This is a genomic window from Krasilnikovia sp. M28-CT-15, from assembly GCF_047159595.1.
Taxonomy (GTDB): domain Bacteria; phylum Actinomycetota; class Actinomycetes; order Mycobacteriales; family Micromonosporaceae; genus Actinoplanes.
Map to the genome: position 1 here is coordinate 3,814,615 of NZ_BAAGAK010000001.1, position 922,746 is coordinate 4,737,360.

Consider the following 922,746-nt stretch of genomic DNA (forward strand, 5'->3'; position numbering starts at 1 on the left):
ATCGAGACCGGCCTCACCGGCAGCGGCAACATCGGCACGCTGTCGGCCTCGCAGGCCAACCTCATCCGGATCATCGACGGGGTCCTCGCCCAGATGCCGTCGAACTTCGGCCTGACCATGGCGCCGGAGACCGCGTACGTGACCGGTGGCAGCGTGACCTACGGCTCGATCTGGGGCGCCTACCTGCCCATCATCAAGAAGTACGCCGACAACGGCCGCCTCTGGTGGCTCAACATGCAGTACTACAACGGCAGCATGTACGGCTGTGCGGGCGACTCGTACCAGGCGGGGACGGTGCAGGGCTTCGTCACCCAGACCCAGTGCCTCAACTCCGGCCTGGTGGTACAGGGCACCACGATCCGCGTCCCGTACGACAAGCAGGTGCCGGGCCTGCCCGCCCAGCCGGGCGCGGGCGGGGGATACATGAGCCCGTCGCTGGTCGCCCAGGCGTACGGCAGCGTCAGCGGGATCAAAGGCCTGATGACGTGGTCGGCGAACTGGGACGGCTCGCGCGGCTGGACGTTCGGCGACAACGTCCGGGCGCTGCAGGGCCGCTGACCCTGCGCCCACCCGGGGTTCGGGCCACCCCGGGTGGGCGCAGTCCCGTCCGGCGTGAGCGCACTCACCGCACACCTCTCGTCAGCCTATGAAATAGTTGACGAGTCAAGAATGTTGTGCGGGGCAGTCCGGGACGCACCCGTACCCGGTCCGAGGCTCAGGAGAGGTCATGCAGTTCGGGATCTTCACGGTCGGCGACGTCACACCCGATCCCACCACCGGAAGGGCGCCGAGCGAGCACGAGCGGATCACCGCGATGGTGGCGATCGCCCGCAAGGCCGAGGAGGTCGGACTCGACGTCTTCGCCACCGGCGAGCACCACAATGAGCCGTTCGTGCCGTCCTCACCCACCACGCTGCTGGGCTACATCGCGGGGCAGACCTCCACCCTGCTGCTGTCGACGGCCACCACGCTGATCACCACCAACGACCCGGTCAAGATCGCCGAGGACTACGCGATGCTGCAGCACCTGGCCGGCGGCCGGGTCGACCTCATGCTGGGGCGCGGCAACACCGGGCCGGTCTACCCGTGGTTCGGCAAGGACATCCGGGCGGGCATCCCCCTCGCGATCGAGAACTACGCGTTGCTGCACCGGCTCTGGCGCGAGCACGTGGTCGACTGGTCGGGCAAGTTCCGCACGCCGCTGCAGTCGTTCACCTCGACACCGCGCCCGCTCGACGGGATCCCGCCGTTCGTCTGGCACGGCTCCATCCGCAGCCCGGAGATCGCCGAACAGGCCGCGTACTACGGCGACGGGTTCTTCGCCAACCACATCTTCTGGCCGGCGTCACACACCCAGAAGATGGTCGCGCTGTACCGCGAGCGCTTCGCCCACTACGGCCACGGCGACGCGGACCAGGCCATCGTCGGCCTCGGCGGCCAGGTGTTCATGCGCCGCAACTCGCAGGACGCGGTGCGCGAGTTCCGGCCGTACTTCGACAACGCCCCGGTGTACGGCCACGGCCCGTCGCTGGAGGAGTTCACCGAGCAGACGCCGCTGACCGTCGGCAGCCCGCAGCAGGTCATCGACCGCACCCTGGGCTTCCGCGAGTACGTCGGGGACTATCAGCGCCAGCTGTTCCTGCTCGACCACGCCGGACTGCCGCTCAGGACCGTGCTGGAGCAGCTCGACCTGCTCGGTGAGATCCTGCCGGTGCTCCGTCGCGAGTTCGCCGCGCGCAGGCCCGCGCACGTGCCCGAGGCGCCCACCCACGCCTCGCTGCTGGCCGCCCGCCCGGAACCTCAGGAGGTCACCCAGTCATGACCCAGCACACCGAGGGCATGACCAGCGGGCCCGGCCGGACGCCGCGCACCCTGGTCGTGGTCAGTGCGGGGCTGACCCGGCCGTCGTCCACCCGCCTGCTGGCCGACCGGCTGGCTGCGGCGACCGTGACGGCGGCCGACCGTGACGGCACCCGGCTGGAGGTCCGCGTGATCGAGCTGCGCGAACTGGCCCACGACATCACCAACCACCTGCTCACCGGCTTCGCCCCGGCGGCGCTGGGCGACGCCCTCGACGCGGTGGCGTCCGCCGACGCGCTGATCGCGGTCACGCCGATCTTCAGCGCCAGCTACAGCGGGCTGTTCAAGTCGTTCTTCGACGTGCTCGAGCCGGACACGCTGGCGGGCAAGCCGGTGCTGATCGCGGCGACCGCGGGCACCGCCCGCCACTCGCTGGCGCTGGAACACGCCCTGCGTCCGCTGTTCGCGTACCTGGGTGCGGTCGTCATGCCGACGGCCGTGCTGGCCGCCGGCGACGACTGGGCCGGGGCGCAGGCGCAGGGCTCGCTGCGGGCGCGCATCGACCGGGCGGCCGGTGAGCTGGCCCGTGAGGCGGGCCGGGAGACGGCCGTAGGGGCGGATCCGTTCGCTCTTACCACCTCGTTCGAGGAGCTGCTGGCAGGCTGACACCCGTGAACAACGCGATGGCGCGGATCGTGCTGATCCGGCACGGGCAGACGGCGTGGAGCGCGACCGGGCGGCACACGTCGTACACCGACGTCGAGCTGACCCCGGCCGGGCAGGAGCAGGCCCGGGCGCTCGGTGCCCGGCTGGCCGGACACCGCTTCGCCGCGGTGCTGTGCAGCCCGCGGGCCCGGGCGCTGCGCACCGCGGAACTCGCCGGGCTGACCCCCACCGAGGTCACCGAGGACCTGGCGGAATGGAACTACGGCGAGTACGAGGGGATCACCACCGCGCAGATCCACTCGACGCGGCCCGGCTGGTCCCTGTGGACCGACGGCTCCCCCGGCGGGGAGTCCCCGGAGCAGGCCGGTGCCCGGCTGGACCGGGTGCTGGCCCGCGCCCGTACGCTGCTGGCCGGCGGCGACGTCGCGCTCGTGGCGCACGGCCACGCGCTGCGGGTGGCCGGTGCCCGCTGGATCGGCCTGCCCCCGAGCGGGGGCGGCCGGCTGCGGCTGGACACGGCGACCCTGTCCGCGCTCGGCTTCGAGCACGGCACCGAGGTCCTGGACACCTGGAACGCCGCCGGCTGACCCGGGGTTGCAAGCCCGGGCACCTGCACCGCCGACCGATCCGGTGTCAGTACCGTGGACCCGGTCGCCCGGCGCGGGCGGCGGGCACCGGAGGGGGACGGCGGGCGCATGGCCGAAGGCAGGGTGCGGCGTGTCACCAGCGCGGACGTCGCCCGCGAGGCGGGGGTGTCGCGGGCCACGGTCAGCTACGTCCTCAACGACACTCCACACCAGAGCATCCCCGCGGAGACCCGGCGCCGGGTGCTGGAGGCTGCCGCCCGGCTCGACTACGCGCCCTCGGCGGCGGCCCGGACACTGCGCAGCGGGCGGTCCGACGTGGTGCTCTGCCTGCTGCCGGACTGGCCCGTCGGCCCGGAGGTCGGCGCGCTGCTCGGCAACCTGTCCGCCGCGCTGGCCCGCCGCGGCATGACCTTCGTCGCGCACCCGTCCACCCGCGAGGACCGGCCCATCGCGGAGGTCTGGAAGGCGATCACCCCCGCCGCCGTGCTGGCGTTCGAGGATCTGTCGGCCGCCGAGGTCGCGGCGATGCGCGCCGCCGGGGTGGCGTCGCTGGTCGCGCTGCTGGGCCGGTCCCGGCAGCGCCCCGGCGAACTCGAGGTGCCGCAGCAGCGGGTGGGTCGGTTGCAGGCCGAGCACCTGGGTGCGCTCGGGCACCTGCGCCTCGGGTACGCGTATCCGGACGACCGCCGGGTGGCCATCTTCGCGGACCCGCGCCGGGACGGGGCCCGGGCGGCCTGTGCCGGGCTCGGCCTGCCCGCGCCGGTGACCCGGACGGTGCCGCTCGACGCCGACGCGGCTGCGGCGGCGGTCCGCGACTGGCGCGACGCGGGGGTGACCGGGGTGTGCGCGTACAACGACGAGGTGGCGCTGGCCGTGCTGGCCGGGCTGCGCGCCTGCGGCCTGGTCGCGCCGGGCGACCTCGCGGTCATCGGGGTGGACGACATCGTCGCGGCCCGCCTGGCCGACCCGGCGCTCAGCACGGTCACCACGGATCAGGTGGCGCTCGCGGAGTACCTGTCCGAGACGATCGTCGAGGTGATCGGCGGGCGGCCCGCGCCGCCGGGCCCGGGGGAGGAGATCACCCGGGTGGTCCGGCGCGCGTCGACCTGAGCGCGCGGCGTGCCTGCCGGTCGCCCCCGCGCGGCGGCATCGCCCCGGGTGGCCGCGTCCCGTCATGCACCCCGTTGGTGTCGCTTGTCGACGTCGGGCCACCCCGACTGACCTGTGTGGTTAGCGTGGGTGGCGGATCGCGCGCGAATCGGGGGCATCGGATGGCGTCGTGGCGGACGGTGACGACATGGGGGAGTGTGGTCGTGCTGACCGCCGTGGCCGTGGTGGCCGTGATGGTGGTGGGCGGGCCCGCGCCGGCCCGGGCGGCCTCGCCGGGACGGGCGATGTGGCTGTGGAACCGCGCCGATCCCGCCACGGTGATCACCTGGGCGAAGGACCACGACGTGCGGGAGATCTTCACGTTCGTCGAGCCGAACATCGGCGCCAGCGGCGACCTGCCGCGGCTCAAGGACCTCAAGAAGCGCGCCGACCGCGACGGCATCGCCCTGTCGGCGCTGGGCGGCGAGCCGGGCTGGGTCTTCGACATCGCCAGCGCACGGGCCTGGCAGAGGTCCGCGCTGGGCACCAAACTGTTCGCGCGCAGCCACGTCGACGTGGAGCCGTACGCGCTGAATGCCTGGAGCACCGACCAGCCCGGCACCGTGGCCGCGTACCTGCAGCTGCTCGACGCGCTGCAGGCCGACGACGCCCGCCCGCTCGAGGCCGACGTGCCGTTCTGGTACCACACCATCCCCGCCGAGACCGCCACGCTGGCCGACTCGGTGCTGACGCGCGTCGACGCGGTCACCGTGATGAGCTACCGCGACACCGCCACCGGCCCGAACTCGATCATGGACGTGGGTTCCGACATGTTGTTGCGCGGCGGCGCCGCCGGGATCCCCGTGCGGCTGGCGGCCGAGACCGCCTCACTGCCGGACTGCCCGTACTGCACCTTCTTCGAGGAGGGGCAGCAGCGGCTGGCCAACACGTTGGACGACGTGGACGTGGCCGCCGCCGACTATCCGGCGTTCACCGGCATCGCCGTCCACCACTACGGATCATGGAGCACGCTGCGGGACTCGCCCTAGTCGCGACATCCTGCGGCGCGGGGCGCCGCGGGCAGGAAGAAGAACGAGAACAAGAACACGCTGTGACAAGATCGATGGATCGTCCTATGCAAAATCATTGATGTCGCACGCCGCCTCTTCCTAGGCTGAGGTCGATCAGCCATTGGCCAACCTGGGGAGACGGCCCTGGACACCCGCATGCAGCCGGACGAGACCGCCCTGTTCGGGCGGGCGTCTCTGCTGGCGGCGATCGGGGGCCGCCTCGCTGCCGGTGGCGGCGTCGCGTTGCACGGCCCGGCCGGCATCGGCAAGACCGCGCTGCTGGACGCGGTGAGCGCCGCGGCCGCGGCCCGCGGGGATCTGGTGCTGCGGTTGCGCCCGGCACGCACCGAGCAGGCGGTGCCGTACGCGGGCGTCGCCGACCTCGTCGACCAGGTTCCGGCGGCCGCCGCCGCGGCACTGCCGCCCGCCCAGCGGACCGCGCTGGCCGCCCTGCGCCAGGGGGTGTCGTCGCGTACGGCGGGCACCGCGCTCGCCCGCCGCCTCGTGCTGCCGCTGCTGCTGGCCCAGTGTGCCCGGCTGGCCCCGGTGCTGCTCGTACTCGATGACGTGCAGTGGCTGGACGCCGAGTCGGCCGAGCTGATCGGCTTCGCGATGCGCCGTCGCCCGGGCGCGCGGGTGCGGGTGCTGGCCGCGCAGCGTCTGCCGGACGCGGTCGGCCGGCGCCGGGCCGTACGGCTGTGCCCGGCGCCGGTCAGCGAGCTGGCGGTGCCACCACTGTCCGCCGACGACCTGACCGCCCTGCTGGAGGCGCACGGTCTGCCGTGCCGTACCGCCAGCCGGTTGCACGAGGCCAGCGGCGGCAACCCGTTCCTGGCCCTGGCTCTGGGGGCCGCGATGCCGCCCGGGCCGGCGTGGCGACCGGCGCCGCTGCCCGAACCGGCGCGCGCCCTGCTGCGTGAGCGGGTGGCCGCGCTGCCCGCCGAGGTCGCCGACACGCTGCTGCTGGCGGCGCTGGCCCCGGAGCCGACGGCCACCGTACTGATCCGGGCGGGCCGCGAGGACGCCGAGCGGGAGCTGCGGCTGGCCGCGGCCGCGGGCGCGGTGGAGCTGGACGGCGACGCCATCCGCTTCGTCCCGCCCGCGCTGGCGCAGGTGCTGGCCGAGGACGCGGGCGCGGCCCGGCGCGCCGCGGCGCACGGCGCACTCGCGGCCGCGGCGGTCGGTCCCACGGACGCTGTGCGGCACCGCGCGCTGCAAAGTGGGCGCCCTGATCCGGAGGTGGCCCGCGCCCTGGCCGCCGAGGCGCAGCGGGCCGCGGGCCGCGGCGCCGGCCGCAGTGCCGCGGAGCTGTACCTGCTGGCCGCGGACCGGTGCCCGCACTCGCTGGCGGCGCACCGCCTGGACTGGCTGGTGGCCGCGGCCCGGACCGCCGCCACCGCGGGCGCCCCGGCGCTGGCCGGGCGGGCCGCGGAGGCCGTGCTGGCCGCCGAGGCGCCGCCCGGGCACCGGGTCCGGGCGCGGCTGGTGCTGCTCGACCTGGCCGGTCAGGCTCTGGCCGACATGGGGGAGATGTTCGCCGCGGCCCTGATCGAGGCGGGCGACGACCCCGCGCTGGTGGGGCCGGTGCGGTTGCGGCTGACGTGGGCGGCGATGGTGGCCGGCGATCTGGACGCGACGATCGCCGAGGCCGGGCGAACGGTCACCGCGGCCCGGCTGGCCGGAGACCCGACCACGGAGGCGATGGTGCTCAGCACGCTGGCTCAGGCACAGCGGCTGCGCGGTGAGCCGGAGTGGACCCGTACCCTCCAGCGGGCGCTGGCCCTGCCCGCCGACCAGGTTCCGGGCTGGCTGCACCTCGGGCCGCGGTACCTGGCTGCCCGCTTCGCCATGGTGGACGACCGGCTCGACGAGGCGCGCGCCGACCTGTTGCGCCTGCTGGCGGTCGCCGAGCAGGACCGTACGGGCGAGGCGCTGGTGGAGGTGCTGCGCAGCCTGTCCGAGGTGGCCACCCGGGCGGCACGCTGCCGCGACGCGCTGCGTTATGCGCACCGGGCGGTGGCGTGCGCCCAGCGCGCCGGGCTGAGCCCCGGTCCGACCTGGTACACGGCCGCGGTGGCGGAGCTGGCCGGGGGCAGCCTCGCCGCGGCGGCCGGTTTCGCCCGGCGCGGGGTGCGCGCCAGCGAGCAGGAGGGCGACAGCATCTATCTGCTCCGCAACCTGCACGCGCTGGGTCAGGCCGAGTTGCGGGCCGGCAACACCCGGGCCGGGGTGGACGCGCTGCGCCGGCTGCGCGACCTGGAGTCGGTGGGCGCGACCGATCCGATGATCGTGCGCTGGCACGGCGATCTCGCGGGTGGCCTGGCCGCGTTGGGTGACCACGCGGAGGCCGCCGCCACGCTCGCCGAGGCGCGGGCGGCGGCGTACCGGCTGGCGGGGGCGCCGGGCATGGCCGGGTATCTGGACCGGGCCACCGCCGTGGTGCTCTCCGAGAGCGGGCAGGCCGACTCCGCGGTGGTGCTCTCCGCCGCGGCGGCGCGGCATTTCGAGCAGCTGCGGCAGCCGATCGAGCAGGCGCACGCGCTGCTGGTGCAGGGCGGCGCGGAACGGCGCCGGCGCCGGTACGCCGCGGCCCGGGTCGCGATCGGGGCCGCGCTGACGATCTTCCTCCAGGTCGAGGCGAAGCCGTGGGCGGAGCAGACGGAGCGGGCCATGGCGGGCACCTCCGCGCCGGTGACCGGCACGGCCCCGGCCGACCTGGGACTGACCTCCATGGAGGCGCGCGTAGCGGCGATGGTGCGCGACGGGGCCAGCAACCGCGAGATCGCCACCCGGTTGTTCCTCAGCGTCAAGACCGTCGAGGCCACCCTCACCCGGGTCTACCGCAAGGTGGGCGTGCGGTCGCGGACCCAGCTGACGTCGCGGCTGACCGGGCTGGGCCTGGTGCCGGGCGGCGAGGTGGCCGGGCCGGTGCGGCCCGCGGTGGAGGCCTGAGCTGACATGCCTGGCAGGTTTGCTGACTCACGGTGACGTGGGGCACAGCGGTCGCGTGGCGCCCGTCACCGCCGTAGCGAGAGTTTTACCTGGCTGATTCAGGGAAGAACCATTCCGGGCCGATGGTTGACAAGAGGGGCAACGATGCCTCGTTGATAACCCAACGTGAGGAGGGCTCTTTCATGGAGTTCGTGACCCGGACCCGTGCCGCCCAGCTCCGGTGGGCGCACCGCCGTACCGAGCGGATCGCCCGGCGCGAATTGGAGGCGGAACTCGCCGCGGTCGTGACCCCCGCGGAGCGGACCGAGCTGGCGCTGACGCTGAACCGGCACGCCCCGCAGCAGGGGCGGGAGATCCGCGAGATCCTCGACCGGCAGGACCAGGCGCGCCAGCACCGGCCCAGCGCACCGGGTGGCCTGCGCGCCGCCTGAGCGCCGGACCGTGTGAGGTGGCGTACCGCCCCGGCCCACTGTGGCCGGGGCGGTACGCGTTCAGCGCTCGACGGGTCGCTGGTCGCGGGTGTGGCTGCGGACACTGCCCGCATGTGCCGTGGCGTCCGGGTCGCGCCGTACCTTGATCAGACTCGCCACTGTGGTGATCACCAGGACCGCCACGATGACAACCAGCGACGCCGGGGTGCTGATTTCCGGGATCTGCGGGCTGATCGCGGTGTGCGCCCAGTGCAGCACCAGCTTGACCCCGATGAACGCGAGGATCACCGACAGGCCGGTGGACAGGTACACCAGCCGGTCCAGCAGGCCCTTCACGAGGAAGAACAACGCGCGCAAGCCGAGCAGGGCGAACGCGTTGGCCACGAAGACGATGTACGCGTGCTCCGTGACGCCGAAGACGGCCGGGATGGAGTCCAGCGCGAACAGCAGGTCCGTACTGCCGATCGCGATGAGCACGACGAACAGCGGAGTGGCCACGCGCCGTCCGTCGATGCGGGCGAACAGCTTGCCGCCGACGTACTCGTCGGTGACCGGCAGGATCCGCCGGGTGGCCCGCACGAGCACGTTGTCCTCGACGCTGGGATCCTCGTCGCGGTGCCGGAACAGCTGCACCGCTGTCCAGATGAGCACCAGCCCGAACACCAGGAACATGAACGAGAACAGCGACAGCAGCGTCGCCCCGAGCGCGATGAAGATCACCCGCAGTACCAGGGCGATGATGATGCCGAACGTGAGCACCTCCTGCTGGTACTTCTCCGGTACCGCGAAGGTGCTCATGATGATGACGAAGACGAACAGGTTGTCGACCGACAGGCTCTTCTCGACGATGTAGCCCGCGAAGTACTGCGCCCCCAGGTCCCAGCCGGCGACACTCGCGAACACCAGGCCGAACGCGACCGCGACCGCGATGTAGAACACCGACCACGCGGCGGCCTCCCGGAAGCCGACGACATGTGGGCGCAGTATGCCCACGCTCAGATCCAGCGCCAGCAGCGCGACGATGACCGCGATGGTCAGCGTCCAGCCGAGCGCGGTGACCTCCAGCATGATCGGCGACCTCCGGACATCGAGACGGCAGGTACTGCCGATTTTCCCGGTTCCCGCTGGGAGGTCCCTGAAAGTCCGTGGTCAGGCCATGATCAGTGAGCGCTTGGCCAGGCCCATCCAGAAGCCGTCGATCGGCTGGCCGGGGGCCCGCTCGGGGTCACCGGAGGCGCCCAGGGCCAGGAACATCGGGCTGAAGTGTTCGATCGTGGGGTGGGCGTAGGGCATCCCGGGGGCCCGGTCGCGGAACTCGGCCAGCTCGTCGACCGCCCCGTGGGCCAGGGTCTCGGCCGCCCAGTCGTCGAACTCGCGCGACCAGCCGGGGGCCGGGGCGTCGGTCCGGAAGTCGCGCAGGAACGGCAGCCCGTGCGTGGTGAAGCCGGAGGCGACGATGAGGACCCCCTCGTCGCGCAGCGGGGCGAGCCGTCCGCCGAGCTCCAGCAGCCGGTCCGGCTCGAGGGTGGGCAGCGACATCTGCAGCACGGGGATGTCCGCGTCCGGATACATGACCTTGAGCGGGACGTACGCGCCGTGGTCCAGGCCGCGGTCGGTGCGTGCGACCGTCTCGGTGTCCGGCATCAGCGCGGCCACCTGGTCGGCCAGCTGCGGCGCGCCAGGGGCCCGGTACTGGACCTGGTAGTAGTGCGGGGCGAAGCCGCCGAAGTCGTAGACGAGCGGGACCGGGGTGGTGGCGCCGAGCATGAGCGGCGCCGACTCCCAGTGCGCGGAGGCGACGAGGATCGCGCGCGGGCGCGGTAGCCCGGCAGCCAGGGCCTGGAGCTGGGCGACCCACAGCGGGTCGTCGGCCAGCGGGGGCGCGCCGTGGCTGAGGAACAGCGCGGGCATGCGCTCGGCGGCGGGGGTGCTCATCACGGGCCTCCAGGTTGACGCTTCAACTCAACCGAGAGTACGCGGATTTATTTGATTCGTCAAATAATCGTGGGCGGGCCGGTGCGATGCCGCGCTCCTGACCGGCCGCCTGCGCGAGTGCGGGTCGGTGCGCCCCTCCGCGCGCCGTCGGCGTGAAGTTCCTGTTACGCCTTCCGCAACAGTTGCCGACGTCGTGCCATCCGCGCAGCTCCGACGCGGGTGTCAGTGTTCATCACCACAGCGTCCACATCAGACTCGCGATCTGTCCGCCGTGGACATTGCGCACCGTCAATGCCGCTGGCAAGCTACGCCATGTCGCGCGGGGGCCGCGCACCGTGACGAGACGGCGGACGCACCGGCCCGGGGCAGCCACGGGCCGGTGCGTCCGCCGTCCCCCAGGCCACCGGCGCGGCGACGGACCGTACCTGCCGACGCGCCGCCCCACGGGCGGCGTCAGCCGGCCGAGAGGAGACGGGCAGTGGCGTCACCGCCGCAGCTACCACTCGCGGACGACCTGTTCCTCGCCGCCCACGACACCCCGCGCGGCCGGTCCCTGCTCAGCCCCGCCACCCTCGGTCTCGGCCTGGCCGCCGGCCTGCTGGCCGAGCTGATCCTGTGGCGGCGCCTCGACCTGCGCGATGGGCGGCTCACCATTCTGGACGACCGGCCCACCACGGACGCCGCCACCACGGCCGTCCTGGATCAGCTCATCCGGGAGACGCGACACCGCCAGGTCCGGGAATGGATCTCGTTCCTGGCCACCGGCGTCGCCACCGACCTGGTCGCGCGCCGGCTCGGCCGCGCCGGGCTCGTCCACCGGCACGAGCGGCGTGGCCTGCGCAGGCACCGGGTCACGTACGTGCCGGTGGACAACGCCGCGGCGGGCTGGCCCGGCAGCCGGGTGCGCACCGCGGTCGGGCGCGGCGAGCTGCTCGACATCCCCGACCTCGTGCTGGCCGGGCTCATCCTCGCCACGGGGCTCGACCAGCACATCCTCGTCACCTACAACGCATCCGAGCGCGAGCACCTGTTCGACCAGCTCCGCCGCCGGCTGCCAGCCATGCTGCAGGAGCTGGTCGGGCATGCCGAGGCCGCGGTGGGCGACGCCGTGATGGCCCGCCGCGCCTGACCACCACCCATCCCTCACCCCTGCTGGAGACGCGCGTGTCCACCACCGCAACCACCACCGCCCCGGCGGTCAGCAACCTGTCCACCGCCCTGGCCCGCGACCGCCTCGGCGTCGCCGCCGTCGTGTTCTTCGTGATGTCGGCGGCGGCCCCCCTCACTGTCGTCGCCGGCGTGGTCCCCACCGGCCTGGCCGTCACCGGCCTCACCGGGATCCCGGTCGCGTTCGCGGCGGTCGCCCTGGTGCTGGCGGTGTTCTCGGTCGGCTACGTGGCCATGGCCCGGCACATCGCCAACGCGGGCGCGTTCTATGCGTACGTCTCGCGCGGGCTGGGGCGCCCGCCCGGCGTCGGCGCGGCGTGGGTGGCGCTGGTGGCGTACAACATGTTCCAGGTCGCGTCGTACGGCGGCTTCGGCGCGATCGCGGCGCCGCTGTTCGCGGACTGGTTCGGCGTCGACGTGCAGTGGTGGGTGCTGGCGCTGTGCGCGTGGGCCCTGGTAGCCGTCCTGGGCGTGCGCGACGTCGCGGTCAACGGCAAGGTGCTGGCCACCCTGCTGGTCGCCGAGATCGTGCTCGTGGTGGCGTTCGCCCTGGCGGACGTGACCTCCGCGCAGTTCCATCCGTCCGCGGCCCCGCTCGATCCCGGCAGCCTGGTCGGCGCCGGAGCCGGTGCACTGCTGGTCATGGCGGTCACCGGGTTCGTCGGCTTCGAGCAGTCCGTGGTCTTCAGCGAGGAGTCCCGCGAACCCCGGCGCACCGTGCCCCGGGCCACCTATCTCGCCATCACCCTCATCGCCGTCCTGTACGGATTCGCCGCCTGGGCGATGATCTCGGCGGCCGGGCCCGAGGCGGTGAGCCGGGCCGGCACCGAGGGCCCCGAACTGTTCTTCAATCTGGCGGCCGACCGGATCGGTGCCCTGGCGCTGCACCTGGGCCACGCCCTGTTCCTGACCTCCCTGATCGCCGCCATGATCTCGTTCCACAACATCATCGCCCGGTACACCTTCTCCCTCGGCCGCGAAGGCGTGCTCCCGCGCGCCTTCGGCCGGACCGTGCCGGGCACCGGTGCGCCGAAGAACGGCTCCCTGGCGCAGTCCGCGCTCGGGCTGGCGGTCATCGTGCTGTACGCGGTCGAGGGCTGGGACCCCCTGGTCAAGCTGTTCTTCTGGGGCGGCACGGGCGGCGGCATCGGGGTCCTGCTGCTGATCACGCTCACGTCGGTCGCGGTGCTCGGCTACTTCGCCCGCCACCCCGAGGGCGAGGGCGCCTGGCACCGTGTCGGTGCGCCGCTGATCAGTACGGCGTTGCTGCTCGTCATGACGTATCTGGCGCTGACCAACATCGCGACCCTGTTCGGCGTCGAGCCCGGGTCCGCGCCGACCTGGGTGGTGCCGCTGGCGTTCGGGATCGTCGCCCTGGCCGGGGTCGCCTGGGCGCTGATCCTGCGCTCCATCCGCCCCCCGGTGTACGCCGGGATCGGCTTCGGCGCCCGCAGCGTCACCGCGGCTCCGCGCGGTTTCGCGGCGGCCCTCGGCCAGACCGGCGAGCAGGAGGCCCACCGATGAGCGCCACCATCCGTCCGGCCGCCCCCGCCGAACTGGCGGCCGTGGGCGAGCTGATCGCGCTGTCGTTCGACCGGCTCGAGGCCAACCACTACCTGGTCCCGGACGCCGCCGACCGGCTGCGCGTCATGGGTGACTTCTTCACCTTGTACACCGAGCACGCCGCCGGCCACGGCCGGGTCGACGTGGTCCCCGGGCCCGACGGCCCGGCCGCCACCGCGGTCTGGTTCGACCGCACCGGCAAGATGCCCGAACCGCCGTCGTACGACGTCCGGCTCGCGGTGCTGGCCGGGCCGTATCTGGACCGGTTCCGGGCGCTCGACGAGCTGTTCGACGCGCACCACCCCGACGAGGCGCACTGGCACCTGGCGTTCCTGGCGGTGCACCCGTGGGCCCAGCGCCGGGGGCTGGGCGGGGCGCTGATGGCGCACACCCATGCCGAGCTGGACGCCGCCGGGACGCCGGCGTACCTGGAGGCCACCAACCGCGACAACGTCCGGCTGTACCGGCGGCACGGGTACACCGACATGGCGACCTTCGAGATCCCGCTGCCCGACGGGACGCCGTTCTTCCGCATGTGGCGCCCTGCCGCCTGACCCGCTGACGCCGCCCCGGGATGACCGGGTCTCCCGGGGCGGCCGGGTCGTCAGGGTGCGCAGGGACCCGCGCGTGGCCCCGGTTCCGGTGATCGACCATCATCAGGGGATCAGCTTCGGCGGAAGGACACCTCCCTGATGGCCACCACCCACGCCGACCCGGCCGTCGCCCGCGAGGCCCTGCACCGCCGCACCCTCGCGGTGGTCATGGCCTCGCAGGTGTTCAGCGGCGCCGGTCTGGCCGCCGGGGTCACCGTCGGTGCGTTGCTGGCCCAGTCGATGCTCGGCACCACCAGCCTGTCCGGTCTGCCCTCCGCGCTGTTCACCGCGGGGTCCGCGGCCACCGCGCTGCTGATCGGACGCCTGTCGCACCGCCTCGGCCGGCGCGCCGGGCTGACCGCGGGGTACCTCGCCGGGGCGCTCGGCGGCGCGGGCGTCGTGCTCGCTGCCACCCTCGGCAACATCCCGCTGCTGCTGGTGTCGCTGCTGGTCTACGGCGCCGGCACCGCCACGAATCTGCAGGCCCGGTACGCCGGTGCCGACCTCGTCGGCGCGGACCGGCGCGGCCGTGCGGTCAGCGCCGTCCTGGTGGCCACCACGCTCGGTGCGGTCGCCGGACCCAACCTGGTGACCGTCACGGGGCGCGCCGCCGAACAGTGGCACATCCCCGCGCTGGCCGGGCCGTTCGCGCTCGCCGTCGTCGGCTACGCCATCGCCGCGGGGATCCTGTTCGTCCTGTTGCGGCCCGACCCGCTGCTGGTCGCCCGCGCCATGCCCGCGGCGCAGGAGGCGCCCGGGCCGGGCGACCCGCCGGGGCGCGCCGCGCCGTTCGGGGCCAGTGTCACCGCGGGCGCCGCCACCATGGTCCTCACCCAGCTCGTCATGGTCGCCGTCATGACCATGACCCCGGTGCACATGAAGGCCCACGGCCACGGGCTGGGCGCGACCGGCCTGGTCATCGCCGTACACATCGCCGGGATGTACCTGCCCTCGCCGATCACCGGTGTCCTCGTCGACCGGGTCGGGCGCATCCCGGTCGCCGTGGCGGCCGGTGTCACGCTGCTGGTCGCGGGCGTCGTCTCGGCCACCGCCCCCGAGTCCTCCGTGGCCCTGCTCGCCCTCGCCCTGGGCCTGCTCGGCCTCGGCTGGAACCTCGGGCTCGTCTCCGGCACCGCCATCGTCACCGACGCCACGCCCCCGCAGACCCGGGCGAAGACCCAGGGCGCCGTCGATCTGTGCGTCGCGCTGTCCGGAGCCGGCGGCGGCATCGCCAGCGGCATGATCATGAACGCGACCAGCTACGCCGCCCTCTCCGTCACCGGCGGTGTGCTGGCCCTGGCCGTCATCCCGTTCGTCGCGTCGAGCGGCCGGCGCGGGAGGTATTGACGCGGCGGTCCTGGACGCTCTTACATCGATGTCAGTGACCTCCGGCGTAGCCGGGCGGCCCACCGGGGCACGGGTGATCCCAGATCGCCGGTCGCGGTCAGCGCACCCCGACCATCGTGGAAGGGAACCCGGATGCCCCCGGACGAGGCACCGTTCGAACTCGGCCCGCTGGTGCCCCGGGGCAGTGCCGGACAGCCGCCGTTCGAGCTGGCCGTGACGCCGGAACTGGCCGGCTGGCGGTACTGCGGTCTGCGCGTGCTCGACCTGCCGGTCGGTACCCGGGCCACGTTCGCCACCGGCCCGGACGAGATGCTCGTCGTGCCGCTGGCCGGCGGGTGCGACGTCACCTGCGACGACGAGCGGGTCACGCTGACCGGCCGGGACTCGGTCTTCTCCCGGATCAGCGACTTCGCGTACCTGCCGCAGGAGGCGACCGTCACGGTACGCGCCCCCAACGGCGGCCGGTTCGCGCTGCCCAGCGCGCGGGCCAGCCGGCGGCTGCCGTTCCGCTACGGAGCCGCCGAGGACGTCGCGGTGGAGTTGCGCGGGGCCGGGCAGGCCAGCCGGCAGGTCATCAATGTGTGCACCCCGGAGACGTTCGACGCCGACCGGCTCATCGTGTGCGAGGTGATCACCCCCGGCGGCAACTGGTCGTCGTATCCGCCGCACAAGCACGACCAGTTGCGCCCGGGGGAGGCCCCGCTGGAGGAGATCTACTACTTCGAGGTGGGCACGTCGCCGTCCGGGGCCGCGGGCGTGGGCTACCAGCGGGTGTACGGCCACCTGGACCGCCCGATCGACGTGTGCGCCGAGGTACGCGGCGGCGACGCCGTGCTGATCCCGTACGGATGGCACGGCCCGACGATGGCCGCACCCGGCTACGACCTGTACCACCTCAACGTCATGGCCGGGCCGGGTCAGCGGCGGTGGCTGGCCTGCGACGACCCGTCCCACGCGTGGGTCCGCGCCGCCTGGACCGGCCAGCCGGTCGACCCCCGGCTGCCGATGACCTCCGCCAGGCCGCGCCGCCCGAACCGCCCCGGGCCCCCCTGAGTCCACCGGGGCGAGGAGTCCACCGGGGCGAGGAGTCCACTGGGGCGAGCGACCCGTCAGCGCGCGGTGCGCAGCCCGTCGAATGCGATCGCGGTGATCGTGTCGGCCAGCGGCTCGGCGGCGCCGCGGTCCGGGCTGTACCACTCGATGAGCGAGTTGACCATGCCGAACAGCAGGCGCGCCGCGGTCGCGGGGTCCATGTCGGGGCGCAGCGCCCCGTCGGCCTGGGCCTGTTTCACGAGGTCGGTCACGATCGCGTCGAAGACCCGGCGGCGCAGCAGCGCCTGCTGCTCCACGGCCGTGTTGCCGCGCACCCGCAACAGCAGCGTCACGTACTCCAGGCGGTCGGCGAGCACCAGCACGCTGCGGCGGATCAGCAGCTCCAGCCGCTCGATCGCGGGGGCCTGCCGGGCGCGGACCTCGTCGGCGGCCTCGAACAGCCCGTCGAGCGCGTGGTCGACCGCCATGCGCAGCAGTTCCTGCTTGCTGCTGACGTGGTGGTAGATGCTCGACTTGGTGATGCCGAGGCGTTCGGCCAGCTCGCCCATGCTGGTGGCCTCGTACCCCCGCTCGTTGAACAGGCGCACCGCTGCGGTGAGCACGGCGTCCTGGTCGTGACCGGGGCGCCCGCGGCGGGGCCGGGCGCCGTCGCGCAGGACCCGTTCGGCGCGGGTCAGCTCGGCGGGTGCCGGCGCGGGGTCGGCGGGCCCGGTCATCGGCGCGCCTCGGGCACGCGCACCACGTGGCTGCGGCCGCGGAACTCGGCCACCACCGCGCCGGTGCCTTCGCGGGTCACGGTGACGTCGTAGATGCCGGTGCGGCCCTGCCGGACGCGTTCGCGGGCCCGCGCCACGAGCACCTCGCCCGTCCGGGCGGGCTGCAGGAAGGCGATGTCCGCGCCCGCCGCCACCGTGACCGGCCCGTGACTGTTGCAGGCGCAGGCGAACGCGGTGTCGGCCAGCAGAAACACGAATCCGCCGTGGGCGATGTCGTGGCCGTTCACCATGGCGGGAGTGACCGGCATCCGGACCTCGGCGGCGCCGTCGGCAGCCGCGATCAGCTCCATGCCCAGGCCCCGCGAGGCCGCGTCGCGGTCGAACATCTCGTGCGCTGCGGTCCGTGCCATCCTCACCCGCTCTCCCGCCGCCCGACCCCAAACCCTTGATTACCAACCGACCGGACGGTAGATATTTAGGGTAAGCCAACACCTCAGGAGGCCAGATGACAACCCCCGCCGATCTCTACGAGCAGCATCGCGAGCTGCTGGATCAGGCGATCGCGGCGGCCGGCGCACGGGACTACTGGTCGGCTTATCCGGAATCACCCAGCAAATCCGTGTACGGGGAGGACGCCGCCCCCGCCGGGGAGCGGGCCTTCACCGCCCTGCTCGGCCAGCAGTTCCCGATCGAGGTCCCCGGCGCCACCGGCACCGTGTCGACGGAGCGCTCGCCGTATGGGATCGAGCTGGGCGTGAGTTACCCCCGGGCGGACGCGGCGGGCTTGGTCGCGGCCGCCCGGGCCGCCACCGCGGGCTGGCGCGCGGTCGGCCCGCACGGGCGTGCCGGGGTCGCCGCCGAGATCCTGCGCCGGATCAACGCGCGCTCGTTCGAGCTGGCGCACGCGGTGCAGCACACCACCGGCCAGGCGTTCGTCATGGCGTTCCAGGCGGGTGGCCCGCACGCCCAGGACCGTGGCCTCGAGGCGGTGGCGTACGCGCTGGCCGAGACCACCCGCATCCCGGTCACCTCCACCTGGGCGAAGCCCCAGCGCGGCGGTGAGCCGTTGCGCCTGGCCAAGACGAGCACGGCCGTCGGCCGCGGGGTCGGCCTGGTCATCGGGTGCAACACGTTCCCCACCTGGAACGGCTACCCCGGCCTGTTCGCCAGCCTGGTGACGGGCAACCCGGTGATCGTCAAGCCGCACCCCGGCGCGGTGCTGCCGCTGGCCATCACGGTGCAGATCGCCCGGGAGGTGCTGGCCGAGGCGGGCGTGGACCCGAATGTGGTGACCCTCGCGGTGGAGGAGCGTGGCGACGGCATCGCCGCCACGCTGGCCACCCACCCGGACGTGCGGATCGTCGACTTCACCGGCTCCAGCGAGTTCGGCAACTGGCTGGAGGCCAACGCCCGCCAGGCCGTCGTCTACACGGAGAAGTCCGGCCTCAACACGGTCATCGTCGACTCCACGGACGACTACAAGGCCCTGCTGCGCAACCTGGCGTTCTCCCTGTCGCTCTACAGCGGACAGATGTGCACCACCCCGCAGAACTTCCTCGTGCCCGCGGGCGGCATCGACACCGACGCCGGGCGCCGCAGCCCCGACGAGTTCGCCGCCGACCTGGCCACGGCCCTGGACAAGCTGCTCGGCGACCCGAAGCGGGCCGCGGGCACCCTGGGCGCGATCGTCAACGAGGGGGTGCTGGCCCGGCTGGCCGAGGCGGGTTCCAGCGGCACGGTCGTCCACCCCTCCACGGCGGTGGCCGACGAGCAGTTCCCGAACGCCACCATCCGGACGCCGGTGGTCAAGCGGCTCGACGCCGCCGACGAGAAGGTCTACACCCGGGAATGGTTCGGCCCGATCTCGTTCGTCATCGCCACCGAGTCCACGGCGCACAGCCTGCGGGTGTTCACCGAGACGGTGCGCCACCACGGCGCACTGACCGCGGCGGTGTACTCCACCTCGCCGCAGGTCGTCGCCGCGGCCCGGGAGGCCGCCCTGGACGCGGGCGTGCACCTGGCGGAGAACTTCACCGGCGGGGTCTTCGTCAACCAGACCGCGGCGTTCAGCGACCTGCACGGCACCGGCGCCAACCCGGCCGCCACCGCCTCGCTGACGGACGCGTACTTCGTGGCGGGCCGCTTCTTCACGGTGCAGTCGCGCCACCACGTCGAGGCCGTTGATGCCTGAGGCGTTCCTGGTCGGCGGGGTCCGCACGCCGCAGGGCCGGTACGGCGGCGCCCTGGCGGGCGTGCGCCCCGACGACCTGGCCGCCCTGGTCGTCGGGGCGGCCGTGCAGCGCGCCGGGCTGCCGGGCGACGCGCTGGACGAGGTGGTGCTCGGTGCGGCGAACCAGGCCGGCGAGGACAACCGCAACGTGGCCCGGATGGCGGTGCTGCTGGCGGGCCTGCCCGACACCGTGCCCGCGTACACGGTCAACCGGCTGTGCGCCAGCGGCCTGACCGCGATCGGCGCCGCCGCGCAGGCCGTCCGCGCCGGTGACGCGGACGTCGTGGTCGCCGGCGGTGTCGAGTCGATGACCCGCGCCCCGTGGGTGATGGCCAAGCCGGGCACGCCGTGGGCGCGCCCAGGCGAGGTCGCCGACACGTCCCTGGGGTGGCGGTTCACCAACCCCCGGTTCACCGAGGCGGACCGGGCGGTGCCCGGTGACGCCGGCCCGGAGCAGCGCCGGGTGACCCTGAGCATGGGCGAGACCGCGGAGGAGGTCGCCGCCCTGGACGGCGTCTCCCGCGCGGACAGCGACGCCTTCGCCGTGCGCAGCCACCAGCGGGCCGTGGCGGCGATCGACGCGGGTCGTTTCGCCGACGAGATCGTGCCCGTGCCGGTCAAGGGCGGCGAGTTCGGCACGGACGAGATCCCGCGCCGCGACACCAGCCTCGAGCGGCTCGGCGCCCTGCGCCCGGTGTTCCGGGCGGGCGGCGTCGTCACGGCCGGGACCTCCTCGCCGCTGTCCGACGGCGCGGCCGCCGTGGTGGTGGCCAGCGCCGACGCGGTCCGCCGGTACGGCCTGACCCCGCGCGCACGCGTCGTCACCACCGCCAGTGCCGGCGTGGCTCCGCAGCTCATGGGCCTGGGCCCGGTGCCGGCCACGGAGCAGGCCCTGGCCCGCGCGCGATGGCAGGTCGGCGACCTCGACGCGGTCGAGCTCAACGAGGCGTTCGCGGTGCAGGCGCTCGCCGTCATCCGCCGCCTGAAGCTCGACGAGGACCGGGTCAACGCCGACGGCGGGGCGCTCGCGCTCGGCCACCCGCTGGGCTGCTCCGGTGCCCGACTGGCGGTCACCCTGCTGGGCCGCATGGAACGCGAGAACGCCCGGCGGGCGCTGGCCACGCTCTGCGTGGGCGTCGGTCAGGGCGTGGCGATGCTGCTGGAGCGGCCCTGATGACGGCCACCGGAGCCGCCGTCCCCGGTGCGGCGCAAGCGTCGCCGGGTGGCACGCTGCTGGTCGAGGAACTCACCGACCGGGTCGTGGTCACCTTGCACCGGCCCACGGCCCGCAATGCCATCAACGCCGCGATGGTCCGCGACCTGCACCAGGTCTGCGCCACGCTGGAGGAGCGGCCCCGGCTGCTCATCCTCACCGGCCACGGCGGCACGTTCGCGGCCGGTGCGGACATCGCCGAACTGCGCGAACGCGGACGCGACCAGGCGCTGCAGGGCATCAACAGCCGGCTGTTCGACCGGATCGCCCGGCTGCCCATGCCCACGCTCGCCGCGGTCGACGGGTACGCCCTGGGCGGCGGCGCGGAGCTGGCGTACGCCTGCGACCTGCGGCTGGCGTCCCCCTCGGCGGTCTTCGGGAACCCGGAGCCGGGGCTGGGCATCCTCGCCGCGGCCGGGGCGTGCTGGCGGCTGCGGGAGCTTCTCGGCGCGTCGGTCGCCAAGCAGGTCCTGCTGGCCGGGCGGCGGCTCGCTGCGGACGACGCGTTCCGGCTGGGCCTGGTGGCGGAGGTGGTGCCTGCCGAGCAGCTGCTCGCGCGTGCCCACACCCTGCTCGACCGGATGGCCCGCAGCGGTCCGCTGGCGCTGCGGCTGACCAAGCTGGTCGCGGACGCCTCTGGTGCCCACCCGGTCACCGACGACCTCGCCCAGGCCATTCTGTTCGAGTCCGATGACAAGCGCGCCCGGATGGACGCCTTCCTGGCGGGAGAGCGGTCGTGAACGCCGTACCGAAAATCCTGGCGGTGATCGGCGGCGGCCGGATGGGCGCCGGGATCGCCCAGGTGTTCGCGGCGGCCGGAGCCGCCGTGACGCTCGTGGAGCGGGACCCGGCGGCCGCCGCCGCGGCCCGCGAACGCCTCGCCACCGGGCTGCGCCGGGCCGCCGAGCGGGGCCGCCTGACCGAGGACCCGTCGACCGTGCTGGACCGCGTCGACGTGGCGGGCGAGGTGGCCGCCGTGCCCGCGGCGGCCGACCTGGTCATCGAGGCGGTTCCGGAGGACGCGGCGCTCAAGACCCGGGTCCTGGTAGCCGCCGAGGAGGTGGTCGGCGAGCACACCGTGCTGGCCACCAACACCAGCTCGCTGTCGATCGGCGGCCTCGCCGACGGTCTGCGCCACCCCGCGCGCCTGGTCGGCATGCACTTCTTCAACCCCGTGCCCGCCAGCGACCTGGTGGAGGTCGTGGTGGGGCCGCGCACCGCCGACGCGGTCCGCGACGCCGCGGTCGGCTGGGTGGGCGCGCTGGGCAAGACCGAGGTGGTGGTCCGCGACTCGCCCGGATTCGCGACCAGCCGCCTCGGGGTGCTGCTCGGCCTCGAAGCCATCCGGATGCTGCAGGAGGGCGTCGCTTCCGCCGAGGCCATCGACCGGGCGATGGAGCTGGGCTACCGGCACCCGATGGGTCCGCTGCGCTCGACCGACCTGGTCGGCCTCGACGTGCGGCTGGCCATCGCCGAGCACCTGCAGCGCGAGCTGGGGGAGCGGTTCGCGCCGCCGCAACTGCTGCGGGACAAGGTCGCCCGCGGCGAGCTCGGCCGCAAGAGCGGGCAGGGCTTCTACACCTGGGGGGAGGCGCGATGAACAGCGACGCGGGCGAACGGGTCTTCACCGAGACCATCGAGAAGGACCAGCGCGTCGAGCCGCGCGACTGGATGCCGGACGGCTACCGCAACACGATGATCCGGCAGATCGCGCAGCACGCGCACTCCGAGATCATCGGGATGCAGCCGGAGGGCGAGTGGATCACGCGGGCGCCGTCGCTGCGGCGCAAGGCGATCCTGCTGGCCAAGGTGCAGGACGAGGCCGGGCACGGGCTCTACCTGTACTCGGCGGCCGAGACGCTCGGCGCCGACCGCGGCGACCTGACGGTGCGGCTCATCGAGGGCCGGCAGAAGTACTCGTCGATCTTCAACTACCCGACGCTGAGCTTCGCGGACGTCGGGGTCATCGGCTGGCTGGTCGACGGCGCCGCGATCTGCAACCAGGTCCCGCTGTGCCGCAGCTCGTACGGACCGTACGCGCGGGCCATGATTCGGATCTGCAAGGAGGAGTCGTTCCACCAGCGGCAGGGCTACGAGCTGCTGCTGACCATGATGGGCGGCACCGCGGCTCAGCAGGAGATGGTGCAGGACGCGGTGGACCGGTGGTGGTGGCCGTCGCTGATGATGTTCGGCCCGCCGGACGCCGACTCGCCCAACACCGCCCAGTCGATGGCCTGGAAGATCAAGCGGCACACCAACGACGAGCTGCGCCAGCGCTTCGTCGACATGAGCGTGCCGCAGGCCCAGGCCCTCGGCGTCACCCTGCCCGACCCGGACCTGCGGTGGAACCCCGAGCGGGAGCACTACGACTTCGGCGAGATCGACTGGTCGGAGCTCAAGCGGGTGATCTCCGGGGACGGTCCGATGAACCGCGCCCGGATCGCCCGCCGTCGGCAGGCACACGAGGACGGCGCCTGGGTGCGCGAGGCCGCGGCCGCCCACGCCGCGAAGCAGGCGGACAAGCAAGGGGTGGAGCAATGAGCGACGAGATCCGGCACGAGTGGCCGCTGTTCGAGGTGTTCGTGCGCGCCAAGCGGGGCCTGAACCACGTGCACGTCGGCTCGCTGCGCGCCGCCGACCACGAGATGGCCCTGCACCACGCGCGGGACCTGTACACCCGCCGCAACGAGGGCGTCAGCATCTGGGTGGTGCGCGCCGACCAGATCGCCGCGTCGCAGCCGGGGGAGAAGGACGCGTTCTTCGCGCCCAGCGGCGACAAGGCGTACCGCCATCCCACGTACTACGCCATTCCCGAGTCCGTACCCCACATCTGAGGCCGCCATGGGTTTCGACGTCGCCTACGAGGCGCTCACCGACCACGAGGACGATGCCCGCTGGGCGTACGGGACGGGGTTCGCCGATCCGCTGTCCGGGGTGGACACCGCCGTGCCCGAGGGGGTGGACCGGGAGCGGCTGGCCGCGTACTGCCTCATGCTCGGCGACGACGCGCTGATCATGTCGCACCGGCTGCAGCAGTGGGTGACCTGTGCGCCGGAGCTGGAGGACGAGCTCGCGCTGGCCAACATCGGGCTGGACCTGCTCGGCCAGGCGCGGCTGCTGCTCACCCGGGCCGGTCAGGTCGAGGGCGCCGGGCGTGACGAGGACGCGCTGGCGTACCTGCGCGGCGCCCACGAGTTCCGCAACGTGTGCCTGGCCGAGCGGACGGACGCCGACTTCGCCCACCTGGTCGCGCGGCTGCTGGTGTTCGCCACGTGGCGGCTGGCGCTGTTCGACCGGCTCGCCGCCACCCGTGACCCGATGCTGGCCGCGATCGCCGCCAAGGGTGTGAAGGAGCTGACGTACCACCGCGAGTGGGCGGCGCAGTGGGTGGTACGGCTCGGCGACGGCACCGCGCTGTCGCACGAGCGTATGCGGGCCGCCGTCGAGGCGGTGCTGCCGCTGGCCGGCGAGCTGTTCCAGTCCCATCCGGTCGAGTCGGACCTGGCGTCGGACGGTCTCGCGGTGGACCCTGCGGTACTGCGCGACGAGTTCGACGCCGTCCTCGCTCAGGTACTCACCGCGGCCACGCTGACTCCGGCGGCCCAGCCGGCGGCCGGGGCCGTCGCCGCTGCCGGGCGGCACGGTCAGCACTCCCCGGCGCTGACCGAGATCCTCGAGGAGCTGCAGGCGCTGGCCCGATCCGTGCCCGGGGGTGCGTGGTGAACGCCCCGACAGTCACCGCCGCGGCAGTCGCGGCCACGGTCACCGACCCGGAACTGCCCCAGCTGACCCTGGCCGACCTCGGCATTCTGCGCGGCGTCGACGAGGTGGACGGCCGGGTCGTGGTGACGGTCACCCCCACCTATTCGGGCTGCCCGGCCATGGAGGCGATCCACGCCGACCTGCGGGGCGCGCTGCGCGCCGCCGGGTTCGCCGAGGTCGAGGTGCGTACGGTGCTGACACCGGCCTGGACCACCGACTGGATCACCGAGGCGGGCCGGGGCAAGCTCCTCGCCGAGGGGATCTCGCCGCCCGGCCCCGCGCCCCGGCGGCCCAGCGGCCCGGTGCCGCTCGTGCTGGGCCCCGGTCCGCGGGCGGTGGCGTGCCCCCGGTGCGGGCATCCGGGCACCGAGCAGGTGTCCGCGTTCAGCGCGACCGCCTGCCGTGAGCTGCGCCGCTGCCCGGCCTGCCGGGAACCGTTCGAGCACGTGAAGGAGATCTGACGTGGCCGCTGGCGAGTTCCACGCGCTGCGGGTGGCGGCCGTGGAGCGGCTGTGCGCCGACGCGGTGGCGGTCACCTTCGACGTGCCGCCCGAGCTGGCTGACTCCTACGCGTTCCGCCCCGGGCAGTCGCTGACGGTGCGGCACCGGGTCGGCGACGCCGACGAGCGCCGCACGTACTCCATCTGCGCGCCGGTGGGCGCCGCGCCCCGCATCGGGGTGCGGGAGGTGCCCGGCGGCCTGGTGTCGCGCTGGCTGGTGCACGAGGTGCACCCGGGCGACGAGGTGGAGGTCGCCGCGCCCTCCGGGACGTTCACCCCCGACCTCGACGCCGGCGGACGGCACGTGCTGATCGGCGCCGGATCCGGCATCACCCCGCTGCTGTCCATCGCGGCGTCGCTGCTGAGCCACTCCGACGCCCAGGTCGGCATCCTGTACGGCAACCGCCGGGCCGAGACGGTGATGTTCGCCGAGGAGCTGGCCGACCTGAAGGACGCCCACCCGTCCCGGCTGGAGCTGATCCACCTGCTGTCGCGGGAGGCCCGCGAGGTGGACCTGCTGACCGGACGGCTCGACGCGGCGAAGTTGCGCACCCTGCTGCCCCTGCTCATCGACGTGCCGGGGGTGGATCACTGGTGGCTCTGCGGACCGTTCGGGATGGTCACCGACGCCCAGCACGTGCTCGGCGAGTTCGGGGTCGCCTCGGAGCAGGTCCACCGGGAGTTGTTCTGGGTGGACGAGGCGCCCCCGGAACCGGTGCGCGGTGAGTCCGCGGTCGACGGCCCCAGCAGCGAGGTCACGGTCGTGCTGGACGGCCGTTCCACCACGGTGACCGTGGCCGAGGGCGCCACGATCCTCGAGGGCGCCCAGCGGTCGCGTCCGGACCTGCCGTTCGCCTGCAAGGGTGGGGTGTGCGGCACCTGCCGCGCCCGGGTTCTCGAGGGCGACGTGCGGATGCGGCGCAACTTCGCGCTGGAGCCCGCCGAGGTCGCCGCCGGATACGTGCTGACCTGCCAATCCACGCCGACATCCGCCAAGGTCATGGTGGATTTCGACGACTGATCCACTCGCTGATCCACGGCAGGGGAAACGCTCAAGGGTGACCCGGTTGCAACCGATGTATAACCCGGAGTCGGCCACAGCGTAGTGCCGGCGGCGAATTCGGGAGTGTCCCATGGTTGTCTGGTTGCTCGCTGCGGTGGCGGCTCTCGCCCTCCTGGGCCTGGGGGTGGTCGTTCGCGGCGACCGGCAGCGGCGCACCGTGCTTGACCACACCACGGACGTCCTGGAGCGGGCGGCGGCCGGTGACCTCAGCGCGCGTGCCGAGGAGCGTGGCGGTGCGGCGGGCGCGCGGGCGGCCGCCGCGGTCAACGGGGTCCTGGACACGTTCGCCGGGGTGGTCCGCGAGGCGGGTGCCGAAACGACCCGGCTGTCGACCGCCGCGCAGCGGCTGGGTGAGCTGTTCAACGAGCTGGTCATCGGGGCGCAGAACTCCGTGCAGGCGTCCGGCAACGTCCTGCGCGCCTCGCAGGAGGTGTCGGAGAACATCTCCACGCTCGCGTCCGGTTCCCAGGAGATGGGCGCCAGCATCCAGGAGATCTCCCGCAGCGCCTCCGAGGCCGTGACGGTCGCCGCCGCCGCCATGGCGGCCCAGGCCGACGCCAGCCGCATCATGACCAAGCTCGGCGAGTCGTCCGCGCAGATCGGCGACGTGGTGCAGGTCATCACGTCGATCGCGGAGCAGACCAACCTGCTGGCCCTCAACGCCACCATCGAGGCTGCCCGCGCGGGTGAGATGGGCAAGGGCTTCGCGGTCGTGGCCAGCGAGGTCAAGGACCTGGCCCAGGAGACCGCCAAGGCCACCGAGGACATCACCGCGCGGGTGGGCACCATCCAGGCCGACACGTCCGGTGTGGTCTCCTCGATCACCGAGATCGGCGAGGTCATCGACCGGGTCAACGGGTACCAGACGACCATCGCCAGCGCGGTCGAGCAGCAGCACGCCACCGCCGGGATGATGACCGAGAGCATCGTCGCGGCTAGCGCCCGGGCCGGCGAGATCGCCGACGCCATGGCCGTCATCGCGCAGACGCGGACGAACGCGACGGCGGCGATGGAGGAGACCGGCGCGGTCACTCAGGAGCTCAAGTCCGCGGGTGCGGCGCTGCAGACGGCGGTCGGCCGCTTCCGGGTCTGAGCCGAGCGCTCCACGCCGAGCCGAGAACTGCGGTCCCGGCCGTCGACCTTCGCGGGTCCACGGCCGGGACCTTTCCGGTTCGGCGCGGCAAGCTTGCTTTGCCGGTTCGGCACGGCATGTTGGCGATCGCGCCGCGGCGGTGCACGCTGCCGTGGTGAGCGACGAGAAAAGTTGGGACGACCGGTACTCCGGCAGCGACCGGGTGTGGAGCGGCCGGCCGAACGACGCGCTGGTGCGCGAGGTCTCCGATGAGCCCCCGGGCACCGCCCTGGATCTGGGTTGCGGCGAGGGCGGGGACGCGATCTGGCTGGCCAGGCACGGCTGGCGGGTGACCGCGGTGGACTTCTCCCAGGTGGCGCTGGCCCGGGGGGCGGCGGGCGCCGCGGCGGCCGGGGTGGCCGACCGTGTCACGTTCGAGCATCGGGACCTGACCGCCGGGCTGCCGGACGGGACGTATGACCTGGTGTCGGCACAGTTCCTGCATTCGCACGGCGACCTGCCCCGGGAACGGATCCTGCGGGAGGCCGCCGCACTGGTCGCCCCCGGTGGCCTGCTCCTGGTCGAGGGGCACGCGGACCCGGGCCCCTGGGCCGACCGGGAGGGCCACGACCACGGTGACCTGCGTCTGCCGAAGCCCGACGAGGTGCTGGCGGAACTGCGGCTGGAGCCGCACGAGTGGGAGGTCCTGCGGTGCGCGGAACACCACCGGGTGCAGGACGGGCCGGACGGGCGGCCGGTGACCCGCACCGACAGCACCGTGAAGGTCCGCCGCCGGGCTACCGCGCCGCCGCCGTGAGCGGGGTCGGCCGGATCCCGGCCCGGCGTGCTCCCCGCGCGGTGCCCGAAGCCGCTACCGCGGCCGTGGTACCCGAAGCCGCTACCGCGGCCGTGGTACCCGAAGCCGCTACCGCGGCCGTGGTACCCGAAGCCGCTACCGCGGCGGGCAATTCCGGTTGCCGCCGCCCTGGCGGGTCACCGATAGTGCTGACGTGCTGATTCGACGCGAAACCCCCGCAGATGCCGCGGCCGTGCGCGAGGTGACGTCGTGTGCGTTCGCCCGGCCGGGCCAGTCCGTTCCGGTCGAGGCGATCCTGGTCGACGAGTTGCGGGCAGATCCTGCGTGGCTGCCGGCCCTGTCGCTGGTCGCTCTCGACGCGGGTGGCGCGGTCGCCGGGCACGTGGTGGCCAGCCGGGCCCACGTCGGGCCCGCACCGGCGCTGGGCCTGGGCCCGCTGAGCGTGCACCCCGCCCACCAGCGGCGCGGGGTCGGCAGCGCGCTGATGCATGCGGTGCTCGGCGCGGCGGACGCCCTGGACGAGCCGCTGGTCGTCCTGCTCGGCGATCCCGCGTACTACGGCCGGTTCGGGTTCGTGCCCGCCGCCGACCACGGCATCGCGCCACCGGTCGCCGAGTGGCAGCCGTACTTCCAGGTGCGTCCGCTGGCCGCGCACGACCCTCGGGTACGGGGCACCTTCGCGTACGCGGAACCGTTCGCGCGGGTGTGAGCCCCGGTCAGTGCGGGCCGACCGCGCTGACCCGTACGGCTGCGGCGCCGGCGGCGTCGCTGGCCTCGAGGTCCACGTCGGCGTCGATGCCCCAGTCGTGGTCGCCGTCGGGGTCGTCGAAGACCTGCCGGACGCGCCACGTCTGCGCCCCGGCGTCGATGTGCAACAGCGCGGGGCCGCGCGCGGCCGGCCCGGTGCCGATCTCGTCGTACTCGGCGAAGTAGTCGTCCAGGGCCTCGGCCCATCGTTCCGCGCTCCAGCCCGACTCGCCGTCCAGTTCGCCCAGCTCGGCGTGGCGGCGCAGCGCGGCCAGCTCGACCCGGCGGAACAGGGCGTTGCGCACCAGCACCCGGAACGCGCGGGCGTTGCGGGTAACCGCGGGCGGCTTGTCGTCGAGCCGGGCCTCGACCGGCTCGGCGCCGGGGTTGCGCAGCCGCTCCCACTCGTCGAGCAGGCTGGAGTCGACCTGCCGGACCAGTTCACCGAGCCACTCGATGAGGTCGGTGAGTTCCTCGGTACGGGTGTCCTCGGGCACGGTCTGCCGCAACGCCCGGTACGCGTCGGCCAGGTAGCGCAGCACCAGCCCCTCGGAGCGGGACAGCCCGTAGAAGCTGACGTACTCGGTGAAGGTCATGGCCCGCTCGTACATGTCGCGTACCACGCTCTTGGGGCGCAGCTCGTGGTCGGCCACCCACGGGTGGCCGCGCCGGTACGTCTCGTACGCCGCCTCGAGCAGTTCGCGCAGCGGCTGCGGGTGGGTGACCTCCTCGAGCAGTTCCATGCGCTGCTCGTACTCGATGCCCTCGGCCTTCATCGCGTTGACCGCCTCGCCGCGGGCCCGTTGCCGCTGCGCGGACAGCACCTGCCGCGGATCCTCCAGGGTGGACTCGATGACGCTGACGACATCCAGCGGGTAGTCCGGCGACTCGCGGTCCAGCAGTTCGAGGCTGGCCAGCGCGAACGGCGACAGCGCCTGGTTGAGCGCGAAGTCCAGCTGCAGGTCGTCGACGAGCCGGAACGTGCCGCCGGCGCGTTCGATGACGCCACCGGCCAGCAGGGCGCGGGCGATCGCGACGGCGCGCCGGATGTGGCGGCGCTGCGCGGCCGGTTCCTCGTGGTTGTCCGTGAGCAGGTGCCGCATGGCGGCGACCGGGTCCCCGCCGCGGGCCAGCACGTTGAGCAGCATCGCGTGGCTGACCAGGAACGAGGAGGTGAGCGGTTCCGGGTCGGCGGCGACCAGCCGGTCGAACGTGGGCTGCCCCCAGCCGATGGTGCCCTCGGGCGGCTTCTTGCGGACCACCTTGCGCCGCTTCTTCGGGTCGTCGCCCGCCTTCGCGAGGGCCCGTTCGTTGTCGATGACGTGTTCGGGGGCCTGCACGATGACGGTGCCGACGGTGTCGAACCCGGCCCGCCCGGCGCGCCCGGCGATCTGGTGGAACTCGCGGGCCTTGAGCAGCCGGGTCCGCACCCCGTCGTATTTGGACAGACCGGTGAACAGCACCGTACGGATCGGCACGTTGATGCCGACCCCGAGGGTGTCCGTACCGCAGATGACCTTGAGCAGTCCGGCCTGGGCGAGCGTCTCCACCAGCCGCCGGTACTTGGGCAGCATGCCGGCGTGGTGTACGCCGATGCCGTGCCGTACGAGCCGGCTGAGGGTGCGCCCGAACCCGGCGGTGAACCGGAAGTTGCCGATCGCCGCGGCGATGGCGTCCTTCTCGGCGCGGGTGCACATGTTGATGCTCATCAGCGACTGGGCCCGTTCCAGCGCGGCGGCCTGGGTGAAATGCACGATGTACACCGGCGACTGCCGGGTGCTCAGCAGCTCCTCGATGGTTTCGTGCATCGGGGTCATCGCGTACGAGAACAGCAGCGGCACGGGCCGCTCGGCGGTGCTGACCACCGCGGTGGCGCGGCCGGTGCGCCGGGTCAGGTCGTCGACGAAGCGGGTGACGTCGCCCAGGGTGGCGGACATGAGCAGGAACTGGGCCTGCGGCAGCTCGATGATCGGCACCTGCCACGCCCAGCCGCGGTCCGGCTCGGCGTAGAAGTGGAACTCGTCCATGACGACCTGGCCGACGTCGGCGGTAGCGCCCTCGCGCAACGCCAGGTTGGCCAGCACCTCGGCGGTGCAGCAGATGATCGGCGCGTCGGCGTTGACGCTGGCGTCGCCGGTGAGCATGCCGACGTGCTTGGCACCGAAGATCGCGCAGAGGGCGAAGAACTTCTCGCTGACCAGCGCCTTGATCGGCGCGGTGTAGAACGTGGTGCGCCCGTCGGCCAGCGCGGCGAAGTGCGCGCCGGTGGCGACGAGGCTTTTTCCGGAGCCGGTGGGGGTGTTGAGGATGACGTTGGATCCGGTGGCGATCTCGATGAGCGCCTCTTCCTGATGCGGGTAGAGCGTCAGGCCCTGCCCGCTCACCCAGTCGCCGAAGGCGGTGAAGACGGAGTCGGGATCGGCGGTGCCGGGCAGGCGGTCGGTGAGCGTCATGATTACCTCAGCCTATCGAGGCGGGCCCGGGCAGCTTGACCTGGACGGGTCGGGCCCGACCGGACCTGGCCGGGCGGCTGCGGTGGCCCGGACAGCGCCGTGGCCGGGCCCGTCGGGCCCGGCCACGGCGGTAGGGGTCACTTCCCGGGCTTGCCGTTCTTCGCGCCCGAGGTGCCGGCCGCCGGCGGGGTGACGGTCGGGGTGGCCGGGGGCGGCGTTTCCCGCATGATCCGGCCCTTGCCCGCTTCGACGGACTGGGTGGTGGAGTGCGAGGGGGGCTGGCTGTCGAACGCGGCGATGATCGGGCCGGCGGCGGTGGCCGCCAAGCCGATCGTCGCCGCGACGACGGCGAGGGTTGACGCGATCCGCACGCGCATGGGGGGAGCTCCTTGATGTGGGGGACCTGCTGTGGGGGACTTGCTGAGGTTTCAGATTCGGTGCAGCGGGTTGCGGACCGGTGCGGCCTCGGGTGCGGAACGGTTGCAGACCTCAGCGGAACGGTTGCAGAGCTCAGTTGTGGCCCTGAGCGGCCGTTAACATCCACCGTTCGCGACCGGGCGATTACACCGGGCTATCGCGGCCAGCCGGCGAGGCGGTCCCGTACGGTGCGCACGTCGTCCGGGCTCAGCCCGTACACGGCGAACCGGGCGTCGTCGAGCCGGTCGAGGTATCGGCCCGCGGCGGCGATGTCGGGGTGCTCCAGCGCCGGGTCGGCGGCGTGTGCCAGTGCGAGGACCCGGTCGAGCGGGTAGCGGCCCAGGGCGGCGGCGACGTCGATGTAGTCGCGGACCTCGCGGCGGTTGACCAGGGCGGCGACCTTGGTGGCGACGAGGTCGTCGAGGTGCATGACCGGCCCCAGGTCCATGACCACGGGAGCGTGCCGGCGGTCGAGCCGGCACAGGGTCAACCGCAGCGCCCCGCCGTGTCCGGTGACCGTGAACTCCCGCAGGTCGGCCTCCATCCCGGCGAACAGTTCGTCGGTCGCCTCGCGGTGCACCGTGTATCCGGCCGCGGTGAGCGCGGCACAGACCTCGCCGGCCGCGGCGGCGACCCCGCCGTCGGTGTCGGTGAACAGGTCGATGTCCTCGGTGGGGCGCTGCACGAGGCCGGTGAGCAGCCACGCCACACCGCCGCCCAGGACGAAGCCGTGTTTGTCCGCAACCGCCAGCGCGACCCGTGCGACGTCGGCGTAGAAGCCGTCGACCGGCACCTCAGCGACCGGCCGCGGCGGCGCGGCGCAGTGCCGGGTGGCGGGCCTCCCAGGCGGCGCGTACGCCGCGGGGCAGGTTCAGTTCCGGCCACAGCCGCACCAGGGTGGGGCCGTGCAGGTGGTGGCGTAGCTCGTCGACGCGGACGGCCTCGCGCAGCACGTTCTCGTAGAGCCAGAGCCGCATCGTGGGCTGGTCGAGGTCGAAGGTGCGGTGCGGATTCCACCACAGTCGCAGCGGCAGTTCGACGAGGCCGTGTTCGGGACCGGTGAGTTCGTGCAGGGTACCGGCCACGAGGACCGGACGGTGGGGCCGGGCCAGATGGGCGACGGGGGTGTCGCGCGCGGTGGCGGGCATGTGGCCAGGGTAGACCGTCTCCGGCCCTGGCAGACAATTCCTAGAATCCTAGGACACCTTACGGCGCGTGCACGGGGCCACCCAGAACGGCCGCCGCCGCCCGGCGTCCGCCTCCCCGGGGGAGAGGCGGACGCCGGGCGGCGGAAACTCAGCGCCGGATCAAGATCGTTATCCGGCTGGCCTCGACGGAGGATCCCGCCGCGTTCAGTGCCACGACGGAGACGTAGTAGGTGCGGCCGACCTTCAGCCCGGTCAGCACGCACTCGCGCACCGCGCCCGTCGTGGTGCACTGCGCCGCCACCGAGGCGCCGCTGCGGGTGCCGTAGGCACGGACCCGGTACCCGGTCACGGCCGCGCCGCCGGTCGACGCCGGGGCTGCCCACTTGACGCGCGCCCTGCCGCGGCTGGTGCTCACGCTCGCCTGCCGGGGCGCCCCGGGCGTGGTACGGGGTGTGCCGGCGACCCGGGCGTCGTTCGCCGGGCCCTCCCCGGCCTTGTTGGTGGCGGTGACGGCGACGTGGTAGCCGACGCCGTTGCCGAGCCCCCGCAGCACGCAGCTGAGCGCGGGGGCCGCGACGGTGCAGCTGGACACCAGGTTCTGGCTGGCTGCGCCGCGGTACGCGTACGCGGTGTATGCCGTGATCGGGGAGCCGTTGTCCGACTCGGGCGCGTGCCACGACGCGGTCAGGCTGCCCTTGCCCGCGGTGACGCGGACGGCGGTCGGTGCCGACGGCCTGGCGATCGTCGCGGCGGTGACCTCGTGCCGCTGGTCCTGGGACGGGCCTTCGCCGAGGGCGTTGCCGGCGCTGACCGCGAGGTAGTAGGTCTCGTTCGCGGTGAGGCCGTTGACGGTGCAGGAGGTGCCGTCGTCGCCGACCGGCACGACTCGGCAGGTGCCCGCGAGGGAGCCGCCCTCCGGTTCGGTGAACGCCCGGACGGTGTACCCGGTCACCGGCAGGCCGCCGTTGCTGTCGGGCGCACTCCAGGTCGCGGTGATCTTCCCGGGTGCGCCGGTGGCGTCCACGTCGGTCGGGGCGCCGGGCCGCGCGTGCCCGTCGGCGCCGCTGGGCCGCAGGTAGATGAACGGGTACGGCGACGGCGTGCCGTACTCCAGATCGTCGGTGTGCAGCTCGACGCCGCCGTCGCGCAGCGCGGCGGTGATGGGCACGCTGAGCAGGGACCGGGCGGTGTCGACCAGGTCGAAGCCGGTGTCGACGGCGTCCTCGGCGGTGGTGCCGCGGCCGGTGAACCAGCTCCCGGGCAGCCACAGGGTGAACGAGCCGGGTACCGGCCGCCCGCCGGCGTCGAGATGGGGGTTGCGCAACATGCCCTGCAGGTGGAAGCGGGCCGCGTCGCCCCCCGCGCTGTAGTCCATGCCGAACGGGCGGGACTGGGCGGTGGTGGTGAGGTACGCGCCGTCGCCGAAGGCGTTGTAGCCGTAGGGGTCGTCCGCGTTGGTGGTGCCGCTGAAGTGCGCGCCGCTGGCGGCCGGGTCGGCCATCTCGTCGGGGTCTGCGGTGATGTCGCCGGTGACCCAGTCGACGTGGGCCGGGCGGCCCGTCACGGTGAGGGACCAGTTGTCGGAGTCTCCACCCGGGGTGACTGCCAGGTCGTCCGCGGTCGCGATGGTGAAGCCGGGGCGCCACGACCCGGTGCGCACGGTGAGGCTGAGCCGGCCGCCGACCACGTTCGCGGGCTGGCCGGCCCAGCCGTCGACCGCCCAGCTCAGTCGCCCGTAGGTCAGCTCCGCGGAGGCGGTGAGGCCGAACTGTGCCAGGGGCGCCGGTACGCCGCCGAGCGGGGTGAGGACGGCCTCGGCGACACATTCGGTCGCGGTCTCGTCGGCGCAGGCGGTCCAGCTGACGGGGTCGGCGGCGGCCGGCACGGCCGGCAGCAGGGCCGCGGCCAGCAGGCCGGTGGCGGCGCCCGCGAGGATGCGGGCCGGTGTCGTGGTGCGGTGCGGCATTGTGCTCCCGGGGTCGGAACGGGCGTCTCTGGTTCAGTGCCGGAACTGATCGGTGGCCGGTCGCCGATCTTGACCCCTTCTTGAGCGGTTCTTCGGGGCGGCTTGAGGTGGTCCGCCGCGGCAGGGCGCGCCGGGTGGCTGGCGGGTAGGTCACACCCGCCACCCCGGTGACCGTGCATGCGGGGCCGGCGCTGGTAGTTTGGTGCGCAGCCGGCACCACCCACGCGGGAGAGATCGTCGGGCCGTCCCCACGGCCCCGGCGGCGCCGAAGGGGCAAATCCTCCCCGGAACCTCTCAGGCAAAAGGACCGCGGGGGCAGGCGCTCTGGAGTGCCCCCTGGGTGCGACAGAGGGGGAGGTTGCTTCGTCGACCTTCTCTGCAGCAGGAGCCCGCCATGACGTTCGCAGCCCGCCACATCGGTCCGGATCCGGACGAGCAGGACCAGATGCTCAAGCGCATCGGGTACGGCTCGATGGAGCAGCTGATGGACGCCGCGATCCCCGAGGTGATCCGCTGGCACGGGCGGCTGGCGTTGCCGGAGGCGGCTTCCGAGGAGGAGACGATCGCCGAACTGCGCGCGATCGCGGCCCGCAACACGCTGGCCACCTCCATGATCGGCCTGGGCTACTACGGCACCTTCACCCCCGCGGTGATCCGCCGCAACGTGCTGGAGAACCCGGCGTGGTACACGGCGTACACCCCGTATCAGCCGGAGATCAGTCAGGGCCGGCTGGAGGCGCTGCTGAACTTCCAGACGATGGTCACGGACCTGACCGGGCTGACGACGGCGAACGCGTCGATGCTGGACGAGGGCACCGCGGCCGCGGAGGCGATGACGCTGGCCCGGCGTGCGTCCAAGAGCAAGAGCGATGTGTACGTGGTGGACGCGGACACGTTGCCGCAGACGCTGTCGGTGCTGCGGACCCGGGCGGAGCCGCTGGGCATCGAGGTGCGGCTGGTGGATCTGGACGCCGCCGACGCGCTGCCGGAGGAGTTCTTCGGCCTGCACCTGCAGTACCCGGGGGCGTCGGGTGCGGTGCGCGACCATGCCGCTCTGGTGGCGGCGGCGCATGCGGGTGGTGCCCTGGTGACGGTGGCGGCGGATCTGCTGGCGTTGACGCTGCTGCGGGCGCCCGGCGAGATCGGGGCGGACATCGCGGCGGGCACGACGCAGCGCTTCGGGGTGCCGCTGGGCTTCGGCGGCCCGCACGCGGGCTATCTGGCGGTGCGCGCGGGTCTGGAGCGGTCGCTGCCGGGCCGGTTGGTCGGGGTGTCGAAGGATGCGGACGGCGCGCCCGCGTACCGGCTGGCGTTGCAGACCCGTGAGCAGCACATCCGGCGGGAGAAGGCGACCAGCAACATCTGTACGGCGCAGGTGCTGCTGGCGGTGATGGCCAGCATGTACGCGGTGTACCACGGGCCGGACGGGTTGCGGGTGATCGCGCGGCGTACCCATGAGCGGGCGGCGGCCGTGGCGGCCGGGCTGGACGCGGCCGGGGTGCGGGTGGCGACCGCGGAGTTCTTCGACACGGTGACCGCGGTGGTGCCGGGCCGCGCGGACGCGGTGGTGGCGGCGGCCGCGGCGGCGGGTGTGGATCTGTGGCGGGTGGACGCGGACCGGGTGTCGGTGGCGTGCGACGAGACCACGACCGAGGCGCATGTGGCGGCGGTGCTGGCCGCGTTCGGGGCGGTGCCGGTGGCGGGAGTGGGGTCGGCGATTCCGGCGTCGTTGCGGCGCGAGAGTGACTTCCTGACGCATCCGGTGTTCCGTACGCATCATTCGGAGACGGGGATGCTGCGCTACCTGCGCCGGTTGTCCGACCGGGACTACGCGCTGGACCGGGGCATGATTCCGCTGGGGTCGTGCACGATGAAGCTGAACGCGACCACCGAGATGGAGCCGGTGACGTGGCCTGCGTTCGCGGACGTCCACCCGTTCGCGCCGCGTTCGCGGACCGCGGGGTACGAGGCCCTGGTCGCGCAGCTGGAGGGCTGGCTGGCGGAGCTGACCGGTTACGACGCGGTGAGTGTGCAGCCGAACGCGGGTTCGCAGGGTGAGCTGGCGGGGTTGCTGGCGATCCGCGGTTACCACCGTGCGCGGGGCGAGGCGCACCGGGACCTGTGCCTGATCCCGTCGAGTGCGCACGGCACGAACGCGGCGAGCGCGGTGATGGCGGGCATGCGGGTCGCGGTGGTGGCGTGTGACGCGAACGGCAATGTGGACGCCGAGGACCTCGACCGCAAGATCGCGGCGCACCGTGACGACCTGGCGGCGATCATGGTGACGTACCCGTCGACGCACGGGGTGTACGAGAGCGGCATCGCGGATCTGTGCGCGAAGGTGCACGACGCGGGCGGTCAGGTGTATGTGGACGGTGCGAACCTGAACGCGCTGGTCGGTTTCGCCAAGCCGGGCCGGTTCGGGGCGGACGTGTCGCATCTGAATCTGCACAAGACGTTCTGTATTCCGCACGGTGGTGGCGGTCCCGGGGTGGGCCCGGTGGCGGTGCGGGCGCATCTGGCGGAGTTCCTGCCCGGGGATCCGCTGTCGGCGTCGGGGGAGCACGCGGTGTCGTCGGCGGCGCACGGTTCGGCGGGGATCCTGCCGATCTCGTGGGCGTATCTGCGGATGATGGGCCCGGACGGGCTGGCCGCGGCGACGTCGGTGGCGGTGTTGTCGGCGAACTACGTGGCGGCCCGCCTGCGGGAGCACTACCCGGTGCTGTACGCGGGCAACGACGGCCTGGTGGCGCACGAGTGCATCCTGGATCTGCGGCCGTTGACGAAGGCGACGGGGATCAGTGTGGACGATGTGGCGAAGCGGCTGATCGACTACGGGTTCCACGCGCCGACGATGTCGTTCCCGGTGGCGGGGACGTTGATGGTGGAGCCGACCGAGAGCGAGGACCTGGCGGAGCTGGACCGGTTCTGCGCGGCGATGATCGCGATCCGCGAGGAGATCGACGCGGTGGGGGCGGGGCGGTGGCCGCGCGACGACAATCCGCTGGTGAATGCGCCGCACACGGCGGCGAGTGTGACGGCGGACGAGTGGTCGCATGCGTATGCGCGGTCGGTGGCGGCGTACCCGGACGGGGTGGACCGGGCGGCGAAGTACTGGCCGCCGGTGCGGCGCATCGACGGCGCGTACGGGGACCGCAACCTGGTGTGCGCGTGTCCGCCGCCGGAGGCGTTCGAGGACTGAGGAAATCTCTGGCCGACGGCTCGCCGGCCCCGCGCGGGTCGGTGCTGCGCTCGCGGGGGTCGGTGGCCGTCTGGTCGGCGCGGGGGTGCGTGGTAGCCACGTCCCGGGGTTCGCCGCCGAAACCGTCTCGGCGGTGACGTTCTGTGTTGGCGCGGGTGCGCGCCGGGCTCGCCGGGGTCAGGCGGCGAGCGCGTGCCGGGCGGGTCCCCGGTGCGGTTCGATCATGGTGCCATCGGGCAGGATCTCTCCGGTGTCCTCGAACAGGATCACGCCGTTGCAGAGCAGGCTCCAGCCTTGCTCGCAGAAGGTGGCGACGATCCGGGCGGCGTCGCGATCGACGGCGTCGGCGGACGGGCAGGGGGGTTGGTGCTGGCACATCGAAGGTTCTCCGGTCGCTGCTGTGTGATGATTCACAAGGACGGTGAGGAAGATTACCTCAATCCGAACGAGGCCGGATCGAGGAAGTGACGGCGTCGCATTGACAGAGTCCTCGGTACCCATGGTCCGCGAAAGTGAGTTTCCCGACCACTTTCCGACACCTCCGGTCTGGTCGCCGCCGGGCGCTCCGGCGCGTTGCCGGGGCCGTCACCGTCCGTCACATTCTTTCGCGTGGTTTCTCGCTGACGGCGGTGACCCTGCCGAGCTTCTTACCGGCTTCCTCATCGATAACGGACTGCCCGTGCGAGACGTTCACATGCCCGCGCGGAGTGCGCATCCGGACGCAACGGGCACCCTGTGCGGCGCGGCGGTGTATGTGTCCGCTGCCGCCGGTGCGGTGCTGGCCGGGGGACCGGCCGGGGCACCCACCCCGGTGCCCGGCATCCCCGACGTGGTCGCGGTGCTGTACACCCACGGCCGCCCGGAAACCCCGACCGCGGGTGGCGCGTTCTCCGTGGGTGCCTGGGTGGAGAGCTGGTCGCGGACGCAGCACGCGGCGGCGGTGGCCGGGGTGCGGGAGGCGATCGCCCGCGGTGACGTGTACCAGGTGAATCTCGTGGGGCATGCCAGCGCGCCGTACACGGGGGATCCGGCGGCGGCGCTGGCCCGGGTCGCGGCGCTGCCGGGGGCCCGGTACGGCGGCGTGCTGGCGGGTGACGGCTGGGCGATCGCGTGTGCGTCGCCGGAGACGCTGGTGCAGGTGCGTGACGGCCGGGTGATCACCCGCCCGATCAAGGGCACCCGGCCGGCGACCGAGGCGGGCCGGCGGGAGCTGCTGGACTCAGCGAAGGAACGCGCCGAGCACGTGATGATCGTCGACCTGGAACGCAACGACCTTGCCCGGCTGCCGGGGGTGGGTCCGGTGCGGGTGGACGAGTTGTTCGCGGTGCGCCGCTGGTGCGGGCTGTGGCAGGCCGAGTCGGTGGTGTCGGCGCCGCTGACCGGTGGGCTCGCCCTTCCGGAGCTGTTGCGGGCGGTGTGTCCTGGTGGGTCGGTGACCGGGGCGCCGAAGCTGGCCGCGCTCGGGCAGATCGCCGGGTGGGAGCCGGTGGGCCGGGGAGTGAGCATGGGTGCGCTCGGCTGGGTCGGCCCGGATCACGTGGATCTGGGGTTGAGTATCCGCACGGTCGCGGTCGACGGGGCCCGGGTGCACGCGTGGGCCGGTGGCGGCATCACGTGGGGCAGCGACCCGGTCGCCGAGGTGGACGAGGCCGCCGCGAAGGCCGCCCCGATCCGCGCGGCCCTGGCCGGCTGACCCGTGGCGGTACGTTTTCGATCAGGGAGAGACGCATGACGGTACGTCCGATCCGCCGGTACGGCGATCCGGTGCTGCGCGTGGCGGCGCAGCCGGTGACGGCGTTCGACCGGGAGCTGGACGCCCTGGTCACCGACCTGGAGGACACGGTGCGCGAGCCGGGGCGCGCCGGGGTGGCCGCACCGCAGATCGGGGTGAGCCTGCGGGTGTTCTCGTTCAACGTCGCGGGCCGGGTCGGGCATCTGGTGAATCCGGTGCTGTCGCAGCTGTCCGGGGTCAGCGAGGACGAGGAGGGCTGCCTGTCGCTGCCCGGGCTGGGCTTCGCGACCCGGCGGGCGGCCACGGTGACCGCGCACGGCGTCGACCGGCACGGCGAGCCCGTGACGATTCACGCCGCGGGCCTGCTGGCGCGGGCGTTGCAGCACGAGACCGACCATCTCGACGGGCGGCTGTATCTGGACGCGCTCACCGGGGACACCCGCCGCCGGGCCCTGCGCGAGCTGCGCCGCACCTGGCCGGCGCGCCGCTGACCCCGTGCGGCCGTCCTGGCGAACGGCCACCGGCGCGTGACCGCTAGGCGGTGCTGACGACGCGCGAACGGGCGACCGTCAGGCTCTGGGTGCCGTCCAGGGTCGTCGACACCCGGTCCGCGTTGACCGGGAAGACGTACCGGGTGTGCGGCTGCAGGCCGGCGACGGTGGCCGTGATGGTGTGGCAGCCGGGCTCCGGCGTGACCACGGTCCACGGCAGCTGCGGCTGCTGCCCCTCCACAAGATCCTGGGAGATCGCCGTGACGCGGTAGGCGACGACGGATACGTCGCCGGGGTGGTACCAGCTGACGACCGCGGAGGTGGTGCCCGCCGTCACCGAGGCGACCGAGATCGCGCCGGCCTTGTGCGCCCCGACACACGGGGTGCCCGAGGGCCGCACGGTGGCCGCCGGGGACGGTGAGCCGGGCGTCGCCGACGCCGCGGGGCTGGGGCTGGACGTGGTCGGCGTCCTGGATGCCGTCGATGTCGGCGACGCGCCTGGGCTGGCGCCGGTCGCCACGACGATCCAGCTCTGCCCGGGCGGCGTGGCCGCGGGGGCCGGCGCCTGTGTGGGTGAGCCTTGAGCACATCCGCTCAGGGCGAACGGCAGAACGGCGCAGAGCACGACCGTACGGCGGATCACCGCGGATTCCCCTTCCCGTCGACCAGTAGGCGTCGGCGTCACCATCGGCCACCAGGGGGCCGGGGCTGAGCGCCACGCCCCGGGGGCCGGGTACCGGCGGGCTCAGATCACCACGAAGTGCGGGGGTGGGTGGCGCAGGAAGTCGTGGTGGGAGATGTCCCAGCCGTACGCGCCGGTGCGGGCGAACACCAGCACGTCGCCGACCCGCAGCCGGGTCACCGGGTGGCCGCGGGCCAGCACGTCGCGGGGGGTGCACAGTTCCCCGACCGCGTCCACGGCGACGTCGCGGACCTCGGGACGCGCCCAGTCGTACGGCCAGTCGTCGACGGGCAGCACGGCGAACGGGTGGCTGTAGCCCCACGCGGCGGGCAGCCGGAAGTGGTGGGTGCCGCCGCGCAGCACCGCGAACCAGCGGCCGTGGGTGTGTTTGAGGTCGAGCACCTCGGCGGCGTACCAGCCCGCGTCGGCGGTCAGGATCCGGCCCGGTTCGACGATCAGGTCGAGGCCGGTGGGGTCGAGCCCGGCCAGGCCGGTGCGCAGCGCGGCGAGATCGATCGTGGCGTCGCCGGTGTAGTCGACGCCGAGTCCGCCGCCGACGTTGACCACCCGCAGGTCGACGCGGTGCGCCGCGGCGCGGGCACGGGACCAGGCCAGCGCGTCGGCGACGAATGCGGCGTGCGCGGACGCGTCCAGGTTGTTGGAGACCGCGTGCAGACCGAAGCCGTGCACGCGGATCGTGGGCAGGGCGGCCGCCAGGGCCAGCACGTCGGGCAGGTCGCGTTCGTCGACGCCGAACGGGGTGGCCGTGCCGGTCATGGCGTGGCTGCCGGACAGCGCGGCGCCCGCCCGGTTGACCCGTACCGTGATGTCGGCGATCCGGCCCGCGGCCCGCGCCGCGGCGTCGAGGCGGCGCAGCTCGTGCCCGCTCTCGACGTTGACCTGCGCGCCCGCGGCCAAGGCGGCGGCCAGCTCCGCGTCGGTCTTGGCCGGGCCGCCGAACACGATCCGGCGGGCGCCCGCAGCCACCGCCAGCGCGAGTTCGCCACCGCTGGCCACCTCCAGGCCGTCGCAGGCCGCGGCCAGCGTCTGTATGAGCGCCGGATGACCGTTGGCCTTCACCGCGTACAGCAGGGTCGCGGCCGGGGGCAGGGCGGCGCGGACCGCGGCGGCGCGCTTCCGTGCCGCCGCGGTGTCGTAGACGTACGCGCACACCGGATGCGGCAGGGCCCGCAGCGCGGCGGTGACCCGCTCAGGCGCGCGCATGCAGCGGATTCGGTACGGGCACGTACGCGTCGCCGTCGCCGTGCAGCCGCATCCGGACCAGGGCCTTGTGGGCCATCGCCGGGGCGGTGAACGCGGCGTGGTCGGCGCGGGCGACCTCGCCGAGCCCGGTCGCGCCGAGCCCGGCGTACGTGTCGTCGACCACGGCGCGGACCTCGCGCCAGGCGGCGTCCTCGTCCAGCCCGTGCGTCCCGGCGAGCCGGATGATCAGCTCGCCGAGGTGGGCCTGCAGCGCGGTGTAGCCGAGTTTGGCGCGCAGCACGTCGGGGTCGCCGGTGGCCACCACGGAGCCCGGCCACAGCGCGACGGTGTGCCCGGCCGCGGCGAGCCGTCCCGGGTGCAGCCGCAGCCCGGCGAAGTCGCGCACGGCCAGGCGGTGCGGCCGGCCGTCCACGAAGGTCGGCAGGCAGTTCTGCAGGTGCGCTTCCAGGGCCGCGCCGCGCGCGGCCAGCCGCAGTAGGGGCGGCAGCAGCAGCCGCGCGTACGCGGACAGCCAGCCGCGCGGCCCCAGCCCGGACGCGGTGGCCAGCCCCGCGGCGAGTTCCGGCAGGGCCCCGCCGGGCACGGCCCGCTCGCCGGGGGCGAGACGTCCGGTGAGCCCGTCGCGCAGGATGGCCGACACGTCCCGGCCGCCGGCCGGTACGGCCGCGCCCGCGGTCTCGGCCATCAGCAGCAGCCGCCCGCCGTCCGGGTCGTCGGCCAGCAGCGCGGCCAGCAGCCGGGCGATCGCCGGTCCGTTGCGGGTGCTGGCCACGCTGATGCTGCGCCGCGTCGAGGTGACCTGGATGTCCAGCGACACCTTGGCGTAGTGGCGCCGCCCGTCGGCGGCCGGGGGCAGCAGCAGGGTGCGCAGCGCCGCGGTCGGCGCCGCGTCCAGTTCCGCGTCGAGGATGCGCACGGCCCCCGCCCGCAGCAGGTCACCGTGGCGCTCGGGCAGCACGGTGTCGCGTTGCCACGGATGCACCGGCTGCAGCCGGTAGCCCGGCGGGGCGGCCGGTAGCTGCGGGTACGCGGCCGCCAGGGCGGCGCCGAGGTCGTCGCCCAGGTGCGCGTCGGCGCGTACGGCCACGAACCCGATCGTGGTGTGCCCGGCCTCCAGGTCGTGGGCGAGCACGTCGGTGGTGTCCCAGCCGAGGCGGGTGCGTCCGCACGGGTGCAGGTTGTGTCCCGCCACGGCGAGCCGTTCCAGGCGCAGCGCGGCGGCGTCCGGGTTGTCGCCGGTCACCGGGTGCGCGCCCGCGCGGGCCTGCGCGATGGCCAGGTTGACCACGGCGTTGCGCAGCTCGGCGGCGAATCCGGCGGCGTTGCCGGGCAGCCCGGCGGGGAGCAGTTCGGCCGGGTCGGCGGCGTCCGCCCGGTCGTACTCGACGCGCCCGAACCCGTGCCTGCGGCCGCCGCCGGACTCGGCGGCCAGACCCTCGCGGACGAGGGCGCCGCGCAGCCGCCGACCGACCGTCTCGGCGGCGCCGGGCAATGCGGCCAGGAACCCGTCGATGAGTTCCGGGGCGTGCACGGCCAGGGCCGCTTCGGCGTGCGCGGCCGCGGCCGCCAGCCGCGCCCCGGCCAGACTTCGGGTCATGCGGTGCCTCCATGACGGGGCCGGGGCGGCGCTGCGGCGCGGCCGGTGACGCGGAGCTGGGGCCGTGGCCGTGCCGCGGTCGAGCCGGTCATGCGGCGGCTGCCAGGGGGTTGGGGAGGTGGACCCACCTGTCGGTGAGCGGGTCGGTGGCCAGCCGCATCGCGGTGGTGGCCTTGACCGGAAGCGGATCCTGCAGCAGCCGGGCGGCGTCGGGGGTGCCGGCGGCGCGGACCGCGGCGCCCAGCACCGCCCACAGCCGGGCGGGCTCCGCGCCGTGGTGGCGGGCCAGCCCGGCGACCAACTCCCCGAGAACGGTCCCCAGGGCCGCGGCCAGCTTGGTGCGCAGCACGGCGTCGTCGTCGGTGGGCAGGTCGCCGTGCAGGGGCGGGCAGTCCCGCCCGGCGGCCCGTACCCGGCGCGCACTGACCCGGATCCCGCCCAGGTCGCGGTACACGATCCGGACCGGACGCCCGGCGTGCAGCACGACGAGGGTGTTCTGCCCGTGCGCCTCCAGCGCGACGCCGCGGTGCAGCACCGTCAGCAGCGGCGCGACGAGCACCCCGGCCAGGTCGGCCAGCCATGTGTACGGGCCGGCGCCGTGGTCGCGGATCGCCTCGGTGAACAGTGGGCGGCCGTCGGCGGGTGAGGTCGCGGACAGCGCGCCCAGCGGCACGACCGTCTCGCCGGGCGCGACGTGCGGGGCGCGGCGGCGCAGGTAGCTCAGGCGCCGGTCCGGCACGCCGTCGACCAGGGCGGCGCCGGCTGCGGTCTCGGCCAGCACGGTCAGCGGCAGGTCCCGGGTGAGCTCCGCCAGCAGGGCGGACAGCGGCGGCCCGTTGTGCACCGCGGCGGGGGAGACCGTGCGGACCGCGGAGGTCATCTGGACGTCGACGGCGGTCTTGACGTGGTCGCCGCCACCGAGCGGGGCGAGGGTGCGCAGCGACATCAGCGGCCGTGCGGGGGCGGTGTCGCCGTCGTCGGTCAGCCACGGGTGTTCGGCCAGCAGCCGCCGCGCCTGCCACGGGTGGGCGTACAGGATCGGTGGGGCGTTGCCGTACCACCGGTCGGGGGGAACCAGCAGGCGGCGCAGCCGCAGCACCGGGCGGTGCTCCGGCGCGTACGCGAGGACCTCGGCGGTGTCCAGCCCGGCGCGGGTGCGGCAGCACGGGTGCAGGGGGTGCCCGTCGGCGACGGCCTGTTCGAGGCGGCCGAGCCCGTCGGGGTCGCCGGCGGCGGCCTTGAGCGCCGGGGTGCCGCCGTGGGGGGCGGGTTGGTCGGCGCGGGCCAGGGCGAGGTTGGCGACGCTGTCGTCCAGTTCGGCGGCGAGCCGGTCGCCCCGGGGCAGGTCCAGGGTGCGCAGCAGCTCACCCGGGTCGGTGTGGGCGGCGGTGCCGATGTGGACGGTGAGCCCGGCCGGGGCGTCGGCGAACGGCGCCGCGAGGGCGGCGGGGGCGCGCATGTCGCGGCCGTCGTCGAGGCGCCACCGCAGGTCGGCGGCGCCGCTGGGCACGGCCCGGACGCCTGGCAGCGATTCGCGGACGAATGCGCCGATCAGCCGGGCTAGTACGGCGGCTCGCGCGGTGGGCAGTGCCACGTCGTAGGCGGTGAGCAGGTCGGGGCGCAGCGCGGTGAGCGAATCGCGGGTGCGCGCCGGGTCGGCGGTGGGCCGGTTGGTCGGCTGGGGCACCCGCTCATTCTCCCGGCACGGGTCCGCCGCGTGCCGCGCGGCCCTGCCGCTGCCCGCAGGCCGATCGGGGCGCGCGGACAGCGGCAGGGTGGCTGCCGTCGTGCCCGGCGACATCGGCGGCGGGTCCCTGGAACACAAACATCCTAGGACGCCCTACGCGATGTGCGCGAGCGCACATCGCCCGCTGAACACCACAAACCCCAAAAAGGAAGCAACGGCTACCCCTGAGACTTGGCGTTGAGCGCGGGGGAGGAGCCGGTGCCCGCCATAGCGGGGCAGGGCCCTCGGGGCGCCGGATCCGGCCAGGTGTGGTGCGCGTCACGTCATGGGGGTGGCGTTGCCGGCTCCGAAACCTCATGGGCGGCGCGTAGGGGCCGACCTTGGTGATGTGCGGCGCCCGGGTGGTCCGCGGAGCGCTCGCGATCGGCTCGGTTGAGCTGGGCTTGAGCTTGCTTGAGCTGTGCTTGACGTCCGCAACTTGGCCGCAACCGACAGCGACCGAATGCTGCACCCAGCGTCCCGAAATCTATCCCCTGTCAGCCGCTGAGCCGTCACGGCGACGACCTGAGGGGAAACGTGATGACCGCAGCTACCACGACGAAGACCGTCACCCGCGAGCAGGAGCTTCTGATCCGCGAGAACATGCCGCTGGTGGGCCACATGGTCCGCGAGATGCTGTTCAAGGTTCCCGCCCACGTGCACCGTGACGATCTGGCGTCGGCCGGGTACGCCGCACTGGTCACCGCCGCGCAGGCGTTCGACGCGAGCCGCGGCATCCCGTTCGGTCGGTTCGCGGCGGTGCGGGTCCGGGGGGCGCTGCTGGACGAGCTGCGCAGCATGGACTGGGCGAGCCGGTCGGTGCGGGCGCGGGCGCGCAAGGCGGATGTGGCGCGGCAGGAGCTGACGACGCAGCTGGGGCGTACGCCGAGCCCGACGGAGCTGGCCGAGCTGCTGGGTGTGGCCGTGAGCGAGCTGTCGAACATCGAGGACGACGTGCAGCGGGCGGCGGTGCTGTCGCTGCAGGGGTTCGCGGCCGGTACGGCCGAGGACATGGTGACCGACGCGGCGATGACGCCGGAGGAGATGCTGCTGCACCGCGAGCGGCTGGGTTACCTGCACGACGCCGTGTCGGCGCTGCCGGAGCGGCTGAAGTTCGTGGTGGAGTCGTCGTTCCTGCAGGAGCGGCCGCTGTCCGAGGTGGCGGCGGAGCTGGGTGTGACGGAGTCGCGGGTGTCGCAGCTGCGGACCGAGGCGCTGGCGCTGCTGCGCGACGGGCTGACCACGCACATGGAGCAGCAGGAGACGGCGGCGGCCAAGGACGGTTGCGTGGCGCGGCGCCGGGCGGCGTACGCGGCGCAGATCGCGGGGCGCAGCACGATGGCCACGCGCCTGGCGGTGACCGACGCGCAGGGTATGAAGGTGGCGGTGGCCGCCTGAGGGTTGGTGGTTCGGCGGTAGCGGCCGTTGCGTCCCGGGGTGGGGGCGCGACGGCCGCCGTCGTTTCCGGCGCAGGGTGTGTCCTGCCGTGGCGGGTGGCGGGTGGTTTGGCAGCATGGTGCGCATGTCTCTGGTGCCGCGGCAGGCGGGTGTGCTCGCGCGTGGTGGTGGCGCGGAGCAGGTCACGGAGGCGTGGCTGGCGAACCGGCGGTTGTCGGAGCACACCCGGGCGGCGTATCGGCGGGATGTGGCGGGGTGGCTGGCGTGGTGTGCGGCCCGGGAGCTGGATCCGCTGCGGGCGTCCTTTCTGGATGTGAACGCGTATGCCCGGGAGGTGGAGGCGCGGGTGGATCCGCGGTCGGGGCGGCGGTTGTCGGCGGCGACGGTCGCCCGCAAGCTGTCTGGTTTGTCGAGTTGGTACGACTTCCTGGTGAAGTTGCGGGCGGTGGAGGCGAACCCGGTCGGGGGAGCGGACCGCCCGTACGTGTCGCGCGACCACTCGGCGACGGTGGGGTTGACCGCGGAGCAGGTGGACGCGGTGCTGGCGGCGGCGGAGGCGGACCACGGCCCGGCGGCGCTGCGGCACCGGGCGATGGTGACGGTGCTGGCCGACCTGGGGTTGCGGGTGGGTGAGCTGGTCGGCCTGGACGTGGGGGATGTGGGCGCTGAGCGCGGGCACCGCACCGTGCGGTTCGTCGGCAAGGGGGACCGGCCGCGGCGGCGGGTGTTGACGCCGGGCGCGGCGGCGGCGCTGGACGCGTATCTGGCGGTGCGCCCGGGGGGCGCGCAGGGGCCGCTGTTCGTGACGGCCTCGGGTGCGCGGGTGGACCGGCATGCGATGTTCCGGCTGGTGCGGCGGCTGGCCCGGCAGGCGGGGATCGCGGGATGGGAGCGGTTGTCGCCGCATTCGCTGCGGCATGCGTTCGCGACCTCGGCGCGCGCCGAGGGGGTGGCGTTGGAGGATGTGCAGGACGCGATGGGACACGCCGATCCGCGGACCACCCGTCGGTATGACCGGGACCGGCACAACCTGGACCGGGATCCGGCGTACACGTTGGCGGCCGCGCGGGTCCGTCGCGCCGGGCTTTGACCGACCCCCTATTCTCGACCGGTTGCCGGTGGGTCCAGGGGACGGGGTTGGGTTGAACATCTTCGAAGCGGTGCTGCTCGGTGCGGTCGAGGGCATCACCGAGTTCCTGCCGATCTCGAGCACGGGCCACCTGACGATCATGGAGAAGCTGCTGGGTTACCAGCTCGACGATCCGGACATCGTGGCGTTCACGGCGATCATCCAGTCGGGTGCGGTGCTGGCGACGACGATCTTCCTGCGGCGCGACATCGCGCGGATCGTGCCGGCGTGGGTGCGGGGTGTGTTCAGCGCCGGCAAGCGCGACGACGCCGACTACCGGTTCGGGTGGGCGGTGATCCTGGGGTCGATCCCGATCGTGCTGGTGGGGCTGGCGTTCAAGGACACGATCGAGACGACGTTTCGCAGCCTGTGGTTCGTGGCGGCGTCGCTGATCCTGTTCAGCGCGGTGATGGCGTTCGCGGACCACGCGGCGACGCAGGTGCGCCACGAGGACGATGTGACCTGGAAGGACACGCTGATCATCGGGGTGACGCAGTGCCTGGCGCTGATCCCGGGGGTGTCCCGGTCGGGAGCGACGATGTGCGCGGGTCTGCTGCGTGACTTCGACCGGGTGACGGTGACGAAGTTGTCGTTCTTCCTGTCGATTCCGGCGTTGCTGGGGGCGACGGCGCTGGAGACGGTGAAGGAGGCGGGCAACATCTCCGCCGGGGTGGGCTGGGGGCCCACGATCATCGCGACCGTCACGAGTTTCGTGGTGGGTTACGCGGCGGTGGCGTGGCTGCTGAAGTTCATCTCGAAGCACTCGTACAGCATCTTCATCGCGTACCGGCTGGTGCTGGGGGCGCTGCTGATGGTGCTGCTGGCGACGGGCGCGATCGCGGCGAAGTAAGCCTCGCCGTTCAGAGCGCGAACGGCGAGGAGGACAGCAGCACGTACACCAGGGCGGCGAAGCCGAGGAAGACGCCGCCGAAGGCGATCGCGGCGATCCCGGTGCGCGGGCCACGACCGGCGGTGACCGGCTGTTCCGGCTGGTCCGGGTCGTAGCGGACCTGGATGCGGGTGTCGGTGAGGTAGGAGCGGTTGCTGGCCGCGTCGTCGATGACGGTCTTGATGTCCTGGCCGCTGCGGGTGCGGTAGGTGACGACGGGCCGGAACGTGATGCGGCCGTGCTGGCCGGAGCGTTGCTGGTTGTCCACGACGACGGCTTCGGCGTCGAAGCCGATGTCGGCGATGCGCCGGACGCGCAGGATGCGGCGGACACCGGCCGTGATCATGGCGCTGCCGGCGATGGCCGGAACACCGATCATGAACAGGTACACCACGACCGGGATCCACCCGAAGGCGTCGGGCGCGCCGACTTCGTCGATCATTGCGCGACGGTACCGGAGCTCCTTCGTCGCACGCATCGCCGGACCGGACACCCCGGCCGGGCCCGTTCATGTGCCCGTGAGCGCAACGCGAAACCCGATGGTGACACCATGCCGGACCGGTGGCGGATACGGTGCAAAGGGCGTATCCGCCACCAGACCGGCCGAGCCCGCTGCACCTGTCCGGGAGGGATTTGATGAGCTCCACCGACGACCGGCCGTCGCGGCCCTGGCTGCTGCGGTGGGCCGTACTCGGCCTCATCGTCGCGGGCGGGATCATCCAGATCGTGATGTCCGCGTACTACCTGAGCGTGGCGCACGCCCCGCAGCCGCACGACCTGCCCGTCGGTTTCGTCGCCGCGCCGGCCGACGCCGCGAAGGTGCAGGCCGCCATCGACTCCGGCGGCCAGTTCGCGGCGCGGCAGTACCCGTCGGTGGACGCGTTGACCGCGGCGATCAGGTCCAAGGACGTCTTCGGCGGGCTCGACGTCACGGCCGCGCCGCCGCACCTGTATGTCGCGTCGGCGGCGGGGCCCGCGGCGGCGGCCGCGTTGCGGACCGCCTTCACCACGGTGGTGCAGCAGCAGACCGCCGAGCAGGTGGAGAAGTTGAGTGCGGCGGGTCAGCCGGTGCCGCCGGCCACCGTGCAGCAGCTCACCACCCCGCCGGCGGTCACGGATGTGGTGGCGTTGCCGCCCGACGATCGCAGCGGCGCGTCCATCGGCCTGCTGGTGCAGGCGTTGGCGATCGGTGCGACGGTCGCGTCGATCGGGTTGGGCCGTATCGGCGCCCGCACGACGCGGTCGCTGCTGCGCGGGGTGGGCCACACGGCGACGTTGCTGGCGTACGCGGCCGCGTCGGCGGCGGCGGTGCTGGTCGCGGCGCACGCGTTCGGGGTGGTCCCGGCCGGCACCGACAGTCACCTGTTCCGGGCGTTCCTGCTGGTGTCGGTGGCGATCACGGGTTCGGTGGCGGGTGTGGTGGCGTTGATCGGGCCGGTCGGGTCGTTCCTGGGCACGGCGTACTTCCTGTTCGGGGTGCCGATCTCCGGCGCGACCGTGCTGGCCGAGTTCCTGCCGCCGGTGGCCCGGGTCCTCGGGCAGATCCTGCCCACCGGGGCGGGCGCCACCCTGGTGCGCGACAGCCTCTACTTCCCCGACGCGCCGATCACCCGGCCGATCGTGACGCTGAGCCTGTATGCCGGGGTGGGGCTGCTGCTGGTGCTGGTCACCAACGCGCTGGGCAACCGCTCGCGCCGCGCGTCGCTGCTGCACGTCACCCCGGAGTCGGAGGAGCAGTCCACATCGCCCTGAGCCGCCGACGGTGGTCGACCGGAGCTCCGGTCGACCACCGTCGGGCACCGGCTGCTCAGGCCAGTCCCACGAGGACCAGCACCAGACCGGTCCCGGCGGCCAGTGGCGTGAGCGCCTTGCCGAGCACGGCGCCGAACGACGCGTCGCGGTTCGTCGCCGCCATCGCGCACCCGACCGTCGACGACGTCGTCAGCATCGATCCCACGGTGATCGGTGCTGCTGTCGCGTCGGCCCGGCACCAGGCCTTTCCGACCATCGCGATCGCGCGGCGGACCCGGCCGCCGTCGCGGCGGTCGAGGACGAGCGCCGGTTTGCGGTCGCCTGCCCCGGAGATCACGCCGGCCACCCGGCTGTCGTAGGCGTCGCGGCACGGGCTGAGTGTTCCGTCGTCGCCGAGCACCACGATCGTGCCGGCTTCGGCGTCCTCGGTCAGGTCGAACTGTTCGGCGATGTCCGCGCCCGCCAGCCGCAGGTCACCGGTGACGTCCACATCGCCGTGGAAGAACCCGGCCGGGGCACCCTCGGCGTAGAGGCCCGGACCCCGGCCGGTCAGGTGGTACGCCGCGACGGCCGCCATCCCCTGGGCGCGGGCGTGTCCCTTGACGCCGACGCCGGTGTCGAGCCCTTCACCGAGGACGCCGGACGGGCCGACGTCGCTGGGGGCGTGGGTTTCGCCGTACACGCCGACCCAGTTCATGCCGAAGCCGCTGACTCCGGTCCCGCCCTGGCCGTGCACGCCGGGGCCGCGGTCGGCGACCTGGAATCCCGCGACCGCGGCGATGTTGTCGCCGCTGGCGAGCCCCTTGACCCCGTGGGAGTGCTCTTTGCCGTCGCCCAGCACGCCGGCTGCTCCTGCCCCCGGGGGTGCGTGGGATTCGCCGAACACGCCGCAGAAGGCGTCGCCGACTCCCGCGACGCCGGTGACCACGCCCTTGCCGTACACCCCGGCGCCCCCGATGGTGCTGCCGCTGTAGCCCTCGACGCCGTGCCAGCCCTTGCCCACGCCTTTCACCCCGGACGAGTCGCCCTCGCCGAGCACCCCGACCGTTCGCTGCCCGGTCGCCGCGCCGTGGACCGCCACGCTGTCGTCGCCTGCCACCGATTCGTTGACTGCCATGCCCATCACTCCCTCGTCACGCGATGCCGGTCCGGATGTTGTCCCGGATGTATCTGAAGTACGGATTCGGTTCCTTGTCGCTGTCGTGCATCGGCGGATAGCCGCGCTGGTGGCCGCCGTCTGGGTTGCGACTGCCGCCGAACCAGTCCGCGACGATGCTGGCCTGCGCCTCGGTGCCGAACGAGCGCCAGCCGTCGTAAGGGGGGCCGTATTCGTAGGCCGACATGTCCCCGCCTGCGCTCCCGACCGCGGTGGGCAGGGCCCGGCAGTAGTACTCAGGGGTGAACGACTCGTTGGCGATCTGCCACGCATGGGTCAGTTCGTGGATCAGCAGCTGCCCCGGCGCCTTCTTGCCGGTCTCGGAGCCGCCTCTCCCGGTGTACGTCGTGGGGTTCTCGTAGCCCTCGCCGAGGTTGACCAGGATCGCCCCGCCCGGCCCGGGCGCGGTGAAGGCGACGCCGCCCAGGCCGACCAGGTTCGTCAGCAGTACCCGGTCGAAGGGCACCCTGCCGCGGAACACCCGGTCGGCGAAGGCCCGCTCCTCGTCGCGAAGGTGCCGCTGTTTGATCAGTGCGGCGGTCGCCACCGCGCCGATCAGGAAGGCCGGGAACATTGCGCCCGGGCCGAACACGTACGCGGCTCCACCGGCCATCGCGATGCCGACCAGGCCCGGGATGACCAGCTGTTCGAGGTCGAACTGGTCGGCGGCGGTACCGGCCACCACGATCGCGACTCCGGCAGCACCCAGGGTGCTGCCCAGGGCCACGGCCTGCGCGACGAAGTTCACTACGCCACCGGCTGCCCCGAACCAGTCGGTGTCGTATTCGAGCCGGTGCTGGAACTGGCCGTGCCGCACGCCTGACCATTGTGTCTGCAGCAGTGGTGAGTGGCCTGACTCGTCCCAGTGGTACTCCTGGTCGCCCGAGCTGAAGATGTCGGTTCCGACCACACGACCGTGGACGGCGAACGCCAACTGACCGGTGCCGGGCTGAGCGCCGGGCACCGGGATCTGGTACCCGAGCGTGGTCACCATCGCCACCTCGTACGACGGGTAGCCGGTGGCGCGGAAGTATCCCTGGTAGCGGTAGCTGCCGTCGCGTCGCACGGTCAGCGTGTGGTGCCCGCCGAGCGCGATCCCGTCGCTGGTGACGATCGGCTCGTCGAACACCACGTCGCGGACGTACAGGTCGGCGAGTTGGCTCACCTTGGCGGGCCTGTCCACGCCGACGTCGGCACGAACCCCCTCCAGGGAGGCCGCCGCGTGACCGAACACCGCACGTACGTTCACCGCCGGCATGGCCGCCCCCTCGGAGCCGCCGAACACGTCGCTGGAATGGGTCTCATTCGTTTCCCCCGATCTGTGCGGCCCGGACGTACGCAGCCGCTGTGATACAGCGCCGGGCTGTTGGGTCGCCGACTGTCCGGAAACCGTTTCCGGCCTACCGTGCAGGCAACGGCTGGACTCTCATCCTGCGCAGCGGGGGTGGGCCACCGATACCGGGAGAACCCTGGCCCGCGCCCAGGGGGTTGCATACGGAGGTGGGGCGAGGTGGCGCACGAGCCGGCCCTGATCGGGCATGCGGACGCGTGCGCGCAGGTACGTGCCACGCTCCGGCAGGCCCACTCCGGACACTGCGCGGCTCTCGTGCTGCGCGGTGACCCCGGCGTCGGCAAGACGTCGCTGCTGCACTACGCCCGCGGCCAGGCCGGTGACATGCGGGTGCTGGACACCACCGGGGTCGAGGCCGAGGCGACGGTCGCGTTCGGTGGGCTGGTGCAGTTGCTGCACCCGCTGCGGGGTGAGCTGGCAGGGCTGGGTAACGCCGCCGCCGGCGAGCTCCTCGCCGACCTTCTCGACGGCCGTGTCGGTGGACAGTGGGGCAGGTTCGCGGTGGGCACCGCCGTGCTCAGCGCGCTGGCCGAGCAGGCCGCGGTCCAGCCGTTGCTGATCCTCGTCGACGACCTGCACTGGGTGGACCCGGATTCGGCCAACGCGCTGCTGTTCGCGACCCGCCGCCTGGGCGCGGACGCGGTGGCCGTGCTCGCCACCACCCGGGCCACGACCGGTACGGATCGAGCCACCGCCGGCCTGCCTGAGCACACGGTGGACGGGCTGGGCGCGGACCACCTCGCGGCGGCACTGATGACGCACGGCGTCGGCCCGCTCGGCCCGGGCGTGACCGGCTGGCTGTGGGAGGAGACCGGCGGCAACCCGATGGCCGCCCTGGAGTTGGCCCGCGCCCTGAGCGCCGCGCAGCGCGCCGGTAGCGACCCCCTGCCCGCGGTCGCCACCTGCCGCACCGCCTCGCAGGCGTTCGCGCACCGGGTCGCCGTACTGTCCGAACCGGGCCTGCTGTGGCTGCGGCTGCTCGCGCTGGCGGCCGGCGGGCCGGCCACCGCCGCGGCGGCCGCGGCCGCCGCGCTCGGGTTGAGCGTCGACGCGCTGGCCGAGCTGACCGACGCGGGACTGGCCACGCTGGACAGCGGGCGGGTGGTGCTGGGACACCCGCTCGTGCGGGGCGCGGCCATGACGGGGTGCCCTGCCGCGCTCGCCCAGCGGATACACACCGCGCTCGCCGACGCGCTGGCCTCGGAACCGGACGGACAGGTGCAGCGGGCATGGCATGTGGCGGCCGGCGCGCCGGGCCCGTCGCCGACGGTCGCCGCGGCGCTGGCCGACATCGCCCGGGCGGCCCGGTCGTCCGGCGCGGTGGCCGCGGCGAGCACGACCTTCGAGAAGGCCGGATCGATGTCACCGCCCGGACCGGCGCGCGGCGGGTATCTCACCGAGGCGGCCGACTGTGCCCGGCGGGCCGGCGACCTGCGCCGGGCTGCCCGGCTCGTGGAGCAGGCCCGCCCGGCATGCTCGTCACCCCACAGCCGGGCGCGCGTGGCAGCGGTCGAAGGCATCCTCGCGTACCACCGCGGTTTGCCCGTGACTGGCAGCGAGGTGCTGGTGTCCGCGGCCGACTGGCTGCCGGACGACGCGGCAGCCGAACGCTGCCGGCTGCTGGCGACGGCGGCCGGCATGCTGCTCGCCGCCGGGCAGGACCAGTCCTGCCTCGCCACCGCCGCGCGGGCCGCCGCTCTGGCCGCGGAGCATCACCTGCCGGTGCCCCCGGTCGTTCAGGTGGTGCAGGGGATCGGCCGCCTCCTGGTCGGCGAGGTCGCGACCGGGCTCGGTCTGATCGCCTCGGCGGCGCCCCGGTCGATCGGTGGCACCGATGCGGAGGACCGTGCCGAGCTGACCACACTGCTGGTCGGTGTCGCCGGTGTCTGCAGCGGCAACCCGCGCCTGGCCCGGGAGGCGCTCGCCCCGCTCGTCGGCGAACTGCGCCGCACCGGTGCGCTGAGCCTGCTGCCCATGGCGCAGAGCATCATGGCGTACGCGCACCTGCTCAGCGGCCAGATCACCGCCGGGTACGCCGCCGCCGACGATGCCCGGGAACTGGCCGCCGACACCGACTCCACCGACCACGCGGTGGCACTGGGTGTTCTCGCGGTGGCCGAGGCCGCGCTGGGCCGCGAGGCGGACAGCCGGGCGCACGCCCAGCAGGCCCGCCACCTGTACCGCCAGACCGAGCTGGGGACGCTGCGGGATGCGCCACACGCGCTGGGCATCCTCGAACTGGAACGCGGTCGCCCCGGCAACGCGCTGCCGTATCTGCGGGAGGCCAACAGCCCCCGGCCGGGCACCGACCTGAGCACGGTCAATCCGCTGGTGGCCCCCGACCTGGTGGACGCGTACGTCCGCAGCGGCACACCGGTGCCGCGGTGGCTCCGCGAGGAACTGCACCGCCGCACCGGCGGCGGCCTGCCGCTGCGGACCGCCAGCGCGCACCGCTGCCTGGGCAGCCTGGCCGATCACGACACCATGGACCTGCACTTCCCGCGCGCCCTGCAGCTGTACCAGGAGCTGAATCTGCCCGTCGACCTGGCCCGCACCCACCAGGCGTACGGTGAACGGCTGCGCCGCTCCGGGCAGCGCCGCACCGCCCGTGCCCATCTGCGGCAGGCCCTGGACCTGTTCCACACCACCGGCGCGCAGTTGTGGACCGAGCGTTGCCGCACGGAACTGCGCGCCGCTGGAGACGACACGGCCGACACCCGGACCCCACCGGCCGACCTCACGCCGCAGGAACTGCAGGTCTGCCTGAGTGTGGCCGCCGGAGCCACCAACAAGGAGGCCGCGGCGGCGCTGTTCCTCAGCGAGAAGACCATCGAAATGCACCTGTCCCGCGCCTACCGCAAACTCGGCATCAGGTCCCGCAGCCAGCTCGCCGCGCGGATCCGCCCGCCGACCTGACCCGGGCGGGCTCAGCCGGGCAGGTGCAGGGCGGCGCGGACCAGATCCAGTGCGGCCTGCGGCGCCACCCCCAGCGCGGCGGTGTCCGCGGCGTAGCGTTGCGCGAGCCGGTGCGCCTGTTCGGGTACGCCGGCGGCGCGGGCCGTGACGAGGGTGCCGGCCCGGCCGCGGGTCTGGACGAGCCCGGCCTGTTCCAACTCCCGGTACGCGCGGGCGACGGTGTTCGCGGCCAGGCCCAGGTCGGCGGCGAGCTGGCGTACCGGTGGCAGGCGGGTCCCGGCGGGCAGCGCGCCGCCGGCGGCCAGCGCGGCGATGCGGGTGCGTACCTGCTCGTACGGTGGCGTCGGCGACGCGGGGTCGATGACGATGTCCACGGGCGGGCCTCCGCGTTCAGATCAGTCGCGTTCAGATCAGCCGCGGCGGGACGTTGCCGGCGGCCTGGATGGCGCGGCGCATCGGCACCATCGCCAGCAGGATCCCACCGGCGACGAAGAAGACGATCAGCGACACGATCCCGATCCGGTAGCTGTTGGTGAGCTGGTACACCAGGCCGAACGCCAGCGGGCCGAGCCAGCTGGTGCCCTTGTCGCTGATCTCGTAGAAGCCGTAGTACTCGCCTTCGCGGCCGGCGGGGATGAGCTGGCTGAACAGCGACCGGCTCAGCGCCTGGCTGCCGCCCAGCACCAGTCCGATCGCGATGCCCAGCAGCATGAACGGCAGCGGTTCGCCGGCCGGCAGCCAGTACGCGGCCAGCATCACGCCCAGCCACAGGGCGAGGCTGATCAGGATGGTCTTGCGGGCGCCGATGCGTTCGGCGAGCGCGCCGAGCAGCAGCGCGCCGCCGAACGCCAGGAACTGCACCAGCAGGATCGTGATGATCAGGTCGCCTTGCTGCAGTTTCAGTTCCTCGGTGCCGTACTGGCTGGCCAGGGCGATGACGGTCTGGATGCCGTCGTTGTAGATCAGGTAGGCGAGCAGGAAGAACAGCGTCAGCGGGTAGGCGCGCAGCCCCCGTAGGGTGCGCCCGAGCTGGCGGAATCCGTCGAGCAGCACATTGCCGCCGGCGGCGGTGCTGGCGGTGCCGGGGTGTTCGCGCAGCCAGCGCAGCGGCAGCAGGGTGAACAGCCCCCACCAGACGCCGGCGGACACGATGCACCAGCGGGCCAGGTCGAGGGTGCGCTGGTGGTCGCCGTCGCGGCTGAGCAGTTGCACGACGACGAGGTTGGCCAGCAGCAGCAGGCCGCCGCCGAGGTAGCCGATGGCCCAGCCGCGGCTGGAGACCCGGTCGCGGTCGTCGGGGCCGGCCAGGTGCGGCAGGAACGAGTTGTACACGACAACGGACGCGCCGAACGCGATGTTGGCGATCAGGAACAGAAGGCCGCCGAGAAGGTAGCGCTCTCCGGTGACGAACGCGAACCCGGTGGTGGCCGCGGCGCCGGTGAACGCGGCGGCCGCCAGCAGCGGCTTCTTGCGGGCGCTGCGGTCGGCGACCGCACCCATGATCGGCAGGACGACGACGGTGAGCAGCACCGACAGCGACACCAGGTACGGGAAGTAGGAGCCGGCGGCGACCGTGATGCCCAGCGGGTGGACCCGGCCGTGGCATTCGTCGGCGCCCAGCGCGCAGCCTGCCGCCTGTTCGGTGACGGTGGTCAGGAACGGCCCGAGGAAGACGGTGATGACGGTGGTGGAGAACGCCGAGTTGGCCCAGTCGTAGAAGTACCAGCCGGTGCGTTCCCGGTGCCCGGCGGCCGGGGCCGCGGCGGTGTCGATAACGGCCATGACGTGCGCTCCAGCTCCTGCGGGCGGCGGTGGTGAGCGCTCATGATGCCACCTGCGGGGCCGGTTCTCACGTGTCCTGGCGCCACCATCTGGCCAGGGCGCTGGTGGCCGGGTCGTCGGAGTCGGCCAGGGCCGCCCACGGGTCGGCGCCGGGCGGCAGGTCTGTGGCGGCGTACGCGGCGAGACCGGCCGGGTCGGGCGCTTCGGTGGGCAGGTGCACGGCGGCCGGGTCGACCAGGCCGAGGCTGCCGGTGTCGATCCACGGGAACCCGTCGACCGGTTCGGGCAGCGGCCCCACGTCGAGCACGGGCGGGAACACGCTGACCGATTCCGCGCCGCTGTCGTGCCACGCGTCGGGGTCGGTGCCGACGTGGCCGAGCACGTCGGAGTGCGCGTCGGCGACGTCCGCGTCCACCCCGTGCCCCGGCTCGTGATCATGCCCCGGGTCGTGGGCGTGGTCGTGTCCCGGCCCGGGATCGTGGTCGTATCCGGGGTCGTGGTGACCCAGGTCGTCGTGGCCCAGGTCGTCGTGCGCGTCGTCCAGGTCCCAGCCGGCGTCGTGGTCGTGGCCGAAGCCGGGGTCGAACACGTCCGGCAGCCCCAGGCCGTCGTCGTCATGTCCGCCGAGCGGCCCCGGATCGTGGTGCCCGGGGTCGTCGGGGAAGTCAGGCCACAGATGGTCACTCATGAGTTGTCTGCCTTTCGCATGCGCTCGCTGCGCTCGGTGCACTCGCTCATGCGGTCGTCTCCGCTGTCTCGGGCGGGGTGGGGGTCAGGGTGCGGGCGCGGGCCAGTACGTCGTCGACCGTGGCCAGCCGGGCCCGGATCGCGTCGTGGTCGGCCTGGGCGGCGGTGCGGGCCCGGGCCCGTCCCGCGGCGTCGGTCGCGGCGGCCGCGTCGATGTCGGCGATATGCGCGTCCAGTTCCCGCAGCCGCCGTTCGACGGCGTCGTCGACGGCGACGCTGAGCGCGTACTGCAGGTCGGTGAAGCGGAACGAGATCTCGTCGGTGAGCGCGGCGCGGGCCTCGGTCAGCACGTCGCGCAGCCACGCCCGGGCCTGCTGCCGGTCGGTCTGCACCCGCCGCCGGTACAGCACGTATCCGCCGGCGGCCAGACCCAGCCCGATCCCGGCGACCGGGATGAGCAGGCCGCCCGCGGCGAGGCTGCCGGCGCCGAGCACGCTGGCGCCGAGGATGGCGCCGCGCCCGGCCATGAACGCGATGCCGCCGGCGGACAGGGCGATGAGCATGTTGTCGCCGGCGCCGTCGCGGGGCGGGCCGGCGGACAGGGTGTGCCGCAGGGTGGCATTCAGCCGGGCCAGCACCTGCTCGCGTTCGCCGTCGTCGAACACCTGCGCCAGCACGGCCGCGCCGACCTGCCGGAACGTGTCGTGCAGGGCCTGCGACAGCCGTACGGCGACGGCCTGCAGTTCGGTGTCGACGGTCTGCGGCAGCGCGGACAGCCCGTCACGGCGCAGCTGGTCGATGCGGTCGCCGAGGCGTTGCTGCACGTCGGCGATCTGGGTGCGCAGCAGTCCGATGACCTCGATGCGGGCGCGCTGCGTCTCGGTGTTCAGCAGCAGCGCCCACTGCCGTGACTCGGTGCGTTTGCGGGCGGCCAGCGCGGCACGCTGCGCGCGGACCGCGGCGAGCTGCGCCGGGTCTGCTTCGGTGGCGCGCAGCCGGTCGCGGGCCGCGGTGTCGAGGCGGGTCAGTTCGCTGCGGGCGGCGCGCAGCACGTTGGCCTGCTGCAGTTGCCGGCCGCGCCCGGCCAGGTCGATGAGGGCGTGTTGCAGTTCGGCGATGTGGGACGCCTCGACCAGCGCGGCGGCCGCGTCCGGGGTGGCCAGCGCCGCCTCGGCGAGCCGCGCCGACACCGGGTACCAGCCGGCGTTGGCGAAACGGGGGGCGTGGGTCTGCAGCAACGCCCGGTTGTCGGCGAGGACCCGCCGCCACCCCGCGAACGCGTCGATCTTGGTGAGGGTGAACACGACAGCGTCGACGCGTTCGCTGGCCTCGGCGAGGAACGCGAGTTCCGGCTGCGACAGCGGCGCGGACGCGTCCGCGGTGAACAGCAACGCGGTGGCCTGCTGCACGGCGTCGAGTGCGACGGTGGCGTGTGCCGGGTCGAGGCCGCCGACGCCCGGCGTGTCGACCAGGCTCAGGTACTGCAGCAGCGGCGCCGGATGGGTGAGTTCGACGCGGCGGGTCTGGGAGTCCCCGGACGCCCACGCGGCCAACGCGCCCGCATCCACCTCGACCGGGTCGCCGGCGCCGGCCGGCCACACCCGCACGGCGAACGGCCCGGGCCCGATGTGCACGTAGGCGCTGGTGGCGACGGCCGCGTCCACCGGCGACAGGCCGGGCACTCCGAGCAGCGCGTTCACCAGGGAACTCTTACCCCGTTTCGTCTCGCCGACCACCACCACGGCGGGGCGGGTCAGCTGGGCGCGGTGCAGCTCGGCCAGGTCCGCGCCCGCGTCGGGGTCGGCGGCGCGGACGAACGCGAGGGTGTCGCGGACCGTCGTGTCCAGCGCGGCGGCCAGCGTCCGGCCGTTCACCCGCCCACCCCCTCGGGTCGGGCGGCGCCGCCGCGTACACCCTGGGCGAGCAGGTGGAAGCCGCGGTGCGCGACGTGCGCCACCCGGGCCTGGGCGGGTCCGGCCCCGGCGACCGCGTACGCCCGCCACCGGTGCGCGGCCCGCACGGCCGCGTCGGCCAGCTCGTCGGGGCCCGCGCCGGGCAGCCCCAGGATCTCGCGCGGGTCCTCGGAGGTGGCCAGGGCGATCAGCTCCTGCTCCCACGGCGGCGGCAGCGCGACCACCCCGGACGCGACGCGCTGCGCCGCGGCCAGCAGCCGCAGCCGGTGGTACGCGGGGTCGCGCAGCAGCGTCTCCACGGCGTCGCGCAGCGCGGCCCGGTCGGCGCCCGCCGCGGCGCGCCCGGCGAGGCGGTCGAGGCGGCCCAGCGCCCACCCCGCCTTGATCGCGTCGGAGCGCCAGCGCAGCGTGGAGTCCACAGTGTTCTGCAGGTGGGCGAAGCCGGAGGTGTGCGCGAGGCGGCGCACCAGTTCCCCGGTGCCCAGCTGCGGCTGGGCCGCCAGCTGCGCGACGGCGAACCCGATGCCGTACAGGTCGAGCAGGTCCAGTAGCCGTTCCCGGCGGGCCGCGTCCAGCGGGCCGGGCCGGGTGCGGAACAGGTCCACCGAGGCCAGCAGCACCGCCAGCTCGCCGGTGGGCAGCGCGGCCAGTTCCCGCAGCGCGGCGCAGTCGGCGGTGGTGAGCCGCCCGGCCTGCGCGGTCTCGGCCAGCAATCCCACCACCGGAACCACGTCGGCGACCGTACGGGCCAGCAGCGTCGCTTGCTGGCGGGCCAGCGGCTGCGCCACCGGCCACGGGTCGGCGGCGCCGCCGGTCAGCGTGTCGACCTTCGCGAACACTCCCAGCGCGTTGATCGGGCTGCTGGCCAGCCGGGCCGTCGCCGCCCGGAACGCGTCCAGCGCCTGCACGTCGTCGGCGCGTACCGCCTGGGTGAACACGTACACGACGGCCTCGGCGGCGGCGACCTCGCCGGCGCTGCCGTCGTCGATGCCGGCGTCGAACGGTGCCCGCACCACGGCCTCGGCGCGTTCCCGCAGCCGGGGGTCGGCCGACGCCAGCCCGGGGGTGTCGACCACGGTCAGGTCCCGCAGCCGTTCACTGGTCAGCGCGACGTCGACGTAGGCGACGCGGTCGGCGTTCACGCCGAGACGCTGCGGGATCATCCCGGTGTCGGACAGCGGCAGGCTGTGCCGGGCGCCGTCGCGGGTCACCACGTCGACGCGGTCGGCGGGCCCGTACCGGAAGCGGGTCACCACCCGGGTGCACTCGCCGGCCGCGGTCGGCGCGACCCGGCGTCCGATCAACGCGTTGACGAGTGTCGACTTTCCGGCTTTCAGACGGCCGGCGATCGCCACCCGCAGTGGCTCACCGAGCCGGCTGTGGATCTGTTGTACCTGGCCACCGACGTCCGGGCCGACGCGTGCGACGATGTCGTCACACAGCGCCGCCGTCCTGGTGCAGAGCGGACCGGTCACCACGACTCGTCAGCGCAGCCGGCCGTCAGCGACAATGGCCTGGCCGCGACCGTCGTCCACCACCATGATCCGGTACGTCCTTCCGCGCCACGGGCAGGACGGGACGCCTGCCGCAGCACCCACACTACGGATCGGGACGCACAGCTTGGATCCCGTGTTCGTGCCAGCCGCGGCACGGGCACCGGCGACGCATCGGGGAGGGCGCGGTGCCGCAAGACCTGGCCGCCGTGGCCGCCGGCCACCTGCGCCGCCCGGGCCTGGTCGTCGTCACCGGGCCACCCGGCGCCGGGCGCAGCACCGTACTGCGCCGCCTCGCCGACGCCACCTCGGGCCCCGTGCACACCGGGGGAGGGCTGGCGATGCTCACCGCCGTACCCGCGCTGGCGCTGTCGCGGGCGGTGCGGGCCCGGCTGCCCGCCCACGACATCCCGCTGCTGGCCGAGGCGGTCCGCTCCCGGGTCCGCGGCGGCCTGCTGATCCTCGACGACCTGCAGTACGCCGACGCGGCCACGCTCGCCGCGCTGCCGCTGCTGGCCGCGCACTGCCGGGTCGCGGTGGGCCTGCGTACCCCGCACCGGCTGGCCGACCACGCGCAGGCCGCACTGCGCACGGCCGCGGCGGCGTGGCTGCAGGTGCCGCCGCTGGATCTGCACGCCGCCACCGACCTGGCCCGGCGCACCGCCGCCCTGGACGCGGGCACCCTCGACGCGGTCGTGGCGCGGGCCGGTGGCAACCCCCTGGCGATCGTCGCACTGGCCCGGCAGGCGGGCACCGGCCGCGGCGCCCCCGGCGCCGACATCGACCAGGTCGCGTACGCGATCGCGGCGGCCCTGGCCGATCTGCCCCGCCCCGCCCGCACCGCGCTGGCCGCGCTCGGCCTGCTCGGCCGGCCCGCCCCCGCCGCCCTGCTCGGGCCGGGCGCCGCGGACCTGCTGGCCGCCGGGCTGGCCGCCGACACTCCCGACGGGCTGCAACCCACCTCCGGGTACGTCGCCGAGACCGCCGCCGGGCTGCTCGACGGTCCCGCCCGCACCGAACTGCACCGGCGCCTGGCCGAGCTGACCGCGCCCGCCGAAGCCGCCCAGCACCTCGCCGCCGCCGGTGACCTGCCCGGCGCGCACCGCCGCGCGCTGCAGGCCGCCGACCGGGCCACCGGCGCCGAACGCGCCGCGCTGCTGCTGTTCGCCTGCGACCTGCCCGGCGTCACCGTCGACCCCCGGGTCCGGCTGGCCGCCGCGGACGCCGCCCTGGCCGCCGGGCGCCCCCACGCGGCCGCCCGCGTGCTGGACACCGGCGGGCCCCTGGGCGTCGAGGCGGACGTGCTGCGCGGTGAGGCACTGCTGCAGGCCGGTGATCCGGCCGCCGCGCGCCGCGCCGCGCAGCCCGTACCCGATGCCGCCGCCGTGTCCGTGGTCGCGGCCCGCGACCGGATCCTGCTGCTGGCCGACCTCGCCACCGACCCCGGCCTGGCCACCGACACCGCCGACAAGATCACCGCCCGGCATCCCCACCCACCGGCCGGTCTCGCCGCCGCCCTCGCCGCGGTCCGCGCCGCGCACCGCAGCCCCGGCTGGGAGGACGCGCTGGCCGCGGCCGCCGCCGGCCCCGACCCGCTGATCGCCCGGTGGAGCGCCTGGCAGCTGGTCGAACACCTCACCGCCGACGCGCGCCTGACCGAGGCCGCCGCGGTGGCCCGCGACGCCGCGGCCGGCTGCGCCACCGCACTGGCCTACAGCTGGCAGACCCGGTTCGCGGCCGCCGCCGACTTCGCCGACGCCCTCGCCGGGCGCATCCCGGCACCGGCCGAGCCCGCCGACCCGTACGCGTCGCCCGCCGCCGCGGACCCGCGCGAGAGCCCCGACCCGGCCGATGCCATCCACCGCCGCGCCGCCGACCTCACCGACCGCAGCCTGCCCCCGGACGCCCGCGGCTACGCCACCGCCGCCACCGCCCTCGTCGAAGCGGACACCGGCCTGCTGGCCGCCGCCCGCGCCCGCCTCGCCGCGCACACCGACCATCCCGCCACCGCCTGGGTCGCCCGCGAGGCCGCCTGGCTCGACGGGCAACCCGACCGGGCCGGGCAGCCCCCCGCGCAGGGGCGGGGGCTGCTCACCGGGCTGGACCACATCACCGCCCGGTGGGCCGCCCACGACCGGGGCGCGGCCGCACCCACCGGCATCCCGCGCGGGCTGCCCGGCCCCGCCCGCCGCACCCTCACCGCATGGGCCACCGGCACCGGGTTCGCCGCCGCCGCCGACACCTGGGCCGGCACCGCCGTGCGGGAACAGGTCCGCTGCCTGCTGGCCGCCGGCTTCCACGAGCCGGACCCGGGCCGGGCGGTGGCGGCGCTGCTGGCCGCCGAGCAGCTCGCCGACACCGCCGGGCTGACCGTGCTGGCCGGGCGCGCCCGCCGCGGCCTGCGCCGCCACCACGTCCACCGCGACACCCGCGGTCCCCGCTCCGGCACGCAGCTCACCGGCCGCGAAACCGACGTGCTGCGGCTGGTCGCCGCGGGCGAACCCACCCGCCGCATCGCCGGGCAGCTCGGCATCTCCGCCGAAACCGTCGACACGCACATCCGCGCCGCCATGCGCAAACTGGGCGCGCGCACCCGTACCGAAGCGGCGGCGCTCGCCTTCGCCCACCCCGACGCCCAACCCCCGCGGGAGGACCGCCGGTGACCCGACAACCAGACGCCCCCCGGCACATCGTCGCCACCGCCGCCGACGCCGACACCGTGCTGCGCCGCCTCACCCGCGCCGGCTGGACCGCCCGCCCCGGCTTCGCCCTGCCCGACCCCTCCTGGGACGTCACCGCCGCCCGGCTGGTGCTGCACGGCCGCATCACCGACACCGACACCCTGCAACTGGCCGTGCTCGCCGCCGCCCGCGGCGCCGGCATCGTCGCGGTCAGCGACACCGACAGCCCCGTCGGCCGGGCCCTGGCCGACGACCTCGCCCGCCTCGGGCCCCTGCAGCACGGCACCGGCGCCGACAGCAGCGTCGCCGAACTCATCCCGGAACAACGCGCCCTGCTCGACCGGCTCGCCGCCGGCGAGACCATCGCCGCCGCGGCCGCCGCCGAATACCTGTCCCTGCGTACCGCGAACCGGCGCATCGCCGAGGCGCGGGCCCTGTTCGGGGTCCGCACCACCCGCGAAGCCGTCCTCGCGTACCTGCGGCAGCGCCGCGACGACACCGCCTGACCGCTACGCGACGGCCACGCCCTCGTCCGCGTGCGCGATCCGGGTCAGCTCCCGCCACAACACCACGACGAACACCGCCGAACCCGCGAACGCGAACCAGAACGGCGCCGCCAGCCCGAACCGGTCCGCCAGCACCCCACCCACCACCGAACCCGCCACCAGCCCGCCGTACGTGCAGACCGTGTTCACACTGCCCACCCGCCCCTGCAGGTGCTCCGGCACCGCACGTTGCCGCACCGTGACCGACGTCGTACCCCAGACGAACGCGTGCGCACCGAACACGAAGAACACCACCGACGCCACCCACGGCGACCGGGTCACCGCCAGCACCAGATGCGTCAACGTCTCGATCACCAGACCGGCCCGCATCACGTTGCCCAGGCTCACCCGCCGGGTCAGCCACCCGTACATGGCCGTGCCCACCAGCCCGCCGACCGCGGAGACCGTCGTCAGCAGACCGAAACCGACCGCGCCCAACCCCAGCCGCCGCGCCGCATACAACACCAGCACCGACCACGCCGCCCCGAACGTCACGTTGAACACCAGGATCGTCAACGCCAGCGTCCGCACCGCCGCATGCCGCACCGTCCAGCGGAAACCCTCCACGATGTCGCGGCCCACCCCGCCGGAGCGCGGCACCCGGCCCGGCGCCGGCAGCACGATCCGCCACACCAGCAGCACCCCCGCCACCACCAGCACCGCCTCCGCCACGAACGGCCACACCCGGCCCGCCGCGAACAACGCCGCCCCGACCGGCGGGCCCACCAACTGGTTCAAGGTGATGAAGCCGGTCTGCAACCGGGCGTTGGCCACCACCAGATCGTCGCGGCCGACCAGCATCGGCGTCAGCGTCGCCACCGTGTTGTCCGCGAACACCTCCGCGGTCGCCAGCAGACCCAACCCCGCCAGCGCACCCGCCGCCGACAGCACCCCCGCCGCCAGGCATGCGACCAGCACGGCCAGCACCACCGCCCGCACCCCGTCGGCCACCATCACGATCCGCCGGCGCTCCAGCCGATCCGACAGCACCCCCGCCCACAGGCCGAACACCAGCGGCGGCGCCCACCGCAGCAGCGCCGCCAGCGACACCAGGAACGCGTTCGGGGTCAACGACGCCACCAGCAACGGCCCCGCCGCGGCCGCCACACCGTCACCCAGGTTCGTCACCCACGCCGACGCCAGCAGCCACCGGAACCCGGCACCCAGCCGGGCCGGCACGAACGACTCCACGAATCCGGTCACGAATCCACGACCCTACGGTCGACGCCACCACCGGCACACCGAATTAGACCGGCCACCCGACCCGGACCCCGGCCCGCGCTCAGCCCGGCCGGTCGGCGCGCCGGCGCACCCGCGACAGATCCACCGGCCGCGTCGGGTCCACGAACCGCGGCATCTGCGGCTCACCGGAGCGCAGCGGCGCCAGCGTCACCGTGATCCCCTCCATGATCCGATCCGTCGCCCGCATCGCCTGCGCGCCCGGCGACCCGGTCAGCCCCGACAGATCCACCGGCTCCCCGAACCGCACCCACACCACCGGCCGGCGCAGCATCGCCCGCAGCACCGACCCCACGATCTGCTTCGGCGACGTGTACGGCAGCACCGCGTGCGCCCCCCACTGCGCCACCGGCACCACCGGCGCCCCGGACATCGCCGCCATCCGCGCCACCCCGGTCTTGCCCCGCTCCGGCCACATCCACGGATCCAGCCCGATACGGCCCTCCGGATACACCAGGACCGTCGAATTCGCCGCCAGTGCCTGCGCCGCATCCGGCAACGCCTGCGCCACCTGCGCCGTGCGCCGATCCACCCGGATATGCCCGCACCGGCGCATCACCGCACCCACCACCGGCGCCCGGAAGATCCCACCCGTCGCCATGATCCGCGGCGTCAGCCCGGCCACCCGGCACGCCGCGGTCAGCACCACCGGATCCACCGGGCTCACATGATTGGCCGCCAGGATCAGCGGGCCGCCCCGCAACCCGGGCGGCACCCCACCGGACACCCGCAGCCGGCACACCAGCGCCGCCAGCGGACGCGACACCCACAACAGCGCCCGCCACAACCGGGGCGCCCGCCACGACGTCTCCATCAGAGCGCCATGATCGCACGACACCCGCAGGGACCTCTCACCCCGCGTCGCGCAACTCCGCCAGCCGCGCCTCCACCTCCGCCAACTGCTCCCGTAACCGCTGCGCCTGCTGCTCCGCCTGCGCCCGCTCCGCCGCCAGGATCTGCTCCACCGCCTCCCGCACCCCCGGCACATCCACCAGCGCCACCATCCGCAACGCCTCCGCCGGACGCACCACATACGGCCGGGCCAGCGCCTTCGCGCCCTGCTGCGCCGCCACCGTCCACTCGCCGTCGGCGTAGGCCAGCGTCACCGTCAAGCCCGGCGCAACCTTCGGCCGCGCCACCTTGCCCGTCGCTTTGCGCGCCGCCGGCACCACCGGCGCCGTAGCCGGGGACGTAGGCGGGGCAGGGGAGGGGCGCACCGGCACCGGCTTGTCGATCACGAACTCCGGCTCCGCCCGCGGCGACTCCGGCTTCGCCTGCGCGGGCTCGGCGACCGGCGCTCGGCGACCCGCGCCCTTCGGCGCCACCCGCAGATCACCGGGGGAGAACGGCAACTCGTCACGGCCGAACCGCACCACCAGCCAATCCGGCGACTCCGCCGGATCAGTCAGCCGCACCACCTGCCCCAACTGACCCGCCATCTGCCCGGCCGCCTCCGTGAACACCACCCGCGGCCGCCGGCCCGCCCCCACCGCATCCCGGATCACCCCCAGATCCTGCTCACTCAACCCCGGCACCGCAGCAGCCACCATCACAACCCCCCACCATTCGTACGCATGTTTGAATGCCGTCGTTTCTACCAGCCCACCCCGACAGAACCGCGCACCGCCACCCCTGCGCGCGCCGCGCCCACCACCGGGGGAGCACCCGCCGATACTGGGCAACCACCACCGCGGCGTGGCACGCTCGCCCACGTGAGCAGCACACCCGAGGCGCAACGCCTGCGCGACCTCGCCCGGCTGCGCCGCGTCCGCGACCGCATCGACCGCGACTACGCCCAGCCCCTCGACGTCGAAGCCCTCGCCCGCGGCGCCAACATGTCCGCCGGACACCTCAGCCGCGAATTCCGCCGCGCCTACGGCGAATCCCCCTACTCGTACCTGATGACCCGCCGCATCGAACGCGCCATGGCCCTGCTGCGCCGCGGCGACCTCAGCGTCACCGAGGTCTGCTTCGCCGTCGGCTGCGCCTCCCTGGGCACCTTCAGCACCCGCTTCACCGAACTGGTCGGCATGCCACCGAGCACCTACCGCGCCCAGGCCGTCCACGGCGACGCGGGCCTGCCCGCCTGCGTCGCCAAACAGGTCACCAGACCGATCAGGAATCAAGAAGCCGCCGCCACCCGGCCGCAACTAGCGTGACCGGCATGGACATCACCATTCACGCCAGCTTCCTACCCCACGACGACCCCGACGCCTCCCTCGCCTTCTACCGCGACACCCTCGGCTTCGAGGTCCGCAACGACGTCGGACGCGGCACCATGCGCTGGATCACGGTCGGGCCCGCCGACCAGCCCGGCATCTCCATCGTGCTGCACCCACCCGCCGTCGACCCCGGCATCACCGACGACGAACGCCGCACCATCACCGAGATGATGGCCAAGGGCACCTACGCCGGGATCCTGCTGGCCACCAAGGACCTCGACGGCGCCTTCGAACGCCTCCAGGCCAGCGACGCCGACATCGTCCAGGAACCCACCGATCAACCGTACGGAGTACGCGACTGCGCCGTCCGCGACGCCGCCGGCAACCTGATCCGCATCCAGCAACTGGGCTGAGCCCCACCGCGCACGGCCCGGGAATCGCGGCAGCAGCCAAGCCGCGATTCCCGCGCCGCACGGCCGCGAAGCTGATCAGATCAAGCCAGGCGACACCGACGGGAACCGCGCCACGCGGCCCGCCCGACAGATGGAGACACGATGAGCAGGGCCACGAGGACAGCCACGCCGCACGCCGCCGACACCCACGACCTGATCCGCGTCCACGGCGCCCGCGTGAACAACCTCAAGGACGTCAGCATCGAGATACCGAAACGGCGCCTCACCGCGTTCACCGGCGTCTCCGGCTCCGGCAAGAGCTCCCTGGTGTTCGCCACCATCGCCGCCGAATCCCAGCGACTGATCAACGAAACCTACAGCGCCTTCGTCCAAGGCTTCATGCCCACCCTGACCCGGCCCGACGTCGACGTCCTCGACGGCCTCACCACCGCGATCATCGTCGACCAGGAACGCATGGGCGCCAACCCCCGCTCCACCGTCGGCACCGCCACCGACGCCAACGCCATGCTGCGCATCCTGTTCAGCCGGCTCGGCAAACCCCACATCGGCTCACCCCAGGCGTACTCGTTCAACGTCCCCACGGTGCGCGCCGCCGGCGCCCTCACCGTCGAACGCGGCGAAGGCAGGACCAGGACCGAGAAGGCCACCTTCAACCGCCTCGGCGGCATGTGCCCCCGCTGCGAGGGCATGGGCGCGGTCACCGACTTCGACCTGTCCGCCCTGTACGACGACACCCTGTCGCTGAACCAGGGCGCCCTGACCATCCCCGGCTACAGCATGGACGGCTGGTACGGCCGCATCTACCGCGGCTGCGGCTTCTTCGACCCCGACAAGCCGATCCGCAAATACACCAAGCGCGAACAGCACGACCTGCTCTACAAGGAACCCACCAAGATCAAAGTCGAGGGCATCAACCTCACCTACGAAGGACTGATCCCCAAAATCCAGAAGTCCTTCCTCGCCAAGGACGTCGACGCCCTGCAACCCCACATCCGCGCCTTCGTCGACCGCGCCGTGACATTCACGACCTGCCCGGACTGCGACGGCACCCGGCTCAGCAAGGAAGCCCGCTCCTCCAAGATCAAAGGCAAGAGCATCGCCGACGTCTGCACCATGCAGATCAGCGACCTCGCCGACTGGGTCCGCGCCCTCAAAGAACCCTCCGTCGCCCCGCTACTCAAAGGCCTGCAACACCTGCTCGACTCCTTCGACCAGATCGGACTCGGCTACCTCGCCCTCGACCGGCCCGCCGGCACCCTGTCCGGGGGAGAGGCCCAACGCACCAAAATGATCCGCCACCTCGGATCCTCACTCACCGACGTCACCTACGTCTTCGACGAACCCACCATCGGACTGCACCCCCACGACATCGAACGCATGAACCAGCTCCTGCTGCAACTGCGCGACAAGGGCAACACCGTGCTCGTCGTGGAACACAAACCCGAAACGATCGCCATCGCCGACCACGTCGTCGACCTCGGCCCCGGCGCCGGCACCCACGGCGGCACCGTCTGCTTCGAAGGCACCGTGGACGCCCTGCGCGCCAGCGACACCATCACCGGCCGCCACCTCGACGACCGGGCCACCCTCAAAGAAAAAGTACGGCCACCCGCCGGCACCCTGCAGATCCGCGGCGCCACCACCAACAACCTGCGCAACATCAAGGTCGACATCCCGCTCGGCGTGCTCGTCGTGGTCACCGGCGTCGCCGGCTCCGGCAAGAGCTCCCTGATCCACGGCTCCGTCGCCGGACGCGACGGCGTGGTGGTCGTCGACCAGGGCGCCATCCGCGGATCCCGCCGCAGCAACCCGGCCACCTACACCGGACTGCTCGAGCCGATCCGCAAAGCCTTCGCCAAAGCCAACGGCGTCAAACCGGCACTGTTCAGCTCCAACTCCGAGGGCGCCTGCCCGGTCTGCAACGGCGCCGGCGTCATCTACACCGACCTCGGCGTCATGGCCACCGTCGAATCCACCTGCGAGGAGTGCGAGGGCAAACGGTTCCAGGCCGAAGTGCTGGCATACACGCTCGGCGGCAAGGACATCACCGAGGTCCTGGCGATGCCGGTGACCGAGGCCGTGGAATTCTTCGGCACCGGCGAGGCGCGGATCCCGGCCGCCCACAAGATCCTCGACCGGCTCGCCGACGTCGGCCTCGGCTACCTCAGCCTCGGCCAGCCGCTCACCACCCTGTCCGGCGGCGAGCGGCAGCGCCTCAAACTGGCCACCCACATGGGGGAGGCGGGCGGCGTGTACGTCCTCGACGAGCCCACCACCGGCCTGCACCTGGCCGACGTCGAACAACTGCTCGGCCTGCTCGACCGGCTGGTCGACTCCGGCAAGTCGGTCATCGTCATCGAGCACCACCAGGCGGTCATGGCCCACGCCGACTGGATCATCGACCTGGGCCCCGGGGCCGGTCACGACGGCGGCCGGGTGGTCTTCGAGGGCACGCCCGCCGACCTCGTCGCCGGCCGCGCCACACTCACGGGCCAGCATCTGGCGGCGTACGTGGGCACCTGACGAACAACCGGCGGGCGGGTGCCCGCCCGTCGTCAAACCCGAATCATCTGGCAGGGCCAGCCCACCCAAGCGTCCAGTCACTGACTTCTATGATCACCGGGTGATCGAGGACTACGCACTGGTTCCGGCGTCGTGCTGCGGGAACCTTTCCCGTTCCCGGTGGTGGAATGGCTCGGCGTCCGCCACGTCCCGCGCCTCGGATACGTGCGCCTGCGCGAGGGCCTCATCCCGCTGGGCGAACTCCGCGAGACAGCCCGCCACAGCACCCTCGGCTCCCTACGGCGGTGTGACTTCGCCCTGGAAGAGCCGTTGCCATTCGACGTGCCGGATCGCGCGCGGCCCGTTCCGGTGCTGAGCCTGCCGGGCATCGGCTGGCTGGACGAACTTCCCCGGGACCGGAGCGCTGCTCTGAGCGGCTTCCTCGCCAGCTGGTATGCCGACGTCCCGGCATCTCCACCGCCGCATCAGGCGCCGACGGGACTGCCCGAGCCGTTGCGGGCCTTCTACGAGATCGCCGCCCAGAAACCGGTGATCTATGGGAGGCAGAACGAAATCTACCGGCCTGACCGGCTTCGCCTGACCGGCTCCGACGAGGACCCGACAAGGGTCGTTTTCGCTGTCGAGAACCAGGGTGCGTGGGAGAAGTCGATCGACCCTACCGACGATGACCCAGTGGTGTGGGACGAGAGCGAGGAGGAACCGGAGGCGGAACGGTTGAGCGGCTTCCTTCTGCAGTTCGCGCTCGCCGAGGCGGTGTTCTCAGCGCCGTTCACCGGCGGCGCCTCGATCACGGGGGAGCAGCTGGAGCGATTCGCGGAGCGGATGACCCCGGTGCCCCTACGACCGGCGACATTCCCCGCGGAACACACCCGCTTCTACGTAGCGCCCGGTCTGGTCGCCATGGCGTATCCCGACGACGGAGTTCAGCTCTCCGTCGCCAGCCGGCAGCGTTCGGCGCTGCGCGATCTACGTGATGTGGGCTTCGGCTGGGACAACTTCAACGGCTGAACCCGGAGATCACGCCGGTCCCGACGCCGCCGCGCCACCGGGCAGTGCCCAGGCGAGGTCTCGGAGTGCGGGTGCACCCTACCCGGAGTCGGTTCCGTGGCTGGCGGCGAGTCGCTGTACCCGTTCGACGAGTTCGAGGTTGACGGGCAGGCGGGGACTGTCCGACTGACCGCTACTCGCTGGTCGATAATGCACATTATGTAAACCTGTCCCGCGCGGGACGCCCCCGACAGGTCCGCTCACCCCACCGCCGGCTCCCAGAGCAGGAGCTGGCGGTGGTGGCTGAAGCCGGTGCGCAGGTAGAAGTCGACCGCGCGGCGGCCGGAGTGGACGGTCACGTGCACCAGGCCCCGGGTGCGGGCCTCGGCCAGGATCGCGGCCATCAGCGCGGCGCCGACGCCCCGGGCACGGTACGCCTCGCGGACCATGACCGACTGGATGTCGCCGTACCGCCGGTCCAGCGACCCGTTGCCGGGCACCCGTTCCGCGACGAGCAGCCAGGCGCAGCCGACCACGTACCCGTCGACCTCGGCGACGAACGGCAGGTGCGTCTCCGCGTGGTCGGCCATCCAGCCGGCGAACGCCTCGATCGCGTCGGGTCCGATGTCCCGCAGGTCCGCGAGCGCCGACACGTCCGCCCCACCGCCCATCCGCACGATCATCCGGCGGAGTCTATGTGAGCACGCGGCCGGCCCCGGGCGGGCACGCTCCCGTGGCGTCGCGCTGGGCCGGTTTCCCGGGTGGCCCGGCGGGCGCATTCCGGTGCCCGACGGGCGTCGCCGACACCCCGGAGAAATGTCCCGTAGATTCCCATTTATCCCTACATGCTGCATAATATGTCTTATGCAGCATGGGAACGACGTCTCCGTACACGGCTTGATCGGCGAATTCCTCGCGTCCCGGGCCACCAGCAAGCCCTCCGAGCACACGCTCGCCGCGTACCGCCGGGATCTGGAGTCCGTGCTGGCCCTGGTGGCCGAGCATCTCGCGGTCGCCCACGACCGGGTCGTGCTGGCCGACCTCTCCCCCCGGGTGCTGCGGGCCGGGTTCGCGGCGTTCGCGGCGGGCCGGGCACCCGCCTCGGTGTACCGCGGATGGTCGGCCTGGAATTCGTTCTTCCGGTTCCTGGTCGCCGACGGCATCGCGGTGGGCAACCCGATGCCCGCCGTCGACAGGCCCCGTCTGGTGGCCCCCTCCCCCAAACCGTTGCGCGGCGAGGACACGCCGGAGCGGCTGCTGGACGCGGTGCGCCGCCCGGACGCCCGGCAGCGCGATCCGTGGCCGCAGCGCGACGTGGCGGTGCTGGGGCTGGCGCTGTGCGCGGGCCTGCGCCTGTCGGAGCTGCTGGGGCTACGGGTGGGTTCGCTGGTGGGGCGGGTCGGCGAGCAGCGGCTGGACGTGCTGGGCAAGGGTGGGCGGCCCCGGGCGGTGCCGGTGGAGCCGGAGCTTTCCGCGGCGCTGGGGTGGTATGTGGACAGTGTGGGGGCGCGGTTCGGCCGGCGGTGGGTGGTGCCGTCGGCGCCGTTGCTGGTGGATCGGCGGGGGGAGCCGTTGCGGCGTGGTGGGCTGCAGTATCTGGTGGAGTCGTGTTACCGGCGGGCGGGGATCACCGACCGGGTGCCGCGGGGGGCGCGTCTGCACGCGTTGCGGCATACGTTCGCGACGCGGCTGGCGGAGGACGGGGCGAGCGCGTCGGAGATCATGCGGTTGCTGGGGCATGCGTCGTTGGCGACGTCGCAGGCGTACATCGAGGTGACGGCGGCGCAGCAGCGCGCGGCCGTGCGGGCGAACCGCACGAACCGCGCGCTGGGCCGGGTGTCAGGCGAGGTTGATGGTGACCTCGACGTTGCCGCGGGTGGCGTTGGAGTAGGGGCAGACCTGGTGGGCCTGGTTGAGCAGGGCGAGGGCGGTGGTTTCGTCGAGGCCGGGTAGTTCGGCTTCGATGGTGGCGGTGAGGCCGTAGCCGCCGTCGCCGTTGGGGCCGATGCCGACGTCGACGGTGATGGCGGTGTCGTTGAGGATGATCTTCTGGGTGCGGGCGACGGTCTTGAGGGCGCTGTGGAAGCAGGCGGCGTAGCCGGCGGCGAAGAGCTGCTCGGGGTTGGTGCGCTCGCCGCCGGGTCCGCCCAGTTCCTTGGGTACGGCGAGGCTGTGGTCGAGGACGCCGTCGCTGGAGCGGACGTGGCCGCTGCGGCCGTCGCCGCTGGCGGTGGCGGAGGCGGTGTAGAGCACCTGCATGTGAGGGGGTCCCTTCAGATGGTGTGGCTGGCTGCGGAGTCGCGGACGCGGCTGAGCAGGTGGTGCAGTTGCCGGAATTCCTCGGTGCTGAGGTCGACGGCGCAGGCGAGTCGTTCGGGGAGGTCGCTGACCTGGTGGTGCAGTTCGCGGCCGCGGTCGGTGGGGCTGATCCAGACGGTGCGTTCGTCGTCGGTGCCGCGGCGGCGGGTGATGAGGCCTTGGGCTTCGAGTCGTTTGAGCAGGGGTGAGAGGGTGCCGCTGTCGAGGGCGAGGGCGTGGCCGAGGTCGCGGACGGTGATGTCGCCGCGGTGCCAGATGACGCGCAGGGCGATGTACTGGGGGTAGGTGATGCCGTGGGCGTCGAGGGCGGGGCGGTAGAGGGCGGTCACGGCCCGGGAGGCGGCGTAGAGGTTGAAGCAGATCATCTGTTCGAGGTCGGTGGTCTCACCCATGCTCAGAAACCTAGCGCGCAATTCAGTTGTGCACAACTGAACGGTGGCGGTGATCACCACGCCCATGTGATCATGACCCGATGGCGATCATCCGATTTGTGCGGCTCTCCCCCGCCGCCATGAGCGCCCTGATCGACGGAGACCTGCCCGCGGCCGGTGCCGCCGCCGGACACCCGCTGTCGCAGTTCCTGGTCAGCGAGGCGTGGCTGTGGCGGATCCGGCGCGAGCAGATCCTCGCCGACCCGGCCAGCGCGGACTGGATCGCCCGGGCGGCGGTCGCGGTCGACGAGGACGTCGTGGTGGGCCACGGCGGCTTCCACGGCCCGCCCGACGCCGACGGCACGGTGGAGCTGGGGTATTCGGTGGACCCGGCCTACCGGCGCCGCGGCTACGGCCGGGCCATCCTCACCGAGCTGCTGCGCCGCGCCGACGCGGACCCGGCCGTCGCGGCCGTACGGGCCAGCATCCGCCCGGACAACACCGCGTCACTGGCCACCCTGTCGGGTACCGGGTTCGTGCGCATCGGAGAGCAGTGGGATCAGGAGGACGGGCTCGAGCTGGTGTTCCGCCGGCCCGCGACACCAGCCCCGTAGCCGGTCTCAGGGCCTGTGCGGCGGGTCGAGGTGCACCACCAGCGGCCGGTGGTCCGACACCGGCACCCGCGGGGCGCGTACCTGGACCACCGGCCCGAGCCGGTCGGCGTCACGCCGGTCGGCCAGCGCGTGGTCGAGCTGGATGCGCGGCGCCGGGCCGGGATACGTGGCGGCGCGTCCCAGCGGCCGCCACCCGGTGAGCGCGCGGGCGGCCCATGCCGGCAGGTTCAGGTCGCCCAGCAGCACTCGCGGCGCGGGCAGCGCGCGCAGCGCCCGTACGGCGGCGCGCAGCTGGTGCAGATTCCAGCCCGGCACGAACGACAGGTGGGTGGTGGCCACCGTGACCGGTCCGGCCGGGGTGTCCAGCACCGCGGCCAGCAGCACCCGCGGCTCGTCGCGGGCCAGCACCGGTCCCCCGCCCGGGCCGGGCACCCAGACCGGGGCGCGGACCGGCGCGGCGGGCAGCCGGGTGAGCTGCCAGTGGCGGGCGCGATAGCGGCTGATCAGCGCGATGCCGTACTGGGGGCCGATGTCGTCGGTGCCGGCCCGCCAGGGCTGCCACGCCTGGCCGGGGGTCCCGGCGATGGTGGCGGCGAAGCGGTGGGTGCGGGCGCCGAGGGCGTCGGCGGCGAGGGCGGTCAGGTCGAGCCGTCCGCTGCGGGGCTGGGCGCGGTCGACCTCCTGCAGGCCCAGCACGTCGGCGTTCAGCCCGGCGACCGCGGCGGCGACCCGGTCGGCGTGCACGGCGCCGTCGGACAGTGATCGGCCGTGCAGCAGGTTGAAGGTGGCCAGGTGCACGGGCTCGACCCTAGCGACCGGCAGCGGGTCGCTAGGGTCGTGGGCGGGCCGGGGTCCGACGGAGGTGGGTTGTGTTCGCCAAGGCGGCGTGCTGCGCGATGACGGTGTTCGTCCTGGTCGGTGCGCTGGGGATCGCGGTCCGGCGGCGCCGCGGGCGGTAGTGCGGGCGACAATGGCCGTCATGAGCGACGACGACGGCGAGCTGCTGCGGCGGTTGCGGGAGCAGGAAGAGCGCCTGGTCTTCACCCGTTTCGACAACACCGACGCGTGGCGGCTGGGCTGCCTGCTGGTCGAGCTGGCCACGGGCCGGAACCTGCCGGTCGCGGTGGACATCCGGCGCGGCACCCAGCAGTTGTTCCACGCCGCCCTGCCGGGCAGCAGCGCCGACAACGACGCGTGGATCGCGCGCAAGGTACGGGTGGTGTACCGGTTCGCGGAGTCGTCGTACCGGGTGGGCCGGCGCCTGGCCGCGCGGGGCGCCACCCTGGACGCGGGGTACGGCGTGGACCCGGCCCGTTTCGCGGCGCACGGCGGGGCGTTCCCGGTGCGGATCCGCGACGTGGGGGTGGTCGGTGTGGTCACGGTCTCGGGGCTGCCCCAGGCCGACGATCACGCCCTGGTGGTGGAGGCGATCGAGGCACACCTGGCCGGAGGCTGACCGACCCGGGGCGCTCGCCGTCAGCGGGCCCGGCGCGGATTGCGCTGTGAGCGGATCCGCTGACAGCAGGCAGATCTTCCCGGCGGAGCGCGGCAACCGGCATGGTCACGGCATGAGACTCCTCGTGCTGGGCGGTACCGGCTTCGTCGGCCGCGCCGTCGTCGAGGCCGCGCTGGACCGCGGCCACCAGGTCACCGTGCTCAACCGCGGCCACCGTCGCCCGCCCGGCGGCGCGGTGCGGGTGCTGACCGGAGACCGGCACCACCCGGATGGGCTCGCCGCGCTGGCCGGCGGCGACTGGGACGCGGTGGTGGACACCTGGTCGGGGGCGCCGGCCGCGGTCCGCGACGCGGCCCGGGCGCTGCGCGGCCGTGCCGGGCACTACACGTACGTGTCGAGCCGGTCGGTGTACCGCATGGATGCGGCGGCGCCGTTCACCGAGGACAGCCCCGTGGTCGAGGGCAGCGCCGACGCGGGTGACGACGTGGACTATGCGGCCCTCAAGCGCGGCGGTGAGCTGGGGGCGCAGCAGTTCGGCGCGGCGGTGCTGCTGGCCCGCCCGGGGCTGATCCTCGGCCCGTACGAGGACATCGGGCGGCTGCCGTGGTGGCTGGGGCGGCTGGCCGCGGGCGGGCCGACGCTGGCGCCGGGGCCCGCCGATCTGGCGTTGCAGTACGTCGACGCCCGGGACCTGGCCGTGTTCGTGCTGGACGCGGCCGCGCAGGGCCGCGGCGGCGCGTACGACGTGGTGAGTCCCAGCGGGCACACCACGATGGGTGAGCTGTTGCGGACCGCGAACGCGGTCACCGGCGGCCGCGCCGAGTTGCGGTGGACCGATCCGGACGTGATCCTCGCCGCCGGGATCGAGCCGTGGACGCAGCTGCCGGTGTGGCTGCCCCCGGGCCCGCTGCACACGATGCTGCACGGCAGCGATGTGCGCCGGGCGCTGGCGGCGGGGCTTCGGGTACGCCCGGTGGCCGAGACGGTCGCGGACACGTGGGCGTGGCTGCAGAGCGTGGACGGGGTGGCGCCGCAACGCCCGGACCGGCCGACGGTGGGCCTGGACTCCGCCGTCGAGGCCGCGGTGCTGGCCGGGTAGCGACGCCGGGCCCGGCCCCGGCCGGCCGGGGAGATTGCCGGGATCCGCGCGATCGGCGGGCGGCGCGCCGAGGGTCAGCTCAGCAGCCAGCCGTTGTCCTCGGCCATGAGCACGGCCTCCGCCCGGGTGCGGGTGCCGGTCTTGCCGATCGCGGCCGACAGGTGGTTGCGGACCGTGCCCTCGGACAGGTGCAGCTGCCGGGCGATGTCGGCGACCGTGCCGCCGGTGCGGGCGGCGCGCAGCACGTCGGTCTCCCGTTCGGTCAGCGGTGAGTCGCCGTTTGCCAGGGACTGCGCGGCCAGCGCCGGATCGACCACCCGCAGTCCCCGGTGGACGCGGCGGACCGCGTCGGCGAGCTGCCGGGCCGGGGTGTCCTTGACGATGAACCCGGCGGCGCCGGCCGCCATGGCCTGGCGCAGGTATCCGGCCCGGCCGAACGTGGTCACCATGAGCACCTTGCAGCCGGGCAGCTGCCGGTGCAGTTCCCGGGCGGCGGAGACCCCGTCCAGGCCGGGCATCTCGACATCCAGCAGGGCGACGTCGGCCTGGTGGGTGCGGGCCGCGGTGAGGACCTCGTCGCCGCGGCCGACCTCGGCGACCACGCTCAGGTCGGGTTCCATGTCCAGCAGGGCGGCCATGGCGCCGCGGACCAGGGCCTGGTCGTCGGCCAGCAACAGTCGGATCATGACGGTACCTCCACCCGTACCCGGAATCCGGGTGTGTTCTCGCGCCGCCCCACGGTCAGGGTGGCGCCGAGGGCGTCGGCGCGGCGGCGCAGCCCGCGCAGGCCCTGCCCGTCGGTGGCCGGGGCCGGGCCGGCCGTCCCGTCGTCGACGATCTCGACGAGGGCCGGGGTGAGGCGGACCTCGACGTGCGCGGCGCGGGCGTGGCGGACCACGTTGGTCACCGCCTCCCGGATGGTCCACGCGAACAGTTCCCGGTAGGCGGTGGGCACCTCGTCGGTGGCGCCGGGCAGGTCCGCGGCGATGTGCGCGGCGGCCAGGGCCTGCCGGGCGGCGGCGATCTCGCCGGGCAGGGAGATGCCGCGCACGCCCAGCGCGGTGGCGCGCACGTCGGTCAGGGCGTCGCGGGCCAGGGCTTCCAGGTCCCGCAGCTCGGTGCGGGCCTTGTCGAGGTCGACGTCGAGCAGCCGCTGCGCCAGTTCCGCCTTCACCGCCACGACCGTCAGCGAATGGCCGAGGATGTCGTGCAGGTCGGCGGCGATGCGGGCGCGTTCGGTGGCGACCGCGAGCGTGGCCAGTTCCTGCTGGGCGGCGCGCAGCCGCGCCTGGCGTTCGGCGGCGAGCCGGATGCCGTAGGTGGCGACGCAGGCGAACAGCACGGCCAGCCCGTAGCCGTTGTCCTCCCAGCCGGGCACGAGCCGCGACAGCAGTTCGGTGACCACGGCGAGGACCGCGGCGAACGGCACGGCCTGGGTCAGGGGCAGCCCCATCAGGGCGATGGAGGCGATGTACACCGAGCAGGCCAGGGCGTGGTGTCCGGCGCCGGGTATCTGCAGGGCGGCCAGGACGAGCAGGGCGGCGATGTACGCCCACAGGCGGGCGTTGTGGTGCGGCGCCGGGTCGGGCGGGTCCGCCCGCAGCCGGGAGGGCACGTCGCGGCGCAGCCCGCGCAGTGCCGACACCGCGACCAGGTACAGCCCGGCGAACCCGGCGAGGGCGGCCAGGCCCACGGTGCGGGCCCAGCCGCCGGGATGGTTCAGGAGGGCGTGCAGGTTCGCGCCGAGGTAGAACAGCCAGATCGCGGCGAAGGCCCAGCCGTACCGGTTGCCGCGCTCCGGCGGGTGCGCCGCCGTCATCGCCCGCACGCTACCGGGCCGCTCAGACGCGGGCGGTGTCGCGGCGGAACCGCCACATCGCGCCGGCCGCGAACACCGCCGTCCACGCCGCCACGTTGACGATCGCCACGGCCAGGTTGCCTTCGTGGACCAGCGGGTAGCGGGCGATCGCGCCGACGCCGTACGCGGGGGTGAACTTCGCGATCGTGGCGAAGGTGTGGCCGAGCATGTCCGGCGGTACGAACAGCCCGCCCGCGAACGCCAGCACGGCCAGCACGGGGCCGAGGATCTGCATGACGTTCTCGCTGGGCAGCAGGTAGCCCATGAACAGCCCGAACGCGGCGAACACCAGCGCGCACAGCCAGGCCAGCAGCCCGCATTCCAGCCAGGCGGCGGCGGGCAGCTGCGCGCCGGTGAACGCGCCCACGGTGAACGCGACCGCCACCGCGGCCGCGCCGATGATCATGGCGAGGGTGAGCTTGACCGCCACGTACGCGAGGGGCCGCAGCGGGGTCAGGCGCAGCTGGCGGCTCCACCCGGCGGCGCGTTCCACGCTGACCATGGCGCCGCCGCTGGTGGTGGCGAGCATCGCCCCGTACACGGCCATGCTGATCAGCACGTAGCCGGTGACGTTGCCGGCACCTGCGCGTTCGGTGCGGTAGCTGTCGTTCGTGCCGAACAGCAGGAAGAACACGGCCGGCATGACCAGCGTGAAGATGATGGTGCGTTTGTTGCGCAGTGTGCGGCGCAGTTCCAGGCCGAGGACGGGCAGGCTGAACCCGCCGAGGCGGGGCAGGCGGCGGGTCGTGGTGGCGGTGCTCATCGGTTGCTCCCGTCGGTGGCGTCGGCGGCCGGGGTGGCGTCGGCGGCCGGGGTGTCGTCAGCGGCCGGGGTGTCGTCAGCGGTCAGTGCGAGGAAGGCGTCTTCCAGGTTCCGGGAGGTGATCTCCAGGTCCCGGGCGGGGGTGGCGGTGAGCAGGTGCCGGGCCACCGCGTCGGTGTCGCGGCCGTGCACCCGCACGGTGTCGCCGCGTACGTCCACCCGGTCCACCCCGGGCAGCGCCAGCAGGGCGTCGCGGTCCGCGCCGGGCCAGGTGGCGCGCACGGTACGGCCCGCGGCCAGGGCCTTGACCTCGGCGGCGGTGCCGTCGGCGACGATGCGGCCGCGGCGCACGAACACCACCCGGTCGGCGTGCGCGTCCGCCTCCTCCAGGTAGTGGGTGGCGAAGATGACGGTACGGCCGCCGCGGGCGTCCTCGCGGATGGCGTCCCAGAAGTCGTGGCGGCCCGCCACGTCCATGCCGGTGGTGGGTTCGTCGAGGATCAGCAGGTCGGGGTCGGGCAGCAGGGCCATCGCGAAGCGCAGCCGCTGCTGCTGCCCGCCGGAGCACTTGCCGACCAGCCGGGCGCCGATCTCGGCGATGCCGGCGCGTTCGAGGGCGTCGGCGGCGTCCCGGGCCGGGCGGCCGAACAGGGCGGCGACCAGCCGTACGGTCTCGGCGACGGTGTAGTCCTTGAGCAGCCCGCCGGTCTGCATCACCGCCGAGACCAGGCCGAGCGCCACCGCGTCCTGCGGCGCGCGCCCGTACACGCGGACCGTGCCGGCGTCGGGGCGTGAGAGGCCCAGCAGCATGTCCACGGTGCTGGTCTTGCCGGCGCCGTTGGGGCCGAGCAGTGCCACCACCTCACCGGGGCGGATGCTCAGGTCGATGCCGTCGACGGCGGTGACGGGGCCGAAGCGTTTGACGACGCCGTCGAGGGCGACGGCGAGGTGGGCGGACGCGGCGGGCGTGTCCGCGGGTGCGGCGGTGAGGGTCATGGATTCATCCTGACCTGCCGCGGCACGGCGGCCCTGGCCCGGGCGTCACGGCGCGGCCATGACATTCGTCAGGGATCGGCACTCGGTGGGCCGCTGGTAAGCCACCTTTACGATCGTGGCGTGCGAGGCGACATCGATGATCATGACGTCCGGCGGTGGGTGCTGCGGTCGTGGTGGCCATGGATGTACCGCCTGCCGGACACGGTGAGACTGCTGATGCCGGTGTTCGCGGGCGTCGTCCTGGTGGTCGCGTTGGTGGGCCTGTCGTTCGCCGACGACATCGGTCGCTGGCTCAAGCCCCCGCTGTTCAGCTACCACGACGGCAGCCGGGTCGATGTGTACGCCGCCGACGGCTGCCTGGACGCCCTGACCCGCAAGCGCCGCAGAGACACCGTGCGCCACTACTGCGCGTGGGCCAGGCCGCCGGAGGCGGGCGCCTGGGTGCCGGTGACCGAACAGTTCTACCGGCTCGACGACGACCGGAGCCACGCCGTGGAGGTGGTCGCGTTCGGGCTGCTGCCCGACGACGCCCGGCGGGTGCGGTACACCCTGCCCGGCGGCCAGGTCGTCGAGGCCACCGCCGAGCACCACGACGCCCTGCACCATCCGGCCTTCTGGATACACCTGACCGGGCTGCGGCTGCCCGTCGACCTGCGCGCGACCGGCGGCCGCGCCGCCTTCGCCAGCCTGCGGGTCCTCGACGCCGCCGGACAGGAGATCCCCGTTGTCTGACACCGAGCGCCCCTGGACGGACTACGTGGTGCCGGCGGCCGTCCTGGCCGCGGGGCTCGGACTGCTGCTCCTGATGCGATGGATCACACCCCCGGAACCGCCGCCCGTGCCGTACCGGTTCGTCGAGCGCGGCGTGCTGGGGCAGACCCGCTGGTCGGTCCTGGTCGCCGACCCGGACGGCAGGCCGTGCCTGCAGGTCCGCGTCGACGGCGCGGAACGGGCCCTGATGTGCGACCGCGACTGGGACCTGCCGCCGGGTCCGGCGACGATGCTGTGGTCCTCCGGGGAGACACCGCGCCCGACGAACCTGCGCCCGCCCCCGCTGCTGCAGGTCGACGGGGTCGGTTCCGACCGGGTGCTGGTGGCCTCGGTGCTGCCCGACACGATCACCGAGGTGCGGCTGAGCGCCACCGGCGGGCCGGACGAGACGCTGACGCCGCGACGGCTGGACCCGGACCGGCAGCTCACCTTCGTCGCCGCGGTCGTCGCGCGCGACCAGCTCGCCGGCCCGCAGGCGTTCGACCGCACCGGCCAGACGATCTGGTATCAGCGTCGGTAGTCGACGCGCGGGTCAGTCGGCCCGGCGCGCCGCCTCCCGGCGCTGCCGTTTGCCCATCGGCTGCTGCGACAGGTCCACGGTCTGCGCGGTGAGATCCCGGTAGCCGTACCCGTGGGTGGTCAGCCAGGACTCGGCGGTTGCCACCGCCCGGGCCTGCGCGGCCGGGATCTCGTCCTCGACGTCGACCTCGTCGGCGAACCGGAACGTGAAGAACGGCCGGGCCGCCACGTCGTAGCTCAGATGCCCTTCGCGGGTGTACTCGGCGCGCAGAACGTCGTGCGCGGCGGCATCGGCCAGCAGATCGGCGCGCTGTTCGGCGCTGAGATCGGCGAATGCGCCGCGGACGGTGACACGCAGGGATCGGCTGTTCACCGGGCGACCATACGGTGCTGCCCCGCCGCGCGCACCGCAATTGCCCGGTACGCGAGGCAGCGCCGGCCGTGGCGCGACCGGATTTCCGTGCGCCGGTCGGGCCCGCGCTGCCTGTCGTTGATGACGCGCAAGGATGGGGCGGTGCGACCGTCGCTTTCCACCCCACCCGCCATCCCCGCCGGAGCCCTGGCCGCAGGCCCGCAACCGGTTCTCTGCGCGCCGGGCAACCTGGTCCTGCGCCCCTGGGAGCACGGCGACGCTGCCGCCTTCTACGCCGCATACCAGGACCCGGCGATCCGGCACTGGCACACCCGCCAGCCCGCCTCCGAGGACGAGGTGCGGCAGTGGTTCGAGCAGTACCGCCAGAACTGGGCGCAGGAAACGGGCGCGAGCTGGGCGGTGACCCACGACGGCGGCGAGGTGCTCGGCCGGATGGCGATGGGGAGCCTGAATCTCGACGACGGCGTTGCGGGGTGCGGGTACTGGGTGCTCCCGGCCGCCCGCGGCGCCGGGGTGGCTCCCCGGGCGCTGGCAGCCCTGAGCGCCTGGGTACTCGGCGATGCCGGCTTCCACCGCCTGCACCTGGATCACTCGACCCGCAACCAGGCCTCCTGCCGCGTCGCCGTGAAGGCCGGATTCCAGCTGGAGGGCACTAAACGCAGCGACGCCATCCACTCCGACGGCCGCCACGACATGCACCTGCACGCCCGTATCCGCACCTCGCAGGTGTGATTACGCCATGACGTTTCCTCAACGGCCGAATCGGCCCGATCCGGCGCGCCACCCGGGCGGAGGGTCCTCACCGACCAGGCCGTCGACGGCCTCGCGGAGCAGGTCGGCGTGGCCGGTGTGCCGGCCGTACTCCTCGATCAGATCGCACAGCAGACGGCGCAGGCTGGGGTGGCGGCCGTCGGGCCCGGCGATGTGGACGGGCTGGTCGAGTCCCCCACCGGACAGGGCCGCATCGAGCCGCCCGCGTGACCGGTCGACGGCGACATCCCACAGTGTGTAGAGCCGCTCCGGGGCGTCCTCGGCGGCCGAGGTGAACTCCCAGTCCGGGTCGGCGTCCCAGTCGGCCGTGTCCCACGGCGCGCCCAGCGGCGTGCCGTCGAGCTTGGTGCCGAGCGTGTGCTCCTCGACGAGCGCGAGGTGCTTGAGCAGGCCACCCAGCGTCAGGTGGGAGGAACCGATGCGGGTCCGCAGGCCGGCCGCGTCGAGCGCGTCAGCCTTCCAGCGGAACGTCGTGCGCAGGCGGTTGAGCGCACCGACGAGCTGCTCCGCCTCGCTGCCCGCGAGGGGCGGTTCCCACGGGGTGTCGTTGTCGCCCATGGCGAGACCTTAGCCCGCACTAACGACCCCGGCGCCGCCGGACCGCGATCCCCCACCGCGCCGGCCCTGGCCGCCGACCGTTGTCGGCGACGTGGTTACGGCTCAATGGCTGCCTCCTGGACGGTGCGCATGCTGCCGATGCCGCGGCTGAATGTCGCCGCGACCGCCGAGGCGGTCACCCCGGCCGCGAACAACAGCAGCGTCGCAGGGCCGTTCCACACCGCGACGAACGTCCCGGCCAGCACGGGCGCGGCCGCGGCGGCGGACGTCGCGCACAGCAGGATGACGCTGACCACTCGTCCCTGCAACCGGTCCGGTGTGATGGCGGCCTGGTAGCCGAAGAGGGCGGCGTTGCAGGCGGGGCCGAGGAAGACGGCGAACGCGACCGGCACGGCGGCGGCGATGTTCGCGGTGAACACCGCACTCAGGGCGACCAGTGCCACCGCCGCCCAGCAGATCGCCCGCACCAACACCGGGAGCCGCAGCCGCCGCTGCAACGCGGGTGCCACGACGGCCCCGGCCAGGCCACCAGCCGCGATGATGGTGTCGACCAGGCCGATGACAGCGGGTGCGGTGCCGTGTTGCTGCAACGTGACGACGACGGCGAAGATGGCCCCGGTCAGGGCGAAGTTCAGGGGCGCGGCGATGATCAGCACCGCGCGCAGGAACGGGTTGGTCAGGACGAAGCGCATGCCCTCGGCCAGCGCGGCGGTGTGCCCGGCGGGCGGTGCCTCGGTCCGGCACTGCAAGGGCCGGCGGATCAGGACGACGCCGGCGAGCGACGCCAGGTACGTGAGCGCGTTGACGGCGAACGGCACCGCGTGTGCCAGCCCGAACAGCAGACCGCCCAGAGGTGGTCCGGCCAGACCGGCGGCGTGGTTGCGTGCTTCGTTGCGGGCGACGGCGGTGGGCAGGTGGGACGGTCCGACGATGCTCCGCAGCGCGGCGTGTTCCACCGTACTGAAGAAGGTGTGCCCGACCGCGTCGACGACCGCAACGATGATGATCGCGGTGATGCCTGCGTGTCCGGTCCACACGGCGGCGGCGAGGCCGGCCAGCGCGGTGAGCCGGACCAGGTCACAGACGATCATTGCGCGGCGGCGGTCGACCCGGTCGGCGGCGACTCCGGCGGGCAGTCGGCACACGAGCTGCACGACCAGCGACAGGGTGCCGACCAGGCCGGCCTGCACCGGCGAGCCGGTGAGGACGAGCACGAGAAGCGGCATCGCCAGTGTGGACAGGGACGCACCGAGGTCGGACAGTGTCTGGCTGGTCCACAGCAGGTTGAAGTCCCGGTTGCGCCACAGGCTGGTGGCCGGCTCCGTCGCCCCGGCAACTCCGGTATCGCTGGCGGCCGAAGGTTCGGCGCTCGGCAGGGCCGTGGCGCTGCCGGCGGGGCTGGTCATTGCGGGGCCCTTCTCGGGTACGCCTGCAGGACGACCACCACGGTTTCGGCGTCGTCGGCTGGGTGGTCCTTGAGGTTGTGCCGTTCGATGACCTGCTGAATCTCCTCCTGCATGGCTACCAGCCGTTCGGGCGTCAGGCGGACCACCGCGTCGCCGCCGCCCGCCGCCTCGCGCCAGGCTGCGCTCCACTCACCACGGGCGACCTGATCGCGGTACGTGTCGACCAGGCTGTCCCAGACACGGTGGGCAGCCTGTTCCAGGGCTCGGATCGCTTCCGGTCCGCCCGCGCCGAGGCTGTCGAGGTCGTCGCTCCACTGCGTGCTGTCGGTGGCGGACTTCCACCACCGTTCCCGTCCGTGCCGGCCCTTGCCCAGCTCGGGTGCCTCCACGACGAAGCCGTAGCGGGCGAGCAGCCGCAGGTGATGGCTGGTCTGCCCGGAGTCGGTGTCGAGGCGCCGGGCGAGCATGGCGGAGGTGGCTGGGCCGTCGACCCGCAGGGAACCGATGATCCGCATGCGTAGCGGATGAGCCATGGCGCGCAGGGTCTCCACCTCGGTGAGGTGCAGCTGGCGGCGTGGCGACCCGTCCGGACGTGCATCTCGCTCAGTTGACCGTGACATGGTTGCAGAGTATTTGATGCATAGATTCTCTGCAACACCTCGTCGTGATGTTCATGGATGTGCCGGACGTTGATCGTTCGTCAGGGGGCGGTCGCCGCGGGGGCGACGCGACGTCTCCTGTCGTCGCGGGTCAGCTCCGCTGCCGCCTGGGCAACAGGACGCTGGCCAACGCGATAGCCAGGGCGACTCCGACCGCCAGGCCGAAGACCAGTTCGTACCCCGAGGCCAGAGCCTCAGGAGAGAAACCGTTACCGCTGTGCGAGGCGGCGCGGGCGGCGGCCGCGGTCGCGAACACCGCCAGCGCCACCGAACCACCGACCTGGCTGGCCGTGTTGGCCAGGCCACCGACGATGCCGGCGTCGCGCGGCTCGACGTCGGCGGTCGCCGACGCCATCAACGTCGGGAATACCAGGCCGATGCCGATCGCAACGAGCAGTGTCGGGCCCAGGACGCTCGCCACGTAGTGGCTGCCGACGCCCGCCTGCGAGAGCCAGGCGAACCCGGCTCCGAGGCACGCGCACCCGGCCAGCACCAGCGGGCGCACGCCGGTCTTCGGCAGCCAGCCGGCGGCGAACCGCGCGACCACCACGAACATGACCGCGGCCGGCGTCTGTCCCAGCCCGGCGTCGAGCGCGCTGTAGCCCAGCACGTTCTGCATGAAGAGCGAGGTGAAGAACCACATCGCGATGGCGATGCCACCGAACAGGAGAAGCATCGCGTGGCTGACCGCCACGCCGCGGTTGCTGAACAGCCGCAGCGGCATCATCGGCGCCGTGGCGAACCGCTGCTCCACCACCAGGAAGATCGCCAGCAGGAGGACGCCGGCCACGACCGGGACGAACACCCGCCCGGATCCCCACGCGTGGTCGGCGGTCTGCATGACTCCGTAGATCAGTGCCGCCAGCCCGGCCGTACCGGTAATCGCACCGACCAGGTCCAGCGCCTCGCGGCGGCCGGGCCGCGCGGTCAGCGACGCCATCGCCACCGCGATCAGCACCGCCCCGATCGGCACGTTGATCAGGAACACCCACCGCCAGGACAGCCCGGTCGTCAGCACACCGCCGGCAACCGCACCGACCATGCCGCCGACGCCACCGGACGCGGACCACGCTCCGAACGCCCGGGCGCGCTGCGCCCCCGCCACGAAGCAGGTGTTGATCACTGCGAGGGTGGCCGGGGCCAGCATCGCGCCACCCAGCCCCTGCGCGGCGCGGGCGACGACCAGCATCTCCGCGGTGGTCGCCAGGCCCGCCACCAGGCTGGCCAGTGAGAACAGGGCGAGCCCGGACACCAGCATGCGGCGGTGACCGAACAGGTCGGCCGTGCGACCGCCCAGGAGCATGAATCCGGCGAACGCCAGGACGTAGCCGTTCACCACCCAGACCAGTCCGGTGTCGCTGAACCCGAGATCCCGCTGCACCGCCGGCAGCGCGACGTTGACGATCGACACATCGAGAATGACCATGAACTGGCAGGCGCATGTCAGCGCGAGAACCAGCCAGGCCGGGCCGGTGTACGGCTTGACCGCCTGGCTGCCGGCACGGGTAGCCGTCATGACTTCCTCCGCTTCATCGGATTGGGCCTCAGGCACTCTGAGCAGCGCCCGCGACGAGGGGGGCGCCCGTCAAGCGGACGGCGAAGCCGGCCAGCCGCCGGCCCTGGTAGCGGGCGGCATCGAGGGCCGCGGCGCCGGCGCCGGCACCCCCGGTCGAGACGGTGCCGTAGGGGTTGCCACCCGCGGCGTAGATCGACGGGTCGGTGAATCCGGGCGGCACGATCAGCGCGCCCCAGTGGTAGAAGACGTTGCCCAGGGCGAGGATCGTGGCCTCGCTGCCGCCGTGCCGGTTGTAGGCCGAGGTGAACGCCGTCACCGGCTTGTCGGCCAGGACTCCGTCGCGCCACAGGCCGCCCGCCTGGTCGATGAACTGCTTGAGCTGCGCGGCCGGCGTCCCGAACCGGGTCGGCGTGCCGAACGCGTACGCGTCGGCCCAGGCCAGGTCGTCGAGCTGGGCCACCGGCACCGAGCTGGTGGCGTCGAGATGCTGACGCCACTGCGGGTTCTGGTCGATGGCCTCGGCGGGGGCCAGCTCGGCGGCCCGACGCAGCCGCACCTCGGCCCCGGCCGAAGTGGCGCCCTCGGCGACGGCCTCAGCGAGGGCGTGCACCGTGCCCGTCGAGCTGTAGTAGAAAACTGCGACCTTCACCGTCATGTCGACTCCTCGGCTGTGTAGCATTAGTTATGCGCGTAATGGTTATGCGCATAATCTTATGCGCGTAACGAACGCTGTTGTCAAGGAGGGTCCATGGATCCCGAGTACGCCGAGGCCCTCAATCAGGGGATCCGCCTGCTCAGCCTGCGACACCGGGCCCGGGCGGCGCAGTTGCTGGCCCCGCTCGGCCTGCACGCCGGTCAAGAGGCCGTGCTGCTGGAGCTTGACCGGACCGGCCCGCTGATCCAGGCTCAGCTCAGCGAGGCGCTGGGCTGCGAGCCCCCCAGCGTCACGCTGATGACTCGCAAGCTGGAGGCTTCCGGCCACATCCGGCGCAGCCCCGATCCGGCCGACAAACGCGCCACCGTCGTAGCGCTGACCGACAGCGGCAAAGCGCTTGCCGACCAGGTCCGGGAGCTGTGGGTCACCCTCGCGGAGGAGACGGTTCGCGACCTGCCCGCCGCCACGCTGAGGCAGCTGCCCGGCATCCTGCGCACCATGTCCACCAACGTGGACGGCAAATCGTCTGCCTAGCTGATACCTGCCGGGCGGGCAACTGATGGGTCATCACAAACGATGACCTCCGCCCTGATCAACATGGCGCAGCGCTCGGTGGTGGCTTCCGGGACACCGATGTCATCGTCATGCAGGCCCTGGCCGACGTGGCGTCCATCGCCCCGCGCCATCCACCGCGGTGAGCTGTTCACCACCGCACGGCGGTCGCCGTCGCCTGACCGGTCTTCTGGCCGTGCTGAGGCGCCGGGTCGCGTCCCGCCGGCACACCTGGGCATCTGGGCCGGGGCCGCCTGCCCCGTTTGCGGTGGCGCCGCGCGTACCCTGGACGCGCGGACAGCCCGTTCCCGCCCGGCCATCGCGGCGAGTACGGCTGGCCCCTGCCGCTGGTGATCGCCCTCGTCGCCCCGGACCCCGGTGACAGCCTCGTTCGTCGAGAACCCCGGAGTCTTTGATGATCCCGCACGTCGACCCGCCGCGGTTACCGCGGCGACCGTCCGGCAGCAACTGGCTCCCCGCCCATCGCGGCAGCGGCCCGGCCGTCGCGGTCCAGCCGCCGCCGCGGATGGCCTGCGCTCCGGCGGCGCCGGCCGATCGTGATCACCCGCCGCGGCACCATGCGCGGCGTCTCCCCACGCAGCTCACCCGGGACCCGCAGCGGCAGCGGCTCGAGTTCGTCACCGCCGACCCCGACCACGCCCAGACCTACCTCTCCGCCGCCTACGCCACGGCCGTCACCATCCGCGCCGCCCGCGACACCTACCGGTTCCGGCACCTACGGCTCGGTCCTGGCCCGTTCCTGGTCGACACCCTCGACGACCAGGCGCCCGCCGAGTACCGCAGCGGCCCGGCCGCGGCGATCCTCGTCGGGCGGGTCCACCGGGGATGGTGCATGGACCTTGCCCTCGACGACCGGTACGGCCCCGGTGACCTCGTCCTGCACGCCGACCTGGACCGGGCGTACCACGGATGGCACGAATCGCTCCGGGCGTCCATCGTCGCCCTCCCGCCGCAAGCCGTCGCCGAGGCCGCCCGAAACCACCCCGACGGCCCCCCGCCCCGGCTGCGCTTCACCGCAACACGCCCCGCGCACCCGGCGGATGCTCGCCGCTGGCTGTCCGTGGTCGACCACGTCAGCGACAGCCTGCACACCGCGCCCGAGTTCATCACCAATCCCCTGATGGTCGGCCCGACGACCCGGTTGCTCGCGGCGGCCCTGCTCACCACTTTCCCCAACACCTGTGTCCCCGGGCCGCACCATTACGACCGCACCGACGCCACTCCCGCCGCCCTGACCCGTGCGGTCGCGTTCATGGAGGCCAACGCCGATCTCGACATCACCGCCGTCGACATCGCCCGGGCTGCCCGCGTCACCATCCGCGCCGTCCACCGCGCCTTCCGCCGCCACCTCGACACCACCCCCACCGCCTACCTGCGCCGGGTCCGGCGCGACCGCGCTGATGAGAGATCCACTTGGGACAGCCAGCCGGACGACTCACCGGCACCGTGACGCTGGGGGCGCAAGGCCGTCACCGGTGCAGGGTGTCCGAGGGTGCGCAGCCGTAGACGGCGCGGTAGGAAGCGGCGAACCGGCCCAGATGGGTGAAGCCCCACCGGTGCGCGACGGCGGCCACCCCGGTCACGGCCGGGTCTGCCCAGCGCAACTCGTCATGGGCGCAAGCCAGGCGAACCTGCCGCAGATACCCCATGGGCGAGGTGCCCAGCTGCTGGTGGAAGCCCTGCTGCAGGGCGCGGGCGCTCACCTGAGCGACGGCAGCCAGCGTGCTGAGCGTCATCGCTCGGCCCGGATCAGCGTGGATCGCGTCGACAGCGCGGCGCACCGGCCCCGACCGGCAGGACCCCACGGGCCGGTCCAGCGTCTCCCGGCCGGGATGCTCGGCGGCCAGCAGCAGCCCGCGCAGCACCGCATCGGCCAACGGCTGCCACACCAACGGCTGAGCGGCCCCACCGTCGCCGGTGACGGCCTCCGCGACCAGCAGCCGCACCAGCCGCGACCAGCCACGCCCCGCCGGGCTGGTCAGATCGATGGCCGGGCCGAACCGGATCGGCCTGGCCACCGCACGGCCCAGCATGCCGGCCAGAGTGGACTCCAGCGTCTGCTGGTCGATCGTGACCGAGTAGGTCAGACAGGCGCCGCTGGAGCAGGAGCGGACCTCACCGACCGGCTGATACACCGCCGCGCACGCGCCGGTGAGCTCCACCTCAGCGCCGCGGTGATGCGACAACGTCCGGCCCGGGCCGCAGAAACCGACCAGGTAACACCGCTGCAGATCCGCAGCGACAACGCGCAGTCCCGCCGTGTGCAACGTCCGGCACACCGTCAGCGGGCCGAAGGCGAGCTGCTCGTACCGGCACCGGTACGGCCGCTGCGAGGACAGCACCTCCAGGGCCAGCGGAAACGCCGCCTGCTCAATCACGGCCCGGGCCTCATCCCGGTCCCGCGTCTCGAACGACGAGAACACCACCACCACACCGCGAAGCTACGCCCCACCGACGGTGCCTGACCATCGTGGACCGACGGTCGGAGCCTCTTCGCGTCAGTTCGTTGAGCCGATCGCGAGCAGGGCCGCGGTGGGCAGGGCGAGCTGGCCGTCAGGGGTGCGGTAGGTCGCGGTGTGCTGGTCGTAGTGGTACCGGATGCGGTCGATCGTGCTCGGGTCCTGGCGTTGCATGAGCGCGCCGGGTGCGCCGATGCCGTTCGCGGGTCCGTTCCACCAGGATTCGGGGTCGGTGCGGTGAGTCCAGGTGATCGTCTCGCAGCGGATATCGGTGAGGCCGGTCCGGTGCAGCAGTTCGGATAGTCCGTCGGGGGTGCGGGGGAAGTCCTTGTCGGGTGCGAGCCGGGGCAGGTCCGTGGGGCGCTCGACGCCGGCCGCGTCGAAGATGGTGTTCCACAGTTGTTGGGCCGGCGGTGAGGGGTAGGGCCAGATCGTCACCGCGATGCGGCCGCCGGGGCGCACGACCCGCCGGAGTTCGGCGAGGGCCGCGGCGGGGTCACCGACGTGGTTGAGGACGAAGTTGGCCACGGCGGCGTCGAAGGCGTCGTCGGTGAACGGCAATGCCGGCAGGACTGCGTGGCGGATCTCGGCGGCGGGGGCCTGCTGGCGGGCGAGCTCGAGCATGCTGGGCTCGGCGTCGACGGCAACGACCTGCGCGGCGCGGGAGCAGGCCAGGGCGGCGACGGTGCCGGCGCCGGTGCCGACGTCGAGGAGGCGCACGCCCGCCTGGACGCCGGCGGAGTCCAGCAGCGCCGCAGCGGGGTGGGCGCAGAGAGCCGCGAAGCTGCCCTGGTATGCCGTTGCCCGCCCGGCCCACTGCGACCGTTCATGATCGTCGAAGGGTGTCGTGGTCATTGGTCTGCCCCTCCGTTCGACAAGCTTGATCAACAAGCTAGCCGACCGGGGCATGCGCGGGGGACCTGCCTCCGACGAAGCCCTACACCATAACTGTCATTATGATGTAGTGGAGATTTGTCCGTTTCTTGAGGCTGTGCCGATTATTGGATTGTGAATATCAGTAATCCAATAATGAGGGCAGCAGCCGTCCTCGTTCAGGGCGCCGGCAAGAAGCGTGTCAGCACCGCGGCGGTGCAGGTGCTGCTGGAGTCCGAGGAGTGGGGCGAGGCTGACCTACGGCACGATGGCGCCGAAGATCGGTTGCCCGCTGATCTTGCCTCCCGAGGCTGCCCCGATGGACCTCAAAGACGCGGCACAGGCATGGCGGACCGACGGTTTCGTGATTCTTCCCGGGTTCCTGCCCGCAGACGAGCTGGCATCAGCCGTGCAGGAACTGGACCTGCTGTTCCCCTCTGCCGATGGATTCCATGACGGCACCGATCCGCGTCACGAGCGTTTCATCGGCGACGAGTTCGCCGGGATCGACACGTTCCTGTTCGCCAGCGCCCAGATCAGCCTGCTGGCCGTGAACCATCGTGTCCTGGCGTTGGCGGAGGCTCTGCTGGAGGACGACGATGTTCGTCTTTACGGAGCTGAGGCGTGGGCCAAGTACACCGGAGCCTGTGACTACGGCCAGGCCCTGCACCGCGACTACCTGGGCCACACCGTGCTGGTGCCCAGCACCACGCCGGGCTGCCGGCAGGTCGAGATGTTCGTTCTCCTCAACGACGTTCCCGACGAACTCGGACCGCCGCATCTGGTCTCCCGCAAGCACACCGCCGATCTGCCCGCCGTTCCTAACTGGTTGCTACGGCCGGGCCGGCAGGGTGGTACCGATCGCTTCGTGGCCGACGTCGATCCGGGACTCTACGAAGCGGAAGTCTCCGGAGCGGGGCCGGCGGGAACCGTCATCGCGTTCGAGCCGGGAACCTTCCATCGAGGCACGCAGCTGATCGCACCCAGGGGCGCGCGGTACAGCATGCAGCTGTGCTTCCGGCCGTCCAGCCTGCAGTGGGGACAGCGGGTCGGTTGGGCGGTGAAGAGCTACACGAATGAGTGGGTCGAGTTCGTCAACCGGGCCACGCCGCGCCAACTCCAAGCCCTCGGCTTCCCGCCGCCCGGACATCAGTATTGGACGCCCGAGACGCTGGCCGGTATGGCCCTGCGCTATCCGAAGCTCAACCTTCTGCCCTGGCAGCCAACGAACTAGGCATCGTTGAAGCCCAGCTCCGCTCCCCGTCTTGCAAGCGCTACCGAACAGAACCCGTGGTCTACCACGGACGATCGTCTGCGATAGACGCCACCCGGGTTGGTTGCCATCGAGCATCGCTGATCGCCAGACTCCCGGCCGGCCCGCCGAAGGTCGATCAAGCCGCGGGACGCTTGCCGACCTTGCATGGACATACAGATGATCTTTATATTGGTGGCATGTCCGCCCCCATGCGTGAGCCCACCTTCTGGATCCTCGCTGCCCTCGCCGCCGAGGCTCGACACGGATACGGAGTGATCCAGGAAGTCACCCGGCTCTCCGACAGCCAGGTCCTGTTGCAGGCCGGCACGCTGTACGCCGCTCTAGATCGGCTCACCGCGCTCGGCCTCATCGAACCGGACCGCGAAGAAGTCGTCGACGGGCGGCCGCGACGGTACTACCGGCTGACCACCGACGGCGCCACCGCATTGGACACGGAAACCGAGCGGCGACGGGCCAGTGTGGCGGCGGCTTCCGCGCAACTGTCGGCCCGCCGTCGTCTCGGCCTGAGCCTGGTGACGTCGTGAGTCGCGACGGACTGGCCCGCCGGTACGGACGCTGGTTGCGGTTCTACCCACCCGGACCGCGACGGGCCGAGATGCTCGGCACCCTGCTGGAGTGCGCGCCGCCGAACCGCACCCGGCCAACGGCCCGGGAGGCCGTCAACCTGATGAGGTTCGGGTTACGGGCCCGTCTGGGCCGCCCGGCAAGCAGGTCGGTCGTGGTGCTGGCCACCATGGTGACGCTTACGGCCGGCCTGGTAGGCGCGGCCGGCGCAGCCACGATCGGCTGGGCGCTCGCCCCGGCGCTCCCGGCCGGTGCGCCGGCCGAGACGCTCAAGGCCACCGTCTTCCCCGGACTGCGGGTATGGGGCGGTGGTGACGCGGAGCCGTTCGTGCCGGCGGCCGGCGCGGACGGGGGCGTGCGGTACGGCTACGCCGACTACTGGGTACGGAACACCGCAGCGGCCGCAGACCTGCCCGCGTACACGAGAGGAGTCCATGACCGCCTGGCCGCCGCCGGCTGGCAGATCCACCGCGGGACCCACCACGACAACAACAGCCTCTCGCCGGAGTTCTGGGCCACCCGGGACGGGCTGACGCTGACCTACTTCGTTCAGCCCTCCGACGACGCCAGCATGAGCTTCACCGTCTCCCGGGCCACGCCGCCGTGGCTGGCCTGGCTGGCGGGAGCCGGCGCGGCGCTCGCCGCGGTCGCCGGATGGCTGCTCTTCGGATGGGCTAGCCGGCGCAGCGAGGGTCACCACCTGCGTACCGCGGGCGGCGCCACCCTGACCTGGCTCGCGGTGCTGGTAGGGCTGCTCATCCCCCTGCTCGCCGCCTGGTGGTACCCGACGCCGAATCCGCCCGAGGGCGAGGTGCTCTGGGCCGACCTGGAATTCTGGAACCAGGGGCCCGGCCTGCTGGCGCTCCTCCTGGCGGCCGGCGCGCTGATCGCGGCAGCCCTGGCGCCCCGGATACGCGCGATCACCTCAGCGGCTCTGGTGCTGGTCGCGGTGGGTGCCATGACTACGGTGAGCGGAGTGCCGAGCTGGGCGCAGGGCACCTGCGCGCCCTCCGGGCCGCCCGCCGAGCCACCGGCCGGGGACGTGGCCCGCAGCCGGCTGGCCCGCATCTACCTCAGCCGGGACATCACCGACCAGCAGCGCGCCGTCGTCGAAGCGGCAAGCTGGCGGGTGTGGGCGGTCAACAGCACCTCGTTCCACTCCGATCCGGCGGACGAGGCGTACCGGTACGCGTACTGCGACGGCCGGCGACTGGCCGGCGGTTCCAGGCAGGACCTGCCGTCCTTCTGGGAGATCGACCTCACCAGCGCCGGCGGGTTCCCGGCCCTGGCGGCCGAGGTGAGCCGGCTGCCCGGCGTGGTGGCCGTACGGCACGCCCGACCCTAACGGAGCCGGCGGCTGACGAGCGCTCACGCTGCCCGCGGGGCAGAGAGCGCATCACCTCGGGCTGGAACGCCACCTACGCCGCGACGAGCGGGGCGATCACCGCCCGCAACGTGTCGTCCCACCTTGCTGCCCCGGCCCGCCGAAGCCGGGGCAGCGGTCGGACGGTCACCGGTCTGCGGTGACCGGCTCGCGAGTGGTCGGATCCTGCGCGAGGGCGTGTGGTCGCAGGCGGTGCGGCCACCAGAACCGGTCGCCGAGCAGGAACGCCAACGCCGGCACGAGGACGGTCCGCACGAGCAGCGTGTCGAGCAGGACGCCGATGCAGACGATGATGCCGATCTGGGTCAGGACGATGAGCGGCAGGACGCCCAGCACGGCGAACACCGCGGCGAGCAACACGCCCGCGCTGGTGATGACGCCGCCGGTGACACGCACGGCGGAGAGCATCCCGTCCCGGGTGCCCGTGCGGCGGGCGTCTTCACGGGCCCGGGTGACGAGGAAGATGTTGTAGTCGATGCCCAGCGCGACGAGGAACACGAACGCGAGCAGGATGACGCCGCTGTCCAGGGCGGGGAAATCGAGCACGTGGTCGAAGAGCAGCCACGCCCCCCCGAGACTGGCGAAGAACGACGCGATGACGGTGAGCACGAGCAGCGCCGGGGCCAGCAGCCCGCGCAGGAGTAGCACCAGTACGGCGGCCACCAGCATCAGGATGGTGGGCAGGATCAGCCGCAGGTCCTTCGCGTTCGCCTCGCCGGTGTCGTGGGTGGCGGCGACGCTGCCACCCACCACCGCCCCGCGGAACTGTCCCGCGCCGTCGACGACAGGTGGCGCCGAGGCGGGCACCGCGGCGACGGCGTCGCGCAGCGCCTCGATGGTCCGGTCGGACGCGGCCGTGCCTGGCTCGGCCTGCAGCACCACGTCGACCTGGGCGACGGTGGCGCCGGAGTCGCCGGGCCGTGCCGACGCGACGCCGGGGACAGCCGCGGCGGCGTTCGCGACCGCGCCCGCCGCTGATGGGTTGGTGAGCACGGCGACCGGCTGGGTGGTCCCGGCCGGAAACGCCTTCGCGAGCGTCCGTGCCCCGGCGACCGCCTCCGGCTCGACCCGGAACTGCTCGGTCTCCGACAGGCCGGTGCGGATCCCCAGACCGCCGAGGGCCAGGCCGCCCATCAGCAGCGTCGCCAGGACCGCGACGGGCACCGGACGGCTGGCCACGGACGCGCCGAGGCGCCCCCACAGCCGGCCTTCCCGGGCGGTGCTCCCGGCGTGGGGGATGAACGGCCAGAACAGGCCCCGGCCGAAGATCAGGAGCGCGGCCGGAAGGACCAGCAGAGCCGACAGCATCGCGAACACGACGCCGGTCGCGCACGCGACCGCGAGCGCCCGGTTGGTCTCCTGCTCCGACAGCAACAGCGTGAGTACGCCGAGCACCACGGTGCATCCGCTGGCCAGGATGGGTTCCGCGGTCCGCCGCAACGCGGCGCGCATCGCGAGGAAGCGGTCCGGCACCCGTCGCAGTTCCTCGCGGTAGCGGGCGATGAGCAACAGCGCATAGTCGGTGGCCGCACCGAAGACGAGAACACTGGCGATGCCGGTGACGGCTCCCTCCTGGAGGTTGATGCCGAGGGCGGGCACGATCGTGTCGACCGCGCGCAGCGTCAGCTGCTCCGTCGCGGCAACGACCAGCAGCGGGACGATCCACAGGAACGGGCTGCGGTAGGTGACGAGTAGCAGCAGCGCCACGACGCCGGCGGTCACCGCCAGCAGCGTGACGTCCGCGCCGTCGAAGACCCTGGTCAGGTCCGCCTGGAAGGCCGGGCCGCCGGTCACCTGGACGGTCAGGCCCGCCGCGGTGCCGGCCAGCGCCGCGCGAAGCTGGTCGATCGTTCCACTGACCTGCTGCTGCCCGCCGGCGGTGGACAGTGGCACGGCGATCAGGGCGACGGTCCCGTCCGGGGAGAGCTGCGCAGGGGCGACCTGACCGCCGACCGCGAACCGGCCCAGGGCCCGGGCCCGGGCAGCGAGGGCTTCCCGGTCGGCAGGGGTGAGCGGCTGGCCGTCCGCCCGTGCGGCGACGACGAGGGCCGGCTCGACCTCGTGGGACGGCAGTTGCTCCTGCAGCCGCTCCACCTGCGTGGACTGCCACTGCGCCGAGAGCCCGGTGGACGACACCGGGGCGGGGTTGACGGGTCTCGGGAGTCCGAATACGGCGGCGCCGAGAACGATCGCGGCGACCACGGTGAGCCAGGCGGCCAGGCGGCCACGGGCGACGTGGGTGAACAGGGACATCGTTTTCCTCACCGGAGCGCTGACGACCACAAATCTCGATCCACAAGTATCTTGTCTATCGAGATTATCGACGGCTGAGGTATGCTGCAACCCCGGCGGGAAAGGAGACGCGGCGCAAAGTGGCAGCGCACGGCATGTACCGGCGGCGCGATACGCGCCGCGACCGGCTGATCGCCGAGATCACCAACGACCTGCGGCGGTACGCCGCGGACGCCCAGCACGTCGGGCACGCCTTCGCCGGCCTGCATGGGCTGGGGCCGACCGACCTGCAGGCCCTGATCGCGGTCATGGACGCCGAGCTGCAGGACGCCCCGATCACCCCGGGCCGCCTCGGTGAACAGCTCAGCCTCTCGTCAGGCTCGGTGACGGCACTGATCGACCGGCTGGAACGCGCGGGGCACATCCACCGCGACCGCGACACCGCCGACCGGCGGAAGGTCCTACTCCACTACGGCGAGCGCGGCGCCGCCATCGCCATGGAGTTCTTCCGGCCGCTCGGGCAGCGGACGGACGCGGTGATGGCCGACTTCACCGACGACGAACTGGAGACGGTCCACCGGTTCATGACGGCGATGAGCACCTCGGTGCGGCAGCACCGCGACGCCGTACGCGCCGAAACGCCCCGGCGCGGCGACGTTTGATCGACAACAGCCGCGCTGCCGTAACGGCGTCGTGAAGCTGGCCGCGCCCTTCGCTGTCGAGGTCCATCTCGGCCGGATCCGAGTCCCGTCCCATGCGTCAATCGCCGGCAGCGTCTCCGACTCGGGTGATGAGCCGTCTCAGGCATGCGGTCTCGGCGGCCTCCTCCGGCACGCTGAGGTGTGTGGAGAGGTTGCCGGCGCGAGGGCCGGCTGCACGAGCGCCGCGCACGAGACCCTGCCCGCACGTCAGGAGCCGGACCGCCATCTGTGAACGGGGCCTCGGCGGCTACTGTCGGTCCCGTGCTTCTTGCTCACGATGTGGCCGGGGCGGGCCCGGCGGTTGTCCTGCTGCACTCCTCGGTCTGCGACCGGCGGATGTGGGATCCGCAATGGCAGATGCTGCAGGACGCGGGATACCGGGTGGTGCGGTGCGATTTCCGGGGTCACGGCGGCTCCCCCGCGGCGACCGAGCCGTTCAACGCGGCGCAGGACGTCCGGGATCTGCTCGACGCGCTGGGGATAGCCGACGCCGCCCTGATCGGCTCCTCCTACGGCGGGCGGGTCGCTCAGGAGGTCGCCGCCCGATGGCCCGGGCGGGTCACGACCCTGGTGCTGGTGTGCGCGGCGGCGCGACTGCACCCACCCACCGAGGCGATCATGGAGTTCAGCGCCCGCGAGGACGAACTGCTGGAGTCCGGCGACATCGAGGGCGCGGTCGCGCTGAACGTCGCCACGTTCCTGGGGCCGGCCGCGTCGGCGGAGGCGCGGGACGCGGTCGCCGCGATGCAGCGGACGGCGTTCGAGATCCAGCTCGCGGCCGAGGACACCGCGCAGCCGCGCAGTTCGGATCTCGTGCGCAACAGCGACTTCGACCTGTCGGCCGTCACCGCCCGTACGGTGGTCGTCTCGGGTGCTCTTGATCTCGACTACTTCCGGTCGACCGCCGATCGCCTGGCCGAGTCGATCCCCGGGTCCGTCCGGGTGGACCTGACCTGGGCTGGCCATCTGCCGACAGTGGAGGACCCGGCGGCGGTCAACCCGCTGATCCTTTCCTGGCTCAGGCCGGGCAGCGATCCGAGGCCGTGAGCGCGCGGGCCATGCTGATGGACGTGGGTGATATCCGTGGCGAACCAGACCAGCGAGGTTGTACTGAGCACGCAGGATCGGCGCGCGGTCACCGGATACTGCGCCGTCTGCGCGCAGGACGTCCTGGAGATCTTCGAGCGAACGCACCCGGCCGACCCGCGTCCCCGCGACGCGCTCACCGCCGCCTGGACCTTCGCGCGCGGCGGTGAGCGCGGCAAGGCGCTGCGCGACACGGCGTGGGCGGCGCTGCGGGCGGCAAAGGAGGCGGACACCGCGGCCGCCGCCGATGCGGCGCGCGCGGCGATGAGCGCGGCCGGGGCCGCGTACCTGCATCCGCTGGCCGATCCTCATCAGGTGAAACACATCCTGGGGGCGGCGGCGCACGCGGCGCGGGCGGCCGAGCTGGCCGCGGGCGAGGACCGGCAGGTCGGTGCCGTGCACCTGGAGCAGGCGCGCCGGCAGGCGACACCGGTGGTCGTGGACGTGCTCCGTCGCTATCCCGCGGCACCGCCCGGTGGGGGCCGGGTCGGGGAGCTGCTGCGCGAGCTGGACGCGGCTCTGCGCAACGGATCCTGAGTCAGGCCGGGACACGGGCCCGGAGGCCACAGAACGCGGGAATCGCGCCTGGGACGAAGAGCCGATGAGGCGCACCGCGGCGCCGAACGTACCACGGTCGGAGCCCGCCGCGGCGCGCCACACGCCTTTACTGAACGCGAACAATCCTCCACGTAGGGTGTTCACCGGGACGGGGTCTGCTGCCCGCGGGCGGCTCCCGTCCGTCCCCTTTCGACCGCAGGAGAGAATTCGCATGCAGAGCAGAAGCGCTCGATGGCGCGCGCACGCCGTACCCCTGGTTGTCGCCGCCCTGGCCGGATCGTTGCTGGCGCCATCCGCGCCGACCCCGGCCGCCGCCGGTGAACACGCCGTCGACAGCACCTGGCGCGGGCTCGGGTACAACCAGGACCCGTTGTTCCGCGGCGCCGGCGACGACACCCCCGGCAACGACGAGTGGACCGACGCCGCGTTCCAGCAGATGACCCAGCGGGTGGACTACATCCGCCCCGGCCTGGTCCGGATCATGATCAACCGGCCGTGGTTCAACCCGTCCGGCGTGGTCGGCTCGTACGCCTGGGACACCCCCCAGATGAAGAACGTCTTCCGGGTCCTGGCCCACTACCGGCAGCAGGGCACCAGCGTGGTGACCGGGATGTGGGGCTTGAACGACCGCGCGTTCTACACCTCGGCCGACGCCGCCCGGCTCCAGGCGGACCTCATGGCCAAGTTCCGGGACCAGGGCTACTCCAACATCGTCCAATACATCGGCATCAACGAGCCGAACAGCGGCACGGGCCTGAAGTACGGGGACTGGGTCACCGCCACCACCAACCTGCGCACGGCCTTCGGCGCCGCCCACCTGGACGCGAACCTGATCGGCGGGCCGGACACCGCCGAGGCCGGCATCGCCGCGCAGGAAGGCGACCTGGGCCTGATGTCGGTGCCCGTGCGCAACGCCGGGACCGACCAGAACCTCGTCTGGCGTGCCGACGGGCTGACCGGCTTCTCGGCCCGCCTCTACCGCACCCCCGACGACACGGGCGCCGACTGGACGTTCCAGACCTCGAAGAACGGTTCCACCTGGACCAACCTCACGGTCGCCCAGTCCGGCCCCGTCGTGACCTACGCGACCACGCCGTGGTACCGCGTCGACGTGTCCGCCCGCACGGTGCCCACCGGCACCAACTACCTGCGGCTCACCATGCCGAAGCGCGACGGCATCGAACGGGCGGTCTCCACGATCACCCTGACCACCGCGGTGGCCTCGATCACCGACCCGATGAACGACCTCACGCAGACCGTGTCGCACACCCCGGGCTGGACCTACCCGGGCGGCTCGGCGGCCAACGACTGGTGGCTGCAGTCCGCACTGGACCGGCAGGTCGCACAGCACGAGGCCCACTTCTACGTGCACGAGGTGGACCTCGGCTCGCCGCCGGACTACCCCGAGGCGGTGGTCGCCGAGGCGGTACGGCAGCTCAAGGCGGCCGACGGCGGCTCGGTGATCCTCGGCGAGACCGGCATGAAGGCGCCCGGCGACGGCGACGACAAGGACTACTCCTTCACCTCCGAGTACGCCCACGGCGTGCGGATGGCCGACCTCGCGGTGCAGGAGGCGCGCGCCGGGGTGGACGGCGCGATGGCGTGGTGCCTCGACGGGTACGACAAGGCCGTCCAGTGCGGCATGTGGGACCACTACCAGTCCCCGGGCAAGGCCACGCTGCGGCCCTGGTTCTACACGTGGAGCCTGCTGTGCCGGTATCTGCCGTCCGGCTCCCGGATCTTCGCGCCGGCGCAGCCGGCCGGGGTGCGGGTGCTGAAGGCCAAGTTGCCGGCCTCGGCCGGTGGGGGCTGGACGTTCGTCCTGGTCAACCGCGGCTCGTCCCCGGCGACGGTGTCGATGACCGCGCAGACCGGGACGATCACCCTGGACAAGTACGTCTACAGCCCGGACCGTGCACCGGCCGACCCGGCCACCGGTTTCCCCGTGCCCGCAGACTCGCTGCGGGCCAGCTTCGACAACGGTCATGACCTGACCGTCGGGGGTAACGCGGTCGCCGTGTTCACCACGGCCCACTGATCGCAACCGTGGGGCGGCCCGCGCCGGCCGCCCCACGGCAGCCCTCCGGGAAGGCCCGCCGGTGTCCCCGTCCGTGGGACACATCGGAATCTCCGGTACATGTCGCGCGAATGGACCAGGATGGACGGTGCCGTCACCATCGAAGGAGGCCCCGTGCTGCGACGTGCGTTCGTCGTCCTGATCGCCGCCACCGCCCTGACCGTCCCGTCCGCCGCCACCGCGGCCCGGACCGGCACCGACCAATTCGGCCAGTTGCTGCAACAACAGCTCGACGCGGTGCACGCGGCCGGCATGCCCGGCGCCTTCGCCGAGGTCCGCGACGGGCGGCGCACCTGGACCCCCACCACAGGAGTCATCGACGTCGCCACGGGTGAACCGGTCCGCGACGGCCTGCGGCACCGCATCGGCAGCATCAGCAAGACGTTCCTCGCCACGATCGTGCTGCAGCTGGCCGGCGAGCACCGGATCGGCCTGGACACGCCGATCGGCGGCTACCTGCCGACGCTGGTGCCGTCCGCACTCGGGCGGCAGGTCACCGTCCGGATGCTGCTCAACCACACCAGCGGGATCGGCGACTACGACACCGAACTGGCCACCACCGCGCAGGACCTCGTGAAGCTGGGCAGGACCGTGTACCGCCCGGAGCAGCTGGCCCGCATCGGGCTGGCCGCGGCGCCCACCAACGCCCCGGGGGCCGCGTTCTCGTACTCCAACACGAACTACGTGCTGGCCGGGCTGATCGTCGAACGGGTCACCGGGCACAGCTACCGGTCCGAGATCACCCGCCGGGTGCTGCGCCCGCTGGGGTTGCGCGACACCTACTTCGAGGGCACGGACCCGCTGATCCGCGGGCCGCACATGCACGCGTACGTGCCGTGGACGTACGGGAAGCTGCGCGACTTCACCCGCTACAACATGAGCTGGGCGTGGGGCGCGGGTGAAATCGTGTCCACTGCCCGCGACGTGAACACGTTCTACCGCGCCCTGCTGACCGGCCGGCTGCTCAGCGCGGCTTTGCAGGCACAGATGCGCACCACCGTGCCGCTGGACCCGGGCCACCCCGAGGCCGGCGGGTACGGGCTCGGCATCTTCTCGATGCGGCTGCCCTGCGGCGTGTTCTGGGGCCACGACGGCGGCACCATCGGGCACCAGACCCTCTCCCTGCACAGCCCGGACGGCCGCCGCCAGATGACCTACGCCCACAGCATGGCCTTCTACCAGAGCTCACCGACCGCGCAGAATCCGATCGACGCGGCCATCACCCGGTTCGTGATCACCGCGCTGTGCGGCCCGCAACCGGCCACCTTGGCGACTGAGGCCGCGGGCGCCGCCCTGCGTACGGTCGATCTCGCCCGGCCGGGACCGCGGCGCTGACCGCCGGATGATCGCAAGGGCGGGGCGCCACAGCGGTCCGCCGGTCGGCCCGGGCTCGGCCGGGCCGACCGGCGGCGACGTCAGGCGGTAGGGGCCTGCCGCCGCCCAGCGCGGCGGTACCCCAGCAGTCCGGCGACCAGCCCGGCCAGGCCCAGCCCGAGCCCGGCGAGGCCGAGCCAGTTGGTGCCGTCCGCGTCGTCGTCGTGGCCACCGCTGGCGGCGGCGGGCGCGGCAGCCGCGGCGGCCGCGTGCGGATCGCCGTTGCCGGGGGCGAGCTTCAGCACGGGCGCGGGGTGCTCGGGCTCCTCCTGGCCGGCGGCCGGGACGTCGATCCAGCGCACGATGTCGCCGTCGGAGTACGTCTGCAGGGACTTGAACACGATCTGGCCGGTCTCGGGCAGCGGGCCGAGCGAGACCTCGAACTCCTGAAACTGGCCGGGCTTGATCTGGCTGTTCGCGTCCGCCGCCGTCCAGGTGATCTTCGTGACGGCCTCGGTGATCTCCCGGTCGTGCTTCTTGATCGGGGTGGCGAGCTTCGACTTCACCGTGGTGGCGGTCCAGCCGGGCAGCGGCTTGAGCGACACCGACGCGATCGGGGTCTCCACGGGCAGGTTGACCTCGACGGCGGTGGTGTTCGCGGTGTCCTTCTCGTTGGGCACCCGGAACGCGACCTTGGTGTAACCGCCCTGGGTGGCGCTGTTCGGGTTGACCGTGACGTGGGCGGACGCCGGCCCGGCCAGAGCCAGGGTGGTGACAGCGGCGACGCCCGCGACAACGGTCGCGCGGGCCAGGACGGTACGCAGCATCAGGGTGCCTTTCATTGAGGGGGCAACGGCGGGTTAGTCGGCTCCGGGCGACGGAAAGTTCCCCAGCTTTGATCCGCTTCTGCGGGAACCGGGCGGCGGCGGGCGGACGACTACCGACCTGAGCCCCGTCGATGTCATCGGCGCGGCCCACCGGTGCGGCACCGCCCGTACCGGTCCCCTCCGCCCGTGTCCCCGGCGCCGTGCGCGCCGCTGAAGCGAGGACCCTGCCGCATGACCCTCACCCCGGATCTCATCGACCCCACCCCCGCCGCGCCCCCGGGGCGGAGCGCGGGCGCCGCGCGCGTGTCGCCGTTCGGTGCGCTGCTGCTGCGGCTGCACTTCTACGCCGGGATCCTGGTCGCCCCGTTCCTCGTCGCCGCCGCCGTCACCGGCCTGCTCTACACGGCGACCCCCCAGCTGGACACGCTGCTCTACGGCGACAAACTCACCGTCACCAGCCCCGGCCCGGCCGTGTTGCCGCTGGCACGGCAGATCGACCAGGCACGCCAGGCGCACCCGCAGGGCACCCTGGCCGCGGTGCAGCCGGGCACCGGCGCCCGGACCACGAGGGTGGTGTTCGCGCTGCCGGAGCTGGGCGACAAGCAGCACACCGTGTACGTCGACCCGCACACCGGCGCGGTCCAGGGCACGCTGACCACCTGGTGGGGGTCCACGCCGGTGACCACCTGGCTGGACGACCTGCACCGCAACCTGCACCTGGGCGACCTCGGACGCCACTACTCCGAGTTCGCCGCCAGCTGGTTGTGGGTCCTCACCCTCGGCGGGCTGGTGCTGTGGTGGCGGCGCCGCCGCAACCTGCGCCGGATGTTCGCCCCGGAGCTGTCCGCCCGCAAGGGCGTACGCCGCACCCGCGGCTGGCACGCCGCCACCGGCGTGTGGATCACCATCGGGCTGCTGATCCTGTCCGCCACCGGCCTGACCTGGTCTCGGTACGCGGGCGGCACCTTCGAGGCCGCGCTGGACGCCTTCGACGCGCACCGGCCCGCGCTCTCGACCGCGATCGGCGCGGCCTCGGACGGCGGGCACCACCCGGCGGGCGGGGGCGGCGCCGCGCCGCTCGACCCCGCCCAGGCCGACACGGTCCTGGCGGTGGCCCGGCAGGGTGGCCTCAGCGGCCCGGTGGAGATCACCCCGCCGGAGCAGCCCGGTTCCGCGTGGACGGTCGCGGGCGTCGACAACACCTGGCCGGTCGCCCTGGACCGCGTCGCGGTGGATCCCGCCGGCTCCCGGATCGTGGCGCGCAGCGACTTCGCCGACTGGCCGCTGCTGGCGCAGCTGAGCAAGCTCGGCGTCCAGGCGCACATGGGCGTCCTGTTCGGCGTCGTCAACCAGATCGTGCTGGCCGCCCTCGCTGCCGGGCTGCTGTGCGTGATCTTGTGGGGGTACCGGATGTGGTGGCAGCGCCGCCCGACCCGGGCCGGGCGCCGCGCCCCGGTCGGTGCCGCCCCGGCGCGCGGGGCGTGGCAGCGGCTGCCCGGCTGGACCATCGCGGCCGGTGTCCCGCTGGTGGTCGCGCTGGGCTGGGCCATGCCGCTGCTCGGCCTCCCGCTCGCCGCGTTCCTGGTGGCCGACGCCGTTGCGGGTGCCCTCATGCGGCGCCGGTCCGCGGCGGCGTCGGCCACCGCCGGCTGACCCCGGGCCGGGCGCTGGCTGACCCCGGGCCGGGCGAGGCGGTACCGGACGGTTTCGCGCCGGCGGCGAACCGTGCCCGCCTTCCGCGGGCCTTCCCTGGGCGCGGCACCGACCCGGGGAAGGCCCGCGGGTCCCCACAAGATCGCCCGGCGAACCCGCCTTCTGGCCCCCCGATTGCTCATAGCCTGGACACGGCGCAGGTCATCCGCCTGCCGAATCCGCCCGGGCCGCCGGGCGACCGCGGGGGACATGGTGGGCAAGAAGCAACGCGAGCAGTCCCGGGAGATGCGCAAGGGCCGGGCGGCGGTCGCGGCCGCCCAGAGCGGGCGGCCGCGGTGGCCCGCCATCGCGGGCATGGTCGTCGTCGTGGGGCTGCTCATCGCGATCGTGTTCACCATCGTCCGGGCCGCCAACAACGGCTCCTCGGCGCAGCCCACAGCCTCCGGGCCGGTCGTGGCGCCCAGCGGCGCGGCCGGTGGGGCGCTGGTCAGCGGCAAGGACGGCGCCCCGGTCAAGCTGGAGGTGTACGCGGACTACATGTGCCCGTACTGCGGCCGGTTCGAGCGCGCCAACGGCGCCGAGATCGCCCGGCTGCTCGGCGAGGGCACCGTCCGCCAGTACCTGTACCCGCTGGCGTTCCTGGACGAGATGTCCAACGGGACCCGCTACTCGACCCGGGCCGCGAACGCCGCCGCGACCGTGTACGACCGGGCCCCGGACCAGCTGATCGCGTTCAACTCGGCGTTGTTCGCGCACCAGCCCGCCGAGGGCAGCGCGGGCCTTTCCGACGAGCAGATCGCCGACCTGGCCCGCCAGTCCGGGGTGCCGTCACCGGTGGTGGACACGTTCACCCGGCACGTGTTCGAACCGTGGGTGGCCGCGTCGACCCAGCAGGCGTTCGCGGCGGGCCTGCAGGGCACCCCCACCGTGAAGATCAACGGCACGGTGTTCGAGGGTGACCTGTACACGGTGGGCCCGCTGACCCAGGCCATCACGGCGGCGGCGAAGTAATGGCGAACCCGCTGGCCTGGTTCCGGCAGCTGCGCCACGCCGACGCGTGGATCTACGGCACCATGCTGTTCTCGGCGTGCCTGAGCCTGCTGGCCTCGTTCGTGCTGTCCATCGACGCGGTACGCCTGGCCGAGAACCCGCACCGCAGCCTGTCCTGCGACATCAACGCCGTGATCAGCTGCGGCACGGTCGCGACCAGCTGGCAGGCGCAGCTGTTCGGCTTCCCGAACGCGTTCCTGGGCCTGGTCGCCGAACCGGTGGTGATCACCATCGCGGTCGCGAGCCTGGCCGGGGTGCGTTTCCCACGCGGCTTCATGTTCGCCGCCCAGCTCGTCTACACCCTTGGCGTGATCTTCGCGTACTGGCTGTTCTACGAGGCCGTGGTCAACATCGGGGCGCTGTGCCCGTGGTGCCTGCTGGTCACGGTCTCCACCACGCTGGTGTTCGCCACCCTCACCCATGTCAACATCCGCGACGAGAACCTGTACCTGCCCGCGCGGGCGCAGCAGGCCGCGGCCCGGTTCGTCGACGCGGACTACGACGTCCTGGTCGTGACGATCTGGCTGCTCACCCTCGGCCTGATCATCGTCAGCAAGTACGGCACCGCCCTGTTCGGCTGACCAGCCCTGTTCGGCTGACCAGCGCGCCGGGAGCTCAGCCGGAGGCGGGCCGCCAGCCGCGGCGGCGTCCCCGCCGCACGACGGCCGCGGCGCTGCCGAGCAGCACCACCGCGGCGGCGCCGAAGCCGGCCACCAGCAGGGCCCGGTCCTGGGCGTGCCGGCGGCGGGCCTCGCGGGCCACCGCGGCCGGGTCGTCGCGGCGCACCACCGCGGGCGGGGGCGGCGCGGCACCCTCCGGCGCGAGGGTCTCGGTCAGTGCCCGGTACGGGTTGAGCAGGCCGTATCCGTACTCGTCGCTGCGCTTGCCGCCCGGGGCCGGGTCGGCGGTGGCGACGATCCGCTGGGTGATCTCGTCCGGGCTCAGCCGGGGGAAGCGCTGCTTGAGCAGCGCGGCCGTGGCCGCCACGAACGGCGCCGCGAAGCTGGTCCCCTTGCCGGCCACGTGCCCGCTGCCCGGTGCGGCCATGGTGACACCCACGCCGGTGGCCATGACGTCGACGTAGTTGCCGTGCTGGGAGTCGTCGGCGCGCAACCCGTCGGCCCCGACCGAGCCGACCCCGATGACCCCGTCGTACGCCGCCGGGTACGGCGTCGGGTTGCTGTCCTGCGCGCGGCCGGAGTTGCCGACCGCGGCGACGACCACCACCCCGCGCTGCACCGCGCGGGCCACGGCATCGCGGACCTCGTCGTTCCTGCCGATCATCACCACCGACAAGTTGATCACCTGGGCGTTGCCGCCGCGCGGGTCCGACGCCCAGTCGATGGCCTGCGCGAACTGCCGCGGCGACACCTGCTCGCCGACGGCGCGCCCATCGATGGTCTCCTGCTCGCTGACGCGCACCGGCACGATGACGGCGCCGGGCGCCAGGCCGTGGAACGGCACCCCGTCGACCGGCTGGGCGGCGATGATGCTGGCCACGCCGGTGCCGTGCCCGATGCAGTCCTGCCGGGCGTCGCGGTTGCGGCGCAGCACGTCCTTGCCGGGCGCGATGTGCCCGTCCAGCTGCGGGTGCTGCGTGTCGACGCCCGAGTCGATGACCGCCACCCGGATCCCGGAGCCGTCGGCCACCCGGGCCAGCCGGTCCAGGTCGTACACCTGGTCCTCGTACGGCATCGCCCGGCTGACCTGCCCGGGCGCCGGGACCGGGTCGCATCCGGCCGCGCGGGCCTGGGCGGGAACGGGCAGCAGCACGCCGAATGCCGCGGCCACGGCCGCCGCCACTGTCTTCCGCACCGCCAACGCCTCCCCAGGTCGGGGCACATCGTAGCCGGGCGTGGCGGCGCGCGGGGGGCACCCGAATTGACCTGGTCCCGGCCTCGCCGTTAGGTTATGGGAACCAATCTGCGGCGTCGCGAGGGAAACCGGTGAAAATCCGGTACGGTCGCGCCACTGTGAACGGACACCCCCCGGCACCGCCTGGGTGGTGTCGGTGAGTCAGGACGCTCACGCGCCGCAGCCCCACGAACGGGACGCGTCATCCCGAGTAGGAGGTTCTGGCCCACCATGCCGAAGGCTCAGTCGGTCCGCCCGGTGATCTCACCTGCCGTGTCCACCCGGGTGCTGTGGACGGCACTCGCAGTCGTCGCGGTGTTGCTGCTCATGGCGTACCTGGTCGCGTTCGACCAGGGCGCGGTCTCGCGCAGCGGCATGTACCTGCACGAACTCATGCATGACGGCCGTCACCTGCTCGGCGTCCCGTGTCACTGAGGGCCGACGGCGTCCCCACCTACTCCGCTGTCCTGCTGCGCGGCCTGCTGGCCGGGCTGATCGCCGGCCTGCTGGCCGGGGTGTTCGGCTATGTCGCCGGTGAGCCGCGGGTGGACGCGGCCATCGCGATCGAGGAGCAGGCGGCGCACGTGGCGGGCGAGGACACGGGCTCCGGCCACCAGGACGACGAGCTGGTCAGCCGCTCCGGGCAGAAGGGCGGGCTGTTCCTGGCCACGGCCCTGTTCGGGGCGGCCATGGGTGGCCTGCTGGCCACCGCGTACACGTTGCTGCGGCGCCGGCTGCGCACCCCGTCGGACGCCCGCGCCGCGCTGGGGCTGGCGGGTGCCGCGCTGCTGGGCGCGGTGCTCGTGCCGTTCGTGAAGTATCCGCCCAATCCCCCGGCGGTGGGCGATCCCGCGACGATCGACCAGCGCACGGCCGGCTACCTGGCCATCGTGGTGCTCGGGCTGGTCGCCGTGTGGGCGGGTGTGGTGGGCTACCGCGCTCCGCGGGGGGCCGCACCGGAATGGCTGCGCGCGCTCACGGGCGTGCTCGGTTTCCTCGCCGTGGTCGCCGTGGGGTATGTGATGCTGCCTGCCGTCGACGAGGTCCCGTCGACGTTCCCGGCGAGTCTGCTGTGGAATTTCCGGCTGGCGTCGCTGGGCACCCAGCTGGTGCTGTGGGTGTCGCTGGGTCTGGGTTTCGCCGCACTGCTGTCCCGCCTGGGCGCCCGCACGCCCGACCGGGCGGCCGTCGCCGGGTGATCGCCGCACCTGCCTGCCGCAACGGCGGTGCGGGGTGAGCGGGGTGCGGCTGCTGGCCTGCGCCCCGACGCCGGCGCTGCGGGCCGCGGTGTTCGGCGGCGACGGCGAACCCGACGAGGCGGGTCTGCGGGCCACGCAGTCCCTGGCCGGGCAGCGCGGCTTGACCGCGGACGTGCCGTGGCTGTGCGGCGGTTCGGTGGCCGCCACCGCCACGGCCCGCGCGCTGGGCCGCGCGGCCACGGCCGTGCCCGCGCTGGCCGATCCCGATTTCGGGCGCTGGTCCGGGGCCACCCTGGAGACCGTCGCGGCCCGCGACCCCGCCGCGGTGCAGGCGTGGCTGACCGATCCCGGCGCCGCCCCGCACGGCGGGGAGTCCCTGGCCGCGGTCGCGGCGCGGGTCGGCGCGTGGCTCCACGGGCCGGCGCAGGGGCCGGTGGTCGCGGTCGCCCATCCGGTCGTGGTCCGCGCCGCCGTCGCCTGCGCCCTGGGGCTGCCGGCCGCCGCGCTGTGGCGTCTCGACGTGGCACCGCTGGCCCTGGTGCGGCTGACCTGCCGGGCGGGCCGCTGGCACCTGCACCTGCCCACGGCGGCCTGAGGATCCCCGCCCGCCCACCACCGGCAGGCTCCCTGGGCCGCCCGGGCCCGACACGCTCCGGCGCGCTGAGCCGGGTACACGCCTGGGCGTCGATACAATCCCCGGCGATGGAGGCGATGGAACAGAACGCCGAGACCCGCCCGTGCGCGCACTGCGGGCGGCCGGTGCCGCAGCGGGCCGCGGCCGGGCGGCCGTTCCGGTACTGCCGGGACAACGACGGCGATTGCCAGCGCGCCTCGCGCAACGTACGGATGCGCCAGCGCGCCGCGCCCGGCCTGGCCGGGCAGGTGGCCCGCACCTGGGAGGCGGTGGACCGCCTCGATCAGCTCGTCGCCACCCTCAGCGAGGCCCTGCACGCGGAGCTGAGCCCCGCCGGGGTGGACCGGCAGGTCGCCGAGATACGGGCGGAGACGTCCCGGCAGGTCGCCGCCGCGCACACCGAACGCGACGAGGCGCGCCGCGACGAGGACCGCGCCGCCGCCGCGGCGGGGCAGGCCCGGCAGGAGGCCGCCGCGGCGACTGCGGAACGCGACGCGGCGCACGAGCAGGCGCAGGCCGCCCAGCGCGCCGCGCAGGCCGCGACGGCGCAGGCACGCGACGCCCAGGCGGCGTGCGACGAGGCCCGGCAGGCCGCCGGGGCGGCGGTAGCCCGCCAGGAACAGGCCGAGGCCGACCGCGACACCGCCCGCCGGCAGGCGGAGCAGGCCGGCACCGAGGCGCGCCAGTTGCGCCGCGACGTGCAGCAGGCGCAGCGGGCGGCCGCGGACGCCGAGGGCCGGGCCCAGCAGGCGCAGCGAACGGCCGAGCAGGCCGTGCGGGAGGCGCAGGCCGCCCAGGCCCGGGCCGAGCAGGACCGTGACGTGGCCCAGCAGGACCGGGACCAGGCCCGATCGGACGCCCAGGCGGCCCGCGCGGCAGTGGAGCAGGCCCGCGCGGAGGCGGCGGCGGCCCGCGCAGAGGCGGAGCGGGCGCGCGGGGAGGCAACGGCGGCCCGGGCCGACGCGCAGCGGGCCGCCGCGCAGGGGCAGGCCGCGGCGCGCGAACGCGACGAGGCCCAGCGCGCGGTGGCGCTGGCTCAGCGGGCGACCGCCGAGGCCCGGGCCGACGCGCAACGCGACATCGACCAGCTGCGCCGCCAGCTTGCGCAGGCCCGCGCCGACGCGCAGGCTGCCCAGGACCGTACGGCGCAGTTGTCGGCGCAGGTCAGTGACCTCGCCTCGGCGCTGGCGGCGCTGGGTGGGGCGCGGGCGGGGGCGGAGGGCGAGGTACCGGTGACGGCGCGACGGTGACGTACATCGCACCGGTGCAGATTGGCCAAACGGCCGTAAACCGGACCAAGGTCCACTTCAGGGCCCGAGCGTGCCGAACGGTAAGGCCCGCAGGCCGCTACGCTCGTATGCGTTAACACCGCCGACACATGCGGCGGTGCGGCAGGAATCTGACGACCGACCCTTTCGTTACACCAACGAGAGCACCACGAGCGAGGGGAAGCCGATCATGGGCGAACGCATGCTGCGCGGCAGCCGTCTTGGCGCAGTCAGCTACGAGTCCGACCGCAACACCGAGCTGGCGCCCCGGCAGACCCGCGAGTACCTGTGCGTCAAGGGCCACCAGTTCGAGGTGCCGTTCGCCGTCGACGCCGAGGTTCCGATCACCTGGGAATGCAAGTTCGACGGCAGCGTCGCCCGGCTGGTCGACGGCAACGAGCCGGAGCAGAAGAAGGCCAAGCCGCCCCGCACCCACTGGGACATGCTGCTGGAGCGCCGCTCCATCTCGGAGCTGGAGGACATCCTCAACGAGCGTCTCCAGGAGGTCCGCACCCGCCGCGGCCGCTGACCCGCACACCGGCATCCAGAAACGCCGCCTCCGCTCCGGGGCGGCGTTTTCTGTGCGCACCGGTGACGGAGCGGCTCAGCGCACGATCTCGCCCTCGACGATCTCACCGTCCAGACCGTCACCGGCCGCCTCGGCGGGCGGCGGTTGCCCGCGCCGCGCACGTACCCGGCGTGGCCCGAACAGGTCGCCGGCCACCGCGGACGACACCCGCCGTTCGGTGGCATACCGCACCCCGCGCCGGGCCAGGCCCCGTCCCGGCGGCAGGATCAGCACCAGCCCCGCCACGGCGGTCAGGAAACCCGGCACCGCCAGCAGCAACGCACCCAGCACCCCGACCAGCGCGTGCGACACCTGGCGCCCGGCCGGCTGGCCGGCCTCGGCAGCGGCCCGCCACACCCGCCACCCGCGTACGCCCTCGCGGCGCAGCAGCGCCAGCCCGGCGACACTGGCCAAGGTCAGCAACAGCAGTGCCCAGCCCGTCCCGAGCGCGCGTGCCACCGCGATGAACACGACGATTTCCGCGACCGCCAGCAGCAGCATCGCGACCGGTAGCAGCGCCCAGCCTCGGCGCATCACGCACCCCCCTGCGGTGTCATCGCCGACCGTTCCAGCATGACACGCAGGTGCCCGTTCACCGCCGGGTCGAACCGGGCTTCGTGTCGCGGCCCAGCCGCTGCCGCAGCGCCTGCGCCCGCGACTGCACCCCCCACCGGGTGACCCGCAGCAGCTGCTCCTTGAAGATGTTGCCGCTCATCTTGCTCTTGCCGCGCTCACGTTCCGTGAACGTGATGGGCACCTCGGTCATCCGGAACCCGTGCCGGTACGTCCGCCACGCCAGCTCCACCTGGAACGAATACCCCTGGGAGGCGACCGTGGCCACGTCGATGCGGTCCAGCACGCTCATCCGGTACGCCCGGTAACCACCGGTGGCGTCCCGGAACGGCATCCCCAGCGCCATCTTGATGTAGATGTTGCCGCCGCGCGAGAGCAGCAGCCGGTGCAGCGGCCAGTTGTGCACGCTGCCGCCCGGAATGTACCGGGTGCCGAGCACCGCGTCGTGCTCGCGCAGCGCGTCCAGCAGCTTCGACAGCTCCTCCGGGGCGTGTGAGCCGTCCGCGTCCATCTCCACGACCGCGTCGTAGCCCTTGTCCTTGGCCCACGCGAACCCCGCCACGTACGCGGCGCCCAGGCCCTGCTTACCGGCGCGGTGCAGCACGAAGACGTGATCGTCGGCCAGGCTCAGCTCGTCGGCGATCGCCCCCGTACCGTCCGGGGAGTTGTCGTCGGCGACCAGGATGTCCACGGACGGCACCGCGCGACGCACCCGCTGGATGATCTGCCGGATGTTGTCGGCCTCGTCGTAGGTCGGGATGACCACGAGGACCCGGCCCACCCCCGGATACTCCTGCGCCTCGCTCACCGTTCCTCCGTCGCCAGCTTGTCGTCGATGTCCGTGCGCCGCCGGCGCAGCCGCCCCGGCGCTGCCAGGACCAGCAGGGCGAGCGCAGCCGCGGCGGCGGCCAGCTCTGGCCACCGGCCCAGGCGAGTGGCCAGCGTAGCCGGTCCGCCAAGCCGCATCTCACCCACCACCACCGCGGCGGCGTTGAAACCGGTCGCCTGGTGCACCACACCGGAGGTGTCCACAAACCCGGACACACCTACCGTGGACACCATCAGCGCCTGCCGGCCGTGCTCCACCGCGCGTAGCCGCACCATCGCCAGCTGCTGACGGGCCTCCGCCACATCGAAGGTCGCGTTGTTCGTCTGCACCGCCAGGACCTGCGCCCCGCCGGTGACCGTGTCCCGCACGATCCCGTCGTACGCCACCTCGAAACAGATCACGTCACCCACGGTCACCGGCCCGGTCCGCACCACGCCCGGGCGGCTGCCCGCGACCATGGTCTTCACCAGGTCCACCTTGTCGCTGACCAGCCGCGCCACCGGCCGCAGCGGCATGTACTCCGCGAACGGCACCGGATGCCGCTTCACGTACAGCTGATCCATGTCCGGGCCGGTCCCGGGACGCCACAGGATGCCCGCGTTGCGGATCTCCCCCGGCACGTCACCGCGCAGCACCGCCCCCACCAGGATCGGCACGCCGATCTCCTGGGCCGCCGCACCGATCTGCTGCGCGGCGTCCGCGTTGCGCAACGGGTCGATGTCGCTGGAGTTCTCCGGCCACACCACCAGATCCGGGCGCGGCGCCCGGCCCGCCGCGACCTGCTGCGCCAGCTCCCGGGTGCCCCGCACATGGTTGTCCAGCACGGCCCGGCGCTGCGCGTTGAAATCCAGCCCCAGCCGCGGCACGTTGCCCTGCACGATCGCGACCGTCGCCCGCTGCGCGCCGGCCTGCGCGACCGGCACCGCCGCCGGCCCCGCCACGATCAGTACGGCCGCCGCCGCGAACCCCGCCCCGGCCGCGACCCGCCGCAACCCACGCCCGCGGCACCACCACAACCCCGCGAGGGCCCCACCGGCCGCCGCCGCCGCGAACGTCACCAGCGGCGCCCCGCCGAGCACCGCCAGCCGCACCAACGGCCCGTCCGCCTGGCCGAACGCCAGCCGCCCCCACGGGAACCCGCCGAACGGCTGCCGGTCCCGCAACGCCTCCTGCGCCGTCCAGAGCAGCCCGCACACCAGCGGCCACACCGCCGGCCACCGGTCCAGCAGCGGCGACACCCACGCACCCGCCCAGCCCAGCAACGCCAGGAACGCGGCCTGCGCCACCGACAGCAGCACCCACGGCAGCCAGCCCGTGTTCAGGTTCGTCCACGCCAGCAGCGGCAGGAAGAACACCAGGCCGGTGACCATGCCGATGCCGGCGCCGCCGCGCAGCCGGCGCCGGTGCGCCGCCACCGCCAGCAACGCCACCCCGGCCGGGCCCAGCCACCACAGCCCGTACGGCGGAAACGACACCAGCAACGCCAGCCCGGAAAGCACCGACAGCACCAACGCCACCGGCAGCCGCACCGGCCCCGGCGTCACCGCAGACGCGGACGGCACCGGCGGCGCCGGGCTCTGCAGGGTCATCTCCACGCGCGGAATGCTAGCCGCGCCCGGTCACGGAACCGTCGCGGGCGCACCCCGCCCCTCGTCACCGCAGGGTGTCGAGCAGCCCGGCCGCGGCCGCCGGATGCTCCGCCGCCAGCAACCCGGCAGCCGCCAGCACGTACGCCGTATCGATCGTGCGCCGCGCGCCCGCCGGCGCCGCCCAGCCCCCCGCCGTGTCGCCCAGCACCGCGTCGAGCACCTGCGCGCCGCCGCCGTGGCGCAACACGCCGCCCGAGCCCACCACCAGCCGCACGTCACGCAGGTCCCGCCCACCCGTCCGCGGCAACCCGGGACCCGGTGCGTGCCCGCGCGCGTGCCGCCGCAACGCCACGGTCGCGGCCACCGCCGCCAGCCGCCGGTCCGTGCCCGTGTCGAACGGCGGCCCGCCGGTGATGTCCGGCGACTCCAGCTTCTCCGCCGCCGCGGCCGCCACCACCCCCGCCGCGCCCGCCCGCACCCCCAGATCACCCTCCACGGTCCGGGAGCGCCACAACGTGCCCGCCACATCCCGGCGCGGACCCGCCTCCGCCTCCGCGTCCGGCACCAGCGCCGAATACACGTCCGTGGTCGCCCCGCCCACATCCACCACCAGCACCCCGGCGCCGGTACGGTCCGCCAGCAACTCCACCGCCGCCAGCACCGCGTCCGGGGTCGCGGCCCGCACCAGCGACGCGAACCGCTGACCCCGCGACAACCGCTTACCGCCGATCACATGCCGCAGGAACATCTGCCGGATCGCCGCCCGCGCCGGACCCGGATCCAGCACCCCGATGCGCGGCAGCACGTTGCCGGTCACCGTCACCGGCACCCCACGCGCCGACAACACCCCGGCCGCCTGTTCCCGGGCGTCGGCGTTGCCCGCCACCACCACCGGCACCCGCAGCCGCGAGGTCGCCAACCTGCCCGCGTTGTGCAGCAACACCGACGCGTCACCGCCGTCCGTGCCACCCACCAGCAGGATCACGTCCGGGCGGGACGCGCGCAGCGCCGCGACCGCCCGGCCGTCCAGCGGCCCGGCCGCCACATGCACCACCTGCGCACCCGCCGACAACCCCACCCGGTGCCCGGCCTCCGCGGTGACCAGCGACTCGTACCCGACCACCGCCAGGCGCAAGCCCCCACCGGCCGACGAGCACACATACAGCGGCGCGTGCGCATCCAGCTCCGCCACCGCCGCGTCCAGGCCCACCAGCACGTCCGACTCCGCGGTCGTCGGCACCTCGACCCGGCGCACCAGGGCACCGGAGTCCAGATCCACCAGGCACGCCTTCGTGTACGTCGACCCCACGTCGACGCAGATCGCCCCCGAGCCCACGCCGCCGGTGTCAGTCATGCTGCGCGGGCCGGGCACGCCCTCGGTGCGCTCGGTCCGCCCGGTCATGCCTTCGGGGGGACGACCACGGTGCCCGTCGCGGTAACCGCCACGATCGGCTCCGCCAGCACCTGCGCACCCGAACCGCCCGTGCCCCGGCACACCACCGTCGACGCGAACTCGATCGTCCGCGACCGGGTGCCCATCCGCGTCACCGTCGCGGTCACCTCCAGCACGTCACCCGCCTGCACCGGCGCCTTGAACTGCACATCCGAGTACGACGCGAACAGCCCCTCGTCGCCGTCCAGCTGAATGCACACCTCCGTCGCCACATCCCCGAACAGGCCCAGCGAATACGCCCCGTCCACCAGATTCCCCGCGTAGTGGGCGTGCGCGTACGGCACGTACCGGCGGTGCACGACAGTGATCATGCGGTGGTCTCCTTCTCCTTGCGCGACAGCAGGGCATGCACGAGATACGAGGCCACCTCGCCCGGCGTGGTGCCCCGGCCGAAGATCCGGTCGACGCCCAACTCGCCCGTCATCAGCTCGTCGAACCGCGGCCCGCCCACGATCAGCAGCGGCCGCTTCCCGGCGGGCAGCGCCTCCCGGAAGGCCGCCGACATCGCCCGCGTGTTGTGCAGATGCGCATCCCGCTGCGTCACCACCTGCGACACCAGCACCGCGTCCGCCTTGGCCGCCCGCGCCGTCTCCACCAGATCCGGCACGCTCACCTGGGCGCCCATGTTCGTCACGGACAGCTCCCGGTAATACTCCAGGCCCTTCTCCCCCGCGATCCCCTTGACGTTGAGGATCGCGTCGATGCCCACGGTGTGCGCGTCCGTACCGATGCAGGCACCCACCACGTTCAGCCGCCGCCGCAACCGCCGCTTGATCGTCGCGTTGACCTCCTTGGCGGACAGCAACGGGAAGTCGCGCTCCACCACCTGCACCTTCTCGGTGTCCACCAGGTGGTTCACCTTCCCGTACACGACGAAGAAGGTGAACCCGTCACCCATCTGCTTCGCGTGCACCAGCAGCGCCGGGTCCATGCCCATCTTGTTCGCCAGTTGGACCGCGGCGCCCTCGGCCCGCTTGTCGTGCGGGATCGGCAGCGTGAACGACAACTGCACCATCCCGTCCCCGGTCGTGTCCCCATAGGGGCGGATGATGCTCACTGCGCGGCCTCCAGCGCCTCGGTCACCGGGTTGTAGTAGTCCTCGTCGTGCTTCGCGACACCGTCCAGGCCCTTACCCCGGTCCGCGGGCCGCTTCATGATCCCGAAGGTGCCGTCCGCGATCGCGTTCAACAGGGTGTCGTCCACGATCTCCGCCAGCAGCTCCACCGCCTCCGCGAGAACCTGCTGACCCCGCTGCTGAATGAACCCGCCCGGCGCCGGCACGAAATCCTCGTGCAGATTCCCCGCCCCGTTCAGCACGTACCGCACGTTCTGCAGCGCGATGTCGCGGTCGGACAGCCACGGCGTCACCACCGCCTCGGTCATCATCCCCACCAGCAGAATCCCCTGCCCGGTCAGCGCACCCACCAGGTTGAAGAACCCGTCCAGCAGATTCCCGCGGAACACGTCACCGGTCATGTGCTTGGTCGGCGGCATCCACTTCAGCGGCGCATCCGGGAACAACTCCCGCGCCAGCAACGCATGCGCCAGCTCCATCCGGAACGAATCCGGCAGATCCGGGTTGATCTCGAACGCGTGCCCCAGCCCCAGCTGCCAGTCCGCCAACCCCGCCTCGTGCGCGAAGAACTCGTTCAGCAACTGCGACACCGTCACCGTGTGCGCCGCCTCCACCGCATCCGCAGTGGTCAGATAGTTGTCCTCACCAGTGTTGATGATGATGCCCGCCCGGGCATGCACCTGCCGGGAGAACCGCTGGTCCACGAAAGTCCGGATCGGATTGATGTCCCGGAACAGAATCCCGTACATCGAGTCGTTGAGCATCATGTCCAGCCGCTCCATCCCGGCCAGCGCCGCGATCTCCGGCATGCACAACCCGCTCGCATAATTCGTCAACCGCACATAGCGGCCCAGCTCCCGCGACGTCTCATCCAACGCCGCCCGCATCAGCCGGAAGTTCTCCTGCGTCGCATACGTGCCCGCGAAACCCTCCCGGGTCGCCCCCTCCGGCACATAGTCCAGCAACGACTGACCCGTCGACCGGATCACCGCGATCACATCCGCGCCGGCCCGCGCCGCCGCCTGCGCCTGCGGAATGTCCTCGTAGATGTCCCCGGTCGCCACGATCAGATAGATCCACGGCCGCTGCTTCGGATCCCCGAACCGGCGGACCAGCCGGTCCCGCTCCGCCCGCCGCCGGTCGATCAACTTCACCCCGGCACCGGTCGCCCGCTTCGCGGCCCGCCGGGCCGCGTTCACCGCGGCCTTCTTCTCCGGTACGGCGAACCGCACCGCCCCCGCCGCCGCCTTCTGCGCCAGCACCGTCACATCGTCCAGGCCCTCAGCGGCCAGGGCATGGAACACGGGAACCGCCACCCCGTGCCCCAGCCCCACATCCGCAACCACCGCATCCACCAGGCGGTTCACCCACGGAATCCCGTCCGAGTCCGCCCCGTGGACCCCGGCCAGCCGCAGCACCGCCCGCTCCACCGACACCGTCGTGTGCGAACGCGCCAGGTCGACCACCGGCTGCCCCGCCCGCGCCGCGAGCGCACGCGCCCGGCGCACCACCCGCGGATCCAGCTTCAACTTCCCGGCCACGCCCGTACTCCTTGTCTCACCCCGCCCGGCACCCTTGCCGGGCAGGCCCGTCAACCCTCGAAGATCGTCTCGCCGCGCAGCACCGTGCGCCGGCACACCGGCCGCGCCGGCACCACCCCGTCCGCGTCCACCAGCAGCGCCGGCAACCCCTCAACCGTCCCCGCCGGGGTCTCCCAGACCGCGAACGTCGCCGCCGCACCCGGAGCCAGCACCCCCGAGTCGTCCACCCCGGCCGCCCGCCACCCACCCCGGGTGCTCGCCGCGAACGCCGACCGCACCCCGATCCGGAACACCGGATTCCGCGGCGCCGCAGCAGCCGTCACCATCGCCCACGGATCCGGCGCCGTCACCGGCGCATCCGACCCGAACGCCAACGCCACCCCCGTCGCATGCATCGCCCCGATCGGATTCGACGCCATCGCCCGCGCCACCCCCAACCGCTGCGCATACATCCGCCGCGGGCCACCCCACAACGCATCGAACCCCGGCTGCACACTCGCCACCAGGCCGAACTCCACCAGCCGGGCGATCATCGCCTTGTCCGCCAGCTCCAGGTGCTCCACCCGATGCCGGCCCTCCCGCAATCGATCAACCCCGACCTGCCGTGCGGCCAGCGCGAAACCGTCCAGCACCGCCTCGATCGCCGCGTCCCCGATCGCGTGGAAACCCGCCTGCACGCCCACGCGCACACAGTCCAGGATGTGCTCTGCGGCCTGCTCCGCGGAGACAAACGCCTCACCACACCCCGACCCGTCCGCGTACGGTTCCCGCAACGACGCCGTCCGCGACCCCAACGCGCCATCCGCGTACAGATCACCGGCCGCGCCCAGCGCACCCAACTCCCGGGCCCGCGCCGCCCCGCCCAGCTCACCCCAGTACCCGAACACCTGCGGCAACCCGGCACCCGACAACGCCAGCACCGACAGGAAATCCGCCTCACTGGAGGTGCCCGGCCCACCACACTCGTGCACCGCCGCCACCCCCCGCGACGCCGCGAGCTCCAACGCCGCCCGCTGCGCCTGCGTACGCTGCGCCGCACTCAACGACCCCAACGCCACCGCCCGCACCGCGTGATGCGCCTGCTCCCGCACCCACCCGGACGCGTCGTACCCGGGCACACCCCGCGCCTCGGTCAACAGCGCCGTCGAGCACAACGCCGAATGCACCGACGCCTGCGTCAGATACACCCGCCGCCCACCCGCGGCCCGGTCCAGCTCCGCCGCCGACGGCGGGACCTGCTCCCGCCACGTCGACTCGTCCCAGCCGTGCCCGTGCACCACCGCGTCACCCGGGCGCGAACCCGCGAACCGCGCCACCGCGTCCAACAGCTCACCCGCCGAACGCACCCCGGACAGATCCAGCCCACCCGCCACCAGCCCGGTGTCCGTCGCGTGCTGATGCGAATCCACGAACGCCGGCGTCACCAGCGCACCGTCCAGATCCACCGTCACATCCGCCGCGGGCGCCTCCGCCGCCGCACCCAGCCACGCGACCCGGCCATCGCGCACCAGCATCGCCGTGGCCCGCGGCTCCGCCGCCGAGTAGAACCGACCGTTGACATACCGCACCGAGGGGGAATCAGTCATGGATGTCAGTGTCCCGCGACCCGCGCCTCGAACATCGCGCGGACCGCCGGGGTACGCCGCACCAGATCCACCGCGAACTCCGCATGACCCGGCACGTACCCGTTGCCCACCAGCATCGTCACGTCCGCCGCCAGGCCCTCCGCCCCCAGCGCCGCCGCCGAGAAGCTCGTCGCCATCGAGAAGAAGATCACCGTGCCGCCGTTCGCCGTGGCCAGGATCGCGCCGTGCTCACAACCCGGCACGTCCACGCACACCACGGTCACCGTGGCCGGGCCGCCCAGCGCCTCGGCCACCGCCGACGACACCGCCACCGGATTCCGGGCGTCCGCGACCGCGACCTCGTCGGCCAGCCCAGCCGCGCGCAGCGTGTCACGCTCCGCCTCCGACACGACCACACCGACCGTACGGGCACCCGCCAGCCGCGCCGCGGTCAGCGCCAGGGAGCCGCTCTTGCCCGCCCCGCCCAGCACCGCCACGCTCACCGGGCCGGCCGCCGCGTGTCCGCGCACCACCCGGTCGGTCAGCGCCGGGGCGCCGCACACGTCGAACACGGCCAGGGCCAGCTCCGCGGGCAGGTCGTCCGGCAGCACCGCCACCACGGAACGCCCGAACAGGATCGCGTGGCCGGCCGCCGGGACCTGCTCGCTGCGCCCGTCCCACCCGGCCAGCCCGTCCGTGATCGCCAGCGGGGTCAGAGTCAGCGACACCAGCGTCGCCACCCGGTCGCCCACCTTCACCGGCAGCGGCGACTCCGGGCCCACCTCGTCGACCGTGCCGATCAGCATCCCGCCCGAGCCGGTCACCGGGTTGTGCATCTTGCCGCGCGTGCCGACGATCTCCAGCACCTCGGAGCGGACCGCCGCCCCGTCACCGCCGTGCTTCTCCGCCAGCTGCCGGAAGCTCGCCGCGTCCAGATTCAGCCGCTCCACCCGGATGCGCACCTCGTCGGCGCCCAGCTCCGGGCGGGGGTCAAGCCGCCACGCGGCCTGAGGCAACACACCCGCCGGCTCAACAACCCGCGACAAACCCACCGGAAACGACATTCCCACCACCCTCACCTGAAACAAAACTGTCGTGAAGCCGCCCTACCGTAAATCCTACGGACCGACGGTTTCTAGACCGAAGATTCTCCAGTATGGTCGAGCCGTCCGCACACCCGACCCAGGAGGACCCGTTGACTCAGCTCCCCTCGGGCGCTGCCATCCCCGCCACCGGGCAGCCCTACGAGTACCAGCGCCGCACCCTGGTCGAACCGGACTGGACCCGCTTCCCCGGCTGGCGTGACGTCACTGCCGCCCAGTGGGAAAACGCCCAGTGGCAGCGCGTCAACTGCGTCAAGAACATCAAGCAGCTGCGCGCCGTCATGGGCGACCTGCTCGAGGAGCGCTTCTACACCGACCTCGAAACCGACATGACGCGCCTGGCCACCATGTCGATGCTGGTGCCGCCGCAGATGCTCAACACCATGGTGCCGGACCGGACCCCCGACACGGAGTCCTTCTACGCCGACCCCATCCGGCGATACATGATCCCGGTCGCCACCGACCGGCACCTCGACTGGCCGTCACACCCCCACGCCACCCGTGACTCCCTGCACGAGCACGACATGTGGGTCGCCGAGGGCCTCACCCACCGCTACCCCACCAAGGTCCTGGCCGAGCTGCTCTCCACCTGCCCCCAGTACTGCGGCCACTGCACCCGCATGGACCTCGTCGGCAACAGCACCCCCACGGTCGACAAGCTCAAGCTCACCCTCAAGCCGGTCGACCGCTACGACGCCCACCTCGCCTACCTCAAGGCCCACCCCGGCGTCCGCGACGTCGTGGTCTCTGGCGGCGACGTCGCCAACGTGCCGTGGAAGCAGCTCGAGAACTACCTCATGGGCCTGCTGTCCGTGCCCACCGTGCGCGACATCCGGCTGGCCACCAAGGCGCTCATGGGCCTGCCCCAGCACTGGCTGCAGTCCGACGTCGTCGAGGGCCTGCACCGCGTCGCCATCACCGCCGAACGGCGCGGCGTCAACCTCGCGGTGCACACCCACGTCAACCACGTCAACTCGCTGACCCCGCTGGTCGCCCAGGCCGCCCGTACCCTCATCGAGGTCGGCGTCCGCGACGTGCGCAACCAGGGCGTGCTCATGCGCGGCGTCAACGCCACCACCGAGGACCTGCTCGACCTGTGCTTCGGTCTGCAGGGCGAGGCCGGCATCCTGCCGTACTACTTCTACATGTGCGACATGATCCCCAACGCCGAGCACTGGCGCGTCCCGGTCTGGTACGCCCAGCAGCTGCAGCACGACATGATGGGCTACCTACCCGGCTACGCCACCCCGCGGATCGTCTGCGACGTGCCGTTCGTCGGTAAGCGCTGGGTGCACATGGTGTCCGAGTACGACCGTGAGAACGGCATCTCGTACTGGACGAAGAACTACCGGACGTCGATCGAGGCCGACGACGCCGAGGCTCTCAACAAGCTGTACGCCTACTACGACCCGATCGACACCCTGCCCGAATCCGGCCAGCAGTGGTGGCGCAAGCAGCAGGAGGACGCCACCGCGACCGCCTGAGCTGGGAAGACGCGAACGGCCCCCGGGTGATCCCCGGGGGCCGTCGTCGTATCCAGCGGAAGGAGTGTCGGCTCAGCTGAACGCGTCGCGGACGTCGCGGCCCGCGTCCTTCACGTGCTCACCGGCCTGCTTCGCATGCGCGGACGTCTCCTCGGCCTGGCCCTCCGCCTGCAGCCGCTCGTTGTCCGTGGCGTCGCCGATACCCTGCTTCGCCTTGCCGGTCATTTCCTCGGTCTTGTTCTTGATCTTGTCGGTGAGGCTCATCGTCGACCTCCAGTGGGGGCTCGAAAAAAGAAGTTCCTTGCCTTTCGAGGAGATTCAGTGCCCGAAGGGCTCCGACTTGAAACCCGTCGGGCGCCTGCCGAGACGAGGCGCACATCCTGTAGGGCATCCTAGGATCCTGTGATTCGAGAGTTCGAGCCGGTCTTCACCGCAATGCGCGTAGCCGTCAGTTCGCAGTTCGCCGTTTTGAGGTCGCTGAGCTGGGAGGCCGCGCCACGCAGGCCGCTCTTCGTCGAAGACCGTCCCACCCGGCCTGGACAGGGCGTGCCGGGAACGTCGCCTCGGACCGGGTGTCAGCTGGCCGCGCGGCCAGCCCACACCGGGCTTTCCACGTAGTGGTTGTCGTAGCGGTCCTGGGTCTGGCCGACCTCCTGCCAGGTGGCTTCGCCCTGGTGCACCTTGTCGAGCAGTCGGTAGTAGTCGAACCGGGGCCTGCCAGGGGTGATCACGACGAGGAAATCGGCGTCCTGGCCGTCGGCGGGAGCGAAGGCGTGCGGGGTGTTCGGCGGGACGAAGAGCACGTCTCCCTTGTGCAGGGTGTGCAACTCGTCTCCGACCAGCATCTCGAGGGCACCGTCGAGCACGAAGAACAGTTCGCCGGAGTGTGTGTGCAGGTGCGGCGGGGCACCGTCGCTGCCGTGCTTGAGCAGGGTGCGGTTGCTGGTCAAGGCGCCGCCGGTGTGCTCCGGGTCGAGTAGCAGCGTGATCACGCTGGCCGGGTCGCTGTCGAGGACCTCGGCCTGGGCTGCGCGTACCAGTGTCACGGTCGGCTCCTTGTGTGCTCGCCAATTTCTAGACATTAGATATCCAGTATCCGTGAAGGCGCCAGTGATCATGGCGGGCGTCACATATTCCTGGACCTGTAGAGTCCAGGAATATGCGGATGAGCCAGGGCGTCGAATGGGCCCTCCACACGTGCCTCAACCTGAGCTGGCTGGACGCCCCAGTGCCCACCAGCGCCCTCGCGGCGTTCTACGAGCTGCCTCCGGCCTACCTGAACAAGCAGCTCCAAGCCTTGGTCCGGGCCGGCATCCTGACGTCGACCTCGGGACCGCGCGGAGGCTTCCAGTTGGCCCGCGCCCCGGGAACGATCTCCCTGCTGGACATCGTGGCAGCGATCGAGGGCCCGGAGGAGCTGTTCCGTTGCGACCAGATCCTCAGCAAGGGGCCGGGGGAACACGCGGGCGTCGACTATCGACAGTCCTGCGCGTTCGCCCATGCCATGCGGGGTGCAGACCTGGCCTGGCGGCGCGAGCTGGCCGGCAAGACCGTGGCTGACGTCCGGGCTGAGGTCGAGCACGGGCACCCCGAGTCTCCCGCCAACACCCGGGCCCGGATCGCGGAACTGCGCTGAGGCCACTGCTTGCGGTTGCGTCTGCGAGAGCAGCGGCGGCGTAGTTCGAGCGCGGGTGACCGGGTCCCCATCGTGCATGGCGTCCTAGGAGGCTAGGTGGAAGATGTGCCGCTGGGAGAGATCTTGGGTGGGCGGTTCTCGTACGGCGTGGACAGCACCACCGTGGTGCGCGTGGTGACGTTGGCCGCGGTCCGGATCTGCTGGAGCAGCCGTTCCAGGTCCGCCGGGCTGGCGACGCGCACCAGCAGCAGGTAGAAGTCCTCCCCCGCCACCGAGTAACAGGAGTCGATCTCCGACAGGTGGGCCAGCCGTTCCGGGGCGTCGTCCGGCTGCGACGGGTCGAACGGCCGGATCGCCACGAACGCGGTCAGCGGCAGATCCAGCGCCTCGTACGAAACGCGGGCCGTGTACCCGCCGATGACGCCACGCTGCTCCAACCGCCGCACCCGCTGGTGCACCGCCGACACACTCAGGCCCACCCGCTCGGCCAGGTCGGTATAGGACAGCCGCCCGTCCACGGTGAGGGCGCCCACGATCGCACGATCGATCTCTTCCACGGCGTCAAGATACCGGTCGAAGCTGGAGCGCCCGACGTCAGCCGCGCGTCAACGACCGTCCGATCACCAACCGCTGAATCTGGTTGGTGCCCTCCACGATCTGCATCACCTTGGCCTCGCGGAACCAGCGCTCCACCGGGTGATCGGAGACGAAGCCGGACCCGCCCAGCACCTGCACCGCGTCCGTGGCCACCCGCATGGCGACGTCCGTGGCGAACAGCTTCGCCTTCGCCGCCTCCACCGAGAACGGCCGCCCGGCATCCTTGAGCCGCGCCGCCGCCAGCATCAGCGCCCGGGCCGCCGACACCTGGGTGGCCATGTCCGCCAGCATGAAGCTCAGCCCCTGGAACTGCGCGATCGGGCGGCCGAACTGCTCGCGCTCCCGGGCGTATGAGGCCGCGTAGTCCACCGCGGCCTGGGCCAGCCCCACCGAACACGCGGCGATGCCCAGGCGGCCCGCATCGAGGGCCTCCATGGCGATGCGGAAACCGCCGTTCTCCGTGCCGACCAGGCGGTCGCCGGGCACCCGGGCGCCCTCGAGGACGATCTGCGCGGGCGGCGACGAGCGCAGACCCATGGTCTTCTCCGGCTTCTGCGGCATCAGCCCGGGTGTGTCGCCGTCGGCCAGCACGCAGGAGATGCCGGACGCGCCCGGCCCGCCCGTACGGCAGAAGATGTTGTAGAAATCCGCCTGCCCGCCGTGGGTGATCCATGCCTTGGTCCCGGTGAGCACCCAGTCGTCACCGTCGCGCTCCGCGCGGGTGGCCAGGTTGGCCGCGTCCGAGCCGCCCTGCGGTTCGGACAGGCAGTACGCGCCGAGCAGGTCACCGCCGAGCATGTCCGGCAGCATCTTGCGCTGCCGTTCGCTGCCGTGCGCGGCCACCGGGAAGCACGACAGCGTGTGCACGCTGACCGCCTCGGCGATCGCCGTCCAGCGCCCGGCCAGCACCTCCAGGACCTGCAGATACACCTCGTACGGCTGGCCCGCCCCGCCATCGGCCTCCGGGTACGGCAAGCCGAGCAGCCCGGCCCGGCCCACCGTGCGCAGCACGTCGCGGGGGAACTCACCGCGTGCCTCGAAGTCGGCGACCCGGGGCGCCAGTTCGCCGTCGGCGATCTCCTGGGCCAGCCCGAGAAGCTCGTAAGCCTCGTCCGTGGGAAGTATGCGATCGACCGTCACGGCATCCAGCTTAACGTTCGTTAGGCGAGGCGGCAGCCTCGGCCCACGCTGCGCCGGCGAAGATTCCGTATCGTCGGCCCGATGATGACGTGGCCGGAAAGCCTGCGACCCAGTGGGCTGGCGTCGCGCCGTGGCGCAGGCGCGTCGGCGCTGCTGGTGTCGGCGACATGTTTGCTGGCCACCATCGCCGACGTGCGGTGGGCGGTGCCAGCCGCCGTCTCGTCCCTGCTGGCCGGTCGCGTCGTTGCGCGGGCGTGGCCAGCCGTGGTGGTACTCGCCGGGACGATCATGGTTGGGGTGGCGATCCTCGTCGCCGTGCCCTCGCTGCTGGCACAGGCCGGCACGCTCGTGGCGGTGTGGGTAGTCGCGGGCCTGGTGTGCTGGCTGGCCGGGGTGGCCTGGCGGCAAGGGACGGAACTCATGCGGGCGGGGTGGGCCCGGGCGGCACAGCTCGAGCGGGAACAGCGGCTGGTCGCCGAGCGGGCACGGCTGCGGGAACGGACGCGCATCGCCCGGGACATGCACGACTCGCTGGGGCACGAACTGAGCCTGGTCGCATTGCACGCGGGCGCCCTGAAGTTGTCGCCTGATCTCGCCGCGGCCCACCGGGATGCCGCGGAGGAGGTCCGCGCGGGGTTGGCGAACGTCGTCGACCACCTGGGCGAGATCATCGGCGTGCTCCGGGACAGCGTCGACGGCCAGGAAGAACGAGCGGTCGGCGCGGGACCGTCCGACCTCGTGCAGCGGGCGGCGGCGGCCGGCGTGCAGGTACGGCTGACCCGGTCCGGCACCCCCTCGCCCACCACCAGCGCCATGCACGACCACGCGTTGTACCGGGTGGTGCAGGAGGCCTTGACCAACGCGACCAAGCACGCCCCGGGCAGCGCCGTCGAGGTCCACCTCACCAGCGAGCCCGCACAGACCGTGCTGCGCGTGGTCAACGCGTGCGCTGAACCGCAGACCGGCGGGTCGCACGGGTCGGGCCTGCTGGGATTGCGCGAGCGGGTCCGGTTGGCCGGTGGCACGTTCGAGGCAGGCCCCCGCGCCGGCGACTGGGAGGTCATCGCCCGGGTTCCCTACGTGTGCCGCGGCGCTGGCGCCGCATCGACGACCGCCGTCGCGGTGCACCACCGGCATCGGCGACGCGTCAGCCGCACCGCTGTCGCGCTGATCCTGGTACCCGCGGTCACCTACAGCGCGCTGCTCGCCGCCGTCGGGTTGTGGCGCCACCAGGTATACAGCCGGGCGGTACTGCGGGCCGACGCGTACGCGTCCTTGCAGGTCGGTCAGCAGCGCACCCGGATCGCGTCCCGGCTGCCGGCACGGCAGGTGCCACACGTCCCGCCGGTCGGCTCCGCGCCGGGCACGGTGTGCGAGTACTACGCGATGACCAGTGACCTGTTCGACGACCGTTCCGGCGACGCGTACCGGCTCTGCTTCCGCGAGGACGTGCTGGTCACCCTCGATACCCTGCGATCGTGACCGTGATCCGGGCCGTGGTGGCCGATGACGAACCTCTCGTACGGGCAGGCGTGCGTGCGGTGCTGACGACTGATGCGGACATCGAGATCGTGGCGGAAGCCGACGATGGACGGCAGGCCATTGACCTTGTGCAGCGGCACCGGCCGCAGGTCGCGATACTCGACATCCGCATGCCGGACACCGACGGGCTGACCGCCGCCGCCGAGATCCGCCGCACCGTGCCCGGCACAGGCGTGCTGATGTTGACCACCTTCGGCGAGGACGACTACATCCTGCGGGCGCTCAGCGGTGGGGCGAGCGGGTTCGTCCTCAAGTCCGGGCCGCCCGAGGAGCTCATCGCCGCGGTCAAGGCTGTGGCCGCGCAGGCTGCCTACCTGTCGCCGCGGGTCGCCGCCCGCGTGGTGGCCCACCTCACGTCGACCCGGGCCGGCATTGATCTGCAGGCGGCCCGGCAGCGGGTGGCCACGCTGACCGACCGGGAGCGGCAGGTTCTCGCGCTGCTCGGCCGTGGACTGTCGAACCGGCAGATCGCCCGGGAGCTGAGCCTGGTCGAAGGTACGGTCAAGGCCCACGTCAGCGCCGTCCTCGCGGGTCTCGGCGCGCCTAACCGGGCTGCCGCCGCGGTCGTCGCCCACCAGGCCGGACTGGGGACCCCGTCAACGCCGCACTGACGACGCGGTCGACCTCGGCGGGCGGTGCCACACCGCGCTCACCCACCGGTGAGCGGCCGGCATTCCCGCGACCAGTGCCGCTACGGTGACCGTGGCGCCCAGCAGCAGTCCGGCCAGGACATCGTGGGGATAGTGCACCCCACCGACGACCCTGCTCGCCGCCACCAGCACGGCCAACGGCGCGGCCAGGATCGCCCATCGTGGGGCGAGGACGAGCAGGCCGGCCGCCAAGGCACCGGCCACGGTGGCGTGGTTGCTGGGAAACGACCAGTCACCCACCGGTGGGCACGCGTCCCAGGTGGACAGCAGGCCCCAGGCGCGGCACGGGCGATGCTCATCCACGACCAGCTTCACCGCCTCGCTGGCCAGGTACGCCACCAGGGCCGCCGCGCCGACCAGGACCGTGCCGGCGGCCGCGGGGCTGCGGCGTCGCCAACCGGTCCGTCCAGTCCACGCCAGCACCAATGCCAGGCCCAGCAACCCCGCGGCGGCACCGTGCCTTCCCGCGGCCGCGAGCCATTCCGGTGCCCGGGCCGCCGACGCCACCACCATGCGATACAGCTCGGCCGATGCACCCTTCGTCACCGCCCGTGGCTGAGCATCGCCCAGTCCGCCCGGCGCCAGCAGCGCCACCCCCGTCGCGCCTGTCACGAGCACGAACACTGATGCTGCCAGCCGCCGAACCGTCGCCATGGCCAGCGAAGGTATTCATCGCCGGCCCCGAAGCCCCGACCGTTTGGACAGCCCCGCCATATGACCTTCGTCAGGGTTGGCCGGACGAGCACCCAGCCGCCACGACCACCGGCGGGCCGGGCTCTTCGCACCCCCACCCGCCGCGCAAGCCGCGACCATGGCACGGACCGATGTGATCGATCTCGTGCCGGGTGGGGTTCAGGCGGGTGCTTCGGTCTGCGCGTCGGCGAGGAAGCGGCGGACCAGCGCCGCGAACTCGTCCGCGCGCTCGATCTGCGGCATGTGCCCGGTGTCGGCGAACATGTGCGAGCGCGCGTGCGGCAGGGCCGTGCGCGCCGCGGCCAGCTGGGTGGCGGGCAGGATGAGATCGCGGTCGCCCCAGACGATCAGTGTGGGGCGCGGGTGCGCGGCCACCTCCCGCAGCAGCGCCGAACGCCAGGTCGGCCGGACACCGCGGAAGGTGCCCAGTGCCCGCGCGGTCTCCAGGAACACCGGCACGCGGTCGGGCTGGGTGGCCACGCGCAGGGCGTGCGCGATGCGGGCCTCGGTGGCGAACGCCCGGTCGTGGAACTGCTGGAGCTCGACGTGCCGCGCGGTCCGCCGGTCGGTGCGGCTCAGCAGCACGCGGCCGAGCCCGGGTACGGCCAGCACGCGCAACATCGAGGTGACCTCGCGGCCGAACCCGGCGCTGTTCACCAATGCCAGGGTCTGCACCCGCGACGGGTCGCGGGCCAGCATCTGCAGGGCGACCGCGCCGCCGAGAGAGTTGCCCATCAGGTGCAGCGGGCGGTGCTCGCCGAGCGCGTCCAGGGTGGCGGCGACGCCGTCGGCCAGCGTGGCCAGCGTGGTGGTCTCGGGCATCCGCTGGGACAGCCCGTAGCCGGGCAGGTCCATGCTCAGCACCCGGAACTCGCCGTCGAACCGGTCGTGCTGGGGATCCCAGTCCTCCAGGCTGCGCCCGATGCCGTGCAGCAGCAGCACGGGCGGACCGGCCGGGTCACCGGTCTCGCGGACCCGGATGCGGACACCGCGTACCGAGACGTAGGTGGTGCCGGGGGCGTCCACGGTCGCGGTCATCGGGCGGCCTCCTGTCCGGTGGTGGGCTGCTCGGCGGGGGGTCTGGTGCGGCTCGCGGCGGCGCGGACCAGCGAGGCGGTGAGCGCGTGGATGACCCGCATGTGGTGGGCCGGGGTGATCCGGGCCAGCAGGTCGGGCAGTTTCGCGCTGGCGCCGATGAGCACCCGGGCCCGGCGGCGGTGCACCCCGTCGAGGATCTGCTCGGCCGCCCTCTCCGGCGGGTAGGTCAGTAGCGCCTGGAAGATCCGCCTGCCCTGCTCGAACTCCTCCGTGGACACGTTCACGCCGACCCGCGCGGACTCGGCGATCCGGGTGCGGATGCCGCCGGGGTGCACCGTGGTCACCCCGATGGTCCGGTCGCGCAGTTCTGCCCGCAGCACCTCGCTGAGTCCGCGCAGCGCGAACTTGCTGGAGCTGTACGCGGACTGCCCGGCCGGGGCGATCAGGCCGTACAGACTGGAGACGTTGACCAGGTGGCTGCCGGGGGCCGCGGCCAGCGCGGGCAGCAGGTGGTGGATGAGCACGAGCGGGGCGCTGAAGTTGACCGCCATCACCCACTCGAACTCCTCGAGGGTGAGCTGCTCGAATCGGCCGCCCAGCGCGACGCCCGCGTTGTTGATGAGCAGGTTGATCGCGGGGTGCTCGGCGCGGATCCGTTCGGCGGCGGCGACCGCGGCGGCCCGCTCGGCGAGATCCACGACGTGGGTCTGCACCGTGATTCCCGGGTACGCCGTGCGCAGCGCCCCGGCGACCGTGTCGAGGCGCAGCGCGTCGCGGTCGAGCAGGACCAGATCGCTGCCGCGGGCGGCGAGGCCGTGGGAGAGCTGTTCGCCGATGCCGCTGGCGGCGCCGGTGAGCACGGCGGTGCGCCCGGCGAAACGGTACGGGCTGAGGCGGGTCATGGGGCGATGTCCTCCAGCGTGGAGTCGGCCGGGGCGGCGGGGGCGGCGCGCCGGGTGAACCTCATGTCGCGGCTGACGTCGGCGCGCGGGGTGGTGAACGCCTCGCGCAGGTGGTTCTGCCGCACGATCCACGGGTCGCGTTCGCCCTGCGCCGGGAACCGGTCCACGCCGCGCTGCACGTAGCCCGAGGTGAGGTCGAGCAGGGGCCGGCGGCGGCCGCCGACCGGGGGAACCGGGGTGGCGCTGGCGTACCCGTGGCGGTCCAGGTAGGTCAGCAGGCGGCAGACGAAGCGTGACGACAGGTCGGCGCGCAGCGTCCAGGAGGCGTTGGTGTAGCCGATGCAGTAGGCGAAGTTCGGCACTCCGCCGAGCATCACCCCGCGGTAGGTCATCTGTGCCGCGATGTCGACCGGTGCGCCGTCCACGCTCAGGGTGACGCCGCCGACCGCCAGCAGGGACAGGCCGGTGGCGGAGACCACGATGTCGGCTTCCAGGACCCGGCCGGAGGCCAGCTTGATCCCCTCGGGCACGAACCGGTCGATGTGGTCGGTGACCACGGACGCCTGGCCCTGCCGTACCGATTCGAACAGGTCGCCGTCGGGCACGACGCACAGCCGCTGGTCCCACGGCTGGTAGGCCGGGGTGAAATGCTCGTCGACGTACGCGGGGTCGCCGAGGTGGCGCACCGCGAAGCGGCGCAGGATCCGCCGCACGCGGTCCGGGCGGTGCCGGGCGAGCTGGTAGAAGCCCTGCGACAGCAGGATGTTCTTGACCCGGGCGGCCCGGTACGCGGCGCGGGCGGGCAGCACCTTGTGCAGCCCCTGGGCCACCACGTCGGTGCCCGGCAGTGGGGTCAGGTACGACGGGGAACGCTGCAGCATGGTCACGTGCGCGGCGGTGCCCGCCATCGCGGGCACGATCGTGACCGCCGTGGCGCCGCTGCCGATGACCACGACCCGCTTGCCGGTGTGGTCGAGGTCGTCGGGCCAGAACTGCGGGTGCACGTACCGGCCGGTGTAGTCGGCCAGGCCGGGGAAGTCGGGTTCGTGGCCGTGCGCGTAGTCGTAGTAGCCGGCGCAGGCGTACAGGAAATCGCAGGTGTAGGTCTGCGGCTGGAGGTCGGTGCCGACGGCCGCCTGGACGGTCCAGCGGGCGGCGACCGACGACCATTCGGCACTGAGCACCCGGGTATTGAACCTGATGTGGCCGGTGATGCCGGCTTCGTCCGCAGTGTCGCGGATGTACTGGCGGATGCTGGAGCCCGAGGCCATCGTCTCGCGGCCCCGCCACGGCCGGAACGGGTAACTGAGCGTGTACATGTCCGAATCGGACCGTACGCCCGGATAGCGGAACAGATCCCACGTGCCGCCGATCCCGGCGCGTGCCTCCAGGATCGCGTACCGGATGCCGGGGCGTTCGTGCTGCAGCCGCCACGCCGCGCCGATCCCGGAGAGGCCGGCGCCGATGACGAGGACGTCGAGGTGTTCCGTCAGCACATCGGACTCCTTCGATCGCCGCGCTGGTTCCGCTCAGTCTCGGGCACCCGCACGCGGGGGACTTGCCTTTGCGCGACACTCATTTAACCTTAGGCGACATGGGATCGATGGTTCGCGCTGCCGGTCTGCGCGGGCTGCCCGACCTCCTGAACAACCTCGGCGGCGACGGCACCGCCCTGCTGGCCCGCTTCCGGGTGCCACCGGCCGCGCTGGACAGTGACGACGCGGTGATCGGTGCCGCCACCGCCGACCGGATCCTGGAGACCGCGGCCGCCGAACTGGCCTGCCCCGACCTCGGGCTGCGCCTGGCCGAACAGCAGGACATGACCGTGCTCGGGCCGCTGGCCGTGGCGATCGAGAACTCGCCCACCTTCGGCGCGGCGCTCGACTGCGCCACCCAGTACCTCTTCGTGCACAGCCCGGCACTGGCGGTGTCACGGATCGCCGACCCCGCCGGTCAGCCAGGAGTGATCGGCCTGCGGTACGCGGGCACCGACGAACCGCTGCCGCCGCAGGCGCTCGACCTCGGCGTGGGCCTGTTCCACCGGATCATCGTGCTGCTGCACGGCGGCCCGTACGGGCTGCGCTCGGTGCACCTGCCGCACCCGCCGCTGGCACCCGTGGCCCGGTACACCGCGTTCTTCGGCGCCGACGTGCGGTTCGGCAAACCCGCCGCCGTCCTGCGCGTGCCCGCGCACCTGACCGCCACCCCCGTCCCCGGCGGCGACCAGGTACTGCGCGACATCGCGCTGGACTACCTCACCCACCACTACCCCGCCCCCGGCCAGACCGTCAGCGCCCGGGTGCAGCACCTGCTGGCGCAGTCGCTGGGCAGCGCGCCGGTCGACATCGCGGCGATCGCCCGGCAGTTGCAGACCCACCCGCGGACCCTGCAGCGGCGCCTCGCCGCCGAGGGCACCACGTTCGCCGCGCTGCTCGACGACGCGCGGCGCGCGGCGGCGTACCAGCTGATCGCCCGCAGTGACCTTCCGCTGTCCCAGATCACCGCAATGGTCAGCCTCACCGAACAGTCTGCGCTGACCCGGGCGGCCCGGCGCTGGTTCGGGGTGACCCCGCGCGAACTGCGCCGCACGCACCACCGCACCTGAACCGCAACCCGCCGGGTCTCCGGGCCGCTGGCCCGGTGGCCGATCCAATGAACCCATGGCCCGGCGAGGCGGCCAGGGGTACGAGGAGTCGGGAAGCCATGGGCGATCGCGGGTGGAAGGCGTACGCGGTCGTGGCGGCCCTGCTCGTCGCCGCGTACCAGATCGTCCCGGACGATCCGTGGTGGGACGCCGGCTGGCAGGTCGGCATCGGGTACGCGGCGGTCGCGGCGATTGTCGTCGGCACCCGGCGGCTGCCGGGGCGGCGCCGATGGCCCTGGTGGTGTGTCGCCGCCGGGCTGGGCGCCAACGCCAGCGGCATCGCGGCGTCCGTCTACGCCTCCGAGGTGCTGCACATCGACTGGTCCCCGACCCCGGGCGACCCGCTGTTCCTGCTGCTGTATCCGGGCTGCGCGCTGGGCTTCGCGCTGCTCATCCGGGCGCGGGAACCGCGCCGCAACTGGGCGGCGATGGTCGACGCGACGACGTTCACCACCGGCCTGGGCCTGCTGGCCTGGGTGTACGTGATCGAGCCGACCGCGCAGAGCGACGACATGACCGTCCTGGGCCGGGCCATCCAGATCGCGTACCCCGTGGGCGACCTGCTGCTGCTGGCGATGCTCACCCGCCTGGTGCGCTCGGGCGGGGCCCGCGGCTCCGCGTTCTGGTGGATGACCGCGTCGGGTGGCGCGTTCTTCGTCGGCGACACGATCTGGGTGGTGCTCGGCAACCTCGACATCGACATCAGCGGGAGCGTTGCGCTGACGCGCGCCGTCGCGATGGTGTTCCTGGTCGCGTACAGCCTGTTCGCGGTGGCGGCCCTGCACCCGAGTGCGGCCGAGCTGGACCGGGCGGCGGTACACACCGCGCCGCGGCTCAGCGGCGCGATGCTGGCCACCCTCACCGTCACGTCCCTGGTCGCCCCCGCACTGCTGGCGGTCCAGGTGGCGGCCGGCAAGGTCACCGACGGACCAGCCATCGTCGTCGGCTGCACCGCACTGTTCCTGCTGGTCGTCACGCGGATGGCGCAACTGCTGCGCGAGGTGGAACGGCAGGCGGACTGCGTACGCGCGCTGTCGCGGGAGGACGAGCTGACCAAGCTGCCGAACCGCCGCGCGTGGAACGACGAGGCGCCCCGCGCGCTGGAGCAGGCCCGCCGGCGCGGCACCCCGATCTGCGTCGCGGTCATCGACCTCGACCACTTCAAGCGGTACAACGACACCCACGGCCACCCGGCCGGGGACCGGCTGCTGGCCGAGGCGGCCGTGGCCTGGCTGGGGGCGCTGCGGCGGATGGACCTGCTGGCCCGCGTCGGCGGCGAGGAGTTCGTGGTGCTGCTGCCGGACTCCGCCGGGGACGAGGCCCGGCAGGTGCTGGCGCGCGCGCTGGCCGTCACCCCGCATGGCCAGACGTTCTCCGCCGGGCTGGCGGCCTGGGACGGCGTGGAGACCTCCGAGGAGCTGACCGCCCGCGCGGACGCCGCGTTGTACGCCGCGAAGTCGGCCGGCCGGAACCGGATCGTGATCGCCTGCGACCCGGCACAGCCGCCGCCGGCACACGCCGCGGCGGCGTGACCCGGCGGCGTGACCCGGCCCCGTTCCGGCAGGCGCCGTCGCGGTCTCAGGTTTTCCTCAAGTTCCGGGGGCGCCGGGCGATCTCTAGATCACCTTGTCCCCGACCCCGGAGGTTGTCATGTCCGTCGGTGCCATCGGCTCCACGCCGTTCGCGGTGCAGGCAGTCGGCCAGCAGCAGGACCCGTACTCGCAGCGGGCGCAGGTCAACGCTCAGGCCGACCTGCTCAACGCGCTGATCAGCCCCGACCAGGCCATGAAGATGGTGGTGGCCAAGCTCAGCGACGGCCAGGGCGTCGACCTGTACCTGTGACCATCGGACGGCCGCGCCGGGCGCGCGCGGCCGTCCACCCGGCGGCGGTGGCCGCGAGCACCGCGACACCCAGCACCCACCCGCCCACCACGTCGGTGGCCCAGTGCACTCCGAGCGCGACCCGGCTCAACCCGGTCAGCGCCGCGACCGCCGCCGCGACGACGCAGAGCAGCGCCCGCCGTACCGGGCGTCCGCGGGTGTGCGGCAGCAGGACGACCAGGAACACCCCGGCGGCCAACGCGGCGTTGAGTGCGTGCCCGGACGGGAACGCATACCCCGCGACCCACGCGACCGGGTCGGGCGGGTCGGGGCGGTGGCGCCGGACGAGCAGGCGGACCGCCAGCCCCAGCAGACCCCCGGCGGCCATGGTGACGGCCGCCCACAGCGCCGGCCCGCGCCGCCCGCGCAGCAGCAGCCACGCCACCAGCAGGCCGGTGGCCACCCGCAGGCAGGCGGGCCCGAACACCGCGCTCACCCCGATCATCACGCGCACCCATCCGGGGTGCTCCAGGGCGTAGCCGTGCATGGTGGCGCTGACCCACCGATCCGCCGCCCACAGCGGCGACCACCCGCTGACCACCAGGACGGTGAGCAGCGTGAACGGCCCGAGAAGCAGGAACGCCGCCGTGGCCGCCCCCGTGCGCGCAAACCCCCGCACAGAGTCCGGGTCGAGCCGGCGCGCGCGGGCGGGCGACCGGGGTGAGGTGGGCATGGGCCCATCAATACCCGATCCGGCCGTACTGATCTGTCCGGATCCGCCGTCCGTACTCTCCGGGTGAGCGTGGCGGGCCGCCGCGCCCCGCCACCTGCCCAGGAGACGCCGTGGACCGTTCCGTACCGACCGGCAGCGGAACGGGCGCGTCCTCGACGGCCCGGCCGCCCGCGACCGGCTCGCTTGTCGACTCCCCGCTGGAAATGCAGCATGACCCGGGCGGCCCGGCCGGGCCGGACCGGGCAGCCACGCCTGCCGAAGCCACGGGGCAGGCCGACGCGGACGACGGTCCGCGGATCATCGCGGCGCCCCCGAAGCCGCGGCGCATCGTGGTGTGGCTGGGCGGCACGCTGGCCGTGGCACTGCTGGCGGGCAGCGCGGTGGTCCTGGCGGCGCTGACCCGCGACGGGGACACCGACCCCCGGCCCATCGCCGTCGGCCCCGGGGCGACCCAGGCCGTGCCGACCGGTCTCGCGGCACCGGCCCGTCCGACCGGGACCCCCTCGTCCGCGGCGCCCACCCGGGCCCGGACCGCCCGGCTCGAGCTGGCGGACGCCGTGACCAGCATCCGTGTCCGGGCCGGCGACACCGGGCGCGATCTCGTCCGCGTCAGCGGCGGGCAGGCCCGCACCGACGGCACGGGCACGGTGGTCCGGGTGACACCCGCGCCCGGCGCGCGGGCCGTGGAGATCACCCTCGACCCGGAGGCCCGCTGGACGGTGCGGACCACCGCCGGGGTCTCCGAGGCGGTACTGGACCTGCAGGCGGCCCGCCTCGACGCCGTCGACCTGAGCGGCGGCGCGGCCCGGATCGAGCTGTCCCTGCCCCGGCCGGAGGGCACTCTGCCGGTGCGCATCGGCGCCGGGATCAACGAGCTGCGCCTGCACGCCGCTGCGGGAAGCCCGCTGCGGATCCGCGCCGGTGGCGGCGCGAACCGTGTCGTCATCGACGGCCGCGCCCGTGACGGCCTGCCGCGCGGCGGGTCGGTCGCCACCGCCGACTTCGCGGCGGCCACGGACCGGGTGGACATCGCCGCGGTCGCCGGCATGGGCACCGTCACGGTCGACCGGACGGCCTGACCGGCCCCGCGCGGCTGGGCGCATCTTCACGCCGGGCACTCAGCACACCGTGTGCGCGACGACGTCGCGTGATGACCGAACGCGTCAACACCGCTCAGCAGCCCCGCACATCCCGGCACCACTCCCCTGACCCGCTCGCCGCCTTGCGGACGCCACCGCTCTCCGTGATGTCGGCCGGATGTGATCCGGTTAACGCGCCCGGAGCCCCGCCCTCTTTGACGGCTTTCGGGGCCCTCACGGGCTTCGTGTCCGCCGCGGCAAGGTTCTCCCCCACCGTCCGGAACTCCTGGGCAAGTTGCGGCCATTGGGCCAGGTGCGGCCAGCAGAGACTGGACTTCGGCCGTCCAGCACTGCGAACCTGCGGTGACTTTGCGTAATTGACAATCGGGTGGGTTGACGGTCCGTACTGAATTGCTAGATTTGATGCATAAGCCAGCTACGCGGCTTTCACCCAGTTCAGACGGTCCCGGAGGTCAGATGCGCACCACGATCAGTGATGACCTGTCGTCACGCGAGGTGACGTTGACGGCTTCCACCGGACCCGCGCTCCCACACCCGAAAGGCTCCCCCGTGCTCGCGTTCAAGGACCTCGCCCCGTCCATCACCCGCCAGCGGCTGGTCGTCGAGGGGTACCCGACATTCGTGATCACCGATGAGCACATCAAGGAGTACCTGCAGAAGCTCTCGGTGGTGACCGACATGATCACGCTCATCGAGCCGGTGACCCACATCAGCGACCTGTACGGCTGGGCCGGCTGGATCCACTGGGAGACCTCCGGCGCCCACTTCTACTCGTGGGAGCGCCCGATCCAGTTCTTCAGCGTGGACATCTACACCTGCAAGGCGTTCGACCCCGAGGCCGTCATCGAGTTCACCCGGGAGTACTTCCGTACCACCGAGATCGTGGCCAAGGAGTTCTGAGCGTGCTGACCGCCACCGATGTCCGCTACGACCTCGACGACGCCGACGTGCGCCGCCGCGTCGCGGAATTCCTCGCCGCCCACCCGGGCCAGACCAGCCGGTTCATCTCCGCGGTCGTCGGCAACGACCACCCGCTGGCCAACGTCGGGCGCACGGTCGAACGGCTGACCTTCGAGGAGGCGTTCGGCAACGACACCGCCGTGATGCTCGCGGAGTACCGCCCGTACGAGGACCGCAGCCTGTTCTTCGTGATCATCGACTGCGCGGACGGGGTCCCCGCGGGCGCGGGCCGGATCGTCGAGGGCACCGGGATCGGCCTGAAGACCGTCGACGACGCCCCCGCGCACATCGGCGTTCCCGCCGAGGCCATCCTCGCCGCCCACGGCATGACCGGCGAGAAGGCGTGGGACTACACCACCGTCGCGGTGCTGCCGCAGTACCGCGGCGGCCAGTCACAGCTGATGGTCAGCTCGCTGATCCACCGCACGTTCCTGGTCGCCGGTGCGCGCGCCGGGGTCCGGCACGTGGTGACCATGCTGGACCGCCGCGCCTACCGCAACATGGCGATGCTGGGCATCAACCTGCAGCCGCTGGCGGGCTCGGGCCCGTTCCCGTACCTCGGGTCGGCGGAGAACCGCGCGGTCTACTGTGACTTCCCCGGGCTCACGGCGGACATCGCGGCCCGCGGCGAGCGCCTGCTCGGGCAGCGGCCGATCGGCGACGACGCCGGTGCGCTCGCCCTGCTCGACCAGCCCACCCGGCTGATCTCCGCCATGGCGTGCGAGCAGGTCGGCACCGGCAAGGGACTCGACGAGCACATCATCCTGACGGACTGGTCGGCTCCGGGCGGGGCTCCGGCCTGAGACGGCACGGGCGTTCGCGCCGCACCGACCTCGGACGGTCAGTGCGGCGAGCGGGTGGACTCGTCGCCCTTTCCGTACGCGGTCAGGAAGCGGTCGCGGAACTCGCTCATCTTCCACACCGGCGCGGACGGGCCCGGGTTGAGCCCGGCGCTCCACCCCCAGCCCGCGATGCGCTCCAGCACGGCGGGGTCCTTGGCGACGATGGTGACCGGGACGTCGTGGGGGGCGCCGTTGCCGCTGACCAGCGAGATGGGCTGGTGGTCGCCGAACATGACCAGCACGAGGTCGGAGTCGCCGTACCGCTGGGCCCACGACACGAGGCTGCCCACCGAGTACGCGACCGAGCGGGCGTACTCGGTACGCACCTGCTTCGACTTCTTCCACAGCACGGAACGGTCCTCGCCGCGCTGCGCCATCGGGCCGTAGATCCTGCCGTCGCCGATCGCGTTCCAGTCGACCATGTCGGGGATCGGTGTCCACGGCTCATGGCTGGAGGTCAGCGTCACCTCCGCCATCAGCGGGGCGTGCCGGCGGCCGTACACCTGCTGCTGGAAGGCGGCCAGGGTGAACTGGTCCGGCATCCGGGACCAGCCGAAGCGCGGGCCGCGGTAGCCCAGGTTGCGGGAGTCGTAGACCTCGTCGTAGCCGTAGAACTTGGCCTCCGGCCAGGCGACCGTGTTGCCGGGCTCGACACCGACCGTGCGCCAGCCCGCCCGGTGGAACGCGTTGGTCAGGGTGAGACGGTCACCGGAGACCAGCTGCCGGTACCGCTGCTGATTATTGATCCACAGTCCGGACTGGAACGAGGCGTGCGCCAGCCAGCTGCCGCCGCCGTACGTCGATGAGGTGAGGTAGCCGCTGCGGGCGGCGAAGCCGGCCGCGGCGAGCTGCTTGTCCCCGGCCGTGAGCGCGGGACCGACGATGCCCGCCATCACGGGGTCGGACAGCGCGGACCGGCCGTAGCTCTCCACCACGCCGATCACGACGTCCTTGCCGCGCAGCGCGGTGAGCAGCTCGCTGGACGGGGTCCCGGCGAACGCGTCCACCCGTGCCTCGGCGGTGAACGCGGCGCGGTCGCGCAGCGCGGCCGGCACCGTGACGATCGCGCGCTTGGCCAGGGCGGCGGTGCTGTCCGAGGCCACCGGCGCGGCCGGGAACAGCGTCGTACCGGTCAGCGCGAACACCATCCACGCGGCCAGCAGGGCGGTGACCGCCCGCCGGGCGGGCACCTGGTGGCGGGCGGTGAGCCGGGCCAGCCGCAGGACCGCCAGGGTGAGTGCGACGGCCAGCGCGCCCGAGCCGAGCACCGCCGCGGCCACGGCCCCGATCGCCCCCGTGCGGCCGGAGGTCTCGGCCAGTGCCCGGTAGCCGTCGCCGAACAGCGGCCAGTCCAGCACCGCGTTGAAACGCCGGCCGAGCACCACCAGGAAGCCGATGTTGACGACCTTCAGGACGGCCAGCGCGCCCAGCCCGGCGCCGAGCACCGCCGCGAGGGGCCGCCGCGCCCGGGCCGGCGCCGCGATGAGCAGTGCCGCCCCGAGGATGCCCTCGAGCGGGATCCGCAGGAACGCGCCGGGCAGGAACACGTCCGGGCGGTGCCGGAGAATGCCCTCCGGCACGACCAGGGCGAAAAACACCAGCGCCGCGGACGCCACGGTGAGTAGGTGGCCGGGCACGCTGCGCCACCCACGCCTGGCCGGCGGTGCCTCGGGGGTCGCATGTTCCTGGTCAGGCCGGGGACGAAGGCGCGTGAGCAGCGACAACCCGAAAATCCTTTGGTCCGGCGCACGGACGGGTCCGTGCGGAGCGGGCGGGGCGAGCTGCGCCATGATCGGCGCACGTCCGGTGATACGTCTTCTGCACGAATTCGGTTCACCGCCCGTGCCCGTACGGTGCCCGCAGGGTCCCGGCGGGACCGCGCAGCATCGCGGTACGCCACGCCGCCGCGACAACCAGTAAGATCCACTCCCGCGGCAGCGACAGCTGCCCGTTCCCCGGGGAGGATCGTGTTGCGTTCGCCTGTGGCACCGGCCATGCGCACCTGGCCGTGGTGGGCCGTGCTGCGGATCGCCGTCGTCGTGCTGTGGTTGCTGGCCGCGGCGACCGCCTGGTGGACCGCGCCGCGCCAGCAGAGCTACCAGCAGGCCAGGGCGGACGTGGCCGCCGGCCGCGTGGCGGAACACCAGTGGGGCGACCGCTGGGACGGTGACACGCGGCGGTGGTTCGGGGATCCCACGTTGCTGTCCTCGGGCACGCTCGGTCCACTCTTCGCGTGGCGCACCCCGGACGGCCGGTGGCATTGGACGGACACCGACACGTACGGAGAGGTCCGCGTCGCCGACGCGGACGAGAAGACCTACGCGGGGCCCGGCGCCGCCGCCCTGGCGCAGGACCTCAGGGCCGCGGACCTCGAAGGCACCAGCGGTGACGTGGCGCAAACGCCGGTCATCACCTGGATGGAGGTGCTGCTCGCGGTGGTGTTCCTCGGGGTGCTCGTCGCCGGGCCGGCCCCGCGGCGGGGCACCCGGTGGTACTGGTTCTGGGTGGTCACCTTCGTGCCGTACGGGCTCGGGCTGCTGTTCTGGACGACCCGCGAGCACCCGTGGGCACGGTCCGCCGCCGTGGACACGGCGCCCGGTGCGGAGCGACCGCGCGACAGCGGCTTCCGCGGCCTCGCCGTCGGCATCCTGTCGGCAATCGTCATCGGCCTGGTGATGCTGGCGCTCCAGCAGGTCCTCGGCGACTGGTGGCTACCCGACCAGGATCCCCACAGGTAGCAGGTCGCCTCCGGGCCGTAGCCGTCGCCGGCCTGGAGAAACGGCGAGGCACCCCGGCGGGGGGCTGCCGGGGTGCCTCACGTCCTGCCACGGGCCCTAGCTCTGCACGAAGACCGCCACCCCGCGAGCCGGGACGGTGAAGGTGCCCGTCGCCCGGTCGAACGACGCCGTGCGCAGCGTCGGGTCGGCGGAACCGCGCAGCACCGGGTGCAGCGCGACCTCGGCACCCTTGAGTGCCGCGACGGTCTGCTTCGTGGCCGCCGGGGTCGCGTTGAACACCACGGTGACCGAGGACCAGTGCTTGTCCAGGCCGCGCCCGTCGAGCCGCATGACCAGTACCCCCGGGGTCTCCGTCGGGCCGGACAGCGGGAACGACAGCCGCTTGCCCACCTCGGCCGCGGTGGGCAGCCCGAACACCGGCGACGACTGCCGGATCTTCAGCAGCTCGGCGTAGCGGGCGTCGGCCAGCTGGACCGCGGCGCAGTCCGGCGTCAGCTTCGCGTCGGCCAGCAGCGGCCGGGCGTACTTCCACTTGTCCTCGTTGTCCTTGGCGGGCGGCAGGCCCTTGCGGAAGCCGTTGCCGCCGGCGCAGTCCCAGAGGATCTCGTTGAACCAGTCGCCGGAGTTGAACGAGTTGCGGTCCAGCGACTTCGAGCGCAGCCGCTCGCTGCCCGCGGTGACGAAGCCGACGCCCTGCCCGAGGGCCGTGGTGGCCAGCGCCAGGGACTGCATCCGGGCCCGGTCCGCCGCCGTAGTGGCCTGTGGCAGCTTGTACGCCAGCGCGTCGTACAGGATCTCGTTGTCGTGCGCGTCGACGTACGTGATCGCCTCGCCGGGCGCCGCGGTGTATCCGGCCGGGGCGCCGTTGTAGTCGACCTGGGCGCCGGTGACCCGGTGGCCCGCGGTGTCGGTGAACTCGTATCCGGCGAGGTTGCCGGACAGGCCGACCTTGATCAGGTCCTGGTAGTGCAGCAGGCGGGCCTTCTGGTCGGCGGTGCCGCCGTTGACCGGGTCACCGTTCGGGTCGGTGAACAGGCCGGAGGCGAAGCCCTGGATGCGCGGGTTGCCGTCGAACGGGCCGCCGCCGCGGACCGCGTCGCGCAGCCGGTCGTTGAACGTGCCGATCCCGGTGCCCGCCAGGTTGGCCTGGGTGGCCTGCACGAAGCGGGCGTCGCCCGCGACCTCGCCGAAGTTCCAGCCCTCGCCGTACACGTAGATGTGCTTGCCGTCGACGCCGTCCCTGGCCGGGGTGAGCCGGTCCAGGGCGGCGCGCACCGCGAGGATGTTCGCCTTGGGGTGGTGGCCCATGAGGTCGAACCGGAAGCCGTCCACCTTGTACGCCTTGGCCCAGGTGACCACGGAGTCGACGACGAGCTTGCCCATCATCGCGTTCTCCGGGGCGGTGTTGGCGCAGCAGGTGGAGTTGGCGACGGTGCCGTCCGCCAGCAGCCGCTGGTAGTAGCCCGGCACGATCTGGTCGAGCACGGAGTGCGGGTCGGTGCCGGAGGCCGCGGTGTGGTTGTAGACCACGTCCATCACCACGCGCAGCCCGGCGCCGTTGACGCCCGCCACCATCTGGCGGAACTCCCGGGTACGCGCCGACGGGTCGGTCGCGTAGCCGCCCTCCGGGGTGGTGTAGTGCAGCGGGTCGTAGCCCCAGTTGTAGCCGTCGGCGTCGGCGACCGCGGCGACGCACTTCTGCTGCGCGTCGGAGTCCGCGGGCAGCTTCGGCAGGTCACAGGCGGGCTGCTTCTGGTCGGCCCGTTTCTCCGGCGTGGAGGCGAAGTCGAACGCGGGCAGCAGGTGCAGGTGGGTGGTGCCCGCCCGGGCCAGCTGCCGCAGGTGGGTCATGCCCGCCGCGTCCGGGTGGGTGAACGCCTCGTACGTGCCGCGCTCGGCCGCCGGAACGGTGCCGTCGGCGATCGAGAAGTCGCGGACGCTCAGCTCCGAAACCTGGATCTTCGCAGACGGTACGGCGGCCGGTTTGCGCAGCCCCGACCAGCCCGCGGGGGCGAGCCTCGGGTCGGCGAGGTCGGCGATCTGGCTGTGCGTGGAGTCCGCCGACAGGGCCAGGGAGTACGGGTCGGTGACCGACGCGGTGACCACCTTCTGCGCGGCGGGCTGCCACGCGGTGACCCGGTACCGGTAGTACTTTCCGGTCCAGTCGCGACCGCCACGGGCGGACCAGACGCCGGTGTGGTCGTCGCGGGTCATGTCGAGGGTGCGCGGGGCCGCGGCCGGGGTGTCGGACAGTTCCAGCGTCACGTCCTGCGCGGTCGGCGCCCACACCGCCAGGGTGGGACGGCCACCGTCGAAGGTGGGGCCGAGGCGGACGGCGGTGGCGCCGGAGTACAGGTCGTCGAGGACGCCTGCGGTCTGGACGCCGGTGGCCGAGCGCAGTTTGCCCGCGGCATCGCGTTCGGTGACCGCGACCTGCCCGCGCAGCGCCTCGGCGGCCCGGCGCTGGTCGCGCCTGCTCAGCGTGAACGCGGTGTACTGCCACAGGTGCGGGTACTTGGCGCGCTGCGCCTCGGTGAGTCCGCTGCGGACCGCGGTCAGCCGCAGGCTCTGGTGGGCGCCGGTCAGGTCGCCGTCGGCGACGCTGAGGCCGCCCGCGGGGGCGTACACGAGGTCGTAGACACGGCCGTCGGTGCCCGCGCCGATCTCGTCGAGGGACCCGGCGGTGCCGGTCTTCCACGCGATGGTGGAGCGGTCCAGCCAGACCGCCCGGCTCTTGGCCAGGTCGATCTCGCCGCCACCGGCGACGGCCTCCTGCGGCAGCAGCCGCTGCGGCTCGCCCGCCAGCAGCCACACCTCACGCCCGGCCTTGCCGAAGTCGAGGCGCTGGTCGGCGGGCAGGTCCTTGGTGTCGCCGTTGTGCAGGATGTAGCTGAGCCCGCTCGCGCCGGCGGCCAGCGGCACCCGGAACACCGCGCCGAACGCGTCCGTGCCGGACGGCTGCAGCGGGCTGCCCCAGTCGGTGCCGCTGGCCGCGCCGTCCCAGACGTGCATGCCCCAGCCGGAGTAGTCGCCGCCGGGCCGCCGGTAGTGCACGATCGCGGTGTCCGGATCCTGCGCCGGGTCGGGCGCTCCGGTGGCGGCCTGCCGGGTCGGGTACACCGTGGCGTCGCCCTGCTTGAGCCACACCTCGGCGTCCTTGGTGGGGTCGAGGAAACGGTCCTGCTCGACGTCCTTCTGACCGTCCTTGCTGACCACGATGAACCCGACCTTGGTGCCGCCGGGCTTGACCTTCACCCAGGCGAACCGGCCGTACGAGTCCTCGCCCGCGAACGGCTGCCCCTCGGGCCAGGTGGTCTGCGCGGAACCGTCGATGTCGCCGAAGGCGTACAGGCCGTAGTCGTCGTATCCGCCGGCCGGGCGCTGGTAGTGCACCAGCGCGTAGCCGGGGCCGGCCGTGGTGACCGGGGTACCGACCCGGGCGGTCGTGGTCGTGGACGCGGTGCGGCCCTCGCTGTCGCGCACGACCGCCTTGTAGCGCAGCGGGGTGCCGCCGGCCAGGCCGGTCAGGTCGTGGTACACCCGGTACGGGGCCCGCTGGGCGGTGCCGAGCAGCTGCCACGGGCCGGTGCCGACCTGGGCGGCGAAGGTGACCGTGGCGGTCCTGTCGCCGGTGGTCTGGGCGACCAGCTCCGTACGGGACGGCACGAGCGCGTCCGCGGCCGGGGCGGTGAAGGCGACCGTGGGACCGGCCGTGGGCACCGCGACCGGCGTACCCGCCTTGTACACGACCGTGGACAGCGCAGGCACCGTGACGGTGAGCTTGCCGTCGGCGCCTGCGGGGACCGCGCCGGTGGCGCCGTACAGGGCGGTGAAGCCGGCGGACGGGGTCCAGGTGTCCACGGTGACCGTCTGCGCGGTGGTGGCGTTGTTCGCCGCGACCAGGTACTCGGTGTGGGTGCCGCGGTCGATGCGGGAGGCGGCGAAGACGCCGGGGCCGTCGGCGGCGTACCGGGTGAGCTGGACGCCGTCGCGCAGGGCCGGGTTGGTCCTGCGCAGCGCGGCCAGCGCGGCGATGGTCTGGTACACCGGGTGGCTGGTGTCGTAGTTGTCGGCCGCGTGGGTGCGGTCCGTGCCGATCAGATCGTCGTCCAGGTAGTCCTTGGTCTTGCTGGCGAACATGTCCTGCCGGGCATCCTTGTCCCCGCCGGGACCGGTGAAGCCCTGCTCGTCGCCGGAGTAGATCACCGGCTGGCCGCGGGTGAGGAACATCAGCTCGTGGGCGAGCTGGTCGCGGCGCAGGAAGGTGGACGGGTCGGCGCCGCTCTTGGAGATGAACGAGCCGATGCGGCCCATGTCGTGGTTGCCGAGGAACGTGGGCAACCGGTCCGCGCCGGTGTCGCGGGCGGTGTACAGGTCGTCCTTGGCGTACACGTCGGCGAGGGCCTTGGCGGAGCCGTCCCCCTTGGCGAAACCGGACGCCGCGGACTGGAAGGAGAAGTCCAGGGTGGCGGGCAGCCCGCCGCGCCGCACGTAGGTGGACTCGACCTCCTGGTCGCCGCTGTACACCTCGCCGAACATGAAGAAGTCCGGCTTGCCCGCCTGCCGCGCGGCCTTCGTGATGTCCCTCGAGAACCGGGTCCAGAACGGCAGGTCGGTGTGCTTGACCGTGTCGATGCGGTAGCCGTCGATGCCGACGTCGGCGATCCAGTCGGCGTAGATCCTGGTCATGCCGCGCACGACCTCGGGGCGCTCGGTCCACAGGTCGTCGAGGCCGCCGAAGTCGCCGTACTCGCTGTTCTCGCCGGTGAAGCTGGAGTTGCCCCGGTTGTGGTACAGCGTCGGGTCGTTCAGCCAGGCCGGCGACTTGACGTTCTCGTCCTGCGGGGTGGCGAAGACCGGGGTGTACGGGAACGACTTGGTGTTCACGGCCGGGAAGGTGCCGTCGGTGTAGTTGCGGTCCTCGAAGGGGCGCCCCTGCGCGTCCCGGTACGGCGTGGTGGCCTTGTCGACGTAGCCGTACTTGTCGCCTTTGTACTTGATGACGTCGGCGGTGTGGTTGACGATGATGTCCAGGAAGACCTTCATGCCGCGCTTGTGCGCGAGACCGACCAGCCGCTTGAGGTCGGCGTTGGTGCCGAAGTGCGGGTCGACCTGGGTGAAGTCGGTGATCCAGTAGCCGTGGTAGCCGGCGGAGGTGTCGGAGCCGTTGATCTGCACCGGCCGGTTCTTGAACACCGGGGCCAGCCAGATCGCGGTGGTGCCCAGGCCCTGGATGTAGTCGAGGCGCTCGATGACGCCCTTGATGTCCCCGCCGTGGTAGAAGCCCTTGTCCGTGGGGTCGTACCCGGTGCTCAGCCGGTCGCCGGGCAGTTTGCCCTTGTCGTTGCCGGGGTCGCCGTTGGCGAAGCGGTCCGGCAGCACGAAGTAGTACTGCTCGGCGGACGCGGTCCGGTCGGAGCCCCAGTGGGCCATGACGGCGGCACTCGGCTCGGCGCCGGGGGCGGCGGCGCGCGGCGCCGGGGCCGCGAATGCGCCCGCGGGCGGGGCGATCAGGCTCGTGGCCAACGCTGCGGCCAGCGCGAGGCGAGCGGTGCGGCGCCGGGTCACCGGCCGGCGCGGGAGGGTGTCGGGGACGGGTCCACGACGGTGCGCTGCATCCACATCGGAGCCTTCCTATGGGCTGGTGTGGAGGCACGCTAAACCTGTGTCATCGATGTGTGCAAGAGTTTGCAATAACTGTCAGGTAACGCCAACGCCTTACGCAAGAAACATTCGCGAAACGGGCGGGCCGCCCGATCCCACCCCAGGTGGGACGGGTCGACCCGCCCGGATCACGCCGTGCCGAGGTCCCCGAAGCGGGTCAGGGCACGACCGTGGCGCGTGACAGGGACAGCGCGAACCGCTGCTCCGGGTCGGTCCACCAGTGCCGCAGGTCGAAACCGGCGGCGGCCAGCTCCCGCTGCACCCCCTCGCGGCGGAACTTCGCGGACACCTCCGTCCGCAGCTCCTCCCCCGCCGCGAACTCGACCGTCAGATCCAGGTCGCGTACCTGCACGGTCAGGTCCCGCAGCGCCCGCAGCCGCATCTCGATCCACTCGTTCTCCGGATCCCACAGTGCGACATGTGCGAAATCGTCCTCGGCGAAGTCGGCATGCAACTCCCGGTTCAACACCCGCAGGACGTTGCGGTTGAACGCGGCGGTCACCCCGGCCGCGTCGTCGTACGCGGGCACCAGCACCGCCGGATCCTTCACCAGATCCGTGCCGAGCAGCAGGTACTCCCCGTCGTCCAGACCCGCGCGCAGGTCGCCCAGGAATTCGGCGCGCTCGGCGGGCAGCAGGTTGCCGATCGTGCCGCCGAGAAACGCGACCAGCCGGTCCCCGCCGCGCGGCACCGCACCCAGATGCCGGGAGAAGTCGGCGACCAGCCCGCGCACGTTCAGGCCCGGATACTCCACGATCAGCTTGTCCGCGGCGTCGCGCAACGCGGCCGGTGACACGTCCAGCGCCACGAACCCGCCCAGAGTGCCGTGCGCGGTGAGTGCGTCCAGCAGCAACCGGGTCTTCTCCGACGAGCCCGAACCCAGCTCCACCAGGGTCTTCGCGCCGGTCAGCCGGGCGACGTCGGCGGCATGCGCAGCCAGGATCTGCCGCTCGGTCCGCGTCGGGTAGTACTCCGGCAGCCGGGTGATCTGCTCGAACAGCTCGCTGCCCCGCGCATCGTAGAACCACTTCGGCGGCAGCCACTTCGGGCTCGCGCTCAGCCCGGCGGCGACGTCGGCCCGCAACGCGCGGGCCAGGTCCTGCTCATCGAGGTGGACTTCCAGATCGAACACGCTCACGGTCTCCCTAGTGGTGTGAGGTGGAGTCCGGCGGGCCCGGCGACGAGCAGGCGCCCGTCCGGGACTGCCCGCCAGCCGGGGTCGTCATCCAGAGGCTCGGAGCTGACCAGCACGGACCCGTCGTCGTGGCGCACCGACAGCCCATGGCCCACGGTGCTCGCCGCGATGCTCGCGCCGTCGGTCAGCAACAGGTTCAACCGGGAGCCGGGGGCCGCGGCGCTCACCTCGGCGACCGTGGCGGCCACGGCCGCGCCCGGCGTGTCCCCGGCGCGCAGCCGGTGCCGGACCAGCGCCCACAGCAGTGCGGAATCCGTCGGCGCGTCCAGAGTGAGCAGGTCACGGGTGGGCAGCCGGGCCGCCAGCGCGTTCACCGTGTCCGGCCAGCCGGCCACCACGCCGTTGTGGCTGAACAACCACGGGCCCTCGGTGAACGGCGCGGCCGCGGTCGAGGTCACCGGCATCGTCTCGGTGGCCGAGCGCACCGCGGCCAGCAGCGCACCCGCAGTGGTCGCGGCGGCCAGGCCCGGCAGGGACGCATCCGCCCACATCGGCCGGTCGGACCGATACCGTACGGGCGGTCCGGCAGCCGGGTACCAGCCCACGCCGAAGCCGTCCGCGTTGATCGTCCCGCCGCCGCGCATGTCCTTCGGCGCCCACGACTGGCGCACCAGCGCGTGCGGCGCGTCGAACAGCAGCCGCGAGAGCGCCAGCGGGGGCCCGAGGTAGGCCAGGTGCCGGCACATCAGGCCGACTCGCCCGGCTCCGCGTCACGGGCGCACCGGAACCCCGCGAAGATCTGCCGCCGGATCGGATAGTCCCAGTTGCGGAACGTGCCGCGGCAGGCCGCGCGGTCCGTGCCGAACGAGCCACCGCGCAGCACCTTGTACTCCGGGGAGAAGAACACCTCCGAGTACTCCCGGTACGGAAACGCCCGGAACCCCGGGTAACCGTGGAAGTCCGTGCTGGTCCACTCCCACACGTCGCCGATCAGCTGCTGCACGCCGTACGGGGACGCCCCGTCCGGGTACGCGCCGACCGGGGCGGGTGCCAGGTGCCGCTGACCCAGGTTGGCGTGCCTCGGCTGCGGGTCCTCATCGCCCCACGGGTAGCGGCGCGCGCGGCCGGTGGCCGGGTCGAAGCGGGCCGCCTTCTCCCACTCGGCCTCGGTGGGCAGCCGCCGCCCCGCCCAGGCCGCGAACGCCTGCGCCTCGTGGAAGCAGACGTGCACCACCGGCTCGTCCGGGACCACGGGCGTGGTCCGGCCGAACCGGGTGTACACCCAGCGGTCGCCGTCGCGGTGCCAGTGCAGCGGGGCGCCGAGCGACGCCCGCTGCCGGTGCGCCCAGCCCGCCTCGCTCCACCACCGAGGGTCGTCGTAGCCGCCCGCGTCGATGAACTCCGCGTACCGGGCGTTGGTGACCGGGGCGACGTCGAGGTGGAACGCGGGCACGTCCACCACGTGGGCGGGGCGCTCGTTGTCCAGCGCCCACGGCTCGGTGTCCGTACCCATGGTGAACGGCCCGCCCGGGATGAACGCCTCGCCGGTGGCCGGCACCCGCGCGGACGGCGGCGGCTCGGCCTGCAGCACCGGCGCGCCGGTGCGCAGCTGATGGGTGGCCAGCATGGTCTCGTCGTGCTGCTGCTCGTGCTGCACGATCATCCCGAACGCGAACCCCTCGGCCACCAGGGGGCGCCCGTCCAGGCGCACCGCGTCGAGCACGTCGAGGGCCTTGTCGCGCACGGTCGACACGTACGCACGGGCCTCAGCGGGGCCGAGCAGCGGCAGTGCGGGGCGGTCGACGCGGGCGTGCTGGAACGCGTCGTACAGCTCGTCGATGTCGTGGCGCACCGGCTCCCGGCCGCCCACGTCGCGGACCAGCCACAGCTCCTCCTGGTTGCCGACGTGGGCGAGGTCCCACACCAGCGGGGACATCAGCCGGGAATGCTGACGGACCAGGTCGTCGTCGTCCACCGCCTCGGTGAGGGTGGTGGTGCGCCGACGCGCCCGGTCCAACTCGGCGGCCACCGTGGTGCGCAGGCGTTCGGTCTCGACGGTCATGCGGGAATCCCTTCCACGACAGCGGGCGGTCAAACAACGGACAGCGGCGCTGGTCAGGTCAGCAGGCGGTGTTCGATGGCGGCGTGCACCCGGCTCTGCAGGTGCGCGGGCAGCCCGGCACGGTGCAGGGCACGCCCGGCGAGATCGAGTACGGCGCGGGCGGCGCCCCGCACGGTGCGGTCGCCGAGCCCCGCGCGGGCCGCGGGCAGCCACCGGTCGGCCGCCGGGGCGGCGGCGGCGCGGGCCGCGTCCGTGGTGGCGTCGTCGGCCAGCAGGGCCGCCAGCACCGCCGCCGGGGCCAGCCACTCGTCGCCCGGCAGGGCGTCCAGGTAGCGGACCTCCAGGTAGCCGCGGGGGCGCACCGGCGGGAACAGCGTGCTGAGGTGATACTCCAGGTCGTCGGCGGTGGGCGGGCGGGGCAGCGCCCCGGCGAGCCAGTCGGCGAACGTGATCCCGGGCGGCGGGTCCCAGCAGCCGTCGTCGCGGCGCAGGCACAGCAGCGGCGCGGCCATGGCGTACCCGATCCAGGCGCCCACCGGGTCGGCACCGGTGCCGACCGGCCGGGTGCGGGCGGGGTCGATGCCCAGCCAGGCCCGCATCCGGGTGGACGCCCACCCGGTGTCGCGGCCGGCGTGGCGGGGCGAATTGGCGAACGTCGCCAGCAGCACCGGGCCGAGTTCGGTGACCGCCGCGAACCGGTCGGCCAACCGGGGCGCGGGCCCGGCGTCGAGGCAGACCTGTAGCCCGGCGGTGCTGCACATCATCGTGCGCCCGTGCTGCCCGGCGCGGTCGAAGGCCCGCTCCATGGCGGTGTAGCGGGGGCTGTCGAGCAGCCGCCGCGGCTCACGGTAGGGGTCGATGCCGCTGGTGCCCAGACGCAGTCCGTGGCCGGACAGCAGGCCGCTCAGCCGGGCGAGATCCGCGTTGACCGAGGCGTGCAGGTCGGCCAGGGTGGCGGCGGGGGCGGAGGAGATCTCCAGCTGGCCGCCGGGCTCGACGGTGACCAGGCCGCCGCCCGGCAACGGGCGGGGCGGTCCCGGCTCGGCGGGGTGCCGCGGCGTTTCGGTGGCGAGGCTGGCCGGGGCGTACGTGCCAAGGGCCTCGCGCAGGGCCGCGACCGTCAGTGGGCGCTCGGGCGCGCCGTCGTGGTGGGTGGTGAACTCGAGTTCGACACCGATGCGGCTCGGGGGGCCGGTCTTGAAGCAGATCCCCGACATGTGCTCCGCGGCCTGGTCCTCGTCGCGCAGCACGCGACAGTCCTCGGCGGTGCCGGGCCGGACAATCGCCACGATCCTCCCAGGGTTGGGGATGTTCCCCTGGACGCTACCTGGTGGCGCCCCGAGCCGACAGGTTTCGCGGCGCATCGACGGGCGTTGCGGCAGAAGATCCGCAGGTCAGCGGCCGGGACAGTGACAAGATCGACATCCGCGTGCGGCCCGTACGGCACGCACCGGGGTCGACGCGCGCACGGGGGTCGATAGGCTGGCCGCGTGACGCCGCCGGAACATCACGGGCCGCTGGCCGGGGTGCGGGTCGTCGAGCTGGAGAGCCTCGCGCCCGGCCCGTTCGGCTGCATGATGCTGGCCGACCTCGGCGCGGACGTGGTGCGCATCGACCGGCCCGGCGGTCCCGGCGCGGGCCGGATCGCCGCCCCCGCCACCGCGCTGCAGCGTGGCCGCCGGGTCGTCCCGGTCGATCTCAAGTCGCCGGCCGGAATCGCCGACGTCCTGCGCCTGGTGGAGCGCGCGGACGTGCTCGTCGAGGGGTACCGGCCGGGGGTCGCCGAGCGGCTGGGGCTGGGGCCGGAGATCTGCCGGGCCCGCAACCCGCGCCTGGTGTACGCGCGGATCACCGGCTGGGGCCAGGACGGTCCCCTCTCCGGCCGGGCCGGGCACGACATCGACTACCTCGCCGTGGCGGGCGCGCTGGATCCGCTGCGGCGCGGCGACGAGGCCCCGCGCGCGCCGCTGAACCTGCTGGCCGACTTCGCGGGCGGCGGCATGCTGCTGGCCGTCGGCGTGCTGGCCGCGCTGCTGGAGCGGGAACGCTCCGGCGTGGGCCAGGTGGTCGACGCGGCCATGGTGGACGGTTCGGCGCTGCTCACCACGTTCCTGCGCGGCATGCAGGCGGGGGGACAGTGGCCGGCGCCGCCGGGCGGGAACCTGCTCGACGGCGGGGCGCCCTTCTACGACACGTATGCGACCGCCGACGGCGGCTTCGTGGCCGTCGGCGCCCTGGAGCCCGCGTTCTACGCCGAACTGCTGGACGGTCTCGGCCTGGCCGGTGAGCCCGGCCTGCCCGCCCAGTACGACCCGGCGGGCTGGGCGGAACTGCGCCGCCGGTTCACCGAACGGTTCGCGCAGCGCACCCGCGACGAGTGGGCCGCGGTGTTCGAGGGCCGCGACGCGTGCGTCGCCCCGGTGCTCTCCCCCGGCGAGGCGCCCGGTCATCCGCACCACCGGGCCCGGGACACGTTCGTGACGGTGGGTGGTGTGGTGCAGCCCGGCCCGGCGCCGCGCTTCGACCGGACACCGGCGGCCGCGCCGCGGCCGGCCCCCGACCCGGCCCGCGATGCGGTGTCCGTGGCCGACCTCCTCGCCGGCTGGGCCTGACCCGTCACCTCGTTCGCTGCTGCCTGCACGAGCTCAGGCGTGCGCGGGCGCACATCCGCCAGGGCGTCCTAGGAAGTTACCGGGCCGCGCTGTGCATGGTTCCGCCCCCGGCCCGGGCGGGGGCGGGTCGGGCGAACCGGTTGCCGGGTAGGCGCGTGAGGGCCACCGTATAGGGGACACCCGCCGGCGACACATTCCGGGAGGCGAGATGAAGGCCAAGGTCGGTGATCAGTTGATCATGGAGGGCACACACGTCGACGACCACCGCCGGATCGGCACGATCGAGGAGGTGCGCCACCCGGACGGCACGCCGCCGTACCTCGTGCAGTGGGTCGACGGCGAGCAGACGCTGTGCTTCCCGGGGCCGGACGCGCACGTGCAGCCCCAGCCGGGCTCCTGAGAGGTGGTGCCCCGCCCGTCCGGGCGCGTCAGGCGGGCGGCGGCACCCCGGCACCGGCGTGCCCCGACGGGTACGGTCCGGCCGCACCGGCCACCAGTTGCGAAACCGTCGCGAACCGGAACCCCCGGGCCTTCAGCCCCGCGATCATGTCGCCCAGCCGGCGCAGGGCCACCAGCCGGCGCTCGTCGCCCACGTCGTGCGCCAGGACGATCGCGCCCGGTCGCAGCGTGCCGACGATGTCGCGGACCTGGCCGTCGGGGTCGTCGCGGTAGATCCGTTCGCGCATCTGGTACGACCACAGCACCACGTCGTAACCCATGGCGTTGGCGGCCAGCATCGTCGACCCACCCAGATGGCCGAACGGCGGCCGCAACAGCGTCGGGGCCCTCCCCGTCACCTCGCCGATCACGTCGTGGGTCCGCGACAGGCTCGCCCGTACCTGCCCCAGGTCCATCGTGGCCAGGTCCTCGTGCGCCCAGGTGTGGTTGCCCACCTCGTGGCGCGCCAGCCGCCCGCGCACCACGTCCGCGTTGGCGGCCAGACTGCTGCCCACCATGAAGAACGTCGCGGGCACCCCGGCCGCGTCGAGCGTGTCCAGCACCATGGGGGTCCACTGCGGCGCGGGCCCGTCGTCGAACGTCAACGCGACCACCGGCTCGGTGGTCTGCACGTAGTACCGCACCGACACGGCCGCGTGCTGCACAGCAGCGGGGGTGTCGGCCGCCGAGGCGTACCCACCGCCCAGCGGTGGCTGGTCCCAGCCGCACCAGTGCGGCAGCACGGTGGTGCCGAAAACACCCGCTCCCGCTCCCGAAGCGGCCAGCAGCGCACCGCGCAGGAATCCCCGCCGGCCGAGCCGCACCACCATGCCCGTCTCCCCATGTCCCGGCCCGCAGTCTGCGGGCACGGCGACAGCGTGCTAAATCGACGCAAGTCGCGGTATCCGACGAGAGTGGGAGCGGATCAGTTACCACTCTGCAGATCGGCCGATGCGCACCGACCAGGAGAAGTCGCGCCGACACAATCCGTCACGACTCCTGGGGCAGCGCAGCGCGCGGCGGCACCCGCCCCGTACGGTCCAGGCGGCGGTGCCCGGCGCCGCGCGAGTGTCGCGGCTGGCGGATTCGCCGATGATCGGTCATGGTGGTAGGCGATCAGGCCCGGACACGGCATGACGGGACAGAGGGGTCGATGATCGAGCTGACCAGCGCAGGGCGCCGCGTCCGGCTCGCCTGCACGCTGGCCGTGGTCCTCCTGGTGCTCGCCGGCACGTTCTGGGGACAGGACGACGACTTCCCGTTCGGCCCCTTCCGGATGTATTCGACCGCCCCGGGCCCGGATGACGCGGCCCGCGACACCAGGGTCGAAGGGCAGGACACCACCGGCCGGACGATCGTCCTCACCGAGGCCAACACCGGGATCCGCCGCGCCGAGATCGAGGGCCAGCAGCAGGCGTACATGGCCGATCCGGCCCGGATGAGCCGCATCGCCACCGCGTACCTGCAACACACCCCCGGGGCCGCACCGCTGCGGCGGGTACAGATCGTCGTCCGGTGGCACGGGGTGCGCGACAGCCGGCCCACCGGCACCTACCGCGACGAGATCATCGCGAACTGGAGCCAGCCATGACGTCGCTCTGGCCCCGGGTTGCCCGATGGCTGACCGAGCCGGTGCCGCTGGGCCGGGTCGCCGCCTTCCGTACGCTGGTGTACCTCTTCGTCGCCGCCGACCTGACGATCTTCTCGCCGTGGGTCCGGGCCCACGCGAACACCCCGGCCGAGCTCTACCGGCCGCTGCTCATCGGCCGGCTGCTGCCCCTGCCGACGCCCAGCGCCGCCCTGGTGAACGGCATCTTCTGGAGCCTGCTGGCGGTGAGCCTGCTGGCCGCCACCGGGCGGGCGCCGCGGCTGCTCGGCTGGCCGGTCTTCCTGCTCTACCTCGAGTGGATGATCGTGGCGATGAGCTACGGCAAGGTCGACCACGACCGGTTCGGCCTGCTCGTAGCGCTCGCGGTGCTCCCCACCGTGGGACGGGCGCGGCACGGCGACGCCCGGCTGTCCGCCGCGGGCGGGTGGGCGTTGCGCGTCACCCAGATCGCAGTGATCTGTACGTACTTCCTGGCCGCGCTGGCGAAGCTGCGTTTCGGCGGCCCGGACTGGGTGACCAGTTCGGTGCTCGCGCAGGCCATCATCCGCCGCGGCACCGCATTCGCCGACCTGATCGCCGGGGTGCCCGGGCTGCTCATCCTGGCGCAGTTCGGCATCCTCGCGTTCGAGCTGGCCAGCCCGCTGGTGTTCGTCGTGCCGGAGCGCTGGCGTACCCGCGTCGTGGCGTTCTTCTACTCGTTCCACCTGTTCACGTTCGCCACGATCACGATCTCGTTCGCACCGCATCTGGTGGCGATGGCGAGCTTCCTGCCGTGCGAGACGCTGCGCCCGGTCCACCGGCTGCGGCAGCTGCGGCGGGGGCGCACCGCGGAGGCACCGGCGCCAGAGCGTACGCCCGACACCGTGCCGACGCCGTAGCCCCGGCCGGGTAGGGCGTCACCAGAAGCGGGCCTGGCCGGGGATCGTCTCCAGGTCGGCCAGCAGCATCCGGCGGTCCTCCGGGTCGCTGATCTTCTCGGCGGCGGCCAGCGCCCGCCCGGTCCACTCCCGGGCCGCGTCGGCGTCGCCGGCCACCGCGGCGGCCCGCGCGAGCGCCTCGTACGCGAACGCGAGATCCCAGTCCCCGATCCCGTGCGCGGTGCAGATGTCGAGGCCGCGCCGGGCGTGGTGCAGGGCCGGCTCGCCGCGTTCGAGCACCGCGTAGACGCGTGCGCACTGCCACTCGCCGCGGCTGCGGTTCTCCGGCGCGCCGATCTCGCCCCAGTGGTAGCGGGAAGCGTGCGCCATGTGCACCATGCGGTCGTCGTCCTCGACCGTGCGGTCCTCCTTCTCCAGCAGCCGCCACACGCCGTTGAACAGGTCCACGGCGAGTTGCCGCTGGTCTGCGACCGTCGTCGTCTCGGGCATGTCGGTGATTCCTTCCGTCAGGAGGTGCTCGGTGCTGTGCAGTTCGCCGCGGAGCCGGTCCAGCCGGGCGCGCAGCCGGGTGCGGTGGGCCAGCAGGACCCGCCGCCGCAGGGCCTCGTCGTCCGGCGCGGCCAGGCAGGCCCGGACCTGCTCCAGGGGTACGTCGGCGGCCCGCAGCGCGGCGATCAGCCGGGCGAGCGCGACCTGGCGCGGGGCGTAGCGCCGGTAGCCGTTGTCCGGGTCCACCTGGGGTCGCAGCAGGCCGACCCGGTCGTAGTGGCGCAGCGCCCGGGTGGTCAGCCCGGCCCGGCGGGCCACCTGGCCCACGGTCAGCAGCTCGGCGTCGTCCACGGGCACGAACGTAGAACATTGCCGCGGGTCAAGGTCAACATTTGCGGCGTGCCAGCGGCCGGTGCGAGTGCTGACAGCGCGCGGTGCGGGCCCTGTCAGCGGCGCCCGGCACGCTGCCTGTCATGAGGTCCGGCACCGGCCGGGCCGCTGAGGAAGGACACGACAGTGACCGAACTGGCCGTACGCGCCGAAGGGCTGCGCAAACGGTTCGGGGACACCCAGGCGCTCGACGGGGTGGACCTGGCGATGCGCCGCGGCACCGTGCTCGGGGTGCTGGGCCCCAACGGCGCCGGCAAGACCACCGCGGTACGGGTGCTGGCCACCCTGCTGCGCCCGGACGCCGGCACCGCCCAGGTGGCCGGGCTCGACGTGCTGCGCGAGCCGCAGAAGGTGCGCCGCCGCATCGGCCTGACCGGCCAGTACGCCTCCGTCGACGAGGACCTGACCGGCGTGCAGAACCTGGTGCTCATCGGCGAGCTGCTCGACCTGACCCGCAAGGACGCCCGGCGCCGCGCCGACGAGCTGCTGGGCTGGTTCGACCTGACCGAGGCGGCCGGGCGCCCGGCCAAGACCTACTCCGGGGGCATGCGCCGCCGCCTGGACCTCGCCGCCAGCCTGGTCGGCCACCCCGAGGTGATCTTCCTGGACGAGCCGACGACCGGCCTGGACCCGGCCAAGCGCGAGGACATGTGGAACGTGGTGCGCACGCAGGTCACCCAGGGTGCCAGCGTGCTGCTGACCACGCAGTACCTGGAGGAGGCGGACGCGCTGGCCGACGAGATCGTGGTGATCAACTCCGGCCGGGTCATCGCCCACGACACCCCGGACGGCCTGAAGCGCCGGGTGGGCGGGCAGACCCTGCGGGTACGCCCGACCGACCCGGCCCGGCTGCCCGAGGTGCTCACGCTGCTCGATGCCGTCGCCGCGCCCGGCACCACCGCCTCGGCGGACACCGCCGCCGGGTCCCGCCCCGGCGCCGCGTCCGTACCGGTGACCGCCGACCTGGCCCTCGACGAGCTGCTGCCCCCGCTGCGCCGGGCCGGGATCGAGGTCACCGAGCTGGCCCTGCACCTGCCGAGCCTCGACGAGGTCTTCCACGCGCTCACCAGCAAGGCGCCCACCCTGACGGAGGAACTGGTATGACTGAGCGCAGCGAGGTCCGGGAGGGCGTACCCGGCCGGCACGGTATGACGACCCGCACCGCGGAGCGCATTCCGCGGCAGCCCGGGATCGCCGACGTGGTCCGCGACCGCGACGCCCCGGCGCAGCGCCGCCGCGGCGGCTCCCTGGCCGCGCTGGGGCGGCACAGCATCGCGCTGGCCCGGCGCAGCCTCATCAAGACGATGCGTACGCCGGAAGCGCTGATCGACGTGACGCTGCAGCCGGTGATCTTCCTGCTGATGTTCACGTACCTGTTCGGCGGCGCCATCGCGGGCGGCGACCGGCACGCCTACCTGCAGTTCCTGCTGCCCGGCATGCTGGCGCAGTCGCTGGCCATGGGCGGCATCGCGCTGGGGCAGAACCTCAACGCCGACATCGAGAAGGGCGTCTTCGACCGCTTCCGGTCCCTGCCGATCTCCCGGTCGGCGCCGCTGATCGGCGCGGTCGGCGCGGACATCGTCCGCTACCTGACCGTGTGCCTGGTGATGCTCGGCTTCGGCATGGTGATGGGTTTCCGGATCGACACCAACCCCACGGCGGCGGCCGGCGCGGTGGCCCTGGCCATCGGATTCGGCCTGTGCTTCTGCTGGATCTCGGTGCTGGTGGGCATGCTCGTGCGTACCTCGGGCGCGGTCCAGGGGGTCATGTTCCTGCTGGTCTTCCCGCTGTCGTTCGGCAGCAACGTGTTCGTGCAGACCGACACGCTGCCCGGATGGGTGCAGGCGTTCGTGCACGTCAACCCGATCACGCCGCTCGTGGCGACGATGCGGGGGCTGCTCGTGGGCGGGCCGGTGGCCGGGCACCTGGCCGTCACGCTGGCCTGGATGGCCGGGCTGCTGGTGGTGTTCGTACCGCTGGCGCTGCGGGCCTACGCCCGCCGCGCCTGAGCGGCCGGTCCGATCGACGGGGTGCTGCCCGGACCGGGCAGCGCCCCGCGGACCAGCCGCGCCGGATCGGCCAGGGCGCGCGCCTGCGCGGCGTCCAGGGCCCACCCGCCCGCGTACGCCGCGGTGAAGCTCTCCTCCCCCAGCGCCGAGCGCCCGCGCCGGGTCAGCTCCGCGATCCGCAGTTCGGTACGGTCGTGGGCGCCGCGCAGCCGGGCCGCCGCGCCGAGCAACGCCGCCGCCTCCCGCTGGCGGCCCAGCAGGTCGGCCAGTTCGGCCGCGCCGACCGCGACCATCGCCACGATCGGCATGTCCCGGCTGGCCACCGCCGCCGGGTACGCCCGGGCCAGGGCCGCCTCCGCGCCCACCGGATCCTCGCGGGCCACGGCCAGCGAGGCCCGCACCGCGCCCAGGATGGCCGTGCCGTGATCGCCGCGGGCCAGCCCGCCACCCATGGCGGCAGCCCGTTCGTCGGCGCGGTCGAGCAGCGCCTCGGCGCGCTCCAGCTCCCCGCGCAGCGTGCACATCCCGGCTTCCATGGCGTCGATGAGCACGGTGAGCTCGGCGGTTTCGGCGTGCTCGGCGCGGGCCCGGGCGGCGGCCAGCGCGGCCGCGGCCCGTTCCGGTTCCCCGCGGCGCAGGTGCACCTCGGCGCAGCGGAACTCCAGGAAGATCTCGTCGCTGACGTCCAGCGAGCCGAACTCCCGCGACAGCGCCCGCGCGGCGTCCAGGTCGGCCAGGGCGCCGTCGAGGTCGCCGTCGTACCCGCGGGTCAGCGCCCGCAGCGGCAGCGCCGTCGCCTGACCCCACCGGTCCCCGACGGCGCGGAAGACCTCCAGCGCATCGTCGATGTCGCGGCGCACCAGCGCCACATCGCCTTCGTTCTCGGCGAGCTGGGCACGGAACAGGCGGGCGAACGCCGACAGCCACCGGTCCCCACCGTCCACGAGCCGGTCGATGCGGTCGCGGGCCTCGTCCGGCTCGTCGGCGAGGTACAGCACCACCGCGGCCAGCGCGCCGACCAGGCCAGGCAGCTCCGGGTGGGCGGCCAGCCGCACGGCGAGGTCGTGCAGTCGGTCCCGGCGGTCCCGGGTCGACTCGGTCACCAGGGACGGCTCGGTGGCCATCGCGTTGAGCGTGCGGACCGCCTCGGCGCAGTCGCGGGCGACCGGATCGGACGGCCCGGGCAGCGCCAGCGCCTCACCCAGCCAGAACACCGCCTCGGCGCGGCGGCCGAACATCTGCCAGTACCAGCACAGGTCCAGGGCGAGGCGGATCGCCGCGGCGGCGTCGCCGGAGTCGCACAGGTGACGCAGCGCGGCCAGCGCGTTGTCGTACTCGGCGCGCAGCACCCGCAGCGCGTCCAGCTGCTCGGCGGTGCGCAGCCGGGCGTCCTGCTCGGCCACCAGGGCGGCCAGGTGCCCGGCGGCCAGCGCCCGGACCCGGCCTACCACCGCCTGCTCGGCCAGCCGGTCGGTGCCGAACTCGCGCAGCGACTCCAGCATCCGGTAGCGCGGGCCCTCCCCGGCGACCTGCAGCAGCGAACGCTCCGTGAGCGCGGTGAGCAGCTCGGGCACCTGCGCGGCGGCGATGCCGGTGCCCGCACACAGCGCGGCCGCCGAGCCGGGGGTGACCCCGGCGGGCAGCACCGCGACCCGCTCGGCCAGGACCCGCTCCGGCTCGCCGAGCAGATCCCAGCTCCAGGCGATCACCGCGTGCAGCGTGCGATGCCGCGGGAGGGCGGTGCGGCTGCCGCTGGTGAGCAGCCGGAACCGGTCGGACAGCCCGGCCACCAGCTCGGCCAGCGGCAGGGTGCGCAGCCGGGCCGCGGCCAGTTCCAGCGCCAGCGGCAGGCCGTCGAGGCGGTACACGATCTGCACGACGTCGCCGACGGTCGACTCATCGACCGTGAAGCCCGGGCGCACCGCGGCCGCCCGTTCGGCGAACAGCCGCACGGCCGCCGCCCGGCCCGCGGTGTCCGGGTCCGCACCGGCCGGTGGCAGCCCGAGCGGGCCGAGCGGCACCAGCGCCTCGCCGTCCACGGCCAGCGGCTCGCGGCTGGTGGCCAGGATCCGCAACCGCGGGCAGCGCACCAGCAGCGCGGTGGTGACCTGGGCGGCCGACTCGATCAGGTGTTCACAGTTGTCCACCACGAGCAGGCACTCGCGCCCGGACAGCTGCTCGACCAGCTGGCCCAGGTCGTCGCGGCCCTCCGCCGCCGGGCGCGCGGGTCCCTGTTCGAACAGGGCACCACCGCGCAGCCCGAGCGCCGACACCACCGCCGCGGCGACCTTGCCGGGCTCGGTCACGGCGGCGAGATCGACCAGCCAGGTGCCGTCGGCCCAGGCGTCGCGGTCGCGCCGCGCCGCCTCCAGCGCGAGCCGGGTCTTGCCCGCCCCGCCCGGGCCCAGGACGGTGACCAGCCGCCCGCCCCGCAGCAGCGCGTGGACCCGGTCCAGGTCCTCGTCGCGGGCGATGAACGTGGTCAACGGTGCCGGAAGGTTGCCCGCCACCCGGTGGACGGGCGGCGGCCCGGTCGCGACGGGGGTCCGGTACGCGTCGCCGCGCAGGAGCCGCAGGTGGCGTTCGCGCAGGGCCGCGCCGGGATCCGCGCCGAGCCGGTCCGCCAGGTCACGGCGGACCCGGTCGTACAGGGCCAGCGCCTCGGCCTGGCGCCCCAGCCCGGCGAGGGCGTCCATGAGCAGGCCCGCGACGCGCTCGTGCGCCGGCTCGTCGGCCAGCAGGGCGGTCAGCCGGGCGGCCGCCTCGGCGTGCCGCCCCAGAGCCAGGTCGGCCTCGGCGAGGTCGGCGGCGGTGTCGGTGCCGTCCCCGGCGAGCCGCGTCGCCACCCCAGGCGCCACCGCGGCGGCCTCCGCGGCGACCGGGCCACGCCACAGCGCCACGGCCTGGGCCAGCAGCGGCGCGGCCGCCTCCGGTTCACCCGCCCGCAGGCGGGCCCGGCCCGCCTGGGTGAGCCGTTCGAAACGGGCGACGTCGACGTCGTCGGCCGCGACCGCCAGGCGGTAACCGCCACCCTCCTGCGCCACGGCATCCGCCGACCCGAGCACCCGGCGCAGGCGCGAGACCAGCGACTGCAGCGCGTTACCGGCGTCCGCGGGGCGGTCCTGCGGCCACAACGCGCCGGTGAGGGCCGCGACGTCGACCGCCCGGCCGCCCGCGAGCGCCAGCCGGGCCAGCAGGCCGCGCAGCCGCGCCCCGGGCACCTCCACGGGCACCCCGTCGCGGGTCACCCGCAGCGCGCCGAGCAGCGCGACCTCGATCCGGTCCACCACAGTCCTCCCCCGCAGCCTGCGCCCAAGGGTAGGGACAGCCACGACGAAAGTGTTCACTGCGCCGGGTACACGCCGATAGGTTGTCCATGCGGCCACGACCCTCCGGCAGACGCGGTACCCGGACAGGCTCCCGCCTGTTCGTGGGCTACGCCGCCGCGAGCCTCGTGTCCGTGATCGCCCTCGGCGGCGTCCTGCTCCAGGGTGCCCGGGAGGACGCGGACAGCCGCGGCCGCGACCAGGGCCGCGCGCAGGCGGCCGTGATCGAGGAAATGGCGGTGGCGCCCGCCCTGGACGGCGCCGACCTGAACATCGGCCTGAGCGCCACCCAGCGCGACCGGTTGCAGGCCGCCACCGACCTCGCGATCTTCCACGGCTCGGTGATCCGGCTGCGGCTGCGCAGCTTCAGCGGCCAGGTGGTCTTCTCCGACGACGGCTCGACCGTCGGCGGGGTGCCCGCCAGCCACCGGGCGTTCCGCGCCGCCTCCATCGGGCACGCCGACGTCGAGGTCGTCCCGGACGCCGACCGCAGCATCGGGCAGGTCATCCGGGTGCTGCAGCCGGTCATCGCCGGCGCGTCCGGGCAGGCGATCGGGGTCCTGGAGCTGTACCTGCCGTACGAGTCGATCGCCGCGCACCTGCAGGACCAGATGCGCCGGGCGTACCTGCGCCTGGGCGCCGGCCTGCTCGGACTGTACGTCGTGCTCGCGCTCATCTCCTGGTCGACGACCCGGTCGCTGCGCCGCCACGCGGCCCGGCGCGAACACGAGGCGCTGCACGACGGCCTGACCGGGCTGCCCAACCGCGACGCGTTCCGGCAACGGGCGGAGCACGTGCTCGACATCGCCGTGCGCGGCAGCGACTCCGGTGCGATCGTCCTGGTGGACCTGGACCGGTTCAAGGAGGTCAACGACACCCTGGGGCACCACGCCGGCGACGAGTTGCTCCGGGTCATCGCGCGCCGCCTGGTGGCCGCCGTCCGCAGCGACGACACCGTGGCGCGCCTCGGCGGCGACGAGTTCGGGCTGGTGCTGCCCGGCCTGGGCGCCGAGCAGGCGCACACGCTGCTGGCCCGGGTCCGCGACGTGGTCAGCCAGGAGATCACCCTCGACGGGGTGCCGCTGACCATCGAGGCAAGTTTCGGCATCGCCCTGTACCCGGAGCACGGCGGCTCCGTCGAGGAGCTGCTGCGCCGCGCGGACGCCGCCATGTACCAGGGCAAGCGGGGCGCGTCCAGCATCGTGCTGTACTCCGGCGACGCCGCCCCGCCCACCCAGTGGCTGGTGGTGCAGGCGGAGCTGCGGCACGCCATCGAACGCGACGAACTGGTGCTCTTCTACCAGCCGAAGGTCCGCCTGGCCGACGGTGCCGCGTACGGGGTGGAGGCGCTGGTGCGCTGGCAGCACCCGCAGCGCGGGCTGCTGCCGCCGCCGGAGTTCCTGCCCGCCGCGGAGCAGTCCGGGCTGATCGAGCCGCTGACCGCGTGGGTGCTGCGCCGCGCCCTGGCCGACCAGGCGCAGTGGACCGCGGCCGGTCGGCCGTGGACCGTGTCGGTGAACGTGTCGGCCCGCAACCTCGAGGCGCCCGGCTTCGCCCGGTCGGTCGCGCTGGCCCTCGAAGAGTACGGGACCCCGCCGGAACGGCTGACCCTGGAGGTCACGGAGACCGCCATGGCCAGCGACGCGGTGACCGCGGTCCGGGTGCTGGGCGAGCTGGCCGCGCTCGGCATCGACGTGGCCGTCGACGACTTCGGCATCGGCTACACCTGCCTGTCGCAACTGCGCACCCTCGCGGTCCGGGAGATCAAGATCGACCGGGAGTTCGTCCGCGGGATCGAGGAGGACGCGCAGGACCGGGCCATCGTCCGGTCGGTGATCGAGCTGGCGCACGGCCTGGGCTGCCGGGTCACCGCCGAGGGTGTGGAGACCCCGCAGGCGCAGCGCTGGCTGGCGGACGCGGGTTGCGACGACGCCCAGGGGTACCTGTTCGCCCGTCCGGCCCCGTGGGCCGAGCTGCTGGACCGCTTCGACCCGGCGCACACCACGCCGTCCGCCACCGCACCGCCGCACGAAAAGGGGCTCGTCCGATGAACAACTCCTCCCGCCGCCGGGGCCTGGTGGCCCTCGGCGCCGCGCTGGTCCTGACCGCGACCGGCTGTGCCCGCCCGGCCGCGCCCGCGGCCGGCAGTGACTCCGCGGGGGTCGAGTTCGACAAGGCGATCCACGACCGGCTGCCGGCCGACGTCAAGAACAAGGGCGCCCTGCGGTTCGCGACCGACCCCAGCTACGCCCCCATGGAGGCGTACGCGCCGGACGGGCGCACGATCGTCGGCTTCGACGCGGACCTGGCCGCCGCACTGGGCGCCGTCCTGGGGATCTCGGTCACCATGGTGCAGGCGGACTTCGGCACGGCGCTGGACAGCGCCGTCGCGGGCAAGTACGACGGCGTGCTGTCGTCCATGACGGACACCGCCGAGCGCGAGAAGAAGGTCGACTTCATCAACTACTTCTCCGCCGGGACCTCGATCGTCGTGCAGCGCGGCAACCCGAAGGGCATCACCGACCTCAAGGACCTGTGCGGCCAGGTGGTGGCCGTGGAGCACACCACGGTCCAGGAGGACCTGCTGAAGCGCTCGCAGACCGGGTGCGGCGACAGCCCGATCGAGGTCAAGTCCTTCAAGACCAACGCCGACGCGCTGCTCGAGCTGCGTACGGGGCGGGCTGCGGCGACCCTCAACGACTTCCCCCCGGCCACTCAGCTGGCCAACGACCAGCGGACCCGGGCGTACTACCAGCTCGCCTCCACGGTGCAGTACGAGCCGGGCCTGTACGGCATCGCGATCCCGAAGAGCAACGCCCTGCTGCGCGACGCCCTGCGCGACGCGCTGGACCGGCTGATGCGCTCCGGGGCGTACAACGACCTGCTGCTGCGGTGGGGGTTGTCGACCGGGGCGCTGCAGTCCTCGTCGATCAACGCGGGTGGCTCGGCGACGGGCTGACCTCGCGCGCCGCCGAGGGTGACGCCCGGCGGCAGCGACCGTCCCGGAACGGTACCGGCGCCCCGGGAACCGCCCGACCGTGTCCGGTAAGGACCCGATCGGCCAGGGTGCCGCTGATCCACCTCGATGTATGGTCGGCGACGCCCCCGCGAGCATCGACCGACGAGGACGCACAGTGTCGACCATGCGCAGCGGCCTGCTGGCCGCCGGTCTCGCCCTAGCCACCGCCATCGGCGCCGGCTCCACACTGGACGCCGCAGCCGCGGAGCCACCCGCCCCGGCCGCGACGACGCAACCGGAGGCGGCCGGCCCGGCGCTGACACCCCCCGCCCGACTGCCGTGGGGCGCGGTGCCGCAGCAGCGCCGGGGCAGCGCCACGACCCGCCCGGCGTACGCCCCCAAGGGCCGGCCGCCGTCGGCCGCCGCCGCATCACTGGCCGCGCCCGCCGCCGCCGACCCCACGATCCACTACATGTACGGCACCGGCTCGCAGACCGTGGCGGTGCAGCAGGCGTACGCGAACTTCACCGTGGCGAAGCCGACCGTGGCGCAGCAGGATTTCCACTCGCTGGCCGAGCTGGCGATGCTGTCGTCGGACGGCCGGCAGATCGTCGAGGTGGGCTGGACGGTCGACCGGGACGTGAACTCCGGCGACCTCAACCCGCACCTGTTCGTCTACCGCTGGAAGGACGGCCAGGGAACCTGCTACAACGGCTGCGGGTTCGTGCCGTACGGCGGCGCGGCCACGGCCGGGATGACGCTGCCGGCGGGCACGTCGAAGCAGTTCGGCATCGTGCACAACGGCGGCGCCTGGTGGATCGCGTACGACACGAACTGGGTCGGCCACTACCCGGACAGCCTGTGGGAGGGGCGGTTCACGGTCACCGGGCAGGTCAAGTTCTTCGGGGAGGTGGCCGCCGCCACCCAGCAGCCGTGCACCCAGATGGGCAACGGTCTGGCCGCGGAGGACGCCAACGCGGCACGGATCGGCAGCGCCTCGTACCCGGACTCCACGGAGCCGGTGAGGCTGGTCGTCCGCGCCACCGGCGGGGTCTACAGTGCGCTCGCGCTCAGCGACCGTACGTTCCGCTACGGCGGACCGGGCGCCTGCTGAGCCGCCGCCCGGCCGCGACGCCGGTCACGTCGTGATCACGTCCGGCGCGGGCCGTGTCAGCATGGGCCATGCCGATCGAGACGTTGCGCCACGCGTTCGCCGTGGCCGCGCCCCCGCAGACGGTGCACGCGCACCTGGCCGACCCGCACAGCTACGTCGGGCTGTCCCCGCTGGTGGTGGCGGTCCGTGACGTCCGGCCGGTCCGCGACGCGCAGGGCCGCGACGCGATCGGATACGTGGCCGTGGAAAGGTTCCGGTTCGGGCCGCTGCGCTGGGACAACCCGATCGCGGTGACCCTGCGCGCGGCGGGCCCGGCGCTGGTGAGCACCGTGGTCAGCCCCGGCCGGGTCCGGCTGGTGGCCACGGTGGAGCTGGCGCCGCGCGACGCCGGCACCCAGGTCACCGAGACCGTCGAGGTGCGCTGCCCCGGTGCGCTGCGCGCCTTGGTGCTGCGGCAGGCCCGCTCGGTGCAGCTGCGCCGCGCCGCGGAACTCGCCCGCCGGATGAGTTCTCCCGGTGCCGGCGATGCAGCAGAATGCCCGGCATGACGACGATTGTGGGCGGTGGGCCGCACCGGGTGCTGGCCCTGCACGGCTGGTTCGGTTCGGCCCAGGGCTGGGGTTGGCTGCCGGGTCTGATCGACCCCGAGCGTTTCACGTACGCGTTCCTCGACTACCGCGGCTACGGCGAGCGCCGCGACGTCGCCGGTGAGTTCAGCATCGCCGAGATCAGCCGCGACGCCCTGGCCCTGGCCGACGAGCTCGGCTGGGACCGGTTCTCGGTGGTCGGGCATTCGATGGGCGCCAGCGCGGCCCAGCGGGTCCTGGCCGACGCGCCGGGGCGGGTGCGGCGGCTGGCGGGGATCAGCCCCGTGCCGGCCGGCGGGGTGCCCTTCGACGAGCAGGGCTGGGCGCTGTTCAGCGGCGCCGCCGAGGATTCCGGCAACCGGCGGGCGATCATCGACCTGACCACGGGTAACCGGCTGTCCGGGCACTGGCTCGACACCATGGTCGACGCCTCGCTGGCGCAGTCCACCGTGGAGGCGTTCGGGGCGTACCTGCCGGCGTGGGCGCAGACCGACATCACCGCCGAGATCCAGGGCAACCCGGTGCCCGCGCTGGCGGTCGTCGGCGCGCACGACCCGGCGCTGGGTGAGGCGGCGATGAAGCAGACCTGGCTGGCGCATTATCCGAACGCCCGGCTCGAGGTGCTGCCCGACGCGGGCCACTACGCGATGTACGAGACGCCCGTGCGGCTGGCCACGGTGCTGGAGGAGTTCCTGGACGGCTGAGCGGTGCCGTCCGGGGTCGCGGGCGGGCGGCTCAGAGCAGCGAGTCGTCGTAGGCGGCGGTCAGCGCACCGCCGGCATCGCCGGTGTTGACCACACCGGCCGGCTCGATCAGGACCGCATGCACCTCACCGTCGGCGACGGGACAGTGCTCGACACCGCGCGGGACGACGAAGAGCTGGCCTGCCCGCAACACCACGTTGCCGTCGCGCAGCTGAATCGTCAGCTCGCCCTCGATCACGAGGAACAGCTCGTCGGTCTCGTCGTGGGTGTGCCACACGAACTCCCCCTGCACCTTGACGACCTTGACCTCGTAGTCGTTGAGACGAGCCACCACCTTCGGCGACCAGTGCTCGGAGAAGGCCGAGAGCTTGGCGGCGATGTCCACTGGCTCATGAGTCATGTCCCCTACCCTGACATGACGGTAGTGCCGGGGAATGATCGCCGTCACGGTGTGATGGGCAGGCCCGCGATGGCCGCGTTGGCCCAGGCGTCGTCCACGTGCACCACGCGGCGCCCGGCGCGGGCCAGCAGGCTCGCCGCGGCGGCGGCCCGGTACCCGGCCGCGCAGTGCACCCACAGGACGCCGTCGGGCAGCTCGGCCAGCCGCCCGGCGAGCTCGGGCAACGGTACGTGGACCGCACCGTCGACGTGCCCCGCCGCCCACTCGCGGCCGGCGCGGACGTCGATCACCTGTCCGGCCAGCCCCGGGTACGCGGCGGCCAGGTCGGCGAAGGTGGCCGTGGCCAGCCGCGCCAGGCGCAGCTCGTGGCCACCGGCCCAGTCCTCCGGCACCCCGGTGGCAGCGGCGGCGGGCCGGTCGATGCCGATCCGCGCGAGTTCCCGTTGCGCCGCGGTGACCTGCGCCGCGGACTCGCCGAGCAGGGTCAGCGGGGCGCCGTGCGGCAGCAGCCAGCCGAGCCAGGTGGCCAGCGGCCCATCCAGGCCGAAGCTGAGCGTGCCCGCCAGGTGCCGGTACGCGAACGCCTTGCGTGTCCGCAGGTCGACCACCCACTGGCCGGCCGCCACCCGCTCGTGCAGCTCCTGCGCGCCGGCGCCGGCCGGGCGGCTGAGGTCGATCACGTCGGCGCCGGCCGCGTTGCGCAGCCCCATGTGCACGTAGTAGGCGGGGTAGTCGCCCAGCCCCGCCAGCAGCTCGGTGACGAACTGCTCCGCACCCAGCCGCAGCGCGGGGTTGACGTCGCGCTCCCGGCCGACCGTGGAGGTGTCCGCGTCGGGGACCGACGCCGAGCAGAAGCTGCCGAAGCCGTGCGTGGGCCACAGCGCCGCGTGCGCGGGGAGCTGGTCGGCCAGCTTGCGTACGGAGGCGTGCTGGTGCGCGGCCAGCGTGCGGGCGTGCTCGGCGCCGAGCAGGTCGGTGCGGCCCGTGGTGCCGTACAGCAGCGAGCCGCCGGTGCAGGCGGCGACCGGGACGCCGTCGGCCAGCACCACGTAGGACACGTGGTGGAAGGTGTGTCCGGGGGTGGCCACGACGCGCAGCCGCAGCTGGTCGGAGATCGTCATCTCGTCTCCGTCGGACACCGCGACGCGGTCGAACCCCACCTGTTCGGGTGCGGCCACGAGGTAGTCGGCGCCGGTGAGGCGGGCCAGCGCGAGCCCGCCGGAGACGTAGTCGTTGTGCAGGTGGGTCTCGGCGACGTGGGTGATGGTGACGCCGAGACGGCCGGCCAGCGCCAGTACCCGGTCGATGTCGCGTTGCGGGTCGATCACGACCGCCACCTCGCCGTCGTGCACCAGGTAGCTCCGGTCCCCCAGCGAGGACGTCTCCACGACCGCGACTTCGACCGCCACCGCGCCCACCCCTTCTCCTATCGGTTCTCTAGGCAGCGTCCCGGCATGTGGACGGTCCGTCAAGGGTGGCGCGACGCCCTACCCACAAATCCCATCGGCAGAGTAGGATCGTGTTTCCCACGTCGAGCAGGAGACCCCCGTGATCACGCTGACGGAGGCCGCCGCCGAGGAACACCTCGCCGCGACCGCGTTCACCCCCGCCGCGCCGGGGCTGCTCGGCCTCACGGTCGAGCTGCTGCTGGAGCGCCCCGGGCTGCCGCAGCCGCTGATGGAGCCGCTGGCCGCGCGGCCCCGGATGCGCCACGGCTACCTGACCGCCCGCTCGGCCCGCGTACTGGTGGTCAGCGGGCCGCCCTCCCCCGGCATCGAGAGCTGCGCCGAGCGCATGGCCCAGGACCTGGGCGCCACCCGGGCGCTGGTGGCCGGGCACGGGATCACCGTGCTGGACACGGCCGCCGACGCCACCCCGGGCGCCCCACAGGCGTACGCGAGCGCCGGGGTGCGGGTGGCGCTGGAGGCGGGCACCGAGGACGCCGGCACGGGCGGGATGGCCCGGCGCTGGCAGGTGGCACAGGCGGTCGCCCCGGTCCTGGCCGCGGCGTTCGCCAACTCCCCGCTGCGCCGCGGCCGTCCGTCCGGGTGGCGCAGCACCCGGCTGGCACTGCGGCACCTGCCCGGCCCGGCAGGCCCGGCCACCACCGTGGACCGGGCCCGGGGTGCACGCCCGGCCGGCAAGCGTGGACCGGGCGTCGCGGTGACCGCGGCCGACCCCCGCACGGCCTGGGCCGCCCTCGTGCTGGACGCGCCCGTGGCCGGTGCCGGCTCCCGGCCGCCGACGTTCCGGGACTGGCTGCGCTCCGGTGGCACGACGGCACCCACCCTCGGGGACCTGGAACGCCACCTGCGGACCGTGCGGCCACCGGTGGCCGCCCGCGGACATCTGGAGATCGACGTGGCCGACCGGCAGCCCGCCGACGGCTGGCGGGTCCCGCTGGTGGTGATCGCCGCCCTGATCGACGACCCGGGCGCCGGGGAGGCGGCCCTCGCCGCCACCGCCGCACTGGCGGGCACCACCGGGGTGTGGCACCGGGCCGCCCGCGCGGCACTGACCGATCCGGCGCTGGCCGTCGCGGCGCGACAGTGCTTCCTCGCGGCGTACGCGGCCCTGGCCCGCCAGGGCGTCGCCCGGCCGCTGCGCGACGCCGTGGCCGAGTACCTCGAACGGTACGTCCTGCGCGGGCGGTGCCCCGCCGACGACGCGCTGGATCGAGGTGAACATTCCATATCTCGGCTATAGGGATGGTTGACTTACCGGACGATCCTGCCGCACAGTGGCGGAGCACACCGGCTGCGAGCGGAAGGTCACCCCGTGCTCACTGTCCTCAGTCCCGGCGAAGTCAAACTCCCCGACGGCCGCAGCGTAGAGTTCGCCAACCTCGACGTGGCCGCCACCGCCCCCTGCCTCACCACGGTCGCCGAGGCCGTCGCCGACCTGCTGCCGTTCTACGGCAGCGTGCACCGTGGCGCCGGAGCCCTCGCCCAACGCTGCACCCGCGAATACGACCAGGCCCGCGACACCGTCGCCGAGTACGTGGGCAGCGGCCCCGGCGACCACGTCGTGTTCACCCGCAACACCACGGACGCGCTCAACCTGCTGGCGCACGTGCTGCCCCCCGGCACCACCGTGGTCACCTTCGACGCCGAGCACCACGCCAACCTGCTGCCCTGGCGCCACCCGGTACGACTGCCCGCCCCCGGCTCACCGGCCGAGGCGGTCGCCGCGCTCGACGCGGCACTGGCCCGGCTGGACGGTCCGCTGCTGGTGGCCGTCACCGCGGCAGGCAACGTCACCGGCGAACTGTGGCCCGTGGCCGCGCTCGCCGAGGTCGCCCACCGCCACGGCGCCCGCCTCGCCGTCGACGCCGCCCAGCTCGCCCCGCATGCCCCCGCCCGCCTGCCCGACCTGGGCGCCGACTACCTCGCCTTCTCCGGCCACAAGCTGTACGCACCGTTCGGGGCCGGGGTGCTGGCCGGGCGCGCCGACTGGCTCGACGCCGCCACGCCGTACCTGGCCGGGGGCGGGGCCAGCGCCGAGGTGCGGGCCGACTTCGCAGTGCGCTGGCACACCGGGCCCGCCCGCCACGAGGCCGGCACCCCGAACCTGCTCGGCGCGGTCGCCCTGGCCACGGCGTGCCGGGTGCTGGCCGGGCAGGACCACCCGGCGGAGCGGGAGCTGGTCACCCGGTTCCGGGCCGCGCTGGCCGACCTGCCGCACGTCGAGGAGCTGCGGCTGTTCGGCCCGGCGGAGCCGCGGGTCGGCATCGTCTCGTTCACGGTGCTCGGCGCGGACCCCGACGAGCTGGCCACGACACTGGGCCGGGGGCACGGCATCGGCGTACGGACCGGGTTGTTCTGTGCCCACCCGCTGACCCGGCGGCTGCTGGCCGAGGCCACCGCGCGGCTCGACCCGGGCGCCACCCCGGCACCGGCCGCATTGCGGGCCAGCATCGGCCTGGGCACCCGGCCCGAACACCTCGACCGTCTCGTCTCGGCGCTGGCCGGGCTCCCCCGACGCGCCTGACCGGCCGCAACCCGGGCCCGCCACCAGCGGAACAGCCGCCTGACCGGCCGCAACCCGGGCCCGCCATCAGCGGAACAGCCGCCAGACCGGTTGCTACATGGCTCCCGCCGCCAGCGGGATCAGTTCGAGGCTGGCACCGCCGGTCTCCGGGGCCGCCGCGACCGAAACGACCACCACCAGCGCGATGGCCGCGCCGGTCAGGATCACCGGGGCGTACTCCTCGAACCAGCTGCGCTCGTCCTGGACCTCCGGCGCGGGCTCGGGCGCCGGGTGCGGCGTCACGGTGACATCGAGCTGGAACCCGACCGAGCCGCGTACGGTGGCCGTGCCGACCTCGGTGTCGACCTGGTAGCCGATCAGGCCGCTGCCCAGGAAGGACATGGTGTTCGGCGGGGTGTAGCGCACCTCGGTCTGCTCGAACTGGTTGCCGAACGTCGTACTGAAGCTGACCCGGTCACCGCCGACGCCCTGGACCTGGATGCCCTCCGTGATGCCGTCCAGTGACTGCTGGGCGGCCAGACGCCAGGTCTGGTCGTTCACGGTGGTGGTGACGCCGTGCGCGGCGTTCTCGAAGGTCACGGTCACGCTGCCGATGAGCGACAGCCGCATCTCGACCAGGGCGTTGCCGGTGTCGAAGGAGACCTCGGCCATGGGCACGCTGGGCAGGTTGTACTTGAACGCGGGCAGCCCGCCGGACATCATCGACGCCGGAAACTCCTCGGCGTGCGCGCCCGTACCGTGCATCGGGTGGCTGTCACCGCGCGGCCCGGCGTCCGGATCCCCGCCATGGTGCCCGGCGTCGGGGTGCCCCGCGTCGGGGTGCCCGGCGTCGGGGTGCCCGGCGTCGGGGTGCCCGGCGTCCTGCGGGCCGGCGGTTGCGGAGGAGGAGTTCGACTCACCGGTGAGCAGGGCCCACAGGTCGGCCCGGACGACACCGTCCGCGGGACTCAGCTGATACTGCTGCTGCAGGCCGCGGACCGTGTCGAGCAACTCGTCGCCGTAGTCGCCGTCCTCCGGTCCCGACCAGACGCCGTAGTGCGTGAGCAGCTGCTGCAGGTAGGTCACCCACTCGCTGGAGGTGTGGGGATGCAGTTCCGGTTCGCCCGCCATGGTCTCGCCCTCGTGAGTCGTTCGGGGAATCACTCCGGACGGTACTGGCGGGGCCACCGGTCGGGCCCGCCCGAAAGGGCGGCGGTCGGGGCTGACGGCAGCGCCTCATGCGGTCGCGGACCGGCCACCCGGGTGGGTCACCCGAGGCGGAGGAGGCTTTCGGTACGCGACGGTCCACTCTGGATGGCACGCACCGCCTTGATGATCGTCGCCGCCGGGGTCCGGTCCGCGGACACCTCGACGAGGCGCACCACGCCCCGGCGGTCCGCGACGACCACGGCGGGGAACGGCAGGACCGACCGGCCCGTGCCGAGCGGCGTGGCCGCCTCGGGCGAGGTGAACCCGATGTTCAGCGCGTCGATGAGCGAGTGCCGGGGATCGGAGGCCACGAACATGTCTGCGCCGAGGCGGTACTTCAGTGTCTCCAACCGGCCGCGCTCCTGCGGGCTGACCGCTAGCAGGTGCGCACCGAGCTCGTCCAGGGTGGGCGCCAGGGTCACCGCGTAGCGGCGCAGCGCGGCGAGGCAGGGCGCCGAGGTGGCGTGGTGGAAGAAGACCAGCACGACCGGGCCGGTCTGGCGCAGCCGGTCCAGGTGGATCGGCCCGAGGTCGACCTCCACCACGGGGACCGCGGGCAGCCGGTCGCCCGGCGCCACCATCCGGCTCCAGATGGCGTCCTGCTCGAACTGGTGCCGAACGGCCGCCGCGTCGATAGGACCGGTGGCCGTCGGCGGTGCGCCGACCCGGCCGGGCACATACGTCCTCATCACCGTCTCCGCTCTGTCGGCACCCAGAATACCTACATCGCAGATAGGATTAGAAGTGTGTGATTGCCCTCAGCGGGCGACGGCCACCCGCAGCGAGATGGCCTGCAGGAACACGTCGCCCACCTGTGCCGCGTCGCGTGCCACGAAGACGCCGCCCCCGACCGTACGGGTGATCTGGTCCAGCGCCGCGCGGTCCACCCGGTCGCCGACCCCCACCACCACGACCTGCACCGGACGGGCGTCGTCCTTGACCGACTGCAGCCGCGTCAGCAGCTCGGGCAACGCGAGGTCGCCGGGCGCCGACACGCCGTCGGTGAGCACGACGACGGAGTTGACCCGGCCCGCCTGCCAGCCGTCCTGCACCGTCCGGTAGGCGTCGAGGATCGCGCGGTTGAGGCCAGCGTCGCCGCCCTGCGCGGTGATGCCCGCCAGCGCCCCCTCGACCGCGCCGCGGTTGCCCGCCAGCGGTCCGATCGGCACCAGCTCCCGATGGCCCGGCGGGGTACCGGCGAAGCGCCACAGCCCCACCTGCCAGTCGTCGCTGAACAGGGTCAGGCCGTCGCGGGCGGCCTGCAGCACCGCGCGCATCCGGGTGCCCCGCCCGGTGCCGTCCGGAGCGCGCATACTGCCGGACGCGTCCACCACCGCCAGCAGCCGGGCGGGCGCCACGACGCCGGACCAGCCCGCCAGCGCGTGGACGATCGCGGCCGCGTCCGGGGCAGGCCGGACCCCGGGGTCGGCCACCTGCGGCGCGCCGTCGGGTGCGGTGAAGCCGCGCGCCACGCCGTCCGGCCCGCGCAACCCGAGGCGCCCCAGCTGGTCACGGAACGCCGCGCCGCCCAGCGTGCGGAACAGCGCCCGGGCCGCCGCACCCTGCGCGGCCGTGGCACCCGGCAGGATCAGGTACGGGAAGTCCAGCGTCGCCGGGGCGGGCTGCGGATACCGCGCCGCAAGCCGCACCGGAGGGCTGGCCGCGTTGTACGTGACCACATCGCGTTCGGACAGCGCCGCCAGCCCCAACGCACCCGCCAGGGTGGCCGGGTCATCCGCGGCCGGGAACTGCTGGAGCAGGTTGGCGCGCAGCGCCGAACGGCCGGTGGCCAGGGCGTGCAACACCCCGCCGAGTGCCCGTGGCCCGGCGGCGGCGTCGAGCGCCAGCAGACCGGACAGGCCCACCGCGTCCCGCGACGGCTCCACCGTGCCCGCCCGCACCGTCGTACTGGAGGTCAACGCCGTGGTCAGGCCCTGGTAGCCGGCGTCGCGGCCGAGGGTGCGCGCGACCGGCTCCGGGGCGGCGAACACCACGGGGCTCACCGCGACCCGGCCCTCGTCGGCCATGGTGAAGCCGGGCACCGCCGCCCGTACCCGCACCGGCCACGTCGACGAGTCCGCGATCCAGACCTGGGGGACCGCGACCCCGGCACCGCCCGTACCCCAGCCACCGAACGTGGTCCGCTGCTCGCGCCCCACCGCGGCGGCCACGTCGACCGGCTCGGCCGCCCGTACGGTCACGGTCACGCACCGGGCGCCGTCCGCCCCGGCACCGGTCCAGTCGCGCGCCGCGGCCTGGACCGCCGGGGCGATCTCCGGCGCAGCCGCCACATCCAGCCGGACACCGGCGGCACAGCCGTCGCCCGCCAACAGCGGCAGCGCGAACCGCAGTCCGGCGGCGACCGCCAGCACGGCCACGGCGGCGGCCGCCGCGGTGGCCGTCGCGCGGCGATGCGCGGGGTGTCGATGCCGTCCGGACACGACACCCATCATCGGTCCCCGGCGGCCCGACCGCCACCGTGATCAGCAGCGGATTCGCGACGGTCTTCGCCCGGATTCGGGCGACGGGCGTCCATGCCGCGTTCAACGGCGCGACGCGCACGAAACCGACCCTTGCCTCGGCACGGACACCACCGGCGAAAGTCAGACGCGATGACCAGGCGGGCGGCTGGGCCGCCAGGCCCGCCATCACGTCCGGCGGCACTTCGACCTGGACCGGCAGACCCGCCGGCTGGAGGATCTGTACGACGAGGTCACGACACCGGGTTCGTTCGCCCGGCCGCGCGACCGTCCTCATCGGCCGGTCACGCCGGGCAACCACTGAGGACGGTCTGGCTCGTCCGCACGTACGCCGCCGGGCGGCCGATGGGCTGAGCTGCCTTCCCTTCCGTACCAGCGAGGGCCTACTGTTCGCGCTGACGTTTTCACCGTGGGGAGGCGACGTGGCGGGCAACGCCTGGGATGTGATCGTGGTCGGGGCGCGGTGCGCCGGTTCACCGGTGGCGATGCTGCTGGCCACCCGGGGCCACCGGGTCCTGCTGGTCGACCGGTCGACGTTTCCCAGCGACACCGTCTCCACCCACGTGATCCACCCGCCGGGCGTGGCCGCGCTGCGCGAGTGGGGACTGCTGGACCGGGTGACCGCGACGGGATGCCCGCCGATCGACACGTACACGTTCGACTTCGGGGCGGTCCGCCTCGCCGGGGCACCCGGCACGCCCGAGTCCCCGGTCGCCTACGCGCCGCGGCGCCGGATCCTCGACCAGGTGCTCGTCGAGGCGGCGGCCGCGGCGGGGGCGCAGGTCCGCACCGCGTTCACGGTCGACGAGCTGATCGTCTCCGACGGGCGGGCCGTGGGGATCCGCGGGCACTCCCGTGGGGGCGCACCGGTCGAGGAGCGCGCCCGGGTGGTGGTCGGCGCGGACGGGCTGCACTCGCTGGTGGCGCAGGCGGTGGGTGCCCCCGCGTCGCACGAACGGGCCGCGATGACGGTGGGCTACTACTCGTACTGGAGCGGGCTGGAGATGCACGGCCGGTTCGAGGCGTACGCCCGCGACGGGCGCGGCTTCGCGGCGGCGCCCACCAACGACGGGCTCACCCTGGTGATCGGCGGCTGGCCGTACGCGGAGTTCGCCGCCAACCGGGGCGACGTCGAGGGGCACCTGGAGAAGACGTTCGGACTCGCCCCGGAGTTCGCGCAGCGCATCGGGGCGGCCCGGCGCGAGGAGCGGATCGTGGGCGCCAGCGTCCCCGGCTACCTGCGCCAGCCGTACGGGCCGGGCTGGGCGCTGGTGGGTGACGCCGGTTACAACCGGGACTTCATCACCGCGCAGGGCATCAGTGACGCGTTCCGGGACGCGCAGGCGTGCGCCGACGCCCTGCACGCGACGCTGGCGGGCGAACGGGACTTCGACACGGCGCTCGCCGCCTACCACACCGCCCGCGACCAGCACGTCCTGCCGATGTACGAGCTGACCGCGCAGCTGGCCGCGCTGGAGCCGCCACCGCCCCCGCTGGCGCAGCTGCTGGCCGCGATGCAGGGCAACCAGGCCGCGATGGACGCGTTCGCCCGGGTCAACGCCGGGGTGACGCCGGTGCCGGAGTTCTTCGGCGAGGACAACGTCGCACGGATCTTCGCCGCCGCCGGGGGCTGACCTCGCGGGGGGCCGGTTCCCGATCCGGCGCCCCCGATCTCTTCGATTTGCCGCGCGCCGGTCGAAGAGTGATGGGTAGCGTCAGATTGCCCGAGGAAACTGGAGGTCCTGTGCCCAGGCCCCGCGCACTCGTCATCGAAGACTCGCCGGAGTTCGTGCTGCTCTGCCAGCACCTCCTGGAGAAGGAGGGCTTCGACGTCATGGTCGCCTCCGACGGCGAGCGTGCCGTCGAGCTGGCCCAGCGGGAGAAGCCGGACCTCGCCATCCTCGACCTCGGGCTGCCCGACGTCGACGGGATCGAGGTGTGCCGGCGCATCCGCCAGTTCACCGACGCGTACATCGTCATGGTGACCGGGCGCGCCGACGAGGTGGACAAGGTCGTGGGACTGTCGGTCGGCGCGGACGACTACGTCACCAAGCCGTTCTCGCCGCGTGAGCTGGCCGCCCGGATCCAGGCCATGCGGCGCCGCCCGCGCGGCGCCGCGGCCGAGGCCGCCGCCGGCCGGGAGTACGGCCCGCTGCGCATCGACCCCGTGGTGCGCGAGGTGACCATGGACGGCCGGATCCTCGACCTGACGAAGATCGAATTCGGCATCCTCGACCTGCTCTCCTCCAGCCCCCGGCGGACGTTCACCCGAAACCAGCTGCTCGAGGACGTGTGGGGCGACAACTGGTACGGCGATGACCACATCATCGACGTGCACGTCGGCAACCTGCGCAAGAAGCTGGGCGAGTCGGCGTCGGCTCCGCGCTACATCCGGACGCTGCGCGGCGTCGGCTACCGCTTCGAGCCCGCACCCTGACGCCGGTCGCGCCCTGACGCGGTCGCACCCCTGAGGCAGTCGCACCCTGAGGCCGCACCCTGAGGCAGTCGCACCCTGAGGCAGTCGCACCCTGACACACAGCCGCGCACTGACGCGGTACGAGCCCTGATCCAACCCGCAGCAGTCTGCGGACCGGGTCAGGGCTCGTTGCTCTGCCGGGCACCGCGGCCCTTGTGGTCGGCCGGGCTGCCGCACCGTGTTCCGGGGTGCGCCGGCACGGGCTTGGGCGTGCCAGGCGTTGCGTCCGGCGGGCGGGGCTGTTACCGGTGCCGGGGCGCGTACCGGTGACTGCGTACATCCCCTGCCGTCGCGGGCCCTGCCGTCGCGGGCCCTGCCGTCGCGGGCCGCCGCGAGCGCAGCCGCTGCACCAGCACGCCGACGCCCACCAGGAGCGCGGCGAACCCGGTCCAGGGGATGAGGGTGTGCACGCCGCCCGTCGCCGCGGGCGGGGGCACGGCCCCGACCAGGGTGCGTACGCTGCCCGCCGGGCTCTGACCGATCGCCTGCACCACGGTGCCGGACGACAGCTTGCCACCCGCAGGGGTATCCACGGTCACGACCACGGTGCCCGGCGTCACCTTGCCGCCGACAGCGGCCTCCACGGCCGCGGTGTCCGCGGACGCGGCGCCGGACCCGGCGCCGGCGCTGGACGTGGGGCCGACCATGGCGCCGGACCCGAAGCCGGCCAAGGTACCGATCGCAGACCCGGACGCCTTGCCGGACGCCTTGCCGGGCGGATTGACACCCGCGGCAACCAGGACCACCCGCAGCCCACCGTACGCGTCCGCGGTGACCTTGCGCTCGGGCGTGGCGCCGACGCGTACGGCGACGGTGGAGCCGCCGCGGAATCCGACCGCGTAGACGGCCACGGCCTGCCCGTGGTTGCTGTTCTTACCACCCTGCCACTGCACCGTCAGGGCGTCCGCGGTGCCGCCGTAGCCGGGGCCGTCCGCGAGCGCGACACCGGGCGTGAGCACCGCGGCGAGCGTCCCGGCTGCCATCAGCAGCGGGGCCGACCTGCGGAAACGGGTGGGGAGCATTTAGTAATGATGCCACGTATCGGGGCTAAGTCGACAAGTCAGGACCAGCTCGGACCAAGCTTGCACCTGGCTTGAAATGGGCTAGAGCTGGCCTTGAGGTTGGCCACCGAACTAGCTGGGCATGACGACGACGCTCTTCTCCGCCGCCACCGCCTCGGCCGCTCCGGCCACCGCCGCCTCCACCGCCGCCAGCGGCCGGTTGCTCGACGCGGTCCGGCTGTGGAGCCCCGCCGAGGCGGGCGTCGAGCTGACCGTCGTGGTCCCCTTCTACAACCCGGGGATGGCCCTGCGCCCCACGGTCAAGCGCATCGCCGCCAGCCTGCAGGACGCCGGCGTGGGCTACGAGATCGTCGCGGTCTCCGACGGCAGCACCGACGGCTCCGAGCAGACCCTGACCGGCATCCCCGGCGTCCGGGTCATCGCCAACGAGGTGAACCAGGGCAAGGGCGCTGCGCTGCACACCGGCTTCGCCGCCGCCCGCGGCACCTGGGTCGGCTTCATCGACGCCGACGGCGACATCGACCCCGCCCACCTGCTGCAGTACCTGCAGGTCGCCCGCACCAGCAACCCCGCCGGCGTCTACGCCGACAAGCGCCACGCCCTGTCCACCAGCGGCGCCACCGGCTTCCGCAAGATCGTCTCGATCGTGTACTCGACGCTGGTGACGCTGCTGTTCCTCCTGGGCATCCGCGACAGCCAGACCGGCTGCAAGATCTTCCGCCGCGACGTCCTCGCCGGCCTGCTCCCCAGCCTGCGCGAGCGCCGCTTCGCCTTCGACCTCGAATTCTTCGTCGCCGCCAAGGCCGCCGGCATCCGCAACTTCATCGGCGCCCCGGTCCGCCTCGAAGCGCGCACCGCCGGCTCCACCGTCGGCCGCAGCGCCATCCTCCGCACCATCCGCGACACCTTCACCATCTACACCCGCCTCCACGTGCGCCGCCAGTACCGCGGACTGACCGTGCCGACCACCGTGGTCGCGACCCGCGACGCGGACGCCGCCCCGGCCCAGTTCGCCACCACCGCCGCGCCGCTGGCCGAGGCCGCCTGAACCGCACAGCCCCCCACCCGGGCCGCGTGACAGATGTGTCACGCGGCCCGGTCCCGTTCAGGACGGCGTGCCGACCCACCAGTCGGTCAGGTCGCGCCGGTGCTCGGCCAGCCCCGCGACGATCAGCAACCCCAGTGACACCAGCGACACCAGCAGGCCCACCCGCAGCCAGCCCCACGGCTGGTAATCCACGGTGACGGCGTCCGGACCGGCCCGGACCGCCACCGTGCCGGCCATCGTCTGCCGCGTCTCGTCGCCGTCGGCGGACCAGCCCGCGGACCACTCCTCCGGGATCACCACCCATCCCGGCGGCCCCGGCTCCACCCGCCAGCGGGTCGGCGCGATCCGGTCGATCCCGCCGGAGCGGGCCGAGGGCACCTGCCCCTGCGCCGGGCCTTCCTGCAGCATCGCCTCGGTGCCCAGCTTGCCGGCGTCGGCCAGGCGTACCGCGTCGTCGAACCCGCCCTGGCGGGAGGCGACCACCCGGCCGGTGCCCTGCACGAGCACCCGGTACAGGTCGAGCTGGCGGCTGCGCAACACCCGCCGCAGGTCCGGCTGCTTGGCCAGCCAGTCGTACGTGGCAGCCTCCCGGTCGCGCGCCAGCACCACCCACTGCACGCCCAGCGGGGCGACCATGCGGCCGAAGTGCCCGGTGCCGCCAGCCGCGATCAGGCGCGACACGTACGCGGTGCGCCGCGACACCGAGTTGGTGCGCACCTCCCCCAGCTCGACGGCGTCGCTGGTGAGCGCCGGGCGGCGAAAGAACGCGGCGGCCGGGGTGGCCACGGTCCGTCCGCCGGTGAAGCCGAACGGCTGGTACTCGTGCCAGGGCAGGAACAGCACCAGTCCGTTGCCGTCGCCCATGATCCGGTCGGCGGCGTACCACGACTCCGGATAGTCCGCGACGCGTACGGCGCCCCCGAGTCCCCAGACCAGGGTGGTCGCCACGATGGCGTTCACGGCGCCCAGCGCGACCAGCGCACACGCGGCGCCGAGGCGGCGCAGCCGGTGCGCCTGCTTGCCGAAGTAGCGCCGCGGCACCGCGTCGGCCAGCGCCTCGGCAGCCGCCCCGACGCCCACCGCGTACGCCAGCATCGCCAGCGCCACCCATTTCTGCTGCTCCCGCATCGCCTCGAAGAGCGGAACGGCCTCGAAGGCCCACCGGTACAGCACGCCGAACGGACCCTGGACGCCGGCACCCAGCACGATCCCGCAGACGGCCAGCGCGCTGAGCGGGGCACCCAGGTCGGGGTCGCGCTTGCAGAGCCGGAACAGCCCGAAGACCACCGCGGTCACCAGCACCACGAACCCCAGCGCCGCCGGTACGGCACCGACGCTGCCCGCCGGGCCGGAGAGGTCGTCCTCGCGCCAGAAGCCCTGCAGCGTCAGCAGCGTGAGGAACAGCCCGCCCGGTCCGGCGCGGGTGGCGTACACGTCGAGGTCGGCGGTGCCCACCCGGACCGTGAGGATCGCGTTGAGCAGGACCGTCAGCGCGTACGCGTAGATGCAGCCCGCCGCGACGACGATCAGCGCCGTCCGGACGACGTCGTTGCGGCGTGGCCGCGGCAGCATGGCGACCGCCAGCAGCCCGGCCCCGCCGAGCCAGGCCGCGTGCGGGCCGATCGTCATGGCGGTGGCGTACCAGCCCGCGGGGCGGGCGGCGAACCAGCTGCCGCGGCGCCGGGCCCGCACCGCGGACGCCAGCACCCAGGCCACCAGGCTCACCGACAGCAGGAACGGCACGTGGCCGACCTGGATGCGGTCCACCACGAACGGGTTGCAGACCGCGAACAGCGCCGCCGGGTGCCGCCGCCACCGGCCGCCGCCGGCGAGCGCGGACACCCCGCTGGCCGCGATCGGGAAGAACAGCAGCACCATCAACCAGCCGGTGGCACCGGCGCCCACCACTACCCGCAGGCCGTGGGTGGCCAGCCGGTACGGCAGGGCGTCCAGGGCGGCCGGGTCGAGCCCGTACAGGCCCTGGGCCACCGCCTGGTGCGGGCCGCCCACCCAGTCGAGCAGCATCAGGTAGCCGTCGCGGGTCCACGGGGCGACCACCGCGATGCCGACCGCGAGCCCGAGCAGCCCAGATTCCGTCGTCAGCCGTGCCGAGCGGCCGTCGAAGTGCGGCCGGTGACGGGAGACCCAGGTCAGTACGGCGGTGGTCACCGCGGGCCGCGGCGCGGCCGGTGGGCCGCCGTCACGACCGCCGCGACCAGCGGCGCGAGGTTGTCGGCGGTGGCACCGGAGGTGTCCACCACCACCTCGGCGTGCCGGGCGGGATGCTCGGCCAGCAGCCGCCGGAACCGTTCCTGCTGGGCGGCCTGCTCGGCCTGCGGCCGTTCCGGTTTTCGCCGGTGGATGAGCTCGGCCGGGGCGTCGGGGAGCACCAGCACGTCGGGTGCCGGCACGACACGCTCTGCGACGCGGGCGGCGGGCGAGCCGGGCCACGGTGACTCACGCAGGTCGTACACCCAGCGGTCCACGATCACGACCCGGCGCCGGGCCCGGGCGGGGGCGACCGTGCTCAGGTAGCGCCAGACGTACTCGGCGGCGTAGAACCAGGCGGCGGCCCGGCGCAGGCCGGGGTTCCCGGGCGGCCGGTCCGCGCCGGGGGACCCCCGGACCGGCGGGGACGCCACCGGCCGGGCGGCCTCGGGCTCGGCGGGGACGGTGGGCACCCCGAGCAGGCGGCGGGCGAGGCCGACGCCGGGCAGGTTGCCGCGGGCCATCCCGAAGTACGCCGAGGCGGTGGCGAAGCCGTACCGGTGCAGACGCTCGCGCAGCCCGTCGGCGACCGTCGACTTGCCGGAGCCGTCCGTGCCCACCAGCGCCACCACGACGCCGCGGGTGCGCAACCCGAGCGGGCCCGCGGATGGTCCCGCGGGCAGGACGGCGTGGCGCTGCCGCCACGTCGCGGAGGCGTTGCCGAGCGCGAAGCTCAGGGCGGCCAGCCGCATGCGGGCCCGGCCGGGCAGTCCCGGGTCGGGTGCCGCGCCGCCCGCCGCGGCGACCAGTTCACCGGCCACCCGGACGCCGAGCTGGGTGGCCAGCCGGTCGCGCAGCGCGGCCCGGGCGGCCGGGGAGGTCTGCGCCCACGCGTCGCGCGCCTCGGCCAGGCGGGACTGCTCGGGCAGCCGCCCGCGCAGCACCGGCCGGACGAGGAGGTCGGCCACGGCGGCGGCGCCGGTGAGGCGGTGGGTGGCCGGGTCGACCTCGACGACGTCGGCGGGTGCCAGCAGGACGGGCCCGACGCGCAGGTCGCCGTACGACAGGTCGACCACGGCGGGTCCGGCGGCGGTCTCCACGGCCAGGCTGACGTGGCACAGGCGGCGCGGGTCGTGCGCCTCGGCGATCACGGCGCTGGGCAGGGCCGCGGCGATGGCCTGCGCGGGGGTTTGCGGGCCGGGGGCGGGCGCGTACCAGAGGTCGAGGTCCTTGGGGCCGCTCTCGCCGAGCCACCGTTGGGCCGATCCGGCCGGACCCTGCCAGGCCCAGCGGCACGCGCAGCGGTCGACGGCCGCGGTCACCGCGGCGAGGATGTCGGACCGGTCGGGGGCCGCGGGCAGCGGCGGGCCGGAAAGCCGTGAATCGGTCATTTCCTCCTGATCATAGGGCTGCCGTCACGCCCGCCGGGCGAGTATCGGCAGGGCGACCGGCGGCCCGCCGGTGCGCGCCGGGGTGCCGTTCGCGCGGCAGTTCCGGGCCGCGCCCGGCGTGCCGGGGACCGCGCGTGCCGCCCCCGTCCCGGCACGCGCGGTCCAGCTGTGCGGCCGGGTTGCCGACCACGGTGCCGTCGGCGGCCACACCCGCCCGGCCAGGCCGGGTGCCAGCCAGGGCGATTCCGCCCTCCGGGGCGCGGTCCAGGTCGGTGACCGGGCGGCGCCGGGAGAACGCCGCGCCGAGCGCGATGAGGACCAGCACACCGGCCACCAGCCACGGCACCAGGTCGGCCGGGCCGCGCGCGGCCACGACCGGCGGCACCCCGCCGATCAGTGAGCGCGCCGCGCCCGCGGCGGCCCGCCCGTCCACCACGACTGTGGTCCCGGCCGCAGCCCCGTCCACCGGCACCGTCAGTTGCACCGTGCCGTTGTCGTCCGCGCGCACGTCCCGCCACGCTGCGCTACCAACCCGTACCTGTGCGGTCTCCCGCTTGCGGTAACCGACAGCGACGATCTCCAGGTCGCCCTGGTCGCTGGTCCAGCGCATGCTCAGCGCCGATCCGGCCACGGCGGACGGCTGCGGCGACCCGCCACGCGCGGTCACGAACAGCACACCGAACGCGACGGCCAGGAGAATCAGGACGACGGTCACGCGGGCCGGGTGGCGACGGACGCTGATGAGTGGCATGCCACCAGCTTGCGCCCTCCACCCCCCGATCGTCACGCTGTGTGATGCAAGCTTGCGTACGCTCTGAACAGGTCTTGAGGTTTGGCCTTCACCGGCCGATAGGAGGGCGTGACCGCCAGCCTCAGCCGCCTGGCCCGCATCCTGCTGGGCGGGATCGGGCCCATCGCGATCGCCGTCCTCGTCCAGAGTGCCGGCAACCTCGCCTTCCACGCCGTGGTGGGCCGCGAGCTGGACGCGGACGGCTACGGCGCGCTCGGCGCGGTCCTGTCCGCCATGGTGATGCTCGGCGTCCCGCTCGGCGCGCTGCAGGCCGCCGCCTCCGCCCTCGTCGCCCGGCACGGCCCCGGCCGCGCCACCGGCGTACGGGCGCTCCGCGCGGTCGCACTGTGGTCGCTGCCCCCCGGGGTGCTCGTCCTCGCGGGCGCGGCGGGACTGCAGGCGTACTTCCACCTCGGTTCCCTGGCCGACGCCGCGCTGCTGGCCCCGTACCTGGTGGTGTCGGCCGTGCTGGCCACCGCCCGCGGCCTGCTGCTGGGCGACCGCAAGGTCGGCACCGTGGCCACCACCTACCTGGTCGGCACCGCGGCCCGGCTGGCGCTCGGGCTGGGCCTGGTGATTCCGTACGGGGTGACCGGCGCCCTGGTCGGCACGCTCGCCGGTGAGGTCGCGGCGCTGGCGGTCGCGCTGGTGCCGTTGCTGCGCCCCGCCCCCGACACCGACCCGGCCGCCGCCCTGCGGCTACGCGCCGTGGCCCGCGCCGGGGTGGCGGTGACCGGCCTGTTCCTGTTCTCCACGGTCGACCTGCTGCTGGCCCGCCACCACCTCAGCGGCGCCGGCTCCGGGGACTACGTCGCCGCGGCCACCGTCGCCAAGACCGTCCTCGCGCTGCCGGCCGGCATCATGTCCGCGGTCTTCCCCCGGCTGGCCGCCGCGTGGCCGCTGCCGCACCGCGCCCGGGCGCTGCTCACCGGCGGTGGTGCGGTGGTCGGTCCGGCACTGCTGGGCGCCGCGGTGATCGCCGCGGTGCCGTGGCTGGTGCTGCGGCTGCTCTACGGCGACGGGTACGCCGACGCCGCCGGCCTGGTCCGCACGTTGTCGCTGGTCGCCGCGCTGACCAGCGTGGTGACGCTGGCGACCCACGCCGGGCTGGCCCGCGGCGGGCGCACCATCGCCGTGCCGTGGATCGGCGCGGTTTTGGAGGTCGTCTTCATCGAGCTGTGGCACGGCTCACCGGGGCAGATCGCTGCCTGCTCGGCCGCCGCGCTGGTGCCGACGCTAGTGGTGATCGCCATGCTCGAGGGCCGGGCGTGGACCCGGCGAACTGCTCAACTGCCATCACCGCACGCCGATTCTTCGGGTGCCCCGGCGACCGCCGCGGCAGCCGCCCACGGAGCGGCTAAGGGCGCCCGAGAAGGTTGGCATGCGGATCCTGGTCCTGAACTGGCGTGACCTGAAGCACCCTGCATCGGGAGGTGCGGAGGTCTACACCGAGCAGGTGCTGCGCCGCTGGGTCGCCGCCGGCCACGAGGTGACACTGTTCGCCGCCGCGGTCGCGGGCCGTCCCGCCGAGGAGATCGTCGACGGGTACCGGGTGATCCGGGCGGGCAGCAGGTTCACCGTCTACCGCGAGGCGCGCCGCTGGTGGCAGCGCCACGGCCGGGGCCGCTTCGACGTGGTCGTCGACGAGACGAACACGGTGCCGTTCATGGCCCACGAGTGGGTCGACGACGGCGCCCGCACGATCGCCCTGGTGCACCAGACCTGCGAGGAGATCTGGCACCACAACGCGCCGTTCCCGCTGTCGTACCTGGGGCGGCTGCGGCTGGAACCGCGCTGGCTGCAACGCCTGGCCCACTCCCCGATCCTGGCCGTGTCCGGCTCGACCCGCGACGCGCTGGCCGCGTTCGGGGCCAGCGACGTCACCGTCGTGCCGGAGGGCTTCGAACCGCTCGCACAGACCCCCCAGGTCGCCAAGGAGGCCACCCCCACCGCGGTGTTCTGCGGCCGGATGGTCAGCTACAAGCGGCCGTGGGACGTCGTACGCGCGGTGGAAATCGCCCGCCGCGAGGTGCCCGGCCTGCGACTGTGGATGATCGGCGGTGGACCGGAACTGGACAAGCTGCGCGCCGCCGCGCCCGCCGGGGTCGAATTCCTGGGCCGGGTCGACGAGCAGACCAAGCACGAGCGGATGGCCCGCGCCCACGTGCACCTGGCCACCAGCGTCCGGGAGGGCTGGGGCCTGGTGGTCAGCGAGGCCGCCGCGCTCGGCACCCCGACCATTGCGTACGACGTGCCCGGCCTGCGCGACTCCACCCGGGCCGCGGGCGGCGTGGTCGTCCCGCCGCAGCCGGAGGCGCTCGCCCGATGGCTCGTCGAACTGCTGCCGGGCCTGATCACCACCCGGCCCGCGCCGCAGCCGTACGGCGGGGCGCACTCCTGGGACCACGTCGCGGACACGCTGCTCGACGCGGTGTGCACGCACGCCCGGGTGCCCGGCACCGCACCGGTGGCCACGCCGCTGCCGCTGCCTGCACCGGCCGAGCCCAAGCTGCACCGCGCCGCCTGATTCCTGACAACCCGTACGGAGCACACCGCATGAAGATCAGCTTTGTCGTCCCGACCCGGAACTCGGCGCGCACCCTGGAGTCCTGCCTCGGTTCGTTGCGCGGCCAGACCCACCCCGAGGTCGAGGTCGTCGTGATCGACAACGGCTCCACGGACGGTACGGCCGAGATCGGCAGCCGCCTCGCACACATCTGCGAGCAGTGGGGTCCCGAACGCAGCGCCCAGCGCAACCGCGGCACCGCCGTGAGCACCGGCGACGTGGTGGTCTTCATCGACTCCGACATGGTCCTCGAACCGCACGTGGCCGCCGAGATCGCGGCCCAGTTCACCGCCGACTCCAAGCTCGGCGCGCTGATCATCCCGGAGCGCTCGTTCGGCGAGGGGTTCCTGGCCCGCTGCCGCGAGATGGAGAAGAGCCTGTACGTCGGCGACCCCGGCGTCGAGGCCGCGCGTGCCTTCCGGCGTCCGGTCATCGAGAAGCTCGGCGGCTGGAACGAGGCGCTGACCGCCGCCGAGGACTGGGACCTGGCCGACCGCACCCGCGCCGCCGGGGTGGTCGTCGGCCGCATCGCCGCCTGGATCTGGCACGACGAGGGCCGCATCAAGCTGCGGGCCACCTTCGCCAAGAAGCGCTACTACGGCCGCTGGATAGACCAGTATGTCCGTATGCACGCTGACACGGGGAAGCGGAAGTTCGTCCGTACCTCCCTGCTCAAGCAGCCCACCCGGCTGCTGCGCCACCCGGTGCTCACCGTCGGGCTGGCCACCCTGAAGCTGACCGAGGCCGGTGGCCTGCTGCTGGGCGTACGGGACAGCCGGGCGGCACAGGGCACGCCGTGACATACGGACCGCGGGTCGTCCACGTCATCGCGGAGTTCTCCAGCCACGAGGCCATGGGCCGCACGGTCACCGAGACCGCCAGCCGGGTCCCCGGCGAGCACCACGTCGTGACCACCCGCGCCCACGACGGTGCGGACGCGTTCGCCAGCATGCACGAGCTGGGCGGGCGGGTCGCCACGTTCCCGGTCGGGCGCACCGGCGCACTGGCCGGTGTGCTCGACGGGCTGCGCCCCGATGTCGTGCACCTGCACGCGGGCGCGCTGGGACCGTTGCAGGCCGCACTGACCGTGCTGCGCAAGCATCCGACCGTGCTCACCGCGTACGCGTGGCCGACCGTGCCCGGGCCAGGCGCCTGGAAGCGCGCCTCGGTGGCCGAGATGCGCGCGTCCAACGTGCTGCAGCCCCGGGTCGCGCTGACCACCCTGCTGCCCCCGCCGCTGGCGGTGGCCGCGCTGCGTTACGCGGGCATCCGCACCGTGCTCACCCCCGATCCCCGGGTGGCCGCCCGGCTCGCCGGGCACCGCTGGCTCCAGGTGCGGCGACTGCCCTCCGGGGCGCCGCAGGACGAGCGGCGGGCCACCTACCGCGCGGACCAGCCGGTGATCGTCTTCGCCGGGCGGGCCGAGAGCGTGCGCGGACTGGACACGCTGCTGGCCGCGTTCCCGCTGGTGCGGCGCGAGGTGCCCGATGCGAGGCTGCGGCTGCTGCTGATCCCCCGCCCCGAACTGGCCACCATCCTGGCCGCCGCCGGGCACGCCGACGGCGTCGAGGTCGTCACCGAGCCCGTCAAGGACCTGCTGGCCGAACTGGCCGCCGCCCAGGTCGGCACATGGCCGTTCAAGTTCGACTACACCACCTCGCCGCCCGCCATGGCGGTCGCCGAGGCGATGAGCGTCGGGCTGCCGGTCGTGGCCACCGACGTCGCATGCGTACGGGCCGTGCTGGAGCCGGGCGTCAACGGGCTGGCCGTGCCCCCCGCGGACCCGGCCGCGCTCGCCGGAGCGCTGACCGTGCTGCTGCGCGACCAGGCGTCGTGGCAGCACTACGCGGACGCCGGGGTGCGTTCGGTGCGCGAGCGGCTGGGCTGGGACCGGGCCGCCGACGTCACCGCCGAGGCGTACGCCGCCGCCCTGGCCTGACCGTCGTTCTACCGCTGGGCGGTCGACGGCCCCACGGTGTCGTCGAGCCACTGGCGCAGCGGGCGGCTCGTACGCAGAAAGTCGACGATCCGCCTGCCCGCCGCCGCCGTGCCCAGCCAGGCCGCCGGGGTCCATTCCTTCCAGGTGACCAGGCCCTTGTGGCGCAGCAACGCCAGCCGCGGATGGTCCTTCGGGTAGCCCCGGGGCACCGTCTTCAGGCTGCCGTGCCCCTGCACCTGGATCCGGGCCCGCTCGATCGCCTCGATCACGGCGGTCAGCTCCTGCCCGGTCCGCTCGTCGGCGACCGCGCGGCGGTACCGGTCGAGCTGGTCGGGAGCCATCTGGTACATCCCGGAGCCGGCCGCCAGCCCGTCGGCGGACAGCTGGATGTAGCCACCGGCCTCCAGCCACGCTCCCAGGTGGGTCTTGTACGGCGACTTGTCCTTGCTGAAGCGGACGTCGCGGTACGGGCGGAAGATCTTGCCCGGCCCGAACTCCGGCTCCAGGTCCGCCAGCAGCTGCGCCATCGGCTCGCGCACCTGGGTCTCGTAGACGCTCAGGTGGGCCGTCCAGTAGGTCTTCGAGTTGTCGGCGGTCAGGCCCTCGTAGAACTCGAGAGCCTCACTCGGCCAGCCACGGAACGCCACCAGGGAAGTCTCGGCCATCGCCCCGGCACCGGCAACCACCAGCGCTCCGGTGTCCCTGTCTCATCTGGTCCACTGGATGAACCGCGCGAACAGTTCCGGTGCCGGGCCGGACGGCATGTCGCGCACGGCCTCTTCCAGGTTGAGCCACATGTAGATCGCCAGGGCGACCGGGTCCATCTCGACGCGCAGCGCCTCGCGAGCAGCGTCGCACGGCCACGGCCTGCTACATGCCCGGCAGTCCCAGGACGGGCGCTCAGCGGTGTGCCCAAGGTCGGGCAGGACAACAGTCATGCCCGACAGCCAATCTCACCAGCACGGGCCGGGAAATGTCCCGTCAGGGCACCAGTGGTGCACTACCGGTGCGCGCGCCGCTGCGCCAACTCCCGGGCCAGGTCAAACGCCATCTGCCACGGAAACACCTGCTGACGTGCACCACCGGCGCCGGGCGGATGCGGCTCCCAGCCGTCGCCAGGACCTGAAACGACGCGTACACCCTCATCGCGCAGGCCAGCAACCGAGAGCCGGAACGGTGCGCGGGCAGCCAACGCCGCATTGACGAACGGCACCACCACGGTCGGGACGCCTCGACCGATCAACTCCGCCACCGATGTCAGCGGATAGGTGTCGGCAATGCCCGACGCCAGCTTGTTGATCGTGTTGTAGGTGGCTGGTGCGACGACCACCGCGTCAACGTCCGGCAACACTCGTGGCTCGGCAGGGGGGTGCTGGTACGACGTGCGGACCGGCTGTCCGGAGAATTCCTCGACCGCCGCGACGTCGATGAACCCCAGCGCACTCGTCGTCGCGGTGACCGATGTCGTCCACGACCTCCCGCGGGCGATCTCCAGCAACCGGCCGATGTCGGCGGCAGGCCCAGCGCCGCACACGACCAGCCGCAGATGGCCCCCGGTCACAGGCGAATCCCCGCGTCAGTGGCGAACTGGAGCACGTGAGTTCGGGTGTGTCCGCTGGACAGGACGGCGAGATCTCCGACCAGACGATGGGCCGCCGGGCGCGAACGGATCTCCTCCGGCGCGATGCGGTACGCGGCCCGCAGCGCTGACAGCGCGTGCTCACGGCGGCCCCACTGCACATAGGCTCGTGCCACGTCGACGAACAACGACGCCTTCCGTTCGACAAGGGTGATCTTGTCTATCTGGACCCGACGAGCGCGGTCGATGGCCGTACCGGCATCGCCGAGAATGAGCGCCACATTGACCCGATGCTGCATGACGTTGTTCGGGCCGAATCCCGTCCATCGGTCGTTGCCGTCGCATCCCAGCCGATCGGCGACCCGGGCGGCTTCGTCCAGCATGGCACCTGCGGCGTCGCGGTCCTCGGAGCGGGCGGCGGCGACCGCGCCACGCAACAGGAGTGCCCCATAGACCGCTACCGAGACCCCCGAATCGAGTCCGGTGGCCTGCTCCACAGTGGTGGCGGCCCGCCGCGCCAGCGCTGCCGCATGGTGGCTGTAGCCGTTGCTCATCAACGCGTGTGTCATGATCCTCGCACCCGTCCCGATCGCGGTCGGATCACCGCTGTCGTGGCCGCACCGGGAACTACGCTCCGCGGCCATGAGCGCCGCTGCCGGATCGCCGTACTTCAGCAGCACGCTACCGACGACGTGGTACAGATCGGTCGCCAGCAGGTCGAATTGGATCCGCTGATCACCGCCGATCGGCAACCGTGCTCGCGCCGTGGCCACAGCGGGCATGAGCGTGTCAAGCCGGTCGAGAACCCGCTCGTAGCGGCATGCCTGATAGTCGGTCTTCGCCTCCGCGACGCCTGCGACGAGATGCGGCAGCGACGACGACTCGACAGGCTCATCGGCGGGACACACCGGCGAGAACAGGGCATCGAGCAGACTTGCAACCGCCGGAGCGGCGACGACACCGCTCATCGCCACCTCGGCGAGGAAGTCCCGGCGTGGCATACCGCCGGTCGGATCGAGAACACCCCGTTCTGCATCGAGCATCGTGCCTGCGTCCGCTACCGGAAAGAGATCGACGGCCGGGACCGATGCAGCATCGACACCTGCGAGTCTGAGTTGCGCGAAGCGCTCCTGCGTCTCCTCCGGCGCCCGTCCCAGCACCGTGTCCAGCGCAGCCTGCATCTCCGGACGCAGTTGGATGTCCCGGCCACGGCAGCTCCACTTCGCCACAGTGCGCCGCGCCGCACCCACATGTTCGGCGAAGTCGGTCACGCTCATCCGCAACGCCTTGCGTAGCGCGTTGGCCTCCCAGCCGGTCCACGTGGTCACTGTGGTCATCGCAGGTCCTTTCTGAAGCCGGCCGCTGACCATTGCGGACGATCGTAACCCTGCGTAGGACGCGATAAGGGACGGCTGGCGGGTGTCAGCCAACGGCGTATTACGGTCCGGAGACCAATCGGGTTGAGACCTCAGGTGTCACATCCAGTCCTCCCAGCTGTACTCTCCGGCAAACGTATCCGGGATCGCAGATCAGAAAATCGCTGTGGAACGCCTTATGGATTGCCAGCTCCACCCAAGCGACTTCACCGTCGGACCCGTACTTGATCTGAATCCAATCAACGAGTACCGGCAGCGATTGTCCAGCGTCCTCGTAGCTGCCGGGTCCCGCTATTCGTACCACCGATGCCTGAACGTTGTCCCCCACCGACAGTCATCGGAACGAAGGCAAGCACCAGGACCGTTATAGCCGCCCTGCGCCTTTTTGTCGTGCCGCGATCGTAAGGACCACGGTCTACAGGGACCCGGCAAGTCGTGACGATGCCCACCTTGCCGAGCCCGGAGCAGAGCGCCGTGGTGCGTCGTACGCCTATGATCTCGGCCGTGTATGCGGAGCAAGATCCTCAGATTGCGAATCCGGCAGAGACCGCCGGATCCCTCTCCCCGCAGGCTGCGCCCGATGGGACGCCCCGCCGTCGGCGGCGCCGTGCGGCCCTGGTCATCGGCGTCGTGGCTGCTGTCCTGCTCGCCGCCGGCGTCGTCACCTATCTGGTGCGCGACGACCGCCGATTCGACGCCGTGCCACCTGCATGCGAGACGATTCAGCCGTTCACGGGCCTACTCGGCGTGAACTACACATTGCGGCAAAAGGGGGAGCGCAACTTCGCCTGTGACCTTTGGCTGCCCCGTGACCATCCGGCCTACCGCGCGGCTCCGAAGATTACGTTCGGATTCCTCCTGGCCGACGACGCGTCGGACGCGGCCGACAAGTTGAGGCTCAAGCCGGCACCCGACGTGCGTGCGTTGCCGGGGATCGGTGACGAGGCGTACCTGCAGGACCGGAACGTCTACTTCCGAGTCGGCAACCTGGCTGTCGCAATTTTCGTGTTTCCCAACGAGGTCAGCAACGAGGACCAGGTGAAGGCGTTCGCCACCGCGGTGGCCAACCACCTCAAGACGCTCTGAGCGCGCGCCGGGAACAACGCCGGAGGTCCCGAACTCAGGGGGTCACCGCGTAGCCCGGCACGGACGGCCAGCGCACGGTCAGCACCGTTGATTCCTCCTCGGCGTACCAGGAGTGATCGACGCCGCGGCCCCACAGGACATAGTCACCGCGTTCGGCCAGGACGACGCTGCGGCCGGGCAACTCGACCCGGAAACGTCCGCTGATCAACAGCAGCAGTGCGGTCCGCTGTTCGCCGACGACCCATTGTGCCCGTTGGTCGCCGGCTGGGTGGACACCCCATTTGATCTCGACATCGGTGCTGTGCCGTGGATCGTTCAGGGACTTGAAATGTCCGAGCAGCCACCCACGATCACCGGCGGCGTCGGTGTCGGCATTGCCCACATAAACGTCCTCGGCCACGGGCGCCGACACTAACACGACGTCAGCACCACCAGGCGTGACGGCGCCGCACACCACGCCCGGTCATGCGATCGGCCGATGCCGGGGCGCCCGGAACAGCCCGACCGAGGCAGATGCCTCGCAGGTGCGGTACTCACGCGGTCGCCGCACGATATTCGAACTCGCCAGAACGAGGCACCAAGACGGCGGCGCAGCGTGGATCGGTGGTGTCGTCGACTTCGAAGCCGATAAGAGCCCGCTCGAACGGCACGTCGGGGTAGACGGCCACGGCCACGTCGGCAAGCCAACGGTCGAGTGGGGCCCGCCAGGTCAACGACTCGACCCCGCTGGACGCGTCGAAGGGGTATCCGCCGACCCGCCGGTCGACTCTGCCCAGCGCACCGAGCGGAAGGTAGAGCTCCAGGCTGTCCATTCCGTCCTCGCGGAATGACAGGCCGCCGCAGACAACCCGGTCGCCGGAGGGCAGGGTCAGCGTCCCGCGCAGATGCCCGTGTTCCTCGAGCGCGGCCACCCCGGGTTCGATGTCGTCCATGCCGGGCCCGACGCGGCACTCCCGCACACCTGCGGCACGCCACAGGTACCGTACGGCCCGGTCGAGCCGGGCGTCGTCGGCCCGGCCGAGAAGCAGGAGCAGTTCGTAGAAGCCGCCCCACCAGTTCTCGTCGTCGCGCATGTCGTCCGCAGGTGCCATGCCACCAAGATCCACCATGGGGCGGCGGCTGTCATCCGGTTCCTGTCATACCGCCTGCGTGGCACGGTCAGGCGTCGGTGCCGCAGTCGCCGAGTGGGCTCAAGGTGCTGTCCGTCAGGTAGCCGCCCCGGGTGACGCGTTCATCCGCGTCGCGATCCAGCGGCACGAGCCGCTCGGGGCCCCGTTCCCAGAAGCCGACCCGGTCGTGGAAGCGCACGGCCCGCACCTCCCACACGGACAGCGCAGGCAGATCGCCTCCGTTCCGGCCACCCATGGCGCTCGGGTACCGGCTGACGCCGCGAAGTTCGACGGTCAGTTCCGTGCACGGCGGTACGTCGCTGGTGGGCAGCAGCCGGGGATGGAAACCACCGCGTTCGGGCGAACCGGCGACCACGGAGGTGCCGACGACGGGGACGGGCGACCGGTTCTGCACGACCAACACGTCGGGGTCCCGGCGGGTCCACCACGCGACCCGCTCGGCGTACCGTTGCTGGAAGCGCTGATCGGCGCGGTCCTGCGCCTGCTGCTGGCTGCGCAGCGCCATGAGGCTCACCACCAGCGCCGCGACGGCGACGACCGCGGCGATGGCCGTACCGGCGGCCTGCAGGCGGTCCGCATGCCGCGACGGCGCCGCGTCCGTCGCGGGCGAGCCTGGCCCCTGCGGATCCGGGCCGGCGGTCGGCAGGTACAACCCGGACTGCGTACGTCTCCAGCCTGCCATGCCCCCAGCATGACGGCGTCGCCCACACGAGCGGCGGACCGGGTGGCCGTCGCGGACACGTCAACCACCGGGGACTTGGGGCCAGACGCTAGTCTCGGCAGCCGCACCGAATCGGCAGCACCACAACGGGGAGCCATGGCAGCAGACTCGCACCACCCCACCACGGCCTCGATGGCCGGACTGTATGACCGTCTGTGGGCGGACGGTGACGCCGCGCTACGCTCCGGCACCCATGTGCCCGACGCGATTCCGGTGCACGGCGATCCCCGCTGGGGCCTGAGCGTGGTGCTGCGCATCGACGGCGCGATCGCCGAGCGGATCGCCGCGGAGGCGGCCGCCCTCGCCGAGGCGGGTCAGGCCCCGCACCTGGTGTACCGCCCCGAGGACCTGCACTGCACCATCCGCAGCCTGGAGGGCTTCCAGGACGAAGTGCCTCAGACGCAGGTCGACCGGTACGCCGACCAGCTGAGGCGGGTCACGGCGGGGCTGGGGCCGCTTCGGGTCGCATACCGGGGGCTGGGCGGCGCACCCGGTGGGGTGTTCGTGCGTGGCTTCCCCGATGCCACACTGTGGACGCTGCGCGAACGCCTCCATGCCGACCAGCAGCCGCACGGCCCGTGGGGGGTGCCGAGCGTGGACATCGGCCGCATCCGGGCCACCGCCCACGTCTCGGTCGTGGTGTTCCGGCCGCCCGCGGTCGACGAGACCAAGCTGGCCGAGGTCGTCAGCGCCCGTGCCGAGCATCCGTTCGGGACGGTCGAAGCGACGAGCCTGTCGTTAGTGCGCTACACGCCGACACCGTCCGCGGTGGTGATGGAGGAACTCGCCCGCGTGTCCCTGTGAGCTTCACGCCGGCGGGCGCGTAGCGGGCCATCAGCGTCTGCTCACCTCCGGAGCCGGGAGACAACTCAGTGGCAGGGTTCCTCGCCCTTGTCGAGCGGGTTGCCGACCCCGACCGCGTAGAAGCGCCAGCTCCACGAGTCCGGCTTCAGCTCGAGCTCCAGCACGCCGTGGTGGTCGAAGTCGACGAACTCCCCGATCGGGCGGACGGCCTTCTCGGACAGCTTGCCCTTCGCGTCGCGCCCGCCGTCGCCGGGGCCCGGCCGGTAGTGCGCCTGGCCGCCCGTGCCCACCACGTACTGGCGTACCCCGAGCGGGTCCTGCCGGCCATCGGGGTTGAGCGGGGCGAACCGCTCGTAGTCGGCCTCGTGGCCCGACAGCACCAGCTCGACCTTGTACTTGTAGAGCGTCTGGAACAGGTCCGCGGTGCGAGGGTCGGGGCCGGCGATCCCCGACGACCAGCGCGGGTGATGCCACGCGGCGATCACACACTGGCTCTTGGTGTTCTTCAGGTCGTCGGCCAGCCACGACTCCTGCGGCGACCCGGCGCCGCAGCCCCCCTGCACGGCGGCGCAGTTGGAGTTGAGCACGACCAGGTGCCACCGGCCGAGGTCCTGCGACCAGTAGCCCTTGGTGTCCTTGATCTGTTTTCCGAAGTACGCGGTGAAGGTGTTGGCGTCCTGCACCTTGTACTCCTGGTTGCCGAAGACCGGCACGGTGCGGTCCAGCAGCCGCCCGAAGCTGGGGCCGTACACGGACCGGTACGCGGCCGTGGCGGGCAGCTCGTACTGGAAGTCGCCGAGGCCGAGCAGCACGGCCGGGTTCAGCCGGACCGCCAGGTCGGAGACCTCCTTCTGCTTGCAATGGTCGTGCGCGCCGGTGGCGAAGTCGGGGTCGTTCGGATCGCAGGCCATGTCGCCCACCGCGGCCACCCGGACCGTGTCCGGGTCGGTCGAACAGCGGCCCAGCAACGCCCCCAGGGCGAGCAGGATCACCACGGCCAGCGCGAGTACCGCCCGCGCCCGGCGACGGCCGCGCGGCGCCGGTGCGGCGCCGGCGCCCCGCGCGGTCCGGGTGAGCCCGGCGAGGCGGACCAGGCGGGTCAGACTGCCACGGATCGGCCACCGGCGGCCCGGCGTGGGAACCGGCCGGATCAGGTCGTCGGTCATCCGGCTCGCCTCCGCAGCATCCGCAGCGCCGGGCGCAGTCGCGGCCGGCGCGGCCACATCAGTTCGATCCGCCACCGGCGGCGGTGCCGCATCGGCCACAGTTCGGGGCGGCCCGCGGGCAGGCGGAACAGGTACATGAAGATCAGCGACGCCACGACCGCGACCGGCAGCAGGTACAGCGCGTACCGGCTGATCTTCGCGGGGGTGTAGCGCATCGTCACGGTGCCGCCGTCGGGCAGCAGCCAGCCGCTCATCCAGCCCTGCAGGGTGACCTTGCGGGCACCCTCGACGCCGGTGAGCTGCCAGCCGGGGGCGGCGTTCTCGGCCAACGCCACCGCGGTGTTGCCGGAGGCGGTGACCGCGGCGGTGAACTGGGCCGGGTTCTGCCGGCTGTAGTCCACCGTCGCGGTGGCCCCCGGCGCGTCGTTGCGGACCAGCACGACCGAGTTGGGGGACGCCACGGGGCGCAGCCGCACGCCGCGATACTCCACCTGCGACTGCTCCTTCTCCTTGAGGTCACGCAGCCCGTACAGGTACAGCCGGGTCTCGACCGCGTTCGGTTCCGGCGGGATCAACGCCTCGTACGGCGTCCACTCCTTCACCTTCCACTGCGCCACGGCGGGCAGCGTGCGGCACAGGTCGGGGCCGCGCAGGTACAGGCAGAACTTCGGGTTGCGCAGCGCGACGCTGCGGGCCTGCATGGACAGCTCGTACAGCGACGAGGCACCCATGTCGGCTGCCGGTGAACCCATGCAGGCCAGGTGCCGCACCGCCTTGAGGGTGTAGGTCGTCTCCCCGTCCGCGTCGGTCTTCTCCTCGGCCGCCAGGCCGGCCTGCTCGGCGGTCTCGTCGTCGTAGCGGAAACAGTCCTCCAGCGGCTCGAATGGCGCCAGCACCGAACCGGCCAGGCCGCCGTCGACCCGCAGCTCGTGCTTGCCCGCGGTGAGCTTCACCGTCGCCTCCGGCACGGCGGGTGGGAAGACCGTCTGGTCGGCGACCGGCTCCAGCCTGTCGATGCGCAGGCCCCGGTACTCGGTGACCGTCTTGGTCTTGAGCCGCTCGCCGACGTCGGCGTGCAGGATGATCTGCAGCTGCGGCTCGTCCGAGAGGCTGTCCATCGTGACGACCTTCTCGTACGAGGTCCATTCGTCGTCGATCACCGGGCGGGCGCTCAGCTCACACCCGGCCGCCTCGGCCTGCCAGAGGCAGATCTGTGGGCGGGCGCCGGCGACGTGCCGGTACTGCAGGCGGATGCGGTAGATCTGCCCGGCCTCGGCTTTGCGCACGATCACCTGCGTGCACGCGGCGTGGTCGGCCGCGCTGAGCCGGACCGTACGGTCCGGGCCGGTGCCGGTGATGGTCTGCTGCAGTTGCAGGTCCTTCCACGGCCGCGGCTCGTAGTTGTTGCAGTCGAAGACCGGCGCGTAGTCCGTGGCGTCGACCTTGGCCTTGGCCGCGGCCAGCAGGGTCAGCTTCGTGGCCGAGCCCACCGGCACGGTCGGCGGCGCGGTGCCGGTGCGGCCCCAGTCGTCCAGCGACACCGTACGGGTGCCCGCCTGCACCGCGAGGACCTCACGTCCGGCGGGCAGTGGCACGGCCAGGTCGGGGCGCCGCGACACCGGTTTGCCGTCCACCTTGACCACCGTCGGGTCCTGCAGCAGCAGGCGGTGGTTCGCGGCGTCCATCCGGGGCGTCAGCACGGCGGCGGCCCGGGCCCGCTGGGCGACGGTGTACGTACCGGCCGCCACGTCCACGGTCGTGGTGGGCGAGCCGGAGTCGACCGCGGGCACGGGCCAGTGCACCACGTCGGCGGTGGCCGTGACGGTGGTGTCGACCCGGGGGCTCATGGCGACCGGGGTGGTGTCGACGCGGGCGGCGATGGCGGTCCGCGTGTCGACCGTACCCAGGACCGCGGCGCCCGCGTCGGCCCGGGCGGGCCCGTCCAGCACCCGGTCGTAGGTGCGCACGGTCGGGCTGGTGCCGCCGTTGAACTGCCACAACTGCAACGTCCCGTCCGAGGTGAGCTGCGCCCCGGGCACCTTGGCCATGGCCGCCGACAGCACCCGGTCGTCGGCGAAATACCGGTTCTGCAGCCCGCGGACCAGGTCATGCCGGACGATCACCTTGCTGGCCCCCACCGCGTCCAGCAGCTTCGGCACCGCGGTGAGGTCGCCGGCCAGCAGCGCAGTCTCGATGGCGTGCGTGTCGGCGCTGAATCCGGCGCCGTCGCCGAAGTAGCCGTCCGGCTTGGGCGTGATCACCGGATGCTCGATGAGCAGGTTCGCGATGCTGTCGACACCGAAGAAGCCCCACGTCGTGGGCATCTGGTAGTAGTCGTCCAGCGGCAGGACGAGGACCTTGCCGGGGCGCGGGTCGGCGTCGATGCGCTCGGCCATGTCCCACCAGTCCTGCGGCACCCGCACGTGGGCGGAGGGCTGGGTCGGCCGCTCGTCCGGCATGACCGCGCCCGTGTAGAGCGGAAACGGGTACGCCAGCGCCAGCACCAGCGGGGTCATCGAGAACGCGGCGGTCAACCGGCGGGGCCAGTCCAGCTGCAGGCGGCCCAGGGCGGTCAGCTGCGGGGACCGGGCCCGCCGGAAGCGGCCCATGGTGCGCAGCCGCAGCAGCAGGCCCTCCACGCCGATCGCCAGCATGACCCCGAAGAAGGAGACCAGCAGCTGGCCGAGCTTGCTCATCGGCTCGCGGAACAGCCAGAAGCCGGGCGCGTGCAGGTAGAGGAACATGTTGATCTGGCTCAGCGGCGGCTTCAGGCCCTTGGCCAGGAAGACGAACACCAGGATCAGGGCGAGCAGCCCGAACGCCAGGCGGCGCAGCCGCCGGGGGGCCAGCAGCGGGGCCAGGAACACCAGGCCGGGCAGCAGGTAGCGGATCCAGATCCACGCGGGCTTGTCCAGGTCCGCCGCGAACGGCAGGTACTGCGGCCGGAACCAGGCCCAGTTCGCCACCATCGTGAGGATGTTCGGTGGCGAGTTGTTGACCTGCGACCAGGACCAGTTCGTGGGGTCGGTGAAGGTGGCGTTCGCGGCGGCGCCGCCACCGCCGATGTACGACTGGGCGAGCGGAAGCAGCCAGAACGCGTTGAGCACGAGCGCCCACGGTGTGGCCTTCACGAACCACATCAGCAGGCGACCCGCCTCGCGGCGGCCGAGCACCAGCGCCGCCAGCAGGGGGGTGCCGCCCACCGCCCAGGCGTACGCCACGACCAGCATCGGCGGGTTGAACGCCAGGAACGAGGTGGGGATCAGCGCGAAACCGGCGATCGGGGTGGGCACCCGGCGGCCCATCGCGACCCGCATCGCGATGCCGGTGATCAACGCGACCGAGCCCACCGAGATGATGTTCAGCGGGTTCGGAAGCCGGGTCAGGAAGAACCCGTTGAGCACGCCGAACGCCCCGGCCGCGACGATACCGACCTCGCTGCGCACGAACGCGCCCGCCAGGTAGGCGATGCCGAAGCCGACCAGGCCGTAGATGATGGTGTAGAACAGCCACTGCGCGGAGTACTCGGTGAGCCCGACGGCGCGGCAGCCCCAGATGAGCAGGAACTCGAAGCCGCGCGCCATGGTGTAGCCGGCCGACCCCGTGCCGGTGGTCTGGTGGTTCCAGGACCAGAGGGCCTCCGGTGCCCAGCCGCGACGGATGAACGGGCCCATGTCGCCGGTGGCGATGAATGTGCCGGTTCTGAACCAGCGGCTGACGATCAACGACGACAGTACGAGGACGATCACGTACGGGCGCGCGGCCAGCCAGCTGGCACGGCTGAAGATGCGCCGCACGCTGTCGCCCTCCTCCGGTCGAGCTTTTCAGGCAGATCGGCTGTTGCGCCGCCGCTCTGAGGGATGCAGCCTGTGGGCCGCCTGAGGGTTGCGGCACGTGGCTGCCACCCCCGCGGGTCCGGGTCGGCTCCCAGCCCGGGTCCGGCGGCGGGCTCAGGGCGCCGCGAACAGCACCGGCTTGCCGGTGATCCCGCTGGTCGTGTTGGTCTCGCCGGCCGGGCCGGTGAGCACGGTGTGCCGCACGGTGCTGGCCGGGCTGCGGGCGCCGACCTGCACGCCGTGCCGGGTGACCGCGCGGGGCCGGTCGTCGGTGACGGCGTTGCCGTAGATCTTGTCGCCGTCGCCGATGGAGATGCCGATCCCGCTGGTGTCGAAGATGCCCGCGCCGGTGTTCATCTCCGTGGCACCGCCGGATCCGGGATTGCGGATGTCGTTGCCGGTCACCGTGTCGGGGGCGTTCTTGACCCGGTTCATCGTGCCGGCGATGACGATGGCCGTGTTGCGCGGGTTGACGATGGTGTTGTCCGCGATGACGTTGGCGCCGCCCGCCCGCACGACGTGGTCGCCGGGGGCGGTGCTGTGCCTGCCCCACGGGCCGAGGCTGCCGGAGGAACCGTCGGCGTCACGGTAGTCGTCGTACATGACGATCACCGCGGCGTCGGTGGAGTCGATCAGGCGGTTGCCGCGCACGACCGTGTCGCGCGGGTTGGTGATGTCCTTGTTCGGCCCGGCGTGGGCGTACTTGCTGTTGGAGCGCAGCGTGATGTGGCCGCCGTACATGAGGTTGTCCTCGATCGTGGCCTTGGGCACGCCCTCGAGGTAGAGGTTGCCGTACTCCATGTGCCGGGCCGCCGCGACGGCCGGGTCGGTGTACACCGCGTTGGCGCGGATCGCCGTGCGCACGGCGTTGGTGAAGTCCACGCTGTTGCCGCGGACGGTGCTGTCGAACTGGTTGTGCTCGATCACGGTCCCGTCGTTGCGGCCGCCGCCACCGATGTTGTCCTCGTCGCCGGACTCGGCGCCGCCCCAGTTGTCGAACCGGTTGTCGACGATGTGCACGCCCGTGGTGCCGTGGACCCAGAGCTTGAAGTACTCCAGGTTGGTGAAGCGCACCTGCCGTACGGTCCAGCGGTCGCCCACGCTGACGCCGCCGCCGACGTTCGTGTCCGCACCCCTGCGGGCCCGGAAGTCACACGGCCGGGCCGGGCGCGCCGGCAGGTCGGCCGGCGTGGGTGCGCCCGCCCCCTCACGGCAGTTGCCGTTCACGGTCAGGTCGGCGACCAGGTTGGCGCTGCCGGGCGACGCCTGGTCCTCGGCGTGCACGAGATATCTGTGGGTGAAGTTCGCCCACTTCGACGTGATCATGGCGAGGGTGGTCGCGGTGATGCCCCGGCCACGCAGGTCGACGTTCGGTGGCAGCCCCAGGCTGGAGCCCAGCCGGTAGGTGCCCGGGGCCAGCAGGACCGTGCCGGGACGGGCCGGGGTGACCACGGCACCGGAGCGGTCCACGACGGCCGGGACCGCCCGGGATGCCGCGGTCGCGACCGCTCTCCGCAGCGCGCGGTGGTTGTCCCCCGCGACCGGGGCGGGCGCCGCCACACAGCGCGGGTCGGCGGCGCATCCGGCCCTGGTCATCGGGGCCGGGCTCACCGTCGCCGCCAGTGCGTAGCCGGGGTCGGCAGGCAGGGCCGTGCCGTGCGGGACGCCGGTGGCCGACGTGGCGGGCGACGCCGGGGCGGAGCTGGATCCGGCGGGGGTGCCGCCGCCAGGGGCGGGCCCGGTGGCCGGGGCAGCAGTCGCCGCCGGACGGCCCGGGTCGGTGGGCGGGCCGCCGCACGCGGCCCCGGTGGCCAGCGCGAGCGACGCCAGCACAGCCGCGCACAGGATCCGGGTGACGGGACGGCGCGCCGGAGCGAGGGCCCCGCGCTGTCGCCCCACGACGCCGGGGCCGGCGCTCAAGCGGATCTCTGGGCTTGATCCCGCGCGTCCGCGTCGCCGGGGGCGGACTCGCGCAACGCCAGCAGCCCCAGCGGGACCGCGATTCCGCTGAGCGCCAAGCCGATGAGCACGGCGAAGTAGACCACGTCGGCGTAGCCGAAGGCCTGTGCGGGACCGCACGCCACGAACAGGACCACCGCGAGCACGAGCGGCGGACGCCAGCTGCGTTCGGCGAGCGCGGGCAGGTCCTGGAGCCCGAGCCGGCGGCGGTGCCGGGCCGGTGGCCGCTTCGCCGGCGCCTCGGCGTCCCCGGTCGCGTACTGCCGCGCGGGCACCCGGGGGATGTCGGCGACGGCGTGCGCCACCGCGGTGACCGCGTCGCGTTCCGCGACGACGGCCGCGTACCGCCGCGCGATGTCGTTCGGCGCGGCGTCGGCGGTGTGCTGCGATGCCAGGGCGTCTCCCGCCGTGGCGTCGGCGGTCTGCTGCGGCGCCAGGGCGTCCGCCGTGGCGTCGGTGAGGTCGAGCGACATGGCGACCCCTTCGGCGTCGGTGGCGGCGGACCGGTCTGGTCCGTGCTCTCCCCCATCGGCCGGCGCCGCCCGGGGCTGAGCGTTGCCGCGCATGACCGAGCGCACGTCAGCGTGGCCAAGCTCAGCAGCGGCACCCGCCCAGCCCGTCCCGGGCGGCCGGGTAGGCGCCGCGGGCAGGACATCCTCAAGCCCGGTGCGGGCGACTCAAGGTTGGGTCAACCGGTGGGCAAGGTTGACTCGGGTCCGTGCAGCCGCCCCCCGCGGTGCCGAACCTCGGGACATGCGAATCGTCACCGTCTCCGCCCGCACCGCCCTCAGCCTCGTCGTGGTGGCGCTCGGCCTGTGCGCCGCCCTGCTGGCGCACACCGCGCCGGCCGCGGCGGCGCCGAAGGGCGGGCCGGAGTCGCTCGTGCTGAGCTGGGTCAGCGACGCTGACCAGCTGCGCGTCGAGGGGTTCGCGTACCGGGCCAGGTCGGTGGTCGACATCCGCCTGGGTGACCAGCCGATCCAGCAGGCCCGCACGGACGAGACCGGCCGGGTCGAGGTGACCGTCCCGGAGTCGATGATCGCCGCGGGGCAGTCCGGTGCCAGCATCATCGTCATCGGCCGTTCCGTCTCGGGTGCCTCCCGGGTGCTCGTCTCCGCGGTGCCGCCCCGCGCGGCCGTCCGCGGCCCGGTCGACCTGCTCCCGTGGGCGGTGGGTGCGCTGGCCGTGACCGGCCTCGGGCTGGCCGCGCTGCGCCGCCGGGGCCGGGTCACCGCGGGCACCCACCGCGCCGCCCGCTTCGCCTGACCTGCCGCCCGAGGCAGGAACCATGACCGGCCGCACCGCACCTGATTCGCTACCGAACGCTGCCCGGGTCGCGCCCCCGCTTACGCAACATGGTGCGCGGACCCGTCCGGGTCCGGCTCCCCGGAAAGGTCAGCGAATGGGATTTGCGGCGCGCACGCTGGTCGAGGCGGTCCTCGGCCCGGCGGCAATCGTCGACCCGGACGGACGGGTCCTGGTAGCCAACACGCGGTGGCGGGAGTCCGAGCAGGACGGCCCGCTGCACGCGCCCGAGGGCACCGGCCTGGCCGGGTCCATTCCCGGCTGTGCCGCCCACGCCGGGATGATCAACGCGGTCCGCACCCTGACCCCCGGCACCCCGCCGGTCGTGCTGCGCTGCAAGTGCGCCGCGTCGGGGCAGCAGACCGTACGGATCTCGCACCTGGAGACCGACTGCGGCGACCACCGGCGGCTCGTGACGACCGAACAGCGCGTCGTCGGGCCCGTCGACACCAACGCCGACGACGCCGCGGCCCGCGCCAAGTCGCAGTTCCTGGCGCTGCTCGGCCACGAGATCCGCACCCCCGTGACCGCCGTGGTCGGCATGGTGGACCTGCTGCGCGCCCTGCCGTTGCAGCAGGACGTGCGCGAGGTCGTCGACGGCGTGCACCGCTCGACGCATGCCCTCAAGCATCTGACCGACGACCTGCTCGACCTCGCCCGGCTGGAGACCGGCCGGCTCAACCTCGAGCGGCGGCCGGTGCCGCTGCGCCCGCTGCTGGAAGGCATCCTGGAGCCGTTGCAGCAGCAGGCCCGCAGCAAGGGCATCCTGCTGCTGGCCGCGCTGGGCCCCGACATGCCGACCACCGTGCTCGGCGACCCGGACCGCCTGCGCCAGGTGCTCACCAGCGTCGTCGGCAACGCGGTCAAGTTCACCGAGCACGGCGAGGTCATCATCACCGCGGCCCGGGAGGGCGACGGCACGTACGTGCTGGCCGTCTCCGACACCGGGCCCGGCATGGACGACCAGGACCGGGCCCGGGTGTTCGCCCCGTTCGTGCAGGCCGACTCGTCCGCGGCGCGCCGCCACGAGGGCGCCGGGCTGGGTCTGGCGCTGGCCGCCCGCCTGGTGCACCGCATGGGCGGCGACATCGACGTCACCTCCGAGCTGGGCAAGGGATCCGAGTTCCGGATCCGGCTGCCGCTGGAGCCGGCCAACGTCCGCAAGGCGGCCGGGGACCAGCCGCTGGCCGGCCGCCGGATCGCCGTGATCGCCCCGTCGCCGCGTTCGGTGCAGGCGCTGTGCTGGCTGCTGGAGACCGTCGGGGCGCAGGCGACGCCGACCGTGCTGGCCGACGTGGTGATGGGCAAGCTCGACGTCGACACCGTGCTGTGGGTCGACGACTCGCATGACCCCGAGGCGAACCGGCGCGTCGACACGATCATCGAGGCGCTCGGGCCCACCGGCCGGGCCCTGATGATCAGCACGACGGACCCGCGTACCGGCATCGTGCGCAAGCCCGGCGTGCTCACCGCCCCGCTGGTGCTCAAGCGCCTGGTCGCGGCGCTGAACCTGGAACGCACCGGGGTGCGCGGCGCGCCGATCACCGTGCCGAAGCTGGCCGGCGGGCGGGTGCTGCTGGCCGAGGACAACGACATCAACCGCAACGTGTTCCGCCGCATGATCGAGCTGCTCGGCGTCGAGTGCGACGCGGTCGGCGACGGTGCCGCCGCCGCCGAGGCGGTGCTGGGCGACAAACCGTACGACGTGGTGCTGATGGACCTGCAGATGCCGGGCACCGACGGGCTGGAGGCCACCCGGATCATCCGGGCGGCGGGCAACGCCACGCCGATCATGGCGCTGACCGCGACCGCGCTGCACGGCGACAAGGAACGCTGCCTGGCGGCCGGGATGAACGGGCACCTCAGCAAGCCGATCACCCTGCCGGAGTTGCGGGCGGCGCTGCAGCCGTACCTGTCCGACCAGGCCCCGGTCGCCGACGAGGCCGACGCCGCGGAGGCCGAGTCGGAGCCGGCCGAGGCGCCAGGGCCCTGCGTCGACCTGGGCAAGCTGCGTGATCTGGAGGAACAGCTCGACGACCGGTCCCTGGTGGTGACCACGGTCAACACGTTCCTGTCCCAGCTGGACGAGCGGCGCTCCGCGCTCAGCGAGGCGCTGCGCCGCCGGGACCGCAACGCGCTGCGGGCCACCGCGCACACCCTCAAGTCGTCCAGCGCCCTGCTCGGCGCGGACCCGCTGGCGTCGGCCTGCGCCCGGGTCGAGCAGCTGGCCATCGCCGAGGCCGGTGAGCAGGAGCTGGCCACCGAGGTCGCCGAGGTCGAGCGCGCCGTCGCCGGCGCCGTGCAGGCCATGAACAGCTACCTCGCCGACGCTGGCCGCGCGGGATGACCGTGCGGCGGCACAGGATCTACGTCACTTCGGATCACATCTGCAGGAACGGTAGCGATATGGGACTCGTGTTCGGCAGCTGGCGGCAGTGGGCGCGGCGGGGACGGCAGACTGTCCACCTCGACCGCGAGCCCACCGTGCCCGCCGCAGACCCCGGCTCCCCGGTCGACGACGACGTCGCCCAGGCCGAGCTGGAACTGGCCCGCCAGCGCAACGCCGACCTGGAACGCACCGTACGGGAGCTGACCCGGTCGGTGGCCGAGCTGGAGGCGTTCTCCCGGGAGATCAGTCACGACCTGAAGAGCCCGCTGGCCGGGATCTGCGGGTACGCGCAACTGCTGGCGCACGTCGACTTCGGCGTGCCCCGCCCGGTCGAGTTCGACGAGTTCGTCACGCAGATCAGCAACGGCACCGAACGGATGCGCTCGCTGATCGACGACATGCTGACGTACGCGACGGCCCGCGGCGGCCAGTTGCAGGTGTCGACGGTCGACCTGACCGCCCTGGTGGCCGAGGTGGCCGCCGCGCAGACCAGCGAGGTGCGGCACCGCTCCGGGGTGGTACCCCGGATCACGGTCGACCCCCTGCCCCCGGTACGCGGCGACGAGATCATGCTGCGCCGGGTCTTCGACAACCTGGTGTCCAACGCGGTCAAGTACGTGCGCCCCGGCGAGGCCGCCCGGGTGCACATCTCCGCCCGCGCGAGCGCCGAGGGCTGGCTGCGCGTCGAGGTGACCGACGCCGGTATCGGCATCCCGGACGGCCAGCACGAGTCGATCTTCAGCGAGATGCACCGGGCGCACGCGGAGAAGGGCTATCCCGGCACCGGGCTCGGCCTGACGATCTGCCGCCGGATCGTGGAACGCCACGGCGGCGCGATCGGCGCCGACCCGACGTTCAGCGACGGCACCCGCATCTGGCTCACCCTGCCCACACCCGCCGCGCTGGAGGCGTTCGAGCCGGGCACGGAGCACCTCGCGGTGCAGTGACCCCTGCATTCTTGCGCCCGGCCTGACCTGTTCTTGAGGTCGGCTTGAGACGCCGAGCCGATCGAACCGAGCGACGACCAGATCCACACGGAGACGAGGCCACACATGGACGTCAGGCGACTGTCCGCCACGATGGGAACCGCGCTGCTCGGCGCGGTCGTGGCCGCCGCGGGGCTGCCCGGGGTGGCGTACGCGGCGCTGGCCGCACCCACCGGGTTCACCGTGGCGCGCGCGGGCGACGACCCGCACAAGGTGCAGATGTCCTGGAAGCCGGTCACCGGCGCGGACCACTACACCCTCGACATCATCGACCGCGACGTGCAGTCGGTCGTCACCCTGCCGGCGACGGTCACCAGCTACACGCTGGACAACCCGGACCCGTGCTCGTCGTACAAGGTCCGGGTGGGTGCCGCGGAGGCCGGTGGCCAGGCCACCAGCACCGGGTACACCACGCTGCGCTCGCTGACCCCCAGTGCGGTCCTGGGCCAGACCACCAGCCACGACGACAACGGCGCCACCGGTGTCGTGACCTGGAACTCCCCGGCCTGGGCGGGCTACACCCCGCTCACCGGCTACCACGTGGTCTTCACCCGGCTGTCGGACAACAAGGTCCTGGCCAACCAGCGCAACACCGACCGTTCGTTCCGGTACGCGGTGGACCCGGCGGGCACCTACAACGTCGAGGTGACCGCGGAGAACGAGTTCGGCGGCTGCCTGACCGCGAAGTCGCTGCTGGACAAGTGGCGCCCGGCCGACCCCACCAACCTGGTGGTCGAGCGCAAGGCGGACGCCCCCGAGCTGGCCAACGTGACCTGGAAGGCACCCACCGGCCAGCCCACCCCCACCTACTACCAGGTCCAGTACGGCCTGGGCGCCATGCAGGCGACGGTCAAGGTGGACGCGTCGGCCACGTCGACCGTGCTGAAGCTGGACCCCACCAAGGCGTGGAACCTGGAGATCCGCTCTTACAACGCGAACGGCGGCAGCAACCAGCTCAAGGGCACGGTCCCGGTCTGGGACGGCACGGCCGCCGCGGCGAGCCCCGCGCCCACCGCCTCGCCGGTGCCGACCACCGCGCCCGAAACGACGGCCCCGGCCCCGGCGCCGAGCGAGCCCGCCTCGAGCGCGCCGCCGTCGAGCAGCGACAAGACCCCGCCGACGATCTCCGCCACGGTGTCGCAGCAGCCGGTCAACTTCTGGAACCGCACCCCGGTCACCATCCACTACACCTGCTCGGACGGGCAGTCCGGCATCGCCACCTGCCCCGACGACGTCACGGTGCGCACCAACGGCGCCCAGCAGACCATCGTGGGCACCGCCGTCGACAAGGCGGGCAACAGCGCCTCGGTCCCGGTGACCCTCAACATCGACCAGATCGCGCCGCGGGTCACCGCGAGCGTGTCCGGTGACGCGAACGGCGACGGCTGGTACACCCGCCCGGTGACCGTCCACTTCACCTGCACCGACGAGGGCTCCTCCACGCTGCTGAGCTGCCCGCCGGACGAGAAGGTCGGCACGGACGGCGTGGGCCGCACCGTCACCGGCACGGCGATCGACAAGGCCGGTAACACGGCCACCGCGACCGTGACCCTGAACGTGGACCTGGACGCCCCCGACGTCACCGCGAAGGTGATCGGCGACGTCAGCGCCGACGGCTGGTACCGCAGCGCGCCGACCGTCCACTTCACCTGCAAGGACACCGGCTCCGGCATCGCCGACTGCCCGGCCGACCAGAAGGTCGACACCGAGGGCGCCGACAACACCGTCAGCGGCACCGCAAGCGACAAGGCCGGCAACGCCAGCACCGCCTCGGCGATGGTCAGCCTCGACCGGACGGCCCCGCAGATCACCGCTTCCGTGCTCGGCGAGCCGAACGCCGACGGCTGGCACCACAGCGCCCCGGTCGTGCATTTCACCTGCGCCGACACGGGTTCCGGGGTGGCCAACTGCCCCGAGGACCAGCCGGTGTACACCGACGGCGGCAAGCAGCAGATCACCGGCACCGTCACCGACAAGGCCGGTAACACGGCCACCGCGGCCGTGACGGTGGACGTGGACCAGGCCGTGCCGCAGATCAAGGCGAGCGTCGTCGGCGAGGCCAACGCGGCCGGCTGGTACACCACGCCCCCGACGGTCCACTTCACCTGCGCCGACCTGAGCTCGGGCATCGCGAGCTGCCCCGCCGACAAGGTGATCGGCACGGACGGTGCCGACCAGGAGGTGCTCGGCCTCGCGTACGACAAGGCGGGTAACACCGCCGCGGCCACGATCAAGGTGAGCGTCGACCGGACCGCACCCGCGATCACCGCCTCGATCGTCGGCGACGCCAGCGCGGACGGCTGGTACCGCACCGCCCCGACCGTGCACTTCACCTGCACCGACGCCACCTCCGGCGTGGCCGACTGCCCCGCGGACGTCCCGGTCACCGCCGAGGGTGCCAACCAGCGGATCAGCGGCTCCGGCACGGACACGGCCGGCAACCCGGCCAGCGCCACGATCACGGTCAACGTGGACCTCACGAACCCGGTGGTGAACGCCACCGTCGCCGGTGAGCAGAGCGCGGACGGCTGGTACCGCACCGCCCCGACCGTGAAGTTCACCTGCGCCGACGTCCTGTCCGGCGTGGCGGCCTGCCCCACCGACCAGCAGGTCACCAAGGAGGGCGCCGGGCAGAGCGTCACCGGCTCCGGCACCGACAAGGCCGGTAACCCGGCCAGCGCCGACGCGAAGGTCAACGTCGACCTGACCGCCCCGGCGATCACCGCCACGGTGATCGGTGAGAAGAGCGCCGACGGCTGGTACCGCACCGCCCCGACGGTCCACTTCACCTGCGCGGACACCGGTTCCGGTGTGGCCAGCTGCCCGGCCGACCGTACGGTCACCACGGACGGCACCGGCCAGTCGATCAGCGGCACCGTCACGGACAAGGCCGGCAACACCGCCAACGCCTCGGTCACGGTCAACGTCGACCTGACCGCCCCGGCGATCACCGCCACCGTGGTCGGCGACGCCGGCGCGGACGGCTGGTACCGCACCGCCCCGACCGTGCGCTACACCTGCACGGACAACCTGTCCGGGGTGGCCGCCTGCCCGACCGACGAGAAGGTCACCGCCGAGGGCGCGGGCCAGAACGTCACCGGCACCGGCACCGACAAGGCGCGCAACGCCGCCACCGCCCGCACGAAGGTCAACGTCGACCGGACCGCGCCGACGGTGACCGTCACCGGCGCCGGCAACGGAGCCAAGTTCGGCCCGGACGCCATGCCGACCATCGGCTGCGCCACGGCGGACTCCGGGTCGGGTGTGGGCACCAAGGCCGAGGCCACGATCGACATGAACGACCGCGGCGGCTACACGGTCACCTGCGTCGGCGCCAAGGACAAGGCGGGCAACGCCGCCAGCCCGGTGACGATCAGCTACACCGTCAAGCCGACCGTGGCGTGGCTCAAGGAACTGACCCACAAGTACCTGGCCACGGCGAACCACGGCACGCTCACGGATCTGGACAACAAGCTGGATCACGGCCAGTTCGCCCTGTACTCGCTGAAGATCCTGGGTGAGGCCGTCAGCAAGAAGCCCACCGTGACCCCGGCGAACGCGGCTGCACTGATGTACTGGGCGGCTGTGCTGGACCTGCAGAACTAGCCAGCCGACCGCAACCGGAGCCGGGGCCCGTACGGGCCCCGGCTCCGGCATGTGCGCGGGCGACGCAGGACGGCAATACGGATTCCTGAGGATCGGCTGTCAAGCTTGTCGCCGTCTTGAAAGGCCGCAGAGGCTGCGTTGAGCTGGGCGGCCGACATTAGCGGCATGACCGTAACGCTGTCCCCGCTCCCCGCAGGCCGTACGGCGCACCACGTGCTCAGCGCCCAGGCCGTCGAGATGGCATTCCAGCCCGTCGTCGAGCTGTACGACGGGACCGTCAAGGCGTACGAGGCGCTCGCCCGCTTCGACCCGCACTTCACCACCCCGGCGCACGCGTTCAAGGCCGCCAGCGAGGCGGGCATCGGCGTGGAGCTGGAACTGCTGGCGATCGAGCAGGCCCTGCTGAGCCTCGACCACATCCCGGCCGGTACGTGGCTGAGCACGAACCTGTCCGCCGAGGCGCTGATGAACCCGGTAGTGATCAACACGCTGCTGGCCCACGCCGACCGGGGCATCGGGGTCGAGCTGACCGAGCACACCCAGGTGCACGACTACGACGCGCTGGTGCAGGTCACCAACGAGCTGCGCGCCGCCGGGGTGCTCATCGCGGTCGACGACGCCGGCGCCGGGTTCGCCAGCCTGAGCCACATCCTGCAGCTGCGTCCGGACATCATCAAGCTGGACATCACCCTGACCCGTGGCATCGACACCGACCCGGTACGGGGGGCGCTGGCCCGCTCGCTGGTCAGCTTCGCCGACGACATCGGCGCGATGCTCATCGCCGAGGGGATCGAGACGTTCGCCGAGCACGAGAAGCTGCGCGGGCTCGGGGTCCGGCTCGGTCAGGGCTTCTACATGGCGTCACCGGGCCCGCTGCCGACGGCTCAGGTCGCGATCCCGGCCTGAGCAGCCGCCGGCGCCCGGTGCCTGCCGGGTCGAGCGCGTGGCCCGGAGGAAAGTTCAGACAGCTCGGCGCACGGTTCCGCTCAATATCCACGGCGCCTGGGCGATAGTCGAGTCGGCCACCGGCCTGGGCATGCTGGCCCCGATGCCGCTGATCGCGCTCGGCACGCACCTGCGCCTGGCCCTGCCACTGCTGGTGCTCAACGGCGCGGGGTACCTCGCGCTGGCCGCGACGGTCGGCGCGCCCGGCGGCTGGTATCCCGTCCTGCACCTGCTCGGCTTCGGCGCGGTCGCGGCCGCCTGCGCCGTGCAGGGCCGCGACAGCGCCCGCCGACGGCGTCGGTTGACCGAGCTGTCCCACACGGACGCGCTCACGGGCCCGCTGAACCGTCGCGGGTTCGAGCCGCGCGCGACCGGACTGCTGCACCCCGGCCAGGCCGCCGGCCCGGTCCTGGTCGACCTGGACGGGTTCAAGTCGCTCAACGACACCGCCGGGCACGCCGCGGGTGACGAGCTGCTGTGCTGGGTGGCGAGCACCCTGACGGCGCAGGCGCCGCCCGGGTCGGTCGTCGGCCGCCTCGGCGGTGACGAGTTCGTGGCCGTGCTCCCGGCCGCGGACGTACGGGCGTACGCCGAACGGCTGCGGACGGCGCCGGCGGCCCGCACCGCGGCCAGCGTCGGGGTCGCCTCGCTGGACGCCGACGGCACCGGGTACGGACCCGGGGATCCGGGCCCTGCCCGCACCGGCGGTCCAGATCCGCTCAACCTCCATCGCGCGCGGGCGATAGAGGGGTGTGGCGAAGCCCTCCGCTGCCCGCCCGCCGTCTGGATGGTCGACCATGCCCGCTGACGCAAGCACCGACGCGCCGCGTACGCGCGCGGACGCGCGCGCGGCCATTGTGCGCTCCAGCAGCCGCCGCGCCATGATCACCCCGGCCGTCATCGGCCTGTACCTCGCGGCCACGCCGCACGGCACGCACCGTCCGGCCATGGTCGGCATCATCGCCGCGATGGCGGCCGTCGCGGCCGCCACCTGGCGGGCCGCGCCGTGGATCGCCCGCTCCCGGGCGCGCGTCGCGGTGCAGGCCGTCGGCGTGCTGGCCAACATCCTGGGCGGCGCCGCGGTGACCCTGCTCGACGGCGGGATAGCAAGTCCCCTGGGCGCGCTCCTGCCCGGCTCGGTCCTCTTCTACGCGATCATGATGCCGCCGCGGATGTTCGCGGTCGCCGCCGTGAGCGCCGCGATCGCGTACTGGACCGTGGCCGTGCTGGGCGAGCCCGCGCCCCCCGGGTACGCCGTGGTCTACACGCTGGGCATGGGCGGGGTCTCGTACATCTGCCTGCGGCACGCCGCCGCGGTCACCGCCCTGCGGCGCCGCCTGTCCGAGGTGTCCCGCATCGACCCGCTCACCCGCAGCCTGAACCGCCGCGGCTTCGACGAACGCCTCGAAAACGCCGTCGACCAGGCCACCCGCACCGGCGAACCGGTCACCCTCATCCTCACCGACCTGGACAAGTTCAAACTCATCAACGACACCTGGGGCCACAAGGCAGGCGACGACGTACTCGCCGCCACAGCCCGCACCATGCAGGACGCCCTACGCGACACCGACCTGGTCGGCCGCCTCGGCGGCGACGAATTCGGCGCCCTGCTCACCGGAACCGGCCCGGACGACGCCCCTGCCATCGTCCAACGCCTACGCACCGCCCTCGAGAACGGCGCCCCCGCCAGCCTCGGCTACGCCTCCTGCCCCGCCGAAGCCACCACGGTCGAAGAACTGCGCCGCCTCGCCGACAACCGCGCCTACGCGGACAAGACCACCCGCACCGACCGCGTCCCCGCCGAGGGGCACGTCGAGCGGGCCCGCGAGCAGGCTGCGGGTCCCGCGGCCACCCGGGTCACCCGCACCGAGCGCCGTCGCCGGTCCATCGCCGACATGGGCAGGCTGTGCGCCGCCGACAGCTCTGTCGGCGTCGTGTACGCCGCTGGGTTCGCCGCGCATTCGCCGCACCGGGTGACCATCGGCCTGGCGTGTGCCCTGGGCGTGCTGTACGGCGTGGCGGTCGTCGCGCTCTCCGGCTGGCTGAGCCGTTCGGCGTACGTGCGCCCGATCATGGCGCTCAACGCGGTGCTGCTGTTCGCCCTGGCGATCGTCGTGCCGGTACTGGACGGCGGCGTGGCGTCGGCGACCGGCGTGGGAATGCTGGCGCCGATGCCGCTGATCGCGCTCGGCGCGCCGCTGCGTGTGGCCGCGCCCATGCTGGTCCTGGACGCCGTGGCCTACCTGGTGCTGGCGGCGACGGTCGGCCACACCGACCCGGCGTACGCGATCATGCATCTGGCCGGTTTCGGCCTGGTCACCGCCGCCTGCGCCGCCCAGGGCAGCGCCAGCGCCCAGCGGCGGCGCCGCTTGACCGACCTGTCCCAGACGGACGCCCTCACCGGCCTGCTGAACCGGCGCGGGTTCGAGGACCGGATCGGCGGCCGGTTGCGCACCGGCGACCCGATGGGCCTGGTGCTGTTCGACCTGGACGGCTTCAAGACGCTCAACGACACGGCCGGGCACGCCGCGGGTGACGAGCTGCTGCACTGGGTGGCGACCACGTTGACGGCGCAGGGGCCGCCCGGGTCGGTCGTCGGCCGCCTCGGCGGCGACGAATTCGTGGCGCTGATCCCGGGCGCCGAGGTGCGGGCGGTCGCCGAGCGGCTGCGTGCCGCGCTCGCGGCGCGGACCGCCGCCAGCGTGGGTGTCGCCGTGGGCGGCGCCGACGGCGGCGGTTTCGCGGCGCTCTACGCGCACGCCGACGCGCAGCTGTACGCGGAGAAGGCGGTACGCCGTCGCAGCTCCGCTCCGGCGGTAGCCGGCGTCACCGGCACGTGAGTGTTTGCGGGACACCGCTCGCTCGGGCGCCCCTGAGTGAAGGTCAAGATCCGGCGCAACATCAGTGGCTCAGCGCGCGGTCAGCGTGACCGTGGCCTGGGTTATCGCGGGCACCGCCAGCAGCGCGGCGCGCAGCTCGTCCACGCGCTGGATCAGCTCGTTCGCCGGCCCGTCGGCCGAGGCGGGGGCGATCCAGACGTTCACCAGCAGCTGGGCGGGTCCGACGTAGACGGCCTGCAGGTCGCGCACCTCGCCGGCCCAGGTCCGGTGGATCAGCTCGCGGAGCGGTTCGAGGACGTCCGCCGGCGCGGACTCCTCCAGCAGCAACGCCTTTGATCGGCGGGCCAGCAGCACCGCCACGACGATCAGCAGCACCCCGATGCAGATGCTGCCGGCCGCGTCCCAGCCAGCCCACCCCGTCCACGCGTGCAGCAGCAGTGCCACCAGCGCCAGCGCGAGACCGATCAGTGCGGCGGTGTCCTCCAGGTACACCGTGGTCGCGCTGGGGTCGGAGGCCCGGCGCAGATGCTCGATCATGGAACGGCGCCGCCGCGCGGCGTCGGCCCGCAGCTGGCGGCGGGCGGTGTGCCACGAGTACGCCTCCAGGAACGCGGCGACCACCAGGACGCCGACGCCGACCCACAGCGAGTCCAGCGGCTCGGGCATGAGCAGGCTGCGCACCCCCTCGCCGATCGACAGCGCGCCGCCGATGAGGAAGATGCCGAGCGCGGCCAGGAACGCCCAGAAGTAGCGTTCCTGGCCGTACCCGAAGGGGTGTTGCGCGTCGGGCCCCTTCCGCGACTTGTGCAGTCCGATGAACAACAGCACCTCGTTGCCGCTGTCCGCGTAGGAGTGCGCGGCCTCGGCCCACAGCGAGGCGGAGCCGGTCAGCAGCGCGGCGATCGTCTTGGCGATGGCGATGGCGACGTTCGCGAGGACCGCGACCACCACGGTACGGGTGCTGTCCCCGGCCGGCGCGGCACCGTCCTGCTGGTCCATGGCGCTCCTCGGCCCGGGCGCTATCCGGCGAACTGCGGAATGACCTCGCTGGCGAAGCGCAGCATCGGCTCGTGGTCGTACGCCACCCGCGGCACGTACACGATGACGTAGTCGGCGCCCGCCTCCACCATGCGCTCGATGCGCCCGATCGTGTCCTGCGGCGGCTCGGTCAGGTCCAGCTCCAGGTTGGTGGACTTGATGATCCGGTCGTAGTCGCGGCCGAGGTCGTCGCAGTGGCGGCGCAGCACCTCCAGCTTGCGGGAGATCAGGTCCGGATCGCCGCCGCCGACGTTGCAGGCGTCCGCGTACCTGGCGACCAGCTTGAGCGTAACCTGCTCGCCGCCGCCACCGATCCAGAACGACGGGTGCGGCTTGCGCACACCCTTCGGCTCGTTGATCGGCGCGTCGATCGAGTAGTACTTCCCGGAGAACGACGGCCGCTGCTCGGTCCACATCCGGTGCACGATCTGCACGGCCTCCCGGAAGGCGCCCATCCGCTCCCGGGTGTCGACCCACTCGTAGCCGTACGCCTTCCACTCGTGCTCGTACCATCCGGCGCCCAGGCCGGCGTACAACCGGCCGTTGCTGGCCACGTCCACCGTGGACGCGATCTTGGCGTAGAGGGACGGCTGGCGGTACGCGTTGCAGCCGACCATCTGACCGATGTGGACCCGGCTGGTGTCGCGCGCCAGCGTGGAGGTCACCGTCCAGCACTCGAACACCGTGTTGATGGTGGGAGTGGGGACGGTGTGGAAGTGGTCGTACACCCACACCGAGTCCCACGGCCCGGCATCCGCGGCCCGCGCGACGGCGGTCATCGCCTCGTACTGCTCGACCGGGTCGGCGATCTCGACCAGGTCCATCTTCCACCCCTGCGGCACGAAGACCCCGAAGCGCACACTCATGCCAGCAACCTACCTGGTGATCGCCGCCGCCGTGCGGACGCCGACGCAATCATGAGCGGGCCAGAAGCATCCGGCCCACCTCGTCGCCGCGCTGCAGCAGCGTCTTGCGCACCACCGGGGCGGCGTCCGCGACGGCGGCCCGCGCGCGGACCAGGAAACCATCGTCGACACCGACCAGCGGGAACAGCCGGTACGTGTAGAACATCGCGGGGACCATCCCGCCGCGGTGCAGCTCGGGCAGCACCGCGAGATACCTCTGCGCGTACGGTGCCAGCAGAGCGTCCTGGCCGCGCTGCCAGAACGCGGTCATGACGGCGGGCACCGACCCGATCGGCACCGACCGCCGCACCGCCAGCTCCTGCCAGATCGCGTCCTTCTCCGCGGCGTCCGGTGTCGCGGCACGCACCGCCAGCGCCCGGAACCGGGCGTCCGGATCGGGGTCGCGGGCCAGCAGCGCCTCGGCCTCGCCGGCGGTGTCGCCGCCCAGTGCGGCCTTGCGGATCAGCGCCCGCCACTGCAGGTCCACGTCGTCGCCCGCCTCGTCCTGCAGCTTGGCCACCGCGGGAAGGTCGGCGGCCGTGCGGGCCAGCCCGCGCAGCCCCACCCGGCGCCGGCCCGGCTGCCCGGCCAGCAGCGCGCAGACTTCGGCCACCTCGGCCCGCAGCCCGGCGCTGCGGGAGTCCGGCGCCCACCATTCGGCGGCGTCCCCGGCCAGCCGCAGGTACGGCTCGATCACCGCGTCGCTGGTCTCCACCGCCAGCACGGCGGTCAGGCACTGCACGACCTCGGCGGCGTCCGCCTCGCCCGTGGTGAGCATGTCCCACACGGTGGCCACGGCCACCCCGCGGGACACCGCGGTGGGCAGCTGCGCGGCGGCCGCCAGCAGTGCGGCCCGCCCGGCGGGATCCGGCCGCATGGTGGCGAACGTGAGATCCTCGTCGTTGACGAGGTACAGGTCCGCACCGCCGGGCAGCTCCACCGGGGTGCGCGGCCCACGCACCTCCACCTCGGCCAGTGCGGTGCGTTCCAGGCCTGCGGGGCTCCGCCGGTACGCGCCCACGGCCAGCACCTGCGGGCGGGGCGGCCCGTCCGGCCCCTGCGCCACCAGCACCGGGGCGTCACCGTCGCGGTCCAGCGTCAGCCGGTCGGTGCCCGCGGTCTCCAGCCAGCCGGAACGCCACGGCCCCAGGTCCCGGCCGGACGCGGTGGCCAGCGCGTCGATCAGGTCCTGCAGCGTGGTGTTGCCCCACGCGTGGCGGGCGAAGTAGGCCCGCATGCCGGTGATGAACGCCTGCTCCCCCACGTACGTCATGAGCTGGCGCAGCACCGCCGCGCCCTTGGGGTACGTGATGTCGTCGAAGATGGACGCCGCCTCGGCGACGTCGCGCACGGGCTGGCGGATCGGGTGGCTGGTCGGCCCCTGGTCGGCCAGGTACGCCGCGAGTTTCTCCCCGGCCAGCAGCCCCGCCCATGCGTCGGTGTACCCGGTGGCGCGGGTGGCGGCCCAGTAGCAGGCGAACTCGGCGAACGCCTCGTTCAGCCACAGGTCGTCCCACCAGCGCATCGTGACGATGTTGCCGAACCACATGTGTGCCATCTCGTGCAGCAGCACGCAGGCCAGGCTCTCCTGCTCCGCCGGGGTCGGCGCGGCCCGCCGCAGCCACGAGTCGGACCAGGTGACGCAGCCGTAGTTCTCCATGGCGCCGCCGAATTCCGGCATGAAGACCTGGTCGTACTTGTGCTGCGGGAACGGCATGGCGAACGCGTCGGCGAAGAACGCCAGCCCCTGCGCGGTCACCGTGAAGATCTCGTCGGCGTCGCGGTCCAGCACGGCGGCCAGCGAGCGGCGGGCGTACACGCCGAGGTCGTGGCCGCCGACCGTACGGCGCAGCTGGTACAGCGGCCCGGCGTTGACCACCGTGTTGTACGGCGACAGCGGCGGCGTTTCGGGGAACGTCCACCGCCGGGCGTCGCCGAGGTCCTCGACGCGCGGATCGCCGGTGTTGCTGACGACCGTCCACCCGGCCGGGGCGGTCACGGTGAACGCGTGCGGCGCTTTGAGGTCGGGCTGGTCGAAGCACGCCCAGACGTAGCGCGCCTCGTCCGGCTCGAACGTCGTCCACACGTACACCTCGCCGTCGGCGGGGTCGACGGCCTTGTGCACCCCGGGCCCGTCGCTCGTGTTCGCCTGCACGGTCTGCACCCGCAACGTGTTGTGCGCGGCCAGGGCGGGCAGGGTGATCCGGCCGTCCACGGCCGCCGCGAGCGGCTCGCCGTTGAGGGTCGCGGCCACGACCGGGGCCGTGCAGTCGACGAACGTCTCGGCGCCGGGCTCGGTGCAGGTGAACGTCACCGTGGACACGCACGGCACCTGCGGGCCGGTGGGCAGGCCGGTGAGGTCGACCGCGATGTCGTAGCGCTGCACCCGCAGCAGCGCGGCGCGGCGCTGGGCCTCCGCCTGGGTGAGACTGGGGGTGGTCAACGGTCCTCCTCGGATCGGTCCCGTCGATCCGCGGGACACCGGTGCGCCGATCGTGCCACCACCGCGTCGCCGACGTCAGACAATTTGCGGCCGCAGTTGGGCGAATACCCGGCGCCGTCGCATACGACCGTTATGATCCGGGCGAGTGCACCGGGGAAGGACGACGTCATGCGGATCCTGCTGGTCGCGCCCCCCGGAGCGGGAAAGGGCACCCAGGGGGCGCTGATCGCCACCCATTTCGACGTGCCGCACATCGCCACCGGGGACCTGCTGCGTGATCATGTGGCCCGCCGGACCCCGCTGGGACTCTCGGTGCAGGACTGCCTCGACCGGGGAGAGCTGGTCTCGGACGAGATCGTGCTGGACATCGTGCGGGCCGAGGTGGAGGCGGCCAAGGCCGAGGGCCGCGGGTACGTCCTCGACGGCATGCCGCGCAACATGACGCAGGCCCGGGCCATCTACCAGATCGCCCGCACGCTCGACATGACCGCGCAGGTCGTGCTGCACCTGGTGGCCGACGACGACGAGCTGGTCCGCCGCCTGCTGGCCCGGGCCGCGCTGGAGCACCGCTCGGACGACACCGAGGAGGTCATCCGCCGCCGCCTGGCGATCTACCAGGAGGTCACCCATCCGATCGTGGAGTGGTACGACCAGCGCGGCATCCTCGTGGCGGTGGACGCGATGCAGTCGGTGGACCGGGTGGGCCGGCAGATCCTCACCGCCCTCGAAGCCATGCGTCCCCTGATCAAGCTGGTGCCGGATTCGGCCCGGCAGTCCATCGACCTGACCGGCCTGGGCAAGGCGTTCGGGAATCACTGATCGTTCAACAGCGCGACCAGGACCGCGACATGGCTGATCTCCACCTTCTTCGCCGAGGTCAGCAGCGTCACCGTGCGTCCGCGGCCAGCTGGCGCAGCTGCGCCAGCGCCCCGGCGCTGCCGGGTTCGGCCAGCTCCGCCCGGTAGCGGGCATCGAACTCGGCGAACCGCTCGGGTCGTGGCCGTACCAGAGGCGCAGACCGGTGGAGGGGGCGACGTCGCGCAGGGTGCCGCCGTGCGGGCCGCGGCGATCTGATCTAGGGTCGGGGCATGGGTCTGCGTACGTGGATTCGCGACTGGCCGGTGTACCGGCAGCTGACCGGCACCGACCCGCTGGGCCGGGGCGCAGCGGCCCAGTCGCCCCGGAGCCGGGCGCTGGGCCCGCGCACTCAGGCCGCGGACTCGGTGGCCCGCTCGGTGTGCCCGTACTGCGCGGTCGGCTGCGGGCAGCGGATCTTCGTCAAGGACGGCCGGGTCACCCAGATCGAGGGCGACCCGGACAGCCCGATCTCCCGGGGCCGGTTGTGCCCCAAGGGCTCGGCCAGCAAGAGCCTGGTGACCAGCGACCGGCGGCTGCGGACGGTGCGCTACCGGCGGCCGTACGGCACCGACTGGGAGGAACTGGAGCTCGGCACCGCGATGGAGATGATCGCCGACCGGGTGCTGACCACCCGCGAGGCGACCTGGGAGGACACCGACGCGCACGGCCGGGCGCTGCACCGCACGCTGGGCTTCGCCAGCCTGGGCGGCGCGACCCTGGACAACGAAGAGAACTATCTGATCAAGAAGCTGTTCACCGCGCTCGGGGCGATTCAGATCGAGAACCAGGCCCGCATTTGACACTCCGCCACCGTCCCCGGTCTGGGGACCAGCTTCGGCCGTGGCGGGGCCACCGGATTCCTCCAGGATCTGGCGAACGCGGACTGCATCATCATCCAGGGCTCCAACATGGCGGAGGCTCACCCCGTGGGCTTCCAGTACGTGGTGGAGGCGAAGAACCGCGGCGCGACGGTGATCCACATCGACCCGCGGTTCACCCGGACCAGCGCGCTGGCGCACCGGTACGTGCCGGTGCGCGCGGGCGCGGACATCGCGTTCCTCGGCGGGGTGATCAACTACATCCTCAGCCACGAGAAGGACTTCCGCGAGTACGTGCTGGCGTACACCAACGCGTCCACGCTCGTCAGCGAGGACTTCCGCGACACCGAGGACCTCGACGGCCTGTTCTCCGGCTACGACCCGGAAACCAACACCTACGACCAGAGCACCTGGACGTACGCCGGGCACGAGCAGCACGGTCGGCAACCCGGTGAGGCGCACCGCGACCGGGAGACCGCCTCCGGCCTGGAACAGGAGTCGCACGGCCCGCCGATCCCCGCCGACGCGCCCCGCGACCCCACCCTGCAGGACCCACGCTGCGTCTACCAGATCCTCAAACGCCACTACGCCCGCTACACCCCCGAGTTGGTCGAGCAGGTGTGCGGGGTGCCGCAGGACGCATTCCTGGCGGTGTGCGAGGCGTGGACGGCCAACTCCGGCCGCGAGCGCACCACTGCGCTGGTCTACTCCGTGGGCTGGACCCAGCACTCGGTCGGCGTGCAGTACATTCGCACCGGCGCGATCATCCAGCTGCTGCTGGGCAACATGGGCCGCCCCGGCGGCGGCGTGATGGCGTTGCGCGGGCACGCCAGCATCCAGGGTTCCACGGACATCCCGACGCTGTTCAACCTGCTGCCCGGCTACCTGCCGATGCCGCACTGCCAGCAGCACGAGACGTTCCGGCAGTGGGTCGACGCGATGCGCCACCCCCGGCAGAAGGGCTTCTGGGCCAACGCCGAATCGTTCGCGGTGAGCCTGCTCAAGGCATACTTCGGCGACGCCGCCACCGCGGACAACGACTGGGGATTCGACTGGCTGCCGCGGCTCACCGGCGACCACGGCACGTACCGCCAGGTGCTGGACATGATCGACGGGAAGATCAAGGGGTACTTCCTGCTCGGGCAGAACCCGGCGGTCGGCTCGGCGCACGGCCGCGCCCAGCGCCTGGGCATGGCCAATCTGGACTGGCTGGTGGTGCGCGACCTGTTCGCCATCGAGAGCGCCACGTTCTGGAAGGACGGCCCGGAGGTGGCCACCGGCGAGATCGTGCCGGAACAGTGCCGCACCGAGGTGTTCGTCCTGCCCGCCGCCTCGCACGCGGAGAAGGAGGGCACCTTCACCCAGACCCAGCGCCTGCTGCAGTGGCGGGAGAAGGCGGTGGATCCGCCGGGCGACTGCCGCAGCGAGCTGTGGTTCCTCTACCACCTCGGCCGGATCATCCGGGACCGGCTGGCCGACTCCACCGCGCCCCGCGACCAGGGCATCCGCAACCTCGCCTGGGACTACCCGCTGCACGGCGACGAGCCCAGCGCCGAGGCCGTCCTGAAGGAGATCAACGGGTACGAGGTGGCGACCGGCGAACCGCTGCCGGGCTTCACCGCCCTGGCCGCCGACGGCTCCACCGCCTGCGGCTGCTGGATCTACTCCGGCGTGTACGCCGGCGGCGTCAACCAGGCGGCGCGCCGAAAGCCCCGCACCGAGCAGGACTACGTGGCCCACGAATGGGGCTGGGCGTGGCCCGCCGACCGGCGACTGCTCTACAACCGCGCCTCCGCCGACCCCGACGGCAACCCGTGGTCCGAACGCAAGAAGTACGTCTGGTGGGACCCCCAGGCTGCCGCCTGGACCGGCTACGACGTGCCGGACTTCGAGAAGTCCAAGCCGCCCTCCTACCGGCCCCCGCCGGATGCCAGCGGCGTCGCCGCGATCGCGGGCGACGACCCGTTCATCATGCAGGGCGACGGCAAAGGCTGGCTGTACGCGCCCAGCGGCCTGATCGACGGCCCGCTGCCCACGCACTACGAGCCGGTCGAGTCGACGGTGCGCAACCCGCTCTACACCCAGCAGGCCAACCCCACCCGCAAGACGTACGAGCGGCCGGACAACCCGCTGAACCCGAGCCCGCCGGAACGCCACACCGAGGTGTACCCGTACGTGTTCAGCACCAGCCGGCTCACCGAGCATCACACCGCCGGCGGCATGAGCCGCCAGCTGGCGTATCTGTCGGAGTTGCAGCCGGAGATGTTCGTCGAGGTGTCGCCGCAGCTCGCGGCCGAACGCGGGCTGACGCACCTGGGCTGGGCGCATGTGGTCACCGCGCGGGCCGCCATCGAGGCGCGGGTGCTGGTGACCGAGCGGCTGGTGCCGCTGCGCATCGAGGGCCGGACCGTGCACCAGCTGTGGATGCCGTACCACTGGGGTGGCGAGGGCCTGGTCACCGGCGACTCCGCCAACGACCTGTTCGGGATCACCCTGGACCCGAACGTACTGATCCAGGAGAGCAAGGTCGGCACGTGCGACATCCGGCCCGGCCGCCGCCCGGCCGGGCCAGCCCTGCTCGATCTCGTGCGGGACTACCGGCGGCGGGCCGGGCTCACCCCGGACCACCACACCCCGATGCTGACCAAGGACGCCGACGATGGGCAGTAACCGACTGTACGGACCGCTCGACCCGGCGCCCGACGCCGGCTGGGTGGACGCGCCGCCCCGGATGGGCTTCTTCACCGACACCAGCGTGTGCATCGGCTGCAAGGCCTGCGAGGTGGCCTGCAAGGAGTGGAACCTCGTCCCCGACGACGGCTTCGACCTGCTCGGCCAGTCGTACGACAACACCGGCGGGTTGAGCGCGAACTCGTGGCGGCACGTCGCCTTCATCGAACAGCCCGGCGCACCGCCCGGCGCGGGCAACGGGTCCGGGCCGCAGTTCCTCGGCATGCCCCAGCGCGACCTGCCCGGCCGCACCCCGGACGCCCCCCGCACGGACTTCCGCTGGCTGATGATGTCCAACGTGTGCAAGCACTGCACCCACGCGGCCTGCCTGGACGTGTGCCCCACCGGTTCGCTGTTCCGCACGGAGTTCGGCACCGTGGTGGTGCAGGAGGACATCTGCAACGGCTGCGGCTACTGCATCCCCGCCTGCCCGTACGGGGTCATCGACCAGCGGGCGGACGACGGCCGCGCCTGGAAGTGCACCCTGTGCTACGACCGGATCGGCGACGGCCTCACCCCGGCCTGCGCGAAGGCCTGCCCCACCGAGTCCATCCAGTACGGCGAACTGGACGAGCTGCGCGACCGCGCCGCCCGGCGGGTAGCGGCCCTGCACGACCAGGGCGTCACCGAGGCCCACCTGTACGGCCACGACCCGGACGACGGGGTCGGCGGCGACGGCGCGTTCTTCCTGCTGCTCGACGAGCCCGAGGTGTACGGCCTGCCACCGGATCCGGTCGTCACCACCCGCGACCTGCCCGACATGTGGAAACGGGCCGGGGTCGCCGCGGCCGCCATGGTCGCCTCCGTGCTGGTCGCCTTCGCCACCCGGCGGCGCCCGTGAACCGCAGCGGGAACGATCGGCGTGGCGACGGCGCTCGGCGCGGGCTCGACGGCGAGCGCGGGAGCCGCCGCAAGCATGGTGGCGGGCGCCGGGGCGACCGGCCGATGGTGCCCCCCGCAGACTTCCGGTCGTACTACGGCCGACCGATCGTCAAGGCACCGGTGTGGCGGCACGACATCGCCGCGTACCTGTTCACCGGTGGGCTCGCCGCCGGGTCCGCGCTGCTGGCCGCGGGCGGGCAGGCCACCGGGCGGCCCGCACTGCGCCGGGCCGGGCGCCTGAGCGCTCTGGGTGCGCTGGGCGCCAGCACGTACTTCCTCATCAACGACCTCGGCCGCCCGGACCGGTTCCACCACATGCTGCGCGTGGCCAAACCGACCTCGCCGATGTCCGTGGGCACCTGGATCCTCACCGCGTTCGGGGCCGCCGCGGGTGCGGCCGCCGTGGCCGAAGCGGCTCCCCTGCTGCCCACCCGCGGGGTGCCCGGACTGGCCCGCCGCCTGCTTCCCCCGGTCGGCGCGGCCGGTGGATACGCCGCCGCCGCGGTCGCGCCCGCGCTGGCCACGTACACGGCCGTGCTGCTGGCCGACACGGCGACGCCGAGCTGGCACGCTGCGTACCCGGAACTGCCGTATGTGTTCGCGGGCAGCGCCCTGGCCAGCGGCGCCGCGGTCGGTCTCATCGCGGCGCCGTGCGCGCAGGCCGGGCCCGCGCGGCGCCTCGCGGTGCTCGGCGCGGCCCTGGAGCTGTACGGCGCGCACCGGGTGGAGACCACCAAGGGCATGCTCAGCGAACCCTACGCGCAAGGGCGCCCCGGCCGGCTGCTGCGGGCGGGACGGGCGTTGACCGCGCTCGGGATCGCCGGAGGGCTGCTCGGGCGCCGCAGCCGGGTGGTGTCCGCCCTGTCCGGGCTGTCGCTGCTGGGCGCGTCGGTGCTGACCCGGTTCGGCATCTTCGAGGGCGGCGTCGCCTCGGCCCGCGATCCGAAGTACACGGTCGTGCCGCAGCGTGAGCGTCTGGAGCAGCGGACGCGAGACCATGGCACCGGAGCCGAACGGCGGCCGACGGCGCCCGAGGGGTGAGCGCCGAGCCCGCTGTTTCCCCGCTGGCTCGCCAGTCGCGCCGGGTGCGTGGGCGGTAGGGTCGTGCGCGGAGGCGTTCAGGCGGCTGGTGCCCCTCCCGGTCTTCAACACCGGTGCGGCCCGGTATCCGGGCCGGGCGGGTTCGATTCCCGTCCGCCTCCGCTTACCACTCGAATCCCGCTGATGTGCGGGTGACTGCCCACCTCCTCGTGACGGGCACCGGATGGTGATCCGCGTTTGCCTGTAGGGGAAGCCCATGGTGCAGGCCGCGCGATCGGGAGCGGCCGGACGGCAGAACCCCGGTAACGTTCGCGGGAGAGGGCCGCCAACCGAGTGGATGGGCCGATCGCATGGGCGTGCACGACCGCGACCGCGAGCCGGGCGGTGGGCCGGCCACCGGCCCGACCGTGCCGAGAGGGCAGTCCTCCCCCGCCACGTTCGTCGGACCGGCCCTGCGCGCCGCCGCGGCGGACCCGGCGCACCGCGTCAGCGCTCCCATGCTGTTGCGGCTGCAGGGTCTCGGCGGCAACGCGGCCGTGGGCCGCCTCGTTCAGCGGTCGGTCTCGGCCGACGCGGCGCCAGTCGACGGGTCCGCCGTGGCGCAGGTCGCCTCCGGGAGCGGCCAGGCACTTCCCGAGGGCGTCCGAACGGACATGGAGGCGCTCCTCGGCCACGATTTCGGTCACGTCCGGCTGCACACCGGTGGCCTCGCCGACCAGGCGGCACGATCCGTCTCCGCCACCGCCTTCACCACCGGGTCCCACGTGGTGTTCGCGAACGGTGCCTTCGATCCCGAGACCACCCGCGGCCGCAAGACGCTGGCCCACGAGCTGACCCACGTCGTCCAGCAGCAGGGCGATGCCAACGCGGGTCTCGCGCGGGACGGGCTGGCGGTCAGCGACCCGACCGATCCGTGGGAGCGTGCGGCCACCGCGACCGCGGACGCCGCCGTGGCCGGCGAGGCGGCGTCCGCTTCGGCCCGGCTGGTGCCCTCCGCAGGGTCGCACCCGGCCGTGTTTCGCCAGCCCGCCGACGCGGGCGCTCCGTCCGCCACGCCGAATTCCAAGATCACCACGACGGAGAACGACGTCACGATCGAGACGCATCTCGTTCCCACCGGCAAGGCGGCTCGGCGGCGCGTCCTGGAGACGATGGTCGCCGAGAAGGACCGCGACGAGCCGCGCCGGTGGTACGACGAGGTCAAGCTCGCACTGGACCGCCAGACGCCCATCGCCGGTGTGCCCGACAACCAGAGCGACCTGGACAAGGCCAGGGCCGCCGTCAAGGACCTGGGCGCGGAGGTCGACCAGATCGAGAAGGACGTCGACCAGCTGATCGAGGACTTCGCCGCCGAAGGCCGCACGGTGATGGGCGAGATCCTGACCGACAGCGAGACACGCACCAAGGCCGAGGGCATCAAGTACGGGCTCACCGCGAAGCAGATCGACGAGTGGGTCGGGGAGCCCGAAGGCGGCGGGCGATGGGAGGTGCGCACCGCGTACGACATGGACCGCGCGTCCCCCGCCGGCAAGGGCCTGGCCGAGGCCGCCAAGCAACTCCTCGCCCGGCGCGACGAGATACAGCCGTTGAAGGCGAAGGTCACCAAGCTCAACTTGGAGTGGGCGATGTCCGACCCGCGCACCGGCGGGATGATGTCGCCCAAGCCCGCGGGTCTCGAGGAGGCCACGGCGGACCTGCGCGCCGAGGAGCTGAAGTACGACGCACTGGTAACGCAGCTCACCGGGATGTTCCCGATCCTCGGCTCCGTGACCCGGGACAAGGACGACCTGGGCGGCCTGCGGCGGCTCGCGGCCGGCCCGTCGCAGGACGCCGCGCAGCTCATTGGCACCGAGATCGCCGACCGGATGATCAAGATAGGACGCGTCCGCGCGGAGAACCGGCCGGGTGGCGATGTCAACATCTACAAGGTTCCGAAGGTCGTCGCGCTCACCAAGGCCCGCAAGAATCTGCCGCCGCAGGAGTGGCAGGAGAAGGTGGTCGACCGCCACGTCGCGGACACCAAGGCCGTCTCCGACGTACTGGGCATCGCGCTCGGCCTGGTCAACCTGGGGCTGGTGCTCCTCGCCCCGGCGACCGGGGGCGCGTCGCTGGTGGTCGCCGCGGGCCTGAGCACCGCCACCGCCGTACTGCATGCCCAGGAGTACATGCTCGAGGATGCGATGGCCGGGTCGGACCTCGACAAGGCGAAGGCACTGTCGCAGACGGAGCCGTCCCTGTTCTGGCTCGCGGTCGACATCGTCGCGGCCATGGCCGACATCGTCACCGGGGCGGGCGCCGCCGCGAAACTGCTGGGTGGCTTCCGCAAGCTCGCGCCGCTCGTGAACGGGGTCAGGGCCGCCAAGACCGCGGAGGAGGCCGCCGGGGCCAGAAAGCTGCTCGACGAGGCGGCACGGGAGGTCGGGGAGGGCAGCGGCGAGAAGCTCGCCACCCGAATCGCCAAGAGCATGGAGTCCGAGGGGACCGCCGCCAAGGGCGTCTCCGCGGAGATCGAGGCTGTCGAGGCGGCCGGCCGGGCAGCCGAGGCGGAGCTGCAGTCCGGGGCTCAGGCCGCCACCAAGACCGGCCACGTGCACGTGACCGAGCGCGGGCGATTGTTCAGCTGCAGCTCGCCGTGTACGGAGATGCGGGCCAAGCATGCCGAGACACTGGCGGCCGAGCCGGAGCTGATGAAGAAGCTCGAGGCCATCGAGAAGGCCGCGGCCGACCTGGGCGACAAGCCCGCCAAAGCGGAGCTGCAGAAGCTGGCCAGGGTGGCCGCCAGCCTCGATGAGGAGATCGTCCGCGCGGCGCTCATGGCCCGGGCGAAGAAGATCGCGGGCTGGCTGCCGACGCTCGGCGACCGCTACCCCATCCTCAAGGCCAAGCCACTCGACGCCGACGCCGTCGCCCGCATCCTGGAGAAGGGCCCGGTCCAGAACATGAAGGGTCAGCTCCTGGAGGAACTGATGGCGGGCGACATCGAGCGGATGCTCGGCACGGACGCGGGCCGGGAGGCACTTGTCGGCGCCACCAAAGCCAAGGAAGCGCTCGAATACATCCCCGGCCATCTCATCAAGGATTCGAGCGGGCAGTTCACCGACGGGATGATCATTATTCGCCGGGGAGAGACCGTCGAGGTCGTCGCCATCCTCGAGGCGAAGGCCGGCAAAGAGTCGGCGCGGGAACTGCGTGCGGTGCGCGAATCGGTCCGCGACCTGGGGTACAAGTCTCTGGACGAACTGGAGAGCCTGACGCCGAAGACCGCGGGTGTGACGGCGGAGACGCTCGAAAACGTCAAATGGCAGCGCAGGCAGGCGATCGAGGAGCTTCGCGAGGCCCACCCGGACAAGATTCCCTCGCGCATGTCGTCGGGCGAGATCGACCGGCTGTACAAGGCAGAGGTGGACAAGGAGTTGAAGAGGCTTCCGGCCACAGAGGGCGGCCAGGTCAGAAACGACATCGAGCGCCTGGGCGAGGCCGAGCGCCTCGGTACGCAGGGCGGCGTGCAGTTCCGCGACCCGCAGACCGGGGCGTGGACACCGGTCCAGGTCACTGGAGGCAGTAAGAGCACCAAGGTGACCGCAGTACTTCCCGAGGACGTCTCCGGCGCGGCGCTCACCAAACAGATCGTCGGCCAACCCGGCGCGGCGGGCGCGTCAAAGGGCCAGCAACTGACGTTCGGCACCGTCAACGCGAGCATCCCCGCCAAGGACCTGGACAGCCTGGCCACGGAGATCGCGAATCACGCCCACCCGTGACAACCGGGCCGCGCGTGGGCGCGCCCGCTACGCCGGGAAGGTTCGCTTGACCTCAAGGTTCTGGAATTCGGGCCCGTTCGAGCAGAGGGCCGCCATCTGCCGGGCGAATTCGCCGGTCTCGGGCAGCTCGCTGTTCGCCATGGCGGCTTCGTACGAGGGAAACTCCACGATGGTCACAAGTCGTCGAATGACGCCCGCCCACCGCGTCATCGCGGGCACCCACAGCGGCGGTTCACTCGGCGAAGATCCGCACCTTGGTGTCCTTCTCCTCGACGTCGATGGTGAGGTCGGCCAGGTGCACCACCAGGTCGTCGAAGTCTTCCGGCTTGAGCTGGGTGACGTCGATGGGTACACCGTTCTTGCGCAGCGCCTCGTTGATCTGGTCCTTGGCGCCGTTGGGGATCAGGCTGGCCAGCTTCACTCCGGCGCGCAGCAGTTGGAACGGCACCCGGATGTTTACCTTCGTCGGCCCGTCGGCGCCGTCCTGCTGCTCGTCCACAAAGATGCGAAGGTACCGCGGGTTGCCGGTGGTGGCCTCGACGGCGCGGGTGGCGGAGGCGGCGGGCTGCTTGTCGAGCGCGGCGATGAGGCGTTCGGCCTCCTCGGCGCTGACCTGACCGTCGGCCAGCATCTGCAGCACCTGCAGGCGGTTGTCGTTCATGTCTTCTCCTTCGCTGACTGGATGAAACAGGGCTAGATGAACCGGGCCTGAAAGGCGAATCCGGGGGTGTCGACCGCGAGGTGTGCGCCCCGGCAGCCGCTCAGTAGCTGCCAGCCGATGCGCCAGGTGTCTGCGGCGCCGACGCCGGTCACCCGCGCGAGCACCGGGCCGCCGATGGCGAGCGCCAGGGCGAACGGCAGCAGGAGCGGCCAGAGCAGGAATATCGGCAACCAGAGCTGGATGGCGCGTCGGCGCCCGCCGCGCACCCGGACCACGGCCAGGCTGGGGATCATGGCAGGGCGTCCAGTTCCCGGATCGCGTCCGCGGCGGTGATGTCGCCCCGCTTGAGACGCTGGAGGACCTCGGCGCGCGAGGGGGCCGGATCGGTGTCGACGAACTCGAGGCTGCCCGCGATCCGGTTCAGCCGGTTCTTGATCGTGGGGTAGCTGACCCCGAAGGTGCGCTCCATCTCCTTGATGGAGCCGTGGGAGCGCACGAAGGCGGTGACGAACACCTGATCCTCGACGCTGAGCTGGGCGAGTTGTGGAAGCTCGAAGTCACCTTCGATCACCACGCCGGTATCCACCAGCCGCACCCGTTCCACGGCGACCGGCTGCCCCTGGGTCAGCTTGGTCAGTTCCTGCCAGTCCATCCCGCCTCCTTAACTTTCTCAAGTATGGCCTTGATTTAGTTAAGTTGGCAAGGGCCTGCCGTTGAGATATGTCCTGAGAAGTGCGTAAGCCATGAATCCCGGGTCAGCGCACCACCAGGGTGACGCCGTCGGCGTGGGCGTCGATCAGCTCGCCGACCACGGGATGGCCGGGCAGCTCCCCGGCCACCAGCAGCCCGCCGGAGGTCTGCGCGTCGGCCAGCAGCAGCAGCTCGTCCTCGGCGACCCCGGCGACGTCCGCGTACGGACGTACCCAGTCCAGGTTGCGGCGGGTGCCGCCGCTGACGTACCCCGCGGCCAGCGCTTCCCGGGCGCCCGCCAGATACGGCACCGCGGCCGCGTCGAGACGGGCGGTGACCCCGCTGGCTCGGGCCAGCTTGTGCAGGTGGCCGAGCAGCCCGAAGCCGGTCACGTCCGTGCCGCACACCACCCCGGCGGCGAGCGCGGCCTGCGACGCGGCCCGGTTCAACTCGGTCATCGTGGCGACCGCCTGCGCGAACACCTCGCCGGTGGCTTTGTGGCGGCTGTTGAGCACACCCACGCCCAACGGCTTGGTCAGGGTCAGCGGGGTCCCGGCCGTGCCGGCGTCGTTGCGGATCAGCCGTTCCGGGTCGGCCACCCCGGTGACGGCCATGCCGTACTTCGGCTCGGGGTCGTCGACACTGTGTCCGCCCGCCAGGTGGCAGCCGGCCTCGCGGGCCACCGCCAGGCCACCGCGCAGCACCTCCGCGGCCAGGTCCATCGGCAGCACGTCGCGGGGCCACGCCAGCAGATTGACCGCCACGACCGGGGTACCGCCCATCGCGTACACATCGGACAGTGCGTTGGCCGCCGCCACCCGCCCCCAGTCGTATGGGTCGTCGACGACCGGGGTGAAGAAGTCGGCCGTCGCGACGACCGCGGTGCCGCCCGCGAGGCGCACCACCGCGGCGTCATCGCCGTCGTCGAGGCCGACCAGCAGCTCCCCCGGCCCGTCCGGAGCCGACTCGCCGATCAGCCCGGCGACCACCGCCTCCAACTCCCCCGGCGGGATCTTGCAGGCGCAGCCGCCGCCGTGCGCGTACTGGGTCAGCCGAGTCGTCATCACGGTGGCACTGTCGCACATGGTGCGATCGCGCCACGTGATCCCCCGCCACGGTCAGATCTGGTGGTCCGCCTCGTATCCGCGATCGGAGGCCGGGTAGGCCCGCGTCTCACGGTGATCCCGGATGACGTGGGAGACAACCCCGACGACACTCGCGGCGACCGCGACCGCCGTGATCGCGGTGACAGCCACACGGCGCGCCCCGCCGGCGCTCCCCCACCCGACGAAGGCGACCGGACCGCACATCACCGCGGCCAGCATCAGCATTGTGCTGGCGACCTCGCCGCCGCCGTTCGTCGGATTGAGCACCGAGCCGAGCGCTGCGGTGTATCCGAGGACCGCGACATGTCCGAGCAGGGCCAGCGCGACCGGTGCCGCTCGCCGACCCCGCGGGAAGAGCCTGTTCGCGGCGAGAATCAACGCAACGAGGTATCCCGCCACACCCACCAGCGTGCCCACGAAGAGGCCGCGGAGGGCCGCGCCGAGCTCTGCCCAGTCGCCGCTGGTGTCCGCGGCCATGAACACGGCGTACCCGGCGAGGGTACCGAGCCCTCCGGCCGCCGCCAGGGCCAGGGCCGGGGCACCGGCCAGCATCCACCAGGGCCGACGACGGGGCGCGTGACGGCCCCCGGGCCCCCGGTGGTCCGCGCCGCCGGGTTGCACAGGGCCGCCGGATTGCACAGGGCCGCCGGGTTGCACAGGGCAGCCGGGTTGCACAGGGCCGCCCGCACGCTCAGCCGGTTGCGCCCACAGGTCGTCAGTCACCCGATCACCTCTTCCCGAGCTCCGTCGGCGGACGCCCGGCGATCCTGAGCGGATCACCACGTCCGGCAGCCGCGGCAGAGACGCCCGTTCGACAGGTACGGACCGGCCGGGTGGGGGGTGCGACCGGCCGAACGTATGAGGAGCAACCGGGCGGCACCCCTGCGGGACCGGTGGGCGCACCGGCGGACCCGGAATCTCCTTCACGTGCCCGGCTGACGAGCAGCCGGACCGACGGGGGAGATTGTTGTGAGCCGCAGGAAGGTGCAGAAGTCCGTTGCCGTGGTGGGTGCCGTGCTGGTGGGTACGGGAGCCGCGCTGTCCGCGCCAATGATCGCGAACGCCGCGTCGGCGGGCAAGGTGCTGAAGCTGGCCGCCGCCGACGACACCTACACCTCCAACGCACGCAGGACCACCGCCTTCGGCCGGCAGGACAAGATCGCCGTCGGCAAGCTGGGCAAGGACACCAAGGTCGGCTTCCTGAAGTTCGTGGTGCCGGCCGGCGCCAAGGTCACCGGTGCCCGGCTGAACCTGGCCGCCGACAGCGTGCCCGGCGGCTCGCTCACGGTGAGCCGGGTCACCAACACCGGCTGGACCGAGAAGAAGCTGACCGCGGCCACCGCCCCGGCGGTCGGCACGACGGTCGGCACGATCAGGGCCACCGGCAAGGATCTGAGCCTCGACCTCAGCAAGGTGGTCACCAAGCCCGGCACGTATGCCTTCGCACTGCGCTCGTCCGCCAAGGGCGTGACCCGGCTGCGCTCGGCGGAGAACAAGGCCGGCGGCCCGCAGCTCACCGTGACCACCGCCGCGCGGGCGACCAGGCCGCCGACGACGCCGCCGACCACGCCGACGCCACCACCGGCGCAGGGGTGCGTCACGGACGCGTTGCTGGTGCCCACGTGTGGCGTGCTGTGGGGAGCCGCCGCGGGCGGCTTCACCAGCACCCCGCGGGACCAGGCGCTGAAGGACTGGGAAGCCAAGACCGGCCGCACCGCGGCGATCTTCCACACCTACCACAAGGGCGACGAACAGTTCCCCACCAAGGCCGAGATCGCCATGACCCAGGACCCGGCCCACCCCCGCGTCCTGCTGCTGAACTGGAAGGTCGCCTACGGCACCACCTGGGCCAAGGTCGCCGCCGGGCAGCAGGACACCCGCATCGACAACTGGTCCAAGTACGTCAAGGCCACCTACCCCCACCAGAAGTTCTACCTGGCCCTGCACCACGAACCCGAAAACGACGTCAACCCCACCGCCGGGTCCGGGATGACCGCCAAGGACTACGCCACCATGTACCGCCACGTCATCGAACGGCTCCGCACCAACGGCGTCACCAACGCGATCAACGTCGTGGCCTACATGGGCAACGAGAAGTGGATGGCCCAGTCCTGGTGGAAGGACCTCTACCCCGGCGACGACGTCGTCGACTGGATCGGCCTGGACTCCTACGTCAGCGTCGAGAAGGGCTACTACCACTACGGCGACTTCGGTGACATCCTCGACCGCCAGCCCACCGGCGGCGGCCAGGGCTTCTACGACTGGTCGGTCACCAACCACCCCAGCAAGCCGATCATGCTGGCCGAGTGGGGCATGTACCACCGCGTCGCCTACCCCACCGACAAGTCCGCCGCGTTCAACACCGTCCTGCCCGAACTGACCACCCACCCGAAGGTCAAGGCCATCGTCTACTTCGACACCGCCGCCGACAACGAAGGCGACCGCAACATCGCGGTCGACTCCACCGCCGGCAGCCTGACCGCGTTCAAGGCACTGGCCGCCAACAAGATCTTCGACGTGAAGATCAGCTGAACCACCGGCACCACACGAGCCGCCCGGCACCGCGCCGGGCGGCTCGTGGCGTCTACGGGCAATCATCCCGCGGGGGTGATCCCGCCGCACTCGGCCGCGCTCAGGCTTGATCCATGACAGCCCAGCCCTCGACCCGCCGGGTGGCGATCGCCCCCGCGGTGGCTGCGGCTGTCGCGCTGATGATCGCCGTGGCGGTGTTCGGCCGGTACGGACCAGCCCACATGACGCTGTTCGCCGGGCCGGTCGGCGCGGTCCTGCTGCTGCTGTTGGCGCGGGCTGCGGGCCTGAGCGCGGACGACGTGGGTCTGGGCCGCGACTCCTGGCGGCGCGGCGCCGCGTACGCCGGGGTGTGCGTGGCCGCGGTCGCCGCGGTGTACGTCGTGGCGGCGCTGCTGCCCGGCACCCGCGACGCGTTCCGCGACCAGCGGTACGACAACGGGCCGGGCGCGGCACTCCTGACCGCGTTCGTGATCATCCCCCTCGGCACGGTCCTGTTCGAGGAGGTGGCGTTCCGGGGCGTGCTGTGGGGGCTGGTGCGCGTCGGGAAGGGTCCGACCTGGGCCACGCTGGTGTCGTCGGGACTGTTCGGCCTGTGGCACGTGATGCCGTCGTTGCGCCTCAACAAGGTCAACCCGGCGGTCACCGGGCTGGTCGGCGGCGGCCGGACCGGGCAGGTGCTGGCGGTGCTCGGTGCGGTGCTGTTCACCGCGGCGGGCGGGGCGGTGCTGTGCGAGTTACGCCGTCGCAGCGGCAGCCTGCTGGCCCCCGTCGGCCTGCACTGGGCGATCAACGGGCTGGGTGTCCTCGTCACGGCGGTGGTGTCGCGGTGAGGACCACGGGAGCACCGATGAGGGCGAGGACGCGATGACGGCCGCGACACCCCGTACGGAAACCAAGGCGACCTCCGAGCAGCCCACCGCGCCGCGGCGCGGCTGGTGGTGGCGGCTGCTGCACCGCTGGCACTACGACTTCGTGGGGATCGCCGGGGCGGTGACCCTGTTCTGCCTGTCCCTGACCCCGTCCCTGCTGCCGCGCGGGTTCGTGCTGCAGGGGCTGATCAGCGGGATCTCCGCGGCGATCGGGTACGGGCTGGGCGTGCTGGCGGTATGGCTGGCCGGCAAGCTGGTCAACCGGCCGCTGCCGCACGCGGAGCCGTACGCGTGGCACGTCCTGGCTGGACTGGCCGCGATCGCGGTGGCGGTCATGATGTTCCTGGGCTCCGGCTGGCAGCACGACGTCTACCGGCTGATGGGCATGGATCCGCCGCCGCAGCCCGGATTCCTCGTGGTGCTGCCGATCGCCGTGCTCACCGGCGCCGGCCTGGTCGGGCTGATGCGGTTGCTGCGCCAGGCCGCCCGCGCCGCGGGGCGACTGCTCGGCCGGTGGATCCCGGCGTCCACGGCCGCGGTGATCGCGGGCGTCGTGGTGATCGCGCTGGCCCTCGGGATGTTCAACGGGGTGGTGCTCCAGGGGCTGTTCACCGTCACGGACAACAGTTTCAAGGAGATCAACGGCGAGACCGAACCGGGTGTCGCCGCGCCGCAGGACCCGACCCGGTCCGGCGGACCCGGCTCCGTGGTGTCCTGGGCCTCGCTGGGCAAGCAGGGCCGCAACTTCGTCTCGGGGGGCCCGACCGACGACCAGTTGCGGGCGTTCGGCGGCCTCGGGGTCCGCCACCCGATCCGGGTGTACGCCGGGCTCGACTCGGCCGCGGACTCCCGGGACCGGGCCGCCCTGGCGGTGCAGGAACTACAACGCACCGGCGGGTTCGACCGCAAGGTCCTGGTCGTGATCACCACGACCGGTACGGGCTGGGTGAACGAGCAGGCGGTCGAACCCCTGGAGTACATGTACAACGGTGACACCGCGATGGCCGGCATGCAGTACTCCTACCTGCCGAGCTGGATCTCGTTCCTGGTGGACAAGGAGCGGGCCCGCGCGGCGGGCCGGGACCTGTTCAACGCCGTGTACGGGGTGTGGTCGCAGCTGCCGCTGAACCGGCGGCCGAAACTGCTGGTGTTCGGCGAGAGCCTGGGCTCGTTCGGCGCCGAGTCCGCGTTCGGCGGCGCGGACGACATCCGCAACCGGGTCAACGGGATGCTGCTGACCGGCCCCCCGAACCGCAACGAGCTGTGGCGCGAGTACGTCGCCGACCGGGACCCGGGCAGCACCGAGATCATGCCGGTCTACGAGCACGGCGACACGGTGCGCTTCGCCGCCGACCCGGCCACCGACCTGGCGCAGCCGCCCGACCCCTGGGGGAACCCGCGGGTGGTGTACCTGCAGCACCCGTCGGACCCGATCGTGTGGTGGTCGCCGAAGCTGATGGTCAACCGGCCCGACTGGCTGACCGAGCCGCGCGGCGCGGACATCTCCCCCGCCACGCGCTGGTACCCGTTCGTGACGTTCTGGCAGGTGACCGCGGACATGGCGTTCTCCACCGGAGTGCCCGCCGGGCACGGGCACAGTTACGGCGCGGCGCCGGTGGACGCCTGGGCCGACATCGCCCCACCGGACGGGTGGACACCGCAGCGCACCGCGGACCTGACCGCGATCATCGCCGGCATCAAGGACGACTGAGCGGGCCCGGCTGGTAGCGGACCTGCGCACCGCCCCCACTACGGTGTGTCCGGGGGCGTACACGATCGCCTCGGCGGCGAAGGAGGCGCGCGTGCCGGAGGCCACGGTGGATCCGCGACGGCGGGTGCCGCGTACGGATGTGGTGCTGGCCGATCCGCGCCTGGTCGACGCGGCGGCCCGGCTGGGCCGTGCCCCGGTCAAGGCGGCCGTGGCCGCTGCTCAGCAGCGGGCCCGCGCGGGTGAGCTGGCCCCCGAGCAGGTCCCGGACGCGGCGGTGGCGGCGCTGCCGCCCACGCCCGGCGGGCTGCGGCCGGTGCTGAACGCGACCGGCGTGGTGCTGCACACCAACCTCGGCCGGGCGGCGCTGTCCGGGGCCGCCCGCGCGGCGGTCGCGGCCGCCGCGGGGCACACGGACGTCGAGCTGGACCTGGCATCCGGGCGCCGCGCCCGGCGTGGCCGCACCGCGCTGGCCGCGCTGGCCGCGGCGGTCCCCGACGCCGGGGACGTGCACGTGGTCAACAACGGCGCCGCCGCGCTGGTGCTCACCGCGACCGCGCTGGCCGCGGGGCGCGAGATCGTGCTGAGCCGCGGCGAGCTGGTCGAGATCGGCGACGGGTTCCGGCTGCCCGAGCTGCTGGTGTCCACGGGTGCCCGGCTGCGTGAGGTGGGCACCACGAACCGCACCACCCGCGCGGACTATGCCGACGCGGTCGGCCCGGACACCGGCTTCATCCTCAAGGTGCACCCGTCGAACTTCGTGGTGCGCGGCTTCACCGGCGCGGTGGGGGTGGCCGAGCTGACCGGGCTGGGCGTGCCCGTGGTCGCCGACATCGGCTCCGGCCTGCTCGCCCCGCAGCCGCTGCTGCCGGACGAGCCGGACGCGGCGAGCACTTTGCGGGCGGGCGCCGCCCTGGTCATCGCCAGCGGTGACAAGCTGCTCGGCGGCCCGCAGGCGGGCCTGCTGCTGGGCGAGCGCGCGGTGGTGGAGCGGCTGCGCCGCCACCCGCTGGCCCGCGCGCTGCGGGTGGACAAGCTCACCCTGGCCGCGTTGCAGGCCACCGTGGCCGGACCGGAGAACCCGACCTGGCAGGGGTTGCGCGCCGACCCGGACGCGCTGGCCGAACGCACGGAACGGGCCCGCACGCCGCTGGCCGCGGCCGGGGTCGACGTCAGCGTGGTCGCGGCCGTCGCGGTGGTGGGCGGGGGCGGCGCGCCGGAGGTCGAGCTGCCGTCGTGGGCACTGTCGCTGCCGCCGGAGTACGCGGCCCCGCTGCGGCAGGCCGCCACCCCGGTGGTCGGGCGGATCGTTCGGGGGCGCCTGCTGCTGGACCTGCGTTGCGTGCCCGCCGACGCCGACCCGGCGCTGGTGGCCGCGATCCTGGCCGTGGCGGGGCGCTGACGTGCACGTCGTCGCGACCGCCGGGCACGTCGATCACGGCAAGTCCACACTGGTGCGGGCGCTGACCGGGATGGAACCGGACCGCTGGGCCGAGGAACGCCGCCGCGGCATGACCATCGACCTCGGCTTCGCGTGGACGACACTGGCTTCCGGCGCCACGGTGGCGTTCGTGGACGTACCGGGCCACGAACGGTTCGTGCCGAACATGCTGGCCGGGGTCGGCCCGGTGCCCGCCGCGCTGATGGTGGTCGCCGCGGACGAGGGCTGGATGCCGCAGTCCGCCGAGCATCTGGCCGCACTCGACGCGCTCGGGGTCCGGCACGCACTGCTGGTGGTGGCCCGCGCCGACCTCGCCGACCCCGGGCCCGCGACCGCCGAGGCGCGCGGGGAGATCGGCCGGACCTCGCTCGGCGCCGTGGAGGCGGTGGCGGTCAGCGCGGTCACCGGCGCGGGCCTGGACGATCTGCGGGCCGCACTGGACCGGCTGGTGTCCCGGCTGCCGGAACCGGACCTTCCCGCACCGGTGCGGCTCTGGATCGACCGGTCCTTCACGATCAAGGGCGCCGGGACTGTGGTGACCGGCACCCTGGGCGCGGGGCGGCTGCGCACCGGCGACGAACTGGAACTGACCGGCGTACCCCGGCCGGTGCGGGTGCGCGGGCTGCAGGCGCTCGGCGTACCCGCGGACGAGGTGCGGGCGGTGGCGCGGGTCGCGGTCAACCTGCGCGGCGTGGAGCGGGCCGCGGTCGCCCGGGGCAGCGCGTTGCTGACCCCCGGCCGGTTCCGCGGCACCGACCTGATCGACGTACGGGTGCACGGCACGCCCGTCGCCGGACTGCCCGCCACGCTGATGCTGCACACCGGTGCGGCGGCCGTACCGGTCCGGGTGCGGCCGCTGGGCGCGGACACCGCACGGTTGCGCCTGGGCAGCGTGCTGCCGCTGGTCATCGGCGACCGCGCGCTGCTGCGCGACCCCGGCCGCCGGTACGTCGCGGGCGGCGTGACCGTGCTCGACGTCGCCCCGCCGGGGCTGGCGCGGCGCGGCGCGGCGGCGGCCCGGGCCGCGGCCCTGTCCGGGATGGACGGCCACCCCGACCTGGCCGGTGAGCTGCGCCGCCGCCTGCTGGCACGCCGCGAGGACCTGGCCGCGATGGGTGTGCCCGTCGCGGGTGAGGCCCTGGTCGCGGCCGGTGGCTGGCTGGCCGACCCCCAGCACTGGGCCCGGCTGCGGCAGCGGCTCGCCGAGGAGGTGGACAGCTACGCCCACCGGCACCCGTTGGAGCCGGGCATTCCGGCCGAGGCGCTGCGGCGCCTGCTCGGCCTGCCCGACCGGGCGCTGGTCGACGCGCTGGTCCAGCCGCCGCTGGCGGTGCGGGACGGGCGGGTCACGGCCGGGGTGTCCGGGGTGCCGCCGGAGCTGGTCGCGCTCGTCGACGCCGCGTTCGCGGACCTCGGCGGGCGGCCGTACGCGGCACCGGAGGCGCACCGGCTCGCCGAGCTGGGCCTGGGCGCGCGGCAGTTGGCCGCCGCGGTCCGCGCCGGGCTGGTGGTCCGGCTGGCCGACCAGGTGGTGCTGCGCCCCGCGACACCCGAACGGGCGGTGGAGGTGCTGGCTCGGCTGCCCCAGCCGTTCACGCTGAGCGCGGCGCGGCAGGCGCTGGACACCACCCGCCGGGTGGCGGTGCCCCTGCTGCAACTGCTCGACGACCGGGGCGTCACCCGCCGCCTGCCCGACGACCGCAGGCAGATGACCGCACCGGCGCAGGCTCAGCGGTAGGTTCAGTCGTCCTTGCCACTGGCCAGGAAGACCACGTGGTGGCCGACGTTGACGGCGTGGTCGGCGTACCGCTCGTAGTAGCGGCCCAGCAGCGCGCCGTCGATGGCCGCCTCGACGCCGAGCGGCCATTGCGGGCTGAGCATGACGCTGAACAACTCCCGGTGCAGATGATCCATCGCGTCGTCGTCGCGGTCGAGCTGGGCGCCCAGCACCGCGTCGTGGTCGGCCAGCGCCGACACGATCTTGGCGGCCAGCCCGTCGGCCACGGTACTCATCGCGCGGAACAGGTCGGCCAGCTCGGGCACGACCGCGGGCGCCGGGTGCCGGCGCAGCGCGGCCCGGGCCACGTGGACGGACAGGTCACCCATGCGTTCCAGGTCGGCGGCCACCTGGAGTGCCGTCAGGACCTTGCGCAGGTCACCCGCGACCGGCTGCCGGCGGGCCACCAGGTCGTAGACCCGGTCCTCGACGACGCGGTAGAGCACGTCGATCTCGGCGTCGCGGGCGGTCACCTGCTGGGCCATGGTGTGATCGGAGGTGAGCAGGGCGCTGCTGGCCTGCCGCATCGCCTCCCGCACGGCCTTCGCCATCGTGACCAGTGTGCGGCTGACCCGGGTGAGCTCGTCCTGGAAGTCCTCACGCATCGCGCTGGCTGCCTCTTCCTTGACCGCGGCGTCCGCCCGCTTCCGCGCACGAGCCGGATCCGGGTTCCCGGCGGTGAGGGGGGTCCGCGAATTGTGTGGGTGTCGGTCTACGTTGGATCCTTTCAGACGATTTTCCGTGGGTTCACGGGGGATCCTCAGGTCCGCGCGTCCGTCGCCGCCGGCAGGTGGCGCAGCCGCAGGGTGGCGGTGCCGGCCAGGATGACGCCGACGATCACCAGCACCACGCTCTGGATCGTCCCGACGATGACCGGCTCGGCGGTGTCGTGGGTGTAGGTGCCCATGCGGGCGTAGTCCAGCACGGTGATCACCCGCAGGGCCAGCACGGGCGGCACCAGCAGGGCCAGGGTCAGGGGCCAGACCGGCAGCCGGTCGCCTCGCCGGACGACCGGCAACGCCAGGGCCGCGGCGATCAGACCGGCAGACCACAGGCCGGGCCAGTCGGCCAGGGCCAGGCCGAGGTGCTCCCGGCCGGGCCAGGGCTGTGCGGCCAGGGCGACGGCGATGGTGGCGGCCGTGCCCACGGGCAACGCGATCAGCCACGGCCGGGCGCGCGGTCGCGGCGCGTCCGGGCCGAAGGCCACCAGGGCCAGCAGCGGCAGCGCATTGACGATGAGCCAGCCCACCCGTGCGGTGGTGACCCCGCCGTTGGTCGCGTCGGTCATCCGCAGGACGTCGGTGACCAGGACCGGCAGGAAGGCCACGCTGGTCAGGATCCGGGCCGCGCGGTGATGGCCGTGCACCGCGGACAGGTACGCCGGAAGCCACAGCAGGCCGGTGAAACTCCACAATGCCTGCCAGCGGTCGCCGCCGAACGGTGGCGTCGCGTCGGGCAACGGCATGGCGCCCGGCAGCTGCTTGAGCGCCCAGGTCATGAGGACGACTCCGGACAGCGCGCCGACCGCCTGGGCCAGCAGGCCGATCAGGGCGACGCGGCGGACCGCCTCACCCCAGGAGAACGGGCGCGGCGCCGCCCCGGACCCGCCCAGTCGCAGGCGCACGGCCAGGGCGGCGATGCTGGCCGCCTCGCCGATACCCGGCCGGCTGATCTCCACGCCCTCGGGGTCGTCGGGGGCGGCGGCATACGCGGCCTGCATGAATGAGGCCACCATGTCCTCGCCCCACGCCTGCCGGTAGTCGGCGGGCAGCAACCGCAGCACCTGGCGGTACCGCTGCTCCAGCAGACTGCTCATCCCAATCCTCCTGCGGTGGCGGGGCGGTGTGCGGCCAGCCGCCGGGTGGCGGCCTCGGCGTTGGCGGCCTGCCGGGTCGCCTCGGTGGTCAGCGCGTCCAGACCACGGTCGGTGAGCCGGTAGTACCGGCGCAGCCGGCCCTGGTGCGGCTCTTCCCGGTCGAGTTCTACCAGGCCGTCGGCGACGAGCCGGTCGAGAACCCCGTACAGCGTGCCGATCTTGAGGCGGACGCGGCCGTCGGACAGGGCGTCGACCTCGCCGACGATGCCGTAGCCGTGCCGGGGCTCGTCGATCAGCGCGGTGAGGATGAAGAACGCGGGTTCGGTCATCGCTCTGGCAGCCATGAGCACAATATAATGGCTCGCAGGATATCTGGCAATCCACGTCAATAGATCCACCGCAGCGCGGCCGTCACCTCCTCGTCGGACGCGCCCCGCAACCGCTGCGCCTCGGCCCGGCGCACCGCCAGCACCGCGTCGGCCAGCAGATCACCCAGCGCCTCCCGCAGCGGCGCCGCGGCGGCGAAGGCGTCGGCCGCCATGTCCAGGCTCGTCGGCAGCCGCCGGACGCCCAGGGCGGCCAGCTCGTCCGCGGAGAACCGGGCCGGGTCGCCGGTCACCGGCGGCGGCAGCCGCAGCTCCCGGCGCCGCCCATCGAGCGCGGCCCCGATCAGCGCACCGAGCACCAGGTACGGGCTCGCGGCCAGGTCGACGCACTTCACCTCGAGGTTGGCCGCCGAATCCTCCGCGCCCGCGCTCCCGGTGATCAGCCGCAGGGCCGCCTCCCGGGTCTCGTGGCCCCAGCAGGCGAACACGCCCGCCCAGTGCGACGGCACCAGCCGCAGATAGCTCGCCACCGACGGCGCGCCGACCGCAGACAGGGCCGGCAGCAGGTCCAGGATGCCCGCCGCGAGCGCCTCCGCCTCGGCGGTCAGCGCGTGCGGACCCGGGCCGCCGGTGAACAGGTTGCGGCCGTCGCGGGTGGCGGACAGGTGCACGTGGCCGCCGTTGCCCACCCGGCCCGCCAGCACGGACGGGGCGAACGACGGGCGCAGCCCGTGCCGGTGCGCCACGGCCCGGATCGTCTGGCGCACCAGCAGGCTGTCGTCGGCGGCGGCCACCGGGTCACGGGCGGCGACCGACAGCTCGAACTGGGCGTCGGCGTACTCCGGGTGCAGCTGTTCCACCTCGACACCCTGGGCGTCCAGGGCGGACAGCAGGTCGCGGGCGAAGTCGCTCACCTCCACCAGCCGGGTCGCACCGTACGCGGGACCGCCGCAGGCCGGGACGAACTCGTCCGTGCCCGCCCGGCCGAGCGCCCACTCCACCTCGATCGCCATGCTGAAGCTCAGCCCGGCGGTGGCCGCGCGTTCCGTCATGGCCTTCAGGAAGCCGCGCTGGCAGGCGGGCCAGGCCTCCCCGGCCTGGGTGTACCGGTCGACCGGCGCCCACGCCCAGCCGGGCTGGGCGTGCAGGGCGGTCAGCCGGTCCACGTCGGGCACCAGGCGCAGATCGCCGTCGGGGCCGCCCAGCCGGTCCGTGGCGGTGATCGAGTCGTCGCTGAGGAAGACGTCGAAGACCGGCGACATCCCGACCCCCCAGCGGGCGGCCCGGGCCAGCCGCGCCACCGGCACGGTCTTGATCCGGGTCACCCCGGCGGTGTCGACGTACGACAGCACCACGCCGTGTATCCCGTCCAGGCGCAGCCGCCCGGCCAGCTCCTCGACGCGTGCCGCGCCGCCGACGCCCATCCGGTCACCGAACATGATCCGCTCCTATCCGTGGCCCATCCGGTACACCCGCTCGGCGTTGCCCGCGCCGATCATCGCGGCCACCCGCCGCGCGTCGGTGTCCGACCACCGGCCCGCCGCCACCCACCCGTCCAGCACCTCGGTGAGGGCCTCCCGGAACTGCACGGCCCCCAGCAGATGCAGTTCCGGGAGGCCGAACGCGTCCGAGGAGTACAGCACCTTGTGGAACGGGGCCAGCTCCAGCGACTCGGCCAGCACCGCGGCCGCCCGCGCGCCCACATGGTTGAGCGCCAGCCCCACGTCCAGGTAGACGTGCGGGAAGACCTGGGCGAGGTAGCCCGCCTGCCGGTGGTACGGGTAGCAGTGCAGCAGCATGACCGCCACTCCCCGGTCGCGCACCGCGCGCAGGAAACCGGTCAGCAGCGCGGGATCGGCGCGGGCCAGGTCGAGGTCGGGGTCGCCGAATCCGGTGTGGACCTGCACCGGCAGGCCCCGCTCGACCCCCGCCCACAACACGTGCCGCAGCAGGACCGGCTCGTCCAGGCGCAGGCCCGCGGCGGCCTGCGCCGCACCGCGCGCCACCCTGCCCGAACATCTCGCCCCGCTCGCCCCCGCCCGGCCCAGGCCGGCGCCCGGCGGCGCCGGGTGTGACTGCCGGGGCGCGGCGCCGCCGGTCCCCCGCAACCAGCGCCCGGCGGCCGTGCGGACCTCCCGCGCGGTGGGCGGCCCGGGCCCGATGTCCAGGCCGTGCCGGTACGCGAGGACCGACTTGACCGCGACAGCGTCCACGGTGGCGGTGGCCAGGGCGTCCGCGTAGGCGGCGGCGAAGCCCTCGGCGGTGACGCCGCCCGCGGCCACCCGTTCGGCCACCGCCTCCAGCCGGACCACCTCCCGCGCCTGCGCTCCGGCGGCCTGCGCCAGCTGCGCCGGGGTGAGCAGGTCCGCGGCCCGGTAGCCGGTGTCGACGAGGAAGACGCCGACCCCCGCGGCGGTCAGCAGGCGCCGGTTGACCTCGGCGGGACCGAGCCGGTCCCGCCGCTGCAGGTACTCCTCGGCGGGGGCGTGCGGGGCCAGCCCGAGCAGCGGCGCGCACCGGCGGCGGATGGCGAAGCCCAGCTGCGAGTCGAGCGCGGAGCACCCCGGCGGCGCGGGCCGGTCGGACTCGGTGGCCAGCAGCTCGAAGCCCGCACGCTCCAGCGGCCCGCCCACCACGCCGTGGCAGTGGTGATCCACCAGCCGCACGCTTTCGAGCATCCGCGCCTCCGGGCCGATTGTCCCGCGTCGGCGCCGCGATCGTGGCGGGACGCGCCGCCGGAGGTGACCGGCCGTCCACCCCGCCCCTGCCGACCCCCGTCGAATCGAATCGATCCCGGTGGGCTTCCGCGCGGCAGCCGGGCACGGCGATCCCGCGGGTGTCGAATGGGAACGGCCGGGCCGGGGTAACCCTTCGGTGGCAGGGCGCGGGTCGCAGCCTGGCGACCAGGGAGGTGTGTGCCGGATGACGATCGCGACGACCAACCCGGCGACGGGTGAGGTGCTCAAGACGTTCGACCCGATGCCCGCCGAGCAGATCGACGCGGTGCTGGCCTGTTCGGTGACCGGCTTCCGCGACCTGCGGGACACCTCGTTCACGCAGCGGGGGGCGTGGTTGCGCCGGGCCGCGGAGCTGCTGGAGGCGGAGCAGGACGACCTGGCAGCCACGGTCACCCTGGAGATGGGCAAGATCCTGCCGGCCGCCCGGGCGGAGGTGCTCAAGTGCGCGGCGGCCTGCCGGTTCTACGCCGAGCACGCCGAAGGTTTCCTGGCCGACGAGCCGTGCGACGCCGCGGCGGTCGGTGCGGTGCGCGCGTTCACCCGGTATCAGCCGCTGGGTCCGGTGCTGGCCGTCATGCCGTGGAACTTCCCGCTGTGGCAGGCCATGCGCTTCGCCGCCCCGGCGCTGATGGCGGGCAACACCGGCCTGCTCAAACACGCGTCCAACGTCCCGCAGACCGCCCTGTACCTGGGTGAGCTGTTCCGCCGGGCCGGGTTCCCGGAGGGCGCGTTCCAGACCCTGCTGATCGGCTCGGACGCGGTCGCGGCGGTGCTGGGCGACCCGCGGGTCCGCGCGGCCACCCTGACCGGCAGCGAGGCCGCGGGCCGGGCCGTCGCCGCCGCCGCCGGGCAGGCGCTGAAGAAGACCGTGCTGGAGCTGGGCGGCAGCGACCCGTTCGTGGTGCTGCCCTCGGCGGATCTCGACCGCGCCGCCCGGGTGGCCACGACCGCCCGCTGCCAGAACAACGGCCAGTCGTGCATCGCGGCCAAGCGGTTCATCGTCCACGATGACGTGTACGACGCGTTCGCGGACCGGTTCGTTGCGCACATGTCGGCGCAGGCCATGGGTGACCCCGCCGCCGAGGGCACGGACATCGGGCCGCTGGCCACCCGGCAGGGCCGCAGCGACGTCGACGCGCTGGTCCGCGACGCGGTCGGCCGCGGCGCCAGCCTGCGCTGCGGCGGCCGGCTGCCCACCGGGCCCGGCTGGTTCTACCCGCCCACGGTGCTGACCGACGTGACGGCGGAGATGCGGATGTTCGGCGAGGAGGTGTTCGGCCCGGTCGCCGCGGTGTACCGGGTGAGTTCGTACCGCGAGGCGGTGGCGCTGGCCAACGCCACGTCGTTCGGGCTGGGCGCCAGCGCCTGGACCAGCGACCCGGCCGAACAGGAACGGCTGATCAACGACCTGGACGCGGGGGCGGTGTTCGTCAACGGCATGGTCACGTCGTACCCGCAGCTGCCCTTCGGCGGGATCAAGGACTCCGGGTACGGCCGGGAGCTGGCCGGCGTGGGCATTCGCGAGTTCTGCAACCTCAAGACCGTGTGGGTGGGCGGCCAGAACTGAGCGCCACCGCACCACCTATCCGATGATCACCTCAGCCAGCAGGGCGCCCGAGCGCCCGGGCGCCCCGGCCGTGTCGGCGTGGTCGGCGTCCGCGATCAGGGCCGCCCACCCGGGCGGTGCTCCCCCGGCCTCGGCCCGCGCCTGGGCGGCATCGCGCAGCACGGAGAGCACCGCGTCGCGTACCGTCGCGGGGGTGCCCGGCGCGGCCAGCGCCCGCCGGGCGACGTCCACCGTGCCCGCGTCCGGGCGCAGTGTCCTGTCGGGCTGCCACCGGGCGGCGGTCAGCAGCGCGGCGACCGCCGGGGCCGGGCGGGTTCCGGCGGCCGCGGCGACCCGGTCCCGGCCCGGGTCGGTGCGCAGCCCCCACCCGTACGGGAACAGCGGCCGGTAGTCCGGGTCTCCCACGTTGATCGGCACCTGGCCGGTGCTGCGCGGCCAGGTCACCGGCAGCCGTCCGGTGAACGGGCGGCGGCCGAACAGGACGTCGGCCACCCCGGCGCCCTCGCCGCCGGGCAGCCACGAGGCGACCAGCGCGTCGATGTCGCCGAGCTGGTCGGTGATCACCTGTGGGCGGCCGGAGACCAGCAGCACCACGCAGGTGGGCACGGCGGCGCACACCTTGTCGACCACGGCCCGGTCGCCCGGCTGCAGGGTCAGCGACTTCGGCTCGGCCTGTGGCGGCGTGCAGTATCCGCAGGCGGGGCCGCCCACGTCGCCCAATCCCTCCGCGTACGGGGTCTCCCCCACCACGACCACGCCGACGTCGGCGCCCCCGGTCGGCGCGGAGCCGTCCGCGCTGAACGTGACATTCGCCTGCGGGGCCACCTCGCGGATGCCCGCCAGGATCGTGGTGCCCGCGAAGGCGGCGCCGGAGCGGCCCTGCCAGTCGACGGTCCAGCCACCGGCCTGGTTGCCGATGTCGTCGGCGGTGCGCCCGGCCAGGTAGATGTGCGCGTCGGGGCGCAGCGGCAGCGCGTGCCCGCGGTTCTTCAGCAGCACCTGGGACTGGGCGGCGGCCCGCCGGGCCAGCTGCCGGTGCGCGCGGCTGCCGACCTCGCCGAGCCGGTCGGCGGGGGCGTACGGATGCTCGAAGAGCCCCAGCGCGAACTTGGCGCGCAGGATGCGCCGCACCGCGTCGTCGATGCGCGCCGTGCTCACCCGCCCCGCGGTGACCTCGTCGCGCAACAGCTGCTCGAACCGGGGGGCGGTGTGCGGTTCCATGAACATGTCCGTGCCCGCGTTCACCCCGGCACGGACCTGCCCGGCGGTGGGCTTCGGCTCACCCGCGGGAGCGGACGGGTCCGGCAGCTGGTGGATGGCCTCCCAGTCGGAGACCAGGAACCCGTCCAGGCCGATGTCGCGCTTGAGCACCCCGGTGATCAGCTCCCGGTTGGCGTGCATCTTGACCGGGTTGCCGGTCCCGTCCTCGGTCCAGTCCACACTGGAGAACGACGGCATCACGCTGCCCACGCCGTGCTCGCGCACCGCGGCCCGGTACGGCGTCAGGTCGATGCGGGCGAAGTCGGCCCGGCCGGTCACGGTGACGCCCTGGTCGATGGTGTAGTTGCCGGAACCGGTGCCGTATTCGGTGTCGCCGTCCCCGGCGTAGTGCTTGGCGGTGGCCAGCACGCCGTCCGGGGCGGCCAGCCGGGAGCGGCCGGGTCCCTGCAACCCGTCGACCGCCGTGGCCATCCGGGCCACCAGCGCCGGATCCTCCGCGAAGCTCTCGTACGCGCGGCCCCACCGCTCGTCGCGCGAGACGCACAGGCACGGGGCGAAGTCCCACGGGATGCCGGTGGCCCGTACCTCCGCGGCGGTGGCGTGGTAGACGTCCTCCACCAGCGCGGGATCACGGGTGGCGCCCAGCCCCACGTTGTGCGGGAAGATGGTCGCGCCGGAAACGTTGCCGTGGCCGTGTACCGCGTCGATGCCGTAGATCATGGGGATCTGCAGCGGGGTGCTCAGGGCGTACGACTGCAGGGTGTTGACCATCTGCACCCACGCGGCGGGGGTGTTCGGGGACGGCGCGGAGCCGCCGCCGGAGAGCACCGAGCCCAGCCGCCACCGCGCCACCAGCGCCGGGTCCTTGGCGACCGCGGCGCGCTCGGCCTGGGTCATCTGCCCGATCTTGTCGTCCAGGCTCATGCGGCCCAGCAGGTCGGCCACCCGGCGCTCGACGCCGAGCCCGGGGTCGAGGTACGGCAGCCCGTTGGCGTCGATGATCACGACGGGCTGCCGGGTCACCGCCGCGCCCGCCGCCGCGTGCAGGGAAACCGGCACGGTCTCGGCGGTCTCCGCGGCGCCGTCGCGCGTCGCGGCCAGGGTGAACGCCCGCGCCGAGCCGGAGGCGCTGCCCGCGGGGAAGGTGAGCGTGCCGGAGGTCAGGGGGTAGTCCGCCCCCGCGGAGGCGGTGCCGGATCCGGTGGCGTAGCGCACCGAGGCCGAGGCGGTCAGGGGACGGCCGTCCGAGGTCGTGACCACGACCGCGACGGATGCGTGGCCGCCCTCGGCGGCCCGGTAGACCGGCTGCTGCGCGGCGATGCCGACCGCCTGCCCGCCGGGTCGCGACGCCTGCAGGGGGCTGAGGGAGACCGCGAGCACGGCCGCGGCGAGCACCGCGACGCGCCGCCGGGCGACGTGATCCGGCGACGGGAACCGTGGGCGCATGCCGTCCTCCTCGAGGTCCGCCCGGGGCACGAGGGCGTCACCGACCGATACTGGCCAATCACTTCCAGTGAGGTCAATATGCCGGGCACGTTCGGCGGCGATGTCTGACCCGAAGGAGGCTATGGTGCCAGGATGCGGTCCTGGGCTCCGCTGATCATTTTCGGCGCACTGGCCGGCCTGGTGGCCGGTTGCGCGGGACCGGGCCCCGAACCGGCCGCACCGGCGGCCGCGCCGAACATCTCCGTGTCCAGCAGCGCGTTCACCGACGGCGGGGACATCCCGCGCCGGCACACCTGCGACGGGGCGGACGTGTCACCCCCGCTGGCTTTCGCCGGGCTGCCGTCCGGGGTGCGCGAGCTGGCGCTGCTGGTGGAGGACCCGGACGCGCCGCACGGCACGTTCGTGCACTGGGTGGCGTGGGGCATCGACCCGGCCCGGGCGGGGCTCGCCGAGGGTGAGCGGCCACCCGGCTCCGGGACCAACGGCTTCGGCCACACCGGGTACGGCGGCCCCTGCCCGCCCCGCGGCCCCGCACACAGCTACGTCTTCACCGTGTACGCGCTGTCGCGCCCGGCGGGGGCGCGGGCGGGCGCGAGCGCGGCGGACCTGCGCACCGCGATCGACGGCGCGGTCCTCGCGAAGGGAACCCTGACCGGCCGGTACGCGCGCGGCTGAGCGAACCCGCTAGCGGTTGGTCGTACTGAAGTGCTGGTAGTCCTTCAGGGTGCGCCACCGCCCGCCCCAGGCGAAGCCGGCCGCGGTCAGCGCGCGGACCGCGCCGTCGGCGTGCACCATGCCGATCCGGAAGTGGTCGCGCCGCACCCACGGCCCGGCCCCGGGCGGGTCCAGCACCGCGCCGCGCACCATCGGGTTCTGCAGCGGGTTGAGGTCGATCGCCCGGCCGTACGCGTGCTGCGACCAGACCCGGGTGCCCGCCACGCGACGGCAGGCGAACCCGGAGGTGGCGCTGCTGGTGTCGGTCAGGCCCGGCTGGTTGAGCCACAGCGGCGCCATCGCCATGATCCGGAAGCGCCACCGGAACAGCGTCGCGAACGCCTGCTGGGTCTGCTCCACCAGGCGTTTGTGCATCACGATGCTGCCGTCGTGATATCCACCGCGGAAGTCGATGTAGGACACCCAGATCCGGCGCAGGTCCTCCGGCGACACCGGGCATCGGCGGGCGGGACCCCAGCCCAACGACTCCCGGGTGACCGGCTCCACCCGGGTCCGCCAGCCCGGCAGGCGTGCGGCCTGCGGGGTCAGCCGCAGCGTCCCGTCCACCTGCACCGGGTAGGGCGCCGCGATCTGGTTCCACCTGCCCACGTCGGCGCGGCGCAGCCCGTTGGCCGCCGCGATGCCCGCCATGGTCTCGCCGGGCGCGACCACATGCCACACCGACCGGCGGGCGATGGCGGCCGGAGCGGTCCGGGCGGCAGCGGCCGGAGCGGCCACGGCCACCGCCGGGGCGACGCACAACAGCACACCTACCAGGGTCAACAGTGGCTTCGGCACGGCCCGACGCTACGAACGACACCACCCACGGCGGGATCGGAATCGCCGAACTCACCCCATGGTGCGACCCACGGAAGGGTGGGGTGCCACCGCCGGCCGGTGCCGCTGCGGCCCGCGGGCTGACCCGTACTGTGCTGGCATGAGGTTGTTCGTGGCGGCGTACCCGCCGCCGGAGGTGTGCGACGACCTGGCGCGCCGCATCGAGGGTCTGCGGGTCACCGCGGCGGCGCAGCGGGGCGTCAACACCCGGCTGGCCCGCCGCGAGACCTGGCACGTCACGCTGGCGTTCCTGGGCGAGGTCGCCGACGAGCGCGCCCCGGCGGTGTCCGGGGCCCTGCACCGGGCGGCGGACGTATGGCGGGCGGCCGGGTCCGGCGCGCCGCGGCTGTGCCTGGCCGGGGGCGGCCGGTTCGGGCGCGGCAGGTTCACCGTGCTGTGGGTGGGGGTGGACGGGGACACCGACGCGGTGCAGCGGCTGTCGAAGCAGGTGCGGCGCGAACTGAAGCACGACCGGCTGCCGTTCGACGAACGGCCGTTCAAGCCGCACCTGACCGTGGCCCGCCCGGGCGAGAAGCTGGATTCCGCCGAGGTGGCGGCGGACCGGGAGGACCTGGCCGGGTACCGCGGTCCGCAGTGGCCGCTCGACAGCATCGTGCTGGTGCGCAGCCACCTCGGCCCGCAACCGCGGTACGACCAGCTCAGCACGTGGCCGCTCGCCTGAATCGCCGGACGGCGGCCCGGACCGCGATCACCGGCCGGCAGCCGCACCACGACGCACGCCGCGCTGATGTGCCGGGTCACCGATGCGGTGGAAGGCGCGCCGGTAGGTGTCCGGCGACACCCCGGTGCTGGCCCTCAGGTGGGTGCGCAGCGAGGCGCCGGTGCCGAATCCGGCCAGCCCGGCGATCCGGTCGACCGGATGATCGGTGCTCTCCAACAGCTGCCGGGCCAGTTCCACCCGCTGGGCCACGAGCCAGTGGCCCGGGGTCATGCCCACCTCCTGCCGGAAGCGGCGGGTGAACGTGCGCACGCTCATCCGTGCGTGCCGCGCCAGCGCCTCCAGCGGCAGCGGCCGGTCGAGCCGCTGCAGGGCCCAGGCGCGGGTCGCCGACGTGGACGTCTGCGTCGCTGCCGGCATGGGGCGCTCGATGTACTGCGCCTGGCCGCCGTCGCGCCAGGCCGGGACGACGCAGCGCCGGGCCGTCGCGTTGGCCACCTCACTGCCGTGGTCGCGGCGCACGAGGTGCAGGCACAGGTCGAGGCCGGCGGCGGCACCGGCCGAGGTGAGCACGTCGCCGTCGTCGACGAACAGGACGTCGGGATCGACCGCCACCCGCGGGAACAGCCGCTGGAAATGTCCCGCGCAGGACCAGTGGTTGGTCGCCGGACGGCCGTCGAGGTGCCCCGCGGCGGCCAGCACGTACGCCCCGGTGCAGATCGAGACGAGACGGGTGCCGGGGCGTACGTGGGCCAGCGCGGCCGCGAGCGGCGCGTTGAGCCGCCCCTCGGTGAAGACGGGAGCGAACGCCTCGACCGCCGGGACGACCACGGTGTCCGCGGTGGACAGTGGCTGCGGGCCGTGCGGGACCGCGATGGTGTAGTCGCCGGCGGTCGGCACGGGGGCGCCGTCGGTGCTCGCGGTGACCACCTCGTACAACGGGGCGCCGGAGCGGTCGTGGGCGCTGCCGAACACGCGGTTGGCGATGCCCAGCTCGAAGGGGTAGACGCCGGGCAGGGCGAGGACGGCCACGCGATGCATGGCCAGATCCTTTCACATCTCGTCGATCAGGCCACTGGTCGGGCGCGCCCCGCCACGGGAGGCTCGGATCGACATCGGTGAGATCGCCAACGAAAGGACGGCATGGACATGCGTGCCATCAGTCAGACCCGGCTGGGCGGGCCCGGGGTGTTGACCGAGATCGAGCTGGCCCGCCCGGCCCCCGGACCGACCGAGATCCTGGTACGGGTGCACGCGGCCGGGATCAACCCGGTCGACTGGAAGACCCGCGCGGCGGGGGTCTTCCTGGGCGAACCGCCGTTCGTGCTCGGCTGGGACGTCTCCGGCGTGGTCGAGGCGGTCGGTCTCGGGGTGACCCTGTTCGCCCCGGGCGACGAGGTCTTCGGCATGCCGCACTTCCCGAGGCAGGCCGGCGCGTACGCCGAGTACGTGGCCGCCCCGGCCCGGCAGTTCGCGCGCAAGCCCGCGGGGCTCGACCATGTCCACGCGGCCGGGCTGCCGCTGGCCGGGCTCACCGCCTGGCAGGCGCTGGTCGACCGCGCCGACGTGCGCCCCGGCCAGCGGGTGCTGATCCACGCCGCCGCGGGCGGGGTGGGACACCTGGCGGTCCAGATCGCCAAGGCCCGTGGCGCGTACGTGATCGGCACCGCCCGCGCCGGCAAGCACGAACTGCTGCGCGGCCTGGGCGCGGACGAACTGATCGACTACACCGCGGCCGACTTCGCCGAAGTGCTGGACCCGGTCGACGTCGTGCTCGACACCGTCGGCGGGGACTACGGACCGCGCTCGCTGGCGGTGCTGCGCACCGGCGGAGTCCTCGTGTCGCTGACCTCACCGGGCGAGCAGGACCTGGCTCCGCAGGCCGCGCGGCGCGGCGTCCGGGCCGGGTTCCTGCTGGTCGAGCCCGACCGCGCCGGGCTGATGGAACTCGCCGCGCTGGTCGAGGCGGGCCGGTTGCGCGTCCTCGTCGACACGGCACTGCCACTGGCCCAGGCAGCCACGGTGCACGAGTTGGGGGAATCCGGCCGGACCACCGGAAAGATCATCCTGACGGTCGCCTGAACCCCGCCCGGTGCCGCCGGACGAGCACCCACGGGGGCCGGCGGCACCGCCCCGGGACGGCGGCTGCCGGGCCCCTCGCGCCCTTGGCGGTGGGGTCCGGCAGCGCGGCGGCCCGGACGGCCGCTCAGGGACGCGGGGCCTCGGCGCTGCGGCGCAGCACGTCCAGCACGAACCACTCGTCCTCGTGGTGCACCAGCCGCTGCAACCCCGGCCGCGCGCCCACGGCCTCGTGCACGTTGAACCCGTCGTAGTTGCCGCCCTGCCGGTCGCGGAAGTGGACCGCCACCAGGTCACCGCCGGGCTCCAGCCGGTCGAACAGCCCGTCGAGCAGCGCCGCGAGGTCCTCGGCGGACAGGTAGTACAGCAGGTCACCGATCACGATCAGGTCGAACGTGCCGTCCGGCAGGTCGGCGGGCAGCATCGCCTCCCGGACCCGGACGTGCGGGAACTCGCGCACCGCGTCGGCGGCCTGGCGCACCGCGGCGCTGACGCAGTCGACCGCGAGGATCTCGTCGCAGCGCGGCGCCAGCAGCCGGGTCAGCAGCCCGATGGAGCAGCCCGGCTCGTAGCAGCGGCGGTACCGCTCGCGGGGCAGGCTGGCCACGGCGACCGCGTACTTGCGCTGGTCGTGCCACTTGGTCGCGGTGTCCCACGGGTCGTCCTTGGCCAGGTAGAGGTTGGTGAAGTGGTCGAGCGAGGCCGTCTGCGGCGGCGCCTGGGCGTCACCCTGCGTTCGTGTCACCCCGCGATTGTGCCCGAGCCCGCCGGACGGACCGGCGATCCGCCATCCCGGCCCACCGCAGCGTGACAGGATGATCACTGTCGCAGTCGTGAGGTCAGGGGATCATGGCGAACCAGACGTGGGCGATTCTCGTCTCGATCGGCCTGGGCCTGGGGCTGGGCGGTGTCGGACGGCTCGCACTGCGAAGACGGATCCGGGTGTCCTGGTCCGACGCGGTGGTCGCCGGACTGCTCGGTGCGGCCTGCGGCAGCATCGTCGGCGGCGTGGGGCACAGCGCGGGACGGCAACTGCCGGTGGTCGCCGGGGCGGTCGCCGTCGGGGTCACCCTGGCCACGCTGCTCGGGATGGACCGCTGGCAGGCCCGGCAGCGGCTGCCCCGCGGCACCGTGCCCGAACTGATCGCCGGTGGCGAGTCGCACCACGTCGAGTTCAAGTCCTCCGCCCGCTACAACCGGCACAGCAAGCAGCGCGACGAACGCGTCGAACGGGTCATCGCCAAGTCGCTGGCCGGATTCCTCAACGCCGAGGGTGGCATCCTGCTGATCGGCGTCGCCGACGACGGCGCGATCACCGGCATCGAGGACGACTATCCGCTGATCAAGGCGCCGAACCGGGACTACTTCGAGCTGTGGCTGCGCGACATGCTCATCGCCGTCATCGGTGCCCCCGCCTGCGCCACCATCCAGGTCAGCTTCACCGAGGTGGACGGGCACGACGTCTGCGTCGTCACCGCCCCGCCCGCCGCCCACCCGGTGTTCCTGCGGGCCGGCAAGGGCCAGCCGGTCGCCTTGTACGTGCGGGTCGGGAACTCGACCCGGGAACTGGAGCTCGACGACGCGCTGAGCTACTGCGTCGACCGGTGGGGACGGCAGGCGTTGCGGGGCCGCCCCAGCGCTGCGTGACCGCGTCCCCGGCACCGGGTGATCCCGCGCCCGCGAATCCCCCCCGGCGGGTGGCACCCCCCGCCCGGGCGTGGCACGATACCGGCGGGTAACAAGGCGTGGGCCGCGACGCGGCGGCCCGGAAAGCTGGTGACACCATGCCCGGTGAGACCCGTACGGCGTACCGGACCTGCCCGCTGTGTGAGGCGGCCTGCGGCCTGGAACTCACCGTCGCCGACGACCGGATCGTCGCGGCGCGCGGCGACTCCGCACACGTCTTCAGCCACGGCTTCATCTGCCCCAAGGGCGCCATGTTCGGGCAGCTCTCGGCGGACCCGGACCGGCTGCGCCGCCCGCTGGTGCGCCGCGGCGACCGCCACGAGGAGGTCAGCTGGGACGAGGCGTTCCGCGCGATCGAGGCGGGCCTGGGCCCGATCCTGCAGCGCTACGGCCCGCAGTCCGTCGCGGTGTACCTGGGCAACCCGAACGTGCACACCATGGCGGGCGGGCTCTACCTCTCGCCGCTGCTGCGCGCCCTGGGCAGCCGCAACATCTTCTCGGCCAGCACGGTCGACCAGATGCCCAAGCACGTGTCCAGCGGCTACCTGTACGGCAGCCCCCTGGCGATCCCCGTGCCCGACGTGGACCGTACGGATCTGCTGCTGATACTGGGCGCGAACCCGTGGGAGTCCAACGGCAGCCTGGCCACGGCGGCGGACTTCCCCGGCCGGTTGAAGGCGCTGCAGGCGCGCGGCGGCCGGTTCATCGTGGTCGACCCGCGCCGGACCCGGACCGCCGAACACGCCGACGAGCACCTCGCCATCCGGCCGGGCACGGACGCGTACCTGCTGTTCGGCATCGTGCACACGCTGGTCACCGAGCACCTGGTCGACCTCGGCGCGCTCGCCGGGCACGTCACCGGCCTCACCCAGGTGGGCGAGCTGGCCAAGGCGTTCGCCCCGGAACGGGTCGCCGCGGTGTGCGGGGTGACCGCGCCGCGCATCCGAGGCCTCGCCCGCGACCTCGCCGCCGCCCCCACCGCCGCGGTGTACGGGCGCATCGGCACGTGCACGGTCGAGTTCGGCACGCTGACCAGCTGGCTCGTCGACGTCGTCAACGTGCTCACCGGCAACCTGGACCGGCCCGGCGGGGTCATGTTCCCGCTGGCCGCGCACCTGCGCCCGCACGCCCGCTCGGGCGGCAAGGGGTTCACGGTCGGCCGCTGGCACAGCCGGGTCCGGGGGCTGCCGGAGGTCAAGGGCGAGTTCCCGGTCGCCACGCTCGCGGACGAGATCGAGACCGAGGGCGACGGTCAGGTCCGCGCGTTCGTCACGGTGGCGGGCAACCCGGTGCTGTCCACACCGAACAGCGGACGGCTGGACCGGGCGCTGGGCGGGCTGGATTTCATGGTCAGCGTCGACCCGTACCTGAACGAGACCACCCGGCACGCCGACGTGGTGCTGCCGCCCACCGATCCCGCCCGCAAGGGGCACTACGACTTCTCGTTCCTGGCGCTGGCGGTGCGCAACTTCGCGGCGTACTCCCCGCCGGTGCTGCCCGCGGACGGCAGCGGGATGGACGAGTGCGACATCCTGGCACGGCTCACCCTGCTGGTCACCGGCCAGGGCGCCGACGCCGACCCCGGCATGCTGCACGAGCAGATGCTGGAGCAGGCGTTGCAGCGGGCGCTGCCCGCCGGTCGGACCGTGGCCGAACTGCGGGCCATGGTGGACGGTACGCATCCCGCGGAGCGCCTGCTCGACGTGGCGCTGCGCACCGGCGCGTACGGTGACGGTTTCGGTGCCCGGCCCGACGGGCTGTCCCTGGCCCGGCTGCTGGCCCACCCGCACGGGGTGGACCTCGGTCCGCTGCGCCCGCGCATCCCCGAGGTCCTGCAGACCCCCAGCGGCACGGTCGAGCTGTGCCCGGCGCCGATCGCCGCGGACGTCGAACGGCTACGCGGTGCCCTCGACCGCGAACGCGACGACCTGGTCCTCATCGGCCGCCGCCACCTGCGCTCGAACAACAGCTGGATGCACAACGTCCCCGCACTGGTGAAGGGGCGCGACCGGTGCACGCTGCAGATGCATCCTGCTGACGCGGCCCGGCTGGCGCTCACCGACGGCGACGACGCCCGGGTGGTGTCGCGGGCCGGCACGGTGTCGGCGCCCGTGGAGGTCACCGACCGGGTGATGCCGGGCGTGGTGAGCCTGCCGCACGGGTGGGGTCACGACCTGCCGGGCATCCGGATGACGGTCGCCGCCGCCCACCCGGGGGTGAACAGCAACGTGCTCACGGACGAATTCGCGATCGACCCGCTGTCGGGCAACAGCGTGCTCAACGGCATCCCGGTGGAGGTCAAGGCCGCGGGCCGGCCCTGACTTCAGAGCCGGCCCGGAGGTTGAACGGCAAGCTCAGAGCTGGAAGCGGTCCACGATGCGGCGCAGGTCCGCGGACATGGTGGCAAGCTGACCCGCCGCCTGGCTGGCGCCGTCGACCCGCGAGTTGATCCGCTGCATCGAGTCGGCGACATCGTCGATCGTCTGGGCGACCGCGCCGCCCGCGGACGCCGCTTCGGTGACGTTGCGGGTCATCTCGCTGGTGGTGACGGTCTGCTCCTCGACCGCCGACGCGATCGTGGTCTGGAACTCGCTGATCCGCGCGATGATCTCGGAGATCTCCGAGATCGCCGCCACCGCCCCGGCCGTGTCCTCCTGGATCGCCGCGACCCGTTGACCGATGTCCTCGGTGGCCCGTGCCGTCTCCTGCGCGAGATCCTTCACCTCACCGGCCACCACCGCGAACCCCTTGCCGGCGTCGCCCGCCCGGGCCGCCTCGATCGTCGCGTTCAACGCCAACAGGTTGGTCTGCTCCGCGATCGACGTGATCACCTTCACCACGTTGCCGATCTCCGTCGAGGACTCCCCCAGCCGCGCCATCACCGTCGAGGTATCCGCGGTCACCTCCACCGCCCGCGACGCCACGCCCGCCGCATGGGTCGCGCTCTGCCCGATCTCCCGGATCGACGCACCCATCTCCTCCGCACCCGCGGCCACCGTGTGGATGTTCGTCGACATCGTCGCCGCCGAATCGGCCACCGCCGCGGACTGCCGCGCGCCCTCCTGCGCATCGGTCACGCAGTGCCGACTGGTGTCCGACAGGTTCTCGGCGGCGCCACCGAGCGTCGTGGAATGCTCAGACAGTTCCGTGACGGTCTGCCGCAACGTGCCGATCGCCCGGCGCAGCATCCCGGCCATCCGGCCCAGTTCGTCCTTCTGATCCACGTCCGGGTCGTGCGACAGGTCACCGTCGGCCACCGCCGCCAGCACCCACGACACGCGACCCAGCGGCGCGACGATCTGCCGCGCGATGTACAGGGCCAGCAGCACCGCCAGCGCCACCGCCACCGCGAACACCATGCCGATCGACCAGCGCGTCGCCCGTACGGTGCCGTCGAAGTCCTTGCCCGCGACCAGCGCGTCGTTGGCCCGGGTGATCTCGGCGGCCAGCTTCGTCTCGTACGCCTTGCGCAGGTCCCGGTTAGGACCGAGCGCGGCCGTCACCGCGGCCGCGTGGTCGCCCTCGTACGTCGTGAACTCGGCCTGCAGCGCCGCGAACCACGTGTCGATCGCCTTCTGGATCTCGTCGATGGCGGCCCGCTCGCCGGCGGTGCCCCGGGCGCGCGCCGCGCCGAGTTCCTCCTTGACGGTCTTCTGGCGGCCGAGCGCCTCGTCGCGGAACTTCGGGTCACCCGCGATCAGGAAGCCGCGCTCGTCGTTGGCGGCCGCCTTGGCGGCGAGTCCGGCCGCGTTGAGGTCGTTGATGTACGGCACGGCCCGGCGAAGCTCGTGCGCCCGCGTGCTCTGCAGGCCGCTGATCCCGGCGAGGCTCACCGCTCCGGTGACGACCGTGCCGGCCACCGCCACCACGGCGACCGCGAGAATCTTCGTCGACACCCTGCGGTTGCCGACCCAGCCTGCCAGACCTGTCATCTCCGTGCCCCCCGTGACCGAAGACCGGACGCCCCGGTCGTGTGTCACAGCGATCGGCAACCGGTGGCGACGCCTTGAGACCGGTCTCACATGTCGGGGAGAATTTCTTCCGTGATCAACGAAGCGGGCCGGATCGCCCGCAGCCGCTGCCGGGGCACTCCGGCGGCGGTGAGCTCGGCGGCCATCCGCGGCGAGGCGCGATCAAGGAACACGATGACCTGATGATCATCGCCGAGGCCGCACACCGCCGACAGCGTGCCCAGGTTGATCGGATCGAGGACAGATACGTCGGCCAGGTCCAGCACCAGGCGCAACGGGCGGATCTTGCGAACGGAATGCACCAGCAGCTGGCGCAGCTCGACGGCATGCTCCGGTCCCAGGGCGCCGTGGGGCCGGACGATCAGGCTGCCGTCGGGGCCCGTCTCGACATCGAGCTCGGGGACACGCATCGGTTTGCCCTTCGTCACCGCGCATTCAACGGACTCACGATACGACGTGGACGGTGGCGGGTCGACAGCCGCGCAACTCCGGGGCAGCTGCTCGGGCTGTCGCCAACGAGGAACCGTTCCAGCAGCGTGACGAGGGAAACGGCGACGTCTACAGCCCGCCGGTCGGCCTCGCCACGATGACCAGCAAGGCGCTGGGCACCCTCGCCACCGACCGGCTGGGCTTCTTCCTGTTCTCCCGCCTCGTCAAACGCAGCCAGGGAGTGTGCATTGGAACGCGATCACGCCGCGGCACCGTAGGTGCTCCATCGGGCGGACTGATCCCCGGATCGATAGGTCCTGAGCCGGTACTCCCACTGCGGCCGGATCCCCGGATTGCTGCCCAGAACCGGGACGACGCTCGTCACCAGCTTGAGCTCTCGAATCCGGCGGAGGGTATTGAAGCCGGGCCAGCCGATGACGTCGAAACCATAGCGGCTGGCCAGGTCCCCATTGGCGTCTCCGGAGTAGTCGAAGCGGAGCTTTCCCACCGCCAGCGGTGTCAGGTCCCACTCCCGCGGACCGATGCATGTCGAGTCGAAGTCGCAGATGACGGGCCCACCCTGACCGGCGATGAGATTGCCCATGAAGGCATCGCCGTGGATCGGCCCGACGGGCATCGCGAACGTCAGTTCGCCGATCTCACCTTCGATCTGGTCGCATTGATCGCGCAGATAAGCGATGTCCGCCTGACGCACGCCTTCCGGCTCGTCGAGCCGCTGCCGAATTTCCTGGAACGGCGCCCAAGCCGGAAGTCCACCCGCGGGTGGAGGAAGTTCGTGAATCTCCCTGAGGATCCTTGCCAGGTCGGCACCCGTCGGCGCAGGGCCGTCCGCAATGACCTCATGCCACAGCGTCATCGTCAGCCCGTCGGCAGTGACCGGCTGCGTAACATGCGGCAGTAGCCGAGCCGCCGCAACGCGATGTTCTTTCAGCCATTGCGCCACCCGAACGACCTTCTCGGCACGTTGCGCCATGGTCTGCGAGCCAGCGATGCGTACGACGACCCCGGCAGCGGGAAGCCGGAATACGGCGTTGTTGGTGAACTTGATCAGCTCAGCGCCGGAGACATCGACATCAGCGACGTCCTCCAGCGCACCAAGGGCCGCGCGCAGCCTGCTGGACGTCATCCGCCCGGCCGACCGTACCGCTGCGTGCTGCCATTTCATCCCGCCCGGAGCGTACCAATCCGGCGAGCCAGAGCCATGACCTCATCATCACCTGCGTGCTGCTCTGCTGCTGTCCGCAGGGGCGCGAGCCGGTCGAGGGTACGGATGGAGCGGACCTGCTCGGCCAGGTCGACGGCACGGTTTCCGAATCGCAGGCCTCGCTCGATATCACCGGAACGCAGGTGAATGGTCGCAACCGCAGTGAGTTCGAACGTCATGCTGCGCGTCATCTTGTCCACACGAAGATCGATGCTGTACCGCAGAAAGTCAACGGCCTGATCTGCGTGGTGCTGGCCCCCAGTCTCGGGCAGCAGACCGTGAACGGGTCTGCTGCACCGGTAGGTGACATCTGAGATGGCTTGCCCTGTGGGTGAGCTGGAAGGATGTCGCTGTGCCAAAGCCATACCCCCAAGAGTTCCGCGACGACGTCGTGCGGGTTACCCGTGAGCGTGACCCCGGTGTGACGGTCGAGCAGATCGCGAAGGACTTCGGGGTCCATCCGATGACGTTGTTCAAGTGGCTGCGTCAGGCCGACGTCGACGCCGGTGCCAAGCCGGGTGTGACCCGCACCGAGTCGGCCGAGCTGCGGGAACTTCGACGACGGAACAAGCTGTTGGAGCAGGAGAATGAGGTCCTGCGTCGGGCTGCGGCGTACTTGTCGCAGGCGAACCTGCCGGGAAAAGGCTCTACCCGCTCGTGAGTGAGCTGGCCGCTGAGGGGATCCCCGTGGCGGTGACGTGCCGGGTATTGAACATCGCTCGTCAGCCCTACTACCGGTGGCTGGCCCGGCCCGTGACCGACACCGAGGTGATCCAGGCGTACCGGGCCAACGCCTTGGTCGACGCGCACCGCGACGACCCGGAGTTCGGCTACCGGTTCCTCGCTGACGAGGCCCGCGCCGGTGGGCAGCCGATGGCTGACCGGACCGCGTGGCGGATCTGCTCGGGTAACGGCTGGTGGAGCGCGTTCGGCAAGAAGCAGCGCGGCAAAGGGCGCAAGGTCGGCCCGCCGGTCCACGACGACCTGGTCCGCCGCGACTTCACCGCCCAGGGCCCGAACCGGCTGTGGTTGGCCGACATCACCGAGCACCACACCGGTGAGGGCAAGCTCTACCTGTGCGCGATCAAGGACGTCTGGTCCAACCGGATCGTCGGCTACAGCATCGACACCAGGATGAAGTCCTGCCTGGCCGTGGCCGCGCTCAACAACGCCGCCGCCCGACGCGGTGACCTGTCCGGCTGCGTACTCCACACCGACCGTGGGTCGCAATTTCGATCCAGAAAGTTCGTCCGGGCCCTCGATGGTTACCGGATGGTCGGATCGATGGGTCGGGTCGGCGCCGCCGGGGACAACGCGGCCATGGAGTCGTTCTTCGGCCTGCTGCAGAACAACGTCCTGGACCGGCACGCATGGCGTTCCCGCGAACAGCTACGGATCGCGATCGTGACCTGGATCGAACGGACCTACCACCGCCGCAGACGCCAACGCTCGCTGTCCCGATTGACCCCTATCGAGTTCGAGACCATCATGACCCCACCGGCCAGTCAGGCCGCGTGACTACACCTGTCACCAATCGGTGCAGCAAACCCAACCATACCCATGAGAGCATGGAGATCAGCCTCTCCGAAGAAGCTGACCCATCCGGGTGCCCCGCCGCGCCGAGGCCGGACGAATTCGTCCTGCGCTCGCCCAAGAGAGTTCAACGCCTTAGTCGTTTCGCCCATGATCGCATATGCCCAGGCTTCATTCGCGTGCAGCATCGCCACGGTGAGTGAGTCCTCCGCGTCCTGGGCGGCCAGCTGACCGAGCTGGAAGAACTTGAGTGCCTGCATTGTGTAGGACTGATGCAGGTGCAGACGCCCCAGTCGATACAGGACGTTTGCCACGAGCGACGGATTGTCGCACGCCTTCGCCTGCTCCAGGGCAATCGCAAAGTGTCGGCGCGAAGCGGAGAACAGTCCAACATCGAATGACGTCCAACCAGCCAGATTGTGCAGATCCGCTAGCGCACCGCGCAGCCGATGCCTAACCTCGTCGGAACTGTCGGAGGTTAGCAGCATCCGGGCGTAGTCAGCCTGGGCTACGACCGCGTCGCGACACGATCCGCCTCCGTGCCGGTAGTCGAGCGCCCGCAATACGCCAGTGATGTGTTCCAACTGGGTCACGTCCACACTGCCAACCTGATCGGGTACCGGGGTGATGGCGCGCTCGCACGGCTGCCACCAGCGCGAGGCTTCCTGGACGGAAACGCCCATCATGATGTTCGCCGCCTGCGACAGAAGTCGACGAACCTCGGCCATCTCGTCGGTCGTCGACACTGAGCCGACGAGGGCACCCTCCCAGGCTGACAGCGGCTCGGCGGCGTATGACAGGCCCATGTATCCGCGCGGGATCCCAAGCCCCTCCGCGATGCGGGCGAGAAGATCGTAAGCCATGACCCGGCGCCCCTTGATGATCTCGTAAACCTCCGATGGGGACTGGCCGGTCAACTGGGCAATCCGCCGTTGTGAGAACCCATGACGGCCCAGCCGCTGGTACACGGTGGCGAGATCGCGAATCCGCAGCGCGCCGCGCATGATCGGATGCTCCCAGGTAGCCGGGACCGGCACGGATCCTTCGGATCGCTCAAGATTCATGTGAACCCCAGGAGGCAGACAGGCGTGTGTGTTGCTGACAGTAACGCCTTGGCCTATGTGGACGGAACAGCTGTCTAGCGATCCTGCCTAGCCGGACCAGGCAGCCTACCGACTAGTGATTCTCATCGGACCGACGGCTTACCTGGCCGTCACGGATGGAGCGATTCTTCCTCGGCGCTCAGGTTCTCAACAGATCGCCACGGTATAGGAGCCGGACATGAATCACTCGCGTCTGCGTGGATTTCTCCACCTTCCTGGAAGGCGATGCCGTTGCGGGTTGCGATGGCCATGCCCCGACGCCAACGGCTGGGTGCCAGGCACGCCGATTCCCGACGGTTCCGATCCGCCATCGGTCGTTCCTGCAATCGCCTTCGGCCGGAAACAGCGACCGGCGAGTGAACGCGAATAATCGCGGAGCACGTCGCCAGTCGGCTCTCGTGGAATTGCACGGCATGCGGGAGTCCGTGGCCCTGTTCAACGGCCCGCACGACGCTGTCAGCCGAATTCACCGGGCAACGCACCACGCTGTGTCTATACCTGGCGAGCTGCTTCTACGAGGCCACACGGACGCTGCAGAACGGCACCAACGAGCCAGCAAGAACGTACGAACGCTTCCTGGGATGGATTCCCGCGATGACCAGTCGCGAAGAGCAATAGCCCGCGAAACCACCCGGCTGAACGTGCGAAGGTCAGTCGGCGGTCGGTTCCGGGTCGACGGTGAAGACGAGAATGGCGACGTCGTCCGTGCGGGGCTGCGGGCCGACGTTGGCGCGGACGATGTGGTCGAGCAGGCCACCGGGTTCGTGCGTCGGCGCGGACGAGACCGCGGCGCACAACTCGGCCAGTCCCCGGTCGACGGTGTAGCGGCGGTCCTCGATCAGGCCGTCGGTGTAGAGCACAAGGCTGCACCCGGCGGGCAGCGGCAGGGTGACATCGACGTACTCCGCGCGCCGGATCCCCAGCGGCGGTCCCGGCGTCAGCGGCAGCGGTCCGGCCGTCTCCCCGGCCCAGCAGACCGGCGGCGGGTGGCCGGCCAGGACCGCGGTCGCGGTGTGGTCGCGGAGGTGGACCTCGAGGTAGCAGCACGACGCCATCGCGTGCGGTTCGTAGCGCAGCAGCAGTTCGTTCGCCCGGCGCATGACGTCCGCCGGCCCGTACCCGTCGGCGGCGTACGCGCGCAGCGCGCTGCGCAGCTGCCCCATCGTCGCCGCGGCCTGGGAGCTGTGCCCGGCGACGTCACCGATGACGACCGCGGCCCGGCCTTCGTCGATCTGGATGACGTCGTACCAGTCGCCGCCGACGTCGGTGCTCCGCGTCCAGGGCAGGTAGCGCACCGCATGCCGGGCGCCGTCGAGGGTCGGCAGCGGGTCGGGCAGCAGCGCCTGCTGCAGGTCGGCGGCGATCGACCGCTGGGACTCGTACAGCAGGGCCCGCTGCAGGGCCTGAGCGGCCAGACGGCTGACCGCCATCAGGTTGGCGCGTTCGTCGTCGTCGAACCGGCGAGGCTCCCGGTACCCGATCACCAGGGTGCCGATGATCTGCCCGGCGGTGCTCAGGGGCAGGAACGCCCACGCGTTGCGGCCGCCGCCCGAGATCGCGTGCGCGGGGTCGGGTTGCGCCGCGGCGAACTCTTCCGGGGTACACAGGTAGCGCGGTTCGCCGGTGGCCGCGACCGTGGTGGCCGGGTAGGGGTGGGTCATCGGCAGCTCCCGCAGCTGCGCCACGACGTGGTCCTCGTATCCGGCGTGGTAGCGCAGGACCATCCGGCCCTGCTCGATCAGCAGGACCGCCAGACCGTGCCCCTGCGCGGACGGGCGCACCACGGTGCCCAGCGCGAGAAACACCTCCTCGGCGGTGCTCGCCGCGACCAGCGCGGCGGTGACGGCCTGCAACGCACCGGTCCAGTAGGCCGCCGACCGGGCCAGCGCCGCGCTGCGTTCGAGCTGCCGCTGGTAGTCGACCGACTCGGTGATGTCGCGGTACGACACCGCGACGATCCCGGCGCCGATCCGGACGGCCTTCAGCTCCCAGATCTGCGCCGTGCTCGGCGAGCTGACCTGCTGTTGCCACGTCTCGCCGGTCTCGGCGACCGCCTTCAGATACGGGAACAGGTGCACGTCGGCGGCGCCCGACGGCTGCTCGACGACGCGGCGGCCCACGAGTTCCTCGACGGTGTGCCCGGCGAGCTTGGCGCCGATCTGGTTGGTGTAGTCGCGGACGAAGTCGATGATCGCGCCGCACTCGTCGCGGACGGCGCGCAGCAGGGTGAACCCGTCGAACGCCGCGTCCAGGGCGTCGTACAGTCGCGCTCCGCCCTCGGTCTGCGACCCCATGGTCAGCTTGCTCAGGTCGACGAACCGGGCCACGAACCCGTCCCCGAACGGCACGAGGCGAACCTCGAAATGACCCGTCAGGTTCATCCGGTCGTAGTACACCGTCCGGGCCGCCGGGACCCGCTGCTGCACCACGTGCCGGTACAACGGCAGCGTGCCGTCGGTGACCGTCTCGGGCCACAGCTCCCGGTAGGTCCGGCCGATCAGCTCGTCGCGGGGCCGCCCCAGAAACTGGCATCCGGCCTCGTTGAGGTAGATGAGGGTGAAGTCCACGATGCCGCCGTCGGCGTCGCGTACCGCCGTCGCGAGCGCGCAACCGTGCGGATCCGCCTCGAGCAGCGCCACGACGTCCGCGGACGGATCCCCACCGGGCGCCTCGCCGCCCATCACCGGCCCCTGCAGCACATGCGCATCAGGGTAACCGGGCCGGCCCGGCGGGCGTCACGCTTCATCCCCTGACGCTCCGCCCGCTGCCCGGACGGGGGATTCCGTGGTCGCCCGGACGTCTCGTGCGCATCGCCGCCCGGCCGTTGCGCGGCCACGTACCATCGATACATTTCGATTCCTTGCTTCCCGACGCCGTGAACCGGAGGACCGCCATGGGCACCGTGGACCGCCGTACCTTCCTGAAGCTGGCCGGGGCGCCCGCGCTCGCCGCGGCGCTGGCGCCGGACCTGAGCAAGGCGCTGGCCATCCCGGCACACCGGCGCACCGGGTCGATCGCCGACGTCGAACACGTCATCATTCTGATGCAGGAGAACCGGTCCTTCGACCACTACTTCGGCACGCTGCGCGGGGTCCGCGGCTTCGCCGACCCGCACCCGGTCCAGCTGCCCTCCGGCAAGCCCGTCTGGCACCAGCCGACCCTCGACGGCGGCGAACTGCTGCCGTTCCGGCCCGACGTGCCCGACCTGGGGCAGACCTACCTGCCGGATCCGCCGCACGGCTGGACCGACGGGCACGCCGCCTGGCACGGTGGCCGCCACGACCGGTGGGTGCCGAGCAAGGGCGTCACCACGATGACCTACCACACCCGGGCCGACCTGCCCTATCAGTACGCCCTGGCGGACGCGTTCACGGTCTGCGACAACTACCACTGCTCGCTGCTGGGGCCCACCGACCCGAACCGCTACCACATGTGGACCGGCTGGGTCGGCAACGACGGCACCGGCGGCGGCCCGGTCGTCACCAACGCCCAGGCGGGCTACGACTGGACCACCTACCCGGAACGGCTGGAGCGGGCCGGGATCTCCTGGAAGATCTACCAGGACGTCGGCGACGGCCTGACCGCCGCGGGCAGGTGGGGATGGACCCAGGACCCGTTCATCGGCAACTACGGTGACAACTCGCTGCTCTACTTCAACAAGTATCGAAACGCTGCCCCGGGGACCCCGCTGGCAAACCGGGCCAAGACGGGCACGAACGTCAAGGCCCTGGGCCGCGACCCGGCGGCGCTACTGAGCGACTTCCGAGACGACGTACGGCAGGGCCGGCTGCCCGCCGTGTCCTGGATCGTCGCGCCCGAGGCGTACTCGGAACACCCGAACTGGGAGCCCGACTACGGCTCCTGGTACGTCTCCCAGGTCGTCGACATCCTCGCCGACCACCCCGAGGTGTGGAGCCGGATGGTCCTGTTCGTCACGTACGACGAGGAGGGCGGGTTCTTCGACCACCTGGTGCCGCCGACGCCGCCGCGCTCGGCCGCCGAGGGCGCCTCGACCGTCGCGGTCACCAACGAGATCTTCCCGGGCCGCCTCGGGCTGCCGGCCGGACCGTACGGGCTCGGGGTGCGGGTGCCCATGATCGTGGTGTCGCCGTGGAGCCGGGGTGGCTGGGTGAACTCGCGGCTGCTCGACCACACCTCGCTGATCCGGTTCCTGGAGGCCCGTTTCGCCGAGGGCCGCCCCGACCTGGTCGAATCCAACATCACCCCGTGGCGCCGGGCCGTGACCGGGGACCTCACCGGCGCCTTCGACTTCCGTACGCCGAACGAGGACCGCCCGTACCCGCTGCCGGACACCGACGACTTCAAACCCACCGAGCTGGTCCGGCGTCCCGACCAGGTGCCCGTGCCCCCCGCCGAGCAGCGGCTGCCCGAGCAGGAACAGGGGGTGCGCCCGGCCCGGGCCCTGCCGTACGCGCTGCGCGCCGACGCGGTCGCCGACGACCGGGTGCTGACCGTGACCATGGGCAACACCGGTGCCGCCGCCGCGGTGTTCCACGTCCGCTCCGCCGACCCCGGACAGGCGCCGCGCACCTACACCGTGGAGCCGGGCCGGGAACTCACCGGCACGTGGCCGGCCACGCTCGGGTACGACGTGTCCGTGCACGGGCCGAACGGCTTCTTCCGCAGCTTCACGGGCGGGCCGGCCGGCGACCCCGTGGTGATCAGCATGGGGTACGACGCGGACGCCGGCCTGGTGGCGCTACAGTTCCGCAACTCGGGGCCGGGCCGGGTCCGGCTGAGCGTGCGGGACGCGTTCCAGGACGGCCCGGCCGAGGTCACGGTCGACGGGGGCGAGTCGACCACCCGGCAGTGGACGGTGGCGCGCACCCACGGCTGGTACGACCTGGAGGTCACCGCCTCGGGGCATCCCGGGCTGACCCGCCGCTACGCCGGTCACCTGGAGAACGGCCGGGACAGCATCACCGATCCGGCCATGGGCGGCCTGCTCTGAGCATCATCGCGCCGTGGCTGCTGCCCCGGCCGGCGGGCACCTACCGCGCCCCGCGCGTGGGGACGCGGTAGGTGCCGCCGCCGTCAGACCGTGAACCGCGTGGTCAGCGTACGGATGGAACCGGCCAGTTCGGCCAGCTCCGCCGCCGCCACGCTGACCTGCTGGGCGTGCGCGGCCGCGGTCCCGGCCGCGCCGGCCACGTCGCCGATGACCGCGTTCATGTCGGACACCTGCCCGCTGGTGCTGGCGGTCCCGCTGGACAGCAGGTTCGTCGTGGTCTCCTGCTGCTCGACCGCGGCCGCGATCGTGATCTGGTAGTCGCTGATCTGGTTGATGACGGCGGTGATCCCGCCGATCGCCTCGACCGCCGAGCCGGTGTCCTCCTGAATAGCGGTGATCTTGGCGACGACCTCCGCGGTGGCATCGGCGGTCGCGTTCGCCAGCGTCTTCACCTCGGTGGCCACCACCGCGAAGCCCTTGCCCTGCTCGCCCGCACGGGCCGCCTCGATGGTGGCGTTGAGAGCCAGCAGGTTCGTCTGCTTGGCGATGGAGTCGATCAGCGCGATCACGTCGCTGATCTCGGCACTGGAGGCGCCGAGCCGGGAGACCGTGGCGCTGGCGGTGTCGGCGGCGGTGACCGCGTCGGCCGTGACCCGGGCGGCGTCCGCGGCGCTGCCGGCGATCTCGGCGATGGACGCGTGCATCTCCTCCGCACCGCTGGCCATGGTGCCGACCTGGACAGCGACCCCCTCGGCGGTGGCGTTCATGCGCGCGGCCTGCTGCGCGGTGTCCGCGGTGACGGTGCTGATCTCGGCGCTGGCGGCCTCCAGCTGGGCGCTGTTCGCGGCGACCGCCTCGGCGGCGGTGTGCAGCTGCTCGATGGCGTCCCGGTTGTTGGCCACGGCGGTGTCGACGGCGGCGGCCATGCGGGCCAGGTCGTCGTGACCGTCCAGGTCGATGCGCGCGGTGAGGTCACCCGCGGCGACCCGCTGCAAGGTGCGCCGGATCCGGCCGATCGCCGAGGAGATACGGCGCACGATGCGCCACGCCGTGACCGACAGCAACAGCAGGCCGATCGCGCCGACGATGCCGGTGGTGCGGGCCTGGGCGGCGGCCGCGGCGTTCACGTCGTCCACGTACACGCCGGAGCCGACGACCCAGCCCCATTTCGGGACGCCCTGCACATAGGACACCTTCGGCTGGGGGTCCTTCATGCCGGGCTTGGGCCAGTAGTACTCGACCACGCCCGCGCCGTCGGCCTTGACCACGTCGACCATCTCGACGAACAGGTGCTTGCCGGTCGGGTCCACGTTGCCGGTCAGGTCCTGACCGTTGAGTTCCGGCTTCACCGGGTGCATGACCATGCGCGGGGTCATGTCATTGATCCAGAGGTAGTTGTCGTCGGCGTAGCGCAGCGTCCGCACCGCGGCGATCGCCTGACTCTGCGCCTGCTCGCGGGTCAGCTCGCCGCTGGCCTCCTTGGCGAGGTAGCCGTCGACGACGCCGGCGGCGGCCTCGACGACGTGGCGGGTCTGCAGTTTGCGCTCGGCCATGAGGCTGTCGCGGGTCGTGGCGAGCGACGAGATCACCACGGCCACGATGCTCACCAGCGCAACCAGGACCATGACGGCCAGGCGTGCGGTCACACCGGGCTTCGCGAGCTGTCGTAGTCGCATCGTCACAGCGTTCATCGGGGGGTCTCCTTCGTACCCGGCGGCGCCGGGGCGGTCCGGTGGGGGGATGGGACCGGTCAGGTGCGCACGCCTGGTCGACGGTGCTGATAACGCAGCGTGCGGGCACGATCACGCCTATCGGAGGCCGCGCGCCGGAGCGGACGATTTCCCTCCGGGCGTTTCCGTGACGCCCAACACGGATCATGAACTGGCGCACCGGCCTGCCGACGGCCGCCCGCGAACGGCCCGGCCTCAGCTGGTGATCACGCCGGACCCCGCGGGGGGCGGGTTCAGCCGGGCCGGGCGGCGAGGACCCCCGCGGCGTGTTCCATCAGCGCGGACACCGCGGCGCCCGGATCGGCCGGGGCGGCGGGCAACGGTTCCGGGTCGAGGCAGCGTTCCAGCAGCAGCTCGACCACCCCGGCCCGGTCGAGTACGGCAGAAGCGTCGATCGCCCCGGGCAGGATCCGCACCTCGACCGTGTCCCGCACCGGTGTGTCGGTCAGCAGCTGGGTCAGGTTGACGTCGAAGAACTTGGTCAGGCCGCCCTCGGCCGCCGCCGCGCGCAGCTGCTCGTACGTCGGGGCGCCGTCGGCCGCGGCGACCAGGGCCGGTGGCAGCGGCGCGAGGCGGCGGCAGGCCGGGTTGGTCCCCAGCAGCGCGCGCAGCGGCTCCCGCCAGGACGCGAACAGCCGGACCAGGTTCGCCAGCGCGGGCGCCGACCGGAACGGCGCGCCGTCCACGTGCAGGTGGACGGCGGCCTCCCGGGGGACGGTGAAGCCGAGTTCGCGGGCCGGGCCGAGCAGCCGCTCCAGCGCGGCCCGGTGGTCGCCGGTCAGCGGCGGCGTCACGATCTCGCAGGGGCGTTCCCGCTCCCCGCCCAGCGGCGCCGCCAGCGCGATCGTCGCACCCGCCGGGTCGTCGAGCCGGTACACGTCGCCGTGCCGCTGCACCGGGGCATCCCACAGCCGCGCGGCCGCGTCCAGCGCGACCTCCAGGGTGCCGCCGGGATCGCTGTGCGCCGCGATCAGCCGGATCAGCCGCGGGTCGTCGCTGAGGATCCGGTACCAGCCGGGCCGGGCGGCGGCCCGCGGGTTCAGGTCGGCCAGCAGCGTGACGTCGTCCACGAGCGTGCACAGCGGCGCCCCGTCGGCGGTGCGCACCTCGAAGCCCTGGGTGAGGTGCAGGAACCGTCCCAGGCCGGGGACCAGGGACGGCTCGCTGTCGTGATGCCACACCGGGCGAACCGAGCCGCCGCACCGGCGGGCCAGGTCCCGGGCGAGGGTGCGCCGGCTGCGGCCCGGCGGGGCCATCAGCTCGATCTCGAACCCGGTTCGCCGGTGCAGCCGTGCGGTCACGGCTTGATCGGCAGGGTTTCGCCGGCCAGCAGCTTCTTGCCCGCCACGGCCTTCGCGTCGGACGGGCTGGCCAGGTGCCACAGCTTGGCCAGTTGCACCGCGTCGTCGTAGTCGTATCCGGCCGCGAAGAACGCGTCGTACTGCTTGGTGATCCTGGCGTCGGAGACGTTCTTCGGATCCGGCTTGATGGGCAGGTGCTGCCCCGCCAGTACCCGCTTGCCGGCGGCCACCTTGGCCGCGTACGGATCGGGCAGATGCCACAACTTGGCCAGCTGCACGGCGTCGTTGTAGTCGTAGCCCGCCCCGAAGTACGCGTCGAGCTGCTTCTGTTCCCTGCTGGGTGGCGTGGTGCTGACGGCACCGCCCGGGGTCGGTGGGAACGGCAGGGTCTGGCCCGCCAGCAGCCGCCGCCCGGCCTCGGCCTTGACCGTGCCGACGTCGGCCGTCGACTTCCACAGCTTGGCGAGTTTGACCGCGTCGTCGTAGTCGTAGCCGGCCGCGAAGTAGGCGTCGAACTCCCGCTGCAACTCCGCCTCGGACGGCACGGTGGAGGCCGATACCGACACCGACGGCGCGGCGGCGGGCATCACGACGCTCACCCCGTCGGCCGGGCGACCGGGCAGGAAGGTGGGCAGGTTGATCGCCCCAGCGATAAGGCCGGCGCCCAGTACCGCGCCGCCCGCGGCCTGGGCGCCCCGGCGGCGCCGCCGATACGTACGGGACAACTGCTGGACCCGGGCATAGACGGCCCCCGGGTCGGGGGTCGGGTGTTCGTGGGCCTCGAACGCCTCGCGCAGTTGCTCTTCAAGGTGGGTCACGACGCCTCCTGGGCGTGGATCATGTGGGGTCGCTCCGACGACAGCCGGAGGTTCTTCAGTGCCCTCGAGGCGTGGCTGCGCACCGTGGCCGGTGAGCAGCCGAGCAGTTCGGCGATCGCGTCGTCGTCCAGATGCTCGTAGTAGCGCAGCACGAGCACCGCGCGCTGTTTGCGCCCCAGCGTGGCCAGCCGGTGCCACAGCGCGTCGGCGTCCACCACGCCCTGGGCGTGGTCGGGTGCCGCGCCCCGGGCGTCGTCCAGCTCCGCCAGCCGTTCGCCGACGGCGTGCACGTTGCGCGCCGCCCAGCTACGCCGCCAGGAGAGGTACTCGTTGAGCACCATCCGGCGGACGTACGCCTCGGGCGAGTCGGCTCCGGTGATCCGACGCCACTTGACCTGGGCCCGGGCCAGCACCTCCTGCACGATGTCCTGGGCGAGGTCACGATCGCCGGTGAGGACGATCGCGTAGCGCAACAGGCTCGGTATCCGGGCTACGGCGAACTGCTCGAAGGTCACACCCATGAAGACGTACGGGGACCCGCAAGATGTGCACCCATGATCCAAGAATTTTCTCGCCGCCGCGGCGGCGAGGTCACCAGCCCCGGCTCACCACGGCATGGTTGAGGCGCTCCACCTGGCCGCTGATCGCCACCGCCGCCGCGCGGACGGTCTCCGCCGCCTGCACCGAGGCCTGGACCGACTCCGCGACCGAGCGCACCCCGCCGGACATCTGGGCGGTGGTGGCGGTCTGCTCCTCGACCGCCCCGGCGATCATCGTCTGCTGCTCGGCCACCCGGTCGATCAGCTCCACGATGCCCGCGATCGCGCCATCGACCTGCGAACTCTCGCCCTGAATGGCGTCGGCCATCGCGATGATCTGCTGGGTCGCCTCGGCGGTACGCGCGGCGAGATCCTTGACCTCACCCGCGACCACGGCGAAACCCTTGCCGCTCTCCCCGGCCCGGGCCGCCTCGATGGTCGCGTTGAGCGCCAGCAGCTTGGTCTGGTCGGCGATCGAGGTGATCAGGTTCGTGACGTCGCTGATCTGGCGGCTGGACTCCTGCAACCGGACCATCGTCTCGGCCGCGGTACGGGCCGACTCCACGGCCGCGCCGGTGTCGGCCGCCGCCGCGCTGACCCGGGTGGAGATCTCCCGGATGCTCTCGGTCAACTCAGCCGAGCCCTCCGAGATCAGCTGCGCCTGCTCGGCGGTCTCGCCGGAGGCGGTCGCCAGGTGGTCGCCGAGACCGTTGAGCGAGTGCACCGCACCGTCGAGGTCCGCGGCCAGCCCGGCCGTCACCCCCGCGGAGGACTCCCGGGCGGTGACGTCGTTCCAGGTCGCCACGTACCCGCCGCCGGGGATGCGGTCGACGACGACCTCGGCGTACACGTCGGTCTCGCCGCCCTCGACCTTGCGGGTCAGGGCGTACGGGAACTCGGTGACCTCTTTGACCACCTTCTTGAACGTGTCCCGCAGCGCCTGCAGCGCCGCCGGTCCCCGCTCGGCGACGACGCGGCCCATCAGCTTGCTACCGAGCTCGTTGCGCCAGACGACGTCACCGTTGTCGTCGACGACGATCACCACGGCCGGGACCGCCGCGAGCACCGCGCGCAGCGCGTCGGCGGAACCCACCAACGGGTGCACCGACTCGCTTTTCCCGAAAGACCCGAACCGCGCCACTGTCGCTCCCCACCTCGTGATCAGACAGGAAAACAATCGACCGGTCCGGAGCCGGGAACAGTATTTCCCGCCACATCGTTCAGACCGTTACGGTCCGTCACCGACGGCCGCGGGCTGCGCCGCGCCGGGTCGTCGCACTCCGTCAGCACGCCGCGCTCGGCGACTGCCCGCACCCGGCCGGGTGACGACGGCTCACGGTACCCGCTCCCAGCCCCGGCGGCTGGCGCGGGCGCCCAGCTGGGCGTCGCGGCTGCGGTAGACGATGTACGGGCGGGTGAGGTAACCCAGTGGCGCGGAGAACACGTGCACGAGCCGGCTGAACGGCCAGAACGCGAACAGCACCCACGCGCACAATGCGTGGATCCGGAACCCGATCGGAGCCTGCAGGATCAGGCTCGTGTCAGGGTGCAGCACGAAGATCGACCGGAACCACGGCGCGACGGTCAGCCGGTAGTCGTGCGGGTGCCCGGTGAGATTGCCCAGCACGGTGGTGCCCAGGCCGAGCACGATCGTGCCCACCAGCAGGACGTACATGATCTTGTCGTTGCGGGTGGTGGCGGAGAAGACCGGGCCGACCGTACGGCGGCGGTAGACCAGGATGGCGGCACCGGCGAGGGTGCAGAACCCGGCCACCGTCCCCAGGCTCACCGCGACGGCGTGGTACGCGGTCTCGCTCACCCCGGCCGCGTCGGTCCACGACTCCGGGATGAGCAGGCCACCGATGTGGCCCAGCGCCACCAGCAGGATGCCGAAGTGGAACAGCGGGCTGCCGACACGCAGCAGGCGCCGCTCGTAGAGCTGCGACGAGCGGGTGGTCCAGCCGAACTTGTCGTACCGGTAGCGCCACACGTGCCCCGCCACGAAGACCGTGATGGACACGTACGGAACGACCACCCAGAGCAGGACGTTCAGTGTGCTGTTCGGATCGGCACCGGCGGCGAGTGTCATCGGTCTGCTCCCAACGGCTGCGGCGCGGCGGGCGGCCTCGGGCCGGGCATGTACTCCGGGGGCGCGAACGCGGCCAGGCCGACCTGTTCCTCCGGCGGTCCCTCGGCGGCCAGGCGGGCGACCGCGGCGCGCAGGTCCGCGCCCAGCGGCGGCAGCGTCGTGGACACCGAGTCGAGCACGTCGGCCCATGGTGAAGCGGTATCGCGCAGCGCCAGGCGCAGCAGTTCCAGCCCGGCCCGGTGTTCGATCAGCAGCTCCGCCCCGGGCCGCGGGTCGGTGGCCGCGAACTCCAGCAACACCGCGAGGTGGTCGGGCAGTTCGTCATCGACCAGGTGCAGCCCGGCCGCCGAGTACGTCTGCTTGAGCCGTAGCAGCGCCATCCCGCGCTTGCGGGTGTCGCCGTGGGCGTAGTAGGTGAGGAACAGGCAGCACCGTCTGCGGTGGTCGAAGGTGCTCACGTAGTCGGCGGCGGCCTGGGCTGGGGCGGTGCGCCGCAGGTGGGCGACGAAGCGGCGCAGCGGCGCGCCCACCGGGTCGTCCAGGGTCGCGCCGGCCCGCTCCAGCAGGTCGAGGCGGGCGTACAGCTGCTCGTCGGGGTATCCGACCAGCAGCGACTGGGCCTGCCACGCCCGGGTGAGCGTGTCCGTCTTCATGACCCCTGCTCCGGTTTCGAGTCGTCGGGGCGGGGCGGGAACAGCCCCTCGGGGCGGCCCTTGCCGTCCCAGTTGAGCAGGTTGACCCGGCGGGCCTTGTCGCCCGGGTCGACGATGGTGTCGCCGGTCTGGCGCTCGCGCAGCATGTGGAAGTTCTCCACGGCGATGGGGGCGGCGCCGCCGGACGACTCGCCGAACGGGCCGGAGCCGCCCATGCCCGGACCGCCCTCGTAGTCCAGGCTGCACTCGGTGGCGAGTTCCTCCAGCTGGTGCGCCTGCTCGGCGTGCGCGGGCGGGATGACGTACCGCTCGTCGTACTTGGCCAGCGCCAGCAGCCGGTACATGTCGTACATCTGCTCGCCGGTCATGCCGACGGCCGTGGGGATGGACTCGTCGGCGTCGCGGCCCAGGTTGATGTCGCGCAGGTACGAGCGCATCGCGGCCAGCCGGCGCAGCACCGCGTCCACCGGGGCAGGGTCACCCGCGGTGAACAGCTGGGCCAGGTAGTCCACGGGGATGCGCAGCGCCTCGATCGCGGCGAACAGGTTGCCGGAGTCCTCGGCGTCGTACCCGGTGTCACGGACCACGTCCACGACCGGGGACAGCGGCGGGATGTACCAGACCATCGGCATGGTGCGGTATTCCGGGTGCAGCGGCAGCGCCACCCGGAACGTGTTGATCAGGGCGTACACCGGGGAGCGTTGCGCCGCGTCGATCCAGTCGCGGGGGATGCCGGCGCGCTCCGCCTCGGCGATCACCGCGGGATCGTGCGGGTCCAGGAAGACCTGGCGCTGCGCCTCGTACAGGCCGTGCTCGTCCGGGGTGGACGCGGCGGCCAGCACCCGGTCCGCGTCGTACAGGATCAGGCCGATGTAGCGCAGCCGCCCGACGCAGGTCTCGGAGCAGACCGTGGGAATGCCGACCTCGACGCGCGGGAAGCAGAACGTGCACTTCTCCGCCTTGCCGGTGCGGTGGTTGAAGTACACCTTCTTGTACGGGCAGCCGGTGACGCACATCCGCCAGCCACGGCACCGGTCCTGGTCGACCAGGACGATGCCGTCCTCGCTCCGCTTGTAGATCGCCCCGGACGGGCACGAGGCGGCGCAGGACGGGTTGAGGCAGTGCTCGCAGATGCGCGGCAGGTAGAACATGAACGTCTGCTGGAACTCGAACCTCACCTTGTCCGCGATCCCGGCCAGCAGGACGTCCTTGTCGCCGTGGTCCGGCGAGCCGCCGAGGTCGTCGTCCCAGTTCGCCGACCAGGAGATCTTCATGTCCTTGCCGGAGATCAGCGACTTCGGGCGGGCCACCGGGGTGTGTTCCTGCAGCGGGGCGTTCGTCAGCGTCTCGTAGTCGTACGTCCAGGGTTCGTAGTAGTCGCCGATCGCGGGCAGTTTCGGGTTGGCGAAGATGGTGAACAGCTTGCGGAACCGGCCGCCGTCCCGCAGGGCGAGCCGCCCGCGGCGGTTCAGTTTCCAGCCGCCGCGCCAGGTCTGCTGGTCCTCGTAGCGGCGCGGGTAGCCCTGCCCGGGACGGGTCTCCACGTTGTTGAACCAGACGTACTCGACTCCGGTGCGGTTGGTCCACGCCTGTTTGCAGGTGACCGAGCAGGTGTGGCACCCGATGCACTTGTCGAGGTTCATCACCATCGCCATCTGCGCCATGACCCGCATCAGTACTGCACCTCCTGCGCGCGGCGGCGGATCACGGTGACCTCGTCGCGCTGGTTGCCGGTGGGCCCGAGGTAGTTGAACGCGAACGACAGCTGGGCGTACCCGCCGACCAGGTGGGTGGGTTTGATCAGCAGCCGGGTCAGCGAGTTGTGGATGCCGCCGCGGCGCCCGTTGGTCTCGGTGCGGGGCACGTCGATGAGCCGGTCCTGGGCGTGGTGCATGTACACCGTGCCCTCGGGCATGCGGTGCGACACGACCGCGCGGGCGACGACGACGCCGTTGCGGTTGACCGCCTCGACCCAGTCGTTGTCCGCGACACCGATCTTCGCGGCGTCCTCCTTGGACATCCAGATGTTCTGACCGCCGCGCGAGAGCGACAGCATGAACAGGTTGTCCTGGTATTCGGAGTGGATCGACCACTTGTTGTGCGGGGTCAGGTACCGCACGGTGACGCCCAGTTCGCCGGTGTCGCCGACGGACGGCTCACCGAACAGCGCGTGCATGCTCAGCGGGGGCCGGTAGACCGGCAGCCCCTCCCCCAGTTCGGCCATCCAGTCGTGGTCGAGGTAGAAGCTCTGCCGCCCGGTCAGGGTGTGCCACGGCTTGAGCCGTTCGACGTTGATGACGAACGGTGAGTACCGGCGGCCGCCGGACTCCGAACCGGACCACTCCGGGGAGGTGATCACCGGCGTCGGCCGGGACTGGGTGTCCGCGAAGGTGATCTGCTTGCCCTCGTGCTCCGCGGCCAGGTCGGCCAGCTCGACCCCGGTCCGGCCTTCGAGGGTACGGAACCCCTGGGTGGCCAGGTGCCCGTTGGTGGTGCCGGACAGGGCCAGGATCGCCTCGCAGGCCTGCACGTCCCGGGCGATCGACGGGCGCCCGTCGGCGACCCCGCCGCGCACGGTGCCGTTCTTCTGCCGCAGGTACTCGATCTCGCGGCCGACCTCGAAAGTCACGCCCTTGGTGGTGGCGCCCAGGGTGTCCAGCAGCGGGCCGAGCGAGGTCATCTTCTGCGCGACGGCGGCGTAGTCGCGTTCCACCGGCACGAGTTTCGGCATGCTCACCCCGGGGACGGGCTCGGTCGCGCCGGTCTTCCAGTCCCGGACCCGGCCGTGCGGGTTGGCCAGTTCGTCCGGGGTGTCGTGCAGCAGCGGTGCCGCGACCACGTCGGTGCGGGTGCCCAGGTGGGTGGCGGCCAGCCGGGAGAACTCCCCGGCGATGGCCAGGAACGCGTCCCAGTCGGTGCGGGTCTGCCACGGCGGGGCGATGGCCGGGTTGAACGAGTGCACATACGGGTGCATGTCCGTGGTGTTCAGGTCGTGCTTCTCGTACCAGGTGGCGGCGGGCAGCACGACGTCGGAGTAGACCGTGGTGGAGGTCATCCGGAAGTCCAGCGACACCAGCAGGTCGAGCTTGCCGGTGGGTGCCTCGTCGTGCCACTTCACGTCGCGGGGGCGGGCGCCGGGTGGGGCTTCGTCGGCGCGCACGGCGTGGTCGGTGCCGAGCAGGTGGCGCAGGAAGTACTCGTTGCCCTTGGCGGAGGAGCCGAGCAGGTTGGCCCGCCACACCGTCAGGACCCGGGGGAAGTTCTCCTCCGCGTCCGGGTCCTCGCAGGCGAAGCGCAGCGTGCCGTCCTTGAGCAGGCCGACGATGTGGTCCGCGACCGGCACGCCGCCGGCCTTGGCCTCGTCGGCCAGATCCAGGGGGTTGCGGTTGAAGGTGGGGAACGACGGCATCCACCCCATCCGCGCCGAGGCGGCGATCAGGTCGGCGGTGGTCATGCCCGCGAACGCGCCGCCGTCGCTGCCGGTGGCCAGTGTGGCGGCGGAGAACGGGTCGTACCGGAACTGGTCCGTGTGCAGGTACCAGTACGCGGTCTGGATCATCTGGCGGCCGGGGCGGGACCAGTCCGCGGCCGTGCCGAGCACGCTGTAGCCGGTGATCGGGCGGACCTTCTCCTGGCCCACGTAGTGCGCCCAGCCGCCCCCGTTGACCCCTTGGCAGCCGGTCAGGGTGGTCAGCGCCAGGAAGGACCGGTAGATGGTGTCGGAGTGGAACCAGTGGTTCGTCCCCGCCCCCATGATGATCATGGACCGGCCGCGGGACTCCTCGGCGTTGGCCGCGAACTCCCGGGCGATGCGCGCCGCCGCGGGCCCCGGCACGCCGGTGATCGCCTCCTGCCACGCCGGGGTGTACGGCTGCTCCGCGTCGTCGTACCCGGACGGCCACTGGCCGGGCAGATCGCCGCGGCGCACGCCGTACTGGGCCAGCAGCAGGTCGAAGACCGTGGTCACGAGCCGTCCCGCGACCCGGCGCACGGGTACACCGCGGCGCATCGGCCGGGCGTCCCCCGCCGGGGTGTCGAAGCGCGGCAGCAGCACCTCGACCGGAGGCTCGTCGCCGCCGTCCGCGCTGAGCAGCGGGCTCACTCCGGACAGGTCCAGGTTCCAGCGGCCCCGACCGGACTCGCCGTACCGGAAGCCGAGCGAGCCGTTGGGGACGGTCGGGGTCCCGTCGGCGCCGAGCAGCACGGTCTTGAACGCGGCATGCTCGACGTCGGCGTGGGAGTCCAGGTCGGCGGCGGTGAGCATCTTGCCCGGCCGGTAGGCACCGTCGGCCTCGTCCAGGGTCACCAGGAACGGCAGGTCGGTGAAGCGGGTGACGTAGTCGGTGAAGTACCCGACCTGCCGGTCGACGAAGAACTCCTTCAGCACGACGTGGCCCATGGCCATCGCCAGCGCGCCGTCCGTGCCCGGCTGGGCCGGTAGCCATTCGTCGGCGAACTTGACGTTGTCCGCGTAGTCCGGGGCCACCGCGATGACCTTCTGACCCCGGTAGCGGGCCTCGGCCATCCAGTGCGCGTCCGGGGTGCGGGTCACCGGCAGGTTCGAGCCCCACATGATCAGGTAGCCGGCGTCCCACCAGTCGCCGGACTCCGGCACGTCGGTCTGGTCGCCGAACATCTGCGGGGAGGCCACCGGCAGGTCCGCGTACCAGTCGTAGAACGACAGCATGGCGCCGCCGACGAGGTTGTAGAACCGGGCCCCGGCGGCGTGCGACACCATCGACATGGCCGGGATCGGCGAGAACCCGGCCAGCCGGTCCGGGCCGTACGCCTTGATGGTGTGCACGTGCGCGGCGGCGATCAGCTCCGTCGCCTCGGCCCAGGTGGCCCGTACCAGGCCACCCTTGCCCCGGACGGACTTGTAGCCGCGGGCGAGCTGCGGATCGGAGACGATCTCGGCCCAGGCGGCGACCGGGTCGCCGTCGTGGCGGGCCTTGGCGGCCCGGAACAGCTCCAGCAGCACACCCCGCACGTACGGGTAGCGCACCCGGGTCGGCGAGTACGTGTACCAGGAGAAGGCGGCGCCGCGCGGGCAGCCGCGCGGCTCGTACTCGGGGCGGTCGGGGCCAACGCTCGGGTAGTCGGTCTGCTGGGCCTCCCAGGTGATGATGCCGTCCTTGACGTACACCTTCCAGGAGCACGAGCCGGTGCAGTTGACCCCGTGGGTGGAACGGACCACCTTGTCGTGCGACCAGCGGTCCCGATAGAACGTGTCCGCCTGCCGCCCACCCACCTGGTAGAGCGCCCGCCGGTCGGGCGAGACCTGACCGCGGGTGAAGAAGCGCCGCGTCGCCACGAGCGCGTCGGTCAGGGGGTCGTCCAGCCCCGCGGTCTTCGCGGACGCATCCGGTCGGGTCGTCACGGGTCAACCTCTCTTCGCAGAGAACCCCTGATCGACACATTAACCCCGGATAGGCGGACATCGCCCGAAAAGCTGGCTATCTCCCCAGGTCGCGGCCCCGGCCGGAAGGCGTCGCGTCCGGCTCGATCTCCCGGGCCAGCTCGGGACTGCGGGCGTTGAGCATGCGCATCACCGTGAAGTGCATCCACAGCGCGCTGACGGCGGTGATGACGAACAGGATGAAGAACGTGCTCTGCGGCAAGCCCGTCCACTCCTGGGTGTAGGCGAACAGCGGGGGCAGAACGAAGCCGCCGAGCGCACCGAGCATGCCGACGAGTCCACCGACCGCGCCCACGTCCTCCGGGAAGTACTCGGGAATGTGCTTGAACACCGCGGCCTTGCCGATGCCCATGGCGATGCCGATGACGACGACGCCGATCGTGAACGGCAGCAGGCCCAGCTCGTACGGCAGTACCTCACGCACGCCGTCCGCCTCGTACCTGGTCGGCACGTAGAGCACGATGTGCCCGTACGGCATGGACAGGAACAGCGTCGAGGCCAGCATCGTGGCGAACGCGCCGTACATGACGCGGCGGGCGCCGTACCGGTCGGCCAGCCACCCGCCGACCGGGCGCAGCAGGCTCGCCGGGAAGATGAACAGCGCGGTGAGCAGGGCAGCCTCGTACAGCGGCACCCCGAACACATCCACGTAGTACTTGGGCAGCCAGGCGGCGAGCGCGACGTACGCTCCGAAGACCACCACGTAGTACAGACTGAACCGCCAGACCCGCAGCTGCCGCAGCGGGCGCAGCATCTCGGTCAGCGGCCGGTGCTGTCCCGGCCGCCGGTCGCGGCGCGGCGCGAACAACCACACCGCGGCGCCCATCAGCACGAGCAGCACCGCGTAGAGGAACGGCACGAAGCGCCATCCGCCCGGGATGAGTCCGCCGGCGAAGCCGATCGCCGGTACCGCCGTGATCAGCGCCGGGCCGATGAACTTCGTGACCGAGGCGCCCACGTTGCCCGCGCCGAAAACGCCGAGCGCGAAGCCCTGCCGCTCGCGCGGGGTCCACGCGGACACCCAGGAGATGCCGACGGTGAAGCTGTTTCCGGCGAAGCCGACCAGGAACGCGTACAGCAGCAGGGCCTGGTAGCTGTGCGCCTGGGAGACCAGGAACGCCGGGACCGCCGTGAACAGCAGCAGCGCGGTGAAGACGACCTTGCCGCCGACCCGGTCGGCGAGCACGCCGCCGGGCAGCCGCCAGACGGCGCCGTTGAGGATCGCCAGCGACGACAGCCACGACAGCTGCACATCGGTGAGGCCGAACTCGGCGCGGATCGGAATGCCGAGGACCCCGAACATCAGCCACACCGCGAACATGAGCGTGAAGCCGATGGTGGACAGGCTCAGGACCGACAGCCCGCCTCGCGGCCACGGGCTCGGGCTCGGACGCAGCGGCTCACTGGACGGCGCCGCGGTGCGGGATTCGGTGATCATGGCACTTCTTCTCCAGGTTCTCGATCAACTTGCCGGTGGGGCTGCGGGGCTCCCGCGCCGTTCCCCGGCCTGGCCGGGGAACGGCCGGTCGCCCTGCACGACCCGTCGAAGCCTCAGCAGGGGAGCTCGGCGCCCTTGCGGGCGTAGAAGTGCCAGGCCAGCCAGATGCAGGCGACGAAGAAGACCATCCAGCCGACGAAGAACACCACCGGCGAGATGCTGGCGAGGCCGACACCGAACAGGAACGGTCCGAACGCGGCGATCGCGGCCGTCCAGCCGATCACACCACCCGCCTGGCGCCGTTCGAAGATCATCGGCATCTGCTTGAACGTCGAGGCGTTGCCGACCCCGGCGAAGAAGAAGATCCCCAGCATCCCGATGACGAACCACTTGAACTCACCGACCGAGGCCGGCGTCAGCCAGAACGCGGCGAAGATCGTCGAGACGGTCATGCCGATGCCGGAGACCACGGTCCAGATGGCGCCGCCGAACTTGTCGCACAGCGGCCCCCACGCCACCCGGGCGATCGAGCCGACCAGCGGACCGAGGAAGGCGAACGCGAGCGGGTCCGGGGCGCCGGCGAATCCGCCGTACAGGCTCTTGATCAGCAGGCCGAACTGCGCCGCGAATCCGGAGAACGCGCCGAACGTCATGACGTAGAGCGCGGTCATGATCCACGTGTGCTTGTTGCGGAAGATGTCGAGCTGCTGGCTCATGCTCGCCTGTACCGGCACGCTCTTGAGGAAGAACCAGGCCAGCAGCGCGCCCGCGATCACCCAGGGGATGAAGACGATGCCGGCGTTGTGCAGCCAGATGGTGTGGCCCAGCCCCTTGGCCGGCTTGACGACCGCCTCCGGCGCGATGGACGCGGTGCCCAGCAGCGCGAACCCGACCACCCAGGGCACCAGGAACTGCACGACGCTGACCCCGAAGTTGCCGATGCCGGCCTGGATGCCCAGCGCGACACCCTGCTTGCGCTTCGGGAAGAAGTACGACGTGCTCGGCATGAAGCCGGAGAACACGCCACCGCCGATGCCGCACAGGAATGCCAGCGCCAGCAGCATCGGGTACGGCGTGGAGCTGTCCTGCACGGCCCAGCCCCACCCGGTCAGCGGAATGAGCAGCAGCAGCGTGGAGAGCGACACGAGCTTGCGAGTGCCGAGGATGGGCGGCAGGAACATCCAGATCAGCCGCAGCAGACCACCGGCCAGACCGGGCATCGCGGCAAGCCAGTACAGCTCGCTCACGCTGAGGCCGAACCCGATGTTGTTCAGCCGCGGCGCGATCGCCGATACCAGGAACCAGGTGATGAACGCCAACGTGAGGTTGTACGTGGTGATGGCGAGGCTGCGCCACGCGAGTTTGCTGTCCCAGGACCGTTCGTCCTCCGGGTCCCAGACCGCCAGCCATTCGCGGCCGCGTCGCCGCGGCTCCGCCTCCAACGCGACGGCCGGTGGCCGCTGGGCCGCTGTTTTCATGTCGATCGCTCCTGAAATGAGTCGAGCCACCGGTCTGGGGCTCTCCGCCATCAACAATCGATCAGCGGAATCCCCCCTGCACGGCCACAAGGGCACCGGCTCAGGGGCCGAAAGTCATGACCGATACGGGACCATTGCGCCCTGTGGGAGCCGGCGGACCCGCCCTCCGGATGCCGGGCCGATCCTCGCCCACATCAGCAGGTCCGTTAGTCACCGTCGGTCACTGGCGTCACGCAATCACCGTGGGACGCCCCTCGCTGGGGGTAGTGTGACCTTGTTGGCGGGACGCCGGTGGTGCGGCGGAGGTCTCACCCCACTCGCGCTGGTGAACTCCTCATCTCGCCCAGCCGGGGACCGATCTCGTTGCTTGAGGGAGACGGTCAGCGTCCCCTTCGATCGCACGCGGCGGACCGCGGCGGCCGGCGACCCCTGGCCCAACGGCCCGCCGTCCGCAAGGGGATCGCCACACCACGGCGAGGAGACAGGACGTGGCCTGGGACTGGTTGAAGCGCAGGGGCGGGGTGGAGGAAGACCACTCCGACTTCGAGGCGGAGGCTGCCGAGAGTCTGCTGTGCCGCCGTGGCAGCGATGCCACACTCCTGGTCGCCACCGCCGACGAGCCGCACGCGGCGACGATCCACGGCACGGTGGCCATCGTCGACGACAACCGCCTCGTGATCACCAACATCGGCGGCGCGGAGAAGCCCGCCGACGACGCGACCGTGACCCTGCAGTGGCCGGTCGAGACCGGCCTGCGCCACGTCGCGGTCACGGTCGCCTCGACCACCTCGACCGCCTGGAACGTGGTCGTGGCCGGCGATATCGTGCACGAGCAGCGGCGCCGGTGGATCCGGGTGCGCACGACCGTGCCGGTCTTCGTCCGGGTGCCCGAGCAGGAGGACTGGATCTCCGGGCAGACGATCAACCTGTCCGCCGGAGGGATGGCCGCCGTTCTGGAGTCCACGAACGGGCGGCTGGCCGCTCCGTCCAAGGTCGACATCAGACTCAACCTGCCCGACGGCGTCCTCACCCTGACCGGGACAGTCTCCGAGATCATGGAGGACGAACCCGGCAGCATGGTCCGGGCCGACTTCTCCGAGGTCGAAGAGGCCTGCCACGAACGCCTGGCCGCGCACGTGTTCCACGTCCAGCGGGAGGATCTGGCGCGCCGACGCCAGCAGGGCGCTGCGTAGCAGGACGATTGCGGTCAGTAAGAAAGAACACGTGATCGGCGCCCCGACAAGGCAAAGGTCACCCGGCTCCGGGCCGAAGGTCGGTGCACTGCACCCGACCTTGGAGCGTTCATGTTCACTCGCCTGCGAGTAGGCCATCGACTTGCCGTTTGCTTCGCCTTGTTGATCGCCCTGCTCTCCGCCACCGCCGCCGCCGGCTGGCAGGGCATGAACACGCAGAACCAGGTCCAGCACCGCATCGCGGAACTGACCGGCGCGCGTGAGGCGATGCAGCAGTTCATCTACCTGGTCGCGGAGATCACCGGCTGGCAGGGCCTGGTCATCGCCGACGCCGGGACCGTCGGTGGCGTCGCGGCCACCGATCCGAAGTCGTACAACCGGGCCGGCGAACTGGAGTCCAAGGCGGCTCTGTACGAGGCGATCAAGGCGGCCGAGGCGGCCCCCTTCACGGCCGGTGAGCACGCCGAGGTGGCGAAGCTGCGCGGTATCTGGGACGGCTTCTTCGCCGACGACGACCGGATCATGGACATCCTGCGGAAGAACACGGCAGCGTCGCGGGCCGAGGCGCTCAAGAGCGTCAACGAGGGCGTCTCCTACGACGCGTACACCAAGAGCATCGAGATCAGCGACCGGGTGCGTGAGTCCACACAGGCCCGCACGACCGCGTTGAACGCCGAGGCGGCGCGGGCCCGGACGACGGGCAACGCGATGCTGGGCGGCACCCTCGCCGCGGCCGTCCTGCTGGCGGTGCTCGCCGCGGTTGCCGTCACCCGTTCCATCGTGCGTCCACTACGTACGGTCACCCACACCCTGGCACGGCTGGCGGAGGGTGACCTGACCGCCCGGGCCGAGGTGGCGCGCCATGACGAGTTGGGCGCCCTCGGCACCGCCGTGGACACCAGCAGCCGGGCGCTGCAGACCGCGATGCGGCAGGTGCTGACCGGGGCCGGGGCGGTGGCCGAGCTCTCCGGGCGGCTGTCCGGTGTGGCCGAACGCATGGCCGCCTCCGCCTACCAGGCCCGGCGCCGCGCGACGGACGTCTCCGGTGCCGCCGACACCGTCCGCACCAGCCTGCGCACCGTGGTGGCGGGCAGCAGCGACGTCGGCAGCGCGATCGCCCGGATCGGCACCAGCGCCGAGGCGGCCGCCCAGATCGCCAGTGAGGCGGTCACCACCGCCACGAACACGGCCGCCACGATCACCCGGCTCGGCACCTCGTCGACCGAGATCAGCAACATCGTCGCGCTCATCGACGGCATCGCCGCACAGACCAACCTGCTGGCCCTCAACGCCACCATCGAGGCAGCCCGCGCCGGCGACCAGGGCAAGGGCTTCGCCGTGGTGGCCGGTGAGGTCAAGGACCTGGCCCAGGAGACGGCCCGGGCGACCGGCGACATCACCGGCAAGGTGCGCACCATCCAGACCGACACCGGCTCGGCCATCCACGCCATCGACGCGATCAGCGACGTCATCCGGCGCATCGACGACTTCCAGGAGACCGTCGCGACCGCCATCGACGAGCAGACCCACGCCACCCGGCGGATCAACGACAGCCTGCACGAGGCGGCGGACAGCAGCGACCAGATCGCCGCGACGATCGCGGAACTCGCCGAGACGACCGAGAGCACGGCCCGCGACGTCGAGGAGGCCGCCGGGACCGCCACGGAGCTGGCCGCCGCCAGCACCGCGCTGCACACGGCGATCGCCGAGTTCACGGTGTAGCTGCATAACCCAGCACACCCGGCGGTCGTTGAGGTCCACGACGTCACGCCGGTACCGCGGTCACGAGCCCGGCGGCAGCAGCTGACCGGGGGCCGGGTTGAATCCGCAGCAGCAGTATCCACGGCAGAGCGACACGTTCGTGAAGTCGTACCGGTATCTGCGCACCGCCCTGGTCGGACTGCTGTTCTGCCTCGGCGTCGCGGTCTTCGTCCAGACGGCCAAGCAGGGGTGGCACCCGCTGGCCTCGGTCAGCGCCTACTACTACACCCCGGCGCAGGCGATCTTCGTCGGCGCCCTCATCGGCATGACCGCCTGCATGATCGCGTTGCAGGGCACCACCGAGGTCGAGGAGGTGTTCCTCAACCTGGGTGGCATGTGCGCCGCGGTGGTCGCGGTCGTGCCCACCTCCCGGGGTGAGGACTACCGCACCGCGGTCGATGCCTGCATGGACGCGGCCGGCCCGCTGATGACCGAGAAGGCAGCCGGTACGGACTGCCCCTCGGTGCTGGCGCTGGCCGACGCCACCCGGGCCAACGTCGAGAACAACATGGTCGCTCTCCTGGCCGTGGGCCTGTGCGGGCTGATCGCCGCGGCGCTGTACGCACGGCGGGACAAGGCGACCGGTACGGGCTTTCGCTGGGCGTTCACGGCGGCCCTGGTGGCCTTCGCGGCGGTGGCCGTCGCGTTCGCGGTGAGCGTCGGATGGTTCATCGACCACGCCCACTACGTCGCCGCGATCGGCCTGTTCCTGTGCATCATCGTGGTCACGGTGGCCAACGCGCTCCGACACGGAGGCACCGGTTCCGGCGGCGCCCCGACGGTGGCGCAGGCCCTCAAGGCCGCCGGCGGCGTCCTGGTCCGGCCGCCGCACCGCTTCGACCGGTACGCCTGGATCGCGTGGGCGATGGTGGTGGTCGCGGTGGGCGGGGCCATACTGGTGATCGTCAATGCCTTCGCCTTGTTCTGGCTCGAGATCGCCGTTGCGCTGCTGTTCGCCGTGTTCTGGACCGTGCAGACCATCGAGCAACTGCCGCCGCCGGCCCCCGGCGCGGACCCCGACCGGGCCTGACGCGCCGCCGGCGAGGCCGGCGGCGCGGCCCCCGACCGGGCCCGACGGGACACCCGCCGGACGGTCTGTCAGACCGTCGCCGCTGGAACGGGAAGCGAACACCCCCTTCGTCCTAAAATATCCGGTTAGCGAATCAAGGTTCGGCGAATCGGATGAAACACATTGTTCGGCATAAATACGTTAGGTCATGCCGATTCGCCCCAGGGGCTCACCGGGTCAGCGCGTCGCGGCTAAGTCCGCTTAAGCATGGACATATCACCCCGACTTTTCGGGCATGTCCGTCACTCGATCACCATGACCCGGTCACACACAGAGATGAGTTTGTTTCAGTCGCGTCGAGTTACTAGATTCGGGGCCCACCACGGAAAGTGGCAGACGTAACGGGGGTCCGACCGAGATGTGTCACGTCACCCCGGAGAGCGCGGAATGATCGCCCTCCGGCTCTACCGACTGCTGCCGAAGAGCCACCGCCTGCGGATGCTGGAGGTGCTCCCGCCCCACCGGCAGCTCTGGCTGGTGCGCCGGCTCACGCGCCAGCGCGCGCTGGGGCGCCCGGCACAGGCCGGGGACCTCATCCGCGCCCGCGACCGTGGCCGGACCATCCAGGCCCGCGTGGTGACCGACATGACCCCGGCGACGGCCTGGCAGCGGAATCTCGACGTCGTGACGGGCGTGCTGGAGCGCGCCGGAATTGACTACTTCTGCGTACGTCCGTTGCAAAATACACATAGCGTCGTGGCGGTCAGCGTCACGGACCGTAAGCGTACGCTCGCCGCATTGCGCACCGACACGGAGCTGCACGGCGCCGAGGTGCAGGTGGGCAAGATCAACGACGACGGCTTCCAGGCCGGGCGGCAGCTCAAGAACGGCATCCAGGTCCATTTCCCGATCACGGACCCGCGCGGCACCACGGTCCTGGGCAGCGGCTCGGCTTGCGAGATCGAGTTCTGGCGGGAGGTGCCGAGCAAGCACGGCGAGCCCGCCACCATCGTCGGCCCGCGCCGCAACCGGGTGGCCAGCACGCTGCCGCTGGACGGGGAACCCGCCCAGGTCGAGGCCGCAGCGCTGACCGGCATGCTGCCCTCCGGCGGCCCACGCGCGTACCGGTCCCGGACCGAGTTCGCCGCGCCACTGCCCGACGACGTCCAGTTCCCCATCGACGCCGTCTTCACCTGGGTCGACGGCGAGGACCCGGACTGGCGGGAACGGAAGAACGCCGCGCTCACCGCGTTCGGCCACCAGAAGATCAACACCATCGCCACGAACCATTCCCGGTTCATCAGCCGCAACGAGCTGAAGTACGCGCTGCGCTCGATCGTCTCCTTCGCCCCCTGGATCCGGCACATCTACCTGGTGACCGATGACCAGATCCCGCCGTGGCTGGACGAGTCCGCTCCCGGGCTGACCGTCGTGCGGCACCGCGAGCTGTTCGGCGACACCGGCGTGCTGCCGACCTTCAACTCGCACGCCATCGAGTCCCGGCTGCACCTCATCCCGGGCCTCGCCGAGCACTTCATCTACTTCAACGACGACATGTTCATCGGGCGGCCGATCGGACCGACGGCGTTCTTCCACGCCAACGGGATCGCGAAGTTCTTCCAGTCGTCGGCGCAGCTCGAGGCCGGACCGGCCACGATCCACGACGCACCGGTCACCGCGGCCGGCAAGAACAACCGGCGGCACATCCTGGAGCGGTTCGGCCGCGCCATCAGCCAGAAGATGCAGCACGTCCCGTACCCGCTGCAGAAGAGCGTGCTGCAGGAGATCGAGGACACCTACACCGAGGACGTGCTACAGACCGCGTCGCACCCGTTCCGGCACCCCGAGGACCTGTCGATCCCGTCGTCGCTGCAGCACTACTGGGCATACCTGACGGGCCGCGCGGTGCCCGGTCAGATCAAGTACACGTACGCCGACCTGGCGCACCCGTCGACGCCGGTGCAGCTGGCGTTCCTGCTGGCGCGACGGCACTGCGACGTCTTCTGCCTCAACGACACCGACTCGGCGAGCGTTGCCCTCGCCGAACAGGCGGCGATGATGGAGGACTTCCTGCCGCAGTACTTCCCGTTCCGCTCCCCGTTCGAGCTTCCTGACGACGTCGCCGCCGAACGGGCCCAGTTCAGCGCCACCGAGCTGTCGCAGGCCGCACGGGGCGGTCGGCCCGTCCTGCCCAGGCAGGGGAAGCGCTCCGCCAGCGGCACGCCGTCCAGCACGGCCGAACAGCGGCGCGCGGTACGTCATTGACGGCATCCCCCTCCTCGGGAGCCTCCGCCTCGGAAGCGCCGGAAAATAGCGCGACACCGGTGACCCGGACCCGGAGAATCTCCAGGTGATCCTCGCCGCCGTCGTCCGTCAACTGCGCCCTCCGTCGGTTCTGGCCGGGCGGCTCTCCGTCCAGTCACTGCTGTTCGCCCTCGGTCAGGGTGCCTTCGCGACCGGCTCGGCGGTCTTCTTCACCCAGATCGTCGGACTGTCCGCCGCCCAGGTCGGTCTCGGCCTGACCTGCGCGGGGATCGCCGCATTCCTCGCGGCCTGGCCGATGGGCAAGCTGGTCGACCGCTTCGGGCCGAAGAAGATGTGGGCCGTCAGCTCGGCCGGGCAGGCGGCGATGTTCGCGGTATGGCCCTTCGTCACCGACTTCCACGGCTACGTCGCCATGGCCGTCGGCATGGAGGTCATCGGTGCCCTCGGCGGCACCGCGTACGCCGCGTACACGATCGACGTCCTGCCGCCCGATGAGCGGGTGAAGTCACGGGCCTACATGTACTCCGCGCTCAACCTCGGCTTCACCCTCGGCGCTCTGGTCGGGGGAATCGCGCTGGCGTTCCACTCCAACGTCGTCCTTCACTCGCTGCCCTGGTTCACCGCAGTGGTCTTCCTGGTCAACGCCGCCGCCGTCATCCGGCTGCCGCAGGCCGCGCACGACAACCGCACCCCCGAGGACCGCAAGGTGAAGATCCCCGGGCCGGGACCGCTGCGCAACCCCGGCTGGCTCCTCACGAACTTCTTCGTCGGCGTGTTCTGGACCAACCAGGTACTGCTCAACGTGGTGATCCCGCTGTGGCTGGTCGAGAAGACCGACGCCCCCCGGGTGCTGCTGGCTTTCCTGTTCGGCACGAACACGGTGATGTGCGTCCTGCTGCCGATGGCCGCGGCACGCGGCGTCGACGGCATCCCCACCGCGCTGCGGGCGGTCCGGGTGTCGTCGGTCTTCTTCGTGATCTCCTGCCTGATCACGCTGGCGACCCACGACACCATCGGCTGGGTCACGATCGCCCTGGTCTGGCTGGGGCACGTCACCGTGACCGGGGCCGAGCTCTACCTCTCCGCCGCCAACTGGACGTTCGAGGCCGAGTTGATGGACCCGCGGCAGCGGGGCGCCTACCAGGGGGCCGCCAACCTGAGCGGAACCCTCGGCAAGGTGTGGGCGCCGGCGGTGTACACCTTCCTCGCGATGAACTGGGGTGCCGCCGGCTGGTTGTTGATCGCCGGCATCATCGTGGTGGCCACCGTCGGGGTGCACCGGTCGACCCGGATGGCCCGACGGTTCCTCGAGGCGCACGTCCCGGCCGAGGTGCTGGCCGACGCCCGCGCCTCCAACCCTGACCCGGACGAGGGCAGCCCGGTCGATCCGCCCTCGCTGATCACCACGGACGGGCCGGTGCCGGACCACACTCCCGACCCGATCCGCTGAGGCCGGCAGGCCCCGTCCAGCAGGCGATGCGCCGCCCTCAGGCGACCGTGGAGACGCCGCACGGCCCGGACGCACCAGCGCCCCACCCCCGGCGGCCACGGCGGGGCCGCGACGCTTCAGGCCCGGCTGTCGCGGATGCGGTCGAGTTCCCGCAGCAGGGTGCGCCGCACCAGCGGCGTGAACGGGCGCTCCACCAGCCGGTGCACCAGCCAGGCCAGCACGCCCATTCCGGCTGCCAGCAGAGCGATCAGAGCGGCCGGCGGGACCGAATCCTTGGCGGCGCGGATGATCACCCAGCCGATCTCCGCGTGCACCAGGTAGAGCGGGTAGGTCAGCGCCCCCGCGACCGTGAGCCAGCCCGCACGCACCCGGTCCAACACGCCCGTCCCGACCGCCGCGATCAACACGAAGCAGCCCGCCAGGATGACGAGCACCGGCCAGTTCGGCAGGTCGTGCTCGATGTTCTCCTCGACGTTGGTGAAAGTCACCCACACCTGGTGCTCGGCGATGACGAACGAGATGCCGACGATGGCCCACAGCAGCGGACTCTGCCCGAAGCGGTACATCAGGAAGCAGGCGATGCCGGCGATGAAATACGCCGAATACTGCGGGTCCACCACCACGGTCACGAGTCGGTTGTCGGCGGCCTCCGCGACCACCGACGCGACCGTCCACAGCAGACAGAACGCCACCACGCGACGGTAGGTCAGTCCCCGCCAGGCCACGACGAGCGCGAACAGGAGATAGAAGCGCAGTTCCACCCACAACGTCCAGTACACCCCGTCGACGCTGTCGACGCCGAGCGGCTCGTGCACCATCGACAGGTTGGTGAGCACATCACCGAACCGCGGCGCGGAATGGGTGAGCGGCCACACGGTCAGCACCACGGCGCTGAGCAGGACCGCCGTCCAGTACGCGGGATACAGCCGCGAGGCCCGCGAGGTGAAGAAGCTGCCGAGCCCCCGGCCCCAGGCGCTCATGCAGATGACGAATCCGCTGATCAGGAAGAAGAGCTGAACGCCGAGCCAGCCGTAGGCAGCGGGCAGATAGGCGTGCGGGAACACCTCGCGCGCCTGCTCACCCCATCCGTCGGGCAGGGCGAGGTAGTGGTAGCACATCACACTGACCGCGGCCAGCAGCCGCAGGCCGTCGAGCACCGCCACCCGGCCCGGCCGCTCGCGGGGCGCTGCGGCCACCGCCTCGGCGATCGGCGGCGCCGCGGTCGCCGTCACGGCTCCACCCGTTCCCGCATGATGCGGTTACGGCCGCTGCCCCGCTCGAACTCGCTGGCCACCGGGAAGTAGTTGTCCAGGAACACCCGCGCGACCTGGGCCCGCTCCGCGTCCGAGACCACGCCGTGGTGGGTGTCGTTGAGACAGAACACGTCATAGCCGCGCGTGGTCAGAATCTGGGTGAGCCGCGGGTGCTGGGTGGCATCGCCCAGGTCCACGTACGTGACCCGCAGCGAGCCGCGCGCGGAACGCCCGGTGAAGTAGCCGACGTAGTGGTGCAGCGACGACGGCACGGCGATGTCCGTGATCGACCGGAACTGGTTGCCGGCCGTACGCTCGACCGCCTCGGCGAAACGCTCCTCGATGTCGCGCATCACGCTCACCCGCAGCGGGTGCGGGGTGTGCAGGAACGCGTGGGTGAGCGTGTGCCCGAACGCCTCCTGGATGAGGGCGCGGTTGTTCTTGCCCGCCGCGAAGTTGAAGTCGTCGGAGTCGGTGAGCGGGGACAGCGGCACCGCGGTCGGGGACATGAAGAAGTTCGCCACCCCGTTGGGGGAGAAGAACGCGCTGCGCTGCACCGGACGGCCGAGGAAGACATCGTCGTTGAAGTACAGGAAGTGCTCGGCCAGCCCGTCGATGTGGTGCAGCTGGGTCTCGATGGCGTGCGAGTTGAAGGTCGGCAGGACCCCCCGCTCACCGAACAGCTCCTTGTGGCTGACCACCTGGAGGCGCTCGTTGTCGGTGTCCAGCCAGCTCGGCACCTGGTCGTCGGTGACGAGCCAGATCTTGCGCACCCACGGCGCGAACATCGCCAGCGACCGCAACGAGTAGCGCAGCTCGTCGCGGCTGGAGAACCGTGCGGCGGCACCGGCGGCGTCGACCGGCGGCCGGCCGAGCTTCTCCAGCACCGCGGACTTGCGCTCGAGCCACGCCGGGTCGTCGCCGTCCACCCAGGTGTAGACGACGTCGATCGGGAAGTCGACGTCGGCGACCAGGGTCTCGTTGAACGCCGCCAGCGTCGGATACGTCCGCTCCGCGACCTGGATGGTCGACTCGGAGGCGGCCACCGCGGCGGGGATGACATCGCCGATCAGCGTCCGGCGCAACGGGCGCAGGCTGCCGTCACCGATCTCGTCGTCGCGCCAGAACTCGACGTCGCAGCCGTACGCGGGACCGTAACGCAGGGTCCGCGACGAGGTGACCACCGGCTGGAAGACGCGCAGACCACCAGCCTTCGCCCCCTCCTCCGACGAGCCCGCCAGGGCGGCCAGCGTGACACCGGAGACCACGCCCTTGGTGGTGACGAGCTCGGTGTACACCGCGGACTCGACGAAATCCTCGGCGAACGCGGCCAGCGTGGCCGGACGGTCCCGCTCGTGAATCGCCAGCCGCACCCGGACACCGTGGTCCCGGATCAGCCAGTACGTGATGTCGTGCCGGTCGAGCACGTCGGCGACGAGGCCGAGATTGCGCTCGGCGACCTCGTTGGGCATCAGGTCGTCCGACTCCAGCGACAGGCGGCCGGCCGAGCGCACCAGGCGGTCGTCGGCCTGCGCCACGGCGCGCTCGATCTCGCGCGCCGTGCGCTGGAACATCGGCCGGTCCGGGCGGGGCGCGGCGGGGGCCAGCCCGGACCCTCCGGTGGCGGCCGTCCACGCGGCCAGGCGGTCGGCCTTGCGGGCCAGCCGCGCCGGTTCGTCGCGCTCACGCAGCAGGCTGGTGAACAGGTCCACCCACTGCGACATGATCGTGGGCAGGGCATACGCCTCGGCCGCGCGCAACGCCGCGGCACCGAACGCATGCCGCAGCTCTTCGTCCTCGACGAGCCGCAGGATGGACTCGCTGAGGGTGTCGACGTCACCCGGCCCGACGATGAAGCCGTTCTCGCCGTGGGTGATGATCTCCGCCGGACCGGTCTGGCAGTCGAAGGCGATCGCGGGCACGCCCGCGGTGAACGCCTCGATGAGCACGAGCGGCAGGGCCTCGCCGTCGCGGGACGTGAGCAGCGCCATGCTGCTCTTGGACCACTCCTCGGCCATGTGCTGGGTGGAGCCGATGAACTGGACGTTGTCGTTCATCCCGATGCTCTCGGCCAGCCGGCGCAGCGCGGGCAGCTGCTGCCCGTCGCCGATCACCCGCAGGATCCAGTCCGGGTGCGCCTCGGCCACCGGCGCGAACGCCCGGATGGCCTGGTCGATCTGCTTCTCCGGCACCACCCGCCCGGCGATCGTCACGACCCGGGTCGTGCGGCTGGACTTCGGCCGGTAGCCGGGCGGCAGCGCGTTGCCGATGATCTCCAGGCGCGGGGCCAGTTCGCGCATGCTGTCCTCGAACCACTGCCGGGTCCGCTCGGTCAGCACGACCAGCGCGTCCAGCCGCGGAGCGAACTGGAACAGCGGTTCGCCGGTGCCGCCGCGCAGCTGCGAGGGGCGGTGCTCCTGGTGCACGGTCACCACGCTGGGCGGGGCCCAGCTGGTCGTACCGGCCATGAGCGCGGGCGACGACGAGACGAGGATGTCGGTGTCCAGAGTCCGCATCGCGTACTCGAGTTCCATCTCGGCCAGCCGGTGGAACGACACCTCCCAGCGCTTGGAGATCAGCCGGCTCTCCGCGGCGGCCAGGGCCGCGCACTGCTGCTCGGTCAGGCTGGTCTCGCGGGTGGGTCGGGGCACCGCGCCGACGGAGTCGACCAGGTAGCGCACGGTGATGCGGGGGTCGACCTCGAAGAAGCGTTCCCGGCTGGTGCGGAAGACGCTGATGACCTCCACCTCGTGGCCCCGGGCCAGATACTCGGCCTGGGTGAAGATGGCTCGCTCGGTGCCGCCCATGGCGTCCGCCGTGTTGAGCAGGAAGGTGATCTTCATGCGGCGACTCCCTGATCGGCGCTGGTGCAGGCGAGCGCGAGACTGCCCGCTGAGGTGTAGTACGGCCGGAGGTGGAACACCGGTCCACTCGGCAGCAGAATTCGTCGTTCGTAGGTACGCAGGACCCGCCCGAGGTTCGTCAGATCGTGCAGGCACCGTCCGACCCGCAGGTGGTGACGGTCGGCGATCCGGATCCGTACGTCCCAGATCTCCTTGCCGCCCGCGGCGGGCACCATGGCGGCCAGCGGCGCGGTGATCCGGAAGAGCTGCCCGGTGATGTCGACCGCGGCAAGATGGGTCGCGCCGTCGGCGCGCCGGGTGAACTCGGCGACCGCGTCGGAGCTGTCCGCCACCCCGACGAACCGCCCGACGATCTCGGTGCCGCCGAGCTCGACCGCGAGACGCACGACCTCCGCCCGGGGCCGGCCCGGCCGTACCGTGAGCTGCCAGACGCCGAACGCCGACGTCGTGGGCCGGTACCGGGTGCCCGTGTCCGGGCAGGGCGGCACCAGCATGGTGGGTCCCCGGCGGCCGGGCGGCGCCGCGGTCAGGCGGCGCAGTGTGAGCCGCCGGCTCTGGCCGGACGCCAGTGTCACCTGGACCCCGAGCTGCCAGACGCCCCCGTCCAGCCGGACCGCGCCGGGTCGATCACCCAGCACGATCGTCCCCTCCACGAGCCAGCGGCCGTCGTCGGGGTCCTGCGACAGGGTGAGCGCGGCGGTGTGGACGGTGCCGTCCTTGCGGAACTGCACCTCCACGGAGCTCGGGGCCGCGTCCAGGCCGGGCAGGACCGCCTGCAGGTTGAGGGTGTGCCCGTCGAGGACACCGACGAAGGTGGTCTGCGCGACCGTGCCCGCGGCCATCCGCGCCATCCGCAGCGCGAGCCCGGACCACGCCCGCCGGGCGCGCGTCTGGACCGCACTGTTCACCTGCCGCCGGGCGGTCCGCAGGGTCTGCGCGGGCCCGGCCCGCAGTGTCCTGCCGACGCGCTGCGACAGGGGTTCTGTCGAAGCCGTGCTCACGTGTCTGCCCTGTCCTTCGGTGCGTTGTCAGCCATGGCGCGGTCAGCCATGGCGCGCCGCGCGCTGCAGAGATTCGCTCTGCCACCGGCCGGCGACCAGGCGCCGCACCCGTGGCTGCCCGTCGCGCTGGAGCGCGACGACGACCGGGCGGCCCTGGCGGTCGGCCGCCACCGCCGCGGAGTGGAACACCGCGAGTCCGACCTTGGCCCACCCGTCGCCGGTGGCCGAGCCGTCGGTGGAGCGCACGCTCACCGTCCCGCGGTTGTTCCGGGTGGCCAGCAGCAACCGGCCGTCGGACGGGGCGAGGGCGGCCGCCACCGGACCGAACCCGCCGTCGCTGCCCAGCCGCCGCGGTTGGAGGTCCCAGTCGCCGGGGGCGCGCTGCACGTACGCCAGCACGTCGGTGCTCTCGCCCTCACGGACCAGCAGCACCAGCCGGCCGTCGGCCAGGGCTCGTACGGTCGGCGGCGCCGCGGGGGCGGGCATCTTGAGCGGCTGCCGCAGCCACGGCCCGTCGGCGCGCTGCTGATACCAGCGCAGGACGCCGGTGTGCGTCGAGGCGTACACCTCGATCAGGCCGTTGGCCGCCGTGACCGCCGACAGGCCGTCCTGGGTGTCGAACCCACCGAGATCCGCCCAGGGCAGCCACCGGCCGCCGGCGTCCTGAATCCGGGCGTTGAGGCCGGTGCCGCCGTTGCGGACGAACACCGCCAGCCGGCCGTCGGCGTAGCGGCCGACCGCCGGCATGCCGATCCGGCGCCGGCGGGAAGGGTCACGCTCGCCGTCGTGCGGGTTGCCGAGCGCCGTCCACGCGCCGAAGGGTGCGCCCGGGCCGGGCTGCGCGAACGTGCCCAGCTCCCGGACCTGCTGATGCGGATCGCCGGACGGCGCCATCCGGATCCCGAAGACCTGCAGCCCGCCGGCCGCGTTGTTCTCGACGGTGAGGTACGGCAGCAGGCCGTCCCCGCCCACCACCGCACCGGAGCGCCATCCGGAGCTCTCCTCGGCCCAGTGCACGACCCGTCCGCCCTGGACCGCGAACACGTTCAGGGCGCCGTCCTTGGCGGGGTGAGCCCAGGTCACGCTGGTGCCGTAGCGGTGGGTGGTGCTCCAGCCGTACCCGCGGGAGGCCGCACGGTTCCCGAGCTTGAGGTCGCCGCAGCCGACCGGGTCGGTGCAGGGCCGGCCGTCGCCGCCCCCGTACGTGGCGAGCAGGTCGAGCTTCTCGGTGTACGCGTCCTTGCGCAGGTTCTGCGGCCAGCGCTGGTTGTAGTAGCCCCGGTAGCTGTCCGCGACGCCGGCGTTGCCGCGCCGCCAGTACTCCTGCATCGCCGTCCAGCTGAACAACGCGGCCGCGGTGTGGTCGTCGTTGTCCGAGAAGGCGCCGGAGTCGGAGTTCTTGGGGTGGGCCGCGTCGTGTACCTGGAAGTCCGGGTCCGGGTCCATCAACCGGATGCAGTCGGGCCGGAACTCGGTGATCAGCTCGACGAGCGTGTCCACCAGCGTCTGTCGCGTGTGGAGGAACCCGCCGGTCATCGGGCTGCCGGTCGGCTGCATGGTGGGTTGCTGCGGCTCCTTGCCCGTCCACAGCACCCGCAGGTTGCCCTTGCCGAAGTCGGGATCCTTGGCACCCTCGTCCCAGAGATTCAGGAACATGAGTTGGACGTGCGGTGCCGCAATCAGCGTCGCCACCTCGACGGGCGCGCCGGTGCGTGCCGTGCGGGCTTCGCGCCGCCACGGGCTGGCCGCGTCACCGACGGCCATCCGCGCCCAGGCGGCTCGCAGGCCGTTCTGCCGCGCGGCGGCGTAGTCCTTGAACCGGACCGGCTGGTCCTTGATCCGCGCGTCGCCGCTGGGGAAGTTGCGGCCGTCCGCCTCCCCGGCGGTCAGGCAGATGCCCAGGAAATGGGTCCCGGCGGAGACGTCCTGGTGCACGTCCGGGTTGAAGAAGTAGAGGTCGTCGTCCGGATGCGCGGTGATGTGCAGGTGCCGCGCGGCGTTGTCCGGTCCGGCCGAGGACTTGCGGCTGAAGAACTGGGTGATGCCCAGCGCCGCACCGCCCAGCCCGGCAGCCGTCAACGCACTCGCGGTGAAGATCCGTCGTCTGGTCACCATTCAAGCCGCCATCCACGGCTGTCAGCAGCCGTGCAGCCTCCGCTAGCCACAGGACCAGATCCCCTTTCCCCGTTTCTTCCGCACGGCTGGTCCTGGGGACATAGCCGAGCTGTCGCCCACCAAGGCGGGCGACAGCGGCAGAAGTGCGCCGAAGGTTAACAGCGAAAGGAGGACCGGGCAAATAGTGATCACCATGATCGGGCAGCCCATGACAGACCTTCAGTTGGTTGATCAATTGGGGCAATCAGGGCGGTCAGCAGGCTTTCCGTACCGGATGCCTTGATCGCCTTTCGATCCCCCGGCGGTACGGTGCAGGCGTGAAGGTGCTCATTTCGGGCGCCAGCGTCGCCGGGCCGACGCTGGCGTACTGGCTGCACCGGTTCGGTTTCGAGCCGACCGTGGTGGAGCGCACGCCGCAGCTGCGCCGGGGCCTGGGCGGGCATGCCGTGGACCTGTTCGGCCCCGCGGTCGACGTGGTCGACCGGATGGGACTGCTGCCCGCGGTCATCGACGCACGGACGCGGACCGAGCAGATCTCGTTCGTGCGGCCCGGCCGCAGGCCCATCGACGTGGACATGCGCGGCCTGGTGGGCGCGATCGCCGACCGGCACGTGGAAGTCATGCGGGGTGAGCTGGCCTCGATCCTCTACGACGCGACCCGCCACGACGTCGAGTACGTCTTCGGCGACTCCATCGCGGCCATCGACAGCACCGCCGACGGCGTCCGGGTCAGCTTCGAACGCGGACCCGACCGTGCCTTCGACCTGGTGGTGGGCGCCGACGGCCTGCACTCCAACGTACGGCGGCTGACCTTCGGCGACGCCGGGCAGTTCCGCCGCTACATCGGCGGCTACCTCGCGGTGTACACCGTGCCGAACCACCTGCGGCTCGCCGACCGGATGCTGACCTACCTGGCGCCCGGGAAACTGGCGGGCATCTACCCCGTCTGGCAGACCGGGGCGGCGCGCGCCACCTTCCTGTTCCGGCGCGCCGAGGAGTTCCGCTACGACCACCGCGACCTCGACCGGCAGCGAACGCTGCTCCGGCAGACGTACACGGGCGACGGGTGGGAGGTGCCGCGCCTGCTGGCCGAGCTGGACGCGGCGGACGACTTCTACCTCGACTCGATCAGCCAGGTGGTCATGGACACGTGGTCGCGCGGGCGGGTCACCCTGGTCGGCGACGCGGGCTACTCCCCCGGGCCGGCGGTCGGCGGCGGCACCAGCACCGCGGTGGTCGGCGCGTACGTGCTGGCGGGCGAGCTGCTGGCCGCGGGCGGTGGGTTTGCCGAAGCGTTCGCGGCGTACGAGCGGGAGATCGGCGAGCTGGTGCGGCGCGGGCACGCGATGGGGCCCGCCATGATGAAGACGCTGATCCCGCGGACCGCGCAGCAGGCGTGGCTGACGCCGCGGGCGGCGTGGCTGCTGCCCAGGCTGCCCGCGCCCGTGCAGCGGCGGCTGCTCTCACTGCAGGGCGGCCCGGTCCGCGCGCTGACCGCGGTGCGGCTCAAACGGTACGGCTGAGCCCGTCAGCGCCTGATCCGCGCGGTACCGGTCAGCGTCCGGCCGGTCAGCGCCTGATCCGCGTGGTGCCGGTCAGCGCCCGGGCGGGGCGATGCTCGGAATGCGCGGGCTCACCGGCGGCAGATGCTTCGGGGCGTTCCGCGCGGGCTGCGGCCGGACGGTGAACCCGCCGGTGCTCGGCACGGGATGGGTGGCGGCGGCCTGCGCGGCGGGCGGCACCCCGGTGAAGGGCTGGATGTCGCCGGTGCACACCGTCCCGGCCGGGGGCAGCTCCTGCCGCAGCAGGTACGCGTCCACCGCGTCGGTCACACACGCCGACGTGCCGTACGCGGTGTGCCCCCAGCTGTCGCTGGACAACAGGCGACTGCCCGGCAGCAGCCGGCTCGCGCCGACCGCCTCCAGATAGTTGGTCGCCGGGTCGTAGTAGTCGCCGACGAACAGCACCGGGGCGGCGGTCCGCCGGTCGAACGGGCCGGTGTAGGCGTCCTCGTCACGCACCGTCCAGGTGTCGCGCGCGCACCCCACGGTGCTCCACGCCCAAGCCCGCCCGAAATAGGGCGCGCGCCGGTCGGAGGCCGCGGTCCGCGCGGGCCAGGACGCCGCGTCCCGGGGGTTCCGGGTGTCCGTGCAGGTGACCCCGAGGAACGCGTCGAGGCTGTTGTCGTACGGGAAGTCGCGGCCCGTTATCCGGTCCCGCAGCCGGTGCAGCTGCCGGGTCAGCGCGTGCCGGGCCCGGCCGCGCGCTGCCGCGTCCGTGCCGGCCGGTGGCTCGGTGAGCACCAGCAGGTCCCGCGCCGCGGTGACGATGTTGTCGTAGCCACCCGGGTCGTACAGATTCGCCAGGGTGAAGGCGACGAAGTCGGCGTAGGTCACCGTCGTGGGCCCGAACACGGGATCGTCGTAGACCAGCGGCGCCGCGCGGAGGCGGCGGGCGATCAGGGCGAAGTTGGCCACCGGGTCGCCGACCGCGAACACGCACGCCGTGCCGCCCGCCCGGTCGCAGCGCACCAGGATCTCGTGCAGCGCCTTGTACGCCCCGTCGGCCGAGCGCAGCCGGTCGTCCAGGATCATGTCCCGGGTGGCGGCCGTGCCGGTCCACGAGATCGGGTTGATCACCCCGTCGAGCGCCAGCGCGCGGACCCGGTCGGGAAACATGTTGGCGTAGTACTGCCCGAGCGCGGTGCCGTAGCTGAAGCCCAGATACGTGAGCTTCTGATCACCGACCGCACGCCGCAGCACGTCCATGTCGCGCGCGGCCTCCGCGGTCGACATCGCGTCACTGAGCGGGCGGCCCGTGCTGGAACACGCCCGGCCGTACTGTTCGGCGGCGGCGACATACGCCGTCACCTCCGGACGGGTGAACGGGAACGGGACGTTGAGGCCCGACAGCACCGCGTCCTGCTCCCGCGCGGACCGGAAGCACTGCGCGTTGTCGCTGAAGCCGATGCCACGCGGGTCGAAGCCCACGATGTCGAAACGGTCGAGGACGCCGTCGCCCAGGAAGAACGGCGCGTAGTACGCGATCGCGGTGCCCTGGCCGCCGGGGCCGCCCGGGTTGACGAACAGCGTGCCGATCCGGTGCCGCTGGTCGCGCGCCTTGACCCGCAACACGGCCAGTTCGACCTGGGCGCCCGCGGGCTGGTCGTAGTCCAGGGGCAGGTGCACGGTCGCGCACTCGGCGTAGTCGAAGCAGTGGTACCAGCCCAGGCCGGGGGTGGGCACCCGGTCCACGCGGTGGGCCTCGACCGCGCTGGTGCGGTCCGGCCGGGCTCCGCCCGCTGCCGCCGCGGGCGACACCGGCGCGGCCAGCGCGACCGCGAGCACCGCCGCGACGACTCCGGAAGTCAGTCGCACGACCGAGCGGCGCGAGGGCATGCCGGACAGCAGGGCTCCGGGACGCAGGGACATGCGCGGACCTTTCTGCTCGCTATGTCGCGAACGTACCCGGTGGCGCCCGCGGCGGAGGGCATTCGCGGTATGCAGTCGCCCGCACGGTGAGGTGCGGGAATCCCGTCGCACCCGGCCGGGCTCACCCGGCCACGGGGTCACCGGGATCGGCCGATGTGTGTGCCAGCGCGGTCAGCGCGAGGATGTGCTGCGCCGGGCTGCCCGCAGCGGCGTACAGGCACAGGCGCCCGTCATGGTCGCGGCTGCGGTGCAGGGCGGCCTGCAACACCGCGACGCCCGCGCTGGACAGCAGCGTGACACCGGTCAGGTCGACGGTCAGTGGGCGGGTTCCGTGCCGGGTCATCCGCTGCAGGTCCGCGGCCAGTTGCCCGGCGGTCGCGGCGGTGACCGGGCCGTCGACCCGGACGCGCGGCCCCGCACCGTACGGCTCGTCCAGGATCAGCAGCAGGTCGGGATCGTGCGTCGGGCGGGGCACCGGGGCACCGGCGGAGACCTCGTCGAGGGTGAGCAGGCGGCCCGGCGTACTCAGGCAGTGCCGGATCTCGGCGGTCGTGCCGTGCGCGGACGGACGCAGCCGGACGGAGTCGACGAGCTGGTCGGCCAGCATCAGGCCGAGACCGCCGGTACGTCCGCTCGTCGCGGGCGGCCGTTCCTGCCAGTGCCCCTCGTCGGACACCTCGATCCGGACCGCGCCGTCCGTCTCCAGCTCCGCGATCAGGCTGATCTCGCCCGCCGCCCGACCGGCGTACGCGTGCTCGACGCCGTTGGTGACCAGCTCGGCCACGACGTGACGCACCGCGGAGACATCGTGCTCACCCGCGCCGAGCTCCGCCAGCCACTGCCCGACGGCCCGGTACGCCGACCCGATCACCCCGCGCCGCGCGGGCACCTGCAGCCGCAGCGGCGCCGGTGACGGGACCCGCTGCACCGCGAGCATCGTGACGTCGTCCGCGTGCGGGGCCTGCCGTACCAGCAGTTCCAGGGTCTGGGTGCAGACCCGCTGCACCGCCGACAGGCCGGAGCCACGCAGCACCCGGTCGGCGGCGGCGTCCGCGGCGACCTGGGCCGTCTCGACGAGGCTGCCGCCGTGATCGCGGCCGGGGCGTTCGATCAGCCCGTCGGTGAGCAGCACCAGCAGGTCGCCCTCGGCCAGCCGGGCGGTGCCGACCGGGAACGTCGCGTCACCGCCGAGCGGAGCCGCACCGGTCGACGGCAGGTACCGGCCCGGGCCGTCCCCGGAGATCAGCAGCGGCGGCGGATGCCCGGCGGTGCAGTACGTCACCGCCCCGTCGCCGGGATCCAGCACGGCCACGCACACGGTCGCCGCCCGCGCCCCCGGCGTCCGGCGTGCCAGCCGGTCCGCCGCCGCCAGCGCCCCGGCGATGTCCCCGTCCCCCAGCAACCGGTCCTGTAGGACGGCGCGCAGCTGCCCCATCACCGCCGAGGCCGCGACGCCGTGGCCCACCACGTCTCCCACGGTCAGTGCCACCCGCCCGCCGGGCAGCGTGACGGCGTCGAACCAGTCTCCGCCGGCCGCGGTGTCCGCCTCCGCGGGCAGGTAGGTGGCGGCCAGCCGGGCGCGGGGCAGCACGGGCAGCCCGGCCGGCAGCAGTTCCCGTTGCAGCGCGACGATGGTGTCGCGGGCCGCGGCGTACCGGCGCTCGGCGACCTCGGCGCGCTCCTGCGCGGCCTGCCGTTCCAGGACCCGCTGGGTCACGTCCTGGCTGACCAGCGTCGTGCCGACGATCTCGCCGTCCGGGCCGCGCCACGGGGTGACCGTGAAGTCGTAGTACCCGTCCGTGAGCACGCCCTCGACGTCCATCTGCACGTGCCACTCCCGGGCCACCTGCTGCTGCCCGGTCCGGTACACCCGGTCGTACATCTCGTAGACCTGCTGGCCCTGCATCTCCGGGAAGACCTCGGCGACGGTCCGGCCCACCTGCCCGCTGCGCCTGGTCAACGCCCGGAAAGCGGCGTTGGCGGCCACGATCCGGTGCTGTGGGCCCGCCATGCCGAGCAGCAGGACCGGCATCCCGTCGAAGACCGCCCGTACGGTGTCGGCGTCGCCGACCTCGCCCGCCCAGTCCCAGTCACGCATCGACATACCGGACATGAGCCTCCACCGATCCACCGGTCGCCCGTGCCCGGCGAACGCGGCACGCCGGCGGACGACCGCGCCGAGTGCGGGCCGCGGTACCCGCGTTCCTATCACGACACAGCGCCCGTGCGAACCGTCGCGAGCCCCGGGTAATCCCACGGCCTGACGGGCGGGACGGCAGGTCGCGGCTGAACCAGGTATTGATCATTGCTGCTACAACCGGTCGTGCATCGCCACCGCCGAAGGGAGTCCGCAGGTGCCGGACCAACGTGGTCGGACCCGGCCTGGGGCCGGGCCGGGAATGCCGGCGTCCGGTCGCCGGCTGACCTCCCGCAAGGTCGTCCTGACCGCCGCGTTCCTCGCCCTGGCCGCGGGCGGCACGGCCGCCTGCGACAGCCCGTCGGACCAGGAGTCGGCCGACACCACCGGCTACCAGGTGTACGACGATCTGTCCGACCCGGTCGGCGCCGACGGCGCGGGCACGAGCGGCTCCGACGTCTCCGGCTCGGTGGATGACGGCGAGGAGGCCACCGACGAGGTGTTCTACTGCGCCGACGAGGACGGGGAGGTCGTCGACGAGGAGTACTGCGATGACGACGACGGGTCCGGGACGTACTTCCTGTGGCACTCCGCCGGGTACGCCCGGGGCCTGCCGCCGGGCTCGTTGCTCGACGGCGGCGACAGCTTCCCGGCCGGGGACCGGGCGGCCCGCAGGTCGTTCGGGCTCCCGGGCACGGGCAAGGTCGGCAACGGCACGATCAAGACGAACGTCGTGGGCCGCAGCGGCTCCACGATCGGCGGATCCTCCGGGGGCTGATCCGGACAACGGGCCGGATTCCCGGCACGCAGCGGAAAAGGCCCCGGCCGCGCTCCGGGGATCCGTCGGAGCGCGGCCGGGCCGAGGTGCCTCACCAGCGGCGGGTCACCACGTGTTGCGCCGGACCAGCAGCGCCGCGGTGTTGGTGACCTGCTGCATCGTCACCGGGTGCGCCACCGAGCCGTCCGCGCCCGCGTTGACCCCGGTGGCCACGAACGTGGTGCCCAGCCAGGCGCCGGTATAGGCGCCGCTGGTGATCGAGCCGCTGGCGGTGTACCGGCCGGTGGCGTCCGGGCCGGTCAGCGAGAAGCTGCCATTGGACGGGTTGAGCCCGGAGGCCGCCGGCCAGTTGAGCGTGAAGTTGCCGCGCTGCGAGACCGCCGCGGTACTGGACGAACCGGACAGGAAGGCGGTCAGCAGGCCGGTGCCGGGCACCGCGCCGGAGTAGGTGCTGGCGCAGCCGGCCAGCGTCGCCGACAGGACACTGCTCTCGGGACGGACGGTGCTCGTGAGGCCCGGCTGGTAACTGACCGAACCGGCCGCCGAGGTGCAGCTCTCCACCGTGCTCCAGCCGCGCCCGGCGGCCGCGGCCGGGGACGCGGTGGCGGCGAACGCCGTGCCGGTGGCGGCGGCGGCGAGCGCGACGACCGTGGTGGTGGCGCGGATCAGGCGGCGGGTGCTGGCGGACTTCTGCGTGAACTGCATGACGTGTCTCCTCGGTGCTTCCGGGCCGCCCCGTGCGGCCTCGCACCACCAACTCTGGCGGAGACGGCACCGGCGAACGAGGGTGCGTGCCTGCCTCCCGGCGAGGTGGTGCAGGCACCACCCCGGTGTCGCCGCCGCGACACTAGGGCGCGTCCCCGGCCAGGTACGTCAGCACCGCCTGCACCCGCGGGTGCACGCCGTCCTCCTGGCCCAGCTGGAGCTTCGAGAAGATCGAATTAATGTGCTTCTCCACCGCCCGCTGCGTGATGACCAGGGCGCCCGCGATGGCCGCGTTGGTCAGGCCGTGCGCCATCTCGGCCAGGACCTCACGCTCGCGTGCGGACAGTTGGGCCAGCCCCACGTTGCCGCGACGGTCCCGGCCGCGGACCAGCGCCTCGACGACCTTCGGGTCGAAGACCGAACCACCGCCCGCGACCGTACGGACCGCCGCGACCAGCTCGGCCACGTCGGCGACCCGTTCCTTGAGCAGGTAACCGCGGCCGTCGGTGCCCTGGGCCAGCAGCGCGCGCACGTACCGGGCGTCGACGTACTGGCTGAGCAGCAGCACGCCCATGCCGGGATGCTCGGCCCGGCAGTGTTCCGCGGCCCGGATCCCCTCGTCCGTCCTGGTCGGAGGCATCCGGATGTCGGTGAGCACGACGTCGGGCCGGTGCCGGCCGATCGCCTCCACCAGTTCCGGCAGGTCCGCACAGGACGCGACGACCTCCAGATCGGGCTCACTGCGGATCAGGCCCGCGACCCCTTGGCGCAGCAGAGCGCTGTCCTCGGCCAGCACGACGCGGATGCTCATCGGCGCCACCCGGCACCGGCCGGGACGGCCCCTTCCGACGGCACCCGCAGCGGCAGGGCCGCGGTCACCACCGTGGCGGCGGGCGGCCCGTCGACGGCGAGGTCACCGCCGAACGCGTCCACCCGGTCCCGGACGATCTGCTCGGTGTCCGAGGTGGGGCGGCCGCAGGCGCGTACCCGTAGCCGCAGCCGGTCGTGCCCGCCTGTCCCCGCAGCCGTGGTCTGCTCGTCGAGGCTGAGCCGCACCTCGACCGGGCCGTGCCGGGCCAGGTCGTCCACCAGGCCCACCGCACAGAAGTACGCGGCGGCCCGGACCGCCGGAGCCAGCCCGGTGTCGTCGACGGCGCTGTCCAGAGTGACCGGTGCCGCCAGCACGTCGATGTGATGGTCCAGCGCATCGACCAGACCGCCGTCGGCCAGCGCGGGCGGGTAGAGACCGCTGGCGAGTTCACGCAGGGCCTCCAGCGCGGCCAGCGCCTCGGTACGCGCCCGCTCCAGCCGGTCCGGCGCGCCACGATCCGGCGGTGCCTCCCGGTCCGGCGCGCCACGATCCGGCGGTGCCTCGTCACCGGCGTCCGGGCCGGACCGGGCGAGGTGTGCCAGCGACTCGGCCACGATCGCGAGGTGCCCCTCGACCCGCTCGTGCACGTCGGCGGCGAAGCGGCGCCGCTGGACCGCCCGCGCCCCGATCAGCCGCTCGCGGGAGCGATGCACCTGCTCGGCCAGCTCGGTGGCCTGGCGCAGCCGGTCCCGCAGCTCGTAGGTCAGGCGCACGTTCGCCAGGGCCAGCCCGGCCGGTCCGGCGAGCCGGTCCAGCAGTTCCCGGTCCGCGGGGCTGAGCTGGTCCTCGGCCACCTCGACGCCGAGCTGGCCGACCGGGTTCGCGCCGCGCTGCAGCTCGAGGCTGAACCGGGTGTGCACGTCGTCGCGGCCGGGCGGCCAAGTCTGGCGCCACTCCCCACCGTCGGCCAGCCAGAGCCGGACCTCGGTGCCCGGGCTGTGCGCCACCCGCGACGCCGTCCGGGCGAGGTCGGGCAGGACCTCGTCGACCGCGAGGGTGTCGGAGATGCGCTGCACGAAGCGCGTCATGGCGGCGTGCGGGTCGCCGTCCGGCCCGTACGCGAGCCGGTCGGCGACGTGCTCGGCGCGGCGCCGCGCGGCGGGGGCCAGGGCGGCGACGAGCGCGGTGACCGCCAGCCACACCCCGATCCCGGGATCGCCGCCGCCGGCCATCGTGGCGGTCACCCGCACGGTGGCGTACGCCGTGGCGACGAACAACGCCATCGCCCCCAGCACGACCGCCCGGCGCAGCCGGTCCGGCGTCAGCACGCGTGCCGCATCCGTCATGTCGGTGCCCCGGTCAGTGCGTCGGTGGCCGGGACCCGGCAGGTCAGCGTGGTGCCGCCCGCGGGGGCGGAGGCGATCTGGGCGGTGCCGCCGAGCACGGCCAGCCGGTCGACCAGGTTCGACAGGCCGGAACCGGCGGCGACGCGGGCCGGGTCGAACCCCGTACCGTCGTCGGTCACCGAGAGCACCGCGTCGTCGCCGTCGCGCTCCACCCGTACGGTGATCTGGCCGGCATGCGCGTGCTTGGTCGCGTTCTGGACCGCCTCCAGGGCGCAGAAGTACAACGCCGTCTCGACCTCGGGCGGCAGCCGGACCGGAAGCTGGACCCCGACGGACACCCGCAGGCCCGAGGCGCCGGCCGAGGCGGTGGCCGCTTCGAGCGCCGCAGCCAGGCCCGCCACGGTCAGGACGTCGGGCGGGTTTCCGGTGCAGACCTGCGCGAGGGTGGTCCGGGTCGTGGCGAGCGCGCGCCGCAGCGGCGCGACCTGTTCGGCGGTGGGGACACCGGCGCGTTGCACCGTCCGCAGTTGGATGAGCAGCGCGACGAGTTCCTGCTGGGCGCCGTCGTGCAGGTCGCGTTCGAGGCGGCGGCGCTCGTCGTCGTGGGCGGCCACCACCTGGAGACGGGAACGGCGCAGGTCGGTCGTCCGCCGGGTGACCAGCTCCACCTGCCGGGCCAGATCCGCGGTGAGCCGGGCGTTGGCGACCAGCAGACCGGCGTGGCCGGCGAGGTCGCCGATCAGGCGCAGCTCCGCCCCCGGCAGGGTGACCCCGGCGGGCAGCCGCAGCGCCAGCACGGCCAACAGCTCCCCCTCGTGGGTGACGGGGAAGCACAGGTCGGCCCCGGTGATGGCGCGGTACTCGGCCATCGACGCGGCGCCGGTCGCCGCGCCGCCCGGCCGCTCCGGCCCGGCGCCGGGGTGGACGCCGGCCGGGGCGGCTGCCGCCAGCAGCAGCCGCCCGTCGGCGATCAGCCACAGGTACGCGGCGGAGCACCGGGTGCCGGTCACCACGACGTCGGTCAGCTCGGCCAGCTCGTCCGTGGAGCCCGCGTGCTCGAGCCGGTCCGCCAGTGTCCGCATCGCTTCGCGGGGGGTGAGCCGCTGGCCGAACACCAGCCGGTTGGCGAGCGCGCGCAGCCGTTCACGGACCGGTTCGGCCGCCACCGCGACCACGGCGAGGGCGACGATCGCGGCCCAGCCGCGCGGGGCGGCCAGCCAGGCGGTGCCGGCCAGCACCGCGAGGTAGACCACCCCGATGAACGCGGCCAGCAGGGTGTAGACGAGCGCGCGGGTGATCACGTGGTCGATGTCCCACAGCCGGTACCGCAGGATCGCGACGAACAGCATCACGGGTACGACCGCGAAGACGGCCGGGAAGGCGCGTTCGACGGCGTCCGCGAGCGCCGCGGCGTCGGTGCCGGGCACCAGGCGAGCCGCGGACCACAGCAGTGCGACCGCCAGCGCCGGGGCGAGCGCCAGGCACAGCAGCCGGGACTGTTGCCGCGACTGCGGCGTGGCGCGGCCGTAGCGCAGCCGGATGCCCTGGGCGGTCATGCCGAGCACGGGCACCAGGATGCCGAAGAACGCCACGAAGAACGGTGGATGGGCGACGAAGCTGCTGCGCCAGCAGACGTAGGTGATGACGGCGGTGCTGGCCACGACGGCGGCGGCGGTCGCCCGCCGCCCGGCGCCCAGCGGCAGCCGCCCGTCGGGGAACAGCAGCACCGCCCACACGTACGCGACCCCGGACACGACGTGGAACGCGAAGTGGAAGTCCGTGACGGCCGGGTCGGCCCCGATGACGTGGAACACCTCGTGGCTCGGGGCGTTGAAGGTCGCCGCGGTGCCGACGAACGCGACCGCCATCAGCCGCGGCGTCAGCTCGTGCGGGCGCCGGACGACGAGGAACACCCCGAGGGCCACGTTGAGCAGGCTGAACACGTAGTCCAGGGCGGCACCGGCGCCGTGTGGTGCCGCCGCGTACAGGGCACGCCGGGCCGTCTGAGCGAGCGGGCCGGTGGCGTCGCCGACGTCCTGCAGCCCGTGCCGCAGCGGTGGCACCGCAGCGCTGAGCGCGGGTATCAACCCGAGCGCCAGCCACAGCAGCGCGCCGCCGAGGTAGATCGCGAACGCGGCGAGGAACAGCCGCGTCCCCCAGGCCGTGGTGGTAGACCTCGCATACCGGGCCATACCGCCAGTCTGAACCGCCCGGCCCGGCACAGCGGGCCGGATCCCGCACGACGCGCCGCCCGGTGCCCGCGCTGTGACATGAGACAAACGTGCGCGAAGCAACCGACGGGCAACCCGGGGTCACCGGGTCAGCTACGCCGCGAGACCACCGTGAAGGGCGACCACGACAAGGCTCAGCACCCGTCGGAAGGATTTTGTGCGAATGCGCCCCGAGCAGACCGGAACCGTCCAGACCGTTTCGCACGCGAACCTGGGCCAGCAGGCCGGGTGCCCGACGGTCCGCGCTGAGGCCACCAGCGGGACGATCTATCCGTACGCGCTGCGGGTCGGCGACCACGACGCCGTCCGGGTGCCCATGACGGCCGCTGGCCTGCGCTCGCTGCGCGACGCCCTGACCACGCTGCTGGACGGCGCGGCACCGGCCGAGGCCGACGACTTCGTCACCGCGTGGGCGCAGGCCAACGGGGCCACCGTGCAGGGCGCCGCCGCCAGCGCCACCGCCGGTCAGTACACCGAGCCCGAGACTCGGATCATCGCGCTGCCGACCCGGCCGTTCCGGTTCCGACTCGCCGCCTGAGCACCGAACCGGCCGCGGGCCACGGCAGGACGAACACCGGCGGGCGCGTTCCGCGCCGAGCTACCGGCGCGGAAGGCGCCCGACCGGTCAGGTCACGCCGCCAGGACCCGGGCAGGTCACGCCGCCAGTACCCGGGCGGGGGCGCGGAGCAGTTCCGCGAAGGCGTCCGGTGCGACGGGCTTGGCGAACCAGTACCCCTGCCCGTACTTGCAGCCGAAGTCGCGGACCCGGCGGGCCTGCTCCGCGGTCTCGATGCCCTCGGCGACGGTCTCCAGGCCGAGCAGCTCCGCCAGGCGCAGCACGGCCTCGCACACCCCGTCGTCGGCGGCCACGAACGACCGGTCGATCTTGAGCTGGTCGACCCGGAACCGCTGGAGGTGGGTGATGGACGAGTAGCCCGTACCGAAGTCGTCGAGGGCCACCCCGAAGCCGAGCGCGCGCAGCCGCTCCACCTGGGTGGCCACCAGCTCTCCGTCGTGCACCAGCGCCGACTCGGTGATCTCCAGCATCAGCGCGGCCGGTGGCAGCCCCGCGTCCCCGACCACGGCGCAGATCTCCTCGACGATCCCCCGGTGCTGAAGCTGGTGCGCGGACAGGTTGACGCTGATCACGAAGTCGCCGCTGGGCCGGTCCGCCAGCCACCGGGCCGCCTGCGCGCAGGCCAGCTCCAGCACCCGGCGGCCCAGCGGCAGGATCAGCCCGCTGGACTCGGCGACCGGCAGGAACGCCGCCGGGGACAGCATCCCCTGGCTCGGGTGGGTCCACCGGACCAGCGCCTCCGCCCCGACGATGGCGCCGCTGGTGAGGCAGACGATGGGCTGGTACGCGAGATGGATCTCGTCGGTCTCCAGCGCCCGGCGCAGGTCGACCTCCAGCCCGACCCGGCTGCGTACCCGGGCCTGCATCGACTCGTCGAAGACGACGAACTGGCCCTTGCCCCGGCTCTTGGCCGCGTACATCGCGACGTCGGCCTGGCGCAGCAGCTCGGTGGCGTCGCGGTCCGGCCCGGCGACCGAGATCCCGACGCTGCCGCGGGTGAGCACCTGGGTGCCGCCGGTGTCGACCGGCTCGGAGAGCGCTTCGATGATCCGCTGGGCGACCGAGATCGCCGTTTCCGCGCCGCCGTTGTCGATGAGGATGGCGAACTCGTCGCCGCCGAGACGGGCCGCGGTGTCGTGGTCGCGTACCGCGCCGCGCAGCCGCCGGGCCACCTCGATCAACAGCGCGTCGCCCGCGGCGTGGCCGAGGCTGTCGTTGATGCGCTTGAAGTCGTCCAGGTCGACGAACATGACGGCGGGTTCGCCGACGCGCAGGCACGCCTGCACCCGTTCGATGAACAGCCCGCGGTTGGGCAGGCCGGTGAGCGCGTCGTGCTCCGCCTGATGCCGGATGGTCGCGGCGTTCTCGTTGGCCAGCTGCAGCGCCGCGCGTTCCTGCCGCAGCAGTTCCGCGGCGGAGGCGACGGCGGCGCGGTGGGCCCGGTCGAACCGGCGCAGCAGCGCGCCGATCATCGCGGCGGTGAGGATCATCGCCACGACCAGGACGTAGTTGGCGGTGGCGGACGCCTTGCCGGCCTTGGCGGCGGCGGACTCCGCCAGTCTGGCGATCCGGTCGCTGAGGGTCCGCAGCGCCGGACCGGTCTTGCTGCGTTCGACCTCGACGGCCTCGTTGGTGTTGTCCACGATCAGCAGGTCCTGCTGCTCGTCGAGCACGGCGTGGTAGTCGCTGATCTGACTGACCAGCTCACGGGTGGTGGCGGGCATGGTGGCCGCGAGCCGGGCCAGGATCTGGGTCTCCCGGCCGCGGATGGCGCCGGTGTCCCGGGCCACCCGGGCGCGGATGCTGGGGTCGGCCAGCGTCTTCCACTGCAACGAGCCTTCCTCGTTGAGCAGCAGGACCAGGCTCTGCAACCGGGCCGAGGTCTGGTTCTCCGCGACGCCCCGCCGGTGCAGGACGACGTTGCTGTAGGTGACCAGAGCGAGCACGACCACCACGGCCGCGAGGATGTTCGCCCAGCCCTTGTGCCGCCAGCGGCGCCGGAGGGCGCTGATCATGACGCTTGCTGGATGGCGTTGCGGACGTCGTCGTCCGCGGTGCGCAGCAGCGCGCGCAGGCGCTCTGCGGGCAGCGGAGCCCCGGTCAGCGTGATGCTCTCCCAGAGCGTGCTGAAGTCCTTGGTCAGCGCGGCCTCGATGTCCACCCACGCGGCGACCGCGGGGTACTGCCGGCCGTCGCGATCGGCGTCGACGAACCCCCGGTAGGCCGGGTCGGCGTCGAGCCGGGTGCTGCGCATGACCTCCGTACGGGCGGGCCAGATGCCCAGCTTGCGCACCACGTACCGTTCCTGGCTGGCGGCGCCGGTGAGGAACCGTACCCATTCCAGGGCCGCGCCCCGGTGCGCCGAATTCTTGAAGATGGCCAGGTCACTGCCGCCCAGGAAGGTGAACCGGCCCCGGGGACCCGCCGGCATCGGCGCGGTCGACCAGCCGGCCCGCAGGCCCGGCCGGTGCGCGTCGGCGCGGAAGGTGGCCACGGAGTCGGGCCCGTGGAACAGGACGGCGGTCTGCCCGTCGGCGAACGCGGCGACGGCGGCGTCCGAGTTCTTCTCCAGCAGGTCCCGCTTGTTGTACCGGCCCATCAGGCGCTGGTAGTAGTCGATGCCCGCGACCGATTCCGGGGTGGAGAGCATCGGCGTCCGGCCGTCGGCGGACAGCAGGTCGCCACCCGCACCCCAGATGAACGGGGCCACGTTGTGCACCACGTTCCAGTCGTTCTTGCCGGGCTGGCCGAGCGGCGTGATCCTGCCCTCGCGCTTGATCGCCGCGAGGGTCTGCTCCAGCGCGTCCCAGGTGGCGAACGCCTTCGCCGGGTCGAGGCCGAGGCGGCGCACCACGTCGGTGCGGTAGAACAGCGCCCGGACGTCGACGAACCACGGCACCGCGGTCACCGCGTCGCTGCCGAGCAGCTTCGTCGCCGTCCAGCTGGCCGGCACGAACGCCGGGCGCCCGCCGAGCGAGGTCAGCTCCCCCTCCGAGTACGGGGCCAGAGCGCCGGTCCGCGACAGCCCGCCCACCCAGGTGGTGCCGAGCTGCGTGACGTCGGGCGCGTCTCCCCCGGCCGCGGCGGCGCTGATCCGGTTCAGCGCGGCGGCCCAGTCGAGCATGGTCACCTGCACCGTGATGTTGGGGTGCTGGCGGTGGAACTCGTCCGCCTCGGCCTGCATGGCCTTGTGCGCGTCGATGCCGTTCGGCATGAACCAGAACTTGATCGTCACGGGGGGCGCGGACGCGGCGTACCCGGTGGGAGCGGCGGCGGTCTCCGCCTTGCGCCCGCAGGCGGCGGTGGCCAGCAGCAGCGGCACGACCAGCAACGCGATCGGCCTCAGGTATCGATTCACGCTTCTGGTCATCATCACCCTCACCGACGAATCCGGACCGCACGACCCGCGCCTCATCAATCGGCTGGGGGGTCCCGGCCTTTAGTCAGCCGGAGATGACCCGGTGTGGGGGCAGGGTGCCCGCCCGCCAATCGGTAGGGTTACCCGCCATGGTGATCAACCTGGGGTGGCGGCGAGCTCCGCAAGCACCCGCGCCGGCGGCCGCCACGGGGCGTCCCGCGTCCGGCGGCGGCCGCCTGCTCGCGCTCGACGGGCTCCGGCTGCTCGCCGCGCTGTTCGTGGCGTTCTTCCACTACACGGGCCGCGAGCCCAGCGTCCAGGACGCCTGGGAGGCGAGCTCGGCGACGGCCTTTCCCGGCCTGCGCGAGGCGAGCGCCTACGGCTGGATGGGCGTCGAGCTGTTCTTCCTGATCAGCGGCTTCGTCATCTGCATGAGCTGCTGGGGCCGCACGCCGGGGGACTTCTTCCGGTCCCGGATCGTCCGGCTTTTCCCGGCGTACTGGGTGGGGATCCTGATCACCACCGCGGTGCTGGTCGTCTGGCCGACCGTGGTGCACCCCCGCTCGCCGTCCGAGGTCCTGCTCAACCTGACCATGTTGCAGCGGCCGCTGCACGTGACGCAGGTCGAAGGGGTGTACTGGAGCCTCTGGGCCGAGGCCCGGTTCTACCTGCTCTTCGCGTTCCTGGTGTGGCGCGGCCTGACGCTGCGCCGCACGGTGATCTTCGGCTACGCCTGGCTGATCGCCTCCGTGCTCGCCACCCGTGCCGACGAGCACCTGGTCGGCGTGGTGCTCATGCCGGAGTACGCGCCGCTGTTCGTGGCCGGGATCGCCTTCTACCTGATCCACCGCTTCGGGTCGGACATCCTGCTCTGGGGGCTGGTGGCCTTCTCGTACCTGCTGGCGCAGCACAACATGATGACGCGGGTGATCGGGGTCAGCGCGGACGACGTACACCGGCCTCTGTCGTCGAAGGTCGCGGTCGGGCTGCTCACGCTGTTCTTCGTGGTGATGGCCGCGGTCGCGCTCGGCTGGACGTCGTGGATCCGGGGACGGTGGCTGACCACGGCCGGACTACTCACCTACCCGTTCTATCTGCTGCACGAGAACATCGGGTGGACGATCATCCACGCGATGCGCGACGTGCGCCCGCGCTATCTGACGCTGGCCTTCGTGCTCGCGGTGATGCTGCTGGCGTCCTGGCTCGTGCACCGCTTCCTCGAACGTCCGCTGGCCGCCGTCCTGCGCGGTCGCCTGAAGGCCGCCTTCGACGGCTTCGGCCGCCCCGACCGCCGGTACGGCAGCAGCCCGTCCGCCGCGCAGAGCCCGGTCTCGCCCGGCCCGGCGGGTGACGCGGCGCCGGCGCCGGCAGACCTCACCTCGACGCTGCCGAGCCCCCGGCGGCGGCCCGGACCCCGCCCGAAAGCGGACGTCGTGGAGTAGTAGCCGATCGTGGCGGGCGCCACATCGGCACCGCCCGGTCCCGCACTCGGCGGTCGAAGCAGGCCGAAACGTGGACGTCCTGGATTAGGTAGTTAGGCAAGCCTCAGCTTAGGGTCGGCGGCATGCCCCCGCTCGACCTCACCGCCGTCCGGCCGCACCCGCTGCTGGGCCGTGACCTGGCCTCGTTCGGCGACCGGACCGCCCTGATCACGGCGGACGAGGAGATCACGTACGCCGACCTCGCCGAGCGGGTCGAGCGGGCCGCGCGCCGCCTCGGTGCGGGCCGCCGGCTGGTGCTGATCGCGGGCACGAACTCCGTCGACGCGGTGGTGGGCTACCTCGGCGCCCTCGCGGCGGGCCACGCCGTGGTGCTGACCCCGGACGACGACACCGCGATCGCGTCGCTGACCTCGGCGTACGACCCGGACGTGGTCTGCCGCCCGCAGCAGGGACAGTGGCGGTGCACCGAGCGCCGCGACGGCTCGGCACACGACCTGCACCCGGACCTGGCGCTGCTGCTCAGCACGTCGGGCTCCACCGGCTCACCGAAGCTGGTCCGGCTGTCCTACGACAACCTGCGCGCCAACGCCGAGTCGATCGCCGGCTACCTGGGCATCCGGCCCACGGACCGGGCTGCCACCACCCTGCCGCTGCACTACTGCTACGGCCTGTCCGTGCTGCACAGCCACCTGGTGCGCGGCGCCGGTCTCATCCTGACCGGCCTGTCCGTGGCGGACACCTGCTTCTGGGAGCTGTTCCGCCGGGCCCGCGGTACCAGCCTGGCCGGGGTGCCGTACACCTTCAGCCTGCTGGAGCGCGTCGGCTTCGCCGACATGGACCTGCCGGGCCTGCGGTATCTCACCCAGGCGGGCGGACGGATGGCCCCGGAGCAGGTCCGGCGCTTCGCCCAGCTCGGACGCCGCCGCGGCTTCGACCTGTTCGTCATGTACGGGCAGACCGAGGCGACCGCGCGCATGGCGTACCTGCCGCCGGACAAGGCGCTGACCAGCCCCGCCGCGATCGGAGTCGCGGTGCCGGGCGGCGCGTTGCGCCTCGCCCCGGTCGACGACCTGCCCGGCGCCGACGTCGGCGAGCTGGTCTACACCGGACCCAACGTGATGCTCGGGTACGCCGAGACCCCCGCCGACCTGGGCCTGGGCCGTACCGTGCAGGAACTGCACACCGGGGACCTGGCGCGGCGCACCGCCGACGGCCTGTTCGAGATCGTCGGGCGGCGCAGCCGCTTCGCGAAGGTGTTCGGGCTGCGCATCGACCTGCAGCGGGTCGAGGCGGGCCTGGAGGCGGACGGGGTGCGGGCGTGCTGCGTGGCCACCGACGAGGCCCTGGTCGTGGCCGTCGAGGAGGCCGGGCGGGTCCGGCAGCTGCCGCGGCTGGTCGCCACGCACTGCGGCCTGCCGACCCGCGCGGTGCGGGTGCTGAGACTGCCCGCACTGCCGCGCCTGGCCTCGGGCAAGGTGGACGTCCCCGCGGTCGCGACGCTGGCGACCGCTTCCGGCCCGGCGGCCCGCCCCGGTGCGACCCCGCCGGTCCACCCGACGGGCCCGGCCCCCGCGACGGCGGCTCCCCCGGCGGACGGGGCACAGCTGCGGGAGCTGTTCGCGGAGATCCTGGACCGGCGCGACATCACAGACGACAGCAGCTTCGTCGGCCTCGGCGGCGACTCCCTGTCCTACGTCGAGATGTCCGTGCGCCTCGAGCAGCTGCTCGGGCCGTTGCCCGCGGACTGGCACACCATGCCGATCCGGCGACTGCGCGACGGCACGCCCCCGGCCGCCGCGCGGCGCGGGCGCACCCTGGACACCGTCGTGGCACTGCGCGCCGCGGCGATCGTGCTCATCGTGGGCTCACACATCGAGCTGTTCACCGTCCGCGGCGGCGCCCACCTGCTGCTGGCGGTGGCGGGTTTCAACTTCGCCCGCTTTCATCTCACCGACGTCCCGCGACGGCGGCGGCTGCGCCATCTGGGTGCCTCGGTGGCCCGCATCGCGGTGCCGTCGTCGCTGTTCCTGGCGCTGGTGACGCTGATCGACCACCGGTACGGCTGGCAGAACGTGCTGCTGCTCAACGAGGCACTGGGCCCGCGTACCGGCCCGCAACGCAACTACTGGTTCGTCGAGACCCTGGTGTACACCCTGCTGGCGGTGCTGGCCGCGCTGGCGGTGCCGGTGGCGGACCGGTGGGAGCGGCGCGGGCCGTTCGCGGTGCCGCTGGCCCTGCTGGCCGCCGGGCTGGCGGTCCGCTACGGGCTGCTGCCGCTCTCGCCGTGGGACAACCTCGCCACGCCGGTGCTGCTGTTCTGGTTCTTCGCCCTGGGCTGGGCGGCGGGCAAGACCACCGCGTGGTGGCAGCGGCTGCTGCTCACCGCGGTGGCCGTGGTGGCGGTGGTCGGCTACTTCGGCAATCCGCTGCGCGAGGCCGTGATCCTGACCGGTTTCGTGCTGCTGACCTGGCTGCCCCGCCTGCCGAGCGTGGACGCACTGAACCGGGTCGCCGCCCTGCTGGCGGGCAGTTCGCTGTACATCTACCTGATCCACTGGCAGGTCTATCCCCTGCTGCAGCCGCACTCGCGGCTGCTGGCGATGGTGGCGAGCCTGGCCGCGGGCGTGCTGTTCGGCACGCTGGTCGGCTGGACGGCCCGGTGCCTGCCGCACCCGCGGGGGCGGCTGACCGCCTCCCCGGCCGCAACCGCCCTGGTCACCTGAGGTTAGGCTCTGCTAACTTCGGCCCCGGAAACGCCGTTCCGAGAAGGAGAACCCCGTGCCTCGTCGTGCAAGTTCCGCCCTGGCGACCGCGCTGTGCGCCACGCTGCTCACCGGCGTAGCCGCTTGCGGCGGGGACCCCGCGAGCGAGCCCGGCGACAAGACGATCATGCTCTACAGCGGCCGGAACGAGACGCTGGTCAAGCCGCTGTTCGAGAAGTTCACCCAGGCCACCGGCATCAAGATCAAGGCCCGGTACGGCACGACCGCACAGATGGCGGCGCAGCTGGCGGAGGAGGGCGAGCGCTCCCCCGCCGAGGCGTTCCTGTCCCAGGACGCGGGCGCGCTCGGCGCGGTGAACAAGAAGGGCCTGCTGGCCGGGCTGCCCGCCGAGGTCAGCGCGAAGGTACCCGCGACGTACCGGGCCAAGGACGGCAACTGGGTCGGCGTCACCGCGCGCTCGCGGGTCCTGGTCTACAACCCGCGCCTGATCGCCAAGGAGCAGCTGCCGAAGTCCGTCTTCGACCTGGCCGACCCGCGCTGGGCCGGCAAGATCGCGATCGCCCCCACGAACGCCTCCTTCCAGACCTTCGTCACCGCGGTCCGCGTGCAGCACGGCGAGCAGAAGGCGAAGGAGTTCTTCACCGCGCTCAAGACCAACAACGCGCAGATCCGCGAGAACAACATCGCCATCGTCGAGGACGTCGACGCCGGCAAGGTGCCCGTCGGCCTGGTCAACCACTACTACCTCGGCGAGATCGCCAAGGAGCGCGGCACCACCGCCGAGAAGCTCAACGCGAAGCTGCACTTCTTCGCCGCGGGCGACACCGGGGCCATGGTCAACGTCTCCGGCATCGGGGTGCTGCGCCGCTCCGCCACCGACCCGGACGTCCGCACCCTGCTCGACTACCTGCTCGGGCCGGAGGCGCAGCAGTACTTCGCCCAGCAGACCTTCGAATACCCGCTGGTCAGCGGCGCGCCCGCGCCCTCGTACGTGCCGCCGCTGGCGGAGTTGAAGGTGCCCGCGATCGACCTCAACGACCTGGAGTCGCTGGAGCAGAGCATCGCGCTGATCAAGGAGACGGGGCTGACGCCCTGAGCACCTCGACCCTTCCGCCCACCCACGCCACGGCCACGCCGGCCTGGCGGCGGGCGGCACGGCGGTGGGCGCCGCGCCCGGTGCTGCTGGCCGCGGCGGGACTGGCCCTGCTGGTGGCGCTCCTGCCGCTCGGATACCTGCTGCTGCGCGCCGGTCAGGCCGGGGCGGCCCGGATCGCCGCGGAACTGCTGACCGCCCGCGTCGCCCGGCTGGCCGCGCTCAGCGTGGGGCTGGCCACGGTGGTCACCGCCGCCTGCACCGTGCTCGGGGTCGGCACCGCGTTCCTGGTGACCCGTACCGACCTGCCCGCCGCACGGGTCTTCGCCGTGCTGGCCTCGCTGCCGCTGGCGGTGCCGACGTACATCGCCGCGTTCGCGTGGATGTCCTCGGTGGATGGTTTCGTGGGCTTCTGGGCCAGCGCGCTGGTGCTGACGCTGTGCTGCTCTCCGTACACATTTCTGCCCGTTGCGGCGGCGCTGCACCGCGCGGACCCGGCGCAGGAGGAGGTGGCCCGCTCGCTCGGCCGCCATCCGTGGCGCACCTTCCGCAGCGTGACGCTTCCCCAGCTGCGACCCGCGATCGCCGGCGGAGCGTTGCTGGTGGCCCTGTACGTGCTGTCCGACTTCGGCGCCGTGGCGCTGCTGCGCACCGACACCTTCACCCGGGCCGTGTTCACCGCGTTCGAGCTCGGCTTCGACCGCACCGGCGCGCTGGTGCTGGCGACCGTCCTGGTCGTGCTGACCACGGTCCTGCTGGCGGCCGAGTCCACCACGAGACGACGCGGCGCCCGGTACGCCCCGGTCGGGGCGGGAGCCCGCCGCCCGCACACCCGCGTCCCGCTCGGCCGGTGGCGCTGGCCCGCGGCGGCGCTGCTGGCCGGGGTGTCGGCGCTGGCGCTGGGCGTACCCGCGCTGAACCTGTCCCGCCGGCTGGCCGCCGGAGTGTCGCGGCCCGGCTCGCTGGCGGAGATCGCCACCGCCGCGGGCAACTCGCTGACCGTCTCCGCGGCCGGTGCGGTCCTGACGCTGCTGCTGGCGCTGCCGATCGGCCTGCTGGCGGCCCGCGCACCCGGCCCGGTCGCGACCGCGGTCGAGCGGCTCAGCTATCTCACCCACGCCCTGCCCGGGGTCGTCATCGGGCTCTCCCTGGTCTTCTTCGGCGTCCACGTGGCGTATCCGCTGTACCAGACCCGCTGGTTGCTCACCCTGGCGTACGCCGCGCTGTTCCTGCCCCTGGCCGTGGCCGCGGTCGGTGCCGCGGCGGCGCAGGCCCCGCCGGTGCTCGACGACGTCGCGCGCAGCCTGGGACGCTCGCCGCTGCGCGCGTTCACCTCGGTCACCGCTCCCCTGGTCGCTCCGGGGCTGGCCGCCGGCACCGCGCTGGTGTTCCTGACCTGCATGAAGGAACTGCCCGCCACCCTGCTGCTGCGACCCACCGGAATGGACACCCTGGCCACCGAGTTGTGGACGCACACCGGCGTCGCGGCGTACGCGGCCGCCGCCCCGTACGCCGCGCTGCTGGTGGCGCTGTCCGCGATCCCCGCCTGGTTCCTCGCCGCCCGATCCGGCGCGCTCGGCCCACGCAGGTCCGGCGCCCTCAGCCGGAACACCACGACCGCACGCCCGGGAGGAGCCCGATGACCGCCCTCACCGTCACCGCGGCGCGCAAGAGTTACGGCACCGTACCCGCCCTCGCCGACGTGCACCTGGCCGTGCCGACCGGGGCACTGGCCGCCGTGCTCGGGCCCTCCGGCTGCGGCAAGACCACCCTGCTGCGCTGCATCGCGGGCCTCGAACGCCTGGACGCGGGCGAGATCCGGGTGGCCGGTGCGGTGGTCGCGGCGGGGCGCACGCACGTGCCCGCGCACCGGCGTCAGGTGGCCCTGGTGCCGCAGGAGGGTGCGCTGTTCCCGCACCTGTCCGTCGCCGCGAACGTCGCGTACGGGCTGGATCGCACCGCCCGCCGCAACGGCCGGGTCGACGAGGTGCTGGCCCTGGTGGGGCTCGACGGGTACCAGCGCCGGATGCCGCACGAGCTGTCCGGCGGGCAGCAGCAGCGGGTCGCCCTGGCCCGCGCGCTGGCCCCGCGGCCGAGGCTGGTCCTGTTGGACGAGCCGTTCAGCGCCCTGGACGCCGGCCTACGGGCCAGCCTGCGCCAGGACGTCCGGGCCGCGCTGCGCGCCGACGGTGCCACGGCCGTCCTGGTCACCCACGACCAGGGCGAGGCGCTGTCGCTGGCCGACCACGTGGTGGTCATGCGCGACGGGCTGGCCGTGCAGGACGGTCCGCCCGCCGAGGTGTACGCGGCCCCCGCGGACAGCTGGGTCGCCCGTTTCGTCGGCGACGCGATGCTGGTCCCCGGCGTCGTCCGGGAGGGGCGGGCGCACACCGCCCTCGGCGAGGCGCCGCTGCACGGCGAGTCCGGCGCTGACCCGGGCCGCCCCGTGACCGTCCTGCTGCGGCCCGAACAGGTACGCCTGAGCCCGGCCGACACGAGCGCGGCGGGACAGGTCACCGGCCGGGTGCTGCGCCACGACTTCCACGGCCACGACACCCTCACCCTGGTACGCCTCGACGACGGCACGGAACTGCAGTCACGGCACCTCAACGACGGCCCGCCGATCGGCACGGGCACCGAGGTACGGATCACCATCCACGGGGCGGTGCGGGCGTGGCGCTCCGAGGCACTGCCCGCCACCGACTGAGCCGTCCGACCACGGTCAGCCACCCCACGTCGCGCCGGGTGGTGCTGCGGGTCGGCTTCCCCGCGGACGGGGCGGGCTGAGCCTCGTCAGTCCGCGAACCAGACGTACATCTGGTGACCGGCGGCGGTGTGGAACGACACCAGCATGGGAATCATCGCGAGGCCGAGCACGATCAGTGCGGCCCGGGCCCGGCGGCGCAGCGTACGGGTGGTGGCGCCCAGGGCGACCGCCGCGGCGCCCAGCGCGACCAGGACGGGATCGCTGGTCGGGAGGTCCCAGACGATCGACATCGCGAACAGAACGGCACTGAGCAACGCCGCGAACAGTCCGATGAAGGCGATGGCGCCCGGGTGCACGGGCCGGCGCCGGTGGCCCAGCGCGGTCGCCGCGCCACCCACCAGGGCGACGATCGTCAGCAGGAACGGTCCGTACGTCGCCGCGATCGCGCCGAGATGCGGCACCAGCCAGATCGCATCAAGCCAGCCGGGTGTGCCGTCGAGCGGCCACACCGTCTTCGGGTCGATGACGGTCTGCTGGCCGCCGCGCGCTTGCCGGCCGGGGATGTCGAACCCGTAGTAGCGGGCGGGAATCCAGAGCAGCCAGGACAGGATCGGCCAGAGCAGACCCAGCAGCATGACCCGGGCCACGGTGTCGCGAACGCCGGTGGGCAGCGCGACGGGCGCGTCGCCCGCACCGCCGCGGCGGACCAGACGGCGCAGGCTCGGCAGGGTGCGTGCCGCGCCGATCAGGTAGCGCCGGCGGGCCTGCGGCTCGGTGTCCGCCATGGTCAGCAGGTCACCGGTCCACTCGGCGCGCTGCCGCTCGCGGAATCCGGCCGGCAGCAGCGCGGCCAGCAGGCTGACCGCGGCGTGGTCGATGCGGCGCAGGGCGGGCGTGGCGGGCCGCGCCGACGGCATGCTGGTCACCACGCCAGCCGCCCGGTGGCGGCCCGGCTGCTGCGCCGCTGCGCGGCCTTGTCCAGCGCGGCCCGCGCGGCGTCGGCTCCGGCCGCGGTGAGCCGGTAGTAGCGCCGCCGCGGGCGGCCCTCGGCGTGCACGTCGATCTCTTCCGCCCGGCTGGTGAGCCAGCCGACGTTCTCGAACGCGACCAGGATTGGGTAGATGGTGCCCGGCTCGAGTCCGGCCTCCTTGGCGAGCTCGAGGCCGTACCGCTCCGTGTCCAGATCGTTCAGTAGCGCCTGCAGCACGAGCAGGCGCGGCGTGGTCATCCGCAACTCAGCCATGACCGTACTCTATATAGCTATTCCTAGTTCTGCATAGCCCCCTCGGCCCGGCCTCCGGCTCGCCAGGGCGCGTCACGACGACTCGGACCCGGCGGCACCTTCCGCTTCGGGCCGCTGCAGGCGGCTGATCTCGGTGACGATCCGGGCCAGCGAACGGCGCCCGGCACCGTCCAGATGCACCGCTCGCAAGGCGATGTCGCGCACGTCCGCGTCGCGCAGCGCGAGCACGAGCGCGAGCTGCGCGTTGACGTCCTCGACGACCTGATCGTCGAAGAAGTAGGCCACCGGCACGCCGAAGAAGGCCGACAGGGCCTCCAGATGACGCTTGGTGGGGTTGTCGCGCTGACCGGTGCGCAGCTGCCAGACGTACGTCTTGGAGAACGTGCCGGAGGTCAGGGCTTCACATCCCCGGGCGACCTCTTCGTAGCTGTACTCGCGTCCTTTCGGTCGGACGGCCTTGAAAAGGTGGTCGATCCGGTGTGCCAGCGATCCCGTGACCGGCCGACCCCCGCGTTCGCTGTCGTGAACATCCGGCATGGGATGCACCGTACCATCCGCGTTGACAAGCGTGGGTCGTTCGCTATGGTGGATGCCGATCGTTAGCCAGTGTGGACGGACGACGGGGATGTCGTCGGCGCGGTCCCCGCGACCGCGCGCGCCGGCCGGCATCGGCAGCACGGGGGTGCCCGATGCCGGCCGCTCCCTGCCGCGCGATGTGCCGCGCCCCTGTTTCGCCGTGCCCGCACCATCTGTATAGTGATGAATCGATGTGGCCGACTCCTTCCCCCGTGGGAGCCGGCCACATCACCTTCTCACCGCCGGCGCGCGTCCACTCCGATGGGGCACACCGCATGGTCCTGGCAGCTCGACAGTGGAAGGCCGCCTGGCGGTTCCGCGTCCTGCGCCGACGCTGCGCCGCACGCCTTGCGGATCTCGAGCTCACTCCCGCCACCACCATGGCCGCCCTGTGCCAGCAGCTCGGCCGCCGACGCGACCGGCCGATCCGGCTGATCCCCCTGCCCCTGCCCGAGGCGGGCCCGTGCGGCATCTGGCTGTCGCTGCCGGAGGTCGACCTCATCGCCTACGAGGCCGGCACGAACCGGATGCACCAGGACCACATCATCGCGCACGAACTCGCGCACCTGATCTGCGGGCACTCCACGGTGGACACCGGCCGCGGGCCGGACACCCGGGCGCTGTTCCCCGACCTCGACCCCGCCCTGGTCCGCGCCATGCTGCACCGGGCCCACTACCCGGACGAACAGGAGCAGGAGGCCGAGGTCATGGCATCACTGCTGCTGAGCCGGGTGAGCCGGACCCAGCCCGGACACGGCGGCACCAGCGAGCTGACCATCCGACTGGAACAGGCCCTGCTGCCGCCGGTCCGACGAGGACGGCCGCCCGATGCATGACCTCATCTACGGTATCGGCGCCGTGGCGGGCTGGATCGCCTTCGGCTACAAGGCGAACCATCTGCGCCACGACCGGGCCAACCCCGCACTGCGCGCCATGACGGCCGCGTTCGGCTTCGCCGCGGCGGCGTTCACACTCACCGTCGGCCCGGTGTACCAGCCGATCGACGCGGCACTGGGCGTGCCGAACCTCACCAAGCTGCTCATCCACTCCTGCATGGTGCTGTTCAGCATGTTCGCGCTGCAGCTGCTGAGCTACTGGCGGTACCCGGCGCGCCGGGCCCGCCGACGGGCCCGTGGTCACCTGGTGGCCGGGCTGATCATCCTGGCCGCCATGTCCACACTGATCCTGCTGGCCCCGATCCACGACCACTACACGATCGACTTCTGGAAGACCCACGCCGGGCAGACCCTGATGCTGGGGTATCTCGCCATCTTCCTGCTGGCGCTCAGCAGCGGGCTGCTGGCGATCGCCTGGCGGGCCCGGCAGTTCGCCGCGCTCGCCCAGGAACTGCCCTGGCTGCGCCGCGGCCTGCGGATCACCTCCGTCGGCGCCCTTCTCAGCTTCGGCTACTGCGCCTGCCGCGGCGGCTACCTCGTGCTGCTCGGCGCCGGCGTGCACGCCGACCCGCTGGTCGACATCGCCGAGCCGTTCGCCACCGCCGGGCTCATCGTGTTCCTCACGGGCCTCACCATGCCGAGCTGGGGCCCGCGTACCCGGCTGGACCAGCGGGGCGCCTACCGCGCCCTCGAGCCGCTGTGGTCCGCGCTGCACGCGGCGTTCCCGGAAATCGCGCTGCACGGCTCGCCGCACGGCGACGTCGCCGTGGTCGGCGATCTGGACTACCGGCTGTACCGCCGGATGGTCGAGATCTGGGACGGGCGGCTCGCGCTGCGGCCGTACCTGACGGATCAGCGACCCGAACCGGAACCGGACCTCGCCCGGCGCGCGGAGGCCGAGGCCCGGGCGATCCGGGAGGGGCTGCGCAATCACAGCGAGGGCCGGACGGTCGCCGTACCGGCCGGCGAACAGCGGCGCGAAGGGCGCGGGCACGAACTCGCCTGGCTCGTCGCGGTGAGCAGGTCGTTCGCCCGCGCCACCGACACCAGGGAACTGGATCATGCCTGAGTCTCCGCCCGCCCGCCCCACGGTCTCAGCCGGCGCGGTGTTCTTCGACGACGACGAACGCGTACTGCTCGTCGATCCCACGTACAAGCCGTTCTGGAACCTGCCGGGCGGCGGGGTCGATGCCGGCGAGACCCCGCGGGCGGCCTGCCTGCGGGAGATCCGGGAGGAGCTGGGGCTGACCGTGCCGGTCGGTCCCTTGCTGGTATCGGCGTGGAGCCCGGCCGGCGCGGACGGCAAACTCTACTTCGTCTTCGACGGTGGTGTGCTCACCGCACGGCAGCGCGACGCCATCGTGCTGAACCCCGGGGAACTCACCCGGCACGCCTTCGTCCACGCCGACGAGGCGGAACAGATGCTGTCGGTGGCGCAGCGCGCGCTGATGGCCGAGGTGCTGGCGGCCCGCACCGACGGCCATACCAGATACGTCGAGCTGGCCGACGCGATGCACGCCCGATGAGCCGGGCGGCCGACCGCGAACGGATGAACGGTCCCGTGTCCCACCCGCCAGGCTCCCCACCCGGTGCGAGCATGTGCGAGGTCCACGGGGGGAGAGTCCTGCGCATGCTGTCGAACACCGCTCGGCCCATCGTCGAGGCGACCCTGCCGGTGGTGGGGGCGAACATCGGCACCATCACCGAACGGTTCTACGGGCACCTGTTCACCGAACACCCCGAGTTGCTCGACGGCACCTTCAACCGCGGCAATCAGGCCGCCGGCACCCAGCAGCAGGCGCTCGCGGGCTCGGTGGCCGCGTTCGCCAGCGCGCTGGTCACCAGCCCGGACCGCCCGCCGGAGCGGCTGCTGTCCCGGATCGCGCACAAGCACGCCTCGCTCGGCGTCCAGCCCGAGCAGTACAAGGTGGTGCACGACCATCTGATGTGGGCCATCGGTGACGTGCTCGGTGACGCCGTCACCCCCGCCGTGGCGGCCGCGTGGGACGAGGTGTACTGGCTCATGGCCAACGCCCTGATCAACGCGGAGCGCGACCTCTACAGCGCCCGCGGCGTACAGCCCGAGACCACCTGGCGCCGCTGGCGGGTCGAGGACAAGATCGCCGAGACGGCCGACGTGGACACGTTCGTCGTCACGCCGGTCGACGGGCTCGCGGCCCCCGCCTCGCTGCCCGGCCAGTACGTCACGGTCCTGGTCACGATGCCGGACGGGGTACGCCAGCCCCGCCAGTACAGCCTCACCCGCACCGACGACGGCCGGAACTGCCAGTTCTCGGTCAAATGGGTGCACGGCGACGGGATGCCCGACGGGGAGGTGTCCAGCCTGCTGCACCACACGATCGCCGTGGGTGACGAGCTGACCATGTCCCCGCCGTACGGTGATGTCGTGCTCGGCGACACCACCCGCCCCGTGGTCTGCGCGAGTGCCGGGATCGGCATCACGCCGATGGCGGGGATCCTGTCGCATCTGGCCGCCGCGGGCTCCACCACCCGGGTGATGCTGCTGCATGCCGACCTCGACGAGCGCTCGTTCGCCCTACGCCGGCAGGTCGTCGGTGACATCGCGGCGTTGCCCGGTTCCTCGGTCCACGTCTGGTACGAACGCGGCGCCGAGACCGAGCTGCCCCTGACCGACGTCTTCGCCGGCACGATGGACCTGTCGCGGGTGCCGCTGCCCGACGGCGCGGTGTGCTATCTGTGCGGTCCGCTGCCGTTCATGCAGGCGATCCGCAGCTCGCTCATCGAGCGGGGCGTCGCCGCCCACGACATCCGGTACGAGATCTTCGGCCCCGACCTGTGGCTGGCCCACGGCGGCTGAGCAGCCGCGCACGATGGGTACCGATACTGTCACGCATGGTGGGTGGCCGCCCGGGTAGTCGATCAAGCTGACCGTTCGGATCTACGCCGGTGTGCGGGCGGCTGCTGTACTTCTGCGCATGGCGGAGATGATCATCGAGCGCGGCGTGCTGTTCCGCACCCGGCGCTGGTCGACCGCCCTCGTCGTCCTTCCGATCCTGACCACGGCGGTGGCCCTGGTGGGGACCGCATTCGGCGCGCTGCTCGGCGCGGTGCCCGCCCCGGACTGGGGTCTGCTGATCGTGCTGGCGTTCCCCACGTGCTGCGGCATCGTCGGCACACTCGCGCGGTGGCGGCACCGGCCCGTGTGGGTCCGGGTCTGCGACGCCGGCATCGAACTGACCCAGGGCGGGGTGCCCATCTTCGTCGCCTGGACCAACGTGGCGAGCGCCGTCGTCCGTCACCGGGGCCTGTTCGCGGTCCTCGACGTCGTCCCGGTCTCGCTGCAGCAGGTGACCACGACCGCGCCGCACGGGGACGCCCCGCCGGTGCAGCAACTGCCGCGCGGCGCGGGTTTCCGCATCGACGTCGGCGAGCTGTTCCCGGGACCGCGGACGCTGCGGCAGGTGCTGTCCGAGTACCACCACCGCGGCTGAGGACAGCGGCCGGCTACCGAATCTTCAGGAGCTCTCGCGCGGACGCGGCGCCGGTTGATCGGCCAACGCCGTCAGTTCCCGGCTGGCCTCCCGCTCGACCAGCAGCGGCACGAAGTCGCGGATCGGCGCGGACGCGTACCGCTGGTGCACCGCGTTGACCCGCTCGGTCACCACCGTGTCCCCCACCGCCGGGAAACGGTGTTGCAGCACGTTGACGATCTGCCGTAGCGCCTGACGCTCCGCGTCCTCAGCCTCCGCACCCACGTCGCGATTCAAACCCACGCCGGACGCGGCCAGCAAGGCCGGCTGCTCGATACGGAAAGCCGGTCCCTCGATCAGGGTCGCCGGTTCGACCACCCGCGGCGGATGACGCCCGCGGCCCGCTCCTTTGGTGGAATGCGGCACAGGACACGCCATCCGGAGCGAGGATCACCACCATGGCGCTTTCCCGGCGGCTCGCTGCGGAGTTCATCGGCACCTTTCTGGCTGGTGCTGGGCGGATGCAGCAGCGCCGTGCTCACGGCAACGTTCCCGCGGGTGGGCATCGGCATCCTCGGGGTCGCGTTCGCGTTCGGGCTCACGGTGCTGACCATGGCGTACTCCTTCGGCCACATCTCCGGCGGCCACTTCAACCCGGCGGTCACCCTCGGCCTGTGGCTGGGCCGCCGTGCCCCGGGGCGCGACGTGCTGCCGTACGCGGTCACCCAGGTGGTGGCGGCCGTGGCCGCCGCCGGTGTGCTCTACGGCATCGCCTCGGGCACCACGGGTTTCACCACCGACGACGGGTTCGCCGCCAACGGGTACGGCGCCCACTCCCCGGGCGGGTACACCCTGTGGCTGTTCTGGATCGCCCCGCTGGCGGGGGCCGCGCTCGCCGGAGCGGGGTACCGGTTCGTCGTCGGCGACACCGGGCGCGAACCGGTCGCCGAGGAAGCCCAGGACACCGCCGCAGCCGAACGGTCCGCCGGAGACCGCGCCGCGCCCGGATAGGGCCGCGCCGGATAGGAGAGAGATGACCCTCCACCTCGAACCCGATGCTCCCGCCGCGGGCGGCAACGGCTGGCATGCGATGCCGGTCGCCGACGTCGCGCAGACGCTCGGCGTCGATGTCGAGCAGGGCCTGCCCGCCGCCCAGGTGACCGACCGCCAGGCCAGGTACGGGCCCAACGCGCTGCGCTCCGCCCCGCCCCCACCGTGGTGGCGGCTGCTGCTGGCCCAGTTCACCGACGGCCTGATCCTGGTCCTGCTGGGCGCGGCGGTGTTGTCGCTGGCGATCGGCGAGATCGAGGAGGCGGCGTTCATCGCCGTGCTGCTGGTCTTCAACGGCCTACTCGGCTTCTGGCAGGAACGGCAGGCCCAGCAGTCGCTGGCCGCGATCCAGGCGCTGGTCGTGCCGCAGGCCCGGGTCCGCCGCGACGGGGCGGTGCAGCAGATCCCCGCCGATGAGCTGGTACCGGGCGATGTGGTGCTGCTGGAGGCCGGTGACACCGTGCCCGCCGACGGGCGGCTGGCGGGCGCCTTCCGGCTCGCGGTCGCCGAGGCCGCACTGACCGGCGAGGCGGTACCGGTGGACAAGGGGACCGCCCCGGTCGCGCAGGACACCGCGCTGGGCGACCGGACCGACATGGCGTTCACCCACACCGCGGTCACGGCGGGCCGGGCGGAGGAGATCGTCACCGCGACCGGAATGGACACGGAGATCGGCAAGCTGGCCGCGCTCATGTCCGAGGTCGAACCCGCGCCGACGCCGCTGCAACGCCAGACCGCCCAGCTCGGCCACCGGCTGGCACTGATCGCGGGTGTCGCGGTGCTGGTGCTGCTGCTGATCGGGCTCGCCCAGGGGGTGGCATGGCACGAGCTGGTGGTCAGCTCGATCGCCCTGGCGGTCGCCGCGATCCCGGAGGCCCTGCCCGCGACCGTGACGGTGACGCTGGCGGTGGGCATGAGCCGCCTGGCTAAACGGCGGGCCGTGGTCAAGCGGCTGCACGCGGTGGAGACCCTGGGGTCCACGTCGGTCATCTGCAGTGACAAGACCGGCACGCTCACCCTCAACCAGATGACCGCCCGCACCCTGGTGCACGGCGGCCAGGAGCTGACCGTCGAGGGCCAGGGGTACGCCAGCGAGGGGCGCATCACCACCGCCGGGTTCGACGATCCCGTGCCCGACCTGCGCCAGCTCGCGGCGGTCGTCGTGCTGTGCAACGACGCGGTGCTCCGCGACGGCGCGTGCATCGGCGACCCGACCGAAGGGGCCCTCGTGGTGCTCGGCGGCAAGGGCGGGGTGGATGTGGACCGTACCCGGCAGCGCTTCCCCCGCGTCGGCGAGGTGCCGTTCGACTCGGCGACCAAGTACATGGCGACCTTCCATGAGGACCGCTCCGGGGAGCATGCGGGGCTCATGCTGGTGTGCGTCAAGGGCGCGGTGGAGAGCGTGCTGGAACGCGTCGACCGCGTCGTGGACCGCACGGGCGCGCCCGCCCCGCTGGACGACGCCGGCCGCGAGGCGGTCCGCGCCGCGGCGGACCGGCTCGCCGCCGGAGGTCAGCGGGTGCTCGCGGCGGCGGGCGGCTGGATGCCGCGCGCCGGAGCCGACCTGGAGGGCGACCCCGAACGCGCGGCGACCGGCCTGACCCTGCTGGCGCTGATCGGCATCGTCGACCCGCCCCGTACCGAGGCCCGGGAGGCGATCGCCGCGGCGCACGGCTCCGGCATCGCGATCAAGATGATCACCGGCGACCACCCGACGACCGCGCACGCCATCGCCGAGGCGCTGGGCATCCCCGGCGAGGTCGTCCGGGGCTCCGATCTGGAGGACATGGACGACCGGCAGCTGGCCGCCCGGGTTCGCGAGATCGGGGTGTTCGCCCGGGTGGCGCCCGAGCACAAGCTGCGCATCGTCCGGGCGTTGCAGTCGCACGACCTGGTCGTCTCCATGACCGGCGACGGCGTCAACGACGCGCCCGCGCTGGAGCAGGCGGACATCGGCGTGGCGATGGGGATCACCGGCACGGAGGTCACCAAGGAAGCCGCCGACATGATCCTGCTCGACGACAACTTCACCACGATCGTCTCGGCGGTCCGTGAGGGACGCACGATCTACGAGAACATCGTGAAGTTCGTCCGCTTCCAGCTGTCGACCAACCTCAGCGCCATCCTGACGGTGCTGTCCGCGATGGTGTTCGGCATGGCCGCTCCGTTCACGACGATCCAGATCCTGTGGGTGAACCTCATCTGCGACGGCCCGCCCGCCCTGGCGCTCGGCGTCGACCGGCCCCGCCCACAGGCCATGGCGGAGCCGCCCCGGCCGAAACGCACCCAGATCCTCCCCCGCCAGCGCCTGCAGGTCCTGGTGTGGCTGGCCGCGATCATGGGCGCCTGCACCCTCGGGGTGATCGGCTGGGCCGGGCAGGCGTACGACGCCGCCACCGCGGCGACGATGGGCTGGACGACGTTCGTACTGGCCCAGCTGTTCAACGTGTTCAACGCGCGGGCGGAGCACGGTTCCGCGTTCGGCGCGGGCTTCTTCTCCAACCGCTACCTCTGGCTGTCCGTGATCGCGGTCGCGGTCGCCCAGCTCGCCATCGTCAAGGTGGAGTGGATGCAGCACTTCTTCGACGCGTCGCACCTGAGCGCCGCGCAGTTCCTCGTATGCGTTGCGGCGGGCTCGCTGGTGCTGTGGCTGGAGGAACTGCGCAAGCTGGTCCTGCGCCGCCGCTCGTGACGAGCGCCTCGTCCACGGTGGACGCATCGCCGGCCACCTGCCCCCACTGCGCCGGTCCACAGCCTGATGGCGCCCACCGGCCGGGCCGCACCGCCGCCGGAACCCGCGACCCGCGCGGCGGAGGCGGCGGCATAGTCTCGGCGGGTGAACCCGTCCGAGACCGTCCGGCCATCGTGACCGCGCCCGCCCGGCTGCGCGCCGTCAGCGACCTGCACATCGCGTACGCGGAGAACCGCGCGTTCGTCGAGGAGCTGCGGCCCGGCAACCCGGGCGACTGGCTGATCGTCGCCGGGGACGTCGCCGAGACCTTCGCCGACATCGAGTGGGCGTTACGCCTGCTCAGCGCCCGCTTCGCCAAGGTGGTCTGGGTGCCGGGCAACCACGAGCTGTGGACCCCGCGGCAGGATCCGGTGCAGGCCCGGGGTGTGGCCCGCTACCGCCTGCTCGTGGAGCTGTGCCGCGAGCTGGGTGTCGCCACCCCGGAGGACCCGTACCCGGTCTGGGAGGACGGCGAGGGAGCCGCGGTCGTCGCCCCGCTGTTCACCCTGTACGACTACTCGTTCCGCGCTCCGGGCGCCACCTCGCAGGAGCATTCGCTACGGCTGGCGCACGACGCCGGGGTGGTGTGCACGGACGAGATCCTGCTGCACCCTGATCCGTATCCGACCCGCGAGGCGTGGTGCGCCGCCCGGATCGCGCTGACCGAACGCCGGCTCGCCGAGGCTCCTCAGGACCTGCCGAAGGTCCTGGTCAACCACTACCCGCTGGTCCGGGAGCCGACTGACGTCCTGTGGTATCCGGAGTTCGCCCAGTGGTGCGGCACCACCCGGACCCGGGACTGGCACCGCCGTTTCGGTGCGGTGACGATGGTGTACGGGCACCTGCACATTCCCCGCACGACCTACTACGACGGGGTCCGCTACGAGGAGGTGTCGCTGGGGTACCCGCGGGAATGGCGCCGGCGCGGCGCGGTCCCCGACCCGGTCCGCACCATCTCCCCGGGCGCCGATCAGCGCCGGATGCGGGAATCGGTGCGGGGTGCCGCCCCCTGAGGCCGGGACCGGCTCAGACGCCCTCGTCGAGCAGCGTGTCGGGATCGAACAGGTCGATCTCCAGGCGGGCCAGCAGGTCGATGTTGATCAGTTTCGCGACCGGGCCCGCGTGGGAGGCACTCACCAGGCTGGCCAGGTCCTCGACGTGCGCCAGGGTGATCAGCGGCGCAGCGGGCACAGCGGCCCCGTCCGGGCCGCACAGCACCGCGTGGTACGCGCCGGTGTCGATGGCGCCGGTGTGCGGAACGTGCACGTGCCACCGGTACCCCGACGCCAGGACGACCGCCACCCCCGCCTCGGGGTCGAAGACCTGGGTGTGGACGCCCTCGTGACCCGCCAGCAACCGGCCCGCGGCCGCGTGCAGGGCCCGCACCGCGGACGAGCCGGTGCCGCTCTGCCGCGGGGTGTTGCGAGCTGACATCCGCATGTCCTCCAGGTGTCGCGGGCGGGCTTGCACCGCACGTCGTCCAAGCAGGTCAGGCGGGGATCCCACCCCGCCTGACCCCATCAACGGCGCGGCCGAGGCGAACCTGAGACGCCGGATACCCCGGACTCAGCAGAGCAACCCGGCTGCCACCGTCCGGGCGGTGTCGAGCGCGGGCAGGCCCACCGACGAGGAGGAGCCGGAACCGCTCATCGCGGCGATGAAGCCGCCGCAGATGCAGAGCAGCATGACCAGCACGAACACGAGCAGGACGATCGTCACCGCCATGCCGGGGTACTTCTGCGGGGGCGCACCCAGGGCACCCTTCATGAAGGCGACCATCGGCGCCCGGTACTCCAGCTCGACGGTCTGGCCGGGCTGCACGGTGACCGGAAGGTCCGCGTTTCCGATCTGGCTCGGCAGCAGGTACGGCACATGCACATGGAGGTGGTGCTGTCCGGGCTGCACGGGGATCACGTGCCGGCCCCAGCCCTTGGCGACCTCGTGGCCGTTCAGCTGCACCGGCGGCTTGAAGAGCCCGAGCAGGAACCCGATCGGGTTGAACTTCAGGGTCACGGCGATCGCGCCACCGGCGCCACCACCCTGCGGCGGCCCGGCCGGCGGGTACGTTCCGGGCTGGCCGGCACCTGGCTGCTGCTCGTACATGCTTCCTCCCCAAGATTTCGCGAGCCGCAGGATACGGGCCAGCACCGGCCCGCGCGAGGCCAGGGGGTGTAGCAGACGGGCGCGGCGGGTCACCTTGTCCGAGACCGTGTTGATTTCCGGGTCCGGGACGAGGTGGCCCGCCGCGCCGAATTCATGCCGGGCGGATGATGTCCGTCAGATCGGCGGCGAACCCGGTGCCGTCGGAGGGCCGGGAGGGCCCGGTCTGCCCGGCGGACCCGGCGGCGGACCGGACGGGGGTCCCGGCGGCGGACCCGAGGGCGGTCCCGGCGGGGGCCCCTCGGGTGCCTGCAGGAGCACCGCGCGCAGCGCCTGCTCCGCACGGTCCACCCGTGGGCGCAGCAGGGTCCAGTCGCCCCCGCCGGCCAGGGCTTCGTTCTCCGCGTCCAGGGCCGAGATCAGCTCCTGGAGCAGGCCGCCGAGCCGCGCCGACCAGTCCCTTCGCGGTTGGCCGGGCGCCTGCTCGGCCAGCCGGTTCCATCCGGCCGCGAGGTCGACGAGGCCGGCCCGCACCGGGGGCCACGCCAGCCCCCGCGCCCCGACCTCCGTGGCCGCCAGTACGGGCGGCAGCCGCATGTCCATGACGCCGCTGGTTTCCGCCTCCAGCGCCCGCGCCTCGCTGTCCCAGGCCGAGGTCCGCCGGGACCGGTACACCAGCACCCCGCCCACGATCGCCGCCGTGATCAGCGCGATCAGCACCAGCCAGAACACCGGCCCGGTCGTGGATCCTCCAGCCGCGGCGGGCGACTGCGCAGCCGTCGGGGTCTGCTGCGGCGCGGTGGTCTCGGGCGGGGTGGTTTCGGGCGGGGTGGTCTCGGGCGGGGTGGTCTCGGGCGGCGGGGTGGTCGCGGGTGCCGTTGTCGTCCGGGTGGCCGTCGCGGTCGCGGGGGTCCTGGTGGGCGTCGTCGGCTGTCCGGCCGTCCGGGTCGTGGGCCGGGTCGTGGGCTCGGTCGTGGCCGGCTCGGACTGGCGCGACCGGGTGGGCTCGGCACCCTCGGTGCGGGTCGCTCGCGCCGGTGAGGTGGGCACGCCCTCGGCCTCACCCTCGGCCGGGGACTCCGTGGCCCGTTGCGACGCGCGGTCCGACGGCCGGATCGCGGGCTCACCGTCGCCGCAGGCACCCAGACCCAGCACCGCCGCAATGAGCAGGCCGATCAGGGCGCCGGCGGTGACTGCCCGGCGGACGTCGCGGGGGGATCGCATGCGCGGCTCCTGCTCGTCGCCGGCCGCGAGTCACGCCGGGGCGCCGTCGGCGGCCTTCGCGTCCTGCTCGATCTCCGCGGTGTCCGCCTTGAGCTGCTTGGTTTCCACCTGCTGCGCCCGGCGCATGGCCTCCTCGATCTTGGCGCCCAGGTCGGCCACCGCGACCACCACCAGTCCAGCCTGGCCGGTGTCGAGGCGCTCGCCGAGCTCCTTGAGGTCGTGCCGGCTCATTCCGGCCGCAGCGTGTCCGGCGACCGCACCGAGCACCGCGCCACTCCCGGCGGTCGCTGCCAAGAGACCCCCGCCGATCGCGGCGAACGGGAACAGTGCCACCACGAGGCCGGTCGCCAGCCCGACACCACCGCCCAGGACCCCGCCGACCCGGGTCGGGGTCTCGTGCTTCTTGACGATCTTGGTCTTGCCGTCGGCCCGCCGTTCGACCACCGCGGCGTCGTAGGCGTCGATCAGACCGGCCTTGCGGTGCAGGTCCTTCACGAAGTCGTAGTCCGCCTCCGCGTCGGCGACATTGGAGTACACCCCGACGTACGCAATGAACGTGTCGACAGCCATCTCATACCTCCGATAGTCGCAACGGCCGGGCCGCACAGGGCTGCCACGCAAACCAGCCGGGGCGGCCCGCTGGGCCTGGGACCACTGTGCTGGCAGGACGGGACATCGCCCTCATCCCGGGGTGATGACCGGGTGCAGAGCGCTCGTGCGCGACCGCACAGCACAGACGCGCGGTGAGCGATGAAGCAGGACAGGCACCGCGATCAGCGCCGCTCTGGATCTTGGGCCCGGACGGATACGGCAAGTACGGCGGGGCGCGGCCGCCGCGTGCCATCCTGAGCACAACAGATTCACCAGGCAGATCGGGCTGCGTCGCGGGCCCGTGGCGTCGGCGCCTGGTAGGAGGCTGCATGCGGTACGAGGACTGGCGGCGGGAACACGGCTCGCTCACCCATGGCTGGTGGCGGGCCGGGGTGCTGGTGTTCGCCGTACTGATCATCATCCTGGTCAGCGTGGTGGACCTCGCGACGCCCCGCGAACTGACCGCGTTCGGGCTGGTCATCACGGCCGGGCCGGTACTCGCGGTCGCCTCGGCCCGCCCGTGGGCGGTGGCCGCCGTCGGCGCGTTCGCCTGGGTGATGGCCTGGGCCACCTCCTCCTGGCAGGGCCTCGGCGGCACCGCCTACCAGCAGGTACGCCTGTGCGTCATCGCCGGCATGACGCTGCTCAGCGTGGCCGTCGCCTACGGCCAGAATGTGCTGGAACGCCGCGCCAACCGGGCCGCCGAGGGCGAGTCGATGCTGGCCGCGATCGTCGAATCCTCCGATGACGCGGTCATCGGCATCGATCTTGAGGGCAAGGTCATGTCGTGGAACCGCAGCGCCGAACGGATGTACGGCTACACGGCAGCGGAGATGATCGGCCAGAGCATCATGCCGGTGATACCACCGGCCCAGAGGGCCGTGCCGGCCGAGCTCCTGGACAGGATCCGCCAGGGCTTGGGCCTATCGCACTACCGGACGCAGCGGCAGCACAAGGACGGCCATCTCTTCGACGTGTCGACCAGCGTGTCCCCGGTGCGCGACCGGTACGGCACCGTGATCGGACTGGGTTTGATCACGCGGGACATCAGCGCCGTCAAACACGCCGAGGAGCAACGCGAGCAGATCCTCGAACGCTCCGCCCGCGCCGAACGCCTCGAAAGCCTCGGCCAACTCGCCGGCGGCATCGCCCACGACTTCAACAACCTCCTCGCCATCAACCTCAACTACCTCGAATTCGCCCTCGAACAAACCACCGACCCCGACACCCACAACGACCTCACCCGCGCCAAAGCCAGCGCCGAACGCGCCCGCGACCTCACCCGCCAACTCCTCGTCTTCGCCCGCAAACAACCCACCACACCCGAAACCATCGACCTCAACACCGTCATCACCGACACCCGCACCCTGCTCGACCGCACCATCGGCACCCACATCGAACTCATCACCCACCTCCACCCCCACCCCCTACCCATCCGCGCCGACCGCAGCCGCCTCGAACAAGTCCTGCTCAACCTCGTCATCAACGCCCGCGACGCCATGCCCGACGGCGGAATGATCATCATCGAGAACGGGCCCACCACCCTCACCGAAGACACCAGCCACCAACTGACCCCCCGCCCCTACGCCCACCTCAACATCACCGACACCGGCACCGGCATGCCCCCCGACATCGCCGCCCACGTCTTCGAACCCTTCTTCACCACCAAAACCAAACAACACGGCACCGGACTCGGCCTCGCCACCGCCTACGGGATCATCACCGAAGCCGGCGGCACCATCACCCTCACCACCGAACCCGGCGTCGGCACCACGTGCCACATCCTGCTGCCCCTCAGCGCCGACGCCTCCGGCGCCGACGCCCCGGCCGACACGACCGGTCCCGCCGAGCTGCCCATCCGCTGAGGCGCTACCGCAGCCAGGAACACCTGAGCCGGCAACGCCGTCGAGGCGGGACAGCGCCCGCCTCGACGGCGTCAGGCAATACCGGGCTGGCCCACGCGCCACCGCGGCGGCGCGTCAGGGGCTCAGGGAGAGATGACCGCCGGCCTCACCGCGGCTCGTACGTCTGGCAGTCGGCCTGGTCCTGACCGGGTCCGACGCGAATCGACGGCGCGTGGCATTCCATCTCGGAGTTGTGCTGGCAGTCCGTCCGCATGCAGGCGCCCACCTGGGCGATCACCATGTCCAGCCCGCCCTTGGCCGCGGTGTCGATGAATGTGGCGCAGTTGGCGTTCTCCCGGCCGATGGTGATCGCGAAGGCGTGGCATCCGCCGTGGTTGTACCCGCAGCCGGTTACCGTGCATTCCTGCACTCGCGGCATCTGCAACGTGTCGGTCATGACAACCCCTCCTTCCGACGGCTCCCGGACCCTCCCACTATCCGTCCGCGCGCCGCCGCGCTCCGGCTGGATTCCGTCATTGGTGCAATGGGTCAACCACTGTGACCACAGCACCTCCATGAGGTGCCTGGGGCCTCGGGGCGAGTCACCCGGTGGGGCGGGACGGCAATGCCTGTAGCGACCACTTGTTGCCGTCCGGATCGCCGAAGTAGACGAAGTGTCCCCACGGCTGCACGTCGACCTCGCTGGGTTCGACCCCGGCGTCGAGCAGCTGGCGGCGCGCCGCTTGGGCGTCCGCGACGACGACCTGGATCTCCTGCGTACCGGGCACCTTGTCGGTGATGCCGTCGCCGAGCACGATGGAGCACGCCGACCCGGGCGGTGTCAGCTGGACGAACCGCAGTCCCTCGTGCACCCGGTGGTCGTGGTCGGCGTGGAAGCCGACCTTCTCGTAGAACGCCTTGGCCCGGTCGACGTCGGTGACCGGGACGGGAATCAGCTCGATCTTCCAGTCCATCGTCCCACCGTACGACCCGGGTCGGGACGATCGGAGGCTCACACGGCCAGCAGGCGATGCACCGCGGGGTCGGCCAGGTCGTCGCGGTCACCGGCGCGGACCACCTCCCCCGCATCGAGGATCACGTACTGGTCGGCCAGCCGCAGCGCCAGGTCCAGATACTGCTCGACCAGCAGGATCCCCAGGCCCGCCTGGGTGTGCAGCCGGTGCACCGCGTGCTCGATCTCCCGGATGATCGACGGCTGGATGCCCTCGGTCGGCTCGTCCAGCAGCAGCAGCTTCGGGCGGCAGACCAGCGCCCGCGCGATCGCGAGCTGCTGCTGCTGGCCGCCCGAGAGGAACCCGGCGCGGCGGCGCAGCAGGCCGCGCAGCGCCGGGAACAGGTCCAGGGCCTCGTCGACCGCCGCCGACGTGGCCCACGGCGTGACGAACAGGTTCTCCCGTACGGTGAGCTGCGGAAACGTCTCGTGCCCCTGGGGCACGTAGCCCAGCCCGCGACGGACCCGCTCGTGGGTGGGCAGCCGGGTGATGTCATCGCCGTCGAACAGCACCCGGCCGGCCCGGGCCGGCAGCACCCCCATGATCGCCTTCAGCAGTGTGGTCTTGCCGACCCCGTTGCGGCCCATGACGCAGACCAGCGAGCCGGGCCGGGCCTGCACCGACACCCCGAACAGCGCCTGCGCCCGGCCGTACGCCACATCCAGATCCTCGACCGCCAGCATCTACGCGGCCACCTCCTCCCCGGAGCGGCCCAGGTAAACCTCCTGGACCTTGGGGTCGGCCCGCACCGTGGCCACGTCGCCCTCGCACAGCAGCCGACCCTCGTGCAGCACCGTCACCGTGCTGGCGAAGCGGCGCAGGAACTCCATGTCGTGCTCCACGACCACCACGGTGTGCTCGCGGGCGATCTCGCGCAGCAGCTCGCCGGTGCGTTCCCGCTCGACCCGGCTCATCCCGGCCACCGGTTCGTCGAGCAGCAGCAGGCGGGGACGCTGGGTGAGCAGCATGCCGATCTCCAGCCACTGCCGCTGGCCGTGCGAGAGTACCCCGGCGGGGCGGTCGGCCAGCCCGGCCAGCCCGGTCGTCTCCAGCGCGGCCGCGACGCGCGCCCCGATCCCGCGGCGGCGGTGCAGCAGCCCGGTGGTGCGGCGGCGGAAACTCGCCGCCAGGTCCAGATTCTCCAGTACGGTGAGCTGCTCGAACACCACCGAGGTCTGGAACGTACGGCCGACGCCCAGCCGGACGATCCGGTGTTCCCGACGGCCGACCAGCTCGTGGTCGTCGAAGTGCACCGATCCCGCGGCGGGCCTGGTGCGCCCGGTGATGACGTCGACGAGCGTGGTCTTGCCCGCGCCGTTCGGGCCGATGAGGAAGCGCAGCTCCCCCGCCCGTACGGTGAAGTCCAGATCGGACAGGGCGCGGAAGCCGTCGAAGTCGACCGTGAGGCCGCGTACCCGCAGATCTCCACTCATGATCCCTCCCGCGCGCCGACGACGGCCGTCACCGCGACGGCCTCCGGTGGTGGTTCGGGCACGGTGACGGCCGTGCGGCGGCGCAGCGCCGCGGCGGTGTCCGCCAGCAGCCCGGCCAGGCCGCGGGGCGCCCACATCATCACCGCGACGAACATCGCGCCGAGCAGGTAGAACCAGCCGGACGGGAACTGCTCGGACAGGGTGGTGCTGGCGTAGTTGTAGAGGATCGCGCCGCCGACCGCCCCGGCCAGGGAGAACCGGCCGCCGATCGCGACCGCCACCACCATCTCCAGGGACGGCACGATACCGAGGTCGGCCGGGCTGAGGATGCCCACCATCGGCACGAACAGGGCGCCCGCGATCCCGGCCAGCGCGGCGGAGGCCGCGAACGTCGCCGTCTTGACGATCGCCGGGTCGTAGCCGAGGAACCGGATCCGGTCCTCGCCGTCGCGGATGGCCACCAGCAGTTTGCCGAACCGGCTGTGCGACAGCTGCCAGGCCAGCGCGATCGCCGCCAGCAGCGCAACCGCCACGATGAGGTAGACGATCCGTTTCTGGGCCGGGTCGTACAGGTCGAGGCCGAAGAAGTACTGCACGTTGGTCAGGCCGTTGGTGCCGCCGGTCAGGCCCTGCTGGCCGACCAGCAGGATGACGAACGCCGCGGCCAGGGCCTGCGAGAGCACCGCGAAGTACGCACCGCGCACCCGTTGCCGGAACACCAGCAGACCGAGCAGCGTGGCCACGGCGGTGGGCAGCACCACCACCATGGCCAGCGCGAACGCGGGGTTGCGGAACGGCGCCCACAGCGCGGGCAGGCGTTCCACCCCGCTCCACACCATGAAGTCGGGCAGGTTGCCCGCCCCGGCCTCGACGAGTTTGAGGTGCGCGCCCATGGCGTAGCCGCCGAGGCCGAAGAACACCCCCTGGCCGAGCGTCAGCATGCCGCCGCGGCCCCAGGCCAGGTAGATGCCGACCGCGACGATCGCATAGCAGAGGTACTTACCCAGCAGGTCCAGGCGGAACGGTGACAGCACCAGCGGGGCGACGCCGATCAGCAGGATCGCGGTGGCCGCGTACGCGGCGGGGGTGGACCAGCGGGCCCTCATGACAGCGCCCTGGTCCGCAGCACGAACAGGCCCTGCGGTCGCACCTGCAGGAACGCGACGATGACCATGAACACCACCACCTTGGCGAGGCTGGCGTCGGTCCAGAACTCGACGTAGCTGTTGAGGATGCCCAGCGCGAGCGCCGCCAGCACCGCGCCGCGCAGCTGGCCCAGCCCGCCCGCCACGACGATGAGGAAGGCGTCCACGATGTAGTAGGTGCCGAGGTTCGGCCCGACCGGGCCGATCAGGGTCAGCGCGACCCCGGCGACCCCGGCCAGCCCGGAGCCGAGGAAGAAGGTCGTCTGGTCGACCCGCCCGGTGGCCACCCCGCTGACCGCGGCGAGCTGGCGGTTCTGCATCACCGCCCGCATCCGGCTGCCGTGCGCGGTGCGGGTCAGGTACCCGCCGATGGCCAGCACGCAGCCGACCGCCAGCAGCAGGATGAAGATCCGGTTGTACGGCAGGCGTACCCCGCCGAGGTCGACCCCGCCGGTGAGCCAGCCCGGCGCGGTGACCTGGACGTTGGGCGCGCCGAAGATGTCGCGGGCGAGCTGCTGCAGGATCAGGCTGACCCCGAACGTGAGCAGCAGGGTGTCCAGCGGCCGGCCGTAGAACCGGCGGATGGCCAGCCGCTCCAGCAGCAGACCCATGAGTCCGGCAACCACGAACGCGACCACGAGGGCGACCGGGACGGCGAGCGTCCCGGCCACCGGTTGCACCAGGTACGTGGTGTAGGCGCCCGCCATGATGAACTCGCCGTGGGCCATGTTGATCACGCCCATCTGGCCGAAGGTGAAGGTCAGGCCGAGCGCGACGAGCAGCAGCACCGCCGCCATGCTCGCGCCGATGACCAGTTGGTTGAGCACCGCCATGGTCGGACGCCTTCCCGCCGTCAGGCCAGTCCCGTGGCCCAGCTGTAGCCCTTGAGGTACGGGTCCGGTTTGATCGGCGCGCCGGAGTTCCACACCTCCTTGATCTGCCCGTCGGGCTGGATCAGGCCGATGCGTGCGGTCTTGTAGACGTGCTGGTTCTCGCCGTCCACGGTGACCTTGCCCTCGGGTGCGTCGATGACGATGCCGCCAGCGGCCTTCTTGACCGCCTCGACGTCGGTCTTGCCGGCCTTCTTGACGGCCGCGGCCCACAGGTACACCGCGTTGTATCCGGCCTCCATCGGGTCCGAGGTGACCTTCGTGGCGCCGTACTTGGCCTTGAACGCCTTGACGAACTTGTCGTTGGCCGGGCCCGCGGTGGTCTGGTAGTAGTTCCAGGCGACGAGGTGACCGGCGACGTTGTCCGGGCCGATGCCGACGACCTCCTCCTCGGCCACGCTGACCGAGACGGTGGGCATGGTCGCGGCGGTGATCCCGGCGCTGCGCAGCTGCTTGAAGAAGGCCACGTTGCTGTCGCCGTTGAGGGTGTTGAACACCGCGTCCGGCTTGGCCTGCTGGAGCTTGTTGACCACGGTGGAGTATTCGGTGTGCCCGAGCGGCGTGTACTCCTCGCCGAGGATCTGCATCCCGTTCGCGGCCGCGTACGCTTTGATGATCTTGTTGGCGGTGCGCGGGAAGACGTAGTCGCTGCCGACCAGGAAGATCCGCTTCTTGCCCTGCTGCTTGAGGTAGTCCAGGCCGGGCACGATCTGCTGGTTGGTGGTCGCCCCGGTGTAGAAGATGTACGGCGAGCTCTCCAGCCCCTCGTACTGCACCGGGTACCAGAGCAGGGCCTTGTTGCGTTCGAAGACCGGCAGCATGGCCTTGCGGCTGGCCGAGGTCCAGCCGCCGAAGACCGTGGCGACCTTGTCCTGGGAGATGAGCTTCTGCGCCTTCTCGGCGAACGTGGGCCAGTCGGAGGCGCCGTCCTCGACGACGGGTTCGATCTTCTTCCCCAGCACGCCGCCGGAGTTGTTGATCTCCTCGATGGCCAGCAGTTCGGCGTCGCGGACGGTGACCTCACTGATGGCCATCGTGCCGCTGAGTGAGTGCAGAACGCCGACCTTGATCGTATTCGAATTCGCATCACTCGCCGCCGGATCGTCCGCGCAACCTGCGACGACGACGGTGACGGTCAATGCCATGGCGACGGTCCACCATCGACCGAGAACTCTGAACATGCAGGGCGTCCTCTCAGCCAGTAACCGGGGGTACCCGGAAAGCTAGGACGCCGCGATTTCACGATCCGACCGTGGTGATGTCCGACACGTTACGCAAACCTCACCGGGCGCTCACGCAGAGTGTGACTTCGCCTCCCGGGTATGCCGCCTCGCCGCCAATTGCCAAACTTTTGCAACAGCGAAGATCGCCTAATATGCTGAGCCCGCCGGAGGCTTCTCCACCCGATCTGCCCGGGAGGCAGCATGGACGTGCGGGCGATGCACATCGCCAACGGGATCGTCGACGGCCCGGTGTCTGCGGCCTTCGCGGTCTTCGCGGTGGTGGCGCTCGCATTCTGCGTCCGGCGCTCGCGCGCAGACCTGGACGAGCGGCTCGCGCCGATGGCCGGGCTGGTCGCGGCGTTCATCTTCGCGGTGCAGATGCTCAACTTCCAGGTCCTGCCCGGGGTCTCCGGGCACCTGCTCGGCGGCACCCTCGCCGTCATCCTGGTCGGGCCGTGGGTGGGCGCGCTGTGCGTGTCGACCGTGCTCATCGTGCAGTGCCTGCTGTTCGCCGACGGCGGGCTGACCGCGCTCGGGCTGAACATCACGAACATGGCCCTGATCGGTACGGCCGCCGGCTATCTGCTCGTCGTGGCCCTGCTGAAGGTGCTGCCGAAGACCCCGGCCGGCCTCGCCGCCACCGCCCTGATCGCCTCGGTCGTCAGCGTCGTGGCCGCCTCCCAGGGCTTCGTGCTCGAGTACGCGCTCGGCGGCACCACCCACCTGTCCCTGCCCTTGATCTCGGGCGCCATGGCCAGCACACACGTCCTCATCGGCATCGGCGAGGGCCTGATCGCCGCCACCACGGTCGCCACGGTCGCCCGGATCCGTCCCGACCTGGTGTACGCACTGCGCCGCTTCCGCGCCCCCGCCGTGCCGGTGACCGAGCCCGAAGCAGACACCCGGAAGGCGGCCACCCCGTGAGCAAGCGACTCGGCTGGTTCCTCGTCGGCGGCCTGCTGGTCGCGCTGCTGCTGGCCGGAGTGGTCAGCAGCTTCGCCTCGTCCAGCCCCGACGGCCTGGACGCCACCGCCCGGCAGGGCTGCACCGTCGACGCCAACGGAGACATCACCGGCGGCACCTGCATGGCCCAGCGGGAGCAGGCGCACCAGATGGCCGACAGCCCGCTGGCCGACTACAGCATCCGCGGCATCGGCAACACGTACCTGTCCACCGGGCTGTCCGGGGTGGCCGGGGTCCTGATCACCTTCGCCCTCGGTGGCAGCCTGTTCTGGGTCGCCCGGCGCCGCCGGCAGGCGGCCTGATGGGCGCGGGCCACGCCCACCCGCTGCACCTGCACCGGGACAGCCCGGTGCACCGGCTGGCACCCGAGGCCAAGATCGTGGCGGTGCTGGCGTTCACCATCGTCGTGGTGGTGACCCCGCGCGAGGAGTTCGCCGCGTTCGCCGGGTACGCCGTCCTGCTGGCCGCCGTGGCCGTCCTGGCCCGGGTCCCGGCGCCGTGGCTGCTGAAACGCTCGACGATCGAGCTGCCGTTCATGCTGCTGGCGGTCGCCCTGCCGTTCGCCGGACACGGTGAACGCATCCACTGGCTGGGGATGTCGCTGTCGATCGACGGACTGTACGGAGCCTGGAACATCGTCGCCAAGGGCACCCTCGGCGTCCTGGCCTCGCTGCTGCTGGCCGCGACCACCACGATGCGCGACCTGATCCTCGGGCTGGACCGGCTGCGCTGCCCCGAGGTCTTCACGCTCATCGCCACGTTCATGCTGCGCTACCTGGACGTGCTGGCCGAGGACGCCCGCCGGATGCGGATCGCCCGGCTGTCGCGCGGCTACGATCCGCGCTTCCTCTGGCAGGTCAAGGCGTTCGCGGTCGGGGTCGGTTCGCTGTTCCTGCGGGCGTACGAGCGGGGCGAGCGGGTCTACCTCGCCATGGTGTCCCGCGGCTACACCGGCCGCCTGCCCCGGCTCGGCGACGGCCGCGCGCCCCGGGCCCACTGGGTCGCCGCCGCGCTGCTCCCGGCCGCGTCGACCGGCATCGCCGTGACGGCGGTGCTGTCGTGACGGCCTCGCTGCGGATCGCCGGACTGCACTTCACGTACCCCGACGGCAGCGTGGCGCTGCGCGGCGTCGACCTCACCGTCGCGCCGGGCGAGCGGGTCGCCCTGCTCGGCCCCAACGGCGCCGGCAAGACCACCCTCGTGCTGCACCTCAACGGCATTCTGCACGGCGGGGCGGGCACGGTGACGGTCACCGGCCTGCCGGTGGACCCGGCGGACCGCGCCCGGCTGGCCGACATCCGGCGCCGGGTCGGCATCGTCTTCCAGGACCCGGACGATCAGCTGTTCATGCCCACGGTCGCCGAGGACGTCGCGTTCGGGCCGATCAACCTCGGGATCCAGGGCGAGGAGCTGACCGACCGCGTCGAGCAGGCGCTGACGGCGGTGGGCATGGCCGACTACCGCGACCGGGCCCCGCACCACCTGTCCTTCGGGCAGCGCCGCCGGGTCGCCGTGGCGACCGTGCTGGCCATGCGGCCCGACGTGCTGGTCCTCGACGAGCCATCGTCCAACCTGGATCCGGCCAGCCGCCGCGAGCTGGCCGAGATCCTCGACAGCCTGCCGATCACCATCCTCATGGTGACCCACGACCTCCCGTACGCCCTGCAACTGTGCGAGCGCTCCGTCGTCCTCGACAGTGGCCGGATCGCCGCCGACGGGGCGACCGAGGATCTGCTGACCGATCCGGAACTGCTGCACCGGCACCGGCTGGAGCTGCCGTTCGGGTTCGACCCGGCGGTGGCCGCCGCACAGCGCCGCACCCCGCCCGTGCGCACCGACCGGATCCCCCGCGCCCGGGTGCCGTAAGGCCGGCCCCGGGCGGCCGTCACCAGGTGTTCTCGTGCCACACGGAGTCGACGGGCTCGCGGGCGGCGGGCCGGAACGTCGTGCCGGTGAAATACGCGGTCGGTAGCAGCGCACCCTGGTGGACACCGTCGGGGATGCCGAGGATCCGTGCCACCTCGGCCTCCCGCCCGAGGTGCAGCGTGGTCCACGCGGTGGCGAGCCCGCGGGCCCGGGCGGCCAGGCAGTAGCTCCAGGCCGCGGGGAGCAGCGACCCCCACAACCCGGCCTGGTTGCCCTCCGGCACCGGCTTTCCGGTACGCAGGCAGGGGATGACGAGCACGGGCACCCGGCCCATGTGCTCGCCGAGCCACAGCACGCTGTCGCCGACGCGCTGCTGCACCCGGGAGCGCTCCGGCCGGTCGGCGAACATCCGGCCCGCGAACCGGGTCGACTCGGCGTACCGGGCGACCTGCTGGCGGTAGACCTCGCCGACGGCGGCGCGCTTGTCCGCGTCGGTCACGACCATGAAGTGCCAGGACTGCTCGTTGGAGCCGGACGGCGCCTGCAACGCGATCTCGACGCACTCGCGGATCAGCTGCAGCGGCACCGGGCGGGACAGGTCGAGCCGCTTGCGCACGGTCCGGGTGGTGGTGAGCAACTCGTCCGGGCTCAGGGGCAGTGTCATGACCTGATCATGGCACCGGCGCGGGGGCCGGAGGCGCGCGGCCCGCGCACTCACCCGGCGATGGCCACCAGTTCGACCTCGAATCCGTCCGCGTCCTCCAGATAGGCGGCGTAGTGCCGCGCGCCGCCCGCGTACGGGTGGCGATCGGGGAACAGCAACCGCCAGCCGTGCCCGGTGGCCTCCGCCGCCAACGCCTCGACCCGGCGGGCGTCCTCGACATGGAAGGCCAGATGGTTGAGCCCGGCCCGGCGCCGCTCGTGCCCACCGGGCACCAGGTCGGGAGACTGCTCGACCACCAGGTAGGTGTCCCCGAGGCGCCAGCTGCGCCCGGCGGGCCAGCTCTGAAACTCCGCATACCCCAGCGCCGCCAGCAGCCAGCCCCAGCCGGCGACCGCGCGCTCGAGGTCGGGAACCCACAACTCGACGTGGTGCAGCGCACCGGGAACCGGAGGCGTCACGTCGCCGAACGCTACACCTGTCCGGTTCGTGCCGCGGGCCGCGACCGGACGGCAACCGGCCGGCAACCCGGTGGCCCGGTGGCCTCCTTGGCGCGCCCCTCCCCCTGCCGATCGTGACGGGGAACGGACGCTGATCGCCCGCCGGAGCGGCAGCGTCGCCCGAACCGACGGAACGGATGCGACATGGCGCGACGATCGCCGCTGCGACGAGTGGTGCTGGTCGGCTCGCTGGCCGCGGGCCTGTTGGCCGCTCTTGGCGCGCTACCGGCCACCTCGGCGGCGGCGCCTGCGGCCGGCGCCCGGCTGGGCGGCGCCGCGGCGAAGCCACTGCGGATCATGCCGTTGGGCGACTCCATCACCTACGGCATCGGGTCGCTGACCGTCGACGGATACCGCGAACAACTGCGGCGGCGCCTGGTGGCGGCGCACCTGGGCGTGGACTTCGTCGGGTCCCAGGCCGCCGGCAGCGGCCCGGATCGCGAGAACGAGGGGCATCCGGGCTGGACCATCCAACAGATCGCCGCCCGGGCCGGCCGATGGCTGGCCGCCGAACGTCCGGACGTCGTGCTGCTGCAGATCGGCACCAACGACATGGCGCGCAGGGTCGACGTGGCCGGGGCTCCGGCGCGCCTGTCGGCGCTGATCGACCAGATCCGGGCCGCCCGCCCGGCCGCGCAGATCTTCGTCGCCAAGATCCCGTCCGCCACCGTCCCGGGCTACCAGGCGCGCATCACCGCCTTCAACGCCGCCATCCCGCGGCTGGTGGCAGGCAAGGGGCCCCGGGTGCATCTGGTGGACCAGTCCTCCATCGACGGCATCGACCTGCGCGACAGCGTGCACCCGCACGACTTCGGCTACGCCAAGATGGCGTTCAACTGGTACCTGGCACTGCGGAAGGTCTACGGCGCGACCGCGCCGGTGTGGCCCAGGGGGACGGACCCGTACCGGGCCACCACGGCGCACCGGTGTCTGCTGACCAAAGTGCCGATCCCGGGCGGGGGGAAGCGCAACCGCATCGACTGCGCCTGGACCTACCTGCGCCCGGTGACCTCCACCGTGGACGGTGTGACCCGCACGCGACAGGTCTGGCAGGTGCGCCGCACGGTCGTCGAGAAGTACCGGGCCGTCGACGTGCCCGCTCACGATGCATACCTGGTGACCCGGGTGAAGAGGGCCGACGGCACGTACGTGATCAAGCGGATCAAGGTGCACGTCGCGGCGACGTACGTGACCAGAACCCGGCGCGTCACCCGGTGGGTCGCCTACTGAGCGCACCGCGTCCAGCCGCCCCCCGTCCGTCAGGAGCCCCCATGCCGTCCCGTTCCCGCGTCACGGTCCGTCGCGTGCCGCGCGCCCGGCTGTCCCTGCTGGCCGTCGCCGTCCTCGCGGTGAATGCGGCTCTCGCGGGCGTCCCCGCGACCGCCGCACCGGACGGGGGCCGGCCGGTCACTGCCGCGACATCGCAGGATCCGGCGGCGCGGGCCGGGTCCGCGCCCCGCTCGGCGTGCCGGGGCACCTCGATGCAGGTGGTCGCGCACGAGGACGACGACATCCTGTTCATCAATCCGGACCTGCGAACCGACATCAGGGCCGGACGCTGCATCGTGACCCTCTTCCTGACCGCGGGCGACGCCGGTAAGCCGGTCGCGTACTGGCGCGGGCGTGAAGCCGGCGCCAAGGCGGCGTACGCCGCCATGGCCGGGGTCCGCAACCGGTGGAACAGCAGGACCGTCACCTTGGCCGGTCATCGCATCACCCAGGTCGGCCTTGCCGGGCGCAAGGTCTTTCTGCTGTTCCTGCGACTGCCCGACGGCCACGGGTACGCCAACCACGACTGGGAGACGATGGCGGCCCTCTGGAAGGGCACCATCCCGGCCGTGCACAGCATCGACTCCGGAACCGCGTACACCAGGGACGGGCTGGTGCAGACCGTGGGCGCCGCGATGCGCACCTGGCGCCCGGATGTGGTCCGCACCCTCGACTACTCCGCCGGGTACGGCCAGGGTGACCACGCCGACCATGTCACCGCCGGGTACGTGACGCATGCCGCGCACCTCGGCTACACCACTACGCACCGGCTGTACGGCTACCGCGGCTATCCCGCCGCCCGCCAGCCCGCGAACCTGTCCCTGGCCGCGGCCCGGGCGAAGATGGCGGTGTTCTTCGCGTACGCACCGCACGATCCGCACGTCTGCCGGACCGCGAAGGCGTGCCGGAAGGGGCCGTACTGGTCGCGGTTCCTGCGGCAGTACCGGACGACGAGTCCGGCCCAGCCCGACCCGCTGGCCCCACCCCCGGCTCCGTCCGGCCCGCCGATCCCGGCGCCGTCCGACGGCCCGGCGACCCCGGTTCCATCCGATGGCCCGCCGACCCCGGTTCCATCCGATGAGCCGCCGACCCCGGGTGTGTCTGATGAGCCGCCGACCCCCGGTGTGTCCGAGGATCCGCCGACACCGGCAGTGACGGCGCCGCCCGGCGAGCCCGGGGGGCCGTGACGCCCACCGTCGATCGCCGGGCGCTGTTCGGCCAGGCCGTGGCGCCCGCCCGGACCTGCGGCTAGGGCCGTTCCGGCGTGTCCGGCGGCTGCGGGCGGCCTGACGACCCACGACCTCGTCGACGGTCCCGGCCGCTTCCGCGAACCCGACTTCGGGCGGACGTTCCTCACGATCGGCATCTCGATGCTGGGCCTGTTCGGGGCGTATCTGATCACGTCCGTGGGAGCACTGGTGACCGCGCGGCTGGTGGTGACTGTGGCCACCGGCGGCGAGGCCCGGCTGGGCAGCACGATCCGCAGCGTGCTGCCGCGGGTACCGGCCCTGATCGGCTGGTCGCTGGTCGCCGGCCTGATCTCCGTCGGGGCGCTGCTGGCGTGTTTCGTGCCGATCCTCTACGTCGGAGCCGTGTTCGTCCTGCTTCCGGCGGTGGTGCTGTTCGAGCCGGGCGGTGGCGTCGCGCGATGCTTCCGCCTCTTCCAAACCGACCTGGGGGTGGCCGTCGGCCGGATCGTCACCGTCGCGCTGCTCACCATGGGGCTCGCCGTGCCCGCCGGGGTGCTGAGCGCGGTGGTCGGGATGCTGTTGGGGGCACCAAGTTCGGGGACGAGCACCGGGGCGCTGATCGCGGGTTCGGTGATCTCGACGGTGCTGAGCCAGCTGGCGTCGCTGGTCGCCGGCATGGTCGTGACCCCGCTCATCGTGGCGACCTACGCCGACCTGCGGGCCCGCACGGAGCCGTTCAGTACGGCGATGCTGGTCGCCTGAGCCGTCCGGCCCGGTGCGGGCCTTCCGGCCCGCCTCGGCCGCGAATTCCGCCGCGCCTACGGCGCCGGGCGGGTCGCCGGGGTGTCAGGCGGCCACGGCGACCGGGGCGGTGGTGACAGTGTGCAGCGCCCACCGCATCCGTGCGGCGGCGGTCTCGGGGTGCTCGCCGTACTCGACGGCCACGACGGCGGCGCAGCCCGGTGCTCCGCCGTTGGTGCGCAGGCTGGAGCGGATCGCCGCGGCCACACCGGCGGAACCGGGGTGCTCGGACGGCTGCAGACGGCTGGCGAAGAGGGCGGCGGCCTGGTCGGTGAGACTCATCGTGATCACGTTCCTCGGGGAACTGTTCCGATGGATGGTGGGCTGACAGATACAGCGTGCGCCTGTCCCAAGGGCCCTCACATCCGTAGAAACCCCTATCCTTACCCCCCAGGAAGCGGCAGATATCGGACGATCATCCGGGGTGCCCCTGGTACGTCGTTTGCCGCATTCCCGCCGCCGTGTCCGGCGTCACGCCGACGCCAGCACCTCCTGCTCGATCAGGTCGAAGATATCGGCGTCCGTCTCCTGCTGCCAGGTCGGCAGTTCCTCCCAGTCGGCGAGGTAGCTCGGCCGGGGCGCCGCGAAATGGCGGTGGATCTGCGCGATCCAGCACAGCGCCACGAACCGGCCGCGCTGGGCGCGACTGAGCTTCGCGGTGCCGCCGCCGCTGGCGAGGACGAACTCCCGGATCGCCTGGAAAACCGAGGCGGAGCTGGCCTGCTGCCACTCCTCCAGTTCCTCCCACGGCGCGAGGTCGGCGCTTCTCGGTTCACCTTGGAAGTAGTTCTGGACGCCCTCGATCCACGCTTCCCGGAAGATCTTTCCACCCTCGGCCGCTTCCACCCCGCGCCCCTTCCGTCACCCGTGCCGGTCTCGGAGCCCGCGGTCAGTCCCGCGGGAGTGTCAGGGGCACGGGTGCCTGCCGGGCGTGACCCGCGGCCGTGTTCCGAGCCCCGTCCAGGAGGTCCTCCCACGCCTTGCGGGCGGGCACGCGCCCCGGCACGGTCCGCTCGGCGATCGCTGCGCTGACCAGGGCCGAGGAGAAGGACGTGCCGCTCCACACCGCGTACCCGTTGAATCGCTCGGGCCGCCGCTCCGGCTTGGCCGGGCCGGCGCCGTCCGGGTCCTCCCACACCTGCACGGTGTCGTCCATGAACGTGCTCTCCAGGTTCTCCCCCGGCGCCAGCACGTCGATCCACGGGCCGTCCGGGGAGAAGCCGGCCGGCTGCCCGTCGTTGCGATCGCTGAGCGCGCCGACCGCGATGACGTCCGGCGACGCCGCGGGCCACGCCGCCTTGCGCCGGTCGGCGCCGGGCAGGTAGCCGTGGTTGCCGGCCGCGGCGACGACGACCGTGTCCGGATCGAGCCGCTCCAGTGCCGCGGTGAGCACCATCGGGGCGTGCGCGTCTGCGGTGTAGCAGACGAACGACAGGTTGAGCACGTCGATCCCGGCCTGACCGGCCTCGACGATGGCGAGGGCCGCGTCCCACACGGTGGCGGCGGCGTCCTTGTCGAGCACCGGGCGCATCTGCAGCGTGACCCCGGGCGCGTAGCGGCGCAGCAGGCCGGCGATGAACGTGGCGTGGCCCTGCTCGGCGTGCACCGGGCGGCGGATCTCGGCCGGGCCGACCCAGAACCCGCTGAGGCTGTCGTGGGCCACCATCCTGGTGTCGACCACGCCGACCTGCACCCCGGTCGGCCGCCGTACGGGCAGGGCGTTTGCCCAGGCGGGCACGGACTGCACGGCCCGGGGTGGCTTGCCGCCGCCGTGCGAGACCTCGCCGACCCCGCCGACCCCGCCGTCCCCGCCGTCCGGGTTCTGCCTGCCGGGCACCCAGCCGACCACCCGGTTCTTGCCCACCGTCGGGGTCCAGTTGCAGTACTGCGCGCCGAATCCGGCCCGCAGGTTCCACAGCACGCGGTCGAGGGGGTCGGCGTCCGGGCCGGGCTTGGGGAAGCCGTTGAAGACGTTGCCCGCGCCCTCGCTGTCGGCCCAGCCTTCCAGCGCGGTGGCGAGGCCGGTCATGTCCGTGACCGCGACGCGGGCCAGGCCGAGGGCCGTGCTGCGGTCCGCGCCCTCCGGGTCGGTGTAGAGCGGCCGCGAGTCACCCGGCCGGTCGTCCCATTTGCGGGCGACGTCGAACGCTCTCAGCACCGTCTCCAGGTGCGGCAGAGCCACTATGACCTCGTCCAGCCGTTGTTGCGTCAACGTCATCAACCCCTCAGTACACCGGACGCCCGGGCGCACGGTCCAGGCTACTGACTGATGGGCGACCTGGCATGATAAGTACTGTTTGTGACAGATCCTGGCGCGTATCCTTCACCCAACGCTTCCGCGGGACGGTGATGGCCGATGACCGCAGCACCCGCACTCCTCAGCCGGGCGGAGGCACCCTCGGCCGAGGCGATGCGGCTGGCCACGGTGCAGCCCAGCCACGCCCGCAGGCTGGCGATGGCGGCCGAACGCGCCGCCCTGCACACCGGCGACTGGGCCGACCTCAGCGTGGCCCGGCGCGCGCACGGCGTCGCCGCCATGCAGTTGCGCGACCTCGACGAGGCCATGACCCAGCTGCGTGGTTCCCTGTCGGCCGCCCAGCGGGCCGGGTCGGCGCAACTGGCCGGCGAGGCGCGGATGAGCCTGGCGTCGGCGCTGGCCCTGCGCGGGCGCGCCGGGCACGCGTTCCGGGAGATCGACGGCGCGCTGCGGGAGCTCAGCGGCGTCTCCGCCGCCCGGGCCATGGTCCAGCGCTCCGCCATCCTGCAGGAGATGGGCCGCGTCGACGAGGCGCTGGAGGCGGTGCGGCCCGCGGTGCCGCTGCTGCGCCGATTCGGCGACGCCCAATGGGAGACCCGGGCGCTGAGCAACCGCAGCCTGCTGCACCTGGAACGGCGCGCGTTCGCCGCGGCCGAGACCGACCTGCTCACCGCGCTGGGCCTGTGCGAGCGGCACGGCCTGGAACTGCCCCGCGCGTACGTGGAACAGAATCTGGGCTGCCTGAAGGCCAGCAAGGGTGAGGTGCCCGCGGCACTGGAGTTCTTCGAGCGCGCCGAGCACCGCTACCGCGGGCTCGGCCTGGAGGTCGGCTCGCTGCTGGTCGACCGCGCCCGGGTGCTGCTGGCCGTACGGCTGGTCGAGGAGGCCCGGGCCACCGCCGAGGCGGCGGTGCACGCGTACTCGAAGCAGAAGCGGATCCACCTGCCGGAGGCCCGCCTGCTGCTGTCCACGGTGGCCCTGGTCGAGGGGGACCTGCGCACCGCGGAGGAGGCCGCGAACCGCGCGGCCCGCGAATTCCGCCGCCAGGGGCGCCATCAGTGGCTGGCGCTGGCCCGGCACGCCCGGCTGCAGGCACGGATGGTCCGCGACCCGGCGCGGGTCACCTCGGGGCAGGCACGGCGCTCGGCCGACGAGCTGGCCGCGGCCGGGTGGGAGGTGCCCGCGCTCGAGGCCCGGGTCATCGCCGGGCGGCTCGCTCTGGAACGCCGCCAGCCGGGCCTGGCCCGGCGCGACCTGAGCCTCGCCAGCCGCGCCCGCACGGCCGGCCCGGCCGACGTCCGCGCCCGCGCCTGGCTGGCCGAGGCGATGCTGCGGCGCGCCGGTGGCCGCCCGTACGGCGCGCTGCGGGCGCTCTCCGCCGGGCTGCGCATCCTGGAGGAGCACCAGGCGACGATGGGGGCCACCGAGCTGCGCGCGCACGTGTCGGCCCACCGTGGCGCGCTGGCCCGCCTCGGGGTGAGCATCTGCCTGGCGGCCGGCAACGCCCGCGGGGTGTACCAGTGGACCGAACGCGGCCGGGCCGTCTCGGTCCTGCTGCGCCCCGTGCACCCGCCGGCCGATCCGGTGCTGGCCCGGATGCTGGCCGACCTGCGCGCGACCATGACCGAGATCGAGCAGCACCGCGGGGAGGGACGCCCCACCTCCGCCCTGGTGCAGCACCAGGTGGCCACCGAACGTCGGATCCGCGACCACTGCCGCAAGGCGGCCGCGCCCGAGACCTGCGGCGGCGCCTCCCCACCGGAGATCGATGAGCTGGCGGCCGTGCTGGGCCCGGCGGCCCTGGTCGAGTACGTCGAACTCGAGGACGAACTGCACGCGGTGACCGTGGTCGACGGCCGGGCCCGGCTCACCCGGCTCGGTCCGCTCACCGAGGTCCATGCGGGGTTGCGCCATCTGCCGTTCGCGCTGCACCGGATGGCGAACGCCCGCACCCCACGGGTCAGCGCGATGGCGGCCGCCGCCGTGCTGGAGAAGGTCCGCGACGGCTTCGACCGGGTGTTGATGCGCCCGTTGGCTCCGGTGATCGGGGACCGCCCGCTGGTCGTGGTGCCGACCGGGCTACTGCAGTCACTGCCGTGGTCGGTGCTGCCCTCGTGTGTGGGGCGGCCGGTCACGGTCGCGCCGTCAGCCGCGCGGTGGCACCGGTCGGCGCGCCGCTCGGCGGCCGCGCCCTCCGCGCGGGTGGTGGTGGTCGCCGGGCCGGGACTGCCGGGGGCACGCGACGAGGCGGAGGCGGTCGCGGGCCTCTACCCGGGATCGGTACGTCTGTTCGAGGATCGGGCCGACGCGACGCATGTGTCCGCCGCGATGAGCGGGGCGGGACTGGTGCATGTCGCGGCCCACGGCCACCTGCGCTCGGACAACCCGTTGTTCTCCGCACTGCGGCTGGCCGACGGACCGTACACGGTGTACGACCTGGAGCTGCTGCCCAGTCCGCCGCATCAGGTGGTGCTGGCGGCCTGCGACACCGGGCGCTCGCATGTGGTCGCCGGTGAGGAGGTGCTGGGTCTGACGGCCGCGCTGCTCAGTCAGGGCACGTCCACCCTGGTGGCGCCGGTGGTCCCGGTGCCGGACGGCGAGACGGCGCCGCTGATGCGGGCGTATCACGCGCGATTGCTGGCGGGCCGGTCGCCGGCCGAGGCCCTCGCGTCCGCCCAGGAGCACACCCGGGCGGAGGGCATCCTGCCGCTGGCCGCGGCGGCAGGCTTCGTCTGCCTCGGCGCCGGCCTGGCCTGAACGCGAGACTGCCTGCGTGCTGGGCTGGCGCCTGACCGCTGGGCCGGCCTGCATGCTGGGCTTAGAAGCGCATCCAGCCGGTGACCAGGCGTGCGGCGTCGGCCTCCCAGCGCAGTCTGATCGGCTCTGCGGGCAGCTCGTCGAGGCTGAAGCAGCCCAGCTCGTCGACGTCCACGCTCGCGGTGTGGCCGTTGGCGCCCTCGACGCTGAGCTTGCCGGGCTGCGGCGGCATCACCTGGCCGACCACGACGTCGCCGCTGCGTTCCACCTGCACGGAGACGGAGCGGCCCTCGAACAGCACGGTCCGGTAGTTCTCCACGTCCGGGCCGCGGACCATCGCGGGCTCGGCCTCCAGCACGGAGTCGAAGACGAGGCTGGCCAATTCCAGCTCCTCGTCGATGGTGCGCCACGCGTACGCCGCCTCACCGGCCCGGCGCAGCGCCGGGGTGAGGGGTTGTGCCGTCCGAAGCGCCGTTGCCAGATCCTGCAGCAGCAGCTCGTCATCGTTCCAAGCTTGCGACGCCACGTCGACCACCTTCCTTGTCGTGCGACCCGTCCGAGTCGCGGAACCCCGCGATGGAGGAACTCTCCCGCAGCCGTTGCAGTGCCCGGGCACGGGTGGGACCGATACTTCCGACCGCGATGCCCAGCCGCTCGCTGATCTCGGCGTACGAGACCGGCGGGTCGGCGACCAGCAGGAGCATCAGCTCCCGCTGGTGTTCGGGCAACTCGGCGAACGCCGCCAGCAGGGCGCGGTGGCGTTCCGATTCCAGGAGCCGTTGGTCCGGCTCGGCCGCGTCGGTCGCCTCGACGGCCCCCCGCTCGTCGGTGGGGTCGAAGGGGCGCATGCGCTTGCTGTTGCGGATCAGCCGCAGGCATTCGTTGCGGGTCGTGGTGATGATCCACATTGGCAGGGCCTGCGGTTCCCGCAGTTTGCCGAGGTTCTCCACCAGGCGCAGCCAGACTGTCTGGCCCACGTCCTCGGCGTCGCTGCCACGCAGCCGGTGATCGCGGATCACGGACGCCACCAGCGGGGTGTACCGGGACACCAGGGACGCCCAGGCGGCGGAGTCGCCGCTCCCGGCGGCTGCCACCAGGGCGCCGATGGGATTCGCGTCGTCCATGCCCTTACCTCCTCGTTGACGAGGGCGGTCGACAAGGCTTCACATCCTATTGTCCCGTATGCCGGTTGCATGGCTTTGATCCCGGGTCAGCGGGTCGGCGCCGCAGCGCAATGGGGGCGGCAGGCGCGCTGGCCCAGCGCGTCCAGGAAGACCTCGCGCACATCGCGGGGATCGCGGGCCACGTACGAGGCGCCGCCGGTGGCCGCGCTGATCTTGGCGAGCGCGCGGACGTCGCTGTCGGGACCCAACGCCACCGTGATCACGGGTACCGGGCGACCGGTGCGCTGCCCGGCCCGCAACGCCGTCAGCAGCTCGGCACGGCTCAGTCCGTGCCGGTCGTCGTTCGCCCCGTCGGTGATCAGGACGACCGCGTTGACCTTGCGCGGGTTCCAGCCCTGCCGCACGGCGCGCACCGCGGCGAGGGTGGTGTCGTACAGCCCGGTGCCGCCGGGGACGGGACGCACCTGGGTCAGCGCGTCGACCAGCCGGAACCGGTTGCCGGTGCCGTCGGTGCCAGCGGCCAGCGGTGCGACCGGGACCAGCTCCCGGTAGTCGGTGGAGCGGGTCAGGTCGGTGGCGAAGATCCACAGTCCGGCCTCGGTGCTGTCCGGGTACAGCGCGAGACCCCGCTGCGCGGCCTGCTTCGCCAGGTCCATCCGGGTGACGCCGGGCAGGCCCGCGACCGCGCGCCCCATCGACCCGGACACGTCCAGGACGGCCAGCAGGCGCGCGTCGCGCCGTACCGTGTCCAGCATCCGGTCGACCCCCCGCAGGGCCGCGTCGTCCGGCGCAGACGCCGACACCGGGCCGGGCGTACCCCAGCCGGTCAGCGACGCGCCCGCCTGACCCCGTACGTCGCGGAAGCCCGCCGCCCGCACGAGTTCCTGGCCCGCCTCGCCGCGCAGCGCGTCGAACAGCAGCCCCGCGATCTGCTGGCGGTAGCCGTCCAGGGTGAGCACCGTGAACGGGTAGTCGAAGACGAATCCGGCCCGGCGGGGGTAGAGCGGCACCAGGACACTGCGCGCGGCCCACACCGCCTGCTCCGTCATCGGCGCCGCCGCGTGGCCCGCGGCCAGGGCGGCCGGGGTCAGGGCGGCGGGCGCGGCGTCCGGCTCGGCGGTGCGCAGCACACCGGTGAGCTCGGCCCGGGCATCGGCGCGCTGCGCGACCGCGCCCTGCAATGTCAGGACCGCGCCGGTGGTGGCCGCCGAGCCGCGCCCGGGCAGCCGCAGCGCCACCGGTGTCTTCCCACCCGCCGCGGCGACCAGGTCGTCGAGGGATGGCCGGGCAGCGCCCAGCCGGCCCGCGACATCCGGGGCGACCGCGAGCACCAGCGGGCTGGTGGCCACGGACCGGGCCGGATCGGACCGGCCCGCGACGTCAGCGCCCAGGCGGCGCAGCACCACCGTGGACTCCGGGATCCACACGTCCGGCGGGCGGGCGCTGGCGCGGGTCACCGCGTCCGCCACCTCGGCCGAGTCCCGGGCGCTCACCGCGACCGCGAAGCAGCCGGAGCGGCCCGCCACCCGGGTCAGCCGGCGGCTGACCTCGGTGACCACACCGGCGATGTCCGGGGCCGCCGCGACCTGCAACACCGGCCGGGGCTCAACGCACCCGGAGGCGCCCTGACCGACCCGGGTCGCCGCGAACACCCCGGTCAGCACCACCAGGACGGCCACCGCGGCATACCGCCGGGGGCCGCGGAACCGCATCCTGGCGCGGGGCGCTGCGTTCATCGGTGTACTCCTCGGTGCTGACGGCGTGCGCGCGGCGGGTGCCGGGCATCCGTTGAGCAAGATGGCCGAGCGGGCGCATTGATACATCCGGTCGCGAACCCGCGCGGCCCGAGCGCGGAAACAGACAGACAGGGGGCCAGGACGACACAGGGGCCACGACGACACAGGGGGCAGGACGACACAGGGGGCCAGGACGACGTCGTCCTGGCCCCCCTGTGCGAGCGGCGATCTCAGTCCGGGAACAGCGCGTGCATGCCGTTGATCGACTCGGGTCCGTAGCCCACCGACCCGACCGGCACCGCGCCGTCGATGGCCTCGATGACCTTGGCCGTCCAGACCGGGCCGAACCCGCCGCACAGTTCGATGAGCTGTACGCCGTCGGCGACCATGGCGCGGGCGACCGCCACCCCCTGGTCCGGGCTGCTCACCCCCACCATGATCCCGTCGAACCGGTCATTGCGGATCGAGGCGCGGTCGGAGTCCGGGTCGAGCCCGGCCCCGGTGACGATGAACCCGAAACGCTCCAGTGGCATCCATTCCTCCTGGTGTGCTCATGCCCGTGGGCTACGCCTGCGCGGCCACGGCGATCTCGGCGACCTGGGTCAGGCTCACGTCGGGCGGCACGTCGACCGGATCCACCGCGATGCCGAACTCGTCCTCCAGGTCGGCCAGCAACATCGCGCTGACCAGCGACGTCATGCCGTACACCGCCAGCGGTGCGTCGCCGTCCAGCGATTCGGGCGCGACGCCCAGAGTGTCGCCGAGATGGGTACGCAGCCACGCTACGACCGCCTCGGCGGACACCCCGGGATTTCCCGCCGCCCCGGCGAGCCCGCCCTCGGGCAGTCCCGCCGTCGCCACCGGCCGCCCGGCGCCCAGCTCACGCGGCTGCACGGGGCCACCTCGCCAGCACCGGCAGCGTGCCCTGGGCCAGGTGCGCCGCGCACTCGCCGCGGCGCACCTTCCCGCTGGTGGTACGCGGCACCTTGCCCCGCGGCACCAGCACGATGCCGGTCGCCACCGGCAGGTGCTCGGCCACCGCCCGGGCCGCCGCCACGGTCAGCGCCTGCGCCTCGGTCTCGGTGACGTCCCGGGCCACTTCCGCGACCACGGTCACCGAGTCCGCCCCGGCCTCGCCGAACGCGGCCGCGATGCCGCCCGCCAGCAGCGGATCCGCCGCCTGCACCAGCCGTTCGAAGTCGTGCGGGTAGTAGTTCGCCCCCCGGATGATCACCACGTCCTTGAGCCGGCCGGTGACGAACAGCTCGCCCTCCTCCACGAAGCCCAGGTCACCGGTACGCAGCCAGCCCCGGCCGGGCTCGTCGGCCAGCTCCGCCGCGAAGATCTCCCGGCTGGACTCCTCCTGGCCCCAGTACCCGATGCCGTTGCTGGGCGAGTCCACCCAGATCTCGCCCACCGTGCCGGGGCGGCACCGGCGGAACGTGACCGGGTCGACCACGGCGACCTCCACCTCGGCGACGGTGCCGCCACACCCGACGACCTCGGCGGCGGGTGCGTCGGGCCCGGCCGCGCTGGCCAGGGCGTGAGCCAGTTCCTCGCGGTCGAAGCGGCCCACCGTCAGCGGCTCGTCGGCGCGGCCGCCGCTGACGAACAGCGTCGACTCGGCCAGGCCGTACCCGGCGGTCGGGGCGGTCTCGGGCAGGCCGCTGACCGCGAAGGCCCGGGTGAAGGCCCGCATCGTGTCCGCGCGGACCGGCTCGGCGCCGCTCAGGGCCACCCGCCAGCCGCTGAGGTCCAGCTCGCGGCGGACCTCCGGCTCGATGCGGGCGGCGCACAGCGCGTACGCGAAGTCCGGCGCCGGGGAGATCACGTCCTGGCGCCCGGAGATCGCCCGCAGCCAGCGTTCCGGGCGCACCATGAACGTCTCGGGCGCCATCACGACCGCCTGGCCCCGGACGTACAGCGGCTGCAGCAGCCCCGCGCACAGGCCCATGTCGTGGTAGACCGGCAGCCAGCTGACCACCGTGGACTCCGCGGTCACCCCCAGGTGCCCGGCGATGATCCGCTGATTGGCCAGCATCGCCCCGTGCGTGATCACGACACCGCGCGGCGCCGCGGTCGAACCCGAGGTGTACTGCAGGAATGCCACCTCGTCCGGGTCCACCCACTCCGGCACGTCGACCAGGTTGGTCGTGTCCCGGGGCTCGGCGGCGATCAGGTGCATCCGGCGCAGCACCGGCTCGTCCGCGGCGACCTGCGCCAGCGCGTCCACCACCGCGCCGGGCACCACGGCCGCGGCCGGCTCGGCGTCGGCGCAGATCGCCAGCAGCCGGTCCAGCCGGTTCGCCCGCTTGCCGGTGGCGGCCGAGCGCAGCCCGGCGGGCCGGATCGGCGGCACCGGCACCGCCACCAGGTCGCTGTACAGGCAGGCCAGGAACGCGACGTGGAAGCGCAGGTCCGGCATGGCGGGCACCAGCACCCGGTCACCGGGCGCGGCCACCGCACGCAGGTCCGCAGCCAGCGCGCGGGCCTCACGGTCCAGCTCGGCCCAGGTCAGCACCTCGGCGGTCTGCCCGTCGCGGTCCAGGGCGGTCAGCACGGTGCGATCCGGGTTGCGCGCCGCCTCCTCGTGCACGGTGGCCGGCAGCGACCGGATCAGCGTCGACGGGCGGGCGGCAGGCGCCGCCACAGCGGGTCGGGTGAACGTGTCACTGGTCATCGTTGAGGTTCCTTCCGAACGCTTCGGTGGTTGGCGGTGCGGTGTGGAACGGTCCGGCTGACACAGCCGGCCGCAACGGGAACGAGAACGTCGTCGGGGCGCTGGCCGGGCACCGTGGGCACCCGTACCGGGTAGTCGCCGGTGAGGCAGCCCGTGCAGAACTTCCCGGCGGGCGCGCCGACCGCGCCGAGCAGCTGGTCCAAGGGCAGGTAGTTGAGGCTGTCCACGCCCAGCTCGTCGCGGATCGCGGACAAGGTCATGGTGGCCGCCGCCAGCTCACCGTGGCTGCCCACGTCGATGCCGAGCGGGCAGGGCCATCGCCACGGCGGCGAGGCGATGCGCAGGTGCACCTCCGCGGCGCCGGCCGCCCGCAGCTGGGCGGTGACGGCCCGGGTGGTGGTGCCGCGCACCAGCGAGTCGTCGACCACGACGAGCCGCTTGCCGCGGACCAGCTCCGGGATCAGCTGGAACTTCGAGGCGGCCCGCCGGTCCCGTTCGCCCTGCCCGGCCGCCAGGAACGAACGGCCGTGCTCGCGGTTGCGCACCAGCGGTTCGCCGTACGGCAGCCCGCTGTGCGCCGCGTACCCCTCCGCGGCCGGGATCGCCGAGTCCGGCAGGGGTAGTACGAGCACCTCGCGTTCCGGACGGTTCTCGTCGGCCGGGAGCGGGGCGTGGGCGGCGAGCGCCGCACCGGCCCGCCACCGGGTGAGGTACACGGACCGGTCGTACAGATGCCCGTCCGGGCGGCTGAAATACACGAATTCGAAGAGGCACAGCCGGTGCTCGACGCTGGCGGCCGGGAACGGGCGCACCGAGCGGATCCCGGACGCGTCCGCGACGATCAGCTCGCCGGGCTCCACCTCGCGGACGAACTCGGCGCCCATCTCGGTCAGCGCCGGGGTCTCCGAGGCGAACACGAGGGCGTCGCCGCTGCGGCCCAGGCACAGCGGGCGCAGGCCCTTGGGGTCGCGCAGCCCGTACAGGCGGGCACCGTCGGTCAGCACGAACGAGTACGCCCCGGTGAGCTTCGGCAGCAGGGCACACAGCGCCTGCTCGAACGAACAGGCGCCCCCCGCGAGCGCCTCCGCCAGCAGGGCCGCCACCGTCAGGCTGTCGCTGGCGCCGGGTTCCAGGGTGCTGCCGTCCGCGGGCTGCGGCGCGGCCACCAGGTTGCCGTTGTGGGCCAGCGCGAACCACACTCCGCCGACCTGGCGTTCGATCGGCTGGATGTTGCCCTCGCCCAGGCCGCCGGCGGTGGCGTATCGGACGTGGCCGACCGCGACGTCGCCGCGTAACGCGTCGACGTCGGGCCGGGCCAGGGCGTCGCGGACCGGCCCGGACCCGGCCACCCGGCCGGTACGGCGGCCCGCCGCACCGACCGCGATGCCCGCGCTCTGGTCGCCACGGTGCTGCAGCGCGGCCAGCCCGCGGTAGGCCCGCGCCGCCACCGCGGGGTCGCCCGCTGCGCCGCCGACGGCCGCGGGGTCAGGCGCGACGGCCTTTGCCGGGGCGGTGGCGATCACGCCGATCACACCGCACGCGTCGCGGGGACGGGCGTGGCCGTCCGCGGGCACCGGCCCGTCCCCGCTACGCATCAAGCTCACCGGAGGCGAGGAGTTCGGCGAACGCCGCGAGGGTCGGGACGATGTGCGTGGCGGTCGCCAGCACGGCGAGGTTCTGCCGCATCTCGGTGATCGCGACGACGTGGCGGCCCGCCTGGTACGCCGCGTACATCTCCACCGCGGTGCCCATGCTGGCCTCGTGCCCGGGCAGCCACGCCACGCACACGTCGGCGGTCGCGGCCAGCCCGACGAGGTCGTGGAACGTGCCGACCAGCCGGGTGACCGGAGGTGCCAGCCGGGTACGGGTGAGCACCGACGCGGCGGCCAGCTCCCCGTGGCTGCGGCGCAGTTCGTCGGCGTCCGCGGACAGCCACTGCGCCATCAGCTCGCCCGGGTCGAAGATGGTCGCCTGCGGGCGGTGCGCGAGGATCAGGTCGCGCAGGTCACCGCGGTACGACTGGTCGGCGGTGTCGTCGCCGTTGCGCGAGCCCTGCATCAGCCCGGCCAGGAAAAAGGATGTCATTCGTCCTCCAGTGAGTACGACGCGATCTCAAGGTCTGCCGGGGCGATCCGGCGGTAGATGTCCACCCCGCCGAGCACGAAGTCGACGAGGTCCCGGGTGCTCACCGCCAGGGTGTCGGCGATGGCGTCCAGGGATGCGTCGAAGTCGCGGCGGCCGTGCCGGGCCCAGCGGCCGTCGTTGTCGCGGGTCAGCAGGTCCTGCCGGTGGACCGGGCCACGGCCGAGCCGGGACAGCGGGTAGACCAGCTCGTGCAGCCCCCGCTCACCGTCGATGGCCCGTACGGAAAGGTTGTTCTGTTCGGGGTGCAGCAGCAGCGGGCGCACCACCTCGGCCGGGGGCGGCACGGCCCCCAGCACCCGGTCGGTGGCGAAGGTGAACATCCGGGACACGACGTGGTGCCCGCGACGCGGGCTGAACCGGGTGTACTCCAGGCGCAGCCGGTTGCGCTTCGGCGTCCACACCGCCCGGACCCGGCCCGGCGCGGCGCCGCCCTCGGCGGTGGTGCGGAACGGGACCGCCTCCTGCACGGCCGTCACGGTGCCGTTGGCTCCGGCGTCGGCCCGGCGCAGCCGCAGCGGCTCCAGGTGCAGCAGGTACGGGTCGTAGACGTCCATCCCGTCCGCGGTGGTGGTCACCGCGGCCACGTGCCGCCCGTCGACCAGGTACCGGACCGGGCCGAGGCCGGAGGCTTCGAGGCGGCGGCCGACCTCGAAGGTCTGCCACACGCACGACAGCCCGTACGCGGCGGGGGCGGGCGCGTCGCCGAAGTACTCGTAGTACTGCGAGACGCTGCAGTACGGGACGCCGAAGACCACATCGGCCAGCGGTCCGGTCGTCGCCTTGTCGGTGACGGTCATCGGTGTACTCCTCAGGACAGCTCGTCGAGGTGGCGGCGCAGCTGGCGCAGGTAGGTGTGCAGCTCGAACTGGGTGAGGCTGCGCGGCGAGTCGATGAACTTGATGCCGCCGCTGACGTCGGGATGGTCGTTGGCCTTGCGCCGGGCCAGGTCGGCGGCGGCCGCGCCGCCGCGGTCGCGGCCCGCGACGAACTTCGCGATCACCTTGGTCTGCAGGTCCACGGTCGGGAAGTGTCCGCCGGTGCCGTCGGTCAGGCCCGCGACGAACAGGTTGTCGTGCCGGCGGGAGAACGCCATCAGGTACAGGTCGGGGCGGCCGTTGCGCCAGCTCAGGTGCTCCGGGTCGAGGCCGGGCAGGTGCACCTGGAAGCCGGTGGCGTAGACGATCACGTCGACCGCGTCGACCTGGCCGTCGGTGAACTCCACCTTGTCGCCGTGCAGCTCCTTGATCTCCGGGCGCACCTTCACCCGGCCGTGGCCGACGTAGTACGGCAGCAGCGAGTTCACGATCGGCGGGGATTCCAGCAGCTTGTGGTCCGGCACGGGCAGCCCGTAGTCCTGCGGGCGGCCGACCGTGGCGCGCAGCACGAGCTTGTACATGCGCCGGACCAGCCCGATCGGCAGGCGCAGCGACTGGCTGGCGTCGCCGACCTGATCGGCGGGCTTGCCGAGGATGTACTTCGGGACGAAGTAGTAGCCGCGCCGCATGCTGATCGCCACGGACTCGGCGGTCTGGGCGGCCTCCACGGCGATGTCGCAGCCGGAGTTGCCCGCGCCCACCACCAGGACCCGCTTGCCGGTGAAGTCCGCGGCGGTGTCGTAGTCGCGCGAGTGCATCGTCGTGCCGTCGAAGCTGCCGGCGTACTGCGGGAACCGCGGCTTCCAGTTGTGGCCGTTGGCCAGCACCACCCCGCGGTAGCGGCGGCTGGTGCCGTCCGCGGTCGCGACGATCCAGTGCTCGCCGTCCGGGGTCACCGCGGTGACCTCCTGACCGAAGCGGATGTGCGGGGTCAGGTCGAAGTGCGCGGCGTACGCTCGCAGGTAGTCCAGAATCGCGTCGTGCCGCGGGTAGGTCGGCAGGTCCGCGTCGAGCGGCAGGTCCGGGTATTCGGTCACCTTCTTCGAGGTGATCGTGTGGGTGTTCGCGTACACCGAGCTGCGCGGGTTGGCTCGGTCCCAGATTCCACCCACGCCGTCGTGTGCTTCGAGCACCTCACAGGCCACCCCTTCGGCCATGAGGTTCCTGGCTGCGGCCAGTCCGGACGGGCCGGCACCGATCACGGCGTAGCGGTCCCGCAGGTCCATGGTCGTACTCATTGGCTCCCGGCTCTCTCACTGGATTCGGCGCGTCCGACGGGCCGCGTCTGCAGGGAGGAAGATGTCCGAGCTACCCGATTGATACCGCCGCCGACCTGACGTATCACCGACCGCCGCCCGTGGCTCTGCCAGTGCGGGCCATCGGCCGGAAGGAGACATCGTGACGCGGACCGCGACGAACCCCGCACCTCGAACGCCTGGGCGGGTACCGCCCCGACCGGGCTTCGCCGCCTGGGGCCGGCTGATCGGCCGGCACCGCCGGCTCGTGCTGGGCCTGTGGCTGGTGGCGGTGCTCGCCGGGGTGCCGGCACTGAGTCAGCTTGCCGACAACCTGACCGCGGGCGGGTTCGAGGTCCCCGGCTCCGGCTCCGCGCAGGTGGCCGCGCTGGAGAAGCAGGCGCTGCCGCAGCGCTTCGACCGCACCAGCGTGCTGGTCGTGCACTCCGACAGGACCACGATCGACGATCCCGGGTACGCCGCGGCACTGGCGCGCGTGCGCGCGGCACTGGCCGCCAGCCCCGGCGTCGCGGACGTCTCCGACCCCCGCGCGACCCGCCAGGTCTCCCCCGACCGGCGCACCGCCGTGGTGGAGGTCGGCATCAACGAGCCGCAGGACGCCGCGTACGCGCACGCGCCGAAGCTGCAGGAGGCGGTGGACCGGGCGCTCGCGGGCACCCCGGCCGACGGGGCGATGACCGGCGACGCCCCGTTCTACGCCGCGTTCCAGGAGACCGGCTCCGAAGACCTCGCCACCGCCGAACGCATCGTGCTGCCGCTGGTGCTGGCGATCCTGCTGCTCGCCCTCGGCAGCGCGGTGGCGGCGCTGCTGCCGCTGGCGCTGGCCGGGATCGCCGCCAGCGTGGGGCTGGCGCTGATTTCGGTGCTGGGGGCCAACACCACGGTCAACATCTTCACCCAGAACCTCGCCACCATGATCGCGATCGGGGTCGGCATCGACTACGCGCTGTTCGTGCTGCGGCCGTTCCGGCGGGCCCTGGCGCGGGGACTGACACCGCAGGAGGCGGTCGGGGAGGCGCTCGGCAGCAGCGGGCACGGCGTGCTGGTGTCCGCGCTGACCGTGGTGGTCGCGCTGGCCGGGACGCAGCTCGTCGACGTGCCCGCGTACCGGTCGATGGGGCTCGGGGCGATGATCGCGGTGGCGGTGGCGGCGACCGCCGCGCTGACGCTGTTCCCCGCGATGCTGGCGATGCTCGGCACCCGGGTCAACGCGCTGCGGCTGCCCGGCCGGCTCGGCCGCCGCACGTACGGTGACGAGCCGCGCTCCGGCCGGCTCCGCGCCGTGGTCGACCTGCCGGTGCGCCGCCCCTGGTGGGTCGTCGGTGGGACGGTGGCCCTGCTGGCCCTGCTGGCGCTGCCCGCGCTGCACCTGCGCCTGGGCACCTCAGGCCCGGACATCCTCGCCGAGGACGCGGCACCGCGGGTCGCCGCGCAGCGGCTGGCCGAGGGCTTCGGCGCGGGCCGGGCCGGGCCGCTGCGGGTGCTGGTCGCCGCACCCCCGGCCACCGGTGGCCCCGACGCCGCCCCGATCGCCCCGGACACCCGGGCCGGGGTGGAACGCATCGCCCGGGCGCTGTCCGCCCGGCTGCACACCGACCCCGAGGTCGTGGACGTGGCACCCGCGCAGATCGGCGCGGGCGGCCGGGTCGCCGCGCTGACGGTGGCGACGCGACACGGTCCCCAGTCGGCGCAGGTGATCGACCTGGTGCACCGGCTGCGGGCCACCCTGCCCGAGGTGGCCGGCGCCGGGACCACGGTGCTGGTCGGCGGCGAACCGGCCCAGAACGTCGACCTGAACGCGCAGGTCGGCGGCAGCGTGCCCAAGGTGATCGCGCTGGTGCTCGTATTGTCGTTCGTGCTGCTCATGGTCGCGTTCCGCAGCCTGCCGATCGCCCTGAAGGCGGTGGTGACGAACCTGGCCTCGGTGCTGGCCGTGTACGGCGTGCTGGTCTGGGTGTTCCAGGACGGCCACGGCGCCTCGCTGCTGGGGGTGCACGCCCCCGGCTACGTCGAGGTGTTCCTGCCGCTGTTCCTGTTCTGCATCCTGTTCGGCCTGTCCATGGACTACGAGGTCTTCCTGCTCACCGCGGTGCGGCGGGCGCACCTGGACGGCTACCGCACCAAGGACGCGGTGGTGCGGGCGGTCACCGGGACCGCCGGGGTGATCGGCCCGGCCGCGGCGATCATGATCGTGGTGTTCGGCGGGTTCGCGTTCACCACCCTGGTGCCGATCCAGGCCATCGGCTTCGGGCTGGCGGTCGCGGTGCTGCTCGACGTGAGCGTGGTGCGGCTGCTGCTGGTCCCGGCCACGCTGGTGCTGCTCGGCGAACGCAACTGGTGGCTGCCGAAGTGGCTGGCCGCGCTACTGCCGCCGTCCCCGGCGCCGGGAGCCGAAGTGCCCCGGGCGCCCGCTCCGCGGTGGAGCGACCACGGCGATCACCGCGCCGAAGGTGCGTCCCCGGCGACGCAGCCCACCGGCTCCACGCTGGACGGCCCCGCCCAGCCGTCGCCCGCATCGACCGCCGCGGGCAGCCAAGAGCGCGTGGACGCCGAGCCCTCGCCCTCGCCGTCCGGCCGCTCCCCCGGGCAGTAGGTGCTGCCGAGCTGCCCGGCGTCGTCATCATCGTCGTCGTCGTCACCGGCGTCACCGGCGTCGGTCGTGGGGGGCGCCGGGGGAACCGTGACGTCGCTGGCCTTGCTCGGGTGGGTCGGCCCGAGCGGGCCGGCGGCCATCGCGGTGATCAGGGCGACCGTCGTGGCGATGAACACGGAGCGGGTCTTCGCCGCGGTCGCACCACCCCACGCGCAGGTCGAGCCGACCAGGTGGCAGACCCAGCCCATCGTGCCGACCGCGAACACCCCGGCGCCGGAGGCGGCCGTGTAGTAGGTGACGTTCGCCTCGTGCGGGCTGCTGTCGCCGCAGCCCAGGATCGGTGAGCGAGCCAGGATCTGCAGGTTCGCGCCGGCCGGCGGCGCGCCGGAGGCCACGTTGTCGAACTCCTGGCGCACCCCCCTCGGCAGGACGGTGCCCGCGGGCGTGTTCGCGGGGAACGGCCAGTCGGGGTCGGTGAGCACCATGTCGCCGTCGCGGCCCGGACAACCGGGGTACTGCTGGCCGAGCAGGGTGCTCTCCGGCCGCCCGCCCGGCAGGTCACGGAACCGGATCGAGCTGGCCATGGGGTCGCCGGCGGTCACCGGGTCGAGCTGCGCGTCGCGGTAGATGGCGAAGGCGCGGTCCGCCCCGAAGCGCGACGGCGACAACCGCACCTGCCAGTAGGCCGTGTTCGTGCCGAACAGCGCGAGGTTCACGCCCGCGTCGCGGGCCGCCTCGAATCCGTCCCGTATCCGCGCCGACCAGTACTCCGCGTGCGCGCCGAGCAGCACACCCTGGTGTGCCTGCAACAGCTCCGGCCGGGCGTGCACGTCCAGGTCGGTCACGTACGCGACGTCCAACCCGCGCTGCTCGGCGAGCCGGACCAGCGGGTACTCGTCCCTGAGGTAGGTGGCCATGCCGTGGTTGCTCTTGTAGGGCCGGTCGAACGAGGCGACCAGCGCCCGGTCGGCCAGGGACCCGTCCGCACCCCGGTACGCGCTCCGGCCGCCCCAGCCGTTGTACGCCGCCCACGTCAGCGTCTCGGACATCAGCACCAGCGGGCTGGTCGACGCCGGATCCGTGACGGTCAGCGGCACGTACGCCTGCCCGCCCCGGCTGTCGGAGATCTTCAACAGGTACGAGCCGGGGGTGAAGCGACCGTCGACGCGGAAGGCCATGCTGGCGGTCCACGGCGCCTGTGGGCTCCGCGTCGCCGGGTCGGTCACCGCGGCGCGCTGAAGCCTCGTGCGGAACGGCCGGGAGGTGTAGACGGCCCGCCCGCCCGCGCCGCCGTAGTAGCCCATCCGCCAGGCGGTCACGGTCGCCTGCGGTGCCCGGGTGGACACCATCAGGCTCACGACCTGGCCGCACGAGGCCGAGGTCGTGTTCGCGAACGCCTCCACCCCGGTGGTGGCGCGTGGCCGGTACTGCCATCCGGTCGTTCCGCGACGGCGGTTCTCGGCCTTGACGTACCCGGTCGCCGTGGGCGTGGCGGAGCACCGCACCGGGGCGGCCGCCGCGTCCGCCGCCGTGCCGGCAGCGCCGAGGCCGGACAGGACGAGCAGGGCCGACACGGCCGCGGACACGGCAACGCGGGCGCGCAGGGGCAAGCGCATGGGGGATCCTCACGGACGAGCGGGGCTCGGGGACGCGGACCCTGCCACGGTGCCGTGGACCAGTTCCCGGGACCGGTCCGATACCGGTGTCGTTCAGGAGCGCCGCCGGCTACTGGACGATGCCGGACCAGACGTCGGCGGTGAGGTCCGCAGGGGGCAGCCAGGACGCCGCGGGGCCTTCGCCGTCCGGCCGGGACTCGGTGCCGTCGTCGTCGGCGTCGCCGGAGATGATGCTGGTGCCGTCCGTGAGCGCGCGCGGCGGGATCGCGGTGGCGGTCGCCCGGCTCGGGTGGGTGGCGCCGAGCGGGCCGACGGCCATCGCCGAGAGCAGGTTGATCGTGGCGGCGGTGAACACCGCGCGGGTCCGTACGGCCGTCGCGCCGCCGTACGCGCAGGTCGTGCCGTACAGGTGGCAGACCCAGCCGAGGCTGCCGGCGGCGAAGACCCCGGCGCCGGACCGGGCCGTGTAGTAGGCGACGTTCGCGTAGAACGTGCGGCCGGCGTTGCGGGGACAGCCCCGGACCGCCGCACCGGCCAGGATCTGCACGGCCGCGGACTCCGGCAGGGCGTCCGCGTTCACCCGGTCGAACTCGCGCCGGACGCCCATCGGCAGGACGGTGCCCGCGCGCGTGCCGGCCGGCAACGGCCAGCCGGGGGCGGTGAGTACCAGGTCGGCGTTGCCGCCGGGGCAGCCCATGTACTGCTGGCCGAACAGCTTGCCCTCCGGCCGCGCGCGCGGCAGGTCACGGAAGCGGATCGACGAGGCGGCCGGATTGACGGCGGTCATCGGGTCGCGCCGCGCCTCGCGGTAGATCGCGAAGGCGCGCTTGCTGCCCGTGGTGGCGGGCACCATCCGGACGTTCCAGTACGCCGTGTTGGCCCCGAACAGCGCGATGTTCACACCGGCGTCGCGGGCCGCGTCGAACCCGTCGCGCATCCGCGTGGTCCAGTACTCGGCGTGGGCGCCGAGCAGCACCCCGCGGTGCCTCAGCAGCAGCTGCGGGCTGGCATCGACGTCCAGGTCGGTCACGTACGCGACGTCCAGCCCACGCTTCTCGGCGAGCCGGACCAGCGGGTACTCGTCGGTGAGGTAGGTGGCCATGCCGTGGTTGCTCTGGTAGGGCCGGTCGAGCGAGGCGACCACGGCCCGGACGTCGGCCCGGGTCGCGCTCCGGTAGGCGCTGATGCCGCCCCACAGGTTGTACGCCGTCCATGTCAGCGGCTCGGACATCAGCACCAGCGGGCTGCGCGAGGCCGGGTCGGTGACGGTCAGCGGCACGTACGCCTGCCCGCCCCGGCTGTCGGTGATCTTCAGCAGGTACGAGCCGGGCACGAAGCGGCCGTCGATGGCGATCGAGGTGGTGGCGCTCCAGCGCGCTCGCGGGGTACGGGTCGCCGGGGCGATCACCGCGGCCGGCTGCGACCTGGTCCGGAACGGCCGGGAGGTGTACACGGCGCGGGCGCCCGCGCCGCCGTAGTAGCCCATCCGCCAGGCGGTCACGGTCGCCTTCGGCGCCCGGGTGGACACCATCAGCCGCACGGTGCGGCCGCACCGCGCCGAGGTCGTGTCGGCGTACGCCGCCAGCCCGGTGTCCGCGCGCGCGGTGTAACGCCAGCCGGTGGAGCCGGGACGGCGGTTCTCGGCCCTGACGTACCCGGCTGCGGTGGGCCGCGCCGCGCAGGCAACCCGCGCGGCCGAGGCCGCGGTCGCGGTGGCGGCGGCGCCGAGGCCGGACATGCCGAGCAGGGCAGGGACGGCGGCCGCCAAGGCGACCCGGGCGCGGGCACGCAAGATTCTGTCCCTCCCGAACAGCGCGGCGGAGTTCCGGTCCTGCCACGATGACGGGCCTCGGTGTGCGAATCCGGTCCGAGACCGGTGCCGTTCGAGTGCCCTCAGATCGCTCGGGCGACCTCCTCCTCATGCTCCACCAGCCGGGGGGCCCCGGCCGCGGGAACCGATTGCGGGACAGCAGCGGGCGGAGCCGTGGCGGGCGGGGCGGCAGCGACCGGCGGAGCGGCAGTGACCGGCGGAGCTGCAGTGACCGGCGGAGCGGCAGTGACCGGCGGAGCTGCAGTGACCGGCGGGGCGGCGGGGCCCGGCAGCCACCAGGCGGCGACCGCACCCGCCGCCAGCACCAGCGCCCCCACGGCCAGCGCGGGCGCCAGGCCGGACACGTAGGCGCCCGGCGCCGTGCCGCCGCCGTTGGCGGTGAACACCCAGGCCAGTACGGCGATCCCGAACGCCCCGCCCGCCTCGCGCAGCGCGTTCATCGCCCCGGACGCCTGCCCGGCCTCGTGCGGCCGCACCGCGCCCAGCGCCGTGGCGGCCGCCGGCGGGTAGACCAGCGCCATCCCGGCACCGCCCAGCACGGCGGGCACGAACAGCGCGGCGAACGACAGGTGCGGGGTCACCACCAGCGCGAGCCAGCCCAGCGCCAGTGCCTGGAGCACGAGCCCGCCGCCGATCAGCCGCCGCGCCCCCCACTTCTCGCTGACCATCCCGGCCAACGGGGACACCACCAGCGGCATGACCGTCCACGGCAGGATCCGCAGTCCCGCCGCCAGCGGCTCGTGTCCCTGCACGGTCTGCAGGAACGGGGCCAGCAGGAAGATGCCGCCGAACATGCCGAAGTACATCGCCACCCCCGCGAGGTTCACCGCGGCGAACACCGGGTTGGCGAAGAAGCGCAGCGGCAGCATCGGTTCGGGCGCGCGCCGCTCCCAGGCCACGAACCCGGCCAGCAGCACCGCACCGGCGGCCAGCGGTCCGGTCACCCGCCCGGACGACCAGCCGTGCTCCGGCACGGCGACCAGCGCCACCATGACCCCGGTCAGCCCGCCGGTGACCAGCACCGCGCCGGGGATGTCCAGCCGCCGCACCGGTCCCGCGCCACGGGCCAGCACGAACGGCGCCGCCAGGCATCCGACGATGCCGACGGGCACGTTCAGGGCGAAGATGTACGGCCACGACGCGGCCTGGGTGATCGCCCCGCCGACCACCGGCCCCAGCGCCACCCCGAGACCGCTGATGCCGGAGAACACCCCGAACGCGAGGCCCCGCTGCCGCCCCGGGAACGCCCCGGCCAGCAGCGTCAGACTGATCGGCAGCACCAGCGCCCCGCCCGCGCCCTGCACGGCCCGCGCCGCGATCAGCACCCCGGCGCTGGGCGCAGCCGCGGCGACCGCCGACGCCGCGGTGAAGACGGCGAGACCGGCGACGAACATCCGCCGGTGCCCGAACCGGTCCCCCAGCGCCGCACCGAGCAGCAGCAGCACCGCGAACGACACCGTGTACGCGTTGACCACCCACTCCAGCTGCGGCAGGGTGGCGGACAGGCCGGTCCGGATGCTGGGCAGCGCCGTGGTCACGACCAGGTTGTCCAGCGTGACCATGAACAGCGCCAGCGAGACCAGAGCGAGCACCCACCACCGGCGCCCCGGGGCGGATACCGTCATGCGGCCGTACCGATCCGCTCGACCCGCAGGCTGCCCCACAGCATGGCCCGGTCCCGCGCGGCCCATTTCTGCTCGGCCGGGCGGCTGTCGCCGGGGCCGAAGCTGCGCCACACCGCGACGGCGCCGGGGCTGCCCGCGCGGTGCACCGCGGCGCGCAGCCGCGCGGCGTACGCGGGGCCGACCGCGTCGAGCACATTGGACAGGCTGAACCCGGTGAAGGTGCCCGGCGGCACGGATTCCAGGTAGGCCGCGACATCCGCGTAGAGCAGCTCGAGCCGGTCCGGGTCGACCGGCGCCGGGGGCGGCGGCGCCTCGCCCAGCAGCAGGCCCCGCACGTACGGGTTGGTGCGGTTGGGGTGGCGGCCCAGGCCGCGTTCGAGGCGCTGCCGCACGACCAGGTCGAAACGGCGTGCCGGGCCGGACGCCGCCTTGGTGAACGCGCCGAAGCCGCCCGCGCGGACCCCGGCCGGGCCCAGCGTCGCGCCGAGCACCAGCCGGAACCGGCGGTTGTCGAAGCGTTCCCGCCAGTGGGCCAGCTGTTCGGCCGGGTCGTTCAGGTCGCAGAACGCCGCCAGCTCGGCACGGCGCCAGCCCACCCCCGCCAGCACGCGCCGGGCGTGGTGCAGCAGCCGTTCCGTCGACCCCGGCCGGGCCGGGGCGCCGCGCAGCCGCTCCCGCACGTACGCGATCTGCGCCGGGTTGGCGTCCACCGCGGTCACCTGCCGTCCGTCGGCCGCTAGGTCCAGGGCGGTGTCGCCCGCCGAGGCGACGCACAGGATCCGGCCGTGCCGCGGCAGCACGGTGCGCTCCACCTCGCTGTCCTCGTACATCCGGCCGAAGATCAGCCGGTGGCCGCCCGCCCGCGGGTCCGGCTGCCAGCCGGGGGCGGGCGCGGACTGGCCGAGCGCCGGGACGGCGTCGAGCTGGGTCATGTCTCCTCCAGTGCATCCAGCGGACGGGTGCGTCTCGCGGAAACAGATGCACGCCAGGGGCCCGCGGATACGTTCCGTGTGGGCGGTATCACCGGCGGGTCGTCGCGCTCCTCTACCCCGACGGCCCACGGCAGGCGCCCGCAGACACCGCGGCGGCGGCCACGACCACCGACCGGGAGACCCGCAGATGACCCACCCCATTGCCGCGCCGACGCGCCCGGCGGACGCCCGGTTGGGCGAGCTCGTGCAGCATCTGTGCGCCGAGTCGGCGCGCGAGCACCAGCCGGCACCCGGGCCGTGGCCCGCCGCGGCCACGCTGGATCGCCACCAGTGGTTCACCAGCCCCGAACTGGTCTCCCTGTACGCCACCGCGCGCTGGCCCGAGCTGAGCGACGCGCAGCGGCGGGCGCTGAGCTTCTGGGAGGCGGTGAACTTCTACAGCCAGAACATCCACGGCGAACGGCTGCTCATCGACGGGCTCCGCGCCCGCCTGGACTCCCCCGCCACCGCGTTCCTGGCGCCGTACCTCGCCCGGATGATCGAGGAGGAGGAGCGGCACAGCGCGTACTTCACGCAGTTCTGCGAGCGGTACGCGGGCCGGATCTACCCGGAGCGGATGCTCACCCTGGCGCAGGACCCGCCGGAGGCCGCGGACTTCCTGTTCTTCGCCCGGGTCATGATCTTCGAGGACATCGTGGACTGCCTCAACATCCGGATGGCCGCCGACGAGCGCCTGGTCGCCGTCGCCCGCTGGATCAACCACGACCACCACCGCGAGGAACGCCGCCACCTGGCGTTCGGCCGCCGGGTGGTGTTGCGCCTGTTCACCGACGGGCTGCGGGAATGGCCGCAGCCGCTGCTCGACGAGATCCGCGCGGCGCTGGCCGGGTACGTGCACGCGGTGTGGCGCACGTTCTACAACCCGCAGGCCTACGCCGATGCCGGGCTGGACGAGCCGTGGCGCCTGGCCGCCGACGCGTTCGCCGACCCGGCGGCCGAGGCGCACCGGGCCGCCGTCAGCCGCCGCTGCCTGCGTTTCCTGCACAAGCACGGCGTCCTGGTGGGGGGTGCCGCATGAGCCAGCACACCGAGCGCACGTCCGGCCGGCAGCGCTGGAGCGCCGACGTGCGTGCCGCGCTGCGCGAGTGGGTGGCGGCCCGCAATCCCGACCTGGACCCGGCCACGCTGACCGATCAGACGCCGCTGATCTCCACCCGCCTCGTGACGTCCCTGCACGTCGTGGAGCTGCTGCTGCTGATCGAGGAACTGCGCTCCGCCCCGGTCGACCCACGCAGCCTGGCACCCGGCGCCTTCGCCGACATCGACACGATCGTGCGGGCCTTCTTCGCGCAGGACATCGACGCCACGGCGGGGGTCCGGTCATGAGCGCGCCGACGACGGTACGCCTGCCCGACGGCGTCACCGTGGCCGGGCACGGGACCACCGTGCTGTCCGGGGCCGCCCTGAACTGGCTGCGCCGCCTCGACCGGACGGTCGCCGAGCTGGCCCTGGGCTGGGGCGCCACCGAGCACCAGTTCCCGCCGCTGGTCCCCGCCGCCGACCTGGACCGGATGGGGTACTTCACGGCGTTCCCGCACCTGGTCACGATGCCCGCGACCCTGCCCGCCGACGAGGCCGAGGTGCAGCGGTTCGTCGACGGGTACGCCCTGCGCGCCGACGGCGCCGTGCCGGTCACCCGGCTCGCCCCGATGCGCCACGCCCTGACGCCCGCAGCCTGCTACCCGGTGTACGCGATGCTGCGCGAGCACCGTGCCGACCGGCCGACGCTGGTCACCACCGTGGCGACCTGCTACCGGCGGGAGGAGCGGTTCGAGCCGCTGCGCCGGCAGTGGGCGTTCACCATGCGCGAGATCGTGTGCGTGGGTTCGGCGGCGGAGGTCCGCGAGTTCCTGGATTCCGGCCGCACGGCGGTCGACAGCCTGCGCGAACGCCTCGGCATCGCCGGGCCGTGGGCGGCCGCCACCGATCCGTTCTTCCGGCCCCAGGACAGCGGCGCCCACCTGATGCAGCAGCTCGACCCGGTCAAGCACGAGGCGCTGGCCGGCACGCTCGCGATCGCGTCGGTGAACCTGCACCACGACCACTTCGGCGCCGCGTTCGACCTCGGCCGCGGCGACGCCACCGCCCACACCGGCTGCGTGGCGTTCGGCCTGGAACGCTGGCTGGCCGTCGTCGCCGAGCGATGGGGACCGGACCCGCTGCGCTGGCCCGACCCGCGGGAGGACGGCGATGACTGACGGCCGGATCCTCGTCACCGGCGCGGACGGCTACCTGGGCCGCCACGTCGTGCGCCACCTGCTCACCCACACCGACCGGCCGCTGCTGCTCTGGGTACGGGCCGCGACGGCCGCCGAGGCCGAGGCCAGGTGCGCGCCGCTGCTGCGGGACGTGCCCGGCGCAGCGGCCCGGGTCCGGTGCACCGGCGGTGACCTGTCCGGCGACGACCCGTTCGGCGGGGTCGCCACGGGCGACCTCACCGCGCTGGTGCACACGGCTGCGGTCACCTCGTTCACGGTCGAGCACGACGTCGCCCAGCGGGTGAACACCGCGGGCACGGCCCGGCTGCTGGAGCTGGCCCGCCGCAGCCCACGGCTGAGTTCGGTGTGCCTGTTCAGTTCGCTGTACGCGACGGGCCTGCAGGCGGGGCCGATCATGGAGCTGCCCGCACCGGCACCGGCCGCCGGGTTCGCCAACGCGTACGAGCGGTCCAAGTGGGCCGCGGAGGCGTACGCGTTCGGGCAGACCGACCTGCCGGTGAGCGTGCTGCGGGTCGCCACGGTGCTGGCGGACGACGAGTCGGGCCGGGCCGGGCAGCACAACGCGGTGCACAACACGTTGCGGCTGCTGCGGCTGGGCATGCTGGCACTGATGCCGGGGCTGCCCGCCACGCCGGTCTACCTGACCACGGCCGACGTCACCGCGCGGGCCGCCGCGGCGGCCGTCGACCAGGCGGCCACGGGGGTGTTCCACGTCGCGGACCGCGCGGCCGACTCGCTGACCCTGGCCCGCACCATGGACGTCGCGTTCGACGTCTTCGGCGCGGACCCCGGCTTCGCGCGCCGCCGCGTCGCCCGCCCCGAGTACGCGGACCTGCACTCGTACCGGCTGCTGGCGGACAGTTCCCGCAGCTTCGGCGCCAGCGTGCTCGGTCAGGCGCTGACCAGCCTGCTGCCGTTCGCCGCCCAGCTGTACGTCGCCAAGGACGTGGGCAACGACCGCCTGCGCGCCCTGCTGCCGCGCTACCACCCGCTGGACGCGGCGGCGCTGCTCGCCGCGACCTGCCAGAACCTGCTGGCCGACGCACGGAGCCCGGATGTACGCCACTGACCCCGCCCGCCTGGAGGCGGCCCTGGCGGCCCTGCTCGGGCCCGAGTTCGTGGTGTCGGTCGCCGGTCGCGGGTCCGCGCCCACCGGCTCGGCTCACCACCGCCGCAACGGCGCCGGGCAGGCGCACGCCGACGCCGGGCAGGGCCGCGGCACCGCCGACGACGGACACGGTGGCCGGGCGCCGGGCACGGATCGACGGATGGAGCACCGGATCGGCCGGGCGGCGCTGCGCCGGGTCGCCGAGCGCCTGGGCGAGCGGGTGGACACCGACCGGCTGGTACTGCCGCATCCGCGCCTGACACTGACCCACAGCTACGGGGTGGCCGTCGCGGTCGGCGCCCGCCACCGGGCCAGCACGGGCATCGGGGTGGATCTGGAGGCGGTGCGGCCGGTGAACCCCGGCATCGCCCGGCTCTTCCTGACCCCCGCCGAGCGGGCCCAGCTCGGCGCGGCACCGTCCGTCGACGAGCCGACCGGCGAGCCGGATGTCCTGTTGCGACTGTGGACCGTGAAGGAGGCGGTCTTCAAGGCCGACACCGGCAACTCCGGGCGGATCCTGGCCGACTACGAGCTGCGCCACCCCACCGCCTGGTCCGGCCGCGCCACCCGGGGCCGGTCCCGGTTCCGGTACCGCACCGTCCAGCTGCCCGGGCACGTCGTGTCCGTGGCCGTCCACGAGGAGAGAACCGCATGACGATGGCACGCCCCGCGCCCACGTCGCTGGCGCCCGCGACCAGCACGGCGGGCGACTCCCAGCGCTGGCTGCTCAGCTTCTACCGCATCTCGGAGCTCAGCGGCGCGCTGTTCTTCGGCCGCCTGGCCCGGGCGCAGCGGCCCGGTCCGGTGCACAGCGACCTGACCCGCCACTTCGCCGACGAGGCCCAGCACGCCCGCTACTGGACGGACTGCCTGGAGCAGCTCGGCGAGAAGCCGGAGCCGCTGGGTGCGGCCTACCAGGACCAGTACCTGGCGGCCACCGGGTTGCCGGCCAACCTGATGGAGGTGCTCGCGATCACCTCGGTGTTCGAGCAGCGCGTCATGCGCCAGTACGCCCGGCACCTGAGCGTGCCGGACCAGCATCCCCTGGTCACGCAGACCCTGCGCAAGATCATGGAGGACGAACGGTGGCACGTGAAATGGGTACGTGACGAGCTGATCGCGATGGAGCCGGAGTACGGCAAGGACCACATCGCCGCGACCCTGCACCGGATGACCGAGGCCGACGAGGCCGTGTACGCCGCCACCCTGGCCGAGCACGCGGACCGGGTGGAATTCCTGCTCGACGATGGGAGGCGCCGTGCCTGAGCTGCGGACGCACGACGACGAGGTCCTGTTCCGGCGCATCGGCGAGATCCTGGGCCAGCCCGGCCCGGTCGCGGCCGAGACGGAGATCGCCGCGCTGCCGGTCGACTCGTTCGCGCTGGTGGAGCTGGTGATCGAGCTGCAGGAGATGTACGGGGCCCGGTTCGGCCACGACGAGATGCGGGCGCTGCGCACCGTGGGCGACCTGGCCCAGCTGATCCACGAACGGGCCGGCCGGGATGACTGATCCGCAGGTCAGCGTCGACCACATCAGCTGGGCGCTGGGCGAGCACGAACGCTCCGTGGAGGCGACGGCCGGGGCCGGCGGCACGGTCTCCACGGCGGGGCAGTTGCGGGCGGCCGGTTTCGACACCCACCACGTGTGCGGGCCGGACACCGACGCGTTCGACCTGGCGGTGCGGGCCCTGACCCCGATCCGGCAGCGGCTGGACCGGGTCGGCGCGATCGTCTACGCCACCTGCCTGCCCGGCAACGCCACGAGTGGGAGCACCGCCGAATTCGCGGCGACCGGCGACGTCAAGCACCTGATGCGGTATCCGGCCAGCCGGTTGCAGGCGGAGTTCGGGTGGGACGACGCGATCGCGGTCGGGGTGGGCCAGCAGGGCTGCACCGGGCTGCTGGGCGCGCTGCGGATCGCCCGGGCGCTGCTGGTCGCGGAGCCGGACCTGGACCCGGTGGTGGTCGTGACCGCCGACCGTTTCCCGGCCGGGGCGCGCTACGAGCAGACGTACAACCTGGTCTCGGACGGCGCGGTCGGCTGCGTGGTGTCGCGGGCGCCGGGCCGGTTCGGGCTGCTGTCGGTGCGCCAGGTGACGAACGGGGCGCTGGCGGAGGCGGTCGACGACGAGGTGGTGGGCAGCTACTTCAGCAACACGTGCGAGGTGGTGCGCCAGGCGTGCGACGAGGTGAAGATGGCGCCGGCCGAGGCGGACTGGCTGGTGCCGCAGAACACCGACGTGCGCGCGGTGGAGATCCTCGGGCGTCTGCTGGGCCTGCCGGAGCAGCGCCTGCACCGCCCGGCCACCGCCCGGCTGGGGCACGTCATCGCCGGGGACAACTTGATCAACCTGGCGGAACTGGACGCCACCGGCCGCCTGGCCCCGGGTCAGCGGGTGGTGCTGCCGGTCGCCGGGTACGGCATGAACTTCCAGTGCGCCGTACTGGAGGTGCAGCCTTCCGGGCCCGGGTCGTAGCCCGGGCCCGGCGTGGCGCGGTCAGACTCCGCCGTCGATCGCGGCGGTGGTCAGCGCCTCGGCCTTGAGGCCCCACTTGTCGAGGATCTTCAGGTACGTGCCGTCCGCGATGATCTCCCGCAGCGCGAGCTGGACGGCGTGCCGCAGGTCCGTACGGTCCCGGGCCAGGCCGATGCCCATGGGGCTGGCCTCCACCTGGACCCCGGCCAGCTCGAAGGCGCCGTTGCCGTCCTTGACCTGGGCGGCGGCGCTGGTGTAGCCGTCGACGACCGCGTCGAGCTTGCCGGCCTTGACCAGCGGGTACGCCTCACCCGAGCCGAGCCTGGTGATGACCGGCTTCGGGCGCCCGGCGGCGACGCACAGGGCGGCCTGCGCCTTGGCCAGGTCGTCCTGGGTGGTGTCGGCCTGCAGTCCGACCCGCTTGCCGCAGATGCCGTCGATGCCCGTGATGTGCTCCGGGTTGCCCTTGGCCGCCACGACCTGGGAGCCCTCGATGAGATAGTCGACGTACGTGAGCTTCTTCTGGCGCTCGGCGTTGTCGGTCATCCCGGACATGATCGCGTCGGCCTTGTGGTCGGCGACGGTCGGGATGAGGTCGTCCCAGGCGACGTTGCGGAAGTCCAGGCGCAGGTGCATCCGGTCGGCCAGCGCCGCGGCGAGGTCGACGTCGATGCCCTGGGGCTTCTTCTGGTCGTCGTAGTACTCGAAGGGCGGGTACGCGATCTCCGAGGCGACGACCAGGCTCCCGGCCTTGCGCACGTCGGCGGGCACGGCCGCGGCGGCCGCGTCCGGCCGGCTCGGCGCCGCGGAGGCACCGGGCGCCGCGGACATGGCAGTCGTGCAGGCGGCGCCGCCGACGAGGACGACGGCCACCGCGGCGAGCGTCGTGAGGGCTGGTCTGAGACGCATGTCCGCTCCTTTCCAGGTCTGTGTTCCAGGTCCGGTGGAATTTGTCTGTGGGTTCGGCAGCCTGCCGTGACGGTTGAGGAGTGCGCCCCTCAAGAAATGCTCAGACCGACCGATGGGAGCAGGCGATGAAACACGCGCGGGGGGATCTCATGGTTCGGGTAATGCCACGGCTCAGCCTTGGCCGCAAGATCGTCGCACTGGCCACCGCCGGTCTGGTGCTGGTCCTCGCGGTCGGCGGGATCGGGCTGTTCGCCGCGGCCCAGCAGCAGCAGGCACAGGAGCGGCTGACCCGCGCCACAGACGCGGAACGCGCCGACCGGGCGGTGGCCGCCGCCCAGGCCGTCCTGCGCGGTGACGTGTTGTCCGCCATGGTGGCGCGCACCGCCGAGCAGCGCCGGGCCGCACTGGACCGCCTCGGCGGCGACGCGGCGACGCTGCGGGACAGCATCGGCGCGCTCCACGCCGGGACGACCCCGGCCTCCGTGCGGCAGGCGGCCAGCGGCCTGGACGACAAGGTGGAGCAGTTGATCACCCTCAGCCAGCGCCTGGTCAGCCTCGCGAACCTGGGCGTCACCGACCCGGCGCAGGACCAGGCCCGGGCCGCGCTGCCCGCCTTCCAGGGCGCGTCCGACGCGCTGGTCGCCGCGCTGAAGCCGGTGGAGACGGCCATCGCGGCCGAGTCGCAGCAGGCCCGCCTCGACGCCAGGTCGGTACAGAGCTCCGCCCGTACGCTCACGATCGCCGCCAGCGTGCTGGCCGCGGTCCTGCTGCTCGGCTCCGCCGTCCTGCTGGCCCGGCACATCGGCCGCCGGCTGGCGGACTGCCTGCACGTGGCCAACGCGATCGCCGCCAAGGACCTGTCGGTCCACCCGCGGATCACCGGGTCGGACGAGCTGACCGAGCTGACGATCGCGATGGGCCGCGCCACGGACAACGTCCGCACGGCCGTTCTCGACCTCGACGAGGCCGCCGCGACGCTGAGCAGCGCCTCCGAGGAGCTGCACGCGACCAGCGCGAGCCTCACCGACGGCGCCCAGTCGACCGTGGCCCGCACGGACACGCTGGCCGCGGCGGCCGGCACGGTGCACACCGTGGTCGGCTCGGCCGCTGCCGGGGTGGGGCGGATCAGCGACTCGATCGGGGAGATCGCCGCGCGCACCACCGACGCCCGGCGGATCACCGCCGACGCCGCGGCGGCCGCACAGACCTCGGGCCGCCTGGCCGAGCAGCTGGACGCGTCGAGCGCCGAGATCGGCGACGTGGTCAAGCTGATCAACTCGATCGCCGAGCAGACCAACCTGCTGGCCCTGAACGCCACCATCGAGGCCGCTCGCGCCGGGGAATACGGCAAGGGCTTCGCGGTGGTCGCCGGGGAGGTCAAGGATCTGGCCCGGGAGACCGCCGCCGCCACCGAGGACATCTCGCAGCGGATCGAGGCGATTCAGCGCGACTCGCAGGCGATGCGCCTGGCGACCGCCGAGGTGGCCCGCATCGTCGGTGACATCAACGGCACCCAGGACGTCATCGGCGTCGCGGTCGACGACCAGAGCCGCGCCACGACCGACATCACCGACAGCGTGTCGCGGGCGGTCACCGCGGTCAACGGCATCACCGACGAGCTCCAGGCCGTCATGCAGGATGCCTCGCAGACCAGGATCGGCGCGGGCGAGACCCAGAGCGCGGCCACCGATCTGGCCCGGCTGGCGGTCCAGCTGCGCAACCTCGTCCGGGAGTTCCGCCTCGACTGACGCTGGTCCGCCCCTGGGTGGCGGCAACGACCTCCCCGGCGCTCTCGTCGCCCCTGCTGATCGGCGGGCGCGCGTATCCCGCCAGCCTCCGGCGGCTGGACGCCGGGCCGCTAGGCACCCGGTAGGTCGGCGCGCCGGGCGCGCCACTGGCGGGGGCTCTCCCCGAAATGGTGGCGGAACCACCGGGAGAAGGCGCTGGGCGCGGCGAATCCCAGCAGGATGGATATCTCCGTGAGCCGGTAGCGCTCGAGGGACAGATACCGTTCGGCCAGTCCGGCGCGGACGGAGTCCACGATGGAGGTGAAGGTCTCCCCGGTCGCGGCCAGGTGCCGGTGCAGGGTCCGCCGGTCCATGCCCATGGTGCGGGCGACCTCGTCGACGCCGCACCGGCCGGTCGGCAGCAGCATCTCCACGAGGTCCCGGGCCCGGTCCGCGGCGGACGCTCCCCGGGGGGCGGCCAGAGCGGCGAGCAGCTCGTCGATGTGGGCCCCGGATTCGGGGCCGGCCAGCACGTTCGGCGCGTCGAGGTCCTTGGCGTACAGCACGAGGCCGGTGAAGCCGTGACCGAAGTGCACCCGGCCGCCGAGCATCCGGTTGTGGGTGCTGGTGTCCGCCGGGGCGGCGTCGGTGAAGCACGCGGACAGCGGCTGCCACGTGGGCCCGAGCACCTCGCGGATGATGCCGTACAGGGCTCCCATGGCGAGCTGTTCGGCCTGCGTGGACGGGGCGGGTTCACCCATCTCGAACCACAGCCGGATGGTCGCCAGCCCCTCGGTCTCGGCGACCCGGATGCGCAGCGCCTCGTTGTAGCTGTGCTCGTAACGCATCAGCAGGCCCAGCGCGTCGCGCAGGGTGGGCTCGCCGCGCAGCACCACGCTGAGCGGGCCCAGCGTGGACAGCCGCCGGAATTCGGCGAGCCGCAACCCGAAGTCGGCGTGGCCGCAGGCTCGGGCCGACAGTTCCAGCAACCGGGCGACCCGGACCACGGGCACCCACTTCTCGGGCGCGGCCAGATCGGCCGGGTCCAGGTCGACAGCGCGCATCAGCGCGGCCGGATCGGCGCCGAATGTCTGGGTGAGCTGCAGGTAGCCGCTTAGTGATGCATACCGGATAGAAGGCTTCAAAACACCCCCCCTCCTGTCCCCGAGAGATAAGAAACGTGTCCCAAGGAGTAAAGCATGTGGCAGTTATCACGCCTACTGTTGCCTCCATCACGGCCCCCGTGGTCGATAGGGATCCCGCGCAAGTTCCAGCGGCGGGGCACTCCCGCCGCTTCATGAGGAGGTAGCTCGTGGCGAAGGCAATCCGCTTCCACTCCGCCGGTGGCCCTGAGGTCATGCGGTGGGAGTCCGTCGAGGTGGGCGAGCCCGGAGCGGGTGAGGTCCGGGTACGGCACATGGCCGTCGGGCTGAACTTCGCCGACACGTACTTCCGCAGCGGTCTCTACCCCGCCGCCCTGCCCGCCGGGATGGGCGTGGAGGCGGCCGGAGTCATCGAGGCGGTCGGCCCCGGGGTCACCGGCTTCCGCGAAGGGGACCGGGTCACCTACACCGGCAGCCCGCTGGGCGCGTACAGCACCGAGCGGGTGATGCCCGTGGCATCACTGATCAAGCTGCCGGACACCATCGCCTTCGAGACCGCCGCCGCCATGACCATGCGCGGCCTGACCACCTCCTACCTGCTGCGGCGGATCGCACCGCTGAAGGCGGGCGACACCGTCCTGCTGCACGCGGCCGCGGGCGGCGTGGGCCTGATCTTCTGCCAGTGGGCCAAGCTGCTGGGCATCAACGTGATCGGCACGGTGTCCACTGACGAGAAGGCCGAGGTGGCCCGCCGCCACGGCTGCACCCACACCATCGTCTACCGGCGCGAGGACATCGCGACCCGGGTACGTGAACTCACCGACGGCCACGGGGTGCCGGTGGTTTACGACAGCATCGGGGCCGACACCTTCGCGCAGTCGCTGGACTCGCTCCGGCGGCGGGGGCTGCTGGTCTGCTTCGGCACGGCCAGCGGTCCCACCCCCCCGATCAACGCGATGCAGCTGGCGGTCAAGGGTTCGCTGTTCGTCACCCGTCCCGCGCTGGCCGACTACATCGCGGACGAGGCCGAGCGCGCGGAACTCGCCGGCGAGCTGTTCGACCATGTCGGATCCGGGCGCATCACGATCGAGATCAACCAGCGGTACGCGCTGGAGGACGCCGTCCAGGCCCACCGGGACCTGGAATCCGGCCGCAGCATCGGCTCCTCAGTCTTCAGCCTCGAAACAGGCAACTGAAACCCACGTTGGGAGACCCCCCATGACGGACATCATCGACCAGGACGCGCGACCGGACGTCACACTGCCGGCGGGCTCCATCGAGGCGCATCCGCTGACCGTGCACATCGGTGCGGAGCTGCGCAACGTGAACCTCGCTGAGGTGGCGCGCAGCGACGACCTGTTCGCCGAGCTCAAGGCGCTGCTGCTGAAGCACAAGGTGCTGTTCGTCCGCGACCAGCCGATCAGCCGCGCCGAGCACGTGATGCTGGCTGAGCGGTTCGGGTCACTGGAGGACCACCCGGTGGCCGGCAGCGACCCCGAGCACCCCGGCCTGGTGCGCATCTACAAGGACCTGGACAGCCCGGCGGAGCACTACGAGAACGCCTACCACTGCGACGCGACGTGGCGCGAAGCCCCGCCCATGGGATGCGTGCTGCGGTGCGTCGAGGGTCCCCCGGTCGGCGGCGACACGATCTGGGTCAACATGGCCGAGGCGTACCGGCGGCTGCCCGAGGACGTGAAGGAACGCATCGAGGGGCTGCGGGCACGCCACAGCATCGAGGCGTCCTTCGGCGCCAACATGCCGACCGAGCAGCGGCTCGCGTTGCACGAGCGCTTCCCGGACGCGGAGCACCCGGTGGTCCGCACCCACCCGGAGACCGGCGAGAAGGTGCTGTTCGTCAACGCGTTCACCACGCACTTCACGAACTTCCACACGCCGAGGCACGTGCGGTTCGGCTTCGACTACGCCCCCGGCGCCAGCGAGCTGCTCAACTACCTGATCCGCCAGGCGTCGGTCCCGGAGTACCAGGTGCGCTGGCGCTGGACGCCCAACAGCTTCGCGATCTGGGACAACCGCAACACCCAGCACTACGCCGTCCAGGACTACTGGCCCGCCGTCCGAAAGATGGAGCGCGCCGGGGTCATCGGCGACAAGACGTTCTGATTCCCCACCACCTCGGTTAGGAGACCCCCCATGCATTTCCTCGACGACTCGCTGTGGCCTGAGACCCAGGAGAAGCTGGTCATCACCGCCGCTCCCTACGGTCCCGAATGGGAGCCGGGCGACTTCCCCGAGGACATCCCGGTCACCATGGACGAGCAGGTCCAGGCCGCGGTCGACTGCTACAACGCGGGTGCCACCGTGCTGCACATCCACGTCCGCGAGCTGAACGGCAAGGGCTCGAAGCGGATGTCGATGTTCAACGAGCTGCTCGGCCGGATCCGCGAGGCCGTGCCGGACATGATCCTGCAGATCGGCGGCTCGATCTCCTTCACCCCGGAGAACGACGGTGAAGCGGCCAAGTGGCTGGAGGACGAGGCGCGGCACCTGCTCACCACCCTGGACCCGGCGCCCGACCAGGTCACCATCGCCATCAACACCAACCAGATGAACATCGTGGAGTTGATGACCGCCGACGACATCGCCGGCACCTCGTTCGAGCGGCCCGCCCTGCACGAGGCGTTCCGCAACATGGTCGTCCCGGCCGAACCGGCCTGGGTCGAGGAACACCTGAAGCGACTGCGTGCCGCCGGCATCCAGCCGCACTTCCAGCTGGCCAACGTCGCTCAGCTGGAGACCGTCGAGCGGCTCGTGCGCCGCGGCGTCTACACCGGACCGCTCAACGTGACGTGGGTGGCCATCGGTGGCGGCTTCGACGGTCCCAACCCGTACAACATGATGGAGTTCATCCGCCGGGTCCCGGACGGCGCGGTGCTCACCCTGGAATCGATCATGCGAGCGGTGCTGCCGATCAACACCATGGCCATGGCCATGGGTCTGCACACCCGCACCGGCAACGAGGACACCCTCTGGGGCCTCAAGGGCGAGAAGATGACCTCGGTACGCCAGGTCGAGAAGCTCGTCCGAATTGCCGATGAGCTCGGCCGCAAGGTGGCCGATGGCAAGGAAGCCCGCGACATCTACAAGATCGGCGAGTACTGGGACAGCGCGGACGAGGCGCTGGCCAAGCTCGGTTTCGCGCCGAACCGCAAGCCCGGCCAGCTGGGCTTCACCTTCCACGCCTGACGCTTCACCCGCAGTCGTATCGCGTGGGGTGCGGTGGACCCGCACCCCACGACCGCTCGTTCCCCAAGGCCATCCCCCATCACCCCCGAACTCGGCACATCCCTTGGAGCGACGCATGGCCATGCAAGTCAGTGCAGGTGTCACCGCCCCGGCTACTCCCCTCGCGCGTACCCGCCGGATCTTCCCGTGGGTCGTCTTCACGCTCACCTTCGGACTGCTGCTGTCGGACTACATGTCCCGGCAGGTTCTCTCCGCGGTCTTCCCGTTCCTGAAGCAGGAGTGGGGGCTCACCGACACTCAGCTGGGCACTCTGACCAGCGTTGTCGCACTCACGGTCGGGGTGCTGGCCGTACCGCTGTCGCTGGTCGGCGACCGCTGGGGCCGGTCGAGGTCGGTCGTACTGATGGCCGTGGTCTGGAGTGTCGCCACGATCGGCTGCGCGCTCGCCGCCGGTTTCGGACACCTGCTGACCGCCCGCCTGCTCATCGGCGTGGGCGAGGCCGCGTACGGCAGCGTCGGGCTCGCGGTGGTGCTGGCGGTCTTCGCGGCCAGCAAGCGGGCGTCGCTCACGGGCGCTTTCATGGCCGGCGGTTCGTTCGGCTCCGTGCTGGGCGTCGCGCTCGGCGGCGCGCTCGCGGCGCAGTTCGGCTGGCGCGCGGCGTTCACCGTGATGGGCGTCTTCGGCATGGTGCTGGCGCTGCTGTACTGGGTCCTCGTCAGCGACCGCAAGCTGGCCGCGCACAAGATCGACGACGAGGCCGACGCCGGGCCGAAGCTGGCCGGTGGGCAGGGGCGGGCCAAGCTGTCCACGCTGTTCTCCACGCCCGCGGTGGTGCTGGCGTACCTCGGTGGCGGCCTGCAGCTGTTCATCGCGGGTTCGCTGTTCGCCTGGCTGCCGAGCTACTTCAACCGGGGCTACGACATGCTTCCCGCCAAGGCGGCGAAGGTGGCCGCCGTGTTCATCCTGATCATGGGTATCGGCATGATCGTCTGTGGGGTGATCTCGGACCGGGTCGGCAAGACCCGCCCGATCAACAAGTGGACGACGGCCATCGCCTTCTCCGCGGTGACCGTGGCCTTCCTCGCCGCGGGCTTCTCGCTCAAGCCGGGTGGGCTGCAGATGCTGCTGCTGGCGGTGGGCTGCTTCTTCGCCGGCGGCACGACCGGCCCGACCGGCGCCATGGTCGCGCGGCTGACCCACGAGTCGATCCGGGCCACCGCGTTCGGCACGTACACCTTCTTCAACAACGTGCTCGGACTGGCGGCCGGGCCGCTCGTGACCGGCGTCCTGGCGGACCGGTTCGGGCTGGAGACCGCCATGAAGTACGTACCGCTGGTGGCCGTGGCCGCCATCATCCTGCTCATCGCGGGACGGCAGGCGTACCCGTCCAGCATCAGGAAGCTCGACGCCGCCGCCGAAAGGGCCGCATGACGATGGAACCGGGCACCGTGATCATCACGGTGCCCGGGCTCCGGGGGCACGTCGAGGAACACTGGCAGACCCGGCTGGCGGCCACCGTGCCGCACGTGCGGCCCGTGCCGCCGCTCGGGCGCCAGAACCCGAGCCTCGACGAGCGGGTCGTGGACCTGCACGAGGCGGTCGAGGCGGCCGACGGCCCCGTGGTGATCGTCGCGCACAGCGGCGGGGTCATCACGACGATCCACTGGGCGGCCCGGCACGCCGAGTCCGTCGCCGGACGGGTCCGCGGGGCCCTGCTGGCCACCCCGCCCGACCTGACCGCGGAACTGCCGCCGGAATACCCCTCCCTGGCGACCCTGGCCGGGCTGGGCTGGCTGCCGATCCCGCTCAAGCCGCTGCCGTTCCCCAGCATCGTGGCGCTGAGCAGCAACGACACCCTCGGCGACCCGGTACGGGTGCGGGCGATGGCCGCCGCCTGGGGCAGCCGGGTCCACGAGATCGGCCCGGTCGGCCACCTCAACCCCGCGTCCGGCTACGGCGACTGGCCGCAGGCCGAACCACTGATCACCGAACTGTGCACCATGGAGGCTCCGCGATGACCCTCAACCTGGCCACCCTGCTGGAGGACAGCGCCCGCCGGCACCCCGGCCGCGACGCGGTCGTGCTCGGCGCCACCAGGCTGACGTACGCCCAGGTCGACACGGCCGCCAACCAGGTGGCCGCGCTGCTGGCCGACCGCGGTGTGCGGCCGGGCGACAAGGTCGCGCTGTCCTGCCCGAACCTGCCGCAGTTCCCGATCGTCTACTACGGCATCCTCAAGGCGGGCGCCGTGGTCGTCCCACTCAACGTGCTGCTCAAGGGCCGCGAGGTCGCCTACCACCTGGCCGACTCGCAGGCCAAGGCGTACGTGTGCTTCGAGGGCACGGCGGATCTGCCGATGGGCGCCGAGGGCCACGCCGGTTTCCAGCAGACACCGGGCTGCGAGCACTTCTTCCTCATCACCGCCGACCCGGCCGCCGCGTCGCCGATCGAGGGCGTGCCGACGCTGGGGCAGGCGCTCGCCGAGCAGCCCGCGACGTTCGCCACGGTCGGCACGAACGAGACCGACACCGCGGTCATCCTGTACACCAGCGGCACCACCGGGCAGCCGAAGGGCGCCGAGCTGTCGCACGCGAACCTGATGTTCAACGCGCTCACCTGCAACCGACTGTTCGGCTCGCTGGCCACCGAGCACGAGCGGCACCTGATCACGCTGCCGCTGTTCCACTCGTTCGGCTCCACGGTGCAGATGAACGCCGGCATCTCGGTCGCCTCCACCCTGGTGCTGCTGCCCCGCTTCCAGGCCGACCAGGCGGTGGAGCTGCTGCAGCGCGAGAAGATCACCTTCTTCGCCGGGGTGCCCACGATGTACTGGGGCCTGCTCGGCGCGCTGCACGACGGCGTCGACGTCGAGGAGATCGCCCGCAACATGCGGGTGGCCGTCTCCGGCGGGGCCTCGCTCCCGGTGGAGATCATCAAGCAGTTCAAGGAGCGGTTCGGCGTCCAGATCCTGGAGGGGTACGGCCTGTCCGAGACCTCCCCGGTGGCCACGTTCAGCGACCCGGAGCGCGAGCCGCGTCCCGGCTCGATCGGTGTGCCGATCTGGGGTGTCGAGGTGAAGCTGATCGACCCCGACTGGAAGACGATCGAGGGCACCGACGAGGTCGGCGAGATCGCCATCCGCGGGCACAACATCATGAAGGGCTACTACAACCGGCCGGAGGCGACCGCCGAGGTGACCCGGGACGGCTGGTTCCGCACCGGCGACCTGGCCCGCCGCGACGCCGACGGCTTCTACTACATCGTCGACCGGGCCAAGGACATGGTCATCCGGGGTGGCTTCAACGTGTACCCCCGGGAGATCGAGGAGGTGCTGCTGACGCACCCGGCCGTCTCGCTGGTCGCTGTCGTCGGGGTGCCGCACGACACCCACGGCGAGGAGGTCAAGGCGTTCGTCATCCGCAGCGGTGAGATCACCGAGGACGAGCTGATCGCCTGGTGCCGGGAGAACATGGCGGCGTACAAGTACCCGCGCATCGTCGAGTTCGTCGAGTCCCTCCCGATGACCGCCACCGGCAAGATCCTCAAGCGGGAGCTGGCCGGACGATGACCGCCACGAACGTCAACGTCGCCGTTCCGGCCCCGTCCCGGCACCACCCGGCCGTCACGCTGATCCCCGGCCTGGTGGCCGCGGCGGCGGGTCTCGGCGGCGCCTTCCTGCTCAGCCAGCTCGTGCCCGCGGTGGGCATCCTCACCTGGGCGGTCGCCCTCGGTGTGGCCGCCGCGAACCTGCGGGTACTGCCGGAGCGGTCCCGGGTCGCGCTCAGCTACCTGACCAAGCGGCTGCTGCGGGCCGGGGTGATGCTGCTCGGGTTCTCCGTGTCGTTCGGCGCGATCCTGGCGCTGGGCGCACCGGTCATCGCCATCGTGGCCGCGACGCTGCTGTCGACGTTGTTGTTCACGGTCTGGCTGGGCAACCGGATGAAGCTGGGCGGGCCGCGGAGCCTGCTCATCGGCACCGGCGTCGCGATCTGCGGGGCCTCCGCGATCGCGGCCATGGAGGACGCCGCGGACGCCGACGACGAGGACGTGACCGCCGCCATCGCGATGATCACCCTGTTCGGCACGATCGCGCTGGTCGCCTATCCGCTGCTGCGCGGGCCGCTCGGTCTCAGCGGCGTGCAGTACGGCGTCTGGACCGGCGTCGGTGTACACGAGGTCGGCCAGGTCGTCGCCGCCGCAAGTCCCGCGGGCGCGGCGGTCGTCACAGTCGCGGTCATCGTGAAGCTCACCCGGGTGCTGCTGCTGGCGCCCGTGGTGGCCGGGGTCAGCGTCCTGAAGCGGCTCCGCTCGCCGCTGTCCGGCGCGGATGTCAAGCGCCCGCCGCTGGTGCCGCTGTTCGTCGTCGGCTTCCTCGCCTGCGCCGCCGTGCGCAGCACCGGAGTCGTACCCCAGGTGGCGCTCGACTGGATCCGCATCCTGCAGATCACCGCGCTCGGCGCGGCCCTGTTCGGGATGGGTGCCAGCGTGCATCTGGCCTCCCTGGTCCGTCGCAGCCCGGGCGCGATCGCGCTCGGCGCCGTTTCCACGCTCTTCGTCACCGGCGTCGCGCTCGGCGCGACCCTGCTGTTCGTCCACGGCTGACCGGGCCGGTCCCGCCAACCGCAGAACCTGATGGGAAGACCACCTATGAGCAAGCCCGACTTCGACCTGTTCCGGATCTCCGAGGACCACGAGGCCCTGCGGGAGGCGGTGCGGGCGGTCGCCGAAGACAAGATCGCCCCGCACGCGGCCGAGGTGGACCAGACGGCCACCTTCCCGCAGGCCGCGTACGACGCCCTGGTGGCGACGGACTTCCACGCGCCGCACGTGCCGGAGGAGTACGGCGGCGTGGGCGCGGACGCCCTGGCGACCTGCATCGTGATCGAGGAGGTGGCCCGGGTCTGCGCCACCTCGTCGCTCATCCCGGGTTGCAACAAGCTCGGCAGCCTGCCGTTGATGCTGGGCGGGTCGGAGGAGCTGAAGCACAAGTACCTCGCCCCGCTGGCCCGGGGAGAGGCGGCCTTCTCGTACGGCCTGTCCGAGCGGGAGGCGGGCAGCGACACCGCGTCGATGAGCACCAAGGCCAAGCTGGTCGGCGACGAGTGGGTCCTCAACGGGCAGAAGTCGTGGATCACCAACGCGGGCTTCTCCGAGTTCTACACCGTGCTGGCCGTGACGGATCCGGACGGCCGGCGCGGCGCCAACATCAGCGCGTTCGTGGTGGAGAAGTCGGATCCCGGGTTCTCCTTCGGGGAGAAGGAACGCAAGCTCGGCATCAAGGGGTCGCCGACCCGCGAGCTGCACTTCGACGACGTACGGATCCCGGCCGACCGCATCATCGGCGCGCCCGGCGAGGGTCTGAAGATCGCCCTGCGGACCCTGGACCACACCCGGGTCACGATCGGGGCCCAGGCGGTCGGCATCGCCCAGGGCGCACTGGACTGTGCCCTGGACTACGTGCGCGAACGGTCGCAGTTCGGCAAGCGGATCGCCGACTTCCAGGGCATCCAGTTCATGCTGGCCGACATGGCGATGGCGCTGGAATCGGCACGGCAGCTGGTGTACGTGGCCGCCGCCAAGTCCGAGCGCAACGACCCGGACCTGCCGTTCTTCGGGGCGGCCGCGAAGTGCCACGCCTCGGACGTGGCGATGAAGGTCACCACCGACGCGGTGCAGCTGCTCGGCGGGTACGGCTACACCCAGGACTTCCCGGCGGAGCGGATGATGCGCGACGCCAAGATCACCCAGATCTACGAGGGCACCAACCAGATCCAGCGGGTCGTGATGGCGCGTCAGCTCCTGGCCCGCGGCGGAGCCTGACCGGCGGAGGTACGGCGATGACGAGCAGCAGTGCGGTCACCGGTGACCCGCTCACCCTGTCGCGACAGGCGGAGCGCCTGGAGGAGTCGGGCCGGCTGGCCGAGGTCGAGCAGTTGTGGCGCGGCGCCCTGCGCGGCCCCGAGCAGCTCGCCCGGTTCGCGCGGTTCCGCCTGGTCGGGCTGCTGGAGCGGCTCGGTCGCACGCGCGACGTCGAGGACGTCTGGCGTGCGGCCGTCGACGCCGGCGACTCGGTGGCCCGTATCCACCTCGCCGTCCTCATGGAGCAGCACGGGGAGTTGAGCACCGCCGAGCGGTTGTGGCGTGAGGCGGCTGACGCCGGCGACCGGCGCGCCCGTCGGCGGCTCGTGGACCTGCTCGAACGGCAGGGCCGCGTGGCTGAGGCGGCGTACGTCTGCCGCGAGGCGCTGACGGCGGGCGACGGCACGGCCGCCGCCCGCCTCTCCACCCTGCTGCGGTAAGCGGCAAACCGGGTCAGTTCTGGTCGAGGCACTTCAGGGCGGCGGTCATCTGGTCGGCCATCGACGGGTTCATGTCCGCCCACAGGTCACGGGCGAGCTCGTAGTGGCGGCGGGCCTGGGCGGGGTCGCCGAGGGCCTGGTGGGCGACGCCGAGGCCGCACTGCGCCCGGGCCCGCTGTTCGGAGTCGGTGACGTCGGGCTGGCAGGCGAGTTCATACGCCGCGGCGTGCTCGGCGATCGCCTCCTCGTGGCGCCCGGCCGCGTTGGCCGCCTCGCCCAGGCCGTTGTGCACGCCCAGCTCGCCGTACCGATGGCCCACCCGCCGGCAGAGCGTCATCGCCTCGCGGTGGCAGGTGACGGCCCGGTCGAGCTCGCCACGGCGGGTGTGCAGGATGCCGAGAAAGTCGAGAGTGGAAGCCTCGACGGAGATGACGCCCAGCTCCCGCGACATCTGCAGGGCCTGCGCGAAATGGGGAATCGCCTCGGCGTCACGGCCCATGTCGACCTCCAGGCAGGCGAGGTTCGTCACGGCCTTGGACAGCCCGAGGGTGTCGCCGCTGCGCCGGTGCAACTCCACAGACTCGCGCAGGTGGGTGGCCGCTTCGTCGTAGCGGCCGAGGCGCATCTTGACGATGCCGAGCGTGTTGAGGCTGCTGCCCTGGCCGGACTCGTCGCCCGCATGCAGGAACAACTGCCGGGCCTCGGTGAGCGGTGCGAGCGCCGCCTCGACGCGTCCACTCAGGACCAGCATGGTGGCGCTGCGCAGAATGGCGGCGGCCTGCCCGGCACGGTCGCCGGCGCGCCGGGCGCAGCGCGCGGCGTTCGCGTGCACGGCGAGGGCCTCGTGCTGATGGCCGCGCGACACGAAGTACCGGTGCAGGACGGCACTGAACGCGATGGCATCGCCGGGCCGGTCATGGTGGGCGGCGTACGCGGCGGCGGCGACCAGGTTGGTGCGCTCGGTGTCGAGCCAACCGACCGGGTCGGTGAGGTCGGGCAGCGGTGTCCGCGAGTCCGGCGGGGGTGGCAGCCGGTCGGCCTCGGCCGGGTCGAGGCGGGTCATGGCGGTGTTCGCGGTGGCGAGGTAGTGGTCGAGGAGCCGGGTGAGGGCGGCACCGCGGTCGGCGCGGCGGTCCTCGTCGGCCGCGCGGGCGGCGGCGTACGCGCGGACGAGGTCGTGCAGGCCGTACCGGTTGGTGGTGAGGGCCTGCACGAGGTGGTGGGCCGACAGCGAGTCGAGCAGCTCGGCGGTGGTGTCCAGGTCGGTGTCGCTGAGGGCGGCCGCGGCGTACAGGTCGACGTCCTGGCCGGGGTGCAGGGCGAGGACACGCAGCAGGCGCTGTTCGGCGCCGGGCAGGTTGCGGTAGGACACGTCCAGGGCGAGTTCCACGCCGGTGTCGAGCCGCCGGACGCCGTGCCGTTCGTCGAGCCAGGCGGCGTGGTCGGCGAGGGACCAGCCGGACTTGCTGCGCAGGTGCCCGGCCAGCAGAGCCAGCGCCAGCGGGAGGTGTCCGCACCGGTCGGCGATGCGGGCCGCCGCCCCCGGGTCGTCGGCCACCGGTATGCCGGTGATGGCATCGGTGAGGAACCGCTGGGATTCGGCCGGGCTGAACACGTCGACCTCGAACCGGGCGGCGTCCCGCAGGCCTGCCAGGTTGCGCCGGCTGGTGATCAGGGTGACGCTGCCGGGCGCCCCGGGCAGCAGCGGGCCGACCTGACCCTCGTCCGCGACGTTGTCCAGCACCAGCAGTGCGCGGTGCTGGGCGAGCCGGTCCCGGTAGAGGGCGATCCGGTCCTCGAGCCGGTGCGGGATCTGCTGGCCGGGCACCCCGAGCAGGCGCAGGAAACCGTCCAGCACCGCGGCGGGCTCGGCCGGAGGTTGGCCGGGGTCGGGGTGGAATCCGCGCAGGTTGACGAACAGGACCCGGTCGAACGTCTCCTCGCGGATGAGCTGGTGCGCCAGGTGCACGGCGAGCTGGGTCTTGCCGGCGCCCGCCATTCCCTCCAGCGCGGAGATCGCCACCGTCGCCCCCGCCGATCCGGCGGCACGCAGTGCTGCGCGGATGCGCGTCAGTTCGGATTCGCGGCCGGTGAAGGTCGGTAGATCCCGGGGTAACACGTCCTGCACGCGTACCTGCGCGCCCGCCGCGATCTCCCCGCTGATCACCCGGAGCGCCTGGCGCCATTGGTTGACGTATCCGGGGTCGGGATGCAATGCGATGACGACCGCGCCGACCAGGTCGTTGTCGAGGCGGCGCCGACCCACCCGGAAACAGTCCACCACGGTGGTCCGGCCCACCTGCTCCCCCACCGGACGCTCGGCATTGACCCGGCCGGTGATCGTTTCATAGGACGGACTTCCGGCCCACGTCTTCAACGCGCGCAGGCATTCGATGAGCCCGTCCAGGCTTGTTTGCCGCCCCGGATCCGGCAAGGTCGCAAACCGATTCGATGACGACAAGGGGCGCCAGCGCCGACAGGGGCGGCCGTCACATTCGCCGGGGCGTGTGCCCCGGCCCCGCACCCACGGTGGCAACGTCATCGGCAGGCGCGGCCGGACGGACCGGTCCATCACACGGGCGAGGCGGCCGACCATGAGCTTGTCCTATCTCACCTATCGCACCGCGATCGAGCAGGAGACCGACCGGCTCGTCCGGGCCACGACCGGTGCCGACCCGGCGGCCCCGGTGCCCGGCTGCCCGGGCTGGACCCTGGCCGACCTGCTGCGGCACACCGGGAATCTCCAGCGGTGGTTCACGGTCCTGCTGCGCGATCTGGCGCCGCAACGGCCCGCCCGGCCCGAGATCGACCCGGACCTGCCCGCCGATCCGGCGCGGTATCCGCACTGGCTGGCCGAGGGCGCCGCGGCGGCCGTCGCGGTTCTGCGCGACACCGACCCGGATGCGCCCATGTGGGCGTGGGGGCCCGACCAGCACGCCCGGTTCTGGGCCCGCCGGATGTTGCTGGAAACCCTGGTGCACCGGGTCGACGCGGAACGGGCCGTGGGCCTGCCCACGGACATCGATCCCGTGCTGGCCGCCGACGGCGTCGACGAGTTCCTGACCAACCTGCCGTACGCCACGCCGTTCGCGCCGCACGTGGCCGGGCTGCGCGGCGCCGACGAGGTGATCCGCTTCGAGTGCACCGACCTGGACCGGCGGTGGACCGTGCGGCTGCGCCCCGGCGGGTTCGGCCTGGATCCGGGCGACGGCCCGGCCCACGCGAGCGTCCGCGCAGGCGCGGCGGCGCTGCTGCTGTTCGTGTACGGCCGGACCGCACCGGGCGACGGCACCGTCACCCGCCTCGGCGACGACACGCTGATCGCCCGGTGGTGCGCGAACTCCCGGTTCTGACGTCCTGCCGCCCGGCGCGGGTCGCCAGGCCGGGACGGCCGCAGGTTCATCGCCCGGATGGCTCAGCATGATCCGGTCCTTGCCCGATGTGCCACCGGATGAGGCCGAACCTGCCCGGACGCGACGCGACGACGAGTTCACCCCCGGCACCCCGGTGAGCATCAGTACGGGCGTCGCCGCGCTGCGGGCCGGGATGACCGGCGCCGACCTGTTCCACGCCGCCGACACGAACCTGTACCGGGCCAAGCGTGCCGGGCGCAACCGGGTCGCCGCCTGACCGCTGCGCGGGAAGTAATCCGTGGAGGGTGATTTCAAGGGATCCGTCCGGGTCTAGCGTGGGCCGCACCAGCGAGGTGACCACGGGAAGGTGAGACAGCCATGCCGGATCAGGCCGCCATCGGGCCGATCGATTTCGTCCTGTTGGAGTTTCCCGGCGACGCCGATACCTCGGCGTGCGCCGACGCCCTGATGGACCTGGTCGAGCGGGACATCATCCATCTGTACGACCTCATGGTGATCCGCAAGGGACTCGACGGCTCGTACTCCGGGGTGGATCTGACGGACGTGACCTCGGCCGGTGCGGCCGGGTTCACCGCGTTCGCGGGCGCCCAGTCGGGCCTCATCGGCGACGACGACCTGGCCCAGGCCGTCGAGGTCATGCAGCCCGGCACGATGGCCGCGATGATCGTGTTCGAGAACACCTGGGCCGCCCCGTTCGTCAGCGCCGCGCTGGACGCGGGCGGCGAGGTGGTCGCCAGCCAGCGGATCCCCGCGACGGCCGTGGTGGACGCGCTCGAGCAGCTCGAAGCTATCCGCTGACCCAGACCAGCACGGAGGAAACCATGCCAGGACTGTTGCGAGGGATCGCGCGCACGGCGGTGGTGGCCGGTACGGCCAGCGCGGTCGCCGGCCGGGTCCAGCGCCACCAGGCCGAGAAGTTCGCCGAGCGCGACGCCGGAATCTACGCCGACCGGACGGCGGCATATCAGCAGCAGATGGCCGCTCAGCAGCCGTACCAGCAGGCGGCCCCGCCGCCGCCCGCGGCGAGTCCGCAGGTCAACGTCATCGAGCAGCTCAAGCAGCTGGGCCAGCTGCGCGATCAGGGTGTGCTCACCGACGACGAGTTCAACGCGCAGAAGGCGAAACTGCTCGGCTGACGTGAGGTCGCGCGCCGGCATGCCGCTCAGGTCAGCGGCGTGTCGGCGCGCAGCAGTGCCGGGGTGAGTGTCGCGGCGGCCAGATCGCGGGTCCGTACGGCGGTCGCGCCCGCCCGCGAAGCCTGGCGCAGGCACTCGGCCAGTGGCGCGCTGTCGAGGTGGGCGGCGAGGAACCCGGCGAAGAACGCGTCCCCGGCACCGTTGGTGTCGACGACCGCACCGGCCGGGGTGGCGGGTACGCGGACGATCGACCCGTCCCGCGTGCAGGCGATCGCGCCGTCGGCGCCCAGGGTGCAGACGGCCAGCGTCGTGCCGGCGGCGACGCGTTCGCGCAGGAACGCCTCGGGGTCGGCGAGGCGTTCGCCGCTGAGGAACAGGTAGTCGGCGTGGTCGCGGAACTCCCGGTGGAACTCGCTGGTGCCGTCGTAGTCGTGCAGGTCGCACCAGACCGGTGTGCCCGCGCGGCGCGCCGCCCGCAGCACGGGGCGGGAGTGCTCGGCGAGGTCGGCGACGACCACCTCGGCGTTCTCGAGGAGGCCGGGCGCCACCGTGACCTCGTGGGCGGCGGTGGGCAGGGTCAGGTACACCGACAGCCGTCCGCCGTGCCGGTCCATGAGGTTGACGTGCCGCTCGGAGCCGTTGGCGCTCGGTACGGCCCGGACGTCGATGCCGTGTCCGCCCAGCTCGGTGGTGATGCGCCGGCCGATGTCGTCGGCGCCGACGACGGTGACCAGCGTGACGTGCACGCCCAGCCGGGCGAGGTTGAGGGCCTTGCCCGCCGAGGTGCCGCCGAGGGTGTCGTGATGCCACTCGGCGAAGAGGGTGTGCGGCTCCGGGGCGGGCAGGTCCGCCACATGGACGACGAGGTTCCACGCGGCCGGACCCGCGACGAGGACGCGATGCATGGCGACATCCTGCCCGACGGTCGGCGCCCTGCACACCAGGCCTGCAAATTCTTTCAACGTGGGCCAGCTTGGTGGTGACGAGGCCCACAGGCGCCGCTGGCCTCAACGACTCCAGACTGCTGGTCTGAACTGGGCAGAGCTTGCCAACGAACGGCGCCGGCGACCACTGCATGGAATTGACCACTCCTGCAAGAACTTGCAGGCTGGTGACGACCCGAACGCCCGCCGATCCGGAGGTCCACCCATGCGATCCACCCCCCGCCCGAGCCGTTCCGCCGCCAGCCGCAACCGTGCCCGCGCAGGGGTCAGCCTGCTGGCCGTGGCCGCGACGGTGCTGGCGCCCGCCGCACCGGCGGCCGCCGCACCGGACGGCCCCGAGGCCACAGCCGTCACCGCACCCCTGGTCCGCTTCCTGCCGGACTGGACCACCACGGTCGACGGGATCATCGCGGCGGACAGCACCGTGCTGGTGGACTACGACCCGGCCCGCCTGCCCGCCTGCCGCGCCCAGTACGCGGGCGGCGACGCGTGGAGCATCAACGTGGAGTACCGCGTCGACGGTGGAGCGGTGCAGCGCCAGCCGGTCACCCGGCTCGACAGCAACCGTAGGCAGGTCAAGGTCCTCGCGTCCGTCCCGCTCGGCGCCGACGCGCACGAGGTCGAGCTGTGGTTCGTCTCCGGTGACCGCGCGGGCTGCCGGGAGTACGACTCCCGGTACGGCGCGAACTACCGGTTCCCGCTCGCGCGCTGAGGTCGCGGATGCCACCGATGCGCACCGCGGCCTGCCGGGAGACCACCTGATCGACCGGTTCGCCGACTTCCTGGACCCGGACTCCGGCCAGCCCCGGGTCTGAGCCGGTCTGGTCCGCGCCCGGGGGCCGGTCTGGTCAGCGCAGGGGGCCGGTCTGTTCAGCGCGGGGGGCCGGTCTGGTCAGCGCAGGGGGCCGGTCTGGTCAGCGCGGGGGAAGGATTCGGGCCAGACGGCCGGCGGTCGCGGCCCGATCCGAGCCGCCGACCTTGTCGCAGATCTGCGCCACGTGTGTCTGCACCGTCCGGACACTGAGGAACAGCCGGCTGGCGATCTCGACGTCGGAACGTCCCGCCGCGATCAGCTCCGCGATCCGCGCCTCCTCGGCGGTCAGCTCGACGCCGGACGTGGAGTCGTCGTCCAGGCCGAGCGTCTGGCGCAGGGCCAGCGCCTCGCGACGCGGGCCGAGCGCCGTGTCGTCGGCGTAGCCGGCCAGGGCCTGGTCGACGCAGGAGCGGGCGGTGGACAGGTCACCGGCGCGCCCGTGGCAGGCGGCTGCCAACAGCCAGGCCCGCCCCGCCTCCATCAGCAGCTCGGCGTCCGCCAGCACGGATGCCGCCGTGGTGGCCAGCCGGGCCGCGGCGGCGGGCTCCGCCGCGGCGCGCGCGTACGCCCGGGTCAGCACGGCCAGGCCGCGGCCCACGTCGCGACCCGGGTCGGCGACCTGCTCGGCCAGGTCGGCCCAGCGGGCGGCCTCGGCGGGAAGGCCCCGCGCGGCGGCCGACTCCGCCAGGACCGAACATGCCACGAGCCGGTTGTGCGGGTACAGGTCGGGCAGCTGCGGCCCGCCTCCGGCCGCCATCATCGCGTCGCGCCCGCCCTCGACGTCACCGGCGGCGATCCGGGCGAACGCCAGCATCGCGCGGGCGGTGGCCAGCCAGACCCGGCTCGACGTGGCGGCGGCCACCGCCTGTTCGCCGACCGCGACCGCCTCCTCGTACGCCCCGGCGCACCGCAGCAGCCAGCACTCGGTGAGCAGGGCCAGCGCGAGTGGCTCGTCAGCACCCACCAGCCGGGCGATGGTGGTGGCCTCCTCGGCGGTGTGCCGGGCGGCACCGATCTGCGCGAGCCGCGCCTGCGCGAACGCCTGTGCCGAGAGCAGGTACGGCAGGATGTAGCCGTGCCCGGCCGCCACCGCGACCCGGCGGCACCGGTGCAGCCGGCGCAGCGACTCGTGCGGGCCGTCGAGGTAGAGACCACTCCAGCACAGCCAGGCGAACAGGTCGATCTGCCGCGCGACGTCCTCGTCGGCGACGGTGTCGATGAGTTGCCCCGGCGCGGACTCGCCGGGGGTGCCGTACCCGGTCATCTGTTGCAGGGCGGCGGCGATACGGGCCGGGGCGGTGCCCGGGCCGAGCCCGATCACCCGGTGCAGCAGTTCCCCGGCCTCGCGCAGCCGGCCCTGCATGACCCCATACGTGGCGAGCTGCAGGGACAGGTGCAACGCGTCGGGGGCACCGCGATCGGGCAGCCGGGCCAGCTCGTCGGCCAGCAGCAGCCGCGCCTCGTCGGTCTGCCCCAGCAGCCGCAGCAGGGTGGCGGACCAGGACACGGCGTCCGCCCGCTGCGGATGCCCGGCGGGCAGCCGGTCGAGCACGGTGGCCATGGTGGCGCGCGCGTCGTCGAGCCGGCCGCCCGCGGCCTGCCGCCCGGCCAGGTACATGAGCAGGTCGCCGTGCCCGGGCGGCGTGGTGGTGGGCAGCAGCCGCAGGGCCGCCCGCAGCCAGGCCACGGCCGTGGCCGGGGCCTGGGCGCCGACGGCGCGAGCGGCGGCGACCAGCGTGTCCGCCGCCTCGGTGTCCCCGGCCGACGCTGAGCGGGCCACGTGGTGCGCCCGGGTCCGCGCCGGCGCACCCACCGACGCCAGGTACGCCGCGGCGCGGGCGTGCGCGCCCAGCCGCCATCCGGCGGGGGTGGACGCGTACACGACCTGGCGCACCAGGGGGTGCCGGAACCGGAAGCTGCCGGTGCCGGCCACCGGCTGCAGCACATCCCGGCCGGTCAGCGCGTCGATGCTGCGCAGGGCCGCGGGCGCGGGTAGTTGCGCGACGGCGGCCAGCAGGGGCGGCTCGATCTCGTACCCGCAGACGGCCGCCGCGGCGGCGACCGCGCGGTCCAACTCGCCCACGGCGGCCAGGTCCGCCAGCAGTGCCGCGCGGACCTCCGGCGGCAGCTCGGCGGCGTCGGCGGCGGGCCCGTCCTCCGGCTCGTCCGGCGAGAACCCGTCGGCCGCGGGCCCGTCGGGTCCCGCTCCCGGTCCGGTGCCGGTCCCGAGGGACGGCTCGGCGCGGCGCAGCGCCTCCAGATACAGCGGGTTGCCGCCGCTGAGCCGGTGCAGCTGCCGCACCCGGAACGTCTGCACGCCGCCGCCGAGCAGCAGGGCGACGTCCGGTTCGCGCAGCGGCGCCAGCCGCAGGCGGTGCACCCGCGACTGCCCGGCCGCGAGCGCGGCGGCCAGCCGGGCCGGCACCTGCGCCGGACGGTACGCCACTGCCAGCAGCACCCGGGCCGCCGGCGGGCGGCGCAGCAGGAACTCCAGCAGATCGACCGATGACGGGTCGGCCCAGTGCACGTCGTCGAGCAACAGCACCAGGCCGGACGGCGCGGCCAGTTCCTCCAGCGCCCGGCGCAGGGCCCGCATGGACCGGAACCGCTCCACCGCGCTGTCGTCCAGGCCGGACCCGGCCAGCAGGACGTTCTCCAAGGGCCGCAGGTCGGCGGGCGCGGGCGGTGTGCCACCCGTGTGGCGGACCTGGTCGTCGAGCGCCTCCACCAACGGCGCGAACGGGACGTCCTGTTCGAACTCCGTGGCCCGCCCCGTGATGGTCCGCATGCCCTGCCGCCGGGCCTGGTCGGCCAGCTCGGCCATGAGCCGGGTCTTGCCGATGCCCGGCTCGCCCACCACCTCGACGACCTGGGCCGCGCTCGCGGTCAGGCGCAGCGCCTCCCGCAGCACCGCCGACTCGGTCTCGCGCCCCACCAGGGTGGAGAACCTGCTCGATACGGCCATCCGCCCGCCCTCTCCTGCCCGCTCGAACATTCTGCCAGGTCGATGCTTGCCCCCGTGGTCCCCGCATCCGTGACCATGGCCGCGGCACGCCAAGCTTGCTATGCAACGAGTTGCATAGGAGGATGTGAGGCATGGCCCTCGAACACGCGATCCTGGTCTCACTGCTGGAGCAGCCCGGCTCCGGCTACGAGCTGGCCCGGCGTTTCGAGCGGTCGATCGGCCGGTTCTGGACAGCCACCCACCAGCAGATCTACCGCGTGCTCAAGCGCATGGAGGCGGACGGCTGGGTCACGGCCGAGGAGGTCGGCCAGGAGGGCCGCCCGGACAAACGGTCCTACCGGGTGGCGGACACCGGGCGCGACGCCCTCACCGCCTGGCTGCACGAGCCGGTCCAGCCCGAGGCCGTCCGGCACGAACTGGCCGTGAAGATCCGGGGTGCCGCGTTCGACGGCCCCGCCGGGCGGGCCGCACTGATCACCGAGGTGGAGCGCTACCGCAAGACCCACCAGGACACCCTCGCCCGCTACCTCGCGGGCGAACGCCGCGACTTCCCCGACCCCGCCGCGCTCGACGTCGGGCAGTCCCTCCAGCACGTCGTGCTGCGCGGCGGCATCGCGTACGAGCGGATGGTGCTCACCTGGCTGGACGACGTGCTCGCCACGCTGCGCGACCTCGAGAACTGACCCGTCCACACCACCCTCACCGAAGGAAGGGGAACGCTGTCATGGCGGACTCTCCGCTGCTCAACCCGCGTACCTACGACCCGGTCCACCTTGACGACGAGAGCCGCCGCCTGCTGCGCGCCACCGTGGACTGGTTCGAGGCCCGGGGCAAGCAGGCGCTCGTCGAGACGTACAACCAGCAGGCGTGGTACGGCGACTTCCTGGACTTCGCCGCGAAGGAGGGACTGTTCGCGACGTTCCTCACCCCCGCGGCCGACGGCGAGGACAACCCCGCCAAGCGGTGGGACACCGCCCGCAACGCCGCCCTCAGCGAGATCCTCGGCTTCTACGGCCTCGGCTACTGGTACACCTGGCAGGTCACCGTGCTGGGGCTCGGCCCGGTGTGGCAGAGCGCCAACCCGGCGGCCCGCTCGCGCGCCGCGCAGCTGCTCGACGACGGCCACGTCATGGCGTTCGGGCTGTCCGAGCGCAGCCACGGCGCCGACATCTACTCCACCGACATGATCCTCACCCCGGACGGCGACGGCGGGTTCCGCGCCACCGGCGGCAAGTACTACATCGGCAACGGCAACGTGGCCGGGCTGGTCTCGGTCTTCGGCCGCCGCGCGGACGTCGAGGGCCCGGACGGGTACGTGTTCTTCGCCGCGGACAGCCGCCACCCCGCGTACCACCTCGTCAAGAACGTGGTGAACGCCCAGATGTACGTCAGCGAGTTCCGGCTCGAGGACTACCCGGTGCGGGCCGAGGACGTGCTGCACACCGGCAAGGCCGCGTTCGACGCCGCGCTCAACACGGTCAACGTCGGCAAGTTCAACCTGTGCACCGCGTCCATCGGCATCTGCGAGCACGCGATGTTCGAGGCGGTCACCCACGCCCACAATCGCGTCCTGTACGGCAAGCGGGTCACCGACTTCCCGCACGTGCGGCGGGAGCTGACCGACGCGTACGCCCGCCTGATCGCGATGAAGCTGTTCAGCGACCGGGCGGTCGACTACTTCCGCAGCGCCGGCCCGGACGACCGCCGGTACCTGCTGTTCAACCCGATGACCAAGATGAAGGTCACCACCGAGGGTGAGAAGGTCATCGACCTGCTCTGGGACGTCATCGCGGCCAAGGGCTTCGAGGCGGACACCTACTTCGACAAGGCCGCCCGCGACATCCGCGGCCTGCCGAAGCTCGAGGGCACGGTGCACGTCAACCTTGCGCTGATCCTCAAGTTCATGGCCAACTACCTGTTCTCCCCGGCCCAGTACCCGCCGGTGCCCACCCGGCACGACCCCGCCGACGACGAGTTCCTGTTCCTGCAGGGCCCGGCCCGGGGCCTCGGCGCGATCCAGTTCCACGACTGGCGGGCCGCGTACGACGCGCACGCCGCGGTGCCGAACGTGGCCCGCTTCCGGGAACAGGCCGACGGGTTCTGCGCCCTGCTGCTCGGCGACGCCCCGACTCCGGCCCAGCAGGAGGACCTCGACTTCCTGCTGGCCGTGGGCCACCTGTTCGCCCTGATCGTCTACGGGCAGCTGATCCTGGAGCAGGCGGAGCTGACCGGCCTCGACGGCGACGTGCTCGACGAGATCTTCGACGTGCTGGTGCGGGACTTCTCCGCGGGCGCGACCGAGCTGCACGGCAAGACCGCGACCACCGAGGCGCAGGCCGCCTGGGCGCTGGCGCACATCCGCCGCCCGGTCGAGGACCCGGCCCGCACCGCGCGGGTGTGGGCCCAGGTCGAGGGGCTCAGCGGGGCGTACGAGATGCGGCCCTGACGAGCCCCCCTCAGCGGGCGCCGAGGGGGGCCGCCATCCCCCTCGGCGCCGGCTCCCGTGCGGCCACCCGCAGACGCGGTCGACGAGTTCCTCACCCTGGCGGCGGCGGCCAGGAGCAGGCGCGCCCTACGGGTTGGCGGCCAGGAACAGGTAGCCGGAGCAGATCGTCAGGTGCACCGCGGCCGGCAGCACGGTGGCGCGGCCGGGCATCACGGTCAGCACCCCGGCCACGGCGGTGAGCGCCAGCAGCACGATCTGGGTGGGGCCGAGGCCGAGCAGCAGCGGGCCGTCCAGCCAGATGGAGGCGACGGCGATCGCGGGGATGGTCAGGCCGATGCTGGCCATGGCGGAGCCGAGGGCGAGGTTCAGGCTGATCTGCGCCCGGTCGCGGCGGGCGTTGCGGACCGCGGCGATGGTCTCCGGCAGCAGGATCAGCAGCGCGATGACCACCCCGACGACGGTGTTGGGCAGCCCGGCGTCCGCCACCACCTGCTCGATCGTCTTGGACTCCACCTTGGCTAGACCGACGACCGCGACCAGGGCGACCAGCAACAGGCTCAGGCTGAACAGCGCGGCGCGCGCCGAGGGGGTCGCGGCGTGCTCATCGTCGGGCTCGGCCGCGTCGACGGCTGCGGGGCTCCCGGAGGCGGTGGCGGGCAGCGGGTCGGTGGTGTGCCGGCCGGTGCCGCTGACCGGCAGGAAGTAGTCGCGGTGCCGGACGCTCTGCACGAACACGAACAGCATGTACAGCACCAGTGAGGTCACCGCGGCGAAGGCCAGCTGGGCGCCGCTGAACTGCGGACCCGGGCTGCTCATGGTGAACGTGGGCAGCACCAGGCTGAGGGTGGCCAGGGTGATCACGGTCGTCAGGGCGGCGCCCGTGCCCTCCGGGTTGAACACCGCCACCCCGCGTCGCAGCGCGGTGACCAGCAGGGACAGCCCCGCTATCCCGTTGCAGGTGATCATGACGGCGGCGAAGACGGTGTCGCGCGCCAGCGACGCGGTGCCCGGTCCGCCGGAGACCATCAACGTGATGATCAGGCCGACCTCGATCACGGTGACGGCCACGGCGAGGATCAGCGATCCGTACGGCTCGCCGACCCGGTGCGCGACCACCTCGGCGTGATGCACCGCCGCGAGCACCGCGCCGGCCAGCAGCAGCACGACGATGACTTCGACGGCCGGGACCAGCTTGTGGCCCCAGACCACGACGAGGGCCACCAGCGCCGCGAGCGGCACGATGGTCGCCGATCGGGTCAGCGGCGTGCCCGGAAGCCTCACCTGATCACTGTCCCGAACATACCGGGCAGCGTATCCGAAACCAGCGCCCGGTCAGGGCCGACACCGGTGGTCGGCCCTGACCGTCGGACGTCAGGAGCAGCCGTGCTCCCAGTGCCAGCCGATGAAGGTGTGCCGCAGGTCGACCGTGTGCCGGCAGGTCGCCGTGCCGTCCCCGGCCAGCACGACCGAGGAGTCGTGGGTGTTGGCGTACCAGGTGCCCGTGACGTCGAAGACGCCGCGGTACGTGAAGTCGGCGTGCGCCGTGAACGTGGCCGCGGGGCAGGCCCCGGGGCAGCCACCCGAGCCGGTGGCGTCGCGCACCGTCCAGCCCGCGTCCCACGGTTCCCGGTTGACGTGGGTGCTCACCCGGGAGTCGGCCGTCACCACCTGACCGCCGCCCGTACTCCAGGTGTGGTCCGAGTACAGCGCGGTCATCAGGATGTTGCAGCAGTCGTACATCTGGGAGAACGAGTGGAAGCTGCGCGGCGCCGTCCCGGTGAGGCCGCGGGCGGCGAGGCCGGTCCTGCCGGTCCGCGCCGCCGCGACGACCTGGACCGGGCCGGGGTGGGCGGCGCAGTCGTCGCCGATCGTGACGCTCTGCCGGACCTCGGCCCCGGGTGGCGGGGCCGGGAGATCCGCCGTCAGTCGCAGCTCGGGGCAGGCCGAGCCGGCCCGGCCGGGGTCGGCGTGGGCCGGCGCAGGCGTCAGGATCATCATGGCGGCGGTGGCCAGCGCGGTCAGCAGGGCTGAGCGCCTGCGCGCCGATCCGGTCAACGCAGCGGATGTGTGCCGCGCGGGGCCTTCGGCATGGACCGGGCCGCCGCTGCCCGCAGCGAGCCGTCGGGGAAGAAGCCCGTCCTGGTCATCGCGAGCGTGTAGACCGCGTGGGCCGCGGCGTCGGACAGTTCGGCGAGGGCCGTCGGATTCACGTTGTTCGTCGTGTCGCACGCCTGGTGATAGCACGCGTCGTACGCCGCGCCCGCGGCCCCGCCGTACACTGTGGCCTGCGCCTCGGTCTTCTTGCCCTCGGCGCCGCTGAACACCCCGCCCGCCGGGATGCCCACCGCGATGAACGGGCCGTAGTCGGAGCGGCCGTTGAACTCCCGCGGCTCGGTCGCCAGCCCCTGCCCCGCGAAGTAGTCCGTGAAGACGCGCTCGATCTCGCCTGAACCGGGCGGGCCGGTGACCGTGGTCTGTGACCCGTCGCCGTCGTAGACGAACCGGACGTAGTTCGGCGAGCCGAGCATGTCGAAGTTCAGGTTCGCGAAGATCCGGGCCAGGTCGGCGTCGGGCAGCGTCGCGACGTAGTGTTCCGAGCCCAGCAGCCCGGCCTCCTCGGCACCCCAGAACGCGAAGCGGATCTTCTGTCTCGGCTTGACCTTCAGCGCGGCGAGCTGCTCGGCGATCTCCAGGTCGGTGGCCACCCCGCTGCCGTTGTCGTTGATGCCGGGTCCCTCGATCACCGAGTCGAGGTGCGACCCGACCACGAGGACCTTGTCCGGGTCACCGCCGGGCGTCTCGGCGAACACGTTGCTGGTCTTGGCCGCCTCGTCGGCGAAGGTGGCGGTGGTGACCCGGGCCGTGACGGTGCCGGCCTGCGTGGCGGTGAACAGCGCCGCGCCGTCGGCGTAGCTCAGGCCCACCACCGGGATCCCGAACAGCTTGCCCAGGCCACCGGAGAGCACATCGGTCCGGCCCGGCTGCCCCTCGTTGAAGATCACGACCGCGTCGTATCCGGCCGCCACCGCGTTGCTGGCCTTGATCTGGAACGTGCAGGCGCCGCGCTGGACCAGCGCGATCGCCGGTGCGGTGCCGGCCGGGGTGAAGTCGGCCGCCTCGCAGCCCGAGCTGACGCCCGGGGTGGCCGGGGCCGGGACCTGGACGTCCGTGGTCGGCACCACGGTGCCCGTGACGTCCCCGCTGCCGGAGAAGTCGAACGTCCTGGTGGTGTAGCCGGTCGGGGCCGGAGTGAGCTGGGCCAGGGTCGGCGGGGCGAGCTCGCGGAAGAACGGGAAGGTGAACTCCTGCTCGCTCACCCGGTAGCCCGCGGCCGTCAGGGTGTCCTTGACGTAGGCGGCCGAGGCGGCGTAGCCGGGGGTACCGGACGCGCGGGTGCCGCCGTTCTGGCCGGCGATGCGCTGCAGCACCCGCTCGTGGCCCAGGATGCCGTTGACCGTGACGGCGTCGCGCAACCGCTTGCTGTTGACCTTGTCCACGGCGTTCGCGGGTGCTGCCGCGCCCAGCACGACGAGCGACAACGCCGCCGCCGCAATGACTGCCTTACGCAAGGATCCTCCTCTGTCGACTGTCGACCCCCGCGCAGCCTAGCGGGGTGAGAAGGTTATCGATACCTCGTCAGCCGGGGTCGGCCACGACCCGGTTGCGGCCGCTGCGCTTGGCCGCGTACAGGTTGCGGTCCGCCCGGGCCAGCAGCGCGGACGCGGTGACGTCCGCATCCGCGACGGTCGTGACCCCGATGCTGGCGGTGACCGGCAGCGCCCCGGTGACCGGCTGCCACGGGTGCGCGGCGATCGCCTGGCGCACCTGTTCACAGCGGCGCATCGCCGTGTCGGCGTCGGTGTCCGGCAGGACCAGCAGGAACTCCTCGCCGCCGAGCCGGGCGACCAGCCACGAGTCGGTGCCGTCGCCGGACAGCAGGCCCGCGACCCGCTGCAGCACGACGTCGCCCGCGGCATGCGACAGGGTGTCGTTGATGCGCTTGAAGTAGTCGAGGTCGACCAGGGCCGCCGACAACGGGGTGCCGCGGTTGGCCGCCTGCCGCAGCAGCAACGCCAGCTGCTCGTCGACGTACCGCCGGTTGTGCAGGCCGGTCAGCGGGTCACGCTGCGCCATCTCGCGGAACCGCTCGCTTTCCCGGCGCGCCTCCTCGGCCTCGAAGACCGCCTGCAGGGTACGGGCGCGCGCCTCGCTCTGGGCGGACTGCAGCGCCTGGGTCTCGGCGTGGAAGGTCCGGTACTCCTCGTACGCCTGGCGGTAGTGGCCGGTCGCGGCGTACAGCTGGGCCTGCTCCTCGCGGATCCGGGCCCGTACGGACTGCAGGTCGCTGCCGGCGCAGACCTCGACCGCCCGGTCGAGGCCCTCCTGCGCGATCGTGGTCGCACCGCGCAGGCGCCGCGCCTCGGCGACGGTCAGCAGCGACTCGGCCAGCGAGAGATCGTCGACCGGTCCGGCCGAGCCGTCCAGGATCGGCCCGAGCGTCGCCTCGACCTCGTCGTACTGGTGATGCTTCAGCTCGACGCGGGCGATCGTGTCGAGGTACGCCGGGCTCAGCGGTGCGCCGCGCTGGGCCGAGATCGACCGCATCTCGGCCACCAGGCGCTGCGCCTGCGCGTTGTCGCCGCTCTTGAGCACCGCGTACGCCAGGTTGTTGAGCAGGCGCACCGACAGCTCGGCGTCGCCGATGGTGGCGGCGATGTCGAGACCGTCGGAGAAGCGGCGTTGCGCCTCGTCCAGCGATCCGCTTTCGCACAGCGTCACGCCGAGGTGCGACAGGTGCCGCGCCCGGATGCCGGCAGGCACGTCCTCGCCGGTGTGGGCCACGCACTGGACGCTGTGCGCGAGCGCGTCGGGCAGGTCGCCGAGGTGCAGGCGGAAGCTGGACACCGCGAGGTGGCTGCGGGCCAGCACGTACTCGTGGCCGTGCCCGACGGCCCAGTCCAGAGCCTCATGGGCGATGCGGCCCGCCGCCTGCGCGTCCCCCTCGCACAGCAGCGCCTCGGCGCGTACCAGGCGGGCCCGCATCCGCAGGTCGGCGCGGCCCAGGCCGGAGGCGATCTGTTCCGCCTGCGCGGCCGCCTCGGCGATGGTCCGGAAGTCGACCTTCGAATCCAGCTCCATCGCCTCGAGCGCGGCACTGAGCAGCGTTTCGGCGTGCGGCACCGCGGGGGACAGCGCGGCCACCGCGCGGGCGATCTCCAAGGTCGGGATCGGTCCGACCGTTGCCTCCGCCACCCCGTGCGCGGCCATGTTCGCGCTCCTCCCCGTCGAGGTCGAGCAGACCTTCACCGTACGGCGGGGCGGTTGCGGGCCTGACGTCTGCGGTCAATGGGCCGCTCTGTTTCCAGATATTGACAGGGTTAACACCACCAGGCACGCTCACACAGACCGTTTGGGAGCGCTCTCATGGACTCCCCCGCCAACCACAGAGGAGCGACAAAGTGGCGCCGTCCCTCTCTCGCCACGGGCGCCGTGTGTGCGCCCTCGCGGCCGCCGCGGCCCTCGCGGCGGCCATCCCGCTCACCATCACCCCCGCGGACGCGGCCGTCCTGCGCACCGTCACCCCCGCGCCCGCGGCCGGTCCGGACACCGTGACACCCGCGCGCGCGGCCATCGCCGACCGCACCCGGTTCTACACCCCCGCGCCGAACCCCGGTGCGGTCGAGCAGATCCACCAGCTGGCCGCCGCCGGGCGGTGGAGGCTGGCACACCAGCTCAGCACCATGGTCAGCACCCCGCAGGCGGTCTGGGTGACCAAGTACTCCGGCGCCGAGCTGACCCGGCTCGTCCGCGACCACGTCCGCAAGGCGGCCCGGACGCGCAGCGTGCCGGTGTTCGTCGCCTACAACATCCCGTTCCGCGACTGCGGCGCCTACTCCTCCGGCGGCGCGCGGACCGTCGCGGAGTACCAGGCGTGGATCGACGCCTTCGCCGCCGGGCTGGGCAACAGCCGCGCCGCCGTCATGCTGGAGCCGGACAGCCTGGGCATCATCCCGTGGTACACCGACATCAACGGCAACCCGGAGTGGTGCAAGCCCGCCGAGGCCGACCCGGCGACCGCCCAGCGTGACAGGTTCGCGATGCTCAACTACGCGGTGGACCGGTTCACGGCGCTCCGGCGCACCAGCGTCTACCTGGACGGCACCAACAGCAACTGGCTCAGCACCGGCGACGCCGCCGACCGGCTGGTCCGCGCCGGGGTGCTGCGCGCGGACGGCTTCTTCCTCAACGTGTCCAACTTCGAAGCCACCGGTCGGCTGCAGAAGTACGGCACCTGGGTCGCCAAGTGCATCCACTACGGAACGCAGGCATCGACGTCGGGCAGGTACCGCGACTGCGCCAGCCAGTACCGTCCGGCGGACCCGAAGGACTTCTCCACCTGGACGCTCAGCGACCAGTGGTACGACGCGAACGTCGGCGACGTGCCCGCGGACCGGCTCCCCCACTTCGTCGCCGACACCAGCCGCAACGGCCAGGGCTCCTGGACCCCGCCCGCGGGCACCACCTGGCCCGACCCGATGACCTGGTGCAACCCGCCGGACCGGGGTCTCGGGGCACGGCCGACCACCCGCACGGGCGATCCGCTCATCGACGCGTACCTGTGGATCAAGGTGCCGGGCGAGTCCGACGGCCAGTGTGACCGCGGCACCGGGACCGGCACGGACCCGGCCCGCGGCAACCGGGCCGACCCCGCCGCCGGGGCGTGGTTCCCCCAGCAGGCCGTCGAGCTGGTACGGCTGGCCGACCCGCCGCTGCGCTGACTGTGCCGGGCCGCCCGCCTCAGCCGTCGAAGCCCTGCTCCGCCAGGGCCTTGCCGATCCGGCTGCGGTGGGCGGCCTCCCAGTCGTCCAGCGACTCGGCGGCCTCCTTGGCCAGCTTCCGCTCGGCGGCCTCGCGCACCTCGCCGGCCCGGCCACCCGGCACGACCACGACGCCTTCCTCGTCGGCGACCACGATGTCACCCGGCTCGACCTCGACACCGCCGCAACGGATCCGGGTGTTCAGCGGCTCGACCGCCGCCTTGGTGCCCGGGATCGGGATGACCCCGCGGGCGAACACCGCGAAGCCCATCTCGCGGATCTCGGCGAGGTCACGGGCCACCCCGTCCAGCACGAACCCGGCGATCCCCCGCCGATGGGCCACCGCGCAGACGTTGCCACCGGCCAGCGCGAAGTCGACGTCGCCGGACTCGACGACGATGACCGAACCGGGTGCCGCCCGGTAGATCGCTGCGTGCAGCATCAGGTGGTCGCCGGGCGGGCACCGCACGGTGAACGCGGGCCCGGCCACCCGGGGAACCGGCGTCCACAGCGGACGGATGCCGATGTCCATGACCTGCGCGCGACTCAGCACGTCCGCGAGGGTCGTCGGCGGAATGTCGGCGAATCCGGTGACCTCACCCATGGGTTCCTCCTGCTCGTCGGACCGGCGCATCGACATTCCACCACGGTGCGCGCAGGGCGCCGCTCACCGGCTGATGTGATGTCCGCCCTGGCAGGAGCTCATCCGGCAGCCTGGGACAGATAGAGCACGGCCAGTCCGGTGGCGAGCACTCCGAGCAGTAACCGCAGGCCGCGCTCGGGCAGGCGCGGCTGGAGGCGGGCGCCGAGGTACCCGCCGATCAGGCCGCCGAGTCCGGAGGCCAGCCCGACACCCCAGTGCGGCGCCACCGCCCCCGGCGCACCGAGGGCCAGCAGCCCGTACGCGGCGACGCCCACGATCGAGGTGACGAATGTCGCGGCCAGGGCCGCCGGTGCCACCCGGGTCACCGACATTCCGCGGCCCACCAGGATCGGACCGAGCAGCGAACCCCCGCCGATGCCGTAGATGCCGCCGACCACGCCGACCGCGAGGCCGAGCCCGGTGACCGCCCGGCCCGACGGCACGCGGCCCCGGGACCGCCGAGGCGGCGCATCATCGCCGGCTGGCCGAGGCGGCGCATCAGAGTCGGCTGGCCGAGGCGGCGCATCAGTGTCGGCAGCCTGCGGTGGTCGCACCGCCCGCAGGCACAGCCAGAGGCCGAGCGGGAGCAACAGCGCGGCGATGATGACCCGGAACACCCGGGGCCCGGGGACGGCGAACACCCGGATGACCGCCCCGACGACGACTCCGGGCAGCGTGCCAGCCAGCAGCAGGCGGGTCAGCGGCCCGGCCAGGGTGCCGAGCCGGCGGTAGCGCCAGAGCGCACCGGGCCCGGAGACGACGTTGTACAGCAGGTTGGTCGGGGTGACGGCCGGGCTGGGCACGGCGAACACGGACAGCTGCACCGGAAGCAGGAAGACCGCCCCGGAGACGCCGACCGGCGTGGTGACCGTGGAGATCAGCACACCGGCGGCGAATGCCAGCGACACCGCAGACCAGGTCACGTGACGGCCTGGGCCGCGGGCACGGCCGGGCGCCGCGCGGCCCGGCGCAGCCGGGCCTGCGCCGGGTCGGTGACCGGCACGGCCGCCAGCAACTCCCGCGTGTACGGGTGGACCGGCCGCGCGTACACGTCGCCGACGTCACCGAATTCCACGACCCGGCCATGCTGCAGCACCGCGACCCGGTCGGCGACCTGGCGGACCACGGCGAGGTCGTGCGAGACGAACACGATCGTCAGCACGTACTCGCGCTGGATCTCGGCCAGCAGCGCCAGGACCTGTGCCTGCGTGGTGACGTCGAGAGAGGAGACCGGTTCGTCGCACACCAGCAGCCCGGGGCGGGGAGCGAGCGCCCGGGCGATGGCCACGCGCTGACGCATGCCGCCGGATAGCTCGTGCGGATACCGGTCGTAGTCGTCGGCTTCGAGCCCGACGCGGGCCAGCAGCTCCACCACGCGGTCCCTGGGGTGTCGGCGTCCGTCGGCGATGCTCTCGCCGACGGTACGGCGGGGGTTCAGCGACGACTGCGGGTCCTGGAACACCATCTGCGCCGAGCCGGGGCCGGGGAACTCGACCGTGCCGGAGGTGGGCGCCAGCAGCCCCACCATCATCCGGGCCAGGGTGGACTTGCCCGTGCCGCTCTCCCCCACGATCCCCAGCGTTTCGCCGCGCCGCACGTCGAGGGTGATCCCGTCGACCGCCCGGACCGGCTGCGCGCGCCGCCGCCCCGGGAAGTGCCGGCGCACGTCGACCAGGCGCAGGACGGGCATGTCACCGCCCGGGGCGGCGGTTCCCGCCGGCGGGGGCACACCGCCGGATGGCCGGCCGGCGCGCGGGGCCGCGTCCAGGCGCGGCACGGCGGCCAGCAGCTCCCTGGTGTATGCCGCTTGCGGTGCGCCGAGCACCCGCTCGACCGGCCCGTGCTCGACGGCGCTGCCGCGCCGCATGACGACCACCTCGTCGCAGGATCCCGCGATCACCCCCAGATCATGGCTGACCAGCAGCAGGGCCGTGCCGGTGGTGGCGCGGACCTCGTCGAGCAGATCGAGGATCCGGGCCTGGACCGTGACGTCGAGCGCGGTGGTGGGCTCGTCGGCGACGATCAGCCGGGGGCGGCAGGCCAGGGCCATCGCGATGAGGGCCCGCTGCCGCATGCCGCCGGAGAACTGGTGGGGATACTGCACGGCGCGGCGCACCGGATCGGCGATGTGCACCTGGTCGAGCACCTCGACGGCGCGCTGCCGGGCGGCCCGCCGGGAGGCCCCGGTGTGCAGCCGGTACACCTCGGCGATCTGGTGGCCGACCGTGTGGAACGGGCTGAGCGCGGACAGCGGGTCCTGGAACACCATCGCGATCCCCGCGCCGCGTACCCGGCGCAGCGCTTCCGGGGTGGCGGTGAGCAGCTCGGTGCCCTCGAACGTCACCCGGCCCTGGACCGTGGCGCCGCGGTGCAGCCCGAGCAGGGCCAGCGCGGTGGCGCTCTTGCCGGAGCCGGACTCGCCGACGATGCCGAGACAGCGCCCGGGCGCGACGTCGAAGGACAGCCCGTCCACGGCCACGGTCGCACCGAACGCGATCCGCAGATCCCGCACGGCCAGCACGGGAGCGCGGGACGGCACGGCACCGCCGGATGACACGCGGCCGGTCATCGCGCCTGCACGCGGGGGTCGATGGCGGCGTAGAGCAGGTCGGCGACCGCGTTGCCGGCCACGACGAGGACGCCGGTCAGCAGCGTCACGCCGACCACGACCGGCAGGTCGATCTGGTTGACCGCGCCGACGAGCAGCTGGCCGACGCCCGGCAGCCCGAACATGGTCTCGGTGAGCACGGCGCCGGTCATGATGGCGGCGACGTCGAGCGCGGTCAGCGTGACCACGGGGATCAGCGCCCCGCGCAGCGCCCGGCGGGTGCGGATCCGCCGTTCCGGCAGGCCGTACGCGCGGGCGGTGCGGACATGGTCCTCGGCGAGGGCGTCCTGAATGCCGCTGCGGGTGAGCCGGGCGTACGTGGCGGCCTGGATGATGGCCAGCGCGGTCCACGGCAGCAGCAGGTTCTGCGCCCAGCCCAGCGGGTCCTCGGTGAACGGCACGTACGTCGGGAACGGCAGCCACTGCAGCTGCACGCTGAACACGAGCAGCAGTACGAGGCCGACGAGGAAGACCGGGGTGGCGTACCCGACCAGGACCAGCGCATCGACGAAGCGGGACCGCAGGAGTCCCGCGCCGACCCCGGCCACCAGCGACAGAATCTGCGCGCCGAGGGCCAGCGACGCGGACACCGGCAGCCGGTCGGCCAGCAGCGCGGTCACCGGCTGGTCGGTCTCGAACGAGTACCCGAGACACGGTGCCGGGCAGTGCCGCACGTCCGGCCCGGCCGGAAAGTCGCGCCCCGCGACGATGCCCTGGAGAAAGTGGGCGTACTGGGTGGCGACGCTCTCGTCGAGACCCATCGCGGCGCGGACCTCGGCGAGCCGGTCCGGGGTGCACCCCTTGCCGCAGGTGAGCACCGCCGGGTCGGCGGGGGCGAGGTAGAACAGGGCGTACACGACGGCGGAGAGGGCCAGCAGGACCAGCACGGCGCCGCCGAGGCGCCGCAGCAGCCGGATCACGGGACCGGCACCGCCTGCCGCGGGTCGAGCAGGCGCCGCACCCCGCCGGACACCAGCACGAACGCCACCAGCGTGGTGAGCAGCAGAACGCCGGGGATCAGCACGTACGCCGGGTCGGCGCGAAACCAGGTGGTCGCGCTGGACAGCATCTGGCCCCAGGACGGGGTGGGCGGCCGGACCCCGACGCCGAGGAACGACAGCCCGGCTTCGCTGATCATGTTGGCGGGCAGCAGCAGTGCCGCGTACGTGAGGACCGGCGCGGCCAGGCCAGGCAGCACCTCGCGGCGCGCGATCCGCACCGGCCCGGAGCCGGAGAGCCGGGCGGCGGCCACGTAGTCGCGGGTGCGCAGCGAGAACGCCTCTCCGCGGGTCAGGCGGGCCGTGCCGCCCCAGCCGAGGATCGCGATGACGCCGGTGAGCAGCACCGGGCGGGGCCAGGACTGCGGCACGATCGCCAGCAGCGCGATCGCGAGGACCAGGCTGGGGAACGCCAGGACGAGGTCGACCACGCGGCTGATCGCCGCGTCGAGGCGCCGACCACCGAGCCCGGCCGCGAGCCCGACGGCGAGCCCGATCGACACCTGGGCGAGGGTGGCGCCGAGCGCCACGCCCAGCGACACCCGCGCGCCGTACACGACACGGGCGAACAGGTCGCGGCCGGTGCCCGGCTCGACGCCGAACCAGTGGTCGGCGCTGAATCCGACCACCGGCACCCCGCCGCGGGCGGAGTCGAGCAGCTCCGGGTGGAAGGTGGTCGGATCCTGCCCCTCGACCGCGGCCAGCAGCGGCGCGGCCACCGCCACCAGCATCATGACCGTCACCACCGAGGCCCCGGCGAGCAGTCCCCGGTCCCGGCTCACCGGACGGAGATCCGGGCCAGGTCGTAGGTGCCGCGCCAGCCGTCGGGCACCGCGTTCTTGACGCCCGTGCCGTACAGGTAGACGTCCTTGCCGTGGGTCAGCGGGACGACCAGAGCGAGTTTGCCGATCTTCGTGTCGAGGGCACCCCAGCGCGCGGCGGCGGCGGCCGGGTCGGTGAGCGCGTTGATCGCGTCGATCTCCGCGTTGACCGCCGGATCGTCGTACTGGGCCAGGTTGAAGTTGCCGCCCGCCGCGATGATCTGCCGGCCGTCGAAGATCGGGATGAGGAACGGGCTGCCGGACGGCCAGTCCGCGCCCCAGTTCTGCAGCGACAGGGCGGGCTGGGTGGCGGGCTTGCCGGTGACGTCCCGGTACGTCGCGCTGTCGATGGCGACCAGCCGCACCGTGATCCCGGCCTGCTTGAACGCGTCCTGCACGGCGGCGGCCACCTTGGGTCCGAGGCCGCTCGCGTCGTCGTTCTCATGGGCCAGCTCGATGGCGAGCCCGCCGCCGAACCCGGCGGCGGCCAGCAGCTCGCGGGCCTTGGCCGGATCACCACCCGGCCCGGCCGGAAAATGATCGTACGGCTGGTAGCCCAGCGCCCGCTGCGGTGGCAGGAAGGTGGTCGAGGGTCCGGCGACCGCGCTGCCGCCGAGGGCGTTGACGACCGAGGTGCGGTTGACCGCGTACGACAGGGCCTGGCGCACCCGCACGTCGTCGAAGGGTGCCTTCTTCGTGTTGAACGCGAGGTACGTGGTCGACGGGAACTCGCCGCGTGCGACCCGCCGCTCCAGTGTGGAGCCGGGTGCGAGCTGGGCCAACTGCTCGGGGCCGACCACGGCGTCGGTGGTGACGGCGTACGCGTCGCGCCCGGCGCCCGTGACGAGCCGCTGGTTGATGACGGCCGGGTCGAGCCCGGCGGTCACCTCGATCCGGTCCGGGCAGGCGTAGCGCAGGGTGTCGTTGCCCCAGTGGGTGTTGCGGACCAGGGTGAGGGTCTTCTTCTTCTCGTAGCGTTCCACCTTGTACGGCCCGCTGGACAGCGGGTGGTTCTCGTACTCCGTGCCGCTGTCCTTCCCCTTGGGCACCGGGGCGAACTGGGTGGCGGTGGCCAGGTACGGGAAGTCGCCCTCGGGCTTGCGGAGCTTGAAGACGATCGTCTTCGCGTCGGGGGTCTCGATCGCCGCGAGCCCGTCGGGCTGCTTGTACGGCCCCTGATAGGACGCGGCCCCGGCCAGCCAGTCCCGCAGGTACGGCGCCCCGCCGGGCAGTTCCGGGGCGAACGAGCGCTCGATGCCGTACTTGACGTCGGCCGCGGTGATCGGCGTGCCGTCCTCGAAGAAGATCCCGTCGCGCAGCCGGTACGTCCACGTCCGCGCCCCGTCGGACGGGGTGCCGAGGTCGGTGGCGAGATCCGGCGCGGGCTTGGTGCCCGCCTCACCGGGCAGCCGGTTGCGGGTGGTGAGCGTGCGGAACAGCAGGGAGGGGATGTTGCCGCCACCGGAGGTGTAGAGCCGGGCCGGGTCGAGGTGGCTGATGCCGCTCTGGTTCAGCACGGACAGGGTGCCGCCGCGGCAGGTCGCGGGGTCGAACGGCGTGGCCGCCGATCTCTGGTCAGTGTCCTGGCAGGCGGTGAGCGCGCCCACGGTCAGGAGGCCGGCGAGGATCGCGGGGACGGTTCGGCTGCGCATCGGTGCCCTTCGGTGGGCCGGACGGGATCTCCGCCGGTCAGCTCGGCGGACGACGGCCGGGCGCCGGTCGGGGCACCCCATCCATCCACCGGAATCAACGTAGGGCGGATACCGCGGCCGGTCACCCCTCTTGTGACGCAGGTCACCGCAATTCCTATAGACTTAGCAGGTTACGGCTCCGGGCCTTGTTCACCCGGGCAGCTGCTTGAGCACGTACGGGGCGACCTGATCCAGCGGGCCGGTGGTGCGGTAGGCCCGGCACAGCACCGCGGCCCCTTCCAGAGTGGCCAGCATCAGGGCGGCCAGCCCCGAGGCGCCGCGGGCGGGGGCACCGAACGACACCAGTCCGTGGGTCACGGAGGTCAGCCAGGTGTCGTACGCCGCGCGGCACGCCTTGCTGAGCGCCGGTGAGGCGGGCACCGAGTCCAGGGTGATCGTGGTGACCGGCAGGCCCTCGGTGAAGTCGGAATCGCGCAGGTCCCGGGCGAAGTGCTCGACGAGCGAGGTGGCCCAGCCCCGGGCGCTGGTGCTGTCCGCCAGACGGTCGTGGATCAGCCGATCGACCTCGACCGCCCAGTCATCGACCGCCGCCACGGCGATTTCTTCCTTGCCACCGGGGAACAGGAAGTAGACGGAACCGCGCGGGGCTCCACTGTGCTCAATGATCTGAGTCAGTCCCGTGCCGTGGTAGCCGTGCCGACGCAACAGCGTCCGGGCACTGGCGATGATTCGCGCCCGGGTGTCCGACTTGGGCCTCGGCATGACACACCTCTCACGGGCTTGCCTCGCGGGTCCGACGACGAAACTATATCAATCGGTCTACTTAGATGCGTTTCAGCGTGGCCGCCCCGGGTGGCCCGCCTCACCCCGGAGGTTCTGGTGACCCACACCCGGTTCGAGTCGATCGGCGCGTATCTGCCGTCGACCGTCGTCTCCACACGCGACCTCGTCGCGCAGATGAGCTACCAGCCACCGTTCGACCTGGAACAGATCACCGGCATCGCCGAACGCCGCGTCCACGACAAGCGCCCGGACTCCCTGGAGGACTCGTTCGTCCTGGCCCGGCGTGCCGCCGAGGACTGCCTGTCCCGTTCCCGGTACGCCGGTGCCGACCTCGACGTCGTCATCTCCGCCTCGATCACCCGGTACCACGGCGACAACGTCTTCCAGTTCGAGCCCTCGTTCGCCCAGCAGCTCGCCCGGTCGCTGGGCGCCACCCGGGCGATCCACTTCGACGTCTCCAACGCCTGCGCCGGGATGCTCACCGGCGTCGCGATCCTGGACCGGATGATCCGGGCGGGCGTGGTCCGCAACGGCCTGGTGGTCAGCGGCGAGCAGATCACCGCGATCGCGGAGACCGCGGTCAAGGAGATCAGCGAGATGTACGACCCGCAGTTCGGCTCGCTGACCGTCGGCGACTCCGGCGCGGCGGTGATCCTCGACGAGTCGACCTCGGAGACCGACCGGATCCACTACGTCGAGCTGATGACCTGTTCTGAATATTCACACTTGTGCATAGGTAAGCCGAGCGATCGTAACCAAGGGATCGCGCTGTACACCGACAATCACCAGATGCACAAGGAGGACCGGTCCCGGTTGTGGAGCCGGTTCCAGACCGATTTCCTGGCCAAGCGCGGGACCACCTTCGCCGAGGAGGGCTACGACTACGTCGTGCACCACCAGGTCGGCAGCAAGTTCATCCGCAACGTCAACAACCACGGCGAGAAGGCCTTCGGTACGCCGATGCCCGAGTCGCTGTCCGTGGTCGAGAAGTACGGCAACACGTCGTCCACCTCCCACTTCGTGGTCCTGCACGACCACCTGCGCAGCGGCCGCGCCCGGCCCGGCGCGAAGTACCTGCTCGTACCGGCCGCCTCCGGTGTGGTCACCGGCTGCGTCTCCGCCACCATCAGCTCCCTGGAGGTCTGAACCATGCCCACCGCCATCGCCTCCACCGCGGTGAGCACCGACCCGCACCTGTCCGGGTCGATCGCGCGCGCCTCCGCCGCCGCCACCGCCTGCCTGGAGCAGGCCGGGGTGCACCCCGACCAGGTCGACGTGCTCATCAACGTCGGCGTGTACCGCGACGAGAACATGGCCGAGCCGGCCATGTCCGCGCTGATCCAGAAGAACGTCGGCACCAACCTGGACTACCTGCGTTCGGGCAGCCCCGCCCTGTCGTTCGACCTGATGAACGGCGCCTGCGGGATGCTCAACGCGGTCCAGGTGGCGGGCGCGTTCCTGGCCGGTGACGCCGAGTTCGCGCTGGTCGTCTCCGGCGACACCCACCCCTCCGGCCGGCCCGACCCCGACTTCGGGTACGCGCACGTCGGCGCGGCGATGCTGCTGTCGCGCTCCGCCGACGCGGGCACCGGATTCGGCCCGGTCAGCACCGCGACGGCCCCCGGCGACGCGCCCGGGGTGATCGGCTACGCCGACCTCGGCGCGGTCGGCACCCGCGGACGCGAGCTGATCTGGGTCCGCCGCGACCCCGACTACGCGCAGCGGCTGGTCGAGTTCGCCGCCGCCGAGGCCACTCGGTACGCCGCCGAGCAGGGCGTGGACCTGTCCGAGACGCTGCTGGTCGCCTCCCAGCCGACCCCGACCTTCGCGGCCGAACTGGCCGCGCGGCTCGGCGTCCCCGCCGACGCCGTGGTGACCGTCCACGGTGTCGACGGGGACCCGCACACCTCGGCGCTGACCCTCGCCTACCACCAGGCGGTCGAGGCGGGCCGGGCCGACGCGTACCCGCAGGCGCTGTTCGTGGCCGCCGGGGCGGGGCTGTCGGTCGCCTGCTCGGTCTACCACCACGCCGGCTGATGGCGCTCGCGACGACGACCGGCGTGGCGGCCCGGCTGGCCGCCCACGCCGACGCGTTCGGCGCCCGTGACGCGGTCGTCTGGCCCGGCCACGGGCGGCTCACGTTCGCCGAGCTGCACGAGCGCTCCGACGCGTACGCCGCGGGGCTGCACGCGCATGCCATCGGCAAGGGCACCAAGACGGTCCTGATGCTGCGGCCCGGCCTGGAGCTGTACCCGGTGCTGTTCGGGCTGCTCAAGCTCGGCGCGGTGCCGGTCATCGTCGACCCCGGCATGGGCGTACGCCGGATGCTGCACTGCTACCGCAGCGCCGGGGCGCAGGCGTTCATCGGCGTCGGGATCGCCCACGTGGTACGGCTGCTCAACCGGCGGGCCTTCACGGGGGTGCGCATCCTGGTCACCGCCGGGCGGCGCTGGTTCTGGGGCGGGTCGACGCTGCGTACGCTGCGGGCAGGCCCGCATCCGGCCGGCACCGACCGGCCCGGCCCGGACGACCTGCTGACGATCGGCTTCACCACCGGCAGCACGGGCCCGGCCAAGGGTGTCGAGTCCACCCACGGCGCGCTGGACGCGATGGTCGAGCAGGTCATCGCGGTGCACGGCCAGTCTCCCGAGGACGTGGCGCTGGTGACCTCGCCGCTGTTCGGGGTGCTGCACCTGCTGATCGGCTCGACGTGCGTGCTCGCCCCGGTCGACCCGACCCGGGTCGGTGCCGCCGACCCGGCGGTGCTCGCCGACACGATCGAGCAGTTCGGAGTCACCGGGATGTTCGCGTCCCCGGCGCTGCTCGACCCGTTCGGCCGGTACCTGCGCGACACCGGCCGGCACCTGCCGACCCTGCGCACACTGGTCGCCGGTGGCGCACCGGTCTCCGATGAGGTGGTGCAGACACTGCACCGCGACGACCTGCTGTTCCACGTCACGTACGGGGCGACCGAGGCACTGCCGATCGCCTCGATCGAGTCCCGCGAGATCCTCCGCGATACGCGCGAGGGCAGCCGGACCGGTGCGGGCACCTGCGTGGGCCGCCCGGTGGACGGCATCGAGGTCCGCATCATCCGGATCACCGACGAGCCGCTGCCGGTGTGGCGCGACGACCTGCGCGCGGCGCCCGGCGAGGTCGGCGAGATCACCATCGCCGGGCCGACCGTCAGCCCGCGCTACCACCGGCTGCCCGAGGCCGATGCCGCCGCCAAGATCGCCGACGGGGACCGGCGCTGGCACCGTACCGGCGACCTCGGCTTCCTCGACGACGCCGGGCGGATCTGGTTCTGCGGCCGCAAGAGCCAGCGGGTCGGCGACCTGCACACCGTCCAGGTGGAGGGGGTGCTCGACACCCACCCGGACGTGTACCGCACCGCCCTGGTCGACGCCGGTGACCGCCCGGTCGTGTGCGTCCAGCCGCGCCCCGGCGTCACCGACCACGACCGGCTGCGCCACGAGCTGCGCGAACTGGCCGCGAGCCAGCCGGTGACCAAGACCCTCGACGAGTTCCTGGTCCACCCGGCGTTCCCGGTCGACATCCGGCACAACGCGAAGATCAACCGGGAGTACCTGTCGGCCTGGGCCGCCTGGCGGCTGCGGCCCCGCCGCGCCATCGACCTGGCACCGCGGATCGTCCCGCTGGCCGGCTGGGCCTTCCTCGCGTACGGCCTGGTCGGGCCGATGCCGCACCCGCTCCTGTGGACGCTGTGGTGCATCGACTTCGTGCTCAGCTTCGTGGCGCACGGCCTGCAGATACCCCTCGCGGTGCGCCGGGCCCGGTTCGCGGGCATCGCCCCGGCCCGGGCCGCCGTACTGACCATGCTGTTCGGCGCAACCTGGTGGAAGGGGTTGCCGTGGCGGTGACCATGGTGTCCGGGCAGTCGCCGATCCTCGCGTCCGGTGCAACCGTCAGCGGGGGCCTGCGGTGAAGATCCTGGTGACCGGCGCCTCCGGATTCCTCGGCGGGCACATCGCCGAGGCCGCCGTCGCGGCCGACCATGACGTCCGGGCGCTGCTGCGCCCGAAGGCGATCCCGTCCATGGACACCGGCGCCGACCGGGTCGAGCCGGCCCGCGGCGACCTGGCCGACGCGGCCTCACTGGCCGTGGCCACGGCGGGGGTGGACGTGGTGATCCATTCGGCCGCCCGGGTGACCGACCACGGCAGCCCGGCGCAGTTCCACGACACCAACGTCGCCGGCACCCGGCGGCTGCTGGCGGCGGCGCGCGCCAACGGGGTGTCCCGGTTCGTCTTCGTCAGCAGCCCCAGCGCGGTGATGGACGGCACCGACCAGGTGGGAATCGACGAGAGCATGCCGTACCCGGCCAGGTATCTGAACCTGTACTCGCAGACCAAGGCGGCGGCGGAACGCCTCGTCCTGGCCGCCGACGAGCCCGGGTTCACCACCTGCGCGCTGCGCCCGCGCGGCATCTGGGGCCCGCGGGACTGGCACGGCTTCATGCCCCGGCTGATCGCGAAGCTGCGGGCGGGACGGCTGCCCGACCTGTCCGGGGGGCGCACCGTGCTGGCCTCGCTGTGCCACGCCACCAACGCGGCCCACGCCTGCCTGCGGGCCGCGGGCTCCGATCAGGTCGGCGGGCGCGCGTACTTCGTCGCCGACGCCGAGGTCAGCGACGTGTGGGCGCTGATCGGGCAGGTGGGCGCGATGTTCGGCGCGGCACCACCGACGCGCCGGGTGCCCCCGGCGGTGCGCGACGCGCTGGTCGCCGCGATCGAGACGGTGTGGCGCATCCCGTACCTGCGGGACCGGCACTCTCCGCCGCTGTCGCGCTACTCGGTGGCGCTGCTGACCCGGTCCAGCACGTACGACACGAGCGCCGCCACCCGCGACTTCGGGTACGCCCCGGTGCTCGACCAGCAGGCCGGGCTGCGGCAGCTGCGCGACTGGGTCGACAGCATCGGCGGGATCGACGCGTTCACCAGGTACGTCCGGTGAGCCGCTACCAGCGGCCCGTGTCGCCGACCGAATGGCTGTACCTCGCCGGCCAGCGCACCATGCCGCCGTTCGCGATCCAGCTCGTCGTCGAGGGCGAGGGCCACCTCGATCCTTCCGCGCTGGCCCGGGCCGTCGCGGTGGCCTCGGCCGCGTGCCCGGGCGCCCGCCTGGCCCGGCACGGCCGCACCTGGGTGGACACCGGCGAGGCACCGCCGGTCACCGTCGCCGGGTCCACTCCCCTGTGGCCGGACCTGGCGTCCACCGCGCTGGAACGCACCTGCGAGGTGGTGGTCGGCGAGGGCGCGGTGATGTTCCGGGTGTCCCACGCGGTGATGGACGGCCGGGGCGTACTGACCTGGGCGGAGGACGTGTTCCGGGCGCTGCGCGGCGAGCCGCCGCTGGGTGCCCCCGCGCCGCTGACCGACTTCGGTCTTGCCGAGCGGCTGGGCGCGCCCGGCCGACGGCCCCGGATGAGCGTCGGCTGGCGCTCCCCCCTGGCGACACCGTCCGCCCCGGTCGCGACCGCGGGAGGAGCGCAGCGGTGGGCGCGACGCAGCGTCGACGGCAACCACCCCGGGCTGGTCGCGAAGCTGGCCACCGCCGTGGCCGGGTTCACCGGCGCCGACCGGTCCCGCTTCATGGTGCCGGTCGACCTGCGCCGGCACGACCCGGCGCTGCTCAGCACCGCCAACCTGAGCCTGCCGGTGTTCCTCACCGCGGGCCCGGACGAGACGTGGCAGACCCTGCACAAACAGATCCTGCGCGCCCTCGTCGAACGGCACGAGGTCACCGGCGGCGCGGCGGAACGCGCCGCGTACCGGCTGCCGTTAGGGCTGCTGGCCCGGTCCCTGCGCCTGGCCGGTGACCGGTACCTGTGCACCGCGATCCTGTCCCACCTCGGACGCGTCGACCCGGCCGGCTTCAGCGCCGACGGGTTCCGCGCGTCGACCGTGTACTCCCTGCCCACCCACGCGCCGCTGGCCCCGCTGTCCATCGTGGCCACCGCTCTGCCGGGGCGTACCGAACTGACCGTGGCCCACCACGGCCCGCCCGAGCGGGCCGAGGCGCTGCTGGACGCGGTCGAGGAGGCGCTGTCGCCGCACCGGCACTGGGCGGGCAACGACACCCGGCGCGCCGTGCCCCGGGCGACCCTGACCGGCATGTTCGCCCGGCAGGTGTGCGCGGCCCCGCAGGCCGTGGCGCTGACCGGGCCGTTCGGTGAACTCACCTACGCCGAGCTGGACGCCCGCGCGGACGTGGTGGCGCACACGCTGCGCGAGCTGGGCATCGGCCGCGGCGACGTCGTCGGTCTGCTGGCCGACCGTACGGTGGAGGCCGTCGCGGCCGTCTTCGGCATCCTCAAGGCCGGGGCGGCGTACCTGCCGCTCGACCCGCAGCACCCGGACAGCCGGATCGGCCAGGTGCTGCGCGACGCGGGTGCGCCGCTGTGCCTGCTCGGGCGCCGTCACGCCGGGCGCGTCGGCATCGCCCAGGTGGTCCTGGAGGACCTGCCCGACGGTGGCGCGCCGCCGGCCGACGACGTGACCGGGCCGGACGATCTGGCGTACGTCATCTACACCTCCGGCTCGACCGGGCGGCCCAAGGGCGTCCAGATCGAGCACCGCAGCCTGGTCAACTACGTCACCTGGGCCGCCGAGGCGTACCGGGTGGACGCCCATACCCGGTTCGCGCTGTTCACCTCGCTGGCGTTCGACCTGACCGGCACGGCGCTGCTGCTGCCGCTGCTGGCCGGGGGCAGCGTGGCGCTGGTGCCCGGCGAGCCGACCCACGTGAGCCTGCGCGACATGCTGGAACGCGGCGGCGCCAACGCTCTCAAGCTCACCCCGGCCCACCTGGATCTGATCGGGCGGCTGGGGCTGGCCCCGGCCGGGTTCAGGGTCCTGGTGGTGGGCGGCGAGCAGCTGCGCCCGGCGGTCGCCGCGGCGGCGCAGCGCGCGTTCGGGCCGGACTGCCGGATCGTCAACGAGTACGGGCCGACCGAGGCGACGATCGGCTGCGTGGTGCACGTGTTCGACCCGGACCGCGACACCGGCGCCGCCGTCCCGATCGGGCGGCCCGTGGCCAACACGTCGGTGTTCCTGCTCAACGGCGACGGGCGCTTCGCCGCCCCGGGGGAGACCGGCGAGATCCACCTGGCCGGTGCGCAACTGGCGCGCGGCTACCGGGGCCGGCCCGACCTCGACGCCGAACGGTTCGTCCGGCTGGCCGACGGCACCCGGGTGTACCGGACCGGCGACCTGGCCCGGGTGGTGGACGGGGAGCTGGAATACCTGGGCCGCACCGACGACCAGCTCAAGATCCGGGGGTACCGGATCGAACCCGCCGAGATCGCGGCGGCGCTGGAGACGTACCCGGGGATCGTGCGGGCGGTGGTGACCGGGCGGGCCGCCCGCCCCGGCACCGATCCGGTGCTGTGCGCGTACGTCGTCGGTGCGGTGACCGCCGAGCGGGACGTCCGCGATCACCTGGCGCAACGCCTGCCGCGGTACATGGTGCCCGCCGTGATCGTCACGGTGGACGAGCTGCCGCAGACCACCAACGGGAAGATCGACCTCGGGGCGCTGCCGGACCCGTTCGCCCACCGGCCGGTGCCACCCGAGCCGGGCGGCGGGCCGGGTCCCGGCGAGGTCGAGGAGCGGGTGTCCCAGATCTTCGCGCGGATCCTGCGGGTGGATCGGGCGTTGATCGGGCCGGACAGCGACTTCCACGCCCTCGGCGGCGACTCCCTGTCGATGATCGAGATGCTGGCGGTGATCGCGGCGGAGCTGCCCGATCCATCCACCGGCGACACCCTGGCCGGGTCGGTGATCCGCAATCCGACACCAGCGGCCGTCAGTGCCGCCATCCGCGCCGGTGCGGCCCTGCGCCCCGAGGGTGCACCGGTTTCCGGCGGTGCGGCGTGACCGGCCCGCGCATCCGGACCGCCACGGCGGCGGATGTCGACGCGGTGGTGCCGCTGATGCTCGACTCCTCCCCCGGCCTCATCGCGGCGACCTTCGGGGCGGGCGCGCCCGCGGTCGTACGCCGCGACTTCCTTCGCGGAAAGGGCCTTTTCGGACACACCCACCAGCTCGTGGCGCTGTCCGGCGACGGGCAGGTGGTGGCGACGCTGACCGCGTACCGGGGGCGGGACTACCGGCGGCTGAGCCTGCAGACGCTGCGGTCGGCGGCGGTGCTGGGGCCGGGCGCGCTGCTGCGGGCGCTGCGCCGGACCCTCGCCCTGGCGCACCTGTTCGCCCCGCCCGGGCGCGACAGCCTGTTCCTCGCCAACCTCTGCGTCGCCCCGGCCGTGCGCAGTCAGGGCTACGGGGCGGCGATGATGGCGCACGCCCAGGCGCTGGCGCCCGTTCAGGGACTGGCCACGGTCGAGTTCGACGTGTCCTTCTCCAACCCGCGCGCCCAACGGTTGTACGAGCGGCTCGGCTGGGTGGTCACCGGGGAACGGCACGCGCCCGCGGGCAGCCCGCTGGACGGCTTCCGGCGGATGCGCCGTCGCACCGCACCGGACTGACCTGTCACCACCCTGGCCAAGCAGGCGGTCGGCCGCATGTAGATCTGCGACAGGGCCTGGTCCACGGGGCGCGCCGTCAGCGCGGCCGGACCAGGCCCAGGTCGTACGCGACGATGGTGGCCTGGACGCGGTCGCGGACGCCGAGCTTGGGCAGCAGCGCGTACACGTGGGCCTTCACCGTGCCGGTCGCGATGCCCAGGGTCGCGGCGATCTCCGCGTTCGACTGGCCGCGGGCGAGGTTGACCAGCACGTCGCGTTCGCGCGCCGTCAGCGCGTCCAGCCGCGGGTCGGCCTCGGGTGCCGCGGTCAACGCGCCGGTGGCGAACGCGTCGATGAGGCGCCGGGTGACCGCCGGGCTCAGCATCGCCTCCCCGGTCGCGATGACGCGGATCGCCGCCACCAGCTCGCCGGGCTCGGCGTCCTTGAGCAGGAACCCCGAGGCGCCGGCCCGTAACGCCTGGAACACGTACGCATCCTGGTGGAACGTGGTCAGCACCAGCACCCGCGGCGGCCGCTGTCCGGCGGTGAGCCGGGCGGTCGTGGTCAGCCCGTCCATGCCGGGCATCCGGATGTCCATGAGCACCACGTCCGGTGCGGCCGTGGCCGCCAGCGCGAGGGCGGACGCGCCGTCGCCGGCCTCTCCGACCACCACCATGTCGTCCTGCGCGCTGACGATCGCGGCCAGCCCGGCCCGGACCATGACCTGATCGTCGACCACCATCACCCGCACTGCGATGACCCCACCTCCTCCTGCCGCGCGGCGGCGCTGTGACTTAGACCGTCGAGCAGGCTCCGCATCGCGGTCAGCGCCTGCCGGGCCGACCCCACCACGGCGTCGAGGTCGGCGCGTTCCGCGGCCCGCGGCACCTCGGCCGCGTGCCGCAGCACGGCGTCCCGCAACCCGGCCGCGATCCTGACCCGCTCCTCGTGCGCCCGCAGCTGCGCCTGCGCCAGCACGGCCGCGACCCCGCCCTCCTCCGAGGTTCGCAGCCGGTACCGGCGCCGCCGGGCCGCCCAGCCCGCTAGCCAGCACCCCGCCAGCGGCACCGCGAGGATCACCCCGACCACCGCCGTGATCAACAGCAGCGACACTACCGCCGCCAGCCCCGCGTTCTGCGCGGGGCCTGGCTCCGGTGTGGATCCCATGGCGGTCAGCACGCCCATGGCCGACGCGGTCGACGCCGCCGCGCCGACCGGGGCCAGCCAGGTGAGGCCGGGGCGCGCACCCCAGGCCGCCACCGCGTACACGGCGGCCAGCTCCGCCCCCACGCCGAACAGGAACCACCAGCCGCTGTCGGGAGAGATCACCTCGGAGACCGCCAGCAGTGGTCCCAGCCAGGTGGTGGCTGCGACCGCGCCGAGCACCCACCACGGACGACTGCGCCGCCACAGCAGCGGCACGACGTGGGCGAGCAGAGCCAGCAGGATCAACGTCGCCGCCGCCCGGGAGAGGTCCCCATCCCCGAACGACCCGGCCAGCCCGCTCAGCGGCAGCGCCAGGGCGAAGAAGGCGATGCCCGCGTCGAGCACCGCCTGGCTGAACAGCTGACGGCCCACCCAGCGCCGGGCGCGCTGGAATCGCCGGGTGCCGGAGTGCGCCGACCAGGCCTCGGTGGCCAGCGGGAACACCGCCCGTACCCGCCATCCGCCGCCGTCACGAGGCCCGGCGTCGAAGGTCGCGCCGAGGGCCCGCGCCCGCTCGCGCATCCCGGTCAGCCCGCGCCCGCCGCCCAGCCCGGTGGCCGCCCCGCCGTCGCCACGACCGCCGTCGTCGTCGATGACCAGCTCGGCGTGCCCGTCACCGGCCGACAAGGCGACCTGGACCGAACCGCCGGGGGCGTAGCGCAAGGTGTTGGTGAGCGCCTCGCGGGTGATGCCGTACACCGCGGCGGCCAGCGCGGGTGGCAGGTCGACGGGCGGGACGTCGACCGTCACCACCTGCCCGAGTTGCCGGAAGTCGTCGGCCAGGTCGGCCAGGCGTCCCACGGCGGCGTCCGGCTCGCCCGGCGGCGCCGGGATGATCGCCACGAGGCGGCGCAGGGCGGTGAGTGTGTCCTGACCGGTCCGCGCGGCGAAGTCCAGGGCCTCGGCACGAAGTTCGGGCCGTTGCTGTTCGAGCATCCGCGCGGCCGACGCGTTGACGACGATCGAGGTCAGGTGGTGCGCGCTCACGTCGTGCAGTTCCCGCGCCAGGCGGCGGCGCTCGGCGTCGGCCGCGTCGCGGCGCACCTGCCGGGCCTGCGCCAGCCGCTGCGCGAAGGCGGCGCGGTCGTGGCGCCAGCGGCCCCGAACCCGGCCGAACGCCGTGACCATGCCGTAGACGGCGAGCAGGGTCACCAGCTCCATCGGATAGTCGCCGGTCAGGCCGTCCCGCCAGGCGGTGAGCCCGGCCTGCCACACCAGCAGCCCGGCGAACACCAGCACCGTGGTCCGCACCTCGCGGCGTGCGGCGACGCTGAACAACGCGACGAGGTCCGCCACGGAAATCACCAGCAGCGCGTCGCCCGGGATGAACATCTGCTGGTCCGCCGGTGCGACCCAGGTGGCCAGCGTCAGCCCGGCGGCCACCACGACCACGGCGGTCACCGGCCGGGTACGCCGCAGCCCCAGCGCCGCCGCGACCAGCACCACGGTGGCGATCACCGCGACGGCTGCGACCGAGCCGACGGCGCGACCGGGCCACAGCGCGAGCTGGCCGGCGCACAGCACGGCGGGCAGCAGCCAGGTCTTGGTCACGACAGGGAACCTATAACCTCCGGCACAGATCGATTTCCGGCCATGGGTGGATTCGCGCAGGGTGCTCGTGCCGCCACACTTCCGGGATGCTGACTGTCGCGGAGCCGCTGAGCCCGTACCACCGCCTGGCCCGCACTCCCATCCACCGCTGGTGGCGTACGGTGCTGGGCACGTTGTTCATCGTCGTCGGCGCCACCATGCTGGCCCTCGGCGGTTACGGGGTGGTCACCGTGGCGGCCGACCTGGCGGGCCGCCCGGATGGTGCGGACGGGTTGCCGACGTTCGGCGCGCTGGCCGACCTCGCCCTGAGCTTCCTGATGGTCGCGGCGCTGCTGCCGGTCACCCTGCTGGCGGCCCGCTGGATCCAGGAGCGTCCCGCCGGGACCCTGTCGTCGGTGACCGGGCGGCTGCGGCTGCGGTGGCTGCTGACCTGCCTGGCGGTCGCGGGTGTCGCGATCGCGCTGTTCCTCGGCGCGATCACCATCGTCGACTCGGGCACCGGGGCGGACACCGATCTCACCGGTGAGCTGGCGGGCTGGGGCCCGTTCGCGGTGTCGGCGCTGGTGTTGCTGCTCGTGGTGCCGCCGCAGGTCGCGGCGGAGGAGTATCTGACCCGCGGCTGGCTGCTGCAGGGCGTCGGTGCGTGGTGCCGGCGGCCGTGGCTGCCGATCGCCGTGCAGGCGATCGTGTTCGCCGCCCTGCACGGCTGGGGCACCCCGTGGGGCTTCGCCGATCTGGTCATGTTCGGCCTGGTCGCGGGCTGGCTGACGGTACGTACGGGTGGGCTGGAGGCGGCGATCGCCCTGCACCTGGCGAACAACCTGCTGAGCTGTCTGCTGTCCGCCGCCTTCGGTGATCTCGGGGTGGACGAGACCGCCGCCGACATGCCCTGGCGGTACGTGGCGATCGACGTGCCGGTGCTGCTCACGTACGCATGGGTGATCGCCTGGCTGGCCCGCCGGCGTAACCTTCGTCACACCAGCCCGGTCCCGGAGGCCCCCAGCGGCGCATTCCCGGTGGCTGTGGACTCGGGCGGCGCCATGGCCGGCGCGCTCCCCCAGGCCGCCGGAAGCGCAGCTCAGTGGTAGCGGCGCCCGGCCGATGGGCCGAGTGGTGCTTCGGGGGGAACCGGAGGGGAGCATCCGCGCCGGGTTGCGACGCGTCGCCGGGTGACCGGGGGCTTTCGCCCTGGGCGCCGGGCCGATCTCCGGACTGAGGAGCAGTCCATGGGCTTGCGTGTCTCGCTCGCTCGTACCGCAATCTTCGCCGCCCTGTACGCGGCCGCCACGATCGCCGGGCGCATGACCGTCCTGGACGAGGGCCGTCTGGCGCTGGTGTGGCCCGCCGCGGGAGTGGCCGTGGTGTGGTTCTGCGCCCAGCGCCGCGCCGCCCACCGCTGGGTGGATGTGCTGGCCCTGGCCACGATCGCGCTGGTGGGAAACGCGTCCACCGGCACGGGCCCGGCCCTGGCGGCCGTGCTGGCCGTGGCGAACGTCGCCCAGACCGTGTTGTTCGGGTGGCTGCTGGGTCGCCGGCGCCCCACCTTGTGGGGTGGCGGCGGCAACGAGCGCCTGAGCACGCCGCGCGAGCTGGCGTGCGTGCTGGGCATGACGGTCGTCGCCTCCGCCGCCGGCACCGTGACCGCCCTCGCCGGATTGAGCCTGCTGGACGGGCACCTGTCGGGGCTGCTGGTGGTGGACTGGCTGACCCGCCAGGCCGCCGGCATGTTCGTCATCGGGACCGCCGGGCTGTGGTTCGGCCCCACGCTGAGCGGTTTCCGCTCCCGACACGGGTCGGCAGCCGGCTGGTGGCGGGCCGCCGATCGTGCGGTGCGCGCCATCCCGGCCTGGCGGCTCGGCGAGTACGCGGCCGTGACGGTGTGCTCGGCCGCCGCGTACCTGCTCGGCTTCGTCTACGACCGCGGCCTGCCGCTGCTGTTCCCGCTGATCGCGGTGACCGTGTGGGCGGCCGCACGGCTGCGCACCAGCTTCGTGGTGCTGCACGGCCTGACGGTCGGCGCGGCCTCGTTGCTGTTCACGCTGCACGGCGACGGCCCGATGGCCAACATCGCCGACCCGCACGTCGGCGCCCTGTTCGCGCAGGTGTACGTCATCCTGGTCGCCGTCGTCGGGCTGTCGTTGGCGCTGGGGCGCGACGAGCGGGCCACGCTGATGGCCAAGCTGTGCGCCCAGCAGCAGGAGTTGGCCCGGCATGCGGCACTGACCAGCGCGATCATCGACTCGATGGCCGACGGGCTGGCCGTCGTCGACGCCAACGGCGAGGTCCTGCTGAACAACCCGGCCGCCGTGCGGCTGCTCGAGAGGCCCACCGGCCCGCTCACACCCGCCGAGGTCCGGGCGCGGCTGCACCACCTCGACGGCACCCCGATCGCCGACGCGGACCTGCCGAACGTCCGGGCCCTGACCGAGGGCCGGATCGACCCGGTCGACCTGCTGGTCCAGGAGCCCGGCGGCCGCGACTCGCGCGTGTTCCGGGTCACGGCCACCACCCTGCCGGAGGGGCACGGCACCAGCAGCGCGGTCGTGCTCTATCACGAGGTGACCGCCGAGCACCGTCGCCGCGACCAGCTGACGAGCTTCGCCGGGATCGTTGCGCACGATCTGCAGAGCCCACTGACCACCGTCGAGGGATGGGCCGAGGCCGCGGCCGACGCCCTGGACGCCGAGCAGCCCACGATCGACGTCGACCAGGCCCGCGACAGCATCGCCCGGGTGTCCCGCGCCGCCGTGCGCATGCGCGGGCTCATCAACGACCTGCTGGCCAACACCGCGGCGCGCGACGCCGCGCTGCACCCCAGCCGGGTCGACCTCACCGGTCTGGTCGGTGACATCGCCACCGGCCGCGCCGACGCCGCCGCCGCCTCGGAGCAGCCGGTGCCGCAGGTCGCCCTGGGCCGGCTCCACCCGGTGTACGCCGACGCCGGTGCGGTGCGCCAGCTGCTGGAGAACCTGATCGGCAACGCCATCAAATACACGGCAGCGGGGGTCACGCCGCATGTCCGGGTCACCAGCACGCGCGTCGGCGGTGTGGTGCAGGTGACCATCGCGGACAACGGCATCGGGATTCCGGCCGGGCAGCACGAGGTCATCTTCGACAACTTCCACCGCGCCCACGCCGGGCAGGGCTACACCGGCACGGGGCTCGGGCTGGCGATCTGCCACCGCATCGTCACCCGCCACGGCGGCACCATCACGGCCGACGACAACCCCGGCGGCGGTTCGCGGTTCACGTTCACCCTGCCGGCGGCGGACCCGCCCCCGGCGGCCCGGAAGGCGGCCGAGCAGGCCGCGCTGCCCCCCGGCCGGCCGGGCCGGTCGACATCGGAGGGCCGGAACCAGGCTCCCCTGGTCGCCGCTTGAGTGTGGACGCTCCCGGCCACGGGGTCCTGGGGCCGGCGGGCGATGCGCACGGATCCGGCGAGCCGGGCTTGCTGGGCGGGCTTCCCGGCGGGTGCGGCCGACCGGGGATGGTTCCCGGAGAGTCCGGCTTCCCGGGCATTCCCGGCTTCCCTGGTGTTCCCGGCTTCCCTGGTGTTCCCGGCTTCCCGGGCCCGCTCGGCATTCCCGGCACACCCGGGATTCCCGGCAGACCCGGTTTTCCAGGTACGCCCGGTTTGCCAGCCGGTGGTTCCGGGCATCGGGGCGGGCTCGTTTCCGGGATGTCGCGGGCCAGGCGGGCCGACAGCCAGTCGAACGCCGGGCCCTGGGTACGGCGCCAGAAGGCGTGATTGTGCCCGCCGTGGCGCAGTTCCACCGGCGTCACGGCCAGCGGCGGCCGCACCGACTTCACGACCTCGCGCGATCCGTCACGCGACGCCCGGTCGTCCGCTGACCAGACCACGTACCAGGCCAGCGAGGGCTGGGGCAGGTGCCGTAGCCGCCACACGACGTTGTTGGTGGAGCTCTCGCTGCCGTCGCCGACCTTGATGCCGGGGCCCGCGCTGCCGGACATCGACGCCGCGGCCGCGTACCGGTCGGGATGGCGCAGCGACAGGTTCATCGCGCAGAATCCACCGGCCGAGAAGCCGATCGCCCCCCACGCCGCGCGGTCCGTGCGGATCCGCAGGTGGGCGCCCGCGTACTCCGGCACGTCCGCGGTGAGGAACGTTTCGGACTGGGCGCTGCCCACGAGGTTCGTGCACTCCGTGTCCAGGAAATGCCGCGGCGTCAGGTACGGGAAGAGCACCACGGTCGGCGCCATCCGCCCGGAGGCCATCTCCTGATCGAGCCGGGACAGCACGTCCATCTTGTCGATCCACGTGCCGGGCGACCCGGGGTACCCGTGGAACGCCTCGATGACCGGGAAGCGCCGCCGCGCCCCCGCCGGTGTGTCGTAGACCGCGGGCAGGTAGACCGCCATCGGCATGGTGAGCCCGCTGGCCTTGCCGGGCACGGTCACGGTGAGCAGCCGGCCACCGCCGGGCCGGGGCCCGGGCGGAGGGGGCAGATCGGCGCTCTGCGAGGCGGTGCCGAACAACGCGTTCCACGTGGGATACGTCGTGGTGAGCTGGTTGAGCTGCACCGCGCAGGTGACGGCCATGGCCAGCACGATCACGCACACCATGACGGCCCGGCCGAGAATGCGCCGCCGGTCCCACAGGCACGCCAGGCCCGCGGTGGCCGCCAGCACCACCACCACGCCCAGTGCGACCAGGGCTGGGTCGTCGATTCTCATGGCTGCAACGGCCACGCAAGGGGCTCGGGCAGTTGCTCGGCCGCGGCGGTGAGGGCAGCCGCCCAGCCCTTGGCGCCGACGACGCCGAGCGCCGGTCCGAAGTGGCGGTCGGCACCGCGCATCTTCCCCGCGAGCGCCTGGTGCGGCTGGTCGGTGACCAGCGCCCAGCCCTGATCGGCGACCCGGGCCGCCTGGTGCAGCTCGGCGCCGAGACTGGCCAGCGCGGCTGCGGAGGTGAGCGCGGTCGGTGCCAGCAGCACCGTCACCACCCCCGGGGTACGCTGCGCCGCCGTGCGCACCTCGGTCAGGTGTGCCGCGGCGGTGAGCACGACGATGACCGGGTAGGTGGCGCCGGGCCGCGCCTCGTAGCCGGCCGGGGTGATGATCGCGGGCGGCTCGGCCAGGTGCCACGCGCGGGCCGCCGGGCCGAACCGCCCGGTGACCGGCGGCGGAGGTTCGGCCGGGTGGGCGGCGGCCGGGGTGGCGTCGCCCGCCCCGCTGCCGCCGGTCAGCGCGTCCCAGCTGGGGTAGAACGACTGGTCGCGGTTGACGGCCAGGAAGATCGCGGAGACCAGCAGAGACTCCACGAGGACGACACCGACCGTACGGGTCAGCACCCGCCGCAGCCGCCCGCCGCGGGGCCAGGCGTACACCGTGGCGGCAGCGGCGATCAGCGTGGCCGTCCCGGTGAGGACGAGCAACGGAATCCCGGTCAGGCGCACGTGTCGGGCTCCGTGGCACGCCGGGTACCGGCCGAGGGCAGGAACGCCTCGGCGCTGAGCGCGGCGACCGCGATGCGGGGCAGGTCCCGCGCGGACGGGAAGCACAGGAACCGCGGCTGCCAGTTCGGCTGGTACTTGGCGTTGGCCCGGTACAGCGATTCGATCTGCCAGAAGCCGGACATGGCCCGCAGCACCCGTGCCCAGAGGCGCACCACGGGCCCGGCGCCCAGCTGCTCGGCGCGGGCGATGATGGAGCGCAACACCGCGAAGTTCAGCGAGATCTGTTTGATCCCGAGGTCGGCGGCGGCCTCCACGGCACTGACGATCATCAACTCGGTGAGCCCGTTCTCGGCGGTGCGGTCGCCGCGCATGAGGTCCAGCGACAGCCCGGAGCGTCCCCAGGGGACGAACTGCAGCAGCCCGCGCAGCAGCCCGTCGGCGTCGCGGCACACCACCAGCAGGCAGTCGTCGTCGACCGGGTCACCCAGCCGGGACAGCGCCATGGAGAAGCCGCGTTCGGTGCCGCCGCAGCGGAACGCCACGGCGCCGCGCCGTACCTCTGCCAGCGCGTCGGCGTCCAGGTCCTTCTGGCGCACCACCTCGCAGGTGTAGCCCGCGCGGCGGGCCCGGCCCACCGCCTGCCGGACCGTACGCATGGGACGGCCCTGCAGGCTGAACGCCGAGACGTCGAGGATGGCCTCGTCGCCGAGTTCCAGCGCGTCCAGCCCGAACTTGCGGTATGCGCTGCCGCCCGCGGTGCCACACGCCAGCACCGCCGGTGTCCAGCCGTTGGCGTCGCAGTCGGCCAGCCACGCCGCGATCGCCTCCGGCCACGCCGACGGCACCCCCAGCGGGTCACCGGAGGCCAGGCTGACCCCGTTGACCACCCGGTACGCCACCACGGCGCGGCGCGAGGGCGCCCAGATGAACAGCTTGTCGCGGCGCAGCGCGAAGTAGCCCAGCGAGTCGCCGTCGCCGTAGCGGTCCAGCAGCGCACGGACCTCGTCCTCGTCGCCGCTCTCCCAGCCGCTGCGCCGGGTGCCCGGACGCAGCAGGACCAGGGCGGCGGCGCCGAAGGCCAACAGCCCGAACGCGCCCGTGGTGACATCGACCATGGTGTTGGTCACATCATGCTGGAACCGCAGCGGGCCGGTGATGCCGATCATGCCGAGGGCGGCGTGCTCCAGCCACCGCCCGGGTCCGGCGGGGGCGGTGAGCTGACCGGCGCGCAGCGCGATCTCGACGAAGCCGAGGACCAGCCCCGCGCCGAGGAAACCCGCGCACACGCCGAGCGCACGCCACTTGTGGCGGACGTCGCCCCGGGCGTAGAACCGGTCCCGTTCGACGATGAGGACGCCGAAGATGACCAGGGCGGGCAGCGCGGGGGCCGGGGTCGCCTTGGCCACGTGCAGCACCACGCTGAGCGCGCACAGGCCGGTGGCGAGCTGCCACGCCCGGCGCTTGCCCCGCCGCAGCCCGCTGCCCAGGTAGACCAGGAGCAGGCCGACGACGCTGACACCGGCGCGCGCGGTCACCATCCCGGCGGTCGGCATCAGGTCGGCCAACGCCGCCATCCGCGCGTGCCAGGACGGCAGGATCGCGGTGAGCGCGTCGAAAGCGCCCACCACCTGAACGCTGCGGGCCACCACGGTCCGCGACGGCGGCGGCCGCCACGGGCTGCGGCTCGTGGTCTTCCGGGGGTGTGCCGCGGCCTCGCGTTGCGCGGGCACGGCCGCCTCGCGCTGCGCGGGCACCGCCGCCTGCTGGTCCACCGTCACGGTCCCACCCCGTTCAATCGCTGACATCGCTCCCTGCCCATCCATGGCCCTGAACATCTTGGCCAGTTCCGCATTGCCGTGACGTCGGCCGAGCGTAGGGACCTCAGGCAAGCAACTGCGACTTTCGGCCGAGGAGCGTACACGCACCGCAGTCGCGTCGTCGCGTGGACGAACCGGGGCCTGCCGCGGGTGGTTGGACGGGCCCGGGAACCCGCAGGTTCCGGTGCGGTGGCGTTCGGGCCTTGTGGAATGACCATCGGCCCTGGTCCCGGTCGCATCAATGGCGGGACGCTCAGGGTAGGCCGAGGTGAGGGAGGCAGCCATGCACGCGGTGGTGGTCTACGAATCGATGTACGGCAACACACACCGGGTGGCCGACGCGATCGGGGCCGGTCTGGGCGGCGCCTACCGGGTCGATGTCGTACCGGTGGAACGGGCCGACGCCCACCTCCTGGCGGACGCGGACCTGATCGTGGTGGGTGGCCCGACGCATGCGCACGGGATGAGCCGGGCCGGTTCCCGGCAGGCCGCGGTGGCCAAGGCGGAGGAGCCCGGCAGTGAGCTGACGCTCGACCCGGACGCCGAGGGTCCGGGCCTGCGGGACTGGTTCGACGCGTTGCCGTCGCTGCGTGCCAGGGCGGCCGCGTTCGACACCCGCGTCGACCTGCCCCCGGTGGTGACCGGTCGGGCGGCGAAAGGGATCGGGCGGCGACTGCGCCGCCACGGGCTGGCCCTGGTGGCGGAACCGGAGAGTTTCCTGGTCACCAAGCAGGGCGACCTCGAGCCCGACGAGGTGAGCAGGGCCCGCGAGTGGGGCAGGGAGCTGGCCGGGGTGTAAGCGTCCACTCCTCGGCACCCGGCCGTGACCCCGGCCGGGGGGATCCGGCGTGCCGCGTCAGTGCATGCGCAGCGGCTCGGCCATGTGCCCGTCGCGCCACGCGTCGGCGCCCGCATGGACGGCCGTCCTGGCCCGCCGCCAGTTGCGCCGCGCCAGCTCGGCCGGTGGAGTCTCCATCTGCTCCATCCGCCGCCGTACGGCCACCACGGCGGCCACGGCCGTCAGTGCGGCACCGGCGAGGCCGATCACGCCGCCGATCACCGTCAGCGTGGCGCCGGTCAGCAGCACGGTGCCGGTGGGCACGTGTCGCGACTCCGCCCTCATGCTCGTCATGGGTTCCCTCCCGATCATCGGACCCGTCCACCGTGCCGCCCAGCGGGCCGGGCCGCCTCATCCGCGCCGGGCGAATCCCCGGCTCTGCCGGGTGACCATGCCCGCCACCAGCACCGCGGCAGGGTCAGGATCCTGGGGGCGGCGGCGGGCCACAGTCGAGGACGGCGCCGACCGCGGCGGCGAGCTGGGTGCGCGTGTGCGGCCGCACCCGCCCCGTACGGATCTCCGGGAACAGCAGCGCCCCCGGCAGGCGGACCACGCAGGTGGTGATGGCGTCCACCGCGGCGCCGTCGCCGCGGCCCCACACGGCGAGGGCCAGCAGGCGCAACGTGTCGACCAGGGCGGCGTCGAGGGCCCGCAGCTGGTCGGCGACCGCAGGGGCGACCGCGTCGGTGAGCACGTCGTCGCGCCGCAGGGTGACCAGCAGTCGCGCCGCGCGTGGCTGCTGGTCGGCGAACCGGGCCGGGGCCGCGGCCGCGGCCAGCACCGCCCGCCGCCCGGCACCCGGCACCGCCCGCGCGCCCAGGGCGTCGTCGACCGCGGCCCGCTGCCCCGCCAGGAACTCCCGGCCCCGGCGCAGCCAGGCGGCACCGACGACCGTCTCCAGGGAGCCGAAGGTGTGGTAGATGCTGCCGTTGGAAGCACCGGCCCGGTCCGCCAGGGCGCGGACGGTCAGGCTGGCCCGGCCGCGTTCGACGATCAGCTCCTCGGCGGCGTCGAGGAGCGCGTCAGGCGCGTGGACCCGCGGCCGGGGCATCGGCCACGGCCTCCCTCCGGCGCGGGGAGACCCACATGGTGATGTCGGCGTGCACCACCGTGGTGCCGCGGGTGTCGATCACGTCGACCGGCACCACGACCTCGCGCGACTCGTCGGCGGCCAGGCCGGTGAGGTCCTCGACGACCGCGACGGCACGCAGGTCGGTCTCGGCCTTGGCGAGGTAGGCCACGGTCATGCCCTTGGGGATCCACCGGTGGCCGGCCGGGACGGAGACCTCGATCGTGGTGCCCGCGGCGAGCTCGGCCAGGTTGCAGCAGGCGATGGCGTGGAACGTGCCGATGTGGTTGTGCACCCCCCACCGGTTGCGGGCCACGACCTCGCCCCGGCCCGGCGCCAGATCGACGAACACTGCCCGGATCGTCCGGAAGTACGGCGCCTTCCAGGCGACCGCCATCGAGAACAGCCGACGCCCGAGGGGCTGGCGGGCCAGGCGCCGATACAGGGTCAACACCGGGGGCTGCGCTTGCGTCGTCGCACTCATCGGCCCGTCCTCTCCTCATCCCAGACTGGTGCGGCCAATACTAGAGCAGTTGCTCCAGAACGGTGGGTGACCGTCGCCACACAAGACATCTCCGGGCAAAAACCGCCTCGGCTTTCTTGACTGATTCCAGAAAAGGGGTGCACACTCAGACGGTGCACCCGACGTTCGACGCCGACGCCATGCTCCGCGGAGCCGCCCTGCGCGTCACCCGGCCCCGCCTCGCGGTGCTGACCGCGGTGCACGGGCACCCCCACGCCGACACGGAGACGATCATCCGGGCCGTCCGCGGGGAGCTGGGGGAGGTCTCCACCCAGGCGGTCTACGACGTCCTGCGGGCGTTGACCGTCGCGCGCCTGGTGCGGCGCATCGAGCCGGCCGGCTCCGTGCCCCGCTACGAGTCGCGGGTCGGCGACAACCACCATCACGTCGTGTGCCGTTCGTGCGGCGACATCGCCGACGTCGACTGCGCGGTCGGCGAGACACCCTGCCTGACCGCGTCCGACGACCACGGTTTCGCGATCGACGAAGCCGAGGTCGTCTACTGGGGCGTCTGCCCCGCCTGCTCCACCTCAGCTGCCTGATCCACCCGCCCGGTGCGCGCCACACGACGGCGGCCGGCACCGCTTTCGAGTCCCAAGGAGAGCAACGTGAGTGACAACAAGGGCCTCATCTCGGGCGAGGCGCCCGTTCGCCCGCCGACGGCCAGGTCGAACCACGACTGGTGGCCGAACCAGCTGGATGTGAGCGTCCTGCACCAGAACCCCGTGGCGGGGGATCCGATGGGCGCGGACTTCAACTACGCCGAGGCCTTCGAGACGCTCGACCTCGATGCCCTGAAGGCGGACATCGAGACCGTGATGACGACGTCGGTGGACTGGTGGCCCGCCGACTACGGCCACTACGGGCCGCTGTTCATCCGGATGGCCTGGCACAGCGCGGGCACGTACCGGATCAGCGACGGCCGGGGCGGCGCGGGCTCGGGCGACCAGCGCTTCGCGCCGCTGAACAGCTGGCCCGACAACGCGAACCTGGACAAGGCGCGCCGCCTGCTCTGGCCGGTGAAGCAGAAGTACGGCCGGAAGATCTCGTGGGCCGACCTGATGGTGTTCGCGGGCAACTGCGCCCTGGAGTCGATGGGGTTCCGGACCTTCGGCTTCGGCGGCGGCCGGCAGGACGTCTGGGAGCCCGAGGAGATCAACTGGGGCACCGAGGACAGCTGGCTCGGCGACCAGCGCTACAGCGGCGACCGTGAGCTGGCCAAGCCGTACGGTGCCGTGCAGATGGGCCTGATCTACGTGAACCCGGAGGGCCCGAACGGCAATCCGGACGCCCTGGCCGCGGCCCGCGACATCCGCGAGACGTTCCGCCGGATGGCGATGAACGACGAGGAGACCGTCGCGCTGATCGCGGGCGGGCACACGTTCGGCAAGACCCACGGCGCGGCCGTGCCGGACACGCACGTCGGCCCGGAGCCCGAAGCCGCCGGCCTGGAGGAGATGGGCCTGGGCTGGAAGAACAGCCACGGCACCGGAAAGGGCGGCGACACCATCACCAGCGGCCTCGAGGGCGCCTGGACCCCCACGCCGACGACCTGGGACAACACGTACTTCGAGACGCTGTTCAGCTTCGAGTGGGAGCAGACGACGAGCCCGGCCGGGGCCAAGCAGTGGAAGCCGACGGACCCGGCCGCGGCCGAGCTGGTGCCCGACGCGCACGACCCGGCGAAGAAGCACGCGCCGATGATGCTCACGACCGACCTCGCGCTGCGCGTGGACCCGGTGTACGAGGAGATCTCGCGCCGCTTCTACGAGAACCCGCAGGAGTTCGCGGACGCGTTCGCCAAGGCCTGGTTCAAGCTCACCCACCGCGACATGGGGCCGATCTGGCGCTACGTCGGCCCGCAGGTCCCGGCCGAGCCGCAGCTGTGGCAGGACCCGGTGCCCCCGGTCACCCACGAGTTGATCGGTACGGCGCAGATCGCCGCGCTCAAGGAGAGCATCCTCGCCTCGGGCCTGTCCGTGTCCGAACTGGTCGCCACCGCGTGGGCGTCGGCCTCGACGTTCCGGGGCACCGACAAGCGCGGTGGTGCCAACGGGGCGCGTATCCGCCTCGCCCCGCAGAACCAGTGGGAGGTCAACGACCCCGCCCAGCTCACCCGGGTGCTGCGCACCCTGGAGGGGATCCAGCAGCAGTTCAACGCCGGTGCGGGCGCGGTCCAGGTCTCCCTGGCCGACCTGATCGTGCTCGGCGGCGGGGCGGCGATCGAGCGCGCCGCGCGCGCCGCCGGGTTCGAGGTCACCGTCCCGTTCACCCCGGGCCGTACGGACGCGACGCAGGAGCAGACCGACGAGGAGTCCTTCGCCGTGCTGGAGCCCACCCACGACGGGTTCCGCAACCACCTCGGCAAGGGACACCGGCGGCCCACGGAGCAGCTGCTGGTCGACCGGGCGCAGCTGCTGACGCTGACCGCCCCCGAGATGACCGTGCTGGTGGGCGGCCTGCGGGCGCTGAACGCGAACACCGGGCAGTCCCGCCACGGCGTGCTCACCGAGCGGCCGGGGACGTTGACGAACGACTTCTTCGTCAACCTGCTCGACTTCGGCACGACCTGGTCGGCGACCGCCGAGGGTGACGAGGAGACCTTCGAGGGCCGCGACGCCGCGACGGGCCGGGTGAAGTGGACCGGCACCCGCGCGGACCTGGTCTTCGGCTCGAACTCGGTGCTGCGCGCGCTGGCCGAGGTGTACGCCGGCGACGACGCCAAGGAGAAGTTCGTCCGGGACTTCGTCGCCGCGTGGGTCAAGGTCATGAACCTCGACCGGCCCGCCGCCTGATGATCCCCGGGGCACCGTGCGAGCCGGCTCCGGCTCGCACGGTGCCCCGCCGGAGTCACTGCGGGCAGATCTGCCGGGCGTAGTCCACCGTCGCGGCCGCCGCCAAGTACTTCCACTCCGGCTCCAGCACGCTGTCGGCCAGTTGGGCCGCCCCGGTCCGGTCCTCCACGATGTAGCCGAAGGGCCGGGTGCCCTGCCGGTCGGTGCAGCCGGCGTCGCCCCAGCAGCCGGGCGTCTGCAGCACCCAGCCGTCCCCGGCCTCGCCGGTGACCGGGTCGACCAGCCGGTTGCCCGCGGTGCGCTGCCACACCGATCCGTCGAGCGCCGGGGCGGTCCGGGTCAGGGCGCGTTCCACGGCGTCCAGGTGGGGGTGCCGTCGGTGGCGTGGTCACCGGCCCAGGCGGACAACGACGTGGCGGGCACGGCCAGCGCCCCGGCCAAAGCGATGAGGACGGACGCGCCGATGACCGCGGGCCGTCGGCGACGGCGCGCGATGGAACACGGAAGGGACTCCTCTGCTGGATCGTGATGGGAGGTGCCAGACCGTACCGCCGGGGCACAAACGATGATCGATCGACTCCGGGGGATGTAGCGGCCCACACAGGGGCATCGGCATCGATGCGTGCCCGGCTGCCGGTGCGCGGTCGCCGCCGCGCATCGCGGGTCACCAGGAATCGGCCGTTAGGGTGCGTATCGAGATCCGCACGCAGGTCCCGGCCGGGCACATCGCGTGGTTAGATTCGGGCTTTTGGAACGACGACGTGGCCGAGCGGCGATGGGCGAACTCGATGCGGATACTGCTGGTGGAGGACGACCTGCGCGTCGCCGGGGTGATGGCCTCGATGCTGCAGCGCCGGGGCTACGAGGTCGAGCACGCCGCGACGGCCACCGCGGCGCTGGCGGCGGCGCCCGCCGACCTGGTGCTGCTGGACCTGAACCTGCCCGACGGCGACGGGATCGACGTGTGCCGGACCCTGCGCGCCCGCAACGCCCACCTGGGCATCATCGCGGTGACCGCGCGCGCGGAGGAACGCGACCGGGTCGGCGGGCTGCTGGTGGGCGCGGACGACTACGTCGTGAAGCCGTTCTCCATGGCGGAGTTGCAGGCGCGCATCGTGGCCCTGCTGCGGCGCACCGACCGGCAGGGGCCGCCGCCCAGCGAGATCGTCGAGGTGGGGCCGCTGCGCATCGACCACGCCGCCCGTACGGTGCAGGTCGATTCGGAGCCGGTCACCCTGACCCGCAAGGAGTTCGACATCCTGGCCTCGCTGGCCCGTCGTCCCGGCGTCGCGCTCACCCGGGAACGGATCATGCTGGACGTCTGGCAGACGACCTGGTCCGGCCGGCACACCCTCGAGGTGCACGTGGCCTCGCTGCGGGCCAAGCTGCGCCGCCCCGACCTGGTGCAGACGGTCCGTGGGGTCGGCTACCGTCTGTGCACCGGGTAGGCAGGGGGCGGGGTGCGCAGTCGACTGGTGACCACCTACCTGCTGTTGCTCTCGATGGTGTTGATCGCCCTCGAAGTTCCGCTGGCGGTGTCGCTGACGAACTCGGAGACCGACCGCGTCGTCGCGGACCGGCTCGCTGACGCGACGCGCTTCGCGTCCCTGGCCGCGCCCGCCATGCGCAGCGGCGAGCTGGAATCGGTCGTGGACGAGCTGCGCCGCTACCACGACCTGTACCAGGTCGGCACGCTGCTGGCCGACCAGGATCAGCAGGTGCTGAGCGTGTTCGGATCACCACTGGCCGACACCGTCGGCGCCGAGACGGCCATGCGGGGCGCTCTGGCGGGCCGCCAGGTGGGCACCCCCGACACGCTGTGGCCGTGGCGCGGCCGGGAGCTGGTGGTCGCGGTGCCGATCAGCGACGGCGGGGCGGTGCTGGGCATCGTACTGACCGCCTCCCCGACCGGGCGCAACCGCGGCGCCATCGTCTCGTCCTGGCTGGAGCTGGGCCTGGTCGGGCTGCTGGCGGTGGTCGCCTGCTTCATCGCCGCACACCGGCTGGCCGGCTGGGTGCTGCGGCCGGTGACCCGGCTCGACGGGGCCGCCCACGACATCGCGGCGGGCGACAACGACGCCCGGGTGCCGCCGGAGGTGGGTCCGCCCGAGCTGCGGCGGCTGTCGGCCAGCTTCAACGAGATGGCCGACGCGGTGGCGGACGCCCTGGAGCGCCAGCGCTCGTTCGTCGCCCACGCCAGCCACCAGCTGCGCAATCCCCTCACGGTGCTGCGGCTGCGGCTGGAGGACCTGGGCGACCACATGGCGGACGGGTCGGCGCGCGCCGATCACGAGATCACCATGGCCGAGACCGACCGGCTGGCGGACGTGCTGGACGGGCTGCTGGCCCTGGCCAGCGCCGAGCGCGGCCGGCAGCGCGTCGAGGTGGTGGACGCCGTGGCGCTGACCCTGGACCGCGGGCTGGCGTGGCAGCCGCTGACCGAGCGGCGCGGGATCGAGCTGGTCACCGTGGTTCCCGACGAGCCGCGGTACGCCCGGCTGGTGGCCACCGCCCTCGACCAGTGCCTGGACGCCCTGATCGACAACGCGCTGAAGTTCACCCCGCCCGGCGGCCGGGTCGAGGTCGAGGTGGCGTCCCGCGACGGCGGCGTCGAGGTGACGGTCTGCGACAACGGCCCCGGCATGACCGAGCAGCAGTGCCGGCTGGCGACCGAACGGTTCTGGCGGGCCCCGGACAAGCAGAACGTCGACGGCGCGGGCCTCGGCCTGTCGATCGTCATGGTGCTGGTCGAGGCGTCCGGCGGACGGTTCACGCTGGCCCCCGCGCGGCCCCGCGGCCTGGCGGCACGGATCTGGTTCCCGGCGGCGGCCGCTCCCCCGGCGGCCGAACCGGCCCCGGCCCCGGCGGACCAGGCCACGGACCAGGCCACGGACCAGGCCACTCCGGCTCAGACCACGGCGGACCAGACCACGGCGGACCGGTGGCTCCCGCCGGGCCCGACCGGCGAGCACGCCCGGATCGGGGAGCCCGGCGAGCGCGACGGGACCGTTACGGCTTGACCCCCTGGTAGTAGCGCGCGGCACCCGGGTGCAGCGGCACCGGGAGGGTCGCGATCGCCGAGCGCGGGTCGAGCCGCTCCGCGGCCGGATGCGCCGCGGCCAGCACGTCACGCCGTTCCATCAGCAGCTGGGTCAGGTCGGAGGCGAGGTCGTCGGGCATCGACGCCGCCACCACCAGCAGATTGGGGTTGGCGATGGTCGCCACGGGCGGGGTCTGATATGCCGACACGGGCACGTTGCGGACCACGTACACCTCGCTGAACGCGTGGCGCAGCGGGCCCGCCCACTTGGACAGGTCGATGATCCTGGCCCGGCCCTGGGTGCTGAGCTGCTTGATGCCCGCGACGGGCAGGCCGCCGGAGAAGAAGAACGCGTCGATCCCGTAAGCCGCCAGGGCCCGCAGGGAGTCGTCGAGGTTCAGCTCCCGCCGGTCGATCACGCCGCCGCCGGACATCTCCGCGACGGCCAGCAGCCGCCCGACCGTGACGGCCGTGCCCGACCCGTGCGCACCCACGGACACCGTCTTGTCCTTCAGATCCTCCAGCGTGTTGATCGGGCTGTCCGCGCGGACCACGAGGTGGAGCAGGTCGTCGTAGACGCGGGCCAGGGCGACGATCCCCGGCGCCGATCCGGCGCCGGAGACCAGCACGTCGGCCTGGGTGAAACCGACGTCGGCCTGCCCGCGGGAGATCAGCTGAACGTTCTCGGCCGAGGCGGCGGTGGCCAGGACATCGGCGTCGGTTCCGGGCAGCTCGCGCTCGACGAGGCGGGCCAGGGCGGAGCCGATGGCGTAGTAGGTGGCCGTGGGGCTGCCCGTCGCGATGCGGAGCCGGCGACTCTCCGGGGTCTTCCCCACACACGCCGTGAGCGCCATGGTGGCCATGCCGGTGAGCACCACGCGGCGCGCAACGCCGCAGTTCAACAGCGGCCTGGTCTGAAGGGTCACCCGTATCCCTACGGCAGGACATCCCGGTCTGCGCAAGTTTCCCTCAAATGCGGGCCGTCGGTGTACCGGCCGAACGGCCTGATCGGCCACGGTATCCCGGAGTCACGGGAAGGGAACTGTCGATGAACCACGAACGGGTACTCGCCGGCGCGGCGCCCCACGCCTTCGAGTCGGCGTGCCTCATCCAGTGCGCCGACACCTCCCGGCTGCCCGGGCGGCGCCGCCCGGAATGGCGCGACGCGCTCGTCGGAGCGCCCGCGGCCGACCCGGCGCTGGCAGAGTTCGACCAGCCTGACGCGGCCGTACGCCTGGCGACGCTGCTCACCGGCCTCGGCTGCACCGTCGACGTCGAGCGGCACAGCGGCGGCGGGCGGCGGCGCTTCCACGTGCACCGCGTGGTCATGCCCGAACTGCAGCAGAGCGCGGCGAGCCTGATGATGGCGGCCGCCTGGCGCCAGGGACGCCTGGCCCTGCTGCGCAACGAGACCCTCGGGTCGTCGGCACGGGCCAACGCCCGCCGGGCCACCCTCGCTCAGGCCGCGTGGCGGGCCGCCCTGCTGGCTGCCGGGCGACGGCGCCGCGCGGGCCTGCTGGGCGTGCGCCTCGGCGACCCCGAGATGGCCGCGGTCCTGGTCCGGGCCGCCCGCCTGATGGGGGTGACGGCGCAGATGACGAGCCGCCCGGGCTGCCTGCAGGTGACCGTGCCCGCCGACATCACCCTGCTGCTGCCCCCCGTCACCGCGGTCGGGGCGTCCGCGTCCCGCGTCGAGTGCGGGCAGAGCCACGCGTTCCAGTCACTGATCAACCGGCCCGTGGCGATGCACGCCTCGTCCGCCCAGATCGCCGACCGGCATCCGGCCCCGGCTCGGGACATGGTCCTGCCACCCCACCGCTGACCTTCCCCCGCTGGAACAGCGTCATCCGGCCGGGGTTCACCGCGGCGCGGTGCCGTAACGCAGTACCACCACCCCGCTGCCGTCGAGTGGGGTCGTGTCGAGCAGGGTGAGCTGCCGCGCGTCGAACGGGCCGCCGACCAGCGGGACTCCCCCACCGGCCAGCACCGGGTTGAGCTTGACCACGTACTCGTCGATCTCCTCCCGCAGGGCGGCCGCGAGCGCGCCGCCGCCGCACAGCCAGATGTCCTTGCCGGGCTGCTGTTTGAGCTTGCGCAGGTACGGCCCCGGGTCGTCGGCCACGACGATGACGGCCGGATCCGTCGCCGGGTCCAGCGTCCGGGAGAAGACGTACTGGGTGAGGTGCGCGTAGGGGCTGGTAACACCGGCCGCCAGGGCCGGTTCGTAGGTGCCGCGTCCCATGACGACCGTGTCGAAGACCTGGGCGGGACCGGTGGCGCCGAGCTGCTCGCGCAGTGCGGTGGGCAGGGTCTCCGGATACCGCGCGGTGACGTACGCCATCAGCCCCGGGTCCGGCACGCCGAAGAAGTCCCAGCTGCCGTCCGGCGCGGCGATGAAACCGTCGAGCGTCGCGGCCACGTAGTACACCAGTTTTCGCATGCGGACTCCCCTCGAACCACTATTGCTGTCGTGAATCAAAGTACATCATCTGTAGTGGTTCGTGCGATAGCCTTTCCGGATGGCAAGGAATCCCGAACGCCGCCGCCTGCTGGCCGACGCCGGGCTGCGCGTGCTCGCCGAGTCGGGCGCCCGCGGCCTCACCCACCGCGCGGTCGACACCGAGGCGGGCGTGCCGACCGGCACCGCGTCCAACTACTTCCGCTCGCGCGACGCCCTGCTCGGCGCCCTGGGTGAACGGATCATGGAACGGTTCGCGCCCGACGACGCGGTGCTGGAGAAGTACGCCCGGCGCAAGCCGAGCCGGGAACTGTTCATCGACTACCTGCGGTACATCGTGGAGCGGACCACCGCGCAGCCCGAGCTGACCCGCGCGCTGATCGAGCTGCGCCTGGAAGCCGTCCGGCGCCCCGAGCTGGCCGAGAGCCTCGGCGCCACGTTGCGCGGCGGGTATCGCGACGATGTGGCCTTCCACGCCACGACCGGACTACCCGGCGGTGCGTTCGAGATCGCCCTGCTGCACTACGCCCTGGACGGATTGCTGCTCGACATGCTGACCACCTCGATCGGCGCGGACCTCACCCCGGACGACGCGGTGGTGGCGTTCGTCGACCGGCTCGTCCGCTGAGCCACTCACCCGGTCCCCCGCCGGTGCGGCCGGGCGCGCGCTCCGTGCGCCGCCCGCCGTACCAGCTCGGCGGCGGTACGGCTGTCCACGATCAGGTCCGAGATGTAGCCCGCGGACAGCGCGGCGACCAGGCCGGGGACCTTCCCCGCCCCGGACGCCACGCAGACCGAGCGGCGCGACCGGGCGTACAGCGACAGTGGTGGCCCGCTGGAGCGGCGGTTGATCGCCAGGTCACCGGAACCCTTGCGGTCGAAGAAGACCGTACCGATGTCGCCGACCACGCCCGCGGCCCGCAGGTCCCGGACGTCGCGCTCGCTGAGGAAACCGGCGGTGTAGATGTGGCTGGCCGGGTCGCCCACCAGCGCGCCGGTGCTGAACACCAGCAGGTCGGCGTTCTCCTGCAGGGCCAGGATCTGCCGGATGCTGCGTTCCTTCCACAACGCCTCCTTGGTCTCGGCGTGGTCGAAGAACGCGGGCACCGGGAACAGGTGCGGGCTGGCCGCGAAGTTCTCCGCGAACCGGACGACGATGTCCGAGGCGTACGCGAGCCCGAAGTTCGCGCCGTTGCCGGCGCCGTTGAGCTGCACGACCAGCAGGTCGCTGACCGGCTTGGGGTTCAGATAGTCGATGACGCTGCTGACCGTGTTGCCCCAGGCGATGCCGATCGTCATGCCCGGCTCCACCATCGCGGCGACCGCCTGGGCCGCGTACCGGGCGACCGCGGTGTTGATCCGGCCGCTGCTGGCACCCGGCAGCACCCCGATGACCTGGAAGCGGACGTGCGGATACCGGGCCACCAGGTCGGCCGCCAGGCCGGTGGACGCGTCGAGGGTCTCGTGCACCCGCACCTCGACCACGCCCGCCTCGCGGGCGAACGCCAGCAGCCGGGACACCGTGGAGCGGGACACGCGCAGGTAGTCGGCGATCTCCTGGGTGGACTGCCCCGCACCGTAGTACATCCGGGCCGCCGTCACGGCCAGCGCCCGCCGCTTCTCTGCCATCCCTGCCTTGCCGGGTATCGCCGGGTTAACCCTCGTTAGGGACAGCGTAGTCGAGAGATCGACGCGAGTGGATGTGACCCGGGCGTCAGCCGATGGCCTTCCAGTTGGCCAGCAGCTTGTCGTAGTCGACCGTCTCCGGGCGGCCGCGCTCATCGGCCAGCTTCGGCGCCGGGGCGCCGGGCTGGTCGAACCAGTACTGCGGGCTCGATTCCGGATTCAGCTTCGGGGCGCAGGCCCCGCCGTAGCCGCGGCGTTCCAGCCGGGCCAGGATCTCGTCCTGCTGCCGGGCCAGGTTGTCCATCGACTGCTGCGGGGTGGTCTCCCCGGTCACGGCGGTCGCGACGTTCTGCCACCACAGCTGCGCGAGCTTCGGGTAGTCCGGCACGTTGGTGCCGGTCGGGGTCCACTGCTTGCGGGCGGGCGAGCGGTAGAACTCGATCAGGCCGCCGTAGTTCTTCGCGTTGCGGGTGAAGTAGTCGCTGCGGATGTCGGAGTCGCGGATGAAGGTCAGCCCGGTGATCGACTTCTTCAGCGACACCGACTTGGCCGTGACGAACTGCGCGTACAGCCAGGCCGCGGCGCGGCGCTTCGCGGGGGTGTTCTTCAGCAGGGTCCACGAGCCGGCGTCCTGGTAGCCGAGCTTGTTGCCGGACTTCCAGTACGCGCCGTGCGGACTGGGCGCCATCCGCCACTTCGGCGTCCCGTCCGCGTTGACCACGGGCAGGCCCTTCTTGGTCATGTCGGCGGTGAACGCGGTGTACCAGAAGACCTGCTGCGCGATGTTGCCCTGCGCGGGCACCGGACCGGCCTCGCTGAAGTTCATCCCCGCCGCCTCCTGCGGCGCGTACTTCTTCAGCCATTCGACGTACTTGGTCAGGGCGTACACCGAGGCGGGGCCGTTGGTGTCGCCGCCGCGGGTGACCGAGGAGCCGACCGGACGGCAGCCGTCCACCCGGATGCCCCAGTCGTCGACCGGCAGGCCGTTGGGGATGCCGGGGTCACCGTTGCCCGCCATGGACAGCCACGCGTCGGTGAAGCGCCAGCCCAGCGACGGGTCCTTGCGGCCGTAGTCCATGTGGCCGTAGACCTTCCTGCCGTCGATGGTGCCGTTGCCGTTCACCTTGTGGGAGAAGAAGTCGGCGATGTCCTCGTACGCGGCCCAGTTCACCGGCACGCCCAGGTCGTAGCCGTACGCGGCCTTGAACTGCCGTTTGATCTCGGGGTTGGTGAACCAGTCGTACCGGAACCAGTAGAGGTTCGCGAACTGCTGGTCGGGCAGCTGGTACAGCTTGTGGTCCGGGCCGGTGGTGAAGCTGGTGCCGATGAAGTCGCCCACGTCGAGGGTCGGTGAGGTGACGTCCTTGCCCTCCCCGGTCATGTAGTCCGACAGCGGGAGGACGTAGTCGCCGCGCGAGTGGGTGCCGATCAGGTCGGAGTCGTTGACGTACGCGTCGTAGATGTTCTTGTCGCCCTGGATCTGGGTCTGCAGCTTCTCGATGACGTCGCCCTCCTGGATCAGGTCGTGCTTGACCTTGATCCCGGTGATCTCGGTGAACGCCTTCGCCAGCACCTGCGACTCGTACTGATGCGTCGTGATCGTCTCCGAGACGACGTTGATCTGCATCCCCCGGTACGGTGCGGCCGCCTTGATGAACCACTCCATCTCCGCCAGTTGGTCCGCCTGCGAGAGGGTGCTGGGGGTGAATTCGGCGGTGACCCACCGGCGGGCCGCCGCCCGCCCGTCCTCCACCTTGAAGTCGCTCTTGGGGGTGTCGTCGTCCCCTCCGGTGCAGCCGCCCAGGATCAGGCTCAGCGCGGCCAGGGACGCTACCCAACCTCGTCGTTGCACGATGACTCCTCTCGATGTGATGTCATCCCCACCGCCCGATGGCGGCCGCGGCGAGCAGCGCGCACGCCACCGCCAGCCACATCGACAGGTCGGTGACGGCCAGCCAGCCCGCCAGCACGACCGCGGCGGTGATCAGTCCGATGTAGAGCCGGTCGCCCCGGTCGGTCTCGATCCGCAGGAAGCCGCGCCGGGCGACCGGGGGCGACAGCCGGCCCCACACCGCCATCGCGGTCAGCAGCACGCCCAGGCCGATGAAGACCGACGCCGTGGGTGCGGTCCAGACCATCCAGTCGAGCACGGTCAGACCCTCCCGAGGGCGAAGCCCTTGGCGATGTAGTTGCGGACGAACCAGATGACGATGGCGCCCGGGATGATGGTCATCACGCCGGCCGCGGCCAGCAGCCCCCAGTCCACCCCGGCCGCGCTCACCGTGCGGGTCATCGTGGCGGCGATGGGTTTCGCGTCGACCGAGGTGATGGTGCGGGCGATGAGCAGCTCGACCCAGCTGAACATGAAGCAGAAGAACGCGGTGACGCCGATCGCCGAACGGATCAGCGGCAGGAAGATGCGCAGGAAGAACCGGGGCAGCGAGTAGCCGTCGATCGCCGCCGTCTCGTCGATCTCGCGCGGGATGCCGGACATGAACCCTTCGAGGATCCACACCGCCAGCGGCACGTTGAACAGCATGTGCGCCACGGCCACACCGAGGTGCGTGTCGAACAGCCCGACGCTGGAATAGATCTGGAAGAACGGCAGCAGGAACACCGCCACCGGGGCCATCCGGTTCGTCAGCAGCCAGAAGAACAGGTGCTTGTCACCGGCGAACCGGAAGCGGGAGAAGGCGTACGCGGCCGGGATCGCCACCACCAGCGACATCACCGCGTTCAAGGACGTGTAGACGATCGAGTTGAGGTAGCTCGAATACCACACCTCGTCGGTGAGGAACGTCCGGTAGTTGGCGGCCGTCACGTGGTGCGGGATGAGGGTGAAGCTGCCGAGGATGTCCTCGTTGGGCCGGATCGACATCCCGAACATCCACAGGATCGGCAGCATCAGCGTGGCCGCGTACAGCCAGAAGACGGTGCGGGCCCACGGCAGGTGGCGCCGGGTGCGCGCCGCGGCCGCCACCTGCCGCCGGGTGGCCCGCGGGGTCTCGTGTTCGGTGACGGCCACCGTTCACCTCCCGGTTCTGGTCAGCACGACGAAGAAGGCGAAGCAGACGACTTGGACGAACAGGAAGTACAGCAGCGAGAAGGCACCGGCCGGTCCCAGGTCGAACTGCCCGACCGCGACCTTCGACAGCAGGATGGACAGGAACGAGGTGGCGTTACCCGGCCCGCCGCCGGTCACCACGAACGGCTCCGTGTAGATCATGAAGCTGTCCATGAACCGGAGCAGGACCGCGATCGTCAGCACGCCCCGCAGGCGGGGCAGCTGGATGTGGCGGAACACCGCCCACGCCGACGCGCTGTCGATCTGGGCGGCCTGGTAGTAGGGCTCGGGAATCGAGCGCAGGCCCGCGTACGCCAGCAACGCCACCAGCGGGGTCCAGTGCCAGACGTCCATCAGCAGGACCGTGACCCAGGCGTCGGTGGAATCCAGCGTGTAGTTGAAGTCCACGCCGAACACGGTGTTGATCACCCAGCCGCCCAGGCCGATGTCCGGACGGGCGAAGATCTGCCAGATGGTGCCCACCACGTTCCAGGGGATGAGCAGCGGCAGGGCGACCACCACCAGGGCCGCCGACATCGCGCGGCCGCGCCGCGGCATCGCCACGGCGATCGCCACCCCCAGCGGGATCTCCAGCAGCAGCACCTGCAGCGAGAACAGCAACGTACGCAGGAAAGCCGCGCGGATCTCGTGGTCACGGGTGACCGACCGGTACCACTCCAGCCCCACGAAGATCCGGTCGTCCGGGCCGAAGACATCCTGAACGGAGTAGTTGACCACGGTCATCAGCGGGATCACCGCGGTGAACGCGACCGACAACACCACCGGGACGACGAAGATCCAGGCCCGGTTGTCCTTCGGCCTGGTGTCCGCCGGGCCCTCGGGTGTGGGCTCGCTCATGGCCGTTCCACCTCGTCGAGGGCGGCGACCGCGCCGCACCGGACCGCGTCGCGGAACAGGAACGCCCGGCCGAGGTCGAAGTGGAAGTACTCGAGGCTGCCCGGCGCGTACCAGGAATCGGTGTTCACCTTGGCGACGAGTGGATGGCCGCCGATCTCGGCGCGCACGAGGTGGTAGGCACCCATCCGGTCCACGCCGGTGACCCGCGCGGGCAGGCCCGGGGCGGTGGGCACGGCCGGGATCCGGACGAATTCGGGGCGTACGCCGATGCGCACGCCACCGGCGGCCAGGTCGCCGTCGTCGCCCACCGCGCGTCCCACCGCGGTGTCGCCGACCCGGACCACCCCGTCGGCGAGCTCGGCGGGAATCATGTTCATCCCCGGCGAGCCGATGAAATGTCCCACGAACTCGTGGGCCGGCGACAGGAACAGCTCGGTCGGCTCCCCCGACTGCACCACCGCCCCGTCCTTGAGCACCACGACCTCGTCGGCGAAGGTCAGCGCCTCGGTCTGGTCGTGGGTGACGTAGACCAGCGTGTGCCCGGTGTCGCGGTGGATCTCCTTGAGCTTGCTGCGCAGCGTCCACTTCAGACCCGGGTCGACCACCGTGAGGGGCTCGTCGAGCAGCACGGCCGCCACGTCGGAGCGGACCAGGCCCCGGCCCAGGCTGACGATCTGCTGCCGCCCCGGATCCAGCCGCCGGGACCGGCGGTGCAGTTCGTCGTCGAGCCCGAGCAGGTGCGCGACCGTACGCACCCGACGGTCGATCTCCGCCTTGGCAAACCCGCGGTTGCGCAGCGGGAAGGCCAGGTTGTCGTAGACGGACATGCCCTCGTAGAGCACCGGGAACTGGAAGACCTGGGCGATGTTGCGGGCCGCAGGTGGCAGCGTGGTCACCTCCCGGTCACCGAACCAGATCCGGCCCACGGTCGGCCGCAGCAGACCCGACATGATGTTCAGCAGGGTCGTCTTGCCGCATCCGCTCGGACCGAGCAGTGCGTACGCGCGGGCGGACCGCCACGTCCGGGTCATCGGGCGCAGCGCCCAGCTCCGGCCGCCGTCGTAGCTGTGGCCCACACCGTCCAGGTGGATGTCAACCATGCGGTTCGGTCCCCGTCGACGGCCGGGCGGGCAGGCGTGCGCCGGTGCCGTCGAAGACCAGGACCCGCGCCGGGTCCACGTAGGCCACCGCCCGCTCGCCCGGGGTGAACCGGTGGGTCCCCGGCAACTGGGCCACGAGATGCCGCCGGTCGGACAGGACCAGATGCAGGTACGTGTCGCTGCCGGTCATCTCCGCCAGCCGGATCTCGGCGGGGAACGCCAGATCGTCCGGGCCGGTGCGCGCGACCGTGACGTGGTGCGGGCGTACGCCGAGGGTGACGTCTGCGCCCGGGGCGGGCGCGCCGGGCGGCGGGAAGGACGTGCCGAGGCAGGCGATCCGGCCGTCGCGGACCACCCCGGGCAGGCGGTTCAGCGGGGGGTCGCTCAGCGTCGCCGCGACCGACAGCGTCGGCGGCTGGTCGTACAGGTCGGCGGCGTCGCCGACGTGCTGCACCCGGCCTTCGCCCAGCACCACCGTGGGCGCCGCGAAGCTCAGCGCCTCGGCCGGATCCGCGGTGGCGTAGAGCACCACCCCCGGGGCGTCGCGGAACATGTCCTTGAGGTCGGTGCGCAGCTGTTCCCGCAGTTTGTAGTCGAGGTTCGCCAGCGGCTCGTCCAGCAGCAGCACGTCGGCCGGCCGGGCCAGCGCCCGGGCGATGGCGGTGCGCTGCTGCTGGCCGCCCGACAGCTCGGCGGGTCTGCGGTCGAGCAGGGATTCGATGCCCAGCAGCGCGGCGATGTCGCGGACCCGGCCGTCGAGCCTGTCCGGGGGCAGCTCGCGGGCGAGCCGCAGCGGGGAGGCGATGTTCTCGTACACCGACAGCGAGGGATAGTTGATGAACTGCTGATAGACGAACGCAACGGAACGCTTGCGTACCGAGACCGCCGTGACATCGACACCGTCGACGACGACCCGCCCGCGCGTGGGTGCCAACAGGCCCGCCACGACGCGCATCAGCGTCGTCTTTCCGGCGGTCGCCGGGCCGAGCAGGACGGTCAGCCCGCCGGGCAGTTCGAGGGTCAGCTCATGCAGCCAGACGTCCGCGCGTTGTCGCACGTGGACACGGTCGAGAAAGAGCGCCACGGCATGCGATCCTCCCTGCTCGGAGTCTGATCATTACCGTCCGTGGCGCATCAGCCTAGGAGCTGTTTCGGCGCGAGGGCAATCGCGGTGAAAATACGTGCACGGACGCGCATCATGATCCGCATTCCTGTGCAGCTAGAACTTTCCACAATGCTCTTGCCGGGCGAGCCGGGCTCCGGCCGAGGTTCGGGCACCGGTGGCGGCGGCGCAGGGGACGACCCCGACCTCGGGGTCGGTCCAGGAGATCAGATGTCCACTGGTGGGGTCACCGTCAGCGCAGGTTCCGGTGAAGTCCACCTGGACGGGCCGGATTGCTGCGTACCCGACGAAGGCGCCGTCGTGCGCCCCGAGCGTGGACACGGCCGCGGACACCTTCTCGCCCCCGGGACTTCTGCCCGTCGAGAATGTCCGCCTGATCTCGGGCGGTACCCACCGCACCACGTCATCGACGGTGGCCACCCGCAGAGCCGTCCAGGTTATCCGGGGCTCCTCGGGAGAATCGGTGATCGGAACCGAGCTTTCGACCCGCCCACCCGTGATGACGACCTGGTGGGTCGCCGTGAGCCGCGGCTCGTGGACGACCGGCGCGGTCGCGGCGAGTCCGGTCACCACACATGTCCGGACCGCGTCGGGAAGCCGCGCGGGATGCGCTTCGCCGACGTTCACGACACATCCGGAGGCGGTGGTCAGCACGACGGCGAACATCATCGCGGCTGCCCACCGGCGCCGCGGCCGTCCCGCGTCAGGCAACCCCGGTGGCGCGGCGGGTCCTCGGCTCACCGGGTGAGGTATCCCGCGCGCGGGCCCTGACGACCGAAGCCGACATCGGCGTCGGCCGTACGCGTCACCGCCGGACCGCGCCGAGCGTCTCCACCGCGCCGCCGACCGCGGCCGCGGCCACCGCCGCGACCACCGTACCGGCCCGGGAGGCGTGTTGGGCCCGGCCGGATCCAGCGGCGCGCACCGCGCCGGACGCCTCGCGCAGCACCGCACGCGGCAGCGTGCGGGCCAGGTACGACCGCTCCGCGCCGAGGGAGCGCGACCCGCGCAGCAGCCGGGCCATCTGTACCTTGCCGCGGCCCTCGGCGTAGCAGCGCCGCATCAGGAAACGGAACGTGGACCGCTCCAGCGGCACATGGTGCTCGACCACGGCGCCCGGCACGTACATCCAACGGCCGCCGGCCTCGCTCATCCGCAGGCACAGGTCGGTGTCCTCGGGCCGGTTGCGGTTACCGATCTTGCCGAAGCCGTCGCGGAACCCGCCGACCGAGGTGAACACGTCCCGGCGTACGGCCATGCTGGCCGACCAGACATTGCGGATCGGCGCGGTGCTGGTCGGCATGCCGGTGTACGACGCACCGACCGCCCAGAGCAGCTCGTCGGGCAGCCAGCTCGGGCGCGAGCGGCTCCACGCGGCCGCGATGGCGCCACCGGTACCGACCACCTCCGGGTCGGCGAAGGGGCCGATGAGCTGCGCCAGCCAGTCCGCGTCCGCGGCGATGTCGCTGTCCAGGAACGCGATCAGCGGGGTGGTGGTGTGCCGGGCGCCGGTGTTGCGGGTGCCCGAGGCGCCCGGCTCGAAGCGGTTCTCCAGCACGGTGACGCCGGTCAGCTCGCTGACGGCGCGGGCGAAGAGGACCGGGTTGTGGTCCACGACGACCACCACCTCGGCCGGCGCGACCGGGCGCTGGCCGAGCGCCGACGCGACCGCGCGGACCATGGTGTCCCAGTTGCGCTCGGTGTGGCACGGGATGACGACGCTGACCTGGTCGGTACCGGCCATCACGCGGTCTCCGTCTTCTCCGCGGTGAGCAGCGCGTCGACCTGCCCGTACCATGTGCCGCCCGGCATGGCGAGCACCGGCACGGTCTTGCTGCGCGTCCGGAGCTTCGACGGCGCGGCGGCCTTGGCGGCGGCACGTCGCTGCGCCGCCCGGCGCTGGAACTCGCTGAGAATGGTGCGCAGCACCCGCATCCCGTCGCGGAACGTGTTGAGGTTGCTGGTTCCGTGGATGCGCAGGTGTTCGATGCTGGAGACCTCCTTGACCCGCATGCCGCTGCTGGCCACCCGGATGTTGATCAGGGTCTCGATCTCGAAGCCGTCACCCCACAGCTTCTTGCCGTCGGGCCGGGCCGGCAGCTCGGTCGAGGGCAGGTCCATCACCGGGACCACGCGACGCCAGAAGGCGTTGTAGCCGTAGCAGAGGTCGGTGAACCTGGTCTTGAACAGCGTGTTGACGACCATGTTCAGCCCCTCGTTGCCGACCCGGCGCAACGGGGTGATGTCCTTGCTGTGGCCACCCACACCGAACCGCGAGCCCTTGGCGAACTCGGCACCGCTGATCAGCGCCTCGACGAACCTGGTGATCTCGGTCGGGTCGGTCGACCCGTCAGCGTCGATCATCACGATCGCGTCGCCGGTGCACGCCTCGAACCCACTGGCCAGTGCGTTTCCCTTGCCCGTACGGGTCTGTTGCACGACCACGACGTCCGGCCGCAGCCCGCGGGCGACCTCGATGGTGTCGTCGGTCGACCCGCCGTCGACCAGGACGACCTCGTGCAGCCCCTCCGGCAGCGCGCCGAACACGTGCGGCAGGTTCCGGGCCTCGTTCAGCGTCGGAACGACCACGCTGACCAGCGGCGCCCGCCGGGGCGCACCCCGCAGCGTGCTACGGCGGTCGCGGGGACCCTCGGTCTGCGGCGCCAGGCGGCGTTCCCGGCGGGTCGCACCGGGCGGCGTGGTGCGGCGGTTCTCCATCATTCGCGGGGGCCTTTCCTCGGGGCGGGATCGAACCCTGCAGTCGGACGTCCCGCGGCGGACCTGAGTCCGGTTGCGGGGAACTTGAACCCGGTTGCGGGGAACTTGAGGCGAGCCTCGGGGCCGCTCGGCTCGGCACCGGTACGGACGGCGCAGTCGTGCTGGCAGATCCCGACGGCAACGAGTTCCTCTGATTGGCAGTGAAGCCAGAGCCCGGCTTGAGGTGGGGTTGAGCTCGGCGGACGATGGTTGGTGGTGTCAGCCGCTATTGGATCGCCCACGATGGGACCGTCACGAGCCGCCCCTCTCAACTGCCTCCGGGGTAGCGCCGCTCATTACGGCCCGTCAACAGGCGTACGAGGCGGACTGCGCACCGAACGGGCCGAGGCCCACGAGTGCGGCAGAGGTGATGCGACGCGCGCCCGTCACAGTCGTGACGGGCGCCGGTGTCCGATTCTCAGCCACGGCGTGAGGTCTCGATCCGGCATGCGTGGATGCGCTTGCCGGATCGGTCGTGCACACTGCCCAGGATGACCGTCGAGCCCGACCCGGACGCCCTGCGGGCCGCCCTGGAGCGCGAGAGCCGCCGCCTGGTCGACCGGGTACGGTCCAGCACCCGACTGGACGCCCCGGCATCCGGGCTGGACTGGACCGCCGGCCAGCTGGTCGCCCACCTGTGCGTCGTCTACCGTGCCTTCGCGCTGGCCGTGCGCGACGACGACCTCGGGCCGGACATCACCGCGAATCTCGGCACCGGCAACACGTTGCCCGAGGTCGTGGCATCGACGAACGCGCGGGCGCTGGCGGCAGTGTCGTTCCCAGGGCCGCGCGAAGCCGCCGACGGGCTGCGCGAATGCGCCGACGAGCTGCTCGCCGCACTGGACACGGACCCGGATCTCCGAGTCGCCCGGGCCACGCCGTGGTACGGGACCGGCGTCACCCGCACCGTCGGCACCCTCGCCGCGCTCAGCGTCAGCGAGAGCGTGGTGCACGGCTACGACCTCGCGGGGGCGTTGCGCACCCGGCCATGGCTGGACGAACGGTCCGCCGCGGCGGCCGCGCCGACCGTGATGAGCGAGATGCTGCCGCTGCTCGTCGACCCGGCCTGCGCCCGCGGATTCACCGGGAGCTTCGAGGTGCGCATCAGGCGGGCACCCCGGTTCGTGATCCGGGTGAAGGACGGGCAGGCCCGGACGGTCCCGGCCGACGGCGGCGCGGTCGACTGCGTCCTGTCATTGTCAGGATGCGACGCCCTTCTGGTCGGCTTCCGCCGGCGCAAGCTCTGGCAGGCGATCGCCTCCGGCGGCGCGCTCGCGTTCGGCCGCCGTCCGTGGCTCGGCCTGCGGTTCAACACGCTGTTCCGGCTGCCCTGAGGGGCCGCGGTCACGACAGCAGCTCGACGTATCCGTCGCTTCCGTGCACGCGGATCCGCTGCCCGTCGGAGATCAGCCGGGTGGCATCCAGCACGCTGACGACAGCCGGCAGGCCGTACTCCCGTGCGATCACCGCGCCGTGCGTCATCAACCCGCCGACCTCCGTCACCAGGCCCGCGATGGCGACGAACAGGGGCGTCCAGCTCGGGTCCGTGTGGGCCGTGACGAGAATGTCGCCCGGTTCGAGATCGGCCTGGGCCATGTCCAGGATGACGCGGGCGCGCCCTTCGACGGTCCCGGCGGAGACCGGCAGGCCGATCAGGGCGCCGGTCGGCACGTCGTCGCGACGGTACGCCCCGGTGATGGCCTCGCCCTCCGAGGTCAGCACCCGGGGCGGCGTCAGCGCGTGGTACGACCGGAACGCTTCCTTGCGCTGCCTGATCAGCGTGTCGTCGACCCGGTTCGCGCGCACGACGTCATGGAACTCCTGGAACGTGAGATAGAAGACGTCCTCCTCCGCACGGAGCACGCCGGCCTGCACCAGACGCCCGGCCTCGCCGAGCAGGGCCTGCTTGTAGACGAAGTAGCGGCTGATGATGTGGTACTTCGGGTACTCCCGGTAACCGATGAACGTCCGGACGCGGTCGATCATCCGCTGGGTCTCGTCGGCCTTACGCTCCCCGTCCGGAAGTGCGCGCAGGCGGTCGAGCACCTCCTGCGCCTTCTTCTGCGCCTGCTGCCGTCCGTGCTCGAAGCGCCGCCCCGCGGTGCCCGGCTCGAACGTCCTGACATTGTCGAGGATCACGGGCACGAGCGTGGTGGGCCGTTCGCGCCACCGCGGCCGCGCGATGTCGATCTCGCCGACGCAGCGCATGCCGTACCGGTCGAGGTATGCCTCGATGGCGTCGCGGGCCTCGGTCCCGCCCGCGACCTTCGGCAGTTCCTCGAGGAACCCGTCCTCGGCGCCCGGTAGGAACGCCACCACCTCCGGATGCGCCCGGATCACGTCCGCGACATCGAGCAGCGCCAGGCCCATCTCCGAGGTGATGTTGCCCGGGGCGGACAGCGTGAGGACGTCGGCAGCGTTCTTCTCGCCGAGCCACTCCCCCAGCCGGTCGTTGAGCCACCAGGTGGCTTCCATCCCCGCCATGATCGCCTGCATGCTCAACGGGTCACTGAGGACCCGCTTGTGTTCCTGGAACGCCTCGAGCAGGAAGTCGAACAGCGCCGGACCGGTCACCGTCGCGATGTCGCGCCGCAGGGCGTCGAGGGACGCCTGGCTGCGCGCGATCAGCTCGGTGACGACGGCCGGATCCGTCTCGATCGGGGCGGGCGCGCCGCCGACCGGCGGGCCGCCGGGCCTGCCGTCCGGCAGTGCCGGGACGAAGTCACCGCGGTCGAGGAGCGTCTCCAGTGCGTCCCTGGTCAGCGGATCACCCCTGCCGACCAGTTCCAGGAAGCCCGCGCGGCTCGCGGGTGAGGCCAGACGCGCGGTGGCGTCGACGAACAGCCGCCCGCCTGCCTCGTGCATCGGGGCCATGGCCGTCAGCTGCCACATGGAGGCACCCAGCGGCGTCATGGGGTCGGTCATCATCTGCTGGTGGCCCACGGAGAGATAGACGTGGTTCTCGTCATCGGCGGCCTCGGGGACGGGGAACAGCGTGGTGATCGGCCGGCTCTGCACGATCTGGAAGTCATCGCCGACCAGGCACCATTCGATGTCCTGCGGGCGGCCGAAATGCGCTTCGATCCGCCGTCCGAGTTGCACGAGCCGCACGACCTGCGCATCCGTGAGTGCCGGCTGCCGCTGCCGCTGCGGGTCGATCGCCACTTCCCGCGTCCCGCCCGCCGGCCGGGCCGCAACGGCACGCCGCTTGGCGGCGACCGTCGCGGCGACGACCGCGCCGTCGCGCACCGTGAAGACGTCCGGATTCACCAGGCCGGAGACCAGGGCCTCGCCGAGACCGAAGCCGGCGTCCACGGTGGCGACCTTCCGGTTGCCCGTGACCGGGTCGGCCGTGAACATGATGCCGGCCGCATCCGGGAAGACCATCCGCTGCACCACCACGGCCATGTGGACCTTCCGGTGGTCGAATCCGTTGCGCAGGCGGTAGGTCACGGCCCGGTCGGTGAACAGCGACGCCCAGCACCGGCTGACGTGCTTGCGGATCGCCGCCGGCCCCACGACGTTCAGGTACGTGTCCTGCTGGCCCGCGAAGGAGGCCGTCGGCATGTCCTCCGCCGTCGCGCTGGAACGCACGGCGCAGGCGGCTGGTTCGCCGAGCCGGGCGAGCCCGCGGTTGATCGCCGCCGCGAGATCCTCCGGGAGGGCGATCCCTTCGATGGTTCTACGGATCTCCGCGCTGAGCGTGCGGATCCCCTCCCGGTCATCCGCGCGGAGATGCGACAGCTGATCGAGCCGGTCGCCGATCGACGGTGCCTGCGCCACGGTCCGCCGGAAGGCGGCCGTCGTCACGCAGAACCCATCCGGCACCCGGATGCCGTCGATCCGCAGCAGCCCGCCCAGGTGTGCGGCCTTGCCGCCGACGTCCGCGACCTGCGACTCGTCGATCTGGCGAAGATCCCGCACGTACGGGTCGATCATTGCGATACCTCCGAGACGGCCGTGCTCCGTTGCACCGCACCGGCCGATCGAACCACCGGCACCGTGAGCTGCGTCGAATCTCCGGCAGGACACGTCCTCAGGTCGGGTTGTCGTCCCTCTGACGAGTCGTCCGGCCGCCGATTCTGCGGCAAGACCCGGTCCTTGCCGCAAGCCCCCCTGTGCGCGATACGTTGGGGGTGGCAGCATCGCCTCGTGCGCAACGAGCAGCGGCTACCCACCCGGACGCAGGAGTCACGAGCCTTCGCGGAGCGCGTACGGCTCGTCATGAAACTGACCTCGCGCCTCAACCTGCTGCCGTTCGACGACCTCGACGCGCGCAGGGCGGTGCTGGCCGAGATCTTCGGTGCACCCGTCCCCGGCTCACTGTCCATCCTGCCGCCGTTCTATTGCGACTACGGGCTCGGGGCATCGTTCGGAGAGCGCGTGTTCATCAATCAGGGATGCTTCTTCCTCGATTACGGAGGCATCACCATCGGTGACCGCGTCCTGATCGGTCCGCGGGTGACGCTGAGCACGGCCGGGCACCCGGTCGAGCCCGACGAACGGTACGACTTCATCACGCACGCGCCGATCGTCATCGAGGACGACGTCTGGATCGGGGCCGCGGCGACCGTGACCCCTGGAGTGACCATCGGTCACGGCTCGGTCGTCGGCGCGGGTGCCGTCGTCGCGAAGGACGTGCCGCCCATGAGCGTGGTGACGGCAACCAGCGTCGTCGAGCGCAAGCGACTGAAGCCGGGCAGACACCCGCGCAGCCATCCTCGTGATCATCCACGCTGACTGATACGCTGCCGGCCGTGCGCAGGTGGGTGATCCTGGTCATGGTCCCGGTCCTGTTGGGATGGTGCGCCTACAAGGTCTTCCTCGTCGGGCCCAACGAGGACGCGGACACCACGCGTGCACCGACGATCGTCGTGGTCACCAGGATGGACGTGGGCGAGGCGCAGGAGACCGTGATCGGCGCGAGGTTGCAGCACACCAGCGGCGTCGCTGACGTACGTTTCGTCGACCGGGAGATCCTCCAGCACCAGATCCGCCTGGCCGGTCAAACCATCTACTTCGACCTGTTCGACGGGCTCCCACCCGACTCGTACGAACTCACGATGCGGAACCAGGCTGCGCACGAAGCCCTCGAGAACGGCACTTTCGAGGCTGACCGCCAGGCTCAGGCGGGCAGGCCGTCCAGGCGGGCGAGGACCTGGAGCATCACCTCGTCGGCTCCGGCGCCGATCGAGGTCAGGCGGGTGTCGCGCAGCATGCGGGCGGTCCACGTCTCCTCGAGGTAGCCCGTGCCGCCGTGCAGTTGCAGGCAGTAGTCAGCGACCGCCCGGACCAGGCGGCCCGCCTTGAGCTTGGCCACGGTGGCCATCCGGGTGACGTCCGCACCGGCCATGTGTGCCTCGCAGGTCTGGAGGTTGTGGCTGCGCAGCAGGTCCACCTCGGCCTGCAGTTCGGTGAGGCGGAACGCGACGTACTGGCGGTCGGCCAGGGGGCGGCCGAAGACGGAACGCTCGGCGATGTACGCCCGGGTGCGGTCGAGGGCGTACTGGCACTGGCCCACGGTGGAGTAGGCGGCGAACATCCGCTCGAGGACGAACTGGCGCATCTGCTGCTGGAAGCCGCGCCCGATCTCGCCGATCGTGTTGGCCACCGGCACCCGCACCGCGTCCAGCACCAGCTCCGCGGTGTCGGAGCAGCGGTTGCCGAGCTTGTCGAACGTGCGCGCCACGGTGAAGCCGGGCCGGTCGGTGGGGACGACGATCTGGGACATGCCCCGGTAGCCGCCCTCGTCCGAGGTGCGGGCCAGCAGGCAGATCCAGTCGGCCTGGGCCCCGTTGGTGATGTACACCTTCCGGCCGGTGATGACCCAGTCGTCGCCGTCGCGCACCGCCCGGGTGCGCAGGCGCGAGACGTCGGATCCGGTGTCCGGTTCGGTGACCGCGATCGCGGTGACCGCGGTGCCCGCGATCGCGGGGGCCAGGTACTCCCGTTTCAGTTCGGCCGTCCCGTACTCGTGCAGGGAGGGGGTGGCCATCATCGCCTGGACGCCGAGGGCCATGCCGACGCCGGTGGCGTGCATCCGCCCGTATTCTTCCGCGGCGACGAGCTGGAAGCTGTGCTCGGCGCCCTCTCCCCCGTAGGCCTCGTCGTATTCGAGGCCGAGCAGGCCGAGCGCGGCGGCCTTGGGGAACACGTCGTGCAGGGGGGCGCGACCGGCCGCCTCCCACTGGTCGACGTGCGGGTTGATCTCGGTGTCGACGAACCGGCGAACGGTGTCGGCGAAGGCGCGGTGGTCCTCGGTGAGCCGCATCCTCCGACGGTATCGACGGCGCGCCGGAGAAACAAGCACGCTTGCTTGTTTTTCTCGGCTGTGCCAGTGTCACGTGGCATGGACCCTGATGTGCTGCGCGTGGGCAACTGCTCCGGCTTCTACGGGGACCGGCTGGCGGCCATGCGGGAGATGCTGGAGGGCGGCGCGCTCGACGTGCTCACCGGCGACTACCTCGCCGAGCTGACCATGCTCATCCTCGGCCGGGACCGGATGAAGGACCCCGCGACCGGCTACGCCCGTACGTTCCTCGCCCAGCTGGACGACTGCCTGGCGCTGGCCCTCGACCGCGGCGTGCGGCTGGTCACCAACGCCGGTGGGGTCAACCCGGCCGGGCTGGTCACGGCGATCGGGAAGGTGGCCGCGCGGCAGGGCCTGACCCCGCGCATCGCGCTGGTGCGCGGTGACGACCTGACCGCGCAGGCCCGCGAGCTCGGGCTCGGCTCGCCGCTGGGCGCCCACGCCTATCTCGGGGCGTTCGGCATCGCCCGGGCGTTGAGCGGTGGGGCCGACATCGTGGTCACCGGCCGGGTCACCGACGCCTCGCTGACCGTCGGACCCGCCGTCGCCCACTTCGGCTGGGACCACACCGACCTCGATGCGCTGGCCGCAGCCACCGTCGCCGGTCACGTGATCGAATGCGGCACCCAGGCCACCGGCGGCAACTACGCGTTCTTCACCGAGGTCGCCGACCCGCTGCGGCCGGGGTTTCCGATCGCCGAGATCGCCCGCGACGGCTCCAGCGTCATCACCAAACACCCCGGGACCGGCGGCGCGGTCACCGTCGGCACGGTCACCGCCCAGCTCGTGTACGAGGTCGGCGACGCCCGCTACGCGGGCCCGGACGTCACCACCCGCCTCGACACGGTGTCGCTGCGCCAGACCGGGCCGGACCGGGTGGAGATCACCGGGGTACGCGGCGAGGCCCCGCCCCCCGACCTCAAGGTGTGCCGCACCGCGATCGGCGGCTACCGCAACGAGCTGACCGTGGTGCTCACCGGGCTGGACATCGAGGCCAAGGCGGAGCTGTTCCGCCGCCAGTTCACCGCGGCCTGCCCACGCGAACCGGCCGAGGTCACCTGGACCCTGGCCCGGCTCGACACCCCGGACGCCGCGACCGAACAGCAGTCGTCCGCGCTGCTGACCGTCGTGGCCCGCGATCCGGACGAGGCCACGGCCGGGCGCGCGTTCACCAGCACCGCTGTCGAACTGGCCCTCGGCTCCTACCCCGGCTTCTTCGCCACCACCGTCCCGGGCGGCGCCCACCCGTACGGGGTGTACACGGCCGGGTTCGTGCCCCAGTCCGTCGCCGCGCACGAGGTGGTGCTGCCGGACGGGACGGTCGAGCCGATCGCCGCCCCGCCGGCCACCCGGGCGCTGGAACCGCTGACCGGGCCACTCCCCCACGATCCCGGGCCGCCCGGGCCGACCCGGCGCCTGCCGCTGGGCACCCTCGCCGGGGCCCGCTCGGGCGACAAGGGCGGCGACGCCAACGTGGGACTGTGGGTCCGCGACGAGGCGGCGTACCCGTGGCTGGCCGCGCTGATCACCGAGGACACCGTCCGCGAGCTGCTGCCCGAGACGGCGCGGCTGCCCGTACGGATCACCCGGTTGCCGAATCTGCGGGCGGTCAACGTCGTCATCGAAGGGCTCCTCGGGGCGGGCGTGGCCTACCAGGCGCGCTTCGACCCGCAGGCCAAGGGGCTCGGCGAGTGGCTGCGCGCGCGACACGTGGACATCCCTGAGTCCCTGCTGGAGGCCTCGTGACGGTCCTGCGCTCCACACTCGACACGACGACGGGCGAGGCCCGCGCCGCGCGGCAGGCGATGCTCGACGCGCTCGACGACCTCGCCGCCGAGACCGCCCGGGCCGTGGCGGGCGGCGGTCCGAAAGCCGTCGACCGGCACCACGCGCGGGGCAAGCTCACCGCCCGGGAGCGGATCGAGCTGCTGCTCGACCCGGACGCGCCGTTCCTGGAACTGGCCGTCCTGGCCGGGTACGGGTCAGACTTCACGGTCGGGGGCAGCGTGGTGGCGGGCATCGGGGTGGTCAGCGGCGTGGAATGCCTGCTGATCGCGAACGACCCCACGGTCAAGGGCGGGTCCAGCAACCCGTGGTCGTTGAAGAAGACCCTGCGCATGCACGACATCGCCCGGCAGAACCGGCTGCCGGTGATCTCCCTGGTCGAGTCGGGTGGCGCCGACCTGCCCACCCAGAAGGAGGTGTTCATCCCCGGCGGGGCGGTGTTCCGCAACCTCACCCAGCTGTCCGCGGCCGGAATTCCCACGATCGCGCTGGTCTTCGGCAACTCCACGGCCGGGGGCGCGTACCTGCCGGGGATGAGCGACCACGTGGTGATGATCGAGCAGCGGTCCAAGGTGTTCCTCGCCGGTCCCCCGCTGGTCAAGGCCGCCACCGGCGAGGAGTCCGACGACGAGTCCCTCGGTGGGGCCGAGATGCACGCCCGGGTGTCCGGGCTGGCCGACCACTACGCCCGCGACGAGCACGACGCCATCCGGATCGGGCGCAGCATCGTCGCCCGGCTCAACTGGCGCAAGGCGTCCGGCCCGGTGACCGCGACGCCACGGGCACCCCGCTACCCGGCCGAGGACCTGCTGTCGATCGTGCCGCCGGGCCTGAAGGCACCGTTCGATCCGCGCGAGGTGATCGCCCGCATCGTCGACGACAGCGACTTCGACGAGGTCAAACCGCTGTACGGCACGTCGCTGGTGACCGGGTGGGCACGGCTGCACGGCTATCCGGTGGGCATCCTGGCCAACGCGAACGGGGTGCTGTTCAGCGCGGAGGCGCAGAAGGCCGCCCAGTTCATCCAGCTGGCCAACCAGTCCGCCACCCCGCTGGTGTTCCTGCACAACACGACCGGCTACATGGTCGGCGCCGAGTACGAGCAGGGCGGCATCATCAAACACGGCGCCATGATGATCAACGCGGTGTCGAACTCGGCCGTCCCGCACGTCTCGGTGCTCATCGGCAACTCGTACGGCGCGGGGCACTACGGGATGTGCGGGCGGGCGTACGATCCGCGGTTCGTCTTCGCGTGGCCGAGCGCGCGGTCCGCCGTGATGGGCGCCCAGCAGCTGGCCGACGTCACGTACCTGGTGTCCCGGGCGTCGGCACTGGCCCAGGGCAAACCGTTCGATGAGGACGGGGCGCAGGTGGTGCGGCACATGATCGAGCAGCAGATCTCCGCCGAGGCGATGCCGATGGTGCTGTCCGGGCTGGTCTACGACGACGGAATCATCGACCCTCGCGACACCCGCGACGTTCTCGGCATGGCCCTGTCCGCGATCCACACCGCGCCGGTGCGGGGCACCGACGCCTTCGGCGTCTTCCGGATGTGACCAGCATGAGCGAGTGCACCGAGCGCAGCGAGGGCCGCGAGCGCATGCGAAAGGAGTCGCAGCTCCCATGACCGACGTTCCGATCACGAGTGTGCTGGTCGCCAACCGCGGGGAGATCGCCCGCCGGATCTTCGCCACCTGCCGGCGTCGGGGGCTGGACACCGTGGCGGTCTTCTCCGACGCCGACGCCGGCAGCCCGCACGTCCGGGAGGCCGACGCGGCGGTGCGGCTGCCCGGCGTCGCACCGGCCGAGACGTACCTGCGGGGTGATCTGATCATCGAGGCCGCCAAGCGGGCGGGCGCCGACGCGGTCCACCCCGGGTACGGCTTCCTGTCGGAACAGGCGGACTTCGCGCGGGCCGTGCAGGCGGCGGGTCTGGTGTGGATCGGGCCCGGCCCGGAGGCCATCGCGGCCATGGGCTCGAAGGTGGCGGCCAAGCGGCAGATGGCCGCCGCCGGGGTGCCCGTACTCGCGGATCTGGACCCGTCCGCGGTCACCGAGGCCGACCTGCCGGTGCTGGTGAAGGCGTCCGCCGGTGGCGGCGGCCGGGGCATGCGGGTCGTGCGCGCGCTGGCCGATCTGGAGACGGCGGTGGCGTCCGCGTCGCGGGAGGCCGCCGCGGCGTTCGGTGACCCGACCGTGTTCTGCGAGCGGTTCGTGGAGTCCGGCCACCACGTCGAGGTGCAGATCGTCGCGGACGCCCACGGCACGGTCTGGGCGCTGGGCGAACGGGAGTGCTCGCTGCAACGCCGCCACCAGAAGGTCATCGAGGAGGCGCCCGCGCCCCTGGTCGAACGGATCGGCGGCGACCTGCGCGCGCGCCTGCTGGCCGCGGGCCGGGCCGCCGCGGCCGCCGTCGGCTACCTCGGCGCGGGCACGGTCGAGTTCCTCGCCGACTCCGCGGGGAACTTCTGGTTCCTCGAGATGAACACCCGGCTGCAGGTCGAACACCCGGTCACCGAATGCGTCACCGGGGTCGACCTGGTCGCGTTGCAGCTCGACGTCGCCGCGGGCCGGGCGCTGACCGGCGCCGAACCCGCGATGACCGGCCACGCGATCGAGGCCCGGCTGTACGCCGAAAGTCCCGCCGAGGACTGGCGTCCGCAGACCGGCACCGTGGTGACCTTCGACATCCCCCAGGTCACGGCCCGGTTCGCGGATCCGGGGCAGGAGGGGATCCGTCTGGACTCCGGCGTCGAGGAGCGCAGCGTGGTGGGCACCCACTACGACGCGATGCTGGCCAAGGTCGTCGCGTACGCGCCCACCCGGGAGGCGGCGGCCCGGCGGCTGGCCGCCGCACTGCGCCGCGCCCGCATCCACGGCCTGACCACCAACCGCGACCTGCTGGTCGCGAGCCTGCGCCATCCGGTGTTCCTGGCCGGTACGGCCGACACCGGCTTCTACACCAGTCACCCACCGGCCGTGCTGACCCCCGGCACCGGGCTGGAGCCCACCCTCGGCGCGCTGGTCGCGGCGTTGTCCGACGCCGCGGCCGAGCGCGTCGGTCAGGCCGAGGACGACCGGGTCACCCCGCTGCTGCCCGGCCTGCGCAGCGGATTCCGCAACATCCCGGTCGGCTACCGCAGCCGCACGTACGCGGTGGGCCCGGACGAGATCGAGGTGCGCTACCGGTTCGGCCGCGCCGGCCTCGAGCTCGACCGGATGACCGGGATCGACCTGGTCGAGGCGACCGCCGAGCAGGTGGTCCTCGACGTCGACGGGGTACACCGCCGGTGGCGGGTGGGCCGATTCACCGCAGGCGACGGCGAACGCCTGGTCGTCGACGGGCCGCACGGATCGATCGAGCTGCGCCGGGTGCCCCGCTTCACCGACCCGGCCACGCAGGTCCCGGCCGGGGCGCTGGTGGCCGGGCTGCCCGGCACGGTCGTCCGGGTGCAGGTGCGGCCCGGCGACGTGGTCGTGGCCGGTCAGCCGCTGGTCTGGCTGGAGGCCATGAAGATGGAACACGCCGTGCACGCCCCGGCCGACGGCACGGTCACCGACCTTCCGGTCGTGGTCGGCCAGCAGGTCGCCCAGGGTACGCTGCTGGCCGTGGTGGACAGCGGTGACGACTGACGACGCGGTGCCCAAGCAGGACCGCAGCCGTGCCACCCGGCAGCGCCTGCTGGAGACCGCCGTCCGCTGCCTGGCCACCCACGGGTGGGAGGTCTCCACGGTCGGATTCATCGCCACCGAGGCGGGCATCAGCCGCGGTGCGGTGCAACACCACTACCGGACCAGGGAAGCACTGATCCTCGCGGCCCTGGAGCACATGTTCGAGGAACGCACGACGCTGCTCGACGCCCTGCCCGACCCGGAGGGTTCCGGCCCCGAACGGGTACACACCGTGGTGACCGGTCTGGTCGAGGCGATGGGCGGGGAGCTGTTCCGGGCCGCCCTGCAGGTGTGGACCGTGGCGGCCGCGGACCCGGAGCTGCGGGCGGCCGTGGTGCCGCTGGAGCGCCACTTCGCCCGCGAGGTGCACCGGCGGGCCGTGCGCCTGTTGCGGGTCGACGACAGCGACCCGGCGATGCGCGGGCTGATCCAGGCGACCCTCGACCTGGCCCGGGGGCTGGCCTTGGCGGACGTGCTCACGGACGACTCCCGGCGGCGCGCCCGAGTCGTACGGGCGTGGTCGACCCAGCTCGCCGCCGCCCTGCGCACCGGGACCCAGGTGTGACCGGCCCCCACCGCGGCGAGGTGACCATCGTCGATGCGTGTACGCACCAGGGCCGAGGCGGCAGCCCCACCGCCGTGCTGATCGACGACCGCACGTTCGATGACGACACCCGCCGCGCCGTGGTCCGCGACGCCGGCACCTCCCACGCGGCCTTCGTGGACCCCGACGCCGAGACCGTCCGGTTCTTCACGACACACGGCGAGCTCACCAACTGCGGTCACGGCACCGTCGCCGCCCAGGCGTATCTGCTGCACCATCGTGGGACAACAGAGCATCACGGGTGCCAACGGACCGGCGGCCGGACGTTCGGCACCACCGCGGTCCGGCACGACGACGGCATCGAAGTGTGGTTCGACCAGGGCCGGATCGAGCTTCACCGCGATGTTCCCGCAGATCTGGACGGGATCCTGGGCGCGCTCGGCATCGCACCGGACGCCATCGCCGAGGGCGACGCGCCGCGAGTCGCCTCACCGGGCAGCCCGCGGCTTCTGCTGCCCGTCAAGACCGTGCCGATCCTGTACTCCCTGCGACCCGACCTTCCCCGGCTCGCCATCGAATGCCGCCGCCGCGGCTACCTCGGCTGCTTCGTGTACACGACATCTCCCGCCCGCGACACCGCGGCCGCCCGCATGTTCGCCCCGGCCATCGGCGTCGGCGAGGACGTCGTCAACGCCAACAGCGCCGGGTGTCTCGCCGCCCACCTGCACGCCACCCACCGGCGCACCAGCATCCAGGTCGAACAGGGACACACCGCCGGCCGTCCCAGCCTGGTCCTCGCCACCGCCACCACGACCGCAGACGGCATCGTCACCCGGATCGGCGGCACCGCCGTCATCCGAAGCTGAACCGTCACGACGCGGCTGAGTGCCCAGGGCGGTGGTCCGGCCCCGACCGTGGTGTGCCGGGGCGCAGGCCGGGCAGCGCACACGCCAGGAAGCAGGCCGCCCCCGCGCAGGTGTTCAGGTTGGTCAGCGTCTCGCTGACCATCGAGCCGGTGGCGGGCAGGACGTATCCGGCGAGGGCGGAGATGCCGAAGAACACACAGCCGAGCAGGTTGACGCCGGGCTGCCACCACCCCGCCGGGCCGCGGGCCGGGAGCCAGCCGTGGCGTGCCGAGGCCCGGTACGCGACGGCGCCGGACACCAGGAAGCAGATCGAGCCGAACAGGTCCGGGCGCCACACCAGCCGGTCGTAGCCGGGGCTGGACAGGGCGGTCTGCAGCGCCCGGAACGTGGAGATGTTGAAGAACACCGTACCCGCGGACTGGATGAGCGCCGCCCACCATGCCGCGCGTCCCGGGCCGTGCTCGTGACGCCCGGCCGCGGCGGCCCGGACCTGCAGCGCGCCGCCGGTGGTGAACAGCACCGATCCGACGAAGAACGTGACCGCGTCGGCCGTGGCGCCGACCAGCCCGGCGTAGCCCGGGATCGGCCCGACCAGGAAGCAGAGCGACCCCAGGGCGAACGCGAGCGCCATCCACACGGGCGGTGGCGGGCGTCAGTGATGGAACCCGGACGCGGTCGCCGCGTCGTGCGCGGGCGCCGCCTGCTTCTCCAGGCGCTGCAGGTTGCGCCGCAGGTCATCGACCAGCATGTCGGCCAGGTCGTGGGTGAATCCACGCCGGACCACGATCCGCAGGGCCGCGAGATCCTCCCGGTTCTTGGGGAACGTGTACGCGGGCACCTGCCAGCCGCGTTCCCGCAGGGCCTGGGAGACGTCGAACACGGTGAAGTTGGTGACCTGGTCGCGCAGCTTGACCGCGAAGACCGGCAGCTCATCGCCGCGGGTGATCAGCTCGAACGGGCCGAGGTCGGCGATCTGCGCGGACATCCGGGTGGCGACGTCACGGGCGTACCCCTGGACCCGGGCGTAGCCGGCGAAACCCAGCCGCAGGAAGTTGTAGTACTGCGCGGCGACCTGGGCACCGGGCCGGGAGAAGTTGAGCGCGAACGTGGGCATATCGTCACCGAGGTAGTTCACCCAGAAGATCAGATCCTCGGGCAGGGCCTGCGCGTCGCGCCACACGATCCAGCCGACTCCCGGGTAGACCAGCCCGTACTTGTGGCCCGAGGTGTTGATCGACGCCACCCGGGGCAGCTGGAAGTCCCAGACCAGATCCGGGTCGAGAAACGGCGCCACGAACGCGCCCGAGGCGCCGTCGACGTGGACCGGCACGTCGATGCCGGTGCTCTCCTGAAGGTCGTCGAGCGCGGCGCAGATCCCCGCGACCGGCTCGTACGATCCGTCGAATGTGGAGCCGAGGACCGCGACGACGCCGATCGTGTTCTCGTCGCACAGCTGCACCGCCTCCTCGGCGGACAGGTGATAGCGGTCGCCCGCCATCGGGACCAGCCGCATCTCGACGTCCCAGTAGTTGGCGAACTTCTCCCAGCACACCTGCACGTTGATGCCCATCACCAGGTTGGGCCGGCCGGTCGACGCGCCCGCGGCCCCACGCCGCTGCTGCCACCGCCGTTTGAGCGCGAGCCCGCCGAGCATCGCGGCCTCGCTGGAGCCGGTGGTCGAGCAGCCGGTCGCCTGCTGCGGGTCCGGCGCGTGCCAGAGCCGGCTCAGGATGTGGACGCACCGCGACTCGAGCTCCGCGGTCTGCGGGTACTCGTCCTTGTCGATCATGTTCTTGTCGAAGCACTCCGCCATCAGCCGGTCCGCCTGCGGCTCCATCCACGTGGTGACGAACGTGGCCGTGTTCAGGCGGGCGTTGCCGTCGAGCATCAGCTCGTCGTGCACGATCTGGTACGCCACCTCCGGCGCCAGCTCGCCGGCGGCCAGCTCGTGTCGCGGGATCGTCAGATCCTCCAGCCCGTAGCGGGGCGCCACCGCGACGGTGTCGGGCACCGGCTGCGCGGCCTTGGGATGCTTCAACATCAGCGTCTCCCGTCACGGCGGTCAGGGTTGCTGCCGCCCATCGAAGCGTGCGGCGGGCGCGGGGCACCTCCTCCGCGGCGAATGAGCGGGTGTCACCGGACGGAACGGATTCCGGTCGTCGGGCGGCCCGTGCCGTGCGATGATGGCGCCCCCCGGCCGCCCCGGTGATCGTCGCGCCTGACGTGGCCGATGCCGCCCCCTGTGGCAGGCCCGCGTCGAGGAGGTGGTGGCGGTGAGCGCCGCGGATGCGCTGACGGCGCAACGGAACCGGATGTGGGCCCGCGTCGGCGAGACCCCCGGCGGCGGGATCGACTTCCTGCCGTTCTGGCGGCCCCGGCCCGAGGCCGACGGCACGCCCGGCGCCGGATGCCTGAGCCAGTTCTGGCCGGCGCCGTTCGCGGCCGGCGGCACGGTGTTCCCCACCGCCGAGCATTACATGATGTGGCGCAAGGCGACCCTGTTCGCCGACGCGGGCACCGCACGCCGGATCCTGGCGGTCGAGGATCCCGCGGCGGCCCGGGAACTCGGCCGTCAGGTACGCGGATTCTCGGAGCAGGCCTGGACGGCGCACCGCTTCGCGGTGGTGCTCGAGGGCAACCTGGCCAAGTTCGGGGCGCACCCGGACCTGCGCCGGTTCCTGCTCGGCACCGGCGAGCTGACGCTGGTCGAGGCCAGCCCCGCCGACCGGGTCTGGGGCATCGGGCTCGCCGCGGAGCATCCCGACGCCGGCATCCCGGGCCGCTGGCGCGGGCAGAACCTGCTCGGCTTCGTCCTCATGGAGGTACGCGACCGGCTGCGCGCCGCCTGACCCGGCCGGGCCACGGCACGGTCAACGGGCGCCGGGGGACTCCAGCCGAGCGCGGATCACCAGCGCGTCGAGGTCGGCCTGCGCGGACGGCTGGTCCGGCAACGTACTGTCCGCCTGGGCCTGGTCGAGCCGGGCGCCCAGCGTGGCGAGGTCCTCGTCGAGCAGTTCGAGGCTCACCCGGTCACCGAGCGAGCCGTGTTCGGCGGTGGCCTTCGCGGCGATCAGGTCCGCGAGATAGCCCGGCGCCGCTTCCTGTGCCAGCAACGTCGGCAGGTGCGCCTGGACCCGCCCGGTACGCATCAGGTGGATTCCGGTCAGCAGCGCGCGGAACGTGTACAGCAGCGGTTTCAGCTCACCGGTCCGGTCGAACAGGCGCCGCTGGGTCGCGGCGAAGCCCCGGTAGTGGTGGGCGTGGTTGCGGGTCACGACGCCCGGCGCCAACGCCACCAGTTCGGCATGCACCGGCCCGGTGTGCACGACCAGCGGCGACAGGAGCTGCTCGAGCACGTACCCGTTGCGGCGCAGCATCAGCCGGACGAACTTGCGCAGGTCGTGCGTCACCAGATCCATCTCGACCCCGCCGCGGTCCCACATCGTCGTGCGGGTCTCCTCCGGCTCGGTCAGCCCGATTAATGCCGGCACCGGCAGCAGGTGCACACCCCGCAGGTCGACGTCCGAGTCGGCGGACGGGAAACCGTACAGATGCGCGCCCGACACGGTGGCGAACAGCACCGGGTACGGCTGCTCGCCGACGACCGCGGCCAGGTCGACCCCGGCAGGCACTCCGGCCTCGTCCAGCATGCTCATGCTCCCTCCTGCGCCGCCGATGCGCCGTCCGGTCACGCCGTCACCGAGCGGCGCCGTACCGAGACCAGCCAGCTCTCCACCCGGTCCCGGTCGGGCTGGTCCGGCAACGGGCTGCTGTCCAGGGCCGACAGCAGGCCGGTCGACAGCCGCCGCTGCCACTCGACCACCTCCGCCCACGGGATCTGGCCTGCCTTGACCGCCAGCAGGCGGTCCCGATTCTCCCCGACGTCGAGGACCAGGCTCCCGGTCCGTACCAGCTCACCGCCCGAGATCAGCAGCCGGATCAGGTGCATCACGTGCCGCCAGACCGGGGCACCCGCGCGGTCGATGCCGCGCTGCGCCTTTCCGAACTGGGCGTTCGCGTAGCGCAGGTAGGTGTCGGCCACCCGTCGCGACAGCAACGCCGGGGTGATGGCTCGCAGCTCCTCGCCCAGCGGTGTGCAGGTCTCGACGAGCGGCGAGTGGAGCACCTCCAGCACGTTCGGGTTCGCGGCGAGGCCGAGGCCGCACACCCGTTCCACCTCCCAGCGCAGCTGCTCCGGCAGCGGACCCTCATGGTGCGGCGGGGGCTTCGTCAACCCCCAGAACGCCGCGGCGGGCAGCGCGAAGACGCCACGCCGATCCGTGTCGGAGGCCGGACCGGCCAGTCCGAACGCCCGCGACCCCACGACGACCTGGAGAATCGTGTGTTCCTCGACCAGCTCGTCGGTCAGCGCGGCGTGGTGGGTCATGGACGTGATCTTCGCCGACGCCACGGGTGCCCGCACGAGAATTCCTGGTCACCGGCACGCTGCCGGGGTGCGCACGTGGCACCATCGTCTGCACCGCGCGGCCAGCCAGGGTGTCCGCGGCCGACCATGGAGCACACGGAATGCCGCCACGCCGCCTGAGAATCACCTCGAATCAGGACCGGGCCATCACCGGCTCCCGAAACCTGCTCACCAGGCACGAACTGGACGGGTACGTGGAGCGGCTGAACCTCGCCATGGGCGAGGCGGCCGGGCAGGAACCCGCGGTCGTCGTGGTCGGCGAGGTGAAGCGCGGCAAGAGCTCGCTGGTCAACGCGCTGACCGGGCGGGACGTGTCCCCGGTCGACGTGGAGGTGGCGACGGCGGCGTTCCTGCGCGTGGTGCCGCCCTCGGACGAGCTGCCGGACGGCACCTGGGCCCTGGCCGGCCCGCACGGGCGGCGGCGGGTGACGGCCGAGGAGGCGGCCGCCTTCCTGCGGGCCGGATCCGGCGACGACGAGGCGGACTCCGCCGAATACGCCGAGGTGGCGGCGGACAGCCGGTGGCTACCCGGGGTGACCCTGGTGGACACGCCCGGCGTGGGCGGTCTCGAATCGGCGCACACCCGGCTCGCCGCGTGGGCGGCGGCACGCGCGGGCGTGCTGCTCATGGTGACCGACGCCGGGCAGGTGCTCACCGCTCCGGAGCTGCGGTTCCTCGCGGAGGCCGCAGAGGGCGTGGAGACGGTGGTCTTCGCCGTGACCAAGGCCGACCGGTACCCCGACGCCGGCCGGCAGATCCTCGCCGAGAACGTGGCGCTGCTGCGCAGGCACGCGCCCCGGTTCGCCGACGCGCCGATGCTGGCCGTCTCGGCGACCCTGGCCGCCGAATCCGGCGCCGTCGACGGCGACCCGGAGATCCAGGAGCTGCTGGAGCGGGAATCCCACCTGCCCGCGCTGGCGCAGGTGCTGCGCGACCGGACCGCCGACGCCCGTACGGTCGGGATCGCGAATGTGCTGCGCGTCGCCATCACCGGGCTGGACCGGCTCGCCGCCGACCTGCAGGGCCGGCACCGGGCCGCCGCCGGCTCACCCGACGACGGCGACCCCGTCGAGGCCGAACGGCAGGCGCTGGCGGAGCTGCGGCTGCGCGAGCGCAAATGGCGCTCAGAGCTGGAACGCGACCTCGGCAACTTCCGGCAGTCCGCCATCCGCGACGCCGGGCGCCTGCTGGACGACGTGCGGGACCGGTGGAGGCTGCGGATCAGCAAGGAGTGGAGCGGCGTCAGTGAGGACGGCGCGCGCCAGCTGCTCGGCGAACTGCGCAGCGAACTGCGCCTCGTGGCGGCCCACGTCACCGCCGCGGTGCAGGACGGCCTGGTCGCCATGCTGGCGCAGCAGATCGGCAGCGTGGACTCGGCCGTCGCGGTTCTGCACCCGGTGACCTCCGACTTCGAGATCGAGGTGACTCCGGGCCGCAGGAGCCCGGACATGCGCGGCGGCGTGATGGACCCGTCCCTGGCCGGCTCCGCGGTGATGGGTGCGGGAATGGCCACCAGGCTGGGGGTCGCCCACGCCGCGGGGGCGACGCTCTTCGGCCCGATGAGCCTGGTGTTCGGCGGCGCGTGGTTCCTGGTGAACCTCGGCCTGCGACGGCTACGCGTCGGGCGCCAGCGGCTGGAATCCGCCCTGAACGAGTCCCTCGCGGTGCTGCGCGGTGACCTCGTCGCCGGGATCGACGCCGCCATCCGGGAGTGCCGCCCGGAGCTGACGATCGCCGTGGAGGACCACCTGCAGGCGGAGATCACGCGGGTCGCGGCGGTGGTGCAGGAGGCCGAACGCAACGCCAAGGCGTCGGCTCGCGACCGCGAACAGCAGGTGGCCGCGGTGGACCGGGAACTGGCCGCGGTGGCCGCGCAACGGGACCTCGTCGTGCACGAGCTCGCTCGCCTCGCCCGGCCGGGAACATCCGGGGCACCCGCCGCATCACACTCGCGATGACCGACGACCCGCCCCGGGAGACGCCATGACCGACGAGCACCACTGGACCGACGCCCTGAGGCCCTTCCTGCATGACGCACCGGAGCCGACGCCCTTCGACCCGGCCCTCGTCGCGCCGGAGCCGATGCCCTTCGACCCCGGCCCGGCGCCCGGGCACGACGGTCCGGACTTCCCGAACGACGATCCGGACCTGCCCGACGGCCCCGAGCCCGACGAACCGGTCCTGCCCGTCGGCGGCTGGGTGACGGACGGCCAGCTCGTCGGCGACCCGACCGGGGACGCCGAGCACTGGTTCGAGCAGTCCACCAACGGGTTCTGCGTACCGGCCAGCATCGCGCAGATCGTCTCGGAGTACACCGGCGTCCACCACGCGGACGAATCGGCGTTCGTGGCCCGGGCCAACGCCCTCGGCCTGTTCACCACCGGCCCGGACGGGTCGCCCAGCATGGGCGTCGCCGGCGCCCAGGAGCTGCTGGAGGATGCCGGCGTTCCGGCCGGCATCGAGGTCGGCGTCGGCGTCGAGACCCTGGCGGAGTACCTGGCGGAGGGCCGCCGGGTGATGCTCGCGGTCGACAGCGACGAGATCTGGTACGGCCGGGAGGACGCGAACGCGGCGGACCACGCGGTGGTCCTCACGGGCATCGACACCGCCCGCGGGGTGGCGGTGCTGTCGGACCCCGGCACGCCCGACGGCAACATGGAGGAGGTTCCGCTGAGCGTGCTGGCCGACGCCTGGGCGGACTCGGGCAACACGGCGCTGGTGTGCGACTACCCACCCGGCGAGGTGCCGGGCGCGCAAGCGCCCGCGCAGCCGGACGGACCGGTCGCTGTCGCGGGCACGCCCGCCTTCGCAGTGGCCGACGGCGGCGCGGCCGCCCTGGTGGCGCCGACGGGACAGATCGACACCGTGGTCTCCTGGGTCGTGCAGCGGCCGTACGTCGTCCTGCCGGTCCTGCTGGCTGGTGCCGCGATCGTGGCACGTCGCAAGTGAGTGCGCCGCTGGAACCGGTGCAGGGGGTGCTCGGCGAGCCGCCGGCACCCCCGCCGGAGGTGTGGACCTGGGTGCTCGCCCGGGCGCTCGACCCCGCCGCGCCGATGATCGACGCTGCGGGCCTCGTGCCCGATCCGGCGGAACTCTCCGGCCCCGATACCGAGTCGGAGGATGTCGCCGGGTTCGGGTGGGACGCCGCGGAGGATCACGACCCGGCGGGGCAGGACGACCCTGACCCGGCGGCGGCTCACCACGACGATCCGGGCCATGGGTCCGACCCGTCCGGGCGGTTGACCGGGCACAGGCCGGACGACCATGATGGCGCGGATCTTCCCCCGTCCGACGACCCCTGGTCACCGGGGCCTGAACCGGAGATGTACTGATGCCCGGCTGGTCCCTGTCGATCGACTTCGGCACCTCCAACACCGCTGCCGCGTACCGCCGTGGCAGCGCGGAGCCGATGCCCGTCAAGCTGACCGACCAGGCTCTGCAGATGCCGTCCGCCGTGCTGGTCACCCCGGACGGGATCCAGGTCGGCGCCAAGGCGGTCCGGGCGGCGCGACATCATGCCGACGGCTTCGAACGCTCACCGAAACGCCTGATCGGCCAGGACACCACGTACCTGGGTGGCCGTGACGTGCCGGTGCAGAGCCTGGTCGCCGCCGTGCTGCGGGCCGTGGCCACCAGGGCCGCGGAGGTCGGCGGCGACGACCGCCCGGACTCGGTGCTGCTCACGTACCCGCAGGACTGGGCGCAGCCACGCTGCCAGGTGCTGCGCGCGGCGGCCGTCGAGGCGGGTTTCGCCCCGGACGTCGTGCGCCTGGTGGCGGAGCCGGTCGCCGCGGTCGCCTACCACGCCCACACGACGCCGCCACCACCCGGCGCCGCGGTCGCGGTCTTCGACTTCGGCGGCGGGACCTGCGACGTCGCCGTGCTGCGGGCCGAAGGCACCGACAACGGTACGGCGGAGCTGCGGGTGCTCACCTCGGCCGGGGCCGACCCGCTGGGCGGGGACGTCCTCGATCATCTGCTGGCCACCGCCGTCCTGGCCCGGCTCGACGAGCGTGACCGCGGTGACCTGGTGCAGGCCTTGCGGGATCCGAAGAACGGCAAGGCCCTGCAGGCGTTCCGCAAGGAGGTCGCCGAGGGCAAACACGACCTCAGCGAGAACGAGCAGGCCCGGGTCATGGTCGAGGTCGGTAGCGACGAGGAGATCGTGACGGTCACCCGCGCCGAATTCGACGAGCTGATCGCGCCGCAGATCCGGCGCGCGGTCGAGCTGACCACGCAGACCCTGGCGCAGGCGAAGGTCGCCGCGACAGACCTGCACAAGCTCTACCTCACCGGCGGTTCGTCGTACCTGCTGGCGGTCCAGCGGGAGATGACGGCGTTACTGGGACGCCCACCGGCGAAGTTCGACGACCCGAAACTCGTCGTGGCGCTCGGTGCGCACCACGCCGCCGCCAGGCCGCAGGCAACCACCCCGGCCCCGGAACCGGTCGCGACACCTGCCCGCCCGGCGGCACCGCCACCGGACCCGCACCAGCCCCCGGCACCCGCGCGCCCGGCAGCGGCGCCACCCGCCCACGCGGCGATAACGCCGCGAAAGGTCCAGCCACCGGCGCAGAGCATTCTGCACCGGTCGTTCGCCGACGTGAAGGCCGCGCGGGCCGCCGCCGCCGAGCTGGCCGAACCGGACGGGCTCAGCGCTGCCGCGCATCGCGTCCTGCAGGTCAACCCGGCGCTGTCGGCCGCGCTGGCGGCCACGCCGGACGGCCCGGCCACCATCGACGACCTGCCCACCCTGGCCGCCCTCATGTGCGTGCCGCAGCTGCTGGAGAACGTGACCGCCGAGCCCGGCCTGATCGCCCGGCTCCGCGCCGGCAACACACTGCTGAAGATTCCGCAGGCACGGGCGGGCGGCGTGCCGCTGCCGGTGCGGGTCTTCTTCGGCGACGCGCCGGACTGGCTCGCCGCCTACGAGGCTCCGGCCGCACAGCGTGACTGGGCGGATCACCACGCGCCGGGCGACAGCTGGGCGGTACGGACGATGCGTACCTGGTGCACGGCAACCCCGCAGGAACGGCTGGACATCCTGCGCCGGCCCGACTGGCCGACCTGGGTACCCGGCCAGCATTTCCTGGACGCGTTCCATCACGGCGACGGCGACGGGCCCGACGCGATCTGGCTGCCGCCCACCATCGAGCGGCCGACCGCGGCCCCGCCGAAGGCGTCGCAGGTTGCCCGGCCCGCCCATCCGACCCCGCAGCAGGAGGCGTACCTGCGCGAACTCGCCGAAGCGTACGGGCCTGCGGAGGGCGGTGGCCTGGCCGCTGCCACCGCCCGTCAGCCGGACTGGGGCAAGCTCGTGCAGGCCCGCCTCGGTGAACTGCCCGCGAACTTCCGGTGCCAGGTCGAGCTCATGGGCGCCGGGATGACCGGGTTGCACAGCGAGCTGCTGTTCTACCCGGCCACCGCGACCCGGCCCCCCGCCGTCGTGATCCCCTTCAGTGGCGGCACCTACGACATGATGACCGGCCGGGTCGGCTGGAGCGGTTTCCCGATCGTCCTCACACCCGACGTCGTCACCGGCGTGCGGATCAAGACCGACTGGGCCAACGCGCAGCGACGGATCATCGTCAGCACCTGTCCCCGGCCGGGCGCGACCTGCCCGCCCTCCGGCGCGGACCTGCAGCTGAGGACCGGCCAGCTCAACGCGGTGGCGAACCGGATCCGCGGTCACCTGGGCCGGCCCTGATGCGTCCGGTGACCGCGCGGGTGGCGCGACTGTGCGACGACATCGCCCCGCTGCTGGACGCCGACGGCCGGGACAGCGCCGCAGCCGTCCGGGACGGGCTGGCCGAGCCGCTGCGGCTCGCCGTCGTGGGCCGGGTCAAGGCGGGCAAGTCCACCCTGGTCAACGCATTGGTGGGGCGCCGTATCGCGCCGACCGGGGTGGGTGAGTGCACCCGTACGGTGACCTGGTACCGCTACGGCGCCCCGGAGCGCGCCGAGCTCGAACTGCGCGACGGCAGCCGGCGTGACCTGCCCTTGCGGGGTGGACGCATGCCGGATCAGCTCGGCGTGCCGCCGGAGCGGGTGGCCCGGATCGTCGTCCACCTGCAGGCGGCCGCGCTGCGCGAGCAGACCGTCATCGACACGCCCGGCCTGGCCACCCTGACCAGTGAGAACGAGGATGCGACCCGGGCGGCGGTGCTCGGCGCCGACGCGGCACCCGACGACGCGGAGCAGGTGTCCCGGTACGCCGCCGGTCAGGCCGAGGCCGTGCTGTTCGTGTTCCGTGAGTCGGAACGGAAGGACGAGCTCGAATTCCTCGACCAGTTCCGGGCCGCCACCGGCGAGCTCGGCGCCAGCGCCATCAACGCGGTCGGCGTGCTGTCGCAGGCCGACCAGTTCGCGGGCACCGATCCGTTCGACGTCGCGGACGGGCAGGCCACCCGGCTCGCGGTCGCCCGCGCCGCCCACGTGTCCGCGGTCGTCGCGGCCTCCGGCCTTTTGGCCGAGGCCGCCCGCACCGGGCGGCTCAGCGAATCCGACGCCCGGCTGCTGGCCGGGATCGCCGACCTGTCGGAGCAGCGGCTCCGGCTGCGGCACAGCCTGCCACTGCCCGGTGGCACCGACCCGGCCGAGCTGGAACGGCTGTACCGGGTGCTCGGCGTCCACGGTCTCCACCAGGGACGGCACCGTTGCGGCGGCGGCGTACACCAGCTCGTCCAGTGGCTGGAGTCCGTGTCGGGGATCGCCCGGGTGGAGGACCTCGTCCGCAGCCGCCTGCTGAGCCGCGCCCACGCGCTGAAGGCCATGCGAGCACTGCGGGTGCTGACCCACGCCGCGAACCGGACCGGCGCCGACACCGGCGCCGCGCTCGGACTGATCGAACAGGCCCGGCTGGACCCGGCGCTGCATCCCGTCCGCGAGCTGCGGGCCCTGCGCAGCCTCGTCGCCGAGGCCCCGGCCTCGCCGCTGCGGGCCGAGCTGGAACGCGTCAGCGCCGACACCACCGACCCCGCGCGGACGGGCCTGCCCGCGACGGCGACCCCGGACGACATCGCCGCCGCCGCGCGCCGGTGCGCCGCCGCGGCACAGACCCAGGCCGCCTTCGCGATGATGCCCGCCGAAGCGGAGGCCGGTCGGGTGCTGGCCCGGTCGTACCAGCTGATCGCCCAGCGGGTGCGGCCGTGAGCGCGGACGCCGCGGCCCGCACCGCTGACGACGCCATCCTCGTCGCGCGGGCGCGGGCGGGTGACAGCGTCGCGTTCGCAGCGCTGGCCGAGGGATGCCGCACCCGTGTGTGGGCCATCTGCCTGCGGCTGACCGGCAACCACGCCGACGCCGAGGACGCGTTGCAGGACGCGCTCATGGCCGCGTGGCAGCACATCGGCGGCTTCCGGCAGCAGGCACGCTTCAGCACCTGGCTGTACCGGATCGCGGCGAACGCGGCGCTCGCGGTCGTGCGCCGCCGCCGGGAGACGCCGGTGGCCCCCGAGGATCAGGACTTCCTGATCGTCGTCGAGGACCACGCCGACCAGTTCGCCGAGCGGGACCGGGTGCAGGCGGCCCTCGCGCAGGTGCCGGAGCCGTTCCGCACCGCACTGGTGCTGCGCGAGTACGGCGATCTCAGCTACCAGGAGATCGCCGCGCACCAGGGCATCGGCGTGCAGACGGTCAAGACCCGCCTGTATCGGGCCCGCGCCGCGGTGGCGGAGCACCTGCGCGGATAGCCGGGCGGACGGCACCCGCACCGGGTGAGCCATGCCGGAGACTTGCCGTGGGCTTGAGCCGTGCTGGAGGTGCGCCTCCGAAGTATCGGGCGACGCTCGCGATGGAAGGGATCAACCGTGCACGTACGCGGAGCCCCGCTGTTGACCCGATCTGAGAACCCGCCCTGGGGCTCTCCCCTGCCCCGCGACGTTCCCGGATTCGCTCAGGCGTGGTCGGCCGGGCGGATGGCGGTCGTTCCGCCCGCGCCCCCGGCGCTGCTTCCGGGGCCGTCCGCCCGCCACAAGTGCCACCTGTTCCTGGTGCAGCTCGTCGTGGCCGCGCTGGCGTTCGGCGGCGCGATCAAACTCGCCAACTCGTCTGGTCAGACGTGGCTGGGCGCGGCCGCGTTCGGGCTGGGTGCCCTCATTTTCGGCTTCATGTTTCATGGGATGGCCGCGGTCGGCCGGCGCAACGTCCAGGAATTCGAGCGCGGGTACACCACGCTGGTACTCACGTTCGGGACATTCACGTGGAACGGGAATCAGCGGTGGTGGCATGCCGACGTGAACATCCCGTGGGACTATTCGGGCCTGTGGGTGCTGCGCGACAACGGCACGGTCGTGTCCGCTCCGGTACCGGGTCGGGAGCCGCCCGGCTACTACCCGTCGCCGCACCGCGCCGGGCGTTTCGAGCTGTGGACCGGGTGCTCCTGGGCGGGCCAGTTCCGGTGATCCCGGCCGCCGCCCAGGCGCGGCTCACCCCAGCCGTACGGCCGGGAGCACGTCGTCCAGGGTCGCCGACAGGGCCGCCTCGGTGTGGAACGACAGTTCCATCACCAGCTGGAACCCGATCCCGTCGCGCACGCCGACCACCACGTTGGTGAGCATCCGGCCGCGGCCCGACGGTTGCCAGTCGAAGCGGTGCATCCGGGCCTCGAGCAGGCCGTCGATGCGTACCGGGCGGTCGCCGAGCACCCGCATGCCGCGCAGGAACGGGGCCCTGGTGAAGACCTGCTGCGTCCACTCGTCGAGATCCCGCGCCCAGGTCTCCTCGGCGGTCGCGACGACCGTGCGGTCCCCGGCGTCCAGTTGCAGGGTCTCGCTCCACTGCCAGGGCTCGGGCGCCACCCACTCGCGCCACGGCCGCCCGGGCGCGACGGCGGTGGCCAGCGACCAGCCGGTCGAGGCGACCGTCTCGTACCGCGACGGCGGACCGGAGACCGCGACGACCACGCCCACCGGCGAGCCGGCGGCGTCCACCTCGCCGGTGTCGGCGGACACGATGAACGCCTGCAGGCCGTCGCCGGTGCGCTCGCGGAAGCGGTCGCACCGGCCCGGCACCGGCCCGATCCGGCACGGCTCGTCCTCGGTCACCGGCACGCTGCCCTGCGGCAGTACGACCCGGAAGCGCCGCCGCAGCCGGTCCGCGACCGGGAGGCCCGGGTTCTCCTCCGGATCCAGCGCGCGCTCCGGCACCACGGCCCGCTGGAGCGTGAACGAAGCCTCGTCCAGCAGGGCACCCGAGGCGGTGGACCGCATGGGGGCGGTCAGCCGCCGCACCGACGAGACCGCCCATTCGGCGCCGACGTCGACGGCCAGCAGGCCCGGCCAGGGCTGCACCTCGGCCGGGTCCAGATGCCGGACGGGGTCGATCGGCGGCGCCGGCGGGCCGGTGCGGAATTCGGGCGGCGGCCCGTACGGGTTCATCGCGTTCACGCCCGCCGGGGGTCGCCGGGGGCGGCGTCCCGGTTGTCCGGGTACGTGTCGCCGTCGCTGTCCGGCGTACCGAAGGCGACCTGGCCGGTCTCCTCGGCGATCTCGATGAGCAGACCGGACTGCCCGTCGTACCGGGGCTGGCCGATGACCGCCGTGTCCGGGGCCGGGATCGCCTCGGCCGCGTCGTCGACGCCGTTCTGGTCGGCGTCGGCCACCTCCCGGTCGTTGATGCCGTCGCCGTTGTCGTCGTAGGCGGCGCGGTCGATCAGGCTGTCGCCGTTGGTGTCGACGCCGACAGCGTCGAACCGACCGTCGCGGTCGCGGTCGAGGCGGTAGGTGTCCAGGATGCCGTCCCGGTTGGTGTCCTGGCCCAGGCCGTCGACGACGCCGTTGCGGTCGGCATCCACGGTGATCGTCTCGTACCGGCCGTTGCCGTCCTCGTCGGCGAGCGCCGTCTCCCGGTAGCCGTCGCCGTCACCATCCGCGAACTCGTACATCTGCCCCTCCTCGCCTCGCTGTCGGTAGGTCTGAGGACTGCACCGGCGGGAATGTTCCCGCGCGGGCGCGACGACATGCCCGGGCCGCCGCTCCGGATGCCCACGTCATTCTCACGATCTTGCGGCGGGCGCGCTTCACCCGAATGCGCGGTCGTGGATCATCCGGCTTTCGATCGGGCGCACCGCGCGCCCGATGGCGTCACCGGATCGCGGTCATCGGATGGACCGACCGGGCCACTCGGAAGCCCACGTCGTCGATGGCCAGGTCGGGATGGCTGCGGCGGCGTACCGAGGCCCGGCAGCTCCAGTGCTCGTCGAACCAGCCGCCGCCCCGCAGCACCCGGTAGTCGCCGTAGACCGCCGGGTCGTAGCGGTCCCAGCACCAGTCCCACACGTTGCCGAGCATGTCGTACAGGCCGAACGCGTTGGGTAGTTTGCCGCCCACGGCGTGGCGCCGCTCCTGCGAATTGCCCCGGTACCAGGCGATGTCGTCGAGCGGCCCGTACCGGGGCCCGGTCGTCCCGGCGCGGCAGGCATGTTCCCACTCGGCCTCGGCCGGCAGCCGGTACCCGTCGGCCGCGACGTCCCAGTCGACCTCATCGGCGGCCTGACCCCAGCGGTAGGCGGGGGTGCGTCCCTCCACGATGGACAGGGCGTTGCAGAACCGGACCGCGTCCCACCAGGAGACGCTCTCGACCGGGCGGTGCCGGTGCGGTCCTCCCCGGCCGGTGACGCGCTGGTACAGCCCTTCGGTGACCGGGTACGCGGCCAGTTCGAACGCCGCCACCTGCACCGTCCAGCGCCGCCGCGTGCGCCGGTCCGACAGGGTCACAAGGCCTGAGGGTACGGAAACCAGGTCGATCGAAACGCCGGCGCTCATCGCCCACCGATCCTACGGCCCTGATCCTCGGCGCCCCGCGGGGTGGTGCGGGCAAATCCCTTCAGACCCGCCCGGCGTCCATCGCCCGGGTCTAGCGTCGGTACTGGAGGCCGAGCAGGAAGGGTGCCGCGATGAAGGACTGGACCGTCAGCCACGTCATGACCAAGCCCGCTGTCTTCGCGACTGAGGCCGACTCCTACCGGCAGGTGGTGAACCTGCTGATGGAGCACCGGGTCAGCGCCGTACCGGTGGTCGACGCGTTCGAGCGGGTGACCGGTGTCGTCTCCGAGGCGGACCTGCTGCGCAAGATCGAATACGTGGGCGAGGAGGACGCCCGGTTCCTCGAGCGCGGGCGCCGGCGCCGCCATCGGGCCAAGGCCACCGCCCGCACGGCCGGCGACCTGATGAGCAGCCCGGCGGTCGTCGTGGTGCAGCGCACCTCGATTCCGGCCGCGGCTCGCATCATGGACCGCGAGGGCGTCAAGCGGCTGCCGGTCGTCGACGACCTCGGCCGGCTGCTGGGTGTCGTCTCCCGCGGTGACCTGCTGAAGGTGCATCTGCGACCGGACGAGGAGATCCTGCGCGATGTCGAGACCAGCGTGCTGCACCCGTTCCTGGCCGACGACGCCGCCACGATCTCGGTGACCGTGCTCGACGGCATCGTCACGCTGGCGGGCCGGGTCGACCGCTGGTCGGCCGCCGACCTCGTCGCCCGGCTGATCTATCAGCTGCCCGGCGTGGTCGAGGTGGTCTCCACGGTGTCGTTCACCTTCAACGACCGGGAGCTGGTGACCTCGGGCAAGCGCCCGGGCGGCTCCTGAGCCGCAGCCCAGCGGGCAGACGAGCCTCAGCCCAGCGGGCAGACGAGCCTCAGCCCAGCGGGCAGACGATCCGGGTCCGGTACCCGGACTCGCTGGCCGTTTCCGGCCCGACCAGGTACTCCTCCCACATGATCTCGGGCGGGTTCAGCGCGTGGTCGCCGAACCACCTGCCGAGGGCCGCGTACGCGTCGGGCAGTGTCTCGTACGGCCCGAGGTGCTCGGCGCTGACCGCCCGCCCGGCCGGGAGGCGCTCCGCGACCAGGGTGCCGGCCGCCGTGGTGACGCCCGCGACCGGGAAGCCGACGGTCACGTCGAACGCACGTTCGACCTCGTGGCTGTACACCGCGACCGGCGGTCCCGCCGGGGTGGCGCCGCACTGGGCGAGTTCCCGGGCGACGGCCGGAATCGCCCGGGCGAAGAAATCGGGCAGCTCCGCCGCCGCGACATGCTCCCGCATGCCCATGACGGTGCGCGCGGGCAGCGTGAGCGTCTCGACCGCGTCATTCGCCGGGCCGGTAGCCGTGGTGCTCATGATTCCCCCTTGATCCCCCCAGATCCCCAGACGTCCGCACCTTGAGCCTTTGACGCCGGGCGGCCCCGGGGTGAGGGTCCTTCGACCCCATTGCCCGGGCCCTTCGCCGCAGGTCACGGGCGCGTGCGCGGGAAGGGCCCGGCGCGCCGCCACCGGCACCGGCCGCCGTCGGGTTCGTCGATGCGCCCGGCCCGCGCAGCGGTGTCCGGCGCGGCCTTCCGGACCGGGTCCCCCACGGCTAACGTGAGCAACACTCGCCAATGGCCGGGAGGTTCGTCGATGGATCCGCTCCCCCGATTTCCCGCCGGATTCCGCCTGGGCGTCGCGACCGCCGCGTACCAGATCGAGGGCGCGGCCGACGAGGACGGGCGCGGCCGCTCGATCTGGGACACCTTCAGCCACACCCCCGGACGCACCCGCGCCGGCGACACCGGGGACGTCGCCTGCGACCACTACCACCGCTGGGCCGAGGACCTCGACCTGGTGGCCCTGCTCGGGGCGGACGTGTACCGGTTCTCGATCGCGTGGCCGCGCATCCAGCCCGGCGGTGACGGCGCACCCGACGCCAAGGGTCTCGACTTCTACGACCGCCTGGTCGACGGGATGGCCGAACGCGGCATCGAGGCACTGCCCACCCTGTACCACTGGGACCTGCCGCAGGCGCTCGAAGACCGTGGCGGGTGGCTCGCCCGGGACACGGCCGAGCGGTTCGCCGACTACGCGGCCCTGGTCGCCGGGCGACTCGGCGACCGGGTACGCCGGTGGATCACCCTCAACGAACCCCTGGTCCATCTCGCCCAGGGGTACGCGTTCGGCGTGCACGCCCCCGGCCGTGCGCTCGGGCTGGCGGCTCTGCCGGTGGCGCACCACCAGTTGCTGGGTCACGGGATGGCGGTGCGCGCGCTGCGCGCGGCCGGCGCGGGCGAGGTGATGATCACGAACAATCTCACCCCGGTCGTCCCGGCCACCGACGACGAGGCCGACCGCGCCGCGGCGGGCGTCTACGACGCGTTCCACAACCGGCTGTTCCTCGATCCGATCCTCACCGGCCAGTACCCGCCGGGCCTGGACGCCGGGGTCCGCGACGGCGACCTGGAGATCATCAGCACCCCGCTGGACGGTCTGGGGGTGAACTACTACTTCCCCACCCGGGTCGGCGCGCCCGGCTCGGACGACGAGCTGCCCTTCCGCATGATCCCGATCGAGGGGGTGCCCACGACGTCGTTCGGCTGGCCGGTGGTCCCGGACGGGCTCCACGACGTCCTCACCGGCCTGCGCGACCGGTACGGCCGCACCCTGCCGCCGATCTGGGTCACCGAGAACGGCTGCTCCACCGAGGACGACCTGGAGCCGGGCGGCCGGATCCGCGACACGGCGCGGATCGCGTACCTGGACGGGCACCTGCGGGCGCTGCACCGGGCGATCTCCGACGGCGTGGACGTCCGCGGATACCTCGTCTGGTCGCTGCTGGACAACTTCGAGTGGGCCGAGGGGTACGCGCAGCGGTTCGGGCTCGTCCGGGTCGATTACGACACCCAGCGGCGTATCCCCAAGGACTCGTTCACCTGGCTGCGTGCGGCGCTGGCCGACCGCCGGTGACGCGGACCGACCCGTGACCGGGCGCACCCAGGGCCGCGAGGGCACGCTGCGCGGGCACGCCCGGCTCACCGGCCGGGTGGGCGCCCGGTGGATCGGGCTGCTGTCGTTGGCGAATCTCGGCCTGTGGCTGGGCTACTTCGGACCGTTGCAGGTGCTGCTGCCCAATCAGGTGGCGGAGCTGGCCGGGGACGGCAAGGCCACCGCGCTCGGTGTGGTCACCGGAGTGGGCGCCCTGGTCGCGGTGGTGGTCGGCCCGCTGGCCGGTGCGCTGTCCGACGCGACCACGGCCCGTACCGGCCGGCGCCGCACGTGGATCGGCGGTGGCGCGCTGGTGGGTTGCGCCGGGCTCGCCCTGCTGGCCGTCCAGCACGACCTGACCGGGGTGGTCGTGGCCTGGTGCGTCGCGCAGGCCGGTCTCAACGCGTTGCAGGCCGGTCTCACCGCCGTGGTCCCCGACCAGGTCCCGGTGCCGCAGCGCGGCCTGGTGTCGGGCTGGGTCGGGTTGACCCAGTCGGCGGGCGTGGTGGTCGCGGTGCTGCTGGCGGCGTCCACCGGCGGGCCCACCGGCTACGTGCTGACGGGCGCGGTGGTGGTCCTGGCCGTCGCACCGTTCGCCCTGACCATGCCGGACCGGCCCGGCGCCGCACGCCGTCGCGGCATACCCGGAGTCCGGGCGCCGCGGGGACCGGACTTCGCGTGGGCCTGGGCCACCCGGTTCCTGGTGCAGCTCGGCAACGCCATGGCGACGCTGTACCTGCTGTACTTCCTGCGCGACATGGTGCATTTCGAGCAACTGTTCCCGGGGCGCAGCGCCGACGACGGCCTGGCCCTGCTCATCGTGGTCTACACCGCCGCGACACTGGTCACCGTCGTCACGGGCGGCATCCTGTCCGACCGGACCGGGCGCCGCAAGCCCTCGGTCATCGTCTCGGGCTACGTCATGGCGGCGGCCACGGCGCTGCTGGCGTTCTGGCCGACCTGGGCCGGGGCGCTGGTCGCCGCGGTCGTGCTCGGCCTGGGCTTCGGCGTCTACCTCTCCGTCGACCAGGCGCTGATCACGGAGGTCCTGCCGAGTGCCCGGGACCGGGCGAGGGACCTGGGGATCATCAACATCGCCAACTCGGCGCCTCAGGTACTCGGCCCGGTGCTGGCGGTGGTGCTGGTCGACCACCTGGGCGGCTATCCCGCGCTGTATCTGGCCGCCGCAGCCATGACGGTGCTGGGCTCGGTGCTGGTCACCCGGATCCGGTCGGTCCGGTAGCGGGCTGCGGGCCGTCCCACGACCATGGGGTGATGCTCAGGCCCGCGGGGACGTCGGCGGCGGATTCGCGGTACCGCGCGATCGTGGTGGTCGTGCGGGCGAAGTAGTCGTGCAGGACCCCCCGCAGCGGTTCGGCCGTGAGACCGGCATCCGCGAGGGCCTGGTCGAAACACGCGACCGCGCGGCGGTCCATCTCCTCGCGATCGCCGTTGCCGCTGTGGATCCGGACGACCGAGGTCTCGTCGCCGTAGTTTTCGGTGTAGGTGGTAGGGCCGCCGAGCGCCTCGGCCCAGTACGCGGCGAGGCGCTCGGTGTGCTGTGGATGGACACCGTGCCGGAACGCGTGACCGACGACCTCGTCGGCCACCACCCGGGCGTGCCACGCTTCGGCCAGGCGCAGCATTCCCTCGCTGCCGCCCGCGGCCTCGTACAGGCTCTGCATGCCCTGAGCATGCCACCCGCGGATGACCTGGGGACGAGAAGCGGGTGGCCCGGCCACGGCGGGCCGAGCCACCCCGAGGGTCACTTCGCGTACGCCTGAAGCTCGTAGACCGAGAAGCCGTACGAGGTGGCGCGGCGGTCGCAGTCGAGGCGCAGATAGCGGGCGTTCACCGCGGGGAACGCCACGGTGTCCACGCCGCCGTTGCCGTCGTCGACCGCCGCGACCTGCCGCCAGGTGGTGCCGTCCGTGGACACCTGCACCCGGTACGCGCTGCCGTACGCGGTCTCCCACCGGATCGTCACCCGCCCCACCGTGGTGGACGAGCGCAGGTCGAGCCGCAGCCACTGGTTGTCCGACCAGGAGCTCGCCCAGCGGGTGGCGGCGTCGCCGTCGACCGCGTGCGACGCGGGGTGCCCCAGCTGGGTGCTGGAGCCGGTGGCCGCCGCACCGGAGGCGCGGTTGCCGATGTCGTCGCCGCGCCGGGCCGGGAACGAGATCACCTGCTGGTAGGTGGGCCGGTTCTGCCAGGAGATCCGCTCGTGGGAGATGCCGCCCAGCGGGGACTGCACGATGGTGTCGGCGCACCACTGGTCCCCGGCCGCGCAGCCGCCGGTGTCACCCGGGTACGTGGTCGTGGCCGGCTCGGCCAGGGCTGCGGTGAGGCTGCTCAGCAGCGCGTTCCGGCAGGCGTCGACCGCCCCGCCGCCACACCAGGTGCGCGGCCAGTTCGGCACGGTCTCGCCGAGCGTGGCACGCAGGTCCTTGTCGACCCAGCCCCACCACCCGTACTGAAAGGACGAGCCCTTGTGGGGTTGGTTCTCGTTGGCCGAGCCCGGCAGGTCGGAGGCGGAGCCGGTCTGCGCGCCGGACGGGGATTCGTTGATCTGCATCGCGTTGACCAGTGCCTTGAACAGGTCGGGGCCGACACCGGCGAACTGGGCGGTGGCGAGCTTCGGCCACCACGCGTCGAAGATCCGGATCGCGTCGGCGTCGCGGTACGCCTTGCTGCCGGGCGTGGTCTCCTCCCGGTGGGACCCGGCGGCGTACCAGGTGCGCAGCTTGGCGATCGCGGCGGACTGCGCGGGGTCGGTGACCGGGGCGGTGTCGATCACGCGCAGCAGGTCGCCGAGCACCTCCTTGCCGCGCAGGTCGGTCGTGGCGGCGGATTCGACGATCTTCACGAGCCCGGCCCGGTCGATCTTCTGCCCGGCGGTGACGGCCGCCTTGATCGGGCGGTCGAGCAGGTCGGCCCGCTGGACGGCGCCGAAGCTGAAGTTGCCGTCGGCCGCCGAGTATCCGGCCGCCTGCTTGTTGTTCCAGCTCACGAAGTAGTCCTGGTTCACCGCCTGGGGGTGCGCCGAGGGCGGCTCGTAGGTGGCGGAGTTGGTGGCGGGGTCCCAGCCCGCCCACTCGTACGCCGGGTCACCCCAGGTGGGCAGGTTCGGGTCGGCGGCGGGGGCGCGGACCGGCTGGTAGCCCGAGGCGAAGTACGCGGTGTCCGCGGAGTTGACGTAGAACCAGTTGAAGGAGAACGCGATGTTCGAACTCGCGGAGATGAACCCGGCCGGGCCGCCCATCTGGTCCGGCTCGTTGAACATCTGGAACCCGATCGCGGAGTCGACCTCGTGCAGGTACGTGGAGCGCAGGCTGGTGAACGCCACCGGCTGCCCGCCGACCAGCCCACGCCAGCTGACCAGCCCGTACCTGGTGCGCATGACGGTCAGCCGGTAGGAACCCTCGGGGGTCGGGTCGGCCGTGGTCGGCTTCCACGAGTTGACCTGGCTCACCGCCTGCATCGGCAGGCACTGCCCGTGGAACAGGTAGTTCGTCGATTCGGCGGTCGGGGTGCCGCCGCCCGGCTCGCACAGCCGCACCGCGAACGTGTCCGTGATGTCCTGCCCGGCCGAGGTGGCGCTCCACGCGTAGTCCGGGCCGCGACCGAGCAGCGTGTAGAGGTTCAGCCCGGCGAACGCGACGCCGCGGCTGCTGATCCCCGGCCCCTGCAACTCCTGCACCATGAGCAGCTGCGGCGCGAAGTAGGCGGTCTGCGGTCCGAAGACGGCCACCGGGTGGCCGGTCGCCGAGTGCGCGGCGGACACGACGGCCGCGTTGGACATGCCGCGATGGGTTCCGCTGAAGGCCAGCTTGCCGAGGGAGTCGGCGATCGCGCTGCGGGTGGTGGTGGCCCGCCCGGCGGAGCCGGTCTGGTCGAACACCATCGGCACGAGCTTCGCCGTGCCGGCGTCCGGCATGGCGACACCGGCCGCGTTCGGGTCGGCCGCACCGTACGGGAAGTTCTGGCCATTGTGGAGGGTGAGGGTGGTTTCGGGGTCGTTCTGGGTGCGGAACGTCGTCCACACCTGGTCGCCGATCTCGGTGCCGTACTTCGCGCGGGCGGCGATCCGGACCAGCGCCGACTGCATCTCGCCGCCGCCACCGCCGCCGAACAGGCCGCCGATGACGCCCGTGATGGCGACGAGGTCGGTGACGATGAACGGCTCGGGGCCACCCTTGTTGGTGATCGCGTCGAGGTGCCCGGTCAGCACGTACTCACCGGGGCAGTCCCGGGCGCCCATGCAGTCGGCGATGTACTTGTTGATCCCGGCGATGTACGCCTGGACGTCCTCGTAGAGCTGGGCGCCGCGCGGGCCGCTGGCCCGCAGCGCGTCGATCTGGGTCTGCCGGTCCGCCTCGGTGTACGGGGCGCTGCGCCACAGGCTCTGCTCCAGCGACCGGTTGCCCTCCGCGCCGCCCGCGAACGAGGTCAGCTGCCCCCGCCCGACGTGGCGCATCAGGTCCATGAGGAAGAGCCGGTCCTGGGCGCCCGCGTATCCGGCGCCGAACATGGTGCCGGCGCGGGTGGTGCCGGTGATGTGCGGGATGCCGAAGGACTTGTCCCGCACGATCGTGACGTCGGCGCGGGGCGAGGTGGTGCCGGCCACGTCGGTGCTGGGCACGCCGTACGAGCTGTCGTTGAAGAACGTGCTGATCTGCTGGCTGGTCAGGCCGGTGTAGCGGGAGGCCAGGGACGCGTACCGGCCGAGCTGGTCGGCGGAGTGCGGCGGTCTGATGCCGAGTGTCTGGTACGCGAGGATCTGCACCAGGTCGGCGTCGCCGTTCTCGCCCGGCGGCAAGATGTCTGAGCATTCGCCCAGGCAGTAGTCGGCGGGGGCGGCGGGGGCCGCGGCGGCGGCCCGGGCGGGGATGGCGGGGCTGAGCCCTGCCGTGGCGAGGAGGGCGGCGGCGAACAGGGCCTTGAGGGGGACGGGGCGTCGGCGCATGGAAGCTTCCTTCCGACCACACGAACGCGAAAAGATTTCGAACATGTTAAGTCGTCGATGCGTTCGAGCGCCAGAGCGCTCTGTGACATGGCGCTGACCGGACGTGAGCTCGGTCATGGCACCTTGTGCCACACCTGGCCCCGCCGATCACACAAATGCTCTGTTTGGCAATGGCGCCCGAGAGGACCTCGAAATGCGGATCGCGAACCTGCGCGTGGGTATGCGTATGGGAGCGGCGTTCGCGATGGTCGCCGCGCTGATCATCGTCGCCTCGGTGGCCGGTGGATGGGGTCTGCAGAAGACCAGCGACGCGCAGCAGCGCTTCACCCGGTTGGTCGAGGTCCGCGACTACGCCGCCCAGGCGCGCCTGCAACTCTCTGACGTCAGCGGCTGGCAGGGCCTGGTCATCGTGGACATCGCCACCGACGGCTTCGCGGCGGCGACCGGCCCCGGCGGATACAACCGCAAGGGCATGCTGGAGGCGAAGGCCGGCGTCTACGACCTGCTGAAGCGGGGCGCCGCCGATGCCAGGACGGCCACCGAACGCGATGCGTGGAGCAAGCTCAAGTCCGGATGGGACGCCTATTTCGCCGAGGACGAGGCACTGCTGCAGGCCATCCAGCAAGATCCGCGGCCGGGCATCATCGCGGCCAAAGCCAGCTTCAACGAGGGCACCACCCACAAGGTCTACTCGCAGATCTCGGAAATCCTCGACGCCGTGGACAAAGACCTCAGCGCCCGGATGGCCAAGGAACGGGCGTACATGGCGACGTTGCGCAGCACCAGCATCGCGGTGCTGGCCTCCGCGCTGGTCGTGGCGCTGCTGGCCGCCGTGGTCCTGAGCGTGGCCACCACCCGGTCGGTGGTGAAGCCACTGCGGACCGTCGTGCAGGCGCTGCGCGGGCTCGCCGCCGGTGACCTCACCGTGCGCGCCGACGTGCCCGGCAGCGACGAGCTGGCCGAGCTGGGCGGGGCGCTCAACGACACGACCTCCGCGCTGCGGCAGACCGTGGGCGCACTGTCCGGCCACGCCGAGCACATGTCCGACGCCTCCAGCGACCTGACGGCGACCGCCACGCAGATCGCGGCGATCGCGGAGCAGACCAGCAGCCAGGCGGAGGAGGTCGCGCGCAGCGCGCAGCAGGTGTCGGCCAACGTGCACACCGTGACGGTCGGCAGCAGCCGGGTGGACGAGTCCATCGACGAGATCGCCACGAACGCGGCCGAGGCCGCCGCCGTGGTCGTCGAGGCGGTCGCCGCCGCCGAGGCCACCACCGCCACCGTCACCCGGCTCGGCACGTCGTCCACCGAGATCGGCGCGGTCGTCAACGCGATCACCACCATCGCCGGGCAGACCAACCTGCTGGCGCTCAACGCGACGATCGAGGCGGCACGCGCCGGTGAGGCCGGCAAGGGCTTCGCGGTCGTCGCAGGCGAGGTCAAGGACCTCGCGCAGGAGACCGCCCGGGCCACCCAGGACATCACCGAGCGGGTCCAGATCATCCAGAGCGACACCGCCGGGGCGGTGGCGGCCATCGAGGAGATCACCACGATCATCCGCCGGATCAGCGGATATCAGGACCTCATCACGGCCGCGGTGCAGCAGCAGGCCCAGACCACGGCCGAGATGGGCCGCAACGTCGCCGACGCGTCGACCGCCAGCGAGGAGATCAGCGCCACCATCGCGGACGTCGCGTCCGCGGCGAACTCCACCGCCGAGGGCGTCAACCGCTCCCAGGGCGCGGCCACCGACCTGGCCACGATGGCCGAGGAGCTGCGCACGCTGGTGTCGGCGTTCAAGCTCTGATCAGTACGGGCGGCCCAGCGACAGGGTGAAGGCCGAGCCGACGTCCAGAGTCGAGACGACGGTGACGTCCCCGCCCATCGCCCGGGCCAGCCGCCGAGCCAGGAACAGCCCGATGCCCGTGCCGCTCGTACTCATGGTCATCGGGTCCTCGACCCGGTAGAACTTCTCGAACACGCGCTCCAGCGCGTCGGCCGGGATGCCCCGGCCGTGGTCGCGGACGTCGACGTACACGGCCTGTTCGGTGGCGCGCACGGTGACCTCGACCGTGGCGTCCTCAGCGGAGTACTTGAGGCCGTTGCCGATCAGGTTCGCCAGCACCTGCAGGGTCCGTCCGCCGTCGCAGTACGCCGGCACGGGCACGTCCGGCGCGGTCACGACGACACGCGGCGAGCCCAGGTCCTGCACGACCTGGGCGACGAGTGCCCGCAGATCGTGGCTGGCGCCGGAGACATCCAGTGCGATCTCCTCCCCGTCACCGAAGCGCGACGCCAGCAGCAGGTCCTCCACCAGCCGGGACAGATGCGCGGCCCGGTCGCCGATGAGTTCGAGCGCCTCCGAGCGCTTCTGCGGGGTCATCCGATCGCCGCGTTTGCGCAGCAGGTCGACGTAGCCGACGATCGGGGTCAGCGGGGTCCGAAGTTCGTGCGACACCATGGCGATGAAGTCGGACTTCAGCCGCTCGGTGCGGTACTCGCGGGTGAGGTCGCTGATGACGATGACATCACGGGTGAGGCCGTCGGCCGCGAAGCTGGCCGAATGGGCCATCCGGATCCGGCGCTGCTCGCCGTCCGGCCGTTGAATCGTCAGCTCCGCCGCCGCCCGGGGCGTGCCCGGTGAGACGGGCATCAGCGATCCGCTGTCCTGCTGCGCGGACACGTCGAACAGCTGCGCCATCGGCCGGCCGAGCGCCTCGGCCGCCGGCACCCGGGTCAGCGCCTCCAGGGCGGGATTCCACATCTGCACGAGCGCGTCGCCGTCGACCACCATGATGCCCTCGGCGGACTGCTCCACCACCGCCTGCAGCTTGCTGGTCTCCTCCACCAGGCGGTCGAGGTGCTGCGCGCCGCGCAGCGACACCGCCAGCGCGTTGGCCAGCGAGGCCAGCAGGGTGACGTCCCCGGTGGACATCCGGCTGCGCGTGCGGGAGACGAACGCCGCGGTGCCGAACCGGCGACCGCCCGCTGCCACCGGCACCACGACCACATGCCGCACGCCCGGCTCGACGTGCTCGCTGAGCTGCGCCGGGCCGTCGATGTCGCGGGCCGCACCCAGCCAGGACGGCGCGGCGCCGCGGCGCACCACGGCGGGTTCCGCGGCCGTGACCGACAGGGCCTCGTCCTGGCCCTCCGGCAGGATGAGCGCCAGTTCGGCGTCGAACGCCTCCCGCACGAGCAGCAGGAACCGGCGTTCCACGTCCTCGCGTTCGGCCAGCGCGTGCGACAGGCGCAGCAGGCAGGCCGACCTGGCCCGCTCGTCGGCCTCGCGGGCCGCGGCCCGGTACGCGTAGGTCACCGCGAGCGCGGGCATCGCCATGAACGGCAGCAGCAGCGGGGCGTGCAGCGCGATCACGGTCGTGGTGAGCCCGGTGGCGACGGTGCCCAGCGCCATGTACGCCGACAGGCGGGCCTCGGCCCGGACGACCGTCCACGGCGGACGGCCGTTGATGAGCCCGAGCACCTGCGCGAGGCAGCACAGGTTCACCGCCGTGAAGGCGAACGTGCCCGCGACGACCGCGACCAGCACGCGGGGAGTCACCGTGCCGGGCGAGCCACCGGCCAGGTGCACGATGAGGATGAGCACCGACACCGCCGCCGTGTACGTACCCAGGTTGAAGGCCGCCTTGACCATGGGTCGTCGCTGCACCACGCTGGCCGCGACGAGACCGGCCGCCGCGGCCAGCAGCGCCTCCCGCGGCGGTAGCAGGAGGACGTCGATGACCAGCGCGGCCTCGTACAGGCTCAGCTCCTCCACGGCCTCGCCGTGGCGCAGCCGCACGACCGTGATCTCGGCCAGGCAGGTGAGCAGCGCCAGGCCGGGCAGCAGCACCGCGGTGGGCACGGTGATGCCGTGCAGCACCTCGCGGTCTCCGGCCAGCGCGACGACGAGGGCCGCGAGGATCGCGCCGAGCAGGCCGACCGCGGCCACCCGCCGCAGGATCGGGTCGCGGAGCCGGGCGCGCAGGGCGGCAGCCGCCCGGGTCGGCGCCGGGCGGCCGACGGCCCGCGGCCCGGGGGCCGCCTCGTCGCGCTGCGCCGATGCGCTCACGACTGGGGCAACCAGGCCCAGGACCGGGCCGCCCAGTCGTCGCCCGCCCACGCCCGCGCCCGGGCAGCCCAGTCGGCATCCGCCCACGCCCGCGCCCGAGCAGCCCAGTCCGCGTCCGCCCACGCCCGCGCCCGAGCAGCCCAATCGGCATCCGCCCACGCCCGCGCCCGAGCAGCCCAGTCCGCGTCCGCCCACGCCCGCGCCCGAGCAGCCCAATCGGCATCCGCCCACGCCCGCGCCCGAGCAGCCCAGTCGTCGTCCGCCCAGGCACGGGTCGCCCAGGCGCGGGCGGCCCAGGCACGGGCCGCCCAGTCGTCGCCGGCGCCCGTCCACCCGTCGGCGGCCCAGGCCCGGGCGGCCCAGGCACGGGCCGTGGGGTCGAGCGCTGCCCAGGACCGGGCGGCCCAGTCGCGCGACGCCGGGGTCAGCGCGTTCCACTCCCGGGTGGCGGCCGCCCGGTCGCCCGCGGCGATGGCCACGGCCAGAGCCGTCCACCGCTTCGCGTCACGGTGCAGCGTCGCCGCGTCGTCGTCGGAGCGCTTCTGGGCCTTGCCGTCGGGCCAGTCGGGGGCCGCGGCCAGCACCCGCCCGGCGTCCAGCCCACCCGCACCCGCACCCGCCGCGGCGGTCAGTGCGGGACTCGCATACGTGTTGCTGACCAGCAGATTCTTCACCGCGTCGGGGGTCAGCCGGGGCTGCACGGCCAGCGTCGCCGCGATCACCCCGGACGTCACCGCCGTCGCCATGGAGGTGCCCGAGCCACGGAAGTAGGCGTCGCTCACCCGGGCCTGGGGGTTGCCCGCGTCGATCAGGCTGCCCGGCGCCCGCAGGCTCACGATCCGGCCGCCCGGGGCGACCAGCTCCGGCTTGGCGTCACCCTGCCAGGTCGGGCCCCGACCGGACCAGGACGCCACCACGTCGTCGCCGCGGGCGCTCGTACCCGCCACGTCCAGTCCGCCGGTGGTCAGCAGCAGCGGGTCGTTGCCCGGCGAGGTCACCGTGCCGGCGTCCGGTCCGTCATTGCCCGCGGGCACGACCACCGTGACACCGGTGCGCCACAACGACTCCAGCGCCTGGTTCAGCGGGTCGAGCTGGTACGGCAGCGGGCTGCGCGAGGACAACGACAGGTTGAGCACCTGCACCTGGTTGCGGTGGTCGCTGACCCACTGCAGACCACGCAGCACGGTGACCAGGTCGGTGCGCCCCTGCGCGTCGGCGACCTTCACGTCGACGAGGTCGGCGGCGGGGGCCACCCCGCGATACGCACCACCCGACGCGGCGCCGGACGCGGCGATCAGGCCCGCCATGAACGTCCCGTGGCCGTAGCCGTCCCCGCCGCCGGTGCCGGTGAGGTCGATCCGCCGGGTCACGCGTCCGGCGAGGTCGGGGACGTCCGCGATGCCGGTGTCGACGACCGCGACGGTCACGCCCCGGCCCTCGTTGCCGTTCGCGGGCAGGCCGAGCATCTGCCGCACGGTGGTGGCGGTACCCGCGCCGTCCGACGCCGCGGCGGACACGGTGATCGCGCGCTGCGGTGACACGGTCCACTCCGGACCGAGCGCCGCGCCCCGGGGCAGCCGGGCCGCCACTCCGCGGACAACGGGCAGGGCGGCGAGCACGCGCCCGTGGGCGGCCTCGACCGCGTGGGCGGCCTGCTCGGCACCCGCCCCGGTCACCACGACCTCGCGCCAGGAGCTCCCGGCCACCGCCGCCGGGGCGGACACCGGCACACCGGCGGCTACCACGACGACTGCCGCGGCGAGGGCGAAAGCCCGGCGGCTCGCTCCGGTGTACGTTGCGGGACCCACTGGGTTGATCGATCTCATGAGATGCGCACCTCACTTGTCAGCGGTTCCCGTACACATCGGCCTGTCGGCAGCGCCGATGCGTCAGGACCATCGGCGCGGCCGGGGGGCACTTGAGCAGAAATTGATCTACGGTTTGCCCGAGTAGCCCTGGTCGCGCGCGTAGTCGACGGCCGCCTGGACCTCCGCGATTCCGGTGTCGTGCCCGAGCACCCCGTCGATGAGGTACAGCACCTCGTCCGCGGTGAACGGTTTCGACAGGAAGTAGTCCGCCCCGGCGGCCCGACCACGGGCCGCGGAGTCGGGCAGCGCGGTGAGCAGCAGCACCGGGACCCGGGTCGCCTCCTGCGACCGGATGGCGTGCAGGACCCCGTAGCCGTCCAGGCGCGGCATCATGACGTCCAGCACCACGAAGTCCGGCCGCAGTGCCAGGTACGCCTGCACGCCGTGTTCGCCGTCGATGGCGACATGCACCTCGTGGCCGTCCAGCTCGAGGACGTCCATGAGCAACCGGCAGATCGCCGGATCGTCGTCGACCACCAGAACCTTCGCCATGTGCTTCTCCTGATCTCCGGGGGTGTTTCGGGTCGTCTGATGTCGCGCGTGGAGCCTCAGCGGGCGAACGCGTGGATGATCTGCAGCACGCCGGGACCGAGGATCACCACGAACAACGCCGGGAAGAGGCAGAACAGCACCGGGAAGAGAATCTTGATGGGGACCTTCTGGGCCAGTTCCTCGGCGCGCTGGCGGCGTTTGACCCGCATCTCCCGGGCGTGTTCGCGCAGCACCCCGGCGACGGGGATGCCCAGTTCACCGGCCTGGACAACCGCGGTGACGAAGGTACGCAACTCCGGCACGGTGGTCCGCTCGGCCAGCGCGCGCAACGCGGCGGCCCGGCTCACGCCCAGCTGCATCTCCTGCAGCACCCGCAGCAGCTCGCGCGCCAGCGGCGTACGGACGTGCTGGGCGACCTGGGCCATCGCCGCGTCGAACGCCAGGCCCGCCTCCACGCTGATGACCAGCGTGTCGAGCACGTCCGGCATGGACAGCAGTAGTTCCTTCTGCCGTTTCAGCGCCATGTTGTAGATCAGCAGGTCGGGTCCGAAGAACCCACCGGCCGCGCCGAGGGCCCCGCCGAGCAGCGCGCCGCCGCCCGCGCCGAGCAGGCCGCCGAACCCGGCCCCGGCCAGCGCCCCGACCGCCAGGGTGACCCCCTTGAGCGGCACCAGCCGGGCCAGCGACATCGACGGCGGATTCCCCGCGTAGTCGAGGTGGCGCTGCAGGCGGGCGATGGCGCCGGTCGGCGTCAGCAGCGTGCCGAGCCGGCCCAGCCGGCGGGACAGCGGCGCGCCGAGCCGCTCGGCGAACGGCCGGTCGCGGGGCGCGACGAATGTGGCGGCGGCGGGCCGGGGCAGCGAATCCAGCAGCCGGGCGACCCCGGCGCCGTCACGGGCGTCGGCGAACGCCAGCGCCAGTACGATCACCGCGCCGGTCAGCGCGACCAGCCCGAGGCCCAGCACCATGGACGGTGGCATGCTCACACCTCCACCCGGACCAGCTTGCGGAGCCAGAGGGCACCGATGACGACGCCGACCACCGAGCCGGCGAGCATCAGCAGCCCCAGCGGCTCGGTGTAGAGCGGGCGCAGGTAGTCGCGGCGGAACACGAACATCCAGGCGCCCAGCACGATCGGCATGCCGAGCAGGATCATCGCCGACAGGCGCCCCTCGGCCGAGAGCGCGCGCACGTGCCGGTGCAGCCGCCCCCGTTCGCGCATGGTGCCCACCGCCGTCTCCAGCGTCTCGGAGAGATTGCCGCCCACCTCCCGCTGGATCCGGATCGCCATGACCAGCCAGGCCATGTCCTGGCTGCCGTTGCGTTCGCCGACCCGGTCGAGCGACTCCTCCAGGTCGCCGCCCAGCCGCGTCTCGGCCAGCGCGCGACCCAGCTCCCCCGCGATCGGCTCGCCGCCGTCGCGGACCAGCGCGTCCAGCGACTGCGGCAGCGAGAACCCGGACCGCAGCGACCCGACCAGCAGCTGCAACGCGTCCGGCAGCTGGTTGCCGAACGCGCGGGCCCGCCGGGCCGCGCGCAGGCGCAGGTACAGCGCGGCGCCCTGCCAACCGGCCAACGCGCCCGCTCCGATGCCACACCACCACGGCAACAGCGCCAGCATGGCCAGCGCGCCACCGGCCGCGCAGCCCAGCCGGATCAGCTGCCACTCGGCCACCCGCAGCGGGCTGCCCGCGCGGTCCAGGGCCAGCTCCAGCCGCTGCCGCCGGTCCGGGCGGCGGACGGCCCGTTCGGACACGGCCAGCGCGGCCCGGACGAGGCCGTTGCCGTCCGCCTCGCCGGAACGGGCGGCGCCGCCCCGGCCCGGGGCGAACCGCTCCAGGTCGCGGATCCGCCGCCGGATCGGGCCACCCGCCAGCAACGGGCCGAACCCCAGCAACGCCACCCCGAAGACCGCGACGGTGACCACCGCGATCGTCACCGCCGGGCCGCGCCCCGGTGCGCCGCCGAACCGGAACGTCTGCGGGGCGGCGGCCGCAGCCGGGTCGGCGCGGAACGCCACAGGTACGTCGGTGCCGACGAGCTGCCCGCCGATCCGGGCGTTCACCCGCAGCACCGTGGTCCGGCCGGACAGTGCGGGCGGGACGGTGACGCGTACCAGCACCGGTGCCGACAGGCTCTCGGCCATCCCCCGGAAGGCCGCGCGCAGCGCCGGGGCGTCGGCGGCGCCGATCACCCGCCCGCTGCCGGCGGCGGCGAGGTCGCCGAGCCGTTTCGGGTCCGCGCCGTCGCCGAAGGCCACCGCGTCCACGGTCGCCTCCCCGCGCGACACCGTGGTCAGCAGGCGGTCCGCGGTCAGCCGCGACGAGGTGTCCGCGCCGTCGGACAGCACCACGATGCGGCGCTCGGCGAACGCGGCGGCGGACCGGTGCCGCCGCTCGTCGAGCAGGTCCTCGGCGGCGCCGATGCCGTCGTACAGCGCGGTGTGCCCGGCGGCGCTCAGCCGGGCGACCGCGGCGCCGAACGCGGCCCGGTCGCCGGTGGGCGCCAGCGCGACCGTGGCCTGCTCCGCGACCGCGACCAGTCCGAGCTGGACCTCGGGCGGCGCCGCGGCCGCATAGTCGCGAGCCGCGGCGCGGGCGGCGCTCAGGCGGGCACCCTTCATGGACCCGCTCGTGTCCAGGACCAGCACCACCGCCCGGGGCGGGGCTCCGGCCGACGTCGAGGCGACCAGGCGCGTACGGGCGGGCAGCACGACGCCGTCGGCGGTGACGCTCAGGGCGGCGTCCGTCAGCGAGGTGGCCGGCAGGTGGCGGCCGGTCACGAAGAACTCGACCGCGCCGGGCGAGGGCTGCACGCCGGTGACCACGATGCCCGCCCGGGGATCCGGTGCGGCGGCGGCCGGTGCCGCCGACAGCACGCACAGGGCCATCGGGAAGACGGCGGCGATCAGGCGGCGGCTCATCACGCACCCGCCTGGAAGACGTCCACGCCGACGGTGACGCCGTGCGCGGCGAGGTGTTCCAGGAAACGCGGGCGCAGGCCGGTCGGCTGGAGCAGGCCCCGGAACCGCCCGCCCGGGTCGGTACCGGCCCGGAAGTCGAACAGGAACAGGTCCTGCAGCGTGACCACGTCGGACTCCATGCCGACGACCTCGGTGACGTGGGTGATCCGGCGGCTGCCGTCCTGCAGGCGGCTCACCTGGATGATCAGGTGCACCGCCGAGGCGACCTGCTCCCGGATCGCGCGTACCGGCAGGTCCATGCCGGCCATCAGCACCATGGTCTCGAGGCGGGCCAGCGCGTCGCGCGGGGTGTTGGCGTGCAGGGTGGTCAGCGACCCGTCGTGGCCGGTGTTCATCGCCTGCAGCATGTCCAGGGCGGCGCCGTCGCGGACCTCGCCGACGACGATGCGGTCCGGGCGCATCCGCAGCGCGTTGCGGACCAGGTCGCGGGTGGTCACCGCGCCGCGTCCCTCCACGTTCGGCGGCCGGGACTCCAGGCGCACCACGTGCTCCTGGTGCAGTTGCAGCTCGGCGGCGTCCTCCACGGTGACGATGCGTTCCTCGGCGGGCACGAAACCGGACAGCACGTTGAGGGTGGTGGTCTTGCCCGAACCGGTGCCGCCGCTGACGACGATGTTGAGGTGCCCGCGTACGCAGGCCCGCAGCAGGTCGGCGGTCTGCCGGGTGAGGGTGCCGAAATTGATCAGGTCGTCGACCGTGAACGGGTCGCGGGAGAACTTGCGGATGGTCAGCGACGAGCCGTCGAGCGCGATGGGTGGCACGATGGCGTTCACCCGGCTGCCGTCGGGCAGGCGGGCGTCGACCATCGGGCTGGCCTCGTCGACGCGGCGCCCCACCCGGGACACGATGCGGTCGATGACCCGGCGCAGGTGGGCCTCGTCGGCGAACTCGGCGCCGGTGGCCTCCAGCCGGCCGCTGCGCTCGACGTAGATGCTGTGCGGGCCGTTGACCATCACCTCGCTGACCGACGGGTCGCGCAGCAGCGGCTCGATCGGGCCGTGCCCGAGGATCTCGTCGGTCACCTCACTCGTGATGCGGGCGCGGTCGGCGCTGGTCAGCGGCGTCTCCTCGACGGCCAGCAGCTCGGCGACCGCGCGGCGGACCTGCAGCTCCAGCTCGTCGGCCTCGCCCATCTCGTCGTACAGCGTGGGGCCGAGCAGTTCGGCCAGCCGCCGCTGGATGCGCAGCCGTACCTCGGTGATCGGGTCCGGGCCCGGACGGGCCGCGCCGCGCAGCCGGTCGCCGCCCGCCTCGGCGGGCCGCGCCACGCCGGAATCGGCGCGCGGCGGTTCGGCCGGGCGGTGCCGCTGGGAGAGATGTTCGGCGAGCCCCATGTCAGTGCCTCCGGCCGAACAGCACGGCCCGGTGTCGGCGGGCGCGACCTGAGTCCGGCGCGCCGCACTTCGCGGCCAGCTCCCGCATCGCCTTCGCGACCGGGTGTCCCGGGTGCTCGATGGCCAGCGGGATCCCGCGGTTCACCGACAGCGGCACGTCGCGCGAGGACGGCATCAGCACCGCGGTCGGCTGACCGATCGCCTTCTCGACGTCCGCGACGGTCAGGCCCACCTCCGAGTTCGCGCGGTTGAGCAGGACGAGGCGGCGCTCGGCCGGGTACTGCAGCATCTCGAAGGTGCTGAGAGTCAGGCGGACGCTCTTGAGCGCGGGCAGGTCCGGCGTCACCACGAGCACGTACCAGTCGGTCCGGTCGAGGGCTGCGAGGACCTGGTCGCTGACGTACGGCGGGGTGTCCACGACGACGTAGTCGTACATCGGCGCCAGCACCCCGAGCAGCTCGGCGACCAGCTCCCGGCCGACCTGGTCGCCCTCGGCCGGTCCGGACGGGGCCAGCAGGACGTCGATCCCGTCGCGGTACGGCGTGATGAGCGAGCGCACGCCGTCCTCGTCGAGCCGCCCGGCCATGCCGGCCGCGTCGGCGAGGCTGCGTTCCGGCGGCAGCTGGAGCATGATGCCGACGTCGCCGAACTGCAGGTCGAGGTCGACCAGGCAGACCCGGCGGCGGCCGTTGTCGGCGAGGGTGACCGCGAGGTTCACCGCGACGGTGCTCTTGCCGACCCCGCCCTTGCCCGCGAACACCGTCAGGACCTGGGTGGGGTGTTCCCCCGCGGCCGCCGGCATGGCGGTGAGCTGCCGGGACAGCTCGACGGAGCGGGCGCAGGCGGCGTCGACGGCACCGCGGTCCCCCGCGGGCACCACCTCGCGGACCCCGGCGCGCATCGCCTCGGCGAGCACCTGCACCTCGACGTGCTCGCGCAGCAGCACCACCCCGAGGGTGGGACGTTCGACGCGCTGGCGGGCGGCGAACCCGACGGCCTCGTCGAGGGGCACCCCGGCGCCGATGACCACCAGCTGCGCGTCCGGCCGTTCGGCCAGGGCGGCGGGAAGCTGCGCCGGATCCCCTACGGCGCAGGCGGGTGGCGCCGAGCCCGGGAAGTCGTGCGGGGTGAAGGGGTCACAGTAGATGGTCATCGTCATCACCAGCGCCGTCACGGGAAGAGGGTGTTGTTGTCGACGCCGGCGTCGGGTTCGACGGTGGCGGTGTCGTCCAGCAGTGCCAGCGACAGCGTGCCGGTGAGCGAGACGTGCAGGAGCTTCTCGGCCTCCTGCTGGCTCACCGCGACCGTCACCAGCATGGTGACGCCCGCCTTGGCGGCGGAGCCGGAGCTCCCGGAACCGTCCGGCGCGGCGGCGGTGGTGTCGCCCGCGGTGGCCGCCCCGGCCGCGCCGCGCTCGCCCACCCCGATCACCTCGACGCGGGGCAGCAGCACCCGGGTGGCCTGGTTGTAGTCGTGGCCGCTGCTCAGGCCGTCCCCGGCGGGCACCCGCCCGCGCCCCTCGCGCATGGTGAACGTGCTAAACACCGCGACCCGGGAGCCCGGCCGGACATAGCCCGCGACGCGGCCCGCGGCGGTCATCTGCACGCTGACGGCCAGCTTGCCGTCGGGTACGGCGAGGCCGCCGGTCACCTCGCTGGGCTCGGCGAACATGCCGCGCAGCACCAGCTGGCTGGGCGGCAGGTCGGCGGTCAGCACGAGCGTGTCGAGCTGCGCGTCCAGCTCACCGAGCGCGGTCGCGGGGACCGTCTCGGCGGGCATCGCCACCCGCTCGGTGTATCCGCCGCCGCGGATGGCGGCCGCGCTGGTGCCGGCCGGGATGCGCTGGGTGCTGATCAGCACCCAGACCGCCTGCCGCCCGGCGAGGGCGCGCTGGTCGGCGCCGCGCACGTACGCGACCACCGCGATGCAGCCGATGCCCGCCAGCACGGCCGCCACGAGGACCGCGAGAAGCCGCCGTCTCATCTCTGGTTTCTCCTGCCCGGCTCAGCCGACGAGGTTGACGACGGCGGCGCCGAGGTCCGGGCCGCCGATCTCGGAGCCGGTCGCCTGGACCAGGCCGCGGACGAAGTAGCCGTACAGGCAGCGCTCCTGGCCGCCGCACTTGTGCATGTTGGTCAGCCAGGACGGTGCCGCGAAGCCGGAGAGCAGGTATCCGGTCAGCACGAACGGTGCGAAGCCCACGAGGTGGTATTCCGTGTTCGCGCCCTGCCCGCGGACGTTGTCGTAGACCGGGATCAGCACCATGCTGCGCGTCTGCCGGGCCGCCTGCAGGGCATCCTTGCACGGGTGCGACGCCGAGTTGCCGGTGTCGCCGTCGAACGTGCCGTCCGCCTGCACGATCGCCGTGCAGGACGCGGTCGGGTCGTCGAGCCACCCGAATCCGCCGGGCTGGTCCCATCCGGACGGACCGGCCGGGCAGACGGGGTTGCCCTGACTGTCGTGCAGGTGCACGACGCGCTCGGCGCTGGCCGGTGGTACGCCCGTCGCCGACCAGAGCGTGGCCCCGCCGCCGGTGAGGTTGTCCCACTCGCAGAGGGAGAACGTGACGGCGAAGCCCTGCGCGACCCGGGGTGGCCCCCACGCCACCCGGGCGCAACCGCCGACGGTGGTTCCGGGCTCGCCACCGGCCAGCGCGCGGGCGAACACCGACGGCAGCACGGTCGAGCCGTCCGCCAGCCGGGTCTCGACCCGCACCTCGGCGTAACGGGCGTCCTGCGGCGCTGTGCCGAGGCAGGCCGTGCGGTTGGTGGCGGTGGCGGGGCACGGTCCCAGGCCGCTGCCGGTGCCGCAGATCGCGGTCACCTTCGCGGCGCCGTCGGCGGCGTTGCTGTTCGCGTACCGTCCGGCAGTGCCGGTCTGGGCGGCGCACTGCGCGGGCGTGACGGCGCAGACCTCGCCGACGGCCCACGCGGCGGCGTCGGCGCCGCTCTGCAGTTGCTCGCGTTCGGCGTAGAGGCGGCCCACGTCGACGACCACCGCGGCCACGCCGAGCAGGACGCCCACGCCGAGCACCACCGCGACGGTGGCGGCGATCGCGCCGTCGTCGTCGCGGCGGGGCCGGGGAAAGAGCGTCAGCCGACGCATGGCATGACTCCTCGTGCGGTGATGGTGAACGATCCGTCCGACCGCCCGCCGAACAGCGCCATCAGCGACCCCACGGGGGTCACCGGGCGAAAGCCGGAGGACACCTGGACCACGGCGTCGCGGGTCGGGTCGGTGCCGCAGGTGGTGACCTGCACCGAGGTCACGGGGACCGGGCCCGCCGCGGATGTCACGCGCGCCCGGCCGTCGAGCCCCATGGCGGCGGCCCGGGCCCCCTCGCGGGCCGCCTCGGTGAGCGTGATCTGCGCGTTGAGTGCCCGGCCGAAGTCGATGATCCCGAACAGGAGCAGCAGCAGCAGCGGTAGCACGATGGCCATCTCCACCGCCGCCGCCCCCTGGTCCGGGGCCGGTCCCACGGGCCGGCCCGCGGGCGCGGCCGACCGCGTGGGCCGGCCACGCCCGCGACGTGTCACGGTCCGGCCGGGGCCTTCACCGAGTCGGCGACGCCGCCGAACATGTTGCTCAGGTTGTCGCCGAGCAGGATGACGGCGCCGATGATGACGACCGCGATGAGCGCGACCATGAGGCCGTACTCGACGGCGGTGGCGCCTTCGTCGTCGTGCCGACGCGTGGACGCGAGCAGTGCCTGGATGTACTGGATAAGCATGTGAACTCCTTGGAGACTCCGCAACTCCACCCTTGCAACCCGGGTGACTGCGCATAGTGATCGTCTCGCGACGGAGCGTCATGAGCTTTTTCTCAGGATTTGATCAAGACATCGGCCCGGAACGCCCGGAGGTGAGGGCCCCGGGCGGTTCCGGGCCGGGCGGCGGGGCTCAGCCCGCCTGGGCGAAGACGCTGCTGCCCCGTACGTCGGCCGCGGTGAGCGTGGTCAGCTCCGCGAGCCCGATCGGCTCGCTCAGCGCGGCCAGCCGGATCGCCTGCCGCAGCCGGCACCGCTCCAGGGCGTTGCGGATGCTGCGGGCGTTCGCAAACCGCGGCATGGCCATCCGCAGGTCGACGTACGAGTCGAACGCCGCCCGCGCGTCCGGGGTGAACGTGTAGCTGTCGCGGGCCAGCATCAGCTCGGCGATCTGCACCAGCTCGTCGTGGCTGTAGTCGTCGAAGCGGATGTGATGGGCCACCCGCGAGCTGAGGCCCGGATTGGACGACAGGAACTTCTCCATCCGGTCCGCGTACCCGGCGAAGACCACCACCAGCGAGCCGCGCTCGGACTCCATCTCCTGTAGCAGGATCTCGATGGCCTCCTGCCCGTAGTCCCGCTCGTTCTCCGGGCGGTGCAGGTAGTACGCCTCGTCGATGAACAGCACCCCACCGGCCGCGCGGGCGATCGCCTCCTTCGTCTTGGGCGCGGTGTGCCCGATGAACTGACCGACCAGGTCGTCGCGGGTCACCGCGACCACCCGGGGCGTGCGCAGGTAGCCCAGCGCGTGCAGCATCTCCGCGATGCGCATCGCCACCGTGGTCTTGCCGGTGCCGGGACCGCCGGTGAAGCTCATGTGCAGCGACGGTTTGCTGGCCGACAGCCCGAAGCGGGTCCGGGCCCGGCTCACCAGCAGCAGCGCAGCTATCTCGGCGAGGCGCCGCTTGACCGCGGTGAGCCCCACGGTGTCGCGGTCGAAGTCGGCCAGCACCGCGCGGGCCTTCGCGGCGGCCTCGTCGGCGTTGAGGTCGATGCGCGCGTCGTCGGGCAGGATCTCCGGCTCCTGCAGCGCTCCCGCGGGCCGCATCGAGAACCCGGCGGTGGTCATTGCGCCGCGTACCGCGCCCCGGCGGGCGCCTCGGTCGCGTACGGCTGGAACGAGTAGCGCTGCACCCGGTCGTTGGCCTCGGTGCGCACCAGGCGGAAGCCGGGCTCGTGCGCGGGCCGCTGGACGAGGAAGCTCAGCGCCGTGGTCTGGCGCCCCAGCCGCGCGTCGTACGCCAGCACCCGCACGTAGTGCTGCGGGAACGCGGCCCGGCAGTCCTGGATCTCGCGCAGCACCGCGTCCGGCTCGGTGAGGTCGAACATGGGCAGACCCCACATGTCCCAGTACACGTTGCGCGGGTGCGGGTCGTCGGTGTATTCGACCGAGACGGGCCAGCCGTTGTCGAGGGCGTACCGGACCTGCGCCGCGATCTCGGCGTCGGTCAGCTCGGGCAGGTAGGAGAAGGCTCCGTGGCGCAGAAACATGTCGATGGCTCCTATCGGCTGGCGGTGACGACGACGTCGGGGGCGTCGGTGGCGGCGTAGTCGAACGTGACGTCGCCCCAGGTGGACAGTGCGGCGTCCAGCGGCCCGCAGCGCTGGGCGGCGGCGCGCAGCACGGTGGGGCCCTCCTTGAGCAGGTCCTTGCCCTCGTTGCGGGCCTTGATGATGGCTTCCAGCGCGACCCGGTTGGCCTCGGCACCGGCCGCGATGCCCATCGGGTGCCCGATGGTGCCGCCGCCGAACTGCAGGATGACGTCCTCGCCGAGCAGGTCGACGAGCTGGTGCATCTGGCCCGCGTGGATGCCGCCGGAGGCGACCGGCATGACCCCGGGCATGCTGGCCCAGTCCTGCTCGAGGTAGATGCCGTTGGCGGGGTTGGCCGGGACGTGGTCCAGCCGCAGGGTGTCGTAGAACCCGCGGGTGGTCGCCGGGTCGCCCTCCAGCTTGCCCACCACGGTCCCGGCGTGCACATGGTCGACGCCGATCAGGCGGCACCACTTGGCGATGACCCGGAAGCTCACCCCGTGCGTCTTCTGCCGGGTGTACGTGGAGTGCCCCGCCCGGTGCAGGTGCAGCAGGACCCCGTTGCGGCGGGCCCAGTTGGCCATCGACTGCATCGCGGTGTACCCGACCGTCAGGTCGATCATGACGATGACGCTGCCCAGCTCCTTGGCGAACTCGGCCCGCTCGTACATGTCCTCGAGGGTCGCCGCGGTGACGTTGAGGTAGTGGCCCTTGCTCTCGCCGGTCTCGGCGATCGCCCGGTTCACCCCCTCCATGCAGTACAGGAACCGGTCGCGCCAGCGCATGAACGGCTGCGAGTTGATGTTCTCGTCGTCCTTGGTGAAGTCCAGGCCGCCGCGGCACGCCTCGTAGACGACGCGGCCGTAGTTGCGGGCCGACAGGCCCAGCTTCGGCTTGACCGTGGCGCCGAGCAGCGGGCGGCCGTACTTGTTGAGCACCTCGCGTTCCATCACGATGCCGTGCGCGGGACCCTGGAAGGTCTTCACGTACGCGACCGGGATGCGCATGTCTTCGAGGCGCAGCGCCAGCAGCGGCTTGAAGCCGAAGACGTTGCCGATGATGGACGACGTCAGGTTCGCGATCGACCCCTCCTCGAACAGGTCGATGTCGTACGCGACGTACGCGAAGTACTCACCCGGGCGCCCCGGCACCGGATCGACCCGGTACGCCTTGGCCTGGTAGTGGGTGTTGGCGGTGAGCCGGTCGGTCCACACCACGGTCCAGGTGGCGGTCGACGACTCGCCGGCGACCGCGGCGGCGGCTTCGAGGGGGTCGACCCCGGGCTGCGGCGTCACCCGGAACACGGCGATCACGTCGGTGTCCTTGGGGACGTAGTCGGCGTTGTAGTAGCCCATGCTCGCGTAGCTGTGAACCCCTGGGTTCCACCTGTCCTCATTGGTCATGCGCTCGACACTGCCGCCCGGACAGTCAATCCGTCCAGCGAGCTTTCCCCGTCGACACTTGAGCAATCGGTTGCCTATCGTGACGCCATGACCCCCGCGCGCCTGCAGACGTTCCTGGCGATCCACGAGTGCGGCTCCGCCCGGGCGGCGGCCCAGCGGCTGTCGGTCACCGAGTCGGCCGTCTCGGCGTCGCTGGCGGCGCTGCACGCCGAGGTGGGGGTGACATTGTTCGAGCGCAGCGGCCGGGGGCTGCGGCTCACCGAGGCGGGCGCGGTCTTCGCCGGATACGCGCGGCGCATCCTCGGCCTGCTCGACGAGAGCGTCGCCGCCGCCCGCCGCGGCGCGGACGCCGAACGCGGCCGGCTGCGCATCGGCGCGGTCACCACCGCCGGGGAGGCCCTGATCCCGGGCCTGCTGGCCTCGTTCCGGCAGCGCTACCCGCAGGTCGAGGTGACCCTCGACATCGGCGTCCGGGACCGGGTGTCGGCGCTGCTGGCCGACCACCGGCTCGACGTGGTGATCGGCGGGCGGCCCGGCGCGGGCCAGGTCACCCGGGCCACCCGGGCAAACTCAGTGGTGCTGGTGGCCGCGCCCGGCCCGGCCCCCGACCTGGGCGCGGTTACCTGGCTGCTGCGTGAGGCCGGCTCGGGCACCCGGGACGCGACGCTGGCGCTGCTGCGGCGGATCGGGATCGACCCCCCGCTGCTGACCCTCGGCTCGGTCGGGGCGGTGGTCTCCTCGGCAGCCCTGGGGCTGGGGGTCACCCTGGTCTCCACCGACGCCGTCGAACACCATCTGCGGACCGGGACGCTGCACCGGGTGCCCGCGCCCGGCACCCCGCTGAGCCGCCCCTGGCATGCCGTCACCACCGCCGCCCCGACCGCCGCCACCGAGCTGTTCCTGCGGCACCTCACCGACCCCGAACGCGCGGGCGCACTGGTGTTCCGGGTGGCCCGATCTCATCCGTCCACCCGCCCGCGCGGGTGAGGCGGCCTCCCGCGTCCGGCCGTACGGTCCTGGCATCCTCACCGGACGCCGCGGACGCGGCCACGACCGTTGGGAAATCACCGTGCCCACCCTGACCGACGCCGCCGGCGGCCCGCTCGGGCGCATCACCCTCACCCGGCACACCATCGACCAGGAGCACCGCCACCTCGACTCCACCGGCGACTTCTCCGGCCTGCTCAACGCGATCGCCACCGCCGTGAAGATCATCGCCAACCAGGTGAACCGCGGTGAACTCGCCGCCGACGGCGCGGGCTCCGGCAAGGTGCAGCAGCGCCTCGACCTGGCCAGCAACGAGGCGATGGTGGCCGAAACGCTGTGGGGCGGGCACCTGGCCGCGATCGCGTCCGGCAAGTCGGCCGGCATCCTGCCGATCCCCGCGCCCTACCGGCGGGGCAAGTACCTGCTGCTGTTCGACCCGCTCGACGGCTCCAGCGACCTGGACGTCAACCTGTCCGTCGGGACGATCTTCTCGGTGCTGCGCAGCCCCCGCCCGGGCGGCGAGGCGCGGGTCGAGGACTTCCTGCAGCCCGGCACGGAACAGGTCTGCGCCGGCTTCGCCCTGTACGGCCCCGCCACGATGCTCATCCTGACCACCGGCGACGGGGTGGACGGCTTCACGCTGGACCGCGACATCGGCGCGTTCGTGCTCACCCACCCGCGGATGCGGGTGCCCGAGAAGACCCGCGAGTTCGCCATCAACAGCGCCAACGAACGCTTCTGGGAGGCCCCGGTTCGCCGCTACATCGGCGAGTGCCTGGCCGGGCGCAGCGGCCCCCGCGAGCACGACTTCACCATGCGCTGGGTGGCGTCGCTGGCCGCGGACGTCTTCCGCATCCTCACCCGCGGCGGCGTCGTGCTGTACCCGGCCGACAGCCGCGACCCCACCCGCCCCGGCGGCCTGCGGCTGATGTACGAGTGCAACCCGATCGCGTACCTGATCGAGCAGGCGGGCGGGCGGGCCAGCACCGGGCGCGCCCGGGTGCTGGAACTTCCCCCGTCCCGGCTGCACCAGGGCGCGCCGCTGGTCTTCGGCTCCCGCGCCGAGGTGGAACGCGTCGAGCGCTACCACTGTGAACCCGAGGACGACAGCTTCGACGGCTCGCTGTTCAACGTGCGCTCGATGTTCCGGGCAGGCCGCTGATGTCGGCCGAGCACCCCGTCGTGGCGATCACCGGCTCCTCGGGCGCGGGCACCACGTCGGTCACCCGGACGTTCCAGCACATCTTCCGCCGGGAGGGACTGACCGCGGCCATCGTGGAGGGTGACTCGTTCCACCGCTACGACCGCGAGGAGATGAAGAAGGCGATGGCGGAGGCCGCCGCGGCCGGCAACGTCAACTTCTGCCACTTCTCCCCCGAGGCCAACCTGCTGCCCGAGCTGGCCACCCTCTTCGATCAGTACGGGCGCACCGGCACCGGCCGGATCCGCCGTTACCTGCACGACGACGAGGAGGCCGCCCCGTACGGCCAGGACGCCGGCACGTTCACCGCCTGGGAGGACGTCCCGCCCGGCACCGACCTGCTGTTCTACGAGGGGCTGCACGGCGCGATCGTGACCCCGGACGCCGACGTGGCCCGCCACGCCGACCTGCGCATCGGTGTGGTGCCGATCATCAACCTGGAGTGGATCCAGAAGCTGCACCGGGACAAGACGCAGCGCGGCTACTCGGAGGAGGGGGTGGTGGACACGATCCTGCGGCGGTTGCCGGACTACGTGCACCACATCTGCCCGCAGTTCTCCCAGACCCACATCAACTTCCAGCGGGTGCCCACGGTGGACACCTCGAACCCGTTCGTCGCCCGGACCATCCCGACCGCCGACGAGAGCTTCCTGGTCATCCGGTTCGCGGACCCGAAGGGCATCGACTTCCCGTACCTGCTGTCGATGCTGCACGACTCGTTCATGTCGCGGCCCAACGTCATCGTCGCCCCGGGCGGGAAGATGGAGCTCGCCATGCAGCTGATCTTCACCCCGATGATCCTGCGCCTGATGCAGCGCCGGGGCCGGGCGTGACGGCATGTCCGACAAGCTCGTACGGATGATGCGCTCACGCGTCGGCGAGCCCGCCGAGACCCGGCCGGTGATGCTGGCCGTGGGCGGCGACAGCGGGTCCGGCAAGACGACCCTCGCCCGGGGCCTCGCCGCGGCCATCGGCGCGCACCGGTGCACCACGATCGGCGTGGACGACTACCACCGCTACGACCGGGCGCAGCTGCGGGTGCTGCCGCTGACCGCGCTGTCGCCCGACGCCAACTACCTCGACATCCTGGAACAGCACCTGCAGATGCTGGCCACCGGCCAGCCCATCCTCAAACCGGTGTACGACCACCGCACCGGCACGTTCGCCCGGCCCGAATATCTGCGCCCGCGCCAGTTCGTCATCGTCGAGGGGCTGTTCCCGTTGTTCTCCAAGCTGTCGCGGGCCTGCTTCGACATCACGGTCTTCCTCGACCCGCCCGAGCAGATCCGGCACCGGTGGAAAATCCACCGCGACACCACGGCCCGCGGATACACCGAGTCCGAGGTGCGCCGCGAACTGGCCCGGCGCGAGCCCGACTCGGCCGCGTACATCCGGCCCCAGCGCCGCTACGCCGACATCGTCGTCCGGTTCGCGCCCGCCCGCGACGGGTCGGACCGGCCGGACACACCGTCCACCGCGGAACTGTTGCTGCGCCCGACCGTGCAGCATCCGCCGCTGACCCACCTGCTCACCGACGACGTCGGCACCGCCCTGTCGCTGAACATCATCCGCGACGACGACGGCACCCCGGTCGACTGCCTGCGGGTGCACGCGGACGCCACCGCCGACGACGCCCGGCTGCTGGAGAAGGCGCTGTGGGACGGCGTCGGCCACGACCGGGAGATCCCCCGCGGCCTGGGGCGGCTCGCCGACGGTACGCACAGCGAGCCGCTGGCGATCACCCAGGAACTCCTGTTGTTCCACCTCATGCAGGAGGTGTACCAGCGATGACGGCACACCGGCTGCGTGCAGTGATCTTCGACGTCGACGGCACCCTCGCCGAGACCGAACGCGACGGGCACCGCCGTGCGTTCAACCTCGCGTTCCGCGACCACGGACTGCCGTACGAGTGGGGCGTGGACGAGTACGGCGAACTGCTGGCCGTCACCGGCGGCCGACGCCGGTTGGCGGGCTACCTCGCCGAGCGCGGCGTGCCCCACCCGGACGGGCTGGCACAGGTCCTGCACCGGACGAAGACCGCGTACTACACCGACTGGCTACGCGACGGTCCGGTCGTCGCCCGGCCGGGCGTTCCCGAGCTGCTGGCCAGGCTGCGCGAAGGCGGGGTACGTCTCGCGGTCGCCACCACCGGCCGCCGCCAGTGGGTCACCGTGCTGCTCGATCGGCTCTTCCCCGGCACCGCGTTCGCGGCCGTCGTCACCGGCGACGACGTGACGCGGCTCAAGCCGCACCCCGAGGTCTACGACCGGGCGTTGCGGGAACTGCGGATCGAAGCCCAGGACGCGGTGGCGGTGGAGGACTCTCCGCCCGGGCTGGCCGCCGCCACCGCGGCCGGCCTGTCCTGCCTGGTCGTGACGTCGGCCTACCACCGGGACATGTCGTTCCCGGGCGCGGCGGCGGTCGTACCGGGCTACCTGCCACGGGACATGGTGGACGGCGGCGCTCGCCCCCGCACCGGACGACCGGACGGCGCCTTCGCCGCCGGGGTCACCGTGGACGCGTTGCGCGGCATGCACGCCCACGCCCACCACCCGTCACGCCCCTGCAACCCACGTCACCCAGCATCGCCGTACGGCACCTCCGGGGCATGATCGCCCTCGGTTCCGGACGGGTCACCGAGGGTCGTGGCCGCCCTCGACATCGATCGGCATGGCCCGTACCATTCCAATGCCGACCAAAGGCCGCCTCATCGGACGGGCCCGGTCGCGTGGGTGGGACACACCCGACGACGAGCGAGGCATCGGCCCGCTTGAGGAGCTTCATGGTGAGCAGCCACCGGATGCCGATCCGGGTCCTGCTGGTCGACGACCATGAGATGGTGCTGCAGGGACTGCGGGCCATGCTGTCCCGCTTCCCGGACGTGGTCGAGGTGATCGGCTCGGCCGGCGACGAGGCCGGTGCCGTGCGGGCGGTCACCGCGGACCGGCCCGACGTGGTGCTGTGCGACGTGCGGCTGCGCCGCGACAGCGGACTGGACGTGTGCCGGGCGGTACGCGCCGCGGCACCCCACACCAGGGTCGTCTTCCTCACCGTGTACGACGACGAGCAGTACCTGTACCAGGCGCTGCGGGCCGGGGCGTCCGGGTATCTGCTCAAGCGGATCGACGGTCAGGAACTGGTCCGTCACCTGGAGAACGTCCAGCTCGGCGACATCGTCATCGATCCCGGCCTCGCCGGGCGGGTGGCCTCGGCCGCCGCCCATGTACGCCGGGGCGAGTTCTGGCCCGGCGCCCGGCTGGGCCTGACCCAGCGCGAGAGCGAGGTGCTGGCCCTGCTCGTCGGCGGGCTGTCCAACAAGGCCATCGCCGCGCGCCTGGTGGTCAGCGACGACACGGTCAAGACGCACCTGCGGGGCCTGTACCGCAAGCTGGAGGTCAACGACCGCGGCTCGGCTGTCGCGGTCGCCCTGCGCGAATCCCTGTTCCATTGACGCAGCGGCAGCGAACGCCGGGCTCCGCGACGCCCCGCGATGACGAACTGCTCGACCGGATCCGCCACTGGGTGACCCGGGAGCCGCACCTGTCCACCGTGCTCGATCGGGCGGCCGCCGCCGTGACCGCCGCGCTCGGAGCCGACGGTTGCCTCGTGTTCCGGGTGGCGGACGACGGCGACCTCGTGCTGACGGCCGGGCTTCCGGTGGCTGGCGGCCCCGCGCTGACCGCCGGACAACCACAGCCGGGCGGGGCCGCGTTGAGGATCCCCCGTGGCTTCGGTGTCACCGGGCGGGTGGCGGCCGACGGGCTCCCGGCCGTCCTGGTCGACGACCACCCGCGCAACGCGCGCCACCGGGAGCTGATGGGACTCGGGCCGGGCGAACCGGTGTCCCGGCTGTGCGTACCGGCCCGGGTGCCGGGCGGCACCGTGGCCGTGCTGGCGGTGTTCAGCCGGCGGCGGCGCGCGTTCACCCGCCCCGAGGTGGACACCGCCCAGGCGGTGGCCGACCTGGTGGCGCTGCGGGTGCAGCTGTCCGGGCAGGCGGCGGCAATCGAGGGGTACCGGGATCTGCGCGACACCGCGGTGGCCACCACCGTCACGATGCAGGAGGCGGAGCGCCGCCGGATCGCCGGGGATCTGCACGACGGCGTCACCCAGGCCATCGCCAGTCTCAGCTTCCGGCTGTCGGCCGCGACGGCGGCCCTGCGCGCGGGCGACTTCGGCGACGCCGCGCGGCAGGTCGACGCCGCGCGGTCGCTGGCCGATCTCGCGTTCGGCGAGACCCGCAGCGCCATCACCGGGCTGCGCAGCCCGATCCTCGACGACCTCGGCCTCGCGGCCGGGCTGGCCAGCCTGGCCCGCAACGTCCCGAACCTGCCGATCCAGGTCGACGCGCAGGACCTGCGGCTGCCGGAACACGTGAGCACCTCGCTGTTCCGGGTGGCGCAGGAGGCCGTACACAACATCGTCCGCCATGCGGACGCGAGCCGGGCCGTCATCCGGCTGGCGAAGCACGGCCACACCGCGATGCTCACCGTCACCGACGACGGCCGCGGCTTCGAGCCGAGCGGTCAGGCGCTGCGCCCGAACGGCACCCCGCACGGCCTGCGCGGCATGGCCGAGCGGGCCCGCCTGCTGGGCGGCGAGCTGCACGTGCGCTCCCGGCCCGAGGAGGGCACCACCATCGAGGTACGCATTCCCGACGTGCTCTGAGCTTGTCGTTCAACCTCCGGGTGCCGTCCTCGGTCTGGTGAACGCGTGGCGTTTCGGCGGCGTATCCCAGGTCCTCGGCCTGAGAGTGCCCCTAGCTTGAGCTGAGAGGTCACTTCGACGCAGTAGGAGACGGTATATGCCGGAGGCCATTCGCCCGTACCACCTGACGGCTGACGAGGGCGAGGCGACCTACTTCCTCGGCAATCTCGCCGTGCGCAAGTGTGGTGGCCGGCAGAGCGGTGGGCAGCTCGCCGTGGTCGAGTTCGTCCATCCGCCCGGCTTCGCTGCGCCGCTGCACCGGCACACCCGCGAAGATGAGGCGTTCTACGTCATCGACGGCAGCATCGAGGGCCGGTGTGAGGGCGAGACGTTCCAGGCGGGCAGGGGTGACTTCATCTGGCTGCCGCGCGGGCTGGCGCACACCTTCATCGTCGGGTCCGACGGCGCGCGCGTGCTGAACCTGGCTACCCCGGCGGGGTTCGAGGACTTCGTCGCCGAAGTCGGCCAGCCGGCGACGAGCCGGAGCCTGCCGCCGAGCCGGACCTCGCCGCTCTGGGTCACGCCGCGCAGCTGCACGGCATCGAGTTGCTGGGCCCGCCTCCATCCTCGTGAACGTGGCTGTCCTCGTGGTCGCGGGCGGGACTGAACCTATCAGGCTATAAATACCGTTTTGCTCACATTTGTTCTACGAGGCAAATATGTTCCGCTTGTCGGTTATACCCGGATAGCTGAGGAGGATTTGATCGTGAACCATCCCCGCCGATGGCTGACCGTTCTGGTGGTGGCCGCGACGGTCGTCGGGGCGGTCGGCCCGGCTTCGGCCTCCCCCGTCTCATCCGGCCGATCGGCCGCAAGGATCGACGTGATAGCGACCGGCCTGGACAACCCGCGTGGCCTCACGCTCGCACCCGGTGGACTGATCCTGGTCACCGAGGCCGGCCGGGCCGGGACCGGCCCGTGCATCCCCGGTTCGGCCGGCCCGGAATTCTGCCTCAGCGCCACCGGCGCCGTCACCGCGATCCAGCACGGTCACCAGCGCCGGATCGTCACCGGCCTGCCGTCGCTCGGCACCCGCAACGCAAGCGAGGTCCTCGGACCGCACGACATCGCACTCACGTCGGCAGGTGCCCTGGTCACGCTCGGCTTGGGCGCCGACCCGGCCCTGCGCGCACGCCTGGGCCGCGCAGGCGCGCTCATCGGCCAGATCGTGCGGTTGACGCACTACGTGCCACGCCGGTTTGCCGATCTCGCCGCCTTCGAGGCGGCCAACAACCCCGACCGAGGTCAGCCGGGCACCGGCCCGGACAGCAATCCGTACGGACTGACGCCCGTCAGTGGTGGCGGCGTGGTGGCGACCGACGCGGGCGGCAACGACCTGCTCCGGATCGACGGGAAAGGCCGGATCTCCACGCTCGCCGTGTTCCCGGTCCGACCGACGCCGGGTCCTGGGGGCGCCGTGATACCCATGCACTTCGTCCCGACCACTGTGGTGCGCGGCCCCGACGGCGCCTACTACGTCGGTCAGCTCACCGGATTCCCGTTCCCGGTCGGCGGGGCGAAGGTCTGGCGGGTGGTGCCCGGCCATGCACCCACCGTGTACGCCGACGGCTTCACCAACATCATCGACATCGCGTTTGATCGGCGCGGTCGGTTGATCGTGCTGGAGATCGCGAAGAACGGCCTGCTCTCGGGGGACCCTGCCGGCGCGCTGATCCGTGTCGAGCGCAACGGCACCCGGACCGAGCTGGCGAGCACCGGCCTGGTCACGCCGACCTCGGTCGCCGTCGGCGGGGACGGCTCGTTCTACGTGTCCAACAAGGGCACGCTGGTGGGTGTCGGTGAGGTGCTGCGCATCCGTACGCCCAGATGATCGGGTGTCGGCGGCTTCGCGGCCGTCGCGCCGTGACGGGCTAGGCGGCAGAAGCCCCCGGCTTTGCCCCGGGGGCTTCTGGCAGTCCATGCCGGGCGTGCGGTCAGAGCGCCCGCAGGATGTCCTCCACCCGCTCCTTCGCGTCGCCGAAGAGCATCGCGCTGTTCTCCCGGAAGAACAGCGGGTTCTGCACACCGGCGTAGCCCGAGGCCATCGAGCGCTTGAACACGATGACGTCGTCGGCGTCCCACACCTTGAGCACGGGCATCCCGGCGATGGGGCTGCCGGGATCCTCGGTGGCCGCCGGGTTGACCGTGTCGTTGGCGCCGATGACCAGCACGACCGACGTGTTCGCGAAGTCGTCGTTGATCTCGTCCATCTCCATGACGATGTCGTACGGCACCTTCGCCTCGGCCAGCAGCACGTTCATGTGACCGGGCAGGCGGCCCGCGACGGGGTGGATGCCGAAGCGGACGTCGACGCCCTTCTCCCGCAGCTTGCGGGTGAGTTCGGCGACGCCGTACTGGGCCTGGGCGACCGCCATGCCGTACCCCGGGGTGATGATCACCGAGTCGGCGGAGGTCAGCAGGCTGGCGACGCCCTCGGCGGTGATGTCGCGGTGGTCGCCGTAGTCGGTGTCGTCGGCAGGCCCGGCCGCGATGCCGAAGCCACCGGCGATGACGGAGATGAAGGACCGGTTCATCGCCTTGCACATGATGTACGACAGGTAGGCACCCGAGGAGCCGACGAGCGCGCCGGTGACGATGAGCAGGTCGTTCTCCAGCAGGAAGCCGGAGGCGGCCGCGGCCCAGCCGGAGTAGCTGTTGAGCATCGACACGACGACCGGCATGTCGCCGCCGCCGATGGAGGCGACGAGGTGCCAGCCCAGCAGCAGGGCGAGCACGGTGACCACGATCAACAGCCACAGCTGCGGCTGGATCACGAACCAGGCCGTGAACACCGCGAACGCGGCCAGCGCGCCGAGGTTGAGGAGGTTCTTGCCCGGCAGCATCAGCGGGCTGGACTTCATCCGGGCCGACAGCTTGAGGAACGCCACGATCGAGCCGGTGAAGGTCACCGCACCGATGAAGACACCGATGACGACCTCGGCGCTGTGGATGCCGAGCAGTTCCTGGCCGCGCAGCACCCCGGCCTCGGCGCCGTTCAGGTCGGCCTCGACGTGCAGGTAGCCGTTCCAGCCGACGAGCACGGCGGCGAGACCGACGAAGCTGTGTAGCAGCGCGATCAGTTCCGGCATCCCGGTCATCTCGACCCGGCTGGCCCGGTACAGGCCGATCGCGGCGCCGACGACGGTCGCCACGATGAGCAGGGCAAGGCCGACCGTGCTGAGTTCGTGGACGATCGCCAGCGCGATCGTGGCCGCCAGCGCCAGGGCCATGCCGGCGATGCCGAAGACGTTGCCGATCTTCGCGGTCTCGTGCTTGGACAGGCCCGCCAGCGCCAGGATGAAGAGCAGCGCGGCCACGAGGTACGCAGCCTGGGCCGCCGATTCGATGATGGTCATCAGTGTCAGCTCCTGGAGAACATGGCGAGCATGCGACGGGTCACCGCGAAGCCACCGAAGACGTTGATGCTGGCCAGCAGGATGGCGACGAAGGACAGCGCGGTCACCACGTAGTCGCCGTGCCCGAGCTGCAGCAGGGCGCCGACGACGATGATCCCGGAGATCGCGTTGGTCACCGACATGAGCGGGGTGTGCAGGGCGTGGTGCACGTGCCCGATCACGTAGTAGCCGATGACGATCGCCAGCGCGAACACCGTGAGATGGCCGCGCATGGCCTCCGGCGAGAGCGCGGTCAGCAGGAACAGTACGGCAGCACCCGCACCGACGACCGCCAGGCGCCGCGGCGTCGAGGGCGGTTGCTTCGCATGCTTCTCGGTCGCGATGGGGGCCGCGGGTGCCTGCGCCGGTGCGGCCGACACGGATACGGCCGGGGGCGGCCAGGTCAGCTCGCCGTCGCGCACGACGGTCATGGACCGCTGGACGACGTCGTCGAAGTCCAGCACCAGCCGGCCGTCCTTGGCCGGGGTCAGGAGCTTCATCAGGTTCACCAGGTTCGTGCCGAACAGCTGGGACGCCTGGGCGGGCAGGCGCCCGGCCAGGTCGGTGTAGCCGATGATGGTCACGCCGTTGCCGGTGACCACCGTCTCGCCCGGCACGGTGCCCTCGACGTTGCCGCCGTTGGCCGCGGCCATGTCGACGATCACGCTGCCCGACTTCATGCTGGCCACCATCTCGGCGGTGATCAGCCGGGGCGCCGGACGGCCGGGGATGAGCGCCGTCGTGATGATGATGTCGACGTCCTCGGCCTGCTCGGCGTAGAGCCGGGCGGCGCGCTCGTTGTAGTCGTCCGACATCTCCTTGGCGTAGCCGGTGGCGGAGACCTCCACGTCGGCGGCCTGGACCGCCAGGTACTCCCCACCCAGCGACTTGACCTGGTCGGCGACCTCCGGCCGCGGGTCGGTCGCCCGGACGATCGCGCCGAGGCTGCCCGCGGCGCCGATGGCCGCGAGGCCCGCGACACCGGCGCCCGCGACGAGCACCTTGGCCGGCGGGACCTTGCCCGCGGCGGTCACCTGCCCGGTGAAGAACCGGCCGAAGGCGTGCGCCGCCTCCACCACCGCGCGGTAGCCCGCGATGTTGGCCATCGACGACAGCACGTCCAGCGACTGGGCGCGCGAGATCCGCGGCACCGCGTCGATCGACAGCGCCGTGATCGGCCGCCGGGCCAGGTCCGCGACCAGGTCGGGGTCCAGCCGGGGGTTCAGGATGCCGATCACGGTGGCGCCCTTGGCCAGCCGGTCGAGCTGCTCCGTCGCCGGCGCGTTGACCGCGAACACGACGTCGGCGACCAACGGGTCACCGATCGTCGCACCGGACGAAACGTACGCCGTGTCGGCGAACGAGGAGGCGAGACCGGCACCGGCCTCCACCACCACCTCGTAGCCCAGCTTGATGAGCTCCACGACGGTGGCGGGCGTGGCCGCCACCCGGGTCTCACCCAGGCGTAACTCCCTGACTACACCAATGATCATCAGTCGACTCCGCAGCAGACGGTTGACGTTCAGTACGTTGGACAAGGGCTCGGGGGTTCGAGCGGTTCGGCAGGAGTTACCCGGCGGTTGCCGAGCCGTGACCTCGTTCGCGTCGAGTGATTGTTACTTGTCGGTAGGTCGAAGATGACTATGGTTGATATCACATCGTCGGCTGCCACGCCATGGAAACGATCGCCGACAGCCACCGATGTCAGTGACTGAGCGTAATCACACTGAGGCGTGTTGCGGAAGCGTCAACTCTTCAGATAAGCGAGCACCGCCAGGACACGGCGGTGTTGCTCGTCGTCAGGGACCAGGCCCAGCTTGGTGAACAGGTTCCGGACGTGCTTCTCCACGGCGCCGTCGGTGACGACGAGGTGCCGGGCGATGGCCGTGTTGGAGTGCCCCTCCGCCATGAGCGCGAGGACCTGGCGTTCCCGAGGAGTGAGAGACCGCAGGGGATCGTCCCGGCGGCGCCCGACGAGCAGCTGGGCGACGACGTCGGGGTCGAAGGCGGTGCCGCCCGCGGCGACCCGGTGCACGGCGTCCAGGAAATCGGCCACCTCGACCACCCGGTCCTTGAGCAGATACCCGATCGCCCCCCGGCCGTCGGCCAGCAGATCGGTGGCGTACGACGACTCGACGTACTGGCTGAGCACCAGGATCGGGGCACCGGGAACCTTGCCGCGGATCTCCACGGCCGCGCGCAGGCCCTCGTCGGTGTGGCTGGGCGGCATCCGTACGTCGACCACACTCACGTCCGGCCGGTGCCGCAGTACGGCGTCGACCAGCGCCGGTCCATCCCCGACCGCGGCGACGACGGTGTGGCCCGCCTCCTCCAGCAGACGGACCAGCCCCTCGCGCAACAGCACCGCGTCGTCGGCGATGACGACCCGCAGCGCGGCGCCCGCCGTCATCGCCACGGCAGCCAGGCGGACACCGAGGTGGGCCCGTCGAGCGGGCTGGTCAGGTGCAGCTCTCCCCCGGCGGCGTGCACCCGGTCGGCCAGCCCGGCCAGGCCGTGTCCCTTGGCCAGGGCGGCGCCACCGACCCCGTTGTCCACCACGGTCAGGACCAGCCGGTCCTCGTCGCGGCGCATGCTGACGGTGCACTCGGTGGCGTGGCTGTGCTTGGCCACATTGGTCAGTGACTCGGCCAGGACGAAGTAGGCGACGGTCTCCACGCCCGCGTCCAGCCGCCCGAGCTCCGCGGCGTCGAGATCGACCGGGACGGTCGAGCGGGCCGCGAGCGCGGTGACCGCCGCCGCCAGCCCCCGGTCGAGCAGCACGGGCGGGGCGATGCCGCGCGACAGCGCCCGCAGCTCGGCCAGGGCCTCCTTGGTCTGGGCGATGGCGTCGCCCACGGTGTCGCGGGCGCCGCGCGGGTCGCGGTCGAGCTGCTGCTGGGCGCGGCCGAGGTCCATGGCCAGACGTACGAGCCGCTGCTGCGGGCCGTCGTGGATGTCGCGTTCGAGGCGGCGCAGCGCGGTCGCCTCGGCCGACATCGCCGCCGCGGTCCGCGCCTCGGCGCTGGCCATGTCCCGCTCCAGCCGGGCGACCCGGCCGCGGACCCGGCCGATGTCCACCAGCAGCGCCTTGCCGAACAACGCCTGACCCAGCGTCATCGCGCGCATGGCGAACGGCAGGGTGAGCAATGCCAGCACGCCGATGCCGGTCATCACGGCCGTGCGCACCGCGGGGGAACCGCCGACGTCCTCGGCGAAGTAGAACGCGACACCGGGCAGGCGGCCGTGCCACACCACGGCGCTCACCCCGGCCAGCGCGGTCACCCACCAGATCAGCGCGACGCTCCAGGTCAGCAGCGCCAACGGGAACAGCGCGACGGTGTGCGCGACGTCGAGCCAGGACTGCAGGTCGGTCAGCGGCATCAGCCACCGGCGGATCCGTGAGGTCCCGGGGGCGGCCCGCCGGTACGCGGCATGCGTGTCCGCGTCGCCGAGCACCCGGCGGATCCGGAACCGCTCGGCCTCGGCCAGGCCGCGCACCGCCAGCACCGTGACCATGAGGATCGGCACCCCCACCACGATGATGACCATGCCGGCTCCGGCGGCCAGCCCGACCACGGCCAGGATCCAGCCGGCCAGGGCCAGCGGAAAGCCGGTGAGCAGGTACACGGAGTCCACGACGGCCCGGCGCAGCACGCGGCCCAGGCCGGGCCGGCGCCGCCCGGCGGCGGAGGGGGTCGTCGAGGGTTCAGATACGGCGGTCATGGTCGACAAACGTAGGCGGCGGCATCACCCGGGCACCATCCCGTCCACCGCCCGGCACACGGTAGGGCCAGCCCTACCCCACCGCCGGCGGACCGGCGTCAGCCGGAGAAGCGGGGCTTGCGCACCATCGCCCGGTACGCCGCCAGCGCCCCCGCGTCGGTGTCCGGGCGGAAGTTGTGCCGGGTGCCCCGCTGGGTGTCGGTGTCGAACCAGACGACCGCGCCGATCGATGGCGTGGCCGAGACGTACTTGGACAGCTTCTTGATCCACTTGGCTTTGCTGTTGGGGCCGTGCCCGACGGCCGCGGTCTCGGCGAGAATGATCGGCTTGCGCTTGCCGTACGCCTTGACGATCGGGTTGAACAGCGTCTTCGGCGATTGCCGGGAGAAGTTGTAGCCGGAGACACCGACCCAGTCCACGTACGCGTCACCGGGGTAGTAGTGCTGGAACCTGTTCCAGGACACGTCCGGGCCGGAGTTCCAGTTCGGGGCCCAGACCCAGGCCACGTTCGTCGCACCGTGCTGACGGAAGATGCGGTGCATCCGCCGCCACGCCTTGATGAACGCCGACGGTTTCCTGCCGTTGTGCACGCCGTCCCAGGAGAACCAGTTGCCGTTCATCTCCCAGCCCCAGCGCAGCAGGATGGGTCGCTTCATCCCCGCCATCAGCCGGGCCATCTTGGCGATGTGATGGTCACTGGCGCCGCTGTTGATCTTGCTGAGCCTGGTGCCCTTCCAGGAGATCATGAGCACCGCGTCGGCGGGCACGTCGCGATGCGCGGTCGGGTAGTAGTCGGACCACGGGTAGTAGACGTGCACGATCCGCTGGTCGCGGCCGAGCTGCCGGCGCCGCAGCGCCAGGCTCTGGGTGAGCGTCCGGCCGTGCAGGGACAGGTACGAGCCGAGCAGCGCCCGGCCGCGCTGGTAACGGACCGCGCCGCCCCACGCCGCGGCGGACGCCGAGCCTCCCGCGAGATCGAGGGGCGCGGACGCCCCGGCGCGGGCCGACGCCATCGCGGGTGACGACGCCCCGGTGGCGGCCTGACCCACGGCCAGGCCCACGGCCGTCAAACCCAGCAGGCCCAGCACCCGGCGACGGGACAGCCCCCGGCCTTCTTCCTGCTCCAGCTCCACGCGTACCCCTCGACGACCGGCGGCGGACCCGGACCAGCATGCCGCGCGGCAAGCCCGGCCACCCTCGCCCCCGTGGGCGACAAACCCGAGCTGATCATCCCGAAACCACCAACCGGGGAGGAAGGTGATCGGGTGCGCCGGGGCGGTTCGCGAACCATTCGGCACGCGAATCGACATCGACCCTGGTGATTTCCCGGGCACGACGCGGCGCAATTCCTCCGGGCGCGGGAAATGCGCGGGACGACGGCACTGTCGGACCATTGTCGGCGGTTCGCACAGGAATATGACCGCATGACGTTCATGCAGGTCACATTGATGCATGTTACAACACGTTAACAACAATGTCACTATGTTAATTGGCTTGAGGTATTGACATACTCATCGGTAACCGAAGCGCTTCGGCCCCCTTTTCCCTTCGTGGATCCGGAGGCCCCCCTGATGAGCAGAGCCACCACCGCCCTCGCCTGCCTCATCTCGTCCGTCCTGCTGACCCTCGCCGCCGCGGCGCCCGCCGCCGCCGCTTCCCCCGCGTCCGAGTGGGACTATGTCGCGCTCGGCGACTCGTACTCGTCCGGCGTCGGCGCGTCCGGACAGACCGGTGTCTGCCTGCGCAGCCCCAACGGCTACCCGGGGCTGTGGGACAAGGCGAACGACCCGGCGTCGTTCCGCTCGGTCGCCTGCAGCGGCGCCACCACCGACACGCTGCGCTCGTCCCAGCTGTCCGCATTGAACACGGGCACGGACCTCGTGACCGTGACCATCGGCGGCAACGACGTCGGCTTCGCCTCGACGATCATCACCTGCACGCTGACCAGCGACAGCGGCTGCGCCGCCAAGGTCGCCGACGGGATCAAGAAGCTGAACGAGCAGATGCCCGCCAAGTTCGACGCGACCTACCGGGAGATCCGGGCCAAGGCGCCGAATGCGACCGTCATCGTGCTCGGCTACCCGATGCTGTTCGATGAGAAGGCCCCGAGCTGCGGCTTCGCCGGGATGAGCATCCCCAAGCGCAAGTCCCTCAACGCGGGTGCCGTCGAACTCAACAAGGCCATCAAGGCGCACGCCCAGGCGGCCGGCTTCCGCTGGTCGGACGTCACCGACGAGTTCGCCGGGCACGGCATCTGCGGGCCCAGCCCCTGGCTGCACGGCCTGACCGTGATCCCCCCGACCGACTCCTTCCACCCGACGGGTACCGGCTACCAGTCCGGCTACCTGCCCGCACTGAACTCCGTGCTCGGCTGAACCCCTCCCCCCGACGGCGGCCCGCGGGATCCACCCCCGCCGGGCCGCCGCGGTCCGTCCGTACGGCCTAGGCCGAAAGTCGCACCGCCCACCACCATGATCCATCCGAGGTCCGAGGCCGCCGGAGTGACGCGCTGTAACACTCGGCCAGGTCAACCGCCGAGGATGGGACGTCAAGCCGTGCAGCCAGTCGTCACCGACCGTGAACTCAGCCAGGCCGATGTGGCCGACGCCGCCCGCTTCCTGGCCGGGCAGATCGTGGCGACCCCGATGCTCGGCAGCGCGGAACTGGACGAGCTGGCCGGTGCCCGGCTGCTGCTGAAGGCCGAGAACCTGCAGCACAGCGGCTCGTACAAGATGCGGGGCGCGACCGTGGCGGTGGGCCGGCTGGCCGCCGCCGGTCAGGCCGCCGGGGTCGTGTGCCAGAGCACCGGCAACCACGCGGCAGCGGTCGCGCAGGCCGCGCGGCGGCACGGACTGGCGGCCGTCGTGGTGCTGCCCGCCGACGCTGCGCCCGGAAAGGTGGCCCGAGCCCAGGCCGCGGGCGCCCGCGTGCTGCGTGCCGACGGCGACCCGCACGAGGTGGTCCGCCAGGTCCACGCGGACACCGGCTACCCGGTGATCGACGCGTACGACCACCCGGACGTCGTGGCCGGGCAGGGTACCGCCGCCCTGGAACTCATCGAGGCGGCCGACGCGGCGGGCACCCCGCTGGACGCGCTGGTCGTGCCGGTCGGCGGGGGCGGCGGCGCAGCGGGCGCGGTGCTGGCCGCCACGGGCCGCGGCATCGACGTGTACGGCGTCGAACCGTACGGATGCGACTCGCTGGCCCGCAGCCTCGCCGCCGGACGCCGCGTGTCGGTCACCCCGGCGGCGACGCTGGCCGACGGCCTGCGCCCCGCCTGCGTCGGTGCCCTGCCGTTCCGGGTGCTGCGCGACTCCGGCATCGACGCGGTGCGCGTCGGCGACGACGCCATCGCGCACGCGTTCCGGCTGATCGTCACGCACCTCAAGCTCGTCGTCGAGCCGTCCGGCGCGGCCGCCCTCGCGGGCGCGCTGCGGGTCGCCGACCCGGGCCACCACCGCACGGTCGGCGTCCTGCTGACCGGCGGCAACGTCGAGGCCGACCTGGTCGGCCGACTCATGGAAGGCAGTGCGGCATGAACATCGCGGTTCTCTTCGGTGGCCCGTCGGCCGAGCACGACGTCTCCTGCGCCTCGGCGCTGGGCGTGCTGCGCGCCCTGACCGACGGCGGCCACCAGGTGTCCGCGGTCGGCGTCACCCGCGACGGCGGATACCGGCTCGTCCCGGACGAGGTGCTGGAGAAGTTGCGCACCCGCACCGGCATCGCCCGGGCGATCGACGACGCGCTGGAGGTGACCGGGCCCGAGGTCGAGTTGCGCCGCGGCTCCGCGCCCCGCACGCTGGCGATCTGCGCCGACGGCGCCGTAATGGCGACCTGCGAGGTGGCGTTCCCGGTGCTGCACGGGCCGTTCGGCGAGGACGGGGTCGTCCAGGGTGTCCTGGAGGCGCTGGGCGTGCCGTACGTCGGCTGCGACATCGCGGCGTCCGCGGTGGGGATGAACAAGGTGGCGATGAAGCGGGCGTTCGTCGCCGAGGGAGTCCCGGTCACCCCGTACGTGTGGTTCGACCGGCACACCTGGCGCACCGCGACCAATCCGGAGGCGCTGGCCGCCGGGTTGCCGCGGCCGCTGTTCGTCAAGCCCGCGCGGATGGGCTCGTCGATCGGCATCACCCGGGTCACCGACGGCGACGACCTCGCCGCGGCCGTGGAGACGGCGCTGGAACACGACTCCCTCGTACTGATCGAGCAGGGGGTCGACGCGCGCGAGATCGAATGCGGGGTGCTCGGCGGGTGGGAGCCCGCGGCGTCCGTCGTGGGCGAGGTGGCGGTCACCGGTGGCTGGTTCGACTACCAGCAGAAATACTTCGGCGACGCGGACCCGATGACGGTTCCGGCCGACCTTCCCGAGGCGGTCACCGATCGCGTACGCGAGCTGGCGCTGGACGCCTTCACCGCGGTCGGCGGCTGGGGTCTGTCCCGGGTGGACCTGCTGTGGGACGAGACGACCGGCGAACTGTACGTCAACGAGCTCAACACGATGCCCGGCTTCACCGCGCACTCGATGTACCCCAAGGTGTGGGCGGCGTCCGGGGTCGACTACGTGACGCTGGTCGGGCGGCTCGTCGAGCTGGCGTTCGAACGGTGATCCTGCTGTCGGATCCGCGGGTCGCCGCCGTACCCAGCCGCGACGACGGTGATCCCCTCGTCGACGTGCGGGAGATCGCGGAGCTGCGGGTGGACGGGCGCGCCGCCGACGACTCCGGCACCCACGCCCGGCTGCGGGCCGGGCTGGCCGCCCGGCTGGTCGACGCGCAGCGGGCCCTGCCCGGCGGGCTGCGGCTGCTCATCGTCGAGGGATACCGCCCGTCCGCGGCCCAGCAGCGGATCTTCACCGGCTACCGGGACGAGCTGCGGCGCCGGCACCCCGGTTGGCCGGAGGATCGGCTGCTGGTCGAGACGAGCAAGTTCGTCTCGCCGGTGCAGGTCGCGCCGCACAGCACCGGCGGCGCGGTGGATCTGACGCTGTGCTCGGCCGACGGGGCCGAGCTGGACATGGGAACGGCACTCGACGCCACCCCGCTGGCCAGCGGGAACGCCTGCTTCACCGCGGCACCTCAGATCTCCGCGACGGCGCGGCGGCACCGGGGGTTGCTGATCGACGCGCTCACCGCCGTCGGCCTGGTGAACTATCCCACCGAGTGGTGGCACTGGTCCTACGGCGACCGTTACTGGGCCATCACCACGAACGCGTCGCACGCGCTCTACGGCCCGGTCTAGGCTCCGCCCGCCGACTCAGAGCAGCAGGATCGTCGTCACCAGCAGCACGCAGGCGGCGATCTCGAGGAGGCCCACCTGTTTGGGGCGCAGCCCCCGTGGCGGCAGTGCCCAGGCCCGCACCGCCAGCACGGCGAAGAACGCCGACAGCGGCCACGCCAGCCAGGCGGCCACCGCGACGGCCGCCACGTGGTAGCCGACCGACAGCCGGTAGTAGGAGACGCTCCCCCGTTCCCGGATCATCGTCTTGACGTAGAACACCGTGCCGACGAAATACAGCAGGACAGCACCGAACGCGACCGTCACGCGGCTGGCGGGCACGGCGGCGACCGCCGCGGCGACGAACACCATCAGGCAGCTCTGCACGACTGAGACGAGGTCGTTGACCAGTGCCCGCTCGTCGCGGCGCCGGGCGTACGCGGCGTTGACGGCCAGCAGCAGGGCATAGGCCGGGGCGTAGACCAGCACCTGCGGGCGGGCCAGCACGACCAGGCCCCCGAGCAGCGCGGTGACCGGGGCGTACAGCAGCAGCTGGGCGCGGAAGCGGCCCGGGCGGCGGGTCTTGACCGCCTGCAACGCGTAGTACGACAGCAGGTAGCCTGCCAGCCAGGCGCCGAGCAGCGGCAGGTGCGGCCAGTGGAACCCGGCGACCAGCACCCCGACGAGGTACGGCACCAGCAGCATCGCCCAGGCCCCGTGCTGCGGGGGGACGAACTGACGCACGGACCGCCGTCGGGTCGGCGACGGCGGCCGGACCATCCCGGTGGCGCTCATCGCGGGCTCACCTCCACGATTCCGCGGGCGCCGCGTTCGGCGTCCACCATGACATGACTGACGAACGGGTACCGGCCCGCTTCGGGGAAGACGGTCTCGACGTAGCCGCCGGACGCGGGGACCAGCGGGAGGGCCTGGGCGCCGCCCGCCGAACCCGGCCGCAACTGGAGGCTGCCCTCGGTGAAGACGGTGTCGAAGTGCGCCCCGACGACATGGAACGCGCTGATGCGGTTCGGACCCGCGTCGAGCACCCAGAACCGCACCCGGTCGCCCGCCCGCGCGGTCAGCGGGCGGTGGGCGTACTGGGCGACGTAACCGTTGAAGACCACGGCGTCGGGCCGTTCGGCCTGCATCTTGGCCAGGTCGCCGGGCTGGCCGTCCGCGCCCAGGTACAGCTCGGACTGCACGAGGACGTACTCCCGGTCGACCGGGGTCAGGCCGGGCGGGTCGATGATGACCGCGCCGTACATGCCGTTGCCGATGTGGTGCAGCATCGGCATGGTCGAGCAGTGGTACATCCAGATGCCGGCCTTGGTGGCGGTGAACCGGTACACGAGCCGCTCCCCCGCGTTGATCGGGCGCATCGGCCGGTCGGGAGCGAGCGCACCGGCGTGGAAGTCGATGCCGTGGTCGAGGCTGCCGTCGTTGACCAGCGTGATCTCGAAGGTGTCGCCGATCCGCCCACGGAGCACGGGGCCGGGGGCGGTGCCGTTGAACGTCCACAGTGTCTGCCGCACACCGGGGGCGACCTCGCGCAGCACCTCCTGGACCCGCAGTTCCATCCGGTGCAGACGCCCGGGAGCGGCGGACGGCGCGGCGGCGTCACGGGCGGCGAAACCGGGGTCCGGGACGGCCATCGCGTCGATGCGCGGCGCCGCCGCGGTCGCCGGGACTCCGGCGGCGTGGTCGGCGTGGCCGCCCGCGGCGGGGTGATCGTTGCCCGCGGCGCTGCCGCCGCCGGTGGTCGTGATGGTCAGGGTCATGCCGGCCTGCCGGTGTCCGGGCAGCGAGCACCAGCCCTGCACGGTGCCGCCGATGATCCCGGCGTCCAGGTGGGCGGTGCCGTCCGGGCCGACGGCCGAGGTCTTCGCGCCGGTGTCGAGGACGAGGTCGTGGCGGCGGCGGTCGTGGTTGGTCAGTTCGATGTGCAGCCGGTCACCGGCGGGCACGGCGATCCGGTCGGGGTGGAAGCGCATGCCGTCGGCCGTCACCTGCACGGTCGTGGTGTGACCGGTGGCGGCGGCGGAGGCCCCCGCGGGGGCTGCGGTGATGCGCTGGGCCGCCGCACCCACCAGCACGGCCAGCAACACCAGGGCGACGCCGACGCCGAGCCCGCCGAGCGTCCTTGGCGCGGACGCAGCGGCGCCGGTGGGGCCGGATTCAGGGTGGGACACGGCCTACCTCCGGGCGGTCAGCAGCACGCGGGCCGCTGGGATCAGGAACTGCACCAGGGCGGCCAGGATCAGCAGCGACGTGGTGATCCGCACGTACGGGCCGACGGGCAGCAGGAAGACGGCGAGCGCGCCGTTGGCCGTCACGACGCGCTGGGCGAAGTGCCGGTCCAGCGCCTGCGTACGGTGGCGCACGGCGGCGGGGCCGCCGCCCAGCATGACCGGCAGCAGGTAGGCGAGTGACCCCAGCAGCACCTGCGCGACGAACCCGGCCAGCAACGGGGTGAGCACGCCGCCGAACCGGTCCGCCGCCACGGCCGGGCTCCCGGCGGTGAGCAGCATCCCGGCGTCGACGGCGAGCGCGACGAACAGCCAGCCACCGGCCGCGGTGATCGACCAGGCGGCGAACGAGGCGGGCGGCTTGCCGCGCGCGGCAAGCCAGGCCGGTCGTGCGGTCAGCGCGGCGGCCGTGGCCACCAGCAGGAGCCCGCCCGCGGCCACCACGGGCCACCAGGCCAGCACGCCGATCCCCAGCACCGTCAGGCCGGTCACCGCGACCGGCAGCGCGGTGCGGCTGGCCGCGGCGGCACCGTCGGCCATCCGGGTCCGCAGGACGGTCGGCCAGAACGTGAGCAGGGTGCCCAGCACGGTCAGCGTCACCCAGCCGAGCAGGTTCACGTGCGCGTGGAACAGCACCAGCCGGGGCCGGGCGGTGTCGTCGACGACGAGCATCCAGGCACCGACCGGGATGCCGACGAGCAGCGCCGCCGCCGCACACCGGTAGTAGTGCACCGTCACGGCGAACCGCGCGGGCAGGGCCGCCCGCAGGTGGCGTGACAGCCAGGCCAGGTGGGTGGCGACGGCGGTGAACACCGCGCCCGCCCCGGCCACCCCGAGCCACGGCTGGTCCGCGGCGCCGCCGACCAGCACCGCCAGCACGCCGACGTTCAGCGCGGCCAGCCGGGTCGCCTGCGCGCGCCGCCGTGCCGGTACGGCCAGCCGCAGGATCGCCGCGGTGAAATGGGCGCTCCAGACCAGGATCGCGTTGGTCACCGCGCCGAGCAGAAGCAGATGGATGGCGAGCCAGCGCCACGTCGGCAACCACGGGTGCAGCAGGGCGAGGACGACCAGCGCCGCCAGGTAGCCCAGTGGCAGCGCACCGGCCCGCCGATGCCACCCGGCCCGGTTGCCGGAACCGCCCCCGCCCGGCCCGGCAGCCAGCGCACCGGGACCACGGGGAGCCGCGCCACCGGCGCCGCCGATGGCCAAGCCACCCGTGGGAGCCCGCCCGATCGCGCCGAAGGTCCGCGAAGCCGGGCCAGTGCCGATCCGGGGGTCCGGTGCCGCGGTCATGACGGCACCGCCACCGGCGCGTCGGGATTCGGCGCGGTGTGGGTCGCGCCGCGGGCCCGCCGGGTGCGTCCGTGGCTCACCGCCACCGCGAGGGCGCAGGCGACGAATCCCAGCACCGCGGCGATGTTCGCCACCCCGGCCCACCGCCATGCCGGCACCAGCCCGGCGGCGTCGCCGAGTCCGATGCGGGCCAGCAGCGACAGGTGGAGCAGGGCCAGCGGCACGTACAGCAGACGGTGGTACGGCAGCGGCCGGCGGATCACCGCGGGCAGGATGACCGGGGCGTGCACGAAGATCATCGACATCGTGAAGCCGAGGAAGGTCGCGTGCAGCACGGCGTCGTAGCGGGGCCCGTCGAGGGCCGGACCGGCGCCGGTCCACAGCAGACCGGCCAGCGCGAGCCAGGCGTAGCCCGCCAGCAGTCCGACCGCGATGTACCGGGGCAGCCCCCGGCCCCGCACGGTGTGGCGGGCCACGTCGAACACCGCCAGCCAGGCGGTGACCGCGAGCAGGCCGGCTCCGAACAGGTGGACCCCGGCGACGGGAGCGACCGTGGTGGCCGCGGCCCCGGCCAGCAGCGCCAGCAGCGCGGCCAGGAACCAGCGCGGCGCCGACGCGGTGCGCAGCCCCACGTGGGCCAGCTCGAGTCGTTCGCCCGCGATCGTCGCCACGACGAAGACCACCAGCCACGGCACGGTCTCGGCGATCGGGAAGCCGGCCAGCCACAGCAGCGTGACCGCGTACCAGGCGAACGCGCCGGCGACCTGGGCGAGCAGCGCGACGCCGGGCTGGCGCCGCCACAGCGCCCGGTAGACGCCGAGCAGGAGCACCGCGGCCAGCATGAGCAGCACGTGCCCGGCCGGGCCCGGACCGGCGGCCACCAGGACGGCGGCGCCCGCCACGGAGCAGGCCGGAGCCAGCAGGGCCCACCGGGCGCCGAGCGCGACCGCGCGTTCCAGCGCGATCAGCGTGCCGACGAAACCGAACACCATCACCGGGCCGTGCGCCTGCTCCACCGGCGCCGCCGGTGCGGGCACCGGGACGCTCAGCAGCAGCAGGGCGGTGTACAGCCCGGTGACCAGGGACAGCCCGCCGGCTGCCAGGACGGGCAGCCGCCACGCGACCGGCAGGCGGGGACCGGCGTTCATCAGCCGGCCGCACCGGGCGGGGCCTGGGAGGACCCGGGGGCCGGACGCCGGGCGGGGCCCCGGTCGGCGGGCGGCGCGGTCGTCGGCAGCGGCAGGCGGATCACGCAGGCGTGCGGGGCGCCGAAGGGCTCCAGTACGGCGTCGTCGCCGCCGACCCCGTGGTGGCCGAGGGCGCCGCGCACGACACCGAGGTGCAGCCCGCACATCGCATCCGGGTTCTGCCCGACCAGTTCCAGGAAGGGACACGTACGCAGGTGCACTTCGACGGCACCGTCCGGCTGGGCGGGCTGGCGCTCCGGCTCGAAGCCGAGCCCGGTCAGGACGGCCGACACCGTGTCCACCGGGTCGTCCTGGGGCGGGCTGACGGCGGCGAGCCGCCGTCCCCAGTCCTGACCCACCCGGGCGGCAGCCTCGCGGACGTCGCCCCCGGCGGCTCCGGGCAGGTGATCCAACAGCGCGGTCGCCAGCGCCCGGTACGGCGCCGGAGCGGGGTCGGCGGCGGTGGCGCGATAGCGCCACGCCGGGCGGCCCGGTGCGCCGCCGCTGGCCCGCGCCTTGACCAGCAGTCCGGCATGCACCAGCCGGTCCAGGTGGGCGCGGGTGGTGGACAGGTGCTGCCCGGTGTGGGCGGCCACGTCGGCGGCGGTCAGCCCACCGGCGGCGGCGCGCACGAGGCCGAGGATCTCCACCCGGCTGTCGGAGCCCAGGGCCCGGTGCCGATGAGTGTTGATCGTCTCGCCGTTAGGCCCTTTCCGTTCGGTTTCCACGGTGCTTAACGTTATAACGTCAAACAACGTTAAAACCAGTGGAGGGTTCCATGTCACAGCCAGACCGCGCCGCCAACCAGCGCGCCGCCGATGCTGTGGTGCGCCATCACACCCAGCTGGCCACCACCCTGGCCGGTCATGTGGCCGACCTGCTGCACGCGGCCGAGTTCGGCGCCCTGCGCCACGTGTGGCGGCGGCGCAACGCGCTGGCGGCGTGGCTGCACGACGAACTGCTGCCGCACGCGTACGCCGAGGAGGCGGCGCTGTATCCGGCCGCCGCGGACGAGCCCGAGGGCAAGCTGCTCGTGGAGGGCATGCTCGGCGAGCACCGTGCGCTCACCGCGCTGGTCGACGAACTGGAGGCGGCCACCTCCCCGGTCGTTGCCGCGGGCGCCGCCCGGGCCCTCCAAGCGCTGTTCATCGCCCACCTGGCCAAGGAGAACGACCTGGTCGTCCCGCTGCTGATCAGCACCGGGAAGGTCGATCTGGCCCGGCTGCTCGACGGGATGCACGACCTCATCGGCGGCCAGGCGGAGCCGGGAACCGGCGGCCAGGCGGAGCCGGGAACCGGCGGCCAGGCGGAGCCGGGAACCGGCGGCCAGGCGGAGCCGGGAACCGGCGGCCAGGCGGAGCCGGGAACCGGCGGCCAGGCGGAGCCGGGAACCGGCGGCTGCGGTGGCGCCTGCGGCTGTGGTGGAGACGCCGCGGATGCGGCGCAGGCCACGGCCGCGGTGCTGACCATCGACCCCCGGCTCGACGTCCGCGACCTGCCGCACGGCGAGCGGCACGCCCGCGTTCTGGCGGAACTCGACACGCTGCCGGCCCACGGGGCGCTGGTCCTCGTGGCCCCGCACGCCCCGCGTCCGCTGCTGGCCGAGATCGACGCCCGCTACGGCGGGCAGATGGCAGCCGAGTGGCTCCAGGACGGGCCGGACGTCTGGCAGATCCGGCTGCGCCGGGCCCCCGCGGTGCTCTGAGATCGGCCGCCCGGCCCGGCCACCCGGCCCGGCCACCCCGCTCCTGGCGGCCACCTCCGCAGTGGCCGCCACGGGCACCCCTCGCGCCCGGCTCAGCCCCGGAAACCGGGCCGGCTGCAGCCGGGCACCGGCGCGAACCGGTAGCCACGGGCCCGCAGCACCGGCAGCAGCCGCTCAAAGGCCAGCACCTGCGCCCGGTTGCCGCTGCGCTCGGCGTGCAAGGTCACCACGGCGCCGTCGAACACCGTCCGCTGGACGGTCGAGACGATCTTGTCGACGTCCGTCCAGCCCGCCGGGATGAAGACCGGCCGACGGCTGGTCCGGCCGACGGTGCGCAGCACCTGACGCATGCCCAGGCTCCGGCCGATCTGCTCGATGGCGGGCGAGGTCGCCCAGCCCGGCGGGCGCCAGCAGTTGCTGGCGTAGGGCTGCAGCGCCGCCCGCCCGTTCACCAGCTCCCGGCGGACCTGGGCGGCGGTCATCCCGGTCAGCCACCGGTGACTGTAGGTGTGGACGCCGATCACATGGCCTGCCGCGGCCGCGCGGGCCACGATCTCCGGCTGCTTCTCGGCCGACCTGCCGACGAAGAACAGGGTCACCTGGGCGTGGTACGCGTCCGCGGCGGCCAGCAGCTCCGGGGTCCACTCCCCCGGCCCGTCATCGAAGGCGAAGTACACGGTCTTCGACGCGGCACGCGCCGTCGCGGCCGCCGCCGGGGCGGCCCCGAGCGTCACCGCGGAGATCACAGCCATCGCCGAACGCAGCCATCGAGCCCTCATGCCCGCCAGTGTCCGAACTTGACCACGATCTGACGGAGCCCGAACGGTTGTCGTCGGGTTGCGCCGGTCGGCGCAACCCGGCGACCCGCCACGGCAGCGGGGCCGCCACCCGATCAGCCGGACGCGGGCCGGCGGCGTCCCGCGATGTCCGCGACCCCGGCGACGAGCCGGTCGACGTGCTCCGCCGTGGTCCCCGCGCCGATGCTGGCCCGGACCGCCGTGGCGGTCGTGACCGGCGTGTCGGCCAGCAGCCGCCGGGTCAGCGGGTGAGCGCAGAACAGGCCGTCACGTACCCCGATGCCGTGCTCGTCGGCCAGCCGCCGGGCCACCTCCGCCGAGTCCAGCCCGGCGACCGCGAACCCGGCGATGCCCAGCCGCGGATGTCCGGGACCGAACAGGGCCAGCCGGTGCACACCCGCGATGCCCGACAGCCCGGCGTCCAGCCGCTCCAGCAGCCACCGCTCGTGCCGGGCCAGGTGTGCCCAGCCGCCGGCCGTCACGGCGGAGCAGACCGCGGCCAGCGCCACCACCCCGACGAGGTTCGGGGTGCCGGCCTCGTGCCGGGCCGGACCGTCGGCCCAGCGGACCGCCCCGTCCGCGGCGACCTGCCGGGAGGCGCCGCCGCCGCGCAGGTACGGCTCGGCGGCGTCGAGCCAGTCGGCGCGGCCCGCGAGCACCCCGGCGCCGAACGGCGCATACAACTTGTGGCCGGACAGCACCAGGTAGTCGGCGCCCAGCGCGGCCATGTCCACCGGGCCGTGCGCCGCGAGCTGGGCGGCGTCCACGACCACCCGGGCGCCGCGCTGGTGCGCCACCCGGGCGATCTCGGCGACCGGCCACACCTCCCCCGTGACGTTGCTGGTGGCGGTCACCGCGACCAGCGCGGGCCCGGGCCGTCGCAGCGCCCGCTCCACCGCCGCGACCGCCTCGTCCGGCGTACGCGGCAGCGGCAGGCGCACCGCCCGGCGCCACGGCAGCAGGTTGGCGTGGTGCTCGCCGACGAACGTGATCACCGTGGTGCCCGCGGGCACCACGTGGGCCATCAGGTTCAGCGCGTCCGTGCTGTTGCGGGTGAAGATCACCTGGTCGCCGGGGCGGCAGCCGACGAAACCGGCCACCGTGGCGCGGGCCTGCTCGTACGCGCGGGTGCACTGCTGCGACAGGGCCCCGGCTCCCCGGTGGACACTGGCGTACGTCGGCAGCAGCCGGGTGACCGCGTCGGCCGCCGCGACCGCGCAGGGGGCGGTGGCCGCGACGTCCAGGTTCGCGTACGGCAGCGTGCGACCGTCGGCGACCCGGACGCGAGTGTCACCGCCCAGCACCGCCAGGGGATGTGGCGCCGCAGCGGCGACCGGGGTGAGCTGGGTGGGCGGCACGAGGGTAGGGACCGTGGCTGGATACACGTCTGCTCCGTGTGGGTGTCCGGGACCGGCCCTGCCGATCCGCGCTTGCCCCACCGCTGCGGTGGGGCCAGGTCGTCCCCGGAGGCACCCCGCCGCGGATGGAGGGTTGCCGACCAGCCAGCCGGGGCTTGTCGCTGGTACTCAGGACCACTGCGCACGTTACCTGACGACGGGATCCGCCGCGCCAGGGCCGAGCGACCCTGTCCGGTGCGGTTCTGCGCCCGTACCGTCGGCCGGCATGACCCCACCGCACCGGCGCCTGGCCGGCCACCGCTTCGCGGTGCCGATGACCGGCCCGCACGTGCGGCGCGTCTTCGACGAGTGGTGTCCACGGCGCTGACGGCGCCGCCGCGCGGGGCACGGTGCGCCGTCACCCTCCCTCGTCGCGACCGTTCCCTGGAGGACAGACGTGCTGGACGACCTGCGCGCCGCGTGCCGACGCGACCCCGCCCTGTACGGCACCCGTGTCGTGGAGGCGGTGCTCTACCCGGGGCTGTGGGCGCTGTGGTCGCACCGCCTCGCACACCGCCTGCACCGTTGGCGGGTGCCCCTGCTGCCCCGGGCGCTGTCGCAGCTGACCCGGCTGCTGACCGGCGTGGAGATTCACCCGGGCGCCACGATCGGCCGGCGGCTGTTCATCGACCACGGCGCGGGTGTCGTCATCGGGGAGACCGCCCGCGTCGGCGACGACGTGACGATGTACCACCGCGTCACGCTCGGTGGGCGGGGCTGGTGGCGCGACGCCGACGGCGGCCGCCGCCATCCCACCGTCGGCGACCGGGTCGTGCTCGGCGTCGGCGCCACCGTGCTCGGGCCGCTGCACATCGGCGACGACGCCGAGATCGGCGCGCACTGCCTGGTGCTGGCCGACGTTCCGGCCGGGGCCCGGCTGCGGGCACCCGCCGCCGTCGCCCGGGCCCGTACCCCCAGCCGTCCCCGGCGTCGTGCCGGTACCCGACCTGGAGCTCTGACGTGATCTACCGTGACGTGACCGAACTGATCGGCCGTACCCCGCTGGTGCGGTTGTCCCGCTTCGACCCCGACCTGCCGGTCCGGTTGCTGGCCAAGCTGGAGTCGGGCAATCCCGGTGGCAGCGTGAAGGACCGGATCGCCGTGGCGATGGTCGACGCCGCCGAACGCAGCGGCGAACTCGTCCCCGGTGCGGCGATCGTGGAGGCGACCAGTGGCAACACCGGCATCGGGCTGGCGATGGTCGCCGCCGCCCGCGGATACCGGCTGACCCTGACCATGCCGGAGAGCATGAGCGCGGAGCGGCGCGCGCTGCTGGCGGCCTACGGAGCGCGGCTCGTGCTCACCCCGGCCGGTGCGGGGATGGCCGGTGCGGTGCGCCGCGCGTGGGAGATCGCCGGCGAGCAGCGGGCGTTCCTGCCCCGCCAGTTCGACAACCCGGCCAACCCGGAGGCGCACCGGCGGAGCACCGCGCGTGAGATCTGGGACGACACCGGCGGCGACGTCGACGTGCTGGTGGCGGGCGTCGGCACCGGCGGCACGATCACGGGGGTCGGCCAGGTGCTGAAGGAGAAGAACCCGGCGCTGCACGTGGTGGCCGTCGAGCCGGTCGAGTCACCCGTGCTGTCGGGCGGGGATCCGGGCCCGCACGGCATCCAGGGCATCGGCGCGGGCTTCGTGCCCGAGGTTCTCGACCCCACCGTCTACGACCGGATCATGCAGGTCGATGTCGCGCAGGCCCGTACGGCGGCCCGCCGCCTGGCCCGCACCGAGGGGCTGCTCACCGGGGTGTCCAGCGGCGCCGCGCTGTCCGCCGCGGCGGCCCTGGCACATCAGCCGGAACACCATGGACAGACCGTCGTGGTGGTCCTGCCCGACGGCGGCGAACGCTACCTGAGCACGCCGCTGTTCGCCGCCGCCGACCCGGGGTGACGGTACGGGCATGGACTGATCTTCGCAGGACTTGCCCACCCGGCATCTTGACCGGCTCGTGCATCCGGCGCAGGCTCACAGATGCCGGCGACGGGACATCATGGAATCGGACTTCGAAAGCCACAGCCTCGACCAGATCGAGGAGTACATCGCTGCGGCATACGCATCGATACGGTTCACCACCGACAACAAGGAGCAGAACCACTTTCGGGCGACCCGGAACACGCTGGGACCGGTCAGCCTGGATCTGCTCGACTACGGTTTCGAGGCGGGTTACGCCGTCGAGCCGTTGGGCCGCATCGCCCTGTTCGGTGTGGAGTCCGGCGCGTTCCCGCATGTCGAGACGGACGGCGTGCGGGACAGCCACGGCGCGGGTGAGGTGTTCCTGGCCGCTCAGCCCGACCGGCCGTATGCCGGCCGCCAGAGCCGGGCGCGGTTCAGCATCACCATGCTGGAGCCGTCATTGCTGTCCCAGGTGGCCGCGACCCCTACCGGCACCCCGGTGCAGTTGACCGGCTACCGGCCGATCTCCCCCGCCGCGGGGCGCAATCTCATGCGCACCATCGCCTTCCTGCGCGACCGCGTCATCACCGACCCGGCGCTGCGGGACTCCGCGTTGGTCGCCTCCACCGTGCCCCAGTTCCTGGCCGCCGCGGTGTTGAGCACCTTCCCTCACACCGCGCTGACCGAGCCCACCGGCCGGGACCGGCACGACGCCAGCCCCGCCACCCTGCGACGCGCCATCGCGTTCATCGACGACCACGCCCACCACGAGATCACCGTCGCCGACATCGCCGCGGCGGCCCGCATCTCGATCCGTACCCTGCAGGACGTCTTCCGCCGTTACCGGGGCACCACCCCGATGGGCTACCTGCGCCAGGTCCGGCTCCAGCAGGCCCACCAGGAGCTGCTGGCCACCGACCCCGACGCCGGAGCCACGGTCATCCAGATCGCCGCGAACTGGGGCTTCTTCCACGCCGGCCGCTTCGCCCACTACTACCGCGCCGCCTACGGCTGCCTTCCGGCCCGCACCCTGCAACGCGACACGCCCGGATCGAGACACCGGTGACCGGGCGGATCAGGGAGCCGGTGCCAGGATCACCGTCGCCTCGGCGGACCGGCCCGCGCGGGTGTAGCCGAGCACGACGCGGTCACCCGGGTTCCGGGTCAGCGTCAGCGCGGCGATGTCGTCGGTGCTCAGGACCGGTTGACCGTCCGCTGAGGTGATGATGTCGCCCGGCCGCAGACCCGCGTTGGCCGCCGGTGCGCCCGGCACCACCGACCGCACGTAGGCACCGCGTGGCTGCCCTCCCGGCTCGGCGGGCGGCACCGTCACCACGCTGAACCCGAAGTACGCGTGCGTGACCCTCCCGGTCGCGATGATCTCCTCGGAGACGGCCTTCGCCAGATCGACCGGGATCGCGAATCCGAGTCCGATGCTGCCCCCACCGGAGTCCGGCACGGTAGCGCCCGCCGAGGGGACGCCGATGAGCTGACCCGCACAGTTGACCATGGCGCCACCGCTGTTGCCCGGGTTGATGGCGGCGTCGGTCTGCACGGAGGACACCAGCAGGGCCGTCTCGCCCTGCTCGCCCGGCACCTCGATGGTGCGGTCCAGGGCGCTGACGATCCCCGACGTGACCGTGTTCGACAGGCCGAGGGGCGCGCCGAGGACGACCACCGGTTGACCGACCACGACGTCGCCGGAGGAGCCGTACGGGATCACCGGCAACGGCGGCTGGCCGTCGACCTTGATGACCGCCAGGTCGGTCTTGGGGTCGCGCCCGGTGATCACGGCCGGTACCGACCGGCCGTCGTTGAACAGGACGCTGACCTGGCCACCGTCGGCGGCCAGAGCGATCACATGGTTGTTCGTGAGAATGTGCCCGTCGCTGCGGATCACCTCGCCGGATCCGGTGCCGCCCGCCCGGCCGTTCGTCGCGGAGATCGTCACGACGGTCGGGAGCACCTGATCGGCGACCTGGGTGGCCGGGCAGACGTTCGCCTGGTCACCGGCGGCCAGGGTGCTCTGCCGTGGCCGGTTGGTGCCGACGATGGCGGCACCGAGGATCCCACCCATCAGCAGCGCCGTCGCCGCACCCGCCCAGATGCGCCAGTGCCCGCCGTGTCCACGACCGGGCGCGGGCGATGCCTCCCCCAGGCCTGGGGCCTCGCTCACGGTGCCCACCTCCTCGAACGCCGTCGCCGGTGATCCGCCGGGCACGCCGGGGCGCGTGGCGGATCCACCCCCGCCGCCCAGCAAAGTCCCGTTCGGGGGACGAGACATCCTCCAGAGAGGGTGACCGGGCTCCAGAGAGGCTGACCGGGGGTGGCGGCGCGAGGCGGGTGGGTCGGCCTCAGGCGGCGGCGGCCGGGTCGGGCTCCGGGGCGGTGGCCAGGGCCGCGGCGGCCTCGGCGACCACCGGCAGCAGCCGATCGACGTCGTCGTCCTCGAAGTCGGCATGGCGGCGTTTGCGGACACCGTGCTCGCTGAGCACGACGTGGCGCTCGGCGTCCAGCCCGTGCCGCCGCAGCGTGGCGAGGACACAGACGAGGGGGCAGCCGTCCAGCGCCAGGATCGGGCGCCCGGACCGCGCCAGGCGCAGCAGCGACGGCACGTCCCCGCCCAGCCCGGCGATGCACGACATCTCGGCCGCTTCGAGCCGGTCGAGCCGGATCGCGAGCGCGTTGGCCAGCTGCGCCGCGCTGGAGCACCCTGAGCACGAGTACACCAGGGGCAGGTCGTCCTTCGGGCGGCCGGTGCGCCGCACCGGCGCCGCGGTCTCGTCACTCATGGCGTCCTCCGTGGTCGTGGATCGTCGGGGCCGACGGTGATCAGGCGGGCACCAGCGCCGCCAGGTCGTCGGGGAACGGGAACGAACCGGGCTGGTAGACGCAGGCGGGTTCCTCGGCGTACATGTCGGCGGTGACCGCGTACGCGCGGGCCCGGGAGCCGCCGCACACCGTACGGAACTCGCAGGCGCCGCACCGGCCGCCCAGCCGTCCGGGGTCGCGCAGCGCGGTGAACATCGGCGCGGTGCGGTAGATGTCGGCCAGCCGCTGATGGCGTACGTTGCCCGCGGCCACCGGAAGGAATCCGCTGGGATGCACGTCGCCGCGGTGCGAGACGAACACGAACCCGTTGCCGGCGCTGACCTGCAGCGGCGGCCGTCGCGCCCGCCGCGCGGCGCGGAGCAGCCCCAGCTCGTCGAGTTCGCGGCGGAGCCGGTGGTACAGCGGGCCCAGGTTCAGCACCTGCCCGGCCGCGACCCCGCGGCGCTCGAGGATGGTGCGTTGCAGGTAGACCCGGCGGAAGTGGTGTGCCTCGGTCGTCTTGACCGGCACGGTCAGGCCGATGTCGTAGAGCAGGTGCAGCACGTCCTCGGTCTGCTGGGCGTCCAGCTCGTGCAGCCTCCGGCCGCGTCCGGTGGGTACCAGGAAGAAGACGCTCCACAGCAGTGCGCCCCGGTCGCGCACCTGCGCCGCGATCCGCGGCAGGTCCGCGACGTTGTCGCGGGTGACCGTGGTGTTGATCTGCACCTTGAGCCCGAGGTCGATGGCGTCCCGCCAGGCCCGGGTGGTGACCGCGTACACGCCGTCGACGCCGCGGAAGGCGTCGTGGGTCGCCGGGGCGGCGGCGTCGAGGCTGAGCGAGACCGCTCGGGCGCCCGCCTCGTGGAGGGCGGCGAGCGCGGGCCGGGTGAGGGTGGGGGTGCCGGACGGGGACACCGACATCGGCAGTCCCAGCTCGGTGCCCCGGCGCACGAGTCTCATCAGGTCGGGGCGCTGGAACGGGTCGCCGCCGGTGATGACGAACAGCGGCGGCGGCTCACCGAACGCGGCGACCTGGACCATCAGTTCGGTCGCCTGGTCGGTGCTCAGCTCGCCCACGTCCCGCCAGGGCCGCGCCGACGCACGGCAGTGCCGACACGCCAGCGGACAGGCCTGGGTGGCCTCCCAGATGACGATGAACGGCCGGTCGGAAGCGTCGTGGCGCGGGATCCGCACGGCCCCCTGGGGGCGGGCTGGACCAGACCCGCCCGCCCCCCGGTTCTGCGGCATCCGCATCCTCCTTTCCGAACTCAGCACGGGGTCCAGTTTTCGGGGGCACAAATCGCGGCGGGTAGGGACCTTCGGCCCCCGAGGAGCCACGCCCACGACGTCATCCATCCCGGTGAATGAACGCGCCCGGTTGTGGGACGGATCACGGCCTCCGCGGTCTACCCGGGCACACCGGGACTTTGGTCCCGGCAAGCTCGGGACCGCCGCCTCCCGCCGGAAAGATCAGTGCTGCGGAACCTTGGGGACGTACCGCGCAGCCGCGCGGCACCGACGCCGGTACGGCCGTCGTGCACCGCCCCGAGGAGCACCCCCGTGTCACCGCACCGCCACCCCCAGGTCGCCCCGCCCGCCACCGACCAGGTTCCCGGCGCGGCGCCCCTGCTGGCCGCCCGCCGCTTCCTGACCCGGGAGACCGTCGGCGACCACGGCCGTACCCTGCACCAGGTCGGCGACGGCGGGTGGGAGGCGTTCTACCGTGACCGCTGGCGCTACGACCGGGTGGTCCGTTCCACCCACGGGGTCAACTGCACCGGCTCCTGCTCGTGGAACGTCTTCGTCAAGGACGGGCTGATCACCTGGGAGCACCAGGCCACGGACTACCCCACCACTGGCCCGGACTCCCCGGACTACGAGCCGCGCGGCTGCCCCCGCGGCGCCTCCTTCTCCTGGTACGAATATTCGCCGTCGCGGGTGCGCCACCCCTACATCCGCGGCGTGCTGGCGGAGATGTTCACCGAGGCGCACGAGCGCCTGGGCGATCCCGTGCTGGCCTGGGCGGAGATCGTGGAGAACCCGTTGAAGGCGCGGGCGTACAAGTCCCAGCGGGGGCGCGGCGGTTTCGTGCGCGCCAGCTGGGACGAGGCGATCACCATGATGGCCGCCGCGCACGTCTACACCACCAAGACGTACGGCCCGGACCGGGTCGTCGGGTTCTCGCCGATCCCGGCGATGTCGATGGCGTCGTTCGCGGCGGGCACCCGCTACCACTCGCTGCTCGGCGGCACGCTGCTGAGCTTCTACGACTGGTACGCGGACCTGCCGATCGCCTCGCCGCAGATCTGGGGCGACCAGACCGACGTGCCCGAGGCCGGCGACTGGTGGAACGCCACGTACCTGATGATGTGGGGTTCCAACATCCCGGTGACCCGCACCCCGGACGCGCACTTCCTGGCCGAGGCCCGCTACCGGGGCACGAAGGTGGTGGCGGTCAGCCCGGACTACGCGGACAACGTGAAGTTCGCGGACGACTGGCTGGCCCCGCACCCCGGCACGGACGGCGCCCTGGCGATGGCGATGGGCCACGTGGTGCTCACGGAGTTCTTCCGCGACCGCGAGGTGCCGTACTTCCTCGACTACGTGCGGAAGTACACCGACCTGCCGTTCCTGGTCACGTTGCGGGAGACGGCCGAGGGCGGGTGGGCGGCGGACCGCTTCCTGACCGCCGGGGACCTGGGCGCGGACGACGGGACACACAAGACCGTCCTGATCGACGAGCGCACCGGGCTGCCGGTCGTGCCCAACGGCTCGCTGGGCTTCCGGTACGGCGAGCCGGGCCGCTGGAACCTGGACCTCGGCGACGTGGTCCCGGCGCTGGGCCTGCTGGAGCGGGCCGACGAGGCTGTCGAGGTCGACCTGGCCCGCTTCGACGTCGGCGACACCGAGGGCGGCGCCACGATCCGCCGCGGCGTGCCCGTCCTGCACCTCGGCGGGCACCTGGTCACCTCCGTCTTCGACCTGCTCATGGCCCAGTACGGGGTGCGCCGCGGTGACCTGCCCGGGCAGTGGCCGACGGGTTACGACGACGCGGACGCCCCGAACACCCCGGCCTGGCAGGAGCGGATCACCGGCGTACCGGCGGCACTGGCGGCCCGGATCGGCCGGGAGTTCGCCCGCAACGCCGAACGCAGCAAGGGCCGTTCGCTGATCGTGCTGGGCGCGGGCGCGAACCAGTGGTTCCACTCCGACATGACCTACCGGGCGTTCATCTCCCTGGTCACGCTGACCGGCTGCCAGGGAGTCAACGGCGGCGGCTGGGCGCACTACGTCGGGCAGGAGAAGGCGCGGCCGGTCACCGGGCAGCAGCACCTGTCGTTCGCGTTCGACTGGCAGCGCCCGACCCGGCACCAGGCCAGCACCCCGTTCTGGTACCTGCACACCGACCAGTGGCGCTACGAGCGGGTCCCGGCCGACGAGTTGTCCTCGCCGCTGGGCACGGGACGGTTCGCCGGGATGTCCTTCGCGGACACGGTCGCCGCCGCGCAGCGGATGGGCTGGAGCCCGGGGCACCCGGCGTTCAACCGCAACCCGCTCGACCTGACCGACGAGGCCGCCGCGGCGGGCCGTACCGTCAGCGAGCACATCGTGGCCGAGTTGCAGGCCGGCACCCTCAAGGGTGTCGCCGAGGACCCGGACGACCCGGCGAACTTCCCGCGCTGCCTGACGCTGTGGCGGGCCAACCTGCTCGGCTCGTCCGGCAAGGGCAACGAATACTTCATGCGGCACCTGCTCGGCATCGACTCGTCCGCCACCGCCGAAGAGTGCGACCCCGACCACCGGCCGCGCGACGTGGTGTGGCGCGACGAGGCGCCGGTCGGCAAGCTCGACCTGCTCACCGCGCTGGACTTCCGGATGACCAACACCGGCCTGCACGCCGACCTGGTGCTGCCCGCCGCCACCTGGTACGAGAAGCACGACATCTCCACCACGGACATGCACCCGTTCGTGCACGCGTTCAGCCCGGCGGTCGAGCCGCCCGGTGACGCGCATACCGACTACGACACGTTCCTGGCCCTGGCCGACAAGGTCAGCGCACTGGCCATGACCCACCTGGGCGTGCGCCGCGACGTGCTGGCCGCGCCGCTGCAGCACGACACCCCGGACGAACTGGCCATGCCGGGCGGCCGGGTCCGGGACTGGCAGGCCGGCGAGTGCGCGCCCGAGCCCGGAAAGACCATGCCGAAGCTCATCGAGATCGAACGCGACTACACGCTGATCGGCGCGAAGATGCGCGCGGTCGGCCCGCTGCTCGACAAGCTCGGCACCACCACCAAGGCGATCACGGTGGACGTCACCCCGGAGATCGAGTACCTGCGACACCAGAACGGGGTGATCACCGAGGGGCCGTGCGCGGGGCGGCCGTCGCTGGCCACGGCCGACCGGATGTGCGAGGCGATCCTCGCGCTGTCCGGCACCACCAACGGCCGGGTCGCCGCGGCGGGCTTCGCCGCACTGGAGCAGCGCACCGGGCAGCCGTTCGCCGACCTGATCGCCGGGCACGAGAGCGACCGGATCTCGTACCCGGACACGCAGGAGGCGCCGCAGCCGGTGTTCACCAGCCCGGAGTGGTCCGGGTCGGAGAAGGGCGGGCGCCGGTACTCGCCGTTCACGCTCAATGTGGAGCGGCTCAAGCCGTGGCACACCATCACCGGCCGCCAGCACTTCTTCGTGGAGCACGACTGGGTGGCCGAGCTGGGTGAGCAGTTGCCCGCGTTCCGGCCGCCGCTGAACATGGCGCGGCATTTCGGTCAGCCGGGCGAGCTGGTCGACGGCGGGCTGACCGTACGGTTCCTGACCCCGCACGCCAAGTGGTCGGTGCACTCGATGTACCACGACAACGAGCTGATGCTGGCGCTGTCGCGCGGCGGCCCGGTGATCTGGATGAGCGTCGAGGACGCCGCGAAGATCGGCGTCGCCGACAACGACTGGATCGAGGCGCACAACCGCAACGGCGTCATCGTGGCCCGCGCGGTGGTCAGTCACCGGATGCCCGAGGGCACGGTGTTCCAGTACCACTCCCCCGAGCGCACCGTGAACGTGCCGAAGGCGGAGAAGAGCGGCCGCCGCGGCGGCTACCACAACTCCATGACCCGGCTGCTGATCAAGCCCACCCATCTGGCGGGCGGGCACGCCCAGTTCACGTACGCGTTCAACTACTACGGCCCGATCGGCAGCCAGCGCGACGAGATCACCGTGATCCGCCGCCGTACGCAGGAGGTGGAGTACTGATGCGGATCCGCGCGCAGGTCGCCATGGTGATGAACCTCGACAAGTGCATCGGCTGCCACACCTGCTCGGTGACGTGCAAGCAGACCTGGACCAACCGGGAGGGCACCGAGTACGTCTGGTTCAACAACGTCGAGACCAAGCCGGGCATCGGCTACCCGAAGCACTACGAGGACCAGGACCGCTGGCACGGCGGCTGGCAGCTCGACGCGAAGGGACGGCTGACGCTGCGCTCCGGTGGCCGCCTCAAGCGACTCACCCGGATCTTCGCCAACCCGGATCTGCCCACGTTGGACGACTACTACGAGCCCGCCACGTTCGACAAGGACATCCTGGTCAACGCGCCCGCCGGTCTGAAGGACACCCCGGTCAAGCGGCCCCACTCGGCGATCACCGGCGAGCCGATGGCGCTCACCTGGGGCGCGAACTGGGAGGACAGCCTCGGCGGGGCGCACGAGCACGCGGGCACCGACCCGAACATCGCCCGGATGCCCGCCGAGGCGGCGGCCCGGGTGAAGTTCGAGTTCGAGAAGACGTTCATGTTCCACCTGCCGCGGATCTGCGAGCACTGCCTCAACCCGGCCTGCGTGTCGGCCTGCCCGTCCGGTGCCATGTACAAGCGCGAAGAGGACGGCATCGTGCTGGTCGACCAGGACCGGTGCCGGGGCTGGCGGATGTGCGTGTCGGCGTGCCCGTACAAGAAGGTGTACGTCAACCACGCCACCGGCAAGGCGGAGAAGTGCACGTTCTGCTTCCCGCGCATCGAGGCCGGGCAGCCCACCATCTGCTCGGAGACCTGCGTCGGGCGGCTGCGCTACATCGGCATCGTGCTGTACGACGAGGACGCCGTGCTGGCCGCCGCGTCCGTACCGGACGAGAAGGACCTGCTGGACGCGCAGCGCGCGGTGTTCCTCGACCCGCACGACCCGCAGGTCCAGCAGGCCGCCCGCGAGTCGGGGCTGCCCGAGGAGTGGATCGACGCGGCCGGGAGTTCGCCGGTGTGGCGGCTGATCAGCGAATACCGGATCGCGCTGCCGCTGCACCCGGAATACCGCACCCTGCCGATGGTCTGGTACGTGCCGCCGCTGTCGCCCGTGCTGGACGCGGTCGGCGCCGCGGGCCGCGACGACACCGACGCCGACGATGTCTTCCACACCATCCGCGAGCTGCGCATCCCGGTGGAGTACCTGGCGGAGCTGTTCACCGCGGGCGACGCGGACGCCGTCGCGGGCGTCCTGATGAAACTGGCCGCCATGCGCTCCTACATGCGGGCCCGCACCCTGGACGGCACGGTCGCGCAGGAACTGCTCGACGGCATCGGGATGAGCGCCGCGCAGGTGGAGTCGATGTACCGGCTGCTGGCCATCGCAAAGTACGACGAGCGCTACGTCATCCCGGCCGCGCACCACCGCGACGCCGCCGCTCTGGAAGCCCAGGCCGCCCAGACCGGGTGCTCCCTGGACTGCGAAGGCGGCCCGGGCATGACCGACAAGGCCACGGTGGAGAGTTTCCACCTGGTCGGCGGTGAGCAGGTCCACCCGGGACGGCCGGGCCTGTTCGCGAAGCGCCCCGACGGGCGGCGCGGGCTGACCATCAACCCCGTGGGAGGTACGTCATGACCGCCCGCAGCGCCCAGGGAGGCTCAGTCATGACCGGCCGTGCCGCGCCGACGACGACGGAGCGCCCCGCCATGAGCGCGTCTCCCGCCGACCGCGCCCGGATCTTTCAGATGGTGTCGCTGCTGCTCACCTATCCGGACGCCGAGTTGCTCGACGCGGGCCCGCAGTTGCGCGCGGCCGCCGCCGACATCGCCCACGTGCAGGTGCGCGCGGGCGTGACCGAGTTCCTGGACTGGCTGCTGGCCACGCCGCGGATCGAGGTGCAGCGGCACTACGTCCAGACGTTCGACCTGCGCCGCCGCTCGGGCCTGTACCTCACCTATTACCTGCACGGCGACACCCGTCGCCGGGGGCTGGCGCTGCTGATGCTCAAGCAGCGGTACCGGGCGCACGGGCTGCGGCTGGCCGACGGCGAGCTGCCCGACCTGCTGCCCGTGGTGCTGGAGTTCGCCGCCGCCGTCGGTCCCGGTGACGGGGAGGCGCCGCTGCGCCAGCACCGGCAGGGCATCGAGCTGCTGCGCGCGGCACTGACCGGGGCGGGCACACCGTACCGGCTGCTGCTGGACGCGGTCGCGGCGGTGCTGCCCCCGCTCACCGAAGCCGACCGCGACGCCGTCGCGGCCCTGGCCATCGACGGCCCGCCGGTGGAGACCGTCGGCCTGGACTCGCTCGGCTACGGCCCCGACCTGGACGGCGCCGCCCTCGCCCCTTATCCCTCCTGCTCCGCGTCGGAGGCAACACGATGAACACGCTCATCTGGATCGTCCTGCCGTATCTGTGCCTCGCCGTCTTCGTCGCCGGTCACGTCTGGCGGTGGCGCCGCGACCAGTTCGGCTGGACCAGCCACACCAGCCAGCTTCTCGAGAGCCGGATCCTGCGCTGGGGGGCGCCGCTGTTCCACCTCGGCGCGTTCGGGGTGATCGGCGGGCACGCCATGGGCCTGCTGGTCCCGGCCGCGGTGACCGGGAAGATCGGCATCAGCGAGCACGTCTACCACACCACCGCGGTGTGGGGCGGCACGGTGACCGGGACGATGCTGGTCGCCGGGCTGGCGCTGCTGATCGCCCGGCGCTTCGTCAACGGCCGGGTGCGCCGGGTCACCACTGCGATGGACAAGGTGCTCTACGCCGCCCTGGCCGCGATGGTCACGCTCGGCATGACCGCCACGGTCGCCACCAACCTGCTCGGCGACGGGTACGACTACCGGGAGACGATCGCGGTGTGGTTCCGGGGGATCTTCTGGTTCCAGCCGCACACCGAGCTGATGACCGGGGCGCCGCTGGTCTACCAGTTGCACGCGATCGGCGGGTTCCTGTTCCTGGCGCTGTGGCCGTTCACCCGGCTCGTGCACGTCTGGTCCGCCCCGCTGGCGTACCTGTGGCGCCCGTACGTGGTCTACCGCGCCCGGCGGAGCGCGGCGCCCGCACCGCAGCCGCTGCCCGCGGTCGTGCGTGACGCCACCCGCCGGGGTGTCGGCGCGCACCACTGACTTCCCCGCGCGGGGCCTACCGCGGCCTCGGGCTGGTTACGGTGAAGACGTTGAACCGATCATGCGGCGGAGGGGCCCATGTCCGACTACCTGCCCAGCATCTACACCCGGTTCCTGGATCGCTTCCCGGAGGTCGCTGAGGCGCAGGGTGCGGTCGCGAAGGCGGTGCGCGACCGCACCCCCTTCGACGAGCGCACCGACCGGCTGCTCAAGCTCGCGATGGCGATCGGCGCGCAGGCCCAGGGCGCGGTCAAATCCAACGTACGCAAGGCGCTGCAGGCCGGCGCCAGCCTCGACGAGGTACGCGCGGTCGCCCTCGCGGCGATCACCACGTGTGGCTTCCCCACCGCGATCGCCGCCATGGGATGGATCGAGGAAGTCGCCGAGGCCCCGTAATGGCCGAGGAGAACCTCTGGCTGCGCATGGTCGCCGAGAATCCCGGCCACGCCCAGTGGTACATCAAGCGGTTCCGGGACCTGGCCGCGGCCGGCGCCGACCTGGCGGGCGAGGCCCGGATGATCGACGCCATGGTGCCGCGCGGCGCCCGGATCCTCGACGCCGGATGCGGCACCGGGCGGGTGGGCGGTCTCCTGGCACAGGCCGGGCACGAGGTCGTCGGTGTGGACCTGGACCCCGACCTGATCGCCGCCGCCCGGGCGGAACACCCGGGGCCCCGGTGGCTGGTCGGCGACCTCACCGAGCTCGACCTACCGGCGGCGGGCATCCCGGACGGCTTCGCGGTGGTGGTCTGCGCCGGCAACGTGATGACGTTCGTGGCGCCCGCCACCCGCGTGGAGATCCTGCGCCGCCTGGCCCTGCACCTGCGCCCGGACGGGCGGGTGGTGATCGGCTTCGGCGCCGGGCGCGGCTACGCGTTCGACGGCTTCCTGGCGGACGCCGCGACCGCGGGCCTCACCCCCGAGCTGCTGCTGAGCACGTGGGACCTGCGGCCGTTCACACCGGACGCGGACTTCCTGGTCGCGCTGCTGGTCCCCGCCTGAGCGCGGGTCAGCCGGCCGGGCCCACCGCCGTGCCCCGCACGTGTTCGAAGATCAGGCTGGTCTCGGCGTGCGCGACCTCCGGACGGCTCAGCACGTGATCCACCACGAAGTCGCGCAGCGCGTCCGGGTCGGCTACCGCCACGTGCAGCAGGTAGTCGACCTGCCCGGTGACGTGGTAGACGGCGACCACGCCCGGCAGCCCCGGCGCGGCGGCGCGGAACGCGGCGACCCGGTCCCGGTGGTGCACGGCCAGCCGCACCGACACCATCGCCTGGATCGGCAGCCCCACCTCGGCGAGGTCGACGTCGGCGTGGAAGCCGCGCAGCACCCCGCGCTCGCGCAGCGACCGCAGCCGGGTCAGGCAGGTGGACGGGGCCACGCCGAGGGCGGCGGCGAGGGTGGCGTTGGCGGCGCGCGCATCCTCGACCAGCAGCGCGACGAGGCGCCGGTCGAGATCGTCCAGCCCGGCGGGCGCGGGGCGCTCGGGCGGGCCCGGCCCGCGCCGCAGTTCCTTCGCCATGGTCACCTCCCCGATCGGTCCGCGCCGAATATTATGCGCCGAAGCCCGGTCATTCCGAAGGAAATTCGGAACTGTTGTGCTGTTGCCGAACACTGCGCAGCCTTACCTCCATGGAGAGCAGCCTCGACACCCGGGCCGTGCACGCCGGTCGCGACGACCTCGCCCAGCTCGGCGTCCACGCCCTGCCGATCGACCTGTCCACCACGTACCCGCTGCCGGACGTCGAGTCGGGCGGCGACGCGTACGAGGCGCTGGCCACGGGCGGTCATGAGGCGCCCGGGAACAGCCTGGTGTACCAGCGGCTGGCGAACCCGACCGTACGCCGCTTCGAGGCGGCCCTCGCGGAGCTGGAGGGCGTCGACGAGGCGGTGGCGTTCGGGTCCGGCATGGCGGCGCTGACCGCCTGCCTGCTGGCCGCGGCCGCCGAGGGCCGCCGCCACGTCGTCGCCGTCCGCCCGCTGTACGGCGGCAGCGACCACCTGCTGGACTCGGGGCTGCTCGGCACGGAGGTCAGCTGGGCGACGCCCGACTCGGTGGCCGCCGCACTTCGCCCCGACACCGGGTTGATCATCGTGGAGACGCCCGCCAACCCGACGCTGGAGATGCTGGACCTGACCGCCCTGCACGCGCAGGCGGGCGACGTGCCGCTGCTGGTGGACAACACGTTCGCCACCCCGGTGCTGCAGCAGCCCGCCCGGCACGGCGCCGCCCTGGTGCTGCACTCGGCCACCAAGTTCATCGGCGGGCACGGCGATGTGATGGGCGGCGTGGTGGCTTGCGGGCCGGAGTGGGCCGCGCGGTTGCGCCGGGTCCGCGCGGTCACCGGCGGCCTGCTGCACCCGCTCGCCGCGTACCTGTTGCACCGGGGGCTGCAGACCCTGCCCGTCCGGATGCGGGCCCAGCAGGAGGGCGCGGGCAAGCTCGCGGACCGCCTGTCCGGGCACCCCGCGATCACCCGCGTGTACTACCCGGGACGCCCGGAGTGCGACCCGGCCGGGCTGGTCGGGCGCCAGGTGCGCGGACCGGGAGCCATGCTGGCGTTCGAGGTCTCCGGCGGGTACGCCGCCGCTGCGCGGGTCGCCGCGGGATGCACGCTGATCACCCACGCGGTGTCGCTGGGCGGCGTCGACTCGCTGATCCAGCACCCGGCGTCGCTCACCCACCGGCCCGTGGCGGCCGAGGCCAAACCGGACGGTGGACTGCTGCGCCTGTCCGTGGGTCTGGAGGATCCCGCGGATCTGTGGGCCGATCTGATGCGGGCGCTCGACGCGGCGCAGTGACCGCGCCGGTCCGCCCGGGGTCGCCCGCCACGGGCCCGGGTTGCTGATGCCACGGGTCGGCGACGCCGACTTGCCCACTGCCGTCCGGGTTTACCCCTGATTCGAACAGGGCATGCCCAGGGCAGGCGGGAGGGTGGATTGTGATGACCGCGCCGTTGGACTGGACCGTGGACGAGGGCGACGGACGCGCCGTCGTCACCGTCAGGGGCCGTCTTGACCCGGCCACTGCACCGAATCTGCGGGAGGCGCTCCTGAAGTGCCTGGCCGAGCAGCCGGAGGCGCTGTTGATCGACCTGTCGGGCATGGAGGTCGCCGGAAGCACCGCGCTGGCGCTGTTCACCTCGGTCACGCGGCAGGCCGACAGCTGGCCGGGAACCCCGGTTCTGCTCTGTGCGCCGCTGGCGCTGGCCACCAAACTTGCCCGCGGCCGGTTCGGCAAGCTGACGGTGCATCCCGATCTCGACACGGCACGACGTGCTGCACCCCATGCGGGCACGGCGACCCAGTCCGTCCACGACCAACTGCTGCCGGTCACGGGGGCGGTCCGGCACGCGCGCGACCTGGCCACCGACGCGTGCGCGCGATGGGGCCTGCCGCACCTGACCGGCCCCACCTGCCTGGTGGTCAGCGAGCTGGTCGCCAACGCGGTCGAGCATGCCGACACGATGATCACGTTGCAGATCAGGCACCCGGGCCGGTACGTCAACATCTCGGTCCGGGACGGCTCGCCCACGCCGCCGCAGTTGATCAAGCTGGGCGCCCTGGACCGGGAACGTGGCCGCGGCATCATGCTGGTCGACAGCGTCGCGACGCACTGGGGCTGGCTGCCGTCACGGGAGGGCAAGGTCGTCTGGGCCACGCTCGCCGCCTGACGGGCAGGCTCCGGACGGGCAGGCTCCGGACGGGCAGGCCCCGGATAGGACAACGGCCCGGCGGGATCCACGGGCCGCCGGGCCGTTGTCGGTCTGAGCCGGTCGCGCACCGGCGCAGGGGTCAGCCCTTGACCGCCCCGGCCGTCAGCCCGGACACCAGGTGCCGCTGGGCGAAGAAGAAGACCACACCCGCCGGCACGGTGATCAGCACCGCGGAGGCCGTCAGGTACTCCCATTGCGGGTTGAACGCCGGAACGAACTGCTGCAGGCCGTACCCGAGGGTGAACCTGCTCTTCTCCTGGATGAACGCGGTGGCGTAGGCGACCTCGCCCCACGCGGTGAGGAAGGAGAAGAACGCGGTGACCGCGATCCCGGGCCGGGCCAGCGGCAGAATGACCCGCCAGAACGTGGCGAAGGGCCCGCAGCCGTCGAGGTGCGCCGCCTCGTCCAGCTCGGTGGAGATCGAGTCGAAGTAGCCCTTGAGCATCCACGAGCAGAACGGCACCGCGATGGTCAGGTACGCGATGACCAGCGAGCCGAGCGTGTTGATCAGCCCGAGGCTCGCCATGATCACGTAGATCGGGACGATGAGGATGGAGACCGGGAACATCTGGGTCACCAGGAACACCAGCAGCAGCTGGCGGCGGCCCGGGAAGTTGAACCTCGACAGCGCGTAGCCGGTGGTGGCCGACATCAGCACACCGATGGCGGTGGTGGCGATCGCGACGATCACCGAGTTGAGCGCCCACCGGGGGAACATCGTCTCGGTGAGCACGTACCGGTAGTTGTCGAGCGTGGGTTCCTTGATGAGGCTGATCTCGGTGCTCTGGATGTACACCCCGGGCTTGAACGAGGACAGCACGACCCACGCGATCGGGAAGATCGCGATCAGTGCGGCGACGATCAGGGTGGCGTGCATCGCGATGGACGCGATCGGCGAGCGGCGGCTCCTGGGCCGGCGCTTGGCTACTACCTGCGCGGACATGTCACCACACCTCGCCTTGCTTGCGCAGCGCCCGCCGGTAGAACACCGAGAACACGAGCAGGATGGACAGGATCAGTACGCCGTACGTGGAGGCGAGGGAGTAGTTGCGGATGCCCTCGAACGCGGCCCGGTAGGCGCCGGTCACCAGGATCTCGGTCTGCCCGGCGGGCTGGCCGCGGGTGACCAGGAAGATGATCGGGAACATGTTGAACGTCCAGATCGTGCCGAGCAACAGCACGGTCATGCTGACCGGGCGCAGCCCCGGCAGGGTGACGTTCTTGAACTTCTGCCAGGGGGTGGCGCCGTCGATGGTGGCCGCCTCGTAGAGCTCGGCGGGGATCGCCGTCAGGCCGCCGAGCAGCGACACGATCATGAACGGTACGCCGAGCCAGATGTTCGTGACGATCGCGGTGGACAGCGCGGTCCACTTGTCGTCGAACCAGTTCACGGGCTCCAGGCCGACCGCCTTGAGCAGGGCGTTGACCACCCCGAACTGGTGGTTGAACATGAACCGCCAGGAGAACGCGCTGACGAAGCCGGGCACCGCCCAGGGCAGGATCAGCAGCACCCGGTAGAAGCTGCGCCCGCGCATCGGGCGGTTGAGCAGCACCGCCAGGCCCAGCCCGATGCCGTACGTGAAGACGACGCAGGTGACGGTCCAGATGATGGTGGTCCAGAACTGCGGCCAGAACTGGCCGATCTGGCCGCTGAGCACCTGGATGTAGTTGTCGAGGCCGACGAACTTCCACGCATGCGGGTTCGTCTGGCAGCTCAGGTCGCCGGTGATCGACGGGGTACACAGCTCGCGCTGCTGGTTGGCCTCGGTGAGGTCGGTGAAGGACAGGTAGATCCCCCGGGCGAGGGGGTAGAAGACCAGGACGCTGAGCACGATCACCACGGGCGTGACCATCGCCCAGGCGTACCAGTGCTTGTCCCAACTGCGCCGCAGCCGCCCCGGCGGGGCCGGTTCGCGGACCGGCTCGGGGGTCGGGGTGCGGCGTCCGACCGTTGCGGTGCTCATCGCTGCTCCACTTCCGGGGGAAGGCTCCGACGCGGCTGGCCGCCGACCCGAGGGCCGGCGGCCAGACGATCAATCGATCAGTTGCTGTAGTCCTTGACGATCTCGGACTTGTACGTCTTGGCGACCGTGTCCAGCGACGCCTTGGCGTCCTTGTTCTGCACCAGCACCTCGACGGCCATCTTGTCCATCGGGCCGAAGAACTGGCCGCCCTCGGGGATCCAGGGACGGGCCACCGCGGCGTCGAGCACCGGCTTGAACGCGGCGATCGTGGCGTTGTCCTTCACACCCGGCAGGTCGTACGCGGACTTGCGGGTGGGCAGCAGGCCGAGCTTGTCGGCGAGGAACGCCTGCGACTCCGCCGAGGACATGAACTTGACGAACGCGACCGCGGCCGCGACCTTCTCCTTCGGCATGCCGGACCAGATCGTGTAGTTGTGGCCACCGACCGGGGCACCGGCCTTGGCGCTGCCGGCGGGCACCGGCGCGATGCCGAGGTTGGCGAGGCCACCGAAGGCGGGGGCGTCCTTGATGCCGTTGACCTCCCACGGCCCATTGATGATCATGGCGACCTTCTGCTCCTTGAACAGGGTCATCATGTTGCCGTAGGCGTCGTTGGCCGGGGGCTTGACGGCGGTGCCGCTCTTGACCAGGTCCTGAGCGATCTTGATACCGGCGACGGCCTGCGGGCCGTTCACGGTGATCTTCTTGGCGGCCGCGTCGACGACGTCGCCGCCCTCGCCGTAGATGAACGGCAGCAGGAAGTAGCCACCGGAGTTGATGAACAGCGCCTGCTTGCCGGTCTTCGACTTGATGGTGGCAGCGGCGGTCTTCACCTCGGCCCAGGTCTTCGGGGCGGCGGTGATGCCGGCCTGGGAGAAGATCTTCTTGTTGTAGAGCAGGGCCAGCGAGTCGGTGACCTGCGGGACGCCGTACGTCTTGCCCGCGTACTTGTCCGAGGACATCGGGGTCGGCAGGAAGTCGGCCTCGTCCTTGAGCAGCTCGGAGCCGTCCAGGTTGTAGAGGTAGCCCAGCGAGGCGAGCTCCGGCACCCAGGCGACCTCGGCGCGCAGGATGTCCGGGGCGCCCGACTTGGCGGCCGCGGCCGTCTTGAACTTGTTCTGCGCGTCCGCGAACGGCACCGACTGGTAGTCGACCTTGACGTTCGGGTACTCCGCGTTGAACTTCTTGATCAGCTCCTGGAACGCCGGGCCCTCGTTCTTCGGGTCCGAGGTGTCCCACCAGGTCAGCGAAGCGCTGAGCGACTTGGGGTCGGTCGCGGGCTTCTTGTCGCTGCTGGTGCTGCTGTTGTCGTTGCCGCTGCACGCCGCGGCAGTGAGCGCCACGGCCAGGGCGGTGGCGATCATACCGACGCTACGAATGCGCATCGGATCTCCTGTCAGTTCTCGTGTCATGGCTCCGGGGGACGGATGCCATGGCCTAAGGGGTGGGATCGCCGCCGTCCGGCGGCTGGTGACCGTGGTCACGCTAACACGCAAGTAAAACGTGTTAGGTAACTGTTTCTTAACGAGATCTTCCCACCGCCGTTCCGGACGCGTGCTCCTCCCTTCGGAGGATCCAGGACAGGCTCGCGGCCGCCGGAAATCCGTGCTAAACAGTGCACGACGGCAGTAACCGTTTACTAAACTTCACACTGCGTGAGCTGACAGGCTCGCCGCGGTACTGGCCCCGAGGGAGCGCAATGGCAGCGAAGGACGCCCACGCCGGCCGGGGCCGAGCCACCTCCAGCGACGTCGCCGCCGCCGCCGGGGTCTCCCGCTCCGCGGTCTCCTTCGCCTTCAACGACCCCACCCGCGTCTCCACCGCGACCCGCGAGCGGATCCTCGCCGCCGCCCGGGACCTGGCCTACACGCCGCCCCCGTCCAGCCGGACCGTGCGCAACCGCCGGACCCGGTGCCTCGGCGTGCTGCTCCCCCACGACATCCCCAAAGCGATGGAGAACCCGTACTACGCCCGGTTCCTCATGGGCATCGGGCAGGTGTGCACCCGTGAGGGCCTGTCCCTGCAACTCATGCCGCCCGTGGGCGACTCCCTGGTCAGGGTCATCCGAGAGGCCAGCGTCGACGGCTTCGTCGTGTGTGGACTCGACACCGACCGCGGTGAGATCGCCGAGCTGACCCGCCGGTCGCTGCCCTACGTCCTGGTCGACAGCGACGCGCCCGACGGGGGCGCCGCCAGCGTCGACGTCGACGACCGCGACGGCGCCCGCCACGTCGCCCAGCACCTGCTCGACCTCGGACACCGCCGGATCGCCGTGCTGAGCATCGAACACCGCTCCGACCAGCCCGCCCGCACCTACCGCGACCCCATGATCCGGCGCATCGCCGGCATCGAGGACGCACTGCGTACCGTCGGCCTGAGCGCCCGCGACATCACGGTCACCGAGGCGCCCTGCACCCGCATGGACGGCTACCGCGCCGCCCAGGCCATCATGACCGGCCGGCCCCGGCCGACCGCGCTGATCGTGCTGGCCGACCTGATGGCGTTCGGCGCCATCGACGCCCTGCGGGATCTCGGCCTGGACGTGCCCGGTGACGTCTCCGTCACCGGCTTCGACGACCTGCCGGAAGCACAGTGGAGCCGCCCTCGGCTGACCACGGTGCGCCAGCCCATCGCGGCCAAGGGCCGGATCGCGGGCGACTTCCTCGTCTCCGCGATCCGGGGCGAGGACCAGCACCCCCACCAGCTCCTGCACACCGCCCTGATCACCCGGGAGTCCAGCCGCCCACCGGCGGACCTCACCCGGGAACTCTCCGCGTAAAGACAGGCCAACGGGAGCCCGGCCTGGGCCTCCGGGATACGGGCGGCGACGCCACGGCCGCGCGCTGGGTCGGGTGCCGCCGGTTCCGACTGCCTCAGGGCGCGTGCGGCCCGCCGCTGCGCACGGCCTCGGTGCGGCTGCGGCCGGTACGCAGCATCCACCACAGCTCCCCCGGGACGGCGCGCCAGCCCCGGGCGCGGGCCGCCTGGTACGTGGCGCGTCCCATGAGGAGCACGCCGATCCAGAAGCTCACCTCGGCGAGCACGAGAACGGCGACCACGCTCCACGCGGGGGCGCCGGCGGCGGCCGCCACGGTCGCGGCGATGGCCAACGGCAGGCTGGCGAGCGCCAGCAGCGCTCCGACCCGAAGCTTGTTCACGTGTTTCATCATGGCCTACCGCATCAACAGCGCCCCGGCCCGATTTCAGCCCCGCACCGTCACCCGATGGTGACGACGCCGACCTCTTCTCCCCCACATACGGCGAGCTCCTGCGCGCCGCAGAAGTGTGAACCACCGGCCGTTCGCGGCCCGCGGCGCGCCGGCCGTGCCTACGGTGCCGACGTCAAGGAGGTGGATTCATGCGGACCACACGACGTCGCCTGTTGCAGGCGGGACTGGCCGTACCCGCGGCGACGGCGGCGGGCGCGACCTGGGCCCGGCCGGCCGAAGCCGAGCCCGGCGACAACCACGGGTACGACCGTCGGATGTGGCCGGTCACGACGACCGAAGCGGACTGGGCGCCGGTCGCGCAGGCGCTGGGGCGCGTGGGCAGGCTACTGGACGGCGGCCGGGCCTACCGGGTGAGTTTCCCCCGGCGGGACCTCACCGTGGTCAGCCACGGGGTGACGGTGCGCCCGGCGCTGGCGCTGAGTTCCTACGCGGCGTTCTCCCGCTACCACGACGACCGTGTACTGGTGATGGGTGACCTGGCGGTCACCGAGGCGGAGCTGCCGGTCGTCACCGACCTGGCGCAGGGCACCGGGCTGGCGCAGACGGCGATCCACAAGCATCTGCTGGCCCACGAGCCGCAGTTGTGGTGGACGCACATCCACGCCCTCGGGGATCCGGTGGCCGCCGCCCGCGCGGTGCGCGCGACGCTGGACGGCACCGGCACCCCGCCGGGCCTGCCGCCCGACACCGCCCCTGGCGACCTCGACGCCGCCGCGGTGGATCGGGTGCTGGGACGCAGCGGCTCCTGGGACGGAGGGGTCTACCGGTTCACCATCGCCCGCCGCGAGACCATCACCGACCATCACCGCGTCCTCACCCCGGGCATGGGGCCGACGACGGTGCTCGGATTCCAGCCGACCGGCGGCGGCCACGCCGTGGTCAACGGCGACGTCGCTATGCGTCCCGGCGAGGTGCAGGCCGTCATCCGGGCGTTGCGCAGCGGCGGGGTCAGCGTCGTCGAGCTGCACCACCACATGCTGCACGACCATCCACACCTGTTCTACCTGCACTTCTGGGCACGCGGCGACGCTCTCGACGCGGCCCGGACCCTGCGCGACGCCGTCGATGCCACCCACACCGCCGACTGAGCCGGCGTCGGCGCTCAGTTCTCCACACAGAACTCGTGGCCCTTGGGATCGCGCATGACGACGAGACCGTCTCCCAGCTGTGCAAGGTCACGCTCTTGATGAACGTCGCCAGGGCCGGCAGCGCACGCCGAACGCCGCCGACCTCCACTCGTTGTCGCCTCAACCGGGGAACATCATGATCACTGGAGCTCATGCCGTCCTGTTCAGCACCGACGCGGAGCAGGACCGCGTCTTCCTGCGCGACAAGCTCGGCCTCGCCGGAATCGACGCGGGTGGTGGCTGGCTCATCTTCGCCCTGCCGCCTGCCGAGGTGGCCGTCCATCCTGCGGAGACGGGCGGGGCCTGCGAGCTGTACCTGCTGTGCGACGACGTCAACGCCACCGTCGCGGAGCTACGCGGCCGGGGTGTGGACATGCCCGGAGACATCGAGGACAGGGGCTGGGGTCTGCTCACCTCGATCCCGCTGCCCAGCGGCAGCCAGCTCGGTCTCTACCAGCCCCGCCACCCCACCGCACCCCACTGAGCGCGTCGTTCAACCCCGGGGTCCCGATGTAACGGTCGGCGAGAACTCGTCCACGCGTTCCTCTGCGCCCAAGGTCGCAAGTCCAGCCACAAGTAGATCTTGCTCGCGCTCCTGACCGACAGGCTGCCCACCGCCGCGCCGCTGCACTCAGCTCTCGACGGTGCAGCGCCGGGGATTCCTGGCACCGGTGGGTGTAGCGCTTCGCCAGGCGGCTGAGAACGCGTCCAGCGCGGCCAGATTGGCTGTCTCCCACATCGGCACCGAGGTTGCCCATCGCTCAGCCTGCTCAGGCGTGTGACCGGCCCGGATCAAGCGGACCACCATCAGCGCCGTATCGATCCACGCCGCGCCTCGGCACGGTGTTGACCAGTCGACCACGGAAACCGACGAACTCATGATGAAGTTCCGTGCTGTCACATCGGTGTGGAGGAGGGTGTCCCCGTCGACCAGCTCGGGCGCCACACGTCCGGCCCATCGAGCCGTTGCGGGTTGCACGCGCTTGGTTGGTGATGGCGAGAAATTGTCAAAAACCGTGGACGGCGTTGACGTTGCCTCAGCGCATGCGCGCGGTCTCGTGTAGGTGATCGAAGATGATCTGGTCGACTGGGGAGACTCCGTGGCGGTCGGCGTGGGTGAGCCAGACCATTTCCTCGATCTCGCTGTTGGGCTGCAGGATGCCCTGGTAGTCGGCGGTGTAGCAGGTCATGCGGACCATTGTCCCGTCGGGGTGACCATGGGCTTGGGCGTGGAAGGTTCCGACGTGCTCGGCGGTGTCGGGGGCGATCGTCACGCTGACTTCTTCCTGGATCTCGCGGACGAGGGTGTCGATGTCACCTTCGCCTGGTTCTCGCTTGCCGCCCGGGATGTAGTAGACGTCCTTGCCGCGTGATCGGGAACTGAGGATCGCGCCGTTCTTAAGGTGGATCCAGGCGATCTTGTCGATGATGGTCATGCTTCGCGCTCCCTGGGGTTTGTCAGTGGTGAGCTATGCGGCCAGGCCGGTTGGGCGCTCGACCAGTTGGCCGTTGATGAAGGTAGCGCCGGCGCGGACCAGGGCGACCAGGTGTGGTGCGTTCACCGCCCGCCACCGGTCCTGCGCGGACTCCATCAGCTTGAACGCATGGCTAGGCCGGCGGCTCGGCCGCCGGGGCCCTTGGTGACGCGGGTGCGGTGGCGCACCGTCGCGAAGGTCGACTCGATCGGGTTCGAGGTGCGCAGGTGAACCCAATGCTTGCGGAGCATCCAGGGGCGGGGGTTGTCGACCTGAACAGCCTTACAGAACACTGCCGGTGTGGCGGTGCGCAGGACGACGGCTAATTCGGCGAATGATCCCGCCGCCACTGGTTCAACCGACTCAAGGTCGCCCGTGTGCTCGCGCACCGCGCTCTGGATGGCTAGCGGGAGCTCAAACCAGTGGCAGCGGTTCATTAAGATCCGTCCTGGGTCACCGAGGGGACCGTACCCGACCTGCGGTGTTCAGCGTCACCGTCCAGGGCTGTCGGTACACCGCGCGTGGCACTGGGTGCAATCGCTGGCCGCGTCGAGGTTTACGCATACACCGCCATTAGAGAACCCCCGTCTGCATAGGTGGAGCTACATGACATTCCAAGTTGCGGTTTGCGGTCCTCGCCACTGCACCGATGAGGACAAGGCCAACGCTCGCGAAGTCGGGGAGCTGCTCGCCGAGGCCGGCGCTGTCGTGATTTGCGGTGGCGGAGTTGGCGTCATGGCGGCGGTGGCGAGCGGCGTCAGGTCCAAGGGTGGCGTGGTCATCGGGATCCGCCCCGGCGACTCCCGGGAAGGCGCGTCGCCCGACCTGACGGCCACCATCGTGACGAACATGGGTGAGGCCAGAAACGCCGTCATCGTGTGGAGCGCCGACGCCGTGATCTCCGTCGGCGGCTCCTGGGGCACTCTGAGCGAGATCGCGCTGGCCAAACGGCGCGGCGGCATTCCGGTGGTCTGCCTCGGCGGGTGGAGCCTGGTCGACAACGACGGCGCGCCGGTGCCCGGCCTGCATGTCGCCCGTACCCCCCAGGAGGCCGTGAAGGCCGCGCTCGACGGTCAGCTCTGACCGGCGCGTTCGACGAACGAGCCGCGCCCAGCGATATCAGCGTCAGCGGACGCCGTCACGTCCCGCTCGGGCTGACCACCCGTCGCTCGACTCGGGCAGCCGCCAGAGGCCGGCGTACTCAGGGTGGCAGGCCGGTCCGAACTCCGCTTCGGTCAGGTACTGCGCCCGCGGCGCCTCGTCGTCTCGCGGCGGCCAGTCCCGTTCGAGTGGCGTGGGTAAGCCGTGGGTCATCGAGGACGAGCCGTGGTTGGGCATTGCCCGAGTCCACGGCGGCGGCTCCACGCCGCTGACCCGCGGTACGAGTGATACCCCCGGTGGTGACGTAGTGGCCCCGGCCGCGGCGAAGCGCCGCGAGGCAGCGTTGTACGGGTCCTGACCCTTCCGGAAGCCGTTGGGCGGTACCGAGCACAGACGTGGGCGTTGTCAGCCGGGCCTCGTCGGCGCTGCTGTGGTTTGTGTCACCAGGCGGCGTTCATCGCGGGCTCGCGGCCGATGAGACTGTGGTGAGCCAGCTTGGGGTGCACGGGGTGGACGACAGCGGGGCGGCCACTGAGCGGCTGTCAGCTGCTCTGCTGGCGTTGGAGGACCGGGTCGCCGTAGACGCTGCCGCGGGGTACGCCGCCGCGGTGGAACTCGAACGGCGGGCTGCCGCGCTGGGCGACGAGGCTTTGCTCATGCGCGCCCGGCTGTGCTGGGTCGACATGCTCCGGCGCACCGGTGACGTCCGGGAAGCGGCCCGGCAGATCAAGGGCATCCACGCCTGGGCGCGTAAGCACGGCGACCGCCGGCTGCAGGCGCGTGCCCACCTGGTGCAGGCGAGTATCGAGCGGCTGTCCGGCCACCGGGCCGGGTCCCTGAGGCACGCGCTGAAGGCGGTCGAGTTGCTCGATGAGACGGCCACCGCGCACATGCAGGTCTGGCACCGTCTGCGGCTGGCCGATGCGCTGGCCGAGAACAGCGACATGGACGCGGCGCGGCCGCGTTACCGCCAAGCCGAGGAACTGGCCCGGGAGCTACGTAACTGGGAACGGCTCCTCGTGGCGTTGAACAACTGGGCCTACTCCGAGTACCGGGCCGGTAACCTCCCGCAGGCCAAGGAGGTCGCGCGGCGCATGCAGGACCACGCCGTATTGCGTGGCTATCACCTTGACTCGGATGCGCTGGACACGATTGGGGCGATCCAGATCGCCAACGGTGAGTACGCGGAGGCGGAGCAGACGATGCAGATATGCATCGCCCGCAACAGGGGCGCAGGGGCCAACGACGCCGACGAAATGGCGGAGTACCTGCTGACCCTGGCCCGGGCCCAGCGCGGGCTCGGCGCGACCGACCGGGCCCTGACGAGCCTGCACGCCGCCCACACCCAGTGCACCGAGCGTGGCCTACGGGAAGTCCTGGTCCGGGTGTTTCAAGAGAAGGCCGAACTGCACGCCATCCGGGGTGAGCACACCCAGGCGGTCGCCGCGAAGGAAGCCCTCTTCGCCGCCCGGGAAAGCCTGCCTTCCCCGCAGCGACAACCCCTGCGTGTCATCCTGCACGCCCTATTCCGAACCCACCGAGGTGGGCGAGGGAACAACAACCGGGCCGCAGGGTAGGCAGGCGCGCACCGCCGACCGGGCTGCATAGCGCCCAGCGCTCACGCGCCTCCCAGGGGAACCTACGACTCGGCCGCCGAAGGACGGACAGGGGACTCCCGGAGGTTCGCTGAAAATTCCCTCAGGCCGATACGGCGCCCGAACCACAACCGCCCCTTCGGGGGTGTCAAAGTGATCATGGCGGTGCTGTACTCCCGCAGTGACGTCCACCGACAGCCCCCGCAAGAAGCCGGTCCTCCTGGCCATCGGTTACACCCTGACGGCCACGTATCTGGCCGTGCTGGTCAGCGCCAACCTCGCCGTAACCGCTGACGGGCCGACCCGCATCGTGCTCAATGCCGTCGCGCTGCTGCCTCTGGCGGCGTTGTCTGGCGCCGTCTCACTCTGGAGCGTCAGGCGGGCGCGTCCCGGTCCAGCCTTCGACGGGCATCGCCGTCGAGTGGTCCCCCTCGCGATGGCGGGGCTTGCAGTTCTTGCGGTGATTGCCGGGTTTATCGGCTACCTGACGTCGTAGGAACGTCCCTCTCATGTTCCTGCGATCCACGCAGGGGCATCGTCGGACAGGGCGAGTTCGAGGCAGCGCGCCTGATGCGGCGGCAGCGGCGGCACCGTTGCCGGATCGAACCAGCCCACCTCGACAGACTCGTCATCGTTGACCCGCGCGTCACCGCCGAGAACCCGGCACCGCAGCCCGATGGAGAGCCAGTACACCTGATCACCGTTGGGTGCCACCGCCAGGTCCAGCGCCTCGACGGCCAGCAGCCGCTCCACGGCCACCCCCACACCGGTCTCCTCGAATACCTCGCGGACCGCGCCGGCGGCCGGTTGTTCGCCCGGCTCCAGGCACCCAGTCGTCAGCGCCCACTCGCCCGTGTCCGAGCGACGGACCAGCAGAACCCGGCCCTGCTCGTCGAGCACCACCGCGATGACGCCGGGCAGCGGCAGCGGGTCACGGCCGATCTTGGCACGCAGCGCGAGGATGAACTCCGGGATAGCCATGCCAGCACCCTACGAACTGCCGGCCACCGACGCCCGCCGATCGCGGCGTAGGAAGTCGGACGCGGCACGGACAACGGGCGCGGCCTCAAGCGGGTGGGGGGATGCGGCGACGTACGTCGTCGACGGTGGCGGGACCGGGCTGCCAGGCGCTCACCCACGCGCCGTCGGACGCCGGAGTGACGATGCCCTCCTCCAGGAACGCGTACCGTCCGTCGAGCGCCCGCCGCGCCACCCGTACGTCCAGGGAGTCGGTGTTGTCCCACAGCCCGGCGAACAGCGCCTCGGCCCGCAGCCGCGCCTGCCGGCAGAAGAGGTCGGCCAGCTCCACGCCCTCCGGCCGGTCCCGCCGCTCCGCGCGGGCGCGGACACACACCGCGGACATCGCGAACAGCTCGGCGCCGATGTCCACGACGCGGGCGAGGAATCCCTGCTTGCGCTCCATCTTTCCCTGCCAGCGCGACATGCCGTAGAACGTCGAGCGGGCGAGCTTGCGGGAGGCCCGCTCCACGTACCTGAGGTGGGCGGCGAGCGGCCCGAACCGGCCGTACCCGGTCGGCACCTGGCCGCGGCCGACCGCGAGGGTGGGCAACCACCTTGCGTAGAACGCGCCCGCCTTCGCCCCGGCGCGGGCCTTGCGGCCGAGCCCCGCGTCCGGGTCGATGATGTCGCCCGCGACCGAGAGGTGCGCGTCGACCGCCTCGCGCGCGATCAGCAGGTGCATGATCTCGGTGGAGCCCTCGAAGATGCGGTTGATCCGCAGGTCACGCAGGAGTTGCTCGACCTCGGCGGCGCGTTCGCCGCGGGCGGCCAGCGACGGGGCCTTCTCGTAGCCGCGGCCGCCGCGGATCTGGATCAGCTCGTCGGCGATCTGCCACGCCATCTCGCTGGCGAACAGTTTGACCAGGGCCGCTTCGATGCGGATGTCGTTGCGGTCGTCGTCGGCGATGACGCAGCAGAGGTCGAGCATCGACTCCATCGCGTACGTCGTCGCGGCGATGAAGGCGATCTTCTTGGCCACCGCCTCGTGCTGGCCGACCGGGCGTCCCCATTGGACCCGCTCGGCCGACCATTCGCGGGCCACGTTGAGGGACCACTTGCCCGCGCCGACGCACATGGCGGGCAGCGACAGCCGGCCGGTGTTCAGCGTGGTCAGTGCGATCTTGAGTCCCTTGCCGAGGCCGCCGATGACGTTGCCCTCGGGCACGAACACGTCATGGAAGCGGGTCACGCTGTTCTCCAGGCCGCGCAGCCCGAGGAACTCGTTGCGCCGCTCCACCGTGATGCCCGGCGCGTCGCCCTCCACCACGAACGCCGTGATGCCCTTGTCGGGTACCCGGGCCATCACGACCAGCAGGGTGGCGATGGTGCCGTTGGTGGCCCACAGCTTCAGCCCGTTGAGCCGGTAGCCGCCCTCGACCGGCTCGGCGATCGTGCCCAGGCGCGCCGGGTCGGAGCCGACGTCCGGCTCGGTGAGCAGGAACGCGGACACCTCGCCGGCGGCCAGCCGGGGCAGGAACGACTTCTTCTGCTCCGGCGTGCCGAAGATCTTGAGTGGCTGTGGGACACCGATCGACTGGTGTGCGGACAGCAGCGCGGCGACCGCGGGGCTGACCGAGCCGATCAGCGTCAGCGCCTTGCAGTAGTGCAGGTTGGGCAGGCCGAGCCCGCCGTACCCTTTGTCGATCTTCATGCCGAACGCGCCGAGGCGGGCCAGGCCCTGGAACGCCTCGTCGGGGATGCGGGCCTCGCGTTCGATGCGGGCACCGTCCAACCCGGAACGAACGTATTCGTCCAGCCGGGCGAGGTAGTCGTCGGCGTCGGGGCGGGGCTCGACGGCGGGCCAGGGGTCGATGAGGTCGAGCTGGAACCGGCCGAGGAACAGTTCCTTGCCGAAGCTGGGCTTGCGCCATTCGGACTCGCGGGCGGCCTCGGCGACCTGCCGCGCCTGCTTCTCCGAGACGTCGGCCGGCTTGCGCTGCGTCGTGGTCACGCCTTACCCCCTCGACCCGAGTACGGCTACCAGACCGCGAAGACGCTCCACTGGGCGCCTCCGGGACCCCGCTAGCCGCCACGCTACCGAGCCGTGTTACCGGGTGGTAGCCATCTGCGCATAATCGCGTTTCGCCCGGCCCGCACGGATTTGCCTGCTGGGATCGGGCGCACACCGCGTCGACCGTCCTAGGATCCTGCTACCATCGCGCCCGGGCGCCACGACACACCCGCGGCAGGCATCCGGTGGGCAGTGCCTGATCCGTCCGGTGGGTGACCCGCACAGCCCTCGCCGGCCACGGCGGCGGCGCCTACGGTAACCGTTGTGAGCGGCGCAGACAGGAGTACCGGACGGATCGTCGTCCTGGTGTTGCCGGAGGTGAACCTGCTGGACCTGTCAGGTCCGGTGCAGGTCTTCGACGCCGCGGCGCACGAAGGCGCCGACTACCGGCTGGAGTTCGTCGCCGCGCAGCCCGGGGACGTGACCTCCGCCCAGGGCCTGCGGCTGGCCGGGCTCGGCCCGCTGCCCACGACCCGCCCCGGTGACCTGATCCTGATCCCGGGTCCGCGGCTGCGGCCACCGACGCCGGAGCAGCCACTCGTTCCCCCGGCGGTGCTGCCCTGGCTGCGGGCGGCGGTCCGCGACGGCGCGCGCGCCGCCTCGGTGTGCACCGGGGCGGCGGCCCTGGCCGAGGCCGGCCTGCTGGCCGGTCGCCGATGCACCACCCACTGGTCCGTGATCGACCTGATGCGGCAGCACTACCCCGCCGCCCGCGTGCAGGACGCGGTCCTCTACGTCCACGACGGTCCGGTCAGCACCAGCGCCGGCATCGCCTCCGGCATCGACCTCGCCCTGTCCCTGGTCGAACGCGACCACGGTCCGGCCTTGGCCGCGGCGGTGGCCCGCCAGCTCGTGATCTACCTGCGCCGCGACGGCGCCCACGGGCAGCTCAGCCCGTTCCTGGAACACCGCAGCCACCTGCACCCGGGCGTGCACCGGGTGCAGGACCACCTCGCCCAGCACCTCGACACCCCGCACACCCTCGGCGATCTGGCCCGCGTGGCGCACCTGTCGCCGCGCGGGCTGAGCCGGGCGTTCACCGCGACGATCGGGCTGACTCCGCTGGAGTACCAGCAGGGTCTGCGCCTGGAACTCGCCGCGAGCCTGCTGGCCGAGACCGACCTGACGGTCGAGGCGGTGGCCGCCCGGTGCGGCTTCCGCGACGCCCGCCACCTCCGCCGCCTGTACGGCGCCCGCTACGGCGCGCCGCCCTCCACGGCCCGCACCACCTGACCCCCGCACCGCACCACGCCATCGCTCGCCGCACCCGTTCGGAGCCCGCCCATGCCTCGCCTTCTGCGCCGGACCGCCCTCGGTCTGCTCGGTCTCGTTCTGACCCTCGCCCTCGTCGGTGCGGTCGCCGCCGCCGGGCTGGCCGCGACGATGGGCGAGAGCTTCCCCCGCAGCACCGTGGCCGCCCCGCCGCAGGGCTGGCCGGTGCCGCGCACCGCCCCGTCCGGCACGACCGTCGTGGCGGTGGTGACCGGAGCCACCGGATCCGTGGTCAGCGACGTGCTGCTGCCGTACGAGACGTTCGGCCGCTCGTCGCGGTTCTTCGTCTACACCGTCTCCGCGCGCCGGGCGCCGGTGCCGCTGTCCGGGGGCTTGCAGCTCGTCCCCGAGCGGACCTTCGCCGAGGTGGACTCCGGCGGCGCACCGGCACCCGACGTCGTGGTGGTCCCGGCGGTCGTCGACCCGGCCGGTGGCGAGGAGGCGCCGCTGCGTGACTGGCTGACCCGTCAGGCGGGCCGCGGCGCGTACGTCCTCGGGGTGTGCGCGGGCGCCAAGGTGCTGGCCGTCAGCGGCCTGCTCGACGGGCACCGGGCCACCTCGTTCTGGCAGAACCTCGGCTCGCTGCGCCGCGAGCACCCGGCCGTGCGGTGGGTGGCCGGTCAGCGCTACGTCCAGGACGGCCGCCTCGTCACCACCGCCGGGGTGACCTCCGGGCTGGTCGGCGCGCTGCACCTGGTCGACCTGCTGGCCGGGCGCGCCGAGGCCGACCGGGTGGGCCGGGAGCTGGCGTACCCCGGCTGGTCGCCCGACGCGCCGACCCGCATCCCGCAGCAGCGGCTGGCGGCGGCCGACCTGCCGTACGCGCTGAACGCGGCGTTCCCGTGGCTGCGCCCGACGGTGGGGGTGGGCCTGTCCGACGGCGTGGGCGAGGTCGACGTGGCCGCCGCGTTCGAGGTGTACTCCGGCACGTCGTTCGCGGCCCGGACGGTGCCGCTGGCCGCGGGCCGCACCGTGACCACCCGGCACGGGGCGGTGCTGCTGGCCGATCCCGCCGACGCCGCAGCGCCCACGGTGGACCGGCTCGTCGTACCCGGCGTCGCAGGCCCGGACCCGGCGCTGGCGCGCTGGGCGGCCGACCGCCACCTCGACGTGACCCTTCCGCACGCCGCGCGGGTCACCGGCGAGTTCGCCTTCGACCCGGTGCTGCGCGACCTGGCCGCGCACGCGGACCGGGCCAGCGCCCGCACCACCGCGAAGTTCACCGAGTACCCGGCGGGGCAGCTGCGGCTGACCGGACGCGCGTGGCCGTGGCGGCCGAGCGTGCTCGGGATCGCGACGCTCGCCGTCGCGGTCGTCATCGCCCTGCTGCCGGGCGCGGCGCTGCGGCGGCGCGCCCGGCGTCGGGCGGCAGCGCGCGAGGGGCGGCCGACATCGTCCTCAGCCGCTGACCGCGCTGCGGGCCGAGCGTCAGTCGATCACCGTGACCGGGGTGCCCGGGGTGATGTTGCGGAGCAGCCTGCGCTGCCCGGATCTGGGCACCCGGATGCAGCCGTTGGAGACGCTGCGGCCGAAGGCACCGCTGCGGTACCAGCTGTGGATCCCGGTGTGCGCCCCCTGCAGCGCGGCCCCGACGGCGTCGGGGTCGTCGGGCACGGAGCCCAGCACCAGGACGTCGAGGCCGCCGTAGACGGCACCGGCGGCGGTGCTGCGGCCCAGCACGAAGGTACGACCCAACGGCGTGGGCGTCGCCGGTGAGCCGGTGGCGACGGTCCACCGCGCCACCGGCGCGTCGTCCCGCAGCCAGGTCAGCTCGAACGTACGGCGCCGCAGGATCAGGTGGTCCCGCAGCGGATGCGACGCCCACGCCCCGGCGGGCAGCCAGCCGATCGTCCGGTTGACCGACGGCAGCAGCACGGCGACCCAGCCGCTGCGCCGCATGAGGATCGGCACCGTGACCGGCACCCCGCTGATCGACGGCGGCAGGAACGCCCGCGGCCTGCCGCCGGGGGCGTCGTACACCGCCAGCGGTGCGGTGGGGTGCAGGCCCTCGGTGAGCGCGGCGGTCGACGAGGGCGCCGGGTCCGCCGGGAATCCCTTCGGTACGGACCAGTAGTCGATCACGCGCAGGCGGGCGGGTGCCGCCCGGGCCGGTGGTGTCGGGTCAGGCCGCGCCGGGCCGGACGGCACCGCACCGGCGGCCGATGAGGAGCGTGACGGTGCGCCCGGGTCGCTGTCGCGCACGCCGACGACCACCGCCGCGACCACCAACCCGGCAAGGACACACAGGACGAGAAGCAGCAGGTGTGTCGGCACCGGGAGACGCGGGAGAGGGTGGCGCAGGCCGCGTGGCACCCGCCCAAGGTTACGGAGCGACGGCCGGTGTCACGCTCGAAACCCTCCGCGGTCACCGGATCGGGCGACCGGCACGCATGGGTCAGGGCGCCGCCTGCAACTGCGGCAGCAGCCGGGTGGCGACGTCGACCAGGACCGCCTCGTCGCCCGCGTACCAGCTGCTGGCCCGGGGCCAGTGGGTGATGACGTCGGTGAAGCCGAGCCGCGCGGCCCGGGCGGCCTGCTCGGCGAAGAAGTCCGCGTTGACCAGGGAGAAGACCGGCGCCGCGTCGAGCAGCAGGTGGCGCTGGAGAGTGGCCGGGTCGCGGCCCGCCGCCGCCAGCGCCGCGTCCATCCGCGCGGACAGTTCGGCCACCGAGGACCACCAGGTCTCCAGGTCGTCGAAGACCGTGCCGGTGGTGACCCAGCCCTCGCCGAACCGCGCCGCCAGGCGCATGGACCGGGGACCGTTCGCGGCCACCACGAACGGCACCCGGGGCCGCTGGACGCAGCCGGGGTTGTTCCGGGCGTCCACCGCGGCGAACCACTCTCCCCGCCAGGTGGTGCCGTCCGTCCGCAGGATCAGGTCGAGCAGCTCGGTGAACTCGGCGAACCGGTCCACCCGCTGCCGCGGCGGCAGCTCCGCACCGCCCAGCACGGTGGCGTCGAAGCCGATGCCACCGGCGCCGAGGCCGAGCACCAGCCGCCCGTCGCTGACGTCGTCGACCGCCGTCACCTGGCGGGCGAACGCCGCCGGGTGACGGAAGTTCGGCGAGGCGACGAGCGTGCCGAGCCGGATCCGCGAGGTGACCGTGGCGGCGGCGGTGAGCGTGGTCATCGAGTCGAACCACGGGCCGTCGACCAGATCGCGCCAGCCGAGGTGGTCGTAGGTCCAGGCGTGGTCGAAGCCCCACGCGTCGGCCTGCCGCCAGCGCTGCTGCACCTGCGACCAGCGCTGGTCGGGGAGGATCACGATGCCAATCCGCATGATCGACAGCGTACGGGCCATGCTGGCGCCTGTGGCGCGGGCTTGCTCAGCTTCCGGCCACGCAGGTGCCGTCGGAGTCGATGGTGCCGCCGAGGTCGACGATCCGGGCCCAGACGGCCCGGCAGTCGGACGGCCCGTCGTTGCTGGTGTTCCCGGTGACCGTGGTGTGCTGCAGCTCCACCTTCCCGGGGCCGGGGGTCCCCGGCGGGCCGGGGACGTAGCCGAGGGTGATGTTGATGCCGCCCCCGCCCTTGTCCGCGTGATTGCGGCTCACGGTGCTGCCCACCACGGTGACCGTCGCCGGCCCGCGCACGTCGATCCCCCCGCCGTAGCCGGCGAGCTCGGCGGGCCGCGTCGGGTCGTACGGGTCGGTGACCCGGTTGTCGGTGATCACCGAGTTCTCCACCCGGCCGCTCCAGTCGAACCGGATGCCGCCCGCCTCGCCCGCCTCGTTGCGGTCGACCAGGCTGTCGCGCAGCGTCATCGGGGCGAACGGGATGTTCTGCACGGCGCCGCCGAACCGCGCGCTGTTGCCGGTCATCCGGACCCGCTCCATGGTCAGGTCGGAGGCGTTGAGCACCGCGCCGCCGCCGTAGTAGTTGTAGAGCGAGGCCACCGGCGCCGACACTCCGCCGGTGATGGTCAGGTCCACCATCGTGGTCGGTCCGAGGGTGGTGAACACCCGGTCGAGGTGTCCGCCGTCGAGCACCGTGGCGTCGCGTCCGGCCCCTTCCACGCGGGTGGGCTTGAAGATCTTGAGATTGCCGTGGGCGGCGTCCGCGAGCGTGTAGTCCGTGAACGCCTTGCCCAGCAGCGGCGGGATGGTCAGCCGGTAGCGTCCGGCGGGGATGACGATGGTCGAGCCCGGGTTGGCGTTGGCTTCCATGGTGGCGGCGCGCACCGTGCAGGTGCCGGCGGCGCTGGCGCAGCGGCCGTCGCCCGGGTCGGCGTCGGACGCGTCGGCGGTACTGTCCACCTGGTAGCGTCCGGCCGCCGCATGCGCCGCGGTGGGGGGCGCGAGGACGGCGACTGCCGCGACCGTCGCGGCGGCGATCTCCCGGCACGCCCGGGAGCGGATACGTGAGGTCCACATGGAGACGGGTTACCGATAAGTAGACCGCCTCAAACGGGTGGAAACAAAGAAATATGTGAATTTCTCACGATGGCCGCGGCGAACAGCACAGTCGCGCGCTACTGGGGCATCCAGCGCTGCCAGGTCGACCGGTGGTCGTCCAGCCAGCGTTTCGCGGCGTCGTCGTGGGAGAGCTTCTTGACGGTGATGTCGCGGGCCACCGCGTTCTGGTCGTCGTTGCTCCAGCGGAAGTTCTTGATCAGGTCGGCGGCCGGGCTGCCGGAGTCGACGAACGCCTTCCGGGCGACCTTTTCCAGGTCGTACGGCTGGTAGTCGCAGGCCACCTTCTCGGGCACGGCGTCGCAGCCGGGGCGGTACAGCGGCAGCGGGACGTGCACCAGGTTGATCTCCGACAGCAGCCACTGTGGCGTGTAGAAGTAGCCGATCAACGGCTTCTTCTCCGCCTCGGCCTCCCGGAACGCCGCGATGAGGGCATCCTCGCTGCCCGCGTACACCACGGAGTAGTCGAGCTTCAGGTTCTTGATCAGGGCGGCGTCGTTGGTCACGAACGACGGGTCGCCCGCCAGGAACTGGCCCCGGCCCTCCGACTTGGGGGTGCGGAACAACGAGGCGTACTTGTTGAGGTTCTGCCATTTCACGATGTCCGGGTACTGCTGCGCCATCCACGGCGGCACGTACCAGCCGATCACGCCCTTGTTGCCGGTCAGGCCCTGCTCGACGGCGACCTTCTTGTCGTCGATGTACGTCTTCTTCAGGTCGTCGTGGCCCCAGACCTCCAGGATGGCGTCGATCTCGCCCTTGGCCATCGCCTCCCAGGAGTCCTGTTCGGTGAGGTCCTTCTCGACCACCTTGCAGCCCAGCTCGGTGCGCAGCAGGTAGCTGACCACCGCGACGTTCGCCTCGTAGCCCACCCAGGGGTTGACCGCGATCGAGACCGTGCCGCAGGCAGTACGCGCCACTCCGGGCGGCGCGACGATCGCGGCGGCCGGTTCACCGCAGGCGGCCAGCGCCAGCACGGTCACCAGGGCCGCCGCCCGGCGTAGCGGACGCCACGGCGTACGTGCAGGCATGGTCTTCCGTTTCTGCTTGCAGGGGCGTGGCATCACCACGTGGCCACCGGCCGTTCCCGGCTCAGCCGCTTGGTGAGGATCTCCTCGGTCAGGGCGACCAGGATGCTCTTGACCGACTCGCGGTACCGCGCGTCGCACTCCAGGACGGGCACGTCCGGGCTGATGCCCAGCGCGTCGCGGACCTCGTCCAGGTCGAACCGCTGGGAGCGGTCGAACATGTTGACCCCGACGAGGAACGGGATGTCGCGCTCCTCGAAGTAGTCGACCGCGGGGAAACAGTCCTCGATCCGCCGGGTGTCGACCAGGACCACGGCGCCGAGCGCGCCGTCCACCAGGTCGTCCCAGAGGAAGTCGAACCGGTCCTGCCCGGGCGTGCCGAACAGATAGAGCAGCAACGCGTCGTCGAGGGTGATGCGGCCGAAGTCCAGCGCCACCGTAGTGGTGGTCTTCGCCGACACCGCACTGGTGTCGTCGACGCCGATCGACCGCTCGGTCAGCTCGGCCTCGGTCACCAGCGGCTCGATCTCGGAGATGGCGCCGACGAAGGTCGTCTTGCCCACCCCGAAACCCCCGCTGATGACGATCTTGACCGCCACCGGTGGCAGCGCCACCGGCGCCGGCTGCCTAGAGCGCCCGTACACGATCCCTGATCCTCTCGATCAATTCGATGGGCAGCTCACCGAGCTGCTGCTCGACCCGCAGGTAGCCGTCGGTCACCAGGTCCGCGACGATCACCCGTAACACGCCGAGCGGTACTTTCAGGCCGACCGCGAGGTCGGCGATCGACATCGGCACCTGGCACAGTTCGACGATGCGCCGGGACTCGAAGCGCAGCGGCGCCGACAGCGCCGCCGGGGCGGCATGCAGCTGGGTCTCGATCCGCAGCCCGTCCTGCAACGGCTGGGTACGGCCGCCGGTGAGCATGAACGGGCGCACGACCACGTCGTCGACGTCCATCTCGGGCGCCCGGTGCGCCGCCGCTGGTGCCGTCCCAGCCGCCGGGGCGGGTTCGGCGTACGGGAATCGCTGTGGGTCCGGCGCCCACTCCCCCGGGTACGTCATCGCGGCAGATGCTGACGCGACTCGGAGATCAGCGCCGGGGTGAGCAGCGTGCCGAACCGGTCGGCCAGCAGGGACATCTCGTAGCCGACCAGGCCCACGTCGCTGTCACCACCCGCCACGACCCCCAGACAGCTGCCGCCCGCGATGACCGACACCAGCAGGAACCCACGCCGCATCTCGATCATGATGAGCTTGAGCCCGTCGAAGTCGTAGCGACGCGAGGCGCTGCGGGCGACGCTGGCCAGGCTGGAGACGATCGCCGCCAGGTGGTCGGCCTCGGCCCGGTTCAGCCCGTCGGAACTCGCGATGAGCAGGCCGTCGGAGGACACCGCGACCGCGTCGCGCACCCCGTCGGTCTGGTGGACGAAGTTGCCCAGCAGCCAGTTCAGCTGGTGCCGGTCGGCAGACGTATCAACGCTCATGGGACTTCTTTCGACCTCGGTGCGGGGTGGGCGGGGGTCACGGCCCGTCGATGGGTTCGGTGCTGCCACGCTGCACGCCGGTGCGGAACGCGGTCAGCCGGGCGCGTACCCCTTCCGGCGAATCGTTGACCGGTGCCGATCGGTCGGCGGTGCGGGTGGGGGCCGCCCCGCCGGGCGTGCCGGTGCGGGAATTCGCCGTCTTGCGGGCTCGCGGACTGCGCTTACGCAGGCCGTTCGCGGTGCGTTCACCGTCGGCCGGACCGAATCCGTCGAGGCCTGCGATGGACGGCGCCATCGCGGTCTCGACCTGGGCGACCTCGATCTGGGCGACCTCGATCTGGGCGACGGCGGCGCCCGCGTTGTCCGGGACGCGTCCCCGCACGCCCGCGTCGGCGGGAGCGCCGGGCACGGTGACGTACTCGATGGTCTCCGGTCGTATCCGCCGGTCCGGGGAGACCGCAGCGGGGCTGACCGCGTCCGGCCGGACCCCGGGGTCCGCGGGCGGCTCGAGCGTCAGCACCTGGGTGGAAGCCGGGTCGGGCGACTCCAGGAAGGGTGACTCCAGCGTGGACGACTCCAGCGTGGACGACTCCACGGCGGCGGGCGCATCCTGGCCGTTGCGAGCGGGTGCCCGGCCGGGCGGCACGGTGCGCTGCGGCGGCGCCGCGACCGCCTTCGGGTCCGCCAGCACCGACGTCGGCAGCAGGATGCGGGCGGTCACGCCGACCACCGGCGACGGCGCGAGCTGGACGTCGATGCCCATCTCGATGGCCAGCCGGCCGACCACGTAATGGCCGAGGAACCGGGTGGGCGCCGTGATGAAGTCGCCCTCGCCGCGCAGCCGCTGGTTGGCCAGCTCGAGGTCGGCGCGGCTCATGCCGATGCCCTGATCGGTGATGGCGATCAGGTAGCCCTCGCCGATGCGGCGACCCTGGATCTCCACGTCGGCGTCCGGCGGAGAGAAGGACAGCGCGTTCTCCACCAGCTCGGCCAGCATGTGCATGACGCCCGCCACAACCGAACCGACCACCAGGACCTCGTCGACGCGGCGCAGCGCGACGCGCCGGTACTCCTCGACCTCCGCGACGGCCGCACGGACGACGTCGGCGATCGGCACCGGGTTCGACCACTGCCGGGGGCTGGCCGCGCCGACCAGCACCAGCAGGCTTTCCGCGTTGCGTCGCATGCGGGTGGCGAGATGGTCCAGCTCGAACAGGTTCGCCAGCCCGGTCGGGTCCGACTCCTCGCGTTCGAGACTGGTGATGAAGCCGAGCTGGCGGCGCAGCAGGTTCTGGTTGCGCCGGCCGAGGTTGGCCAGCGACTCGGTGGTGCTGCGCCGCAGCAACGCCTGCTCGGTGGCCAGGGCGTACGCGGTGGCCTGGACCCGGTCGAAGGCGTCGGCCACGGACCGGATCTCGTCGGTCGCTCCCGCCGGAATGCGGACCGCCGGGGGTGGTGCGTCGCTGTCCCCGGCCGTCACCTTGCGCACCGCCTCGGGCAGTTGCTCCCCGGCCAGCCGGTTGGCCTCGTCGGCCAGGGTCGCCAGGGGCCGCGCGATCGAGCGGGACGCGACGGTGGCGAGGTAGACCGCGCCGGCGAAGCAGAGGACCACCGCACCGACCAGGACGGCCATGCGGCGGGCGGCCTGGTCCTGCAGGGTCGCCGCGCGCGCCCGGATGACCGAGCCGACGTGCTGCTGCAGCTGGCGCATGTCGTCGAGCAGGGTGGTCTGCGACGACCACCAGGACTGCGGGTTGACCTGCAGGTAGCGTCCGTCACCGGCGCCCAGGGCCACCTGTTCGAAGAACGCGGCGGTCTGCGCGGCCCCGGTGTTGAGCAGGTAGTCGCGGGCCGTGCGCTGGGTGTCGGTGGCGTAGCGCTGGAAGTCGGCCAGCGCGGCGTCCTTGGCCGAGCGCATCGTGACGAACTGCAGGAACTCGGAGTTCTTGAAACCGCTCGCGGAGAAGACACCGTTGAGGAACGCGCGCTCCTGCGCCTGGCTCTCCTTGGCGTCACCGAGCGCCTCCAGGGCGGAGACGCCGCGCCGCAGCGCCGGGTCGGCCGAGCTGTCGAGGCCGTAGTCGACGTTGCGCAGCGCGGCGATCCGGCCGGTGTAGAAGGTGAAGGTGGGCGCCCGGCCGGCAGCACCCGAGTCGGTGGCGGCCCGGACTCCGGCCAGGCCGTCGAGCTGCCGTACCGCGGCGGCGACGCGGTCCTGTGCGACACCGCCGGAGGCGAGCAGCCGCTCCACGTTGGCCCGCTGGTCGTCGACGCGCTTGCGCGCCGGGGCCAGCTCGGGCCGGAAGCCGATGTTGCCGCCGAGCAGGCCCGCGGTCAGGCCACGCTCGGTCTGCAGCTCCTGCACCAGGTCCTGCACGGCCAGCACGAGCGTGACCGCCCGGGCGGTGGCGGCCGCGGTGCGGTAGTTCTGCACCTCGGCGACCGTGACGACGCCGAGCAGGACCAGGACGGCCACCACGGGCAGCGTGAGGGTCCGGACGATCCGCCGGCGGATCGTGCCACCCGAAACGGCGTCCGGTGCGCCGGGCACCGCGGCGGCCGGGGCCGCGGTGCCGCCGCCGGGTGGCGTGGGCTCCGTGTCGTGGTCGGGGCGTCGGGGGGACGGGATTCTCATGACCGGGCCGTCCCTCTCCGTTGACCTGGGTCAGGCTTGCGCTGTGCGCCGCTGTCAGACCATAGCGACGACTCGAACAGAAAGTCCACAATGTACTGCGATATGAACACGAGAATGCTCTTCTGCGACGCTCAACCGGCGGCCGGGATCCAGGACTTCCAGGTCGGCTCGTGCTCGTTGACCCACTTCTCCGCGGCCGCATCGGCGCTCATACCCTGGTTCGTGATGTAATCCGCGACCAGGTTCTGATCGTCGTTCGTCCACTGGAAGTTCTTGATCAACTGGTACGCGGCACCCCCGGTGTCGGCGAATTTCTTACTGGCGATCTTGTCGAGGGTGTAATCCGGGTAGTCGCAGGCGACCTTCTTCGGATCGGCGTCACATCCGGTCGTGTAGGCAGGCAGCTTGACCCGCGCGTACTTCTCCCGGGAGAACAGCCACTGGGGCTCGTAGAAGTAGAACAGCAGCGGCTTCTGCTGTGCCGTGGCCTGCTGCGCGGCCTTGATCAGCGCCGCCTCACTGCCGGAGAAGACGACCTCGTAGTTGAGCTTGAGATTGCTGACCAGCGCCTTGTCGTTGGTGACGAACGACGGATCGCCGTCGAGCATCTGGCCCTTGCCCTTGGATTCGGAGGTCTTGAACAGGCTCGCGTACTTGTTGAGGTTGTTCCAATCCGTGATGTCCGGGTACTTGTCGGCCATCCATTGTGGGACGTACCAACCGATCACGCCCTTGTTACCGGTCGGTCCGACCTCGACAGCGACCTTCTTCTCCTCGATGTACGTCTTCTTCAGGTCGTCGTGACCCCAGTTCTCCAGAATCGCGTCCACCTCACCGGTCTCGAGGCCCTGCCAGGAGATCTCCTCCTTGAGGTTCTTCTTCTCCACGGTGTAGCCGAGCTTCTTCTCCAGCAGGTATCCGACCACGGCGGCATTGGCCTCGTAACCGACCCACGGATTGACCGCGAGCTTCACGGTGCCTTTCGACCCGGCGGCGGGAGCCGGGGTGGAGCCGGCGTCGGACTTGACGCCGCCACACCCCGCCAGGGCCAGGCTCAGCGCGGTGACCACCGTGGTGAGCCGAAACGACAGTGCGTACTTCATCGAGAGGTCCTTCCGGACGGTGCGGGCCGCCGACGGGCGGCCGGTGCGGGGAGGGGACGGATGTGACATCAGGTGACCGGCCGCCGCGGGCCGGCGTCGATGCGGCGCCCGGCCCCCTGGGTGAGCCGGTCGAGCAGAACGCCGAGCAGCACGATGGCCAGTCCGGCGGCGAGCCCCTTGCCGAAGTCCTCGCGCTGGGCGAAGCCCGCGACGACGTCGTAGCCGAGGGCCCCGGCACCGACCAGACCACCCACGACGACCATCGCGAGGACCATGACGATGCCCTGGTTGGCGGCCAGCAGCAGGCCGCCACGGGCCATCGGGAGCTGCACCTTCCAGAGCAGCTGCCGGGGCGTGGAGCCGGCGGCGAGGGCGGCCTCGACGGCGGTGGGCGCGACGTCGCGGATGCCGCGTTCGACGAGGCGGACCACGGGCGGGACGGCGTAGATGACGGCGGCCACGACCGCGGTGAACCGGCTGGCGCCGAAGAGCGCCACGGCGGGCAGCAGGTAGACGAACGACGGCATGGTCTGCGCGGCGTCCAGCAGCGGTCGCACCGCGCGGGCGAACCGGTCGTGGCGCGCGCACCGCACCCCGAGCAGCACACCGCAGAGCATCGTCGCGGCGGTCGCCACCAGCACCGTGGCCAGCGTCTGCATCGCGTGCTGCCACAGCCCCAGCGCCGCCACCCCGGCGGCGGCCAGCGCGGCCGGTGCCGCCGCCCGCAGGCCGCTGGCCAAGCTGCCGAACACCAGCACCACCAGCACGAACAGCCACCACGGCGTGGTCACCAGCACGTTCTGCAGGGGATCGAGCAGACCCGCGCTGACCGCGTTCTTCAGCGCCTCGGTGGCGTCGTACGAGTGCAGCTCGACCCAGCCGGTCAGCGCGTTCACCGGGGCGGCGAACGACAGCCGCCAGCCGGACGGGAAGTCGCTGCCCGCCGCGCCGGCCAGCACCGCACCGACGGCAGCCAGCACCGCACCGACGGCGGCCAGCGCCGCCGGCACGGCGGCCGCCCGCCGGGCCGTGCGCGGCCGGGCCGGCATCGCCCGGTACGCCGCGCGGGTGGTGATCCGGTCCAGCACCACCGCCAGCACGACGATGGCGAGTCCGGCGTCGAAGGCGAGGCCGACGTCGACGCGTTCCAGCGCCTCGACGATGTTCTGGCCGAGGCCGGGCGCGTCGATCAGGGCGGTCACGACCACCATGGACAGGGCCATCATGATGGTCTGGTTGACCGCCAGCACGATGCTGGGGCGGGCCAGCGGCAGCCGCACCTTGCCGAGCAGCTGCCAGCGGGTCGAGCCCAGGGCGGTGGCCGCCTCCACGGTCGTGGTGGACACCTCGCCGATGCCGAGGGCGGTGATCCGGATGGTGACCGGCACGGCGTAGATCAGGGTCGCGATGACCGCGGCGGGCGCGCCGATCGAGAAGAGCAGGGTCATCGGCGCCAGGTAGGCGAAGGTCGGCATGATCTGCATGGCGTCGAGCACCGGGCGCAGCGCGGCGCCGATGGGGGGCACCCGGGCGCACAGCATTCCCAGAGGCACCCCGATCAGTACGGCCAGCAGCACGGCGGTCAGCGTCAGGGCCAGCGTGTCGACCGTTTCCGGCCACAGTCCCAGCAACCCGCAGCCGGCCAGACCGGCGACGGTCAGCATCGCCGTGCGCCAGCCCGCCAGGAGAACGGCCAGCGCCCCGGCGGCGGCGATCAGTCCGGCCCAGCCGAGTCCGGCCAGCGCGGCGTGCACCGCGTTGTCGAGGACCGCGACGCCCAGGCGCAGGTAGTTCACGCCGTACAGGAAGACCGGGCTGGTGTCGCGGTGCGCGTCGACCCAGGCGCGCAGGCCGGCGAAGAACCGGAACGCCCACGCGTCGTCCGTGTCCACCGCACCGGCGGTGCGCACCGTCAGGTACACCCCGGCGGTGGCCAGGACCAGCAGCGGCACCACGACGCGGCGGCGGGGCAGCGACCACGACGGGCGCGGCCGGGCGACCCTCGCGCGGGGCGCGTCGGCGACCACGGCCACCCGCGGCATGATGGTGGTCACGGGCGCAGCCTCTCAGCCGTCATGCCGGCACCGGCGCCCGGTGGCCGGTCAGCGCCGGGAGCAACTGTTCGGCGTCGATCACACCGAGGAGCCGGTCGCCGTCGGCGACCGGGACCGGGCGGTCGGCGCGCAGGACGCGGGGCACCGCGTCGCGGATCACGGTGTCGGCGGGCAACGGCTGCTCCGCGACGTTCTCGCCGTCGCCCGCGGGCCGCACGATCCACCGCAGGGTGAGCACGTCCGCGCGGGGAACGTCGCGGACGAAGTCGGCGACGTAGCCGTCGGCGGGGGCGCCGACCAGCTCCTGCGGGGTGCCGACCTGGACCAGCGCGCCGTCGCGCATCACCGCGATCCGGTCGCCCAGCGACAGTGCCTCGGCCAGGTCGTGGGTGATGAAGACCAGGGTCTTGCCGACCTCGGCGTGCAGGCGGCGCACCTCGGCCTGCATGTCGCGGCGGATGAGCGGGTCGAGCGCGCTGAACGGCTCGTCGAACAGCAGCACCGCGGGGTCGGTGGCCAGGGCGCGGGCGAGGCCGACCCGCTGCTGCATGCCGCCGGACAGCTGGTCGGGGTAGTGGTGCTCGTGACCGTCGAGGCCGACCAGCGCGAGCACGTCGCCCGCGCGGCGGTGCCGTTCGGCCCGGCGCACGCCCTGGATCTCCAGGCCGTAGGCGATGTTGTCCACCACCCGCCGGTGCGGGAGCAGCCCGAAGTGCTGGAAGACCATCGCGACGCGGTGCCGGCGCAGGTCGCGCAGCCGGCGCGGGGACATCGCCCGGACCGGCTCGCCGTCGACGTGGACCTCACCGCTGGTCGGCTCGACCAGCCGGGTCAGGCAGCGCACCAGCGTGGACTTGCCGCTGCCCGACAGCCCCATCACGACGAACACCTCGCCGGGGCGTACGTCGAAGGTGACGTCGCGGACGGCGGCCAGGCAGCCCGTCCGGGCGCGCAGCTCCGCGCGGGACAGCTCAGCCAACGGCGTGCCGACGACCCTGTCCGGCTGGGGACCGAACACCTTCCACAGATGCTCGACGGTGATGGTGGGCGGGCGGGAGGTGCTGGTGACCGTCATGTTCATCCTCAGCAGGCAGCGGTGCGGTGGTCAGCGACGCGGCGATCAGGTCAGCGGCACGCTCGCCGATCATCAGGACAGCGACGACGGGGTTGACCGAGGTCATCGTGGGGAACACGGAGGCGTCCGCGATCCGGGCGTTGGTCAGGCCGCGGATGCGCAGCTGGGGGTCGACGACCGCACGGTCGTCGGTGGCGGCGCCCAGGCGGCACGTGCCCGCCGGGTGGTAGACGGTGTGGTGCGCTGCCCGCCCGTACCCGGAGAGCTCCTCGTCGGTGCGCAGGCCCGGCCCGGGGGCGATCTCGCGGGCGATCCACGACCGGAACGGCTCGGTGGCGGCGACCTCGCGGGCGATGCGCAGCCCGTCCACGATCGTCCGCTCGTCGTAGCCGTCGGGGTCGGTGAAGTAGCCGAAGTCCAGCGCCGGTTTCACGGTCGGGTCGGCACTGGTCAGCCAGAGCCGGCCGGTGCTGCGCGGCCGGGGCACGTTGGGGGTCATGCCGAAGCCGTGTGCCGGGATGTCGTAGCCCAGCCGCGCGGTGTTGGCGGTGAACGGCAGTTGGTAGAGATGGAACATCAGGTCGGGGCGTTCGGCGGCCGGGTCACGGCGCACGAACAGGCCCGCGTCGGAGTCCATGGCGGACTGCGGCGGGATGGGCCGGGTGGATTCCCACAGGATCAGCGATTCGGGGTGGTCGAGCAGATGCGCGCCGACGCCGGGCAGGTCGAGCGCCACGTCGATGCCGAGGGCGCGCAGGTCGTCGGCGGGGCCGATGCCGGAGAGCAGCAGCAGGCGAGGGGTGTCGATCGCCCCGGCGCACAGCACGTACTCGGCGGTCGCGGTCAGGGTGTGCGCGCGGCCGTCCCGGTCGCGGACCCGCACGCCGGTGACGGCCGCACCGGCGGTGTCCAGGCGGTGGGCCCAGGTCTGCGTCAGCACGGTCAGATTCGGACGATCCAGGTACGGGTGCAGGTAGGCCACCGACGACGAGGAGCGGATGCCGGTGTCCGGGTGGTAGGCGACCGGGAAGAAGCCGGTGCCGTCGGCGAACGGCGCCGCGTTGAAGTCCTCGTGGACCGGCACGCCCAGGGCGCGGTGGCAGGCGGCCACGAAGTCCGCCGTGAGCGGGTTGCGGTCCTGGGGGGCCACGGGCTGGATCTGCACCGCCAGCCGCCGCCAGTACGGCAGCATCTCGTCGTACGACCAGCCGGTGGCGCCCGCGGCGACCCAGTCCGCGAAGTCGGCGGGCGGCGGCAGGAAGCTGATCATCGTGTTGTGTGACGAGCAGCCGCCGAGCACCCGGGCCCGGGAATGCCGGATGTGCGAATTCCCGCGCAGCTGCGGCACGATCGGATAGTCGTAGTCGAATTCGGTTTCCAGCAGGTTGAGCCAGTTGCGCAGCCGCAGGACCCGGTCGTCGCCGACGTCGGACGGGCCGCCTTCGACGAGGCAGACCCGCACCGCCGGATCGGCCGACAGTCGCGCGGCGACCACCGCACCGGCCGTGCCGCCGCCCACGACCACCACGTCGAACTCGGATGTTGCCGACGCGCTCAGTTGCCTGCTCCTGCCGCTCGACCCCCTGCAGCGCCCGTGCAATTGCACCGGACCGTCGCCATAGGATCGAGCGGAACCACCACAGTGGTCAATGCCGCGGCCAAGGTTTTACCAGAGCGCAATCACGTTCATCAAAGTCCACGTGGCTGGTCGCGCACGGGCGAAGAATCTGCGGTTTCCACCCCCCGGGACCGCATGTCGTGCAGCGGCGATCTCCCCGAACGGGTGACATCTCAGGAATCCGGCGCCATTGACGGGGGTACATATGTCTGACACAGTGGCCAAGTGGCTGATCCACTGATCCACTCGCCCATCGCCCGGGACACCCTCGTCGACACGCTGGTGGCCCGGCTGCGCCAAGACGTCCTCTCGCAGCGCTACCCCCCGGGCACCCTGCTGCCCCCGGAACGGGAGCTGGCCGCCGGATACGGCGTCACCCGCACCTCGCTCAAGCACGCACTGGTCCGCCTCGTCGAGGCCGGGCTGCTGGAGACCCGGCACGGGGTCGGCACCCGGGTGCGCGACTACCGCCGCACCGCCGGTCCCGACCTGCTGCCCTTCCTGGTCACCCTGGACGGGCCGACCTGGCTGGCGGAGATCTTCACCGCCCGGCGGGAGATCGGCTCGCTCATCGCGGCCCGGGCGGCCGGGCAGGCCGGCACCGCCGACCGGGCACGGCTGCTCCGGCTGCGCGACGAGATCGCCGCCGCACCCGGCGGGGACCCGGCGCAGCGTGCCGAGGCCGAGGTGCACCGCGCGCTGGCCGCCGCCTCCGGCAACCGGGTGTACGAGCTGCTGGTCAACTCGCTGCTGCGCGCCTACGACGACGTACGCCACCTGTTCGCGGCGCCGTTCGCCGACCCGGCGGTGGCCGCACAACGGATCACCCCGCTGATCGAGGCGGTCCGGGCCGGCAACCCCACGGCCGCGCATGCCTACGCGGACGCCTACTACCTGTGCACCGAACGACTCATGCTGGGAGGCGACAGTGATCACGACGCTGCGCGAGACGATGACCGGCACGGTACGGCTGACCGGGCAGGGGGGTGACCGGCCGATCCGGCTGACGCTGCGGGTCACCGTGCCCGGCGCGCTGCACCCCCTCACCGACCTGCGCGCCGCGGCCACCGGCCGGGTCGAGGTGCCGGGCTTCGCGGACGACGAGTCGGCGGCGGGCACCATGGACATCGCCCCGCTGCGGGCGGGCCGGATCGGGTACCGGCTGGGCTTCACCGCCCACGACGGGCAGCGGCTGTGGCTGGACGGCGCGAAGGCGGTGACGATGCGCCGTCCGCTGGCCAGCATGACCCGGCTCAGCGCGCGGCTGCTGGACGCTGACGGGGCCGTGGTGGGCAAGGCCCGCCTCGTGTTCGACCTGCGTAGCGAGCTGCTGCCGTTCCTGCTGAGCATGCGGATGCGCCGGACCCGGCGGCCGTGGCCGGTCGCACCGTCGTCTCGCGACGGTTCCGCCCGCGCACTCGAGGCGGGTGGGCTGCTGCGGTCGCGGTGGCGCGGGCAGCCGGGGCGGCTCGAGGTCTGGTACACGACACTCACCGACCCGGCCACCGGCACCGGTGTGTGGCTGCACCACGAGCTGGTGGCCCCCGCCGACGGCTCCCCCGCCCGGGCGCACGGCTGGGCCGCCGTCTTCCCACCCGCCGCCGCGCCGACGTGGGCGCGCTTCGGGCCCGACCCCTGGCCCGCCGAGCACCCGGCCGACGGTTACACCGCGGGCGAGGTGAACGCCACCGCGGACGAGCTGACCGGCGTGGCGGGTGAGCTGCGGTGGCGGCTGAAGGTCTCCGGCGGCGCGGCGCCGCTGTTCACGTTCCCCCGCTGGGCCTGGCACCGCGAGCTGCTGCCCGCCGCGCAGGTGGTGGCGGTCCCGGCCGCGCGGTTCACCGGCACGGTCCGGGTCGGCGACCGGGAGCTGACGCTCGCCGACGCGCCCGGCAACATCGCCCGCATCTACGGCCACGGCAACGCCCGCCGGTGGGCCTGGCTGCATGCCGACCTCGGCGACGGCGACGTGTGCGAGGTGGTGGCCGCGGTCTCCACCCGCCCGGGCCTGAACCGGCTCGCACCGCTGCCGTTCGTGCGGCTGCGCGTCGACGGCGAGGAGTTGCCATCCGGCGACCCGCTGCTGGCCGCGCTGCGCTTCCGCGCCCGGCTCGGCCGTCCCCGATGGACCGTCACCGGCCGGGACGGCGACCGGCGGATCACCGTCGAGGTGACCATGCCACCGGAACGGACCCTCGCCGTGCCGTACACCGACCCGGACGGCGCCCCGGCGGTGTGCCACAACTGCGAGGTGGCCGACGCCGTCGTCCGGCTGGAACGGCGTGGCCGTGACGGCTGGCGTGAGCAGCGGCGCTGGGAGCTGACCGGGACCGCGCACGCCGAAGTGGGCGAGCGTGACTGAGCGCCTCGCGGCGGCCGCCGCCACCCTGCTCGGCCTCGACCTCGACGAGGGCCGCCGGGTCGCCGGGGAGCTGACCCACCTGGCCGCCGCGTTTCCCCGCCCGGTGCGGCTCGGGCTCGGTGCGGCGGGCGGCGGACTGGACGTGGCCGCGCGGCTGCTGGCCGGTGGGGCGCTCGCCCGGCTCGACCAGCCCACCCGGGAGGCGGTCTGCACCACGCTCGCCCACCGGTCCGGCGGCCGGGCCCTGGTCGAGGCGCTCAAGGTGCCCCTGCTGCTGGCCGCCGCCGCGGCCGCGAGCCCGGACGACGGCGCGGACGGCGGCCCGGGGCACGGCTCGGGCGGCACGGGGGCGCCCGAGCCCGAGTTGAGCTGCGTCGCGGCGGCCGACTGGCCGCACCGCAGCCGCACCGACGCCGTCGTGATCGGCTCCGGCGCGGGCGGGGCGATGGCCGCCCGTGAGCTGGCGCGGGCCGGTCTGTCGGTGGTGGTGCTGGAGGAGGGGCGCCGGTTCACCGCGGCCGAGTTCCGGCACCGGCGCCCCGTCGACCGCTTCGTCGACCTGTACCGCGACGGCGGCGCCACGGTCGCGCTGGGCAACCCGCCGGTGCTGCTGCCGGGCGGGCGCGGGGTCGGCGGCACCACACTGGTCAACTCCGGCACCTGCTACCGCACCCCGGACCGGGTACTGCACCGCTGGCGCGACGTACACGGCGTGGCGCTGGCCGACCCGGAGGCGTTCGGGCCGCTGCTGGACGAGGTGGAACGCACCCTGCGCGTGGCACCCCAGCCGGTCGACGTGCTGGGCCGCAACGGCGAGCTGGCGCTGGCCGGGGCGGCGGCGCTCGGCTGGCGGGCCGCGCCGCTGCGCCGCAACGCGCCCGGCTGCGCCGGATCGTGCCAGTGCGCGGTCGGCTGCCCCCGCAACGCCAAGAACGGCGTCCACCTCAACGCGCTGCCCCAGGCGTGCGCCGCGGGCGCGGTCGTGGTGACCGGCGCCCGGGTGGACCGGGTGGTCACCGCGCGCGGCCGCGCCGTCGGGGTGCGCTTCGGCCGCCGGCTGCTGGCCGCACCGCTCATCGTGCTGGCGGCCGGGGCGATCGAGACGCCGCGGCTGCTGTTCCGGTCCGGGCTGGGCCGGCACCCCGGCACCGGCCGGGGTCTCGCGGTGCACCCGACGGTGAGCGTGGCGGGGCGGTTCGCCGAGCCGGTCGTCGCGTGGCGCGGGGTGTTGCAGAGCGTCGGCGTCGAGGAACTGCACGACGACGGGGTGCTCATCGAGGCCACCGCCGGGCCGCCGGGGCTGGTGTCGTTCGTGCCGCCGGGCATCGGCCGGGCGTTGCGGGCGGAACTCGCGGGCGCCGACCGGCTGGCCACGATCGGCGCGATGATCGCCGACCAGCCGGGTGGCCGGGTCGGTGCCCGCCTCGTGCGGTACCGGCTCGCCCGCACCGACGCCGACCGGCTGCGGCTCGCGATCGTGGCGATCGGGCGGCTGCTGTTCGCGGCGGGCGCGCAGGAGGTCCTCACCGGACTCCCCCACCGCCCGTACGCGCGGGACCTGGCCGGGCTGCGCGAGGCGGTCGCCACCGCGGACGTCCGGCAGTTGCACCTGGCGGCGTTCCACCCGACCGGCAGCGTGGCCCTGGGCGCGGACCCGCAGCGCGCGCCGGTCGGCCCGGACGGTCGCCTGCGCGGCGTCGACGGCGTCTGGGTGGCCGACGCCTCGGCGCTGCCGAGCTGCCCCGAGGTGAACCCGCAACTGAGCATCATGGCGGTCGCCCTGGCGGTCGGCCGCGCCGCCGCGGCCAGCTGAGCGACGGACCGCTTTGTCGACGGCGGGCACCGGGTTGCCGACCGCGGTGCCCGTTACAACGCGGCCTCGGCGGGGGCGCGCCGGGCGGGACCCGCCGCCGCGTACACGGCCAGCCCGGCAAGCGCCAGCAGCAGTGCGGTCGCACCCGCGACCCGGCTGCCCGGAGTCTGGGACTGCCAGGTCAGAACCTGTCCCGGGACCGTCTCCGGCATCGGGTAGACGGTCGCGGCCAGTGTCCAGCCGAGCGGCGGGAGCCACGCCCGGGCCGTACCGATCGTGGCCGCGCCCAGGGCGGTCAGGCCGATCAGGCCGACCGCAGGCCCAGCTGGCCGGTTACACCAACGCCACCCGCGTCCGCGCCGGCTGCCGGCCGCTGCGTCTCGACACCCGCCTGCTGCTGGCCGCCCGCGGCCACTCCGCCTACCAGGCCCGCACCAACCGGATGAGCCACATCGGCATCGGCCGCTCCAGCTTCGTCACCCGCGCCCACCGGGCCGGCTACAGCTGGCCCATGAGCGAGAACGTCGCGTACGGCTACCGCACCGCCTCCCAGACCATGAAGGCATGGATGGCCAGCCCCGGCCACCGCGCCAACATCCTCGACTGCCGCGCCAAGGCCTTCGCCGTCGGCGTCTACTACGCGAAGAACGGCACCCCGTACTACACCCAGGAGTTCGGCTGGCGCTGACCGCACCCACTGACCCGGTTCAGCGGAACGGCTCGACCAGGGCGAAGGTCTGCTCCGGGTCCTGGACGTGCGCGTTGTGCCCCACCCCGGCCAGGGTGGCCGTCGGGACGTCCAGGGCGGACAGTTGCTCATCGGTGTTCATCGGATCGTCCACGCCCCGGGCCAGCACCACCGGGACCGGGCAACCGGCCAGCAGCCCCGGCATGTCCGGCCGCCCCACGCCGAAGGCCGCCGGATCCAATGCGAGGCGCCACCGGTCGTCGCGCCGCACGAGCCCGGCGTCCACCGCCGGGTCGTCCGCGGCCAGCAGGCCGTCGAGACCGGCCACCCGCAGGTAACGGGCCGCAGCCTCGGCACGCGTCGAGTACCACGCCCGGGGGCGCTCGGCCAGGGCGCGCGCCCGGCGCAGATCCTCGTCGCTCCACACGACTTTGATGCCGAGCCCGACGACACCGCGGACCTCGGTGGAGCGGCGGGCGGCCAGCGCGAGCGCCACCACCCCGCCCAGCGAATGCCCGAGCACAACGGCGGGCGCGTCCGGGGGAATCAGTTCGGCCACGGCCGCGGCGAGACCGTCGAACGTGTACCGCGTCAGCGGTGCCGAACCACCGTGACCGGGCAGATCCGGGGCGATCCAGCGGCCCGGCCAGCGCCGCCCGAGCAGCCCCGGCCAGCCGCTCCACACGTCGCCGGTCGCGCCCAGACCGTGCAGCAGCACCAGCAGGGGACTGCCGGTGCCGCCCTGCAGAACCCGCAGATCAGCGGCCATGCCCGGCAGTCTGCCACAGGCCGCGGCCGGCACGGACGACCGCCGGATACCGTACGGATGTCGGCTGGTGCGAGGAGTTCGGATGCGTCTGCACGTCGGGTGCGCGATGTGGAACCTGAAGTCGTGGCAGGGACGGTTCCTGCCCCCTCGGCTGGCGGCCCCCGAGCGGCTGCGGCACTACGCCGCCTGGTGCAACGCGGTGGAAGGGAACACGACCTTCTACGCCACGCCCGCGCCGGAGGCGGTGGCCTCGTGGGCGGAGCAGACTCCCGCGGACTTCAGGTTCGTCCTCAAACTCCCGCGGGTGATCACCCACGAGCGCCGCCTCACCGGCGCCGAAGCCGAACTCGGCGCCTTCCTCGACGCCGTCGCACCGCTCGGGCCCCGGGCGCACGCCCTCTGGGTGCAGCTGCCCGGCTCGTTCACCCCGGCCGACACCGCGACGCTGGCCCGCTTCCTGCGTACGCTGCCCCGCACGCACCGGTACGCCGTGGAGGTCCGGCACCCCGCGTTCTTCACGGACGCCCGCGCGGCGAGACGGCTCGAGGACTCGCTGGCACCGGTGGCCGCGGAATGGATCCCGTTCGACACCACGGCGTTCTTCGCAAGCCCGCCGACCAGCGACGCCGAGCGCGAGGCGTGGACCAACAAGCCGCGGATGCCGCTGCGCACCCACGCGCTGACCGACCGGCCGATCGTGCGGTACCTCGGCCGCGACGACACCGCGCGCACCGTGGCGGGCTGGCAGCGCTGGGTCGGCGTCGTCGCGGGCTGGCTGGCTCAGGGCCGTACGCCGACGGTGTTCCTGCACACCCCGGACAACGCCGACGCGCCCGGGCTCGCCCGCCGCTTCCACGACGAGGTCCGCGCCCGGGTGCCCGGGCTGGAACCGCTGCCCGACCCGGTGCCGGCCGACCCGGTGCCGGCCGACCCGTTGCCGGCCGAGCCGTCGACCCTTTTCTGAGCCGGCACCGGGACTGGGTCAGAAGCGGACCTTGGCCAGTTGAGTCGCCTGGGCGACCAGCCGCCCGCGGCTGTCCCAGACCTCGCAGACCTCGTCCACCAGGCCGTCCTCGACGAGCCGGGCGACCTGCCGCACCCGCAGCGGGCCCGGCGCCGGGACGGCCCGTACGTACACCGTCAGCTCCAGCGTCGGCACCCAGCCGACGCTGCCGATGGCGAACGTGGCCGGCGGGAACGAGTCCGCGACGAACAGCAACGAGATCGGGTCCGGCGCCATCTCGTCGAGGAAGCGCAGCCAGCCCCGCAGCTCGGCCCGCTCGCTGGGCTGACCGAACGCGAAGCCCAGCACGGCCGGGTCCAGCCGCTGCTCGACCACCTCCATGAGGTTGACCTTGACGCCGGAGCCCGGCGGCTCGACCGGGATCACCGGGCAGTCGTCCTCCGGCGGCAGCTCCACGGCGGGGCTGTCGGCCCAGCGCGGCTCGGCGTCCGGGTCCAGCCGCCCCACGGTGAACAGCGCCTCCACGCAGACCTGCCCGCCCTGCACCAGGCGGGCCCGCAGCTGGCTGGCCGACCGGCCGGTGCGCAGCGGGGTCACCTCGACCACGGCCGGGCCGACCGTGGGCGCGGCCAGGTAGGTGGCGCTGGCGGCCAGCGGGTGCGGGTGCCGCCCGTCCGGGTCGGCGCTGGTCGCGGCGCGGGCGAGCACGGCCAGCAGATAGCCGCCGTTGGGCTTGTCGCCGATCGTCCACTGCGGGTCGAGCTGGACCTCGAAGCTCGTGCCATCGCTGCGGACCGCCACCCTGGTGGCGTCGATGAAGCCGGCCAACACGGCCCCCTTTCCGTGACGTCAGATCGCGAGGATCGCACGGCGGTACGACGTCCGCGATGATCACCGTCACGGTGGCCGGGCCGCGGCTCAGGACAGCAGCAGCGCCACGGCCAGCGCGGCCAGCAGCGAGTCGATGCGGTCGAGCAGGCCGCCGGAACCGGGCAGCCAGCGTGCGGCGTCCTTGGCCCCGGCACCTCGCTTGATCATCGACTCGAACAGGTCACCGCAGGGCGCCCCGACCGCGACGGCGGCCACGAGACCCACGATCAGCGACGTCGGCAGGTCACGCGTGAAGACGCCGAAGACGGCCAGGACACCGACGGCGACGGCGGCGCCGACGATCGTTCCGCTCCAGCGTTTCGCCGGTGACAGCGGGGACAACCGCGGGCCGCCCCACCGGCGGCCGGCGACGTAGGCGGCGATGTCGCCGACCGACACCGCGACGAAGACCACCAGCGCGGTGGCCCCCAGCGGCACCACCGCCGCCAGCGGGGCCAGCCAGACCAGGCCCAGCATGCCGGACCCGGCCCGGCGCAGACCCGCGGTGGCGTCGCCGGCCAGCATCGGCACCGCCCCGACCAGCACCGCCGCGCCGCCGATGACGCGCAGGACGTGGTCCGGCCCGAGCCAGACCGTGCCGATCACCGCGACCAGCGCGGTGGCCAGCGCCGCCCGGTCCGGCCACGGCGCCCGCACCAGGGCGCCGTACTCGAGGGCGGCGACGACCGCGGCCACCGCCGCGAGCACGGCCGCCCCCGGCGGCCCCAGCCAGAACGCGCCGACGACCACGGGTATCCCGACCGCCCAGGCGCACCAGCGCCGGACCATCTCCCGCCGCCGGGACGCGACGACCGCGATTCCTCCGGCGGCGAGCGCGACGGCCAGGTACGGCACCAGCTCACCGACCGTGATCATCGCGGCGCCGCGACGGCGGCCCGGTACGCGGCGACGATCCGGGCGTTGGCGGCCTGATCCTTGACCGCGATCCGGACGGTCCGCCCCTGGAACGCCGGCGACATCGGCGACAGATCCCGCAGATACACGTCGTCGCGGCGGCACCGGACGACCACCTCGGCCGCGCTCGGACCCTCCGACGGCAGCGTGACCAGCAGGAAGTTGGCCACGGCCGCGTCGACGCGGGCGGCCGGCTGCACCGTGCGCAGCGCCTGCGCCAGCTCGTCGCGCAGCACCGCGGTCTGCGCCCAGCGCCCTGCGTAGTACGCCGGATCGCGCAGCGCCGCCACCGCCGCCAGCTGGGCCGGCAGGCTGACCGCCCACGGCGGCGTCCACCGGCGCAGCGCCGCCGCGGTCGCCTCGTCGCTGGTGAGGTACGCCACCCGCATGCCCGACAGGGCGTACATCTTGGACATCGAGGTGCAGACCACGACGCCGGGCCGTTCCGCGGCCAGCGGCGCCACCGACTGGTCCGGTCCGGCGTAGCCGACGTACGCCTCGTCGATCCACAGCCGGGTCCGCGGCGGCACCCGGGCGATCAGGTCGCGCATCGCCTCCACCGGGAGCCGCCCGCCGGTGGGATTGTTGGGATTCACCACGACCGCCAGGTCGTAGTCGCCGCGGGACAGCGTCCCGGCGAGCCGGTCGACGTCGATCCGCCACCCGTCGGACGCGCTGATCGGGAAGCGGTCCACCCGGCACCCGATGACCTCCGTGGCGACGTGGGCGTACTCGCCGTAGGTGGGATCGATCAGCAGCACCCGGCTGGCCGGGGTGAGCCATTCGCGGAAGGCGCGGAAGATGAGGTCGGAGGAGCCCGCCCCGAGGGTGAGCGCGGACGGCGGCAGGCCACGCGCGGACGCGATCTCGGCGCGCAGGCCGTCCGCGGCGACCGGCGGGGAGGTACGGGCGTGCCAGCCCGGATCCTCGGCCAGTACGTCGAGCACCCCGGGCGCGGGTGGGAACCACGCGTCGAGCACGTCCGCCGCGACGACCTCCCGGCGGCGGTGCAGACGCCGGAAGTCGGCGCCGATGCCGTCGAACGACGCCCCGCCGTGGGCGCAGCCGTCCGCGCCCGCGTGCATCGGCGCATCGATCTGCCAGTCCAGGCAGTCGCCGAGGCGGCCCAGGACCGCCGCGTACCGGTGTCGTGCCCGGGCCGCCAGCGTGTCCACCCGCCCGGACATCACCTCGAACGTGACCGCGCCGGACAGCACGGTGCGACCGCTCGGGCGCAGCCCGGCGGCCCGGTACATGCCGGCCAGGTCGGCGCGGCCCATCGCCAGCACCCGGCGCCCGCCCCGGGACTGCACCCAGCGCAGCGCCGCGTACATGAGCAGGGAGGCGACCGCGGTGCCGCGCCATGGCGCGGCCACGGTCAGGATGCGGACCTCGAACGTGTCGGGCGCGTCGAGCGCGGGCAACTCGGCCCGGGAGAGGTATTTGTCCAGTGACCACTGCCCGACCCACGGCGGGGTGATGCTGACGAAGCCGGCCGGTGTCCCGCCCGCTGTGGCGACCAGGTACACGACTCCGCGTTCGTCCAGGGCGTCGCTGAGCCGCCCGTCCGGGTGGACGGCGTGCTGGCCCAGTTCCTCGGCGTACACCTCGTGCCGCAGGCGGTGGATCCAGTCCCGGTCCGCCGGGGTGCCCAGCCGCAAACCAAGCCGCGCCGATGCCACTGTGGAGTCTCCTTCGCCCGTGTCCGCACCGCCGGGAGGTGTCCCGCCCGGCTGTCGCCGCGAAACGCTACGCGGGCCCGGGGCGGCCCGGACTGATCGGCGTACTCGGCACCGCTGAGTACCCGTACTCAAGATCGACACGGGTGGGCGCCGCGTACCGCCCGGGTGGACGGTACGCGGCGCCGTGTGTGCGTGGCGGGTGGCCGGTCAGTACGGCAGGTCGGCGTCGGTGAAGAGGTGGATGTTCACGAGGGTGTTCGTGCTGTTGTTGTTGGTCGCGCACACGGTGTAGGTGCCGGGGCCGGGGAAGGTGCCGTAGGCGGTGCGGCCCTCCCAGGCGAACGCGGTGGTGGTGCCGGTCGGCGAGCCGTAGACGACCACGCCGTTGCGCTGCACCTTGAACTTGGCGCCCGACATGGTGGCCTGGCCGTCCGCGCGGACCTGGTAGCTCGCGTACAGGCTGAGGCACGCCTGCTGGCCCGGCAGCAGCGTGCCACCCCAGCCGGTGGCGGACGCGTACGCGGCGCCGGGCAGCGCGATCAGCGCGAGGGCGGAGGCACCGGCGATGCCCGCGGCGATCGCGGTACGGCGGGAGCGGTGGCCGGCGGTGCTGCGGGACGTCGTGTGGCGGATCATCGTGAAACTCTCCTCGGGTGCTGGTGGTCTGCGGTGGCGGTGCTCCGGGTGGGCCCCGCTCGTTCTGACGCAAATGACCGTATGGCTGACGGATAGCCACAAAACAGACCATTCCCCGTCCGATTACCGCTCACTTTGCGCTCACCCTGCTCACCGTTTTGCCCGTTTCGTCTTCCAAAGTCCGGTGACGCGGACGAGACTGGAGGTCGTGAGCATCCGGTTCGCCGACCAGGTCGCCGCGGCCCGCCGCCAGGACTTCGTCGGCCGCACCGCGGAGCTGGCCCGGTTCACCCGGCTGCTGGACGCCGACCGGGGCGCGCTGGTCTGGGTGCACGGGCCCGGTGGGGTCGGCAAGACCTCGCTGCTGCACCAGTTCGCGGGCCTGGCGGAACAGGCCGGGCGACCGGTGGTCTGGCTGGACGAGACGGCTCCCGAGGGTGAACGGCTCGTCGTGCTCGCCGACGACGAAGTGCCCACCGAGGTGCTGGCGGCGCTGCCCGCCGACGCCGTGGTGGCCGTGGCCAGCCGGTCCGAGCCACCCCTGCACTACCGCACCGACCCCGGCTGGCGCAGCGTGCTGCACCCGGTGCCGCTGACCAACCTGCCACCGGAGGAGAGCCGGCTGCTGCTCACCCGGCGATCCGTACCGGAAGCGGCGCACGCCGACGCGCTCAGCTTCACCCACGGCCATCCACTGGCCCTGGCACTGATCGCCGACGTGCACGCCCAGGGCCGCGGCCCGCTCACCCCCACCGGCGGCCCGGAGGTGGTGGCCACGCTGCTGGCCGCGCTCGTCGACGCGGTGCCCGGCCCGTCACACCGGATGGCGCTCGACGCGGTCTCCCAGGTGGCCGCGACGACCGAGCCGCTGCTGGCCGAGCTGCTGGAGGTGCCGGACGCGCACGAGCTGTTCGACTGGCTGCGCGGCCTGTCGGTGATCTCCGCCGGCACGCACGGGCTGGTGCTGCACGACCTCGCCCGCGAGGCGCTCGCGCGCGACCTGCGCTGGCGCCACCCGCAACTGCACACCGCGATCCACCGCCGGGCCGGGGCGTACTACCGCCGCCAGTTCGACCGCGCCGCCCCCGACGACCAGCGGCGGATCCTGCTGGACTTCGCGTTCCTGCACCGGGAGAGCCCGGTGATCGGCGCGTTCCTGCAGCACAGCCCGGACGGGGACCTGCGGGTGGCGGCCGCGGACCCTCGGCAGTGGCCGCAGCTGCGGGCGATGGTCGAACGCCACGAGGGCGCCGAGTCGGCGGAGATCTTCGACCACTGGTGCCGCCGGCAGCCCGAGGGAGTCCACGCGGTGGTGGACGGGCAGGGCGCCGCGGTGGGTCTGGTCGTGCTGCTCACCCTGGACGCGGCGGACCCGGCCGACCCCGCCGCGGTGGCCGCGTGGCGGTGCGCCGCCCCGGCACCCGGCGAGGCGGTGTCGCTGGTCCGGTACTGGCTCGACGCCGAGGGGTATCAGGAGCCCTCTCCGGTGCAGGCGCTCATCTCGATCAACTCGGTGCGCCACTACCTGACCACCCCGCACCTCAGCTACGCCCTGATCTACCAGTCCGATCCGGACCTGTGGGCCCAGATGTGCGAGTACGTCGACTTCCCCCGCGCGCCGGAGGCCGACTTCACCGTCGGCGGGCGCCGCTACGCCGGGTTCGGCCACGACTGGCGGGCCACGCCGCGGCTGGCCTGGCTGAACCTGCTGGCCACCCGGGAGACCGCCGAGGAGCCGATGGCGGTGGAGCCCGAGGCCGCACCCCCCACCGTGGACCGGGCCGCTTTCGCGACCGCGGTCCGCGAGGCGCTGCGGGAATGGAACCGGCCCGACCGGCTGGCGGCAAGCCCACTGCTGGCCACCCGGCTGGCCACGGGCCTGTCCGACGAGGATGGTCCGGGCGACGGCTCGGTCGAGGCGCTGCGCGCGGCGTTCGAACAGGCCGCCGCGACGATGGCCGACGCACCCCGGGACCGGTCCGCGTACCGGGCGTTGCACCACACGTACCTGCAGCCGGCCGGCACCCAGCAGGCGGCGGCGGATCTGCTGCGCCTGCCGATGAGTACGTTCCGCCGCCACCTGGCCGCCGGGGTGGAGCGGCTGACCGACATCCTCTGGCAACGCGAGTCCGGCCGCTGACCTCGAGCCGCCGGTCGGTCACCCGGCGGCTCGACGTGCGATCAGCGCAGGCTCAGCAGAGCCGGTTCACGTGGTCGGCCTGGTTCGGGTAGCCCACCGAGGACGCCGACGAGTGGCCGTAGTTGTAGAACAGGTGGTAGTCGTACCGGTGCCCGTTAGCCGGGTTGCCGTAGTCCTGGTGGTTGCTGTAGTCGATGGTGTTGCCGGTCGAGTTGTCGATCGACTCCGTACGGTCGTTCCAGCCGTACGCGCCGAGGTCCTGCCAGCCGCAGTCGCTGAGCCGGCCCCGGGGGTAGCCGTAGTTCGTGTGGTCGTAGAAGCAGAACCAGCCGCTCGGGCAGTCGGCCGCGGCCAGCGCCGCCCCGGCGCCCGGTAGCGCGTACGTGACGACGAACCTGCCGCCGCCGTAGGAGACCTCGTTCACGGCGGTCTGCACCCCGCCCGGGGCGAGCGTGAGCTGCAGGTCGATCTGCCGCTGCAACTGCGCGGCAGTGGTGGCCCGCTGCCCCAGGACCGCCAGGGCCTCGGCCCGGCCGGGCGCGGCCGGGGCGGCGTTCGCCGCCGCGGAGCCCAGCCCCAGCAGGGTCACGATGGCCAGCAACGTCGTGGCCAGTCGTCGTGCGTTCTTCACTTCGGTGCCTTTCTGATCATCGGCTCCCGATCCCCGTGTAGTGATCGGACGGCACCGGGCTCCGGCGGCGGGACCGCCCCGGATTCCCGGTTCCGCCCATCGGTCTAACAACGACGGCCGACTGTCCGCTGATTGATTGACGTCGATCATTCAATCGCCGGACAATCGCCGGGCGGGTGCGCAGCAGACACCCAGATCACGTACGTGCACCGAGTCGGTGCCGGTGGACACGGGGGTTTGTCCGGTGGGGCGTGCGGAGCGTCGAGTCGATCCTGAGGCGGGTCCGGTCCAGCGGTTCGCGTGGGAACTGCGGCAGGTGCGCGAGGCGGCCGGACGGCCGAGCTACCGGGTGCTCGCCGCACGGGTGCACTACTCCGCGTCGATGCTCTCCGAGGCCGCCGCCGGGCTGTCCGTGCCGTCCTTGGCCGTCACTCTCGCGTACGTGCAGGGCTGCGGCGGCGACCCCGCCGAGTGGGAACGGCGCTGGCACACACTGCGGGCCGAGCTGGCCGACCCGTCCGGTCCGCGGGGGCCCGTGGACCAGCCGCCGTACGTCGGCCTGGCCGCCTTCGAACAGGCGGACGCGGAGCGCTTCTTCGGGCGCGACCCGCTCACCGACGACCTGGTCGAACGGCTGTCCCGGATGCCGCTGCTGGCCGTGTTCGGCGCCTCCGGCAGCGGAAAGTCGTCGCTACTGCGGGCCGGGCTGCTGCCCCGCCTCGGCGGGACCGGCGTACTCATCACCCCGGGCGCCGAACCGCTGCACGAGCTGGCCGCCGCGCTGGCCCGCCTCGGTGACGGCCCGACCGGTGCGCTGCTGGCCGAACTGGACACCGACCCGCAGGCCGCCGGGCTCGCGGTGCGGCGGGCCGCCGGGAACCTGGGCGGCGGGCGGCTGGTGCTGGTCGTGGACCAGTTCGAGGAGGTGTTCACGCTCTGCCGCGACGAACGGGCCCGGCGGCGCTTCGTCGACTGCCTGCTGGCCGTGGCCGACCGGTGCGCCGACCGGGCGCGGGTCGTGCTCGGGGTACGCGCGGACTTCTACGCGCACTGCGCCCGGTACGCCGACCTGGTGGCCGCCCTGCGCGACCGCCAGGTGCTGGTCGGCCCGATGCAGGCCGACGACCTGCGCGCCGTGGTCACCGGCCCCGCCCGGCACGCGGGCCTGCGGGTCGAGCCGGGGCTGGCGGACGCGATCGTGGCCGACGCCGCGGACCAGCCCGGCGCGCTGCCCCTGGTGTCGCACGCCCTGCTGGAGACCTGGCGGCGCCGCCAGGGCCGGAACCTGACCCTCGCCGGCTACCGCGCCGCCGGCGGGGTCACCGAGGCGATCGCGCAGACCGCCGAACGCGTGTACTCGGAATCCGACCCGCTGCGCCAGGAGCTGACCGCGCAGGTCTTCCTGCGGCTGACCGCCTTGGGCGAGGGCACCGAGGACACCCGCCGCCGCGCCCCGCGGGCCGAGCTGCCCGACGATGCCGCCGTCGGCGACCTGTTGTCCCGGCTCGCGGGCGCCCGTCTGATCACCGTCGACCGGGACACGGTGACCGTCGCCCACGAGGCGCTGATCCGCGGCTGGCCGCGGCTGCGCGGGTGGCTGGCCGCGGACCGGGACCTGCTGCGCGCCCACCGGCGGCTGACCGAGGCCACGGCCGAGTGGGAGCAGCACGGCCGCGACGAGGCGTACCTGTACCGGGGCTCCCGCCTCGCACCGTGGGACGACTTCCCGGCCGGGCGGCTCAACCAGGCCGAACGGGAGTTCCTCGCGGCCGGGCGGCGCCGTGAGCAGCGCGAGACCCGCGCGCGGCGGCGCCGCACCCGGGTCGCGCTGGCGGTGCTCAGCGCGGTCGTCGTCGTGGTGACCGCGCTCGCCACGACCAGTACGGTGCAGGCCCGCCGGGCGGCCCGCGAGCGCGACACCGCCGCGGCCGACGCGCTCGCCGCCGAGTCACGCGAGCAGCTGGCCCTCAAGCCGGAACTGGCGCTGCTGCTGGCCCGCCGGGCGATGACGACCCGGGCCACCCCGGCCGCGGAGGCCGCCCTACGTCAGGCCACCGCCGACATCCGGGTCCGCGCGGTGCTCGACAGCGGCCACGGGCAGGTCTTCGGGGTGGCCTACTCCCCCGACGGACGGCGGATCGCGACGAGCGGCGGCGACGGCACGGTACGGGTATGGCCGGTGGACGGCCGGGGCGCCCCGACGGGCAGCCCGGTCGTGCTGACCGGGCATACCGGCGAGGTGTGGAGCCCGCAGTTCGCTCCCGGTGGACGCCTGCTGGCCGCGGTCGGCGAAGACCACACGGTCACCGTCTGGGACCTGGGTACCGGCGGTCCACCACGGGTGCTGCGCGGACACACCGGCAAGGTGTGGAACGTCGCGTTCAGCCCGGACGGGGGGCGGCTGGCCAGCACGGGCGACGACGGCACCGTACGGATCTGGGATGCGGCCGGGAAGCCCCTGCGCGTCCTGCGCGTCGGCCGGATCCGGGAACTGGGCGTCGCCTACAGCCCGGACGGACGCCACCTGGCCGCCTCGGACGCCGACGGCGTGATCCGGGTGTGGGACGCCGCCGGGTCCGGTCCGCCGCTGCTGCTGCGCGGGCACACCGGTTCGGTGGAGAACCTGGCGTTCAGCGCGGACGGGCGCCGCCTGGTCAGTGCGAGCACCGACGGCACGGCCCGGGTGTGGCCGGTCGACGGCCGCGGCGCCCCCGTCGTGCTGCGCGGCCAGAACGGCGGGACCGTGGAGACCGTCGCCGTCAGCCCGGACAGCGGACGGGTCGCGACCGGCGGCAGCGACGGCACGGTACGCGTCTTCAACGCCGACTCCGACGCCGACCCGCTGCTGCTGCCGGGACACGACGGTCCGGTGTGGAGCCTGATGTTCGCCCCCCGGGGCACGGCGCTGCTCAGCGGCAGCGGCGACGGCACGGTCCGGCTCTGGGACGCCGCCTACCCCGGCGACCCCCGCATCCTGCGCGGTCACACCGGGCCGGTGTGGAGCGTCGCGGCGACGCCGGACGGGCGCACGGTGGTGACCGGCGGTGACGACGGCACCGTCCGCGTCTGGCCGGGCATGGCCGGATCGGTGCGACACGGCGCGGACCGGGCCACCGGCTCGGCCGCGTCCCGGGTGCTGGTCGGCCACCACGGACCGGTGGAGGGGGTGGCGGTCGCCGCCGACGGCTCCCGGGTGGCCGGCGCGGGCGACGACGGGACGGTCCGGGTGTGGGATCCGGCCACCGGGCACGCCAGGGTCCTCGGCCCCCGCGGCGGCACCGCGTGGGACGTGGCGTTCCTGCCGGGCGCGGAACGCGTGGTCAGCGGCGGCGCGGACGGCGTCGTACGGATCTGGGACGTGACCCGCGGGACGGCGGTCGAACTGCGCGGCCACCAGGGACCTGTCCGCTCGGTCGCCGCCGCGTCCGACGGCCGGTACGTGGCCAGCGCGGGCCGCGACGGCACGGTCCGGCTGTGGGACGTCACCGGCGCCACGCCGCCCCGGGTGTTGCGGGGTCACCGCGGCGGCCTGGTGTGGCGGGTGGCGTTCAGCCCGGACGGCCGTCAGCTGGCCAGCAGCGGGGATGACGGCACGATCCGGCTGTGGGATGTCGACGGTCACCGGCCGCCGGTGGTGCTGCGCGGTCACCGCGGCGGCGCGTGGAGCCTGTCCTACAACCCGGCCGGAACGCTGCTGGCCAGCAGCGGAGACGACGGCGGGATCCGGGTCTGGCGGCTCGGCGCCCAGGACCCGGTGACCGTGCTGCGTGGGTTCGGCAGCCCGGTCGAGGGCGTGGTGCTCGGTTCCGGCGGCTGGTTCGCCACCGGCCACGACGACGGGACGCTGCGGCTGGCCCGGTGCGACGCGTACGGGGAGCTGAGCGGGGTACGGGCGGCGGCCGACCGGCTCGCCGTCCGCGACTTCACCCCCGAGGAGCGGGCCGAGTACCTGTCCCGTGCGGCGGCAGCACAGTGAGCGACCTGGCTCAAGGCCGCAGGGAACGTACGCGCCGGTAGGCCGCCCAGGTGCCAGTCGCGGCCGCAAGGTCGTGTACCCACCCGTGCGTGCTCCGCCGGGACTTGACCGACCATTTCGAGGCGTTCCTGGCAGCGAATTCGTCCAAGATCTGAGGATCGGTCGCAGCCCATGCCGGGAACCTAGCGAGCCAGTCTTCAGCCTGCTCGGGATCGTGGCCGCTGCCGATCAGCCACTGAACAACAAGCGCGAGTTCGACCCACGACGCGGCCTTGTTCGCCCATGCCCAATCGACGAGTCGCAGGCCGTCCGTGGTCACGATCAGATTGGCCGGGTTGAGGTCAGAGTGGATAACCGTCCCACCCTTCATCGCCGGGTGCCCGAACCCGAGTCGAGCTTCCGGGCTGAACCACGGTTGGCCCGGCGCGGGAGTCTCCTGAAGTTCGTTCAGTGTCGCAGCGAGCAGATCGAGATCCGGACTGCCGGGGGACAGATCGGCGTGGGGACCGTCGAGATATTCGGTCCCCACCACCAACCACCCATCGGACTGGAAGTCCCACAGGACCGCGGCCGGGTACCGGCCAACGGCCTTCGTGACGGCCGGCTCGTAGCGCAGCGTCAGAACGTTCGTCTCGGCTGAGGCAGCCTTGATGAACACCGTTCCGTCCGGCCCGGTGACAGCGGAGGCGATCTCGGCGTGGTCGCCGGTCACCGCCGGGGTCACCTCGAAGGCTCCGCCGAGTCGCTCGGCGATCTCGGTCGTGACGGCTTTGGGTGACGCGGTCCAATCACTGCGCAAGGGACACCCCTCGATGGCTATGCGTCAATACCGGGCTGCGGCGGGTTCGGTGGGCAGCAGGACTCGGCCTCGCCGCTCCAGAATTCCATCCCCCTCAGGCAGGCGCGCCAACCGGCGCTTCCCGCACCTGCGGTGTCGCTTCCGCCTCGCTGCCGGCCTCCACCGTGGACCGGGGAGCGGGTCCGCCGCGCAACCCGACCAGGGCCACGATCACGACCAGCCCGAACGCGACCCCCGCCAGGACGAAGCTGATCGTGAACTGGCTCTCTGCGGGAAGCGCGGGCACCCCCGCCGGCAGGTGCGCGACGCTCTTGGACGCCAGCAGCGTGGTGACCGCCGCGCTGCCGATCGAGCTGCCCACGGAACGGGAGATGGAGTTGATGCCGTTCGCGATCCCGGACTGGTGGTGCGGAACGCTGGCCATGATCAGGGCGGGCATCGCCGCGTAACCGAAGCTGATTCCCGCGCCGACCAGCGCTCCGGCGCCGATCACGGCCGCCGCGCTGGCGTGATCGGCGGTCAGCCAGGCGAAACCGGCGGCACCGGCGGCCGCGCTGAGGACCAGCGTGACGCGGGCACCGACGCGGCGCACCAGCACCCCGCCGAACTGCGAGGCCACCAGCGAGAGCAGCGTGGCGGGCAGCAGGAACTCGACGGAGGCCCGCAGCACCGAGGCGTCGAAGCCGTATCCGGCCAGCCGCGACGGCATCTGCACCAGGTAGGAGACGCCGACGAACAGGGTGAACATGGCGAACCCGACGAACAGTCCGGCAACGTTGGTCAGCAGCACCGGGCGGTGGGTGAACATGCGCAGGTCGACCAGCGGGTCGGCGACGGTGCGTTCGATCAGCACCCAGACGACGGCCATGACCCCGGCGCCACCGAAGCAGAGCAGCGTCCGCGCGCTGCTCCACCCCCACTCGTGGCCCTGGGACAGCGGGAGCAGCACGAGCACGAGCAGCCCGGCCAGGCTGAGCGCGCCCAGGACGTCGATGCGCCCGCCGGTGCGGTGGCCGGTGGCCGGGACGACCAGGGCGACCGCGACCAGAGCGACCACGGCCAGCCCGGTGGCCAGCCAGAAGACCTGGTGGTAGCCGGCGTCCGGGCCGCGGGTGAGCAGACCGGTGGCCACCAGAGCGAGCCCGCTGCCGAACGCGAGGGTGCCGCTGACCAGGGCCATCGCACCGGGCAGGCGTTCGGGGCGGAGCTGCTCGCGCAGCACCGACAGGGCCAGCGGGAAGATCGCGGTGGCGGCGCCCTGCAAGACCCGGGCGATGATCAGCCAGGTGAGTGAGTCGGTGGTGGCGGCCACGACCGAGCCGACGACCATGAGTACGAGGACGCCGAGCAGTGTCGGCCGCTTGCCGTGCTGGTCACCGAGGCGGCCGAGCAGTGGGGTGAAGACGGCGGCCGAGAGCAGCGTGGCCGTGGTGACCCAGCTGACGTTGGCGCTGGTGGTGTGCAGCTCGTGCTGGATGAGCCCGAGGATGGGCACGACCAGGGTCTGCATCATCGACACGACCATGGCGGCCAGGCCGAGCGTCAGGATCAGCGCGGCCTCGCTCTGCCGGCGGTGGGCGGCGGTACGGGGACGATTCATCGGGCGTCCTTCGATCAAACGGTCCGAGGGGCGGACCTGCGACAAAAGCTTGATGAGGTCAAAGCTTGATGAGCTCAAGTAACGTCGCCGACGGTAACCGCGAACAGTTGAGGAGGTCAAGCAATCCGTCTACGCTTGCGACGTGCCCCACTCCGCCCGCCCCGAGCCCACCCCGCGGGAGCACACCGCGCCGACCCCGGGGCAGCTCATCGACCTGTTCGCGCTCGCCACCTCCGCCTATTTCCAGGACTTCGCGGCCGTGGCGGCCCAGCACGGACTCACCTCGACCCAGGCCAAGGTGCTGATCCTGCTGCGCCAGCCGCGCACCATGCGAGGGCTGGCCGACGAGCTGATCTGTGACGCCTCCAACGTCACGGGCATCATCGACCGGCTGGAGAGCCGGGGCCTGGTCCGCCGCGAGGTCGACCCCGCCGACCGCCGGATCAAGAACGCCTTCCGGACCGAGGCGGGCGACGAGGCCATCCGGCACGTCCGGGCCGACATGCAGACGACCCAGCGGGCCCTGGCCGACCTCAGCGACGCCGACCGCACCGCCCTGGCCGACCTGTTGCACCGCCTGACCGGCGCACTGGACAACCGGGCCTGACTCCCGCACGCCCGGCACACCGCACTCCCGCACGCCCGGCACGCCGATAGCGGATCAACGGCGACAAATGTCTGCGGGGCTCCAGCGCAGGCTCATCGTCCTCTATGGTGAGTGAGGCACTCGACCACCAGACATTGAGGATGCCCCGATGGAGCGCAGCCAGGCCCCACCCGATCCCGCCGGCAGCCGGTCGCATCCGGCGCCCGCGCAGGGAAAGGACCTGCGGCGATGCCAACCCGGAGGATGCTGAAAAGCTGCCAGACGGTCGTCGATTCACTCAGCCTGCCCAGGCCGTTCTCCGTCGACGCCCTGCTGGCCGATCTCGCAACGCGGCGAGGCCGGCCCATCAACGTACACACGCTGGACGGCGCGATGACCGCGCACACCTGCGGCCTCTGGATCTCCACCGACTCCAGCGACGACATCTTCGTCGAGGAACGCACGACCGCCTTCCACCGAGAACACATCATTCTGCACGAGATCGGGCACCTGGTCTGCGACCACGGCGCGATCCACGACGGCGCGTCCAGCACGTTCGCCCGCCTGCTGCCGGACCTCGATCCGGCGATGGTCAGGCGGCTGCTCGCCCGTACCAACTACACCGACGAGCAGGAACAGGAAGCGGAGCTGGTGGCCAGCCTGATCCGGACCGCGGCCGGCAGCCGCGCCGGGCCGCCGTCGGGTGGCGTACGTGGCGAACTGGAACTCGCGCTCGGCATTCGCGAATAGGAAGCTGATGGACCTCGCTGCGATATACCGAACCGGCCAGACCGTCGAACTCCTCGGCGCACTCGCCCTGTGGGTGGCACTGGCCCTGCGGGTCAGGTCAGCCCGGCACTCCCGCCAGCAGCGGATGCTGCTGTACGCGGTGGCCGGCCTGGCCGGCTCGATCACCGTCTATCTCGATCCGGTGAGCGCGGCAATCAACCGGAATCTCGTCTTCGCCAACAGCTGCGGGCTGTTCATGAACGTCTGGGGCGTCCTCGCCTCCGCGCTGATCCTCGACTTCATCCTGGCCGCCATCTCCCGGCGCCGCCCCTGGCTGGTGTACGGCCTGGGTGCCGCGGTGTCGGTGACCCTGATCCTGCTGAACTTCACGGTCGCGCCCCACGCCGGCTGCGTGAGCGCACAGGTCGTTCCGTGGTACAGCCCGTTCTGGTGGCTCCTGATCGCCGCGCATCTGGTCGCCACCATCCCTTCCGCCGCCCTGTGTGCCCGCTACGCGTTGCGGGCCGGGGAGGACCGGACGCTGCGGACCGGGCTGCTGCTGCTGGCGGCGGGCTTCGTGTCCTCCACGGTGTTCTGGTTGATCGTGCTGGCCTTCCTGCTGCTCCGGCCCATGGCGCTGGGCGCGTTCTTCCCGCTCAACATCGGCATCACGGCCTGGCTGATGACCGCCGGTGTCTGCCTGCCCCTGCTCATCGACGTGCGGCGGCAGGCCCGCAACCGCGCCGCGCTGTGGCGCCTCTGGCCGCTGTGGCGCGACCTCGTCGCGGCCGCACCCCATGTCGTGCTGCAGCAGCCGAGCGGGCGCCTGCGGCAGATGCTGGCGCGGCCTCGGACGACGAACCTGCGCCTGTACCGCCAGGTCGTCGAGATCCGGGACGCGATCCTGATCCTCCGTGACTACGTGCGCGCCGAGGAGATGGACTACGTGCTGCGGACCGTGGCGGTGGGCCGGGCGCCGCAGCATCAGGCGTCCCCCGCGGTCGTCGCGTCCTGGCTCGAAGTCGCCCGGCGCAACCAGGCGAACGGGGTCACCCCGAGGCGCATCCCGGACGATGCGACCCCCGAACCCGGGCACGACCTGGACAGCGAGGTCGCCTTCCTGCTCCAGTTGAGCCAGACCCGCCGGTCCCCGGCGGTCCGGGCCTTCACGACCCCGGCGGTCACGGCCGACCAGGCCGCGCAGGCCCCGCAACCCGACCCGGCGAGGAGTGAACAGACCGCGTGAGCGTCACGAAGTCCACCGACGGGTACAGCGCCGGAATGCTGAGCAAGGACTCGCCGCAGGAGCGCAACCGGCTGGAGGCGATCCAGGGCAGCGTCGACGCCGTCACCGTCGACATCCTGAACACCATCGGCGTACGGCCCGCCGCGCACTGCCTGGAGCTCGGCGCCGGTGCCGGGTCGATCGCATACTGGCTGGCCGACCACTGCCGCGACGGGCGCGTCGTGGCCATGGACATCGACACCCGCTACCTCGACCCCGGCTACTCCGCGAATCTGGAGGTCCAGGAGGCCGACGTCACCGACGAGGGATACCAGCCGGGCAGCTTCGACCTGATCCACGCCCGCTACCTGCTGTGTCATCTGCCGGATCGCGACGCGGTGCTGGCGCGCGCGGCGAGTTGGCTGAAGCCCGGCGGGTGGCTGGTCGTCGAGGAGCCCTACCAACTGCCCGCCGAGACCTCCCCGTTCCCCCTGGTCCGGCGGCTGATGGCCGCCTACGCCCGCAAGTACGCGCAACACGGCGCGGACCTGGAGTGGGCGCGCAGCCTCCCGCACGTGCTCGCCCGCAACGGCCTGACCGATCTGGAGTACCGGGGAAACCTCGCCCGCATGGGATCCCCGGGCAGAGACCGGTGGGCGCCACTGATCAAGCAGGCTGGTCCCGCACTCGTCGCCGACGGCCTGCTCACCGAGGAGGATCTCGCCGGGTTCTTCGATCTCCTCGCGGATCCCGCCTTCGTCGACATCCCCCAGGTGACCATCTCCGCATGGGCCCGACGCCCCGGAGACGGGACGGGGTAGCCGCGCGGAGCACTCAGGCGACAGTCGGCTGCGCGGCATCCGGTGGCGCGCAGTGGTCCTCCTCGGCGGCAGCCTGCGGCCAGCGCACCCGGCCGACGCACAGGGCCACCAACAGCGCGGCGGCCACGACCACGGTCATGCCCCAGACCAGGGTCGACGCGTTCGCCACGAAGCCGATGACCGGGGGGCCGATCAGCAGGCCGGCCGTTCCCATCGAGGCGATCAGGGCGAGGGTGTCCGGCCCGAGCCGGGCCGCGGCCACGTAGACGCACGGCGTGACCGCGGCCATGCCCAGACCGACGCAGGCGAACCCGGCGAACGCCGCCACCACGCCGCCGAGCAGCAGCGCGCCGCCGAGCCCGCAGGCGGCGACCGTGGCACCGGCGACCACCACGGCGCGGTCACCCCACCGGTCCCGCCATCCGTCCGCGAACAGCCGGGCCAGGACCATGGTGCCCGAGACGACCGCGATGCCCAGCGGGGTCAGTCCGGCAGCAGCGTGCGCGACGTCCTGCAGGTAGAGCGCCGACCAGTCGTTCATCGCGCCCTCGACGATCTCGGCGAACACCATGGACAGGCTGAGCAGCACGGTCGCCTGGGCGGGGACACGCCAGCGCCGCCGTCGCTCGTCCCCGCCGCCGGCCGGGACGTTGTCGGCAGGGGCGTCGGCGGCGTCCCCGTCCGGGCGGTCGTCGGTCAGCGTCGCGGTCCAGGAGAAGGCCAGCAGAGCCAGCAGGATCGCCCCGGCCACGGCGAAGTGGACCGGCAACGCGGTGGTGACGGCCGTGACGCCGGACGCCAGCAGGGCGGCGCAGAAGATGCCGCCGCTGAACATCGCGTGCAGCTTCGCCATGGTGGTACGGCGGTATCGGGCCTCCAGCGCCGCACCCTGCGCGTTCATGGCCACGTTGAGGCAGGCGATCGCGATGCCGTCGACGAACAACACGAGCAGGGCGTACGGAAAACTCGGCGCGGCGGCCAGGGCGGCCAGTACGACGAGCATGACGAGGGCCGACAGCCCGGCCAGCCGCCGCGAGCCCAGCCATTTCATCAGCCGGGCCACCAGCGGGAACGACAGGGCCGCGCCGATGCCCGGGGCCAGCAGCAGCAGACCCAGGTCGGCCGCGCTGAGGTCGAGCCGGGCCTTGAGGGCAGGCACCCGCGACACCCAGGTGCCGTATTGGAAGCCGAGGAGGAAGAACAGCGCGGCGATCGCCAGCTGCGATCGGCGAAAAGATTCCGGTACGGGCGGCATTCAGGTTCCGCTTCCTTTGCTCACAGGGCGGGGACGGTCCTCACAGCGGCCGGGACAGGTAGCGGGCACCCGGTCCGTAGGCGGCCGGGACGGTGATCTCGGGGTGGGCACGGAAGCCCTGTGCCGTCCAGAAGGCGCCGCTGTCGCCCACCCCGACCAGCGACACCGTCCGGTACCGCTGCCTGCGCGCCTGGTCCACCAGGTGGCGCACCAGCCGTCCGCCCAGCCCCTGGTGGCGGTGCCGGGGCCCGATGACGAGGTCGTGCAGGTGCAGGTTGGCCGAGACGAACGTGGTCCGCTCCGGGGAGGCCGGGTCCGGGCAGCGCCAATGCGGATACGGCAGCGCCAGCAGGTAGCCCGCGATCCCGCCCGCAGCGCTCAGCACGAACGAGAGGTCCGGGGCGGAGCGGGTCGCCAGGTGGGCCGGGTCCTCCGACAGGCCGGTCGGGCCGTACGTCCGGGCTTCGAGCGCGGCGACGCCGGGCCAGTCGTGGTCCGCGATCGGCCGCAGCACGGGGGTCATCGGCAGCCCGTCTCGGCCAGCAGCCCGTCGCGGACGGCCCGGTGGGGCAGCGGGTCGAAGCCGTTGAAGCCCTGGGTCAGGTAGCTGACCGAGTACGCCCCGGCCGCCCAGATCCAGACCGGGTCACCGGAGGTCAGCCCGGCGGGCACCGGCATCGGGTGGCCGGCCGCGTACGCGTCGTCGCTGTCACAGGTGGGCCCGGCGATCACGGCCGGTACGGTGGGCCCGCCCGGATGGGACGGGAACTCGAGCCGGTACTGCAGCTGATCCATCTCGTACAGTCCGTTGAACTTGCCGCAGCTGAGGTAGAGCCAGTGCTGGCGGTCCCGGTCGCGCCGCTGGCGGGCGGTGAGCCGCACGACGTGGGCGCGGATCGCGCCGTGGTCGGCGACCAGGTGCCGTCCCGGTTCGAGGACGAGGCCGAGGTGCCCGCCGGTTGCCTGCCGCAGGTGGTGCATCCCGTCGCGGATCTCGCCGAGGATGCGGTCGAGGGGTGGTCGCAGCGGCACGCCGTGCCGGTTGAGGTAGCCGAGGGCCGGCAGTCCGCCGCCGAGGTTGACGTGGTCGAGGTGGATGCCCCGGTGCTGTAGCAGCGCGAGCGCCTCGGCGAGGTCGGCGACCGCGGCCCGCCAGGCGGCCGGGCTCATCTGTTGCGATCCGACGTGCAGGGACAGGCCCGCCGGGGTGAGCCCGCACGCGCGTGCCGTCTCGAGCACGGTCACCGCATCCGGTACGGAGCAGCCCATCTTGCCGGACAGTCCCCACAGCGCACCCGCACCGGTGGTGGCCAGGCGGCAGAACACCCGGGATCCGGGGGCGTGGGTCGCGACGGCCCGGATGTCCGGGACGCTGTCGGTGGCGAAGTCACGGATGCCCAGCCGGTAGGCGGCGGCGATGTCCAGGTCGGACTTCACCGTGTTGCCGTAGTGGATGAGACGGGGTGCCACGCCGGTCCGCAGGGCCTGGCGGATCTCGTTCGGGCTGGCGGCGTCGAAGCCGGCACCGTCGCGGGCGAGCGCGCCGAGCACGTCGTCGACCGGGCAGGCCTTCACCGCGAAGCGCACCACCACACCCGGCAACTGCCGGACCAGCCGCGCGTGGCTGTCCTCGATCCCGGCGAGGTCGAAGATGATGTGGTCCTCGGTGGCCACCGCCAGGGCGGCCCGCAGTATCCGGCTCGTCATCGCGCGGGGCCCCACGCCGGGTCGGCGCCGGTCGCCTTGGCGGCGGCGATCAGCGGCGCCCACGCCTCGATCAACTCGGCGAACTCCTCGATGTCGCGCGGTGCCTCGGCCAGCAGCTGGTCGCGGCGGGCCGCCAGCCGGTCGGCGAAGACCGCGTAGCGCCCGCCGAGCCTCCGGTACGCCCGGTCGAGCGCGTCGAGGCGGCGGACGTTGGGGGCCGGGTCGAGGGTGGTGCTCTGCCGGACGATGGCGGCGACGAGTCCGGGCCGGATCCGGTCCTCAGCGTCCAGCAGCCCGTCGCCCGCCGCACCGAGGCGCTGGTAGATCACGTGCAGGTAGAGCATCGACAGGAAGAACTTCGCCAGCCGCAGATGGTACGGATGGAACGCGGCGTCGGTCTTGCGTTCGGGTGTGTGCCGGTTGATGACGTGCCGGTTGTGCAGCACTCCGGGCAGTCCGCTGTCGGGCACGAGGTGGATGAGGAAGTAGTCGCTGCCGATCGTCTCGGTCATCGGGGGCAGCGGAATCTGTTCGTACACGCGGAAATAGCTGATGTTGCCCATGTCGACGCGCATCGGATCGACCAGTCCGAGCAGGGAATCGTCGGCGGTGAACGACTCGTTTCCGGCGCCGGTGAACGATTCCGCAACGAGGTCCCGCTTGTCTTGTTCGGAGGTTCCCTCGGCGGCCCACTGGCTGACGATCTCGTGATACGCCTGCGGGTCGAGTTGCCGGATCTCGTCGATGTCCACGGACATCTCGCCGATGTAGGAAGCGCCGACCGTGGTCACGGGCCGACGGGCGTACGCCGGGTCGAGGTCGCTCTCAGTGACCTCGGGGGCCACCTCGGCGGCAGGCCGGCCGAGCGCGGTCAGCTCGTGGTGGATCGGGTAGACCGGTGCCCCGTCGTGGATCTGGAACTCGATGTCGGAGTCGCGCCGGTGCACCGATTCGCAGCCCAGCGCGGCGGCGATCAGGAAGGCGCGGTTGGTGCAGGCGCCGTAGGAGACCGCGTCGGGCAGCATCAGGTCCGTGATCAGCCCGGGCTCCGCGAGCCCGGCCCGGCCCACCACCTGCTGCAGGAACCGTCGTTGGGCCCGCTCGTCGAGGTGCAGCACGCGCAGGTGCGGGGTCGGCGCGACGGCCTCGACCGCCGCGGCGTGCCGCGCGAACGTCGCCTCGTCAGTGGAGTCCAGGATCAGCAGCGTGACCTCGACGCCGAACCGCGCGACCGCGTAGGCGCCCTCCCCGGCCGCCGCGGAGATGGTGGCGGCGCACTCACGATGGGTGGGCACGGTCAGGCAGACTCTGCGTACGCCGGGAGCGGTCATCGCACGCACCCGCGGTCGCCGGGCCGTTTCGTCATCGACATGAAAACGCTCTCTCACGGGACATGCCCGACCCTCGGTCGAACCAGCGATTACTACAGAGGGAAATGGCAACGACACAGAAGCCACGGAACGGGGGTGACTCATTTCGAGCGGCGACTGCGATGGCGCCGGCCGAATGTGTACAAGGGGGAATTGCCGCGAGCGAACCTAGCACGCTTTGCCGGCGCCGAAAATCGTGGGCTCGCTCCCATGAATACCCGTTCAGCGCCCCACGACGGTCTAAATAGGCAGGTCGGCTAACCTGGGCCGAGCGCATGTGGGCGCGGGGAGGTTGTCGCGCATCACACCCGGCACGCCCTGGTTCCTCCCGGGCATCCGGTCCGGCCGGCACGCACCGTCCAGTGGGGACTCCAGTGCGCAGTCCAGTACCGGGTCCAAGCGGCCGACGAACATCACATGAATGATGGCCGACCAGCAACACGTCGTCGTGAACCTCAACGACCTGACACCGGCGGGCCAGGCGAGCGCATGGCAGATTCCCGACCTCCTGGAGCGCCTGCCCGCCCGCCGCCCCGTCTACCGCGTCGACGACCTGTACGAGCGGGTCTACGTCGCCTACGGCGAGAACCGGGCCGACCCGGTCGGCCGGATCTCGGTGTACCCCCAGCGGCTGCTGCCCTACCGCGACCCCGACACCGGCGGCGCGAAACTGCTGAGCGCCGCCCTGGTCGAGTTCCCCACCACCGCCTTCATGGCCCCCGACGTGTGGGACATGCTGTTCGAGGCCGCGCTGGCACACGTGACAACCGTCGGCGTCTACCTGCCCCCGGAATGCCGCCGGCACGTGGACTACCTGCAGGGCCTCGGTTTCAAGCGGTACGCCGACGACTACGACAGCACCCGCAGCCTCTACCTGCGGCACGGCCCGACCGGGGACCGACCACCGGTCTACCCGATCCTGCCGGGCACCAACCTCATGCGTACCGCCAACGCGTCGTCCGCGCTGATGCCGGAGACCGAGGCGTGGGCGGCGGTGGAGAACTACTCCGGCTTCTCCGGGTACGCCTGGCTAACCCCGCTGCTGGACAGCCTGCTGGGCTCCCCCACCCGGCTGCTGAGCATGCCCGCCGGCACCGGCGACGTCCTGCGGCTGCTGCCCGAACGTCTCCTGCACACCGTCGAGGCGTGCGTCGGGGTCGACATCCTCGACCGCAACATCGAGTTCGCCCGCGCCCGGGCCGCGCACCCGCACGTGGACACGCTCAACATGCTGGTGAGCGCCACCTTCCTGGAAGCCGGCGTCACCGGCGACCCCGCACCGGCCCTGGCCCTGCTGCGGGAGGTGTGCGCCCGCGCGGGACGGCCGGTCGGCTACGACGCGGCCCGCGACCTGTACATCGAGCTACGTGCGGTCGCCGGCGAGGCGCTGACCTGCGGCGGGATCGCGGACTGGTTCGCGCTCACCAAGGGCATCGGCCGGTTCGTGGCCGGGCCCGACACGCTGATGCCCAGCGTGGCCCTGGCGGACGCGATCGGGCCCGACGGGGTGCGGGCGCTGGCAGCCCGCCACGGCGGCCTGCCGGACCCGGCGTCCTTCGTGGAGCTGCGCGACCGCGGCGGGGTCGCGTTCGAGACCGGCGACATGTTCGCGTACCGGTCCGCGCGGCGTTTCGACACCATCTTCGTCTGGGAGGCGATGCTGATCGTGGCGGCGGCCGGGCGGCAGCGCGAATACGTGGAGATGATCGACGCGAACCTGGCCACCGGCGGCACCGTGGTCCTGACCGGCATCCGCCGCGACGACGGTCGCCCCGGCCGCGACCTGGAGATCCTCGCCGCGGAGTTTCGCCGCACCGGGTACACGGTCGTGGTGACCGACGCGTCGCCGCCGACCAGCCGGTGGGCCCGCGGCCTGCTCCCCCAGCCCGTCTTCCCGGTCCTCATCGCGACCAGGACGTGTCCGTGACCGCACGCTCCCACCTCGACGTGGCCATCGTGGGCATGGGGCCACGCGGGTTGTCCGTGCTCGAGCGGCTGCTGGCCCGGCTGGCCGAGCAGCCGACGGGGGCACACGTACGGATCTGGGCCTTCGATCCGGCCCGGCACGGGGCGGGCCGGATCTGGCGGCCCGACCAGCCCGACTGGTATCTGATGAACACCGTCGCGGGCGAGGTCACGATGTATTCGGGCGGGCCGGATTCCGGCCCGCCCCGGGCCGGTGCGGGGCCGTCGCTGCACCAGTGGCTGGCGGCCCACCCCGACCCCCGCTGGTCGCGGCTGGGCGAGAACGACTACGCCCCCCGGTCGGTGTACGGCAGTTACCTGTGCGCGGTCTACCGCGCGGTGGTCGCCCGGCGTCCCGCCCACGTGACCGTCCACGCGGTATCCGCCCCCGTCGAGCGCGTCGCGCGCCGGGCAACCCGGGTGGTTTCCGCCGAGGTCGGTGAGCTGGCCGACCACTCCCGCCGCCATGATCGGGCCGGGCGCGGCGAACCCGGCGGATTCGTGGTCACCGCCGGGCGCGGCGAACCCGGCGGATTCCTGGTCACCGCCGGGCGCCTGCGGTTGCCCGTCGACAAGGTGGTGCTGGCCACCGGCCACGCGGTCACCACACCGGACCTCGGCGAGCGGCGCCTGATCGACCACGCGGACCGGCATCCCGGCCTGCGCTACGTCCGGGGCGACTCGGTCTGCGACCTGGACCTGTCGGGGATCGAGGCGGACGAGCCGGTCGGTGTGCTCGGGCTCGGGCTCACCTTCTTCGACGTCGTACGGGCGCTGACCACGGGCCGCGGCGGCCGGTTCGAGACCGTCGCGGGCGACGAGCTGCGCTACCTGCCGAGCGGCCGGGAGCCGCGCCTGGTCGCCGGGTCGCGGGGCGGCCTGCCGATACTCGCCCGCGGCGCCAACCAGAAGGGACCGTCCTACCGGTACCGTCCCCGGTTCCTGACCGAGTCCGCGCTGGCCGAGGCCCGGCGCCGCACCGGCCGCGACCAGCTCGACTTCCGGCGCGACGTGCTGCCGCTGGTGCGCGCCGAAGTGGACCACGTCTACTACACCGGACTGGTGCGGCAGCGCCTGGGCGAGTCGGCCGCCGCCCGCTTCGCCCGCCTGCACCTGGCGCGGCGCGGTCAGCCGGGCAGGCCGCAGGACCGCCAGGGTGAGCGCGACGGCGACACCGCGGATCTGCTCGCCGCGTTCGGACTCGCCGACGCACCCGCGCCGGATCTGCAGCGGCTCGCCCGGCCGTTCACGGGGATGCGCTTCGCGGATCCCGGCGCCTTCGGGCGGCACGCCCTCGACCTGCTCGGCGACGACGCGGCACAGGCCCGGCACGGCAACGTGTCGGGCCCGCTGAAGGCCGCGCTGGACATCCTGCGTGACCTGCGCGGCGTGCTGCGGACCGCGGTCGAGTTCGGTGGCCTGCGCGCCGAGTCCCACCGCGACGACTTCCTCGGCTGGTTCGCGCCGGTCAACGCGTTCGTGTCGACCGGGCCCGGCCGGGAGCGCACCGCCGAGCTGTGCGCCCTGATCCGCGCCGGTCTGGTCACCCTGATCGGCCCGGACGTGCGGGTGGACCCGGAACCAGCCGGTACGGGGTTCGCGCTGTCGTCGCCGCAGGTGGCCGGGTCACGCCGGGTGGTGGCCACGCTGATCGACGCCCGCATGCCCCGGCCCTCGGTGCGCGCGGACTGCTCGCCGCTGACCCGGCAGCTGCTGGCGGACGGCCTGATCACCGAGTACACCGTGCCGGGCAGCCGCTTCGCGCCCGGCGGCGCCACGGTGACCCGGGCGCCGTTCCACGCCGTGGGCGCGGACGGCGTGGCCGATCCGGACCTGTACCTGCTGGGCATCCCGACCGAGGGGCAGCGCTGGTTCACCCAGATCGGCAACGGCCGGCCCGGGCCGATGAGCGGATTCCACGCCGACGCCGACAGCATCGCCGCCGACGTGCTGGCCGGATCGGGTGACGACGGCGCAGGCCGGACCGGGGCGCCGGGGCCGGAGCTGGCCGACGACACCGCATCGCAGATGCGCCCCGGCGACCTTGTCGACGCGGGCCCGGCACGGACGTGAGGAGCCATCCATGACCGTGGACAACCACGCGAGATTCCGGGCCGCGCGCGACCTGCTACTGGCCCTGCGCGACGACTACGACGCCGCGTACGCGTCGTTCCGCTGGCCGCGGTTCGAGCAGTTCAACTGGGCACTCGACTGGTTCGATCCGATCGCCCGCGGCAACCACCGCCCGGCGCTGCGGCTGGTGTCCGGGCCGACGGTCACCACGGTCAGCTACGCGGAGCTGGCCGAACGCTCCGACCAGGTGGCCGGATGGCTGCGCGGACGCGGGGTGCGGCGCGGCGACCGGTGCCTGGTGATGCTGGACAACCAGGCCGAGGTGTGGGAGATGCTGCTGGCCGCGATGAAGCTCGGCGCGGTGGTGATCCCCACGTACACGACGGTCCCGGCGCCGGACCTCGCCGATCGGCTGCGCCGCGGCGTGGTGTCCCATCTGGTCACCACGGACCGTCTGGCCGAGCGGCTCGGCGGCATCGGCCGCGGGCTGACCCGGGTCGCGGTGGGTGAGCCGGTGCCGGGCTGGCTGCCGTACCGCGAGGCGTACGGTCAGTCCCCCGGTTTCACCCCGGACGGCCCGACCCGGGCCGACGATCCCCTGCTGCTGTACTTCACGTCGGGGACGACGTCGCGGCCCAAGCTGGCGCTGCACACCCACGTGAGCTACCCGGTCGGCCACCTGTCCGGCATGTACTTCAACGGGGTGCGCCCCGGCGACCTGCACCTGAACGTGTCCGCACCCGGGTGGGCCAAGCACGCCTGGAGCAGCTTCTTCGTCCCGTTCAACGCCGAGGCCACGCTGCTGGCGCTCGACGTGGGAGAGCAGGAACCGGCGCGGGCCGTGCTGGACGCGCTGCACGAGCACCGGCCGACGACGTTCTGCGCGCCGCCGACGGTCTGGCGGACGCTCATCCAGCAGGACCTGCGCCGGCGACCGGGTGCCCTGCGCGAGGCGGGCAGCGTCGGCGAGCCGTTGAACCCCGAGGTGATCGAACGGATCCGGCGTGCCTGGGGGGTCACGGTCCGCGACGGGTACGGCCAGACCGAGACCACGGCGCAGATCGGCACCGCGCCGGGGCTGCCGCCGCGGCCCGGGACGATGGGCAAGCCGCTGCCCGGATACCGGATCACGCTGGTCGACCCGGCGAGCGGGGAGGCGGGCGACGAGGGTGAGATCTGCGTCGAGCTGTCCGAGCGGCCGGTCGGCGTGATGACCGGGTACCTCGACGACGAGGAGAAGAACGCCCGCACGTTCGCCGGTGGCCGCTACCACACGGGCGACATCGGTCGGCGCGACAGCGAGGGCTACCTCACGTACGTGGGCCGCACCGACGACGTGTTCAAGTCGCACAACCACCGGATCTCCCCGTTCGAGCTGGAGAGCGTGCTGCTGGAGCACCCGGACGTCGCCGAGGCGGCGGTCGTGCCCGTGCCGGATCCGGTCGCCATCGCGGTGCCCAAGGCGTTCGTCACGCTCACCGGCGGCTGCCCGCCCACGGTCGAGACCGCCCGCGCGATCCTGGCGCACAGCGCCGCGCAGCTGGCCCCGCACCAGCGGATCCGGCGGATCGAGTTCCGCGCGCTGCCCAAGACCACCTCGGGCAAGATCCGGCGGGCCGAGCTGCGGGCGCTGGACCGGGCTGCCGGGCGGCCCTTCGAGTACCGCGCGGAGGACCTGCCGGCCTGAACCGGACGGTTTCTGCTGGTCGGGAGCCAGGTCGGCGAAGGGGGCCCGGGGCGGTGGGTTACCGTCTACCCGACCGCACCGCAGCGAAGCCGGTGAGATCCCGGCGCTGTCCCGCAACTGTGATGCCGCCCGCCCCCCGCCGCTTTTGCGCGGCGCGGCGGCGACGGACGAGCCAGGTCGCCTGCGGAGCCGTCGCGAATTGCGCCTTCGAGGAAGGGCGTCTCGCGGACGGGGCCTCCACCCCTGTCGGCGAAACACTCACCCCTCGGCCGACAGGAGGAGACATGTTCACACGCGCCCCTCGCGCGCTGACCGTCGCGCTGACCGCGCTGACGGCCGCCGCGCTGACGCTCACCGCCGGCTGCGCCGGCGACGGCGCGCGCACCGCCGGCCCGGGCCCCAGTGGCTCGGCGGCCGCCAGTTACCCGGTGACCGTCGGCAAGGTCACGCTGACCGCGCGGCCGGAGAAGATCGTCTCGCTGTCACCCACCGCCACGGAGATGCTGTTCGCCATCGGCGCGGGCAAGCAGGTCACCGCGGTCGACGAGAACAGCAACTACCCGCCGGAGGCGCCCAAGGGCGACCTGTCCGGTTTCCAGCCGAACGCGGAGGCCATCGCGGCCAAGGATCCCGACCTCGTGGTGATCTCGAACGACCTCAACAAGATCATGGATCAGCTGGCCCAGCTCAAGATCCCGGTGTACCTGGCTCCCGCCGCGGTGACGCTGGACGACACGTACCGGCAGACCGCCGACCTCGGCACGCTCACCGGCCACGCCACCGAGGCCCAGACCGTGGTCACCAAGATGAAGTCGGACATCGCGCAGATCGTCACCACGGTGCCGCAGCGCACGGCGAAGCCCACGTACTACTACGAGCTGGGCCCGGAGCTGTACTCCGTGACGTCCAAGACCTTCGTCGGTTCGCTGTTCGCCATGGCCGGGCTGGCCAACATCGCGGACCCGGCCGACGCCGACGGCGCCAAGGGCGGGTACCCGCAGCTGTCGGAGGAGTTCATCGTCAAGGCGAACCCCGACTTCGTCTTCCTGGCCGACACCAAGTGCTGCGGGCAGTCCGCCGCCACGGTCAAGGCGCGCAAGGGCTGGTCGAGCGTGACGGCCGTGACCAAGGACCAGATCGTCGCGCTGGACGACGACATCGCGTCCCGGTGGGGCCCGCGCGTGGTCGACCTGCTGCGCACGATCGTCGGCGCCACCGCCCAGGCGAAGTAGTGGCCCCGCGCCCCGCGCCGTCCGGCGACCGTACCGGCGTGACTCCCGCCTCCGGCGGGGCCGCGCCGGCACGGCCCGGCCGGCTGCGGGCGCGGTGGGTGCTCGTCGGCTGCGCGTCCGTGCTGGTCGCGGTCGTCACCGGGCTGTCGCTGGGGCCGGTCAGCCTCCCGCCCGGCGGGGTCGCCGCGGAACTGCTCAACCTGCTTCCGAACGTGCACATCGACAGCGGACTCAGCGCACGCGAGGCCGCGATCGTGACCGAGCTGCGGCTGCCCCGGGTGGTGCTGGGCCTGCTGGTCGGCGCGATGCTGGCCCTGGCGGGGGGCTGCTACCAGGGGGTGTTCCGCAATCCGCTGGCCGACCCGTACCTGCTCGGGGTGGCCGCCGGAGCGGGGCTCGGCGTCACCATGGTCATCACCTCGCGAGCCGGCCAGGCCGGTGGGGTGACCGGAGGGCTGCCGCTGACCGCGCCGGTCGCGGCGTTCGCCGGTGCCCTCGGCGCGGTGGTGCTGACGTACGCGCTGGGGGTGGCGGGGGGCCGCGACCGCTCACCGGCCACGCTGATCCTGGCGGGCGTGGCGGTCTCGGCGTTCCTGGCGGCCGGGCAGACCTATCTGCTGCAACGCCACGCCGACGCCATCCAGGAGGTCTACTCCTGGCTGCTCGGGCGGCTGGCCACCGGCGGCTGGCACGACGTGCTGGTGCTGCTGCCGTACGCGATCGTGACCGCCGTGGTCGTGCTGGCGCACCGCCGCGAGCTCGACGTGCTCTCCGTCGGCGACGCCGAGGCCGCCAGCCTGGGCCTGCACCCGCAGCGTTCCCGGTACGTCCTGATCGCGGCCGCGTCGCTCGGCACCGCCGCGGCGGTGTCCGTGTCGGGGCTGATCGGCTTCGTCGGCGTCATCGTGCCGCACACGGTGCGCCTGCTGGCCGGGTCGAGCTACCGCGTGATCCTGCCGCTGTCGATGCTGTTCGGCGCGGCGTTCCTCACCCTCACCGACCTGGTCGCGCGGACGGTCGCGGCGCCCGCCGAGATACCCATCGGCGTGGTGACCGCGTTCATCGGGGCGCCGTTCTTCGTGCTGGTGCTGCGCACCTCGGAGCGGACCGGATGACCGCCGCCCCGGCCCCGGCCGTCGAGGTCACCGGCCTGCATGTCCGGCTGGGTGGCGCGGCGATCCTGCACGGCGTCGACCTGAGCGTCCACACCGGTGAGTGGGTCGCCGTCATCGGGCCCAACGGGGCCGGCAAGTCGACGCTGTTGCGGGCGGTCGGCGGCCTGCTGCCGTACACCGGATCGGTGCGCCTGCTCGGTACGCCCAGCGACCGGCTGCGCCGCCGGGACCGCGCGCGGGTGGTGGCCACCGTCATGCAGTCACCCGTCGTGCCCGCCGGGATGGCGGTGCTGGACTACGTCCTGCTCGGACGCACGCCGTACATCTCCCCGCTGGGCCGCGAGTCCGGCGCCGACCTGGGCGCCGCGCACGCCGTACTCGATCAGCTCGATCTGGCCGGTTTCGCCGGGCGCCCACTGGCCACGCTGTCCGGCGGTGAACGGCAGCGGGTATTCCTGGCCCGGGCGCTGGCCCAGGGCGCGACCCTGCTGCTGCTGGACGAGCCGACCAGCGCGCTGGACATCGGGCATCAGCAGGAAGTGCTGGAGCTGGTCGACCAGTTGCGCCGGGAACGGCAGCTCACGGTCATCGCCACCATGCACGACCTGTCGATCGCCGGGGAGTACGCCGACCGTCTCGTCCTGCTGACCGACGGGCGGGTCGTGGCCAGCGGTGCGCCGCGCGAGGTGCTGACCGAGGAACTGCTGGCCCGCCATTACCGCGCCCGCGTGCGGGTGATCGATGGCGAGAACGGCCCGCTGGTCGTCCCGGTGCGCCGCTGAGCGTTGCGCGCCGTTTTCGCCTCCGGCGGCGGGGCTGCGCCGCGGACCCGGTGCGCGCTGTTCGGGGCGTTTCGGCGCCGACGGCCCGGGTGACCGCGGGTGTGTGGCCCACATCCCGGGACTTCGGCGCGCGAACCGATCGGAAATCGGGCGTTCTACGGGCGCCGGAATCGGGCTTTTCGGGTACGTGCGGTGCGCCGTCCGGACAGCGTGCGAGACCCGGGTGAGGTTCCTCATCTCCGGTGCCCGGCGGCCCGGCCGATGGGTCTGGCCAGATGCCCAAGGCCTGTCCGGAGGGCGGGCCCGACGTGAGGAGACCCTCATGGCCGTTGACCGACATACTCGCCGCCGCACCGGACAGCACCACCCGGACCGCGGCAGGCACCCCCGCCCCACCAGCGTCACGCACCTCCTGCGGCACGGCGCCGCCGTCGCTCTCCTCGGCGCCTGCGCGGCCCTGATCCCCCAGACCGCCGCGACCGCCCATCAGGTCACCACTCCCGCCACCGCCGGTTCACGGGCCGTGGCCGCGGTGGCCGCCCAGAAGGCACCGGCGCGCGCCACCTCCGCCGCCCGTACGAAGAAGCTCACGGCGCGCGCCGCCAACACTCCCAGGAAGGCCCGCGCGGTGGCCCGCGTGCTCGTCGCCGAGCACGGCTGGAGCACCAGGCAGTACACGTGCCTCGTCAAGCTGTGGAACAAGGAGAGCCGCTGGCGGGTCACCGCCAAGAACTCCTCCTCGAGCGCCTACGGCATCCCGCAGGCGCTGCCCGGCCGGAAGATGCGCTCCGCGGGACACGCCTGGCGCACCGACGCCGCCACCCAGATCACGTGGGGCCTGAGCTACATCGAGGGCCGGTACGCCTCGCCGTGCCGGGCCTGGCAGCACAGCAGGACCAGGGGCTGGTACTGACCCCGGGCCCGGCACCGACCACGGTGGACGCTGCGGTCAGGAGCGGGGCGGCAGCGTACCGGTGAGGCGCTGGATGGCGTCGAGCAACCCCGAGCGGGTGAACGGCTTCTCCAGCAGCACACTGTTCGCGTCCACCTGGATCTGCGGACCCAGGGCGGCGGCCGTGTAGCCGGACATGTACACCACGGGCAGGCCGGGGCGGTGCGCACGCACCGCCTCGGCCAGTTCCGGGCCGGTCATGTTGGGCATCACCACGTCCGTGATGAGCAGGTCGGGCTTGGCGCCGGTGCGCACCGCCTCGACCGCCTCGCGGGTGTCGGTCAACACGGTGATCGTGTAACCGGCGGGCTGCAGCAGCCGCTCGACCAGCCGTGCCACGTCGGGCTGATCCTCCACGACGAGCACCTCCTGCACGGCGGTGGTGGTGGCCTCCGGCCGCGCGCCCATCTCCGCGCCCACGGCGTCGTCCGCCGCGGGCAGATACAGGTGGACGGTCGTGCCCATCCGCGGCTGGGACTCCAGAGTGATCGCTCCGCCCATGCTCCGCATGATGCCCGCCGTGGTGGCCAGCCCCAGCCCGGCCGAGGTGGGCCGGGTGGTGAAGAACGGCTTGAACGCGCGCCGCCGCGTCTCGTCGCTCATCCCCACGCCCGTGTCGGACAGCGTCAGGTGCACCACCGGGCCGGTCAGCGGAATCCCGGCGAGCTCTCCCGCACCGAGCTCCAGATTGCTGGCGGTCACCCGCAGCACCCCGCCGTGTGGCATCGCGTCGCGCGCGTTGGCGGCGAGATTGACCAGCGCCTGCTCCAGGGGCCCGCGTTCGGCCCGCACCGGCCGGGTGTCCGGGCCGAACGAGATCTCCAGCGTGATGTGCTCCCCCAGGGTCCGGCTGAGCAGCGCCTGCATCTCGTTGAGCAGATCCGGGACGGGCACCACCTCGGGGCGGTGCCCGGCGCTGCGACCGAACGCCAGCAGCTGGTGCGTCAGCGTCCGGCCGGTCGCCGCGGCGCGCACGATGTCCGAGGCCAGCTGATGCTCGGACGAGCCGGGTTCGGCACTGGACGCGATCATCTCGGCGGAGCCCGCGACCACGGTCAGCAGGTTGTTGAAGTCGTGCGAGATGCCGCCGATGAGCTGGCCCAGGCTGTCCAGCCGCCGCAGATGGTCCAGCTGTCGCTTGAGGATGCGGGCGTCGACCTGGTCGGTGGTGTCCGTGATGATGCACAACGACCCGCCGTCCTGGTCCGGCTCCTCCGGCTGCGGCATCATGCTGATCCGCACCCGGCGGCGTGAGCCGTCCGCGCGGATCAGCTGCGCCGCGCCGACGGTGGCCCGCCCGGCACGGCTCTCGGCCAGGCGCTTGGACAGCTCGGCCTGCCCGCGGTCGTCCAGGAAGCCGCGCATCGGCAGCCCGGTAAGCTGCGGGCTCGGCAGGCCCAGCATGACGCCGACCGGCTCGTTCGCGTACGTCACCAGCCCTTCCGGGTCGAGTTGCAACACTCCCTCGGGGATGGTCTCCAGCACCCGGCGGTACTTCTGTTCGCTGGCCCGCAGCCGCTCGTGCCACTGGGCCGAGGACAGCGCCAGGGACAGTTCCCCGGCGATGTCGCGGGCCAGCTCGACGTCGCCGGCGGAGTAGCGGCCCTCCGGCTCGGTCCGGACCAGGATCAGATAGCCGGCGTACGCGTCGTCGACGACGACCGGGCACAGCACGGCGGCGTGGACGCCGAGCCCCTCGGGGTGTACGGATCGTGTTCCGGCCAGCTCGGTCGCCTGCTCCGGTGTCACCGGCGACAGCACGATGGGCTGCCGGGTCGAGATCATGGTGGTGGAGTGGCCGTCCCTCGGCGGCATGCCGCGCCGGTCCAACGCGTCGGCCAGCAACCGGCGGCGGGCCGGATCCAGGTGATGGACGGTGATCGCGTCATAGCAGGCGTCGCTGTCCAGCAGCGCCACCCCGGCGCCGTCGCCGACCATGTCCACCGCCGCCCGGACCACCGTCTCCCGCACGGTCCGGACGTCGGTGCTGGCCTGGCCCAGCCTGAGCGCCAGGTCGGCCAGCGCGTACCGGCGGGGGTGTGCCATCGCCGTCATGTCCGTACTATCCAGCGTCCGCGGGCACGGGGGCCTCGGTTCGCCGAAACTGCAACCGCGGGCCGCCGTTCTGTGCCCGGGCCGCGCGCGCTCGAGCCGCTCTGATCACAGGAACTCGCGGCGGTACAGGTCGATCAGCTCCGCGTAGTGCGGCCCGATGTTGGCCACGTACACCTCGTCGAAGCCCGCGTCGGCGTACGTCTTGAGCTGTGCGGCGTGCTTGCCGGGGTCGGGTCCGCAGGGCAGCGCCGAGCGGGTCATCTCCGGCGTGACCAGCGTCGCGGCCTGCTCGAAGTGGCGCGGCGACGGCAGCACCTGGGCCAGCTCGCCGGGCAACCCGGAGGTACCCCACAGGCGGTGGGCCATCTGGACGCCCTCGTCCTCGGACTCGGCATAGCAGCCCTTGAAGGCGCCCTGCGCGGGCTTGTCGCCGCTGAGCTGCTTGAACCGCTTGAGCAGCTCGGCGTCGGGGCTGGTGGAGATGTAGCCGTCGCCGATGCGGGCCGCCACCTCGACCGCCTTGGGCCCGAACGCCGAGACGTACACCTTCGGCGGTGCGGACGGCAGCGTGTAGATCCGGGCCTGCTCTGCGGTGTAGTGCCGGCCGTGGTGGGTGACGAAGTCGCCCCGCCACAGCTGCCGCATCACGTCGACGGCCTCCTCCAGCATCTCCAGGCGCTCGTCGGCGAACGGCCAGCGCTCGCCGGTGACGTGCTCGTTGAGCGCTTCGCCGGTGCCGACGCCGAGGACGAACCGGCCGTCGTGCAGCACCGCGCTGGTCGCCGCGGCCTGCGCGGTCACGACCGGGTGGATGCGCATGATCGGGCAGGTCACGGCCGTGGTGACCGGGATCGTGACGACCTGGCTGAGCGCCCCGATGATCGACCAGACGAACGGGCTCTGCCCCTGGGCGTCGTTCCACGGGTGGTAGTGGTCGGAGATCCACAGCCCGTGGAAGCCCGCGTCCTGCGCCAGGCGGGCCTGCTCGATCAGCTGGGCGGGCGTGTACTCCTCGCAGGAGAGGAAATATCCGATACGCATACCCCTGCGGTACCCGGCTCCCGGCCGTCGAAGCGTCAGCGGACCGCGTGATTGCGCCCGTCCGGACGCGCATGAGCGGCCGCCGGGCGGGGTAGGCAGAGGTTCATGGCTACCAGGAGAACGCGTCCCCAGGAGCTGGACGCCGAGCACCGCAACGCGTTGCCGGACGCCACATTCGCCTTTCCCAGGGTCCGCAAGGAACCGTTGACCGACGCCGCGCACGTGCGCAACGCCATCGCCCGTTTCGATCAGGTCCGCGATGTCACCGACCGCGAACGCGACGAGGCGTTCCGGCGCATCGAGCGGGCCGCGCACAAGTTCGGCGTGCAGATGACCGAGAGCCGGTGGCAGGAGCTGGGCAAGCCGTCCGCGACGAAGAAGTCGTCCGACAAACCGCGGACACCCACCAAGGCCGAACTGGCCGCCTCGCCGCGGGCCCAGCGCTCGAAGGCCGAGTTGTACGCCGAGGCCCGCCGCCGTCACGTGAAGGGCCGCTCCACGATGACCAAGGACGCGCTGCTGCGCGTCCTGCAGCGCGGCTGACCGCCCGCCCCGGCTGGGGACGATCAAAAAGGTAACGGGCGCAGCGCGGCCGTTACCGGGCCTTCAGCTGCTGGATGCGGTCCTTGAACAGGGTGGTGGCGATGGCCGCCCGGTGCGGCTGTCCCTTCAGGAACGCGCCCGCGAACTTCGTGGCCTGCTCGTAGGTGACCGCGCCGGGCAGGGGCGGCTCGTTGGGGTCGACCGCCACGTCGACCAGCGCGGGGCCGTCCACCGCGAGCGCGGCGGCGATGGCGTCGGGCAGCTCGGCGGCCATGTCGACGTGCGCGCCGTGACCACCGGCGGCGCGTGCCCAGGCGGCGAAGTCGGGTGCGGGCTCACCGAAACGCACCCCGTGTTCCGGGTAGCCGAGCACCATCTGCTCCCACAGGATCTGCCCGAGGGAGTTGTTGTTGTTGATCACGACTTTGACCGGGAGGCCGTACCGGCAGGCGGTGTTGAACTCGGCCATGAGCATGGCGAAGCCGCCGTCCCCGACGTACGCGATCACCTGGCGGCCGGGCTGGGCGTGCGCGATCGCGATCGCGTACGGCAGGCCGGGCGCCATGGAGGCGAGGTTGCCCGACAGGTAGAACTCACGGCTGCCGCGGATGTGCCAGTGCCGCGCGGCCCAGGTCGCGATCGTGCCCGAGTCGCAGGTGAGTACCGCGTCGTCGCTGGCCCGCTGGTCGAGCAGCTGCACGAGGTACTGCGGGGCGATGGGGTCGCGGTCGGGGGATTCCAGCGCGGTCATCCGGCGCCGCCAGTCCAGCATCTGCTCCTGGTACTTCTCCAGGTGCTTGCGGTCGTCCTGCCGCTGCAGCTTGGGCAGCAGCGCCTCCAGCGTCGTGGTGACGTCGCCGATCAGCGGCACATCGGTGGGCAGCCGGTTGCCCGCCCGGGTCGGGTCCAGCTCCACCTGCACGACCCTGGCCTTGCCCGGCTCGGGCAGATGCTTGGTGTACGGGAAGTTGGTGCCCAGCATCAGCAGCGTGTCGATGTCGTCGACGAGTGCGGCGCTGGGTGCCGTGCCGAGCAGCCCGATCCCGCCGGTCGTGTACGGCGAGTCGTCGGGGATCACCATCTTGCCGGACAGCGTCTTGATGATGGGCGCGCCGAGCCGCTCGGCCGTCTCCTCGATGAGCCGGCCCGCGCCCCGGGCCCCGACGCCGGCGAGGATGGCCACCCTCCGGCCGGTGTTGAGGACGTCGGCGGCGGCGTCGAGGTCGCGCTCGGCCGGGCGGACGGGCGGGCACAGGTAGATGGGGGAGGTGGCCGGGGCGTGCGCGGGCGCCACGCTGGGCCACGGGTTGTCGCCCGCGTCCGCGACCTGGATGTCGTTGGGCAGGGTCAGGTGGGCCACCCCCCGCCGCGCGTAGGCGGTGCGGATCGCGAGGTCGACCAGCGCGGGCAGTTGCGCCGGGTTGGTGACCACCTCGTTGTACTCGGCGACATCGGAGAACAGCCGGTCCAGGTGGACCTCCTGCTGGTAGCCGGTGCCGAGCACGGAGGTCTCCTGCATTCCCGTGATGGCCAGCACCGGGGCGTGGTCGAGTTTGGCGTCGTACAGGCCGTTGAGCAGGTGGATCCCGCCCGGCCCGGAGGTGGCCAGGCAGACCCCGATGCGGCCGGTGGATTTCGCGTGGGCCGTGGCCATGAAGGCGGCGGCCTCCTCATGGTGCACGAGCACGAATTTGATCTTGTCGGCCTGCCGGCGCAGGCCCTCCATGATCCCGTTGATCCCGTCGCCGGGCATGCCGAACACGGTGTCCACACCCCATTCGGCCAGCCTGGCGATCATGGCTTCGGCAGCGATTTGACCCATGCCAGCGCTGTACCCGCGCAGGTGGCGCCGATACCTGCCGACGGGGAGAACTTTGCCCCCGCCCGCGCGGTATCCGCCCGCGGAGGCGATCCCCAGGTGTCACGGGCGTGCCGCGGGGGTATGCCCAGGCGCAGCCCGTTCCGTCGCCGAGGAGACCATCATGCCAGGGCGCACTCCCCGTACCGTCGTGATCACCGGGGCCAGTGGCGGCATCGGCCGCGCCACCGCGCGGCGGCTGGCCGACCGCGGCGACCGGCTGGTCCTGCTGGCCCGCGGCGCGGCCGGACTGGCCGCCGTGGCGGACGAGGTCACCCGGGCCGGAGGCACCGCCCTGCCGATCCAGGTCGACGTCGCCGACCGCGACGAACTCGAGGCGGCGGCCGCCCGGGCCGAGGATGAACTCGGGCCGATCGACGTGTGGATCAACAACGCGTTCACCTCCGTGTTCGCGCCGTTCACCCGGGTCGACCCCGCGGAGTTCCGCCGGGTCACCGAGGTCAGCTACCTCGGGTACGCGTACGGCACCCGGGCCGCGCTGGACCGGATGCTGCCCCGCGACCGGGGCACGATCGTCCAGGTGGGCTCGGCTCTGGCATACCGGGGCATTCCGCTGCAGAGCGCCTACTGCGGTGCCAAGCACGCCATCCAGGGCTTCACCGAGGCACTGCGCTGCGAACTGCTGCACGAGCACAGCCGGGTCCGGGTGACCATGGTGCAGTTGCCCGCGGTGAACACCCCGCAGTTCGGCTGGGTCCGTTCCCGGCTGCCCCGCCACGCCCAGCCGGTGCCGCCCATCTTCCAGCCCGAGGTGGCCGCCCGCGCGATCGAGTACGCCGCGGACCACCCCCGCCGCCGGGAGTACTGGGCGGGCGGCTCGACCGTCGCCACCCTGCTGGCCAACGCCGTGGTCCCCGGGCTGCTGGACCGCTACCTCGCCCACACCGGGTACGACTCCCAGCAGACCGATCAGCCGCGCGACCCGCGCGACCCGGGCAACCTGTGGAAGCCCCTCGACGCCGAGGTCGATCACGGGGCGCACGGGGGCTTCGACGAACGGGCCCACCGGCGCACCCCCCAGCTGTGGGCATCGCAGCACCACGGCCTGCTGGCGCTCGGGGCGCTCGCCCTGGCCGGGGCCGCCGCCGCAGCCGGTCACACGCTGCGCCGCGGCTGACGGCACGCTCCCGCACGCGACGGGCCGCCCTGGTGACGGCACGATTGCCCGCATGCGGGACGGTCCCCCGCACGGCGGGCCGCGCAGAGGACCGGTGATCAGGGGCGGCGCGGATCAGGGCTGGCGCGGATCGGGGCTGGCGCGGATCAGGGCTGGCGCGGATCAGGGCTGGCGCAGCTCCACCATGCCGTCGCGGACCCGGGTGGGCACGGTGGGCTGATCGCTGGCGGCCGGGCCGTGCACCACCGCGCCGTCCGCCAGCCGGAACGTGCTGCCGTGCCAGGGGCACACCACGCAGGCGTCGCGCCCCTCGCCGACGATGTCGCCCTCGCCGAGCGGGCCGGTCTCGTGCCCGCACCGTTCGATCAGGGCGCAGACCTGGTCATCGGTCCGGTAGAGCAGGACCGGCACGTTTCCGACGGTCCGCACGGTCGGCTTGCGGTCGGGCAGCGAGGCCAGGGAGCCCACCGCCGTCCAGTCCGCGGGGATCCGGGCGATCTCGGGGACGGCCTGATTGGTGCCGGCACCCTGCGCGAACGAGAGATGACCCCCGAGGTACGCACCGAGCCCGGCCGCGGACAGCCCGGCGTAGCTCAGCACCCTGCCGCGGGCGTCCCGGCCGTTCAGGCGGGCGGCCAGCGACGCGGCGTACAGGCCCACCGCGACCGCGTTGGCGGCGGCGTGCACGAGCCCGACCCGGCGCCGGTCCCGGGTCATCTGCGACCAGTCGAGCCATCCGGCGACGATCGCGGGCGCCGCCGCGCCCGTGCCGAGCGCGATCAGGGTCGTCGCCGCGCGGCGACGGCCGGGTATCAGGTCGAGGACGGCGGCCGACAGGAACGCGCTGACCGGCACCTGCACCAGCACCGGGTGCAGCGGGTGGCCGAGCCAGATGCCCTGCAGCAGGTCGCGCAGCCGCTGCGGCCGGATCGCCTTGGTGACGGCCGCCTGCAGCCGGTCGCTGACCGGGTCGAGCGAGCGGGCTTCCTGGAGCCTGGTGAGCGTCTGCATGACATGCCGGATTCCCCCGCCTGCGGGACGGAAAACACCCGTCGCGGTGCCTGGATCCACCCGGCATGACCATGGCACTACGCTGACGCCCGTGGGGCAGGGACTGCGTGATGACGAGCGGCTACGTCGCCTTGAGTCGGTGACGGACGCCACTCTGTCCCGGCTCGAGGTCGCCGACATGCTCGATGAGCTGCTGGACCGCGTCCGTGACCTGCTCAACGCCGACACCGCAGCGATCCTGCTGGTCGATCCCCACTCCCAGCACCTGGTCGCCACCGCCGCCAAGGGCCTGGAGGAGGAGGTACGCCAGGGCGTACGGATTCCGATCGGGCGGGGCTTCGCGGGCCGGATCGCCCGCACCCGCCAGCCCGTTCTGCTGTCCGACGTGACCCCGGCCGACGTCGTCAACCCGATCCTGATCGACAAGGGCCTGCGGTCGTTGCTCGGCGTGCCCATGTTCCTCGGCGGCGAGGTCATCGGCGTGTTGCACGTCGGATCCATGAGTCGCCGGGAATTCACCGGCGAGGATCTCGGCCTGTTGCAGCTGGCCGCCGACCGCGCCGCCGTGGCGGGCCAGATCCGCAGTCGCAAGGTCGAGCAGGCGGCCGCGCTGGCGTTGCAGCGCAGCCTGCTGCCCCCGACGCTGCCCCGGATCGATGGACTGTCGCTGGCCGCCCGGTATGTCCCTGGTCACGAGTTCGGCATCGGCGGCGACTGGTACGACATCTTCACGCTCCCGTCCGGCTGGATCGGCGTGGTCATCGGCGACGTCGCCGGGCACGGCCTCGCCTCGGCGGTGGTGATGGGCCGCATCCGCAGCGCGCTGCGCGCGTACAGCCTCATCACCGACGACCCGGGCGAGGTGCTGACCATGCTGGACCGCAAGGTCCGGCACTTCGAGGCGGGCAGCCTCACCACCGCCTGCTACGCGGTGATCTCGCCGGACCGGGGGACGCTGCTGCTCTCCACCGCCGGGCACCTGCTGCCGGTGCTCGCGGCACCGGGCCGGGCCGCGTCGCTGATCGACGCGCCGGTCGACCCGCCGCTCGGGGTGGGCCGGACCACCGGCGTGCGGCACACCACCACCCTGGACCTGCCCCCCGGCGCGCTGCTGATGTGCTACACCGACGGTCTCGTGGAACGCCGCGGCGAAGTCATCGACGTCGGCCTGAACGCGCTGGTCGAGGCGGTCGAGCCGGACGACCCGGAGTCCGCCTGCCGCACCGTGATGAACACGGTCGGCTCGGCGAAGCCGACCGACGACATCGCCATCCTGGCCATCCGGCGAGATCCCGGCCCGGGCCGGCCGTAGGCCCGCTACCCGGCTTCCGGACGGCCGAGACCGGACGCTGCGAAGGGGACCTCGGTCTGGTTGCGGCGCAGGATGAACCGGGCCAGGCTCTGCACGATCGGTGGTCCGGTGACCTCGTCGCGTTCATAGCCGAGCAGACGGCCCCACGGGCGCTGGACGACGAGGACGGCGGTGACGCGCTCGGCGCCGTCGGGACCGGTCTCGGTGATCAGGTCGGCGACCGCGCCCAGCGGCCGTCCCTGGGCGTCGTGGACGCGACGGCCGAGGTACCGGCTGGCGCGGACCGTGCGCGGTTCAGGACTCATGACCGGCTCCAGGTATGCGCCCGATGACGTGGTCGCGCAGCCATGTCTCCAGGGGCGGGTCGGGCAGCAGGTCACGGCGTACCTTCAGGGTGATGGCGCTGCCGAACTCGGCGACCAGGTCGATGCTGATGCGCGGCGGTGGCCGGTCCGGGCTGTCGGACAACCGGCGGGCCATCCCGGCGATCCAGCGCCCGAGGACCCCGCCGATGCGCTCGCCGAGGGCCTGCTGGCCGAGCAGCAGCGCGCTGACGCGTACGGTGCCGTCGGCGTCGCAGGTCAGCTCGACGTCGTCGACCTTCCCCACGGGGTCGCCGTCGCGGTCCACGATCTGCCGGTCGAGCAGGTCGAAGCCGATGAGCATGTCATCCCCCTCCCATCCGGGTGATGATCATCAACGGGATGGCGGCGATCGCCGCGGCCAGCACGATGAACAGGTAGAGCACCCCGATGGTGTTGGCCAGGCGGCCGTTGGCGCGGTCGCCGAGATACTCGCGGTCGTTGGCGACCACGAAGATCGGCAGGTAGGTCAGCGGCAGCGCCACGGCGCTGAACACCAGTGTGTACTCCGTGAGCTGGATCGGGTCGATGGAGGTCAGCAGCACGGCCGCGCCGGTGAGGATCGAGACGATCACGACGGTGTGGAAGCGGGCGGCCTCGCGGGGCCGGTGGAACTTGCCCCAGCTCCAGCCGAAGTACTGGGCGACGGTGTAGCCCGCCGACAGCGAGGTCTCCATGGCGGCGCCGAACGTGGCGCCGAAGAAGCCGAGGATCGCGGCGGCGAGCCCCAGCTTGCCGAGCGCCATCGCGGTCGGCAGGGCCACCTGCGACAGGTTGTCCACCGAGGCGGACAACGGGTGGAACACCACGGCGGAGGTCAGCATCAACGCGAAGGCCAGCAGCCCGCCCAGGGGGAAGCCGAGGAACACGTTGACCCGCGAGGTGAGCAGGTCCTTGGAGGTCCAGCGTTCCTCCACCGCCCCGGAGGAGAAGAAGAAGACCTCGTACGGGGTGAGCGCGGAGGCGAACAGCGCGACCGCGAAGAACCAGTAGGTGCCCCAGTCCTCCCCCTGCGGCGGCCCGGGACGGGTGGCCTGGCTCCACAGCTCGGCGGTGTCGGCGGGCAGCCGGAAGAACGCGATCACGAACACGATCAGGAACAGCCCGAGCAGCCCGAACACGTTCTCCAGCACGCTGAACTTGACTCGCCACAGCGCCACCCACAGGACGAACGCGACGACCGGCACCCACAGCAGATAGTGCACGCTGGTGGCCAGTTGCAGGGCGAGACCGACGCCGCCGATCTCGGCGCCGAGGGTGAGCACGGTGACCAGCAGCGAGCCGGTGAGGTTGGCCAGCGCGACCCGGGGGCCGAGGCGCTCGCGGACCAGGTCGAACACGGGACGGGCGCTGACCGTGCTGACCCGGCCGCTCATCTCCGCGTACGCGCAGATGCCGATCACGCCGACCAGCAGCACCCAGGCGTGGGAGATGCCGAAGCGGGCCCCGGCCTCCCCGTTGGCCACGATGTCGCCGATGTCGACGAATCCCCCGATGGCGGTCAGCACGCCCAGTGCGATGGCGAAGATCTTCTTCATGTCACTGATGCGCCGTGATGAAGTCGTCGAGCTTCCCCGCCAGCTGGGTCAGGCGCGCCACCCCGGCGCGCAGTTCGCGGTCGTCGGCGGCCTCGGCGGTGTCGCCGAGGGCGATGACGGAGCGGGCCAGCAGCGGGCTGAGCTGGTCGCGCAGGTCAGCCGAGGCGCTGTCGGGCGGGCCCTGCGAGGCGAACTTCTTCTGCGCGCCGGCCAGCGCGCCGGCGGCCTCGTCGAAGGCCGTCGTGGCGAACGGAACGGTCACGTTGCCGGCGAGTTCCTGTTGGCCGACCAGCTGGCCGGTCCGGGTGGCGTCGTGCGCCGACTCGGCGACCTGCAGCACCGTACGCAGGTACGCGCTCGGTTGGGTGGGGCGGGCCAGCTGGTAGGCGAGGCCGAGCCACAGCACGGCCACCGCCACCGCCGCGATCACCACGCTGAGTGTGCGGTCACGCTCCGACCGCACGGAACGTCTCCAGACAGGGGTCCTGATCCATGCGATTGCGATACCACGCCGGTGCGCTCCTGAAACCCAGCTTGTCCAGCAGGAACTTGCGACGCTCACCCGGCCCGCAGGGACAGCGGGCGCAGGTCGGTCCAGTGCGCTTCGACGAAGTCGAGGCAGGCCTGGCGGGTGTCCGGGCCGGCGACCTGGCGCCAGCCGGCGGGCACCGGCGCGAACACCGGCCACAGGCTGTGCTGCTGCTCGTCGTTGACCAGGACGAGGAACGATGCGTCGGCGGCGTCGAACGGGTTGCTCATGACTGCTCCTTGCTGAGGGTGGAGATCGGACGGTCGGGGTGGGCGGCGAACGCCGCCACGGTCGCGCGCAGCTCGGCGGCCAGCCCCGCGACGGTGGGCTGGTCGAACACGTCGGTGGCGTAGCCGAGGTAGCACTCGACCGGGCCCGCGCCGCGCGGCTCGTAGCAGCTCAGCACGAGGTCGGCGAGGGCCGCGTGGGTCGGCACGGCGTCGAAGCCGCCCCCGCCGGGCGTGGCCGGCGCCGCCTGCTCGTGGTGCACGACCAGGACGGCCGGATCCGCGCCGAGTGTCGCGGCCCGGACGGCGGCCCATGGCACGTCCTGATGGTCGAGCGCGGCCAGGGTCGCGGCGCGGACCCGGGTGAGCAGTTCGGTGGCGCTCGGGTCGTCCGCGGTGTCGGTGCGCAGCACCAGGGGGTGCGCGAAGCAGCCGACCAGGTCCGCCAGCGCGGCGTCCGTGCGGCCCGCCGTGAGGATGCCGATGGGCAGGTCGGCGCCCGCGCCCCGGGCCGTGAGCACGGCGGCCAGGGCGGCGTGCAGCACCATGAACATGCTCGTGCCGGTGGCCTCGGCGAGCACGTCCACGGCCGCGTGTTCGGCGGCGGTCAGGGTCAGGTCCACCTCGGCGCCCCGGCCGGGCCGCCGGTCCGGCTCCGGCCGGTCCGTCGGCAGCCGCAGCGCGGGGGCGTCCCGCAGCCGCTCGCGCCACCAGGCGAGCTGGCGGGCGTACCGGCTCTGCGGGTCGGCCGGATCACCGAGCAGCTCACGCCACCACCGGGTGGCGTCGGCGTAGGTCACCGGCAGCTGCGCCCAGTCCGGCGACCGGCCGGCGCGGCGAGCCTCGTACGCCGCCGCGAGGTCGCCGGTCAACGGCAGCACCGACCACTCGTCGACCGCCTCGTGCGCCATGGTCAGCAGCAGCGCCTGCGCCCCGTCGCGGGACATCAGGTGCGCCTGCACCGGGGTGTCGCCCCCGCGCGGCTGACCGGCGACGGTCCCGGCGGCCACCTCCAGCGTGATGCCGGTGACCGTGACCTGCCGGAGCGCGGGCGCGTCCGTCAGCACCTGACGGCCGTCGCGCAGCACGGTGCGCAGCGGCTCGTGCCGGGCGCACACGTCCGCCCAGGCGGCGGCCAGCGCGGTCTCCTCGAAGCCGTGCGGTGCCCGCAGCAGCAGGGCATGGTCCCACCGCGGGGACGGCGTGAGCAGGTGCTCCTGCGCCGGTGCCGCCGGCACCACGGCGGGCCGGGGGGCGCGGGCCGGCCCCGCGGAGGCCGCGGACAGCCGCATCCGGACGGCCAGATCGGCGACCGTGGGCGCGTCGAACACGTCGCGGATGGACAGTTCCGCGCCCAGCTCGGCACGGACCCGGCCGACCAGCAGCATCGCCAGCATCGAGTGGCCGCCGAGGGCGAAGAAGCTGTCCCGTACGCCGACCCGCGGCAGCCGCAGCAGATCGGCCACGATGGCGGCCAGCGCCCGTTCCGGGTCGGTGGCCGGCGCGTCGTCACCGGCCAGGGCGGCCCAGTCCGGCGCGGGCAGCGCCGCCCGGTTGAGCTTGCCGTTGCTGGTCAGGGGCAGCGGCGAGTCCAGCAGGACGACCATCGCCGGCACCATGTACTCGGGCAGTCGGGTGGCGGCCGCCGCGCGGACGAGCTCCGGGTCGGTGCCCGGGGCGGCCTGGGCGTACCCGATCAGGCGGGTCAGCGGGCCGTCGCGGTCCACCACCGCGACCGCCTGCACCACCTCGGGGTGCGCGGTGAGCGCGGCGGCCACCTCACCCAGTTCGATCCGGAAGCCGCGGATCTTCACCTGGTCGTCGAGCCGGCCGAGGAAGTCGATCCTCCCGTCGGACCGCCAGCGGGCCCGGTCCCCGGTGCGGTACATCCGGGTGCCGGGCGGCCCGTACGGGTCGGCGACGAACCGGACGGCGGTCAGGGCGGGCTGACCCAGGTAGCCGCGGGCGAGGCCGCGCCCGGCCACGTACAGCTCGCCGGGCACACCGGGCGGGACCGGGCGCAGCGTGCCGTCGAGGATGTAGCAGCGGGTGTTCGGGTCCGGCACGCCGATCGGGACGGCCTGCGCCCAGCCCGGCACGGACTGCCACAGGGTGCTGTTGACGGTGGCCTCGGTGAGGCCGTACGCGCCGAGCAGGTTGAGCCGCCGCGACCACCGTCCGATCAGGTCCGGTGGCACGGTCTCCGTGCCGACCAGGACCGTCGCGCCTTCGGGCAGGTCGCAGCCCTCCGGCAGGGCAGCCATCAGCGACGGCGGCAGGATCAGGTGGGTGACCGCGTGCGCGGCGACGAAGTCGGTCAGCGCCGGACCGGCGACCCGGGCCTGCTCGGGGCAGATCACCAGGGTGCCGCCCACACACAACGCCATCACCTGCTCGAACACCGCCACGTCGAAGCCGGGCGAGGCGAACTGGAGCACCCGGGAATCGCGGGTCAGCCGCATCCGGTCGATCGCGGTCGCCGCCAGCGAGGCGATGCCCTCGTGCGGCACGCACACCCCCTTGGGGCGGCCGGTCGACCCGGAGGTGTAGATGACGTACGCCGCGGTGTGCAGTCCGACCGGCTCCCGGCACAGCGGCCCGGGGTCGGCGGCGGCCAGCGCGGCGGCCATGCGCGGCTCGTCGAGCACCACGCTCGGCTGGTCGCCGGGGATCCGGCCGGACAGCTCCGCGGTGGTGACGACCACGGCCGCGCCGGAGTCGGCCAGCTGGTACGCCAGCCGGTCGGCCGGATGCGCGGGCTCCAGCGGCAGGTACGCCGCCCCGAGTTTGAGCACCGCCAGCACCGCGGCCGGGAACTGGCGGGTCCGGGGCAGCCCCAGCGCGACCACGGACTCCGCGGTGACCCCGGCGGCGGCCAGCAGCCGGGCCAGCCGGTTGGAGTACGCGTCGAGCTGCGCGTACGTCCACTCACCGGCGGTGTCCACCACCGCGACCGCGTCGGGCCGCTGCTGCGCCGCCCGGGCGAACAGCTCCGGCCAGGTCAGCTCCGCGACGTCGCGGGCGGTGTCGTTCCAGTCGTGCAGCACCCGGGTCCGCTCGCCGGGCAGCAGGATGTCGACCGCGCTGACGGCGACCGCGGGGTCCGCGGCGACCGCGTCCAGCAGCCGGGTGAGGCGTTGCCCGATCCTCGCCGCGGTGGCCGGGTCGAACAGTTCCGTGGCGTACTCGATCCGGCAGACCAGCCGGCCGGTGTCGGTGTGGTCGGCGAAGCTGAAGACCAGGTCGAACTTCGCCGCCCGGTGCTCGACCGGCTCCCACTCGCCGGTCAGGCCGCCGAGGGCGACCGTGTCCGCGCCGGTGCGCGCGTGGTAGCCGACCATCACCTGGAACAGCGGGTTGCGGGCCGGCGAGCGGGGCGGATTGAGGTGCTCCACGACCGCCTCGAACGGCACGTCCGCGTGGGCGAACGCGGCCAGGTCGCTCTGGCGTACCCGCTCGATCAGCGCGGTGAACGTGGGGTCGCCGGACAGGTCGGTGCGCAGCACCAGGGTGTTGACGAAGAAGCCGACGAGGTCGTCGAGGGCTTCGTCGGTGCGGCCCGCGATCGGGGCGCCGATCGGCAGGTCGGTGCCCGCACCCAACCGGTGCAGCAGGGCGCCGACCGCTGCATGCAGCACCATGAACATGCTGGCGCCGCTCGCGCGGGCCAGCGACCGCAGCGCCTCCGCGGCGGGGATGTCCAGTTCGATCTCCCGCCCGGCGAACGTGGGCGCGGTGGGGCGCGGCCGGTCGGTGGGCAGCTCCAGCTCCGGCGGGGCACCCGCCAGGGTGCGGGCCCAGTGGTCGAGCTGCCGGGCGGCCAGGCTCGCCGGGTCGGCCGGGTCCCCGAGCAGGTCCCGCTGCCACAGCGTGTAGTCGGCGTACTGGACGGCCAGCGGGCGGAACCGGGGCGCCGTCCCCGCGCACCGGGCCGCGTACGCGGCGGCCAGGTCGGCCAGGAACGGCCGGTCGGACCACTCGTCGGTGGCGATGTGGTGCAGCAGCAGCACGAGCAGGCAGCCGCCGCCGGTCAGCGGATGCACGCTCGCCCGCAGCGGCGGCTGGACCGCCAGGTCGAACGGGCGGTGCACCGCGGCGTGCACGGCGGCCGCGACGGCCGGTTCATCCGCCGGCTCGGCCACCTCGACCGGCACCGGCGCCACCGGCAGCACGTGCTGGTGCGGGACGCCTCCGTCGACTGGGAACACGGTGCGCAGGGACTCGTGGCGCACGGCCACATCCGCCAGCGCCGCGGACAGCGCCGCCACGTCCGGCATTGCGGAAACGCGCAGCACCAGCGGGAAGTTGTACGCGGCCGAGCCCGCGTCGAGCTGCTGCGTCAGCCACAGCCGCTGCTGCGCCGCGGACAGCCCGACCCGCTCCGGGCGGGGGCGGGCCAGCAACGGCGGCCGGGCCGCCGCGTCGGGGCCGGAGTCGGCGCGCACCGCCAGCGCGGCCGGGGTGGGCGCCTCGAACAGGTCCCGCACCGACAGCTGGGTGCCCAGCGCGGTGCGGGCCCGGCTGACCAGCCGGGTGGCCAGCAGGCTGTGCCCGCCGAGGTGGAAGAAGTGGTCGTCGGCGGAGAGGTCGGGGACCCCGAGCAGGTCGCCGAACAGCTCACACAGGGCCTTCTCGGTGGCCGTGGCGGGGGCCCGCCCGCCGCGCCGGTCGGCGGCCGGTTTCGGCAGGGCGGCCACGTCAAGCTTGCCGTTCACGGTCAGCGGCAGCGTGCCGACCGGCACGAACGCCGCCGGGACCATGTACTCGGGCAGGGTCCGGCCCAGATGGGTACGCAGGATGTCGGCCAGGTCGGGCGCGGCTTCGGCTACCGGCACCACGTACGCGAGCAGCCGGGCCACCGGGCCGGAGGTGTCCGCGACGACGGCCGCGTGGGCGATCGCCGGGTGGCTCTGCACCGCCGAGGTGATCTCCCCCAGCTCCACCCGGTACCCGCGGATCTTCACCTGGTCGTCGGTGCGCCCGAGGAAGTCGATGTTCCCGTCGGCGGCGCGGCGCACCAGGTCACCGGTGCGGTACATCCGCGTGCCGGGCGCGCCGTACGGGTCGGCCACGAACCGGGACGCGGTCAGGCCAGCCCGGTGGTGGTAGCCGCGGGCCAGCCCGACACCGGCGATGTGCAGCTCCCCCGGCGCGCCCGGCGGCACCGGGCGCAGGTGACCGTCCAGGATGTACGCCCGGGTGTTCCAGATGGCCCGGCCGACCGTCGGGGCGGCCGAGTCCATGGTGGACCCGCCCAGCGTGTTGATCGTGTACTCGGTGGGGCCGTACAGGTTGTAGCCGTACACGCCGTCGGTGTCGCGCAGCGCCGACCAGACCGCGTCGGAGACGGCCTCACCGCCCAGCAGTACCAGCGCGGGGCGGTGCCGCCCCGGCCCGTCGGCCAGCAGCCCCTGCTCGATGAGCAGCTGGCAGTAGGTGGGCGTCACGTTGACCACGTCGATCTCGTGGGCGTCGCAGTAGGCGACCAGCGCCTCCGCGTCGCGGCGCAGCACCTCGTCGCAGACGTGCACCTCGTGGCCCTCGACGAGCCACAGCAGCTCCTCCCACGACATGTCGAACGCGAACGACACCGTGTGCGCGATCCGCAGCCGCCGCCCACCCGCCGCGGCGATCGCCGGGGCGAAGATGTTCTCCTGGTGGTTGAGCTGCATGTTGGTCAGGCCCCGGTACGGCGTCACCACCCCCTTGGGGCGGCCGGTCGAACCGGACGTGTAGATCACGTACGCGGGGTGTTCCAGCCGTCCGGGCCGGTCCCGGGCGAACAGCGGCACGTCGGCGTCGGTCACCGGCGCGGGCGAGGTGCCCGCCGTCTCCGCCAGCACCGAGGGGTCGTCCAGCACCAGCGGCGCTGCCACGTCGCCCAGCCGCGCCAGCACGTCACGGGTGGTCACCACGCACACCGGGTCGGTGTCGGCCAGCATCCAGCGCAGCCGCTCCGTCGGATGGTCCAGGTCCAGCGGCAGGTACGCGGCCCCGGTGCGGAGCACCGCGAACAGCGCCACCACCATCTCGACCGACCGGGGCAGGGCCAGCGCGATCACCCGTTCCGGCTCGGCGCCGCGGGCGATCAGCAGGCGGGCCAGCCGGTTCACCCGGGCGTCCAGGTCGGCGTAGCTGAGCCGCTGCGCGCCGAACGCCAGCGCCACGTCGTCCGGGGTGGCGGCGCACCGGGCGGCCAGCAGGTCCGCGACCGTGTCGTCGATCATCGGGTGCTCGGTCGCCGCCCACTCCGCGGCCAGCAGGCGCCGGTCCGCGGTGGACAGCGTGTCCACCGTGCCCACGACCGGGTCCCCGGCGCAGAACCGGTCCAGCACAGCCAGGTACCGCTCGGCCAGCGCCGCCGCGCCCGCCGCGGGCAGGACACCGGCCTGGTGCAGCAACAGCAGCCGCAGCGACGCCCCGGGGGTCACGACGACGGTCAGCGGGAAGTGGGTGGCGTCGCGGCTGGTGATCTCCGTGATGCCGTGCCGCCGCTGGAGGGCGGCCAGGCCGTCGGCGTCGGCGAAGTTCTGGAACACGTACAGGGTGTCGAACAGCGGGCCGCCGGTGCCCTGGATCGCCGACAGGCTGACGTGCTCGTACGGCATCAGGCCGGTGCGCTCGTCCTGCACCCGGCGCAGCAGGGCGCTGAGGGTCTCGGCCGGATCCACGGTCACCCGGTGCGGCACGGTGTTGAGGAACATGCCGACCGTGTCGGCCGCGCCGGGCAGGTCGGCGGGGCGGCCGGAGACCGTGGCGCCGTACACGACATCGGTGCGGCCGGTCAGGCCGCCGAGCACCAGCGCCCACGCGGTCGTCAGCACGGTGTTGAGCGTGACGCCGCGGGCGCGGGCGGTGGCGCGCAGCCGGTCGCTGCGTGCCGCGCCCAGCTCGGTGACGTGCCGCGACGGCAGCGCCTCGGTGGCCGCGCCGGACGGCGCGAGCAGGGTGGGCGCGTCCAGGCCCGCCAGCGCGGAGCGCCACGCGGCCAGCCCCTCGTCGGGGTCCTGCCGGTGCAGCCACGCCAGATGCTCGCGGTACGAGGGGGCGGCCGGCAGCTCGTCGCCGGCGTACAGGGCGAGCAGTTCGGCCAGGACGGTGCCCTGCGACCAGCCGTCCCACGCGACGAGGTGGTGCGACAGCACCAGCCGGTCGGTGTCGCCGCAGCGCAGCAGCGTGAGCCGCAGCAGCGGCGCCGCGCTCAGGTCGAACCGGCGGGCGCGGTCCGCGTCGATCTCCTGCGCGACCCGGGTCCGCTGCTCGGCGGCGGGCAGGGCGCTCAGGTCGTGCACGGTCAGCGGCGCCGGGACGTGGTCCGCCACGTACTGGACCGGGCTGGTCAGCCCGTCGGCGACGATGCCGGTGCGCAGCGCCGGGTGGCGCCGCAGCAGCTCGTCCGCGGCGGCGCGCAGCCGCTGCACGTCCAGCGGCGCGGCGAAGGTGTACACGTCCTGGGCGGTGTAGACGTCCGCGGCGGCGGCGTCGAAGGTGGCGTGGAAGTGGATGCCCTCCTGCAGCGGCGACAGCGGCCACACCTCGGCCACCGGGCCGCCCGCTGCGGCGTGGATCAGTGCCCGCTCGGCCCCGGACAGGTCGATGAGTACGTCGCCGCCGTCCCGCGCCGCGGCCATCGCCGCCAGCTCGGCGTGCCACCGGTCAGCCAGGGCCCGCGCCGATTCCTCGGTGAGTCCACCGACGCCGGTCGGCCACGTCCAGGTCGCCTCGAAGCGGGGACCGTCCGGGCCGTCGTGGCACACGACGTCGATCTGCACCACGTACGGCAGGGCCAGCCCCGGGTCGTAACCGGGTGCGACGTACTCCGCGGCGGGCTGCCAGTCACCGGTGCCCGCGGGCATCCGGCCGTAGTAGTTGAACAGCACCTGGGCGCCGGGCTGGGCGGCCAGCAGCGGCGCGGTCTGCGGGTTGAGGTGACGCAGCATGCCGTACCCGGCGCCGTCCGCGGCGAGCAGCTCCCGGACCTGCGCCACGTCACCCCCGGCCGGCAGGCGGACCGGGTGCACCGTGGTAAACCATCCGACGGTCCGGACCAGGTCGACCCCGTCGAGGTCGGTGCGGCCGTGCCGCTCGACGTCGACGAGCAGTTCCCCGGCCGACCCGCGCCACCCCTGCGCCGCCCGGGCCAGGGCGGTCAGGAGCCTTTCGGTGACGTCGGCGCTCAGCAGCGGGCGGGACTCGGCGACCGCCAGGGTCACGGTGTGGCGCCCCGCGGCGCCGACCGTGCCGGTACGCGCGGCGCCGGGCACCAGTTCCGCCCCGGGCCCCAGGGTGCGGACCCAGTGCTCCAGCTCGGCGAGCCTCGTCCGGTTGACCGCCTCGGCGGCGACCAGCCGCCCGTACGCCCGCAGCGAGGTGCCCACGGGAGCCAGCCGCGCGGCCCGTCCCGCCGCCACGTCGGTGTACGCCGCCGCCAGGTCGGCCAGCAGGATGCGCCAGGACACCCCGTCGACCGCGAGGTGGTGCACGGCGAGGAACAGCCGCCCCGGCTCGTGCACGCCCGCGTCGAAGTGGACCGCCTGCACCATCGTCCCCGCGTCCGGGTCGAGGCGGGCCACCGCGGCGTCGGTGTGCGCGGCCAGGTCGTCCAGGCCGGTGACGCGGGTGAGCAGCCCTGCGGCGGTGACCGAGCCGACCGGCCGCACGTCCAGCGACCACAGCAGACCGGCGAGGCGGGTCAGGGTCAGGCGCAGCGCGTCGTGCCGGTCGAGGAGCGCCTGCAGCGCCGCGGCGATGCCGGCCGGGTCGGCCCCGGCCGGGGTCTGTACCAGCGCCGACAGGTGGAACCGGGTGATCGGGCCGCCGTCGGCACGCAACTGGTGCACGATCGGCAGCGCCACCACGTCCCCTGGGTCCGCGCCGCCGTCCAGGCCGCCCGACGCTGCGGCGCCAAAGTCCGGGGCCCGGGCGCCAAATTCCGGGGCCGGGGCGTCGGGCAGCCCGGCGGCGATCGCCGACGGGGTCCGGCGCGCGAACACGTCCCGTGGCCCGACGACGAGGCCCCGGGCCCGGGCCCGGGTCGCCACCGCGATGGACAGGATGCTGTCCCCGCCGAGCATGAAGAAGTCGTCGTCCGGGCCGACCTGCGTCAGGCCCAGCACCTCGGCGAACGCCTCCGCCAGCACCCGCACCGGGTGCGACTGCGCGCCTGCGTCGACCGAATCACCGAACTCGTCCCGGGTGGCCGGGACGGCCGCGGGCCTACCCTCAGCCACCGGGGACCTCCCCGGCAGAGCGGCAGCCGGGAAGACTCCGGGATGGCCGGGGGTGGAATCCTCCACCGTGGAGCCCGGGGCCGGGTCCGGCAGGGCGGACCGGTCGAGCTTGCCGCCGGGGGTGCGGGGCAGCGCAGCCAGCACGACGACGGCGGCGGGCACCTGGGCCGGTGGCAGCGCCGCGGCCAGGTCGGCGCGCAGTCGTGCCCCGTCGAGGCCGGTGCCGGCGGCATACCCGACCAGTCGCAGCGCACCCCGGCCGTCCGGGCGGGCCAGCACGTCCGCGTCGGCGACTCCGGGCAGGGCCCGCAGCGCGGCCGCCGACTCCCCCGGCTCGACCCGCACCCCGCGGATCTTCACCTGGTCGTCGGTACGGCCCCGGAACCGCAGCACCCCGGCAGAGTCGTAGCTGACCAGATCCCCGGTGCGGTACATCCGCGCGCCCGGGGCGAAGGGGTCCGCCACGAATCGGGCCGCGGTCAGCGCCGCCCGCCGGTGGTAGCCCAGCGCCAACTGGGCACCGGACACGTACAGCTCGCCGAACACCCCGGCCGGCACCGGGCGCAGCCACGGGTCGAGAACGTACGCCCGCACCCCGGCGACCGGCCGTCCGATGGGGACACCGGCGCCGTCGGCGTCCCCGGTGCGCCAGTCGGTGACCTGGATCGCGGCCTCGGTGGGGCCGTACACGTTGGACAGCGGCACCCCGGTTTGTTCCCGCCAGGCCGCCGCGGTGGCCGGGTCGAGCTTCTCCCCGCCGGAGAACGCGCGGCGCAGGCCGGCCGCCCACGCGCCGTCGGCCAGCTCCGGCTGGGCCAGCAGCGCGGCGTACATCGACGGCACCAGGTCGAGGGTGGTGACCCGTTGCCGGGCGACGAGCCGAGCCAGGTACAGCGGGTCGCGGTGGCCGCCCGGTTCGGCGACGACGACCGTGCCGCCGCAGGTCAGCGGCGCGAAGATCTCCTGGACGGACGGGTCGAAACCGGTCGAGTACTGGTGCAGGAACCGTTCGCCGGTGTCCAGGTCGTACCGCTGGTGCAGCCAGGAGAGCTGGGCGACGACCGCGGCGTGGGACACCAGCACGCCCTTGGGCGTACCCGTGGATCCGGAGGTGTAGATCAGGTACGCGGGCGCTCCCGCCCGCACCGGCACGGCGGGCGCCGGGGCGGCCGGACCCGCCACGGGCACCCGCACCGGGCTCGCGGGCAGGTCGATGTCGTCGCGGGTGACCACGGCCCGGGCACCGGAGTCCCCGAGCAGGTACGCGACCCGGTCCGCCGGATGTTCCGGGTCGACCGGAAGGTACGCGGCACCGGCCAGCAGGATGCCGTACAGGCCGACGATCTGGTCCGCGCCACGGGGCAGCGACACGGCGACCACATCGCCCGCGACGGTCCCGGCGGCGTGCAGCCGGGCGGCCAGGGCCGCCGCGCGGCGGTGCAGCTCGCCGTACGTCAGCTCGTGGTCGCCGTCGACGACCGCGACCGCGTCCGGGCGGGCCTGCGCCTGCGCGGCCACCCATCCGTGCACAGTGGGCGCGGCGCCGGTGACGGCAGGTCCGCCGTCCAGCACATGCGTGTCGGCCAGCGCGAGCCGGCACATCGGGGTGCCCGGATCGGCGGCGAGCGTCGCGGCGACCTGCCGGATCGCGGCCAGCAGGCGCCCGGCGGCGCCGTCGGGCAGCCGGGCCGGGTCGTACTCGCAGCGCAGCCGCAGCCGCTCGCCCGGGGTGACGGTGAGTTCCAGCGGGTGGTGCAGGCTCTCCACCGTGCTCGTGCCGGTGACCCGGACGGCGCCGTCCGCGCTGGCCAGGGTGCGCGCGCCGGGGTAGTTCTCCAGCACCACCAGGACGCCGGACAGCGCCGGCAGGCCGGTGATCCGCAGCGCGTCGGCGAGGCCGACGTGCTGGTGGTCGAGCAGCGCGGCCTGCCGCCGCTGGTGCTCGGCGAGGGTGTCGGCGAGACCGTCCGCCGGGGACCACCGGACCCGGACGGGCACCGTGTTGACGAACAGGCCGACCATGTCGGCGGCGCCCGGCAGGTCGGCGGGGCGGCCGGACACGGTGCTGTGCACGACGACGTCCGCGCGGCCGGTCTCCTGGCCGACGGCGAAGCCGACGGCCGCGTGCAGCACGGAGCCGAGGGTGACGCCGTGGGCGCGGGCGGCGGCCAGCAGCGCGGCGGTGGTGTCGCCGTCCCACTCGTCGACCGCGACGATCGCGTCCGCGGCGGGCGCCGTCGCGTCGGCCAGCAGGGTGGGTTCGGTGAGCCCGGCCAGTTCGGCGCGCCATGCCGCTTCGGCGGCGGCGTGGTCGCGCCCGGCCCGCCACCGGGCGACGGTCGCGGCCGGTGCGGCGGGCGGCAGCACCTGCCCCGAGTACGCCCGCAGGATGTCGGCCAGCAGGATCGGCTCGGACCAGCCGTCCGCGACGGCGTGGTGGACGACCAGCCCGAGGACGCCACCGGAGCCGGTGGGTGCGTACACGGCGCGCAGCAGCGGCGGGCTGCTCAGGTCGAACCCGGCGGCCCGGTCGGCGGCCAGGTCCGCGTCGATGTCGGCGCCTGCGGGCAGTTCCCGCCACGGCACCGCCACCGTGTCCGCGACGACCTGGAGCAGCCGCGTCCCGTCCAGCAGGTGCAGCCCGGTACGCAGCGCGGGGTGCCGGGCCACGACGGCCTCGACGGCGCGGCGCAGCGTCGCCGGGTCGATCGGTCCGGCCAGGTCGATGCGCTGGGTGACCGCGTACTCGTCGGTGCCACCGGACGCGCGGGCGAAGAACATGCCGGCCTGCAGCGGCGACGCGGGCAGGATCTCGGCGCCGCGCAGCGCGTCCACCTGGGCCTGGGTGAGCGGCACGAGCGGGAAGTCGGAGGGGGTGCGCCCGCCGAATCCGGGCTCGCTCGACGCGGCGGCGATCGCGGCCAGCGCCGCCACCCAGCGGCGGGCCAGATCGGCGACGTCCGCCTCGGCGAGTACCCGCCCGGGCCAGGTGAACGTCGCGGACAGCCGGGGACCGTCCACCTCGTCGCGGACCGCGGCGTCGATCTCCAGCTGGTGGGTCATCGGCTGGCCGGGGTCACGGTCCTCGGCGATCGGGTCGCCGTCGGCGACCGCCCAGTCGGCGCCGGCGCCCGCGAACCGGCCCAGGTAGTTGAAGAGGATGCGCGGGGTGGGCGCGTCGGCGAGTGCGCCGACCCGGGCCTGGTAGCGCAGCATGCCGTACCCGATGCCGTGGTCGGGGGCCGCGCGCAGCTGCTCCTTGACGGCCTTGACCGCGGCGGACAGGGTGCCCGCCGGGCCAGGGTCGAGGCGGACCGGGAACAGAGTGGTGAACCAGCCGACCGTACGGGACAGGTCGGCGCCGCCGGACTCCTCCCGCCCGTGGCCTTCGAGTTCGATGAGGACGTCCGTGCCGGTGTGCCCGGTACGGTCGGCGCGCCACTGCCCGACGGCGAGCGCGAGCGCGGTGAGCAGGATGTCGTTGACGCCGCCGGAGAACGCGGCGGGCAGCTCCCCGAGCAGGGGCGCGGTCAGCCCGTCGGGCAGCGTGACGGTGTGCCGGCGGGCGGTGTCCGCGGTGTCCGCGGGCCCGAGGTCGGCGGCACCGAACCCGGCGTCCCCACCGGCCAGCACGCCGCGCCAGTACGCCAGCTCGCCGGTGCGCCCGGCCGCGGCGTCCTGCTGGATCCGGGCCCACCGCCCGAAGCTGGTCGGTACGGGCGCCAGTGCGACCTCGGCGCCGGCGGCCAGGGCGGCCCATCCGGCGGCGAGGTCATCCGCGAGGATCCGCCAGGTGACGCCGTCGGCGACGCTGTGGTGCAGGACGAGCAGCAGCCGTCCGCCGGTTTCCACGCGGTCACCCGGCGTGCCCGCGCCGGGGTCGGCCGGACCGGAGCCCGTGGTGTCCAGCCGGCGCCTCGGATCAGGGGTCAGGTGCACCGCCTGGAGCAGCACCCCGCCGCGCGGATCGAGCCGCTGGACCGCATCCCGGGTCAGCTCCCCGACGGACGCGCCGGCAGAGGCTGAGCGCACGAGGTTCTCGGCGGCGACCGTACCCGGTCCGGGGATGTCGAAGCCGCCGTCGGCGCGCAGCCGGGCGCGCAGCAGGTCGTGGTGGTCCACGATGGCCTGGATGAGCCGCACGGCGGTCGCGGTGGTGAGCGCGGCCGGGGTGCGCAGCACGGTGGCCTGGTAGAACCGGTCGGTCGGGGCGCGCAGATCGCGCAGCCAGGCGAGGATCGGGGTGGCCGGCACGCGCCCGGTGAACGGATCATGCCGGGCGGCCCCGCCGTCGCGGGTGTCGGCGACGGCTGCCAGGGCGGCGACGGTCTGCAGCTCGAAGACTTCGCGCGGGGTGAGGTGCAGCCCCGCGCGCCGAGCGCCGGAGACGAGGCTGATGGCGACGATGCTGTCGCCGCCGAGGGCGAAGAAGCTGTCGTGGACGCCGACCTCCGGCAGGTGCAGCACCTCGGCGAAGAGCGCGGCGAGGGTGGCTTCGGTGGGGGTGCCGGCGCGGGTGTCGCCGACGGCGGCGCCCCAGTCCGGCTCGGGCAGCGCCCGCGTGTCGGTCTTGCCGCTGGCGTTGGTGGGCAGCGGCCCGTCGAGCACGACCACGGCCGACGGCACCATGTACCCGGGCAGCGTCGCCGACACGAACTCGCGGACACCGGCGGCGGTGAGCACTGCACCGGTCCGCACGGACACGTACGCGACGAGCCGCTGGGCGCCGCGCCGGTCCCGGCGGGCGAGCACCGCGGCGCTGGCGACCGCGGGGTGTTCCATGAGGACGCTGGACACCTCGCCCGGCTCGATGCGGTACCCGCGGATCTTGACCTGGGCGTCGGCGCGGCCGAGGAAGTCGATCGTCCCGTCGGAATTCCACCGGGCCCGGTCCCCGGTGCGGTACATCCGGCCGCCTGGGGTGTACGGGTCGGCGACGAACCGGGTGGCCGTGAGCGCAGGCTGGTTGAGGTAGCCGCGGGCGAGGCCGCGCCCGGCCACGTACAGCTCGCCTTCGGCGGCGCCGGTCACGGGGCGCAACGCGTCGTCGAGGATGTAGCAGCGGGTGTTCGGGTCCGGCTCGCCGATCGGCGGCGGCCCGTCCCAGCCGGGGGCCGCCGGCCACAGCGTGGAGTTGACCGTGGCCTCGGTGAGCCCGTACGCGACGACGATGCGCAGGCTGGCACCCCATCGGGCGATGAGTGCGGCGGGGACGGTCTCGGTGCCGACGACGAGCACCATCCCCTCGGGCAGGGTGCCCGTCCCGGGCAGTGCGGCGACCAGGGCGGGCGGCAGGATCGCGTGGGTGACCCGGTGGGCGCACAGGTAGGACGTGAGCTCCTCGCCCGCGACCCGGCGCAGGGTGGGCACGACGACCAGCGTGCCGCCGACGCACAGCGCCATGACCATGTCCCAGACGGCCACGTCGAACCCGACGGAGGCGAACTGGGCCACCCGGGATTCGGCGGTCACGCCGATCCGCCGGGTCGCGGTGACGATGAGTGACCCGATGCCGTCGTGGGTGACCACGACACCCTTGGGCCGTCCGGTGGACCCGGACGTGTAGATCACGTACGCGGCGTCGGTCAGGGCGATGTGCACGCCGACCGGCGTGTCCGGCAGCCCCGCCGCGTCGGCGAAGGTCACCGCGGCGACACCGTCCGGTAGCTGCCCGGCGGTGTCCGCGGTGGTGACGACGAGCCGGGTGGCGGAGTCGGCGAGGACGTAGCCGACCCGGTCGGTGGGCTGGTCGAGGTCCACCGGCAGGTAGGCGGCGCCCGCCTTGAGCACGCCGAGGATCGCGGCCACGAGGTCGACGCCGCGCGGCAGGGCGACCCCGACGACGTCGCCGACGCCCACGCCGCGCTCGCCGAGCAGGCGGGCCAGCCGGTTGGCGGCGGCGTCCAGTTCGGCGTACGTCATCGAGTCGTCCTCGCACACCACCGCGACCGCCCCGGGCCGCCGGGCGGCCACCGCCTCGAAGGCGGCGGGCCAGGTCAGCTCGGGGCAGTCCACGGGAGGCCGGATGCCGTGCGACGAGGGCTGCGGGTGGGTGTGCGCGTACGGCATGTCGGTATCTCCCGAGGAGTGCTGCGGTGGTTCTACTGGCCGAGCTGCGGCTGGATCTGGTCCAGCGCGTACGGGATGCTCAGCACGGTGTTGAAGGACATCGCGGCGGCGACCGGCGGGTTCTCGTAGTCGAGGTACCGGTCCCGGTGCTCCTTGGCGACGTTGAGCTGCTGGTACGGCCTGTTCGCCGCGAGCTGCCGCTTCGTGTCGTCGCCGGTGACGAGCCAGATGAGCCGGTCGCTCTCCAGCACGTCGAAGCGCTCGTAGCCGATGTCGGCGACGTTCTGGCTGCCGACGGCCTGGGTGTAGGCGGGCGAGGCGGTGAAGCCCAGCTCCCTCATGAAGATCATCTTCGGGTCGTTCGGGTTGAACGCCGAGAACTTTCCGGCCTCGTAGATCTCCGCGATCGCCACGGTCTTGCCGGACCAGGCGGGGTGCGCGGTGCGGGCCGCGGCGAACTTCGCGTCGACGTCCGCGATGAGCCGGTCCATCGTGGCCGACCGGCCGAGCGCCCTGCCGATGACCCGGCTCATGTCGCGCCAGGGTGCCTGGTAGTCCGCGAAGCCGACCGGCTGGGCGACCACCGGAGCGATCTTGCTGAGCGTGTCGTACTGCTCCTTCTTCATGCCCGAGTACTGGGCGATGATCACGTCCGGCCTGGCGGCGGCGACCTTCTCCAGGTTGTACTCGTCGCGCAGCCCGACGATCGCCGGGACGGTGCCGCCCCACGCGGGCTGCGCCCACGGCCACTTGCCGTACGGCTTCTCCTCGAACCAGTCCACGACCCCGACCGGCTTGACGCCCAGCGCGAGGACCGCGTCGGCGTCGCTGAGCCCGAGGGTGACCACGCGTTGCGGCGCCGCCTTGATCTCGGTGGTGCCGTACTTGTGGGTGAGTTGCACCGGGAACGCCGCCCCGGCCGGGGCGCTGGCGCCGGTGGCGGGCTTGGCGTCCGTGCCGCAGGCGGCCGGCGCGAGGCTCGCCGCCAGCGCGGTCACGACCGCCGCGACACGCGTGCGGAGGCTATGGGACATCGGTTTCCTTCCAGGGGGAAGCCCGGGCGCGGCGGCCCGGGCGGGCGGGGAGGGCACGGAGGTGGGCGTCAGGCGACGGCGAACGCCGGGGCGGCGCGATGCGCCACGATGGAGCCGAGCATCTCGCCGACGCGCACCGCGGTGTTGGACAGCAGCGGCGAGGTGATCCCGTGCGTGTGTTCGGTGCCGCCCTGGAGATAGATGCCGCAGCGCAGCCCGGGTACGGTCTCGGCCCGGTAGTCGCGGGTGACGCTGGGGCGGCCGAGCTCGTCGCGCAGACACAGGTCGGCGACCGGCCCGAGCAGGGCGTACGGATCGGCGTTGTCGTATCCGGTCGCGCAGATGAGCGCATCGGCGGTCAACGTGCTCCGCTTGCCGGTGACCAGGGACTCGATGGTCACGTCGACGCCGGTGGCGGTCTCGGCGACGCCGCGCAGCCGGGTGACGTTGAGCAGCCGGAGCCGCCGCTGCCCGAGCACCTTCTCCTGGTACTCGCGCCGGTACAGCTCGTCGATGAGGTCGATGTCCACGACGGAGTAGTTGGTGTTGCCGTGCACGTCCATGAGCCGCTGCTTGGTGTGCTCCGGAGCGGTGTAGTAGTCGTCCACGGCGGCCGGGTCGAAGATCCGGTTGGCGAACGCACTGTCGTCGGCCGGCGAGTATCCGTACCGGGAGAAGACCGCGCAGACCTCGGCGGCGGGGAACTCACGGTGCAGGTACGCGGCGGCCTCGGCGGCGGACTGCCCGGCACCGACGACGACGAGCCGCCGGGGCGCGCCGTCGCGCAGCCCGTCCACCTTGTGCAGCAGGTCGCTGCTGTGCCAGATCCGGTCGGTACGCTCGACGCCCTCGGGCATGCGGGGCCGCAACCCGGTGCCGACGACGAGGTTGCGGGCGCGGTGGGTGACCAGGTCGCCGCCGCTGCGGGAGACCACCTCGAGCGTGTCCACCTCACCGTCGACGCGGATGGGCTGCACGGAGACGACCTCGGTGTCGTAGCTGACCTGGTCGGCGACGCGGGCCGCGGCCCACGCGAAGTAGTCGTGGAATTCGACCCGCAGCGGGAACAGGGTCTTGTGGTTGATGAAGTCGATCAGACGCCCCTGCTCGTGCAGGTAGCGCACGAAGGTGAAGTCGCTGCCCGGGTTGCGCAACGTCACCAGATCCTTGAGGAAGGACACCTGCATGGTGGCGTCGTCGATCAGCATGCCGCGGTGCCAGCCGAATGCGGCCTGCCGTTCCAGGAACCGGGCGTGGACCGGCGCCTCCTCCGTAGTACCGCCGTTGTGTTCGGCCACGGCGATCGCCAGGGCCAGATTGGACGGGCCGAAGCCCACGCCCAGAAGGTCGAACACGGGACTTCCGCTGGGAAGAGGCTGAGACATGTCCGTCCCCTCGCACGGCTCGCGGCTTCACCGCCTGACGAAGGGTAGCCTAACCTAACTTGAAATCACCCGCTGGAGGAGGGTGGCCTCGGACTTAGGGTGACCTTCATTAAGCTGAGGCTAACCTTATTACCGCCCGGTCGGGCACCACCCTGGAGGTTGACATTGCGCGTCGTCATGTTCGGCTATCAGACGTGGGGGCACCGCACGCTCCAGGCCCTGCTCGACTCCGAGCACGAGGTCGTCGGCGTCGTGACCCACCCCGCCGGCGACGGCGCGTACGAGCGGATCTGGTCCGACTCGGTGGCGGAGCTCGCGCAGGCCCACGGCGTGCCGGTGACCGTGCGGGAACGCCCCGATGACGACGAGCTGTACGAGCACCTCACGTCGCTGGCGCCGGACGTCATCGTGGCCACCAACTGGCGCACGTGGATTCCCCCGCGCATCTTCACCCTGCCCCGGCTGGGCACGCTCAACGTGCACGACTCGCTGCTGCCCGCGTACGCGGGGTTCGCCCCGCTGATCTGGGCGCTGATCAACAACGAGCCCGAGGTCGGCGTGACGGCGCACATGATGGACGCCACCCTCGACGCCGGTCCGATCGTGCTGCAGCGCAGCGTCCCCGTCGAAGCCCGGGACACCACCGCGGATCTGTTCCAGAAGACCCTGGCACTGTTCGGTCCGATCACGGTCGAGGGGCTCGCCGAGATCGCCAGCGGCCGGACCGACTTCACCCCCCAGGACCGCAGCAAGGCCAGCTTCTTCCACAAGCGGTCCGAAGAGGACATCCGCATCGACTGGAACTGGTCGGCCGAGGAGCTCGACCGGCTCGTGCGGGCCCAGTGCGCCCCCTACCCGCAGGCGTTCTGCTATCACCGGGGCCGTCGCCTCGAGATCGTCTCCGCGGAGGTGTCCGCCAACGTCTACGGCGGCACCCCCGGCCGGATCTTCTACCGCGAGGGCGACGGCGTCGCGATCGTCGCGGGCGCCGACGCCCGCCGGGGCCGCAACAAGGGCCTGCTGCTCACCCGCGTCCGGCCCGAGGACGGCGAGGAAATGTCGGCGGGCGCGTACTTCACCGCCATGGGCGGCTACCTGACCAGCCGGCCCTGACGTGCGCACCCGGGCCCGGGCCGGCACGACCCGGGCCCGGGTCAGCGGTGGGCCGACCAGGCGCTCCACAGTGCCGCGTACGGGCCCCCGGCGGCGACCAGCGCGTCATGGGTACCGGACTCGACGATCCGGCCGTCCGCCATGACCACCACCCGGTCCGCCTCGGCGGCCTGGGTGAGCCGGTGCGCCACCACGATGGCGGTCCGCCCCGACAGTGCCCGGTTCGCCGCCGCCTCCAGCGCACGCGCCCCGGCGCTGCCCGCGTCGGCGGTCGCCTCGTCCAGGATCACCACGGGCGGGTCGGCCAGCACCACGCGGGCGAGCGCGAGGTGCTGCGCCTGGTCCTCGGTGAGCCGGTGCCCGCCCTCACCGACCACCGTCGCCAGCCCGTCGGGTAACGCCCGTACCCAGGCCAGCGCCCCGACCCGGTCCAGCGCCGCCCACAGCTCGGATTCCGTGGCGCCGGGCCGCGCCAGGCGCAGGTCGTCGGCCAGGGCACCGGCGAAGACATGCACGTCCTGGGTGACGAGGACCACCCGGCGCCGCAGCTCCGCCGGGGCCAGCTCGGCGACATCGTTCCCGTCCAGGGCGATCCGTCCCCCCTGTGGACGGTGGGTGCCGGCCACCAGCGACGCCAGCGTGGTCTTGCCCGCCCCGCTGGCGCCCACCAGCGCCAGCCGCTCCCCCGCCCGGACGTCGAGGTCGACGCCGTGCAGCACGTCCTCGCCCGGCCGGTAGGAGTGCCGGACCCCGGAGACCGCGATCGCGGGCGGCACCGGATCCGGCGTCGAAGCGGGGGCCACCGCGGCCGCGGGGCCGCCCACCGCGGGTGCCGGCAGGTCGGCGATCCCCACCAGGCGGGCCAGACCGGCCCGGGCGACCTGCACCTCGTCCGCGAGCCCCAGTGCCGCGTTGATCGGGTTGAACAGGTTGTGCAGGTACAGCGCGGCGGCGGTCGCCGTGCCGATGGTGACGGTCCCGGCGCCCACCAGCAGGTAGCCCACGGTGAGCACGCCGCCCAGCGCGATGAACTCGGCCAGGTTGAGCCGGCTGAAGAAGCGGCTGAGCAGCCCGACGCCGCGCAACGACAGGTCCACTGCGGCCACCGAACGGGTGGCGATCAGGTCGGTGTGCCGCCGGGCCAGCCCGAAGGCGAGCAGGGTGTCGGCGCCGGCGTACGAGTCCAGAAGCTGCTGCTGCTGCGCGGCGACCGCCACACGGCTGTCGGCGTAGACCGGCCCTGCGGTCCGCGTGTACCAGCGGACCGTGCTCACCTGTAGCGGCACCGCCAGCACCGCGGCGAGCAGGAAACGCCAGTCCAGCAGCGCGAGCGCGACCAGGGTCAGCCCGATGCCGAGGGCGGAACGGACGAGGGTGGGCAGCGCGTACCGGACGGCCTCCGCGACCGCGGTGACGTCCCGGGTGACCCGGGCGGTGAGGTCACCGGCGCCCGCCGCCTCGATCCGGTCCAGGGGCAGGTGCAGCGCCCGTTCCACGAACCGCTCCCGCAGGTCGGCGAGCATGCGTTCGCCCACCTCCGCGATGCGGGCGGCGCCGATCGCCGTACCGATGCCGTGCACCGCGGCCGCGAGGGCGAGCAGTACCGCCGGGCGGGTCAGGTCCGTGCCGCCGGCGTGCACGTCGTCCACGATCCGCCCGAGCAGGTCGACTCCCACCAGCCCGACGACGGTGGCGCCGGCCAGGGCCAGGCCCGCGACGGCGGCCAGCCGGCGGTGCGGGCGCAGCAGCGCCCAGGCGGCCCCCCGGGTGTGTGCGGAGTCGGCGATCGGCAGCAGCAGGGGGGTCACGATTGTCCTCGGCAGACGGTCAACGGGTGGCGGTGCGGTAACCGTGGTCGGCGGCGGCCAGGTCGCGGTGCGCTCCGCTGCCCGCGACGGCGCCGCCGCGAAGGTGGATCACCCGGTCGGCGGTGTCGAGCAACACGGGGCTGGTGGTGATCAGCAGCGTGGTGCGGCCCCGGCGGGCGGCGCGCAGCCCGGCCGCGACGGCGGCCTCGGTGACCGCGTCGATGGCGGTGGTCGGGTCGTGCAGCACGAGCACGGGCGGGTCGGCCGCGATCGCCCGAGCCAGGGCCACCCGCTGCCGCTGCCCGCCGGACAGGCTGCCCCCGTGCGGGCTGATGACCGTGTCCGCACCGTCGGCGAGGCCGTTGATCTGCGCCGCGGCGAGCGCGACGGCCACGGGGTCCCGGCCCGCCGGGTGGTCGGTGGCCATGCCGATCCCGGCCGGGGCGACGGTCCGGGCGATCGTCGCGGTCCGGCCCGCGGCGACGTTGTCGGCGACGGTCCCCGCGAACAGGTCGGCGTGGTGGTCCGCGACGAGCAGGGCCTCGCGGGCGGCCGGTGCGTCGAGTTCGGTGAGCGGCACGCCGTCGATCGTGATGGCGCCGCGGTCGGGGATCGCCCGCCGGCGCAGGCAGTCGAGCAGATCGGCTGCCTCGGCCGGGGACGTGACGACCCCGACGAACTCGCCGGCGGCCACGGTGAAGTCCAGGTCCGACAGGCTCCGGTAGGTCACCGCGTGCACCCGCAGCGCCCCGTGCCCCGCCACGGATCGAGTTCCGCTGTGGATCGCGGGCGGGCAGGCGAGCAGGTCGGCGATCCGGCGGGCGCCCGCCCGGCCGGTGGCGAGTTGCCCGTTCACCCAGGAGAACTGCGACAGCGGCCAGACGAGGAACTGGGCGAGGCCCACCGCGGCGACGAGGTCGCCGATGCTGATCCGGCCGGTGGCCGCCAGGTGCCCGCCGAGCGCCGCGACCACCGCCAGCAGCACCCCGGTCATCACGATCATGCTGCCGTCCAGGGCGGACTGTGCCGCCGCGACCCGGATCGCCGCGTCGCGCGACCGTACGCTGGTCGCCCGGTACCGATGTGCTGCGGCCCGCTCGGCCCCGATGCCCTTGAGCGTCCGGATGCCGGCCACCAGGTCCGTGGCGAGCCCCGACGCGGCGGCGGCCTGCCCCTGCCCCCGTTCGGCGCGCCGGGCGAGCGGCTTGCCGCTCACGTGCGACACCCACAGCAGCACCGGCACCGCGACCAGGACTACCGCCCCGAGCACCGCCGAGTACGACAGCAGGGCGGCGCCGCCGGCCAGCAGCCCGACCACGGCGGCCACGGCCCGCGGCCACGCGAGGTTGATGTCGCCGACGAGTTGAGCGTCGTCGGTGGAGATGTTGACCAGTTCGCCGGTGAGTCGTCCGGTCCGCGCGCCACGGTCGTCGAGCAGCCGCCCGGCGATGCGCATCCGCAGCAGGTGGGCGCTGCGGAACGCGGCCCGCTCGCCGAGCCGCAGGCCGTATTTGAAGCTCAGCGACAGGGCGGCGAAGGCCGCGGCGAGCAGGCCCAGGCCGCCGAGGAGCGTGGCCGGGCCGCCGCCGCGGGCCATGGCCCGATCGATGATCCCACCGATGAGGACCGGCACCGCCGCCTCGCCGATCTGGTGTCCGGCGGCCAGGACCGCGGCGGCGGCGACCAGTCGTCGCTGTCCGCCGAGGGCGTCGCGGGCCGTGGGCGCTCGCACGTGAGGGTTCACCGCCTCGAGTAATAGGTAAGGCTAGCCTAACGGTACGATCGTGAAGGTGTGGCCACCGGTCCGGTCACCGTCGAAGGAGTGCGCGTGTCCCCACCCCCGCACCGCCACCCCGGCCGGTGGCTCCTGCTCGCCGCGTTCGTGCTGCTCCTGTGCGTCGGCCTGAGCCTCGCCCTGGGGGCCCGCCCGCTACCACCGCGCGACATCTGGGCGGCACTGACCGGTGCGGACACCCCGGCCGCGTCGATCATCACCGGGCTGCGGCTGCCCCGTACCGTGCTGGGTCTGGTCGTCGGGGTCGCGCTCGGCCTCTCCGGGACGGTCATGCAGGCCCTGACCCGCAACCCGCTCGCCGACCCCGGGCTGCTCGGCGTGACGATGGGCGCGTCGACCGCGGTCGTCGTCGCGATCGCCTTCGGCGGTGTCAGCGCCCTGAGCGGCTACGTCTGGTTCGCGCTCGCCGGGGCCGGGGCCGCCGCCGTCCTCGTGTACCTCGTCGCCGGGCGCAGCGGCGCGGGCGACCGGATGGTGCTGGCCGGGGCCGCGGTCAGTGCGGTGCTGCTCGCGGTCACCTCCGCGATCCTGCTGCAACGGCCGGACGCCTTCCGCGACTTCCGGTTCTGGGACGTCGGCTCGCTGGCCGGGCGGCCGCTGACGGTCGCCGCCCAGATCGGCGGCCTGGTGGCGGTGGGCACGATCGTCGCCCTGCTGCTCGCCCGCCCGCTCAACGCGCTCGCGCTCGGTGAGGACTCCGCCCGGGCGCTCGGCGTCAACCTCACCACCACCCGGGCGCTCGGCGCTGTGGCCGTCACCGCGCTGTGCGGCGCGGCGACCGCGGCCGCCGGGCCGATCGGTTTCCTCGGCCTGGTCACCGCGCACAGCGCCCGCCTGCTGGTCGGCCCCGACCTGCGCTGGGCGCTGCCGCTGGCCGCCCTGACGACGCCGGCCCTGCTGCTGGTGGCCGACATCGTCGGGCGCCTGGTGATCGCGCCGCAGGAGCTGTCCGTCGGGGTGGTCACCGCGGTCATCGGGGCGCCGGTGTTCGTGGTGCTGTGCCGGCGGCGCCGCCTGGTCGCGCTGTGACCACGACGGGCACGGGTCGCCCGTGGACGGTCGGGCCGCTGTCGGTACGCCTGCACCTGCGCCCCGCGCTGGTCGCGGCCGCCCTGGTCGGCGTCCTCGCCGCGGTCGGCACCGTCACGCTGATGACCGGCGACTTCCCGCTCACCGGCCGCGAGGTCTGGGCGACGCTGCTCGGCGCCGGAGACGGCGGGAGCGAATTCGTCGTGCTGACGCTGCGGCTGCCGCGGCTGCTGACCGGCGTGCTGGTCGGCGCCGCCCTCGGGGTCAGCGGCGCCCTGCTGCAGGGCATGGCGCGCAATCCGCTGGCCAGCCCCGACATCATCGGCTTCACCAGTGGTGCGGCGAGTGGCGCCATCGTCGGGTTCGTCCTCGGCGCCTGCAGCATCGTCATGGTCGGCGTCGGTGCCCTCGCCGGCGGCTGCGTCACCGCCCTCGCCGTGTACGCGATGGCCTACCGGCACGGCCACACCGGCGCCCGGCTCATCCTGGTGGGCATCGGCGTCACCGCCGCCCTGACCTCGCTCAACACGTTCCTGATCAGCCAGGCGCCGCTGCACGACGCGATCGCCGTCCAGTCCTGGCTGGTCGGCGGCCTGAACAACCGCGGCTGGGAGCACGTACGCCCGGTCGGCCTGGCCCTGGCCGTGCTCGTCCCGATCGGCCTCGCGGTCGGACGGCGCCTCACCGTGCTGGAGTTCGGGGACGCCGCCGCGGGCGCGCTCGGGGTGCCCGCCGAACGCAGCCGGCGGATCCTGCTGGCGATCGCGGTCGCCCTGGCGGCCGTGGCCACCGCGTCCGCCGGACCCGTGGCGTTCGTGGCGCTCGCCGCCCCGCAGGTCGCCCGCAGACTGGCCGGGCAGTCCCGGCCGGCGCTGGTCACGGCCGGGCTGACCGGCGCGTTGCTGCTGGCGACCAGCGATCTGCTGACTCAGCGGCTGTTCGCGCCGACCCCGCTGCCGGTCGGCATCGTCACCGCCGGGCTCGGCGGCGGGTACCTGATCTGGTTGCTCGCCGCCAGCTGGCGCCGGGCCTGACGAGCATCGGAGCGCAGATGACCGCCACCAGCGACACCCGCCCCGCGGTCGCGACGTCGCGGCTGTCCGCCCACGGCCTCACGCTCGGGTATCCGGGACAGCCGGTGGCGACGGACCTGTCCCTCGACATTCCCGACGACGGCTTCACCGTGATCGTCGGCCCGAACGCCTGCGGCAAGTCCACACTGCTCAAGGCGCTCGCCCGGATCCTGTCACCGGGCGCCGGGCAGATCGTGCTGGACGGCCGGACGATCGCCGGGTACCGGTCCAAGGAGATCGCGCGGAAGCTCGGGCTGCTGGCCCAGTCCGCGACCGCACCGGCGGGCATCACCGTGGCCGACCTGGTCGCCCGCGGCCGGTATCCGCACCAGTCGCTGCTGCGGCAGTGGAGCAGCGACGACGCGGCCGCGGTGCGCGACGCGATGGAACGGACCGGCGTCACCGCGCTCGCGGACCGCTACGTCGACGAGCTGTCCGGCGGGCAGCGCCAGCGGGTCTGGCTGGCGATGGTGCTGGCGCAGCAGACGACCATCCTGCTGCTCGACGAGCCGACGACGTTCCTGGACATCGGCCACCAGTTCGATCTGCTCGACCTGTGCGCGGACCTGCACCGCCAGGGCTGCACCCTGGTGGCCGTGCTGCACGACCTCAACCAGGCCTGCCGGTACGCGACCCACCTCGTCGCGCTGGCGCCCGGGGGCACGCTGGCGGCGAGCGGGCCGCCGCAGGAGATCGTCACCGCCGAACTGGTCGAGGAGCTGTTCGGCCTGCCGTGCCGGGTCATCCCCGACCCCGAGACCGGCACCCCCATGGTCGTCCCGCGGCGCCGCCCCGCGCGGTGAGGTGCGTCCGGGTGGCGGCGGCTACTCGGCGCTCGGGTGCTCGACGACGTTCTGCAGGTACAGCGCCTCGCCCAGGGTTTCGAGCAGTTGCAGCTGCGTCTCCAGGTAGTCGACGTGGTGTTCCTCGTCCGCGAGGATGTCCTCGAACAGCTTGGCCGAGGTGACGTCACCGACTCCGCGCATGTACTCGATGCCGCGGCGCAGCCGGTCCACGGCCTCCACCTCGATCGCCATGTCCGACTGGAACATCTCGCGGACGTTCTCGCCGATGCGCAGCGGGAACAGGCGCTGATAGTTCGGCAGCCCGTCGAGGAACAGGATGCGGTCGGTCAACACCTCCGCGTGGCGCATCTCGTCGATCGACTCGGCGCGGGTGTGCGCGGCCAGCTTGGTGTATCCCCAGTTGTCCTGCATCTTGCCGTGCAGGAAGTACTGGTTGATCGCGGTCAGTTCCGCCGTGAGCTGCTCGTTCAAGAACTCGATGACGCGCTCGTCGCCCTGCATGATCGCGACTGTACCCACAATCACCCAATTCAGGGCGTCACGCCGCCAGCGTGTCCGTGCGGGTCTCCTCGGCGATGAGGTCACCAATGCGGTCGAGGCAGCTGCCGCACCCGGTGCCGGCCCCACAGGCGTCGCCGACCGCTTCCTCGTCGCGCGCGCCATCCCGGATCACGGCACGCAACTCGCACTCGCGCACCCGAGCGCAGATACACACGTACATGTCGTGGCAGGCCCGTCTTCTCCAGGATCTTGTAAGGCGAGCCTTACCTTACGGTATGTGAGGGCATCTCGGTACCCGACGAACGGGTCGGGGCCCGTTACCTTCCGGGTCAAACCCGCAGGTCAACCGGTCGCAGGCCGCGGACACTGCTCAACTTCAGCGCGGACGCGCCGGGCCTCCCGGTAGCTGCCGGTCCGCTTTAGCACCGGGCCTGTTCCGTTCGATCAGCGACAAGCGGCGACCGGATGGACCTGCGCGCGACCTTCCCTAACACTCCCTGTTTCGAACCTGATAGGGAAGGTTAGAGTATCTTGCATGACGCAAGAGTTGTTCTCGGTGGACGAGGTCGCCGAGCGCCTCGGCCTGCACGTACGCACCGTCCGCGGATACGTCCGCGACGGCCGCCTGAAGGCGGTGCGCATCGGCCGGCAGTACCGGATCACCCGCGCCGACCTGGCCGCGCTCACCGGCGGCACGGTCCCTGACTCCCGGCGCTCCGCTCCCCGCCATCGGCACGCGGACGTGTCCGCCACCGTGCAGATCGACGCGGTCGACCCCGAGCTGGCCTACCGGATCAGCACGTTGATCGGGGCGGCGCCGGTCCGGTCGCAGACGGTCCACGACACCGAACGCGCCAGCCTGAAGGGCATCCTGCTGGGCGACCTCGCCGACACGGCCGCGCTGCTGCGCCTCATCGACGCGCTGGTGACCGAGGCCGGATCATGAGCCCGCACACCACCCCCGGCACGCCCATCTACCGCTCCGCGGCCGGAGCCGCCGCGGTCCGGCGGCGGTACCGGGCGGCGCTCGCGAACTGGCCCGTGCCGGCGCAGCAGCTCATCGTGCCCACCGCGCAGGGCGACACGTTCGTCCTCGCCTGCGGCCCGGCGGACGCGCCGCCGGTGCTGGCCCTGCAGGGCTCCGGGGCGAACACCGCCATGTGGCGCCACCAGATCGCCACCTGGGCCCGGGACCTGCGGGTGTACGCGGTCGACGTGATCGGCGAGCCCGGCCTGAGCGCCCCGTCGCGTCCCCCGCTGGACTCCGACGCGTACGCCCGGTGGCTCGACGAGGTGATCCGGCGCCTCGGCTTGACCTCGGTGGCGATGGTCGGCGTCTCGCTGGGCGGGCTACTCGCGATCGACTTCGCGGTGCGCCGGCCCGGACGGGTGTCCCGGCTGGCGTTGCTGTCTCCCAGTGGGGTCGGCCGGCGACGGTCCCGGGTGGTGGTGGCCGCACTGGCGTTGCGGCCGTTCGGCGAGCCGGGACGGCGACGCCTGCTGCGCTACTTCGTCGGCCCCGTCGCCGCGCACCGGTCCGCCGACAGCGAACTGCCGCTGCTGATCTTCCGGCACTTCCGGCCGCGGACGACCGGCATCCCCACGTTCAGCGACGCGCAACTCGGCGGCCTCACCATGCCCGTCATGGTGATGGTGGGCGGCCGGGATCGGATGCTCGACTCCCGCGACACCGCCCGGCGGCTGGCGGCCGCGGCACCCCACGCCGTCGTGCGGCTGCTCCCCGACGCCGGTCACCTGCTGCCCGATCCCGCGGTACCGGTGCGGGACTTCCTCCTCGAGGGCGACAGGTGACCGGCCACTCCCAGCCGATGTCCAGCCCGGCTTGCTCCGTTGCGGCGTCCTGCCGAGACCCGCGGCCGGGTACGTCGCCGGTGACGTCATCGGCGAGGAGTCGGCGGCCGGTGGGTTGCGGGGTCCCGGCGGGTCGACCGGGCTCAGCAGCGGGCCGAGCGGGCCCAGATCGAGGTCGAGATCCGCGAGGGTGAGCCCGAAGTGGTCGCACAGGCGCACCATGTGATCCTCAAGGGTCATCAGCGTGGCCCCCAGCCGCTCGACCTGATCGGCGGACAGCTCGCCCGCATCGACCCGGCGGAGCGCCTGGCGCTCCATCAGCTGCCTGAGCAGTTCCACGACGGTGAGCACCAGCGTCGCGAATCCCCGCTCGACGGATTCGGGTTCCAGAGCCAGGCGAGCGGCGGCACCGTCCCCGGTGGAGATGACGACTCGCCGGCGACCACCACGCCGCGGCGAGCATCCGGTCAAGCAGGTCCACCAGCGGAACCGGGGCGGGTGAGGTTGCGGGGCCCGTCATCGTCATCCGGCCCCGGGCGGATCGGCCACCGCACAGTACGGCGGCCAGGGCCCGCTCATCTCGATCCGCAGCGCCGGGCGGCCCGCTTCCAGCTCGGCGACCGCCCGGGAGAAGCGCGCGGTGTCGTCGTCGGACACCAAGCGGGCCGGCAGCACCGGCGCCGAGGCCGCCACCTCGTTCAGGATCCGCGCGTGGTGGAGCAGGTCGTGGCGGCTGCCGAGGGCCTGGTCGCGCGCCACCTGGCTCACCACGGCGGCGAGGCCGCCATGGCGGATCAGGGTGGGTCGCGCGGCGGCCGGGCCGACTCCGAGCAGGCCGTCCGGGAGGCGGACTGCTGAACGGCGCCGATGGCGCCCTTGGTCAGCCCCTCGGCAACCCCTTCGACGAGGTCGGTCAGGCCGCCCCGGGGCGGCGGGCGGCCGGCGTCCAGGCGCGCCATCGCGTCGGCGTACCGCAGGTAGGTGTCGATGCTCGCCACGACGACCCGCGCCTCGACGGTCAGCACCTCGATGCCGACCAGCGAGACCCGGGCGAACGCGTCCACGACGATGCCCTTGTCCAGGATCATGCCCACCACGTCGGACAGTCCGCCCGACGCCGACCGTTCCACGAACGCCGCTTCCAGGCTCATGTCACACCCCACCGTCCTCGAAGGAGATCGCCATGCCGGAGCAATTCACCGACGACAGTGCTGTTGCCGCTTTGACGCCGGAATAACCTCCGCGGCGCTGGAGATTTCGACGGCCTTCACTGGCTACCGAACCTTCCGGGTCTGCCGGACGTCCTGCCCTCGACTGTGGCGTGGACATGAGGAGGACGTTCTATGAGCGACGCCAGGATTCTCACTCGACCGAGCGGCCCGAGGCCCTCGAGACCGGATCGATCGTCCTGTCCGGCCTGGCCGCCGAGGACGTGCTCACGGCGATCACCGTGGCGACCGGGGCCGGACCGGGTGGCCCGGGCTGTCCGGCGGGCTACGAGGTCGCGGACGCGTCGGTGCGGGTGGTCAACGCCGTGTTGTCCACGGCGCGCCGGCACCACGAGTGGGCCGGCATCCGCCGTCCCGTCCCGCCGATGCATTAGCTCACCGTTGTCGATTCTCTGTCACACAAATGGCACGAGTAACAATTGTCCACAAAGGATGAACGGACGTGACGGCTCTCATACATCCAACCCGCGACCCCATTCAGTTAACAAACCTATGCTTTTCTTGGAGCGGAGATTCGGCCTGTGGGGGGCCGCACATATGGACCTGGGAGCACCGTCATGCCCGCGTCAGCCGCGCTCGGCGCGCCGCCGGTCAGCACCGCCGTCGACATTTCAGAACCGACACCACTACTGCCGGCACCGCCGGACGACACCGAGCTGTACGCGTATTTCGGCCCGCAACGGCGCTGGGTTCTGTTGTGCGTTTCCCTGTCGTACACCTTCACGGCAGCCACCCTGTTCTTCTTCTCACTACGGCACCCCGCCCTGTGGGTCTTCCTGGCCGTCCTGGCCCTGAACGCCGTCGCGTGGCTGCTGTCCTGTGTGGACGGTCAGCGTCAGCGGCGCATCACCCGCGACTCGCACGAGTTGCTCCTGCGCGCGTGGCGTCCGGCGCTCGCGCCGAGCGTGGACGTCTTCCTGCCCACCTGCGGCGAGCCGATCGCGGTGCTGCGCAACGCGTACACCCATGCGGCGCGGCTGCGGTGGGACGGACCGCTGCGGTTCTGGGTGCTCGACGACGCCGCCCGGCCCGGGGTCCGGGCGCTGGCCAAGGAGTACGGGTTCACCTATCGGACCCGGCCGGACCGGGGGCACCTGAAGAAGGCGGGCAACCTCAACGACGCCCTGGCGCTCAGCGACGGCGAGCTGATCGCGATCCTCGACGCGGACTTCTGCCCGCGTCCCGACTTCCTGTCGCACCTGGTGCCGTACCTGGAGGCGCCCGACGTCGGCATCGTCCAGAGCCCGCAGTGCTTCGACACCGATGCCACGATGCCGTGGTTGCAGCGGGCCGCGGGCTCGGCCCAGGAGTGGTTCTTCCGATGGCTGCAACCATCGCGGGACGCCGACGACGCGGCCATCTGCTGCGGCAGCAACGCCGTCTACCGCCGCGCGGCGGTGCAGCGGATCGGCGGCTTCGCCCGCCTCGAGCACAGCGAGGACCTGTACACCGGGCTGGCGATGCTGCGCGCGGGGTACCGCACCCGCTATGTGCCCGTCCAGGTCGCCAAGGGCCTGTCGCCCGACACGCTGCCCGCGTTCATCAACCAGCAGTACCGGTGGGCGATGGGCAACCTGCACCTGCTCTTCGACGGTGACTTCCGCCGCATGTCGGCGTCGTGGCGGCTGCGCCTGGCATACGGCAACGGCGTACTGGGATATCTGCTGGCCGCCGTGAACGTCTTCGCCGCGCCGCTGCCGCCACTGGTGATGATGTTCTGCTACCCGGCCGAGATCCGGCCCTGGCACGCGCTGCCGTTGCTGGCGCCGCTGTGGGTCTGGCTGGTGCTGCTGCCCTCGGTCTCGGCGACGCGCTGGCGGGTGGAGGTGATCCGCGCGCATCTGATGGTGAGTTTCGCCGGTGCGGTGGCGGTGCTGCACACGCTGCGCCGCCGGTCGGCGGCGTGGGTGCCGACCGGCACGGCCGCGGGATCCTCCCCGCTGGCCCGTACGGTCGGCCGGGTCGCCCTGGCCTGGCTGGGCGCCACCACGGCTGCCCTCTGGGTCGGCGTCGCCTACGACGTGGCGCGCTACGGCTGGGCGCAGCACTGGGGCGTCGCCGGTTACGCCCTGCTCACCTCGTACCTGACCGTGCCGCTGGTGACGGCCCTGTTTCAGGCCGAAGACCGATGAACGGCGCCCGGGACCGCATCGGCTGGCCCGAGGCCCTGGCCATCACGGCCGTTCTGGCCGTGCTCGCCCTGGTCGCCTCCGGCTGGGTCGACGCGATGCTGCCGTGGGCCCGGTGACGGCGGCCGTGCCCCGGACCGCCACCCCGGCGCCGGTCGCGCCGAGCCGCCCGGCCGCGCTCACGGTGCCCGCCACGACCCACCACGACACCGCGAGGTACCGGCTGAACTTCCGGCCCGACATCGAGGGCCTGCGGGCCGTCGCGATCCTCACCGTGCTCGGCTTCCACGCGGGCGTGCCGTTCTTCTCCGGCGGGTACGTCGGCGTGGACGTGTTCTTCGTCGTCTCCGGCTTCCTCATCACCGGGCTGCTGCTGGCCCGGGTCACCGCGCACGGCACCTTCTCACTGGCCGACTTCTACGCCCGGCGGGCCCGGCGCATCCTGCCCGCGGCCGGGGTGGTGCTCGCCGCGACCGCGGCCGCCTGCTGGCTGCTGTTGCCACCGCTGGCCCGCGTCGACGCCGCGTACGACCTGATCGCGGCCGCGGTCAGCGGGGCGAACTGGCGGTTCGTCGCCGCCCAGACCGACTACCTGGCCGCCCACGCCGAACCGAGCCCGGTGCTGCACTTCTGGTCGCTGGCCGTGGAGGAGCAGTTCTACCTCGGGTGGGCCCCGGTGCTGCTGCTGGTCGCGGTGCTGGCCCGCCGGTGGGGACGCACGGCGCTGCCGGGTATCGCGGTGGCCGCCGGCGTGGTGACCGCCGGTTCGTTCGCGCTGAGTCTGAACTGGACCGCGGCGGCGGCGCCGCTGGCCTACCTGGGGTCGCCGTCGCGGGCGTGGCAGTTCGGGGTCGGCGCGGGCGCCGCCCTGGCCGCGCCGTACGCGGCCCGGGCGCTGTCCGGCCGCGGCGAAACCTGGGCGCGGGCGGTGCTCGGCTGGGGCGGGCTCGCGGCGATCGGGTGGGCGACCGTGGCCTTCGACGGGCTCACGCCGTACCCGGGGCTGGCGGCGCTGGTCCCGACGGCCGGGGCCGCCGTGGTGGTCCTCGCCGGGCACCGGGCCGACGACCGGTCGGCATCGGGCGCCGAGGTGGGCCGCCTGCTGACCACGGGTCCGGCGCGGACGGTCGGGCGTCTGTCGTACACCTGGTATCTGTGGCATTGGCCGGTGCTCGTGCTGGCCCAGGCGCGCCTCGGTGAGCTGGGGTGGCCCGCCCGCCTGGCCCTGGTCGTGGCGGCCGGTGTGCCCGCCGCCCTGACCACCCGGTTGGTCGAACGCCCGCTGCGGTTCTCCCTCGTGGTGGCCGCCCGGCCACGCCGGGGCCTCGCCGTCGGGACGACCGCGGTCGTCGTGCCGCTGGCGGCCGCGCTGCTGCTGGGCAGCGGGGCGATCCGGGTGCTGGAGGGCAACGCGCGGGATGCGGCCGGTCCCCTCCCGGCGGGGGCGACCGGCGGTCCGTGGCTACTGGCCGCGCCGGGGCCGGACCGGCAGGGCGGGCCGGTGCGGCCCGCTCCGGCGCAGGCCCGCCAGGACTTCCCGCCGACCGCCGGCTGCGAGGTCCCACCGGAGGCGACCATCAGCCCGCCGTGCCGGTACGGCACGCCGGGCGCACGCGACCGGGTCGTCCTGATCGGCGACTCGCATGCCGGGCAGTGGTTCAGCGCCGTGGACGCGCTGGCGCGGCGCCGCGGCTGGGCGGTGGAGGTCCTGGTCAAGCAGGGCTGCCCGCTGCCGAAGCTGACCGTGCGCAGCCCGCAACTCGGCCGCGCCTACACCGAGTGCGACACGTGGCGCCGCGAGGCGCTCGCCCGGATCGCCGCCGGGCCCCGGCCGCGCCTGATCGTCGCGGCCAGCCTCAACCGGTACACCGGCGACGCCCCGGCGCTGGCCCGCGGCTGGAACGACACCCTGGACCGGCTCGCCGCGACCGGAGCGCCGGTCGCGTACCTGCGGGACACCCCCACGTTCGGCCGGGACGTGCCGACGTGCCTGTCGGGGGCGCTGGAGGTGTGGAGCCGGTGCGCCGTCACGCGGGACGCGGCACTGCCCCGCGACCGGCTCGCTGAGGATCTGGCGCGCGGCGGCAGGCCCGGCGTGTCCGTCGTCGACCTCAGCGCGGCGCTGTGCCCGCCGGGGCCACGCTGCCCGGCCGTCCGCGAGGGCGTGCTGCTCTATCGCGACGGCGCCCACCTCACCGACACCGCCGCCGCGGTGCTGGCACCACGCCTGGACCACGAGCTGCTCCGGCTCGGGTTGCTGCCGGAGGCGGACCGTTGAGCCGCGGATCGCCGGTGCGGCGGGCGGTCGGCGTCGCGGTCGCGGCGGTGCTGTCGGTCGCCGGATGCACCGCGTCCCCGCTGGAACCGGGGCCGCCGGCCGATCCGGCCTGGACGTCGGTGTGGCGCGACGACTTCACCGGCCCGGCGGGCGGTCGACTGTCCGGTCAGTGGCGGCATGACCTGGGCACCTGCTATCCGGGCTGCCCGGCGCCGCGGTGGGGCACCGGGGAGATCGAGACGATGACCGACGACCCGGCCAATGTCTCCCTGGACGGGGCCGGGCACCTGGCCATCACGCCGCGCCGGGCGGCTGGGCAGTGGACCTCCGCGCGGGTGGAGACCGAGCGCGCCGACTTCCAGCCACCGGCCGGTGGCGTGCTGCGCGTCGAGGCGGCGCTGCGGCTGCCCGACGTGACCGCCGCCGACGGCGCGGGCTACTGGCCGGCGTTCTGGATGCTGGGCGCGCCGCTCCGCGACGGCCACTCCGACTGGCCGGGCGCGGGCGAGATCGACGTGATGGAGTCGGTCAACGGTCGTCCCGCGGTCGTCGGCGCGATGCACTGCGGACAGTTGCCCGACGGCCCCTGCCACGAGGCGCGCGGTGGGCTGGGCTCGGCGGAGCAGACCTGCGCCGACTGCGGTCGGCGGTTCCATGTGTACGCGGTGGAGCTGGACCTGTCGACCAGCCCCGCGCAGGCCCGCTGGTATCTCGACGGCACGGTGTTCCATCAGGTCACCGCGACCGAGGTCGGCGAACCGGCGTGGAGCCGGGCCACCGCGCACGGGTTCTTCGTCATCCTCAATGTCGCGATCGGCGGCGCGTTCCCGGCCGCCCTCGGCGGTGGGCCGGGCGCGGCGACCGTACCGGGCCGGTCGATGCTCGTCGACTATGTCGCGGTCTCGGCGCGGCATCCCGCGTGAGCCTGCCGGCCGCGGGCAGAGGTGGGCGCGGTGCGGTCGGTTGCCGGCTGCCGGTCACCCGGCGTCCAGCCGGGGTGGTCGGCCGTAGGCGCGGTGGTAGTCGGCGCTGAACCGGCCGGGGTCGGCGTAGCCCCAGCGGGCGGCGATCGCGGCGACGGTGACGCCGTCGCCCGTCATCAGGCCGCAGAGCTGCTGGTGGGCCCGGTCGAGCCGGACTCGTCGAAGGTACGCCAGGGGCGTGGTGTCCAGGTTGCGGCGGAAGGCCAACCGGACCGCGTGCACCGTGACGCGGGCGGCGCGGGCGATGTCGACGAGGCCGAGGTCGAGGTCGGCGTTGGCGTCGATGTACGCGATGGCGCGGGACAGGGCGGCCGGGGTCGCGTCCGTGCGGTCCTGGTAGCCCGGTTCGGGCGTGCAGGTGTTGGGGAACGTGGTGAGTAGGGTCGCCGCCAGCATCCTGGTCATCGGCCCGACCATCAGGGGGTGGGTGACGAATTCGGCGGCGGAGGTCAGGCTGTCGGTGACGTAGTCGACGACATGCGTCCAGCGGCGCGTGTCCCCCGGGTGGACGGGACGCTTGGCGGTGAAACGTACCGGGGGCGGGGTGTCGTCGGGATGGTTGCAGGCGGCCTCGGCGATGGTGTGCGGTGGGATGGCGGCCAGCGACCACAGCACGTGTTCCTGCCGCACGTGGTGCGCCCGGTCGGGCGGCGCGTGCAGGGTGAGATCGCCCGGGCCCAGGCACTCGCCGGTTTCCCGGTCGATGCGGACCCCACGGTGGACCCGCGCGACCACCGCCATCGAGAACGGGGCGGCGGCCCGGTACTCGGCGATGCTCTGGTAGTCGAGGGTGTCGAGGTAGAACGGTCCGGGACCGAGACGGACGTGGCGGAACCGGTAGGTGGCCCGATCTCCGCTGAAGGACATGGGCGTGCCGTAGGCGGCGGACAGGTATTCCCGGGCCCGGTCGGGATCGGTGGTGTCGAACTCGACGCGGTGCCGCTCAGGTTCCCGGGTCACGTCCGTGGCGGTCACCGGGCCGCGACGTCGGCGACCGTGGTGCCGTCGCCAGGCTGGGCGGCCAGCAACTGTTCGTGGGCGCGGGCCAGCCTGGCCCGGCGCAGGTGCGCGGTGGGCGTGCTGTCCGACATGGCGACTCCTCCAGGCGGCGCGGCCCGCCGGGCACGGTCACACATGTCGATGCCGGGGCGCGTCTTCTCACCGTGCCACGCCACGCCCGAACACGACAGATGCCCGGCGAGCCTGCTACCCGATGGTGTCGGTGACGACCGGCCTCCGCTGTCAGGCCGCCGCGACGAGAGGCTTCAGCGCGGCACCCACCTGGGTGACCAGGCCGGGCCGGTGGCCGTTGCGGATCAGGTTGATGGTGATCCCGTCGATCCCGGCCTTGAGCACCCGCTCGTGCAGCTGCTCGGCGACCTGTTCGGGTGTGCCGAGGAAGGTCCGGTTACGACGGTCCTCGGGCACGGTATCGCCGAGTTCCTTCACCTCCTGCTCCGTCTCGCCCACCATGCCCATGACCAGGTAGCTGGTCGCCAGCGTGGCGGGGTCACGGCCGATCTCCTCGCACCGCTGCCGCAGGGCGGCGACCTTGCGGGGCAGCTCCGCGAGGTCACAGATGATGTTCATGTGGTCGGCGAAGCGCGCCGCCAACCGGAACGTCTTCTGCTCACCCCCGCCGCCCAGCATGATCGGGATGGTGGGACGCAGCCGCGGGTTGTTCATCGCGCCCCGGGCCGTGTACCACTTGCCCTCGAGCGTCGCGTGCTCGCCCTTGAGCATGGGCGCGATGATGGTCAGCGCCTCCTCGAGCCGTTCGAAGCGCTGCCCGAACGTGCCGAATTCGAAGCCGTAGTCGTGATGCTCGCGTTCGAACCAGCCGGCACCGATGCCGAGGATGGCCCGCCCCTTCGAGACCACGTCGAGGGTGGTCACGGTCTTCGCCAGCAGGGCCGGATTACGGTACGTGTTCCCGGTGACCAGCGTGGACAGCTGGATGGTCGAGGTGGCCGACGCGAGCGCGCCGAGGGTCGTGTACGCCTCGAGCATCGCGTTCTCGGGCGCACCGATGCCCGGCAGTTGGTAGAAGTGATCCATCACCAGGACGGTGTCGAACCCGGCCGCCTCGGCCTCGCGGGCCTGCGCGGCGACGGTGTCGAAGAGGTCCTCGACCCTCCCGCCGGGATAGGTGAAGTTCGGAATCTGGTACCCGAGCCGGATGCTCACAATGCCTCCGCCATGTAAGAGGGCTATCACTTGTTAATGTAAGAGGTCACTTACACTTCCGGCAAATCGGGGAGGGAACGTGCCGACGGACCGGGGCTACCACCACGGCAGCCTCCGCGCGGCGGTGATCCAGGCCAGCTTCGAGCTGCTGGCGGAGTCCGGCCTGCAGCGCTTCTCGGTCGCCGCGGTCGCCCGCCGGCTGAAGGTGAGCTCGGCGGCGCCGTACCGGCATTTTCCGGACCGCGCCCACCTGCTGGCCGCCGTGTCGGCCGCCGCGGCCCGCGACCTGCGTGCCGAGATCACCGCCGCCGCCGACGCGGCCGCCCCCGACCCGGCCGAGCGCCTGGCCGCCGCGGCGGGAGCGTACGTCCGGTACGTCGTGCGCACCGGCGCCGGGTTTCCCGTGATCTACGCCGCCGAGCTGTACGAACTCGGCGACGAGGCCCGCCGCGAGCAGACCCGCGCCCTGATGGCCACGCTGCTCGACCTGGCCGCGGCGACCGGCACCCGGTCGTACCAGCAGGCACTCCTGCTGGCCGAGGCGACGGTCGCCGTGGCCCACGGCTACGCGTCACTGTTCGTCGACGGCTTCTTCGCCCGCAAGTCCGGCACCGTGGACGACGTCGCCGCCCGGGCCGTCGAGGCGGCCCGTACCCTGGTCCCGCCCGCCCGACCGTGAGCTGCACCTCGGTTGCTGAAATCCGGGTGCCGGCCGCCGACCGGGGTGAAACCATGTTTCCCTGCTCTGTGCCGAGCGCACCCCACCGGACGCGCCGGCGCCTCGACACCTGCCCACCCACCGGGAGTCTCACGTGACTGATCAAGTCGCAAGCCCACCAAAAACACTTGATGCCGCAGTGCTCAAGATCGCCGGAGTGGTGGTGCTGGGCGCGATCATGTCGATCCTCGACATCACCGTCGTCAGCGTCGCGCTGCCCACGTTCCAGGTCGAGTTCGACGCCACGTACGCCGAGGTCGCCTGGACGATGACCGGCTACACCCTCGCGCTCGCGACGGTGATCCCGCTCAGCGGCTGGGCCGCCGACCGGTTCGGCACCAAACGGCTGTACATGCTCGCCCTGTTGCTGTTCACGCTCGGCTCGATGCTCTGCGCCACCGCCGACTCGATCGAGCAGCTCGTCGGCTACCGGGTCCTGCAGGGTCTCGGCGGCGGCATGCTGATGCCGCTGGGCATGACGATCATGACGCGCGCGGCCGGGCCGGAGCGGATCGGCCGGCTGATGGCGGTCCTCGGCATCCCGATGCTGCTCGGCCCGATCGGCGGCCCGATCCTCGGCGGCTGGCTGATCGAATCCCACGGCTGGGAATGGATCTTCCTGATCAACCTGCCGATCGGCGCGATCGCGCTGGTGTACTCCTGGTTCGCGCTGCCGAAGGACAACCCGCAGCCGTCGGAGTCGTTCGACTTCGTCGGCATGCTGATGCTGTCGCCGGGTCTGGCGCTGTTCCTCTACGGCGTGTCGTCGCTGCCGGAGGCCGGCACGATCGCGGCAACCAAGGTGTGGCTCCCGATGCTGACCGGCGCGCTGCTGGTGATCGGGTTCGTCTTCTACTCGTTCAAGCCGAAGCACCCGCTGCTCGACCTGCGGCTGTTCCGCAACCGCAACCTGACGGTCTCGGCCGTGTCCCTGTTCGTGTTCATCATCGCGTTCATGGGCGCCGGGCTGCTGTTCCCGAGCTACTTCCTGCAGGTCCGCGGCGAGTCGACGCTGCACGCCGGGCTGCTCATGGCACCGCAGGGCATCGGCGCGATGCTGACGATGCCGATCGCCGGCATGCTGGCCGACAAGGTCCCGGTGGGCCGCACCGTGCCGTTCGCGATGGCGCTCATCGCCGCGGGCTTCTTCACGTTCACCCAGGTCGGCGTGGACACCTCGTACGTGCTGCTGTGCGGTTCGCTGTTCGTGATGGGTCTGGGCATGGGCGGCACCATGATGCCGATCATGACGTCCGCGCTGCGTACCCTGCACCACCACGACGTCGCGCGCGGCTCGACGCTGGTGAACATCCTCCAGCAGATCGGCGGCTCGATCGGTTCGGCGACCATGTCGGTGATCCTGACCAGCCAGCTCAACAAGTCCACGCCCATCCCGGGGGCGACCGGCCCGAACGGGCAGCCGATCACCGAGGCCCAGGCGGCGATCGCCAGCCATCACATGACGCTGCCGCTGCCCCCGGCGGTGATCGAGCAGGGCCTGAAGTTCGTGGCCGACTCGTTCGCCACCACCTTCTGGGTCGGCTTCGTGCTGGTGCTCGCGACGTTCATCCCGATCGCCTTCCTGCCGCGCAAGCGCCAGGCGGCGAGCCAGGACGACGCGGGTGAGGGCGCCGTCGAGACGCCGGTGATGATCCACTGACGGGTTAGGGGGTGGCCAGGGGAAGTCCCCCTTGCCGGCACCGGTGGTGATCTACATACAGTAGTGGCATGGCACCGGCGCGATCACTTCACGAGATCATCGCGGGGTTGACCGGCGCGGCCGGGACCCCGGGCGATCTCGCCGCGGTGCTGCAGGCCGGCGGACATCCGGACCTGCCGGAAGACCTCCTCGCCGAGGCGGTGGTCAGCTTCGCCGACACCGCCCCGGCCGAGGTCGCCGAGCATCTGGCGCCGTTCGTCATGGCGCACGGTCCGATCACCGAGGGCGACCCGGTGGCGGGCGAGATCGACTCTCTGCCCGATCTGCTCGCCACCGCCCCCACGCCGGACCTCGACGACGGCCCGGACCTCGACGACGGCCCGGACCTGGCGACACCGGAGATCGATCCGCTCGTCGAGATCGGCGGTGCCGACCACGCCGATGTCCCGGACGTGCACGACCACAGCGTCGACCACCACGGGTGGGCGCCGCTCGAGATGGCGTTCGGCCACGGGCACGACCACGCCGCGGCGCTCGACGACATCGACTTCGACGCCGCGACACCGGAGCCGGAGCCCGGGTACGCCGATCACCACGATCCGCACCATCTGCCGGACCTGCCGGACGTGGCCCCGGGCGCCGACCTGTGGGAGGCCCCCGCCCTGCCCGATCACGCCCACGAGATCGACGACATCGACGGCGACTGAGCCCGGCGGGCATCGGACAGCACTATTCGGGTGCCGCGGCTGCCACTCGCCGGGCGCGTCGCCGGTACGTGGTCGCGATGATGAGAAGGCCTGGGATGCTGCCCAGCAGCCTGATCACGGCGGCCGGCCAGTGAATCACCGCCGCGACCGCTCCGCGGATCCGCGGAATCGTGCCGACGGTGTACCTCGCCTGCCCGTCACCGGTGTGGCAGGTGACGACGTACGTGCCGGGTCCGGGAACGGTGAAGGAGGCGACCCAGGCGTAGGTCGCGTAGTCACCGTTGCCGTAGTCGCTCGGTGGGATGCTGACCAACTCCGCCCGACGTGCGGCCCGCCCCGGACCGCTGACCCGGCAGGCCGGATCCTTCGGCGAGAAGCCCGCCGCCAGGATCGCGTACCGGCCCGCCGCCGGCAGTTCCAGGATCCCGGACCTGCCGGGTGGCGCCGCGTACAGCCCTGTCTCGCCGTACCGGCCTTCGTCGTGCGGTCGGCTGGTGCTGTCCTCCGCACCCAGTCGCACGGTCACCGGGGCCAGAAGCGCGCCCGCCACGGCGACGAGCGCGCCGCCGAGGTAACCCCACCGCCCGGCCTGGCGGGTGCGGCGCCGACGCCCGATCGGATAGCCGATCGCCGCGCCGGCGACCGCGAGCAGCAATCCGATCCACCACAATCGCGGCCAATCCATCGCTCCGCTGAGTGGGATGACCCACCGGTAGAAGGCCATGGACCCGGCCAGGAACACTGCGCTGACCAGCGTTCCCGTGGCCGTGGCGGCCAGGAGTGGCCGGACAGCGTGCTGACCCGCACGTCCGGTCCACCGGGCAGCCGCTGAGGCGGCAAGCGCTGGCACAGCCGCCAGGGTCCACCACAGGGCCGTCGCCACGTCCTGATCCTCTTCCCAGCGGTGCGTCGCCTCGTAGATCACTAGCGGCGCCGGCACGGTCACCGCGATCCACGTTGCCAGCCCCACCGGACCGGGAAACGCCTGCCCCACGGCCCGCCAGGCTGCCCTACCCCTCATCAGTCCATCATGCGGAATCTGAGCTCCGACCGGGTCAGGTAACGATCGCCGCCGCGTGGTCGCGCAGCTGCCGGAGGCGCTCCAGTTCGGCGGTCAGGTCACGCAGCCGGCTCTCGCGTTCCTCCGTGGTGCGCTTGGCCGCCTCGGACGCGGCGCTCAGCGCGCGGGCGTTGGAGCGGGCCAGTTCGTCCGCCAGTTCGCTGTAGTGGTCCCGCAGCTGACGCTGGATACGGCGCAGGGTGTCCCGGGAGTCCTTGGTCATCACGAAACTGACCTCGTCGCAGTAGCGCCGGATCGCGTTGCGGGCCTGGTTCTGCCGGTTCGCCCGCTGCCGGGTCTTCTCCTCACGCAGGCCCTTGCGGCCCATCACCAGGCCGATCCCGATGCCGATCGGGCCGAGGGCGATGCCCGCCAGGGTGCCGAGCATGGTGAACATGAGCGCGCCGCCGTAGGCGCTCTTGAGCGCCACCATCGCCTGCTTGCCGAGCTTCATCTTCGCCAGTTCGATCTTGTGCTCGACCTCGGCGGTGCCCGCCAGCGGCACCGGGTTGCTGACCGCGACATGCTGCAGGACCTGACCCGCGGCCTGCGCGAAGTGGGTACCCACCTCGTCGCTGAGGCTGATCGCCCGGTCCCGCAGCAGCATGTAGTTGGCCAGCAGTTCCTGCGAGACCCGTTCCTTGAGCCAGCGCTCGGTCTCCGCCCAGTCGTCGGCCGGGTCGCCCTCCTCGATCAGCGTGTCGGCCTCCTCGATCAGCCGGCGGATCCGGCCCCGCAGGTCGTGGTCGATGTCGGCGTTGAGGTCGGCGATGCCGTCGCTCAGGGTCTGCTGCCATTTCGCCGCGGCGGCCTTGAGCCCCTCCACGCGCTGTTTCACCCCGGCGAGGTCGTTCATCACCGTGGCCGCGGCGGACGGGTCGGCCAGGGCGGCCCGTTCGGCGGCGAACTGGCTCTCGATCTGCTCACAGATCCCGACGACCGACGCGCCCGCCTGGGCGGCGGCCCGGGCGGCCGCGCCGCCGGAGACCCGCTGGGAGACGAACGTGACCAGCTCGGGAAAGCCGGACTCCGCGTTGAGGTCCTTGTCGCCGGCCGCGACGGCGCGCAGCCGCAGGTCGGAGGAGACCGGAATGATCGGCATCTCCCCCACCGCGCGCAGGTGCCCCTCGTCGAGGTCACGGATCTTGCGCCAGTACGGATAGAAGTCGGTCTTGGTGAGCACACACACCGCCGTGCCGCAGACCTCGCGGGCCTGGCGCAGGAACTCCACCTCGCTGCGGGTGAGCTCCTGGGCCGCGTCCGTGACGAACAGCACGGCGTCGGCCATGGACGCCGCGGTCAGGCTGGCCGCCGAATGCACCGAACCGAGCCCGCCGACCCCGGGGGTGTCGACGATCACGAGGCCGCTGGAGAGCAGTTGGCGCGGCAGCCGGACCTCCACGCCGGTCACCCCGTCCACCGCGCCGCCGGCCTCCTTCTCCAGCACGTACTCCCGTACCCGGTCCACGGGAACCGACTCGCGCCGGGGAGGGACCTCGTCCAGGAGCACCTCGGCGGACGGTTCCTTGCCGTACCGGACGTAGGTCGGCAGGGCGGTGGCGACGTCGTCGTTGACCGGGCAGACCTTCGTCCCGACCAGCGCGTTCACCAGGGAACTCTTGCCCTGCTTGAACTCACCCACGACGACGATGTGCACCGCCGGGTCGGCCAGGGTGGCGCGGACGGCGGCGAGGCGGGGGCCGAGGTCCGGCCGCCCGTACGCCTCGCAGGCGCGCTGGGCGAGGTCGACGATCTCGGTCGCCCGGCGCAGCGTGTCGTCGGCCTTGGCTGGTGTCGTGGTCGAGGTCAACGTCGTTCCTCCCGGTCGGGGTGGGGTGCGGCGAAGCGGCCGACGGCCCGGGTGCCAGTGCGGCGTGGTGGGTCGGTAACCCACCACGCCGCGCTGCTGTTCATCCGGGACGATCTCCGCCGGTCTGCGGATCAGGCGCTGTGGTCCGCGTCGACGCTGGCAGCGGCGTCGTGGTGCCCGTCGAAGTGGTCGGCCTGCTCGCGGATGATGTGCGAGTCGTCCCCGTGGATCGAGTCGTGCGAGTTGAACGAGTCGTTCGTGGAGTTGTCGTTGAACGAGTCGTTGGTCGACTGGTCGTTGAACGAGTCGTTCGTGGAGTTGTCGTTGAACGAGTCCTGCGTGGTGGTGGCGTTACCGCCGGAGGCCACCGAGGAGTCCTTCACCTGGGAGTCGGTGACGTTGGTCTGGCTGCCCCCACCGAAGTTGATGTTGATCGGGCCCGTTGCGCCGCCGGACCCGCCACTGGCGTTGCCACCGACACCGGCGCCACCCGCGGCGCTGCCGCCGACCGCGTTGCCGCCGTCGCCACCGTCGCCACCGTCGCCACCCTGGCCCTGGCCGAAGCCCGAGCCGCTGCCGCGCAGGCCGACCCCGACGCCCGCGCCGACCCCGACGCCGGCCGAGCCGCCCGCACCGTTCCCGCCGTCGGCGCTGGCGTCGCCGCCGAAGCCGCCCGAGCCGCCGGTGCCGTTGGCGGAACCGCCCGCGCCGCCGCTGGTGTCGATGTCGAACTGGGCCGCCTGGTTGTTGTTTCCCACGACGGCCTTGTCCACGTCGTCCGCCACGATGCCGGTGTTGTCGCCCAGGACGGCCTTGTCCACGTCGTCGCCCACGATGCCGAAGTTGTCGCCCAGGACCGGCTTGTCCACGTCGCCGTTGGCCTGGATGCCGGAGTTGATGCCGGTGTTGACGGCTCCGGAGATGTCCCGCCCGGCGGTCACCGCGTTGTCGCCGGTGTTGCCGACCACGTCGCCGTTGGCCGCGTTGCCGACGAACGCCCCGTCTCCGGTGGCGCCGAGCACGTCGCCGGTGCCGGTGCCGACCACGGAACCGTCGCCCGCGGTCACCTTGTCCCCGCCGACGACCTCCACGGACGAGTTGTCGCCCGTGACGCCGATCGCGTCGCCACCCGCGGCCACCGAGCCGCCGGTCGCGGCGACCTGGTCGCCGTCACCCTGCTGGGCCACCGCGCCGTCGCCGGTCGCCGCGTTGACGTCGCCGTCACCGGTGGTGGCGACGTTGCCGTCACCGGTCTGGTTGACGTTGGTCGCGTCGACGTCGATGTCGCCCAGGACCGGCCCGTCCACGTCCACATCGACCGAATTGTCGATCTTGGAGGAGTTGTCCGTGAAGGTCCGGGAGTTGTCGATGAAGTTCTGGGTGGTGAAGGTCTGCGCGACCTGCGTCACCTGCTGGACCTGCTGCACGCTCGGGGCGGAAGCCGCCGAGCTGCCGGCACCGCTGTCCCGGAAACCGCCGCCGCTGCTGCTGTAGCCGCCACCGGAACCTCCGGTGTAGCCACCGCCGCTGCTGTAGCCCCCGCTGTGGCTCGCGGAGTGGTCGCTGTTGCTGTAGGCCGCATCCGTCACGATCTGGGTGAGGTCGACCGAGTTGAGGGTCTCGGCGTCGATGTCGTTGGCGGCGAAGGAACCGGCCGGGTCGGCAAGGAACCTCGCGACCTCCGCGTCGCTGCTGAACACCTTCTCGAACAGCGCCCGGACGTTGTCGATGATGAGCGGGGTAACTTCGATTGCGGCCATGACTTCTCCTGTATTCGGGCCCGCCCCTCGTGGTCGGACAACTGCAACTCTGCGGGTTGTAGCCGATGCCTCGCATCGGGGCTATCCCCCTTCCGGCAGCAGGGGGTTAGGGGGTGGTCCCGGCGGTGGCTCCGCCCGGCAGACCTACGGTTCCGCCGGCAGCAGACTACGCAGCGCAGCGATCATCTCGGCCCGGTTGCCGGCCCCGAGTTTGGCACGGATCCTGGCCACGTGGTGTTCCACCGTTTTCGGGGACAGGTAGAGCTGGGCGCCGATCTCACGGTGCGTACGGCCCGCCAGCACCAGCTGTGCCACCTCGACCTCCCGATCGGACAGACTCCCCCGTCCCCCGTCCGCCGGTGCCTCGTCCGCCGCTGCCTCCGGCCGTGACAGCTCCCGGGCCCGCTCCAGCAGCCGGCGCGCGGCCGACGGATCGTCCGTACGGATCGCGGCCTGCCCGAGCAGCCGCGACGCCTCCCACGGCAGCTCGGCGGCGACGAGGTCGGCGGCGTCCGCCAGTACCTCGTCCGCCGGTACGTCTCCCGCGAGCGCGGCCGCCCAGCGCACGGCGGACCGGCACTGCGCCCGCTGCCGGGCGCCGGCGGGTCCGAGACTGCCGAGGTGGGCCGCGGCGGCGCTCGCAGCAGGCTGGTCCTCGCCGACCACGGCGATCTGCAGCCGGATCCAGCCCAGCGACACCGCCCAGGCGCCCGGGTGGCCGAGGCGCTCGACGATTTCCGCCAGGTCGTCGAGGACCGGGGTGATGCGCCGGTGGTGGCGCAGCCGGGCCGCGGCGACCAGCAGTTCCTCGACCATCTCCAGGTGAAACAGGTCCACCGCGCGGCGCGCCAGCACCGGCTCGGCCAGCGCCCACGCCGCGCGCAGCTGGGCGATGTCGCCCCGGCGCCGGGCGATCCCGGCGGTGAGGCAGGCCAGGGTCAGCCGTTCCCGGCCCGGCAACGGCGTGCCGGTCAGACGGTCGAGTTCGGCCAGGGCGGTGTCGTACCGGCCGGCCCGCATCCGCACCCACGCCAGCAGCGTGCGGTGCCGGTCCTGGGCGGCGGGCCCACCGGCCCCGGCGGTCAGCGCCCGCTCCAGCAGGTGCTCGGCGGTCGCGGTGTCGCCTGCGGTCACCGCCACCAGCGCGCCGAGCGCGTGCGGCAGGTCGGGCACCGGAATCGCCGGTGGGGCCTGTTCGTACGCCTCGGCCGCCTCGATCAGCAGCGGCAGGGCCGTCCCGGGGCTCCCGACCGTCAGCGCCGCTTCGGCGAGGCGGCGCAGGGGCAGCGGGGCCGGGCCGGTCGCCGCGGTGCGCGCCGGGCCCGGCTGACCGGTGGCCATGAGCGCCGCGACGGCCAGGACCGGTCCGGGTGGTCCGGTGCCGAGCAGCGCCTCGGCCGCCCGGCCGGGTCTGCCGTCGGCGGCCGCGGCGGCACCGGCGACCACCGCCAGCCGGGCCGCGTCGGACGCGCCCGCGGTCGCGACGTCCAGGTCGACGGGCAGGCCGAGCAGGACGGCCGCCTCGGCCCGCCCGGCGGCCAGCTGCGCCGGGTCGGCGCCGGAGTTGAGCGCCTCGTCGTACCAGGACAGGGCGCGCTCCGGCGCGGTGAAACGCAGCAGGTCTCCGGCGCCGCGGTAGACGTCGGCGGCCGTGGCGGTACGCGCGCGGGCGGCGCGCAGCTGCTCCGCGGCGCGGACCGGGTCGGCGCCGGTGGCCAGCAGTGCCGAAGCGACGGCATCGTGCAGGCGGCGTCGTTCCGGTGCGGACTTCTCGGCGAGGACCGCGCGGGCGACCGCCGGGATCATCCGTTCCCCGTCGGGCGTCAAGAGGCCCTGCTCGCGCAGCGAGCGGGTCGCGGCCGCAGCCCGCGCCTGTCCCAGCCCGGCCGCCGCGCAGACGGTGTCGTCGCCGAGGTCCAGCCGCAGCGCGAGGATCACGGCCAGGTCGGCGGCGTCCCGGTCGGGCCCGGCGAGCCGGCGCTGCAAACGGGCGACCAGGGCGGGCGGGGTGCCGTCCGGGTCGGCGGCCACCATCGCGGCCACCGCGGGCAGGCCGGCCGAGGCGGCATGCACGGCGGCGACGTGCTCCGCGGCCGCCGGGTGGCCGAGCGCCGCGCTGACCAGTTCGGACATCGCCGCGGGCTCGAGGGGGCCGAGGTGTTCGACCGTTCCCGTGGTGGCGAGCGCCTCGTCCAGATCGGCCAGTTCCGGCCCGCCGATCGTCGGCCGCCGGGCCATCGCCATCGGCACCCCGGTACGGGCGGCGGCGGCCAGCACCCGGAGTGGTCCGGGGGGCAGCCGGTGGGCGTCGTCGACGACCACCAGCGCGCCTTCGGCGCGGGCCCGGGCCAGCAGCTCCTCCAGGTCCTCGACGGTGGTGAAGACCACGGGGACGACGGGCCGGCCGGTGGCGGCGGCAAGCTCGCCGAGGCGGCGGGTACGCCCGGCGCCGTCCACCCCCACCACGACAGTCACCCGTGCATTCCCTCCTCGCCCGCGTCGACCTGGCAGTTTACGGCCGATGGCGGCGCAGACCGCACGACGTGCCCGTCGTCACGGCTCCCGGGCACCGGGCCCGTCGGCGGGGTGCGGCGTCACACCCTGGGCTGATCGGCCAGGCGTAGGTGACTGCGGGCACCTTGTTCGGGAAGGCTCGGGTCCGCGAGGCTTGCTGGCAGGTGGCATGCTCTGGGCGTCCAGTGGCCGCACGACGACGACCGGTGCGCGGGCGGCTACGGAACGCAGGCAGGCCGGGAAGCAGCGACGTGAGGATGTCCGAGTTGGTCAGGATGCGTGTGGTCGGGCGGCGGTCGGCCGCGGTGACCCGATGAGCCTGGTCGACCGTACCCGGGGTGTGCTCGGCCAGGCCATCGAGGTGTACCGCGGCACGGGCTACGAGCAGCGGCTGACCGCCGTGCGCGACCGGCTCGACGAACCGCTGCGGGTGGCCATCGCCGGCCGGATCAAGGCGGGCAAGTCGACACTGCTCAACGCGCTGGTCGGGGAACGGCTGGCCCCCACCGACGCGGGCGAGTGCACCCGCATCGTCACCTGGTACCGCGACGGGCACACCTATCAGGTGACGGCCCAGCCGTATCAGGGGCCGCCGCGGCAGCTGCGGTTCAGCCGTGAGGACGGCGCCATCGAGCTCGACCTGGGCGGCCTTCGGGTGGACGACGTGGCGCAGCTCGAGGTCACCTGGCCCTCGCAGGCATTGCGGAGCGTGACACTCATCGACACGCCGGGTATCGGGTCGCTGTCGGAGCAGACCTCGCGGCGGTCCTGGAGCCTGCTGGCGCCCGACGACGAGGAGACACCCGCCGACGCGGTCATCTACCTGCTTCGCCACCTGCACAGCAACGACGTCGAGTTCCTGCAGGCCTTCCACGACGTGGAGGTGTCCCGGCCCAACCCGGTCAACGCGATCGGGGTCCTGTCGCGGGCCGACGAGATCGCGGTGGGCCGGCTCGACGCGATGGCCTCGGCGCGCCGGGTCGCGGGCCGGCTGAGCACGGACCCGGCCGTGCGACGGCTGGTGCAGTCCGTGGTACCGGTGGCGGGTCTGCTGGCCGAGACCGCGGCGACCCTCACCGAAGTGGAGTTCGCCCGGCTGCGCAAGATCTCCGAGCTGCCCCCGGCGCAGGCCGAGCAGCTGCTGCTCACCGCGGACCGGTTCGTGAACACCATGCCGGAGCTGGGCATGACCTCCCTCGAACGGGAGTCGCTGCTGGGCCGCTTCGGCGTGTTCGGGCTGCGGCTGTCCGCGGCGCTGCTGCGCCACGGCACCTGTGGCACCGCGACGGAGCTGGCCCGGGAGCTGATCGAGCGCAGCGGGCTCGGACAGCTGCGCGAGGTCCTCGGCTCACTGTTCTTCGAACGCCGCGACGTCCTCAAGTCCCGGTCCGCGCTGCTGGCCCTGGCCGAGGTCACCCGGGTCTGCGACCGGCCGGGCAGCGCACGGGTCGCCGCCGGGGTGGAGGAGATCATCGCCTCGGCGCACCCGTTCAACGAGCTGCGGGTGCTCTCCAGCCTGCGCGCCGGGTGGGTGACCGGCAAGCCCGACGTCATCACCGAGCTGGAACAGCTCATCGGCGGCGCGGGCGCCGCGGTCCACCAGCGGCTGCGGCTGCCGCCGGACGCCACCGGCGCGGAGCTGGACGCGGCGGCGGACGCGGCGCTGGCCCGCTGGCAGCGCCGGGCCGAGAATCCGCTGACCTCGGCGGAACTGGCGATCGCCGCACGGGTGGCCGTCCGATCGTGCGAGGGCATGATCGCCGACCGGCGGCGGCTGCGGTGAAACACCGAGCCGGGATCGAACCGGCTGCGGCATCCCGGCGTTCGCCTCTGTGACGACATGATCGAGCCTTGTATCGATGACCATAATCGGAGCACCCATCCATGTACGCGCTTGGCATTGACCTCGGAACCACGTTCACGGCGGCGGCGATCTGGCGCGACGGCCGGGCGGAGACCGTCTCGCTCGGCGACCGGAGCGCGGCCATCCCGTCGGTGGTGTTGCTGCGGCAGGACGAGACGTTCCTGACCGGGGACGCGGCCCACCGCCGGGGGTTCTCCGAGCCACAGCGGGTGGCCCGCGAGTTCAAGCGGCGGCTCGGTGACACCACCCCGATCCTGCTCGGCGGTGTGCCGCAGTCGGCGGAGGCCCTGATGTCGCGGCTGCTGCGGTGGGTGGTCGACGAGGTGTCGCGCCGGGAGGGCAGCCGTCCCGCCGTGGTCTGCGTCACCCACCCGGCGAACTGGGGTCCGTACAAGATGGACCTGCTGCGCCAGGCCACCCGGATGGCCGACCTCGACGTGCCGGTGACCTACTCGAGCGAGCCCGAGGCGGCGGCGGTCAACTACACCCAGCAGCAGCGCGTCGAGCTCGGCACCGTGGTGGCCGTGTACGACCTCGGCGGCGGCACGTTCGACGCCGCGGTGCTGCGCAAGACCGCGACCGGGTTCGAGGTCCTCGGCCAGCCCGAGGGCATCGAGCGCCTCGGCGGCACCGACTTCGACGCCGCGGTCTTCAACCACGTCCGTACGGCGCTGGGCGGCAAGCTGGAGGAGCTGGACGAGGACGACCCCGCGGTGATCAATGCGGTGGTCCGGCTCCGGGACGAATGCGTGCAGGCCAAGGAGGCGCTGTCCTCGGACACCGACACGACCATCCCGGTGCTGCTGCCCAACTTGTCCACCGAGGTCCGGCTGACCCGGGCGGAGTTCGAGGCGATGGTCCGCCCGGCGCTGCACGGTTCCGTCGAGGCGCTGCAGCGGGCCATCCGGTCCGCCGACTGCGACCCGGAGCAGGTGCATTCGGTGCTGCTGGTGGGTGGCTCGTCCCGGATGCCGATCGTCGCCCAGCTGGTCGGCTCGGAGGTGGGGCGACCGGTGGTCGTCGACGCGCACCCCAAGCACGCGGTCGCGCTCGGCGCGGCCTGGCTGGCGGGCGGCGAACTGGCGAAGCCCGCGACCCCGGCGAAACCCGCGACCCCGGCGAAACCCGCAGGCCCTCAGCAGGCGGCTCCCGCGAGCCCGGTCGTGCCCGTGACCCCGCCGCGCCGGCAGGCCGCTCCCGCGGCCCCGATCGCACGGCCGCCCGCGCCCGCCGCCCCGCCCGTCAGCCCGGTGTCGTCCGCGGCCCCGTCCGTCGGGCCGGTCCCGGCGACCTACCGGGGCGGGTCCATGACCCCCGATCCGTCGACGCGGGTACTGCAGCCGGCGTTGCCCGCCGCGACCGTGGTCGGCAACGCGGGCGTTCCGGTGCCCGGCGCCGAGACGGGCGCACGGACCACCACGTTCGTCTCGGCCGCTGCCGCCGGTGCCGCGGAGGACACGCGCGGCCGTGGCCGGGTGGCCCTGCTGGCGGCGGCCGCGGTGCTGGTCGTCCTGATCGGCGGCGGCGCCGCGGCCTACGCGTACGGCAACCGCAAGGGGGTGCAGGACCGCAAGGCGACCGAAGGCGACCGCGCCGCGGCGGCCGTGACGCCCACGCTCCCGGCCGACGAGCAGTGCACCGACGAGATCAAGAGCAATCCGCGCTGGGTCTGCCTGACCTCGGCGAAGGTCTCCGGCGGCAAGTTCACCGTCGAGTACGACGCGGAGTTCAACGGCACCCCGCCCGCCATCAAGGGCGGCTACCACCTGCACATCTACGGCAGCGACGGCATCAACCCGCCGGACGCGATCATGGGCGAGCAGGCCGGTGCCCAGAAGGGCTTCTGGTACGTCGAGGACCGCAAGACGTCGGTGCTCGACACGGACGACCAGCGCTACATCAAGGCCATCGGCGACGCCCCGAAGGTGTGCGCCCGGATCGCGAACTCCCACCACGGACTCGTGGAGGACAGCCAGGGCAACTACGAGACCGGCAACTGCGTACCGATCAAGCGGAGGTGACGGGTCACCTGACCGGGTCGGCCATGACCCGGTTGCGGCCGGTGCGCTTGGCGGCGTAGAGGTTGCGGTCGGCCGCCGCCAGCAGCGCCGACGGGCTGGTCTGGCCGTTGGCGGCCGTGGTGAGCCCGAGGCTGGCGGTCACGGACATCCGGCCGGTGACCGGCTGCCAGTCGTGCCCGGCGATCGCCGCGCGCAGCTGTTCGCAGCGCCGGTGGGCCTCCTCGGCGGGAGTGTCCGGGAAGACGAGCACGAACTCCTCACCGCCGAGACGCCCGGCGACCGCGGACCCGTCCGCCGCGTCGGCCAGCAGGCCGGCGATCTGGATGAGTACGGCGTCGCCGGTGGCATGCGAGAGCGTGTCGTTGACCCGCTTGAAGTGGTCGAGGTCGACCAGGACGGCCGAGATCGGGGTGCCGGTGCGGGTGGCGTGCTCGACGAGGACGGCCAGCCGTTCGTCGATGTAACGGCGGTTGTACAGGCCGGTGAGCGGGTCGCGCTCGGCCAGCTCCCGGAACCGGGCGCTGTCGCGGCGGGCCTCCTCGTTCTCGAACATCGCCTGCATGGCGCGGGCGCGGGCCTCCCGCTGGGCCGACAGCAGCGACTGTGTCGCGGCGTAGAAGCGCTCGAACTCCTCGTACGCCTCGCGGTAGCGGCCGGTGGCCGCGTACAGCTGGGACTGCGCGTGCCGCACGTGTGCCCGCCCGGCGGCCACGCCGCGGGCGTCGCACAGCAGGGCGGCACGGTCAAGGGTGGCCTGGGCGGCGGGGTGGTCGCCGCGCAGCCGCTGGGCCTCGGCCGCCGTCAGCAGCGCGGTGGTCAGCATCAGGCCCTCGCTGATCAGGTACTCGGCCTCCCCGGTCAGGACCGGGCGCAGGACCGCCTCCGCCTCGGCGTACCGGCCGCGCGACACCTCGATGCGGGCGATGGTGTCGAGGATGTGGGCACCGAGGGTCAGGCCGTGGCGGGAGCTGACCGCCTGGAGCTCCGCAAGAATCGCCTGGACCTGTTCCTCGTCCCCGTCCTCGTACGCCGAGTAGGCCATGTTGTTGAGGATCTGCAGCACCATCTCGTGGTCGCCGGCGGCCGCGGCGATGTCGTGCGCCTGCTCGGCGCGGCGCCGCGACTCCTGCGCGGAGCCGTTCTCGTGCAGCAGCATCGCCAGGACCTGCAGGTGCCGGGCGCGCAGCCGCGCCGGTACGTCGGGCTCGGTGTGCGCCACCGCCTGCACCGCGTGGGTCAGCGCGTCGGCCGAGTCACCCACGTGGCGGAAGAAGCCCGCCAGCAGCAGGTGGCTGCGGGCCAGCAGGTAGGTGTCGCCGTGTTCGGTGGCCCAGGCGTTGACCTGCTGCGCGATGCGGCCGGACTCGGCGGCGTCGCCGTCGCGCCGCAGCACGTCGGCGCGGATCAGCCGGGCGCGCATCTGCAGGTCGGGCCGGTGCAGGGTGACCGCGAGCTGTTCGGCGTACGCGCCCGCCGTCCCGGTGGTGCGCAGCTCCTCGGTCCGGACCATCTCGAGCGTGTGCAGCCCCGCGGCCAGCCGTTCGGCGGCCCGCGGGTCGCCCGGCGACACCCCGGTGAAGAGGTCGGCGAAGCGGTCCGTCGTCCCCGACGGATCGACGGCCTCGGCGGCGTCCTTGACGCTCAACACCCTGTCACGCACAGCGAACGACGGTAGGTGCGCCATGTTGCCCGCCACCGCCGGTTTGCGGTGCAGTCCGGGTGCGCCGGGCCCGGGTGCCAAGCCCTCCGCTGCCAACCCCTACGGTCTGAGGGAGGCGGTAGGGGCGTTTCCGGGGTCTCCGGGACGCGCCGCCGCGGTGTAGAAAGGGCGCGACGATCCGGCACCCCGGCGCGTCGCACCTGTTGCAGAACTGCGAGGAGAGTCAGCCGGTGTTCAAGCGCGTCGCGATCGTCAACCGCGGAGAGGCCGCGATGCGGCTCATCCACGCCGTACGGGACCTGTCGGCCGAGACCGGAACGCGGATCGAGACGGTCGCTCTCTACACCGACGAGGAGCGCTCGGCGACCTTCGTCCGGCAGGCCGACATCGGCTACCCGCTCGGTCCCGCCTCGGCCCGCCCGTACCTGGATCACGCCGCGCTGGAGCGGGCGCTGCTGGAGACCGGCGCCGACGCGGCCTGGGTCGGCTGGGGGTTCGTCGCCGAGGACCCGGCGTTCGCCGAGCTGTGCGAGCGGATCGGGGTCACCTTCGTCGGGCCGAGCGCGGAGGCGATGCGCAAGCTCGGCGACAAGATCGGCGCGAAGCTGATCGCCGAGGAGGTCGGGGTGCCGGTCGCCGCGTGGAGCCGCGGCGAGGTCGCCACGCTGGCGGACGCGCTGCGCGCCGGTGAACAGATCGGCTACCCGCTGATGCTCAAGGCGACCGCGGGCGGCGGCGGCCGGGGCATCCGCATGGTGGCCTCGCACGACGAGCTGACCGACGCGTACGAGCGGACCAGCCAGGAGGCGTTGCGGGCCTTCGGCTCGGGCGTGGTGTTCCTGGAGCGGCTGGTCACCGGCGCCCGGCACGTCGAGGTGCAGGTCATCGCGGACGGGCAGGGCACCGCCTGGGCGCTGGGCGTGCGGGACTGCTCGGTGCAGCGGCGCAACCAGAAGATCATCGAGGAGTCCGCGTCGGTGGTGCTGGCCCCGCAGCAGGCGGCCGAGCTGAAGGCGGCGGCCGTGCGGCTGGCCCTGGCGGTGGACTACCGGGGCGCGGGCACGGTGGAGTTCCTGTACCAGCCCGCGGAGAAGCTGTTCGCGTTCCTGGAGGTCAACACGCGGCTGCAGGTCGAGCACCCGATCACCGAGATCACCACGGGCACCGACCTGGTCAAGCTGCAGCTGCACGTGGCTTCCGGGGGGCGGCTGACCGGTGAGCAGCCGGGCGAGAGCGGGCACGCGGTGGAGGCGCGCCTCAACGCCGAGGACCCGGACCGCGACTTCGCTCCCGCCCCGGGACGCATCGCGCGGCTGGCGCTGCCCGCCGGGCCCGGCATCCGGGTGGACACCGGGGTCTCGGAGGGCGACACCATCCCGGCCGCCTTCGACTCCATGATCGCCAAGATCATCGCGTACGGCCGGGACCGCGACGAGGCGCTGGGACGGCTGCGCCGGGCGATGACCGAGACCACGGTGATCATCGAGGGCGGCGCCACCAACAAGAGCTTCGTGCTGGACCTGCTGGACCAGCCCGAGGTGATCGACGGCAGCGCCGACACCGGCTGGATCGACCGGCAGCGCGCCGCAGGCCGCCTGGTCACCCACCGGCACTCCGCGATCGCCCTGGCCGCCGCCGCCATCGAGGCGTACCAGGACGAGGAGGAGGTCAGCCGCCAGCGCCTGCTCGCGACCGCGCACGGCGGGCGCCCGCAGGTGCAGCACGAGAGCGGCCGCCCGCTGGACCTCAAGCTGCGCGGTGCCGGTTACCGCGTGCAGGTCGCCCGCGTCGGCCGCAAGCGCTTCCGGGTCGGCATCTCGGCCGGCGGCGACGTGCGCTCCGTCGACGTCGAGATCGAGCGCTTCGACGAGCACAGCGGCCAGCTGGCCGTCAACGGGCACCGGTTCCGGCTGGTCACCGCGACGCACGGCCCCGTACACCTGGTCGAGGTCGACGGCGTCACCCACCGGGTCAGCCGCGACGAGGGCGGCGTCGTCCGCTCCCCCGCGCCCGCGCTGGTCGTGGCGACTCCGCTGGCGGTCGGCGACGAGGTCGAGGCGGGCGCGCCGATCGTGGTGCTGGAAAGCATGAAGATGGAGAACGTGCTGCGCGCCCCGTTCCGCGCCCGGGTCCGCGAATGCCCGGTCTCGGTGGGCAGCCAGGTCGAGACCGGCGCGCCGCTGATGCGGCTGGAGCCGCTCGACGACGAGTCCGACGCGGACGCCGAGGCGGCCGGGGACGCCGCGGAACTCGACCTGCCCGCGGAGCGGACCGACGTGCCTGCCACGGTCCGGGTCGAACGCGGCCTCCAGGACCTGCGCAGCCTGCTGCTCGGCTACGACGTCGACCCGCAGGACCGCAGCCGGGTGCTGGCCGGGTACCTGGCGGCCCGGGCCGAGCTGGGTGGCCGCCCGCTGCCCGGCGAGCTGGACCTGTTGACCGTCCTCGCCGACCTGCTGGAGCTGAGCCGCAACAAGCCCGCCGGCGAGGTCGAGGTCGAGCCGGGCAGCCCGGTGCACAGCCCGCGCGAGTACTTCCACAGCTACCTGCGCAGCCTCGACGTCGAGCGGGCCGGGGTCACGGACGAGTTCCAGGCCCGGCTGCGGCAGGTGCTCGGGCATTACGGCGTGAACGACCTCGACCGTACGCCGGAGCTGGAGGACGCGGTCTTCCGGATCTTCCTCGCCCAGCGGCGGGTGTCCGCCGACGTCGCGATCGTCTCCGAGCTGCTGCGGCAGTGGCTGGCCGGCCCGGCGCCGCGCGACCCGCTGGCCGAACGAGCCGGGCTCGCGCTGGAACACCTGATCGAGGCGACCCAGGTGCGCTTCCCCGCCGTGTCGGACCTGGCCCGCGGCGTGGTCTTCCGCTGGTTCGCCCAGCCGTTGCTGCGCCGCAACCGGGCCACGGTCTACGTCGAGGTACGCGACAGCCTGCGCCATCTCGACCTGAACCCGCACGCCCCCGACCGCGCCGAACGGATCCAGTCCATGGTGGCCAGCGCCGAGCCGCTGGTCCGCCTGATCGGCCAGCGGATCGGCCGGGCCGGCCGCGATCACGCGCCGCTGCTGGAGGTGCTGACCCGCCGCTACTACGGCAACCGCGGGCTGTCCCAGGTCGCCACGCGCGACGTCGCGGGCTGCCGGTTCGTCACCGCCGAGCACACCGGCACCAGCGGCGTGACCCGCGTGGTCGCCACCGCGGTGGACGTCGCCGCCCTGCCGAGGGCCATCGGCGCGATCGGCTCGTTCGCCGACGGTGTCACCGAGCGCGGGCTGGGCGCCGACGTCTACGTGCGGTGGGACGACCAGCCGGACGCCGACGCCACGGCCGTGCGGCTGGCGGAGCTGCTGACGACCGCGCCGCAGTCGGCGGCCCTGCGCCGGATCACCATCACGGTCGCCGGGATCAGCGGCGTGATGCACCACCACTTCACGTTCCGGCCCGGCGAGTCCGGGCTGGAGGAGGATCGGCTGATCCGGGGCCTGCACCCGCAGATCGCCCGGCGCCTGCAGCTGCAGCGGCTGGCCGAGTTCGCGCTGACCCGGCTGCCGTCGGTCGACGAGGAGATCTACCTGTTCAAGGCGGTCGCCCGCAGCAATCCGGCCGACGAGCGGCTCATCGCGATGGCCCAGGTCCGTGACCTCACGCCGCTGCGCGACACCGACGGCCGGCTGGTCGCGCTGCCCGCTCTGGAGAACACGGCCGCGGCCGCGCTGGACGCGATCCGCGACGTCCAGGCGCAGCGCCCGCAGAACAAGCGGTACGACACCAACCGCATCTTCATGTACGTCTGGCCGCCGACCGAGCTGCCGACCCACGACCTGAAGGCGCTGGTGCAGCGCATCCTGCCGACCACGGCGGGGGCGGGGCTGGAGGAGGTCCAGTTCCTCGCCCGGCGTCGCGCGCCCGGCGGTGACCTCACCGAGGTCGCGGTCCGGGTCACCCTCGATCCCGGCAACGGCGCGCAGCTGCACATCGGCGAGCCGTCCACCGAACCGGTACCGCCGCTGGACGATTACCGGCAGAAGGTGCTGCGCGCGGCGCGACGCGGCAACGTCTACCCGTACGAGCTGACCGACCTGCTGACCGGGCCGGACGGCGACTTCACCGAGCACGACCTGGGCGACGACGGGACGCTCGTGCCGGTGACGCGCCCGAAGGGCCGCAACACCGCGGCGCTGGTGGCCGGGGTGGTCACCACGCGGACCGTACGCCACCCCGAGGGCATCACCCGCGTGGTGCTGCTCGGCGACCCGACGAAGGCGCTGGGCGCACTGTCCGAGCCCGAGTGCGCGCGGGTCATCGCCGCGCTGGACCTGGCCGAGTCGATGCGGGTCCCGCTGGAGTGGTTCGCGCTGTCCGCGGGTGCGCGGATCTCGATGAACTCGGGCACCGAGAACATGGACTGGGTCGCGGCCGCGCTCAAGCGGATCGTCACGTTCACCCAGGACGGCGGCGAGATCAACGTCGTGGTCGCGGGGATCAACGTGGGCGCCCAGCCGTACTGGAACGCCGAGGCCACGATGCTCATGCACACCAAGGGCATCCTGGTGATGACGCCGGACTCGGCGATGGTGCTCACCGGCAAGCAGTCGCTGGACTTCTCCGGCGGCGTGTCGGCGGAGGACAACTTCGGCATCGGCGGCTACGACCGGGTGATGGGGCCCAACGGCCAGGCGCAGTACTGGGCGCCCGACCTGAGCGCCGCCCGGGACGTGCTGATGGCCCACTACGACCACACGTATGTGGTGCCCGGCGAGGCGGGGCCGCGGCGGGCCGCCACGGACGACCCGGCCGACCGCGACATCTCGACGTTCCCGCACGCGGTGGCGGGCAGCGACTTCGCCACGGTCGGCCAGATCTTCTCGGCCGAGCACAACCCCGACCGCAAGAAGCCCTTCGACATCCGTACGGTGATGCGCGCCCTGGCCGACCAGGACCACCAGGTCCTGGAGCGCTGGGCCGGGATGGCCGACGCGGACACCTCCGCGGTGCAGGACGTCCACATCGGCGGCTGGCCGGTCTGCCTGATCGGCATCGAATCGCGGTCGGTGCCGCGGCGCGGCTTCCCACCCACCGACGGTCCGGACACCTACACGGCAGGCACGCTGTTCCCGCAGTCGTCGAAGAAGACCGCCCGGGCGATCAACTCGGCGTCCGGCAACCGGCCGCTGGTGGTGCTGGCCAACCTGTCCGGGTTCGACGGCTCACCGGAGTCGATGCGCAAGCTGCAGCTGGAGTACGGCGCGGAGATCGGCCGGGCGATCGTCAACTTCGACGGCCCGATCGTGTTCTGTGTGATCTCCCGCTACCACGGCGGGGCGTTCGTGGTGTTCTCCAAGGCGCTCAACCCGAACATGACCGTGCTGGCGCTGGAGGGCTCGTTCGCCTCGGTGCTGGGCGGCGCCCCGGCCGCGGCCGTGGTCTTCTCCGGTGAGGTGAACAGCCGCACCGCGAACGACCCGCGGGTGACCGAGTTGCAGGCGCAGGTGGGCGCGGCCAGCGGCGCCGAGCGGGCGGCGCTGAACGCCCGGCTGGCCGAGACGCACTCCGCGGTGCGCGCGGAGAAGCTGGGTGAGGTCGCCGCCGAGTTCGACCGGGTGCACAGCATCCAGCGCGCGGTCGAGGTGGGCTCGGTGGACGCCATCGTCAGCACCGCCGAGTTGCGGCCGCGGATCATCGAGGCCATCGAACTCGCGATGAAGCGCTGACCCGGCCGACGCCGGCTGCCGGTGACCCCGTGGTCCCCGGCAGCCGGCGTCGGCTCGCCGCGCGACTGTCCATCGTGCACCGTGCGTTCGTGCTAGGACGCCCCCGGGGTCGTGCCCTCGCCACGCACCGACCGCAGCAGCAACTCCGACACGTCGGCGACCCGCACGTCGTCGGCCGCCTTGCCCTGCTGCTTGCGGGTGGCGACGCCGTCGGTGAGCATGCTGATGCAGAACGGGCAGGCCGCGGCGACCACGCTGGCGCCGGTCTCCAGCGCCTGGTCGGTGCGGGTCTCGTTGATGCGGGTGCCGAGCGGCTCCTCCATCCACATCCGGGCGCCGCCCGCCCCGCAGCAGAACGACGTCTCGCGGCTGCGCTCCATCTCGGTGAACTGCAGTCCCGGCACGCTGCCCAGCACGTCGCGGGGCGGGGAGAAGACACGGTTGTGCCGCCCCAGGTAGCAGGGGTCGTGGTAGGTGACCGCGGTGTCGACGGGGTGCGCCGGGCGCAGCCGTGCGTCCGCCACCAGCCGGGACAGCAGCTGGGTGTGGTGCACCACCTCGAAGTCACCACCGAGTTGCTGGTACTCGTTGCCGATCGCGTTGAAGCAGTGCGCGCAGGTCACCACGATCTTGCGGGCCCCGACGGTGGTGAGGGTGTCCACGTTCTGCCGGGCCAGCTCCTGGAACAGCATCTCCTGGCCGAGGCGGCGGGCGGAGTCGCCCGTACACGTCTCGCCGTCGCCGAGCACCATGAACTCGACGCCGGCCTCGTGCAGCAGTTCGGCGACCGCGCGGGTGGTGCGTTTGGCGTTCTCGTCCAGGGCGCCCGCGCAGCCCACCCAGAACAGGTACTCGACGTCGTCGGGCAGCCGCTGTTCACCGTTCGCACCGAAGACGCGCACCTCGAAGGGCAGCCCGGCCGTCCATTCCAGCCGGGCGTTCGCGCCACGGCCCCACGGGTCGCCCGCGCGTTCGAGGTTGCGCAGCAGGACGTTGGCCTCCTTCGGGAACTGGGACTCGATGAGCACCTGGTAGCGGCGCATGTCGACGATGTGGTCGACGTGCTCGATGTCGACCGGGCACTGCTCGACGCAGGCGCCACAGGTCACGCAGGACCACAGCACGTCGGGGTCGATGACCCCGCCGTCCGCGACCGGCGCGACCAGCGGTCGCTCCGCCTCCGCGCGGACGGCGTCGGGCAGCTTCGCGCGTTCGGCGTCCGACGAGGCCAGCAGGTACGGAGCCTTGTCCAGCGCGTGGTCGCGCAGGCTCATGATGACCAGTTTCGGGTTCAGCGGCTTGTCGGTGTGCCAGGCCGGGCACTGGGACTGGCAGCGGCCGCACTCCGTGCAGGAGCCGAAGTCCAGCATGCCCTTCCAGGTGAAGTCCTCGATCGCGCCCCGGCCGATCTTGTCTTCCTCGTCGGGGTCCTCGAAGTCGACCGGCTTGCCGCCCGAGTACACCGGGAGCAGCGGGCCGAGCCCGCGCGGGCGCCGGGAGAACAGCACGTTGAGCGGTGCCAGCCCGATGTGCAGGTGCTTGGAATGCACCACGATGACCAGGAACGCCAGCACGGCGCCCAGCGAGGCGAGGATGCCGACCGTCTCCAGCACCTCGTTGGCGGCCTCGCCCGCCGGTGCCAGCAACCGCCCGGCCGCCTCCGACGCGAACGCCCCCTCGGGGAACGGGAAGTTGCCGGTGTTGACCTGGGCGCCGCGGTAGAGCAGCAGCGTCCACATCACGTTGAAGATCATGAAGAGGACGAGCCACGCCGCGCCCAGGTGGGACCCGAAGAACCTCGACCGCCGCCCCTCCCGCTGCGGGCGGTGGCGCAGCCGGATCCCCGCGAAGACCACCAGCGAGACGAGGACGGCCACGATGAACAGGTCCTCGAGGAAGCCGAGCCAGGCCTGCGTGCCGACGATCGGGATGTGGAAGTCCGGGTCGAACAGCGCGCCGTAGCCCTCCACGATCGTCGCGCCCAGGATCACGAATCCCCAGAACACCGCGAAGTGCGCGACGCCGGGCACGCTCCATGTCAGCAGCTTGCGCTGGCCCAGCACCTCGGTGACGATCGCCCACCCGCGCGTGCCGAGGTCGCTGGTGCGTTCGGGTTCCGCCGGCTGGCCGGTGCGGGCCAGCCGGTACAGAGTGAGGATCCGCCGCCCGGCCAGTACGAACGCGACCGCGGTCAGCGTCAGCCCGAGCACCAGTCGTACCGTCACGTCGTCTCCTCGTTGTGGCTGATCATCGGGTGGCCTTGCGTCGTGCGATCTCGGCCAGCAGCTCGGGCACCACCCGGTGCACGTCGCCCACCACACCGAGGTCGGCCAGGTCGAAGATGGGCGCGGCAGGGTTCCGGTCGACCGCCACGATCTTCTCCGCGTGCTGCATGGCGGCCCGGTGGCGGACCGAACCCGAGATGCCGAGCGCCAGGTACAGGCGGGGGTGGACGATCGTGCCCAGCTGGTCGATCTGCTGGCCCCGCGGGCACCAGCCCAGTTCGGTCGCGGTGTGCGATCCGCCCACGGTGCCCCGCAGCGCCTCGGCCAGCGCCCCCACCAGGCCGAACGACTGGTGCGAGCCCAGGCCGCGGCCGCCCGCGACGACGATCGCCGCCGTGGCCAGGTCCGGACGGAGCCCGGCACCGCCCGAGCGCCGGGCGATCCGGCGAACGGCGCGGACCGCGGGCGGGAAGCGGACCTCGACCCGCTCGACCACCGGCTCCACCGGCGCCGCCACCGGCACGACCGCGTCGGTCCGTACGGTGAACACCGGCGTGCCCCTGGTCACGCTGGACTCCACGCGGTACGCACCGAGCAGCACAGACTGGACGCCGACCGGCCCGTCGGCGCCCCGGCGCAGGTCGACCACGTCGGTGATGAGGCCGGAGCTCAGCCGGGCGCACAGCCGGGCGGCGACCTCCTGTCCGAGCCGGTGGGAGGCGACCAGGACGGCGGCGGGGGTCGTGCGGCGGGTGAGCTGGACCAGCACCTCGACCCGGGCCGCGGCGGGATGCTCGTCCAGCTCGCTGCGGGTGACGGTCGCGATCCGGGTGGCGCCGAAACGGCCCAGCATGGCGATGTCGGCCGGGTCCGCGGGACCGCACAGGACGACCGTGGGCGGGCCGAGCCGACGGGCCAGGGTCAGCAGCGCGCCCGTGGAGCGGCACACGCTCCGGTCGGTCACGGTGTGGTCCGCCAGCACCAGCACCGGTCTCATCGCCCCTCCTCACGGGTCGGACTGCGGCCACCCGACGCTGCGGCTACAGGAACTGGTGGACCGTCAGGAAGTCCGCCAGCCGGATGGCCGCGACCGTGGGCTCGTCGCCGGGCACGAGGTGTGCGGTGCCGCCCGGCTGCGCCGAGACCGTGTGCACGACCGTGGTGTCGGCGCCGCGCTCGGTGATGCCGAGGTCGGCCAGCGACCAGGTGCGGACCAGCTTGTGGTGGGCGTCCAGGGTGGCGGCCAGCGAGGGCAGCCGCGGCTCGCCGCAGCGTTCGGTGACCGAAACCACGGCGGGCAGCGCGGCGGCGTACGCCCGCAGACCGGCGCCGTCGTCGCGGCCGATCTCGACCCGGTGCTCGCGGACCCGCAACAGGTCGGCGAAGCAGAGCACCGGAACGGCGAGCAGCTCCGCGACCATGGCCGGCACCGCGGCCGCGCCCGCGTCCGAGGACGCCGCGCCGGACAGGACGAGGTCGTACCCGATCCGGCCGACGGCTGCGGCCAGCACCCGCGCGGTGGTGAACGCGTCGCTGCCGCGCAGCCGGTCGTCGAGGATGTGGACGGCCTCGTCGGCGCCGAGAATCAACGCCCTGCGCAGCGCCTCGGCGGCCGCGGCCGGACCCATCGTGACCGCGGTGATCTGTACGTCGCGCCGCCGCCGCGCGATCCGCGCCGCCTGGTCGACGGCGTATTCGTCGGCCTCGTTGAGCTGGCCGCGCCGCGCGGTGCGGTCCAGGGTGTGATCGGCACCGAATGACATGTCGCGCAGGGTCCAGGGCACGTGTTTGACCAGGACGACGATCTTCATCAGTGCCAAGCCTCCGCCCGATCAAGAGCACGACGCTGCCGCGATTTTACCGGCGAATGCATTGATCGCAATAAATTGATCACTCGAGCCAGACGGGATTGCTGAGGGCGGCCATGGTGGTCAGCGTGGTCGACGTGGGCTGCGGACGGCGCACCTCGACCCGGACGAATCCGGCGCGGGCCCCGCGGCCGTGCCAGGTGAGCGTGCCGGTGCCGGATCCGCCGATGAGTCCGGCGGCAACCTGGCCGTGCCGGGTGTGCAGGGTGACCGTGGCGCCCGGGACTCCACTCACGACGGCCGTCACCTCGACGGTGCCGGCGCCGACGGCCAGCGTCTGACCCGGCCCGGCCACCCGGCCCGCGGCGACGGCCCGCAGATCGAGTGTGACCTCGGCCGACTCGGCCAGGTACGAGCGACCCGACCGCACGGCGGCCAGGATCGCGGGCCGCGACAGCTCCGGCGCGTACACCACGGTGTGCGGCAGCCCCACGACATCGCCGGGGCCGTGTGCGTCGCTGTTGCCGACCGCGGCCACCCGGCGCCCCTGCCGCAGCAGGCCGTCCCACACGCGCACGGCGGTGGCGTCGTCCACCGTCCACGGCCCGCTCCAGACCTCGAGGCCGTCGACGTGGTCGTACCCGAACTCCCACAGCGCGCCCGGCCCCGGGGTAAGGGGATGCGCGGCGACCACGACGCCGCCGCCCGCGCGGACGGCGTCGGCGTATTGCGCGAACAGTGCCTGATCGGGCGCGTAGCGCCAGTCCACCCAGCGGTCGACGGGCAGGCCGAGGGCGAGCCAGTGGCCGTGCCGGGTGGTGACCTCCTCGCCACCGATGATCAGCAGGTCGTCGGTGGCGTACTGCCCCCAGATCTGGTTCGCCGCACGCGTGTTGTGCTCGGTGGAGGCGAAGAAGTCCAGGCCGCGGGCGCGCGCGTCGGCGGCCAGCCGCTCCGGGGTGCGCTGACCGTCGGAGTGGACGGTGTGCAGGTGCATGTCGCCGCGATACCAGGCCGGGCCCCGGCCGGTGGCGCGCGCCGGGGCCGGTGAGGGCCGGAATGCCGGACCGGCCGGACCGGACTCGAGGGTGACGTCGACCGTCCAGTCCATGCCCCGCGGGTCGTACACGATCGGACCGAGCGCCACCGCCCAGGTGCCGGGATCGAGGGGACCGGCCAGGTAGCCCGGTGTGGCGTCGGCGGCCGCTACGGTGAAGGAGTCGCGGGCGCCACCGGACCATCCCCGGAAGCCTGCCTCGGCACCGGGACCCCATCCGGCCGCGCCGAAGAGCCCGATGTCCAGGACGTTCTCCAGCAGGCCCGGGACGAGCACGAAGGGGTGGAACCACCGGCTGACCGAGATGCGGCTCACCCCGGGCGGAACCTCGAACGGGACGTACGCCCACTGGTCGAATCCCGCCGGGGAGTGACCGGCGTACCGGGTGGTCGTCAGGCGGCCGCCGGGCGAGCCGCGGTCCGCGCGGGCCGTCCGCGCGGGCACGGCTGGGAGCAGGGCACCGACCGTGATCGCCGCGCCGAGGCGCAACACCTGGCGGCGCGGGGCGGTCGGTCGAGGTGTTTCGCGGTCCGTGGACATGGGCGGGATCCGATCCGCGTGCGTCTACATTGACGGATCTCGATGGTAATTCTCCGCCCGCCCGGCCTCTACCCCTGGAAGGCTCCGGTGCGGACCGACGGCTGCAACAGCCGGGCCGCCTTCGCCTTGTTGACCGCGTCGATGCGGGAGACCGCCCCCAGCTTCGTGTAGACGTTGGTGAGGTGGCGCTTGACCGTCCCCTCGACGATGCACAGGCGGGTGGCGATCTGCGCGTTGCTCAGCGCCTGGGCGGCGAGCTCCAGTACCTGCAGCTCGCGGCGGCTCAAGGGGTTGCTGGCCGGCACCGCCAGCCGCGCCGCGTTGCGCTGCGACACCACCAGCACGCTGTTGGCCTCCTGGCAGACGGAACGGATGACGCCGACCAGCTCCTGACGACTGGCGGAGCGGACCAGTACGGCGTGAGCGCCCGCGGCCAGCACGTCCTGCAGCAGGCGCAGGTCGTCGTCCATGGCCAGCACGACGACGCGGGTACGCGGCGAGATCCGCTGGATCTGCCGCACCGTCGCACACACCGGCCGGTCGGGCATCCTGACGTCCAGCAGGATGACCCGCGGCCGCCGGGCGGCCACCGACTGGACGGCGGTCACGCTGTTTCCGGCCTGGCCGACGACCCGGAAGTCGGGCTCCGCCGTGACCAGCTCCACCAGCCCCTCGCGCAGCAGGGTGTGGTCGCCCGCCACCAGGATGTCGATCGGCCCGACGGCCGGGGTGTGCACCGGGCGTGCCGCCGGTGATCGGGGGGGCCGCCTGGTCACGCCCCGGGTGCGGCTCGGCCCCGGCGCGACGAACGGGCCCTGCCCGTTCCTGTCGAGCCCGTTCCTGTCGAGCTTGTGCATGGCACCTCGTACTCCCACGGATGCGCCTTCCCCGGCGCGCATGATCCGGTTGTGGCAGCCGCGCTGGGCAGCCTCTGGCTCGACGGCCACGCCGCGGCTCGGCACATGCCTGACTTCGTCGATTCTGCCGACATCCGGGCATGATTGTCCACATAGACCGGGTGCGATTGACGTCTTTTCACATGAGCCGTCGACTGTCGAAATCGCCGTCGACCGGCTCCGGTGATTGCGCCCACGGCCCTTCCGAGTCCGATGGTGCACTACCACGAAAGGTGTAGTTAGACGCACTCCCTTGGTGCCACCCCGGACCCGTGACCACAGTCGACGGCCTGCTCATTGCGGCGCGGGCAATGCCGCGTCCCAGCGGCCCCGGCACCGTCGATGTTGACTACGAACGGCCCCACCGGCCGTACCCGTCCGAGCGAAGGAGGACTTCCGTGACTCGATATGCCGAACCGCCCATCGGGCGGCTGATCCGGCGGCACCGGTTACGCCGCGCCATGACCCAGGTGGCCCTGGCGGATGCGCTGGCAGCGGCGTCCGGTAACCGTTCCGTCAGCCGCGACCAGGTCAGCCGCTGGGAGGGCGGGGGCCGCGTGCCCGGGCCCTACTGGCGTGGCTGGCTCGGTGTGGTGCTGGGTCTGCCCCGGTACGAATTGGACCGCGTGGCCGCCGAGGCACGGGCGGTGCGCCTGCTGTCGAACGCAGGCGCGCTGGCTGGTCGCGGCTATTGATGACCAGCCCCGACGGTCGTTACGGAAAACCGCACAACGCCAAATCGACATTGTTAGATGACAATATCGTCAGGATAGCGGCGCGGCGCGGCGAAAACGCGGAGGGTGGCCAGAAAACGGACTCTTTCTCAGCGCCGTACCCGAGGACAGGATCTGTTTTCGAAGGCCGGACCCGCAACCACCGGCGGGTCACCGGACAGGCCTCGACTTCAGGAGGAACCAGTGTCTCTCATCACCCGGCGTCTCGCCGCTCTCGGCACACTCCCGCTGGCCGTGGGTGCCGCCATGGCGCTGACCGTGGCGCCCGCCAGCGCGGCGCCCCTCGTGCCCCCCGCGCCGACGTCCAACATGGTGATCAGCCAGGTCTCCACGCAGGGTCCGGGCGGGGTCACCGACGAGTTCGTCGAGCTGCGCAACATCGGTGAGCAGTCGATGGACATCTCCAACTTCACCATCTGGAACTGCAACAACTCCGGCCTGCACACCCTGCTGGCCACGATCCCCGCTGGCACCATCCTGAGCGGCAGCGAGGAGCAGCAGCCCGAGACCGGCCAGTACTACCTGCTGGCGGCGCAGGGCTACGAGCGGCTGACGCCGCCGGACCTGACCTACAACGGCAACATCGCGCGGACCGGCGGGGTGCTCATGCGCGGCGCGCCCACCGACGAGAACGCCCTGGGCGCCCGGATCGACTCGGTCGGCTTCTCGGCCAACAACATCTGCACCGAGACGGCGCCCGCGCCCGCGCAGAACAACACGTTCGCCGACCAGTCCGTCCTGCGCGTGGCCGACCGCGACACCAACAACAACGCGTTCGACTTCCGCAAGGTGGCGCCCGCCATGCCGCGCAACAGCAGCTCTTCCTGATTGTCCGATGCCGAGCGGCCCGCACCATGCCTCAGCTGAGCCGCCCGATGGGTACGGCCCGGTGGGAATCCCACCGGGCCGTACCGGCACGTCGTCACCGGCCGGAGCCTACGAGGGCGTACGCACCCCGCACCGTCTGCTCGAGCCGGTTGCCGGCGCTGTCCCACGCCTGCGCCTTGAGCCACATGCCGTCGGGGCCGGTCGTGGCGGGATTGCGTACGCCGATCTGGTACCGGCCCGGCGCCAGCTCCCGGACCGTGGCCGGTCGCCAGGTCTGCCCGGCGTCCGCGGACGACCACAGCCACAGCCCGGCCGGTGCGCCACCGTTCTCCGCGCCCTGCGGCTGCCGGGCCAGCACCTCGAACGTGAACTCCTGCCCGGCCGGGGCCCGGTTGCCCGGGTCCAGCCCCAGCTGGTAGGTCAGCTGGATCAGCGGCTGGTGGGCGCACCCACCCGCGACCGTGCCGGGGCAGGGCAGCGACGGCGACCGCGGCGGCACCGAGCGGAACGTCCACTGCGACGTGGTGTGCGCGACCGGCCGCACACCCGGGCCGGACGGCGTCGGCCCGTCGACCTCCAGCCGGTAGCCGGCGGGCTCGGACGGCATCCGGAACGTCGGCATCGGCAGGCCGGCGGTCTCCTGTGGGGGAATCTCGACGCCGTCGCGGAAGAGCTGGACCCGGCTGCGGTAGTCCGGCCACGACTGGATGGTGTGCGTGCCGGCCGAGTCGCTCAGGTGCCAGGCCGGGATGAACAGGGCGCCGTCGGGCCCGCCGCGGCACAGGCCGCAGCCCTCGCCGCCACCGGCCGGCTCCCCTTCCAGGACCGGGCCCTGGTACCAGCGCTCCTCGGGCAGTGTGCGGAGGCCGGTGCCGAACACGTCGTGGCTGAGCAGCGAGGTCGTCTGGGCCGGGGCGTTCGGGGGCTGCTCGTTCTGGGTGGTCCAGCGGATCCAGGTCACCGCGGGGTCCGCCGGTCCGACGTACTCCGCGCGGACGGCCGGGGCCGGGAACTGGATGCGTTCGCGGACGGCGTTGAGGCTGCGCGGGCCGAACGCGTACCAGTTCTTCTCGTAGGTCATCGCCCGGTCGGCGTGGTAACGCGTCGGGATCACCACCAGGGCGGCCGGGCTGGCGACGTCGGCACGCCCGGCCGGCACACCCGCCGCGGGATAGAACAGGTTGTAGTTGCTGTCCGGCGATTCGTCGCCGGACAGGTTGATCCGCACCGCCTCGTCCGCCAGCCAAGCCCGCAGGGCCGCGCCTTCGGGGTAGCCGAGGAACAGCTGCGGCACCGGCGTCGCCGCGGGCCGGGCGAGCGGCACGGCGCCGGGACGGTCCACGTACGCCAGGATGCCGGCGGCACCGGCGTCGCCCACCGCCCGGGTGGCCGCCGTGGCCGCCTGCGCGGCGGCGCCCACCGGGTCCGGGGTGCCGTCCGGCGCGGCCACGGCGACCAGGGCGAGCCGGCCGTGCAGGTCGAGCCCGGCCAGGTCAGCGGGCTGCCCGCGACCGGCCCAGACGAGGTCGGCCTGCCGGGTCCCGGCCCAGCGGGCGGGCGTGCGGTAGACGTCGTACCGGGGGTGCAGGTCCGCGGCGGTGGAGCCGGTCTCGGCCCGCACGCGCAGTCCCGCGGTGGCCAGGGTGCGTTTGTCGTAGGTGTCCAGGTTGCCCCGGCCCGCGGCGGGCTGCGGGGTGACGAAGATGCCCAGGTCGGGGTCGGTGCGTACCGCGGCCAGCAGACTGAACTGGGCGGCCGTGGCGGTGCGCACCACCTCGACGGAGCGGGCCAGCTCGTCGGTGGCCTCGGCCGTGGTCACCGTGTGCCGCTGGCCCTTGCGGGCGTCCAGCGCGATCTCGGTGTCGCCGGTGACGGTGACCTCCGGCGAGACCAGCAGATCCGTGCGGCGGCCGGTCAGCTCGGTGGTGGACAGCGACGCCAGCGCGGTGTACACCCCGCCGCGGCGCACCGGTGTCACCCCGGTGCCGTCCTGCACGGCGACCACGAGAGTGGGTGCCGCGAAGGGGTCGTTCGAGGTGGCCGGGTCGAGCCCGGCGTCGATCAGGTAGACGGTGCCGAAGGGGGCGGGACGGCCGTGGTGGTCGGTCATCCGTACGGTCAGCTGCGCGGTCGGTGCGGCGAGGTACACGCCGACCGCCGTGCGCAGGGAGACCTGTCCCCCGGTCGCGGTGACGGCCCCGCCGTACGCGCCAGCGGCAGCGGCCGGATCGATGGTGACCGTGGCGGTGGCCCGGCCACCCGCCGGCACGGTGAGTTCGCTCGTCGAGAGGCGGCCGAGGGTCGGCGCGGGGGTGCCGTTCCAGCCGGTGGCCGTCATCGCCAGGTGCAGGTGCAGTGGCTGGGTGCCGTCGTTGACGTAGCTGATCGGGTAGTCCGCCGAGTCCGGGGTGGGAGCGTCGGCACCGGCCTGCAGTGCGCCGGTGGCGGCGATGTCCTGGCGGGTCGCCCGGGCCACGTCCACCCGTCCCGCCCCGACCGCCGCCCAGCCGCCGTCGACCGGTGCGGCGCTGCTGATCAGGGCGTCCTTGAGCCGGTCGGCCCGCCACCCGGGTCGCCGCTGGGCGAGGATCGCGGCGGCGCCCGCGACGTGCGGGGTGGCCATCGACGTGCCGGACAGCGTCGTGTACGCGTCGCCGACCGGTGCACCGAGGTCCGTGCCGGCGGCGCGGGCCGCCACGATGCCCACGCCCGGCGCGACGATCTCCGGCTTGATCAGCCCGTCGCCCAGTCGTGGGCCCCGGCTGGAGAAGGCGGCCGGGTGGTCGTCGCGGTCCACGGCACCGACCGTCAGCGCGGTACGGGCCGCGCCAGGGGTGTTCACGCTGACCGGGGCGCCGTCGTTGCCGGCGGCCACCACGAACAGGGCGCCGGTGCGCCGGCTCAGCTCGTCGACCGCCGTGCTCAGCGGGTCCGTACCGTCGGTGGGGTCGCCGCCCAGGCTCATGTTGATCACCCGGGCCCCGCCGTCGGCGGCCCACTGCATTCCGGCGATCACCGTGGAGTCCAGCCCGGCCCCGTCGTCGTCGAGCACCCGGCCGTTCATCAGGTCGGCTCCGGGGGCGACGCCGCGGTAGCGGCCCCCGGACGCCGCGCCGCTGCCTGCGATGATGGACGCGACGTGGGTGCCGTGTCCGAGCCCGTCCGCCGTGGTACCGGATCCGGTGAAGTCCTTCGCGCTGGTGATCCTCCCCCGCAGATCCGGGTGGTCGGCGTCGACGCCGCTGTCGAGCACGGCGACCGTGACGCCCTGTCCGTCGTATCCGGCCCGCCACGCCTCGGGCGCGCCGATCTGCGGCACGCTGTGCTCCAAGGTGGCGGTGACCCGGGCGTCGAGCCAGATCCGGCCGACGCCGCCGCGCAGGGCGGGCCGGGCCCGGCTACCCGACGGCTCGATCGCCTTCCAGAATGCGGAGCCGCTGCGGTTCACCCGCAGCGCGGCACCGTCCAGGGCGGGCAGGGTGCGGGTCTGGTGGCTGGCCGGGAGCGCGCCGAGCGGGCCGGGGTGCGGGTGGGTGACGATGACCGGCAGGGTGGCCGACCGGTTGTCGTCCAGCCCCTGCCGGGTGAGACCGCGCACGTTGAACAGTTCCCGGTCGAGCACCCCGGTGCCGATCAGCGGCTCGGCGTCCGAGGGGACGACGTAGAGCGCCGCGCGGCCCGCGGCCGGGCGCGAGATCGTGGCGAAGGTGACGTCCCGGCGGTCGAGAGCTCCTGGTTGGACGGTGACCTGGGCCCGGCCGCCGGGCAGGTCCCGGTAGCGAACCTGGTCTCCGGTGAGCAGAGTGACGGTGTGCGTACCGCCCTCGGTCGCGGGCGACGGCGCCGGTGGACCGGACGTCGCTGGTCCGGCCTGCGCGTCGGTGGGCGGCAATGCGGCACCGACGCAGGCGACCACGGTGGCAACGGTGACCCCGAGGCGCCAGCGGCGGGCGCCGCCGGAACTGTGACTGGAGCTCATCGGACCGTCCTTCCGTCCGGGTGGCGAAAGAACAGCACCACGTCAAGGTGGAACGACGCGGTGCTGGTGGGCTGCCAGGGCGGGGACTATGAACCTGCCACTAACAACTTATGAAAAGAATGAGGTTCGACGATGCGTTGCGGAACGGCTGCGCCCTGGCGAGAACTCGCCGCTGACGGGATGACGCCAGACCGGAGGCCGGATTCCCGGCGACGATGAGCCAGATGTTCTCCGTAGCCGGTCTGGGGCCCGACGACGAGGCCGTGTACGCGGCCCTGATGGACGGTCCCGCGACCGTGCCGGAGCTGTCGCGCAGCACCCGCCTGGCCGAGGAGCTCGTCCGGGTGGCGCTGGACCACCTGGAGGAGGCCGGGCTCGTCGGCCGCGGCGCGGGTCATCCGGAACGGCACACCGCGGCGGCGCCCGACGTGGCGCTGGAGGCCCTGCTGCTGCGCCAGGAGGAGCAGGTGCAGCGCGCCCGCCTGCACGCCCACCAGATGGCCGCCCGGCACCGCCGCGCCCACGCCGGTGACGACCCGGCGTCGCTGGTCGAGGTGGTCACGGGGCGGATGGCGGTCCTGGAACGGTTCGAGCAGGTCCAGCGGGCCGCCCGGCACGAGATCCGGGCCATCGACAAGCCGCCCTACGCGGTGCCGTCGGGCAACCGCAACCCCGTCGAGCTGGACATGCTGGCCCGGGGCGTCCGCTACCGGGTGATCTACGACCCGCGCGGGCTCGTGGAGTTCCACGATCTGCGTACCGACCTGGAGCAGAGCACCGCGCGCGGCGAGGTGGCCCGGGTGCTGGCGGCCACGCCGACCAAGCTGATCCTCGCCGACGACCGGGTGGGCCTGATCCCCTTGCAGGCGGCGCCGTCGTCCATCGAGAGCATCGTCGTGGTGCATCCCTCGGCGCTGCTGGAGGCGCTCGGCGCGCTGTTCGAGTCGCTGTGGGACCGGGCACTGCCGCTCGGGTCGGCACCGGAGGTCACCACCGGGGCCACCGGTCCCACCCGTGACGAGCGGCGGCTGCTGACGCTGCTCACCACCGGGCTGCCGGACGAGGCGATCGCCCGCCAGCTCGGCCTGAGCTACCGCACGTTCCAGCGGCGGCTACGTCGGCTGCTGGTCCGGCTGGACGCCGAAACCCGGTTTCAGGCCGGGGTCCGCGCCGCCCACCTGGGCTGGATCCCGCCCGACGGCCCGTGACCCCGGACGGCCACACCGACGGATACGCCAGGTGGCTGATGTCCTGCCGCCGCCGGTGGCGCAGGCTCACCGTTGATCAGCGAATTCGTCGCGGTCGCCGCAATCCGGATCACCGGTGCGGAGGTGCGAGACATCGGCCGCGGCGCGTATCTCGGAACGGGCGCCGGGTACGGCGTTCGCCGTCACTGGAAACAGGAGCGGGCCCTCGGCTTCCGGGGCGTAGCGCGCCGGGAGCGCCTCCGCGGCCAGCCGATGCTTGACGCGGCGCGCGGCGGCCCGGATCTGGGCGGCGCGCGGGGGATGCACCGCGGCGTTGGGTGAGTCCGGCCCGTGGCGTCGCAGCATGTCGGCGAGGCGTTCGTCGACACTCATGATCCGACCGCCGGGCCCGACGGTCTGGTCGGCGAAGGTCAGCGCGTCGCTGGCCGCGGACCGCTCGCGCGGGAACGCGGCCAGCTCACTGCCCAGGCCTCGCACCTCGGCGACCGTCAGCGCCTCGGAGTGGTGGGCGACCAGGCTCGAGATGCGCGACGGCCAGCCGTGGGCGCGCAGATAGCGGGCCCCGTCGAGCGGGTGGAAGCCGAAGCCCCGCAGCGAGGGAGCGTACCCGACGTCGTGCAGCCACGCCGCGGCCAGCAGATAGTCCACGTCGGCGGGACTGGCCGCGCGCGACACCTTCGCGGCCTGCCGGGCCACGCCGGCGGTGTGCCGCCACCGCTCCGGCAGGTCCGCGAGCAGCAGTCCGGCGACGGTGCGGGCGCTGTGGACAATGCCGGCAGAGTGGTGGAGCGCGGTCATACCGTCACGGTATCCACTGAACTCCGTCAATCTCGTGAACACCTCGTGACATCGGCGGCTACGCGGTGCAGGTGTCGAGCATGCCTCGCAGGGCGCTCTCCTCGGTGGCCTGCACGGTGAGGTCCCAGGAGTACTTCACCGCGATCCACATCTTGGCGTACGTGCACCGGTACGAGTACACGGACGGCTGCCATGTGGAGGGATCCTGGTCCCCTTTGGCCTGGTTGACGTTGTCGGTCACGGCGATCAGCTCCGGGTGGCTGAGGTCGTTGGCGAACGCCTGCCGCCGGCTGGTGCTCCAGGCGTTCGCACCGGAGCGCCACGCCTCGGCCAGCGGGACCAGGTGGTCGATGTCGAGGTCGGCGGCGGCATGCCAGGTGGCGCCGTCGTACGGCGAGTACCAGGAGCCGGAGACCGCGGCGCACGACGCGTCGGTGACCACCGACGTGCCGTCCCGCTTCAGTACGGTCTCGCGGGTGTTGCAGCTGCCACTGATGGTGATCCAGTGCGGGAAGAGGTCGCGAGAGTAGCCACTGGTCGGTCCCTGCGGGGCCACGGTCAGCGCGTCCAGCTCGGCCCGGGCGGTCGAGGTGGAGGGGATCCCCGACGGGGTGGCGTCGGCGGCGCTCGCGGCGCCGACGGTGACCGTGAGCGTCAGGGCGGTGAGGGAGGCGAGGTGGACGACCCAGCGAGGTGTGCGGCTCATGGCCGACTCCCATCGACGGCGAGACAGGCAACAGACCTGTGATGATGTTTCAAATATGACGGCGCCGGGCGTTCGGCACCACCGGTCGGCGATGAAAATCGGGTGACTCCCGGCCGCCGTGCCCGTGTGGACCGTCACCTGCTGGTCAACAACTGGCCATCCGCCGAGGGGCGCAACCGCCCCGGTGGCGGCGTGATCCAGGCGTGCGGATCGCGTCCATGTCGGCGATCGAGCCCTCGCACACGCCACCCGACTGTCGCGGCCAGGGCCGCGAACGGCAGCACGCGCTGGGCGGTCGGGCCGTTGATACGGCATACGGGTCATCGGGCAGCACGTGGAGTGGAGGGCCGGGTCTTGCGGAGATGGGTGGCATGCGCGATGGCGGCCCTGACGGCGACGGCGCTGGGGGCATGTGGCGGGCCCGACCCGTCGCCGGTGCCTCCGCCGCCCAGCGCCACCACGGCGACCAGCACACCGGCGGCACCCCCGCCGACGGCTCGTGCCTGCCGCACCGATGCGCTGCTCGTGCCCGCGTGCGGGGTGTTGTGGGGCGCCTCCGCGGGCGGGTTCAGCGCGGTGCCCCGGGACCGGGCGCTGAAAGCGTGGGAGGCCAGGACCGGCCGTACGGCGACGGTCTTCCACACGTATCACCGGGGTGACGACCTGTTCCCGAGCCCGTCGGAGATCGCCATGACCAGGGATCGGGCCAGACCCCGGGTACTGCTGGTCAACTGGCGGGTGGACGACGGCGTCACCTGGGCGCAGGTGGCCCGCGGCGCGGTCGACGACCGGATCGACCGCTGGGCGCGTCACGTCCGCCGGACGTACCGTCAGCGGTTCTTCCTGGTCGTGCGCCATGAGCCGGAGGCCGACGTCGATCAGGGGGCGGGCTCGGGGATGACCGCCCGGGACTTCGCTCTGATGTACCGGCATGTCATCGAGCGGGTACGCGCCGACGGGGTGCACAACGCGATCACCGTGCTGGCGTACATGGGCAGCGAGAAGTGGCTGGCGCAGCCCTGGTGGCAGGACCTCTATCCGGGTGACGCCGTCGTGGACTGGATCGGCCTGGACTCCTATGTGTCCGCCGAGCCGGGACGCTACCACTACGGCGGGTTCGCCGACCTGCTCGACCGGGCGCCCGTTACGGGCGGGGGCGGGTTCTACGACTGGGCCACCACCCGGCACCCGAACAAGCCGGTCATGGTGGCCGAGTGGGGGGTGTACCACCGGGTCGGCCGGCGGGTCGACAAGGCGCCCGAGTTCGCGAGCGTGCTGCCGGAACTGCGCAGACGGCCCGCGATCAAGGCGATCGTCTACTTCGACACCGACGACGACGCGTTCGGCGACCGCGACATCAGCGTCGACAGTTCCGCGTCCAGCCTGGCCGCATTCCGCAGGCTGGCGACCAGCCCGCTGTTCGACGTGACGCTGAATGACCCGTGACAGCCGCCTCGGGATGCGCCCATCCTCGTTCAGAGAGCATGCGACACGAAGAACGGGCGAAACACCGTGGTCACGGCGGTCGATCGTCGGCAGCGGCCCTGCTGGCGACGCTGGCCCTGACGCTCGCCGGCTGCACCGGGCCGGCCCCGGCACCGCTGCCCACTCCGGCGCCGCCACCGCCGAGCGGCACACCCGGCCAGTACACCAAGGTGCTGCTGATCATGGAGGAGAACCACGAGTACGACGCCATCATCGGCGACGGCGACGCGCCGTACCTCAACGACCTCGCCACCACCTACGGCCTGGCCCGCAACCTCGACGCCGGCTACCCGCCGGAATGCCCGTCACTGGCCGCGTATCTGCTGCTGACCAGCGGCAGCACGCACGACGTCTGCGACGACCGGGCCCCGCGCGCCCACCCGATCGCGGGCGACAACCTGTTCCACCAGGTCGCCGCGAGCGGACGCGAATGGCGTAACTACGCCGAGTCGTCGCCGGGCAAGTGTGTCCTGCAGAACGCGGCCGAGGGCCGCTACCTGGTCCGGCACGTCCCGGCCACCTACTACGTCGACGACCGCGCCGACTGCGCCCGCTGGGTGCTGCCGCTGGGCGACCCGGCCTCGGGTCCGCTGCACGACGATGTCGCCGCGGGCACCCTGCCGGCGTTCGGGCTGGTCAGTCCGGACGCGTGCCACGACATGCACGGTGCCGATTCGTGCCCGCAGGAACGCACCGCCAACGGCGACCGCTGGCTGCGTGACTGGGTCACCCAGATCCTGGCGGGGCCGGACTACCGGGCCGGACGCCTCGCCGTGATCATCACCTGGGATGAGGGCACCAAGACGGACAACCACATCCCCACCCTGGTCATCGCACCGTCCACGCGGCACGTCACGGCGGATCAGCCGTACACGCACTGCTCCACGCTGCGCACCATCCAGGACGTCCTGCGGCTACCGCCGCTGGGTTGCGCCGCCGACGCCGCGACGATGACGAGTGCCTTCCGGCTGAACCGTCCCGGCGCACCGGACGTAGCGCGATGATCACGGAAGGTGGTCGGCCACTCCTATCCTGGGACACGTGTCCCCCGAGCGGAGGTGTGCATGAGGCGTCCGTCCCGTGGCCTGAGCGGTTACCTCAACCCGATCGTCCTCGTCGGAATCGCGCTGTCGGTCGCGCTCGGGCTCACCTTCGACCTGACCGGCGCGGCCAGCGGGCCCGAGTCGGTACTCGCCTGCCTGCTCGGGGTCGTCATCACCCTCATCCTCGACGCCACGGCCCGGGCCGACGAACGCTTCGAGCTGCGCGCGCTCGTCCAGTCGTCCATCCGTACGGAGGTCCGTGAGCTGGCCCGCGTCGTCCGCGAGATCGAGCACCAGCCCGCCCCGGAGATCACCGCCGAACTGCGGCGGCGGGTGCAGGACCTGCGGCTCGGTCTCGCCGACCTGCGCGACGGGCGCATCGTCCGGCCCGGCTCGGACCTGGGAACCCTGCTGTCGGCCACCGACCAGTGCCGGGAGCGCATGGAGGCGGTGACCAATCTGCTGTCACCGGGCACCGGCGGTGTGCGGTGGTGGCACAGCGGGCCCGGCCGCCGGTACTGGGCGGCGAACCTGGCCGCACTGGCCCGCGGCGTGACGATCGCCCGGGTCTTCATCTGCGCGGAGGTCGACGAACACGTGGCGCGCTCATCGCCGAACAGCGGGCGGCGGGCGTCGACGCGCTGCTGGTGTCGCGTACGGACGTGCACCCCGACCTGCAGGTGAACCTCGTACTGTGGGACCGCCGCCGGGCGTGGACGGCCGACATGAACGCTCAGGGCTCGATCGTCAAACACGTGGTGTCCACGGACGAGCGGATGGTCGGCCGGTTGGGCGAGGCGTTCGACAGCTGTCTGGGAAGCGCGCACCGGTGACCCCGCTGGCGGCAGCGGCGGTCGCGCTGCTCGTCTGGGCCGTCGGCCTGATCCGCCCGGTCCGGGCGCGGGCGCTGCTCTACAGCCTGCCGGTGCCGATGTCGCTCGTGCTGGTCGGCGGGCGGGTGCACGTCGACGGCACCCAGGTCATCGGGGTGCTGCTGCTGGTGGCGTTCTTCGCGGTCACCGCGCTGCTGCATCTGCGGCTGGGCTGGCCGGTGCTGCTGGCCGACGTGACGGCGGCGGCCGGTTACGTCGCGGTGGCGTGGGCGCTCCCCGCGCCCCTCCCCCTGGTGCCGTGCGTGATCATCGTGGTCGGGCTGTGGCTGGCGGGGCTGCTGGTGCCGTGGCCGTCCCCGGCGACCCCGGCGGCGCCGCGACCGTCCCGGCCGCGTGCCGCGCTGAAGCTCGCGGCCGTGTGCGCCACGACGTTCGCCGTGGCGGGGCTGGCCGGGCTGCTGGCGGGTCTGGTCGTGACCTTTCCCTTCTCGGGGGTGCTCGTCGCGGTCGAGGTCCGCCGCGATCTGGCGGCCTTCACCCGCCATTTCGCCCGTACGGCGATCGCTCTGGTGGCCTTCGTCTGCGGCTTCGCCGCCGGGCAGGATCACGGTGTGGGCGCCGGGCTGGCGCTCGGCTGGCTGGCGTACGGCGGGTGCGCGGTGGTGCTGCACCGGTCGCGGGACCGGATGAGCCCGGCCCACCCGTCGCTCGCCGCCGGGCTTCACCAGCGCTGAACGAAACGCCGCGAGCCGCCCGGTGGTGTCACCGGGCGGCTCGTGGGGTTGCTGTGTGGTGGTGGGTCAGGCGATCTTCACGTTGAAGATGGGGTTCGCGGCGAGCTTCTGGAACGCGGCGAGGTTCTTCTTGGTGCTGTCGATGCTGATGTCGCGGTTGCCCTCGTCGTCGTGCTTGGTGTCGAAGTACACGATGGCCTTGATCCCGGGCCGCTTGGCCAGTTCCGGCAGCACCGAGTTGTAGCCGGCGCTCTTGTCGGTCGGCTGGCCGATGCGGTGGTACACGCCCCACTCCGCGATCATGATCGGCTTGGAGGGGTGCTGGGTGGTGGCCCAGTCGTACCAGCCCAGACCCTTGCCGCCGGTGGCTTTGCGGTCGAGCAGGTCAGCGAACTTGCCGTAGTGGTAGTAGCCCTTCTCCGCGGACACGTAGGAGTCCAGGCCGATCCAGTCCACCACGTCGTCGCCGGGGTACAGGTCGGACCACCAGGACTGCGCCATCCACTTCTCGTTACCCATGTACGCCATCACGTTGACCGCGTTGTCCACACCCTGCGTGTCGAGACGCTGGATGACATGGCGGTACATGGCCTTGAAGTCCTTGGCCTCCCAGCCGGAGCCCTTCCTGGCGATCACGTCGTTCTCCGGCTCGTGGTTGAGCACCAGGTAGAACTTCTTGTCCGGGTAACTGCTCTTGATCCGCTTGGCGAACGCGTCGATCCGCTTGTCCTGCTCACCCTTGGCGACCTTCGCCCAGGTGGAGCCGTAGGCGACCTTCCAGTTGACCAGCAGCACCCGCGGGTTCGCCGCATCGGAGGTCATCGCGATCTCGGACTTGGTCGGGAAGACCTCGTCACCCTTGTGGTAGGTGTGGAAGATCGACGCGGTCCGGCCGGACAACTTCTCCCACTTCTTCAGCTCCGCGTCGCGGGGCGCGGAGGTGAACCCACCCGCGGCGGCACCCCACAGCACCCCGCAGGAGGGGACGAGCAGGTCATCGGTGACGCAGTTCTGGGTCCCGGCCGCCGGCTTCGCCGACGCGGCGGGTGCGGCCTGCACGCCACCAGCAGCACCGACCACCGCGGTGGTCCCGGCCAGCATCGCACCGAGCAGGGTCACGACCTTGCGAACCTTGCGCCCCAAAACGAATCTCCCCCGGTTGGCCCGGCCCACGTCGGCCGGTCACATGAAGAAGATTCAGGGCCGCCCGGTGCACCCCCGGGTCACGGAAGGTTCCCTAACGGTTGCGACTCATACTTTCGGCCCGGCGAACACTCCGGACCGACGCCAACGCCCAGCCGAACGGTCGGCACTGTGATGCAATGCGGAGGATGACCGTCGATGCGTCACGCCGGGCGGCCGCCCCGGATGGCGTAGATCGGGCGACGGTGGGCCGGGCGCCGCCGCCCGTGCCACAGACTCGGTCCACCGGGTCCGGCCGCCGCAGGTGAGGCGGTCGGCGAACACTCACTTGGGGGCAGCAGTGCACCGACAATCACCCACGCGGTTCGGCCGTGCCGTACTGATCGCCTGGTCCGCGGGCATGTCCGCGCTGGCCCTCGCGGTGCCCGTCCCGCAGGTGGCCGCGGCGGCCGGTGCCGCGGCGCCGGTCACCGCCGCGGCCCGTGCACAGTCCGCCGGCACCCCGGTCTGGAACCACGATCCGGCCAGCTCCGACGGCCCACCGCACTGGTCCACGCTGACCACCGACTGGGCCGCCTGTGGCGGCGCGGACGACCAGTCGCCGGTGGCGCTCGGCCGCGGGCGCCGCGCACCGCTGCCCGCGCTGCGGGTCGAGTACCCGCCCGTGCCGCTCGTGGCCGAGAACACCGGGCACGTGATCGAGGCGCCGCAACCGGCGGACCAGCCCGGCACGCTGCGGTTCGGCGCGGACATCTACCGGCTGGTGCAGTGGCATGTGCACGCCCCCAGCGAGCACGTGCTCCGCGGCCACCGCTACGACCTGGAGGTCCACCTGGTGCACCGCGACAGCCAGGGGCGCACGCTGGTGCTGGCCGTACTCGCCGACACCGCGCGATCGGGCGGCAGCGCCGCCGAACTCCTGCGCCGCACCCTGCGCGCGGCGCCCGTGCAGTCGGGCGAGGAGACCGACACCGGGACCACGGCAAGCGCCATCGCCCTGCTGCCCCGCGACGTCCGGCGCACCGGGTACTCGAGCGCCGTGGCCGGCGAGTACCTCACGTACGGGGGGTCGTTGACCACGCCGCCGTGTACGACCGGGGTGCGCTGGGTCGTCCTGCCCACGGCGATCCACGTCGGAGACCGCACCGTCGCACGCCTGCACGCCCTGGTGGCCCGCTTCCCCGGCTATGCCGGCTACCCGGACAACAACCGCCCGCTCCAGCCGCTCGGCTCCCGTACGGTGCTCCGCCGGGCCGGCTGACCGAGGTCAGCGCGCCGGCGCGGTGCGCAGGCACGCCCAGACCACCTTGCCCCCGTCGACGGGCAGGCAGCCCCACCGGGAGGCGGTCGCGTCGACCAGTAGCAGCCCCAATCCGGTGACGGACGTGTGCAGCGGCGCGCGCACCGGTGCGGGGCGCGCGGCCGACCCGTCGCGCACGCTGATCATCAGGTGGTGCGGACCCACCGCGAACCGGATGTCGGCCATCGTGTGGGCATGGATCACGGCGTTGGTGGCGAGTTCGTCCGCGATCAGGCAGGCCGGGCCGATCAGCGCGGGCAGTTGCCAGCGGGCACACGCCTCGGTGGCCAGCTCGCGGGCGCGCCGGGCGGCACCGGTTACCGGCAGCAGCGTGTCGTGCAGCACGGTCACCCGCCGGGAGGGTCGTGCCGTGAGGGCCTGGTCCGGGGAGGCGAAGACCGGCAGGAGCCGTCGGCAGCCGTGGGTGAGCCGCCGCGCCGTGGCCGCGTCGGGGGTGCAGATCAGCAGTGGTGTGCCCGGCCAGGTCGCGGCCTGCCAGGCCACCGCCCGGAACACCGCCGCCGCTCCCGGGTCGCGCACGGTCAGCGCGCTCACGTCGACCACCAGCGCATCCGGCCGCTCCACCGCGCATTTGAGCAGCTCCGCCCGCACCCGTGGGGCGTTCGCCGTGGACAGCTCGCCGTGCAGGCGCACAAGGAGTCTGGTGCCCATCTGTTCGACCATGCACCCCACGAGCGCCATCCCCACATCGTCGCGCGACTCCGCCACGACACGCCACGCGCGGTGGTTTCGGATTTCGTCCTGCGGTTCGGCCGTTCGCCCCTGGGCGCGGCCGGGGTGGCCGGGACTGTTCGTTCTGGAGGGTGATGGCCTTTCGCAATCTGGCGTCACATGCCACTGTGGGTGGTGTCCGGCGAGGCGGCTGCGGTCCACAGTGATGCCGCCGGGATGACCACGATCCGGTGGAGCAGCGGTGCAGGATCAGGACGTATGTCAGGGCGAACGGTCCGCCCGCGCGGGCGGCGGCCCGGCTTCGCCGCCGCACATCTCCAAGATCTACACCCGCAGTCCGGAAGAGCACCATGCCTGGATCAGCTCCCGCTACCACGACCATGAGCGGCGGGTACGCGCCCACAGCCGGGACTTCGCCTTCTTCGCCGAGTTCGGTGCGCTGGGCGGGCTGGCCATCGTCCGCAGCGCCTACACGGCGGCCAGCGTGGAGGCGTCCTGGCAACCGATGCCGCACATTCTCGCCGTGCACCTGTCGTCGGGCCGGTGCCGGCACCGCTGGCCGGGCGGCGAGGTGTGGGTCGGTGAGCGCGGCACCCTGCTGCTCCCACCGTACGGTTACGACCACTTCAACGACTGCAGCGACGGCAGCGGCGTCACCCTGCCCATGGACGTGGTGTTGCGGGTGGCCGAGGAGGCCACCGGGCTGGACCGCGCGGCCGTCCGGTTCACCGGGCTGCTACCCGTCTCGCCGATGGCGCACCGGCACTGGCTGGCCACCGCCGACTACGTGCGCGGTGGCATCTACAGCCTCGCCCTGAGCCCGCCGTTGCTGCTCAACGCCGCGCAGCAGATGGTCGCGGCGAGCATGCTGGCCACGTTTCCCAACACCACCATGACCACCGATGTGCGCACCCCGCGCGACGCCGCCACTCCGGCGGTGGTGCGCCGGGCGGTGGCGTTCATCGACGCCCGGGCCGAGCATCCGATCACGCTGACCGACATCGCCGCCGCGGCCGGGGTGGTGCCACGCACCCTGCAGTACGCCTTCCGCCGGCACCGCGACACCACCCCCACCGGTTACCTGCGTCAGGTCCGGTTGGCCCGCGCGCACGAACAGCTGCTGGCCGCCGAACCAGGCGACGGCACCACGGTCACCGAGGTCGCGGCCCGCTGGGGCTTCGCCCGGCCGCACCGCTTCGCCACCGCCTACCGCCAGGTGTACGACCGGCCGCCGGGACTGACCCTGCGCTCATGACCCGAGGAGGTGGGAGCGTGCCTCCCGCGGAACCGACCAACGGACGGCCGGAGGGGATCGCGGTGGAGTTCGCCACGACCGACCCCGATCGCGCCCAGTCCTACCTCACCTCCGCGTACGACGCGACGATGACCATCAACGGCGACCGCCGCACGTACCGGTTCCGCCACGTGCGGCTCGGCGGCGGGGGGTTCCATCTCGACACTCTGGAGCACCAGGCGGCCACCGAGTACCGCTGCGGCCCGGTCGCGGCGGTCGTGGTCGGCCGGGTCCACCGCGGGATGCGGACCGATCTCGACCTCGGCGAGCAGTTCGGTCCGGGCGACCTGGGCCTGCACGCTCAAACGGACCGGCCGTACCACGTGCGGCAGGACTGCGTCCTCGAGTCGGTGGTCTCCCTGCCGCCGGAGGCGGTCAGCGACGCCGCCCGCAACCACCCTGAGGGGCCCCTGCCGGAGCTGAGCTTCACCGCCATGCGCCCCATCCATCCGGCGGACACCCGGCGCTGGCTGCACGTCGTCGACTACGTGGCCAGCAACCTGCTGTCCTCTCCCGAGTTCATCACCCATCCGCTGCTGGTCGGGCCGTTCACCCGGCTGCTGGCCGCGACGCTGCTCACCACGTTCCCCAACTCCTGCATTCCGGAGCCGCGCAATCACGACCGCACCGATGCCACCGAGGCCACGCTGTCGCGCGCCACCGCGTACGTCGACGCCAACGCCGACCTCGACATCACCCCCGCCGACATCGCCCGCGCCGCCCGGGTCACCGTCCGCGCCGTCCAGCTCTCCTTCCGCCGCCACCTCGGCACCACCCCCACCGCCTACCTGGGTTCCGTCCGGCTGGACCGCGCACACCAGCAGCTGCGCGACGCCATCCCGGGCGACGGCACCACGGTCACCGAGGTCGCCGCCCGCTGGGGGTACGCCGACCCCGGCCGGTTCACCAGGTGCTACCGCCGCACCTACGGGCGAGCGCCCATCGACACGCTGCGGCGCTGACGGTGGCCGTTCATCGAGCGGCTCAGGCCGCGTCGCCGGTCGCGGGCGGGGCGTCGGCCGGGTAGGCGCGGGTTTCGGCGGCTTTCACGGCAGCCCACACCTCCTGACCGGGGGCCAGGTGCAGGTCGGCGGCGGCGGCCGGGGTGATGTCGGCGGCGGCGCCGATCGGACCGGCCAGCTGCACCCGGAGGTTGTCGCCGTGGCGTTGCAGGCCGGTGATGGTGGCCGGCCAGGTGTTGCGGGGGCTGCCGCCCGGCTGCCGCGGGTGCAGCGCGACCGCTGCGGGCGGGAACGCGACGAACACGTCGCCGTGCAGCGCGTCCGCGGCGGTCAGCGCAAAGCCGGAGCCGAGCTGGACGGTGTGGCCGGCGGCGGTGCCGCGGTAGAGGTTGAGCCCGACCAGCCGGGCGACGTAGTCGGTGCGTGGCTGCCCGGTGATGGTCGCCGCGTCCCCCTCCTGCACGATGCGGCCCTGCTCGATGATGATCAGCCGGTCGGCCAGGACCAGTGCGTCCAGCGGGTCATGCGTGACCAGCAGCGTCGCGCCGGGATGCGCGGCGAGGTGACGGTGCAGTTCGGCGCGGGTGTCCAGGCGGGTACGGGCGTCCAGCGCGGCCAGCGGCTCGTCGAGTAGCAGCAGGACCGGGTCGAGCGCGAGGGCGCGGGCGAGGGCGACGCGCTGGGCCTGCCCACCCGACAGCTGCCGGGGCTTGCGGGCGGTGTGCTCGACCAGGCCCACCCGGTGCAGCCAGTCGGCAGCCTGCCGACGGGCGGTACGCCGGTCGACGCCGTGCCGCCGGGGCCCGAAGGCGACATTGTCCAGCGCGGTCAGGTGGGGAAAGAGCAGGTAGTCCTGGAACACCACGCCGATCGGCCGTCGCTCGGGGGGTGTCCACAGCCGACGGTCGGGCCGGTCGAGGTCGGTCCCGGCGAGCGTGACGTGCCCGGCGGTCAGCGGCTGGAGCCCGGCCAGGGCGCGCAGGGCGGTGGTCTTGCCGGCGCCGTTCGGGCCGAGCAGCCCGACCACCTCCCCGGCGCCGATGCGCAACGGTACGTCGAGACGGAAGGTGCCCCGGTCGACGAGCAGGTGCGCGTCCATGACCGGGGTGGCGGCCGGTGCGGCTGGGGTCCCGGTCATCCGCTGGTGATCCACTTGTCGCGGAGTCCCGCGAGGATCGTGACCGACACGGTGAGCAGGATCAGGCTGAGCACCACCGCCCCGGACAGGTCGCCGCCTTCCATGGTCTGGTAGACCGCCAGCGGCATGGTCTGGGTGATGCCGGGGTAGTTTCCGGCGAACGTGATGGTGGCGCCGAACTCACCGAGCGCGCGGGCCCAGCACAGGACGCCTCCGGCGGCGACGCCCGGCGCGACCAGCGGCAGGGTGACGTGGGTGAAGGTGATCCACCGGCCCGCGCCCAGGGTCGCGGCGGCTTCCTCGAGCCGGGTGTCGGCGCCACGCAGCGCCCCCTCCACCGCGATGACCAGGAACGGCATCGCCACGAACGCTTCGGCGATGACCACGCCGACCGTGGTGAACGGCAACGTGGTCCCGAACGAGGCGTCCAGCCACGTACCGAGCAGGCCCTTGCGGCCGAACACCAGCAGCAGCGCGACGCCGCCGACCACCGGCGGCAGCACGAGCGGGACGGTGACCAGCGCGCGGATCACCCGCCGGCCGGGGAAGTCGACGCGGGCCAGCAGCCACGCCAGGGGCACACCGAGGACGAGGCAGACCACGGTGGCCACGGTGGCGGTCTGCAGCGACAGCCGCAGCGCGCTCAGCGCGCCGGGCTCGGTGAGTCGCTGCCACAGGGTGCCCCACGGCGCGCGGATGACGAGCCCGGCCAGCGGCAGCACGAGGAACGCCAGCCCGGCCACCGCGGGCACCAGCAGGGCAACCGGCACCCGCTGGGTACGGCGGCGCCGCGGCGGCCCGCCTGGTGGCCGGACCGCCGCGTCCCGATCGTCGGTACGGATCATGATCCTTCTACGGGGCTTGGAAACCGGCCGCCGTGAGCACCGCCGTGCCCTTGCCGGACAGCACGTAGGCGACGAACGCCTGCGCGCCGGCGGAGTTCGGGGCGTTCTTCACCACGATGACCGGGTAGTCGTTGAGCGCGCTGGCCGACTCGGGGAATTCCACGCCATCGACGTCGGACGACGACGCCTTGACGTCGGTGCGGTACACCAGGGCGGCGTCGACCTCGCCGAGTTTCACCTTCGACAGCGCGGCCTTGACGTCCTGCTCCAGCGTGACCGGTTTGATGGACACGTCGGCCGTGTCGAGGACCTTCTGCGCGGCGGCGCCGCAGGGCACCTCGGGGGCGCACAGGGCGACCTTGACGCCCGGCTTCGCCAGGTCGGACAGTCCGGTGACGCCCTTCGGGTTGCCCTTGGGCGCCGCGATCACGAGCTGGTTCTTCACGAACGTGGTCGGCGTGCCGCCACCGTTGCCGGCGTCGGTGACCGTCTTCATGGGGGCGGGCGAGGCTGCGGCGAACACATCGGCCGGGGCGCCCTGGTTGATCTGCGTGGCGAGTGCGGAGCTGCCCGCGAAGTTGAACTTCACCGTCGAGCCGGGGTTCGCCCCTTCGAAGTCCTTGCCGATCCGGGTGAACGACTCGGTCAACGATGCCGCCGCGAACACCGTCACCGTGCCGGTCACGCCGGTGCCGCTGGCCCCGGTGGTCGGTGCGGAACCACCGCCTGCGTCCCCGCCGCAGCCGACCGACCCGGCCAGCGCCGCGGCGCTCAACCCGGCCAGCGCGGCCCGGACGAATCGCGTACCCACCTGCACTCCCCCTCGCTTCGCGCCGCCCGCACTCACGCGCCGGGCCGTGCCTTCTGCGTCACACCGGACCGCTCCACCACCACCGTGGTCGACTTGATCACCGCGACCGCGACCGAACCGACCCGCAGGTCCAGGTCGTCGACCGCCTCCCGGCTCATGAGCGACACCACCCGGAACGGCCCGGCCTGAATGTCCACCTGCGCCATGACCGCGTCCTTGATCACCGCGGTGACGATGCCGCGCATCCGGTTGCGCGCCGAGGATCCGTCCGACCCGGTGACCGGATCACCGGCCTGCCCGCGGACGAACGCGGCCAGTTCGACCCCGTCGATCACCCGGTGCCCGTGCTCGTCCCGGTGCGCGGCGAGCCGGCCGGCGTCCACCCAGCGGCGCACCGTGTCCGCGCTGACGCCGAGCAACTCCGCGGCCTCACCGATCCGGAACATCGTCACACCGAGCACCCTAGCGGTACGCATCTGCATGGCGAAATAGCCTGTCCCCCTCGCGGGTGCCGCACCGAGGGGTGGTCAGTCGCCTGCATCTGCGTCCGGGGTGAGGCAGCATCCGGGGCTCGGACGTCCCGGGCCCCGGCGGGCCATGCGCGGCCGGGTATCGCCGTTCGTCGATGGTCTGGTAGTTTGCCGCGCTTGAGGGTGAGGATCACCGGAGGGACACCGCCATGCACCGCACTCGGCTCGGAGCGCTCAGCTCGATCATCGTCGCGGCGTTCGCCCTGTCCGGCTGCACCGCCGGTGCCACACCGGCGGACGGATCCGGCAAGCCCGGCGCCGGTGACGCGGTCGCGCTGACCCCGGTCGCGTCCCGGCCGGCCTCGCCCGCCGTGCCGAGCGCCCCGGCCCTGGACGCAGCGACGAAGACGGCTTGCGCACAGGTCAGCAAGGACATCAAGGCGGCCCTGGCGAAGGCCGCCAAGGCGGAGAAGATCGGCCCCCCGGCCGGGTACGCCGCCGTCAGCGCCCAGTACTCCGCGGGCGCCTCGGCGATCTACGCGAACGTGATCGGCGCGAACGCCGCGGTCAACGGCGCGGCGCGACAGGTGGCGACCGCCATGGGCAAGCTGGCCGACATCTACGCCACGGCCCCGAGGATCAAGCCCAGCAGGCAGGATCTGGAGGCCGCGCTGAAGAACCTGACGGCAGCCTGCTCCGGCGCCTGATCCCGTCGTCGAGCGCCCCGCGTCCCAGAGCCGCCACCCGTCAGCGCACCAGCGGCAGCACCACCCGCGAGGCGCCGAGGCGCACGCCGACCTCGGTCCCGGCCGGGTAGCGCAGGGTGTGGTCGCGGTCCGTGGAGATCAGCACCAGCCCGATCCGGTGTCCCGGCGCGAAGACGTGGTCGGTCGTCTGCAACCGCCAGCGCATCGTGTAGACCGCGCCGGGCCGCACCGGCACGCTGCGCGCGGTCGAGTACCGGTTGCGCACGTCGAGCCAGCCCCGGGTGACGATCTCCGACGGGGTCAGCGCGGTCACGTACTCCCGGCGGTTGAAGCAGCCCGGGTCGCCCGGGATGCCGGGGCCCACACAGTCCTGCACGCTCAGGGTCCGCAGGCCGGCGTAGCGCTCCGCAGGGCCGTAGTCGACCAGCAGCGCGGTCAGGTACGGCGACCCGCCGTCCAGGTCGGCACGCAGGGTCACGCTCGGCGTGCCCGACAGCCGGGTCTCGTGGGTCAACGGCGCCGACAGGTACGCCAGGCGGTGCGGGTCGACGCTCGTCTCGTCGTCGGCGAGTTCCTCAGCGGTCTGCGCGGGATCGTCGGCGAACGACTGCCGCCCGCCCGCAACGGATGGGTGGGTCGCCAGCCCGGCCTCCCCCAGGAACATCGCCGTGTCCCGGCTGCCGGGCACCGGCCAGGTGGCGGAGGTGCGCCAGACGTTCGGCGCGACCTCCACGTCGGCCACGGGCTCCCGCATGATGCCCGTGTCGATCCCGTACAGCCACTGGTCGAACCAGCGGTGCAGAGTATCGAGCCACTGCTCACGGCGTACGTTGAACGGGTCGGTGTGCGCGGCCTGGTGCAGCCAGATCTTGCGCGGCACGTCGCGCTTCGCCAGCGCGTCCCACCACTGCCCGGCCTGCCCGGTGCGCACGTTGTCGTCGTGCAGGCCGTGCACGAGCAGGACGCTGGCGCGTACCTTGTCGACGTCGCGCAGATAGTCGCGCTCCGCCCAGAATCTGCTGTAGTCGCCGGTGTCCCGGTCCTGCGCGCGTTCCAGCGACGCCATCACGTCCGCGCACGCCCCGGGATCGGCACGCGTGAGGACGGCTTTGGCCAGCACGTCGGTGTCCTCGCCCTGGAAACCACCGGGCGCCACCACTCCGCCGTTGGCGCGGTAGTAGTCGTACCAGCTGGAGATGGCCGCGATCGGCACGATCGTCTCCAGTCCGCGGACCCCGGTCGCGGCGACCGCATTCGGCAGGGTGCCGTTGTAGGACACCCCGATCATTCCGGTACGCCCGGTCGACCAGTCGGCGCGCGCGGGCGCGCCGGTGGCGTCGAAGCCCGGCGCCCGTCCGTTGAGCCAGTCGACGACCGCCTTCATGCCCAGGGTCTCGTTGCGGCCGCCCGTGGTCGGGCAGCCGTCCGAGCCACCCGTGCCGAGGCTGTCGGCGAAGGCCACCGCGTATCCGCGGGGCACGAAGTAGTTGTCGAGGTAGCCGGCGAACACGATGGTCTCGGCGGCGCGTCCGGCTCCGGGGGCGGCGCGCAGACCCGCCGTCGCGCCGTCGCGGTCGATGTCGTCGTGATTCGGTACGTCGTTCAGCCCCGCGTAGTAGGGGCTGGCCTGGAAGATCACCGGCACCTTGCGGCCGTCCGCGCGCGGCCGGATGATCCGCACCGCCACCCGGTCGGGACGGCCGTCGAGGTCACTGTCCACCGGGGTCTGCACCCACACCTGCTCGCGGATGGCCTGGCCATAGTCGTACACCGGCTCCGTGCCGGTGCCGGTGCCGGTGCCGGTGCCGGCGACCGCCGCGGTCGCCGGGCTGGACGCTGACCCGCCCGCGGCCGCCGCGGTGGCCCGGGCCGCCGCGGCTGGGGTCAGCAACAGCAGGACGACACCGCCGGCGAGGCAGGCACGCAGCAGACCACGAACGGATCGCATCAGGAGACCCCTCCGGCACTCGGGACCATTGCCGTCCGACAGTATCGTCTTTCGTCGATGTCCGGTGCCCCGTCAGGCGGTGGCCGCCGGCCGTTCCGGGATGCGGTCGAGCACGTGGGCGTTGATCTCACGGACCCGAGGGCCCAGGTCACCGATCTCGACGACGTCGACCCCCGCCGCGCGCAGGATGCGGATGCCCACACAGGCGGCGAAGACGGGCGGTTCCCGCAGCGCCAGCACGACGCGACCGACGCCCGCCGCGAGGATCAGGTCGGCGCACGGGGCCGGCCCGGACCGACGCGTCGTGCACGGCTCCATCGAGGTGTACATCGTGGCCCGGCGCAGGTCCCCGCCGTGCCGGTCGGCCAGCTTGGCCAGCGCGACCTCCTCCGCATGGTGATGCGGTTCGGTCTCGGCGGTGTAGCCCGCGGCGAGCGCGGTACCGGTGTGGCCGTCGACGACGATGGCTCCGACGGCGTACCGGGTCGGCGACGGCGGCGACAACCGAGACAGGTCGATCGCCGCCCTCAGCCATCCCCGATCGCGTTCATTGACACTGATCATGGACCACCCCCGCGGTGCCTGCCTGATCTCGACCGTGCCCTACTGTCGCACGCCGAGCCGGCCCGCCCCGGAGCGCCGGGGATTGTGGCGCGACAGGTGATCGTCGGCACTGTGGACGGTCCTGCGCAGTCTGGTCAGGTCCGGTCGCCGAGGCGGATCAGGGGCCCCCGACGGTTCCTCACCCGCGGTCTCGGGCATCGATGAGCTGGGCACGCACCGGCCGCGCGGGCGATCGCCGTGACCTCAGATCCGTGCCCAGCCGGTGGGGCAGCGCAATCACCAGGACCACCAGCAACAGCGCGATGGCGTTCTCGGCGACGACGCCGGGCCAGCCATCCGCGTAATGAGAGGTCGCCGGCAGGCGGTGCAGGACGAACCAGAACGGGGAGGCGATCGTCAGCACCAGCACGACCGAGGCGGCCGCGAGACGGACCTCGGCGGCCCTCCCCGCTTCGCCCGCCAGCCTGCGGTGCCACGCCGTGTCGAGCAGGATCACGACCGCCGGCAGCAGGAACGTCAGGTGATGCGTCCAGGAGACCGGGCTGACGAGACCGGCGGTCAGGCCCACCAGGGTGAAGGCGGCCAGTTGGTCGCCGTTGAGGTGGGCCTGCCGGGCCCGGGCCAGCCCGACGATCAGCGCCGCGAGGGCGACCGCCGTCCAGAGCGCGGCAGGCTGGTGCGGCGTGTCGGTCAGCCGAGCCAGCAGACCGGCCAGCGACTGGTTCTCGGAGACGTCGGTGCGGCCGACGCGGTCGGTCTGCCACAGCGTGGCGCCGAAGAACTGCACCGTCGTGCGGGGCACCAGCAACGCCGTCGTCACGGTGGCCGCAGCGGCCGTGATGATCGCCGTTCGCGCGGCTCGGTGTTGACCCGTGACCAGCAGATACACGATGAACAGGGCGGGCGTGAGTTTGAAGGCGGCGGCCAGGCCGATGCCCACCCCGGCCCAACTCCCGCTGTTCCAGCGGCGACGGACCGCGCTCTCCGCGGTTCGCGGGCCGCCGGGGGCGGCAGTGACCCGGTCTCCCGCTCGGGCCGCCCGGCGCAGCGCCACCAGATCCGCCGTGATCAGCGCGAAGAGGACGAGGTCGACCTGACCCATGCCGAGGGTCTGCCGCACCGGCTCGGTGAGCAGCGCGACCGGAAGGGCCACGGCCAACGTCCGGCCCCGGCTCCAGCCGTACCGGTCGGCCACCGGACGCAGGACGACGGTCAGCACGAGTGTCAACGCCGCGACGCTGACGAGCAGACTGCCCCAGCCCATCACCTCGTCCGGAAGCCAGGCGAAGGGCGCCATGACCAGCGCGGCGAACGGTGGATAGGTGAACCCCAGCCCCGAGCCGGGCGCCGCGTACGCGTACAGCCCGCCCCCACTGATCCACAACCGCACCGCGCCGAGATAGATGCGGGTGTCGACGAATGTGTAGTGGTGGACGAATGCGACGCCCGCGATCACGGCCAGCAATACGCCGGCTCCGGTCAGCCACCAATGCCGGGGCCGCATCGCCGCCACCCGCGGCCCTTGCGACGCAATGTAGTCTCGACATCTACGCAGGGTGGCCGACAAGCGGGCAACATTCCGCTTCCAGACAGCAGAGGTGTTTCCCGCACGAGTGTTGATCACGACGACGGAGTATGCCGGTCCCAGTCAAGTCGATCAGCACCGAATGATCCTGACTTGACCGGACGACCAGCGGCCGCGCCACCCCATACGTCGCTTTCGCCCGGACGAGCGGTGATTTCTTCCTGTGGCGAGCGCCACGCCAGCGCTGAGCCAGCCGGCCGAGGCCCGCCCAACGGCGGCCGGGTGGTGCAGAATCTCCACGATCGGGGCAGTCCGAGCGCCGCACGTTCACCGGCACCCGGCGACCACCAACCGGGGGTGGCAGGGCGGCTGGCAGGATGTCCGGTGTGACGTACCAGGTGCGGCTGCTCGGGCCGGCGGATCAGCGGCTCGCGTGGGACCTCGGCAGCCTCGCGTTCGGATACCACGAGCAGCCCATGCCGGAGGGGTGGGCCGCCGACTCCCCCGGCCGGCGGACGCTCGGCGTCTTCGACCCTGCCGGGCGGTTGGTCGCCAAGGCGGTGGACCGCGAGCAGGGCCAGTGGTTCGGCGGCCGGGTCGTGCCGACCAGCGGCGTCGCCGGCGTGGCGACCGCGCCCGAGCTGCGCGGGCGCGGCCTTGGCCGGCTCGTCCTGACACGGCTGCTGCGGGACGCCCGGGAACGGGGGGCGGTGATCAGCACGCTGTTCGACACCACCCCGGCACCGTACCGGGCACTGGGCTGGGAAGAGGTCGGCGCGCTCGTCTACCACACCGTGCCGACCCGGGTGCTGGCCGAGATCCGCCCCGATGCCAGGATCACGTTGCGGCCGGCAACAGAGGCCGACATCCCCGCGGTCGGCGAGATCTACCGCGAGGTGGCGCGGGCGGGCACCGGCATGATGGAACGCTCCGGGCCCGCGTTCGGGGCGACGCCGGCGCAGCTGCTGGCCGACTACCACGGGTTCACCGTCGCCGTCGACGACACCGGCACCATCGTCGGGTACGCCCGGTGGGACCGCGGCCCCGGCTACGACGCGAGCGGCAAGCTCACCGTGGACGACCTGATCGGACTGACGCCCGAGGCAACGCGCACACTGCTGGCGATGCTCGGCGGCTGGGCCAGCGTCGCACCGACCGTGCTGATCCGGCTGGGCGCCGCCGACCCCGTCTGGTCGCTGCTGGCACGGGGCGACGCCAAGCCCGGGTCCACGCAGCCGTGGATGCTGCGCGTCGTCGACGCGCCCGGCGCGGTCGCCGCCCGCGGCTGGTCGCGGCACCTGACCGGCGAGGTCGACGTGGAGCTGACCGACGACGTCTGCCCTTGGCACCAGGGCCGTCACCGGCTGGTGCTCTCCGGCGGGACCGGCCGGCTGGAGCCGGGCGGCGCGGGCACCGTCCGCCTGACCCCGCGCGGCCTGGCCTCCTGGTATGCGGGCGCTGCGACGCCGCAGCAGCTGCGCCGCAGCGGTTTCCTGACCGGCGGCGACACTGACACCGACGAGCTGCTGCGCACCGCGACCGCCGGCCCTGCGCCGACGCTGCACAACTACTTCTGAGGACTGCCCACAACTCGGGGGCATCCTTCGGCACGAGGTCGTCACACCGTGGGCGTGCGTGAGCCACCGGAGGAGGCAACCAGCGCGTCAGCGACCAGGGCGGCATCCGCATCGGCCAGGTCCGCCGGGTACTCCGGCAGCAGGTCGTCCCAGACCAGCAGCCACGACCCATACAACTGGGCCTGGCCTTCGGGCCTGGCGAAGAACCACAAGTGCAGGTGGGCGGCGCCGTCGCCGAAACGGTACAGGTGGGCTCGGGAAACGTACGGCACCGCCTGCATGTGCCGCACGATGCGGGTACTCAGCAGGCCGAGCTCTGCGGCCATCTCGTCAGGCAGGTCGGCCAGGTCGTAATGATCGCGTGGATAGAGCATCAAGATCAGCGGTACCCCGGCGCCGGAGATCCGGTCCAGCCGCCAGCGCTCGTTGAACCAGATGCCCTTGTCTCGGTCGCCGCAGATGCCACACTCCGCCGGATCCTCGCCATGCCGTGGCGGCTCGGGCGCCACCGGCGGCTTGAGCGGGGTGACGCGGAGCCCGTTCTGCTCGAACGGACTGATCTCCCAGCCCGTCATCCGGGACAGGGGAAGGCGGTGCTCGCTGTCTGCGGCCGCGAGTGCGTGCCGGTGGAACTCGTCCGGGGTCAAAGCCATGGCCGCAGAGTAGCCAGGTCGCACGGCACGCCCGGGGGAGGTCCTGATGCGACATGTCGGCGACGTACTCGATGTGCCTGCCGGCCTCGGTTGCGGTGCGCCGCAGAGCTCGGCGATCCGGTCGATTGTCGGCCTACTCGGTGGATCCCTGCCTGGGTGCGACGCGCAGGTGTGCGCGCTCGCCCTGCCGGCCGATGAGGCTGAGGTACTCGACGGGACCGGCGCTGGTCGCCCCGAACCAATGCGGAGTGCGGGTGTCGAACTCGGCGGCCTCCCCGGCCTCGAGGAGGAGATCGTGCGTGCCGAGGACCAGGCGCAACCGTCCGTTGAGGACGTACACCCAGTCGTAGCCCTCATGGACACGCAGGTCGGGTTCGCGGTCGTCGTCTCCGGCCGGGAGGACGAACTTGTACGCCTGGATGCCGCCGGGGCGGCGGGTCAGGGGCAGCACGGTCGATCCGTCACCGACGGCGATGGGGCGCAGGTTGATGCGGGGGTCGCCGGTCGGCGGCGCGTCGACCAGCTCGTCGATGGTCACGCCGTGGGCGCGGGCGAGCGGAAGGAGCTGCTCGAGCGTCGGGCGTCGCAGGCCCGCTTCCAGCCGCGACAGCGTACTGACGGAGATGCCGGTCTGCTGGGACAGCTCCGTGAGGGTGAGGTCGCGGCGGGACCGGAGCTGCTTCAGCCTCGGGCCGACAGCCTCGAGCGTGCGGTCGGACTCCTGCGTCATGCCCGCAGTTTGCCATTCGGCAAAGAGCTTTGCCCGCCGGTCGGGTACCCGGTCACGATCGTGGGGACGGCGACGACCCCGAAGGAAGCCCGATGACGCACGGATTCGACAAGGACTACTGGGAACAGCACTGGCACCAGGCGCACGCCGACACGGCCGGTGGTGCCGCGCCGAACCCGTACCTCGTCCGCGAGACCGCCGGCCTGGCACCGGGCACCGCGCTGGACGCCGGGTGCGGCGCCGGCTCCGAGGCGATCTGGCTGGCCTCCCGGGGCTGGCGCGTCGTCGCCGCCGACATCTCCGCCGAGGTGCTCGCCCGCGCGGCGCAGCGCGCGGACGGCGGTGGGCCGTCCGAGCCGGTGCGGTGGGTCGAAGCGGATCTGACCGCCTGGGATCCGGGCACCCGGTTCGATCTGGTCACCACCCACTATGCGCACCCGGCGATGCCGCAACTGGCCTTCTACGAGCGCATTTCGGCCTGGGTGGCGCCCGGCGGGACGCTGCTGATCGTCGGGCACCTGCATACCCCGGACGGCACCGGGCACGGGGACCACCCGCCCGCCGAGGCATCGGTCACCCTCGCCGACATCACCGCGCGCCTGGACCTTTCCCACTGGGAGATCACCACGGCCGAGGAGCACGTGCGGACGGTGACCGCCCCCGGAGGCCGGACCGTCGCCCTGCACGACGTCGTCGTGCGCGCCACCCGGGGCGACTGACCGCCTCCGCGCGGCGCCGGTCGCGACGTGCGGTTCAGGCAGCGGCGTGCGGTTCAGGCAGCGGCGTGTGGTTCAGGCAGCGCCGCGGTCGCGGTAGGCGCGGGGGCGCCGTTCGCGGGGCGTGCCCGAGACGACGCGGTTGCGTCCGGCGCGCTTGGCGGCGTAGAGGTTGCGGTCGGCCGTGGACAGCGCCGCCGACTGGCTGCGCGGCGCGGCCTCGTTCACCCCGGCCACACCGATGCTCACCGTCACGGGCAGGTCCGCGGTGATGTCCTGCCAGTCGTGCTCACTGACGGCCCGCCGGATCCGGTCGAGTCCCTCGATCGCCGTGGAGAGCCGGGTGGTGGGCAGCACCAGGAGGAACTCCTCGCCACCGAGCCGGGCCACGAACCCGTCCGGGGCGAACGCGGCCAGTCCGGTCGCCAGCAGTCCGGCGATCTGCGTCAGCACCTGGTCGCCGACGTCATGGGACAGCGTGTCGTTGATCCGCTTGAAGTGATCGACATCGGCGATTCCCACGGCCAGGTCCGGGTCGGTGGCGATCAGACCGGGCAGTTCCTCGTCGACGTACCGGCGGTTGGGCAGCCCGGTCAGCGGGTCGTGGCGCGCCTGCTCCCGGAACCGTTCGGCCTCCTGGCGGGCCTCTGCGGTCTCGAACATGACCTGCCTGGTCTGCGTCTGTGCCTGCGACTGCCGTTCCTTCAGGTGCAGGCTCTCGCGGGCGGCGAAAGACACCTTGTGCTCGGCGAACGCCGCCGCGAAGTCACCCCGGGCGGCGTACAGCTCGGCCCGCTCCTGGTGCACCCGCACCATGACCTCGGGCAGCTCCCGCTCGGCGCACAGCACGCGGGACGATTCGAGGCTTGCCCGGGCCCCGTCCAGATCACCCATCCCCCGCACGTGCTGCGGAACACGTCCGGCGGTGGTCGCTGAGGCCGCTGCGCAGAAGGACGTCGCCGGGTTCAGCCGTGGCGCATGAGCCGGCGGAGCAGGCGCACCCCGCGTGCGGTGAAGGGCGGCTGCGCCAGGCCCAGCGTGTCGGGCCGCAGCGGCTTGGCGAGGACGGGCTTGAGGTGGCTGAACGAGCGCCACGAGTAGAGGCCGTGGTAGGCGCCGATGCCGCTCGGCCCGACGCCGCCGAAGGGCAGTCCGGACGCGGCGGCGTGCACGAGGGCGGCGTTGTGGACCACGGCGCCGGACGAGGTGTGCTGCTCGAACAGGCGCCGGATGCGCGGCGAGGAGGTGAAGACGTACAGGGCTAGCGGCTTGTCCCAGGCGTTGATGACCGTGACGGCCTCCTCGGCCGAGGCGACGGGGAGGATCGGCAGGACGGGGCCGAAGATCTCCTCCCGCAGCACGGGGTGGGCGGCGCGCGGGCCGACAGCGGCACGCCCGCCGTCGGGAAGGGTGACGACGGTGGGGGCGAGATAGCGCTCGCCCCGGTCGTGTTCGCCGCCGATCACCACGTCGGTGTCGCCGAGGTAGCCGACGAGGCGGTCGAACTGGTGTTCGTTGACGATGCGGCCGTACTCCCGGCCGGCGCGGGGGTCGGCGCCCCACAGGTCGCCGATCGCGTCCTTGAGCGCGGTCACCAGCGCCGGCACCCGGTCGGGGGTGGTCATGACGTAGTCCGGGGCGATACAGGTCTGCCCGGCGTTGGTGAACTTCGCCCAGGCGAGGCGGCGGGCCACCGCCGGGAGATCGGCGTCGTTGTCGAACCAGACCGGCGACTTGCCGCCCAGTTCGAGGGTCACCGGCGTCAGGTGTTCGGCGGCCGCGCGCATGACGACGCGGCCGACCGCTCCGCTGCCGGTGAACACGATGTGGTCGAACCGCTGTGCCAGCAACTCGGTGGCCTCGGGAACGCCACCCTCCACCGTGCGTACGGCGCCCTGGGGGAAGTAGCGCGGCACCAGGCGCGTGATCAGCGACGCGGTCGCGGGGGCGAGTTCGCTCGGTTTGAGTACGGCCGTGTTCCCCGCGGCCAGCACGCCGACCAGCGGGTTGAGCAGCAGTTGTACCGGGTAGTTCCACGGGGCGATCACCAGCACGACACCGAGCGGCTCGGACACCAGCCGGGCCCGGCCCGGCAGCAGTGTCAACGGCACCGGCCCGCGCTTCGGGCGTGCCCACCGCCGGAGGTGGCGCAGCGTGTGGTTGATCTCCGCGACGACGACATTCAGCTCAGTCAGCTGCGCCTGCGCCGGACTCTTGTGCAGGTCGCTCCACAATGCGGCTTCGAAGGCCGCCTCGTTGTCGGTGAGCATCGCCCGCAGGGCGTGCAGGTGGCGGATGCGGGCGGACAGCGAACGGGTCGCGCCGGACTCGAAGTGCTCGCGCACAGCCGTGACCGTCTCGGGAATCCGGAGGCCGTCGGTGCGGGTCGATGCGCTCATCGCCCTACCATAAGCGAAACGGAACCTTTTCGTTTTTGATGTGAGCGACGCCACAACCCACGACGGGAGAGAATCCGGAGGTGACGACGAACATGCAGACGGCGCCCCGGGGCCGGCGCAACGACCCGCGCCTGGATCAGACGCTGATCAACGCGGCGATCGAGGTCCTCAACGAATCGGGCTACGCGGCGTTCACCACGACGGCGGTCGCCCGGCGCGCGGGCGCCTCGACCGCATCGCTGTACCGGCGGTGGCCCTCCAAGCAGGCGCTGGCCGGGGCCGTCGCGCGTCACATCGCACTCGACGAGCTGAGCGACATCGACACCGGCTCGCTGGACGGCGACCTGCGCGAGCTGCTCCTGCGCAAGCAGCGGATCCTCGACGCCGCCGCCGGACCCGCACTGCTGTCGCTGATGGGGCAGGCCGCGCACGATCCGGCCCTGCGGCAGATCCTGCGCGAGGACGTGTATCTCGCGGTCCGCGAACGGATCGAGACGCTGATCGCGCAGGCCGCCCAACGGGGGGAACTGAGTCGCGAGATCAGTGCCGCGCAGATCAGCGTCCTGGCCCTCGTCCTGATCGGCACCGGCCTGGCGCGCGCGGTCTTCACGCCTTCGCTCCCGGGGCAGGGCGATCACACGTCGGATGAGCTGGCCCAGACCGAACTGGACCTCCTCCTGGACGTCCTGCGGCGGTGACCGCGGCCGGGTCACGAACCAGTCGTCGCGCTGTGGCGGTGCACGGCGATGTCCCCGAGACGGCGCAGCGCCTCCGCGTTACGGGGTCGCAGCAGCAGTGCCTGGACTGCATCGGGCACCAGCCGACCGATGCCGGACGACAGGGTCTCGGCCATGCGGACCCGGGTCGAGGTGGATGACACCGGTTCCAGGCGGATCTGGACGACGGCGGCGCCCAGCGGCCACATCTGCGCGTCCAGTTCGAGGAACCTGCCCGGCTGCACCGCGCGCACCACGGTCTGGTCGTCGATCTGCAGCGGCCACGGTCCGACCCGGTGATGGATGCGGGCGCCGACCGCCGGCCAGCCCGGGTCGACGTCCCGGATGTGTGCCGCACCCACGACCCAGCCCGCATAGCTCCAACCGTCGGCCAGGACGGCGAAGATCCGGTCCGGCGTGGTGTTGACGGTGTGGCAGGTCTCGCTCACCCGATACCCTCCCTCGTGAGCTCCATCCACCGCCGGTGTTCCCCCGGGCACCCGGCGTAAACCGATCCGGGGACGACGCATCCGGCCGGCCGATCCGGGGTACGCCGCATACGCGGCGGATCTTTCGACGGCGGAGGGCGTACCTGATGCGCACGGTTGACGCGGTGATCATCGGCGCGGGACACAACGGGTTGGTGGCCGCCAACCTGCTGGCGGACGCGGGGTGGGACGTACTGGTCTGGGAGGCGACGGATTCCGCCGGTGGCGCCGTGCGGACCGCCGAGCTGTCCGTCCCCGGTTTTCGCCACGACCTGTGCAGCGCCTTCTACCCGCTCGGTGTCGCGTCGCCGGTGCTGCGCGCCCTCGACCTGGAATCGTTCGGGCTGGCGTGGCGGCATGCGCCCGCTGTCCTCGCCCACGTGCTGCCGGACGACCGGTGTGCGCTGCTGTCCCGGGACCCGGCCGAGACGGCGGCGTCGGTGGCCGCGTTCGATCCGCGCGATGCGCAGGTGTGGCTGGACGAGGTGGACCGGTGGCGGCGGATCGGCGAGCCGTTGCTGGACGCGATGCTGCGGCCGTTTCCGCCCGTGCGTGCGACGGCGCGGCTGCTGCGCGCGCTCGGCGCCGCCGAGGCGCTGCGCTTCGGGCGGATGACCGTGCAGCCGGTACGTGACTACGGGCACGAGCGCTTCCACGGTGCCGGGGCGCGGCTGCTGGTCGCCGGCAACGCACTCCACACCGATCTGGGACCTGAGCAGGCCGGCAGCACGATATTCGGGTGGCTGCTGGCCATGCTCGGCCAGTGCGTCGGGTTTCCGGTGCCGGTGGGCGGCGCCGATCAACTGATCGAGGCGCTGCTGCGCCGGCTGGCCTCCCGCGGCGGGACCGTCGAGTACGGCCGCCCGGTCACCCGCGTCCTGCACGCACGAGCCGTCGCGGTGGGTGTGCAGGATGCCCACGGCGAACGGGTCCGGGCCCGCCGCGCGGTCCTCGCCGACGTGTCCGCCCCCACCCTCTACGAGCAGCTCGTCGGGTTGCCGGCCCTGCCCCGGGCGCTGGCCACCGACGTGCATCGGTTCCAGTGGGACCACGCCACCATCAAGATGGACTGGGCCCTGTCCCGCCCGATTCCGTGGACCGCGGCGCAGGCCCGCTGCGCCGGCACGATCCACCTGGGAGCCGACCTGGACGGGCTCACCGAATACAGTACCGACCTGACCCGCGGCCGACTGCCCAGCCACCCGTTCGTGCTGCTCGGCCAGATGACCACGAGCGACCCGAGCCGCTCCCCGGCCGGCACGGAGTCGGTCTGGGCCTACACCCACGTCCCGCATGCGATGGCCGGGGACATCAGCCGCATGCGGGAGCAGGCGCAGCTGATGGAAGAGGTCATCGAGCGCCGAGCGCCCGGATTCCGCGCCTCGATCCTGGGCCGCCACGTCCAACTGCCCGGTGATCTGCAGCGCCACAATCCGAGCCTGTTCCAGGGTGCGGTCAACGGGGGTACCGCGGCTCTGCACCAGCAGTTGTTGTTCCGGCCGGTGCCCGGGCTCGCCCGCGCCGACACACCGATCGACCGGCTGTATCTGGCCAGCTCGTCCGCGCATCCAGGGGGCGGGGTGCACGGCGCTCCGGGCGCCAACGCGGCCCGCGCCGCCCTCGCGCGAAACGGGATCGCCGGACCGGCGTATGCCGGGGTCATCGGGGCCCTCCACCGCCGACTGTACGGGTAGAGCCCCGGACCCAACCGCCCGGTGGCGGGTTGGGCGACGGCGGAGGTCAGCCGCCCGCCATCGCGCCGACGACGAGGAACGGCTCCTTGCCGGAACGCACCTCCTCGGGCAGTGGCGTGTCGGGTGACTCGTTCGACAGGTCCTCCTCGCAGGCGTAGAAGCGGATGAACGCGCGGCGCCGACCCGTGGCCCGGTCCCGCATCGTGCCGCCCAGCATCGGATACCGGGCCTCCAACTCGTCGAGCACCCGGCGCTGCGTGACCGGATCCGCCACCTCCAGCTGCACCTCGTGGCCGACCTTCGCGAGGATCTTCAGATGCGCGGGCAGCATGACCCGGATCATGGCAGCGCCTGAACTTCCACGGACAACACGGGCGGCAGGTCCCGCACGATCGCGGTCCAGGTGTCGCCCCCGTCGGCCGAGCCGTAGACCTGCCCGCCGCTGGTTCCGAAGTAGATGCCGCCCGGGTCGAGCGTGTCGACCGCCATCGCGTCGCGTAGCACATTGACGTAGCAGTCGGCCTGGGGCAGGCCGGACGTCAACGGCTCCCACTGATCGCCGCCGGTGCGGCTGCGATACACCCGCAACTTGCCGTCCGGCACGTAGTGTTCGGAATCGCTCTTGATCGGGACCACGTAGACCGTCTCCGGCTCGTGGGCATGCACCGCGATGGGGAACCCGAAGTCGGTCGGCAGGTTGCCGCTGACCTCGCGCCACGACCCTCCGGCGTCGTCGCTGCGCATGACGTCCCAGTGCTTCTGCATGAACAGCACCTCCGGCCGGGACGGGTGCATCGCGATGCGGTGCACACAGTGGCCCACCTCCGCGTCCTGGTCAGGGATCTGCGCGGAACGCAGTCCACGGTTGATCGGCAGCCACGTCGTGCCGCCGTCGTCGGACCGGAACGCCCCCGCCGCCGAGATGGCGACGAAGATCCGCTGGCGGTCCACCGGGTCCAGGATGATCGTGTGCAGGCACATGCCACCCGCACCCGGCTGCCAGCCCGGCGCGGACGGGTGGGTACGCAGGCCCGGCAGTTCCTGCCATTTCTGGCCGCCGTCGGTGGAGCGGAACAACGCCGCGTCCTCGGCGCCCGCATACACCGTGTCGGGGTCGTCGGGCGCCGGCTCGAGGTGCCAGATCCGTTTGAACTCCCACGGGCGTGGCGTCCCGTCATACCAAAGGTGATCACCGACGTCACCCGCGTAGCCGAAGTCGTTGCCGACCGGCTGCCACGTCGCGCCACCGTCGTCCGAGCGCTGGATGAGCTGGCCGAACCAGCCGGACGACTGCGAGGCCCACAGCCTGTCCGGGTCGGCCGGGGAACCGTTGACGTGGTAGATCTCCCAGCCCCCGAAATGCGGGGCGCTCACCTTCCAGTCCCGCCTGCTGCCGTCCGACGTGAGGATGAAGGCGCCCTTGCGGGTGCCCACCAATATCCGAACCCCGGTCATTTCTCACCTCTGTCTCGGCCTGCCGGCCGTGAGTCGTCGACCAATCGCTGCGAACATCCTCGGCCACCCCTCCGACACTTTTCCGGGTGGCGCGGAATGTCAAACCAATGGCGTATTCGCGCACCGCGGCGGAAGATCCAGAACCTGACACGTTCCTGACTTTCGCCCGGAAGGGTGACAGCTCGGCGCGGGGCCGTCCCGGGCCGAGGCGGGAGGCATGTTCATGCGCAGAAGTCAGGTACTGGCGGTGGTCGCGATCGCGCTCACCGCGACGGCGGCGTGCGGTTCGACGGAGAAGGCATCGGACGGTGGGGCCAAGGTCGCCACCCTGACCAGCCCGGAGGCCAGGCCGTCCGCCTCAGCCGCGGCGCAGCGGCCACGTGAGCGGCTCGACACCAGCCCCGAGGAGTTCGAGGCCATGCTGGCGCCGTACAACAAGTGCCTCAAGGAACACGGCATCTCCGTGACGGATGCGAAGCGGGCGGCCGACCGGGCGAAACCCGGGGACGCCTCCAGCCCCGAGCAGCAGAAGGCGGACGAGTCCTTCCGGTCCTGCGAGGCGCAGTACTACCCGCTGCCGCCGTGGGAGAAGGATCCGGCCAACCCGGAGGCCCGCGACTTCGCCGTCGCCGTGGTCAAGTGCCTCAAGAAGAAGGGCGTCACGTACGTGGAGGTCAGCGACGACGGCCTCAGCTACGCGCTCGGCGGCAGGAACAACGACGCGCGCTCGATCAGGATGGGAATGGACCTCGCACCCGACTGCGAGCGTGAGGTCGCCGCCGCCAAGAAGAAGTAGGAACGGCGGATCGCCACCGGCGCGGCGGCCCCGGCCGCCGCGCCGGCGTTTCTCACGTGGTGGCCAGTGCCTGGGTCGGGGTCAGCCGTGCGGCACGCATGCACGGATACACGCCCGCGAGCACGCCGATCACGACCGCACCACCCACCCCGGAAACCGCCGCGGCGGCGGGCACCACCAGCGGCCACGCCTGCCACGTCGCATACCCCACCGTGACGAGCAGACCCAGCGCGGTACCGGCCACACCGCCGACCGTGGCCAGCACCACCGATTCGCTGAGGAACTGCCCCCGGATCTGACCGCGGGTGGCACCGAGCGCGCGACGCAGGCCGATTTCGGACCGCCGTTCCAGGACCGCGACGACCATCGTGTTGGCCACCCCGATGCCACCGACCAGCAGGGCCACCCCCGCCAGGGCGAAGAACAGCACCGAGAAGCTGCTCTCGGTGGCCCGTTTGGCGGCCAGCGCGTCCGAGGTCCGGGTGACGATCACCTGGCCGGGCCGCTGCGGGGAGATGGTCTCCGCGAGTACGCCGCGCACCGCCTCGATCTGCGCCTCCGCGCACTGGACGTAGAGCACGGTCGGACGGCCGTCGAAGCGCAGTGCGCTACGCGCCGCCTGCCAGCCGACCAGCACCGACCGGTCGATGTCCGGCGACAATGGAGTGGCGGCCAGGACGCCGATGACGGTGAACCGGCTGTCGCCGATCATCACCTGCGGCGCGGGCCGACCGGCGGGCAGCTCGGTGATGCCCAGCCGGGTGGCCGCCACCGAGCCCAGCACGGCGGTGGGGAACCTCGCGGTGGCCTCGGTCAGCCACCGGCCCGCCCGGATCCGCGCGTTGATCGTCGGCAACAGGTCGAGGCGGCCGGCCAGCACGGTCAGGCCGGAGCCGTCGTGCAGGTCGGTGCGATCGTTGCGGCGTACGAAGGAATGGGTGTTGGCGACCGCGCTGACCGCCGTGACCGGGCCGACCCGCCGCACCATCCCGACCGCCGATTCCGGCAACTCCGCGGGCGGATTCTGGTCCGGCAACGCCGTCGCCTGCAGGGTGTTGGTGCCCAGCGCGGTGAGCCGCCGCAGCAGCGCGGCCTGACTGGACGCCGGGATGCCGGTCACCACGATCATCGTGGCGATGCCGATCGCGATGCCCAGGGCGGACAGCGACGCCCGCGCCGGGCGGGTACGCAGACCCGTCAGCCCCAGGCCGAGCAGATCCAGCGGCGCCAGCCGGATCGGACGCAGCGGCCCGGTCATCGTCGCGCCGCCGGTACGCCGTCGCGCACGAGGTGCCCGTCGCGGATCTCGATCCGCCGGGGCAACGAGGCCGCGATGTCCCGGTCGTGGGTGATCAGCACGATGGTGGTGCCCTCCTCGTTGAGCCGGTGCAGCAGCCGCAGCACGGCCTGCCCGGTGGCGGTGTCCAAGGCCCCGGTGGGTTCGTCGGCCAGCACCAGCGACGGCCGGTTGACCAGCGCGCGGGCGATCGCGACGCGCTGCCGTTCGCCGCCGGACAGCTGCTGTGGACGGTGACCGGCCCGGTGCGCCAGGCCGACCCGGCCCAATGCCTGCCAGGCGCGTTCGCGGCGGTGCCGGCGCGGCACCCCGGCATAGAGCAGCCCGGTGGCGACGTTGTCGACCGCGCTGAGCCCGTCCGCGAGGTGGAACTGCTGGAACACGAAGCCGATCTCGCGGGCCCGCAGGGCCGACAGCTGCCGGTCGGTGAGCGTCTCGACGTCGTGGCCCGCGATCCGGACGGTGCCGGAGGTGGGACGGTCGAGGGTGCCGATGATGGCCAGCAGCGTCGACTTGCCCGACCCGGACGGCCCGACGACGGCCACCATCTCGCCGGCGTCGATGTCGAGGCTGACACCGGCCAGGGCGGTGACGCCGCCGGGATGGATCCTGCCGACATCGCGTACGGACAGCACGGGTCGCGTCGTCACGAGGCGACCACCACGGTGGTGCCCTCGGTCAGCCCGGCGCCGGTGATCTCGACCCAGCCGTCGGCGAACATGCCGGTGCGCACCGCGACCAGGCCGTGCGGGCCCTGCACGGCGTAACCGCCCTCGGTCAGCGCCACGAGCGCCTCGACCGGCGCGGCCAGCACGTCCTTGACGGTCCGGCCCGCGACGCGGACCTCCACGTCGGCGGCGTCGAGCTTGGCGATGGTCTTCGGGTCGTCGACGGTCATCGTCACGGTCAGTTTCGGTGGGGAACCGTCGCCGTCGGCGGGTGCGAGTGCCCGGCCGACCGCCAGTACCCGGGCGGCGGCCGTGCGGTCGTCGGGCAACGCGACCGTGACCCGGTCGCCCCGGTCGATCGAGCCGGCGTCGGCCGGCTCGGCGGCCACGGTGATCACCTTGCGGGTCGAGGTCACCGACATCAGCGGCGCGTTCGCCGGTGAGCCCGGTTGCACCTCGACCGATTGGACCCGGATCGCCCCGGGAAGCACCTCGACGTCACCCACGGCGATCGTGCCGGTGACCGCGAGGCCGGTGTCCGTCTGCCACCGCTTGATGGCCGCGATCAGGCCGGAGGTGAGAACGCCGTCACCCGCCCTGACCCGCACACCCGCCGTGGTGCCCGGCGCGGCGTTGCGGTCCGGCGCCGCCTCGCCGGTCGGGGCGGCTGCGCCGCCGGGCTCGGCCTTGGTGCCCGGATCAGCCCCAGTGCCTACATCAGCCCCAGTGCCCGGGGCGGCCGTCTTGGCCGGGTGGGCCTCCTTGGCCGGGTCTGTGCTGTTGCCGGGAGTCGAGGCCCGGCCCGGTCCGCGATCGGCGGCCACATATGCGCCAGGCGGGGGCTGGCGGCCGATCGCGTACCCGAGCGCCCGCAGATTGTCCGCGATGATCCGCACGTCGCGGCCCACCATGTTGCGCCCGGCGATCGGACGGAACAGCGGCATGGCGCCGTAGAACAGCACCACCGGCTGGTCGTTGGCCCGGAACAGCTGCCTGCCCCGGGCGATGGTCGCGCCCGGTTGGGGCAGCCAGGTCACCGTCGCGTCCCGGTGTCCCGTCAGCGGGCGCGCTGCGCCGTACCCGATGCTGCCGGACAGTTTCCGGGTGGTGGACAGGTCCCGGCGCTCCAGCGTCGCCGTCGCGACCGCGGCCGTCTCCGGCGGCTGCGCCGCGGCGCCGGTGCGGTGCCGGGTCAGGGCGGCGACCGATCCGGCCGCCACCACCGCGACGACCGCCGCCACCAGCCACCGCACCGTGCGGCGACGCCGTGGTGGCGAGACGTGTCCGGTCGGATCGTCAAGATCGGAACTCATGCCGACGAGCCTGGCCGGAGGTCGTTAGGAACCTGTCAGGTATGTCGGCAGGGGTCCTTCGCACGCCCCGGGCGGCTCTATCATCGCCGCCATGTGTGCGCAGGTCCTGGTCGCCGAGGACGACCCCCGTCAGGCCGAGGTGATCCGCCGGTATCTGACGTCGGAGGGTCACGACACCGTCGTCGTGCACGACGGGCGGGCCGCCCTGGCCGAGGGCCGCCGGCTGCGCCCGGACCTGATGGTGCTGGACGTGATGATGCCCGGGCTGGACGGCCTGCACGTGTGCCGGACACTGCGCCAGGAATCGGACGTACTGATCCTGATGCTGACCGCGCGGGCCGCCGAGGACGACCTGCTGCTCGGCCTGGAACTCGGCGCCGACGACTACCTGACCAAGCCGTACAGCCCGCGCGAACTCGTGGCCCGCATCCGTACGCTGCTGCGGCGCGCGCCCCGGGGCCCGCGCGAGTCGGCCGGACCCGGTCCGCGGCGGATCGGACGGCTCGGCATCGACCTCGAACGCCACGACGTGACCGTCGACGACGTCCCGGTCGAGTGCACCCGGGGCGAGTTCGCGATCCTGGCCGCCATGGCGGAGCAGCCCGACCGGGTCTTCACCCGGGCGCAGTTGCTGCACCACACGCGCGGGATCGACCGAAGCTCCACCGAGCGCACCATCGACGTCCACGTGATGAACCTGCGCCGCAAGATCGAAGTCGACCCGCAACGTCCCCATCAGTTGATCACCGTCTACGGCGTCGGCTACAAGCTGACGTCCGGCCCGGCGGGCACCCCGTGACCATCCGGGTGCCGGCCCGGCACAGCCTGGTCACCAAGCTGCTGGTCACCTCGGTGCTGATCGCGATCGCGGCGATCGCCTCGACCGCCTGGCTGGCCACCCGCACCGCCACCCGGGCCATCAGCCAGGAACGCGGCCGGTCCCTCACCGAGGACAAGGGCGTCTACGACATGCTGGTCACGTACGCGGCCACCCATCCCGACTGGTCCGGCGCGCCCGCCCTGATCCAGGCCCGGGCCGCCCGGCTGGACCGCCGGATCACCCTGATGACCGAGGACCGGGCCGTCATCGCCGACTCGGCGACCGGCCCGTCGCTGCGCACCGCCCGCCCGTCCGCCGTGGTGGACCCGCTCAATCTCGACCTCGGCCTCACCGGCGGCAGCGACCGCATCGACGCCCGGGCGATCGGGCCGTTCCGGGTGCCCCCCGACGAACGCACCGTCCTCGGCAAGCTGGCGGCCGACGAACTCAGCTGCGTGCGCGGGAAGGGCCTGTCCGGCAGGATCGAACAGCAGCCGAGCGGCCGGCCGACGGTCACCCTGACCGTCCCCGACCCGGCGGGCATCGCCACCGAGTGCCACCAACAGCTGGCCGCGGTGGCCGGCACGAGCGAGCAGAAGGCACTGCGGACGCTGGGCCGGCTCGCCACCCGCTGCGCCGGCCTCGACCCACCGCTGGAGGTCCAGGTCCGGCCCGACTTCTCGACGTACGTGGCGAAGGCACCCGACGCCGAGCCGAGCGACGGCGCCTTCGTGCCCGTCAGCGCGCAGGACGCCGCGCGCATCCGCGGTTGCGTGGAGAAGTCGCGACGGACCCAGCTGCAGCCGTACGTCGCCCCGCCCGCCCTGCTGTTCGTCACCGACCCGAGCGCGGGCGCCGACCAGAGCGCGTTCACCCTCTCCCCCGCGAACACGACCCGGATCGCCACGGTCACCGGCGCCGTCCTGCTGGCCACGATCATCGTCACGATCCTGGTGGGGCGCCGCCTCGTTCGCCCGCTGCGCGCGCTCACCGAAGCCGCCGACCTGCACACCGCCGCCCCGGTGTCCACCCGGGACGAGATCGGGCGCCTGGCCCGCGCCCTGCACGACTCCGCGGCGCGACGCGAGCAGGCCGAGACCCAACGCCGGGCCATGGTCAGCGATGTGGCGCACGAACTGCGCACCCCGCTGACCAACATCCGCAGCTGGCTGGAGGCCGCCCAGGACGGCCTCGCCCCCACCGACGACCACCTGCTCGGGCTGTTGCACGAGGAGGCGGTCCTGCTGCAGCACATCATCGACGACCTGCGGGACCTGGCCGCCGCGGACGCGGGGACGCTGCACATCCACCCCGAGCCCACGTACGTCCACGACGTCCTCACCCAGGTCGTCGACAGCCACCGCGGCACCGCGGGCGCGACCGGTGTGCACCTGGTGATCGACGTCCAGGACGACCCGGTCCTGCGCGCCGACCCGGTACGCCTGCGCCAGATCGTCGGCAACCTTGTCTCCAACGGCATCCGCTACACGCCGCCGGGCGGGACGGTCACCGTCGGCGCCCACGCCACGACGATCGTCGTACGCGACACCGGCACCGGCATCTCCGCCGAGAACCTCCCGAAGATCTTCAACCGGTTCTGGCGCGGTGACGAGTCGCGCAGCCGAACCACCGGCGGCAGCGGGCTCGGCCTCGCCATCGCCCGCCAACTGACCGAGGCGCACGGCGGCACCATCGAGGTGCGCAGCGATCCGGGCCGGGGAACCGTCTTCACCATCCGCCTCCCCGCCGATGCCGACGCGTGAGGCGTGCGGCGTCGTAGGTCCTGGGTGGAGGCGCTCAGCGCCGGTGCCACAGGGTCCGCGCGTACAGCAGCAGGTGCTGTTCGATCCATGGGGTGACGAGAATGGCCAGTGGCTCCGGTGCACCGTCAGGCCCCGGACCGACCAGGACCTCCACCGGATCGTCGCCGATCGTGCCGCGCCGTACGTCGTCGCCGGTGTCGTCGTCCATGTGGATCTCGTCCGCGATCTCCGGGCTGGTGGTCAGGATCGCCAGTGGGCTGGCGACGCCTTGCGGGGTCACGGCCACCACGGTGGCGACCTCGGCGTCGCCCAGCACGCCTCGCATCAGCGCCATCATCCGGCCCGGCACGCGAAGGCGTTCCCTCAGCTCCGGCCACCGCCACCGCTCACGGTCCTCCAGGCCGATCGCCGAAACCGAACCGCACACTGTGCACCACCGCCCCCGACCAGGTATCCGGTGCAGGCGTGCCGTGGACCCTGGAACCTTCCTCGATGTCGGTCTGTCACCGACATCGTGCACCTCACAGGCCATCGCCCGAGGCGCGCCGCGCGGGCCGCACATCGCGGCGGAGGCAGGGCGGATACCGGAGTCGGCTCAGGCCGCGCGTCGGGCATCCATCCGACGGCGGTTCTGGTGCAGCACGGTCACCGCGGCGCGGCGGGCATCGGTGAACGCCTCCCGGCAGGCGACCGGACTCCGGTAGACGGCGGGAGACTGCGCGGCGACCGTCCCGTCCGGTGCCGGAACGAGCCACCCCCAGTGGCCGTCACCGCTGCCTACGATGCGCGGCGGCGGGCCGTCTCCGAGCAGCGCCAATTCGTTCAGGGCCGTGACTTCGTCGGTCCGGGGTCCCCCGTTGCGGGCAATGAGGTCGGCCGCGCAGTCGGTCCGGCTGACCAACCGCCAGCTCCACCCCTTCGCGGTCTCATCCAGGCTGAACCTGATCACATCCCACCTCCGGCGTACTCCGCCGCCATCAATGCGGCGCGCCGCGCCCGGACGGCGTGGCGCCGTCGGGCGATGGGCGCAGCCGTCCGGCCGCGGAGGTGGAATCCGGGTCACCCGGGGCGGCGTCGTCCACCTGTCCTTCCTGCGCGTTTGCGGCGGTGGCTCGGGTCAGCTCGGACAACGGCAGCGCCCGCTCGTCGCGCCAGGTCCCTTCGGGTCGTTCGTCCATGCCCCTTGCGCTACCCGGGATGCCCGTCTGCAAACGGATTCCCGGTGCAGCACCTGCCCTGACCAGCGCCGCCACATCCGGGCACCCGAGCCGCGGTCAATCGACCGGCAGGTTTGACCCGTGATGAGTGGGCACGACTGGGAGGTGACCGCTGGGAGCCGACACGGGAGCGACTGATGGGACGTTACGGCGACGAGGTGTACGCCCTGGCGACACCACTGACCGACCCCGGCGACCTGGACGTCCTGCTGGACCGCATCGGCGACGCCCGGGTCGCGATGCTCGGCGAGGCCACGCACGGCACGCACGAGTTCTACACGTGGCGCGCGGCGATCAGCCGTCGGCTGATCGAGGAGAAGGGCTTCTCCTTCGTCGCCGTGGAGGGCGACTGGCCCGACTGCGACCGGGTGGATCGCAGCGTACGGTGCATGCCCGACGCCCCGGCCGATCCCCGCGAGGCGTTGCTGGCGTTTCAGCGGTGGCCGACCTGGATGTGGGCGACGACACCCTGGACCGGCTCCTGCGGCATTACGGCCCCGGCGCGAAGGCCGTCGTGTGGGCGCACAACACCCATGTCGGCGGCGCCCGCGCGACCGACATGGCCGCCGCCGGGGAGGTGAACATCGGCCAGCTCGCCCGCGAACGGTACGGCGCCGACGAGGTGGTGCTCGTGGGTTTCGGCACCCACCGGGGGACCGTGGTCGCGGGCCATGCGTGGGGCGCGCCGATGGAGGTCATGCCGGTCCCGCCGGGCCGCCCGGACTCGCTGGAAGAGGTGCTGCGCGCCGCAGCGCCCGCGTGCGCGGTGTGTGTCCTGCCGCGGACGGACCGGCCGGATGTGCTCACCGACGAGCTGGCTCATCGCGCGATCGGCGTGGTCTACCGCCCCGAGCGGGAACGGTGGGGGAACTACGTGCCGACGGTGCTCGGCGAGCGGTACGACGCGTTCTGCTGGTTCGACCAGTCGCAGGCGGTACGGCCCCTGCACCTGGGCACCGTCGGGGTGCTGGAGCCGCAGACGTATCCCTCGGGGGTCTGACCAGGCAGGGACCACGCGGACCGCGGCGATAGAGTTCGCCGCGGAGGTGGCGATGGCTGATGTGCGTGTCGAGGTCGATGGCGCTGTCACCACGATCTGGCTGGACCGGCCCGACCGGCGCAACGCGGTCGACGGGCCGATGGCGGCGGATCTGCGCTCGGCGTTCGACGAGTTCGAGGCGGATCCGCGGCGGCGGGTCGCGGTGCTCGCCGGCTCGGGTGGGACGTTCTGTGCCGGCGCGGACCTCACCGCGGTGGGTGACCCGGCGCGCCGCAACGACCTCGATCCGGACGGGGCCGGTGGCGGGCCGATGGGGCCGACCCGGCTGCGGCCCGGCAAACCGGTCATCGCCGCGATCAGCGGCCACGCCGTGGCCGGCGGGCTGGAGCTGGCGTTGTGGGCCGACCTGCGGGTGGTCGAGCGCGATGCCGTCCTGGGTGTCTTCTGCCGCCGGTGGGGCGTGCCGCTCATCGACGGCGGTACGGTGCGGCTGCCGCGGATCATCGGCCTGGGCCGGGCACTCGACCTGATCCTCACCGGCCGCCCGGTCGACGCCGCCGAGGCGCTGGCGATCGGGCTGGCGAACCGGGTCGTCGAGCCCGGCCGCGCGGTCGGGGCCGCGCGGGAGCTCGCGGAGCAGATCGCGGCGTTCCCGTTCGCGTGTGTGCTCGCCGACCGCGCCTCGACCTACGCCGGGCTGGACCTGCCGGTGTCCGAGGCGCTGCGCGCCGAGGGCGCCGCCGGTGTCCCCGTCGTGTGGCGCGAGGGCGTCGCCGGGGCGGCCCGTTTCGCCGCCGGAGCAGGCCGCCATGGCACGTTCACCGAGCCGGGGCAGGGCGGATGACACAGGGGACGGACGTGACCGAAACGACGGTGGCCGGGGTGATGGCCGAGCTGGCCACGCTCGACGACCCGAAGGCACGTGCGGTGAACGAGAGACACGGTGACGACCACGGCGTCAATCTCGGCAAGCTGCGCGCGCTCGCGAAGCGGTTGAAGATCCACCAGGAGCTCGCCCGCGAGCTGTGGGCGACGGGTGACAGCGCGGCCAGGCTGCTGGCGATCCTGATCTGCCGCCCGAAGGCGTTCACCCGCGACGAGTTGGACGTCATGCTGCGCGAGGCGCGCACCCCCAAGGTGCACGACTGGCTCGTGACCTACGTGGTGAGGAAGAGCCCGTATGCCGAACAGCTGCGGGTGGCGTGGTCCGCCGATCCGGATCCCGTGGTCGCGAGTGCCGGCTGGGCGCTGACCACCGCACGCGTGGCCAGGAAACCCGACGGGCTCGACCTCGCGGGACTGCTCGACGTCATCGAGGCGGAGATGAAGGACGCCCCGGCGCGCCTGCAGTGGGCGATGAACCACTGCCTGGCGCAGATCGGGATCGACCATGCCGGGTACCGCGCCCGCGCGGTGGACGTCGGCGAGCGCCTGGAGGTGCTCAAGGACTACCCCACTCCCCCGGGCTGCACGTCGCCGTTCGCCCCGGCCTGGATCGCCGAGATGGTGCGCCGGCAGCCCGGATAGGAGGGCTTCAGGACTCGCGGTTGAACAGCCGCTTCGACCACAGGTATCCGGCCAGCCCGATGACCGCGCACCAGGCGAGCGCGATCCATGCGTGGTGCCCGATCGGGGTGCCCAACAGCAGGCCGCGCAGCGTTTCGATGATCGGCGTGAACGGCTGGTGCTCGGCGAACCAGCGCAGACCGGCCGGCATCGAGCCGGTGGGGACGAATCCGCTGCTCAGGAATGGCAGCAGGACGAGCGGCATGGGCAGGTTGCTGGCGGTCTCGACGCTCTTGCTGACCTGGCCGAGCGCGACGGACAACCAGACCAGCGCGAACGTCACCACCATCAGGAAACCGGCCGTGGCCAGCCAGCCGCCCAGGCTCGCGGTGGGCCGGAAGCCGACCAGCACCGCCACACCGATCACGACCGCCAGGGCGGCCATCGCCTGGATCACGCTGCCCAGGACGTGCCCGGTCAGCACCGAGACGCGGGCGATGTGCATGGTGCGGAACCGGGCGATGATCCCTTCGGTCAGGTCCATGGCGATCGAGATCGCGGTCCCCTGGACCGTGGCCGTGATGGTCATCAGGATGATCGCGGGCGTCACGTAGTTGGCGTAGGCGGCGCGCCCGTCGGCCGCGCCGAGCCCGGCGCCCAGCGTCCCGCCGAACACGTAGACGAACAGCAGCAGGAAGACGACGGGCATCCCGACCAGCGTCACGGTCATCGACGGGTACCGCAGCATGCGTTTGAGGTTGCGGCGCAGCATCGTCGCCGAGTCGCGCAGGGGATGCTTGCGCGGGCCCGCCGGGGCCGGGCCGGTGAGGGTGGGTGCGCTCATCGGGTGCTCACCTTCTCGCTGGTGGGGTCGCCGGTGAGGGCGAGGAAGACGTCGTCGAGGTCGGGGGTGTGCACGGACAGCTCGTCGACCTCGATGGCCTGGTCGTCGAGCCGGCCGATCAGGGTCTTCAGCGCGCGCAGGCTGCCGTCGCTGGGCACCCGCAGGGCGAGCGCGTCGGTGTCACGCGTGACCTGACCCAGTACGCCCAGGGCCGCGTCGAGGCCCGCCGGGTCGGCGAACCGCAGGCGGACATGCCCGCCGGGGATGCGGCGCTTGAGTTCCTCCGCGGTGCCCTCGGCGACCACCCGGCCGCCATCGAGGACCGCGATCCGGTCGGCCAGTTCGTCGGCCTCCGCCAGGTACTGCGTGGTCAGGAAGATGGTGACGCCGTCGGCCACCAGCTCCCGGATGATCTGCCACATGGTACGGCGGCTGCGCGGGTCCAGCCCGGTGGTCGGCTCGTCGAGGAAGATCACCTGCGGGCTCCCGACCAGGGTCATCGCCAGGTCGAGACGCCTGCGCATGCCCCCGGAGTAGGTCACTGCCGGCTTGTTGCCCGCCTCGGTCAGGTCGAACCGGTCCAGCAGCTCGGCGGCGCGCCGCCGGCCCTCGCCGCGGGCGAGGTGGTGCAGGTTCGCCATCAGCAGCAGGTTCTCCTCGCCCGTCAACAGGGTGTCGACCGCGGAGAACTGGCCGGTGACACCGATCGCGGCGCGTACCGCGTCCGGTTCGCGGGCGAGATCGTGCCCGGCGACCTGAACGTCTCCGGCGTCCGCACGGGCCAATGTGGACAGGATGCGCACCGTGGTGGTCTTCCCGGCGCCGTTCGCGCCGAGCAGCGAGAAGACCGTTCCCTGCGGCACGTGCAGGTCGACATGGTCGAGTACGACATGGTCGCCGAACGTCTTCCGGAGCCCGGTCGCGGCGATCGCCGGTCGGGATGCGGTGATGGTCATGGTTTCCCCTCCAGGGCACGGCGGATGGTGATGTCGCCGTACGAGGTGCGGCCGCGCACCTCGACGGTCCGGTCGGCCTCGCCGGGCGAGGTGGCGTTGTCCATCAGGTTGCGGACCTGCCCGAATCCGGTGTTGACCTCGAGCCAGGCCGCGGTGCCCTCGGCGATGCCGATGTCCAGGTCGCCGCAGGCGGTCCCGAGCAGGACCGAACCGCTGGCCACCGCGCCGAGGCGGATGCTGCCGTTGGAGGTCTTGGCGTCGACGCCCGCACCGGCGCGTGCGATGTGGATGTCGCCGTTGGCGTTGCGCACCCGCGCGTCGCCGGTGACGGCGTCGATCGTGGTCTCGCCGTTGGAGTTCTTGACCACCGCGGCACCCTCGACCTCGCCGATCTGGATCGTGCCGGTGCCGGTGGAGACGTCGGCGTCGCCGGTGATGCCGTCGGCGGAGATGTGCCCGGCGCCGGTGTGCACGCGCAGCGGGCCGGTCCGTTCCAGCCGGACGTTGCCGGTGGTCTTGAGCCGGCACTCGCCGAGGCTGCCGGCACTGCGCAGGTCGCCCATCTGCAGGTGTGCGGACACCTGGGAACCGGTGGGCAGGTCGATGGCCACGTCGACCGACCTGGTCTTGCGGGAGAAGTCGAACACGCGCTTGGGCCCGGTGACCTGGAGCGTGCCGTTGGTGAACTCGACGCGGACCTGCTGGGCGGCCTGCACGTCGGACTCGTCGGCGTCGTCGCTGGGGCGGATCTCGACGACGGTGTCGGTGCGGTCGCTGGCGGCGATCCGTACCTCGCCGACGCTGAGTTCGAGCGTGACGGAGATCGGTTCGGGCGTCTCGTACTGTGGCATGGTTGTCCCCGCATCATGGGTGGGTGGGGCGTCCCCGCAGGCCGGGGACGCGGTGGAGGGAAAGCGCGCGGTGCGGCTAGCGCACCCAGCCGGTGAAGCCCTGCTTGGTTCGTTTCCCGCCGCCGCGGGGCTCGGGCCGCTGCTCGGAGTCGGGCCGCTGCAGGGCGGCGGCCGCTGCCCGGACCAGCCAGGCGTTGACCGAGCGGCCCTGGTTGGCTGCGGCCTCCTCGATGGCGGCCTTGAGCTGCTCGGGCAGGCGCACGTTGATCCGCGCGGCGGGGCCGTCCTCGGCGATCAGCGGGCCGCCGTCGGGCGCGCGGTCGGCGGTCGCCGCGGCGTCCTCGGCCGGGAGCGCGAGTGGCTCGGTGGGCGGTGGGGTCACGACGAAGTTCGGATCGCGTCCGCGCAGGCGCAGCTCCACCGAGCCCGGGGCCAGGTCCCGGGTGATCTCGTCGGCGGCGGCCGACAGCGCGTCCAGCAGCGTCATCCGGATCGCCGACTCGAGCGACCCGCTCAGGCGCTCGACCAGCGCACGCGTCTCCGCACCGCCGGCTTCGGCAAGCGTGGCGAACTCACGCCCGAGGTTGCTCACATACGAGGTCAAGTCCATGGTGCCATGGTGGCACACGGATGGCACCACCGCAAGCCATTCTGGCTCAGGATGGTGCCAGGTTGGCACCGATCGCGGTCACCGACGTCTCCGTACGGTGCCGTCGGTGTCCCCCGGCCCCGCACCCAGGCCGCGGGAGCGCCCCCCGAAACCGGGCCGCCCCGCACACAGGCCGCGGAAGGCCCCCGAAACCGGGCCAGCACCCCGGTCGCTGCTGCGGCACAATGGCCGCCATGCGTGTCCGAGCAGCCGTCGTCACCACGGCCGTCCTCCTCGCCGCGACCGGCTGCAACGACGAGCCGACCAGGGTGTCCGGCGCTCAGCCGCCGATCGCATTCCCGTCCGCACCCGGACAGAGCGCCGGCCCGCCGGCCGGCGCCGGATCGGCGGGCCCGGCGACCACCCCGCCCGGCCCGGCGCCATCGACCACGGCGACGTCCGCGGCCCGGGCGGCCACCGCTGCCTGCGACCCGGTTCCGGCGGGCAGCCACTGGCGCGCCACCGTCTCCCGGCTGCCCCGGCATCCCCGGTCGGCCACCTACGTGGCCAGCATCGGCACCGGCGCCGCCCTGACCGCCGACTTCGGCTCGGGGCAGTGGGACGGCGGCCCGATCGGCATCCCGGTGACCGTCGCGCGGGCCGGCACCGCCCGCGTCCCGGTGCGATTCGAGTACGCCGACGAAAGCGACCCCGGCCCGTACCCGATTCCCCGCAACGCCAAAGTCGAGGGTGGTCCCGGCGCCAGCGGCGACCGGCACATCATCGTCTACGACCCCGCGGCCTGCCGGGCGTACGAACTGTTCGACGCCCACCCCGCGGGCAACGGCGGCTGGCGGGCCGGGTCCGGCGCCGTCTACAACCTGCGCAGCCAGCGGCTACGCCCGGACGGCTGGACGTCCGCCGATGCCGCGGGCCTGCCGGTCCTGGCCGGGCTCGTCCGGTACGAGGAGGTCGCCGCGGGCCACGTCGACCACGCACTGCGCATCACCGTGCCGCGCTCGCAGGCGGCGCACCTGTGGCCGGCCCGCCACGACGCCGGCCGCAAGGACCCGGCGCTGCCCCCGATGGGGCTGCGGCTGCGGCTGCGGGCCGGCGTGGACCCGAACCGCTTCCCACCCCAGGCCCGGGCCATCGTGCGGGCCCTGCAACGCTACGGCGCCGTCGTGGCCGACAACGGCTCCGCCTGGTACGTCAGCGGCACGCCCGACGAACGGTGGAACAACGACCAGCTGCACACGCTCAAGCGGCTCACCGGCGCCGACTTCGAGGCCGTCGACGCCACCCGGCTGATGGTCAACCGGAACTCGGCGGCCGCGCGCGGGTAGCCGGGGGCGGGCGGCGAGGCAACCGGCCCGCTCCGCCTCGGGGACCCCGGCTGCACCCGCCGGGCCTCAGTGTCGTCTGGAACCTCGGGGCTCAGCCGTGCTCTCACGCCGGCGCCTGGCCCGGGCGGACTCACGCCGGAACGGACCGGTGATTCGCCCGCTGCCCAGCCCTGACTGACCAGGCGGAGGGGCATACCCAGTGGCGAGACGACCGGACGTTCGACCGGACAGGCAGCACCGGGCCCGATCCCGGCGACTTCTCACCGTGGCGATCACCGCGTCGCTGGCGGCAGGTCTGGTGGCCGCCGCACCCAGCCCGGCCTCGGCTCAGGTCCCGCGCAGCGCGCAGCGCTGGGCCTCGCTGATGCACCGCAGCCTCACCCCGACCCCGCAGTATCTGCGGGTCCGCAAGACGCTGACCGCCGAGCGGGCCAGCCTCGCGACCCGGTCCCGCCGGGTCACCACGGCCCGCAGCGCGCAGAACGCCGCGCAGGCCGCGCTCACGACGGCCGTCGCCACCGACGCGGCCGCCCGTACCCGGTACGTGCTCGCCAAGGAGGCGCTGACCAGTGCGCGAAACCGGCTGATCGTGGTGTCGCTGCAGCGGCCGCGCGACGCCGCCGCAGTGACCCGGGCGAAAGGCGCGGTCTCCGCCGCCGCGACGGCGGTGCGCAACCACCGGGTGCGGGCGCGCACCGCTGGGACCGCGCTGACAACAGCACGGGCCACCTCCCGGCGCACCACGGTCGCGCTGGACCGGGCGATCGCCAGGTGGCGCACCAAGTCCGCGACGGTCCGGACGTATCAGCGCAGGCTCATCGCCCTCGACCACTCCGCCGAGATCGCCGCGCAGGCCGCCGCTATCAGCCGCGGCGTCGTCACGGAGGTCCAGGCGGGGTTCACGGTCGCCGACACCACCACGGTCAACGGCATCACCGTGCACAAGAGCGTCGCGTTCGCGTTCCGGCGGATGCTCAACGACGCACAGAGCCACGGGATCGCGCTGTCCGGTGGCGGGTTCCGGACCAGGCAGCAGCAGATCGAACTGCGCCAGATCAACGGCTGCCCCGACATCTGGACCGCGCCGGCCTCGTCGTGCCGGGTGCCGACCGCGATTCCCGGCCGGTCGTTGCACGAGGTCGGCCTGGCTGTCGACCTCACGTCCGATGGCGCGTCGCTCACCAGGAACAGCGCCGCGTTCCGGTGGCTGACCGTGAACGCCCGCAAGTACGGGTACGTGAACCTGCCGTCGGAGCCGTGGCACTGGTCGATCACCGGCGCCTGATCGCTGTCCCATGTCGCGGCGGCACCGCCGGCGCCCCCCGTACCGTCACTGGTCGCTCTGTCGCTGGATCCGGCCGAACCGGCTGCGGTGGAAGACCAGCGGCGAGCGGTCGCTCACCCCGGCGTGATGCGCGGCCAGCAGGCGGAGCAGCACGATGGTGTGGTCACCCGCGAGCACCTCACGATGGATGGTCGTCTCGAAGTGGGCCAGCCCGTCGTCGAGCGTGACCGCACCGAGCGGCGTCGCGGTCAGCGGCAGTCCGTCGAATCGCCGCGCGGGAGCTCCCGCCAGCTGGCGGGCCACCGTGGAGTGATGGTCCGCCAGGATCGTGACGCCCAGGTGCACCGCGCGACGCAGGTCGGGCCACGTCTTCGAGGCGTTGGCGATGGAGAACGACACCAGCGGCGGGTCCAGGCTGACCGAGGTGAACGAGCTGGCCGCCAGGCCCACGGGCACACCGTCGACCAGCGCGGCGACCGCCACCACCCCGCTGGGGAAGATGCCGAACACCTCGCGCAGCCGCAGATGGTCGAGGTCCTGATTGGTACGCAACGCGGTCATGCGCTCCCCTCCCGGGTCCGCAGGTGAGCGTCGACGACGGGTCTCGTGGCCGCCAGCCAGTCGGCGTAGGCGGCGGGGTCGTCGTGGTGCCGGTCGATGACGAACAGCCCCCGTCCCGGCACGGTCGCGCCGAGCTCGGTGAGCACCGGCCGCAGCGTCAGCTCGGCCGCCAGCTGGTGTTGCGGACCGGCGCCGAGCAGCAGCGGCACGGCGAGGCCGCGCAGACCCGTCCCGCCCGCGAACCGGTCGAGGAAGAGTTTGAGCAGGCCGGTGTAGGTGCCCTTGTAGGTGGGGCTGGCCGCCACGACGAGGTCCGCCGCGCCGACCTCGTCCACCAGCGCGGCCACCTGCGGGTCCGCCCAGTCCAACAGCGCCGGGCCGAGCGTGGCCAGGTCGACGGTCAGGTCGGGGTCGTGCCCGGCGAGTTGCCGGGCGACGTACCGCGCCGCCGCGAGGGTGCGGCTGGCCGGGCGCGGGTTGCCGGCCACGACCGCGACGCGGGCGCTCACGACGCCACCGCCACTGCCGTGCCCTGGACGATGTGGCCGGTGGTGTTCATCACGGATGCGGCGAAATGCAAGGGTCGATCTGCCATACGTCACTCCGGTACGACGGGGCGGTCTCGGTACTCGGATGGAATGGGCCGGACCGGCATGGACGAGGGGGTTGTTCGGCCGATCACCAGCATGTACCCAATGACTATAGAGTTAGTAGGATATTGCCGCGCAAGCGGTTCCCTGGAAGGCGTTGCCGATCACCCGGACGCCATCTCCGATCACCCCGGCCCCGGAGTGCACCATGCGCATCGAACAGCTCGAATACCTCACCGCCGTGACCCGCTTCGGCTCCCTGCGCCGCGCCAGCGAACAACTGCACGTCTCCCAGCCGGCCCTCAGCGAGGCCATCCGCAAGCTCGAACGTGAACTCGGCGTGACACTGCTCGACCGGCACCGCTCCGGTGCGCGGATCAGCCTGGCCGGCCGGGAACTGCTCCAGCCGATCGTCGACGTTCTGGAGTCGGTCGCACGGCTCAAGGCCACCGCCGGCGACCAACTGGCCGCGCGACGGCTGTTGCGCATCGGCACCGTCAACGCGGGCACCGCCTCGCTCGTGCTGCCCGCCGTACGAGCCTTCCAGGCGGCGTACGCGGGCGCCGCGGTCGAGGTGCGCAACCTGCAACAGGACGACATCCACGTGTCGCTGGCCGAAGGCACCCTGGACCTCGGCCTGGTCAACCTGCTCGACGGCGACGACGTACCGCCCGGCCTCGAACCCACTCCCCTGCTGCTGGGCCGTCCGGCCGCGGTGCTGCCCGCCAGCCATCCGCTCACGGCACAGTCCGAGGTCTCGGCGGACGACCTGCGCGCGGAACGCTTCGTCGCGATGCGCTCCGGCTACCTCATGTACCGCTTCGCCCACCGCCTCTTCGGCTCCGACCTGCCCGCCGCGTGGCACTCCACCGACGGCGCCGAGATGGGCAAGATGATGGTCGCCGAAGGCATCGGGCTCACCGTCCTGCCGGACTACAGCGTCCTCGGCGATCCGCTCGAACGCGCCGGCATGATCGTGACCAGACCGCTGGCCGGCGACACCACGGTGATCACGATGACCGCGTTGCACCGGCGACGCGCCCGGGTGCTGCCCGCCGTCCAGCAGATGCTGGGTCACCTGCGGGAGCAGGCGCGGCAGCCGTTGCAGGCGCGCACAGCCTGACCGGCGGAGTCAGCGCAAAGGTCGTGAGCGTGGTCATATCGGCTGGACGATCCACCGACCCGGGCTGCTAGCCTCGTCGGCAGGTCATGAGCGCCAGCATCAAGCCCCGGCTTGCTGGCCGGCAACCCTCCTCCGCGGTGGGGTGCCCCGGGTGAAGACCAGGCATCGGAGCACGCTCCGTGCAAGCGTGGCCTGGCCCCCCAGGTCAAACCCGACCTAGGAGAGCAATGATTTCCCGCCGCTGTGCCGCATCGCCAGACGCCGGCCCGATGCCGGCTCTGACCCGGCGGCGGCACATCGACATGATGCGGGTGTGCAGCGCGGCGTGTCGCCGCGCCACCGCGCGTTAAGCGCACCGCACCCCGCTTCCCTTCCCGCGGTGGGCGCATCTCGCCGTCCGACCGGACCCTTGTGCCCGCCGCACCGATCACCCCTTCTCGGAGAACCCTGTGCGATTCCTGCCTGCCCTCACCCGGGCCGCCGCCCTCGCCGCCGCTGCGATCCTCGGCGCCACCCTGCTCACGGCGTGCGGCGACGACACGAAGTCCGGCTCAGCCGACAACCCGTACGGCCTGCTGCAGCCCGGTGTGCTGCGCACCGGCACCCTCACCGACGCCCCGCCGAACGTCTACCTCAAGGACGGCAAGTTCACCGGCTTCGACAACGACCTGCTCACCGCGGTCGCGGCCAAGATCGACCTGAAGGTGGAGTTCGTCGGCACCGACTTCGCCGCCCTGCTGTCGCAGGTCAACAACCACAAGTTCGACGTGGGCAGTTCCTCGATCACCGTGACCGAGGCTCGCAAGAAGACGGTCGACTTCGGCAACGGATACGACTTCGGCTACTTCGGGCTCGACGTCCCGGCGAACTCCTCGATCACCGGCTTCGACCAGCTGACCGGCAAGCGGGTGGTGGTCGTGCAGGGCACGGTCCAGGACGACTACGCCACCGGCAAGGGCCTCAACCCGGTACGGGTGCCCGACTACAACGGCGCCGTCAACCAGCTCAAGGCGGGCACCGCCGACGCCTGGATCGCCCCCGCGGAGATCGGCGAGAAGTCGGCCGCGGACAGTGGATCCAAGATCAAGGTGGCGGCCAAGCAGCTCAGCCCCGCCCCGACCGCGTACGCGGTGGCGAAGGGCAACGACGCGTTGCGCGCGGCGCTGAACACCGGCCTCGACCAGGTCATCGCGGACGGCACCTGGAAGCGGCTGCAGGAGCAGTACTACCCGGGCCGCCCGATCCCGGCCGGTTTCACGCCGGGCAGTGGTCAGGCGGCGCCGTCCGCGTCCGCGTCGGCGTCCTGACCGGTGACGACTGAGCGGGGGGCGGTGACCGGCCGATGGAATCGGTGAGCACGCTGTGGGAGACGTTCTTCGACTGGCCGTCGATGCGCGCCGCGCTGCCCGAGATGCTGACCGTCGGGCTGCGCAACACGCTGGTCCTGGCGGTCTCCGCCGCCCTGCTCGGCTCCGTGCTGGGCCTGCTGCTGGCCGTCGCGGGGATCTCGCGGACCCGCTGGCTGCGCTGGCCCGCACGCGTCTACACCGACGTGTTCCGCGGCCTGCCGGCCGCGGCGACCATCCTGTTGATCGGGGTCGGCCTGGCACCGCTCGGCATGGAGATCTGGGGGCCCAACCCGTACCCGCTGGGCATCCTCGCGCTGTCTCTGATCGCTGCCGCGTACATCGGTGAGATCTTCCGGTCCGGCATCCAGTCCGTGGAGGCCGCACAGCTCGAAGGGGCACGCGCGCTGGGCTTCTCCTGGGCCGAGGCGATGCGCCTGGTGATCATTCCGCAGGGGATCCGCCGAGTGCTGCCGGCCTGGGTGAACCAGCTGATCGCGCTGATCAAAGACTCCAGTCTGGTGTACTTCCTCGGGCTGGTGGCCAGCCAGCGGGAACTGTTCCGGATCGGGCAGGACCACGCGGCCACCACCGGCAACGAGTCCGCGCTGCTGCTGGCCGGGCTCTTCTATCTCGCGCTGACCGTGCCGCTGACGCACGCGGTCAACTGGATCGACCAGCGGCTGCGCCACGGCCGCCAGGTGAGCGTCCCCGCGGCGGACGACGACGAAGAACCCGCGCTGTCCGGCGCGGGAGCGGGGAGCGAGCGATGACCGGTTCGGTGAGCCTGAGCCTGCGCGACATCCACCTGGCGTTCGGGTCGACCAAGGTTCTGCGCGGCGCGGACCTCGAGGTGGCCCGCGGGCAGACCGCGTGTGTCATCGGCCCCTCGGGGTCGGGCAAGTCGACGCTGCTGCGCACCATCAACCGGCTGATCGAACCGGAGCGCGGCGACGTGCTGCTGGACGGGCGCAGCGTACTGCGCGACGACCCGGACCGCCTGCGGCAGCGGATCGGCATGGTGTTCCAGCAGTTCAACCTGTTCCCGCACATGAGCGTGCTGCGCAACATCACCCTCGCGCTGCGCAAGCTCAAGGGGCTCTCCGAGGACGAGGCCGTGGCGCTCGCCCGCAGTCAGCTCGAGCTGGTGGGGCTCGCCGCGAAGGCCGACGCCCGTCCGGCGCACCTGTCCGGCGGGCAGCAGCAGCGGGTCGCGATCGCCCGCGCGCTGGCGTTGACGCCGCAGGTGATGCTGTTCGACGAGGCCACCTCCGCACTCGACCCCGAGCTGGTCAAGGGCGTCCTGGGCCTGATGGCCGACCTCGCGGCCCAGGGCATGACCATGGTCGTGGTCACCCACGAGATGGGCTTCGCCCGCGAGGTCGCCGACACGGTGGCCTTCATGGACCGCGGGGTGGTGCTGGAGGCCGGCGCACCGGCCGCGATCTTCGAGGGAGCCGCCCATCCCCGGCTGCGCAGCTTCCTGTCCCAGGTCCTCTAGGGCTGCGCACCGCCGGGCGGGCCGGTCAGCACGGTGGGGACGTACTCGAGCAGTTGAAGCCGGCCGTCGAACGTGCGGCTGGCGACCATCTCGAGGGCCACGTCGGGGTATCCGTCGTAGATGCGCTCTCGTCCGGTGCTGCCCGTCACCACGGGGAAGATCACCAGGCGGAACCGGTCCACCAGCCCGGCGGCCAGCAGCGACCGGCACAGCGCCAGGCTGCCCAGCGTACGCATCGGGCTCGTACCGTGCTGCTTCATCTCCCGCACGGCGCCCACCGCATCCTGGCCGACCAGCCGGGTGTTCGCCCACGACAGCGGCGGCCGCAGGGTGCTGGAGAACACCACCTTGGACATCCGGCCCATCTCCGCGAAGGCCGCGTCATCGGGGTCGGCCGCGGCCATCGCGGACATGAGCCGGTAGGTGTTCGCGCCCATCAGTACGGTGTGCCCGCGCTCCGGCTGCTGATCCAGCCACTCGAGATACTCGGGTCCCTCGAGTCCCCACCAGCCCGGCCAGCCGTCCGCCGCGGCGTAGCCGTCGAGCGAGGCGATGAAGTCGATCATTACTTCCGGCATGCGTATCCCTCCCCTGCGGACGAGGATCGGCCGACCTGAGGCCGTGAACCTCCTCAGACCATGACTAGCAGGCCTCGAGGTCGACGTGACCGCAACGGTCCGGGTTCCGCCCGGTCGGTACCACGAGCGGCCCAGGGCAGCCGGTCCCCGGGCCGCGGTCGTCCCCCCTCCGCCGACGGGACTGCTCAGCAGGCGCCGGGTCCGCCGTACCGGAAGGTCCGGTTGCTCAGCGGGACCACGGTGTACACGCTGGGCACGGCGTAGGTGGACAGGTTCACGTCGAGCAGGCTCAGGAACGACACGCTGCCGACGCGGGCCGCGCCGGTGTTGCTGGCGGGCAGGCCGTTGCCCATGTCGGTGCAGGGCTGGGCGTTGGGCGAGGCGACCTCACCGAAGTACTGCACCGTGCCGGTGACGGTGAACTGTCCACCCCAGAGACTGTCCGGGAAGTAGCCCACCCACTCCGTGTCGTACGCGACCCACCAGGCACCGTTGTAGTGCTGGATGCCGAGCTGCCTGCTCACGCCCTGCGGCAGCGTGTCGCCCGGTTTGATGTTCTGGCTGTACTGGACGAAGCCGCACGCGTTGTAGCAGGTCTCCCCGTGGTTCACCCAGTGATACACGAACAGGTGGGGGTCGCTGTCGCCGTTGACCGTGCGGTCCACGTTCCAGCCGACCTCGGCGATGTGCGCACCGTCGAGCGACTGCACGCTCATTTCGGCCAGCGTGTGGTAGTCCCCCGCCGCCAGCTCGGGTTTGGCGATGGTGAAGTTCGCGTAGGTGCCGCTGAACAGCAGTCCCCCGAGGCTGACGTTCTGCGTTCCGACGGAGTAGAAGTAGTTGACCTGCGAGCCGCCGCCCGGTACCGGTTCCTTGAACGCGGGCGGTTTCGGCGCGACGACGTCGGTGGTGCCCTGCTTGACCACACCCTTGCGGGTGCTGAGGCCCTTGGGGGCGAACTCGGGGTCCGGGTCGGTGGACCCGCTGGTGTCCGCGGGTGCGACGTCGGCGCCCTCGGCCGCGACCTCGGCGCTGCTGGCGCCGGGTTCCGCCTGGGTGAGATCGGTCGGCGCCCCGCCCCAGGGCAGGGCCGGCGGTGGGGCGGCGCCGTCCGGGCCGGAGTCCGGCGCGGCACTCGACGACGCCGTGGTGGACGGGCCGTCCGGATCGCTCGGGGAGGTCGCCCCGGCGACGGGGCCGGTGTTCTCGGCCGCGCCGGCGTTGAGCGTCCAGACGATGCTCATCGATCCGACGGTGACTAGGGATAAGCCGGCGGCGATGAGACCGCGGCGGGAGATCGGCACGTGTCAGTCCTCATTGCTCGGGGGGTCGGAGGCGGGCGAGGGGGATGCCTCCGGCACCGTTCTCGACGGCGGTGACGACGATATAGCCGTCTCGATCGAACGGATCCCCACAATGGAGGTTTCCGCCTTTACGGCCGAGGCTGCGGACCGATCCGGCGACTCCCGACGGTGGAGTGAACACCACCCGTATCGACACCGTGGCGCTCAGCACATACCGTGTTCCCCGTAAAGAGGCAAAGTATCAGAGGTTCTTTCAGGTTCGGCCCCGGCCTATTCGCCCCGGAACACCGGGGCACGGCGCTGCAGGCTCGCCTCGATGCCTTCGGCACTGTCGCGGGTCGCCCACAGCATCTGCTGTTCGGCGAGCTCATGGTCGAGCGCCTGCTGGACCCGCGCCGCCAGGTCGGCGCGCAGGGTCTGCCGGATGGACCGGACCGCCAGCGGCGCGCAAGCGGCGATCTGCAGCGCCAGCTCCTGGGCGGTGACGCGGAGCAGGCCCGGCTCCGCGAGCCGGTCGGCCAGACCGATACGTACGGCCTCCTCGCCGCCGACCCGCCGCGCGGTCAGCAGCATGTCGGCCGCCGCCTGACGGCCCACCAGCTCCGGCAGGGTGACGCTCAGGCCGAAGCCCTGGTGGAAGCCCAGCCGTGCGAAGTTCGCCACGAACCGCGTCGACGCCTCCGCGACCCGGAAGTCGGCAGCGCACGCCAGGCCCAGCCCGCCGCCCACGGCGCTGCCCTGCACGGCGGCGATCACCGGCGTCCGCAGTTCGAACAGCCGGACCGCCCACCGGTACAGGCCCTGCGCCGCGGCCGCCCGGTCGCGGACGAACTCACCCTCGCCGAGGTCCGCACCGGCGCAGAAGTGCTTCCCCTGCGACGCCAGGATGATCGCCCGGCAGGCGGGGTCGTCGTCCAGCGTGCGCGCGGCATCGACGAGCCGCGCCAGCAGGGACTCGTCGACGTGGTTCGCGGGCGGGCGGCGCATCTCCAGCAGGGCCACGCCGTCCGCGACGGTGACCGACAGATCCGTGCTGGTTTCCGAACCCACCGCTTGCCTCCGTGCCCGACGACGAATTACCCCGACACCTTGCCATACGCTCCGGCCGGTCCGACCCGGATCGGGCATTCGCGCGGATCGGCATACCCGCACCGTCGGCCGGCTGAGGGGCGCGCGGCGGCGTGGTCCCCGCTGTGCCGATCTTCGGCCGCCGTGGGTCTCAGGACCCGCGGACAGCGGCCGATCGGAAGGCAACAGAAGCGGACTGGCGCTGGATGGTGATGGGCGTGAGCGACGGGCGTACGGCGTCGGCAACCCTTGCAGGAGCGGGGGACGCCTGGTTCCAGGCCCTGGTGGATCTGTCCCCGGACACCATCTTCGTGATCTGCGACGGATATCACGTTTTCGCGAACGCCCGCGGTCTGCGACTGCTGGGGGCGCGCACCATCACCGACCTGCAGGACCGGCCGGCGATCGAGTTCATGCACCCGGACTACCGGGACCCCGGGGCGGCCCGGATGCGCTCGCTGACCGCCGACGGCGAGCCGCTGCAGTACGTCGAGGAGAAGCTGGTCCGCCTCGACGGCGGGGTGGTGGACATCGAGGCCGCCGGCACGCCGCTGGAGTTCCAGGGCCGTCCTGCGGCGCTCATCGTCGCCCGGGAGATCACCGCCCGCAAGCGCGCGGAGGCCGAACTCGCCGCCGCCCAGCAGCGCTTCCAGGCGGCATTCCGCAACGCGCCCACCGGGATGGCGATCCTCGACGCCACGGGATCGGTGACCGAGACGAACCCCGCTCTGGAGGCCCTGCTGGCCGAGCCCGCCGACGCCATCGTGGGCAGGCCGTACTGGCAGTGGGTCGACGTGACCGACCGGCAGCTGGCACGTGCCGGCTTCCACGCCCTGGCCGCCGGGTCGATCGACTCCAGCCGGGGTGACCTGCGCTTCCGCCGCTGCGACGGCACGGATGCCTGGGTGCATGTCCGCCTGGGCGCGCTCGCCGACAGCGGCTCGTACGTGGCCCACCTGAGCGACGTGACCGCCGCCAAGGCCGCCGAGCAGGAGCTGACCCAGCAGGCCCGGATGGACCCGCTGACCGAACTGCCGAACCGGGCGACGCTGCTGGAGCACCTGGCCCGCGCGCTGGACAAGCGGGTGAGCGACGTGGCGGTGCTCTTCCTCGACCTGGACGGCTTCAAGCAGATCAACGACGGGTACGGCCACGCCGCCGGCGACGAGCTGCTGCGCTCCATGGGGCGGCGGTTGCGGGGCGCGATCCGCTCGGAGGACTTCGTGGGGCGCCTCGGGGGCGACGAGTTCGTCGCGATCCTCACCGGGCCCGACTGCGAACGGCGCGCGCAGGGGCTGACCACGCGCATCCGCGACGTGGTGCGGCAGCCGGTTGCGCTGGCCGTCGGCGAGGTCAGCGTGGACGTGAGCGTCGGCGTGGCCGTGGGCACCGGCACGGCGTACGACGCCAAGGGTCTGCTGGCCGCGGCCGACGGCGCGATGTACCGGACCAAGACGGCCCGGCACGCCGCAGCGCTCGCCCACCAGAACGGCTGACCGCCGGACCCGGCCTATCCCCGCGCCACGCGCTCACGCAGCGGCGCGCCGACCTCGTGCAGGTGCCGCAGCGCCTGCCGGTACGACTCCAACAGGCTCGTCTGCTCGTAGGCGACACCGATCTCGGCGCAGTACGCCTCGACGATCGGCTGCGCCTTGCGCAGGTTCGGGGTCGGCATCGCCGGGAACAGGTGGTGCTCGATCTGGTAGTTCAGCCCGCCCAGCAGCGCGTCCGTGAGCCGCCCCCCGGTCACGTTGCGTGAGGTGAGCACCTGCTTGCGCAGGAAGTCCTCGGTGCCGTCCGGGTGCGGCATGCCCTTGTGGTTCGGCGCGAACGTCATGCCCAGGTAGACGCCGAACATCGCCTGGTGCACGACGAGGAACCCGATCGCCTGCGCCGGGGACAGGACCAGCCACAGCGCCGCCAGATAGCCCGCCACGTGCACCACCAGCAGGGCCGCTTCGAGGTTGCGGCGTTTCATGTCGCCGCGGATCAGCGCCTTGACGCTGGAGACCTTCAGGTCGATGCCGAGCAGCGTGAGCAGCGGGAAGAACAAGCCCGCCTGGTGGCGGGCGATGAAACCCTTCAGCCCGCGCCGGCCCCACGCGGACTCGGTGGCCCAGATCAGCACCTCGGGCGCCACGTCCGGGTCGAGATCGTCATGGTTCGGGTTGTTGTGATGGCGGGTGTGCTTCTCCATCCACCAGCCGTAACTCATCCCGACGCCGAGGTTGCCCGCGATCCGTCCGGCGACCTCGCCGGGCCGCTTCGTCCGGAAGACCTGGCGGTGAGCGAGGTCGTGCGCCACCAACGCCACCTGCGCGAACGTCACGGCGAGGAAGGCGGCCACGGCCAGCGTCCACCACGACGAACCGACCAGGAAGAACGCCGTCCAGCCGCCGAGCAGGGCCAGCGACACGGCGCTCAGGCGCACGGCGTAGTAGGACGGCCTGCGTTCCAGCAGCCCGGCACGGGTCACCCGCCGGTTCAGTTCGGCGAAGTCGCTTCCGGTCGTCGGCCGTGGGGGCTCCGTCGTCATCGTCATGGCATCCAGGCTCGCCGCCGGCCGCGGACCGGTCAGGAGTGTCAGACCCCCACGGATGGTGGTGCTAGCACCCGCGCGGGGGCAGCGGGCACCCGCGCATGGTGAGAGCCGGGAAGAATGGAGAACCATGGAGACACGGTCGTGGGTGCGCGGCGGCCTGCGCGCTGTCGGCGGTGGCGCCGTCACGGCCGGTATGGCGATCACCAACCTGCTGCTGCTGGTGGTGACGGTGGTCGCGCTCGTACTCATCCCGGTGCCGTTCCTCGGCCTGGCCCTGCTGCCGTGGGTGATGGCTCTGGTGCGCAAGCGGGCCGACCTGGAGCGGCGGCTGGCCGGGCGGGCGGGGATCGCCATCGCGTCGCCCTACCGGCCGCGCCCGGAACGTGCCCTGCCCGGCGGCTGGCGGCGTTTCCGGTGGATCGTGACCGACCCGGCCACCTGGCGGGACCTGGCCTGGCTCGTACCCGGCGCCGTCGTCGGCCTCGGGCTGGGCCTGCTGGCGGTGGCCGTCCCGCTGTACGGCGTCGAAGGCATCACGCTGCTCCCGCTCTGGCTCTACCTGGGCGTCGACTGGTACGGCTACGGCGTCTTCTGGCCGATCGAGAACGTCGCGCAGGGGTTGCTCTCGGCGCCGCAGGGCGTGCTGTTTCTGGCCGTGGGGCTCGGCGTCGCGCCGCTGCTGCTCACCGTCAACGCCCGGTTCACCAAGCTCTTCCTGGCCCCGACGAAGGCCGCCGAGCTGCGCCTGCGGGTCGCCCAGCTGACGGTCACCCGGGCCGACACGGTGGACGCACAGGCCGCCGAGCTGCGCCGGATCGAGCGGGATCTGCACGACGGCGCGCAGGCCCGGCTGGTGTCGCTGGGCATGACGATCGGCCTGGCCGAGGAGATGCTGGAGCGGGATCCGGCCGCGGCCCGCAGGCTGCTCACCGAGGCCCGCGAGGTCAGCGGCGCGGCCCTGCTGGAACTGCGCAACCTGGTCCGCGGGATCCATCCGCCGGTGCTGGCGGAACGCGGCCTCGACGGCGCGGTACGCGCGCTCGCGATGAGCCTGCCGCTGCCGATCACCGTCGAGCTGGACCTGCCCGGGCGGCCGGAGACCCCGGTCGAGTCCGCGGCCTACTTCGCCGCGGCGGAGGCGCTGGCCAACGTGGTGCGGCACAGCCGCGCGGGCACCGCCCAGGTGTCGATCCGGTTCGCGGGCGGACTGCTGGCGCTCATCGTGTGCGACGACGGCGTCGGCGGCGCGGACCCGTCCCGCGGGACGGGCCTGCGGGGCATCCAGCGTCGCCTGGCCGCCTTCGATGGCACCATGACGGTGTCCTCGCCGCCCGGCGGTCCGACGGTTGTGATGATGGAGTTGCCGTGCGTGTTGTCCTCGCCGAAGACCTCGCCCTCCTCCGGGACGGCCTGACCCGGCTGCTGGAGGCGTTCGACTTCGAGGTGGTCGAGGCGGTCGACAACGGCCCGGCGTTGCTGCCGGCGCTGATCCGGCACCGCCCGGATGTCGCCGTGGTCGACGTCCGGCTGCCGCCGACCTTCACGGATGAGGGACTGCAGGCGGCGATCGCGGCCCGTAGCCAGGTGCCCGGCCTGCCGATCCTGGTGCTCTCCCAGCACGTCGAGCCGCTGTACGCCCGCGAGTTGCTCAGCGACCGCGACGGCGGGGTCGGATACCTGCTCAAGGACCGGATCTCGAACGTCGCCCAGTTCATCGACGCGGTGCGGCGCGTCGCCGACGGCGGCACCGCCATGGACCCCGAGGTGGTGTCGCAGCTGCTGGCCCGCCGGGAGCCGCTGGCCGTGCTGACCGCCCGCGAGCGCGAGGTGCTCGGCGAGATGGCTGAGGGCCGGTCGAACGCGGCCATCGCGGCGAAGCTGTTCATCACGGAGAAGGCCGTCAGCAAGCACATCAACAACATCTTCACGAAGCTGGGCATGCCGCCCTCGGATGACGACAACCGGCGCGTGCTGGCCGTGCTCACCTACCTCAACGCATAGCCGGCCGGACAAGCCATCTGCACCACCTCGTATTACGGATGTATCCGTATTTCTCCGTATTCATCTTCGTGACGATCCTCTCCTGAACCGCCCTCGCTTAGGCGTCTGCCGTCGCGGTGTGCAACTGTCTTGACCGAACACACCGTCATCTGAGCAGCTCGCAGCAATGTGGACGCTACTTGATGACTGCGGAAAGTGACGGTTGTGGTTAGTGCGAGCACCATCGGCGGCGCTCGCTCGTCAGCCGCCACCCGGTCGTCCCGTTCCGGCCAGGCGATCCCCGGTCCGACGTGGAGGATGTCGATGAGTCTTGTGCACACCCCGCAACCGGGTGCAGCGCACCGTCACACCGAGTCACCATCCGCGGATGAGACTCGCACCATTCCAGCGCCCAGAACCGCGCCCGACCTGGAGAGACTGGACGCCGGCGATGATCAGCCGGACACTGCTGCGCCCGGATACAGCTACAGCGAGTACAGCATGCTGGCCGGTCCCGCGGAGCAGCCCGGCGCGGACTCGGAGTCCGCTCCGTACCGGGTGAAAATGCGCCGCCTTGCCCGGCGTCGTCCGTTTGCCACCCTGCTGATCACCTTGTTCGCCTTCGCATTCGAGGGGACGTTCTTCGGCTGGCTGCTCGCCGCCATCGAACTGCCCGACTCGGGCCTGCATCCCGTCCTGTTCGGCGCGACCATCTTCATGATCGTCGCGACCGTGCTGATCGAACTGTTCCGCCTGATCAATGTGGTCACGCTGTGCCTGTCGAGCATCTGGGCCCGCGACCCGCAGCCGGTCGTCGCCGACCCGACGCTGCGGGTGGCCTTCCTGACCACCATCGTGCCCGGCAAGGAACCGCTGGAGATGGTGGAACGCACGCTGGTCGCCGCGAAGGACGTCCGGTACGCCGGCGAACTCGACGTCTGGCTGCTGGACGAGGGCGACGACCCCGAGGTCCGCGCGTTGTGCGAACGCATCGGCGTGCGGCACTACACGCGACACGGGTTGGCGCAGTACAACACCCCGGCGGGCGCCTACAAGGCCAGGACGAAGCACGGCAACTACAACTCGTGGGTCGACCGGCACGGCGACGGGTACGACGTCTTCGTCTCCGTCGACCCGGACCACGTGCCGCAGCCCAACTTCTGCGAGCGTCTGCTCGGCTACTTCCGCGACCCGGATGTCGCGTTCGTGGTCGGCCCGCAGGTGTACGGCAACTACGACGGCGTGGTCACCCGGTGGGCCGAGTCGCAGCAGTACCTGTTCCACTCGTTGCTGCAGCGGGCCGGCAACAAGCGGGGCATCGCGATGCTCGTCGGCACCAACAACGCGGTGCGCATCTCCGCCCTGCGCAGCATCGGTGGCCTGCAGGACTCGATCACCGAGGACATGGCCACCAGCCTGGTCCTGCATCGCACGAAGAACCCGGAGACGGGCAAACGCTGGCGCTCGGTGTACACCCCGGACGTGCTGGCGGTCGGCGAGGGACCGTCGTCCTGGACCGACTACTTCAGCCAGCAGCACCGCTGGTCGCGTGGCACCGACGAGGTGGTCGTGCGGCAGTTCGCCAAGCTGTGCTGGCGGCTCGGATTCGGGCGGGCACTCCACTACGGACTGCTGATGTCGTACTACCCGCTGACCGCGCTCGCCTGGGTGCTGGGCGCCGCCGTGGCGGTGTGCTATCTGCTGCTGGGCGCGAAGGGTGTGCAGGTGCCGCAGGAGGTGTGGTTGATGCTGTACGTCGACGCCGCGCTGTTCCAGATCGGCCTGTACGTGTTCAACCGCCGGCACAACGTGAGCCCGCACGAGACCGCGGGCTCCTCCGGGGCCGCGGGAATGCTGATCTCCACGCTGTCCACGCCGATCTACGTGGCGTCGTACTTCGGCGCGCTGCTCGGCCGCAAGGCGGGCTTCGTCGTGACGCCCAAGGGCGACTCGACCAGCCCGGACCGCCCACTCACCTTCCGGCACAGCCTGCTCTGGGCCGCGTTCTTCGGCGCGCTGCTGGCAGCCTCCCCGTTCCTCGGGCACGTGGACGGGGCGATGTGGCTGTGGCCCAGCCTCAACCTGGCGATCTGCCTGCTGCCGATCACCATCTGGCGCGTTCAGGCCACGCTGGCCCGGCGCCGGGGCGCCGGCCGGCGGACACCGACCCCGACGATGGAGAAGACGTACGCATGAGGCAACGCACCCGTCCCGCTCTCGCTCGCAGGCTGGGCAACAGCCTGGTCGCCGTGCTGGTGCTCGGCATCGTCGCCGTCGTGAACCGGCCGATGGTCGCCGGCGCCGCGGAGGCACTGCACGACTTCAGCATCAACCGCCAGTCCTACAAGCAGGCGTACGGCCACTGGGCCGGCCTGCCGGTGCCCGCGGACTTCCGGATCAACGCGATCCACGCGGCGCTGCTGCACACCGGCAAGGTGCTCATCGTCGCCGGCAGCGGCAACAACCGGGAGGCGTTCGAGGCCGGCACGTTCCGGACCGTCCTCTACGACCCCGCGACGGACCGGTTCAGCGAGGTGCCCACGCCCACCGACGTGTTCTGCGCCGGTCACACCTTCCTGCCGAACGGCAACCTGCTCATCGCCGGCGGCACCGAGAAGTACGAGGTGCTGCCGGAGAACATCGAGCACGCCTACGGCGTCATGAAGCTGAAGAACGAGTCCGCCACCGGCAGCGCCCGCACGTTCCCCAAGGGCACCAAGCTGCGCTCGGAAGGTGGCTACGAGTACCAGACCCGCGACGACGTGACCCTGCCCGCGGCCACGCAGATGAAGCACGGCCACAAGGTGATGACCCACCCGGGCGAGGTCGAGGTCTTCGTCGACGCGGTCGAGAAGGGCGACGCCCCGATCGTCACGGCGCCGCAGCAGTACACCGTGGAGGGTCTGACCGGCAAGGACCGGCGGAACATCTACGGCCTCTCCGACAAGATCACCCGGGAGAAGCAGGAGTACGGCGGCGACGAGGAGTCGTACGAGTTCGATCCGCTGACCGAGCGGTACATCCGGGTCGGCGACATGGTGAAGAACCGCTGGTACCCGACGCTCGCCGAGCTGCCCAACGGCGACGTGCTGGCGGTGTCCGGACTGGACGAGTTCGGCCGGATGATCCCGGGCGACAACGAGAAGTACATCGCCGCGCAGAAGCGGTGGGTCGACGCTCCGGAACTCCAGCGGACCTTCCCCACCTACCCGGCACTGCACCTGATGGAGAACGGGAATCTGTTCTACTCCGGTTCCAACGCCGGCTACGGCTCGGACACCGTGGGCCGTACCCCGGGCGTCTGGGACGTCCGGACCAACAGGTTCACCGAGGTCCCCGGCCTGCGTGACCCGCGGCTGACCGAGACGAGCACCTCGGTGCTGCTGGCGCCCGCACAGGAGCAGAAGGTGATGATCCTCGGCGGTGGCGGGATCGGCGAGTCCGAGGTCTCCACCCGGCGCACCGACATCATCGACCTGAGGCAGACGGAGCCGCGCTACCAGCCCGGCCCGGACCTGCCCGCGCCCGCCCGCTACCTGAGCGCGGTGCTGCTGCCCGACGACACCGTCTTCACCACCGGCGGCTCCTCCGGGTACCGCGGCGGCAGGTACGGCGACCTGACCCGTAGCGACCTGTTCAACGCGCAGATCTACCGGCCGTCCGAGAACGCCTTCGCCACGGCCGCGGAGTCGACCGTGGGGCGCAACTACCACTCCGAGGCGATCCTGCTGCCCGACGGCCGGGTGGTCACGTTGGGCAGCGACCCGCTGTACGACGAGGCGGGCAAGGGGCCGGGGACGTTCGAGAAGCGGATCGAGGTGTACTCACCGCCGTACCTGTACCAGGGTGAGCGGCCGGCGATCACCGGCGGGCCGGAGCAGGTGCAGCGGGGCACCACCGTGGGGTTCGACACCCCGCAGGCGGCCCGGATCACCGCGGCGCGCCTGGTCCGGCCCAGCGCGGTCACCCACGTGCTCGACGTGGACCAGCGCTCCGTCGCGCTGGACGTGACCCCGAAGACGGGTGGGGTGGACCTGTCCATCCCCAAGTCGAAGGGCCTGGTGCCGTCCGGCTGGTACATGCTGTTCCTGCTGGACGACAGGCAGGTGCCGTCGGTAGCCCGCTGGGTCCGGGTGAGCTGACTCATGGCCGGCCACGCCAGACCGCCGCGCCGCGCTGTCCAGCTGCTGCTGGCGGCGGGCGCGGTGGGCGCGGTCGTCGCGGCAGTCGCGGTGACGGCGGTCGTGCGGGGCGACAGCCAGGACGCCGGGCCGGTCCCGGTGCGCCCGAATGCCGGCACCGTCAGCGGTCCACCACCGACGGCCGGCAGTTCGCCCGCGACACCGGCCCCGCCGTCCGGCCCGACCGGCGGTGCCACCGCCGCCGGGCCGTTGTCCGGAAAGGCGTTCTACGTCGACCGCAGCGGGGCGGCGGCCAGGCAGGTCACGACGTACGAGAAGGCCGGGCGGGCCGCGGACGCCCGGCTGATCCGCCGCATCGCCGACCAGCCCGCCGCGACGTGGTTCGGCGATGCGTCGAGCGGATCCGCCGCCCGGGCCCGCGCGCTGGTCACCGCCGCGACCCGCGCCGGCACCGTGCCGGTCCTGACGATGTACAACATCCCGCACCGCGACTGCGCCGGGCACTCCCGGGGCGGCGCATCGAGCGCGGACGCCTACCGGTCCTACGTGGCAACCATGGCGAAGGCGTTGCAGGGCCACCGGGCCGTGGTGATCCTCGAGCCGGACGCGGTCGCCCAGGCCGTGCAGGGATGCCTGGACGCCGGGCGCACGGCAGAGCGGTTCGCTCTGCTGGCCGGGGCGATCGAGACACTGCGACGAAACCCCGGCGTGATCGTCTACCTTGACGCGGGCAACCCGACCTGGATCACCGACCTCGCTGCACTGGCGGCCGCGCTGCGCCGGGCCGGGGTGCAGCGCAGCCACGGCTTCGCGCTCAACGTGGCCAACTTCGAGACCACCGCGGACAACCTCACGTACGGGGGGGCGCTGTCCCGGCAACTCGGCGGCGCCCGCTTCGTGGTGGACACCAGCCGCAACGGCGCCGGTCCCGCCGCGCGCGGGTCCACCTCCGACGGGCACTGGTGCAACCCGGCCGGCCGTAAGCTCGGCGAGCCGCCCACCACGCGCACCCGGCATCCGCTGGTGGACGCGTACCTGTGGGTCAAGCGGCCCGGCGAGTCCGACGGCGCCTGCGGCAACGGCGCTCCGCCCGCGGGACAGTGGTGGGCTGACTACGCGCTCGGGCTCGCCCGCCCGTGACGGTCGGTGGTCACTTCGGTGACTGCCACCCCGCTCCGGACGGCCCCCGGGCCGGGGCTGGGTCGCGGCCCAGCAGCAGGAGGATCGTGTCCAGGGTTTCGGCGTCGTCCGGCACCCGCAGGCCCGGCCCGAATGCGGCGCCCGGCGCCCGGCGCGCCGGTCCGTCCGGCACGGCGGACGCGATCGGCAGTGCCAGGTCGAGGGCCGCGCGCGGGGGCCGGTAGGCGGTGCCGATCGTGCGTGCCACGTCCCACCCGTGCACCACGTAATCCACCAGGTGGAACCCGATGGCGATCTGCCCGGGAACGGAACGCCCCAGGTCGGGCAGGAAGAAGTCGCGCTCCGGCACGCCGTCGGCGGTGAAGGCCGCGATGACCTCGTGCGCGGCCGCGGCGTACGCCCGCACCGGATCGTCGGTGTCCGCCGTCCGCCAGGCCGCCTCGTCGGCGCCGCGTCCCGCCGCGGCCGCCGCGAAGCCGCGGTGCTGGGCGGTCATGTGCGCGAGCAGGGCGCGCAGATCCCAGCCGGTGCAGGGCGTCGGCCGCGCGAGATCGGCGACCGCGACCTCGGCGACCACCTCGACACTGTGGCGCGTCGCCGCCGCGTCGGCTTCGAGCAAGGCATCATTCGTACGCATGGGGATACGATAAGCTGTCACCTACGATTACGCCATGGCGGGCGGGATGACGAAGGGATCGACGAATGCCGGCGCAGGACAGGGCCGATCTCGGCGCCATGGTGATGCATCTCGGCCGCCGGATCCTGGCGATGGAGCGGCCGATCCTGGCGCGTCACGACATCTCCATGTGGGGTTACGTCGTGCTGAGCGCGCTGCGCGACCAGCCGATGCGCACCCAGGTCGCACTGGCCACCAGCATCGGCGCGGACAAGACCCGGCTCATCGCGGTGCTCGACGAGCTGCAACGCCGCGCCCTGATCAGGCGCGAGCCCGACCCGGCCGACCGGCGGGCGCGGCTGCTCGGGCTGACCCCCGCCGGGCGCCGCCTGCACCAGCGCATCCGGGCCGACATCCGGGCCGCGGAGCAGGACCTGCTGGCCGCGCTCGCCGAGGCGGACCGGACGACATTCCTCGCCGCCCTGGCGATCCTCGACGACCCGCCGCCGGGTCAGCCGGAGTAGCGGAATCCGGTGCTCGCCGGGACGAGTCCCGGTCTTACCCGCGCGCGACGGTACCAGGCCACAAATAGGAGGCGAGGCGCCACGAAAGCTCCTAGCCTCACCCGGAGATGAACGCCCATCCGGCACGAAGAAGGAGACCGAACATGAGGACGTCCGGCGGATCGCCCCGTTCCCTGTCTGTCTCCACCGCCGGAAAGGCACTTCGTGTCAGGTCTGTTCGACAACCCTGTTGATCCCTTCCCGACCGGCAACAACCCCACCCCGGCCCCGGGCGTCCGACGGTTCCTCCTGCAGGAGCTGCGGCCGCTGCGGCCGGTCGTAGCAGCCGCCGTCGCCTCCACCATCCTGTGCGCCGTGATCGAGGTGTGGCTCATCGGGTACGCCGGGCGCCTCGTCGACACGCTCGCGGCGGCGAACCCGGACACGTTCTGGGCCGACCACGGCACGGAACTGCTCACCGTGGCGGTGTTCGTGCTGCTGATCCGGCCGCTGGTCAATGTGGTCAGTGAGGCGCTGGACAACATCGCGTTCCGCGCCAATGCCCGCCCCCTCGTGCGCTGGCGGGCGCACCGGTACGTGTCGCGGCAGTCCGTCGGCTGGTTCCGCGACGACCTCGCCGGGCGCATCGCCAGCTGGGTCCGCGACGGCGGCGATGCCGCCGCCACCGCCGCGTACTCGGTCATCCACACGCTCGTGTTCGTGGTCGCCTACATCGCGGGCTCGATGTGGCTGATGTCCGCGATGGACGGACGCCTGCTCCTCCCGCTGTGCGCCTGGCTCGTGGCGTATCTGCTGCTGATGCGGTGGGCGGTGCCGCGGTACCGGTGCGCGTCGGCCCGTCTGCAGGACGCCGAGTCCGTCCTGACCGGGCTGCTCGTGGACTCGTACGCCAACGTCGAGACGCTCGCGCTGCTCGGCGGCGGGGACGCCCGCACCGAGCACGATCGCCGGGTGTTCGCGCGGGCCAGGCGCGCGCACCTGGACCTGCAGCGGGTCGAGGTGACGATCAACAGCGCCATGATGGCGCTCGGCAGCGCGCTGCTCGTCGGACTCGTGGGATACGGGATCGTGCTCTGGCGTACCGATGCCGCACCGCTGGGTCTGGTCGCGGCCGCGCTGGCGCTCAGTTTCCGGATCAACGCGACGGCCGAGTGGCTGCTGGATGCCGTGTCGTCGCTGTTCGGGTCCGTCGGCGCGCTGCGGCAGGCGCTGCGGACCATCGCCCAGCCGCTCGCGGTCGCCGACAAGCCCGGGGCCGCCGCCCTTGCGGTGCGGGGCGGAGCCATCAGCTTCGCGCGGGTCAGCCACCACTACGGCCGCGGTGCGGGCGGGCTCGACCGGCTGGTCCTCGACGTCGCGGCCGGTGAACGCGTCGGCATCGTCGGCCGCTCCGGTGCGGGCAAGTCCACGCTGGTCGGCCTGCTGCTGCGGTTCCATGACGCGGAGTCCGGCTCGATCACGATCGACGGCACCGACATCAGGGACGTGACGCAGGAGAGCCTGCGCGACCGGATCGCCATGGTGGCCCAGGAGGCCACGCTGCTGCACCGTTCGGTCCGGGAGAACATCGCCGGACCCGCCGGTGCCGACGACGCCCGCATCGAGGCGGCGGTGCGCCGGGCGTCGGCCCACGGATTCGTCGCCGCGCTGCGGGACGCGGACGGCCGGACCGGCCTGGATGCCCATGTCGGCGAGCGCGGCGTACGCCTGTCCGGTGGCCAGCGGCAGCGGATCGCGCTGGCCCGCGCGTTCTACCGCGACGCGCCGATCCTGGTGCTGGACGAGGCCACCTCCGCGCTCGACTCGGAGGCGGAGGCCGCCATCCACGACATGCTCGGTGAGGTGATGGCCGGCCGTACCGTGATCGCGATCGCGCACCGGCTGTCCACCATCGCCCGGATGGACCGGATCGTGGTCCTCGACGCCGGCCGGATCACCGAGCAGGGCACCCATGCGGAGCTGCTGGAGCGCGGCGGGATCTACGCGGACCTGTGGTCACGGCAGGCCGGCGGGTTCCTCGGCACCACGGTGGGCGGGGACGCGGCACCGGCGCGCCCCCGCTGATCGGCGCTCGGACTCGCCCGGTCCGGCTGTCAGCCGCCTTCGCACACGGCCGGAGAGAAGAAAGACAAGAAATCCTCGGATCGACGGCAACCCCGGCGCGCCTCCCCGCATGTACCAGAGTGGATCGTCGATCCGTTGACGAAGGGGAGGAACGCCGACAGTGGATCGTTACAGGAAGTGGGCCTGGGGGCTGGGCATCGCGGCGGTGACCGCGGTGACCGCCTTCGGCGCGGCCTCATGGCAGGCGAACGCCGCGCCGTCACCGAGCACACCGCCGGGTGTGGCCGCCGAGCAGCCGAGGGTGTCCGATCCGCAGGTCGGTCCGGAGCCCGCCGCCGGAACGGGCAGCGATCCGCTGACCGGCACCGAGGTGGCGAACGCCCGCAAGCTCGCGGTGACCCCACAGCTCGCGGCCACCGCCAGGAATGTCACCGGCGCCGCCGGCCCGGAATACCTCTCGGCCGAAGTGGACGCCGAATCCGGTGGCCGCCACGCCGAGCTGTACTACTACGACTACGGAACCGACAAGCTCATCAAGCAGGTCGTCGACCTGGCGACGGGCAAGCTCGCCGGGTCGTACTCCGCCACGCGGATGCAACCGCCGGCGTCGCCGGGCGAGGTCACGGCCGCGCTGGACCTGCTCCTGGCCGACCCGCTCGCGGCCGACCTCAAGGACGGCTACCGCAAGGCCACGGGCAGGGAACTCGCGGGCAAGGACGGCCTGATCGCGGACGCGCACGTCTACACGGCGGACCCGGCCGACACCGGAGCGGGCCAGTGCGGAGCGCACCGGTGCCTGCAGCTGGTCGTGCAGACCGGGGACGGCCACTTCATCGACGTGAACCACATCATCATCGACCTCTCCGGGCGCACGGTCGCCCGCCTGAAGTAACGGGGAACGGCAGCATGACGTACCGAACGGCAGCGGCCGCCGCTGCCCTCCTGACCGCAGCGACCGCGATGGCGGTGCCCTCCACGGCCACGGCCGCGCCGGCACCCGCACCCTGCGCCGCGTCCAACATGGTCAAGGAGACCCTGCCCAACGGGACCACCTGGCAGCTGTGCTGGCGGATGAACGACAAGGCGGGCCTGGTCCTGGAGAAGGTCTCCGTCGCCTCCCAGCGTTATCCCCAGTCGGTGCAGGTGCTGGACTCGATCCGGCTGGCGCAGCTCAACGTGCCCTACGACTCCGGCGACACGGAGTACAACGACCTGACCACGTACGGGTTCGGCGGCAGCAGCCTGCAGACGCTCACCGGCGACGACTGCAAGGGCGGATCGGCGCGGGTCGGATCGGACGGCAGCGAGCAGCCGGAACGGCGCAAGGTGCTGTGCGTCAGCGCGGAGCAGTCCGGGCTCGCCTACCGTTCCGCCGACGACCGGGCCGTCCTGTCGAAGGCGGGCCAGGATCTCGTGCTGCGCGCCATCAGCAAGGTGGGCTGGTACGAGTACGTGACCGAGTACCGGCTGCACGACGACGGGCAGATCTCCGCCCGCCTCGGCGCGACCGGCGACCTCTCCCCCAACGACTACGTCAACGCCGACCGGGGCTGGCCGATCGGCAAGGACGCCCGCGACTTCGCCGCGATGCACTACCACAGCGCATTCTGGCGGGTGGACTTCAACCTCGCGGGCAAGGGCCACGAGCAGGTCGAACAATACGACTCGAAGCTCGACGGCCGGGGCACGACCGCCACGCGGCTCAAGACCACCCGTACCGCGATCACCAAGGAAGGCACGTTCTCCAAGGTGAACCAGCGCTGGTGGCGCCTGGTCAGCCCGACGAGCAGGAACGAGGACGGGCACAAGCGCTCGTACGAGCTGGTGGCCGGAGCCGACGATCGCTACGAGGGACACCCGGAGACCAAGCCGGACGTCACGTTCACCGAGAAGAACGCCTGCGAGAAGTGGGCCACCGAGAACACGCTCGACCCGGCCTGCCCCCGGGACAAGAAGAGCATCCTCGACTTCGCCCGGGACAAGGCGACGCTCACCGACCCGGTGATGTGGGTGCGGGTGGGTTTCCACCACGTGCCACGCGACGAGGACCAGAGCCCGATGCCCCTGCACTGGCAGGGCTTCGACCTGCTGCCGCGCGACTTCACCCCGATGAACCAGCTCACCCCGGACACCCGTACGGGCGCCAACGGCGCGCCGCGGTGAGGCTGCGCACCCGGTGACGCCCGCGCCGGCCCGGTCCCCGCGACCGGGCCGGCCCGCCGCCGGGCAACGACCCGCCGCCGAGGAAGGACCCGCCATGCCCCTGCGCCGCCTGGGCGCCGCGATCGTGCTGGCCGCCACCGCGCTGACCGTCGGCGCCCTCGCCCTGCGCCACCAACAGCCACCGCAGCAACCGGTCGCGGACGCGTCGGTGGCGCCGCCCTCCGGAATCGACGTGCATTTCGCGGTCATGATGATCGTGCATCACGCGCAGGCGATCCAGATGAGCCGCGCGCTGGTCGCCAAACCCGGTGTCCCGGAACGCCTCCGGCTGATCGCCGAGTACATCGTCCACGACCAGCAGCGGGAGATCGACGAGACGAATGCCTGGCTGACCGCCTGGGGCGAGCAGCCGGTGGACGCCACGTCCCCGGATCGCGGCCGGACGCACGGCGGCGCGGGTGCCGCCGCGCACGGGATGCTGACCGAGGCTCAGCTGCGTGAACTGGATCGGGCCGAGGGCGCGAAGGCCACCACCCTCTTCCTGCGGCTCATGATCGAACACCATCAGGGCGCGATCACCATGTCCCGCTCCCTACTGGACGGCGGCGGCCGCAACGTCTACATCCACGGCCTGGCCAAACACGTCATCCGGGAGCAGTCCGCCGAGAACGACGCCATGCGCGCCCTGCTCCCGGCCGGCCGTCCCTAGCGGGGCAGCGGGGGAAGCGCCGGCCCGTCGAGCCAGGCGGCGAACAGCCCGTCCAGCGGCTCCCTGGCGAACTGCTGGGCGTGCTCCCGGAACTTCTCGGTCGTCACCGTCGCGTGCCGGTTCTCCGCGACCCACGCCCGCAGCAGCGCGAAGAACGACTCGTCCCCGACCGTCTTGCGCAGTGCGTGCACCGTGAGCGCGCCGCGCTTGTAGACCAGCGGGTCGAACATCCGGTCGATGCCGGGATCGCCGAGGATGACGTCCATCGGACGAGCCGCGACGCGGCCGTACCAGTGCGCCGCCAGGGCGTCCGTCGACAGCTCACCGCAGACGCCGGACCACAGCCACTCGGCGTACGTGGCGAAGCCCTCGTTGAGCCATATGTGGCGCCAGTCGGCGACCGTGAGGCTGTTGCCGAACCACTGGTGGGCCAGTTCATGCACGACGAGCCGCTCGTGGGTGCGCCGCCCGTCGACATGGTTTCTGCCGAACACCGCCATGCCCTGCGCCTCGATCGGATCGTCGAGGTCGTCATCGGCGACCACCACGTCGTACTCGTCGAACGGGTACGGTCCGAACAGCCGTTGCAGCGCCTCCATGATCTGCCCGTGCCGGCCGAAATCATGGGCGAACCGGGCACGCAGGGCAGGCGGGATCGCAGCGCGCTGGACCACGCCGCCCAGGGCGAGGTCGACCATCACGTACCGCCCGACCTGAACGCTCATGAGGTACGGGGCGGTGGGTTCCCGTCGCTCGTACACCCACGTGGTGCTGCCCGCGTCCCGACGCCGGGAGACGAGATCCCCGGTGACCAGGACGGTGTACAGCGACGAGGTCGTGAGCGTCACCCGGAACGCGGCCTTCTGGCTGGGCTGGTCGTTGCACGGGAACCAGGACGGTGCCCCGTTCGGCTGGCTGGCGACGAGCGCACCGTCGGTGAGCTCGTCCCAGCCGATGTCGCCCCACCGGCCGGAGATGGGCACCGGCTTACCGGCGTACCGGATCTCGACCCGGAACGTCTCCCCGGCGCCGATCGGACGCTCCGGCCTGATCTGTAGTTTGTCCGGACGGTGGAGGTATCTCGCCGGTCGGCCGTCCACCTGGACGTCCTGAACCCGGAAGCGGCCCAGGTCGAGGGTGAACCGCGACAACGGCTGGACGGCCACCGCGGTGATGGTCGCCTTGCCGGCGAGGCGGTTGGGCGCGACCCGGTACTCGAGGTCGAGGTCGTAGTGCTGGACCCGGTAGCCGCCGTTGCCGTGCTGGGGAAGGTACGAGTCGGTCGAACGTTCGGCACCGGGTGTGGCGCCGGACGCCGTCGGCACCTTCCGGATCATGCCCGGCGGGGGGCCGGTGCGGGCCAGGTCGCGATCGGGTTGCCGCGCCACCGGCTGTCCTCGGGCACGGCGTCGCCGCGGGTCACCAGCGAGCCGGGCCCGACGGTGGTCCGCGCGCCGATGCTCGCGCCGGGCAGAACGATGCCGTGCGGGCCGAGCGCGGCTCCCGCGCCCAGGGTCACCTTGTCCATGCTCATGACACGATCATGAAACAGGTGGGTCTGTACCACGCAACCCCGATTTACGGTCGAGCCGTCGCCCAGACGGACCAGGTCGTACTCGGGCAGCCAGTAGGTCTCCAGCCAGACACCCCGGCCGATCCCGGCGCCGAGCGTCCGCAGCCACGCCGTGAGCAGCGGCGTCCCGGTCGCGAAGCGCACCAGCCACGGCGCGGCGAGCACCTCGACGAACGTGTCGGCCAGCTCGCTACGCCACACGAACGAGGTCCACAGCGCGCGCTCGGTGACCCGGAACCGCCCGACCAGCAGCCACTTCGCGGCCGTCGCGGTCAGCGCGGCGACGATCGTCGCGCCGAGCAGCACCGGCCCGGCGGCCAGCGCGGCCACCCATCCCCCGGCGAGCTGCCACACGTACGTGAGCACGGCCAGCACGCCGGCGGCCAGCGCGGCGGCGCACATCACCGGGATGATCCGGCACAGCTCGATCGCGGCCCGGGCCAGTTTCAGGCGCAGCGGCGGGTCGAAGGTACGACTGGTATCGGCCGACTCGACGGTGCGCCGCAACGGCATCGGCGGTGCACCCAGCCAGGACGAGCCCTTCTTCGCCTTGCGCGGCGCCGAGGACAGCACGCCGACCAGGCCACGCTTGGGCACCGACCGGCCCGGCGCCGCCATCCCGGAGTTGCCGAGGAACGCCTGCTTGCCGATGCGGGCCGGGGCGACCCGCAGCCACCCGTGGCTCAGCTCGTACGTGGCGACCATGGTGTCGTCGGCCAGGAACGCGCCGTCGTCGACCGTGGTCATCGCGGGCAGCGCCAGCACGGTCGACGCCTCCACCCCGCGGCCCACCTTCGCGCCCAGCAGCCGCAGCCACACCGGCGTGAACAGGCTGGCGTACAGCGGGAACAGCCCCACCCGGGCCATCCCCATGAGCCGCTCGGTCGTCCAGACCTGCCACGCCACCCGGCCCTGCACCGGGTGGTACCCGGCACCCAAGCCGAGGCTGAGCGCCCGGACGGCGACGAGCACCAGCAGCGCGTAGCCGACGAGGTAGGCGAGCGTCGCGACCGCGACGGCGGCCAGCACCGCGCCCACGGTCGGCCGGTAGGCGGCCGTCCAGCCCAGCACGGCGAGCGCCGGCAGGGCGGCCAGCACCGGCACCAGCCCCAGCAGCTGCGCGGTCAGCCCGTACGCGGTGATCCAGAAGCGGGACCGCATCCTCGAACGCCGCGGGCGCTGCGCGGGCCACTCGCCCGGGTCCTTGGCCGCCGGTGCGGCCGGTGAGCCGGCCCAGCGCTGGTTGGCCGGGACGGCACCGGACACAGTCGAGCCCGCCGCGATCCGCGCGCCCTTACCGATCCGGGCGCCGGGCATCAGCGTGCTGCGGGCCCCGACCCGGGCACCCGCGCCGACCCGCACCCTGCCGATGTGCACGACGTCGCCGTCCACCCAGTGGCCGGACAGGTCGACCTCCGGCTCGATCGCCGCACCGCGACCGAGCTTGAGCAGGCCGGTGACCGGCGGCGCGGAGTGCAGGTCCACGTCCACCCCGACCTCGGCACCGAGCGCCCGGGCGTAGGTGATCATCCAGGAGGCCCCGGCGACGCTGGTCGCACCGGTCAGCTCGGCGAGCCGCTCGGCGGCCCACAGCCGCAGGTGCACGCTGCCGCCACGCGGGTAGCTGCCCGGGCGTACGCCGCGCAGCAGCAGCCGCGCCGCCCCGGCCGACAGGCCGATCCGGCCGAGCGGGCTGAACAGCAGCACCCAGCCCAGCGCGACCCACCACCAGGACACGACCGGCGCCCACGGCGCAGGAGTGAGAGCTGCGAGGACGTTGCCCAGCGCGGCCAGGACGGTCAGCCAGCGGAGCCCGACCAGCGCGAGCATCGGCAGCATCAGCACGCCCTGGACCAGCCCGGCGCGGCGCGGCGTCGGCCGGACCTCGCGGCGGACCGCGGCGGTGGTGCCGAGCCCGTCGAGCACCGCCGCGAGCTGCGACAGCTTCGGGTGCAGGTAGATGTCGGCCACCGAGACCTGCGGGTGCCGGCGCCTGACCCACGCCACCAGCTGCGCCGCGCTCAGGCTACCGCCGCCGTGGTTGAAGAAGTCGGCATCGGCCTCGGTGGGACGTACCCCGAGGATCTCCTCCCACCCGCAGGCCAGCCACTCCTGCGTCGCGGTCAACTCGCCCGCGGCGTCGTCCACGGTGCTCAGCGGCCAGGGCAGCGCCGCGCGGTCCACCTTTCCGGACGTACGGGTCGGCAGCGCGTCCACCACGGCCAGCAGCGGCACGAGCGCCGCGGGCAGCTGCTCACGGATGCGCAGTGTCGCCACCGCGGGATCGAAGTCGGTGCCGTCGTGCGGCACGACGTAACCCACCAGGAGCTGGTTGCCCGCCGCGGTCCGCTGCACCGCGGCCGCCGCACCGGCGACCCCCGGCAGCGCCTGCAACGCGGCGTCGACCTCGCCGAGCTCGATCCGGCGCCCGCCGAGTTTGACCTGCTCGTCACCGCGGCCGACGAACAGCAGGCCCTCGGGCTCCGCCCGGACGATGTCCCCGCTGCGGTACGCGCGCGACCAGCCCAGGGCCGGCAGAGCCGCGAACTTCTCGGCGTCCTTGCCCGCGTCGAGATAGCGCGCGAGTCCCACCCCGCCGATCACCAACTCGCCGGTCTCGCCCATGGAGACCGGCTCGCCGGACGGGTCGACCACCGCAAGCTGCCAGCCGGCCAGCGGCAGCCCGATGCGCACGGGCCCGTCGCCGGTCATCCGCGCGGCACAGGCGACCACGGTCGCCTCGGTCGGACCGTAGGTGTTCCAGACCTCGCGGGCCCCGACGGCCAGCCGCTCCGCCAGCTCCGGCGGGCACGCCTCACCCCCGAAGATCAGCAGCCGGACGTCGTCCAACGCGCCGACCGGCCATAACGCGGCGAGCGTGGGCACTGTGGACACCACGGTGATGCGCCGCTCGGCCAGCCACGGGCCCAGGTCGACGCCGCTGCGCACCAGGGCACGCTCGGCGGGCACCAGGCACGCGCCGTGCCGCCACGCCAGCCACATCTCCTCGCAGGACGCGTCGAACGCCACCGACAGTCCGGCCAGGACACGGTCCTGCGGGCCGATCGGCTCGCTGACCCCGTCGGCGAGGAACAGGTGCGCTTCGGCGTCCACAAAGGCGGCTGCCGCGCCGTGGCTGACCGCGACACCCTTGGGGGTGCCGGTCGAGCCGGAGGTGAAGATGATCCAGGCGTCGTCGGCGGGGCCGGGCCGGCCGGGCCGGCCCTGCGGAGCGCGGCGCACCGACACCGCCAGGCCGTCACCGAGCACGGCGCAGACCCCGGCCTCGGCGAAGACCAGCTCGGCGCGCTCCTCGGGGTCGTCCGCGTCGACGGGTACGTAGGCGGCACCGGCCGCGAGCACACCGAGGATCGCGAGGTACAGCTCGGCCGTACCGGAAGAGATCCGGACGCCGACCCGGTCGCCGACGCCGATGCCGTGCACGGTGAGCGACGCGCGCACCGCGCCGACCTGATCGGCCAGCTGGCGGTAGGTCAACGTCGCGGTGCCGTGGTCGAGTGCGCCGGCGCCGGGGTGCGCGCGCACGGTCTCCTCGAGAATGTCGACCAGGGTGCGCCGGACCGGATTCGGGGAGGATCGGAAAACCGCTGGTCCTGCCGGGGGGACAGCGATCGGGGGAAGGTCGATCAGCCGCAGATCAGTGGTCTGGGTCACCGGGCGTGCACCATCTTCACCTCGCGGGTCGGCGTCAGCAGGCTGCGGGCCCGCCCTGGGCAGCCCTCAACGTTACGTCGGCATTGCGCAGCGTGTCGGCGAGGTGTCGGATTCGTGACCGTCACCACAGAAAAGTCACCCGGACGGGAGCACTCTCGCGATGATAAGCAAAACGGGCGTCGATGTCGTCGCCCGCATCTATACGGCGGTATCGGCCCGGGCGATCATCCGGGCGTCCGCGTCAGAGCCAGCCGTTCGCCCGGGCGCGGCGGGACGCCTCGATCCGGTTGCGGGTGCCGGTCTTGCCGATCGCCGCGGACAGGTAGTTGCGGACGGTGCTCTCGGACAGGTGCAGCCGGGCCGCGATGTCGGCGACCGTGGCGCCGTCCACGGCCGCGGCGAGGACATGCCGTTCGCGGTCGGTCAGCGGGTTGGGCCCGGCCGACAGGGCCGCGGCCGCCAACGCCGGATCGATCACCCGCTGGCCGGACAGCACCCGCCGGACGGCCACCGCCAGTTCCTCCACCGGACCGTCCTTGACCATGAAACCGGCCGCACCGGCCTCCATCGCCCGCCGCAGGTAGCCGGGCCTGCCGAACGTGGTCAGGATCAGCACCCGGCAGGACGGCACCCGGTCGCGCAACGCGGCCGCCGTGTCCAGGCCGTTGCCGTCCGGCATCTCGATGTCGAGCAGCGCCACGTCCGGTCCGACCCGCACGGCGGCCGCCAGCGCCTCGGCACCGGTCCCGACGTCGGCCACCACCTCGATGTCGGGTTCGAGATTCAACAGCAGGGCCAGCGCCCCGCGCATCATGCCCTGGTCCTCGGCGAGCAGCAGCCGGATCATGCGGGTCACCGCCCCGCCCGTGTCGCGGGGATCTGTGCGATGAGCTGGAGGCCGCCCCCGGGTGCCGGGGCGACGTTCAGCGCTCCGCCCGCCTGCACCAGTCGTTCCCGCAGGCCACGCAGGCCGTTACCCGGGTCCGGCCGCCCGCCCACCCCGTCGTCGCGGACGGTCAGCGACGAGCCGTGAGCATCGGTACGGATCTCGATGTCGCACCGCGACGCACGGCTGTGCCGGAGCACGTTGGTCACCCCCTCCCGCACCACCCAGCCGAACGCGTCATCAGCCTCCACGCCCAGCGGCTGACCGCTCTCCCGTACGGTGACGGCGATTCCGGCATCGGCCAGGGCCGTGCGGGCGCCCGCCACCTCGCGGCCGAAGCTGCGCTCCCGGTAGCCGGTCACCGCCTCGCGCACCTCGGCGAGCGCCGTCCGGCCGATCCGCTCGATGTCGGCGGCCTCCGCCGCGGCCCGGTCCGGATCCATCGGGGTCAGGCGACGGACGACCTCCGCCTTCACCACGACCAGCGACAGCGTGTGGCCGAGCAGGTCGTGCAGATCCCGGGCGAACCGGAGCCGCTCCTGCTCCACCGCGGTCCGAGCCAGTTCCTGCTGGGTCCGGCGCAGCTGTTCCACCAGCTGCGCCATCCGGGCGAACGCGACCGTCATGGCACCCGCCAGCATCGTGATCAACGCCGACTGGGCGACGGTGTCGCCGGCGATCCCGTGCGCCATCCCGATCACCACCACGGCGAGGGTGGCGCCGCCGACCCAGCCGAACGCCCAGCTCCCCCGGGCCGGTCCCACCGCTCCGGCCGTGGCGACGTAGATCAGCAGGACCAGCCAGCCCTCCGGGCCACCGGCGTACGCCCCGGCCAGCGCGATCCCGAGCAGGGCGAGCAACACCAGCCCGGCCCGGTGCAGCAGGGGTGCAACGGCCAGCCCGGCCACGGGGACGGCCACCAGCGCGAGGTAGAGCGACGCGAAGGTGACCAGCCCGGCGGCCGCCAGCCACGCCGGGCGCACCTGGCCGTCCGCGATCGCCGCGGCCGGCGGCACCAGCAGCCAGAACCAGAAGGCGTGGGCGGCCACGAGCAGGAAGCCGCGGCGCTTCGCGCTGGGGGCCGTCGCGCGGCTGACATCGGACATGGCGGATACGGTAGCGATCGCTAGCCGCGCGCCGTCGATCGCCGGTACGCCAGCACCGCGGCGCCCGCGAACGCCACGGTCCACGTGGCGAGCACGCCGAGGCCGGTCCGGGTGGGCGCCAGTCCCGCCACCGAACGCCACCCGAGTTCGGCGAGGCGGTACGTGGGCAGGGCGTGGGCGAGATGCCGCAGCCCGGCCGGGAAGTAGGCCACCGGCACGAGCAGGCCACCGAGCACCGCCAGGCCCAGGAAGGCGACGAACGTGACCGGCTGGGCGAGTTGCGGGGTGAACCCGTACCCGATGGCGAGCCCGAGCAGCGCGAACGGCACCGTGCCGAGCCACATCAGCGCCAGCAGCGCGGCCCACCGGCCGGCATCCAGCTCGACATGGTGTTGCACCCGTCCCGCGACGCCCACCGCGGCCACCGCCGGAACCGCGCTGAGCATGCTGACCACCGCCTTCGCCACCACCGCCTGCCGGCTGGGCAGCGGGGTGACGCGCAGCTGCCGGAGCCAGCCCAGCGCGCGTTCCTGGGCGACGGACGCGCCGACGATGAGTACGCCCGCGACCGCGCCGTAGCCGGCCAGGCCGACCATCAGCGCCGCGGCGTCGTTCAGGCCGTCGAACCGGTCGCCGTCCGCCCCCATCGACGAGAAGACCGCGTACGTCACCACGGGGCCCAGGACGGTGAACAGCATCAGTCGCGGGTCCCGGGCCAGCCGCCGCAGTTCGAACCGCAGGTATGCGCGCATCAGTGCTCCGTTCCGGACGTGGTGAGGGTGAGAAACGCGGCCTCCAGCGGCGCGGCGGTGACTTCCAGGGACCGCAGGTCGCCCCCGGCCGCGGCCAGCGCCCGTACGGTGGCGTCGGAGTCATTCGTGGTCAGCTCGACCCGGCCGCCGCGGACCTCCACCGAACGAACCCCCGGCAGCGACTCCAGTCCCGCCACGGATCTGCCGTCGAGGTCGAAGGTCACCGTGCGGCCCCCGGCGAGGTCCCGGATCTGCGCGGGGGCCGCGTCGGCCACCACCCGCCCTTCGGCGAGCACGACGACCCGGTCGGCGAACAGGTCCGCTTCGGACAGGTGATGGGTGCTGAACACGACCGTGCCGCCGTCGGCCGTGTACCGGCCGATGGCCGCCCAGAACGCCTGCCGGGCGGCGACGTCCATGGCGGAGGTGGGCTCGTCGAGGACCAGCAGCTCCGGGTGGCCGGCCACCGCGAACGCGAACCGGGCGCGTTGCGCCTCGCCACCGGACAGCTTGTCCAGGCGGCGGCCGGCCCGGTCGCTCAGCCCGGCCACGTCGAGAATCCGCGCGGTCTCCAGCGGGCGCGGGTACAGCGCCCGGGCCAGTTCGATCAGCTCCCGGACGGTGGCATTGGGCACGAAACCGCCGTCCTGCAGCATCGCCCCGACCCGCCCCGCCCGGACCGCCTGGGTGGGGGGCCCGCCGAACAGCGTCGCGGAACCGCCGTCCGGCGGCGAGAGGCCGAGCATGATCGAGATGGCGGTGGTCTTGCCCGCGCCGTTCGGCCCGAGCAGGGCGACCGTGCTCCCCCGAGCCACGGTCAGGTCGAGGCCGTTGAGCGCCCTGACGGTGCCGAACCGCCGGACGAGCCCGCTGAGTCGTACCACTGTGTCATTCATGGTCATGACGCTATTCACGGCGCGGTGGTGTCGGCAGGGCCGCCGATACGCAGCGCGCCGGGACAAATGTCCTGGGGCCTTCGGGCGGCTGCCCGGCAGCCTGGTTCGGCTGCCGGGCAGTGGACCCCCGCGGTCTCTACGGCACGACGGCGTACGCCTGCTGCACGGTTTGCTGCACGCGGTTGCCGTTGGTGTCCCACGCCTCGGTGCGCAGCCACACGGAGGTGGCCGCCTTCGGGTCGTGGACCAGGGCCACGTACTGTCCGTGTCCCGCCGTGACCGGTGCGGACTGCCACGTCCGTCCCTCATCGGCGGAGTACGACATGGTGAGCCCGGCGACGCGGCCGGCACCCACGGCGCCCGAGGGCGTGGCGACGCGCACACCGATCCGGTGCGGCTGCCCGGCCTTGGCCGTATTGGTGAGGCTCACCCCCAGGTCGTAGCGCAGTTGCAGCAACGGCTGCCGCTCGCACTGCCCCAGGTCCGGTCCGCAGCCGGTGGTCGTGGGTCGTCGGGAGGTGAAAATCCACACGTTGTCCACCCGGGGTGACATCCGGCGCACCGCCTGACTCGGCGAGTACCACGGATTGGTCGGCGGCAGGACGAACGTGCCCTCCAGGCGGTAGCTGCCCGGGTCGGCCGGCAGGTCGAAGTACGGCGTGTTCAGCCCGGGATACGGCCGGCCGGGAATCTCTGTGCCGTCCCGGAACAGCTTGTAGGTGAACGGATACACCGATCCCCAGTCGATGTCGGCCACGTGCCCGAACGACCCGTCACTGAGGTAGGGGGAGGCGAACAGACGGTCCGGACCCCACCGGAAGAACCCGGCCCCGTCTCCCGAATCCGGCGTCGCCATGGAGATCGGCCCGGCCAGCCAGTCCTCCCGCGGGCCGCGCGAGGAGGAGAAGTCGACCTGGCTGAACATGTTGTGGCTGCCGTCCTCGATGGCCGCGGACCGCCGCCAGAAATCCTTGCGGTCGGTGGGCCCGACGTAGTCGTCGATCTCGGCCGGTGCATTCAGGTAGATGTACGGGTTGGCCGCGGCGCCCGCCGAGTCGGTGCGGAACGCCAGCCACCACTGGTACAGCCCGAGGCCCGGCACGTCGGCGTGGTAGCGGCTGCGCACCTTCGCCAGCGCGCCGGTGCCGACGCGGTGGGTCAGGTCGGCGGGGATGCCGTTGCCCTTGCCGAAGTGCAGGTGGTACATGGCTGCCGGGTTGGGCTTCACGTGCATCTGAAGGGTGCCCGGCGTGGCGCGCAGCCGTTCCCCGTCGGCGTTGCTCACCGACATCTGCGGGATCGCCATCGGGTTGTCCGGGCCGTGTTCGGACGGCTGCCCGATCGGCAGGGCGCCCGCCGCGTCCAGGTATGGCAGGACGGCCACCGCGCCTGCCTCGGCACCGTTGCCGGTGGCGGTCCCGGCGGCCCGCACCGCCGCCCAGTACCGCTCCCAGGGCTGGCCGGTGGTCGGGGCAGGCAGCTTGACCAGGGCCGCCTTGCCTTTGACCCCTGCCTTGGCGAAGTCGTCGGGGGTGCCCGCACCGGCGAACACCAGCGGCAGGTCGCGGTCGCCGGCCAGTTTCGAGGTGACCTGGAACGGCTCGAACTGCGCGGCGATGTCCTTGCCGCCCGCGTGCAGGCGCACGGCTCGCTGCCCGAGCGTGAACGACTGCTGAGCGGTCATCGAGCCCCGCTCGGCCGGTGCGGTGGGCGTCGCGTAGAGCTGGATGTTCTGGTCGCCCCGGCTGGGGAGGAAGAGCGTGATCGAATAGTACGGGCGGACGTTGACCGTCACACCGAGCTGGTGGTCGTACTGCCAGGTCGGTTCCGGCACCTGCGCGCGGGAGGGCACCGCCCGGCGCGCATCGAGTGTGACCGAGGCGCCGTGGTTGCCGACCTTGACGTTGGTGGCGGCCAGGGCCACCCATCGCCGGGTGTCCGTCCGGATGTCGGAGTGCTGGGACAGCACCGAGTAGGTGCCCTCGGGCACGCTGGCCACCCAGACATCGCCCTGCTTGCGCGCCCAGAAGAACACCTCCGCCGGGTCGAACGGGTCGTCGGGGTCGGCGCTGACCTCGTCGCGGACGACCGTCACCGGGCTGTCGCCGGTGAGCTTCCGGCCGTCGAAGCCGAGTTGTGCGACGGTCAGGCTGACGTGCGCCTTCGGCGGGTGCGGCACGTACCAGCTCACCGGCGTACGCAGGGTCACGCCGTGGGGGCCGGTCGCGGTGAGGATGCCGCCGTACACGCCCGGGGCGCCCAGCCGTGGGTCGATCGTGAGATCGAGCGCCGCCGTGCCACCGGCGGGTACGGTCACCGCGTCGCGCGACAGCCTGACCTGGCCGTCGACGGGGGCGCCACCGCTCCACGACGTCACCGACAGGTGTGCCGTCAGCGGCACCGCCGCGGCGGTGCCGTTGGTGTAGGTCAGCGTGCGCGTGGTCGGCGTCGCCGCGCGCTCGAGCCTGCCGAAGCTCGCCGAGGCGGGCCCGGCCACGTGCTGCGTCACCGCGCGTGCCACGTCGAGGCGCCCCGCGCCCTGCTCGTTCCAGCTCCGGGCGTCGTCCTTGGCGGCGGACACCAGCGCGTCCTTGAGCTGTGTCGCGTCCGCTGCGGGCCGGGCCTGCGCCAGCAGCGCGACCGACCCGGTGACATGGGGAGTGGCCATCGAGGTACCCGACAGCGGCACGTACCGCGGGTCGCCGGGAATGTCGGGGAAGGTGCCCGTGGCACGCGCCGCGGTGATGGTCACGCCCGGCGCCACGATCTCCGGCTTCACGGTCGCGTCGCCCAGCCGCGGCCCGCGGTTGGAGAACGCCGCCAGCTTGTCCTGCTTGTCCACCGCGCCCACGGTCAGCGCGGACGTCGCGGCACCGGGCGCTGCCACGCACGGCGCGCAGCCGCTGTTACCGGCCGCGATGACGAACAGCGTGCCGGTCTTCGCGGTGAGTGTGTCGACCAGCTTGCTCAGGTCGTCGGTGCCGTCGCCGGGGTCCCCGCCGAGGCTCAGGTTCACGACCTTCGCCCTGCCGGCCACCCATTCCAGGCCGGCCATGATGGCCGACTCCGGGCACGAGCCGCTGCCGTCGCACACCTTGCCGACCAGCAGTTTCGCCCCGGGCGCGACCCCCTTGTACGTCCCGCCGGACGCCGCGCCGGTGCCGGCGATCGTGGACGCGACGTGGGTGCCGTGCCCGTACGTGTCGTTGCTGTCCTCGCCGTCGACGAAGCTTCTGGCCTCGGTGATGCGCCCGGCGAAGTCCGGATGGGTCGCGTCGATCCCGGTGTCCAGGACGCCCACCGTGATACCGGTGCCGTCGAAGCCCGCCTGCCACACCGCCGGGGCCCCGATCATCGGCACGCTCTCGTCGAGCGTCACCGTCAGCCTGCGGTCCAGTGACAGCCGGGCGATCGAACCACCCAGCCTCGGCGCGGCCGCGTGCCAGAACTCCGCGGCGCGCGCCAGCGGGACCCGTACCCCGGCCAGTTTGGCCGTGGCGATGCGGGCCGTGAGCCGGGCCGCGGGCAGTGCCGCGACCGCCGCCGGTCCGGCCTGGCTCTTGGCGAGCAGGCCGAGTTCTCTTTCGGGGGTACGGCTGCGCAGCGCCACATTGAACAGTGCCCGGTCCAGGGTGCCGGTGGTGACCGCGGCCTGCGCATCCGAGGGGATGACGTAGTAGCCGGTGCGGTCGCCGCGCGCGAGGAAGCTCGGCGGTACGTGACCGGGCCGTGGCGCGGGGTCGATCGTGACGGTGGGCGACGCGCCTGCACGGGCGGTATAGGTCACGACATCGCCGGTGACGAGCGTGACCCGGCGGCCCGGATCGGCTGGCGGCCCGGCGGGGCCGGGCGAGGCCGCGGTCACACCGGGTGGCACGAGGGGCCGGGCGGCGCTGGCCGGGCTTGCCGGACCGGCCAGCGCGACCGCCAGCACCGCCACCCCGAGGGCGGGCAGCAGCTGGTTACGGGACATCACAGTCCTCCATGAATCGATGGACATACATGTCGGCCCGGCCGGGTTGATTGATGATGCTGACTTGTTACGGACCGTCGTGGGAAGAACTCACCGCGGCGGAAACCGCTCCTGGCACCTTTCCGCCACGGTTCCCGGGGCAAGATCACGCCGGGCGGGGGGCAGAATCAGCGCATGCTCGACGCCCTTGATCTCGACCCCGTCGAACAGGCCGTTTACGAGATCCTCATCGAGGGTCCGCCGCAGACTGTGGAGGATCTCGCGGAGGCCGTGTCCCTCGGCGCCGACGTGCTCCGCAGAACCACGGAGACGATGGTGACCAAGCACCTGATCACGCGGGTCCCCGGCCCGCCGTCCCGATACGCCGCGGTGTCACCGGCGACCGCGTTCGAGCAACTGTTCACCGCCCGCGAGCAGGCACTGACGCAGGCCCGGGAGTACGTCGAGCAGTTGCTGGCCCGCTTCCATCAGACCGCCGGCGGCCGCGATCCCGCCGAGCTGGTCGAAATCGTCACCGGCCGCCCGCTGATCCGGCAGCGGTGGATGCAGCTTCAGCGCAGCGCCCGCCGACAACTGCGGGTCGTGGACAAGCCCCCCTATGCCGTGCCCGCGCAGGACAACATCGCCGCCGAATCCGACATGCTGGCCAAGGGCGTCCGGTGCCGCGCCATCTACGACTCGGTCGGCCTGATCGAGTTCCACGATCTGCGTACCGACGTGGAGACCTGCATCGGGCTCGGGGAGGAGGCGCGGGTGATGAACGACGCACCCACCAAACTGGGCCTCATCGACGACCACGCCGCGATCCTGCCCCTGGAACCCGCCCCGGCCCGGCTGGAAAGCATGGTCGTCGTGCACCCGTCCGGCCTGCTCGAAGCGCTCGGCACGCTCTTCGAACACCTGTGGCGCCAGGCCCTTCCGCTGCGCCTGACCGGCCCCGACGAACAGCCCGGCAGCGCCGACCGGCCCACGTCCGACGAACTGCGGCTGCTCAGCCTGCTGGCCAGCGGGGCCACCGACGAGGTCATCGCCGCGCAGCTCGGCCTCGCCCACCGGACCTACCAGCGACGCCTGCGCGCCCTGCTGGACCGGCTCGGGGCCAACACGCGGTTCCAGGCCGGCATGCAGGCCACGCTCCGCGGCTGGCTCAGCGCAGATAGTCCTCGAGCAAGGCCGGAGTGAGACCGGCGTCATGGATGGCCCGCAGTGCCGCGGTGACGTCCTTGATGAACCCGGGCCGGAAATGCATCAGGATGATGTCGCCGGGCTGGATCCTGTGCAGCGGGGTCTGGTAGCGGACCTTTCCGTTGTTGACCGTTTCCGACCAGTAGAACGCGGCCTGCAGGCCGCAGTCGTGGACGGCCTTGAGGGTGTTCCGGTCGTAGTTGCCGTACGGCGGACGGAAGAATCTCACGGTCGTGCCGAACGTCTGCTCGAGGCTCGTCTTCGCCCCGCAGATCTCCTGGCGCTGAAACTCGTACGGCCTGCCCCGCAGGCTGCGATGGGTCAGCGTGTGGTCCTCGATCACCCCGCCGGATGCCGTCAGCCGCTGGAAGAACGACGGGTTCGCGCCGGCGACCGGGGCGATGAGAAACATCGTGAACGGGATGTTCGCCGCCTGCATGAGCTCGTGCGCCTGCGCCAGCTGGGTCTGACCATCGTCCATGGTCAGGAACGCCACCGGCTGATCGACCGGCAGCCTCTGGTAGATCGGAGCGATCGGGCCGCCCGGCAGCGCGATCGGGTGGGGTGCCGGCAGGGGCCCGAACGTGGGCAGTTTGCCCGCGAACGGATTGGCGGCACCAGGTTGGGCGGCTTGCGGTGATTGCGCCGGGCCCGGCGTGCTCGCACTACTGGGGCGAGCCCGGGCCGCCACGGCCGGGGAGCCTGGCGAGTGGCATCCCGCGGTCACCGCCAGGGTGATCGCCGCGACGAGGGCCACGAGTGTGACCGGACGACATCGACGGCGGGCGAGGAACACGGCGAACACGCTAGCGGCCGAGTGCAAGCCCCCGACGTGTGCTCGTCGCGATGTGGCGGAAGTGCCGTAGCATCCGAATTCCGGCATTCATCCGTCGTCGTCACTCCCCGTGAGGTTGGAGGCCATGTGACGCATCCCCCCGGACGGTTCCGACGCTGCCTCACGGTGGCGGCGGCGCTCATCACCGCTCTGGCAACCGTCGCCGCCTGCGACAGCGAGGATCCCGCTCACCGCGCCGAGGCGGCGAACTCCCGGGTGCAACCCTCCGCCTCCGCGGTGCACCCTTCCGCCGCGCCGGCCGGGGCACCGGGACTGTTGCCCGGAATGCCGGCGCCGCTGTCGCCGAGCGACCTCTACGCCGCGGATCGGCCCGGCGCCCTGTCCGCCGTCGTACGCCGGGACAAGCCGCTGGTGTACGTCCCCAATCTGGACGGCAACACGGTGACGGTCATCGACCCACGCACCTACCGCGTGCTGCGCACCGTACCGGTCGGCAAGGGACCCCAGCACGTGGTGCCGTCGTGGGACCTCAGGACGCTGTGGGTCAACAACAACACCGGCAACTCCCTGACACCGATCAACCCGGCCACCGGCCGCTTCGGCAAGCCCGTGCCCGTGGAGGATCCGTACAACCTGTACTTCACGCCGGACGGCAGGTACGCCGTCGTCATGGAAGAGCGGATGAAGGAGATCGTCTTCCGTGACCCGCACACGATGGCGGTCAAGGACACGCTGCCTGTCGGGTGCGCGGGGATCAACCACGCGGATTTCTCCCCGGACGGGCGCTATTTCATCGCGACGTGCGAGTTCTCCGGCGACCTGATCAAAGTCGACACACTGCGGCACACCGTGCTGGGGCGGATCCACCTGCCGGCCGAGCATCCCATGCCGCAGGACATCAAGATCTCCCCGGACGGGCGCACCTGGTACGTCGCCGACATGCAGACCAGCGGCGTGTGGGTCCTCGACGGCGACCGTTTCACCACACCCACGTTCGTGCCCACCGGTGACGGCGCGCACGGTCTCTACCCCAGCCGGGATTCCCGGTTCCTGTACGTCGCCAACCGGGGTGAGGGAAGCGTCTCGCTCATCAGCTTCGCCACCGGCAAGGTCGTCACGAAGTGGCGGCTACCCGGCCACACGAGCCCCGACATGGGCGGCGTCTCCGCCGACGGCAAGGTCCTCTGGCTCTCCGGGCGCTACCACGCCGAGGTGTACGCCATCGACACCGCCAACGGCCGCCTGCTCGCCCGCATCAAGGTCGGCGGGCAACCCCACGGCCTGTGCGTCTGGCCGCAGCCCGGCCGCTACTCCCTCGGCCACACCGGCATCCTGCGCTGACCCGCCCGGAGCCTATCGAGGCGGCTCCGTCGCGGGCAGGATGCGGCCACGGACCTCGCCGAAACCGATGACCGCACCGTCCGCGCCGGGCGCGGTCGCGCTGATCGCGATCTCGTCGCCGTCCTCGAGGAACGTACGGGTCGTGCCGTCCGGCAGCTGCACGGGTTCCGTGCCGCCCCACGACAGTTCGATGAGCGAGCCGCGCTGGTCGGGGCGCTCCCCGCTGATCGTGCCGGAGGCGTAGAGGTCGCCGGTGCGCACCGACGCGCCGTTGGCGGTCAGGTGCGCCAGCATCTGCGCGCCGGTCCAGTACATGCCGTCGAACCTCGGGCGGGAGACGACGTGGCCGTTGAGCCGCACCTCGAGGCGTACGTCCAGCCCCCACGGCGGCGTCCGCGCATCGTCGAGGTACGGCAGCAGCGGCACGGTCCGCGCCGGTGGTGTCACCCGGGCGGGAGCGAGCGCGGCCAGCGGCACGATCCAGGGTGAGACGGAGGTGGCGAAGGACTTGCCGAGGAACGGGCCGAGGGGCACGTACTCCCAGGCTTGGATGTCGCGGGCGGACCAGTCGTTGACCAGGCAGACGCCGAACACGTGCTCGGGAAACCGGGTGAGGTCGACGGGCCTGCCCAGCCGCGACGGGGTGCCGACCACGAAGCCCAGCTCGGCCTCGATGTCGAGGCGCGCCGACGGTCCAAAGGTGATCTCGCCGTCGGTGCCGCGGCGCTGGCCGCAGGGCCGGACGATGTCGGTGCCGGAGCCGACGATGGTGCCGGCCCGGCCGTGGTAGCCGATCGGGAGGTGTTTCCAGTTCGGCGTCAGCGGGTCCTGGCCGGGCCGGAACATCCGTCCGAGGTTGGTCGCGTGCTGCTCGGAGGCGTAGAAGTCGACGTAGTCGGCGACCGTGAACGGCAGATGCAGTACGGCGTCGGTCGCCGGTACGAGGTGCGGGCCCAGCTGCTCACTGAACGTGGCGTCGGTGAGCCACGCGGTCACCAGGGCGCGCACCTGTGACCAGGCCTGGGGTCCGGCGGCCAGCAGAGCGTCCAGCGACGGTCCCGCCACGGTGGGCGCCAGCGGCGAGGCCAGGCGCCGCATGGCTGCCGCCAGGTCCAGGATCATCTCGCCGATCGCGACACCGACCCGGGCCTCCGGCTCGGACGCCGTACTGAACACCCCGTAGGGCAGGGTGGCGACGCCGAACGGATGATCCGCCGGGATGTCGAGCCAGGTGGCGGCAGAGACGGTGGTCAACGTGGGTCCTCCGGGAGAAGTCCGTGGTGCAGCAGGCCGTCGACCGGCTCAGTGATGCTGCACGTGCCGAAACTGACGAAATGGTGGCGCACCCGTTCGGCCAGGGAGTCGTCGATCCCGGCGACCGCGGCGGCCACCCGGGCGCCTTCGGTGTCGGCCAGCACCGCGGCGATTGCGTCGGTGGTCGCGCCGTCCAGGGCGCGGGCGGTCGCCAGCAGCACGTTCAGGAAGCCGTGGTGTTCGAAGCCGGTGACCGGATCCCGGTGCCGGATCGGGTCGTGCAGGCCCGCGGTGAGCTTGAAGGCGACGCCGCCGCGCACCGCCGCGTCCAGCACACCGGCCAGCTGCCGCTCGTCGGGGAAGGCCGTCGCGGCCACCCCGCCGGTGCGGACCTTGAGTCGAAGTCCGGCCTCGGCCAGCGTGGCGGCCCGCGCCGCCGTGACGTCGGCCCACGGCAGCTCGACGTAGGTGTGCACCGTCGACGGCGCGTGCCCCGCGACGGTGGCCGCCAGCGTGGCGAGCCCGTCGGCGGACGCCGGAACCTCCAGCGCCACCAGGTCCACCCGGGGCTCCGCGCCCGCCTGCGCGATCCCGGCGGCGACGTCGCCGGCGCCGCCGGGGAGGGTGAGCGCGACCGGCAGCGGGGTTCCGGCGGTCAGCGCCGGCCTGAGCTCCGCCCACCGTGGCAGGGAACAGATGAACGGGCCGAGCAGCGGCGCCAGCGGCGACGACGCCCGGGCGCGGTGGGCCCGCACGGCATCGGGCACTGCGGCGTTGCCGGGCGGGAAGATGGCGGCGTCGTCCAGCAGGCCGCCGAAGAGCCGGGCGGACGCGGTCCGGGTCACGGTCACGAGGCCGGGCCCCGTCCCGCCCAGGTCCAGGCGTACCGGCCGTCGTCGCAGGCGCGGCCGGCCTCGCCGAGGCCGAGCGGCCGGAAGGTGTCCACCATGACCGCGAGTTCGTCGAAGCGTTCCGCCCCGAGGCTGGCCTCGATGGCGCTCGGCTGCGGGCCGTGCGAGTGGCCGCCGGGGTGCAGCGAGATGGAGCCGACGTTGATCCCGGAGCCTTTGCGGGCCTCGTAGTCGCCGCCGACGTAGAACATGACCTCGTCGCTGTCCACATTCGAGTGGTAGTACGGCACCGGCACGGCCAACGGGTGGTAGTCCACCTTGCGCGGCACGAAGTTGCAGATGACGAAGTTGGTGCCCTCGAAGACCTGGTGCACCGGCGGCGGCTGGTGGACCCGGCCGGTGATCGGCTCGAAGTCGGCGATGTTGAAGGCGTACGGGTACAGGCAACCGTCCCAGCCCACGACGTCGAACGGGTGGTGGGGCGTCACGTGCACGGTCCCGGTGAGCCCGGCCGGGCCGTCGCCGCGGTGCTTGATGTAGACCTCGACGTCCTGCTCGTCGACGATCCGCGGCGTCCCCGGGGTTCGCAGGTCCCGCTCGCAGTACGGCGAATGTTCCAGGAACTGGCCGTAGCGCGACAGGTACCGCTTGGGCGGGGCGATGTGGCTGTTGGCCTCGATGACGTACAGGCGCAGCGGATCGCTGCCCGCGGGCACCCAGCGGTGGGTGGTCGCGCGCGGGATGATCACGTAGTCGCCGGCACCGACCTCCAGGTCACCGAAGACCGTTTCCACGGTGCCGGTGCCGGACTCGACGTACGCGCATTCGTCGCCCGTGGCGTTGCGGTAGAGCGGCGAAACCTCACCGGCCACCACGTAGGCGATCCGGACGTCGGCGTTGCCCAGCACGAGGCGCCGGTCGCGCACCGCGTCCCGCGCCTTCCACTCCTGCTCGCCGAACAGGTCGTGCAGTTTCAGGTGCCGGGGCAGCAACGGCTGGTTCGGCACGGTCGCCAGGTCGGGCAGGTCCCAGGCGCGCGCGTCGACGATGGCCGAGGGTACGTGCCGGTGGTACAGCAGCGACGAGTCCGAGGAGAAGCCCTCCTCCCCCATCAGCTCCTCGTAGTAGAGGGAGCCGCCGGCGTCGCGGTGCTGGGTGTGCCGTTTCGCCGGGATGCTGCCGGCTCGCTGGTAGTGCGCCATCCGTACCTCCGTTCGTGCCCGACGGGTTGCCGATGCGCCGGTCAGACGTTGTGAGCGTGTCACGCACGGACCTGAACTGATCCCCCTTCAGCGGGATCGGGCTGCGGCCTCCAGCTTGGTGAACGGGACTGTGGTGCACAACACGCCCAGTCGGGAGCGAGCATTCTGTGCAGAACCGCCGACACGATCGAGCAGCCATTGGGCAATCTGTACAGCAGCCGGTCAGACCGATGGCCGGTCGCCGTCGCCTTCGCCCGACCCGGGCCCGGCCGCTGGCGCGACGGGTTCGCCGTCGATCCACACCCGTGCCACGTCGTGCGGCGTGGCCAGCGTGAACACCCTCGCCAGGGCGTCGTCCGGTCCGTTCGCATGCCGCAGGCCGATGGCCAAGGGGGTGCCCGGTGCGGGCCGCACCCAGATCGCGTCGAAGCGGCGGCCCACGCCCAGGTCACCGACCTGGTCACGCAGGCCGAGGGCATCGGCCCCGGCCGCGGTGGCCAGGTGCAGCAGGTGGGCCGAGGCCAGCGGCACGCCGTCCTCGCCGCCCAGGCGCTGCAGGAGGTACGCCTGTAGCCCCTCCTTGAACAGCGAGAAGCCGGTGCCGGCTCCGACATCGCAGCCCAGCGCCACCGCGACCCCGTAGGACAGGTGACGGTTCAACGGGAACAGGCCGCTGCCCAGCGCCGCGTTGCTGGTCGGGCAGTGCGCCACGCTGGACCGGGCCTGGGCCAGCCGCTTGAGTTCCGCGTCGGCGGGATGCACATTGTGGGCGAAGACGCTACTGCGGCCCACCAGCCCGTGCCGGTCGTAGCAGTCGAGATAGCTGCCGTCGCCGAACAGCTGCCGGACCGTACTGATCTCGGCGAGGTTCTCGTTGAGGTGCGAGGTGAACCAGCTGCCGGGCACGTCGCGGTGCAGTTGCCCGCAGGATTCGAGCAGCTCGTCGGTGCAGGACAGCGCGAAACGCGGGGTCACCACGTACCGGCTGCGTCCCTTGCCGTGCCAGCGGTCCGCGAGTGCCCGCCCTTCGTCGTAGCCGCGCTGCGGGGTCGTGTGCAGTTCCGGGCGCAGCATCCGGTCGGATGCCAGCAGCCCGCTGGTGATGCGCAGGCCGTGCCGGGCGGCCGCGGTGAACAGCTCGTCCACCGCCGGGGCGAAATGCGAGCCGAAGACCAGCGCCGTGGTGGTGCCCGCGGCCAGCAGCGAGGTGACGAACTCGGCCGCGACCGCGCGGGCGTACATCACGTCGGCGAGCCGGGCCTCCTCCGGCAACGCGCACCGGTCCAGCCATTCCAGCAGCGGCATGCCGAGCGCGCCGATGATGCGTACCTGCGGGAAGTGCACGTGCGTGTCGACCAGGCCGGGCAGCAGCAGGCCGTCGCCGAGTGCGACCACTTCCGCTGCCGGGTGCCGGGAGCGCAGCTGCGGGAAGGGCCCCCGCTCGACGATCCGCCCGCGGTCGACGAGGATCCCGGCGTCGGCGTCGTGGCGCAGGACGCCCCCGTGGAACGGGTCGTCGGGGGTGTCCATGACCTGTGCGCGGTACAGGATCATCCGTCGGCGTCCGCGGGCGCGGCGAGCGGGGCGGTGCCGCGCTCGGTGGCGGGTGGGTCGGCGGCGGTATCCGGACACGCCTCGCGTTCGATGGTGCGCAGCAGGTCCGCGGCGACGCTGACGGCGATCGTGGCGGGTTCCTTGCCGCGGATGCCGGGGATGCCGATCGGCGTGGTGATCCGTGCGACCGTCGCGGCGTCGTGGCTGTGCGCGGCGAGCCGGGTGCGGAACCGGGCCCACTTGGCGGCCGAGCCGATGAGGCCGATCGAACCGAAGTCACCGCCGCGTAGCACCGCGTCGCACAGCGCGAAGTCCTCGGCGTGATCATGCGTCATGATCAGGACGTGGGTGCCGGCGGGCAGCTCCCCGAGCACGATCTCGGGCAGCACGGCCAGCCGGTGCACGTGGACGCGGGCGACCGCGTCGGCGAGTACCGCCAGCCGCTCGTCGGCGAGCTGCTCCGGGCGGGTGTCGACCAGATGCAGGTCGAGATCGTGCCGGGCCAGGATGCGGGCCAGTTCCAGGCCCACGTGGCCGACTCCGAACACGGCCACCGCGGGCGTCACCGGCAGCGGTTCCAGCAGGACGGTGACGGTCCCGCCGCAGCATTGCACGCCGAATTGCAACGGCGCCTTGTCCGAGAGCGTGACGGTGAACAGCTCGGGCGCGACCGTGCCCGCGGCCAGCAGCGCACGGGCCTTGTCGGTCGCGATCGCCTCGAGGTTGCCACCGCCGATCGACCCCCACGTACGGGCGGCGCCGACCACGAGTTTCGCGCCGGCCGTGCGGGGCGCGTGCCCGCGCACCGTCACGACGGTGACCAGCACACCGGGCTCGCGATCCGCGCGCAGGCGCGCCACCGCGGCGACCCATCCGCCCTCAGCCATGGTGCACCGCCTCGCCGACCCGCTCGGACTCCGGACGCAGGGGATGCGCCTGCGCGCCGGGCTGCGGCGGGGCGAGGTTCGCCTCGGCCACGGCGCCATGTCCATCGCCGGTGCGGGCCCGCTCGACCGCCCAGAACACCGCCTCCGGCGTGGCCGGTGAGGCGAGGTGGACGCTGATACCGGCGGGCCCGAACGCCGCCACGGCCTCGCGCAGCGCCTCGCGGACGCAGAAGGCCAGCATGAGTGGCGGCTCACCGACCGCCTTGGAGCCGTACACGACCCCGTCCTCGGTGGCGTCGGTCAGCAGCGTGACGTTGAAGACCTCCGGCAGTTCGGAGAAGCTGGGCAGCTTGTACGTGCTGGCCCCCTGCGTACTCAATCGCCCGCGCGCCGCGCCCTCGGTGTCCCAGCGCAGGTCTTCCAGCGTGAGCCAGCCCGCGCCTTGCACGAAGCCGCCCTCGATCTGACCGATGTCGATCAGCGGGGACAGGCTGTCCCCGACGTCGTGCACGATGTCCACCCGGCGGATCCGGTGTGCCCCGGTGAACCCGTCCACCTCGACCTCGGCGGCCGCCGCCCCGTACGCGAAGTACTTGAACGGCGAGCCTCGCATCACCGACGAGTCCCAGTGCAGCCCCTCGGTGCGGTAGAAGCCCGCGGCGAACAGCTGTACCCGCTGGAAGTAGGCCGTACGGACCAGCTCGTCCCACGCGACGCCGTCGGGCGCACCGGCGCGCCGGGCGACGCCGTCGACGATGCGTATGTCGGCGTCGTCGCCGCCCAGCATGGCGGCGGCCACCGTAGCGAGCCGGTCGCGGATCTGCTCGCAGGCGTTCTTCACGGCCCCGCCGTTGAGGTCCGCGCCGGAACTGGCCGCCGTGGCCGAGGTGTTGGGCACCTTGTCGGTCCGGGTCGGCGCCAGCCGCACCCGCTCCAGCGGCACACCCAGCGTGGTGGCGGCCACCTGCAGCATCTTGGTGTGCAGGCCCTGGCCCATCTCCGTGCCGCCGTGGTTGACCAGGACGGAACCGTCCCGGTAGACGTGCACGAGCGCCCCGGCCTGGTTGAACGCGGTGAAGTTGAAGGAGATGCCGAACTTGACCGGGGTGAGCGCCAGGCCGCGCTTGGTGTGCGGGTGCCCGGCGTTGAACGCGGCGATCCGCTGCCGCCGCTCGGCGACCGCGCCGCCGTCGAGGACCTCCTGCCACAGCCGGTGCAGCCGCTGCGCGTGGCGCACCGGCTGCCCGTACGGTGTGCTCTGGCCCTCCTGGTAGAAGTTGCGTTCCCGCAGCTCGCCGGCGTCGATGCCGAGCAGCGGCGCGCACCGGCCGAGGATGTCCTCGATGACCAGCATTCCCTGCGGGCCGCCGAAGCCGCGGAACGCCGTGCTGGACGTCTTGTGGGTCCGGGCGATGCGTCCGGTCAGCCGCACGTTCGGCAGCCAGTACGCGTTGTCCACATGGCACAGCGCGCGGGCCAGCACCGGCTCGGACAGGTCCAGGCTCCAGCCACCGTCGGCGGTCAGCGTCGCGTCCAGCGCCTGCAGCCGCCCGTCGGCGTCGAAGCCGACCCGCCAGTCGACATGGAAGCCGTGCCGCTTGCCGGTCATCGTGAGGTCCTGGGTACGGGTGAGACGGACCAGCACCGGGCGGCCGGTCAGTGTCGCGCCGAGCGCGGCGACCGCGGCGAACCCGTGCGGCTGCATCTCCTTGCCACCGAAGCCGCCGCCCATGCGCAGGCACTGCACGGTCACCTCGTGGCTGGGACAGCCCAGCACGTGCGCGACGATCTCCTGGGTCTCCGAGGGATGCTGGGTGCTGCACTGCACGAAGATCTGCCCGGCCTCGTCGACCTGCGCGAGGGCGCACTGGGTCTCCAGGTAGAAGTGCTCCTGCCCGGCGAACTCCAGCACGCCGCTGAACACGTGCGCGGCGGCGCCCAGCCCGGCTTCGACGTCGCCGCGGACGACCTGGGGGGTGGCGCCCTGGAAGCTGTCCGCGGCGATCGCCTCGGCGAGGGTGATGGACGACGGCAGTGGCTCGGCGTCGACCTCGACGGCCGCCGCGCCGAGCCGGGCCGCCTCAGGCGTCTCGGCGAGCACCCAGCAGACGGCGTGCCCGAAGAACATCACCTCGCTGGGGAAGAGCGGCTCGTCGTGCTTGACCCCGCCGTCGTTGATCCCGGGCACGTCCGCGGCGGTGAGCACCCGGACCACGCCGGGCACGGCCATTGCGGGCGCGACGCGCAGCGCGGTGATCCGGGCGTGGGCGTGCGGCACCTGCACCGGGTGGGCGTACAGCACGTCCTTGGTGCGACCGGCGAGATCCTCGGTGTACAGCGCGGCGCCAGTGACGTGCAGCGTGGCGCTCTCGTGCGGGATCGCGACGCCGACCGCGGCACTCTCCGGCCGCTCGGACAGCCCGCTCATGCCGTCGCTCATGCCAGGACCTCCGGCGGGTTGTCGGCGTACAGCTTCCGCAGGCTCTGTTCCAGCATGGCGGCCCGGTACGCGGCGCTGGCGCGATGGTCGTCCAGGGGGGTGCCTTCGCCGCGCAGCACCCGCGCGGCGGCCTCGGCCGTCGCCGCCGACCACGGCTCGCCCACCAACGCCGCCTCGGTGGCGCGGGCGCGGATCGGCGTGGCCGCGACGCCGCCGAGCCCGATCCGTGCCCGGACCACCGTGCCGTCGACGACATCCAGAGCGAAGGCGGCGGCCACGCTGGAGATGTCGTCGAACCGGCGCTTTGCGATCTTGTGGAACGCGGCCAGGGCAGCGAGCGGCAGCGGGAGGCGTACCGCGCGGATCAGCTCGCCGGGGCGCCGGACGCTGCGCCGGTACCCGGTGTAGTAGTCGGCCAGCGGCACCTGTCGTTCACCGTCGGCGCCGGCCAGCACCACGGTGGCGTCCAGGGCGAGCAGCACCGGTGCACAGTCGCCGATGGGCGACCCGGTGCCCAGGTTGCCGCCGATGGTGGCGCCGTTGCGGATCAGCCGGGACGCGAACTGCGGAAGCAGCTGGGCGAGCAGCGGCACCCGGCCGGCCACCCGGCGTTCGATCTCGGTGAGCGTCAGCGCGGCGCCGATCTCGATGTGGTCGGGGCTGACAGTGAGCCCGCGCAGCTCCGGCAGGCGGTCGATCGCGACGGCCAGCTCGGCGCGCGCGCCGCGCAGGTTGACCTCGACCCCCCAGTCCGTGGCCCCCGCGACGACGGTCGCCGCGGGGTGGTCCCGCAGCAGCGCGAGCGCGTCGGCCAACGTGGCGGGGCGTACGAACTCGCGGTCACCGTGCCGCACCCGCGTCGGCCGGGGCGGCGGCGCGGGCGCGTCCCGGCGGCGGGCCAACGGGTCACCGTCGGCCGCGGCGCCGAGCGCGTACGCGGCGTCACGGATCGGCCGGTACCCGGTGCACCGGCACAGATTGCCGCTGAGCGCGTGCAGGTCGAAGCCGTTCGGCCCGTGGTCGGCGTCCGGCGGGCCCGCCTCCCGGCCCGGGCGGTAGAACTCGGCGGCCATGCTGCAGACGAAGCCGGGCGTGCAGTACCCGCACTGGGAACCGCCGCGCACGGCCATCTCCTGCTGCACCGGGTGCAGGCGGTCCGGGTCGCCGAGCCCTTCGACCGTGACGACCTCCTGACCGTCGAGCCCGGCGGCGGGCAGCAGACAGGCGTTGACCGCCACCCATTCGGTCGGCGTGTCCACCCCGGGGCGGGCCACGAGCACCGAGCAGGCGCCGCACTCCCCCTCGCCGCAGCCTTCCTTGCAGCCGGTGAGCCCCTGCCCGCGCAGCCATTCCAGCGCGGTCGTGTGCACGGCGACATCACCGAGCGGACGGTCCCGCCCGTTGACGCAGATCTTGGCATCGGCCATGTCCAGCTCCTGTCCGCCGGGTTCTGCCCAGGCCCCGCTGGGCCTGGCACATGGTTGGCGGATGACGCTGGGGGCGGTTGGTTATCCATGCGAACAACACGCCCTCGCCGTGGCCCACTCTAGCCCTGCGCATCCGCGCCGGGAAGCTCATCCGATCGGCCGAGGCAGGGCTCGGGTGCCGCCGCGACCGCCGACTACCGTAAGTGACCACCCTCCGGGCGCGCCGCGGGCCTTCGCGCTCACACGAGTCACCACGCACGACCTTGTGCACCTATGGTGGGGACAGGCGAGCGAAGGGACCGGTTCGTGTTCTTCGATCTGGGCGTACGCGATTTTCTGGACCGCGCCGAACTGGTGTACGCCGACCGCGTCGCCATCGTCGACGAACCTGACCAGCCGGCTCCCTCGTGGGGGTCCCTGACCTATTCGGACGTGGCCCGGCTGGCCCGGGCCGAGGCCGCCGGCCTGGACGCGCTGGGCGTGCCGAGAGGCGGCCGGGTCGCGATCGTGTCCCACAACGCCGCCCGCCTGCTCGTGTCGTTCTTCGGCGTCTCCGGCTGGGGCCGCATCCTGGTGCCGGTCAACTTCCGGTTGTCGGCTCCCGAGGTCAGATACATCGTGGAGCACTCCGGCGCCGAGGTCCTGCTCATCGATCCCGAACTGCGGCACCTGTGCGACACGGTCACCGCGAAGCACGTCTTCATGCTGGGCGACGACGACGAGATCTTCGGCAGCACGGCCGACCCGGCCCCGTGGGCGGGCGACGAGTCGTTCACCGCCACGCTGAACTACACCTCCGGCACCACCGCCCGCCCCAAGGGCGTCCAGCTGACCCACCGCAACCTGTGGCTCAACGCCGTCACGTTCGGCCTGCACACCACGCTGTCCGACCACGACGTGCTCCTGCACACCCTGCCGATGTTCCACGCCAACGGCTGGGGCATGCCGTACGCACTGACCGGCCTCGGCGGCCGCCACATCGTGCTGCGCAAGGTCGACGGCGCCGAGATCCTGCGGCGCATCGAGCGGCACGGCGTCACCATCCTGTGCGCCGCGCCCGCGGTCGTCACCGCGGTCCTGGACGCCGCGGCGACGTGGAACGGGGAGATCCCCGGCCGGGAGCGGGTCCGCATCGTGGTGGCCGGTGCCCCGCCGCCCACCCGGACCATCGAGCGGATCCGGGCGGAGCTGGGCTGGGAGTTCATCCAGATCTACGGCCTGACGGAGACCTCACCGCTGCTGACCCTCAACCGCATGCGCGCCGAGTGGACCGGCCTTGATCCGCACGAGCAGGCCCGCCTCCTCGGCCGGGCCGGTGCGCCCGCGCTCGGCACCCGGCTCAGCATCGACGCCGACGGCCAGGTGCTGGCCCAGTCCAACACCAACCTCGAGGGCTACTGGGACAACCCCGAGGAGACCGCCCGGGCGCAGGCCGGAAACTGGTTCCACACCGGCGATGGCGGCACGCTCACCGACGGGTACCTGACGATCTCCGACCGGAAGAAGGACGTCATCATCACCGGCGGTGAGAACGTGTCCTCGATCGAGGTCGAGGACGCGTTGATCTCCCACCCGTCGGTCCGGGAGGCCGCCGTGATCGGTATCCCCGACGACACGTGGGGCGAGCTGGTCACCGCGCTGGTGGTCACGGACGGCAGCCCGCTCACCGCGCAGGACATCATCACCCACTGCCGGGATCACCTCGCCGGCTTCAAATGCCCCAAGCGGGTGGAGTTCCTCGACGCGCTGCCCCGGACCGCGACGGGCAAGGTCCAGAAATTCAAGCTGCGCGAACCGTACTGGGGCGACCGGGCACGCAAGGTCAACTGACCGGCGGCGGGACTGCGGTTTGAGGCTCACCTGCCACACCGGTAACACCTTTCCCGACCTCCGTCCGGAGCGCCCTTTCGTGTATCACCGTGGGCGGTGACCACTCTTTTCCTGGTGTTGCGGGCGGACGCTGTACCACAGCGCCTTCCCACGGCAAGCAGACGTCGAATTGGTTACCCCAATCCGGAGGATGTTCATGACGATCGACCATACGACGACGAACGTCATGCTGGTCGACCACCACACGTTGTTCCGCGACGGCGTGCGCAGCATTCTGCAGGCGAACCAGAACATTCGGGTGGTCGCCGAGGCCGCCAATGGTACGACGGCCGTCGAGGTCGCGCCCAGAGCCAGGCCTGACGTCATTCTCCTCGATGTGGATACCGGGGGAACGCACGTCACAACCGTCGTGCGGCGGGTGCGGGAAACCGTTCCCCACTGCCACGTCATCGTCCTGACGATGCACGACGACGCGCAGCTGTTGAGCGAATTGCTCGGCCTGGGCATCCGCGGATACCTGCTCAAGACCGTCGGCTGGAAGGACCTGGTCGCCGCGGTGAGTAGTGTGGTCACCGATCCCGACCGGGTCGTGCTGTCGGTGTCGCCGAGCACGGTGGCACGCGCGCACACGCCGCAGGTCAATCCGCTGTCCTCCCGCGAGTCGGAGATTCTCCAGCTGACCTCGCACGCGATGAGCAACGCTCAGATAGCGAACCGGCTGTCGCTGACCGAGGCGACGGTCAAGCGCCACCTGCACAACGTGTTCCGCAAGCTGAACGCCGTGTCGCGCCTGGACGCGGTCAACAAGGCCCGGGCAGCGGGGCTGTTGAGTTCGGCTCCGGCGATCGCCGCGTAGCGGGGCACACCCCCGCCGAGCACTGCCTGCCACCTGTTGCGACTGTCGCGACGCCACTCGTCGCAGCGCTGAATTGCGCCCTCACCCGACGAATTATCGGTGACGCGAACCACATTCCGCCTTATCGGAAATGCCTTGCGTCTTTCGAGCGGTAAATGCACGCCCCAGCGAGGACGAACAGTAATGCACAAGCCACCTACACCGTTCGATCCGGAAAGCCTCTCCATGGTGGCGAAACCATTTCCGGGCCCCGTTCTCGCCGTTAGTGTTTGTTTTCGACAACCGGTCGACTACCGAAAGGATCGGTGATGGACGTGCCACAACACGGCACATTTCAACTGGCTTCCCTGGACGACCGTCTGGGGCCGGCCTCCGGTCGCTTCTTCGGCAGCGGTTACCGCCGGGCCGAACATCTCGTGAGCTGGGACGGCATCGGCGCCGGCGGCCAGACGCGGGCGACCGCCTCGGTGCGGTACCCGACGGACTGGTCGCGCAAGGGCGGCTCCGAGCTGCGTCCGCATCTGAGCACGGTCGACGTGCTGCTGCTGGGCGCCGAGGCCGCGCAGATGCGGCTGCTGCGCGACGGCCTGGACGCCGACTCGGCCTGGCTGCGCCGGGTGGAGATCCAGGCGGGTCCGCGGGCGGTGGAGGACGACCTGGCCGGGTTCGAGGTCTCCGCCGACGCGCCGACGGTCACCGGCGCGGAGATCCAGGTGCCGGTGCAGGTCGCGAACATGCGGCTGCGGTTGCACTTCACCGTACTGGCGCAGCCGTCGCCGACGCTCTGGCAGGACTTCCGGGAGCACCGCCAGCACGTACGGGACATCCACGTGGACCGCCACGCCCTGGCTGCCACGGCGACCGCCGGCCTCGAACGGGACCGGCACGTGACGATGATCGACGCGTTCGTGGTCGCGTTGCAGCTGGGCCAGATCCTGCTCTACGAGCTGGACGCCGTGGACCGCAGGACCACCAACACGCTGTGGATGCGTACCACGGTCCTCGAGGCGGCCGCACCGGCACCGGTCCTCACCGGCCCGGTGACCACCAGCGCGTCGCTCGAGGACGCGAGGGTCGTCGCGATGCGGGGCGGCTCCTGGCGGACCGCGACCATCAGCGGCGAATTCTTCGGCGTGCACACCAGCTGCGCCGTCACCCACGAACTTCCGGCAGAAAGAGGAACCGAATGAGACTCGGAGTGTCCGGCACGTACTCGTCCGGCAAGACGCTGACCGCGATGGCGCTGTCCGCGTACACCGGTGTCCCACGGACCCGAGCCAAGACCATGCGGGAGATCCTTCCCGACGCCGCCCCGGGCAAGAAGCTCGAGGAGTGTACGGCGGCGGAACTGCTGCAGATGATCGTCGTGCGGCACTCCGAACGCGCCGTGCACGAGAGCAGCCTGTGGGACGGCTTCATCTCGGACGGCTCGTCACTCCAGGAATGGATCTACGGCTCGGTGCGGGTCACCGTGGGCATCAACCCGAACGACTCCGTGCATCTGTCCGACGTGGAATCGGTCGAGCGCACCGACGAGATCCGGTTCTTCGAGGACGTCATGGATCAGCTGGGCAGGGCCATGAAACGCCACGTGAAGCACAACTTCCAGGCGTTCGTGCACCTGCGCAACGAGCTGCCGCTGGCGGAGGACGGGCACCGGCCGGTCAACGAGCGGTTCCGGACGATGTCCGACGAGTTCCTGCTCGAGACGCTGACCGAGCTGGGCATCCCGTTCTACGAGATCGGGGGCGACCTGCCCGACCGGCTGCGGGCGATCGTGGACCTGTTCGACCTGCCAGTCGTGTGTTCCGTCGAGGAGGCGATCGCGATCGCCGAGGCCGAGTACGCGGCGCTGGACATCCGGGACGAGGTGGACCGTGCGTCCGAACCTGTCGGCTGAACCCCGGGCCGCCGTGCTGGCGGGGCTCGGCGGCTACGTGCCACCGACCGTGGTGACCAACGAGATGCTGGCGCAGCGGCTGAACACCACGGACGAGTGGATCTCCAGCCGGACCGGGATCCGCGAACGGCACGTGGCCGCACCCGGCCAGGCGACCAGCGACCTGGCCGTGGAGGCGGGCACCCGGGCGCTGAAGTCGGCGGCCGGCAACGGCACGCCGCCCGAGGCGGACCTCGTCGTGGTCGCGACCACCACGCCCGACCATCCGCTGCCCGGGACCGCCCCGGCCGTGGCCGCCCGGCTCGGGCTCGGCAACGCTGCCGCGTTCGACATCGCGGCGGTGTGTTCCGGCTTCGTGTACGCGCTGGCCACCGCGTCCGCGGCGATCACCGCCGGGCTGGCCCGGCAGGCACTGGTGATCGGGGCCGAGACGTTCAGCACGATCCTCGACCCGAATGACCGGACCACCGTGCCGATCTTCGGGGACGGGGCGGGCGCCGTACTGCTGCGCGCCGGCAGGCCGGACGAGGCGGGTGCGCTCGGCCGGTTCGACCTGGGCAGCGACGGAGACCTGGCCGAACTGATCATCGTGCCGGCCGGTGGGTCGCGGCAGCGCTCGACCGGGCAGCCCGCACCGGTCGAGGACACCTATTTCGCCATGCAGGGCCGGGCGGTCTTCGTCCACGCGGTCAACCGGATGGCCCAGTCCGCGCGCACCGTGCTCGATGCGACCGGCTGGACCGGGCCAGAGGTCGACTGGCTGGTCGGCCACCAGGCCAACGCCCGCATCCTGCGGGCGGTCGCCGACCAGCTGGAGGTGCCCACGGACCGGGCGGTGATGAACCTCGACCGCGTCGGCAACACCTCCGCCGCGTCCATCCCACTCGCCATGGCCGACGCCGCCGAGCGGTTCACGCCCGGCGACCGGCTCCTGCTCACCGCCTTCGGCGGCGGCCTCACCTGGGGCTCCGCCACTCTCACCTGGCCCAACCTGGAAATCTGAAGGAGATTTACGTGAACAACCCTGTCATGCGCCACATCGTCGAGATCCTCAACGACAAGTTCTACGTGCCCCACGCCGATCTCGCACCCACGGCCCGGTTCGAGGACCTCAACGTCGACTCGCTCGTCCTCGCCGAGCTGGCCGTCATCCTGCAGCAGAGGCTCGGTGTGCCGGTGGACGAATCAGACCTGCCGGCCGAGATGACGATCGCCGACGCGGCCGAGAATCTGAGTGCCAAGGGCGTCGCGGCGTGAGTGGTGCGGCGTTCTTCGACGTCGACGACACGCTGATCACCGAGAAGAGCATCTTCCGGTTCCTCGCCTTCGCCCTGCGGACGCATCCCGACGGTGTGGCGGAGTACCGCAGGTCGGTGGGCATGCTCCGGGCGATGCGCGTCGGCGGGGTGCCGCGCGAGACGGTCAATCGGGCGTACTACCGGCTGTGGCGGGGGCGGTCGGTGGCGTCGGTTGCGGCGGCCGGTGAGGCGTGGTTCGCGGAGGAGCTGAGGGGCGGCCGGTTGTTCCACCCACCGGCGCTGGAGGCGTTACGCGCGCACGCCGCGCGGGGACAGCGGATCGTCCTGGTCTCCGGTTCGTTTCCGGCCTGCCTGGATCCGATCGCGCGGCACGTCCGCGCGGACCTGGTGCTGTGTTCCCGCCCGGCGAGCGCCGACGGCGTGTACACCGGCGACGTTACTCCGATGATCGGCCCGGCCAAGGCCACCGCGGTGCTGACCACCGCGCAGCGAGACGGCATCGACCTGACGGTCTCGTCGGCATACGGCGACCACGCCTCGGACCTGCCCGTGCTGCGGCTGGTCGGCGATCCGGTGGTGGTGGGCGACGACCCGGTATTGATGGACAGCGCCCGCCAGTTCGGCTGGCGGGCGCTGCCCGCGGCGGTGCCCGCGGGTACAGAGAGGGCGGCATGAAGAAGAACGTTCTGATCGTGGGAGCCGGGCCGGTCGGCATGGTGCTCGCGTGCGAACTCCTGCAGCAGGGTGTGTCGGTGCGGCTGATCGAACGCAACGCCGCGCCGCCCCAGGACGACCCGCACTCGCGGGCCATCCTGCTGGTGCCCCGCGCGCTCGAGCAGCTGCGCCGGATCGGGGTGAGCGAACAGCTCGTGGCGGCGGGGCACAAGGTGCCGCGGATCGGCTACCACTCCCGGGGACGGCTGCGCGGCACGGCCGCGTTCGACCGGTTGCCGGACACCCCGTACCCGTTCCTGCTGGCCCTTCCGCAGAAGCAGACCGAACGGGTCCTGCGGCAACGCCTCGCCGGGCTCGGCGGCGTCATCGAACGGGGCACCGCGATGGAGTCCCTGGACGCCGCCGACGGCCCGCCCACGGTGGTGCTCCGGCACGCCGACGGGCGATCCGAAACCGTCCGGCCGGACTGGCTCGTCGGCGCCGACGGCGCCGCGAGCACCACGCGCAAGCTGCTCGGTCAACGCCTGGACGGCGACGACACCGATGTCACGTACGTGATCGCGGACGCGCCGCTGAGCGGGCCGCTTCCCGACGGCGCCCACTACTGCTACTCGGCGAACGGACTCGTCGCGATCATTCCGATGCGCGACGGCCTGTACCGGATCGCGGGCAACGTGCCGCACCGGACGGACGACTCCGCGCCGCCGTGGCAGCAGATACTGCAGGATCTGGTCGATCAGCGGGTCGGGCTGCCGCTGAAGGTGGGGCCGCCCACCTACGCCCGCCTGGTACGCCCGCGCTGCGGGCGCGCGCAGCAGTTCCGCGTCGGCCAGGTCTTCCTGATCGGGGACGCGGCACATGTCATCACACCCGCCGGTGGCCAGGGAATGAACCTCGGCATTCAGGACGCGGTCAATCTCGGCTGGAGGCTCGGCGGCGTGGCGACCGGCCGCCTGGACGAATCGGTCCTGGACGGCTACCACCGAGAACGCAGTCTCGCGGTGGCCCGGATGTCGGCGAACACCGCCCGGCTGGTGGCGCTCTCCCTGCAACGGGACCGGGCGCGGGCGGCCGTGCGCGACCTCACCTTCCGGGTCCTGGACCGGCTCGGGCTGGTGCAGCGGTCACTGACCCCGCTGCTGAGCCAGCTCGACGGGGACTACGCGCCCGGCGACGGGACACCGGCGCGGTGGCGGCGCCGGCCGTTGCATGTGGGACAGCGCGTGCCGCTGTTCGCACCGGCGGACGCTGACCGGCCCACGAGCCTCGACCGGTGCGTACCGACGGTCGTGCTGTGGCCGGGCCGGCGGCCGCCGCGGGACTGGGGGGCCGTCTCCGATGACATGCGCCGCCGCGTCGCGGGTCGCAGCCGCGTGCTCGACCTGGCCGACCTGTCCCCCGCCGAACGCGCGCGGTTGCGGCCGGTGTTCGGCCGCAGGCCGGTGGCCGCCGTCGTGCGTCCGGACGGTCACGTCGCGCACCTGTCCGGGCCGGACGATCCGGCGTCGGTGCTGCGCCACCTGGATGCGGTGCTCACGACGGATGCACCCGAGCCCGCCGGAGCAACGTGGCAGTGGATCGGCGACCCGGCAGCGGCCGGGCCCGCACCGGTACGTGCCGCCTGACACCGGAGCAGCCCTCACCCGGCCGGCCGTGAACCGCCCGTATCACCTCGGCGGTTCACGGCCGGCCCGCCCGGTTTCCGGTATGGGTGGCCTGCCGGTGGCCGGACCGCTACGCCCGGAGCGTGCGGACGATCCGCGGGGCGTCGACATCCCGGTTGTCGATCAGCATGGCCGCGCGCTGCTGCGGCGAGCACGCCCGGAAATACCGGCGCTGTCCCTCGACGTAGCGATTCATGCTCTCGTGCTCGGGATCCGGGTGGGAGCCGTCGCGTGCCGCCATCCGCCGGGCGGTCTCGCTGAACGGCACGTCCAGGAACACCGACAGGTCCCAGGCTCCGACGAGCTCGTCGCGGTGCAGGAACAGCCCGTCGACCACCAGGATCGTGCCGGGCGGCGCGGTACGTAACGGCGGGTCCAGCACGGTGTCGGTCGCGAGGTCGTAGGCGACGGGCCGGTATCGGCGGGAGCCGCCGGGCCCGAACGGGTCCAGCACGTCGCGCGCGAACCGCTCGTAGTTGTACGAGTCCTCCCAGAAACCCTGCGGCGAGGAGCGCCCCTGCCGATATCGGACCGCGCGGGTGTTGAGGAAGTCGTCCAGGGAGACCCGGACCACCACTGGGCGGCCGAGCGCCGTCACCGCCGCCGCGAGATGGTCGGCGAACGTGCTCTTGCCGGATCCGTCGGCGCCGTCGACGGCGACCCGGACACAGCCATCGCCCTCGGGCTCGGGCACGCGCCGCGCGACCTGCTCGATGACCACACGCCGGTGCGCGGACATATTCACCCGCCAAGTCTCCCAAACCACGACGGCACGCTTTTCGCCGTGGTTGCCAGCGCGACTCCCCATTGCGCGGCGAAGATGATCTACTGCTGGGGGTCGGTCGTCACTGGCCCGCGACGGTATTCCCTGTACCGGGCCGCTGAAATGCCTCCAGTCCCTTATGCGCAGGACCAATGACCTGAAATAGACAAGCGCCCCGACCGGGCCCTTCTTGTCCGCTCGCGTGGCAGGGAGCGGACAGCCCACACCGGGTGAACAGCCACCGACGAACAGTGCCGCATGCGTTCTCCGAGACGTTCGGGGTGACGTCCGCGCCGGGTGGCAACCGCACCGCGTCCAGCAACGCGGTCCAGGACGTGCGGCCGATCTCCAGTGCGGCGATGAACGAGTGGTCAGACGCCGAGCCGCGCCCAGCTGCCGACGCAGCGCGACGTAACCGGGGCCGAGATGTCGGTTTGGAACGAGTGAGCAGAGTGGCGATCATGGGGGCATGACGAAGACGGCTGCGGTGTCGGCGAACGGACGGCACTTCTGGGCATACGACGTAAGCATCTCTTTCTTGGCCTACGAGATCCTTGTAGTGGGACGCGAGCAGGCACCCGGCCAATGGTTCGACGGGCTGGCCGATCCACTCACGGCCGTGGCCATCGTCGGGGGCAGCGTCGGCCTGGACTTGGCACCGGTGGTCGAGGCAGACGCGGTGGAGTCGTTCGCGGCGATCGCAGATGAGGCCGGCGCACGGTTGCGGGCTCTGGGGTCGGTGACCGAGGCAGACGCGGAGGCCCGGCGCATTGCGGGCCATCCAGTGATCTGGCGCAGCATCGACAATGCTGCCATGCCGAGCGCCCCGATCGCCGACTTGGCAGAAGCGATGGTTGAGCTGGTACGCGGACAGCTACCGAAGCCGCCACCCGGAGCATGGTGGTACCTCGGCCTGCCGGGCGGGCCGCGCACAATCAAGATGAATGGCCCGTCCAGCGGATGATCCTCGCCTTGTCGCGACATCAGTGCGGTGCATCCGGATCTGCCGCTGACAACGCGCGGGGCGGTCCGGCCTCCAGCCGGGTGGGGGAGCATCCTCAGCTACGTGGCGTAGTCAGGGTGTCGACGGTGGCGCAGACCTGGATGATGAGCCAGAGTCCCCGGTTGTCGTGCGGACCTGCGCCGGGCGCCGTTGCGGGCAGGCGGTGCCCGGCGGGCGGTTGTTCGGCCAGCAGCAGGTCGGTGGCCGCGTCGGCGAACCCGGCACGACCTGCAGTTCCTCCACCCGGGAACTGACCGGATTACTGGCGTAGCGGACCTGCTGAGCCGGCAGCGAGCTCATCACGAGCTCTCAGGCCGCGGCCCGCGCAGGAGCCGTGCAGGTCGCGCCGGAGTCTCCCGGCGTGGCCTCCGCGGGCGGCTCCGCGCCGACATATCCGCGGATCGCAGTGATCCTGCCGTGTTCCACGCGCAGCTCCCACACGACGGACTGAGTGTGCCCCGTCGCCGCGGTCGCCCGGATCAGAACCAGACCGCCGTGCGTCAGAACATCGTGGACGGGCAGGTGGCCGATCGCGGCGCGCAGCCGGGCAAGCCCTGCTTCGCCGGTGACGGAACCGGCCCCCGCAGCGCCCGGCACCTCGACGGTGGCGTCCGCGGCCAGGTGCGTGCCCGCGGCGGCCCAGTCGCCCCGGTCCACCGCCGCCAGGAACGCGAGCGCCACCGTACGTGGCGCCGGGGCGGTCGGATCGACGCCGAACTCGGTCAGCGTCCCCCGGGCCGCCGCCGCCGCGTTGAGTGCTCTGGGGATGCCGGCGTACACGCTGACCTGGGTCAGCGCCTCCATGATCTCGGGTGCCGTCGCGCCGGCCCGCAGCGCCCCGCCGACGTGGAAGGCCACTTGCGCGTCGCAGCCGCCCAGGGTCGCGAGCATGCAGACGGTGAGCAGTTCCCGGGTCCGCAGGTCGAGTCCCGGACGGCTCATCACCGAGCCGAAAGCCATGGCGACCTGCTCACCGAGCGCGGGCGCCACATCGGCGAACGTCTCCCACGGCGGGCTCGCACCGGCCGGCGAGATGCCGGCGAGGGTCCGCGCGCCGCGGTCGAACACGTCGGTGACGGTGTGGTCTGCGGTCATGTCACTCCTTCCGCCGGGGTGCCGGCGTTCGGTCGGGTCGTCTCGTGCCGGGAACAGGCGGACCTCCGGCCGGGAACAGAATTCGGCACCCGGCCAGAGGTCCTCACCTGGTCAGAACTCGCGGGCCGCCGCGCCTGCCCGCTCCAGCGCCGCCTCGAAGTCGCGGTCTGGCGTGGCGGTCAGCACGGACGGCGACAGCCGCAGCTCGGTGACGTCGGTGATGCCGACGAACCGGAGCCAGTCGTTGAAGAAGGTGGCGTGGAAGTCGTTGCCGAAGGCCGGTGGCACACCAGGGGCGTACACGCCGCTGGTGTAGACGACCACGGCGCGCTTGCCCGCCAGAAGTCCGACGTATCCGGTCGCCGGGTCGAATCCGAACGCCCAGCCGGGCTGTGTGACGATGTCGATCCACTGCTTCAGCACGTACGGCACGCCCGCGTTCCACATGGGCACGTTGAAGACGTACTCGTCGGCCTCGGCGAAACGGTCGAAGACGGCCCGGGCCTGGTCCCAGGCGTCAGCCTGGGGGCCGGTCGGGGTCTGCCCCGAGAAGGCCGCGATCTTGGCCCCCGCGGCGGCCGTGCCGAACTCCGGCAGCGGATCCTCGAACAGATGCAGCGAGTCGACCTTCAGCTCCGGCCGCTTCGCCTTGTATTCGTCCAGGAAGGCGTCCGCGATGGCCAGCGACTGGCTGACCTGTCCGCGCGGCGAGGCGTTGACATGCAACAGCTGGGTCATGTGTTCGTGTCCCCCTGAGTGACCTGGTGTCCGGATCGCCCGACGGTGGGCGAGTGCCGCCGACCGGTGTCTCGCGGCATCTCCTAGCAGCAAATCCGGCCACGGTTGCAGCCGCAACGGATCGTCACCAAGGTGCAGGGCCGGGGTGTCGAAAGGTGTAGGGCGTGGCGACGCGGGATCTACGGCGTCAGCACGATCTTCCCCTTCGTGCCCCCGTCGAGCAGTGCATGCGCCTCGGGCGCGGCGCCCAGGGGGAACACGTGGCTGACGTGCGGACGCACCGCGCCCCGGTCGATCAGCTCGGTGAGCCGCTCCAGGCCATGGTGGTCCGGCTCGACGGAGATGCCCTCGAAGCGGACCCCGGCCTCGGTAGCCGATTTGATCATCTGCTCGTCCCCCCGGCCCACGAGGCTGAGCAGCAGACCGCCCGGGCGGAGCACGGTCAGCGACCGCTCGCTGACCGCCCCGCCGAGCGGGTCGAGGACCAGATCCACGCCGTCGACGACGGTGGTGAAGTCGACGGCCTGGTAGTCGATCACCTCATCGGCACCCAGCCCGCGCACGAAGTCGTGCTTGCCGGCGCTGGCCGTGCCGATGACGTACGCGCCGAGCGCCTTGGCGATGCCCACGGCGAGGTGTCCCACCCCGCCGCCCGCGCCGTGAATCAGCACCCGCGAGCCGGCCTGGACCTGTGCCACGTCGACCAGGCCCTGCCAGGCGGTGAGCCCGGCCAGCGGCACACCTGCGGCGTGGACGTGATCGATCGTGCGCGGCTTGAGCGCCAGCTGCCGGGAGGGCGCGGCGACGTACTCGGCGTATGCGTTGGCGGCGCGGGGGAAGAACGGCATTCCGTAAACCTCGTCGCCGACCTTGAAGCGGTGCACGCCGGGAACCACCTCGACGACCACGCCGGAGAGGTCCCAGCCGAGGATGAAGGGCGGGCTGCCGAGCAGCGGGAAGAGCCCGGCCCGGATGACCCCGTCGACCGGATTGACCCCCGCCGCCCGGACTTCGACGAGCACCTCGGTCGGCAGCGGACTCGGTGTCTGCACGTCGGTCAGCTCCAGTACCTCGGGAGAGCCGAACGTCTGCTGAGTGATGGCACGCATGGTTCCGATGGTCGCGGGCGTCGAGGTTTTTGTCCAGAACACACCCTTTAGTTACGTACGTCGTGACACTCTCGTTCCGTCGGCGCAGGTCGGCTCTACCACCCTCGGACGCAGTCGGAGCACTGTGGACAGAGCTGTATACAGTGGGCGAACCGCACGCGCATCAACGAGAGGGGACGTGGATGTCCGAGCCATTGTCACGCCGTACGCTGCTGCGCGTCGCCGCGGGCGGCGCGATGGCCGTGACCGTCGGGGCCGGGCCGGGCACCACCGCCGCCCGTGCCGCCACGGCGGTTCCGGCACCGGTGCGCGAGCTGGAAGAGAAGATCCGCGAGGCCATGGCGAGGTACGCCGTCCCCGGCGTCGCACTGGGCCTGTACCACCGGGGCACCGAATACGTACGTGGCTTCGGCGTGACGAGCGTCGACGACCCTCAGCCGGTGGACGGTGACACCGTCTTCCGGGTCGCCTCCACCACCAAGACCTTCACCGGCACCGCGGTGATGCGGCTGGTCGAACGGGGCCGGCTTCACCTGGACCGCACCGTGCGCAGCTATCTGCCGGACTTCCGCACCGCGGATGCGGCCGCCTCGGCGCGGGTCACCGTGCGGCAGTTGCTGAACCACAGCGCCGGATGGCTCGGCGACTACTTCCTCGACCCGGGCACCGACGATCAGGCGCTGGCCCGGTACGTCGCCGAGATGTCGCGCCTGCCGCAGCTCACCGCGCCGGGCAGCGTGTTCGCGTACAACAACGCGGCGCTCGGTGTCGCCGGCCGCCTCGTCGAGGTGGCCACGGGAGTCAGTTACGAACAGGCGGTCCGGCACCTGATCCTGGAGCCGCTTCGGCTGTCCGGCAGCGGCTTCGCCCTCGCCGAGATTCCGGGCGCCCGGCTGGCCGTACCCCACTACATCGGCCCGGACGGTGCGCCGGTGGCCGAACCGGCGATGTTCGACATGCCGCGCAGCATCCACCCGGCCGGCGGGCTGATCTCCAACGCCCGGGACCAGCTGTGCTGGGCCCGCTTCCACCTCGGTAGCGGCCGGCCGCTGCTGAGCCGCCGCGCGCTGCACCTGATGCAGACGCGTCCCGGACCGGGCGGCACCCTCTTCGTCGAGCTCGACGGCATGGGGGTGAGCTGGATGATCCGTCCCACGGCCGAGGGACCGAAGGTGATCCAGCACGGTGGCGACTGGGCCGGCCAGCACTCCGGCTTCCTCATGGTCCCGCACCGCGACTTCGCCATGACCGTGCTGACCAACTCCGAAGGCGGCCCCGCGCTGACCGCCGAACTGTTCGCGGACGACTGGGCCCTCAGCCGCTTCGCCGGCGTGCACAACCTCCCGGCGGTGACACGAGCCCTCAGCGCCTCCGAACTCGCCGCCTACGAGGGCCACTACGCCTGCGAACAGATCGGTTTCCAGGGCGAGACCGCCACCCTGGAGCTGGACCTGGTCGCGGACGCCGGGCAGCTCAGCGTGCGCGTGGGTGGCGCGGAGGGGCTGCGGCTGGCGTTCTACCGCGACGACTACGTCCGCGTCCTGGAACCGGGTGGCGCCGACACGCACGTCCGCGCCAATTTCGTCCGCGACGACGCCACGGTCGCCTGGCTGCGCTACGGCGGCCGGCTGTTCCGGCGCGACCCGGCGGGCAGGCTGAACGCCCTGCGCACGCCGCCCGCGACCCGGATCCCGGTGCCGATGACGCTGCCGCACCCGTAGCCCGGGCCGCACGGTCGTCCAGCGCAGCTGCGCCCGGACGTGGCCGGGCGCCGCCGGGCCCCGATATCGGGGCGGGACAGCTGGTCAGTCCGGATGGGGCCGGTCGCCGTGTGGGCCGAACAGGTGCAGGATCTCCGCGGGAGAGTCGGCGGCCGGGCCGAACCAGTGCGGCTCGGCCGTGTCGAAGTCGGCGGTGTCGCCCGGATGCAGGAGCAGGGCGCGGTCGCCCAGCAACAGGCGCACGTCCCCGGACAGGACGTAGAACCAGGCGTGTCCGGGGTGCGTCACCTGCCGCGGCGGGCCGGGGCTGGGGCCGAGGATCTGCTTGAAGACCTGGAGGCGGCCGGGATACGTGCTCAGCGGGACCACCACGCTGGGATTCCCGGTCCGTGGCTCCGTGCGGTGCGGCGTCAGGTGGGCGCGGGGGTCTCCGGTGGGTGGGGCGCCGATCAGGTGATCCAGGGCCATGCGGTGCGTACGGGCCAGCGGGATCAGCAGGTCCAGCGTGGGTCGGCGCTTGCCGGACTCCAGGCGGGACAGGGTGCTGACCGACAGGCCGGTGGTGGTGGCCAGGTCGTCCAGGGTGAGACCACGGTCCTGGCGGATGCGGCGCAGGCGGGGGCCGATGCCGTCGAGCAGCTGCGCCAGCGCGGGGTCCATGGGAGCCAGTTTGCAGCCTTCGCAAGTTCGCTGGGCAGGGCGGGGCCGGTGCGTCGACCATTCCGGTCGTGAACGAGAAGACACGGCGATGGTGGGTGCTGGCGATCTGCTGCACCAGCATCTTTCTGGTCGGGCTGGACACGACGGTGGTCAACGTGGCACTGCCGTCGATCGGACGGGAGCTGCGGCTCGGCGTACGTGAACTGGAATGGACCGTCGACGCCTACACCCTCGTGCTGGCCAGCCTGTTGATCACCTCGGGGGCGCTGGCCGACCGGGTCGGCCGGCGGCGGGTGTTCCGCATCGGGCTGGTGGTGTTCGGGCTGGGCTCGGTGGGCTGTGCGGTGGCGCCGGACCTGGACGTGCTGGTCGCGGCGCGACTGCTACAGGGTGTCGGCGGGTCGATGCTCAGCCCGGTGGCCCTGGCCATCGTGGTGGGCGTGATCACGGATCCCCGGGAGCGCGCGCAGGCCATCGGGATCTGGGCGGCGGTGTTCGGGCTCAGCATGGCGGCCGGGCCGGTGCTCGGCGGGGCGCTGATCGCCGGGCTGGGATGGCGGGCGGTGTTCTGGGCCAGCCTGCCGATCATCGGGACCGTTCTGGCGCTGAGCGCGGTGTACGTGCCCGAGTCGCGGGCGGCGCGGCCCCGGCGCCTGGATCTGCCCGGACAGGTGCTGCTGAGCATCCTGGTGGCGGCTGTGGTCGCGGTTCTCATCGAAGGCCCCCGGGTGGGCTGGCGCTCCGGGTGGTCGATCGGGGGGTACGCCGTGATCGTCGCCGCCGCGCTCGCCTTCGCCCGGGTGCAGGCGCGCCGGGTCGAGCCGTTGATGGAGCTGGGCCTGTTCCGGCGGCTGCCGTTCACCGCGGCGGTCGGTGGCGCGGTGGTGGTCTTCCTGGCGCTGAACGCGACACTGCTGCTCGGCACGCTCTACCTGCAGCAGGTACGGGGCCTGAGCCCGCTCGCGGCCGGCGCGGTCACGCTGCCGATGGCGTTCGCGGCCACGGTCTGCGCGCCGCTCTCCGGATACCTGGTGGGCCGGGTGGGACCACGCATGCCGTTGCGGCTGGCCGGGGCGAGCATCGCGGTCGGCGGTGCCCTGCTGGTCGGGATCGGCGACCGGACCGCACTGCCGGTGCTGCTGGCGGCGTACCTGTTCGCCGGGATCGGGGTGGGTTTCGCGAACGCGCCGATCACCAACACCGCGGTCAGCGGGCTACCGCCGGAGCGATCCGGGGTGGCCGGCGGCATCGCATCGACCGCCCGCCAGGTCGGCGCGGCGCTCGGCATCGCCCTGGCCGGCGGTCTGGTCGCGGGACCCTCCGCAGGTGGCCTGGCCGCGGGACCGGCAGCGGGTGGCCTGGCCGCGGCCACCCGTCCGGGGTGGATGCTGGTGGCGATCTGCGGTGCGCTGCTGCTGCTGGTCGCGCAGGCGTCACCGGTCGGCAGAAGGGCAGGCGCGGAGCGGCCCGTGGTGGCGAACACGGGGCGGGCGGCCGTTGTCAGCGGTCGCCGGTGATGACCGGCAACGCTCCCCATCGCCGACCCCGCCGACCTGAAAGAATGGCCCGGGTATGGATCGCGGAAATTCAGCAAGGGGCGCCCGACAATCCCTTCAAATGCCGCATTGACGACCGCCTCGACTGTTCGCGTTGTGCCGCTGAGTCAGTGGAGGAATTCGCACCGCCATCAGGCGGAGAGGCCGGACGGCGCCGCGAATCCCAAGTGCTGGGACTGCGGGTCGCGTTTCGTCGAGAGCCCAGCCCGCGGACGGGGGCCTACCACGCCTGAAGCCCGCGCTCCACCGCTGTCGTTCGTCGATTTGTTGCGATCACCCTGGCATGATGTAGACACGATTTCAAAAAGACGGTGGGGAACTATTGAGATGGATGTGCGGCTGCTTGGCCCCTTAGAACTCGTCAGCGGCGAGCATCCAGTGGATCTGGGAGGAGCACGGCAACGCATCGTTCTCGCGGTTCTGGCACTCAACGCCGACCGAGTCGTCCCGGTCGATCACCTGATCGACGCCGTGTGGGGCGGCAACCCTCCCCACACCGCCCGTAGCCAGATCCAGATTTCCGTCTCGGTGCTGCGGCGGCTGTTCGGGGAGGCCGGCTGTCCGGACGCCATCATCACCCGATCGCCGGGCTACACGCTGCGGCTCGACGCGGCGGAGGTGGACAGCCTCCACTTCGCCCGGTTGATCGCCGAGGCACGCCGGCAGGCGGCGGCCGGTGCTCCGGCCGAGGCCGCCGCGACGCTACGCACCGCGCTGGCCCTGTGGCGCGGCGACGCGTTGTCCAACGTGCCGAGCGAGATGGTCCGCCGCGCCGCCACCGTGCTGGAGGATCAACGCGTCAGCGCGATCGAGGAACGCATCCACCTCGACCTCGCCCTGGGCGCTCACCAGAACGTCATCAGTGAGCTGCAGGCTCTGGTCACGGAGCATCCGCTCCGCGAACGCCTGTACGTCTTCCTGATGCTCGCGCTCTATCGCAGCGGGCGGCAGTCGGACGCACTCAAGACCGCCCGCCGGGCCCGCGAGGTGCTCACCGACGAGATGGGCCTGGACCCGGGCGACGAGCTCCAGCGGCTGGAACGGGCGATCCTGCGGCGCGATCCGGCCCTCGGCCCGGTGGACGAGTCGCCGCCCGCCCCGGCACGCACCGGGACGTGGCCCGCCGTGCAGACCCCGGCGCTGAGCGGGGTGGTGCCCCGCCAGCTGCCCGCCAGCATCACGGACTTCATCGGCCGCGAGGAGCAGCTCGCGGAGATCCGGCAGGTGCTCGGCCCCGCGGCGGACAGCGCGCGCGCCGGCTGGAGCATGCCCATGGTCGTCATCTCCGGTACGGGCGGGGTCGGCAAGTCGAGCCTGGCCATCCGCGCCGCGCACGAGCTCAGCCACGAGTACCCGGACGGCCAGCTCTACGCGGACATCGCCTCGTGGGGCCAGGAACCCGACGGCTCGCGGATCCTGTCCCGGTTCCTGCGCGCGCTCGGCGTGTCCGGAAAGGCCATCCCGGACGGGCGTGACGAGCGCGGCGAGTTGTACCGCAGCCTGCTGTCCGGCAAGCGGTTCCTGGTGGTCCTCGACGACACCCCGCCCGGTGCGGAGCTGCTGCCGCTGCTTCCCGGCAGCGCGTCCTGCGCGGTGCTCATCACGAGCCGGGCACGCCTGACCGCCCTGCCTGGCGCCCGCCACATCGACGTCGACGTCTTCGAGCCGGACGAATCGCAACGGCTGCTGATCACCATGGTGGGCGCGGAGCGCATCGCCGCGGGCCGGGAAAGCGCGGTCGAGCTGGCGAACCTGTGCGGCGGTCTGCCCTTGGCGCTGCGCATCGCCGGAGCCCGGCTCACCGCCCGCCCGCACTGGCCGGTGGACCGGATGGTGCACCGGCTCCGGGACGAGGCGAACCGTCTCGATGAGCTCACCCACCAGGGTCTCGAGCTGCGGTCCACCATCGAGCTCACCTACCGGATCCTGGACGCGTCGGTCCAGCGTCTCTTCCGGCTCTGCGCGGTGATGCGCGCGCCGGACTTCCCCGCCTGGACGGCGGCCGCGCTGCTCGACACCAGCCTGTTCCAGGCCGAGGACCTGCTGGAGAGTCTGGTCGAAGCGCGGTTGGTCGACGTCGTGCACTATCCGGGTGCCCTTCCCCGCTACCGGTTGCACGACCTGATCCGGGTGTACGCCGCCGAGAAGTTGGCCACGACGGAAACCGACGAGGAACGCGGCGCCGCCCTGAACCGCGTGCTGAGTGCCTGGTTGGGTCTGGCGGAGGAGGCACACCGGCGGCACTACGGCGGTGACTTCACCATCCTGCACGGGAGCGCTCCCCGGTGGACGCTGCCTCCCGCGGAGGCGGCCCGACAGGTCGGCGAACCGATCGAGTGGTGGGAGACGGAACGCCGCGCCCTGGTCGTCGCGGTCCGGCAGGCCGCCGACGCCGGCTTCGACGAACTCTGCTGGGATCTCGCGCTGACCACGGTCGGGCTCTTCGAGTCCCGCGGCTACTTCGACGATTGGCGCGAGTGCAGCACCATCGCTTACGAGCTGGCCGTACGCACCGGCAACCGGATCGGCATGGGCGCGATGCAGTACTCGCTCGGCTCCCTCTCGGTTTTCCAGCGACGGGTGGCCCCGGCGCTGGACCATTTCACGACCGCGCTGGAGATCCTGCGGGCCGAGGGCTCCGAGCACGGCTGCGCCCTGGTACTGCGCAATGTCGCGATCCTCGAGGCGCTGCGCGGAGACGACCATGCCATGCTGGCGAAGTTCACCGAGTCGCTGGCCCTGATGCGCAAGGTCGGCGACCGGATCGGCGAGGCGCACATCCTGCACAACCTGGCCCAGCACCGGATGAAACACGGCGACCATCCCGGCGCGCTGGACCTGCTCGGCCAGGCGCACACCATCTGCCGGGAGACCGGCTGCCTTCGGGTCGAGGCGCAGGTGATGTACCGGTACGCGGAGGTCTACCTGGCCACGAACAAGCTCGACCCGGCCCGGCAGGCCTTGCACCGGGTGCTGCGTATCGTGCGCGCCAGCGGCGATCGGATGGGCGAGGCTTACGCGCTCTTCGGCTGGGGCCGCCTGCGGCAGCAGGAGGGCCGCCTGCGCGCCGCCGAACTCGTCCTGGCGCACGCCGTCGCACGTGCCAGTCAGCTCGGTGAGCACCTGATCGAGGCCCGGTGCCGGTGCCTGCTGGGCGAGATCGCGTTGACCGCCGACCGCCCCGAACTCGCCCTGAAACACCTGCGCCGGGCCCGCGACCTGTTCCGGGGTCTCGACGTCGCCCGGTACGAAGAGGCAGGCGAGCTGGCCGAACAGGCTGCGGCACGGATGGCGGCCCGAGGCCTGGGAGCGCGCAACGGCGTCGCCTACCTGCCGCCGTGTGTCATGCGGGTGTGAGCCGGGCTCCCGGTGATCCCCGTCCGGACCGGCGCGCACCGGCCCGGCCGCCGGAAGCCCATCCCGGCCCGGGTCCTGGATGACCCGCGGCCCGGCGGCGCTGAGGACGGCGGCGAGCGCGGTGCCGGTCCGGCAGTGGCGACGGCAGGCTCGCAGACGAGAGACCTCATCGGTGCCTCCAGGGTGCCGGGGCGGTGGTGGTATGGCGACATGCCAGCACCACATCGCATGCCGCTATCGACCGGCCACCCGAACCCCTATTGCTCCTACCCGGCCACCGATGGCGGATCGATGGCGGATCGATGGCGCCGGTCGGCGAGGAACCGGACGAAGGTGAGCCGTTCCAGACCGGCCACCCTTCGAGGGTCTGGGCACGCGGATTGGCATCACCGAACGTCGCGACATTGGCCGCCGCGCGGCCCGGTCCGCAGACGTACGGTCCAGCCCAGAACGCCAGACCCTGAGGAGTCCGATGCCACAGTCAACCGATCCCCGGCAGCACGCGGGTCATTGTCGACGACCGCGTGCGGGAACGCGTGTCCGGCTACGTGCACTGCCCGGCATCGCGGCGTGGCGGGACTCCTACCGGGCCGTGGGGTGGAACCCGAACGGTTCCCGTGCGCCGCCGAGGGATCGCCCGGCGGGTCGCCCTGGGCGACCCGGCGCTGCGGCGACTGCGGCTCGACCGCACCGTCCACACCGGAATCACGTTCGCCGCCGAGACCATCACCGCGGGGAGGTTCTCCTGAGGCCCGCCATCGTCATCTTCTACCGACCCCAGGCCGGGCGGTACGGCGCCCAGTTCGCCAGCGTCGTGCGGACCGCACCGGAGCCGTCATGATCGGCTCAGCCCGGCTGCGACAGTTCGCCGGGCTGCCCCGGCCGCTGCGGATCCTGGTGCTGGCCTGCTTCGTCAACCGGGCGGGGATGTTCGTCTTCCCGATGCTGGCGGTGTACCTCACCCAGGCCAAGCACCTGAGCACCGGTCAGACCGGCGTACTGATCTCGGTCGGCAGCACCGGCCTGGTGGTCGGCAGCCTGCTCTCGGGCCCGGTCTGTGACCGGTCCGGACGGCGCCCGGCGCTGCTCGTCAGCCTGATCCTGAACGCGGTGGGCTACGTGGGCCTGGCCCTCGTGCACCAGGCACCGTGGCTGTACGCGATGTTCCTGTTCGTGGCGCTGGTCGGGATGGGGATGTTCGCCCCGGCGGCCAACACACTCATCGCCGACCTGGCCAGCCCGCAACAGCGGCCGTTCGCGTACACGGTGACCTACATCGCCAACAACCTGGGCATGGGCATCGGCCCGCTGCTGGGCGGTCTCGCCGCGGCGTACTCGTACGGGCTGATGTTCGCGGGCACCATCACCCTCGGGCTCGCCTGCGCCGTCCTGATCGCGCTGGGGGTGCCGCGGGACACGGTCCGCCGGACGCGGGAGCCGGGACGCCCGGACGGACCGGCCGGGCGGCGCACGGACACCGACGTGGCGGTCGTGGTCCTCGCCTCCCTGTGCTACGTGGCGCCGTTGATCGGCATCGAGTACGCGCTGCCGCTGGCGGTCACCACCGTGCTGCACACGTCCGCGGCGATGATCGGTGTCGTCTACACCATCAACAGCGTCATCGTGGTCTGCGCGGGGCTGCTCATCGAACGCCGGATCAAGACGCACCCGACCCGGCTCCTGTTGATCGTGGCGGGGGTCCTGTGGACCTCGGGCACCGCGCTGATGGCGTTCGCCTTCTCGCTGCCCGCGATCCTGCTGTCCACCGTGGTGTGGACACCCGGCGAGATCATCGTGTCGGTCGTCATCCCGACGTACATCGCCGACCACGTCGACGGGCGCCGGGTCGGCCGGTTCATGGCGCTCAACGGCTTCGTCATCAGTTTCGCCCGCCTCGTCGTACCGATGGGCTTCGGCCTGCTCTGGCAGGAGCAGGGCCACGTGCCGGTGTTCCTCACCCTGTTCGTCGGGCCCGCCCTCGGCATTCTCGTCTACGCGGTGCTGCCGGTGCGGCGCGCGCCGGCGCCCGAACCACGACCGCAGTACGTCTGACCCGCTACCACCCGGAGATGCACACCCGATGCCCGTCACCGGATTCGTCCCGTCATCCCGAACGGGTGGCCGCCGCACGCACCGCCGCGGCGAACGACGCCACACCCTCGGTGATCCGTTCGGTCGGCACCGCCCCGTAGCCGAGCAGGAACATCGGATCGTCCGGGGTGGGGCCGACGAAGTAGTCGTCCGCCGGATGGACCAGCACCCCGCGCGCCGCCGCCTGGCGGGCGATCTCGGCGGCGCCGGCGCCGCGCACCCCGCCGATGGTCACCAGCACGTGCAGGCCCGCGTCCGCTCCGCTCACCCGGGCGGCGCCGCCGAACTGCACGTGCAGGGCGTCCAGCAGGCGGCGCCGCCGTTGCCGGTAGAGCCGGTCCATCCGGCCGATGTGCCACGCGTACGAGCCGGAGGAGATGAACGTGGCCAGGGCCTCCTGGGTGACCGTCGCGGTCAGCCGGTCCGTGATCCATTTCAGGCCGAGGAACGGCTGCACCAGGTGCGGCGGCAGTACCGCGTAACCGATCCGGATCGACGGGAACAGGGTCTTGCTGAAACTGCCCACGTACGCCACGTCGGCGCCGCCGGGCTCGGTCGCCATCGCCGGGATCCGCTCGCCGGAAAGGGTGAACTCGTGGTGGTAGTCGTCCTCCAGCACGGTGGCGCCGTGCGCGCCGGCCCACGCCAGCAGGTCGCGCCGGCGCTGCGGCGACATGATGTACCCGGTGGGGAACTGGTGTGACGGCGTCACGTAGATCAGGCGCACCCGGTCGGGTTCGTGTCCGGCCGCGCGGACGTATCCGTCGATGTCGCCGACCCGCAGGCCCTGCTCGTCCACCGGGACGGCCACCACGGTCGCCCTGGCGTACCCGAAGATCTGCCGGAGCACGGTGTGACTCGGATCCTCGATGACGACGACGTCGTCGGGCCGCACGAGCAGCCGTACCAGAATGTCGATCGCCTGGGTGGCGCCGCTGGTGATCAGGATGCGATCGGCCGGGGTGACCAGCCCCCGGCTGCGCCGCAGCAGCCCGGTCAGCTGCGCGCGCAGCGCCGGTGAACCCTCCGCCGGGCCGTAGCCGAGCAGTGCCGCGTCGGCCTTGGTGAACGCCTCGGTCACCGACCGGCGCCACCGGGAGATCGGGAACTGCGCCAGCGCGGGTGTGCTGTGCCGGAAATCGACCGCGTTGTCCGCCGAACGCTCCCACGGCTGCCAGAGTGGATGGTCGGCGTGCCCAGCCAGGGGCGGCTCGGGGGCCAGCCGCGCCGCCCCGGTAGGGCCGTCCGGAGGCGGCCGGCCGGGGAGGGTGAGGCTGATGCGGGTGCCTGAGCCGCGCCGGCCGTCCAGCACGCCGTTGGCGCGCAGCAGTTCGTACGCGCGCAGGACCACCGTCCGGGACACGCCGAGTTCGTGCGCCAGCTCCCGGGTGGGCGGCACCGGGTCTCCGGGCTGGAGCTTGCCGGTGCGCACCGCGTCGACGATGTGGTCGCAGAGCTGGGTCTGCAGCGAGACGGTGCTACCGCGGTCGAGGGCGATCAGGATCTGCGACGTGCCCACCGCGCCACAGTACTTCAGGCGGTATCGGCCGTTGCAGGCGTAGCGTCACAGTGTCGAGCGGACTGGGGGTCTGATGAGCAGGCGATGGAATGAGCTGAGCCGGCGGCAACGCCGCTTCGTCATCGCGGCGGCGGTCGTGGAGACCGCACTGAAGGCAGCCATGGTGAACGATCTCCGCCGGCGGCCCGCGGATCAGATACGAGGTCCGAAGTGGCTGTGGGCGGCGAGTGTCGTGGTGAATTCCGCCGGGATCGTGCCCGCCGCCTATTTCCTCGTCGGCCGCGCCCGGTAGCGCGCTCCGGCTTGCTCCAGTCTCCTGGGAGGTGCGACATGCGTACGTCGGTTGGACGATCCATCGCTGCGGTCCTCTGCCTCGCGCTCGCCGGCTGCGGTGCACCCGCGGCCGATCGCACGAGTGCCGGAGTCCCCGCCGGGCCGGCGCTGGCCGCGGCGACCACGACCGCCCCGTCCTGCGGCATCACGTGGGGCAGCGGCGACAAGACCGCCGGTCCGCTCAGCACCGCGCCGCTGGTGAGCGTGCAGACCGGGCGCCACGACTGCTGGGACGAGATCGTCTTCGAGTTCAACGGCACGGCACAGGGATACTCCGTGCGGTACAGCGACCAGGTCCCGACCGACGGTGAGGGCCTCGACCTCGTCCCCTACACCGCGGGCGACGTATACCTGTGGGTGACGCTGCGCGCCCCGGCGTACGACGCGGACCACGTCTCGACGATCGACGCGCGCAGCGGCGAGCACGTGGCCAACGTCCTGCGCTACGGCACGCTGCGGGATGTGGTGTTCGGTGGCTCCTTCGAGGGCTACACGACCTTCGCGGTCGGCGCCCGGGCCCGGCTGCCGTTCCGGGTTCAGGTGCTCGCCGGCCCGGGCACGCACAGCCGGATCGTGGTGGACATCGCCCACCGCTGGTAGGCGGTCGAGTTCCCCGAGGCGGAGCACGGCAATTCGTCCCGGTTCGGTGACACGCGGGCGAGTTCACCGGATTCCCGGCCCCCATGCGGTATGCGTGGTCTGAGGATCGTTGCGGTTCCAATCGCCACGCCGGTTTCCGGAGGAAACAGTGGGGACAACGTCAGCACCGCCGACACGTCGGCGCCTGCTCATCGGCCGGGGCTGGATCCAAGCCGCCGCGCTCATCTCGATCTGCGGGTTCTTCGGTCTGGTCCTCATGGGATTCCAGGCGTACCAGCAGGGACCGCCGGTGCCCCAGCGGGTGGTCACCGACACCGGCCGGGCCGTCTTCACCGAGGCCGACGTCCGGTCCGGCCAGGAGATCTTCCTGCGCAACGGGCTGATGGAGTTCGGCTCCATCTTCGGCCACGGCGCCTACCTCGGTCCGGACTTCACCGCCGACTATCTACGCCGCTCGGCCATCGTGGTGCGCGACAGCTACGGCGGCCCCGCCTCGGACACCGCGGCGCAGCGGACCCGGGAGGACTTCAGGTCCAACCGCTACGACACGGCCACCGGCACCCTGACCATCTCCACGGCGCAGGCGACGGCGTTCGACACGCTGATCCAGCACTATGCGCAGACGCTGGGCAGCCCGGCCGGCAAGACCGGCCTGCGCCCGAACGCGATCATCGATCCCACGCAGATCCGGCAGCTGACCGCCTACTTCGCCTGGAGTGCGTGGTCCGCGTCCGCCGAGCGGCCCGGGACCAACCACAGCTACACCAACAACTGGCCGTCGGAACCTCTGGTCGGCAACAGGCCCACCGCCGACACGGTCGTGTGGAGCGTGCTCAGCCTGATCGCGCTGCTCGGCGGCACCGGGGCGCTGTTCGCGGCGTTCGGGCGATGGAACTGGCTCGGCTGGCAGGGCCGCGACCAGCAGGAACTGCGTTTCCGCGATCCACTGAAGGTCCGGCTGACCGGTGCCCAGCGGGCCACCGCGTGGTTCTTCTTCACGATGGCCGCGCTGTTCCTCGTGCAGACACTCGTCGGCGCCGCGTCGGAGCACTACCGCGCGGACCTGTCCAGCTTCTTCGGCATCCCGTTGGACCACTGGCTGCCGTACAACCTGGTCCGCACGTGGCACGTACAGCTGGCCCTGCTGTGGGTGTCGACGTCGTTCCTCGCGGCCGGGATCTTCCTCGTACCGATGATCACCCGGCGGCCGGACCCCAAGGGCCAGGCCGTCCTGGCCTACGCGCTGCTCGGCGCACTGGCCGTGGTCGTCGTGGGTTCCCTGGCGGGCGAGGCGATCGGCATCCACGGCGGGCTGCAGGGCGCGTGGCACTGGCTCGGGATGCAGGGTTTCGAGTACCTGGACCTCGGCAAGCTGTGGCAGATCCTGCTCACCGTCGGCATGGTCTTCTGGGTGGCGATCCTCTGGCGAGGACTGCGCGGGCGCCTGGCCACCGAGAGCCGGGCCAACATGCCCTGGATGTTCTTCTTCGCCGCGCTCGCGCTGCCGCTGGTGTACGCGACCGGCCTCATGGCGAACCAGCGGGACGACTTCGTCATCACCGACTACTGGCGGTTCATGGTCGTCCACCTGTGGGTCGAGGACTTCCTGGAGCTGTTCACCACCGTCATGGTCGCCTACGTCTTCGTCCTGCTGGGAGTCGTCCGCGAGCGGATCGCCCTGACGGTCATCTTCCTCGACATCGTCCTGTACAGCGCGGGTGGCGTCATCGGCACCGCCCACCACTGGTACTTCAGCGGCACACCCGCCCAGACACTGGCCCTCGGGGCGTTCTTCTCCGCGTTCGAGGTGATTCCGCTGACCTTCCTGACCGTCGAGGCGTGGAGCTTCATCCGCCTCGGCGCCCGGCAGGAGGCCCGCAGCGCCACCGCGTTCCCGCACCGCTGGGCGGTCATGTTCCTGGTCGCCGTCGGGTTCTGGAACTTCCTCGGCGCCGGTGTGTTCGGCTTCCTCATCAACCTGCCGATCGTCTCCTACTACGAGATCGGCACGGCGTTGACCGCCAACCATGGCCACGCCGCCATGATGGGCGTCTACGGCATGCTGGCCCTCGGGTTCGCCGTGTTCGCGCTGCGCTACCTCGTGCCCGCCCAGCGTTGGAACGACAAGCTGGTCAAGATCAGTTTCTGGAGCCTGAACGGCGGCCTGGCCTGGATGGCGTTCGTGACGCTGCTGCCGCTGGGCATCCTGCAGCTCTACCACTCCGTGGACGCCGGGTATTTCGAGGCCCGCTCGATGGAGTTCCTCACCAACGACACCAACACCCTGTTCGAGTGGCTGCGGCTGCCCGGAGATGTGGTCTTCATCGTCGGGGGTGTGCTGCCCATTCTGTGGCTGGCCTTCCACGGGCTCCGCGGTGGCCGCGCACCGGCCGACGAGCGCGCCGCCGTTCCGTCGAGCCGCGACGGAGAGGCCACGGACCTGATGCTGTTCACCGAGGTGGAGAGTCCGGAACCGGATGAGGCCACCGCGGCCGGCGAACTGTCGAAGCGGTGACCGGCATGCCGTTCGAGGTCGCCTTCACCGCCGTCTACAGCCTGTTGCTGACGCTCGGCGCGATCGGCCTGCACCGGCTCGGGCGCCGTGACCCCAGCGCCTGGTCCAGCCGGATGCTGGCCGGCTACCGGGCGCAGCACCCGGACTCCATACCGGCCACCCCGTCGGATGCCTTCCCGCACCGCGACTCGGGTCGGCTGCACAGCGCGGTCGGCGCCGTCGCCTGTCTCGCCGCGCTGCTCGTCACGGTCGCGCAACTGATCCGGCATCACCGGCCCGGCGAAGCGATCCTGCTGGCCGGGTGCGCCGCGATCGCCGGTGCCGCGCTGCACCCGCTGCTACGCGCGGCGCAGTCCCGGCCCGCCGCCGACCGGGTCCCCGCACCGGGTGCCGCCCCGCCGGAGTCCTGAGCCCGGTCCGGTCCGCACCACAGGATCCTGGCGCGACCGTGTTGCCGTCGGCGGGGCTGCCCGGCGGGCTGATCAGCGAATACCGGCCGTGACATTACCGCTGACAGCGCGGATGCGACCCACCGCGCGGTGCGACTCGGTGGGAGCGCCGTTGGTGCGTAGTTCCGTGAGCAGCGCCTTCGCCTGCGCCAGCAGTTCCTGTTGCTGCTCGATGCGCTCGATCTGCTCGTCGTAGCGGCGCCGCGCATGCGCGCACCGCGGCGTCACCGGGGTATCCATGCACGGGAGCACCGCCACGATGTCGGCGATGTCCAGGCCGACCTGTAACAGCAGCTTGATCCTGATGACCTGCTCGAGCGCGCTCTCGGCGAACTCCCGGTACCCGTTGCCGGCCCGCAGGGACGTGAGCAGGCCCACCGATTCGTAGTACCGCAGGGAGCGCGGGCTCGCGCCCGTCCGCCTCGACAGTTCCCCGATCTGCATTGGCGCTGCCCCCTCTTCGTTCACCTGCCCGGTCCCGCTGGGCAGCCGGACGCTTGTTTCCCTCCGGCGAGTCCGCGCGCTGCGGCAACGCATCCTCTCACTCCCTCGTCCGCCGGCGCGTTCCCCTCTGCTGTCCGGGACGCCGCGCGGTCGGCGTTGCGGAAGCAGGCGAGCGAGAGCGCCAGCAGCCCGATCACCACCACGGAGATGCCGTGGTAGCCGGGGAACCGGGTGATCAGGAACCCGCCGATCACACCGCCGACGGTGGTCCCCACGTACATCGTCGAGTTGGTCAGCGCCGAGACCGTGCCGCGCGCGGTGGTGGTCAGCCCCTGCATGGTCACCATGAAGACCGGGAAGACGAACCCGCCGATCAGGAAGATCGCGGAGAGCAGGGCGACCGCGACGGCGAGGCTCGGCGCGAACGGGAGCACCGCGTACAGCGCGACCAACGCACCGATCGCGAGGCGTCGCGAGTTCTCCGGTCCGAGCGTGTCCGCCAGCCGCGACCCGAACAGGGAGCCGACCGCGTTCGCGGCACCGAGCGGCACGACTGCGGCGCCGATCTGCGCCACGGACAGGCCGAAGCCGGTGGTCAGCCAGGTGCCGATGAAGGAGAAGGACGTGAAGTTCCCGGTCTGGAAGAGGAGGTAGCCGAGAAACAGCGAGGGCGCCGTCGGCGCCTTGAGCAGCGTGGCGTACGTACCGGTCCGTGCCGTGCGCGAGCTCCCGCCGGGCGCCGGCATCGTGGGCAGCAACACCCGGGCCACACCGGCGACCCCCAGGGCGAACGCGCCGATGACCAGGAACGGCGCGTGCCAGGTCCACGCGGCCAGGAAGCTGCCGATGGGCACACCGACCATCTGCGCGATCGACAGACCGGCGGTCGCGTATCCCATCGTGCGCAGGATCCGGTTCGGCGGCACGAGGACGGGTATCGACGCCCAGATCTGCGGGGTGACGAACGCTGCGGCGACCCCGGCGGCGAAGCGCAGCGTCACCATGCACCGGAAGCTCGGCGCCAGCGCGCAGGCCGCGGTGAGGGCCGCGAACGCCACCAGCCCACAGACCAGCACGGTCCTGCGGTCGAGCCGGTCAGAGATCGGACCAGCCAGCAAGGCGAACACCGCGTATCCGACCGCGTACGCCGACACCATCCAGCCGGCCACGGCAGGATCGTTGCCGTAGGCGTTCGTGAGGGTGGGCAACAGCGGCGCCACCACGAACGTGTCGGTCCCGATCGTCAGCATGACCAGGAACGACAGAGCAGACACACGGTGAACCATAGGGAGCCTTCCGAAAGCTTCGCTGCACGAGGAGAACGGTCCGCACCCTAGGAACTGACATCGATGTAAGGTCAACACCGGCGTGCCCGGAGACACGGACGCGGCCATCCCGCCGCATCCCGTCACCACCCGGCGGCGGCGGGGTGGCCGCTACGCTGCTGGCTGAACCGCGGTCCGGCGGGTTCCCGCGACGGTCGCGGTTCACTACGGTCAGCCCATGGCGGACATCAGTCGGCGATCCCGGCCCCTGCTGCGCACCCTCGTCGGGGAGGTTCTCCGGCGGCACCGGCAGGCGCAGCGCCGCACGCTGGCCGAGGTGGCGCGGGAAGCCTGCGTCTCGGTGCAGTACCTGTCGGAGGTCGAGCGCGGCCGCAAGGAGCCGAGCTCCGAGATCCTGGCCGCGGTGTGCGACTCGCTGCAGATCGACCTGGCCGACCTGCTGGCCGAGGTGGGGCGCGATCTCGTGGTCGACCGCGCCCCCGTCCTGCGGCTCGACACCGCCCGCCTGCACCGGACGCCAACACCGGCACGGTCGCCGCGCAGGCATGCGCCGCCGCGCGCCGCGTACTCCGGCGATGTCGTCCTGCTGGCCGCTTGATCAGGCGGCGTCCAGCCGGTAAGCGCGAGTGTCCCGCCGCGTGATCACCTGGTCGGCGAGGCCGTAGGCGACGGCGTCGGCGGCCGACAGGGTCATGCTGCGGTCGGTGTCCGCCTTGATCTTGGCGACCGGATGGCCGGTGTGTTCGGCGAGGATCCGGTCCATCTCGCCCCGTACCTTCGCCACCTCCTTGGCCTCCACGGCCAGGTCCGGCAGCGTGCCGCGAGCCTGACTGGACGGCTGATGCAGGGTCACCTTCGCGTGCCGCAGCACCGAGCGCCTGCCCGGGGTTCCGGCCGCGAGCAGCACCGCCGCCGCGGACGCCGCCTGCCCGACGCAGATGGTGGCGATGTCACACCGTACGAAATGCATGGTGTCGTAGATCGCCGTCAGTGCGCTGAAGGATCCGCCCGGGGAGTTGATGTACAGCCCGATCTCCTGCTCGCCGGACGACTCCAGGTGGATCAGCTGGGCGATCACCACGTTGGCGACACCGTCGTCGATCTCGGTGCCGAGGAAGATGATCCGGTCCGACAGCAGGCGGGAGTACACATCGAAGGCGCGCTCGCCGTTCGGCGTCTTCTCCACCACGGTCGGGATCGTGTACTGGCTCATGCCGTGCTCTCCTTCTGGTTGCTGTTCCCGCGGCCGGTCACGCGCTCAGTCCCATCGGCTGCCGGGCCATCGCCGGGCGCACGTCCTGCACGCTGTCGAGGAGGTGGTCGATCAGGCCGTACGCGAGCGCCTCCTCGGCGGTGAACCAGCGGTCGCGCCGGCTGTCCCGCTCGACCGTGTCGACTCCCTGCCCGGTGTGCTCGGCGGTCAGCCGCAGCAGCGTCTGACCGAGCCGCTCCAGCTGGTTGGCGTAGATCTCCACGTCGGCGGCGGTCCCGCCGAAGCCGGCCGAGCCCTGGTGCATCAGGATCTGCGCATGCGGCAGCGCGAACCGCTTGCCGGGGGTTCCGGCGGTGAGCAGGAACTGCCCCATGCTGCCGGCCAGGCCGAGAGCCAGCGTGCTCACGTCGTTGGGGATCAGCCGCATGGTGTCGTAGATCGCCAGCCCGGCGGTGACCGACCCGCCCGGCGAATTGATGTACAGGCTGACGACGCCGCGCGGGTCCTCCGCGGACAACAGCAGCAACTGGCCGCAGATCCGGTTGGCGATCTGGTCGTCGACTTCGGCACCGAGCACGATGATGCGCTGATGCAGCAGCCGGGCGGCTACCTGGTCGTCGATGGACCCCGCACTCCAGGGGGCCGGTGCGGTGGGATGGGTCATGGCGTTCTCCTCAGGCTCGGCCGGACGTGCTGGCTCCACCATCGGGTCGTGGGTGGCCGCGGACCAAGCCGATCTGCTGTCAGCAGACGACGTGCGACGACCGAACGCGACCGAGGCATCCGGCCCGGGAGATCACCACATGCGGCGCCGACGGAGCCGCCACGGTCTTCCGTCCGGGTCGTACACGAGTCGGTACAGCGGCGCGGCCCACATCCGGGTCCGGGCCGGCAGCCGCTCGGGCCGGTGCGGCCGCAGGCGGCCCGGTGGTCGCTCGCCCACCCGCCCGCCGTCGTGCCATGACTGGAGCGCATCGGCGGCCTTGCGGACCACCTCGACAGCCTGGCGGGGGTCGATCAGGTCGGCGTCGTCGCCGTCGGCGCGGTCCAGGTGCTCGCGCAGGAGCTCGAGGCGCAGCGACCGGGCGAAGGCCCGGGCACCGTCCCCGCGGCCGCCGGGATCGGCGGGTTCGCGCGGATCCAGCTCGGTGTCCAGGACCGCGCAGGACAGTTCGCTGTCGTGCGACCACGACCGCCGGTTGAGGTTGTCGCTGCCGACACTCGACCAGGTGTCGTCCACCACACACACCTTGGCGTGGACGTACACCGGGGTTCCGGCGTGGTTCTCCACATCGAACACGTGCACCCGGTCGGCCGCTGCCGCCCGGCACACCTGCACCGCCCGGACCCGGCCGACCTGGTTGGGCGGCAGGGCGAACCGGCCGTCCACGTCGGCGTGCCGCGGCACCACCACCATCAGATGCAGCTCCGGATTCTCGCGCAGCGCCGTCGCGAACAGGCGCGCGACCTCCGCCGACCACAGGTACTGGTCCTCGACGTAGATCAGCGACCTGGCCCGGCGCACCGCCTTGATGTACGCGCGGGCGATCGAGCGCTCCCCGTCCGGGGCGAACGGATACGGGGGATGCTTGTCCGCGTACGTGCGCAGCACCTGAACCAGGTGCGGCCCGGCAGGCGGCGGATCCGGCGGCCGTGCCGGCAGCGTCCCCACCGAGAGGTCGGCTCCGAAAATCCGGTCCCGCAGGTAGGCCAGCGGACGGCGGGCGTCGAGCGCGGTCTTGTCCTGCCAGCGCTCCCGGAAACAGTCGTCGAGCGCACCGACGACCGGCCCGTGCAGCATCAGCTGGACGTCGTGCCACGGCGGGTGCTCGCCGTACACCTGCGCCATCGGTAGGGCCTGTGGATCCCCCTGGTGCCCGGCGTCGTCGCGGCGGCTGTGGCACAGGTCGATGCCACCGGCGAACGCGACGTCCCGGGCGGGATCGCGCGGGTGCCGGAGCACGATCAGCTTCTGGTGGTGCGATCCACCGACGCGTACCCGCTGGTCGAGCAGCACCTCTCCGCCGGCCTTCTCGATGTCTTCGCCGAGGTGGCGGTTCTCCTGTTCGCTGTACTGGATGGCGTCCAGGTGTGAGCGCCAGACCAGTCCCTTGACGATGACGCCCCGCTCGGCGGCGGCCACGAGCAACTCACGGATCGTCGGTCCCGCGTCGGTCAGCCGCTGGTCGGGGTCACCCCGCCAATCGGTGAAGAACACGTAGTCGCCCGCCGCCATGGCGGCGACCTCCTCGGCGAGGCGGGCGAAGTACGTGGATCCGTGGACGAGCGGCTCGGCACGGTTTCCCGCGCACCACGCGGGCAGGCTCGTGGCCGGGTTCCCGCGTTCGCGGTCGGTGAGGAACCAGTCGTCGATTCGCATGAAATACACCCCGGGGCATGGACGTCACCTCTGTCGTGCCCACTTGGCACCGTACCCAACCACAGGCCCGCGGGGTCCCCGCCTGCACTCGTCCGGGTCAGCCGACCCACTACGATCCGGTCATGAGCCCGGCCGCCCGGATCGTCGACGGTGTCGAGCTGACCGAGCAGACAGATTTCGCGGACCTGGCGCACCGGGCCCTGCTGGGGGCCGTGGGCGGGTCCCTGCGCAGTGACTGCTTTCCGGTCGACTGGGTCTTTCGCGTCTACCGCGAGCTGGCCGGCTCCCCCTACGCCGACCTGCTGGCCGGTGGGGTCTCCGCCTGCCTCACCGCTCCCGAACCCGAGGTACGGGAGCAGGCGCGGATCTTCCTCGAAGCGCTGCCCAGGCGCTGACGCCCCATCGGCCGTGAGTGGGATCTGCGCCAATCCGCCCGGTTGTCGAATCCGAAGAATTCTCGTTCATTGACTTGTATGGATTTAACAGCTCCGTAATGCTTCGTCCGAGAGGGCTCCACCCCCCGAGCCCTTCCGGCAAGGAGGCCGCCATGCCCCACCCGTTCCGCATCTCCCTCGCCAGCTGCGCCCTCGGCGTTGTCGCCGCCCTGAGCATCAGCGCCCCCGCGACGGCCGACCCGGTGGCCGTGACCTGGGACTGCCAGGCCCAGCCGCCGATCGGCGGGCCGCAGCAGCTCAACCTGGACACCCCGATCACGGGCTCCGCGCCCACCAGCGTCCCGGCCGGGTCGGACTTCGAGATCTCCGCCGAGTCGTCCCCCGTGACGATCCCCGCATCGGCCGGCGGTAACACGATCCGCTTCCTCAAGGACCTCCAGGTCAGAACACCCGTGCCCGGCGGGACCGCGCTGCGCGGCGTGACGCTGACGGGCGGGTCCAACCTCGGCACGGGCATACCCACGACGTCCGTGAGCAACGGCCTGGTCATCCTCACCGTGCCTGGTCCGCTGGCGGCCGGATCGACCATCCAGCTCCCCACCATCCACCTCGCGGTCACCGCGACCGCGGCGGCCGGGAGCACCATCACCTCGACGCTGGCCGGCACCTCGTACGCCGATCCGGGCCTGACCTTCACCGCGAACGTGAAGATCCTGTTCGGCGGGATCGACGTTCCGGCGCACTGCTACACCGCTCCCAGCCCGGTGCTGACCAGCACCGTCGTCTCCGCATAGGGCCGGCGGCTGACAGAGTCGGCTGGCGCCGCCGGCGGATGCATCCGTCGGCGGCGTACCAGACATGAGCTGTCGTCAGCGGAAGGTCACGACGCCGAACGCCGCGTTCACTGCCGCGGCAGCGCCTCGTTCACGGCGGGCGCACCGGCAACCTGGTGCACCGCCGCCACGGCCGCCCTCGGCAGCGACCCGTACACGTGCGGGAACACCTCGCCCCGGTTGGGTGCCTCCTCCCAGCGCAGAGCCTCACCGAGCGCCTCGGTCTCGACGGCCACCACCACGAGCACCGGTTCCTGCCCGAACACCCGCGCAGCGGTGTGCGCGACCTGCTCCCGGGTGGACAAGTGGATGAACCCGCTGCGGTGGTCGTCCGGAGAACCGTCGAAGCGCCCGGCGGCCTCGAATTCGGCCCACTGGGCGGGCAGCAGGATCTTGTAGATCAACATCTGATCACCATCCCAGACGGGCCGCCGTCCCGGCGAGGCGACCCACTCACGTCGCGCTACGGGAGTGGGGCCGATTGGCGGGTATCAATACCAAGATCCCCCGCGGAGGGCCAGCGTTTGACCGAAAGCCGTCACTGCCGAACGGGATGCCTCGCCTGCTCCGTACCGCCGCATGCCCCACACCGTTACTGCCCTCGGCGGGTTCGCTCAGCCCGCCGACCGACGCCCTGCGGAGATGGATCATGCTGGTGCACGTCGCGTCCGATGGCGGCCTCGCCGATTCCGCGTCATTGCGGCACTGGATCGAGATGTCCGGCGAACTACGGCAAGGAATCAGCCTCGCCCCCGTACACCCGGCTCCACGTGGCGAGATGGGTCCGTCACTCGATGTTGTCGACATTGTCCTCTCGAACGCCCTGTCCCTGGGGTCTCTGCTCGCGACGATCGCCGCCTGGCGATCGACCCGACCACGGAACCCCGACATCACCATTCGTCACCGGGAAACCACGATCACCATGACCGGCGAGCGACCCGATGACATCGACCAGATCGTCAAGGCGCTCAACGGCGCCGAGCCGGACCGCGACTGTGGCACTCGCTGACCCCGGCCGGTCACGTGCTGTCCTGATCGGAGTCAGCAAATACGATCATCAAGACGACCTGCCCGCGGTGCGGAACAACATCATCAGGCTGGCCGCCCTGCTCCAGGATCCGACGATCTGGGGTCTGCCAGCCGGAAACTGCACCGTCGTGGATCAACCAGAATCCGCGGACGCCATGATGAAACCGGTCGTGGCGGCCAGCGCGGCGGCGCAGGACACCCTGCTGCTCTACTACGGAGGACACGGAATCCTCCGGCTGACCAGCACGATGGACCGCTACCTGTCGACGCCGGGCGCCTCTGCGGAGCAGGTCTGGTCCGCTCTCGCCTATGAGCACGTCCGACATCAGATGCTCCTGTCGCAAGCACGTCGCAAGATCGTCATCCTGGACTGCTGTTTCAGCGGTCAGGCGCTACGGGGCGCGATGGCCTCCCGCGCCCGGCTGGCGCGATTCATCATGCAGGCCACCGCGGACACGACCCCAGGCGCCATCGCCATCCTCACCGCCACCGCCGAGACGACGCCGGCGTTGGCCCCCGAGGGTGCCCAGTTCACCGCATTCTCCGGTCAGCTCATCCGGCTCCTGGAGCACGGAGTCCCGAACGACTCACCGCTGCTGGACATGGCCTCCATCCATCTCCACCTCAGCCGTTCACTGCGCCGTCTCAGCTACCCGGAACCCCAGCTCGCGCTCCGCAACGACGGTGCCTCCATCGCGGTCGCCCGGAACCGGGCCTTCCACCCCTCGCTGCCCAGCGCCCCGGAACACGTCAGCCGCGCCGCACGGCCGAGCACGCGGGCGTTGCGAGCGGCCCTTGTCCTCGCTCTGCCGTTGCTGCTGTTGACCGGCCCGCCGATACCCACGAAGGAGGCCCCCGCCGCGGCGTCACGCAGCACGACGCCGCTGCTCCCGGTGGTGGCGGCGTTCGACGCCGGCCTTCCCGCGCGATTACGGGGCACCTTCGACGCGCAGATGACGCAGAACACCCTATTCACCGCGACCGACGCGGACGGCGCGGTCATCGTCACCGCGACCTCCACCGTGACCGGAAGGCGGACATGGCGGGCCTCGATTCCCGTCAAGGACGACAAGGGGAAGCGCCCGAATCACACGCTGATCGTGCACGACAATCTGGTGCTGGCCCAGTTCACCCGCGAGATGACCGAGCTTGCTCCAGCGCGGTCGGACCTGGTGGTGCTGTCGGGTTCGGACGGGCGACTGCTGTGGCGCAGGTCCGGCGCCACCGCGTTCCTGCCGCTGAAGGACTCCCTGGGAATCGTTCAGTTCGGGAACGGCGAGGAGGCGCACTGGCACTTCGTCGATGAGCACACCGGCCAGACGATCTGGAGGTCAGGCGCGGTGATCATGCGGCCGGTCACGAACCGTGACTCGACCCACAGCCCCATGGCGGAGGGCGCGCTGAACCCGGACCCGGCCACATTCTTCGAATGGACCGGTGCCGGAAGTTCCCGGGTATGGGAACAGGACACGCAGCTGCGGATCCGCGACGCGGCGACCGGCAAGGTGCTCAACCGGCCACCCGTACCGGAGATCACCGGGCCGTTGGACTGGACCGTGACAGTGGTCGGTGACCGCGTGATCCTCACCCGGATCCCCGAAGACGAGGCCGGTGACACCGCGAACGCGACGCTGACGGCGTACGACGCCCGAAACGGCCGCCGGCAATGGCAGATTCGGATGCCGTTCCGGCCGCAGGCCGGTTATGTTCCGACCTTCCACGTGTGCGGGACCGACCTGATCTGCGCCGCGCAACCCGTGTCCCGCGAACGGACGCGGTTCGTCGCCTTCAGGACGACCACGGGCCGGCGGCTGTGGTCCAGCGACGTCAACGAGGAGCTCCGGTCGGACGGGTTCTTCTATCTGGGCCCCGGCTACCGGGACGAGACGATAGCGATGGTCACCACGCGGCGTACCGGTTTCAACGATGTCCTCATCCTGGACGCCAGGACCGGAACGGTCCGGCAGATCGAGCATGAGGTCGTCCCGCTGCCACTGACGGATCGGCTGGTGCTGTTGCGCGGGCACCTGGAGGGACCGGAGCTCGGCGATGTGTCGGCCTTGACCATCAACCTGCGGACGGGGGAACGCCGCCAGCTCGGCAACCTGACGACCGCGGCGATGTACTGCCGAGCTTCACAGATCCACCTCGTGTGCCCGGACGCCGATCGGAAGATGCGGGCCTACCGGATCAGCTGACCGCCCGCGCGACCGGGGGTGGGCCGCCTCGTCGACGGCGGCCCGCTCCCGACGGCTACACCAGTCCGGCCAGGCGGTAGAGCACCAGGGACCCCGCGACGGCGACGTTGAGGCTCAGCCCCGTACCCACCATCGGGATCTCCACCGCAGCGTCGAGCAGATCGACGGCCTCGGGCGGAATGCCGGTGGCCTCGTGACCGAGGACGGCGACCGTCCGGCGCCGGGCGGGCCCGAGATCGGCCAGCCGGATCGCCTCGTCGGCCAGTTCCACACCCAGTATCTGGCTGCCCGCGGCACGCTCGGTCGCCAGCCACTTCAGCGGGTTCCCGACCCGGTGCACACAGCTCGGCCGGCGCAACGTGTTGCCACGCGCCAATGCCTCGTCGACCCAACGGAACGGCGGTACCGCAAGGCAGGCACCGACGGCGTCGCACGTACGGAGCAGGGTACCGAGGTTGGCGCCGTGCAACGGCCACAGCGGCGCAGCGATGAGATGACCCCAGCAGCGGTGTGCTCTGCGCCGACGCGCAGCCTGCAGCTCACGGCGCGGCCGGACCCGCACGGCGGGGGTCACCAGGTGTCGGCCGCTCCGGCCAGGACGAAATCGATCATCGTGGGGATGCTTCGCGGCGCACCCAGGCCATCACCGGTGGAACAGGAACGCCCAGCATACGCCGCTCTCCGACCGTCCGTGCCCCCTGATTCCGTCGCAGCCCACCGTATGCGGAGTCGCCGGTGGGACCCCCGAGGCGAAAGGCCTAAACAACCACCGCCACCGGCCGATGGCTCTCGCGCAGGCTGTCAGGCTGGGCGGGGCCGGGGAGAAGATGCACGACGAATTGTTGCGCCCGACCATGGGCGGCCGGTCTGCATCCGGCCGGGAGCCGTGGCGGCCCTCGTCGATCGGGTACCCCGCGTTTCTCGGCGGCCCGCTGACCGCCGCTGTGCTCGGCATCATCAACGGGCGCCGGCTGGGGCTGGACGCGGAGCGGCTGGTGGCCATCGGCCTGGCAGGGCTGTTCGCCTTCGCCGTCCGGGTGGCGATGAGCCCGCAAGCCACCGACTTCTTCGAGGTCCGGTGGTTCGGCGGCCTCGCCGGCGTGCTGGTGTGGCTGCTGGTGCTGGCGATGCAGCGCAAGCCGTTCCGGGCCTTCCTCCTGGGCCGCGCCGAGCCGGCCCGGCTGTTCGGTCCGGGCTTCGCCGCGCTGACCGGGTGCGGGCTGCTGGAGCTGGGCGTGATCTACGGGCTGGCTCGGTGACGTCGCCGCTCGGCCGGGCGCAGGCGCAGCTGGTGGCGGGCCGGCCCGAGCAGGCGCTGGCCGAACTGGCCGAGCTGTCGATCGTCGACGCGTTCAGCCCGCCCGCCATGGCGATCCGCTGTGCCGCGCTGATGTGGCTGAAGCGCTGGGCGGACGCTGCGGAGGCGGCCCGCTCCGGCCTCGCCGCCGGAGGGCCCGACCCGCAGCTGCTGCTCTGGCTGGGCCAGGCGGAGCGCGAGATGGGCCGGCCCGAGGCCGCCGAGCAGGCCCTGCTGGGCGGCCTGACGGTGGCTCCCAGCGACGTCCACCTGCTGTGCGCCTACGCGGAACTCTGCGCCGCGGAGGGCCAGCCGGACAAGGCTCTCAAGCTGGCCGAACGCGCAGCCGCCGAGGACCCGCACGCGGCCGTGGTGTTCGCGACCCGGGTACGGGTGGCGTATGCGCTCGGGGACGACCGCGAGGCCCAGCGGATCAGCCAGGAGTTCGTCGCCGCCCACCCGGGGGATCCCTATGCCCTGGCGCTGCTCGGCTCATCGGCCGCCCAGCGCGGCGATGTGGAGGCGGCGTACCTGCACTACGGCCAAGCCGCCGCCGCCTGGCCCACCCACGAGCCGCTGGGCGAAGCCGCGTTCGCCATGCGCGTCGCCCGCCACCCGTTGATGCGCCCGTTGTATCCGATGCGCCGATTCGGTCCGTTGCAGACCTGGTTGGCCTGGATCGCGGTGTCGACGGTGTTGCGGGCGGCGGGCTTCACCACGCTGGTGCTGACGTTGTCGCCGCTGTGGTTCCTCTACTGCGTGTACTCCTGGGTCGTGCCGCCGTTGCTGCGACGCTGGCTGCGGCGCCACTGACCGTCTACGGCTTGGTTGCCATCACGATGCTCTGCGGGGTCTTGTCCATGCCTTCCGGCTGTTTGACGACCGTGGACGACAACTGAAAACCGGCTGCACCGAGCAGCCGGACGACATCGTCGGGCTGCTGGCGATAGAAGTCGAGGTCAACAGGCTTGCCGAAGGCCTCGTCGCGATGAACCCGTTCGTCGCCGATCTGGAAGGCCAGCATCAGCTGCCCGCCCGGCGCGAGTACCCGGAAGAACTCGGCGAAGACCTCCCCGCGCTGCTCCCACGGAACGTGAATGATCGAGTAGTAGGCCAGCACGCCGCCCAGACTCGCGTCCGGCACGCGCAAGGACAGCATGGACCCGACCTCGAAGGCCAGGCCGGGGTACGTGCTGCGGGCCACCTCGACCATGCCCGGGGACAGGTCGATACCGAACGCATCCAACCCGAGCCGGTCCAGCAGCACGGTGACCCGGCCCGGGCCACAGCCCACATCCGCTACGCGCGGAAGTCCCGCGGCCCGGACCCGCTCGGCGAACGCCGCCAGCAGGGCCCGGTCCAGCGGCCGGTCGTCCATGTCCGTGCGCAGCCAGTCGGCGTACTCGGCCGCCATGACGTCGTAGGAGGCCCGGGTAGCGGTGAGGTACGAAGCATCCGACATGGCGTCGCAGCCTAGGGTCACGTCCACGGGCGTGGTGTAGAAGACGATCACCGTGGAGATCCGGGTCGATCTTATGCGGCGATGGCTGTGGGGTCGGTTTCGGGCGTTGCCGGTGGTTCGGTTTCCAGGGGCGTGAGGCGGGCTTTGCCCAGGAGTTCCAGTCCCATGTAGCGGCGGGATTCGGTCCATTCATCGGTCTGTTCGGCCAGCACGGCACCGACGAGGCGGATGATCGCGGCCCGGTTGGGGAAGATGCCCACGACGTCGGTGCGGCGGCGGATCTCCTTGTTTAGCCGCTCTTGCGGGTTGTTGGACCAGATCTGGCGCCAGATCTCGCGCGGGAAGCTGGTGAACGCGAGCAGGTCCGCGCGGGCGTCGTCGAGGTGCTCGGCCGCGGCGGGGAACTTCGCCTCGATCGCCTCGACCACCCGGGTGAACTGGGCTCGGACGGCGTCGGCGTCGGGCTGGTCGAAGACTGTGCGAACGAGGGTGGCGACCCACGGCTGGGCGCTCTTGGGCACCTTCGACAGCAGGTTGCGCAGGTAGTGGGTGCGGCACCGCTGCCACGCCGCACCGGGCAGCGCCGCACCGACCGCACCTACGAGGCCGCGATGGGCATCGGAGATGACCAGCCGCACCCCGGACAGACCCCGCGCCGTCAGGGATCTGAGGAACGCCAACCAGCCGGCGCCGTCTTCGTCGGAGCACACGTCCAGGCCGAGGACTTCCCGGCCGCCGTCGGCGTTCACGCCCACGGCGACCAGGGCGTGCACGTTCACCGTCCGCCCGGCTTCGCGGACCTTGATGACCAGCGCGTCCAGCCAGACGAAGGTGTAGTGGCCGCTGTCCAGTGGCCGGTTACGGAACGCCTCGACCTGCGCGTCCAGATGCGTGGCCATCTCACTGACCTGACTCTTGGACAGCTGCCGCACGCCCAGCTGTTCGACCAGCTTCTCCACCCGCCGCGTCGAGACCCCCAGCAGATAGCTGGTGGCCACCACCGAGACCAGGGCCTGCTCGGCGCGGCGCCGATGCGTCAGCAACCAGTCGGGAAAGTAGGAGCCCGACCGCAGCTTCGGGATCGCCAGCTCGATCGTGCCGGCCCGGGTGTCCCACTCCCGCGGCCGGTAGCCGTTGCGGGAGTTCACCCGCGCCTGGCTGCGCTGGCCGTACTCGGCGCCGCAGGCCGCGTCCGCCTCCGCGCTCATCAGCGCGTCCGCGAACGTCTTTATCATCGCCCGGAGCAGATCCGGGCTCGCCGACTCCAGTTGCTCGCGCAACAGCCCGGCAGGGTTCACACTCTCAGGTGCGGTCATCGCGTTGGTCTCCTTTGATCATGACTTAGCCGTCTCAAAGGATCTCCGCGGTGACCGTCTCCTATCTCACGACACGCCCGCTACCAGGCCCGTCGTACACCACCTCCATGGACGCAACCCAGCCTAGGCCGTGTCCTGTCGATCAGTTGATCAGTTCTGGTTGATGTGTCGGGTGTTGGGCGTGGTGAGCTGACGGACAAGGCCTGGGCGGTGATCGAACCGTTGTTACCGGAGCCTGGCCGCAGGTCGGGGCGATGGCGCAATCATCGTCAGGTGATCAACGGGATCCTGTGGAAGCTGCGCACTGGGGCGCCGTGGCGGGACCTGCCGGAACGGTACGGGCCGTGGAAGACCTGTCATGAACGGTTGCGCAGGTGGACCGATGACGGGACTTGGGATTCCATCCTGGCCCGTGCGCAGGTCTACGACGACGGCCAGCCGGTTGAATGGATCATCAGCGTGGACTCCAGCATCGTGCGTGCCCATCAGCACGCTGCGGGAGCCCGCAAAAAGGGGGATCTGCCGGCGGCATCGCGATACCAGCGCAGGACGGTGAGGCGCTGGGCCGCTCGCGGGGTGGCCTGACCACCAAAATCCACCTGGCCGTCGATGGCCGTGGCCGACCGTTGTCCGTGCTGCTCACCGCAGGGCAGGCCAACGACAACCCGCACTTGTTCCCGCTGCTCGACGCCATAGCGGTGCACAACGGCGGACCGGGACGGCCCAGCAAGAAGCCGGACATGCTGATCGCGGACAAGGCCTACGCCCACGACCGCACCCGCCACGGGCTACGCCGCCGAGGGATTGCCCACACCATTCCTGAACGTTGCGACCAAGTCGCCCGCCGTGCTGCCAAGGGCAGCCGCGGCGGGCGACCACCGGCCTTCGACAAGCAGGTCTACCGGCAACGCAACGTCGTGGAACGCTGCTTCAACCGGCTCAAACAATGGCGAGCGCTGGCCACCCGCTACGCCAAACGCGCCGCCCTCTACCGCTCATCACTACTGCTCGTCGCCGCCCTGATCTGGCTTCGATGATCGACAGGACACGGCCTAGTTGGCCGACGGGTGGCGACCAACCTTGTAAAACCGCGTTCGCCGGCTATCAATCCATGCCCGGCAGGATTGACTTCAGGGGCCGGCAACTGCCGTGCCCTCCAGGACGGAATGGGGGACTCGTCATGACCCGCGTCCGGAAGGCATTCGCCATTCTGTGCGCCGCGACGCTGCTGGGGCTCATCCTCCCGGCCAGCGCGTTCGCCGCCACGCCACCGCTGCGCGACGTCGTTCTGACCCACACGGCGATCTCACCGTCGGTCGCCCGGCCGGGCGACAGCGTCCATGTGTCCTGGTGCTTCGACACCGCGTACGCCGACCAGGTCAGGTCCATCGAGTTGTGGCTCGGCCATTCGACCGGCATGGGACACGCACCCAACCTGTACCTCCAGGCGTCGATCGACCCGAAAGCCAACCAGCTCGACTTCATCGTTCCCGCGGTGTCTCCGAGCCAGCCCGGCAACATCTGGTTCGTCGACCTGGTGTGGCGTGACGGCGCCGCGCTCGACGAACTGGCGCTGGTACCGATCAGCATCCAGTGACAGGCCCGGGTTGACCAGACCGTCAGCCCGGGGCCGCGCCCCGCTGCCTGGTTCATTCCGGCGGAGGCCACCGCCGGCTGAGGCTCACGTCGGCCACCGCGCCGTCCGCGGCCACCGTCACCCGGACAGAGCCCGACGCCGCCACGCCCTCCTGCGTGGCCTCCGGCCGCTCGTCGACCTCCAGGTCGGCCATGACCCGCTCAGGACAGGCGATCAACCCCGGCGCGACGGCCCCGCTCAGCGACACCGCAGCACCGCACACACCGCATTACCGTCCCGGAACTCGATCGTCCGCAGGCAAAGTTGTGAGCCTGGTCATGACCTTGGATGTGCAGGTCCCCTGGTCCGACGGGCGGTCCCGTCGTGAACGTGGCGAGGATCGCACCGTACGGCCACCTCGCGTAACGCAGATTTTTTCTGGACCGAATAAAGTCCGGCCACCGCATGTCACCGGACCCGAGGATGATCGTGTCAACCCTACGACGATCGATAGCCACCGCTGTGTCCGTCGTGCTGTGTGCCAGCGCCGTGACGCTCGCACCCAGCGCGGCCTCGGCCGCAGACCCGGTCTACAAAGACCCGTCACAGCCCGTCGCCGCCCGCGTCGCCGATCTGCTCACCCGCATGAGCCTGGACGAGAAGATCGGCCAGATGGTCCAGGCCGAGCGGCACAACGCCACTCCCGCCGACGTACGGGACCTCCGCCTCGGCTCGATGCTGGCCGGTGGCGGGGAGGGGCCCGAGCCGCAGTCCCCGCAGGTCTGGGCCGACCTGTACGACACTTACCAGCGTGCGGCGCTCGAGACCCCGCTGGGCATTCCCATCATGTTCGGCATCGACGCCGTGCACGGCGCCAACCACGTGTACGGCGGCACCATCTTCCCGCACAACGTCGGGCTCGGCGCGACGCGCGACCCGGCGCTGGTGGAGCGGATCGGCCGCGTCACCGCCACCGAGGTGGCCGCGACCGGTATCGACTGGACGTACTCGCCGTGCCTGTGCGTCGCGCGCGACGATCATTGGGGCCGGGTCTACGAGTCGTTCGGTGAGACCCCGGCGAACCCCAGTGCGATGACCAGCCTCATCACCGGGATGCAGGGCAGGTCGCTGAACACGCCGACATCGATCCTCGCGACCGCCAAGCACTACGTCGGCGACGGCGGCACGGCCGGCGGCCTCGATCAGGGCGACGCGCAGATCAGCGAGGAGGAACTGCGGGCCATCCACCTCGCCCCGTTCCGCGCGGCGGTCGGGCGCAACGTGGCCAGCGTGATGATGTCGTACTCCAGCTGGAACGGGCGGAAGCTGCACGGCGACAAGTACCTGATCACCGATGTCCTCAAGGGCGAGCTGGGTTTCCAGGGCATCGTGATCACCGACTGGGACGGCATCGCCCGCCTGGACGACAACTTCGTCTACACCCCCGAGAAGGTCCGGACGGGGGTCAACGCGGGCATCGACGTCTTCATGGTGCCCGAGAACTACTGGTACAAGGAATTCATCCGGCTGCTCCGCGACGAGGTCCACGCGGGCCGCGTCACCCAGGCACGCATCGACGACGCGGTCACCCGCATCCTCACGAAGAAGTTCGAACTCGGGCTGTTCGAGCGGCCGTTCGCCGACCGTGGCCTCGCGTCCACCGTGGGCAGCCCGGAACACCGCGCTGTCGCCCGCGAGGCCGTACAGAAATCGCAGGTCGTCCTCAAGAACAACGGCGTCCTGCCGCTGGCGAAGGCACCGGGCCGGATCTTCGTCGCGGGCAAGTCGGCCCACAACATCGGCTTCCAGAGTGGCGGCTGGACGATGAAGTGGCAGGGCGTCGACGGGCCGAGCACCCCGGGAACGACCGTGCTGCAGGGCATCCGGAACACGGTCGCGCCCGGCACCACCGTCACCTACGACCGCGAGGGCGACGGCATCGACCGGTCCTACGGGGTCGCGATCGCCGTCGTCGGCGAGAAGCCCTACGCCGAGGAGTACGGCGACCGCACGGACGGCCTGCGCCTCGACGCCGAGGACCAGGCACTGCTGGCCAGACTCAAGGCGTCCGGCGTGCCGGTCGTCACGGTGCTGATCTCCGGCCGTCCCCTGGACGTCACCGCCGAACTGCCCGGCATGTCGGCGCTGGTCGCCGGCTGGCTGCCCGGCACCGAGGGCCAGGGCGTGGCGGACGTACTGTTCGGCGCGGTCCGGCCGACCGGCAAGCTGCCGGTCAGCTGGGCACGCGACGTCACGCAGCAGCCGATCAACGACGGGGACGGCAAGACACCGCTGTTCCCCTACGGTTTCGGCCTGACCTACGACCCGGTCATCGCGCTGCCCGCCCCGCCACCGCCGAACGTCGAACCGTGACTTCGCCCGCTCAAACCACAGGGGTTTCCTTGAAACGCATTCTGATCGCCGCGGGCGCCGCACTGGCATTCCTGATGCCCGCACCCACGGCGGCCGTCGCGGCGGCACCGCCCTGCTCCGTCCAGATCGTCGCCCACGAGGACGACGACCTGCTGTTCATGAACCCCGACATCCAGCGGGACATCCGCGCGGACAAGTGCGTCCGGACGGTGTACCTCACCGCGGGCGACGCGGGCCGCGACGTCGGGTACTGGTCCGCGCGGGAGGCCGGTGAGCGGGCGGCGTACGCGACGATGGCGGGCCGCCCGAACGACTGGTCCGACGCGACGACCACCGTCCAGGACCGCGAGCTGCGCGTGTCCCGCCTGACCGGGACGCAGGTCGAGCTGGTCTTCCTGCGCGCGCCCGACGGCTTCGACGGCCGCGGCTCCGACCTCTACGGCGGCCAGAGCCTGCAGAAGCTCTGGGAAGGGCAGATCGGGCGCATCTCCACGGTGGACGGAGCCGGCGGGTACACCCGTGCGGAGCTCATCTCCGTCCTGCAGGGACTGCTGGCGGACGCCGGTGCGGACATCGTCCGGCTACAGGACTTCCGCGGCGACAGCGGGCCGATCGGTGTCGACGGCGGTGACCGCGACCACCACGACCACCACGCCGCCGCGTACTTCGCGAACGCCGCGCAGCGGATGCTCACCACGCCGCACCGGACGGCTGCGTACCGCGGCTATTCGATCAGCGAGCTGCCGGCCAACGTCACCGGCGCCGACCTGGAGCTGAAGAAGGCGACGTTCTATGCGTACGGCGCATTCGACGAGCTCCTCGGGTGCAAGGACGACGCCTCGTGCGACGCGGACCCGACGGCCGGCGGCGGACCGTCGGTGTACCGCCCGTGGTTGCAGCGCCGGTACGAGGTCCCCGGACCCGCCGCGGACGGCACCGTCGAGCTGCGTGCCGCGAGCACCCGCTGCCTGGAGGTCCGCGACTCCGTCACCGCCAACGGCACCCCGGCACAGTTGCGGGACTGCGCGGGCTCGGCGAACCAGCGGTGGACGTTCACCTCCGACGGCGCGCTGCGCGGGTTCGCGGACAAGTGCCTCGACGCCGACCCGGCGGGTTCCACCGTACGGATCTGGGACTGCACCGGCGCCGCCCAGCAGCGGTGGACCCTCACCGGTGCGGGCGAACTGCGCGGCCTCGACGACCGCTGCCTCGACCTGCGCGACGCCGATGGGCCCAACGGCACCCCGGCCGAGCTGCGCGCGTGCACCGGCGAACCCCGCCAGAAGTGGCGCGTGGTCTGACCTCCCGGGTGCCCGGCACGCTGCCCCCGGTGGACGCCATGCGTCACCGGGGCAGCGCGGTCCAGGGATCGTGCTGTTTCGGGACATTAGGCTGGCGACGAGCAGAAACACGGGCTAGGGACGACGAAGCCGGTACCAGCGCGGCGAGGTCCTGTTCATCGGCCAGCCAAGCCCCTCGGTCTGCGCCGGTTCGACCGCGACCAGCGTCCAATCCGGCAGGGCAGCCGTCACGTCGTCCTGCGAGACACCACCCGCCAGAGCCTGGAACCGGGTCGGACCGAAGGCCAGCATCAGCAGCGTGGCCCCCGGGTTGGCAAGCGCCGAGAGCCCTTGTCCCACCGCGCGCCGCCGGCCGGCGTCGAAACCCTGGAAGCAGCCGACGTCGAGGAAGAAGTCGAACGTCCCCAGACCGGCCGCCTCCAGGTCGGTCGCGTCCCCCACCACGTACGTGACGTCGTCGGCGCCCCCGCTGCGGGCCGCTTCGATCGCGGCCGGCACGTAGTCGATACCCGTGGCCTGCCAACCCCGGCGGGCGAGCTCCGGTGTGAACTGGCCGCGGCCGCAGCCGACATCGAGCGCCCGGCCCAGCGGGCGTGAGCGCTCTGCCTCCTCCCGGTCCAGCAGTGCCGCGATGCTGCCGGCGGCGGCCTCTCCGTAACCCTCCCAGGGGGTGATCCCCCAGCGGTACATGCGGGCGTAGTTCGTCATCCGGGTCGGACCTCCTCTCCGTCATCGAAGCACACCGATACTTCCGGTCCTCCTCGACCCTAGCGATGACCCTTCGGGCCTTTTCGGACCCGCCGCCCACCCATGAGGCCGGCGAGCTGATTGCGCAGCTGTCCGGCGCGCTGGGTATGCGGGTGCTGCGCTCCCAGCTTCGCACGCAGCCCGCCGAACGACTGATCGGCGAGGCGTCGAGCGGGAAGGATCTGTCTGAGTTTCGCCAGGGTGATGGCGAGGTTCAGCATCGCGAGGAAGGTGTCCGGATGATCCCCACCCAAGACCCGCCGGCACCGATCCAGGACGTCCCGCTTGAGCTCCAACACCTCGTCATGCCGGCCGAGCTCCCCCAACATCGACGAGAAGTTGGCCGCGGCCGTCAGCGTGTCCGGGTGATCCTCCCCCAGCACCCGCCGATGCCGCTGCAGCACATCCCGCAGAAGCTCCAATGCCTCCTCGTGCATGCCGAGCGCCCCGACCGTCGCCGCGAGGTTTCCCGCGGCCGTCAACGTGCTCGGATGATCCTCACCCAACACCCGCTGGTACCGATCCAGGACATCACGCTTGAGCTCCAACGCCTCCACATGCCGGCCGAGCTCCCCCACCGCCGCCGCGAAATTGCCCGCGGCGGCCAAGGTGTCCGGATGATCCTCCCCCAACACCCGCCGATGCCGCTCCAGCACGTCGCGATGAAGCTCCAGCGCCTCCTGATACCGGCCGAGCTCCCCCACCGCCGATGCGTGATTTCCCGAAGCCGTCAACGTGCTCGGATGATCCTCACCCAACACACGCCGATGCCGTTCGAGAACATCCCGCTTGAGCTCCAGCGCCTTCTCATACCGGCCGAGCTTCCCCACCGCCAGCGCGAAATTGGCTGCAGCCGCCAACGTGCTCAGATGGTCCTCACCCAACACCCGCCGGCGGCGCTCCAGCACATCCCGGGCGAGCTCCAACGCCTCCTCATATCGGCCGAGGTTGCCCACCGCCGCCGCGAGATTGCCCGCGGCCGTCAGCGTGTCCGGATGGTCCTCCCCCAACACCCGCCGACGCCGCTCCAGCACATCCTCATCGGTCTCCCGGGCACGCAGGTAGTGACCCAGCGCACTCTGCACCACGGCAAGATCCGCCGCGGTCCGCAGCGTATCGGGATCATCGCGCCCGAATGCCTTGATCTGCCGCGTGAGCGTGTCATCGATCAACGCCGGGAGGCGACCGATGTCGCCGAGATTGCGCAATGCCCAGACGAGTTCGGTTGCGGCACGCAACGTGTCGCGGTGATCGGGACCAAGGCGCAGCGCCCACTCGGCGTGCAGGCTCTTGGCGAACCGTTGTGCGGATCGGTTGTCGCCCCGGCTGATGAGGTAGACGATGGCATCTCGGGCGTGTTCACGTAACGCCGGGTTGGACGAGCGTCCGGGCTCGATGGCGAGCAGGTGGGGTAACAGTCGGCTCCAGGCAGGCCAGCTCGCGGAGTCGCGTGGGTTGCCGGGGTTCATGGCGCCGATCGCGGATTCGAGATGGGTCGACAGCTCCGCGGCGGCAGAAGGCTCCAGCTGACAGCGCACAATGGCCTGGACCAGCCGATGAACGGTGATCGAGCCGAGTTCGATCCTCGCGAGGCCGTAGACGCTGATCCGACCGATATGCCGCTGCCGTGCCAACGGCTTGTCGATCTCGGCTTGCAAGGGAACCAACAACTCAGGGCACGGACCGTGGGCCGCGATCGCCGCGATCAGGTCGCCGGAGATCGGTTCGGGGGCGAGGAAAGCGCACAGGCGCAAGATCGCCAACGCGGCGGGGTCGTCCTCGGACAGCGCGTTGACGCTGAGGGTGACCGCCGCGGCCAGCGATCGCGGGTAGTTGATCGGCGCACCCAGCTCGAGCACCGCCTGTGTCTCCTCGAGCAGGGCTTGCCGGTAGTCGACAACAGACATGCCGGTTTCGGCGAGATAGCCGCCCGCCTGCGCCAAGGCCAGCGGCAGATTCCCGAGCGCGTCCGCCAGAGCGTCGGCCTCGGTGACCTCGAGCGCGGGAAGCTGCCTGGTCAGGAACCGAATCGCATCCTCACGCGCCAGCACATTCAGTTCCATCACCTGGGCGGTCTGATGCCAGTTGCCGCCGCGTGACGTGATCAGCACGTGTCCGGAGTCCTGAGGCAGCCACGGCAGGATGTCCTCACGCCGGACCGCGTTGTCGAAGATCAGCAGCCAGCCCTCGCGACCGGACAGATACTCCAGCACCTTGCTCTGCGCGACGAGGGTGTCGGCGTGGGTGTCGATGATGCCCAGTCTCACCCCCAGCGCGGTGAACTGGTCGCCGATGAGTCCGGTCTGCTCCGCCGATATCCACCACACCACCTCGTATCCGCTGAGATGACGGTGGGCATACTCCAGGACGAGTTGGGTCTTCCCGATGCCACCCATGCCGTGCACCGCCTGCACGACCGCGGCACCACCCGAGACCAGCCGCTCGTGCAGCTGGTCGAGCTGGGCCTCCCGGCCGATGAAGTTGCGGTCCCGATGCGCGAGGTTGTGGACCGTACGCCGATCCTCGCTCGCTGCAGAACGCGGACGGTCCGTGCCGGTGGGCTGGGGCGGCGAGCCGGGGTAGACGTTGACCTGCACGCCGGAGGCCACTGACGCGCTGGTGGCGTTGCCGGAGGTGACGACGTGTTGCGACGTCGAGGCTCCAGCATCCTCGGGAGTCGGGTCGTGCTCGCTGACCCGGTCAGCCATCTGCACGCCCGCGGGACGTACCGAACGTGTTCACCTGGTGCCCGTGGCCGAGGTTGGCCTGCTGCGCGTTGCCGGACGCGGTGGCGTGCTGCACCACGTGTCCGACAGAACGAGCGCCGGAGGTCGCCGCGAGCTGTTCCATCAGCGCCCGCAACTCCCCCGCGGCGGCGGGGCGCTCGATCAACAGCTCCTCCATCCGGCCCGCCCAGAGAGCCTCCTGCTGTCCACGCACACGGTCCACCTCCGCGCCCGCCCCTTCCACGGCGCTGTAGGTCCGGTCCAACTGCTGCTCGACCACGGCCTCCCGCCCGCGATCGCCCCGGCCCAGCAGGCGAACGAAGCCCGCCTTCGTGACCTCCCACGCATCCTTGGCGACCGCACCGACCAGGGCCGAACCAGCCGTCCCCGCCAGAGCAAGCAGTTCCGCTTCCATCAGTACCCCTTCGCCGATGCTCCAACGTCGACACACAGGCATACCGCACGCGGGCCCCGCGGTGAACACTCAGGACAGCAACGAGCCGCATGGTCAGAAATACGACCCGAAACCATGACCCGATCCGGTGACCGGCTGGAGCACCCGACGTGGGAAAGGCCATTTCGGGCAGATGGCCGCCGGTGGAGACCGTCAGGTGCGGGGGGCGTACATGATGACGGCGACGCCGGCCAGGCACAGGAGCGCACCGGCGATGTCGTAGCGGTCGGGACGGAACTTGTCGACGACGACGGCCCAGCCCAGCGAGCCCGCGACGAACACGCCACCGTACGCGGCGAGGATCCGGCCGAAATGCGGGTCGGGCTGGAACGCGGCGACGAAGCCGTACGCGCCGCGCGCGACGACCCCGGCGGCGGCGAACCAGGCCGAGCGGTGTTCGCGCACGGTTTGCCAGATCAGCCAGGCACCGCCGATCTCGGCGAGAGCGGCGACGATGAACAGCAGCATTGAGCGAATGATCGTCACAGTGGTATCGCAGCAGACTCGTCCCGAACAGGGCGCCGCGGCATCGTCCCCCGGGCCCTGGACGCGGGTCAGCAGCCGCAGGTGCCGCTCGCGCAGCCACCCGTACCGGCGGCGGTGTTGCGGGCTGCGCGGCGCCGGTGCAGCCACCACATCCCGGCGGCCGCGGCGACCAGCACGCCGGACGTGGCGAGCAGGACGTTCTCGGCCATGGCGGCGCCCGCGCCGGTGAGGACACCGGCGGCGATGAGCAGCGGCAGCGCGCAGCAGGCGGCGCAGGCGAGGGCGGCGAGCCCGGCGGTGACCTTGCTGCGCGTCGGCGGCCTCAGGTCTGCGTCCGGTGCCGGGCACCCGTGCCGACCGGCGGGTGCACCGCCGTTCGTCGTGGTGGGGGCGGCGTGCTGGACGGTCATCGCGGGTCTCCCTCAGCGAGGTCGGCGAACGGCATGGGGCAGTCGCGGCAGGTGCAGTGGGTCAGGCTGTCGCAGCCGGCCGCGACGACCCGGGTGAGCGCGTCGCGGATCGTGGTCAGGTCGGCGATCTTCCGGTCGACCTCGGTGATCTTCGCCGTGGCGCGGGCCTTCAGGTCCGGGGTGGGGTGCCCGCGGCGACCGGTGTCGAGCAGCTCGGCGACCTCGTTGAGGGTGAAGCCGAGGCGCTGGGCGGCCTTGATGACCCCGAGCAGGGTCACGGTGTCGGGTGGGTAGGTGCGGTGCCCGCCGGGGCTGCGGTCGGGTTCGGCGATCAGCCCGCGGCGTTCGTAGTAGCGCAGGGTCTGGATGTTCACCCCGGCGCGTTCGGCGACCTCGCCGGTGCGCAGGCGCCGATTGCCGATGTCGTACATCAGGCCGCCTCCGGGGTGGCGGTGCCGAACACCGCGGTCACCACGTCCTGTGCTTCCGGCGGGGCGGTCACGGTGAACCGCACCCCGGCCGGACCCACCGTCACGGTGAAGGTGAAGAACGAGCAGCAGGCGTACTCGGCCGCGGCCAACCGGGCCAGTTCGACGGTCAACGCCGGGTCGTGGTCGAAGGTCAGGCTCACGCCCCCGTCGGCGGGCTCCCGCCCGGTCGCCCGGCCCAGGGCGGCCTGCCACTGGGTGATCCGAGCGTGCATCGCGTCGATCCCACCCTCGATCGTGCACACCAGATCCGGCCCGCCCGCCGGACCGCCGATCAGTGCGGCGCGGGCCGCCGGGATCCGCGGAGTCGCCACCGCGGACATGGCCGTCACGCACGGACAGTCCGCACCGCACGCCCCGCCATCCTCAGGTGCCTGCGCCAACCGGTGGGCCGCACCCTGCAACCGCGCCACCAGCGCGGTCAGTTCAGTCGTCCCGGTGTGTAGCCCGGCGGCCGCGGCAACCAGGCCGGGCCTGTTACCGCCCGCGTCGGCCTGGATCCGGGCTGCCTTCTCGATCTGCTCCACCACCCGCAGCTCGGCGTCGGCCAGCCGTGCCTGCACCAGGTCTGCCAGCCGCTGCCGCACCGCCGCGCAGTCCCCACGATCGAACAGCGCCGCAAGGCCGGCGAGATCGTCGCCGTCGATGCCGAGCTGTTCGGCTCCGGCGACGAACCGGATCCGCGTCGTGGCGCTCTCCCCGCCTGCCACGCCGGTGGAGCGCGCCGCGCCAGATCTCGCACCCACCGTGCCGGTGCCGCAGCAACCACATCCACCGGTCTGCCCCACGTCGGCCATCACGCCCTCCACAGCTGCTCGGTAACGCCGCGCCTCGACCATAAGCCTGTACCTGGGTACCGAATTCAAGACCGCGGACGAAGTTCCAGTCATTGACGACGAGGACTCCGACGTCGCATGCCGAGCCCTTACCGGTCAGCCGATTCCCGCCCGGAGCACCGCCGGGACCTGCACCGCCGGGCCGGTCAGGCCGTAGGCCGCCCGGACCGCGGCGGTGACCGCCGGCACCGTCACGCCGGACACGACGTCGGCGAGGGTGCCGACGGTGGCCGGCTCGAAGTCGTAGCCGAGTTCGCGGTACGCGGCGGTCAGCACCTCGCGGAGGCGGCGCGTGCCGCAGACCTGGATGACCGTGCTGAACAGCCAGCCGTCGCGGGTCACCCGCTGCGCCGAGCCGACGATCTTCACCCCGGCTGCGTTGATGCTGTACTCGCCGGGGCAGTACTCGCCGGCGACCGGGCCGATCCGTGCGGGTACGCCGAGCCGCACGAGAAGCGCGGCGTGCAGCTCCGCGAACCGCTGGAACCGCTCGACCGGGTCGGGCGACGCCCGCTCGGCCCGGTGCACGTGATCGATGACCACGCTGCCCTGGTGGTACGCGGCGAGGCTGCCACCCTGCGGGCGGACGACCGGTGTGAAACCGAGGCCACGTACGGCGTCGGCCGCCCCCGCATGACCCGGCCGCAGCGTGTCGCGGCGGCTGAACGCCGCGGTCGGCTCCGGCGAGTAGACCCGCAGGATGTCGCGGGCCCGCCCCAGCCCGTGGCGCAGCAGCAGCGGCCCGAGCGCCACATCGTGCGCCGGGCCGCCTGCCGTCTCCTCGTCGAGGAGAACCGTCGTCACAGCCGCGCGATCGCCGAGGCCGGGTTCTCGATCGCGTCGGCAACGGTGCGCATGAAACCGGCCGCCACGCCGCCGTCGCACACCCGGTGGTCGAACACGAAGCTCATCTGCGTGATCTTACGGACGCAGACCTGCCCGTCGACGACCCATGGCCGATCCAGAATGCGGCCGAAGCCCAGGATCGCCACCTGCGGATAGTTGATGATCGCGGCGCTGCCGTCGACTCCGAAGCCGCCGTAGTTGTTGAGCGTGAACGTGCCCGCCGACAGCTCCTGCGCGGTCGCGCGCCCCTCACGGGCGGTGGCGGTGAGCCGCCGGATCTCCTCGCCGAGCCGCGTGGTGGTCATCGCGTCCGCGCCGATCACGGCCGGCACCACGAGGCCCCGGTCGCCCTGCACCGCTATGCCGAGGTTGATCCGGTCGAACTCGACGATCTCCTGCCGCTCGGCGTCGAACCGCGCGTTGAGCACCGGGAACTCACGCAGCCCGGCGACCACGAAGCGGGCGATGTAGGCCAGCAGCCCGGGGCCGGCGGGGTTGCTCTCCCGCAGCTCCCACAGTTTGGTCGCGTCGACATCGACCCACACGGTGGCCTCGGGGATCTCGGCACGGCTGCGGGTCAGCGCGGCCGTCGCGGCCTTGCGGAAACCGTTGAGCGGAGTACGCCGCTCCCCCGCGACGGGCGCGACCGACGCAAGCGACGCGGACGCCGTGGACGGCACGGACGCCGTGGACGGCACGGACGCCGTGGACGGCACGGACGCCGTGGACGGCACGGACGCCGTGGAGGGCGCGGACGCATTGAGCGACGCGGACTGCGCGGACGACACCGACGCGGCGGGCGTGGATCCGGCCATCACGCGCTCGACGTCCGCCCGGGTGATCACACCGCCCAGGCCGGTCGGCTCGACCGTACGCAGATCGATGCCGTTGCTGCGGGCCAGGTTGCGGACCAGCGGCGAGATGACCTTCGGCACGCGCTGCGGTCCGGGTTCCGGATGCGCGGCGGCCGCGGCGCGGGCGCGCGGACGGCGGCGACGGGTCGTGGCCGGGCCGCCGGACGTGCCGTACCCGATGAGGACGTTGCCGGAGCCGGCCTTCTCCTCCTCGCGGTAGGCCGCGGCGGCCGGTTCCAGCGCCTCGACGGTGATCAGCGGCTCGCCGACCGCGAGCGTGGTGCCCGCCGCGGCGTGCAGGGCCGCGACCCGGCCCGCGTACGGCGAGGGCACCTCGACCACCGACTTCGCGGTCTCCACTTCGGCGATGCTCTGGTCCACGACGACCTCGTCGCCCTCGGCCACGAGCCATTGCACGATCTCGGCCTCGGTGAGCCCTTCGCCGAGGTCGGGCAGGCGGAACGTCTGCGCGGCCATCACTGCTCCCACTGCAGGTCGTCGACGGCGTCGAGCACCCGGTCCACCCCGGGCAGCTGGAAGTGCTCCAGCTTCGGCGGCGGGTACGGGATGTCGAAGCCGGCGACCCGGCGGATCGGCGCGGCCAGGGAGGTGAAGCAGCGTTCGGTGACCCGGGCGACGATCTCCGAGGAGACGCTGGCGAACCCGGCCGCCTCGGCCACCACCACGGCACGGCCGGTGGAACGCACGGCGGCGCAGACGGTCTCGTCGTCGAACGGCACGATCGAGCGCAGGTCGACGACCTGGAGGCTGCGGCCCTCCCGAGCGGCGATCTCGGCGGCCTCGAGCGCGACCGGTACGGCCGGGCCGTACGCGATCAGGGTGGCGTCGGTGCCCTCGCGGCGCACCACGGCCGTGCCGATGCCGGGCGCCCGGACCGGGAGTTCGACCTCCTGCTTGCTCCAGTACAGCTTCTTGGGTTCCAGGAACACGACCGGATCGGGGCTGGCGATGGACTCGCGCAGCAGCGCGTACGCGTCGGCCGGGGTGGCCGGCGCGACCACGTGCAGGCCGGGCGTGTGCGCCCAGTACGACTCGGAGGAGTCACAGTGGTGCTCGACACCGCCGATGCCACCGGCATACGGCACCCGGATCACCATCGGCAGCGCGACCCGGCCGCGGGTGCGGTTGCGCATCTTCGCGACGTGGCTGACGATCTGCTCGAACGCCGGGTAGGCGAACGCGTCGAACTGCATCTCCACGACGGGGCGCATGCCGTTCATCGCCATGCCGACCGCCATGCCGACGATCCCCGACTCGGCCAGCGGCGTGTCGAAGCAGCGCGCGTCGCCGAACTCGGCGGTCAAGCCGTCGGTGATCCGGAAGACGCCGCCGAGCGCGCCGACGTCCTCGCCGAACATCACCACGGTCGGGTCGGCGGCCATCGCGTCGCGCAGCGCCTGGTTGAGGGCCTGGGCCATCGACAGGGTGCGGACCTCTGTCTTGGGTACGGGCCGGGCGTCGAGAACCGTCATCAGTGCGCTCCCTCTCGGCTCAGCTCGTCGGCCACCAGCGCCGCCTGCTCCCGCAGCTGCGGTGTGGGCTTCGCGTAGACGTACGCGAAAAGGTCGTCGGGGTTGGGGGTGATGTCGGCGTTGAGGCCGTCGCGCAGGTGCGTGGCCACCCGCTCGGCCTCGGCCGTGAAGCGGGCCTCGACCTCGTCGGTGAACCGGCCGCGGTCGCGCAGGTGGGTCTGGAGCCGGGTGATCGGATCGCGGTGCACCCACGCCGCGACGTCCGCGTCGTCGCGGTAGCGGGTCGCGTCGTCGGCGTTGGTGTGCGCCTGCATCCGGTACGTGTGTGCCTCGATCAGCTGGGGGCCCTCGCCGGCGCGTGCCCGGTCGACGGCCGCGCCGAGCACGGACAGCAGCGCGGCCATGTCGTTGCCGTCGACGCGCTCACCGGCGATGCCGTAGCCGATGCCCTTGTGCGCCAGCGACGGCGCCGCGGACTGCCGCGACAGCGGGACGCTGATCGCGTACTCGTTGTTCTGCACGAAGAAGACGACCGGGGCCTGGAAGACCGCGGCGAAGTTCAGTGCCTCGTGGAAGTCACCCTCGCTGGTGCCGCCGTCGCCGCACATGGCCATGACGACGGTCGGTTCGCCGCGCAGCCGGGCCGCGTGGGCGACGCCGACGGCGTGCGGCAGCTGGGTGGCCAGCGGTGTCGCGTGCGGGGCGACCCGGTGCTCATAGGGGTCGTAGCCGCAGTGCCAGTCGCCCTTGAGCAGGCTCAGCGCCTCGACCGGGTCGACGCCCTTGACCACGGCCGCGACGGTGTCGCGGTAGGTCGGGAACAGCCAGTCGTCGGCGGCGAGGACCTGCGCGGCCGCGACCTGGCAGGCCTCCTGGCCGTGCGAGGACGGGTAGACGGCCAGGCGGCCCTGCCGGACCAGCGCGTACGCCTGGTCGTTGAGCCGGCGGGCGGTGATCAGAGCCCCGAGCGACCGGATCAGGTCAGCATCGTCCGGGACGGGGTACGAGGTGGAGCCGACCGGTCGCCCCTGTGCATCGATCAGGGTGACCGGGTCCGCGGACGGCAACAGCCGACGGGGGTCAGATGTCATGGGGTAATCCTGTGACCACCGCCATTCGTGTTCCACAATCGGGCCGAGAACGAGAAAATGGTGCTCTCCGACGCCCTCCTGGATGCCAAACGTCCAATTGAACGGGCGTTCAGGCAAGGAGTTGAAGACAGGTGGCCACCCCACTCGACGGCATCGACCAGCGGATCCTCGCCGAGCTCACCCGCGATGGCCGCATGTCGATCCGTACGCTCGCCGAGGCGCTGCACATCTCCCGGGCCAACGCCTACGCCCGCGTGCAGCGGCTGCGCGAGACGAACGTGATCAAAGGGTTCCGCGCCGACGTCGACCACGTCGCCGCCGGGATGGGCACCTCCGCCTATGTCACGGTCAACCTGCGCCAGGCCGAATGGCGCGTAGTCGGCGAACGGTTACGGACCCTGCCCGGCGTCGTGCACATCGCCCTCGTCGGCGGCGACTTCGATGTCATCCTGCTGGTCCGGGCCAAGGACAACACCGACCTGCGCCGCCTCGTCCTCGACGAGATCCAGGGCATGCCCGGCGTGGTCAACACCCGGACCCTGCTGGTCTTCGAGGAGTTCGAGCCGCCGACGGCCGCGGCGATGTGGGCGCAGTAGCAGCGCGGACCACACCGAAGTAACCCATGGCGGATGAGGCCGGGATGACCGGCACGCGGTGCAATGGAGGGACGTTGATCCCTATGCCGCCGACGCAGTCGGCGTCGATCCGGAAGGGTACTTACGTGTTCGACAACAACGGCTCGTTCCTGCTGGCCGTCTTCGAGTTCTTCGTCTTCATGGCGTGGTTCATGGGCCTGTTCTGGATCTTCGGAGATCTCTTCCGGAGTAAGGACATCGGCGGCGTGGCGAAGACCTCGTGGACGCTGTTCCTCATCTTCCTGCCGTTCCTCGGCATGTTGATCTACCTGGTCGCTCGCGGCGGCGGCATGACCGAGCGCGCGCTCGCCGCCCAGGCCGAAATGCAGAAGCGGCAGGATGCCTACATCAGGTCGGTCGCCGCGCCGACCGGCGGTAAAGGCACCGTCACCGATGAGATCGCCTCCGCGAAGGCCCTGCTCGACTCCGGCGCCATCAGCGCCGGCGAATTCGAGCAGCTGAAGGCCAACGCGCTCGCGAAGAACACCGCCACGCTGGTCGGGTAGCGGGCCAGGCTCTACGCCCCGGGCTCTGCCGATGCGAGCGCCGGGGCGTCGTGGTGCCCGCCGGCGGTTCCACGCGCTCCGGTTCGCGCGTCGCAAGCGTGCGGTGGGCCGTCGATGCGGGCCTGCCCTGGTGTCCTGGCACGACCGGCGGGACCACCCGGCCACAACGCACCTCGCCACGCAGACGGATCGCAGAGACCATCAGCAAGATCGGAGACAGCGTTGAGCTCGGTCATCAACCACATCACCGTCGACTGCGTCGGTGACCCGCATGTGGACGTCAAACCTACCGATCGCACCCGCGACGAGGAGGTCACCCGTCTGCTCAACGCCAGTGCTCGCCTCGTGTCCGACCAGCGCAGGTCCGACGGCACCGGCTGGGCCGTTCTCGCCGACCCCGAGGGCAACGAGTTCTGCGTCGAACGCTCCGACGACGAACGCGGCAGCGACTGAGCCGACGCACCGACCGCTGACCAACGTCGGACACCAGGTGGCACCCGGTCCCGGCCGGAGACGGAGCGACCAAGCGACCCCGAAGCGAGGTTCGTTCATTTACGCATAATCGTAGAGAGGATTATCGGGTTTGTCATAGTTTAGGCGCATAAGTGGCTAACGTGGTTCCTGCGAGCTCAATGGAGCACCAGATCTGGCCATCGGGGGACTTATGCGGCAGCGGCTCGGACGATCGACACGTCACCGGCACGGGCGACGACTGTTGCGGCGCACCGCCGCGGTCCTGGCGCTTGCGACGGCGTTCGGCGTACAGGCCACCCCGGCACAGGCGGTTGCCTCAGCGACAGCCAAGGTCGCGAACGTCAGCGCCGTGCTGAGGTCGCATGGAGATCAGACCGTCCGTGCGGGCACGGTGGGCATGCCGACAAACGTCAGGGCCGAGACCGCACCCACGGGCATCCACGTCAGCTGGGACGCGGTGCAGGCCAGTCCCCCGGGGATCCAGTACTCGGCCTTCGCCAGGCCGCCCGGGTCCACCGATCCGGGCTTCGGGTGCTTCGAGCCCGCCTCCGAGCCCGGTGGCCGGCTGGGGTGCACCATCAGTCGCGACCTCGACCCGGGCGCCGAGTACGAGGTCTACGTGGTGGCCCAGAACGGTCCCGACAGGTCGGATCCCGCCTTCGTGGACGGACTGGTCACGGCCGGCGGCACCGCGCCGGCACCGGCCGCGCCGACGATCACCACCGTGCGGGCCGGGCAAGGCATTTTGACCGTGAGCTGGGAGAAGGTGCAGTTCACGACCAGCTTCACCGCGACGGCGGTGGCGGCCGACGGCGTCAGCCCCGGCGGGTCCTGCCAGGTTTCGAAGGCTCTATCCTGCACGATCACGGGGCTGTCGGCAGGTGTCACCTACCGGGTGTCGGTGACCGCGACCGGGCCGGGCGGCACTTCTCCGGCCAGCACCGCCGCCACCGGAATCCCGACCGGTGTACCGACGGCGCCACCGGAGCCGCCGAAGAACGCCCCGACCATGGAATCCGATGTGACCCACGGCGAGACACCGGCCGCCGGAAGCCACATCACGATGTCGGGCGACGGGTTCAAGCCGGGCACCACCGTGGTCGTGGCGCTCTATTCGGAGCCACAGGTGCTGGCACGCCCGGTGGTGGCCGCGAACGGCTCGTTCTCGGCTGTCGTGACGATCCCGGCCACCTACAAGGGTGAGCACACGTTCGTCGCCACCGGCATCAACCCGAGCGGCAAGGTCCGCTACCTCACGTTGCCGGTCACCATCGCCGCCGCGGGCACCGGACTGCCGGTAACCGGCCCGCCGATCACCGCGTTGGCGCTGTTCGGCCTGGCGATGGTGACAGCCGGGTGCTACGCGGTCTTCGCCACCCGGCGCCGGCCGCGACCGACCGCGACGACCTGACCGCCGGCAACGGTCGCACCAGGGGATACCGTCACGCCGCGTCGGCGATCGCCAGCAGTTCCGCAGCTGCGGCTGTCGGGGTGCGCCCGATCCAGAGCGCGTGCAGCGGGCGGGACAGCGTGAGTCCCTGGACCCGGAGGTCGACCAGGTCCCCCGCGGCCACGGCGGATGCGGCGGCACGGGCGCTGATGACGCCGATGCCGCCACCGGCGCGGGCGGTGGCGAGGATCGTCGTCGTCGAGCCGAGGCTGATGGCGTGTGGCAGCGCCGGTGCGAACCCGAGTGCCTGCTCGAGCGCGTTCAGGAAGGTGTCACGCGTGCCGGAGCCGGGTTCGCGCAGCAGTAACGTCTGGTCGGCGAGATCGGCGGGCCGCAGCTCCCGCCAGGCCTGCGCGGCCAGCGGATAACCAGCGGCGACGACCAGTGCGAGACGGTCGTCGCCGACGATACGAGAGCTCAGGTCGGCGGGGATGTCGGGCGATTCGACGAATCCGAGGTCTGCCGCGCCCGAGCGGACGGCCTCGATGACGCCCTGGCTGTTCGCGACGCCTGCAGCGATGTCCAGGCCGGGATGGGTGCGGCGCAGGTTCAGTAGCCAGCCCGGCAGCAGGTACTCGGCCACGGTGAGGCTCGCCGAGATGCGCAGCCGCGCCTGCCGGTCGGCGCGCAGCGTCAGCACCCCGTCGGCCAGAGTCTGGGCGGCGTTGACGACACCCTGCGACCAGGCGACGACCGCCTCACCGGCGGGGGTGAGCAGGCTCCCGCGCCGGGAGCGCACCAACAGGGATACGCCGAGCCGGCGCTCCAGCTTCGCCAGCCGGGCACTGGCGCTGGGCTGGGTGATTCCGTGCGCCTGCGCCGCACGCCCGACGCTGCCCGTCTCGGCGACGGAGAGCAGCAGGTCGAGCGCGGGCAGGTCGCTTATCCATGGCGGCAGTGGCATCGCGCGCAGTCTGTCACGAGTACGGCGGATCCCGGCAGTTCCCCGGGCCGGGTCACCGGGCGAGCAGGTATTGCAGGCCCAGACTGGTCACGGTGACCGCGACCCACAGGATCAGGCCGAGCAGCAACGGCCGGCCGCCGGCACGGCGTAGGGCCACCACATCGGTGGACAGGCCCACCGCGGCGAGGGCGATCGCGATGAGCAGCAGTGCCAACTGCCCCAACTCGGCCCGGACGACAGCGGGCAGCAGTCCGCCGGTGTTCAGCGCGGCCACCGCGAGGAACGCGACCAGGAACCAGGGCACGAGCGACGCCGCGAGGCGACCCTTCGAGGTCTGCGCCAGGCCCTCGCGACGGCGGGTCACGGCGGTCAGGACGAGCACGATGGGAATGATCATCAAGGTACGGGCGAGCTTGACGACGACCGCGTACCGGACGGCGTCGCCGCCATAGGCACCCGCGGCGGCCACCACCGAACTGGTGTCGTTGACCGCCGTACCCGCGAACAGCCCGAACGCGTGCCCGCTCAACCCGAGCGCGTGCCCGAGGGGCGGAAACACCAGTACCGCGACCACGTTGAAGAGGAAGATCGTCGAGATCGCGTACGCCACATCGTTGCTCTTGGCCCGCAGCGCGGGTGTCGTGGCCGCGATGGCCGAGGCGCCGCAGATGCCGGTGCCGACACCGATCAGCGTGCGCAGGTCGCCGGAAACGCCGAGCCAACGGCCGACCAGCCAGGCGAATAGCAGACACACCCCGAGCGTGCCCAGCATGACCGGCAGGGATTCCGCGCCGACCGACAGCACCTCACCGATCGACAGCTGAGCACCGAGCAGCACGACGGACAGTTGCAGGACCGTACCCTTGGCCAGGGCCACCCCCGGCTGCAGCAGGTCGGATCGGCGCCGCACCAGCGGGCTCAGCAGTACCCCGGCGGCCACCGCGACGACCGGCGCGCCCAGCACCGGAACCTGTCTCCCGACAGCGGTGGCGGCCAGCCCGAGCACCACGGCCACGCCCAGACCGGCAGCCTGGACCGGCACCCGGCGACGACTCGGAGCCTCAGCTAGAACGATCACCATGTCAGGCTTCGCCCCGGCGGGTCTTCCCGGTACCGGCCATTCCCGGACCACCGTCATCGGCAACGCCTATGACTCCCCGGCAGTCTCTCCGCCGTCAGCCCGACCGGAAGCGTGGGGCCGTTGCAGAGCGCCCTTCATCGCACCGAGTTCCTAGGGGCGCCAGCCCGCCTCATCAGAGCCGTCGCGCGTTCGAGCAATTGTCCGGCTTTTAGATCCTACAGAGGGTATTTCATGACATGTGTTGACAGCCGTGCATCACGCTCAGTTATCGTCTGGGCCCCCGGGCAGCAGCCCACGCCACGTCAGTGATGGCGCACATACCCAGAGTGATTGCTCTGGTAGTGACATGAGGTGGACGCAGTGTCGCATGTGAGTTGTCCGGCTTAGCGCCCGATCAGATCCCGAATCGAGGGCGGCCAACCTCACGTGTGGTTCGTTCACTCACGGCCGAGCGCATTGAATATTTCATGACCTGCATTTGACGCCATCGCAAATGAAGGACCCCACAGCAACCGAGAGAGCCTGGCCGTGAAGATTCCTCCGTTGGTTACCCACGTTTCCGCTGTCATCGCAGCGGTGTCGATAGCAGTGCTCAGCGCATCCTCGGCCAACGCCAGCGGTATTGCATCAGCTGCCGCAACAACATCTGTGACAGATCTGGGCGGGGCAACAACGGGCGATCCCAGCGAAATCGCTGGTTTCGTCGAATCGACCTCGGCGGCCGCATCCGCGGCGGAATTCCAATCGGCTGCCGCCACCCTTCCCGTGAGCGCCGCCGCTTCCGGAAGCCACATCAACATTGTCGTGATCGGCGACAGCTACTCGGCCGGCAACGGTGCGGGAGGCTACTACGGCCCGCACGACTGCTATCGCAGCAAAGACAACTGGAGCGAGCGCTACGCTCAGTGGCTACGTACGCAAGGACATAGTGTTACGGTCAACGACCGCGCTTGCTCCGGAGGCGTCACGTCTCAGTATTGGAACCCTCGTGACCTCGGTGACTCCCGCGAATACCTGGCCTGCCACACACCCACCGGCGACGAGGTAGTAACCACGACGATCGCGCGGGTCGACCCCGGAGGGAGCGTCGAGTGCAACACCGCACTGCGCGCCCAGCGCGATGCTGTTGACCAGAGCACCGACCTCGTCCTTTTCACCTTCGGCGGCAACGACCTGCATTTCAGCGACCTGGTCAAGCAGTGCTTCATCATCGGGCTCCGTAATGCCGGCGACTGCCGGGCGAAGGTCAATGCCGCGATCAGCATGATGGACGACGCCAAATCCGACAACGTCCAGACCCGGATCGAGCAAATTCTGATCGACCTGTACACGAACCGACTGCGCAAGGACGCGAAGGTCGTCCTGCTCGGCTACCCACAGCTGATTGGACCGGTCGACTACGTCCTGAGGTCACACGACTATCTTCACCGCGTCACCGACACCTACGACGCCGCCAAACACGTTCGTGCGCTCGGCGCCCGCGGCGTCGACGTCCAAACTGACGCCGTGAGGAGAGCCGAGACCGCCGTAGGGGCCGACTTCGTCACGTACCTACCACAGGCCCTGAGTCTGTTCGACGGCCACCAACCGAATCCGCGCGTGGGCCGAGGGAACGGTGGAACGTGGTTGGTGGAGCCGTTCAACACAATCAGCAGGGACACCTGGTACCACCCCAACCCCGATGGCCACGAACAGTACGCAAATATTCTTGAGACGAACTTCGGAGACGGCGCCGCCCGATCGCCGATCGCCACCGCACAGAGCTTGGACCTCGTGTTCGTCATCGACACGACCGGCTCGATGGGCGGCACCATCGATACGGTGAAACAGAACGTCACGGCTGTCGTCGACCAACTCGCGGCCGGCACGTCCTCGTATCGGATCGCCGTCGTCTCCTACCGGGACCAACCCGACTACACAGGCGATCCTGTCGACTATCCGTCCCGCCTCGACCAAGGCTTCACCACTGACATCGACGCCGTGAAGGCGGCCATCGGCAACCTCGAAGCGGACGGTGGCGGCGACTACCCCGAGTCGGCCTACTCGGGCCTGGATACCGCGATCAAGCTGCCCTGGCGTTCCGGGGTCAAGAAAGAGATCGTGCTCTTCACTGACGCACCGGCTCACGACCCGGAGCCCGTGTCGAATCTGACCGCGTCGAATATCATCGACGCCGCGTTGGCCGTCGATCCCGCCGTCGTCAACGTTGTCGGGAATGTCGACGCCGAGCTGGCGTCCGTCGCGGCCGGAACCGGCGGGCAAGCGCTCGATGCGTTCTCCGATGTGGAGATTGCGGATGCGCTCAACAACATCGTCTCCACGTCGCTTGCCGCCCCGTTCGCCACTATCGGCGACAGCTACAACGCGGCGGTCGGGGTACCCGTTGCGTTCAGCGCCGCCGGATCCTTCGACCCTGCGGCTGGCACACTGACCTACTCCTGGGATGTCAACAGCGACGGCACGGTCGACGCGACCACAACCGCTCCGAGCTACACCTACACGTATCCGGCCGCATACCGCGGCCTGGTCTCGATGGAGGTCACCGCCAGCAACGGGAGGTCCAGCACAGCCACCGCGCCCATCCTCGTCGACAACGACGGCGACGGTGTCCAGGACGAGGTCGACAACTGCGCTGCTACGTTCAACCCAGGCCAGGAAGATCAGGACAGTGACCAGATCGGCGACCTGTGTGACGCAACCTCCGGCATTCCGACCACGGACATGGACGGCGTCGAAGTCGTCGGCAGCATCAACCAGCCACCGACAGCCACTGCGGACAAGTTCGCCGTCGCGGCGGGCACCACGCTGAAGGTTCCCGCGCCGGGTGTCCTGCGGAACGACAACGACCCCGACGGTGATCGTCTGACTACCGCAGTCGCCACCAAACCGGCACACGGAACCCTTGCGCTCGCCGCTGACGGATCGTTCACCTACACCCCCGCCCGCGGATACAGCGGCACGGATTCGTTCGCCTACGTTGCCCTGGACACGCAACAGGCCAAGTCCACCCCGGCAAAGGTGACGCTCACGGTCACCCCGCGGAAAGCCAAACAGCAGATCCTGTTCGTCGTCAGTGACCGCCACCACACCACGATCAGCGGTGTTGTGACCGGCGGTCGGCTCGTCACCACCAGGACCAAGGGCGTCGTCCGGTCCATCACCGGTACAGTCACCGTGAAGACACGCAGCGGGCACAGTGTCCGGGTGACCGTGAACGTCAAACGCGTTGGCCGTGGGTACAAGGCGGTTCTTACCGTCAAGGACGGAAAGAAGATCCACACCTACCGAGGCAAGGGCACCGTCACCAGCCGAAACACCAGTACGACGGGGACCTTCCGGGCCGCCAAGCCACGGTTCAGGTTCGTGATCACCACTCGCTACATGTAGCCAGGGCCCTGCCCGAGGCCGTACCAGGACAAGGTTGGCCTGCTGAGGATGTCCAAGGTGTCGCGTTTCGGCGCCCGAGGAGCGGCAGTGGGTCCAGGTTTGGCTCCACCACACAGTTGAACCTGGACCCACTACGCGGGCGGAGCGATCCGGCCGCAGCGCGGCAGACCGCCGCGACGGGAGGTCTGCCGCAGCGCCCGGCTCGGCGGCGGCGGTCGCGGCACTGAGTTCAGCGCAGCCCTGCGAACAGGTCGTCCTCGGGTAGTGGGGCACCAGTTCTGTCCTGCACGCGCACGAACGTCTCGATGCCCATCAGGTCGTTGAAGCGTTCCTTGCCCATCCGCAGGAACAGCAGGTTCTCGCTCTGGCTGGCGTGCGCGGCCAGCGCGTCGTATTTCTGTCCGCCGAACGCCCGGGTGTCCACCCAGGTGCTGATCTCCTCGTCGGGCAGGCCAAGCTCGGGCGGACCGTCGTCCTCCTCGATCCCGGCCTCCTCCCAGCCGACCCCGAACTCGCGCAGTACCTCACCGAACGCGGCCATTCCCGAGTGCGGCGCGGTCGTCCAGTACAGCTTCGCGGGGATGCCGGTCAGCGCCACCGCCTCCATGGTGATGCGGTGCGCTTGGATGTGGTCCGGGTGACCGTAGAAGCCGTTCTCGTCGTACGTGACGACGACGTCCGGCTCGTAGCGCCGGATCAGCTCGGCGAGCCGTTGCGCCGCCTCGGCGACCGGGGTGCGCCAGAAGGAGCCGGGCGCGTCGTTGGTGGGCCAGCCCATCATTCCGGAGTCCGCGTACTCGAGACGTTCCAGGTGCGTCACCTTCAGCGTGGCACAGCTCGCCTCGAGCTCGACGCGGCGCATCGCTGCCACCGCCAGTGGGTCGTGCCCGGGGTCACCGGGTTTGACCCCGCCCGGTCCGTCCCCGCAGCGGCCATCGGTGCAGGTGACCAGGACCGTCGTGATGCCCTCCGCTGCGTAGCGGGCGAGAACCCCGCCGCTGCTCGTGGCCTCATCGTCCGGATGCGCGTGCACGGCCATCAATGTCAGGGAGCGGGCAACCATGACGAAACCCTACGCCGCAGTCAGTGGAAGGCCGAGTCGCGCAGCGTACGGGAGAGCCCCCGGTCGAGGTAGCTGCTCGTGCCGCTGTCGCGCAGCTCCGTCGCGGCTTCCACGAGCGCCCCGTACGCCGCCCAGGCCAGGCTGCCTCCCGTGGAGACCCGTCGCACGCCGGCGTCGGCGAGTTGCGCGACACCTGGGCCGTGCCGCAGCGCCAGTACGTTCACCGCGGCGCCGACCTCGCGGACCACGTTCGTGATGTCAGCGAGATCAGTCAGCCCGGGGGCATACAGGCAGTCGGCGCCTGCGTCCCGGTAGGCGGCAAGGCGGTCGATCGTGTCCCGAAGGTCGCCGATCCCGTAGAGATGGTTCTCCGCGCGGCCCGTGAGGACCATGCCGTGACGAGCGCACACCCCCGCGGCCGCGGCAATTCGCTCGGCGGCAACCTCGACAGCGTCGATGCGCCCGGTCGCCGGATCGTAGTCCTCGATCGACACGCCGCTGGCGCCGGCCTCCGCGAGCATCCGGACGGTGTCGGCGACGCCGGCTGGGTCCTCCGCGTATCCGCGCTCGGCATCCACGGACACCGGGACCTGCACGGCCGCGGTCAGCGTGGCGACGTGGGCGACCAGCTCATCACGGGTGGTTCGTTGGTCGGCGCGCCCGAGCGAAGCGGCGAACCCGGAACTCGTGGTGGCCAGAGCCGAAAATCCCAGGCATTCCAGCAACCGCGCCGAAGGCACATCCCATGGGTTCGGTAACACAAACGTGCCCGCCTCATGCAGCCGACGGAACGCACCACGAGCATCCTCGATCATGCCGACCGATCGTACCCCCTGTCGCACAGACCACGGTCACCCTCAACCGCGGCGGACCGGAGGGTCCCAGAGCACGTCATCGTCTGGACCACACAGGACGGTGAGCGGACATCCGGAAGTCCGGGCCGCGGTGCGCTCGGCTTTCACCCAGGACTTCACCACCAACGGACTGTCGCGTGATCATGTTGCATTGGTCTGAGGATTCCCATTCGGTGACCAAGCCCCGGTGATACGGAGGATCGACCATCGCCCGGATACGACACACCCTCGAACTGCCGCCTGATTGCCGGACGACCAGCACCTTGGCATGATCGTGCCTGTGCCAATGACTCGCCGTAGCGTACTGGCTACCGGTTTCGCCACCATCGCCGCAGCGGTCGCCGGGTGCGACCCCGGTGGTGGTTCCTGGGCCGACGGCGGCGAGACCACCTCCGCCGTCGGCGCCGGGTCGGCTCCCGTACCTGCGCCTCCCCCGCTGGCCGACCCCACGCCGGTGCGGGCTCTGTCTGCGGCGGCCGTGCCGTACGCGGCGCCGCTCAGGGCCGTCCTCAGGAAGTACCTCAAGCCGACGGCGGCAAATCCGAAACACCCGACCTACGCCGGAGCGGTCGCTGTAGTCATGGTCAACAACACCGTGACCGCCAGCGTCGCTGTCGGCCATGCTCTGCGCTACGGCGCCGGTCCGAAGGAGCTGCCACCAGCACGACGGGTGGCGATGCGCACCGACTCCATCTTCGATCTGGCGTCGTTGACGAAGGTCTACACGTCGATCCTGCTGTTGCAGCAGGTGGACCGAGGCCGGGTTGATCTGGATGCGCCGGTCGTCAAGTATCTGCCGGGGTTCACCGGTGCCGGCAAGTCGGCGGTCACGGTGCGCATGCTGCTTACCCACACCAGTGGTCTGCGGGTTGGCGCGACCGTCAAGGGCCTTGCGTCGCTCGCCGCCAAGCGCGCCGCCGTGCTGTCCACTCCCCTGGTCAGAGGCGCGGTTCCGGGAGCCACGTTCCGGTACTCCAGCGTGGGACTGATGGTCGCGGCCCAAATCGTCGAGAAGGTCACCGGAAGCCACCTTGACGCGGCCCTCAAGGCCGGCATCACCGGGCCGTTGGGGCTGCATGCGACGGGGTTCACCCCGCTGAAGTGGCTGAGCAACGCCGAGCGGTCCGCTCGCCTGGTCGCCACCGACGCCCGCAGCTCTCGCGGTCTGCTTCGCGGTGTGGTCCACGACGACGTGGCCAACCAGATGGGCGGGATCATCGGCAGCGCCGGCATCTTCGGTACCGCCCGCGAGGTCGCCATCATCGGCCAGATGCTGCTCGGTGGTGGCGTTTACGGCGGCCGGCGCGTGTTGTCCACCGCGATCGTGCGCGAGATGCTCACCAACCACAACAAGGGGCTGCCCGTCGTAGACCCGGATCGGCCGGGCCGCCCCAGCGACCACGGACTCGGCGTGACACTGCGCCAACCCTGGTTCATGGGCCGGCTCTCGACGCCGAGGACCTTCGGGCACACCGGTTTCACCGGTACGTCACTGCTGGTGCACCCGGAGAAGAAGCTGGTGCTCGCGTTGCTGACCAACCGCGCCCATCCGAACTGGAGCTGGGCGAACCCCGACCCTATGCGGGCCGAGGTGGCCAACGTCATCGCCAGCGGACTCTGACACCCGCGGTCCGGAACCGGACCGCGGCAGCGGCAGCGGCAGCCCCTTCGGAGCCCGCGAACAAGGCGGCGCCCGGCTCGGGGACCAATCCGGCCTCAGTTCGAGGAGAAACTCAGTTCGAGGAGAAGTACCTTCGCACCTGGCTCGCGTGCTTGGCGTCACCCGTGATGCCCGGACACGTCGCGTCGTAGTCACGCGTCTTGTCAAACCATTGGGTCAGTACCGCCCTGCCACCGCTATAGGTCCTGTTCGGGCACTTGCGCAGCGCCGCCGCCTTACCGCGCCGACCCACCGTCACGATGACCGGCTCCGGCCGCTGCCAGGAGCCGGTCAGCTTCGCCCACTCATAGTCGCTGGAGTAGAAGCCGATCCGGTACCCGGCGCGCCTGTACGCCAGGATCGCAGCGTTGATCACGGCACGGTGCTGCTTGATGTTCTTGCCCCACTTCTCCAGGTACGGCTCGGTCTCGATGTCCAGCCACACGATCGGCGTCCGCAACCCGACCTGCTTCATCGTGGAGAGGTTCAGCAACGCCTGCTTGTATGCCGCGTTGCGCTCCGTCCAGTACATCGACCTCGACGTCCATGGCCCCGTCCGGCCGTAGGAGTTGCGCTGCCTCGCGTTCGGCAGTGTGGTGAACGCATACGCCGTCGTCCACAGGTGCCGATCCTTGGCCCACTTCACCTGGTCGACGATGCACGGGTTCACGTACCCCGCCGGCCCGTTGGTCAGGCCGATGCTGATGAAGCGCGAACCCGCCTTCGGCATCGGGTACCCCTTCGGGATCCGCCTCGGCAGTCCGCCGTGGTCCGGGGAGCAGTTCGGCCAGCTCACATCCCCGCCCACCATGACGGTGCCCTTACGCGGCATCGGCGACGCCATCGCCGGCTCGGCAGCCACCAGCCCGAAGCCGATGCTCGCCGCCATCACCGACGACGACGTCAAGATTCGGACGATCGCGCGCACCGAACGGGGTGCAGCAAGTCTCACGGTTCTTCCTACTCAGCCTCGAAGCTCAGTGGTCCGCACCCGCACAGTCTCGATCACCGATGAGACAGCACGGAGCGCCTGGATCCCCGATCCAGGCGTACCACATCCCCCATCGACGGGGCCGACACCGGCTTGAGTCTGGCGAGACTCCCAACCTTGTGAGCTTCGGCTGGCCGCCCCGTGCCGGCCTATCCCGGATCTGGGTTCCAGCAGGCGCTGCGCTCGGCACTCAACTCAACCGACGAGCGGGTGGCCGACCACGATGTCGTCGTCCTCCCGGTCGCCGGTGTCCTCGAAGCCGACCGTCTCGTAGAGGGCGGCCGCCACGACGTTCTCCGGGTGGTAGGCGAGCCGGACCTCCTTCGCACCTGGCAGCGCGCTCAGGTAGTCGACGACGGCCAGCAGAGCGGCTCTGCCGACGCCCTTGCCCTGCTCCGGCGCATCGACGATCATGCCGCCGATCCAGTGGCTGCCGTCATCCGTGTCGAATGCCCACATCACGTGTCCGACGACCTTGTCGTCCGCGAGCACGGCGAGCGAGTTCCACAGGTCCCCGCGCATCGAGAGCAGAAGGTATCGGGCGCCGAGCGCCGCGACGAACCTCCGCTGGTCGTCGGTGGGCGCCACGTCGGCGACGTCCCGCCAGTTCTCCTCGGTGATCTCCGACAGAGCGACGACACGACCGGTCCGATCCTGGTGCTGAGTGGTCAAGATTCTCCTCTGGGTCTGCGCTGGTTCATAGCCAGCCGCATCGGCGGCCTGGACCCGACTCTGCGCCTGCAACGTGGCCATCGGGTCGGCAATGCTCATCTGTGAGTCCGGGCACCCGCGGCGCCACTGCACAGGGACATAAAACCCGACCCATCGACGGGCGTGCCTATGCTTGGGCGATACTTGTCCCGATGTGTCCGATGCGGTTGAGCGCCGGGGGGACTGCGTGCGTATCCACCTGTTGGGCCCGTTCGAAGTGTGCGACGGCGACGTGGCGGTGCCACTCGGCGGCCCGAAGCCCAGCGGCCTGCTGGCGCTGATGGCGCTGCAGCCCGGGCGGGCGGTGTCGACGGACCGGATCGTGGACGCGCTGTGGGGTGACAGCCCGCCCACCGGCGTCCGAAACCAGGTCCAGGTGTACGTGTCCGGGCTGCGCCGGGCTCTCGCCGACCACGGCGGTGGACCGGCACTGCTCACCCGGGGCGGCGGCTATCAGCTCGACCTGCCCCCCGGCAGCCGGGACCTCGACGACTTCGAGGACGCCGTGTCCGGCGCGGAGCTCGCCATGGCGAAGGGGCGACTGGAAGAGGCGTCCGCCCGCCTGCACGAGGCACTGGCGATCTGGCGCGGCAGCCCGTTGCACGGGCTGGACCTGCCGTTCGTCGCGGCAGCCGCGGCCGAGCTGGCGGAGTCGCACCTCGCCGCCCGCCAACGATGCATCGACGTCGACCTTCGCCTTGGGCGGCACCCCGAGCTCCTGCCGCAGCTGACCGCGCTGGTGGCCGAGGACCCGCTGCACGAGGGTTTCCGGCTGCGCATCATGCTGGCGCTTTACCAGGCCGGGCGCCCCGCCGAGGCGTTGGCCGCGTACCGCGAGGGGCGGCGCGTCCTGGTCGCGGAGCTGGGCATCGAGCCCGGCGCTCCGCTGCGGGCGATGGAGGAGGCGATCCTGTCCGGGCTGCCGCCGTCCCAGCTGGCCGAGCGCGTGCTGCGCCCCGCGCCGGGCGGGCGGTCGCGGCCACCGCGGCAGCTACCACCCGACGTGCCGTGGCTGGTCGGCCGCGAGTCTGAACTGGACGCGGCGGCGTCCGCGTTGGCCGGCACCGGCCCGTCGGTCACCCTGGTCACCGGCCAGCCGGGGGCCGGCAAGACGGCGTTCGCGGTGCACCTCGCCCACCTCGTCGAGGACCGGTACCCCGACGGGCAGCTCTTCGCCGAGCTGCGTGGTGCCCATCCGCAACCGGCCAGCCCGTACGACGTGCTCGGCTCGTTTCTGCGGGTTCTCGGCCTGGCCCCGACAGCGGTACCGCACCGGCTCGATGAACGGGTGGTGGCTTACCGCACGTTGACGGCCCGCCGTCGCGTGCTGGTGCTGCTGGACGACGCCGCCGACGAGAGCCAGGTGCGGCCGCTGCTTCCCGCCGGCGCAGGCTTTGGCGTGCTCGCGACCAGCCGCGACTGCCTGGCCGGCCTCACCGGGCACCGGGTTCCGCTCGGCGTGCTGTCGCGCGACCAGGCACTGGCCCTGCTCGGCAGCGGCGTCGGTGCCCACCGGGTGGCGGCCGAGCCCGACTCCGCCGAGGCCATCATCGCGGTCTGCGGCCGCCTGCCCCTGGCGGTGCGCATCGCCGCGGCCCGGCTCACCGCGCGGCCGAACTGGCGGCTCGCCCGGCTCGCCCAGCGGCTGCGCGACCAGCGCGGCCGGCTCGACGAGCTGGCGGCTGGAGACCTGGCCGTGCGCGCCAGCCTGGCCCTGAGCTACCAGGGCCTGGACGAACGGCGGGCGGCGGTGTTCCGCGGGCTGGGCCTGCTGGACGTGGAGAGCTTCCCCGCATGGGTGGCCGCCGCGCTGCTCGAGCTCGAGGTGGACGAGGCCGAGCGGGCCGTCGAAAGCCTCGTCGACGTGCACCTGCTGGAGGCCGTGGGCGAGTCACGCTACCAGTTTCACGACCTTGTTCGACTGTACGCACGGGAGCGCGCCGACCGCGAGGACAGCGCTGCGGCGCGCGACGCCGCGGTACGCCGGGTCGGTTCGGCGTACCTCCACCTCGCGAGCCGGTGCGGCGGCGACCTCGGCAGCGACTTCCTGGGACTGGTCGACTACTCGAGCCGCGGCTGGGCCCTGCCGGACCACGCCGCGGCAACCCTGATCAGTGACCCGCTGGCCTGGTTCGACGGCGAACGCGCGGCCGTCAGCTCCATCGTGGATCATACGATCGAGCACGGTGCACACGAACTGGCCGGTGAACTCGCCGCCGCGCTCGCCCGGCTGTTCGAGGCGCGTAGCTCCTTCGACGACTGGCGGCGTACCCACGAACGCGCTCTGGCCGCCGTGCGAATCCACGGTGGCCGGCACACCATCACCGCCGCATTGCTGCGGAACCTGGGTGAGCTGCACACCATTCAGGACCGGTACGATCTGGCCGCGACCTCGTTCGAGGAGGCGCTGGCGGAAGCGGCGGCCGCGGGCGAACCGGCATACCGTGCTGCCGCACTGGCCGGTCTCGGCTACGTGTGCCGCCTGCTGGGCCGGTACGACCAGGCGTTGTCCTGCTTCGAGCAGGGCCGGTTACTCGCCGAGGACCTGGGCAACCCGCGCGGCGTCGCCTACGCCGTCAACGGATGCGGCGCCGTGTACCTGGAACGCGGCGCCCTCCCGATCGCCCGGCTGTGCTTCGAGGAAGCCCTGACCCGCAGCACCGCCATCGACTACCTCCCCGGCGTGGCCACGGCGCTGCGCGGCCTCGGCCACGTGCGTCGCGTCAGCGGGCAGGCGCGCGCCGCGGCCGGCTACTACGAGCGGGCCCGGGACGTCGCCAAGCAGCTCGACAACGTCCTGTTCGACGCGCACGCCGCCGAGTGGCTCGGCGACGTCTGGCTCGATCAGGGTCGCCAGGACGAGGCGCAGCCACTGCTGGCATGGTGTCTGTCGGTGTTCCGGTCCATGGGCAACCGCTTCGGTGAAGCGTCGACACTGCGTACCCTGGCGCGAGCCCACCTGGCCGCCGGGCGACTCGATCAAGCGCGGGAGTGCGCGCTGACCGCGCTGGCCACCTGGCAGCGAATCCAGTCGCCCTACTGGTGCGCCGACACGTTGGAGGTGCTGGCCCTGGTACACGAACAGGGTGGCGACCACGGCGCGGCGGCCCAGGCGCGGAACCAAGCGCGGACCCTGCGAACAGGATGCGGCATCGACGCGAGCCCGTCGTCCGTGCGACGCTCGACCGTACCGTACTGATCTTCGCCTTCTGGCCGGGATGGAGCCGGCCCGTGGCCGTGCGGAACCCGTCCGCGATCATCGACCGGAGGACCCGCCCCGCAGGACCGGGCCCTCCGCCACCCCCGTTTCGCATGTCAGCCGTTTGCCAGTGCCCTGAGCCTGCTCGCGTCGCCGTTGAACTTGTCCTGGTCGCCGGGGAACGTGCCGGATGAGGCGTACTGATGGAACGTGTAGACGGACCAGCCGCGCGGGAGCGGGTTGGCCGTGCCGTTGTAGTTGGCGATCCACAGCGGATCGTTGGCGGCGAAGCCCGAGTAGTTGCCGGTGCAGCTCGTCCACCAGTCGGTGGTCGTGTAGATCACCGCCCAGCGGCCGGTGCGGGCGTGGTACTGGTTGATGAACGACGAGATCCAGCTGACCATCGCGGACTGGCTCAGCCCGTAGCAGCGGGCACCGTACGGGTTGTATTCGATGTCGAGGGCGCCGGGAAGCGTCTTACCGTCGCGCGACCAGCCACCGCCGTGACCGATGAAGTAGTCCGCCTGCGTGCGGCCGGACGACCGGTCGGGCAGCGCGAAATGGTAGGCGCCGCGGATGAGGCCGACCCGGTAGGAACCGTTGTACTGCTGCGCAAAGGTCGGGCTCGTGTAGGTGGTTCCTTCGGTGGCTTTCACGTACGCGAAGGTGGCGCCGTTGGCCTTGACCGCGTCCCAGTTGACGTTCCCTTGGTAGGAGGAGACGTCCAGGCCCTTGAGCGGGGCGGCCACCGCACTGGCCGCGGTGGTGTTGCCTGGCAGGGTGGCCAGGGCGGTGAGCAGGACGAGTCCGGCGGTCACGGCCGCGCGGCGGACATGCTGAAACACTGGTTGTTTCCCTTCGGATAGGAATCGGTTCCATCGAATCGGCGGCTCGATGGTCGAAGGCGCTGCACGCGTCGTGGCGGCGCCGGCTCAGCCCTGCAGGACCGTCCTGGCGCGGTCGACGGCGGCGTCCCGTTGACGAGCCGCGTCGGCGAGACCGGCCCGATCGCCTGCGGGCATCGCCAGTGCCAGCCGACGCCGCGCCACCAGGGACGCCGCGACAAGGTGGGCGTCGGCGGCGCACCTGCCGTCGGCCACCGCGACGGTGATCTCGCGTCGCCGGAACTGCGCGGTGTCGTGGTTCGGCTCGCCGCGCAGCATCTTCTGGGCCTGCTCGGAACTGTCGTACCGCAAGGAACCGGCCGCCATGCACGAGCGCCAGGTGGCCAGCGCCGCAAGGTACTCCGGCGTGGTCACGGCCTGGTCGGTCAGCCGGTTGCCCAGCTCTTCCGGGAGGTAGGTCATGCGGGCGAAGGCCGTCACGTCGCCGGCGAGTTGTCGGCGGCCGGCCGGGACACATCCCTCGTCCCGCACCCGCACCTGGGCGCCACCCGGCAGGGTCACCGTGCGGGTCTTGTCGGGTGAGCCCAGCAACGCCATGGCGTAGCGGCGCTGTTCCGGCGCGGGCAGACTGTCGACATACGGATCCGGTGGCTCCGTGGAGGTCGACCGGTTGTCCTGGCCGGGATGATGGGCGATGCCGTAGCCGGTCGTGCGGCGTTGGGGCAGGTCGATGACGGCCCACTCGTTTTCGGGGGCGACCGGCCGCGATGCCGCCGGAAACCGCGGGCGGCGGAAACCCTGGCCGGCCAGACACGACTCGGTGAGCCGGTTGAGCGCATCGGTCAGGAGTTGCTCGGTGACCGGCCAGCTACCCGAATGCGTCACCAGGTCGACCGCCGAGGCGTCGAGAATCACCGGCGGTTCGGCCGGCCGGCTGACCGGGCGCGCGTGCGCGCAACCGGTCAACCCGACCGCGGTGACCAGACTGAGGCACCCCAGCCGCCAGGGTCGCGACCACATCACGGGCGCTCGCACCACCGGTTGGAGCTGATGGCGTCGTTGAAGGTCCATTGGCTCAGATCGGACTTCTCGTCGCCGACGCCCAGGCTGTGCCAGGAGCCCCCGTAGTTGAGTCCGGAAAACATGTAGACGGTGCAGTACCTGCCGTTGTTGACGATCGAGCTGATGCAGTTGTCCCAGGTCGCCGTGCGACATGTGCTGTGGCGAAGCTGGCGGAAGTCCTCGTTGTCGTCCGTCACCTTGCCCGGGCCGTCGTGGAAGTTCGGGTTGGCCCAGAAGCAGAAGTTCCCTTTCGGGCAGCCGTGGGGGTCGGCCACGACGGCCCGGACCGGGCCGTCGGCGTTGGCGACCGCCGGAGCGGCCGGCGCGGACAGCACCAGCGCCGCCGTACCCATCAGCATGGCGAACATTCTCTTCATGACGGCTTCTCCTCAACGGTGAGCGGCATCGAGATTGCTCTCGAATTCGGCTCCACCCTGGCGAACACCGCTGAAGATTCGCTTATTCGCGCCTTAGTCGTCGGCGCCACGGGGTGCCCGCGCCGATCTTCGGGAACGACGTGATCCGCAGCCGGGCGGCACCCATCGGGATCAGCGTGATCTGCTCGACCGGCTCACCCGACGGCGTCGGGCTGTCCGGCAACGTCGTCACGATCGTGTCCGCGTCCGGCCGCCAGCCAGGAATCCTCCGAGCCAGGGTGGTGATCCGGATCGGCGCGTTCGCCACGGTGAAGGGGTCGTTCGCGTCACCCAGCCCGGTCGTCACCGAGAACTGCGTCGCGCCGTCGAGCCCGTAGTTCCAGGCCGAGCCGGGCCGCACCTCGCTCGTCGGCCACGTCGCCGTGCCGCCCGTCTGTGACCAGTTCTCGGTCATCGCCAGCGAGAACGTCAGTGCGCCGAAGCTCACCGACACGGGCCCGTGGTTCGCGGCCCAGGTCCGCGTCGTCACCTGCATCGGCAGCTTGAGGACGATCCTGTCACCGTCCGCCCAGGTCCGGCTCACCTTTGCGTACGCCGGACCGGCCGGCACGCTCACCGCCGCGCCGTTCACCGTGAGACGCGGGCTCGCACACCACCCCGGCACGCGCAGATACACCGGGAACGCCAGCGGTTTCGGCGTCGTCACCGTGTACGTGATCGTGTCCCCGAACGGGTACACCGTGTCCGCCTGGATCGAGACGGTGGTACCACCGGCCACCCTCGCCGTCACCGTCGCCGGTCCATGCAGCGTCGCCGCGAGCCCACCGTCGGGCGTCGCGACCCACATCTCCTCGACGTAGTACGGCCAGCCCATGCCGTAGTTGTGCGGGCAACACCGGTAATTGTCGATGCCCGGCATGTACGCCTGCATCGCGAACGAGTTCTGGAACTGGCCTGCGCGCCCCGGCCGGTCCAGCAACGCGATGCCGTTCGCGCTGGTGATGTAGTGGACGCCCTTCTGCCGCGGGTCCAGCGCCGCCGGCAGCGAGTTGAACGCCAGGTCCTCCGTGCGGTCGCCCCACACCGGGTCGCCCGTGATCCGCGTCAGGATCTCGTGACTCGCCATGAACTCGACGATCCCGCACGTCTCGAAGCCCTGCCGCGGGTCGCCGAAGCCGGGACGCGCGTTCTCGTCGCCGGCGAAGCCGCCGCCGCTGAACTGGCCATACGTTTCCATGATGGTGCGGTAGTCGTGGTACGTCGCCTGCCGGTGCGACGCGTCGCCGCTGAGCACCGAGTACACCGCCGGCTCGCGGAAGCCCTGTGCCAGGTTCACGTTGTGCAGCGTCGGCAGATTGTTGAGGTAGTTGGCCGAATTGGCGTGGATCTTCCGGGCCAGATCGAGCAGGAAGCCGTCACCGGTCCGGTTGTAGGTCCAGTACACGACCTCGAGCGTGTCGGCCCAGCGCTGCGCGCCCCAGCCCTGGCTGAACGCGCTCGCGGCCTGCGCGCTCATGAACCGGAAGAACCTCGTGAACGCGGGAACGATCCTCGAGTCGCCGGTGAATTCGCCGTACGTGCGCAGCGCGTGCAGCATCGGCATGTGCGGCCAGAAGTCCGGATCGCCGTTCAGGCTCGTACGCAGGCCGGCCGGTCCGAAGTAGCCGTCGCTCGCCTGCGTCGCCAGGATGCCGCTGACCCATCTCGCGGTCTGCGCCTGCGTGGTGGCATCGCCGGTGACGTAACCCAGGCTCGAATATCCCTTGAGCCAGTACGGCAGCTCCTCCCAGCCGGCCAGGTCAGGGTTGATCCAGCCCGTGTGGTCGTACTGCAGGAAATGCGAAACCTCGACCATCCTGCCGTTGAGCCCGTTCAGCTGGTCGTTCAGCTGCGTCGCGAGCCACCCGCCGGCCTTCGTCGCCCCCGGCGCCAGCTTGATGAACGCCTCCGGTTGCAGCGGCGCCCGGTTGGTCACGTAACCGGATGCGTCGGCTTGCGCCGCTGCACCGCCAAGGAAGGGTGCCACCACGGCCACGGCCGCCGCTGAGGTCAGAAGGGCACGACGATCCACGGGAACCTCCTGCATGTGAACCGGATGAACAGTGACGAACGGCGCCAGGCGTCGACGCTGACCTGTCAGCTCGGCAGTGTCCAGTTCTGTGCGGCGCTGCCGTTGCAGGTGTAGATCTGCAGCCGGGCGCCATCGGTGGTGGACGAATTCGGGTCGTCCAGGCACTTGCCGGACTGCGGGTTCACCAGAGAGCCGTTGGCGCCGGCGGACCATTTCTGAGCGCCGGTGCCGTTGCATCCCCACAGTTGGACCTTGGTGCCATCGGTGGTGCCGCTGTTGGAAACGTCGAGGCACTTGCCGAGGGCGCGCAGTGTGCCGTCCCCGGCGACCGTCCAGTCCTGGGCGTAGGTGTTGTTGCAGCCCCAGATCTGCACCGCGGTGCCGTTCGCAGTGCCGGACTGGGCGGCATCGACGCAGAGGTTCGCGCCCGCGCCGGAGGTGATGACCCCGGCCCGCGGTCGGGCCGGCGCGGCGACACTGCCGCCGTAGGAGGGCGGAGCGGCTGTCGCCGAGGTGGCCCACGAGGTGTTGGCAGTGGTGCCGAGTGTGTAGGTGAGGGTGCCTCCGGAGGTGATGGCGGTGGTGGGCGCGTAGGCGTTGTTCCATGCCGCGCCGTTCCAGGTGGCGGACTGCACGTAGGGGGCGTTGTCCGCCGCGCCGTTGCCGTTGATCGTCAGGGTGTTGCCGGAAGGCAGGGTGATCACGGCCTGGGTGAACAGTGGTGAACCGAGCGCGAGGTCGGATGTTCCCGGGGTCATCGGATACATGCCGAGCGCGGACCACACATACCACGAACTCATCTCGCCGAGGTCGTCGTTGCCGTCGGCCAGGCCGCTGGGGGTGTTGGACCAGATGGCGTCCTGGATGGACCGTACGGTGCCCTGCGTTTTGTACGGCTGCCCGGTGTAGTCGTACTCCCAGGGCAGCTCGATGCTGGGCTCGTTGCCGACCCAGGCGTAGCCGTTGTCACCGGTGTAGCTACGCAGCACGGTGTCGAGATAGTGGTTCATCACGGTGTTGCCGCCCTTGGCACGGGCCAGTCCGGCCACGTTGAACGGGACCATGCCGGTGTAGATCCACGAGTCGGCCTCGACCATGTCGTCACCACTGGTGGGGTCGAAGTCGTTCACCCAGCTGCCGTCGGCGTTGCGGGGCTGCACGAAGCCGGAGGCCGGGTGGAGAACGTTGCGCCAGCCCTGCGCGCGGTCGGCGAATTTCTGCTGGTTCGAGGTGTCGCCGAGGGCGCCGGCGAAGGCGGAGATGGCGAAGTCGGCGGTGTTGTATTCCAAGGTGGTGGCCACGGGACCGTAGAAGTTGCAGCAGCCGTATGTGCCGTTGTGGGGTTCGTAGCCGAGCGTGCTCAGGTAGTTCAGGCCGGGCCGGGCGTTGTTGGTGGTGCTCGCCTGCTTCACCATGTCAGCCAGTGCGGTCGTGGTGTCGAAGTCGCGGGCGCCGAAGGCGTAGTAGTCGGCGATGATGGCGTCGGCGGGGTCGCCGACCATCACGTACGACTCGCCGTTGTTCTCCGACCACTTGGGCAGGATGCCGGTTTGCGCGTAGTCGTCGATCATGGATTGCGCCGTGTCGGAGGCGACCTGTGGTGCCACCAGGGCTTCGAGCTGGGCCTGGGAACGGTAGACGTCCCAGCCGGAGTAGTTGGCGTACGCGGCGCTGTGGCCGGGGTCGACGGTGTGCGTCCTACCGTCAAAGCCGGAGTACTGGCCGTTCGCGTCGCTGATGACGTTGGGATGCAGCAGCGAATGGTAAAGCGCGGTGTAGAAGATGGTCTGCTGGTCCGTGGTGCCGCCGGCGATCTGCACCCGGCCGAGCACGGAGTTCCAAGCCCTCTGGGCGGCATCCCGGGTGCCGTCGAAGTTCCAGGAGGCATTTTCGGCCGTACGGTTGGCGACCGCTCCCGCGACCGACACGTAGGAGACGCCGACCTTGGCCAGCACCACGCGAGTGGAGGTGGTGTCGAAGGTGACGTGTGCGGCGGAGACAGCGTCCGCCGAGATGGCCTTGGGGGCCGCAACCTTCGGCATCGCGCCGTGCAGCCGGGGTTTGTTGGGCGTCTCCGCCGCGTTCTTGGACGCCCGCGGGCCGGGGCTCGGCGCCGTACTCGTGGCGCCGGTGGCCGCGGTGGCGCCCTGACCGGTGAAGGCACGGTCGAAGACCATGTCGAAGTACATCGTGTACGAGTTGCCCGCGCCACAGAAATTCCCCGAGGTGACCTGGCCACTCACCTCGGTGTTCGAGACCACGGTGAACTGCGTGTCGCGCGCGCCGTTCTGACTGCCCGCCAGCTTGAAAATCAGGTTGGCCTGGGTGGTCGACGGGAAGGTGAAACGCGCCATGCCGCTGCGGGTCGTGGCGGTCAGTTCGGTCGTCACCTGATTGTCGAGCGCGACCTTGTACGAGCCGGCCGACGCTGACTCGTTGGCGTGCGAGAAGGCATCGGTGGCCGAGTTGTTGACCGTACCCACGGTGGGCAGCACCGGAACGTCACCGGCCGCGCCGCAGCCCGGCCCGGCGATGTGCGTGAGGCTGAAACCGGTGATCGACGAGTCGCCGTACTCGTAGCCACCGCCGGACGGCCGCGAGGGTGTGTCCGGGCTCCACTGCACCATGCCGAACGGCACGTCGGCGCCGGGGAAGTCGTTGGCGTCGTTCGACGTACCGATGAACGGGTTGACCAGGGTGGCCGGTGCGGAAACCAGCGCTGCGCCGCTGCTCGCCGCGCCACGACCCGTCGCCGGTGTGGCCAGGCCAGGGGCCGCGGATGCTCCCACGAGGACCATGCCGATTCCGGCTGAGAGGAACACGGCAAGCGGGCGACGGGTGAGGTGCGCGCCCCGTTTGCCGGGCCACGGCACATCTGCGGGCAGGGGAATCATGGATCCGCCTCCTCGAGGATCGGTCTGCCGGGGGGTACCGATCTGATGGGGATCGATGGGGAAACCCGTCAGGTGACAACGTTGTCACTCCCGTGAAGGTAATCCTGCAATAGATATACGTCAATGTAGGGTGGGACCGGGGTGGGCCCCTCCAGCGCCGAGTCAGCTCAGGCGGTCACCGCACGACATCGCGCATGGGACGTCCCGCTCGGAAGGCGGCCAGGTTCTCGGTCACCCGCTGCGCGGCGCCGATCGGCCGTCCGCCCGCCGCGTGCGGCGAGATGATGATGTTCGGCTCGTCCCACAGCGCCGAGTCCGGCGCCAACGGCTCCGTGTCGAACACGTCCAGCGCCGCCCCGCCGAGGCGTCCGGCCCGGATCGCGGTCAGGACCGCGTCGGCGTCGACGGTGCTGCCCCGTCCGACGTTGACCAGCCACGCGTGGACCGGCAGCAGCGCGAGCAGGTCCGCGTCGAGCGCCCGCGACGTTTCCGGCGTGGCCGGCAGGATCATGATCAGTACGTCGGTGCGCGGCAGCAACACCGGCAGGTCGGCGGCCGCGACGACGTCGAATCCCTCTCGCCGTCCCGGGCTGCGCGCCACACCGGTGACGTGTGCGCCCAGTGCCGCGAGCAGCGGCGCCAGCGTGCCTGCGATGCCGCCGAAGCCCCAGATCACCACCCGGGCGCCACGCAGGGTACGGAAGCTGTCCGCCTCGTGCACCGGCTGCAGGCCGCCCCATTCACCGGCCCACCGGTGCCCGACCTGCGCCCGCGCCAGCAGGTGGACGCGACGCGCAGCGGCCAGCGTGAGAGCGAGAGTGTGCTCCGCGACCGTGTGGTCGTGCAGGCCACGTCCGCCGGTCACGACCACGTCCGGCGCGAAACCCGCCTGCAGCACCACGTCCGGTCCGGCCGCGAGCGTCTGCACCCACCGGACTCGGGTCAGCCGCCGCGCCGCGTCCCGTACCTGCGCGGCCTCGTTGCCCCAGACCACCAGGACCTCCGCATCGACGTCGGCGTCCGGGACCGGCCGGGCGATCGCGTAGCGGACCGCGTGCACGTCGTCGGGCAACCGCAGGTCGAGGTCGATGCTGTCGGGCAACAGGAGCTTCATGGCAGGTCACTGTGCCAGACCGGGAGGAGGTCAGGGACGAGGATGCGGGGTTGCGCTCCAGCGTCAGAAATCCACCAGGTCGCCCCGGTCCTGCCAGGTGCAGAGGCAGACCTTGTTTCCTTCCGGGTCGGCGAGCACCCAGAAGCTCGGCGCCTCCGCTGCGCTGACCAGCGTCCCCCCGGCGGCCAGAGCGGCGTCGATCCGGGGCTGGACGTCGGACGGGTCCAGCCATACGTCGGGGTGCCAGCGTTGCCGGGGCTCCTCGCTCCCGGATTTCTGGAACCACATCGCCGGTAACACGTCGGCCGGGTCGCGCACCTCGTTGTCGTCCGGCTCCCCGGCGAGCACGGCCGCCCAGAACGGGCGCACCGCCGTGTATTGGGGGCTGTCCAGCGCCAGCTCGAGCCGGGAGACGCCGGTGCGGGCGGTGGTCAGGCCGGCGTCAGCCGCGACGGCGGAAACCATCCGCGCCAGCCGGATGTCCCGGTCGGTCACTCCCTTGGTGTCGTAGCAGGTCAGACGGACATCGACGTGAGCGGAACGAAGATCCACGTCAGGGTGGTGCGGCTCTGCGGCGGTCACCGCGCCGATCGCGGCGACGAGCTTGACGCCCGCCGCGAAGTCCGGGGTGACGATGCGGGTCTGCAGGCCGCCGGGCAGGTACACCCATCCGTCCAGGCCCTGCTCGGCGATCTCTTTGCCGGTGTACGTCGTCATCCGCTCATCCTCCTGTCTGTCGCAGGGAACCGACGATGCCTGTGCGCCAGGCGCGTCGGGCGGGTACTGATGCGTTCACGGAGAACTCACCAGCCTCGGCTTGGCACTTGTAGTGACGTTACTGACTCTGCGCGGGGTGCGCTCGGCCATGATCGCCATCGCGGCGATGCGACGTTGGTCGCAGCTCATCAAGGTCGGGGCCAGGCCACCCGATGCAATCGAGGACACCCCCCCTGCCCCGGTTGAAAGTCCAGGCGATGGCAATGACTGCCGAAACATCGACAGCCCGCAAGCGGCCCGGAGCGGTGACGCGCTGGATACGCGACCGCCGCCTGTACACCAAGATCATGCTTGTCGTGGTCGTACTGGCCGTGGTGGGCGCCGGGGTCGGGAGTTTCGCGACGGTACAGATGTCGCGGCTGAGCGGCGCCGTCCACGAGCTGTACACCGGCAGTGTCATCCCCGGCCAGGCCCTGGAAAAGATCGCCGTGGACATCGGCACCATGCGAGCCACGGTGCTCAATCACGCACTGTCCAGCTCGCCGGAGAACAAGGCCCGCTACGAACAAGAGATCAAGGCCGCCGACGCGACGTTCCAGCAGGACGTACTGGCCTACCGGAAGATCACCGTGGACCCCGCCCTGCTGGACCGCCTGGAAGCGGCCTGGCAGCGTTACCGCACCGCACGGGACACCAGCTTCATCCCGGCCAGCAAGCAGGGTCAGGAGGTGGAGCGGATCCGCGACACCGCGCTGGTTCCAGCCGTCCAGGAGACCATGACCCAGCTGAACGCGCTGATCGCGGCAGAGAACGGCGAGGCCACCGCGGACGACGCCAGCGCCAACCAGCGGTACATCACCGCCCGTACGATCACCATCGCCGTCCTCGCCGTCGGCCTGTTGCTGGCCGGCGTGTTCGGTCTGCTGGTGGCCCGCAGCCTGGCACGCCGGGTACGCACCTTGTCGACGGCGATCCGCGCCATCGCGGACGGCGACCTGACCCGCACCGCCGAAGCGGACAGCCGCGACGAGGTCGGGCAGATGACCGCCGAACTGCACCGCGCCTGCGGCACCCTGCGCGCCACCGTCGGGCAGATCAGCGGCAGCAGCGAGACCCTGGCCGGATCCGCCCAGCGGATGGCCACCGCCAGCACCCAGATCGCCGGCACCGCCGAGCACACCAGCGACCGGGCCGACACGGTGTCGGCCGCGGCCGGGCAGGTCTCGGCGAACGTCGACACGGTTGCCGCCGCCGTCGAACAGATGACCGCCAGCATCCGGGAGATCGCCGGCAGCGCCACGGACGCCGCTGGCATCGCCCACGATGCCGTCTCGGTCGCCCAGGCCGCCAACAGCACCATGGACAAGCTCGGCACCTCATCCGCCGAGATCGGCGACATCGTCAAGGTGATCACCTCGATTGCCGCGCAGACCAACCTGCTGGCACTCAACGCCACCATCGAGGCCGCCCGTGCGGGCGAGGCCGGTAAGGGTTTTGCGGTGGTCGCCTCCGAGGTCAAGGACCTGGCTCAGGAGACCGCCAAGGCCACCGACGAGATCTCCAGCCGGATCAAGGTCATCCAAACGGACACCGGTGCCGCGGTCGCGGCGATCGGTGAGATCACGCATGTCATCGAACGGATCAGCGCCTACTCGAACACCATCGCCTCCGCGGTGGAGGAACAGACCGCCACCACCAGCGAGATCGGCCGCAACGTCGCCGAAGCCGCCACCGGCGCTGCCAACATCACCGACACCATCACGGGAGTGGCCAAGGCCGCCCAGGACACCTACCTGGGGGTCGGGGAATCCCGCCAGACCGCGAACGAGCTGTCCGGCCTCGCCGACGACCTGCGGGCTCTGGTCGGCCAGTTCACGGTGTAGTCGGCAGAACGGGACCTGACCGACCAGTTGAGAATCCGCAGCGCGCGTAGGCGCACATCGACTGCTGCCGTGGCGGTAGGCGCCGGCCCGCTCGATCTTGCGGTGCAGGATGCGCTCGGTTCGTTACGCTTGCCCGGTGACCGTAGCCGACGAGATCGTCCATAGCCGGTACGTCAGCCTGACCACCTACCGCAAGAACGGCACACCGGTAGCCACGCCGGTCTGGCACGTACCGCAGAACGCTGAACTCTGGATTGTGACCGAAGCGGACTCGGGCAAGGTCAAGCGGATCCGGAACAACCCGCAGGTGCTTGTGGCACCGTGCTCCGCACGTGGGACAGTGGCGCCGGATGCGCCGAGCGCGGTCGGAACGGCACGGTTGCTGGACGACGACGGGACCGCACAGGCCCGGAGCTTGCTGGCCCACCGGTACCTCATGTCGCGAGTGGGGAACTGGCTCGCTCGCCTGCTGCGGTTACGGCGCCCTCCGATGGTCGGCATCATCGTGTCCTTCTGACCGGCCGGGCGTGGTTGCCTCCGGCGCCCGTTCGGTCCCCGTGGCCAGTTCGGACCCGATAGGCGTCCTGTGGTCAGGACGCTGAGAGGACATCGACGATGAACCGCAGCGCGCCAGGCGGTTGCCCGCCGCTCGGATTGTCGCCGTACGCCATGTCGGCCGGGATGTCGAGTTGAACCCGGCTGCCTACCTTGACCCCGATCAGCCCCTGGTCCCAGCCCTCGATGACCCTGCCGGCCCCGATCGGGAAGCTGAACGCCTCCGACCGGCTCCAGGACGAGTCGAATTCCTTGCCGTCGGCGTAGGTCGCGCCGACATAGTTCACGGCGATCGTCTGACCGGAGCGGACCGGCGCGCCCGTGCCCTGGATGAGCGTCGTCGTCGTGAGTTTGGTGAGGTTGCCGGTCCCCGCGGTCACGGTCGGCTTGGTGCTCAGGGCAGGGTCGGCGCCCGCGGGCACCGGCGGAAACGTCGCGCTCGGCTGGGCCGCGCTGGGGCTGGCAGCCGCGCTCGCGGTGGAAGCGCTCGGGCGCGACGATGAGTGGTTGACCCACACGATCAGCCCGACGACGAGCGCCAGCACGAATACCGCGGCGCCGGCGCCGGCCAACGCCTGGCGGCGCTTCTGTATCGCCTGAGCGCGTGCTTTGGCGGCCTTGGCCTCGGCCCGCTTGTCGGCCTTCGTCTTCATCGGTCGTCCGCCGACGTCCTTTCGTGGCGGATCAGCGGCCGCACGTTTGGCAGCCGCGCTGTCGCGGCTCGCTTCGGGATCGGGCATTTTATGACAATACGACACGCGGCCGGGAACGGCCGACAGACCGGCGACCCGGAACGGGCCCGTACGGCCTGCCGGCCGGGTGCCGTGACCATGGGCGATCGCCAGGGCCTCGGTCAGCTCACCCCACCCGTGCCGCGTCGGCCGTCAGCGCCCGGCGGGCATACGCGCGCACATCGGCGTCCGGGTCCGTCACGGCCGCCCGCAGGAGGGCCGTCACCTCGGCACGGTGTGCCCACGCGGCCAACGATCGGACGGCGGCCCGCCGCACATCGAGATTCGGATCGCGGACGCCCGCTGTCAGGGCCGGTACGGCGATGTCCGGGGCGGCGCCGCCGAGGGCCGTCGCCGCGCCCTCCCGCACCTGCCACGACGGGTCCGCCATCGCACCCAGCGCCACGACGGCCAGCTCGCCGTGGCAGCCCACCTGCCCCGCGGCGTGCAGAGCGGCAGCCCGCACCAGCAGGTCGGCGTCCGTGGCGAGCCGCCCCAGCACCGCTGCGCTGTGCGGGTCCGCGACGGTACCCGCCCCGTGCGCCACCGCGACGCGTACCTCCCGTGCCGGGTCGGCCGCCGCGACGTCGAGTCCGGTCACGTCGTTGCAGCGCACCAGGCCGCGCACGGCCTGCAGGCGCACCGCGATGTCGGCGTCGCCGGCGGCGGCACGGAAGTCGTCGGCGCGGCCGACTCCGGTGATTCGCTGCAGTTCCACGACCACCTGGCGCACGAGCGGGTCCGCGCTCCGGCCGGCATCGCGCAAACGCAGTTCCAGGCCCGTCGAGGCGGGCAGGACGTCCGCCAGCTCCCGCAGTCCGGTGGCCGCGGCCGCCCGGACCCGCGCGTCGTGGTCGTGCAGCGCGTCGACGAGGGCGTCGGCGACGCCCTCGGGGGCGACCTCGGTGAGCGTCGCCACCGCGGTCCGGCGCACCTCCGGCTCGGGATCGGTGAGGAAGGGCCGGAACTGCGCCAGCGTCGCGTCGCGTTCGGTCAGGCCGAGCACCGCCACGATCCGGTCGCCTGCGGGTTCGCCGGCTCGGGCGGCCGGCCGGGTTTCGGTACGGCCGGGCGCCGCCGCACCGAAGCGGTGGGGTTCCGCGACGATCGTCTCCGCCGCGGCGTCCGGGGGTCGCAGGTCGTCGACGGGCACGAGGTACTCGTGCACCGGCCGTTTCACAAATTCCATGTCGCCGTCGGGGCGGCGGCGCAGGTTGAGGTGGTAGAACCAGTCGGCGTCGTCGCGTGCGGGATGGTCGGTGCGGTCGTGGTACAGGCCCCAGCGGCTCTCGGTGCGCGCGAGTGACGCCCGTGCCGCCATCTCGGCGCAGTCGCGGATGAACGTCACCTCCGCGCAGCGCATCAGCTCGTGCGGGGTACGGGCGCCCATGCCGGCGATCTCCCCGGTCATGCGTTGGAACGTCTCGACCGCGATCTCCAGGTTGGCTGCCGACTTCGGCGGTGCCACGTAGTCGTTGACGAACCGGCGCAGTTTGTATTCCACCTGCGGCTGCGGCGGTCCGTCCGGGTGTCGCAGTGGGCGGTAGATCAGCTCGTGGGCGTCGGTGATCTGGTCCTCGGGGAGTTCCCCGGGGACGGTCGGGTGAATGGCCGCGTGGGTGCCGGCCAGGTCACCGAAGACGAAGGCACCGATCATGTAGTTGTGCGGCACGCAGGCCAGGTCTCCGGCGGCGTAGAGCCCGGGCACGGTCGTCGCGCCGTTCTCGTCCACCCAGACGCCGGAGGCCGAGTGCCCGCCGCAGAGCCCGATCTCGGAGATGTGCATCTCCACGTCATGGGTGCGGTAGTCGTGGCCGCGGCCCGCGTGGAACGTGCCGCGGGTCGGCCGCTCGGTGGTGTGCAGGATCCCTTCGAGCTGCTGAAGCGTCTCGTCGGGCAGGTGGGTCAGCTTGAGGTAGATGGGGCCGCGGTCGGATTCCAGTTCGCGGGCCACCTCGGCCATCATCTGCCCGGACCAGTAGTCGCAGTCGACGAAGCGTTCGCCGCGGTTGTTGACCTGGTAGCCGCCGAACGGGTTCGCCACGTACGCGCACGCGGGACCGTTGTAGTCCTTGATCAGCGGGTTGATCTGGAAGCATTCGATGCCGGAGAGTTCCGCTCCGGCGTGATAGGCCATCGCGTAGCCGTCGCCGGCGTTGGTGGGGTTCTCGTACGTGCCGTACAGGTAACCGCTGGCGGGCAGGCCGAGCCGGCCGCATGCACCGGTCGCCAGGATGACCGCGCCCGCCGCGACGGTGACGAACTCGCCGCTGCGGGTGTCGAACCCGGCGGCGCCGACGGCCCGTCCGTCGCGGGTCAGTACCCGGACCGGCATCACCCGGTTCTCGATCTGGATCTTCTCCCGGTACCGGCGGGTGCGCAGCACGCGGTACAGCACCTTCTTGACGTCGCGTCCTTCCGGCATGGGCAGCACGTACCGGCCGGAGCGGTGCACCTGGCGCACGGCGTACTCGCCGTACTCGTCCTTTTCGAACTTGACGCCGTAGCGTTCCAGCCGCTGCACCATGTCGAAGCCGCGGGTGGCGGTCTGCATCACGGTGCGCTGGTCGACGATGCCGTCGTTGGCGCGGGTGATCTCCCGGACGTAGTCCTCGGGGGTGGCCTTGCCGGGGATGACGGCGTTGTTGACGCCGTCCATGCCCATGGCGAGGGCCCCGGAGTGCCGCACATGCGCCTTCTCCAGCAGCAGCACGCGGGCGCCGTGTTCGGCCGCGGACAGCGCGGCCATGGTGCCGGCGGTGCCGCCGCCGATGACCAGGACGTCGCAGGTGAGTCCGCGGCGGTCGGTGGGAGCGGGAGTCTGCATCAGTCGGTCCTGTCGTCGGCGCCGAGTGCGGCGAGGATCGTGGCGCGGGCGGCCCGGGTCACCGGGGTGCCCCGGGTGGCGAGGTCGCGTGGCTGGGGCACGTCGACGACGGTCCGTACCCCGTCGGGGCCGAGCACGGCGACCCGGTCCCCGATGACCAGGGCCTCGTCGACGTCGTGGGTGACGAACACGACCGTGGCCTCGGTGGCGTCCAGAACGTCGACGAGCAGCCGTTGCATGGCGGCGCGGGTCTGGGCGTCGAGCGCGGCGAACGGTTCGTCCATGAGGATCGCCCGGGGGCCGCCCGCCAGTGTGCGGGCGAGCTGCACCCGCTGGCGCATGCCGCCGGACAGCTGCGCGGGCAGCCGGTGTTCCTGCCCGGCGAGGCCGACGCGGGCCAGCCAGTGCCGGGCCTGTGCTCGCCGTTGCGCCCGGGGAACCTGGCGGATGGACAGGGGCAGCTCCACGTTGCGGCGGGCACTGCGCCAGGGCAGCAGTGCATCGTCCTGAAAGATCAGGGCCCGGTCGGGTGCCGGACCGCGGATGGCGGTGCCGTCGGCGGTGAGCGTGCCGCTGGTGGCGCGGTGCAGCCCGGCGAGCGTGCGCAGCAGGGTGGACTTGCCGCAGCCGGACGCGCCGACCACGACGAGGATCTCGCCGGGGGCCACGTCGAGCGTGAGGTCGCGCAGGACGGGTTCCGCGCCGTACCGGATGCTGACGTTCTCGGCCTGCAACCGCAGGCCGGTGCGCTGCGCCTCGGTGATGCCGGTCATCGCCCGGCCTCCGTCTGGCGGGCGGGCAGCCATCGGGTCACGCGTCGGCCGAGCAGTTCGACCGCCGCGGCGGTGCTCCAGCCGAGGACGCCGATGGTGACCATGCCGACGAGCACGCCCGGATAGTCCACGATGGTGTACGCGTGCCAGGTCCGGTACCCGACCCCGAAGTCCCCGGAGATCATCTCGGCGGAGATCACGCAGATCCAGGACACGCCGATGCCGACCGACAGCCCGCTGAAGACGCCCGGCAGCGCGCCGGGCAGGACGACGCTGGTCAGTACGCGCCATCGGCCGCCGCCCATGGTCCGGACGGCGTCCTCCCAGACGGTGGGTAGGGCGCGCACGGCGTGCCGGGTGCTGACCATGATCGGGAAGAACGCGGCGGTGAACGTGATGAACACGATGCCCTGCTCGTTGCGGGGAAACAGCAGGATCGCGATGGGCACCAGGGCGATCGCCGGAATGGGGCGGATCACCTCGAACAGTGGCTCGAGCACGTCGGACAGCAGCCACGACCGGGCGACCGCGACCCCGGCGGCCACGCCCGCGACGGCGGCGAGGGCGAACCCGGTCAGAATGCGGACCAGGCTCTGCGCGATGTCCTCGTAGTACACCGGGTCGCGGGCGACGTGGGCGAAGTACTCCCCCACGGCCGCCGGCGTGGGGAGCCGGTCGAAGCGGACCCCCACGGTGACTTCCGCCGTGGTGAGCCACTGCCACAGCAGCAGCGCGCCGACCAGCGAGGCGATCCGGATGGTCCAGCGCAGCGGGTGTCGTCGTCGGGCGGTGCGCCGCGGCGACGGGATCGCCGCGCCGTCCGTCCGGGCCGTGGGGGCCGCGGTCACGGCGGTCACGATGCCTGCACCGCCTCGGCGTACGGGATCACGCTCGCGCCGGTGTGCGCCGCGAGGTATCGCTGGGCGGCGGCCGCGCTGGCGAACGGGCGGAACGCGGCGCCGTCGCGTACCCAGGTGCTCTTGTCGGCGAACCAGCGGGTGCCGGTGCCGGCGTCCGGCACGTAGGCGGCCCGGATCTGCTGGCCGGCGGCCTGGGCGGCCTTGACGGCGCGCAGCAGGCAGGTCGGGTCGGCCGCGGGCTGGGTGTGGTCGCCCACCCACAGTTCGCCCGCCAGCGCCGGGTCGGTGACCGGGCGGTGGCAGACCGGGTCGGTGCCGGTGAGGGCGGCCTTGTTGGTGGTGGCGGCGGCATCGGTGTCGTAGCCGGCGCCGTAGACCTCGCGGATGAGGCTGTCGTCGATGAACGCGTCGAGGTCGATCTGCTGCAGGACACCGATCGACTTGAGGAACGGCACGTCCTGTTCCAGCGCGGCGCGCAGCGACGCCTTGACGGTCGGGTCGAACGTGGCGATGCCGTTGGCGCCGTTGTAGAGGTAGACCACCTCGGGCGGCAGCCCGGTCTGCTTCGCGACGATCTGCGCTGCCTCCAGCGGCTTGCTCCAGAGCAGCTGATTCGCGTCCAACTGGGCCTGCAGGAACGCCGTGACCACGTCACGGTGGGCGGTGGCGTACTGGTCCCGGACCACGGTGCCGTGCAACGTGGGCACTCCGAGCTCGCCACCGTCGTAGAGCACCCGGGCGTTGCCCTGGTGCACGAGCAGGCCGGGCCAGGCGACGAACTGGGACAGCGCGGCGACATTGCCGGACTGCAGCGCGGACGCGCCGACCGGCGGCTGCTGGTTCTCGACCTTGACGTCCTTCTCCGGGTCGACCCCGTTCTTGCGCAGCGCCTGGACGAGCAGGCCGTGCCCGGCAGACCCCACGCTGGTCGAGACGACCTTGCCCTTGAGGTCGGCGAGCGTGCGGACCGGCGAGTTCGGCGCCACCACGACCGTGTTCAGGGCGCCGCGCAGGTTGTAGCCGGTGACCGCGATGAGCTTCGTGTGGGTGGCGGCGGACTGCTGGCCGCGGGCACCGTTGATGAGCAGCGGGTAGTCCCCCATCGAGCCGATGTCGATCTTTCCGGCCATCATCTGCGCGGTGATCGGTGCGCCGGTGTCGTAGTCCTGCCACGTCACGGCGTACTTCTTGCCGGTGCGCCGGCCGAGTTCGGCGAGGCGTTTCTCGAAGAAGCCCTGAGCGCGCAGCAGCGTCCCGGCGGTCACCGTGTTGATGGTTTTCGACTGGTAGCCGACCACGACGGGTTCCGCGTCGCTGTCGGCGGCCTGGCCCGCGACGGTGCACCCGGCGAGGGCGGTGACCATCGCGATCAACAGGGAAACGGACCGTGGTGCTCTCATGAATGACCTCATCTGATCAGGAACGGCATGTTGACGGTCACGGCGTTGCTGGGGCAACGCGCGGCGCAGGGGCCGCAGTACCAGCACTCGTCGACGTGCATGTACGCCTTGCCGGTCTGCGGGTCGATCGCGAGCGAGTCGAGCGGGCACATGTCGACGCAGAGGGTGCAGCCGTCGATGCACAGGCTTTCGTCGATCGTCACGGGGACGTCGACCCGCTGGTTGACCAGCGCCATGGGTGTCTCCTTTGTCCGGGCAGCGTCGAGCGGGCGCCGACGGATCGGCGCCGTGAACAGGCGAACTCAGCTGACGATCACGTGGGGCAGTGGCGAGCCGCGTTGCAGTTGGCCGTGCATGGTGAGCCGGTCGCCGCGGAACCGGATCCACTCCAGGTCGACGGGCCGGCCGTCGGCGAGGCGGGTCAGCCGTTCCACCAGCAGCAGCGCTGCGCTCGGCGGGGCGTCGAGCAGGTCTGCGGAGTGCGGGTCGGCGTTGACCGCCTCGAAGGAGATGTCCGCGGTGCCGAGCGGCTGGCTGGCCAGCTGCTCGATGAGGACGAAGATGTCCTGCCCGGCCAGGTCCGCGGCGAGCAGCGGCTCGCCGATGTCGCGTGGCAGGTAGGTGAGGTCGAGCGACAGGGGTACACCGTCGAGCCGGCGCAGCCGCTCGAGATACACCACCGGCTCGCCCTCGGGTACGGCGAGGCGCCGTGCCACGGGAGCCGGAGGCCGGATGAGTGCGGCGGTCCGGACGTCGTTGGTGATCGTCCCCTGAGTGTGCAGCGTCTCCCCGAGACCCATGAGGCGGTGCAGCCCGTGCGCGTACTTGTCGGTGAGCACCGTGGTGCCGATGCCGGGGGAGCGTTCGACCAGGCCTTCGCCGGCGAGCAGGGCCAGCGCCTCGCGGACCGTGTTGCGGGAGACGTCGAAATCCCGGCTGAGCTGAGCCTCCCGGGGTAACTGGCCCCCGGGGAAGGCGCCTGCCAGGACCTGGTGGCGCAGCACGTCGGCGACCTGCCGGGCCCGGTCGGCGCGTCGCCGCCGGGCCTGGTCCAGGCTGCCGGAGGTCGGGTGGTGTGGTCCCATGTCTTCCTCCCTGGCCTGGTCAGCGCGCTGCGGGAAACCATATGAAACTAATGGGAGATGAGGAAGACGCCACTCCTTCCGCCGCCAAACTCCTCACCGCGAGACCCGTCTACCTGCGAAAACGCCCGCGAGCGCGGGTATTGCGCCACCCCCGGAGTCCGCATGCTGGTACGCCGACGTGGCTACGGGTAAGACGACCCAGCCTTCGGCGGCTCGCGCCGGGGCGCCATACCGTCGTCCGGTCAGTCCACGGTGACCGGGTGGCGGACCACCGCATCGAACAGATACCCCAGGGTGTTGAGGGTGGTCGCGTCGGGCTGGGCGTTCCCGCGTTCGTCGACGGCCCGCGCGAGCAGCTCCGTCCGGCCGGGGGTTCGGGGCCGCCAGGTCAGTTCCCACCGCTGCCACCCCACGCCGGGCCCGATCAGGTCGGCGCGGCGCCAGGTCGCGCCGCTGTCGGTGCTGACCTCGACCCTACGGATCGCCGCGTGCGGCGACCATGAACGGCCGGTGAGGCGGACCGGGCGCCCGGCGGGCAGCACCGCCTCGGGGTCCAGTTCGAAGGCGCTCTTGACCACCTGCTCGTCGAACGGTTGGCCGTCGGCTGGGAAGGACGGGCCGAACAGCCGGTAGAACTGGGTGTTCCACGGGCTGAACAGCGGCTGGTCGGACACCTCGATGCGGCCCACCCATTTGATCGAGGCGATCCCGATCCAGCCGGGAACCACCAGCCGGACCGGGTGGCCGTGGTCGGGCGGCAGCGGCTCGCCGTTCATCTCGTACGCCAGCAGCACGTCGTGCAGCGCCTTGCGGACCGGTATCGGCCGGCGCACCGGGCCCAGGTCGACACCGCCGGTGACGAAGTTCGGGTCCAGGCCGACCGGCAGCACGTCCACCGCGCGCGACGACAGCCCGGCCCGGCGCAGCACGGTGCCCAGCCGGACGCCGCGCCATCGGGCCACCCCGATGGCACCCAGGTGCCAGGCGGTGCCCGTGACGGTCTGCCCCTGCTGGCTGGTGAAGTAGCTGCGGGCGTTTCCGGCGCACTCAACCGGGACCGTGAGTGTCTCGGCCGGCAGCCGGCGCAGATCCCGGTAGGAGAAGGAGACGGGGCCGCCGCGCAGGCCGGGGCCGGTCACCTCCAGCCGCCAGTAGCCGGCGTCGATGACCGGCGTGCGGGTGTGGTTACGGACGAAGAAGCGGTCGACCGGCACCAGGTGGCCCTGGTCTCGCATCGCGGACCAGCGCATCTCCGCGTTGGTGCCGAACACCGTGAACAGGTGCGGCGGCAGCGGCTTGACGATCGGGCCGGCAGGATCGGCGGCGGCGGTCGTGGTGCCCAGTACGCCGGCCGCGGCGGCCAGCTTGAGCAGATCGCGCCGGGAGAAGCCGGAGGCGTCGCCGTGCAGCCACTGCCGGAGCCGACGGCTGTCGTAGGTTCGCTCGGACGGCATCGGCGGCCCCCTTCATCGGTCCGCTAACCCTATCGGATGGATGGGATATCCAACACCTGGCGCGGCGAACCAGCCCCGCCGACGACCGCATCCCACCAGGCAAGACCCTGACCAATTGCCTATTGATCAGGTAGACTTTCCTGATCTAGGGTGCCATCCCGTAACTGCGTGGCGCCCTCTGGCGACGGCACGCGCCGAGTGAAGATCAGGGGTGCCGCAGCGATGTTCAGCTTCCCCAATCCGGTGGACGAGATTTCCGCCCGGCTGGTCGCCGGCGGCGTCGTACTGATGTGCGTCGGCGCCGTCGCCCTGCACCAGCCGTGGTTGATCGTGGTCATCGCATACGGGTTCCTGGCCCGCGTGCTGACCGGGCCGACGCTGAGCCCGCTCGGCCTGCTCGTGACCCGGGTGGTTCGACCCCGGCTGAACGTCGCAGCGCGGCCGGTGCCGGGGCCGCCGAAGCGGTTCGCGCAGGGCATCGGTGCGCTCGTGTCGGTGACCGCCGCGGTACTGGCGTTCGGTTCGCACCGGCTCGGCGCGGCTCAGGTCCTGCTGGACCTGCTCGCCGTGGCCGCGACGCTCGAGTCGGTCCTCGGGCTCTGCCTGGGTTGCGTGATCTTCAACCGGCTGGCGCGGATCGGGCTGGTCCCCGCAGCCGTCTGCGCGGAGTGCAACGACATCAGCCTCCGCCCGGCCGCAGTGGACCGCTCAGACCGCGGGTGATGCGGCCAAGTCGGCCGCCGGGCGGCGCAGGCCGAGGTGGTCGCGCAGGGTCGGGCCGGTGTACTCGGCGCGGAACACCCCGCGTTCCTGCAGCAGCGGCACCACTGTGTCGGCGAACTCGTCGAGGCCGTCCGGCACCACGTGCGGCACGAGGATGAACCCGTCGGCGGCGTCGCACTGGACCAGGTCGTCGATCTGGCCAGCCACCGTCCGGGCGCTGCCGACGAACGTCTGACGCCCGCTGACCTCGATGAGAAGTTCGCGGATCGACAGGTTGCCGGCTTCTGCTCGCGCGCGCCACTCGCGGGCCGTGGCGACCGGGTCACGCTGCATGCGTACGCTGGCCCGGCCGCGGGCGATGTGTTCGGCGGAGACGTCCGGGTCGATCTGCGGGAGCGGCCCGTCCGGGTCGTAGGCGGACAGGTCGCGGTTCCACACCTGTTCCAGCAGTTTGATCGCGGTCTGTCCGCTGATCTGCTGCCGCCGGATCGTCACGGCCCGCTCCTGGGCGTCGGCGTCGGTGTCGCCGAGCACGAACGTCGCCGCCGGGAACACGAGAAGTTCGTCGCGGTCGCGTCCGTACGTGGCCAGGCGGCGTTTGACGTCGGAATGGAATGCCTGGCCGGCCTCGCGCGTGCCGTGCCGGCTGAAGATCGCGTCGGCGGTGGCGGCGGCGAACTCGCGCCCGGCGTCCGAGTCGCCCGCCTGCAGGATCACGGGCTGTCCCTGCGGGCTACGCGGCACGTTGAACCGGCCGGCGATGTCGAAGTGCTCGTCGCGGTGCGCGAACGCGCCGGCCCGGCCGTCGGAGAGGAACACGCCGCGGTCCCCGTCGGCCACCACTGCCCCATCCGGCCAGGAGTCGAACAGCGCACCGGCGGCGGCCAGGAACCGGGCCGCCCGGCTGTAGCGGTCGGTTTCGGCGAGGAAGCCGCCGCGCCGGAAGTTCTCGCCGGTGAACGCGTCCCAGGAGGTGACCACGTTCCAGCCGGCCCGGCCGCCGCTGAGGTGGTCCAGGCTGGCGAACTGGCGGGCCACCTCGTACGGCTCGTTGAAGGTCGAGTTGATGGTCCCGGTCAGGCCGAGCCGGTCGGTGACCGCCGCCAGGGCGGAGAGCACCGTGAAGGTGTCCGGGCGGCCGACCACGTCCAGGTCGTAGATGCGGCCGCCCTGCTCGCGCAGACGCAGCCCTTCGGCCAGGAAGAAGAAGTCGAACTTCGCACGCTCGGCGGTCTGGGCGAGCCGGACGAACGACGAGAAGTCGATGTGGCTGCCCGAGCGTGGATCGCTCCACACGGTGGTGTTGTTCACGCCGGGAAAGTGCACCGCGAGGTGGATCTGCTTAGGCAACGCTGTCCTCCGCGTATCGGTTGGCGGGCCGGGCGAGGCCGAGGTGCCCGCGCAGCGTGGTGGCTTCGTACTGGCGGCGGAACGCGCCGTATGCCTGCAGTTCCGGGACCAGGCCACGGGTGATCGCGCGCAGGTCGGCGGGCAGCCGGGCGGGCAGGAGCCGGATGCCGGTGAGGCCGGCGGCGCGCCATTGCAGGATCTGGTCGGCGAGCTGGGACGGGGTGCCCGCGAAGGACGCGGCGCTCGTGCCGTGTCCCGAACCATCCAGATCGTCCAGTCGCTGCCGGTGGTCGCGGGCGGTCCGCGCGTCCTCGTCGAGGACAACCAGGAGGTCGCCGAAGACGTGCGGAGCCCGCCCTGCTCCGACGACGTCCCGGACGTCGTCGGCGTCGTGCGGAGCCGCGAACACGACGTCGGCGCCGACGCCGTACGCGAGGCCCCCGGGTGCCGGAGCCCCGACCGGCGGCCGGCCCTGCGGCGGTCGGGGGGTGATGGACGGGCCTTTGACGCTGAACCAGCGGCCGGTGAAGTCGACATAGTGCAGCTTGTCGCGGTCGATGAACCGTCCGGTGGCGACGTCGCGGATCTCCGCGTTGTCCTCCCAGCTGTCCCAGAGCCGGCGCACCACCTCGACGTGATCGGCGGCCTCGCCCCGCAGGTCCTGGGCGGCCTGCGGACCGGTCCCGAGCACCCGGCGACCGAAGTGGGCCGCCTCGTGCGGCAGCCCGGACACCTGGACCTGCCAGCCGGCCCGGCCGCCGCTGACGTGGTCCAGGGTGGCGATCGCCTTGGCGATGTGGAACGGCTCAGTGTGTGTGACCGTAGCCGTCGGCATCAGCCCGACGCGCCGGGTCAGTGGGGCGGTCCGCGCCGCGATCAGCACCGCGTCGAGCCGGCCACGGACCTGGTCGGTGCGCTCGTCCGGGCCGCCGTCCCGGCTTGACTGCAGGCCGAGCGCGTCCTCGATCGTGACGAGGTCGAGTAGGCCGCGTTCGGCCTCGCGGACCAGGTCCAGCCAGTACCCGGCGGTGAACAGGTCCGCCGGGCGGGCGGTGGGCGCACGCCAGGCGGCCGGGTGCCATCCGGCACCGTTGAGCCCGACGGCGAGGTGCAGGGGCAGCGGACGACTCATGGGCGCCTCCAGCGGCAACGGTCGAGCCCTCACGCTAGGCACGAGGCATGGATATCCTCAAGTCCTATCGGGGAAGTATGTTCAAGGCATGACGGTCCCCCTGTCGATCCTGGATCTCGCTCCCGTGATCTCCGGCGGCGACGCCGGTGACGCGCTACGCCGCACCCTCGACCTCGCCCAGCAGGTCGAACGGCTCGGCTACCACCGCTACTGGGTGGCCGAGCATCATCTGACCCCCGGGGTGGCCAGCTCACAGCCTGCCCTGCTGCTCGGCCAGATCGCCGCCGTAACCGAACGTATCCGGCTCGGCTCCGGTGCGGTCCAGACCGGACTGCTCACCCCGCTGGCCATCGTGGAGCAGTTCGGCATGCTCGACGCGCTGTATCCCGGCCGCTTCGACCTCGGTCTGGGCCGCTCCGCGCAGCGGCGCACGGCGGCCCTGAGCGCGCTGCCGGACGAGGCCCCCGGCGAGGCACGGGTCGTCGACGGGCTGCTGGTCCCTCGCCACTTCTCGTTCGCGCCTTTGCACCGGTCGGCCCGCGCGGCATTGTTCGCCCGGCTGCTGCAGCAACCCGGAGCCACTCCGGCCGGTCTGGACTCCGTGCTCACCGACATCGAGACGCTGCTGGCCGGGCCGTACTCGGATGAGCAAGGTAACGAGGCTCGGGCGATACCCGGCGAGGGCGCCGACGTGGAGATCTGGGTCCTCGGCAGCAGCGGCGGCGAGAGCGCCCGGGTGGCCGGCGAACGCGGACTGCCGTTTGCCGCGAACTACCACGTGGCACCCGCCAAGATCCTCGAGGCAGTCGACGCCTATCGGGCCGCGTTCCGCCCGTCGAAGACTCTGGCCGAGCCGTGGCTCATGGTGTCCGCCGACGTGGTGGTGGCCGAGGACGCGGCCACCGCGCGGCGGCTCGCCGCACCGTACGGGCCGTGGGTGCGCAGCGTGCGCACCGGGGCCGGGGCGATGCCCTACCCGAGCCCGGCAGAGGCCGAGGCCTTGTCCTGGACCGACGCCGACCGCGATCTCGTCGCCGACCGGGTCGACACCCAGTTCGTCGGCACCCCGGACGTCGTCGCCGAACGGCTGGCCACGCTGCGACGCGTCACCGGGGCCGACGAACTCCTGGTCACCACCATCACCCACAACCACGCAGACCGCGTGCGCTCCTTCGGGCTCCTCGCCGAGCACTGGAACCGGTGACGGGCGCACGGCAGCCCACATGGATCGCCGGCCTCGGCCCTTCTCGACAACGGTTGCGGCTGGTTCGACCAACCGCTCCACAGTGGCACCTTTCGGAATCGATCGGCGCGCCACGACCCAGAACGCCATCAGAGGCGACACGGAGAGTATTGTCCTGCCGACGGATGGCATTCCTCGGCGTCTCCACAGATGATGACGGGAGATTTTGCATCGAGGAGGCGCCCATGCCCCAGGTAGTGGTGATTTCCGGCCATCCACGACCCGGATCGGACACGTTGCGGCTGGCCACCGAGCTGGGCGCGCGGATCGCGAAGAGCCGCGGAAACGCTACATTTGTTACGGTCGATGTTGCCGAGCTTGGACCCGGCCTGCTCACCCCGGCCGACGAGGCCACCGGCCGGGCGCTGCTGGAGGTGCAGGACGCCACGCTGTTGATCGTGGCGACCCCGACCTGCCGCGGCACCTTCTCCGGCGCGCTCAAGGTGCTGCTCGACCAGTTGCCGGCGAATGCCCTCGCCGGCGTCGTCGCGGTCCCCGTCGTCACGGCAGAGGTCCAGCCACAGGCCGACACCGCGGAGGCATTCCTGGCCCGGCTGTTGCGCGAACTCGGTGCCGATGTCGTCGACTTCGGACTGACCGCGACACGATCCGAGCTTGCCGATCCCGCAGCCGTGGCCGACCAGTACACCGCCGCCATCATCGCCTGAGTTCACGCCCCGCCGGGGCGGCGTACCCGCGGGGTGCGCCCCGGGCAGAGCTCAGCGCTCGTCGGCGCCCGGCATGCCCGCGGTGTGGCCGGGGGCGATCGACGCCTGCACGACCAGGGCCGCCGCGCCGATGCCGGCCGCATCGCGGGGCTGGGCGGACAGCTCGACGACGATCTCGTGGCGGTACCGGGCGTGGGCGGTGGCGGCCAGGTGGGCGCGCAGCCGCCGGGCGTAGATCGAGCCGGCGATGGCCATGCCCGGACCGGTCAGCACCACCCGGCCCAGGTCCAGCAGGTTCACCATGGAGGTGACGGCAACGCTCAGGTAGCCCGCCGCCTGGTCGACCACGGCGAAGGCGTCCGGGTCGCCACTGACCGCGGCCTGCGCGATCGCGTCGTACGCGCTGAACACGGTCTTCTGCTCGAGAGCCAGTCCCGCCGCGCGGGCCGCGTCCACGGTCGCGGTCATCGAGGCGTACCGCTCGACGCAGCCGCGGTTGCCGCACGGGCACGGCAGGCCGTCGTACACGATCGACATGTGCCCGAGTTCCCCGGCGTCGAAGCTCGCGCCGCGGAACAGTGCCCCGCCGAAGACCAGGCCCGCACCGACCCCTGCGGACAGGTAGACGCTGCCGAACGCCTGCTCCCGGGACACGCGCCGGGTCCAGAACTCACCCAGCGCCGCGGCGGCCGCGTCGTTTTCCACCAGGACCGGGATACCGAGCCGCTCGGCGAGCGCCCTCCGGGCCGAGGCCCACTCCGGACGGCCTTCCCGGTCGCTGGGCGGGGCGGCCGGCGCCACGACCGCCAGGCCCTCGATGCGGTCGCGGGGCAGGTCCAGGTCAAGCATGAAGTCGTCGAAGCGCTCGGCCAGCTGGTCGGCCAGCTCGGAGTCGTCGAGCGGCACGACCTGGCGGCCCACCACCCCGCCGGTCAGGTCGATGGCCACACAGGTCACCGTCTCCGGGCCGAGCTGGAAGCCGATGCCGAAGCGGGTGGCGGGGGTGAGGGCGAGAAGTTGGCGTGGCTTGCCGCGGGCCGAGCCGACCGAGCCGGTCTCGTGGACGATTCCGTCGGCGATCAGGTCACGGACGATGTTGGAGATCGACGGCTGGGTGAGGCCGGTGCGCTCGGCGAGCTCCACCCGGCTGATCGAGGCCGCCGAGCGGATGACGTCCACGATCAGGGCACGGCTGCCCGGCCCCGCCGCCGGCGTTTCCCGACGTGCCATCCGCATGCTCTCCATTTCGCCTGCCAGGCGACAGTTTCGCCGGCCGCCTGCCGTCAGGCGATACCGTACCTGTCGGTGAAACGAGTACGGAGGAATCGGTGGCACAGTCGCGGCGGCGGGTCGGCCTGGTTCTCGCGCGGGCTTCGCGGGTTCTCGGCGAGGAGCCGTACTACCACGAGTTCATCGAGGGACTTGAGCGGGTGCTGACCCCGGCCGGCGTCTCCGTGGTGGTCAAGGTGGTGACCGACCGGGAGGCCGAGAGCCAGACGTACGAGCGGTGGGCCGAGCGGGACCGGGTCAGCGGCGTCATCCTGGTCGACCTGGTGCCCGACGACGAGCGGGTCGCCCAGGTGGGCCGGCTCGGACTGCCCGCCGTGGTGCTCGGCGCCCCGGCGACCGCGCCCGGCCTGCCGGCGGTGTGGACCGACGACGCCCGCTACGCGCGGGAGGCGATCCGGTTCCTGGCAGCAGGCGGGCACACGGTCATCGGCCACATCACCGGCCCGCCGTCCTTCGTGCACACCCAACTGCGCCGGACGGGGGCGCAAGCCGAGGCGGGCAAGCTGGACGTCACGCTGGTGCAGGTCGACGGCGACTATTCGTACGAGTCCGGCCGTGCCGCCACCGCCGGCCTGCTCACCCACGAGCCGACCGCGATCGTCTGCGACAACGATCTGATGGCGCTGGCCGCCCTGGACACGCTGCGCGAGCACGGCATCGCGGTGCCCGCGCACATCTCGGTGGTCGCCTGGGACGACTCGGCGCTGTGCCAGCTGGCCACCCCGCCGCTGTCGGCGATGAGTCACGACGTGGTCCGGATCGGCGAGCTGGCCGCCAAAGCGATGCTCGACGCGATGGCCGGGCAGCCGCCGGAGGTCTACCAGGCGCCCCCGGCCCACATCGTCACCCGCGCAAGCACGAGCTGAGCCGACCGCGGTCACCTGACCGGCCACCCGCGGCACCCACGTGCGCATCCGTCCATCCAATCAGTGCTTAAATTATTAATCTAATCTTGACACATCGACAACCGCGGTCGCATGCTGAGCCCCGCAGAGCGACGAAGTCGCACCCGGGAGCCGTTCTGCAATCGAAGTCCCGGGAGTTCGTCCCCGCGATCCGGAGAGCCCGGATCAGGAAGTCCGTCCCCCAGCGGAGGTCCGTTGATGAAACTCTCCCGTCCCGTCTGGGCCGTCGGCGCCGCCCTGGCGCTGCTCGGTCCGGGCATGGTCTACAGCGCGACGGAGGCGTCGGCGTTCACCGCGACGCCGAAGTCCACCGTGATCAACTACTTGAAGTCGATCAGCGGCACGTCGATCGTCTCCGGCCAGCACAACAAGGAACCGGCCGGCAAGCCCAGCCAGTACACCGCTCAGGTCAAGGCCGTCACCGGCCAGTATCCGGGGCTGTGGGGCGGCGACATGATGTTCACGTCCACCGACGTCGCCAACCGGCAGTCCGTGATCAACCAGGCGAAAACCGAGTGGGCCAACGGCTCGCTGGTCGCGCTGACCTGGCATGCCTGCTCCCCCACGGGCGGCGCCACCTGCAACTTCGACGGCGGCGTGAAGACCAGCATCACGAACGCGCAGTTTCAGGAGATCGTCACCGGCGGCACCAACCTGAACACCGTGTGGCGCAGCCGGATGGCCGCGGTGGTGCCGTATCTCAAGCAGCTCAAGGACGCCGGCATCCCGGTGCTGTGGCGGCCGTTCCACGAGATGAACGAGAGCTGGAACTGGTGGGGCGCCCGGCCTGGCGCGAACGGCGGCGCCAAGATCTACCAGCAGATGCGTGACTACTTCGACAGCCAGGGCCTGGACAACCTGATCTGGGTGTGGAATGTGCAGGACAACCCGGCGGGCGGCTGGGCGAACTACTACCCGGGCAGCAGCTACGTCGACGTCGTCTCGCTCGACGCCTGGTACAAGAGCCACCCGTCGTCGTCGGACTATGCGCAGATCCAGTCGATCGCGGCGGGCAAGCCGATCGCGATCGCCGAGATGGGCAAGGTGCCGACGGCGACGCTGCTCAGCAGCCAGCCGAAGTGGGCCTGGTTCATGATCTGGTCCGAACAGCTGCTCGGCAACAACACCAACGCCGAGATTCAGACGGCGTACGCCCTGCCCCGCGTGCTCAACCAGGGCGAGATCCGCTTCAGCTGAGGTTCATCACCGTGGACAGGTCGGTCAGCACCCACGGCGCGTTGACCAGGGCCGGGTCGAGGGCGTTCGGTGCGCGGACGTGGAATATGGTCGACTCGCCGGGCAGCATGGTGACGAAGCCCTGGTCGACGGTGGCCTGCGGGTGGATGCGGTCCGGCTGCATCAGGACGTCGCGGGCCAGGCCCGCGGCGTGCACCCGCACGTCGAGGCCGCCCGGCACGGTCTCCACGCCGACGGTGAGGCCGGGATCCTCGTACGAGAAATCGGTGTTGAAATGCACCGCGCGCGCATCATCGAGGCGGGCGACGAGCATCTCGGCCTCCGGCGCCGGCACCAGTGCCACCGATCGAGGCGGCACGCTCACCGACTCGGTCGCGAGCTCAGTGCCGTCGAGGGTTTCGATGCGCACGGTCCCCGACCACGGCGCGGCGTCGTCGTTGAGGACCGCGACCATCAGGCCGCCGTCGCGGGGCTGGATGGTGAGCGCCCGGTCCGCGTTCATCTCGCGCAGCGCGAACCAGAGCGGCTTGTACCGGCCGGCGCCGTCGATCGCCGCCCACGAGGTGACCGGCCACAGGTCGTTGAGTTGCCAAAGGATCGCGCCGCCGGTGTGCGGCCAGTGCGAGCGCCAGTGTTCGACGCCGGTGCGGACCGCCCGGACCTGGTTGAGCTGGGTCAGGTAGTGCCAAGCCTCGGTACTCGACGGCGACCCGAAGTGCGGGGCCAGGCCACGAGCCAGTTTCCCGTTGCCGTCCTCGGCCTTCTGGTGGTGCAGCACGCCGGGCGAGTCGGGCAGTATCGGTGAGTCGGAGACCGCGTCGCGCAGCGTGGTCCACGCCGGGGGTGCCTGCCAGCCGAACTCGGCGACGAACCGGGGTGTGGAGTCGCGATAGTTCAGGTAGTCCTCGCGGTTCCACACCTCCCAGGAGTGGAAGGTGCCGTGGCCGGCGTCGTTGGGTTCGTGCTCCCAGGACCCGGACCAAGGGCTGCCGGCCTGGTAGGGGCGGGACGGGTCGAGCTCGGCGACGATCGCCGGGAACGTTTCCAGATAGAACTTCTCGCCCCAGCTCACACCGGCGGATCCCCATCCCATGGCGCGGTGCAGCCACAGGTTCTCGTTGTTGCCGCTCCACGTGATCAGGCTGGGGTGCGGTGCGAGCCGGGCCACGTTCTCCCGGGCCTCGGCGACCACCTCGGAGAACATCGGCTCCTCCTCGGGGTAGTCGGCGCAGGCGAACAGGAAGTCCTGCCAGACCATCAGCCCGAGCTCGTCGCAGACCTCGTAGAAGTCGCGGCTCTCGTAGATGCCGCCGCCCCACACCCGGATCAGGTTGACGCCGGCCGCGGCGGCTTCGCGCAGCCGCCGCGCGTAGCGTTGCCGGGTCATCCGGGACGGAAAGATGTCGTCCGGGATCCAGTTGACGCCTTTGACCAGCACCGGTGCGCCGTTGACGTGGAAGACGAACCCGCCGCCGGTCTGGTCGATCGTCACGCTCCGAAAGCCGGTGCGCTGCTGTCGGCGGTCGAGCACGGTGTCGCCGTCGAGCAACTCGACCGTGAGGTCGTAGAGCGCGGGCTCGCCGTACCCGCGCGGATTCCACGGCGTCACATCATCGACGTCGACGCACGCGTGCGCGGTCCTTTCCAGACCGGCAAGGGACAGTACGGCGATCTCCCGCCCGCTCAGCAGCACGCGGGCGCGCAGGTCCCGCGCACGGGTGCGTTCCACATCGATGGTCAGGTCGAGCCGGCCCGTGCCCTCGAAGGTGGCCAGGGGCCGGACCGCGGCCAAACGTGCGGTGCTCCAGCCCTCCAGGCGCACCGGCCGCCAGATGCCGGCGGTGACCAGGGTCGGCCCCCAGTCCCAGCCGAAGCTGCAGGCCATCTTGCGGATGAAATTGAACGGCTCCGGGTACGCGTTGTCCCGCGCCCCCAGCAGGTCACGGACCTTCTCGGCCTCGGTGTAGGCGGAGGTGAACCGCACGTTCAGCGGCTGCGGGCCGTCCCCGAGCAGGCCGGTTGCGTCGTACCGGTAGCTGCGGTGCATGTTGCGGGTCGTGCCGAGCTCGACTCCGCCGAGCTCGATCGCGGCGATCGTGTCGAGCCCGTCGAAGACCAGGTCGACGCGCTCGTGCGCGGGCCCGGTCCACCGCACCTCGCGCCGGTACTGCCAGTCGGTGCGCCCGACCCAGGCGACCGCCTTCTCGTTGTCGTCCAGGAACGGGTCGGGCAGCCGGCCGTCGTTCATCAGGTCGACGTGCACGCAGCCCGGAACGATCGCCGGGATGGCGATGTCGTCGGCTTTCTCGCGCAGCTCCCAGCGTCCGCCGAGGTCTTCGATATGCAACATGTGCACGTCCTTCGTCACTTGGTGGCTCCGGCGGTGATGCCGTTGTAGATGAAGCGTTGCAGCAGCAGGAAGACCACGACGGTCGGAATGATGACGATCATCGTGCAGGCGGCGATCGTCTCCCACTGCGCTCCATAGGGGCCTTTGAAGCGGAACAGCGCGGTGGAGATGACGCTCAGTTCGGGTGAGCGCAGATAGAGGAAGGGGATGTAGAACTCGTTGTAGATCGCGATGCCCTTGATGATCACCACGGTGGCGATCGCCGGTCTCATCAGCGGCAGGATCACCCTACGGTAGATGGTGAACCGGTTGGCGCCGTCGATCATCGCGGCCTGGTCGATGCTCTGCGGGATCGACTGCATGAACTGGACGAAGATGTAGATCGACACGATGTCGGTGCCCATGAACAGCACGATGGCCGACCACGGGGTGTTGACCAGGCCCATCGACTTGACGATCTGATAGGTGGCGACCTGGGTGGTGACGCCGGGCACCAGGGCCGCGACCAGGAAGAGGCCGAGCACGAGACGCCTGAAGGGGAAAGCAAAACGGCTTATCGCGTACGCGGCGAGCGTCCCGACCGCGACCGTGCCGGTCAGTGAGATCACCAGGATGAACGTCGTGTTCCAGAATCCGCGCAGCATGTCCCCGGCGGTCCAGGCGGTCGCGAAGTTGTGGAAGTTGAGCCAGTTCCGCGGCGGGGTCAGCGGGCCGGTGGTGGTGTATTCGGTGTGCGTCTTGAACGCCGCGAACAGCACGACCACCAGCGGGATGAGGACCACCAGCGACGCCAGGATCAGGGAGGCGTACGTGGCAGCGCGCGCCAGTCTCATCACGACAGAGTCACCTCGTCGTCGGGCAGCACCCGGCGCTGGATCCAGGTCAGCAGCAGCACGATCAGCAGCAGCACCACCGCCATGGCCGAGGCCAGGCCGATCTGCCGGAACTGGAAAGCCGTCTGATAAGCCTGGACGACGAACGTGCGGGTGCCGTTCGCGCCGCCGGTCATGATGAACGGGATCTCGAAGACGCTGAGGCTGCCGGAGATCGCCAGGATGAAGGAGAGGCTGATGATCCGCCGGATGCCGGGCGCGATGATGTGCCGGAACTGGTGCCACCGGTTCGCGCCGTCGATCTCCGCGGCCTCGTAGATCTCGCCGGGGATCGACTGGATCGCGCCGAGGAACAGCACGAAGTTGAGCCCGGTGAACCGCCACACCGACGTGCCGGCCAGGGAGACGTTGGCGATGTCCGGGTCACCGAGCCAGAGCTGGGTGTGCCCGCCGAGGCCGGACATCCGCAGCAGTGTGTCGAGGGTGCCGTCGGGCTGGAACAGGTAGAGGAAGACGAAGCCGACCGCGACGCCGTTGAGCAGGTACGGGAAGAACAGGATTCCCTTGAACAGATTACGGAACCGGACGCTGAACGACAGCACGACCGCGAAGTAGAGGGCGATCGCGATCTGCGCGAACGACGCGGCGAAGTAGTAGAGGCTGATCAGGAAGACCCGCCAGTACTGCTCGTCGGTGAAGACGCGCACGTAGTTGTCCAGGCCGGCTGGGTCCATTGTCGGATCCAGGCCGTCCCACTTGTGGAAGCTGTACCAGAGCATGTTGCCGACCGGCACATAGGTGAACGTGATCAGCAGGAGCAACGCCGGTGCGACGTACAGCCAGGGGGTTCTGAAGTTCCTGGGCCGGGCCCGGCCCGCCTCGACGGCGGGCCGGGTGGCGACGAGCTGAGCGGTCACTTCATGACCTGGGACTGGGCGGCACTCCACCGCTTGTTCAGGTCGGCGAAGAAGGAGTCCTTGTCGCCCTTGGCGGCGCCACGGGCGACGTCGACGAGCTTCTGCCGGTAGATGTTGCCCTTGAGGTCGATCTCCGACTCCTTGATGATCTCGTCCTCCTTGCCGGAGTTCGAAGTCGCGGGCGGGACCTCGACCAGCTCGACGCCGGTGGCCGTGAAGTCCTGCAAGGTCCTGGGCAGCGGCTGGTCGACCGCGGGCGGAATGGCCTGCTGGTCGCCGGCGAAGCCGGACTCGTTGACGAAGAAGTCGAGCCAGGCCTTGGCGGTGGCCTTGTTCCTGGAGTTCCTGCTGACCGCGGCCAGTTTGTCGCCGTCGATGGTGGCGTGGAACGTGCCGGCGTTCCGGTACGGGAACGGCCAGAAGGCGACGTCGCCCGGGTTGGCGTTCGCGGCCTCGGCGGCGTCCTGGATCTGCGGGACCGCCCACGAGCCGAGCAGCATGGTCGCCGCCTTGCCGGTGGCCAGCATCGGCTTCGAGCTTTCCCAGTTGGTCGTCAGCGGGTCCTTCTCGCTGAGCTTGGCGTGCACGATGTCGTACAGCATGCTGTCGGTGATGTACTCGATCTTGCCGGGCTGCCAGGGGTTCGCGTCGGCCGGGAACCTGTCGTTGATCTGCGGGTCACCGAGCACGGCACGCTGGTTGTTCCATTCGCTCAGCGGCCAGCCGTCCTTGTAGTTGGTGTAGTACGGGACCGCGTCGGTCTTGTCGGCCACGGCCTGCAGCCCGGCGATGAACTCCTCCGGCGTCCTGGGCGGCGCGGTGACGCCGGCCTGTGCCCAGATCCGCTTGTTGACGACGAAGCCCTTGGCGACGCCGCCCAGCGACAGCCCGTACACCTTGTCCTGGTAGGTGGCCGGGCCGAGGAACCGGTACTTGGCCTTGAGCTGCTCCGGGGTGCCGAGCGGCTCGAAGAACCGGCTGTACTGGTCGATGGCGACCGCGCTCGGGATCAGCAGCACATCACCGTAGTCGCCGCTGCTGAGCTGGGTGGTGACGTCGTCCTCGTAGTTGGTCACGCCCTGGAAGGTGACCTTGGTGCCGGGGTACTTGGCTTCGAACTTCTCGGCGTACCCGGGCAGCGTCGTGTTCACCAGGTCGGTCCGGTTGGTCAGGACCGTGATGGCGCCCTTGACGTCGCCGGAGAAGTCGCCGGTCGCGGCGGTGTCATCGTTGCCGGCCCCGCCGGTGCAGCCGCCCACTAGAGCCAGGGTGGCCGCGGCGCCGAAGCCGAGGAACTGCCTTCTATTGAACATGCCGATGTCCGTCCTGCTGGTTTCAGCGAGGGCGGTGTGCCGGTACCGCCCGTTCGAGCGCCCAGCATGAGTCGGCCGTCAGCGGCATGTCAAGGTTAGATTATTAATTTAAGAGATGTTGGATAGTGTGGCAGCTCCGTCATCGGATCGCCCGCGGGTCAGGCTACCTACGCCGAGGTCGCGCGACGGCGGCGTCGATCTCGGCGCGTCGCCGTGTCACGAGCGCCTCGAACGCCTCGTCAGGCAGGTACCGCTCGTCGTTGAACCGGATGCCGCCCTTGGTGGAATCGAAGCCGTCGAGTTCCGCCACCACACTGGCGACGACCTCGGCGCTGAACGGGAACACCGAGTAGCCCTGCTTCGTCGACACGACGCTGATCAGCGGCCGGCCCCGATACCGCAACGCCGCCATTCCGTAGCCCTTGCCCTCCTCCGCTTCCGGCGCGACGGCCATCGCAAGGAGCCGGTACCGCTCGAGCACCGAGCAGGCAGGCTCGTCGCGACCGGCGATGTAGTCAGTCACCTCGCCCATGCCACCATCGTGGCACCCGCGGGACCAGGTCAGCCGGCGTCCACGGCTCAGTCATCCGCCACCTTGAGCACGAGCTTGCCGGTGTTCTGGCCGTTGAACAGCCGCAGCAGCGCCTCGGGGAAGGCCTTCACGCCGCCGTCCACCACGTCCTCGCGCGAACGCAGTGTCCCGTCCGCCAGCCACCCGGACATCTCCGCGGCGGCCTCGGCGTACCGGTCGGCGTAGTCGAAGACCACCATGCCGGTCATGGAGGCCCGGTTGACCAGCAGGGACATGTAGTTGGCCGGGCCCTTGACCGGTTCTGTCGCGTTGTACTGGGAGATCGCGCCGCAGATGACGATGCGGGCGCCTCGGGCCAGCCGGGTCAGGACCGCGTCGAGGATGTCGCCGCCTACGTTGTCGAAGTAGACGTCCACGCCGTCGGGCGCCGCCGAACGCAGCGCCGTGCGTACGTCGGTGGACTTGTAGTCGATGCAGGCGTCGAAGCCGAACTCCTCCACGACGAGGCGGCACTTGCTCTCGCCGCCGGCGATGCCGATCACCCGGCATCCCTTGAGCTTGGCGATCTGGCCGACCACGCTGCCGACCGCACCGGCCGCACCGGACACCACGACCGTCTGCCCGGGCTGCGGGCGGCCGATGTCGAGCAGTCCGAAGTAGGCGGTCATGCCCGGCATGCCCAGCACGCCGAGGTAGACCGGCAGGGGCGCCAGCGCCGGGTCGACCTTCGTCAGCCCTCGCCCGTTCGACAGGCAGTACTCCTGCACGCCGAGGGCACCCGACACGTGGTCGCCGACGGTGAAGCGGGGGTGGCGGGAGGCCACGACCCGTCCCACGCCACCGGCACGCATGACCTCGCCGATCCCGACCGGGGGGATGTAGGACTTGCCCTCGTTCATCCAGCCGCGCATGGCCGGGTCCAGCGACAGGTAGGTCGTCTGGATCAGCAGTTCACCCTCGCCCGGCTCGGCTACCGGTTCCTCGACGTACTCCCAGTCGGTGGGCTTCGGCAACCCGACGGGGCGGGCGGCCAGCCGGTACTGACTGTTGATGAGGCTCATCTGGAGGGCTCCTTGGTCGTGGACGGCGCTATGCGTACGGCGGCGGTGCGCGGGGACATCTTGCGGGCGCGGCGGATGATGCGGCGGCATCGCAGCTCGAGTACCACGACGGCGATCCCGAAGAACCGGAACTGCTTGTTGGTGGTCTGTCTGCTGAGATACCGCTGGTACACCTGCTGGGCGATCACGGCGACCCGGAACAGGCCGAAGACCTGGTACCAGGCCCATTCGGCGTTTGTGACGGTGGCGCCGGTCCGCGCGCAGTAGTACGCGACGACCTGCTCCCGCGTCATCATCCCGGGCAGGTGCGTGGGCTGGCGGCGGAAGAGCCGCATCAGCGGCTCGTCGCCCGGCTCGACCCAGTACCCCAGCGAGTTCGCGAGGTCGACGATGGGATCGCCGACGGTGGCGAGCTCCCAGTCGAGCAGGCCGATCGGGCGGGTCGGATCGGCCGGGTCGAGCACCACGTTGTCGAAGCGGAAGTCGTTGTGCACGAGCGTGTGCGGCCGGTCCGCGGGCTGATGCTCGTCCAGCCAGCGCATCACCGTCTCGAAGCTGCCGACGTTGCGGGTCCGGGCCTTGCGGTAGCGCTCGGACCAGCCGGCGACCTGCCGGGCGACGTAACCGTCGCCCTTGCCGAGATCGCCGAGGCCGGTGGCGGCGACGTCCACCGAGTGCAGATCGGCCAGCAGGTCGATGACATTGCGGCACAGAGCGGCGGTCTGCTCGCGGTCCAGGTGTACGCCCGGAGGAAGTTCCTTGCGCGGGATGGGTCCGCCGATGCGGTGCATGACGTAGAACGGCGTACCGATGATCGAGGTGTCCTGGCACAGGGCCACGGTGCGTGGGACGTAGGGCAGGTGGCGGGCGAGCTGGGTCTGGATCCGGTGCTCGCGGACCATGTCGTGCGCGCCCTTGACGTGGTTGCCCTTCGGCGGCCGGCGCAGGACGAGATCGCCGCCGGGGTAGCGCAGCAGGTACGTCAGGTTCGACACGCCGCCGGAGAACTGGCGCACCTCGGGAACGGCGGTGAGGTCGATCCCCGCGGCGGTGGCGTTCGCGGCCAGCCAGGCAGCCATGGCGCGGGTGTCGAAGGCGTCCTCCGCGCGCACGTCCCTGTCGCTCATGTGAGCCTCCGGACGACCCGCAGCGGAAACACCTTCATGGCAACAGCCAGGGGCACCCAGGGCCACTGCGGAACGTACGCTCTGATGCGCCGCCGTTCGATGGCGCGGACCATGGCCCGCACACCGGTCTCTGTGTCGACCATGAAGCGGGTCTTCTGCTCCACGTGGGCGTTCATCTCCGAGCGGATGTAGCCCGGATAGATCACCGACACGTCGAGGCCTTTGATGCGCTCCGAGCGCAGGCCCTCGGCGATCGCTGCCACGCCCGCCTTGGTCGCGGCGTATGTGGTCATCGACCGGCGCATGCCGCGCAGCGCGGACATCGAGGAGATGAGGACGAGGTGACCGCGTCCCTGTTTGCGGAAGATCTCCAGGGCGGCCTCGCACTGCGCCAGGGCGCCGACGAAGTTGGTCATCGCGGTGGCGCGGTTCGCGTCGGGCCGGCCGGTGCCGAGCGGCGCGCCCTTGCCGATGCCGGCGTTGACGACCACGCGATCGAGGTGGCCGAACGTGGCGGCGAAGGCGTGGAAGACCTCGGTGACCGCTGCGGCATCGGTGACGTCCAGTGCGGCCGTCTCCACCCGCCGTCCGGTGTCGGTGCGGATCCGGTCGGCGAGCACGTCGAGCCGGTCCGTGCGCCGCGCGCACAGCGCCAGGTCGTAACCGAGTGCGGCGAACTGGCGGGCCATCTCCGCGCCGAGTCCGGCGCTCGCGCCGGTGATCAGGACGACGCCGCGTGTCATGACGTCTCCCGGACGGCGGCGTCCTCGCTCAGCTCGATCTCGCGGAGCCGGGCGCCGAAGGCGATCATGCGGCGGTCGTAGAGCGGACGGGCCAGGCGCTTGGTCCAGAATGCGCGCCGGGCGGGCCCGTCCGGCAGGATCAGGAAGCGCCCGGCGTCGACGCCCCGCAGGACCCGGGCGGCCATCTCGGCGGCGTCGAGCGGTGCACGTGCGATCAGCTTGGCGGCGATCCGCTCCATGAGCGGGTCGTCGCCGCCGAGCGAAGCGGCCAGATTCGTACGGAAGAACGACGGGCAGACGACGCTGACGTCGACGCCCCAGGGGCGCAGTTCGTGGCGCAGACCTTCCGACAGCGCGACGACGGCCGCCTTGCTGGCGTCATAGGAGGTCATCGCGGCCGGATGGGTGAGTCCGGCGATCGACGCGACGTTGACGATGTGACCGCGTTGCTGCGCCTTGAACATCGGCGCGAACATGCGGCAGCCGTTGACCGTGCCCAGGACGTTGATCTCGAGGACCCGCCGCCAGTGCGCGTCGTCGAGCCGGTCGACCCGGCCGCCCGCGGCGATACCGGCGTTGTTGACGAGCAGGTCCAGACCGCCGAGGTCACCTTCGACCCGGTCCAGGGCGGCCGCCCAGTCATCGAAGGAGGTGATGTCGAGGCGCTGGTACAGCGCGCCGACCGGCACCTCCACGCTCGGCGCGAGGTCGGTGACGAGCACCCGTTCCCCGCGGGCCGCGAGCTGCTCGGCGAGGGCCCGGCCCAGGCCGGAGGCACCGCCGGTGACCAGAACGCGACGCCCGCTCACCGGAGCGCTCCATGCTTGCCGAGCTCCGCACGGGCGACCACGTTCTTGTGTACCTCGTCCGGGCCGTCGGCCAGGCGCACCGCCCGGGCCGCCGTCCACGCCTCGGCCAGGGGGAAGTCGCTGGACAGCCCGGCGCCGCCGTGGATCTGCATGGCGAAGTCGATGACCTGCTGGGCCACGTTCGGCGCGGCGACCTTGATGGCGCTGACCTCGCTGGGCGCGCTGCCGTAACGGTCGAGTTTCCAGGCGGCGTGCAGGATCAGCAGCCGTACGGAGTCGATGGCGATGCGGGCCTCCGCTATGCGTTCGCGGTTGCCGCCGAGGTCCACCAGCCGCTTGCCGAAGGCTTCGCGCGACAGGCCGCGCTCGCACGCCAGGTGCAGCGCCCGCTCGGCCAGGCCGACCATACGCATCGCGTGGTGCACCCGGCCCGGCCCGAGCCGGCCCTGCGCGAGCTCGAACGCCCGGCCCGGCCCGCCGATGACATGGCCGGCGGGCACCCGGACGTCGGTGAACGACACCTCACCGTGGCCGAACGGCTCGTCGAGGAATCCCATGGTGTCGAGCATCCGCTCGACCTTCACGCCGGGGGTGTCGAGCGGGACGAGCACCATCGAGTGCCGGGCGTGCTTGGGGGCGTCCGGGGCGCTCAGCCCCATGACGATCAGGACATCGCAGTCCGGATGGCCGATGCCGGTCGTCCACCACTTGCGGCCGTCGAGCACCACGTCGTCGCCGTCGACCACCGCGGTCAGCTGCATGTTCGTGGCGTCCGACGACGCCACCGCGGGCTCGGTCATGGCGAACGCCGACCGGATCCGCCCGTCGAGCAAGGGGTTGAGCCACCGCTCGCGCTGCTCCGGCGAGCCGTAGCGCAACAGCAGCTCGGCGTTGCCGGTGTCCGGCGCGTTGCAGTTGAACACATAGGGGGCCAGAGCCGACCAACCCGTCGCCTCGGCGATCGGCGCGTAGTCCAGATTGGTCAGGCCCGCACCGCCGCGGGTGCCGAACCGCTCGGCGTACGGCCCTTCGTGTCCCGCCGGCAGGAACAGGTTCCACAGACCTTGGGCGCGGGCCTTGGCCTGCAATGCGCGTACCTCGTCGGACACGCGCCACAGGTCGGCTCCGCCGCCGTGCCGGCGTGCCTCGCTAGCCCGGGCATGCAGGTGACGCTCGACCGGGGCGATCTCGGCCGCGATGAAGGCGCGGACGGCCTCCGTCAGTTCGGCGGCGCGGGGGGACGGACTGAAATCCATGCCCTCAGCGTAGGCGGCCATCCGGCAGAAACTTGATCGTGCGCGACAAGGACTTGATCCTGTACGACACGTCAGTCACGCTTCCGGGCCTCGCGCCGCAGCTGCGAGGGCGTACGTCCCCACCATCGCCTCGCGCACCGGGTCAGTACCGCCTGCTCGGCGAAACCCACCAGGTTGCTGACCTGAACGAAGGGCATGGTCGTGGTGGTGAGGTACGAGCGCGCCCGAGCCCGGCGCACCGAGTCGAGAACGGCGGCGAACGACGTTCCCTCCACGGCGAGCTGCCGCTGCAGTGTCCGAGGATGCACCGCCAGTACGCGCGCGACATCGGCGAGCTCGGTCGACCCGGTGCCCAGCGACTGCTCGAGCACCGCGCGCACCCGCGACGTCACGGCCTTGCCTGGCCCCGGGGACTGCCGCGACAGGAAAGCCAGCGCCAGCCCGCGTACGGTCGCATCGACGCCGTCCAGCGTGCGCGACAGCAGGCTGGACGGCAGCCGGAGCACCGCCGCGGAACGCCCGAAACGCACACGCGCGCCGAACGCCTCCTCGTACCGCTGCCGGGGCGCGACCGGATCGTGCGGCAGGTCGACAGACTTCAGCCCGTACTGGCGGCCGCCGGCGAGAAACATCACCGTCCGGTGCAGGAACAGCACAGTCATGTCCGTCGCCTGCGGCAGCGGCCGTACCCCTGGAAAGGTGTAGCGGAGGGCGACCACACCGCGGTCCCCTTCCGGGTCCTCGACCAACGAGACGCTCTGGTCGCGGGCGTGCACGAACATGTAGCGCGACGTGCACTCCAGGGCATCGGCCACCGACGGCGAATGCTGGATCGCGACCGCCAACGGCCCCAGCAGACCGAGCTCCTGGGCCTGACCCACCCGCAGCCCGAGATCGGGACAGCCGAGGTCGGCGGCCGCCACCTCGAGCACCGCCGCCAGCTTCGAGTCCTCGACCAGCAACTCGTCGGTGTCCAACGCCTCCACCGGCAGTCCCACGCGGCGGGCGTAGCCGACGGCGTCACCGCCGAGCGACTCGACGACCTGCCGGAACTTCTGCAAACCGGCGGAACGGACCAGTGACACCCCTACAGGCTATGTGCCGGCCAGGCGCGGGAGCCGAGTGCCTGCGGTCGCACCCCATCAGCACCGCTTTCCCGGAGCATGGGATCATGATCACTATCGATGTCGCGCCGGTGAGGCGTGACCACTCATGTTCAGGCAGGGCCGCATCGTGCTGCCCTGAATCGAGGAGAGAGAGCCAATGCGACTGAGGACAATGGCGCTGGCCGGCGCCGCGGCTGTCGGCACGACGTTCGGCGCGCTGCTCGTCGCCACGGCGCCGGCGGCGGCCAGCGGGTCCAACACGGTGTTCCTCGCCGGGCAACACTCGGGTGTTGGTGGTGGGATTGCGGCGCCCGGCCAATCGAACACGGCCTTCGTCGCCGGTGGCGCCATTGGCGGCAGCACCGGGATCGTGTGGAACACGGAGTTCCGCACGGGCACGGGGACGCGTGGCAGAGGCGGAGAAACCGGCACACTCTGAGTGCCGGCCTTCGTACCCGAAATTCCTGCTCATCAGCTTGACCTGCGGGACCTGGCGCCGCGACCCCGTTCAGACGGGGTCGCATCATCCCTGCCGCACTCGTGGGCCTCGGGCCCGTTCGGTGCGCAGTCCACCTCGTACGCCTGTCGATGGGCCGTAATGAGCGGCGCTACCCCGGAGGCAGTTGAGAGGGGCGGCTCGTGACGGTCCCATCGTGGGCGATCCAATAGCGGCTGACACCATCAACAATCGTCCGCCGAGCTCAACCCCACCTCAAGCCGGGCTCTGGCTTCACCACCGATCAAGGCGTCGGCAGTGGTTGACAGCGGCGTTGTCAGCGCTGCGGGCGCGTCACGGTGCAGAACCGCGGTCCGGAGAGGCGACCATACAGTGATGACCTCCTCGCCCCGCCCGCCGGATGTCGGCGGCCGACCAGATCCGACGGGCGGGACCACCGCGCTCGGTGCAGAGTCCGCCCCCGCTCGCGGGTACCTGCTGGACAACGCGCGCGCCGAGGCCGGAGAGCGATTCGCGTGGCTGGCCGAGCTGTTCGACGGTGTCACGCGGGCGCACTTCGATCGGCTGGGGGTCGGGGTCGGCTCGCGCTGCTGGGAGGTGGGGGCCGGCGGCCCCGCTATCCCGGAGGCTCTCGCGGCAGCCGTCGGTCCGAGCGGGCACGTGCTGGCCACCGACATCGACCCGTCATGGCTGAGGGCAGGCGGCCGGTACGAGGTGCGCCAGCACGACGTCGCCGCTGATCCGCCCCCGGAGCCGGGGACGTTCGATCTGGTACACGCCCGGCTCGTGCTGGTCCATCTGCCCGACCGTGCCCGGGCGTTGGCCACGATGGTGGCGGCACTGCGGCCTGGCGGCTGGCTGCTGGTCGAGGACGCCGATACCGCTCTGCAGCCACTGGCATGCCTGGATGACAGCGGCCCGGCGCAACGGCGGGCCAACCGGCTGCGCGACGCGGTCCGGCAGCTGCTGACGCGCCGCGGCGCGGACCTGCGCTTCGGCCGGACGCTGCCGCGGGCATTACGGGAGGCCGGCCTGGTCGATGTCGCCGCGGTCGGCAATTTCCCGGTGGGCGGGCTGGCCTGCGACCGGCTGGAGGCGGCGACCATCCGGCACGTGCGCGGCGAACTGCTCGCGGCCGGGCTGACCGACGACGCCGAGATCGATGCACACCTGGCCGCCATCCACGCCGGCGAACTCGACCTGACACTGGCGCCGCTGATCTCGGCCTGGGGACGCCGTCCGGCCGCGCACCCACCGGCCGTCGGTTAGGCAGAGGTAGAGGGCGTCGAGGTTGCGTGGCCGAAGCCGCGGCGTCGGATGAGCCGGATTTTGGCCCAGGACCGCCGTGACAGGGGCCTCAATCGACTTTGCACACGGCCTGGCGCGGGAACGGCTCATTTTGTATTCGGCGGCAACTTATACCGCCTTGAACAGACCCCTCGCCTCGACCATTCTTCCCGGCCGGGAAGCCCTTCTTTTTGCCGTCTCCCTGCATTACATTCACTCGCCATGACACGACCGGACTTGCCGCGCCTCGTCGAGCAAACGCGAGCACTGCTGTTGCTGCAGATGTACCTGACGCTGCTCGTCCTGGTTTTCATGACGCTGTTGATGCAATTCTTGACCCGCGCTATGGGCCCGTCTCGCGGCGACAGGTTCTTCACCGTCTACGTGATCCTGTTGTGCGTCCCGTTCGTGCTGGGATTGTCGGCCTGGATGTTCCGCCAGGGCATGGTGCTCGGCTGGATTCTTGCCTTCGTCGGGGAGGTGGTCAGCTTTTCCATCGCCGTCGGCTCCATCCTCGGCCCTTTCACCGGCATTGCGGCCATCATCCTGCTCGTGGTGGCGTCCTGCATCATGGTCAACCTCTTCCGTCCAGAGGTCCGCCGGTACTTCTTCGGATGACCGTCGTCGGCAGCCCTTGCCCGCGCTCGGTGACCGAACTCGTGTACCCGATCCGTCGACCGGTATCGGACTCCTGTGCGCGCTGGTCGCTGGGACCGCGGAGCTGACTCAACGCCCAAGAATCCGGCGCCACCGGTTGCCATCCGGGCCGCCCCGCGCATAGCCACAGTGAGAGCACGCGAGGGAAAGGGCGGAGATGGCCACGACCGTACGAAAACCCACGAAGTGCCCAGAGCAGCTCAGCGCCGCCGAGGCGGTGCGGTTCCTGAC

General features: G+C 72.5%; 791 protein-coding genes, 1 tRNA gene, 10 pseudogenes and 5 riboswitches (2 of these 807 cut by a window edge). Of the genes and pseudogenes, 374 read left to right on the top strand and 428 right to left on the bottom strand.

What is annotated here, in order from left to right:
* The 8 genes from ACMCNO_RS17560 to ACMCNO_RS17595 form a co-directional block, all read left to right on the top strand.
* On the top strand, positions 1-558 hold the final stretch of the coding sequence (locus ACMCNO_RS17560; RefSeq protein WP_412750515.1) for a carbohydrate-binding protein. Its footprint begins 786 nt before the window's first position; 558 of the gene's 1,344 nt are visible here — the last part of the coding sequence; its start codon lies beyond the left edge, outside the window; its stop codon occupies positions 556-558.
* Positions 559-727: 169 nt separating this feature from the next.
* Positions 728-1,822: an LLM class flavin-dependent oxidoreductase gene (locus ACMCNO_RS17565; RefSeq protein WP_412750516.1), complete on the top strand. Its 1,095-nt coding sequence runs from the start codon at positions 728-730 to the stop codon at positions 1,820-1,822.
* On the top strand, positions 1,819-2,466 hold the full coding sequence (locus ACMCNO_RS17570; protein ID WP_412750517.1) for an FMN reductase: 648 nt from the start codon (positions 1,819-1,821) through the stop codon (positions 2,464-2,466). Before ACMCNO_RS17565 ends, ACMCNO_RS17570 begins: the two co-directional genes overlap by 4 nt.
* Positions 2,467-2,483: 17 nt before the next feature.
* Positions 2,484-3,053 (top strand): histidine phosphatase family protein, encoded by a 570-nt coding sequence (locus tag ACMCNO_RS17575; protein ID WP_412753738.1) that lies wholly within the window; start codon positions 2,484-2,486, stop codon positions 3,051-3,053.
* Positions 3,054-3,161: 108 nt separating this feature from the next.
* Positions 3,162-4,163 carry a LacI family DNA-binding transcriptional regulator gene (locus ACMCNO_RS17580; protein ID WP_412750518.1) on the top strand — a complete coding sequence of 334 codons (1,002 nt, stop codon included), beginning with the start codon at positions 3,162-3,164 and terminating at the stop codon, positions 4,161-4,163.
* A 203-nt stretch (positions 4,164-4,366) separates the two neighbouring features.
* Entirely contained in the window at positions 4,367-5,191 is an 825-nt protein-coding gene (locus ACMCNO_RS17585) for a hypothetical protein (protein ID WP_412750519.1), read from the top strand.
* 177 nt (positions 5,192-5,368) lie between these two features.
* On the top strand, positions 5,369-8,164 hold the full coding sequence (locus ACMCNO_RS17590; RefSeq protein WP_412750520.1) for an AAA family ATPase: 2,796 nt from the start codon (positions 5,369-5,371) through the stop codon (positions 8,162-8,164).
* Positions 8,165-8,346: 182 nt separating this feature from the next.
* On the top strand, positions 8,347-8,595 hold the full coding sequence (locus tag ACMCNO_RS17595; RefSeq protein WP_412750521.1) for a hypothetical protein: 249 nt from the start codon (positions 8,347-8,349) through the stop codon (positions 8,593-8,595).
* Positions 8,596-8,655: 60 nt separating this feature from the next.
* On the opposite strand, the gene ACMCNO_RS17600 is transcribed toward ACMCNO_RS17595, so the two are convergent.
* Together ACMCNO_RS17600 and ACMCNO_RS17605 are read right to left on the bottom strand one after the other, a co-directional pair.
* Positions 8,656-9,663: a TerC family protein gene (locus ACMCNO_RS17600; RefSeq protein WP_412750522.1), complete on the bottom strand. Its 1,008-nt coding sequence runs from the start codon at positions 9,661-9,663 to the stop codon at positions 8,656-8,658.
* An 81-nt stretch (positions 9,664-9,744) separates the two neighbouring features.
* Positions 9,745-10,530 carry a dioxygenase gene (locus ACMCNO_RS17605; RefSeq protein ID WP_412750523.1) on the bottom strand — a complete coding sequence of 262 codons (786 nt, stop codon included), beginning with the start codon at positions 10,528-10,530 and terminating at the stop codon, positions 9,745-9,747.
* Between the two features lie 478 nt (positions 10,531-11,008).
* Between ACMCNO_RS17605 and ACMCNO_RS17610 the strand changes: the two genes are divergently transcribed.
* The 5 genes from ACMCNO_RS17610 (at position 11,009) to iolB (ending at position 16,253) form a co-directional block, all read left to right on the top strand.
* Complete coding sequence (locus tag ACMCNO_RS17610) at positions 11,009-11,659, top strand: GOLPH3/VPS74 family protein (RefSeq protein WP_412750524.1); 651 nt, start codon at positions 11,009-11,011, stop codon at positions 11,657-11,659.
* A 35-nt stretch (positions 11,660-11,694) separates the two neighbouring features.
* The gene (locus tag ACMCNO_RS17615; protein ID WP_412750525.1) at positions 11,695-13,221 is read left to right on the top strand and encodes an APC family permease; all 1,527 of its coding nucleotides are present in this window, start codon (positions 11,695-11,697) and stop codon (positions 13,219-13,221) included.
* Positions 13,218-13,814, top strand: a complete 597-nt coding sequence (locus tag ACMCNO_RS17620) for a GNAT family N-acetyltransferase (protein WP_412750526.1) — start codon at positions 13,218-13,220, stop codon at positions 13,812-13,814. Before ACMCNO_RS17615 ends, ACMCNO_RS17620 begins: the two co-directional genes overlap by 4 nt.
* Before the next feature lie 138 nt (positions 13,815-13,952).
* Entirely contained in the window at positions 13,953-15,200 is a 1,248-nt protein-coding gene (locus ACMCNO_RS17625) for an MFS transporter (RefSeq protein WP_412750527.1), read from the top strand.
* 132 nt (positions 15,201-15,332) lie between these two features.
* The gene (gene iolB / locus ACMCNO_RS17630; protein WP_412750528.1) at positions 15,333-16,253 is read left to right on the top strand and encodes a 5-deoxy-glucuronate isomerase; all 921 of its coding nucleotides are present in this window, start codon (positions 15,333-15,335) and stop codon (positions 16,251-16,253) included.
* Positions 16,254-16,309: 56 nt separating this feature from the next.
* Here iolB and ACMCNO_RS17635 read toward each other — a convergent pair whose 3' ends face one another.
* Positions 16,310-16,969: a TetR/AcrR family transcriptional regulator gene (locus ACMCNO_RS17635; RefSeq protein ID WP_412750529.1), complete on the bottom strand. Its 660-nt coding sequence runs from the start codon at positions 16,967-16,969 to the stop codon at positions 16,310-16,312.
* Positions 16,966-17,379 carry a hydroxyphenylacetyl-CoA thioesterase PaaI gene (gene paaI, locus ACMCNO_RS17640; protein WP_412753739.1) on the bottom strand — a complete coding sequence of 138 codons (414 nt, stop codon included), beginning with the start codon at positions 17,377-17,379 and terminating at the stop codon, positions 16,966-16,968. Before paaI ends, ACMCNO_RS17635 begins: the two co-directional genes overlap by 4 nt.
* 95 nt (positions 17,380-17,474) lie before the next feature.
* On the opposite strand from paaI, the gene paaN reads away from it, so the two are divergent.
* From paaN to ACMCNO_RS17700, 12 genes are all read left to right on the top strand, one after another.
* The gene (gene paaN, locus ACMCNO_RS17645) at positions 17,475-19,160 is read left to right on the top strand and encodes a phenylacetic acid degradation protein PaaN (RefSeq protein ID WP_412750530.1); all 1,686 of its coding nucleotides are present in this window, start codon (positions 17,475-17,477) and stop codon (positions 19,158-19,160) included.
* Entirely contained in the window at positions 19,153-20,373 is a 1,221-nt protein-coding gene (locus ACMCNO_RS17650; protein ID WP_412750531.1) for a thiolase family protein, read from the top strand. The genes paaN and ACMCNO_RS17650 overlap by 8 nt, the downstream gene beginning before the upstream one ends.
* Positions 20,373-21,152 (top strand): enoyl-CoA hydratase/isomerase family protein, encoded by a 780-nt coding sequence (locus tag ACMCNO_RS17655; protein WP_412750532.1) that lies wholly within the window; start codon positions 20,373-20,375, stop codon positions 21,150-21,152. The genes ACMCNO_RS17650 and ACMCNO_RS17655 overlap by 1 nt, the downstream gene beginning before the upstream one ends.
* Positions 21,149-22,012, top strand: coding sequence for a 3-hydroxyacyl-CoA dehydrogenase family protein (locus ACMCNO_RS17660; protein ID WP_412750533.1), 864 nt, complete (start codon positions 21,149-21,151; stop codon positions 22,010-22,012). Before ACMCNO_RS17655 ends, ACMCNO_RS17660 begins: the two co-directional genes overlap by 4 nt.
* On the top strand, positions 22,009-22,953 hold the full coding sequence (paaA, locus tag ACMCNO_RS17665) for a 1,2-phenylacetyl-CoA epoxidase subunit PaaA (protein ID WP_412750534.1): 945 nt from the start codon (positions 22,009-22,011) through the stop codon (positions 22,951-22,953). The genes ACMCNO_RS17660 and paaA overlap by 4 nt, the downstream gene beginning before the upstream one ends.
* The gene (gene paaB / locus ACMCNO_RS17670; RefSeq protein WP_412735042.1) at positions 22,950-23,246 is read left to right on the top strand and encodes a 1,2-phenylacetyl-CoA epoxidase subunit PaaB; all 297 of its coding nucleotides are present in this window, start codon (positions 22,950-22,952) and stop codon (positions 23,244-23,246) included. Before paaA ends, paaB begins: the two co-directional genes overlap by 4 nt.
* A gap of 7 nt (positions 23,247-23,253) precedes the next feature.
* Entirely contained in the window at positions 23,254-24,135 is an 882-nt protein-coding gene (paaC, locus tag ACMCNO_RS17675) for a 1,2-phenylacetyl-CoA epoxidase subunit PaaC (protein WP_412750535.1), read from the top strand.
* Positions 24,132-24,635, top strand: a complete 504-nt coding sequence (paaD, locus tag ACMCNO_RS17680; RefSeq protein ID WP_412750536.1) for a 1,2-phenylacetyl-CoA epoxidase subunit PaaD — start codon at positions 24,132-24,134, stop codon at positions 24,633-24,635. The genes paaC and paaD overlap by 4 nt, the downstream gene beginning before the upstream one ends.
* Position 24,636: 1 nt before the next feature.
* Positions 24,637-25,695, top strand: a complete 1,059-nt coding sequence (gene paaE / locus ACMCNO_RS17685) for a 1,2-phenylacetyl-CoA epoxidase subunit PaaE (RefSeq protein ID WP_412750537.1) — start codon at positions 24,637-24,639, stop codon at positions 25,693-25,695.
* A 112-nt stretch (positions 25,696-25,807) separates the two neighbouring features.
* Entirely contained in the window at positions 25,808-26,830 is a 1,023-nt protein-coding gene (locus tag ACMCNO_RS17690) for a methyl-accepting chemotaxis protein (protein WP_412750538.1), read from the top strand.
* Between the two features lie 154 nt (positions 26,831-26,984).
* A complete protein-coding gene (locus ACMCNO_RS17695) occupies positions 26,985-27,626 on the top strand; it encodes an SAM-dependent methyltransferase (protein WP_412750539.1) in 642 nt (213 codons plus the stop codon).
* 193 nt (positions 27,627-27,819) lie between these two features.
* A complete protein-coding gene (locus ACMCNO_RS17700) occupies positions 27,820-28,335 on the top strand; it encodes a GNAT family N-acetyltransferase (protein ID WP_412750540.1) in 516 nt (171 codons plus the stop codon).
* Positions 28,336-28,342: 7 nt separating this feature from the next.
* Here the strand turns inward: ACMCNO_RS17700 and ACMCNO_RS17705 are convergent, their stop codons facing one another.
* From ACMCNO_RS17705 to ACMCNO_RS17725, 5 genes are all read right to left on the bottom strand, one after another.
* Positions 28,343-30,826 (bottom strand): DEAD/DEAH box helicase, encoded by a 2,484-nt coding sequence (locus ACMCNO_RS17705; RefSeq protein WP_412750541.1) that lies wholly within the window; start codon positions 30,824-30,826, stop codon positions 28,343-28,345.
* A gap of 137 nt (positions 30,827-30,963) precedes the next feature.
* The gene (locus ACMCNO_RS17710) at positions 30,964-31,203 is read right to left on the bottom strand and encodes a hypothetical protein (RefSeq protein WP_412750542.1); all 240 of its coding nucleotides are present in this window, start codon (positions 31,201-31,203) and stop codon (positions 30,964-30,966) included.
* A gap of 194 nt (positions 31,204-31,397) precedes the next feature.
* Positions 31,398-32,036, bottom strand: coding sequence for a nucleotidyl transferase AbiEii/AbiGii toxin family protein (locus tag ACMCNO_RS17715; RefSeq protein WP_412750543.1), 639 nt, complete (start codon positions 32,034-32,036; stop codon positions 31,398-31,400).
* 1 nt (position 32,037) lies between these two features.
* On the bottom strand, positions 32,038-32,391 hold the full coding sequence (locus ACMCNO_RS17720; protein ID WP_412750544.1) for a hypothetical protein: 354 nt from the start codon (positions 32,389-32,391) through the stop codon (positions 32,038-32,040).
* A 148-nt stretch (positions 32,392-32,539) separates the two neighbouring features.
* On the bottom strand, positions 32,540-34,357 hold the full coding sequence (locus ACMCNO_RS17725; protein WP_412750545.1) for a fibronectin type III domain-containing protein: 1,818 nt from the start codon (positions 34,355-34,357) through the stop codon (positions 32,540-32,542).
* 215 nt (positions 34,358-34,572) lie between these two features.
* A riboswitch (glycine riboswitch) is annotated at positions 34,573-34,677 on the top strand.
* A 74-nt stretch (positions 34,678-34,751) separates the two neighbouring features.
* Here ACMCNO_RS17725 and gcvP point away from each other — a divergent pair.
* A complete protein-coding gene (gene gcvP / locus ACMCNO_RS17730) occupies positions 34,752-37,559 on the top strand; it encodes an aminomethyl-transferring glycine dehydrogenase (RefSeq protein WP_412750546.1) in 2,808 nt (935 codons plus the stop codon).
* A gap of 177 nt (positions 37,560-37,736) precedes the next feature.
* Here the strand turns inward: gcvP and ACMCNO_RS17735 are convergent, their stop codons facing one another.
* Complete coding sequence (locus ACMCNO_RS17735) at positions 37,737-37,937, bottom strand: DUF5999 family protein (RefSeq protein ID WP_130512629.1); 201 nt, start codon at positions 37,935-37,937, stop codon at positions 37,737-37,739.
* Between the two features lie 121 nt (positions 37,938-38,058).
* Here ACMCNO_RS17735 and ACMCNO_RS17740 point away from each other — a divergent pair, with 121 nt between their 5' ends.
* Positions 38,059-39,252 (top strand): chorismate-binding protein, encoded by a 1,194-nt coding sequence (locus ACMCNO_RS17740; protein WP_412750547.1) that lies wholly within the window; start codon positions 38,059-38,061, stop codon positions 39,250-39,252.
* A gap of 35 nt (positions 39,253-39,287) precedes the next feature.
* Positions 39,288-39,782 carry a peptide deformylase gene (def, locus tag ACMCNO_RS17745; protein ID WP_412750548.1) on the top strand — a complete coding sequence of 165 codons (495 nt, stop codon included), beginning with the start codon at positions 39,288-39,290 and terminating at the stop codon, positions 39,780-39,782.
* Positions 39,783-39,825: 43 nt separating this feature from the next.
* Here the strand turns inward: def and ACMCNO_RS17750 are convergent, their stop codons facing one another.
* Positions 39,826-40,119 (bottom strand): fibronectin type III domain-containing protein, encoded by a 294-nt coding sequence (locus ACMCNO_RS17750; protein ID WP_412750549.1) that lies wholly within the window; start codon positions 40,117-40,119, stop codon positions 39,826-39,828.
* Here ACMCNO_RS17750 and ACMCNO_RS17755 point away from each other — a divergent pair.
* Positions 40,106-40,366: a hypothetical protein gene (locus ACMCNO_RS17755; RefSeq protein ID WP_412750550.1), complete on the top strand. Its 261-nt coding sequence runs from the start codon at positions 40,106-40,108 to the stop codon at positions 40,364-40,366. The genes ACMCNO_RS17750 and ACMCNO_RS17755 overlap by 14 nt on opposite strands.
* A gap of 161 nt (positions 40,367-40,527) precedes the next feature.
* Here the strand turns inward: ACMCNO_RS17755 and ACMCNO_RS17760 are convergent, their stop codons facing one another.
* From ACMCNO_RS17760 to ACMCNO_RS17770, 3 genes are all read right to left on the bottom strand, one after another.
* A complete protein-coding gene (locus ACMCNO_RS17760) occupies positions 40,528-41,688 on the bottom strand; it encodes an alanine racemase (protein ID WP_412750551.1) in 1,161 nt (386 codons plus the stop codon).
* On the bottom strand, positions 41,675-43,285 hold the full coding sequence (locus tag ACMCNO_RS17765) for an IucA/IucC family protein (protein ID WP_412750552.1): 1,611 nt from the start codon (positions 43,283-43,285) through the stop codon (positions 41,675-41,677). Before ACMCNO_RS17765 ends, ACMCNO_RS17760 begins: the two co-directional genes overlap by 14 nt.
* A gap of 88 nt (positions 43,286-43,373) precedes the next feature.
* A complete protein-coding gene (locus ACMCNO_RS17770) occupies positions 43,374-44,972 on the bottom strand; it encodes an IucA/IucC family protein (protein WP_412750553.1) in 1,599 nt (532 codons plus the stop codon).
* A gap of 579 nt (positions 44,973-45,551) precedes the next feature.
* Between ACMCNO_RS17770 and ACMCNO_RS17775 the strand changes: the two genes are divergently transcribed.
* The 3 genes from ACMCNO_RS17775 to ACMCNO_RS17785 all read left to right on the top strand — a co-directional run bounded on the left by ACMCNO_RS17775 (position 45,552) and on the right by ACMCNO_RS17785 (position 48,388).
* A complete protein-coding gene (locus tag ACMCNO_RS17775; RefSeq protein ID WP_412750554.1) occupies positions 45,552-46,409 on the top strand; it encodes a sigma-70 family RNA polymerase sigma factor in 858 nt (285 codons plus the stop codon).
* A 124-nt stretch (positions 46,410-46,533) separates the two neighbouring features.
* Positions 46,534-47,499: a tyrosine-type recombinase/integrase gene (locus ACMCNO_RS17780; RefSeq protein WP_412750555.1), complete on the top strand. Its 966-nt coding sequence runs from the start codon at positions 46,534-46,536 to the stop codon at positions 47,497-47,499.
* A 52-nt stretch (positions 47,500-47,551) separates the two neighbouring features.
* A complete protein-coding gene (locus ACMCNO_RS17785; RefSeq protein ID WP_412750556.1) occupies positions 47,552-48,388 on the top strand; it encodes an undecaprenyl-diphosphate phosphatase in 837 nt (278 codons plus the stop codon).
* 10 nt (positions 48,389-48,398) lie between these two features.
* Here ACMCNO_RS17785 and ACMCNO_RS17790 read toward each other — a convergent pair whose 3' ends face one another.
* The gene (locus ACMCNO_RS17790) at positions 48,399-48,869 is read right to left on the bottom strand and encodes a DUF3592 domain-containing protein (RefSeq protein WP_412750557.1); all 471 of its coding nucleotides are present in this window, start codon (positions 48,867-48,869) and stop codon (positions 48,399-48,401) included.
* Positions 48,870-49,063: 194 nt separating this feature from the next.
* On the opposite strand from ACMCNO_RS17790, the gene ACMCNO_RS17795 reads away from it, so the two are divergent.
* The gene (locus ACMCNO_RS17795; protein ID WP_412750558.1) at positions 49,064-50,179 is read left to right on the top strand and encodes a hypothetical protein; all 1,116 of its coding nucleotides are present in this window, start codon (positions 49,064-49,066) and stop codon (positions 50,177-50,179) included.
* Positions 50,180-50,234: 55 nt separating this feature from the next.
* On the opposite strand, the gene ACMCNO_RS17800 is transcribed toward ACMCNO_RS17795, so the two are convergent.
* Complete coding sequence (locus ACMCNO_RS17800; RefSeq protein WP_412750559.1) at positions 50,235-51,296, bottom strand: hypothetical protein; 1,062 nt, start codon at positions 51,294-51,296, stop codon at positions 50,235-50,237.
* A 16-nt stretch (positions 51,297-51,312) separates the two neighbouring features.
* A complete protein-coding gene (locus ACMCNO_RS17805; protein ID WP_412750560.1) occupies positions 51,313-52,593 on the bottom strand; it encodes a hypothetical protein in 1,281 nt (426 codons plus the stop codon).
* A gap of 252 nt (positions 52,594-52,845) precedes the next feature.
* Between ACMCNO_RS17805 and ACMCNO_RS17810 the strand changes: the two genes are divergently transcribed.
* Entirely contained in the window at positions 52,846-55,602 is a 2,757-nt protein-coding gene (locus tag ACMCNO_RS17810; RefSeq protein WP_412750561.1) for a LuxR C-terminal-related transcriptional regulator, read from the top strand.
* Positions 55,603-55,613: 11 nt separating this feature from the next.
* On the opposite strand, the gene ACMCNO_RS17815 is transcribed toward ACMCNO_RS17810, so the two are convergent.
* From ACMCNO_RS17815 to ACMCNO_RS17835, 5 genes are all read right to left on the bottom strand, one after another.
* On the bottom strand, positions 55,614-55,976 hold the full coding sequence (locus tag ACMCNO_RS17815) for a GntR family transcriptional regulator (protein WP_412750562.1): 363 nt from the start codon (positions 55,974-55,976) through the stop codon (positions 55,614-55,616).
* Between the two features lie 31 nt (positions 55,977-56,007).
* Positions 56,008-57,384: an MFS transporter gene (locus ACMCNO_RS17820; protein ID WP_412750563.1), complete on the bottom strand. Its 1,377-nt coding sequence runs from the start codon at positions 57,382-57,384 to the stop codon at positions 56,008-56,010.
* Positions 57,385-57,451: 67 nt separating this feature from the next.
* Positions 57,452-58,072, bottom strand: coding sequence for a hypothetical protein (locus ACMCNO_RS17825; RefSeq protein WP_412750564.1), 621 nt, complete (start codon positions 58,070-58,072; stop codon positions 57,452-57,454).
* 46 nt (positions 58,073-58,118) lie between these two features.
* Positions 58,119-59,945 carry a dynamin family protein gene (locus tag ACMCNO_RS17830; RefSeq protein WP_412750565.1) on the bottom strand — a complete coding sequence of 609 codons (1,827 nt, stop codon included), beginning with the start codon at positions 59,943-59,945 and terminating at the stop codon, positions 58,119-58,121.
* On the bottom strand, positions 59,942-61,459 hold the full coding sequence (locus ACMCNO_RS17835) for a dynamin family protein (protein WP_412750566.1): 1,518 nt from the start codon (positions 61,457-61,459) through the stop codon (positions 59,942-59,944). The genes ACMCNO_RS17830 and ACMCNO_RS17835 overlap by 4 nt, the downstream gene beginning before the upstream one ends.
* 206 nt (positions 61,460-61,665) lie before the next feature.
* Here ACMCNO_RS17835 and ACMCNO_RS17840 point away from each other — a divergent pair, with 206 nt between their 5' ends.
* Positions 61,666-64,140 (top strand): LuxR C-terminal-related transcriptional regulator, encoded by a 2,475-nt coding sequence (locus ACMCNO_RS17840; protein ID WP_412750567.1) that lies wholly within the window; start codon positions 61,666-61,668, stop codon positions 64,138-64,140.
* Entirely contained in the window at positions 64,137-64,664 is a 528-nt protein-coding gene (locus ACMCNO_RS17845; protein ID WP_412750568.1) for a LuxR family transcriptional regulator, read from the top strand. Before ACMCNO_RS17840 ends, ACMCNO_RS17845 begins: the two co-directional genes overlap by 4 nt.
* A 3-nt stretch (positions 64,665-64,667) precedes the next feature.
* Here the strand turns inward: ACMCNO_RS17845 and ACMCNO_RS17850 are convergent, their stop codons facing one another.
* The 3 genes from ACMCNO_RS17850 to ACMCNO_RS17860 all read right to left on the bottom strand — a co-directional run bounded on the left by ACMCNO_RS17850 (position 64,668) and on the right by ACMCNO_RS17860 (position 67,492).
* A complete protein-coding gene (locus ACMCNO_RS17850; RefSeq protein ID WP_412750569.1) occupies positions 64,668-65,906 on the bottom strand; it encodes an MFS transporter in 1,239 nt (412 codons plus the stop codon).
* Between the two features lie 79 nt (positions 65,907-65,985).
* Complete coding sequence (locus tag ACMCNO_RS17855; RefSeq protein ID WP_412750570.1) at positions 65,986-66,756, bottom strand: lysophospholipid acyltransferase family protein; 771 nt, start codon at positions 66,754-66,756, stop codon at positions 65,986-65,988.
* 37 nt (positions 66,757-66,793) lie between these two features.
* Entirely contained in the window at positions 66,794-67,492 is a 699-nt protein-coding gene (locus tag ACMCNO_RS17860; RefSeq protein WP_412750571.1) for a hypothetical protein, read from the bottom strand.
* 162 nt (positions 67,493-67,654) lie between these two features.
* Here ACMCNO_RS17860 and ACMCNO_RS17865 point away from each other — a divergent pair, with 162 nt between their 5' ends.
* The 4 genes from ACMCNO_RS17865 (at position 67,655) to ACMCNO_RS17880 (ending at position 72,048) form a co-directional block, all read left to right on the top strand.
* Positions 67,655-68,101, top strand: a complete 447-nt coding sequence (locus ACMCNO_RS17865; protein WP_412750572.1) for a helix-turn-helix transcriptional regulator — start codon at positions 67,655-67,657, stop codon at positions 68,099-68,101.
* A gap of 5 nt (positions 68,102-68,106) precedes the next feature.
* Entirely contained in the window at positions 68,107-68,517 is a 411-nt protein-coding gene (locus ACMCNO_RS17870; protein WP_412750573.1) for a VOC family protein, read from the top strand.
* Between the two features lie 141 nt (positions 68,518-68,658).
* Complete coding sequence (locus ACMCNO_RS17875) at positions 68,659-71,040, top strand: ATP-binding cassette domain-containing protein (RefSeq protein ID WP_412750574.1); 2,382 nt, start codon at positions 68,659-68,661, stop codon at positions 71,038-71,040.
* Positions 71,041-71,202: 162 nt separating this feature from the next.
* On the top strand, positions 71,203-72,048 hold the full coding sequence (locus ACMCNO_RS17880) for a hypothetical protein (protein WP_412750575.1): 846 nt from the start codon (positions 71,203-71,205) through the stop codon (positions 72,046-72,048).
* Positions 72,049-72,287: 239 nt separating this feature from the next.
* Here ACMCNO_RS17880 and ACMCNO_RS17885 read toward each other — a convergent pair whose 3' ends face one another.
* Positions 72,288-72,710: a GNAT family N-acetyltransferase gene (locus ACMCNO_RS17885; RefSeq protein ID WP_412750576.1), complete on the bottom strand. Its 423-nt coding sequence runs from the start codon at positions 72,708-72,710 to the stop codon at positions 72,288-72,290.
* Positions 72,711-72,891: 181 nt separating this feature from the next.
* Between ACMCNO_RS17885 and ACMCNO_RS17890 the strand changes: the two are divergent.
* Positions 72,892-73,872, top strand: a pseudogene (locus tag ACMCNO_RS17890) (tyrosine-type recombinase/integrase); the annotation flags it as partial.
* On the opposite strand, the gene ACMCNO_RS17895 reads toward ACMCNO_RS17890, so the two are convergent.
* Positions 73,867-74,286: an organic hydroperoxide resistance protein gene (locus ACMCNO_RS17895; protein ID WP_412750577.1), complete on the bottom strand. Its 420-nt coding sequence runs from the start codon at positions 74,284-74,286 to the stop codon at positions 73,867-73,869. The pseudogene ACMCNO_RS17890 and the gene ACMCNO_RS17895 sit on opposite strands and share 6 nt — an antisense overlap.
* Positions 74,287-74,300: 14 nt before the next feature.
* Positions 74,301-74,738 (bottom strand): MarR family winged helix-turn-helix transcriptional regulator, encoded by a 438-nt coding sequence (locus ACMCNO_RS17900; RefSeq protein WP_412750578.1) that lies wholly within the window; start codon positions 74,736-74,738, stop codon positions 74,301-74,303.
* A gap of 80 nt (positions 74,739-74,818) precedes the next feature.
* Here ACMCNO_RS17900 and ACMCNO_RS17905 point away from each other — a divergent pair, with 80 nt between their 5' ends.
* Positions 74,819-75,331, top strand: coding sequence for a GNAT family N-acetyltransferase (locus tag ACMCNO_RS17905; protein WP_412750579.1), 513 nt, complete (start codon positions 74,819-74,821; stop codon positions 75,329-75,331).
* A gap of 6 nt (positions 75,332-75,337) precedes the next feature.
* Here ACMCNO_RS17905 and ACMCNO_RS17910 read toward each other — a convergent pair whose 3' ends face one another.
* Positions 75,338-76,129: an endonuclease/exonuclease/phosphatase family protein gene (locus tag ACMCNO_RS17910; protein WP_412750580.1), complete on the bottom strand. Its 792-nt coding sequence runs from the start codon at positions 76,127-76,129 to the stop codon at positions 75,338-75,340.
* A gap of 181 nt (positions 76,130-76,310) precedes the next feature.
* On the opposite strand from ACMCNO_RS17910, the gene ACMCNO_RS17915 reads away from it, so the two are divergent.
* Both ACMCNO_RS17915 and ACMCNO_RS17920 read left to right on the top strand, forming a co-directional pair.
* Positions 76,311-76,787 (top strand): heme-degrading domain-containing protein, encoded by a 477-nt coding sequence (locus ACMCNO_RS17915; RefSeq protein ID WP_412750581.1) that lies wholly within the window; start codon positions 76,311-76,313, stop codon positions 76,785-76,787.
* Positions 76,788-76,899: 112 nt separating this feature from the next.
* Positions 76,900-77,886: an NAD-dependent epimerase/dehydratase family protein gene (locus tag ACMCNO_RS17920; RefSeq protein ID WP_412750582.1), complete on the top strand. Its 987-nt coding sequence runs from the start codon at positions 76,900-76,902 to the stop codon at positions 77,884-77,886.
* A gap of 74 nt (positions 77,887-77,960) precedes the next feature.
* Here ACMCNO_RS17920 and ACMCNO_RS17925 read toward each other — a convergent pair whose 3' ends face one another.
* The 4 genes from ACMCNO_RS17925 to ACMCNO_RS17940 are packed head-to-tail and all read right to left on the bottom strand — an operon-like array spanning position 77,961 to position 81,502.
* Positions 77,961-78,572 (bottom strand): response regulator, encoded by a 612-nt coding sequence (locus ACMCNO_RS17925; RefSeq protein ID WP_412750583.1) that lies wholly within the window; start codon positions 78,570-78,572, stop codon positions 77,961-77,963.
* The gene (locus ACMCNO_RS17930; RefSeq protein WP_412750584.1) at positions 78,569-79,705 is read right to left on the bottom strand and encodes a sensor histidine kinase; all 1,137 of its coding nucleotides are present in this window, start codon (positions 79,703-79,705) and stop codon (positions 78,569-78,571) included. The genes ACMCNO_RS17925 and ACMCNO_RS17930 overlap by 4 nt, the downstream gene beginning before the upstream one ends.
* A 22-nt stretch (positions 79,706-79,727) precedes the next feature.
* On the bottom strand, positions 79,728-80,507 hold the full coding sequence (locus tag ACMCNO_RS17935) for an ABC transporter permease (protein WP_412750585.1): 780 nt from the start codon (positions 80,505-80,507) through the stop codon (positions 79,728-79,730).
* Complete coding sequence (locus ACMCNO_RS17940; RefSeq protein WP_412750586.1) at positions 80,504-81,502, bottom strand: ABC transporter ATP-binding protein; 999 nt, start codon at positions 81,500-81,502, stop codon at positions 80,504-80,506. The genes ACMCNO_RS17935 and ACMCNO_RS17940 overlap by 4 nt, the downstream gene beginning before the upstream one ends.
* 120 nt (positions 81,503-81,622) lie before the next feature.
* Between ACMCNO_RS17940 and ACMCNO_RS17945 the strand changes: the two genes are divergently transcribed.
* Positions 81,623-82,234, top strand: coding sequence for a hypothetical protein (locus ACMCNO_RS17945; protein ID WP_412750587.1), 612 nt, complete (start codon positions 81,623-81,625; stop codon positions 82,232-82,234).
* Complete coding sequence (locus ACMCNO_RS17950) at positions 82,227-82,793, top strand: hypothetical protein (RefSeq protein WP_412750588.1); 567 nt, start codon at positions 82,227-82,229, stop codon at positions 82,791-82,793. The genes ACMCNO_RS17945 and ACMCNO_RS17950 overlap by 8 nt, the downstream gene beginning before the upstream one ends.
* Before the next feature lie 12 nt (positions 82,794-82,805).
* On the opposite strand, the gene ACMCNO_RS17955 is transcribed toward ACMCNO_RS17950, so the two are convergent.
* Complete coding sequence (locus ACMCNO_RS17955) at positions 82,806-83,165, bottom strand: DUF6204 family protein (RefSeq protein ID WP_412750589.1); 360 nt, start codon at positions 83,163-83,165, stop codon at positions 82,806-82,808.
* Positions 83,166-83,306: 141 nt separating this feature from the next.
* On the opposite strand from ACMCNO_RS17955, the gene ACMCNO_RS17960 reads away from it, so the two are divergent.
* The gene (locus ACMCNO_RS17960; protein ID WP_412750590.1) at positions 83,307-83,897 is read left to right on the top strand and encodes a GNAT family N-acetyltransferase; all 591 of its coding nucleotides are present in this window, start codon (positions 83,307-83,309) and stop codon (positions 83,895-83,897) included.
* An 18-nt stretch (positions 83,898-83,915) separates the two neighbouring features.
* Here the strand turns inward: ACMCNO_RS17960 and ACMCNO_RS17965 are convergent, their stop codons facing one another.
* The 5 genes from ACMCNO_RS17965 to wrbA all read right to left on the bottom strand — a co-directional run bounded on the left by ACMCNO_RS17965 (position 83,916) and on the right by wrbA (position 88,730).
* Positions 83,916-84,494 (bottom strand): DUF664 domain-containing protein, encoded by a 579-nt coding sequence (locus tag ACMCNO_RS17965; protein ID WP_412750591.1) that lies wholly within the window; start codon positions 84,492-84,494, stop codon positions 83,916-83,918.
* 95 nt (positions 84,495-84,589) lie between these two features.
* On the bottom strand, positions 84,590-85,900 hold the full coding sequence (locus tag ACMCNO_RS17970; RefSeq protein WP_412750592.1) for an MFS transporter: 1,311 nt from the start codon (positions 85,898-85,900) through the stop codon (positions 84,590-84,592).
* A complete protein-coding gene (locus ACMCNO_RS17975; RefSeq protein ID WP_412750593.1) occupies positions 85,897-86,520 on the bottom strand; it encodes a helix-turn-helix domain-containing protein in 624 nt (207 codons plus the stop codon). Before ACMCNO_RS17975 ends, ACMCNO_RS17970 begins: the two co-directional genes overlap by 4 nt.
* A gap of 130 nt (positions 86,521-86,650) precedes the next feature.
* Positions 86,651-88,075 carry an MFS transporter gene (locus ACMCNO_RS17980; protein WP_412750594.1) on the bottom strand — a complete coding sequence of 475 codons (1,425 nt, stop codon included), beginning with the start codon at positions 88,073-88,075 and terminating at the stop codon, positions 86,651-86,653.
* A 28-nt stretch (positions 88,076-88,103) separates the two neighbouring features.
* Positions 88,104-88,730 carry an NAD(P)H:quinone oxidoreductase gene (wrbA, locus tag ACMCNO_RS17985; RefSeq protein ID WP_412750595.1) on the bottom strand — a complete coding sequence of 209 codons (627 nt, stop codon included), beginning with the start codon at positions 88,728-88,730 and terminating at the stop codon, positions 88,104-88,106.
* A gap of 93 nt (positions 88,731-88,823) precedes the next feature.
* Here wrbA and ACMCNO_RS17990 point away from each other — a divergent pair, with 93 nt between their 5' ends.
* Both ACMCNO_RS17990 and ACMCNO_RS17995 read left to right on the top strand, forming a co-directional pair.
* Positions 88,824-89,264, top strand: coding sequence for a MarR family winged helix-turn-helix transcriptional regulator (locus ACMCNO_RS17990; RefSeq protein ID WP_412750596.1), 441 nt, complete (start codon positions 88,824-88,826; stop codon positions 89,262-89,264).
* Between the two features lie 433 nt (positions 89,265-89,697).
* Positions 89,698-90,753 carry a hypothetical protein gene (locus ACMCNO_RS17995; RefSeq protein WP_412750597.1) on the top strand — a complete coding sequence of 352 codons (1,056 nt, stop codon included), beginning with the start codon at positions 89,698-89,700 and terminating at the stop codon, positions 90,751-90,753.
* Positions 90,754-90,772: 19 nt separating this feature from the next.
* On the opposite strand, the gene ACMCNO_RS18000 is transcribed toward ACMCNO_RS17995, so the two are convergent.
* Complete coding sequence (locus ACMCNO_RS18000) at positions 90,773-91,735, bottom strand: AraC family transcriptional regulator (RefSeq protein ID WP_412750598.1); 963 nt, start codon at positions 91,733-91,735, stop codon at positions 90,773-90,775.
* A gap of 66 nt (positions 91,736-91,801) precedes the next feature.
* On the bottom strand, positions 91,802-92,617 hold the full coding sequence (locus ACMCNO_RS18005) for a class I SAM-dependent methyltransferase (RefSeq protein ID WP_412750599.1): 816 nt from the start codon (positions 92,615-92,617) through the stop codon (positions 91,802-91,804).
* A 286-nt stretch (positions 92,618-92,903) separates the two neighbouring features.
* Between ACMCNO_RS18005 and ACMCNO_RS18010 the strand changes: the two genes are divergently transcribed.
* From ACMCNO_RS18010 to ACMCNO_RS18020, 3 genes are all read left to right on the top strand, one after another.
* Positions 92,904-93,869: a phytanoyl-CoA dioxygenase family protein gene (locus ACMCNO_RS18010; RefSeq protein WP_412750600.1), complete on the top strand. Its 966-nt coding sequence runs from the start codon at positions 92,904-92,906 to the stop codon at positions 93,867-93,869.
* 218 nt (positions 93,870-94,087) lie between these two features.
* Positions 94,088-94,435: a PadR family transcriptional regulator gene (locus ACMCNO_RS18015; protein ID WP_412750601.1), complete on the top strand. Its 348-nt coding sequence runs from the start codon at positions 94,088-94,090 to the stop codon at positions 94,433-94,435.
* Positions 94,432-95,820 carry a hypothetical protein gene (locus ACMCNO_RS18020; protein WP_412750602.1) on the top strand — a complete coding sequence of 463 codons (1,389 nt, stop codon included), beginning with the start codon at positions 94,432-94,434 and terminating at the stop codon, positions 95,818-95,820. The genes ACMCNO_RS18015 and ACMCNO_RS18020 overlap by 4 nt, the downstream gene beginning before the upstream one ends.
* Before the next feature lie 165 nt (positions 95,821-95,985).
* On the opposite strand, the gene ACMCNO_RS18025 is transcribed toward ACMCNO_RS18020, so the two are convergent.
* The gene (locus ACMCNO_RS18025) at positions 95,986-98,112 is read right to left on the bottom strand and encodes an MMPL family transporter (RefSeq protein ID WP_412750603.1); all 2,127 of its coding nucleotides are present in this window, start codon (positions 98,110-98,112) and stop codon (positions 95,986-95,988) included.
* A gap of 134 nt (positions 98,113-98,246) precedes the next feature.
* Here ACMCNO_RS18025 and ACMCNO_RS18030 point away from each other — a divergent pair, with 134 nt between their 5' ends.
* From ACMCNO_RS18030 to ACMCNO_RS18050, 5 genes are all read left to right on the top strand, one after another.
* Positions 98,247-98,753: a MarR family winged helix-turn-helix transcriptional regulator gene (locus tag ACMCNO_RS18030; protein ID WP_412753740.1), complete on the top strand. Its 507-nt coding sequence runs from the start codon at positions 98,247-98,249 to the stop codon at positions 98,751-98,753.
* A gap of 300 nt (positions 98,754-99,053) precedes the next feature.
* The gene (locus tag ACMCNO_RS18035) at positions 99,054-99,839 is read left to right on the top strand and encodes an alpha/beta fold hydrolase (protein ID WP_412750604.1); all 786 of its coding nucleotides are present in this window, start codon (positions 99,054-99,056) and stop codon (positions 99,837-99,839) included.
* 36 nt (positions 99,840-99,875) lie between these two features.
* Entirely contained in the window at positions 99,876-100,415 is a 540-nt protein-coding gene (locus tag ACMCNO_RS18040) for a putative immunity protein (RefSeq protein ID WP_412750605.1), read from the top strand.
* A 232-nt stretch (positions 100,416-100,647) separates the two neighbouring features.
* Positions 100,648-102,474, top strand: coding sequence for a hypothetical protein (locus ACMCNO_RS18045; RefSeq protein ID WP_412750606.1), 1,827 nt, complete (start codon positions 100,648-100,650; stop codon positions 102,472-102,474).
* Positions 102,475-102,627: 153 nt separating this feature from the next.
* Positions 102,628-103,848: a serine hydrolase domain-containing protein gene (locus ACMCNO_RS18050; RefSeq protein WP_412750607.1), complete on the top strand. Its 1,221-nt coding sequence runs from the start codon at positions 102,628-102,630 to the stop codon at positions 103,846-103,848.
* Between the two features lie 80 nt (positions 103,849-103,928).
* On the opposite strand, the gene ACMCNO_RS18055 is transcribed toward ACMCNO_RS18050, so the two are convergent.
* Positions 103,929-104,654, bottom strand: coding sequence for a YcnI family protein (locus ACMCNO_RS18055; protein ID WP_412750608.1), 726 nt, complete (start codon positions 104,652-104,654; stop codon positions 103,929-103,931).
* A 231-nt stretch (positions 104,655-104,885) separates the two neighbouring features.
* Between ACMCNO_RS18055 and ACMCNO_RS18060 the strand changes: the two genes are divergently transcribed.
* From ACMCNO_RS18060 to ACMCNO_RS18070, 3 genes are all read left to right on the top strand, one after another.
* Positions 104,886-106,307, top strand: coding sequence for a PepSY-associated TM helix domain-containing protein (locus ACMCNO_RS18060; protein ID WP_412750609.1), 1,422 nt, complete (start codon positions 104,886-104,888; stop codon positions 106,305-106,307).
* A 249-nt stretch (positions 106,308-106,556) separates the two neighbouring features.
* Positions 106,557-107,318 (top strand): DsbA family protein, encoded by a 762-nt coding sequence (locus ACMCNO_RS18065; RefSeq protein ID WP_412750610.1) that lies wholly within the window; start codon positions 106,557-106,559, stop codon positions 107,316-107,318.
* The gene (locus tag ACMCNO_RS18070; protein ID WP_412750611.1) at positions 107,318-107,938 is read left to right on the top strand and encodes a vitamin K epoxide reductase family protein; all 621 of its coding nucleotides are present in this window, start codon (positions 107,318-107,320) and stop codon (positions 107,936-107,938) included. Before ACMCNO_RS18065 ends, ACMCNO_RS18070 begins: the two co-directional genes overlap by 1 nt.
* Before the next feature lie 34 nt (positions 107,939-107,972).
* Here the strand turns inward: ACMCNO_RS18070 and mycP are convergent, their stop codons facing one another.
* Positions 107,973-109,172, bottom strand: a complete 1,200-nt coding sequence (gene mycP / locus ACMCNO_RS18075) for a type VII secretion-associated serine protease mycosin (protein WP_412750612.1) — start codon at positions 109,170-109,172, stop codon at positions 107,973-107,975.
* Positions 109,173-109,295: 123 nt separating this feature from the next.
* A riboswitch (cobalamin riboswitch) is annotated at positions 109,296-109,382 on the top strand.
* A gap of 60 nt (positions 109,383-109,442) precedes the next feature.
* Here mycP and ACMCNO_RS18080 point away from each other — a divergent pair.
* From ACMCNO_RS18080 to ACMCNO_RS18100, 5 genes are all read left to right on the top strand, one after another.
* Entirely contained in the window at positions 109,443-109,646 is a 204-nt protein-coding gene (locus ACMCNO_RS18080; RefSeq protein WP_412750613.1) for a CbtB domain-containing protein, read from the top strand.
* Positions 109,637-110,410: a CbtA family protein gene (locus ACMCNO_RS18085; protein WP_412750614.1), complete on the top strand. Its 774-nt coding sequence runs from the start codon at positions 109,637-109,639 to the stop codon at positions 110,408-110,410. The genes ACMCNO_RS18080 and ACMCNO_RS18085 overlap by 10 nt, the downstream gene beginning before the upstream one ends.
* A 34-nt stretch (positions 110,411-110,444) precedes the next feature.
* Positions 110,445-111,005 (top strand): histidine phosphatase family protein, encoded by a 561-nt coding sequence (locus tag ACMCNO_RS18090; protein WP_412750615.1) that lies wholly within the window; start codon positions 110,445-110,447, stop codon positions 111,003-111,005.
* Between the two features lie 107 nt (positions 111,006-111,112).
* Entirely contained in the window at positions 111,113-112,294 is a 1,182-nt protein-coding gene (locus ACMCNO_RS18095) for a serine/threonine protein kinase (RefSeq protein ID WP_412750616.1), read from the top strand.
* A 208-nt stretch (positions 112,295-112,502) separates the two neighbouring features.
* A complete protein-coding gene (locus tag ACMCNO_RS18100; RefSeq protein ID WP_015622005.1) occupies positions 112,503-112,841 on the top strand; it encodes an RNA polymerase-binding protein RbpA in 339 nt (112 codons plus the stop codon).
* A gap of 75 nt (positions 112,842-112,916) precedes the next feature.
* Here the strand turns inward: ACMCNO_RS18100 and ACMCNO_RS18105 are convergent, their stop codons facing one another.
* The 9 genes from ACMCNO_RS18105 to ACMCNO_RS18145 form a co-directional block, all read right to left on the bottom strand.
* Positions 112,917-113,414 carry an FxsA family protein gene (locus ACMCNO_RS18105; RefSeq protein ID WP_412750617.1) on the bottom strand — a complete coding sequence of 166 codons (498 nt, stop codon included), beginning with the start codon at positions 113,412-113,414 and terminating at the stop codon, positions 112,917-112,919.
* Between the two features lie 58 nt (positions 113,415-113,472).
* A complete protein-coding gene (locus ACMCNO_RS18110) occupies positions 113,473-114,261 on the bottom strand; it encodes a polyprenol monophosphomannose synthase (protein ID WP_412750618.1) in 789 nt (262 codons plus the stop codon).
* Positions 114,258-115,871, bottom strand: coding sequence for an apolipoprotein N-acyltransferase (gene lnt, locus ACMCNO_RS18115; RefSeq protein WP_412753741.1), 1,614 nt, complete (start codon positions 115,869-115,871; stop codon positions 114,258-114,260). Before lnt ends, ACMCNO_RS18110 begins: the two co-directional genes overlap by 4 nt.
* A gap of 64 nt (positions 115,872-115,935) precedes the next feature.
* The gene (locus tag ACMCNO_RS18120; protein WP_412753742.1) at positions 115,936-117,225 is read right to left on the bottom strand and encodes a glutamate mutase L; all 1,290 of its coding nucleotides are present in this window, start codon (positions 117,223-117,225) and stop codon (positions 115,936-115,938) included.
* A gap of 44 nt (positions 117,226-117,269) precedes the next feature.
* Complete coding sequence (locus ACMCNO_RS18125; protein ID WP_130512695.1) at positions 117,270-117,635, bottom strand: hotdog domain-containing protein; 366 nt, start codon at positions 117,633-117,635, stop codon at positions 117,270-117,272.
* Positions 117,632-118,381 (bottom strand): OAM dimerization domain-containing protein, encoded by a 750-nt coding sequence (locus tag ACMCNO_RS18130; protein ID WP_412750619.1) that lies wholly within the window; start codon positions 118,379-118,381, stop codon positions 117,632-117,634. Before ACMCNO_RS18130 ends, ACMCNO_RS18125 begins: the two co-directional genes overlap by 4 nt.
* The gene (locus tag ACMCNO_RS18135; RefSeq protein WP_412750620.1) at positions 118,378-119,940 is read right to left on the bottom strand and encodes a lysine 5,6-aminomutase subunit alpha; all 1,563 of its coding nucleotides are present in this window, start codon (positions 119,938-119,940) and stop codon (positions 118,378-118,380) included. Before ACMCNO_RS18135 ends, ACMCNO_RS18130 begins: the two co-directional genes overlap by 4 nt.
* Positions 119,941-119,990: 50 nt before the next feature.
* Positions 119,991-121,526, bottom strand: a complete 1,536-nt coding sequence (locus tag ACMCNO_RS18140; RefSeq protein ID WP_412750621.1) for an amidohydrolase — start codon at positions 121,524-121,526, stop codon at positions 119,991-119,993.
* A gap of 5 nt (positions 121,527-121,531) precedes the next feature.
* Positions 121,532-122,569: an L-erythro-3,5-diaminohexanoate dehydrogenase gene (locus ACMCNO_RS18145; RefSeq protein ID WP_412750622.1), complete on the bottom strand. Its 1,038-nt coding sequence runs from the start codon at positions 122,567-122,569 to the stop codon at positions 121,532-121,534.
* A 131-nt stretch (positions 122,570-122,700) separates the two neighbouring features.
* On the opposite strand from ACMCNO_RS18145, the gene ACMCNO_RS18150 reads away from it, so the two are divergent.
* Positions 122,701-124,092 carry a KamA family radical SAM protein gene (locus tag ACMCNO_RS18150; protein WP_412750623.1) on the top strand — a complete coding sequence of 464 codons (1,392 nt, stop codon included), beginning with the start codon at positions 122,701-122,703 and terminating at the stop codon, positions 124,090-124,092.
* Positions 124,093-124,164: 72 nt separating this feature from the next.
* On the opposite strand, the gene ACMCNO_RS18155 is transcribed toward ACMCNO_RS18150, so the two are convergent.
* Complete coding sequence (locus tag ACMCNO_RS18155; protein WP_412750624.1) at positions 124,165-124,356, bottom strand: CsbD family protein; 192 nt, start codon at positions 124,354-124,356, stop codon at positions 124,165-124,167.
* Positions 124,357-124,667: 311 nt separating this feature from the next.
* Positions 124,668-125,138 (bottom strand): cupin domain-containing protein, encoded by a 471-nt coding sequence (locus ACMCNO_RS18160; protein WP_412750625.1) that lies wholly within the window; start codon positions 125,136-125,138, stop codon positions 124,668-124,670.
* 119 nt (positions 125,139-125,257) lie between these two features.
* Between ACMCNO_RS18160 and ACMCNO_RS18165 the strand changes: the two genes are divergently transcribed.
* Entirely contained in the window at positions 125,258-125,728 is a 471-nt protein-coding gene (locus ACMCNO_RS18165; protein WP_412750626.1) for an RrF2 family transcriptional regulator, read from the top strand.
* A gap of 92 nt (positions 125,729-125,820) precedes the next feature.
* On the opposite strand, the gene ACMCNO_RS18170 is transcribed toward ACMCNO_RS18165, so the two are convergent.
* The gene (locus tag ACMCNO_RS18170; RefSeq protein ID WP_412750627.1) at positions 125,821-126,285 is read right to left on the bottom strand and encodes an Lrp/AsnC family transcriptional regulator; all 465 of its coding nucleotides are present in this window, start codon (positions 126,283-126,285) and stop codon (positions 125,821-125,823) included.
* 37 nt (positions 126,286-126,322) lie between these two features.
* A complete protein-coding gene (locus ACMCNO_RS18175) occupies positions 126,323-127,465 on the bottom strand; it encodes an acyl-CoA dehydrogenase family protein (protein ID WP_412750628.1) in 1,143 nt (380 codons plus the stop codon).
* Between the two features lie 81 nt (positions 127,466-127,546).
* Here ACMCNO_RS18175 and ACMCNO_RS18180 point away from each other — a divergent pair, with 81 nt between their 5' ends.
* Both ACMCNO_RS18180 and ACMCNO_RS18185 read left to right on the top strand, forming a co-directional pair.
* The gene (locus tag ACMCNO_RS18180) at positions 127,547-128,947 is read left to right on the top strand and encodes a sensor histidine kinase (RefSeq protein WP_412750629.1); all 1,401 of its coding nucleotides are present in this window, start codon (positions 127,547-127,549) and stop codon (positions 128,945-128,947) included.
* Between the two features lie 2 nt (positions 128,948-128,949).
* Positions 128,950-129,618: a response regulator transcription factor gene (locus tag ACMCNO_RS18185; protein WP_412753743.1), complete on the top strand. Its 669-nt coding sequence runs from the start codon at positions 128,950-128,952 to the stop codon at positions 129,616-129,618.
* Here the strand turns inward: ACMCNO_RS18185 and ACMCNO_RS18190 are convergent.
* From ACMCNO_RS18190 to ACMCNO_RS18205, 4 genes are all read right to left on the bottom strand, one after another.
* Positions 129,604-130,311: a phosphatase PAP2 family protein gene (locus ACMCNO_RS18190; RefSeq protein ID WP_412750630.1), complete on the bottom strand. Its 708-nt coding sequence runs from the start codon at positions 130,309-130,311 to the stop codon at positions 129,604-129,606. The two genes, ACMCNO_RS18185 and ACMCNO_RS18190, sit on opposite strands and share 15 nt — an antisense overlap.
* Before the next feature lie 198 nt (positions 130,312-130,509).
* Positions 130,510-131,388, bottom strand: a complete 879-nt coding sequence (locus ACMCNO_RS18195) for an alpha/beta fold hydrolase (protein WP_412750631.1) — start codon at positions 131,386-131,388, stop codon at positions 130,510-130,512.
* Positions 131,385-132,290, bottom strand: a complete 906-nt coding sequence (locus ACMCNO_RS18200; RefSeq protein ID WP_412750632.1) for an SDR family NAD(P)-dependent oxidoreductase — start codon at positions 132,288-132,290, stop codon at positions 131,385-131,387. The genes ACMCNO_RS18195 and ACMCNO_RS18200 overlap by 4 nt, the downstream gene beginning before the upstream one ends.
* Positions 132,287-133,783, bottom strand: a complete 1,497-nt coding sequence (locus ACMCNO_RS18205) for a flavin-containing monooxygenase (protein WP_412753744.1) — start codon at positions 133,781-133,783, stop codon at positions 132,287-132,289. Before ACMCNO_RS18205 ends, ACMCNO_RS18200 begins: the two co-directional genes overlap by 4 nt.
* A 101-nt stretch (positions 133,784-133,884) precedes the next feature.
* On the opposite strand from ACMCNO_RS18205, the gene ACMCNO_RS18210 reads away from it, so the two are divergent.
* The 3 genes from ACMCNO_RS18210 (at position 133,885) to ACMCNO_RS18220 (ending at position 136,776) form a co-directional block, all read left to right on the top strand.
* A complete protein-coding gene (locus ACMCNO_RS18210; protein WP_412750633.1) occupies positions 133,885-134,895 on the top strand; it encodes an AraC family transcriptional regulator in 1,011 nt (336 codons plus the stop codon).
* Positions 134,896-134,993: 98 nt separating this feature from the next.
* Positions 134,994-136,466, top strand: coding sequence for a GGDEF domain-containing protein (locus ACMCNO_RS18215; protein WP_412750634.1), 1,473 nt, complete (start codon positions 134,994-134,996; stop codon positions 136,464-136,466).
* Positions 136,467-136,584: 118 nt separating this feature from the next.
* A complete protein-coding gene (locus ACMCNO_RS18220) occupies positions 136,585-136,776 on the top strand; it encodes a hypothetical protein (protein WP_412750635.1) in 192 nt (63 codons plus the stop codon).
* Here ACMCNO_RS18220 and ACMCNO_RS18225 read toward each other — a convergent pair.
* On the bottom strand, positions 136,742-137,488 hold the full coding sequence (locus ACMCNO_RS18225; RefSeq protein WP_412750636.1) for a phosphatase PAP2 family protein: 747 nt from the start codon (positions 137,486-137,488) through the stop codon (positions 136,742-136,744). The two genes, ACMCNO_RS18220 and ACMCNO_RS18225, sit on opposite strands and share 35 nt — an antisense overlap.
* Before the next feature lie 110 nt (positions 137,489-137,598).
* Between ACMCNO_RS18225 and ACMCNO_RS18230 the strand changes: the two genes are divergently transcribed.
* From ACMCNO_RS18230 to ACMCNO_RS18240, 3 genes are all read left to right on the top strand, one after another.
* On the top strand, positions 137,599-138,567 hold the full coding sequence (locus ACMCNO_RS18230; RefSeq protein ID WP_412750637.1) for a hypothetical protein: 969 nt from the start codon (positions 137,599-137,601) through the stop codon (positions 138,565-138,567).
* Positions 138,568-139,044: 477 nt separating this feature from the next.
* Positions 139,045-139,488: an S-adenosylmethionine decarboxylase gene (locus ACMCNO_RS18235; protein ID WP_412750638.1), complete on the top strand. Its 444-nt coding sequence runs from the start codon at positions 139,045-139,047 to the stop codon at positions 139,486-139,488.
* A 2-nt stretch (positions 139,489-139,490) separates the two neighbouring features.
* A complete protein-coding gene (locus ACMCNO_RS18240; protein WP_412750639.1) occupies positions 139,491-140,351 on the top strand; it encodes a hypothetical protein in 861 nt (286 codons plus the stop codon).
* 38 nt (positions 140,352-140,389) lie between these two features.
* Here the strand turns inward: ACMCNO_RS18240 and ACMCNO_RS18245 are convergent, their stop codons facing one another.
* The gene (locus ACMCNO_RS18245) at positions 140,390-142,027 is read right to left on the bottom strand and encodes a sulfatase-like hydrolase/transferase (RefSeq protein ID WP_412750640.1); all 1,638 of its coding nucleotides are present in this window, start codon (positions 142,025-142,027) and stop codon (positions 140,390-140,392) included.
* A 357-nt stretch (positions 142,028-142,384) separates the two neighbouring features.
* Here ACMCNO_RS18245 and ACMCNO_RS18250 point away from each other — a divergent pair, with 357 nt between their 5' ends.
* Positions 142,385-143,128, top strand: a complete 744-nt coding sequence (locus tag ACMCNO_RS18250) for a hypothetical protein (RefSeq protein ID WP_412753745.1) — start codon at positions 142,385-142,387, stop codon at positions 143,126-143,128.
* 96 nt (positions 143,129-143,224) lie between these two features.
* On the opposite strand, the gene pulA is transcribed toward ACMCNO_RS18250, so the two are convergent.
* From pulA to egtA, 5 genes are all read right to left on the bottom strand, one after another.
* Positions 143,225-148,696: a pullulanase-type alpha-1,6-glucosidase gene (gene pulA / locus ACMCNO_RS18255; protein ID WP_412750641.1), complete on the bottom strand. Its 5,472-nt coding sequence runs from the start codon at positions 148,694-148,696 to the stop codon at positions 143,225-143,227.
* Positions 148,697-148,949: 253 nt separating this feature from the next.
* On the bottom strand, positions 148,950-149,930 hold the full coding sequence (egtD, locus tag ACMCNO_RS18260) for an L-histidine N(alpha)-methyltransferase (RefSeq protein ID WP_412750642.1): 981 nt from the start codon (positions 149,928-149,930) through the stop codon (positions 148,950-148,952).
* Positions 149,927-150,673: an ergothioneine biosynthesis protein EgtC gene (gene egtC / locus ACMCNO_RS18265; protein ID WP_412750643.1), complete on the bottom strand. Its 747-nt coding sequence runs from the start codon at positions 150,671-150,673 to the stop codon at positions 149,927-149,929. Before egtC ends, egtD begins: the two co-directional genes overlap by 4 nt.
* The gene (gene egtB / locus ACMCNO_RS18270; RefSeq protein ID WP_412750644.1) at positions 150,673-151,989 is read right to left on the bottom strand and encodes an ergothioneine biosynthesis protein EgtB; all 1,317 of its coding nucleotides are present in this window, start codon (positions 151,987-151,989) and stop codon (positions 150,673-150,675) included. Before egtB ends, egtC begins: the two co-directional genes overlap by 1 nt.
* A gap of 53 nt (positions 151,990-152,042) precedes the next feature.
* Positions 152,043-153,206 carry an ergothioneine biosynthesis glutamate--cysteine ligase EgtA gene (egtA, locus tag ACMCNO_RS18275; protein WP_412753746.1) on the bottom strand — a complete coding sequence of 388 codons (1,164 nt, stop codon included), beginning with the start codon at positions 153,204-153,206 and terminating at the stop codon, positions 152,043-152,045.
* Between the two features lie 273 nt (positions 153,207-153,479).
* Here egtA and ACMCNO_RS18280 point away from each other — a divergent pair, with 273 nt between their 5' ends.
* Both ACMCNO_RS18280 and ACMCNO_RS18285 read left to right on the top strand, forming a co-directional pair.
* Positions 153,480-154,601: a CaiB/BaiF CoA transferase family protein gene (locus ACMCNO_RS18280; RefSeq protein WP_412750645.1), complete on the top strand. Its 1,122-nt coding sequence runs from the start codon at positions 153,480-153,482 to the stop codon at positions 154,599-154,601.
* 208 nt (positions 154,602-154,809) lie between these two features.
* Positions 154,810-155,001: a DUF1918 domain-containing protein gene (locus tag ACMCNO_RS18285; RefSeq protein WP_412750646.1), complete on the top strand. Its 192-nt coding sequence runs from the start codon at positions 154,810-154,812 to the stop codon at positions 154,999-155,001.
* A 28-nt stretch (positions 155,002-155,029) separates the two neighbouring features.
* On the opposite strand, the gene ACMCNO_RS18290 is transcribed toward ACMCNO_RS18285, so the two are convergent.
* Positions 155,030-155,908, bottom strand: a complete 879-nt coding sequence (locus tag ACMCNO_RS18290) for a polysaccharide deacetylase family protein (protein ID WP_412750647.1) — start codon at positions 155,906-155,908, stop codon at positions 155,030-155,032.
* Positions 155,909-156,192: 284 nt separating this feature from the next.
* Here ACMCNO_RS18290 and ACMCNO_RS18295 point away from each other — a divergent pair, with 284 nt between their 5' ends.
* Together ACMCNO_RS18295 and ACMCNO_RS18300 are read left to right on the top strand one after the other, a co-directional pair.
* Entirely contained in the window at positions 156,193-156,630 is a 438-nt protein-coding gene (locus ACMCNO_RS18295) for a hypothetical protein (RefSeq protein ID WP_412750648.1), read from the top strand.
* Positions 156,627-157,526, top strand: coding sequence for an MFS transporter permease (locus ACMCNO_RS18300; protein ID WP_412750649.1), 900 nt, complete (start codon positions 156,627-156,629; stop codon positions 157,524-157,526). The genes ACMCNO_RS18295 and ACMCNO_RS18300 overlap by 4 nt, the downstream gene beginning before the upstream one ends.
* Before the next feature lie 18 nt (positions 157,527-157,544).
* On the opposite strand, the gene ACMCNO_RS18305 is transcribed toward ACMCNO_RS18300, so the two are convergent.
* Positions 157,545-158,366 carry a MerR family transcriptional regulator gene (locus tag ACMCNO_RS18305; protein ID WP_412750650.1) on the bottom strand — a complete coding sequence of 274 codons (822 nt, stop codon included), beginning with the start codon at positions 158,364-158,366 and terminating at the stop codon, positions 157,545-157,547.
* Between the two features lie 165 nt (positions 158,367-158,531).
* On the opposite strand from ACMCNO_RS18305, the gene ACMCNO_RS18310 reads away from it, so the two are divergent.
* Both ACMCNO_RS18310 and ACMCNO_RS18315 read left to right on the top strand, forming a co-directional pair.
* Complete coding sequence (locus ACMCNO_RS18310) at positions 158,532-159,509, top strand: ATP-binding cassette domain-containing protein (RefSeq protein ID WP_412750651.1); 978 nt, start codon at positions 158,532-158,534, stop codon at positions 159,507-159,509.
* Positions 159,506-160,414 carry an ABC transporter permease gene (locus ACMCNO_RS18315; RefSeq protein WP_412750652.1) on the top strand — a complete coding sequence of 303 codons (909 nt, stop codon included), beginning with the start codon at positions 159,506-159,508 and terminating at the stop codon, positions 160,412-160,414. The genes ACMCNO_RS18310 and ACMCNO_RS18315 overlap by 4 nt, the downstream gene beginning before the upstream one ends.
* Here the strand turns inward: ACMCNO_RS18315 and ACMCNO_RS18320 are convergent.
* A complete protein-coding gene (locus ACMCNO_RS18320; protein WP_412750653.1) occupies positions 160,396-163,701 on the bottom strand; it encodes an ATP-binding protein in 3,306 nt (1,101 codons plus the stop codon). The genes ACMCNO_RS18315 and ACMCNO_RS18320 overlap by 19 nt on opposite strands.
* Before the next feature lie 143 nt (positions 163,702-163,844).
* On the opposite strand from ACMCNO_RS18320, the gene ACMCNO_RS18325 reads away from it, so the two are divergent.
* The 5 genes from ACMCNO_RS18325 (at position 163,845) to ACMCNO_RS18345 (ending at position 169,104) form a co-directional block, all read left to right on the top strand.
* Positions 163,845-165,791, top strand: coding sequence for a putative bifunctional diguanylate cyclase/phosphodiesterase (locus ACMCNO_RS18325; protein ID WP_412750654.1), 1,947 nt, complete (start codon positions 163,845-163,847; stop codon positions 165,789-165,791).
* Positions 165,788-166,699: an ABC transporter substrate-binding protein gene (locus ACMCNO_RS18330; protein WP_412750655.1), complete on the top strand. Its 912-nt coding sequence runs from the start codon at positions 165,788-165,790 to the stop codon at positions 166,697-166,699. The genes ACMCNO_RS18325 and ACMCNO_RS18330 overlap by 4 nt, the downstream gene beginning before the upstream one ends.
* 184 nt (positions 166,700-166,883) lie before the next feature.
* Positions 166,884-167,813, top strand: coding sequence for a neprosin family prolyl endopeptidase (locus ACMCNO_RS18335; protein WP_412750656.1), 930 nt, complete (start codon positions 166,884-166,886; stop codon positions 167,811-167,813).
* A 68-nt stretch (positions 167,814-167,881) separates the two neighbouring features.
* Positions 167,882-168,361 (top strand): SRPBCC family protein, encoded by a 480-nt coding sequence (locus tag ACMCNO_RS18340; RefSeq protein ID WP_412750657.1) that lies wholly within the window; start codon positions 167,882-167,884, stop codon positions 168,359-168,361.
* Positions 168,358-169,104: an alpha/beta fold hydrolase gene (locus ACMCNO_RS18345; protein WP_412750658.1), complete on the top strand. Its 747-nt coding sequence runs from the start codon at positions 168,358-168,360 to the stop codon at positions 169,102-169,104. The genes ACMCNO_RS18340 and ACMCNO_RS18345 overlap by 4 nt, the downstream gene beginning before the upstream one ends.
* 31 nt (positions 169,105-169,135) lie before the next feature.
* Here ACMCNO_RS18345 and ACMCNO_RS18350 read toward each other — a convergent pair whose 3' ends face one another.
* A complete protein-coding gene (locus tag ACMCNO_RS18350; protein WP_412750659.1) occupies positions 169,136-169,504 on the bottom strand; it encodes a cupin domain-containing protein in 369 nt (122 codons plus the stop codon).
* A gap of 44 nt (positions 169,505-169,548) precedes the next feature.
* Positions 169,549-170,913, bottom strand: coding sequence for an MBL fold metallo-hydrolase (locus ACMCNO_RS18355; protein ID WP_412750660.1), 1,365 nt, complete (start codon positions 170,911-170,913; stop codon positions 169,549-169,551).
* A 139-nt stretch (positions 170,914-171,052) separates the two neighbouring features.
* Between ACMCNO_RS18355 and ACMCNO_RS18360 the strand changes: the two genes are divergently transcribed.
* Together ACMCNO_RS18360 and ACMCNO_RS18365 are read left to right on the top strand one after the other, a co-directional pair.
* A complete protein-coding gene (locus ACMCNO_RS18360; RefSeq protein ID WP_412750661.1) occupies positions 171,053-172,210 on the top strand; it encodes a glutamate-cysteine ligase family protein in 1,158 nt (385 codons plus the stop codon).
* A gap of 72 nt (positions 172,211-172,282) precedes the next feature.
* Positions 172,283-173,494, top strand: coding sequence for an aminotransferase class V-fold PLP-dependent enzyme (locus ACMCNO_RS18365; RefSeq protein ID WP_412750662.1), 1,212 nt, complete (start codon positions 172,283-172,285; stop codon positions 173,492-173,494).
* A 93-nt stretch (positions 173,495-173,587) separates the two neighbouring features.
* Here ACMCNO_RS18365 and ACMCNO_RS18370 read toward each other — a convergent pair whose 3' ends face one another.
* The 3 genes from ACMCNO_RS18370 to ACMCNO_RS18380 all read right to left on the bottom strand — a co-directional run bounded on the left by ACMCNO_RS18370 (position 173,588) and on the right by ACMCNO_RS18380 (position 177,123).
* Positions 173,588-174,604 (bottom strand): peptidoglycan-binding domain-containing protein, encoded by a 1,017-nt coding sequence (locus ACMCNO_RS18370; protein ID WP_412750663.1) that lies wholly within the window; start codon positions 174,602-174,604, stop codon positions 173,588-173,590.
* Positions 174,605-174,741: 137 nt separating this feature from the next.
* Positions 174,742-175,371 (bottom strand): redoxin domain-containing protein, encoded by a 630-nt coding sequence (locus tag ACMCNO_RS18375; protein WP_412750664.1) that lies wholly within the window; start codon positions 175,369-175,371, stop codon positions 174,742-174,744.
* 69 nt (positions 175,372-175,440) lie between these two features.
* Positions 175,441-177,123, bottom strand: coding sequence for a VWA domain-containing protein (locus ACMCNO_RS18380; protein WP_412750665.1), 1,683 nt, complete (start codon positions 177,121-177,123; stop codon positions 175,441-175,443).
* Positions 177,124-177,584: 461 nt separating this feature from the next.
* Between ACMCNO_RS18380 and ACMCNO_RS18385 the strand changes: the two genes are divergently transcribed.
* Positions 177,585-178,796, top strand: coding sequence for an NAD(P)/FAD-dependent oxidoreductase (locus ACMCNO_RS18385; RefSeq protein WP_412750666.1), 1,212 nt, complete (start codon positions 177,585-177,587; stop codon positions 178,794-178,796).
* A gap of 110 nt (positions 178,797-178,906) precedes the next feature.
* The gene (locus tag ACMCNO_RS18390; RefSeq protein WP_412750667.1) at positions 178,907-179,599 is read left to right on the top strand and encodes a response regulator transcription factor; all 693 of its coding nucleotides are present in this window, start codon (positions 178,907-178,909) and stop codon (positions 179,597-179,599) included.
* A 281-nt stretch (positions 179,600-179,880) separates the two neighbouring features.
* Here the strand turns inward: ACMCNO_RS18390 and ACMCNO_RS18395 are convergent, their stop codons facing one another.
* Entirely contained in the window at positions 179,881-180,660 is a 780-nt protein-coding gene (locus tag ACMCNO_RS18395) for a hypothetical protein (protein ID WP_412750668.1), read from the bottom strand.
* A 121-nt stretch (positions 180,661-180,781) separates the two neighbouring features.
* Between ACMCNO_RS18395 and ACMCNO_RS18400 the strand changes: the two genes are divergently transcribed.
* A complete protein-coding gene (locus ACMCNO_RS18400) occupies positions 180,782-181,708 on the top strand; it encodes a glycosyltransferase family 2 protein (protein WP_412750669.1) in 927 nt (308 codons plus the stop codon).
* A 57-nt stretch (positions 181,709-181,765) separates the two neighbouring features.
* Here the strand turns inward: ACMCNO_RS18400 and ACMCNO_RS18405 are convergent, their stop codons facing one another.
* Genes ACMCNO_RS18405 through ACMCNO_RS18415 form a run of 3 tightly spaced genes read right to left on the bottom strand, consistent with a single transcriptional unit; the run spans position 181,766 to position 186,058 of the window.
* Entirely contained in the window at positions 181,766-183,877 is a 2,112-nt protein-coding gene (locus ACMCNO_RS18405) for a hypothetical protein (RefSeq protein WP_412750670.1), read from the bottom strand.
* A complete protein-coding gene (locus tag ACMCNO_RS18410) occupies positions 183,874-185,307 on the bottom strand; it encodes a thymidylate kinase (RefSeq protein ID WP_412750671.1) in 1,434 nt (477 codons plus the stop codon). Before ACMCNO_RS18410 ends, ACMCNO_RS18405 begins: the two co-directional genes overlap by 4 nt.
* 10 nt (positions 185,308-185,317) lie before the next feature.
* Positions 185,318-186,058 carry a hypothetical protein gene (locus tag ACMCNO_RS18415; protein ID WP_412750672.1) on the bottom strand — a complete coding sequence of 247 codons (741 nt, stop codon included), beginning with the start codon at positions 186,056-186,058 and terminating at the stop codon, positions 185,318-185,320.
* Positions 186,059-186,166: 108 nt separating this feature from the next.
* Here ACMCNO_RS18415 and ACMCNO_RS18420 point away from each other — a divergent pair, with 108 nt between their 5' ends.
* From ACMCNO_RS18420 to ACMCNO_RS18435, 4 genes are read left to right on the top strand one after another with little or no spacing between them, the layout of a single operon-like run.
* On the top strand, positions 186,167-187,507 hold the full coding sequence (locus ACMCNO_RS18420; RefSeq protein WP_412750673.1) for a lipopolysaccharide biosynthesis protein: 1,341 nt from the start codon (positions 186,167-186,169) through the stop codon (positions 187,505-187,507).
* A complete protein-coding gene (locus ACMCNO_RS18425; protein WP_412750674.1) occupies positions 187,479-188,624 on the top strand; it encodes a glycosyltransferase family 4 protein in 1,146 nt (381 codons plus the stop codon). Before ACMCNO_RS18420 ends, ACMCNO_RS18425 begins: the two co-directional genes overlap by 29 nt.
* Before the next feature lie 29 nt (positions 188,625-188,653).
* Positions 188,654-189,463, top strand: coding sequence for a glycosyltransferase family 2 protein (locus ACMCNO_RS18430; RefSeq protein WP_412750675.1), 810 nt, complete (start codon positions 188,654-188,656; stop codon positions 189,461-189,463).
* A complete protein-coding gene (locus ACMCNO_RS18435; RefSeq protein WP_412750676.1) occupies positions 189,460-190,602 on the top strand; it encodes a glycosyltransferase family 4 protein in 1,143 nt (380 codons plus the stop codon). The genes ACMCNO_RS18430 and ACMCNO_RS18435 overlap by 4 nt, the downstream gene beginning before the upstream one ends.
* Positions 190,603-190,610: 8 nt before the next feature.
* Here ACMCNO_RS18435 and ACMCNO_RS18440 read toward each other — a convergent pair whose 3' ends face one another.
* The 4 genes from ACMCNO_RS18440 to ACMCNO_RS18455 form a co-directional block, all read right to left on the bottom strand.
* The gene (locus tag ACMCNO_RS18440; protein WP_412750677.1) at positions 190,611-191,267 is read right to left on the bottom strand and encodes a DUF2461 domain-containing protein; all 657 of its coding nucleotides are present in this window, start codon (positions 191,265-191,267) and stop codon (positions 190,611-190,613) included.
* A 42-nt stretch (positions 191,268-191,309) separates the two neighbouring features.
* Positions 191,310-191,540 carry a hypothetical protein gene (locus tag ACMCNO_RS18445; protein WP_412750678.1) on the bottom strand — a complete coding sequence of 77 codons (231 nt, stop codon included), beginning with the start codon at positions 191,538-191,540 and terminating at the stop codon, positions 191,310-191,312.
* A gap of 62 nt (positions 191,541-191,602) precedes the next feature.
* A complete protein-coding gene (locus ACMCNO_RS18450) occupies positions 191,603-192,163 on the bottom strand; it encodes a flavoprotein (RefSeq protein WP_412750679.1) in 561 nt (186 codons plus the stop codon).
* A complete protein-coding gene (locus ACMCNO_RS18455) occupies positions 192,160-193,518 on the bottom strand; it encodes a hypothetical protein (RefSeq protein WP_412750680.1) in 1,359 nt (452 codons plus the stop codon). Before ACMCNO_RS18455 ends, ACMCNO_RS18450 begins: the two co-directional genes overlap by 4 nt.
* 474 nt (positions 193,519-193,992) lie before the next feature.
* On the opposite strand from ACMCNO_RS18455, the gene ACMCNO_RS18460 reads away from it, so the two are divergent.
* Positions 193,993-194,643 (top strand): hypothetical protein, encoded by a 651-nt coding sequence (locus ACMCNO_RS18460; RefSeq protein ID WP_412750681.1) that lies wholly within the window; start codon positions 193,993-193,995, stop codon positions 194,641-194,643.
* Positions 194,644-194,677: 34 nt separating this feature from the next.
* On the opposite strand, the gene ACMCNO_RS18465 is transcribed toward ACMCNO_RS18460, so the two are convergent.
* From ACMCNO_RS18465 to ACMCNO_RS18475, 3 genes are all read right to left on the bottom strand, one after another.
* Positions 194,678-195,043, bottom strand: a complete 366-nt coding sequence (locus ACMCNO_RS18465; protein ID WP_412750682.1) for a signal peptidase I — start codon at positions 195,041-195,043, stop codon at positions 194,678-194,680.
* 133 nt (positions 195,044-195,176) lie between these two features.
* Positions 195,177-195,734, bottom strand: a complete 558-nt coding sequence (locus ACMCNO_RS18470; protein WP_412750683.1) for a hypothetical protein — start codon at positions 195,732-195,734, stop codon at positions 195,177-195,179.
* 67 nt (positions 195,735-195,801) lie between these two features.
* Positions 195,802-196,455 (bottom strand): hypothetical protein, encoded by a 654-nt coding sequence (locus ACMCNO_RS18475; RefSeq protein ID WP_412750684.1) that lies wholly within the window; start codon positions 196,453-196,455, stop codon positions 195,802-195,804.
* A 135-nt stretch (positions 196,456-196,590) separates the two neighbouring features.
* On the opposite strand from ACMCNO_RS18475, the gene ACMCNO_RS18480 reads away from it, so the two are divergent.
* On the top strand, positions 196,591-197,298 hold the full coding sequence (locus ACMCNO_RS18480; RefSeq protein ID WP_412750685.1) for a 2'-5' RNA ligase family protein: 708 nt from the start codon (positions 196,591-196,593) through the stop codon (positions 197,296-197,298).
* A 65-nt stretch (positions 197,299-197,363) separates the two neighbouring features.
* Here ACMCNO_RS18480 and ACMCNO_RS18485 read toward each other — a convergent pair whose 3' ends face one another.
* The 4 genes from ACMCNO_RS18485 to ACMCNO_RS18500 all read right to left on the bottom strand — a co-directional run bounded on the left by ACMCNO_RS18485 (position 197,364) and on the right by ACMCNO_RS18500 (position 204,732).
* Complete coding sequence (locus ACMCNO_RS18485; protein ID WP_412750686.1) at positions 197,364-198,464, bottom strand: metallophosphoesterase family protein; 1,101 nt, start codon at positions 198,462-198,464, stop codon at positions 197,364-197,366.
* Positions 198,461-202,261 carry a hypothetical protein gene (locus tag ACMCNO_RS18490; RefSeq protein ID WP_412750687.1) on the bottom strand — a complete coding sequence of 1,267 codons (3,801 nt, stop codon included), beginning with the start codon at positions 202,259-202,261 and terminating at the stop codon, positions 198,461-198,463. Before ACMCNO_RS18490 ends, ACMCNO_RS18485 begins: the two co-directional genes overlap by 4 nt.
* A 153-nt stretch (positions 202,262-202,414) precedes the next feature.
* Complete coding sequence (locus tag ACMCNO_RS18495) at positions 202,415-204,220, bottom strand: hypothetical protein (RefSeq protein ID WP_412750688.1); 1,806 nt, start codon at positions 204,218-204,220, stop codon at positions 202,415-202,417.
* Complete coding sequence (locus ACMCNO_RS18500; RefSeq protein ID WP_412750689.1) at positions 204,217-204,732, bottom strand: hypothetical protein; 516 nt, start codon at positions 204,730-204,732, stop codon at positions 204,217-204,219. The genes ACMCNO_RS18495 and ACMCNO_RS18500 overlap by 4 nt, the downstream gene beginning before the upstream one ends.
* Positions 204,733-205,012: 280 nt before the next feature.
* Between ACMCNO_RS18500 and ACMCNO_RS18505 the strand changes: the two genes are divergently transcribed.
* The 7 genes from ACMCNO_RS18505 to ACMCNO_RS18535 all read left to right on the top strand — a co-directional run bounded on the left by ACMCNO_RS18505 (position 205,013) and on the right by ACMCNO_RS18535 (position 216,330).
* Positions 205,013-205,525, top strand: coding sequence for a hypothetical protein (locus tag ACMCNO_RS18505; RefSeq protein WP_412750690.1), 513 nt, complete (start codon positions 205,013-205,015; stop codon positions 205,523-205,525).
* A 136-nt stretch (positions 205,526-205,661) separates the two neighbouring features.
* The gene (locus ACMCNO_RS18510) at positions 205,662-207,911 is read left to right on the top strand and encodes an ATP-binding protein (protein WP_412750691.1); all 2,250 of its coding nucleotides are present in this window, start codon (positions 205,662-205,664) and stop codon (positions 207,909-207,911) included.
* A 59-nt stretch (positions 207,912-207,970) separates the two neighbouring features.
* A complete protein-coding gene (locus ACMCNO_RS18515; protein WP_412750692.1) occupies positions 207,971-208,900 on the top strand; it encodes a sensor histidine kinase in 930 nt (309 codons plus the stop codon).
* 105 nt (positions 208,901-209,005) lie between these two features.
* Complete coding sequence (locus tag ACMCNO_RS18520; protein WP_412750693.1) at positions 209,006-212,545, top strand: Neogenin; 3,540 nt, start codon at positions 209,006-209,008, stop codon at positions 212,543-212,545.
* A 165-nt stretch (positions 212,546-212,710) separates the two neighbouring features.
* Positions 212,711-213,451 (top strand): EAL domain-containing protein, encoded by a 741-nt coding sequence (locus tag ACMCNO_RS18525; protein WP_412750694.1) that lies wholly within the window; start codon positions 212,711-212,713, stop codon positions 213,449-213,451.
* Positions 213,452-213,593: 142 nt separating this feature from the next.
* Positions 213,594-214,298: a GGDEF domain-containing protein gene (locus ACMCNO_RS18530; RefSeq protein ID WP_412750695.1), complete on the top strand. Its 705-nt coding sequence runs from the start codon at positions 213,594-213,596 to the stop codon at positions 214,296-214,298.
* On the top strand, positions 214,288-216,330 hold the full coding sequence (locus ACMCNO_RS18535) for a diguanylate cyclase domain-containing protein (protein ID WP_412750696.1): 2,043 nt from the start codon (positions 214,288-214,290) through the stop codon (positions 216,328-216,330). The genes ACMCNO_RS18530 and ACMCNO_RS18535 overlap by 11 nt, the downstream gene beginning before the upstream one ends.
* 69 nt (positions 216,331-216,399) lie before the next feature.
* Here the strand turns inward: ACMCNO_RS18535 and ACMCNO_RS18540 are convergent, their stop codons facing one another.
* The 3 genes from ACMCNO_RS18540 to pepN are packed head-to-tail and all read right to left on the bottom strand — an operon-like array spanning position 216,400 to position 220,716.
* Positions 216,400-217,329 (bottom strand): cation diffusion facilitator family transporter, encoded by a 930-nt coding sequence (locus ACMCNO_RS18540; protein ID WP_412750697.1) that lies wholly within the window; start codon positions 217,327-217,329, stop codon positions 216,400-216,402.
* Positions 217,330-217,349: 20 nt separating this feature from the next.
* Positions 217,350-218,234: an LLM class F420-dependent oxidoreductase gene (locus ACMCNO_RS18545; RefSeq protein WP_412750698.1), complete on the bottom strand. Its 885-nt coding sequence runs from the start codon at positions 218,232-218,234 to the stop codon at positions 217,350-217,352.
* Between the two features lie 49 nt (positions 218,235-218,283).
* Positions 218,284-220,716 carry an aminopeptidase N gene (gene pepN, locus ACMCNO_RS18550; RefSeq protein ID WP_412750699.1) on the bottom strand — a complete coding sequence of 811 codons (2,433 nt, stop codon included), beginning with the start codon at positions 220,714-220,716 and terminating at the stop codon, positions 218,284-218,286.
* 168 nt (positions 220,717-220,884) lie between these two features.
* Here pepN and ACMCNO_RS18555 point away from each other — a divergent pair, with 168 nt between their 5' ends.
* The 6 genes from ACMCNO_RS18555 (at position 220,885) to ACMCNO_RS18580 (ending at position 230,803) form a co-directional block, all read left to right on the top strand.
* On the top strand, positions 220,885-221,535 hold the full coding sequence (locus tag ACMCNO_RS18555) for an adenylate kinase (RefSeq protein WP_412750700.1): 651 nt from the start codon (positions 220,885-220,887) through the stop codon (positions 221,533-221,535).
* Between the two features lie 269 nt (positions 221,536-221,804).
* Positions 221,805-225,062: a formate dehydrogenase gene (gene fdh / locus ACMCNO_RS18560; RefSeq protein ID WP_412750701.1), complete on the top strand. Its 3,258-nt coding sequence runs from the start codon at positions 221,805-221,807 to the stop codon at positions 225,060-225,062.
* On the top strand, positions 225,052-225,963 hold the full coding sequence (locus ACMCNO_RS18565; RefSeq protein ID WP_412750702.1) for a 4Fe-4S dicluster domain-containing protein: 912 nt from the start codon (positions 225,052-225,054) through the stop codon (positions 225,961-225,963). The genes fdh and ACMCNO_RS18565 overlap by 11 nt, the downstream gene beginning before the upstream one ends.
* Before the next feature lie 104 nt (positions 225,964-226,067).
* Entirely contained in the window at positions 226,068-227,045 is a 978-nt protein-coding gene (gene nrfD / locus ACMCNO_RS18570) for an NrfD/PsrC family molybdoenzyme membrane anchor subunit (protein WP_412750703.1), read from the top strand.
* Between the two features lie 69 nt (positions 227,046-227,114).
* A tRNA-Sec gene (locus tag ACMCNO_RS18575) sits at positions 227,115-227,208 on the top strand.
* Positions 227,209-227,395: 187 nt separating this feature from the next.
* Positions 227,396-230,803, top strand: a complete 3,408-nt coding sequence (locus tag ACMCNO_RS18580) for a DUF4157 domain-containing protein (RefSeq protein WP_412750704.1) — start codon at positions 227,396-227,398, stop codon at positions 230,801-230,803.
* 27 nt (positions 230,804-230,830) lie between these two features.
* Here the strand turns inward: ACMCNO_RS18580 and ACMCNO_RS18585 are convergent, their stop codons facing one another.
* The 6 genes from ACMCNO_RS18585 to ACMCNO_RS18610 all read right to left on the bottom strand — a co-directional run bounded on the left by ACMCNO_RS18585 (position 230,831) and on the right by ACMCNO_RS18610 (position 233,812).
* Positions 230,831-231,013, bottom strand: a complete 183-nt coding sequence (locus ACMCNO_RS18585) for a hypothetical protein (RefSeq protein WP_412750705.1) — start codon at positions 231,011-231,013, stop codon at positions 230,831-230,833.
* Between the two features lie 22 nt (positions 231,014-231,035).
* A complete protein-coding gene (locus tag ACMCNO_RS18590; protein ID WP_412750706.1) occupies positions 231,036-231,464 on the bottom strand; it encodes an SHOCT-like domain-containing protein in 429 nt (142 codons plus the stop codon).
* Positions 231,465-231,496: 32 nt separating this feature from the next.
* A complete protein-coding gene (locus ACMCNO_RS18595; protein ID WP_412750707.1) occupies positions 231,497-231,757 on the bottom strand; it encodes a hypothetical protein in 261 nt (86 codons plus the stop codon).
* Complete coding sequence (locus ACMCNO_RS18600; protein WP_412750708.1) at positions 231,754-232,116, bottom strand: DUF2089 domain-containing protein; 363 nt, start codon at positions 232,114-232,116, stop codon at positions 231,754-231,756. Before ACMCNO_RS18600 ends, ACMCNO_RS18595 begins: the two co-directional genes overlap by 4 nt.
* Before the next feature lie 103 nt (positions 232,117-232,219).
* Positions 232,220-233,218, bottom strand: coding sequence for a selenide, water dikinase SelD (selD, locus tag ACMCNO_RS18605; protein WP_412750709.1), 999 nt, complete (start codon positions 233,216-233,218; stop codon positions 232,220-232,222).
* A gap of 54 nt (positions 233,219-233,272) precedes the next feature.
* Positions 233,273-233,812, bottom strand: coding sequence for a hypothetical protein (locus tag ACMCNO_RS18610; protein ID WP_412750710.1), 540 nt, complete (start codon positions 233,810-233,812; stop codon positions 233,273-233,275).
* A 417-nt stretch (positions 233,813-234,229) separates the two neighbouring features.
* Here ACMCNO_RS18610 and ACMCNO_RS18615 point away from each other — a divergent pair, with 417 nt between their 5' ends.
* The 5 genes from ACMCNO_RS18615 to selB all read left to right on the top strand — a co-directional run bounded on the left by ACMCNO_RS18615 (position 234,230) and on the right by selB (position 241,548).
* Positions 234,230-235,792 carry a DNRLRE domain-containing protein gene (locus ACMCNO_RS18615; protein ID WP_412750711.1) on the top strand — a complete coding sequence of 521 codons (1,563 nt, stop codon included), beginning with the start codon at positions 234,230-234,232 and terminating at the stop codon, positions 235,790-235,792.
* Positions 235,793-235,905: 113 nt separating this feature from the next.
* Positions 235,906-236,622, top strand: a complete 717-nt coding sequence (locus ACMCNO_RS18620; protein WP_412750712.1) for a CPBP family intramembrane glutamic endopeptidase — start codon at positions 235,906-235,908, stop codon at positions 236,620-236,622.
* A 34-nt stretch (positions 236,623-236,656) separates the two neighbouring features.
* The gene (locus ACMCNO_RS18625) at positions 236,657-238,372 is read left to right on the top strand and encodes an alpha/beta hydrolase (RefSeq protein ID WP_412750713.1); all 1,716 of its coding nucleotides are present in this window, start codon (positions 236,657-236,659) and stop codon (positions 238,370-238,372) included.
* A 91-nt stretch (positions 238,373-238,463) separates the two neighbouring features.
* Complete coding sequence (gene selA, locus ACMCNO_RS18630) at positions 238,464-239,771, top strand: L-seryl-tRNA(Sec) selenium transferase (RefSeq protein WP_412750714.1); 1,308 nt, start codon at positions 238,464-238,466, stop codon at positions 239,769-239,771.
* A 1-nt stretch (position 239,772) separates the two neighbouring features.
* Complete coding sequence (selB, locus tag ACMCNO_RS18635; protein WP_412750715.1) at positions 239,773-241,548, top strand: selenocysteine-specific translation elongation factor; 1,776 nt, start codon at positions 239,773-239,775, stop codon at positions 241,546-241,548.
* Positions 241,549-241,550: 2 nt separating this feature from the next.
* Here selB and phoU read toward each other — a convergent pair whose 3' ends face one another.
* The 5 genes from phoU to ACMCNO_RS18660 form a co-directional block, all read right to left on the bottom strand.
* Entirely contained in the window at positions 241,551-242,192 is a 642-nt protein-coding gene (gene phoU / locus ACMCNO_RS18640; RefSeq protein WP_412750716.1) for a phosphate signaling complex protein PhoU, read from the bottom strand.
* A 155-nt stretch (positions 242,193-242,347) separates the two neighbouring features.
* Positions 242,348-243,403: a hypothetical protein gene (locus ACMCNO_RS18645; RefSeq protein ID WP_412750717.1), complete on the bottom strand. Its 1,056-nt coding sequence runs from the start codon at positions 243,401-243,403 to the stop codon at positions 242,348-242,350.
* Positions 243,400-243,747 carry a PadR family transcriptional regulator gene (locus ACMCNO_RS18650; RefSeq protein ID WP_412750718.1) on the bottom strand — a complete coding sequence of 116 codons (348 nt, stop codon included), beginning with the start codon at positions 243,745-243,747 and terminating at the stop codon, positions 243,400-243,402. The genes ACMCNO_RS18645 and ACMCNO_RS18650 overlap by 4 nt, the downstream gene beginning before the upstream one ends.
* A 41-nt stretch (positions 243,748-243,788) precedes the next feature.
* The gene (locus tag ACMCNO_RS18655; protein ID WP_412750719.1) at positions 243,789-245,168 is read right to left on the bottom strand and encodes a glutamine synthetase; all 1,380 of its coding nucleotides are present in this window, start codon (positions 245,166-245,168) and stop codon (positions 243,789-243,791) included.
* Between the two features lie 9 nt (positions 245,169-245,177).
* The gene (locus ACMCNO_RS18660; protein ID WP_412750720.1) at positions 245,178-246,407 is read right to left on the bottom strand and encodes an amidohydrolase family protein; all 1,230 of its coding nucleotides are present in this window, start codon (positions 246,405-246,407) and stop codon (positions 245,178-245,180) included.
* A 244-nt stretch (positions 246,408-246,651) separates the two neighbouring features.
* Here ACMCNO_RS18660 and ACMCNO_RS18665 point away from each other — a divergent pair, with 244 nt between their 5' ends.
* On the top strand, positions 246,652-248,034 hold the full coding sequence (locus ACMCNO_RS18665) for an NADP-dependent succinic semialdehyde dehydrogenase (RefSeq protein ID WP_412750721.1): 1,383 nt from the start codon (positions 246,652-246,654) through the stop codon (positions 248,032-248,034).
* A 15-nt stretch (positions 248,035-248,049) separates the two neighbouring features.
* Here the strand turns inward: ACMCNO_RS18665 and ACMCNO_RS18670 are convergent, their stop codons facing one another.
* Complete coding sequence (locus ACMCNO_RS18670) at positions 248,050-250,701, bottom strand: glycoside hydrolase family 3 N-terminal domain-containing protein (protein ID WP_412750722.1); 2,652 nt, start codon at positions 250,699-250,701, stop codon at positions 248,050-248,052.
* A gap of 132 nt (positions 250,702-250,833) precedes the next feature.
* On the opposite strand from ACMCNO_RS18670, the gene ACMCNO_RS18675 reads away from it, so the two are divergent.
* On the top strand, positions 250,834-251,376 hold the full coding sequence (locus tag ACMCNO_RS18675; protein WP_412750723.1) for a YbhB/YbcL family Raf kinase inhibitor-like protein: 543 nt from the start codon (positions 250,834-250,836) through the stop codon (positions 251,374-251,376).
* Positions 251,377-251,385: 9 nt separating this feature from the next.
* On the opposite strand, the gene ACMCNO_RS18680 is transcribed toward ACMCNO_RS18675, so the two are convergent.
* Positions 251,386-252,213 (bottom strand): M15 family metallopeptidase, encoded by an 828-nt coding sequence (locus ACMCNO_RS18680; protein WP_412750724.1) that lies wholly within the window; start codon positions 252,211-252,213, stop codon positions 251,386-251,388.
* A 139-nt stretch (positions 252,214-252,352) separates the two neighbouring features.
* Here ACMCNO_RS18680 and thpR point away from each other — a divergent pair, with 139 nt between their 5' ends.
* Positions 252,353-252,934, top strand: a complete 582-nt coding sequence (gene thpR, locus ACMCNO_RS18685; protein ID WP_412750725.1) for an RNA 2',3'-cyclic phosphodiesterase — start codon at positions 252,353-252,355, stop codon at positions 252,932-252,934.
* A gap of 27 nt (positions 252,935-252,961) precedes the next feature.
* On the opposite strand, the gene ACMCNO_RS18690 is transcribed toward thpR, so the two are convergent.
* Positions 252,962-253,972: a GlxA family transcriptional regulator gene (locus ACMCNO_RS18690; RefSeq protein ID WP_412750726.1), complete on the bottom strand. Its 1,011-nt coding sequence runs from the start codon at positions 253,970-253,972 to the stop codon at positions 252,962-252,964.
* 108 nt (positions 253,973-254,080) lie between these two features.
* On the opposite strand from ACMCNO_RS18690, the gene ACMCNO_RS18695 reads away from it, so the two are divergent.
* Entirely contained in the window at positions 254,081-255,013 is a 933-nt protein-coding gene (locus tag ACMCNO_RS18695) for an NADP-dependent oxidoreductase (protein ID WP_412750727.1), read from the top strand.
* 124 nt (positions 255,014-255,137) lie between these two features.
* On the opposite strand, the gene ACMCNO_RS18700 is transcribed toward ACMCNO_RS18695, so the two are convergent.
* Positions 255,138-255,755 (bottom strand): class I SAM-dependent methyltransferase, encoded by a 618-nt coding sequence (locus ACMCNO_RS18700; protein WP_412750728.1) that lies wholly within the window; start codon positions 255,753-255,755, stop codon positions 255,138-255,140.
* A gap of 104 nt (positions 255,756-255,859) precedes the next feature.
* Here ACMCNO_RS18700 and ACMCNO_RS18705 point away from each other — a divergent pair, with 104 nt between their 5' ends.
* On the top strand, positions 255,860-256,657 hold the full coding sequence (locus tag ACMCNO_RS18705; protein ID WP_412750729.1) for a helix-turn-helix domain-containing protein: 798 nt from the start codon (positions 255,860-255,862) through the stop codon (positions 256,655-256,657).
* Positions 256,658-256,794: 137 nt separating this feature from the next.
* On the top strand, positions 256,795-259,017 hold the full coding sequence (locus tag ACMCNO_RS18710; protein WP_412750730.1) for a molybdopterin oxidoreductase family protein: 2,223 nt from the start codon (positions 256,795-256,797) through the stop codon (positions 259,015-259,017).
* 33 nt (positions 259,018-259,050) lie between these two features.
* Here the strand turns inward: ACMCNO_RS18710 and ACMCNO_RS18715 are convergent, their stop codons facing one another.
* From ACMCNO_RS18715 to ACMCNO_RS18725, 3 genes are all read right to left on the bottom strand, one after another.
* Entirely contained in the window at positions 259,051-260,628 is a 1,578-nt protein-coding gene (locus ACMCNO_RS18715) for a methyl-accepting chemotaxis protein (RefSeq protein WP_412750731.1), read from the bottom strand.
* 86 nt (positions 260,629-260,714) lie between these two features.
* Positions 260,715-261,077: an STAS domain-containing protein gene (locus ACMCNO_RS18720; RefSeq protein WP_412750732.1), complete on the bottom strand. Its 363-nt coding sequence runs from the start codon at positions 261,075-261,077 to the stop codon at positions 260,715-260,717.
* Positions 261,078-261,355: 278 nt separating this feature from the next.
* Positions 261,356-262,282 carry a phosphotransferase gene (locus ACMCNO_RS18725; RefSeq protein WP_412750733.1) on the bottom strand — a complete coding sequence of 309 codons (927 nt, stop codon included), beginning with the start codon at positions 262,280-262,282 and terminating at the stop codon, positions 261,356-261,358.
* 56 nt (positions 262,283-262,338) lie between these two features.
* Between ACMCNO_RS18725 and ACMCNO_RS18730 the strand changes: the two genes are divergently transcribed.
* Together ACMCNO_RS18730 and ACMCNO_RS18735 are read left to right on the top strand one after the other, a co-directional pair.
* Positions 262,339-262,635 carry a hypothetical protein gene (locus ACMCNO_RS18730; RefSeq protein WP_412750734.1) on the top strand — a complete coding sequence of 99 codons (297 nt, stop codon included), beginning with the start codon at positions 262,339-262,341 and terminating at the stop codon, positions 262,633-262,635.
* A 38-nt stretch (positions 262,636-262,673) separates the two neighbouring features.
* Positions 262,674-263,839 (top strand): IS3 family transposase gene (locus ACMCNO_RS18735; RefSeq protein ID WP_412747766.1). Its coding sequence is split into 2 segments (ribosomal slippage): positions 262,674-262,958 and positions 262,961-263,839, totalling 1,164 coding nucleotides; the frame shifts between segments, so codons are not numbered across the junction.
* On the opposite strand, the gene ACMCNO_RS18740 is transcribed toward ACMCNO_RS18735, so the two are convergent.
* Complete coding sequence (locus ACMCNO_RS18740; protein WP_412750735.1) at positions 263,827-264,858, bottom strand: helix-turn-helix domain-containing protein; 1,032 nt, start codon at positions 264,856-264,858, stop codon at positions 263,827-263,829. The two genes, ACMCNO_RS18735 and ACMCNO_RS18740, sit on opposite strands and share 13 nt — an antisense overlap.
* Before the next feature lie 749 nt (positions 264,859-265,607).
* Positions 265,608-267,656, bottom strand: coding sequence for a SpoIIE family protein phosphatase (locus ACMCNO_RS18745; RefSeq protein WP_412750736.1), 2,049 nt, complete (start codon positions 267,654-267,656; stop codon positions 265,608-265,610).
* 194 nt (positions 267,657-267,850) lie between these two features.
* Here ACMCNO_RS18745 and ACMCNO_RS18750 point away from each other — a divergent pair, with 194 nt between their 5' ends.
* Positions 267,851-269,929 carry a phosphocholine-specific phospholipase C gene (locus tag ACMCNO_RS18750; protein WP_412750737.1) on the top strand — a complete coding sequence of 693 codons (2,079 nt, stop codon included), beginning with the start codon at positions 267,851-267,853 and terminating at the stop codon, positions 269,927-269,929.
* Positions 269,930-270,012: 83 nt separating this feature from the next.
* Here the strand turns inward: ACMCNO_RS18750 and ACMCNO_RS18755 are convergent, their stop codons facing one another.
* From ACMCNO_RS18755 to ACMCNO_RS18805, 11 genes are all read right to left on the bottom strand, one after another.
* The gene (locus ACMCNO_RS18755) at positions 270,013-271,620 is read right to left on the bottom strand and encodes a cache domain-containing protein (RefSeq protein WP_412750738.1); all 1,608 of its coding nucleotides are present in this window, start codon (positions 271,618-271,620) and stop codon (positions 270,013-270,015) included.
* 272 nt (positions 271,621-271,892) lie between these two features.
* Positions 271,893-272,960 carry an amidoligase family protein gene (locus tag ACMCNO_RS18760; protein ID WP_412750739.1) on the bottom strand — a complete coding sequence of 356 codons (1,068 nt, stop codon included), beginning with the start codon at positions 272,958-272,960 and terminating at the stop codon, positions 271,893-271,895.
* Positions 272,957-273,778: a hypothetical protein gene (locus tag ACMCNO_RS18765; protein ID WP_412750740.1), complete on the bottom strand. Its 822-nt coding sequence runs from the start codon at positions 273,776-273,778 to the stop codon at positions 272,957-272,959. Before ACMCNO_RS18765 ends, ACMCNO_RS18760 begins: the two co-directional genes overlap by 4 nt.
* On the bottom strand, positions 273,775-274,299 hold the full coding sequence (locus ACMCNO_RS18770; protein WP_412750741.1) for a SigE family RNA polymerase sigma factor: 525 nt from the start codon (positions 274,297-274,299) through the stop codon (positions 273,775-273,777). Before ACMCNO_RS18770 ends, ACMCNO_RS18765 begins: the two co-directional genes overlap by 4 nt.
* A gap of 70 nt (positions 274,300-274,369) precedes the next feature.
* On the bottom strand, positions 274,370-275,422 hold the full coding sequence (locus ACMCNO_RS18775) for a methyl-accepting chemotaxis protein (RefSeq protein WP_412750742.1): 1,053 nt from the start codon (positions 275,420-275,422) through the stop codon (positions 274,370-274,372).
* Between the two features lie 228 nt (positions 275,423-275,650).
* Positions 275,651-276,406, bottom strand: coding sequence for a respiratory nitrate reductase subunit gamma (narI, locus tag ACMCNO_RS18780; RefSeq protein ID WP_412750743.1), 756 nt, complete (start codon positions 276,404-276,406; stop codon positions 275,651-275,653).
* Positions 276,403-277,059 carry a nitrate reductase molybdenum cofactor assembly chaperone gene (gene narJ / locus ACMCNO_RS18785; protein WP_412750744.1) on the bottom strand — a complete coding sequence of 219 codons (657 nt, stop codon included), beginning with the start codon at positions 277,057-277,059 and terminating at the stop codon, positions 276,403-276,405. Before narJ (ACMCNO_RS18785) ends, narI (ACMCNO_RS18780) begins: the two co-directional genes overlap by 4 nt.
* On the bottom strand, positions 277,056-278,732 hold the full coding sequence (gene narH / locus ACMCNO_RS18790) for a nitrate reductase subunit beta (RefSeq protein WP_412750745.1): 1,677 nt from the start codon (positions 278,730-278,732) through the stop codon (positions 277,056-277,058). Before narH (ACMCNO_RS18790) ends, narJ (ACMCNO_RS18785) begins: the two co-directional genes overlap by 4 nt.
* Positions 278,732-282,400: a nitrate reductase subunit alpha gene (locus tag ACMCNO_RS18795; protein WP_412753747.1), complete on the bottom strand. Its 3,669-nt coding sequence runs from the start codon at positions 282,398-282,400 to the stop codon at positions 278,732-278,734. The genes narH (ACMCNO_RS18790) and ACMCNO_RS18795 overlap by 1 nt, the downstream gene beginning before the upstream one ends.
* A 115-nt stretch (positions 282,401-282,515) precedes the next feature.
* Complete coding sequence (locus ACMCNO_RS18800) at positions 282,516-283,916, bottom strand: MFS transporter (protein ID WP_412750746.1); 1,401 nt, start codon at positions 283,914-283,916, stop codon at positions 282,516-282,518.
* A gap of 113 nt (positions 283,917-284,029) precedes the next feature.
* Entirely contained in the window at positions 284,030-285,394 is a 1,365-nt protein-coding gene (locus tag ACMCNO_RS18805) for an MFS transporter (protein ID WP_412750747.1), read from the bottom strand.
* Positions 285,395-285,882: 488 nt separating this feature from the next.
* Between ACMCNO_RS18805 and ACMCNO_RS18810 the strand changes: the two genes are divergently transcribed.
* The 5 genes from ACMCNO_RS18810 (at position 285,883) to ACMCNO_RS18830 (ending at position 293,072) form a co-directional block, all read left to right on the top strand.
* A complete protein-coding gene (locus ACMCNO_RS18810) occupies positions 285,883-286,587 on the top strand; it encodes a PilZ domain-containing protein (RefSeq protein WP_412750748.1) in 705 nt (234 codons plus the stop codon).
* Between the two features lie 162 nt (positions 286,588-286,749).
* On the top strand, positions 286,750-288,309 hold the full coding sequence (locus ACMCNO_RS18815) for a methyl-accepting chemotaxis protein (protein ID WP_412750749.1): 1,560 nt from the start codon (positions 286,750-286,752) through the stop codon (positions 288,307-288,309).
* 97 nt (positions 288,310-288,406) lie between these two features.
* On the top strand, positions 288,407-289,378 hold the full coding sequence (locus ACMCNO_RS18820; protein ID WP_412750750.1) for a hypothetical protein: 972 nt from the start codon (positions 288,407-288,409) through the stop codon (positions 289,376-289,378).
* Positions 289,379-289,804: 426 nt separating this feature from the next.
* Positions 289,805-291,622 (top strand): stealth family protein, encoded by a 1,818-nt coding sequence (locus ACMCNO_RS18825; RefSeq protein ID WP_412750751.1) that lies wholly within the window; start codon positions 289,805-289,807, stop codon positions 291,620-291,622.
* 85 nt (positions 291,623-291,707) lie between these two features.
* A complete protein-coding gene (locus tag ACMCNO_RS18830) occupies positions 291,708-293,072 on the top strand; it encodes an MFS transporter (RefSeq protein ID WP_412750752.1) in 1,365 nt (454 codons plus the stop codon).
* A gap of 116 nt (positions 293,073-293,188) precedes the next feature.
* Here the strand turns inward: ACMCNO_RS18830 and ACMCNO_RS18835 are convergent, their stop codons facing one another.
* From ACMCNO_RS18835 to ACMCNO_RS18850, 4 genes are read right to left on the bottom strand one after another with little or no spacing between them, the layout of a single operon-like run.
* Positions 293,189-294,304, bottom strand: a complete 1,116-nt coding sequence (locus ACMCNO_RS18835) for an acyltransferase family protein (RefSeq protein ID WP_412750753.1) — start codon at positions 294,302-294,304, stop codon at positions 293,189-293,191.
* A complete protein-coding gene (locus ACMCNO_RS18840; RefSeq protein ID WP_412750754.1) occupies positions 294,301-297,168 on the bottom strand; it encodes a stealth conserved region 3 domain-containing protein in 2,868 nt (955 codons plus the stop codon). Before ACMCNO_RS18840 ends, ACMCNO_RS18835 begins: the two co-directional genes overlap by 4 nt.
* Positions 297,165-298,190, bottom strand: a complete 1,026-nt coding sequence (locus ACMCNO_RS18845; RefSeq protein WP_412750755.1) for a hypothetical protein — start codon at positions 298,188-298,190, stop codon at positions 297,165-297,167. The genes ACMCNO_RS18840 and ACMCNO_RS18845 overlap by 4 nt, the downstream gene beginning before the upstream one ends.
* A 42-nt stretch (positions 298,191-298,232) precedes the next feature.
* Positions 298,233-300,305: a PIG-L family deacetylase gene (locus tag ACMCNO_RS18850; protein ID WP_412750756.1), complete on the bottom strand. Its 2,073-nt coding sequence runs from the start codon at positions 300,303-300,305 to the stop codon at positions 298,233-298,235.
* A gap of 317 nt (positions 300,306-300,622) precedes the next feature.
* On the opposite strand from ACMCNO_RS18850, the gene ACMCNO_RS18855 reads away from it, so the two are divergent.
* Positions 300,623-301,828 carry an FAD-dependent monooxygenase gene (locus tag ACMCNO_RS18855; protein WP_412750757.1) on the top strand — a complete coding sequence of 402 codons (1,206 nt, stop codon included), beginning with the start codon at positions 300,623-300,625 and terminating at the stop codon, positions 301,826-301,828.
* Positions 301,829-301,900: 72 nt separating this feature from the next.
* Here the strand turns inward: ACMCNO_RS18855 and ACMCNO_RS18860 are convergent, their stop codons facing one another.
* Positions 301,901-303,736: an alpha/beta hydrolase gene (locus ACMCNO_RS18860; RefSeq protein WP_412750758.1), complete on the bottom strand. Its 1,836-nt coding sequence runs from the start codon at positions 303,734-303,736 to the stop codon at positions 301,901-301,903.
* A gap of 121 nt (positions 303,737-303,857) precedes the next feature.
* Positions 303,858-305,834 (bottom strand): SpoIIE family protein phosphatase, encoded by a 1,977-nt coding sequence (locus ACMCNO_RS18865; RefSeq protein ID WP_412750759.1) that lies wholly within the window; start codon positions 305,832-305,834, stop codon positions 303,858-303,860.
* Positions 305,835-306,090: 256 nt separating this feature from the next.
* Here ACMCNO_RS18865 and ACMCNO_RS18870 point away from each other — a divergent pair, with 256 nt between their 5' ends.
* Complete coding sequence (locus tag ACMCNO_RS18870; RefSeq protein WP_412750760.1) at positions 306,091-306,651, top strand: hypothetical protein; 561 nt, start codon at positions 306,091-306,093, stop codon at positions 306,649-306,651.
* Positions 306,652-306,756: 105 nt separating this feature from the next.
* Here the strand turns inward: ACMCNO_RS18870 and ACMCNO_RS18875 are convergent, their stop codons facing one another.
* From ACMCNO_RS18875 to ACMCNO_RS18890, 4 genes are all read right to left on the bottom strand, one after another.
* A complete protein-coding gene (locus ACMCNO_RS18875) occupies positions 306,757-307,356 on the bottom strand; it encodes a hypothetical protein (protein ID WP_412750761.1) in 600 nt (199 codons plus the stop codon).
* A gap of 142 nt (positions 307,357-307,498) precedes the next feature.
* Positions 307,499-308,167, bottom strand: a complete 669-nt coding sequence (locus ACMCNO_RS18880; RefSeq protein ID WP_412750762.1) for a response regulator transcription factor — start codon at positions 308,165-308,167, stop codon at positions 307,499-307,501.
* Entirely contained in the window at positions 308,164-309,495 is a 1,332-nt protein-coding gene (locus ACMCNO_RS18885) for a sensor histidine kinase (RefSeq protein WP_412750763.1), read from the bottom strand. The genes ACMCNO_RS18880 and ACMCNO_RS18885 overlap by 4 nt, the downstream gene beginning before the upstream one ends.
* Before the next feature lie 14 nt (positions 309,496-309,509).
* Positions 309,510-311,705, bottom strand: a complete 2,196-nt coding sequence (locus tag ACMCNO_RS18890) for a sensor histidine kinase (protein WP_412750764.1) — start codon at positions 311,703-311,705, stop codon at positions 309,510-309,512.
* A gap of 202 nt (positions 311,706-311,907) precedes the next feature.
* Here ACMCNO_RS18890 and ACMCNO_RS18895 point away from each other — a divergent pair, with 202 nt between their 5' ends.
* Entirely contained in the window at positions 311,908-312,282 is a 375-nt protein-coding gene (locus ACMCNO_RS18895; RefSeq protein WP_412750765.1) for a hypothetical protein, read from the top strand.
* A 116-nt stretch (positions 312,283-312,398) separates the two neighbouring features.
* On the opposite strand, the gene ACMCNO_RS18900 is transcribed toward ACMCNO_RS18895, so the two are convergent.
* Entirely contained in the window at positions 312,399-314,336 is a 1,938-nt protein-coding gene (locus tag ACMCNO_RS18900; RefSeq protein WP_412750766.1) for a putative bifunctional diguanylate cyclase/phosphodiesterase, read from the bottom strand.
* The gene (locus tag ACMCNO_RS18905; protein ID WP_412750767.1) at positions 314,333-315,679 is read right to left on the bottom strand and encodes an extracellular solute-binding protein; all 1,347 of its coding nucleotides are present in this window, start codon (positions 315,677-315,679) and stop codon (positions 314,333-314,335) included. The genes ACMCNO_RS18900 and ACMCNO_RS18905 overlap by 4 nt, the downstream gene beginning before the upstream one ends.
* A gap of 149 nt (positions 315,680-315,828) precedes the next feature.
* Here ACMCNO_RS18905 and ACMCNO_RS18910 point away from each other — a divergent pair, with 149 nt between their 5' ends.
* The 5 genes from ACMCNO_RS18910 to ACMCNO_RS18930 all read left to right on the top strand — a co-directional run bounded on the left by ACMCNO_RS18910 (position 315,829) and on the right by ACMCNO_RS18930 (position 323,644).
* Positions 315,829-317,121: an acyltransferase family protein gene (locus tag ACMCNO_RS18910; protein WP_412750768.1), complete on the top strand. Its 1,293-nt coding sequence runs from the start codon at positions 315,829-315,831 to the stop codon at positions 317,119-317,121.
* A 122-nt stretch (positions 317,122-317,243) separates the two neighbouring features.
* The gene (locus tag ACMCNO_RS18915; protein ID WP_412750769.1) at positions 317,244-319,844 is read left to right on the top strand and encodes an AMP-binding protein; all 2,601 of its coding nucleotides are present in this window, start codon (positions 317,244-317,246) and stop codon (positions 319,842-319,844) included.
* Between the two features lie 55 nt (positions 319,845-319,899).
* Complete coding sequence (locus ACMCNO_RS18920) at positions 319,900-320,940, top strand: iron ABC transporter substrate-binding protein (protein ID WP_412750770.1); 1,041 nt, start codon at positions 319,900-319,902, stop codon at positions 320,938-320,940.
* An 80-nt stretch (positions 320,941-321,020) separates the two neighbouring features.
* Positions 321,021-322,580 carry an ABC transporter permease gene (locus ACMCNO_RS18925; RefSeq protein ID WP_412750771.1) on the top strand — a complete coding sequence of 520 codons (1,560 nt, stop codon included), beginning with the start codon at positions 321,021-321,023 and terminating at the stop codon, positions 322,578-322,580.
* Positions 322,577-323,644 carry an ABC transporter ATP-binding protein gene (locus ACMCNO_RS18930; protein WP_412750772.1) on the top strand — a complete coding sequence of 356 codons (1,068 nt, stop codon included), beginning with the start codon at positions 322,577-322,579 and terminating at the stop codon, positions 323,642-323,644. The genes ACMCNO_RS18925 and ACMCNO_RS18930 overlap by 4 nt, the downstream gene beginning before the upstream one ends.
* 86 nt (positions 323,645-323,730) lie before the next feature.
* On the opposite strand, the gene ACMCNO_RS18935 is transcribed toward ACMCNO_RS18930, so the two are convergent.
* The 3 genes from ACMCNO_RS18935 to ACMCNO_RS18945 all read right to left on the bottom strand — a co-directional run bounded on the left by ACMCNO_RS18935 (position 323,731) and on the right by ACMCNO_RS18945 (position 325,565).
* Entirely contained in the window at positions 323,731-324,561 is an 831-nt protein-coding gene (locus tag ACMCNO_RS18935; protein ID WP_412750773.1) for a hypothetical protein, read from the bottom strand.
* Between the two features lie 5 nt (positions 324,562-324,566).
* Positions 324,567-324,887, bottom strand: a complete 321-nt coding sequence (locus ACMCNO_RS18940) for a PadR family transcriptional regulator (RefSeq protein WP_412750774.1) — start codon at positions 324,885-324,887, stop codon at positions 324,567-324,569.
* A gap of 72 nt (positions 324,888-324,959) precedes the next feature.
* Entirely contained in the window at positions 324,960-325,565 is a 606-nt protein-coding gene (locus tag ACMCNO_RS18945) for a hypothetical protein (protein ID WP_412750775.1), read from the bottom strand.
* 173 nt (positions 325,566-325,738) lie between these two features.
* Between ACMCNO_RS18945 and ACMCNO_RS18950 the strand changes: the two genes are divergently transcribed.
* The 5 genes from ACMCNO_RS18950 to ACMCNO_RS18970 all read left to right on the top strand — a co-directional run bounded on the left by ACMCNO_RS18950 (position 325,739) and on the right by ACMCNO_RS18970 (position 329,832).
* Complete coding sequence (locus ACMCNO_RS18950) at positions 325,739-326,299, top strand: hypothetical protein (RefSeq protein ID WP_412750776.1); 561 nt, start codon at positions 325,739-325,741, stop codon at positions 326,297-326,299.
* A complete protein-coding gene (locus tag ACMCNO_RS18955) occupies positions 326,292-327,428 on the top strand; it encodes an MAB_1171c family putative transporter (protein WP_412750777.1) in 1,137 nt (378 codons plus the stop codon). Before ACMCNO_RS18950 ends, ACMCNO_RS18955 begins: the two co-directional genes overlap by 8 nt.
* Entirely contained in the window at positions 327,421-327,885 is a 465-nt protein-coding gene (locus ACMCNO_RS18960; protein WP_412750778.1) for an NUDIX domain-containing protein, read from the top strand. Before ACMCNO_RS18955 ends, ACMCNO_RS18960 begins: the two co-directional genes overlap by 8 nt.
* A 104-nt stretch (positions 327,886-327,989) precedes the next feature.
* Positions 327,990-329,198: a globin domain-containing protein gene (locus tag ACMCNO_RS18965; protein WP_412750779.1), complete on the top strand. Its 1,209-nt coding sequence runs from the start codon at positions 327,990-327,992 to the stop codon at positions 329,196-329,198.
* A gap of 118 nt (positions 329,199-329,316) precedes the next feature.
* Positions 329,317-329,832, top strand: coding sequence for a hypothetical protein (locus ACMCNO_RS18970; RefSeq protein ID WP_412750780.1), 516 nt, complete (start codon positions 329,317-329,319; stop codon positions 329,830-329,832).
* Positions 329,833-329,856: 24 nt separating this feature from the next.
* On the opposite strand, the gene ACMCNO_RS18975 is transcribed toward ACMCNO_RS18970, so the two are convergent.
* Positions 329,857-330,096: a three-helix bundle dimerization domain-containing protein gene (locus tag ACMCNO_RS18975; RefSeq protein WP_412750781.1), complete on the bottom strand. Its 240-nt coding sequence runs from the start codon at positions 330,094-330,096 to the stop codon at positions 329,857-329,859.
* A gap of 249 nt (positions 330,097-330,345) precedes the next feature.
* On the opposite strand from ACMCNO_RS18975, the gene ACMCNO_RS18980 reads away from it, so the two are divergent.
* The 3 genes from ACMCNO_RS18980 to ACMCNO_RS18990 all read left to right on the top strand — a co-directional run bounded on the left by ACMCNO_RS18980 (position 330,346) and on the right by ACMCNO_RS18990 (position 334,605).
* On the top strand, positions 330,346-330,822 hold the full coding sequence (locus ACMCNO_RS18980) for an aquaporin (protein WP_412750782.1): 477 nt from the start codon (positions 330,346-330,348) through the stop codon (positions 330,820-330,822).
* A 22-nt stretch (positions 330,823-330,844) separates the two neighbouring features.
* A complete protein-coding gene (locus tag ACMCNO_RS18985; protein WP_412750783.1) occupies positions 330,845-333,553 on the top strand; it encodes a cation-translocating P-type ATPase in 2,709 nt (902 codons plus the stop codon).
* A gap of 170 nt (positions 333,554-333,723) precedes the next feature.
* Entirely contained in the window at positions 333,724-334,605 is an 882-nt protein-coding gene (locus ACMCNO_RS18990; protein WP_412753748.1) for a metallophosphoesterase family protein, read from the top strand.
* A 13-nt stretch (positions 334,606-334,618) separates the two neighbouring features.
* On the opposite strand, the gene ACMCNO_RS18995 is transcribed toward ACMCNO_RS18990, so the two are convergent.
* The 4 genes from ACMCNO_RS18995 to ACMCNO_RS19010 all read right to left on the bottom strand — a co-directional run bounded on the left by ACMCNO_RS18995 (position 334,619) and on the right by ACMCNO_RS19010 (position 337,486).
* Positions 334,619-335,026 carry a hypothetical protein gene (locus ACMCNO_RS18995; RefSeq protein ID WP_412750784.1) on the bottom strand — a complete coding sequence of 136 codons (408 nt, stop codon included), beginning with the start codon at positions 335,024-335,026 and terminating at the stop codon, positions 334,619-334,621.
* A 132-nt stretch (positions 335,027-335,158) separates the two neighbouring features.
* Positions 335,159-335,695, bottom strand: coding sequence for a hypothetical protein (locus ACMCNO_RS19000; RefSeq protein WP_412750785.1), 537 nt, complete (start codon positions 335,693-335,695; stop codon positions 335,159-335,161).
* A gap of 174 nt (positions 335,696-335,869) precedes the next feature.
* The gene (locus ACMCNO_RS19005; protein WP_412750786.1) at positions 335,870-336,916 is read right to left on the bottom strand and encodes a hypothetical protein; all 1,047 of its coding nucleotides are present in this window, start codon (positions 336,914-336,916) and stop codon (positions 335,870-335,872) included.
* A 30-nt stretch (positions 336,917-336,946) separates the two neighbouring features.
* Positions 336,947-337,486, bottom strand: a complete 540-nt coding sequence (locus ACMCNO_RS19010; protein ID WP_412750787.1) for a hypothetical protein — start codon at positions 337,484-337,486, stop codon at positions 336,947-336,949.
* Between the two features lie 350 nt (positions 337,487-337,836).
* On the opposite strand from ACMCNO_RS19010, the gene ACMCNO_RS19015 reads away from it, so the two are divergent.
* Entirely contained in the window at positions 337,837-339,372 is a 1,536-nt protein-coding gene (locus tag ACMCNO_RS19015; protein WP_412750788.1) for a two-component system sensor histidine kinase NtrB, read from the top strand.
* A gap of 145 nt (positions 339,373-339,517) precedes the next feature.
* Here ACMCNO_RS19015 and ACMCNO_RS19020 read toward each other — a convergent pair whose 3' ends face one another.
* From ACMCNO_RS19020 to urtA, 7 genes are all read right to left on the bottom strand, one after another.
* A complete protein-coding gene (locus ACMCNO_RS19020) occupies positions 339,518-339,808 on the bottom strand; it encodes a DUF1540 domain-containing protein (RefSeq protein ID WP_412750789.1) in 291 nt (96 codons plus the stop codon).
* Between the two features lie 145 nt (positions 339,809-339,953).
* The gene (locus ACMCNO_RS19025; RefSeq protein ID WP_412750790.1) at positions 339,954-340,325 is read right to left on the bottom strand and encodes a VOC family protein; all 372 of its coding nucleotides are present in this window, start codon (positions 340,323-340,325) and stop codon (positions 339,954-339,956) included.
* Between the two features lie 38 nt (positions 340,326-340,363).
* Positions 340,364-341,047, bottom strand: a complete 684-nt coding sequence (gene urtE, locus ACMCNO_RS19030) for an urea ABC transporter ATP-binding subunit UrtE (protein WP_412750791.1) — start codon at positions 341,045-341,047, stop codon at positions 340,364-340,366.
* Positions 341,048-341,797 (bottom strand): urea ABC transporter ATP-binding protein UrtD, encoded by a 750-nt coding sequence (gene urtD / locus ACMCNO_RS19035; RefSeq protein WP_412750792.1) that lies wholly within the window; start codon positions 341,795-341,797, stop codon positions 341,048-341,050. It lies immediately after the preceding gene.
* A complete protein-coding gene (urtC, locus tag ACMCNO_RS19040) occupies positions 341,794-342,903 on the bottom strand; it encodes an urea ABC transporter permease subunit UrtC (RefSeq protein WP_412750793.1) in 1,110 nt (369 codons plus the stop codon). The genes urtD and urtC overlap by 4 nt, the downstream gene beginning before the upstream one ends.
* A complete protein-coding gene (gene urtB / locus ACMCNO_RS19045; protein ID WP_412750794.1) occupies positions 342,900-343,775 on the bottom strand; it encodes an urea ABC transporter permease subunit UrtB in 876 nt (291 codons plus the stop codon). Before urtB ends, urtC begins: the two co-directional genes overlap by 4 nt.
* A gap of 20 nt (positions 343,776-343,795) precedes the next feature.
* Entirely contained in the window at positions 343,796-344,977 is a 1,182-nt protein-coding gene (gene urtA, locus ACMCNO_RS19050) for an urea ABC transporter substrate-binding protein (RefSeq protein ID WP_412750795.1), read from the bottom strand.
* Positions 344,978-345,256: 279 nt separating this feature from the next.
* On the opposite strand from urtA, the gene ACMCNO_RS19055 reads away from it, so the two are divergent.
* The 4 genes from ACMCNO_RS19055 to ACMCNO_RS19070 are packed head-to-tail and all read left to right on the top strand — an operon-like array spanning position 345,257 to position 347,884.
* Complete coding sequence (locus ACMCNO_RS19055; protein WP_412750796.1) at positions 345,257-345,979, top strand: energy-coupling factor ABC transporter permease; 723 nt, start codon at positions 345,257-345,259, stop codon at positions 345,977-345,979.
* Positions 345,976-346,320, top strand: coding sequence for a PDGLE domain-containing protein (locus ACMCNO_RS19060; RefSeq protein ID WP_412750797.1), 345 nt, complete (start codon positions 345,976-345,978; stop codon positions 346,318-346,320). The genes ACMCNO_RS19055 and ACMCNO_RS19060 overlap by 4 nt, the downstream gene beginning before the upstream one ends.
* Entirely contained in the window at positions 346,320-347,081 is a 762-nt protein-coding gene (cbiQ, locus tag ACMCNO_RS19065; RefSeq protein WP_412750798.1) for a cobalt ECF transporter T component CbiQ, read from the top strand. The genes ACMCNO_RS19060 and cbiQ overlap by 1 nt, the downstream gene beginning before the upstream one ends.
* On the top strand, positions 347,078-347,884 hold the full coding sequence (locus ACMCNO_RS19070) for an energy-coupling factor ABC transporter ATP-binding protein (protein WP_412750799.1): 807 nt from the start codon (positions 347,078-347,080) through the stop codon (positions 347,882-347,884). The genes cbiQ and ACMCNO_RS19070 overlap by 4 nt, the downstream gene beginning before the upstream one ends.
* Positions 347,885-347,903: 19 nt before the next feature.
* Here ACMCNO_RS19070 and ACMCNO_RS19075 read toward each other — a convergent pair whose 3' ends face one another.
* Together ACMCNO_RS19075 and ACMCNO_RS19080 are read right to left on the bottom strand one after the other, a co-directional pair.
* Entirely contained in the window at positions 347,904-348,548 is a 645-nt protein-coding gene (locus ACMCNO_RS19075) for a nitroreductase family protein (protein WP_412750800.1), read from the bottom strand.
* A gap of 50 nt (positions 348,549-348,598) precedes the next feature.
* A complete protein-coding gene (locus tag ACMCNO_RS19080; protein WP_412750801.1) occupies positions 348,599-349,006 on the bottom strand; it encodes a VOC family protein in 408 nt (135 codons plus the stop codon).
* 183 nt (positions 349,007-349,189) lie between these two features.
* On the opposite strand from ACMCNO_RS19080, the gene ACMCNO_RS19085 reads away from it, so the two are divergent.
* The 3 genes from ACMCNO_RS19085 (at position 349,190) to ACMCNO_RS19095 (ending at position 352,266) form a co-directional block, all read left to right on the top strand.
* Positions 349,190-350,275: an SGNH/GDSL hydrolase family protein gene (locus tag ACMCNO_RS19085; RefSeq protein ID WP_412750802.1), complete on the top strand. Its 1,086-nt coding sequence runs from the start codon at positions 349,190-349,192 to the stop codon at positions 350,273-350,275.
* 41 nt (positions 350,276-350,316) lie between these two features.
* Complete coding sequence (locus tag ACMCNO_RS19090; protein WP_412750803.1) at positions 350,317-351,501, top strand: PIG-L family deacetylase; 1,185 nt, start codon at positions 350,317-350,319, stop codon at positions 351,499-351,501.
* A gap of 183 nt (positions 351,502-351,684) precedes the next feature.
* Positions 351,685-352,266, top strand: coding sequence for a hypothetical protein (locus tag ACMCNO_RS19095; RefSeq protein ID WP_412750804.1), 582 nt, complete (start codon positions 351,685-351,687; stop codon positions 352,264-352,266).
* Positions 352,267-352,350: 84 nt separating this feature from the next.
* Here ACMCNO_RS19095 and ACMCNO_RS19100 read toward each other — a convergent pair whose 3' ends face one another.
* The 3 genes from ACMCNO_RS19100 to ACMCNO_RS19110 form a co-directional block, all read right to left on the bottom strand.
* Positions 352,351-352,587 (bottom strand): hypothetical protein, encoded by a 237-nt coding sequence (locus ACMCNO_RS19100; RefSeq protein ID WP_412750805.1) that lies wholly within the window; start codon positions 352,585-352,587, stop codon positions 352,351-352,353.
* Between the two features lie 189 nt (positions 352,588-352,776).
* Complete coding sequence (locus tag ACMCNO_RS19105) at positions 352,777-353,151, bottom strand: hypothetical protein (RefSeq protein WP_412750806.1); 375 nt, start codon at positions 353,149-353,151, stop codon at positions 352,777-352,779.
* 43 nt (positions 353,152-353,194) lie between these two features.
* A complete protein-coding gene (locus tag ACMCNO_RS19110) occupies positions 353,195-354,523 on the bottom strand; it encodes a S8 family peptidase (RefSeq protein WP_412750807.1) in 1,329 nt (442 codons plus the stop codon).
* A gap of 138 nt (positions 354,524-354,661) precedes the next feature.
* On the opposite strand from ACMCNO_RS19110, the gene ACMCNO_RS19115 reads away from it, so the two are divergent.
* Positions 354,662-357,319: a CHAT domain-containing protein gene (locus ACMCNO_RS19115; protein ID WP_412750808.1), complete on the top strand. Its 2,658-nt coding sequence runs from the start codon at positions 354,662-354,664 to the stop codon at positions 357,317-357,319.
* Between the two features lie 61 nt (positions 357,320-357,380).
* On the opposite strand, the gene ACMCNO_RS19120 is transcribed toward ACMCNO_RS19115, so the two are convergent.
* The 10 genes from ACMCNO_RS19120 to ACMCNO_RS19165 form a co-directional block, all read right to left on the bottom strand.
* Positions 357,381-357,845, bottom strand: coding sequence for a hypothetical protein (locus ACMCNO_RS19120; protein ID WP_412750809.1), 465 nt, complete (start codon positions 357,843-357,845; stop codon positions 357,381-357,383).
* Positions 357,820-358,443, bottom strand: a complete 624-nt coding sequence (locus ACMCNO_RS19125; RefSeq protein WP_412750810.1) for an RNA polymerase sigma factor — start codon at positions 358,441-358,443, stop codon at positions 357,820-357,822. Before ACMCNO_RS19125 ends, ACMCNO_RS19120 begins: the two co-directional genes overlap by 26 nt.
* A gap of 86 nt (positions 358,444-358,529) precedes the next feature.
* On the bottom strand, positions 358,530-360,179 hold the full coding sequence (locus ACMCNO_RS19130) for a substrate-binding domain-containing protein (RefSeq protein WP_412750811.1): 1,650 nt from the start codon (positions 360,177-360,179) through the stop codon (positions 358,530-358,532).
* A gap of 230 nt (positions 360,180-360,409) precedes the next feature.
* Entirely contained in the window at positions 360,410-360,712 is a 303-nt protein-coding gene (locus ACMCNO_RS19135; protein WP_412750812.1) for a DUF6506 family protein, read from the bottom strand.
* Positions 360,713-360,743: 31 nt separating this feature from the next.
* Complete coding sequence (locus ACMCNO_RS19140) at positions 360,744-361,073, bottom strand: acyl carrier protein (RefSeq protein ID WP_412750813.1); 330 nt, start codon at positions 361,071-361,073, stop codon at positions 360,744-360,746.
* Complete coding sequence (locus ACMCNO_RS19145; protein WP_412750814.1) at positions 361,060-362,859, bottom strand: fatty acyl-AMP ligase; 1,800 nt, start codon at positions 362,857-362,859, stop codon at positions 361,060-361,062. The genes ACMCNO_RS19140 and ACMCNO_RS19145 overlap by 14 nt, the downstream gene beginning before the upstream one ends.
* Positions 362,856-364,454: an amidophosphoribosyltransferase gene (gene purF / locus ACMCNO_RS19150; protein ID WP_412750815.1), complete on the bottom strand. Its 1,599-nt coding sequence runs from the start codon at positions 364,452-364,454 to the stop codon at positions 362,856-362,858. The genes ACMCNO_RS19145 and purF overlap by 4 nt, the downstream gene beginning before the upstream one ends.
* Complete coding sequence (locus ACMCNO_RS19155) at positions 364,447-364,944, bottom strand: hypothetical protein (RefSeq protein WP_412750816.1); 498 nt, start codon at positions 364,942-364,944, stop codon at positions 364,447-364,449. The genes purF and ACMCNO_RS19155 overlap by 8 nt, the downstream gene beginning before the upstream one ends.
* Complete coding sequence (locus tag ACMCNO_RS19160) at positions 364,941-365,801, bottom strand: hypothetical protein (RefSeq protein ID WP_412750817.1); 861 nt, start codon at positions 365,799-365,801, stop codon at positions 364,941-364,943. Before ACMCNO_RS19160 ends, ACMCNO_RS19155 begins: the two co-directional genes overlap by 4 nt.
* Positions 365,802-365,812: 11 nt before the next feature.
* Positions 365,813-367,117, bottom strand: coding sequence for a flavin-containing monooxygenase (locus tag ACMCNO_RS19165; RefSeq protein WP_412750818.1), 1,305 nt, complete (start codon positions 367,115-367,117; stop codon positions 365,813-365,815).
* Between the two features lie 160 nt (positions 367,118-367,277).
* Between ACMCNO_RS19165 and ACMCNO_RS19170 the strand changes: the two genes are divergently transcribed.
* A complete protein-coding gene (locus ACMCNO_RS19170; protein ID WP_412750819.1) occupies positions 367,278-369,728 on the top strand; it encodes an MMPL family transporter in 2,451 nt (816 codons plus the stop codon).
* Between the two features lie 236 nt (positions 369,729-369,964).
* Here ACMCNO_RS19170 and ACMCNO_RS19175 read toward each other — a convergent pair.
* The 4 genes and pseudogenes from ACMCNO_RS19175 to ACMCNO_RS19190 all read right to left on the bottom strand — a co-directional run.
* A pseudogene (locus ACMCNO_RS19175) lies at positions 369,965-371,344 on the bottom strand (N,N-dimethylformamidase beta subunit family domain-containing protein); the annotation flags it as partial.
* 109 nt (positions 371,345-371,453) lie between these two features.
* Entirely contained in the window at positions 371,454-373,136 is a 1,683-nt protein-coding gene (locus tag ACMCNO_RS19180) for a N,N-dimethylformamidase beta subunit family domain-containing protein (protein WP_412750820.1), read from the bottom strand.
* A gap of 101 nt (positions 373,137-373,237) precedes the next feature.
* The gene (locus ACMCNO_RS19185; RefSeq protein ID WP_412750821.1) at positions 373,238-374,800 is read right to left on the bottom strand and encodes a DHA2 family efflux MFS transporter permease subunit; all 1,563 of its coding nucleotides are present in this window, start codon (positions 374,798-374,800) and stop codon (positions 373,238-373,240) included.
* The gene (locus ACMCNO_RS19190) at positions 374,797-375,732 is read right to left on the bottom strand and encodes a DUF3419 family protein (protein WP_412750822.1); all 936 of its coding nucleotides are present in this window, start codon (positions 375,730-375,732) and stop codon (positions 374,797-374,799) included. Before ACMCNO_RS19190 ends, ACMCNO_RS19185 begins: the two co-directional genes overlap by 4 nt.
* 187 nt (positions 375,733-375,919) lie before the next feature.
* Here ACMCNO_RS19190 and ACMCNO_RS19195 point away from each other — a divergent pair, with 187 nt between their 5' ends.
* Genes ACMCNO_RS19195 through ACMCNO_RS19230 form a run of 8 tightly spaced genes read left to right on the top strand, consistent with a single transcriptional unit; the run spans position 375,920 to position 381,596 of the window.
* Positions 375,920-376,810 carry a diiron oxygenase gene (locus ACMCNO_RS19195; protein WP_412750823.1) on the top strand — a complete coding sequence of 297 codons (891 nt, stop codon included), beginning with the start codon at positions 375,920-375,922 and terminating at the stop codon, positions 376,808-376,810.
* A complete protein-coding gene (locus tag ACMCNO_RS19200) occupies positions 376,807-377,118 on the top strand; it encodes a hypothetical protein (RefSeq protein ID WP_412750824.1) in 312 nt (103 codons plus the stop codon). The genes ACMCNO_RS19195 and ACMCNO_RS19200 overlap by 4 nt, the downstream gene beginning before the upstream one ends.
* Entirely contained in the window at positions 377,115-377,990 is an 876-nt protein-coding gene (locus tag ACMCNO_RS19205; protein ID WP_412750825.1) for an aminoacyl--tRNA ligase-related protein, read from the top strand. Before ACMCNO_RS19200 ends, ACMCNO_RS19205 begins: the two co-directional genes overlap by 4 nt.
* Positions 377,983-379,080: an SDR family oxidoreductase gene (locus ACMCNO_RS19210; RefSeq protein WP_412750826.1), complete on the top strand. Its 1,098-nt coding sequence runs from the start codon at positions 377,983-377,985 to the stop codon at positions 379,078-379,080. Before ACMCNO_RS19205 ends, ACMCNO_RS19210 begins: the two co-directional genes overlap by 8 nt.
* On the top strand, positions 379,067-379,774 hold the full coding sequence (locus tag ACMCNO_RS19215; RefSeq protein WP_412750827.1) for a 4'-phosphopantetheinyl transferase family protein: 708 nt from the start codon (positions 379,067-379,069) through the stop codon (positions 379,772-379,774). The genes ACMCNO_RS19210 and ACMCNO_RS19215 overlap by 14 nt, the downstream gene beginning before the upstream one ends.
* A complete protein-coding gene (locus tag ACMCNO_RS19220; protein ID WP_412750828.1) occupies positions 379,771-380,385 on the top strand; it encodes a ferritin-like domain-containing protein in 615 nt (204 codons plus the stop codon). Before ACMCNO_RS19215 ends, ACMCNO_RS19220 begins: the two co-directional genes overlap by 4 nt.
* Positions 380,378-380,629 (top strand): acyl carrier protein, encoded by a 252-nt coding sequence (locus ACMCNO_RS19225; protein ID WP_412750829.1) that lies wholly within the window; start codon positions 380,378-380,380, stop codon positions 380,627-380,629. The genes ACMCNO_RS19220 and ACMCNO_RS19225 overlap by 8 nt, the downstream gene beginning before the upstream one ends.
* On the top strand, positions 380,622-381,596 hold the full coding sequence (locus ACMCNO_RS19230; protein ID WP_412750830.1) for a 3-oxoacyl-[acyl-carrier-protein] synthase III C-terminal domain-containing protein: 975 nt from the start codon (positions 380,622-380,624) through the stop codon (positions 381,594-381,596). The genes ACMCNO_RS19225 and ACMCNO_RS19230 overlap by 8 nt, the downstream gene beginning before the upstream one ends.
* Positions 381,597-381,617: 21 nt before the next feature.
* On the opposite strand, the gene ACMCNO_RS19235 is transcribed toward ACMCNO_RS19230, so the two are convergent.
* Entirely contained in the window at positions 381,618-382,505 is an 888-nt protein-coding gene (locus ACMCNO_RS19235) for an ABC transporter substrate-binding protein (RefSeq protein ID WP_412750831.1), read from the bottom strand.
* Positions 382,506-382,666: 161 nt separating this feature from the next.
* Between ACMCNO_RS19235 and ACMCNO_RS19240 the strand changes: the two genes are divergently transcribed.
* Positions 382,667-384,253 (top strand): methyl-accepting chemotaxis protein, encoded by a 1,587-nt coding sequence (locus tag ACMCNO_RS19240; RefSeq protein ID WP_412750832.1) that lies wholly within the window; start codon positions 382,667-382,669, stop codon positions 384,251-384,253.
* 110 nt (positions 384,254-384,363) lie between these two features.
* On the opposite strand, the gene ACMCNO_RS19245 is transcribed toward ACMCNO_RS19240, so the two are convergent.
* Positions 384,364-385,377, bottom strand: coding sequence for an AraC family transcriptional regulator (locus ACMCNO_RS19245; RefSeq protein WP_412750833.1), 1,014 nt, complete (start codon positions 385,375-385,377; stop codon positions 384,364-384,366).
* A gap of 167 nt (positions 385,378-385,544) precedes the next feature.
* Between ACMCNO_RS19245 and ACMCNO_RS19250 the strand changes: the two genes are divergently transcribed.
* The 9 genes from ACMCNO_RS19250 to ACMCNO_RS19290 all read left to right on the top strand — a co-directional run bounded on the left by ACMCNO_RS19250 (position 385,545) and on the right by ACMCNO_RS19290 (position 394,842).
* Entirely contained in the window at positions 385,545-386,531 is a 987-nt protein-coding gene (locus ACMCNO_RS19250; RefSeq protein ID WP_412750834.1) for a quinone oxidoreductase family protein, read from the top strand.
* A 22-nt stretch (positions 386,532-386,553) separates the two neighbouring features.
* A complete protein-coding gene (locus ACMCNO_RS19255) occupies positions 386,554-387,459 on the top strand; it encodes a TauD/TfdA dioxygenase family protein (protein WP_412750835.1) in 906 nt (301 codons plus the stop codon).
* A 30-nt stretch (positions 387,460-387,489) separates the two neighbouring features.
* On the top strand, positions 387,490-388,542 hold the full coding sequence (locus tag ACMCNO_RS19260) for a 3-keto-5-aminohexanoate cleavage protein (protein WP_412750836.1): 1,053 nt from the start codon (positions 387,490-387,492) through the stop codon (positions 388,540-388,542).
* Between the two features lie 115 nt (positions 388,543-388,657).
* Complete coding sequence (locus ACMCNO_RS19265) at positions 388,658-389,974, top strand: MFS transporter (protein ID WP_412750837.1); 1,317 nt, start codon at positions 388,658-388,660, stop codon at positions 389,972-389,974.
* Entirely contained in the window at positions 389,971-390,561 is a 591-nt protein-coding gene (locus tag ACMCNO_RS19270) for an RBBP9/YdeN family alpha/beta hydrolase (RefSeq protein ID WP_412750838.1), read from the top strand. The genes ACMCNO_RS19265 and ACMCNO_RS19270 overlap by 4 nt, the downstream gene beginning before the upstream one ends.
* On the top strand, positions 390,558-392,111 hold the full coding sequence (locus ACMCNO_RS19275; RefSeq protein ID WP_412750839.1) for a long-chain-fatty-acid--CoA ligase: 1,554 nt from the start codon (positions 390,558-390,560) through the stop codon (positions 392,109-392,111). Before ACMCNO_RS19270 ends, ACMCNO_RS19275 begins: the two co-directional genes overlap by 4 nt.
* Positions 392,108-393,145, top strand: coding sequence for a YeiH family protein (locus ACMCNO_RS19280; RefSeq protein WP_412750840.1), 1,038 nt, complete (start codon positions 392,108-392,110; stop codon positions 393,143-393,145). Before ACMCNO_RS19275 ends, ACMCNO_RS19280 begins: the two co-directional genes overlap by 4 nt.
* A gap of 45 nt (positions 393,146-393,190) precedes the next feature.
* Positions 393,191-394,363 (top strand): acyl-CoA dehydrogenase family protein, encoded by a 1,173-nt coding sequence (locus ACMCNO_RS19285; protein ID WP_412750841.1) that lies wholly within the window; start codon positions 393,191-393,193, stop codon positions 394,361-394,363.
* Positions 394,364-394,380: 17 nt separating this feature from the next.
* Positions 394,381-394,842, top strand: coding sequence for a hypothetical protein (locus ACMCNO_RS19290; RefSeq protein WP_412750842.1), 462 nt, complete (start codon positions 394,381-394,383; stop codon positions 394,840-394,842).
* 13 nt (positions 394,843-394,855) lie between these two features.
* On the opposite strand, the gene ACMCNO_RS19295 is transcribed toward ACMCNO_RS19290, so the two are convergent.
* A complete protein-coding gene (locus tag ACMCNO_RS19295) occupies positions 394,856-397,276 on the bottom strand; it encodes a tetratricopeptide repeat protein (RefSeq protein ID WP_412750843.1) in 2,421 nt (806 codons plus the stop codon).
* 160 nt (positions 397,277-397,436) lie between these two features.
* Between ACMCNO_RS19295 and ACMCNO_RS19300 the strand changes: the two genes are divergently transcribed.
* The 4 genes from ACMCNO_RS19300 to ACMCNO_RS19315 all read left to right on the top strand — a co-directional run bounded on the left by ACMCNO_RS19300 (position 397,437) and on the right by ACMCNO_RS19315 (position 399,352).
* Positions 397,437-398,195 (top strand): maleylpyruvate isomerase family mycothiol-dependent enzyme, encoded by a 759-nt coding sequence (locus tag ACMCNO_RS19300; protein WP_412750844.1) that lies wholly within the window; start codon positions 397,437-397,439, stop codon positions 398,193-398,195.
* A gap of 88 nt (positions 398,196-398,283) precedes the next feature.
* Positions 398,284-398,472, top strand: a complete 189-nt coding sequence (locus ACMCNO_RS19305) for a diguanylate cyclase domain-containing protein (RefSeq protein WP_412753749.1) — start codon at positions 398,284-398,286, stop codon at positions 398,470-398,472.
* A gap of 101 nt (positions 398,473-398,573) precedes the next feature.
* Complete coding sequence (locus tag ACMCNO_RS19310) at positions 398,574-399,014, top strand: DUF6325 family protein (protein WP_412750845.1); 441 nt, start codon at positions 398,574-398,576, stop codon at positions 399,012-399,014.
* Between the two features lie 23 nt (positions 399,015-399,037).
* Positions 399,038-399,352 carry an SHOCT domain-containing protein gene (locus ACMCNO_RS19315; protein WP_412750846.1) on the top strand — a complete coding sequence of 105 codons (315 nt, stop codon included), beginning with the start codon at positions 399,038-399,040 and terminating at the stop codon, positions 399,350-399,352.
* A gap of 26 nt (positions 399,353-399,378) precedes the next feature.
* Here the strand turns inward: ACMCNO_RS19315 and ACMCNO_RS19320 are convergent, their stop codons facing one another.
* On the bottom strand, positions 399,379-400,257 hold the full coding sequence (locus tag ACMCNO_RS19320) for a carbohydrate kinase family protein (RefSeq protein ID WP_412750847.1): 879 nt from the start codon (positions 400,255-400,257) through the stop codon (positions 399,379-399,381).
* A 244-nt stretch (positions 400,258-400,501) separates the two neighbouring features.
* Between ACMCNO_RS19320 and ACMCNO_RS19325 the strand changes: the two genes are divergently transcribed.
* Positions 400,502-401,008, top strand: coding sequence for a DUF6209 family protein (locus ACMCNO_RS19325; protein WP_412750848.1), 507 nt, complete (start codon positions 400,502-400,504; stop codon positions 401,006-401,008).
* 202 nt (positions 401,009-401,210) lie between these two features.
* Here ACMCNO_RS19325 and ACMCNO_RS19330 read toward each other — a convergent pair whose 3' ends face one another.
* Positions 401,211-404,075, bottom strand: coding sequence for an ATP-binding protein (locus ACMCNO_RS19330; protein WP_412750849.1), 2,865 nt, complete (start codon positions 404,073-404,075; stop codon positions 401,211-401,213).
* 131 nt (positions 404,076-404,206) lie between these two features.
* Between ACMCNO_RS19330 and ACMCNO_RS19335 the strand changes: the two genes are divergently transcribed.
* Positions 404,207-404,758: a PadR family transcriptional regulator gene (locus ACMCNO_RS19335; protein WP_412750850.1), complete on the top strand. Its 552-nt coding sequence runs from the start codon at positions 404,207-404,209 to the stop codon at positions 404,756-404,758.
* A gap of 41 nt (positions 404,759-404,799) precedes the next feature.
* Positions 404,800-406,521, top strand: a complete 1,722-nt coding sequence (locus tag ACMCNO_RS19340; RefSeq protein WP_412750851.1) for an acyl-CoA dehydrogenase — start codon at positions 404,800-404,802, stop codon at positions 406,519-406,521.
* Positions 406,522-406,647: 126 nt separating this feature from the next.
* Here the strand turns inward: ACMCNO_RS19340 and ACMCNO_RS19345 are convergent, their stop codons facing one another.
* The 4 genes from ACMCNO_RS19345 to ACMCNO_RS19360 all read right to left on the bottom strand — a co-directional run bounded on the left by ACMCNO_RS19345 (position 406,648) and on the right by ACMCNO_RS19360 (position 411,789).
* The gene (locus ACMCNO_RS19345) at positions 406,648-407,802 is read right to left on the bottom strand and encodes a calcium:proton antiporter (protein WP_412750852.1); all 1,155 of its coding nucleotides are present in this window, start codon (positions 407,800-407,802) and stop codon (positions 406,648-406,650) included.
* Positions 407,803-407,892: 90 nt separating this feature from the next.
* Positions 407,893-408,576 (bottom strand): hypothetical protein, encoded by a 684-nt coding sequence (locus ACMCNO_RS19350; protein ID WP_412750853.1) that lies wholly within the window; start codon positions 408,574-408,576, stop codon positions 407,893-407,895.
* Positions 408,573-410,090, bottom strand: coding sequence for a M20/M25/M40 family metallo-hydrolase (locus ACMCNO_RS19355; protein ID WP_412750854.1), 1,518 nt, complete (start codon positions 410,088-410,090; stop codon positions 408,573-408,575). Before ACMCNO_RS19355 ends, ACMCNO_RS19350 begins: the two co-directional genes overlap by 4 nt.
* 67 nt (positions 410,091-410,157) lie before the next feature.
* A complete protein-coding gene (locus tag ACMCNO_RS19360) occupies positions 410,158-411,789 on the bottom strand; it encodes a diguanylate cyclase (RefSeq protein ID WP_412750855.1) in 1,632 nt (543 codons plus the stop codon).
* A gap of 191 nt (positions 411,790-411,980) precedes the next feature.
* Between ACMCNO_RS19360 and ACMCNO_RS19365 the strand changes: the two genes are divergently transcribed.
* Positions 411,981-413,300 carry a glycoside hydrolase family 6 protein gene (locus tag ACMCNO_RS19365; protein ID WP_412750856.1) on the top strand — a complete coding sequence of 440 codons (1,320 nt, stop codon included), beginning with the start codon at positions 411,981-411,983 and terminating at the stop codon, positions 413,298-413,300.
* Positions 413,301-413,319: 19 nt separating this feature from the next.
* Here ACMCNO_RS19365 and ACMCNO_RS19370 read toward each other — a convergent pair whose 3' ends face one another.
* The 7 genes from ACMCNO_RS19370 to ACMCNO_RS19400 form a co-directional block, all read right to left on the bottom strand.
* A complete protein-coding gene (locus ACMCNO_RS19370; protein ID WP_412750857.1) occupies positions 413,320-413,979 on the bottom strand; it encodes an RraA family protein in 660 nt (219 codons plus the stop codon).
* Positions 413,980-414,041: 62 nt separating this feature from the next.
* On the bottom strand, positions 414,042-414,905 hold the full coding sequence (locus ACMCNO_RS19375) for a sulfite exporter TauE/SafE family protein (protein ID WP_412750858.1): 864 nt from the start codon (positions 414,903-414,905) through the stop codon (positions 414,042-414,044).
* Positions 414,902-416,551: a dipeptide ABC transporter ATP-binding protein gene (locus ACMCNO_RS19380; RefSeq protein WP_412750859.1), complete on the bottom strand. Its 1,650-nt coding sequence runs from the start codon at positions 416,549-416,551 to the stop codon at positions 414,902-414,904. The genes ACMCNO_RS19375 and ACMCNO_RS19380 overlap by 4 nt, the downstream gene beginning before the upstream one ends.
* The gene (locus ACMCNO_RS19385) at positions 416,548-417,510 is read right to left on the bottom strand and encodes an ABC transporter permease (RefSeq protein WP_412750860.1); all 963 of its coding nucleotides are present in this window, start codon (positions 417,508-417,510) and stop codon (positions 416,548-416,550) included. The genes ACMCNO_RS19380 and ACMCNO_RS19385 overlap by 4 nt, the downstream gene beginning before the upstream one ends.
* Positions 417,507-418,370, bottom strand: coding sequence for an ABC transporter permease (locus tag ACMCNO_RS19390; RefSeq protein WP_412750861.1), 864 nt, complete (start codon positions 418,368-418,370; stop codon positions 417,507-417,509). The genes ACMCNO_RS19385 and ACMCNO_RS19390 overlap by 4 nt, the downstream gene beginning before the upstream one ends.
* Complete coding sequence (locus tag ACMCNO_RS19395) at positions 418,367-420,061, bottom strand: ABC transporter substrate-binding protein (protein WP_412750862.1); 1,695 nt, start codon at positions 420,059-420,061, stop codon at positions 418,367-418,369. Before ACMCNO_RS19395 ends, ACMCNO_RS19390 begins: the two co-directional genes overlap by 4 nt.
* 189 nt (positions 420,062-420,250) lie before the next feature.
* Positions 420,251-420,823: a TetR/AcrR family transcriptional regulator gene (locus tag ACMCNO_RS19400; RefSeq protein WP_412750863.1), complete on the bottom strand. Its 573-nt coding sequence runs from the start codon at positions 420,821-420,823 to the stop codon at positions 420,251-420,253.
* Positions 420,824-420,940: 117 nt separating this feature from the next.
* Between ACMCNO_RS19400 and ACMCNO_RS19405 the strand changes: the two genes are divergently transcribed.
* The 6 genes from ACMCNO_RS19405 to ACMCNO_RS19430 all read left to right on the top strand — a co-directional run bounded on the left by ACMCNO_RS19405 (position 420,941) and on the right by ACMCNO_RS19430 (position 429,353).
* Positions 420,941-421,990 carry a 3-oxoacyl-ACP synthase III family protein gene (locus ACMCNO_RS19405; protein WP_412750864.1) on the top strand — a complete coding sequence of 350 codons (1,050 nt, stop codon included), beginning with the start codon at positions 420,941-420,943 and terminating at the stop codon, positions 421,988-421,990.
* A 3-nt stretch (positions 421,991-421,993) separates the two neighbouring features.
* A complete protein-coding gene (locus tag ACMCNO_RS19410; protein ID WP_412750865.1) occupies positions 421,994-422,881 on the top strand; it encodes a 3-oxoacyl-[acyl-carrier-protein] synthase III C-terminal domain-containing protein in 888 nt (295 codons plus the stop codon).
* Entirely contained in the window at positions 422,881-424,728 is a 1,848-nt protein-coding gene (locus ACMCNO_RS19415) for a fatty acid CoA ligase family protein (protein ID WP_412750866.1), read from the top strand. Before ACMCNO_RS19410 ends, ACMCNO_RS19415 begins: the two co-directional genes overlap by 1 nt.
* 61 nt (positions 424,729-424,789) lie before the next feature.
* Positions 424,790-425,821 carry an NAD-dependent epimerase/dehydratase family protein gene (locus ACMCNO_RS19420; protein WP_412750867.1) on the top strand — a complete coding sequence of 344 codons (1,032 nt, stop codon included), beginning with the start codon at positions 424,790-424,792 and terminating at the stop codon, positions 425,819-425,821.
* Positions 425,818-428,745 carry a non-ribosomal peptide synthetase gene (locus ACMCNO_RS19425; protein ID WP_412750868.1) on the top strand — a complete coding sequence of 976 codons (2,928 nt, stop codon included), beginning with the start codon at positions 425,818-425,820 and terminating at the stop codon, positions 428,743-428,745. Before ACMCNO_RS19420 ends, ACMCNO_RS19425 begins: the two co-directional genes overlap by 4 nt.
* Positions 428,742-429,353, top strand: a complete 612-nt coding sequence (locus ACMCNO_RS19430) for a GNAT family N-acetyltransferase (RefSeq protein WP_412750869.1) — start codon at positions 428,742-428,744, stop codon at positions 429,351-429,353. The genes ACMCNO_RS19425 and ACMCNO_RS19430 overlap by 4 nt, the downstream gene beginning before the upstream one ends.
* A gap of 76 nt (positions 429,354-429,429) precedes the next feature.
* On the opposite strand, the gene ACMCNO_RS19435 is transcribed toward ACMCNO_RS19430, so the two are convergent.
* Together ACMCNO_RS19435 and ACMCNO_RS19440 are read right to left on the bottom strand one after the other, a co-directional pair.
* A complete protein-coding gene (locus ACMCNO_RS19435; protein ID WP_412750870.1) occupies positions 429,430-430,074 on the bottom strand; it encodes a response regulator in 645 nt (214 codons plus the stop codon).
* Complete coding sequence (locus ACMCNO_RS19440; protein ID WP_412750871.1) at positions 430,074-432,089, bottom strand: sensor histidine kinase; 2,016 nt, start codon at positions 432,087-432,089, stop codon at positions 430,074-430,076. Before ACMCNO_RS19440 ends, ACMCNO_RS19435 begins: the two co-directional genes overlap by 1 nt.
* Positions 432,090-432,175: 86 nt before the next feature.
* Here ACMCNO_RS19440 and ACMCNO_RS19445 point away from each other — a divergent pair, with 86 nt between their 5' ends.
* Positions 432,176-433,177, top strand: coding sequence for a CPBP family intramembrane glutamic endopeptidase (locus ACMCNO_RS19445; RefSeq protein ID WP_412750872.1), 1,002 nt, complete (start codon positions 432,176-432,178; stop codon positions 433,175-433,177).
* Between the two features lie 138 nt (positions 433,178-433,315).
* The gene (locus ACMCNO_RS19450; protein WP_412750873.1) at positions 433,316-435,469 is read left to right on the top strand and encodes an ATP-binding protein; all 2,154 of its coding nucleotides are present in this window, start codon (positions 433,316-433,318) and stop codon (positions 435,467-435,469) included.
* A gap of 484 nt (positions 435,470-435,953) precedes the next feature.
* Here ACMCNO_RS19450 and ACMCNO_RS19455 read toward each other — a convergent pair.
* The 3 genes and pseudogenes from ACMCNO_RS19455 to ACMCNO_RS19465 form a co-directional block, all read right to left on the bottom strand.
* Positions 435,954-436,784 (bottom strand): annotated as a pseudogene (locus ACMCNO_RS19455) (alpha/beta hydrolase); the annotation flags it as partial.
* Positions 436,781-437,506, bottom strand: coding sequence for a hypothetical protein (locus tag ACMCNO_RS19460; RefSeq protein WP_412750874.1), 726 nt, complete (start codon positions 437,504-437,506; stop codon positions 436,781-436,783). The gene ACMCNO_RS19460 and the pseudogene ACMCNO_RS19455, both read right to left, overlap by 4 nt.
* Positions 437,497-439,284, bottom strand: a complete 1,788-nt coding sequence (locus ACMCNO_RS19465; protein ID WP_412750875.1) for a phosphatidylglycerol lysyltransferase domain-containing protein — start codon at positions 439,282-439,284, stop codon at positions 437,497-437,499. The genes ACMCNO_RS19460 and ACMCNO_RS19465 overlap by 10 nt, the downstream gene beginning before the upstream one ends.
* A gap of 322 nt (positions 439,285-439,606) precedes the next feature.
* Here ACMCNO_RS19465 and ACMCNO_RS19470 point away from each other — a divergent pair, with 322 nt between their 5' ends.
* Positions 439,607-440,122, top strand: coding sequence for a flavodoxin family protein (locus tag ACMCNO_RS19470; RefSeq protein ID WP_412750876.1), 516 nt, complete (start codon positions 439,607-439,609; stop codon positions 440,120-440,122).
* A gap of 57 nt (positions 440,123-440,179) precedes the next feature.
* Here ACMCNO_RS19470 and ACMCNO_RS19475 read toward each other — a convergent pair whose 3' ends face one another.
* The 3 genes from ACMCNO_RS19475 to ACMCNO_RS19485 all read right to left on the bottom strand — a co-directional run bounded on the left by ACMCNO_RS19475 (position 440,180) and on the right by ACMCNO_RS19485 (position 441,714).
* A complete protein-coding gene (locus tag ACMCNO_RS19475; RefSeq protein ID WP_412750877.1) occupies positions 440,180-440,455 on the bottom strand; it encodes a hypothetical protein in 276 nt (91 codons plus the stop codon).
* A 124-nt stretch (positions 440,456-440,579) separates the two neighbouring features.
* Positions 440,580-441,212, bottom strand: a complete 633-nt coding sequence (locus ACMCNO_RS19480) for a helix-turn-helix domain-containing protein (protein ID WP_412750878.1) — start codon at positions 441,210-441,212, stop codon at positions 440,580-440,582.
* Positions 441,184-441,714, bottom strand: coding sequence for a hotdog fold domain-containing protein (locus ACMCNO_RS19485; RefSeq protein WP_412750879.1), 531 nt, complete (start codon positions 441,712-441,714; stop codon positions 441,184-441,186). Before ACMCNO_RS19485 ends, ACMCNO_RS19480 begins: the two co-directional genes overlap by 29 nt.
* A 179-nt stretch (positions 441,715-441,893) precedes the next feature.
* On the opposite strand from ACMCNO_RS19485, the gene ACMCNO_RS19490 reads away from it, so the two are divergent.
* Together ACMCNO_RS19490 and katG are read left to right on the top strand one after the other, a co-directional pair.
* Positions 441,894-442,295: a Fur family transcriptional regulator gene (locus tag ACMCNO_RS19490; protein WP_412753750.1), complete on the top strand. Its 402-nt coding sequence runs from the start codon at positions 441,894-441,896 to the stop codon at positions 442,293-442,295.
* Positions 442,296-442,361: 66 nt separating this feature from the next.
* Positions 442,362-444,548: a catalase/peroxidase HPI gene (gene katG, locus ACMCNO_RS19495; RefSeq protein WP_412750880.1), complete on the top strand. Its 2,187-nt coding sequence runs from the start codon at positions 442,362-442,364 to the stop codon at positions 444,546-444,548.
* A gap of 55 nt (positions 444,549-444,603) precedes the next feature.
* Here the strand turns inward: katG and ACMCNO_RS19500 are convergent, their stop codons facing one another.
* Entirely contained in the window at positions 444,604-444,903 is a 300-nt protein-coding gene (locus ACMCNO_RS19500; protein ID WP_412750881.1) for a hypothetical protein, read from the bottom strand.
* A gap of 433 nt (positions 444,904-445,336) precedes the next feature.
* Here ACMCNO_RS19500 and ACMCNO_RS19505 point away from each other — a divergent pair, with 433 nt between their 5' ends.
* Both ACMCNO_RS19505 and ACMCNO_RS19510 read left to right on the top strand, forming a co-directional pair.
* Positions 445,337-445,996 carry a response regulator transcription factor gene (locus tag ACMCNO_RS19505; RefSeq protein ID WP_412753751.1) on the top strand — a complete coding sequence of 220 codons (660 nt, stop codon included), beginning with the start codon at positions 445,337-445,339 and terminating at the stop codon, positions 445,994-445,996.
* Between the two features lie 12 nt (positions 445,997-446,008).
* The gene (locus ACMCNO_RS19510) at positions 446,009-447,568 is read left to right on the top strand and encodes an ATP-binding protein (RefSeq protein ID WP_412750882.1); all 1,560 of its coding nucleotides are present in this window, start codon (positions 446,009-446,011) and stop codon (positions 447,566-447,568) included.
* Here ACMCNO_RS19510 and ACMCNO_RS19515 read toward each other — a convergent pair.
* A complete protein-coding gene (locus tag ACMCNO_RS19515; protein WP_412753752.1) occupies positions 447,558-448,451 on the bottom strand; it encodes a TAXI family TRAP transporter solute-binding subunit in 894 nt (297 codons plus the stop codon). The two genes, ACMCNO_RS19510 and ACMCNO_RS19515, sit on opposite strands and share 11 nt — an antisense overlap.
* 185 nt (positions 448,452-448,636) lie before the next feature.
* Between ACMCNO_RS19515 and ACMCNO_RS19520 the strand changes: the two genes are divergently transcribed.
* Positions 448,637-449,410 (top strand): hypothetical protein, encoded by a 774-nt coding sequence (locus tag ACMCNO_RS19520; protein WP_412750883.1) that lies wholly within the window; start codon positions 448,637-448,639, stop codon positions 449,408-449,410.
* A gap of 36 nt (positions 449,411-449,446) precedes the next feature.
* Here the strand turns inward: ACMCNO_RS19520 and ACMCNO_RS19525 are convergent, their stop codons facing one another.
* Complete coding sequence (locus tag ACMCNO_RS19525; RefSeq protein ID WP_412750884.1) at positions 449,447-450,028, bottom strand: dihydrofolate reductase family protein; 582 nt, start codon at positions 450,026-450,028, stop codon at positions 449,447-449,449.
* 79 nt (positions 450,029-450,107) lie between these two features.
* Here ACMCNO_RS19525 and ACMCNO_RS19530 point away from each other — a divergent pair, with 79 nt between their 5' ends.
* Positions 450,108-450,674 carry a TetR/AcrR family transcriptional regulator gene (locus tag ACMCNO_RS19530; protein WP_412750885.1) on the top strand — a complete coding sequence of 189 codons (567 nt, stop codon included), beginning with the start codon at positions 450,108-450,110 and terminating at the stop codon, positions 450,672-450,674.
* 5 nt (positions 450,675-450,679) lie between these two features.
* Here ACMCNO_RS19530 and ACMCNO_RS19535 read toward each other — a convergent pair whose 3' ends face one another.
* From ACMCNO_RS19535 to ACMCNO_RS19580, 10 genes are all read right to left on the bottom strand, one after another.
* Positions 450,680-451,675, bottom strand: a complete 996-nt coding sequence (locus ACMCNO_RS19535; RefSeq protein WP_412750886.1) for a sugar-binding transcriptional regulator — start codon at positions 451,673-451,675, stop codon at positions 450,680-450,682.
* 85 nt (positions 451,676-451,760) lie between these two features.
* Positions 451,761-453,524 carry an ABC transporter substrate-binding protein gene (locus ACMCNO_RS19540; protein WP_412750887.1) on the bottom strand — a complete coding sequence of 588 codons (1,764 nt, stop codon included), beginning with the start codon at positions 453,522-453,524 and terminating at the stop codon, positions 451,761-451,763.
* Positions 453,525-453,546: 22 nt separating this feature from the next.
* Positions 453,547-453,822, bottom strand: a complete 276-nt coding sequence (locus tag ACMCNO_RS19545; protein ID WP_412750888.1) for a DUF2160 domain-containing protein — start codon at positions 453,820-453,822, stop codon at positions 453,547-453,549.
* Between the two features lie 2 nt (positions 453,823-453,824).
* Positions 453,825-454,577 (bottom strand): carbohydrate ABC transporter permease, encoded by a 753-nt coding sequence (locus tag ACMCNO_RS19550; RefSeq protein WP_412753753.1) that lies wholly within the window; start codon positions 454,575-454,577, stop codon positions 453,825-453,827.
* 123 nt (positions 454,578-454,700) lie between these two features.
* Positions 454,701-455,594 carry a carbohydrate ABC transporter permease gene (locus ACMCNO_RS19555; RefSeq protein WP_412750889.1) on the bottom strand — a complete coding sequence of 298 codons (894 nt, stop codon included), beginning with the start codon at positions 455,592-455,594 and terminating at the stop codon, positions 454,701-454,703.
* A complete protein-coding gene (locus tag ACMCNO_RS19560) occupies positions 455,591-456,694 on the bottom strand; it encodes an ABC transporter ATP-binding protein (protein WP_412750890.1) in 1,104 nt (367 codons plus the stop codon). Before ACMCNO_RS19560 ends, ACMCNO_RS19555 begins: the two co-directional genes overlap by 4 nt.
* The gene (locus ACMCNO_RS19565; protein ID WP_412750891.1) at positions 456,687-457,751 is read right to left on the bottom strand and encodes an ABC transporter ATP-binding protein; all 1,065 of its coding nucleotides are present in this window, start codon (positions 457,749-457,751) and stop codon (positions 456,687-456,689) included. Before ACMCNO_RS19565 ends, ACMCNO_RS19560 begins: the two co-directional genes overlap by 8 nt.
* Positions 457,752-457,913: 162 nt before the next feature.
* On the bottom strand, positions 457,914-458,486 hold the full coding sequence (locus ACMCNO_RS19570; RefSeq protein ID WP_412750892.1) for a hypothetical protein: 573 nt from the start codon (positions 458,484-458,486) through the stop codon (positions 457,914-457,916).
* Positions 458,487-458,622: 136 nt separating this feature from the next.
* Positions 458,623-459,561 carry a glycosyltransferase gene (locus tag ACMCNO_RS19575; RefSeq protein ID WP_412750893.1) on the bottom strand — a complete coding sequence of 313 codons (939 nt, stop codon included), beginning with the start codon at positions 459,559-459,561 and terminating at the stop codon, positions 458,623-458,625.
* The gene (locus tag ACMCNO_RS19580) at positions 459,561-460,538 is read right to left on the bottom strand and encodes a glycosyltransferase family 2 protein (protein ID WP_412750894.1); all 978 of its coding nucleotides are present in this window, start codon (positions 460,536-460,538) and stop codon (positions 459,561-459,563) included. Before ACMCNO_RS19580 ends, ACMCNO_RS19575 begins: the two co-directional genes overlap by 1 nt.
* Positions 460,539-461,065: 527 nt before the next feature.
* Between ACMCNO_RS19580 and ACMCNO_RS19585 the strand changes: the two genes are divergently transcribed.
* Entirely contained in the window at positions 461,066-461,908 is an 843-nt protein-coding gene (locus ACMCNO_RS19585; RefSeq protein WP_412750895.1) for a maleylpyruvate isomerase N-terminal domain-containing protein, read from the top strand.
* Between the two features lie 10 nt (positions 461,909-461,918).
* Here the strand turns inward: ACMCNO_RS19585 and rph are convergent, their stop codons facing one another.
* Entirely contained in the window at positions 461,919-464,513 is a 2,595-nt protein-coding gene (gene rph / locus ACMCNO_RS19590; protein ID WP_412750896.1) for a rifamycin-inactivating phosphotransferase, read from the bottom strand.
* Between the two features lie 213 nt (positions 464,514-464,726).
* On the opposite strand from rph, the gene ACMCNO_RS19595 reads away from it, so the two are divergent.
* Positions 464,727-465,314: a sugar O-acetyltransferase gene (locus ACMCNO_RS19595; RefSeq protein ID WP_412750897.1), complete on the top strand. Its 588-nt coding sequence runs from the start codon at positions 464,727-464,729 to the stop codon at positions 465,312-465,314.
* 385 nt (positions 465,315-465,699) lie between these two features.
* Here the strand turns inward: ACMCNO_RS19595 and ACMCNO_RS19600 are convergent, their stop codons facing one another.
* Entirely contained in the window at positions 465,700-466,845 is a 1,146-nt protein-coding gene (locus ACMCNO_RS19600; protein WP_412750898.1) for an acyl-CoA dehydrogenase family protein, read from the bottom strand.
* Positions 466,846-466,923: 78 nt separating this feature from the next.
* Between ACMCNO_RS19600 and ACMCNO_RS19605 the strand changes: the two genes are divergently transcribed.
* The 5 genes from ACMCNO_RS19605 to ACMCNO_RS19625 all read left to right on the top strand — a co-directional run bounded on the left by ACMCNO_RS19605 (position 466,924) and on the right by ACMCNO_RS19625 (position 473,751).
* A complete protein-coding gene (locus ACMCNO_RS19605) occupies positions 466,924-468,630 on the top strand; it encodes an acyclic terpene utilization AtuA family protein (RefSeq protein WP_412750899.1) in 1,707 nt (568 codons plus the stop codon).
* Positions 468,627-470,225 carry an acyl-CoA carboxylase subunit beta gene (locus ACMCNO_RS19610; protein WP_412750900.1) on the top strand — a complete coding sequence of 533 codons (1,599 nt, stop codon included), beginning with the start codon at positions 468,627-468,629 and terminating at the stop codon, positions 470,223-470,225. Before ACMCNO_RS19605 ends, ACMCNO_RS19610 begins: the two co-directional genes overlap by 4 nt.
* A gap of 67 nt (positions 470,226-470,292) precedes the next feature.
* On the top strand, positions 470,293-472,302 hold the full coding sequence (locus ACMCNO_RS19615) for a biotin carboxylase N-terminal domain-containing protein (protein WP_412750901.1): 2,010 nt from the start codon (positions 470,293-470,295) through the stop codon (positions 472,300-472,302).
* On the top strand, positions 472,292-472,906 hold the full coding sequence (locus ACMCNO_RS19620; protein ID WP_412750902.1) for a TetR/AcrR family transcriptional regulator: 615 nt from the start codon (positions 472,292-472,294) through the stop codon (positions 472,904-472,906). Before ACMCNO_RS19615 ends, ACMCNO_RS19620 begins: the two co-directional genes overlap by 11 nt.
* Positions 472,903-473,751 carry a PhzF family phenazine biosynthesis protein gene (locus ACMCNO_RS19625; protein ID WP_412750903.1) on the top strand — a complete coding sequence of 283 codons (849 nt, stop codon included), beginning with the start codon at positions 472,903-472,905 and terminating at the stop codon, positions 473,749-473,751. The genes ACMCNO_RS19620 and ACMCNO_RS19625 overlap by 4 nt, the downstream gene beginning before the upstream one ends.
* A gap of 4 nt (positions 473,752-473,755) precedes the next feature.
* Here the strand turns inward: ACMCNO_RS19625 and ACMCNO_RS19630 are convergent, their stop codons facing one another.
* Both ACMCNO_RS19630 and ACMCNO_RS19635 read right to left on the bottom strand, forming a co-directional pair.
* Positions 473,756-474,382, bottom strand: coding sequence for a hypothetical protein (locus ACMCNO_RS19630; RefSeq protein ID WP_412750904.1), 627 nt, complete (start codon positions 474,380-474,382; stop codon positions 473,756-473,758).
* A gap of 21 nt (positions 474,383-474,403) precedes the next feature.
* Positions 474,404-475,792, bottom strand: a complete 1,389-nt coding sequence (locus ACMCNO_RS19635; protein ID WP_412750905.1) for a glutamate decarboxylase — start codon at positions 475,790-475,792, stop codon at positions 474,404-474,406.
* 232 nt (positions 475,793-476,024) lie between these two features.
* Here ACMCNO_RS19635 and ACMCNO_RS19640 point away from each other — a divergent pair, with 232 nt between their 5' ends.
* Positions 476,025-476,600 carry an NADAR family protein gene (locus ACMCNO_RS19640; RefSeq protein ID WP_412750906.1) on the top strand — a complete coding sequence of 192 codons (576 nt, stop codon included), beginning with the start codon at positions 476,025-476,027 and terminating at the stop codon, positions 476,598-476,600.
* Positions 476,601-476,621: 21 nt separating this feature from the next.
* Here ACMCNO_RS19640 and ACMCNO_RS19645 read toward each other — a convergent pair whose 3' ends face one another.
* Complete coding sequence (locus tag ACMCNO_RS19645) at positions 476,622-477,401, bottom strand: DNA polymerase beta superfamily protein (protein WP_412753754.1); 780 nt, start codon at positions 477,399-477,401, stop codon at positions 476,622-476,624.
* A 38-nt stretch (positions 477,402-477,439) separates the two neighbouring features.
* Entirely contained in the window at positions 477,440-478,138 is a 699-nt protein-coding gene (locus ACMCNO_RS19650; RefSeq protein WP_412753755.1) for a DNA polymerase beta superfamily protein, read from the bottom strand.
* Between the two features lie 140 nt (positions 478,139-478,278).
* On the opposite strand from ACMCNO_RS19650, the gene ACMCNO_RS19655 reads away from it, so the two are divergent.
* The 7 genes from ACMCNO_RS19655 (at position 478,279) to ACMCNO_RS19685 (ending at position 486,579) form a co-directional block, all read left to right on the top strand.
* Positions 478,279-480,135, top strand: coding sequence for a dynamin family protein (locus tag ACMCNO_RS19655; protein ID WP_412750907.1), 1,857 nt, complete (start codon positions 478,279-478,281; stop codon positions 480,133-480,135).
* A gap of 25 nt (positions 480,136-480,160) precedes the next feature.
* Positions 480,161-481,126: a hypothetical protein gene (locus ACMCNO_RS19660; protein WP_412750908.1), complete on the top strand. Its 966-nt coding sequence runs from the start codon at positions 480,161-480,163 to the stop codon at positions 481,124-481,126.
* On the top strand, positions 481,123-481,509 hold the full coding sequence (locus tag ACMCNO_RS19665; protein ID WP_412750909.1) for a hypothetical protein: 387 nt from the start codon (positions 481,123-481,125) through the stop codon (positions 481,507-481,509). The genes ACMCNO_RS19660 and ACMCNO_RS19665 overlap by 4 nt, the downstream gene beginning before the upstream one ends.
* Positions 481,509-483,884 carry an Hsp70 family protein gene (locus tag ACMCNO_RS19670; protein ID WP_412750910.1) on the top strand — a complete coding sequence of 792 codons (2,376 nt, stop codon included), beginning with the start codon at positions 481,509-481,511 and terminating at the stop codon, positions 483,882-483,884. The genes ACMCNO_RS19665 and ACMCNO_RS19670 overlap by 1 nt, the downstream gene beginning before the upstream one ends.
* Before the next feature lie 8 nt (positions 483,885-483,892).
* Positions 483,893-485,329: a dynamin family protein gene (locus tag ACMCNO_RS19675; protein WP_412750911.1), complete on the top strand. Its 1,437-nt coding sequence runs from the start codon at positions 483,893-483,895 to the stop codon at positions 485,327-485,329.
* Positions 485,326-485,868, top strand: coding sequence for an RNA polymerase sigma factor (locus tag ACMCNO_RS19680; RefSeq protein ID WP_412750912.1), 543 nt, complete (start codon positions 485,326-485,328; stop codon positions 485,866-485,868). Before ACMCNO_RS19675 ends, ACMCNO_RS19680 begins: the two co-directional genes overlap by 4 nt.
* Before the next feature lie 117 nt (positions 485,869-485,985).
* The gene (locus tag ACMCNO_RS19685) at positions 485,986-486,579 is read left to right on the top strand and encodes a hypothetical protein (protein ID WP_412750913.1); all 594 of its coding nucleotides are present in this window, start codon (positions 485,986-485,988) and stop codon (positions 486,577-486,579) included.
* A gap of 24 nt (positions 486,580-486,603) precedes the next feature.
* On the opposite strand, the gene ACMCNO_RS19690 is transcribed toward ACMCNO_RS19685, so the two are convergent.
* From ACMCNO_RS19690 to ACMCNO_RS19700, 3 genes are all read right to left on the bottom strand, one after another.
* Complete coding sequence (locus ACMCNO_RS19690) at positions 486,604-487,563, bottom strand: hypothetical protein (RefSeq protein ID WP_412750914.1); 960 nt, start codon at positions 487,561-487,563, stop codon at positions 486,604-486,606.
* Positions 487,560-488,060: a hypothetical protein gene (locus ACMCNO_RS19695; protein WP_412750915.1), complete on the bottom strand. Its 501-nt coding sequence runs from the start codon at positions 488,058-488,060 to the stop codon at positions 487,560-487,562. Before ACMCNO_RS19695 ends, ACMCNO_RS19690 begins: the two co-directional genes overlap by 4 nt.
* A gap of 199 nt (positions 488,061-488,259) precedes the next feature.
* Positions 488,260-488,940: a formylglycine-generating enzyme family protein gene (locus ACMCNO_RS19700; RefSeq protein WP_412750916.1), complete on the bottom strand. Its 681-nt coding sequence runs from the start codon at positions 488,938-488,940 to the stop codon at positions 488,260-488,262.
* Between the two features lie 131 nt (positions 488,941-489,071).
* Between ACMCNO_RS19700 and ACMCNO_RS19705 the strand changes: the two genes are divergently transcribed.
* Positions 489,072-489,761 (top strand): CBS domain-containing protein, encoded by a 690-nt coding sequence (locus ACMCNO_RS19705; RefSeq protein ID WP_412750917.1) that lies wholly within the window; start codon positions 489,072-489,074, stop codon positions 489,759-489,761.
* Between the two features lie 49 nt (positions 489,762-489,810).
* On the opposite strand, the gene ACMCNO_RS19710 is transcribed toward ACMCNO_RS19705, so the two are convergent.
* Positions 489,811-490,293, bottom strand: a complete 483-nt coding sequence (locus ACMCNO_RS19710; RefSeq protein ID WP_412750918.1) for a GyrI-like domain-containing protein — start codon at positions 490,291-490,293, stop codon at positions 489,811-489,813.
* 279 nt (positions 490,294-490,572) lie between these two features.
* Between ACMCNO_RS19710 and ACMCNO_RS19715 the strand changes: the two genes are divergently transcribed.
* Together ACMCNO_RS19715 and ACMCNO_RS19720 are read left to right on the top strand one after the other, a co-directional pair.
* Positions 490,573-491,892: a GH1 family beta-glucosidase gene (locus ACMCNO_RS19715; RefSeq protein WP_412750919.1), complete on the top strand. Its 1,320-nt coding sequence runs from the start codon at positions 490,573-490,575 to the stop codon at positions 491,890-491,892.
* Between the two features lie 13 nt (positions 491,893-491,905).
* A complete protein-coding gene (locus tag ACMCNO_RS19720) occupies positions 491,906-493,153 on the top strand; it encodes an MFS transporter (protein WP_412750920.1) in 1,248 nt (415 codons plus the stop codon).
* Here the strand turns inward: ACMCNO_RS19720 and ACMCNO_RS19725 are convergent.
* Positions 493,128-493,595 (bottom strand): group II truncated hemoglobin, encoded by a 468-nt coding sequence (locus tag ACMCNO_RS19725; RefSeq protein WP_412750921.1) that lies wholly within the window; start codon positions 493,593-493,595, stop codon positions 493,128-493,130. The genes ACMCNO_RS19720 and ACMCNO_RS19725 overlap by 26 nt on opposite strands.
* Positions 493,596-493,675: 80 nt before the next feature.
* On the bottom strand, positions 493,676-496,876 hold the full coding sequence (locus tag ACMCNO_RS19730; protein ID WP_412750922.1) for a penicillin acylase family protein: 3,201 nt from the start codon (positions 496,874-496,876) through the stop codon (positions 493,676-493,678).
* 193 nt (positions 496,877-497,069) lie between these two features.
* Here ACMCNO_RS19730 and ACMCNO_RS19735 point away from each other — a divergent pair, with 193 nt between their 5' ends.
* On the top strand, positions 497,070-498,683 hold the full coding sequence (locus tag ACMCNO_RS19735; protein WP_412750923.1) for a methyl-accepting chemotaxis protein: 1,614 nt from the start codon (positions 497,070-497,072) through the stop codon (positions 498,681-498,683).
* On the opposite strand, the gene ACMCNO_RS19740 is transcribed toward ACMCNO_RS19735, so the two are convergent.
* The 14 genes from ACMCNO_RS19740 to ACMCNO_RS19805 form a co-directional block, all read right to left on the bottom strand.
* The gene (locus ACMCNO_RS19740; protein WP_412750924.1) at positions 498,684-500,948 is read right to left on the bottom strand and encodes a sensor histidine kinase; all 2,265 of its coding nucleotides are present in this window, start codon (positions 500,946-500,948) and stop codon (positions 498,684-498,686) included.
* Positions 500,945-502,774 carry a S8 family serine peptidase gene (locus ACMCNO_RS19745; protein ID WP_412750925.1) on the bottom strand — a complete coding sequence of 610 codons (1,830 nt, stop codon included), beginning with the start codon at positions 502,772-502,774 and terminating at the stop codon, positions 500,945-500,947. The genes ACMCNO_RS19740 and ACMCNO_RS19745 overlap by 4 nt, the downstream gene beginning before the upstream one ends.
* A 108-nt stretch (positions 502,775-502,882) precedes the next feature.
* Positions 502,883-503,308 carry a response regulator transcription factor gene (locus ACMCNO_RS19750; protein WP_412750926.1) on the bottom strand — a complete coding sequence of 142 codons (426 nt, stop codon included), beginning with the start codon at positions 503,306-503,308 and terminating at the stop codon, positions 502,883-502,885.
* Between the two features lie 56 nt (positions 503,309-503,364).
* Entirely contained in the window at positions 503,365-504,288 is a 924-nt protein-coding gene (locus ACMCNO_RS19755; RefSeq protein ID WP_412750927.1) for a type II secretion system F family protein, read from the bottom strand.
* A 2-nt stretch (positions 504,289-504,290) separates the two neighbouring features.
* Positions 504,291-506,231: a VWA domain-containing protein gene (locus ACMCNO_RS19760; RefSeq protein ID WP_412750928.1), complete on the bottom strand. Its 1,941-nt coding sequence runs from the start codon at positions 506,229-506,231 to the stop codon at positions 504,291-504,293.
* On the bottom strand, positions 506,231-507,625 hold the full coding sequence (locus tag ACMCNO_RS19765) for a CpaF family protein (protein ID WP_412750929.1): 1,395 nt from the start codon (positions 507,623-507,625) through the stop codon (positions 506,231-506,233). The genes ACMCNO_RS19760 and ACMCNO_RS19765 overlap by 1 nt, the downstream gene beginning before the upstream one ends.
* A 1-nt stretch (position 507,626) precedes the next feature.
* Complete coding sequence (locus tag ACMCNO_RS19770) at positions 507,627-508,799, bottom strand: AAA family ATPase (RefSeq protein ID WP_412750930.1); 1,173 nt, start codon at positions 508,797-508,799, stop codon at positions 507,627-507,629.
* Positions 508,796-509,608 carry a Flp pilus assembly protein CpaB gene (locus ACMCNO_RS19775; RefSeq protein ID WP_412750931.1) on the bottom strand — a complete coding sequence of 271 codons (813 nt, stop codon included), beginning with the start codon at positions 509,606-509,608 and terminating at the stop codon, positions 508,796-508,798. Before ACMCNO_RS19775 ends, ACMCNO_RS19770 begins: the two co-directional genes overlap by 4 nt.
* Before the next feature lie 21 nt (positions 509,609-509,629).
* Positions 509,630-510,730 carry a pilus assembly protein TadG-related protein gene (locus ACMCNO_RS19780; RefSeq protein ID WP_412750932.1) on the bottom strand — a complete coding sequence of 367 codons (1,101 nt, stop codon included), beginning with the start codon at positions 510,728-510,730 and terminating at the stop codon, positions 509,630-509,632.
* Positions 510,718-511,071, bottom strand: coding sequence for a TadE family type IV pilus minor pilin (locus ACMCNO_RS19785; protein ID WP_412750933.1), 354 nt, complete (start codon positions 511,069-511,071; stop codon positions 510,718-510,720). The genes ACMCNO_RS19780 and ACMCNO_RS19785 overlap by 13 nt, the downstream gene beginning before the upstream one ends.
* Positions 511,072-511,157: 86 nt before the next feature.
* Positions 511,158-511,355 carry a Flp family type IVb pilin gene (locus tag ACMCNO_RS19790; protein WP_412750934.1) on the bottom strand — a complete coding sequence of 66 codons (198 nt, stop codon included), beginning with the start codon at positions 511,353-511,355 and terminating at the stop codon, positions 511,158-511,160.
* 169 nt (positions 511,356-511,524) lie between these two features.
* A complete protein-coding gene (locus tag ACMCNO_RS19795; protein ID WP_412750935.1) occupies positions 511,525-512,460 on the bottom strand; it encodes an AAA family ATPase in 936 nt (311 codons plus the stop codon).
* On the bottom strand, positions 512,457-512,882 hold the full coding sequence (locus ACMCNO_RS19800; RefSeq protein WP_412750936.1) for a ribulose bisphosphate carboxylase small subunit: 426 nt from the start codon (positions 512,880-512,882) through the stop codon (positions 512,457-512,459). The genes ACMCNO_RS19795 and ACMCNO_RS19800 overlap by 4 nt, the downstream gene beginning before the upstream one ends.
* 11 nt (positions 512,883-512,893) lie before the next feature.
* Positions 512,894-514,327: a form I ribulose bisphosphate carboxylase large subunit gene (locus ACMCNO_RS19805; protein ID WP_412750937.1), complete on the bottom strand. Its 1,434-nt coding sequence runs from the start codon at positions 514,325-514,327 to the stop codon at positions 512,894-512,896.
* 87 nt (positions 514,328-514,414) lie between these two features.
* On the opposite strand from ACMCNO_RS19805, the gene ACMCNO_RS19810 reads away from it, so the two are divergent.
* The 9 genes from ACMCNO_RS19810 (at position 514,415) to ACMCNO_RS19850 (ending at position 523,053) form a co-directional block, all read left to right on the top strand.
* A complete protein-coding gene (locus ACMCNO_RS19810) occupies positions 514,415-515,314 on the top strand; it encodes a LysR family transcriptional regulator (RefSeq protein WP_412750938.1) in 900 nt (299 codons plus the stop codon).
* Between the two features lie 82 nt (positions 515,315-515,396).
* Positions 515,397-516,476: a class 1 fructose-bisphosphatase gene (locus tag ACMCNO_RS19815; protein ID WP_412750939.1), complete on the top strand. Its 1,080-nt coding sequence runs from the start codon at positions 515,397-515,399 to the stop codon at positions 516,474-516,476.
* Complete coding sequence (locus ACMCNO_RS19820) at positions 516,476-517,348, top strand: phosphoribulokinase (protein ID WP_412750940.1); 873 nt, start codon at positions 516,476-516,478, stop codon at positions 517,346-517,348. Before ACMCNO_RS19815 ends, ACMCNO_RS19820 begins: the two co-directional genes overlap by 1 nt.
* Positions 517,349-517,352: 4 nt before the next feature.
* On the top strand, positions 517,353-518,306 hold the full coding sequence (locus ACMCNO_RS19825) for a phosphoribulokinase (protein ID WP_412750941.1): 954 nt from the start codon (positions 517,353-517,355) through the stop codon (positions 518,304-518,306).
* A complete protein-coding gene (locus tag ACMCNO_RS19830; protein WP_412750942.1) occupies positions 518,303-519,127 on the top strand; it encodes an HAD-IA family hydrolase in 825 nt (274 codons plus the stop codon). The genes ACMCNO_RS19825 and ACMCNO_RS19830 overlap by 4 nt, the downstream gene beginning before the upstream one ends.
* A 170-nt stretch (positions 519,128-519,297) precedes the next feature.
* Positions 519,298-519,966: a response regulator gene (locus ACMCNO_RS19835; RefSeq protein WP_412750943.1), complete on the top strand. Its 669-nt coding sequence runs from the start codon at positions 519,298-519,300 to the stop codon at positions 519,964-519,966.
* Positions 519,963-521,183, top strand: coding sequence for a GAF domain-containing protein (locus ACMCNO_RS19840; RefSeq protein ID WP_412750944.1), 1,221 nt, complete (start codon positions 519,963-519,965; stop codon positions 521,181-521,183). Before ACMCNO_RS19835 ends, ACMCNO_RS19840 begins: the two co-directional genes overlap by 4 nt.
* 136 nt (positions 521,184-521,319) lie before the next feature.
* Positions 521,320-521,829, top strand: coding sequence for a cupin domain-containing protein (locus ACMCNO_RS19845; RefSeq protein WP_412750945.1), 510 nt, complete (start codon positions 521,320-521,322; stop codon positions 521,827-521,829).
* 99 nt (positions 521,830-521,928) lie between these two features.
* Positions 521,929-523,053 (top strand): ScyD/ScyE family protein, encoded by a 1,125-nt coding sequence (locus tag ACMCNO_RS19850; RefSeq protein WP_412750946.1) that lies wholly within the window; start codon positions 521,929-521,931, stop codon positions 523,051-523,053.
* A 103-nt stretch (positions 523,054-523,156) separates the two neighbouring features.
* Here ACMCNO_RS19850 and pntB read toward each other — a convergent pair whose 3' ends face one another.
* The 5 genes from pntB to ACMCNO_RS19875 all read right to left on the bottom strand — a co-directional run bounded on the left by pntB (position 523,157) and on the right by ACMCNO_RS19875 (position 529,473).
* Positions 523,157-524,578, bottom strand: a complete 1,422-nt coding sequence (gene pntB, locus ACMCNO_RS19855) for a Re/Si-specific NAD(P)(+) transhydrogenase subunit beta (RefSeq protein WP_412750947.1) — start codon at positions 524,576-524,578, stop codon at positions 523,157-523,159.
* 5 nt (positions 524,579-524,583) lie between these two features.
* Positions 524,584-526,110 (bottom strand): Re/Si-specific NAD(P)(+) transhydrogenase subunit alpha, encoded by a 1,527-nt coding sequence (locus ACMCNO_RS19860; protein WP_412750948.1) that lies wholly within the window; start codon positions 526,108-526,110, stop codon positions 524,584-524,586.
* A gap of 254 nt (positions 526,111-526,364) precedes the next feature.
* Positions 526,365-527,009, bottom strand: a complete 645-nt coding sequence (locus ACMCNO_RS19865; RefSeq protein WP_412753756.1) for a response regulator — start codon at positions 527,007-527,009, stop codon at positions 526,365-526,367.
* A 14-nt stretch (positions 527,010-527,023) separates the two neighbouring features.
* Positions 527,024-528,340, bottom strand: a complete 1,317-nt coding sequence (locus ACMCNO_RS19870; protein WP_412750949.1) for a sensor histidine kinase — start codon at positions 528,338-528,340, stop codon at positions 527,024-527,026.
* 98 nt (positions 528,341-528,438) lie between these two features.
* Positions 528,439-529,473 carry a glycoside hydrolase family 26 protein gene (locus ACMCNO_RS19875; RefSeq protein ID WP_412750950.1) on the bottom strand — a complete coding sequence of 345 codons (1,035 nt, stop codon included), beginning with the start codon at positions 529,471-529,473 and terminating at the stop codon, positions 528,439-528,441.
* A gap of 438 nt (positions 529,474-529,911) precedes the next feature.
* Between ACMCNO_RS19875 and ACMCNO_RS19880 the strand changes: the two genes are divergently transcribed.
* From ACMCNO_RS19880 to ACMCNO_RS19895, 4 genes are all read left to right on the top strand, one after another.
* Positions 529,912-530,715: an SGNH/GDSL hydrolase family protein gene (locus tag ACMCNO_RS19880; protein ID WP_412750951.1), complete on the top strand. Its 804-nt coding sequence runs from the start codon at positions 529,912-529,914 to the stop codon at positions 530,713-530,715.
* Positions 530,716-530,895: 180 nt separating this feature from the next.
* Positions 530,896-531,879 carry a threonine/serine dehydratase gene (locus ACMCNO_RS19885; protein WP_412750952.1) on the top strand — a complete coding sequence of 328 codons (984 nt, stop codon included), beginning with the start codon at positions 530,896-530,898 and terminating at the stop codon, positions 531,877-531,879.
* A complete protein-coding gene (locus ACMCNO_RS19890; protein ID WP_412750953.1) occupies positions 531,876-532,946 on the top strand; it encodes a D-alanine--D-alanine ligase family protein in 1,071 nt (356 codons plus the stop codon). The genes ACMCNO_RS19885 and ACMCNO_RS19890 overlap by 4 nt, the downstream gene beginning before the upstream one ends.
* Positions 532,943-533,578 (top strand): M15 family metallopeptidase, encoded by a 636-nt coding sequence (locus tag ACMCNO_RS19895; RefSeq protein ID WP_412750954.1) that lies wholly within the window; start codon positions 532,943-532,945, stop codon positions 533,576-533,578. Before ACMCNO_RS19890 ends, ACMCNO_RS19895 begins: the two co-directional genes overlap by 4 nt.
* Positions 533,579-533,593: 15 nt before the next feature.
* On the opposite strand, the gene ACMCNO_RS19900 is transcribed toward ACMCNO_RS19895, so the two are convergent.
* The 5 genes from ACMCNO_RS19900 to ACMCNO_RS19920 are packed head-to-tail and all read right to left on the bottom strand — an operon-like array spanning position 533,594 to position 539,008.
* Positions 533,594-534,349 carry a YwiC-like family protein gene (locus tag ACMCNO_RS19900; protein WP_412750955.1) on the bottom strand — a complete coding sequence of 252 codons (756 nt, stop codon included), beginning with the start codon at positions 534,347-534,349 and terminating at the stop codon, positions 533,594-533,596.
* Positions 534,346-535,743 (bottom strand): multicopper oxidase domain-containing protein, encoded by a 1,398-nt coding sequence (locus ACMCNO_RS19905; protein WP_412750956.1) that lies wholly within the window; start codon positions 535,741-535,743, stop codon positions 534,346-534,348. The genes ACMCNO_RS19900 and ACMCNO_RS19905 overlap by 4 nt, the downstream gene beginning before the upstream one ends.
* A 3-nt stretch (positions 535,744-535,746) precedes the next feature.
* A complete protein-coding gene (locus ACMCNO_RS19910) occupies positions 535,747-537,093 on the bottom strand; it encodes a hypothetical protein (protein WP_412750957.1) in 1,347 nt (448 codons plus the stop codon).
* Complete coding sequence (locus ACMCNO_RS19915) at positions 537,090-538,241, bottom strand: hypothetical protein (protein WP_412750958.1); 1,152 nt, start codon at positions 538,239-538,241, stop codon at positions 537,090-537,092. Before ACMCNO_RS19915 ends, ACMCNO_RS19910 begins: the two co-directional genes overlap by 4 nt.
* A complete protein-coding gene (locus ACMCNO_RS19920; RefSeq protein ID WP_412750959.1) occupies positions 538,241-539,008 on the bottom strand; it encodes a helix-turn-helix transcriptional regulator in 768 nt (255 codons plus the stop codon). Before ACMCNO_RS19920 ends, ACMCNO_RS19915 begins: the two co-directional genes overlap by 1 nt.
* 50 nt (positions 539,009-539,058) lie before the next feature.
* Here ACMCNO_RS19920 and ACMCNO_RS19925 point away from each other — a divergent pair, with 50 nt between their 5' ends.
* Positions 539,059-539,985: a DUF2249 domain-containing protein gene (locus ACMCNO_RS19925; protein WP_412750960.1), complete on the top strand. Its 927-nt coding sequence runs from the start codon at positions 539,059-539,061 to the stop codon at positions 539,983-539,985.
* Positions 539,986-540,077: 92 nt separating this feature from the next.
* On the opposite strand, the gene ACMCNO_RS19930 is transcribed toward ACMCNO_RS19925, so the two are convergent.
* Together ACMCNO_RS19930 and ACMCNO_RS19935 are read right to left on the bottom strand one after the other, a co-directional pair.
* Positions 540,078-540,764 (bottom strand): polysaccharide deacetylase family protein, encoded by a 687-nt coding sequence (locus ACMCNO_RS19930; protein WP_412750961.1) that lies wholly within the window; start codon positions 540,762-540,764, stop codon positions 540,078-540,080.
* A 113-nt stretch (positions 540,765-540,877) separates the two neighbouring features.
* Entirely contained in the window at positions 540,878-542,167 is a 1,290-nt protein-coding gene (locus ACMCNO_RS19935; RefSeq protein ID WP_412750962.1) for an aminotransferase class V-fold PLP-dependent enzyme, read from the bottom strand.
* A 36-nt stretch (positions 542,168-542,203) separates the two neighbouring features.
* Positions 542,204-542,316, bottom strand: a riboswitch (SAM riboswitch).
* A gap of 260 nt (positions 542,317-542,576) precedes the next feature.
* Between ACMCNO_RS19935 and epsC the strand changes: the two genes are divergently transcribed.
* From epsC to ACMCNO_RS19950, 3 genes are all read left to right on the top strand, one after another.
* Positions 542,577-543,143: a serine O-acetyltransferase EpsC gene (gene epsC / locus ACMCNO_RS19940; RefSeq protein ID WP_412750963.1), complete on the top strand. Its 567-nt coding sequence runs from the start codon at positions 542,577-542,579 to the stop codon at positions 543,141-543,143.
* Complete coding sequence (cysK, locus tag ACMCNO_RS19945) at positions 543,140-544,069, top strand: cysteine synthase A (protein ID WP_412750964.1); 930 nt, start codon at positions 543,140-543,142, stop codon at positions 544,067-544,069. Before epsC ends, cysK begins: the two co-directional genes overlap by 4 nt.
* Positions 544,070-544,169: 100 nt before the next feature.
* Positions 544,170-545,138 (top strand): helix-turn-helix transcriptional regulator, encoded by a 969-nt coding sequence (locus ACMCNO_RS19950; protein WP_412750965.1) that lies wholly within the window; start codon positions 544,170-544,172, stop codon positions 545,136-545,138.
* Between the two features lie 9 nt (positions 545,139-545,147).
* On the opposite strand, the gene ACMCNO_RS19955 is transcribed toward ACMCNO_RS19950, so the two are convergent.
* The 3 genes from ACMCNO_RS19955 to ACMCNO_RS19965 all read right to left on the bottom strand — a co-directional run bounded on the left by ACMCNO_RS19955 (position 545,148) and on the right by ACMCNO_RS19965 (position 548,131).
* Positions 545,148-546,248, bottom strand: coding sequence for a S1C family serine protease (locus ACMCNO_RS19955; protein WP_412750966.1), 1,101 nt, complete (start codon positions 546,246-546,248; stop codon positions 545,148-545,150).
* A 178-nt stretch (positions 546,249-546,426) separates the two neighbouring features.
* Entirely contained in the window at positions 546,427-546,864 is a 438-nt protein-coding gene (locus tag ACMCNO_RS19960; RefSeq protein WP_412750967.1) for a putative zinc-binding protein, read from the bottom strand.
* A gap of 40 nt (positions 546,865-546,904) precedes the next feature.
* Positions 546,905-548,131: a TIGR04053 family radical SAM/SPASM domain-containing protein gene (locus ACMCNO_RS19965; RefSeq protein WP_412750968.1), complete on the bottom strand. Its 1,227-nt coding sequence runs from the start codon at positions 548,129-548,131 to the stop codon at positions 546,905-546,907.
* 312 nt (positions 548,132-548,443) lie between these two features.
* Here ACMCNO_RS19965 and ACMCNO_RS19970 point away from each other — a divergent pair, with 312 nt between their 5' ends.
* The 6 genes from ACMCNO_RS19970 (at position 548,444) to ACMCNO_RS19995 (ending at position 556,242) form a co-directional block, all read left to right on the top strand.
* Positions 548,444-552,136 carry a nitrate reductase subunit alpha gene (locus ACMCNO_RS19970; protein ID WP_412750969.1) on the top strand — a complete coding sequence of 1,231 codons (3,693 nt, stop codon included), beginning with the start codon at positions 548,444-548,446 and terminating at the stop codon, positions 552,134-552,136.
* Positions 552,136-553,752, top strand: coding sequence for a nitrate reductase subunit beta (gene narH, locus ACMCNO_RS19975; RefSeq protein WP_412750970.1), 1,617 nt, complete (start codon positions 552,136-552,138; stop codon positions 553,750-553,752). Before ACMCNO_RS19970 ends, narH (ACMCNO_RS19975) begins: the two co-directional genes overlap by 1 nt.
* A 71-nt stretch (positions 553,753-553,823) precedes the next feature.
* Positions 553,824-554,498: a nitrate reductase molybdenum cofactor assembly chaperone gene (gene narJ / locus ACMCNO_RS19980; RefSeq protein WP_412753757.1), complete on the top strand. Its 675-nt coding sequence runs from the start codon at positions 553,824-553,826 to the stop codon at positions 554,496-554,498.
* Complete coding sequence (gene narI, locus ACMCNO_RS19985) at positions 554,495-555,241, top strand: respiratory nitrate reductase subunit gamma (RefSeq protein WP_412750971.1); 747 nt, start codon at positions 554,495-554,497, stop codon at positions 555,239-555,241. Before narJ (ACMCNO_RS19980) ends, narI (ACMCNO_RS19985) begins: the two co-directional genes overlap by 4 nt.
* A gap of 78 nt (positions 555,242-555,319) precedes the next feature.
* The gene (locus ACMCNO_RS19990) at positions 555,320-555,637 is read left to right on the top strand and encodes a carboxymuconolactone decarboxylase family protein (RefSeq protein ID WP_412750972.1); all 318 of its coding nucleotides are present in this window, start codon (positions 555,320-555,322) and stop codon (positions 555,635-555,637) included.
* Positions 555,637-556,242, top strand: coding sequence for a class I SAM-dependent methyltransferase (locus tag ACMCNO_RS19995; protein WP_412750973.1), 606 nt, complete (start codon positions 555,637-555,639; stop codon positions 556,240-556,242). The genes ACMCNO_RS19990 and ACMCNO_RS19995 overlap by 1 nt, the downstream gene beginning before the upstream one ends.
* Before the next feature lie 7 nt (positions 556,243-556,249).
* Here ACMCNO_RS19995 and ACMCNO_RS20000 read toward each other — a convergent pair whose 3' ends face one another.
* Positions 556,250-556,762, bottom strand: a complete 513-nt coding sequence (locus ACMCNO_RS20000; protein WP_412750974.1) for an Lrp/AsnC family transcriptional regulator — start codon at positions 556,760-556,762, stop codon at positions 556,250-556,252.
* Between the two features lie 110 nt (positions 556,763-556,872).
* Here ACMCNO_RS20000 and ACMCNO_RS20005 point away from each other — a divergent pair, with 110 nt between their 5' ends.
* Positions 556,873-558,042: a trans-sulfuration enzyme family protein gene (locus ACMCNO_RS20005; protein ID WP_412750975.1), complete on the top strand. Its 1,170-nt coding sequence runs from the start codon at positions 556,873-556,875 to the stop codon at positions 558,040-558,042.
* Positions 558,043-558,185: 143 nt separating this feature from the next.
* Positions 558,186-558,914, top strand: coding sequence for an ATP-binding protein (locus ACMCNO_RS20010; protein ID WP_412750976.1), 729 nt, complete (start codon positions 558,186-558,188; stop codon positions 558,912-558,914).
* Between the two features lie 121 nt (positions 558,915-559,035).
* On the opposite strand, the gene ACMCNO_RS20015 is transcribed toward ACMCNO_RS20010, so the two are convergent.
* The 3 genes from ACMCNO_RS20015 to ACMCNO_RS20025 all read right to left on the bottom strand — a co-directional run bounded on the left by ACMCNO_RS20015 (position 559,036) and on the right by ACMCNO_RS20025 (position 562,305).
* On the bottom strand, positions 559,036-559,899 hold the full coding sequence (locus ACMCNO_RS20015) for a sugar ABC transporter permease (RefSeq protein ID WP_412750977.1): 864 nt from the start codon (positions 559,897-559,899) through the stop codon (positions 559,036-559,038).
* A 1-nt stretch (position 559,900) separates the two neighbouring features.
* On the bottom strand, positions 559,901-560,920 hold the full coding sequence (locus ACMCNO_RS20020) for a carbohydrate ABC transporter permease (protein WP_412750978.1): 1,020 nt from the start codon (positions 560,918-560,920) through the stop codon (positions 559,901-559,903).
* Between the two features lie 77 nt (positions 560,921-560,997).
* Positions 560,998-562,305: an extracellular solute-binding protein gene (locus ACMCNO_RS20025; RefSeq protein WP_412750979.1), complete on the bottom strand. Its 1,308-nt coding sequence runs from the start codon at positions 562,303-562,305 to the stop codon at positions 560,998-561,000.
* 314 nt (positions 562,306-562,619) lie between these two features.
* On the opposite strand from ACMCNO_RS20025, the gene ACMCNO_RS20030 reads away from it, so the two are divergent.
* Positions 562,620-563,699, top strand: a complete 1,080-nt coding sequence (locus ACMCNO_RS20030) for a LacI family DNA-binding transcriptional regulator (protein WP_412750980.1) — start codon at positions 562,620-562,622, stop codon at positions 563,697-563,699.
* Positions 563,700-563,793: 94 nt separating this feature from the next.
* Here ACMCNO_RS20030 and ACMCNO_RS20035 read toward each other — a convergent pair whose 3' ends face one another.
* On the bottom strand, positions 563,794-564,078 hold the full coding sequence (locus tag ACMCNO_RS20035) for a hypothetical protein (RefSeq protein ID WP_412750981.1): 285 nt from the start codon (positions 564,076-564,078) through the stop codon (positions 563,794-563,796).
* A 200-nt stretch (positions 564,079-564,278) separates the two neighbouring features.
* On the opposite strand from ACMCNO_RS20035, the gene ACMCNO_RS20040 reads away from it, so the two are divergent.
* Both ACMCNO_RS20040 and ACMCNO_RS20045 read left to right on the top strand, forming a co-directional pair.
* Positions 564,279-565,238 carry a DUF1259 domain-containing protein gene (locus ACMCNO_RS20040; RefSeq protein ID WP_412750982.1) on the top strand — a complete coding sequence of 320 codons (960 nt, stop codon included), beginning with the start codon at positions 564,279-564,281 and terminating at the stop codon, positions 565,236-565,238.
* A gap of 175 nt (positions 565,239-565,413) precedes the next feature.
* Complete coding sequence (locus tag ACMCNO_RS20045) at positions 565,414-565,761, top strand: extradiol dioxygenase (protein WP_412750983.1); 348 nt, start codon at positions 565,414-565,416, stop codon at positions 565,759-565,761.
* Between the two features lie 147 nt (positions 565,762-565,908).
* On the opposite strand, the gene ACMCNO_RS20050 is transcribed toward ACMCNO_RS20045, so the two are convergent.
* From ACMCNO_RS20050 to ACMCNO_RS20060, 3 genes and pseudogenes are all read right to left on the bottom strand, one after another.
* Entirely contained in the window at positions 565,909-566,223 is a 315-nt protein-coding gene (locus tag ACMCNO_RS20050) for a hypothetical protein (RefSeq protein ID WP_412750984.1), read from the bottom strand.
* Positions 566,224-566,314: 91 nt separating this feature from the next.
* On the bottom strand, positions 566,315-566,713 hold the full coding sequence (locus ACMCNO_RS20055; RefSeq protein WP_412750985.1) for an NUDIX hydrolase: 399 nt from the start codon (positions 566,711-566,713) through the stop codon (positions 566,315-566,317).
* A 33-nt stretch (positions 566,714-566,746) separates the two neighbouring features.
* Positions 566,747-566,994 (bottom strand): annotated as a pseudogene (locus tag ACMCNO_RS20060) (IS256 family transposase); the annotation flags it as partial.
* Between the two features lie 364 nt (positions 566,995-567,358).
* Here ACMCNO_RS20060 and ACMCNO_RS20065 point away from each other — a divergent pair.
* From ACMCNO_RS20065 to ACMCNO_RS20075, 3 genes are all read left to right on the top strand, one after another.
* Positions 567,359-567,835 (top strand): TIGR00725 family protein, encoded by a 477-nt coding sequence (locus ACMCNO_RS20065; RefSeq protein ID WP_412750986.1) that lies wholly within the window; start codon positions 567,359-567,361, stop codon positions 567,833-567,835.
* A 503-nt stretch (positions 567,836-568,338) separates the two neighbouring features.
* A complete protein-coding gene (locus ACMCNO_RS20070) occupies positions 568,339-569,430 on the top strand; it encodes a tetratricopeptide repeat protein (protein ID WP_412750987.1) in 1,092 nt (363 codons plus the stop codon).
* Positions 569,431-569,629: 199 nt separating this feature from the next.
* Complete coding sequence (locus ACMCNO_RS20075) at positions 569,630-569,944, top strand: hypothetical protein (protein ID WP_412750988.1); 315 nt, start codon at positions 569,630-569,632, stop codon at positions 569,942-569,944.
* Between the two features lie 11 nt (positions 569,945-569,955).
* On the opposite strand, the gene ACMCNO_RS20080 is transcribed toward ACMCNO_RS20075, so the two are convergent.
* Together ACMCNO_RS20080 and ACMCNO_RS20085 are read right to left on the bottom strand one after the other, a co-directional pair.
* Positions 569,956-570,429: an NUDIX hydrolase gene (locus tag ACMCNO_RS20080; RefSeq protein WP_412750989.1), complete on the bottom strand. Its 474-nt coding sequence runs from the start codon at positions 570,427-570,429 to the stop codon at positions 569,956-569,958.
* Between the two features lie 85 nt (positions 570,430-570,514).
* On the bottom strand, positions 570,515-572,419 hold the full coding sequence (locus tag ACMCNO_RS20085) for an acyl-CoA dehydrogenase family protein (protein WP_412750990.1): 1,905 nt from the start codon (positions 572,417-572,419) through the stop codon (positions 570,515-570,517).
* A gap of 324 nt (positions 572,420-572,743) precedes the next feature.
* Between ACMCNO_RS20085 and ACMCNO_RS20090 the strand changes: the two genes are divergently transcribed.
* Positions 572,744-573,712, top strand: a complete 969-nt coding sequence (locus ACMCNO_RS20090) for a GlxA family transcriptional regulator (protein ID WP_412750991.1) — start codon at positions 572,744-572,746, stop codon at positions 573,710-573,712.
* Between the two features lie 150 nt (positions 573,713-573,862).
* Positions 573,863-574,417, top strand: a pseudogene (locus ACMCNO_RS20095) (DJ-1/PfpI family protein); the annotation flags it as partial.
* 762 nt (positions 574,418-575,179) lie between these two features.
* Here ACMCNO_RS20095 and ACMCNO_RS20100 read toward each other — a convergent pair.
* The 12 genes from ACMCNO_RS20100 to ACMCNO_RS20155 form a co-directional block, all read right to left on the bottom strand.
* Positions 575,180-576,025: a L,D-transpeptidase gene (locus ACMCNO_RS20100; protein ID WP_412750992.1), complete on the bottom strand. Its 846-nt coding sequence runs from the start codon at positions 576,023-576,025 to the stop codon at positions 575,180-575,182.
* 121 nt (positions 576,026-576,146) lie between these two features.
* Entirely contained in the window at positions 576,147-577,031 is an 885-nt protein-coding gene (locus tag ACMCNO_RS20105) for an LLM class flavin-dependent oxidoreductase (RefSeq protein ID WP_412750993.1), read from the bottom strand.
* A 46-nt stretch (positions 577,032-577,077) separates the two neighbouring features.
* Positions 577,078-578,124, bottom strand: a complete 1,047-nt coding sequence (locus ACMCNO_RS20110) for a hypothetical protein (protein WP_412750994.1) — start codon at positions 578,122-578,124, stop codon at positions 577,078-577,080.
* Between the two features lie 98 nt (positions 578,125-578,222).
* Complete coding sequence (locus ACMCNO_RS20115; RefSeq protein ID WP_412750995.1) at positions 578,223-579,194, bottom strand: ABC transporter substrate-binding protein; 972 nt, start codon at positions 579,192-579,194, stop codon at positions 578,223-578,225.
* Positions 579,195-579,226: 32 nt separating this feature from the next.
* Positions 579,227-579,805 carry a GTP-binding protein gene (locus tag ACMCNO_RS20120; RefSeq protein ID WP_412750996.1) on the bottom strand — a complete coding sequence of 193 codons (579 nt, stop codon included), beginning with the start codon at positions 579,803-579,805 and terminating at the stop codon, positions 579,227-579,229.
* Between the two features lie 13 nt (positions 579,806-579,818).
* Positions 579,819-580,256 (bottom strand): DUF742 domain-containing protein, encoded by a 438-nt coding sequence (locus ACMCNO_RS20125; protein ID WP_412750997.1) that lies wholly within the window; start codon positions 580,254-580,256, stop codon positions 579,819-579,821.
* Positions 580,253-580,678: a roadblock/LC7 domain-containing protein gene (locus tag ACMCNO_RS20130; protein WP_412750998.1), complete on the bottom strand. Its 426-nt coding sequence runs from the start codon at positions 580,676-580,678 to the stop codon at positions 580,253-580,255. Before ACMCNO_RS20130 ends, ACMCNO_RS20125 begins: the two co-directional genes overlap by 4 nt.
* Positions 580,679-580,715: 37 nt before the next feature.
* Complete coding sequence (locus tag ACMCNO_RS20135) at positions 580,716-583,313, bottom strand: nitrate- and nitrite sensing domain-containing protein (RefSeq protein WP_412750999.1); 2,598 nt, start codon at positions 583,311-583,313, stop codon at positions 580,716-580,718.
* Positions 583,314-583,444: 131 nt separating this feature from the next.
* Positions 583,445-584,416 (bottom strand): ABC transporter substrate-binding protein, encoded by a 972-nt coding sequence (locus tag ACMCNO_RS20140; RefSeq protein WP_412751000.1) that lies wholly within the window; start codon positions 584,414-584,416, stop codon positions 583,445-583,447.
* Between the two features lie 68 nt (positions 584,417-584,484).
* Complete coding sequence (locus tag ACMCNO_RS20145) at positions 584,485-586,470, bottom strand: ABC transporter permease (RefSeq protein WP_412751001.1); 1,986 nt, start codon at positions 586,468-586,470, stop codon at positions 584,485-584,487.
* A gap of 19 nt (positions 586,471-586,489) precedes the next feature.
* Complete coding sequence (locus ACMCNO_RS20150) at positions 586,490-587,545, bottom strand: quaternary amine ABC transporter ATP-binding protein (RefSeq protein ID WP_412751002.1); 1,056 nt, start codon at positions 587,543-587,545, stop codon at positions 586,490-586,492.
* Complete coding sequence (locus ACMCNO_RS20155) at positions 587,442-589,073, bottom strand: GMC family oxidoreductase (RefSeq protein ID WP_412751003.1); 1,632 nt, start codon at positions 589,071-589,073, stop codon at positions 587,442-587,444. The genes ACMCNO_RS20150 and ACMCNO_RS20155 overlap by 104 nt, the downstream gene beginning before the upstream one ends.
* 315 nt (positions 589,074-589,388) lie before the next feature.
* On the opposite strand from ACMCNO_RS20155, the gene ACMCNO_RS20160 reads away from it, so the two are divergent.
* Genes ACMCNO_RS20160 through ACMCNO_RS20170 form a run of 3 tightly spaced genes read left to right on the top strand, consistent with a single transcriptional unit; the run spans position 589,389 to position 593,338 of the window.
* Entirely contained in the window at positions 589,389-590,153 is a 765-nt protein-coding gene (locus tag ACMCNO_RS20160) for a FadR/GntR family transcriptional regulator (RefSeq protein ID WP_412751004.1), read from the top strand.
* Positions 590,092-591,525, top strand: coding sequence for a hypothetical protein (locus ACMCNO_RS20165; protein WP_412751005.1), 1,434 nt, complete (start codon positions 590,092-590,094; stop codon positions 591,523-591,525). Before ACMCNO_RS20160 ends, ACMCNO_RS20165 begins: the two co-directional genes overlap by 62 nt.
* Positions 591,518-593,338 carry a GMC family oxidoreductase N-terminal domain-containing protein gene (locus ACMCNO_RS20170; RefSeq protein ID WP_412751006.1) on the top strand — a complete coding sequence of 607 codons (1,821 nt, stop codon included), beginning with the start codon at positions 591,518-591,520 and terminating at the stop codon, positions 593,336-593,338. Before ACMCNO_RS20165 ends, ACMCNO_RS20170 begins: the two co-directional genes overlap by 8 nt.
* Before the next feature lie 53 nt (positions 593,339-593,391).
* On the opposite strand, the gene ACMCNO_RS20175 is transcribed toward ACMCNO_RS20170, so the two are convergent.
* The gene (locus ACMCNO_RS20175) at positions 593,392-593,550 is read right to left on the bottom strand and encodes a hypothetical protein (protein ID WP_412751007.1); all 159 of its coding nucleotides are present in this window, start codon (positions 593,548-593,550) and stop codon (positions 593,392-593,394) included.
* Between the two features lie 20 nt (positions 593,551-593,570).
* Here ACMCNO_RS20175 and ACMCNO_RS20180 point away from each other — a divergent pair, with 20 nt between their 5' ends.
* Positions 593,571-594,026, top strand: coding sequence for a CAP domain-containing protein (locus tag ACMCNO_RS20180; RefSeq protein ID WP_412751008.1), 456 nt, complete (start codon positions 593,571-593,573; stop codon positions 594,024-594,026).
* 19 nt (positions 594,027-594,045) lie between these two features.
* Here ACMCNO_RS20180 and ACMCNO_RS20185 read toward each other — a convergent pair whose 3' ends face one another.
* A complete protein-coding gene (locus ACMCNO_RS20185; RefSeq protein WP_412751009.1) occupies positions 594,046-594,795 on the bottom strand; it encodes an alpha/beta hydrolase in 750 nt (249 codons plus the stop codon).
* A gap of 106 nt (positions 594,796-594,901) precedes the next feature.
* Between ACMCNO_RS20185 and ACMCNO_RS20190 the strand changes: the two genes are divergently transcribed.
* Complete coding sequence (locus ACMCNO_RS20190) at positions 594,902-595,759, top strand: DUF72 domain-containing protein (protein WP_412753758.1); 858 nt, start codon at positions 594,902-594,904, stop codon at positions 595,757-595,759.
* A gap of 18 nt (positions 595,760-595,777) precedes the next feature.
* Here ACMCNO_RS20190 and ACMCNO_RS20195 read toward each other — a convergent pair whose 3' ends face one another.
* From ACMCNO_RS20195 to ACMCNO_RS20210, 4 genes are all read right to left on the bottom strand, one after another.
* Positions 595,778-596,590, bottom strand: a complete 813-nt coding sequence (locus tag ACMCNO_RS20195) for a thioesterase family protein (protein ID WP_412751010.1) — start codon at positions 596,588-596,590, stop codon at positions 595,778-595,780.
* Between the two features lie 87 nt (positions 596,591-596,677).
* On the bottom strand, positions 596,678-597,505 hold the full coding sequence (locus ACMCNO_RS20200; RefSeq protein WP_412751011.1) for a phosphatidate cytidylyltransferase: 828 nt from the start codon (positions 597,503-597,505) through the stop codon (positions 596,678-596,680).
* Complete coding sequence (locus ACMCNO_RS20205; RefSeq protein ID WP_412751012.1) at positions 597,502-599,226, bottom strand: aminotransferase class I/II-fold pyridoxal phosphate-dependent enzyme; 1,725 nt, start codon at positions 599,224-599,226, stop codon at positions 597,502-597,504. The genes ACMCNO_RS20200 and ACMCNO_RS20205 overlap by 4 nt, the downstream gene beginning before the upstream one ends.
* 207 nt (positions 599,227-599,433) lie before the next feature.
* Positions 599,434-599,862 carry a hypothetical protein gene (locus tag ACMCNO_RS20210; protein WP_412751013.1) on the bottom strand — a complete coding sequence of 143 codons (429 nt, stop codon included), beginning with the start codon at positions 599,860-599,862 and terminating at the stop codon, positions 599,434-599,436.
* Between the two features lie 208 nt (positions 599,863-600,070).
* Here ACMCNO_RS20210 and ACMCNO_RS20215 point away from each other — a divergent pair, with 208 nt between their 5' ends.
* Positions 600,071-602,002 (top strand): AAA family ATPase, encoded by a 1,932-nt coding sequence (locus ACMCNO_RS20215; protein ID WP_412751014.1) that lies wholly within the window; start codon positions 600,071-600,073, stop codon positions 602,000-602,002.
* Between the two features lie 52 nt (positions 602,003-602,054).
* Here the strand turns inward: ACMCNO_RS20215 and ACMCNO_RS20220 are convergent, their stop codons facing one another.
* A complete protein-coding gene (locus tag ACMCNO_RS20220; protein WP_412751015.1) occupies positions 602,055-602,633 on the bottom strand; it encodes a peptidase inhibitor family I36 protein in 579 nt (192 codons plus the stop codon).
* A gap of 244 nt (positions 602,634-602,877) precedes the next feature.
* Here ACMCNO_RS20220 and ACMCNO_RS20225 point away from each other — a divergent pair, with 244 nt between their 5' ends.
* The gene (locus ACMCNO_RS20225; protein WP_412751016.1) at positions 602,878-606,609 is read left to right on the top strand and encodes a hypothetical protein; all 3,732 of its coding nucleotides are present in this window, start codon (positions 602,878-602,880) and stop codon (positions 606,607-606,609) included.
* A 10-nt stretch (positions 606,610-606,619) separates the two neighbouring features.
* On the opposite strand, the gene ACMCNO_RS20230 is transcribed toward ACMCNO_RS20225, so the two are convergent.
* Both ACMCNO_RS20230 and ACMCNO_RS20235 read right to left on the bottom strand, forming a co-directional pair.
* Positions 606,620-607,408 carry an aminoglycoside phosphotransferase gene (locus ACMCNO_RS20230; RefSeq protein WP_412751017.1) on the bottom strand — a complete coding sequence of 263 codons (789 nt, stop codon included), beginning with the start codon at positions 607,406-607,408 and terminating at the stop codon, positions 606,620-606,622.
* A gap of 94 nt (positions 607,409-607,502) precedes the next feature.
* Positions 607,503-609,008 (bottom strand): MFS transporter, encoded by a 1,506-nt coding sequence (locus tag ACMCNO_RS20235; protein WP_412751018.1) that lies wholly within the window; start codon positions 609,006-609,008, stop codon positions 607,503-607,505.
* A 142-nt stretch (positions 609,009-609,150) separates the two neighbouring features.
* Here ACMCNO_RS20235 and ACMCNO_RS20240 point away from each other — a divergent pair, with 142 nt between their 5' ends.
* From ACMCNO_RS20240 to ACMCNO_RS20255, 4 genes are all read left to right on the top strand, one after another.
* A complete protein-coding gene (locus tag ACMCNO_RS20240; RefSeq protein ID WP_412751019.1) occupies positions 609,151-609,615 on the top strand; it encodes a MarR family winged helix-turn-helix transcriptional regulator in 465 nt (154 codons plus the stop codon).
* Between the two features lie 228 nt (positions 609,616-609,843).
* Positions 609,844-610,344, top strand: a complete 501-nt coding sequence (locus ACMCNO_RS20245) for a hypothetical protein (RefSeq protein WP_412751020.1) — start codon at positions 609,844-609,846, stop codon at positions 610,342-610,344.
* Between the two features lie 7 nt (positions 610,345-610,351).
* Positions 610,352-611,569, top strand: coding sequence for an MAB_1171c family putative transporter (locus ACMCNO_RS20250; protein WP_412751021.1), 1,218 nt, complete (start codon positions 610,352-610,354; stop codon positions 611,567-611,569).
* Positions 611,566-612,369, top strand: a complete 804-nt coding sequence (locus ACMCNO_RS20255) for a methyltransferase domain-containing protein (RefSeq protein WP_412751022.1) — start codon at positions 611,566-611,568, stop codon at positions 612,367-612,369. The genes ACMCNO_RS20250 and ACMCNO_RS20255 overlap by 4 nt, the downstream gene beginning before the upstream one ends.
* Positions 612,370-612,382: 13 nt before the next feature.
* Here ACMCNO_RS20255 and ACMCNO_RS20260 read toward each other — a convergent pair whose 3' ends face one another.
* From ACMCNO_RS20260 to ACMCNO_RS20275, 4 genes are read right to left on the bottom strand one after another with little or no spacing between them, the layout of a single operon-like run.
* Complete coding sequence (locus ACMCNO_RS20260; protein WP_412751023.1) at positions 612,383-613,624, bottom strand: MFS transporter; 1,242 nt, start codon at positions 613,622-613,624, stop codon at positions 612,383-612,385.
* Positions 613,625-613,664: 40 nt separating this feature from the next.
* Positions 613,665-614,147: a GNAT family N-acetyltransferase gene (locus ACMCNO_RS20265; RefSeq protein ID WP_412751024.1), complete on the bottom strand. Its 483-nt coding sequence runs from the start codon at positions 614,145-614,147 to the stop codon at positions 613,665-613,667.
* Positions 614,144-615,331: an ornithine decarboxylase gene (locus tag ACMCNO_RS20270; RefSeq protein ID WP_412751025.1), complete on the bottom strand. Its 1,188-nt coding sequence runs from the start codon at positions 615,329-615,331 to the stop codon at positions 614,144-614,146. The genes ACMCNO_RS20265 and ACMCNO_RS20270 overlap by 4 nt, the downstream gene beginning before the upstream one ends.
* Positions 615,328-616,662, bottom strand: coding sequence for a DUF6271 family protein (locus ACMCNO_RS20275; RefSeq protein WP_412751026.1), 1,335 nt, complete (start codon positions 616,660-616,662; stop codon positions 615,328-615,330). Before ACMCNO_RS20275 ends, ACMCNO_RS20270 begins: the two co-directional genes overlap by 4 nt.
* Positions 616,663-617,122: 460 nt before the next feature.
* On the opposite strand from ACMCNO_RS20275, the gene ACMCNO_RS20280 reads away from it, so the two are divergent.
* From ACMCNO_RS20280 to ACMCNO_RS20310, 7 genes are all read left to right on the top strand, one after another.
* On the top strand, positions 617,123-618,628 hold the full coding sequence (locus ACMCNO_RS20280) for a hypothetical protein (RefSeq protein ID WP_412751027.1): 1,506 nt from the start codon (positions 617,123-617,125) through the stop codon (positions 618,626-618,628).
* Positions 618,625-620,739 carry an FAD/NAD(P)-binding protein gene (locus ACMCNO_RS20285; RefSeq protein WP_412751028.1) on the top strand — a complete coding sequence of 705 codons (2,115 nt, stop codon included), beginning with the start codon at positions 618,625-618,627 and terminating at the stop codon, positions 620,737-620,739. The genes ACMCNO_RS20280 and ACMCNO_RS20285 overlap by 4 nt, the downstream gene beginning before the upstream one ends.
* A 10-nt stretch (positions 620,740-620,749) precedes the next feature.
* Complete coding sequence (locus ACMCNO_RS20290) at positions 620,750-622,426, top strand: AMP-binding protein (protein ID WP_412751029.1); 1,677 nt, start codon at positions 620,750-620,752, stop codon at positions 622,424-622,426.
* Between the two features lie 88 nt (positions 622,427-622,514).
* Positions 622,515-622,603, top strand: a riboswitch (cobalamin riboswitch).
* 107 nt (positions 622,604-622,710) lie between these two features.
* Positions 622,711-623,658, top strand: a complete 948-nt coding sequence (locus ACMCNO_RS20295) for an ABC transporter substrate-binding protein (protein ID WP_412751030.1) — start codon at positions 622,711-622,713, stop codon at positions 623,656-623,658.
* A 38-nt stretch (positions 623,659-623,696) separates the two neighbouring features.
* Positions 623,697-624,773, top strand: a complete 1,077-nt coding sequence (locus ACMCNO_RS20300; protein ID WP_412751031.1) for a FecCD family ABC transporter permease — start codon at positions 623,697-623,699, stop codon at positions 624,771-624,773.
* Positions 624,770-625,555, top strand: coding sequence for an ABC transporter ATP-binding protein (locus ACMCNO_RS20305; RefSeq protein WP_412751032.1), 786 nt, complete (start codon positions 624,770-624,772; stop codon positions 625,553-625,555). The genes ACMCNO_RS20300 and ACMCNO_RS20305 overlap by 4 nt, the downstream gene beginning before the upstream one ends.
* Positions 625,556-625,877: 322 nt before the next feature.
* Positions 625,878-626,468 (top strand): hypothetical protein, encoded by a 591-nt coding sequence (locus ACMCNO_RS20310; protein ID WP_412751033.1) that lies wholly within the window; start codon positions 625,878-625,880, stop codon positions 626,466-626,468.
* 36 nt (positions 626,469-626,504) lie between these two features.
* Here the strand turns inward: ACMCNO_RS20310 and ACMCNO_RS20315 are convergent, their stop codons facing one another.
* Positions 626,505-628,562 carry a response regulator gene (locus tag ACMCNO_RS20315; protein ID WP_412751034.1) on the bottom strand — a complete coding sequence of 686 codons (2,058 nt, stop codon included), beginning with the start codon at positions 628,560-628,562 and terminating at the stop codon, positions 626,505-626,507.
* A gap of 105 nt (positions 628,563-628,667) precedes the next feature.
* On the bottom strand, positions 628,668-629,603 hold the full coding sequence (locus ACMCNO_RS20320; protein WP_412751035.1) for a TIGR03557 family F420-dependent LLM class oxidoreductase: 936 nt from the start codon (positions 629,601-629,603) through the stop codon (positions 628,668-628,670).
* A 105-nt stretch (positions 629,604-629,708) separates the two neighbouring features.
* Between ACMCNO_RS20320 and ACMCNO_RS20325 the strand changes: the two genes are divergently transcribed.
* The gene (locus ACMCNO_RS20325) at positions 629,709-630,146 is read left to right on the top strand and encodes a DUF6582 domain-containing protein (RefSeq protein WP_412751036.1); all 438 of its coding nucleotides are present in this window, start codon (positions 629,709-629,711) and stop codon (positions 630,144-630,146) included.
* Positions 630,147-630,198: 52 nt separating this feature from the next.
* Here ACMCNO_RS20325 and ACMCNO_RS20330 read toward each other — a convergent pair whose 3' ends face one another.
* Positions 630,199-631,968 carry a thiamine pyrophosphate-dependent enzyme gene (locus ACMCNO_RS20330; RefSeq protein WP_412751037.1) on the bottom strand — a complete coding sequence of 590 codons (1,770 nt, stop codon included), beginning with the start codon at positions 631,966-631,968 and terminating at the stop codon, positions 630,199-630,201.
* A 160-nt stretch (positions 631,969-632,128) separates the two neighbouring features.
* Here ACMCNO_RS20330 and ACMCNO_RS20335 point away from each other — a divergent pair, with 160 nt between their 5' ends.
* Complete coding sequence (locus tag ACMCNO_RS20335; RefSeq protein ID WP_412751038.1) at positions 632,129-633,142, top strand: SDR family oxidoreductase; 1,014 nt, start codon at positions 632,129-632,131, stop codon at positions 633,140-633,142.
* Between the two features lie 162 nt (positions 633,143-633,304).
* On the opposite strand, the gene ACMCNO_RS20340 is transcribed toward ACMCNO_RS20335, so the two are convergent.
* A complete protein-coding gene (locus tag ACMCNO_RS20340) occupies positions 633,305-634,153 on the bottom strand; it encodes a Rieske 2Fe-2S domain-containing protein (protein WP_412751039.1) in 849 nt (282 codons plus the stop codon).
* Positions 634,154-634,244: 91 nt separating this feature from the next.
* Here ACMCNO_RS20340 and ACMCNO_RS20345 point away from each other — a divergent pair, with 91 nt between their 5' ends.
* Positions 634,245-635,465: a PP2C family protein-serine/threonine phosphatase gene (locus ACMCNO_RS20345; protein WP_412751040.1), complete on the top strand. Its 1,221-nt coding sequence runs from the start codon at positions 634,245-634,247 to the stop codon at positions 635,463-635,465.
* 5 nt (positions 635,466-635,470) lie between these two features.
* Here the strand turns inward: ACMCNO_RS20345 and ACMCNO_RS20350 are convergent, their stop codons facing one another.
* The 8 genes from ACMCNO_RS20350 to ACMCNO_RS20385 form a co-directional block, all read right to left on the bottom strand.
* Positions 635,471-635,770, bottom strand: coding sequence for a hypothetical protein (locus tag ACMCNO_RS20350; RefSeq protein WP_412751041.1), 300 nt, complete (start codon positions 635,768-635,770; stop codon positions 635,471-635,473).
* Entirely contained in the window at positions 635,760-636,131 is a 372-nt protein-coding gene (locus ACMCNO_RS20355; RefSeq protein WP_412751042.1) for a hypothetical protein, read from the bottom strand. The genes ACMCNO_RS20350 and ACMCNO_RS20355 overlap by 11 nt, the downstream gene beginning before the upstream one ends.
* 1 nt (position 636,132) lies before the next feature.
* Positions 636,133-637,365 carry an NRAMP family divalent metal transporter gene (locus tag ACMCNO_RS20360; protein WP_412751043.1) on the bottom strand — a complete coding sequence of 411 codons (1,233 nt, stop codon included), beginning with the start codon at positions 637,363-637,365 and terminating at the stop codon, positions 636,133-636,135.
* Between the two features lies 1 nt (position 637,366).
* Positions 637,367-637,828, bottom strand: a complete 462-nt coding sequence (locus ACMCNO_RS20365) for a hypothetical protein (protein WP_412751044.1) — start codon at positions 637,826-637,828, stop codon at positions 637,367-637,369.
* A 95-nt stretch (positions 637,829-637,923) separates the two neighbouring features.
* A complete protein-coding gene (locus ACMCNO_RS20370; protein WP_412751045.1) occupies positions 637,924-638,124 on the bottom strand; it encodes an MbtH family protein in 201 nt (66 codons plus the stop codon).
* Entirely contained in the window at positions 638,121-653,366 is a 15,246-nt protein-coding gene (locus ACMCNO_RS20375) for an amino acid adenylation domain-containing protein (protein ID WP_412753759.1), read from the bottom strand. The genes ACMCNO_RS20370 and ACMCNO_RS20375 overlap by 4 nt, the downstream gene beginning before the upstream one ends.
* 86 nt (positions 653,367-653,452) lie before the next feature.
* Positions 653,453-654,454, bottom strand: a complete 1,002-nt coding sequence (locus ACMCNO_RS20380) for an iron-siderophore ABC transporter substrate-binding protein (protein ID WP_412751046.1) — start codon at positions 654,452-654,454, stop codon at positions 653,453-653,455.
* Positions 654,455-654,522: 68 nt separating this feature from the next.
* Positions 654,523-655,839 (bottom strand): lysine N(6)-hydroxylase/L-ornithine N(5)-oxygenase family protein, encoded by a 1,317-nt coding sequence (locus ACMCNO_RS20385; protein ID WP_412751047.1) that lies wholly within the window; start codon positions 655,837-655,839, stop codon positions 654,523-654,525.
* A gap of 165 nt (positions 655,840-656,004) precedes the next feature.
* Between ACMCNO_RS20385 and ACMCNO_RS20390 the strand changes: the two genes are divergently transcribed.
* On the top strand, positions 656,005-656,952 hold the full coding sequence (locus ACMCNO_RS20390) for a methionyl-tRNA formyltransferase (protein WP_412751048.1): 948 nt from the start codon (positions 656,005-656,007) through the stop codon (positions 656,950-656,952).
* Between the two features lie 41 nt (positions 656,953-656,993).
* Here the strand turns inward: ACMCNO_RS20390 and ACMCNO_RS20395 are convergent, their stop codons facing one another.
* Both ACMCNO_RS20395 and ACMCNO_RS20400 read right to left on the bottom strand, forming a co-directional pair.
* Positions 656,994-658,760, bottom strand: a complete 1,767-nt coding sequence (locus tag ACMCNO_RS20395; RefSeq protein ID WP_412751049.1) for an ABC transporter ATP-binding protein — start codon at positions 658,758-658,760, stop codon at positions 656,994-656,996.
* A 19-nt stretch (positions 658,761-658,779) separates the two neighbouring features.
* Complete coding sequence (locus ACMCNO_RS20400; protein WP_412751050.1) at positions 658,780-660,492, bottom strand: ABC transporter transmembrane domain-containing protein; 1,713 nt, start codon at positions 660,490-660,492, stop codon at positions 658,780-658,782.
* A gap of 150 nt (positions 660,493-660,642) precedes the next feature.
* Between ACMCNO_RS20400 and ACMCNO_RS20405 the strand changes: the two genes are divergently transcribed.
* Genes ACMCNO_RS20405 through ACMCNO_RS20415 form a run of 3 tightly spaced genes read left to right on the top strand, consistent with a single transcriptional unit; the run spans position 660,643 to position 663,460 of the window.
* A complete protein-coding gene (locus tag ACMCNO_RS20405) occupies positions 660,643-661,584 on the top strand; it encodes a FecCD family ABC transporter permease (protein WP_412753760.1) in 942 nt (313 codons plus the stop codon).
* Positions 661,581-662,618, top strand: coding sequence for a FecCD family ABC transporter permease (locus ACMCNO_RS20410; protein ID WP_412751051.1), 1,038 nt, complete (start codon positions 661,581-661,583; stop codon positions 662,616-662,618). The genes ACMCNO_RS20405 and ACMCNO_RS20410 overlap by 4 nt, the downstream gene beginning before the upstream one ends.
* 17 nt (positions 662,619-662,635) lie before the next feature.
* The gene (locus ACMCNO_RS20415; RefSeq protein WP_412751052.1) at positions 662,636-663,460 is read left to right on the top strand and encodes an ABC transporter ATP-binding protein; all 825 of its coding nucleotides are present in this window, start codon (positions 662,636-662,638) and stop codon (positions 663,458-663,460) included.
* 21 nt (positions 663,461-663,481) lie between these two features.
* Here ACMCNO_RS20415 and bfr read toward each other — a convergent pair whose 3' ends face one another.
* Both bfr and ACMCNO_RS20425 read right to left on the bottom strand, forming a co-directional pair.
* Positions 663,482-663,964, bottom strand: coding sequence for a bacterioferritin (gene bfr, locus ACMCNO_RS20420; protein WP_412751053.1), 483 nt, complete (start codon positions 663,962-663,964; stop codon positions 663,482-663,484).
* A 37-nt stretch (positions 663,965-664,001) separates the two neighbouring features.
* The gene (locus ACMCNO_RS20425; protein ID WP_412751054.1) at positions 664,002-664,184 is read right to left on the bottom strand and encodes a bacterioferritin-associated ferredoxin; all 183 of its coding nucleotides are present in this window, start codon (positions 664,182-664,184) and stop codon (positions 664,002-664,004) included.
* Positions 664,185-664,499: 315 nt separating this feature from the next.
* On the opposite strand from ACMCNO_RS20425, the gene ACMCNO_RS20430 reads away from it, so the two are divergent.
* Entirely contained in the window at positions 664,500-664,910 is a 411-nt protein-coding gene (locus tag ACMCNO_RS20430; protein ID WP_412751055.1) for a helix-turn-helix domain-containing protein, read from the top strand.
* Positions 664,907-665,776: an alpha/beta fold hydrolase gene (locus tag ACMCNO_RS20435; RefSeq protein WP_412751056.1), complete on the top strand. Its 870-nt coding sequence runs from the start codon at positions 664,907-664,909 to the stop codon at positions 665,774-665,776. The genes ACMCNO_RS20430 and ACMCNO_RS20435 overlap by 4 nt, the downstream gene beginning before the upstream one ends.
* 156 nt (positions 665,777-665,932) lie before the next feature.
* Here ACMCNO_RS20435 and ACMCNO_RS20440 read toward each other — a convergent pair.
* The 3 genes and pseudogenes from ACMCNO_RS20440 to gvpJ form a co-directional block, all read right to left on the bottom strand.
* A pseudogene (locus ACMCNO_RS20440) lies at positions 665,933-666,247 on the bottom strand (gas vesicle protein K); the annotation flags it as partial.
* A 51-nt stretch (positions 666,248-666,298) separates the two neighbouring features.
* On the bottom strand, positions 666,299-666,610 hold the full coding sequence (locus tag ACMCNO_RS20445) for a GvpL/GvpF family gas vesicle protein (protein ID WP_412753761.1): 312 nt from the start codon (positions 666,608-666,610) through the stop codon (positions 666,299-666,301).
* An 89-nt stretch (positions 666,611-666,699) separates the two neighbouring features.
* Positions 666,700-666,927 (bottom strand): annotated as a pseudogene (gene gvpJ, locus ACMCNO_RS20450) (gas vesicle protein GvpJ); the annotation flags it as partial.
* A gap of 176 nt (positions 666,928-667,103) precedes the next feature.
* On the opposite strand from gvpJ, the gene ACMCNO_RS20455 reads away from it, so the two are divergent.
* The 4 genes from ACMCNO_RS20455 to ACMCNO_RS20470 all read left to right on the top strand — a co-directional run bounded on the left by ACMCNO_RS20455 (position 667,104) and on the right by ACMCNO_RS20470 (position 672,335).
* On the top strand, positions 667,104-667,379 hold the full coding sequence (locus ACMCNO_RS20455; protein ID WP_412751057.1) for a hypothetical protein: 276 nt from the start codon (positions 667,104-667,106) through the stop codon (positions 667,377-667,379).
* A gap of 183 nt (positions 667,380-667,562) precedes the next feature.
* On the top strand, positions 667,563-669,137 hold the full coding sequence (locus tag ACMCNO_RS20460) for a glycosyltransferase family 2 protein (protein ID WP_412751058.1): 1,575 nt from the start codon (positions 667,563-667,565) through the stop codon (positions 669,135-669,137).
* A gap of 112 nt (positions 669,138-669,249) precedes the next feature.
* Entirely contained in the window at positions 669,250-671,412 is a 2,163-nt protein-coding gene (locus ACMCNO_RS20465) for an acyltransferase family protein (RefSeq protein ID WP_412751059.1), read from the top strand.
* Positions 671,409-672,335, top strand: a complete 927-nt coding sequence (locus ACMCNO_RS20470; protein WP_412751060.1) for a hypothetical protein — start codon at positions 671,409-671,411, stop codon at positions 672,333-672,335. The genes ACMCNO_RS20465 and ACMCNO_RS20470 overlap by 4 nt, the downstream gene beginning before the upstream one ends.
* A 54-nt stretch (positions 672,336-672,389) precedes the next feature.
* Here ACMCNO_RS20470 and ACMCNO_RS20475 read toward each other — a convergent pair whose 3' ends face one another.
* Together ACMCNO_RS20475 and ACMCNO_RS20480 are read right to left on the bottom strand one after the other, a co-directional pair.
* Positions 672,390-673,355: a helix-turn-helix transcriptional regulator gene (locus ACMCNO_RS20475; RefSeq protein WP_412751061.1), complete on the bottom strand. Its 966-nt coding sequence runs from the start codon at positions 673,353-673,355 to the stop codon at positions 672,390-672,392.
* Between the two features lie 282 nt (positions 673,356-673,637).
* Positions 673,638-674,582: an LLM class F420-dependent oxidoreductase gene (locus ACMCNO_RS20480; protein WP_412751062.1), complete on the bottom strand. Its 945-nt coding sequence runs from the start codon at positions 674,580-674,582 to the stop codon at positions 673,638-673,640.
* A 79-nt stretch (positions 674,583-674,661) separates the two neighbouring features.
* Here ACMCNO_RS20480 and ACMCNO_RS20485 point away from each other — a divergent pair, with 79 nt between their 5' ends.
* From ACMCNO_RS20485 to ACMCNO_RS20495, 3 genes are all read left to right on the top strand, one after another.
* Entirely contained in the window at positions 674,662-675,261 is a 600-nt protein-coding gene (locus tag ACMCNO_RS20485) for a TetR/AcrR family transcriptional regulator (RefSeq protein ID WP_412751063.1), read from the top strand.
* 133 nt (positions 675,262-675,394) lie between these two features.
* Positions 675,395-676,960 carry a DHA2 family efflux MFS transporter permease subunit gene (locus tag ACMCNO_RS20490; protein ID WP_412751064.1) on the top strand — a complete coding sequence of 522 codons (1,566 nt, stop codon included), beginning with the start codon at positions 675,395-675,397 and terminating at the stop codon, positions 676,958-676,960.
* A 68-nt stretch (positions 676,961-677,028) separates the two neighbouring features.
* Positions 677,029-677,667: a hypothetical protein gene (locus ACMCNO_RS20495; RefSeq protein ID WP_412751065.1), complete on the top strand. Its 639-nt coding sequence runs from the start codon at positions 677,029-677,031 to the stop codon at positions 677,665-677,667.
* Between the two features lie 22 nt (positions 677,668-677,689).
* Here ACMCNO_RS20495 and ACMCNO_RS20500 read toward each other — a convergent pair whose 3' ends face one another.
* The 4 genes from ACMCNO_RS20500 to ACMCNO_RS20515 all read right to left on the bottom strand — a co-directional run bounded on the left by ACMCNO_RS20500 (position 677,690) and on the right by ACMCNO_RS20515 (position 684,772).
* Positions 677,690-678,688, bottom strand: coding sequence for a hypothetical protein (locus ACMCNO_RS20500; RefSeq protein WP_412751066.1), 999 nt, complete (start codon positions 678,686-678,688; stop codon positions 677,690-677,692).
* Positions 678,689-678,722: 34 nt separating this feature from the next.
* Positions 678,723-680,537: a dynamin family protein gene (locus tag ACMCNO_RS20505; protein ID WP_412751067.1), complete on the bottom strand. Its 1,815-nt coding sequence runs from the start codon at positions 680,535-680,537 to the stop codon at positions 678,723-678,725.
* Between the two features lie 131 nt (positions 680,538-680,668).
* The gene (locus ACMCNO_RS20510; RefSeq protein WP_412751068.1) at positions 680,669-682,297 is read right to left on the bottom strand and encodes a hypothetical protein; all 1,629 of its coding nucleotides are present in this window, start codon (positions 682,295-682,297) and stop codon (positions 680,669-680,671) included.
* A gap of 144 nt (positions 682,298-682,441) precedes the next feature.
* On the bottom strand, positions 682,442-684,772 hold the full coding sequence (locus ACMCNO_RS20515) for a LuxR C-terminal-related transcriptional regulator (RefSeq protein WP_412751069.1): 2,331 nt from the start codon (positions 684,770-684,772) through the stop codon (positions 682,442-682,444).
* 352 nt (positions 684,773-685,124) lie between these two features.
* On the opposite strand from ACMCNO_RS20515, the pseudogene ACMCNO_RS20520 reads away from it, so the two are divergent.
* Positions 685,125-686,655 (top strand): annotated as a pseudogene (locus ACMCNO_RS20520) (dynamin family protein).
* Positions 686,656-686,695: 40 nt separating this feature from the next.
* Positions 686,696-688,696: an Hsp70 family protein gene (locus tag ACMCNO_RS20525; RefSeq protein ID WP_412751070.1), complete on the top strand. Its 2,001-nt coding sequence runs from the start codon at positions 686,696-686,698 to the stop codon at positions 688,694-688,696.
* Positions 688,697-688,700: 4 nt separating this feature from the next.
* Here the strand turns inward: ACMCNO_RS20525 and ACMCNO_RS20530 are convergent, their stop codons facing one another.
* Positions 688,701-690,356, bottom strand: a complete 1,656-nt coding sequence (locus tag ACMCNO_RS20530) for a diguanylate cyclase (RefSeq protein ID WP_412751071.1) — start codon at positions 690,354-690,356, stop codon at positions 688,701-688,703.
* 230 nt (positions 690,357-690,586) lie between these two features.
* Between ACMCNO_RS20530 and ACMCNO_RS20535 the strand changes: the two genes are divergently transcribed.
* On the top strand, positions 690,587-696,067 hold the full coding sequence (locus tag ACMCNO_RS20535; RefSeq protein ID WP_412751072.1) for a carboxyl transferase domain-containing protein: 5,481 nt from the start codon (positions 690,587-690,589) through the stop codon (positions 696,065-696,067).
* A gap of 92 nt (positions 696,068-696,159) precedes the next feature.
* Here the strand turns inward: ACMCNO_RS20535 and ACMCNO_RS20540 are convergent, their stop codons facing one another.
* The 5 genes from ACMCNO_RS20540 to ACMCNO_RS20560 all read right to left on the bottom strand — a co-directional run bounded on the left by ACMCNO_RS20540 (position 696,160) and on the right by ACMCNO_RS20560 (position 702,554).
* Complete coding sequence (locus ACMCNO_RS20540; RefSeq protein ID WP_412751073.1) at positions 696,160-698,292, bottom strand: (Fe-S)-binding protein; 2,133 nt, start codon at positions 698,290-698,292, stop codon at positions 696,160-696,162.
* Positions 698,293-698,314: 22 nt separating this feature from the next.
* Positions 698,315-699,289 (bottom strand): electron transfer flavoprotein subunit alpha/FixB family protein, encoded by a 975-nt coding sequence (locus tag ACMCNO_RS20545; protein WP_412751074.1) that lies wholly within the window; start codon positions 699,287-699,289, stop codon positions 698,315-698,317.
* Positions 699,290-699,332: 43 nt separating this feature from the next.
* Positions 699,333-700,103, bottom strand: a complete 771-nt coding sequence (locus tag ACMCNO_RS20550; RefSeq protein ID WP_412751075.1) for an electron transfer flavoprotein subunit beta/FixA family protein — start codon at positions 700,101-700,103, stop codon at positions 699,333-699,335.
* Positions 700,104-700,182: 79 nt separating this feature from the next.
* The gene (locus tag ACMCNO_RS20555; RefSeq protein WP_412751076.1) at positions 700,183-701,697 is read right to left on the bottom strand and encodes a CehA/McbA family metallohydrolase; all 1,515 of its coding nucleotides are present in this window, start codon (positions 701,695-701,697) and stop codon (positions 700,183-700,185) included.
* Positions 701,698-701,765: 68 nt separating this feature from the next.
* Positions 701,766-702,554, bottom strand: a complete 789-nt coding sequence (locus tag ACMCNO_RS20560; protein ID WP_412751077.1) for a LuxR C-terminal-related transcriptional regulator — start codon at positions 702,552-702,554, stop codon at positions 701,766-701,768.
* Positions 702,555-702,991: 437 nt separating this feature from the next.
* Between ACMCNO_RS20560 and ACMCNO_RS20565 the strand changes: the two genes are divergently transcribed.
* Together ACMCNO_RS20565 and ACMCNO_RS20570 are read left to right on the top strand one after the other, a co-directional pair.
* Positions 702,992-703,288: a helix-turn-helix domain-containing protein gene (locus tag ACMCNO_RS20565; RefSeq protein WP_412751078.1), complete on the top strand. Its 297-nt coding sequence runs from the start codon at positions 702,992-702,994 to the stop codon at positions 703,286-703,288.
* Positions 703,289-703,510: 222 nt separating this feature from the next.
* Positions 703,511-704,155, top strand: coding sequence for a lamin tail domain-containing protein (locus tag ACMCNO_RS20570; protein ID WP_412751079.1), 645 nt, complete (start codon positions 703,511-703,513; stop codon positions 704,153-704,155).
* Between the two features lie 94 nt (positions 704,156-704,249).
* On the opposite strand, the gene ACMCNO_RS20575 is transcribed toward ACMCNO_RS20570, so the two are convergent.
* A complete protein-coding gene (locus tag ACMCNO_RS20575; RefSeq protein WP_412751080.1) occupies positions 704,250-708,134 on the bottom strand; it encodes a S8 family serine peptidase in 3,885 nt (1,294 codons plus the stop codon).
* 224 nt (positions 708,135-708,358) lie between these two features.
* Here ACMCNO_RS20575 and ACMCNO_RS20580 point away from each other — a divergent pair, with 224 nt between their 5' ends.
* The gene (locus tag ACMCNO_RS20580) at positions 708,359-709,342 is read left to right on the top strand and encodes a TrmB family transcriptional regulator (RefSeq protein WP_412751081.1); all 984 of its coding nucleotides are present in this window, start codon (positions 708,359-708,361) and stop codon (positions 709,340-709,342) included.
* A gap of 66 nt (positions 709,343-709,408) precedes the next feature.
* Here the strand turns inward: ACMCNO_RS20580 and ACMCNO_RS20585 are convergent, their stop codons facing one another.
* Together ACMCNO_RS20585 and ACMCNO_RS20590 are read right to left on the bottom strand one after the other, a co-directional pair.
* Complete coding sequence (locus ACMCNO_RS20585) at positions 709,409-710,140, bottom strand: HD domain-containing protein (RefSeq protein WP_412751082.1); 732 nt, start codon at positions 710,138-710,140, stop codon at positions 709,409-709,411.
* A 58-nt stretch (positions 710,141-710,198) separates the two neighbouring features.
* Positions 710,199-710,846, bottom strand: a complete 648-nt coding sequence (locus tag ACMCNO_RS20590) for an HNH endonuclease family protein (RefSeq protein WP_412751083.1) — start codon at positions 710,844-710,846, stop codon at positions 710,199-710,201.
* A gap of 378 nt (positions 710,847-711,224) precedes the next feature.
* Between ACMCNO_RS20590 and ACMCNO_RS20595 the strand changes: the two genes are divergently transcribed.
* From ACMCNO_RS20595 to ACMCNO_RS20615, 5 genes are read left to right on the top strand one after another with little or no spacing between them, the layout of a single operon-like run.
* Positions 711,225-712,292 (top strand): endoglucanase, encoded by a 1,068-nt coding sequence (locus ACMCNO_RS20595; RefSeq protein WP_412751084.1) that lies wholly within the window; start codon positions 711,225-711,227, stop codon positions 712,290-712,292.
* A gap of 38 nt (positions 712,293-712,330) precedes the next feature.
* Positions 712,331-713,335 (top strand): alkaline phosphatase family protein, encoded by a 1,005-nt coding sequence (locus ACMCNO_RS20600; RefSeq protein WP_412751085.1) that lies wholly within the window; start codon positions 712,331-712,333, stop codon positions 713,333-713,335.
* A 60-nt stretch (positions 713,336-713,395) separates the two neighbouring features.
* A complete protein-coding gene (locus tag ACMCNO_RS20605; RefSeq protein WP_412751086.1) occupies positions 713,396-714,058 on the top strand; it encodes a hypothetical protein in 663 nt (220 codons plus the stop codon).
* Positions 714,037-714,207, top strand: a complete 171-nt coding sequence (locus ACMCNO_RS20610) for a hypothetical protein (protein ID WP_412751087.1) — start codon at positions 714,037-714,039, stop codon at positions 714,205-714,207. Before ACMCNO_RS20605 ends, ACMCNO_RS20610 begins: the two co-directional genes overlap by 22 nt.
* Positions 714,204-714,941, top strand: a complete 738-nt coding sequence (locus ACMCNO_RS20615; RefSeq protein ID WP_412751088.1) for a hypothetical protein — start codon at positions 714,204-714,206, stop codon at positions 714,939-714,941. The genes ACMCNO_RS20610 and ACMCNO_RS20615 overlap by 4 nt, the downstream gene beginning before the upstream one ends.
* A gap of 66 nt (positions 714,942-715,007) precedes the next feature.
* Here the strand turns inward: ACMCNO_RS20615 and ACMCNO_RS20620 are convergent, their stop codons facing one another.
* Positions 715,008-716,084, bottom strand: coding sequence for a glycoside hydrolase family 26 protein (locus tag ACMCNO_RS20620; RefSeq protein WP_412751089.1), 1,077 nt, complete (start codon positions 716,082-716,084; stop codon positions 715,008-715,010).
* Between the two features lie 340 nt (positions 716,085-716,424).
* Here ACMCNO_RS20620 and ACMCNO_RS20625 point away from each other — a divergent pair, with 340 nt between their 5' ends.
* On the top strand, positions 716,425-717,345 hold the full coding sequence (locus ACMCNO_RS20625; protein WP_412751090.1) for a carbonic anhydrase family protein: 921 nt from the start codon (positions 716,425-716,427) through the stop codon (positions 717,343-717,345).
* Between the two features lie 6 nt (positions 717,346-717,351).
* On the opposite strand, the gene ACMCNO_RS20630 is transcribed toward ACMCNO_RS20625, so the two are convergent.
* Positions 717,352-718,056, bottom strand: coding sequence for an STAS domain-containing protein (locus tag ACMCNO_RS20630; RefSeq protein WP_412751091.1), 705 nt, complete (start codon positions 718,054-718,056; stop codon positions 717,352-717,354).
* A gap of 262 nt (positions 718,057-718,318) precedes the next feature.
* Between ACMCNO_RS20630 and ACMCNO_RS20635 the strand changes: the two genes are divergently transcribed.
* On the top strand, positions 718,319-719,332 hold the full coding sequence (locus ACMCNO_RS20635) for a helix-turn-helix transcriptional regulator (protein ID WP_412751092.1): 1,014 nt from the start codon (positions 718,319-718,321) through the stop codon (positions 719,330-719,332).
* 17 nt (positions 719,333-719,349) lie between these two features.
* Positions 719,350-720,333, top strand: a complete 984-nt coding sequence (locus tag ACMCNO_RS20640) for a helix-turn-helix transcriptional regulator (RefSeq protein ID WP_412751093.1) — start codon at positions 719,350-719,352, stop codon at positions 720,331-720,333.
* Positions 720,334-720,355: 22 nt separating this feature from the next.
* Here the strand turns inward: ACMCNO_RS20640 and ACMCNO_RS20645 are convergent, their stop codons facing one another.
* From ACMCNO_RS20645 to ACMCNO_RS20660, 4 genes are read right to left on the bottom strand one after another with little or no spacing between them, the layout of a single operon-like run.
* Positions 720,356-721,471, bottom strand: a complete 1,116-nt coding sequence (locus ACMCNO_RS20645; RefSeq protein ID WP_412751094.1) for an ABC transporter ATP-binding protein — start codon at positions 721,469-721,471, stop codon at positions 720,356-720,358.
* On the bottom strand, positions 721,468-722,316 hold the full coding sequence (locus tag ACMCNO_RS20650; protein WP_412751095.1) for an ABC transporter permease: 849 nt from the start codon (positions 722,314-722,316) through the stop codon (positions 721,468-721,470). Before ACMCNO_RS20650 ends, ACMCNO_RS20645 begins: the two co-directional genes overlap by 4 nt.
* Before the next feature lie 7 nt (positions 722,317-722,323).
* Positions 722,324-723,127, bottom strand: a complete 804-nt coding sequence (gene modA, locus ACMCNO_RS20655) for a molybdate ABC transporter substrate-binding protein (protein ID WP_412751096.1) — start codon at positions 723,125-723,127, stop codon at positions 722,324-722,326.
* Positions 723,128-723,159: 32 nt separating this feature from the next.
* Positions 723,160-723,579 (bottom strand): TOBE domain-containing protein, encoded by a 420-nt coding sequence (locus ACMCNO_RS20660; protein WP_412751097.1) that lies wholly within the window; start codon positions 723,577-723,579, stop codon positions 723,160-723,162.
* A gap of 227 nt (positions 723,580-723,806) precedes the next feature.
* On the opposite strand from ACMCNO_RS20660, the gene ACMCNO_RS20665 reads away from it, so the two are divergent.
* On the top strand, positions 723,807-724,304 hold the full coding sequence (locus ACMCNO_RS20665; RefSeq protein WP_412751098.1) for a hypothetical protein: 498 nt from the start codon (positions 723,807-723,809) through the stop codon (positions 724,302-724,304).
* Between the two features lie 40 nt (positions 724,305-724,344).
* Here the strand turns inward: ACMCNO_RS20665 and ACMCNO_RS20670 are convergent, their stop codons facing one another.
* The 3 genes from ACMCNO_RS20670 to ACMCNO_RS20680 all read right to left on the bottom strand — a co-directional run bounded on the left by ACMCNO_RS20670 (position 724,345) and on the right by ACMCNO_RS20680 (position 728,320).
* Positions 724,345-726,252 (bottom strand): Xaa-Pro dipeptidyl-peptidase, encoded by a 1,908-nt coding sequence (locus ACMCNO_RS20670; RefSeq protein WP_412751099.1) that lies wholly within the window; start codon positions 726,250-726,252, stop codon positions 724,345-724,347.
* A gap of 72 nt (positions 726,253-726,324) precedes the next feature.
* Positions 726,325-726,816, bottom strand: coding sequence for a deaminase (locus ACMCNO_RS20675; protein WP_412751100.1), 492 nt, complete (start codon positions 726,814-726,816; stop codon positions 726,325-726,327).
* Positions 726,817-726,994: 178 nt separating this feature from the next.
* Positions 726,995-728,320, bottom strand: a complete 1,326-nt coding sequence (locus ACMCNO_RS20680; protein WP_412751101.1) for a glycosyltransferase 87 family protein — start codon at positions 728,318-728,320, stop codon at positions 726,995-726,997.
* A gap of 407 nt (positions 728,321-728,727) precedes the next feature.
* Here ACMCNO_RS20680 and eis point away from each other — a divergent pair, with 407 nt between their 5' ends.
* On the top strand, positions 728,728-729,918 hold the full coding sequence (gene eis, locus ACMCNO_RS20685) for an enhanced intracellular survival protein Eis (protein WP_412751102.1): 1,191 nt from the start codon (positions 728,728-728,730) through the stop codon (positions 729,916-729,918).
* A gap of 41 nt (positions 729,919-729,959) precedes the next feature.
* On the opposite strand, the gene ACMCNO_RS20690 is transcribed toward eis, so the two are convergent.
* Together ACMCNO_RS20690 and ACMCNO_RS20695 are read right to left on the bottom strand one after the other, a co-directional pair.
* Positions 729,960-730,571, bottom strand: a complete 612-nt coding sequence (locus ACMCNO_RS20690) for a hypothetical protein (RefSeq protein WP_412751103.1) — start codon at positions 730,569-730,571, stop codon at positions 729,960-729,962.
* Positions 730,572-730,704: 133 nt separating this feature from the next.
* Entirely contained in the window at positions 730,705-731,301 is a 597-nt protein-coding gene (locus tag ACMCNO_RS20695) for a helix-turn-helix domain-containing protein (RefSeq protein ID WP_412751104.1), read from the bottom strand.
* 92 nt (positions 731,302-731,393) lie between these two features.
* Here ACMCNO_RS20695 and ACMCNO_RS20700 point away from each other — a divergent pair, with 92 nt between their 5' ends.
* Entirely contained in the window at positions 731,394-732,020 is a 627-nt protein-coding gene (locus ACMCNO_RS20700; protein WP_412751105.1) for a class I SAM-dependent methyltransferase, read from the top strand.
* A 72-nt stretch (positions 732,021-732,092) separates the two neighbouring features.
* On the opposite strand, the gene ACMCNO_RS20705 is transcribed toward ACMCNO_RS20700, so the two are convergent.
* Positions 732,093-732,911, bottom strand: coding sequence for a GGDEF domain-containing protein (locus tag ACMCNO_RS20705; RefSeq protein ID WP_412751106.1), 819 nt, complete (start codon positions 732,909-732,911; stop codon positions 732,093-732,095).
* A gap of 71 nt (positions 732,912-732,982) precedes the next feature.
* Positions 732,983-734,416, bottom strand: coding sequence for an aldehyde dehydrogenase family protein (locus tag ACMCNO_RS20710; RefSeq protein WP_412751107.1), 1,434 nt, complete (start codon positions 734,414-734,416; stop codon positions 732,983-732,985).
* A gap of 80 nt (positions 734,417-734,496) precedes the next feature.
* Between ACMCNO_RS20710 and ACMCNO_RS20715 the strand changes: the two genes are divergently transcribed.
* Complete coding sequence (locus tag ACMCNO_RS20715) at positions 734,497-735,114, top strand: TetR/AcrR family transcriptional regulator (protein WP_412751108.1); 618 nt, start codon at positions 734,497-734,499, stop codon at positions 735,112-735,114.
* 11 nt (positions 735,115-735,125) lie between these two features.
* Here the strand turns inward: ACMCNO_RS20715 and ACMCNO_RS20720 are convergent, their stop codons facing one another.
* Positions 735,126-735,581: an SRPBCC family protein gene (locus tag ACMCNO_RS20720; RefSeq protein WP_412751109.1), complete on the bottom strand. Its 456-nt coding sequence runs from the start codon at positions 735,579-735,581 to the stop codon at positions 735,126-735,128.
* A gap of 146 nt (positions 735,582-735,727) precedes the next feature.
* Between ACMCNO_RS20720 and ACMCNO_RS20725 the strand changes: the two genes are divergently transcribed.
* On the top strand, positions 735,728-737,314 hold the full coding sequence (locus ACMCNO_RS20725; protein ID WP_412751110.1) for a phytoene desaturase family protein: 1,587 nt from the start codon (positions 735,728-735,730) through the stop codon (positions 737,312-737,314).
* Positions 737,315-737,360: 46 nt separating this feature from the next.
* On the opposite strand, the gene ACMCNO_RS20730 is transcribed toward ACMCNO_RS20725, so the two are convergent.
* Together ACMCNO_RS20730 and ACMCNO_RS20735 are read right to left on the bottom strand one after the other, a co-directional pair.
* Entirely contained in the window at positions 737,361-737,645 is a 285-nt protein-coding gene (locus tag ACMCNO_RS20730) for a MoaD/ThiS family protein (protein ID WP_412751111.1), read from the bottom strand.
* 8 nt (positions 737,646-737,653) lie between these two features.
* Positions 737,654-738,769, bottom strand: a complete 1,116-nt coding sequence (locus ACMCNO_RS20735; RefSeq protein ID WP_412751112.1) for a WD40/YVTN/BNR-like repeat-containing protein — start codon at positions 738,767-738,769, stop codon at positions 737,654-737,656.
* Positions 738,770-738,992: 223 nt separating this feature from the next.
* Between ACMCNO_RS20735 and ACMCNO_RS20740 the strand changes: the two genes are divergently transcribed.
* Entirely contained in the window at positions 738,993-739,565 is a 573-nt protein-coding gene (locus tag ACMCNO_RS20740) for a hypothetical protein (protein WP_412751113.1), read from the top strand.
* Between the two features lie 52 nt (positions 739,566-739,617).
* Here the strand turns inward: ACMCNO_RS20740 and ACMCNO_RS20745 are convergent, their stop codons facing one another.
* The 3 genes from ACMCNO_RS20745 to ACMCNO_RS20755 are packed head-to-tail and all read right to left on the bottom strand — an operon-like array spanning position 739,618 to position 742,843.
* Complete coding sequence (locus tag ACMCNO_RS20745) at positions 739,618-740,823, bottom strand: ABC transporter permease (RefSeq protein WP_412751114.1); 1,206 nt, start codon at positions 740,821-740,823, stop codon at positions 739,618-739,620.
* Positions 740,820-741,512, bottom strand: coding sequence for an ABC transporter ATP-binding protein (locus ACMCNO_RS20750; protein WP_412751115.1), 693 nt, complete (start codon positions 741,510-741,512; stop codon positions 740,820-740,822). The genes ACMCNO_RS20745 and ACMCNO_RS20750 overlap by 4 nt, the downstream gene beginning before the upstream one ends.
* A complete protein-coding gene (locus ACMCNO_RS20755; protein WP_412751116.1) occupies positions 741,509-742,843 on the bottom strand; it encodes a hypothetical protein in 1,335 nt (444 codons plus the stop codon). Before ACMCNO_RS20755 ends, ACMCNO_RS20750 begins: the two co-directional genes overlap by 4 nt.
* Before the next feature lie 91 nt (positions 742,844-742,934).
* Between ACMCNO_RS20755 and ACMCNO_RS20760 the strand changes: the two genes are divergently transcribed.
* A complete protein-coding gene (locus tag ACMCNO_RS20760; protein ID WP_412751117.1) occupies positions 742,935-743,642 on the top strand; it encodes a response regulator in 708 nt (235 codons plus the stop codon).
* The gene (locus ACMCNO_RS20765) at positions 743,639-745,426 is read left to right on the top strand and encodes a sensor histidine kinase (protein ID WP_412751118.1); all 1,788 of its coding nucleotides are present in this window, start codon (positions 743,639-743,641) and stop codon (positions 745,424-745,426) included. The genes ACMCNO_RS20760 and ACMCNO_RS20765 overlap by 4 nt, the downstream gene beginning before the upstream one ends.
* Before the next feature lie 34 nt (positions 745,427-745,460).
* Here ACMCNO_RS20765 and ACMCNO_RS20770 read toward each other — a convergent pair whose 3' ends face one another.
* The 3 genes from ACMCNO_RS20770 to ACMCNO_RS20780 form a co-directional block, all read right to left on the bottom strand.
* On the bottom strand, positions 745,461-745,853 hold the full coding sequence (locus ACMCNO_RS20770) for a hypothetical protein (RefSeq protein WP_412751119.1): 393 nt from the start codon (positions 745,851-745,853) through the stop codon (positions 745,461-745,463).
* A gap of 168 nt (positions 745,854-746,021) precedes the next feature.
* A complete protein-coding gene (locus ACMCNO_RS20775; RefSeq protein WP_412751120.1) occupies positions 746,022-746,375 on the bottom strand; it encodes a hypothetical protein in 354 nt (117 codons plus the stop codon).
* Between the two features lie 28 nt (positions 746,376-746,403).
* Entirely contained in the window at positions 746,404-746,604 is a 201-nt protein-coding gene (locus tag ACMCNO_RS20780; RefSeq protein ID WP_412751121.1) for a hypothetical protein, read from the bottom strand.
* Positions 746,605-746,780: 176 nt separating this feature from the next.
* Here ACMCNO_RS20780 and ACMCNO_RS20785 point away from each other — a divergent pair.
* The 3 genes and pseudogenes from ACMCNO_RS20785 (at position 746,781) to ACMCNO_RS20795 (ending at position 749,170) form a co-directional block, all read left to right on the top strand.
* A pseudogene (locus ACMCNO_RS20785) lies at positions 746,781-747,643 on the top strand (erythromycin esterase family protein).
* A gap of 52 nt (positions 747,644-747,695) precedes the next feature.
* Positions 747,696-748,487 (top strand): crotonase/enoyl-CoA hydratase family protein, encoded by a 792-nt coding sequence (locus ACMCNO_RS20790; protein WP_412751122.1) that lies wholly within the window; start codon positions 747,696-747,698, stop codon positions 748,485-748,487.
* Between the two features lie 41 nt (positions 748,488-748,528).
* Positions 748,529-749,170 carry a DNA alkylation repair protein gene (locus tag ACMCNO_RS20795; RefSeq protein ID WP_412753762.1) on the top strand — a complete coding sequence of 214 codons (642 nt, stop codon included), beginning with the start codon at positions 748,529-748,531 and terminating at the stop codon, positions 749,168-749,170.
* Between the two features lie 7 nt (positions 749,171-749,177).
* Here ACMCNO_RS20795 and ACMCNO_RS20800 read toward each other — a convergent pair whose 3' ends face one another.
* The 4 genes from ACMCNO_RS20800 to ACMCNO_RS20815 all read right to left on the bottom strand — a co-directional run bounded on the left by ACMCNO_RS20800 (position 749,178) and on the right by ACMCNO_RS20815 (position 752,410).
* On the bottom strand, positions 749,178-749,993 hold the full coding sequence (locus ACMCNO_RS20800; protein ID WP_412751123.1) for an ABC transporter permease: 816 nt from the start codon (positions 749,991-749,993) through the stop codon (positions 749,178-749,180).
* A complete protein-coding gene (locus tag ACMCNO_RS20805; RefSeq protein WP_412751124.1) occupies positions 749,990-750,949 on the bottom strand; it encodes an ATP-binding cassette domain-containing protein in 960 nt (319 codons plus the stop codon). The genes ACMCNO_RS20800 and ACMCNO_RS20805 overlap by 4 nt, the downstream gene beginning before the upstream one ends.
* On the bottom strand, positions 750,946-751,800 hold the full coding sequence (locus ACMCNO_RS20810; protein ID WP_412751125.1) for a DUF4097 family beta strand repeat-containing protein: 855 nt from the start codon (positions 751,798-751,800) through the stop codon (positions 750,946-750,948). The genes ACMCNO_RS20805 and ACMCNO_RS20810 overlap by 4 nt, the downstream gene beginning before the upstream one ends.
* A 76-nt stretch (positions 751,801-751,876) precedes the next feature.
* Positions 751,877-752,410: a YlcI/YnfO family protein gene (locus ACMCNO_RS20815; protein WP_412751126.1), complete on the bottom strand. Its 534-nt coding sequence runs from the start codon at positions 752,408-752,410 to the stop codon at positions 751,877-751,879.
* Between the two features lie 233 nt (positions 752,411-752,643).
* Here ACMCNO_RS20815 and ACMCNO_RS20820 point away from each other — a divergent pair, with 233 nt between their 5' ends.
* Together ACMCNO_RS20820 and ACMCNO_RS20825 are read left to right on the top strand one after the other, a co-directional pair.
* A complete protein-coding gene (locus ACMCNO_RS20820) occupies positions 752,644-753,735 on the top strand; it encodes a hypothetical protein (RefSeq protein ID WP_412751127.1) in 1,092 nt (363 codons plus the stop codon).
* A gap of 265 nt (positions 753,736-754,000) precedes the next feature.
* Positions 754,001-755,020: a M15 family metallopeptidase gene (locus ACMCNO_RS20825; protein ID WP_412751128.1), complete on the top strand. Its 1,020-nt coding sequence runs from the start codon at positions 754,001-754,003 to the stop codon at positions 755,018-755,020.
* 45 nt (positions 755,021-755,065) lie between these two features.
* Here ACMCNO_RS20825 and ACMCNO_RS20830 read toward each other — a convergent pair whose 3' ends face one another.
* Both ACMCNO_RS20830 and ACMCNO_RS20835 read right to left on the bottom strand, forming a co-directional pair.
* Entirely contained in the window at positions 755,066-755,581 is a 516-nt protein-coding gene (locus ACMCNO_RS20830; protein ID WP_412751129.1) for a flavin reductase family protein, read from the bottom strand.
* Entirely contained in the window at positions 755,578-756,090 is a 513-nt protein-coding gene (locus ACMCNO_RS20835; RefSeq protein WP_412751130.1) for an NADPH-dependent FMN reductase, read from the bottom strand. The genes ACMCNO_RS20830 and ACMCNO_RS20835 overlap by 4 nt, the downstream gene beginning before the upstream one ends.
* Before the next feature lie 289 nt (positions 756,091-756,379).
* Here ACMCNO_RS20835 and ACMCNO_RS20840 point away from each other — a divergent pair, with 289 nt between their 5' ends.
* The 4 genes from ACMCNO_RS20840 to ACMCNO_RS20855 all read left to right on the top strand — a co-directional run bounded on the left by ACMCNO_RS20840 (position 756,380) and on the right by ACMCNO_RS20855 (position 760,141).
* On the top strand, positions 756,380-757,294 hold the full coding sequence (locus tag ACMCNO_RS20840; RefSeq protein ID WP_412751131.1) for a LysR family transcriptional regulator: 915 nt from the start codon (positions 756,380-756,382) through the stop codon (positions 757,292-757,294).
* A gap of 82 nt (positions 757,295-757,376) precedes the next feature.
* Positions 757,377-757,488, top strand: a riboswitch (SAM riboswitch).
* Positions 757,489-757,743: 255 nt separating this feature from the next.
* Positions 757,744-758,601, top strand: coding sequence for an ABC transporter substrate-binding protein (locus ACMCNO_RS20845; RefSeq protein ID WP_412751132.1), 858 nt, complete (start codon positions 757,744-757,746; stop codon positions 758,599-758,601).
* Positions 758,602-758,636: 35 nt separating this feature from the next.
* Complete coding sequence (locus ACMCNO_RS20850; RefSeq protein ID WP_412751133.1) at positions 758,637-759,413, top strand: amino acid ABC transporter permease; 777 nt, start codon at positions 758,637-758,639, stop codon at positions 759,411-759,413.
* A complete protein-coding gene (locus ACMCNO_RS20855; protein WP_412751134.1) occupies positions 759,410-760,141 on the top strand; it encodes an amino acid ABC transporter ATP-binding protein in 732 nt (243 codons plus the stop codon). The genes ACMCNO_RS20850 and ACMCNO_RS20855 overlap by 4 nt, the downstream gene beginning before the upstream one ends.
* Here the strand turns inward: ACMCNO_RS20855 and ACMCNO_RS20860 are convergent.
* The 3 genes from ACMCNO_RS20860 to ACMCNO_RS20870 form a co-directional block, all read right to left on the bottom strand.
* Positions 760,138-760,719: a dihydrofolate reductase family protein gene (locus tag ACMCNO_RS20860; protein ID WP_412751135.1), complete on the bottom strand. Its 582-nt coding sequence runs from the start codon at positions 760,717-760,719 to the stop codon at positions 760,138-760,140. The two genes, ACMCNO_RS20855 and ACMCNO_RS20860, sit on opposite strands and share 4 nt — an antisense overlap.
* 185 nt (positions 760,720-760,904) lie before the next feature.
* Positions 760,905-761,963 (bottom strand): neprosin family prolyl endopeptidase, encoded by a 1,059-nt coding sequence (locus ACMCNO_RS20865; protein ID WP_412751136.1) that lies wholly within the window; start codon positions 761,961-761,963, stop codon positions 760,905-760,907.
* A gap of 330 nt (positions 761,964-762,293) precedes the next feature.
* Entirely contained in the window at positions 762,294-763,073 is a 780-nt protein-coding gene (locus tag ACMCNO_RS20870; RefSeq protein ID WP_412751137.1) for an enoyl-CoA hydratase/isomerase family protein, read from the bottom strand.
* Positions 763,074-763,309: 236 nt separating this feature from the next.
* Between ACMCNO_RS20870 and ACMCNO_RS20875 the strand changes: the two genes are divergently transcribed.
* Entirely contained in the window at positions 763,310-764,587 is a 1,278-nt protein-coding gene (locus ACMCNO_RS20875; RefSeq protein WP_412751138.1) for a diguanylate cyclase domain-containing protein, read from the top strand.
* 14 nt (positions 764,588-764,601) lie between these two features.
* Here the strand turns inward: ACMCNO_RS20875 and ACMCNO_RS20880 are convergent, their stop codons facing one another.
* Positions 764,602-765,627, bottom strand: coding sequence for a fatty acid desaturase family protein (locus ACMCNO_RS20880; RefSeq protein WP_412753763.1), 1,026 nt, complete (start codon positions 765,625-765,627; stop codon positions 764,602-764,604).
* 133 nt (positions 765,628-765,760) lie between these two features.
* Between ACMCNO_RS20880 and ACMCNO_RS20885 the strand changes: the two genes are divergently transcribed.
* The 5 genes from ACMCNO_RS20885 (at position 765,761) to ACMCNO_RS20905 (ending at position 772,895) form a co-directional block, all read left to right on the top strand.
* On the top strand, positions 765,761-767,047 hold the full coding sequence (locus ACMCNO_RS20885) for a sensor histidine kinase (protein ID WP_412751139.1): 1,287 nt from the start codon (positions 765,761-765,763) through the stop codon (positions 767,045-767,047).
* Positions 766,999-767,634 (top strand): LuxR C-terminal-related transcriptional regulator, encoded by a 636-nt coding sequence (locus ACMCNO_RS20890; protein ID WP_412751140.1) that lies wholly within the window; start codon positions 766,999-767,001, stop codon positions 767,632-767,634. The genes ACMCNO_RS20885 and ACMCNO_RS20890 overlap by 49 nt, the downstream gene beginning before the upstream one ends.
* A 480-nt stretch (positions 767,635-768,114) precedes the next feature.
* Positions 768,115-769,809, top strand: a complete 1,695-nt coding sequence (locus ACMCNO_RS20895) for a glycosyltransferase family 2 protein (RefSeq protein WP_412751141.1) — start codon at positions 768,115-768,117, stop codon at positions 769,807-769,809.
* Positions 769,806-771,755, top strand: coding sequence for a galactose oxidase-like domain-containing protein (locus tag ACMCNO_RS20900; protein WP_412751142.1), 1,950 nt, complete (start codon positions 769,806-769,808; stop codon positions 771,753-771,755). Before ACMCNO_RS20895 ends, ACMCNO_RS20900 begins: the two co-directional genes overlap by 4 nt.
* Before the next feature lie 3 nt (positions 771,756-771,758).
* A complete protein-coding gene (locus ACMCNO_RS20905; protein WP_412751143.1) occupies positions 771,759-772,895 on the top strand; it encodes a glycoside hydrolase family 6 protein in 1,137 nt (378 codons plus the stop codon).
* Positions 772,896-772,905: 10 nt separating this feature from the next.
* Here ACMCNO_RS20905 and ACMCNO_RS20910 read toward each other — a convergent pair whose 3' ends face one another.
* Positions 772,906-773,532 carry a TIGR03086 family metal-binding protein gene (locus tag ACMCNO_RS20910; RefSeq protein WP_412751144.1) on the bottom strand — a complete coding sequence of 209 codons (627 nt, stop codon included), beginning with the start codon at positions 773,530-773,532 and terminating at the stop codon, positions 772,906-772,908.
* A 65-nt stretch (positions 773,533-773,597) separates the two neighbouring features.
* On the opposite strand from ACMCNO_RS20910, the gene ACMCNO_RS20915 reads away from it, so the two are divergent.
* The 5 genes from ACMCNO_RS20915 (at position 773,598) to ACMCNO_RS20935 (ending at position 778,971) form a co-directional block, all read left to right on the top strand.
* Complete coding sequence (locus ACMCNO_RS20915; protein WP_412751145.1) at positions 773,598-774,035, top strand: MarR family winged helix-turn-helix transcriptional regulator; 438 nt, start codon at positions 773,598-773,600, stop codon at positions 774,033-774,035.
* A 204-nt stretch (positions 774,036-774,239) separates the two neighbouring features.
* A complete protein-coding gene (locus ACMCNO_RS20920; protein WP_412751146.1) occupies positions 774,240-776,099 on the top strand; it encodes an ABC transporter ATP-binding protein in 1,860 nt (619 codons plus the stop codon).
* Positions 776,100-776,259: 160 nt separating this feature from the next.
* On the top strand, positions 776,260-776,991 hold the full coding sequence (locus ACMCNO_RS20925) for a hypothetical protein (RefSeq protein WP_412751147.1): 732 nt from the start codon (positions 776,260-776,262) through the stop codon (positions 776,989-776,991).
* Between the two features lie 14 nt (positions 776,992-777,005).
* Positions 777,006-778,262, top strand: a complete 1,257-nt coding sequence (locus tag ACMCNO_RS20930) for a primary-amine oxidase (protein WP_412751148.1) — start codon at positions 777,006-777,008, stop codon at positions 778,260-778,262.
* Between the two features lie 94 nt (positions 778,263-778,356).
* Positions 778,357-778,971 (top strand): DUF305 domain-containing protein, encoded by a 615-nt coding sequence (locus ACMCNO_RS20935; RefSeq protein ID WP_412751149.1) that lies wholly within the window; start codon positions 778,357-778,359, stop codon positions 778,969-778,971.
* Here the strand turns inward: ACMCNO_RS20935 and ACMCNO_RS20940 are convergent.
* From ACMCNO_RS20940 to ACMCNO_RS20970, 7 genes are all read right to left on the bottom strand, one after another.
* Positions 778,968-780,308 carry a M1 family metallopeptidase gene (locus ACMCNO_RS20940; RefSeq protein ID WP_412753764.1) on the bottom strand — a complete coding sequence of 447 codons (1,341 nt, stop codon included), beginning with the start codon at positions 780,306-780,308 and terminating at the stop codon, positions 778,968-778,970. The two genes, ACMCNO_RS20935 and ACMCNO_RS20940, sit on opposite strands and share 4 nt — an antisense overlap.
* Positions 780,305-784,219 (bottom strand): Pls/PosA family non-ribosomal peptide synthetase, encoded by a 3,915-nt coding sequence (locus ACMCNO_RS20945; RefSeq protein WP_412751150.1) that lies wholly within the window; start codon positions 784,217-784,219, stop codon positions 780,305-780,307. Before ACMCNO_RS20945 ends, ACMCNO_RS20940 begins: the two co-directional genes overlap by 4 nt.
* A 241-nt stretch (positions 784,220-784,460) precedes the next feature.
* Complete coding sequence (locus ACMCNO_RS20950; protein WP_412751151.1) at positions 784,461-785,066, bottom strand: response regulator transcription factor; 606 nt, start codon at positions 785,064-785,066, stop codon at positions 784,461-784,463.
* 5 nt (positions 785,067-785,071) lie between these two features.
* Positions 785,072-786,211 carry a sensor histidine kinase gene (locus tag ACMCNO_RS20955; protein ID WP_412751152.1) on the bottom strand — a complete coding sequence of 380 codons (1,140 nt, stop codon included), beginning with the start codon at positions 786,209-786,211 and terminating at the stop codon, positions 785,072-785,074.
* Positions 786,212-786,231: 20 nt separating this feature from the next.
* On the bottom strand, positions 786,232-786,963 hold the full coding sequence (locus ACMCNO_RS20960) for an ABC transporter permease (protein ID WP_412751153.1): 732 nt from the start codon (positions 786,961-786,963) through the stop codon (positions 786,232-786,234).
* A complete protein-coding gene (locus ACMCNO_RS20965) occupies positions 786,963-787,859 on the bottom strand; it encodes an ABC transporter ATP-binding protein (protein WP_412751154.1) in 897 nt (298 codons plus the stop codon). Before ACMCNO_RS20965 ends, ACMCNO_RS20960 begins: the two co-directional genes overlap by 1 nt.
* A 136-nt stretch (positions 787,860-787,995) precedes the next feature.
* Positions 787,996-791,832, bottom strand: a complete 3,837-nt coding sequence (locus ACMCNO_RS20970) for a S8 family peptidase (RefSeq protein WP_412751155.1) — start codon at positions 791,830-791,832, stop codon at positions 787,996-787,998.
* 174 nt (positions 791,833-792,006) lie between these two features.
* Here ACMCNO_RS20970 and ACMCNO_RS20975 point away from each other — a divergent pair, with 174 nt between their 5' ends.
* Positions 792,007-793,014 (top strand): helix-turn-helix domain-containing protein, encoded by a 1,008-nt coding sequence (locus ACMCNO_RS20975; protein WP_412751156.1) that lies wholly within the window; start codon positions 792,007-792,009, stop codon positions 793,012-793,014.
* Here ACMCNO_RS20975 and ACMCNO_RS20980 read toward each other — a convergent pair.
* Entirely contained in the window at positions 792,980-793,774 is a 795-nt protein-coding gene (locus tag ACMCNO_RS20980; RefSeq protein ID WP_412751157.1) for a polysaccharide deacetylase family protein, read from the bottom strand. The genes ACMCNO_RS20975 and ACMCNO_RS20980 overlap by 35 nt on opposite strands.
* A 165-nt stretch (positions 793,775-793,939) precedes the next feature.
* On the opposite strand from ACMCNO_RS20980, the gene ACMCNO_RS20985 reads away from it, so the two are divergent.
* Positions 793,940-795,154 carry a hypothetical protein gene (locus tag ACMCNO_RS20985; protein WP_412751158.1) on the top strand — a complete coding sequence of 405 codons (1,215 nt, stop codon included), beginning with the start codon at positions 793,940-793,942 and terminating at the stop codon, positions 795,152-795,154.
* Positions 795,155-795,166: 12 nt separating this feature from the next.
* On the opposite strand, the gene fahA is transcribed toward ACMCNO_RS20985, so the two are convergent.
* The 7 genes from fahA to ACMCNO_RS21020 all read right to left on the bottom strand — a co-directional run bounded on the left by fahA (position 795,167) and on the right by ACMCNO_RS21020 (position 804,769).
* Positions 795,167-796,408, bottom strand: a complete 1,242-nt coding sequence (gene fahA / locus ACMCNO_RS20990) for a fumarylacetoacetase (RefSeq protein WP_412751159.1) — start codon at positions 796,406-796,408, stop codon at positions 795,167-795,169.
* Positions 796,405-797,259 carry a hypothetical protein gene (locus tag ACMCNO_RS20995; protein ID WP_412751160.1) on the bottom strand — a complete coding sequence of 285 codons (855 nt, stop codon included), beginning with the start codon at positions 797,257-797,259 and terminating at the stop codon, positions 796,405-796,407. Before ACMCNO_RS20995 ends, fahA begins: the two co-directional genes overlap by 4 nt.
* Positions 797,256-798,461: a homogentisate 1,2-dioxygenase gene (locus tag ACMCNO_RS21000; RefSeq protein ID WP_412751161.1), complete on the bottom strand. Its 1,206-nt coding sequence runs from the start codon at positions 798,459-798,461 to the stop codon at positions 797,256-797,258. Before ACMCNO_RS21000 ends, ACMCNO_RS20995 begins: the two co-directional genes overlap by 4 nt.
* Before the next feature lie 222 nt (positions 798,462-798,683).
* Positions 798,684-800,015, bottom strand: coding sequence for a guanine deaminase (locus ACMCNO_RS21005; protein ID WP_412751162.1), 1,332 nt, complete (start codon positions 800,013-800,015; stop codon positions 798,684-798,686).
* Positions 800,012-800,902 (bottom strand): xanthine dehydrogenase accessory protein XdhC, encoded by an 891-nt coding sequence (gene xdhC / locus ACMCNO_RS21010; RefSeq protein WP_412751163.1) that lies wholly within the window; start codon positions 800,900-800,902, stop codon positions 800,012-800,014. Before xdhC ends, ACMCNO_RS21005 begins: the two co-directional genes overlap by 4 nt.
* Positions 800,895-803,342: a xanthine dehydrogenase molybdopterin binding subunit gene (gene xdhB, locus ACMCNO_RS21015; RefSeq protein ID WP_412751164.1), complete on the bottom strand. Its 2,448-nt coding sequence runs from the start codon at positions 803,340-803,342 to the stop codon at positions 800,895-800,897. Before xdhB ends, xdhC begins: the two co-directional genes overlap by 8 nt.
* The gene (locus tag ACMCNO_RS21020; RefSeq protein WP_412751165.1) at positions 803,339-804,769 is read right to left on the bottom strand and encodes a xanthine dehydrogenase small subunit; all 1,431 of its coding nucleotides are present in this window, start codon (positions 804,767-804,769) and stop codon (positions 803,339-803,341) included. The genes xdhB and ACMCNO_RS21020 overlap by 4 nt, the downstream gene beginning before the upstream one ends.
* A gap of 306 nt (positions 804,770-805,075) precedes the next feature.
* Between ACMCNO_RS21020 and ACMCNO_RS21025 the strand changes: the two genes are divergently transcribed.
* The 8 genes from ACMCNO_RS21025 (at position 805,076) to ACMCNO_RS21060 (ending at position 812,914) form a co-directional block, all read left to right on the top strand.
* Complete coding sequence (locus ACMCNO_RS21025; protein WP_412751166.1) at positions 805,076-806,599, top strand: AMP-binding protein; 1,524 nt, start codon at positions 805,076-805,078, stop codon at positions 806,597-806,599.
* 190 nt (positions 806,600-806,789) lie between these two features.
* Complete coding sequence (locus ACMCNO_RS21030) at positions 806,790-807,455, top strand: response regulator (RefSeq protein WP_412751167.1); 666 nt, start codon at positions 806,790-806,792, stop codon at positions 807,453-807,455.
* A 308-nt stretch (positions 807,456-807,763) separates the two neighbouring features.
* Positions 807,764-808,645 carry an AvrD family protein gene (locus tag ACMCNO_RS21035; protein ID WP_412751168.1) on the top strand — a complete coding sequence of 294 codons (882 nt, stop codon included), beginning with the start codon at positions 807,764-807,766 and terminating at the stop codon, positions 808,643-808,645.
* Entirely contained in the window at positions 808,642-809,355 is a 714-nt protein-coding gene (locus tag ACMCNO_RS21040; protein WP_412751169.1) for an AAA family ATPase, read from the top strand. Before ACMCNO_RS21035 ends, ACMCNO_RS21040 begins: the two co-directional genes overlap by 4 nt.
* Positions 809,333-810,358 (top strand): beta-ketoacyl-ACP synthase III, encoded by a 1,026-nt coding sequence (locus ACMCNO_RS21045; RefSeq protein ID WP_412751170.1) that lies wholly within the window; start codon positions 809,333-809,335, stop codon positions 810,356-810,358. The genes ACMCNO_RS21040 and ACMCNO_RS21045 overlap by 23 nt, the downstream gene beginning before the upstream one ends.
* A gap of 11 nt (positions 810,359-810,369) precedes the next feature.
* Entirely contained in the window at positions 810,370-810,612 is a 243-nt protein-coding gene (locus tag ACMCNO_RS21050) for an acyl carrier protein (protein ID WP_412751171.1), read from the top strand.
* Complete coding sequence (locus ACMCNO_RS21055) at positions 810,609-811,289, top strand: HAD family hydrolase (protein WP_412751172.1); 681 nt, start codon at positions 810,609-810,611, stop codon at positions 811,287-811,289. Before ACMCNO_RS21050 ends, ACMCNO_RS21055 begins: the two co-directional genes overlap by 4 nt.
* Positions 811,238-812,914 (top strand): FAD-dependent monooxygenase, encoded by a 1,677-nt coding sequence (locus ACMCNO_RS21060; protein ID WP_412753765.1) that lies wholly within the window; start codon positions 811,238-811,240, stop codon positions 812,912-812,914. The genes ACMCNO_RS21055 and ACMCNO_RS21060 overlap by 52 nt, the downstream gene beginning before the upstream one ends.
* 109 nt (positions 812,915-813,023) lie before the next feature.
* Here ACMCNO_RS21060 and ACMCNO_RS21065 read toward each other — a convergent pair whose 3' ends face one another.
* Entirely contained in the window at positions 813,024-813,692 is a 669-nt protein-coding gene (locus ACMCNO_RS21065) for a uridine kinase (RefSeq protein WP_412753766.1), read from the bottom strand.
* Positions 813,693-814,185: 493 nt separating this feature from the next.
* Between ACMCNO_RS21065 and ACMCNO_RS21070 the strand changes: the two genes are divergently transcribed.
* Positions 814,186-814,680, top strand: coding sequence for a hypothetical protein (locus ACMCNO_RS21070; RefSeq protein WP_412751173.1), 495 nt, complete (start codon positions 814,186-814,188; stop codon positions 814,678-814,680).
* 348 nt (positions 814,681-815,028) lie between these two features.
* Here ACMCNO_RS21070 and ACMCNO_RS21075 read toward each other — a convergent pair whose 3' ends face one another.
* The 3 genes from ACMCNO_RS21075 to ACMCNO_RS21085 form a co-directional block, all read right to left on the bottom strand.
* On the bottom strand, positions 815,029-815,814 hold the full coding sequence (locus tag ACMCNO_RS21075; protein WP_412751174.1) for a carboxymuconolactone decarboxylase family protein: 786 nt from the start codon (positions 815,812-815,814) through the stop codon (positions 815,029-815,031).
* 111 nt (positions 815,815-815,925) lie between these two features.
* On the bottom strand, positions 815,926-816,552 hold the full coding sequence (locus ACMCNO_RS21080) for an FMN-dependent NADH-azoreductase (protein ID WP_412751175.1): 627 nt from the start codon (positions 816,550-816,552) through the stop codon (positions 815,926-815,928).
* Between the two features lie 179 nt (positions 816,553-816,731).
* Positions 816,732-817,661, bottom strand: a complete 930-nt coding sequence (locus ACMCNO_RS21085; RefSeq protein WP_412751176.1) for an NADP-dependent oxidoreductase — start codon at positions 817,659-817,661, stop codon at positions 816,732-816,734.
* A gap of 182 nt (positions 817,662-817,843) precedes the next feature.
* Between ACMCNO_RS21085 and ACMCNO_RS21090 the strand changes: the two genes are divergently transcribed.
* Positions 817,844-819,382 (top strand): serine hydrolase domain-containing protein, encoded by a 1,539-nt coding sequence (locus ACMCNO_RS21090; RefSeq protein WP_412751177.1) that lies wholly within the window; start codon positions 817,844-817,846, stop codon positions 819,380-819,382.
* Positions 819,383-819,466: 84 nt separating this feature from the next.
* On the opposite strand, the gene ACMCNO_RS21095 is transcribed toward ACMCNO_RS21090, so the two are convergent.
* A complete protein-coding gene (locus tag ACMCNO_RS21095) occupies positions 819,467-820,042 on the bottom strand; it encodes a helix-turn-helix domain-containing protein (RefSeq protein WP_412751178.1) in 576 nt (191 codons plus the stop codon).
* A 68-nt stretch (positions 820,043-820,110) separates the two neighbouring features.
* Here ACMCNO_RS21095 and ACMCNO_RS21100 point away from each other — a divergent pair, with 68 nt between their 5' ends.
* The 4 genes from ACMCNO_RS21100 (at position 820,111) to ACMCNO_RS21115 (ending at position 827,007) form a co-directional block, all read left to right on the top strand.
* The gene (locus ACMCNO_RS21100; RefSeq protein WP_412751179.1) at positions 820,111-821,559 is read left to right on the top strand and encodes an MFS transporter; all 1,449 of its coding nucleotides are present in this window, start codon (positions 820,111-820,113) and stop codon (positions 821,557-821,559) included.
* Positions 821,560-821,976: 417 nt separating this feature from the next.
* Positions 821,977-824,955 carry an AfsR/SARP family transcriptional regulator gene (locus ACMCNO_RS21105; RefSeq protein WP_412751180.1) on the top strand — a complete coding sequence of 993 codons (2,979 nt, stop codon included), beginning with the start codon at positions 821,977-821,979 and terminating at the stop codon, positions 824,953-824,955.
* Between the two features lie 617 nt (positions 824,956-825,572).
* Positions 825,573-825,704, top strand: coding sequence for a hypothetical protein (locus ACMCNO_RS21110; RefSeq protein ID WP_412751181.1), 132 nt, complete (start codon positions 825,573-825,575; stop codon positions 825,702-825,704).
* A gap of 88 nt (positions 825,705-825,792) precedes the next feature.
* Entirely contained in the window at positions 825,793-827,007 is a 1,215-nt protein-coding gene (locus ACMCNO_RS21115) for an MFS transporter (RefSeq protein ID WP_412751182.1), read from the top strand.
* A gap of 52 nt (positions 827,008-827,059) precedes the next feature.
* On the opposite strand, the gene ACMCNO_RS21120 is transcribed toward ACMCNO_RS21115, so the two are convergent.
* On the bottom strand, positions 827,060-828,565 hold the full coding sequence (locus tag ACMCNO_RS21120) for a PLP-dependent aminotransferase family protein (protein ID WP_412751183.1): 1,506 nt from the start codon (positions 828,563-828,565) through the stop codon (positions 827,060-827,062).
* Between the two features lie 73 nt (positions 828,566-828,638).
* On the opposite strand from ACMCNO_RS21120, the gene ACMCNO_RS21125 reads away from it, so the two are divergent.
* The 4 genes from ACMCNO_RS21125 (at position 828,639) to ACMCNO_RS21140 (ending at position 832,423) form a co-directional block, all read left to right on the top strand.
* The gene (locus tag ACMCNO_RS21125; RefSeq protein ID WP_412751184.1) at positions 828,639-828,857 is read left to right on the top strand and encodes a hypothetical protein; all 219 of its coding nucleotides are present in this window, start codon (positions 828,639-828,641) and stop codon (positions 828,855-828,857) included.
* Positions 828,858-828,895: 38 nt separating this feature from the next.
* Entirely contained in the window at positions 828,896-829,498 is a 603-nt protein-coding gene (locus tag ACMCNO_RS21130; protein ID WP_412751185.1) for a hypothetical protein, read from the top strand.
* 148 nt (positions 829,499-829,646) lie between these two features.
* Positions 829,647-832,013 (top strand): nitric-oxide reductase large subunit, encoded by a 2,367-nt coding sequence (locus ACMCNO_RS21135; RefSeq protein ID WP_412751186.1) that lies wholly within the window; start codon positions 829,647-829,649, stop codon positions 832,011-832,013.
* 5 nt (positions 832,014-832,018) lie between these two features.
* Entirely contained in the window at positions 832,019-832,423 is a 405-nt protein-coding gene (locus ACMCNO_RS21140; protein ID WP_412751187.1) for a hypothetical protein, read from the top strand.
* A gap of 72 nt (positions 832,424-832,495) precedes the next feature.
* Here ACMCNO_RS21140 and ACMCNO_RS21145 read toward each other — a convergent pair whose 3' ends face one another.
* The gene (locus ACMCNO_RS21145; RefSeq protein ID WP_412751188.1) at positions 832,496-832,999 is read right to left on the bottom strand and encodes a MerR family transcriptional regulator; all 504 of its coding nucleotides are present in this window, start codon (positions 832,997-832,999) and stop codon (positions 832,496-832,498) included.
* On the bottom strand, positions 832,927-834,180 hold the full coding sequence (locus tag ACMCNO_RS21150; RefSeq protein ID WP_412751189.1) for an MFS transporter: 1,254 nt from the start codon (positions 834,178-834,180) through the stop codon (positions 832,927-832,929). Before ACMCNO_RS21150 ends, ACMCNO_RS21145 begins: the two co-directional genes overlap by 73 nt.
* A gap of 229 nt (positions 834,181-834,409) precedes the next feature.
* Here ACMCNO_RS21150 and ACMCNO_RS21155 point away from each other — a divergent pair, with 229 nt between their 5' ends.
* Positions 834,410-834,790: a helix-turn-helix domain-containing protein gene (locus ACMCNO_RS21155; RefSeq protein ID WP_412751190.1), complete on the top strand. Its 381-nt coding sequence runs from the start codon at positions 834,410-834,412 to the stop codon at positions 834,788-834,790.
* On the opposite strand, the gene ACMCNO_RS21160 is transcribed toward ACMCNO_RS21155, so the two are convergent.
* The 3 genes from ACMCNO_RS21160 to ACMCNO_RS21170 all read right to left on the bottom strand — a co-directional run bounded on the left by ACMCNO_RS21160 (position 834,791) and on the right by ACMCNO_RS21170 (position 837,785).
* Positions 834,791-835,405, bottom strand: coding sequence for a ClpP family protease (locus ACMCNO_RS21160; protein ID WP_412751191.1), 615 nt, complete (start codon positions 835,403-835,405; stop codon positions 834,791-834,793).
* A 37-nt stretch (positions 835,406-835,442) separates the two neighbouring features.
* The gene (locus tag ACMCNO_RS21165; RefSeq protein WP_412751192.1) at positions 835,443-836,069 is read right to left on the bottom strand and encodes a ClpP family protease; all 627 of its coding nucleotides are present in this window, start codon (positions 836,067-836,069) and stop codon (positions 835,443-835,445) included.
* Positions 836,070-836,201: 132 nt separating this feature from the next.
* Positions 836,202-837,785: a phospholipase D family protein gene (locus ACMCNO_RS21170; RefSeq protein ID WP_412751193.1), complete on the bottom strand. Its 1,584-nt coding sequence runs from the start codon at positions 837,783-837,785 to the stop codon at positions 836,202-836,204.
* A gap of 122 nt (positions 837,786-837,907) precedes the next feature.
* Between ACMCNO_RS21170 and ACMCNO_RS21175 the strand changes: the two genes are divergently transcribed.
* Both ACMCNO_RS21175 and ACMCNO_RS21180 read left to right on the top strand, forming a co-directional pair.
* Entirely contained in the window at positions 837,908-838,180 is a 273-nt protein-coding gene (locus ACMCNO_RS21175) for a hypothetical protein (RefSeq protein ID WP_412751194.1), read from the top strand.
* A 152-nt stretch (positions 838,181-838,332) separates the two neighbouring features.
* Entirely contained in the window at positions 838,333-838,974 is a 642-nt protein-coding gene (locus tag ACMCNO_RS21180; RefSeq protein WP_412751195.1) for a cyclodehydratase, read from the top strand.
* 107 nt (positions 838,975-839,081) lie between these two features.
* On the opposite strand, the gene ACMCNO_RS21185 is transcribed toward ACMCNO_RS21180, so the two are convergent.
* Positions 839,082-839,420 (bottom strand): DUF952 domain-containing protein, encoded by a 339-nt coding sequence (locus ACMCNO_RS21185; protein ID WP_412751196.1) that lies wholly within the window; start codon positions 839,418-839,420, stop codon positions 839,082-839,084.
* Between the two features lie 242 nt (positions 839,421-839,662).
* On the opposite strand from ACMCNO_RS21185, the gene ACMCNO_RS21190 reads away from it, so the two are divergent.
* Positions 839,663-840,022, top strand: a complete 360-nt coding sequence (locus ACMCNO_RS21190; protein WP_412751197.1) for an effector-associated constant component EACC1 — start codon at positions 839,663-839,665, stop codon at positions 840,020-840,022.
* A complete protein-coding gene (locus tag ACMCNO_RS21195; protein ID WP_412751198.1) occupies positions 839,955-842,240 on the top strand; it encodes a caspase, EACC1-associated type in 2,286 nt (761 codons plus the stop codon). Before ACMCNO_RS21190 ends, ACMCNO_RS21195 begins: the two co-directional genes overlap by 68 nt.
* Positions 842,241-842,295: 55 nt before the next feature.
* On the opposite strand, the gene ACMCNO_RS21200 is transcribed toward ACMCNO_RS21195, so the two are convergent.
* Positions 842,296-842,814, bottom strand: a complete 519-nt coding sequence (locus ACMCNO_RS21200; RefSeq protein WP_412751199.1) for a TrmH family RNA methyltransferase — start codon at positions 842,812-842,814, stop codon at positions 842,296-842,298.
* A 208-nt stretch (positions 842,815-843,022) separates the two neighbouring features.
* Here ACMCNO_RS21200 and ACMCNO_RS21205 point away from each other — a divergent pair, with 208 nt between their 5' ends.
* Positions 843,023-843,499, top strand: a complete 477-nt coding sequence (locus tag ACMCNO_RS21205) for a hypothetical protein (protein WP_412751200.1) — start codon at positions 843,023-843,025, stop codon at positions 843,497-843,499.
* Positions 843,496-844,350: a tetratricopeptide repeat protein gene (locus ACMCNO_RS21210; RefSeq protein ID WP_412751201.1), complete on the top strand. Its 855-nt coding sequence runs from the start codon at positions 843,496-843,498 to the stop codon at positions 844,348-844,350. Before ACMCNO_RS21205 ends, ACMCNO_RS21210 begins: the two co-directional genes overlap by 4 nt.
* Before the next feature lie 4 nt (positions 844,351-844,354).
* On the opposite strand, the gene ACMCNO_RS21215 is transcribed toward ACMCNO_RS21210, so the two are convergent.
* Together ACMCNO_RS21215 and ACMCNO_RS21220 are read right to left on the bottom strand one after the other, a co-directional pair.
* On the bottom strand, positions 844,355-844,999 hold the full coding sequence (locus ACMCNO_RS21215) for a class I SAM-dependent methyltransferase (protein WP_412751202.1): 645 nt from the start codon (positions 844,997-844,999) through the stop codon (positions 844,355-844,357).
* A 71-nt stretch (positions 845,000-845,070) separates the two neighbouring features.
* On the bottom strand, positions 845,071-846,315 hold the full coding sequence (locus tag ACMCNO_RS21220) for an IS256 family transposase (protein WP_412751203.1): 1,245 nt from the start codon (positions 846,313-846,315) through the stop codon (positions 845,071-845,073).
* 165 nt (positions 846,316-846,480) lie between these two features.
* On the opposite strand from ACMCNO_RS21220, the gene ACMCNO_RS21225 reads away from it, so the two are divergent.
* A protein-coding gene (locus ACMCNO_RS21225) for an IS5 family transposase (protein ID WP_412751204.1) occupies positions 846,481-847,352 on the top strand; the annotation gives its coding sequence in 2 pieces (ribosomal slippage) (positions 846,481-846,861 and positions 846,864-847,352; 870 coding nt in all).
* 143 nt (positions 847,353-847,495) lie between these two features.
* The gene (locus ACMCNO_RS21230; protein WP_412751205.1) at positions 847,496-847,912 is read left to right on the top strand and encodes a hypothetical protein; all 417 of its coding nucleotides are present in this window, start codon (positions 847,496-847,498) and stop codon (positions 847,910-847,912) included.
* A gap of 52 nt (positions 847,913-847,964) precedes the next feature.
* On the opposite strand, the gene ACMCNO_RS21235 is transcribed toward ACMCNO_RS21230, so the two are convergent.
* Positions 847,965-848,159: a hypothetical protein gene (locus ACMCNO_RS21235; RefSeq protein ID WP_412751206.1), complete on the bottom strand. Its 195-nt coding sequence runs from the start codon at positions 848,157-848,159 to the stop codon at positions 847,965-847,967.
* A 254-nt stretch (positions 848,160-848,413) separates the two neighbouring features.
* Here ACMCNO_RS21235 and ACMCNO_RS21240 point away from each other — a divergent pair, with 254 nt between their 5' ends.
* A complete protein-coding gene (locus ACMCNO_RS21240; protein WP_412751207.1) occupies positions 848,414-850,264 on the top strand; it encodes a glycoside hydrolase family 3 protein in 1,851 nt (616 codons plus the stop codon).
* 29 nt (positions 850,265-850,293) lie between these two features.
* Positions 850,294-851,565 (top strand): ricin-type beta-trefoil lectin domain protein, encoded by a 1,272-nt coding sequence (locus ACMCNO_RS21245; protein ID WP_412751208.1) that lies wholly within the window; start codon positions 850,294-850,296, stop codon positions 851,563-851,565.
* A 114-nt stretch (positions 851,566-851,679) separates the two neighbouring features.
* Here ACMCNO_RS21245 and ACMCNO_RS21250 read toward each other — a convergent pair whose 3' ends face one another.
* From ACMCNO_RS21250 to pdhA, 11 genes are all read right to left on the bottom strand, one after another.
* On the bottom strand, positions 851,680-852,273 hold the full coding sequence (locus ACMCNO_RS21250; protein ID WP_412751209.1) for a class I SAM-dependent methyltransferase: 594 nt from the start codon (positions 852,271-852,273) through the stop codon (positions 851,680-851,682).
* Between the two features lie 59 nt (positions 852,274-852,332).
* A complete protein-coding gene (fxsT, locus tag ACMCNO_RS21255; protein ID WP_412753767.1) occupies positions 852,333-855,020 on the bottom strand; it encodes an FxSxx-COOH system tetratricopeptide repeat protein in 2,688 nt (895 codons plus the stop codon).
* Entirely contained in the window at positions 855,013-855,453 is a 441-nt protein-coding gene (locus ACMCNO_RS21260; RefSeq protein WP_412751210.1) for a hypothetical protein, read from the bottom strand. Before ACMCNO_RS21260 ends, fxsT begins: the two co-directional genes overlap by 8 nt.
* Before the next feature lie 192 nt (positions 855,454-855,645).
* Positions 855,646-855,978 carry a YnfA family protein gene (locus ACMCNO_RS21265; protein WP_412751211.1) on the bottom strand — a complete coding sequence of 111 codons (333 nt, stop codon included), beginning with the start codon at positions 855,976-855,978 and terminating at the stop codon, positions 855,646-855,648.
* A 68-nt stretch (positions 855,979-856,046) separates the two neighbouring features.
* Positions 856,047-856,388: a hypothetical protein gene (locus ACMCNO_RS21270; protein ID WP_412751212.1), complete on the bottom strand. Its 342-nt coding sequence runs from the start codon at positions 856,386-856,388 to the stop codon at positions 856,047-856,049.
* Complete coding sequence (locus tag ACMCNO_RS21275) at positions 856,385-856,819, bottom strand: MerR family transcriptional regulator (RefSeq protein ID WP_412751213.1); 435 nt, start codon at positions 856,817-856,819, stop codon at positions 856,385-856,387. Before ACMCNO_RS21275 ends, ACMCNO_RS21270 begins: the two co-directional genes overlap by 4 nt.
* Positions 856,819-857,673, bottom strand: a complete 855-nt coding sequence (locus ACMCNO_RS21280; RefSeq protein ID WP_412751214.1) for a hypothetical protein — start codon at positions 857,671-857,673, stop codon at positions 856,819-856,821. Before ACMCNO_RS21280 ends, ACMCNO_RS21275 begins: the two co-directional genes overlap by 1 nt.
* Before the next feature lie 135 nt (positions 857,674-857,808).
* On the bottom strand, positions 857,809-858,516 hold the full coding sequence (locus ACMCNO_RS21285) for a biotin/lipoate A/B protein ligase family protein (protein ID WP_412751215.1): 708 nt from the start codon (positions 858,514-858,516) through the stop codon (positions 857,809-857,811).
* Positions 858,513-859,889, bottom strand: coding sequence for a dihydrolipoamide acetyltransferase family protein (locus tag ACMCNO_RS21290; protein ID WP_412751216.1), 1,377 nt, complete (start codon positions 859,887-859,889; stop codon positions 858,513-858,515). The genes ACMCNO_RS21285 and ACMCNO_RS21290 overlap by 4 nt, the downstream gene beginning before the upstream one ends.
* Positions 859,889-860,905 (bottom strand): alpha-ketoacid dehydrogenase subunit beta, encoded by a 1,017-nt coding sequence (locus ACMCNO_RS21295; protein WP_412751217.1) that lies wholly within the window; start codon positions 860,903-860,905, stop codon positions 859,889-859,891. The genes ACMCNO_RS21290 and ACMCNO_RS21295 overlap by 1 nt, the downstream gene beginning before the upstream one ends.
* Positions 860,905-861,996 (bottom strand): pyruvate dehydrogenase (acetyl-transferring) E1 component subunit alpha, encoded by a 1,092-nt coding sequence (pdhA, locus tag ACMCNO_RS21300; RefSeq protein ID WP_412751218.1) that lies wholly within the window; start codon positions 861,994-861,996, stop codon positions 860,905-860,907. Before pdhA ends, ACMCNO_RS21295 begins: the two co-directional genes overlap by 1 nt.
* Positions 861,997-862,127: 131 nt before the next feature.
* Here pdhA and ACMCNO_RS21305 point away from each other — a divergent pair, with 131 nt between their 5' ends.
* From ACMCNO_RS21305 to ACMCNO_RS21320, 4 genes and pseudogenes are all read left to right on the top strand, one after another.
* Positions 862,128-862,592 (top strand): Lrp/AsnC family transcriptional regulator, encoded by a 465-nt coding sequence (locus ACMCNO_RS21305; protein ID WP_412751219.1) that lies wholly within the window; start codon positions 862,128-862,130, stop codon positions 862,590-862,592.
* A gap of 26 nt (positions 862,593-862,618) precedes the next feature.
* Complete coding sequence (locus tag ACMCNO_RS21310; protein WP_412751220.1) at positions 862,619-863,137, top strand: SHOCT domain-containing protein; 519 nt, start codon at positions 862,619-862,621, stop codon at positions 863,135-863,137.
* 270 nt (positions 863,138-863,407) lie between these two features.
* Positions 863,408-863,590, top strand: a pseudogene (locus ACMCNO_RS21315) (VOC family protein); the annotation flags it as partial.
* Between the two features lie 418 nt (positions 863,591-864,008).
* Positions 864,009-865,022 (top strand): fibronectin type III domain-containing protein, encoded by a 1,014-nt coding sequence (locus tag ACMCNO_RS21320; protein ID WP_412751221.1) that lies wholly within the window; start codon positions 864,009-864,011, stop codon positions 865,020-865,022.
* A 31-nt stretch (positions 865,023-865,053) separates the two neighbouring features.
* Here ACMCNO_RS21320 and ACMCNO_RS21325 read toward each other — a convergent pair whose 3' ends face one another.
* Positions 865,054-865,965, bottom strand: coding sequence for a LysR family transcriptional regulator (locus ACMCNO_RS21325; RefSeq protein ID WP_412751222.1), 912 nt, complete (start codon positions 865,963-865,965; stop codon positions 865,054-865,056).
* 52 nt (positions 865,966-866,017) lie between these two features.
* Positions 866,018-867,007 carry a YeiH family protein gene (locus ACMCNO_RS21330; RefSeq protein ID WP_412751223.1) on the bottom strand — a complete coding sequence of 330 codons (990 nt, stop codon included), beginning with the start codon at positions 867,005-867,007 and terminating at the stop codon, positions 866,018-866,020.
* Positions 867,008-867,574: 567 nt separating this feature from the next.
* On the opposite strand from ACMCNO_RS21330, the gene ACMCNO_RS21335 reads away from it, so the two are divergent.
* Positions 867,575-870,433 carry an Ig-like domain-containing protein gene (locus tag ACMCNO_RS21335; RefSeq protein ID WP_412751224.1) on the top strand — a complete coding sequence of 953 codons (2,859 nt, stop codon included), beginning with the start codon at positions 867,575-867,577 and terminating at the stop codon, positions 870,431-870,433.
* A gap of 229 nt (positions 870,434-870,662) precedes the next feature.
* Here ACMCNO_RS21335 and ACMCNO_RS21340 read toward each other — a convergent pair whose 3' ends face one another.
* The gene (locus ACMCNO_RS21340; protein WP_412751225.1) at positions 870,663-871,496 is read right to left on the bottom strand and encodes a PIG-L family deacetylase; all 834 of its coding nucleotides are present in this window, start codon (positions 871,494-871,496) and stop codon (positions 870,663-870,665) included.
* A gap of 20 nt (positions 871,497-871,516) precedes the next feature.
* Positions 871,517-872,311, bottom strand: a complete 795-nt coding sequence (locus ACMCNO_RS21345; RefSeq protein WP_412751226.1) for an isocitrate lyase/PEP mutase family protein — start codon at positions 872,309-872,311, stop codon at positions 871,517-871,519.
* 283 nt (positions 872,312-872,594) lie between these two features.
* Between ACMCNO_RS21345 and ACMCNO_RS21350 the strand changes: the two genes are divergently transcribed.
* Positions 872,595-873,971 carry a serine hydrolase domain-containing protein gene (locus ACMCNO_RS21350; protein ID WP_412751227.1) on the top strand — a complete coding sequence of 459 codons (1,377 nt, stop codon included), beginning with the start codon at positions 872,595-872,597 and terminating at the stop codon, positions 873,969-873,971.
* Between the two features lie 112 nt (positions 873,972-874,083).
* Here the strand turns inward: ACMCNO_RS21350 and ACMCNO_RS21355 are convergent, their stop codons facing one another.
* Positions 874,084-874,917: a hypothetical protein gene (locus ACMCNO_RS21355; RefSeq protein ID WP_412751228.1), complete on the bottom strand. Its 834-nt coding sequence runs from the start codon at positions 874,915-874,917 to the stop codon at positions 874,084-874,086.
* Positions 874,918-875,196: 279 nt separating this feature from the next.
* Entirely contained in the window at positions 875,197-875,673 is a 477-nt protein-coding gene (locus ACMCNO_RS21360; protein WP_412751229.1) for a GNAT family N-acetyltransferase, read from the bottom strand.
* Positions 875,674-875,899: 226 nt separating this feature from the next.
* On the opposite strand from ACMCNO_RS21360, the gene ACMCNO_RS21365 reads away from it, so the two are divergent.
* Positions 875,900-878,911, top strand: a complete 3,012-nt coding sequence (locus ACMCNO_RS21365; protein ID WP_412751230.1) for a BTAD domain-containing putative transcriptional regulator — start codon at positions 875,900-875,902, stop codon at positions 878,909-878,911.
* A gap of 116 nt (positions 878,912-879,027) precedes the next feature.
* Here ACMCNO_RS21365 and ACMCNO_RS21370 read toward each other — a convergent pair whose 3' ends face one another.
* From ACMCNO_RS21370 to ACMCNO_RS21400, 7 genes are all read right to left on the bottom strand, one after another.
* Positions 879,028-879,756 carry a lysozyme gene (locus tag ACMCNO_RS21370; RefSeq protein ID WP_412751231.1) on the bottom strand — a complete coding sequence of 243 codons (729 nt, stop codon included), beginning with the start codon at positions 879,754-879,756 and terminating at the stop codon, positions 879,028-879,030.
* An 87-nt stretch (positions 879,757-879,843) separates the two neighbouring features.
* Positions 879,844-880,671: a hypothetical protein gene (locus ACMCNO_RS21375; protein WP_412751232.1), complete on the bottom strand. Its 828-nt coding sequence runs from the start codon at positions 880,669-880,671 to the stop codon at positions 879,844-879,846.
* Positions 880,672-880,775: 104 nt separating this feature from the next.
* The gene (locus ACMCNO_RS21380) at positions 880,776-881,195 is read right to left on the bottom strand and encodes a peptidase inhibitor family I36 protein (RefSeq protein ID WP_412751233.1); all 420 of its coding nucleotides are present in this window, start codon (positions 881,193-881,195) and stop codon (positions 880,776-880,778) included.
* A gap of 82 nt (positions 881,196-881,277) precedes the next feature.
* Positions 881,278-883,266, bottom strand: a complete 1,989-nt coding sequence (locus ACMCNO_RS21385) for a beta-L-arabinofuranosidase domain-containing protein (protein ID WP_412751234.1) — start codon at positions 883,264-883,266, stop codon at positions 881,278-881,280.
* 65 nt (positions 883,267-883,331) lie between these two features.
* Complete coding sequence (locus ACMCNO_RS21390) at positions 883,332-886,160, bottom strand: lectin (protein WP_412751235.1); 2,829 nt, start codon at positions 886,158-886,160, stop codon at positions 883,332-883,334.
* Between the two features lie 175 nt (positions 886,161-886,335).
* Positions 886,336-887,274, bottom strand: coding sequence for an NAD(P)-dependent oxidoreductase (locus ACMCNO_RS21395; protein WP_412751236.1), 939 nt, complete (start codon positions 887,272-887,274; stop codon positions 886,336-886,338).
* Positions 887,275-887,337: 63 nt separating this feature from the next.
* The gene (locus ACMCNO_RS21400) at positions 887,338-887,991 is read right to left on the bottom strand and encodes a VOC family protein (RefSeq protein WP_412751237.1); all 654 of its coding nucleotides are present in this window, start codon (positions 887,989-887,991) and stop codon (positions 887,338-887,340) included.
* Positions 887,992-888,296: 305 nt separating this feature from the next.
* Between ACMCNO_RS21400 and ACMCNO_RS21405 the strand changes: the two genes are divergently transcribed.
* Positions 888,297-889,874, top strand: a complete 1,578-nt coding sequence (locus tag ACMCNO_RS21405; RefSeq protein WP_412751238.1) for a methyl-accepting chemotaxis protein — start codon at positions 888,297-888,299, stop codon at positions 889,872-889,874.
* Positions 889,875-890,010: 136 nt separating this feature from the next.
* Positions 890,011-890,391 (top strand): PPOX class F420-dependent oxidoreductase, encoded by a 381-nt coding sequence (locus ACMCNO_RS21410; RefSeq protein ID WP_412751239.1) that lies wholly within the window; start codon positions 890,011-890,013, stop codon positions 890,389-890,391.
* A gap of 73 nt (positions 890,392-890,464) precedes the next feature.
* Here the strand turns inward: ACMCNO_RS21410 and ACMCNO_RS21415 are convergent, their stop codons facing one another.
* From ACMCNO_RS21415 to ACMCNO_RS21450, 8 genes are all read right to left on the bottom strand, one after another.
* Complete coding sequence (locus tag ACMCNO_RS21415) at positions 890,465-891,082, bottom strand: FKBP-type peptidyl-prolyl cis-trans isomerase (RefSeq protein WP_412751240.1); 618 nt, start codon at positions 891,080-891,082, stop codon at positions 890,465-890,467.
* Positions 891,083-891,287: 205 nt separating this feature from the next.
* A complete protein-coding gene (locus ACMCNO_RS21420) occupies positions 891,288-893,987 on the bottom strand; it encodes a fumarate reductase/succinate dehydrogenase flavoprotein subunit (protein WP_412751241.1) in 2,700 nt (899 codons plus the stop codon).
* A complete protein-coding gene (locus tag ACMCNO_RS21425; protein ID WP_412751242.1) occupies positions 893,987-894,760 on the bottom strand; it encodes an ABC transporter ATP-binding protein in 774 nt (257 codons plus the stop codon). Before ACMCNO_RS21425 ends, ACMCNO_RS21420 begins: the two co-directional genes overlap by 1 nt.
* Positions 894,757-895,608 (bottom strand): ABC transporter permease, encoded by an 852-nt coding sequence (locus ACMCNO_RS21430; RefSeq protein ID WP_412751243.1) that lies wholly within the window; start codon positions 895,606-895,608, stop codon positions 894,757-894,759. The genes ACMCNO_RS21425 and ACMCNO_RS21430 overlap by 4 nt, the downstream gene beginning before the upstream one ends.
* A 5-nt stretch (positions 895,609-895,613) precedes the next feature.
* Entirely contained in the window at positions 895,614-897,020 is a 1,407-nt protein-coding gene (locus ACMCNO_RS21435) for an ABC transporter substrate-binding protein (protein ID WP_412751244.1), read from the bottom strand.
* An 8-nt stretch (positions 897,021-897,028) separates the two neighbouring features.
* Entirely contained in the window at positions 897,029-897,256 is a 228-nt protein-coding gene (locus ACMCNO_RS21440) for a ferredoxin family protein (protein WP_412751245.1), read from the bottom strand.
* Positions 897,257-897,322: 66 nt separating this feature from the next.
* Positions 897,323-898,105 carry a GntR family transcriptional regulator gene (locus ACMCNO_RS21445; protein WP_412751246.1) on the bottom strand — a complete coding sequence of 261 codons (783 nt, stop codon included), beginning with the start codon at positions 898,103-898,105 and terminating at the stop codon, positions 897,323-897,325.
* A gap of 242 nt (positions 898,106-898,347) precedes the next feature.
* Complete coding sequence (locus tag ACMCNO_RS21450; RefSeq protein ID WP_412751247.1) at positions 898,348-899,559, bottom strand: sulfite oxidase; 1,212 nt, start codon at positions 899,557-899,559, stop codon at positions 898,348-898,350.
* Between the two features lie 222 nt (positions 899,560-899,781).
* Between ACMCNO_RS21450 and ACMCNO_RS21455 the strand changes: the two genes are divergently transcribed.
* Positions 899,782-900,282 carry a DUF4395 domain-containing protein gene (locus ACMCNO_RS21455; RefSeq protein WP_412751248.1) on the top strand — a complete coding sequence of 167 codons (501 nt, stop codon included), beginning with the start codon at positions 899,782-899,784 and terminating at the stop codon, positions 900,280-900,282.
* Here ACMCNO_RS21455 and ACMCNO_RS21460 read toward each other — a convergent pair.
* Both ACMCNO_RS21460 and ACMCNO_RS21465 read right to left on the bottom strand, forming a co-directional pair.
* A complete protein-coding gene (locus ACMCNO_RS21460; protein WP_412751249.1) occupies positions 900,268-901,632 on the bottom strand; it encodes an NtaA/DmoA family FMN-dependent monooxygenase in 1,365 nt (454 codons plus the stop codon). The two genes, ACMCNO_RS21455 and ACMCNO_RS21460, sit on opposite strands and share 15 nt — an antisense overlap.
* On the bottom strand, positions 901,625-902,764 hold the full coding sequence (locus ACMCNO_RS21465; protein ID WP_412751250.1) for an LLM class flavin-dependent oxidoreductase: 1,140 nt from the start codon (positions 902,762-902,764) through the stop codon (positions 901,625-901,627). The genes ACMCNO_RS21460 and ACMCNO_RS21465 overlap by 8 nt, the downstream gene beginning before the upstream one ends.
* 88 nt (positions 902,765-902,852) lie before the next feature.
* Here ACMCNO_RS21465 and ACMCNO_RS21470 point away from each other — a divergent pair, with 88 nt between their 5' ends.
* Together ACMCNO_RS21470 and ACMCNO_RS21475 are read left to right on the top strand one after the other, a co-directional pair.
* Positions 902,853-903,968 (top strand): LLM class flavin-dependent oxidoreductase, encoded by a 1,116-nt coding sequence (locus tag ACMCNO_RS21470; protein ID WP_412751251.1) that lies wholly within the window; start codon positions 902,853-902,855, stop codon positions 903,966-903,968.
* A gap of 164 nt (positions 903,969-904,132) precedes the next feature.
* Entirely contained in the window at positions 904,133-904,675 is a 543-nt protein-coding gene (locus ACMCNO_RS21475; RefSeq protein WP_412751252.1) for an NADPH-dependent FMN reductase, read from the top strand.
* A 51-nt stretch (positions 904,676-904,726) separates the two neighbouring features.
* Here the strand turns inward: ACMCNO_RS21475 and ACMCNO_RS21480 are convergent, their stop codons facing one another.
* Positions 904,727-905,905 carry an ROK family transcriptional regulator gene (locus ACMCNO_RS21480; protein ID WP_412751253.1) on the bottom strand — a complete coding sequence of 393 codons (1,179 nt, stop codon included), beginning with the start codon at positions 905,903-905,905 and terminating at the stop codon, positions 904,727-904,729.
* A 98-nt stretch (positions 905,906-906,003) separates the two neighbouring features.
* Between ACMCNO_RS21480 and ACMCNO_RS21485 the strand changes: the two genes are divergently transcribed.
* The gene (locus ACMCNO_RS21485; RefSeq protein WP_412751254.1) at positions 906,004-906,831 is read left to right on the top strand and encodes a LacI family DNA-binding transcriptional regulator; all 828 of its coding nucleotides are present in this window, start codon (positions 906,004-906,006) and stop codon (positions 906,829-906,831) included.
* Between the two features lie 237 nt (positions 906,832-907,068).
* Complete coding sequence (locus ACMCNO_RS21490; RefSeq protein ID WP_412751255.1) at positions 907,069-908,067, top strand: glycosyl hydrolase; 999 nt, start codon at positions 907,069-907,071, stop codon at positions 908,065-908,067.
* On the opposite strand, the gene ACMCNO_RS21495 is transcribed toward ACMCNO_RS21490, so the two are convergent.
* From ACMCNO_RS21495 to ACMCNO_RS21545, 11 genes are all read right to left on the bottom strand, one after another.
* The gene (locus tag ACMCNO_RS21495) at positions 908,060-910,417 is read right to left on the bottom strand and encodes a glycoside hydrolase family 2 protein (RefSeq protein ID WP_412751256.1); all 2,358 of its coding nucleotides are present in this window, start codon (positions 910,415-910,417) and stop codon (positions 908,060-908,062) included. The two genes, ACMCNO_RS21490 and ACMCNO_RS21495, sit on opposite strands and share 8 nt — an antisense overlap.
* Positions 910,418-910,431: 14 nt before the next feature.
* Positions 910,432-911,250 (bottom strand): carbohydrate ABC transporter permease, encoded by an 819-nt coding sequence (locus tag ACMCNO_RS21500; RefSeq protein ID WP_412751257.1) that lies wholly within the window; start codon positions 911,248-911,250, stop codon positions 910,432-910,434.
* Complete coding sequence (locus ACMCNO_RS21505; RefSeq protein WP_412751258.1) at positions 911,250-912,167, bottom strand: carbohydrate ABC transporter permease; 918 nt, start codon at positions 912,165-912,167, stop codon at positions 911,250-911,252. Before ACMCNO_RS21505 ends, ACMCNO_RS21500 begins: the two co-directional genes overlap by 1 nt.
* The gene (locus ACMCNO_RS21510) at positions 912,164-913,480 is read right to left on the bottom strand and encodes an ABC transporter substrate-binding protein (RefSeq protein WP_412751259.1); all 1,317 of its coding nucleotides are present in this window, start codon (positions 913,478-913,480) and stop codon (positions 912,164-912,166) included. The genes ACMCNO_RS21505 and ACMCNO_RS21510 overlap by 4 nt, the downstream gene beginning before the upstream one ends.
* A 163-nt stretch (positions 913,481-913,643) precedes the next feature.
* Positions 913,644-914,012: an iron chaperone gene (locus ACMCNO_RS21515; protein WP_412751260.1), complete on the bottom strand. Its 369-nt coding sequence runs from the start codon at positions 914,010-914,012 to the stop codon at positions 913,644-913,646.
* A 47-nt stretch (positions 914,013-914,059) separates the two neighbouring features.
* Positions 914,060-915,073, bottom strand: coding sequence for an NADP-dependent oxidoreductase (locus ACMCNO_RS21520; protein WP_412751261.1), 1,014 nt, complete (start codon positions 915,071-915,073; stop codon positions 914,060-914,062).
* On the bottom strand, positions 915,070-916,200 hold the full coding sequence (locus ACMCNO_RS21525; RefSeq protein WP_412751262.1) for a phosphotransferase family protein: 1,131 nt from the start codon (positions 916,198-916,200) through the stop codon (positions 915,070-915,072). The genes ACMCNO_RS21520 and ACMCNO_RS21525 overlap by 4 nt, the downstream gene beginning before the upstream one ends.
* Complete coding sequence (locus tag ACMCNO_RS21530; protein ID WP_412751263.1) at positions 916,197-916,943, bottom strand: SDR family oxidoreductase; 747 nt, start codon at positions 916,941-916,943, stop codon at positions 916,197-916,199. The genes ACMCNO_RS21525 and ACMCNO_RS21530 overlap by 4 nt, the downstream gene beginning before the upstream one ends.
* Positions 916,940-917,752, bottom strand: coding sequence for an SDR family NAD(P)-dependent oxidoreductase (locus ACMCNO_RS21535; protein WP_412751264.1), 813 nt, complete (start codon positions 917,750-917,752; stop codon positions 916,940-916,942). Before ACMCNO_RS21535 ends, ACMCNO_RS21530 begins: the two co-directional genes overlap by 4 nt.
* Complete coding sequence (locus ACMCNO_RS21540; RefSeq protein ID WP_412751265.1) at positions 917,749-919,008, bottom strand: acyl-CoA dehydrogenase family protein; 1,260 nt, start codon at positions 919,006-919,008, stop codon at positions 917,749-917,751. Before ACMCNO_RS21540 ends, ACMCNO_RS21535 begins: the two co-directional genes overlap by 4 nt.
* Positions 919,009-919,079: 71 nt before the next feature.
* Positions 919,080-920,093 (bottom strand): AraC family transcriptional regulator ligand-binding domain-containing protein, encoded by a 1,014-nt coding sequence (locus ACMCNO_RS21545; protein ID WP_412751266.1) that lies wholly within the window; start codon positions 920,091-920,093, stop codon positions 919,080-919,082.
* A gap of 193 nt (positions 920,094-920,286) precedes the next feature.
* Between ACMCNO_RS21545 and ACMCNO_RS21550 the strand changes: the two genes are divergently transcribed.
* From ACMCNO_RS21550 to ACMCNO_RS21565, 4 genes are all read left to right on the top strand, one after another.
* The gene (locus ACMCNO_RS21550) at positions 920,287-920,553 is read left to right on the top strand and encodes a hypothetical protein (protein ID WP_412751267.1); all 267 of its coding nucleotides are present in this window, start codon (positions 920,287-920,289) and stop codon (positions 920,551-920,553) included.
* Positions 920,554-920,946: 393 nt separating this feature from the next.
* On the top strand, positions 920,947-921,840 hold the full coding sequence (locus ACMCNO_RS21555) for a methyltransferase domain-containing protein (RefSeq protein WP_412751268.1): 894 nt from the start codon (positions 920,947-920,949) through the stop codon (positions 921,838-921,840).
* 240 nt (positions 921,841-922,080) lie between these two features.
* On the top strand, positions 922,081-922,476 hold the full coding sequence (locus ACMCNO_RS21560) for a hypothetical protein (protein WP_412751269.1): 396 nt from the start codon (positions 922,081-922,083) through the stop codon (positions 922,474-922,476).
* Between the two features lie 196 nt (positions 922,477-922,672).
* A protein-coding gene (locus tag ACMCNO_RS21565) for a hypothetical protein (RefSeq protein WP_412751270.1) crosses the window boundary here: on the top strand, positions 922,673-922,746 show its 5' end (the start). 271 nt of this gene lie beyond the right edge of the window; only the first 74 of its 345 coding nucleotides appear in the window; its start codon is at positions 922,673-922,675; its stop codon lies beyond the right edge, outside the window.

Bases quoted from the DNA above. Each gene is read 5' to 3' on its own strand.
- ACMCNO_RS18670 (WP_412750722.1), bottom strand. From the start codon at position 250,701: ATGCGCCCACGGTTCCCGTCGCCGGATCACGTCGCCCGGCGGCGCGTC.
- ACMCNO_RS20105 (WP_412750993.1), bottom strand. From the start codon at position 577,031: ATGCGGATTGGCATCGTGATCCTCCCCGACCAGCGCTGGTCGCAGGTG.
- ACMCNO_RS17565 (WP_412750516.1), top strand. From the start codon at position 728: ATGCAGTTCGGGATCTTCACGGTCGGCGACGTCACACCCGATCCCACC.
- ACMCNO_RS19635 (WP_412750905.1), bottom strand. From the start codon at position 475,792: ATGTTGAAGCATCCCAAGGCCGCGCAGCCGGTGCCCGACACCGTCGCG.
- ACMCNO_RS18705 (WP_412750729.1), top strand. From the start codon at position 255,860: ATGGCGAACCAGACGTGGGCGATTCTCGTCTCGATCGGCCTGGGCCTG.
- ACMCNO_RS20525 (WP_412751070.1), top strand. From the start codon at position 686,696: ATGTACGCGCTTGGCATTGACCTCGGAACCACGTTCACGGCGGCGGCG.
- ACMCNO_RS18895 (WP_412750765.1), top strand. From the start codon at position 311,908: ATGCGCCCCGAGCAGACCGGAACCGTCCAGACCGTTTCGCACGCGAAC.
- ACMCNO_RS18690 (WP_412750726.1), bottom strand. From the start codon at position 253,972: ATGCATCGCGTGGCCGTCCTCGCCCTGCCCGGCGTCTACCCCTTCGAG.
- ACMCNO_RS21250 (WP_412751209.1), bottom strand. From the start codon at position 852,273: ATGACGAACTACGCCCGCATGTACCGCTGGGGGATCACCCCCTGGGAG.
- ACMCNO_RS19760 (WP_412750928.1), bottom strand. From the start codon at position 506,231: ATGAGCCGCCGCCTGATCGCCGCCGTCTTCCCGATGGCCCTGTGCGTG.
- ACMCNO_RS19820 (WP_412750940.1), top strand. From the start codon at position 516,476: ATGTCGGCCGAGCACCCCGTCGTGGCGATCACCGGCTCCTCGGGCGCG.
- cbiQ (WP_412750798.1), top strand. From the start codon at position 346,320: ATGGGCGCGGGCCACGCCCACCCGCTGCACCTGCACCGGGACAGCCCG.
- ACMCNO_RS19010 (WP_412750787.1), bottom strand. From the start codon at position 337,486: ATGGCTGTCGACACGTTCATTGCGTACGTCGGGGTGTACTCCAATGTC.
- ACMCNO_RS20275 (WP_412751026.1), bottom strand. From the start codon at position 616,662: ATGACCGCTCCCGGCGTACGCAGAGTCTGCCTGACCGTGCCCACCCAT.
- ACMCNO_RS18740 (WP_412750735.1), bottom strand. From the start codon at position 264,858: ATGCGCGGCGCGCTGCGGATTCGCGATCTCGCCACCGTGTACCAGCGG.
- ACMCNO_RS18225 (WP_412750636.1), bottom strand. From the start codon at position 137,488: ATGCCCACCTCACCCCGGTCGCCCGCCCGCGCGCGCCGGCTCGACCCG.
- ACMCNO_RS21445 (WP_412751246.1), bottom strand. From the start codon at position 898,105: ATGGGACCACACCACCCGACCTCCGGCAGCCTGGACCAGGCCCGGCGG.
- ACMCNO_RS18315 (WP_412750652.1), top strand. From the start codon at position 159,506: ATGACTGAGCGCAGCGAGGTCCGGGAGGGCGTACCCGGCCGGCACGGT.
- ACMCNO_RS20175 (WP_412751007.1), bottom strand. From the start codon at position 593,550: ATGCCGGAGACGGTCCCGGGACAGGTTCTGACCTGGCAGTCCCAGACT.
- ACMCNO_RS17725 (WP_412750545.1), bottom strand. From the start codon at position 34,357: ATGCCGCACCGCACCACGACACCGGCCCGCATCCTCGCGGGCGCCGCC.
- ACMCNO_RS20575 (WP_412751080.1), bottom strand. From the start codon at position 708,134: ATGAGCTCCAGTCACAGTTCCGGCGGCGCCCGCCGCTGGCGCCTCGGG.
- ACMCNO_RS20580 (WP_412751081.1), top strand. From the start codon at position 708,359: ATGTTCTCCGTAGCCGGTCTGGGGCCCGACGACGAGGCCGTGTACGCG.
- ACMCNO_RS18430 (WP_412750675.1), top strand. From the start codon at position 188,654: ATGAAGATCAGCTTTGTCGTCCCGACCCGGAACTCGGCGCGCACCCTG.
- ACMCNO_RS17655 (WP_412750532.1), top strand. From the start codon at position 20,373: ATGACGGCCACCGGAGCCGCCGTCCCCGGTGCGGCGCAAGCGTCGCCG.
- ACMCNO_RS19710 (WP_412750918.1), bottom strand. From the start codon at position 490,293: ATGAGCACCACGGCTACCGGCCCGGCGAATGACGCGGTCGAGACGCTC.
- ACMCNO_RS21415 (WP_412751240.1), bottom strand. From the start codon at position 891,082: ATGAAGACGAAGGCCGACAAGCGGGCCGAGGCCAAGGCCGCCAAAGCA.
- ACMCNO_RS19110 (WP_412750807.1), bottom strand. From the start codon at position 354,523: ATGACGTTGACGCAACAACGGCTGGACGAGGTCATAGTGGCTCTGCCG.
- ACMCNO_RS18850 (WP_412750756.1), bottom strand. From the start codon at position 300,305: ATGGTGACCAGACGACGGATCTTCACCGCGAGTGCGTTGACGGCTGCC.
- ACMCNO_RS21160 (WP_412751191.1), bottom strand. From the start codon at position 835,405: ATGAGCCAGTACACGATCCCGACCGTGGTGGAGAAGACGCCGAACGGC.
- iolB (WP_412750528.1), top strand. From the start codon at position 15,333: ATGCCCCCGGACGAGGCACCGTTCGAACTCGGCCCGCTGGTGCCCCGG.
- ACMCNO_RS19005 (WP_412750786.1), bottom strand. From the start codon at position 336,916: ATGCGATCCCCCCGCGACGTCCGCCGGGCAGTCACCGCCGGCGCCCTG.
- ACMCNO_RS18525 (WP_412750694.1), top strand. From the start codon at position 212,711: ATGACCGTAACGCTGTCCCCGCTCCCCGCAGGCCGTACGGCGCACCAC.
- ACMCNO_RS18530 (WP_412750695.1), top strand. From the start codon at position 213,594: ATGCCGCTGATCGCGCTCGGCACGCACCTGCGCCTGGCCCTGCCACTG.
- ACMCNO_RS19055 (WP_412750796.1), top strand. From the start codon at position 345,257: ATGGACGTGCGGGCGATGCACATCGCCAACGGGATCGTCGACGGCCCG.
- ACMCNO_RS18805 (WP_412750747.1), bottom strand. From the start codon at position 285,394: ATGAAAACAGCGGCCCAGCGGCCACCGGCCGTCGCGTTGGAGGCGGAG.
- ACMCNO_RS20630 (WP_412751091.1), bottom strand. From the start codon at position 718,056: ATGGGCACCAGACTCCTTGTGCGCCTGCACGGCGAGCTGTCCACGGCG.
- ACMCNO_RS19890 (WP_412750953.1), top strand. From the start codon at position 531,876: ATGAACATCGCGGTTCTCTTCGGTGGCCCGTCGGCCGAGCACGACGTC.
- def (WP_412750548.1), top strand. From the start codon at position 39,288: ATGACGGTACGTCCGATCCGCCGGTACGGCGATCCGGTGCTGCGCGTG.
- ACMCNO_RS19330 (WP_412750849.1), bottom strand. From the start codon at position 404,075: ATGGCCGTATCGAGCAGGTTCTCCACCCTGGTGGGGCGCGAGACCGAG.
- ACMCNO_RS19325 (WP_412750848.1), top strand. From the start codon at position 400,502: ATGCGATCCACCCCCCGCCCGAGCCGTTCCGCCGCCAGCCGCAACCGT.
- ACMCNO_RS20745 (WP_412751114.1), bottom strand. From the start codon at position 740,823: ATGACCGGGCCGCTGCGTCCGATCCGGCTGGCGCCGCTGGATCTGCTC.
- ACMCNO_RS18720 (WP_412750732.1), bottom strand. From the start codon at position 261,077: ATGCGTGTCCCCGAGCTCGATGTCGAGACGGGCCCCGACGGCAGCCTG.
- ACMCNO_RS18955 (WP_412750777.1), top strand. From the start codon at position 326,292: ATGCATGACCTCATCTACGGTATCGGCGCCGTGGCGGGCTGGATCGCC.
- ACMCNO_RS18030 (WP_412753740.1), top strand. From the start codon at position 98,247: ATGTACCGGCGGCGCGATACGCGCCGCGACCGGCTGATCGCCGAGATC.
- ACMCNO_RS19525 (WP_412750884.1), bottom strand. From the start codon at position 450,028: ATGCGAAAACTGGTGTACTACGTGGCCGCGACGCTCGACGGTTTCATC.
- ACMCNO_RS20200 (WP_412751011.1), bottom strand. From the start codon at position 597,505: ATGATCACGGTCGGTGAGCTGGTGCCGTACCTGGCCGTCGCGCTCGCC.
- ACMCNO_RS18995 (WP_412750784.1), bottom strand. From the start codon at position 335,026: ATGTCAGCTCGCAACACCCCGCGGCAGAGCGGCACCGGCTCGTCCGCG.
- ACMCNO_RS19900 (WP_412750955.1), bottom strand. From the start codon at position 534,349: ATGAGCGCCACCGGGATGGTCCGGCCGCCGTCGCCGACCCGACGGCGG.
- ACMCNO_RS18455 (WP_412750680.1), bottom strand. From the start codon at position 193,518: ATGACCACAGTGACCACGTGGACCGGCTGGGAGGCCAACGCGCTACGC.
- ACMCNO_RS19100 (WP_412750805.1), bottom strand. From the start codon at position 352,587: ATGAGTCTCACCGACCAGGCCGCCGCCCTCTTCGCCAGCCGTCTGCAG.
- ACMCNO_RS20665 (WP_412751098.1), top strand. From the start codon at position 723,807: ATGCACCGCACTCGGCTCGGAGCGCTCAGCTCGATCATCGTCGCGGCG.
- ACMCNO_RS18395 (WP_412750668.1), bottom strand. From the start codon at position 180,660: ATGCTCCCCACCCGTTTCCGCAGGTCGGCCCCGCTGCTGATGGCAGCC.
- ACMCNO_RS18375 (WP_412750664.1), bottom strand. From the start codon at position 175,371: ATGAGGACGTATGTGCCCGGCCGGGTCGGCGCACCGCCGACGGCCACC.
- ACMCNO_RS20810 (WP_412751125.1), bottom strand. From the start codon at position 751,800: ATGCCACAGTACGAGACGCCCGAACCGATCTCCGTCACGCTCGAACTC.
- ACMCNO_RS20965 (WP_412751154.1), bottom strand. From the start codon at position 787,859: ATGAATGACACAGTGGTACGACTCAGCGGGCTCGTCCGGCGGTTCGGC.
- ACMCNO_RS20695 (WP_412751104.1), bottom strand. From the start codon at position 731,301: ATGACGCAGGAGTCCGACCGCACGCTCGAGGCTGTCGGCCCGAGGCTG.
- ACMCNO_RS20880 (WP_412753763.1), bottom strand. From the start codon at position 765,627: ATGACGACGGAGCCCCCACGGCCGACGACCGGAAGCGACTTCGCCGAA.
- ACMCNO_RS21390 (WP_412751235.1), bottom strand. From the start codon at position 886,160: ATGATTCCCCTGCCCGCAGATGTGCCGTGGCCCGGCAAACGGGGCGCG.
- ACMCNO_RS18520 (WP_412750693.1), top strand. From the start codon at position 209,006: ATGGACGTCAGGCGACTGTCCGCCACGATGGGAACCGCGCTGCTCGGC.
- ACMCNO_RS18900 (WP_412750766.1), bottom strand. From the start codon at position 314,336: ATGATCAGCGCCCTCCGGCGCCGCTGGCGGCACAAGGGCTGGGCGAAC.
- ACMCNO_RS21540 (WP_412751265.1), bottom strand. From the start codon at position 919,008: ATGGATTTCAGTCCGTCCCCCCGCGCCGCCGAACTGACGGAGGCCGTC.
- ACMCNO_RS20260 (WP_412751023.1), bottom strand. From the start codon at position 613,624: ATGCCGCCCGTACCGGAATCTTTTCGCCGATCGCAGCTGGCGATCGCC.
- ACMCNO_RS21195 (WP_412751198.1), top strand. From the start codon at position 839,955: ATGACATCGACCAGATCGTCAAGGCGCTCAACGGCGCCGAGCCGGACC.
- ACMCNO_RS18190 (WP_412750630.1), bottom strand. From the start codon at position 130,311: ATGGCGACGGTTCGGCGGCTGGCAGCATCAGTGTTCGTGCTCGTGACA.
- ACMCNO_RS20080 (WP_412750989.1), bottom strand. From the start codon at position 570,429: ATGGCTATCCCGGAGTTCATCCTCGCGCTGCGTGCCAAGATCGGCCGT.
- ACMCNO_RS19575 (WP_412750893.1), bottom strand. From the start codon at position 459,561: ATGGCCGGTACCGACCAGGTCAGCGTCGTCATCCCGTGCCACACCGAG.
- ACMCNO_RS20905 (WP_412751143.1), top strand. From the start codon at position 771,759: ATGGCCGGCCACGCCAGACCGCCGCGCCGCGCTGTCCAGCTGCTGCTG.
- ACMCNO_RS19130 (WP_412750811.1), bottom strand. From the start codon at position 360,179: ATGAACGCAGCGCCCCGCGCCAGGATGCGGTTCCGCGGCCCCCGGCGG.
- ACMCNO_RS20600 (WP_412751085.1), top strand. From the start codon at position 712,331: ATGCGACACGAAGAACGGGCGAAACACCGTGGTCACGGCGGTCGATCG.
- ACMCNO_RS21345 (WP_412751226.1), bottom strand. From the start codon at position 872,311: ATGATCGAGGATGCTCGTGGTGCGTTCCGTCGGCTGCATGAGGCGGGC.
- ACMCNO_RS20325 (WP_412751036.1), top strand. From the start codon at position 629,709: ATGGCTACCAGGAGAACGCGTCCCCAGGAGCTGGACGCCGAGCACCGC.
- ACMCNO_RS18555 (WP_412750700.1), top strand. From the start codon at position 220,885: ATGCGGATCCTGCTGGTCGCGCCCCCCGGAGCGGGAAAGGGCACCCAG.
- ACMCNO_RS19925 (WP_412750960.1), top strand. From the start codon at position 539,059: ATGTCACAGCCAGACCGCGCCGCCAACCAGCGCGCCGCCGATGCTGTG.
- ACMCNO_RS19775 (WP_412750931.1), bottom strand. From the start codon at position 509,608: ATGAGACGGCGGCTTCTCGCGGTCCTCGTGGCGGCCGTGCTGGCGGGC.
- ACMCNO_RS21550 (WP_412751267.1), top strand. From the start codon at position 920,287: ATGGCGCTGGCCGGCGCCGCGGCTGTCGGCACGACGTTCGGCGCGCTG.
- ACMCNO_RS19845 (WP_412750945.1), top strand. From the start codon at position 521,320: ATGCCGGAGGCCATTCGCCCGTACCACCTGACGGCTGACGAGGGCGAG.
- ACMCNO_RS20545 (WP_412751074.1), bottom strand. From the start codon at position 699,289: ATGAGACCGGTGCTGGTGCTGGCGGACCACACCGTGACCGACCGGAGC.
- ACMCNO_RS19470 (WP_412750876.1), top strand. From the start codon at position 439,607: ATGCACGCGGTGGTGGTCTACGAATCGATGTACGGCAACACACACCGG.
- ACMCNO_RS20815 (WP_412751126.1), bottom strand. From the start codon at position 752,410: ATGGACTTGACCTCGTATGTGAGCAACCTCGGGCGTGAGTTCGCCACG.
- ACMCNO_RS18095 (WP_412750616.1), top strand. From the start codon at position 111,113: ATGGAGGCGATGGAACAGAACGCCGAGACCCGCCCGTGCGCGCACTGC.
- ACMCNO_RS18125 (WP_130512695.1), bottom strand. From the start codon at position 117,635: ATGATCACTGTCGTGCACCGCCGGTACGTGCCGTACGCGCACGCCCAC.
- narH (WP_412750970.1), top strand. From the start codon at position 552,136: ATGCGGATCCGCGCGCAGGTCGCCATGGTGATGAACCTCGACAAGTGC.
- ACMCNO_RS17975 (WP_412750593.1), bottom strand. From the start codon at position 86,520: ATGTCACGGTCAACTGAGCGAGATGCACGTCCGGACGGGTCGCCACGC.
- ACMCNO_RS19200 (WP_412750824.1), top strand. From the start codon at position 376,807: ATGAGCCAGCACACCGAGCGCACGTCCGGCCGGCAGCGCTGGAGCGCC.
- ACMCNO_RS20725 (WP_412751110.1), top strand. From the start codon at position 735,728: ATGCGCACGGTTGACGCGGTGATCATCGGCGCGGGACACAACGGGTTG.
- ACMCNO_RS19300 (WP_412750844.1), top strand. From the start codon at position 397,437: ATGAGCTTGTCCTATCTCACCTATCGCACCGCGATCGAGCAGGAGACC.
- ACMCNO_RS18145 (WP_412750622.1), bottom strand. From the start codon at position 122,569: ATGTCGTTTCCGGTGGGTTTGTCGCGGGTTGTTGAGCCGGCGGGTGTG.
- ACMCNO_RS21205 (WP_412751200.1), top strand. From the start codon at position 843,023: ATGGCTCTCGCGCAGGCTGTCAGGCTGGGCGGGGCCGGGGAGAAGATG.
- ACMCNO_RS19220 (WP_412750828.1), top strand. From the start codon at position 379,771: ATGACGATGGCACGCCCCGCGCCCACGTCGCTGGCGCCCGCGACCAGC.
- ACMCNO_RS19260 (WP_412750836.1), top strand. From the start codon at position 387,490: ATGCATTTCCTCGACGACTCGCTGTGGCCTGAGACCCAGGAGAAGCTG.
- ACMCNO_RS20265 (WP_412751024.1), bottom strand. From the start codon at position 614,147: ATGACCCCCGTGCTGCGGCCGATCGCGGACCACGACTGGCCCGGCGTC.
- ACMCNO_RS21080 (WP_412751175.1), bottom strand. From the start codon at position 816,552: ATGACCCAGCTGTTGCATGTCAACGCCTCGCCGCGCGGACAGGTCAGC.
- ACMCNO_RS18010 (WP_412750600.1), top strand. From the start codon at position 92,904: ATGGCGCCGAAGATCGGTTGCCCGCTGATCTTGCCTCCCGAGGCTGCC.
- ACMCNO_RS20190 (WP_412753758.1), top strand. From the start codon at position 594,902: ATGTGGAACCTGAAGTCGTGGCAGGGACGGTTCCTGCCCCCTCGGCTG.
- ACMCNO_RS20360 (WP_412751043.1), bottom strand. From the start codon at position 637,365: ATGAAGAAGATCTTCGCCATCGCACTGGGCGTGCTGACCGCCATCGGG.
- ACMCNO_RS19020 (WP_412750789.1), bottom strand. From the start codon at position 339,808: ATGACCGACACGTTGCAGATGCCGCGAGTGCAGGAATGCACGGTAACC.
- ACMCNO_RS20040 (WP_412750982.1), top strand. From the start codon at position 564,279: ATGCGGACCACACGACGTCGCCTGTTGCAGGCGGGACTGGCCGTACCC.
- egtB (WP_412750644.1), bottom strand. From the start codon at position 151,989: ATGACCGTCGAGACCGAACGCCTGCGCACCACGGTGGCCGCCGAGTTG.
- ACMCNO_RS17760 (WP_412750551.1), bottom strand. From the start codon at position 41,688: ATGCGCGCGCCTGAGCGGGTCACCGCCGCGCTGCGGGCCCTGCCGCAT.
- ACMCNO_RS19860 (WP_412750948.1), bottom strand. From the start codon at position 526,110: ATGATCATTGGTGTAGTCAGGGAGTTACGCCTGGGTGAGACCCGGGTG.
- ACMCNO_RS19370 (WP_412750857.1), bottom strand. From the start codon at position 413,979: ATGTCGATGCGCCGGTCCGACGAGCAGGAGGAACCCATGGGTGAGGTC.
- ACMCNO_RS19790 (WP_412750934.1), bottom strand. From the start codon at position 511,355: ATGCTTATCCAGTACATCCAGGCACTGCTCGCGTCCACGCGTCGGCAC.
- ACMCNO_RS17935 (WP_412750585.1), bottom strand. From the start codon at position 80,507: ATGAGCACCGCCACCACGACCCGCCGCCTGCCCCGCCTCGGCGGGTTC.
- ACMCNO_RS20005 (WP_412750975.1), top strand. From the start codon at position 556,873: ATGGAGAGCAGCCTCGACACCCGGGCCGTGCACGCCGGTCGCGACGAC.
- ACMCNO_RS20495 (WP_412751065.1), top strand. From the start codon at position 677,029: ATGGCACCGGCGCGATCACTTCACGAGATCATCGCGGGGTTGACCGGC.
- ACMCNO_RS21125 (WP_412751184.1), top strand. From the start codon at position 828,639: ATGAGCAGGCGATGGAATGAGCTGAGCCGGCGGCAACGCCGCTTCGTC.
- ACMCNO_RS19830 (WP_412750942.1), top strand. From the start codon at position 518,303: ATGACGGCACACCGGCTGCGTGCAGTGATCTTCGACGTCGACGGCACC.
- ACMCNO_RS17790 (WP_412750557.1), bottom strand. From the start codon at position 48,869: ATGATCGACGAAGTCGGCGCGCCCGACGCCTTCGGGTGGATCCCGGTC.
- ACMCNO_RS20830 (WP_412751129.1), bottom strand. From the start codon at position 755,581: ATGACCGCGTTGCGTACCAATCAGGACCTCGACCATCTGCGGCTGCGC.
- ACMCNO_RS21530 (WP_412751263.1), bottom strand. From the start codon at position 916,943: ATGACACGCGGCGTCGTCCTGATCACCGGCGCGAGCGCCGGACTCGGC.
- xdhB (WP_412751164.1), bottom strand. From the start codon at position 803,342: ATGAGCGACGGCATGAGCGGGCTGTCCGAGCGGCCGGAGAGTGCCGCG.
- ACMCNO_RS18165 (WP_412750626.1), top strand. From the start codon at position 125,258: ATGAGCCAGGGCGTCGAATGGGCCCTCCACACGTGCCTCAACCTGAGC.
- ACMCNO_RS19615 (WP_412750901.1), top strand. From the start codon at position 470,293: ATGACCGACGTTCCGATCACGAGTGTGCTGGTCGCCAACCGCGGGGAG.
- ACMCNO_RS17820 (WP_412750563.1), bottom strand. From the start codon at position 57,384: ATGGCCGTTATCGACACCGCCGCGGCCCCGGCCGCCGGGCACCGGGAA.
- ACMCNO_RS19930 (WP_412750961.1), bottom strand. From the start codon at position 540,764: ATGAGGGCTCGATGGCTGCGTTCGGCGATGGCTGTGATCTCCGCGGTG.
- ACMCNO_RS18865 (WP_412750759.1), bottom strand. From the start codon at position 305,834: ATGCGTGACTGGGACTGGGCGGGCGAGGTCGGCGACGCCGACACCGTA.
- ACMCNO_RS20885 (WP_412751139.1), top strand. From the start codon at position 765,761: ATGGAGACACGGTCGTGGGTGCGCGGCGGCCTGCGCGCTGTCGGCGGT.
- ACMCNO_RS20290 (WP_412751029.1), top strand. From the start codon at position 620,750: ATGACCGTGGACAACCACGCGAGATTCCGGGCCGCGCGCGACCTGCTA.
- ACMCNO_RS19265 (WP_412750837.1), top strand. From the start codon at position 388,658: ATGGCCATGCAAGTCAGTGCAGGTGTCACCGCCCCGGCTACTCCCCTC.
- ACMCNO_RS21420 (WP_412751241.1), bottom strand. From the start codon at position 893,987: ATGCAGACTCCCGCTCCCACCGACCGCCGCGGACTCACCTGCGACGTC.
- ACMCNO_RS21475 (WP_412751252.1), top strand. From the start codon at position 904,133: ATGGCATTCCTCGGCGTCTCCACAGATGATGACGGGAGATTTTGCATC.
- ACMCNO_RS17635 (WP_412750529.1), bottom strand. From the start codon at position 16,969: ATGACCGGGCCCGCCGACCCCGCGCCGGCACCCGCCGAGCTGACCCGC.
- ACMCNO_RS17580 (WP_412750518.1), top strand. From the start codon at position 3,162: ATGGCCGAAGGCAGGGTGCGGCGTGTCACCAGCGCGGACGTCGCCCGC.
- ACMCNO_RS21435 (WP_412751244.1), bottom strand. From the start codon at position 897,020: ATGAGAGCACCACGGTCCGTTTCCCTGTTGATCGCGATGGTCACCGCC.
- ACMCNO_RS17625 (WP_412750527.1), top strand. From the start codon at position 13,953: ATGGCCACCACCCACGCCGACCCGGCCGTCGCCCGCGAGGCCCTGCAC.
- ACMCNO_RS19310 (WP_412750845.1), top strand. From the start codon at position 398,574: ATGCCGGATCAGGCCGCCATCGGGCCGATCGATTTCGTCCTGTTGGAG.
- bfr (WP_412751053.1), bottom strand. From the start codon at position 663,964: ATGCAGGGCGACGAGCGCGTCATCGAGTTCTTGAACGAGCAGCTCACG.
- ACMCNO_RS20115 (WP_412750995.1), bottom strand. From the start codon at position 579,194: ATGCCTGCACGTACGCCGTGGCGTCCGCTACGCCGGGCGGCGGCCCTG.
- ACMCNO_RS21070 (WP_412751173.1), top strand. From the start codon at position 814,186: ATGACGAAGACGGCTGCGGTGTCGGCGAACGGACGGCACTTCTGGGCA.
- ACMCNO_RS17595 (WP_412750521.1), top strand. From the start codon at position 8,347: ATGGAGTTCGTGACCCGGACCCGTGCCGCCCAGCTCCGGTGGGCGCAC.
- ACMCNO_RS20910 (WP_412751144.1), bottom strand. From the start codon at position 773,532: ATGCGTACGAATGATGCCTTGCTCGAAGCCGACGCGGCGGCGACGCGC.
- thpR (WP_412750725.1), top strand. From the start codon at position 252,353: ATGAGGTTGTTCGTGGCGGCGTACCCGCCGCCGGAGGTGTGCGACGAC.
- ACMCNO_RS19255 (WP_412750835.1), top strand. From the start codon at position 386,554: ATGACGGACATCATCGACCAGGACGCGCGACCGGACGTCACACTGCCG.
- ACMCNO_RS18015 (WP_412750601.1), top strand. From the start codon at position 94,088: ATGTCCGCCCCCATGCGTGAGCCCACCTTCTGGATCCTCGCTGCCCTC.
- ACMCNO_RS18475 (WP_412750684.1), bottom strand. From the start codon at position 196,455: ATGGCAGGCTGGAGACGTACGCAGTCCGGGTTGTACCTGCCGACCGCC.
- ACMCNO_RS19810 (WP_412750938.1), top strand. From the start codon at position 514,415: ATGACCCCCGCGCGCCTGCAGACGTTCCTGGCGATCCACGAGTGCGGC.
- ACMCNO_RS18675 (WP_412750723.1), top strand. From the start codon at position 250,834: ATGCGGTCCTGGGCTCCGCTGATCATTTTCGGCGCACTGGCCGGCCTG.
- ACMCNO_RS18485 (WP_412750686.1), bottom strand. From the start codon at position 198,464: ATGACCGACGACCTGATCCGGCCGGTTCCCACGCCGGGCCGCCGGTGG.
- ACMCNO_RS18545 (WP_412750698.1), bottom strand. From the start codon at position 218,234: ATGAGTGTGCGCTTCGGGGTCTTCGTGCCGCAGGGGTGGAAGATGGAC.
- ACMCNO_RS19090 (WP_412750803.1), top strand. From the start codon at position 350,317: ATGCCGTCCCGTTCCCGCGTCACGGTCCGTCGCGTGCCGCGCGCCCGG.
- ACMCNO_RS17800 (WP_412750559.1), bottom strand. From the start codon at position 51,296: ATGGCAGTCAACGAATCGGTGGCAGGCGACGACAGCGTGGCGGTCCAC.
- ACMCNO_RS18155 (WP_412750624.1), bottom strand. From the start codon at position 124,356: ATGAGCCTCACCGACAAGATCAAGAACAAGACCGAGGAAATGACCGGC.
- ACMCNO_RS21400 (WP_412751237.1), bottom strand. From the start codon at position 887,991: ATGACGACGTACACCGGCAAAGAGATCGCCGAGCAGGGCCTGGACGGA.
- ACMCNO_RS17885 (WP_412750576.1), bottom strand. From the start codon at position 72,710: ATGATCGTGCGGATGGGCGGTGGGGCGGACGTGTCGGCGCTCGCGGAC.
- ACMCNO_RS20150 (WP_412751002.1), bottom strand. From the start codon at position 587,545: ATGACGGTCACCAGCACCTCCCGCCCGCCCACCATCACCGTCGAGCAT.
- ACMCNO_RS18585 (WP_412750705.1), bottom strand. From the start codon at position 231,013: ATGACGCGGTGGGCGGGCGTCATTCGACGACTTGTGACCATCGTGGAG.
- ACMCNO_RS21425 (WP_412751242.1), bottom strand. From the start codon at position 894,760: ATGACCGGCATCACCGAGGCGCAGCGCACCGGCCTGCGGTTGCAGGCC.
- ACMCNO_RS21320 (WP_412751221.1), top strand. From the start codon at position 864,009: ATGCCGACAAACGTCAGGGCCGAGACCGCACCCACGGGCATCCACGTC.
- ACMCNO_RS18235 (WP_412750638.1), top strand. From the start codon at position 139,045: ATGCGCACCACGATCAGTGATGACCTGTCGTCACGCGAGGTGACGTTG.
- ACMCNO_RS21140 (WP_412751187.1), top strand. From the start codon at position 832,019: ATGCCGTTCGAGGTCGCCTTCACCGCCGTCTACAGCCTGTTGCTGACG.
- ACMCNO_RS19480 (WP_412750878.1), bottom strand. From the start codon at position 441,212: ATGCCCCGGCCGCGGGTCCACGCGCCTGACGCGCTCCTCGACGCCGCC.
- ACMCNO_RS17795 (WP_412750558.1), top strand. From the start codon at position 49,064: ATGAGCTCCACCGACGACCGGCCGTCGCGGCCCTGGCTGCTGCGGTGG.
- ACMCNO_RS18840 (WP_412750754.1), bottom strand. From the start codon at position 297,168: ATGAAGATCACCTTCCTGCTCAACACGGCGGACGCCATGGGCGGCACC.
- ACMCNO_RS17780 (WP_412750555.1), top strand. From the start codon at position 46,534: ATGTCTCTGGTGCCGCGGCAGGCGGGTGTGCTCGCGCGTGGTGGTGGC.
- ACMCNO_RS18965 (WP_412750779.1), top strand. From the start codon at position 327,990: ATGCTGTCGAACACCGCTCGGCCCATCGTCGAGGCGACCCTGCCGGTG.
- ACMCNO_RS17990 (WP_412750596.1), top strand. From the start codon at position 88,824: ATGGATCCCGAGTACGCCGAGGCCCTCAATCAGGGGATCCGCCTGCTC.
- paaN (WP_412750530.1), top strand. From the start codon at position 17,475: ATGACAACCCCCGCCGATCTCTACGAGCAGCATCGCGAGCTGCTGGAT.
- ACMCNO_RS18025 (WP_412750603.1), bottom strand. From the start codon at position 98,112: ATGTCCCTGTTCACCCACGTCGCCCGTGGCCGCCTGGCCGCCTGGCTC.
- ACMCNO_RS17920 (WP_412750582.1), top strand. From the start codon at position 76,900: ATGAGACTCCTCGTGCTGGGCGGTACCGGCTTCGTCGGCCGCGCCGTC.
- ACMCNO_RS20690 (WP_412751103.1), bottom strand. From the start codon at position 730,571: ATGGCTTTGACCCCGGACGAGTTCCACCGGCACGCACTCGCGGCCGCA.
- narJ (WP_412753757.1), top strand. From the start codon at position 553,824: ATGAGCGCGTCTCCCGCCGACCGCGCCCGGATCTTTCAGATGGTGTCG.
- ACMCNO_RS20755 (WP_412751116.1), bottom strand. From the start codon at position 742,843: ATGAGTTCCGATCTTGACGATCCGACCGGACACGTCTCGCCACCACGG.
- ACMCNO_RS19280 (WP_412750840.1), top strand. From the start codon at position 392,108: ATGACCGCCACGAACGTCAACGTCGCCGTTCCGGCCCCGTCCCGGCAC.
- ACMCNO_RS18985 (WP_412750783.1), top strand. From the start codon at position 330,845: ATGACCCTCCACCTCGAACCCGATGCTCCCGCCGCGGGCGGCAACGGC.
- ACMCNO_RS19155 (WP_412750816.1), bottom strand. From the start codon at position 364,944: ATGACATCCTTTTTCCTGGCCGGGCTGATGCAGGGCTCGCGCAACGGC.
- ACMCNO_RS20795 (WP_412753762.1), top strand. From the start codon at position 748,529: ATGGCCGAGCTGGCCACGCTCGACGACCCGAAGGCACGTGCGGTGAAC.
- ACMCNO_RS21165 (WP_412751192.1), bottom strand. From the start codon at position 836,069: ATGACCCATCCCACCGCACCGGCCCCCTGGAGTGCGGGGTCCATCGAC.
- ACMCNO_RS20235 (WP_412751018.1), bottom strand. From the start codon at position 609,008: ATGAATCGTCCCCGTACCGCCGCCCACCGCCGGCAGAGCGAGGCCGCG.
- ACMCNO_RS20595 (WP_412751084.1), top strand. From the start codon at position 711,225: ATGGCGGCCCTGACGGCGACGGCGCTGGGGGCATGTGGCGGGCCCGAC.
- ACMCNO_RS21260 (WP_412751210.1), bottom strand. From the start codon at position 855,453: ATGGAAGCGGAACTGCTTGCTCTGGCGGGGACGGCTGGTTCGGCCCTG.
- ACMCNO_RS20045 (WP_412750983.1), top strand. From the start codon at position 565,414: ATGATCACTGGAGCTCATGCCGTCCTGTTCAGCACCGACGCGGAGCAG.
- paaC (WP_412750535.1), top strand. From the start codon at position 23,254: ATGGGTTTCGACGTCGCCTACGAGGCGCTCACCGACCACGAGGACGAT.
- ACMCNO_RS21230 (WP_412751205.1), top strand. From the start codon at position 847,496: ATGACCCGCGTCCGGAAGGCATTCGCCATTCTGTGCGCCGCGACGCTG.
- ACMCNO_RS17895 (WP_412750577.1), bottom strand. From the start codon at position 74,286: ATGCAGGTGCTCTACACCGCCTCCGCCACCGCCAGCGGCGACGGCCGC.
- ACMCNO_RS18665 (WP_412750721.1), top strand. From the start codon at position 246,652: ATGACGATCGCGACGACCAACCCGGCGACGGGTGAGGTGCTCAAGACG.
- ACMCNO_RS19560 (WP_412750890.1), bottom strand. From the start codon at position 456,694: ATGGTTGACATCCACCTGGACGGTGTGGGCCACAGCTACGACGGCGGC.
- ACMCNO_RS19205 (WP_412750825.1), top strand. From the start codon at position 377,115: ATGAGCGCGCCGACGACGGTACGCCTGCCCGACGGCGTCACCGTGGCC.
- ACMCNO_RS19880 (WP_412750951.1), top strand. From the start codon at position 529,912: ATGAGCAGAGCCACCACCGCCCTCGCCTGCCTCATCTCGTCCGTCCTG.
- ACMCNO_RS21380 (WP_412751233.1), bottom strand. From the start codon at position 881,195: ATGAAGAGAATGTTCGCCATGCTGATGGGTACGGCGGCGCTGGTGCTG.
- ACMCNO_RS19805 (WP_412750937.1), bottom strand. From the start codon at position 514,327: ATGACCAATGAGGACAGGTGGAACCCAGGGGTTCACAGCTACGCGAGC.
- ACMCNO_RS18930 (WP_412750772.1), top strand. From the start codon at position 322,577: ATGACCGCCCTCACCGTCACCGCGGCGCGCAAGAGTTACGGCACCGTA.
- ACMCNO_RS21340 (WP_412751225.1), bottom strand. From the start codon at position 871,496: ATGGTTGCCCGCTCCCTGACATTGATGGCCGTGCACGCGCATCCGGAC.
- ACMCNO_RS19270 (WP_412750838.1), top strand. From the start codon at position 389,971: ATGACGATGGAACCGGGCACCGTGATCATCACGGTGCCCGGGCTCCGG.
- ACMCNO_RS17720 (WP_412750544.1), bottom strand. From the start codon at position 32,391: ATGCCCGCCACCGCGCGCGACACCCCCGTCGCCCATCTGGCCCGGCCC.
- ACMCNO_RS18710 (WP_412750730.1), top strand. From the start codon at position 256,795: ATGCCCGGTGAGACCCGTACGGCGTACCGGACCTGCCCGCTGTGTGAG.
- ACMCNO_RS20320 (WP_412751035.1), bottom strand. From the start codon at position 629,603: ATGCGTATCGGATATTTCCTCTCCTGCGAGGAGTACACGCCCGCCCAG.
- ACMCNO_RS18425 (WP_412750674.1), top strand. From the start codon at position 187,479: ATGCGGATCCTGGTCCTGAACTGGCGTGACCTGAAGCACCCTGCATCG.
- ACMCNO_RS19700 (WP_412750916.1), bottom strand. From the start codon at position 488,940: ATGAGCGCCGGCGTTTCGATCGACCTGGTTTCCGTACCCTCAGGCCTT.
- ACMCNO_RS21090 (WP_412751177.1), top strand. From the start codon at position 817,844: ATGTCCGAGCCATTGTCACGCCGTACGCTGCTGCGCGTCGCCGCGGGC.
- ACMCNO_RS17705 (WP_412750541.1), bottom strand. From the start codon at position 30,826: ATGACGCTCACCGACCGCCTGCCCGGCACCGCCGATCCCGACTCCGTC.
- ACMCNO_RS19800 (WP_412750936.1), bottom strand. From the start codon at position 512,882: ATGTTTCTGCGCCACGGAGCCTTCTCCTACCTGCCCGAGCTGACCGAC.
- ACMCNO_RS19530 (WP_412750885.1), top strand. From the start codon at position 450,108: ATGGCAAGGAATCCCGAACGCCGCCGCCTGCTGGCCGACGCCGGGCTG.
- ACMCNO_RS18300 (WP_412750649.1), top strand. From the start codon at position 156,627: ATGACGTCGCTCTGGCCCCGGGTTGCCCGATGGCTGACCGAGCCGGTG.
- ACMCNO_RS19570 (WP_412750892.1), bottom strand. From the start codon at position 458,486: ATGATGTTCGCCGTCGTGCTGACCACCGCCTCCGGATGTGTCGTGAAC.
- ACMCNO_RS19995 (WP_412750973.1), top strand. From the start codon at position 555,637: ATGGCCGAGGAGAACCTCTGGCTGCGCATGGTCGCCGAGAATCCCGGC.
- ACMCNO_RS18350 (WP_412750659.1), bottom strand. From the start codon at position 169,504: ATGACTCATGAGCCAGTGGACATCGCCGCCAAGCTCTCGGCCTTCTCC.
- ACMCNO_RS20315 (WP_412751034.1), bottom strand. From the start codon at position 628,562: ATGACGGCGATGGCACACCCCCGCCGGTACGCGCTGGCCGACCTGGCG.
- ACMCNO_RS19705 (WP_412750917.1), top strand. From the start codon at position 489,072: ATGAAGGACTGGACCGTCAGCCACGTCATGACCAAGCCCGCTGTCTTC.
- ACMCNO_RS19235 (WP_412750831.1), bottom strand. From the start codon at position 382,505: ATGCGTCTCAGACCAGCCCTCACGACGCTCGCCGCGGTGGCCGTCGTC.
- ACMCNO_RS18860 (WP_412750758.1), bottom strand. From the start codon at position 303,736: ATGTCCCTGCGTCCCGGAGCCCTGCTGTCCGGCATGCCCTCGCGCCGC.
- ACMCNO_RS21510 (WP_412751259.1), bottom strand. From the start codon at position 913,480: ATGTTCAATAGAAGGCAGTTCCTCGGCTTCGGCGCCGCGGCCACCCTG.
- ACMCNO_RS18345 (WP_412750658.1), top strand. From the start codon at position 168,358: ATGACGACGATTGTGGGCGGTGGGCCGCACCGGGTGCTGGCCCTGCAC.
- ACMCNO_RS17875 (WP_412750574.1), top strand. From the start codon at position 68,659: ATGAGCAGGGCCACGAGGACAGCCACGCCGCACGCCGCCGACACCCAC.
- ACMCNO_RS20960 (WP_412751153.1), bottom strand. From the start codon at position 786,963: ATGCGCGCATACCTGCGGTTCGAACTGCGGCGGCTGGCCCGGGACCCG.
- ACMCNO_RS20900 (WP_412751142.1), top strand. From the start codon at position 769,806: ATGAGGCAACGCACCCGTCCCGCTCTCGCTCGCAGGCTGGGCAACAGC.
- ACMCNO_RS20455 (WP_412751057.1), top strand. From the start codon at position 667,104: ATGAGGAGGACGTTCTATGAGCGACGCCAGGATTCTCACTCGACCGAG.
- ACMCNO_RS18045 (WP_412750606.1), top strand. From the start codon at position 100,648: ATGCAGAGCAGAAGCGCTCGATGGCGCGCGCACGCCGTACCCCTGGTT.
- ACMCNO_RS20330 (WP_412751037.1), bottom strand. From the start codon at position 631,968: ATGGGTCAAATCGCTGCCGAAGCCATGATCGCCAGGCTGGCCGAATGG.
- ACMCNO_RS19445 (WP_412750872.1), top strand. From the start codon at position 432,176: ATGCTGACTGTCGCGGAGCCGCTGAGCCCGTACCACCGCCTGGCCCGC.
- ACMCNO_RS18285 (WP_412750646.1), top strand. From the start codon at position 154,810: ATGAAGGCCAAGGTCGGTGATCAGTTGATCATGGAGGGCACACACGTC.
- paaB (WP_412735042.1), top strand. From the start codon at position 22,950: ATGAGCGACGAGATCCGGCACGAGTGGCCGCTGTTCGAGGTGTTCGTG.
- ACMCNO_RS21325 (WP_412751222.1), bottom strand. From the start codon at position 865,965: ATGCCACTGCCGCCATGGATAAGCGACCTGCCCGCGCTCGACCTGCTG.
- ACMCNO_RS17915 (WP_412750581.1), top strand. From the start codon at position 76,311: ATGAGCGACGACGACGGCGAGCTGCTGCGGCGGTTGCGGGAGCAGGAA.
- paaI (WP_412753739.1), bottom strand. From the start codon at position 17,379: ATGGCACGGACCGCAGCGCACGAGATGTTCGACCGCGACGCGGCCTCG.
- ACMCNO_RS18600 (WP_412750708.1), bottom strand. From the start codon at position 232,116: ATGGACTGGCAGGAACTGACCAAGCTGACCCAGGGGCAGCCGGTCGCC.
- ACMCNO_RS21220 (WP_412751203.1), bottom strand. From the start codon at position 846,315: ATGACCGCACCTGAGAGTGTGAACCCTGCCGGGCTGTTGCGCGAGCAA.
- ACMCNO_RS19320 (WP_412750847.1), bottom strand. From the start codon at position 400,257: ATGCATCGCGTCCTCGTCGCGGGTCCGGCCGCGTGGAACCTCGTCGTC.
- ACMCNO_RS18060 (WP_412750609.1), top strand. From the start codon at position 104,886: ATGACCCTCACCCCGGATCTCATCGACCCCACCCCCGCCGCGCCCCCG.
- ACMCNO_RS18215 (WP_412750634.1), top strand. From the start codon at position 134,994: ATGGGCGATCGCGGGTGGAAGGCGTACGCGGTCGTGGCGGCCCTGCTC.
- ACMCNO_RS18100 (WP_015622005.1), top strand. From the start codon at position 112,503: ATGGGCGAACGCATGCTGCGCGGCAGCCGTCTTGGCGCAGTCAGCTAC.
- ACMCNO_RS21525 (WP_412751262.1), bottom strand. From the start codon at position 916,200: ATGAGCGACAGGGACGTGCGCGCGGAGGACGCCTTCGACACCCGCGCC.
- ACMCNO_RS19605 (WP_412750899.1), top strand. From the start codon at position 466,924: ATGGACCCTGATGTGCTGCGCGTGGGCAACTGCTCCGGCTTCTACGGG.
- ACMCNO_RS19160 (WP_412750817.1), bottom strand. From the start codon at position 365,801: ATGACCGTCACCGACAAGGCGACGACCGGACCGCTGGCCGATGTGGTC.
- ACMCNO_RS20295 (WP_412751030.1), top strand. From the start codon at position 622,711: ATGTTCACACGCGCCCCTCGCGCGCTGACCGTCGCGCTGACCGCGCTG.
- ACMCNO_RS18750 (WP_412750737.1), top strand. From the start codon at position 267,851: ATGGGCACCGTGGACCGCCGTACCTTCCTGAAGCTGGCCGGGGCGCCC.
- ACMCNO_RS20975 (WP_412751156.1), top strand. From the start codon at position 792,007: ATGCTCGACGCCCTTGATCTCGACCCCGTCGAACAGGCCGTTTACGAG.
- ACMCNO_RS17765 (WP_412750552.1), bottom strand. From the start codon at position 43,285: ATGACCCGAAGTCTGGCCGGGGCGCGGCTGGCGGCCGCGGCCGCGCAC.
- ACMCNO_RS20930 (WP_412751148.1), top strand. From the start codon at position 777,006: ATGACGTACCGAACGGCAGCGGCCGCCGCTGCCCTCCTGACCGCAGCG.
- ACMCNO_RS18005 (WP_412750599.1), bottom strand. From the start codon at position 92,617: ATGACCACGACACCCTTCGACGATCATGAACGGTCGCAGTGGGCCGGG.
- ACMCNO_RS20025 (WP_412750979.1), bottom strand. From the start codon at position 562,305: ATGCGCATTCGTAGCGTCGGTATGATCGCCACCGCCCTGGCCGTGGCG.
- ACMCNO_RS21095 (WP_412751178.1), bottom strand. From the start codon at position 820,042: ATGGACCCCGCGCTGGCGCAGCTGCTCGACGGCATCGGCCCCCGCCTG.
- ACMCNO_RS19910 (WP_412750957.1), bottom strand. From the start codon at position 537,093: ATGACCGCGGCACCGGACCCCCGGATCGGCACTGGCCCGGCTTCGCGG.
- ACMCNO_RS19395 (WP_412750862.1), bottom strand. From the start codon at position 420,061: ATGCGCAGCCGAACCGTCCCCGCGATCCTCGCCGGCCTCCTGACCGTG.
- ACMCNO_RS20125 (WP_412750997.1), bottom strand. From the start codon at position 580,256: ATGACGTACCCGGGGGAGTGGGCGCCGGACCCACAGCGATTCCCGTAC.
- ACMCNO_RS19745 (WP_412750925.1), bottom strand. From the start codon at position 502,774: ATGAGATCGATCAACCCAGTGGGTCCCGCAACGTACACCGGAGCGAGC.
- ACMCNO_RS19730 (WP_412750922.1), bottom strand. From the start codon at position 496,876: ATGCGCCGACGCCCCGTCCCCCTCAAGGCCCTGTTCGCCGCCGCCCTC.
- ACMCNO_RS20860 (WP_412751135.1), bottom strand. From the start codon at position 760,719: ATGCCGGAAGTAATGATCGACTTCATCGCCTCGCTCGACGGCTACGCC.
- ACMCNO_RS20740 (WP_412751113.1), top strand. From the start codon at position 738,993: ATGCGCAGAAGTCAGGTACTGGCGGTGGTCGCGATCGCGCTCACCGCG.
- ACMCNO_RS19765 (WP_412750929.1), bottom strand. From the start codon at position 507,625: ATGGGGCTCGCCGAACATCTCTCCCAGCGGCACCGCCCGGCCGAACCG.
- ACMCNO_RS18220 (WP_412750635.1), top strand. From the start codon at position 136,585: ATGTCCGTCGGTGCCATCGGCTCCACGCCGTTCGCGGTGCAGGCAGTC.
- ACMCNO_RS19195 (WP_412750823.1), top strand. From the start codon at position 375,920: ATGACCCACCCCATTGCCGCGCCGACGCGCCCGGCGGACGCCCGGTTG.
- ACMCNO_RS19645 (WP_412753754.1), bottom strand. From the start codon at position 477,401: ATGCTGGACGAGGCCGGAGTGCCTGCCGGGGTCGACCTGGCCGCGGTC.
- ACMCNO_RS19000 (WP_412750785.1), bottom strand. From the start codon at position 335,695: ATGTACGAGCAGCAGCCAGGTGCCGGCCAGCCCGGAACGTACCCGCCG.
- ACMCNO_RS17980 (WP_412750594.1), bottom strand. From the start codon at position 88,075: ATGACGGCTACCCGTGCCGGCAGCCAGGCGGTCAAGCCGTACACCGGC.
- ACMCNO_RS21280 (WP_412751214.1), bottom strand. From the start codon at position 857,673: ATGGCCGACGTGGGGCAGACCGGTGGATGTGGTTGCTGCGGCACCGGC.
- ACMCNO_RS18650 (WP_412750718.1), bottom strand. From the start codon at position 243,747: ATGGCTGCCAGAGCGATGACCGAACCCGCGTTCTTCATCCTCACCGCG.
- ACMCNO_RS19535 (WP_412750886.1), bottom strand. From the start codon at position 451,675: ATGGCAGAGAAGCGGCGGGCGCTGGCCGTGACGGCGGCCCGGATGTAC.
- urtB (WP_412750794.1), bottom strand. From the start codon at position 343,775: ATGGCGGTGCTCAACCAACTGGTCATCGGCGCGAGCATGGCGGCGGTG.
- ACMCNO_RS18400 (WP_412750669.1), top strand. From the start codon at position 180,782: ATGACGACGACGCTCTTCTCCGCCGCCACCGCCTCGGCCGCTCCGGCC.
- ACMCNO_RS21030 (WP_412751167.1), top strand. From the start codon at position 806,790: ATGTTCATGACGATCGACCATACGACGACGAACGTCATGCTGGTCGAC.
- ACMCNO_RS18880 (WP_412750762.1), bottom strand. From the start codon at position 308,167: ATGAGCATCCGCGTCGTGCTGGCCGAGGACAGCGCTCTGCTGCGCCAA.
- ACMCNO_RS18510 (WP_412750691.1), top strand. From the start codon at position 205,662: ATGGGATTTGCGGCGCGCACGCTGGTCGAGGCGGTCCTCGGCCCGGCG.
- gcvP (WP_412750546.1), top strand. From the start codon at position 34,752: ATGACGTTCGCAGCCCGCCACATCGGTCCGGATCCGGACGAGCAGGAC.
- egtC (WP_412750643.1), bottom strand. From the start codon at position 150,673: ATGTGCCGGCACCTGGCCTACCTCGGGCCCCCGCTGGCGCTCTCGCGG.
- ACMCNO_RS18875 (WP_412750761.1), bottom strand. From the start codon at position 307,356: ATGCAGTTCACGCAGAAGTCCGCCAGCACCCGCCGCCTGATCCGCGCC.
- ACMCNO_RS20305 (WP_412751032.1), top strand. From the start codon at position 624,770: ATGACCGCCGCCCCGGCCCCGGCCGTCGAGGTCACCGGCCTGCATGTC.
- ACMCNO_RS20555 (WP_412751076.1), bottom strand. From the start codon at position 701,697: ATGTCCACGGACCGCGAAACACCTCGACCGACCGCCCCGCGCCGCCAG.
- phoU (WP_412750716.1), bottom strand. From the start codon at position 242,192: ATGCGTGAGGACTTCCAGGACGAGCTCACCCGGGTCAGCCGCACACTG.
- ACMCNO_RS18620 (WP_412750712.1), top strand. From the start codon at position 235,906: ATGACAGCCCAGCCCTCGACCCGCCGGGTGGCGATCGCCCCCGCGGTG.
- egtA (WP_412753746.1), bottom strand. From the start codon at position 153,206: ATGTCGGGGATCTGCTTCAAGACCGGCCCCCCGAGCCGCATCGGTGTC.
- ACMCNO_RS20915 (WP_412751145.1), top strand. From the start codon at position 773,598: ATGCCGGCGCAGGACAGGGCCGATCTCGGCGCCATGGTGATGCATCTC.
- ACMCNO_RS18295 (WP_412750648.1), top strand. From the start codon at position 156,193: ATGATCGAGCTGACCAGCGCAGGGCGCCGCGTCCGGCTCGCCTGCACG.
- rph (WP_412750896.1), bottom strand. From the start codon at position 464,513: ATGATCGACCCGTACGTGCGGGATCTTCGCCAGATCGACGAGTCGCAG.
- narJ (WP_412750744.1), bottom strand. From the start codon at position 277,059: ATGAAGACGGACACGCTCACCCGGGCGTGGCAGGCCCAGTCGCTGCTG.
- ACMCNO_RS20760 (WP_412751117.1), top strand. From the start codon at position 742,935: ATGTGTGCGCAGGTCCTGGTCGCCGAGGACGACCCCCGTCAGGCCGAG.
- ACMCNO_RS20415 (WP_412751052.1), top strand. From the start codon at position 662,636: ATGACCGCCACCAGCGACACCCGCCCCGCGGTCGCGACGTCGCGGCTG.
- ACMCNO_RS18540 (WP_412750697.1), bottom strand. From the start codon at position 217,329: ATGGACCAGCAGGACGGTGCCGCGCCGGCCGGGGACAGCACCCGTACC.
- ACMCNO_RS20805 (WP_412751124.1), bottom strand. From the start codon at position 750,949: ATGACCATCACCGCATCCCGACCGGCGATCGCCGCGACCGGGCTCCGG.
- ACMCNO_RS18335 (WP_412750656.1), top strand. From the start codon at position 166,884: ATGCGCAGCGGCCTGCTGGCCGCCGGTCTCGCCCTAGCCACCGCCATC.
- ACMCNO_RS21495 (WP_412751256.1), bottom strand. From the start codon at position 910,417: ATGTTGCATATCGAAGACCTCGGCGGACGCTGGGAGCTGCGCGAGAAA.
- ACMCNO_RS20645 (WP_412751094.1), bottom strand. From the start codon at position 721,471: ATGACCGGGACCCCAGCCGCACCGGCCGCCACCCCGGTCATGGACGCG.
- ACMCNO_RS18625 (WP_412750713.1), top strand. From the start codon at position 236,657: ATGACGGCCGCGACACCCCGTACGGAAACCAAGGCGACCTCCGAGCAG.
- paaA (WP_412750534.1), top strand. From the start codon at position 22,009: ATGAACAGCGACGCGGGCGAACGGGTCTTCACCGAGACCATCGAGAAG.
- ACMCNO_RS20865 (WP_412751136.1), bottom strand. From the start codon at position 761,963: ATGAGCATCGTCTGGACGCTCAACGCCGGCGCGGCCGAGAACACCGGC.
- ACMCNO_RS21295 (WP_412751217.1), bottom strand. From the start codon at position 860,905: ATGACGGTTCTCGACGCCCGGCCCGTACCCAAGACAGAGGTCCGCACC.
- ACMCNO_RS20340 (WP_412751039.1), bottom strand. From the start codon at position 634,153: ATGCAGACGCTCACCAGGCTCCAGGAAGCCCGCTCGCTCGACCCGGTC.
- ACMCNO_RS18500 (WP_412750689.1), bottom strand. From the start codon at position 204,732: ATGTCGCTCGACCTCACCGACGCCACGGCGGACGCCCTGGCGCCGCAG.
- ACMCNO_RS19240 (WP_412750832.1), top strand. From the start codon at position 382,667: ATGCCACGGCTCAGCCTTGGCCGCAAGATCGTCGCACTGGCCACCGCC.
- ACMCNO_RS19795 (WP_412750935.1), bottom strand. From the start codon at position 512,460: ATGACCACCGCCGGGTTCTCGATGCGGCCCGCGGGAGCGCTGCAGGAG.
- ACMCNO_RS21310 (WP_412751220.1), top strand. From the start codon at position 862,619: ATGGCGGATGAGGCCGGGATGACCGGCACGCGGTGCAATGGAGGGACG.
- ACMCNO_RS17965 (WP_412750591.1), bottom strand. From the start codon at position 84,494: ATGGGCGACAACGACACCCCGTGGGAACCGCCCCTCGCGGGCAGCGAG.
- ACMCNO_RS19165 (WP_412750818.1), bottom strand. From the start codon at position 367,117: ATGAGTACGACCATGGACCTGCGGGACCGCTACGCCGTGATCGGTGCC.
- ACMCNO_RS18590 (WP_412750706.1), bottom strand. From the start codon at position 231,464: ATGAACGACAACCGCCTGCAGGTGCTGCAGATGCTGGCCGACGGTCAG.
- ACMCNO_RS19725 (WP_412750921.1), bottom strand. From the start codon at position 493,595: ATGCAGAGCCTGTACGAGGCCGCGGGCGGCAGCGAGGGAATGCTGCGC.
- ACMCNO_RS20250 (WP_412751021.1), top strand. From the start codon at position 610,352: ATGGACCTCGCTGCGATATACCGAACCGGCCAGACCGTCGAACTCCTC.
- ACMCNO_RS20355 (WP_412751042.1), bottom strand. From the start codon at position 636,131: ATGCTCATCGGCTTCGACCTGCTCGACCGGCAGATCGTGGACCGCGAC.
- ACMCNO_RS20510 (WP_412751068.1), bottom strand. From the start codon at position 682,297: ATGGCCGCAATCGAAGTTACCCCGCTCATCATCGACAACGTCCGGGCG.
- ACMCNO_RS20245 (WP_412751020.1), top strand. From the start codon at position 609,844: ATGCCAACCCGGAGGATGCTGAAAAGCTGCCAGACGGTCGTCGATTCA.
- ACMCNO_RS19185 (WP_412750821.1), bottom strand. From the start codon at position 374,800: ATGACGGTATCCGCCCCGGGGCGCCGGTGGTGGGTGCTCGCTCTGGTC.
- ACMCNO_RS18580 (WP_412750704.1), top strand. From the start codon at position 227,396: ATGGGCGTGCACGACCGCGACCGCGAGCCGGGCGGTGGGCCGGCCACC.
- ACMCNO_RS20895 (WP_412751141.1), top strand. From the start codon at position 768,115: ATGCTGGCCGGTCCCGCGGAGCAGCCCGGCGCGGACTCGGAGTCCGCT.
- ACMCNO_RS20310 (WP_412751033.1), top strand. From the start codon at position 625,878: ATGGCCGTTGACCGACATACTCGCCGCCGCACCGGACAGCACCACCCG.
- ACMCNO_RS18340 (WP_412750657.1), top strand. From the start codon at position 167,882: ATGCCGATCGAGACGTTGCGCCACGCGTTCGCCGTGGCCGCGCCCCCG.
- ACMCNO_RS17775 (WP_412750554.1), top strand. From the start codon at position 45,552: ATGACCGCAGCTACCACGACGAAGACCGTCACCCGCGAGCAGGAGCTT.
- ACMCNO_RS18410 (WP_412750671.1), bottom strand. From the start codon at position 185,307: ATGACCGATTCACGGCTTTCCGGCCCGCCGCTGCCCGCGGCCCCCGAC.
- ACMCNO_RS19400 (WP_412750863.1), bottom strand. From the start codon at position 420,823: ATGCCGAGGCCCAAGTCGGACACCCGGGCGCGAATCATCGCCAGTGCC.
- ACMCNO_RS19755 (WP_412750927.1), bottom strand. From the start codon at position 504,288: ATGCCACCGTCCATGGTGCTGGGCCTCGGGCTGGTCGCGCTGACCGGC.
- ACMCNO_RS18970 (WP_412750780.1), top strand. From the start codon at position 329,317: ATGGCGGAGATGATCATCGAGCGCGGCGTGCTGTTCCGCACCCGGCGC.
- ACMCNO_RS18200 (WP_412750632.1), bottom strand. From the start codon at position 132,290: ATGACCCGCCTCAGCCCGTACCGTTTCGCCGGGCGCACCGCCGTGCTC.
- ACMCNO_RS20650 (WP_412751095.1), bottom strand. From the start codon at position 722,316: ATGATCCGTACCGACGATCGGGACGCGGCGGTCCGGCCACCAGGCGGG.
- ACMCNO_RS18195 (WP_412750631.1), bottom strand. From the start codon at position 131,388: ATGACCGCGACCGTGGACGCCCCCGGCACCACCTACGTCTCGGTACGC.
- ACMCNO_RS18915 (WP_412750769.1), top strand. From the start codon at position 317,244: ATGCCCCCGCTCGACCTCACCGCCGTCCGGCCGCACCCGCTGCTGGGC.
- ACMCNO_RS20385 (WP_412751047.1), bottom strand. From the start codon at position 655,839: ATGTCTCAGCCTCTTCCCAGCGGAAGTCCCGTGTTCGACCTTCTGGGC.
- ACMCNO_RS17735 (WP_130512629.1), bottom strand. From the start codon at position 37,937: ATGTGCCAGCACCAACCCCCCTGCCCGTCCGCCGACGCCGTCGATCGC.
- ACMCNO_RS19340 (WP_412750851.1), top strand. From the start codon at position 404,800: ATGGCGGACTCTCCGCTGCTCAACCCGCGTACCTACGACCCGGTCCAC.
- ACMCNO_RS20015 (WP_412750977.1), bottom strand. From the start codon at position 559,899: ATGTCCGCGCAGGTAGTAGCCAAGCGCCGGCCCAGGAGCCGCCGCTCG.
- ACMCNO_RS19485 (WP_412750879.1), bottom strand. From the start codon at position 441,714: ATGAGTGCGACGACGCAAGCGCAGCCCCCGGTGTTGACCCTGTATCGG.
- ACMCNO_RS17740 (WP_412750547.1), top strand. From the start codon at position 38,059: ATGGTCCGCGAAAGTGAGTTTCCCGACCACTTTCCGACACCTCCGGTC.
- ACMCNO_RS17855 (WP_412750570.1), bottom strand. From the start codon at position 66,756: ATGGAGACGTCGTGGCGGGCGCCCCGGTTGTGGCGGGCGCTGTTGTGG.
- ACMCNO_RS20670 (WP_412751099.1), bottom strand. From the start codon at position 726,252: ATGCGATCCGTTCGTGGTCTGCTGCGTGCCTGCCTCGCCGGCGGTGTC.
- ACMCNO_RS18515 (WP_412750692.1), top strand. From the start codon at position 207,971: ATGGGACTCGTGTTCGGCAGCTGGCGGCAGTGGGCGCGGCGGGGACGG.
- narH (WP_412750745.1), bottom strand. From the start codon at position 278,732: ATGCGGGTCATGGCGCAGATGGCGATGGTGATGAACCTCGACAAGTGC.
- ACMCNO_RS19075 (WP_412750800.1), bottom strand. From the start codon at position 348,548: ATGACACTGCCCCTGAGCCCGGACGAGTTGCTCACCACCACCCGGACC.
- ACMCNO_RS19380 (WP_412750859.1), bottom strand. From the start codon at position 416,551: ATGACCGGCCGCGTGTCATCCGGCGGTGCCGTGCCGTCCCGCGCTCCC.
- ACMCNO_RS18725 (WP_412750733.1), bottom strand. From the start codon at position 262,282: ATGAAATGGCAGCACGCAGCGGTACGGTCGGCCGGGCGGATGACGTCC.
- ACMCNO_RS21130 (WP_412751185.1), top strand. From the start codon at position 828,896: ATGCGTACGTCGGTTGGACGATCCATCGCTGCGGTCCTCTGCCTCGCG.
- ACMCNO_RS20730 (WP_412751111.1), bottom strand. From the start codon at position 737,645: ATGCTGCCCGCGCATCTGAAGATCCTCGCGAAGGTCGGCCACGAGGTG.
- ACMCNO_RS19415 (WP_412750866.1), top strand. From the start codon at position 422,881: ATGGCGCTCGCGACGACGACCGGCGTGGCGGCCCGGCTGGCCGCCCAC.
- ACMCNO_RS18825 (WP_412750751.1), top strand. From the start codon at position 289,805: ATGATCGCCCTCCGGCTCTACCGACTGCTGCCGAAGAGCCACCGCCTG.
- ACMCNO_RS21020 (WP_412751165.1), bottom strand. From the start codon at position 804,769: ATGGCCGATGCCAAGATCTGCGTCAACGGGCGGGACCGTCCGCTCGGT.
- ACMCNO_RS20820 (WP_412751127.1), top strand. From the start codon at position 752,644: ATGCGTGTCCGAGCAGCCGTCGTCACCACGGCCGTCCTCCTCGCCGCG.
- ACMCNO_RS19655 (WP_412750907.1), top strand. From the start codon at position 478,279: ATGCCGCCACGCCGCCTGAGAATCACCTCGAATCAGGACCGGGCCATC.
- ACMCNO_RS21480 (WP_412751253.1), bottom strand. From the start codon at position 905,905: ATGGCACGTCGGGAAACGCCGGCGGCGGGGCCGGGCAGCCGTGCCCTG.
- ACMCNO_RS19650 (WP_412753755.1), bottom strand. From the start codon at position 478,138: ATGACCCACCACGCCGCGCTGACCGACGAGCTGGTCGAGGAACACACG.
- ACMCNO_RS18645 (WP_412750717.1), bottom strand. From the start codon at position 243,403: ATGAGCAGTCTGCTGGAGCAGCGGTACCGCCAGGTGCTGCGGTTGCTG.
- ACMCNO_RS18445 (WP_412750678.1), bottom strand. From the start codon at position 191,540: ATGACTGTTGTCCTGCCCGACCTTGGGCACACCGCTGAGCGCCCGTCC.
- ACMCNO_RS21215 (WP_412751202.1), bottom strand. From the start codon at position 844,999: ATGTCGGATGCTTCGTACCTCACCGCTACCCGGGCCTCCTACGACGTC.
- ACMCNO_RS17905 (WP_412750579.1), top strand. From the start codon at position 74,819: ATGGCGATCATCCGATTTGTGCGGCTCTCCCCCGCCGCCATGAGCGCC.
- ACMCNO_RS18715 (WP_412750731.1), bottom strand. From the start codon at position 260,628: ATGACAGGTCTGGCAGGCTGGGTCGGCAACCGCAGGGTGTCGACGAAG.
- ACMCNO_RS19115 (WP_412750808.1), top strand. From the start codon at position 354,662: ATGACCGCAGCACCCGCACTCCTCAGCCGGGCGGAGGCACCCTCGGCC.
- ACMCNO_RS20675 (WP_412751100.1), bottom strand. From the start codon at position 726,816: ATGATCAGTGTCAATGAACGCGATCGGGGATGGCTGAGGGCGGCGATC.
- ACMCNO_RS21170 (WP_412751193.1), bottom strand. From the start codon at position 837,785: ATGCGAATCGACGACTGGTTCCTCACCGACCGCGAACGCGGGAACCCG.
- ACMCNO_RS21465 (WP_412751250.1), bottom strand. From the start codon at position 902,764: ATGAGTCGTCCGCTGCCCCTGCACCTCGCCGTCGGGCTCAACGGTGCC.
- ACMCNO_RS19190 (WP_412750822.1), bottom strand. From the start codon at position 375,732: ATGACCCAGCTCGACGCCGTCCCGGCGCTCGGCCAGTCCGCGCCCGCC.
- ACMCNO_RS17570 (WP_412750517.1), top strand. From the start codon at position 1,819: ATGACCCAGCACACCGAGGGCATGACCAGCGGGCCCGGCCGGACGCCG.
- ACMCNO_RS19210 (WP_412750826.1), top strand. From the start codon at position 377,983: ATGACTGACGGCCGGATCCTCGTCACCGGCGCGGACGGCTACCTGGGC.
- ACMCNO_RS21490 (WP_412751255.1), top strand. From the start codon at position 907,069: ATGAAACTCTCCCGTCCCGTCTGGGCCGTCGGCGCCGCCCTGGCGCTG.
- ACMCNO_RS20700 (WP_412751105.1), top strand. From the start codon at position 731,394: ATGACGCACGGATTCGACAAGGACTACTGGGAACAGCACTGGCACCAG.
- ACMCNO_RS19335 (WP_412750850.1), top strand. From the start codon at position 404,207: ATGGCCCTCGAACACGCGATCCTGGTCTCACTGCTGGAGCAGCCCGGC.
- ACMCNO_RS18370 (WP_412750663.1), bottom strand. From the start codon at position 174,604: ATGGCGGGCGAACCGGAACTGCATCCCCACACCTCCAGCGAGTGGGTG.
- ACMCNO_RS19490 (WP_412753750.1), top strand. From the start codon at position 441,894: ATGCTCCGCGGAGCCGCCCTGCGCGTCACCCGGCCCCGCCTCGCGGTG.
- ACMCNO_RS19505 (WP_412753751.1), top strand. From the start codon at position 445,337: ATGCGGATACTGCTGGTGGAGGACGACCTGCGCGTCGCCGGGGTGATG.
- wrbA (WP_412750595.1), bottom strand. From the start codon at position 88,730: ATGACGGTGAAGGTCGCAGTTTTCTACTACAGCTCGACGGGCACGGTG.
- ACMCNO_RS21155 (WP_412751190.1), top strand. From the start codon at position 834,410: ATGGCGGACATCAGTCGGCGATCCCGGCCCCTGCTGCGCACCCTCGTC.
- ACMCNO_RS19780 (WP_412750932.1), bottom strand. From the start codon at position 510,730: ATGCGTCGGCTGACGCTCTTTCCCCGGCCCCGCCGCGACGACGACGGC.
- ACMCNO_RS20780 (WP_412751121.1), bottom strand. From the start codon at position 746,604: ATGGACGAACGACCCGAAGGGACCTGGCGCGACGAGCGGGCGCTGCCG.
- ACMCNO_RS18910 (WP_412750768.1), top strand. From the start codon at position 315,829: ATGGTGATCAACCTGGGGTGGCGGCGAGCTCCGCAAGCACCCGCGCCG.
- ACMCNO_RS18330 (WP_412750655.1), top strand. From the start codon at position 165,788: ATGAACAACTCCTCCCGCCGCCGGGGCCTGGTGGCCCTCGGCGCCGCG.
- ACMCNO_RS18105 (WP_412750617.1), bottom strand. From the start codon at position 113,414: ATGCGCCGAGGCTGGGCGCTGCTACCGGTCGCGATGCTGCTGCTGGCG.
- ACMCNO_RS20185 (WP_412751009.1), bottom strand. From the start codon at position 594,795: ATGGCCGCTGATCTGCGGGTTCTGCAGGGCGGCACCGGCAGTCCCCTG.
- ACMCNO_RS18250 (WP_412753745.1), top strand. From the start codon at position 142,385: ATGCGCACCTGGCCGTGGTGGGCCGTGCTGCGGATCGCCGTCGTCGTG.
- ACMCNO_RS19230 (WP_412750830.1), top strand. From the start codon at position 380,622: ATGACTGATCCGCAGGTCAGCGTCGACCACATCAGCTGGGCGCTGGGC.
- pntB (WP_412750947.1), bottom strand. From the start codon at position 524,578: ATGACCATCATCGAATCGGCGGCCCAGGCTGCGTACCTCGTGGCCGCG.
- ACMCNO_RS20680 (WP_412751101.1), bottom strand. From the start codon at position 728,320: ATGCGGCCCCGGCATTGGTGGCTGACCGGAGCCGGCGTATTGCTGGCC.
- ACMCNO_RS20550 (WP_412751075.1), bottom strand. From the start codon at position 700,103: ATGAAGATCGTCGTCCTGGTCAAACACGTGCCCTGGACCCTGCGCGAC.
- ACMCNO_RS17605 (WP_412750523.1), bottom strand. From the start codon at position 10,530: ATGAGCACCCCCGCCGCCGAGCGCATGCCCGCGCTGTTCCTCAGCCAC.
- ACMCNO_RS17590 (WP_412750520.1), top strand. From the start codon at position 5,369: ATGCAGCCGGACGAGACCGCCCTGTTCGGGCGGGCGTCTCTGCTGGCG.
- ACMCNO_RS18940 (WP_412750774.1), bottom strand. From the start codon at position 324,887: ATGGCTGAGTTGCGGATGACCACGCCGCGCCTGCTCGTGCTGCAGGCG.
- ACMCNO_RS17925 (WP_412750583.1), bottom strand. From the start codon at position 78,572: ATGATCCGACTGTTGCTGGCCGACGACCAGGCCCTGGTCCGCGGCGCC.
- ACMCNO_RS20110 (WP_412750994.1), bottom strand. From the start codon at position 578,124: ATGTGGACCTCACGTATCCGCTCCCGGGCGTGCCGGGAGATCGCCGCC.
- ACMCNO_RS17600 (WP_412750522.1), bottom strand. From the start codon at position 9,663: ATGCTGGAGGTCACCGCGCTCGGCTGGACGCTGACCATCGCGGTCATC.
- ACMCNO_RS20350 (WP_412751041.1), bottom strand. From the start codon at position 635,770: ATGAGTCCTGAACCGCGCACGGTCCGCGCCAGCCGGTACCTCGGCCGT.
- ACMCNO_RS19670 (WP_412750910.1), top strand. From the start codon at position 481,509: ATGCCCGGCTGGTCCCTGTCGATCGACTTCGGCACCTCCAACACCGCT.
- ACMCNO_RS18440 (WP_412750677.1), bottom strand. From the start codon at position 191,267: ATGGCCGAGACTTCCCTGGTGGCGTTCCGTGGCTGGCCGAGTGAGGCT.
- ACMCNO_RS21455 (WP_412751248.1), top strand. From the start codon at position 899,782: ATGTTCAGCTTCCCCAATCCGGTGGACGAGATTTCCGCCCGGCTGGTC.
- ACMCNO_RS20585 (WP_412751082.1), bottom strand. From the start codon at position 710,140: ATGACCGCGCTCCACCACTCTGCCGGCATTGTCCACAGCGCCCGCACC.
- xdhC (WP_412751163.1), bottom strand. From the start codon at position 800,902: ATGGCTGAGGGCGGATGGGTCGCCGCGGTGGCGCGCCTGCGCGCGGAT.
- ACMCNO_RS20710 (WP_412751107.1), bottom strand. From the start codon at position 734,416: ATGAGCGCATCGACCCGCACCGACGGCCTCCGGATTCCCGAGACGGTC.
- ACMCNO_RS18890 (WP_412750764.1), bottom strand. From the start codon at position 311,705: ATGGCCCGGTATGCGAGGTCTACCACCACGGCCTGGGGGACGCGGCTG.
- ACMCNO_RS20335 (WP_412751038.1), top strand. From the start codon at position 632,129: ATGCCAGGGCGCACTCCCCGTACCGTCGTGATCACCGGGGCCAGTGGC.
- ACMCNO_RS18065 (WP_412750610.1), top strand. From the start codon at position 106,557: ATGGTGGGCAAGAAGCAACGCGAGCAGTCCCGGGAGATGCGCAAGGGC.
- ACMCNO_RS21440 (WP_412751245.1), bottom strand. From the start codon at position 897,256: ATGGCGCTGGTCAACCAGCGGGTCGACGTCCCCGTGACGATCGACGAA.
- ACMCNO_RS21005 (WP_412751162.1), bottom strand. From the start codon at position 800,015: ATGATCCTGTACCGCGCACAGGTCATGGACACCCCCGACGACCCGTTC.
- ACMCNO_RS21275 (WP_412751213.1), bottom strand. From the start codon at position 856,819: ATGTACGACATCGGCAATCGGCGCCTGCGCACCGGCGAGGTCGCCGAA.
- ACMCNO_RS21180 (WP_412751195.1), top strand. From the start codon at position 838,333: ATGCCCCACCCGTTCCGCATCTCCCTCGCCAGCTGCGCCCTCGGCGTT.
- ACMCNO_RS18180 (WP_412750629.1), top strand. From the start codon at position 127,547: ATGATGACGTGGCCGGAAAGCCTGCGACCCAGTGGGCTGGCGTCGCGC.
- ACMCNO_RS19285 (WP_412750841.1), top strand. From the start codon at position 393,191: ATGAGCAAGCCCGACTTCGACCTGTTCCGGATCTCCGAGGACCACGAG.
- ACMCNO_RS21075 (WP_412751174.1), bottom strand. From the start codon at position 815,814: ATGACCGCAGACCACACCGTCACCGACGTGTTCGACCGCGGCGCGCGG.
- ACMCNO_RS19960 (WP_412750967.1), bottom strand. From the start codon at position 546,864: ATGAGTGACGAGACCGCGGCGCCGGTGCGGCGCACCGGCCGCCCGAAG.
- ACMCNO_RS18210 (WP_412750633.1), top strand. From the start codon at position 133,885: ATGGGATCGATGGTTCGCGCTGCCGGTCTGCGCGGGCTGCCCGACCTC.
- ACMCNO_RS19450 (WP_412750873.1), top strand. From the start codon at position 433,316: ATGGGCTTGCGTGTCTCGCTCGCTCGTACCGCAATCTTCGCCGCCCTG.
- ACMCNO_RS20020 (WP_412750978.1), bottom strand. From the start codon at position 560,920: ATGAGCACCGCAACGGTCGGACGCCGCACCCCGACCCCCGAGCCGGTC.
- ACMCNO_RS19965 (WP_412750968.1), bottom strand. From the start codon at position 548,131: ATGCCGCAGAACCGGGGGGCGGGCGGGTCTGGTCCAGCCCGCCCCCAG.
- ACMCNO_RS20140 (WP_412751000.1), bottom strand. From the start codon at position 584,416: ATGAAGTACGCACTGTCGTTTCGGCTCACCACGGTGGTCACCGCGCTG.
- ACMCNO_RS20065 (WP_412750986.1), top strand. From the start codon at position 567,359: ATGACATTCCAAGTTGCGGTTTGCGGTCCTCGCCACTGCACCGATGAG.
- ACMCNO_RS18055 (WP_412750608.1), bottom strand. From the start codon at position 104,654: ATGCTGCGTACCGTCCTGGCCCGCGCGACCGTTGTCGCGGGCGTCGCC.
- ACMCNO_RS21470 (WP_412751251.1), top strand. From the start codon at position 902,853: ATGACGGTCCCCCTGTCGATCCTGGATCTCGCTCCCGTGATCTCCGGC.
- ACMCNO_RS18480 (WP_412750685.1), top strand. From the start codon at position 196,591: ATGGCAGCAGACTCGCACCACCCCACCACGGCCTCGATGGCCGGACTG.
- ACMCNO_RS20130 (WP_412750998.1), bottom strand. From the start codon at position 580,678: ATGAGCGTTGATACGTCTGCCGACCGGCACCAGCTGAACTGGCTGCTG.
- ACMCNO_RS20705 (WP_412751106.1), bottom strand. From the start codon at position 732,911: ATGGGTGATCTGGACGGGGCCCGGGCAAGCCTCGAATCGTCCCGCGTG.
- ACMCNO_RS18800 (WP_412750746.1), bottom strand. From the start codon at position 283,916: ATGATCACCGAATCCCGCACCGCGGCGCCGTCCAGTGAGCCGCTGCGT.
- urtA (WP_412750795.1), bottom strand. From the start codon at position 344,977: ATGGCATTGACCGTCACCGTCGTCGTCGCAGGTTGCGCGGACGATCCG.
- ACMCNO_RS17575 (WP_412753738.1), top strand. From the start codon at position 2,484: ATGGCGCGGATCGTGCTGATCCGGCACGGGCAGACGGCGTGGAGCGCG.
- ACMCNO_RS19290 (WP_412750842.1), top strand. From the start codon at position 394,381: ATGACGAGCAGCAGTGCGGTCACCGGTGACCCGCTCACCCTGTCGCGA.
- ACMCNO_RS18565 (WP_412750702.1), top strand. From the start codon at position 225,052: ATGGGCAGTAACCGACTGTACGGACCGCTCGACCCGGCGCCCGACGCC.
- ACMCNO_RS20370 (WP_412751045.1), bottom strand. From the start codon at position 638,124: ATGAGCAACCCGTTCGACGCCGCCGACGCATCGTTCCTCGTCCTGGTC.
- ACMCNO_RS19015 (WP_412750788.1), top strand. From the start codon at position 337,837: ATGCGGTACGAGGACTGGCGGCGGGAACACGGCTCGCTCACCCATGGC.
- ACMCNO_RS18755 (WP_412750738.1), bottom strand. From the start codon at position 271,620: ATGAACGCTGTGACGATGCGACTACGACAGCTCGCGAAGCCCGGTGTG.
- ACMCNO_RS20000 (WP_412750974.1), bottom strand. From the start codon at position 556,762: ATGGCGAAGGAACTGCGGCGCGGGCCGGGCCCGCCCGAGCGCCCCGCG.
- ACMCNO_RS20430 (WP_412751055.1), top strand. From the start codon at position 664,500: ATGACGCAAGAGTTGTTCTCGGTGGACGAGGTCGCCGAGCGCCTCGGC.
- ACMCNO_RS18415 (WP_412750672.1), bottom strand. From the start codon at position 186,058: ATGCCACTCATCAGCGTCCGTCGCCACCCGGCCCGCGTGACCGTCGTC.
- ACMCNO_RS19315 (WP_412750846.1), top strand. From the start codon at position 399,038: ATGCCAGGACTGTTGCGAGGGATCGCGCGCACGGCGGTGGTGGCCGGT.
- lnt (WP_412753741.1), bottom strand. From the start codon at position 115,871: ATGACCCTGCAGAGCCCGGCGCCGCCGGTGCCGTCCGCGTCTGCGGTG.
- ACMCNO_RS19600 (WP_412750898.1), bottom strand. From the start codon at position 466,845: ATGCGGCTCACCGAGGACCACCGCGCCTTCGCCGACACCGTTCGCCGG.
- ACMCNO_RS18505 (WP_412750690.1), top strand. From the start codon at position 205,013: ATGCGAATCGTCACCGTCTCCGCCCGCACCGCCCTCAGCCTCGTCGTG.
- ACMCNO_RS20010 (WP_412750976.1), top strand. From the start codon at position 558,186: ATGACCGCGCCGTTGGACTGGACCGTGGACGAGGGCGACGGACGCGCC.
- ACMCNO_RS19515 (WP_412753752.1), bottom strand. From the start codon at position 448,451: ATGGCCACCATGGCGCTCACGGCGTGTGTGGGGAAGACCCCGGAGAGT.
- ACMCNO_RS18610 (WP_412750710.1), bottom strand. From the start codon at position 233,812: ATGCTGGCCGGTGCCCCGGCCCTGGCCCTGGCGGCGGCCGGAGGGCTC.
- ACMCNO_RS17930 (WP_412750584.1), bottom strand. From the start codon at position 79,705: ATGACGGCGGCGCACCCGCCGGAGCGCGGCAACCGGTACGGCTGGGCC.
- ACMCNO_RS19475 (WP_412750877.1), bottom strand. From the start codon at position 440,455: ATGACGAGCATGAGGGCGGAGTCGCGACACGTGCCCACCGGCACCGTG.
- ACMCNO_RS19750 (WP_412750926.1), bottom strand. From the start codon at position 503,308: ATGGCGAAGGTTCTGGTGGTCGACGACGATCCGGCGATCTGCCGGTTG.
- ACMCNO_RS20790 (WP_412751122.1), top strand. From the start codon at position 747,696: ATGGCTGATGTGCGTGTCGAGGTCGATGGCGCTGTCACCACGATCTGG.
- purF (WP_412750815.1), bottom strand. From the start codon at position 364,454: ATGCGTAGCGGGGACGGGCCGGTGCCCGCGGACGGCCACGCCCGTCCC.
- ACMCNO_RS21515 (WP_412751260.1), bottom strand. From the start codon at position 914,012: ATGGGCGAGGTGACTGACTACATCGCCGGTCGCGACGAGCCTGCCTGC.
- narI (WP_412750743.1), bottom strand. From the start codon at position 276,406: ATGACACTCGCCGCCGGTGCCGATCCGAACAGCACACTGAACGTCCTG.
- ACMCNO_RS19095 (WP_412750804.1), top strand. From the start codon at position 351,685: ATGCTGGGCCTGTTCGGGGCGTATCTGATCACGTCCGTGGGAGCACTG.
- ACMCNO_RS18080 (WP_412750613.1), top strand. From the start codon at position 109,443: ATGCCGAAGGCTCAGTCGGTCCGCCCGGTGATCTCACCTGCCGTGTCC.
- ACMCNO_RS17650 (WP_412750531.1), top strand. From the start codon at position 19,153: ATGCCTGAGGCGTTCCTGGTCGGCGGGGTCCGCACGCCGCAGGGCCGG.
- narI (WP_412750971.1), top strand. From the start codon at position 554,495: ATGAACACGCTCATCTGGATCGTCCTGCCGTATCTGTGCCTCGCCGTC.
- ACMCNO_RS21190 (WP_412751197.1), top strand. From the start codon at position 839,663: ATGCTGGTGCACGTCGCGTCCGATGGCGGCCTCGCCGATTCCGCGTCA.
- ACMCNO_RS20800 (WP_412751123.1), bottom strand. From the start codon at position 749,993: ATGAGCGCACCCACCCTCACCGGCCCGGCCCCGGCGGGCCCGCGCAAG.
- ACMCNO_RS21115 (WP_412751182.1), top strand. From the start codon at position 825,793: ATGATCGGCTCAGCCCGGCTGCGACAGTTCGCCGGGCTGCCCCGGCCG.
- ACMCNO_RS20955 (WP_412751152.1), bottom strand. From the start codon at position 786,211: ATGTCCGATGTCAGCCGCGCGACGGCCCCCAGCGCGAAGCGCCGCGGC.
- ACMCNO_RS19580 (WP_412750894.1), bottom strand. From the start codon at position 460,538: ATGATGGAGAACCGCCGCACCACGCCGCCCGGTGCGACCCGCCGGGAA.
- ACMCNO_RS17805 (WP_412750560.1), bottom strand. From the start codon at position 52,593: ATGCCGGCGGTGAACGTACGTGCGGTGTTCGGTCACGCGGCGGCCTCC.
- ACMCNO_RS17825 (WP_412750564.1), bottom strand. From the start codon at position 58,072: ATGAGTGACCATCTGTGGCCTGACTTCCCCGACGACCCCGGGCACCAC.
- ACMCNO_RS20605 (WP_412751086.1), top strand. From the start codon at position 713,396: ATGAGGCGTCCGTCCCGTGGCCTGAGCGGTTACCTCAACCCGATCGTC.
- ACMCNO_RS19695 (WP_412750915.1), bottom strand. From the start codon at position 488,060: ATGTACGAGTTCGCGGATGGTGACGGCGACGGCTACCGGGAGACGGCG.
- ACMCNO_RS20840 (WP_412751131.1), top strand. From the start codon at position 756,380: ATGCGCATCGAACAGCTCGAATACCTCACCGCCGTGACCCGCTTCGGC.
- ACMCNO_RS20850 (WP_412751133.1), top strand. From the start codon at position 758,637: ATGGAATCGGTGAGCACGCTGTGGGAGACGTTCTTCGACTGGCCGTCG.
- ACMCNO_RS21555 (WP_412751268.1), top strand. From the start codon at position 920,947: ATGACCTCCTCGCCCCGCCCGCCGGATGTCGGCGGCCGACCAGATCCG.
- ACMCNO_RS18470 (WP_412750683.1), bottom strand. From the start codon at position 195,734: ATGGCACCTGCGGACGACATGCGCGACGACGAGAACTGGTGGGGCGGC.
- urtE (WP_412750791.1), bottom strand. From the start codon at position 341,047: ATGCTGGCGGTCGAGGATCTGGATGTGGCGTACGGCCGGGCGCAGGCG.
- ACMCNO_RS18140 (WP_412750621.1), bottom strand. From the start codon at position 121,526: ATGACTGATTCCCCCTCGGTGCGGTATGTCAACGGTCGGTTCTACTCG.
- ACMCNO_RS20560 (WP_412751077.1), bottom strand. From the start codon at position 702,554: ATGCACAAGCTCGACAGGAACGGGCTCGACAGGAACGGGCAGGGCCCG.
- ACMCNO_RS21560 (WP_412751269.1), top strand. From the start codon at position 922,081: ATGACACGACCGGACTTGCCGCGCCTCGTCGAGCAAACGCGAGCACTG.
- ACMCNO_RS20950 (WP_412751151.1), bottom strand. From the start codon at position 785,066: ATGATCCGGCTGCTGCTCGCCGAGGACCAGGGCATGATGCGCGGGGCG.
- ACMCNO_RS19835 (WP_412750943.1), top strand. From the start codon at position 519,298: ATGGTGAGCAGCCACCGGATGCCGATCCGGGTCCTGCTGGTCGACGAC.
- ACMCNO_RS17710 (WP_412750542.1), bottom strand. From the start codon at position 31,203: ATGCGCGTGCGGATCGCGTCAACCCTCGCCGTCGTCGCGGCGACGATC.
- ACMCNO_RS19950 (WP_412750965.1), top strand. From the start codon at position 544,170: ATGGAATCGGACTTCGAAAGCCACAGCCTCGACCAGATCGAGGAGTAC.
- ACMCNO_RS21085 (WP_412751176.1), bottom strand. From the start codon at position 817,661: ATGCGTGCCATCACTCAGCAGACGTTCGGCTCTCCCGAGGTACTGGAG.
- ACMCNO_RS20970 (WP_412751155.1), bottom strand. From the start codon at position 791,832: ATGTCCCGTAACCAGCTGCTGCCCGCCCTCGGGGTGGCGGTGCTGGCG.
- ACMCNO_RS18535 (WP_412750696.1), top strand. From the start codon at position 214,288: ATGCCCGCTGACGCAAGCACCGACGCGCCGCGTACGCGCGCGGACGCG.
- ACMCNO_RS21145 (WP_412751188.1), bottom strand. From the start codon at position 832,999: ATGCGTTGCCGCAGCGCGCGGACTCGCCGGAGGGAAACAAGCGTCCGG.
- ACMCNO_RS19555 (WP_412750889.1), bottom strand. From the start codon at position 455,594: ATGAGCGAGCCCACACCCGAGGGCCCGGCGGACACCAGGCCGAAGGAC.
- ACMCNO_RS19550 (WP_412753753.1), bottom strand. From the start codon at position 454,577: ATGCTGCCGATCCTGTGGATGTTCGGGATGTCGATCCGGCCCAACGAG.
- ACMCNO_RS21065 (WP_412753766.1), bottom strand. From the start codon at position 813,692: ATGTCCGCGCACCGGCGTGTGGTCATCGAGCAGGTCGCGCGGCGCGTG.
- ACMCNO_RS17995 (WP_412750597.1), top strand. From the start codon at position 89,698: ATGATCCCGCACGTCGACCCGCCGCGGTTACCGCGGCGACCGTCCGGC.
- ACMCNO_RS20055 (WP_412750985.1), bottom strand. From the start codon at position 566,713: ATGACCATCATCGACAAGATCGCCTGGATCCACCTTAAGAACGGCGCG.
- fxsT (WP_412753767.1), bottom strand. From the start codon at position 855,020: ATGGCTGACCGGGTCAGCGAGCACGACCCGACTCCCGAGGATGCTGGA.
- ACMCNO_RS17690 (WP_412750538.1), top strand. From the start codon at position 25,808: ATGGTTGTCTGGTTGCTCGCTGCGGTGGCGGCTCTCGCCCTCCTGGGC.
- ACMCNO_RS20460 (WP_412751058.1), top strand. From the start codon at position 667,563: ATGCCCGCGTCAGCCGCGCTCGGCGCGCCGCCGGTCAGCACCGCCGTC.
- urtC (WP_412750793.1), bottom strand. From the start codon at position 342,903: ATGAGGGCCCGCTGGTCCACCCCCGCCGCGTACGCGGCCACCGCGATC.
- ACMCNO_RS21040 (WP_412751169.1), top strand. From the start codon at position 808,642: ATGAGACTCGGAGTGTCCGGCACGTACTCGTCCGGCAAGACGCTGACC.
- ACMCNO_RS17940 (WP_412750586.1), bottom strand. From the start codon at position 81,502: ATGACCCTCACCGCCGCACCCGCGGACACGCCCGCCGCGTCCGCCCAC.
- ACMCNO_RS20735 (WP_412751112.1), bottom strand. From the start codon at position 738,769: ATGACCGGGGTTCGGATATTGGTGGGCACCCGCAAGGGCGCCTTCATC.
- ACMCNO_RS21290 (WP_412751216.1), bottom strand. From the start codon at position 859,889: ATGGCCGCGCAGACGTTCCGCCTGCCCGACCTCGGCGAAGGGCTCACC.
- ACMCNO_RS18655 (WP_412750719.1), bottom strand. From the start codon at position 245,168: ATGTTCGGTGACCGGATGGGCGTCGGCGGCGCGGCACGCGTCGAGGAG.
- ACMCNO_RS19520 (WP_412750883.1), top strand. From the start codon at position 448,637: ATGAACCACGAACGGGTACTCGCCGGCGCGGCGCCCCACGCCTTCGAG.
- ACMCNO_RS21035 (WP_412751168.1), top strand. From the start codon at position 807,764: ATGGACGTGCCACAACACGGCACATTTCAACTGGCTTCCCTGGACGAC.
- ACMCNO_RS18960 (WP_412750778.1), top strand. From the start codon at position 327,421: ATGCCTGAGTCTCCGCCCGCCCGCCCCACGGTCTCAGCCGGCGCGGTG.
- ACMCNO_RS19145 (WP_412750814.1), bottom strand. From the start codon at position 362,859: ATGACCAGTGACACGTTCACCCGACCCGCTGTGGCGGCGCCTGCCGCC.
- ACMCNO_RS20210 (WP_412751013.1), bottom strand. From the start codon at position 599,862: ATGATCCGCCACACGACGTCCCGCAGCACCGCCGGCCACCGCTCCCGC.
- ACMCNO_RS18770 (WP_412750741.1), bottom strand. From the start codon at position 274,299: ATGGGTGTGACCTTCGAGCAGTTCGCCGTAGCCCGGATACCGAGCCTG.
- ACMCNO_RS21450 (WP_412751247.1), bottom strand. From the start codon at position 899,559: ATGCCGTCCGAGCGAACCTACGACAGCCGTCGGCTCCGGCAGTGGCTG.
- ACMCNO_RS18695 (WP_412750727.1), top strand. From the start codon at position 254,081: ATGCGTGCCATCAGTCAGACCCGGCTGGGCGGGCCCGGGGTGTTGACC.
- ACMCNO_RS19275 (WP_412750839.1), top strand. From the start codon at position 390,558: ATGACCCTCAACCTGGCCACCCTGCTGGAGGACAGCGCCCGCCGGCAC.
- urtD (WP_412750792.1), bottom strand. From the start codon at position 341,797: ATGAGTGGAGATCTGCGGGTACGCGGCCTCACGGTCGACTTCGACGGC.
- ACMCNO_RS21270 (WP_412751212.1), bottom strand. From the start codon at position 856,388: ATGACCGTCCAGCACGCCGCCCCCACCACGACGAACGGCGGTGCACCC.
- ACMCNO_RS17900 (WP_412750578.1), bottom strand. From the start codon at position 74,738: ATGGGTGAGACCACCGACCTCGAACAGATGATCTGCTTCAACCTCTAC.
- ACMCNO_RS21000 (WP_412751161.1), bottom strand. From the start codon at position 798,461: ATGGCGCACTACCAGCGAGCCGGCAGCATCCCGGCGAAACGGCACACC.
- ACMCNO_RS20425 (WP_412751054.1), bottom strand. From the start codon at position 664,184: ATGTACGTGTGTATCTGCGCTCGGGTGCGCGAGTGCGAGTTGCGTGCC.
- ACMCNO_RS17860 (WP_412750571.1), bottom strand. From the start codon at position 67,492: ATGGTGGCTGCTGCGGTGCCGGGGTTGAGTGAGCAGGATCTGGGGGTG.
- pdhA (WP_412751218.1), bottom strand. From the start codon at position 861,996: ATGACATCTGACCCCCGTCGGCTGTTGCCGTCCGCGGACCCGGTCACC.
- ACMCNO_RS19025 (WP_412750790.1), bottom strand. From the start codon at position 340,325: ATGGACTGGAAGATCGAGCTGATTCCCGTCCCGGTCACCGACGTCGAC.
- ACMCNO_RS20590 (WP_412751083.1), bottom strand. From the start codon at position 710,846: ATGAGCCGCACACCTCGCTGGGTCGTCCACCTCGCCTCCCTCACCGCC.
- ACMCNO_RS19990 (WP_412750972.1), top strand. From the start codon at position 555,320: ATGTCCGACTACCTGCCCAGCATCTACACCCGGTTCCTGGATCGCTTC.
- ACMCNO_RS20935 (WP_412751149.1), top strand. From the start codon at position 778,357: ATGCCCCTGCGCCGCCTGGGCGCCGCGATCGTGCTGGCCGCCACCGCG.
- ACMCNO_RS19360 (WP_412750855.1), bottom strand. From the start codon at position 411,789: ATGGCCGCGCACGGGGTGGCGGAGGCAACGGTCGGACCGATCCCGACC.
- ACMCNO_RS17620 (WP_412750526.1), top strand. From the start codon at position 13,218: ATGAGCGCCACCATCCGTCCGGCCGCCCCCGCCGAACTGGCGGCCGTG.
- ACMCNO_RS18660 (WP_412750720.1), bottom strand. From the start codon at position 246,407: ATGCTCGAAAGCGTGCGGCTGGTGGATCACCACTGCCACGGCGTGGTG.
- ACMCNO_RS18950 (WP_412750776.1), top strand. From the start codon at position 325,739: ATGGTCCTGGCAGCTCGACAGTGGAAGGCCGCCTGGCGGTTCCGCGTC.
- ACMCNO_RS19715 (WP_412750919.1), top strand. From the start codon at position 490,573: ATGGATCCGCTCCCCCGATTTCCCGCCGGATTCCGCCTGGGCGTCGCG.
- ACMCNO_RS21175 (WP_412751194.1), top strand. From the start codon at position 837,908: ATGAGCCCGGCCGCCCGGATCGTCGACGGTGTCGAGCTGACCGAGCAG.
- ACMCNO_RS19735 (WP_412750923.1), top strand. From the start codon at position 497,070: ATGCGGATCGCGAACCTGCGCGTGGGTATGCGTATGGGAGCGGCGTTC.
- ACMCNO_RS19135 (WP_412750812.1), bottom strand. From the start codon at position 360,712: ATGCCACTGGAGCGTTTCGGGTTCATCGTCACCGGGGCCGGGCTCGAC.
- ACMCNO_RS18070 (WP_412750611.1), top strand. From the start codon at position 107,318: ATGGCGAACCCGCTGGCCTGGTTCCGGCAGCTGCGCCACGCCGACGCG.
- ACMCNO_RS21520 (WP_412751261.1), bottom strand. From the start codon at position 915,073: ATGAGCCTCATCAACAGTCAGTACCGGCTGGCCGCCCGCCCCGTCGGG.
- ACMCNO_RS19125 (WP_412750810.1), bottom strand. From the start codon at position 358,443: ATGGACGACGCGAATCCCATCGGCGCCCTGGTGGCAGCCGCCGGGAGC.
- ACMCNO_RS20435 (WP_412751056.1), top strand. From the start codon at position 664,907: ATGAGCCCGCACACCACCCCCGGCACGCCCATCTACCGCTCCGCGGCC.
- ACMCNO_RS19585 (WP_412750895.1), top strand. From the start codon at position 461,066: ATGACCGTCGAGCCCGACCCGGACGCCCTGCGGGCCGCCCTGGAGCGC.
- nrfD (WP_412750703.1), top strand. From the start codon at position 226,068: ATGGTGCCCCCCGCAGACTTCCGGTCGTACTACGGCCGACCGATCGTC.
- selD (WP_412750709.1), bottom strand. From the start codon at position 233,218: ATGACGACTCGGCTGACCCAGTACGCGCACGGCGGCGGCTGCGCCTGC.
- ACMCNO_RS18935 (WP_412750773.1), bottom strand. From the start codon at position 324,561: ATGCCGTCGGCGCGGCCCGCCACGCCCGCCCTGCGCCGCATCGACCAC.
- ACMCNO_RS20380 (WP_412751046.1), bottom strand. From the start codon at position 654,454: ATGTCCCATAGCCTCCGCACGCGTGTCGCGGCGGTCGTGACCGCGCTG.
- ACMCNO_RS21185 (WP_412751196.1), bottom strand. From the start codon at position 839,420: ATGTTGATCTACAAGATCCTGCTGCCCGCCCAGTGGGCCGAATTCGAG.
- ACMCNO_RS19660 (WP_412750908.1), top strand. From the start codon at position 480,161: ATGACCGACGAGCACCACTGGACCGACGCCCTGAGGCCCTTCCTGCAT.
- ACMCNO_RS21500 (WP_412751257.1), bottom strand. From the start codon at position 911,250: ATGAGACTGGCGCGCGCTGCCACGTACGCCTCCCTGATCCTGGCGTCG.
- ACMCNO_RS19410 (WP_412750865.1), top strand. From the start codon at position 421,994: ATGCCCACCGCCATCGCCTCCACCGCGGTGAGCACCGACCCGCACCTG.
- ACMCNO_RS20030 (WP_412750980.1), top strand. From the start codon at position 562,620: ATGGCAGCGAAGGACGCCCACGCCGGCCGGGGCCGAGCCACCTCCAGC.
- ACMCNO_RS19915 (WP_412750958.1), bottom strand. From the start codon at position 538,241: ATGAACGCCGGTCCCCGCCTGCCGGTCGCGTGGCGGCTGCCCGTCCTG.
- ACMCNO_RS17970 (WP_412750592.1), bottom strand. From the start codon at position 85,900: ATGACCAGCCCCGCCGGCAGCGCCACGGCCCTGCCGAGCGCCGAACCT.
- ACMCNO_RS20940 (WP_412753764.1), bottom strand. From the start codon at position 780,308: ATGATCCGGAAGGTGCCGACGGCGTCCGGCGCCACACCCGGTGCCGAA.
- ACMCNO_RS19870 (WP_412750949.1), bottom strand. From the start codon at position 528,340: ATGACCGCCGTATCTGAACCCTCGACGACCCCCTCCGCCGCCGGGCGG.
- ACMCNO_RS19630 (WP_412750904.1), bottom strand. From the start codon at position 474,382: ATGGCGCTCGCGTTCGCCCTGGGGTCGCTCTGCTTCCTGGTCGGGCCG.
- ACMCNO_RS20500 (WP_412751066.1), bottom strand. From the start codon at position 678,688: ATGAGGGGTAGGGCAGCCTGGCGGGCCGTGGGGCAGGCGTTTCCCGGT.
- ACMCNO_RS18595 (WP_412750707.1), bottom strand. From the start codon at position 231,757: ATGATCCCCAGCCTGGCCGTGGTCCGGGTGCGCGGCGGGCGCCGACGC.
- ACMCNO_RS20280 (WP_412751027.1), top strand. From the start codon at position 617,123: ATGATGGCCGACCAGCAACACGTCGTCGTGAACCTCAACGACCTGACA.
- ACMCNO_RS19085 (WP_412750802.1), top strand. From the start codon at position 349,190: ATGGCGCGACGATCGCCGCTGCGACGAGTGGTGCTGGTCGGCTCGCTG.
- ACMCNO_RS18120 (WP_412753742.1), bottom strand. From the start codon at position 117,225: ATGACTGACACCGGCGGCGTGGGCTCGGGGGCGATCTGCGTCGACGTG.
- ACMCNO_RS21395 (WP_412751236.1), bottom strand. From the start codon at position 887,274: ATGAAGCTCCTGTTGCCCGACAGCATCGACCTCGACCTGCGGTTGCCC.
- ACMCNO_RS19825 (WP_412750941.1), top strand. From the start codon at position 517,353: ATGTCCGACAAGCTCGTACGGATGATGCGCTCACGCGTCGGCGAGCCC.
- ACMCNO_RS20270 (WP_412751025.1), bottom strand. From the start codon at position 615,331: ATGACGAGCCGGATACTGCGGGCCGCCCTGGCGGTGGCCACCGAGGAC.
- ACMCNO_RS20135 (WP_412750999.1), bottom strand. From the start codon at position 583,313: ATGAGAATCCCGTCCCCCCGACGCCCCGACCACGACACGGAGCCCACG.
- ACMCNO_RS19215 (WP_412750827.1), top strand. From the start codon at position 379,067: ATGTACGCCACTGACCCCGCCCGCCTGGAGGCGGCCCTGGCGGCCCTG.
- ACMCNO_RS20855 (WP_412751134.1), top strand. From the start codon at position 759,410: ATGACCGGTTCGGTGAGCCTGAGCCTGCGCGACATCCACCTGGCGTTC.
- ACMCNO_RS19435 (WP_412750870.1), bottom strand. From the start codon at position 430,074: ATGGTGGTCGACGATCAGGTCATGGTCCGGGCCGGGCTGGCCGCGATC.
- ACMCNO_RS17870 (WP_412750573.1), top strand. From the start codon at position 68,107: ATGGACATCACCATTCACGCCAGCTTCCTACCCCACGACGACCCCGAC.